Below are 897,669 nucleotides of genomic sequence, written 5' to 3'. Positions count from 1 at the left end.
CGGATCAGGTCGTCGATCTCGCCGGTGGTGACGCCGGGCTTCACGTGATCCGCGATCATGTCCAGCGCCTCGGCGACCAGACGGCCGGCCTTGCGCATCCCTTCGAACGCTTCCGCATCGTGGATGCGGATGGCGCTGGAGCGGACCATGACGTCGGTGTCGAGTTCGGGCGTTTCGTACATGAAGCGTGTCTGCGAAAGTGTGGGGCGGGGCGAAGAGGGACGCCGCAGATGGTCGTTATAGCACAAAACCTCAAGCCCGGCCTTCCCCTGCGCCATTCCGCCCGGTCCGCGCGAAGACGCACGATTTGATCGACGGCGGCCATGTTCGGGCACTGATGTTGCCGTCGCGTAACCTCTCGAAGCCGTGATCGTGTGCGGCGCCGGCGCCACGGTTTCGCCCGTTTCGGAGCAGAGAGCGGCCTTGCATGCAACGTTTTCGTGTCGGAAGCGCTGCGGCACCGTCTCTCCCCGAACCCGCCGCGCGACGGCGGGACTGTATTAGGATTGGTCATGAATCCCAGGAACATCACTCGCCTCGGCGGGATCGCCCTCACGTCCGCTCTGCTGGCCGGCGTCGCCGCCCCGGCCTTCGCCGGCTCCTTCTATGTGCAGGAGCAATCGACCCGCGGTCAGGGTCGCGCCAACGCCGGCGTCGGCGCAGACAAGGGCGTGCAATCGCTGTGGTGGAACCCGGCCGCCATCGCCGGAACCCAGCGCGAACTGTACGTGGGCGCGCACGGCCTGATCCTCGACTCCGACGTCGACGACCGCGGCTCCAGCTTGGCCTACAACGTCCCGGTGACCGGCGTCGGCGTCATCAGCAACACCGAAGCCGTCAACGGCGACCCGCACGTCCACGAAGTCGTCGAAAGCGGCATCGTGCCGAACTTCGCCGTCTCGATGCCGATCGGCGACCGCTTCAACGTCGGTCTGGCCGTCCAGGCCCCCTACAACTTCACCACCAAGTACGAGCCGACCGACTTCGCGCGCTATGACGCCCTGACGTCGGAACTGCGCTCGGCCAACGTCAGCCTGGTCGCCGCCATGTCGGTCACCGACTGGCTGGACATCGGCGCCGGCTTCGACGCCCAGTACGCCAAGGCGACGCTGAGCTCGGCCCTGCCGAACGTGCCGGTGCCCGCCGTGCTGTCGCCGGCCTATGTGATCAACCCGGCCTCGGACGGCCGCAACGACCTGGAAGGCGACGGCTGGGACTACGGCTGGAACGCCGGCGCCCAGATGCACTTCGGCAGGCTGGACCTGGGCCTGTCGTACCGCTCGGAGATCGAGCACGAGCTGGAAGGCTCGGTGAACATCTCGGGCCTGACCGGCCTGCTGGCCGGCGCCAACGTGTCGGCTGACGGCGGCGCCACCTTCACCACGCCCTGGTACGCCACCGTCTCGGCCCGCTACGCCGTCAACGACCGCCTGACCCTGAACGCCCAGGTCAACCAGATCGGCTGGAGCGAGTTCGACGCCATCCGCGTGGCCTACACCGGCGGCGGCTCGACCATCGTCCAGGACTATGACGACGTCACCACCGGCGCGATCGGCTTCGATTACATGATCGATCCGACCATGACGGTTCGCGCGGGCGTGGGCTACGACCCGACGCCGACCCCGGACGACCATCGCACCGCCCGCATCCCGGACGGCGACCGCTGGCTGTACGCCGCCGGCCTGTCCAAGACGGTGGGCAGCATGACGTTCGACGGCGCGGTGACCTACATCGACATCGACACGGCCACGATCAACGACACCCGTGACCTGTACGGCAACGGCCTGGTGGTTTCGAGCCTGCGCGGCGAGGCCAAGGGCTCCGGCGTCGGCTTCTCGCTGGGCGCGACCTGGAACTTCTGAGGACTGTCCCCGGCTGACATGAGAACGGCGGCTCCCTTGCGGGAGCCGCCGTTTTTTCTTTCCTCCACCGCGTAGCGGGTGAGGAACCTGGTCAGCCCTGGGCCGAGCCGTAACCCTTGCCGCCGTTCGACGGACGACGACGGCGCGGCCGGCGCTTCATCTCGCCGACAGGCTTGGGTTCGCGCGGCGTCACATTCTCGCCGGCCATCGGATTGTAGGTCCGTTCGGGCCGGGGCGCCGCCGCGGCCTCTCCGCCGCCGCCGCGGTTGCGACGCTGGCGGTGCGGCTGGCCGCCGCCCTCGGGACGGACGCCGTCGCGATGCGGGTTGCGACGACCGCGACCGCCGCGGCCGCCCTCGTTGCGCTCGCCGCCCTCGCGCTCGGGTAGGGTCGCCTTTTTGCCGACGCCCGAAGCCATGATGGAGGCGTCCAGCTGGGCCAGCTGCTTGTCGTTGCGGCGATCGACGGCCGGGATCTTCTGGCGCGTGACCTTTTCGATGTCCTTCAGCAGCTTCATCTCGTCGCCGGCGACGAAGCTGATGGCAGTGCCGTCGGCGCCCGCGCGGGCCGTCCGGCCGATGCGGTGCACATAGGCTTCCGGCACGAAGGGCAGTTCGAAGTTCACGACGTGCGAGACGCCGTCCACGTCGATGCCGCGCGCGGCGATGTCGGTGGCGACCAGGACGCGCAGCTTGCCCTTCTTGAAGGCTTCCAGCGTGCGTTCGCGCTGGGGCTGAGACTTGTTGCCGTGGATGGCGCCGGCCTCGACGCCGCCCGCTTCCAGATAGGCCGCGACCTTGTCGGCGCCGTGCTTGGTCTTGGTGAAGACCAGGCAGCGGGTGAAGCCCGGATCGCTGAACAGCTCGGTCAGCAGGGCGCGCTTGCGGCCCTGTTCGATGTGCACGACCGACTGCTTGATGCGCTGGACGGTGGTGGACTGGGGCGTGACCTGGACCTTGACCGGGTCCTTCAGCAGTTCGCCCGCCAGCTTGCCGATCTCGGTCGGCATGGTGGCCGAGAAGAACAGGTTCTGGCGGCGCGCCGGCATCCGGCTGACGATCTGGCGGATCGGCTTGATGAAGCCCAGGTCCAGCATTTGATCGGCTTCGTCCAGGACGAAGATTTCGGTCTGCGACAGGTCCAGGGTCTTCTGCTGGATGTGGTCCAGCAGGCGGCCCGGCGCGGCGACCAGGATGTCCAGGCCCTGCTGCAGGGCGCGTTCCTGGGCGCCGTATTTCACGCCGCCGAAGATCACCGCGACCCGGAAGCCCAGATGGGCGCCATAGGCCTTGAAGCTGTCGCCGATCTGGCTGGCCAGCTCGCGCGTGGGCGACAGGATCAGGGCGCGCGTGGTGCGAGGCACGGGCGGGGTGCGGTTCTCAGCCAGGCGATGCAGGATCGGCAGGGCGAAGGCGGCGGTCTTGCCGGTACCCGTCTGGGCGATGCCCAGCAGGTCCTTGCCGGCCATGACGTCGGGAATGGCCTTTTCCTGGATCGGAGTCGGCTTGGTGTAGCCTTCCGACGCCAGCGCCTGGAGAAGGGCCTTGTTCAGGCCCATGGATTCAAAGGTGGTGCTCAAAGCAGTCTGTCTTTCGCGTGCGGCGGCGCGCTCAACAGCCATGGCATGACGCCGAAGGGCCGCGCTCCGCCAGTCCCGACGGGGCTTCGGGATGAAGCCTGCGGGGTGGATCGGGCGCCGCCCCGCGTGTCCGGGCAGCGAATGAACTTGAGGGGCCGGCGGCTGCTACAGACAGGTCTGAAAAGACCCACACGCGCTGGAGACGCCGGAGATCGCGATTGTGCGATGCAGCGCAAATGGGCGCTGGCGCGTGAAAAGTCAAGCCGACCGGGCCGCGCGTCGCCGCGCGGCCCGGCGCAAGGCGGCTCAGCGGTTGACGCGCGCTTCCAGCTCGCCGATGCGGCGGGTCAGATAGGCCGTGTCGTCGCTGGACGCGGCGTAGCGGCCATAGGCGGTGTTCAGCCGCTGCAGATCGCCCAGGGCGACGCGAATGTCGGCGGCTTCGGCGCGGGTGATCCTGGACGCGTTCTCGGCGGTGGTGATCGAGGTCTGCAGCGCCGTCAGGCGCTGGGCCGGGGTCTGGTTAGCGGTCGCGGCCTGACCCGCCGGACCGTCGCCGACCCGCGCGTCCAGGGCGTCCAGCCGTGCGTCCAGATCGGCCCGTTCGCTGGCGCTGATGACGCCGTCGGCCTGATAGCGCGTCTCCAGCTGGATCACCGCCTGATAGTCGGTCTTCAGCTGGGTGGCCTGGGTGCGGGTGATGCGGCGCGCGGTCACGGCGGCGTCGACGCGGCGCTCGAAGTCGGTTCGGCCGGCCGCGACATTGGCGGTCTCGCCATAGCCGGCGGCCCCGGAATCCAGCGTCTGGATCAGGGCGTTGTAGCGGGCGCTCAGATCGGTGCGCTCTTGGGTGGTGATGCCGCCGGCGGAATATTGCCGCTCAAGGTCGACGAGGCTGGCGTAGTCGGCCCTGAGCTTGGTCCCCGCCGCCGAGGACACGGCGCCCGAACGGACGCTGGCGTCCACGCGCGTTGCGAACTGGGATTGCCCGTCGCTCAGGGGACGGCCGCCGCGCAGCCACGCCTGGTCCATGGCCGACAGGCCCAGGCGGTCGCCGAACAGGGCGCCGACCACGGCGCCAAGGCGGTCCTGATTGGTCTGGGTTCCGCTTTGCGCCACGGCGGCGCTGGCGCTGACGCCCAGGATTGCGGCGGCCGAAGTGGCCAGGATCGTGCGGTTGAAAAGGGACATACGATGCGTCTTTCGGGCTGTGTCGGTTGTCCAGAGAACGGGGCTTTCGGGCGATGGTTGCCCCCAATCAACCCCACGCCATCCAGCCCATCCACGCCGCCATCAGCACCATCATCACGTTCTCGGTCAGCGACAGGAAGCCCAGCGGGACGTTGCTGTCGCCCCCGACGCAGGCGCATTTCAGCTCTCGCTTCTGGATGTAGACGGCCTTGAACACCGACCATCCGCCGACCAGGCCGATGAAGGCCGCCGCCGGCGCAGACAGCCAGGTCAGCACGCCCGCGATCATCAGCACGCCCGCGCCCAGTTCCACGAACGGATAGACATAGGCGTAGGGAACCCAGCGCCGCGCCATCAGGTCGTAACCCAGGAACATGGTGGCGAAGCCGTCCAGGTCGCGCAGCTTCAGCATGGCCAGGGCGCACATGGAAAAGGCGATGAACCAGGCGGGCGTCCGCACGGTCAGCAGCGTCCCCGCCGCGAAGGCGGCCGCGATCGCCATCAGGGCGGCGACAGCGAACACCACCAGGACCGGCGTATAGGTCTTGCGATCCTTGTCCGGCGCGGGCTTGCCCAGAAAACGGCGCAGGTCGTCGTAGCCGCCGATCCGCTTGCCGCCGATGAAGATCTGGGGCGTGGTCTTGACGCCGTGTTCGGCCTTGAAGGCGTCGGTCTGCTCGCGCGTGGTCAGCCAGCGGTCGTCGACGGCGTAGCCCTGGCTTTTCAGCAGGTGACGCGCGCGCAGCCCCCAGGGACAGACGTGCCTGTCCATCACCATGCGATAGAGAACGGCGGTCTTTTCTGCGGTCTGTTCTTCGGTCACGGGGGCGGCTCCTTGGACGTTGCGCGAGATGGAACGTCGCCCATGTGGGGTGCGGACCATGGTACGGAGTCAAGGCATGAGCGTAACGATAGCCGGGCTGGCTCGCGCCGGCGGCGTGGGCGTCGAAACGGTGCGCTACTATCAGCGACGCGGCCTGATGCCGACGCCGGACGGGGCCGGCGGCGTGCGCCGGTACGGAGAGGCGGAGGCGCGCCGCCTGCGATTCATCCGCTCGGCCCAGGCGGCCGGCTTCACCCTGGAGCAGATCGGCGAACTGCTGGCGCTGGACGCCGGGCACGACCACGCGCGGGCCCGCGCCCTGGCGCAGGCGCGGATCGCCGAGCTGGACGTCAGGATCGCCGAACTGGAGGCGGCGCGGAACGCGCTGCGGCGGTTGGCGAAACAGTGCGGCGCGGCCAGGGACGGACCGTGCCCGATCCTGGCGGCGTTCGACGGCTGAGATCAGCGGCCGTTCAGGGCCGTGAACACCGCATCCCAGTTTCCACCGCTCTCGGCCTGGCGCAGCGGCTTGACCCGCTCGACCAGGATTTCGCCGCGCGGGGTGTCGCCGCCTTCGATCAGGCCCATGACCTCGGCGATATAGTCGGCCAGGGGCATGGAGTTGGGGTTTTCCGCGTGTCCCGGCATCAGGTCGGTCGCGACGGCGGGCGGGGCCAGTTCCAGCACCTCGACCGAGGTATGGCGGAGCTGGTGGCGCAGGGAGACGCTCCAGCTGTGCATGGCCGCCTTGGTGGCGTTGTAAGTCGGCGTCGCGGCCAGCGGAATGAAGGCCAGGCCCGACGTCACGGTCATGACGAAGGCCGACGGCTGGGCCTTGAGATGCGGCAGCAGGCCGGCGGCCAGACGGATCGGCCCCAGCAGATTGGTGTTGATGGTCGCCTCCGCCGTCGCCAGGTCGAAAGGCTCGGCCGTCAGGTCTTCCGCCTTCATGATCCCGGCGTTCAGGATGACGCCGTTCAGGTCCGGATGGTTCGAGACGATCCGGGCGCAAAAGTCGCGCACGGCGGCCGCGTCCTCGACGTCCAGGACCGCCCAGGCCATGCCGGGATTTTCCTGGGCCGTCTCCTTCAGCACCGCCTCGCGGCGGCCGGTGATGACGATGCGGTTGCCGCGCGCGTGCAGCGCCTCGGCCAGGGCGCGGCCGATGCCGGTGCCGCCCCCGGTGATCAGGATGGTGTTGCCGGTGATGTTCATGGGAAGGCTCCTTTATCTGGTGCGCGCAGAGAGGTAGAGGTGATGCTCTCCAACAGAAAGTAGGCACCGAAAAGCGCCATACTTACTGAAACGAAAGATTTGGACATGACGGCCGTTCCGCCCGCAAGAATCGCTCACCCCGAAACCGGGGCGGTCGCCGATCCGCGCGTGGAGGCGCTGGTCAACGACGTCATCGGCCGGGTGGCGGACAAGTGGACCATGCTGGTGCTGGAGGTGCTGGCCGAACATGGCGAGCTGCGTTTCAGCCGGGTGGGCGATCTGGTCGGCGGGATCAGCCAGAAGATGCTGACCCAGACGCTTCGGCAGATGGAGCGCGACGGACTGGTGATCCGGACGGCGCATCCGGTGATCCCGCCCAAGGTGGAATACAGGCTGACCGACCTGGGCCTGACGCTGGCTGAGGCCTTCTGCGGGGTATGGACCTGGGCCGAGGCGAACATCGAACGGATCGAATCCGCCCGCGCCGCCTTCGACGCCCGCAAGGCCTAGGCGGCCCCGGAACCTCGGCCGTTCGCGCGGGTTGATCCGGTCGAACGGCAGCCAAGGGAGTCTCGCCATGAAGGTTCGCGACGTCATGACCCGCGATGTCCATATCGCCCGCCCCGGAGACACGCTTCGCGAGGTGGCGGAACGGATGGCGCGCGGCGATTTCGGCTTCATCCCCGTGGCCGAGGGCGACCGGCTGATCGGCACGATCACGGATCGCGACATCGTCGTGCGCGCCGTGGCGGCCGGCGCGTCGCCGGATTCGCCGGTGATCGAATACATCAGCCGCGACGCCCAGACCGTGCGCGACGACGCCGATCTGAAAACCGTTCTGGACCTCATGAGCGGCCGCCAGATCCGGCGCGCGCCGGTGGTCGACAAGCACGAGCGCGTCGTGGGCGTCGTCTCGCTGGGCGACCTGTCGACGCGCGTGAAGGAAAAGTACGCGGGCGAGACGCTGGAAAGCATTTCACGCGCTTGAAAGCGGGCGACCAGCCACGGGCGACAGGCGTTCAGCCTTTCTTCACCGCGTCTGCGAACCCCGCGCTAAGTCCGTGTCTTCATCCTGATCGACGGGCGGATCAGGACGAAGGACCAGCCATGGCGCGCGCGCAGTTCCAGAAGGGCCAGAAGGTCTGGGTCGAATGCGTCGGCGCCTGGGCCCATATCGAGAAGGTCCAGCCCGTGTGGGCCAAGGGCTTCGACGAACCGGTGCGCGTCACCTACGACGTCGGCCTGGGGCGGGACTTCGCCGGGGCGGAGCTTCAACTGGCGGTCGACGATCCGGCCGCCAACGACCTGAACCAATGGCGTCTGATGCGGGCCCGCAACAAATGGCAGTCCGAGGACGATTGCCTGCATCACCCCTTCCCCGGCAGCTATCCGGTCGTCGTCACCGACTCGGCGGACTGGGGCGGATGGCGCGTTCCGGGGCCGAATACGACCGGGATCCGGAACGGATCGAGTTCCAGGCGCGCCTGATCGCCGCCACGCCCCGGCTGTTGCATCTGGCGGAACAGCTGATGGTGCTGGTGGCCGATTCCCCGGAGGACGCGCCGCCCCCGTGCTGGCCCTCGCGCGACAGGCGCGAGAGATCACCGAGGCCGTCACGCGCGTGCCGGGAGAGGCGCCGGCGGCGGCCTGAACGCAAAACTCCGCAAACCAAGCCTCGACACGAATCTGCGACGCAGCCTAGATTCCCCTGGCAGAGGAATTGGGGTCGGGAGATCGCCTTGCCAGGCAGTGAGCGGCGCGGACAGACGCCGGGGCGACGCGCCTCGGATCGCGCCGCCGGCACGCCCGCCTGGCTGAGGGTCGCCGTCCTGGGCATGGCGCTGGCGGCCGCAGCCTATGTGCTGTTGGCCGCGCGCGAAGTCGGACGACCGGCCCGCGAGGCCGAAGCGCTCCGCGACGAGACCGTAAGCCAGGCCGCCGCTCTCCTGGCCGCCCAAACCCGTTTGCGGCTGGACGCGGCCCAGGCCGGGCTGAACGCGGGGGCGGCGAAGCTGAACGCCGGCGGCGCGCCGCTCGAGGCGGTCGAGGCTGCGCGGCGGGCGGCCCCGACGACGGCCTTCATCGTGCGCGACCCCGCCGGACGGCCCCTGGCCGTGACTGGCGCCGAGGCCCAGGCGTTCGAAGCCCGCGCCGGGACCGGCCCGATCCGCGCCGCATCGGACGGCGCCCTGCTTGTCGTCGGACCGCGGCTGAGCGCCCGCATCGTCCTGTCGCCGCCGAGCCCCGGCGCAGCGACCCTGCGGCTGGCCGGCGCGGACGACCTGATCCTGGCCTCGACCCAGTCGGACGAAACGGGCCAGCCGGCGTCCGCCGTGATCGGCGCCGCCCCAGCCGAACTGGCGGCCGGGGGGCAGCCCCGCTCGCTCGCCGTCGAGGGTCGGTCCGCGGCCACGGCGGCGGCGGCCGTCCCCGGCGCAGGCCTGTTCGCCGTGGCCGCTCGCCCTGCGCCGCCGGCGGGCGTCGCGGCCCTGCTCAGCGACGCCTGGGTTCTGGCCGCCCCGCTGCTTCTGGGATTGGGCGTCCTGGCCCTTCTTCTGTTTCAGCGCTGGCGGCGCGCGAGAGCCAGCCGCGACATCGCCTCGGCCGAAAAACGCTTCCGCATCGCCGTGGAGGCCGCCCGTTGCGGGGTTTGGGAATGGGACCTGGACGGCGACGAAGTCACCCTGTCGGACTATATGGCCGCCATGCTGGGCTTCGCGCAGGGCGGCGTGGTCGATACGGCCGCGGTCATGGAGCGCATCCACCCGCGCTATCGCGACGAAGTGGCCCACGCCCTGCGCCAGGCCGCCGCCTACGGCGCCTTCGAAGTGACCTTTCCCGTGCCTCTGGAGCGGGGCGGGGTGCGCTGGATCGACGCGCGCGGTCAGGCGCGCGGCCAGCGGAACGACGACGGCTTCTCCGCCATCCTGGGCGTGGCGCTGGACATCACCGAGGCGCGCCGCGCCAAGGTCCGCGCCGAAGCGGCGGAGAGCCGGCTGCGCGACGGGGTGGAAAGCATCTCGGACGCCTTCGTCCTGTTCGACCGGCAGGGCCGGCTGATCCTGTGGAACCAGGCCTTCATGGACGCCTTCGGCTTCGAGCCGGGCGTGGTCCGGCGCGGCGCGATGAAGGACGAACTGAACCGCATCGCCGCCCTGGCGATCAAGGCCGACCACCCGCCGGTCGACAACCGCGCGGGACGGCGCGAACTGGAACTGAACGACGGCCGCTGGCTGCAGATGAACGAGCGCTTCACCTCGGAAGGCGGTTCGGTCGTCACCGCCGCCGACATCACCGCCATCAAGCAACAGGAGGCCGAGCGGAACCGCGCCGCCAACCACCTGCGCCAGATGGTGGATCAGCTGGAGATCAGCCGCGAACAACTCAGCCTGCTGGCGCGCAAGTACGAGGTCGCGATGACCCGCGCCGAGGCGGCCAACCAGGCCAAGTCCGAATTCCTGGCCAATATGAGCCACGAACTGCGCACGCCGCTGAACGCCATCAACGGCTTCTCGGAGATCATGGCCGCCGAGATGTTCGGGCCGCTGGGCGACGCCCGCTACAAGGGCTATGCGGGCGACATCCTGAAGTCGGGCCAGCACCTGCTCAGCCTGATCAACGACATTCTGGACATGGCCAAGATCGAGGCCGGCAAGATGACGCTGCACTACGAGCCGGTGTCGCTGAAGGAGGTCTGCGAGGACGCGGTGCGGCTGATGCGGGGCAAGGTGCAGGAGGCGGGCCTGACCATCGCGGTCCGCGCCGCCGATCTGCCCGACATCGAGGCCGACTACCGCGGGGTCAAGCAGGTGCTGCTGAACCTGATCTCCAATGCGGTGAAGTTCACGCCCGAGGGCGGGTCGATCACCCTGACGCTAAGCCCCTCCGTCGGCGAGGACGGGGAGCAACGGGTCCGCGCCGCCTGCACGGACACCGGCATCGGCATCGCGCCAGAGGACCTGGTGCGTCTGGCCCGCCCGTTCGAACAGGTCGAGGGCCAGCATTCCAAGACCACCCAAGGCACCGGCCTGGGCTTGGCCCTGACCAAGTCGCTGATCGAGATGCACGGCGGCGCCATGCGGATGGAAAGCGCGCCCGGCGAAGGCACCACCGTCAGCTTCGACCTGCCCGTCCGCCGTCCGGCGACCCAGGCGGCGCCGATGCAGGAACGCGCGGCGGCCTAGCCGCCCATGGCCACGAACGGACCGTTCAGGAAGCGGGGCTTGCCATAGGCCAGGCGCTGGCCGTCGTCGGCCAGAACGCGGCCGCCGGCGGCTTCCAGCACCGCCTGGCCGGCCGCCGTGTCCCACTCGGACGTCGGGCCGGAGCGCGGATAGGCGTCGAAGCGCCCCTCGGCGATCAGGCAGAACTTCAGCGAGGAATCGGTCCCCTGCCAACGGGTGCAGCCGTGCCGCGCGGCCAGGCGGGCGGCCTCCTCGTCGGTCACGCTGTGGCTGAGCAGGGCCAGCCCTTCCTGGGGCCGGTCGCGCACGCGGATCGGCCGCCATTCGGCGCCGGCGTGGGCCTCGCCCTCCTGGACGTCTCCGAACTGGCGGCGCAACGCCCCGCCGCCGGGCGCGTCGGCGCGCCAGGTCGTGGCGGTGGCGGGCGCGGTCACGACGCCGGCGACCGGGTAGCCGTCATGGATCAGGGCGATGTTGACGGTGAAAGCCTCGCCGCCGCGGATGAAGCCCTTGGTGCCGTCCAGCGGGTCGATCAGCCAGAACCAGCCCTCGGCCGCGTCGGGCGCGCCCTCGGCGGCGACCGCCTCTTCCGCCACGGTCTGCACGCCCGGATAGGCGGCGGCCAGGCGTTCCAGGATCAGCGCCTCGGCGGCGCGGTCGGCCTGGGTGACGGGGCTGTCGTCGGCCTTGGTCTCGACCGTCGCGCCGTTGCGCCAGAAGGGCAGGATCACGCGGGCCGCGTCCTCGGCGATCTCGGCCAGGGCCAGGGACAGGGCGCCGGAGTTCAGATCCTGGGCCAGCTTGTTGTCGGAATGGGTCGTCATCGGGCGGTCGATAGAGCATCGCGGCGGTTCCATGAACCGACAAATCACGTCAGGTTCGCGCCCGACACGAACTGTGACCCGAACGCCCCGGACCGCGCCCATGACCGACGTCGCCCCTTCCGCCCACGAACCCATGCCCGCCGAGGGGACCGAACTGGCGACGCTGGTCGCGGCCAAGCTGTGCCACGACTTCATCAGCCCCTCGGGCGCCATCGTCTCGGGCCTGGACCTGCTGAACGATCCGACGGCGCAGGACATGCGCGACGACGCCCTGGGCCTGATCGCCCAGAGCGCGCAGAAGATGGTGGCCCTGGTGCATTTCGCGCGCGTCGCCTTCGGCGCGGCGACGACCAGCGAACGCTTCACCGCCCGGGAGCTGAAGGATCTGGTCACGGGCATGACCGACGGCGGACGCGCGACCCTGGACTGGCGCGTGGCGGAAGGCGATTTCAGCAAGCCCCAGGCCCGCGCCCTGGTCAATCTGGCCTATCTGACGGTCGCCGCCCTGCCGCTGGGGGGCGAAGCTGTGGTGCAGAGCCGCGTCGAGGACGGGCGTCTTCACCTGGAAGGATTCGCTGTAGGCGCGCGCGCGCGATTGAAGCCGGAGGCGCTGGCCGGCCTGAAGGGCGAACGCCTGACCGAGGGGCTGGCGGGCCAGTGGATCCAACCCTACTGGCTGTGGCTGACGGTCAGGGAAGCGGGCGGCGAATTGCATCTTGAGGTTGAGGACGGCCGCGTCGTCATGGTCGCCCGGATGCCGGCCTGATAGGATTTCCCAACGACTCGTTAACCGCCGAACGGACATAATCTTGCGGTGCGTTGGTTCGGCGAGTCGACGCGCGCCGTCTTCGGGAGCATCTGGCCTTGGACCTCACCACCTGCCTCATCGTCGATGACAGCCGCATCATCCGCAAGGTGGCGCGCCGGATCGTCGAGGGCCTGGGCTACGAGGTCGACGAGGCCGCCGACGGCGCCGAGGCCCTGGCCTATTGCACCGGCGCCATGCCCGACGTGCTGCTGATCGACTGGAACATGCCGGTCATGGACGGGCTCAGCTTCCTGCGGCTGCTGCGCGGCCTGCCGGGCGGCGACCGGCCCAAGGTGCTGTTCTGCACCATCGAGACCCGGCCCGACCGGATCGCCGAGGCCCTGGCCGCGGGCGCGGACGACTATGTGATGAAGCCGTTCGACGGCGAGATCCTGCAGTCCAAGCTGGCGGAGGTCGGGGCCATCGCCGCATGACGCCCGAAGACTTCGACAAGCTGCAGACGCTGATGTCCACGCGCGCCGGATATCGGCTGAGGCGTGAGCGGATGCAGCTGGCCGAGCACCGGCTGGGGCCCATCGCGCGGCGCGAGGGCTACGCCAATGTCGAGGCCCTGCTGACGAACCTGTGGGCCCATCCCGTCGCTTCCCTGGGCTGGGCGGTGATCGAGGCGCTTCTGAATCCCGAGACCTGGTTCCGACGCGACCGGACGCCCTTTCGGGTGTTCGAGCGTGAACTCCTGCCCGCCCTGGCCTCGGCGCGGCCCTCCGGCCAGGTGCGGGTGTGGTCGGCGGGATGCTCCACCGGCCAGGAGGCCTGGTCCATCGCCATGGCCGGCCTTGAGACCGGCGCGCGCATCGAGGTGGTCGCCACCGATCTGTCGCATCGCGCGGTCGAGAAGGCCCGACTGGGCCGCTACACCGGCTTCGAGATCCAGCGGGGCCTGACCGCCAAGACCATGCTGCGCTGGTTCGAACCCGAAGAGGACCAGTGGCGGGTCAAGCCGGACCTGGCCCGGGTGGTCAGTTTCGCGCGCGCCAACCTGTTGGACGAACCTGTGGACGACGCCCGCCATGACGTCATCTTCTGCCGCAACGTCTTGACCGACATGGAGCCGGCCCGGCGCGCCCGGGTTCTGGACGGGCTGGAGCAACGACTGGTCGACGACGGCTGCCTGTTCCTGGGCGCCGACGAACGGCTGGAGGGCGAGACCGTGGCCTTCCGTCCGGTCAGCGGCCGCCCCGGCCTGTACGTAAAGGCCCCCTCCTCCCTGCGCCGCGCCGCCTGAGGCGCTTGCGTCCGGCGCGGCCCCCGGGCCATTGTCTAGGCCAAGCGTCACGGGGAACATCATGCGCCTGGTCCTTCTGATCGCCGCCCTGGCGGCCGCCCTCGGCCTTGCCGTCGTGACCAGCCAGTCGCCCCGCCCCGCATCCCTGTCCACGCCCGCGGTCGACTTCTCGGCCGAGCGCGCCATGCCCGACGTGCGCCGCATCGCCGCCCGGCCGCATCCGGTGGGCAGCCTGGAGCACGCCCTGGTCCAGGCCTACCTTCTGGGCCGGATGACCGACATGGGCCTGCAGCCGACGCTGCAGGCGGGCGTGCTGTCGCCGGCGGCCGTGGCCAGGATCGAGAAGCGCGGCGACAGCGCCCGGGGGCTGCGCGCGGTCAACATCGTCGGCGTCCTGCCCGGGCGCGACCCCGCCCTGCCCGCCGTGGTGATGATGGCGCACTACGACAGCGTGCCCGGATCGCCCGGCGCCGCGGACGACGCCTCGGGCGTGGCGGCCATCCTGGAAGCGGTGCGGGCGATCAAGGCGCGCGGTCCGGCGGAACGCACCCTGGTCGTGCTTCTGACCGACGCCGAGGAACTGAACCTGGACGGGGCGCGGGCCTTCTTCAGCGAGCATCCGCTGCGGGACCGCGTCGGGGCGGTGGTGAACCTGGAGGCGCGCGGCGGCGGCGGCCGGGCCATGATGTTCGAGACCGGCCCCGGCAATGCGGAGACGATCGCCCAGTTCGCCCGCGCGACCCGCGACGCCAGCGGCGGGCCGTCCAGCGATTCCCTGGCCGTCTTCGTCTATCGGCTGATGCCCAACGGCACCGATTTCACCATCGCGGCGCAGCGCGGGCTGGCCGGGGTCAACCTGGCCTTCATCGGCCGCCCGGCGCAGTACCATTCGCCGACTTCGACCCCCGAGGCGCTGGACCAAGGCAGCCTGCAGCACATCGGCTCGCTGGCGCTGGAGACGGCGGATCACTTCCTGCGCGTGGACGCGCTGCCGCGGGCGACCCAGAACGCGGTGTACGGCGACCTGTTCGGCCTGGCGGTGGTGCGGTACGCGCCCGGCGTCGGCTGGCTGCTGCTGGCGCTCGCGGCGGGGCTGACCGGGTTCGCCGCCTGGCGCGCGCGCCATGCGACGGGGCTACGCTGGGCCGATGTCGGCCGGGGCGTCGCCGGCGGGCTGTGGCTGGTGTCCAGCGGGCTGGTGCTGGCCCAGGCGGTGCGGGTTCTGGGCGGGCCGATCGGACGCCGGATCGATCGCCCGAGACCTATTACACCCTGCTCAGGCGGCTGCCGTGGATGGAGGCGGGGGTGGGCCTGGCCCTGCTGGCGGCGGTGCTGGTGCTGCTGGCCGGACGCGCCTGGATCGGGCGGCGGCTGATCGCGGGCGTGCTGATCGTCGCGGGCGTGCTGGCCGCGATCCTGGGCGGTTTCGATCCGGTCGGCGCCGGCGCCCTGGTCGTCGCCCTGGCCCTGACCTTCTGGCCGCGTGGAGAGGACGAGGGACATTGGGGCGGATGGCTGGGACTGATCGGCCTGGTCCTGCTGGCGGGCGCGCTCGCCCAGGCCGCCGCGCCCGAGGCGGCCCATCTGCTGATCTGGCCGGGACTGGCCGCCGCCCTCGCCGCCGCCGCCAGCGCCCTGATCGGGGCGCGCCTGACGCGGCGGGCCGCCCTGGCGCCGCCGGTCGTCGCCGCCGTCTTGGTCGGCGGCTGGCTGCTGGGATACGGGCATGGGATCTTCCTGGGCGTGGGCATGGACCTGCCCGGCGCCCTGGGGCTGATCGCCCTGCTGCTGGCCATGCTGGCCCGGCCCTTGGCGCCGGCTGCGCCGTCGGCGCGAGGCACCCTGGCCGCGGCGGCCGGAGCCGTCCTGCTGCTGGGATGCGGCCTGTCGCTGGCGGGCCGGGCCGCCGAGCCGCCGCCGGCGGCGGACGCCGTCGTCGTTCCCTGAATAAGGACTTCGACCCGGCGCCGCTTCCGGGTTATGGCTGAGACAACGTCCGACTGAGCCTTCCGCTTGCACCACCATCCGATCGTCAGCCTGTTCTTCACCCTGTCCCTGGCGGTCGCCGTCCTGGGCGCGTGGACGGCGCTGGACCTGTTCAATCGAATGCGGGCGCACCTGGGCTCGGCGCGGTTGCGCTGGCTGGCGGTGGCGGCGCTGACGCTGGGCGCCAGCATCTGGTCGATGCATTTCATCGCCATGCTGGGGTTCGATCCGGGCGCGCCCGTCTCCTATGACGTCGGCCTGACGCTGGCCTCGTTCCTTCTCGCGACAGCGGGCACGGCGGTCGCCTTCCTGACCGCCGCCCGGCGCAGCGCGGGCTTCGTTCGGTTGGCCGCGGCCGGCCTGGCCATGGGATCGGCGATCGCCGCCATGCACTATGTCGGCATGGCGGCGATGCGCACGGCCGCCGTTCTGGACTACCGTCCCGGCCTTGTCGCCCTGTCGGTGCTGATCGCCGTCGGCGCCTCCATCGCCGCGCTGTTCGCCGCGCGCGAAGACCGGACCCTGCGCTGGCGCGCGCTGGCGGCCGGGGCGCTCGGCACAGCCATCGTGGCGATGCACCACACCGGCATGGCCGCCCTGGTCCTGACCCCGGCCGAGGCGGCGCCCGGGGCCGCCGGCGCCTCTCCGCTGATGCTGGCGGTCGCGGTCACGGCGGGATCGGTCGCGGTGCTGTTCCTGGCCCTGGGCGCCTCGGTCTTCGACCAGCGGACCAATGTGCTGTCGGCCGTCGACGCGGGCGGGGTCGGTTTCTGGGAGGCGCAGCTGCCGCTGAGGCCGCCGGTCGTCTCGGCCCGCGCCCGCCAGATCATGGGCATCGCGCCCGACGCCAGACTGACCGCCAGCGAGATCGGCGACCGCCTGTCCGATCAGGACCGCGCCGCCCACCGCGCCGCCCTGGCCCGCGCCATGGCCGGAGAGGAAGACTATGACCAGGAGTGGTTCATTCCCGGCGTCGGGCGCTGGATCCATCTGCGCGGTCGGCTGATCCGCAGCCGTTCGGGCCGGCCCTTGCGGATGTCGGGGGTCATCACGGACATCACCGACCGGCGCCAGGCCTTCGCCGCCCTGGCCGACAGCGAACGCCAGCAGCGCGTGCTGATCAACGAGCTGAACCATCGCGTGAAGAACAGCCTGGCCACCGTCCAGTCCATCGCCCGCCAGACCGCGCGGCGCGCGCCCGACCTGGCCAGCTTCATTCCGCTGTTCGAGGCGCGGCTCCTGGCCCTGTCGAACACTCAGAACCTGCTGACCGCGGGACGGTGGGAAAGCGTCCGGCTTCGCGATCTGCTGCACCAGGAACTGGCCCCCTTCGCCGAGGAGCAGGTGCGCCTGAGCGGGCCGGACGTGCGACTGGATTCGCGCCAGACGCTCAGTCTGGGCCTGGCCTTTCACGAACTGGCGACGAACGCGGCCAAATACGGGGCCCTGTCGACCCCCAACGGCTGCGTGCGCGTGGACTGGTCGGTGGCGGATCGTCACCTGCGGCTGGACTGGGTCGAGACGGGCGGCCCTCTGGTCGCCGCGCCGGCGCGGCGCGGCTTCGGCTCCCAGCTGATCGAGGCGGCGATCAATCGCGACCTGGACGGCTCGGCGGCCCTCGCCTATCCGCCCGAAGGCTTCACCTTCAGCCTGCGCCTGCCGTTGGCCGACACGTCAGAAGCGGACGCCTGAAAAGGAATGTTCTCGTTTTGATCAAGAGAACATCTTGTGAACACGAACAAACCGTGCACATAGTCGTCTCACCACAACGGGGGCGGGTCCATGGCGGGTCTCTCCCAGGCTTCAGATGGGAATCATGGCAAGGGAGACGGGTAAGATGGCTTCACAGGCGGCATTGAAATTGGTGGGCAAGGAAGACGGCGACAAGCAGCGCGCGCTGGAGGCGGCGATCGCCCAGATCGACCGCGCCTTCGGCAAGGGCTCGGTGATGAAGCTGGGCAAGGCCGGACAGGTGGCCGAGATCGAGAGCGTCTCGACCGGCTCGCTGGGCCTGGACATGGCGCTGGGCATCGGCGGCCTGCCGGTCGGGCGGGTGATTGAAGTGTTCGGTCCGGAATCGTCGGGCAAGACCACCCTGGCCCTGCACACCGTGGCCGAGGTGCAGAAGAAGGGCGGCGTGGCCGCCTTCGTCGACGCTGAACACGCGCTGGATCCGGTTTACGCCCAGAAGCTGGGGGTGAACCTGGACGACCTGCTGGTGTCCCAGCCGGACGCGGGCGAACAGGCGCTGGAGATCGTCGACACCCTGGTCCGTTCGGGCGCGGTCGACATCGTGGTGGTCGACTCCGTCGCGGCGCTTACGCCCCGCGCCGAGATCGAGGGCGAAATGGGGGACAGCCTGCCCGGCCTTCAAGCCAGATTGATGAGCCAGGCGCTGCGCAAGCTGACCGCGTCCATCTCCAAGTCCAAGTGCATCGTCCTGTTCATCAACCAGATCCGCCACAAGATCGGGGTGATGTACGGCAGCCCCGAAACGACCACAGGCGGCAATGCGCTGAAGTTCTACGCCTCGGTGCGCCTGGACATCCGCCGCACCGGCGCGATCAAGAACCGCGACGAGGTGGTCGGCAACACCACCCGCGTCAAGGTGGTCAAGAACAAGGTCGCCCCGCCGTTCCGCGAGGTCATCTTCGACATCATGTATGGCGAGGGCATCTCCAAGCTGGGCGAGGTCATCGACCTGGGCGTCAAGGCGGGGATCATCGAGAAGTCGGGCAGCTGGTTCAGCTATGACTCGACCCGGATCGGCCAGGGCCGCGAGAACGTGCGCGAGTTCCTGAAGCAGAACCCCGACATCGCCGACCAGATCGAGAAGGCCGTGCGCCAGTCCACCAACAAGATCGCCGACGACATGCTGGGCGCGCCCGAGCCTGACGAAGGCCAGGACCTGGAAGGCTAGGTCCTCTTCACCGACACTCCGCCGTCGCCCTCGCGACCCGCCACCGACCCCGCGAGGGTCGGCGGAGCCGGCCCGCTCGACCCCCATGTCGGGCGGGCCATCTTTTGATCCTTCGTCAGCCGCCGTATGTCGCGCGCAGCGAGGCGATCGAACGGTCGATCAGTTCGCGCAGGACCGCCGGATCCGCGTCGGCCAGCCGGTTCAGATAGAGGCAGGAGCTCCCCGCCCTGTGCTTGCCCAGCCGCACCAGCAGGTCCGCGTGCTCGGCGAAACCGGGCATGATGTAGAGGACCAGATTGGCCTTGCGCGGCGAGAAGCCGACCAGGGGCCAGTCGCCGGTCGGGCCGCGATAGCGGCCGAAGCCGACGATCGACGGCCCCCACAGCACCGGCGGTTCGCCCGTCGCTTCGGCCATCAGGGCGCAGATCGCCTCGGCGTCCGCGCGTCGCGTCGGGTTCTCGAGCGCGGCGATGAAGTCGGGGACCGAGGCGTCCGTCGGGCGCGTTTTGGGTTCGGCCGCCATCGCTAGAGCCCCTTCACGATCCCCTCGACCATCTTCTTGGCGTCGGCGAACAGCATCATGGTGTTGTCGCGGAAGAAGAGCTCGTTCTCGACCCCGGCGTAGCCTGAGCCCATGCCGCGCTTGATGAACAGGACGGTTCCGGCCTTCTCCACGTCCAGCACGGGCATGCCGAAGATGGGCGACTGGGGGTCGGTCTTGGCGGCGGGGTTGGTGACGTCGTTGGCGCCGATGACGAAGGCGACGTCGGCGGTGGAGAACTCCGAGTTGATGTCCTCCAGCTCGAACACCTCGTCATAGGGGACGTTGGCCTCGGCCAGCAGGACGTTCATGTGGCCGGGCATGCGGCCGGCGACGGGGTGGATGGCGTATTTCACCTCGACCCCCTCCTCCTTCAGCTTGTCGGCCATTTCGCGAAGCGCGTGCTGGGCCTGGGCCACGGCCATGCCGTAGCCGGGCACGATGATGACCTTGGAGGCGTTCTTCATGATGAAGGCGGCGTCCTCGGCCGAGCCCTGCTTGACCGGCCGCGTCTCCTTGGTCCCTCCCGCGCCGGCGGCGACATCCCCGCCGAAGCCGCCCAGGATGACGCTGACGAAGCTGCGGTTCATGCCCTTGCACATGATGTAGCTGAGGATGGCGCCGGAGGACCCGACCAGGGCGCCGGTGATGATCAGGGCGATGTTCTCCAGCGTGAAGCCCAGCGCCGCCGCAGCCCAGCCCGAGTAGGAGTTCAGCATCGACACCACCACCGGCATGTCGGCGCCGCCGATGGGGATGATCAGGGTCGCGCCCAGGATCAGGCTGAGCACGAAGACGCCCCAGAAGGCCCAGGTCGCCGTGCCGCCCGAACCGATCATCACCCCGATCAGCAGCACCAGCGCCAGGCCGAGCGCGATGTTGATCAGGTGGCGCGCCGGCAGCAGGATCGGCGCGCCGGACATGTTGCCGTTCAGCTTGGCGAAGGCGATGACCGAGCCGGTGAAGGTGATGGCCCCGATGGCGACCCCCAGGCTCAGCTCGACGATCGACAGAGTCTTGATGCCCGTCCCGTCGGCCGAGAGGATGCCGAAGGCGCCCGGCGCATAGACGGCCCCGATGGCGACCAGGCAGGCGGCCAGGCCGACCAGGCTGTGGAAGGCCGCGACCAGCTGCGGCATGTCGGTCATGGCGACCTTGCGCGCGATCAGGGCGCCGGCGCCGCCGCCCACGATCACGCCGCCCGCGATCAGGGCCAGCGTCAGCCCGTCCAGCGTCCCCGTCGTCCCCAGCGTCAGCAGGGTGACCGCGATGGCCAGGGCCATGCCGACCATGCCGAAGGTGTTGCCCCGCCGGCTGGTCTCCGGGCTGGACAGCCCGCGCAGCGACAGGATGAACAACACCCCCGAAACCAGATAGGCCAGCGCCGCCAGCGAAGCGTTCATCGTCCGTCTTCCCCCGAAACTCTCATTGCGTCCGCGCCAGCCGCCACAGGGCGGCGGCGATGAACAGGGGGCCGATGAACATCAGCGCCCATTCGAACACGCCCAGCGGCCGCCCCTGCATCACCACCCGCACCAGTATGGCCGAGAAGACCAAGACGATGCCGCAGTCATGCAGCCGCTGCCGCTGCAGCGGAACCTTGGTCCCGAACCAGCTCCACAGCCACAGGCCGATCCCGATCGCCGTGGCGATCCAGGAGGCGACGACGGCGACGTGGGCGGCGTCGGTCATTTCGCCGGCCGTTCCTTCTTCCTGTACATGGCCAGCATTCGCCGCGTGACCATGAAGCCGCCGAAGATGTTGACGCTGGCCAGGGTCACGGCCGCGACGCCGGCGCCCTTGGCGACCCAGGCGCCGGGGCCGGTCGCCTCTCCCGCCATCGCCGCCGCCGCGATCAGGCCGCCGACGATGATGACGCTGGAGATGGCGTTGGTCACCGCCATCAGCGGCGTGTGCAGGGCCGGCGTCACGCTCCAGACGACGTAGTAGCCGACGAAGATGGCCAGCACGAAGATGGCCAGGCGGAAGACGGTGGGATCGACGTGTTCCATTATGCCCTTTCTCCCTCCCCATCTTGGGGAGGGTGGCTGACGCGCAGCGTCAGACGGGTGGGGACGGCTGGGGACGCGGCCTGCGGCCGCCCCACCCGGTCGTCGCTGACGCGCCGACCGCCCTCCCCAAAATGGGGAGGGAGAAGTTGGGCAGCATCCTCATCCTTTGACCCCCTCATGCACCACGGCGCCGCCGTGGGTGACGACGGCGGCCTTCAGGATCTCGTCTTCCAAGTCCACCGTCAGCGTGCCGTCCTTGACCAGAAGGCCCAGGAAGGCGGTCAGGTTGCGGGCGTAGAGGGCGCTGGCGTCGGCGGCGATGCGGCCGGGCAGGTTCGACCAGCCGACGATGGAGACGCCGTTCGGCGTGGTCACGACCTCGTTCAGCTTCGAACCTTCGACGTTGCCGCCCGCCTCGACCGCCAGGTCGACGATGACCGAGCCGGGCTTCATCGAGGCGACGTGGGCGGCGGTCAGCAGCTTCGGCGCCGGGCGGCCGGGGATCAGGGCGGTGGTGATGACCACGTCCTGCTTGACGATGTGGCCGGCGGTCAGTTCGGCCTGTTTGGCCTTGTAGTCGTCGGACATCTCCTTGGCGTAGCCGCCGGCGGTCTGGGCGTTTCGGAACTCCTCGTCCTCGACGGCCAGGAATTTGGCGCCGAGCGATTCGACCTGTTCCTTGGTGGCGGGGCGGACATCGGTGGCGGTGACGACGGCGCCCAGGCGGCGAGCGGTGGCGATGGCCTGCAGCCCGGCGACGCCCACGCCCATGACGAAGCATTTGGCGGCCGCGACGGTGCCGGCCGCCGTCATCATCATCGGGAAGCCCTTGCCGTAGGCGTAGGCCGCCTCGATCACCGCGCGATACCCGGCCAGGTTGGCCTGGGACGACAGCACGTCCATCACCTGGGCGCGGGTGATGCGGGGCACGAACTCCATGGCGAAGGCGGTGGCGCCCGCGCCGCGCAGGGCCTCGACCGTCGCCTTGTCGCGATAGGCGTCCAGCATGGAGACCACGACGGCGCCCGGCTTCAGGGCGCTGGTCTCCTGGGCCGTGGGGCCGCGCACCTTGAGCACGATGTCGGCGCCATCCAGCACCGCGCGGGTGTCCGGCTTCACCGTCGCCCCGGCGGCCGCGTAGTCGGCGTCCGGGATGGAGGAGCCCAGGCCGGTCCCAGCCTCGACCGCCACGGTCGCGCCCAGGGCGATCAGCTTCTTGACCGACCGTCTCAGGCGTGACGGCGCAGCGTGTTTCTCCCTCGCGACGTTCGCGGGTGACGGCGACAGCGACAGCCAAGCAATCCCCCTCGTTCTTCTTTCAGAACGAGGTTAGGCCCGTCGGAGGCGGCAGGTCAAAGCGCGAGCGTCCGGCGCCGGACCCGGCGCCTGGAAAAACACCGTATGAATAGTGTGAATCGTGTGAAATCCCCGTCCCGCGCGCGACCGATCCGAGCCTAGCAGACGCCCCCGGTCAGGCGCGCAGATCGCGCCGGCGAGCGATCAGAGACCGGAATTCAAAGGCGATCTTGCGCGGAATTGGGAAGGATCAGTGGCTCTGGGGCTTGGACTTCAGGGCGACCCAGCCGACCACCGCCAGGACGACGGCGCCGATCAGGCCGGCCATGAAGCTGCCGCCCGGATGGAACCACATGACCAGGAAGACCAGCAGGACGGCCACGCCCAGCGAACCCCACTTGGTCATCGCCATGAACAGATCGAAGGTCGAGGCCTGCTCGTTGATGGCCATTTCGCCGTGGACATAGGCCTTGGCGTCGGCGTCGGCTTCGGCGGTGGCGGGATTGTGCGGCTCGGCCATGAGATTCCCCAGTCGTTCTAGGCGGACTTATAACGGGGCGGGCGCGACGCTCAAGCCCGGGCGCGCAATCAGAGACACGCCCCGCCCCGTCATCCTCGGGCTTGATCCGAGGCTCGGAGGAGAACGCAGCAGGTGCGAGGAAGGCGAGGCCGCCTATCGCCCAAGGCCCGATCCTCGGGTCAAGCCCGAGGATGACGAAGAGAGGGAACACGAAGACGGCGGCGGACGGCGCCTTCCGATCACCCCAGCGCCTCGAACTGATCGACCAGGCGTTCCAGACGCTGGCAGCCCACGCTCCAGAAGGCGGGGTCGCGCGGGTTCAGGTCGAAGGGCTTGAGCGCCTCGACATAGGTGCGGGTTCCGCCGCCGGCCAGCAGGTCGCGGTACAGCGGCGTGAAGCCCGCCGGATCGGCGCGGCGCGCCTCCATCAGGGCCGCGACCAGCAGGTCGCCGAAGGCGTAGGCGTAAACATAGAAGGGCGAATGCACGAAGTGGCTGACATAGCTCCACCAGTGTTCGTAGCCGGGGTTCAGCGTCACGGCCGGCCCCAGGGAGGCGCCCATTTCCTCCAGCCACAGTTCGTTGATCCGCTGCTGCGGCACCTCGCCCTTCTGGCGTTCGTCGTGGAAGCGGGTCTCGAAGCGGTGGAAGGCGATCTGGCGCACCACGGTGTTCAGCCCGTCCTCGATCCGGCCGGCCAGCAGGCCGCGCTGTTCGGCCTTGGGCGCGGTGGCCAAGAGGCGGTCGAAGGTCAGGCCCTCGGCGAAGATGGAGGCGGTCTCGGCCAGGGTCAGGGGGGTGTCGGCAAGCAGGGTGCCCTGCTCGGCGGCCAGGGTCTGGTGCACGCCGTGGCCCAGTTCGTGGGCCAGGGTCAGGACGTCGCGCCGTTCTCCCATCCAGTTCAGGAAGACATAGGGGTGGCGGTCGGCGGTGACCGGGTGGGCGTAGGCGCCGGATTGTTTGCCCGGCCGGGCGCGGCCGTCGATCCAGGGCTGGTCGAAGAAGCGGCCGGCGCGCTGGGCGAAGTCGCCGCCCAGGTCCGAGAAGCTGTCCAGCACGATCTCGCGGCCCTGGGTCCAGGTGAAGGCGCGCGGGGCGGCCGTCTCGATCGGGGCGTTGCGGTCCCAATGGTCCAGCCGCGTCTTGCCCATCGCCCTGGCCTTCAGGGCGTAATAGCGGTGCGACAGGCGGGGATAGGCGTCGGCGACCGCCTGGGCCATCGCGTCGACCGCCTCTCCGTCCACCTCATTGGCCAGGTGGCGGCTGTCGGCCGGGCGCTTGAAGCCGCGCCAGCGGTCCTCCATCGCCTTGTCGGCGGCGACGGTGTTCAGCACAAGGGCGATGGTGGGGGCGCGGGCGGCCAGGGCCTCGGACAGGCCCTCGGCGGCGGCCTTGCGGCGGGCGGGCTTGGCGTCGGACAGGCGGTTCAGCGCCTCGGCCAGGGTCAGGGTCTCGCCACCCGCCACACCTCGTCCGGTATGGGCGCGCAGGGCCGCCATCTGCTCGTCGAACAGGCGGGGCCACTGGGCGGTGATGGGGCCGCGCTCGGCGATGAACGTCTCAAGCTGAGCCGACAGTTCGTGCGGCTTCATGGCGCGGACGCGACGCAGCCAGGGACGCCAGCGGGCGGCGGCGGGATGGGCGGCCAGGGCGGCGTCCAGCTCGGCGTCGTCGATCTGGTTGATCTCCAGCGTCAGCCAGACGGTCGGGGTGGCGATGGCGGTGATCTTCTCGCGCACATCGGCCTCGAACCCCTGCGCGCCCGCGTCGTCGCGCGCGGTCGAGGCGGCCAGGAAGGCGTAGGCGCCCAGCGCCCCCAGCCGGTCCGAGGCCTGTTCGTACAGGGTGATCGCCCGATCCAGCGTCGCGCCCAACGCCGACGGATCGGCGCGCTGGGCCGCCAGACGCCCCTTCAGGCCGTTCAGGTCGTCGACCAGGGCGCGCGCCTGGGTCATGTCGGCGGCGAGGCGGGCGTCGTCGCGCGAGCCATAGAGGTCTGACAGGTCCCACAGCGGGGCTTCGGTCTCGGGCGTCTTGAAGGGGGCGTTCATGGCCTCTGTTGTGGGGACCTTCGGGCGGCGTCGCAACCGCGAGAGGCCTTCGCGCGACGCTTTCGTTGTGCCAGCCTGTCGCAAAGGAGAGACGGATGGACCTGACGCACGACAGCGGACGCATCGGCCTGGGCGGCGAGCGGCGGCTGTTCGCCGCGCGGCTGATCACCGGACTGATCCAGGGCCTGGCGCTCTATGCGCTGTATTTCGCGGGCGAGCATGGCCTGTGGCCGCGCACCCAGCCGGCGGTGTTCGGGGCCCTGGCGCTGGCGGCCGGCTATGCGCCGGTGGTGGTGCTAGCGGGCGTCGGGCGGCTGTCGCCGCGCACCCTGGCGACCTGGACGGCGTCGGCGGCGCTGCCCTGGCCCTGCTGGGTTGGCACGACGTGGACCGGCGGGTGCTGGACAGCTGGACCCAGCCGCCGTTCCTGAGCTTTCCGACGATGGCGTTCGGGGCGGCGGCCCTGTTCATCGCCCATCACCTGATCGCGCCGGCGGCGCGGGCCGGGCGCTGGATCGCGCCCTACGCCGACTATTTCGACACGGCGTGGAAGGCGGGGGTTCAGCTGGCGATGTCGCTGGCCTTCACCGGGACGTTCTGGCTGCTGCTGCACCTGGGGGCCTCGCTGTTCGGGGTGATCGGGATCGACGCCCTGGGCGACCTGCTGGGCCAGGCGTGGTTCGCCATGCCGGTGCTGTGCCTGGCCTTCGCCACGGCGGTGCAGCTGACCGACGTGCGCGACGGCCTGATCCGGGGCGTGCGGACGGTGGCGCTGATGCTGCTGTCGTGGTTGCTGCCGGTGATGGCGGTGCTGACCGCCGGCTTCCTGGCGGCCCTGCCCTTCACCGGGCTGGAGGTCTGTGGGGCACGCGCAGCGCGACGGCCCTGGTGCTGTCGGCGGCGGCGGCGCTGATCGTGCTGATCAACACCGCCTATCAGGACGGGCGGCCCGACAATCGGCCGCCGACGGCGCTGCGCTGGACGGCGCGGGTCGGGGGCGTGCTGCTGGTCCCCCTGGTCGGCCTGGCCTTCTGGGGCCTGATGCTGCGGATCGGCCAGCACGGGCTGACGCCGGACCGGATCATCGCCCTGGCCTGCGCCGGGGTCGGGGCGGCCTATGCGGCCGGCTATCTGCTGGCGGCCGTGCGGCGGGGCGACTGGATGAAGCCGCTGGAGCGGACGAACCTGGCCGCCGCCGTGCTGTCGGTCGCGGTCATCCTGGCCCTGTTCAGCCCCCTGCTGGACCCGGCGCGCCTGGCCGTCGCCGACCAGACGGCGCGGCTGGAGCGCGGCGCGGTGGCGGCCGGGGATTTCGATTTCGACTTCCTGCGCTTCGAGAGCGGCAAGGCCGGCCGGGCCGCGCTGGACCGGCTGACGCGATCGGGAGATGCGCAGGTGGCCGGGCTGGCCCAGGCGGCCAAGCAGCGAGACAGGCGCGTGTTCGACAGTCCCGCCGAGCTGCGGCGCCAGGCCCGAGACGTGCGCCTCGTCGCCGTCGACGGCCAGACCGTGCCGGAGAGCTTCGCCGCCCAGACGCAAGCCCTGTCCGACCTGCTGATCTTCTGCGGCCGCGAGCAGGCCTGCGTGCTGCGCCGCCTCGATCTCGACGGCGACGGCGGGGACGAGGTCCTGGTCGCGACGGCCCGCATGGTGATGGCGTTCGGCCAGGGCGAGGACGGACGGTGGCTGGCGCTGGGCCGGTACGCCTCCGCCTGCGATCCTGGGGCGCGCGACGGGATCGAGCCGGATTTCCGGAAGGGCGTCGCCACGGCCCCCGGGGCCCTGCCCGACCTGGTGGTCGGCGGGCGGCGGATGCAGCTGCAACCGGAAACCCGCTGCGAGAAGGCCGATTAACCCGCCGGTCACCACGCCCCACAACGCCATTTTCACCTCGTCGCCGTAGAAATCGTCCCGAAACGAGCCAGGCCGTCCGAGGCCGGCCGCCGGTGATGACGAGGTTTCCATGGCCAAGACCGTTCTGGTCGTCGACGATGATCCGACCCAGCGCCGCCTGATCCAGGCGGTGCTGGAACGCGACGGCTATGCGGTCGTGCACGCCTCCGGCGGGGGCGAGGCCATCGACCGGATGACGCGCGGCGGCGGCGCCGACGTGGTGCTGCTGGACATGGTGATGCCCGAGATGTCGGGCATGGAGTGCCTGGCCGAACTGCGCAGCGCGGGAGTGACCACGCCGGTGATCGTGCTGACCGCCAACGCCGGGGTCGAGGCGGTGGTCAAGGCCATGCAGGCCGGCGCCCAGGACTTCTTCGTCAAGCCGGTCAGCCCCGAGCGGCTGCTGATCGGGGTGTCCAACGCGCTGCAGCTGACGCAGCTGAGCGCCGAGGTCGGCCGCCTGACCAAGAAGGCGCAAGGGCGCGCCAGCTTCGACGACATCGTGGGCGACAGCGCGCCGATGCGCCTGGTCAAGGCGCTGGGCGCGCGGGCGGCCAAGTCGTCCATCCCCGTGCTGATCACCGGCGAGAGCGGCGTCGGCAAGGAGGTCATCGCCCGCGCCCTGCACGGCGCCAGCGACCGGGCGGGCAAGCCGTTCGTGGCGGTCAACTGCGGCGCCCTGCCCGCCAATCTGGCCGAGTCGATCCTGTTCGGTCACGAGAAGGGGGCCTTCACCGGGGCGGTGGAGAAGACCCTGGGCAAGTTCCGCGAGGCGGACGGCGGCACCCTGTTCCTGGACGAGATCGGCGAACTGCCGCTGGACCTTCAGGTCAAGCTGCTGCGCGCGCTGCAGGAGGGCGAGATCGACCCCGTCGGCGGCAAGCGGCCGGTGAAGATCGACGTGCGCATCGTCTCGGCCACCAATCGCGATCCGGACCAGCAGGTCAAGGACGGCGCCTTCCGCGAAGACCTGTTCTACCGGCTGAACGTCTTTCCGATCGAGGCCCCGTCGCTGCGCGACCGACGCGAGGACATCCCCGCCCTGGTCGAGCACTTCATCGCCCGCTTCAACGCCGAGGAGGGCAAGCGCGTCGCCGGCTGCGCGCCCGAGACCCTGGCCATGCTGCAGGGGTTCGACTGGCCCGGAAACGTGCGCCAGCTGGAGAATGCGGTGTTCCGCGCCATCGTCCTGGCCGACGCGCCCTTCCTGCAGCCGCACGACTTCCCCGCCATCTCGGGCGTCGCCGCGCCGATGCCCCAGGTCCAGGTCCAGGTCCAGGCCCAGTCCCAGGCTCAGGCCCCGGCGCCGGCGCCGGCCTATGGGGACCTGCCGCCCCTGCCCGACCAGCCGATCCGCATCCTGGACGACCGGGGCCATCTGCGGACCCTGGACGACATCGAACGCGACCTGATTCAGCACGCCATCGAGGTCTATTCCGGCCACATGAGCGAGATCGCCCGCCGCCTGGGGATCGGGCGCTCGACGCTGTACCGCAAGGTGCGCGAACAGGGGCTGGAGGGGCAGCTGAAGGAGGCGGGGTGATTACTCCCCCGGTCTAGGCCGCTTCTAAAAACGCCTGCACGCTCCCAACTCCGTCATCCTCGCGGTCCGATCCTCGGGTCAAGCCCGAGATGACGGAGAGGGGCGTCACTCGTCCTTCTTACGCCCCCGCCGACGCTTCGGCTCCTCGCCCTTGGCCTTGGCGGTGATTTCCTTGAGCTTCCTGCCCTGCATGGCCGACAGCGCCTGGCCTGGCGCGCCCTTTTCGGGGTCGGCGAAGGCGCGGCCGTGGGTCTTGACGCGGTCGCTGACGGACTCGAGGAACTCGCCCTCCCATTCGGACAGCGAAACGCCCGCCTTCTCGGCCGAGCGGCGGGCGCGTTTCAGGGCGTTGAGGGCGGCGCGTTTGGCGGCTTCGCGTTGCGCCTCGAAGGGGCTGGGCGGCGTCTTGGAGCCGCCCCCCTTGAGGCCGCCCGGGCGCGAGAGGCCTCCGCCTGGCTTGAAGGGCGTGCGCTTCAAGCCCGGGCGCCTCAGACCTCGCCAAGGGCGGAGAGGTAGAGGTCCAGGATCGCCTCCTCCTCCTGGCGCTTGGCCTTGTCCTGCTTCCTGATGCGGATGACCTTGCGCAGGACCTTGACGTCATAGCCCTCGCCCTTGGCCTCGGCGAAGACCTCTTTCATGTCGGTCATGACGGCCTGCTTGTCCTCCTCGAGCCGCTCCAGCCGCTCGATGATGGTGCGCAGGCGGCCCTGGGCCGTGGCGGTCAAGACGTCGGGCGAGGCGTCGAAGGCGGCGTCGTCGGCCATGAGGGAGAACTCCAGAAATCAGGCGCGGACGCTAACCATGCCGGCCCGCGCGGCTCAACCGCGAACACGAAAAAGGCCGCGGACAACATCCGCAGCCTGTGGATCGTCAGCGAGATCCCGTGCGCGCGCGCCGCCGAAGCGGCGCACGGAAACAGGGCTGATCAGCCCTGCTTGGCCTTGAAGCGCGGGTCGGTCTTGTTGATGACATAGACCCGGCCCTTGCGACGCACGACCTTGCAGTCGCGGTGACGGGTCTTCAGGGACTTGAGCGAGCTGCGGACCTTCATGGTCGGACGTCCTGAGAGAAACCAATAGAAAAGCCGCTGACCCGTGGGATCGCGGCGGAGGCGGTGCGTATAGAGAGGCGACTCCCGCGCGTCAAGCCGAAAGGGCGTGAATCCCGCCGTCCTTCTCCCTCCCCGCTTGGGGAAGGCGAAGCCGGGTGGGGAGGGTGGAGGGGCCCGACCTGCCGACGATCCGTCGCGCGGCCTGCCGGCCGGCCCCACCCGGTCGCTGCGCGACCACCCTCCCCGGACGGGGAGGGAGATTCAAGACGTGCTCCAGCAGCCGGAGGGGCGTTAGCACGCCCAACGTGCTCAAGTAGCCCGAAGGGCGATAGCACAAGAAAATATGGAGGCCTGACCTCCGAGTCGAACGGAGGGTTTACGGGGTTGCACGCCCGTCGCGTCGCCACTCCGCCATCAGGCCGTCAGAGGGAACGGTGCGCTATTACGCCGCAGCGACCCAACAGGTCGAGAAAATTCAGGGTTAACAACGGCAAATGGGGAGGCGGGACGCACGATTTCGCGCGTCAGGCGTTTGACGGCCAAAGCGCGGCCTTCGCGCGGTTGTCATTTCCCCTGATGCGCGAGCCGCTTTAAGTTGATTCCCATGCGCTTTTCCTCCCGCCTGCTTCTGATCGGCTGCGTCTCGGCCTGTGCGCCCATGCTGCCGGAGCCGCCGCTTCCGACCCTGCCCGCCACCGCGCCGTCGCCCGCGTCCCAGACGCCTGCGCCCCAGCCGGCGCCCGCCCCGACGACGCCGCCCCTGGCCGCCTATGACCAGCAGGGGTTCAACGGCTGGAAGCAGAGCTTCCTGGCCCGCGCCAGCAGCGCCCGGCGCGAGGCCTACGCCCGCGAGATGGAGGGGCTGACGCCCGATCCCAGCGTGGTGCGCCTGGACCGCAACCAGCCGGAGTTCTCGCGCCCCGCCGGCGTCTATGTGCAGAACGCGGCCACGCCGGTCCGCATCGCCCAGGCCAAGCAGCGCATCGATCGCGTGCCGTGGTCGGTGGTGCAGCGGTTCGGCGTGCCCAGTGAGATCCTGGTCGGGATCTGGGCGCAGGAGAGCGCCTTCGGCCAGGTGCAGGGCGACTATGACGTGATCCGCTCGCTGGCCACCCTGGCCTATGACGGGCGCCGCCGCGAATGGGCCGAGGGGCAGTTGAAGCACGCCCTGGACATCGTCGTGGACGGCCGGCGCGAGCGCGCGGGGCTGAAGGGCAGTTGGGCCGGGGCCATGGGCCAGACCCAGTTCATGCCCGACAACTATCTGCGGCTGGGCGTCGACCAGGACGGCGACGGCCATGTCGACATCTGGGGCGACGACGCCGACGCCCTGGCCTCGGCCGCCAACCTGCTGGCCCAGGCCGGATGGAAGCGCGGCCAGACCTGGGGCTATGAGGTGACGCTGCCGGCGGGGTTCGACTACGCCGAGGCGGAAGGGCCCAGGCACGACTGGGCCTACTGGGCCGCCAAGGGCGTGCGCCTGGCCCAGGGCGGGACGCCGAACGGCGCCGAGGCGCGCGAGGAGGCGACGATCCTGTTGCCCCAGGGCGCGAACGGTCCGGCCTTCCTGGCCCTGCCCAACCACTATGTGATCCGCCGCTACAACAACTCGGTCTCCTATGCGCTGGCCATCGGGCTGATCGCGGACGGAGTTCAGGGCAAGCCCGCCCTGACCAAGGCGTGGCCCAACGACGCGCCGCTGACCCGCGACCAGCGCATCGGCGCCCAGAACGCCCTGACGCGGATGGGATACGACACCAAGGGCGTCGACGGCGTCATCGGCGCCAACACCCGCGCGGCGCTGCGTCGCTGGCAACTGGCCAACGGACGGACGGCCGACGGCTATCTGACGGCGGATCTGGCGGACGAGCTCATCCGAAAGGCGGAATAGGCGCGCGAAAGCGTCCCCGCCGTTCCGGGCGGAGTTGTTGGAGGGCTGGGCGGAGCGCCGGGCCTTCGCCCGGAGGTCTGTGTGTTGATTACCGTTTCGACGAAGTTCGACGCTCCGCGCGGATGATTTTGGCTACAAGCTCGGGGCGCCGAGTGGTGGCGGTCTTATCGCCTAACCCCATAAGCCTGCGGCGGGCCGGCGGTCTCTGCGAAGACCGTCCGGGTGCGGCCGAGTATCCCCCTCGACCCTCCAGGCGCTCTGGTATCGGTATGCCGATTGTGCGCCGTTTGGCGCGGGTCGTTGCAGACCCGCCCCCGCTCCATCCGCTCCCGCCGCCGCAAGGTCGCAGGCCTTACGAGCCCTCCGGTGCGACGGGACGGGGAGGATCATACGGCCGTTTCCAACCCAGGCGGGATGATTGGGGCGAGAATCGGGGAAGGGGCTGGAATCGTTGGGATCGGACCAGCGTCAGTAGGAGAGTTGGCGGGTTCAACCTCGCATTCCCGCTCATCCCCTACCCCGTCATCCTCGGGCTTGACCCGAGGATCGGAGGTTCAGCCGCTGGCGCCATGAAGGCGACGCACAGACCGATCCGCGCCCGATCCTCGGGTCAAGCCCGAGGATGACGGAGGGAGGGTGCGAGAGGATGACGGGAGGGAGTGGAGTCCGCCCCTCTCCCTCCCCTTCATGGGGAGGGGCGGTCGCGTCAGCGATCGGTGTGGGGCCCGAAAGGGCGTGAGCGGGGTCTGACGCTTCCCCACCCGGGCTTCGCGTCGCTCCGCCGTCCCTCCCCATGAAGGGGAGGGAGAAGGATGTACGAGCTTCATGAGCCCTCCATCACCCATCGCAGGCGATGGGGAGGAGACGGGTGGCCTACCCCTTCGCGCGCCAGGTCGCGCCGGTCGGGCCATCCATGACGACGACGTTCAGTTCGTTCAGGCGGTCGCGGATGCGGTCGGCCTCGGGCCAGTCCTTGGCGGCGCGGGCGGCGGCGCGTTGCTCCAGCAGGGCCTCGACCTCGACGCGCAGGGCGTCGGAGACCTCGCCCTCCAGCCAGGCGCCGGGATCGGATTGCAGCACGCCCAGGATGTCGGCGCAGGCGACCAGCCGTCCCTTGGCCTGGGCCACGGCGTCCAGGTCGCCGGCGGTCATGGCGCGCTCGATCTCGCTGGACAGGGCGAACAGGGCCGCCATGGCGCCGGGGGTGTTCAGGTCGTCCTCGATCGACTTCAGGAAGTCGGCGGGCGGGTCGAGGTCGGCGGCCGGGACCGCGGCCGAACGGTGCAGGGCGCCGTAGAGCCGGTCCAGCGACTTGCGGCTCTGATCCAGCAGGGCCTGGTTCCAGTCCAGCGGCTGGCGGTAGTGGGCGCTCAGCAGCGCCCAGCGGACGACCTCGCCCGGCATGGCCTGGACCAGGTCGTGCAGCAGCAGGACGTTGCCGATCGACTTGGACATCTTCTCGGCGTCCACGGTCAGGAAGCCGTTGTGCATCCAGTAGCGGGCGTATTCGTCGTGGGCCCGGTCGCCGTGGGCGTGGCCGTGGGCGCAGACGCCCTGGGCGATCTCGTTCTCGTGGTGGGGGAAGACCAGGTCGATGCCGCCGCCGTGGATGTCGATCGGCAGGCCCAAGGTCTGTTCGATCATGGCCGAGCATTCGATGTGCCAGCCGGGGCGCCCGTCGCCCCAGGGCGAGGGCCAGGACGGCTCGCCGTCCTTGGAAGGCTTCCACAGCACGAAGTCGTGGGGGTTCTTTTTATACGGCGCGACCTCGACGCGGGCGCCGGCGATCATGTCGTCCAGGTTCCGGCCCGACAGGGCGCCGTAGGACGGATAGGAGGAGACGTCGAACAGCACATGACCCTCGGCCGCATAGGCGCAGCCGGCGTCGACGATGGCCTGGATCTGGTCGACGATGGCGGGGATGTAGTCGGTGACGTGAGGCGCAAGGTCGGGCGGGCTGACGTTCAGCAGGCCCATGTCGGCCAGATAGGCGGCCTCGTAACGGGCCGTGACCTGGCCGATCGGCACGCCTTCCTTCGCGGCCTTCTGATTGATCTTGTCGTCCACGTCGGTGACGTTGCGGGCGTAGATCACCTTGTCCGCGCCATAGGTGCGGCGCAGCAGGCGGACCAGCACGTCGAACACCACCGGCGGACGGGCGTTGCCGATGTGGGCGTAGTCATAGACCGTGGGGCCGCAGACATAGAGGGTCACCCGGTTCGGATCGCGCGGTTCGAACAGGCGCTTTTCACGGCGCAGGGTGTCGTGGATGTGCAGCGGCATCAGGGAAGTCTTCGCAGGTTTTCTTGCGAGACGGAGGGTCCGTCCCATATAGCGGCCTGATATACAGTCCCGACGGATTGTAGAAGGTAAACCGGGCGGCACCGCCCGACCGGCCGGAAATCAGGTTCAATGAGCGTCACGCCCGCCAAGCCCGTCCTCGTCAGCGACGAGAACCCCAAGCGCCCCAGCCGCGAACAGGCGCTGGAGGCGGTGCGGACCCTGATCGCCTGGGCCGGAGACGATCCCGAACGGCCCGGCCTGGTCGACACGCCCAAGCGCGTGGTCGACGCCTATGGCGAATGGTTCGACGGCTATGACGCGGATGCGGCCAGGGAGCTGAGCCGGACGTTCGAGGACGTGCAGGGCTATGACGACATGGTCATCCTGCGCGAGATCGAGGTGGAGAGCCATTGCGAGCACCACCTGGCCCCGTTCCTGGGCAAGGCCTACGTCGCCTATCTGCCCGGCGAGAAGGTGGTCGGCATCTCCAAGCTGGCGCGGGTGGTCGAGATCTTCGCCCGGCGCCTGCAGAACCAGGAGACCCTGACCAACGACATCGTGGCGGCCATCGAATCGCACCTGCAGCCGCGGGGCGTGGCCGTGATGATCGACGCGGCCCACCAGTGCATGACCACGCGCGGCGTGCATCACCGGCACGTTTCGACCGTGACCACCCGCTTCACCGGGGCGTTCCGGGACGATCCGGCCCTGACCGAGCGCTTCCTGAAGCTGGCCAAGGGCTGATCCAGGGCCGGGGCGAACGAAAATCGCCGCGGCGGAACCCGTGAACGTCGAGAACCGCTTTACAAGCGCGCATCGGGACGCCAAGAGACCAGCACGCCTTCGGGCGACAGGACACGCCGGACGAGGTCCGGCCATCATACGGAGACGCACATGGCGGCGAAGCTGAGTGGACCGGGCGGCAACGGCGGCAAGACCATCGAGCAGAACTCGGAGATCAACGTCACGCCGTTCGTGGACGTGATGCTGGTGCTGCTGATCATCTTCATGGTGGCCGCGCCGCTGGCGACCGTGTCGATCCGTCTGGACCTGCCGCCCCCCGTGCCGAACCCCAACGACCCGAACCCGAAGGAGCCGGTGTACGTCACCATCCAGGACTCGGGCTCGCTGTTCATCGCCGACCAGCAGACCACCATCGAGACCATGGCCGCCGATGTCTGCACCGCCCTGGGCGGCGGCGCCTGCCGCGAGGAGCGCGTCTTCATCCGCGCCCAGCCGGAAGTGAAGTATTCGCAGTTCATGGAAGTCATGAACAACCTGCAGGAAAACGGCTTCTTCCAGGTCGGCCTGCTGAACGAAGACATCACCTGAGCCCGAACGGACCAGGACGAGATCAAGAGGCCGCGCCCTTCGGGACGCGGCCTTTTTCTTTGGCCTGAGGCTTGCCGGGACGGCGAAGGGCGGCCTTGATACGGTCCGGCTGTTCGAGGAGTCCGCCCATGCGTCGCCGCACCTTCCTGTCCGCACTACCCGCCGGGGCGCTGGCCGCCGCCGCAGCATCCCAAGGCCAGGCCCAGACCCAGGTCCAGACGTCCGGAGAGACCCAGTCGCCCACGGCGGCGGCGCCCGCCCCGGCCCGCCCGGCCGACCCCTACGCCGGCGTCGGCATCGGCGACCGGGTGACCGGGCCGAAGTTCATGGGCCGCTCCACCGTGTGGGGCGCGAACGGGGCGGCGGCGACGGCGCACCCGGTCGCCAGCCTGGTGGGGATCGACACCCTGCGGCGCGGCGGCTCGGCCATCGACGCGGCGATCGCCGTCAATGCGGCGCTGGGCTTTCTGGAGCCGGTCGCCAACGGCATCGGCGGCGACGCCTTCTGCATGCTGTGGGACCCCAAGCAGAAGAAGGTCGTCGGCTTCAACGGGTCGGGGAACAGCCCGCGCGGCCTGAGCCTGGAGACGGCGCGGTCCCGGGCCATCGACGGCTATCTGCCCCGCTATGGCGCGGTGACGGTCAATGTGCCGGGCACGGTCGACGCCTGGTGGAGCGCCCACCAGCGCTACGGCAAGCTGCCGTGGAAGGAGGTCCTGCTGCCGGTGGCGGAGCTGTGCGAGCAGGGCGTGCCCGTGCCGCAGGTCATCGCCTACTATCTGGAGCGGAACATGGCGTCCTTCGACCGGGGCCGGATCCCGATCGAGGAGAACGACAACCGCAAGCGCATCTGGGCGCCGGGCGGCGAAACCCCGAAGGTGGGCGAGGTCTTCGCCAACCCCTTCCTGGGGCGGACGCTGCGGATGATCGCCGAGGGCGGGCGCGACGCCTTCTACGACGGGCCGATCGCCGACAGCATCGAGGCCTATTTCAAGCGCATCGGCGGCTGGATGACGCGCGCCGACCTGGCCGCGCACCGCACCGACTGGGTCGAGCCGATCCGCACCGAATACCGGGGCGTGGGGGTCTATGCGCTGGGGCCGAACACCCAGGGGCTGTCGACCAACCAGATCCTGAACATCTGCGAGCAGTTCGACCTGAAGGGCATGGGCTTCCAGTCCGCCGCCGCGCTGCACGTCCAGGCCGAGGCCAAGCGCCTGGCGTTCGAGGACCGGGCCCGCTACTTCGCCGACCCGCGCTTTGGCGAGATTCCGATCGAATGGCTGAACTCCAAGGCCTATGCGGCCGAGCGGGCCAGGCTGATCCGGCCGGACCGGATCATGGACCGGGTGATGCCCGGCGACGCGCCGCACCAGGGCGACACCACCTATTTCAGCGTCGCGGACAGCGACGGCATGATGGTCAGCTGGATCCAGTCCAACTATCGCGGCATGGGCTCGGGCCTGGCGCCAGACAACGGCTCCGAACCGCTGGGCTTCATGTTCCAGGACCGGGGCGAGCTGTTCGCCCTGACCGACGGCCATCCGAACGTCTATGCGCCGGGCAAGCGCCCGTTCCAGACCATCATCCCCGGCTTCGCGACCAAGGGAGACGACCCCTGGATGGCGTTCGGCGTCATGGGCGGGGGCATGCAGCCGCAGGGTCAGGCGCAGATCATCATCAACATGGTCGATTACGACCTGGACCCGCAGGCGGCGGGCGATGCGCCGCGCTGGCAGCACTACGGCTCGTCCGAGCCGACCGGCCAGCCGCAGGAAGGGACCGGCGTGCTTCACCTGGAAAGCGGCGTGCCCGAAGCGACCAAGACGGGGCTGCGCGCCCTGGGCTGGACCCTGGGCGAGCCGGACGGCGGCTTCGGCGGCTATCAGAACGTCATGATGCAGCAAAACCCCGGCGGCCGCTGGACCTATGGCGCAGCGACCGAAATGCGCAAGGACGGCATCGCCATCGCCTACTGAGGCGCCGGCCGCCATGACCCACGACGAGGTTCGCGCCCTGCTGCTGTCGTTTCCCGGCGTCGAGGAGGGCGTGTCCTATGGCCAGCCGTCGTACAAGGCGGCGGGGAAGTTCTTCACCTGGATGTGGCCCAAGGCGCCGGAAGGCTGCATCGTCGTTCACCTGGACAATCGCGACGAGCGCGACCTGCTGGTCGAGATGGACCCCGCGACCTTTCACGTCACCGAGCACCACCGGGACCATCCGATCGTGCTGGCGCGCATCGCCTCGGTCGATCGGACGTGGCTGAGGGCGGCGCTGGAGCGGCGATGGCGCCGCGTCGCGCCCCGGCGGATGGTCAAGGCGTTCGACGCCGCTTGACCTGACGCGACGGAAGCCGCCCATGGTCCGTCCGCAATAAAAACGAACAGGGCGGAAACAGCGGTGAAGGTGGAGGATCGCATCGTCAAGGCGGCGGACGGCTGGCCGCTGGAGGCCACCCTGTTCCGGCCGGAAACGCCCAGGATGGCGGTGCTGGTGTCGGCGGGGACGGGCTTTCCGCGCGGCTTCTACGGCCGGTTCGCCCGCTGGATGGCCGGGCGCGGCGCGACCGTCCTGACCTATGACTATCGCGGCATCGGCGGATCCCGGCCCGAGGACCTGGCGGCCATGACGATGGACTATCCCGACTGGGGCCGGCTGGACATGCCCGCGGCGTTGAAGGCGTTGAAGGCGGCCGCGCCGGGCCTGCCCCTGTTCCATGTCGGGCACAGCGTCGGCGGCCATTTCGTGGGCTTCATGCCCAATCACGACCAGATCGCGCGACACGCCTTCGTCTCGGTGGGCACGGGCTGGTGGGGCGGCCACCACCGGACCTACAACCCCGTCGAACTGTTCTTCTGGCTGGGCCTGGGGCCGGCGCACCTGAGGCGGCACGGCTATGTGAAGTCGGGCGGCGGCTGGCGCGGGACGGACCTGCCGCGCGGGGTGTTCGAGACCTGGCGGCGGTGGTGCCTGAAGCCGACCTATTTCCTGGACGAGTTGAAGACCGGGCGGCTGGAGCCGCAGCATTTCGACCAGGTGCGCGCGCCGATCCGGTCGTGGGTCTTTCCCGACGATCCCATCGCGACGCCCCGCACCGCCGCGCGGCTGCTGGAAGCCTATCCCGCCGCTCCGGCCGAGATCGCGACGCGAACGCCCCGCGACTTCGGCGTCCGGCGCATCGGCCACGAGGGCGCCTTCCGCAAGGGGATGGAGCCGTTGTGGGAAGAAATTCTGGATTGGTTCGACGCCGACCTTTCGGGCGGGGGCGAGGGCGCCTAACTGAGCCGCCCCGACGGATTCAAGGAGCCCCGCATGCCCTATGGCGACCAGCCCACCGCGAAGGTGGACGACATCGAGATTCCGCTGCTGGGGTTCGGCACCTGGCAGCTGGAGCCGGACGACGCGCGCCGCATGGTCGCCGAGGCCCTGCGGATCGGCTATCGCCACATCGACACCGCCTGGATCTACAAGAACGAGAAGGCGGTCGGCGAGGGCATCCGGGATTCCGGCGTTCCGCGCCAGGACATCTTCCTGACCACCAAGATCTGGGTCGAGCATTTCGATCGCGACGGCCTGCTGAGACAGGCGAAGGAATCGGCCGACAGCCTGGGGACCACCCCCGACCTGCTGCTGCTGCACTGGCCCAAGCCCACACCGTCGTTCGAGGAGACGTTGGGCGCCCTGAATGAAGCCAAGGACCAGGGACTGACCCGGTCGATCGGCCTGTCCAACTTCCCGTCGGCCCAGTGGCGCCAGGCCCAGGCGCTGTCGAAGGCCCGGCTGGTGACCAATCAGGTCGAACACCACCCCTATCTGGGGATCGGCGCCCTGGTCGCGACAGCCCGGGACCTGGGGTCGTCCATCACCGCCTGGTCGCCCCTGGCGCAGGGCAAGATCGCCGACGACGCCACCATCGGCGAACTGGCCCGCGCGCACGGCAAGACGCCCGGCCAGATCACCCTGCGCTGGCTGATCCAGAACGGGATCATCGCCATTCCCCGCACCACCAAGGAAAGCCGCGCGCGCGAGAATTTCGACATCTTCGACTTCGAACTGACGTCGGAGGAGGTGCAGCGGATGGATGCGCTGGACCGGGCCGAGCGGCTGGGCGACTGGCTGGATCCGGCCTACCGCTGGGACGATCCGGAAGGCTGAGGCGAAGCGCTGGCGTTCGCGGCGGAAGGGGTTAGAAGCAGAGCCCATGACACCTTCCGCCGCCGCACCCTCCGCTCCCGCCGGGCCGAAACCCTACGACCCGGCCAAGCTGCTGATCTCGCTGCACATCCCCAAGACGGCGGGCACGTCGTTCCGAACGATACTCGGCGGCTGGTTCGGCGAGCGGCTGCACAACCATTATCCGGGGTGGCACGCCCCTGACGCGCACCGAGGCCCAGGCCGACGCCTGCGTCCACGGCCACTTCACCCGCCGCAACAACTCGGCCATCCGCCAGTATTATCCCGACGCCGAGCAGGTCATCACGGTGATGCGCGATCCCTTCGACCGGATCATCTCGGAGTGGCGGTTCAAGAACATGCTGAAGACCGCCGGCGACCCGGTGGACGAGATGGACGACGATCCGTCCTTCGACACCTGGTTCGGCCGCCGCGCCGATGAGGTCGCCGAACAGCCGATCACCCGCCTGATGATGCAGATGCCGAACGACCTGACGCCGGAGACGGCGCACACGGCGTTCGACCGCGACTTCGTGGCCGTGGGCGTCAGCGAGCGCTTCCCCGAGACCCTGCGCCTGTTCGCGGCCGTGCTGGGCAAGCCCGAGGCGGCGGACGAACGGACGAACGTCACGACCTACGGCCAGGCCAGCGACTACGAGGCCTATCGCAGCCGCCACGAACAGGTGTTCCATTCCGACCACGCGATGTACGCCGCCGCGCGCGCGATGTTCGAGCGGCAGATCGCCGACCTGGGCCTGTAGGATGCGGCGGACCCCGCCCGCCCGGCTCTGGCGCGCCACGTTCGCGGTCGTCGGCTGGGCGGCGCTGGCCCTGCAATATGTGCTGATGGTCGGCCCGGCCGAGCCGGGGGACGTCGCGGGCCTGACCGTCAACTTCTTCAGCTTCTTCACCATCCTGACCAATGTGCTGGTCGCGGCGGCCTTCACGGGGCCGCTGCTGAGCCCCGGCTCGCGGCTGGCGCGATGGTCCGCCAGCGAGGGGGTGCGGGCCGCCGTCGCCATGTACATCGTCGTGGTGGGGGTGGTGTACCACCTGCTCCTGCATCCCTACTGGAGCCCGACCGGCTGGTCGCTGGCGGTCAATGTGGTGCTGCACTACGTCATGCCCGCCGCCTTCGTGCTGGACTGGCTGTGGTTCACGCCCAAGGGCCGGCTGCGCTGGATCGACCCGGTCAAATGGCTGGCGTTCCCGCTGGTCTATGGCGGCTGGACGCTGGTCCACGGGCTGGCGACGCATTGGTGGCCCTATGGGTTCGTCAATGTGGATCAGCTGGGCCTGGGCCGCGTGGTCGCGATCTTCGGCGGGCTGCTGATGTTCTTCCTGCTGGTCGGGTTGAGCCTGACGGGGCTGGACCGCCTGTTCGCACGCGCGGCGCGTGACAGTTCCGCCTCGGCGCTTTAGGCGGGTCGCATGGCCTACAAATCCCTGCGCGACTTCATCGATCAGCTGGAAGCCCAAGGCGAGCTGGTCCGGGTGACCGAGCCCGTGTCCACCGTGCTGGAGATGACCGAGATCCAGACCCGGCTGTTGCGCAACGGCGGGCCGGCGGTCCTGTTCGAACGGCCGGTCATGCCGGACGGGACGATCAGCCCCATCCCCTGCCTGGCCAATCTGTTCGGCACGGTGAAGCGGGTCGCCATGGGGGTGACGCTGGAGGGCAAGTCGCGCACCACGGCGGGCGAGCTGCGCGAGGTCGGGGAGTTGCTGGCCTTCCTGCGCAATCCGACGCCGCCGCGGGGCCTGGGCGATGCGATGGAGATGCTGCCGCTGGCGCAGACCGTCATGTCGATGCGGCCCAAGACGGTGAAGAAGGCGCCGGTGCAGGAGGTGGTGCTGAAGGGCGACCGGATCGACCTGACGGCCCTGCCTGTCCAGTCGTGCTGGCCCGGCGAGCCCGCGCCCCTGATCACCTGGGGCCTGGTGGTGACCAAGGGGCCGTCGGACGACCGCGAGGACGACTTCAACCTGGGCATTTATCGGATGCAGGTGCTGGGCAAGGACAAGGCGATCATGCGCTGGCTGGCGCACCGCGGCGGGGCGCAACACTACGCCCGGCACAAGAAGGCCGGAAAGCGCGAACCCCTGCCCTGCGCCGTCGTGCTGGGCGCCGATCCGGGGACCATCCTGGCGGCGGTGACGCCGGTGCCGGACACCCTGTCGGAATATCAGTTCGCGGGCCTGATGCGCGGCGCCAAGGCCGAACTGGTCGCCTGCAAGACCGTGCCGCTGATGGTCCCGGCCCAGGCCGAGATCGTGCTGGAAGGCCATGTCCTGCTGGACGAGTTCGAGGACGAGGGTCCCTACGGCGACCACACCGGCTATTACAACTCGGTCGAGAAATTCCCGGTGTTTCAGGTCAGCGCCATCACCATGCGGCGCGACCCGATTTATCTGACCACCTTCACGGGACGGCCGCCGGACGAGCCGAGCGTGCTGGGCGAGGCGCTGAACGAGGTCTTCATTCCCCTGCTGCGCCAGCAGTTCCCCGAGATCGTCGACTTCTGGCTGCCGCCCGAGGGGTGCAGCTACCGGATTGCCGTGGTGTCGATGAAGAAGGCCTATCCGGGCCACGCCAAGCGGGTGATGCTGGGCGTGTGGAGCTACCTCCGCCAGTTCATGTACACCAAATGGGTCATCGTGGTGGACGACGACATCGACGCCCGCGACTGGAAGGACGTCATGTGGGCCATCTCGACCAAGATGGACCCCGCGCGCGACATCACGGTGATCGAATCGACGCCGATCGACTATCTGGATTTCGCCAGTCCCGAGAGCGGCCTGGGGTCGAAGATCGGCCTCGACGCCACCGACAAATGGCCGCCCGAGACCAAGCGCGAATGGGGCGAGGAAATCCGCATGGATCAGGACGTGATCGAGCGGGTGTCGGAGATATGGGACCGGCTGGGATTGCCGGGTGACGGCGCGCCGATCTGGAAATAAGCTCGGCCTTTGACCGCCGGGGGCGATTTGAGCGCGTTCGAATTCTATTTCAGCTTCTACGGTCTGGCGCTGGGCCTTTCGGTGGCGGTGATCGCCACCGGCCTGGCGACGGCCATCCAGCATCGCAAGGCCATCCGCATCGGCTGGCTGACGCCGCTGCTGGCGCTGTTCGTCGGCCTGGACATCGCCACCTTCTGGGATGCGGCCTGGCACGCCTTTCGCGACGCGCCGTTCAGCTATGGGATGCTGGTGATCGGCCTGGCCATCGCCCTGGTCTATTTCATCGCCGCCTCCCTGGTGTTTCCCCACCAGATCGAGGACGGGCTGGCGCTGGACGAGCATTTCTGGGCCAACAAGAAGATCGTGCTGCTTCTGACCACGGCCGCGAACACGATGATGGTCGCCGTCTCCGCGTTTCAGGTGCTGGGCCAGCCGGGCGCGGGGATGATTCTTCTCAACTACGCCATCGCCTATCCGCTGTATCTGATCCTCATCGTCCCGGCGGCGCTGACGCGCAGCAAGCGGTGGTTCGCAGGGCTGGTCGGCCTTCACGTGCTGATCTATCTGGCGATCGCCTGCCTGCCGGCGCCGCAATCGCCGCCCGCGCAAGACAGCCAGGGGCCCGCCGCCGCGACCGCGCCCTGACCGGACCCTGCCTTGCCATGAAGGACCGCTCCATGCGTCATGCCCCGATCTTCGCCGCCTTGTCCGTTCTGATTGCGAGCCCCGCCATGTCCCAGCCGCCGTCCCTGCCCAACGCCGCCCCCTGGGATCAGGCCTTCCTGCCGCCGGCGCCCGCCTGGGACGGCGCGTCGAAAGCGCTGCTGCGTGACGCCTCCGACCCGTGGGTCACCGCGTTCGAGGCGGATGCGGCGCACGATTTTTCGCCGAACTATGTCGACACCCGCGCCTGGTTCGACCGGCTGGACCAGGCCAGCGAGTTGATCCGCATCGAACAGTTCGGCGTCTCGCCGGAGGGGCGGCCGATCTATGCGGTGATCGCGTCCAAGGACGGAGCCGCCTTCGATCCGGCCAAGCCCGTTCTCATGATCCAGGCGGGCATCCACCCCGGCGAGATCGACGGCAAGGACGCGGGCATGATGCTGCTGCGCGACATCGCCTTCTACGGCAAGGACGGGCTGCTGGACCGGGTCAACCTGATCCTGATCCCGATCCTGAGCGTGGACGGGCATGAGCGGGCGTCCGCCTATTCGCGGCCCAACCAGCGCGGCCCGCGCATCCAGGGCTGGCGCAACACGGCGACCAACCAGAACCTGAACCGCGACTATCTGAAGCTGGACCAGCCCGAGATGCGGGCCGTGCGCGGCCTGATCCTGAAGTACCGGCCCGATCTTTACGTGGACGTCCACGTCACCGACGGCATGGATTACCAGTACGACGTCACCTATGGCTTCAACGGCGAGGACGGCGCGTTCAGCCGGTCGCCGAACAGCTCGGCCTGGCTGGATTCGGTGTTCAAGCCGGCGATGAACGCGGCGCTGGAGCGCGAAGGCCATATCCCCGGCGAGCTGGTTTTCGGCATGGACGACGACGACCCCCGGGCGGGGCTGAACGACGGCGGCCTGGGCGAGCGCTTCTCCAACGGCTGGGGCGCGGCGGCGCATGTGCCGACCATCCTGATCGAGAACCACAGCCTGAAGCCCCACGAGCAGCGGGTGCTGGGGACCTATGTCTTCATCGAGGCGGCGCTGAGGCTGCTGGCGGACCAGGGCGCGGCGCTGCGGGCGGCGACCGAGGAGGACAAGGCCCTGCGCCCCGCCGAGATCCTGGCCAATTTCGAGCAGGAGGACGCCCCGTCCTCCACCCGCGCCTTCAAGGGCATCCGCTACGAGATGGTCGACAGCGCCGCGTCGGGCCGCAAGGAAATCCGCTGGCTGGGCGAAGCCGATCCGGAAATCTGGTCCCTGCCCTTCTATGGCTCCAGGCCGACGCTGACGCTGAAGCGCCCCGCCGCCTACTGGGTCCCCGGCTATCGCGCCGACATCATCGAGCGGCTGAAGGCGCACGGGATCGAGATGGAGGCGGTGAGCGAACCCCGCACCATCGCCGTCTCCATGCTGCGCTTGGTCGATCCCAAGCTGGCGACCCGCGCCAACGAGGGCCACGTCCAGGCCTCGGTCGAGGCGGTCGAGGTCGAGGCTCGCGACTGGATCTTCCCCGCCGGTTCGGTGCGGGTGTCCACCGACCAGCCGCTGGGCGACATCGTCGTGCTGCTGCTGGAGCCGCAATCCAGCGAGAGCTTCTTCGCCTGGGGGATGTTCCCCGAGGTGCTGAGCCGGGTCGAATATATCGAGCCCTACGCCATCGCCCCGCTGGCGGACCGGATGCTGGCGGCCGATCCGGCGCTGAAGGCCGAGTTCGAGGCCAAGCTGGCGGCCGAGCCGGGCTTCGCGGCCGATCCGCACGCCCGTCTGGCCTGGTTCTATGAGCGCACGCCGTTTTACGACGACCGCTATCTGCTCTATCCGGTCGGGCGCGAGGACTGATCGATGATGACCGAAGCCTTGATGCACGCCCTGCAGGCCGCGGCCCTGTGGAGCGGCCTGCTGATCCTGATGCTGCTGGTGCTGTCGGGCATGGTGGTCAGCGGGAGACGGCGGCACATGGTGTCGTTCGGCGATGGCGGCCATTCCGACCTGCTGGCCGCCAGCCGCGCCTTCGGCAACTGCGTCGAATACGCCACGCCCGGCATGGCGGCGATGGCGCTGCTGGCCTGGTCAGCGGCCAGGCGTGGATGGTCCATGCGGTGGGCGCGACCCTGCTGGCGGGCCGCATCCTCCATGCGCTGGGCCTGATGCTGCAGACGGGCCCGTCCATCGGCCGGGTGCTGGGCATGGCGCTGACCTGGATCGCCCTGCTGTCCGCCGGCGTCGGCCTGATCGCCTACGGGGTGCTGTGACGCCGGTTGCGGCGACCGGAGGGGTCCGCCATATCGGGGCATGACCGAAGTCCTGTCCGGCGCCCCGGCGTCCGTTTCTCCCGAAATCCTCAACGACATCGTCCAGGCCGCGCTGACGGCCGGCGCCGACGCGGCCGAGGCGGTGACGGCCGACCGCCAGTCGCTGTCGGTCGGGGTGCGCAACGGCCGGCTGGAGGACGTGGAGCGCGAGGAGTCGCGCGACCTGGGCCTGCGGGTCTTCGTCGGCAGGCGCCAGGCGACGGTGTCGGCCTCCGACCTGTCGCCGGCGACGCGGGCGCGGCTGGTGGAGCGGGCCGTCGCCATGGCGCGGCTGGCGCCGGAAGACCCCTATGCGGGCCTGGCGCCGGAGGAGCGGCTGGCGCGCGGGCCGTTCGCGGACCTGGACCTTTTCGACCCGACCGAGCGCGGCGCGGCCGATCTGGAGGCCGCCGCGGCCGAGGCGGAAGGCGTGGCCCTGGCCGTGCCGGGCGTGGCCAAGTCGGAGGGAGGGCACGCCTCCTGGTCGTCCAGCCGCTGGCGGCTGGTGACCTCTGGCGGCTTCGACGGCGCCTATCAGGGCTCGGCCTATTCGCTGGGCGTCGGCGTGATCGCCGAGAAGGACGGGGCGATGGAGCGCGGCGGCGAGAGCCGCACGACGCGGCACCTGTCCGACCTGCCCGGCGCCCCGGCCATCGGCGACTTCGCCGGGCGGCGCGCGGTCGCACGGGTCGGCGCGCGCAAGATCGCCTCGACCACCGCGCCGGTGATCTTCGAGAACCGCGTGGCCGGGCAGATCGTCTCCCCCGTCGTGGGGGCCATCGCCGGGCCGTCGATCGCGCGCGGCACCTCCTTCCTGAAGGACCGGCTGGGCCAGCGGGTGTTCGCGCCGGGGGTCGATCTGATCGACGATCCGTTTCGGCCGCGCGGCCTGGGCTCCACCCCCTTCGACGACGAGGGCGTGGCGGTTCAGGAACGCAAGCTGTTCGACGACGGCGTCCTGACCACCTGGCTGATGAACACGGCCTCGGCGGCGCAGCTGGGCCTGGCCAGCACCGGCCACGCCTCGCGCGGGCTGGCGGGACCGTCGGGCGTCTCGACCCACAATCTGCACATGGCGCCGGGCGAGCGGACGCTGGCGCAACTGATGGCCGATGCAGGGACGGGGCTTCTGGTCACCTCCATGTTCGGGCCGTCGCTTAACGGCAACACCGGCGACTGGTCGGCCGGGGTGTCCGGCTTCTGGTTCGAGGAGGGAGAGATCGCCTATCCGGTCAGCGAGGTGACGGTGGCCGGCAAGCTGACTGACCTCTATCTGCGCCTCCAGCGCGGCTCGGACCTGGAGTTCCGGGGCGCCTTCAACGTGCCCAGCCTGATGTTCGACGCGGTGGCCATCGCGGGCAAATGACGGACTGGAGCGCCGATCTCGAACTGATCCGGCAGGCCGCCGTCGATGCGGGCGCCCTGGCCCTAGCCGAGCGCGAGGGGGGCTGAAGATCGAGGCCAAGCCGGGCGGGTCGCCCGTCACCAGCGGCGACCTGAAGGTCGACGCCCTGCTGCGCGAACGGCTGCTGGGCGCGCGGCCCGACTATGGCTGGCTGTCGGAGGAGACGGCGGATTCGCCCGAACGGCTGTCGAGACGACGCATCTTCGTGGTCGATCCCATCGACGGCACGGTGGCCTACATGAAGCGGACGCCGTGGTGGTGCGTGCCCATCGCCGTGGTCGAGGACGGCGAAGTGGTCGCCGCCGTGATCCATGCGCCCGAGGTCGGCGAGACCTATGCCGCGACGCGCGGCGGCGGCGCGACGCGGAACGACCGGCCCATCGCGGCGTCCGACGCCGATGCGCTGGAAGACGCGTCCTTCCTGGGCGACGCGCGCCTGATCGAGGGGCCGCACTGGGCCGAGCCCTGGCCCAGCGTGCGGTTCGAGAAGCGGAACGCCCTTGCCTATCGCATGGCCCTGGTGGCGGCCGGCGCCTTCGACGCGGCCATTGCGCTTACGCCCAAGTGGGACTGGGACGTGGCGGCCGGCAGCCTGATCGCCCAGGAGGCCGGCGCCGCGGTCAGCGACCACCATGGCCGCCCCTGGCGCTTCAACCGCCCCGACCCGCGCCAGGCCAGCCTGGTCTGCGCCGCCCCGGCGCTGCATCCGCAGATCGTCAGGCGGTGCCGCGACGTGCCGATGGGCGGCTGATCTTCGTCCTTCCGGGGCGTCCGCAGGACGAACCCGGAACCCAGGAGGCATGCATCAAGCGCTCAATGTCGCTGGCGGCGTGACTGGAGCCCTGGGTTCCGGGTTCCTCGCTGCGCTTGGCCCCGGAATGACGACCGTCTTTGCGACCTAACCCAGCGCCGCCGCGTAAGCCTCTGGCTTGAAGCCCACCAGGCGGCGGTCGCCCAGGTCCAGGACCGGGCGCTTGATCATCGAGGGCTGGGTCAGCATCAGGGCGACGGCCTTGTCGCGGTCAAGGTCGGTCTTGTCGGCGTCGGGCAGCTTTTTGAACGTGGTGCCGGCGCGGTTCAGCACCGTCTCCCAGCCGTGCTCGTCGACCCATTGCTCCAGCTTGGCGCGGTCGGCGCCGGCCTTCTTGTAGTCGTGAAAGGCGTAATCCACGCCGTGCTGGTCCAGCCAGACGCGGGCCTTCTTGACGGTGTCGCAATTGGGGATGCCGTACATCGTGATCATCCCCGCCTCCTAGCCGCTCAGAACCGCTTCGTCAGCCCCACGCTGACCACCCGGCCGCGCGGGTCGGCGACGACGGGGTCGTAGCCGAGGGCGAACTGGGCCAGCGGCGGGTCCTCGTCGGTCAGGTTACGACGCCCAGCGACAGGTCGAGGTCGGCGCCGACCGCGAGGGTGTAGAGCAGGTCCATCGTCGTCTGGCTGGCGATGTCCGGGTCGGTGACGCCGCTGCGGTCGTTTTTGTAGCCGGAGGTGTAGTGGACGAGGGCCGTCAGGCTGTTGGCCGCATCGGCCCACGACAGGGCGAACTCCCCGCGATCCTGGGGCAAAGAGCGGCCGAGGGTGTTCAGATTGGTCGAGCCCAGGCCCGAGGTGGCGGCGGCGCCGGGCGTCAGGCGGATGTCGTAGCGGTCGACATGGGTCCAGGTGGCGGATGCGCGGGCGACGCCGCCCAGCAGGTCACGCGAATAGCGGGCCGAGAGGTCGAGGCCTTGCGTCTCGATCGACGAGGCGTTGGTGAAATAGAGCTGGACAAAGGTCAGGGCGCCCGCGCCGGAGCGGGTGACGCGGGCTTGCGCCGGCGTGCCGGTCAGGCCCGCCGCGTCGTCGGCGGCGGCCTGGTCGATGATCGCCTGGGCCGATTCCTTGACCACCAGGTTCGTGTAGTCGAAGCGCCAGGCGTCGAGGCCGAGCTCCAGCCCGGGCAGCGGCCGCCACAGGGCGCCCAGGGTCAGGCTCTCGGACTCCTCCGGCTTCAGGTCCGGATCGCCCGAGGTCAGGGTGTTGACGAAGACGAAGGCGCCCCGGTCGAACACCGACGGCTGCGACGCCTGGGCGCCGGTCAGGGCGTAGACGGAGGGGGCGCGGAAGCCCTGGCTCCATGAGGCGCGCAGGGCCAGGGCGTCGTTCGCGTCCCAGCGCACGGCGACCTTGGGGCTGAGCTTTCCGTCGTCGCCGTCGTAGGATTCATGGCGCGCGGCCAGTTGCGCCTCGATACGATCGCCCAGATGCACGCGGGCCTCGGCGAAAGCGGCCAGGGCTTCCTGATCGCCGTCGAAGTCGGGGGAGTAGCCGGCGGTCAGCAGGTCGCCGGCGTTGACCCGGTCGCTCCAATCGTGGCGGAAGGTGCTGCGGCGGTACTGAGCGCCCAGGGCGACGTCGATCGAGCCGCCGGCCCAGGCCAGGGCCTGGCCGCCGGTCGAGGCGTCCAGGGTGATCAGGCCCGCCGCGCCGCGCAGGCCGACGGAGCCGATCAGGCTGTCGACCAGGTCGGCGTCATTGGCCGTGCCGGTCCCCAGATACGCGCTGCCGAAAGGGTTGAAGTAGCGGCAGGCGCCGGCGCCGGGCGTTCCGGTCGTCGGGTCGCAGCCGGGGCCGCCGAGACCGTTCAGGGCGTTCTGCAGGGCGCTGCCGATGGCGTCGGGCTTATCGTAGGCGACGTGCTGGCGGCTGGCGGTGGCGGACACATCCCAGGTCCAGCCGGTGGAGAAGTCGCCGGACAGACCGCCGGCGACGCGCCAGGTCTCATAGACGAAGTCGGCGACCGAGGCGCCGGCCTCGGCGCCCAGCAGGCGGCCGCGGAACAGCACGGCCTCGCCGAACGGATTGTCGGGGTGCGAGGCCGGCACCGTCAGGCTCTGCGCCAGGATCGGCAGGGACGGCGACTGGCGCGCGACGGTCTCGGTCGAGGACCAGGCGCCCTGGAGCCACAGTTCGGCGCCGGCCAGCGGACGGCGGTAGTCGGCGAACAGCTGCGTGCGCGTCTCCTCCGGGACCAGGTCGAAGAAGTCGGAGTAGTCCAGGCGGCAGAAGCTGTCGGTCGGGCTGTTGCGATAGGCCTCGGCGAAGGCGGGATCGTCGCAATCGGGGTCGGGCGCAAAGCCGCCCGTGCCGGGGCGGAAATAGGAACCGGGCTGGCCGTAGCTGGTCACGGCGGTCCACGGCGCGCGGCCGTAGGTCTCGGCCTGGGTGAAGGCGCGCTCGTCCGAGCCGAGGGCCGACCGGTGGAAGTGCGAGGCCGCCAGGGTCAGGTCGCCGCCCAGCAGCGACAGGCCGCCGATGGCCTCGATGACCGATTCCTCGGAACCGTCGGCGACGGCGTATTTGGCGCTGATCTCGGGGCGGGTCACGCCTTGCGGGTGATGAAGTTGACCACCCCGGCGACGGCGTCGGAGCCATAGACGGCCGAGGCGCCGTCCTTGACCGCCTCAATCCGCTCCAGCGCGATCATCGGCACCAGGGAGTTGATGTCGACGAAGGCCGAGCCGTCGGTGGCGACCACCGCGCTGTTGGTCCAGCGCTGGCCGTCGATCAGGACCAGGGTCGAGCCCAGGCCGAGATTGCGCAGGTTGAACTGGGCCGTGCCCGAACTTTGCGGCTGGTTCAGCTGGTCGACCTGGGCCTCGGAGCCCGAGTTGGCGGTCAGCAGCCGCACCAGTTGCGAAGCGTCGGAGACGCCGGCGGCGGCGAAGGTCTGACGGTCGATCACATCGACCGGGGCCAGGCGGTCGCCGCCGGCGATGCGCGAGCCGGTGACCACCACCTCGTCCAGGGACGCCGGTTGCGAAGTCTGGGCCCGGGCCGGCTGCGCCAGAAGGCAGGCGGCGATCAGGCCGGCGGAGGCCGCGCTTCCCTTAAGAGCCAGGCGTCGATGCATGAGGTCCTCCCGTCGAATCCGGAGGCGGCTTCTAGACAGGCTTCGCCGTTTGCGAAAGTGCAAAGAGTCGATTTTGCAAATCCGCCGCGCTTGACAAGCGACCACGACCGCCTCACGGTTATCTTTTCTAACCACGACGAGCGCCGACGATGAAACTCTATGCCCATCCCTTCTCGTCCTACTGCCAGAAGGCGATCGTCGCCTTCTACGAAACGGACACGCCGTTCGAACTGCGCCACCTGGAAGCGCCCGGCGCGGCTGAAGAACTGGCGGCGCTGTGGCCGTTGAAGCGGTTTCCGGTGCTGACGGACGGCGACGCGACCATCGTCGAGGCCACGGCCATCATCGAATATCTGGCGGCGACACGGCCCGAGGCGGCGTGGCTGATTCCGGCCGATCCGGTCGCGGCGGTCGAGGCGCGGATGATGGACCGGATCTTCGACAACTACGTCAACGGCCCGCAGCAGGCCTTCGTCTATGACGCCCTGCGACCGGAGGATCAGCGCCACCCGGCCAGCGTGAAGGAGGCGGCGGCGATGTTCGACCGGATCTATCCGTGGCTGGACGAGCGGATGAAGGGCCGCGCATGGGCGACCGATCACGGCTTCACCCTGGCGGACTGCGGGGCCGGGCCGGCGCTGTTCTACGCCGACTGGACCTATCCGATCCCGGAGAAGTTCGAGGCGCTGAGGGCCTATCGCGCGCGGCTGCTGGCGCGGCCGGCGACGGCGCGAGCGGTGGACGAGGCGCGCAAGTATCGCAGCTACTTCCCGCTGGGCGCGCCCGACCGCGACTGAGCAGGTGAGGACGGGCGCGCGACCTGCTAAGGTTCAGTCCATGACCCTGCGATTCCTGGCCCTGAGCGCCTCCGCCCTGATCGTCGCCGCCTGCGGGCACACGCCCGTCAGTTATGAGGAGACGTCGCTGGCCGCCGCGCGCGCGGCCGACAATGTGTCGACGCCGGGGACGCAGGAAGGCTGGGACGCCGGCAACCGCGCCTATCTGGAATGGAACGGCGCGCGTCGCGGCTGGACCACCACGGAAAGCGGCCTGCAGTATCGCCGCGTCGGCAGGGCCCATCCGGACGCGCCCCAGCCGAGCGCGACCGATACGGTCAAGGTTCACTATCGCGGGACCTTCATCGACGGACGCGAGTTCGACAGCTCGTATTCGCGGAACGAGCCGGCGTCCTTCCCGCTGAACCGGGTCATCAAGGGCTGGACCGAGGGCGTGGCCCTGATGCACGTCGGCGAGACGTTCGAGTTCGTGATCCCGTCGGACCTGGCCTATGGCTCGCGCTGGGTGGGCGGCGGCGAACTGCCGCCGAACTCGACCCTGCGGTTCACCGTCGAACTTCTGGAGGTGAATCCGGCCGGCTGACAGGACAGTCGGTCGCGGCGCGGAACGGGCGCCGGGCGGCTATCGTTGGCCCGTCATGATCCGCGCCCTCCTCCCCGCCGCCTTCGCCGCCTTGATGTCCCTGCCCGCCGCCGCGCAGGACCGGCCGACCTATGGCCCGCGGCTGGAGGGCTACGACTATCCGCATCCGGTCAGGGTCCACGCCTTCGACAGCCAGCGCCAGCCGCTGGAGATGACCTATATGGACGTGGCGCCGACCGGCCCGGCCAATGGGCGCACGGCGGTGCTGCTGCACGGCAAAAACTTCTGCGCCGCCACCTGGGCGCCGACCATCGCGGTGCTGGCCGAAGCGGGCTTCCGCGTCGTCGCCGTCGATCAGATCGGCTTCTGCAAGGCGTCCAAGCCCACCGGATACCAGTTCAGCCTGCCGCAGCTGGCGGCGAACACCAAGGGGCTGCTGGACGCGCTGGGGGTCGAGAAGGCGGTGGTGATCGGCCATTCGATGGGCGGCATGCTGGGCGCCCGCTTCGCCATCCAACACCCGGAGGCGGTCGAGCGGCTGGTGCTGGTCAATCCGATCGGGCTGGAGGACTGGCAGGCCGAGGGCGTGCCCTATGCGACGCTGGACGCCGCCTTCGCGGGCGAGCGCCGGACCACCTTCGACAGCATCAAGGCCTATCAGCGGCGCTTCTACTACGATGGCGACTGGCGGCCCGAATACGATGCGCCGGTCGAGATGCTGGCGGGCTTGTACGCCGGGCCGGGCGGCGAGATCGTCGCGTGGAACCAGGCCCAGACCTCGGACATGATCTTCACCCAGCCGGTTGTCCACGAGTTCGACCGCATCAACGCGCCGACGACCCTGATCATCGGCGGGACCGACCGCACCGCGCCGGGCGCCAATCGCGCGCCGGAAGCGGTCCAGGCGCGGCTGGGCCTCTATCCCCAGCTGGGCCGACGGACCGCCGAGGCGATCCCGAATGCGCGGCTTGTCCTGTTCGACGACCTGGGCCACGCGCCGCAGACCGAGGATCCGGACCGCTTCCATCAGGCCCTGCTGGAGGCGCTGGCCGAACCTGAGGGTTGACGCCGGCGGGGGTGCGGCGGACTGTCGCGCCTTTCGCGTCAGCCTGAAGAGTATCCCATGTCCCGATCCCGCCTGAGCGCCGCCGGCCTGGCCCTCCTTCTGCTCACCTCGACCGCGCCGGCCGCGCTGGCGCAGGATGGACCGGGCGCCGCGCCGCCGGCCCTGCCCATCAGCCTGCCGCCGATCCCGGCGGTGCGGGACGTCGCCTATCCGGGCGTGATCCGGCTGGACGTCGATGCGACAAACCTGAGCCAGCACATCTTCGACGTGACCGAGACGATCCCGGTCGCGCAGACGGGGCCGATGACGCTGTTCTTCCCCGAATGGCTGCCGGGCAACCACGGGCCGGTGGGACCGATCGCCCAGCCGGCGGGACTGGAGATCACCGCGAACGGCCAGCGGGTGGAGTGGGTGCGCGACACCCTGCACCCCTTCGCCTTCCACATCGACGTGCCGGCCGGCGCGACCGAGATCGTGGCGCGGATGCAGCACCTGTCGCCCACGGCCGGCGCCCAGGGGCGGATCACCATGACGCCCGAGATGCTGAACATCCAGTGGGAGAAGATGCTGCTGTACCCGGCCGGCCACTGGTCGCGGAACATCACGCTGCAGCCCAGCGTCAAGCTGCCGACCGGCTGGGCCTTCGGCACGGCGCTGGAGCCGGAAACCAAAGACGGCGACGTCCAGACCTTCAAGCCGGTGAACCTGGAGGTGCTGATCGACAGCCCGATGTTCGCCGGGCTGCACTATCGCCAGATCGACCTGGATCCGGGCGGCCGCTCGCCGGTGCGGGCCAACTTCGTCGCCGACAGGGCCGCCAGCCTGGAGGCCACCGACGAGCAGATCCAGACGCTGCGGAACCTAGTGACGCAGATGGACCGACTGTACGGCGCGCGGCACTTCGACCACTACGACTTCCTGATCGCCATGACCGACAAGCTGGGCGGCATCGGCCTGGAGCACCACCGCAGTTCCGAGAATTCGGTCGATCCGGAGTTCTTCACCGGCTGGGACACGCATCTGGGCGACCGGGACCTGCTGTCGCACGAGATGAACCACTCGTGGGACGGCAAGTGGCGCCGCCCCGCCGACCAGTATGTGCCCAACTTCAACACGCCGCTGCAGAACAGCCTGCTGTGGGTCTATGAGGGCCAGACGCAGTATTACGGCCAGGTGATCGCGGCCCGATCCGGCCTGCTGACCAAGCAGCAGGCGATGGACAGCCTGGCGATGACGGCGGCCACCTACGACACCCGCGTCGGACGCGAATGGCGGGCGATGCAGGACACCACCAACGATCCGATCATCAGCCAGCGCCAACCCAAGGGCTGGCTGAGCTGGCAGCGGGACGAGGACTATTATTCGGAAGGCCAGCTGATCTGGCTGGATGTGGACACGACGATCCGCGAGCGGACCAATGGGCGCAAGTCGCTGGATGACTTCGCCCGGGCCTTCTACGGCATCGAGGACGGCAGCTATGACCCGAAGCCCTACACCTTCGAGGACGTGGTGGCGGCGCTGAACGGCGTGGGAGAACGACTGGGCGACGTTCCTGCGGACGCGGCTGGACGGGCACGGGCCCGGCGCGCCGCTGGACGGCCTGGCGCGCGGCGGCTGGCGGCTGACCTACGCCGAGACGCCCAGCGACTATCAGAAGACGCTCTACAAGGAGCTGAAGCGCAACGACTTCACCTATTCGCTGGGCTTCCAGACGGGGATTCGAACAACATCCGCAGCGTCCAGTGGGGCAGCCCGGCGTTCAAGGCGGGACTGGCGATCGGCATGGAGATCGTGGCGGTCAACGGCCGCGCCGCCGACGCGGACGGCATCGCCGAGGCGATCACGGCGGCCAAGGACCCGGCGACGCCGGTCGAGCTGATCGTGAAGGACGGCGACCAGTACCGCACGATCCGCTTCGACTACCACGACGGCCTGCGCTATCCGCGGCTGGAGCGGATCGAGGGGACGCCGGACCGGCTGGGCGACATTCTGACGCCCCGTCGGCGCTGACCGCGGGTTGACGAAGGGGAGGCGCGCGCGGTCGAGGTTGCGCCTCCCCTGTTTCAGTCCGGATGCCTCGATGTCGCGTACACGCCTGACCGCCGCCTGCCTCGCCGCCCTGATCTGCGGCGCCGCCTCGCCGGTTCTGGCGCAAGACTTCCGGTCCACGCCGGTCGTGACCGATCCCAGCCAGGCCGCCCTGGCCCTGCCCCGGCCGCAGCCGGCGATCCCCGCGCCGGCGGACCGGGCCTATCCCGGCGTGATCCAGTACCGCGCCGACGTCAGCGACCTGGACCGCCGCATCGTTCAGGTGGAGCAGACCATTCCGGTCGCCCAGGCCGGGCCGCTGACCCTGCTGTATCCGAAATACCTGCCGGGCAACCATGCCGCGACGGGACCGATCCAACTGCTGTCGGGGCTGACGGTCACGGCGAACGGCCAGCGGTTGGACTGGGTGCGCGACACCCTGGACCCGTACGCCTTCCATCTGGACATCCCGGCGGGGGTCGCCGCCATCGAGGTGCGGTTCCAGTGGCTGACCCAGCCGCCGGGACAGTGGCGGGTGACGCAGGCGCCGTCGATGCTGAACCTGCAGTGGGAGAAGGCGATCCTTTACCCGGCCGGCCATTTCGCCCGCCGCATCGCCGTGGCGCCGTCGGTGCGCCTGCCCGCCGGCTGGACCCAGGCCTCGGCTCTGGCCGCGACGCCGGGCGAGGACGGCTGGGTGCGGTTCGCCGAAACCGACCTCTACACCCTGATCGACAGCCCCGTGTTCGCCGGGGCGCATCACCGGCGGATCGACATCGACCCCAGCGGCGACCACGTCTGGCTGAACCTGTTCGGCGACGAGGCGAAGAACATCCAGCCCAGCGCGGAACAGCTGGGCTACTACGAGGCGATGGTGACCCAGGCCGACCGCCTGTTCGGCGCGCGCCATTTCGACACCTACGAGTTCCTGTTCGGCCTGACCGATCAGATGGGCGGGATCGGGCTGGAGCACCACCGCAGTTCCGAGAACACCTCGGCGCCCGACTTCTTCAGCGCCTGGAACAAGAGCGCCGGCGACCGCGCCCTGCTGCCGCACGAATACACCCACTCGTGGAACGGCAAGTTCATGCGGCCGGCTGACGAGCTGACGGCCAACCACAACGTCCCGACGCAGAACACCCTGTTGTGGGTCTATGAGGGCCAGACGGAATACTGGGGCGACGTGCTGGCGGCGCGCTCTGGCCTGCACTCGCCGGACGAGGCGGTGGCGCTGCTGGCGACCATCGCCGCCTTCTACGACAACCAGCCGGGCCGCGAATGGCGGCCGCTGCAGGACGTCAACAACCACAATCTGCTGGGCTATCGCGTGCCGGGGCAGTGGACGTCGTGGATGCGGGGCACGGGCGACTATTATCGCGAGAGCCTGCTGATCTGGCTGGACGCCGACACCCTGATCCGCGAGGCGACGAACAACCGCCGCTCGCTGGACGACTTCGCCAAGCGCTTTTTCGGGCATGACGACGGGTCGTGGGCGCCGCAGGGCTATACGTTCCAGGATGTGGTCGCGGCGTTGAACGCCGTGCATCCGCACGACTGGGCCGGCTTCCTGCGCGAGCGGCTGGACGCGGCCGGGCCGGAGGCGACGGCGCCGCTGGCCGGGATCGAGCGGGCCGGATACCGCCTGACCTACGTCGACGACCTGACGGCCACGGAGAAGGCGGTTCAGAGCGGCTGGGCCAACGACTTCCAGTATTCGCTGGGCTTCACCCTGTCGGGCGACAAGATCAACGCCGTGCGGTGGGGAAGCCCGGCCTTCGACCAGGGGATCGGCGCGGGCTGGACCCTGACGGCGGTGAACGGCCAGGCGGCCTCGGCCGAGGTCCTACGCGAGGCGGTGACGGCGGCGAAGGGGACGGACGCGCCGATCGAACTGCTGGTCAGGAACGGCGAGCGCTATCGCACCGTCGCCTTCGACTACCACGACGGGCTGCGCTATCCGCGGCTGGAGCGGATCGAGGGGACCCGCGACCGGCTGGCCGACATCTATGCGCCGAGGCGGCGGTAGGGAGGACTTTCGCCCCCACCGCCGTCATCCTCGGGCTCGACCCGAGGATCGGAGGATCCGCCGCTTGTGCGAAGACGGGGAGGTCCGTCGCCTCAACGCCCGATCCTCGGGTCGAGCCCGAGGATGACGGAAGCAGGGGTGCGCGCTCCTGCTTCCGATCAATGACCTCAGCGCTTGTCCAGGCTCCACGCGCCGGGGCCGGCGGTGAAGATGTACAGGAAGACGAAGCAGAACAGGATGGCCGCGTCGCCGCCGTTGGCCGCCGGATAGGGGCTGGAGGGGAAGTGGAACATCCAGTAGGCGACGGCCATCTGGCCCGAGGCGATGAAGGCGGCCGGGCGGGTGAACAGGCCCAGCATCAGCAGCGCGCCGGTGACCAGTTCGATGATCGCGCCGACGCCCATCAGCGAGGCGATCTCGACCTCGCCGGGCTGGGCGCCCTCGGGAAAGCCGAACAGCTTGACGACCCCGTGGGCCAGGAACAGCAGGCCCGCGACGATGCGCAGGGCCGCCAGGGCGCGCGGCGACCAGCCGCTGACCGATCTCGCCATATCGATATCTCCTTACCCGGATCGCGGACGCCCGCACGGGTCGTCCGGCCAAGCCAAGCTTGACCGGACAGGTTGATCCCAAAACTCAGGCTGCGTCCACCAGCACGATCTCGGCGTCCGACAGCGCCTTGACGGTGACGACGTCTTCCTGGGCGATGGCGGCGCCGTCGCGGGCGTTCAGGCGCACGCCGTTGACCTCGACCTCGCCCTTGGCCGGGACCAGATAGGCGCGGCGGGTCGAGCCCAGCGGATAGTCGGCGCTGTCGCCGGCGTTCAGCGTGGCGGCCACGATCCGCGCGTCGGTGCGGATCGGCAGGGCGTCGTCATCGCCTTCGAAGCCCGAGGCCAGGACCACGAACCGGCCCGACCGCTCGCCCTTGGGGAAGGGCTTGGAGCCCCAGCTGGGCGCCTCGCCGCGCCTGGTCGGCTCGATCCAGATCTGGAAGATGCGGGTCAGGTCGGGTTCGGCGTTGTACTCGGCGTGGCGGATGCCGGTCCCCGCGCTCATCACCTGGACGTCGCCGGCCACGGTGCGGCCCTTGTTGCCCAGGCTGTCCTCGTGGGTGATGGCGCCGTCGCGGACATAGGTGATGATCTCCATGTCGGCGTGGGGATGCGGCGGGAAGCCCGTGCCGGCGGCGATCTCGTCATCGTTCCAGACGCGCAGATTGCCCCAGCTCATCCGCTTGGGATCGTAGTAGTTGGCGAAGGAGAAGTGGTGTTTGGCGTTCAGCCAGCCGTGGTCGGCGCCGCCCAGGCCTTCGAAGGGTCTGCGTTCGATCATGGTTCAAGTCCTCCGCGCCGGACCGTTCCGGCGCTGTTGCTTGACGCCAAGATAGCGATCGGCTTCGGTTCAGAAATAGAAACGCTCGAAACTCATCGTTTCCGGAGAAGTCATGTCGCGCCTGCCCGATCTCGAGGCCCCTGGCCGTCTTCGCCAAGGTGGCGGAGGCCCAGTCCTTCTCGGGCGCGGCCGAGGCGCTGGGCCTGTCGAAAGCCACGGCGTCCAAGGCGGTGACGCGGCTGGAACAGCAGTTGAAGACGACCCTGCTGCACCGCACCTCGCGCCGTTTCGCCCTGACCGACGCGGGGCGCACCCTGGCGGCGCGGGCGGCCCATATGCTGGCCGAGGCCGAAGGGGCGGTCAGCGAGGCGCTGGACATGTCTGTGACGCCGCGCGGCCTGGTGCGGCTGGCCGCGCCGATGTCCTTCGGCATGGGCTATGTCGCGCCCGCCCTGCCCGACTTCCTGGCGCGCCACCCGGATGTCTCGGTCGATCTGCACCTGTCGGACGAGGTGATCGACCTGGTCGGCGGCGGATTCGATTGCGCGCTGAGGATCGCGGCCCTGGCGGACTCCTCGCTGACGGCGCGTCGCCTGCGGCCGGTGGAGCGGTTCCTGGTGGCCTCGCCCGACTATCTGGCCCAGCGCGGGCGGCCGACGCGCCCGGACGACCTGAGCCGCCACGCCTGCCTGGGCTACGCCTATATGCCGACGCCGGACGTCTGGCGGTTCGTCAACGACGACGGAGAGGAGGCGGCGGTGCGTCCCGCCGGGCCGCTGCGAGCCAACAATTCCGACGCCCTGATCGCCTCGCTGTGCGCGGGCCTGGGCCTGACGCCGCTGCCGGACTTCATCTGCTGGAGCCACGTCGCCGAGGGTCGGCTCGAACCGGTGATGACCGATTGGCGCCTGCCGCCCATCGCCCTGCATCTGGTGGCGCCCAGCAGCGGGCCGCGACCAGCGCGGGTCACGGCCCTGATGGACTTCCTGGCCCGGCGGTTCAGCGGGCCGTTGTGGCCCGGCGACACGGTCGGCCGCTGAGGGTCAGCCGCACTTCACCTCGCGCACGACGCCGGTGGATTCCTCATAGACGAAGTTCACCCGGTTCTCGCGATAGTCCATCGTGGCCGCGCAGGTGGTGCACAGGACGCGGAAGGTCTGGCCCGCGGGCGCCGCCGGAATGGTCGAGCGGTTTCGGCCGACGTAGCTTTGGTAATCCTCAACCTTGCACGGCTTGAAGGCGGTCTGGTCGCCCGGGCCGGGCATGGGATCGGCCCCCTCGACCGGGGCGCAGGCCGACAGGCCCAGCATGCCCGCGCTGAAGAGGGACGTCAGGATCAAGGCGGTCTTCATGGCTGTTCTTCCTTCGTTGTCGCGCCGCGTCAGCCGCAACGCACCTGTTCGATGATCCCGGTCTCCCGGTCGTAGAAGATGTTGAGCCGATAGGCCGAGAATTCCTCGGTGATGGCGCATTCCGTGCAGGTCACGCGGCGGTTGACCACATCCACCGGAACGGGGATCTCGCCGCGCGGTTTCCCGACCAGATACTGCATCTCTCCGGCCTTGCAGAGGTCGGCGGTCGGGGCGGTGGGCATCCGGCTGCCGACAGGCGGGGTCAGTTGCGCCTTTTCCACCGTGCGGGGCGCGGTTTCGTCGGCGGCGGGCGTGGAGGAGCAGGCGGCCAGCAGGGCCGCGCCGGCCAGGACGATCAGGCCGCCTTTTCCCAGCGCCCCTCGTCGGTCTGACGCCAATAGGCCAGCGGCGCGCCCTGGTCCTTCAGCGTCTTCCAGCGGCCGCGCGCGTGCTGCAGCGCCGGTTCGTCCCGACCGTCGAAAATGATGAAGCATCGTTCGAACCCTTCCGTGGCGCCCAGTTCTGCATCGTCGAGAATGAACAGCGCCTGAGCGCCGTTCAGGTTCTCGCCCGTGTCGCTCAGAAGCACGGGCTGGCGCGCGTCATGGGGTCCGCCGGCCTGGCCGTGCGCCAGGAAACCGTCGTCGCGATAGGTCCAGAGCGCCTCGTCGACCGCCTCCAGCCGGGCCGGGCCGGCCTTGACCAGCGCCCGCCAGCCCCGCTCGAGCGTCTTCTCGAGCAGGGTCGGCAGCACCTGATCCAGCGTCGACCGCTCCAGGTGATAGAACCAGACTTCGGGTTTGGTCGTCACGCCCTTCCCCCTTGCGGGGGAAGGTGGCTCGCGCCAGCGAGACGGATGGGGGGTGACGCCCGGTGTTTCCGCAGGGCCGCGGCGCGCACCGCGTCCAGCACGACGTTCGGATTTCGGCCCGCCGCCTCGTTCGGAAACCTGAGAACTTCAAAGCCCTGCTCTCCCAGCCACGCGTCGCGCGCGGCGTCGCGCTCTTCTCGCAGGCGATGAACGCCGCCGTCCAGTTCGATCACCAGCTTCAGCGCGTGGCAACAGAAGTCGGCGACATAGGGCCCAAGCGGAACCTGTCGTCGGAACCGCAGACCTTCGAGCTGGCGCTCCCGCAACAGACGCCACATGGCGCGCTCGCTCAGCGTCTGCGCCTTGCGGAGGTCGCGGGCCAGAGCATGAGCGCGGTCGTGATGGTGGATGGCCACGGGACGAGGGTATTCCGGCCGAGACCGGGATACACCCCCATCCGACCCGCTGCGCGGGCCACCTTCCCCCGCAAGGGGGAAGGAATCAGCCTTCGTACTTGTCGGCCACCATGCGGTCCAGGGTGCGGACGGCGAAGCCGACGCCGCCTTCGGGCACCGTGGGGCTGGGGCTCTTGTTGGCCCAGGCGGTGGGGGCGATGTCCAGGTGGGCCCACGGCACGCCGTTGGTGAACTTCTGCAGGAACAGGGCGGCGGTGATGGAGCCGCCGGCGCGGCCGTTGCCCATGTTTTTCAGGTCCGCGATCTTGGATTCGATGTGCTGGTTGTAGCGATCGGGGATCGGCATCCGCCAGAAGTTCTCGCCCACCTTTTCGGAGGCGGCCAGGATGTTCTCCGAAACCTCGTCCGAGTTGGAGAAAATGCCCGCATAGTCCAGGCCCAGCGCCACGATCATGGCGCCGGTCAGGGTGGCCAGATCGATCATGAACTTCGGCTTGAAGCGGTCCTGGGTGTACCAGAGGGCGTCGGCCAGCACGAGGCGGCCTTCCGCGTCGGTGTTGATGACCTCGACCGTCTGGCCCGACATGGACACGACCACGTCGCCGGGGCGCTGGGCGTTGCCGTCGGGCATGTTCTCGACCAGGCCCAGCACGCCGACGGCGTTCACCTTGGCCTTGCGGCCGGCCAGGGCCATCATGGTGCCGGCCACGGCGGCGGCGCCGCCCATGTCCCACTTCATGTCCTCCATGCCCTCGGCGGGCTTGATGGAGATGCCGCCGGTGTCGAAGCAGACGCCCTTGCCGACGAAGGCGATGGGCTGCTCGCCGGCCGCGCCGCCGTTCCACTGGATCACGGCCAGCTGGCTTTCGCGGCGGCTGCCCTGGCCGACGGCGAGCAGGGTGTTCATGCCCAGCTTTTCCATCTCGGCCTCGCCCAGGATCTCGACGGTCAGGCCCAGGCGCTCCAGATCCTTCACCCGGCGGGCGAACTCGGCCGGATACAGGACGTTGGCGGGCTCGGACACCAGGTCGCGGGCGAACATCACCCCGTCGGCCACCGGCGACAGGGCCTCATAGGCGGCGTCGGCGGCGCGGATGTCGGACGTGACGACGCGCACGGTCTTGATCGAAGGCTTCTTGTCCGCCGTCTCGGTGGTCCGGTACTTGTCGAAGCGGTAGGCGGCCAGGCTGGCGGCGAAGGCGGCGCGGGCGGCCTGTTCGGGCGTCAGGTCGGACGCGTCCAGGGTCAGGACCTCGGCGCCGGACATCTTGGCCGCGGCGTAGGCGTTGGCGCCGAAGGCCTCGACCGCCAGGTCGTCCAGCTTTTCAGCGGCGCCGGCGCCCACCAGCAGGATGCTGTCGGCCTCCACGCCCGCGGGCGCGGCGACGGACAGGGTCTGCCCGGACTTGCCGGTCATGCGGCTCTTGGACAGGGCCTTGGCCAGCGCGCCGCCGGCCGACTGGTCCAGCCCAGGCGCCGCCCCCGCCAGCGCGCGGTCCTCGTGGACCGGAACGGCGAGGATTTCGGCGGAACCGGCGGCGGCGACGAATTCGATCTTCATGCGGCAACTCCAGCCAGGCCCCACCTGGCGTCAGCTTGAAAAAACACAATGGCGCGTCCGCTTGTCGCCGACGCGCCCCGATGTGCTACTAGATGCGCCTCAATATCGCCGCCTGCAACCGGGCGAAGTCCAGCCGCCCATGACTCTGATTCAGCGTTACCTTTTCCGACAGATCTCCCTGCCCGTCGTGGCGGCGTGCGCGGCCCTGGCCGGCATAGGCGTGCTGAGCCAGAGCCTGGACCAACTGGAAGTCATCGTCGAACGCGGCCAGAGCGTGTGGGTGATGATCAAGCTGACGCTGCTGGCCCTGCCGCAGCTGCTGGCGGTGATCCTGCCCATCGGCCTGTTCATCGGCGCCCTGATCGCCCTGACCCGGCTGCAGCGCGAGCAGGAGATGACGGCGGCCTTCGCGGGCGGGATGACGCGCTGGCAGGTCATCGCGCCGACGGCCCGTCTGGCCCTGCTGGTCGCCGTCCTGGCGCTGTTCATCAATCTGTTCATGCTGCCGTGGGCCCAGCACGAGGTGCGCCGCCAAGCCTTCGCCATCCGCACCGACCTGGCCGCCCTGCTGGTCGAGGAGGGCCAGTTCGTCCAAGGCCCCAACGGCCTGACCGTCTATGTGCAGCAGATCGAGCAGAGCGGCCTGCTGGTGAACCTGTTCGTCTATCTGGTCGACGGCGACGAGGTGACGACCTGGAACGCCGGCGAGGCCCGGTTCGGCCGCGACGCGACCGGCCAGCCGATCCTGACCATGATCGACGGCTCGGCCCAGCGCTATTCGTCAAACGGCGTGCTGGAGACCCTGTCGTTCCAGCGCTACGACTTCTCGCTGGCGCCGTTCGCCGACGTGGCCGAAACCATTCGCTACAAGCCGTCGGACCTCTATCTGCGCCAGTTGCTGAATCCCTCGCCGCGGGTGCTGGAGAGCGCCGGATCGCGCGGCGAACTGCTGGCCGAGGCGCATTCGCGGCTGTCGTCGCCCCTGTATGTCCTGGTCGCCATGGCGATGGCCCTTGCGGCCATCCTGGGCGGCGCCTTCAGCCGCAGCGGCTACAGCTGGCGCATCGCCAAGGCGGCGGGCTTCTTCCTGCTGGCCCGGGTGATCGGCTATGGCCTGGTGGCGGCCAGCGCCTGGAACGGATGGATGAACGTGCTGCAGTACGTCGCGCCGCTGGTCGCCCTGGCCATCGCCATGAGGGTGCTGTTCCGCGCGCTGAAGCCGCGCCGCAGCCGGCTTCGGCCCGTCGCCCGTCGCCTGAAGGCGAGGTTCGCATGACGCTGGCCCTGCCTTCCCTGCCCGCGGCGCGCCGTCTGCCCCGCATCGGGCGCATCGAACGCTATGTGCTGATCCAGCAGCTTCGCTCGCTGGCCACGGCCCTGGCCGTGATTTCGGCCCTGGTGATGCTGATCGACTTCGTCGAGGTGTCGCGCGGCGTCGGCTCCAACCAGGACCTGTCGGCCCTGCGCATCCTGGGACTGGTGGCGATCAAGTCGCCGGCGGTGATCGTGCAGCTGTTTCCCTTCGTCTTCCTGTTCGGGACGCTGGGGGCCTACATCGGCCTGAACCGGCGCAGCGAACTGATCGCCATGCGCGCGGCGGGGGTTTCGGCCTGGCGGTTCGTGCTGCCCTCGGCCGGCATGGCCTTTCTGCTGGGCGTGCTGACCGTCACGGTCCTGGGGCCGATGGCCTCGGCGGGGGACGCCATGTGGCAACGCGAACGCGCCCGCATCTCGGGCACGGCGCCCGGCGCGGGACCGCCCGAGGCCATCTGGCTGCGCGAAGGCGACGACCAGCGCCAGATGATCATCCGCGCCGGCCGGCAGGACCGGGCCAACGCCCGCCTGCTGGACGTGACCTTCTTCATCTACACGACCCAGCCCGGCGGCGGGCGCACCTTCTCGGAACGGATCGACGCCCAGTCGGCCGCCCTGAGCGCGGGCCGCTGGCGGCTGCAGGATGCGACCGGCGCCACGGTGGGCCAGCGGGCGGTGACCTATTCCACGCTGGACCTGCCCTCCAGCCTGGCCGACGAGGAGGCGTTCGAGCGGTTCGCCCGACCGCAGTCGACGCCCTTCTGGTCCCTGCCCAACCAGATCCAGCGCATCGAGAACGCGGGGTTCAGTTCGACGGCCTACCGGCTGCGCTTCCAGCAGCTGCTGGCCACGCCGCTGGTGTTCGCGGCCATGTCCATCCTGGCGGCCGCCTTCTCGCTGCGGCTGATGCGGCTGGGCGACATGGCGCGGATGAGCGTGGCGGCGGTGGTGCTGGGGTTCGCCTTCTTCTTCCTGAACCAGTTTTCGGCGGCGATGGGGTCGGCCGAGGTGGCGCCGGCCTTCGTGGCCGCCTGGCTGCCGCCGATCCTGACGGCGCTCGCCGCCTTCACCTTGCTGTTCTATACCGAAGACGGCTAAGCGGACCGCCCGCTCCTCCAACAGGCTCCCAACCACGGATGGCATATGCAGGGTGATCGCCGCGAGCGCCGCTCGAATGTCCTGAGACACAGGCTGCTGGCCGGCGCGGCCCTGATCGCCTGCGCGCCTCTGGCCTCGCCCGCGCTGGCTCAGACGGCGGCGGGGGCCCCGCAATCCGCGCCGGCGGCGGACGGCCTGGCGCCGGACGCCGTCTATGTCGAGGCCGAGAGCGCCCGCCGCGACGGCGATGTGGTGACTGCCCAGGGCGGGCCCGACGACCGCGTCTATCTGCGCACGCGCGGCCATACGCTGCGCGGGGAAAGCGTTTCCTACGACCTGGCGGCCGGGACGGCCGCGGCGCAAGGCCAGGTGGAGGCGACCGCGCCGGACGGCACCGTGGTCCACGCCAGCCGGCTGGAGCTGGACCAGAACCTGAACGCCGGCGTCGCGGTCGACTTCGCCACCCGCACGCCGGACGGCGCCAGCCTGATGGCCGCCACGGCCGTGCGTCGCAGCGAGACCGCCAACGAAATGAACTACGCCATCTTCACCCCCTGCCCGATCTGCGACGCCAACGGCCCCAAGACGCCCAGCGTGTCGATCCAGGCCGAAAAGGTGGTCCAGGACGAGGAGCTGCGGGCGATCCTTTACCGCAACGCCGTGTTCCGCATCGGCGGCGTGCCGGTGTTCTACACGCCCTTCTTCGCCCATCCCGATCCGACGGTGGAGCGGGCTTCGGGCCTGCTGGTGCCGATCGTCAACTATGACGAGGGACGCGGCGTCTCGGTAGAACTGCCCTATCTGATCGTGGTGTCGCCGTCCGAGGACTGGCTGATCAGCCCGCAGATCAACACCGAGGTCGCGCCGCTGCTGAACCTGCAATGGCGGCGGCGGTTCGTGAACGGCCAGGTCGTGGTGCGCGGCGGCTACACCTACGAGCGCAATTTCGGCGACTTCGACCTGAACGGCGACGGCGACTTCGAGAGCAACGTCCGCTTCGGCGACAGGGACCACCGCAGCTATCTGCTGTCGCACGGCGAGTTCGACCCGGAAGGGCCGTGGCGGTTCGGCTTCACCGCCGAGCGCACCTCGGACAAGACCCTGTTCGACCGCTACGACGTCCGCGATCCCTATCAGGACAACGGCCTCTATTACGGCGATCGCCGCCGCCTGATCAGCCAGGTGTACGCCGAGCGCCAGAGCGAGCGGTCCTACCTGTCCGTCGCGGCCTTCTCGATCCAGAGCCTGCGGCTGGACCCGCGCTTCGCCGACACCGACTTCCGCGACGCCGACGGCTTCAAGGTGTTCGAGGACGACGACACCCTGCCGCTTGTGGCGCCCCTGATCGACGCCCGCTGGGAGCCGGAAGGCCCGGTTCTGGGCGGGCGGCTGCGGCTGAAGGGATCGGCGGTGTCGCTCTACCGCGACGCCTACGTCGGCTCGCCCGTGCTTCGCCCCGAACTGCTGCCGACGACGACGGTCGGGGCAGGCGGCGTCGACACCCGCCGCGTCACGGGACAGTTCGAATGGCGTCGCGCCCTGATCTCGCCCCTGGGCGTGCGCTGGGAGCCCTTCGTCGACGGCCGGGCCGATGTCTATTCGGTCGGCGACTTGCCCCCGGTGCTGGGCGTCGATCCGGACGACGCCACCGTCAGCCGCACGCGCCTGAGCGCCGGCGTCGACGTCAGCTATCCGCTGATCCGGCGCACGGCCGAGGCGGACATCATCCTGGAGCCGGTGGCGCAGCTGTCGGTGTCGACGGACCCGGACCTGGATCCGCGCATCCCCAACGAGGACGCCCAGATCGTCGAGCTGGACGAATCCTCGCTGTTCCGCATCGACCGCTTCTCGGGCTACGACCTGCTGGAGGGCGGCGCCCGGTTCACCGCGGGCGGCCGGGCCACCATCCGCTGGGCCGAGGGCCGCAGCGCCAGCCTGTTCGTGGGCCGCAGCCACCGCTTCGACCAGGAAGACGCCTTCCGCACGCCGATCCCCGACGATCCGACGCGGCTTTACGATCCCACGGGCCTGGCTTCGGAGACGTCGGACTGGGTGGTCCAGGGCACGTTCTCGCCGTCCGACCGCATCCGCAGCTGGGGCCACGCCACCATCGACGGCTCGGGCGACATCCGCCGGGCCGAGGCGGCCGTGGACGGACGCTGGGGGCGACGCAACCTGGCCAGCATCAGCTACATCGTCGACCGTTCCGATCCGCTGTACATCGAGGACCGGCCCGACCCCGCCAATCCGGGCGGGCCGCCGCTGGGGTCGCTGAACCGCAACTACGAATTCATCCAGCTGGCCGGCCAGCAGTTCGTCTATCGCAACTGGGGCTTCACCGTCGCGGGCATCGCGGACCTGGAGCGCGACGTGATCACCCGCTCGGAAGTGGGCCTGCTGTTCGACGACGACTGCTTCCGCTTCGAACTGGGCTTCCGCCGCGACAACACGCGCGTGCGGCCCAGCGGCCCCTCCGAAGGGGTCTATGTGCGCCTAAACCTCGCCACTTTCGGAGGTTCAGGTTATGGACAGAGCGAAATGCGTTGAGCATGAGGCTTGACGGGGCGCGGTCATGGCGACGGCCGGGCGGCCGGGTGGACCGCTTTGAGGAATCAGGACGACCGATGGGTTTGATGCGTTATTCGACGGGGCTGCGCTCGCGGCGGTCCTCCTCGCCGGTTCGGCTCATGGTCAGACAGCCCCGTCGCCGGCGCCGGCGCAGCCGCCCGCAGCCGGCGCGCTCAATCCCGCCGCCGAGGAAGCGCCCGCCCGCCAGGCCGCGGAGCCGCAATTCGAGATGGCCGACGGCATCGTCGCCACCGTCAACGACCGCATCATCACCGGCTATGACCTGCGCCAGCGGATGCTGATGCTGATCGCCTCGTCCCAGGTGCAGCCGACGCAGGAGAACCTGCCGGCGATCCAGCAGGCGGCGCTGAACGCCCTGATCGAGGATCAGCTGAAGGCCGGGGAGCTGGCGCAGTTCGCCGACCAGCTGCAGGTCACCGACGCCGACGTCGACGAAGAGATCGCGGCCATGGCCCAGTCCTCGGGAACGACGCCCCAGGCCTATCTCGACTATCTGCGCCAGGGCGGCATCCAGCCCGACGCCTTCCGCCAGAACATGCGCACCGACATCGGTTGGAGCCGTCTGGTGGGCGGCCGCTTCGGCAGCCGCGCCCGTCCGACGCCGGCTCAGGTCGATCAGGAGATGCGTCGTCTGAACCAGGCGGCCTCGCAGCCCCAGTATCTGATCGGCGAGATCTACATCGAGGCGGCGCGCGTCGGCGGCCAGCAGGCGGCCATGAACGGCGCCCAGCAGCTGGTCCAGCAGATCATCCAGGGCGCCCCGTTCCAGGCCGTGGCGCGGCAGTTCTCGGCCGCCCCGTCCGCCGCCGCGCGCGTGCCGGGCGACGCCGGCTGGCTGGTCAAGGGTTCGGTCCAGCCGGCGCTGCAGACGGTGTTCGACCAGCTTCAGCCGGGCCAGCTGTCGAATCCGATCGCGGTCGATGGCGGCGTGTACATCATCTACATGCGCGACAAGCGCGACGGCGCCGCGGCCAGCCTGGTGTCGATGAAGCAGGTGATGGTCCAGTTGCCCGAGACGGCGACCGAGGCGCAGGTCGCCGAGGCGACCCGCACCCTGGAGGGCCTGCGCCAGGGCCTGACGTGCGACAACATCCTGTCGCAGGCGCGCGCGACCCAGGGCGTGCTGGGCGCGGACCTGGGCGAATCGGACGTCGGCGACCTGGCGCCCCAGTTCCAGCAGTTCGCCCGCACCGGCGAGATCGGCACGGTTTCGACGCCGATCCGCACGCCCCTGGGCCTGCACCTGGTCGCCCTGTGCGGCCGCCGGGTCGGCGGGCCTGAAGCGCCGTCGCGCCAGCAGGTCGAAGGCCGCCTGCGTTCGCAGAACCTGCAGGTCCTGGAGCGGCGCTATTTGCGCGACCTGCGCAACGACGCCCTGATCGAGTTCAAGTGACCCGGCCTCTGGTCCTGACGCTGGGCGAGCCCGCCGGCGTCGGGCCGGAGATCATCGCGGCCGCCTGGCGCGCGCGTTCGACCGACGCCCTGCCCTTCGCCGTCATCGGCGACGCGGACCTGCTGCGCCGTCAGGGAGCGCCGATCGCCGAGGTCTTCGCGCCGGTCGATGCGGCCGAGGCCTTCCCGCGCGCCCTGCCCGTGATCCATCGGCCGCTGCCCGCGCCGGTCGTGGTCGGCCGGCCCGATCCGGCCAACGCTGCCGCGGTGGCCGACGGCGTCGAGGAGGCGGTCGGCCTGTGCCTGGCGGGCCAGGCGTCGGGGGTGGTCACCGCCCCCATCGCCAAGGCGCCGATGTACGCCTCGGGCTTCCGCTTTCCCGGCCATACGGAGTTCATCGCCGAACTGACCGCGGACGCGCCCTATCCGGGGACGCGCGGCCCGGTGATGATGCTGACGGCCAAGGATCTGCGCGCCTGCCTGGTGACGATCCATGTGGCCCTGGACCAGGTGGCCGAACTGCTGACGGCCGAGCGGGTGGCCCGCACCGCCCGCGTGGTCCACGAAAGCCTGAGGCGCGACTTCGCCATCGCCCGCCCGCGCCTGGCCATGGCCGCCCTGAACCCCCATGCGGGCGAGGGCGGCGCCCTGGGCCTGCAGGAGATCGAGACCCTGATTCCCGTGGCCGAACAGCTGCGCGGCGAAGGGATCGACATCACCGATCCCAGACCGGCCGACACCCTTTTCCATGAGGACGCGCGCGCGACCTATGACGCGGCGATCTGCATGTATCACGACCAGGCGCTGATCCCGGTCAAGACGCTGGACTTCTGGGGCGGGGTGAACGTCTCGCTGGGCCTGCCGATCATCCGCACCTCGCCCGACCACGGCACCGGCTTCGACATCGCCGGACAAGGGATCGCGCGGCCCGACAGCCTGATCGCCGCGATCCGACTGGCCTCGGAGATGGCGGCGGCGCGCGCCGCGCGCTAACAGGGCGCGGTGACCGACCTGCCCTCCCTCCGCGAAACGCTCGACGCCCACGGCCTGTCGGCCAAGAAGAGCTTCGGCCAGCATTTCCTGCTGGACCTGAACGTGACGCGAAAGATCGTGCGCCTGGCCGGACCGTTCGACGGCCGTGCGGTGATCGAGGTGGGTCCCGGCCCCGGCGGCCTGACCCGCGCCCTGCTGGAATCCGACGCGGGACCGGTGGTGCTGGTCGAGAAGGACCCCCGCTTCATCCCCCTGCTGTCCGAACTGGACGACGGCTCGGGCCGCCTGTCGATCGTCGAGGCCGACGCGCTGAAGGTGCGAGAGGCCGAACTGGTCCAGGGCCCGGCGCACCTGGTGTCGAACCTGCCCTACAACGTCGGCACGGCGTTGCTGATCAAATGGCTGACCGGGCCGTGGACGCCCTGCGCCCTGACCCTGATGTTCCAGAAGGAGGTCGCCGAGCGGGTCGTGGCGGCGCCCGGCGACGACGCCTATGGCCGGCTGGCGGTGATCTCCCAGGCGGTGTGCGCGGCGCGGATCGTCATGCATCTGCCCGCCGCCGCCTTCACCCCGCCGCCCAAGGTGGCCTCGGCCGTCGTGCATTTGGTCCCGCTGGAGCAACGCCCGTCGCCGGAGCGGCTGAAAAGGCTGGAGCGGGTCACCGCCGCCGCCTTCGGCCAGCGCCGCAAGATGCTGCGCTCGAGCCTGAAACAACTGGGCGGGGCGGCCCTGTGCGAGGCGGCCGGGATCGAGCCCGACGCCCGCGCCGAGACCATCGACATCGCGGGCTTCCTGCGGCTGGCGGACGCGCTTTCGCAATGACCGTCGAGCCGTTCCGCGCCATCGCCATCAGCCGCCTGGCCCATCGGCTGAAGACCGAGGGCCGGTCGATCATCCACATGGAGTTCGGCCAGCCTTCGACGGGCGCGCCCGCCGCCGCCATCGCCCGCGCCCACCAGGTGCTGGACGCCGACGCCATGGGCTATTGGGAAAGCCCGGCCCTGCGCGAACGGATCGCCCGGCTCTACGACCAGCGGCACGGCGTGGCGGTGGACCCGGACCGCGTCGTGCTGACCAACGGCGCATCCCCCGCCCTAGTGCTGGCGCTGACGGTCCGGTTCCGACCGGGAGACCGCGTGGCCCTGGCCCGGCCCGGCTATGTCGCCTATCGCAACACCCTGCGCGCCCTGCATCTGGAGCCGGTGGAGATCGCGTGCGGGGCCGAAAGCCGCTTCCAGCTGACCGCGGCCCATCTGGCGGCGCTGGACCCGGCCCCGGCGGGCGTCATCATCGCCAGCCCCGCCAATCCGACCGGGACGATCATCCCTGACGCCGAACTGGCCGCCATCGCCGAGGTCTGCCGCCGGCGTGGGATCGCCATCGTCTCGGACGAAATCTATCACGGCCTCAGCTACGTCGGGCCGACGGCCTCGATGCTGCAGTTCGCGCCGGACGCCTTCGTCATCAACAGCTTCTCCAAATACTGGAGCATGGCGGGATGGCGCTTGGGCTGGCTGGTCACGCCGGCCCCGCACACCGAGACGGCGCGCGCCCACATCGGCAATCTGTTCCTGACCCCGCCCAGCCTGAGCCAGCACGCCGGCCTGGTGGCGATGGACGCGCACGACGAACTGGAAGGCCACGTCCGCACCTATGCGCGCAACCGCGACCTGATGCTGGACGCCCTGCCGTCGCTGGGCCTGAGGAAGATCGCGCCGCCGGACGGCGCCTTCTACATCTGGGCCGACATCGGCCATCTGACCGACGACAGCCTGGCCTTCTGCGAGCGGATGCTGCGCGACACCGGCGTGGCTGCGGCGCCCGGCGTCGACTTCGATCCGGTCGAGGGCCGCCGCTTCATCCGCTTCAGCTTCGCCGTCTCGACGGACGAGGTGCAGGAGGCGCTGGACCGGCTGCGCCCCTGGTTCGCCGCCCTGGGCTAGCCGTCCTTCCTCACCCGTCCCGCCAGCCGGGCCAGGCGCGGCGTGGTCAGGGGGATGGTCAGCATGGTCGAGCCGACCGCCATCAGCAGCAGGGCGGTGAAGGTCTCGTTGGTGATGATCTGGCGGTCCAGCAGGATGTTGGCGAAGATGATCATGATCAGGGCCTTGGTCTGCAGCAGCCACCCCACGACGGAGGCCTCGCCCTTGGGCCATTTCAGGAGGCGGCCGGCCAGGTGGACCCCCGCCAGCTTGCCCGTCACCGAGGCGACCAGCAGGGCCGCCGCCGCGCCGAACACCATCAGCCCCCCGACGCCCCACTGGGTCCGCAGGCCGGTGCTGAGGAAGAAGACCGGCATGATCGCCAACAGGACATGGGTGCGGAACAGGTCCATCCGGGCCTGGTCGAACCACCGGGCGTCCAGAACCGCTCCGGCCAGGAAGGCGCCCACCATGAAATGCAGGCCCGACCAGTCGCCAGCCAGTCCGCAGGCGGCCAGCCAGATCAGGGCGACGTACCACCGATCGCCTTCCGGAATGCGCTTCATGATCCAGCGGACGGCCCAGGCCGCCACGGCGAACCCGATCAGGAAGGCCGCCTGCCGGCCGACCCGCTCCCAGTCGAGCAGGATCAGCGCCAGCACGCCCCAGATGGCGATGTCGTCCAGGCTGGCGTAGCGCAGGATGCGTTGGCCCAGCGGCTGGCGCAGGATGTCCAGCTTCTCCATGAACAGGACCAGGATCGGCAGGGCGGTGACGGCGCAGGCCATGCCCACGCCCAGCACCAGTTGCCAGGTCTGGCCCTGCGGTCCGATCCAGCCGGGGAAACGGATCATGCCCAGCGCCACCACGGCCCCGAACAGCAGCGGCGTGGCCAGGGCCAGGCCGGCCGTCACCCCGGTCTCGGCCTTGCGCTGCCAGGCCTGACTGAGGTCCAGTTCCAGCCCCGCCACGAAGACGAAGATCATCACCGCCCACCAGGCCACGCCGTTCAGGGCGGTGATCACGTCGGGGGTGAAGACGGTCGCGTAATAGGCCGGAAAGGCCGCGCCCAGGACGCCCGGCCCCAGCAGGACGCCGCCGATGATCTGCACCACCACCAGGGGCGCGTAATAGTCGGTCCTCAGCCCGCGCCAGATCAGATAGGGCGCGCTGAAGATGATCAGCAGCATGGCCGCCAGATAGAGCTCGGTCGTGGTCACGCCGTGATGCATCGCTTCCCCCGTTTTCGGCGAGCCTAGAGCGTGACGCGTCGAGAGGAAATCGCCGATCTGCGCCCGGTCAGGCCGCCCGTTCGACCGCCTCGGCGCCGGCCGCGGCGCGTTGCAGGGCGTCGTACAGACGCCGGGGCTCCAGGGGCTTGGCCAGCCAGTCCGTCATTCCGGCGGCGTAGCAGGCCGCGACCTGTTCGGCCTCCGTGCCCGCGCTGAAGCCGATCACGGGCGTGGCGGCGTTGGGTCCGCCCGAGGCGCGCAGGCGGCGCGTGGTCTCGTTGCCGTCGATGCCGGGCATGTTGACGTCCATCAGCACCACGTCGAAGGCGCGCTGGTCCAGCAGCGACAGGGCGATATGGCCGTCGGAGGCGGTCGTCAGGTCCACGTCCAGCGGCTGCAGCACCAGGGCGATGGTGCGGCGGTTGATCTCGTGATCGTCGACGGCCAGGACGCGGATGCGGCGCATCGGTGCGGGCGGCGCGGCGTCGGAGGCGTCCTCCGGCGCGACGGGCGTTCCGGGGGGCAGATCGACGCACAGGGTGAAGGTCGCGCCCTGCCCCTCGACGCTGGTGGCGGTCAGATCACCGCCCATCAGACGGGCCAGTTCGCGGCTGACCGTCAGGCCCAGACCCGTGCCGCCATAGGTGCGGGCCACCTCGGCGGACCCTTGCGCAAACGGCGAGAACAGCCGCGTCATCGCCTCGGCCGAGATGCCAGCGCCCTGGTCGGCGACGGTCAGGGTCAGGCAGCGCCGCCCCTCGCTGACCGGGGCCTGGGCGCGCAGGCGGATCACGCCCGAGGGCGTGAACTTGATGGCGTTGGAGATCAGGTTGTTGACCACCTGGCGCAGCCGGTAGGGGTCGCCGCGCAGCCAAACCGGATCGCTGTCGACGCCCGACGCCTCCAGCCTCAGGCCCTTCTCGGCGGCCGGGGCGGCCCAGAAGCGCACCGCGTCGCGGATGAAGTCGCCCAGCTCGAAGGCGCGCGCCTCCAGCAGCATGGCGCCCGCCTCCATCTTGGAGTGATCGAGCAGGTCGTTCAGCATCCCCGTCATCAGCCGGCCGGCGTCGATGATGAGGTCGGCCGTTTCCTCGCGCTGGTCAGGCAGCGTGCCGTCGCGAAGGACGTGGGCGCCGGCCAGGATGGCGCTGACGGGGGTGCGCAGTTCGTGGCTGACGATGGCGGCCATGGCGGCGCGATCGGCCATCGCCGCCTGCGCTTGCTCCACGCGCCGTTCCGATTCCGCCAGGGCCTGGATCTCGGCGCGACGCGCGGCGTGCACCCGCCAATAGACGTTCAGGATGGCGCCGGCGAACAGCGCCGACGCCAGCGACATCACCACCACGCCCTGCAGGTCGCCCTGGACGATCTTGACCACCGGCATCAGGGCCAGGACCACCAGATAGGGCGTGGCGCCGACGAAGAAGACGGTGCGCGAGCCGATGCCCGAGGCCACATTGGTCAGCAATCCGCCGGCCAGGGTCAGGGCGGCCAGGGTCACCAGGGCGGGATAGTTGGTGGACCAGATCGCCAGGCCGACGCCGCCATAGGCCGTCGCCATCAGGGCGGTCGAGGCCAGGGCCAGCCCCATCAGCCGCGGATCGTCCGAAGGAACGGCTCGCCGAAACGGCGTCATGGCCAGATATTCGAACAGCTGCACCAGGGCGGCCAGGCCCAGCCACGGTCCGATCCACCCGCCCAGGCCGGCCGCGTGAAGGGCCCAGGCGACCACGCAGGCCAGCAGTATCCGCACCGGAACCTGTTTCAGCCTCTCCCGCGCGCTGGCCGCCAGGATCGGACCGAGAGACTTCAGAAAACGCATTAACCCACCCCGTTCGCCCTACCCTTAGGTCAGTTTCGCGAACGGCTTATGAATCGCCGGCCAAGGAACGGCGATCTAGGGGGTCTCCCTTAGTCGGCTGTTTACCCGCTGGAAGCGGCGAGACGCGAAACCGGACCCGTGAGTAGCGTAGCGTAGAGTAGAGTACCGAGGCGGCGCCGCACCCCCGCGGCGTCGCCTTCAGACCACCTCGCGCAGCAGGGCGTCCTGATACTGGCGGACCCACAGGTTGCGGAAACGCCTCGACCGCTCGGCGTGATAGATGTGCGCCAGCTCGGCGTAGGACCGGTCGAAGTCCTCGTTCACCAGCACATAGTCGAACTCGCCGCAGTGCTCGATCTCGCCCTTGGCGTTGGCCACGCGGCGTTCGATCACGTCCTCTGCGTCCTGTGAGCGGGTGACCAGGCGGCGACGCAGCTCGGCCAGGCTGGGCGGAAGGATGAAGACGCGCACGGCGTCCTCCGGGCATTTCTCGGCCACGTCGCGCGCGCCCTGCCAGTCGATATCGAACAGCACGTCGCGCCCCTCGGCCAGGGCGCGGTCGACCGGCGCGCGCGGGCTGCCGTAGCGGTTGCCGTGCACGTCGGCCCATTCCAGGAAGGCGTCGGCGTCGATCAGCCGCTGGAATTCCTCGTGGCTGACGAAGTTGTAGTCGCGGCCGTGCACCTCTCCGGGCCGGATGTCGCGCGTGGTCATGGACACCGACAGCTCCAGCGCCCTGTGGTCGGCCATCAGCCGGCGGCACAGGCTGGTCTTGCCCGCGCCCGAGGGGCTGGCGACGATCAGCAGGACGCCGCGGCGGGGGGTGTGTTCATTCGACATTCTGGACCTGTTCACGCAACTGCTCGATCACCGCCTTCAGCTCCAGGCCGATTCCGGTCAGGGCGGTGGTAGCGGATTTCGAGCACAGGGTGTTCGCCTCGCGCATGAATTCCTGCATCAGGAAGTCCAGCTTGCGCCCCGCCGGCGGCTGGCCCAGCAGTTGGCGGGCCGAGGCGACATGGGCGGTCAGTCGATCCAGCTCCTCGCGCACGTCGGCCTTGGCCGCCAGGGCGGCGGCTTCCAGGAAGATGCGGTCCTCAAGGCCCGGCGCGTCGGGCGCCAGTTCGGCGATGCGACGGGTGAAGCGCTCGCGGATGGCCTCGACCTGGCCCTGGGCCTCGGCCTCGGCCTGACCGACCAGGGTCTCGATCCGGGCGACGAAATCCTGCAGCAGCGGCGCCAGCTGCGCCCCCTCGCGCTGACGAGAGGCCTTCAGGGCGTCCAGCGCCGCCTCCAAGGTTTTCGCCATTTCGGCCTGGACGGCGGCGCGCGTCTCGGCGTCGTCCTCTTCCTCCGGGGCCTCGATGACGCCCCGCAGCGCCAGCATGCCGTCGGCCGACGGCGGCGTGGCCCCGTCCTCCGCCAGCTGATTGGCGAGCGAGAGATAGCGCGCCAGCAGGGGCTCGTTGACGACCACGGCGACATCGGCGGCCTGGGCGCGGCGCGCCTGCAGGCCCAGCGTCACCTGGCCGCGCGCGAACCGGGCCTGGGCGGACGTCTTGGCCAGCCGCTCCAGTTCGTCGAAGCCGTTGGGGCCGCGATAGCGGACCTCCAGATTGCGGCCGTTGACCGAGCGGCCTCGACCGACCAGGTCCAGCCGTCCGCTGCGCCATCGGCGCGGCCGAAGCCGGTCATGCCCGAAATCTGTCCGCTCACCGGTTCGGCCCCTGGCTGGCGCCGGCCGGCAGGGTCAGCGTCGCCTGGCCCGGCGGGGCCGCAGCGGCGGGCTGGCCGGCGGGATCGGTCATGGGCGCCGTCGACATCCCCGGCGCGGCCGGAGCCGGCGCCTCGGGCGGCAGGCCGGCCTTCTGGCGTTCGATCTGGCGCCAGCGGGCGACGTTGCGCAGGTGCTCCTCGTAGGTGTTGGCGAAGGCGTGGCCGCCCGTGCCGTCGGCGACGAAGAACAGGGCCGGGTCGGCCGGCGGGTTCAGCACCGCGCGCAGGGCCTCGCGGCCCGGATTGGCGATCGGCGTCGGCGGCAGGCCGTCGATCAGATAGGTGTTCCAGGGCGTGGCCTGGGTCAGTTCCGAACGGCGGATGCCGCGCCCCAGGGGCCGGCCCTTGGTCAGGCCATAGACGATGGTCGGGTCGCTCTCCAGCCGCATCCCCTGGCGCAGCCGGTTGGTGAAGACGGCGGCGACGCGCGGGCGCTCGGCGGCGACGCCGGTTTCCTTCTCGACGATCGAGGCCAGGATCAGCGCCTCCTCCGGATTGCGCGCGATGGTCCCGGGCGCGCGCTGCGCCCACAGGACGCGCAGGTTGTCGCGGGCGGCGACCTGCATCCGCTCGATCACCGACTGACGGCTTTCGCCGCGGGTGACCTCATAGGTCTCGGGCCACAGGGTCCCCTCTTCGGGCGTCTCCTCCACCGATCCGACCAGGACCGGCTGGCGCATCAGGATGTCCACCGCCTGGGCCGAGGACCAGCCTTCGGGCAGGGTCACGAAGTGGCGCACCACCCGCCCCTCGACCATCAGCTTCAAGACCCCGGCCAGCGAGGTTCCAGACGGCACGTCGTACTCGCCCGCGCGAAGCCGCCGATCCGCCCCGGTCAGCGACGCCGCCGCCTTGAAAAGGTCCGGCGACCGGATGACGCCCGCCGCCTTCATCTGGGCCGCGATGGCCGAGACGCTGGACCCGCTGGGCAGGGTCACGACGGTCGAATCGCCCTGCCGCGCGGCGGGGCCGGGCGCGTAATAGACCGCCCAGATCGCCGCCAGGGCCACGATGAGGAACAGGGCGAAGGTCGCCGAGCCCGTCAGCAGGGCGACGGTCAGGCCCGATCGCTTCTCGACCCGTCCGCGCCCGAACATCTCAGTCCACGACCTTCTTGAAGATCACCGAGGCGTTGGTGCCGCCGAAGCCGAAGCTGTTGGACATGGCCACGTCGATCTTCATCGGCTTGCCCTTGTGCGGGACCAGGTCGATCGCCGTCTCGTGCTCCGGGTCGTCCAGGTTGATGGTCGGCGGGGCGATCTGGTCGCGGATGGCCAGGACGCAGAAGGCCGCCTCGATGGCGCCGGCCGCGCCCAGCAGGTGGCCGGTCATCGACTTGGTCGAGGAGACGGCCAGATCCTTGGCGTGGTCGCCGACCAGCCGCTCGATGGCCTTCAGCTCGATCCAGTCGGCCATCGTCGAGGTGCCGTGGGCGTTGACGTAGTCGAGGTCGGAGGGTTGCAGCCCGGCGCGCTTCAGCGCCGCCTTCATGGCCCGCTCGCCGCCCTCGCCGTCCTCGGACGGGGCGGTGATGTGATAGGCGTCGCCGCTCATGCCATAGCCGACGACCTCGGCGTAGATGGTCGCGCCGCGCGCCTTGGCGTGCTCGTATTCCTCCAGCACGAAGATTCCCGCGCCCTCGCCCATGACGAAGCCGGCGTGGCCCCGGTCGTAGGGGCGCGAGGCCGCCTCGGGCGTGTCGTTATAGGCGGTGCACAGGGCCTTGCAGGCCAGAAAGCCCGCGATGCCAATGGGCACGATGGAGCTTTCCGCCCCGCCGCACACCATGACGTCGGCGTCGTCCAGGGCGATCATCCGCGCCGCGTCGCCGATGGCGTGGGCGCCGGTGGCGCAGGCGGTGACGACCGCGTGGTTGGGCCCCTTCAGGCCGTGGCGGATCGAGATCTGGCCGCCGGCCAGGTTGATCAGGGCGCTGGGAATGAAGAAGGGGCTGACGCGGCGCGGACCCTGCTCCTTCAGGATGATGGCGGTGTCGGCGATGGGGCCCAGGCCGCCGATGCCGGCGCCGACCATGACGCCCGTGCGCTCGCGCGCCTCGTTGGTCTCGGGTTTCCAGTTCGCGTCGTGCAGGGCCTCGTCGGCCGCCGCGATGGCGTATAGGATGAAGTCGTCGACGCGCTTCCTGTCCTTGGCCGACATGATCTGGTCGGGGTCGAAGTCGCCCTCGCCGCCGCCGCCGCGGCCGTCCACGCTGGGCACCTCCCCGGCGATGGTGCAGGCGTAGCCCTCGGTGTCGAAGGCGGTGATCGGACCGATGCCCGAACGCCCCTCGACGATGCCCTTCCAGCTCTTTTCGACGCCCCAGCCCAGGGGGGTCAGCAGGCCGATTCCTGTCACACGACGCGGCGCATGGCGTTCGCTCCTTCGCTCTTATCGCTTCATCGCGAATCCCGAAGCCGGATTCGCGGGTCAGAAACAGTAAAGGCCGCCGGGCGTCTCCGCTAGGAGCGCCGGGCGGCCCTGACTATCGCCGATCGGCGGCTGAAATCAGCCGGCCGACTTTTCGTCGATGTACTTCACGGCGTCGCCGACCGTCTGGATGTGTTCGGCGGCGTCGTCGGGGATTTCGATGTCGAATTCTTCTTCGAAGGCCATCACCAGCTCGACGTTGTCGAGCGAGTCGGCGCCCAGGTCGTCGATGAAGCTGGCCTTTTCCGTGACCTTGTCCGGATCGGCGTCCAGGTGGTCGATGACGATCTTGCGAACGCGCTCGAGGGTGTCGGACATGAGTGTCTCTCTGCCTGTTTAAATGCGCCGTAGAGGCGGGGTCTCATCAAAAATCGCCGTCTCACGGCAGCGCCGGCGACGCAAGCCCAAAGGGATCGAACCGCCAATGCATACCGCCCTTTAGCACAGCCGTCGGGGCGGGAAATAGTCTGTTGCGTGTCGTGATCGCGGTCAGATCATCGCCATGCCGCCGTTGACGTGCAAGGTCTGGCCCGTGACATAGGCGGCCTCGTCCGAACACAGATAGACGGCGGCGGCGGCGATCTCGTCGCCCGAACCCAGGCGACCGGCGGGGATCCGGGCCAGGATGGTCTCGCGCTGCTGCTCGTTCAGCACGTCCGTCATGGGGCTGGCGATGAAGCCCGGCGCGATGCAGTTGACGGTGATCCCGCGCGAGCCGACCTCCTGGGCCAGCGACTTGGAAAAGCCGATCATGCCGGCCTTGGACGCCGAATAGTTGGTCTGGCCGGGGTTGCCGGTCACGCCGACCACCGAGGTCACGCCGATGATGCGGCCGGCGCGGCGCTTCATCATGCCCTTCACCGCCGCGCGGGTCAGGCGGAAATAGCTTTCCAGATTGACCTTGAGCACGTGCTCGAAGTCCTCGTCCTTCATCCGCATCAGCAGGCCGTCCTTGGTGACGCCCGCATTGGCCACCAGGATGTCCAGCGGCGCGCCCGCCGCCGTTTCCGCCGCATTGACCAGATTGTCGACCGACTCGCCGTCCGACAGGTTGGCCGTGGCGAAATGCGCCCGCTCGCCCAGTTCCCTGGCCAGGTCCGCCAGCACCGCCTCACGCGTGCCCGACAGCACCACGGTCGCGCCCTGGGCGTGCAGCGCCCGCGCGATCGCCCCGCCGATGCCGCCCGTCGCGCCCGTCACCAGCGCAGTCTTGCCTGCGAGATTGAACATCCGTGTCTCTCCTGTTCCGTCATCCTCGGGCTTGACCCGAGGATCAGGCGCCGTGCGGCGCCGATGTCGATGATGGCGCTCGCTCTCTAACGCCGAAGTGCGGATGGTCCGATCCTCGGGTCAAGCCCGAGGATGACGGCGATCGGGCGATCAGAGGCCCTTCGCGAACGCTTCCAGGTCTTCCGGCGTGTTCAGCGGCAGGCTTTCGGCCTCCGGCGCGATCCGCTTGGCCATGCCGGTCAGCACCTTGCCCGAGCCGACCTCGACGAAGCGCGTCACGCCGCCCTCACCCGCCATCCATTCCATGCTCTCGCGCCAGCGCACCCGGCCGGTGACCTGTTCAACCAGCAGGCGGCGGAGGGTCTCCGGGTCGGTCTCCGGGCGGGCGGTGACATTGGCCACCACCGGCACGGCCGGCGCCAGGATGGCGGCCGAGGCCAGGGCCTGGGCCATCTCGTCGGCGGCCGGCTGCATCAGCGGACAGTGGAACGGCGCCGAGACGTTCAGCGGGATCGCCCGCGCGCCCAGTTCCTTGGCCTTTTCGATGGCGCGGTCCACCGCCGCCTTGTCGCCCGAGATGACGATGTTGCCGGCGTTGTTGTCATTGGCGACGACGCAGACGCCGACCTCGGCGCCCGCCGCGGCGGCGGCCTCGGCCAGGGCCAGGTCGGTCCTGGGTCCGATCAGCGAGGCCATCGCCCCCCTGCCCACCGGGACGGCGCGCTGCATGGCCTGGCCGCGCAGCTTCAGCAGGCGCGCGGTGTCCGGCACGCTCAGCGCGCCCGCCGCCGCCAGGGCCGAATATTCGCCCAGCGAATGCCCGGCGACGAAGGCCGCCTGGGCCACGTCCACGCCGAACTCGGCCTTCAGCACCCGGATCACGGCCAGGGACACGGCCATCAGGGCCGGCTGGGCGTTCTCGGTCAGGGTCAGCTGGTCCTCCGGCCCCTCGCGCATCAGGACCGACAGCTTCTGGCCCAGGGCCTCGTCGACCTCGGCGAAGACGTCGCGGGCGGACTGGAAGGCGTCGGCCAGCGGCGCGCCCATGCCGACGGCCTGGCTGCCCTGTCCGGGGAAAAGAAGCGCGAGCGTCATGGGCGTTTCGTCCGTCATCGTCCTGGAATCGAGCCGGGAGGGGTAGGCGAAAGCCTCCCCTACGGCAAGCCAGACCGAAAACAGGCCGAAAACACGCCCCCGATCAGTCCTTGATCTCGGCCGTGCAGGGACGGTCGTCTGGTCCGGCCTCGCCGTCGCAACGACGGGCAGCCAGCAGGGTCTCCTCCGTCTCAATCAGCCGGTTCAGACCGTCCTCGCCCTTGACCAGGGTGAAGGCGTCATACAGCCGCCCCGTGGCGGTGAAGGCGCGGAAATTCAGGCGATCCGCCTCGACATCGACCAGCTGGTACAGCTCGGTGTTCTCGGCGGCGCGGACCGGCTGCGCATCCGCGCGGTCGTTCAGACCGTACATCTTCGAGCCCGTGACCGAGACGACATAGACCGGCCCCTGCGGCCGCCCGGCGTCGCTGTTGGCGCGCGAGGCCTCGGCGCCGGCCGGGTCGGAGACCCGACCGTAGCAGTGGTCGTGCCCCTGCAGCACCAGGTCGATGCGGCGCGCGTCGAAGATCGGCTTCCAGGCCGTCTTCAACTCCTCGGTGTCCTCGGGCCGGGCGCAGGTGTAGATCGGCTGGTGGAACAGGGCCACGTTCCAGCGCGCGGGGCTGGAGGCCAGCGTCTGGTCCAGCCAGCGGGTCTGGCTCTCGGAGGCGCCCAGGTCGATGGCGGCGGTGCCGTCCAGCACGATGAACCGCACGCCCTGATAGTCGACGAAATAACTGGTCTGCTCGGCGCCCGGCGCGCCATTGGCCGGCAGGGCGAACTGCAGCGGCCAGTGCGGCCCCAACAGGCGCGACTCCGTGCCGTCCGGCAGGATGTGGTCGACGTATTCGTGATTGCCCGGCGCCGGCAGCTGCGGCGTCATGGCGAAGGCGCGGCCGCCGGCCTCGGTCCATTCGCCCCATTCGTCGTCGTGGACCTTTGTCTCGCGCTGGGCCACCAGGTCGCCGGCGTGGACGACCAGGGCGGCCGGTCCCGCCTCCTTCAGCGCCGAGCGGATCACCCGCGAGCCGATTTCCAGGATGTCGTTCTGGGTGTCGCCCAGATAGATGAAGCGGAACGGCGCGAAGTCCGCCGCGGCCGTGCGAAACGGCAGCCATTCGCTCCAGCCGTCGGCGGCGCGGACGCGATAGACGTAGCGTGTGGCGGGCTGCAGATCCTCGAAGCGGACCTGGTGATACAGCGCCTGGCCGTTCTCGTTCTGGATCGGGGCGGTCGTCCCGGCGACGGTGCGGGCGAAAAAGCCCAGCAGCGGGCCGTCGATCTCCTCGGCGATCTGGGCCTCGGCCGAGGTCTGGCGGACATCGGTGCGCCAGGCCACGGCCGCGCCGCGCGCGGCGTCGGCGGCGGGGCTCAGCACGATGCGGTCGGCCCAGCCCCTGGCCGCCCAGCGTCCGTTCGGCGCATGGGCCGGCGGCGGCGCGGGATCGGGGTCCGGCGGCGCCGTCACCTGGGCCAGGGCCGGACCGGCCGACAGTGCGACGGCGCCCATCAAGGCCGCGACGAAGGTCTTCATGCTGCTTCCCCCGAGGTCGATCGAACGCTGCCTAGCGGGGAACGGTGACGGTTCGTAGAGGCCATTGTGACGCTGCCTCCACGTCCTGACCGTTCAGGGGCGGATCAGGCCGACCAGTTCGTTGCCAGCCAGCGCCGCGAACAGCAGCGCCGCCGCGCCCAGAAGCAGATTCGACAGCCAGCCGTTGCGCCACGCGCGCGGCGTTCTGTCGCTGTTCAGCAGCCAGATCAGCGTCCCCGCCAGGAAGGGCATGAACAGGCTGCCCAGCACCCCATAGGCGACGATCAGGCCGAAGGGCCGGTCCATGAACAGCAGGACGATCGGCGGGAAGGTCAGCCACAGGGCGTAGGCGCGGAACGGCCAGGTCCTTTCCACGGGGCCGTCCCCTTGATTCCGTGCTCCAGCCCGCGCGAGCGGCCCGCGACATGGCCGTAGAAGTCGGCGAACATCAGGCTGACGCCCTGCCACACGCCTATCAGGCTGGAGAAGGTGGCGGCCCAGAAGCCGACCAGGAACAGGATGGAGATCGGCCGACCGAAGCGGTCGCGCAGGACCTGATCCAGGTCCAGCAGCCCCCGGTCGCCGCTGCTGAGCGCGATGCCGGCGGAATGGAGCAGTTCGGCCCCGACGATCATCATGGCGATGACGAAGACGCCGGTGACGACATAGGCCACGCCGTTGTCCAGCCGCATGACCCGCATCCAGCCCGGACCGCGCCAGCCCTTGGCGTTGGCCCAATAGCCGTAGGCGGCCATGGTGATGGTGCCCCCGACCCCGCCGATCAGGCCCAGGGTGTAGAAGACGGACCCTTCAGGCAGGCGGGGCCACAGGCCGGTCGCCAGCGCCGGCAGGTCGGGCGCCACGATGACGGCCAGGCCGACCACGGTGACGAACATGACGCCGACCAGGGCGGTCATCACCTTTTCGAACAGGCCGTAACCGCCCATCCACACCAGGCCCAGGCCCGCCACCCCGCTGGCCACGCCCCAGGCCTTCAGATCACCGCCGAACAGGGCGGCCAGCGGCAGGGCGGCCGCCGTCATCGCGGCCGCGCCGTAAACGAAGCCCCAGACGACGACATAGAGGCCGAAATAGAGGCCCGCCCAGTTCAGCCGCCCCCCGAACCAGCCGCCGCCCAGCGAGGACCAGCCGTCGAAGATGGTCCGCCCGCTGGCCAGGGTCCAGCGCCCCACCCCCTCGGCCAGGGCGATCTTGATGACCGTGCCGGCGACCGCCGCCCACAGCAGGGCGTAGCCGAAGCGGGAGCCCGCGATCAGGGTGGCGACCAGGTCCCCCGCCCCGACGCCGGTGGCGGCGACGACGATGCCCGGTCCGATCAGGGACCAGCGGGCGGCGGGAGCCTGGGGCTCGTTCTCGGGGCGCGACATGACGCCAGCCTAGCCGTCCGCCCCGAGGACGTCACCTTCGCACGCGACGAAGGCGGCCGCGCTTGCTAAAGCGGCGTCGTTGAACCCTTCGAGGAACCGCCTTGCCCTTTCCCGAATTCGATCCGGTCCTGATCCATCTGGGGCCGTTGCCGATCCGCTGGTACGCCCTGGCCTAGTGGCGGGCATCGTCCTGGGGTGGTGGTACGCCACCCGTCTGGTCAAGACCGACCGGCTGTGGGGCGGCCGTCCGCCGATGACCCCGGCGCAGCTGGACGACCTGGTGCTGTGGATCGTGCTGGGCATCATCCTGGGCGGGCGGCTGGGCTACGCGCTGTTCTACAAGCCGGTCATGTACGCCCAGCTGTTCACCGGCGACACGCTGGGCGAACGGTTCGAGCTGTTCCAGCTGTGGACGGGGGGCATGAGCTTCCACGGCGGCTTCCTGGGCGTGGCCCTGGCCATCGTGCTGTTCTCGCGCGCGCAGAAGATCGACATGCTGCGGATCGGCGACCTAGTGGCCCCAGTGGTGCCCATCGGCCTGGGCTTCGGCCGGCTGGCCAACTTCATCAACGGCGAGCTGTGGGGCCGCGAGACGACGGTTCCCTGGGCCATCCGCTTCTGCAACGACCGCATCCAATCGATGTACGGCTTCTGCCCGGCCGGCGACGCGCCGCCCATCCCAGCCAGCTCTATGAGGCGGGCCTGGAGGGGATCGTCCTGTTCGGCCTGCTGTCGCTCGCCGTCTGGAAGGGTCGCCTGCTGATGAAGCCGGGCTATGTCACCGGCCTGTTCCTGGTCGGCTATGGCGTCTGCCGCGCCCTGCTGGAGAATGTGCGCGAGCCGGATTACGGCATGCCGGACTTCCCGCTGGGCCTGACCATGGGGATGATGCTGTCGATCCCGATGATCCTGGTCGGCCTGTGGCTGATCTGGCGGGCCCGGAGCCGCCCGCCCGTCGTCGCATGAGCCTGAAGGCCAGGCTGGCGCGCGAGATCGCCCTGACCGGGCCGATGACGGTGGCCGACTATGTGACGCGCTGCCTGCACGACCCGCAGGACGGCTATTACGCGACCCGGCCGGCGCTGGGGGAAGGCGGCGACTTCATCACCGCCCCCCTGGTCAGCCAGATGTTCGGCGAACTGATCGGCCTGTGGGCGGTGGAGACCTGGAATCGCCTGGGCGCGCCCGAGCGGCTGCGACTGGTCGAGGTCGGGCCCGGCGACGGCGCGCTGATGAGCGACGTGCTGCGCGCCGCCCGCCTGGCGCCCGGCTTCCTGGAGGCGGTCGACCTGATCCTGATCGAGCCCAGCGGGCCGTTGCGCGATCTGCAGGCGCGGGCGCTGGCGGGCGCCGACGTCGCCCCGCGCTGGGTGCGCGACCTGACCCAGGTCGAGACCGACGCGCCCGTGATCCTGATCGCCAACGAGGTCCTGGACTGTCTGCCGGCGCGCCAGTTCATGAGAACCGACGACGGCTGGTTCGAGCGGCGCGTCGGCGTCACCGACGACAACGACCTGGTGTTCGGCCTGTCGGCCGTCACGGGCGGCTTCATTCGTCCGGCGTTCGAGGTCGCGCCCGGCGGCGTGGTCGAGATTTCCGAGCAGCAGGCCGCCTTCGGCCGGGACCTGGGGGCCTTGGTGCGCGCGGCGTCCGGCGCCGCCCTGCTGATCGACTATGGCCGCGCCCGGCCCGAGGCGGGCGACACGCTTCAAGCCCTGCGCCGCCACGCCAAGGTCGATCCGCTGGACGCGCCCGGCCAGGCCGATCTGACCCAATGGGCCGACTTCCCCACCGTGCTGGAAGCGGCCGTCCGCGCCGGGGCCGACGTGACCGGATGCCTGGGCCAGGGCGAATTCCTCAGGCGACTGGGGATCGAACACCGCGCCGAAGCCTTGAAACGGGGACGGCCCGACGCCGCGCCGGTGATCGAGCGCCAGCTGAACCGCCTGACCGCCGAGGACCAGATGGGAACCCTGTTCAAGGCCGCCGCGATCTTCTCGCCCCGTTCGCTGGTCGTGCCGGGGTGGGACGCATGAGCCTGGTGGAACCCGTCACGCACCCGCTGCTGAGCGCCGCCGGGATCGCCCACGGCTTCTTCACCCGCGCGGGCGGAACCTCGACGGGCCTCTACGAAGGGCTGAACACCGGCGTCGGCTCCAAGGACGACCCGGCCGCCGTGACCGAGAATCGCCGCCGCGTGGCCGAGGCGATGGGCGCGGACCTGGATCACCTGAACGGCTGCTATCAGATCCATTCCGCCGTCGCGCGCGTGGCCGAGGGGCCGTGGCGGGGCGACCGGCCCGAGGGGGACGCCGTGGTCACGGCCGAGCCGGGCGTGCTGTGTTCGGTGCTGACCGCAGACTGCGCGCCGGTGCTGCTGGCCGATCCGGAGACGCGCATCGTCGCCGCCGTCCATGCCGGCTGGAAGGGCGCGCTGGGCGGGGTCGTCCATTCGGCCGTCGCGGCGATGGAGGCGCTGGGCGCCGAGCCGCGTCGGATGCTGGCCGTCGTCGGCCCCTGCATCGCCCAGGACAGCTACGAGGTCGGCGAGGACTTCCAGGCGCGCTTCACCCACCATGATCCCGGCAGCGACCGCTTCTTCCGCCCCGGGGCGACGGCCGACAAGCGCCAGTTCGACCTGCCCGGCTTCGTGCTGTGGCGGCTGCAGCAGGCCGGCGTCCGCCAGGCCGTCTGGACCGGGCACGACACCTGCGCGGACGAGGACCGCTTCTATTCCAACCGCCGCGCCTTCCAGCGCGGCGAAGCGGACTTCGGCCGGTTGATCTCTGTGATCCGGGTTTGAGTTTAAACCGCTCATCCCGGCGAACGCCGAGATGAGCGGAACGATTGTCAGCCTGCTTCCGCCATCTCCGGCACGCGGGCGACCTCGCGCCAAGCGTGCGGCGCGGCCAGCAGGGCGCGGACCAGCTTGTTGTTCAGGGCGTGACCGGCCTTATAGCCCTCGTAGCGGCCCAGGATCGGCGCGCCCAGCACATACAGGTCGCCGATGGCGTCCAGCGCCTTGTGCCGCACGAACTCGCGTTCCATGCGCAGGCCGCCGGGGTTCAGGATGTCGTCGCCGTCGATGACCACGGCGTTCTCCAGCGAGCCGCCGCGCGCCAGGCCGGCCTGGCGCAGCGCCTCCACCTCATGGGCGAAGCCGAAGGTGCGCGCGGCCATGATCTCGGTGCGGAAGGTCGTCTCGTCGACGACGAAGTCCACCACCTGGTTGCCGATGGCGGCCGACGGGAAGTCGATCTCCATGCGCATCTCGTAGCGGTCGCAGGGCAGGAGCGCGGCGTGCTTGTCGCCCTCCTCCACATGGATCGGCTCCTGGATTTCGATGTAGCGCACCGGCGTCGGCTGGCGGCGGAAGCCCGCCCGATCCAGCAGGTTGACGAAATCCCGCGCCGACCCGTCCAGGATCGGCAACTCGGGACCGTCCACCTCGACGACGGCGTTGGACACGCCCAGCGCCGAGAAGGCCGCCATCAGATGCTCGATGGTGGACAGACGCACGTCGTCGCCGTTGGCGATCATGGTGTTCAGGCGCGCATCGACCACCGCCTCGCCCGAGACAGGGATGCGGTTGTCGCGGTCCGTCACGTCGGTCCGCACGAAGACGACGCCCGTTCCGGCCGGCGCCGGACGCACGGCCAGGCGCACGCGGCGGCCCGTGTGCACGCCCACGCCGGCGATGATCGCCGGCGCGACGAGGGTGCGTTCGTGATGGTCGTTGATGACCGGCAAGCTCAAACTCTCTGTCTGCGCGCTTCCGCCTCTGCGTGCGGATTGCGCCTCACCGCTGATCTAGCGGCGCGTTCGCAAGGAGAAAATGAAAGTCGGGTTTCGGATTGTTTCCGAGGCCACGGCGCGGCGGCGACGGCTTGCGAAAACGAGAAAGGGCGGCCCTTCGGCCGCCCTTCCCAAATCAGACGTTCACGCCCTAAGGCCTAGTTCGCCAGCCGTCGGAGAAAAGAGGGAATCTCCAGGTCGTCGTCGGCCTGACCGGCCTCGGGCTCGGGCGCCGGCTGGGCGGCCGCGCGGGCGCCGGAGGTCGGACGAGGCGCATAGGTCGGCTGCGGGGCCTGCGCCCGCTTGCGGCCGAACAGGCTCCAGCCGCTGCGGCGATGATCCCGGTCGTCGTAGTCGTCCATCGGCTCGGCGCGATCGTACAGGTCGGCCTGGGCGGCCGGCTGCGACGGCGCGGGCTTGCGCGTCGTCTCGTACTCCTCGACCCACGGATCGACGATCGGATCCAGGTTGCGGGCCTGGGGCTGCTCTTCGGCCACGCGGATCACCGGCTCGGGGCGGACCTCGATGCGCGGCTCGGGCGCCGGGGCGGGCTCGGGCGCACGGGCGACCGGAGGCTCGTAAGCGGGCGCGGCGGGCGCGACGGTCGGCTCCGGCGCACGCGTCGCCTCGGCGCGGGTCGGCTCGCGCCATGTGTCGCGGGCGGGCTCCGGACGTTGGGCGGCCGTTCCGTACAGGCCGCCGGCCGAACGACGGGCGTCATGGGTCGCCAGCGGCGAACCGGTTCCGGTCGCGGGCGCGATCGGTTCGATGCGCTTGACCTCGCCCTCGTCCATGCCGGTGGCGACCACCGAGACGCGGATCTTGCCTTCCAGCGCCGGATCGAAGGCGGCGCCGAAGATGATGTTGGCGTCGCCGTCCACCTCGGCCGAGATGGCGTTGGCGGCCTCGTCGACCTCCAGCAGGGTCATGTCCAGGCCGCCGGTGATGTTGACCAGCACGGCCTTGGCGCCCTTCAGGCTGGTCTCGTCCAGCAGCGGGTTGGCGATGGCGTTCTGGGCGGCCAGCAGGGCGCGGTCGTCGCCCGAGGCCTCGCCCGTGCCCATCATCGCCTTGCCCATCTCGGACATGACGGCGCGGACGTCGGCGAAGTCGAGGTTGATCAGACCCGGCAGGATCATCAGGTCGGTGATCGAGCGCACGCCCGAGTGCAGCACCTGGTCGGCCATGCCGAAGGCGTCGGCGAAGGTGGTGCGTTCGTTGGCGACGCGGAACAGGTTCTGGTTCGGAATGACGATCAGGGTGTCGACGTAGCGCTGCAGCTCGGCGATGCCCGCATCGGCCAGGCGCATCCGGTGACGGCCTTCGAAGGTGAAGGGCTTGGTCACGACGCCGACGGTCAGGATGCCGCGATCGCGCGCGCACTTGGCGATGATCGGCGCGGCGCCGGTGCCGGTGCCGCCGCCCATGCCGGCGGTGATGAAGACCATGTGCGCGCCTTCGAGATGCTGATGGATCTCGTCGGCGGATTCCTCGGCGGCGTTCATGCCGACCTCGGGGTGGGCGCCCGCGCCCAGCCCCTGGGTGATGGTCTCGCCCAGCTGGATGCGACGGTCGGTCTTGGCGAACGACAGATGCTGGGCGTCGGTGTTCGCGACGACGAACTCGACCCCTTCGAGGCCCGCGTCGATCATGTTGTTTACGGCGTTGCCGCCCGCCCCGCCGACGCCGAACACGACGATCCGGGGCTTCAGTTCAGTGGCTTGAGGCTTGACCAGCGAGAGTGACATTCTTTTTCCGACCTTCCGACCCTGCCCTCGGAAACCATGCGAACGCCCCGCCGAATCGCATTGGTTATGAGCGTGTTAAGGAGTGCGCCCATGAGGGTTAAGAGAAGGTTACGGCGATAATGTGAGTCGGTGCTACGGAAAGGTCCTTATTCCAGCTTTGCCGCAGATTTATCGGCCCGACCGGTCGATAATCACAGGTTATCCCTCAGCCACCCCGCCACGCGGCCCACCACATTGCCGCGGTGGATCCTGGGGGCGTCGGCCGCCGTGATCTGGCGGGCCATGAGCTTGCGGGCCGAGACCGCTTCGCGCGGGCCGTAGGCGGCGCGGAGGAGGACGCCGGAGGTGGCGCAGAAGGCGGGGCCGGAGGCGGCGTCGGCCAAATGTGGCGCCCGTTGGGGCTTTCCAAGGCGGACGGGGCGGTCGAAGACGCGCACGGCCAGTTCGCGCACGCCGTTCAACTGGCTGGCGCCCCCGGTCAGGACCAGGCCCGCGCCCGGCTCCAGGCCCACGCCGGCGGTCTTCAGCCGGTCGCGCAGCAGCTCCAGCGTCTCTTCCACGCGCGGGGCGATGACGGTCTTCAGCATGGCGCGCGGCACCACGACGGGGCCGGCCGACGGGTCCTCGCCGCGCGGCGGGGCTTCCAGCATCTCGCGGTCCTCGTTGGCGCTGGCCATGGCCGAGCCGTGCAGGGTCTTGAGCCGCTCGGCGCCCGCCTTGGAGGTCGACAGGCCGCGCGCGATGTCGGAGGTGACGTGATCGCCCCCAACGTTCAGGCTCTCGATGTGCAGCAGGGACCGGCCGCCCCAGACGGCGGCGCTGGTCGAGCCGCCGCCCATGTCGATGCAGACGCAGCCCAGGTCCATCTCGTCGTCTTCCAGCGCGGCCAGCGAGGAGACGACCGGCGCGGCGGCGACGCCCTGCAGATCCAGGTGCGCCAGCTCCAGACAGTGGCTCAGGGTGGTGAAGACGCTCTCGGACATGGACACGACCAGCAGGTCCAGGCCCAGCGACCCGCCGCGCATGGCGCGCGGGTCGTGCACGCCGCGCGCCCCGTCCACCGACCAGGCGATGGGCAGGACATGGATCGGCCGGCGGTTGGGCAGGCGGATCTGGGCCAGGGCCATGCCGATGGCGCGCGCCAGGTCGGCGTCGCCGATCGGGTTGGCGCCCAGGGATACGCGCGCCTGGACGCGGTGGCTGGCCATCTGGCCCATGGCGGTGGTGACGACGACGCCCGAGACCGGGCTCTGGGCGGCGCGCTCGGCGCGTTCGACGGCGTGGCCGATGGCCTGCGCGGCCTCGTCCATGTTGATGATGGCCCCGCCCTTGACGCCCTTGGACTGGACGTGGCTGGCGCCCGCCACGCGGATGGTGCGGTCGGCGTGTCGCACGCCGTCGGGCTTCATGATGAAGCAGGAGACCTTGGAATGGCCGATGTCCAGGGCGGCGACCACGGGCGCGCGTCCGCCGCGGGGATCCATCCCCCGGCCCTGATCGTTCGCCGCCATCCGTTGCTTGCCGCCCATGCCGGTCGTGTCCCTTCGTCAGACGTCGCCGGTCGGCCGCACCGCGACCGCTTCAGGCGTTCTCAGATCGACCCGGGCGAACCCCAGGTCCAGCAGCCGCTCGCGCTGGTCCAGCGCGTCCAGCCGGATAAGCGCCGCCTCCTGTTCGACGGCGGGCAGCTGGATCAGGCCGCCGTCCTTGAGCCGCAGGTCCCAGCGGCGCTCGTCGACCCGCACCAGGGCGTCGATCCGGCCCATCAGGCGCGGACGCTGGCTCAGCAGCGGCAGGATTTCGCCGGCCGCCACGTCGGCGCCGCGCCCCACCACCAGCGGCAGGACGGGATAGCGGCGCGCGTCAGCCCCCTCGATCACCTTGCCGCCCGCGTCGATCACCTTGATCTGGCCGTCGACCTGCCAGACGGCCAGGCGGTCGTGCTCCTTGACCTCGACGATCAGGGTGTCGGGCAACAGCCGCACCACCCGCGCCTCCTTGACCCAGCCGACCGACTGCACCCGCTGGCGCAACACGTCCAGGTCCAGGCCGACGATGGGCTGGCCGGCGTGAAGACCCAGGGCGCGCTGGATGGCCGGCTCGGCCTCGGCCGAGGCGCCGGTCACGTGCACCCGCTTCAGGGTCAAGCCCATGCCGGCCGTCAGACGATCCACGCCGCCCGAGACGGACTGGCCGATCCGCTCGGCGCGCGCGCCGGTGGCCAGCACGCCGGCCACGACCAGGGCCCCGGCCGCCAGGGCGATCACCACCGCGCGGGGGGACAGGTCGACGCGGCCGATAGCGGCCATCTTGCCGGGAACGGTCCCGCCGCCCGGGCGGGCGCCGCCGCGCCCCCGGCCCTGCGCGGAGCCTGCCGCGCGCCGGGGGGACTGCGCCGAACTCTGTCGCCGACCGCCGCGAACTACCGCGGGCATGAGGCGTCCTCCACCATCCACCGAACCAGGTCTTCGTAGCTCATTCCGACATGGGCGGCCTGCTCGGGGGCGAGCGAGGTCGGGGTCATGCCGGGCTGCGTGTTGACCTCCAACAGGACCAGATCGTCCTTAACATCGTCATAACGGAAGTCGCTTCTGGACACGCCTCGGCAACCCATCGCCGTGTGCGCCTGCTCGGCCTGGCGAAGCGCCGCCTCGAACACGTGCGGCGGCAGGACGGCGGGCAGGACGTGGATCGACCCGCCCTTCGCATACTTGGCCTCATAGTCGTAGAAGCCCTTGACCGGGGTGATGTCGGTGACGGTCAGGGCGCGCGGTCCCGCGGCTTCGCCCAGAACGGTGACGGCCAGCTCCTTGCCCGGGATGAAGGGCTCGACCATCACCTTCTCGCCATAGGTCCAGTCCGGGGCGGCGACCTCGCTGGCGAAGTCGTTGGCGCCCTCGCGCACCAGATAGACGCCGACGGAAGAGCCTTCCGCGTTCGGCTTGACGACATAGGGCGGGTCGATGACGTGACGGGTCGCCACCTGGCGTCGGTCGAACAGGCCCCCGCCGGGAACCTTGAGCCCCGCGGCCTTCAGCACGGCCTTGGACTTGTCCTTGTCCATCGCCAGGGCCGAGGCCAGGACGCCGGAGTGGGTGTAGGGGATCCGCAGCGTTTCCAGCACGCCCTGGACGCAGCCGTCCTCGCCCCAGGCGCCGTGCAGGCAGTTCAGCGCCACGTCGGGCTTGATCAGGCCCGACAGCACATTGGCCAGGTCGCGGCCCGCGTCGATGCGGCTAACCCGCGCGCCCTGCCGCTCAAGGGCCTTGGCGCATTCCTCGCCCGAGGACAGCGAGACCTGCCGTTCCGCCGAAATTCCGCCCATCAGGACGGCGACGTGAAGGTCGGAAAGGGGGCGGTTCATCTTCAGCTCCGGACTGTCCGCAGCGATGGCCCCAAGGTCGTTAACAGCGCGTCAACCAAAGCCGGGCGGACGAGCGATCCTAACCCTTTCTCCCCATGCGCGCTGCGCCGTTCAGGCGGGGCGGCCGATGCGCCGGATTTCCCAATCCAGCTGAACGCCGGTCTTTTCCAGAACGTCCGCGCGCACGGCCTCGCCCAACCCCTCGATGTCGGCGGCGGTGGCCTCTCCGGGGTTGATCATGAAGTTGGAATGCAGCTCGCTGAACTTGGCCGCCGCCGCCCTGAGGCGAAGGCGCGGCGTGCAGCTTTCCGCGCCAGCCCGCCTCGTCCACCAGCTTCCACGACGAATGGCCGGGCGGGTTCTTGAAGGTGGAGCCGCCGGTCTTTTCGCGGATCGGCTGGGTCTGCTCGCGGCGGCTGGTGATCTCGGCGATGCGGCCGGCGACGGCGTCCGTCGCATCGGCCGTCCCGCGATAGGTCGCCTCCACCCAGATGATGTCGGCCGGCGCCTGGGAATGGCGATAGGTGTAGCCAAAATCGGCCAGCGCATAGTCCACCCGCTCGCCCGCGCGATTCAGCCCCCAGGCCGAGACCAGGACGTCCTTGGTCTCCGCCCCGTAGCAGCCCGCGTTCATGGTCAGGGCGCCGCCGATGGTGCCCGGAATGCCGGCGTAGAATTCCAGCCCGGCGATCCCCGCCTTTGCGCTGGCCTTGGCGACCATGGAGTCCAGCGCGCCGGCGCCGGCGGTGATGGCGTCGCCGTCCGTCGTGACCTGCGCCCAGGGCCGTCCGGCCAGGCGGATCACCACGCCCTCGACCCCGCCGTCGCGGACGATGACGTTGGAGCCGACACCCAGCACGGTCACCGGAACGGCGGGGTCGAGCGCCTTGAGGAATTCGGCCAGGTCGTCGGCGTCCGCCGGAATGAACAAGGCCTCGGCCGCCCCGCCGACACGGAACCAGGTGTAGGGCGCCAGGGGCTCGTTCAGCAGCAGCTTGCCTCGAACTGCAGGGAAGGCGTCAACCACGAAAATTCTCGTCACTTGTGCCAGTTTCAAACCAGATGCAGCAGTCTTCGGCAGAGGAGATCGACGTCTCGACCTTCACTTCGACCGCATAGGTCTCCCGGATCCACCTCGTCCAGACCCAGCCGATCGCGGCCGCATTCGCGCGGGCGATGGCGATATCAAAATGCTGCTGGTCATCCTCCGCCGCCAACGAGACCGCGTTGACATACTGTTCCGCCGTTGCGACGGCATTGTCGCCCGCATCGAACCTCGATGCGTCGAGGATGTCGTTTACGATCTGCTGATCGAAATGGCTCTCGATGAACAAGCCGCCCCGATAGCTGATCAACTCGGGAAACAGGATGCGGTAGTGAGCCAGGGCTTCACGAAGGTTTCCGCCGAGATAGCGGATTTCGTGATCGAGGCCCGCAACGCCGTCAGGCGTCACCGCCGCGAGCAGATGCCGGCTCTCTTCACTCAAGCCAACCCCTCCAGCTGCGCCGGCAGGCCGTAGGCCCAACTGGTGATGTCGCCGGCGCCCAGCAGCACCACGACGTCGCCGGCCTTGGCCTCGTCCTTGATCAGGCGGGGCAGGACGGCGGCGTTCTCCAGCGCCTGGACGCTGCGGTGGCCGAAGCGGCGCACGCCCTCGACCAGGGCGTGCTTGTCCACGCCCTCGATCGGCGGTTCGCCCGCCGGATAGACATCGGCCACGATGACGCTGTCGGCGTCGGAAAAGGCGGTGGAGAAATCATCCATCAGGTCGCGCAGGCGGGTGTAGCGATGCGGCTGGACCACGGCGATGACGCGCCCCTCGGCGACCTGGCGCGCGGCCTTCAGCACGGCGGCGATCTCGACCGGATGGTGGCCGTAGTCGTCGACGATGCGCACCCCGCCCACCACGCCGGTGGTGGTGAAGCGGCGCTTGACGCCGCCGAACCCGGCCAGGCCCGTCCGGATCGCCTCGTCCGACACGTCCAGTTCGCGCGCCACGGCGATGGCGGCCAGGGCGTTGGAGACGTTGTGCCAGCCGGCCATCGGCAGATGCAGCTTCTCGATCCGGTGCTCCTCGCCGTTCCTGATCACCACGTCGAAGCGGGCGCCGTCGGGGCCCATCTGGCACCCCTCGGCCCGCACCATCGCCTGGGGGTTCAGCCCATAGGTGATCAGCCGGCGGTTATCGATGCTGGCGACCAGCCGCTGCACCTCGGGGTGATCCAGGCACACGGCCGCGAAGCCGTAGAAGGGGATGTTCTCCACGAAGTCGCAGAAGGCCCGGCGCACCGCGTCGAAGTCGCCGTAATGGTCCAGGTGCTCGGGATCGATGTTGGTGACGACCGCCACGGTCGACTTCAGGCGCAGGAAGCTGCCGTCGGACTCGTCCGCCTCGACCACGATCCAGTCGCCGTCGCCGACCTTGGCGTTGGTGCCGTAGGCGTTGATGATGCCGCCGTTGACCACGGTGGGATCCAGGCCGGCCGCGTCCAGAAGGGCCGCCACCATCGAGGTCGTGGTGGTCTTGCCGTGGGTGCCCCCCACCGCGATGGAGAACTGCAGCCGCATCAGCTCGGCCAGCATCTCGGCCCGGCGGACCAGGGGGATGCGGCGCGCGCGCGCGGCCTTCATCTCCGGATTGTCGGCCTTCACCGCGGTGGAATAGACCACGGCCGAAACGCCTTCGCCGACATGGGCCGCGTCGTGGCCGATGAAGATCCTGGCGCCCAGCTTTTCCAGCCGTTCGGTGTTGGCGCTGGCCTTGGCGTCGGAGCCCTGAACCGAATAGCCGATCTTCAGCATGATCTCGGCGATGCCGCTCATGCCGATGCCGCCTATGCCGACGAAGTGGACGGGGCCGAGGTCGAACGGAACGGGGCGTAGGCGCGCGATCATCGTCGCCTCATAGCCGCCGCCTCGCCCGCTGCGAAGGGCGCGGCGGACCGGAAACGAACTTTTTGTGACCCGCCGCTGTGCGCGGCTTCGCGCAGAACCATCGTCATCCGGCGACGTTAGCAGGAAGACGCGCGCCACATGGTGTGGACGCCGCTTTCCCAAAAGGTTGCCCGATGGCCAAGACCCCCGACCGCGCCCCCGCGTCCCATGTCGGCGACGGCGGCGAGACTCATCAGACCGCCTCGGCGCCCGACGCCCGCCTGACCACCAATCACGGCGCGCCGATCAGCGACAATCAGAACTCGCTCAAGGCGGGGCCGCGCGGCTCCACCCTCTTGGAGGATTTCATCCTTCGCGAGAAGATTCAGCTTTCGACCATGAGCGCATTCCCGAGCGCATCGTCCATGCGCGCGGCTCGGCCGCCCACGGCGTGTTCGAGCTGACCGACAGCCTGTCGGACTACACCACCGCCCGGATCCTGACGGCCGTGGGCGAGAAGACCGAGGTGTTCACCCGCTTCTCCACCGTCGCGGGCGGCGCGGGGTCGATCGACACCCCGCGCGACGTGCGCGGCTTCGCGGTGAAGTTCTACACCCGCGAGGGCAATTGGGACCTGGTGGGCAACAACATCCCGGTCTTCTTCATCCAGGACGCGATCAAGTTTCCGGACCTGATCCATTCGGTGAAGATGGAGGCGGACCGCGGCTATCCCCAGGCCGCCAGCGCCCACGACACCTTCTGGGACTTCATCGGCCTGACGCCCGAGAGCACCCACATGATCATGTGGGCCATGTCCGACCGGGCCATTCCGCGCAGTCTGCGAATGATCGAAGGGTTCGGCGTCAACACCTTCCGCCTGCTGAACGCCGAGGGCGTCGCCACCCTGGTCAAGTTCCACTGGCGGCCCAAGCTGGGCACGCAGTCCACCTGCTGGGACGAGGCGGTCAAGATCGCCGGCGCCGATCCCGACTATCACCGCCGCGACCTCTTCGAGGCCATCGAGCAGGGCGACTTCCCCGAGTGGGAGCTGGGCGTGCAGCTGTTCAGCCAGGAAGAGGCCGACGCCCTGCCCTTCGACATCCTGGACGCCACCAAGCTGATCCCCGAGGAGGACCATCCGATCCGCGTCATCGGGCGCATGACCCTGAACCGCAACCCGGACAACTTCTTCGCCGAGACGGAGCAGGCCGCCTTCCTGCCCACCAACATCGTGCCGGGCATCGACTTCTCCGAGGATCCGCTGCTGCAGGGGCGGCTGTTTTCCTATCAGGACACCCAGCTGTCGCGCCTGGGCACGGTCAACTTCCACCAGATTCCGATCAACCAGGCCAAGGGCTGCCCGTTCCAGAACTTCCAGCGCGACGGCCACATGCAGACCCAGGTCTTCAAGGGCCGCGCCAACTATGAGCCCAACAGCCTGGCTCAGGCCGGCGAGGACGGCGGCCCGCGCGAGGACCCCAAGGGCGGCTTCCGCACCGCGCCTGTTCCGGTCCAGGGCGAAAAGGTCCGCCTGCGCGCCGAGACCTTCGCCGACCACTACAGCCAGGCGCGGCTGTTCTTCCGTTCTCAGACCGAGATCGAACAGGCCCACCTGGCCAGCGCCATCGTCTTCGAACTGTCCAAGGTGTCGCTGCCCCATGTGCGCGAGCGCATCCTGGCCAATCTGCGCAACGTGGACGAAACCCTGGCCCAGCGGGTGGCGGACGGCCTGAACCTGCCGCTGCCCGAGGCGTCGCAGGCCGCCGTGGCCCCGATCGACCTGGAGCCGTCGCCGGCCCTGCGCATCGTCGGCAAATATCCAGACACGCTGAAGGGCCGCAAGGTCGCCATCCTGGTCGCCGACGGTTCGGACGGCGCGGTCGTCGATGCGGTGCGCGCGGCGGTCGAAGGCGACGGCGGCTCGGTCTTCATCGTCGCGCCCAAGGTCGGCGGCGCCAAGCTGAAGGGCGGCAAGCTTCTGGCCGCCGACGGCCAGCTGGCCGGCAGCCCGTCGGTGCTGTTCGACGCGGTCGCCATCGTCCTGTCCGACGAGGGATGCGCCGATCTGCTCAAGGAAGGCGCGGCGGTCGATTTCGCCAAGGACGCCTTCGGCCACCTCAAGGCCATCGGCCACACGCCCCAGGCCCAGCCCCTGCTGGACAAGGCGGGCGTCGAGCCGGACGCGGGCGTGGTCGACCTGTCCGCCGACGCCGACGCCTTCCTGGCCCCGGCCCGCACGCGACAGTGGGATCGCGAACCCAAGGTCCGCATGCTGGCCTGATGCGATGGAGCGACCGGCGCGATCCGTCGCGCCGGTTACGCCACCTTAACCACAAGGATTCACCATCGCGGCTCTCATTGTACGGGGCCGCGTTTCCATGTCCGACTTGCAGACACCTGTCCTGGCCAGGGACGTCATCCATCGCGGCGACTGCATCGCGGTGCTGAAAGGCCTGCCGGACGCCTCGGTGGACATGGTCTTCGCCGACCCGCCCTACAATCTGCAGCTGGGCGGCGACCTGCTGCGGCCGGACAATTCCAAGGTCGACGCGGTCGACGACGACTGGGACAAGTTCGCAAGCTTCGCCGAATACGACGCCTTCACCCGCGCCTGGATGGCGGAATGCCGTCGTGTCCTGAAGCCCGAGGGTTCGATCTGGGTGATCGGCAGCTATCACAACGTCTTCCGCCTGGGCTCGGCGATCCAGGACCTGGGCTTCTGGGTGCTGAACGACATCATCTGGCGCAAGTCCAATCCGATGCCGAACTTCAAGGGCACGCGCTTCACCAACGCCCACGAGACGCTGATCTGGGCCGCCAAGTCGCGCGACCAGAAGCGCTACACCTTCAACTACGACGCCCTGAAGGCCTTCAACGAAGACACCCAGATGCGCTCGGACTGGACCTTCGCCCTGTGCACCGGCGAGGAGCGGATCAAGGACGCCGATGGCAAGAAGGCCCATCCGACCCAGAAGCCCGAGGCCCTGCTGCACCGCGTGCTGCTGGCCGCCACCCGTCCGGGCGACGTGGTGCTGGACCCCTTCTTCGGCACCGGCACGACGGGCGCGGCGGCCAAGCGGCTGGGCCGTCACTATGTCGGCATCGAGCGTGACGAAACCTACGCCCAGGTGGCCGAGACCCGCATCGCCTCGGTCATCCAGGCCAACCCCGAGGACCTGGCCGTCATGGGCTCCAAGCGCGCCGAGCCCAAGGTGCCGTTCGGCGCCCTGGTCGAGGCCGGCCTGCTGCATCCGGGCGACCGCCTGTATTGCCCCAAGGGCGAGCGCGAGGCGCGGGTTCGGGCCGACGGATCGCTGGTCCACGGCTCGCTGACGGGGTCGATCCACAAGCTGGGCGCCCTGCTGGAGAACGCGCCCGCCTGCAACGGCTGGACCTATTGGCGCTTCAAGACGGATCAGGGGTTCAAGTCCATCGACGCCCTGCGGGCCGAGGTGCGCGCCACGCTCTGACCCCTGCGACAGGCCGTCGCATGAGCAACAACAAGGGGTTAGCGCCGGCGACGGCGGATTATGCGCGGTTACGTACACTCAGCTTCGCCATAACCCACCGAAACTCCTGCGAAATTTCGTCCTGACCCAACGGAACTTCGCAGGTGCGAAATCATTGTGATCCAAGCCCCTGGCGCAGGACGGGGGCCGGAGCACACATCATGAAGATCGCCCAGGTCACTCCCTTGTACGAAGCCGTGCCGCCTCGGCTCTATGGCGGAACTGAACGCGTGGTCGCCCATCTCACCGACGCCCTGGTCGACCTGGGCCACGACGTCACCCTGTTCGCCAGCGCCGACGCCCAGACCAAGGCGCGGCTCGTGCCCGTGCGCGACCAGGCGATCCGCCTGGACCCGGCGCCGCTGAAGTCGGACCTGGCGGCCCACATCACCATGCTGACTGAAGTGCTGGACCGGGCGGACGACTTCGACGTCATCCACTTCCACACCGACATGATCCACTTCCCGCTGTTCCGTCAGTATGCGGACAGGACCATCACCACCCTGCATGGCCGGCTGGACATGAAGGACCTGCCTGGCGTCTATCAGCGCTGGAACCAGTACGGCCTGGTCTCGATCTCGGACGACCAGCGCAAGCCCCTGTCCTTCGCCAACTGGAAGGCCACGGTGCACCACGGAATGCCGGGCGAGCTCTATCGCTTCGCTCCCAAGTCCGAGGGCTATCTGGCGTTCCTGGGACGGATTTCCCCGGAGAAACGCCCCGACCGCGCCATCGAGATCGCCACCAAACTGGGCAAGCCCCTGAAGATCGCGGCCAAGGTCGACGCGGCCGACAAGCGGTACTGGGAAGAGGTGATCCAGCCGCTGGTCGTCGGCAATCCGCTGGTCGAGTTCGTCGGCGAGATCGGCGACCACCAGAAGTCGGCCTTCCTGGGCGGGGCGGACGCCCTGCTGTTCCCGATCGACTGGCCCGAACCTTTCGGTCTGGTGATGATCGAGGCGATGGCCTGCGGCACGCCGGTGATCGCCTTCCGCTGCGGCTCGACGCCCGAGGTGATCGAGGACGGGGCCACCGGCTTCCTGGTGGATACGATGGAACAGGCCGTCGCCGCCGCAGGCCGCGCGCATCTGCTGGACCGAGAAGCCATCCGCGCGCGGTTTGACCTGCGGTTCTCGGCCACCGCCATGGCGCGGCGATATCTGGACGTCTATGGCGATCTGCTGGCCAAGCGCCCCTTCGCCGAGACGCCGTTGCCGGACGTCGTCACCCCGCTTCGCCCGATGGACGAGGAGCGAAGCTTCGCCGCCCTGGCCTGACCGGCCGCCAGAGGTGAAAATTCAGGCGGCGGGGGTGAACCCTCCGCCGCCTTCTTCATTTGCATGGCAAGCGGCCATTCAGCGCCGCATTCGGGTGGAATCTCGTATCGGCCTTTCAACAAGGGGAAGACCGCATGGACGACGCCTATTCGACCCAATTGACCGCCGGCGAGAGCGTCGAGGCGTCAGGCCTGGAACAGCTGATGGCGCTGAAGGAAGGCGACACCTTCCTGGTCGCCGACGGCTGGGGCGACATGAGGGGCGGCGCCGACGGGCTGTTCGCCGGCGACACCCGCGCCCTGTCGCGATGGGTGATGAGCGTGGGCCAGCTGCGACCCTCGCGCCTGTCGTCGGGGGTCAGCCAGGACAACGTCTTCTTCTCGTGCCACACCACCAACCGTCCCCTGCCCCCGATGGGCGGCCGCTCGGCCCCCGCCGGCGTGCTCCACATCGAGCGCCGCCGCTTCCTGTGGGGCCGGCGGATGTTCGAGCGGGTGCAGATGACCAACCACGGCGTCGAGGACGTCCTGCTGCCGCTGTCGTTCGAGTTCGGGGCCGACTTCGCCGACATCTTCCAGGTGCGCGGCACGCCCCGCCCACGGCGCGGAACCATCCATCCGCCCGAGATGGACGGACGGCGCGTCACTTTCCGCTACACCGGTCTGGACGCGGTCGAGCGGCGCAGCTGCCTGGCCTTTTCCGAGCCGCCCGCCCGCCTGACCGCCACGCGCGCCGACTTCATGTTCAGCCTGCCCAAGGGCCGCCAGGTCGAGCTGTTCGTCGAATGCGGCGTCGACAGCTGCGAGGCGCCCGATCCGACGCGCTGGCGGCTGAACGCCATCCAGGCGCGCCTGGCCATGCGGGCCAAGCGGCGCAGGGGCGCGACCGTGCGCGGCCCCCGCAGCCCGCGCTTCAACGACTGGCTGGACCAGTCGCGGGCCGACATGGCGCTGTTGACCACCGACCTGCCGACCGGCCCCTACCCCTACGCCGGCACGCCCTGGTTCTCGACCCCGTTCGGACGCGACGGCATCATCGCCGCCTGGCAGATGCTGTGGCTGGATCCCTCGCTGGCCAAGGGCGTGCTGACCTATCTGGCGTCGCGCCAGGCGACCGAGACCAGCGCCTTCCAGGACAGCCAGCCCGGCAAGATCATGCACGAGACGCGCGGCGGCGAGATGAGCGCCCTGGGCGAGGTGCCGTTCGGCCTCTACTACGGCGGGGTCGACACCACCTGCCTGTTCATCGCCCTGGCCGGCGCCTACGCCAGCCGCACGGCCGACCTGGACCTGATCCGCAGGCTGTGGCCCAACCTGATCGCGGCGGCCGACTGGATGCGCGACTATGGCGACAGCAACGGCGACGGCCTGATCGACTATCAGCGCGGGGCCGACACGGGCCTGTCGAACCAGGGCTGGAAGGATTCCGAGGACTCCATCTTCCACGCCGACGGCCGCTTCCCCAAGGGGCCGGTCGCCCTGCTGGAGGTCCAGGGCTACGCCTTCGCCGCCTGGCGCGCCCTGGCCGACCTGGGCGAGCGCCTGCACGACGACCGCGCGCCCGAATGGCGTATGAGGGCCGAACAGGTCCGCGCCCTGGTCGAGGAAAAATACTGGATGGAGGACCAGGGCTTCTACGCCGTGGCCCTGGACGGCGACGGTCAGCCCTGCCGCGCCATCGCCTCCAACGCCGGCCACCTGCTGTTCACCGGCCTGCCCTCGGCCGAGCGCGCCCGCAAGGTCACCAAGCGTCTGCTGTCGGCCGAGTTCCGCACCGGCTGGGGCATCCGCACGCTTGAGCTGGGCCAGGCGCGCTACAATCCGATGAGCTATCACAACGGCTCGGTCTGGCCCCACGACACCGCCATGGCCGCCGCCGGCATGGCCAACTACGGCGAGCGCGCCGCCGTAGCCGAGATCCTGAGCGAGATCTTCGACGCCGCGACCCACTTCCATCTGCGCCTGCCGGAACTGTTCTGCGGCTTCGCGCGGACGCCGGGCGAGCCGCCCATCGCCTACCCTGTCGCCTGCCTGCCCCAGGCGTGGGCGGCCGGGTCGGTGTTCCTGATGCTGCAGGCGGCGCTGGGCCTGTCGATCGACGCCTGGACCGGCGCCATCGACATGGCGGATCCCGTCCTGCCCGACGGCCTGGAACGGCTGCTGATCCGCGACCTGACGGTCGGGGACGCGACCGTCGACCTGGCCATCCAGCGCGTCGACGGCCGCTCGGTGGTCATCCCGCGCAAGGCGCGCGGCCAGATATCGGTGCGGACCCTGCGCTAGGCCGCGCGGCGCGCCAGCCAGTCGCGCAGGGCGTCGTTCATCCGCGTTTGCCAGCCCGGTCCGTCCTTCTTGAACGCGGCCAGCACGTCGGCGTCGAAACGGATGGTGGTGGAGACCTTGTCGGACCCGCGCGGCCGCCCGCGCCGCACCAGGCTTCCGCCGCGATAATGGTCGGCCTTCTCGAACCAGGCGTCGTCCAGTTCGGGCGCGTCGTCCGGGTCAACCCAGGCGGTCTTCGAAGCGTCTCTGTTCCCGCTCATTGGCCTTCCTCATAGAAATCACGTGCCGCGCGTCGCCTCGCGGCGTCCACACCAGCACCACCATCCGCCCGGCCAGGCGCCCGACGCTGATGAAGCGGGGCTCGCCGTAATCCTGGCGCTCATCCGGAAACGTCAGGTGGTCGCCGACGAACACCTCCGTCGCCGATGCGAAGTCCAGTCCCCGCGCTTCCAAGGTTCGGTCGCGTTTGGCCGGATCGAAGGTGATGCGCACATTTATTTGTTACTACAAAAATAAGGCCGGCGCCAGTCCCCGATCCAGGGCCTTGGCGAAGACGGTGGGCAGGGCGGAGCGGGCTTCCGCCGCCGGCCGCCAGTCATAGGCTCCGAGGTGGGCCGCCTGCGCCGTGCGCACGTGCAGCGTCAGGGCGAAGTGGGTGAAGACGTGCTCCACCGCCCCGGCGTCGCGCCAATCGCCGGGGAACGGCGGCGTGCGAGCCTCGGGGACGGTCGACCAGTCGCTGGTCGGCAAGCCCAGCATGCCGCCCAGCAGGCCCTTGTCCGGCCGCCGCTCCAGCGCCACCCGTCCCCGCGCGTCCAGATGACCCAGGCCACGCCGTGGCGGCGGGGCTTGTCGGCCTTCTTCGCCTTGAGCGGGAACCGCTCCGGCGCGCCCGAGGCGAAGCCGGCGCAGTCGGCGGCGAGGGGGCATTGGCCGCACAGGGGCGACCTTGACCGGCATACCGTCGCGCCCAGATCCATCAGCGCCTGGGCCCAGTCGCCGGGCCGATGGTCGGTCACGAAGCGCGCCGCCAGCCGCCTCAGTTCGGGCCGCGCGGCCGGAACAGGCGTCTCCACCGCGAACAGGCGGGCCATGACCCGCTCGACATTGCCGTCGACCACATTGGCCGGGCGGTCGAAGGCGATGGCGGCCACGGCGGCGGCGGTATAGGCGCCCACCCCCGGCAGGGCCAGCAACCGCGCCTCCGTATCGGGAAAGACGCCGCCATGATCGCCCGCCACCGCCCGGGCGCAGGCCAGCAGATTGCGGGCGCGGGCGTAATAGCCCAACCCCGCCCAGGCGGCCATGACCTCGGCGTCCGGGGCGGCCGCCAGGTCGCGCACGGTCGGCCAGCGCGCGGCGAAGTTCAGGAAATAGGGCGTGGCGTGCGCCGTGGTGGTCTGCTGCAGCATCACCTCCGACAGCCAGACCCGATAGGGGTCGATCCCGCCCGCCTCGCCCGGCGGCGCGCGCCAGGCCAGCGCGCGCGCATGGGCGTCGTACCAGGCCAGCAGCCGGGACCGGATCGAAGCGACGTCGGGAGAGACTGGCGGCATGGGTCGGGCTATATAGGCCCATGCGCCGCGTCCTGCCCACAGAAGCCGAAGCCCGCGAGATCCTGTCGCGACGGCGCACCCGGCCCGCGCCCCGCCCGGCGCCGCGCGCAGGCAAGGCGCTGACGCCGCTGATCAAGAAGCTGGACGCGCAGTTCGGACGCGGCGCCGGCGCCCTGGAGCCCCGCTGGCGCGAGATCGTCGGCGACCGTCTGGCCCGCGTCACCCGCCCCCAGAAACTGACCAAGGGCCGGGGCGCCCCGGCGTCTTGGAATTGCGCGTCGCCGGCGCCGCGGCCCTGCTGGTCCAGCACCAGTCGGAAGACATCCTGGCCCGCGTCAACCTGTTCCTGGGCGAGGGCGCGGTGGGGAAACTCCGGATCGCCCAGGGCCCGGTCAAGCCGCTGGCCGAACCGGCCCAGCGCCCGAAATCCAGCCGCACGCCCGCCCCCTGCCCGCCGCGGCCGAGGCGGAACTGGCCGCCTCCATCGCCCAGGCCCCCGAGGCGCTGAAGGCCGCCCTGGCGCGGCTGGGCCGCGCGGCGATGTCGCGGACGAAGGGCGACGATTGACAAACCTTCGCCGCACCTGTTCTCGAAAAGTCTTGGATTGCGTGGTTCCGGGGGAATCGCGCGATCATCCGTCATAGCTCCGACCAAGGACGTCCCATGGCCTCGACCGAATCCCGCTTCGCCCGCATGAGCCGCCGCGCCGCCATCACCGGCGCCGCCCTGGCGACGATGGCCCTCGCCGCCTGCAACGGGGCGCCAAGGGCGCGGCCGAGGGCGACATGGCCATGGGCGCCCCGGAAGGCGCCAAGGTCACGGTGGTCGAATACGCCTCCGTCACCTGCCCGCACTGCGCCCTGTGGCAGAAGAACACCTGGCCGGGCTTCAAGGCCAAGTACGTCGACACCAACAAGGTCCGCTACGTCTTCCGCGAACTGCCGACCCCGCCGATCGACGCCGCGACGGCCGGCTTCCTGGTGGCCCGCTGCGCCGGCGACGACAAATATTTCGACGTGGTCCACCAGTTGATGGCGACGCAGCAGGAGATGATCACCACCTCGCCGCGCGACTGGCTGCTGCGCACCGCCCAGGCGGCGGGCCTGTCGGAGGACCAGTTCAACCAGTGCATCACCGACAAGGACGCGATCGCCGCCATGGATCAGCGCATCCAGGCCGCCCGCGCCCAGGGCGTGACCGGAACCCCGGCCTTCTACGTCAACGGGACCCAGGTCATCACCCCCGGCGGCGAAGGCGCCAGCCTGGCCGACCTGTCGACCGCCATCGACGCCGAACTGAACAAGTGAAGACCGGCATGATCCGTTCGACCCTGATGGGCCTGGCGCTGCTGGCCGCCGCGCCCGCCGCCGCGCTGGCGGCCGAGCCGGCGGCGGTCACGGCCGCCGACCGGACGCTGGGTTCGGCGGACGCCCCCGTCACGGTGATCGAATATTCGTCCCTGACCTGCCCGCACTGCGCCGCCTGGACCAACACCGTCCTGCCCGCGTTCAAGACGCGGTTCGTCGACACGGGCCAGGTCCGCTTCGTCTATCGCGACCTGCCGACCGCGCCGGCGCCCGTGGCGACCCTGGCGGCCAAGGTCACGCGCTGCGTCGCGCCGGACAAGGCCTTCGCCGCCATCGAGCTGATGATGGCCCAGCAGGAGGCGGCGCGCCTGATGCGCTATCCGGCCGGCTGGTTCCTGAACGCCATCGACGTCGGCGGCCGCACCGCCGAGGAGGTCGGCGCCTGCGTCGAGGACCCCGCCACCCAGACGGCGCTGGACGCGCAGATCGCCGACGCCCAGGCGGCCGGCGTCACCGGCACGCCCAGCTTCTTCGTCAACGGCAAGCGGGTCGAGGACACGACGCTGGACGGCCTGGCGGCGGCGATCGAGCCGCTGCTGCCCTGACCCCTGAGCCGATGCAGTTCCAGCGCCTCCGGCTCGTCGGGTTCAAGTCCTTCGTCGACCCGGCCGAGGTGCAGATCGAGGCGGGGCTGACTGGCGTCGTCGGACCCAACGGCTGCGGCAAGTCCAATGTGCTGGAGAGCCTGCGCTGGGTCATGGGCGCCAACTCGGCCAAGGCCATGCGCGGCCAGGGCATGGACGACGTCATCTTCGCCGGCGCCGCCGGGCGCCCGCCGCGCAGCCACGCCGAAGTCCAGCTGACCATCGACAATGCGCAGCGCCGCGCGCCCCAGCCCTTCACCGACGCGCCGGTGCTGGAGGTGTCGCGCCGCATCGACCGGGGCCAGGGCTCGACCTACCGCATCAACGGCAAGGAGGTGCGGGCGCGCGACGTGCAGCTGCTGTTCGCCGACGCCTCGACCGGCGCCAACTCCCCCGCCCTGGTGCGCCAGGGCCAGATCTCCGAACTGATCGCCGCCAAGCCGCAGAACCGCCGCCGCATCCTGGAAGAGGCGGGCGGCGTCGCCGGCCTTCACACCCGCCGCCACGAGGCCGAACTGCGCCTGAAGGCGGCCGAGGCCAATCTGGACCGGCTGGACGACATCGGCCGCGAACTGGAGACGGCGCTGAACCGGCTGAAGCGCGAGGCGCGGCAGGCCGAGAAGTACAAGAAGATCTCCGCCGAGATCCGCGCCCTGCAGGCCGCGCTGCTGTTCGTCCGCTGGAACGACGCCAGGGTCGCCGCCGAAGCCGCCGCCGCGGAACTGCGCCAAGCCGACCAGGCCGTGGCCGAGACCACGACCGCCGCCGCCGCCGCCCAGACCGCCGCCCTGGCCGCTCAGGAGGCCTTGAAGCCCGCGCGGGAGGAGGACGCCGTGGCCTCGGCCCTGCTGCACCGCGCCAGCCTGGAGCGCGACCGCCTGGACATGGCCGAACAGGCCGCCCGCGCCGAGGTGGACCGGCTGAAGGCCGAGGCCGCCCGCATCGCCGCCGACGCCGAACGCGAGGAGGGCATGGCCGCCGACGCCCGGCGCGAACTGGACCGGCTGGACCACGAGCTGGACCGGCTGAAGGCCGAGATCGCCGCCGCCCCCGAACGCGGCCCCGAACTGGACACGGCGCTTCAGCTTGCGGAAGACGCCCGCAAGGCCGCCGACGCCGAGGTCGAGCGGCTGGCCGGAACCCTGGCCGCCGTCGAGGCGCGCGCCAACGCCGAGACCGCCCGCAAACGCGACGCCGAGGCGCGGCTGGCCCGCGTCGTCGCCCAGCACGCGCAGGCCGGGCGCGAGCGCGAGGCGTTGGGCCCGCTGGAGACGCCCGAGCTTGAGGCCGCGCGTCAGGCGCTGGCGGGCGGCGCAGGCCGACCTGGCGTCCGCGCGCGACGCCGTCGAGGCCGCCGAGGCGAAACGCGGCGACCTCGCCCGCGCCGAACAGGACGCCCGCACCGCGGCGCGGAGCGCCGAGGACCGGCTGGGCCGCCTGCAGACCGAGGCGCGGGGTCTGGCCCAGCTGCTGGTCACCGGCAAGCGCGACCACCCGCCCGCCCTGGACAAGGTTCGCGCCGACAAGGGCTATGAGGCCGCCCTGGCCGCCGCTCTGGGCGACGATCTGGACGCCGCGCTGGACCCGAAGGCCGCCGCGCACTGGGCTGGAGCGCGGGCGTCCACGCCCGCCTGGCCCGCCGGCGTGGAGCCGCTCGCCGACCATGTGCAGGCGCCGGATCAATTGGCCGCACGCCTGGCCCTGTGCGGCGTCGCGCCCCGGGCCGACGTCGGGCGTCTGGCCCAGGCCCTGCCCGCCGGCGCGCGCCTGGTCACGGTCGAGGGCGACCTTTATCGCTGGGACGGCTTCGTCAGCCGCGCCGAGGCGCCCCGCCCCGCCGCCGTGCGCCTGGCCCAGCGCACCCGGCTGGCCGAACTGGAGACCGACATCGACCAGGGCAGGCCGGCGCTGGAGGCCGCGCAGGCCGCGCAGAAGGCCGCCACCGAGGCGTTCCGGGCCGCCGAAGACGAAGTGAAGGCCGCCCGCCTTGCGCCCTTCGCCGCCGACAAGGCCGCGACCGCCGCCCGCGACCGGGTCGAGACCCTGGCCCGCGACCAGGCCCGGCGCGAGGCCCGCGCCCAGGCGCTGGACGACACCGTGGCCCGGCTGGCGGTCGAGGTCGCCGAGGCCCAGGCCGCCTTCGACGCGGCCCAGTCTGTCGAGGCGCCGTCCGAGACCCTGGCCGGGCTGCGCGACGAACTGGCGGCCGCGCGCGGCGCCGCCGAGGCCGCGCGGACCGCGGCCCAGACCGCGCGCTCGGACCGCGACGCCGAGGCGCGCGACCGGCAGAGCCGCGAACAGAGGCTGGGCGCCCTGACCCGCGCGCGCGACGGCTGGATCGCGCGCTCGAAGGACAGCGCCGCCCGCGTGGCGTCCCTGGCGCGGGATGCGGACAGGACCGCCGCCTTGCTGAAACAGGCCGAGGTCGCGCCGCAGGGCTTCGCCGAGCAGCGCGGCAGGCTGCTGGACATGCTGAGCGAGGCCGAGCGGCGCAAGCGGGCCTCTTCCGACGCCATGGCCGCAGCCGAGACCGAAGCGACCGAGGCCGACCGCGCCGCCCGCGCCGCCGAGGCCGCCGCCGCCCAGGCGCGCGAGGCCCGCGCCGGCCTGGCCGCCCGCGCCGAAGCCGCCGCCGAAAAGCTGGCCGAGGCCGAGACCACCGTGCGCGAGACGGCGCAGATGTCGCCCGAGGACCTGGGGCGCAAGCTGAGCGACGACGCCGTGGCCCGCCCCCCGACGCCGCCGGGGCCGAGAGCCTGCTGTTCGGCCTGGAGCGCGAGCGCGAGGCCCTGGGCGCCGTCAACCTGCGCGCCGAGGACGAGGCGGTCGAATACGGAGAACGCCTCAGCGCCATGAAGACCGAGCGCATCGACCTGACCCAGGCGATCGCCAAGCTGCGCGACGGCATCGACGAGCTGAACGCCGAGGGGCGCGAGCGCCTGCTGGCCGCCTTCGAGGTCATCAACGAGAACTTCAAGGCGTTGTTCGAGGCCCTGTTCGGCGGCGGCCAGGCCGAGCTGAAGCTGGTCGAGAGCGACGATCCGCTGGAGGCGGGCCTGGAGATCTACGCCTGCCCGCCCGGCAAGCGGCTGTCGGTCATGAGCCTGATGTCCGGCGGCGAGCAGGCCCTGACGGCGGCGGCCCTGATCTTCGGCGTCTTCTTGGCCAACCCCGCCCCCGTCTGCGTGCTGGACGAGGTGGACGCCCCGCTGGACGACGCCAACGTCGACCGCTTCTGCCGGATGCTGGACGAGATGAGGAAGCGCACCGACACCCGCTTCATCGTCATCACCCACAACCCGGTCACCATGAGCCGCATGGACCGCCTGTACGGCGTCACCATGCCCGAGCGCGGCATGAGCCAGCTGGTCTCGGTGGACCTGCACCAGGCCGAGACGCTGGTCGCGTGACGATCCTCCCCGAGAAGCGCAGCGGAACGGGGAGAGGGGGACCGCGCGCAGCGTGGTGGAGGGGGCGGATGGCGCTCAGATGCTGCCGTTGCGATCCCGATCCCTCTCCCACGCCCGCCGCCCCTGCGGCGTCCGCCCCCTCCCCCGCTTCGCGGTCCCCTCCCCCGCCGTGCGGGGAGGATCTGGGGCGTCGCGGGGCTGCTGTTCGCCTCGCCCGCCCTGGCGGAGCCCCAACTGGTCGAGACCGGCGTGGGGCGGTTCGCGCAGTTCGCGGACGTGGCCTCCATCGAACGCGAGGGCGACGTGGCCCGGATGCGGAGCCTGCAGGTGGCCGAGGAAGGCTTTCGGGTCGGCGAGGCGCTGTACGTCGGCGGCTGGTCGCGGTGGGCGTTCGACTGCCGGGCGAGGACGGCGGATCGGCTGGACTTCGCCTCGCTGCGCGCCGACGGGGTCGAGGGGCCCGCGACGCCGGAGCCCGCCCCGGCCTACGACGCCGCGCCGGGCGGGGATGCGGCCGAACTGCTGGCCGTGGCCTGTGGGGAGGCGCGGCCGGAGACCGTCCTCACGCTGGACCAGGCGATCGAGCGGGGGCGATCGGCGCTGGCGGACTGATCGACGCCCCCTCCCCCTGCGGCCATTCCACGCGGTCGCGGGGCAGGGCCTCGCGGCATTCGTCGCGCATGAAGGCCATCAGCTTCTCGCGGATCTCGCAGCGCAGGTCGAAGGCGATGCCGGCGTTGCGGGCGCTGGCCAGGCAGCGGACCTGGAGCACGCGCTCGGTGATGTCGGTCACCTGCATGACCTGGACGTCGCCGTCCCAGTGTCTGGACGCCCTGACGATCCCCTCGAAGGCCGCGCGCAGCCGGTCGATCGGCGCCTCGTAATCGACATAGAAGAAGGCCGAGCCGATCAGGCGGGCGTTCTCGCGCGTCCAGTTCTGGAAGGGGGTGGTGATGAAGTAGCTGAGCGGCAGGACCATGCGCCGCCAGTCCCAGATCTTGACCACGACGTAGGTGGAGGTGATCTCCTCCACATTGCCCCACTCGCCTTCCACGATGACGGCGTCGTCGATGCGGATGGGCTGGGTCAGGGCGATCTGGATGCCGGCGACCATGTTGGTCAGGATCGGCTGCAGCGCCAGGCCGGCGATGATGCCGAGCACGCCGGCCGAGGCCAGCAGGCTGACGCCCCACTGGCGGAAGCCCGAGATGGTCATCAGGGCCAGGCCGACCGTGACGATGAACAGGATCACCTTGGCCACCCGCTGCAGGATGCGGGTCTGGGTCAGGTGCTTGCGGGCCAGCAGGTTGTCCTCGACGGCGACGTTGTACCGCTTGAGGTGCATGACCGACCACATGTCGAGCACCCCCGACGCCAGCCAGCCCAGCGTCAGGATGAACAGGAAGACCAGGACGTCGCGGATGTCGGCCGACGGGCCGGGGTCCATCGGCGAGACGGTCACGCCGATGCCGACGCCGATGATGATGATCAGGATGCGCAGCTTCAGCCGCGCCCGCTCGACCACGCCGCGCCAGAAGACGTCCTTGTCCTTCACCAGGCGGCGCAGGATGGCGAAGGCGATCTTGTGCGTCAGCCAGCCGCCGCCGACGAAGACCAGCAGCACCAGGGCGATCACGGCCCATTCCGGCAGCCAGTCGAAGCGGCGCCACAGCGCGACGATCTCGCGGGTGAGGTTGGTGATCTCGGAAGGCATCGGTTCCTAACGCATCACGGCCGGGGCGGTTGTCATTCCCTCGCTCCCCGTCCGGGGGAGGGAGAGGCGTTGGCCGTCGCCTCGACCAGGTCGGCCAGGCGCTGGGCGGCGTCGGGAATGGCGACAGAGCGGGCGGCGGTCGACATGGCCGACAGGCGCGCCGGGTCGGACAGGACGCCGTCCAGCGCGGCGGCCAGGCGGTCGACGGTCAGGTCGTCCTCCAGGATCACCTGGGCGGCGCCGGCGTCGACCAGGGCCTTGGCGTTCAGGCGCTGGTGGTCGTCGGTGGCGATCTTGAGCGGGATCAGGATCGACGGCACGGCGGCGACGGCCAGTTCGGCGCAGGTCGAGGCGCCGGAGCGGCCCACCACCAGATGGGCCCGCGACAGCCGCTGGGCCATGTCGCGGAAGAAGGGGGCGACCTCGGCCTCTATCCCCGCCTCCAGATAGACCTGGCGGGCGGCCTCCAGCGTTTCGGGCCGCGACTGCTGCTGGACCTTCAGGCGGCGGCGCAGGGGGTCCGGCAGGGCGGCCAGGGCGCGCGGCGTGGTCTCGGACAGCAGGCGGGCGCCCTGGCTGCCGCCGGTGACCAGGACGTGGATCGGGCCGTCCCCGGCCGGGGCGACATAGGCGCGGTCGAACAGGGCGCGGATGTCGGCGCGCACGGGCGAGCCGACCACGTGGGCGCGACCCTGGACCGCCGCCGGAGCGCGCTCCAGCGTCGGGAAGGACGAGGCGACGGCCTTCACATGGGGCGCCAGGGTGCGGTTGGTGCGGCCCAGCACGGCGTTCTGCTCATGGATCACGGTCGGCCGGGCCGAGACGACGGCGGCGACCAGGGCCGGCGCCGACGGATAGCCGCCGAAGCCGACCACCACGTCCGCGCCCAGCCGGTCGAAGGCCGACCGGGCCTGCATCACCCCCCGGAAGATGGCGACGCCCGCCTTGACCAGGCCCAGCGGGCCCGAGCCGGTCGCCGCGTCCAGCGCCAGCCGCTCCTCGGCCGGAAAGGCGTGGGCGTACTGCTCGCCGCGATGGTCGGTGGCCAGGACCACGCGCCAGCCGCGCGCGGCCATCTCTCGCGCCAGGGCCTCGGCCGGGAACATGTGGCCGCCGGTGCCGCCGGCGGCGACGACGCAGAGCTTGGTCATGGAGGGCTCCGAAAAAACACCGTCTGAATAGTGTGAATTGTCTGAAATCGGGACGGGGGAGCGGAAAAAGAGAGTCTGGATAGTGTGAAAGGTGCGAAATCGGGCGGTCCGGTTCCTCCTGTCGTCATCCTCGGGCTTGACCCGAGGATGACGGGTTTGGGGCGTGGGGTTGGGATAATCGCACGGTTCTGGAGCGTGTCAGGCAAAACGGCGATCGGGCGCACCGAGGCGTTGATTTATCTCGACTTTGCCCGCTGAGTTGTGATGGCCGACCCTTTGCTCGTCATCCTAGGCCTTGTGCCTAGGATGACGGGAAGTAGAAGGCGGAAAGCGGTACAAGACGTCAGAGCAGCCGCCGCCGCGTCGCCAGGGTGGCGCCGGGTTCGTAGGCGCCGGGGCGGCGACGGGTCAGGGCCAGGGCGAAGCCCATCGTCAGGCCCATCGCCAGCATGGAGGAGCCGCCGTAGCTGATGAAGGGCAGGGTCATGCCCTTGGTCGGGATCAGGTTCAGGTTCACCGCCACATTGATGCAGGCCTGAAGCCCGATCAGCATGAACAGGCCCGCCGCCGCCGTCTGCTCGAACGAGTCGGTCAGCTTCATCGCCCGGCGCATCCCCCGGATGACGATGAAGGCGTAGAGGCCGATCATCAGCAGGCTGAGCACCAGGCCGAACTCCTCGGCGCCGACGGAATAGATGAAGTCGGTGTGCAGGTCGGGGACGTGGCGCTTCATCACCCCCTCGCCCACCCCGCGGCCCAGAAGGCCGCCGGCGCGGATGGCCTCGGACGCCGCGTCGATCTGGTGGGTGTCGGTGCTGTCGGGCGAGAAGAAGCGGCTGAGGCGGTCGCGCATATGGCCGAAGACGAAATACAGCGACACCAGCCCCGCCATGCCCAGGCTGGCCAGCACCGCCATCCACTTGAACGGCACCCCGGCCATGAAGAAGACGGCCATGAAGGTGGTGGTGATCAGCAGCGTCTGGCCGATGTCCGGCTGGATCAGCAGCAGGCAGACGGTCAGGGCGTAGAATCCGAAGGCGATGGTGACGCCGGGCACGCCCTGGCCCTTCTGCGCCTCGGCGAACATCCAGGCGGCGAAGACGATCAGGCCGGGCTTGGCGAACTCGCTGGGCTGGAGGCTGAACGGGCCCAGGTTCACCCAGCGCGCGGCGCCCTTCACCGTGTCGCCGATGAACGGCAGGGCCATCATCACGACGATGGCGCCGGCCAGGGCCAGCAGGGCGATGCGCCGAACGCCGCGCGGCGACATCAGCGAGGTCGTCAGCATCGTCACCAGGCCCGCGCCGGCGAAGACCATCATGCGCCAGGAATAGTGGAAGGGGTCGGTGATCGATTCATCCGCCAGGATCGCCGCCGGGCTGGAGGCGAAGCTGAGCGCCACGCCCAGGCCCATCAGCGCCAGGGCCGCGCCGAGCAGGCCCCGGTCGACGGTCCAGAACCAGCGCGCGACCAGGCTCTGGTCGTTGCGGGAGAAGGCGGGGGTGTAGGCGGCGCTCATGACGCGGTCTCCGGCGTGGCGCCGAGGTTGAGGGCGGCGGCGCGGAAGGCTTCTCCGCGCGCCTCGAAGTCGGGATACTGGTCGAAGCTGGCGCAGGCGGGCGACAGCAGCACGATCTGGGGGCCGCCGGCCGAGGCGGCGTCGCGCGCGGCGGCGGCGACGGCGGCGTCGATGGTGTGGACGATCTGGTGCGGCGTGTCGCCCAGCGCGGCGGCGAAGGCGTCGGCCGCCTCGCCGATCAGATAGGCCCTGGCGATGCGGGGGAAGAGGTCGGCCAGGTCGTCGATGCCGCCGTCCTTGGCCCGGCCGCCGGCGATCCAGAAGACGGACGGATAGCTGGACAGGGCCTGGCGCGCGGCGTCGGCGTTGGTGGCCTTGGAGTCGTTGATGAAGCGCACCGGGCCGATATGACCGATCGCCTCCATGCGGTGGGCCAGGCCGGGGAAGGTGAGCAGGCCCTCGACGGCGGCGTCGTGCGACACGCCCAGGGCGCGGGCCGTGGCGTAGGCGAAGGCGGCGTTCTGGGCGTTGTGGCGGCCCGGCAGCGAGCGGGCGGTGGAGAGGTCTATGCCCGGCCCTTCATCGATCTCGATACGGCCGGGGGCGGCCCGCACGATCCCTTCCCCCTCGCGGGGGAAGGTGGCTTGCGGAGCGAGACGGATGGGGGGGCTGTTTGCGACGGATCGGCTGGCAGGGCGTCCTGTTCCGACAGCCCCCCCATCCGGCCCTTCGGGCCACCTTCCCCCGCGAGGGGGAAGGGGATGCGGTGCGAACCTCGACCGCGGAACGGCCGTCCGCGCGCAGGCCGGCGAGGATCTCCCGCCCCCACCGCTCGTCCACGCCCACCAGCGCTGTCGCATCCGGCCGCTGCGCCTGGAAGATGCGCCGCTTGGCCGCGACATAGCCCTCCATGCCGCCGTGGCGGTCCAGGTGGTCGGGGCTGATGTTGGTCAGGATGGCGACGTCGGGGGCGAAGGTGGTGGTCAGGTCCAGCTGGTAGCTGGAGACCTCGATGACATAGACCGCCTCGGGCGTCGGCGCCGGCAGGGCCAGGACGCCGATGCCGATGTTGCCGCCGACGTGGACCGTCAGCCCGGCCTGTTTCAGCACCCAGCCGATCAGGGCGGTGGTGGTGGACTTGCCGTTGGTCCCGGTGACGGCGACGACCCTGGGGCGCTGGCCCTCGGGCAGGGCCGCGACGGCGCGGGCGAACAGTTCGACGTCGCCGATGACCGGCACGCCGGCGTCGCGCGCGCGGTCGACCGTCCAGTGCGGCTTGGGATGGGTCAGGGGCGCGCCGGGCGACAGGACCAGGGCCGCGAAACCGGACCAGTCGGCGGCGGTCAGGTCCTCGACGGGAAAGCCCTCGGCCTCGGCCTGCATCCGGCCCGAGACGCCGTCGTCCCACAGGATGGGGACGGCGCCCCCGGCCTGGAGCGCGCGCGCGGCCGTGATCCCCGACCGTCCCAGGCCGAAGACCGCGACCCGCCGGTTCTCGAAGCCGGGGACCGGGATCATGCACGGACTCCGTCATCCTCGGGCTTGTCCCGAGGATCCAGATTCCCGGTGTCAGACGTCAGGGCCGGACGCCCGAAGACCGGGAGTCTGGATCCTCGCCACAAGGGCGAGGATGACGAATGAGGGGTGGTCCTCATCTCAGCTTCAGCGTCGACAGGCCGACCAGGGCCAGGGCGCCGGCGATGATCCAGAAGCGGATGACAACGGTCGATTCCGGCCAGCCCATCTTCTCGAAATGGTGGTGGACCGGGGCCATCAGGAAGATGCGCTTCTTGGTCAGCTTGTAGTAGCCGACCTGGATCATGACCGAGGCGGCCTCGGCCACGAACAGGCCGCCGACGATGCCCAAGACCAGTTCGTGCTTGGTGGTGACGGCGATGGCGCCCAGGGCGCCGCCCAGGGCCAGCGAGCCCGTGTCGCCCATGAAGATCTTGGCCGGCGGGGCGTTGTACCAGAGGAAGCCCGCCCCCGCCCCGATCATGGCGGCGCAGAAGATGGCCAGTTCGCCCGTTCGCAGCCGGGCACGTGGTGGATCTGAAGATACTCGGAAAAGACGAAGTTGCCCGCCAGATAGGAGATCACCCCGAAGGCGGCCGCCGCCATCATCACCGGCACGGTGGCCAGGCCGTCCAGCCCGTCGGTCAGGTTCACGGCGTTGGAGAAGCCCACGATGGTGAAGGCGGCGAAGGCCACGTAGAACCAGCCGATATTCAGCAGCACCGCCTTGAAGAACGGGAAGGCGATCGAGGTCTCCAGCCCCGGCGAGGTGGGCGAGCGGGTCATCCACAGCACGGTCAGGACGCCGGCGATCACCGCCACCAGGGTCTGGGCGGCCAGCTTCTGCTTCGACGTCAGGCCGGCCGAGGTCTGTTTGGTGACCTTGGCGTAGTCGTCGATGAAGCCCAGCACGCCGAAGGCCGCCGTCACGCCGGACACGATCCAGATGTAGGGATTGGTCAGGTCGCCCCACAGCAGCACCGCCACGCCGATGCCCGCCAGGATCATCAGCCCGCCCATGGTGGGGGTGCCGACCTTGGACAGGTGCGAGACCGGGCCGTCGTCGCGGATCGGCTGGCCCCGGCCCTGCTTGGCGCGGATCCAATTGATGAAGCGGCTGCCCATCGCCACCGCCACGATCATCGCCGTGGCCATGGCCAGGGCCACGCGCACGGTCTGATACTGGATCAGGTTCAGCAGCGGATACTGGTGCGCGACGTCGGCGTAGTAGAGATAGAGCAGGTAGAACATTCTTCTTTTCCCTACCGCGCCGCCCGGGGGCGTCGCTGCCTGAGGGGCGCCTTCGGCGTTTTGGAGATCGGCCAGGGCCTGGGCGACCAGCGAGGCCTTCGATCCGTTGGAGCCCTTGACCATGACGACGTCGCCGGGACCGGCCAGCAGGGCGGCCTCGGCGGCCAGTTCGGCGGCGGTCTCGCGCCACAGGCCCCGGCGCGAGGCCGGCAGGGCGTCGTAGAGCCAGCGCATCTGCGGCCCGGCGGCGTGGACCAGGTCCAGGCCCGCCGCCTCGATCGGACCGGCCAGACCCTCGTGCAGGGCGCGGCTGTGCTCGCCCAGCTCCAGCATGTCGGTCAGGACCACGACGCGGCGGCCGGGCGCGGCGCGCGCGCCCAGGGTCCGGAAGCCGGCCGCCATCGACAGGGGATTGGCGTTGTAGCTCTCGTCGATCAGGGTGAAGGCCCCGCCGGGGACAGCGACCGTGCGGGTCTGGCCGCGCCCGGCCAGGGGCTGGAAGCCGGCCAGGGCCTGAAGCCCCGTCTCCAGCGGCACGTCCAGGGCGTCCAGCATCAGGAGGACGCACAGGCTGTTCAGGCCCCAGTGGGCGCCGGACTGGGCCAGGCGGTAGTCCAGCGGCCGGCCGAACAGCTCGGCCCGGACCGTCGCGCCCTCCGCGTCCGGGCGGAAGTCGATCAGGCGGGCGTCGCAGCCGGGGCCGGCGCCGAACACGGCCAGGCGCGCGCCGACCGACCTGGCACGGTCGCACAGCAGGCCGGAGAAGGCGACGTCGCCGTTGGCCACGGCCGTTCCGCCGGGGACCAGGCCGTCGAAGATCGAGGCCTTCTCGCGCGCCACGCCCGCCTCCCCGTCCGCAAAGGCCTCGATATGGACCGGGCCGACGGTGGTGACGCAGGCGGCGTGAGGAGCCACGAAGCGCGACAGGGGGGCGATCTCGCCCGGCGCGTTCATGCCGATCTCAAACACGGCGCGTTCGGTTTCGACCGGCATCCGGGCCAGGGTCAGGGGCACGCCGATATGGTTGTTGTAGCTCTTGATCGAGGCGTGGGCGGGACCGGCCAGGTCCAGGCCGGCCTTGATCGCCTGGGTCACGCTGGTCTTGCCGACGCTGCCGGTGACGGCGCCGCGGCGGACGTGCGGGGCGCGGTCGCGCGCGGCGACGCCCAGCCGCTCCAGCCCCCGCAGCGTGTCCTGGACCATCACCGTGGGTCCGCCGTCGACCGGGCGGTCGACCAGGGCGGCGGCGGCGCCCGCGGCGAAGGCGGCGGCGGCGAACTCATGCCCGTCGCGCGCGCCGTGCAGGGCCAGGAAGAGGTCGCCGGGGGCGATCTCGCGGCTGTTGTAGGTCAGGCCGCCGATGGGGGCGTCGTCTCCGGCCAGCACGCCTCCCGTGGCGGCGGCGACTTCGGCGGCCGTCCAGAGCGGGCGGGCGGCGTTATCAGGCATGGATCGACAGGGCCTCGGACGCGACGGTGACGTCGTCGAACGGGTGGGTCACGCCGCCGACGATCTGACCCTGCTCATGCCCTTTTCCGGCGATCACCACCACATCCCCGTCGCGCATAATTTCGACGGCGGCGGCGATGGCGGCGCGGCGGTCGCCGATCTCCATCGCCTGCGGGCAGCCGGCCTTGACCTGGGCGCGGATGGCGGCGGCGTCTTCCGAGCGGGGATTGTCGTCGGTGACGATGGCGACGTCGGCCAGGCGGCCGGCGATGGCGCCCATCTGGGGCCGCTTGCCCCGGTCGCGGTCGCCGCCGGCGCCGAAGACCACGATCAGCCGGCCGGTCGCGTGCGGGCGCAGGGCCGTCAGCACCGTCTCCAGGCCGTCGGGGGTGTGGGCGTAGTCGACATAGACCTCTCCGCCCCGCGCGCCGCCGCCGACGCGCTCCAGCCGCCCGCGCGCGCCGGTCAGGCTTTCCAGGGCGCCGATCACGGCCTCGGGCCGGTCGCCCGCCGCGATGCACAGGCCCGCCGCCACCAGGGCGTTCGACGCCTGAAAGGCGCCGGCCAGGGGCAGCAGCACCTCATGGACGTCGCCGCGCGCGTCCAGGGTCAGGCGCTGGCCCTCCGGCGTGGCGACGCGGCCGATCAGGGTCAGGTCGCGGCCGCGCTCGCCCACCCCCATCACGCCCAGGCCGGCCATGATGGAGGCGGAGGCGAAGGTCGAATAGGCGTCGGAATCGGCGTTCAGGACCGCCGTGCGCCCGCGCGGCAGCAGGGTGTCGAACAGGCGCAGCTTGGCGGCGCGATAGGCCTCCATGTCGCCGTGATAGTCGAGGTGGTCCTGGGTCAGGTTGGTGAAGGCCGCCGCCTTCAGCGCCACGCCGTCCACGCGGCGCTGGTCGATGCCGTGCGAGGACGCCTCCAGCGCCAGGTGGGTGACGTCCTTGCGCGCCAGTTCGGCCATCAGGCGGGCGGCCTCGGCGGCGTCGGGGCTGGTCAGGCCGGGGCCGGTCAGGGCGTAGGTCTTGTCGCCCTTCTGGCCGACCAGGCCCAGGGTGCCCATGCTGGCCGACTTGTGGCCGATGGCGGCCCAGATCTGGCGGCAGAAGGTCGCGACCGAGGTCTTGCCGTTGGTGCCGGTCACGGCCACGCAGGTCCGCGGCTGGGTCCCGTAGAAGCCGCGCGCGGCGATGGCGTAGGCCCGGCGCACGTCGCCCGAGGTGACCAGCACCGGCGCGGCCTCGGCCGGGGTGTCGGCCGGGGCCAGGACGGCGGCGGCGCCCTGGGCCAGCGCCTGAGGGATGAAGGCCCGCCCGTCCGCCGCCGTGCCCGGCAGGGCGACGAACAGGGCGCCGGGCCGCACCTGGCGGCTGTCGGCGGTGACGGCGGTGATGACGGGATCGGCGGCGACGTCGCGCCGCAGCAGGGCCGACAGCCGCATGGGCGCGGCGACGTCGCTCATCGCCCGTCCCCTTCCACGTCCTGGTAGGCGGCGATCTTCTGGCCGTCGGCGGTGCGCCAGTGGTCGGCGCGGCGCTCCACGCCCAGGAAGCCGGCGATGCGGTCGGCGATGTTGCGCACGGCGGGCGCGGCGACATAGGCGCCGGTGCGCGGATATTTGCCCGGCTCGTCCATCACGATCAGGATGGCGTAGCGCTTGGCCGTCAGCGGTCCGTCGACCGGGAAGACGGCGGCGAAGGAGCCCACGGCGTGGGTCGGGTCGTAGCGGCCGTTGACCAGCTTGTTGGCCGAACCGGTCTTGCCCCCGACCCGCAGGCCCGGCGCATCGGCGAAGCCGCCCGAACCCTTGACCACGTTGCGGCGCATCAGGTCCAGGATGGTGCGCGAGGTGTCCTCGGTGACGATCTGGCGCGGATGGGCGTTCAGGGCGCCGCCGCGACGCAGCGACAGGGGCACCATGCGGCCGCCGTTGGTCAGGGCGCCCATCGCCTGGATGACCTGGGCCGGCGTGACCATGATGCCGTAGCCGAACGACAGCGAGGCCAGGGTGGAATCGCTCCAGTTTCGCGGCACGACCGGGCGGGCCGATTCCCGCAGTTCGACGGACGAGGCGCTGAGCAGGCCCAGCCGCTCGAAATAGTCGCGCATCCGCTCCGGCCCCATCTGCAGCGCCAGCTGCGAGGTGCCGATGTTGGACGAGTGGAGATAGACCTCCTCCAGCGTCATGACGCGGTTCTGGGCGTGGAAATCCTTGATCCGGCGATTGCCGATCTGCAGCGCCTGGGAGGCGTCGAACAGAGTGTTCATGTCCGCCAGGCCCTGGTCCAGGCCCGCCGCGACGGTGAAGGTCTTGAACACCGAGCCCATCTCGTAGTGGCCCGAGACGGCGCGGTTCAGCGTGGCCCCGTCCGGCGCGGCGCCGCGGGTCTGTTGGGTGAAGGTCGGCCAGCTGGCCATGCCCAGGATCTCGCCGGTCTGGACGTCGGTGACGATGCCGACCGCGCCCTTGGCCTGGTTCTCGATCGCCGCGGCCGCCAGTTCGTTCTCCAGCACCCCCTGGACCCGCAGGTCGATCGACAGGGGGAAGCTCTCGCCGCGCTGGCCGGCGGCGCGGATCTCGTCGTTGAAGGCCAGTTCGGCGCCCGAGACGCCCTGTCCGCCCGTGTCGGCGTCGCCGATCAGGTGGACGGCCGAACTGCCCAGCGGATAGGCGCGGCGGTCCTCAGGCTCGAAGGTGACGCCGCCCAGGGCCAGGGCGTGGACGGCCGACTTCTCGCCCGGGGTCAGGCCGTTCAGCACAATCAGGCGGCGCTCGCCGTCCATCACCTTCTTCAGGCGCGCGGCCGAGACGCGCGGCAGGGCGCGGCGGATCTGGCGGGCGGCCAGGTCGCGGTCCCAGACCTCGCGCGGGTCGATGTAGAGGCCGTAGTGGATGATGTTGGCGGCCAGCAGCTGGCCGTTGCGGTCGGTCAGGTCGCCGCGCACCAGGGCGTTCGGATTGGCCCCCGCCCAGCGGCCGCCCGCCTCGGCGAACAGGGCGCGGTAGCTGGCGCCGACGGCCAGGGCGGCGAAGACCACCGAGAAGACCACGGCGATCAGGAAGATGCGGACCCGCGCGTCGTCCTCGGGCCGGGCGTCGGCGCGGGCGCGCTCGAAGCCGTGCTCCAGGCGCAGCACCAGTTCGGACAGAGCGCGCCAGAACGGCGAAAGCCGACCCTGCAGGTCGACGTTCGGCTGGGGGCGATAGGCGCGGTGATCGTGGTCCTGGACGCTCACTGGGCGGCCTCCGCGACAGGGGCGGCGGCGGGCCCCGGAGCCGGAGCCGTCGCGGGGGCGGCGGGCGGAACGGGAGCGGGCGCGGGGGCCGCCTCGACCTTGAGCTCGGGCAGGTCGTCGGCGTCGGCCTGTTTGCGGACATCGACCGGGCCCAGGCCCATCTGGCGCGACAGGGCCTCCAGCCGGGCGGGCTGCTCCAGGCGGGCGGCCTCGGCCTTGAGCAGGCGCACGCGCTGGGCGTTTTCGCGGATGTCGCGTTCCAGCTCGGCGATGCGGCTGCTCTCGCGCGCGGCGGCGGCCTTGGCGACATAGACCGACATGACCATGACGGCGACCAGGGCCACGCCGATGATCTCGATCCAGCGCACGCCGCGCACCTTCCAGTCGAACAGGCGCTGGAGCAGGCTCTTGCGATAGGCGAAGGGGTTGGTCGCGGTCATGCCGCCGCCCTCCCCGCCATCGGAGCCCAGGCCGGGGCCTGGGTGCGGACCGCCGCGCGCAGCTTGGCCGAACGGGCGCGGGGATTGGCGGCGCGCTCCTGCTCGGTCGCCTCGCGCGCACCCTTGAACTGAAGGGCGAAGGTGGGCTTGCGCGTGTCCGTCGCGACCGGCGCGTGGCGCGATCCGCCCGGCGCATTGCCGCTGCGCTGGGCCAGGAAGGCCTTGACGATGCGGTCCTCCAGCGAGTGGAAGGTGACGACCGCCAGCCGGCCGCCGGGCGCCAGGGTCGCCTCGGCCGCCTCAAGCCCGCGCTCCAGCTCGCCCAGTTCGTCGTTCACCGCGATCCGCAGGGCCTGGAAGGTGCGGGTGGCCGGATGGATGGGCGCGCCGCGACGGCCGCCCAGGGCCTTTTCCACCGTTTCGGCCAGGTCCAGGGTGCGGGTGAAGGGCTGTTCGACCCGGCGGCGCAGGATGGCGGTCGCCACGCGGCCGGACTGACGCTCCTCGCCGTACAGTTTCAGGATATGGGCCAGGGGGCCGTGATCCCAGGTGTTGACGATGTCGGCCGCCGTTTCGCCCTCGTCGCTCATCCGCATGTCCAGCGGGCCGTCGCGCATGAAGGAGAAGCCGCGCTCGGCCTGGTCCAGCTGCATGGAGGAGACGCCGATGTCGAAGACGGCGCCGTCCAGCCGGTCCGCGTCGCTGCCGGCGAACGCCTCGGCCAGGCCGGAGAAGGGGGTGCGGACCAACTGGAACCGGCCGGGGAAGTCGGCGGCGACGGCGTCGGCGTGCGGCTGCACCGTCGGGTCGCGGTCCAGGGCGATGACGCGGGCGCCGGTCTTCAGGAGGGCGCGGGTGTAGCCCCCGGCGCCGAAGGTGGCGTCGATCATGACGTCGCCGGGCGCGGGGGCCAGGGCCTCCAGGACCTCTGCCAGCAGGACGGGGGCGTGAGGGGCGCTGGTCACGATCCGCCTCCCGCCAGCTTCATCTGGGCCGCCAGCTTCAGGGCGCCGATCTGGGCCATGCCGGCCTTGGCCAGGGCGCGCTGCTCGGCGCGGCGGGCGGCCCACTTGTCGCGGCTCCAGATCTGGAAGCGGTCGTTCAGGCCGACGATGACGACGGTGTCGTCCAGCCCCGCCTCGGCGCACAGGCCCTCGGGCAGGGTGATGCGGCCGCCGGAATCATAGGCCAGGCGCACCTGCTCGCCCATCACCTGCCATTCCAGGGCCGAACGCTCTTCGGAGCCGAACGGCAGGGCTTCGATCATCTCGGCGTAGACGGCGAACAGGCGGTCGCCGCCCGCCTCCAGGCAGTCGGCCTCGATCGAGGGAAAGATGAAGACGCCGCCGGCGGCGCCGTTCTCGGCCGTGCGGAAATCGTTGGGGATCAGGAGACGGCGCTTGCCGTCCAGCTGCTTCTCGTAGGTCGAGAGAAACACGCCCTGCCCATCGGACCCTTCGGCCCGTCCCTAGATGCCTTGGCGCACGCCCGCCGCGCACGCCTCTCAGCCCCATCTCATGAGGATGGGATATCATGGGATGAAATGGGTCTCAATGGGATTGAAGGCTTTACTTAACCATGTCGTCGGGCTGTGGCGGCGGCAACACTGGCTCAACTGAGAACATACACGGAACAATGCAAGTATTCACAGCCTGTGAGCCACTGTGAATCAGCCCGCCCCTACAGCGGGTTAACGCCCGACCGGCCGCAGATGACGGCCCAACCTTCAAATCATGGGGACAAACGGCCTCAAGCAGGCCGAAAGGGAGAGCCTCAAGCAGCGCGAAGCGCGGTAGGCCAAAGGGGAGAGCCTCAAGCAGCGCGAAGCGCGGCAGGCCAACGGGAAAGAATGCCAGACGGCCTGTAAGCCGGGTTCTGTTCCGTCCGAAAACGGCGACGATCATTCCTCTGGACCGCCCATTGCTGAGCGGTTCTCGCGACCTACCCGGACGTCTGGGGCGGTGAACCCTGCGGCCGAAACCGCGCGACGTCCCTATTTGGTCTTGCTCCAGGCGGGGCTTGCCATGCCGTCCGCATTGCTGAGGACGCGGTGGGCTCTTACCCCACCCTTTCACCCTTGCCGGACCCGAAGGCCCGGCGGTTTGCTTTCTGTGGCGCTGTCCCTCGGGTCGCCCCGGGCGGAGGTTATCCGCCGCCTTTTCACCGTGGAGCCCGGACTTTCCTCGACGGGCGCGAAGCCCGCCGCGACCGCCCGGCCGTCTGGCGAGGCGCTAGATGCGCGCTCGCTCCGCGCGGGTCAACCGATGGATGCGTAGGGCGGGGGAATGGGCTATGATCCGGTCATGGCCGAACCCGCCGCCAGAGCGACGACCGAAAGCGACGAGCAGCGCGCGCGCCGCCTCGCCTGGGAACGCGCCCGCATCGCCGAGGCGGACGAGGACATCGCCGCCGGACGGGTCATCAGCGGCGATGAGGCGCTGGAATGGCTGGATCGCTGGGCGGCCGGCGAAGACTTGGAAGAACCCGACCTTCGCGGATGAACGTCGACTGGTCCGTCACCTTCACCGCGCGCGCCCGTTCCGACCTTCTCGCGGTGAGGCGATGGCTGAACCAGCCCGGCAGCGGCCTTCGCGCCCGACTGCGGCTTGCACGGATCAATCGGGCGCTGGTGGAACTGCGCCTGGCGCCCGGCGATGGCCCGTCGGCGACGGCGCCGGGGTGCGCGAGCGGCCGGTGGAGGGACACCGCATCTTCTATCGCGTCGACGAAGCGGCCCGCGCGGTGACGATCCTGCGCGTGTTCGGCCCTTTCCAGGACCGGTCCGACGTCTAGTCCAGCACGCCCGTGACGCTTTCGACGCTGGCCAGTTGCAGCAGGCCGACCAGACGGGCGCGGGTCTCGCCGTCGGCCACGCCGTCGATGCGGGCGGGCCGCCAGTGGCGCTGGAAGGCGCGCACGGCGGTTTCCGTCTCGGCGTCGTAGTCGCCGCCGGGCTGGAGGCCGTAGCCCAGGCGGTGCAGGCCGGCGCGCAGCACGACCACGCCGACGCCCTGGTCGCCCTTCTGCAGCAGACCGCCCAGGGCCTTGATCCGCTCGGCCGCCGGTTCGAACCACAGGCCGTGCCCCGCCTCGGCCAGCCGCTTCCAGGGGAAGAGTTCGCCGGGATCCTCCTTGCGGTCGGGGGCCAGGTCGGAATGGGCGATGATGCGGTTGTCGGGGATGGTCCAGCGGGTGCGGATGTCGCCGACCAGGGCGATCAGCGATGCGATCTGGGCGTCGGGAAAGGCGCGATAGCCGAACGCGTGGCCCGGATTGACGATCTCGACGCCGATGGAGGCGGCGTTGCAGTCGGTTTCCCCCGCCAGACGCCGCGCCCCGCGTGCCAGGCCCGGCGTTCCTCGGGGACCAGGCGGAAGACGCGGCCGTCCTCCTCGACCAGATAGTGGGCCGAGGCCTTGACCTCGGGGTCGCAAAGGCGCGCCAGCGCGGCCTCGCCGGTCGCCATGCCGGTGTAGTGCAGCACCAGCATGTCGGGCGGGGCGCGGCGGGCGTCGAAGTTCGGCGACGGCGCCTCGATGACGTCGATCATGGCCAGGGCGGCCTCAGCGGCCGTGACGTTCCCAGCCGTAGGCGACCCAGGTGTCGCCGACCTTCTGCGCGTCGATGACCTCGGGATCGGTCGAACGGAACGGCGGCGCAGGATCATGTTGCGGCGCGCCCGCAGCGCCAGGCCGGCCAGGAAGACCAGCACCCCCGCGATGACCGCGATCACGGCCACGGCGGCGGCGGTGAAGACCGCCAGGATCGCGCCCACGGCCATCGCCGCCACGCCCGCGATCAGGCCGCCCAGCCACATCACCGAGGCGACGAGGCCGTTCGGACGGCGGCGCGGCGTGAAGCCGACGGTGACGAGACGTTCGGGCTGGAACATGGATCGATCCTCTTCGGGCGTTTCTTGAAACGCCGAACCCCCAATGTCGGTCCATCGCCCCGCCGGGTCAAGGACGCCGCCCCTCACGCCTGCGTGCGGCATTTTGGCGGCCCTACCGCGCTTCGCGCTGCTTGAGGGCGTCGCGCTGCTTGAGGGCGTGGTTGCTCGCCCTATCGCGCGTCGCGCTGCTTGAGGGCGACCCTGCTCCGCCGGCGCGGGGAGGATCGTTTACAGCGGCTGGTCGGCCAGGACGACGGCGCCTTCGCTGCGCATCCGCTCGCCCTGGATGCGGCGCATCACCGCCTGGGCCTGGGGATCGGCCATGACGCCGCCGATGGTGACCAGGGCGCGGGCGGCCTCGGTCTGGACGCCGAAGGCCTCCGACAAGGCCTCCCAGGGCGAGCGGACCTTGGGGAAGTGCTTGAAGCGCACCGGCTGGTCGGCCGGCAACCTGGCCAGTTCCTTGGCCTTGACGACGGCCTCGGTCAGGCCGCCCAACTGGTCGATGAGGCCCAGCGGCAGGGCCTGGGCGCCGGTCCAGACGCGGCCGCGCGCGATCTCGCGCACCCGGTCGGCGGGCAGCTTGCGGCCGGTCGACACCCGGGTGATGAAGTCGTCGTAGATGCGGTCCATCGAGGCCGAGAAGTCGGCCCGCTGTTCGGGCGTGAAGGGCTGGGTCGGCGAGAAGGCGTCGGCGTACTGGCCGCCGACCGACAGGCCGCGCATGTCCACGCCGAAGCGACCCAGCGCCTCGGCCACCACGAACTTGCCGCCGAACACGCCGATGGAGCCGGTGATGGTCGAGGGCTGGGCCACGATCCAGTCGGCCTGGGAGCTGATCCAGTAGCCGCCCGAGGCGGCGTAGTCGCCCATCGACACCACGACCGGCTTTCCGGCCGCCCGCGCCGCGCGCACGGCCGCCAGGATCTGCTCGGACGCCTCGGGCGAACCGCCGGGCGAGGAGACGCGGAAGACGATGGCCTTCACGTCCTTGTCCTGAATGGCGTCGTAAATGGCCTCGGCCGTGTCGTCGGAATGGATCATGGCGCCGCCGCCGAAGGGGCTGGCCGAGCCGCCGCGCCCGGTGACGATCGCTCCCTCGCCGCCGACGATGGCGATGGCGTTGCGGCCCGAGCCCGCGCGCGCGCCCTTGTCGGAGGCGTACTTGGCCAGTTCGACGATCTCGGCCCCGCGGCCGGCGCGCGTCTTGATCGCGGCCTCGGCCTCCTCGACCTGGCCGATCTTGTCCACCAGGCCGTTGGCGCGGGCCTGCTCGGCCGAATAGGGGCCGGCCTCGACCAGCGCCTTGACCGCCTCGGGCGTCGATTTGCGATCGCGCGCCACATGGGCCAGGGCGCTGTCGTAGAGGGCGGTCATCCAGGCGGTCTGCGCCTCGCGGTGGGCGGGGGTGTAGTCGCTCTGGGTGTATTCGTTGACGGCGTTCTTGTACTCGTAGCGCTGCTCGAAGTCGGCGCGCACGCCGTATTTCTCGAAGGCCCGGCCCAGGAACAGGTTGTCGGTCGCCAGGCCCGTGGCCTGGAAGCCGGCGGTGTTCTGCATCCACAGTTCGGACGCCGCCGCCCCGATCATGTAGGACGAGATCGCGGTCCCGGCTGGCATGAAGCCCTGGCTGTGGGCGATCACCGGCTTGCCCGACGCCTTGAAGCGCACGATGGCCTGGCGCAGTTCGTCGGCGGCGGCGGGGGTGATGCCGGCCTCGGGCAGGCGGATCAGAAGGCCCTTCACGCTGCGGTCGTCCTGGGCCTGGATCAGGGCGTCGACGACCTGGAGGGTGGACAGGCCGCCCCCGGCGAAGACGGCGAACGGGTCGGTCGAGGGCTGGTCGCTGATGCCCTCGCGCAGGTCCAGCTCCAGCACGGTGGCGGCCGGCGTCGCGGGCTTGGACGAACCGGCTGCGATGGCGAAGGTCAGCAGCACCACCGGCACGACGACGAGGAACAGCACCAGCCCGGTGAAGACGCCCAGGACGGTCAGGAAGAACTGTTTCAAAGGAGGGGATCCCGCAGACGGCCGCCGTTGGCCGCGCGCCAGCATAGAGAGGGGCGCGTCGCCGTCAAATGAACGTCCGGCAATGGTCGGCCGGCCGCGCCGCGCCGCGCCGCAGCACGGCCCCGCTGCGGCGCAGCAGGGACGATTGATAGGCCCGCGCGAAATCCCTATATGAGCCGCCTCAGAGCGAGGGCCTGTCGCCCCGCGCATCCGTTCGGGAGACCCGCCGTGCTGGTCACCATGATGAAGTCCAAGCTGCACCGCGCGACGGTGACGCAGGCCGACCTCGACTACGAGGGCTCGATCGCCATCGACCGCGACCTGCTGGACGCGGCCGGCATCTTTCCCAACGAGCAGGTCGACGTGCTGAACATCACCAACGGCGCGCGCTTCACCACCTACGCCATCGAGGCCCCGCGCGGGTCGAAGGTCATCGGCGTCAACGGCGCCGCCGCGCGCCTGGTGCAGAAGAACGACAAGGTGATCGTGGTCACCTACGGCCAGCTGGAGCAGGAAGAAGCGCGCCAGTGGGAGCCGAACGTCGTGCTGCTGGACGACCACAACGCCATCAAGCGCGCGGCCTGAGCCACCCCTCTCCGTCTCCTCGGGTCAAGCCCGAGGATGACGAGGAAACAACACGCGACGCTCAGGCCGAACGCTGCTTCAGCGGCGCCGTGCCGTCGGCCAGGCTTTCGGCCAGATAGACCTCGGCCTCCTGGGCCGGCAGAGCCTGGGCGTAGCCGAAGCCCTGGCCGTAGTGGCACTGGGCGTCCAGAAGCAGGCGGGCCAGTTCGGCGTTCTCCACCCCTTCGGCCACCACTTCCAGGGCCAGGTCGCGGCCCAGGTTGACCACCGACTTGACGATCTTGGCCGAGCCCTCGTCCTTGTTCATCGTCAGCACGAAGTAGCGGTCGATCTTCAGCGTGTCGAACGGCAGCTTGGCCAGGTAGGACAGCGACGAGAAGCCGGTGCCGAAGTCGTCCAGCGCCAGCGAGGCGCCGACCGCCTTCAGCTGCTGCAGCACCTCGGCGGCGCGCGTTGTGTCGCGCATGATGTCGCCCTCGGTCACTTCCAGCTTCAGGGCGCCGCGCGGCAGGTTGCTGTCCTTGATGATCCGCTCGACGTCCTCGACCAGATGGCGGCGCTCGATCTCGCCGACCGACAGGTTGACGCTGCAGAACAGCTTGCCGGCCAGGGGGTGGCGGTCCAGCCATTCGGCCAGCTGGCGCGCCGACTGGGTCATCATCAACAGGCCCAGGTCGTTCATCATGCCCAGGTCGTTGGTCAGGCCCAGGAACTCGTCCGGCGGCACCAGGCCGCGCCGGGGGTGGCGCCAGCGGGCCAGGGCCTCGAAGCCCGCCACCGCGCCGGTCTTCAGATTCACGATCGGCTGGAAGAAGGGGGTGATCTCGCCGCGCACGAAGGCGTTGCGCAGGTCCGCCTCCAGCGCCAGGCGGCTGAGGCTGTCGCTCTCAAGCGCGCGGCCGTAGGCGGCCGAGCCGCCGCGCCCGGCGCCCTTGGCCGATTCCACCGCCAGTTCGACGCGGCGCAGGATCTCGGCCGGGTCGGGCGCGTCGGGGCCGCCCTCGACCACCACCGCGCCGATGGAGACGGTGGGATAGATGTCGAAACCGGCCACGCGCAGCGGCTGCTCCAGCGCCTCGCGCACACGGTAGCTGACGTGGGCGCCGGTCTTGGGAACGATGATGGCGAACTCGTCCTCGCCGATGCGGGCGGGGCTGGCCTCCTTGGCGAAGGCGGCGGCCAGGCGCGAGCCCAGGGCCGACAGCACCAGGTCGGTGCGCTCGTGGCCCAGCGCCTCGTTCAGGCGCCGAAGCCGGTCCACGTCGCCGACCACCAGTTCGTATTCGCCGGGCTGGATCAGCACCTCGCCGACCCGGGCCAAAAAGCCGCGGCGGTCCAGAAGGCCGGTCAGATTGTCCCGGTCGCCGCCGGCGAACTTGGCCTCCAGCGCCACCACCCCGGCGGCGCGCAGCCCATCCTCCAGCCAGACGCCGCGCCACAGGCAGGTCTCGGCCCCGCGCATCCGCAGGCGCACGGCGACCTCGGTTCCCTCGTCCTGGGGCTTCAGCATCTTCTCGGCCAGGGCCCGGTCCTGGGGCATGGCCGAGGCGACGAAGCCCGCGCCCGAACATTCCGGCGCCAGCGGCCCCAGGCCCAGCGGCCGGGTTGCGCCGGTGAAGCGGATCTGATCCTCCGACGGGGTCCACACCCACAGCGCGGTGTCGGCCGCCGCGAGCGCCTCGATGGCGGTCGTGGCGTCCCAGGCCAGCGATCTGGGTCGCGTGTTCAAGGCGTTCAGGCCCCCTTCAGGACGACGTTCGGCCGCCGCGATCGACCTCGTCCTCGACAAGACCGAACAGCAGATGGTCTGCCCACTCCCCGTTAATTTTCAAATAAGCGCGGGCGTATCCTTCCTGGCGGAAGCCGGATTTCTCCAGCACACGGCGCGAGCCGGCGTTGGTCGGCAGGCAGGCGGCCTCCAGCCGGTGCAGCTCCAGCCGGTCGAAGGCGTAGCGCACCAGGGTCCGCACCGCCGCGGTGGCGACGCCCCTGCCGGCATGGGGACGGCCGATCCAGTAGCCGATGGTCCCGGTCTCGGCCACGCCGCGCCGGACGTTGGACAGGGTGACGGCGCCGAACAGGGTCTCGCCGTCCTCGCTGAAGACGAAGAAGGGCCAGGCGTTGCCCAGCTCCATCTCGCGCGCATAGATCGAAAGGCGGCGCTTGAAGGCGGCCTTGGTCAGGTCGTCCTCGGGCCAGGCCGGCTCCCACGGCTGGAGATAGTCGCGCGATCCCTCGCGCAGCCGCGACCAGGCGGAATAGTCGGACGCGCGCGGCGGCCGCAGGCGCACCCCGTCGCCGCGGACCATCGGTCCGGTCGCGTCGATCATCCAGTCCAAGAGGGCCATGACGCGGACCCTAACGCGCGAACCGGCGATTGGCGACGGGCGGCACGCGAACTTGATTTTCGCGCCGCGACAGAGCATCAGGGCGGCCTCACCTTGGACCCGCCCCTGCACGCAGGCGACGGGTGGCTATCCCGGCCGCCGATCCGCCGGGAAACCGAGCCGCCGAACCCGAGAGGTCGGGCGCGGCTCATCCAGATGAAAACCGAATGTCCATCATCGCCTCCGCGCGCCAGCAATGGCTCGCCAATCCTCGCCGCGACCTGCTGGCGGGGACCGTCGTGGCCCTGGCCCTGATCCCCGAAGCCATCGCCTTCTCCATCATCGCCGGGGTCGATCCGGCGGTCGGGCTCTACGCCAGCGTGGTCATCGCCGTGACCATCGCCTTCGTCGGCGGCCGCCCGGCCATGATCTCGGCCGCCACCGGGGCCATGGCCCTGCTGATGGTCACGCTGGTGCGCGACCACGGGCTGGAATATCTGTTCGCCGCCTCGATCCTGTGCGGGGTGATCCAGATCGGCGTCGGCCTGCTGAGACTGGGCCGCTACGTCAAGTTCGTCAGCCGCAGCGTCATGACCGGCTTCGTCAACTCGCTGGCGATCCTGATCTTCCTGGCCCAGACGCCGGAGCTGATCGGCGCCAACTGGCAGACCTTCGCCCTGGTGGCCGCGGCCCTGGCGGTCATCTACGGCCTGCCGCGCCTGACCAGGGCCGTGCCGTCGCCCCTGGTCGCCATCGTCCTGGTAAGCGCCTTCGTGATGATGACGGGGCTGGACGTGCGCACCGTGGGCGACATGGGCCAAATGCCCGCCGCCCTGCCCGCCTTTCACCTGCCCGCCGTGCCGCTGACGTGGGAGACGTTCGTCATCATCGCCCCGATCTCGGCCACCCTGGCCTTCGTCGGCCTGCTGGAAAGCCTGCTGACCGCCAATCTGATCGACGACATCACCGACACGCCTTCCGACAAGGATCGCGAGACGCGCGGCCAGGGGATCGCCAACATCCTGTCGCCCCTGTTCGGCGGCATGGCCGGCTGCGCCATGATCGGCCAGTCGATGATCAATGTGACCTCGGGCGCCCGGGGCCGGCTGTCCACCCTGTGGGCCGGCCTGCTGCTGCTGTTCCTGATGCTGGCGCTGCAGGACTGGGTGGCGCGGATCCCGATGGCGGCCCTGGTGGCGGTCATGATCATGGTGTCGATCGGCACCTTCGACTGGGGATCGGTGCTGAAGCTGCGCTCGACGCCGCTTCAGTCCTCGATCGTCATGATCGCCACGACCGTGACGGTGGTGGCCACCCACGACCTGTCCAAGGGCGTCGTCCTGGGCGTTCTGCTGTCGGCGGTCTTCTTCATGCGCAAGCTGGGCAAGACGCTGAGCGTGACCGAGATCCAGACGCCCGAGCCCGGCGTGCTGCGCTATCGCGTGACAGGCCAGCTGTTCTTCGCCTCGGCCGACCTGTTCGCCGCCAGCTTCGAGCACCACGGCCATCCGAAGCGGGTCGAGATCGACATGGCCGAGGCCCACCTGTGGGACCTGACCGGGGTGGCGGCGGTGGACAAGGTCGTCTTCCGCTACCGCCGACAGGGCGCCGAGGTCGTGGTCACGGGGATGAACGCGGCGGCGCGCACCCTGGTGGATCGGGTCGGCCGGTTCGAGAAGCAGCACCTGCCCGAGACGGCCGGCGCCCACTGAGCGACGGAACCGGCGAGGTCGCGCGTTACAGGAGGGACGGGGGAACGGAGACGTCCCATGGCTTCATCCTCGATCGACGCGGCCATCGCCCTGACCCGGCTGGGAATGGGCGCGCGACCGGGCGAGATCGACCGGGTCGCCGGCGATCCGCGCGGTTGGCTGCGCGCGCAGATCCGGCCTGAAGGCGCGCCCCTTCCGGCGGGCGAACGCCCCGACACCGCTCAGCGCATGACGCAATACGTCGCCTATCAGTCCGACGGGGGCGCCCGGCGAAACGCCGCGACGGCGGACGCCGAGGCCCGGCGCGAGGCCCGGCAGGCGGGGCGCCGCGCCCTGGCCGACGATACGGGCCGCGCCTTCCTGGCCCGAGCCGACCTGGCGGCCACGACCGACCAAGGCTTCGCCGAGCGCTGGGCCCTGTTCTGGGCGAACGCGCTGAGCGTGTCGTCGACCAAGTTCGCCGCCGGCGTCTTCCTGGGCCAGTACGAGGCCGAGGCCATACGCCCCCGCGTCTTCGGCCGTTTCGAAGACCTGGTCCTGGCCGCCGAACAGCACCCCGCCATGCTGCTCTACCTCGATCAGGCCCGCTCGGCCGGACCGGACAGCGCGGCGGGGGCGCGCCGCGGCGGGACTGAACGAGAACCTGGCCCGCGAAATGATGGAGCTGCACACCGTGGGCGCCGACGGCGGCTACGGCCAGGCCGACGTCACCGAACTGGCGCGCGCCCTGACCGGCTGGTCCGTGCCGACCGCCCGTGACGCACGGGCCGGGCGCGGAGGCGAGCGCGCGGCGACGGCCGAAGGCGACGGCTTCGTCTTTCGCGCCAATCTGCACCAGCCGGGCGCGCGGACCGTGATGGGCAAGACCTATCCGGCCAGCGGACGCGGCCAGGACGGGCGCAGCCAGGGCGAGGCGATCCTGCGCGACCTGGCCCGCCACCCGGCGACGGGGCGGCGGCTGTCGCGGCGGCTGGCCGCCCATTTCGTCGCGGACGATCCGCCCGCGGCCCTGGTCACGGCGCTGGAGGCGGCCTGGGCGCGCTCGGGCGGCGACCTGGCCGAGGTGGCGCGCGCCCTGATCGCGGCGCCCGAGACCTGGGACCCCCGGCCGGCCAAGATCAAGACGCCCTACGAGTTCGTCGTCTCCGCGCATCGCGCCCTGGGAACGCGGCCGCGCCGCCTGCCGCCGCTGCGCCAGGCGCTGGCCGGCATGGGCCAGCCGATGTTCGCCCCGCCCTCTCCCGAAGGCTGGCCCGACACGGCCGCCGACTGGGCCGGGCCGGACGCCCTGGTCAAGCGGCTGAACTGGGCCAAGGTCGCCGCCGAGGCGGCGATGCAGGACGATCCGAGCGCCGTCGCCCTTTCCGCACTGGGCGAGCGGCTGGGCCAGCGCACCCGCCTGGCCGTGGCCCGCGCCGAGAGCCGACCCGAGGCCCTGACCCTTCTTCTGATGTCGCCGGAGTTCCAACGCCGATGACCGCCCCGCCCCTGAATCGACGCACGCTTCTGGCCGCCGCCTCCGCCGGGATCGGCCTGGCCTTCGCCGGCCGCGTGGCCGCCCAGGCCGCCGGGCCGCGCAACAAGCTGGTGGTGGTCATCGCCCGCGGCGCGATGGACGGCCTGTCGGTGACGGTCCCCTACGCCGACGCCGACTATGTTCCGCTGCGCGGCGGCCTGGCCGTCCCGCCGCCGGGAGAGGCGAGCGGCGCGCTGGACCTGGCCGAGGGCTTCGGCCTGCATCCGGCGCTGTCGGGGCTGCACGCCCTGTACGGCCAGGGACAGGTGCGGTTCGCGCCGGCGGTGGCCCTGCCGGTGCGGGTGCGCTCTCATTTCGACGCCCAGGACGTGCTGGAGAACGGCGGCGAAGGCCTGCGCCAACAGACCGACGGCTGGCTGAACCGGGCGATGGCGGCGGCGGGCGGGACGACCCTGCGCGGCCTGTCGATCGGGGCGCAGACGCCGCTGATCCTGCGAGGCGCGGCGCCGGTCTCGTCCTGGGCGCCCGGCGGCCAGGTGCGCGGCGAGGACCGCATCGCCTCCCTGTTGCAGGATCTCTATGTCGAGGATCCGATGCTGGGCCAGAACCTGGCGCGCGGCCTGGCGACCGAGGCCTTGGTCGCCCAGGATCAGGACATGGAGGGGGCGCCCCCGTGCGCCGCAACGACGTTCAGGGCCTGGGTCGCGCGGTCGCCCGGCTGATGAGCGGAGACGAAGGGGCGGACGTGGTGGCCGTTTCCCTGGACGGGTGGGACACCCACGCCGGCCAGAAGGCGCAGCTGCAGACGCGGCTGACCGGGCTGGATCAGCTGGTCGCCGGATTGAAGGACGGACTGGGAAACCAGTGGGACCGCACCGTCGTCGTGGTCGCGACCGAGTTCGGCCGCACCGCCCGCGCCAACGGCACCCAGGGCACCGACCACGGCACCGGCTCCTCGCTGCTGATGGTCGGCGGCGCGCTGAAGCCTGGCGGACCGATCGGCGACTGGCCGACCCTGGCCGCGAGCCGGCTGTTCGAGGATCGCGACCTGGCGCCCACCCTGGACGTCCGCTCGGTGTTCAAGGGGGTGCTGCGCGACCACCTGGGCCTGGACCGGGCCGCGCTGGACCAGAGGGTCTTTCCCGGCAGCGCGGCGGAGGCGCCGACGCTGGACGGCCTGGCCTGACCGACCGATCCCAGGGAACCGCCGCGCGCCCGGATCGCTAAGGACTCAGGAGGTCCCCATGGACGACAAGCAGAGCGAAGGCCGCAAGGACAACGGCGCCATGCCGGGCGGCAAGCCGGAGGCCGCGACCTCCGACAAGGCGGTGCGCGAGACGGGCCGCAAGGAGACCCGGAGCGCCGGTCCCGACGGCCCGGACGCCCGCGCCGTCGGCGACACCTTCAAGCGCTGACGGTTCGCCTATTCGGTCGGCAGCTTGCACAGACGGTTCAGGTCGGCGCGGATCGAGGCGCCCTGGAAGTGCGAGATCTCGGCGCCCGAATAGCCTTCGGCCGACAACGCCTTAACGACGTCCCCGGTGTTCTGGCAGTTGGGCGTGCGCGCCAGCTGATAGGCGCGTTCGACGACGTGAATCTGGTTCATGGTGGGCTTCCTCGCTGACAGGGTAAACGTCCCGGAGGCTTGGCCGTTCCGCCGCAACGCTTGCGTTTCGCGCCAAGACCTGCGCAATGGGCGCGTCGATCTCTCTGCGTAACGCCCCTCTCTTTGCGAACGCACCGAGTTCTGGCCGATCCATTCAGACCCGACAGGCCGCAGGGACGTTCCCTCGGTCAACTTCTAACGGAGGTCTCATCATGGCTACCGGCACTGTTAAGTGGTTCAACGCGACCAAGGGCTACGGCTTCATCCAGCCGGACGACGGCGGCAAGGACGTCTTCGTCCACATCACGGCCGTCGAAGCCGCCGGCCTGCGCGGCCTGGACGAAAACCAGAAGGTTTCCTACGAGCTGGAGCGCGACAAGCGCTCGGGCAAGGAATCGGCTGGCCAGCTCCAGACCGTCGGCTGAGTTCAGCTCACGCCTGATACGGAAACGGCGGCTCACGACGGAGCCGCCGTTTTCAATTGGGCCGGCGCAACGGCCCCGCCGCAGGGCTCAGTAGTATCGATAGTCGCCCCGGCGGGGCACGCGCGTGTAGCCGTAGCGACCGTCGCGGTTGTAGCCGCCAAAGCCGTAGCCGCAAGGATCGTCCCGTTCCGACAGCTGGTTGCCCAGCAGGCCGCCCGCCAAGGCGCCGATGGCCGCGCCCTGTTCCCGGTCGCCGTCGCCGGCGATCGCGGCGCCCGCCAACGCGCCCAGGGCCGCGCCGCTGGCCGTCGCATACTGGCGGTTCTGCGCATAGTCGCGCTCGCATCGCGAGGCGTAGCCGTCCGTCGTGGCGCAGCCGGTGGCGATCAGCCCGCATCCCGCCACCGCCGCCAGGCTCAAGAACATCCGCATGCGATCACCCTCTCCTGAACAGGTCCCGAACCGCAACGCTGCGGCCAGGGGGACGTTCCGGGATCGGGACGACCGATCTGCTGACTTTGCGCGATCAGCCCCTGGTCTTGTCGATCCAGTCCGCGAAGGCGTCGGCGAAGGTCTTGAGGAAGTCGCGAGTGCCTTCGTTCGTCAGCCGGCCCTCGTCGTCCAGCAAGGCCTCGACGTTGCCGACATAGGCCTCCGGCTGCTGCATCACCGGCATGTTCAGGAAAACCAGCGGCTGGCGCAGATGGTGGTTGGCGCCGAACGCCCCGATCACGCCGGGCGAGACGCTGACGATGGCGGCGGGCTTGCCCTGCCAGACGCTGTGGCCATAGGGGCGCGAGCCGACGTCGAGGGCGTTCTTCAGCGCGCCGGGGATGGAGCGGTTGTATTCCGGCGTGACGAACAGCACGGCCTCGGTCGCCGAGACCTCCGCCCGGAACCGTCGCCAGGGCGCGGGCGGCTGGTCCGTCTCCAGATCGGGATTGTAGAGCGGCAGGTCCCCGATCTCGACCGGGACCAGCTCAAGCCCCGGCGCGGCCAGGTCCTTCAGCGCCAGGGCGACGGCGCGGGAATAGGAGCCTTCGCGCAGGCTGCCGACGATAAGGGCGACGCGGACGGACATGAGGGTTCTCCCGGGTTTCGACGCGTCACGACAACCGTCGCCGGGCGGGAGCGGTTCCGGCCGTCAGCCGAACAGGGCCGCCTCGAAGGCCTCGCCCGCGCCGCCGGCCGCCCTGGGCCCCAGCACGGCGCTGGCCGCCTTGCCGCCGGCCAGCAGTCGGGCGCCGACCGCGCGCACGTCCTCGACCGTCTGGGCCTCCAGCTGTTCGGTCATGGCCTCGCCGGACAAAGGGCGTCCGAAGATCAGGGTCTGGGCGGCATTGCGTCCCGCGCGGCTCATCGGGTTTTCGTCCGACATCCACAGGCCGGCCTTCATCACGGCCTTGGCCCGCGACAGCTCGGCCGTCGTCGGCCCGGCCTCGGCCAGCGCGCGCACCTCGGCCGCCGAGACCTGGGCCAGCTCCTTGGCCCGGTCCGCCGCCGCGCCGGCGTAGATTCCCAGCACGCCGGCGTCGGCGTAGGGCTCCTGATAGGCGTCGATGGCGTAGGCCAGGCCCCGCTCCTCGCGCGCGCTCTGGAACAGGCGCGAGGCCATGCCGCCGCCCAGGATTTCGGCGAACAGCCGCAGGGCCGGCAGTTGCGGATCGGTCGCGCCCAGCGCGGGCAGCTGGAAGACCAGATTGGCCTGCTCGATCTTGCGGTTCAGCCGGGCGTGGCCGCCGACGAAGGCCGCGGTCTCGGGCGCATCGGCGGGCATGGCCTTGGCGTCGCCGAACCCGCGCTCGGCCAGGGCCAGCAGCTCGGCCTCGTCCACCGCGCCGGACGCGGCCACCACCATGCGGTCGGGCGAATACAGCCGGGCGCGCCACGCCTCGACCGCCGCCCGGTCGGCGGGCTTCAGGCTGGCGACCGAGCCCAGGATCGGCCGGCCCAACGGCTGGCCCCGGAAAGCGCGGGTCTGGACCATTTCGAACACATGGTCGTCGGGGGTGTCGAAGGCCTCGGCGATCTCCTGGGCCACCACATCCTTCTCGCGCTCGATCTCGGCGGGATCCAGCGTGGGGCGGAACACCAGGTCCGACAGCACCTGCATGGCAAGGGGCAGCGAGCCGTCCAGGCCGCGCACCTCGAAACTGGTCCGTTCATAGCCGGTGGCGGCGTTGATGGTGCCGCCCTCGGCCTCGATCCGCTCGACGATCTCGCGCGCGGCCATGTCGCCAGCGCCCTTGAACACCAGGTGCTCCAGCAGGTGCGACCAGCCCGAGCGGTCCTCCGGCTCCCACCGCGCACCGCCCTTGACCGCCACGACGACGGCCAGGGTCTTCAGCCCCGGCATGGGATCGCAGACGACGCGGACGCCGTTGGACAGGGTATGCAGGGAGGCGGTCAGGAGGGGTCTTTCTCAGTTCGGCGGCGAAGGATCGCCACATAGAATCCGACGAGCGCGATCGCCAGTCCGAACCACGTCAGGGCGTAGCCGAAGTGGTTGTTGGAGAAGGCCGCCGGCGGGGCCGAGGGGACCACGGCCGAAACCTCGGGATTGATCGCGGTCAGGGCGAAGACCGTCTCGGGCCGCACCGGGCCGGTCACGCCCAGCGCCGTCGCCATCGCCGCGTCGTCGCGCGCGTAGAAGCGGTTGTTGGCGGGCGGTGGCGCCAGGGCGGGCGGCGGCGGCGTGACGCGCAGTTCGCCCACCAGCACCAGCGGCAGGGTCGAGGCCAGGACGCGCGGCCGCCCCCCCTGCCCGTCCGCCACGAAGCCGCGATCGACCAGCAGCACGTCCTGGCGTCCGGCCGGACGGCAGGCCGAGATCAGCCGCACCCCCGGCTGGCCGTCATGGATGCTCTGAAGCTCGACATAGGGGGCGGTGGCCAAGCCGGGGCAGACCATCAGGGCCTTGCGGAACTCCACGTCGCCGCCGGCCAGCACGGCGTCCAGCGGTTCGGGCGGGCGGGTGGAGGCCGCCTCGGCCTTCGCGATGAGCCCTTCCTTCCACCGCAGCCGCTGCACCTGCCACACGCCCAGCCCGATCAGCAGGGCGATGGCGGCGGTGGTGAGGACGGTCAGCATCCACGGGAAACGCTTCATAGATCCTCCCCGAGAAGCGCAGCGTAACGGGGGAGGGGGACCACGAAGTGGTGGAGGGGGCGACCCGCGCACCGCTCTTTGAAGTCCTGGACGGATCAAAAGCGCCGACCGTCCGTGCGACGTCCGCCCCCTCCACCACCCTTCGGGCGGTCCCCCTCCCCGCGTTGCGGGGAGGATCGCAAAACGGCGACGGCGCGGGACGATCCCTCGCCCCGCGCCGCCCCAACCGTGTCGTGAGAGCCTTGGATCAACCGAAGACGACGTAGACGAAGGCGAACAGGAACAGCCACACCACGTCCACGAAGTGCCAGTACCAGGCCGCCGCCTCGAAGCCGAAATGCTTCTCGGGCGTGAAGTCGCCGCGCAGCAGGCGGATCAGGCAGACGGTCAGGAAGATGGTGCCGACCAGGACGTGGAAGCCGTGGAAGCCCGTCGCCAGGAAGAAGACCGAACCGTACAGGCCCGAGTTCAGCGCTTCCTCGTTGAAGAACAGGTGCTCGTGGATGATGTGGTGGTACTCGTACGCCTGGACGCAGGTGAACAGCACGCCCAGCACCACGGTGATGATCAGGGCGATCTTGGCGCCCTTGCGGTCGCCGACCTGCAGCGCGTGGTGGGCCCAGGTCACGGTGCAGCCCGACAGAAGCAGGGTCACGGTGTTCAAGAGCGGCAGTTGCCACGGGCTCAGCACCTCGACGCCGGCGGGCGGCCAGGTCGACCAGGCCTTGGCGGTGTCGGCCCAGGTGCCGATCTCGGGCGTCAGGGCGCGCGATTCGGCGAACAGGGCCATGTCGAAGAACATCCAGAAGAAGGCGGCGAAGAACATCACTTCCGAAGCGATGAACAGGATCATGCCGTAGCGCAGGCCGATCGAGACGACCGGCGTATGGTCGCCCGCCTTGGATTCCTTGATCACGTCCGACCACCAGCCGAACATCGACACCAGCACGCCCGCCAGGCCGGCGAAGAACAGGCCCTTCCTGCCCTCGGCCAGGAAGGCGGCGCCACCGGCCCGGCGTCGGCCGAGACCAGGCCCTTCATCCAGACCACGGCGCCGATGAACATGATGCAGGCGGCCATCGAGGACACCAGCGGCCACGGGCTGGGGTTGACCAGGTGATAGTCGTGGTGCGGAGCGGCGTGGGCGTCGGCCATGAATCGCGTCTCTTTGGTCGGCGAGAGTCGGTTATGACAGCGGCTATAGCGTCCCCTTTTCCACGACGCCAGAGCCCCGCCGCCTTTCGGCCTTTATCGGCGCCGGGGATCGGGCTGAGACGGGATCAGCTGTTCCGGGTCGGCGGATCGGCCGGCGGCTCGTCCGCGCCGCCGCCGCCCATTCCCATGCCCATTCCGCCCATGCCGCCTCCTCCTCCTCCTCCGCCGGCGCCGCCTCGGCCGGACGCCGCGTCGCGCCCGCCCTTGCCGCCGGCCGACGGACGCGCCGGGCCCTGGGGCGGCAGGGCCAGGTCGGCGGGCATGGGCTCCAGGTCCAGCGCCTTGCGGATGAAGTTCCGCAGCGACGTCACCAGATCGTGGACGTGGACGGGCCGGCCCGCCGCCAGTTCGCGCGCGGCCCGTTCGGCCAGCCGCACCTGCTCCTCAGTGCCCAGCAGAAGAATATCGGACAGGGCGCCCTCGACGGCGTCTCGCACCTGGCGCGTCCGGTCCGACAGCCCCGTCAGATCCAGCGGCTGCGCCCCCGCCTCAAGGGCCTCGGCCTGGCGCCGCCTGAGGTCGCGCATATGGGTGGGGTCGACCGCCAGGTTTCCGGTGAACGAGCCGCCCAGGGTCTTGTAGGCGGCGATCAGGGTGCGCAGCCGTTCGTTGATCTGGCGGTTCATCCGCTCGCGGCGCTGCTGGATGGTGAACATCATCACCAGCCGGATGCCCATGCCGATCAGGGTGACCAGCGCCAGGCCGATCAGCGTGACCAGCAGACTGTGCCATGAACTGAAGTCCAGACCGCGCATCGTCGTCTCCTGCCCCGCCGACGACAGTAGGGGCGCGTCGACGAGAAGGCGACCGGCATTTGCCAGGACCGTCCGCCTGGGGCACTGTCGAGCCGCAACCCAGGGGAGGTCGTCATGCGTCTTTACATGTTTGTCGCCGGAGCCCTCGCGGCGGGCCTGGTCGGCGCCGCCCAGGCGGAGGAGCCCGCCCAGGACTATTCGGCGGCCCTGTCGCGGATGCTGACCGCGACGGCGGCCGGAACCTGTCCCGAGGACGTCATGGGGCCGGGCCTGCTGGCCGCCTGCCGGCAGCAGGTCGAGGCGATGGCGGCGGGCCTGAGCCGCCTGGGGGCGGTCGAGACGCTGACCTTCATCCGGGCGGAGGACGGGACCTACGGCCGGGTCGAGTTCTACACCGTCAGGTTCGCCGGCGGCCATTCGATGGTCTGGGCCATCGGCGGCCTGAGCGACGGCAAGTTCGAGGTCGCCTACAGCAACGGCTGACGTCCAGGCCGGGCCCTACCCTTGCGCGGCCGGATCGTCGGCCGGGTAGAAGGTGTAGCTGAGGGTGATCTCGCGCGCGCCGCGCGCCTCGCGGTCGGTGGCCAGTTCGGGGGCGATGAAATACTGCACCGGGAACTGGCGCGTCTCGCCCGCCGCCAGGGTCTGGGCGGTGAAGCAGAAGCACTGCAGCTTCTGGAAATACGGCCCGGTGTATTCCGGCACGACATTGTAGCCGGCGCGCACGTGGATCGGCTGGTCCGAGGTGTTGGTCACGTCGAAATAGGCCAGGCCCGTCTCGCCGATCCGCACACGCTGGGTCGTCTGCTCCGAGACGAACTTCATCGGCACGCCGCGCACATTGGTGTCGAAACGCACCAGGACGGTGCGGTCCAGCACGGTGTCGGGCGCCTTGTCGGCCTTGCGCACCGTGCCGTCGAAGCCCGTCACCTGGCAGAACATCTGGTACAGCGGCACGGCCGCGAAGGCCGCGCCGGTCATGCCCATCACGCCCAGGACGCAGGCGATGGCGATGGCGTTCTTGCGGTCCTTCCTCATCGGGCCGCGGGCTCCGCCTCGATCACGCCGGGTCCCTCCAGCGCCGCGCGGGCGTCGGCCTGGTTCTGCTGCAGGCGCAGCACCGTGGTCAGGAAGACCAGGATGATGAAGGCGACCAGGCCCAGGGCGATGAACAGGTTGCGGCGCTTGCGCGCGTTCAGTTCGTCGGGCGTCAGACGCATGGCTTTACGCTCCCATACCGGACAGGGCCTCGACCAGCAGCGCCGCGAACAGCGCCATCAGATAGAGGATGGAGAAGGCGAACAGGTCGCGCGCCGGTTTGGCCTGGGCGCGCACGTCGTACAATGCGGCCTCGCGCCCCACCGCCTCGACCTTGTCGGGCTCGTCGCCCGCGCGCGAGCGATAAAGGCGCAGCGCCAGGCCCAGGAAGCCCAGGCCGCCCAGCACCGACACCGCCAGATAGACCGGTCCGCCCAGGCCGACCACGGCCGGGGCGATGGCGACGGGCACGAAGACCAGGCTCAGATCAGGATCTGCAGGCGGGTGGACCGGGCGCCGCGCACCACCGGCATCATCGGAATGCCGGCCTTGGCGTAGTCGCCGGCCGAATAGAGCGCCAGGGCCCAGCTGTGCGGCGGCGTCCACAGGAAGATGATGGCGAACAGCAGCCACGCCTGCCACGGCGCCTGGCCCGTCGCCGCCGCCCAGCCGATCACGGGGGAAGGCGCCCGCCGCGCCGCCGATGACGATGTTCTGGGGCGTGCGGCGCTTCAGCAGCAGGGTGTAGAAGCCGGCGTAATAGACGATGGTCAGGGCCAGCAGCCCGGCCGCCAGCCAGTTGGCGTTCATCCCCAGCAACATGACCGAGAACAGGCTCAGGATCACGCCGAAGGCCATGGCCTCGTTCTTGCGCACCCGGCCGGCCGCGACGGGACGGCCCCGCGTGCGCCGCATCAGGGCGTCGGTCTCGCCCTCCAGCGCCATGTTCAGCGCCCCGGCGGCGCCCGCGCCCACGGCGATGCACAGCACGGCGATGGCCGCCACCAGCGGGTTGACCGCGCCCGGCGCCACCACCAGGCCGGTCGCGGCGGTGAACACCACCAGCGACATGACGCGCGGCTTCAGCAGCTGGAAATAGTCTTCCGGCTGGGCGGTGGACAGGACGGGGCGGGTCTGGGCGTCGGTCATGGTCGCGCGCGGCTTAGCATACCCAAAAGCGGAAGGCCGCCCCTTCGTCGGAAGAGGCGGCCTTCTTTTTCAGCAGGGACCGAGGCTCAGTGCTCTTCGGCCTTGACCACCGGCAGCTCGTTGAACTGGTGCTGCGGCGGCGGCGAGGACAGGGTCCACTCCAGGGTGGTGGCGCCTTCGCCCCAGGGGTTCGGAACGCCCTTGCGGCGACGGATGGCGGCCTCGGCCAGCATGACCAGGAAGACCACCACGCCCACCACGGTGATGGCGTAGCCGATCGAGGAGACGTGGTTCCACAGGGTGTAGGCCTCGGGATAGTCGATGTAGCGGCGCGGCATCCCCTGCAGGCCCAGGAAGTGCTGCGGGAAGAAGATCACGTTCACGCCGACGAACATGATCCAGAAGTGCAGCTGGCCCAGGAACTCGTTGTACTTCACGCCGAACATCTTCTCGAACCAGTAGTAGAAGCCCGCGAAGATCGAGAAGATGGCGCCCAGCGACAGCACATAGTGGAAGTGGGCGACCACGTAGTAGGTGTCGTGCAGGCTGTAGTCGATGCCGGCGTTGGACAGGACCACGCCGGTGACGCCGCCCAGGGTGAACAGGAAGATGAAGCCCATCGCCCACAGCATCGGCGTCTTGAAGGTGATGGAGCCGCCCCACATGGTGGCGATCCAGCTGAAGATCTTCACCCCCGTCGGCACCGCGATGATCATCGTCGCGGCCACGAAATAGGCGCGCAGGTTGATGCTCATGCCCACGGTGTACATGTGGTGCGCCCACACGATGAAGCCGATGAAGCCGATGGCGACCATCGCATAGGCCATCGCCAGATAGCCGAAGATCGGCTTGCGGCTGAAGGTCGAGACGATGTGGCTGACGATGCCGAAGCCCGGCAGGATCATGATGTACACTTCGGGGTGGCCGAAGAACCAGAACAGGTGCTGGTACATCACCGGGTCGCCGCCGCCGGCCGGATTGAAGAAGCTGGTGCCGAAGTTGCGGTCGGTCAGCAGCATGGTGATGGCGCCCGCCAGGACCGGCAGCGACAGCAGCAGCAGGAAGGCGGTGATCAGCACGCCCCAGGCGAACAGCGGCATGCGGTGCAGGGTCATGCCCGGCGCGCGCATGTTGAAGATGGTGGTGATGAAGTTGATCGCGCCCAGGATCGAGCTGGCGCCCGCCACGTGCAGCGAGAAGATGGCCAAGTCGAAGGCCGGGCCGGTGTGGCCGGTCGTCGACAGGGGCGGATAGGCCGTCCAGCCGCCGCCGAAGCCGCGTCCCGGTCCGCCGTCCACGAACAGCGACAGGCACAGCAGCACGAAGGCGAAGAACAGCAGCCAGAACGAGATGTTGTTCATGCGCGGGAACGCCATGTCCGGCGCCCCGATCATGATCGGCACGAAATAGTTGGCGAAGCCGCCCATCGTCGCCGGCATGACCACGAAGAACACCATGATCAGGGCGTGAGCGGTGACGGTGACGTTGTAGCCGTGCTTGGAGGCCTCCACGAGGCCCAGCTGCTGGATGATGGTGCCTTCCTTGAACAGCTGGATGCCGGGCTCGGCCAGCTCCCAGCGGATCAGGCCGGACAGGGCGCCGCCGATCAGGCCCGCGAAGATCGCGAAGCCCAGGTACAGCAGGCCGATGTCCTTGTGGTTGGTGGACAGGAACCAGCGGGTGAAGAAGCCCATCTTGTGACCGTGGTCGTGGTCGTGGGCGGCGGCTGCGGTGGCCATGCTCGTCTCAGCCTCTCGCGATTACTGAGCCGCCGGCGCGGCGGCCGGGGCGGGTTGGGCGGCGGCGGCCGGAGCCGTCGGGGTCGTGGCGGTCTGGGCGGTCGGATCGAGGTTCCGCCGGCCTCGGGGCCGGTGGTGGCCTGTCCCACGACCGGGGCGCCCGTCGTGCCGGCCTGGGCCTGGGCGGCGGTGCCGCCCGCGGCCGCGACGGCCGGCGGGGTCATGGAGCCGCCCTTGGAGGCGACCCAACGCTCGAACTCGGCCTGGGTCACGACGTTGATCTGGATCGGCATGAAGGCGTGGTCGACGCCGCACAGTTCCGAGCACTGGCCATAGAAGACGCCGGTGCGCTCGGCCTTGAACCAGGTCTCGTTGACCTTGCCGGGGATGGCGTCGGTCTTCAGGCCGAAGGCCGGCAGACCGACCGAGTGGATGACGTCGGCGGCGGTGATCAGCAGGCGCACGGTCTTGCCCACCGGCACGACCATCGGCTCGTCGGCGGCCAGGCGGTAGGGGACGCCGCGGGCCCTGGCCTCGTCTTCCGGCAGCATGTTGGAGATGTATTCCGAGACGCTCTGGTCCGGATATTCATAGGCCCAGTTCCACTGGTTGCCCGTGACCTTCACCGTCACGTCCGGCTCGGGCATGTCGTGATAGGCGAACAGCAGCCGGAACGAGAACAGCGAGATGAACAGCAGGATCACCACCGGCGCCACCGTCCAGATGATCTCGATGGTGGTGTTGTGGCTCCACCGGGCGGGGGTCGGATTGCTGCGCTTGTTGTAGCGGATGACGATCCACACCAGCAGGCCCAGCACCAGCAGGGTGATCAGCGTGATGATCGGCAGCAGGATCACGTCGTGGAAGAAATGCGCGTCGTGCTTCAGCGGCGAGGCGGCCGGCTGCAGGCCGATGCCCCCCGGCGTCGGCTGCCCCATCAGATCCTGCGCCCAGGTCGGCGCGGCGGAAAAGATCGCCAGGCCGGCGCCAAGAACGGCCGTCGCGACGGCGCCCTTGAGCGTTCCTCGGGCTCCCGTGCCCATCCCCATAAGAGAAGTCCCCATAAAACCGTTATGCAGCAGACACTTGCGAATGAATCGCAAGTAATCACGCTGGCGCGATTCCCACGCCCGGCGCTGTGGCGTCCCTATCGGATCGTTTTCGGCTTGCCAAGCAACAACACCCGCGCCGGCCGCAAACCCGCCGTTCGACGGCCACGATTAAATCGCTGTCATGTTTTCACAGCTACCTTGCGTCGCCAGATACCTTGCCGTATCCAATCTCCATCACAGGAGAGATCGAGGTGCCTGAAACCATCGAGATACAGCTGAAGAAGGGGGTGCTGGGACTGTGCGTCCTGGCCCTGCTGAACCGGGCGGACAGCTACGCCTACGAGATCGCCAGCCGCCTGTCGGACGCGATCGACATGGGCGAAGGGACCATCTACCCGCTGATGCGCCGGATGCAGGGAGACGGCCTGGTGGAGACCTATCTGGTCGAATCCTCGTCCGGCCCGTCGCGCAAATACTACCGCCTGACCGAGGCGGGACGCGCCGCCCTGGCCGCGCAGAGCGCCGAATGGACCGCCTTCACCCGCGCCGTCGACGCCGTGGTGGCCGCGCCGGACGCCGCCCCACCCCATCAAGATCAACCGGAGGGAGCCCAATGACGCGCGCGGAATTCATCGCCCGTCTGAAGAACGGCCTGGTCGGCCTGCCGACCACGACCGCCAACGACATCGTCGCCGACTACGAAACCCATTTCGAGGACGGCCTGGCCGCCGGACGCACCGAGGCCGAGGTGGCCGCCGCGCTGGGCGACCCCGCCCGCCTGGCCCGCGAACTGAAGGCCGAGGCCGGCATCCAGCGCTGGGCGCAGGAGAAGAACCCCTCGGCCGCCGCGGCCGCTGTGTTCGCCGTGCTGGGTCTGGGGGCCATCGACATCCTGATCCTGCTGCCCCTCCTGATGGGCGTGGTGGGGACGCTGTTCGGCTTTTTCATCGCCGCCATCGCCCTGTTCTTCGTCGGCGGCGGCATCATGGTCGCGGGGCCGTTCGTCGGCTTCCCCGGCGGGCCGCTGGCGGCGATCCTGATGGGGCTGGGCCTGATGGCCGGGGCGATCTTCGTCGGCGCCCTGCTGACCATCGTGACCGTCTGGCTGGTCAACGGCCTGGTCTGGTTCGCCCGCCTGCACTACCGGCTGCTGAAGCCGGCGCTGGAACCTGAAACCACCCCATCCGTCACGGGAGCCTCGGCATGATCCGCACCCTGTTCATCATCGCCGGCGCCGCCCTGGTGCTGTGCGTCGCGGCCCTGGGCGGCGCGGTCGCCCTGGGCGGCTCGGACCTCCAGCGCCACGGCTGGGCCTGGACGGTCCGCCACGACGACAGCGGAAGCGTCCGCATCGAGCGTGTGCGCGGCGGAACCGCCGACCTGGGTCCCGTCGTGACCCGCACCCTGGCCTGGGACGGCGAACGCACGCTTCGCGTCGATGCCGCCATAGACGTCGACTATGTGCAGGGCGACGCGGCCAGCGTCGTGATCACGGGCCCCAAGGGCGTCGCCGACCGCGTGCGGCTGGAGAACGGGCGGCTGTTCCTGGCCGACGGGGCGGAAAGAGCCATCGTCACCTGGAACCGTCACGGCGTGAACGGACGCTCCGAGAGCGACGCGCTGCGGGTGGTCGTCACCGCGCCGGACGTGGACCGGTTCCAGGTCAACGGCTCCGGCGACCTGTCCATCGCCGGATACGACCGCCCCGCCCTGGCGATCGACATCGCCGGCTCGGCCGAGGTCCGGGCCTCCGGGCGCACCGACGCCCTGGACCTGGACATCTCCGGATCCGGCGACGCCGACCTGGAGGACCTGGCCACGGGAACCGCGAAGGTGGACCTGTCCGGCTCCGGCGACGCCCGCATCGCCCCGACCGGCGAGACCGCGGTCAGCATCTCGGGCTCGGGCGACGTGGCCCTGACCGACCGGCCGTCCAAGCTGACCACCGACATCGCCGGCTCGGGCGACGTCTATCAGGACTGAGGCGCGGCGCCCCCTCCCCTCCCCTTCGCGGGGAGCGAGGGGGCGGCGAACGGCGAGGGGGCGGTCAGGCACGCCTTCACCCCCTCGGCCATTCCGGCTAAGTCATCGGCCATGACCTTCGCCCCCTTCCCGACGCCGGCGCCAACTGGGTGGACCGGCACGCGCCCGAGGGGATGAAGCCGTGGCTGAAGCTGGGGCGGTTCGACCGGCCGATCGGCGTCTGGCTGCTGCTGCTGCCCGGGTGGCAGGGGATCGCCCTGGCCCTGGCCCAGTACCGCCAGCCGCCGGGCCCTTATCACCTGTGGCTGTTCGTGGGCTTCGGCGTCGGGGCGTGCCTGATGCGGGCGGCGGGGTGCGCCTTCAACGACATCGTCGATCGCGATTTCGACGCCAAGGTCGCCCGCACCGCCCAGCGCCCGATCCCGTCGGGGCGCATCAGCGTGAAACAGGCCTGGGCCTTCGTGATCGGCTGCAGCCTGGTCAGCCTGATGATCCTGCTGACCCTGCCGGCGGCGGCGATCGGGCTGGGCGTCGCCTCCCTGGCCCTGGTCGCGGCCTATCCCTTCATGAAGCGCATCACCTGGTGGCCCCAGGCCTGGCTGGGCCTGACCTTCAACTGGGGCGCCCTGATGGGGTTCGCGGCCGCCCTGCCTCTGGCCGCCGCCGCCCTGCTGCCGCCCGAGATGGCCGGCGAGTTCCGTCCCTTCCTGTGGTCGCCGCCCTCGGACAGCGATCACGCCGTCGCCCTGGCCTGGCAGGCCTATATCCCCGCCGTCCTGCTGTGGGTCGGCGGCGTCTTCTGGACCCTGGGCTACGACACCATATACGCGCTGCAGGACATCGAGGACGACGCCATGGTGGGGGTCAAGTCCTCGGCGCGGCGGCTGGCCTCGGCGGTCCGGCCGGGCGTGGCGGTCTTCTACGGCCTGGCCGTCGTCTTCGCCGCCCTGGCCGGCGCGGCGGCGGGACTGGGGCCGATCTTCGCCCTGGGCGTCCTGGCCTATGCGGTCCATCTGGCGCTGCAGGTTCGGCGCATCGACCGCGACGACCCGGCCCTGGCGCTGCGCCTGTTCAAGTCCAATCGCGAGGCCGGGCTGATCCTGCTCGGCGCCGTCGCGCTCGGTTTCGTCGGCCTGTCATGAAGGAGTTTCGCATGACCCTCCCCGTCCGCACCCTGATCCTGACCGCAGCCGTGGCGGCGAGCCTGGCCGCCTGCCAGCGACGCGAGGACAAGGCCGACGCCCCGCCCGCGCCGGCCGCCGCCACGACCCCGGCGGCCGCCGGCGCGCCGATGGCCTTCGACGACAAGACCCAGTACGCCAGCGTCAAGCTGACCCTGCCGGCGGCGGTCAAGGGACAGCCTGACCTGCACGCCCCCATCTATGCGGCGGCGGTGCGCGACCTGAAGCAGTTCGAGGAAGGCGCCCAGGCCGACCTGACCGAGGCCGGCGGCGGCCCCAACCCGTACGAGAAGTCGATCGCCTATGCGCCGGGGGGCGAGACGGCGCGGCTGTTCAGCCTGTCGCGCACCGATTTCGAATACACCGGCGGCGCCCACCCCAACACCAGCTTCTCGGCCGTGCTGTGGGACAAGACGCAGAAGAAGCGGCTGGGCTTCGCCGACCTGTTCCGTCCCGGCGCCGACCTGTCGGTGCTGGACAAGGCCCTGTGCGACGCCGCCAACGCGGCCAAGCAGGCCCGCTCGCCGGGGTCCGAGCGCGCGACCCAGGACGGCAAGATGTGGACCTGCCCCAAGGCCGTGGCCACGCCCTTCGTCCTGGCGCCGGGCCAAGCGCCCGGGCAGGCAGGCGGCGTGACCTTCCTGATCGGCGCCTATCAGATCGGCCCCTATTCGGACGGCTACTACTGGGTGACGGTGCCGCAGGACGCCTTCCGCGCCCTGCTGAACCCCGCCTACGCCGACCAGTTCGGCGGCGCGCCCGTCAAGGCCGGGGACGTGACGCCCCGGAACGGCTAGTCGGCCAGGAAGGCGTCCAGCGCCTCGGCGAACCGCTGGGGCTGGTCGGCCATGATGAAGTGGCGGCTGCCGTCGATGCGGACCAACTCCACCCCCGGCAGGGCGGCGTATTCCCGGCTCCATGTCGCATCGGCCAGGGCGGCCGGCGCGCCGCCGTCGGCGTCCGCGGCGTAGAGCGCCGTCACCGGCGTGGTCATGGCCGCAAGGCCCGGGCGCGCATCGGTAGTCATCACCTCGCGGATGGCCGTCGCCATCGCCCGGCGGTCGCCCGCCAGGCTCCACGCCACGATCTGCGCCTGCGTCGCCGGGTCGCGGCTGAAGCCGGCGGCGGACGCCGCCTGGGCGGCGCGGAAGTCGTCGTCGGACGTCTCCAGGATGGCGGCCCCCGCCTGATCCGCGAAGGGCGCCGCGCTCTGGGCCGTCACCTGCGGGCCGAACAGGGCGGAGAAGAACGGCAGGCTGTCCACGCTCATCAGCCGTCCGACCGCGTCGGGATGCTGTTGCGCCAGGATCAGCCCGATCAGGGCGCCCATCGAATGGCCGACCACGGCGGGACGCGACAGGCCCCGTTCACGGACATAGCGGTCCAGGTCGTCGACGACGGGCTGGACGAACGGCCCGTCGCCGTGGCGCCAAGGCTCGCCGGCGAAGCCCGCCAGCTGGACCCGATGGACGCGGTGGGTCGCCTTCAGCCGATCGGCGGTCGCCCGCCACACCTCGCGCGAAGAGCCGAAGCCGGGGATCAGGATCACGTCGGGGCCCTGACCCTCGACCTCGACCGACAATCGGTCCGAGACGAAGGCGGCGGCCGGAGCGGCGTCCTGGGCCAGGGCGGCGCCGACGCCGACCGCCAGCGACGGGGCGCAGATCGCCAGGCCGAACAGGACGGCGCGCAGGCGCGGGCGCGCCTTGAAGAAGGCGTTGAACATCGGATGTCTCCTGGGTTGAAAGGGGACCGCCCGCGCTCAGGCGTGCGGGTTCTCGAATATCTCTTCGACCGGCCGATCGAAGGTGGCGGCGATGCGATAGGCCAGGTCCAGCGAGGGGTCGTGCCGCTCGGTCTCCAGGGCGATCACCGCTTGGCGCGACACCCAGCGCCTGACCCAGCTGTTCCTGGGTCCAGCCGCGCTCGACCCGCAGCAGCTTGAGGCGGTTCTTCATCGGCTTGACCGTATGAAGGCGGATGCGATCCCGAAGAAGAACCACATCGTCGCATACGCCAGCCACCCAGGCAGATGATAGGCGCCGCCGAATGTCTCCAAGAAGCCCCATACCGACCATACGGCGAAGGTCAGGCAGGCGGCGACAATGAAGCGTTTGGCCATTACGGCGCGGACGAATTCGTCTGCTCGACGAAAGAAATCCAGGGTGAAGCCAAGTTGGGCGGCGATCGCCAGCCCAGGCACGAGCGCAGCGACATACAGCATCCACCCTTTCAGCCAACCGTAATTCACGCCGACGCTGACGCCGGCAATGGCCAGGCCATAAACTGTCATGGAGGCGAAGGTGCCAAACCCATATCGGGCATCTGCGTCACCTCCCCAAATTTTGTCGATCCGCATCGGGCCGCTCCCTCTTTGTAAGGCCTACCTTACATCCTCGTGATGTCATGTCAACCTGACTTTTTGTCAGGTCATCCGCACATCGATTCTCGCTGCTTCACCGGAGGGGCGCGAGGCCCTAAAGGGGCGCATGGCCATCGCCGATCCCGCCGCCTTCATCCGCGAGAACACCCGCCTTCAGACCGTGCCTCACGCGCCGGAAATCGCGCTGTGGCTGGCGGACGAGATCACGCCCATCTGGAGGCTGACGGAGGAGGAGCTGGGCGAGATCGGTCTGCCGCCGCCGTTCTGGGCCTTCGCCTGGGCCGGCGGCCAGGCGCTGGCGCGCTGGCTGCTGGATCATCCGCAAGAAGTCGCGGGCAAGCGCGTGCTGGACTTCGCCGCCGGCTCGGGTCTGGTCGGGGTGGCGGCGATGAAGGCGGGCGCGGCGTCGTGCCTGTGCGCCGACATCGATCCCTTCTGCGAGGCCGCCGTCGCGGTCAACGCCGGCGCGAACGGGGTCTCGCTGCGGTTCGCGGGTCGCGACCTGCTCTCGGCGCCGCCGCCCGACGTCGACGTCATCTGCGCCGGCGACATCTGCTATGAAAAGCCGATGACCGAGGCGGTCCTGGCCTGGCTGGGCCAGGCGCGCGGCCGAGGCGTGCGGGTTCTGATCGGCGACCCCGGCCGCACCTATTTCCCGCGCCAGGGGCTGGAGTTCCTGGCGGAATACCGGGTGCCCACGACGCGGGAGCTGGAGGACCAGGAAATCAAGCGATCCTCCGTCTGGGCCATGCCCTAGAGCCCGACCCGTTCAGGTCGGGCTCCAGGCGATCATGACGTCAGTGCGTCGCGGGACGGGCCTGGTCGGTCTTTTCGGCCTGGCCGCGATGACGGCCCTCGGCGAATTCCTCGACCATCTTGGCGTTGAAGGCGGGGATGTCGTCGGGATTGCGGCTGGTGACCAGGCCGTCGTCGACGACCACTTCCTCGTCCACCACGGTCGCGCCGGCGTTGCGCAGGTCGGTGCGGATGCTGGGATAGCCCGTCAAGGTGCGCCCCTCGACCACGCCGGCCTCGATCAGCAGCCAGGGCGCATGACAGATGGCGGCGACCGGCTTGCCGGCGTCGAAGAAGGCGCGCACGAACTTCACCGCATCCTCGTTCGCCCGCAGCTGGTCGGGATTGGCCACGCCGCCCGGCAGCATCAGCGCCGAATAGGCCGAGGCGTCGACCCCGGCCACCGCCTTGTCGGCCGTGACCTTGTCGCCCGGGGTCAGGTGGTTGAAGCCCTGGAAGTCGCCGGCCTTCAGCGAGACGATCTCCACCACGGCGCCGGCGTCCTTGAGCGCCTTGACCGGCTGGGTGAGTTCGACAAGTTCGACGCCATCTGTCGCCAGAACGGCGACGGTCTTTCCGGACAGGGACTGGGCCATGGGATCTGCTCCATCGTTTCGGGGGTGAGGGCTGATGAACCCGCGGGCCGGGCGGCGGTTGCGGCCCCGCTTGGCGGAAAAGGGCGTCGCGCCCATATGCGGTTCATGAAGACCGCCCTGATCCTGACCGGCCTGATCGTCTGCGCCGCCGCTCCGGCCGCGGCCCAGACCTGGCGTCAGAGCCAGCCGCCCTACGCCGCCTATCCGGGCGGGGCGCCGGCGGCCATCGCGGACCAGCATCGCTACGAGACCGAGCGGCTGCGCAACCAGGCCCAGGCCAATGCGGCCCTGGCCCGCCAGCAGGCGCTGGAGAGCCGCATCGAACGCCAGCGGATCGAGGCCGCGCGCCAGATCGCCGCCCCGCCGGCCGCCGCCGCGCGCCCGCTGTATTCCGCCGAGCAGGAGCGGACCCTGCGCGAAGGGGCCGCCGAACGGCGCGCCCGCACCGCCCAGGGCGTGGGCCAGATCGACGCCTGGCTGGATCGCCCGAACTGACGCATCCCTTCCCTTCCCTCCGCGTTCCGGCCTAGCTTGGCGTGAAACGGAGGCGCGGACATGCGGTGGCAAGGCGGAAGAACCGGCGGCGGCGGGATCGAGGATCGCCGCGGGCTGGGCGGCGGGGCCATCGCCGGAGGCGGGATCGGCGTCGGCGTCCTGGCCATCATCGGCTATCTGGTTTTCGGCATCGACCCGTCGACCACCACCCAGCTGGCCAGTTCGCTGGGCGGCGTCGGCTCGCAGGAGCAGCAGGGCCAGGTCGGCACGCCAGAGGACCAGGCCGGCCGCTTCGTCGATGTGATCGGAACCAACATCAACGACGTCTGGACCCAGAAACTGCGCGGCTATCAGCAGCCCAAGGTCGTCATCTACGAACAGGGCACCCCGACCGGCTGCGGCTACGGCCAGGCGGCGATGGGCCCGTTCTATTGCCCGACGGACCGGACGGTCTATCTGGACCTGGGCTTCTGGCAGGAGCTGGACCGGCTGGGCGGATCCGACGCCGACTTCGCCAAGGCCTATGTCATCGCCCATGAGTTCGGCCACCACGTCCAGACCCTGACCGGCACGTCCGACCAGGTGCGCCAGGCCCAGCAGCGCGCGCGGGGCGAGGCCGAGGCCAACCAGTATTCGGTGGCGCTGGAGCTGCAGGCCGACTGCTACGCCGGGGTCTGGGCCGCCAACGCCTCGGCCGCGTCGAACGGCGCGGTGGCGCTGGAGCCCGGCGACTTCGAGGCCGGCATGAAGACCGCCCAGGCGATCGGCGACGACGCCCTGCAGAGCGGCGCCGGCCGCCGGGTCTCGCCCGAAAGCTTCACCCACGGCTCCTCGGCCCAGCGGGTCGAATGGCTGCAGCGCGGCTACCAGTCCGGCGACCCCGCCGCCTGCGACACCTTCAGCGGGGCGTGACGGGGGCCATCCGGAACAGCGCCGCCGCGCCCAGCCACATCAGGCTGAAGAAGGCGGCCGGTCCCAGCGCCAGGCCCCAGCCCATCACCGCCGCAATAATCGCCGGCGCCATCTGCGCCGCCGCCGTGACGACGAGCACCAGGCTGAACGGCTTCGGCCTGAACTGAACCAGGACACCGCCGATAAAGGCCACGACCAGCGGCGTCCAGAACATCAGGTTGACCGGATCGTCCTCGCCGCCCACCAAGCCCACCGCCAGATTGGCCCAGGTCATCAAAAAGCCCGTGCCGATGGTCAGGGCGAAGGCCGCCTGACGCGCCAGATCGCCGCCCATCCGCGTGGCCAGATCAAACAGGGACGCGGCGATCGCCAGCATGGCCCCGAAGACGGCGAAGTCGAACACGCTCCATCGCACTTCATTCGTGAACTGCATCGCCACGAGCGGCGCCAGCCACAGCAGGGCCGCGCCGCCCCACGCCGCCATGCGCAGCGCGCCGGGTTTCAGGGTCTTCTCCATTGCCTTCTCTCCATCCATGAGGGAGCTTCGGCATGGCCCGATCGCCGCTGAGCGGCATGAGCAAATCCTGAGGAACCGCTGAAAAGTGTCGCGCGAGGTCTTCCGCTTCGAGAATTTCACGCTCGACCCCGATGGTCGTCGCCTGTCGCGGGACGGAACCCCTGTGGAATTGAACGCCCGCTATCTGGACGCCCTGATCCTGCTGGTGCGCGAGAAGGATCGGCTGGTGTCGAAGGATCGCTTTCTGGAGGACGTCTGGCGCGGCGTGCCCGTCACCGACGAAGCCCTGACCCAGTGCGTCACCACCCTGCGCCGCCGGCTGGGCGACGACGCGGCGCGTCCCCGTTTCATCGAGACCGTACCCAAGCACGGCTACCGTTTCATCGCGCCGGTCGTTCGGGAGACCGAGGCCGGCAGCGTTCCGCCTCCGCTGCGGCGCTGGGCGCTCGAGGATGTCACGCGAACCGGCCGCTCCGGCCTGATCGGAGGGGCGCTCGCGGGGCTTATCGGCGGGTTATTCTACGGTGTCACCGCGGCGCCCGGAGGCGGCGGCGTATCGGCGCTGATCGTCATGGCCGTGCTGACGATGGTGATCGGCGCCCTGGGCGGCAGCGCGGTCTGTTTCGGGGTGGCCTCCGCAGCCCTGCTGCCCGGTCATCGCGGTTTGCTGACGGTGCTGGGCGGCGCGGCGGGCGGCTTGCTGATCGGCGCGGTGGTGGAGCTGGTGGGGCTGGACGCCTTCGACCTGCTATTCGGCCGTGCGCCCCAGGGCGTCACCGGCGCGCCCGAAGGCGCCCTGCTCGGCGCGGCCATCGGCCTTTCGACCCTCCTGATCGTGCGCCGCGGCCGGTCGCGGACGCTGCGGATCGCGGGCTCGGGCGTCCTGACGGCGCTCGCGGGCGTGCTGATCACCGCGCTCGGCGGCCGGCTGATGGGCGGCAGCCTGGCGGAGCTGGCGATGCAGTTTCCCGCCTCCACCCTGCGACTAGACCGGATCGGCGGCTGGCTAGGCGAGAACGGCTTCGGCCTGGCCAGCCGTCTGGCGACGAGCGCGGCCGAGGGTTTTCTGTTCGGCGCCTGCATCGCCACGGCCCTGATCATCTCGCGCGAGGGGGCCGCTCAGCGCCCTTCCGGCCCGCCCACGGTGATGTCCAGGGCGCGCGAGGCGAACAGGCGGGGTCCGCCCAGGTCCAGGGCCAGGCGGCGTCCGGCGAAGGCCTCCATGCCGATCAGGGCCTTGGGAAAGCCGGGCACGGCGACGTCGTCGTAGATCGCCACCTCGGCGTCGCGGTGCAGATCGTCGCCGATGGTCAGGGTCCGCGCCACCACCGTGTCGGCGCGGACCACGCCGCCCAGGACGATGCTCTGGCCGGGGCGGCTGTCGCGGCCGTCCAGCAGGCCGACGGCGCGGGCGGTCTCGCGCGTGACGGCCAGGACCGCCGAGGCGCCGGTGTCGACCACCGCCTGCACCTCCGCCCCCTCCACCGTGATCGCGGCCTGCAGGGCGCGGCCGTTGCGGGTGACGGCGATGGGCCGCACCTCGGCCGGCGGGGTCCAGCCGTCGCGCGCCGAGAACCGAAGCCGCCGCTCCGGCGCGTCCAGATCCAGCACCAGGTGGCGCAGCACGTCCTGACCCAGGATCAGCGGCGCGGCCAGGCCCTGCGGCCCCGCCAGCGGCCCCAGGCCCAGGATCGCCGCGCGCAGCCCCTCCAGCCTCAGTCCGCCGACAGCGACGTCCAGCGTCACGCCGCGCCCGACCTGGGCGTCGCCGCCGACGCCATAGGCCACCATCGGCAGGCGGAACACGTCGGTCAGGCCCAGCGTCTGGAACAGCGACCGGTCGATGACCGAATACTGCGCGCCCGAATCGATCAGGGCGCGGACGGGCGTCCCGTTCACCGTCGCGGCCACGGTCGGGGTCGTGGCGCGCGGCTCGGCGTAGGGCAGCCAGCCGGTGTCGCCCGCGCCGGGCAGGACGATCTCCGGCTCGCGCCACAGCACATAGTCGCGGAACCACCAGGCCCCGCCGGCGGCGGCTCCGACCAGGCCCAGGCGGATCAGAAGGTCACGACGTCTCATGTCTCTGACATGGACCGTCCCCGATCGGATCGCCAGAGCCGTCGAGGTCGCAACCCGACGCCGCAACATCCGTGCGCCCGGCGGCGCCCTTGGGCGGGGATCATGAAAAAATCATCCAGAAACGGGATGACGGCCGGCGCCGTCATGGCTACGAACCCCGCATGAGCACCTCCAGCGCCCGCTATGTCTCGACCCGGGGCCAGGCCCCCGAGACCGACTTCTCCGACGCCCTGCTGCGCGGCATCGCGCCCGACGGCGGGCTGTATATGCCGTGCGCCTGGCCCGCCCTGTCGCCGCAGGCGATGCGCACCACCGACTACAAGACCCTGGCGCTGGAGGCCGTGTCCCCGTTCATCGGGGACGCCCTGCCCGCCGGCGCGCTGGATCGCGCGCTGGACCGGCTGACGGCCGGGTTCGACCACCCAGCGGTGACGCCCCTGGTGGAACTGGAGCCCGGCCTTTTCGTGCTGGAGCTGTTTCACGGGCCGACGGCGGCGTTCAAGGACCTGGCCATGCAGCTGGTCGCGGCGCTGACGGACGAGGCCCTGGCCGCCTCCGGCGAGCGGCTGACGATCCTGACGGCGACCTCGGGCGACACGGGGGCGGCGGCGGTGCGGGCCTTCGCCGGGGCCCGGTCGGTGGACCTGGTGGTGCTGCATCCGCTGGGCCGCGTCTCGCCTATCCAACGCCGGCAGATGACCACGGTCCAGGCCGACAATGTGCTGAACCTGGCCGTGCGCGGCGACTTCGACGACTGCCAGCGCCTGGTGAAGGGTCTGCTGGCCCAGGAGGCCCTGCGCGAGCGCGGGCGGTTGTCGTCGGTCAATTCGATCAACTGGGCGCGGCTGGCCGGCCAGATTGCCTATTATGTCTCGGCCACGGCGCAACTGGGCGGGCCGGCGACCTTCGTGGTGCCGACGGGCAATTTCGGCGACGCCTTCGCCGGCATGGCGGCGACCCGGATGGGGCTGGCGGCCCACGGCTTCGTCGCCGCCGTGAACCAGAACGACGCCCTGGCCCGCGCCGTCAACGACGGCCTCTATTCGCGCCGCCCGGCGGTGGAGAGCGCCAGCGTGTCGATGGACGTCCAGGCCCCGTCCAACTTCGAACGGGCTGGTGTTCGAGGCGGCCGGCCGCGACGCCGCGCGCACCCGGTCGGTGTTCGAGACCTTCGCCCGGGACGGGGCCGTGGCGTTCGAGCCCGATCTGCTGGCGGCGCTTCGCGCGGCGGTCTCGGCCGTCTCCATCGACGAGACCGAGACCCGGGCCGAGATCGCGCGCGCCCACGCGGAATGGGGGCGGGTGGTCTGCCCGCACACGGCCGTCGCCCTGGCCGCGGCCCGCCGCCAGGACCGGAGCAAGGGGCCGGTCGTGGCGCTGTCGACCGCGCATCCGTCAAAGTTCGGCGACTTCGTGGGCGACGTGCTGGGTTTCCCGCCGGAGCCCGCGCCGGTGATCGCCGCCCTGGGCGACCAGGCCGAGCGGATGACGACGGTGGAGGCGACGATGGAAGCCGCCCTGGCGGCGATGACCGCCTTCACGGCGCGAACCTAGGCGGTGGCGCCCGCCCCGCCGGGGCGGGACGACCGTCGCGCGGATCAGCGGCGACGCATTCCGCGCGAGGCCAGGCCGGCCAGCAGCAGGCCCACGCCCGCGACCGACAGGGTCGTCAGCAGGGGCTTCTTGCGGGCGGCGGCGGCCACCTCGCGCGCCTTGGGGCGATAGTCGGCCGGCGCCTTTTCGACCAGGCGGTCGACGGCGTCCATGGCCTTGCCGAACTGCTCCAGCGACTTGCCCTTGGCGTCGTTGTAAGCGCCTTCGACCTGGAGCTTCTGGTCGCCGACCAGCTTGCCCAGACCCTTTTGCGCCTTGCCCTGCGCCTGCGATGCGGCGCCGTCGGCGTATTGATCGGTCATCTCGAAACCTCTTCCTCGGGGAGAAGCGCCGCCACGCGGCGCCGCCTGACAGGGAAGCGCGGTCCGGCGTCGTCGGTTCCCGCGACCGGCGGTCTCAGTCCAGCGGTTGAGGGCGGGTGACGACCGGGGCGTTCGGATCGGTCTGGCTCGGCCGGGCGACGGTCGGCGCGGGCGCCGGCGGCGTCACCACGACAAGCGGCGCCGTCTCGATCTGGGGCGGCGGGGCCTGGGCCGGGGTCGGCGCGGCGTCGACCGGCGCGGACGACCCCGGGTTCGGGGAAGCGACGGGGGTCGAGGCGCGGCGGGGGGCGGCCTCCTCGACCGGTCGAGAGGCCGCCTGGACCGGCGCCGAGGTCCCGGCGGGACCCGGGGCCGCCGCCAGCGGCGCACTCTGGGCCGGCGGGATCGGATCCTGAGCGACCGGGGCGGCGTCGGATGGAGCGGCGTCGGACGGGGCGACGGCGGGGGCGGGCGAGACCGGCGCGGCGGCGTCGGGCCGCAGCGCGAACCACAGGCCGCCGCCGATCATCAGGACCGCCGCGACCCCGGCGCCGACGTAGAGCGGCAGGCGCGAGGCCTTGCGCGTCGCGGCCCGGGCCGGGACCGGACGGGGAGAGGCTGCGACGACCGACGCCGGCGCCGCCTCGGTCGCCGCTTGCGCGGGGCGCGGAAGCGGGCGAGGCGCGGCCGCAGCCTGTGGCGCGGCCTGGGACTGGGCCTGGGCCTGAGCCTGGGGCGCGGGACGTTCGGCCTCGGCGCCCGGCAAGGGGCGGACGGTGAGATCGGCCTGAGGCGCGGCGGCCTGAGAGGCCGCCGGGGGGCCTGCGGGGGCGGGACCCGCGTTCGATCTTTCCGCATCCGCAAGGCGAGGCGTCGGCTGCGGACGCGCCTGGGGGATCAGCGAGCCCGAAAGGATGCTGGGCGCCGAGGGGGCCGGACGCGGAGACGGCCGGGCGTGGGCCTGGCCCTGAGCCTGCCCCTGAGCCTGTCCTTGGCCTTGCGGACGGGGCGGAACCTTGATCCGCGCCAGGGGATCGGGCGCGACCGGCACAGGCCCGACGTGGAAGGTCGTCTGGGGCATGCGCCCCCAGGTGATGGCCTTGCGGGCGAAGGGCGCCTCGCGGTCGGTCGGCGCATTCGCCGGGGCGGCGCCGGGCGCGGGGGTCGGGGTCGTCTTGTCGTCGGACATCAGGGGGAAATGGCTCGCGATCTGGCCGGTTTCGTGACGGTCAGTTTTTCAGGCGATAGCCCGTCTTGAACATCCACATGACGATGGCCAGGCAGACGGCGAAGAAGGCCAGGGTCGCCGCCACGCTGATCCCGATCGCCACGTCGCCCTGGCCATAGAAGGCCCAGCGGAAGCCCGAGATCAGATAGACCACCGGATTGAACAGCGTCACCGTGCGCCACCCCTCGGGCAGCATGTCGATCGAATAGAAGGCGCCGCCCAGGAAGGTCAGGGGCGTGACGATCAGCATCGGGATCATCTGCAGCTGCTCGAAGCCGTCGGCCCACACCCCGATGATGAAGCCGAACAGGCTGAACGTCACCGAGATCAGGATCAGGAAGGTCATCATCCATATTGGATGCAGGATCTGCAGCGGCACGAAGAAGGCCGCCGTGCCCAGGATGATCAGGCCCAGCACCGCCGACTTGGTCGCCGCCGCCCCGACGTAGGCCAGAACGATCTCCAGCGACGACACCGGCGCGGACAGGATCTCGTAGATCGTCCCGGTGAACTTGGGGAAGTAGATGCCGAAGCTGGCGTTGAAGATCGACTGGGTGAACAGGCTGAGCATGATCAGGCCCGGCACGATGAAGGCGCCGTAGGGCACGCCGCCGACCTCCTGCATCCGGCTGCCGATGGCGCCGCCGAAGACCACGAAATAGAGCGCCGTGGTGATGACCGGGGTGACGATGCTCTGCCAGATGGTGCGCAGCGCCCGCGCCATCTCGAAGCGATAGATGGCCCACACGCCGTATCCGTTGAAGGTCATGCGGCGGCTCCGTTGCGGTGAACCAGGCTGACGAAGATGTCTTCCAGCGAGCTCTGGCGGGTGTTCAGGTCCTTGAAGCCGATGTTCAGCGCCTCAAGGCGACGGATCAGGGCGGGCACGCCGGTGTCCTCGGCGTTGGCGTCGAAGCTGTATTCCAGCTCCCCGCCCTCGTTCTTCAGCGTCAGGTCCCAGTCGGACAGGTCGGCCGGCACGGCGTCCAGCGGCTCGACCAGGTTCAGGGTCAGGGTCTTCTTGCCCAGCTTCTTCATCAGGGCGGTCTTCTCCTCGACCAGGATCAGTTCGCCCTTCAGGATCACGCCCACCCGGTCGGCCATCTCCTCGGCCTCCTCGATATAGTGGGTGGTCAGGATGATGGTGACGCCGCGCTCGCGAAGCTTACGCACCATCGCCCACATGTCGCGGCGCAGTTCCACGTCCACGCCCGCCGTCGGTTCGTTCAGGAACAGGATGTCCGGCTCGTGGCTCAGGGCCTTGGCGATCATCACCCGGCGCTTCATCCCGCCCGACAGAGTCATGATCTTGGCGTCGCGCTTGTCCCACAGCGACAGGTCCTTCAGCACCCCCTCTATGAAGGCCGGGTTCGGCGCCTTGCCGAACAGGCCCCGGCTGAAGGTGACGGTGGCCAGCACCGTCTCGAAGGCGTCGGTGGTCAGTTCCTGGGGCACCAGGCCGATCTTGGTGCGCGCGGCCCGGAAATCGCTCTGGATGTCGTGGCCGTCGGCCGTTACCGTGCCGGTGGTGGGCGTGACGATGCCGCAGACGATCGAGATCAGGGTGGTCTTGCCCGCCCCGTTGGGCCCCAAGAGGGCGAAGATCTCGCCCTTGGCGATGCTCAGGTCGACGCGCTTGAGCGCCTGCAGGCCCGACTTGTAGGTCTTGGTCAGGCCTTCGATTTCGATGACCGGCATCACGCCTCCCGAATTGCGGAGGCGGCGCCCCGTATGGCGGCAATATGGCGCACCTTTCCGCCGTCTCAAGGGGGCCTTGGTCCAGTTCGCGCATTGCGACGTATCAGGGCGTCATCCCAGGATCGGAACAGACCGCATGACCGCCAGGATTTTCGTCGCCGCGACGGCCGCCGCAATGCTGTGCGGTTGCGTCACCGCCCCCTCCCCTTCGGAATACCGCGCGCCGCCGCAGCCGGCCAAGCCGGTCGAGATATCGCGCCTGTGGTCTGGCCGCTGCCACGAGGTCGCCCGCCTGCCCGACCGGCTGACCGACGGCTGCGTGGCCGGCGCCTCGATCTACACCCCCGTCAGCGACACCCGCATCGACGTGCGCGACACCTGCCAGGTCGGCACGCCGTCGGGTCGGGAAAAGGCCATCGGCGGCCGCGGCGAAATCCTGGACCCGGGCGTGAACGCCAAGCTGCGCGTCCGGTATCTGGCCGGCTTGGTGACGTGGGACTACTGGATCCTGGACCGGGCCGACGACTACAGCTGGTTCATCTCGGCCGATCCGACTTTCGATCGGCTGTTCATCTACACCCGCGAGGTCCCGACCGACGCGCAGGTCCGCGCCCTGACCGAACGCGCCCGCGCCCTGGGCTACGACGTCACCCGGCTGGAGTTTCCGGCGCAGCCGCCGCGATGACGATGAGGGGAAGGGTGGAGACCGCACGACCCGAAGGGGAATTCGTTGTGGCTGCTGCCTTCCGGCCCTGACCAGGTTGGCGAAGCCTTCGCCCGCACGATCTCCGAGACGGGATATGGCGGGTGCGGGCTTGGGAATCAAGCGCTAGAAGTCGCCCATGGCCATCCGCAACACCTTCGCCGGCAATCCCCTGGACCGCGCCGGGGACCTTCGCAACGATCCCGAATGGCTTGAAGCCCAGGAGGCGAACCCCGAGGCGCAGGCCATGATCCTGTGGGAAGGCCGGCCGCTGGTCGAGGAGACGCCCGAGGGACCGCGCCTGGCCTGGGTGTCGCTGGAGCACGCGCGCGACATGGTGCGAGACCGCGACCTGTTCCTGGGCCTGTGGAAGCAGGCCCCGGTGTTCGCGGTGGAGTTCGAGGGCTCCCTCGACCCGGCCGAGGGTCCGGTGCGGGGCCTGGGCGCCTTTCACGAGATGAGGGCCGCCGCCGCCCTGCTGCCCGCGGCCGACGCGGCGATGGCGGGCGCGGCCAAGAGCCTGTTCGACTGGCGTCGCCGCCACGGCTTCTGCGCCGCCTGCGGCACGATGACGAACACCGCCGCCGGCGGCTGGAAGCGCCGCTGCCCGGCCTGCGCAACCGAGCATTTCCCCCGCGTCGATCCGGTCGTCATCATGCTGCCGGTGTTCGAGGGCGGCGACGAGCCGCGCTGCCTGCTGGGCCGCCAGGCCGCCTGGCCCCAGGGACGGATGTCGGCCCTGGCCGGCTTCCTGGAACCCGGCGAGTCGATCGAGGAGGCCTGCGCCCGCGAGGTGGAGGAAGAGGCCGGCCTGACGGTCGTCGACGTCCGCTACCACTCCAGCCAGCCGTGGCCCTTTCCGTCCCAGCTGATGATCGGCCTGATCGCCCGGGTGTCGGACGACCAGGCCCGCCCCGACCAGACCGAGCTGGAGGCCGTCGCCTGGCTGACCCGCGCCGAGGCCCGCGCGGTCCTGGCGGGCGCCCATCCGACGATCCACGCCCCCTCCCCTTCGCCATCGCCCACAGCCTGATCCAGGCCTGGGCGGAGGGGTGAACGACTCTCCCTCCCCTTCATGGGGAGGGTGGCTGAGCCGAAGGCGAAGCCGGGTGGGGCTCGAACGGGCGAAGCGCGCTTCACACTTCCCCACCCGGGCTCGGCTTTGCCTCGCCGTCCCTCCCCATGAAGGGGAGGGAGAATTCTTCACGCCATCGCCCGCGCCGCCTCCAGGTCGGCGGGATTGTCCACCGACAGCGGGGCCGCGTCGATCACGCGGGCCCAGATCTGCATCCCCATCTCCAGCGCGCGCAGCTGCTCCAGCTTCTCGCGGCGCTCCAGGGGCGAGGGCGGCGCGGCGCAGAAGCGGTTCAGCGCCGCGCGGCGATAGCCATAGACGCCGATGTGGCGCCAGATCGGCGCGTCGCCGTACAGGGTCGAGCGGGTGAAATAGAGGGCGCGGCCCTGGCGTTCGCCCTCGGCCAGGGCCAGCACCGCCTTGACCACGTCAGGGTTGCCACGGTCCGAGGCGTCCAGTTCGGGCGCGACCAGGGTGGCGATGTCGCAGTCCGGCTCTCCGTGCAGGATGGCCGCGCAGGCCGTCGCCAGACCCGGATCGGCGAAGGGCATGTCGCCCTGGACGTTGATGACGGCGTCGAAGTCGCCTTCCGGATCGATGGCGTCGACGGCCGCGCGGATGCGGTCCGAGCCGCTGGGCAGGCTCGGGTCGGTCAGGATGGCGCGGCCCTCGATCGCCTCGATCGCCTCGACGATCTCGGGGTCGCCGGCCGCCACCGCGACCGGCAGGCCCGAGGCCTCGGCCTGGCGGTAGGCGCGCACGATCATCGGCAGCCCGCCGATGTCGGCCAGCGGCTTGTTCGGCAGGCGGGTCGCCGCCATGCGAGCGGGTATCATTATCAGAGGATTCATCGACTTCCCTGTCGCATAGAGGTGCGGGCCGGTTGCGAAGGCCGCGCTACCGTGCCAGAGACGCCCACGCAAGATTATGTCCGGGGGTGTACGCCAGGGGCCCGGATTCCGGAGAGGGATGCGACCACGCGCATGAGCGGCGATCTGAAGTGGGAATAAGATTTTCGGCGCGGGTCTGGGGACGGCTTTCGTCATCCTGGTCGTCCAGCAGGTGTCGGGGGCGGTCTATCACTCCGAGCCCCCTGAAAAGATGGGCTATTTCGTCGATGCGCCGGAAGAGGCCGCCGGCGAGGCCGCCGAGTTGCCGCCGGATTGGGGCACGGTCCTGCCCGCCGCCGACCTGGCCGCCGGCGAGGCCGCCTTCGCGCGCTGCCAGGCCTGCCATGACGCGCACCAGGGCGGCGCCGACAAGATCGGTCCGAATCTGTGGGGCGTCGTGGGCGGCCCGGTCGAGCACCGCCCGGGCTTCGCCTATTCGGACGCCATGACCAAGCACAAGGCCGAGGCGCCGACCTGGGGCTACGACCAGATCAACGAATTCATCACCGCCCCCGCCCGCTACGTCCCAGGCACCAAGATGTCGTTCGCGGGCATCCGCGACACCCAGACGCGCATCAACCTGATCGCCTGGCTGCGGACGCAAGGCTCCGGCGGCTTCGCCATCCCGGCGCCGGACCCCGCGCGCCAACCGGGCGCCGCCGCCCCCGCCGAGGGCGCCGAGGCCCCGGCCGCCGAAGGCGCGCCCGCCACCGAGGCGACCGGCGAGACGCCGGCCGTCGGCGCGCCGGCCACGACGCAGGAAACCCCGGCGGCCCCGCCCGCCGCGACCAGCGCGGCGCCGCCGAACCACTGATCCGGCCAGGACCAGGCTGGAAGAATTGAGAAGGGCGGCTCCGTCGAGCCGCCCTTTTTCATGTCTGGGAAATCAGACCCGGCGGAAACGGGCGGGGGCGAAGCCTTCGGCGACAAGCCGCGCCTCGACCTCGGCCAGCGGCTCGATCACCACGCCGCCCCGCGCGCCGGTGGAATGGATCACGCGCTCCGCGTCCACCATCAGGGCCGAATGGCCGGTCCAGTCGTGCGCGCCGCCCGGCGGCGCCAGCCAGACCACGATGTCGCCGCGACGGGCGTTCGCGGCCTGCACGGCTTGGCCCAGGTCCGCCTGGTCGTGCGACCGGCGCGGCCCCGGCCGTCCGCAGGCCAGCAGCGCCTGCTGAACCAGGCCCGCGCAATCGGTCTCGATCGACGAGCGGGCGCCCAGGGCGTGCGGCCGGCCCAGCAGGCGCTCGGCCACGGCGGCGGGGTCGGTCTCGAAGGCGCCGATGGGTTCCAGCGCGTCGTCGGCCACGCCGGCGGCGTCCACGGCCACCAGGGCGTTCAGCGGCAGGGCGGCGTCGACCGAGGCGACCCGGCGCGTGGGCAGCGGGGCGCCGGCGGCCAGGCTGTCCAGCACCACCCAGCCGATCACCCCGTCGCGGCGCGCGCGGCCCCAGGCGCGCCCGTCGCGGCGGTCCAGCACGTCGAAGGCCTCACCGAACAGCAGCTGGTCGATCCGGGCGTCGTCGTCGGACCACAGGTCGGCGACGGCGACGCGGCAATGCATGGGTTCGACCGCGCGATAGGCCTGGGCGCGCACCAGCCCTTCCAGCGCCTGTTCGGCGAGGTCGGGACGCGCCAGAAGCGCGCCGGGCGGGATCAGGTCGAGGACGTCGGTCAAACGTGGGCTCGCGTCGATTGAGACCCTAGTCCTAGGGACCCAAGGCGAATGGGCCGTTAACAGGCGTCGCTTTTCCGTGGAAAATCAACCGAACCGCGTTCTTGACGACTCTTCGGCGCTTGCTTCCCGGCCCTGGCCGCCCATGTCGAAGGTCGCCTGTCATCGCGCCGAGGAGCCCGACCGTGCTGCTGTCCATCCTGCTGATCGTGGTCGGCCTGACCGTCGTCGATCAGGGCGCTGCGGGACGGGCGCTGAGGCGCTGGCTGGTGGACGCGCCGGCGCGAATGCTGGCCGGATTGTCGCGCCGTCACATCGGGGCTGTCGCCCTGGTCGGCCTGCTGGGCCTGGCGGCGGTGCTGGCGTTCGAGGCGGAGGGGCTGCGCCTGTTCTCGATGGCGGCGCCCGAACTGACCGCCTGGGCGATGATGTTCGACGTCGCCGTCGTGCTCGACCTGATGGTCCTGATCGTCGGGCTGAGGGCGGCCTCGGCCTGGCGCGCCGTCGCCCGGCAGGCCGCCGCCGTGATCCGCCCCGTTCTGAACGCCGCCCGCCGGATCGGGACCGCCGCGACGGCCCGCGCCCGACGCCCGCGAAAGGCGCGCCCGCCCCGGCCCGGCCGCGACGATGTCGAGCCGACGCCGGCCTTCGCCTGGCCTCAACCGGCGTAGCGCGCCTTCAGCAGGGCGTAGCAGGCCCGAAGCGCCTGGGCCTCGCCGCCTTCCGGATAGCCCGGGCGGGCGCGCGGATTCCAGGCGAAGATGTCCATGTGCGCCCAGGCGCCGGTCTCGGGCGCGAACTTCTGCAGGAACAGGGCGGCGGTGACGGATCCGGCCTGGGCCCAGCCGGCCGGGTCGTTGCGCAGGTCGGCGATCTCGGCCTCAAGCGCCGGCCGGTAGCCGGGCCACAGCGGCATCCGCCACAGCGGATCGCCCACCGCCTTCCCGGCCTGCGACAGGCCCTCGGCCAGGGCGTCGTCATCGGTGTAGAGCGGCGGCAGCTCCGGCCCCAGGGCGATCCGCGCGGCCCCCGTCAGGGTCGCGAAATCCAGCGTCAGGTCCGGCGCGTGCTCGCCCGCGCGCGTCAGGGCGTCGGCCAGGATCAGGCGTCCCTCGGCGTCGGTGTTGCCGACCTCGACGGTCAGGCCCTTGCGCGTGCCCAGAATGTCGCCCGGCCGGAAGGCGTCGCCCGAAACGGCGTTCTCGACCGCCGCCACGATCACCACCAGGCGCACCGGCAGATCGGCCTGCATGACCAGCCGCCCCAGCGCCAGGGCGTGGGCCGAACCGCCCATGTCCTTCTTCATGTTGCGCATTCCGGCCGCCGGCTTCAGGTCCAGGCCGCCGGTGTCGAACACCACGCCCTTGCCGACCAGGGCGACCAGAGGGCGGTCGGTCCGGTCCAGGTTCCAGCCGATCTCGATCAGTCGCGGCGCCCGGTGCGGGGCGGCCGCGCGGCCCACGGCGTGAACGGCCGGATAGTTCGCCTCCAGCAGGGCGTCGCCCGTCGTCACCGCGATCGTCGCGCCCGACTCCTCGGCGATCTCGCGGGCGATGGTCTCGATCTGCAGCGGCCCCATGTCGGCGGCGGGGGTGTCGACCATCTCGCGCGCCAGGGCGCAGGCGGCGGCGATGCGCGACGTCTCGGCCAGGTCCAGCCCTTCGGGCGCGACCAGCCGCACCGGCGTCCTGTCGGTCCGGGCCTTGTAGCGGTCGAACACGTAGGTCCCCAGAAGGAAGGCCAGGGCCGCGCGGCGCGCCGCCTCGGGCTCGGCCTCCAGCCGGTAGCGGCCGCCGGGCAGCCGGGCCGACAGACCGCGCGCGACCATCGGATCGAACGCCCCCCCGGTCCCGACCACGACCTGGGCCACCCCGCCCTGCGCGTCCGGCACGACCAGAAGCTGGCCCGGCTTGCCGGCGAAACCGTTCGTCTCTCCCCAGCGGCGCGCGGCCGGGTCCAGAGCCTCGGCGGAAGCGGCGAAGCGGATCGGGACGGCGCCCTGGCCCGCGTCGGCGGCGACCAGTTGGGGATGAAGGGCGGACATGGCGGACCTCGCGACGGTTAACCGGGTGTTGACGCGAACCGGCGACCTTGAGCGCCTACCGAGGACCGTCTGGACCTGACCATGTCGCGCATGACCGCCGCCGTCGCAACCGCCGCCCTGATGTTCCTGGCCGCCGGGGCCGCCCAGGCCCAAGCCCCGGCCCCGGCCCAGGCCCGACAGCCGGCGCCGGTGCGCGCCTCGGCCGAGGTGCGCGCCACCTACGACCGGATGGACGCCCTGTCGCGCTCGGTCTTCTGGGCCAGAGAGCAGGAGAACGATCCGACCGACCCGGTGGCGGGGGTCAAGCTGGCCCAGGCGCTGCGCGAACTGGGCCGTTACGACCAGGCGGCGACCGCCGCCGAGGCGACCCTGACCGTCCAGCCCGACAATCTCGACGCCCTGTTGGAGCTGGGCCGGGCCCATGTGGCGCGCGGCCAGGCCTTCTACGGCATCGCGCCGCTGGAGAAGGCGCGCGACCAGGCGCCGCGCGACTGGCGCGCCTGGTCGGTGCTGGGCGTGGCCTATGAGCAGGTGCGCCGCTTCGACGACGCCCGCGCCGCGTGGAACCAGGCCCTGACCCTGTCGCCCGACAATCCCGATGTCCTGACCAACGCCGCCATGGCCGCCATGACGCAGGGCGACGCGGCCGGCGCCGAGACCCTGCTGCGCCGGGCCGCCGCCCAGGCCGGCGCCTCGCCCAAGGTGCGTCAGAACCTGGCCATGGTCCTGGGCCTGCAGGGCAAGATGGGCGAGGCCGAACAGATCCTGCGCCGCGAACTGCCGCCCGAACTGGCCGAGAAGAATCTTCAGTGGCTGAGCGAGCGCGCCGCATCGCCCGCCCGCACCGCCGAGACCGCCCGCACCTGGAGCTCGCTGCAGGGCGGCTGACGTCCCGCGCGGGCGTCGGCTGCGGTTGCCCCCTTGCCGGCCCCGTGCTGGATAGGGCCATGCCCTCCCCTCCTACGCCGCCTTCCTGTTCGACATGGACGGCACCCTGATCACCTCCACCGTCGCGGCCGAGCGCGTCTGGACCCGCTGGGCGGCGCGCCACGGCCTGGACGCGGCCGCCTTCGTGCCCACCATCCACGGCGTGCGCGCCGCCGACACCATCCGTCGCCAGAACCTGCCGGGAATAGACGTGGAGGCCGAGGCCGCCTGGGTCGAGCGCGGCGAGATCGAGGATCTGGAGGGGGTCGCGCCCATCGCCGGCGCCATCGACTTCGTGCGCCGCCTGCCGCCCGATCGCTGGGCCGTCGTCACCTCCGCCACCGTGCCGCTGGCCACGGCGCGGATGCGGGCCGCCGGGGTCGAGCCGCCCGCCGTCCTGATCACCGCCGAGGATGTGGCGCGGGGCAAGCCGGACCCGGCCGGCTATCGCCTGGCCGCCGAACGCCTGGGCGTCGCGGCCGCCGACTGCCTGGTGTTCGAGGACGCCGAGGCCGGAATCGCGGCGGGCGAGGCGGCCGGCTGCGACGTCCGGATCGTCACCGCCGCCTGGACCCACCCGCTGGAGACGACGCATCCGACGCTGGCGGACTATGGCGATCTACGGCTGGAGGTGCGGCCGGACGGGTCGTTGGAGCTGGGTTCCTGAGACCCTCTCCTGCTTGCGGGAGAGGTGGCCCGTCGTTCGGCGCAGCCGAACCAGGGTCGGAGAGGGAAGTGTTGTTGAAGATGAGTAAACTTCCCCCATCGTCAGCCGTCTCGCTTCGCTCGACGAGCTGACACTTCCCCCGCAAGCGGGGGAAGGTCTGTGCGGCACGGCTTTCCCTCAGGCGCCCGCCCCCTATCTTCCGCCCATGATCGACGATCTCTACAGCGCGCGCATCCTGATGCTGGCGGCGAACCTGCCGCACACGGGGCGGTTGGCGGCGCCGCAGGGCACCGGAGAGCGGACCGCCAAGCTGTGCGGATCGCGTGCGACGGCGGACGTGGTGCTGGACGACGACGGGCGCATCGCCGACTTCGCCCAGGACGTGAAAGCCTGCGCCCTTGGCCAGGCGGCGGCGGGCGTGCTGGGCCAGCACGTCCTGGGCGCCACGGCCGACGAGCTTCGTCAGGCGCGCGACGCGATGATCGTCATGCTGAAATCGGGCGGAGAGGGTCCGACCGGCCGGTTCGAGGATCTGCGTGTGTTGAAACAGGTCGCCGACTACCCGGCCCGCCACGCCTCGACCCTGGTCGCCCTGGAGGCCGCCCTGGAGGCCGTCGAGGCGGCGCAGACCGCGCGAACTCGCCTCGCCGGCGCGGCCTGAGGCCCGTTCCGGTTGATCCCCGCGTTCGGATTGGGGATAAGCGCGACGAACCTCAACGGCCCCCGGCGAAGGGACGAATGTCTCTCTACGAACGCGGCGTGCGCGCGGCCCATCGGGGCTACAAGCTGACGCTGTCCCCCCTGATCGGCCAGCAGTGCCGTTTCCTGCCGACCTGCTCGGACTATGGGCGCGACGCCCTGATCCGGCACGGGCCGGTCAGGGGGGATGGCTCACCGTGCGCCGCCTCTGTAAATGCCACCCCTTCGGCGGGTCGGGATACGATCCCGTCCCGGCCCCGCCCGCAAAGACGAAATCATGATCGAACTGAAATTCCCCGACGGCGCCGTGCGTCAGTATCCGGAAGGCTCCACGGGCCGCGACGTGGCGGCCGCCATCTCTCCCTCCCTGGCCAAGAAGGCGGCCCTGGTGGTCTGGAACGGTCAGCAGCGCGACCTGGACCGCGTCATCGACGGCGACGGCGACTTCCGCCTGCTGATGCGCGACGACCCCGAGGCGCTGGAGACGATCCGCCACGACGCCGCCCACGTGCTGGCCGAGGCGGTGCAGGAGCTGTTTCCCGGCACCCAGGTCACGATCGGCCCGGCCATCGAGGACGGCTTCTATTACGACTTCGCCCGCGACGAGCCCTTCTCGACCGACGACTTCCCCAAGATCGAGAAAAAGATGGCCGAGATCGTCGATCGCGGCGCCCGGCTGGAACGCCAGGTCTGGGACCGCGACGAGGCCATCGCCCATTTCGAGGCTGCGGGCGAGAGCTACAAGGCCGAGCTGATCCGCGACCTGCCCGAAAGCGAGACGATCACCGTCTACAAGCAGGGCGACTGGGCCGACCTGTGCCGGGGGCCGCACTTCCCGACCACCAGGTTCGTCGGCAAGGCCTTCAAGCTAACCAAGCTGGCCGGCGCCTATTGGCGCGGCGATTCCAGCCGCGCCCAGCTGCAGCGCATCTATGGCACCGCCTGGGCGACCAAGGAGGACCTGGACGCCTATCTGACGCGCATCGAGGAGGCCGAGAAGCGCGACCACCGCAAGCTGGGCCGCCAGATGGAACTCTTCCACATGCAGGAAGAGGGCCGCGGCATGGTCTTCTGGCACCCCAAGGGCTGGGTGCTGTGGCGCGTGCTGGAGGACTATATGCGCCGCCGCCTGGCCAGGGCCGGCTATGTCGAGGTCAAGACGCCCCAGGTGCTGGACCGCAAGTTCTGGGAGGCCTCGGGCCACTGGGAGAAGTACCGCCCCAACATGTTCGTCTGCGAGACGGTCGAGGGCGAGACCCTTTCCCTCAAGCCGATGAACTGCCCCGGCCACGTCCAGATCTTCGACCAGGGCCAGCGGTCCTATCGCGAACTGCCGCTGCGCATGGCCGAGTTCGGCGCCTGCCACCGCTATGAGCCGTCGGGGTCGCTGCACGGCCTGATGCGCGTGCGCGGCTTCACCCAGGACGACGCCCACATCTTCTGCCGCGAGGACCAGATCGTCGAAGAGACGGCCGAGTTCATCAAGCTGTGCCGCAGCGTCCACGCCGACCTGGGCATGGAGACGGCCTACATCAGCCTGGGCACCCGGCCCGAGACGCGCGCCGGCACGGACGAGTTCTGGGATAAGGCCGAGGCCCAGATGCTGGAGGCCGCCCGCGCCGCCGGCTCCGAGCCCGTCGTCACGCCCGGCGACGGCGCCTTCTATGCGCCCAAGCTGGACTTCATCGTCAAGGACGCCATCGGCCGCGAATGGACCTGCGGCACGATCCAGTTGGACTATGTGCTGCCGGAACGCCTCGACGCGACCTACATCGCCGAGGACGGGCAGAAGCATCGCCCCGTGATGCTGCACCGGGCGATCCTGGGATCGTTCGAGCGGTTCATCGGCATCATGATCGAAAACTACGCCGGGGCCTTCCCGCTGTGGCTGGCGCCGACGCAGGCGGTGGTGGCGACCATCACCTCGGACGCCGACGGCTACGCCGAGGAGGTGGCGGCCAGGTTCCGCGCGGCCGGCCTGCGCGTCGAGACCGACCTGCGCAACGAGAAGATCAACTACAAGATCCGCGAGCACTCGGTCGCCAAGGTCCCGGCCATCGCCGTCGTCGGCCGCAAGGAGGCCGAGGAAGGCAAGGTCGCCATCCGCCGCCTGGGCAGCCAGGCCCAGACCATTGTCACGGTGGAAGAGGCCATCCGCATCCTGACCGAGGAAGCGACGCCGCCGGACCTGAGGCGCGAGGCGCGAGCCTAGTTCGCCCCGGCCTGGGCCCAGCAGCGCCATCGGACCCGCCGACCGATCGGCTCAGGCCGGGCGGTCCCCAGACTCGGATCGTCGACCCGACGGAAGGGCGCGAGCCTAGAGCTCGGACAGGGCCCTGGCCTGTTTGCGTATCAGGGTCCGCGTCGACAGATCCGTGTCGAAGACGCCGTACCAGCCTTGGGGCTCGTGCGGCGGATCGCCCAGCCAGGCGCTGTCGCCGTCGTGGAAGCGGAAGTCCGGGTTGCGCGTGCGGCCTTCGCCGTTCCAGGCCCAGAAGTTGGAGCCGACAAGAGGGCCTCCGGCGCGGGCGTCGGCCAGAACCGCTGCATGGATGTCGGCGTAGAAGCCGTCCCGCAGGGTCGTCGGCACGGACGGATCGTACAGGTCGCCGTCGCGCGGATAGCCAAACTCCTCGATCACCAGCGGCTTGCCCAGCTGTCGGGCGAAACCGATGTGCCGGCTCACATAGTCGATCGCCAGGGCCCGCGCGCGCGCGTCGGTTCCGGCCATGTCCTCGCGGTCCAGCCAGCCCCAGTTGCCCGGCCAGATATGGGCCGTCAGATAGTCGATGTCCGGCGAGCGGCAGCTTTCGATCACCACCTCGGCCCGCTCGGACGAGCCTTTCAGCCCCTCGCCGCCGGTCGAGACCAGTTGCCGGGGCGCGATCGACTTGATCAGTCGCGCCGTGCCGTTGATCCAGGCGTAGAAGGCCGGGAGATTGCCCAGGGCGACCTCGGGGCCGCCGCCCGCGCGCGGCTCGTTGGCCAGTTGCCAGGCCATGATCGTCGGATCGTCGGCGTAGCGGACGCCGCTGATCGTATTGGTGCGGCCGACCACGGCCCGGACATAGTCGTGATAGAGCGCCACCGCTTCTTCGCTGCGATAGAAGTCGGCGTTGAAGTCGGCGAACTCCGGCCAGGGATGCGCCGGGTCGTTCATGTTGATGTAGCGGCCGCCGTTGACCCACGAGAGATAGGTCATCATCCCGCCCGACCACTCCCAGAAGTTGGTCAGGTAAAGGACCGCCTTCATCCGGCGGCTCGCCATCTCGACCAGAGTCCGGTCCAGGCCGACCAGCAGGGTTTCGTTGTAGGTCGCCGTCTGATCGCGGAAGGCGGGGCGGACCGAGTTCTTCAGCGGCGACAGCTCCGCCGAGGCGCCGACCCGCAGATTGGTCACGCCGTCCGCGGCCAGGGCGTCCAGCTCGCGGCTCAGCCGACCTTGGTCCCCATAGTCGGCGTCGGCGCCCAGCCAGGCCAGATACCAGGCGTTCGCCCCGACGAACCGGTAGGGCTTGCCGTCCAGTTTCAATGCGATTCCGTCCCGCGTGACGAACCCGGCGGCGGGGGCGGCGTGGGCGACCGCCGACGGCGCCAGCGCCAGCGCCGCCGAGGACGCCAGGACGCTGCGGCGCGTCAGATTGAAACCGGTGCTCGGGGTCGTCTTCATCGGAGGCTCCTGTGGCGTCGACGATCAGGCGGCGGGGCAGACGGCGTCGCCCTCGTCCGAACCGAGGCGGATATCCTCGACCGTGACGCCGAAGGCGCCGGCCGAACGCAGGCCCCAGGGCTGATCCACGGCGGCCAGATCGGCTCCTGCGTCCTTCAGGCAGGACAGCGGCGTCTTCAGGGTGCGCCATTCGCCCAGCGGCGCCGCCTGGAAGATGGCGCTGACATCGACCTGGCCCGAACCCAGCGTCAACATCACCGCCGCGTCGGGCCTGGCGTCGACGCGGTAGCGGAAGGTCAGGGCCATTTCGCCGTTGGCCTGCCGGGTCAGATCGACGGGCCTGGCGACGATCAGCGCATGGCCGCCGGCGGCGCCGAATGTCAGGGCGCGGGCCGATTCCTGGCCGGCGCCGTCGGTGGACCGCACCGTCACCCCGGCGCGCGGGCTGGCGCCGCTGCTTTCCGCGCCCAGGCGGAACTCCCCGCCCGCGTCGCGCAGCATCAGCGACCAGGGCGCGACGAAACGACCATCGACGAAATAGCGGTCGATGCTGCCGACCTCGCCGGTGACCCCGCTCTCCTCCGACAACGTCCCGACCCGTCCCGGCCGGGCGTAGCTCAGCCCATAGCCATAGGCGAACTGGGGGTCGTAGCCCGGCTGGCCTACGTTCAGCGGTTCGCCCCTGGCGTCCTTGGGCCAGCTGAACGACAGCTTGCCGTGGAAGTCGTGGCGCGCCTTGCCCGCCGCATCGCCGATCAGGACATCGGCGACGCCGCCGCCCTCGGTGCCCGGCAGCCAGGCGGCGACGAAGGCGTCCGAGGCGTTGATCTCCGGATTGGTCCACATCGGTCGGCCCGACAGGAAGACCGAGACGGTGGGGATCCCCGCCGCCTTCAGCCGCCTCAGCGTCTCCAGCGGTTCGCTCGGCAGGAAGTCCAGCGTGTCCACGTCGCCCTGGAACTCGGCATAGGGCGTCTCGCCGAACACGACGATGGCGACGTCGGGCTTCTGGCTGTAGGCGCCGTCGGCGCTCAGCGTCGCCGCGCCGCCGCCGGCCCTCACCGCCTCCTCGACGCCGCTCCAGATCGACTGGCCGTTGGGGAAGTCGGCGTTGCTGTTGCCCGTCCCCTGCCACGTCAGCGTCCAGCCGCCCGAGGCCTGGCCGATGTCGTCGGCGGCCGTTCCGGCCACCAGCACCCGCGCGTTCGACCGGATCGGCAGCACCCCCTCGTTCTTCAGCAGCACCAGCGACTTGCGCACCGCCTCGCGCGCCAGGGCCCGGTGCGCCGGCGAGCCCAGCTCCTCCAGACGCCCCTCGACCGGCCGGGCGTCCTGGAACAGGCCGGTCTTGACCTTGACCCGCAGGATGCGGCGCACCGCCTCGTCCAGACGCGCCATCGGGATCTCGCCCGAACGCGCCTGGGCCAGGGTGTTCTCGTAGAGCGGCTTCCAGCTGTCGGGCGCCATGAACATGTCGATGCCGGCGTTGAAGGCCAGGGCGCAGCTCTCGTTGGAACAGCCCGGCAGCTGGCCGTGGGCGTTCCAGTCCGACACCACGAAGCCGTCGAAGCCCAGCGGCCCGCGCAGCACGTCCGTCAGGATGGTCTCGTTGCCCGAATGCTTGACCCCGTTCCAGCTGGAGAAGCTGGCCATGATCGACAGCACGCCCGCGTCGATCGCCTGCGGATAGCCCGACAGGTGCACGTCGATCAGTTCGCGCTCGGTCCCGGCGAAGTCGCCCTGGTCCTTGCCGCCCGTGGTGCCGCCGTCGGCCAGGAAGTGCTTGGCCGACCCGGCGATGTGGCCGGACGCCAGCGGATGATCGGCGGACAACTCGCCCTGCAGCCCCAGGGTCATCGGCCCGGCGTAGCTGCGGGCCACTTCGGGGTTCTCGGCATAGCCTTCGTAGGCGCGGCCCCAGCGGTCGTCCTGCGGCACGGCCAGCGTCGGGCCGAAGGTCCAGTCGGCGCCGGTGACGGCCACTTCCAGCGCGGTCGCCTCGCCGATGCGGCGGATCAGGTCCGGGTCGCGCGCCGCCCCCAGGCCGATGTTGTGCGGAAACAGCGTCGCGCCGACGATGTTGTTGTGACCGTGGACCGCGTCGATGCCGTAGATCAGCGGGATCTTCGCCCCCGCACGCTGGGCCGCCGCGGCCCGGAAGGCCTGGGCCAGTTCGACCCAAGCCTGCGCCGAGGCGCGCTCGTCCCCGCCCGGCGAGGAGTTGCCGCCTGCCAGGATCGAGCCCAGCGGATAGGTCAGCAGGTCCTCCGGCGTGATCGAGGCGATGTCGGCCTGGATCGTCTGGCCGACCTTCTCCTCCAGCGTCATCCTGCTCATCAGTTCGGTGACGAAGGCCTCGGTCGCCGCATCGCTCATGGCCGTCGGGGATGCGGCATGTGGCCACAGGTCCGGATGGGCGCGGCTGACGTCCGTGACGAGGCTGTCGGCGGGCTTCACATAGGTGATCGGGGTCGGACGCAAGGTCCCCGGGGTCGCGCAGGCGCCGACGCTCAGGGCGAAACCCAGCGCCAGGACCGAGGCGGCGCTGCGGCGGAGGTTCAGGAAACGCGGGGTCATGTCGGGTCCGTCCAGTCGTCAGGCGAGTGATTTGCCGCGGAAAAACCCGGTGCGGCCCACCGACCGCACCGGAAGTTGCTCAGGGTTGCAAAAGATCAGCGCCAAGGCGCGCCGGAAACGGCGGAATCCGCAAACAAGGACGCTTCGCTCCCGGCGCGCCGTTGACCGACGTCGATTTTTACCAGCGCAACTTGATGCACCTATGACAATGATGTCAACCTGTCATGGGTAGCGCTAACAGAAAAAGGGGCCGGCAGACGCCCCGACGACCAAGGGGAGACGGCGGCATGACCACAGGATTGACCCGACGCGCAGCCGGCATCGCAGCCCTGGGCGTCGGCGGCCTGGCGATGACCCGCCCGGCGGCGGCGGCCGAACCGGCCTATCATTGGCGCAATGTGAAGGTGGGGGCGGGCGGCTTCATCCCCGGCATCGTCTTCAGTCCCGTGGAACAGGGCCTGGCCTATGCCCGCTCGGACATGGGCGGCGCCTATCGGTTCGACGCCGCCCTGGCGCGCTGGCTGCCGTTGCAGGATTCCAGCCCCCTCTCCAGCGACTTCGGCGTCGAGAGCATCGCCGCCGACCCGGTCGACGCCGACGTCGTCCATATGGCGGTCGGGGTTCATCGGGGCGATCCGGGCGCCATGCTGCGCTCGACCGACCGCGGCGCGACCTGGATGCGCACCGAGGTGCCGTTCCGCATGGGAGGCAACGAGGACGGACGCGGTCTGGGCGAGCGCCTGGCCGTCGATCCGAACGACAACCGCATCCTCTACTTCGGCTCGCGCCACGACGGCCTGCAGCGCTCGACCGACGGCGGCGCGAGCTGGGCCAGGGTCGAGTCGTTCGTTCCCGCTGAAGGGACTGGGTCCGCCGACCGGACGCGAGACGCACGGCGGTCTGAGCTTCGTCGTCTTCGACCCCCGCAGCGGCGCGGAGGGGCAGGCGTCCAAGACCCTGTTCGTCGGCGTCGCCGATCCGCACGCCCACGCCCTCTACCGTTCCGACGACGCGGGCCGGACCTGGCGGCCGGTCGAAGGCGGACCGCGCGCGGACCTGTCGGCGGCGAAGGCCGAGATCGACGGCCGGGGTGTGCTGTATGTCACCTGCACCTTGGGCATTGGCCCGAACGGGGTGACCGACGGCGCGGTCTGGCGATTGGATACGAACACCGGCGGCTGGCGCGACATCACGCCGCCGCGTCCGCTGGGCGGCTTCATGGGGGTGGCGCTGGACCGGAAACGCCCCGGCGTCGTCATGGTCTCGACCCTGAACCGGTGGCGGCCCGGCGACACCATCTGGCGCAGCACCGACGACGGGCGAAGCTGGAAAAGCCTGCGCGAGGACGCGCGCCACGACGTCAGCGCCACCCCCTATCTGAACTGGGGCAATGACAGGCCGGACTTCGGCTGGTGGATCGCGGCCCTGGCGCTGGATCCTTTCGACAGCGACCGACTGGTCTATGCGACCGGCGCCACCGTCTATGAGACTCGCAACCTGTCGGCCGTCGACGACCGCAAGCCGACCGACTGGACCCCCTGGGTCGAGGGGATCGAACAGACGGCGGTCATCACCCTGGTCAGTCCGCCCGAGGGGCCGCAGCTTCTGACCGGCTTCGGCGACATCTCCGGCTTCGCGCACGAGGATCTGGACCGGTCGCCGCGCCTGCAGTTCACGACCCCGGTCTTCGGCAACACCAATCAGATCGACTACGCCGGAGCGGCCCCCGCCGTGGTGGTGCGCAGCGGCACGCCGCACGAGGGCGTCGGCTCGGGCGGTCATGACGGTTCGACCCTCGCCTGGTCCGAGGATGCGGGCAGAAGCTGGAAACCGCTGGGCCGGCCGCGCCCGGCGTCGGGCGCGACGCCCGTCCCGGCCGACAATCCCCGCATGGACCTGTATCGCGACGCGCCGATCACCGTATCGGCGGACGGATCGACCTTCGTGCTGTCGACGCCCCAGACGGTCTGGTCCTCGGATCGCGGCGCGACCTGGCGCCCCTGCGCCGACCTGCCCCTGCTCTTGCGGCCGGTGGCGGACCGGAAGGACGCCGGCCTCTTCTACGCCCTCGATTTCCAGGGCGGCGGCTGGTTCGTCAGCGTGGACGGCGCGCGCCGTTTCGCGCCGGTGCGATCGGTCGGCCTGCCCGACGTTTCGGGCGACCGGCCGACCTGGCGGGAACAGGCCTTCCCGCTGAAGGCGACGCCGGGACACGACGGGGACCTGTGGTTCGTGTCGCAGTCCGGCCTCTACCACAGCCGCGACGGCGGCCAGAGGTTCGAGCGGATCGACGGCGGGCTGACCGTTCAGATGCTGGACTTCGGCAAGCCGCCCGCAGGCTCGACCTACCCCGCCCTGTTCGCCATAGGGGTGAAGGGGCAGGTTCGCGGGGTCTTCCGGTCCGACGACCGGGGCCGGTCGTGGATCCGCGTCAACGACGACCATCATGAGTACGGGCGCCGCTATCGCGCCATCGCGGGCGATCCCCGCGTCTTCGGCCGCGTCTATGTGGCTACCGACGGGCGCGGCGTCGTCTATGGAGAACCGGCATGACCCTGTCCCGACGCGGCCTTCTGGGCGCCGGCGCCTCGGCTTCGATGCTGGGGGCGTGCGCCACGACGCCCAACGGAGTCGCGGACGGACCGTTCAAGCCGACCTGGGACAGTCTGATCGACGGCTACAGGACGCCGGACTGGTTCCGCGACGCCAAGTTCGGCATCTGGTCTCATTGGGGCCCCCAGTGCGTGCCGGAATTCGGCGACTGGTACGGCCGCCAGATGTATATCCAGGGCAATCCCTTCTACGACCATCACGTCGCCGCCTACGGCCATCCCAGCCGGTTCGGCTTCATGGAGTTGATCGACCGGTGGAAGGGCGACAAGTGGGATCCCGAGGGCCTGCTGGACCTCTATCAGGCGGCGGGCGCCCGCTACATCATGTCGATGGCCAACCACCACGACAATCTGGACCTGTTCGACAGCGCCCATCACAGCTGGAACAGCATGCGGGTCGGGCCCAGGCGCGACATCGTCGGAACCTGGGAAAAGGCGGTGCGGGCGCGGGGCCTGCGCTTCGCCGTCTCCAACCACGCCGCCCACGCCTGGCACTGGTGGCAGACGGCCTATGGCTATGACGCCGAGGGACCGATGAAGGGCGTCCGCTACGACGCCGCGCGCCTGACCCGGGCCGACGGCGCCGGCAAATGGTGGGACGGGCTGGATCCGCAGGAACTCTATACCGGCCCCAGTTTCGCCCCGCCCGAGGGCATCGACTCCATCGCCGAGATGAACGCCTGGCACGACGCGCGCGACGGCCAGTGGATCGAGACCCCGCCCCCGAACAATCCGGCCTTCGTGGGTCGTGGGTGGCGCGTCAGCGCGACCTGATCACCAAATACCGGCCAGACATGGTCTATTTCGACAACTACGGCCTGCCGCTGGGACGCCATGGGCTGGAGGCCGTGGCGGAGTATTACAACGCCTCCCTGCAATGGCGCGGCGAACTGCCGGTGGTGAACGGCAAACGACTGGACGAGCGCCAGCGCAAGGGGATCGTCGAGACCGTCGAACGCGGCTTTTCGGACGGCCTGAAGCCCGAGCCGTGGCAGACCGACACCTGCATCGGCGACTGGCACTACAACCGCGCCCGCTTCACCCGCCACTACTACGTCCCGGCCCACAGCGTGATCCAGCGTCTGGTCGACGTGGTGTCCAAGAACGGCAATCTGATGCTGAACATCCCCCAGCGGGGCGACGGCTCGATCGACAGCGACGAGCGCCAGATCCTGACCGATATCGCCGCCTGGATGAAGGTCAACGGCGAGGCGATCTTCGACACCCGGCCCTGGCGCACCTATGGCGAAGGCCCGACCACGGTGGTCGGCGGCATGCACGGCGAAGGCGACGCCCGCCCCTGGACCGGCCGGGACATCCGCTTCACGACCAAGGGCCGGACCCTCTACGCCTTCGCCCTGGACTGGCCTGAGGACGGCCGCATGGTCATCGATGCGCTGAAGCCCCAGGCGGGTCGCGTCGAGGCCGTGGAACTTCTGGGCGGCGGGACGCTTGGTTTCCGACAGACCGAGGCCGGCTTGGTCGTGTCCCTTCCTTCGGAACGCCCCGTGACGACCGCGCCGGCGATCAGACTGCAGGGCGCCGGCCTGGTTTGAAGCGAGGCCCCGCACGGGGCAGCCTGGAGGGGAGGACGCCATGTTCGATCAATACGACCGCCGCGCCGCGATGATGCTGGGGGCCGCCGCCGCTCTGTTTCCCGCCCTGACCGCGCGCGCCGACACCGAGCGAAAGCTGGGCTACGCCATTGTGGGACTGGGCGGCTACGCCGACGTCATCCTGCCTCGGTTCGCCGAATGTCGCGCTTCCCGCCTGACCGCCCTGGTCAGCGGATCGCCGGAAAAGGCCCGGCGGTACGCGGCCCGATACGGCGTCCCGGAGAAGAACCTCTACGACTATCGGTCGTTCGACGCGATCAAGGACAATCCGGACATAGACATCGTCTATGTCATCCTGCCCAACGGCCTGCATCACGAGTTCACGCTTCGCGCGGCCGCCGCGGGAAAGCATGTGATGTGCGAAAAGCCGATGGCCAATACGGCGGCCGAGGCCCAGGAGATGGTCGCCGCGTGCCGGGCCGCCGGCCGCAAGCTGATGATCGGCTATCGCAGCCGGTTCGAAGCCACGAACCGCGAGGCCATCCGCATCGTCCGCGCAGGCGAGATCGGCGCCGCCCGGGTGGTCGCCGCCGAGCACGGCTTCGACATCCGCCCGAACCAGTGGCGGCTGGACCGCGCCCTGGCGGGGGGCGGCTCGATGATGGACATCGGCATCTACAGCCTGCAGGCGGCGCGGTATCTGACCGGCGAGGAGCCCGTGCTGGTCAGCGCGGTCGACACGACCGACCGCACCGATCCGCGCTTCGCCCAGGTCGAGGACACGGTGCTGTTCCAGCTGCGTTTCCCCTCGGGCGCCACGGCCAACTGCGTGTCGGCCTACAGCTCCCACCACAATCGATATCGCGTCACCGGATCGAAGGGCTGGATCGAGGCCGAGCCGGCCACGGCCTATGAGGGCAATCGCCTGCGCCTCAATCAGGATTGGCGCACCCGCGACCACCCGGCCCCGCCCACCGCGCTGAACCAGTTCTCGGCCCAGCTGGATCATCTGTCGGAATGCGTGATGTCGGGCGATGAACCGATCGTGTCCGGCGAAGAGGGTTTGCGGGACATGCGCATCATCGAAGCCATCTATACGTCCGCACGCGAAGGCCGCGCCGTCGCTCTTTCCGTCGCCTAGATCGAGACCGCCCGCATGTTCCTGTCCCGACGCAACGCCCTTCTAGGCGGCATCGCCCTGCCCCTGTCCGCATCCGCCTTGCCCGGTCGGCCCGCCGCCGCGCCTTCGGGCGGCGTGCGACGCCTGTCCCCGGCCCTGGATTCCATCATCGCCTCCGACGCGCGGCTGGAGGTGCTGGCCGAGGGTTTCGCCTGGTCGGAAGGGCCGGTCTGGATCGCGGACGGCGGCTTCCTGCTGTTCAGCGACGTGCCACAAAACCGGATCCATCGCTGGTCGGCGACGGACGGGGCTTCGGTCTTCCTGACGCCTTCGGGCTATGCGGGAAGCGACCCGTCCGGGTTTAGAGAGCCCGGTTCCAACGGCCTGATCCCCGGCCCGCCCGGGTCGATCCTGATGGCGGATCACGGCAATCGCGCCATCGCCCGGCTGGACCTGAAGACCCGCGCCAAGACGATCCTGGCCCAGCGGTTCGAGGGCCGCCGCTTCAACTCGCCCAACGATCTGGTCAAGGCCTCGTCGGGCGCCCTGTTCTTCACCGATCCGCCCTATGGGCTGGAGGGCCTGGATCAGTCGCCGCTCAAGGAGATTCCCTTCAGCGGCGTCTATCGGCTGGATCCCGACAGCGCCGTCAGCCTTCTGACCGACGCCCTGTCCTTTCCCAACGGGATCGCCCTGTCGCCGGATGAGCGGACCCTGTATGTCGCGGTGTCCGACCCCGGCCATGCGGTCTTGATGGCCTATGACCTGACCGACGAGGGCCCGCTCGCACGCGGGCGCGTCCTGAGGGATTTTACGCCCCTTGTGGGACCGGAAGCGCCCGGCCTGCCGGACGGGATGGCCGTCGATTCCGCCGGCCGCCTGTTCTGCACCGGACCGGGCGGCGTCCACATATTGACGCCCGCCGGCGAAAGCCTGGGGGTGATCGACACGGGCGGCGCGGCCGCCAACTGCGCGTTCGGCGAGGACGGCCGGTCGCTGTTCATCACCGCGGGAAGCCGTCTGCTGCGCGTCAGAACCCTGACCCAAGGCTGACGCGAAACCGGCCTTTAGACGATGGGCGCCTCGAACGGCGTCGCCGGCAGGTTCTGGGGACCATAGAGGTTGCAGATCGGGCTGTCGGCCCAGCACAGCCGCACCTTGACGTCGCTGGGCCGGGCGGCGGGCAGGATCACCTGATCCCCGGCCAGGGTCGCATCCACGAACCGGCACGCCCCGTCCGCGTCGCACAGTTCGAACCCCACCGGACGGTGAAATCCGTACAGGGTCAGGGCGGTCCCGGCGGCATAGCGGACATGGACGCCGTCCGCGCCGCGCTCGACCGCGACCGGCTGGGGCGACGCGACCGTCGACTGGCCGGCCAGGCGCAGGGCCTCCAGCGCCAGCCGACGCCCGACCTCCTGCTTGTTGGTGGGGTGGATGTCGTAGCGGTCGCCGATGTCGATGGCCAAGGCCAGCCCCGCGTGGGGGTCCGCCGCGACGGCCAGACGCTGGCTCTCGCGCAGGGCCGCCCACAGGCTGTCGGCGGGCTGGGTCGCGGCCGGACCATAGTTGGCCAACTGGACCACCAGCATTTGCAGGTCGGGGTTCTCGAACCGGGCGCGCCAGTCCGCGAACAGGGCCGGCAGCAGCCTGGAATAGCCGGCCGCATCCCCGGCGTTGGACTCGCCCTGGTACCAGGCGGCGCCCTTCAGGCCATAGGCGCCCAGGGGCGCGATCATGCCGTTATAGAGGGTGGTCAGACCGCTGCCGCCGATCCAGGGCGTGCGCGGCAGCGATCGCAACGCCGCGACCTGGGCGGAAACCTTGTAGCGCCAGCCGTCGCCCAGCGAGACGGTCGAGCCGTCAGCGAAGACGATCCGCTTGCCCGACGCCGGTCCCCACGCGCCCCCGCCGCCGTTGGTGTCCAGCACCCCCAGGGCCACGACATTGCGTCCCGCCTTCAGCGCGCCCGCCGGGATCGTGTAGGTGCGGGGCGTGTCCCAGCCCTGCTGGCCGCCGATGTTGCGGCCGTTGATCCAGGTGGTGTCCACGTCGTCCACCGGCCCCAGTTCAAGGGTCGCCGCCTGGCGCGCTTGGGCGGCGGTCAGCTGCACCGTGTTGCGCATCCAGACCACGCCGTCGAAGGCCAGCAAGGCCGGCACGGTGGTCTCCCATGCGCCCTCGGCCGGGATCGGCGCCCAGTCGCGGTCATCGAACCGCTCGCGGTTCCACCCCTGTCTCGACCCCGGGTCATTGTCGTTCCACCAGGCCAGGGTGAAGTCGCGCCACATCGCCTCGCCCTCTTCCGGCGAGCGGGCATAGGCGGACAGGGCCTCAAGCGCGTCCTCGGCGCCGCCGAGGTCGGTCAGGGTCTTGCGGCTCAGCCAGTCCTCGATGATCGAACCGCCCCAGGAGGCGGCGATCAGGCCGACCGGAACGCCCTGGGCCTGGCGCAGATCGCGCCCCATGAAATAGCAGGCGGCCGAGAAGTCGCGCGCCGTCGCGGGCGTCGTCAGCCGCCACTGGCCGACAGGACCGGTCGCGGGCGACGGCTGCGGCAGGCTGGACCGGCCGACCAGGAAAAGGCGCAAGCCCTCGTCATGGGCGTTGGCGACCTCGGTCTCGGCGTTGGTGACCTGGCGAAGCGGGTACTCCATGTTCGACTGGCCCGAACACAGCCAGACATCGCCGACCATGATGTCCGACAGGGTCTGGGTCGATCCGCCCGAACGGGCCGTCAGGACATAGGGCCCGCCGGCGGGCGTGGGCGGAAGATGGGCGCGCCAGACGCCGGTCGCATCGGCGACCGCCTGAACCTGCGCCTGGCCCAGGGAAACCGTCACCTCGGCGCCGCCCGGCGCCCTGCCCCACACCGCCACAGGCCGGTCGCGCTGAAGCACGGCGTGATCCTGGAACATGGCGTCCAGCAGGGGCCCCGCGACGGCCGCAGCCGCGTTGCGGGGCGGGGTCTGGGCCTGGACCGGAACGGCCGCAGTGGTCGCCACGACGGCGGCGGCGACGGCGGTGAGCAGCAACGAGCGCATCCGCGCCTCCTGAACCTGACCGCCCATCCCCGGCGACGGGAAGGGGCGGCGATGTCTGACTAGCGGCGGATCTCGACGGCCTGTCCGGCGTACTGGACGGTCCGGGCCGGTGCGGCGTCGAAGTCGCCGACATCGGCGCCCGGTCCGCTGACGAAGCGCACATTGATGGTGCGGCTCATCGGCATTCCCGGATAGGAGCCGGTGCGGGCGCCGATGCTCAGAACGCCGCGCGCGTCGTCCCAGGTCATCGGAATGTTCGAGAACTCGCCCCGCTCGTAGCCGTAATCCTTGCCCTCGTCCTCGTAGAAGGAGAAGGCGCCGTTCGCCCCGGTATAGACGACCAGGGTCAGCGGACCGTCCAGCTTCTCGGCCGTATAGGTGATCGCCGGGCCGGTCGGCAGGATCGAACCCGCGCGGACATAGACCGGTATCTTGTTCAGCGCCGCCGCGACGGTCGCGGACTGGCCCCCGCATATTTCTGACCGGTCTGCAGGTCGTACCATTCGGCGCCGGCGGGGAAATATAGACCGACCGGCTGCGCGCCTTGTATTCCGTCACCGGGGCGACCAGCAGGGCGTGGCCGAACATGTACTGGTCGGCGATGTCGCGAGCCTTCAGGTCGGACGGGAAGTCCATGACCAGCCCGCGCATGATGGTGCCGTCGCGCAGATAGGTGTCGCCGGCCAGGCTGTAGATATAGGGCATCAGCCGGTAACGGGTCTGAAGCGAGGCGGCGTAGGCGGCGTAATAGTCCGTGCCCGGCTCGGCCAGGTTATAGACCTCGCGCAGCGGGAACTCGCCGTGCGAGCGAAAGATCGGCGACCAGGCGCCGAACTGGAACCAGCGCAGCTGCAGCTCGTCCCACTCGGCCTTGTCCTCGGGCTTCATGCCCGCCGGATTGGAGTAGCGGCTCTCGACCGAAAAGCCGCCGATGTCGTGGGTCCAGTTGGCCAGGCCCGACAGGCCGGCGTTGACGCCCGCCGAGATCTGATCGCGCAGATTGTCCCAGCGCGCCACGACGTCGCCCGACCACAGGATCGAGCCCGTGCGTTGCAGACCGCCCCAGGCGGAACGGGTCAGGATGGTGGTGCGCTGATCGTCGTGCTCGGCCCGGAAGTGGCGATAGACGTTCTCGGCGTTCACCAGCGGATAGGAGTTGAACACATAGGCGCCCGGCCCGTTGGCGGTCGGACCCATGCGCAGGGTGCGCTCGGCGAAGTCGAGGTTGGAGTGCATGTCCGGCTCGACCGAATCCAGCCACCAGCCGTCGAAGCCCATGCCCTTGAAACTGTCGGACATCTGCTTCCAGTACAGGTCGCGCGCCGCCGGCAGATAGGGGTCATAGAAGCTGTTGGCGTAGCCGGGGCCGACCCAGTCGCGCGCGCCGACGTCGACGTTGCGGGTGTACATGCCGCCGATGGCGTCCAGCTGCTTGTAGTGGTCGGTGGTCGGATAGAATTTCGGCCAGACCGAAATGATGATGTTGGCGTTCATGTCGTGAACGTCCTTCACCATCTGGGTCGGGTTCGGATAGCGGGCGGCGTCGAACTGGTGCGAACCCCAGGCGTTCTCGGGCCAGTAGAACCAGTCCTGCACCACCATGTCGATCGGCAGGCCGCGCTCGCGATAGCCGCGCACCGCGCCCACGACCTCGTCCTGGGTGTTGTAGCGCTGGCGGCTCTGCCAGAAGCCGTAGGCGGCCCGGGGCAGCATCACCGACTTGCCGGTCAGGCCGCGATAGTTGGCGATGACGTCGTCGATGTCGTCGCCGCCGACATAGTAGTAGTCGATGGCGTCGCCGACTTCGGACGCCAGGCTCAGCGCGCCCTGGTCGGAGGCGGGCAGCGGGTCCATGTGGCGCAGCGAGATATAGCCGTCTTCCGGCGTCCACTCGATCTTGATCGGCACGCGGGCGTTCGCCGCCATCTCGACCTGGAAATCATGGTCGAAGGGGTTCCAGTTCTGGCGCCAGTTCTGCTCGACGACCTTGCCGTCGATCGTGACCTTCACATAGCCGGACGAATACAGGCGGAACTTGTGCAGGCCCGGATTGGCCGTCTCGATCGTGCCTTCCCAGACGACATTGACGCCGGCCTGGCCGGGCTTGCCCATGTCGCCGGTCTGAACGGGCGCGCCGGGCTGGGCCTTGAAGCCTTCGGGCCAGCGCTGCTGGTCGCGAATGAACTCGTAGTTCACCTGGCTTTCGGGGCGGCTGACCTTCAGCGCGCCGTCCTGGTAGTAGCGCGCGGTCAACCCGCCGAAGGCGCCCCGGCGTCGCGGACGATCAGACGGTCCGACAGCATTCCATAGGGGCGGGGATCGCCGAAACGGGTGATGGCGTTGGTTTCCCAGAGCAGGCCGTAGTTGCGGCTGGAGACCACGAAGGGAATGCCGACGTCCATGTTGTGCTGGGCCAGCAGGACGTCCTGACCCTTGTAGTTCATCATCCCCTGCTGGTGCTGGCCCAGGCCGTAGAAGGCCTCGTCGGCCGGGCTGTCCCAGACCTGACGCGTCGCCAGATAGCGATGGGCGCCGCGCTGGTCCTCGATGGTGACGGGGTTCAGTTCCCGGCTGCCGGGCCGTTCCTTCAGCACCTCGTTTCCGGCCTCGTCCAGGAAGCGGACGGCCCCGGTCAGGCGCGAGACCTCGGCGGTCGCCTCGGCGGTCTTCAGCACCACGACATCGCCGTGCGCCTCGACCTCGAACGGGGTCGTGGTCGAGGGCTGGGCCGTGACCATCAGGCTGGCCGGCAGGTTCAGATCGGCGTCCTCGGTGGCGGTGACGCGAATGGTCTCGGGGCCATAGACCTCCAGCCGGACGCGACGGGCGGCGCCTTCGGCCGGGGTGACGACGACGCCGGCGGGGATCCGCTGGAACGCAGCCTGCTGGATGGCCCCGGCGGAGGCGCTGTCCATCAGGCCCGATTCGGCGCAGACGCCCAGGGGCGCAATCATCAGGGCGGCCAGCATCAGGCGGCGGGCGAGGGTCAGGGTCATGGGGGCGCTCGCTTTCACAGACAGGTTCAGTAGGTGGCGGTGACGACGCGCAGCAGTTTGGCGCTGTCGGAGAAGTTCAGGCCGTAGTCGACCTGGTCGCCGTTCCAGATGCGTTCGAACACCCATTCGCCGGCGGGATCGAAATGGCCTTCCTCGACCCGCAACACCATGCGGCGCTTGCCGTCGGTCGCGGGCTTGGCGGCGAAGTCGATGCGGATGTTGTAGCCGGCCAGAATGAATTGACCCGGCTCGATCTCGGCGATGGCGACGGCGCCGTTCGGCTGGGCCGTGCCGGCCGGCACGTCGTTGGGATCGAAGGGCGCCGAGGTCGCGCCGAACTGCCAGCGCTGATAGGCCGTGGTCGCGGTCCAGTCGCCCAGGTCGATGACCTCGGACCTGCGGTCGTCCGGTTCCGCGGCGCCCCAGACCTTGCCCTCGAAGGACAGGCGGGCCCAGGTGCGCTGCCACGGCGCGATCAGGCGGTAGAGGTCGCGGAACGGGACCAGCGTCTCCTCGGTGATCTCCTTGGCGCCCAGCGGATAGTTGGAATAGCCGGTGTAATCGATGCCGAACGGCGAGAAGCCGATGCCGCCTCGGCCCAGCGTCTCGAACAGATAGCGGGCGTACTGGGCGTCGCTGCCGGTCTCGGCGACGAACAGGGCGTTGTCCGGCCGAGCGTAGCGGTTCAGGTGGGCTTCGTATTCGACCGACTTGCGCGTGTAGATGTCGGGGGCCAGGAAATCGATCGACGGCGCCGCGGCCTGCCAGACCTCGATCACGTTCCAGGTCGGGCCGCCGGACGCATAGGTGGCCGGGTCCTGGTCGTTGATGGCGTCGCGCAGGGCGGCGTTGACGTAGGCGGGCAGCGGATATTCCGCCTTGCCGGCGGCGGCGACCGTGCCGACGTAACGGCCGATCGACCAGGCGTGGAAGAATTCGTCCGCATCCTCGCCGAACACCTCGGCCCAGGTTCCCGGCGCCTTGCCGGTGCGGTCTAGCAGGGTCTGGGGGACCGGCGCGGCGAAGGCGGCGCGGGCGGCGGGCGAATAGTCGCGCACCGGGCCATAGGTGCCGACCTCGTTCTCGGGCTGCATCATGATGACGGTGCGCTGGCGCTCGTCGACCTGGCGGATGTGGCGCATCAGGGCGGCGTAGGCGCGGGCGTCGGCGGCCAGGGTCTCGGCGCCATAGGGCGACAGGGCGTAGCTTTCCTTGCCGTCCTTGTCGATCAGGTGGGGGAAGCGTTCGGGGTTCAGCTTGACCCAAGCGGGGGCGTAGGCCGGGGCCGTGTTCTTCCAGGTGGCGAACCACAGGAAGACGACGCGCATATCGTTGGCGCGGGCCTGTTCGATGGCGTGATCGACGAAGGAGAAGTCGAACCGGCCTTCTTCCGGCTCGATCTGCTCCCAGCCCAGGGGGATCTGCACCGTATTGGCGCCGATGTAGCGCAGGGCGGGCCAGGCCTGGGCCAGTGGGGCCGGATAGTTGGACGAGTTGTTGACCTGTCCCCCCAGGATGGTGAAAGGCGCGCCGTCGACCATCAGGGAATGACGGCCGTCGCGGGTGACGAACTGGGGGATGGGTTCGGCGGAAGCCTGGGCGGCGAGCAACGCGGCTGCGATCAGGCCCAGGGCGGCGCCCCGGCGAAGGGTGCGAAGGGTCATGGCTTCCTCGTTCTGCTCGATCCGAATACGGAACCGGGCGCCGCCGAGGACGACGGCGCCCGGATGGTCAGTCAGGTGTCGCCGCGTCAGTAGCGGACGCGCAAGCGGACACTGAAGCGACGATCGTCGATCTGATAATCACGCGGCCGCGACTCAACGCCTTGATAGCTGCGGTAGGCTTCGTTCGTCAGGTTCTGGGCGTCGATGGTCAGGGCGACGCTGGGGTTGAAGTCGTAGCTGATCGAAGCGTCCAGCGTGCCGTACTCCTTGGCGAAGATCGGCAGGTTGCCCGTGCCGTTCGACTGGGTGGTGACCAGCCAGTCGTCGCGCCAGTTGTAGGCGAGGCGGGCGTTGACGCCGTATTTCTCGTACAACAGGATCAGGTTGTAGCTGTTCTCCGAGAGACCGACCAAGGGCACGTCGATCGAGGAACCGCCGGTGATGTCCGAAGCCGCGATGGTCGAGGCGTTGGAATCGACGAAGGTGTAGTTGGCCTGGAATCCCAAACCTGAGAAGGCGCCCGGCAGGAAGTCGAAGAAGTACTGGCCGCCGACCTCGAAGCCTTCAACGCTGCCCTCGTCCAGATTCACCAGGCGGGAAATCAGGAAGGGTTGATCCGCCAGGACCGTGCCGTTCGATCCGGTCAGGTCGTAGGTTTCGGTGTTCGACACCGAGAAGATCAGGTCCGTGATGTCCTTCTTGAAGACCGTCCCGTACAGGTACCCAATCGGCGAGAAATACCATTCCAGCGCCATGTCGTACTGGGTCACCTTCTCGGGCTTCAGCAGGGCGTTGCCGTTCGAGGTTCCGGTCCCCACGCCTGTCGGGACGACATCCCCGGCGTTCTGGTAGGCCGGGCTGATGCTGAAGGTCGAGTTCAACTGGCTGAACGACGGCGGCGACATATTCTTCGACGCCGCGAACCGCAGGATCAGCTGATCCGTCAGATTGGCCTTCAGGTTCAGGCTGGGCAGCAGTTCATCATATTCCTGACTGCCGCTCATGGCCGTGCGCAGGGTGATGGTGCTGGGCGTGCTGACGCCGTCGCTGACGAAATCGGGGTCGCGATAGTTCAGGGTCTGGAAGCCGTTGGAGGTCGATTCCACCTTCACCCAACGCAGCCCCAGGTTGCCGCTCCAATCGATGCCGCGTGTCGTCGCGCCGAAGCGCACGACCCCGTAACCGGCGTAGGTGTTCTCGGCGATATCGCCGATGACCGCGTTGGGATCGTCGAAGTCGCGGAAGCCGATGTTCAGCCCCAAAGGCAGGCCGTTGACGAAGTCGAACGCGGCTTGCGAATCCTTCGCCGTCTCGACGGTCCAAAAGGCGACGGGTCCGAACAGATCGCTGCCGCGGATGTTGCCGGCAACGCCGTCGTTGAGCTGCACCTGATCGGGATAGTCGCCCAATACGATGCAGTTCGCCGCCGACGACCAGTTGGCGCACGAACCGACGCCGGTCCAGGTTCCGTAGGTTGTGGTGCGGTTGACGGCCGAACGGTCGGTCGCGCGAACGCCGACGCTGACGTTCTTGAAGAAGCCGCCCTCGTCGAAGTCCCAGGTCATGTCCAACCGACCGGCCCAGCTCTCGGCGTCGTTCTGCTCTCGATAGGGCAGGATGGCGGTCAGGCCGTAGTTGTTCGGATCAGCGAGATAGCCGTCGGTCGCCGTGAAGCGTGGGATCTCGTCCGACAGGTCGAAGCCGAAGGTCCAGTCCCCGCCGAAGCCCGGCACCGACCCCGTCGAGCTAAGCACGCTGGCCGTCAGATTGATGGTGTCGAGCGCGACATCGGACTTGATGTATTGCAGATCGCCGCTGATCTCGAGACGATCGATCGGACGCCACTTGCCGCCCAGCGAGATATCGGTGGTCGAGGTCTCTCGCGACGAAGCGAAGGTCACCGCATCGACGTTCGGGTTCTGATAAGCGCCGGTGATGGCGACGCCGTCGTCGCCGATGGTGAAGGTTCCCGGAACCGCCGTCATGGCCCCGCCCGAGCTGTTCGGACCGTAGGCGAAATAGGACAGGCCCGTTTCGTCGAAGTTGTATTCCGTCCGCAGGGCCTGCAGATAGAATTCGGTGCTGTCGTTGGGCCGCCACTGCAGGGCGAAGGCCGCCGACTTCCGCTCGCGCGCGCCCTCGGTGTAATAGACCCCGCCGCCCGCCGGCACGAAGATATTATCCAGGCCCTCGTATCCGGGAATATCGGTCCGCTCCCAGAACGGCTCGACCACGGCCTTCTCCTGGCCGAAGCTGGTGTCGCCGTACGACAGGTTCAGCAGCACGCCGATCTCGCCCGCAGACGTATCGAAACGGTCGCTGATCAGACCCGACAGCGTCTTCCCGTAATCGTCCGCCAGATCATAATAGGTATAGGCCCCGCTGGCGGAGATGATCCGACCCGACGCGTCGAACGGCATGCGGGTGCGCAGATTCACCGTGCCGGACAGACCGCCCTCTATCAGGTCTGCGGACGGGTTCTTGTAAACGTCCACGCCGGCCAGCAGGTCGGAGCCGACCTCTTCCCAGCTCAGACCACGACCGCCGTTGGCGCTGAAGATGTCGCGCCCGTTCAGTTCGGTGCGAACCTGGGTCAGCCCCCGAATGGCGATGCCGTTGCCCTCCCCGCGGTCCCGGCTGATCTGGACGCCCGAAATCCGCTGAAGAGCCTCGGCGACGTTGATGTCAGGCAACCGGCCGATATCGACGGCCGTGATCGAATCCACGAACTGATCCGAATTGCGCTTGATCGACTGGGCCGACGCCAGGCTGGCGCGGATGCCCGTGACGACGATTTCGTCGACTTCGGTCGATTCGTCATCCTGGCTGGTCGCGGCCGGAACGGCGTCCTGCGCCAAGGCGAACGACGGCGCGGCCAGGACCGACAGTGTCAGAGCCGATGCGCCGCACAGAAGTGCGAAGCGGTTGGCGCGAGTGATGCGAGACATGCGTCTCCTCCCCTTCCCTCCGATGCCGCCGCGCGCTCTGAAGGCGCGCTGGACTGGCATCTCTCCCAAGACAAACGGGCCCGCGTTTCGCTTGACCCACTTTCAAGGATGCAACAAGTTTCATAGAAAGAAAACTGTTTTCGGTAGCGGTAACATCTTTTAGGACGACAAGGGCGCGGCACGCATCGCGTCAGACGTTCGCGGCCGGGGAGGACCACAATGTCGCAAGACCAGCGGATCAGACGGATCGTCATCGTCGGCGGCGGCACGGCGGGCTGGATGGCCGCGGCCGTGATCTCCAGAAACCTGGCGGCCGATTACGCCCAGATCGATCTGGTCGAGTCGCCCGAGATCGGCACGGTCGGGGTCGGAGAGGCGACCATTCCGCCGCTTCTGACGCTGAACCGCCTGCTGGGCGTCGACGAGAACGAATTCGTCCGCCGCACCCAGGCCACCTACAAGCTGGGCATCCAGTTCAGGAACTGGGGCCGTCTGGGTCACGAATACGTCCACCCCTTCGGCGCCTATGGGGCCGATCTGGACGGGATCGCCTTTCACCAGCATTGGCTGAGACTGCGCGGTCTGGCGGACGTGGACGCGATCGACGCCTATTCCCTGCCGATCATGGCGATGAAGGCGGGCCGCTTCACCCGGACGTCCGACGATCCCCGCCATGTCCATTCCCGCATGGCCTACGCCTATCATTTCGACGCCGGCCTGTACGGCGGCTTCCTGCGCGAGATGGCGATGGCGCGCGGCGTGAACCGGATCGAGGCCAGGATCGTCGATGTGGCGCTGAACCCGGACAGCGGCTTCGTCGAGGCCGTGGTTCTGGACGACGGACGGCGGATCGAGGGCGACCTGTTCATCGACTGCTCCGGCTTTCGGGGCCTGCTGATCGAACAGGCGCTGAAGACCGGATACGAGGACTGGTCCCGCTGGCTGCCGATGGACCGGGCCCTGGCCGTGCCGTGCGAGGCGGTCGGCGCCCCGACCCTCTACACCCGCTCCACCGCCCATGACGCGGGCTGGCAGTGGCGGATCCAGCTGCAGCACAGGACCGGCAACGGCCATGTCTACGCCAGCGCCTTCACCACGGAGGAGGCGGCGCGCGACACCCTGCTGACCCACCTGGACGGCAAGCCCCTGGCCGATCCCCGCCCGCTGCGCTTCGTGACCGGACGACGCAAGAAGGCGTGGAACAAGAACGTCGTCTCGCTGGGCCTGGCGTCCGGCTTCCTGGAACCGCTGGAATCGACCAGCATCCACCTGATCCAGAGCGGGGTGACGACCCTGATGTCCCTGTTCCCGGACCGGCGCTTCGACCAGGCCGACATCGACAAATACAACAGCCTGATGCGCGAGGAGTACGAGCACGCCCGCGACTTCATCATCCTGCACTACCACGTCGGAGAACGGGACGATTCCGAGTTCTGGCGTCATGTGCGCGCCACCGAAATCCCCGACAGCCTGAAGGAGAGGATCGACCTGTTCCGCTCGCGCGGGCGGGTGATGGGCCGGCACGAGGACCTGTTCGCCCACACCAGCTGGGTCGCCGTGATGCTGGGCCAGGGGATCACGCCCGAAGGCCACGACCCGATGGCCGACCAGAGCCCGGCGGCCGAGATGGCCGCCCGCCTGGCCCAGATCCGCGCCGTCATCCGCAACGGCGTGTCGGCCATGCCGCCCCACCAGCAGTTCATCGACAGACACTGCCGCGCGGACGCCCCCGCGGCCAAGGAGCCCGCATGACCCGTTCGCTCGCCCGACTGACGTGCGGCGTCGCCCTGGCCATGCTGGCGGCGTCCGCGGCGCAGGCCGATCCGGCCGCCCTCTCCTCGCCCGACGGTCGACTTTCTATCCGCGTCGAGACGGTGGACGGCGCGCCGGCCCTGTCGGTGTCGCGCGACGGCCGGATGCTGATCGCTCCCTCAACGGTGGGCCTGGCCCTGTCGGACGGATCCAGGCCCGGCGCCGCCGGGACCCGGTTCACCGCCGCGCCGGCGACCACCGGCGTCGAAGACTACCCCCTGCTGGGTCGCGCTTCGCATGTGCGGGTCCGGTATCGCGAAATGGTGCTGCATGCGCCGGCCGTGGACCTGGTGCTGCGCGCCTATGACGACGGCGTGGCCTTCCGCTATCGTCTGCCGGCCTCGGACAGCGGGCCCCTGGGCGTGGTGGCGGAGAATACGACGTTCGCCTTCCCCGCCGACTTTGGCTGCTGGGGGCTGAATCTGGGCCGCTTCAACTCCAGCCACGAAGGCGAGTTCGATCCGATCGCCGCCTCGCGCATCCGCGAATACAACGCCTATGACGCGCCTCTGGTGTGCGAGACCGCGGCGGGCGGCCCGGCCTTCGCCATCGCCGAGGCGGACCTGAAGGACTATCCCGGTCTCTATCTGGCGGGGCGGGGGACGGCGGCCTGGGCGTCCAGGCCAAGCTGGCGCCGCGTCCCGACGCGCCGGACGGCGTCCCCGCCGTCGTGGCGACCGCCCGGGTCGGCCGGGACCTCACGACGCCCTGGCGCGTGGTCATGGTCGGCGACCGCGCCGGAGACCTGATCGAATCGACCCTGATCACCGACCTCAGCGCCCCCGCCGCCTTCGACGCCGCCTGGGTCAGGCCGGGCAAGTCGGCCTGGGACTGGTGGAACGGCGGCAAGATTTCGGCCGTGCTCGACAGCGGCATGAACACCGCCACCTTCAAGGCCTTCATCGACTTCGCGGCGGCCAATGGCCTGCAATACGTCACCATCGACGAGGGCTGGTATCGCGGCGCCGGCGGCGGCGGCGTGGTCCGGCCCGGGGTCGACGTGACCCGCACCGTGTCCGAGATCGACATTCCCGAACTGGTCGCCTATGGCCGCGACCGGGGCGTGGGCCTGTTCCTGTGGCTGAACTGGAAGGCGCTGGACGCCCAGTTCGACGCCGCCCTGGACCAATACCAGGCCTGGGGGATCGCCGGGATCAAGGTCGACTTCATGGACCGCGACGATCAGGTGATGGTCGACTGGTACCATCGCCTGCTGGGCCGGGCGGCGGAGCATCGCCTGATGGTCAATCTGCACGGCGCCTTCCATCCGACCGGCCTGGCGCGGACCTATCCCAACTTCATCACCCAGGAAGGCGTTCTGGGCGCCGAGAACAACAAATGGTCCCGCCGGATCACGGCCGGGCACAATGTGACCCTGGCCTATACCCGGATGCTGCTGGGGCCGATGGACTACACGCCGGGCGGATTTGGCAACCAGACGCCCGAGACCTTCCGCGACCGCTTCCTCTTGCCGACGGTCATGACCACGCGCGCCCACGGCCTGGCGATGTTCGTGGTCTATGAAAGCCCTCTGCAGACGGTCGCCGACACCCCGGACGCCTATGCCGGCCAGCCGGAAACCGCCTTCATCGGCCAGGTTCCGACAACCTGGGACGAGACCCGCTTCATCGCGGGCGAGATCGGGCGGTCGATCGTCCTGGCCCGCCGCAAGGGGCGCGACTGGTATGTGGGGGCCATGACCGACGACGCCGGCCGCACCATCAGCCTGCCCCTGGACTTTCTGGGGCGCGGACGCTTCGAGGCGACCCTCTACGCCGACGCGGACGCGCCGGACCGGACGACCCGATCGACCCAGGCGGTGGACGCCTCGACGGTCCTGACCCTGGCGCTGAAGCCCAGCGGCGGGGCGGCGATCCGCATCGTCCCGCGCTGACCAAGAAGGGGGCGGCCGACGCCGCCCCCTTCCCTGCTTTTCATCCGATCAGTGATTGTCGCGCGGCAGGCCGAACCGGTCGACGATGCGGTGATATTTGATCGCCGGCTCCAGCACGGCGCCCGTCTCCAACTGACCGACCACGGCCCGTTGCATCTCCTGCCACGGCGTCTGGGAGGCCGGATATCTGTACCCGCCAGCCGCCTCGAAGGCGGTGCGGCGTTCGGCCAGTTCCTCGTCGGAGATCAGGATGTCGGCCCGGCCGGTGTTCAGATCGATCCGCACCCGGTCGCCGGTCTTCAGCAGGGCGATGTTTCCCCCGCCGCCGCCTCGGGCGAGGCGTTCAGGATCGAGGGCGATCCCGAGGTGCCCGACTGCCGCCCATCGCCGATACAGGCCAGGGCGCTGACGCCCTTCTTGATCAGATAGGCCGGCGGCCGCATGTTCACGACCTCGGCCGCGCCGGGATAGCCGATGGGTCCCGCGCCGCGCATGAACAGCAGGGTCTGTTCGGTGATCCCCAGGCTCTCGTCGTCGATCCGGTGGTGATAATCCTCGGGTCCGTCGAACACGACCGCCGGACCTTCGAAGGCGTTCGGGTCGTCGGGGTTGGACAGATAGCGTTCGCGGAACTCGTCGCTAATCACGCTCAGCTTCATGACGGCCGAGCTGAACAGATTGCCGGAGAAGACGACGAAGCCGGCGTCGGTCTTCATCGGGGCGTCGAAGGTCTTGATCACATCGGGCAGGACGATCTCGGCGTCCCGGCAGTTGTCGCCGATGGACCGGCCCGAGACGGTCATGGCGTTCTCGCGGATCAGCCCCTGTTTCATCAACTCGGCGACCACCGCGGGCACGCCGCCGGCATGGAAGTAATCCTCGCCCAGATAGTCGCCGGCGGGCTGGAGATTGACCAGCAGCGGCACATGCAGGCCTTCCGTCTGCCAGTCCTGCAACGGCACGTCGACGTGCGCGTGGCGCGCCAGGGCGGTCAGGTGGATCGGGGCGTTGGTCGAACCGCCGATGGCCGAGTTGACCACGATGGCGTTGTGGAAGGCTTCCTTCGTCAGGATGTCCGAAGGCTTCAGGTCCTCGCGCACCATCTCGACGATGCGCAGGCCGGTCTCGTAGGCGATCTGGGCGCGTTCGCGATAGGGCGCGGGGATGGCGGCCGATCCCGGCAGGGACATGCCCAGCGCCTCGGCCAGCGAGTTCATCGTCGTCGCGGTGCCCATGGTGTTGCAATAGCCGACCGACGGCGCGGACGAGGCGACCAGTTCGATGAAGCCGTCATAGTCGATCTCGCCGGCGGCCATCATCTGGCGCGCCTTCCAGATGATGGTGCCCGAGCCGGTGCGCTCGCCCCTGTGCCAGCCGTTCAGCATCGGTCCGACCGACAGGGCGATGGCGGGGATGTCCACCGTGGCGGCGGCCATCAGACAGGCGGGCGTGGTCTTGTCGCAGCCGATGGTCAGCACAACCCCGTCCAGCGGATAGCCGTAAAGGCTTTCCACAAGGCCCAGATAGGCCAGGTTGCGGTCCAGCCCGGCGGTGGGGCGCTTGCCCGTCTCCTGGATCGGATGGACCGGGAATTCCATGGCGATGCCGCCGGCCTCGCGAATGCCTTCGCGAACGCGTTCGGCCAGAACCAGGTGATGGCGATTGCAGGGGGAGAGGTCGGACCCGGTCTGGGCGATGCCGATGATCGCTTGTTCGACTGCAGTTCCTTGCGGGTCAGGCCGTAGTTCAGATAGCGCTCCAGATAGAGGGCCGTCATGTCCGGGTTTTCCGGATTGTCGAACCAGGCGCGGCTGCGCAGCGTCTTGGGGGAGTGTCGGTCATTTCAGGTCCAGCCGCCGTCGACGACATAGTGTTGGTTGGTGATCGCCCCGGCCTCGTCCGAGCACATGAAGACCACGACCCTGGCGATGTCGTCGGGCACGAGCCGGCGCTTGAGGCACTGGTTGGCGTAGATTTCTTTTTCGGTTTCGGACGTGACCCAAAGCTGCAGCTGGCGCTCGGTCATGATCCAGCCGGGCGCCACGGCGTTCACCCGGATGCCGAACGGGCCGAAGTCGCGCGCCAGGGACCGCGTCAGGCCGATCACCGCCGACTTGGACGCCGTATAGGCCGGCATCCCGCCCTGGCCGATGACCCACGAGGTCGACCCCAGGTTGACGATGGCCCCCTTGCCGGACGCCTTCATGTCGGGAAGCACGGCCTGGGCGGCGAAGAACTGGTGCTTCAGGTTCACCGCCATGCGACCGTCCCAATAGTCCTCGGTCACCTCCAGCGTCTCGTGACGCTCGTCGTGCGCCGCGTTGTTGACCAGGATGTCGATGGGACCGAAGGCCTCGCGCACAGCCGTGATCGCCGCCTTCAGGGCCGGGATGTCGGTCAGGTCGCAGGCGACGAAAAGCGCGCCCTGCCCCAGTTCGGCCTGCAGCCTGGCGCCGCGCGCCGTGTCGATGTCCAGAATCCCGACCCGCGCGCCCTGGGCGTGAAAGGCGCGGACGATGCTTTCGCCGATGCCCCCGGCGCCGCCCGAGACGACGACGGTCCGATCCTTCAGATCCGAATAGATGGCGGCCATGTCGCGCGCCTCCCCGACGCCCCGCCGTTGATCGGCGGCTATCAGTCTTTCACAAATGAAAGCCGTTACCGTCAACGAAAATGGCGACAGCCATTGTTCCTGTCAACGGCGGACTGCGCCCAGAGCGGATCAGAGGCGCTCAGGCCTGGGAAACCGCGCCCATCTGGTCGGAAATGACCCCGGTGATGCGCACCAGTATCGCCGCGGCCTCCTGGCGGGTGCAGGCGAGAGGCACCTGTTCGATGAAGGGCGTGATCAGGGTGGCGATGACCCCGTCCGACCCCATGATCGGCGCCACCAGGTCCGTCACGCCCTTGACGAAATCGCTGGCCCGCTCGACGTGCGCGCCTTGGGTCATGGCGATGGCGCGCTCGGCGAATGCGGCGACGGTCGCTTGCCCATGTTCGGCCGCCAGGAGATCGTGCAGGTGCTTGCGCGCCCGCGCGTTGGCCCGCGAATAGAACATCAGCCCCGAGGTGGCGTGCAGGATGCTGCGGCGATAGCCGATCCGCACCGAGTAGCCGAGATCGCCGGGGCTCTCGATACGGGCGATGACCACGATCTGGTCGCCGGACGGCACGACCAGGTGGCAGGATTGCATCGTCGCTGAGGCCAGGTCCCGCATGGCGGGCATGGCCACATCGACCAGCGACTTGATCGGCGCCTGGGTCATGCCGAGCGTGAACAGCCGGTTGGTCAGGCGATAGCCGTCCGAGGACTGTTCGATATAGCCCCGGAACTCCAGCACCTGGATCATGCGGAACAATTCGCTGACCGACCGCCCCAGGGTCGCCGACATCTGCGAGGGCGTCATCGCTTCCCCCTGCGAGGAGAGCAGCTCCAGCACGTCCAGCCCCTTTTCCAGCGCGGGGGCTCGGTATTTGCGGTCGTCGGTCTGATCTTGGTCGGGCATGGGAATCCTGTCTCGCGGGATCAGGCTAGCGATCCGCCGTCGCACGGTGAAGGCCGCCTCCACCATACGGTCCACATTATCGCGGGTAAAACCATTAGGCATATATAAAAAATGATTGCGACAGTCTGACGCCTCCCCTACGACTGCCGCAGGAACCCGAAAACGGGTCCAGGGACGGGAACTGCATCATGACGCTCGTGCATCGATCTGGCGATCCTGGCGATCTACGCCATCTTCATTTTCGGTCTGGCCCAGTGGGTCTCGCGCAGCAGGAGCGGCGAACAGAAGACCTCCACCGACTACTTCATGGCTTCGAGAAGCCTGCCCTGGTGGGCCATCGGGGCCTCCCTGATCGCGGCCAACATCTCGGCCGAGCAGATCATCGGCATGAGCGGTTCGGGCTATGTGATCGGCCTGGGGATCGCCTCCTACGAATGGATGGCGGCCCTGACCCTGCTGATCGTGGGCAAGTTCTTCCTGCCGATCTTCCTGCGCAACGAGATCGTCACCATGCCGCAGTTCCTGCAGCAGCGGTACGGGCCGACGATCCGCAATGTCATGGCCGTCTTCTGGCTGCTGCTCTACGTCTTCGTCAACGTAACCTCGATCCTGTGGCTGGGCGCCATCGCGGTCCATACCGTCACCGGCTTCGATCAGGACTACGCCATCGTCGCCATCGGCGTCTTCGCCCTGGCCTATCAGCTGTGGGGCGGGCTGAAGGCCGTGGCCCTGACCGACATCGTCCAGGTGGCCCTGCTGGTCTGCGGCGGCCTGATCATCGGCTTCATCGCCCTGTCGACCATCGGCGGCGCGGGCGGCGCCGTGGCGGGCTTCCACACCCTGCTGACCGAATTTCCGGACAAGTTCGACATGATCCTGTCCAAGGACAATCCGCACTATCAGGAACTGCCGGGCATCGCCGTGCTGCTGGGCGGACTGTGGGTCATGAACATCAGCTACTGGGGCTTCAACCAGTACATCATCCAGCGCGCCCTGGCCGCCAAGTCCCTGCCGGAAGCGCAGAAGGGCATCGCCTTCGCCGCCTATCTGAAGCTGCTGATGCCGGTGATCGTGGTGCTGCCGGGCATGGCCGCCCTGATCCTGGCCCCGAACCTGTCGGCGCCGGACCAGGCCTATCCCAGCATGATGAACCTGCTTCCGGTCGGGCTTAAGGGTCTGGTCTTCGCCGCCCTGATCGATCGCCGCCATCATCGCCTCGCTGGCGTCCAAGGTGAACTCGATCTCGACCATCTTCACCCTGGACCTCTACGCCAAGATCCGAAAGGACGTGCCGGAGCACCGACTGGTCACTGTGGGCCGCATCGCCGCCGTCGTCGCCGTCATCATCGGCATTCTGACGGCCCGTCCGCTGCTGGGCGGCTTCGACCAGGCCTTCCAGTTCATTCAGGAGTTCACCGGCTTCTTCACTCCCGGGATCGTGGTCATCTTCATGCTGGGCCTGTTCTGGAAACGGGCGTCGGAAGCCGGCGCCCTGACCGCCGCCATCGGCTCGGTGGTGCTGTCGGCGGTCTTCTGGTGGCTGCAGGAAAGCGGTCAGTTCATCTTCCCCTTCATGAACCGGGTCGGCGTGGTGTTCGTCGCCTCGCTGATCGCGGCCGTGGTCGTCTCCCTGCTGGTCCCGGCCAAGCCGGACGCGATGAAGATCAAGCTGGACCAGATCAGCTACAAGACGTCGCTGGGCTTCAACCTGGCCGCCGTCGGCGTCGTCGCCTTCCTGATCCTGGTCTATTCGATCTGGTGGTGACGTGAGCGAACCCGCCCGTCTGATCGGCGTCGACTGGGGCACCAGCAATCTGCGCGTCATGCGGATCGCCGAAGGCGGCCGGGTCCTGGACAGCCGCTCCGATCCGCGCGGGGCGGGCGGCCTGTCCCAGGACGCCTTCCTGCCGGTGCTCCAGGACGTCGCGGCCGACTGGCTGACCCAGGATCTGCCCGTTCTGTGCAGCGGCATGGCCGGGGCGCGCGGCCGGTGGCGCGAGATGCCCTACCTGCCCTGCCCAGCCGGGATCGAGGATCTGGCCGCCGCCGTGGCCAGCCCCCAGGACGCCCCCGGCGTCCGCCTCGTGCCCGGCGTCGCCGTGTTCGAGAACGGCGCGCTTGCGGACGTGGCGCGTGGCGAGGAGACCCAGGTCTTCGGCCTCGACGCGCTTGAGGACGCCCTCGTCGTCGCCCCCGGCACCCACAGCAAATGGATCCGAACCCGTCGGGGCGGGATCGACGGCTTGCGCACCTTCCTGACCGGCGAGTTGTTCGCGGCCGTCCGCAAGGGCACGATCCTGGGCGCCGGCATGGGCGATCCCGGCGGGGACGACGACGCCTTCGCCAGGGGTGTAGGACGCGCCCTGAACGACCCAGCCCCCACCGCCGCCCTGTTTTCCGTTCGCGTGGAAGGCCTCGCGGGACGACTTTCGACAGAGTCTGCGGCCGACTATCTGTCGGGATTGCTGATCGGGGCCGAAGTCGCCGCCCAGGCCGACATGAACGACCGCCCCGTCATCCTCATCGGCGCCGCCCCCTGTGCCGCCGCTACGCCGCCGCCCTCGCCCAGGGCGGCTTCCAGAACGTCCGCGTCGCGGACGCCGCCTCCGCCACGGCCCAGGGCCTGTGGCGCATCCGCGAGGTCCTGTCCCGATGATCCCCGTCGCCGTCGAAAGCCTGGACGCCCCGCCCCTGATCGCCATCCTGCGCGGCCTGAAACCGGACGAGGCGGTCGAGATCGGCGAGGCGATCGTCGACGCCGGCTTCCGCTGTCTCGAAGTGCCGCTGAACTCGCCCGAGCCGCTGGAAAGCATCCGCCGCCTGCGCCAGGCGCTGGACGGCCGCGCGCTGGTCGGCGCCGGCACGGTGCTCGACGTCGCCGCCGTACGCCAGGTGGCCGACGCAGGCGGGCAGCTTGTCATCTCGCCCAATACCGATGTCGACGTGATCCGGGAGACGAAACGCCTGGGCCTGTTGTCCCTGCCGGGCTTCTTCACGCCGTCGGAAGCCTTCGCGGCTCTGCACGCGGGGGCGGACGCGTTGAAACTGTTTCCGGCCGAGGTCGCCACGCCGAAAGGCTTGAAAGCGCTCCGCGCCGTCCTGCCGGGATCCGCCCGCGTCTTCGTCGTCGGCGGCGTTCAACCCGACACGATCGAGCTTTGGAGACTGTGCGGCGCCTCCGGGTTCGGCATCGGCTCCGCGATCTTCAAGCCCGGCGATTCCCCGACCCTGGTCTCTCGCCGCGCGAGCGAATTCATCGCCGCGACGCGCTGAACGCTGGCTTGCCTGGGCCGATGCGCTTGTTATGGCCAGCAGTTCGCCCGGCCATGCGAAGCAGCATCGACCAGAAGCCAGGCCGCTCGCGATCGACATTACGGGTCCGACGACTGCGCGAGACCGGATGGCTGATTTTTTGATCGGCGCCGACTGTCCGGGCACGACACCGGGCGTTTATCGAAATACGATAATGAGACTCATCTCGCGAGCGGCGGGAGATATCGTCTGTTTGCCCTCGACGTGGCGCGAAGTCGCGCCTCACTTCAAGGCAGCCAAACGAGACTTATCCAGACTCAACGCCAAGCCCGCGTTTCGCCCGGCAAGCGTCGCCACGCGATACTCGGCGGCCGTGCCGAGGATCAGCGAGGCCTCTGAGACGCTCAGGCCATAGTCCTGCTCCAGCCACTGGATCATGGCCGCGGTCGCCGTTCGCGCCGCCTCGTCCAGCGACGGCGCCTGACCGAGGACGGTGATCCGGTCGGCGGTTTCGATGCGGGGCGCCGCCATCGGCTTGCTCGGAAGAACGTCGACGCTGAACTCGACATCCAGCGAGGTCTCCAGGGCCCATTGGGTGGTTTCGCCGTCGCCCTGCAGCGCGTGGCCGTCGCCGAGGAAAAGCATGGCGCCGGGCTGGAACACAGGCAGGTAGATCGTCGCCCCTTCGCCGATCTGGTTGAAATCCATGTTGCCGCCCCATCTTCCGGTGTCGCCGGCCGATTGCGCCGCGAGCCCGAAGTCGGGAGCGACGCCCAAGCCGCCGAGCATCGGCCGGACAGGGACGACATAATTCCTCAGGCCTTCGGGCGGATCGTCGAGCCGCGCCGTCCCGGCCTCGCGGTCCAGCCGCCAGCGGACGCGCCGGCCCAGATCAGCGGACCGTGACGCCAGACCCAAGGACATGGCCCGGCCCGTCACGCCGTCGAGGCTGTCGGCGTAGTCTCGGTTCAGCTCCAGCCGACGAATGTGGACCGCCAGGATGTCGCCCCGTTTCGCGCCGGCGACGAAGAAGGGTCCGGTCTGCGGATTTCCGTACAGGGCGACGACCTGGCCCTTCTCGTCGACGCCGCCGGAATCGATCGTGCGCGTCGCCACGACGTCCCCCGGCTGGATGATCATCGCCGGCGGCAGGTCGGCCGTGAAGGTGTTGGAGAAGCTCGTCGGGTCATAGGTTCGACGCCTCGGCTCGCCCGTCGGCATCTGCAATCGAACGCCGCGGGCGGCATGTCGAACGCGAGGTCCCGTGTTGCTGGTGTCGGGATAGTCGGCCCAGCCGGTCAGAGCGTCCCCCGTCATCGCACCTTCGAATCGATAGGCGACGCCGTGCGTGTCGAGGGCGGTGAAACTTACCTGATCGCCATCCTGACGGCCGCTGAGCGGCCATGAACCGAACGTTCCCGACAGCGTCTTCCCCTCGCCCTCCAGCGTCAGGATGTCGTGTTCCGCATTTCCCCACCGATCGACCGACAACAGCCACGTCTGCATATCCTGTCCAGCGACGGGCGCCGCCAGCAGGGTCGCACATCCGGCGATCAGGGCGATACGCATGAGACATCCTCCGGGAAACCTTTCGCCGAATTAAGCCAGCCGCCGGCCTGGGCCATGTAGAAATCGGAACCGCCCCGACGAAAGGCCGCCATGCCATGAGCTTTGTCTTCGCGCCGTCGCCGCCCGACCTCGCGCCGTGGGTGATCGGCTTCGGAGAGCGGCGCGACCTTCGCGCCTTCAGCGCGATGCGCGAGTTGCCGATGCCCAGCCCGGCGCTTCAGTTCATGATGGGAGGAGACTATCATCTGGCAGGGGTCGGGCCAGCGCCGCGCGCGGCCCTTTGGGGCCCCGTCGTGACCTCCTCCCTGGCCTGGACTGACGCCCCAGCCCTGGTGTTCCTGATCTTCTTGACCGGATACGGAGCCGTGACGCTGTCAGGCCGTCAACTGGCCCAGCTTTCCGGCCGGCGCATCACCCTAGCGACGATCGACGCCCATGCCGACCGAACGTTGACGGGCCCGCTGCTCAAGGCCGAAGACTTCCCGGCCCGGCAACGGGTGGCCAGCGCGTGGATCAGGCGTCGTTTCGAAAGTCCCGCCGGCGCGGTTCCTCCGATCGTCGCCTTGACGGATCGCATCGTGTTGGGAACCCTGCGGGCGCCCGTTACGGATATCGCGCGGTCCATCGGCGTCACGCCTCGCGGCTTGAGCAAGGCCTTCAATCGCGAGGTGGGCTGCTCGCCCAAGCGCCTTCTTCGGCTTGCCCGGTTGCAACGCGTGTTGCAGTCGATCCACCCCCGACCGTGGACCGGCGCGTCGCCGGAAGACCCGTTCCTCGAATACCACGACCAGGCCCACCTCGACCGCGACTTCTCCGACCTCACCGGCATGAGCCGGCTCAGCTACGTCAAGGCGAAGGCGAAGGCAGGCGACCAGTTGATCTACACCGTCGTATGATCCCCGCTGCGGAATCCTTGGCGCGCGAGGTCAGGCTCAGCGGATATCGGTGAAACGGGATCGCGCCGCCCAGGCCTTCATGCGACCCTGCCGGCTTTGAGGCTCTCCTTGAGCAGTTCGAACGCCCTCGTCCCACGCCGATCCGGATAATAGAGGTGATAGCCGGCGAACGGCTCGCACCACGGCTCCAGCAGGCGGATGAGGCGACCGTCGGCGATCGGCGCGGCCACCAGGTCCTCCAGGATATAGAGGACGCCGAAACCCTCCAGGGCCGCGGCCGCCAGCAGGTCGCCGTCGTTGAACACCGGCCCGCGACCCGGCGTGACCGTCACCGCGTGGCCATTCCGCTCGAACGACCAGGGCGACAGATAGCCCTGCGAGTCGCCATAGGCGATGCATCGATGGGTCGTGAGGTCGGCGGGCTTCATCGGCGCCGGATGGTCGGCCAGATAGGCCGGGGACGCCACAACCGCGATGCGAAGCGAAGGCCCGATCGGCAGCGCGATCATGTCCTTCTCCAATCGCTCGCCGAGCCGGACGCCGGCGTCGTAGCGGCCCGCCACGATATCGGTCATTGCATCCTCGACGCACACCTCCACCTCGATGCCGGGGTGGCGGCGCATGAAGGCCGGGAGCATCGGCCACAACACGGTGTCCGCGGCGTGCTTGCCCGTGGTGATCCGCACGGTCCCGATCGCCGTTCCGCGGGTCTGGGACAGGATTTCGATCTCGTCGTCCAACCCGGCCAACGCCGGCGCCAGGGTGGCGAGCAGGCGCTCGCCCGCGGCGGTCGGGGCGACGCTGCGCGTCGTGCGCGAGAGGAGGCTGAACCCGAGCTGGCCCTCCAGCCGCTTCATGGTCTGGCTCAACGCCGACTGCGTGACCCCCAGCCGCCTCGCGGCGCGCGTGAAGCTGCGGTCGGCGGCGATCGCCGCAAAGACCGCAAGATCCCCGAACCGGTCCGGACGCATTGATGACCTCCGCTACTGGGCCCTGTTACTGATTAGCTGGTTATTCCGATAGATTAATACGCCTACTTAAATGACTCCGATGTCGCGGATCAAGGAGCAGGCGATGGGCAAGGTTTGGCTGGTGACGGGCGCGAGCCGAGGGCTGGGGCGCGAGATCACGCGCGCCGCGCTCGACGCCGGCCAGACGGTGGTCGCGACGGCGCGGTCCGCCGAAGCGGTGCGCGACGCCTTCGTGGACGATCCTGATCGCCTGCACGTCCTGGCGCTGGATGTCACAGACGCCGAGGCCGCGCGCGCCGTCGTCGCCGAGGCCCTCGAACGGTTCGGCGCGATCGATGTGCTGGTCAACAACGCCGGCTATGCGGAACTGGGCTTCTTCGAGACCTTCACCGACGCCGCCGTGCGGCGTCAGTTCGAGGTCAATCTGTTCGGCGCCATGTCGGTCGCCCGCGCGGTCGTTCCTCATATGCGGGGACGGCGGTCGGGCCTGATCGTCACCATCTCGTCGGTCAGCGGCGTGGTCTCCAACGGCGGGGGATCGGTCTATTCGGCGTCGAAGTTCGCGCTCGAAGGGTGGATGGAGGGCTTTGCGCAGGAGCTGGCGCCCCTGGGCGTCCGCTCGCTTCTGGTCGAGCCGGGAATGCTGCGCACGGAGTTCATGGACGGCAAGTCGGCGAGCTTCGGCGGCATCCAGATTTCCGACTACGCCGAGGCGGTCGCGCAGCATCGCGCGTTCGTGGACCAGGCCAACGGCGCCCAGCCCGGCGATCCCAAGGCGCTCGCCGCGCGGATCGTGGCGTTGGCTTCGCAGGACGAGACGCCGTCGCGGCTGGTGTTCGGGGACGACGCCCGGCGGTGGGCCGGCGCGAAGGTCGACCAGTTGCGGCAGGACATCGCCCGCTCCGCCGATCAGAGCTGAGGCGGCGAGCGACGGCGGCGCCGGGGGCGATGGTCCCCTGCCCCCGCCCATCAGCAGGTTCACAGGAAAGGATCGAACGATGAGACGCTTTGAAGGCGGACCGTGCTGATCACGGGCGCGGCCGGGGGCCAGGGCGCCTCTCACGCGCGCGGGTTCGCGAGCGAGGGCGCCAAGGTGGTCCTGGCCGACGTTCGAGAGGAGAGCGGGCGCGCGCTGGCCGATGACCTGGGCGAACAAGCCCTCTTCATCACGCTCGACGTGTCGGTCGCCTCGGACTGGGACGCCGCAGTCAAGCAGGCGGAAAGCCGCTTCGGACCGATCTCGATCCTCGTCAACAACGCGGGCGTCCTGGCCCCGTCGGCGTCGATCGCGGACAGCGACCCCGCGGATTGGGACCACGTCATCGCGGTCAATCTGAAGGGTCCCTACCTGGGCGTTCGGGCGGCGGCGCCGTCGCTGAAGCGGGCGGGCGGCGGCGCGATCATCAATATCGCCTCCACCTCGGGTCATGTCGGGACGCCGATGATCGCCCCCTATGTGTCGAGCAAGTGGGGGTGCGAGGATTGACCCAGACCGCCGCCCTGGAACTGGCTCGTGACGGGATCAGGGTCAATTCCATCAGCCCGGGCGTCATCGACACGCCGCTGATCACCCAACCCCTGCGGGCGGGCGAAGTCCCCGTCAGCGACCACTTCTCCGCCGCGCCCTTCGCGACGCCGCGCATGGGGGAGCCGGCCGAGGTCACGCGCCTTGTCCTGTTCCTGGCCTCGGAAGCCTCGGCGTTCATCACGGGCTCCGACTATGTCATCGACGGCGGAATGATGCTCGGACCGGTCCCCCGTCCGGCGAATGACGATGACCGCTGCTGGCCTCTTGGCGCGGCTCCGGCGCACAGGGTTTCGCGGGTCGATCGTCGAACGGCCTACCGCGCGAAGATGTCGTTGGCCTTCAGCAGGGCGGCTCTGACCCTGTCGTCCAAGCCTGGATCCGCCGCGATCGCCCGGCCGGCGCCTGCGGTCCAGTGCGAGATGAGCAGAGCGTCCAGTCGCGTGAGATGCGGCGCCTGTTCGCGAAGAAAGCCCCATGTGCCCAGGCCCCGGCTGTAACGCACGCGGGCGGCGAAGTTCGACAGGGCGGGATCGCGCGTGGCCGCCAGGAAGAAGACCTCCAGCGCCCGTGACCGCGGCGCCGCGCGACCGATGTCGAGGAAGGACAGGATGTGCGCCCCGATGTCGCCGTGGTCGGCCTGGCCGACGCCCGCGCGCCGGGCGGACTGGACGATGCTGTCGTAGAGCCAGGCGTAGCCGGCCTCGGCCAGCGCGGTCCGCGTGGGGAAATGATGGGTCACGGCGCCCAGGCTGACCCCGGCGGCGGCGGCGACGGCGCGGTGGGTCAGGGCCGCCTCGCCCCCTTCGTCGACCGCCGCGACCACCGACTCCGCGATGCGGGCGGCGGCGGGCGCCAGGACCGGAAAGTCCACGGCCTGCCGCGACAGGGCCTCTGCGCCCTCGCGCCACGGCGTCTGGCGCGCCAGCAGAGCCGTATCGCCGGTCACCCGCCCGACCAGGCGGGCGCAGACTTCCTCAAGGCCGGCGCGGTCATGGGGTCGCCGCCAGCGCACCAGGTGGCCCAGCCTTTCGGAATGCAGCACGGCGGCGACGATCGAGCCGTGATCCGCGTCCAGCGAGAAGCGCGGCAGGGCGCGCGCCCAGAAGGCGTCCCACAGCCGCAGCCATGCGGCGGCGGCCTCGGACGGTTCCCAGGCCGCCTGGAGAAAGGCCGAGGCCTCGGCCTGGGCCAGAACCGGCGCGTCGCTCCAGGAATCGATCAGGTCGGCCGCGAAGGCGGGAAAGGCTTCGAACGGCCAGGGCTCGCCCGCAGCGACATCGTTCAATCGCTGGTCCAGCCACAGGGAGGCGCGCCGGACAGCCTCAGCCTGAGCCGAACCGTACAGTCGTTCTATCGAACCAAAATGATAGTTGATCGCGGACCCTGAGACGCCGGCACGCGCCCCGACGCTGCGGGCGGTGGCGCCGGCGGGGCCCGATTCGGCCATCTCCAGCAGAAAGGCGTCGACGAGATCGGTCGCCCGTCGGTTGGACGAGGCAGGCGAAGTAATGACGGGTTCTGACGACAACGGCACATCGTCTGTGTGCCCTGTTCCCGCGCCCGCGGCAACGGGCGGAGTGTCGCGTCGCCCAACCGTCGCAATACGGTCGCAGATCGACAGAACAACTGTTCTAATTCTGCGAAACAAACCTTCTAGACGGCCTCATCCAATCGTCGACAGGGGGTGTCGCCATGTCTCTCATCCGTTCTTCCTACGTGTCCAAATCCGCGCTTGGCGTCGGGGTCGCCGCCCTGGCGCTGGTGGCGTCCGGCGCCGTTCAGGCCCAGACCGCGGCCGAAACCCAGGCGCAGATCGACACCCAGACCGTCGACGACATCGTCGTGACCGCCTCGCCGATCGTCGGCAGCCAGCGCGCCGCCCTGAACCAGCAGCGCAACGCCGACAACCTGATCAACGTCATCGCCGCCGACACCGTCGGCCAGTTCCCCGACCAGAACTCGGCGGCCGCCCTGGCCCGCCTGCCAGCCGTCGCCGTCCAGCGCGACCAGGGACAGGAACGTTATCTGCAGGTGCGCGGCGGCCCGAACCGCTGGACCAGCGTGTCGGTGGACGGCGTCAACATCATCGGCGTGGACGAGGGCGGCGTGTCGCGCGCCTTCCGCTTCGACGCCGTCCCGGCCGTGATCCTGAGCGCGCTGGAGGTCAACAAGTCGCTGACCCCGGACCTGCCGGGCGAGGCCATCCTGGCGCGCGTCAACCTGCGCACCTTCTCGCCGTTCGAGCGGCGCGGCTTCCACGCGCAAGGCGACCTGGGATACGGGGAGATGGACCTGGGCGGCGGACCGCAGGAGCAGGCCGCCCTGCGCGGGTCGTGGTCCAACGACCGCTTCGGCGTCATGGCGGCGGCCTCGCACTATGAGCGCGAGCAGATCACCGACAACCGCGAATTCTCCTATGACGCCGACACCGGCCTGCCCGAGGCGTTCGACATCCGCAGCTATCGCGTCACCCGCTCCAGCGAGGCGGCCATGCTGGGCCTGGCCTTCCGCCCGGCGGACGGCCACGAGCTGTTCTTCAAGACCCTGTATTCGAACTTCAACGACGACGAGGAGCGCAACCAGTATGTGCTGGAGTTGGCTGACGCGGTCAGTGGAACGATTGGCGCGGATGCAGGCGACCTGGTCGGCGTGCCGGTCACGGGCGCCTTCAACTACGGCGAATATCGCAACGACAACTGGATCAGCACCCTGGGCGGCGACCACCGCATGGCCGACTGGGATCTGAGCTGGCGGATCAATTATACCGAGACCGAAAACACGACCTGGTTGCCGATGATGCGGCAGATGTGGGTCAATCCGCTGACGTCGCCGTCGCTCAGCTATGACCGGTCCGATCCGAACCTGCCCATCGTCACCCTGTACGATACGGTCGCGGGGGCCGGCGGCCTGGCTCGCGGCCCGGCCCGCGACAGCCTGCGCCAGGGCGATCCGACCCTGAACCTGATGATCCCGATCACCAGCGCGGTGAACACCGAGAGCTGGGTCTACAAGATCGACGCGACGCGGACCTTCGACTGGGGCGGCCGGTCGGTCGAGATGTCGGCCGGCGTCGAGTACGACAGCCGCGAGGTCAGGGGTTCGGCGATCAGCCAGACCTCGGTCCTGATGCTGCCGGCGCTGCTGCCCCGGGTCGGCCTGACGTTCAATGCGGCCGACTACGTCACCGACCGGCCCTGGGACACCGGCTTTCCGCTGGGCTTCCGGATCAACTGGGTCGACAACGTCGCCATGCGCCGCGACATCGACGGCATCCTGACGGCGCTCGAGGGCGCGGGCCTGTACGATCCCGCCAACCTGACGGCGCCCAACGGCCTCTACACGATCGGCGAGGACCTGTTCGCCGGCTACGCCATGGCCAAGTTCCAGGCCGGCCCGGCCCAGATCGTGGCGGGTCTGCGGGTCGAACACCTGTCGCAGGACATCGGCGGCTTCGTGCCCGACAGCCCCACGACCTTCCTGCCGGTCAACGCCAGCCAGGACGACACCAGCCTGTTCCCCAGCATCAATGTGAAGTTCGACCTGACGGACGACATCCTGCTGCGCCTGTCGGCCCAGACGGGGATCGCCCGCCCGTCCTTCTCGGTGGTGCGCACCAGCGCCTCGATCGACGACACCGGCGAGACGGTCAGCGCCGGCAACCCCTATCTGGAGCCGGAGCGCACCTGGGGCGGCGACGCCTCTCTGGAATGGTATCTGCCGGGCGCGGGCCTGGCCTCGGTCAGCGGCTTCTACCGCAACGTCGACAACGTTCTGTTCGACAGCCAGACCGTGGTCGAGGACGACCTGTTCGACGCCCCGGGCCTGGACCGGACCGGCTATGACTACGTCACCACCCTGAACGGGGGCGAGGGCAAGCTGTACGGCGTGGAGATCGCCTATCTGCAGCAGTTCGTCTTCCTGCCGGGCGTCTGGAGCGGCTTCGGCTTCCAGGGCAACCTGTCGCTGTTGAGCGGCGACTTCGAAGCGCCGGACGGCCGCACGGTCGACTTCCCCGGCGTGTCCGACACCATCGCCAACGCCTCGATCTTCTACGAGAACCACGGCCTGTCGGCGCGCGTCAGCTATCAGTGGCGTTCGGAGTGGATCGACACCCTCAGCTTCGCCGGCTTCGGCGACCAGATGCGCGACGGCTACGAGAACCTGGACCTGTCGGTTCGCTACGCCGTCACCGACAACGTCTCGGTCTATTTCGACGCCAACAACCTCAGCGACGAGACCTATGTCGCCTACCAGGGCGACGCCCTGCATCCGACCGAGGTCGAACAGGTGGGCCGTCGCTACCTGGCGGGCCTGCGCTTCCGCTTCTGATCCCCACCGACGAAGGATATTCGAGATGAAGAGACTGCTTGTCTGCGCCGCCGCCCTGACGCTGGCGGCCCTGCCCGCCCAGGCGGCGATCGCCCGCCAGGCCGCCCCCGCCGCGGCGCCCGCCGAACCCTCGGCGCACCAGCGGCTGCTGCCGCTGGAAGGGGTTCAGAACGCCCGCGACATCGGCGGCTATCGCACCGCCGACGGCCGTACGGTGAAGTGGGACGTGATCTACCGGACCGCCGAACTGTCGCACCTCACCGCCCATGACAAGGCCCTGCTGGAAGCGCGCGGCCTGCGTTCCATCCACGACCTGCGCTCGGTCGACGAACGTCGCGACCAGCCGACGGACTGGACCGGCGAGGGCGCCCCGGCCATCACCGCCTTCGACTATTCGATGGACATGTCGGGCTTCGCCGCCCTGTTCCAGGGCGAGGTTACGGCCGATCGGGCGCGGGAGGTTTTCGCCGCCTCCTACCCCGAACTGCTGAAGATGCAGCGTCCGCAGCAGCGCGCCCTGTTCGCCGACCTGCTGAAGGGCGAGGGCGCGGTCCTGTATCATTGCTCGGCCGGCAAGGACCGGACGGGCATGGCCACGGCCCTGATCCTGTCGGCCCTGGGCGTGCCGCGCGAGACCATCCTGGCGGACTATGAACTGTCCAACCAGTATTACCGTCCTGACCTGACGACGGCCGAGGCCAGCGACAATCCGCAGGCGGCGGCGTTCATGCGATTGCCCGAGGACGTGCGCGCCATCTTCATGGGGGTCGACGCGCGCTATCTTCAGGCCGTGTTCGACATCATCGACCGCGACTATGGATCGGTCGAGGCCTATCTGGATCAGGAACTGGACGTCGACGCCGCCGACATCCAGCGCCTGCGGTCGCTCTACACGGTCTGACCGATAAGGCCGCCCCACCTTGGGGCGGCCGTCTTCCGGGGCGCGGGCACAAGCCTGCCCCCGGCAGAGGCTGCAATGTCCGCTGCCGGCCCGGCGCGAGGACCGCCCTCGGCGCGAGGGCGCGATCTTTGATCATGAGCGAGCGTCTCGACATCAAGTGTCGAGGGCGGTTTCGATGCACCTGTACGCCGTGAACGCCATCGAACCTTCACGCTGGCGCGCTAGAGGGCGGGTCGGGTGGGGATCGTCCGTGGCATATGATGGCGACGACAGTCGGGCGGCGCAGGACTGGTCTCCGGTCCTCGACTTCGTGCGACGCCTGGCGCGACGCCGGCTCAGCCGAGCCGATCTTGCCGAAGACATCGCCCAGGAGACGGTCCTGCGGCTGGTCGAATACGGTCGCGGGGGCGCGCCGATCGACAATCGCTACGGCCTCGCCTTGCGCATCGCGGAGAACCTCGTGAACGAGCAGTTTCGGCGAGAGCGCCGATGGGGCCAGGTGGAACTCAGCGACACCCTGGCCAGCGCGGAGCCCGCCGCGGACCGCGTGATCGAAGGCAAGCAGGCCGTCGCCACGCTGAGGCAGGCGCTCGAGCGGATGCCCGCCTTGCGAAGAGACATCATCATCCGGCGGCGGGTTCGCCATCAGAGTTGCGCCGCCATCGCCGCCGACCTAGGGCTGAGCGTCAAGGCGGTCGAGAAGCATGTGACGCGTGGATTGCTGGACCTCAATCGAGCGTTCGATCAGAACGGGCGCGATCGATCGGAAGCCGAATTGAAGACGGACCAGAAGCGCGTCATGGCCGAAGCGGCCGCCTGGGTGGATTGGTCCGCCCGATCCGACGTGAGCCCGGCTGAAGTTGCGGCCTTCGAGCGCTGGATGGGCGAGAACGAGGCCCACCGCAGGGCCTTCGCCGACCTGGCGGCTCTGTGGCGTTCGGGCGCCTTGGGAGAGGCGGCGGCTGGCCTGGCTGTCGCCAAACCGCGGCGGCGCGAGCGCAACCTGCCGTGGCGCCTTATTGTTCCGACGGCCATGGCCGCCGCAGCGGCGACCCTGGTCATCCTCTATGCGCCTTGGATGGATTACAGGACGCTGGAGACCGCCCGAGCGCAATCGGACGAAATGCGATTGGCCGACGGCTCGACCGTGCGTCTGAGCGGCGGAGCGCGATTGCTCGTGCGGCAGAGCCCGATGGGACGGAGCGCGACCCTGGAACAGGGCGAGGTGTTCTTCGATGTCCGCCACGACGGGCGCCCCTTCGCGGTCATCGCTGGCGAGGGACGGGTGCAGGTCATGGGCACGGCGTTCAACATCGATCGCCTATCTTCGGGCCGCACCGAAGTGGCCCTGTATCGCGGCGCCGTGCGCGTACGCGGGCGCTCGCGCGAGACCATCGATCTGAAGCCAGGCGAGCGAGCCGTCGTCGACGGCGGTCGTCTAAGCCGGAGCGCGCCGCTGCGAGCGGCCGGTCCCGACTGGTTCGACGGCTGGTTCGACACCGAGGACGCCAGTCTGGGGCAGTTGGCCGAAGAGATCGACCGCTTCTCCCTCAAGCCGATTCAGGCGGATCCGGAGGTTCGCCGGATGCGCATCAGCGGGCGGTTTCACGTTGGGGAACCCCATGTCGTCCTGGCCCTGATCGAGACCGCATATGGGGTTCGCGTGGTTGAGGAAAGCGACCGGATACGGATCGAACGGTGAGAAGCGTAGCGAAACCGTCGCCAATATTTCACCTCTGAAAAGGTAGGGTTCCGACCCCGCCGGACATCTCTCCCGCAGGCGACTGACGCCGACATCTTCCCCGGGGACCAAGACATGAAAACCGATCTGACGCTGCGTGCGTCCGCCTTCGCCCTGGCGGCCGCCTTGGCTGCCGCTGCGCCCGCTGTCGCGGTCGCACAGTCGCCCCGGCAGACCTTCGCCATACCTGCCCAGGATCTGTCCTTGGCGCTGAACGACTTCTCGCGCGCCACCGGCCTGCAGGTCGCGGCCCAGCCCGAGGTCTTGCGCGGTCGTCGCAGCCGCGCCGTCGAGGGGCGGTTCACCCCCGCCGAGGCCCTGTCGCGCCTGACCGCCGCCAGCGGCGTTCACGCACGGATCGTCGGGCGCTCGGTTCTGGTGGAGGCGGTCGCGCCGACCGCCTCCGCCGCGCCCCGTGTCGAACGCACCATCATGCCTCGTGGCGCAACGACGCCCGCAGCCGAGACGGCCTTGGCCCAGACCGCCGAGGTGGACGACGTCGTCGTCACCGGCTTTCGCGCCAGTCTGAACGCGGCGCGCGACCTGAAGCGTGAGGCCGTCGGCGCCCAGGACGTCATCGTCGCCGACGACATCGCCGCGTTTCCAGACCTGAACCTGGCGGAATCGCTTCAACGCGTGCCGGGCGTGGCCATCACCCGCGACGCCGGCGAGGGGCGTCAAATCTCTCTGCGCGGCCTTGGCCCGGACTTCACCCGCACCCAGCTGAACGGCATGGAGGTGCTGGGCAATACGGCGTCGGGCTTCGACAACCGCGGCTCGGTCAGCCGGACCCGCAGCTTCGACTACAGCCTGTTCGCTTCCGAACTGTTCAATCGGGTGACCGTGGAGAAGTCCTATGCGGCCGAACAGGACGAGGGCGGCATCGGCGGCACCATCGCTCTGACCACGGCCCGTCCCTTCGACTACGCCGGTTCGCGGCTGGTGCTGGGCGCCAAGGCCCAGACCAACTCCAACACCGACAGCGTGACCCCGCGGGTCATCGCCCTGGCCTCGAACCGCTGGGACACGGGCGCGGGCGAGTTCGGCGCACTGGTCTCGGCCGCCTACACCCGCAACGACGTCAATGAATACGGCATGCGGAGCTGGAACTGGACCAAGATCAATGTCGGCACCGCCAACATCGGCCCGAACGTCTCGGCGGCTGACCGCGACCGTCTGGTCAACGCCACGGGTCTGAACCGGATCTCCGCGCCACAGGCGGTCAGCCCCTCGACCTGGTATGCGGAGCGCGAGCGCGTCGGCGTTACCGGATCGCTGCAATGGCGGCCGAACGCCCGCACCGACATGAGCCTGGACTTGATGTACGGCACGCTGGCCAACACCCGCGACGAATACGCCCAGGCGCCGGCGGGGGTGAACGCCCTGACCGGAAACGTGACCGGAACCCAGCGGCTGAACGCCGTCGAGATCCGTGGCGACAGCATCGTCTACGCCGACTGGTCAGGCGTCGACATGCGCAACGAACACAAGCACTCCGAGGACGAAACCACCTTCACACAGGCGGTGTGGAATGGGGCTTACCAAGCGACCGACGCCCTGCGGTTCAACGCCCTGGTCGGCTACGCCAAGTCCGAGTTCGAGGGACCGGTCTTCGACAAGGTCTTCATCCAGGCCACGAACCAGAGCCTGACCTACGACTACCGCGACGGCAGCCCGGTGGCGGTGACCTACGGCTTCGACACGACCGATCCCAGCCTGTGGGGCCTGATGCGCGCCGACGCCCGCGAGGACTTCATCACCAGCGAATACAAGACCGCCGAACTGAACGGCGCCTGGGACTTCGCACCATCCTCCAATCTGAAGTTCGGCGTTTCGCACAAGGACTTCCAGAACGACGGCTGGCAGCGTTTCAACCGCGTCGACTGGTACAACAATCCCAGCCGTCCGGCGCCGGTTGTGGAGGTGATCGGCTACGACAGCCTGCTGCCCTATATCGTGCCGAATGCGGTGGCGACCTTCGACCGAACGGGCCAACTGCGCGACCTGACCCAGGCCAATGATCGCGCGGGCACCAACTACGCCTTGACCGAAAAGACCACGGCCGCCTTCGTCCAGTATGAACTGGACACCCAAGTGGGCTCCATGCCGCTGAAAGCCAATGCGGGGGTGCGCTACTATTCGACCGACCTGACCTCGGCCGGCACGGTGGCGACCAACGCCGGCCTGGTGCCGACCACCATCGAGAGCAGCTATGACGGCTATCTTCCGGCGGCGAACCTGTCGCTGGAGGTCATGCCCGACATGATCCTGCGCCTGGGCGCCAGCCGCAACATCAGCCGCCCCAGCCTGGACGACCTGCGCGCCGCCGGCTCGGTCAGCTTCACCCCGTTCGGCGGCAGCGTCAGCGCGGGCAATCCGAACCTCGAGCCGTTCCTGGCCGACTCCGTCGAGGCGTCCTGGGAATACTACATGGGCCGCAGCGGCTATGTGGCGCTGGGCGTCTTCTACAAGAAGATGGACTCCTTCATCACCGCCGAGACCGCCTCGGTGCGATATGGCGACATCGGCTATCCCTTGTCTCTGCTGGGGCCGGATCAGACGGCGGACACCATCTATTCCTTCAGCCGGCCGGTGAACGGCGACGGCGCCTCGATCAAGGGGGCGGAGTTCGCCGTTCAGCGTGACTTCGATTTCCTGCCGGGCCTGTTCAGCAATCTGGGCGTCAGCTTCAACGCCACCTATGCCGAAGGGGAGACGGACGCGATGGTCGACGGCGTGCGCCGCACGCTTGCATTGGCCAACCTGTCGAAGTGGTCGTCGAATGCGACCCTGTATTATGAGACGGACGTGTGGGGCGCGCGCGTGTCTAGCGCCTATCGCGACGGTTACCTGGACGGGATCGGCGGCAACGGCAACGTCGGGTCGGGCTACCACGCCACCACCAATATCGACGCCACGGCCTTCTGGAACGTCACTCCGTCGCTGAAGCTGGTGGTCGAGGGCATCAACCTGAGCGACGAGGCGACCGACCAATACACCGACATCGTCGAGGAACGATCGACCTCCTACACCAAGAGCGGTCGCACCTTCACGGTCGGCCTGACTTATGTGTTCTGACGCGACAATGTTGGGCCGCCGCAACGCGGCGGTCCAACCCCGCTTCATATTGTAGGGCAAGATGTGGAGGCTAATCTCGGTCTTCACGTTGGGCAGGCGCCTCATAATGAAGTGGGTGCGGGCCAATCCGAGGTCATGGCGGCGGCTCCGCGCCAACACCGCACATCGCGCATGACGGGGCTTCAAGACATTCAGGCCTTGGCGAGCTCATGACAGTCTCGCGCCCCGCCCCGCATCAAAGACCGAACGTCTTGGTGAACCGCAGCCCGAATTTGCGTGGCGGCAGAACGTTCGCGAAGAAGTTGCGGGCGTAGACCGGACCGCCGTCCGCGTCCTCCAGCACCTGGTTGGCCATCGGGGTCGAGCGCGCGCCCGTCTCCGCATACTCGTCCCAGATGTTGTCGACATAGGCGGTCACCGCCCAATCCGCGGCCGGAGCGCTGAGCCGCACCGAGGCGTTGTGGATCTGGAAGGCCGGCAAGGCGATGCCGCCGCCTCGCGCGCCTGTCCGCGTCAGGACATCGCCCGAGGCGGTGAAGCCGTAGGCGAAGTCGAGGTCCAGCCCGCTTGAGAGCGGCAGGTTGTATTCGGCGTAGAGACTGGCCTGGTATTCCGGCGACCCCGGCAGACGGTCGCCCGCCTCGCCATCCACATAGACGGTGCCGAACCCGGGCGGATCAAGCGCCGTGATCAGGTTGGGCGCATCGTCGGTCAGTTCCGCCTGCGCATACGAATAGCTGCCTCTCAGGCTGAACCGTTCCGTCACCGCCGCATCGAAGCTGACCTCGAATCCCTTGGTCTCGGCGCCTTCGCCGTTCTTGGTGATGGGCGACAGGCCGACCAGGGTCGCGCCCGAAACCTGCGGATCTTGCCAGTCGATGTAGAAGACCGCGCCGTTCAGCGTCAGGCGGCGGTCGAGCAACTGGCTCTTGATCCCGATCTCGTAGTTGCGGGTCTTCTCCGAGGCGTAGGCCATCTCGTCCGGCTGGGCGCAGACGTTCTGCTGGCCGCCTGAGGTGTCGCAAAGGGTCAGGTTGTTGTTGCCTCCGGCGCGGAAGCCGTCGCTGATCGTACCGTAAAGCAGGACGTCGGGCGTCAGCTCGTACGAGGTGTTCAGCTTGTAGAGCCAGCCGTCCTCGTCATCGCTGCTTGATTCATATTCCAACACGATGGACTCAGGATCCCGACCGTTGAACACCGTCTCCAGCAACGGCAGGTCGGTAGCGCTGTTGGTCTCTAGTTCGTAGGTGTAGCGGCGGGCGCCGCCGGTGATCTGCCAGCCAGGCATGATTTGCCAGGTCAGTTCGCCGAAGAGCGCCGTCTCGGTGATCTCGCCATAGCTGACCGAATAGTATTCCAGGCTGTCGGGACGCAGCTGGACGCCGCCCCAGTTGTCGACCACGAACTGGTCGAAGTTCGGCGTATATTCCGCCGACGAGCCCCAGTAGTCGTTCTTGCTGTAGTATCCCCCAACGATCCAGCTGAGGGCGCCCGCGTCCGGCTTGGAGGTCAGCCGCACTTCCTGTGTGAAGGTGTCGTTGTCCTCCAGTTCCTGCGTATAGGCGGTGAAGGCGGGGAAGGCCTCATAGCTGTAGCCGAGGCTGATCAGCAGGTCGGTCTGATCGCGGCGTCCATCTTCCTCGAAGGTCTGATAGCCCGTGGCGCTGATCAGGTCGGCCCAGCCCAGGTCGAACTGCATCTCCAGCGCCACCAGGTCGCTGGTGCGCTCGTTGGGCTCCTCGACGCGCTGGATCGCCTCGTATTCCTCGACCTGGATGGGGAAGGTGTCCACCCGGCGTCCGGAAACCTGGCGGCCGCCGACATCCGAATGCTGGTAGTTGTACGACAAGGTGGCGTCGAACCACGCCGTCGGGCGCCAGCGCAGGGCCGCGCGACCGGACAGCACGTCCTCGGTGTTGACGTCCTCCTTCCCGTACAGATTCCCGGCGATGGCTCCGGGACTGGAGAAGTCGTTGGGCAGGGAGACGCCGATGTCGCGCACCAGATAGGGCTGGTCGATGAAGCCCTGATCGTTCAGCTGGTCCAGGTTGGCGCGGAACGCCAGGGTGTCGCTGATCGGCAGGTTGGCGGTGAAGCCAAAGTCGGTAGAGACGCCCTCCCCTTCCGAATAGCCGTAGGCGTCGCCGCGGACGGTGACGAAGGTCTCGTCGAACGCCGGCGCGTTGGGAATGTAACGGATGGCGCCGCCCAGGGTGCCGGCGCCGTAAAGCGTGCCCTGCGGTCCAAGCAGGAATTCGACGCGCTCGACATCGTTCAGCTTCAGGTCGATCGAGATCGGGACCTCGCCCAGATAGGTGGCCACCGTACCACCGGCCCCCTGGCTCACCGACTCGCCCAAGGGGTCGATATTCAGGCCGCGCACCACGATCCGGTTGGCGTTCCGCGGCCCCTGATCGACGATGTAGAGGCCTGGCACATAGCGGGAGATCTCGGCCAGGTCGCCCACGCCCAGCCGCTCGATCTGCGCGGCGCCAATGGCCGAGATGTTGATTGGGGCGTCCTGGACAGTGGAGGCGCCTCTCAGCGTCCCCGTGACGATGATTTCGTCTACGGTGGCGGGTTCCGCTTCCTGCGCCCGGGCCGCGCCTGCCGCCAGGGTCGCTGCGCTGACCGACGCTAGAAGACCCCACTTCACTTTACGCGACTTCGTCATGCGATATCCCCTTCGCATCTGCGGAAGAGTGATGCTGCGACGCGAAAAAAGGAGCCGTCAAGTTGCCGAGTTGACGTAGAACCGCCACCAAACCTTCAAACGTCGATTTTCGAATGTTTTCGCGGAGACTGTGCGATTAATGAAACGGATGACTCACACGGCCCTCCAAAGTCGCGCACTCCGGCAAGCTTCCGCCCTGATCGCTCGAGGCGACCATCAGGCCGCCCACAGCCTGTGCCTGGTTGCACTGCAAAAGGGCGAGACGCCCGCCCAGGCCTGTTTCTCCTCGCCCTGATCGCTGCCGACCATCGAAATCCCGCCAAGGCGCTGGAGTTGGCGGACCGGGCCGTAGCAATCGATGGCGAACACCTGGGCGCGCGGGCGCAGCGCGCCCGCGCGCTGCTCGCGCTACATCGTCAGGCCGAGGCGCGAACCGAAGCGGAGACGGCGGCGGCGCGCGACCCGCGCGACGGCCATGTGCTGGACACGCTCGGCGTGGTGCTAAGCCGCACCGGCGCCTATCACGCCGCCGTGGCCCTGTTCGGCAAGGCCGCCGCGCGACGCCCGGATCAGGCCGACTGGCAGTACAACCTCGGCGCCGCCCTGCAATTCACCGGAGACCTCGAAGGAGCACGCCGCGCCTATGAGGCGGCGGTCGCGGTCGCTCCCGATCACCATCGGGCTCTGTCGTCATTGGTCGCCCTGAACCGCCAGACCCCGGCGGACAACCGGATCGCGGAGTTGGAGGCCCTGTTCGACGACGCCGATCCGGATCCCGCCCGCCAGCAGCACCTAGGCCACGCCCTGGCCAAGTCGTTCGAGGACATGGGCGACTATCCCGCGGCCCTCGCCTGGCTGATCCGCGCCAAGGCCGGGCGCCGCCGGGCGGCGCGCTACGCCATCGAGCGCGATCGGGCGCTGTTCGAGGCGGCGGCGCGGACGGACGCCCCCGCCAGCCGTGGCTGGGACGACCCTGCGCCGATCTTCATCATCGGCCTGCCTCGCACAGGCACCACCTTGCTGGACCGCGTGCTGTCCAGCCATCCCAACGTCGTCTCGGCCGGCGAACTGGGCGACTTCTCCCTGCTTGTAAAGCGGATGACCGGCACGCCCTCCCCGATGGTGCTGGATGTCCAGACCTTCGAGGCGGCCAAGAATCTGGATTGCGAGACCTTGGGCCGAACCTACGTCCAGAGCGCCCGGGCCGCGGCGGAGAACAGGGCCGGCGAGGGTGCCGCGCGGGTCATCGACAAGATGCCGCTGAACGTGCTGAACGCAGGTCTGATCCACCGCGCCTTGCCGAACGCGCGAATCCTCTGCCTGCGCCGGCACCCGGTGGACAGCGCCCTGTCCAACTTCCGCCAGCTCTTCGCAACGGACTTTCCCTATTACGACTATGCCTTCGATCTTGCCGACGCCGGCCGCTACTACGCCCTGTTCGATCGGCTGGTCGCTCATTGGCGCGATAGCCTGCCATCGGATCGATTCGTCGAGGTCGCCTATGAGGACCTGGTCGCCGACCTCGAAGGCCAGACCCGACGACTGCTGGACTTCGTTGGCCTGCCATTCGATCCGGCCTGCTTGTCCTTTCACGAGAACAGGGCGGCGGTGTCGACCGCCAGTTCGGCGCAGGTTCGGTCCCCGCTTTATTCGACCTCGATCGGTCGCTGGAAACGTTATGGCGACGGGCTGAAGCCGTTGATCGACGCGCTGAACGACGAAGGCGTCATCGCCACCTGAGGCCTGTCCGCCTGGGTCAGCCATTCGGCGCGTCACCAATCCGCCAATGCCGGGCGGCATGGTGTCGCGGATGCGCCACGGACGGCTGCAGTCCACCAATGACAGGGGCGCCATGCGCGGACATTGCCAGGCGGGTTACAAGCGGACGTTCACACGGCTGCGCCCGCGCCCAAACACGCAAGGCGTCCTCATACCGAACGAACGTCTCGCTCGTGCTCTGGCCTTTGCGCCGGACCTGAACGCGCCACCGACCAGATTTCCGCCTTCGGATGGAAGCCATGTTTCGGGTGCAAAAAGGGTGCAGTGAGAATTCGCAGAGGGGCGAAAACCGTCGAAAATGGTCGTAGAACCGTCGTTCGCTCCTGCGAGCCAACCGCCTGAACATGCACGAAATGTCTGTAAATCAAGCACGTAGGCTGTCCGTGGCCCCGATGATGGATGGTGTAGGTTATTGATTTTATTCAAATAGTTACGGGGGTTCGTGTGCACTTTTTGCACACGCGTTTGCTATTTTCTTTCCTGTTCGTTCTTGCGATCCGGCGCGATTTCGCACGGGGCGCAGCTGGCATTGTTAGTTACGGTCGCCCCAGTATCCCTCTCAACTAGGCTAGGTGACCCTTGAGCGATCTCATTGTCTTTGATCCCGAGAACGCTACCGCGACGATATCGCTGGTCGGATGGCCGGAGCCCCTTGCCGCCTTGCTGAGGCTCATCCCGACTGTCGAGGAAGGAATCCTTCGACTCAACTACAGCGGGCTGAGCAATGAGCTCGATAGCAGTCGCGCCAGATGGCAAACGGATCGCTACGCCTTCATAGCTGGTCTCCGTGACGCAGCTAAGGTTGGGCGCTTGGACCTCATCAACGCCCTGCTTGAACGCGCTGACCAGTTGCAGGGGTGGAATGAGATCGACATCGACGGTCGTCACGCGGCGCTGCGAGCGACCAGGCCCGGCGATATCATCGCTCAAAACATTGCCGAGATGCGCGATATGGTCGCCACCGAGGCCAATTGGGCTCTCCTTGGCTGAAGACGGCGATGAACGGCCTATACCGGCAGCATGTGCTCGACGAGCGCGGCTTGGTAGATGCCCTCCACGCCCAGGTTCGCGATGCCGCGAGCTTTCGCGAGGCCATCGGCCTCTTCCGCCCCCAAGATCAGGGCGACGCCGGGGAATGGGACAGGCTCATCGCCGACCACTGGGTGCTGACCCAGGCCTTCATCACGGCGCACGTCCCCAAGGCCGCTCACTACTTGGCCGATCCAGAATTGGACCTGTTGGGCGCCCTGTTCAGTCATAGCGTCGCGGTGCAATCATCGCGCTGGGCGTGCGAGCAGGTGCTGACCCATGCACCGCCTTCAACCCTTGGCGATCTATTGAGCCACAGCATCCAGCTGACCGCCGACGATGTCCGCGCGCTACAGCACCGTTTGCGCAACGCCGACAAGACGTCGCTCAGGGAGCTTCAACCTGCGGTGCAAAAGGCCTTCACCGCTTTTGGATCGCGAAGCATTCCGATGCCCGTTGATGTGGTTCTCGCCGGTCTCCACCTGGGACTCGACTTCCCAGCGGGGGCGATGCCCACAGCGGCGCAGCGCGCGATCTTCGACCGGGTGTCGGAACTGCCCAAAGAACAATATGAGTCCGACGGCCTGTGGCGGCAGCTCGGTATCGAACAGCAGGCCGAATGGCGCAATGAGCTGGCGGCGCTGGTCGAGGGTGGGACGGACCTTGCCGAAGGGCTGATCGGCTTCGCCTGTACCTGGCTCGAACGGGTCGGCTACGTCGAGATCGAGCCCGTCCTGCGGCGGCTTATCAACGATGAAGGCCCTCTCGCATTCGTCCAGTCTCTGGTCGAGCAAGGCCCGCGCCTCGTCAAGCTACGGGCCTCGGCGCTGACCCGGGCGAAGCTCGAGGCCGACACAGACGCGGTCGTCGCGATAGAAGGTCTCCCGGAACCTCTGCCCGATGTCGGTGCGGCTACTTGGTTGTCCGATCCCGCGGCCGAGCGAACCATCCATGGCGCCATGGCCGCCGTTGAGGCGGAGTTCTGCCGCGAATACCGGTCGATCTGGGGTTCAGAGGAAGAATTCCTGACTGCCGAACTCCTGATCAAGGCCCGTGCGGCGGCAAACGAAGCTACCCAGCAGCTGCGGCAGCTGCGCCAGACCACCAAAGGCCGTTTCCCCTCAATCTCATTGGACGTTCGCCAGCCGGGCAAATGGGAGGAAGGCAAGAAGACGAGCGCCGGCGCGCCGTTGGGAGCTGACATCCTGTTCCTCACACGATTGGAGGATGCCGGGGTGACCCTGGCGGAAAGGGCGACCTTCGTTCAGGTCAAGAAGCGCAAACGGGGAAAGACCGAGAAGTTCAGCACGGTGATCGGGGTCGATTCTGAGCAATGCGACCACCTCCTGGCCCAGACCGAGCATGCCTTCTATCTGTTCCTCGTACCGGCTTCGCCGCACCCCAAGCTTTGGGTCACACCCGCTCGCCTAGTCCGCAACCTCAGCCAGTTGCACATTAGTCGGTCGTCAATTCCGGCGATCCAAGCCCGCGACAGCAGCATCTCATTCGCCGACTTCTTCCTGCATCATCTGGTTGGCCTGTGGTCGGGCGATGAGCGCACTGACGTGCTGAAGGCAGCCAAGGGTGATCCCGCCCGCGGGCGGCCGGCCCGGTTGATCGTCGAGGTCGTCGTCCGCCGGAGCGAGGCCTAGTCTCTGGCCCCGCCACTCCGCCTGAAACGGCTGGCGAACGTTCACACCGTCCACCCATTTTCCATCTGCATCGGCAGAAGCCACGCCTTCCAAGTTCCGACGGAATCACTCAACGTAAGCAATCTTGAGTTGCTCCGGCCATGGGGTTCCCCCTGGTGCGAAGCTGCATTTATCGGCGACCGATCCACAATGCGGACGATCGCCCCGGCTGGGTTGTCTTGATGTCGTCCACAACAAGCGGCGGAGATCTCGTCAGATCGAGCCGCGACGGAGATCAGTTTCACTACGCCTGGGCAGCGCGACAAAGTCTGAAGCTCATGTCTGTCCAGTCCGGCCTGACCGCTGTCACGATCGAGGGCGCGTCGACGATCGACAAGGACGGCCCTGACGGCCTTGTCGGCGATGAGCTTATCGACGTTGGGCTGTATTTCGGCAGCGAAGCCCCCGAAGACGCTACGGCCGTTCGGTACGTTCAACTCAAGCACTCAACGCGCCGAACAGGCTTGTCCTGGACGCCCGGAGAACTGGAGAAAACCCTCGCGGGGTCCGTCGCCTCCAGAATGTCCCCGATCGCGAGCTCCGCTGGAGAGGGAGCATCGAACCGGCCGATGGGCGCGCTCCCGTGCCAAACGGACCGCGCGCCGCCCTGCGTGACAGTGCTCAGTAGTGCCTGCGTCCCGTTGCCAGTTACAAGAACTGCGCCGGCGCTGGTCAGCTCTGTCGACGCCTCCAGACCTGCCGAGCAGGCGATCGCCTTAGCCTCTTCGAGATCCTGCTCGCCAAACGATGCGATGAGCGGCGTCACGACGCGATCCGTTCGCGGAAGCGGCTTTCCCTCAGCGCGAGAGTCTGCAGTTCAGAGGTGTATCCGACGAAGTCGAACACGCCTCGAGTCGTCGAAATCTCGTTCTCGATGCCGAACGATCCATCGTTCTCCAGGATCGAAAGACACGCCTTCTGCATGGCGGCGTAAGCGGCTCGCAGTTGGTGGTTGGCGTAGATGACGCCGTCGAACCCGGCCTCGAACAGGGCGGTTCCGGTCACTGTATGGTAGGTGGTCGGAATGCAGATCACCGGGCCGGTGCCGCCCGCCTCGCGAAAGGCGTTCAGGAAATCCGTGACTTCTTTAGCGTCCTTAGCCTTGGAGTGAATCAGGATGCCGTCAACGCCCGCCGCCTCGTAGATAAGAGCGCGTTCGACGGCGGTCCGCACGCCGAGCCCAGCGATGAGACTCTCGATTCTTGCGATGACCAATAGGTCGTGCGGCTCCACGGCAGCCTTCGCAGCAGACAGCTTCTCACCGAACTCGTGAGGATCAGCGAGAGCTTGTTCGGAGTCGTCCAGGCTGTTGCGCTTCGGAAGACCTTTCTCTTCCACGATCACCCCAGCCACCCCCATCCAGGCCAGGGCTCGGCAAAGAAAGCGGAGCGACGACACATCGCCGCCGGTGTCGGCATCAACGATGACTGGCTTGGTGGACGCCTGGACAATTTGCTGGATCAGCTTCAGCCGATCATCAACAATCGACATTTCGAGGTCCGGCAAACCGACCGAAGCGGTGCAGGTCAGACTGGACACCCATATCCCATCGAATGCACCGCCAGCAGGATCCCTCGATCGCGACGCGATCATCGCTGACAGTCCGTTGTGGGCCTCCATCAAGCGCACGCCCTTTCCACCCGCCCAATGGGCTTTCAGGGTGCGGGCCGCGTCATCAGTTCGGATGAACATTCCAAGCCTCCACAGCAGATTGGATCGAGTGTGCGTCGCGCGACGAGGGCTGCGCCTTCAGCCAGGGCAGCAGACCGCCCATCTCACGCATCTCCATCAGTCTCGGAGGGGGTGCTGAAGCCGTGGCGCTCGTCGTTCAGAACGAGCCACCCAGCCGTCCAGTCAATTCCAAGCGTTTCGCCTGCTCGAGCGGCCGAAGGCCGTTGGCACCGAATCGCGGGCAAGCCGACATTCCATGCATTGCGATAGAAGATGCGCCCAAAATCGGGGGCGATGACCAAGGCTACACCCGCCGCTTTGAGCGATGTCGCAGCCTGTTCGCGCGAACTACCGATACCGAATAAGGAATCACACCAGATCGCATCGTCAGGCTGGAGCGTGCTGGCGAGTCCGGGGAACCGGTTTTCAAACACATGGCCCGCGAGTTTCGAGGCATCGGCGTGCATGTGCTTGTACTTTCCGGGAATGATGTCGTCGGTCGAAATTGTTCCGTCGATAGTGACGATCCTATGCATCAGCAGTTCCTCGCCCGGTTTAAGACAGCTCTGAATGAAAGGGGATGGCTCCGGACAAGGCGGCATGGGCCGCCACGACCGGCGACGCGAGAAAGATGTCGGCCTCCGCATTGCCCATGCGGCCGAGAAAGTTTCTGTTCATTGTAGTCAGGACGCGGTCTCCGCGTGCAGGCACGCTTCCCTGACGAGAGCACAACGGCGGCGCCCGAGCTGCTAGAGGCTCCGGTTGGCTTTACGAAGGAGCAATGGACAACCTTCAATCGCGACGGGATTCTGGTGATCCCAAACGCAATCAGCCCGATCGACACCAAGTCATATCTCGCCGCTGCGCAGCGTTACCTCGATGCTGACGGACGCTTCGACCCCCGACACACATGGAAGATCAGAGACTTAGTCCGCCGAGATCCGTTGTTTGAGGAACTGATCGACCATCCTCGGCATATCGGGTTCGCCTACGACCTTTACGGCGATCAGACCCGGCTGGCACAGGCGGACATGTTCGCGAGGCCGAGAGGTAGCGTGATCAACCACTGGCATATCGATGGCCCTCGCGCCCTGCCCTATCGTCGTGTTCTCACCGATCTTGCCCCTGAAGTTGCGGATCGGCTATTGGCTGACAGACGTGCCAAGAGGCGATATGGGCAATCTGGTGTATCTGCCGGGCAGCCACCGCGCCGACTATCGCCGCGAACACGCCGGATTGGAAGATGTCGAAGGCCAGACGACCTTACGTTGCTCAGCCGGAACCATGACCATCGCACATGCAAGCCTCTGGCATCGGGTGTGCAGTAACAAGAGCGACACGACGCGGATCAATTTATTTCTGTCCTACACGCCAAGTTGGATCACAGGATATTACAACTACGATCCCGCATGGCTGAGCAGACTGACTCGTGAACAGCGCATTCTGCTCCGTAGTTATTTGGATAGCGAGGATCTCACCCGACCCCGTCATCTGACATGCCGCTTTTCTCAGACCCCGGGAGCGCATTAGGCGACGAAGCCGAAGTGCACAAAATTCGTCGCTTGACCCGATTTGAACGCCACTTCTCGACTCTCCCGTGAACGTGGCTTCCGCACTTGCAGAAGCACTCGCTCTGGGTGAGCGGCGCAAGATCGACATCGCCATCGAACGCGCTTGCACGACGGGGATACTGAAGCCTTACGGCGACGCTTGGGTGAGCACCGGAGACAGCGATGAGGCTTGGCCGCCCCTGTCGGTTAGCGCCTTTTGGCGCAGCGCTGGCTTCTGGCCTTTTCATGCAAAGCGGTATGTCGCGAGCGAATATGAAGCGAAAATCCTGACGGCGATGTCTCGAGTCGTTTCAAACGTATCTGCACTCCGGGCACCCCCTATGGTTTGGCGATGCTTGGGTAGTGAGCCTGTATTTGCCAAGATCGACCAACCTCGCAAATGCGCTTTATCACGGCGCCGATACGACGCGGATTATCCAATATTGTCTAAACTCGCTCAGCGCTTTCGCTGACCACGAGACCCAATTCCAGGCGGCCATTTCTGGCGCCGGTCTCAAACCACCTTCAGCCTTCCCACTTACCACCAGATACAACGCTGCGTGCGATCGGCTGAAGGACTTTTATGATCCCGAAGTGCTGCGCGACCTATCTGCTCAGCCTCCTCCAACAAATACACTAGGTTCGGCGACCCTATTCTGCGACCCCAAACCGGCAAACTTTATCCGGCCCAAGTCAGATAATAACCCGGGGATTTATCGTGTTGATCTCGACCTCATGGCCTTCTCGGCACCATTGAGCCTTCAGGCGGCCATAGCCTGCTTTTCCGTTCCGTCGGAGCCCCGCGCCAAATCCCGCCAAGAGACCTTCGCCTCAAGACTTCGGCAATGGAAAGCGTGGTGTGCAGCGCATGCGACCGGCCCTGAAGGAGAGCGATTCACTCTCCTCCTATATCATTTGGTTCGCAACCTAGCGTCATCGCTGGATCAGCGAAACGTGCGCAAAGCGCAAGCTATGGCGGACATGCTTGCTCAACTGATCGAGCTCGAGCCGTACTTTCATAATCTAAAGCTATTTCAACAGTCCTTGCTGACTAAATCATCAGTCCATCTTATGGGGATTAATTGATGGATAGAGATACGCTGAAAGCACTGCAAACAATGTTTTCGGCGAATTTTCGAGAACAGGTTGAAGCCAGTCCTTGGAAGCGCAGCGAGTTGGTCGGCACAGCAACCACCCGGGCCGATATCGACCTCGAACTGGCCATGTCGGCCTCTGCTCGTCAAATTTTAGGACCTAACCTGACCATTATTGGAGAAGAGGCGGTTTCTTCCGGAAAGTGGGCGGACATTTATGCCGATAGGGTCATCCTGATTGATCCGATTGACGGTACTCGCCTGTTTAGAGCCAATGATCCCGGCTTCGCGTCCACCTTCGCCTTGCTGGAAGGCGGACGCTTCGTCGGCGGCGCCATCTCGCTGCCCGCCGTTGGACGCGCTACGCTCTTCACTATCTCAGACACCCCCGATGAAGGCGGCCATTGCGCAGACGATAACCCCTTAGAGTTGGCCGCAAGGATCTCGGACACCCCTCAAGCCACATTTTTGGCTGAGCACTTCGCGGGTCGTGGGTTTGCCATCGCGAGGTTAGGATCTTCCGCCAGGCGACTATTGGATATCTCCGAGGGCCGATGCGATGGGCTGATCAAGCGCATCGACGCGAGTTTCGGCGTCCCAAGACTTTGGGGCATTGCGACCGGTTTGGCGTATTGCGCGTCTCGAGGCCTTCATTTTTGGTGGGATCAGCGGTCACAAACCATGGCAGTAGGCGGACTGCGTCTCAAGGCGTGTTGGCCGACACACAGCGACCTTTCGCCGATCGAATACTCTGAACTTTGGAGCAAGCTGACCGCAATTGGTTCGGCTCGGGCAAATTAAGCGCCTCGCTATCTTAGGGAGAGTGAAACCGCTCGCCCTCCTCCAAAAGCCAAGATCGGAAGGCCTCTACCGCAGGGTTACGCGATCGTGGATTGCTGAAATACAGATAGTGGTCATTAGCGGGCACAAAGCCATGCGGCGCCACAAGATGCCCCGACCTAATGTCTGGTTCGACTAGCGCCCACGTTCCGATGGCGACGCCGAGACCCGCATTTGCTGCGGCAAGCATATAGTATGTGTGGTCGAAAAATGTGTTTGACGAGGGTTCGCTGGCAGTTTGAGACGTATTCATCTCCCAATCCGCCCAAGCGTGGGGATGCGTACGTGTTGAAAGCCTCGGACTTTTGCCAATCGCCTGAGGATCAAACTGGCCGTCCATCAAAGATGTTGCGACCACGGGTCCATGAAACTCTCGCATAAACAACGTCGCGCCCAAAGCGTCGGAAGGCCCCATCCTAATCGCAGCATCGAAACTGCTGTCGCCTTCCGCGAACTCAACCGGCGCCCATGCTTCTGAGATTATGACGGGATAAGCCGGATATGCCCGGTAGAAGCGCGGAAGCCTCGGGATTAGCCAACGCATCGCAAACGTGCCCAAGCACGAAATTTTAAGGCCCTTCTCTTCGATAGGCGTCACGTCTTCTATTGCACATGTTATCGCGTCGAACGAATTTGTGAGCGCTTGGGCAAGTCGGGCTCCCGCGGCGGTCAATCGTAGTTGGCTTTTCGGCCCCTCAATCAATGGGACACCAAGAGCGACCTGCAGCTGGCGTATCTGACGACTGATGGCACCGTGGGTGACATAAAGTTCTTCTGCGGCAGTCACCATCCGACCATGCCGACCGAAAACCTCGAACGCTCTTAGGCTCGAAAGCGGCAGTTGGCTCCGACCCTTCATGTGACCCCGCTTCACAGGACGATGAGTTGTTATCGCTTGCGAAGATACACGTGTCAGGGGAAATCTTTCAAAAGAATTATCCTGTCTCGGACGAACTGAATTACCGAAGCACACGGTCGTCGGCGTTCTCAGTCGGCAATCAGACGGCGGAAGGGCGTGACGCGCAATATGGCTAGATCTCGGCCCTCTGGAATCGACAGCGAGCTTACTGCTCTACTCGCCGCCGCAGCGCGACCAACAACTCTCGAAACCATCTTTCGTTTACGCGCGCTTGCTGAAATTGCTGAAGAGGCGACGACCACGACGCTCATACGATTGGCATCAGATCTAGCTTGCAATTCCTCTGAACGGGGACCTGCAGATGTGCGAACCTTGAAACTTTCCAAAACCGCGAGCTAGACTATTCCCGGTCCAACCGGGCGAGATTTTCTATAAACTTAGCGACTTCACGCCTGACCCTGGCAGGCTTGATGTTTGGAAAGGCCGCGACGATGCTCCTGGCATCAGGTAAACTCAGAAATCGCTCCAAAACGTCGTCCACGACTACTGACACCGCGTCTCGACCGCTCGGAGAATTCTCCGAAAAGAAATAGGAAGTCTGGACTTCGAGCGCTGTTCCCAAGGCCTGAAGGGACACGGCGTTGACACGATTCAAGCCCTGCTCGTATTTCTGGACTTGTTGGTAGGTGACACCTATACGGCGTCCGAGTTCGGACTGCGACAAACCAAGCTGGAGTCTGCGAAGCCGGATGAGCTTTCCGACTTGCGCATCTGCCTCGCGCCCGGCTCGTACAACTTGGCCAGCTACCATCCTGGAGTCCCTCCCTTCCCAACGCTGCACTGACAATGGCGCGGCAAGACCACTTCTTGCCCAGCAGTCAGATCTGGTACGCCACAGAGGACGCCAAGCCTCTCAATAGGACTGTCGCGACCACACAGCAAAGCGCGATCAGAGCGATTGTCGCGAAGGCGATAGACGAAGACGTCGATGACAGAAGGAGCGCGCCCAATGTCGGGGCGGCCGCCTGAGCAATAGCGATCGGCCGTGCAATACGACCCATCACAGTAGGATAGTGTCTGGGCCCAAAGATTGCCAAGGGCAGCGTCCCTCTAGCGATTGAAAAAACGCCGATGCCCGCCCCGTACAGAATGATTGCGGGGATCGTGGCAGCAGGAGCGAACGATAGTACGCCGAGGGCAATGCAGATTGCTAAAAGCGCAAAGAGCGTTGTGGTTATCGGACTGAACCGCTTTCCAACAGTCATCTCGGCAAACCGCGCCGCAACCTGAGCGGGACCGATCAAAGCAGCCGCGCCGATAGCGGCGGCGCTGCTGCGGCCCTGCGCCAGCAAAAGATTTATCAGGTGCACCCCGACCATCGTGGCAACCAGGGTCTCTACCATAAATATTCCGCCGGTAAGCCAGACTATGTCGCGACGCGGTTCGCCAACCTTCCCCAAGTCGATCGCTGGCATTACGATCTCTGATGAGGAGCGCTGAAATGAACAGCGGTAGATCGGCAAAGCCACTAGCAAGTGCATGCCGGCATAAATCAGGCATGTCGCGCGCCAACCGACAGAGGCAACCAAAACACCGCTAAGCAGCCAGAAGACGCTGCTGGCGAAGCCGCCAATCAACGCGACCGATGTGATGATGGGGCGGGCATCACTGCCGTAGATACGTCCCAAAGAACTAAAGACAGCGTCGTAGAGGCCAGAAGCCATTCCCAACCCAATAAGGATCCAGCCGCCGATGTAGACATACAGGGTTTCGCCAAGCCCAATCGTGGCAAGGCCGGCAGCAAAAAGAAAGCTGCTAGCAGACAGAACTTCTCTCGCGCGCCCGCCGCTAATCCGACGCCCAACCAAGGGAGAGATGATCGCGCCAGCAAGCACGCCTATCGAAAGGCCGCCAGTAATCATCGGCAGCCCCATCCGGTAGCGACCCTAATTGGCTCTGCCAAGACAGCCAAAAGATAGAGCGATGTCCCGAAGGCGATTAGTTGAGCCACTCCAAGCCCGCCTCCCAAGATAGCTTTCCGAGGCTTCAAGGCTGTTATGATCGGCACCGTCAACAATCACTCCGTTCGACCGTGAGCGCTACTTCCAAATCGCGCCTCTTTGCCGCCGGATATGCTTGACGTGCTCATTTGGACCAAACGATTTAACCAAGCCGCTATGTGATAAAAGTTCACATTGAAGCTGTGGGCTGGAAGCAGCGTCCGAGCCCCTAGAAGCTTGTGGCGGCGCCTCTGTTTACGAGGACGATCAATCGCTGATTGCGCCACCCCAAAGGCTGAAGAAGTTAAGCCCCTTACGCGACCCGGTAAGAATTCGAGAAATGACTCGGTCCCAGGCTCGCGATCTCCCCAAGGCCAACCTAGGCTTTCAAGTCAGAAGGCAGATGATATCAGGGCCTTTGTGGCGGCGATGGCAAACTCGCCCGAAGCTTCGGTCGAAAGCCTCGAGCCATGGAGGTCCTGAGCCTTAACGGAGGCGGATTGCATTGAAACCCTGTGAGTAGCTCACTGCTTATCTCGGAAGCTGGCGAGCGCGAATGAAATGAGCATGCCAAACTTTGTAGGGGCCTGCTTTCGTCCTCGGGACCATTCCGTCCGACGTCTCCCATCTTCAATTCTTAAGGCTCTTCATGACACCCGTCGAACTCGCTGATCTTTCAATGCGCATCTCGGCACTTGAACGTGTGGTGGAACGGGTGGCGGAGACAGCATCCGGTCCAGCGGCCGAACGCTTGTCGGAGCGCCGCGAAGAAATCGAGGCCGTGTTCCTCAATCCCAATACGATGGGCGACATCAAGCGGGCCATCTCCTTCGAGCGGGTGCTTCTCAGAGGCGTGCAGGTCCGTTCACACGAAAACGCCGGCGGCCGCTGTTGGGGCTAGGCTTCGCCGCGCTTGTGGCGGCTGTCGCTATCGTCGTGTTTGTGCTCGTTTTGCGTTGGCCCGGAACGAGTCTAGTTCACACGGCAGCCTCGGTGACGCCCCCAAGTCGGGCGCCCTGGTCTGTGATGTTGCCTATGTGAACGATGGCGACACCCTGCGATGCGCGGACGGAACGCGATACGACTCCATGCTGTCGCAGCCCGGGAGAGCGACGAAACCTGCAGCCCGGGACATCCCTGTCCGTCTGCATCGGCGGCCAGCGCGACCCGGAAGCTTAGAAAGCTGGCCGACGGTCAGCGCCTGCAGTGCGAGCCTACTGGCAACAGCTATAACCGGGTGACCGCGATTTGCTGGAATGAGGCGGTCGTAGAGATCAATTGCGCGATGGTGCGCAGCGGCACAGCTCTTGTCTGGGATCGATTTGACCGTGAGGCGCCGATTTGTCGGCGACGCAATTGACGCGGCATAGTCGTGGCTTTCGATCGAAGTGAGAAATGCCGGTGCTCGCCGTCTGATCCGGTGACTATCCTACAGATACAGCGATCTCGACAGGTTGAGGCGCGCGGATATGGGTGAGTGCCATTCGCGCCTCAGCGGTGACGGGCTCCGCCACAGAGAGTTTCAAGGCCTCCCGACGCAACCCCTCCAGACCCAAGTCAGGCACGACGCCGAGCGCAGCTCCAAGCAGGTTCTTGCGCGTCTGCCCATCACCGTCGAGACGAGGATCGCTTGCGGCGCGGAAGATCAGTTGCGCCAACTCCTGGCGCGCCTGGTCCCCGCCGTGTTCAGCCAGATGTCTGGCGTAGACCGAACCAGCCGGCGGGAATGTAATGAGGCTTTCCACCGAAAGAATGCGATTGGCTGCAGAGGCCAGTTTCTGGCGAAGGGCAGCATCGGGGATCCGCGCGTCAACTGCGATCACGGCGGGATACAGGGCCCTTTCATCGGAGGGCATGTGGTCAAGAAGATCAGCGATCTGAACTGCGAAGGGCCGGACCGCCAGGTCGGTTCGCGTCGCCATCACATCGAGTACGGATTTGGTTTCGAGAGCGGGATAGCCATGCCGTGACAACCAGGGGAACATCACGCGGAGCATTGCTTCAGCTTGGGTGGGCGTCGCATCGTTGCTGCAGCGTGCGATGAAGTTGCGGCGCCCATAGCGCGTATCCACGCGGCTGTAGAAGGTCAGGAGTTCATCGAACAATGCGGTGAATTTCTCGGCACCCTTGGCCTCACCCATCTTGATGCTCGCATCGACGCCGGTTCTGATGGGAGACTTCGCGGCCAGCGTCTGGGCCTTCGCCAGCGCTGCGGGCTCGCCCAACTGCTTCAGCGCCGCAGTAATTCGATGCAGGTCCGCGAACTCGCCGCTCGCCGCCATGCGCAGGAGGTGTTCAGCCAGAACATCGCTCGACGCCAGTGCGGGGCCTCTGTCCAGATGGATGATGTTCTGAACCAGCCGGATCCCAAAGCGGCGTTCGACTTCGCGTTCGGGCCTGACCTTCTCCAGAAGCTCCGCAGCCGCTGAAGCCGGATTGACGCCCTCGACCTTGATGACGGCCTGGGCGAGGACGGCGTGACCAGCCTTTAGCGCGTCCCGGTTGACGCCCAAGCGCGTGACCAGCCCCGCCAGATGGGGGTTCTCGTCCAGTCTGACCGATTGCGGATGCCGTCGCAGGAGCAAGGCTTCCGGCATCCGCTGATCGAGCCGGGCGCAAAGACAGAGATCGAGATAGGCGGAAAGAACAGGCGCCGCTGCGGTTTTGAGAGGCGCGAGCAGTTTGGTGGCGAACAGATCGACCGATCCTTCCGCCATCACCATCGCAAGAAGGAAAAGTTGACCCGAGTTTTGGAGATCGGTCAGCCGTCGTCCGGTTGGAGGGGACTTCTCCAAGGCCGCCGCCAGACGGTCGACCTCACCATCGGTGATGCGCAACAAATCCGTATCGCAGACGGGAATCCGGGCCTCGTGAAGCATGGTGTTCACATCGAAGTCCGGCCGCGTCGTGGACAGGATGACGAGAGGAAGGTCGGCGTCGATCCCCAACAGATAGTCCAGTGCGGATGTTCGGTCTTTGGGGTCATCGACCAGCAAAAGCACTCGCCGATCCATCGCCTTGGCGAAGGCGAAAAGCCGATCCCAATCCTTATCCTTGGGATCCTGATCGACGAGGTCGAAGGTCAGCATGCTGCCAGAACTGGCGATGTCGTATGCGGTTCGTCGCGCCAGCGTGGTTTTCCCGGAACCTCCGGGACCGCGAACGAGATGGAACTCGGCATGCGTCGCGGACAATATCTTGTCCTTCAGCGCGACACCCGCATCACGCGAGATATCGATCTCGTCGTCCAAACCTTCCCACGTGACGATGTCCCCGTTTCGGAAGCTTTTGACGGCGCTCTCGCTCGGGTCCGCCATCCCGACGCCCACTGCCTTGAACGGCGAGTTCGCACGGAAAGGATGGCCTGGCGCGAGCGCATACTTCCTGACCAGATCGAGAGCTGCACGTCCGGTAATGACGGAGCCGGCGTCGAGCGTGGCGAGGATGTCGGAGATCGCCAAAGCCGCGTCGGCAGGTTCTGACAGAAATGGCGCCAACCTTCCGCGGGTCGCGAGCGCCAACTGACCCTGAAAGTCCGGAGCGGCAAACTCGATCTGGGTTACGCTGAGCATCTTCAGCGCGTGTTCCTTGAGAGTCTTGCCATGGGCTGCCTTCAACTCAGGCTTGGCTCCGTCCGCCAGCTTCTTGGCGATCAGGTTCAGGTGCTTTCGTCGGATAACCCGGGTGACATCCTGTCCTTCCGGCATGGAGACGGTGATCAGCTTGAACGACAGCAACGGCCGTTCTGCCTGGTCTGCATCGAGCCAGTCGCTTAGAAAACCTTGAAGGACCGCGTCCAACGCCGTCCAGTTGAGCGTTTCGCTTGGCCGGTTTTTGAGTTGGACGTGGACCTGCTTTCCGTCGCCATAGAGCAGGTCGACATCCTGGGCGCCTTCATAGCGAACCGCGACGAGGCCGCCGACGCAGCCCAGAAGTTCGACGACCTTGAACGCGGCGTACTGTTCCTGAAAATCAAATCCCTTGAGCGCCCAGCCGCCTGCCTGGCGTGCAGGCGTTCGCAGGGCATCGCCCCTGATGATCCACTGTGTCGCCAACTCTTACGTCCCCTTGGAACAGCGTCACCCCGACCCTGCAGTTTCAACGATTGGGGCTTGGTTGCACCCGTTTCGGACGGGCGGATAGACCTTCACCTTGCGAAGCCAGGCTTTAATCTTTCCCTATAAACGCCCCCGTTTTCCCGGCTTGGTTGTCGCGCCTCAAGACGCGCGATGGCGATCCGGTCGATGGAGCGACCCATATCCGGAGGTTTCGCCGCCATGAACCGTGGTTGCGGTGGTCGCGCCCGCGGCTATCAACTTGTCGGGGCCTGGTGAATGCAGGGAGGGGCCGATGACTGATGCAGATCGCGACAATCCGGATGCCGAGACAAGGGAATTTCTGTCTCACCCGGAGACGGCCGAAGCCGGGCGGTTGATCATGGAGGCTGTCCAGCGCGAAGGAGACCGGGGCGCTATGCTGGTGGCCGGCGAAATGCTCTCGGCCTTCCTCGGTGACGCCTTGCGCAAGCTCCAGCCGGGCGCGCTGGAGGCGAGCGACCTGGATAGATTGACCAAGGGGTCGGCCCGTTGGCGAGTTGGTCTTCCCGGTCTCGCGTTGCGGCTCTGGTTGGTCTCATCTCGCCCGCGACGCTCAAGGCGCTCGACGATCTGAGGGAGGTGAGAAACAAGGCGGCTCATTCCGAGAAAGCCTTCGCTCTCAAGACCCATGAGGTTCGAATCCGCCGCGCCTTTGAACTCGGTCCCAACGTCAGTTCGGCCGTCAACGCCATGGCGGTCGAGACGGTCATGCAGCACGCGCTCAACCGGGTTCAGCAGAGCGGTGCGTCACTGGTCGAAGACCTGGGCCACAATCCTTTCGAAGACCGTCGCGCCGCAGCCGAAATCCTGTCGCAGAACGCCGAACTCATGGCTGAACTTGGGGACCAGGCATGGCGGGTGGAACTTGGGCTCGGGGTCTGGCTGCTGCTTGGCAAGATGCGCGTTGAACGCGACGCTTTTCTCGCAAAAATTCATCCGGATCAGCCCATGGGCAAAGACGCCTCCGCACCACCTTCGCCAAGCATAGAGCGCAGCGAGGAGAAATGACGGACACGCAGCAGGAAATCCCGCTCTCCCCGTTTCAAAAAGGATTGGCGGAGGCCTGTCGAAAACTGGCCGAGCGCCCCCGTCATTCCACGCTCAACGCCATCAAGGGCTTGAAACGCGCGTGGTTGATCGCCGACCTTGATCCTGAGATCGCCCTCTTTCGAGCGATCACGGCGGAAGAAGAAGCCGCAACCGCGCTTATGATCGCCCTTCGTCAGAGGCGCTATCCCGGTTCCAGAGCGCTCCAGCCGACGCGGCATGCAGACAAGGCCGGCTTCTCGATCATGGTCAAAATGGTCGGCGCCTTCTTTGCCGAATCCGGCTGGCCCAATCCGCAACTGATGTTGGTGACGGACAAGAAGCGCCCCAGGATAGATGTGCGAATTCCGGGCAAGTCCTGGGGCTTTCCTCCGGACCAGATGATTAATCCGGATGAGCCGCTCAACCTCACCGTCAAGATCAGCAAGGGTGAGGAGCCGGGGCGACTGACCCTTTTCGAGGAGAGGTTCGCCGCGCTTGCGTCCGAGGCCGGAGCGGATTCGATCAAGGCCCACATCGAAACGGAGGCGAACCTTCGTAGCGCCCTTCTCTATGCGTCCGACAAGGGCCTGATGGTTGTCGAGAACCCGCAGCCCTCCATTCTGGAGCGCAAGCGGCGCACCTTCATCCTGATCGGCCTTGTGATCATCATCCTGCAGTCGAAGGGGCATCAACTCTTCGCCGTACAGGCGCTGCAGACCTATCTTCTCGCGCTCGGCCGATCGTCGGACGACGTGTTCGACTACACCCCGCGCGGTCCTGACCCGGACCTGCTTATTGAGGTGCGAAAGACCGACGGCGGCGAGCCGATGACGACCATCCGGCGCAAGACCTGACCAGCGGCCGCCTGCTGATCGTAGATGACCTCATGCATCCCGGGTTCTTGCCTGCTGCGCGGCGAGCAAACTTGAGGTTGTCACGTCGCGGGTCTTAGAGACTGCGGCGGCGCATGGAGCCACGAAGTGATCTGGAGGGGCGGTGATGGCGGGTGAAGGGGAAGCAGGCGAACCGGCTACACCCGCTTGTCTGGTCTGTGGGGCAAGCCCCACGATCAGAGCCCATCTGATCCCGGAAAGCTTCATTCGGGAAATCCAGATGAAGCCGAAATCCGGCGAGCAACATCTGATCATCCACCCGGACCAGGATCATAAGCAGGCGTCAAAGACCGGCCGCTACGCGCCTCGTATTCTCTGCGGACCGTGCGACGGAAAACTCGGCCGTTATGAGGAGGTCGCGCTGCGTCTGCTCGGGCGCCTGCGGTCACGCAAGGTGGGTGTGAAGACAGGAACTGAATCCCGGATTGATGAAGGGAACCATGCGTTCCGCGCACCAGACCCGGACGCCTTCATCCGCTTCGCCTGCGGCATACTGTGGAAGTATGCGTCCATTTCGCCCGATACTCCCGGACACATCGACCTTGGCGACTATCGCGACGTCTTCGAGGACATTTGCTTTCGGGGCGCGCCAATTCCCAAGGGGGTGGATGTCGGGCTGGAGCGCGACATGTTCTCCTTCGCCGCCTTCACCAACCCCAACGACGTCTATTACTACCTGACGCCTTCAACAGGCGCCCGCGGCGCTCGGCAAGTGGCGCAACTGGCGTGGTTCGGCGTGTGCGGCTTCGTCATCTATGTGCGGTTCGATCCGGATGGGTCGTCTGATCATCTGCCTTCGCGCTGCTGGATGCGGGGCAAGGAGCAGTTCCATTTCCACGTCTCGCGACGCTCGGTCGATGACCAGTTCAGGCAACTGGCTCCTTTCATCCGGGCGTTGGAGCCGGATCTGTATCGGTTGAACGGCAAGATTCTCTCCCGATTTTGAGAGGCTGGCCGAGCCATGTGTTCGCAGTAGAGGTCCAAATCGCATCAGGCGGCGCCAGCAGGACGGAGCCGTGAAGGATGCGGTACACGCAGATGGATGTCCAAATCAGCGAACTTAGTGGGGAAATCATGATCGATACGCTTGTCCTAATCATTGGCGACCAAGGCTCTGGGAAGAGCAATCAGATACGCAGCGTGTTCGAAGAAGCGGAACTGCACAGCTTCTACGGAGGATATCCGAAGAGCGCGAACATTCGCCGCAACTACCCCGTCAACCCCGACATCGATCTGCTCGTTCGCCTGTCGTCCTGGCATGAGCGTGGCGAGACCTACGCCCAGGTGAAGGCAGACCTCAAGGCCGGCCACACCGATGCAAGACGACGCTACAAGGTCATCGCACCGGCACAGGTGTCGGCCACCAAGCTCATGGCCGGCGAAGACCTGTTCGTCCAACTGCACTCGGACTTCCATATCCGGCGCAGCTACGCCGTATGGCTCCATCCCAATGTCGCCGGCGCTAACCCGTTCGCCATCAGTCCAAAACTGGCGTCCTTCCTATCGGCGAACCGGTACGCCAGCGCGCTCAGCATCGACTCGGCGGTTTTGCACCCGAGCGCGGCGCCTTCCACGAACAGCATCAACGCCCGACTGCTCGCCGACCTGCTATTCAGAACCTGAGCGGGCGGCCTCCAACAGAGCGGCCCGCGCGACAAGAATCCTGATGACCGTTTGGAGAAATCGCCGACCTCTCGCTTCGCCTCTCAGCCCTGGAACGCGTCGTCGAACGGCTGGCCGCCAGCGCGTCAGGTGCCGGCGCAGAAGCCCTCGCGCAGCGCAAGGCCGACCTCGATGCGCTGGCTCTGCACCCGGACACGATGGCGGATATCAAACATGCAGTGTCGTTCGAGCGGCTGCTCTTGAGGGGCCTGAAGAGCCCTTGAACTCGGCGGCTGTCCTCACCTGGAGTCGGGGTCATGGCGGCTGCATGGTTCAGCGCTAGCCGGAGATCGGCGCCTCGGCGCGCCGCGCTTAACAATGACCAACCTCGGTCAGGCGGAGGTCGGCATCGGGTGCAATGCGAGGTTTTTCAGGCTGTAGAGCACGCTTTCCCCAGGCTTCTCCAAAACCCATCGCCGATAGCCGTCGATGTCCGGGCCGCTCAGATTGATGGCGAACTCCGTGCCGAAAAGCGCAAGTACGAAATACCATTCGCCTGCGGCCGTCACCAGAAAGTCGGACTCGTGTACAATCTGCTGACGGTCTCCCGAGGCGTCCACGATGTAACCGTCCGATGGATAGAGCTGGCGCACATGCACCGGCCAGATGGGCGTGGTTCCGCGTCGGGCGTGGTCTCGTAGCGGATCGAGTTGGGCTTCGCCGCAGAGATAATCCAGACCGCCCTCGCTGGTCTCGAGACGCGCCGCCATGCTCTCGAGCGCGATCTTGGCCATGAAGCGCGAGAGGACGGAGCCCGTCGGCCAGGGACCGGCGGTCGGGATCAGAAGCTGGCCGCTCTTTTGCGCAATGACGCGTTCGAAGGCGTCGGGCGGCACGGCGACGGAGGTCAGTTCGAGCTTTGGGAACCGCGTGACCTCCACCGGCACGCCCGGGCTGAGAAGACCGCTGATGGTCGGGACGCGGCCCTTCTTGCTCAGGAGTTCCTGTTCGAAGCGCAGCGTCTTCACCCCAGGAGACTCCAAGAAAGGCTTCTCCACCCCCTTGGCGAAGTAGTTGTTGCAGCCGTCACAGACGACGCCCCGGCCGAGGATATGCCGGCTGTTACCCAGAGACTCCGGAATGATGTGCTCCACGCTCCTGGACCGGGAGGAGTCAGCCTTGCAGAACAGGCATCGCATCTGTCGGTCTCCATCCCGGCTCAACGGAAGTCGCGAGTCTTCACCTTGATCACATCAAGGGAGAGGTCGAGAATATAGATATCGCGCGGCGGCGCGGCGCCGCGAGGTCATCGCCACGACCATGCCGGAGCGGGAAGGCGCCGCCCCTGTCGCCCACCGACGCGAGAAGGTCCGAACCGTAGTGGAGCCGGGTCCCGACGATATGGACGACCTCATCCTCCCGCTGGACCTTGCCGTCCACGACCAACAAGGCTGGATGAGAGGACGATCCGGCGTTGCTGCTCATGAAAGCGTGGCCAAATCACCACTTTGGCCACGCCTGTCTCGTCCTCGACGGTGATGAACATGATTCCTTCGTGCTGCCCCATCGGAGTGACCCGCCTAGCTCCGAATGGACAAACCGCAGGATGAGTTTCTGGCGCCGGCGCCGCCGTGATCGCTGCAGGTGGAGGAGGTGTTCCCTGATTGCGGGCGAGGCGGCGCGCGATGCTTGGCGTCGTAGGGGATTGTCAGCGTTTTCGACGAGCCGGGATGCGCTGATCCGGTTCAACTCGGGCGTTCAGAGACCGCAGCCTCGCCATCGAGATCGACAGCAGTTTTTCACCGAAGCCTGCTCTCGTCTTCATGGCTTCGGCGATCACGTCGCCTGGGCCGTTGAAAATGACCTCGTGCGAACCGTCTTCGCTCAGGCGAAGGCCGAGATAGAGGTCCGGCGTCTTCTTGAAGGTCAGGCTGTCCTTGAAACCGGCCTTGATCTGGACGTCCCGTCCAGTGTGCTCGGCGACGGCGTCATAGTCCGCTCGGCCTACTCTATCGAGACGGATTTCAAACTCCCGCTCGGCGATCAATTCGCCGATATCGCCGACGAGGCGGCCGTCGATCGTAAACCGATGCCGGGTGCCGCAATGGCCCTGAAGGTGGCGTATGCCTTCAAAGATCAGGCGCAAACCTTCCGCGACGTCTTCGTGCGCGTTGCTCATGTCGCCCCCTTTTGTCCTGCAAGCTTCCGATCGGGCGATGACCATCCGTCAATGCTGCGGTCGCCGGAAAGAAATGGCAATGGGCTGGCCGGGTATTGTCCAGGCTCTGTCTGATCAAGGCGGCTGGAGGTCCGCTTTGTCCAAGGCTAGGTCGAGAGCGGCTATATCGACGGATGAGTTTAGCTCTTGTCGAGAACTGGGCGCCGTCTGGTCGTGATGCACAGGGGGATCTGCCGGCGCCGATCAGCGAGATCTTGCGGACGGGCCTGTGGTGGACTCTGGAGTGGCGCCCTACGGCGACTGGAGCGTTCTCCAACTGCGACTGCAGACGCCGGGGCTGGACCGGGCGGCGCCGGGCGTCTCCGACGCGCCCGCCGGTCGGCAGGTGTCGGATCGCTGCGAGGCGTGGGGCGCGCGACTGCCGGAGAAGCCGCAAGACCTGTGGCCCGTGGTGACGGCGTTGTCCCGTACCGAACGGCTGGACCTGATGGCGACCTGTGCGGGCGTCGGCGTGCTCGCCGTCCGCGATCCTCACGAACGCCGCCCCGGCGCGTGGGATCATGCCGACACCCTGGCCACGGCGGTCAGTCTGGACATGACCCGGACATGGTCCGCGACGGCGTCCTCGTACTTCTCGCGCGTGCCCAAGGCGCGGGTTCTAGAGGCCGTCACCGAGGCGACCAACGCCGAGGAAGCTGGACGGATCGCGGGGTTCAGGAAGGGCGACATGGCGGACGCCGCCGAACGTCTGGTCGAGGGCAAGGGGTGGCTGCCGCCCCTGCTGAGGACGGCGCCTATCGCGGCGGAAGCGGCGGCGCCCGGCGAGACCGGGCAAGACGGCGGGGACGACGACTACGTCTTCGCCGCCGAATAGGCGGACGCCCACTTCAAACTCGCCGCGCGCCCTTCGGGGGCGCGCGGCCTTTTTGCTTTCGGCAGGACGGTCAGCCTCCGTCCGCGCATGAAGACTGCGCGCGAACCGACGGCCTTCCGACGGTGAGCTTGAAGCGCACGGCGTCACCACCCATGATGGCGCCATGACGCACGAGGGGCCGAACTGGATCGCGCCGCGAGAGGGGCAGGACTGGCGCGACCACGAGGTGCTCGCCGCCGTCGACTGGTTGAAGGGCTTTGTGCCCCGGGCCGAGATGGAGCGTCGGCTGGACGCCGCGCGCGCCCGGCTGACCCGCGCGGGGGAGTTGTGGCGAAACGGCGAAGGCGCTGACGCCTATGATCCGGCGGACGCCGCCGCATGGTGGATCCTGCAAGGCGAAAGTTTCGGTGACGGCCGCGAATGGACGGCGCCGGACATGCTGGCGCGGACGGTTCCCTATCTGACCCGGCTGGGTCGCGAACTGGACCGGATCCGCGCGATCCCGGGCGCGGAAGAGCGCGCCGAGAGAATGATGAACGGCGGCCGCGCCGCCGTGGAGCCGGCGATCTATGAACTGCTCGTCGCCCTGGCGTGGTCACGCCATGGCTGGACGACCACCTTCGTGCCGGAAGTTCGCGGCGGCCCGCGTTCGCCCGACCTCGATGTCGCGCGACCACGGCGTCATTGGGCGGTCGAGTGCAAACGGGTCACGCGCACCGCCTACGCCGAGAACGAGCGCGCTCACGGACTCGCGCTCGCCACGCCGGTGCACCGCCTGTCCGAAAGGCTGGGCCGCTCCGTCGTCGTGCGCGTCGCCTATAAGGCGGAGCTTCAGGACATTCCCGCCGACTATCTCGAGGCCCGGGTCGCCGAGGCCCTCGAAGGCCCGCTCCAGTGGGACGACGCCGTGTCGGCGGGCCGCCTCACACCGTCGAACTGGCGTCTGGTGCGCGAAGTCATGGACCGCGACGACGTCTATTACGGGTCTAGCCGTATGATCGAACTGGCGTCGGGACGCTACGACGACCAGGCGGACCACAGCTTCTCCGGCCGCTGGCGACCCGCCGATGGGCGGCCCTTCTATGCGTCCACCCTCTATCACTGCAGCGTCGTCACCTGGATCAGCACGGCCCGGCAGGCGCAGTTGCTCAAGGCCCAGCATTTCCGGCGGCTCATCGCCGACGCCGAGGGCCAACTTCCTGACGACCGCCCCGGCGTCGTCCATGTCGGCTTCGAGACGATGAACGGACACGCGTCGGAGCGGCTCAGGCATCTGCGGAACGTGGTCGAGGCCCGGCTCTACACCCCACGCAATCCCCGGTTCCGCTGGGTCTACGGCAACTATTTCGCGCCGGAACGCACCACGGCCCGCATGGAAACCTGGGCCCTGAACGAATCCATGGCGCCCTACAGGATCGGTCGGCACAGGACCGCCTGGCCGCTACCGGATCATATGCTGGTCTCGGACGAGGAAGACTCCCAGCCGGGCATGCATTTCTGACGCGACCGCGGGCCAGCGAAGTACGATCCAAGGCCGCCGTCGCCGCTTCTTGCAGGACTGGCGGGGCGCACGGACGACAGCGGGCCTGACCCGGCCCGGAGGCGCGTTCCCGGCTGAAATCCCGGGTGTCAGAAACGCATCTCTCCCTGTTCTGGCCCGCCTTGCGCGGACCTCTCCCGGCTTGATCTGGTCGGTTCGCCTCGGGGCGCGCAACCGGTCGTCGCGACTTTCTTCCCCGGCCTTCGGCCTCCTCGCGCAGCAAGAAAGACGCGACGGCCCGGTCCTTCGCTGGCGCTACGGGCCCCTTCGCCTGCGGCGCGGCGGGACTGCGGCCCCTCTCCGGACCGACCTGACGATCGCCATCGAGGCCGCGACTGGCGTGGCCCGAAACTGAAATGGAGAGATCATCATGGCCACCATCGGAACCTTCACCCTCGCGGACGGCGCCTACTCGGGCGCGATCAAGACCCTGACCCTGAACGTCCGTAACGCCCAACTGCGGCCCAATGAGAAGGCCGACGACAAGGCGCCCGACTACCGCATCTTCGCCGGTTCCACCGAGTTCGGCGCCGCCTGGAAGAAGACCTCGCAGGCGAACCGCGACTACCTCTCGGTCAAGCTGGACGATCCGAGCTTCCCGGCGCCCATCTACGCCTCCCTGATCGAGACCGACGACGGCTTCAGCTTGATCTGGTCGCGCAACTGAGAGCCCGGCGGCGGCGCACCGCGCCGCCGCCTCCCTCCTATCATCGTGGATTTCCAAGGAGGCCCCATGTCGCGCCCCAGCCCTTCCGCTCGGCCCGATCCCCACGCCGAGATCACCGCCCTCATCCTCGCCGATCTGGACGCCGGGGTCCGGCCCTGGACCCGGCCCTGGTCCACAGGCGGCGCCGTGTCCCGCCCCCTGCGCCATGACGGCCGCCCCTACCACGGCGTCAATGTCCTCACCCTGTGGGCCCAGGCCGGTCGCCGCGGCTACAGACGTCCGCATTGGATGACCTTTCGTCAGGCGCTAGCGCTCGGCGGGGCCGTCCGGAAGGGCGAGAGGGGCGTCTCCGTCGTCTACGCGGCGACGCTCGCCCGACCCGGCGAGGCCGACGCGGACGCCGCCCCCGGCGCCGACCGGGCGGACGACGCCCCCGCTCCGGACGGTTTCTCAAGCGCTACACCGTCTTCAACATCGACCAGATCGACGGACTGGAGGAACGCTACCCCGGCCCGATCGAGCGGCCTGCGGTCGAACGGATTACTGCGGCCGACGCCTGGCTCGCCGCGACCGGAGCGGAAATCCGCACCGGCGGCGACGTCGCCTGCTACCGTCTCGACGCAGACACGGTGCACATGCCCCACATCGACGCCTTTGCCGACGCCGAGGCCTATTATGCGGTGCTGGCCCATGAACTGATCCACTGGACCGGCCATCGCACTCGTCTCGACCGCGACCTGAGCCTCGGTCGCTTTGGAGACGAGGCCTATGCCCGCGAGGAACTTGTCGCCGAACTGGGCGCCGCCTTCGTCTGCGCCGACCTCGGCCTGACCCTCGAACCCCGCCCGGACCACGCCCGATACATCGCCTCCTGGCTGCGCGTGCTGCGGGGAGACACGCGCTTCATCGCCGCCGCAGCCGCCCATGCCGAGCGCGCCGTCGCGCTGCTGGCGAGCCTCCAGCCGCCGCCGTGACTGAAGCGCGCGAGCGATGACGCACGAGCATCACCCGATGCTCGTGCGCCCTCTGCCGCAGGCGCCGGTTTGGCGAAATCCTTGGCCTGTCCCGCCGTCGGCCGCCGATGGCGTTCCAGCCCCGCAAGGATTGCCGCCATGCACGACGCCCAGACCCCGATGCCGCCGCGCTATCTCCGCACGGCCGAAGCCGCACGCCACCTGGGCCTGTCGGGCCGCACGCTCGAGAAGCACCGGTGCTACGGCACCGGCCCCCTCTATCGGAAGATCGGCGGTCGCGTTGTTTACGCCGTCGGCGACCTGCAGGCCTGGGCGGATCGCGGCGTCAAATCCTCCACCACCGATCCGGGCCATGACCGCATCGCCCCGGCGCGCCGCCCCGAGCCGGATGCGGCTCGATGAGCGAACCGCGCGAGCACGGCGTGCGCGACGCGCCGGATTATCTGCCTCACCATCGCGAGCCGTTCGTCGTCGTGGCGACGCCGCCGGTGTCGCCGGAGCAACTGACCTGGGTCGAACTGGTCTTCGATCCGGGGCGCACCGAACGCTGGATCCGGTTCGGCCATGGCGTCGATCAGCGCATCGTCTCGCGTCGGAACCGCTTCGTGGCCTTCCGGCCGGGCGCCGTCTTCGCCTTCGTCCGCTGGGCGTCGAACGACCACGGCACGGTGGTGTCGCGCCTCGATATTCTCCAGGCGGCCGATCCGTCGCGCGACCGTATCGCCATACCGGGGGTGCTTCCCGGTGCGGTCAGCTTGTTGCGCCTGTCCGGCTGGCCCCGCGTGCGGCGCGCGCTCGAGGTGATTGATGCGGTCGAACAGGCCGGGTTCGAACCCCAGGCCGCAGCCCCGGACTACTGGCGTCACGTCCATGCCCGGCTGAGCGTCAGCCTGGCGCCGGTGGCCTATACCGCCGAACGCCACCGCGCCTTCCATCTGCGTCAACAGGTGTCGTCGTGAGCCGGCGCCCGGTGCTCGCCGCCGCCCTCGCCGGGCTCGCGGCCCTCGCGCTCGGTCCGCTCGCCGGGCGAACGCCGCTGCTGATCTGGAACGCCTCGGCCAGCGCGCCGATCGGCCTTTACCGCCTCGAACCCGGGGCCTCTCCGATCCCGGGAGACCGGGTCGCCTGGCGGCCCACGCCTGTCTGGTCCCGCTGGATGGCCGAACGGAACTATCTCCCCGAAGGCCTTCCCTTGCTGAAGCCGCTGGCCGCGACGGCGCCGTCGGTCGTCTGTCGTCACGAGGACCGGATTCTCATCGACGGCCGGACTGTAGCCCGGGCGCGCACACAGGATGCGGCCGGACGCCCCCTCCCGCGCTGGTCGGGCTGCCTCGCCCTCGCGCCGGATGCCGTCTTCCTGCTCGCCCCGGAGGTCCCGGACTCGCTCGACAGCCGGTATTTCGGGCCGGTCGATCGGCGCGATCTGCTTGGTCGGGTCGTGCCGATCCGGGTGCGGGAGGCCCGTCGATGAAGTCCCTTCAATCGACCGGGAGGCGTCGTCGCATCGTCCTGACGGCCTGTCTCGGCCTGCTCCTTCCGGTGCCGTTCGCCGTCCAGGCCGCGCCTTCGGAAGCGCCGCAGATCGTCCGGGAGGGACAGGATGAGTTGCGGATCGAGGTCCTGATCGCGCAGGCCGCGCGCCGTTTCGGCGTTCCGGAAGACTGGATCCGCGCGGTGATGCGTCAGGAGAGCGGCTTCGATCCGACCGCCACTTCGCGCGCCGGAGCCATGGGGCTGATGCAGGTCATGCCCAATACCTGGGCCGAGCTTCGGCTCCGGCATGGCCTGGGCGCCGACCCCTATGATCCGCAGGACAATGTCCTGGCGGGGACCGCCTATCTGCGTGAAATGTACGACCGCTTCGGTCTGTACGGCATGCTGGCCGCCTATAATGCGGGCCCGGGACGCTACCTTCAACATCGCGAGGACGGCCGGCCGCTTCCCGCGGAGACCCGCGACTATATCGCCCGGATCAGCGCGCGGATCGGCCGCCGGTTCGAACCGCCGTCCCTGCAGACGCCCGTCCGCCGACCTTCGGATCCGCGCCCCGATCCCGCCGCGGCGTCCCTCTTCCCGACTGACCTGTCCGACGCGGATCGCCCCGCAGTCGACCCGCTCGAGGGGAACTCGCTCATCGAGGGCCTGTTTGTCCGCCTCTCCGCACCCGCGCCCGAAGAAGGCGGCGAGCGCGAATGAGCTGTCCGATAAGCCAGGAGAAGAGAGGGCAAGATAAAAGCCGCAAGGCGCGGCGGGGGTGGGAGGGGCGTTTCGCTCGCGTTTCCAGAGGGCTGCGACAAGGCGTGTTTTCGACCCTCGCCTTTCGTCGGAGCCGAAGGCTCGGAAAAGCCATCGGAATTCGCGCCTTTTCGGCCGGCAGATGACCCGCGAGGACGATCTTCGCATCCGTCCCGGCCGCATCCGGGCCCGTTCAGGCTCGAACATGGGCACGGCGCTGCGCCAGGTGCGGATCGCCGTCGCCCGGGCCGGCGGGGCCTCGCGGACAGGGCGAGCGCTGGGAGGCGCGCGTGTCGGCGCGTTCGGTCGTGGTCGCGCGGCGCTGGTCAGGGGACTACAGGCCGGCGCCGCCAGACGACAGGTGGTGGTCAAGGCCCGGGTGGTTCGGCGCAGCGCGGGCGGGCTCGGCGCCCACATCGGCTATCTTCAGCGGGACGGGGTGACGCGGGAGGGGGAACCGGCACAACTGTTCGACGCCCGGTCCGACCGGGCGGACGGTTCCGCCTTCGCGCAGCGCGCGGGCGATGACCGCCACCATTTCCGCTTCATCGTCTCGCCCGACGACGCGCGCGAGCTGACGGATTTGCGCGCCTATACGCGGGACCTCATGACCGGGATCGAGGCGGACCTCGGTGCCCCGCTCGACTGGGTCGCGGTCGATCACTGGAACACGGCGCACCCCCACGTCCACATCGTGCTGCGCGGACAGTTGGAAGACGGCTCGGACCTGGTGATCAGCCGGGACTATATCAGCCGGGGCGTCAGGGCGCGCGCCGAGGCCCTGGCGGATCTGGAGCTCGGACCGCCCGGACAGCACGAGCGAACGGCCGCCCTCATGCAGGAAGTCGGGGCCGAACGACGGACGCGACTGGACCGGATGCTTGAGCGTCACGCGGACCCGCAGCGCCGGATCGACTTGCGGCGCGCGGGCGGAGCGGCCGAGGGCGATCTCGTCCGACCGCTGGCGGAGCGTCTGCGCACCCTGGAGCGGCTCGGACTGGCGACGTCGGAGGGGACCGGCCGTTGGCGCCTTGAGCCCGACTTCGGCGCCCGGCTGGAGGCCATGGCGCGCGACGCGGAGGTGGCCAAGCGCCTGGCCGCCGCGCTCGAGGCCCGGGGCGTGGCGCGGGCGCCCGAACAATGGACGACCGCGCCCCTGTCCACCGTCGTCGTCGGCCGCGTGCTCGCGCGCGGCTTGGATGACGAACTCAAGGGCACGGGGTTCGCGATCATCGACGGTCTGGACGGTCGGCTGCGTCATATCACCCTGTCCGACGCCGGAGCGCCTGAGCCGCGTGTCGACGCCCTGGTGCGCGCGAGCCCGCCGTCGCGCGGGGCCCATCCGATGACGGTCACCGTGTCGGAGCTGGCGCTCCGCGATCAGATCCAGGCGCGGGGCGCGACCTGGCTGGACCGGCGTTTGCTGGACCCAAGGCCGGTTGAACCCGCCGGCGGGTTCGCCGACGAGGTCGCAGCGGCGCAGGAGGCGCGCATCGATCACCTCGTCGGCAAGGGACTGGCTGAACGTCGTCGCGGCGGCGCGCGCTTCGCGTCCGATCTTCTGGAGACGCTGAAGGCGCGGGACCTCAGAGCTGCGGCGGAAAAGATTGAGGCCCGCACCGGCCTGACCTTCCGGCCGATCCGCGAGGGCGACGACGTGTCCGGCGTCTACCGCCGACGCCTGGATCTGGCCTCCGGCCGTTTCGCCATGATCGACGACGGCCTCGGCTTCAGCCTCGCGCCCTGGCGGCCGTCCCTCGAAACCTCACGCGGGCGATCGGTGACGGGCCTGTCCGGGCCCGGCGGCGAGATCGCCTGGCGCCCGCGCGCGCGGCCCTGGTCGCTGACCGTCCTTGAAAGGAACCTGCTCATGTCCGCCGGAAAAATTCTCTGGGGCCAGATTGGCCTGGTGTTCGGCCTCATCCTCACAGGCGTCTGGGGCGCCACCCAATGGACGGCCTGGCGGCTCGCCTACCAGCCGGCGCTCGGCGCGCCCTGGTTCGAGGTCGCCGGCCATCCCGTCTATGCGCCGCCGAGCCTGTTCCTGTGGTGGTTCTCCTATGAGGCCTATGCCCCGCGGATCTTTCTGGAAGGCGGGGCGATCGCGGCCGGATCGGGCCTGGCCGCCATCGCCGCCTCGATCGCCCTGGCCGTCTGGCGCTCGCGCGAGGCGGCGTCGGCGACCACCTACGGGACTGCGCGATGGGGTGACGTTCGGGACGCGAAGGCGGCCGGTCTGCTGGGGGAGGACGGCGTCCTGCTTGGCGAACTCAAGGGCCGCTATCTTCGGCACGACGGACCCGAGCATGTCCTGTGCTTCGCCCCGACCCGGTCCGGCAAGGGCGTGGGCCTGGTTGTGCCAACCCTCCTGACCTGGGGCGGCTCGGCCCTGATCCATGACATCAAGGGCGAGAACTGGTCCCTGACCGCGGGCTGGCGGGCGCGCTTCGGACCCGTCCTGATGTTCGATCCCACCGACGCCGGGAGCGCCGCCTACAATCCCCTGATGGAGGTGCGGCCGGGCCCCCTGGAAGTGCGGGACGTGCAGAACATCGCCGACATCCTGGTGGATCCGGAAGGCGCGCTGGAGCGCCGGAACCACTGGGAGAAGACCAGCCATGCCCTGCTGGTCGGCGCCATTCTCCACGTGCTTCACGCCGAGCCGGACAAGACGCTCGCCGGCGTCGCCGCCTTCCTGTCGGATCCGGAACGTCCGATCGAAGCCACCTTACGCCGCATGATGACCACGCCCCATCGCGACGGGCGTCCCCATCCGGTGATCGCCGCGGCCGCGCGCGAGCTTCTGAACAAGAGCGAGAACGAGCGGTCCGGCGTCCTGTCCACCGCCATGAGTTTCCTCGGCCTCTATCGAGATCCGGTGGTCGCGGCGGTGACGGGTCGCTGCGACTGGCGCATCGGCGATCTGGTCGACAACGGCCGGCCGGTCTCCCTCTATCTCGTCGTGCCGCCATCCGACATCAGTCGCACCAAGCCCCTGATCCGGCTGATCCTCAACCAGATCGGAAGACGCCTGACCGAGGATCTTCAGGCGCGCTCCGGACGCCGCCGCCTGCTGATGCTGCTGGACGAGTTTCCGGCGCTGGGTCGGCTCGACTTCTTCGAGACCGCCCTGGCCTTCATGGCCGGGTACGGCCTCAAGGCCTTTCTCATCGCCCAGAGCCTGAACCAGATCGAGAAGGCCTATGGACCGAACAACGCCATTCTCGACAATTGCCATGTCCGCGTTGCCTTCGCGACCAACGACGAGCGCACCGCCAAGCGGATCTCCGAAACCCTGGGCACGGCGACCGAACTGAGGGCCATGCGCAACTACGCCGGCCATCGCCTGTCGCCCTGGCTGGGTCATCTGATGGTCTCGCGACAGGAGACCGCGCGGCCGCTCCTCACGCCGGGCGAGGTGATGCAACTGCCCTCGACGGACGCCCTGGTGCTGGCGTCGGGCTGCGCGCCCCTGCGGGTCAAAAAGACGCGCTATTACGCGGACCCCCAGTTGCAGAACCGCATCCTTCCCGCGCCGCCCGCGCGCGGCGTGATCGCGGGCCCCGCCGTCGTCAGTCCGTGGGCCGCCGTCAGCACCGACGGGCCGGCGCCGCCCCGTCAGCCTGACGACGTTGATGACGATGGCGGCCTGCGTCGGGACCAGGACCCGGACGCGCCGGACTTGACCGCGAGCGAGCCGGCCCTCGCCGGGAAGGCGGAGAACGGCCCCGAGCCGGACCTCGACGATGACGACGCCGTCCAGGGCGTGGACGGCGAGCTCGAAGCGCGGATGCGGCGGATCGCCCGACAGGCCGCGCTCGATCCAGATGACGGCATCGCCCTGTGAGGCCCCCACGATGAAGAAGCCTTTCCTGACGGTCTATCTCACACCCGACCTGCTCGAGCGTCTCGTCGCCCAGGCGCGGCGCCGCGGCGTGCCCAAGTCGACCGTGGCCGAGGCGGCGATCGCCAGCTTCCTCACCCCGGACGCCGCGCAACAGCAGGAGGCGGCGCTGGGCCGACGACTGGATCGCCTTAACCGCCATGCCGATCGGCTCGAACGCGATCTCGAGGTGGCCGTGGAAATGCTGGCCCTGTTCGTCCGGACCTGGATGGCGGCGACGCCGGCTCTGCCGGACGCGGTCCAGGCGACCGCGCGGACCAGGGGCAGGAGCGGTACGAGCGGTTCATCGAGAACCTGGGACGACGGTTGGCGTCCGGACGATCCTTCACACGCGAGATCGCGATCGAACTGGAGGGCCTGTCGTTGGGTGACGCGACGCAGCCCGGTCCGGTCAGGACCAGCGGCGCAGACGATGCTCCAGCCGTCGATCGAGCTTCCGGACCTCCATCCGATAGGCCGGAATGAGGCGGGGATTGTAGAAGAGCCGGTTGTGCAGGATCAGTTGGCCGACGCTGACGGACCTCGTCGCATTGGTGACAAGACCTCCCAGGCCCCCCAGGCTGCAGTCGGCCGACAGACCGCGCATGCCGCGGGCGAGACCGAGGGGCAGGTCGCCCGTGTAGAATTTACACTCGGCCTGCAGCACGACGTCGCGATAGGTCGGATGAGCGCCCGCATGCCGGGCCGCCTGGGCCGCGGCCTCGGCCAGCACAAGAACATCGCACTCATGGGCGACCCCGGAGCGCCCCGTCACCATCACGCCGAGATGGACCTCGAGCGTCGGCCGGCCCCGCTTCGACAGGACCGCGAAGGTGAAGGGGGCCGAACTGTAGATCACGCCCGGGCCCCGTCGGAGCAGCAGGGTGGTCGGCGCATGCCCGGCCGGCGTGGAATAGGTGACCGCCCACCCCAGGCGACGGGCCGCCTCGAGCACCCGGGTCCAGACATAGGCCTCGTAGATGTCGTCGAGGACGTCGGCGGTCCCGTAGCCCGAATGGACCACGCCGTGCAGGGCGGCCCGGATCGCGTTCAGCAGGTCAGCCTTGGATGCGGACGGCACGGCGCAGGTCTCCGATCGAAACAAGGGCGCGGGCGACGGCCTCGCGCCGCGTCGCGTCGCGGGTCCGGTCCATCACGGTCGCGCCGCGCAAGGCGGCGTCGTCCGCAAGGACGGCGGGAGCCCTGGCGTCGGCCTTGTAGAGGCCGGGCAGGTCCGGGTCGGTTTTGAAGACGACCGCCTCCCACTCGCCCGCGGCCGCTACGCCTTCATCGAGATCCCGCAACTCCTCAAGCAGACGTTCGGCGCGGTTCAGCACCAGCAGGACGCCGCCCGCGCGGCTGGCCCGATCGGGCGTCCGGAGATCCAGATAGGGGTCGAGGCCGGTTTCGCGCAGTAGCGCCCGCAGCGCATCCAGGACGCGTTCGTCATGCTCTCCGAGGTCGAAGAAATCCGTCATCCCGCCGATCGCCTGTCTTTCTACGCCAGGACCCTACTACGCCGTCGTCGGTGTTGAAGTCCCCCGATTTGCGGTTCTCTTGTCGCCCCCGTCCGGATCGCCCGCCGATCCCCAAACCCTCGACGGGACTGTGATGACCTCCCAAACCCGCACCCTCAGGATGCTCCGCACCGCCTTCGGCCCGGCGCTTCTGGACGCCCTGTCCGACCCGGATGTCGTCGAGGTGATGCTCAATCCGGACGGCCGAATCTGGCTGGACCGTCTGGCGGGCGGGCTGGAACTGACGCCTCATCGTCTGGCCCCCGCCGAAGGAGAGCGGGGATCCGCTTGGTCGCCCACCATGTCGGGCTCGAGGTCGATGAGGCCCGTCCGCGGATCTCGGCGGAACTACCCGAATCCGGGGAGCGGTTCGAGGGGCTCCTGCCGCCCATCGTGCGGGCGCCCGCCTTCGCCATCCGCAAGCCCGCGGTCGCCGTCTTCACCCTCGACGACTATGTGGCCGCCGGAATCATGCGGGCCGACCAGGCAAAGGCCCTGCGCACGGCCGTCGCGGCCCGGCGCAACATCCTGGTGGCGGGCGGCACCTCCAGCGGCAAGACCACCCTGGTCAACGCCCTGCTCGCCGAACTGGCTGCGGGCGAGGACCGGATCATCCTGATCGAGGACACCCGCGAACTCCAGTGCGCGGCGCCCAACACCGTCGCCCTACGCACCCGCGACGGGGCCGTGACCCTGACCGATCTGGTGCGGTCCGCCCTGCGAATGCGCCCCGACCGGATCCCGATCGGCGAGGTGCGCGGCGCCGAGGCGCTCGATCTGGTGAAGGCCTGGGGCACGGGCCATCCCGGCGGGGTCGGCACCCTGCATGCCGGCTCGGCCCAGGGCGCCCTGAACCGCCTTGAGCAACTCATTCAGGAGGCGGTCCTCGTGCCGCCCCGCGCCCTCATCGCCGAAACCGTCAACCTCGTCGCCGTCCTGTCGGGGCGGGGCGCGGCGCGACGCCTGGTCGAACTGGCCGTCGTCGACGGCCTGGACCCTGACGGCCGCTACCGCCTCGCCCCGGTCGCCGCCTGATCCCCTCACCCCGCCGGAGCTCTCCATGACCCCTGTTCGCCGCCACACCGTTTCCGTCGCCGTCCTGGCGCTCGCCGTCGCCGCCGCGTCTCCCGCCCTCGCGGGAGGCTCCTCCATGCCCTGGGAGGCGCCGCTTCAATCCATCCTGGAATCGATCGAGGGGCCGGTCGCCAAGATCATCGCCGTGATGATCATCATCGTCACCGGCCTGACCCTGGCCTTCGGCGACACCTCCGGCGGGGCGCGTCGGCTCATCCAGATCGTCTTCGGCCTATCGATCGCCTTCGCGGCCAGTTCCTTCTTTCTCAGCTTCTTCTCCTTCGGCGGCGGCGCGCTGGTCTGATGGCCGATCCGATCCCCGAGGATTTCGCCGCTCCGGTCCACCGCGCCCTTGTCGAGCCGATCCTGCTGGCCGGCGCGCCGCGCGCCCTGGCCCTCCTCAACGGCACCCTGGCCGCGGCGCTCGGCCTCGGCCTGAGACTCTGGCTCGCCGGGGTGGCGATCTGGATCGTCGGTCATGCCCTCGGCGTTCTGGCCGCCCGCCATGATCCGGACTTCGTCGAGGTGGCCCGCCGCCACCTGCGCCTGCCCGCCCTTCTGGACGTCTGACCATGTTCTCCCTTCAGGAATACCGCGCCCGGCCGCGACAACTGGCCGATTTTCTGCCTTGGGCTGCGCTGGTCGCGCCCGGCGTTGTGCTCAACAAGGACGGGGCCCTGCAGCGCACCGCCCGCTTTCGGGGACCCGATCTGGACTCGTCGGCCAATGCGGAACTGGCCGGGGTCGCGGGGCGGCTGAACAACGCTCTGCGACGCCTCGGTTCGGGCTGGGCCATTTTCGTGGAGGCCCAGAGACACGCCTCCGCCGACTATCCTGACAGCGTCTTTCCCGACCCGGTCTCGGGCCTCGTCGACGCCGAACGCCGCGCCGATTTTCAGGCGGAGAAGGCGCATTACGAGAGCGCCTACCACCTGACCTTCGTCTGGCTCCCGCCCGCGGAGGACCGCGGACGCGCCGCGCGCTGGCTCTATGAGGGCGGGGCGGAAAAGGGCGCGGACTGGCCGGCCCAAGTCCGCGGCTTCATCGACCGGACCGATCGGCTGCTCGCCCTGATCGAAGGCCTGATGCCGCTGGCGGCGTGGCTCGACGATGAAGCGACCCTGACCTTCCTTCACGCCACGGTCTCCACCGAACGGCATGCGGTGCGCCTGCCCGAGACGCCGATGCACCTAGACGCCCTGCTGGCGGACAGGGCCCTGGTCGGCGGTCTGGAGCCGCGCCTCGGCGAGGCCCACCTCCGGGTGCTGACGGTGATCGGGTTTCCGACCGCGACCTGGCCGGGGATCCTCGACGAACTCAACCGGCTGGACTTCGACTACCGCTGGACGACCCGGGCGATCTGCCTGGACAAGACCGAGGCCGCACGCCTGCTCGGGCGTATCCGGCGCCAATGGTTCGCCAAGCGCAAATCCATCGCCGCCCTCCTCAAGGAGGTGATGACCAATGAGGCCTCCGCCCTGGTCGACACCGACGCCGGCAACAAGGCCGCCGACGCCGATATGGCGCTCCAAGACCTCGGGGCCGACGGCGTCGGCTATGCCCTGGTCACGGCGACCCTGACCGTCTGGGACGCCGATCCCGCCGTCGCCGACGCGAAATTGCGGCAGGCGGAAAAGGTGGTTCAGGAGCGAGATTTCACCTGCATCGCCGAGAGTCTCAACGCCGTCGAGGCCTGGCTGGGGGTCTGCCCGGCCACGTCTACGCCAATGTCCGGACCCCGCCGATCTCGACCCTCAACCTCGCCCATATCATGCCGATGTCGGCGGTGTGGGCCGGCCCGGACTGGAACCCCCACCTGGGTGGGCCGCCGCTGTTCCACGCCCGCACGGACGGGGCGACACCCTTCCGCTTCTCCCATCATGTCGGGGATGTCGGCCATACCCTGATGGTCGGACCGACCGGCGCCGGAAAGAGCGTCCTGCTCGCCCTGATGGCCCTGCAGTTCCGCCGCTATCCCGCGGCCCAGGTGTTCGCCTTCGATTTCGGCGGCTCGATCCGCGCGGCGGCCCTGGCCATGGGCGGGGACTTCCATGATCTCGGACAGGCCCTGTCCGGCGAGGGGAGCGGTCTCACGTTGCAGCCGCTGGAGGGGATCGACGACCCGGGCGAGCGCGCCTGGGCCCAGGCCTGGCTGGTCGCCCTGCTGGCCCGGGAGGGCGTGCCCGTGGACCCCGAGACCAAGGACCAGATCTGGTCGGCCCTGACCAGTCTGGCGGGCGCGCCCGCGTCGGAACGGACGCTGTCCGGCTTCGCCGCACTGGTCCAGAGCGGCGCGGTGAAGCGCGCCATCGCCCCCTTCACCCTGAGCGGACCTTGGGGGCGGCTGCTCGACGGCGATCACGAACATCTCGGGACCGGATCGGTCCAGGCCTTCGAGACCGAAGGCCTGATCGGCTCGGCCGCCACGCCGGCGGTGCTGGCCCATCTCTTTCACCGGATCGAGGCGCGGTTGGACGGCCGCCCCACAATGATCCTCGTCGACGAAGGCTGGCTGGCGCTCGACGATCCGGACTTCGGGGCCCAGTTGCGCGAATGGCTGAAGACCCTGCGCAAGAAGAATGCGTCGGTCGTTTTCGCAACCCAGTCGCTCGCCGACATTGAAAACAGCCCGATCGCCCCGGCGATCATCGAGAGCTGTCTGACCCGACTGTTCCTGCCGAACGCCCGGGCCCGGGAGCCGCAGATCGCCGCAGTCTACCGGCGCTTCGGCCTCAATGACCGCCAGATCGATCTCCTCGCACAGGCGACGCCCAAGCGCGACTACTACTGCCAGTCCCGGGCCGGCGACCGCATGTTCGAACTCGGCCTCGGCCCGGTCGCGCTGGCCTTCTGCGCCGCCTCGTCCGCCGCCGACCAGACCGCCATCCGCACCCTCCTCGAGACGGCCGGCCCCGCCGGCTTCGCAGACGCATGGCTGCGCCATCGCGGCCTCGCCTGGGCCGCAGACCTTCTGCCTGCCCTGACGCCCTCATCCCCTGGAGCTCCCTCATGACCCGCCTTCGTCTGCGCGCCCTTCTCCCCGTCGCCGTCGCCGCCGGCCTTCTCGCCCTGAGCGGCCCCGCCCAGGCCCAACTCGCCGTCTACGATCCGACCAATCACATCCAGAACGTGATCCAGGCCGCGCGCGCGCTCGAGCAGATCAACAACCAGATCCAGTCGCTGCAGAACGAGGCCGCGGCCCTGATGAACCAGGCCCGCAATCTGGAAAGCCTTCCCTATTCGTCCTTGCAGACGCTCCAGGGTCAGGTGGAGCGCACTCGCGGTCTGCTCGCCGAGGCCCAAACCTTGGCCTATGACGTGCGCGAGATCGAGGCGGCCTTCGACGGCCGATACGGCGCGGCGCCAATGTCGGCGACCGACCGCGATCTCGTCGCGCGCGCGCGTGAGCGGTGGCGTTCGTCGGTCGCAGGCCTTGAAGACGCCATGCGCCTGCAGGCCGGCGTCGTCGAGGGACTGGGCGCGACGCGACAGGAGCTCGACCGGCTCGTGGGCGCCAGTCAGGGGGCGACGGGCGCGCTTCAGGCGGCCCAGGCCGGCAACCAACTCCTGGGGCTGCAGTCCGCCCAATTGGTCGAACTGACCGCGCTGGTGGCCGCTCAGGGTCGCGCCGACGCCCTTGACGCTGCGGATCGCGCGGCGGCCCGCGCGGACGCCCAGGCGCGCTTCCGGCGGTTCATGGGCGACCCGGGCCAATGAGGGCGCTGTTCCGTCGCGACCCGCTCGGCGTGGCCACCGTCGTGCTGGCCGTCGTCGCCATCGGCGCCGCTCTGTTGGCCAGCCGGGGCGCGCAACCGCCGATGCCGGAGACGCCGCGCGTCTCGCCCGGCGGATCGAATGAACTGATCCGGTGCCGCAATCTCGGCGAAGCGGCCGGCGCCGATCCGGCCTGCCATGCGGCCTGGGCGGACAGCCGCCGGCGCTTCTTCGGCGCGGGAGACCGGGCATGAACGACTCCGGCGTCATCGACCGGTTCTTCGAGGTCTTCAGCCGCTACATCGACGGCGGCTTCGGCCTGCTGGGCGGAGAGGTGGCCTTTCTCGCCACCACCCTTATCGTCATCGACGTCACCCTCGCGGCGTTGTTCTGGGCGTGGGGGCCGTCGGACGATGTGCTCGCCCGCCTGGTCAAGAAGACCCTCTTCGTCGGCTTCTTTGCCTTCCTGATCGGCAATTTCCAACGTCTGTCGGAGATCGTCTTCGCCAGCTTCGCCGGCCTCGGTCTGAAAGCGTCCGGATCGGGAATGTCGAGCGCAGACTTCCTGCGTCCGGGCAAGCTCGCCCAGGCCGGTATAGACGCCGGTCGGCCGATGCTGGAGGCCGCCGCCGAGATGTCGGGCTTCCCGGGCTTCTTCGAGAATTTCGTCCAGATCGCCATCCTGATGACGGCCTTCCTGATCGTTCTGATCGCCTTCTTCATCATGGCGATCCAGCTCTTCGTGACCCTTATCGAGTTCAAGCTGACGAGCCTGGCGGGCTTCGTGCTCATCCCCTTCGGGCTGTTCGGAAAGACCGCTTTCCTGGCCGAGCGCGTGCTCGGCAATGTGGTGGCCTCCGGCGTGAAGGTGCTGGTCCTGGCCGTGATCGTCGGCATCGGCTCCACGATGTTTGACACCTTCGTCAACGATTTCTCCGGACAGCCGCCCGCGCTCGAGGACGTCCTGGCCATCACCCTGGCCGCCCTGACCCTGACCGGCCTTTCCATTTTCGGACCGGGCATCGCATCGGGCCTGGTGTCCGGCGCGCCCCAACTGAGCGCCGGGGCCGCCATCGGAACAGGGCTGGCGGTCGGCGGCGTCGCCATGGCCGGAGCCGCGGGCGCACGGCTGGCCCTGGGCGCCGGCGCCGGTCTGGCCGGCCGGGCCGGGACCGCGGTCGCCGCGACGCGCGGCGGTGGCGGCGGCGGGTCGGCCTCGGGTCCAGGGGGCGGTCCCTCGGGATCGGGTCCGCGATCCGGCGGCGGCTCAACCGCTTCGGCGGCGCCGACGGCCGCAGCCGGCGAACGGCCGGGTGCGGCCGCAGCGGAGCCTTCCCAAGTCGCGCCTCCCGCATCCGACGAGGGCGGGTCAGCCTCTGCGCCCCCGCCAGCGCCGACCTCATCAGCGCCGACTTCGCCGTCGACCGGCGGGACGCCGCCCCCAGGGCTGAGGCCAAGCCTCAGTGGGCGAAGGACATGGAACGCCGTCAGGCGGTCGCTCACGGGGTTTCCACCGCCATTCACGCAGTCCGCGCCGGCGATCATCGCGGCGGATCCGCCTCCATTTCAGTCAGTGAGGATCGCTCATGAACCCGTTCAAACGGCCCGGCGGACACTATGGGCGGTCGCCCGGGCCGGAGACCCCTTATCAACGCGCCGCCCAGGCCTGGGATGACCGCATCGGCAGCGCCCGCGTCCAGGCGCGCAACTGGCGGCTGGCGGCGCTGATGGCGATCGGCCTGTCCGGCGGTCTGGCCGCCGGTCTCGTGATCCAGTCCGCGCGAGGCGTCGTCACGCCCTGGATCGTCGAGGTCGATCAGCACGGCGAACCGCTCGCCGTCGCGCCGGCGCAGGCGGACTACACGCCCACCGACGCCCAGGTCGCCTGGCACCTCGGGCGGTTCATCGAACAGGTACGCAGCATTCCGGCCGATCCCGTCGTTGTCCGGGAGAACTGGCTGCGCGCCTACGCCTATACGACCGATCAGGCGCCGCCGCCCTTTCGGACTTCGCGCGGACCAACGACCCCTTTGCGGAAATCGGCCGCGTCCAGGTTGGCATCGAGGTCTCGAGCATCATCCGCGCCTCGCCGACCTCCTTCCGCGTGGCCTGGACCGAGCGCCGCTTCGTGGACGGGCGGTTGGCCGCGACCGAGCGATGGACAGCCATCCTGACCGTGACGGTGCAGCCGCCCAGGACGGCGGATGCGCTGCGCAGCAATCCCCTCGGCGTGCTCGTCCACGCCTTCAACTGGTCCAAGGAGATCAACTGATGCGGCATCCCCTGGCGCACGCCGGCGCCCTTGTGGCGCTCTCGCTCCTCGTCACGCCCGCCTGGGCCCAGAGCAATTCCCGAACCGTCACGGAGGAAGGGCGACCGGCCGGGCGTGTGGCGGCGGCGACCGCCGCCGCACGGGTGCAGCCGTCCGGAGAGGCCTGGCTCAACGGCGCCCAGGTCTACGCCTACGAAGACGGCGCCCTGTTCCAGGTCTACGCCTCGCCGGGGCATGTCACCGACATCGCTCTTCAGCCCGGCGAGGTCCTTTCGGATCAGGGCGCGGTCGCGGCCGGCGACACGGTCCGCTGGATTATCGGCCAGTCGCAAAGCGGAACGGGCGAGACGCGACGGACCCATATTCTGGTCAAGCCCACGCGCGGCGACCTGAAGACCAATCTGATCATCAACACGGATCGACGGACATATCATCTGGAGCTCAACGCCCACGCCTCCGCCTATATGGTCGGCGTCTCCTGGCGTTATCCGCAGGACGAACTCATCGCTCTGCAAGCCGAGGCGGCCCGACAGGCCGCGCGCGACGCCGAGCCGAGGCTGCGGCTGGACGATCTCGACTTCAACTACCGCATCAGCGGCGCACGAACGCCTTGGCGGCCGGTGCGCGTCTTCGATGACGGCCGGCAGGTGATCCTGGAGTTCGACGCCGCCATCGATCAGGCGACCTTGCCGCCGCTCTTCCTGCGCAATGGGGACGGAGAAGCCGATCTGGTGAACTACAGGGTTGTCGGTCGCCGGCTGATCGTCGATCGCTTGTTCGACGCGGCCGAACTGCGACTGGTGACCGGTCGACGCACCCAGACCGTTCTCATCGAAAAGCGGGGAGCCGGCCGGTGAGCGAGGTCTCCACCCCCGATCCGGCGGTGCAGGCGATGCGACTGCGCGCTGAACCGCCCAAGCCCCTGCGCCTCTCGCGCAAGGTCGCCCTCGCGGGGGCGGCGGGCCTCGCGGTCGCTGTCGCCGCCGCTGCGGTCGTCGGCCTGTCGACGCAGGACGATGCGGCGCCGGCACAGGAACTGACCCCGTCGTCCGCCCCGCCGCCCGACGCCGTGCGCGCCTTGCCCGGCGATTACGCCGCGCCGCGCCTGGGTCCGCCGTTGCCGGGGGATCTGGGCCGGCCGATTCTCAGTGCGCGCAATGCGGCCGACGCGGAGCCCGCGTCGTCGACCGCCGGCTCCATCCAGGCGGCCTCGGCCCGTGACGCCGACGCCCGCGAGGCCGAGCGCGCGCGTCGCCATGCGGAGGCGGACGCCGCGCGCACCTCGGCGTTGGTGATTTCGCAGGGCGGCGGCCGTTCGGTCGAGGAGGAGGCTGACGTTGCTCGCGGCGGACCGACGCAGGGGCCCGCCGCCGATGCCTCGGCTCCGGCGATCGGCGCCCTGCGCCTCAGGGCGGGATCGATCATCGAAGCCGGCCTGGTGACCGGCGTGCAGTCCGATCTGCCCGGGCCTGTGCTGGGCCAGATCACCGCGGATGTTCACGACAGCGATACCGGGCGCCGTCTTCTGATCCCAAAGGGCTCTCGTCTGATCGGCGGCTATTCGGCCCAGATCGCTCAGGGGCAATCCCGTCTTCAGGTCGTCTGGACGCGCATCGTCCTGCCCGACGGCGCCTCCATTGCGCTGGAGGATCAGGCCGCCTCCGACGCGCGCGGCTATGCCGGGCTCCAGGACCGGACGGATTCACGATGGGGCGAAGGCTCCGGTCCGCCGCCCTGACCACACTCCTGGCGATCAGCGGCGCCGCCGTCGACGTCGAGGCGGACGATCGGCTGGCGCGCGCCCTGCGGGATGGAGCGACAGACGGCGTGGACACGCTCGGCCGGGGTCTGGTGGAACGCGGCCTGTCCATTCCGCCGCGCCTGACCCTGCGTCCCGGCCTGACCTTTCGCATCATCCTCAATCGAGACCTGGATCTCGTTCCTTACGGTGACTGACCATGACGACGCTCAAACTAGCGGGCCTCCAAGACGACACCCCCGTCAAACTGTCGCTCGAATTGCCCGCGGACACGCACCGGGATCTCGTCCTCTATGCCCAGGTGCTATCCGCAGACGCGGAGCGTCCCTATTCGCCGGCGCAACTGATCGCCCCCATGCTCAGCCGCTTCATGGATACGGACCGCTCCTTCGTCGCCGCCCGGACGCGGATTGGGCGATCCACGCGCCAAAGCTGAGCGACAACGAACGACAGCGCCGCCCTAGACGAATCGACGCGCCGAACTGACAAAACGCCGGAGAGCGGGATTGTCGTTGCGGTGGTACCAGGCGGCCGCGAAGCCGACGGTCAGCCCATCACCCGAGCACAGGGGGCGGTGCGTCAGACCAGGGGGCAGGATCGAGGTGTCCAAGGCGCCGGAGGCGACGACAGCCAGTCCGAGCCCAAGCTCGACCTGAGCCGCAAGAACAGCCAGCCCGGCGCCGACGACCTTGATCCGGAGCGCGGGTTTAGAAGGTGTTCGACCCAGGACATCGTCGCCGACATCTCCCTGACTGACCAACAGGGTCTGGCTGGCCAGATCCTCAACGTCGATGCGATCCGCCCGCGCAAGCGGGTGCGTCCTGGGCAGGACGATGTGGAGCGGCTCACGCCAGAGCTCCGAGACGTCGAGCCCGGACACAGTCATGCCGCCGGGCAGAACGGCGAGATCGAGCCGGCGATCCGCGACAGCGGCGAGGTGCGACTGCGCTTCTCCGGCGATCAACTCGATCTGCACCTCGGGGTGAGCGTCCCGAAACCGGGCGAGCAGTGCATACAGGGCCGCCGACAGGAAGGAGGGCGTGAGGCCGATCCTCAACCGCCCTCGACGACCCCGTCCGGCATCGCGGGCGTCCGCGACGGCTTCGGAGAGGACGGCCAGAGCGGTTTCGACACTGGCGACGAAGGCGGCGCCCGCAAAGGTTAGGGCGGCGCCGCCCGGCCCCCGGTGAAAGAGAGAGACCCCGATTTCGTCTTCGAGCGCGCGCACCCTGCGGCTCAAGGCCGACTGTTCGACACCGAGCGCGTCGGCGGCCTTGCGAAACCCGCCGGCGCTGGCCACGGCGATGGACCACCTCAGAGAGGTCATATCCAGCCTGGGGGCCGGAGCCGGCGTCATCCCGCGCCTGCCCTGGGCGGCGCGCCCAGACAGAGCAGGGGCGAGACCTCAATCCGGCGCTCATGAAAGGCGTCCAGGGCCAGGGCGGCTTCGCTCAGGGCGCTGTCACGAAGAAGGCGAGCCACAACTTGGAGACTGTCCGGCATGTCTCCCACCAGTTCGGTCTCGATGGCGGCGAAGGGCGCTAAGCTCGCCTGGACCCGATCAAATGTGTCGACGATCACCGCGTCCGCGGAGGCGGCGACGATCTGGCGGAAGAAGAAGTCAGGGTCGTCGGGCGCCTCGATGCGGCAGCCGACGAGGGTGGCCCGCGCAAGACCTTCCCGCAGACAGTGCCGACGCAGGCGATAGCGCCCCGCCAGACCGGCGGCATCCAATCTCAGCCCGGAATAGCCGCCCGCCGGAGCCCGTTCGATCAGACCTTCTCCGCCCAACCAGGCCAACGCCTCGCGGACCGGCGTGGTCGAGAGTCCCAAGGCTTTCGCCTCGTCGAGAATGATGATCGATAGTCCGGGCGAGAACACGCCCGTCACCACGCGTTCGCGGAGCGTCCGCAAGGCGGCAGCAAACGGATCTCGATTACGCGCCACTCAGGGCTCCCTGGATTCCGAATCATCAGGGTACGGATATTCGCTCCTCAGTTGAAAGCTGAGCCGTTGTCCTGCGCAGTCTTTGTACCGGAATGGTCCGGAAAGCTCGCACTTCGGCGCGATAATTTCGCGCAGGACGGCTTTGTGCGGGTTGCGAGTGCATCTTAATGTTGAACGGACGACGTTCGGCGCCCAACCTATCCCGGCGAGGTTGTGACATGACGCCAGCGGGCCGATCGGAGTTCCAGAACGACAGCGAAGTTCTTTCCGCAGCCATTCGCGGCATTCGTCGGCTGCGCGGCTTCTCAGCGATCGAGACGGCCGTCGGCATGAATCTCGCCCTGCGCACCTACCAGGATTTTGAAGGCGGGCGCGGTCGTCTGAACGTCGATTACATTCATCGGTTCTGCCGTTTTGTGGACGCGGATCCGGACGCGATTTTTGCGTCCCTGGCGATTGGGTCGCCGGAGTTCGCCATTCGCTGCGCCACTAACAAGATGATGCGGATCGTCATGATCGCCGTGCAGGAGATCAATGACGAATTGGGCGACCGGATCGCAACCATCGACGCACGCACGATTGTCGCCGTGGTCAACGCCAGCGTCCGCGATCTGATCGAGAGATCTGTCGGCGGGACTGAGGAAGACTGGTTGAAGGCGGGGAAAATCAGCTTCGTCGAGCACGTCCGAAACCCGGGCGCTGAATATACCGAGATATAGTTTGCCGTTGAGCCTGCGACGGACCTCCATCGACCGGTCGCGATCTTGCGACGGCAATGGAGACTGTCATGTTGAACGCAATCTGCATCCGCCTGGTTCGTCTGGGCGACGCGCGTACGCTGACCCGGGGCCAGTGGCACCAGGGCGTGCTCGAGCTGGACGCCACCTACATCCGGGCGGACTGAACGAGGGTGGGCGTCGGCCTGCCGTCGACGCCCGCTGCCTCGAATATACGGCAATATAGATTGCCGCCGCGGCTGCGGGGTCGCCTCCTTCTCCTGCCGCAATCACGCGGCGTCCAAGAGGAGAGACTGAAATGCCTGCAGCAAACCTGATCCGCCTCATCCGCCTCGGCGAGGCGCGCACCCTGACCCGCGGGGGCGATGAACAGGGTGTCCTGGAAATCGACTTCACCCGCATCAAGCCGATGGGCTGAAGGCAAGGCCGCCGGCTCGCGCCGGCGGCCGACGCCGTCGCCGTCGCCGCGATGATCTCCACCGCCCCCCATGTTCATGCCGTCACCGTTGAGGACGATCTCGTCATCCTGGATCTCAACACCGACGCCTATCTGTGTCTGCCTCAGTTGGCGGCGCATCTCGTCGACCAAGGCCAAGGCCTGTGGTCGGGGGGCGCGCCCGACCTCGAGCCGGGCCTCATCGCAACCGGCCTGTTTCAGGCGTCGCACCAGACGTCGGCGCCCCAGCCGCCTTCCCGACCCAGACGAACGAGCCGGACCTATAGTCACGGCGACCCCGTCGCCCGCTTTGATGCTCCGTTTCTTGCCGCAGCGATCCGGCACTTCGGCCGCATTCACGGCCGCCCTCTGAAACGCCTGATCGAGCAGTCGCCTAGCGTTCCTCTCCGGCCTGATGACGCGGGCAGTGCGATGGCGCAGGCCCGCCTGTTTGATCGCTGGATGCCTTGGCTGCCCGGACAGGGCCAGTGCGTCTATCGGGCCTACCTCCTCCGCGCCTGCCTCGCCGCCCAGGGCCTAGGCTCGACGTGGATCTTCGGGGTGAGGACCTGGCCCTTCTCGGCCCATTGCTGGCTGCAGATCGGCGATGTCCTGCTGGACGACGATCTCGATCGGGTCGGGCTCTATACCCCGATACTGGCGGTCGGGCCTTGATCGAGTTCGTCGCGCTCATCGGCCTGGAGGCCCACGCCGGGGCTTACGCTATCATGCGTGACGCCGCGCGCGCCGAGGGCTGGCAGATTACGGAGATGGAGCCGTGCGGATGGATCGCCGTCCGGAACGCAGGCGTCCAGCGCGTCGCCCTGGAAAGCGGGGCAGGCCTTCATCGTCGGCGACACCGTGCAAATGCGTCGCCTCGGTGAGGAGAGGTTCGAGAATGAAGAAGCCCTGTGTCGAATGCTCGCCTGCGAGGGTTGGGGACGCTACGTCGTACTGTTTCTCGGCAACGACGGGGCGCTGAGCGGAGTTTTCAGAGACCCGTCCGGCGCTGTGGATTGCGCGCGCGCTCAATCGGGGCGGTGCTGGATTGTGGCCAGTCAGACTCCGGACTGGCTGGTAGACGCCACTAATGATCACCCGCCGATTTGCTGGACCACGGTGGCGCAGGTGCTGCGTGACCCGGTCCTCCTTTCCAGCGCTGACATGCTGTCGTCCTGGCGGACGGTTACGCCGGGCGTCCTGCACCTGACAGGGGAGCGACCCGGATCATCTGGTCGCCATCGCTTGCCGCCCGCCGGGGCGTCCCGCGAACGAAGCTGGCTTGCGCGCGGTCGTCGATGCGACAGTGAGAGACATGACGAGGGCTCGAACCTCGATCCTGACTGAGGTGTCCGGCGGACTGGATTCGGCGATCATGGCGACGGCCCTGAAGGCGTCCGGCTTTGGCGGGGAGGTCATTTGGCTCAACACCAGCGGCCCCTTCGCCGAGTCCGACGAGCGCCGGTACGCGCGGGCGGTGGTGGAGGCCATGGACGAAAGCCTGACCGAGGTCCTCAGGACGTCAGAGGATATGGCCGCAGGCCTGGCATTCGATCATCCCAGAACCCTTCGACCCAGCCTCAATCGCATGGACGCGACCTATGACGCCCTGCAGGCGGAGCTTTGCGACCGGCACGATGTCGATGCGGTGCTTACGGGCAAGGGCGGCGACGTCGCCTTCTTCCAGACGGCGACATCGGCGATCCTGAGCGATCAGATCCGCGACCAGGGTCCGGGCGCACTATTCAGCCGGACCGCGCCTGTGCTGGCAAGACGTTTGCGGCGCTCGGCATGGCGTGTGCTCAAAGCCGGATGGGCCGGCTCGACCTCGGCTGAGCGTCCAGCGCCGCCGTCAAATCTCCTGTTGAGCGGAGAGGTGGAGAACGCCCCCGCGCCGTGCACCCTTGGCTGGCCGATCTTACGGGTCTGGGCCCGGGCAAACGGCAGCAGATTCTCGGGTTCGCCAGCAATCTCGGGCTTCATAGCCCCTCGCAACGAACGAGGCGCGTTGACCTGCTTCACCCGGCCCTCAGTCAGCCGGTCATGGAGGCCGTTCTCGCCACGCCGACCTATCAGCTGACGAGGGGCGGACATGATCGGCTGCTTGCCCGCAACGCCTTCGCGGATCGTCTGCCTACGATCCTCCTGCAAAGACGGTCGAAGGCGGAGCTTAGCGGCTATTATGGTCGGGTCCTGGCGGCGAATCTGAACCAGCTTCGTCCCCACCTCCTCGAAGGTCGATTGGCGGGCCAAGGGCTCATCAACAGGGATCAGGTCGAGGCCGCGCTCAGGGTCGAGCACCTCATCTGGCAGGGCGGCTACGGCGAACTGATGGTCCTGGCCCTCGTCGAGAGCTGGCTTCAGGCCTGGAAGCGCTGAGGGGCTGACGGCCGCCCGGATCGACTTGATCGATCAAGGTTGTTTGGGATTTTTCTGCTCGCCTGTAGGCTGCGCTCGGCAGGGAGGCGCAATGCAGGTCGTCGGCAAAATTCAGGTGGTGGCTCCCGGGAAGGCCGCCGACCTTCCACAGGTGATGGCGGCGCTGGAACGCTGGGCCGACGGCAAATTCTCGACCTCTGAAGACGGCGCGGCGATCATCCAGCGCAGCGGGGCCACCGCCATGACCGACCGGAGGGACGACCAGGTCGGGGACCAGCGCTGCGCGAGCTTCGATGTGCTCGAACCGGTTCGCACAGGCGAACTTCTGACGGCGGCGCGGGTTCTGGCGACCGAGGCCGACCTGTATTTCAACTGCACCCTCTCCCTGGGCGTCGAGGGCGGACTTGCCCCGCCGAGCATCGATCTTTTCACCCCGCGCTTCGTTCGCGAGATCATCGCCCTGGACATCGATTGGCGGGCGTCAATCGAGGGCGAGCATCTGCTCTCCACTTTCGCCCGGATTGCTGAAGCGGACGTGGAGATGTTCCTGGCCCTGCTTCAGTCGCCGCAGCGCCGCCTGCCGCTGATCCTCGTCTCCGAGCTCGACGGCAAGACCCTGGCCGGCGATCTGCATTCGCGTCTCGCCTCCGATGTCTGCGGCCTGGCCCATGTCTGTCGCATCGATCAGGCGGCCGCCTGGGCGGTGACGGAACGGCTGGATCGCGAGTGGTCCTGCTACAACGGAGCCGTTCGCCTGTTCTGGCCCTTCCGGGGCAATCAGGAGCGTCCGCGCAACCATCCGCTCTGGACGCGGGATCGCCTGACCGCACGGGGCGACGACGAGGTCGAAGCGCGGGATCGGCTGCGTCAGGACCTGCGCCGCCGTCTTCTCGACGCCTCCACCTTCGTCGCGGACGACCAGGCGTTCAGGCGGTTTGTACGCCTGCGGGACGCCCCCGCCGTCCGCAGCGCCGAGACCGCCTCGAGCGAAGATCTCGTCGCGCGGATCGCGCAACTTGAGGCGACCCTGGAGGCGCGGGACGCTGAGATTTCGACGCTGAACGACAATCTGGCCGCGCTGAACGTCGCGCTGAGATCGCAGTCGACCGCCGACGAGCCGGCCGGCGAAGAACCGCCGCCGGCTACGGTCCTGGAGGCCTTGGCCATCGCGCGCCGCCGGTGGGGCGGCTCGATCCTGTTCGGCGACGCCGTCGACGATCAGGCCGCCGCCCTGTCTTCGGAGGCCGGCCCGCCCGAGAAGGTGCTGAGGTATCTCGACGTCCTGGCTGAACTGGCGGCGACGCGGGCGGCCGGCGCCTTGGGCGGGACCGTCCCGACCTGGCTCAAGGATCGGGGGTCAATGCCTCGATCGAGTCCGAGACGATCCGCAACAGCCGTGACTCCATGAAGCGGCGAACCTTCCCGATCGACGGCAAGCCGACGCCGTTCGAGCTCCACGCCAAGCCCAATGATGGAGTCTCGCCGGACCAGTGTGTGCGGATCTATTTCGATGTACAGGAGACGGCGCCGCACGTCAGGGTCGGCTACATCGGGCGCCACTTCGAATGATCGTCACCGCGCCGGGGCCTGGGCTGGCTCCGGCCCAACCCCAGCGGCCGGAGACGCTCGGGCCAGAACCTCGTCCAGCCAGCGCCAGACCGTATCGTACATGTCCCGGATGTTCGCCGGGCTCGACAGCACATGTCCTTCGCCGCGGTAGGTGACCAGCACCACATCCTTCTGTTGGCGATAGAGAGCCGAGAACAGCTCCTGCGCCTGGGCTGGAGGGACGTAATCCCTGTCCGCCGTGATCAGCAGGACCGGAACCGTGATCCGGTTCGCTGACAGGACCGGGCTGTTGCGTATGTAACGGGCTGGGTCAGTCCAGGGCGGCGCCCCCAATCCGCCCTGTCCGGTCTCGACCCACCCCGCGCGGGATCTGACCGGCAGCCCGTCTTCCGGGGCCAGGGACTGAGGCAAGGCGAACTGCCCCCAGACACTCAGCAGGTCGTAGGGGCCGTTGGCGGCGATAACGGCTGAAAACCTTGACGACTGGGTGGCAGCCGCGACGGCCGAATAGGCGCCGAAGCTATGCCCCCACAGCACCAGCCGGTCCGGGTCGAACGCGCCCGTCAGAGCCGCGGCGTCCACGGCGCGCAGGATGTCCGCAGCCATGTCTTCAGCCGGTTCGCCCCGGTGTTCGACCCGGGGCAGGCTCGGTATGAGCACCGCATAACCGGCGGCGACCATCAACTGCACATTGGTGGCGATGTCCGCTTCGGTCGGCGACGGGGCGCGAGCCGGACCGCCGGGATAGGGAATGATGATCAGCGGCGGCCGCTGCAGTCCGCTCGCGGCGGGCCGGAAGAGCCAACTGACGAGCGGGGAGCCGTCCTTGGCCGTATGCCCCACGGCCTCGGGGCTTGCGAACACCACGCCCGACAGATGATCGTTGATCCGGGCCAGGCGCGCGCCGTCGGCGCGGCTGAGGATCTCCCGGACGCCGTCGGTCTGCACCACGGCGGCTTGGCTCTCATCAATCGCTACGATGCGCTCGCCCGCCAGAGGTTCGCCGAGAGGCGCACCGTCGATCAAACGCCGTCGCTGAATGCCGTTGCCCTCTCCGACGAGCACCCAATCTTGCCGCGTCGGACTGTTGAACTGGAACCTTTGGCCCTGGCTGAACAGGGCGGTGGTTACGCCAGAGGCGACCCTTCGTCCCTGGCTTAATCGCAGGGCGTGTCCGACCTGATCCACCGACCAGACTTCGCCGCCGGACTGGACGGCGATATGGCTGCGCGACACGGCCAGAAGAGACGAGGATGGCGATGCGAGATCTCTGGTCAGGACGCGCGCATCGAAAGGGCCCAGACGCACCCAGTCCCTGCGTGCTTCGCCCTGGACGTAGAGCATCGGTCGGTCCCCCAGCCAGTCCGCGCAGATGACTTCGGTCCGCAGACCGGTCTGTACCAGGGCAGGCCGGCGACCATGGAGCGACGTCCAGGCCACCGTCTTCCGCTGAGGATCGATCTCCACCAATCGGCCTTCCGACCACGACTGTCCGTCTTGGCGCACCCAGACGAGCAGGCGGCGTCCCGAAGGGGACCAGGTCATGAGATTAGGTGACAGATCCAGTCCGGGAAGCGGCTCCCAGACCGCTCCGGTGTCGAGATCGACCAGCGTCAGTTCGCGGCGCGTGGAGAAGTCGCCCTGCAGGAAGGGAACGGACGGATCGAAGGGGCGATCATCGGTGAAGCGCGCGGCGGCGACGAACCGCCCGCCCGGTGAAACTTCCAGATCATGAAAGCGGCCTGTCGCAAGGGTCCGTTGCTCTCCAGAGGTCGTCGTCACCAGCACGAGACTGGAGCTCCGAGGCCGTGGCGTCGCATCGCGGAAGGCGCCGGCGCCGATCACCGTGCGTCCCGGTTCTCGGCCCTCCCGGGTCAGCCCCCACAGGTGCTGCATGCGGGTTCCAGCGTCGTAGCTCAGTCGCATCATCGCCGGAAGATCGCCTGCCGCGCGCTGAATCAGAACCAACTGCTCGCCGTCTCTCCACTGCGCGGCACGCCCCCACATCGCGCTCTCCGGCGTGCCCTGAAGCCAGCGGACATCGCCGGTGGCCGGATTGGCGATGCCGGCCTGGAAGGTGCGGTCCCCCAGACGGTAGACCAGCAACCGACGACCGTCGGGCGACCAGGCTCCGATCACCTGACCGCCGCCATCAGGGTGTCGGGTCAGTCCGATCGGCGGGGCTGAACCGTCCGTCGCCGCGACGAGAACCTGGGTGCGCAGCACCAGATCCAGAGCGTCATATTCGTAGGGACCGGTCTCGAGAGCGGAGCCGATGCGCTCGAAAGCGAGGCTTGACCCTTGGGGCGAGAGCGAAGCCTGACCGAACTGCTCGAGCTTCAGAAGATCGTCGATGACAAACGGGTCCGCGCGAGCCGACCCCCTATCCGAGGATCAGAGCTAGGCTCGCCGCCGCGAGCGCAGAACGCAGCATGACGGATCACCAGCGCTTGGTGACTTGCAGGGAGATGGTCCGGCCCAGGGGATCGGCCTGACCGGCGTCGAAGCCGATGCCGGTCACAGCGTCGTAGAAGGGCGGATCGGCGTCGAAGAGATTTCTGACCGACGCCGTAAGGCTCAGCCCGTCTCCCCAGGCGGCGGACGGCTCCCAGCCCAGTTGCAGGTCGGTGGTCGTCCAGGATCCGATGCGGATTTGGCGAAGGTCGCGATAGCCGCCCACATGATTGACCGCAACGCGCACGGACAGGTCATCGCGCACCCACCGTCCGGACAGGGTTCCCCGAAGATCGACCGGGAAGCCGTAGGTGTCCACCAGATCCACGCTGGGCGCCGCCGTCGTGATGCGCCGGGCGAAGTCGGTCATGTAGGAGGCGGAGGCCTCGATGGTCAGCGCGCCGCCGGCCAGGGCCAGATCATAGGCGGCGTTGGCGTCGAGACCCCGCACCTCGACAGAGGCCGTGTTGAGCCACCGGGCGTCGACGATCACCCCGAAGGCGTCCGCCGGCAGAACGCCGGGAAGCAGGAAGGCGGGGCTGGTGATCAGCGCATCCACTGCCGCCCTGTCCGCGGCCGAGGTGCGGTCGATGCGCCGGACGAACGGCGCGAGGTTGGGATCGAGGAGCACCTGGGTCAGGTTGTCGAGCGCGGGCCGACCGATCTGATCGGAGAAGTCGATATCGAACCAGGTGGCGCCGAACCGCCACGGACGGTCCGCCGGTCGGTAGTCGAAGCCGATGGTGAAAGTTTCCGCCGTCTCCGGCTTCAGGTCGGGATTTCCGCCGCCCTCGAAGAGAGCCACCTGCTGACCGACCGTGTCGGCGACGAAGGTGGCCGAGATGTAGCGTCGCTCCGCCAGTTCCACCATCGCCGGGGCGCGGAAGGAGGTCCCCCAATTGGCGCGCATCGTCAGATCGGCCAAGGGGCTCCAGATCAGGCCGACCTTGGGATTGGCCGTCGAACCGATGTCGTCGTACTCCTCGACCCGCCCGGCGAGGGAAAGTTCGAGCCGCTGAATCCCGGGGCGCGCATTCGCCTCCCCCACCAGCGGCGCGCGGATTTCGATGAAGGCTGCGGAGACCTCCCGGTCCTTGTCCGGCGCCTGGGTGGACGTCGGTGCGAGCCCCGAGGTGAAGGTCGTACCCCGGTTGCGAAGCGACTCCGTCCGGAACTGGGCGCCGGCCGCCACCCTCATGTCGCCGCCGGGGAGCTGAAGGGCGACGCCCTGAACGATGAGGTTCGCCGAGGCGACCTCGCTCTCATCCGTATACCGGCTCCAGCCGCTCGAGATGAAATCCAGCACGGCGCGAGTGTTCGCGGCGCCGGAGCCGAACAGATTGAGAAAGCCGTCGCGCGAGGCCGAGAAGGGCGTGGCGGGGTTCTCCGCGGTGTTGCCGAGCGCTTCCTGCAGGAAGGTCGACTGCAGCATGCCGGTCCGCTGATCGTCGGAGCGCTCCGCGCCATAGGTCAGGAAGGCTTCAGCCTCCCAGCCCGCCGGAAGAAAGGCGCGCGCGCCGAGGGTGGCGCCGAGGCTTCTCGACCGCCCGGACCGCCGCGATGCGCCGATATCCTCGCCGAAGGCATAGGCGACGCTGTGGGAGGCGGCCCCTGTCGGAGACACGAAGTGCGGATTGGCGGCCGTCACCGTCGCGATGGTGGTGGGCGTCAGGCTTTCCGTCTCGAAGTCACGCTGGCTGAACCGCAGGTCGCCGGTGAGCTCGAGGGTCTCGCCGAGCGACTGGCGGGCGTAGACATAGGCGGCCTGGCGATCGAACTCCGGTGTCAGCGCTCCGCCAACCCGGGTGTTGCCGTAGTTCTGCTGTCCGGCCGCGAAGTTTGAGGGCGAGGTGGCGACGCCGTTGCTTCCCGGCCGGATGGCGTGGGTCACGACATAGCCGCCGCTGGCGCTGTCGAAGCGCACGAGGTTGCCCGGTGCGCTGTAATAGGTCCGATGGTCGGTCCCGCCGAACGGCCTCAGATCGCCGGTCGCCGTATAGGGGCGGTCCAGGGTGCTCAGGGCGTTCTGGCGCTCGAACTCGTAGGACGCGAGAACCTGTCCGTTCGACCATGTGCGCCCCCAGGTGTGCGCCGCGATGACGGATTCCGCGCCGCCTTCGGACGCGCCGATCCTTAGGCGGCTTTCCTGTCCGTCGAAGTCCCGGCGGAGGATGATGTTGACCACGCCGCCCACGGCGTCGGCGCCATATAAGGCCGAGGCGCCGTCGAGCAGCACATCGACCCGGTCCACGGCCGCGGTCGGGACCGCCGAGACATCCGCAAAGTCGCCCCGGCCGCCGGCTCCGGCCATGCGCCTGCCATTGACCAGCACCAGGGTCGAGTCCGGGCCGAGACCCCGCAGGTTGACGCCCGTCGCCAGCCCCGAGTTGCTCTGCATGGGATCGGACCCGACCAGGGCCGCCGTCGGCGTGCCGCTGCCGGCATAGTTCTGCGGCAGGGCGGCCAAGGCCTCGGCGACCGTCGCGCGGCCCGCCCGATCCAGGTCCTCCCTGCGGATCACCGTCACCGGCGACGGCGTATCGCCCGGTCCGCGCAGCAGGGTGCCGGTCACGACAACTTCCTCGAGGGTGGTGGTCGCGAGCTCTTCGGTCGTCACCCGCTGGAGAACCCAGGCGCCCGAGGTCGAGCGCACCGCCGTAAGACCGGAGCCGGAGAGGAGGCGGTTCAACGCCTCATCCGGCGTCATGCGTCCTGACAAACCTTGGGTGCGCCGCCCGGCCACCTGGTCCGAGGTGAACATCAACTGCCGTCCGGCCTGGCTGGCGTAGGCGTTGAGGGCTCCGCCCAGAGGCCCAGGCGCGATCGAAAAGTTGATCTGCGCCGGCGCAGGTGTCTGAGCTTGGGCGACGCCTGCGACGGTCGCCAGGGCGGCCCCGGCGAACAGGCTGCTGCGGTAAGCGTTCATTCTATCCTCCCCGACGACGCAAGGACGCGTCGGGGGAAGAGACGGTTGACGGGGGCTGTGACCCTCACGTCTCCCCGATATTTCCTGGACCGATCAGCCGGACCCTGCCGTCCGGCTCAGTCACGGTGCGCAGATTGAGGAGTTGTGCGGCGGCCGCGACGAAGGCGGCGCGATCCCCACTCCGGAAGACGCCATTGATCGATGTCCGGGCGGCGGCGGGGGCGTCCAGTACGATCGGATCCGCCAGATAGCGGTTCATCTCCGCGACGGCCTCCGCCAGGGGGGTATCGACAAAGACCAGTTCGCCGCCGGTCCAACTTGTCGCCACGGCGGCGTCGACGGCGGAGACGCGCGCCTGCCCCTTGCCGACCGCGCTCTGCTGGTTCGGACTGAGCCGCTGCGGCGCGACGCCGGGCCGGGCCTGGGCCACGTCGACGGCGCCGGACACAAGCACCACGCGCGTCACGTCGCCAATGTGACGAACCTCGAAGACCGTCCCCACAGCGGTGACGGACGCATCAGATGTCGACACCACGAAGGGCCGTCTAGGGTCATGCGCCACTTCGAAGAAGGCCTGCCCATTGGTCAGATCGATGTGACGCTCGCCGTCGGAGAAGCGGACCTTGAGCCGCGTGTCGGTGTCGAGGCGGATGCGCGACCCGTCAGCCAGTTGGACGACGGTCTGCTCGCCCACGCTGGTGCGGTAGACGCCGCGCGCCTCCCACATCGTGAAGCCCACGACCAGGGCGACAGCCATGGCGGTCGCCAACCCGGCCATAAGGACAGGCTTCAGGCGACGCGCCTTGGGGCGGCGTTGCATAGCGCTGTCCAGCGCCGCCTGGATGTCAGTGTCGCTGGAAAGGGTGTTGGATTTCGCCCAGAGTTGCTCAGCCCTCTGGTAGGCCCGGGCGTTTACCGGGTCTCGCCGCCACTGGGCGAACTCTTCGATCGTCTGCAACGAGATGCTGCGCGTGCCCAGACGCGCGATCCAGTTGGCCGCCTGATCATCGGCCGCCGTCCGTCTGTGTTGCTGAGCCGACATCGCAGCCCCCTGGACTAGCGTCGGAGCTGACTATCAACCTGTTTGAGCGCCCGCGTAATGCGGCGCTCCACGGTCTTGACCGACACCTCTAGTCGCTCAGCGATCTGCTCGTTTGTCAAACCTCCGAAGCGGCTCAGCATGAAAATATCTCGCTCCGGTTGAGGAAGTTTCAGGATGAGCTGTTTGAGGAGGACAGTCTCGGTCTGGGTCGGGGCGTCCGCCCACGGAGCTGTCGATGCGGCGTGACGCTGTTGCCGCTGGGCGCGGCGCCCCTCTTCGGCGACCAGATTGGTGGCGATGCGGAGGAGGAGAGACTTGGGGTGGCGGATTTCGCCGCGGGCCTGGTAGGGCGCGATGCGGACGTAGGTTTCCTGGACGACGTCATCGACGGCGGTGACGCCGAGGCGACGGAGGCGGGCCGTAAGCCAAGCCGCGTGATGGCGATAGAGCCCATCAAAATCGTGTCGGCCGAAGCGACCCTGAGACGCGTCTGATAAGGACAAAACGGCCGCTCATGATATTCTAGCAGTATATTGCTAGCTCCATATCACCTTTTCGAAGCAGTCACAAACAGCGACATCCTTCTCGATGGATGGCGGGACACTTCTTGGTCGAAACATCCTTCACTTCCGGTCTCTCCGGATGTGGAGTCAGCAGGATCTCGCCGGTGAGGCAGGCCTCTCGCTTCGATACCTGGCTGGCATCGAGAGGGGCGAAGAGAATCCTTCTCTGAAGACACTCACCGCGATCGCAAGTGCAATCAGAGTTCCAACCTGGTCCCTACTTCATCCAGATAGCCAGTCTGTTGAGCAGATTTAATAGCAATATATTGCTAGCGCTATGGAACCTTCCAATATATTGCTGTTAGATGCTCCACTACTTCGATGGATTGGAAGAACTGCCTCGGCCAAAATATTCGGCGATACCGCGCTGACAAAGCGTGGTCGCAGCAAGCCCTAGCTGGGGAAGCGAACTTGTCCTTGAGATATCTGGCCGGGATCGAACGGGGGAGGAAAACCCCAGCCTAGAGACAATCGTCGCAATTGCCGAAGCATTGGACGTGGGGCCCGCGCGGCTGCTTGAAGTACGACGTTAGTTCCCGCGATTGAAGCAACCAGCAGGCGTGTGGGTACGGCATCTCACGGTCGGGAGACCAAATAACTGTCATCTGGGACCCGTTTACGCGCTTCCCAACCTGGGAACGCTAATGCTCCTGACTTGCGCAGATCGGCGGCCAATGCGTTGACTTGGGCGTGCGTAACAATAGCTCTCGCCAACACCTGGGGCCACACCTCCGCCCAGCGGACGGCAGTTGGAGTAGCTGGGACTAGGTTGAGAAGGGCCTCACCGGCAGCGCGATGCTCATCCTCTAAGAACTGGTCTGTCGGATCAGGCATCATGTCGCTGAGCGAGCCGAACAGTTCGTTTTGGCGGCTGGAGGCGGCAACGGCATTGAGCTTGGCGACGCCGCGGGCCTGGCTCTGTGCGCGCAGCGCCTTGATCTGGCAGTCCCGAAAAACCTCCAAGCCTGTCACGCTCCGAGTCCCGTAGACTAGGCTGTACAGTGGTCGGTCTTGGGTCGGTCTGAGGACCGTGGTCTCCGCCACATGAGCATAGCCGCCCAGACTTCGCAGCGTAGCGGCGAAGGCCTCTACCAATACCGCCTTGCGGTGGTCCGCCTGGCTCACGCCGGCATCTGGCGAGGCCGCGAGTTGGGCTCGCCATCCCGGCGCAACGAGGAGCCGGTCCAGGCTGGCGGCGACCTGGGGCTTCTGAAGCTCGGCGAACCGGTTGATGAAATCGAACATGAAGTTGAACACGACCTCGCTGTTCGGCCGCTTCAGCAGCGGCGCGATCCGCTGCATGTCGATCGCCCACCCCTTCGGATCGATGAAGAGAAAGGCGAAGGCCCGGGCCGGGATGTCCTTTAGGAGTTCGGGCGCCCTTTCAATGAAAGAGCCGGGATAGGTCTTGATCTCGACGCCTGGGAAAAGCGTCCTGACGCTTTGCAGATTGGCGTAGGCGGCCGGGTTCTTCTCGACGAGATAGGCGGAAACCTTGAGATCGCGCCCCAATCCCTTCCAAGTCGCCTTAGCCCGTGTCAGGGCCGCCAGAGCGATCCCGAAGGAGGTGTCTTCGAAAGCCTCGCCGGTGTTCTGCCAAGGGCCGGAGAACCCGTCGACATAGGCGATCTCCGGATAGGCGCTGCCGATCTTGTGGGCGAAGATCTCCAGATATTCCCCGAGCAGGAAGTGTTTTACGTAGGCCTGCTCCCGGCCAGCGTATCGGCCTAAATCCCCGATCATGATGACCTCCGCGTGTCCGAGTCGCACCCGCGATTCCCGCCACCATTGCAAAGCTTGCGGCGAACGTCGATAGACGATGCTCATGGGGTTGGCCGCGGCCGGTTCAGGCGGCAAGGATGCGGGGACGATCCGGCGACGCGGTTCGAAAGGCGTGCTAGACGTTCAACCTCTGCTTGGTGCGCCGCTGGCGCGACGCGTCAGGCGTGAAACCACAATGAGAAGGCTGATGGCTGAGACCCAGATCGAGTGGACCGACGCCACCTGGAACCCCGTGGCGGGCTGTTCCATCGTTACGGCCGGCTGCACCAATTGCTATGCGATGCAGATGGCGCGTCGCCTCGAGGCCATGGGGGTCGCCAAGTACGAAGGGCTGACCCGCAAGAGCGGCAAGCGGGCCCTCTGGAACGGGGTGGTCCGCGAGGATCCAGCGGCCTTGGCAATTCCGCACGGCTGGAAAAAGCCGCGCAAGATCTTCGTCAATTCGATGAGCGACTTGTTCCACGACGCCGTCAGCGAGGCCTTCATCCTCGATGTCTGGCGGGTGATGCGCGAGACGCCGCACCACAACTACCAGATCCTGACAAAACGCCCGGAACGGATGGCCGAGGTCGTGGCCCGCATCCCGGACGTCCTGCCCAATGTCTGGCTGGGCACCAGCGTGGAGAGCGCCGAGGTGGCAGGCCGCATTGACCATCTGCGCCAGGTCCCGGCGCGGATCCGCTTCATCTCGTTCGAGCCGCTCATCAGCGCCGTGGGCGCCGTGGACCTGACCGATATCGATTGGGCGATCGTCGGCGGCGAGAGCGGTCTCAATGCCCGGCCCATCCGCGAGGAATGGATCGACGAGATCTACGGCCAGTGCGAGGCCTATGAGACTGCGTTCTTCTTCAAGCAGTGGGGCACCTGGGGCAAGGACAACAAGAAGCGCTCCAAGAAGGCCAACGGCCGCGAGTACCGCGGCCAGACCTGGAACGAGATGCCGGCGGCGATGGAGGCTTAAGGCCCCGCCCGCGAGACCCGGAGCACGAATGAAGACGGACGGCTACGCCTGGCCCCAAGGGGCCGAACTCGACGACCACAGCCGGCGCAAGCACAAGATCCTGCGCGAGTACTTTCATCAGTATCTGACCGTTCGGTGCCAGCTTCCGCAGCAGTCGAAGTTCCGACTGGCCATCGTGGACGGCTTCTCAGGCGGCGGCCGGTACCAGTGCGGGTCGGCGGGCTCGCCGATCATCTTCATCGAGGAGCTCGATCGGGCGCTGGAAGCGATCAACTTGCGCCGGGCAATGCAGGGCCTGGGCGCGATCGAAATCGAATGCCTCCTTGTGTTCAACGACGCCCTGCCCAGTGTCACGGCGATGCTGGCCTCCTACTGCGAGCCCCTGGTCGCGGCCATCAAACACAAGTCGCCCAAGCTTCACCTGGATGTCTGCTACTTCTCCGAACCGTTCGAGGCCGCCTATCCGGCGATCCGCGATCTGATCGCCAAGGGCCGCTACCGCAATGTCCTCTACAATCTCGATCAGTACGGCCACGCCGAGGTCGACATCACGACCCTTCAGGACATCCTGCGCGCGACGCCTTCGACGGAGGTCTTCTACACCTTCGCCATCCAGACTCTCCTGACCTATCTGAGCGGACGCGATCCCGGCCTCCTGCTGCGCCAGCTCGGACATCTCGGGATCCGCCCGACAGACCTGGGCGCGTTGGAAGGGGTGATGACCAAGACCGAGTGGCTCGGCGCGGCCGAGCGGCTGGTGTTTGAGACCCTGCGGACCTGTGCGCCGTATGTCAGCCCGTTCTCAATCCGCAACCCGAGCGGCTGGCGCTACTGGATGATCCATTTCGCCAACAATTACCGGGCGCGTCAGGTCTACAATGACGTCCTGCACGACAACGGCCACCTTGACCATTTCGGTCGGTCAGGCCTGAACATGCTGGCCTATGACCCGGAGCGGGAAGGGCGGCTGTACCTGTTCGAGGCCGAGGATCGGGCTATCGCCCGCACCAATCTGCTGTCCGATATCCCGCGTCTGGTCTCGGAATCCGGCGACGCCATGCGGGTCAATGAGTTCTACGAGGCCGCCTACAGTGCGACCCCATCGCACAAGGACGATATTCACGCCGCCATGCTTGAGAGCGAGGACTTGGAGGTGGTCACCAAGAAGAATGGCGGCCTTCGGCGTCGTGGAAACACTATCTCGATCGGCGACACCCTGCGACTGAAGGCTCAGAGATCCTTCTTCCCGATGCTGGGCCGGACCGGTCCACCTTTGATGATCGGCGGGACGGCGCGTTCGCCGGCAGATCCGTCTTCATGACTGTCTGGCGGCCGATCACCGCAGAAGGCGCCGGTTACGCCAGCCTTCTCAGCGACGCGATCGCAGCAACCGAGGCCGCCAATCCAGACCTTCTATGGCCAGTTGACGAGGGCGTTCAGTTCGTCGTCAGCGACTATTCCGGCCAGCACAGGCAAGCCACGCATGAGACCCACGCCTTCCTTGTGACAACGGATGAAGCGCTTGCGGACTGGTTGCCGTCGTGGAGCGCCTTTCGCGAGGAATGGCTGCCGGACGGACGACGTCTCTCGTTCAAACAACTGCGTGAACCAGTCCGACGCCGCGCCTACCCGCACTTTCTGCAACTTGTCGGACGACTGAGGGCCAACCTGATCACAATCATGGTCGACAACCGCGTGGGTCCCCTGTCAGGCGACCCGCTGGAACTAGCCGCCATCTGGGACGACTGTTTCGCGCCAGGCGCGACTGCAGCGAGCATCGAGAAGGCTTACAGGCTCGCTCTCTTCGTCTGCCTAATCCAGGCTGGTCTGCGCCGTGAAGATCAGCCGTCGCGTTGGATCAGCGACCAAGACGAGGTACTCGATAGTTTCGACAAGCGAGAACGTTTTTCTGGCATCGCACGCTACCTGACCTTTGGACTGACAGGTTGGCGTGCCGCAGCTGTTCAGGATTTCATGACCACAGGTGTCGCAAACGCACCGCCTTGGTTGGAAGACCTCGCGGCGATCCCGGATATCGCGGCCGGTGCATGCGCGCAACTGAGCGGCGTCCTGCCGCTATTTCGCAACAGAAAGACCTGGACGGTCCCCATGTCATCTGGCGATGTCGTTGATACCCGAGCGCGCGCTTTCGGCGACTGGCTATCGGCGTCAGAAGGCGTTCTCCGCCATGTGCTGGTTAGGCTCGCCCCCGATGACGCTGGTGAGGTTAGAGCTTCCGCGCAGCGCTTCCTAAGACGGCCGCAGCCGTCTGGCTCTTCTGGTGGGGCAGTCTAGCCGTATCTCCGATTCACGTTCTTTAAAACGAGCTTCAATGGCCGCCTGCAAACCTAGGCGTCGGACGTCGCGCGTATAATGTTCTGGTTGACTGGGACGATGACGCTAAGCCGCCATGCTGGCTGCGGTGGAATGAAGACTTTCGGGGCGTAGATGAGTGTATCGCCGGAGCATCTTCCAGTCCTTATGGCCTGTAACCAACGCTACCTGCTGGATCTGAAATCCTGCCTCGAAGAGCCGACTGGTGCCTTCGTGGCGCAGGTCGTGGAAATGCAGATCGATAATACCCAGGTCCTTGCACGCGCGGGTGAACGCGGTGCCTGCTGAGCGATGGTTGAACGGAAAGATGCGGAGTTCGGCGTTGGTTCGTGACGGCCGCCGGGCTTCGATCAGTGCGACAGGGTCGAAGCCCGACACAGTGAGAAGCGGGATCCGTTGATCGTTTCCGACCTTCTCCCGCGGGTCCTTTCGATCGCGGATCGTGAGCATCTTGGTCCTGGGCACGTAGTCGTCCCAAACGACACGGAAGATTTCCTCCTGACGCATCGCCGTCGCGATCGCGAACTTCACGATCACGCCCATCGGAATGGTTTGCCTGGGGTTGCTCTCGAAATGCGCGATCAGGCGCTCGAGCTCATCGTCGGTGGGACGCCGATCTCGTTCGATGCCTTTCCCGACAAGCCCCAGCCGTTTCAACGCGACACGAGCCATATCGATGGGCTCCACCGGAACTGTCAGGCCGTGAACGGCGGCGGCGTGGGAGATCACCAGCTTGATGGCGCCAATGTCGATGCTCAGCGTCATCGGGCCTGCCCCCTCGGCGGCGCGCTGGCGACCAAAGTCGATGAACAACTGCCGGTCCAACTGAGCGAGCTTCTTCGACCCGAGCCGATCCTTCAGCATCTTGAGCGTCGCCGCCTTCGAGCGCTTAGGCGCCTTACCGACTTCCTTCATGTCCTCGATGTGGAGATCGATCAGCTCGCCGAACGTCCGGAGCCTCGCGGCGCGCGAAGGTGTGGGCGTCTCTCCGCGATCGATACGACCTTCCGCCTCGGTCGCCCACCGACGCGCATCGTCGCGTTTGACGAAGGTCTCGCTTATATAGCGACCCTTCCTCCGGACCTGGACCCGCCACGATCCTGACGGGAGTTTCGAATACGTCGCCATTTCGTGTGCGATCTGTGTGCACTGAGGTGTCGAAAACCCGGAAAAAACGTCGCAACACGTCGTAAATTTGAGTGCACACGCCGCCTTCCAACTTTTTGATTATGCTTGAAAAATGCTGACAAATCAAGACCGTAGGCTGTCCGTGGCCCCGATGATGGACTGGACCGACCGGCATTGCCGGGCGTTTCACCGTGCGCTGACGGCGCGCGCGCTGCTTTACACCGAGATGGTGACGGCGCCGGCGGTGCTGCATGGCGATCGCGAGCGGCTGCTGGGATTCGATGCGGCGGAACATCCCGTCGCGCTGCAGTTGGGCGGGTCCGATCCGGCGCAGCTGGCCGAGGCTGCGCGGATCGGCGCGGCGTTCGGCTATGACGAGATCAATCTGAACGTCGGCTGCCCGTCGGATCGGGTCCAGTCGGGTCGGTTCGGCGCCTGCCTGATGCGCGAGCCCGAGCTGGTCGCCGACTGCATGGCGGCGATCCGCGAAGCGGTCGACGTGCCCGCGACGGTCAAGTGCCGCATCGGCGTGGACGATCAGGACCCGGCGGTCAGCCTGTTCGCCACGGTCGACGCCTGCGCCGCGGTCGGGATCGAGGTCTTCATCGTCCATGCGCGCAAGGCCTGGCTGAAGGGTCTGTCGCCCAAGGAGAACCGCGACGTGCCGCCCCTGGACTACGCCCTGGTGCGCCGGCTGAAGCGCGAGCGGCCGCATCTGTCGGTCTCGATCAACGGCGGGATCGCCTCGCTGGACGAGGCCGAGGCGCATCTGGACGCCGTCGACGGCGTGGCCCTGGACGGCGTCATGCTGGGCCGCGCCGCCTATCACGAGCCCGCCCTGCTGGGCCAGGCCGACCGGCGGCTGTACGGCGCGCCCGGGCCGGACGTCGACGCCTTCGCCGCGCTGGAACGCTATCGCTCCTACATGGCCGCGCGGCTGGAAGAGGGCGTCGCCCTGCCCGCCATGACCCGGCACATGCTGGGCCTGATGCACGGCCGTCCCGGCGCGCGCGCCTTCCGCCGCATCCTGACCGTCGAGGCGATCCGGCCCGGCGCGGGGCTGGAGGTGATCGACCGCGCCGCCGACGCGGTGCGCGAGGCCGAGGCCCGGCGCGAGGCGGCGTGACCCGACGGCCGTCCGCCGGCTAAGGGAGCGTCATGTTCGCCCTGCCCCTGTCCGAAATCCTGGCCCTGGCGGCGGCCCTGATCGCCGCCGGCCTGATCGGCGGCGTCATCGCCGGCCTGTTCGGCGTGGGCGGCGGCACGGTGCTGGTGCCGGCCCTGTTCTACGCCTTCGAGACCCTGGGCGTGGGCGGCGAAGGCAATCTGCACACCGCCATCGGCACCTCGCTGGCCACCATCGTCGTCACCGCGCTTCGCTCCCTGGCGGCGCACCGTCGGCACGGGGCGGTCGACGAGGAGGTTCTGAGGACCTGGACGCCGTGGGTGGCGCTGGGCGGCGCGGTCGGGGCGGCGGTCGCGGGGCTGACGTCGATGGAGGGGCTGGCCATCGTCTATGGCGCCTGCCTGATGCTGGTGGCGGCGCAGATGGGCCTGCTGCCGGATCGCTATGTCCTGCGCCGCGACATGCCGGTCGGGTGGGCGCGCCGGATCATCGGGACGGGCATCGGCCTGCTGTCGGCCATGATGGGCGTGGGCGGCGGCAGCCTGGGCGGCATGACCATGACCCTGTGCGGACGGCCGATCCACCAGGCGGTGGCCACGGCGTCGGGCTTCGGCGTCGCCATCGGCGCGACGGCGGCGCTTGGGTTCATGGCGTTCGGCTGGGGCGCGGAGGGGCGGCCGCCGCTTTCGCTGGGATACGTCAATCTGCCCGCCGCCGTCGTCATGGGCGTGATGACGGCGCTGTCGGCGCCGCTGGGCGCGCGCCTGGCGCATCGGCTGGATCAGCGGCTGCTGAAAAAAGCCTTCGCCGTCTATCTGTTAGGGACGGCGGCGTCCGTCGTCCTCAAGGCCATTTAGCGGCGGCCACTTTTCGGACACAAGTTAACGGGACAAATCCGGCGCCGGCGGCGTTGGGAGCCGGTGTCTCCATGAGTTGAACGGATGATCGGCGCCTCCGCTGCCTTCGCCTTGTTCTGGGCCGCCCTGTCGTCCGTCGCCAACGGACCGGTGCCCTACAATGTCGCTGTCGCGGCGGATGCTTTCAGGGTGGAAACCCCTGAAGCCGACACCGGTTCCGGGTCCGTCGAAGAGGCGGCCCTGGCGTTGAGCGCCGACCAGACCGAGATGATGGCGGGCGATCCCGACTGGCGCGCTTCGGCGCGGCTCTATCATGCGGGCGGGGGCGGCGCGACGGGCAACGATTCGCTGGGCTGCCGGCCGATCGCCATGCGCACCGTCGCGGTCGATCCGCGCGTCATTCCGCGCCGCACCAAGCTGTTCATCCGCGAAACCGTGGGCCTGCGTCTGGCCGACGGCTCGATCCACGACGGCTACTGGTACGCCTCGGACACGGGCGGGGCGATCAAGGGCGCCAAGATCGATCTGTTCACCGGCCACGGCCGCGGCTCGATGCGCCCGGCCCAGCGCCTGAACATGCGCACCCTGACCATCGTGGACGCGGGCGATTTCGACGGCTGCCCGCCGGCCTGGACCACCGCCTCGAACTGAGACGGCGGGGCGTCTGCCTGAATTCGTGAAAAGGCCGGCGATCCGAGAGGACCGCCGGCCTTTTCCTTGTCGTCCCCGCGGCCGCGCTGGGGCTCAGTCCACTTCCGTGACCTGGAGCGTCGACTGAACCATGTCGTCGCCGTAGGTTCCGACCCAGACGTCGTAGCGCCCGCTCTGCGGATTGGTGATCACGACCTTGGGGTCCAGCGCCCCGCCGCTGTCGTCGTCGCAGTACCAGCGTCCGTTCGGCGTGTTGATCAGCAGGGTGGTGTCCTCCCCGGCCGAGACCTTGAACGTCAGATCGGCGCCGCCGGCGTCGTAGAAGACCTGAACGTCGGGCGCGGCGCTGACCGCGCCCTCGCAGCCGGACCGCGCCGCCGAGGCCGGAACCGAACCGCCGGCCAGGATCGACTTGGTCCAGGGGTCCGGCGTGAAGCCCGCGCGCAGATTGACCGTGCCGTAGTTGGGCGAGGCGTTCACGTCCGGGCCGCCGCTGGCTCCCGGGCCGCCGCTTCCGCTGGTTCCGCCCAGTTCGCTGATCTCCAGCGTCGACTGGACCATGGAGTCGCCATAGGTGCCGACCCAGATGTCATAGCGGCCGCTTTGCGGACCGGACACGACGACCCGCGGGTCCAGGCCGCCGCCGCCGTCGTCGTCGCAGTACCACTGACCGTCGGGGCTGTTGATCAACAGGGTCGTGTCCTCGGACGCATGGACGCGAACGGTCAGATCCAACGACCCGGCTTCGTAGAACAGCTGCAGGTCCGGCGCCGCGCTGACCCGGCCCTCGCAGCCGGATCGCGCGCCCGAGGCGGGAACCGAACCCCCGGCCAGGATCGACTTGGTCCAGGGATCGGGCGTGAACCCGGCTTCCAGGTTCACCGAGCCGTAGTTCGGCTCCAGCGTGAAGTCCGGCGCGCCGCCGGCCTTCTGCGCTAGGACCGCCGTCGGCGACAGCAACGCCGCCAGAATCGCCGCCGTGGCGATCGTCTTCATGGATGCCTCCCCCTGTGAGCGGCCCCCGCCGCGCACCGGAAGATACGCCTTTACCCGCGCCTGTGAAGATTCAATCGAACAGCGGTCGCCCGATCAGAACCGCCGCTTGCCCGAGACCGTTTCCCAGAACAGGCGGAAGTCGCCCATCAGGCTCCACACCGGATATCTGAACGTTGCGGGCCGGTTCTTCTCGAAGAAGAAATGCCCTGCCCAAGCGAAGCCGTAGCCCACCAGCGGCATGGCCAGAAGCCACCACGGATTCAGCGTCACTAGGAAGGCGACGAACGCCGCGATCACCAGGCCGGTGCCGACCACATGGATGCGGCGGCACGTCCGGTTGGAATGCTCGTGGATATAATAGGGATAGAAGGCCTGGAACGAGGCGTACCGTCCCTGAGGCGGCGTCGGACTGGTCATGACGCCAGCCTGCGCCCGGAACGCGGGTCTGGCAAGCGCCGCCGGCCCCCTCCCGCTTCACGGGCAGGGGCGTCTTGCGATCATCCCTTCTTGAAGCCGCCCTTCTTGAAGCCCGGCTTGGGCTTGAACGGCTTCTTGGCGAAGGACTTGCCGCCTTCGCCGCCCTCGCCCCGGGCCTTGTCGGCGTGGGGCGCCCAGGGCTTTTTCTTGAACGGCGGGCGGGCGTCGCCCTCCCCGCCCTCGGCGCGCTTGGCGTAGGGCTTCTTGAACGGGCGCTCGCCGTCGTCGCGGCGCGGGCCGCCCGACTTGTGGCCGGCGAACTTCGCCGCCTTCATCGAACCGGGCGTCGGCGCTTCGGACGGCGTGATCCGGACGTCTTCGCTGGAGGCGGCGACGGCCTCGCGGAAGGCCTTTTCGTGGGTCTTGGCGATCTCGAAGCGCGTCTCTTCGGGGAAGGTGCGGATCGAGCCGATCTGCGGCTTGGAGACGCCGCCTACGCGGCAGATCAGCGGGATCAGCCACTTGGGATCAGCATTCTTGTTGCGGCCGATGTCCATGCGGAACCAGACCACCTCGTCGGGCTGCAGCCGTTCGCCCGGCCACGGCTGGGCGGCGGTCCCGTCGTCGGCGCGCACCCGCTCGCGCTTGCCCGGACGGTCGGCGGCCGGGTCGGACAGCTCCTCCGGCGCGGGCTGCTCCTTGCGCAGCAGGCGGACCAGGGCGGCGGCGATCTCGTCGGGCGTGCGCTCGGCGATCATGCGCTTGGCGACGGCCATGTCCTCATCCGAGACCTCGGCCTCGAAATGGACGGGGTCCAGCAGGCGCGCGTCGTCGGCCTTCCCGATCTCGTCGAAGGTGGGGGCGCCGGTCCACTGGGCCTCCACCCCGGCCTCGGCCAGCAGGCGCTCGGCCTTGCGGCGGCGCGAATGCGGGACCAGCATCACCGAGACGCCCTTCTTGCCCGCCCGGCCGGTGCGGCCCGACCGGTGCAGCAGGGCCGCGCGGTTCACCGGCAGCTCGGCGTGGATCACCAGGCCCAGGTCGGGCAGGTCCAGGCCGCGCGCCGCCACGTCGGTGGCCACGCACACCCGCGCACGGCCGTCGCGCAGGGCCTGCAGCGCCTCGGTGCGCTCCCTCTGGCCCATCTCGCCCGACAGGCTGACCGAGGCGAAGCCCCGCTCCAGCAGCGAGGATTGCAGATGGCGCACGCTGTCGCGCGTCGAGCAGAACACCATCGCCCGCCCCGCCTCGAACCAGCGCAGGGTGTTGACCGTGGCGTGCTCGATCTCGTTGGGCTGGATGCGATAGGCGCGGTATTCGATGTCGGCGTGCTGGCGGCTCTTGTCGGTGGCGTCGATCCGCACGGCGTCGTTCTGATAGCGCTTGGCCAGGGTCGCGATGTCGCGCGCGATGGTGGCCGAGAACAGCAGGGTGCGGCGCTCGGCCGGCGCCTGGTCCAGAATGAACTCCAGGTCCTCGCGGAAGCCCATGTCCAGCATCTCGTCGGCCTCGTCCAGGACGGCGACCTTCAGCTGCGACAGGTCCAGGTTGCCCCGGTCGATGTGATCCTTCAGGCGGCCCGGCGTGCCGACGACGATGTGGACGCCGAAGCCCAGGGCCCGCGCCTCGCGCCGGGCGTCCATCCCGCCGACGCAGGTGGCGATCTTGGCGTCGGCGTCGGCGTAGAGCCAGCGCAGCTCCTCGGCCACCTGAAGCGCCAGTTCGCGGGTGGGGGCGATGGCCAGGGCCAGGGGCGCGCCGCCGGGGCCGAAGGTCGGCCGGTCGCCCAGCAGGGTCGGCGCCGCCGCCAGGCCGAACGCCACCGTCTTGCCCGATCCGGTCTGGGCCGAGACCAGCAGGTCGCGCGTGGCGTGACCCTCTTCCAGCACGGCGGCCTGCACCGGCGTCGGCTCGGCGTAGCCCTTGTTGGCGAGCGCGCGGTCGAGCGCGGGGTGGACGGCGGGAAAGGGCATCGGAAACCTGAACAGCGAACGGCGGCCGAAACGGCCGCGCCCGGCCGAGGACGTCCTCAGGCCGGGCGGATGGCGCGCTCTATACACGGATAAAGGCGGGCGTGGGGCGGATTTCGCCGTTCACCCTGTTGCTTCAGTCCCCGTTGACGGGGCCCGTCCATTCTGGCCGGCGAAGGAGAGCCGCCATGCAGGCCACGTCCATCGCCGCCGCCGGCCTGATGTCGGCCCAGAGCCGTTTCGAGGCCAGCGCGCGCCGCACCGCCGCCCAACCGCTCGACAACCTCGAACGGGAAGTGGTCGAGCGCGTCGAGAGCGAAACGGCCTTCAAGGCCAATGTCGCCGTGCTGAAGACCGCCGACGAGATGACGGGAACCCTGCTCGACATCCTGGCCTGACGACCGCGCCGGGCGCCTACATCGGCCAGAACAGCAGGATGGTCGGCGGCCCGATCAGCAGCACCAGCAGGCTCAGCGGCAGGCCCAGCTTGGGATAGTCCGAGAACTTGTAGCCGCCCGGCCCCATGACCATGGTGTTGCACTGGTGTCCGATGGGGGTCAGGAAGTCGCACGCCGCCCCCACCGCCACCGCCATCAGGAACGGATCGGGCCGGTATCCCAGCTGCTGGGCCAGGGTCGCCGCGATGGGCGCGACCACCAGAACCGTCGCCGCATTGTTCAGGAACGGCGTCACCGCCATCGACGCCAGCATCATTCCCGCCACCGCCACCACCGGCGGGATGCCCTCGAACAGGCCGCGCAGGGCGCTGGCGATCAGGTCGGCCCCGCCGGTCTGCTGGATGGCGTCCGACACGGGGATCAGCGCGGCGATCAGCACCAGCAGGGGCCCGTCCAGCGCCGCATAGGCCTCGCGCATCTTCAGTCCGCCCAGGGCCACGATCACCACGGCCGCGCCGAAGAAGGCGATGGACACCGGGATCACGCCGAAGCCGACCATCACCATGGCGACGGCCAGGACCACGGCCGGCAGGAATTTGCGGCGCGCGCCGCCCAGCCGCACCTCGCGCTCGGCCAGGGGCAGCAGCCTCAGTTCGGCCAACCGGGCCGGCAGGTTGGATTCGGAGCCCTGCAGCAGCAGGACGTCGCCCGACTGCAGCTTGGCGGTCCGCAGGTGCTGGGTCAGCTCATATCCGCTGCGCGACACGCCCAGAAGGTTCAGCCCATGCTGGCCGTAGAGGTCCAGCTGCCGCACCGACTGGCCGGTCAACGGAGAGTCCGCCCCGATCACCGCCTCGACCAGATGGACCTCGTCCTTGGCCTCTTCCAGCAGCACCGGCCGGTCGCCGCGCACCAGCTTCATCCGCGCCGCGTCGATGAAGTCCTCCAGCGCCTCCTGCCCGCCCTTCAGCAACAGGGTGTCGCCGGGGCGGACCACGGTGTTGCCCCGCGGCCGGGCCTTTCGCTTGCCTTCGCGGATCAGGGCCATGACCTTGACCTCGCCGCCGGCCGCCTCGCTCAGGGCGGTGATCGTGGTCGGCTCCAGCGGCCAATCCTCGGGCGCATGGGCCTCGGTCAGATAGGCGTTGGCCGACAGGGCCGCCGACAGGCCCAGCGCCCCCGTCCGATCCTTGGGCAGCAGCCGGTATCCGAAGGCCAGGAAGGCCAGCGCCGCCGCCGTCAGGGCCAGGCCCACGGGGGCGTAGTCGAACATCTGGAACGGCTGCCCGACGATGTCCTGGCGCACCTCGGCGACCAGGATGTTGGGCGACGTGCCCACCAGCGTCACCATGCCCCCCGCCATCGCGCCGAAAGCCATCGGCATCAGCAGGCGCGACTGCGGCGTGCCCGTGCGGCGGGCGACCTGCAGGGCCACGGGCATCATGATGGCCAGGGCGCCGACGTTCTTCGTCACCATCGACAGCAGCGTCACCGCCGTGGTCAGCACCGGAACCTGGCTGCGCTCGGTCTTGAGGTAGGGCATGACCCGCTTCAGGGCCATCTCGACGATGCCGGACTTGGCGAAGGCCGCCGACACCACAAGGGCGCAGGCGATGATGACCGTCACATCGTTGGCGAACCCCTCGAAGGCGTCTTCGGCCGGGATCACGCCGATCGCCAGGCCCGCGACCAGGGCCCCCACCGCGACCAGGTCATAGCGGAACCGTCCCCAGATGAAGGCCGCGACCGTCAGCCCCACCAGCCCGAAGGCCAAACCCTGTTGCAATGTCACGCGACGATCCAGCCCCGATGCGGGCCGGAATGGCGCCGCTTGGCCGGAACGGCGAAAGCGTCCGAAGGTTCAGCCGCTTCCGCTGCGGAAACTCACCGGCCGACCGCCAGCCGGCCCGCCGCCCGGAGCATGCGCGCGACCTCCGCCAGGAAGGCCCAGACCACGACCACCATCAGGATGGTCGCCAGGCCGCCGACGTCGCCGTCGACCCGGTCGAACAGTCCGCTCACGCGCTGGATGAATTCCGTGACCGTGCCCACCCAGATCACCGGGCTCAGCGCCGACCAGAACCAGATCCACAGCACGCCCCAGGCCGCCGCCGCGCCGAACGCCAGGTCGCCCAGCGCCGTCAGCCGCGCGTTTCCGCCCGAGGCCGCCCGCATCAGGTCGAAGCCGATGCGGCAGACCGCGAACAGGGTCACGGGCCAATAGGCCGCCTGGACCATCTGGCGCAGGATCAGGCCATAGTCGACGCCGTCGACCACGCCGGCCAGTTCCTCGGGGCCGGATCGCCATCACCGGCAGCAGGCCCGTCCACCACAGCAGCACCACCGTCCAGCCGATGGCGCTGGCCACCGCGCGGGCCACCGGCGACATCTCGGCGCTTTCCTTCACCGCCGGGCCCGGCTTGGCCTTCGGCTCCGACCAGTCGCCCGACAGCTTGCGGCTCCAGTCGTCGGCGTCGATGTTTCCGCCCAGCTCGAACAGGCCCAGGTCCTTGACGCGCCATTTGGCGATGAAGTCCGGCTTCTTCGCCTGCCGCTCCAGGATGAAGCCCGCCACGGTCAGTATGCCGATGATCGACACCGCCCCGCTGAACAGGCTGGCCACGCCCTGGCCGATCGCCTGGCCCGGATAGACGTCGCCGGCCAGCACCCGCGCCGCCAGGCCGATCAGGGTGACGCAGGCCATCACCGTCAGCCCGACCTTCACGCCGAACAGCCACCAGGGATAGAGCTCCGGCCCGATCAGCGCCTGCGGTCCCGGGCGATAGCGCGCGGCCACCGTCAGCGGATGCCCCGCCTCGCGCAGCAGCGCCTCGACCTCGTCGTCGGTCGGCGCCCGGCCCAGCCGCGCCTCCAGGTCCTCTATCCGGCCCATGATGTCGTCGCGCAGTTCGGCGACGATGTCCTCGCGCGTCTCCTTCGGCAGCTGCGCCGCGACGGCCTTCAGATAGCGTTCGACCAGGTCCATCCCGGCCCCTCCTTCTTTCCCGGTGTTCACAGCATCTTCTCCAGCGAGGCGGACAGGCCCCGCCATTCGGCCGCCAGCCGCGCCAGCATGGCCTCGCCCCGCGGCGACAGGCGGTAGAACCGCTTCTTCCGTCGATCTTCCTCGCGCCATTCGCTGTCGAGCAGCCCCTGGCTCTCCAGCCGGCGCAGCAGGGGATAGAGGGTGCTCTCCTCCATCTCGACGCCGACCTCGTTCAGCGCGACGCGCAGCGAATAGCCGTATTGCTCGCGCCTGAGGCTGGCCAGCACGGCCAGGATCAGCGACCCCCGCCTCAGCTCCAGCCTCAGGCTCTCGAACAGCAGTTCCTCGTCCGCGCCCACCCGCACCCTCCATGCATCACATAGTGTGTGCCACACAGTGTATGCGGCATACTGTGCGAGGGAGTCAAGCACGGGCGCCGCGCCGCCTGACGCAACCTCCCTCGGCGCCCGCGCGCTATGGCGAAACCGTCCTTGGCGCACTAGCTTTCGTTCATGAACCGTTCCTCCTCGCCGAAATCGACGCCCACGAAGACGAACAAGCCCGTCCACGTGCCCGATCCCGGCGTGCGCGAGGCCGCCGCCGCCTTCATCCGCGACACGGGCAAGATGCCGATGTTCGCCCCCGTGGCCGGCCCGCGCCTGACGCCGGAGGAGGCGCCCGCCGCCCCCGCCGACTGGACCCCGCACCGCCCCTCGCGCGAGGGCGCCCGAAAAGGCGGCAAATTCCGGCTCGAGACCAAGTACACGCCCGCCGGCGACCAGCCCGCCGCCATCGCCGAACTGGTCGCCCAGGCGCAGGCCGGCGACCGCGATCAGGTGCTGCTGGGCGTCACCGGCTCGGGCAAGACCTTCACCATGGCCAAGGTCATAGAACAGACCCAGCGCCCGGCCCTGATCCTGGCCCCCAATAAGACCCTGGCCGCCCAACTGTATTCGGAATTCAAGTCGTTCTTTCCGGACAACGCCGTCGAATACTTCGTATCGTATTACGACTATTATCAACCGGAAGCCTATGTTCCGCGCACCGACACCTATATCGAGAAAGACTCAAGCATAAACGAGCAGATCGACCGGATGCGCCACTCGGCGACGCGGGCGATCCTGGAGCGGGACGACGTGATCGTGGTGGCGTCGGTCAGCTGCATCTACGGCATCGGCTCGGTGGAGACCTATACGGCGATGACGTTCGACCTGAAGGTCGGGGCGACGATCGACGAGGCGAAGCTGCGGGCCGACCTGATCGCGCTGCAGTACAAGAGGAACGACGCGACCTTCGAGCGGGGGATGTTCAGGAAGCGCGGCGATACCATCGAAATCTTCCCCGTCCACCTGGAGGACCGGGCCTGGCGCGTCAGCCTGTTCGGCGACGAGATCGAGGCGATCGAGGAGTTCGATCCCCTGACCGGCAAGAAGACCGCCGCCCTGGACGAGGTCACGGTCTACGCCGCCAGCCACTACGTCACCCCGCGCCCGACGCTGAACCAGGCCACCCTGGGCATCAAGGCGGAGCTGAAGGAGACGCTGGACTGGATGGTCGAGAACGGCAAGCTGCTGGAGGCCCAGCGGCTGGAGCAACGCACCCGCTTCGATCTGGAGATGATGGAGGCCACCGGCAGCTGCGCCGGCATCGAAAACTATTCCCGCTGGCTGACCGGCCGCGCGCCGGGCGAGCCGCCGCCGACCTTCTTCGAGTACATCCCCGACAACGCCCTGCTGTTCGTGGACGAAAGCCACGTCACCATCGGCCAGATCAACGGCATGTTCCGCGGCGACTACCGCCGCAAGTCGACCCTGGCCGAATACGGCTTCCGCCTGCCGTCCTGCATCGACAACCGCCCGCTGAAGTTCGAGGAATGGGACGCCATGCGGCCCCAGACGGTGCACGTCAGCGCCACCCCCGGCCCGTGGGAGATGGAGCGGTCCGGCGGCGTCTTCGTCGAACAGGTCATCCGCCCCACCGGCCTGATCGACCCGCCGGTCGAGATCCGCCCCGTCTCGGGGACCACCCGCAACCAGGTCGACGACGTCATCGACGAGGTCAAGGCGACCACCGCCCGCGGCTACCGCAGCCTGGTCACCACACTGACCAAGAAGATGGCCGAGGACCTGACCGAATACATGCACGAACAGGGAGTGCGCGTCCGCTACATGCACTCCGACGTCGACACGCTGGAGCGGATCGAGATCCTGCGCGACCTGCGGCTGGGGACGTTCGACTGCCTGATCGGCATCAACCTGCTGCGCGAGGGGCTGGACATCCCCGAATGCGGCCTGGTCGCCATCCTGGACGCGGACAAGGAGGGCTTCCTGCGCTCCGAGACCTCGCTGATCCAGACCATCGGCCGCGCCGCCCGCAACGTGGACGGCCGGGTGATCCTGTACGCCGACCGCATGACCGGCAGCATGGAACGCGCCATCTCCGAGACCGACCGCCGCCGCGAGAAGCAGCAGGCCTACAACGCCGAACACGGCATCACGCCCGAAAGCGTCAAGCGCGACATAAAGGAGATCCTGGAAAGCCCCTATGAGTCCCGCGACATCGACCGCCTGACCCGCCCCGGCGTCGCCGAACAGGCCAAGCCCTTCGTCGGCTCCAACTTCCAGGCGGCGCTGAAGGACCTGGAAGGCCGCATGCGCGAGGCCGCCTCCAACCTGGAGTTCGAGGAAGCCGCCCGCCTGCGCGACGAGATCAAGCGCATGAAGCTGATGGACCTGGAGTTCGCCAACGAGGCCCTGACCGCCGCCGGCGAAGAGGTCGACAAGTCCGCCCCGAAGAAGTGGCGCGCCCAGGCGGCGGCGGAGAAGGCGGAGGCGTTCAGGAAGGGACGGTAACCCTCCAAGGCAAGAAGCGCCCCTCGCCTACTAAACTGCTTCCTGAAGCTCCTCGCTCTGAGCACTGACCCTACGCACCCGCAGGGTCTGCCCTATTGCCCGACGAGCATCTTGAAGGCTGTCCTCAAAGTTATCAGCGGCAATGCTCAAGCTTTCGGGCTCCAGAGCCTTATTCATGGATTCCTCGTCCCATTCCTTGGAAAGCCGCTTAGCCAAAGCAAAAACTACACCGCGCCCGACGCGACGCACCATCGAATCTTCCGATTGAGATCGGACCAAATCTTGCATGATGTGAGCATCCGGGGCATGAGCGTATTCTTTTCGCAGCTGATCGACCATCGCTTCGACAGCTGGATACAGCATGTTGATGTACAGCTCTCCCGTTCCCGGGCAATAGCGACCAGCCCGCCCCACGATCTTCTTATCAGCAATCTCCTGCTCGTCGTGGAGCCGGATCAGGCTCTCGGTGCACGCTGCATGTTCTGCGCCATTCGAGCCATTTGGGCGCCTGATTGCACAACGCTAAGATCTGTACTTTTCCGCCGAGAGTCATCGGTCTTCGTGCCGCCACCACCGCCATTTTGGCGCGGTGCCGTAGCACTGCCGCCTCCCGTGCCGGGATCAACATCGACAGGCCCCACGGCACTGACAGCCGGGGAAGGCATTTTTATGCGATACCTATTCAGCAGCTCTTGCAGACTATTTCTTATTTCTTCGTCAGAGTTTCCGGTATTTGGAGCTAGAGAGCGGATGAGTGCAACCAGCCAATCAGGTCGATTTTCTAGAACAAGAACCGCGAAATCAGACGCATTGACTTGCGACTGATCGCCATCCAAATGATTAATGTATTGACGGTAGGCTTCAGGCCGAACCTTAAAATCGTCAGGCAACTCTATGTGAACAGATATATGTTTTGCGCCGAAAGAAATACCAAAAGATGGAGCCTGGATAGTCCAATCCCTACCCATTGCAACAGAGTACATTTCACCCTTATACACCACCGCACACGTACTGACAGCGCTAGCAATCGCCCCGCTTATCGATTTGTTATGGCTAGTTTCGTTAAACGGACCGTCGTATATGTAGTGAATATTTACACCGCTTGGCAGCGATACCATCTCAAACTGAGAGAACGCACCCTTAGAAATTCGAGCTGGAATAGTCTCAAACGTACGGCGGCCATCGCGAGCCTGCGTTCCTTCATCTAAAATCACCTTCACTTCAGGAAGCCTGTAGAAGCGGTGATAAAGCGCATTTGCCAGCCAGAATTTTTTGACCGCTGGGTCGCCATCATAGGGATCGACGGCGGTATTTTGCTTGTCACGATTGCCTAGGAGAGTGACCTCCGTCCAATCCTCGCTGATGTCTCTAATGCAAGCCTGATCGATCTGCTCTGTCACGTCGATGACGTCCCCCAGGTCGGTTCCGTCCGATCCTTGACGGCGCAGCCTGCCGAAGGCCCCATCGCGTTCACAAAGTATGGTCTCGTGAACTCGACCATTCTTGCATGACCGATACACCAGACCCTGCCGGTTTGACGGCAGGGACGCGACTTTCGCGCCCATCCCGAAGTTAGCGTCCAACCCCTTTACCTTACGGATCGAGGCAGCAAGGTTTGTCATCTGACGCAGCTCGGACTCGTCCATTCCCGGTCCATTGTTCCAGATGGTCAGTTTCGGGGTTTCAAAAAATTCTTCTGTGACACCGAATTCCACGCGCCCTTCGCCGCCGAGCTGCTCAGCAGCTTCCACCGCATTCTTGAATAGCTCGCGGATCATCATCTTCTTTGGGCAACGCTCGATCAGGCTGGTAACCAAAAAGTCCTGATCGTCGACGCGTATCGCACTAATCTCGCTCATATCGCCCTCCTCACAACGTAAACCGTTCGCGCCGCCGACGGCCCGGACTCTCGAATCGGGCCTCCACTCGGGAAACCTCATCGCGAAGCGCTTTGATGATTTTCTTGACCTCAGCTTGGTCCCATTCGTACAGCTGAACGTTTGAAAGATTTCCTATTCTTTCAATAGCTTCCAGGGCCTTATCGGCTCGGCTTGAAGCGAGTTCCCGAAATTTTTCGCGCTTACTCGAGCTACTACCAGCCAACCTAGCCTCCATATTTCTTACAATATGCATCGCATCGATGCAGAACCGAGTCAAATTCGTTCGCGCGATATTACACGCATACTGCGCCATTTTATGTGCGTCCAGCGATGCTTCTGGAGGGGCCTGGGTTGAGCATTTGGCTCAATATCGGCTTTCTGCACTCTTATGCAGCCGCTGAGGCGCTGCGGCCCTTCCCCAATAATTTGCCCGTCGCGGACTTCGCTGCCCGACCTACGCCGAGGGCCCGACCTACGCCGAGGGTATGAGCTGAAGGCCAAGCGCGGACGCCTGGGACCGAAGGTCGTGAACGGCGCCTATCGCGCGATGACCGCGCGCCTGGAGGCGCGCAACAATCCCAGCCTGCTGGTCATGGCCTATGACAGGGGCCGCACCCGTGTCACCGACCTGATCGTCGTGCCGCGCCACTTTTTCACCAACGCGATCATCGAGCCGCGCAAGCCGCTGGGACCGAACGCCCGCCGCGCGGGCTGGCAGGGCTGCAACATCCTGATCGGCCAGGTTCCGGCGGCGGGGCGGATTCCGCTGATCCGGAATGGGCTGCATGTGCCCAAGGCGGCGGTGCTGGACCAGTGGCGCAGCACCCTGTTTCTGCGGGACGCCGGACTGAACGCGCGCGGCTGGCTGCTGGAGGTGATGCGGTGCGTGGAGGCCATCGGGCGGGCGGAGTTCACCCTGGCTGACGTCTATGTCTTCGAGCCGCGCCTCTCGGCCCTCTATCCCGGCAACAGCCATGTGCGGCCCAAGATCAGGCAGCAGTTGCAGGTGCTGCGGGATCAGGGCTGGCTGGCCTTCAGCGGGCGCGGAACCTGTCGGCGGATGTGAGGGGACGCCCCCTCACCGCTCGTCGTCCAGCGACCGCTCCCAGTCCTCCGTCGAGACGACCTTGCCCAAGGGGCTGATATGCATGTCCTGACCCAGGCGGATGCGGCGGTTTCGGTCGTCTTCCTCTACGGGCGTCAGGCCGGCGGCGGTCAGTTGGGCGTCCAGTTCGGCGATGCGGCGGTCGCCAGGCCTTCTGGCGGGCGGACGGTTCGCTGAGGCCGCTGGAGGTGCTGGACCAGGCGATGGCGCGGCTGCATCCGCGCGAACTGCGCGAGGACCTGGGCCTGCCCGAGGGGGCGGCGGCGGCCTGAGGCCGGGGCCGCCCTGCCCCGATTTGGCCGCAAAGGGTTGTCGGCGGGGGATTTCGCTTGCTACCCCAGGGCATGGAAATCGGAACCTACATCACCCTCGGACTGTATTTTGCGCTGATGCTGGGCATCGGCGTCTATTCGTTTCGGACCAGCACCGACGACGTGTCCGGCTATGTCCTGGGCGGGCGCAGGCTGGGGCCGACGGTGTCGGCGCTGTCGGCCGGCGCCTCGGACATGAGCGGCTGGATGCTGATGGGCCTGCCCGGCGCCATGTATGTGTCGGGCCTGTCGTCGGCGTGGATCGCCATCGGCCTGTTCGTCGGCGCCCTGGCCAACTATCTGATCGTGGCGCCGCGGCTGCGGGTCTATACCGAGGCGGCGCAGGACGCCCTGACCATTCCCGACTATTTCGGCAAGCGGTTCAACGACCGGTCGCGCCTGCTGCGGATCGTGTCGGCGGTGGTGATCGTGGTCTTCTTCACCCTGTACACCTCGTCGGGCATGGTGGCGGGGGGCAAGCTGTTCCAGAGCGCCTTCGGCCTGGACTACGGCTGGGGACTGTGGCTGACCGCCGGGGTGGTGCTGGCCTATACGATGATCGGCGGCTTCATGGCCGTCAGCCTGACCGACTTCGTCCAGGGCTGCATCATGTTCGTGGCCCTGGTTCTGGTGCCGATCGTGGCGCTGGGCCAGATCGGCGGCGTGGGCGGCATGACCGAGACGGTGCGCGGGATCGATCCCGGCCTGCTGGACCTTTTTCAGGGCGTCACCGTGATCGGCGCGATCTCGGCCCTGGCGTGGGGGCTGGGCTATTTCGGACAGCCGCACATCATCGTGCGCTTCATGGCCGTGCGCTCGGTGCGCGACGTGCCGACGATGCGCAACATCGGCATGGGCTGGATGGCGGTGACGGTGATCGGCGCCCTGGGCACCGGCCTGGCGGGTCTGGCCTACGCCACCCGCACGGGGCTTCAGATCGCGGACCCGGAGACCATCTTCATCGTGCTGAGCGACATCCTGTTCCACCCGCTGATCACCGGCTTCCTGCTGGCGGCCATCCTGGCGGCGATCATGAGCACCATCTCGTCGCAGCTCCTGGTGTCGTCCAGTTCGCTGGTCGAGGATTTCTACGCCGTCTTCCTGCGCCGGAACGCGCCGCAGAAGGAGCTGGTGATGGTCGGGCGGCTGGCGGTGCTGGCCGTCGCCCTGGCGGCGATCGGCCTGGCCTACAATCCCAACAGCAACGTGCTGAGCCTGGTGTCCCAGGCCTGGGCCGGGTTCGGGGCCGCCTTCGGGCCGCTGGTGATCCTGTCGCTGACGTGGAAGCGGATGACCCGCAACGGCGCCCTGGCGGGGATGATCGTCGGCGCGGCCACCGTGCTGTTCTGGATCTACGCCCCCGTGCTGCCGAACGGCGCGGCGCTGAGCAGCGTGCTGTACGAAATGGTCCCCGGCTTCCTGCTGAGCCTGCTGGCCATCGTGGTCGTCAGCAAGCTGGACACGGCGCCGCCCCAGGACGTGGTCGAAACCTTCGAGCACGTGGAGCAGCTGCTGGCCGACGCGCGCAGGCGCGGGACTGAGGCGGGGCCTCAGTCCTCGTCCATCTTCAGGGCGGCGATGAAGGCTTCCTGCGGGATCTCGACCTTGCCGAACTGGCGCATCCGCTTCTTGCCGGCCTTCTGCTTCTCCAGCAGCTTCTTCTTGCGGGTGGCGTCGCCGCCGTAGCATTTGGACGTCACGTCCTTGCGCAGCGCGCGCACCGTCTCGCGGGCGATGATCTTGCCGCCGATGGCCGCCTGGATCGGGATCTGGAACAGGTGCGGCGGGATCAGCTCCTTCATCTTCTCGACCATGCCGCGGCCGCGCGTCTCGGCCCGGGCGCGGTGGACCAGCATCGACAGGGCGTCCACCGGCTCGGCGTTGACCAGGATCGACATCTTGACCAGGTCGCCCTCGCGATAGTCGGTCAGTTCGTAGTCGAACGAGGCGTAGCCCTTGGAGATCGATTTCAGCCGGTCGTAGAAGTCGAACACCACCTCGTTCAGCGGCAGCTCATAGACCACCATCGCCCGGCTGCCGACGTAGGACAGTTCGGACTGGATGCCGCGCCGGTCCTGGCACAGCTTGATGACCCCGCCCAGATATTCGTCCGGCGTCAGGATGGTCGCCTTGATCCACGGTTCGGCGATCGACTCGATCTGCATCACGTCGGGCAGGTCGGCCGGGTTGTGCAGGTCGATCTCGGTCCCGTCGCGCTGCTTGATCTTGTAGACGACGCTGGGGGCCGTCGCGATCAGGTCCAGGTTGAACTCGCGGCTCAGCCGCTCCTGGATGATCTCCAGGTGCAACAGGCCCAGGAAGCCGCAGCGGAAGCCGAAGCCCAGGGCGGCGCTGGATTCCATCTCATAGGTGAAGGACGCATCGTTCAGGCGCAGCTTGCCGATGGCGGCGCGCAGGTCCTCGAAGTCGGCGGCGTCCACCGGGAACAGGCCGCAGAAGACCACCGACTGGACTTCCTTGAAGCCCTTCAGCGGCTCGGCGGTCGGCTTCTTCTCGTCGGTGATGGTGTCGCCGACGGCGGCGTGGGCCACCTCCTTGATCTGGGCGGTGATGAAGCCGACCTCGCCGGGGCCGAGCTGATCGACCGGCGTGTTCTTGGGCAGGAAGACGCCGACGCGGTCGATCAGGTGGGTCGAGCCGTTGCGCATCATCTTGACCCGCATCCCGGTCTTCAGCACGCCGTCGAACACGCGCACCAGCACGACGACGCCCAGGTAGGGGTCGTACCAGGCGTCGACCAGCATGGCCTTCAGGGGGGCGTTGGCGTCGCCCTTGGGCGCCGGCAGGCGGGCCACCACGGCCTCCAGCACGTCCTCGATGCCCAAGCCCGACTTGGCGCTGGCCAGGACGGCGTCGGAGGCGTCGATGCCGATGACGTCCTCTATCTGGGCCTTGACCCGGTCCGGCTCGGCGGCGGGCAGGTCGATCTTGTTCAAGACCGGCACGATCTCGTGATTGTTGTCGATGGCCTGATAGACGTTGGCCAGCGTCTGGGCCTCGACCCCCTGGGAGGCGTCCACCACCAGGATCGAGCCCTCGCAGGCGGCCAGCGAGCGGCTGACCTCATAGGCGAAGTCGACGTGGCCCGGCGTGTCCATCAGGTTCAGGACATAGTCCAGCCCGTCGCGGGCCGTGTAGTTCCAGGCGCACGGTCTGCGCCTTGATGGTGATCCCGCGCTCCTGCTCGATCTCCATGTTGTCCAGCACCTGCTCGGACATCTCGCGCTGGGACAGGCCGCCGGTCGCCTGGATCAGGCGGTCGGACAGGGTGGATTTCCCATGGTCGATATGGGCGACGATGGAAAAGTTCCGGATGCGGTCGATGGGCGGCGTGGTCATGCGCGCGCCCCTATCACGCGCGCGGGCCGGGACCAAGCGGCGGGGGCCGCGACGACCTTCACCGCGCCACATTAAGCCTTTGCAATGAAAGCTGTGGGCGTTTGAGCGGACTTCCCGGACGCGGTATGGGACGAAACCGCACAGTCGCCTTCCCGCCCGGTCTCAGGGACCACAGACGCAAGGACCGTTTCCGTGTTCACCCTCTCTCGTTCGACCCTCGGCCGTTCGACCTTGGCCGCGACCGCGGCCCTTGGCGTGATGCTTCTCGCGGCCTGCGGCGGCCACGGCGACGAAAAGGCCTCGAAAAGGCCGGCGCGTCGCGCCAGACCGTCACCGTCGCCACGGTCAGCCAGACCGACCTGGACCGCAAGGTCAGCGCCTCGGGCACCGTCTCGGCCTGGGAAGAGGTGCCCGTCGCCGCCGAGACCGGCGGACTGACGGCGACCGCCCTCTATGTCGACGAGGGCTCCTATGTCCGCCAGGGCCAGCCCCTGGTGCAGATGAACGACGTCCTGCTGCGCGCCCAGCAGCAGCAGCAGCAGGCCCAGGTCCAGCTGGCCGAGGCGAACGTGGCCCGCGACGACGCCGCCCTGGCCCGCGCCCAGGAGCTGAAGGCGCGCGGCTTCCTGTCGCAGGCGTCGCTGGACACGGCCCTGGCCAACCAGCGGTCCTCGGCCGCCAACCTGGCCGCCGCCCGCGCCACCCTGTCCCAGACCCGCACCCAGCTGAGCCAGGCCACCATCCGCGCGCCCGTCAGCGGCCAGATCATCAGCCGCAGCGTCACCAAGGGCCAGATCATCCAGGCCGGGACCGAACTGTTCCGCATGGTGCGCGACGGCCGGCTGGAGCTGGACGCCCAGGTGCCCGAGACCGAACTGCCGCTGATCCGCGCCGGCCAGTCGGCCGCGATCACCTCCAGCGAGGCGGGATCAACCACCGGCACGGTGCGCATCGTGACGCCCGAGGTGAACCCGGAGACGCGCCTGGGCGTGGCCCGCATCTCCCTGGCGCCCGGCAGCCAGCTGAAGCCGGGGATGTTCGCCCGCGCCAGCATCGCCGTGGGCGACCAGCCGGCGACGACGGTGCCGACCGCCTCGGTGCTCTATCGCAACAACCGCGCGGGCGTCTTCGTGCTGAGCGCGGACGGGGCGACCGTCCGCTTCCAGCCAATCGAGGTGCTGTCGCGCACCGACGCGCAGACCGCCGTCAGCGGCGTCCAGACCGGCGCCCGGGTGGTGGTGCAGGGCGCGGGCTTCCTGAACGACGGCGACCGCGTCGCCGTGGCCACGACCGGCGCCGGCCGTCCCGCCGCGCCCGCCCAGGCTCCCGCCCAGCCGGCCGCGAAGTAGGGCCCGGCCATGAACCAGATCTCGTCCTGGGCGATCAAGAACCCCATCCCGATCATCCTGCTGTTCATCCTGCTGACGCTGGCGGGGATCACCGGCTTCGCGGGGATGCGGATCAACAACAACCCCGACATCGACTTCCCCATCGTGGCCGTCACCGCCGCCCGCCCGGGCGCGGCCCCGGCCGAGATGGAGGTCCAGGTCACGCGCCTGATCGAGGACTCGATCGCCGGCCTGTCGGGCGTGCGCCACATCTATTCCAACGTCTCGGACGGCGTGTCCTCCACGACCATCGAGTTCGAGCTGGGCACCGACACCGAGCGCGCCACCAACGACGTGCGCAACGCCATGAGCGGCGTGCGCGCCAGCCTGCCCCAGGACATGCAGGAGCCGACGGTCCAGCGCATCGACATCACCGGCGACGCCCTGATCACCTATGTCGTGCGCTCCGCGACCATGTCGCCGGAACAGATCAGCTGGTTCATCGACAACGAGGTCAGTCGCTCGCTGCTAGCGCTGGGCGGGGTCGGAGAGGTCAACCGCTCCGGCGGGGTCGATCGCGAGATGCGGGTCGAGCTGGATCCCCAGCGTCTGGCCGCCTATGGCGTGACCGCCGCCCAGGTCAGCCAGGCCCTGGTCAACGTCAACAACAACCTGCCGGGCGGCCGCGTCACCGTGGCCGGGTCCGAGCGGGCCGTGCGGACGGTCGGCGCCGCGACCTCGCTGGAGCAGTTGCGCCAGACCCTGGTGCCGCTGGGCGACGGGCGCACCGTGCGCCTGGACGACCTGGGCAAGGTCGAGGACAAGTGGGGCGAGCCGCGCCGCATCGCCCGCTACGACGGTCAGGAGGCGGTGACCTTCAACTTCCTGCGCTCGCGCACCGCCAGCGAGGTCGACCTGGCCAAGCGCGTCCGCGCCGAGGTCGCCCGCCTGGACGACGCCAATCCCAACCTGAACCATCCAGCAGGTGACGTCCAGCGTCCAGTATATCGAGGAAAGCTATCTGGCCTCGCTGGAGGCCCTGATCCTGGGCGCGGTCCTGGCCGTGATCGTGGTGTGGATCTTCCTGCGCGACTGGCGCGCGACCCTGATCGCCGCCACCGCCATGCCGATGTCGCTGATCCCGACCTTCGCCATCCTGGCGCCGATGGACCAGTCGCTGAACGTGGTGACGCTGCTGGCGCTGTCCTTGACCATCGGCATCCTGGTCGACGACGCCATCGTCGAGATCGAGAACATCGTGCGCCACATGCGCGACGGCAAGCCGCCCTATGACGCCGCCGTCGAGGCCGCCGACGAGATCGGCCTGGCGGTCGTGGCCACCACCGGCACCATCATCGCCGTCTTCGCGCCGGTCGGCTTCATGCCCGGCATCATCGGCCAGTTCTTCAAGGCCTTCGCCCTGGCGGCCTGCATCAGCGTGTTCTTCTCGCTGGTCGTGGCGCGCACGCTGACGCCGCTGATGGCGGCCTATATGCTGAAGCACACCAAGCACGAGGATCGCGACCCGTTCTGGATGAGCGGCTATCTGAAGGCGCTGCGCTGGTCGCTGGGCAATCGCTGGAAGGTGTTCATCCTGGGGGCGCTGTTCCTGATCGGCTCCATCGGCCTGTCGATCGCGGCCAGGATGTCGTTCGAGTTCATGTCGCCGGCCGACGAGGGCCGCGCGGCCTTCCAGATCGAGACGCCGCCGGGCACCACCCTGCGCGAGACCGACGCCATCGTGCAGCGGGTCACGGACCTGCTGGACGCCCGGCCCGAGGTCACCTCGGTCTATGCGGCCATCGGCGGCCAGGACGTGAACCAGGCCAACGTCTATGCCGACATGGTGCCCAAGGGCGACCGCGACCTGAGCCAGCAGGCCTTCGCCCGCGTCATGGTCGACCAGATGAAGCAGATCCCCGGCGCCCGCATCCGCGCCGGCATCGCCCAGCAGGGCGGCGGGCCCGGCGACGGCACCAGCTACACCTTCTCCATCCTGGGCGACGATCCCGACACCCTGGAAGCCGCCGCCCGCGCGGTCGAGGAACAGATGCGCGGCGTCCCCGGCCTGGCCAATGTGGTCAACACCGCCGCCATCGCCCGCCCCGAGATCGTGGTGACCCCGCGACCGGACGAGGCCGCCCTGGCCGGCGTCTCGGCGGGGACCATCTCCCAGGCGGTGCGGGTCGCCACCATCGGCGACGTCGACCAGAACCTGCCCAAGTACAATCTGGGCGACCGCCAGATCCCGATCCGCCTGCAGCTGACCGAAGAGGCGCGCGAGGACCTGAACGTGCTGGAGAACCTGCGCGTGCCGACGGCGTCGGGAACCTCGGTGCCGCTCAGCGCCGTGGCCGACATCGCCTTCGGCGCCGGCCCCGCGACCGTCAGCCGCCAGGACCGCTCGCGCATCGCCTCGATCACGGCCGAGCTGGACGGCATCACCACCGGCGCGGCCGGCCAGGCGGTGCAGCGCCTGCCCGCCGTGCAGAACCTGCCCGCCGGCGTGCGCCAGGTGCCGGCCGGGGACGCCGAGTTCATCCAGGAGATGATCACCGGCTTCGCCATCGCCTTCGTCTCGGGCATCCTGCTGATGTATGCGGTGCTGACGCTGCTGTTCAAAAGCTTCGCCTATCCGATCACCATCATGGCCGCCCTGCCCCTGGCCATCGGCGGGGCCTTCATCGCCCTGGTGCTGGCCGACCGCAGCTTCTCCATGTCGGCCCTGATCGGAGTGCTGATGCTGATGGGGATCGCGGCCAAGAACTCCATCCTGCTGGTCGACTACGTCATCATCGCCGAGCAGGAGGGCATGAAGCGGTTCGACGCCATCATGGACGCCGCCCACAAGCGGGCGCGGCCGATCCTGATGACCACCTTCGCCATGGGCGCGGGCATGGTGCCCATCGCCATCGGCTGGGGCGCCGACGTGGAGTTCCGCTCGCCCATGGCCATCGCCGTGCTGGGCGGGCTGATCTCCTCGACCTTCCTGTCGCTGCTCTACATCCCCGCGATCTTCACCATCGTCGACGACGTGGCCCAGTTCGCGCGCCGCCGCCTGCGCGGCCTGACCGCCGGCCAACGGCGGATGGACGGCGAGCGGGAGCAGCCGAAGCTGGCGGAATGAGGCCGACGCCCATCGCGGATCTTCGGAAGGTCCGCGATGGGTGGAAAGCGGACCTTGGCAGTGCAACGGTGTCGCTTGAATGGAGGCGGCACTATGGCGACAGAAGTTCTTGGGCCTGAACACGATCGACGCCTGCTCCGCGTCGCGACATGGGCGTTGACGAAGGTCGGGGCTCGGCGACTCGATCATAAATGGTCGCTGTTCGGCTCGCAGGAAGTCGTTGAGCAGCGTTGGGCGTCTCCAACCGGGCCTCTCACTCTCACTGCCGAAACATACATGGGCCTCGTCATCGACGGACCGGATGAGGTGGTGAGTCAGGTCAGGTCGCTGATTGCGCGACGGCTCGGCTAACAGCCGCTTTGGGTCGGATGCGGAAGCGGATTCCATGCCCGCAACACGACCATGAAAAAGGGCCGGCCGGTTTCCGGTCGGCCCTTCGTCGTTCCGCCGGGGGCGAAGCGATCAGTATTTGACGCGCAGGGTGACGCCGTAGGTGCGCGGGGCGCCCAGGAAGGCGCTGATGCCCTGGGTGTCCAGCGCCTGGTTGTAATAGGTGCCGTTCGGCTGGACCGAGGTCTGGAAGGCCGTGCCCTGGAGCGGCGAGTTGTAGGCGACCTGGACGTATTCCTCGTCGGTCAGGTTCTGCGCCCAGACGTCGACGGTCCAGCGCTCGTCGTCCGACCCCAGCGAGATGCGGCCGTTCACGACGGTGAAGGCGTCCTGCATCTTGAACGGGATCAGGTCCGAGCCGGTGTTGTATTCGGTCATGTACTTGGCCGACAGGGCGAAGCCGCCGCGCAGGCCGCCGCCCAGGGACCGCTCGAAGTTGACCGAGGCCGAGCCGGACCATTCCGGCGCGAAGGACGGACGCGCGCCCGGCAGCAGCGACAGCTGCGGGAAGCGGCCGGGGCTGGTCAGGTCGGCGGCGGTGAAGTCGCCGTATTCCGCGTCGGTGTAGGTCAGGCCGCCCGAGAGGGTCAGGCCCTCCAGGGGCGTGAACCACATCATGTCGGCGTCGACGCCCTGGGTCTTCAGCTCGGGGATGGATTCCACCACGAAGGCGGTGCCCAGGAAGGTGTTGAGCTGGGGGTCCTCGAACTTCTGGTTGAAGTAGGTGGCGTTGAACAGCACCGACTTGTCGAACAGCGAGCTCTTGAAGCCCGCTTCGTAGCTGTCCACCGTCTCGGCCGGGAAGAACAGCGAGGCGTCCGGGGTGACGCCCGTCTGCACCCGGTCCATGTTGTAGCCGAAGCCCTTGTAGCCGCGGGCGTAGGAGCCATAGACCATGACGTCGTCGTTGATCCGGTAGGCCGCCTTGATGGTGCCCGAGACCTCGCTGTCGTCATGGCTCTCGCTGATCGCGCGGTTGTCGTAGAGCACGTTGTTCCACGGCAGGCACTGCGGGCCGATCAGGGCGTTGGCCGCCGCCGCGCCGGCCGCCGGGCTGCCCAGCAGGCCGCCGAAGGCCCCCGCGATCAGGGCCGAGTTGCCCAGCACCGCGGCGCACGATGCGCCATTGCCGTTGACGTTGTCCTGCAGGCCCAGCAGGCGCTTGTCGTCCATGGTGTAGCGCAGGCCCAGCGTCAGCTCGAACTGGTCGGTCACGCGCCAGGTGTTGTTGGTGAACAGGGCGAACGACTGTGAGGTCTGGGCGTAGGTGTCGACCACGCCCTGGCCGACGATGTTCAGCGGCGCGCCCGGCAGCGGCGGGGTCATGGCGTTGCCGGTCAGGCAGCCCAGGAAATACTGCGCCCGCGCCGCGGCAGGCACCAGGCCGTAGTTGCCCGAGAAACAGCCCAGCCGCGCCGGGCTGGGGGCCACCGCGCCGCCCGTCTGCGCCGCCAGGCTGGAGGTCAGCAGCAGGGAGATGAACGGGTTGTAGTCGGCGCCGAAGAAGAAGCTGTCCTGACGGCCGATGTCCTCCTTGGTGGCGAAGGCCCCGACCAGCCAGTCGAACTTGTCGCTGGTGCCCGCCAGGCGGATTTCCTGGGTCAGGTTGGTCAGGTCGTAGCCGTAGCTGCCGTCGTCCTCGCGGTACAGGATGTCGGCGCCGGTGTAGTCGATGTCCATGCCGTTGACGGTCGACCAGTCGCGGTACGAGGTCACCGAGGTCAGGCGCGCGTTCCAGGACGGGATGTCGATGTTGGCCTCCGCCGACAGACCCATGTCCTCCATGACCTGGTTGGTGTCGCGGTTGGCGTAGGCCAGGCGCGAGAAGGGCACGCGGCCGTCGCCGCCGCCCTGCGCCGCGGTGCCGGGGCCGTTCGGCGCCGTCAGGGCGTTGATGATGGCCGCCGTCGGGCTGGAGCGGGTGACCACGCCGACGCAGCAGTATTCGTCGCGCTTGGATAGTCGGCGATCAGGCGCACCGAGGCGTTCTCGGACGGCTGGATCAGCAGCTGGCCGCGCACGGTCCAGAAGTCCTGGTTCTGGTCGTCGGTCGTGGTGCGCGGACCGTCGCCGGTGTCCACGTCGTAGAAGCCGTCGCGCTGGCGGGCGGCGGCGTACAGGCGGCCGGCCACGCCTTCGGCGATCGGGCCGGTCACCGAGCCCGCCACGCCCCAGGCGCCGTAGTTGCCGGCGGTCGCCTCGGCCTGGAAGCCGGGGTTGAAGGACGGCTGGGCGGTGATGATGTTGATGACGCCGGCCGAGGTGTTCTTGCCGAACAGGGTGCCTTGCGGGCCCTTCAGCACCTCGATGCGGCTCAGTTCGCCCAGGTCGCCGAAGCCCACGCCGTTGCGCGAGCGATAGACGCCGTCGATGACCACGCCGACCGAGCTTTCCAGGCCGGGGTTGTCGCCCACGGTGCCGACGCCGCGGATGCGGGCGGTGGTGGAGGCCTCGGACTGGGTCGAGGTCACGGTCATGCCCGGCGTCAGGATCTGCAGATCCTTGATGTCGCGCACGCCGGCCTTTTCCAGCGCCTCTTCGGACAGGGAGGTGACCACGACGGGCACGTCCTGCAGGCTCTGTTCGCGCAGCTGGGCGGTGACGATGATGTCGTCGACCGTGGCCGGCGCTTCCTGGGCGGCGGCGGCGCCGGCCAGGCCGAAGGCGGCGGCGCCGACGACGGCGGCGGACACGGTGGTCCTGAGATGGTTGATGCGGCGCATGAGGCGTCCTCCCGGCTCTAGAGGCCCGGTCGCGCGGGGCGACCGCGGCGTTTCCTTGTTCCCTTGGCGACCCGGCCCTTGCGTGGGGACGAGTTCAGTATTGCGAGGCTAAGCCCGCTTCGCGTCACGGGACAAGCGAGCGTTGTTCGCCGCGACGATTTTTCGCCTCAGTTCGCCAATCTGTGACACGGAAGAGACAGAAAATCCTGACCTTAGGTCAGTTTTTGCACGCCATCGCCCTGCAGCGGCTCGACTTCGGGCTCCTTGGCGGCGGGGTCGGCCTCGCGGCCGCGACCCGCCAGGGCCAGCACGACGGCTGCGGCGACCGCCGACAGGATGGAGCCGCCGATGACGCCCAGCTTGACCTCGATCTGCTCGGGGGAATCGACCGCGCCCGGGAAGGCCAGCACGCCGATGAACAGGCTCATGGTGAAGCCGACGCCGCACAGCAGGGACACGCCATAGACCTGCATCCAGGTGGCGCCGCTGGGCCGCGCGCCGATCTTCAGGGCCGAGGCCAGCCAGGCGGCGGCCAGGACCCCGGCCTGCTTGCCCAGGAACAGGCCCAGGGCGATAGCGATGACCAGCGGGGCGAACGCCTGCTCCATCGACAGGCCGGCGAAGGACACCCCCGCCTTGGCGAAGGCGAACAGCGGCAGGACCAGATAGGCGTTCCACGGGTGCAGGTCGTGCATCGCCTCCTTCAGCGGGCTCTGATGCGTCTCGCGACGGGCCTTGATGGGCACGATGGCGGCGAAGGCCACGGCGGTCAGCGACGTCGACAGGCCCGAGATCACCGTCAGGTACCAGACCGCCGCGAAGCCCAGCACCCAGAAGGGCGCCGCGACCTGGAAGCGGCGGGCCGCCACGGCGCCCACCAAAAGCATGGCCGCGGCCCACAGCAGCGGCGTCCAGTTGACGCCCTCGCTGAACAGCACCGCGATCAGGGCGATGGCGCCCAGGTCGTCGACGATGGCCAGGGTCAGCAGGAAGATGCGCAGCGACGACGGCAGGCCCTTGCCCACGAAGCCGAAGATGGCCAGGGCGAAGGCGATGTCGGTCGCCAGCGGGATGGGCCAGCCCTGGTGCGGCGCCCCGATCAGGCCGGTCAGCGCCAGATAGACGGCCGCCGGGCCCGCCATGCCGCCGATCGCGGCCAGCACCGGCGTCGCCAGCTTCTTGGGATCGCTGAGCTCGCCGCGCAGGATCTCGTATTTGATCTCCAGGCCGACGACCAGGAAGAAGATGGCCATCAGGCCTTCCTTGATCCAGTCGGAGATCGTCTCCTCCAGCCGCAGCGGGCCGATCTGGAGCACGTGATAGCTTTTCAGCCAGGTGAAATAGTCCGCCGACCACGGCGAGTTGGCCACCAGCACCGCGGCGATCGCCGCCAGCGCCAGGGCCGAGCCGGATGCGGCCTCGGTCTTAAGGAAATCGAGCGTGAGTTTGCGCGCCACGGCGGCCTCCGGTCTTGATCTGCTGAAGCTGTCGCGGCGCCAGGTTATCGACGGACGCCGGACCGGGTTCGCCGCCCTCACGACGGAAGACGACGCCGGCCTGGCCGTTGCGGCGGACGCCGCAGGGCCTGATCTCTGCGGGGAATAATACGGCTCCACGCTCAAGGTTCAACCGCCGGGGCGTCTTTCGCGCCGGCGGGGCGGCCGGGAAAGCGGCGGCGCCCCGCTTGCGCCGGACCGCCGGGCGACGCACCTAGCAGCCATGCCCGTTTCCCCCCGCCTATCGCCCCGAGCCCCGCTTCTTCGACCTGGGGCCGGACTACGCCGACGCGGTGACGGCGGCGGACTTTCCTCAGACGATCTTGCGCCTGCGTAACGACCGGGCCGCCGCCGAGGTGGGGCTGGAGACGCTGACCGACGCCGAATGGATCGCCGCCTTCGGCCGGTTCGCGCCCCTGCCCGGCCAGCCCGGCCCGATCGCCATGCGCTATCACGGCCATCAGTTCCGCACCTACAATCCCGACCTGGGCGACGGCCGCGGCTTCCTGGCCGCCCAGCTGCGCGAAACGCCTCAAGCAGCGAGCGATAGGCCAAGATTAATGGACCTGGGGACCAAGGGGTCCGGGCGGACGCCCTGGTCGCGCGGCGGCGACGGCCGGCTGACGCTGAAGGGCGGCGTGCGCGAGGCGCTGGCGGCCGCGATGCTGGAGGCGCTGGGCGTCCCGACCAGCCGCGCCCTGTCGCTGATCGAGACCGGCGAGGCGCTGGAGCGGGGCGACGAACCCTCTCCCACGCGCTCGGCCGTGCTGGTGCGGCTGTCGCACAGCCATGTGCGCTTCGGGACCTTCCAGCGCGCCGCCTATCTGGGCCGTCGGGACCAGATCGAGGCGCTGGTCGAGCACGTGCGCGCCCTCTATCACCCGCAGGTCGCGCCGGGGGACGCGCCCGGCCTGCTGGCCGCGATCGTCGCCGCCTCGGCCAGGCTGACCGCGCGCTGGATCGCCGCCGGCTTCGTCCACGGCGTGCTGAACACCGACAATCTGAACGCGACGGGCGAGAGCTTCGACTACGGCCCCTGGCGCTTCCTGCCCTTCTACGATCCCGGCTTCACCGCCGCCTATTTCGACCAGACGGGCCTCTACGCCTTCGCCCGCCAGCCCGAGGCGGTGTTCTGGAACCTGACGCAGCTGGCCGGCTGCCTGAAGCTGGTCGCCGAGGTCGAGCCGCTGACGGACGCCCTGAACGGCTTCGGCCCCGCCTACATCCGCGAACTGCGCGCGGCCTTCCTGATGCGGCTGGGCGTGCTCAGCCTGGGCGAGGCGGCGGACCAGCGGCTGCTGGACGCGACCCTGGCCCTGCTGCGGGAAGGCGGCGCGGCGCTGCGGTGGGAGCCGCTGTTCTTCGACTGGTTCGGCGGCTTCGCCTCCTCCGCCCGCGCCCTGTCGGGTCCGCGCGCCAGGATCTATCAGGGCGAGGCCTTCGACGCCTTCCGCTTCGCCCTGATGGAGCACGAACCCGACCGCATCGCGCGGCTGGAGCATCCGATGTTCGCCGCCCGCCAGCCGGAAGAGATGCTGATCGAGGAGGTCGAGGCGATCTGGAGCGCGATCGACGCCGACGACGACTGGGCGCCGTTCGAGGCCAAGCTGGCGCGGCTGGAGGCGGCGCGCGCGGCCTGGGCCTTCGGCTGATCTGAACCTTACAAAAGCTTCATCTCGTTTATCGATAATGTTCTTGTCTGTTTTTCGATAAATGCATATCGATAGTCGCCAAGCAGGCCGCGAGGGGCGGCCCGGGAGACGAGCTTATGAAGCTGATCGGGAAATATTCGGCGGCGAGCGCGCTGCGCTGGTGCCTGGGGTTCGTCAATGTGTTCGTGATGATCGCCGCCTGTTTCATGGCCTTCGTCACATTCCTCAGCCTGTTCGTGCCGGACCTGGCGTCCGGCTTTCTCGACGGCCTCAACGATGCCCGCGAAGATCCGAGCCGGCACCTGGCGGTCGTGGAGCGGCTGACCCTGCTCGGCGCCTTCCTGGCCTGCGGCTTCACCTGGTGGGTGATCAACCGGCTGCGCGCCATCCTGCTGTCGGTGAACCGCGGCGACGCCTTCGAACGCGCCAATGTGAAGCGCCTGCAGGCCGTCGGCTTCGGTCTGCTGGGGATCCAGTTGACGGCCATTCTGCTGGCCGTCGTCGCGCCGCTCAGCATCGACCAGGCGCCCACGGACTACGATATCGGCCTGGGCTCCTGGCTGGGCATCCTGGTCGTGTTCATCCTGGCCGAGGTGTTCCGGCAGGGATCGGCGATGCGCGACGAACAGCTGAGCACGGTCTGAGGCGCGCCATGATCCTGATCCAGCTGGACCGCCTGCTGCTCGAACGCCGCATGTCCCTGACCGAACTGTCCGATCGGGTCGGCGTGACGATGGCCAACTTGTCCATCCTGAAGACCGGCAAGGCGCGCGCCGTGCGCTTCTCGACCCTGGACGCCCTGTGCCGCGAACTGGATTGCCAGCCCGGCGACCTGATCGTCCAGACGCCGGGCCCCCATTCGGACACGGAGCTTTCACCGGACTGAAACAATAAGTCATCAGCTGATGTCATCAGTTGATGTCATCGCGTGATGACAAATCGGCGGAGCGTCGCTATACACCCTCTTGCGCAGGGCGAGGAGCAATCCGATATCGTCACTGTTGCGAATTCAGGCGCTCTTCCGATGACCACGACCACCCTCCCCGTTTCCTCCCCCGGGCGCGTTCGCGCGCCGCCTATAAGAACATCGCCCTGTGGACGCTGCAGGGCTGGCTGGCGATGTTCTTCATCGCCGCCGGCTACGCCAAGCTGACCGAGTCGATGACCAACCTGATCACCCTGATGGGCTGGCCCGCCGTCGCGCCCGAGAACATGGTGCGCGGCCTGGGCGTCGTCGAGATCGTGCTGGCCCTGGGCGTGCTGACGCCGCTGATCTCGTGGCGCGCCTTCCGGCCGGTGCTGCTGACCTCGACCGTCGGCCTGATCATCCTCGAGGCCGTGATGCTGGCCGTCCACGCGCTCAGCCAGGACATCGGCCTGGCCGTCGTCAACGCCGTCCTTCTGGCCATCACCGTTCCGGTGCTGCTGGGTCGCCGCAAGGCCTGATCTCCCCCCAGCCGGCGGCGCCGCATGGGCCCGGAACCCCTCCCCCCAGGTTCCGGGCCCTTTTCTTGCGCGGCGCGGCGCGGCGCGGCGCGGCGCGGCGCGCGTGAAGCTTACCCTTACGTGCGCGTAAAGACGCTTCCTTTACGCGCACGTAAAGTTATGAAGGCGGCATGGCGACCGCCGACGATCATCGCACCTATTCCATCCGCCAGCTGTGCCGCGAGTTCGGCGCGACGGCGCGCGCGCTTCGTTTCTACGAGGACAAGGGCCTGCTGACGCCCGCGCGCAAGGGCCAGACCCGCGTCTATGACGCGCGCGACCGGGCGCGGCTGAAGCTGATCCTGAGGGGGCGCCGCATCGGCTTCACCTTGCAGGAGATCCAGGAGATGATGGATCTCTACGACCGCAAGGATCACAACGTCCATCAGATGGCCGTCGCCCTGGTGCGCCACCGCGCCCAGATCGAGGCGCTGAAACAACAGCTGGAAGACATCGAGGGCGCCATCGAGACGGCCGAGGAGGCCTGCGCCTGGATGGAATCCAAACTGTCCGAACACCGCCCGGACCTGCTGCCGGGCGCCGAGGACTATGAGCGGCTGCTCAAGTCCCGCCTCAACCACGACCACCACCCGTTCAAAGCGAGAGCGTAATCATGGCCTACAAGGCGCCCGTCCGCGACTTCACCTTCATCCTGAACGAGGTGCTGGAGATCGACCGCTACACCAACCAGCCCGGCTTCCAGGACGTCTCGTCCGACCTGGTCGGCCAGATCCTGGAGGAAGGCGCCAAGTTCGCCGACGAGGTCATCGCCCCCATCAACAATCCCGGCGACAATGAAGGCTGCCACTGGGCGCCGGGCGGCGTCGTGACCGGCCCCAAGGGCTGGAAGGAAGCCTACAAGGCCATGTCCGAGGCCGGCTGGATGGCGCTGGCCGCCGATCCGGAATACGGCGGCCAGGGCATGCCCAGCGTCGTCGCCTCGGCCTTCGGCCAGATGACGGCCGGCGCCTCGGCGGCCTTTTCGATGTATCCCGGCCTGACGTCCTCGGCCTACGCCGGCATCCACGCCAGCGCCTCGGACGAGATCAAGGCCAAGTACCTGCCCAAGATGGTCTCGGGCGAATGGTCGGGCACCATGAACCTGACCGAGCCCCAGTGCGGCACCGACCTGGGCATGGTGCGCACCAAGGCCGTGCGCAACGACGACGGCAGCTTCTCGATCACCGGCCAGAAGATCTGGATCTCGGCGGGCGAGCACGACTTCTCGGACAACATCATCCACACCGTCCTGGCCCGCATCGAGGGCGCCGTCCCCGGCATCAAGGGGCTGAGCCTGTTCGTGGTGCCGAAATACCTGGTCAACGAGGACGGCTCGCTGGGCGAGCGCAACAGCCTGGAATGCGCCGGCCTGGAAGAGAAGATGGGCATCCACGGCAACGCCACCTGCGTCATGCAGTACGACGGCGCCAAGGGCTGGCTGCTGGGCGAAGAAGGCCGCGGCATGAACAACATGTTCGTGGTCATGAACGAGGCGCGCCTGGGCACCGGCCTGCAGGGCCTGGCCATCGGCACGGCCGCCTACCAGGCCGCGGTCGAGTTCGCCAAGGACCGCCTGCAGGGCCGTTCGCTGACCGGGCCGAAGAACCCGGACGGCCCGGCCGACCCGATCATCGTCCACCCGGACGTGCGCCGGATGCTGCTGGAGGCCCGCGCCTTCGTCGAGGGCGGCCAGGCCTTCATCCTGTGGACCGCGCTGCACGCCGACCTGGAGAAGTCCGAGGACGAGGCCGTGGCGACCCGGGCCAAGGACTACATGGGCCTGCTGACGCCGGTACTGAAGGCCTATCTGACCGACAAGGGCTTCCACGTCGCGTCCCTGGCCATGCAGGTGCACGGCGGTTCGGGCTACACCGAGCACTTCCCCGCCAGCCAGTATCTGCGCGACGCCCGCATCACCATGATCTACGAGGGCGCCAACGGCATTCAAGCGCTGGACCTGGTGGGCCGCAAGCTGCCCTCCAACGGCGGCCGCGCCATCATGACCTGGTTCGGCGAGATCGACGCCTTCGTGGCCGAGAACGGCGCGAACGAGGCCATCAAGCCCTTCGTCGACGGCCTGGCCGACGCCAAGGCCAAGCTGCAGGACGGCACCATGTGGCTGATGCAGAACGGCATGGCCAATCCGGACAACGCCGGCGCCGCCTCGACCGACTATCTGAACGTCTTCGGCCTGACGGCCCTGGCCTATATGTGGGCCCAGATGGCCAAGGCGGCTCAAGGACAGATCGAGGCCGGTTCGACCGATCCCTACTATGCCGCCAAGCTTCAGACCGGCCGCTACTTCGTCGAGCGCATCCTGCCCGACGCGGGCGCCCACCTGAAGAAGATGAAGACCGGCGCCGAGGTGCTGATGGCCATGCCGGCCGAGGCGTTCTGATCAATAAACGGGTGCGAGGTCAGGCAGATGCAGACGCTTGACCTCGCGTTCGTAAGCCGCTTCGTCGAAAGGGCCCTTCAAGGCCTCCGGTGGAACACCCGGCCCGTCGAGAGCGCGTACAACATAATAATATTCGACCAGACCGGACCGACCCTTCGGCTCGCGGCGCACGGTGATGTACCGGTCGTCGTGGCCGACCCCCGTGACCGTGGAATCGACGCGGCCGATCGCATTTCCGTCCCCCAGGTCGTACGACAGGTGGCGGTTGAGCGGATCGTCGGCCGCCACGATCAGATAGGGGCCATCGACCTTCTGCCAGCGCACAGGCTGTCCGCAGGCGGCAAGCCCCAAGGCGATGATCGCCACCCAGACAGATCGCATCCCCACCTCCAATCAGAGCTCCGACACTGATCGGAACCACCGTCCAAGGGAAGACGCCATGAACATCCTCAACAGCCCCGACCCCGCCTTCATGCAGGAAGAAGAGATCACCCTCTTCTCCGATTCCGTCGGCAAATGGATCGACGAGCACGCGCCGCCGGAGAAGGTCCAGCAGTGGATCGCCGCGTCCAGCGTGCCCCGCGCCCTGTGGAGCCAGGCCGGCGCCGACGGCCTGCTGGGCCTGTCGATGCCCGAGAAAGACGGCGGCATGGGCGGCGACTATCGCCACGAGGTCGTGCTGATGCGCCAGCTGGGCTGGAAGGGGCCGACCACTTCGGCATTTCGCTGCACAATGCGATCGTCATGCCCTACATCTGGCATTACGGCACCGAGGAGCAGAAGCAACGCTGGCTGCCCCGCCTGCAATCCGGCGAACTGGTCGGCGCCATCGCCATGACCGAGCCGGGCGCCGGGTCGGACCTGCAGGGCGTCAAGACGACGGCGGTGAAGTCCGGCAACGGCTATGTCGTCAACGGCTCCAAGACCTTCATCACCAACGGCCAGCTGGCCAACTTCATCATCGTGGTGGCCAAGACCGATCCGTCGGAAGGCGCCAAGGGCACGTCGCTGATCGTGGTCGAGACCGACGGCGCCGAAGGCTTCGAGCGCGGCCGCAACCTGCACAAGATCGGCATGGAGGCCAACGACACCTCCGAGCTGTTCTTCAACGAGGTGAAGGTCCCCGGCGACAACATCATCGGCGGGACCGAGGGCCAGGGCTTCGTCCAGCTGATGCAACAGCTGCCGCAGGAGCGGCTGAACATCGCCGTCCAGGGCGTCGCCGCCGCCGAACGCGGCCTTGAAGCGACCCTGGCCTACGTCAAGGAGCGCAAGGCCTTCGGCAAGCGCATCCTCGACTTCCAGAACACCCAGTTCAAGCTGGCCGAGGTCAAGACCAAGCTGACCGTCGCCAAGGTCTTCGTCGACCACTGCATCGGCCTGCACCTGAAGGGCCAGCTGGACGCCGCCACCGCCTCGATGGCCAAATACTGGGTCACCGACATCCAGGGCGAGACCATCGACGAGATGCTGCAGCTGCACGGCGGCTATGGCTACATGAACGAATACGCCATCGCCCAGCTGTACAAGGACGCCCGCGTCCAGCGCATCTACGGCGGCACCAACGAGATCATGAAGCTGCTGATCGCCCGGACGCTGTAGGCGCACCCTTCCTTGTCATCCCCGACGAAGCGCAGCGAAGATCGGGGACGGGACCAGCCAAACCATCCCCTTGACCGCTCCCGGACAACCCCCAAGGGTTGCGCCGGGAGACGGTGTCATGACCCAATGCTTCTACGTCTATCTGCTCGCCAGCGGCCCGTGCGGCTATCTCTATGTCGGCGTGACAAACGACATCGTGCGCCGGGTGGCCGAGCATAAATCGGGATTGATCCCGGGCTACACGGCGGAACGCGGCATCGACCAACTGGTCTGGTACGAAACCCATCGATACATCGACCAGGCGATCCTGCGGGAAAAGCGCATCAAGCGCTGGTTGCGGGAATGGAAGTTCGCGCTGGTCGAAAAGGACAACCCCCGCTGGCTGGATCTTTACGGCGAGGTGCGGACGCGCCTTCAGCCCGGTTCGGCGACGCCGACCGGGCTTGCCTAGATTGTCAGCTGCATCCCGTCCCGGCTCTCCGCTTCGCTGCGGCCGGGATGACAAGCGCCCGCCCTCAGGTCATGTAGGCTGATGATCCGTCTCCATGTCGCCCAACCGCTTTCCCCCGCCGCCCCCGTCGCCCCCACCCTCGACCAGTCGCGCTACCTGACCCAGGTGATGCGGCTGAAGGCGGGCGACGACCTGCTGGTGTTCAACGGCCGCGACGGCGAGTGGCGCTGCACCGTCGCCGAGGTGCTGAAGAAGGGCGTGATCCTGCGCGCCGAGGAACAGGTGCGCCCCCAGGCCTACGGCCCCGACTTGGAGCTGATCGTCGCCGTGGTGAAGAAGGCGCGCGTCGAGACCATCGTCGAAAAGGCGGCCGAACTGGGCGCCAAGCGCGTGCGGCTGGTCCTGACGCACCGCACCAACGCCGACCGCATCCGCCTGGACCGGCTGGACGCCATCGCCGAGGAGGCCGCCGAACAGACCGGACGGCTGGACGTGCCCGCCGTCGACGATCCGATCCGGCTGGACGCGCTGCTGGACGGCTGGGGGGACGGCCGCCGGCTGATGTTCTGCGACGAGACCGGCGGCGCGCCGGCGGTCGCCGCCCTGCGCGACGCCGGCGAAGGGCCCTGGTCCATCCTGATCGGTCCGGAAGGCGGCTTCTCGCCCGAGGAGGGCGAGCGCCTGCGGGCCCTGCCCTTCACCACCGCCGTGTCGCTGGGCCCGCGCATCCTGCGCGCCGACACCGCCGCCATCGCGGCCATGACGCTGTGGCAGGCGGCCGTGGGCGACTGGGCGCGTTAGGCGATTGCCAAAGGGCGAGCGGGCTGGGACCATGCGGCATGATCCTGGAACTGCTGATCGCCACGGTGATGGTTCTGGCGACGGTGGCGCTGCACGGCGTCGGCCTGCTGGTGATCGCGCGGGTCCTGCACGAGCGGGATCTTCGCCGCGCCGGATACCGGATCAGCCCGTTCTCCCTGGAAGGCGCGGTCATCGCCAGCGGCGTGGCCCTGGCGCTGCTGACGCTGCACGGCGTGGAGATCTGGCTCTACGCCTTTCTCTTCGTGACGCTGGACGCCATCGCGACCCTGCCCGAGGCGGTCTATTTCTCGACGATCAGCTACGCCACCATCGGATACAGCGACGCGCCGATCCTGGAGCGGTGGCGGCTTCTGGGGGCCATAGAGGGCGTCAACGGCACCCTGCTGATGGGTTGGTCGGTGGCCTTCTTCGTCACGGTCATGGCGCGCGTCCTGCCGCATCGGCGCGCTTCGCGACGCCCGGCGCGCCGCGATCGTGCCGACGCCCCTTGAGCCCGGCCCCGTCCTCGCCCATCTAGCCGCGACAGACGGCCGCGACGCGCCGGAGGGATCTGACGCATGACCGAAGCCGCGCCGCTGACACGCCAAGCCCTGATCGAGGCCATGTCCCGGGGGGCCAAGCCCAGGGACCAGTGGCGCATCGGCGCCGAGCACGAGAAGTTCGGCTTCGACAAGACCACGCTGGCGCGCCCCGCCTACGAAGGCCCGAACGGCATCAGGGCCATGCTGGAGGGGCTGGAGCGGTTCGGCTGGTCGCGGGTCGAGGAGAACGGCGTCCTGATCGGGCTGGAGCGCAGGAACGCCGAGGGCTTCATCGCCTCGGTCAGCCTGGAGCCCGGCGGCCAGTTCGAACTGTCGGGCGCGCCGCTCCTGACCATCCACGACATCTGCAACGAGACCGGCCAGCACCTGATGGAGGTCAAGCAGGTCGCCGACCAGATCGGCGTCGGCTTCCTGGGCGCCGGCTTCGATCCGCTGTGGCGCCGCGCCGACATCCCGGTCATGCCCAAGGGCCGCTACGACATCATGCGCGCCTATATGCCCAAGGTCGGGACGCTGGGCCTGGACATGATGCTGCGCACCTGCACCATCCAGGCGAACCTCGACTTCGACAGCGAGGCGGACATGGTCGCCAAGTTCCGCACCTCGCTGGCGCTTCAGCCCATCGCCACCGCCCTGTTCGCCAACAGCCCCTTCACCGAGGGCCGCCCCAACGGCTTCCTGTCGGCGCGCGCCAATGTCTGGACCGACACCGACGCCGACCGCACGGGGATGCTGGACTTCGTCTTCCAGGACGGCTTCGGCTTCGAGCGCTATGCCGACTACGCCCTGGACACGCCGATGTATTTCGCCAAGCGCGACGGGAAGTACGTCGACGCCTCGGGCCAGTCGTTCCGCGATTTCCAGGCCGGGAAGCTGCCCGCCCTGCCCGGCCAGTATCCGACGATCAAGGACTGGAACGACCATCTGACGACGCTTTTCCCCGAGGTGCGGCTGAAGGCCTATCTGGAGATGCGCGGCGCCGACGGCGGGCCGTGGAGCCGCATCTGCGCCCTGCCCGCCCTGTGGGCCGGCGTCCTCTATGACGCGCCGTCGCTGGCCGCCGCCTGGGACCTGGTCAAGGACTGGGCTGTCGCCGATCACGAGCGCCTGCGCCGCGACGTCACCCGCCTGGGCCTGAAGGCCGAGGTGGCGGGCCGCTCCGTTCGCGACATCGCCGTGGACCTGGTCGCCATCGCCCGGCAGGGCCTGAAGAACCGCGCCAAATTCTCGGGCGGCATGGTGGACGAGCGCGGATACCTGGCCGAACTGGAAGATATCGCCGACAGCGGGATCACGCCCGCCGAACGCCTGCTGGACCTCTACCACGGCCCCTGGCAGGGCGACGTGAAGCGGATCTACGCCGACTTCGCCTACTGAGCCCGCGTCCGTTTTCGACGCGGACGCCGGCTATGACCGGCGATGGCGACGGCGACGGCGACGGCGACGGCGACGGCGACGGTGACGGTGACGGCGATTTCACACGATTCATACCTTTCACACTGTGTTTTCCGTCGCGACCGTGTGAAAGATGGCAAGGATTGACAACCCTTGCCAAGAAACCCTCTTCTTCCTGAAAAGGAGACCGATCATGGCGACGATGAACATCTCCCTGCCCGACCCGATGAAGGCCTGGGTCGAGGAGCAGGCCAGATCCGGCCGCTACGCCAACGCCTCGGACGTGATCCGCGACCTGATCCGCCAGGAGCAGGTCAAGGCCGACAAGATCGCCAACATGCAGCGGCTGATCGACGAAGGCCGGGCCAGCGGCATCAGCGACAGGACTATGCCGATATTCGCGCCGAGGCTCTCTCCCGCATCGCTGAGCGGCGCAAGACGGGATGAGCCGCTATCGGCTGTCCGTGGAGGCGAGCGAGGATCTCATCGCCATCTACATCCAGAGCCACGACCAGTTCGGTCCGCCACAGGCCGATCGTTATCAGGACGAACTGGAAGCCCTGTTCAACCGACTGGCGGCATCGCCCGGCGTCGCTCGGCTGCGCACCGACTACGATCCGCCCATTCGGGTTTTCACCTTCAAGGCTCATGTGGTCATCTATGACGAAGAGCCGGAAGGCGTCCTGATCCAGCGCGTCCGGCACGGGCACGAAGACTGGCGGACCGCTCCGCAAGGCGACAGCGACGCAGGGGAACAACCATGACCCACCCCATCCACATCGGCATCGGCGGCTGGACCTATGAGCCGTGGCGCGGCGTCTTCTATCCCGACGACCTGGTCCAGAAGCGCGAGCTGGAATACGCCAGCCGCCAGCTGACCTCGATCGAGATAACGGCACCTATTATTCGACCTTCAAGCCCGACAGCTGGCGCAAATGGCGCGACGAGACGCCGGACGGCTTCGTCTTCTCGGTCAAGGCCAGCCGCTACTGCACCAATCGCAAGGTGCTGTCCGAAGGCGGCGAGAGCTTCGAGAAGTTCCTGTCCCAGGGCCTGACCGAGCTGGGCGACAAGCTGGGGCCGATCAACTGGCAGTTCATGGGGACCAAGAAATTCGATCCCGAGGACTTCGAGGGCTTCCTGAAGCTGTTGCCGAAGGAGAAGGACGGCCTGCGCCTGCGCCACGCGCTGGAGGTCCGCAATCCGACCTTCGCCACCGAGCAGTTCTACGACCTGGCCCGGAAATACGGCGCGGCCATCGTCTATGCCGTCGACGACGAGGAGCCGACCTGGCCCCAGATCGACGAGGACACCGCCGACTTCACCTACGCCCGCCTGATGTCCAGCCGCGAGGACGAGCCGACCGGCATGACCGCCGCCGAACTCGACGACATCGCGAAACAGGCCAAGGCCTGGGCCAGGCGCGGCGAGGTCTTCGCCTATTTCATATCCGGCGCGAAGGTCCGGAACCCGGCGGCGGCGCAGGCGCTGATCGCCAAGCTGAAATAGCGGTCCACGCCTTGCGGGCGGTGATTGCGCGTCACATCTGAGGCGCCTGCCGCAAAGCCTGAAGGACTTCCCATGCCGATCGCCACCCGCGCCTTCGCCGCGACCGCTTCCGACAAGCCGCTGACGCCCTACAGCTTCGAGCGACGCGATCCGGGCCCCGACGATGTGGCGATCCAGATCAAATACGCCGGCGTCTGCCACTCCGACCTGCACATCGTGAAGAACGACCTGGGCAACACCACCTATCCGATCGTGCCGGGCCACGAGATCGCCGGCGTCGTCACGGCGGTGGGCCAGAACGTCACCCGGTTCAAGGTCGGCGACCGCGTCGGCGTCGGCTGCATGGTCGACAGCTGCCGCCAGTGCAAACCCTGCCAGGAGGGCGAGGAGCAGTATTGCGTCCCCGGCATGACCCAGACCTACGGCTCGCCCGATCCGAAGGGCGCGGGCGTGGACCAGAAGATCACCCAGGGCGGCTATTCCAGCGCCATCGTGGTGGATCAGGACTTTGTCCTGCGCATCCCCGACAGCCTGCCGCTGGACGCCGCGGCGCCCCTGCTGTGCGCCGGCATCACCACCTATTCGCCACTGAAGACCTGGGGCGTGGGCCCCGGCTCGAAGGTCGCCGTGGTCGGCCTGGGCGGGCTGGGTCACATGGCGGTCAAGCTGGCGGCGGCCATGGGGGCCGAGGTCACCGTCCTGTCGACCTCGAATCGCAAGCGCGCGGACGCCGAGCGGATGGGCGCCAGACACTTCCTGATCAACTCCGACAAGGAGGCGATGAAGGCGGCGGCCGAGACGTTCGACCTGATCATCAACACCGTCTCGGCCACCCACGAAATCTCGGGCCATCTGCAGCTGCTGGCCAAGGACGGGACGATGGTCATGCTGGGCCTGACCACCGAAGGCCTGCCGGTCTTCGCCATGCCCCTGCTTTGGCGTCGGCGTCGCGTCGCCGGCTCCCTGATCGGCGGCATCCGCGAGACCCAGGAGATGCTGGACTTCTGCGCCGAGCACGGCATCGCCTGCGACATCGAGATGATCGCTCCGGAACAGATCAACGAGGCCTATGCGCGGATGGAGAAGTCCGACGTCCGCTACCGTTTCGTGATCGACATCGACAAGCTGGCGGCCTGAAGAACAGGCTTCCGTCACGGAAACGCCGCTTGCGCGCGCCGCCACGGTCGTTAATCCTGAACCTCGACAAGGCCTTGCAAGGGCCGGCGACAGGGACAGGAGACGATCATGGCGCGCGTCGCATTCGTGACCGGCGGCACCCGGGGCATCGGCAAGGCCATCGTCCAGCGGTTAAACGAGGACGGCGTCCGCGTCGCCGCGGGCTATTCCGGCAATGACGAGGCGGCCAACGCCACGGCCAAGGCGCTGGGCGTCATGGTGGTCAAGGGCAACGTCGGCAGCTTCGAGGACTGCGCCCGCGCGGTGGCCGAGGTGGAGGCCGAGCTGGGCCCCATCGACATCCTGGTCAACAACGCCGGCATCACCCGCGACGGCTTCTTCCACAAGATGAGCCACGACCAGTGGTCCGACGTGATCCGGGTCAACATGGACAGCGTTTTCAACATGACCCGCCAGGTCATCAACGGGATGCGCGACCGGGGCCACGGGCGGATCGTCAACATCTCCTCGATCAATGGCCAGAAGGGCCAGATCGGCCAGACCAACTATTCCGCCGCCAAGGCCGGCATGATCGGCTTCACCAAGGCCCTGGCGCTGGAGAACGCCAGGAAGGGCGTGACCGTGAACTGCATCGCGCCCGGCTACATCGACACCGAAATGGTCGGGGCGATGGATCCCAAGGTGCTGGAGGGGATCGTCGGCCAAATCCCCGTCGGCCGCCTGGGCAAGGGCGAGGAGATCGCGGACATGGTGTCCTGGCTGGTGGGCGAGCGTGCCGGATATGTCACAGGCTGCACCCTGTCGTTGAACGGCGGTCAGTATCTGGTCGGTTGACGGGCCTTCGCCAAAAATCCGCCGTGCGTCGGTTTCATCCCTAGTCTCATGAAGTTGACGGACGAGGTCAGGGCGAAAAACTCGCCACGCATGACCACGATGGCGCTCGTCGCCTTCGTGGCCGCGGCCCTGTCGCTGCTGATCGCGCTCGCCCCCTCGATGGCCGAGGCCCAGTCCCGGCGGGCCATGCCGTCGACCGGCCGCTACGTCTCGGACGGCGGCCAGGCGTTCGTGCTGGACAGTTCGGGCGTGCGTCCCCTGCTGCGCTTCGACCAGTCGGCCGAGATCTGGGTGCTGCGCCCCACCCCGCCCCGCGCGGCGACATCATCTATCGCAACGACAACGGCGATCAGATCCTGCGGGTGACCGCCGACGGGGGCATCACCCTGTACACCACGCGCACGCCGCAAGGCTCGCCGGTGTCGCGCTCAGGCGCGGCCCAGCCGCTGCGCACGCCCAACCTGGGGCCGGTGCAGCTGTTCAACCTGATGGCGCGGCGAAGCAATCTGGTGTCCGAGGCGGTGGGCCGGCTGATCACCATCGACCTGGACGGCAGCCAGTCGGAGGCGCTGTGCGTCGAGGCCCTGATCGTCACCACCGACGCGGTGATCCGCATGGCCCGCAATCCGTCCACCCGCGGCGCCGTCAACCGCCTGCGCAAGATCAGCATCGTCGAGGGCGGACGCGCCTCCGTGACCTTCTCGCGCGGGGAGCTGCGCGTCATGGTCGACCCGTCGCGCGGCATCGTCGGCCGGCCGTCGTCGGCCGTGGTGATCCGCACCATGGCGGGGGACTGAGCCTCAGCCGGCGAAGTCGTCCTTGGCCCGACGGCGGGCGGCGAAGGCCTCGGCGCTCCCGGCCCGCAGGAAGGGATTGAACCGCCGCTCCGTCCCGACCGTCGTGGGAACCGTCGGCTGCCCCGCTCGCGCGCCTGGAAGATCGCCTCGGCGTGCGCCTTCATCTCGGGACGGTCGTCCAGGCTCAGGGCGAAGCGGGCGTTGGCGGCCGTGTATTCGTGGGCGCACCAGATCACCGTCTCGTCCGGCCAGGCCGTCAGGCGCGAAAGGCTGTCCCACATCTGCTCCGGCGAGCCCTCGAACAGTCGCCCGCAGCCCAGGGCGAACAAGGTGTCGCCAACGAAGGCCAGGCCGTCCGCCGCGTCGTGATAGACCACATGGCCCAGGGTATGGCCCGGCGTGGCCACGACCGTCAGCACGGCGTCGCCGATCCTGACGACGTCGCCGTCCGCCACGATCCGGTCCAGCGGAGCGACGCGCGCGACCTCTTCGGGGCCGACGATCTCGCAGCCGGTCTCGGCCTTCAGCCGCGCATTGCCCTCGGTGTGGTCGGGGTGCCAGTGGGTGTTCAGGATCAGGTCCAGCCGCCCCCAGCCCAGGGCCTGGAGCTCCTCCAGGATGCGCGCGGCGTCCGGCGTGTCGATGGCCGCCACCACGCCCGTGGCGCGGTCGCGCGCCAGCAAGCCGTAGTTGTCGCTGCGACAGGGAAACAGATGCACGTCCAGGGTCATGCGCCCATCCTAGCAGCGGGACCCCTCGGCGGCCTATAGTGAGGCCCATGCGGCGCAGCATCGATGAGCTGAGAACCTTCTACGGCGAGCCGACCGGCGTGCTCGCGCGAAGACTGCTGGCGCGAAGGCTGGACGACGCCTGGGGCGAGGCGGCGGATTGCGACGTGCTGGGCCTGGGCTACGCCACGCCCTGGTTGGACGCCTTCGTCGGGGCGCGGCGCGTGGTCGCGGCCATGCCGGGCGGACAGGGGGTCGAGCACTGGCCTGCGGTGGGGCGAAACCGCACCCTGCTGGCGGACGAGCGGCGGCTGCCGTTCCAGGCGGGGACCTTCGACCGCATCCTGCTGGTCCATGTGCTGGAAGAGGCCGACGATCCGGGCGCGGTCCTGACCGAGGCGGTGCGGGCCCTGGCTCCGGCGGGGCGGATCATCCTGGTCGCGGCGGCGCGCGGCGGCCTGTGGGCGCGCACCGAGAACACGCCGTTCGGATACGGCCGTCCCTTCTCGCGCCGGCAGTTGGAGCGGCTGGTGCGCGAGGCGGGCCTGGAGCCCTCGGCCTGGTCCCAGACCCTGTATGTGCCGCCCTGGGGGCCGCTGCTGCCGCTGGCGGACGGGTTCGAACAGGTCGGTCGACGGATCGCGCCCGGCGCGGCGGGCCTGATCCTGCTGGAGGCGACCCGCCACGCCTACGCCCGCATCCGGCCCAGCGGCCAGACCCAGCGGGTGGCCCGTCCCGCCCTGGCGCCCCAGCCGGCCGCCTCGGTTCCGTCCCGCCTGTCGCCCCCGCCCGAGACGCCGACGCGGCTGACGCGGAGTTGACCGACGCGGCGTCTGGCCCCGCGCCCCGAAGCGCCCTAATGGCGATCCCATGCATCGACTGATCCTCATGCGCCACGCCCAGGCCGAGATGTCCGCCCCCTCCGGCGGCGGCGACAAGGCGCGCCCCCTGGCGCCGCAGGGCCGCACGGAGGCCGGCGCCATGGGCCGGGCCCTGGCCGAACGCGGGATCAAGCCGGACCTGGCCCTGGTCTCGACCGCGGCGCGCACGCGTCAGACCTGGGACCTGATGCACGACGCCTTCGGCGACGTGGAGGTGCGCGACCTGGCCATGCTGTACAACGCCGGCGCCGACGTCATCCGCGGCCTGGTCGAAGGATCCGAGGAAGAGGCCGGCTGCCTGATGATCGTGGCCCACAATCCCGGCGTCCACCTTCTGGCGGTCGAATACCTGACCGAGAGCGCAGCCTCCCCGGCGGTGCTGGACCGGCTGGCGGGCGGTTTCGCGCCCGGCTCGGCGGCGATCTTCAGCGTCGATGTCGCGGGCCGCTGCGCCTACGAAGGCTTCCTGACGCCCCGGACCGGCGGCGCATGACCCCGGTCGCCTACAAGATCATCGACGCGGGCGAATGGCGCCAAGCGGTCGCCGAAGGCCGCTACGAGGGTTCGGCGGTGGACCGCGCCGACGGCTACATCCACCTGTCGACCCAGGCGCAGCTGGCCGAGACGGCGCGTCGGCACTACGCCGGGCGGGACGGGCTGATGCTGCTGAGCGTGCATCTGGACCGGCTGGAGGACGCCCCGGCGTGGGAGCCTTCGCGCGGGGGCGACCTGTTCCCGCACCTCTATTCGCCCCTGCCGGTCGCGGCCGTGGGCGAGGCCCGCCCCATGACCGTCGACGCCGACGGGACGATGCGGGTCGGAGACCCGGCATGAGCGTGATGGACGCCGGCGCCGCCCTGTTGCGCCGCCTGGACCCGGAGCAGGCCCACGTCCTGGCCCTGCGGGGCCTGGCGCTGGCGCCCCTGCCGGCCGCGTCCGCCGACGCGCCGATCCTGCGCACGCGGCTGGCCGGCCTGGACCTGCCCAATCCGGTCGGCCTGGCGGCGGGCCTGGACAAGAACGGCGAGGCGTTGCGGGGCCTGTCGCGACTGGGCTTCGGCTTCGTGGAGTGCGGCTCGGTCACGCCCCGGCCGCAACCGGGCAATCCGAAGCCGCGCCTGTTCCGCCTGGCCGAGGACCGGGCGATCATCAACCGCATGGGCTTCAACAACGCCGGGCTGGAGGCCTTCGCCCGCCGGCTGGCGGCGCGGCCGGCGGCGGCGGTGGTCGGCGCCAACCTGGGCGCCAACAAGGAGACCGAGGACAAGGCGGCGGACTATGTCGCGGGTCTGGAGCGGCTGGACGGCCTGGCGGACTATTTCACCATCAACATCTCCTCGCCCAACACGCCGGGCCTGCGCGCCCTGCAGGGCCGGGCGCAGCTGGACGACCTGCTGGGCCGGATCGACGCCGCCCGGCCCCGGGCGACCGCGCGCCAGCCCGTCTTGCTGAAGATCGCGCCTGATCTGGCCGGCGCCGAGATCGCCATGATCGTGGAGGCCGCCCTGGCCCACCGCATCGACGCCCTGATCGTGTCGAACACCACGCTGGAGCGGCCCGCGACCCTGCGCTCCGTCCACGCGGCGGAGGCCGGGGGCCTGTCGGGCGCGCCGATCCGGCCGTTCGCCGAAAAGGCCCTGGTCGCGGCGGCGGAGGCGGCGCAGGGCCGCCTGCCCCTGGTTGCGGTCGGCGGGATCGACAGCGGGGCGGAAGCCTATCGCCGCATCCGCCTGGGCGCGACGGCGGTGCAGGTCTATTCCGCCCTGATCTACGAGGGCCCCGGCCTGGTCCAGCGGATCAAGCGCGACCTGGCGGACCGGCTGCGCGCGGACGGCTTTTCCACCGTTTCGGAGGCCGTCGGCGCGGGCCGTTGACGGAGCGTTAGCCTCAAGCCGCCAAGATGGCTGGAAACGCGCGCCTTGCGCCAACGGGGAAACGAATGTCGGACACCACGGGCGGCGACACGGTCAGCGGCTGGGCTTTCGCCGTCCGGCAACGCCGTGGCGCGATGATGCAGCGCGTCGCCGTGGGCCTGGCCAGCAGTCTGGCGGCGACGCCCCTGGTGGGCTGGCCGATCGCCCTGACCTGGGGCGCCGCCTATATGGCCATCCAGGTCTGGGAGGCCTTCGTCTTCGGCCCCGTCAACGCCTCCCCCTCGTGTCCGATGTCGCGCGCGCGCCATGTCCTGGGCGGGGCGACCATGTTCGCCAACACCGGCCTGTACGGCGCGCTGTCGCTGCTGCTGTGGGTGTTCGGCGGACCGGCGGGCGGCGTGTCGGCGGCGATCATGCTGCCGGCGGCCATGGTCTATTCGATGGTCAACGCCCCCCGCTCGCTGACGGTGCTGGCCTGCACCGTCACGCCGCAGATCCTCTACATGACCGCCTTCCCCCTGCTGCTGATGCAGATGGGGGCTCCGCCGGCGACCGCGGTCACGGCGGCGGCGGCGGTGACCATCTTCGTCATCTACTGCCTGAGCGTCTGGCGCGGGCTGGCCGAGCGCGCGCGCGCGAGCAGAAGGATCGGCTGCTGGCCGAAGACCACGCGGCGCGGCTGCGCAAGGCGCTGGACGAACAGGGCGCCTTCCTGGCCGCGATCGGCCATGACCTTCGCACCCCCATCGGCGCCATCCTGAGCGGGGCGGCCGAACTGCGCGGCGGCGACCTTCAGGTGCGCCAGAAGGCCGAGTTGATCACCGACGCCGGCCAGATGATGAAGTCGCTGCTGGACGACCTTCTGGACCATTCGCGCATCGAGGCGGGCCGGATGAAGGTCGAGGTCGCCGACTTCGACCTGCGCGCCCTGCTGGCCCAGACCCTGCGCCTGTGGCGCGGCGCGGTGGAGGCCAAGGGGCTGAGGCTGCGCATCGAAGGCGCGCATCGCATTCCCGCCGGCGTCCGGGGCGACGCCATGCGTCTGCGCCAGGTGCTGAACAACCTGATGTCGAACGCGGTGAAGTTCACCGCCCAGGGCGACGTGACCCTGCGGCTGAACGCCTGGAGCGAGGAGCCGTCCGGCTACGCCCTGCTGATCGAGGTGGCCGACACCGGTCCGGGCATGACGTCCGACCAGCTGGGCCGCCTGTTCAAGCCGTTCGACCAGACCGCCGACGGCGTGGGCGCCGCCCACGGCGGGTCGGGCCTGGGACTGTCGATCAGCCGCAACCTGATCGAGCTGATGGGCGGCCGGCTGACCGCGCGAAGCGCGCCCGGCCAGGGCGCCCGCTTCACCGTCTCCCTGTTCCTGCCGCGCGCCGACGCCGTGGCGACGGCGACGGCGCCGACCCTGGACGACAGCCGGCTGGCGGTGGCGCGCGTCCTGGCCGAACGCCGCGCGCCCGAGGCCGGGTCGGCCCGCCCTGCCCCCGTGCGGACCGCACCCATCGCCCCCGCCCCTGCCCCTGCCCCGGCGCCCGCGCGGGTCGAGCCCGAACCGCCGCTCGCGGCCCAGGCCGACGACGAGGATCGGCCGCTGCGCCTGCTGGTGGTCGACGACCACGACATCAACCGCCGCGCGGTGCAGCTGATCCTCCAGCCGCTGGGCTGCGACATCGTCGCCGCCGCGGACGGCCTGGCCGCCCTGGACCGGTGCCGCGAGACGGTGTTCGACCTCATCTTCATGGACGTGCGGATGCCCGAACTGGACGGACGCGAGACCACCCGCCGCCTGCGCGCCGAGGGCGGACCCAACGCCGCGACGCCCGTGGTCGCCGTCACCGCCGACACCGCCCCCGAGGACATCGCCGCCTGCCAGGCCGCGGGCATGGCCTATTTCGTGCCCAAGCCGCTGACGCCGCCCGCCCTGCTGGGCGCGCTGCAGCACGTGCTGGAGGAAACGCAGGGCGGCGAGGCTCAGGCCGACGGGGATCAGGCCGCGGCCTGATCCCGAACCCGCGCCACCAGCCGTTCGGCGAAGTCGGGCGCGCGCATCTCGCATTCCCAGACGATCAGGACGCGCCAGCCCGCCGCCTCGAGTTCGGCGACGGCGCGATCGTCGCGGGCGCGGTTGCGCGCGATCTTGGCCAGCCAGTAGTCGGCGTTGGCTTTCGGCTTTCGCGCGCCGCGCGGGCAGTCGTGGCCGTGCCAGAAGCAGCCGTGGACGAACACGGCCGTGCGCCGCCCCTTCATCACCACGTCGGGCCGGCCGGGCAGCCCCTGGCCGCCCAGCCGATAACCGATCCCGGCCGCGCGCAGCATCCGGCGCACCGCCCGCTCCGGCCCGGTGTCGCGGCCTTTCACGCGCCGCATGACGGCGCTGCGCTTCTCCGGGCTGAAGACGTCGGTGGTCATGGTTCCCCGGTCCAGGCTACCGCTGCGCTGCTTGAGCCTGGACCGACGAAGAGATCAGAGCTGGGCGATCAGGTGCTCGGCCGAGGACACCTTGAACTCGCCGCCCTGCTCGATGTTCAGCTGGGTCACGGTCCCGTCCTTGACCAGCATGGAATAGCGCTGCGAGCGCTCGCCCAGGCCGAAGCCCGAGCCGTCCAGCACCAGGCCCAGGGGCGCGCGTCAGCTCGCCGTTGCCGTCGGCCAGCATGACGATGGAATCGTCGTCGATCCCCTGGCTGTCGGCCCAGGCCTTCATCACGAAGGCGTCGTTGACCGAGGTGCAGGCGACCGTGTCCACGCCCTTGTCGCGGATGTCCTGCAGATGGTCCTTGAAGCCCGGCAGGTGGCGCGCCGAACAGGTCGGGGTGAAGGCGCCGGGCACGGCGAACAGGGCCACGGTCTTGCCGTTGAAGATCTCGGCGGTGGAGACGGGCTTGGGGCCGTCGGCGGTCGCCTGGGCCAGGGTCGCGGCGGGAATGCGATCGCCGATCTGGATGGTCATGGAAGGTCTCCGCAGGGGATGGGGGAAAGGGAACAGCGTGCGCGACACATAGACACGCCGGCCGCGACCGCAAGCGCCGATGCGCCTTGCGCCGGCCCGTTTCGCACCCGATGATAAGACCATGACCGACGCCTCCTCCCTGACGGGCCGTCTCCTGGTCGCCATGCCCGGCATCGGCGACGCCCGGTTCGAACACGCGGTGATCCTGATCTGCGCCCACGGCGCGGACCATGCGATGGGTCTGCGCCTGGATCGTCCCGCGCCGGGCGTCGACCTGAAGACGGTCCTGGACAAGCTGGACCAGCCGGCGCCCGACCAGGCGGCCGGGCGCGTCGTGCTGATGGGCGGGCCGGTCGAGCGCGAGCGCGGCTTCGTCCTGCACACCGACGACTGGATGGTCGGCGACGACAGCCTGCCGTTCGGCGACGGCCTGGCCATGACCGGCACGCGCGAGGCGCTGGCGGCCATGACCGACGCCGTGTCCGGCCCGCGCCGCTCGACCCTGCTGCTGGGCTACGCCGGCTGGGGCGAGGGCCAGTTGGAGGAAGAGCTGGCCGAAAACGTCTGGCTGACGGTCGACGCCGACATGGACCTGATCTTCGACGGCGAGCACGACACGAAATGGAACCGCGCCCTGGCCCGGATGGGCGTGGACGCGGCCATGCTGTCCAGCCAGGGCGGCCGGGCCTGACGGCCCGACCGAACAAGGCTCAGAACCGATAGCTCATGCCGATGCGCACATGATGCGCGCCGAACTTGTCGTTCGAGCGGATCATGTCCGTGCCGGTCGTGTTCGGCGGCAGGATGAAGGGATTGCTGGCCGGCGCCGAGCCGGGACCGACCCGCACCACCGGGCTGTCCACGTCCAGCGAGGTGTAGAGGTATTCGCCGGTCACCGTCAGGCCGCGCCCCAGGGCGTATTCCACCCCGCCGCCGGCCTGCCAGCCGTCGCCGTCGTCCGAATCCTGGGTCGTGTTGAAGCTGTTGGCGCGATTGCTGGTGGTGAAGGCGTTGTCGAACGTGCCGTAGGCGTAGCCGCCCGTGCCGTAGATCAGGGCCGGCCCCATGGCGTAGCCGATCCGCGCCCGCACCGCCGCCAGGCTGTCCAGTTCGCGCTCGAAGGTGTAGTAGGCCGGGGTGGTCGAGAAGCCGGTCACCCGGTCCTCCATGTCCGTCACGCTGTATTCGGCTAGGCCGCCGACGACGAAGGCGCCGAACTGCCAGTCGTAGCCGACCCGCACCCCCGCTTCCGGGGCCCCCTTGTCGCTGTCGCATCCGTCCGCCGCCACCGAACTGTTGGCGGCGCCGTCGCAGAAACCGGGGCTGAAGGCGTCGGCGCCGGCGGCCGTGGCGACGGTCTCGCCATAGACGCCGTCAAGGTTGCGGTCGAACCCCAGACGTTCGTCCTCGTCGTCGTTGGCCTGGCCGTAGCCGCCGAAGATTCCGATGTAGGGGCCGGTCCAGTCCGGGGTCGACTGGGCCAGGGCGGGAGAGGCGACGAGCGCCAGCGCCAGGGCGCATGAGGCTGTCTTGATCATGGCGAGGTCCTTCTTGCCGCGCGGACAGGCGGCCCGCATCCGCCACAAGGCGCGTCCGAACCGGCGCGTTCCCCCATGCCCCCGCCGCTAAACGCCGCAGCATCCAATCGTCCGTTCGCTGCGTAGGGTCGCCTATCGCGTGGCCAGCGAGACCAGCAGCGCAAGGACCAGCAGCAGGCACACGCCCTGCCAGAAGCGCACCGGGTCGCGTTCGATCAGCGACAACGGCCGGGGCGGCGGGGCGGCGACGGCGCTGCCGGTTTCCAGGACATGGACCAGCTCCTCCACATCCTCGAAGCGGTCGCCGGGGTCCAGGGAGACGGCCCGCATGATGGCCGCCTCCAGCCAGGCGGGCATGTCCGGGCGATGGCGGCCGGCGGGCGTCGGCGTGCGGTCGAAGCGCGGCGCGTCCTCGGGATCGACCGCGCCCCACGGATAGGTCCGGGTGAACAGGCGGTACAGGGTGACGCCCAGGGCGAACTGGTCGGTGGCGGGCGATCCGGCCTCGCCGCGATACATCTCGGGCGCCTTGTAGCCGTTGGTGCCCGGCGCCTCGGCCTCGGCGAACTCCTCGGCCTGGCGCAGGCGCGCGACCCCCAGGTCCACCAGCTTGAGCCCGCCGTTCGCCTCCAGGATCACATTGTCCGGCTTGATGTCGCGGTGGATCACCCCCGCGCGGTGCAGGGCCGCCACGGCGCGGGCCAGGCGCAGCGCCGTCTCCACCCCCTCGGCGATCTCGGGCGGGCCGTCGTCGGCCAGGCGCGCGTGCAGGGTGCGGCCGGCGTAGAAGGGCTGGGCGATGTAGAGGCGGCTCTGGCGGCCGGCTTCCAGCGTCAGCACCTTGCCCACGAACGGGCTGTCGATGCGGCGGCCGATGAAGGCCTCGCGCAGGAACGCCAGTCGCGCGCCGCGCGCCGAGACCACGGCGGTCTTGGGGAACTTCAGCACCACCTGCCCCAGGTCGCCGGCGGCGTCGCGCGCCAGGAACAGGCGGGTGTAGCGGCCGTCCGCGATCAGCCGCTGCAGCGCGAAACCGTCCACGGTCGCCCCGGCGTCGGGGGGCGGCTGGACCTGCAGGCCCTCGGCCTCGGCGGTGATCGCCTCCCAGTCCGGCGCCCCGGTCCGGATCACGTCGATGACGATGACCGTGGCGTTGTCGCGCGCCCCGACCGCCTCGACCTCGGCCAGCACCGCCTTGGCGTCCGCGTCGGGCGAGGCGCGGCGGCCCAGCAGCCGCGCCAGGGCCGCCTCGTCCAGCACGCCGTGCACCCCGTCGGTGGTCAGCATCAGCCGGTCGTGGGGCGCCAGGCCGACGTGGCGCACGTCCAGCTTGACGTCCGCCTCGATGCCCACGGCGCGATAGAGCACGTGGTTCAGCCCCTCGACCGCGCGGGTGTGATCCTCGGTCAGCCGCGTCAGCACGCCGTCGCGGAAATGCCAGGCGCGGCTGTCGCCGACGTGCAGGGCCGTCGCCTCGCGCCCCCTCAGCACCAGGGCGGTGAAGGTGGTGGCCGCCGCCGTCATGGCCGGATCGGACCGCCCCTTGGCGTGGAGCCAGCGGTTGAAGCCGCGCAGGGCCTTGATTCCGTTGGCGGCGATGCCGTTCAGCGGATTCTGGTCCAGATAGCCGTCGATGAAGCTGCGGGTCGCCAGCTCTGCCGCCGTGCGGCCGGCCTTGGAACCGGACACGCCGTCGGCGACGACGGCCACGACGCCGTGCTCGCGCCGTTCGACGGGCGAGCCCAGATGCACCCCGCCGAAATCCTGATTGTCCGCCTTCGGCCCCTGCAGGGTGGCGAAGCCGGCGGCGATCTCCAGTCTGGCGTCGGTCAACCGCCCAATCCCCCCGTCGCGCCCCGCAGCCAGCGGAGCAACGACGGGGGCCGGCGTCAAGCGCTCAAACCTCAGCGCGCGATGTCATAGACGCCCGTGATGTCGATCCGCACCGACAGTTCGCCGCCCGAGACCGGGCTGGAATCCGCCGCCTGCAGCGACGCGGCGCGGGCGTACATCGGCATCGGCGGCGGGGGCGCATAGCCGCCGCCCTCGCTCAGGCTGCGCACGCCGCCCAGCTGGACGCCCAGGGCCTGGGCGTAGAGGGCGGCCTTTTCCTGCAGGGCGCGCACGGCCAGGCGCCGCGCCTCGTTCTCGGCCGTGGTCGGGTCCTTCAGGCCGAAGCCGATGCCGTCGATCTGGTTGACGCCGGCGGCGACCACCGCGTCGGCCGTCGCACCGACCTTGGACAGGTCCTCGATCCGCACCGTCACCCGGTTGACGGCCTGATAGCCGCGCAGCTTGGGCGGCTGGTTCTCTTGATAATCGTACTGGGCCGACAGGTTCAGGCCCGACGTCTGGACGTGGCGCTCGGCGATCCCGGCGCGGCGCAGGGCGGCCATGACCTGGTTCATCCGCTCGGCGTTGGCGCGCATGGCGGCCTCGGCGGCGGGCGCCTCGGTCTGGACGCCGAAGGTGATGGTGGCCATGTCGGGCGCGGTCTTGACCTCGCCGAAGGCCGACAGGTTCAGGGAGGGCGCGGGCTGCATGGGGGTCATCGCTTGGGGGGTCTGGGCCATGGCGGGCGGCGCGCCGGCGGCCAGGGCCACGGCGACCACGGCCGCGCCCGCCAGGGCGGCCGGCTTGATCAGGGCGTTCAGGGTGCGGGTCATGAAGGTCTCCGTGAGGTCGATCCGGCCGGCCTGGCGCCGTCCACGGGCGCACCTTGGCCGTTTGCGCCTGAATGAACGCCCGACGCGCCCTGTCAGGTTCCGTTCATCGACCGATTCCCCCGAAACCGCCCCGCCCCTTGGCGTGACCGCCCGCCCCTGCTAGGCCGAACCTCCTCGTCTCGGGGGCCTGTAGCTCAATGGTTAGAGCCGACCGCTCATAACGGTCTGGTTGGGGGTTCGAGTCCCTCCGGGCCTACCAGAGACGACAAGGCCCGAAGCCCCGATCGAGCCGAGGTGCAGCCGGGCGATCCGCCGGCTTATGTTTTCCTTATGCGCGCGGGCCGAACTCGAATGGCGCCCTTACGTCGGTCGGTGAGCATCTGACGTCTCCAACAAGTCGGAGGCGATCGGCATGGCCGATGTGATGTTTCTGGCGATCGGCGGCGGCGCGTTTCTCGCGTTCGCCGCGCTCGCCGTTCTGCTGAAGCGGGTGTGACGATGATCGTCAGCATCCTGTGGGGCGCCGGCGCGGTCGTCGTCGCCATCTATATGGTCGCGGCGCTGCTGCGGCCCGAGCGGTTCTGAGGGAGCCGCGTCCATGACCATTCAAGGCTGGGGCGAGATCGCCCTGACGCTGGGCCTGTCCGTGCTGATCGGATGGCCGCTGGGAATCTATCTGTCGCGCGTCTGGAACGGCGAGCGCACCTGGCTCGACCCGGTGCTGCGTCCGGTCGAGGGCGTCTTCTACAAGGCGTCCGGCGTCGACCCGACGCGCAGCCAGGGTTGGCTGGGCTACGCCGGCGCCCTGCTGGCGTTCAACCTCGTCGGCTTCCTGGCCCTCTATGCGCTGCTGCGCCTGCAAGGCGGCCTGCCGTTGAACCCGCAGGGGTTCGGGGGCCTGTCTCCGCATCTGGCGTTCAACACCGCCGTCAGCTTCGTCACCAACACCAACTGGCAGAGCTATGGCGGGGAGACGACGATGTCGACCCTGACCCAGATGGCCGGCTTGACGGTGCAGAACTTCCTGTCCGCCGCCACGGGCGCGGCCATCGCGGCCGCCCTGGCGCGGGCGTTTGTCGCCAATCGCGGCGAGGGCGTCGGCAACTTCTGGGCCGACATGACCCGGACGACGCTGTACCTCCTGTTGCCGGCCTCGCTGATCCTGGCGCTGGTGCTGGCGGGGCTGGGCGTGGTGCAGAGCCTGTCCGCCTCGGTCGCCGCCATGGGCATGGAGGGCGGACAGCAGACCCTGTCGCTGTTCCCGACCGCCTCGCAACTGGCGATCAAGCAGTTGGGCGTCAACGGCGGCGGGATCTTCAACGTCAACTCCGCCCACCCGTTCGAGAACCCCTCGGCCCTGACCAATCTGATCACCGCCATTTCCATCAATGTGCTCGGCTGGGCGGCCTTCTTCGCCTTCGGCCGCAGCGTGCTTGCGAAGAAGGACGTGCGCGCGCTCGTCGTCGCCGCCTTCGTGCTGTTGGCCGCATGCGCCGCCGGCCTCTACGCCGCCGAGAGCCAGCCCGCGCCGGCCCTGGTCGCCGCCGGGATCCAGCAGCCGGTCAATATGGAGGGCAAGGAGGTCCGCTTCGGCGTGCCGTCGTCCGTCGCATGGGCGGTTCAGACGACCGGCGCGTCCAACGGCTCGGTCAACTCCATGCACGCCAGCTATATGCCGCTGTCGGGCGGCCTGCAGATGTTCCTGATGCAGCTGGGCGAGATCCTGCCTGGCGGCATAGGCTCTGGCCTCGCGATCATGGTCGTCATGGCCATGCTGGCGGTGTTCGTGGCCGGGCTGATGGTCGGGCGGACGCCGGAATACCTGGGCAAGAAGATCGAGGCGCGCGAAATCCAGTTCGCCATGGTGGCCGTTCTGGTCCTGCCGCTGGCCATCCTGGGCTTCGGCGCGGTGGCGGCGGTGTTCCCGACGGCGCTGGCCGGACTGTTGAACCCCGGTCCGCACGGCCTGTCCGAGATTCTCTACGCCTACACCTCGGCGGCGGCGAACAACGGCTCGGCCTTCGCGGGCCTGACCGCCAATGCGCCCTGGTGGAACACGACGCTCGGCCTCGGCATGCTGCTCGGCCGGTTCGCGCCCGCCGTCGCGGTGCTGGCCATCGCCGGCTCGCTCGTCGCCAAGCCGAAGCTGGCGCCGTCCGCCGGCACCCTGCCGACCCACGGGCCGCTGTTCGTCGGCCTGCTGATCGGCGTCATCCTCATCCTGGGCGGGCTGCAGTTCTTCCCCGCCCTGGCCCTGGGTCCGATCGTCGAGCATTTCCAGATGCTCGCCGGTCCGGCCGGGGTCTGAACCGGACATCGCGTCATGACATTCGCAAACCCCGACATGCCGGGCGAAAAGCCCCGCCAGACGTCGCTCGCCGGCGGCCTGACGGGCGCCATGATCGGCCGCGCCCTGGGCGAGGCCTTCGTCAAGCTGAACCCCGCGCACCTGCTGCGTAATCCGGTGATCTTCGTCACCTGGGTCACGGCCCTGCTGGCCTCGATCTCGGCGGTCGCCGCCGTGGCGGGCGGCCAGCCGGCCGGTTTCGCCATTCAATTGGCGCTGTGGCTGTGGGCCACCGTCCTGTTCGCCAACGTCGCCGAAAGCGTCGCCGAAGGGCGGGGCAAGGCGGCGGCGGACAGCCTGCGCGCCACCCGCGTGACGACCAAGGCCAAGCTGATCGTCGATCCCCAAACCGGCACGGTCGTCCCGACGCCCGCGCACGAACTGCAGGTCGGTTCGATCATCCTCGTCGAAGCCGGCGACGTCATCGCCTCGGACGGCGAGATCGTCGAGGGCGTGGCCTCGGTCAACGAAGCGGCCATCACCGGCGAGAGCGCGCCCGTGATCCGCGAGGCCGGCGGCGACCGCTCGGCCGTGACCGGCGGCACCACGGTGGTGTCCGACTGGATCAAGGTCCGCATCACCTCCGCGCCCGGCGCGACCTTCCTCGACCGGATGATCGCCATGGTCGAGGGCGCGAACCGCCGCAAGACGCCGAACGAACTGGCCCTGTCGGTCCTGCTGGCCGGCCTGACGCTGGTCTTCCTGATCGCGGTCGTGACGCTGCTGGGCCTGGGCGCCTATTCCGGGGTCGAACTGGACCCCATCGTGCTGGGCGCCCTGTTCATCACCCTGATCCCGACGACCATCGGCGGCCTGCTCAGCGCGGTCGGCATCGCGGGCATGGACCGGCTGCTGAAGGTCAACGTCCTGGCCACCTCGGGCCGGGCGGTCGAGGCCTCGGGCGACGTGGACACCCTGCTGCTGGACAAGACCGGCACCATCACCTTCGGCAACCGCATGGCGACCGAGGTCATCCCGGTTCCCGGCGTCCGGCCCGAAACGGCCCTGCGCGCCGCCGTCATGGGCTCGCTGGCCGACGAGACGCCGGAAGGCCGCTCGATCATCGAACTGGGCCGCAACGCCGGGCTGTCGCCGGTCCTGCCCGACGGCGCCAAGGCCATTCCGTTCTCCGCCGTCACGCGCCAGTCGGGCGTGGATGCGGACGGCCAGAGCTGGCGCAAGGGCGCCGTCGATGCGGTGCTGAAGGCGCTGGATCTGTCCGAAGGGCAGGCTCCGGCGGAGTTCCGTCAGGCCGTCGACCGCATCGCCCGTTCAGGGGGCACGCCGCTGGCGGTCACCGAGAACGGCGCCCTGGTCGGGGTCATCCACCTGAAGGATGTCGTCAAGCCGGGCGTGAAGGAGCGGTTCGCCGACCTGCGCCGGATGGGGCTGCGCACCGTCATGATCACCGGCGACAACCCGGTCACGGCCGCCGCCATCGCCTCGGAGGCCGGGGTGGACGACTACCTGGCCGAAGCGACGCCCGAGGACAAGCTGCGGCTGATCCGCGAGGAACAGGCCAAGGGTCGGCTGGTCGCCATGTGCGGCGACGGCGCCAACGATGCGCCCGCCCTGGCCCAGGCCGACGTCGGCGTGGCCATGCAGACCGGCGCCCAGGCCGCGCGCGAGGCCGGCAACATGGTCGACCTCGACTCAGACCCCACCAAGGTCATCGAGATCGTCGAGGTCGGCAAACAGCTGCTGATCACGCGCGGCGCCCTGACCACCTTCTCCATCGCCAACGACGTGGCCAAGTATTTCGCCATCATTCCGGCGATGTTCGTGGTCGGCCTGCCGGCGCTTGGCGCGCTGAACGTCATGGGGCTGCACAGCCCCGAAAGCGCCATCCTGTCGGCGGTGATCTTCAACGCCCTGGTCATCGTGGCCCTGATTCCGCTGGCCCTGCGCGGGGTCAAGTACCGCGCCGTGGGGGCGGGAAAGCTGCTGGGCCGCAACCTGCTGATCTACGGCCTGGGGGGCCTGATCGCCCCCTTCGTCGGCATCAAGCTGATCGATCTGGTCGTCTCCGGGCTGGGCCTGGCGTGACCGACATCCCTCTCATGAAAGCACACTCCATGACCCGCAAACCGCCTTACAGGGGCTCTGGCCGGAACGACGTCTGGTTCGCCGGCTCCGGCCTGATCGCCCTGGTGATCTGGGGCGTCGCCAACCATGCCGACGCCCAGGAGGCCGAGGGCCCCCGGTGGTCCGCCAACGTCGCCGTCGCCTCGGACTACGTCTTCCGGGGCGTCAGTCAGACCGAGGAGGACGCGGCGATCTCGGCCGGTGTCGATCTGACCAACGGCGCCGTCTACGCCGGCGCCTGGGCGTCGAACGTCTCCTTCGCCGGGGATGACGACACCGGGATCGAAGCCGACCTCTATGCGGGCGTCCGCCCGCAGTTCGCCGGCTTCGACTGGGATTTCGGCGGGGTCGGCTATCTGTACGACGAGCCCGGCGCGCTGGACTACGACTACATCGAGCTGAAGGCCGCCGCCTCGCGCGCCATCGGCCCGGCCACGGTCGGCGCCGCCCTGTACTGGTCGCCTGACTTCTTCGGCGCGGCCGAGGACGAGGCGACCTATGTCGAGGCCAACGCCGCCTTCAGCCCCGCGGACCGCTGGACCGTCTCGGGCGCGGTGGGCCGGCAGTTCGTGTCCTCCGACCTGGACTACACGACCTGGAACCTGGGCGCGGCCTTCGCCCTGACCGACGCCCTGGCGATCGACGTGCGCTATCACGACACCGACGAACACGACCTTGGCGACGCCTATGGCGGCCGCGCCGTGGCCAGCCTGAAGGCGACCTTCTGATGCTGCGCTCGATCCGCCCCGCGATCGTGATGGTCGCCCTCTTCACCCTGCTGCTCGGTCTCGCCTATCCGCTGGCGGTGACCGGCGTCGCCCAGGCCGTCTTCCCGGATCAGGCCAACGGCAGCCTGATCCGAAACGCCGACGGCCAGGTGATCGGCTCGGCCCTGATCGGCCAGCCGTTCGCCGGCGCCGCCTATCTGCATCCGCGCCCCTCGGCGGCCGGCGACGGCTATGACGCCGCCGGATCGTCCGGCTCGAACCTGGGGCCGTTGAACGCGGATCTCGCCGCCCGCGTGGCGGAGGAGGCCCGGAACATCCGCGCCGAGGACGGACCCGGCGCCATCGCCGCCGATGCGGTGACGGCCTCGGCCTCGGGCCTCGACCCGGACATCTCGCCGGCCTACGCTCGGCTTCAGGCCGCGCGCATCGCGGCGGCGCGCGGCGTGCCCGTCCAGGAGGTCCAGAACGTGATCGACCAGCATACGGACGGGGCTCTGCTCGGCTTCATCGGTCAACCGCACGTGAATGTGCTGCTGACCAACCGGGCGCTGGACGCGCGCGTCCCGGCGAGCTGAGCTTGCCGGAGCCTTCCCGCACCGATCCCCTGAAGCCGGCCTCCCGCAAGCGAGGCCGGCTGAAGGTGTTTCTGGGCATGTCCCCGGGGGTCGGCAAGACCTACGAGATGCTGCGCGCCGCCCGCCGCCGGAAGGCCGAGGGCGACGATGTCGTCGTCGGCGTCGTCGAGACCCACGGCCGACGCGAGACCGAGAGCCTGCTGCGCGGGCTGGAGGTGATGGCGCGCCAGCCGATCGACACAAGTCGCGGACCCTGATGGAGTTCGACATCGACGGCGCCCTGGCGCGGCGGCCTGGATTGCTGCTGGTCGACGAATACGCCCACTCCAACGTCCCGGGCTCGCGCCATCCAAAGCGATGGCAGGACGTGGAGGAAATCCTGGCCGCAGGCGTCGATGTCTGGACCACGCTGAACGTCCAGCACCTGGAAAGCCTCTCCGACGTGGTCCTGAGGATCACGGGCGTGCGCCAGCGCGAGACTGTGCCGGACGGCGTCCTTTCGAAGGCCGACGACATCGAGGTGATCGACATCACCCCCGAGGAGCTGCGCAAGCGTCTCGCCGAGGGCAAGGTCTATGTCCCCGAAACCGCTCGCCTGGCGTCCGAGAACTTCTTCAAGGTCGAGAACCTGACGGCCCTGCGGGAGATGGCCCTGCGCCGCGCGGCCCAGACGGTGGACGATCACCTGGTCGCCACCCTGCGCGAAAAGGGGGTGCAGGGCCCCTGGGCGGCGGGCGAGCGCATTGTCGTCCTGATCGGCGGGGACGGCATGGCGGCGGAACTGGTGCGGACCGGCCGCCGGCTGTCCGACATGATGATGGACGCGCCCTGGACCGTGGCTCACGTCGACCGGCCCAGCGCCTCGTCATCCGGCGCCGCGCGGGCGGCGCGGCTCGCCGAGGCCCTCAAGCTGGCCGAGCAGCTGGGCGCGCGAACGGTGGTGCTGAGCGGCGACGACGTGGTGCGGGCGGTGATGGATTACGCCCACCAGAACAATGTGACCCAGATCGTCCTGGGCAAGCGTCGGGACAACCGGCTGCGCGAGCTGCTGGGGCGGTCTCTGGCCGCCGAACTGCTGAGGATGTCACGCGGCGTCGCCATTCACATCGTGACCGACCGCGCGGTCGAGGCTGCGGAACCGCCCGCCCGGCGTCCGCTGAAGGCGACCGATCTGGCCGGCTACGCCATCGGGGTGGGGTTCGTCGGGATTGCGACGGCGCTCGCCCTGGCGCTGGACCAGTCGTTCGAGCGGGTGGATCTGGGCGTCGTCTATCTGTCGGCGGTTCTGGCGGCCGGCGTGCTCTACGGCCTGCGTCCGGCCCTGGCCGCCGCGACGGCGGCCTTCCTGGTGTACAACTTCCTGTTTCTTCAGCCGCGCTACAGCTTCGCCATCGGTTCGCCGACGGACATCCTGACGCTTCTGGTCTTCTGGGCCGTCGCGCTCGTCACCGGCTATCTGGCCGGGCGGGTGAAGGAGCAGGCGCGGCGCGCGCAGAGGCGGGCCTCCGCCGTCTCGGCCCTGCTGGCCGCCAGCCAGACCCTGACGGACGCGGACGGCGTGACGGAGACCGCGCGCGTCCTGGCCGAGCAGACCGCCGCCGCCGCAGGAGCAAAGGCCGTCGTCCTCCTTCCCCAGGGCGACGACCTCACGCTGGCCGCCAGCGCGCCTCATGCCGAGACCCTGGGCTCGGCCGCCATGGCCGCCGCCCGTTGGGCCTGGGAACACGGCGAGCCCGCCGGCCACGGGACCGGCACCCTGCCCAACACGCCCTGGACCTTCAGGCCGCTGCAGGGGGTTCGCGGCCGCGCGGGCGTGGCCGGAGTGGAGGCCGAGGCCTTGGCGCCCGGCTCGGACGAGGAACGGCTGGCGATCGCCCTGCTCGACCAGGGCGCCGTCGCCCTCGAACGCGCCCGCCTGGCGGGCGAGGCGGTCGAGACCGAGAGCCTGCGCCGCGCCGACCGTTTCCGGGGCGCCCTGATGAACTCGGTCAGCCACGACCTGCGCACGCCCCTGTCCACCGTGCTGGGCGCCTCGACCACCCTGATCGACTATGGCGACACCCTGAAGCCCGAAGTGCGCGACGACCTGATGCTCAGCATCCGCGAGGAGGCCGAGCGGCTGAACCGCTACGTCGGCGACCTGCTGGACATGACGCGGCTGGAGGGCGGGGGGCTGAACGTCCGCTCCGATTGGGTCGATGTGCGCGATGTCCTGAACGCCGCCGCCCAGCGGGTGTCGCGTCGGCTGGAAAACCGCCGAACGACGCGCGACTTCCCGGCCCAGCTCAGCCTCGTCATGCTGGACCAGGGGCTTCTGGAACAGGCGGTGGTCAACATCCTGGAGAACGCGATCGCCTACAGTCCCGACGGCTCGACCATCGAACTGGCCGCCTATGAGGATCGCGGCTCGGTCGTCATCTCGATCGAGGACGAGGGCAAGGGCATCCCCACCGCCGAACTGGAGCGGGTCTTCGACAAGTTCCGCCGCATGGAGGAGCCGACCGACCGCTCCAAGGGCGCGGGCCTCGGCCTTGCGATCTCCAAGGGCTTCGTCGAGGCCATGGGCGGTCGCATCGCCGCCGCCAGCCCCATCGTCGACGGCCACGGCACGCGCATCCTGATCAGCCTGCCCAAGGCCATCGCGACCCACCGCGACCTGCTATAGACAGACCATGTCCGCCGTCCGTCCCGTCATCCTCGTCATCGACGACGAACCCCAGATCCACCGCTTCCTGTCGCCGGCCCTGGACGCGGCGGGATACGAGCCCAGGCGCGCCGACAGCGGCCAGGAAGGCCTTCGCGGCGTCGCCCTGTGGTCGCCCGACGCCGTGGTGCTGGACCTCGGCCTGCCGGACATGGACGGCAAGGCCGTCCTCGCGCGCGCTCGCGAGTTCTACGCCGGCCCGATCATCGTCCTGTCCGCCCGCGACCGGGAGGCCGAGAAGATCGCCGCCCTCGACCTGGGCGCCAACGACTATGTCGAAAAGCCGTTCGGCGTCGGCGAACTGCTGGCCCGCCTGCGGGTCAGCCTGCGCGCCTCGACCCCGGACGCTCTTGGTCCGATCGACGCCGGCCAGGTCTCCATCGACCTCGACCATCGCCGCGTCCGCCGCGCCGGCGAGGTCGTCAGGCTGACCCCCAAGGAGTTCGACGTCCTCGCCCATCTGGCCCGCCACCGCGGCAAGGTCGTCGGCCACGGGGACCTGCTGACCGCCGTCTGGGGCGGGGCGCACGCGAACGACACCCAGTACCTGCGGGTGGTCGTCGGTCAGTTGAGGCAGAAGCTGGAGACGGATCCGGCGCATCCGGCGCTGCTGCTGACGGAGCCTGGCGTGGGTTACCGGCTCGACGCGTAAGGTCAGCTTTTCGGACGCCGGATCGCCTCTTCTGCGAATCGCAGCCGTTCTCGATTCGTCCCCACAGGGACGAGCCCCCTCTTTTCGCGCGTCGGTTGGACGGGTAGAGGCTGTCGGCTTGAGCCTCGGTCGGAGACGATAGCCGCCGCGGAGGGAGTTTGAACTTGACGGGCCTTGCCGACGCCTTCCGTCGTCTCGACGGATTTTTCAGACAACTGAACCGGCTGCCCGGCCGCATCACGCGGATGGAACGCGCGCTCGCCCGCCTGGAGGTCGATTTCGCCGAGCACAAGCGCGAGACCCGCCTGATCCTGGACGCGCTGGCGCTGCCGCCGGTCGAACAGTGGAAGGGGCAGCCGCCCCTGATTCCGAACGCGGCGCCGGGCGAACGGGCGTTTCCGGGCGGCGCGCTGTGCCGCCAGGAGTCCTTTCGCGCGCCCTATTTCTCCTACTGGACCGGCCGACTGGGGATTCGCTCCGCTATCACCGCAAGCTTTGGGAATTCGTCTTCATCGCCCAGGCCTTGTGGGAGCGGGGGCGGTTCGGACAGGAGCCCGCGCGCTGGGGTTCGGGGTCGGTCTGGAGCCGCTGCCGGCCTTCTTCGCCTCGCAGGACGTGGCGGTCGTGGCGACGGACCTGGCGTTGGACGGCGCCGTCGAGATGGGGTGGGTCGACACCCTTCAGCACGCCCACGGCAAGGAATCCCTGCGCCGGCCGGCGGTGTGTCCCGACGCGCTGTTCGACCGCAATGTCTCATTCCGAGAGTGCGACATGAACGCGGTGCCCGCCGACCTGGTCGATTTCGACTTCTGCTGGTCGGCCTGCGCGCTGGAACATCTGGGGTCGATCGAAAAGGGTCTGGCCTTCATCGAGCGGTCGGTCGAATGCCTGAAGCCGGGCGGCTGGGCCATCCACACGACCGAGTTCAACCTGTCGTCCGACGTTGCGACCGTGGACCACATGGAGACCGTCCTGTTCCGCCGGCGCGACCTCGAAGCGCTGGCCCAGCGGCTGGCGGCCAAGGGCCACAGGATGGCGGTCATCGACTGGAACCCGGGCGACGAGCCGCTGGACGTCTATTACGACGTCCCGCCCTACAAGCCCCAACCCCACGTCAAGGTCGCCCTCGCCGGCTTCGCCGCGACATCGATCGGCCTGATCGTGCAGCGCGGCGATCAGTAGGCGGGACGCATCGGCCGTATCTTCACCGGCCGCCGGCTCATGACCACGTCGCAGCCGTTCAAGTCGATCATCTGGTGCGCCTCCATCGGCGTCAGCGCGGCCGTTTCCTCGATCTTCCAGAAGCGGAAGCCCTGCCCCGCCAGCCAGCCGACGAACTCGGGCATGGAGGCGCGGCACTGCATCTGGATCGCGCTCCATTCCAGACACACGACGATGTCCGGGTTTTGCAGCAGCCGCGCGGCGCCGCGCAGGATCAGGGGCTCGGAGCCCTCCGCATCCAGTCGGATGAAGTCCGCGCGCGCGAGGCCCAGGTCGTCCAGCCGCACGGATTCGACGTCGATCACCTCGGTCTCGGCGCCGATCGCGCTCTCGACGACGCGGGTATGGCCGCCCCCGGAATGACGGCGGCTGGTCACGAAGCTGAGGCGGCCCGGCGCATCGGCCGCCGCCTGGTCGAGGACGCGGACGCGCCCGTTATAGGCGTTCAGGTCGACCGAGCGGCGCAGCAGGCCGACCAGGCGCGGATTGGCTTCCAGCGCGGTCACCGGGCCATCCGACCCGACGCGGCGCGCCATGGCCACGGTGTAGTAGCCCAGGTTCGCGCCGACCTCGACGCCCGCCCGAGCGGCGTGATCTAGCCGCGCTGACCGCCCAGCCACGCCCAGGTGCGATCCAGAAGGGCGGACGCCCGCGCACGGACGCCGCCGGCGGATGCGCGATAGTCCCGCAAACGCCGACGATAGCCCATGTTCGCGGGATCGAGCTCCACCGCGCGCGTCAGGGCCGCGATCGCTTCGTCGCGTTCGCCGGCCGACCAGGCGATCAGCCCCAGCCAGCCGTTCAGGTGGGGCATGCGCTGCATCTCGACCTCGGCCATGACCTCGCGCGCGACCGCCAGCGCCCCCTCCGGATCCTTGGCGGCGGCCAGGGCGTCGGCGTAGGCGACCAGGTAGATGAAGTACCGGGACGTCAGTTCGATGTTCCGGCGATGCAGGTCCAGCGCCTCTTCATGCCGTCCCGCCGCCGTCAGAAGCCGCGCCAGCGTCACGCCGGCGATGGCGCTGTCGGGGTTCTGCTCGACCGCGCGGCGCGCCAGGGCGATGGCCGTCGCCTGGCGCGACGCCGGCTGCCGTTCGGCCAGGTGGCACAGATAGGCCGTGCTGCCCCGGCGTCTCTGACGCCCCTCTCGCTGGAAGGTGCGGACATCCGCCGTGCCTTCCAGCACGCCGAACACCAGCGAAACCAGCAGCCCGACCTCCAACATATAGGTCGCCGCCGGGTGGCCGCTGTACGGCAGGGCGATCTCGTCGATGTCGATGTCGCGCACGATCAGGTCGCGGTGCAGGCGGTCGTCGCTGGCGGGATCATAGACCACGACCGGTCGAATGGCGGAGGTTATCGGCCCGTCCAACTCGGCCCGCCACTGGATGCGCCGCCCATCCGCCGGCCAGCGCTTTTCGAACGGGGCCTTGGCGGGATCGATGGAATACTGCGGCGAAAGGGCCAGGGCGGCATGGGCGCCGGCCCGGTCGGCGAAGCGGATGGCCGCATAGGCCCCCATGCTCGACCCATAGGTCATCACCCGCGTCGCGCCCGCGGTCGCCGCGCGCACGGCGGCCAGGGCCGCCTCCATGTCGGGATACTGGTACCAGTCCTCGCGCTGGCCCATCACGTGGATGGCCGAAACGCCGTATTGCTTGAGGAACGCCTCTCCGAAGCCCTCGCGGTCGAAGCCGTGGCCGATGCTGTAGTTGTCGAACGTCACGACCCAGCGGCTCTGATCCTGGGCCGGGACGCGGCGCACGACCAGGTTCTCGCTGCGGAACAACTCATCCATCGTCCGCTCTTTAGCGCCGCTTTTTCGCGCGGCGAGCGATATCGTCAGTCGGTCGGACGGCCCTTCGCATCGTCCGGTTCCGGCCCTATATGCGGCCGCGAAGGAGACCCGTGATGTCCTATGTCGCCCGCGACGACCGCCCCGCCGACAAGGCCGCCCGCTACGCCGAGGCCGAGGCCGAGATCCTGGCGGTGCTGGAGGGCGAGCCGAACGTGACGGCGCGCATGGCCACGGTGTCGTCCATGCTGGCGGACGCGTTCGACGATTTCTTCTGGACCGGCTTCTATGTCGTGGCGCCGGACAAGGCGGACGAGCTGGTGGTGGGGCCGTACCAGGGCACGCTGGGCTGCCTGCGGATCGCCTTTCGGGCGGGGGTGTGCGGCGCAGCGGCGGCCACGAAGACGACGCAGGTCGTCGAGGACGTGCACGCCTTTCCCGGCCACATCGCCTGCGACAGCCGCTCGGCCAGCGAGATCGTCGTGCCGGTTCTGGACGCCTCAGGCGCGCTGATCGCCGTCTTCGACGTGGACGCGACGACCAAGGCCGCCTTCGACGCGACGGACGCCCAGGCGCTGGAGCGGTTGATGGGCAAGGTGTTCGCCGCCGGTTGATCCCACGGCCGCCCGCTCTAGGATCGCGGCCGAAGGAGAACGCACATGACGGATCGGGTCGTCGCCATTACGGGCGGACACGGGGCGCTGGGCCGCGCGGTGCTGCAGGCGGCGCTGGCCGGCGGGCTGAAGGTCGCCGTGATCGACCACGCCCGGGGCCGTTCCGCGCCCGACGGCGTGCTGGAGGTCGGCGGCGTCGACCTGACCGATCCGGCGCAGGCGGGCCATGCGATCGCCGCCGTCATCGGCCGCTTCGGGCGGCTGGACGCCCTGCTGAACATCGCCGGCGGCTTCGTCTGGCAGACCACCGACGACGCCGAGCCCGCCTGGGACCGGATGCACGCCCTGAACGTGACCACCGCCCTGAACGCCAGCCGCGCCGCCCTGCCCTATCTGAAGGCGTCGGACGAAGGCCGGATCGTCAACGTCGGCTCGGCCGCCGCGCTGAAGCCGGGCGCGGGCATGGGGGCCTATGGCGCGGCCAAGACGGGGGTGCACGCCCTGACCCAGGCCCTGGCGGAGGAGCTGAAGGCGACTTCGGTGACGGTCAACGCCGTCCTGCCGTCGATCATCGACACGCCGGCCAACCGCAAGGACATGCCCGACGCCGATCCTGCCCAGTGGGTGGCGCCGGCCGACCTGGCCGCCGTCATCCTGTTCCTGGCCTCGCCGGAAAGCCGGGCGATGACGGGGGCGCTGGTTCCGGTGACGGGGCGGGTGTGAAATCCTCGTCATTCCGGGCAGCCGCAGGGCGCACCCGGAATGACGAAAGCGACTAGCCCGCGATCTGGCCGAAGTCGGCGACCTGGCCCATCACGTCGCGGACCTGACCCAGCAGCTTCAGCCGGTTCTCGCGCTCCTCGGCCACGTCCGAGTTGACCAGCACCGCCTCGAAGAAGGCGTCCACGGGCGCGCGCAGACCCGCAAGGGCCGACATGGCGGCGGCGAAGTCCTCCGTGTCCAGCGCCGTCTCCACCGCCGTCCGAGCGGCGCCGACGGCGAAGGCCAGGGCGACCTCTTCCTCCGGTTGGTTCGGCAGGCCGGTCCGGACCATGCCGGTCGGCAGCGGCCCCTTCTTCTCCTCGGCGCGCAGGATGTTGGAGGCGCGCTTGTAGCCCGCCAACAGGTTCGCCCCGTCGTCGGTGGCGAGGAAGGCGGCCAAGGCCTCGACGCGGCGGACGATACGCACGAGATCGTCGTCGCCCAGGGCGAAGACGGCGGCGACGAGATCGTGGCGCTGGCCCTGGTCGCGCAGGAGGACGGTCAGGCGGTCGGCGAAAAATTCAAGCACCTGCTTGGGAGAGGTGTAGGCGGTGACAGCATATACGACCCCATCGGCGCCGTACTTCGCGCTCACCCACGGCATTCCCGCCACTTCGGGACGCTTACTCAGTTTTGCCAAGTCGTGCGCTTCCGAGGCTGGATAGCCCGGCAGCGCTCGCTCCTCAGCGTAGTAAGTCGCCAGCCAATCCTGCAGTCGAGTTTCGAAGTCGCCGAAGCGGACATCATTCTCAAGAATGAGCCGGATCACGCCCAGCGCCGCGCGGCGAAGCGCATAGGGGTCCTTCGACCCCGTGGGCTTCTCGTCGATGGCGAAGAAGCCGACCAGCGTGTCCAGCTTGTCGGCCAGGGCGACGGCGACCGTGACCGGCGCGGTCGGGACGGTGTCGGCCGGTCCCTGCGGCTTGTAGTGGTCGCGGACGGCGTCGGCGACGGCGTCGGGCCGGCCGGCCAGGCGGGCGTAATAGCCGCCCATGATCCCCTGAAGCTCCGGGAACTCGCCGACCATGCCGCTGGCCAGGTCGGCCTTGGCCAGGCGCGCGGCCTGTTCGGCCTGGTTCGGGTCGGCGCCGACCAGGGGAGCGATCTCGCGGGCCAGGGCGGCGATGCGCGCGACGCGCTCGGCCATGGTCCCCAGCTTGGCGTGGAAGGTGACGCCTTCCAGCTTCTTCAGCCAGGCGTCGAAGCCCACCTTCTGGTCCTCGTCCCAGAAGAAGCGGGCGTCGTTCAGGCGCGCGCTCAGCACGCGGCTGTTGCCGGCCGCCAGGGCCTTGCCGCCGTCGGTCGCCTCGACATTGGCCACCACGACGAAGTTCGGCGCCAGCCCGTCCCGGGCCGGATCGCGCACGGCGAAATACTTCTGGTGCACCTTCATCGACAGGCGCACGACTTCGGGCGGCAACGACAGGAACTGCGGGTCCATGTCGCCCAGGATCGGCGTCGGCCATTCGGCCAGGCCCGCCACCTCGTCCAGCAGGCCGTCGTCGTCGACCAGGGTGAGCCCCCGCGCGGCGCAGGCGGCCTTGGCCTGTTCCAGGATGCGCAGCTTGCGGTCGGCCATGTCCAGCAGGACGAAGTTCCGCTCCAACTGCTGGCGATAGTCGACGAAGTCGCTGACCTTCAGCGGCTGGCCCGAGCCCAGGAAGCGGTGGCCCTCGGTGATCGCATCGGACGCAATGCCGTCGATCTCGAACGGAACCACCTTGCCGTCGAAGACGCACAGGATGCGCTTGATCGGCCGCACCCAGCGCAGGCTTCCCGTGCCCCAGCGCATCGACTTGGGCCAGGGGAAGGCCCGCACGATCTGGTCGACCATCTCGGGGATCAGGTCCGGCGTGGCGCGGCCCTGGCTGCTGATGACCGCGAACAGCACGCCGTCGCGCTCGACCAGCTGCTCGCGCGTCAGGCCGGTCTTTCTCAGGAAGCCTTCCAGCGCCTGGGGCGGGGCCGAGACCTTGGGCCCCTTCACCTCTTCGGAACGGTCGGGCGTGGCGGCGGGCAGGCCGTCGACCACCAGGGTCAGGCGGCGCGGGCCGGCGTAGGTCGTCAGCGCGTCCCAGGTCAGGCCGGCGGCCTTCAGGCGATCGGACGCCATCCGCTCCAGGTCGCGCGCGGCGCCCGGCTGCATGCGGGCGGGGATTTCTTCGGAGAAGATTTCGAGGAGGAGTTGGGGCATCGGGGTCTCAAGTCTGTCCGCTCATCCCGGCGAAAGCCGGGACCCAGCGCTTTGGGCGCGCCAACGGCGCCGTGTGGTCTTCAACCGCCATCCCGGACATCGCGCCGTGCGACACGACCGGATCCCGGCCTTCGCCGAGATGGGCGGAACGGGAAATCATGCCTCGGCCCGTTCCTGCTCGACCTGCGCCAGGGCGCACGCCTTGCACAGGTCGCGGATGCGGCCGATGTAGCTCTGGCGTTCGGCCACGGCGATGGCGCCGCGGGCGTCCATCAGGTTGAACAGGTGCGACGCCTTCAGCACCTGGTCATAGGCGGGCAGGACCAGCGGCTGGCCCTGCGGCCCCTTCATGGTCAGCAGGTGCGCGGCCTCGCGCTCCATGTCCTCGAACCGGCGCTTCAGCCCATCGACGTCATAGCCGTGGAAGTTGGCTTCCGACTGCTGGCGCTCGTTCTCCAGGAAGACCTCGCCATAGGTCAGGCCGTCCTTGTTGAACTTCAGGTCATAGACGTTGTCGACGCCCTGGACGTACATGGCCAGGCGTTCCAGGCCATAGGTCAGCTCGCCCGACACCACGTCCACCTCGATGCCGCCGACGCCCTGGAAATAGGTGAACTGCGTCACCTCCATCCCGTCGCACCAGACTTCCCAGCCCAGGCCCCAGGCCCCGACCGTCGGGTTCTCCCAGTCGTCCTCGACGAAGCGGATGTCGTGCAGTTTCGGATCGATGCCGATGGCTTCCAGCGACCCCAGATACAGCGCCTGGAGGTCGTCCGGGTTCGGCTTCAGGATGACTTGATACTGGTAATAGTGCTGCAGCCGGTTGGGGTTCTCGCCATAGCGGCCGTCGCCGGGGCGGCGGCTGGGCTGGACGTAGGCGGCCTTCCAGGGCTTGCGTCCCAGGGCGCGCAGCACGGTCGCCGGGTGCAGGGTGCCGGCCCCGACCTCGATGTCGTAGGGCTGCAGGATGGCGCACCCCTGGTCGCCCCAGTAGCGGTGCAGCGTCAGGATCAGGTCCTGAAACGCGAGCGGTTCAGTCGAAGCGGTCAAGTCGGGCTCGGGGAAGGCTCAGAAAAAAGACGGCGGACCATAGGGCCCGCCGCCTTCCGCTTCAACTCGCCCCGACAAGGGGCGAAGGCCGTCCGACGCCTTACTGCGGGGTCGGGTCGCCTTCCTGATCGCCGTCGACCGCATCGGGGGTCTGGACCGGCGGGGTGGCCGAGGGGTTCACGGCCGGGTCGGCGGCGCTGTCCATCTGGCCGTCGGTCGGGTTGGCGACCGGGGGCGAGGCGACCGTCGTGGCGGTCGCGGCCGGCTGGCCGTTCGGCGCCGTCATGCCCGGCTCGGCCGGGGTGGTGGTCTCGGTCGCGGCCGCGTCGTCGCCAGAGGTTTCGCCCGCCTCGGTGGCGGTCGCGCTTTCCTCGTCGCCCATGGCCGCCATCGACTGGGCCGGGTTCAGCACCTTGTCGATCGGGAAGACCGCGCCGTTGGAGGCGTCCAGCTCGGCGCTGACCACCGTGGCGCCGTCGGCCCTGATGGCCTCGCCGGTGCCGTCCAGCAGGATCTGCGCCTCGGAGGCGGTGGGCACGCCGCCCTTGCGGCCCTCGATCTGGTCGGGCGTCACGTCGGCGACGATCACGTGGTACAGCAGCACCTGACGCAGCTCATTGGCGTTGGCCGGGTCCATGAGGCGGGTGCGCTCGGCTTCCGGCAGGGCGGCGAAGGCCGCGTCGGTCGGCGCGAAGATCGAGATGGCCGGACGCGTCGACAGGGTCTCGGTCAGCTGCGCCTGGTCCAGCGCGCTCAGCAGGGTCGAGAACTGGCCGCTGGCGCGCAGCACGTCCACGACGGTCTCGCCGGCGGCGGGCGTTTCGGTTTCGGCTTGCGGCGCCGCCTGGGGCGCGGCCTGGGCCGGGGCGGGCATGGTCTGCGGCGTGCTGGAGGTCGTGGCTTCCGGGACCGTGGTCTGGGCCGGAGGCGTGGCCTCCTGGGCCAGGGCGGGCGCGGCCATCAGGGTGGCGACGGCGGTGGCGGCAAGCAGTTTGGTGCGAAGCATGGCGGTTTCCTCTTTGCGTTGTGGGATCGCGCTCGGGGGAAAGGCGATCCGTTCCCGTATTCGGAACTGGCTGGCAAAGTCGCAAACCGACGCTACGGTTCCGCGAAAGTGAAACAATCGGAAACTTTCGTGATGATCTTGGCGAAAGCTCGACCATACAGCGGCGAAGACGCCGGTTACGCCGGATTGTCGCCCGAAAGCTGAGCGTTTGCTTCAGCGCCCTTCAGACGACCGGCGCGCACCCACCAACCCGGTCGCCGGGCCGCCAGGGCCTGCGCCGCCGCGCGCGCGGCCGCGTCGTCGGCGTAGAGACCGAACACGGTCGCGCCCGAGCCCGACATCCGCGTCAACAGCACGCCCTCGCCGGCCGCGACCTCGGCCAGGGCCTCGCCGATGGCGGGCGCCAGCGACAGCGCCGGCGCCTCCAGGTCGTTTCGCTGGCGCGACACCCAGTCCGCCACTCCGCGCGGGCTCCAGTCGCCGGGAGGGGCGGGGCGATCCGCCGACCGAACGGGTCCGGCGTCATAGGCGCGATAGACCGCCCCCGTCGGCGAGGGGACGCCGGGATTGACCAGAAGGATCGGCAGGTCCGGCAGGCGCGTCTCGACCGTCAGCCGGTCGCCGCGCCCCTCGGCCCAGGCCGGGCGGACGTGAAGGCACATCGGCCCGTCGGCTCCCACGACCGCCGCCGCGGTCTCCAGCGCCGGATGGTCGGCCTCCAGGCCCAGGGCCGGGGCGGCCAGGCGCAACGCCGCGCCGGCGTCGGACGACCCGCCCCCCAGGCCGGCGGCGATCGGCAGCTGCTTGTCCAGAACGACCCTCAGCGCGGGCGGCCCTTTCCCCGTGGCTTCGCCCAGGCGACGCAGCGCCCTGAGGATCAGGTTGTCGTCCGCGTCCGCCAGGGCCGCCGCGAACGGCCCCTGCACTTCCAGCGACAGGCGCTCGGCCGGCTCGACCGAGACGCGGTCGCCCACGTCGGCGAAGGCGACCAGGCTGGCCAGCGGATGATAGCCGTCGGCGCCCGTCGCGCCGACGTGCAGGAACAGGTTGATCTTGGCCGGGGCCGTCGCCGTCCGCCGCATGGCTATTGCGACACGCCGCCGGTCGCCGCCCCGTCGTCCAGGCCCTGCTCGATCTTGCGCTCGACCTCGGCGCGGCGCGCGTCGTCGGGTTCCAGCACCAGGACGCGCTTCCACATCCATTCCGCCTCGCGACGGCGCCCGACCCGCCAGTAGGCGTCGCCCAGGTGGTCGTTGATCTCGGCGTTGGCCGGCTCCTTGTCGATGGCCTGCTCCAGCGAGTCCACCGCGGCCGAATAGTCGCCCTGACGGTATTGGGCCCAGCCCAGGGAATCCTGGATGTTGCCGTTCTCCGGCTCCAGGGCCAGGGCGCGCTGGATCATCTCGGCCCCCTGCTGCACGCGCAGGTCCCGGTCCACCCACAGATAGCCGAGGTAGTTCAGCATGTCGGCGTCCTCGGGCGCGGCCTGGACGGCGGCCCACAGCTCGGCCTCGGCCTCGGGCACGCGCTCCAGCGCCTCGTAGGCCGCGCCGCGCAGGAAGTGGACCTGGGCGGTCTGCCCCTCGCGGTTCAGCAGCGGGCCGTTCAGAATTTCCAGCGCCTCGGCGTTCTTCTCGGCCGTCATCAGCTGGCCGGCCAGCATCAGGGCGACGCGCGCATCGTCCGGCGCCGCTTCGGCCGCGCGGCGCAGCTCGGCCAGGGCGTCTTCGGGCCGCCCCTCTTCCTGCAGGCCCGCCGCCAGCTGGGCCCGCGCGGTGGCGTAGAGCACCGGGTCCTGGGTCCCCACCAGGGAATAGGCGGTGCGCGAGGCGGCCGACAGTCCGGCCCGGTCCAGCGTCTGCCCCAGGGCCAGCTGCGAGGCGGGCGTGTCGTCAAGGTTCAGCGACAGGCGCAGATAGACGGCGGCGAACTCGTGCCCCCGTTCGGCCGAGGCCTGGGCGGCGGCGTTGGCCAGGGCCTCGGCGGCGCCCTGGCGGAAGGTCGGCATGGCCGGGGCGCGGCCGCCGTCGCGGGCGCGCGTCAGGGCCCGCACCAGGGCCAGGTCGACCGTGCCCCCTTCGATGGCCTTGCGATAGACGGCCAGGGCTTCGTCGCGTCGCCCGCGCCGCTCCAGGAACTCGCCGTAGGGGCGATGGAACAGGGCGCCGATCACGGCCGTGTCGGACAGCCCCTTCAGCGCGGCCTCGGCCTCGTCATAGCGACGGCGATGCTCCAGCAGCTGGGCCTGGTTCAGCCGGGCGAAGGCCAGGGTCAGGGGGTCGGCCGCCGTCGGCGGGGCCTGCAGGGCGCGGTCCCAGTCCCCGGCCGCCGCCGCGATCCACGGCGACACCATCAGCCCGGCCCGCGCATGAGGCGCGGCGATCGGTTCGCGCGCCAGGGCGGCGTCGGCGGCGCGGGCGTCGCCATGCGCGAAGGTCTGGACGATGCGGACCAGGCGTCCGCCCTCCACCATCACGGCCGGCGCCTCGCCCGGCGCGGGGGCGATGCGAGCGGCTTGGTCCAGGTCTCCGGACAGCAGCGCCGAGGTGAACGCCTGGGCCTTCACGCGCGGCTGCTCGGGCGTCAGGGCCTGGGCGCGCGCCAGGAAGTCGGCGCCCGCCCCGCCCTGGCCCTGCATCAGGGCCAGCTTGCCCGCCAGATAGAGGCCATAGGCGCTGCGGCCCTCGGCGTCGGTCGGCACGGGGGCCCACACCTCGGGGATGGCCGGCTCGGCCGGTTCCTCGGCCAGGGTGACGGTCGGCGGCGTCTCCTCGTCGTCCGGCGACGCCTCGTCGGGCGCATCCTCTCCGGGCGCAGTCTGTCCAGGCTCCGTCTGGCCGGGCGCGGCCTCGTCGGGGGACTGCTCGGGCGCCAGTATGACGGCGGGCGGCAGCTGGTCCTGCGGCGCGATCCGACGAACGGGCTCGCCGGACGGCAGGGTCTGCGCCCGGGCGGCCCCGCCGGCCATCCCGGCGGCGAGGGCGAGCACGCTCAGGGAGGCGGCGAACAGGCGCGAACGATCAGCAGCGGTCATGCGCCGGACCCTTCACGCTTTTCCGGCGCCGGGCAAGGGGCGCGCACGCCCCGCGCCCGCTGTCGATCACATGTTCGGATAGTTCGGGCCGCCCCCGCCCTCTGGCGTGGTCCAGACGATGTTCTGCGACGGGTCCTTGATGTCGCAGGTTTTGCAGTGGACGCAGTTCTGGGCGTTGATGACGAAGCGCGGGTCCTTGCGGGCCGCCTCGTCGCCATAGACGACCTCGTACACCCCCGCCGGGCAATACAGCCGCGCCGGCTCGCCGTATTTGGGCAGGTTGACGCGGATCGGCACGGACGGATCCAGCAGCTTCAGGTGGGCCGGCTGGTCCTCGGCGTGGTTGGTGTTGGAGATGAAGACCGAAGACAGCTTGTCGAACGACAGCTTCCCGTCCGGCCTGGGATAGGCGATCGGCTTGTGGCCGGCGGCCGGCTCGGTGGAGGCGGCGTCGCTCTTGTGGTGTTGCAGCGTCGGAATCGGCGACCAGCCGCCCAGCAGGGTGCGGCACCACATGTCGAACATGCCCAGCGCCCCGCCCAGCGTCGTGCCGAACTTGGACAGCAGGGGCTTGGCGTTGCGAACGACCGACAGCTCCTTATAGACCCAGCTCTTCTCGAACGCGGTCTGGTACTCGACCAGTTCGTCGCCGGACCGCCCGGCCTGCACCGCGTCATAGGCGGCGTCGGCGGCCAGCATGCCGGTCTTCATGGCGTTGTGGCTGCCCTTGATGCGCGGCACGTTCACGAAACCGGCGGAACAGCCGATCAGCGCGCCGCCGGGGAAGGACAGTTTCGGAATGGACTGCAGGCCGCCCTCGGTGATGGCGCGCGCGCCATAGGAGATGCGCGTTCCGCCCTCCAGATGCTTGGCGATATCCGGGTGGTGCTTGAAGCGCTGGAACTCGTCGAACGGCGACAGATGCGGATTCTTGTAGTTCAGGTGCACCACATAGCCGACGGCCACATAGCGGTCGCCGAAGTGATACAGGAAGCTGCCGCCGCCGGTGTGCTCGTCCAGCGGCCAGCCGGTGGTGTGCTGGGCCAGGCCCGGCTGGTGCTGTTCGGCCGGGACCTGCCACAGCTCCTTCAGGCCGATGCCGTACTTCTGCGGCGACTTGCCGTCCTGCAGCCTGTGTCTGGCGATGATGGTCTTGGCCAGGGAGCCGCGCACGCCCTCGGCGATGAAGACGTACTTGCCGTGCAGTTCGATGCCCGGCTGGAAGTCGCCGGTCGGCTTGCCTTCGCGGTCGATGCCGAAAACGCCGGCGACGACGCCCTTCACCCGCCCCGTCGGCTCGTCCCAGACCACGTGGCTTGCGGCCATGCCGGGATAGACCTCGACGCCCAGCGCCTCGGCCTGTTCGCCTAACCAACGTGTGAGATTGCCCAGCGAGGCGATGTAGCAGCCGTGATTGTGCATGAAGGGCGGCATCAGCGGCATGGGCAGGGGCGCCGACCCCTGCGGGCCCAGCAGCAGGAACCGGTCCTTGGCGACCGGCGTCTCCAGCGGCGCGCCGCGCGCCTTCCAGTCCGGGAACAGTTCGTTCAGCGCCTTGGGATCGATCACGGCGCCCGACAGGATATGACCGCCGACCTCGGCCGCCTTTTCCAGCACGGCGACGCTGACCTCCTTGCCGTCCTTCTCGGCGCGCTGCTTCAGGCGGATGGCGGCCGACAGGCCGGCGGGGCCGCCGCCGACGATGACGACGTCGTACTCCATCACCTCGCGCTCGACGCCCTCCAGCGCCTCGATCGGCGGCAGATTGTCGATGATCGCTTCCTGGCGGGCGTTCTCGGCGCCGCCTTCGATGGCTTGTTCCGCCATGTCTTCCCCTGAAATCCCGGTTATTCGTATGGTTATGCCGCTTATCGGAAGGTGACGCGAGGGCGGTCAAGGCTTATCGGTGGGTCGAGACATGAACGCGCAACCCCACGACATCGCTGCGATGGAAAGCCTGCTCGCCTTCTGGCGGGATGCGGGGGTGGACGCCTGCTATGGCGAGGCGCCGGTCGACCACACCCATGTCGCGCCGCCCGCGGCGGTCAAGGCGGTGCAGCGCGCGACCGCCTCGGTGGTGGCGCGTCCCACCGCGCTGGACGGCGGCGCGGCCGTGGCTGAGGCGCGACGGCTGGCGGCCGGGGCCGGCACGCTTCAGGACCTGGCTGCGGCGGTGGCGGCCTTCGAGGGCTGCGCCCTGCGCGGCATGGGCGCGCGACCAGTCGGTGTTCGGCCGGGGCGATCCGAACGCCGCCGTGCTGGTGATCGGCGAAGGCCCCGGCGCGGACGAGGATCGGCTGGGCCAGCCCTTCGTGGGCAAGGCGGGCAAGCTGCTGGACCGGATGCTGGACGCCGCGGGGCTGACCGGAAAGGTCTTCATCACCAACACCGTCTTCTGGCGCCCGCCCGGCAACCGCACCCCCAGTCCGCAGGAGCAGGCGGTCTGCGCCCCCTTCGTCGAGCGCGCCTTCGCCCTGCTGAAGCCGCGCGCGGTGCTGTTGCTGGGCGCGGCCGCCGCCAAGTCGGTGCTGCAGACCGAAGAGGGCGTCATGAAGATGCGCGGCCAGTGGCGGGAATGGCGCCTGGCCGAGGGCGCCGTTCAGGCCCCCGCCCTGCCGACGCTTCATCCGGCCTTCCTGCTTCGCCAGCCCCAGGCCAAGCGACAGGCGTGGGCGGACATGCTGACCCTGGCGTCCCGCCTTGAAACGGACTCGGTTTGAGGTCACGACTGTTTGCAGCATGTTTCCATGCTGACGACCGACGCCAAACGATCCATCGCCTGAGTCGAGACGGGCCAAGGACGCCAACGGGGGCCGCCTTATGATTTCGATCCGCCGCGCGATCCTCGCGTCGACGCTCGCCCTCGCATTCGCCGGGGGCGCGAACGCCGCACTTGCGGAAACGCCCTACGAGGGAGGAGCGTCCGCCGGCGCGTCCGGTTCCATGCGCCCGACCGCGCTGACCCCGGCGGACCGCCTCAGCTACACCACCGCCTTCGACGCCCTGCGACGCGGCGACCTGGAAGCGGCGCGCCTGTCCGCCCGCCAGGCCAAGGACCGCGTCCTGCTGGGCCAGGTCGAATTCGAGCGCCTGTTCCACCCGGACCATGTGGCGACCTATGAGGAATTGTCGGCCTGGCTGGACGACTACGCCGACCTGCCGTGCGCCGATCGGGTGTACGACCTGGCGCTTCGCCGGCGTCCGGACGGCGCGGCCGAGCCGAAGAAGCCCAGCTTCCTGGGCCGCACCTGGAGCAGCGTCGTGGCCGCCGTGGCCGGAACGCCGGGCCAGGACCCCGCCAAGGCCGCGCGCATCGCCTACAACGCCGACGACCTGACCGGCGCGGTCGCCATCGGCCAGCAGATCGGCGACTGGTGGACGGTCGGCCTGGCGCAATGGCGGCTGGGCCAGTTCGGCGAGTCCTTCACCGCCTTCGCCCGCGTCGCCAACGATCCGACGGAAGACCCCTGGGTCCGCGCCGGCGCCGCCTACTGGACCGCCCGCGCCGCCGGCCAGTCGGGCCGCCAGGACCGGATCGTCGAACATCTGCGCCTGGCCGCCCAGTGGCCCGCCACCTTCTACGGCCAGATCGCCCTGGCCCAGTTGGGCGAGGAACCGGTGATCGAGAACCTGGGTCCGCGGCCCTATGCGCAGGAGGCCCGATTCCAGCGCGCCGCCTATGTGGCCGACGCCGGCGTCGACGCCGAGGCCCTGGCCGCCTTCGTCCAGACCGACGACCGCGCGCGCCGCACCGTGGCCCTGTACGAGATCGGCCGACGGGGCGAGGCGGACAGCGAGCTTCGCGCCGGCGTTCGCACCGCCCCCGCCGACGCGGCGCGGATGTGGAACGCCCTGGCCCGGATCATGAGCCCCGGCGCCGCCGCCAACGCCGAGGCCGCCCGCATCGACGCCCTGCGCTATCCCGCGCCCGTGCTGGAGCCCGAGGGCGGCTTCACCATCGAGAAGGCGCTGGTGTACGCCCTGGCGCGCAAGGAAACGGATTTCAATCCCGACGCCCGCTCCGGCGCGGGGGCCTATGGGCTGATGCAGGTGATGCCGGCCACCGCCGCCGAGATGACCGGCGACCGCACCTTCGTCAGCGATCCGACCAAGCTGCTGCAGCCGGCCGTCAACATGCGGCTGGGCCAGGCCTATGTGAACCGGATGCTGCAGCTGCCGGCCTTCCACGGCGACCTGCTGCGCGCGGTGGCCTCCTACAACGCCGGCCCCGGCCCCATGCTGGGCGCGATCCGCAAGCTGGGCGGCGACGCCGACCCGCTGCTGCTGATCGAGACCATCGACGTGCCCCAGGCGCGCGAATACGTCGAAAAGGTCGTGGCCGCCTACTGGATCTATCAACGGATGTTCGGCGGCCCGTTGAAGACGCTGGAGGCGGTGGCTTCGGGCGCGCCGCTGATCCCGGTCGCTCTGGACTACGTGCCGCCCGCCGCGGAGCCGGTGCAGATCGCGCAGGCCGCCCTCATTCCGGGCGCCCAATAGACCCCGCTCAGATCAGGGCGGCCAACAGCATCGCCCAGGCCATCGCCCCCACCGTCGCCACAAGGCCGTGCGCGATGACGGGATGCATCGGCCGGGCCGACGCTTTGAGGGCGGGACGAGAGGCAGGCGCCGTCATGGCGGGTTTCTCCGGCCGGAAGCGGCCGACGCCCTGGATAACGCCGTCCGATTAACCCGACGTCAGCCGCCATGGTTCGCCCGCGGTTAACTCAGGGCCTCGACTTCCCAGCGCCGGAAGTCCGGGTGGGCCAGCAGCGCCGCCATATAGGTCTGCGCCGTCCCGTCGTCCCCGTGCGCGTCCAGGTCGATCTGGAAATGGCGCACCCGGGCGGCGACCGGCGTATAGAAGATGTCGGCGATGGTGCGCGCGCCGAACAGCCACGGACCGCCCTGGCCGAACCGGCCCCGCATCTGGCGAACCAGCCCGACGATGCGCGCCAGGTCCCGGTCCAGCGCCGGATCGGACGGCGTCTCGGCCCGCGCGTCGCCGACCATCGGATGATCGGGTCCCGTGCCGCACAGGGTCCGAAGCGCCTGAAAGCCCGAATGCATCTCCGCCGTGACGGACCGGGCCAGGGCCCGCGCCGTCGCATCGGCTGGCCAGAGGCCCGCTTCGGGATAGCGCTCGGCCGCCCATTCGGCGATGGCCAGGGTGTCCCAGATCACCTCTCCGTCCACTCGCAGGGCCGGCACGAAGCCGGACGGCGACAGGGCGGTCAGCGCCGCCTTCCGCTCGGGCGTGTCGTAGCGGGCGTCCACGACGGCGAACGCCGCGCCGGTCGCCTTCATCACCAGCCAGCCGCGCAGCGACCAGGTCGAATAGGTTCTGGGACCGATGATCAGGTCCATGACGTCGTCTCCTGTCCTTGCGCTTCCTTGACACGGCGGCCCGCGAAGCCTTTACGGGCGCCCATGATCACGCGCTACTCCCGCCCCGACGCCGTCGCCATCTGGTCGCAAGAGACCAAATACAAGATCTGGTTCGAGATCGAGGCCCACGCCGCGACCAAGATGGCCGAACTGGGGGTCATCCCCAAGGAGTCGGCCGACGCCATCTGGGCCAAGGGCAAGGACGCGACCTTCGACGCCGACCGCATCGACGAGATCGAGCGCACCACCAAGCACGACGTCATCGCCTTCTTGACCCACGTGTCCGAGATCGTCGGCGACGAGGCCCGCTTCCTGCACCAGGGGATGACGTCCTCGGACGTGCTGGACACCTGTTTCGCGGTCCAGCTGGCGCGCTCCACCGACCTGCTGCTGGACGGGGTCGACCGGGTGCTGAAGGCGCTGGAGACCCGCGCCAAGGAGCACAAGTACACCGTCACCGTCGGCCGCAGCCACGGCATCCACGCCGAGCCGGTGACCTTCGGCCTGAAGCTGGCCGGCTATCACGCCGAGTTCCAGCGCGCCAAGCGCCGCCTGGTCGCGGCCCGGGAGGAGATCGCCACCTGCGCCATCTCGGGCGCCGTCGGCACCTTCGCCAACGTCGATCCGGCGGTCGAACAATATGTCGCCGACCAGATGGGCCTGCAGGTCGAGCCGGTCTCGACCCAGGTGATCCCGCGCGACCGCCACGCCGCCTATTTCGCCGCGCTTGGCGTCGTCGCCTCCTCGGTCGAGCGACTGGCCGTGGAAATCCGCCACCTGCAGCGCACCGAGGTGCTGGAAGCCGAGGAGTTCTTCGACAAGGGCCAGAAGGCTCGTCGGCCATGCCGCACAAGCGCAACCCCATCCTGACCGAGAACCTGACCGGCCTGGCGCGCCTGGTCCGCTCGGCCGTGACGCCGGCGATGGAGAACGTCGCCCTGTGGCACGAGCGGGACATCAGCCATTCGTCGGTCGAGCGCGGCATCGGCCCGGACGCCACCATCCACCTGGACTTCGCCCTGCACCGCCTGGCGGGGGTGATCGAGCGGCTGAACGTGTACCCCGAGAACATGCAGAAGAATCTGGATCGCCTGGGCGGGCTGGTCTTCTCCCAGCGCGTCATGCTGGCCCTGACCCAGGCCGGGATCAGCCGCGAGGACGCCTATGCGGCGGTGCAGGAGAACGCCATGAAGGTCTGGCGCGGCGAGGGCCGCTTCATCGACTTCCTCAAGGCCGACGCCCGCGTCACCCTGCCCGACGCCGACCTGGAAGCCCTGTTCGACCTGGGCTACCACACCAAGAACGTCGACGTGGTGTTCGACCGGGTGTCGGTCAGGCGTGACCGATACGCGTCGCATCGGCTTCGATCCCGTCGTCGATGCGGACACCCGCCTGCTGGTCCTGGGCAGCCTGCCCGGCGACGCCTCGCTGAAGGCGGCGCAGTATTACGCCCATCCGCGCAACGCCTTCTGGCCCCTGATCGGCGGGGTGTTGGGCGAGGACCTGGCCGCCCTGCCCTACGAGGGCCGGCTGATGCGGCTGCGGGCGCGGGGCGTGGGCCTGTGGGACGTGATCGCCTCGGCCGAACGATCGGGCAGCCTGGACGCGGCCATCCGCTCGCCGGAGGCGGCCGACCTCAGGGGCCTGGTCGCCGGCCTGCCACGCCTCCAGGCCGTGGCCTTCAATGGCGGCCTGGCCGCGCGCCTGGGGCGACGCATCCTGGCCGGGGCGGACGGGCCGATGCTGGTCGACCTGCCGTCGTCCAGCCCCGCCCACGCAAGATCCTTGTCGGAAAAGGCGCGAAGCTGGGCCATACTGGAACGGTTCATTCCCTCCAGCGCGCCGGCCCGATGATCCTGACCCTGTCCTGCCCCGACCGCCACGGCATCGTCGCCGCGGTCTCGGGCTTTCTGATGCAGCGCGACGCCAACATCTCCGACGCCCAGCAGTTCGGCGACGCCGTCAGCGGGACCTTCTTCATGCGCGTGGTGTTCGAGCCGGCCGACGGCGACGCGATCGAGGCGGTGCGCCAGGCCTTCGCGCCGCTGGCCGAGCGGTTCGAGATGGACTGGACCCTGCGCGGGCCCGAACCGCGGCGGGTCATGATCCTGACGTCCAAGTTCGATCACTGCCTGGCCGACCTTCTGTATCGGTGGCGCATCGACGAACTGCCGATGACAGTGACGGCGATCGTCTCCAACCACCCGCGCGATCTGATCGGCCATGTCGATCTGGGCGACCTGCCCTTCCATCACCTGCCGCTGAGGGATTCCGGCGACGCCGCCGCCAAGGCCGCGCAGGAGGCGGAACTGCTGCGCCTGATCGAGGCGACCGGAACCGAACTGGTGGTGCTGGCCCGCTACATGCAGGTGCTGTCCGACGACCTGGCGGGGCGGCTGGCCGGACGCTGCATCAACATCCATCATTCCTTCCTGCCCGGCTTCAAGGGCGCGCGCCCCTATCACCAGGCCCATGCGCGCGGGGTGAAGGTCATCGGCGCGACCGCCCACTACGTCACCGCCGACCTGGACGAAGGCCCCATCATCGAACAGGACGTGGAGCGGATCAGCCACCGCGACACGCCCCAGGACCTGATCCGCCGGGGCCGCGACATCGAGCGGCGCGTCCTGGCCCGCGCGGTCCGCCGGCACCTGGAGGACCGGGTGCTTCTGCATGGCGCCAAGACGGTGGTGTTCGAGGATTGAGCCGCCCCGAAAATTTTTCCCCTGGTCGGTGAACCAATCGCGCGAAGCGGTGTTCTTCAGGGGCGCGAGACGCACAGTACCCCGGGCGAGACATCCCCCAACGTCCCCGGAAAAAGAAAGGGCCGCACTTTCCCCCGGGTGCGGCCCTTTCGACATTCAGCGTCGGCCCTGGGGCCGAACGGTCATTCGCCGGCGCGGATCTGGTCGCGGGCGATCGAGGCGAACTCGTCCATCTTGGAACGCAGCTCGCCTTCGGAAACGGTCAGGCCCGAGGCCTTGAAGTCGCCGGCGACCTTGCGGAAGACGTCTTCGTCGCCCGGCTGCTCCATGTCGGCGCGGACCACGGCGGCGGCGTATTGGTCGGCGCTGTCGGTCGACAGGCCCATCTTCTCGGCGGCCCACAGGCCCAGCATCTTGTTGCGCCGGGCGGTGGCGCGGAATTCCTGCTCCTGATCGAGGGCGAACTTGGCTTCGAAGGCCTGTTCCCGATCGTCGAAGGTCGTCATTTCGCTCAGCAAGCTCCGTACGCCCCGATCCCGCCGGAGCAAGCGCCCGTCTATAGCCCCCTTCCGCCTGAACGCAACCTGACTTGCGCAGGGTGAGGCGCGATGTCCGGTCGTCGCTCTCGCCTTGATTTGTATCGCGTGCCCGCTTCGGCTAAGGAGACGCCGAACCGAGATTACCAGCCCGACCGATTCCGAAACGCGCCGCCGAGACCGGGTTTTCCCATCCGCTCTGGGTCGCGCGATTTTTGTTTCTGGCGAGCGCAGGCGGACCTGAGATGAACACCAAGCGCAAGAAGCTCTACGAGGGCAAGGCCAAGATCCTGTACGAGGGACCCGAGCCCGGCACCCTGATCCAGTACTTCAAGGACGACGCCACCGCGTTCAACGCGCAGAAGAAGGCGACCCTGGAAGGCAAGGGCGTCATCAACAACCAGATCAGCGAATTCATCATGTCGCGCCTGAACGGCATCGGCGTGACCAACCACTTCATCAAGCGGCTGAATCTGCGCGAGCAGCTGATCCGCGAGGTCGAGATCATCCCGCTGGAGGTGGTGTGCCGCAACATCGTCGCCGGCTCGATGAGCCAGCGGCTGGGGATCGAGGAGGGCACCGCCCCCCGCTCGATCATCGAATTCTACCTCAAGAAGGACGAGCTCAACGACCCGATGGTCACCGAAGAGCACATCACGGCCTTCAACTGGGCCTCGACCCAGGAGCTGGACGACATCCTGGCCATGACGGTGCGGGTGAACGACTATCTGTCGGGCATGTTCGGCGCCGTCGGCATCACCCTGGTCGACTTCAAGATCGAGTTCGGCCGCATCTGGGAAAACGACTTCAGCCGCGTGATCCTGGCCGATGAGATCAGCCCCGACAGCTGCCGCCTGTGGGACGCCGCCACCGGCGAGAAGCTGGACAAGGACCGCTTCCGCCGCGACCTGGGCAACGTCATCGAAAGCTATACCGAGGTCGCGCGCCGCCTGGGCATCATGAAGGGCATGCCGACGGTCATCCAGGGGGCTGCACTGATGGCCCCAACCGCTTCAAGCAAGGTGAAGGTTCACGTCTTCCTCAAGCCCGGCGTGCTGGACGTCCAGGGCAAGGCCGTCGAGGGCGCGCTGCAGGGCCTGGGCTGGACCGGCGTCTCCAACGCCCGCGTCGGCAAGCTGATCGAATTCGACCTGGCCGGCGTCGAGGACCCGCAGGCCGAGGCCAGGAAGATGTGCGAACAGCTGCTCGCCAACACGGTGATCGAGGGCTACCGCATCGAGACGGCCTGACGCGCCTCGATTGCGCGTAATGCAGTTTTGCATTACATTGTCGCCATGACGACGCTGACCGTGACCAGTCGGGGCCAGGTGACCTTCCGCAAGGAGGTGCTGCAGCATCTCGGCGTTCAGCCGGGCCAGAAGGTGCGGCTCGACCTGTTGCCGGATGGACGGGCCGAACTCAGCGCCGATCAGCCTCAGGGCTCCTGGCGGGAACTCGCCGATTTCATGAAGGGGCGGACGAACGGCGCCCGCCTGACGATCGAGCAGATCGCCGCGCTGACCGCCGAGGCCGGGGCGGACGCCGGGCGCACGTGAGGATCGCCCTCGACACCAATGTCCTGCTGCGGGCGGTGACGGGCGACGACGAAGCTCAGCAACAGCTGGCGCTCGAAGTTCTGGAATCGGCCGATGTCGTCGCCGTCAGCGTCCTGTCCCTGTGCGAGTTCGCCTGGGTGATGGCGCGCGGGTATCGGGCGTCGCGCGACGACATCGCAGGCGCGATCCGCCGGATCGTCGATTTGCGCAACGTGGCGACCGACCGTCCCGCTGTGGAGGCCGGCCTGGCGGTGCTTGAGGCCGGGGGCGATTTCGCCGATGGCGTCATAGCCCATGAGGGTCGATGGCTGGGCGGCGAGACCTTCGTGTCCTTCGATGTCCAGGCGGTTCGCCTGCTGGCCGAAGCCGGACAGGCCGCGCGCCTGCTTCACAAGCCGGGATGATCCCGTCCCGGCGCGACCGCGTTCGAAATAAAGCGCGCCCGTGCAGGCGCGCGGGCCCTTGCCGCGCCCTCCGGGCTCGGCTTGACCGTATCCGATGCGCAGCGGGTGACGGATGGCCGCGCAACGTCGCGGCGACCCCGCTCGTTAGGCTTCAGAATCACGAAAAGGAGAGACGCCGATGACCTTCACCCTGACCTCAAGGGACATCACCGACGGCGGCGTCCTGCCCGATGCGCAGGTCCACGCCAAGGGAAACACCTCGCCGCACCTGGCCTGGTCCGGCGCGCCGGAGGGGACCAAGAGCTACGCCGTCACCTGCTATGATCCAGACGCCCCGACCGGGTCCGGCTTCTGGCACTGGACGGTCGCCAACATCCCCGCCGACGTGACCGAACTGGCGACCGGCGCCGGCTCTCCCGGCGGCGACCTGCCGACGGCGGCGGTTCAGGGCCGGACCGACTACGGCCAGCCCGGCTTCGGCGGGGCCGCCCCGCCGCCCGGCCACGGCCCGCACCGCTATATCTTCACCGTCTTCGCCGTGGACGTGGAGGCGCTGGACGTCACCGCCGACGATTCCGGCGCCGTGTTCGGCTTCAACCTGCACTTCCACACCCTGGCCAAGGCCTCCGCTGACGGCGACCTACGAAAACCGCAGCTGAAGCGGTTGATCGAGCGGGGCGAGGGCCTATGTTGCAGCGCAACATCCCTCCCCTCCTCCCCACGGATTTCCCATGGCCGCAAGCGGCGCCGTCGTCGATTCCGACGCCCTGACGTCCCAGCCGCTGTCGGTCGGACAGGTGGCCCTGGTCCTGATCGCCCTGGGCATGGGAGGGTTCGCCATCGGCGTGACCGAGTTCGCGGCCATGAGCGTGCTGCCCGACTTCGCCGCCGGCCTGGGCGTCGACGCCCCCACCGCCGGCCACGTCATCAGCGCCTACGCCGCCGGAGTGGTGGTGGGCGCGCCCATCCTGGCCGTGCTGGGCGCGCGGCTGCCGCGGTGGGTGCTGCTGATCGTCTTCATGGCGCTGTTCGCCATCGGCAACGGCCTCAGCGCCCTGGCCCCGACCTACGGCTGGATGCTGGTGTTCCGCTTCCTCAGCGGCCTGCCGCATGGGGCCTATTTCGGGGTCGCCGCCCTGGTCGCGGCCTCGGTCGTGCCGCTGCATTTCCGCACCCGCGCGGTCTCCACCATCCTGATGGGCCTGACGGTCGGCACGGTGCTGGGCGTCCCCGTGGTGAACGTCATCAGCCACGCCCACGGCTGGCGCTGGACCTTCGCCATCGTCGCGGCCCTGGCGATCGTGACCATGGCGCTGGTGGCCCTGTTCGCGCCGCGGGATCCGGCCCACCCGGACGCCAGTCCCCTGCGCGAGCTGGGGGCGCTGAAGCGCGGGCAGGTGTGGCTGACGCTGGGCGTCGGCGCCGTGGGTTTCGGCGGGATGTTCGCCGTCTACGCCTATCTGGCCTCGACCCTGCAAGCCGTGACCGGCGTGGGGCCGGAGGTGATGCCGTGGGTGTTCGCCGTGTTCGGCGTCGGCATGTTCGCGGGAAACCTTCTGGGCGCCTGGGCGGCGGACCACGTCGGCTTCAAGGCCGCCGGCGGCCTGCTGCTCTGGAGCGCGGCGGCCCTCGCCCTTTATCCCTTCGCCGCGTCCAACCTGTGGGCCGTGCTGGCGGTGGTGTTGCTGATCGGCGGCGGCGGCGGGCTGGGCTCGGTGCTGCAGACCCGGCTGATGGACGTGGCCGGCGACGCCCAGACCCTGGCGGCGGCGTTGAACCACTCGGCCTTCAACACCGCCAACGCCATCGGCCCGTTGCTGGGCGGCATGGCCATCGCGGCGGGATACGGCTGGACCTCCACGGCCTGGGTGGGCGTCGGCCTGTCCCTGGGCGGCTTTGCGATCTTCGTCGTCGCCTGGCTGACCGGACGCCGCGCGGCGACGGCCTGACATTCGCCGAAAACGGTGCTAGAGGCCCGCGCCATGAGCGCCGCCGTCATCGTCTTCCCCGGATCCAACTGCGATCGCGACTGCAAGGTCGCCGTCGAACGCTCCACCGGCGAACCGGTCAAGATGGTCTGGCACGCCGAGACGGAACTGCCCGCGGGTCTCGACCTGATCGTCATTCCCGGCGGCTTTTCCTACGGCGACTATCTGCGCTGCGGCGCCATGGCGGCCCAGTCGCCGGTGATGCAGGCGGTGAAGAAGGCCGCCGACGACGGCGTGGCGGTCGTGGGCATCTGCAACGGCTTCCAGATCCTGTGCGAGGCGGGGATGCTGCCGGGCGCCCTGCTGCGCAACGCCGGCCTGAAATATGTCTGCAAGCCCGTCAGCCTGACGGTCGCCAACGGCCAGACCCGCTTCACCGCCGGCTATCAGGGCCAGCGCGAGGTGATCATGACGCAAGGCAACGGCGACGGGAACTTCTTCGCCGACGCCGAGACGCTGGCGCGGATCGAGGGCGAGGGACAGGTCGTGTTCCGCTACGTCGACAATCCCAACGGCTCGGTCAACGACATCGCGGGCCTCCAGAACGCGCGCGGCAACGTGCTGGGCATGATGCCCCACCCCGACCGCGCCTTCGAGGCCGAACTGGGCTCCGCCGACGGCGCGACCCTGTTCCGGAGCATCTACGCGGCGGCTTGACGACAATCTGACGTTGGGGTGAATGAGGTGATGTCACGCCCGATCCTCCCTCTGCTTCTCGCTCTCGCCATGGCGACCCCGACGGCCGCCTGGAGCCAGGATGACGCCAGCGACTGGGTGCTGACGCGCCTGCCGGAGGCGAAGACCGTCGTCGCCACGATCAGCTTCACCAATGGCCTTCACCTGGTCTCGCGGTGCCAGGACGGGGTGTACGACCTCATTGTCCAAGGTTTGCCCGAGGTTCGCGGCGTCAAACGGGAGTTGGCGTTTCAGGTCGGCGAGGGCGGCGAGTCCAAGACCAGCGTCTGGAGCGTCGGAACGAGTCAATCCGTCGCCTTCAGCCGGATTCCGGCCCAGGTCGCCCGGGATCTGGCGGCCGGCGGCGAACTCCAGATCATTGTCCCCCGGAACAAGAAGGGGGCAGGCGCACCCGCTACGTCATGGACATCGAGCCGTCGAGCACCGCCATCGAGCAGACGTTGAACGCCTGCGGCCGCCCCCTGGTCGATCCCCGCATGGCGGGGGTGGATGAGGTGGACGGCAACGGCCAGGACGGCCTGCCCGCCTTCATCCAGTGGCGCGCCGCGCCGCGCCCCAGCTTCCCCGCGCCGGTGGGGGGCCGAATGCCCAACCAGGGCTATGTGGTGCTGACCTGTCTGACGAAAGACGACGGGTCGCTGAGCGACTGCCAGACCGAGAGCGAGGTGCCCCGCGGCTACAATCTCGGCCGCGCCGTGGAGCGGGCGTTGCCAAGGGCGAGGGTGGCGCTGACCGACGAGGCCGCCGCCAGCGGCGCCGACCTCGCGGGGCGGATGATCAGCTTCTCGGTGAATTTCGAGCTGCGCTAGCCCGCGTTGTCCAGCCCCTGGACGCTGACGTTCTCGTCCAACTGGTCCTTGTCGCCGGCCTGGACCGCGACGCCGTTTTCCAGTTCCTCGTCCTCGTCGGCGGTGTTGACGCCGCCGGGATCGCGCTGGGCGGCCAGTTCGCGCGCGCCCACGCCTTGGCCGGCCTCGATGGCCAGGTTGGCCTTGACCTCGTCGGTCTGGAAGGTCGGGGTTTCCTTGGGGGCGTCGGCCATGGCGTGTCTCCTGTGATGATGCAGGGACAACCGGTCGGGCCCGCGCCGGTTCCGTCAGCGCGTCACCAGCGGCTCCAGGCTGGCGCGCGACAGGGGCTGAAACTCGTAGAAGCGGCCGTCTAGCACCACGGTCGCCTGATAGGCCTGCGGCCGTTGCAGGATCGACGGATCGTCCAGCGGGACGGCGCGGCCCGAGGCCCGATCGCGCATGTCCACCTCCAGCGTGCGGCCCGGCCCGCGCGCGCGCACGACCTCCAGGAAACGGCGTACCTCCAGGGCCTGCTGCGCCGGCGTCAGGGCGGCGCGCACGCGCGCCCAGGCCAGTTGCAGCGCCGCGGCGTCGGGGCTTGGCGCAACCGGCGCGGGGCCGTCCTGGGCCTGGCTGACGCCGGCGGCGGGCGGACCCGCTACGGCCGCCAGGGCCGCCATCGCAAGGCGGGCGTAGAAGGGTTTCACGGCGGCTCCGAACCGAGGATCGACCCGATCCTAGCACCGGCCGCGCCTCGCCGGAATCCGTCGGAGCGCCAGGACGTGAACCAAGCGCGCCGTCCGCGCGTATTGCCAAGCCAGGCGTGACGACGCGCCGGACCGGAGCCGCTCATGTCCTCGATCATCCGCCCCACGCCCGCCCAGCGCACCCGCCGCCTGGTGGTGTTGGCCGCCGCCGTTTTCGCCGTCGTGGTCCCGCTGGTGCAGAACCTCGCGGGCCTGGGCCTGAGCCAGGCCGAATTCGCCGCCGACGGAAACTCCACCCTGCGCGTCGCCGGCTACGCCTTTTCGATCTGGGGCCTGATCTACCTGGGCGTCCTGGCCTACGCCGTGCGCCAGGCCCTGCCGCAGACCGGCGAGAGCGACATGATCCGCCGCCTGGGCTGGCCGTCGGCGGTGGCCTTCTTCGGCATCGGACTGTGGATCGTGGTCGCGGCCCTGAACCTGAAGGCGGCCAGCGTCGCGGTGATCTTTGCCAGCCTGATCGCCCTGGTGGTTCCGCTGCTGGCCGTGGCGCCCCTGGCGCGAGGTCTGGGCCGGTTCGAACGCGACCGCCTGCTGGTTCTGTGGCCGCTGGCGGCGCTGGCCGGCTGGCTGACGGTGGCCGCGCCGCTGAACCTGATCACGACCCTGACCGCCTTCCAGGCGCTGCCGGACGTGCTGGCGCCCAGCGGCTGGGCCATACTGGCGATCGTCGCGACGACGGCGGGGGCGCTGGCGGTCGCCGCGGCGCTGCGGACCCTGGCCTATCCCCTGCCGACGGCGTGGGGCCTGCTGGGCGCCTTCGTCGCCGAACAGGGGGAAAAGCCGGCGGTCGCCTTCACCGCCCTGGCCGGCGCCGTGCTGTTGCTGGTCGGCGGCGTCCTGTTGGCCTTCCGGCTGAAGCCGGGCGTCGAACGGGCGGTTTAGGGTTCGTCCGACCCGTCCGGCGTCTCTCCGTCGCCGACATCGAAGGCGCCCGTCTCCTCGAAGCCCACGCTGCCGACGCCCGTCGCCGAGCCGGTCAGATGCTGACGACGGCTGTCCATCGCCATGTCAGGCGCGATCTCGTCCAGGGCGGCGCTGATCTCCGGATCGTCGGAACGATCCATCTGCTGGCCGTCGGCCGGCGTGGGCGCGACGCCGTTGGGGCTGCGGGTCATCGGCCGGCCTCCTTCTGAGCCGTCTCGGCCAGCGCCGAGGCGCCCGCGTCGTCGGCCGCGATCTCGGCTCCGCCGCCGGGCGGGTTGGTTTCGGGGAACTCGGCGGGGCTTCCCGGAGGTATTTCCGTCGGGGTGTCGGCCGGAACGCCCGGCGCGCTGGGCTCGGGCTGCGGCGTCTCAGGAGAAGGCGTCAGGGGGTTCGGTTCGATCTCGGGCTGGGTCATGGCGGGTTCCTTTCGCCGGAATCAATCGCTCGGCCCGCCGGATGTTCCGCCCCTGCACGCGCGAGGCTGACATTCGGCCGATCTGCGGCTAGAAGCCCCGCCCATGAGCGCTCCGCAGAAGTCCCCCGAAAAATCGATGGCCGAACTGGCCGCCGAATACGGCCTGGCCCCGAACGAATACCAGGTCGTCCTGGACCGGCTGGGGCGCGAGCCCAACCAGGTCGAACTGGGCGTCTTCTCGGTCATGTGGTCCGAGCACTGCTCCTACAAGTCGTCCAAGATCCACCTGGGCAAGTTCCCGACCACCGGCGAGCGCGTCATCTGCGGGCCGGGCGAGAACGCGGGCGTCATCGACATCGACGACGGCGACGCCTGCATCTTCAAGATGGAGAGCCACAACCACCCCAGCTTCATCGAGCCCTATCAGGGCGCGGCGACCGGCGTGGGCGGCATCATGCGCGACGTCTTCACCATGGGCGCGCGGCCGGTGGCCCTGCTGAACGCGCTGCGCTTCGGCGACGTCGGCCACGAGAAGACCAAACGTCTGGTCAAGGGCGTCGTCTCGGGCATCGGCGGCTACGGCAACTGCGTCGGCGTGCCGACCGTGGCGGGCGAGACCAACTTCCACGCCGGCTACAACGGCAACATCCTGGTCAACGCCATGTGCGTGGGCCTGGCCCGGGCCGACAGCATCTTCTACTCGGCCGCGCCCTCGGCGGGCCTGTCGGTGGTCTATTTCGGATCGAAGACCGGCCGCGACGGCATCCACGGCGCGACCATGTCCTCGGCCGAGTTCGACGACGAGTCGGAATCGAAGCGCCCGACCGTGCAGGTCGGCGACCCTTTCGCCGAGAAGTTGCTGATCGAGGCGACGCTGGAGCTGATGGCCTCGGGCGCCGTCGCCGCGATCCAGGACATGGGCGCGGCGGGCCTGACCTCCTCCTCGGTGGAGATGGCCGGCAAGGGCGGCGTCGGCATCGAACTGAACATGGACGCCGTGCCCCAGCGCGAGGAGGGCATGACCGCCTATGAGATGATGCTGTCCGAGTCGCAGGAGCGGATGCTGGCCGTCCTGAAGCCCGGCCGCGAGGAAGACGGCCACCGCATCTTCCAGAAATGGGGTCTGGACGCCGCCGTCATCGGCATGACCACCGACACCGGCCGTCTGGTGCTGAAGCATCACGGCGAGACCGTCTGCGACGTGCCGCTGGCGCCGCTGTTCGACGACGCGCCGCTCTATGACCGTCCCTGGGTCCAGCCCGAGCTGCAACCGAAGCTGAACCATTCCGACATCCCCGCGCCCGAGAACTGGGCCGATGCGGTGATGAAGGTCGTCGCCTGCCCCGACATGGCCTCCAAGCGCTGGATCTGGGAGCAGTACGACCGCCACGTCATGGCCGACACCCTGCAGGATTCGGCCACCGGCGCCGACGCCGGCGTGGTGCGCGTCCACGGCACGGACAAGGGCCTGGCCGTCACCTCGGACTGCACCCCGCGCTACGTCCAGAACGACCCCTACGAGGGCGGCAAGCAGGCGGTGGCCGAGGCCTGGCGCAACCTGACCGCCGTGGGCAGCCGCCCCATCGCCATCACCGACAATCTGAACTTCGGCAATCCGCAGCGGCCCGAGATCATGGGCCAGATCGTGCGCGCCATCGACGGCATGGCCGAGGCCTGCCGCGAACTGTCCTTCCCCGTCGTGTCGGGCAATGTGTCGCTCTACAACGAGACCAACGGCGTCGCCATTCCGCCGACCCCGACCGTCGGCGCGGTGGGCCTCTTGCCCAACTACGACGTGGTCACCGGCTTTTCGACCATGGCCGAAGGCGATGCGCTGGTCCTGATCGGCCAGACGCACGGCGAACTGGGCGCCTCCATCTATCTGCGCGAGGTCCTGGGCCGCGAGGACGGCGCCCCGCCGCCCGTCGACCTGAAGCTGGAAAAGAAGACCGGCGACTTCGTGCGCGGCCTGATCGAGGCCGGCGACCTGACCGTTGTGCACGACCTGTCCGACGGCGGCCTGATCGGCGCCGCGGCCGACCTGGTCCTGGCGTCGGACGTCGGCGTGACGCTTGACGCCTCCAGCGCGACCCACGCCCACATCTTCCTGTTCGGCGAGGACCAGGCCCGCTACCTGGTCGCCGTGTCCGATCCCGACGCCCTGATCGCCCAGGCTCAGGCGGCGGGCCTCCACGCCTCGGTCGTCGGCCGCGCGGGCGGGGACGCCTTCGCCTCCAGGGGCGACAAGGGCGAACTGTTCAGCATCCCCGTCACGCACCTGCGCGAATGGCATGAAGGCTGGATGCCCGGCTGGATCGAAGCGCAGGGCTGAACTTGCCGCGTCCTCGATAATCCTCATATTGAGGACAGGAGGCGCCTCATGTCCAAGTCTCAAACTCTGAACGTCCGCATCAGCGGCCCGTTGAGCGAGTTCGTCTCGGCGAACGTGGGCCAGGACGGCGCTTACGAGAACGTCAGCGAATATGTGCGCGACCTGATCCGTCGTGACCACGAACGGGTGGAACGTGAGCGGTTCGAACGCCTCAGGGCCGAACTGACCCGCGCGTTCGACGCGCCCGACGCCGACTATCGTACCCTGGACGCGCAAGCCGTCATCGCCGGCAGTGGGCGCGCCTAGCGGATGGCCGGCTTTCGCGTTTCGGCGACGGCCGAGCGCCGCCTCAGAGAAATTCACGCCTACACCCGTGACGCCTGGGGCGAGGCCCAGGCGGACCGCTATATCCACGACCTCTTCGCCGCGTTCGAGGACATCGCGGCTGGACATCGGATCGGACGCGCGGTTCCGGCGGAGTTCGGCGTCGACGGCTTCTACACCCGCCATGAGCGGCACTACATCTACTGGCGCCGACTTTCGGACGGGGCTGTGGGCATCGTGACCATCCTGCATGAACGGATGCATCAGATCGACCGTTTCAGGAACGACGCGTCGGCCTGAACCGGCGCCTTCGAACAGGATCGCCAGAATGGACGCGACCGCCGACACCGTCTTCCGACCCGCCATCCCGCCCCGGCGGGCGGGCAAGCCCCTGGCGCTGCTGCCCTTCCTGTGGATCAGCTGGCGCGATCCGATCCGCATGTGGTCCGAACGGCATTTCGACGAGCCGCAACTGCATGGGAACAGCGCCTTCGGCGAGATCTTGGTGGTCAGCCACCCCGCCGGCGTGCGCCACGTCCTGACCGAGAACGCGGCCAACTACGTCAAGGGCGACCTGCAGCGCCGGGTGCTGGGGCCGATGCTGGCCGAGGGCCTGCTGCTGACCGAGGGCGAGACCTGGCGCCGCGCCCGCCGCATCCTGGCGCCCCTGTTCACCCCCGCCAGGATGGCGACCCTGAACGCGCGCATGGCCGAGGTCTGCGCCGCGCGCGTGGCCGGCTGGTCCCTGTCGGCGCGCGGGCGGGTGCTGGACGTCGATTCCGAAATGTCGGGCCTGACCTTCGACATCCTGTCGGCGACCATGTTCTCTGACGAGCTGGGCGGCGAGGCCAAGGGGTTCGAGCGGGCGCTGAACCAGTTCCTGGCCAATGGCGCGCGGATCGATCCGCTGGACGTGCTGGGCGCGCCGGACTGGGCGCCCCGCCTGGGTCGCCTGGCCAGCGTCCGCTCGGCCCGCTTCTTCGAGCAGCGCGTCACCCGCCTGGTCGAGGCGCGTCGCGCCCGGATCGAGACCGGCGCCCCCGCCCCCGACGACCTGCTCAGCGCCCTGCTGCTGGCGCGCGACGAGACCGGCGGCCCCGGTTCGCAAGGGGCGGGCCTGTCGGACGAGGAGGTCGCCGCCAACATCCTGACCTTCATCCTGGCGGGCCACGAGACGACGGCGCGCGCCCTGGGCTGGACGTTGCACCTGCTGTCGCGCCAGCCTGAACATCTGGCGCGCCTCCAGGCCGAGGCGGACGCCTTCGACGTGTCCGATCCGAAATGGGCCGAGGGCCTGCCGTGGACCCGCGCGGTGCTGGAGGAGACGATGCGCCTGTTCCCGCCCGCGCCGACCATGGCCCGCAAGGCCCTGGCCGAGGACGAGATCGGCGGCCAGCGGATCGGCGCCGGCGCCACCGTCATCATCTCGCCGTGGATCCTGCAGAGGCACCGGCTGCTGTGGGACGACCCCGACGCCTTCCGGCCCGAACGCTTCCTGCCCGAGAACCGCAAGGCCATCGACCGCTACGCCTACATTCCCTTCAGCGCCGGGCCGCGCGTCTGCATCGGCGCCGCCTTCGCGATGCAGGAGGCGATGATCGCCCTGGCCGCCATCCTGCGCGTGGCGCAGGTCGAGCCGGTCGTCCGCGACGAGCCCCGGCCGGTCCACCAGATCACCCTGCGAAGCCGCGAGCCGATGCGGCTGCGGCTCCGGGCGCGGCGGACCGCAACACCCGTGTCATGATCCGGCGCTAGGGCGGCGTCACCCTAGTCGGAGCCCGCCATGCGCCTGAACCTTTCCCGCCGTTCGATCCTGGGCGCCTTCGGCGGCGGCCTGGCGCTGTCGCCGACCGGCCCCGCCCTGGCCCAGGCGGTGTTCGAGACCAATCCGTTCCGGTTGGGCGTCACCGCCGGCGATCCCCTGCCCGACGGCTTCGTCATCTGGACGCGGCTGGCGCCGGACCCGCTGGCCTATGGTTCGGGCATGCCGGCCGCGCCGGTGGCGGTGAAGTGGGAGGTCGCGGCCGACCGCGGCTTCGGGACCGTGGTCCGCTCGGGCGAGGCGATCGCCCGGCCCGAACTGGGCCATTCCGTCCATGTCGAGGTCGAGGGGCTGGAGCCCGCCCGCCCCTACTTCTACCGCTTCCTGTGCGGGACCGAACGGAGCGGCGTCGGCGTGGCCAAGACCGCGCCGGCCGCCGGCGCCGACCTGGCCTCGGCGCGTTTCGGCGTCGCCGGCTGCCAGAACTACGAGGCGGGCTACTACACCGCCCACCGCCACCTGGCCGCAGAGGACCTGGACTTCATCTTCTGCTACGGCGACTTCATCTACGAAGGCCGGGGCAATCCCCTCGCCCAAAGCTGGCAGGGACCCCGCGACGCGACGCGCGTGCACGCCGGCGGCGAGATCTACAGCCTGGACGACTACCGCCGCCGCTACGCCCAATATCTGATGGACACGGACCTGCAGGCCTCGCGCGGCTCGGCCGCCTGGTTCTGCACCTATGACGACCACGAGGTGGACAACAACTGGGTCGGCGACATCGACCAGGACGGCGTCCCGCCCGAGGTCTTCCTGCTGCGCCGCGCCGCCGCCATGCAGGCCTTCTACGAATTCATGCCGATGCGGAAGTCCGCCTTCCCGCGCGGCTCGGCCATGCAGCTGTACCGCCGCGCCCAGTACGGGACCCTGCTGGACGTGACCTTCCTGGACACGCGCCAGTTCCGCTCGGACCAGCCGTGCGACGACCGCTACAACGCCCATTGCGAAGGCCTGGACGCCCCGGCCGCCCAGATCCTGGGAGAGGCGCAGGAGGCCTGGCTGCTGACGAACCTGGACCGGTCGCGGGCGCGCTGGAAGGCGCTGGCCCAGCAGGTCATGGTGATGGACCTGAACCGCGACACCTCGGGCGGCTTCGGCGTCAACCCGGACAGCTGGGCCGGCTATCGCGTGCCCCGCGCGCGCCTGCTGCGTCACCTGAAGGAGCGGCGGATCGACAATGTCGTGGTCCTGACCGGCGACGAGCATCAGAACTACGCCGGCGGCCTGTGGGTCGACGGCCGCGATCCCCAGGGGCCGGCGACGGCGGTGGAGTTCGTCTCCACCTCCATCAGCTCGGGCGGCGACGGCGCCGACCGACGGGCGGACTACGACCGCTTCACCGCCGCCAACCCGCAGCTGACGTTCACCAACAACCAGCGCGGCTATGTCGTGTGCGAGGTGGCGCCCGACCGCTGGACGACGCGCTTCAAGGTGCTGGACCGGGTTTCGGAGCGCGGCGGCGCCCTGAGCACGCGCCAGACCCTGGTCGTCGAGGCCGGCTCGACCGTCCTGCACCAGGGCTGACGCCGCCCGCCGATGCATTGACCCGGGGGCGTCGGGTCTATAACGACCCGGCCGTTTGCCGTTCGCCTGATTTTGGGCCCGGATTCGGTGTAGGAGCGCGCCCATGACGACGAAGATCCTTCCGGGCGCGACAGGCGTCCTCGTGCTCGCCGATGGAACCGTGTTTCAGGGTCTCGGCGTCGGCGCGACCGGCTCGGCGCTGGGCGAGGTGGTCTTCAACACCGCCATGACCGGCTATCAGGAAATCCTGACCGATCCCTCCTACATGAGCCAGATCCTGGCCTTCACCTTCCCGCACGTCGGCAATGTCGGCGCGAACGTCGAGGACGTCGAACAGATGGGCGGGGGTTCGGACACCTCGGCGCGCGGCGCGATCTTCCGCGACGTCCCGACCGATCCGGCCAACTGGCGCGCAGACGCTGGTTTCGACGCCTGGATGAAGCGGCGCGGCGTGGTCGGCCTGGCCGGCGTCGACACCCGCGCCCTGACGAAACTGATCCGCGACAAGGGCGCGCCCCACGCCGTCATCGCCCATGATCCGAACGGGCAGTTCGACCTGGACGCCCTGGTCGCCCAGGCGCGCGACTGGACCGGCCTGGTCGGCCTGGACCTGGCCAAGCCCGCCTCCACCCTCCAGGCCTTCGAATGGAACGAGGGCGTGTGGGACTGGCCGGAAGGCTATCCGACCGTCGCCGGCGGCAAGAGCGTGGTGGTCATCGACTACGGCGTGAAGCGCAACATCCTGCGCGCCCTGGCCTCCACCGGCGCCAAGGTCACCGTAGTGCCCGCCACGACCACGGCCGAAGAGGTGCTGGCCCGCAATCCCGACGGCGTGGTCCTGTCGAACGGCCCCGGCGATCCGGCCGCGACCGGCGAATACGCCGTGCCCGAGATCAGGAAGCTGGTCGCCAGCGGCAAGCCCCTGATGGGCATCTGCCTGGGCCACCAGATGCTGGCCCTGGCCCTGGGCGCCCGGACGGTGAAGATGGATCAGGGCCACCACGGCGCCAACCATCCGGTCAAGGACCTGACCACCGGCAAGGTCGAGATCGTGTCGATGAACCACGGCTTCACCGTGGACCGCGACAGCCTGCCCGACGCCGTGACCGAAACCCACGTCAGCCTGTTCGACGGCACCAACTGCGGCATCGCCGTCAAGGACAAGCCGATCTTCAGCGTCCAGCACCACCCGGAGGCCTCTCCGGGGCCGACGGACAGCCTGTATCTGTTCGACCGCTTCGCCGAACTGATGGCGCCCGCCGTCCGGTGAGCGGCGTCGGCGCCAGATCGGCCTATCTGGGCTGGCTGGCCCAGGCGCTGAGACGTCCCACGGGCGCGCCGGACCTGTCGGTCCAGGGCGACCTCGTCCTGGGCTATGCGACCGGCTATGACGCGGCCGACATCGCGCCGTTCGTCCGCTCCCTGCGCAGCGTCTTCTCGGGCCCGGCGGCCCTGGTCGTCGATCCGCGCGACGATGTCCGGGCCCTGCTGGAAGAGGCCGGCGTCGAGGCCGTCGCGCCGCCGTGCGTGGACGGCTGGTCCCCCCATCCGGTCATGCAGCGGTTCGCCGCCTTCGATCATTTCCTGTCCCAGCGGCCCGGCGTGCGCGGGGTGCTGATCACCGATGTGCGCGACGTCGTCTTCCAGGCCCCGCCGTTCGAGCCGTCGCCGACGCGCCTTCAGGTCTTCGTCGAGGCGGATCAGCCCCTGGGCCGGCATGCCTTCAACATGAAGTACCTGACCGCCCTGGCCGGGGCGGACGTCGCGCGTCAGCTGGCCGCGGCGCCCTGCCTGTGCGTCGGCACCGTCATGGGGCCGCGCGAGGCGATGATGCGGTTCTGCCGGCTGGTCCTGACCTTGGCCGCGACCCCCGCTCGGAGATCGGCGGCGCGTTCGGGGCCGACCAGGCCGCCTGCAACCTGGCCGCCCATCTGGGGCTGATGGAGATGGACGTCGTGCCGAACTACGGCCGGGTCGCCACCCTGGGCCTGACCCCCGCGGACGGCCTGGGCCTCGTCGACGGCCGCATCGTCAATCCCGACGGCACGCGCAGCCCGATCGTGCATCAGTACGACCGCCATCCCGCCCTGCTGCAGGCGGTCCATGCGCGCTGGGGCCAGGGCTATCCGGCGCGGCGGCGCGAGCGCCCGCGCACCTCGGGCGACCGTCTGAACCGGTTGCGGGAGTCGCTGCGGCGCCGGTTGCCGGAACTGCGCTGACGCCTACGGCAGCGGGGCGAAGCTGCGCGCCTCGCGCAGGGCGCAGGCCTTCCTGACGGCCGCCGGCGCCGCGTGCAGCCAGTAGTCGGCGTCGTCGAAGCGCCGCTCGCGCCGGCGCTCGACGCCTCGCATTCGGCGCAGGGCGGCGTTTTCCAGAAGGCGCGCATGCAAAGCGCGCGGCGACAGTTCGGCGATGGCGGGAGAGCCGGGGACGGCGACGGCGTCGGGGCCTTGGGGCTCCACCGCCGGACGGGCGATGGCGATGAACATCAGGATCTCTGCTGGAAGGGAGCGCCGCTTCTGCGGCCGTCATTACGACTCGGTTAACCACACCCCTGTGGATAGTTCCCGACTGCGTTCAAAAAACGTCGCGAATCCATGACGTTACCGCCGCGATCCGGACAAAATGGTTAGCAAGACCTTAACGCCCGCCCGCGCGCGTCAGAAACGTCGCCATGTGGGAGTGGTGGTGCCGCTTGCGTGACTCGAACACGCGACCCCCTCATTACGAATGAGGTGCTCTACCGGCTGAGCTAAAGCGGCCCGGTGCGGCGGGCGAGCCCGCGCGAGAGGGGCTCTTTATACGCGTGGATCGCGCTTGCCAAGCGCCGCCTGCAAGACATCGAGCAGGGCGTCTTCGCGCGGGGCGGGGGCCACGGCAGGCGAGAGCCCCAAGGCTTGCAGGGGCGCGGCGGCGGCCGGGGAGATGGCGGCGATCACGGCGGTGGCGAACACCGCCCCGCCCGCGTTCGCCAGCGCCCGTCCGGCGCGGGGGGAATGGACCAGGACCGCGTCGAAGAGGTCGGGCGGCGCCGCCCCGTCGACCGGGCGCGATAGACCGCCACGGCCTGGACCCCGACCCCGACTGTGGCCCCGCCCCCGGCCCGGCGCACGGCGGCGGCCAGGTCGCCGACCGGCGTTTCCGCCACCGCGGCCAGGACGGGACCGGCCGCACCCGCGGCGATGCGCCGGGCCAGGGCCGCCAGGTCGCCGTCGGCCGAGTCCACCCGCGCGAAGCCGGCGTCGCGGGCGGCCTGGGCGGTGGCGTCGCCCACGGCGAAGACCGGCCGGTCGCGGCGCGCGCTGAGGCCGGCGAAGGCGGCCACGCCGTTGACGCTGGTGAAGGCCAGGGCCGCGAAGGCGTCCAGGTCCGGCAGCTCGGGCGACAGGGTCTGGATCGCCAACAGGGGACGGACCACCGGCTCCATCCCCAGGGCCAGGAGGCGCGCGGCGGTGCGGGCGGCGCCGGGCTCGGCGCGGGTGATCCAGACGCGCGGCGCCCGCGACGTCATCCGGGCAGGGTCGCCGGATCGACTTCCTGGTCGCCGGCGGCCGCGTGTATCTCGGCGCCCAGCCGCAGGCCCAGTTCGCGGGCGGCGGCCAGGGCCTCGGCCGACGCCAGGTCTTCGCCCGCCGCGATCTGGCCGACGCGCCGCCAGCGGGCGGAACCGTCCGGGCTCAGCATCTCGGCGGTCAGATGCAGCACGCCGTCGGCCAGGCGCGCATGGGCGCCCACGGCGGTGCGGCAGCTGCCCTCCAGCGCGGTCATGGCGCCCCGCTCGGCGGCGACGGCGAGGGCGGAGGGGGCGTGGTTCAGGGCGGCCGCCCACGCGGCGTCGACGTCGGCGACGCGGGTCTGGATGGCCAGCGCCCCCTGCCCCGGCGCCGGCAGGAAGGCGTCGGGCGACAGGGTCTGGCGAATGGCCGCATCCACGCCCAGCCGCCGCATGCCCGAAACCGCGAGAAGGATGGCGTCGAAGTCGCCCTCCGCCGCGCGGCGCAGGCGCGTGTCGATATTGCCGCGCAGCATCTCGATTTTCAGGTCGGGGCGCAGCGCCAGGGCCTGGGCCTGACGGCGCAGGCTGGCGGTGCCCAGGCGCGCGCCCATCGGCAGGTCCTGGAAGGCGGCGACGTCGCGGCTGACGAAGGCGTCGCGGGCGTCCTCGCGCTCGGGGATGGCGGCGATGCACAGGCCGTCGGGCTGTTCGGCGGGAACGTCCTTCATCGAGTGGACGGCGATGTCGACGCGCCCGTCCAGCAGCGCCTCCTCGATCTCCTTGGTGAACAGCGCCTTGCCGCCCAGCTCCAGCAGTCGGCGGTCCTGGATGCGGTCGCCGGTGGTGACGATCTCGACCAGGGGCACGGCGGTCTCGACCTCGTCGTCGGGCACGCCCAGGGCGGCGGCGATGGCGCGCTGCATCATGCCGGACTGGGCCAGCGCCAGCTTGGAGCGGCGGGTGCCGATGCGGAGGGGAAGGGTCATGATCGTTGCGCGCCGGTCGCCGGGTCGCTACCTCGACCCGATGGAGATGTCCGCCGACTATAGCAGCGACGCCGCAGCGGCAACCGGACGGGATGTCCGCCCCCTGACGGTGCTGGGCCTGGAGACCAGCTGCGACGAGACCGCCGCCTCGGTGGTGCGGCTGCATCCGTCGGCGCGGGGCGGCCGGGCCGAGGTGCTGTCCTCGATCGTGCACAGCCAGATCGACGACCATGCGGCCTATGGCGGCGTGGTGCCCGAGATCGCCGCGCGCAGCCATGTGGAGATGATCGACGGCGTCGCCCGCCGCGCGATGGCGCAGGCGGGACTGGACCATGCAGACCTGGACGGGGTGGCGGCGACGGCGGGGCCGGGCCTGGTCGGCGGGGTCATGGTCGGCCTGGGCTACGGCAAGGCGGTCAGCCTGGCCCGCGGCCTGCCGCTGGTCGCGGTGAACCATCTGGAAGGCCATGCGGTTTCCGCCCGGCTGGGAGCCGAGGTCGCCTATCCCTTCCTGCTGCTGCTGGTCTCGGGCGGGCACTGCCAGATCCTGGAGGTGCGCGGCGTGGGCGACATGAGGCGCATCGGCGCCACCATCGACGACGCCGCCGGAGAGGCCTTCGACAAGATCGCCAAGGCCCTGGGCCTGGGCTATCCGGGCGGGCCGGCGCTGGAGCGGCTGGCGCAAACGGGCGACGGCTCGACGATCGACCTGCCCCGCGCCCTGCTGGGCCGCAAGGACTGCGACTTCTCCTTCTCAGGCCTGAAGACCGCCGCCTTCCGCGTCGCCCAGACCTGCGAGACGGAGCAGGACAAGGCCGACCTGGCCGACGCCGTCCAGGCCGCCATCGCCCGGCAGCTGTCGGAACGGTCCGAACGGGCGATGCAGGCCTATGCCGAAACCCACGACCATCGGCTGTTCGTGGTCGCGGGCGGGGTGGCCGCCAACAAGACGATCCGGCGCACGCTGGAGGCGACGGCGACGCGACACGGCTTCGACTTCCTGGCGCCGCCGATGGCCTATTGCACGGACAACGCCGCCATGATCGCCCTGGCCGGGGCCGAGCGGCTGGCGCTGGGGCTGACCAGCGACATCGACGTCGTCGCCCGGCCGCGATGGCCGCTGGACGAAGCGCGCGCCTTGTCCGATCCTTCGCACCGAACCGGGCGCAAGGGCGCAAAGGCTTGACCGTCAACAAAGGCTTGGGAGGGCCCATGGAATTCCGCACGGCGGGTGTGATCGGCGCGGGCGCCTGGGGCACGGCCCTGGCCCAGGTCTGCGCGCGGGCGGGGCTGGCGGTGACGCTTCAGGCGCGCGAGGCCGAGGTGATCGACAGCATCGCCGCGCGGCGCGTCAACGAGGCCTTCCTGCCCGGGGTGGAACTGGATCCCGCCATCCGCGCCACGTCCGACATGGCCGAGCTGGCGGGTTGCGACCTGATCCTGGCCGTGCCGCCGGCCCAGCACATGCGCGCCACCCTGGCGGCCTTCGCGCCCCATGCGCGACCCGAGGTTCCGATCGTCCTCTGCTCCAAGGGAATCGAGCGCGGCTCCCTGAAGCTGATGACCGACGTGCTGTCCGAGACCCTGCCCGAGGCGACCGCCGCCGTCCTGTCCGGGCCCAGCTTCGCCGCCGAGGTGGCGCGCGGCCTGCCCTCCGCCGTCACCCTGGCCTGCGCCGACGGCGCCCTGGGCGAGGCGCTGTTGAACACCCTGTCGGCGCCGGCCTTCCGGCCCTATCTGGCGACCGACCTGATCGGCGCCGAGGCGGGCGGCGCGTTGAAGAACGTCCTGGCCATCGCCTGCGGGATCGTGGAGGGCCGCCAACTGGGCCGCAGCGCCCATGCGGCGGTCATCACGCGCGGCTTCGCCGAGATGACGCGCCTGGCGGTGGCCCTGGGCGGCGAGGCCGAGACGGTGGCGGGCCTGTGCGGCCTGGGCGATCTGGTCCTGACCTGCTCCAGCCCGCAATCGCGCAACATGAGCCTGGGCCTGGCCCTGGGCCAGGGGCAGAGCGTCGAACAGGCCCTGGCCGGCAAGCGGTCGGTGGCCGAGGGCTATGAGAGCGCGCCGGCCGTCCGCGACCTGGCCGCGCGCCTGGGCGTGGAGATGCCCATCGCCGAGATCACCGCCGCCCTGCTGGCCGGAGAGACGACGGTCGACGGCGCCATCGAGGCCCTGCTGTCGCGTCCGCTGAAGGCCGAACGGATTTGACGGATGCGCCCGCCGCGCCCGCCGAGCGCCCGCGCGTCTGGAAGACCCCGCCGGGCGTGGCCCTGTGCGCCGAGGACGACATCGCCGATCCGGGCTCGCGCGGCTTCGTGCTGCAGATCGGCGAGGCCTTCTTCCACGGCTTCGTGGTGCGAAAGGACGGCCAGGTCGCCGGCTGGATCGACCGCTGCCCCCACGCGGGCTTTCCCCTGGCGATAGAGCTGGACCGCTATCTGACGCCCGACGCCGCCCTGATCCTGTGCGGATGGCACGGGGCGGTGTTCGAACCCCTGACCGGCGAATGCCGGGGCGGACCGTGCGCGGGGGGACGGCTGACGCCGTGGCCGGTCGCGGCCTCGGGCGGGGTGATCCGCACGGCCTGACTTCACGCGCCGCTTCTAGGCCGCCTCCCGGGCGCGCCAGTGGTCGAGCCGGTTCAGGAAGACGGCCGGATCCTTGGGCGTCACCAGGTTGGACGGGTCGTGGAAGATGCGGTCGTGCAGCCGCGTCAGGGTGAAGCGCAGCGCCGCCGCCTCGCCCAGCCGCGGCAGGGCCTGGCGTTCGGCCTCGCTCAGCGGCCGCACGGCCTCGTAGCCGCGCTGGAAGGCGGCCAGGGCGTCCGGCGTCGCCCGCCCGTCCGCATCGAACCCCCAGGCCGACAGGGCGATGGCCAGGTCATAGGCCAGGGCGCCGGTGCAGCCGAAATAGAAGTCGATAACGCCCGACACGGCGCCGTCCTCGAACAGGACGTTGTCGGGAAAATAGTCGGCATGGATCGCGCCGGTCGGCAGGTCGTCGGCGAACGGATCGCCCAGCCGCGCCAGGGCGCCTTCCACCCGGTCCAGCAGCAGCCGGTCCTCGCCCGAGGCGCCGACGGCGCAGCGGTCGGCCAGGCGGCGCCAGGCCGGCGGCCCCACCGGATTGCTCCTGCGGCCCGCATAGCCCTCGGCCGCCTGGTGCAGGCGGGCCAGGACGGCGCCGGCGGCGGCTTGGTCGGCCGGCGACGGCTGGCGCAGCCAGGCGCCGGTCTTCCATTCGATCACCGCGGCCGCGCGCCCGTTCAGCCGCCCCAGCCAGCCCCGGACCGATCCGCCACCGGCCGCGGTGCGGGAAAGCCCCGATCGGCCAGATGCGCCGTCAGCCCCAGGCAGAAGGGCAGCGACGCCTCGTCCGTGCGCCCCTCAAACAGGGTCAGGACGAAGCGGCCGCGATCGGTCTCCAGCCGGTAGTTGGTGTTCTCCACCCCCTCGGCGATGGGCGCCAGTTCGACCGCCCGGCCCAGTTCGTAGCCGGCCAGCCAGGTTTGCGCCTGATCGAGGGTGACGGGGGTGAAGACGGCCATACGCTAGTTTAGCCCGGCGTCGGCGCGGCGCGCGCGCACGATCTCGGCCAGGTCCGCCATGATGCTCTCGGTGGTGGCCCAGCGTCCGGCGCCCCGGCCGCGGCAGCGCCATACCCGTCCGTCGGCGTTCCAGACCTTCAGCGCATTGCCCTCGCCGCTCAGGCTGGAGAACAGCGGATCGCCGTGGTCGGCCGTCAGCCGCACCGACGGCTCCAGCGCCGCGCCGTCGCGGCGGCAGGCGCCGATCTGGCGCACGCCCGGCGCGGCCTCCGTCTGGTCCGACAGATGGTCGCGCGGAACGGCATCGGCGTCGGGCGAGACGCCGAACGCCTCATAGGCCAGCAGGCGCACCTTGGCGGCGGCGTCCAGCCCCTCCAGGTCGGCGGACGGGTCCTCCTCGGCGAAGCCGGCGGCGCGGGCGTCGGCCAGGGCCTCGGCGAAGGCGGCGCCGTCGACCAGCCGCTCCAGCATGAAGTTGACCGTGCCGTTCAGCACCGCCTCGAAGCCGGCCACCTCGCCGGCGGCGCGGGCCGCGCGCACCGTCTCGATCATCGGCGAGCCGCCGCCGACCGAGGCCGACCAGAACACCCGCCGCCCCTTCTGATAGGCCAGGGCCTGCAGCCCGGCCGGATCGCGGCTGACCGCCTGCTTGTTGGCGCTGGCCACGTCGCAGCCGGCCTCCAGGGCCTTGCGGATCAGGGCGTGGCCGGCCTCGCCCTCCGACAGGGCCTCCAGCACGATGTCAGGTTTTCTTGACAACAGGACGTCGGCGTCGGCGGTGAACAGATCGGGCGGACAGGGCACGTCGCGGGGCTTGTCCGGGTTGCGCACCAGCACGCCGACCACGTCGTACCGGGGGTCGTTCAGCAGCCGGCCCAGGACGCCGCCGCCGACCACGCCGCAGCCCGCGACCGCCACCTTCAGCGGCGGCAGGGCCGGGGCCGGTCCGGGCGGGGCCGACTTCTGACCGATCACCGTGCCGTCGGCGCGGTCCAAGGCCGCCACCTCGATCTCCACGCCGCGTTGTTCGCCCAGGTCGATGGCGTCGTGCTGAACCAGGGCGCCGCCCAGCTTGCGCGCGACATCCCACGACGCCCGGCGATAGCGCAGGGCCGGGGCGGTGTTGTCGTTGGGATCGTGGTCGTAGAGGCCGTCCACGTCCTTGACCAGCCGCACCCGGTTCAGCCCCAGCTCCGCCGCCAGGAACACCGCCGTCAGGTCCGATCCGCCCCGCCCCAGCAGGGCGACCCGGCCATCGGGGCGCACCGCGCCGAAGCCGGGGACCACCACCACCTCGTGCCGGTCCAGCGCCTGTTTCAGGTGATCGGCCCGAAGCCCGCACGGCCGCGCGTGCTCGGGCTCGCCCTCCGCCACGATGCCCAGTTCGCGCACCGACAGGGCGCAGGCGTCCAGGCCCACCCGGTCGCAGGCCACCGCCGTCAGCGCGGCCGACTTCTCCTCGCCCAGGGCGACATAGCCCGGCAGCAGGGCGTTGGAATGGGGCAGGCCCAGCGCCCGGCCTCGGCCAGCAGGCGGTCGGTCGCCCCGGCGAAGGCGGACACCACCGCCACCACCTTGCGGCCCGCCCGGACGTGGCCGTAGCAGGCCGAGGCCACCAGCGGCGCGTCGTCCGGGCTGCGAAGGATGGAACTGCCGAACTTCAGCACCACGACTTCGGGCGCGGCCTGCACGGCGGGTTTGGGCTTGGGCGCGTCGGGATTTTCGACCAGGGCGAGGGAGGCGGACATCGGGGTTTCTCGGATTTTTCGGTGAAGGGCGTGGGGTGAAAAGAAAAACCCCGCCAGGCGGACCGGGCGGGGTTCGGGTTCTGCGGGGCCGGATTTCGGCGCGCTAAACTCGTCCCGCCCGCGAGGGCATGGTGGTGGTGGTCATACCGGTGCCGATAATCATGCCGAAGCGCGTCGCGGCGAGGCCGGCGACGGCGAGGGTTTCGGCGATGATCGAGCGCTGGAGCACAGGGCGGGATCCGGTTGAAATCTTGCCTCAGGGTGATGCAGGTCGATGCAGGGCGTCAAGCCCCTCTGCACGATTTTTTCATCTGGAGCGGTTTATGGTCCGTTTCGGACAGTCTGGCGCGAAGGCGCGGGGCTGATTGGGTTGAATTTTTCTCTTGACGAAAGCCGCCGCCTGCACCATCCCTAAAAGCACTCATCAAGACCGGCTGAGGGATTAGGCCCTTTGACGCCGGGGCAACCATCGGGTTCCGCCCGAAACGGTGCCAACTCCTGCGGGGTCCCCTGGGCCGCGAGAGATGAGTGGAGCATCGACGAGGCGATGCCCCACGATCTGTCACCGTATCGAGCCTTGCTGAGCGAGACGATGCGGAAGACGATTGATGACCCTGGCTGAAACATCCCTGCTCGAAGAGCCCCTCTGTCGGTCCCAGCCGACCGAAACGCCCGTGCGCGCGCCCGCTCTGCCGGTTCGCGAACGGGGCGGCGCCCGCGACGTCGTCGTTCCCCTTCCCGCCGATTTCCGCCTGGCCTCGGGCGAAAAGCTGAACCAGTCCAGCATCGTCGGCCGCGTCCACGGCCGCGCCGGCGCCCCGTCGTGGTGGTCGCGGGCGGCATTTCGGCCGGACGCTTCGTGCATCGCACCGAGACCAACGGCCTGGGCTGGTGGTCGGGCGCCGTGTCGGTGCGCGGCCCGATCGACCTGTCGCGCTTCCAGGTCCTGTCGTTCGACTTCGCCCCCGGCTCCGAGCCCGAGCCCGGCGTCCCGGCCGCGCCCGTCACCATCACCACCCAGGACCAGGCGCGCCTGCTGGCCCTGCTGCTGGATCACCAGAAGGTCCAGCGCGTCGCCGCCTTCGTCGGCTGCTCCTACGGCGGCATGGTCGCCCTGGCCTTCGCGGAGCTGTTCCCCGACCGGGCCGACCAGTTGATCGTCGTCTCGGCCGCCCACCGGGCCCATCCGCAGGCGACGGCCTGGCGCGGCATCCAGCGCCGCATCCTGCAGTTCGCGGTCGCCGCCGGCCGCCCGGAAGAGGGCGTCGCCCTGGCCCGCGAGCTGGCCATGACCACCTATCGCACCGCGGAAGAGTTCGACGACCGTTTCGACAGCGCCGCCCCCGCCGCCGCCGGCGACAACTATCCGGTCTGCGATTATCTGACGGCGCGGGGCCAGGCCTACCGCACCCACACCACCCCGGCCCGCTGGCTGTCGATGTCGGATTCGATCGACCGCCACAGCGTGACGCCCGAGGCCATCTCGACCCCCGTCACCCTGATCGGCTTCACCTCCGACCGGTTGGTGCCGATCGACGACATGCGCGAGCTGGCCGCCCGCCTGCCGACCCTGTGGCGCTTCGTCGAGGCGCCCTCTCTCTACGGCCACGACGCCTTTCTGAAGGAGGACGCCTTTGTCGGCGACATCCTCCGCACCGCCTTCAAGGACATCAAAGCATGACCCGCTTCGCCTCCCCGCACACGATCGCCGCCCGCACGGGCGTGGATTCGGACACGGCGCACGGCGCGGTCATGCCGCCGCTGTATATCTGTCGTCCAACTATTCCTTCGCCGGCTTCGAGCAGAAGCGGAAGTACGACTACAGCCGCTCGGGCAATCCGACCCGCGACGTCCTGGCCGAAACCCTGGCCGAACTGGAGGGCGGCGCCGGCTGCGTCATCACCGCCACCGGCATGGCCGCGGTCGACCTGCCGCTGGCCCTGCTGGAGCCCGGCGACCTGCTGATCGCGCCGCACGATTGCTATGGCGGCACCTGTCGCCTGCTGAACGCCCGCGCCAGGAAGGGCCATTTCGAACTGCTGCTGGTCGATCAGGGCGACCCCGCCGCGCTGGAAGCGGCCCTGGCGCTGAAGCCCAAGCTGGTCCTGGTCGAAACGCCGTCCAACCCCCTGCTGCGCCTGGTCGACGTGGCCGACATCTGCACCCGCGCCCATGCGGCCGGGGCCAAGGTGGTGTGCGACAACACCTTCCTGTCGCCGGCGCTGCAGAACCCGATCAAGCTGGGCGCCGACTTCGTCGTCCATTCGACGACCAAGTTCATCAACGGCCACTCCGACGTGGTGGGCGGCGCCGTCGTCTCGGCCGATGCGGCGGATCACGAACAGCTGGCCTGGTGGGCCAACTGCACCGGCGTGACCGGCTCGCCGTTCGACGCCTATCTGACCCTGCGCGGCGTGCGCACCCTGTTCGCCCGCATCGAGCGCCAGCAGGCGACCGCCGGCCGCATCGCCGAACTGCTGGACGCCCACCCGGCGGTCAAGGCGGTCTGCTATCCTGGCCTGAAGTCGCACCCGAACCACGCCCTGGTCGCCGCCCAGCAGGCCGGGCCGGGCGCCATGCTCAGCTTCGAACTGGCCGGCGGGATCGGGGCCGTGCGCGATCTGGTCGAAAGCCTGGAGATCTTCACCCTGGCGGAATCGCTGGGCGGGGTCGAAAGCCTGATCGCCCACCCGGCCACCATGACCCACGCCGCCATGACGCCGGAGCAGCGGGCCACCGCCGGCATCGGCGACGGCCTGGTGCGGCTGTCGGTCGGGCTGGAGCATGTCGAGGACCTGATCGCCGACCTGATCCCGGCGCTGGACGCCCTGGTCGACCAGCCCGAGGCCGCCGCGGCGTAATTTCCTCTTGCGGAGAACCGCGAACCGGGGCAAATGCGCCGCCCCGGCCGCGGTCCCTTCGTCTATCGGTTAGGACGTCAGGTTTTCAACCTGAAAAGAGGGGTTCGATTCCCCTAGGGACTGCCAAATCGGGAGTTCGCCGCTGAATACGTCGTGCCATATGCTGCGCCGTTGCGTGGCCAGACCTGCTATAGGCACGCTCAGGTTTAACGGAGGCGTTCGTCCCTCGCCAATGCCTTGGCGGCGCGCCGATCAGCGCGAACCATTATCTCCGCTAAGACCTTGTCTTGCGCTTGGCGTGATCGCCATTAGAGGAGCGGACGTTGATCGCCGCATTTAGATTTCTACTCGCCGTATCGTCGCTGATTCTGGGCGTCGCGTGGTCGGTAGTTTCAATTTTTTCTCATAATGATGGCGGTGTGTTCGGCAAAATACTAAATATAGTTCTTGGACTTTCCATATTATTTTTTGTTTACAAGATTAATCTATATTCAGTTGTCGCGCTCTCCAGATGGATCGCATCTCGAAAAGACAAGATTTAACAGCTTATTGGAAATTGGGGCCCCCAAATCCATGAGTGAGGCGGACGTATGAGGCCCGACGCAGTCGACCTCTTGATACGAACGACCTCGATTCCCTAGCGACCGCCACCGGCGCCTCCGCCCCTCGTCAGCGCTGATCGCCCGCCGGGGTCTGGCCTTCGGGGGCCGTGACGCGGAAGGTGGCGACGGGTCCGCCCTGGGCCGAGGGCGCGACCCAGACGTCGAACAGCCCCGGCTCCACCACCGATTCCAGATCGGCGTTGATGAAGGTCAGCTGCGACGGCCGCAGGTCGAAAGCGACGCGCGCCGACTGGCCGGGCTGCAACAGCACCGCCTTGAAATCCTTCAGCAACCGCCCCGGCTGGGTCAGGCTGGCCACCCGGTCGTGGACATACAGCTGCACCGTCTCCTCGGCCGCCCGCGCGCCGCGGTTGGTCACCGTCACGGCCACCTCCAGCGTGCCGTTCAGCGGCAGTTCCGGCGCGCTCAGCTCGACCGCGCCATATTCGATCCGGCCGTAGGTCAGGCCGTGGCCGAACGGATAGAGGGCGGTGTTGGGCGTCTCGCGATAGCGGGCCTTGTACTCCTCCTCCTCCAGGTTCGGATCGGCGGGACGGCCGGTGTTCTTGCGGTCGTAATAGAAGGGCTGCTGGCCCGAACGCCGGGGAAAGCTGACCGGCAGGCGCCCTGACGGCCCGAAGTCGCCGAACAGGATGTCGGCGATCCCGCGCCCGGTCTCGCTGCCCAGGAACCAGGTCACCAGGATCGCCTGGGCGTTGCGCACCGCCCCGCTCAGCGCCAGGGCGCGGCCGTTCTTCAGCACCACCACCACCGGCTTGCCGACGGCCGCGACCGCCTCGGCCAGCTGCTGCTGCGCCTCGGGCACGACGATGTCGGTGCGCGACTGGGCCTCGCCCGACATCCGCTGGCTCTCGCCGATGGCCAGGACCACGACGTCCGCCGCGCGCGCGGCCGCGACGGCGGCGTCGATCCCGCCGTCCAGCGCCCCCTCCACGCCCGAACCGCGCGTCACCGTCAGCAGCGACGGATCGGCCATCGCCTCGCGCAGCCCGACGTCCAGCGCCACCCGCCGGCTCTCGTCGCCCCAGATGGTCCACGGCCCGAACACATTGTCCACGTCGTCGGCGAACGGCCCGATCAGGGCGATCCTCTGGCCGGCCTTGCTCAGCGGCAGAAGGTCGCCGTCGTTCTTCAGCATGACGATGGATTCGCGCGCCGCCTCTCGCGCCAGGGCGTAGTGGGCCTGCGATCCCACCATGGCCTGCTCGCGCACCGGGTCCGTGCCGCGGTAGGGATCGTCGAACAGGCCCAGCGCGGCCTTGGTCCTCAGCACCCGGCGCACCGCCTGGTCCACCCGCGCCATCGGCACGGCGCCGGAGCGCACCAGTTCCGGTATGTGCTGCAGGAACAGGCCCGAGACCATGCTGACGTCCACCCCGGCCATGATCGCCAGGCGCGTGGCGTCGCGACCGTCTTCGGCGAAGCCGTGGGCCACCAGCTCCTGCTCGGAGGTGTAGTCCGACAGCACGAAGCCCTGGAAGTTCCAGTCGTCCCGAAGGATCTCGGTCAGCAGCTCGTGATTGGCCGAGGCCGGCACGCCGTTGACGTCGTTGAAGGCGCTCATGATCGCCAGGCAGCCGGCGTCCACCGCCGCCTTGAACGGCGGCAGGAAGACCCCGCGCAGCGTCTGCTCGCTCATGTCGGTGGTGTTGTATTCCACCCCGCCGATGGCGGCGGAATAGCCGGCCATGTGCTTGGCGGTGGCCAGGATGGCGTCGGGATGGTCCAGCCCCTCGTCCCCCTGGAAGCCGCGCACGCGCGCGGCGGCCAGAAGGTTGTTCAGGGTCCCGCGTCCTCGCCGGCGCCCTCGACCACCCGGCCCCAGCGCTGGTCGCGGGCGACGTCGACCATCGGCGCATAGGTCTGGTGCACGCCCGACGCCGCCAGCTCCAGCGCGGCGGCCTGGGCCGTGCGCCGCGCCAGTTCGGGATTGAAGGCCGCCGCCTCGGCCAGCGGCACGGGAAACACCGTCTTCAGCCCGTGGATCACGTCGGCGGCGAACAGCAGCGGTATGCCCAGCCGGCTCTCCTCCACCGCCACGCGCTGGATGGTCCGGCCCATGGCCGCGCCGACGCCGTTGAACAGCGACCCGACCTGGCCGGCCCGGATCATCGCCGTGACCCGGCCCGGATCGCCCTGGCCGTCCAGTGGATTGACGTTCTGCGGCCGCCAGCGGAACGGATCGGCCAGCAGGTTCAGCTGGCCGGCCTTCTCGTCGATCGTCATGCGCGCGATCAGATCCTCGATCCGGGCGGCGTGACGCTCGACGGCCGAGGGCTGGGCCGAATGAGGGGAGCGGGCGGTCTGGGCGAACGCGGACATGGCCGGGCCTCCAACGCCCATGATCGTCATCAGGCTGAGGCCGGACAGGACGCCGCGTCTGGAGGGCGCGGCCCTGAGGGGTCGGGTCGAACTCATGGGGCTCCGTGGCGATCGGCGATCTTCCCCCTCGCCTTGTCCCAAGGCCTAGCCTTGGCGCCCCCGCCCCGTCCAGCCCCGATTGCGTCGCGCGGCGACGCGCGGGCGGCTATCCCAGGGCGATATCCAGGAACATCATCCCGACCAGTCCGATCATCAGGCCGATCATCGAGCCTTCGCCCTTGGCGCGCCCGCGCGTCTCGGGAATGATCTCGGCGGTGACGACATAGATCATCGCCCCGGCGGCCAGGCCCAGGCCCCACGGCAGCGCGCCCGGCAGCAGCCCCACGACGCTGGCCCCGATCAGGCCCCCGATCGGCTCCACCAGGCCCGACGCCGTGGCCGCCGCGAAGGCCGGCCAGCGGCCGTAGCCCAGGCTGGCCATGGCCGCCGACACGGCCAGGCCCTCGGGCATGTTCTGGATGCCGATGCCCAGCGCGGTCGCCAGGCCCTGGTTCATGTCGCCGCCGCCGAAGCTGACGCCCATGGCCGCCCCCTCGGGGAAGTTGTGCAGGGTGATGGCGATGATGAACAGCCAGATGCGCCGCGCCAGATCGCGCGACCCGGCCGGACCGATCGCCAGCATGTCGACCGGCGCGAACCGGTTCAAAAGGCCGATCACCGTCGCGCCGATCAGCACCGCCGCGGCCATGGCGGCGGCGGCCGTTCCCTTGCCGGCGCCCCCGTCCTGGAGCACCGCCACGCCGGGGATGACCAACGAGAAGAACGAGGCCGCCAGCATCACCCCCGCGGCGAAGCCCAGCAGGACGCGCTGGGTCTGTTCGCCGGGCCGCCGGAAGAACAGCATGGGCACGGCGCCCAGCGCCGTCATCATGCCCGCCGCCAGGCTGCCCAGGGCGCCCAGGGCGATCGGAGAGAGGGTTTCCATCATGTCCCCTGCTGTGACCGGACCGCGCCGATGAGACAAGTCGGCAATATCGCGTTACAAGGGCGCAGATGTCCGCCGCAACGCCCTCCGCCGCCCGAACACCCGATCACACCGCCGCCTCCGCCCTCGCCGCCGCGCGGCGCATCGTCGTCAAGATCGGTTCGTCGCTGCTGATCGACCCGGCCTCGCGCGGGGTCGCGCGCGAATGGCTGACGGCGCTGGCGACCGAGCTGGCGGCCTTCCGCCGCGACGGGCGCGAGGTGATCGTGGTCTTTTCCGGTTCGGTCGCCCTGGGCCGGGGCCGCCTGGGCGACATCGGCCGGCGCGTCCACGACAAGCAGGCCGCCGCCGCCGTGGGCCAGTCCCTGCTGATGGCCGCCTGGCAGGAAGTGTTCCAGCCGCACGGCCTGACGGTCGGCCAGGTGCTGCTGACGCGCGACGACACCGAACGCCGCCGCCGCTGGCTGAACGGGCGCGCCACCATCGAGGTGTTGCTGGCCCACAACGTCATTCCCATGGTCAACGAGAACGACACCGTCTCGACCGAGGAAATCCGCTACGGCGACAACGACCGGCTGGCCGCCCGCGCGGCCCAGCTGACCCACGCGGACCTGCTGATCCTGCTGTCGGACGTCGACGGCCTCTACACCGCCGACCCGCGCCGCGACCCGTCGGCCCGGCACCTGCCCCTGATCGAGGAGTTGACGCCGGAAATCCTGGCGATGGCGGGCGGGGCCAACGCCTCGGCCGGGGTCGGCACCGGCGGCATGGCCACCAAGCTGAAGGCGGCCCAGATCGCGCGTTCGGCCGGTTGCGCCACGGTGATCGCGTCGGGCCAGACCATCGCGCCGCTGAGCGCCATCCGCCAGGGGGCGCGCGCCACCCTGATCGACGCGCCCGACAGCCCGATGGCGGCCTACAAGCAGTGGATCGCGGGCAGCCTGGCGCCCGCCGGCGAGCTGAAGCTGGACGCCGGCGCCGTGGCCGCCCTGCGCAAGGGCAAGAGCCTGCTGCCGGCGGGCGTGACCGCCGTGATCGGCGACTTCGCCAAGGGCGACTGCGTTCAGATCACCGACCCGGACGGCGCCGTGATCGGGGTGGGCCTGGCCGCCTATCCCGCCGACGAAGCCTTCCGCATTCGCGGACGGCGCAGCGACGAGATCCAGTTGCTGCTCGGCCACCGCGGCCCCGCCGCATTGATACACAGAGACGACCTGGTGCTGGACAAGCGATGACCGACCTGACGACCGCCATGACGGACCTGGGCCGCCGGGCCCGCGCCGCCGCCTCGGCCCTGCGCCAGGCCCCGGCCGACGCGCGCACCCGCGCCTTGACCCTGCTGTCCGAAAAGCTGGGCGCCGCCCAGGACGACCTGCTGGCCGCCAACGCCCGCGACGTCGAGGCCGCCCGCGCCAACGGCATGAGCGAGGCCCTGCTGGACCGTCTGACCCTGACGCCGGCCCGCGTCGCCGGCATGGTCGAGGCTGTCGCCGTCATCGCCGCCGTGCCCGACCCCCTGGGCGTCGAGACCGAGCGCTGGACCCCCGCCAACGGCCTGGACATCGCCCGCGTCCGCACCCCCATCGGCGTGCTGGGCGTCATCTACGAAAGCCGGCCCAACGTCACCGCCGACGCCGCCGCCCTGTGCATCCGTTCGGGCAACGCCGCCATCCTGCGCTGCGGTTCGGACTGCCTGCAATCGTCCCTGGCCATCGCCGGGGTCGTCGCCGAGGCCCTGTCCGAAGCGGGCCTGCCCGCCGACGCCGTCCAGCTGGTCGACACCCCCGACCGGGCGGCCGTGGGCCTGATGCTGGCCGGTCTGGACGGAGCCATCGACGTCATCGTCCCGCGCGGCGGCAAGAGCCTGGTCGCCCGCGTCCAGGCCGAGGCGCGCACCGCCGTGCTCAGCCACCTGGAGGGGCTGAACCACACCTATCTGCACCGGGCCGCCGATCCCGACGCGGCGCGCGCCATCGCGGTCAACGCCAAGATGCGGCGCACCTCGGTCTGCGGCGCCACCGAGACCCTGCTGGTGGATCGCGCCGCGGCCGAAAGCCTGCTGCCGGCCGTGGCCGCCGACCTGATCGCCGCCGGCTGCGAACTGCGCGGCGACGAGGCCGCCCGCGCCCTGGTGCCCGAGATGACGCCCGCGACCGAGGCGGACTGGACCACCGAATATCTGGCCCCGATCCTGGCCGTGCGGGTGGTCGACGACCTGGACGCCGCGACCGACCACATCGCCCGCTACGGCTCGGGCCACACCGAGGCCATCGTCACCGCCGACCCCGAGGCGGCCGAGCGGTTCGCCGCCCAGGTCGACAGCGCCATCGTCCTGGTCAACGCCTCGACCCAGTTCGCCGACGGCGGCGAGTTCGGATTCGGCGGAGAGATCGGCATCTCGACCAACCGCCTGCACGCCCGCGGCCCCGTCGGCGCCGAGCAGCTGACGACCTATAAATACGTCGTCCGCGGCCAGGGCCAGATCAGGCCGTGACAGCAGGAAGCCGGAGACGTCTCCGCCTCCGGCTCCTCGCCGTCTACCTCATCCGGGCCTCAAGCCGCGCCAAGCGCGATAGGCCCATAGGAGAGCCTAGGCTCTACCTTCGGGCAGAGCATAGGCGATCACATAGTCGCCTTCCGGCGTCTCCATGAAGTGGTGGCCGCCCGCCATGATGACCAGGTATTCGCGGCCGTTCTGCTCATAGATCATCGGATTGGCCTGGCCGCCCGCGGGCAGGACGTCGGACCAGACGGTCTTGCCGGTCTCGATGTCGATGGCGCGGATCAGGTCGTCGGTGGCCGCGGCGATGAAGATCAGGCCGCTGGCCGTCACCACGGCGCCGCCGTTGTTGGGGGTGCCGATCTCCAGCGGCAGCATCGAGGGGATGCCCCACGGGCCGTTCTTGCGCGCCGTGCCGAACGGACGGTCCCACAGGGTCTGGCCGGTCCGCATGTCGATGGCGGTGATGCCGCCATAGGGGGGCCCTTGCACAGCAGGCCCGTCCACTTCACGCGCCAGCCGGCGTTGACGTCGATGGCGTAGGGCACGCCGATCTGCGGGTCGCCGGCGCCTTCGCCCTTGGACAGGCTGCCGCCGCGTTCGGCCGCCTGCTTCTGCTGGGCGATGTAGCGCGGGTCGTCGCGCGGGAACCAGCCCTTCTCGTTGGCCTCGGCGCGCGGCACCAGCCGGTTGTAGTTGGGCATGTCGTTGTAGTTGGCCACGATCACGCCGCGCACCGGATCGACCGCCACGCCGCCCCAGTCCGAGCCGCCGTTATAGCCCGGATAGTTGATGTAGTGGTTGGTCGAGGGCGGGGTGTAATAGCCTTGATAGTTCGCCTTCTTGAAGTTGATGCGGCAGAACATCTGGTCGATCGGGGACATGCCCCACATGTCGGCCTCGACCAGGTTCGGCTTCCTCAGGGTGGCGAACAGCGAGAAGGGCTGGGTCGGCGAGCGCTGGCCCTGTTCGGTCCCGCCGGTCGTCGGCACGGGCCGTTCCTCCACGCGGTGCAGCAACTGGCCGTTGGCGCGGTTGAAGACGTACATGTCGCCCTGCTTGGTCGGCACCAGCAGCGCCGGGACCACGCCCGCCGCCGTGGGGAAGTCGATCAGCGTCGCCTGCGAGCCGTGGTCGAAGTCCCACACGTCGTTGTGGACGGTCTGATAGTGCCACCGCGGCTTTCCGGTCGTCACGTCCAGCGCGACGATCGAGGTCGAATACTGCTTCTCCAGCGGGCGGCGCGAACTGGACCAGTAGTCGGCCGCGGAGTTGCCCATCGGCAGATAGACCAGGCCCAGGTTTTCATCGACCGAGGCGGTCGTCCACATGTTGGGCGTGCCCGGCGTATAGGTCTCGCCCTCCGGCGGCAGGCCGTTGCGGTCGGGCCGCATCATGTCCCAGGCGAAGCGCAGCTCGCCCGTCTCCACGTCGAAGCCCTGGATCACGCCCGAGGCGTTCCACCGCTTCTGGCCGTCCAGCACCTGGTGGCCCGTGACGATGACGCCGCGCACGATGACGGGCGCCGAGGTGATCGACACCATGCCCGGATAGGGATCGCCCATGCCGACCTTGATGCTGACGGCGCCGTTCTGGCCGAAGGCCGGGCACGGACGGCCCGTGCGGGCGTCCACGGCGATGATCCGCCCGTCCAGCGTGCCTTCGATGATCTTGATGGCGCAGGGTTCGGCCGGATTGGCGTTCGCCCGGGCGTGATAGGCCACGCCGCGGCAGGCGGCGGTGTAGGGGATCTGGTCGTCGGCGACCTGGGGATCATAGGTCCACTTCTGCTGGCCCGTATTGGCGTCCAGGGCGAACAGCTTGTTGCGGGCCGAGCACAGATAGACGGTGTCGCCGACCTTCAGCGGCGTGGTCTCCGCCCCCCATCGCTCGCCCGGCAGGTCGCCGGTGCGGAAGGTCCAGGCGCGCTCAAGCCGGCCGACGTTGTCCTTGTTGATCTGGGTCAGCGGGGTGTAGCGCTGGGCGCTGTCGGTGCCGCCCCAGGCGGGCCAGTCCGCGCCCGTCTTCAGCAGGGCGGGATCGTTGTAGGCGCCGCGCGCGCCCGGCACCGGATGGTCCACCTGGGCCTTGTTGGCCTGGGCGATCACGACGCCGAAGATCAGGGTCAGCACCGCCAGGCCCGCCGCCGATCCGGCCGCCAGCCGGCCCGCGCCGCGACGCAGCGCCGGCAGGGTCGCGATGACCAGGAACATCAGCACCAGCGGCCCGACCAGGCGCGGCACCAGGGCCCAGCCGTTCAGACCCTTTTCCCAGAAGGCCCAGATCAGCGTCGCCAGGAAGGTCGCGCCGTAGATCCACGCCCCGCGCACGTCGCGCAGGATCAGCAGCACGCCCGACGCGATCAGCGCCAGGCCCGCGATCAGATAGTACCAGGAGCCGCCCAGGGTCGCGAGCTGCACTCCGCCGACGGTCAGGATCAGGCCGATCACGGCGAGCAAGACGCCGAGAAGCAGCGTCAGCCAGCCCCCAGACCGGTTGGCGTTGTCCATCGTGGCATGAGAGCCCCCTGAAACTGCTGATCAAGGAACGGCAACGCTCGCTGCCATAGGGAGTTCCAGATTGTCGCAGGCGGGAACCAAAAACTCTGTTGCGCTGCACACCGCCCCGTCAGCATCTTTTGATGCCTCAAACGCAGCCTTTGAAATATTATTTCTTTTTACGGACGATAACGCCGGTTACGCCAATATTATTTGCCTTGAATGTCTCGTTTGCGGCATATGCGACGCCGTGACACACAAGACCATAACGCCAGGCGGGACTTTCGTCGTAGAGCCGCGCCGCCTCTCGAAGGCCTCCGCCGAACTGCGCGCGCGCGGTTTCGGCGAGATCACCCTGCCCCCGTCCACCGAGACGGCCGAGAAACAGGCGTCGCGCTGCACCGACTGCGGCGTGCCGTTCTGCCAGAACGCCTGCCCGCTTCAGAACAACATCCCCGACTGGCTGCGCCTGTCGGCCGAGAACGAGGTGCGCGAGGCCTGGCGCGTGTCGTCCCAGACCTCGACCATGCCTGAAATCTGCGGCCGCATCTGTCCGCAGGACCGGCTGTGCGAAGGCGGCTGCACCCTGAACCAGTCCGGCTGGGAAGCCGTCACCATCGGCTCGGTCGAAGCCTGGATCGCCGAACAGGCGTGGCGGAACGGCTGGGTCGAACCGATCCGCCCCCTGGCCGAACGCGGCGAGAGCGTCGGCGTGATCGGCGCCGGCCCGGCGGGCCTGGCGGCGGCCGACCGGCTGCGCTGCGAAGGCTATCAGGTCACCGTCTATGACCGGCACGACCGGGCGGGCGGCCTGCTGATCTACGGCATCCCCGGCTTCAAGCTGGAGAAGCACGTCGTCCAGCGTCGCGTCGACCGCCTGGCCGAGGGCGGGGTCGAATTCGTCCTGGGCTGCGAGGTCGGCAAGGACGTGACCCTGAGCGAACTGCGCGACCGCCACGACGCCGTGCTGCTGGCCATGGGCGTCTATCAGCCGCGCATCCTGTCGGCCCCGGGCCGGGGCCCGGACTCGACCGTGGAGGCGCTGCAGTACCTGACGCACCAGAACCGCCGCGACCTGGGCGACGCCGAACAGGACGGCTGGCACGAGGCGCGCGACAAGCGCGTCGTGGTGATCGGCGGCGGCGACACGGCGATGGACTGCGTCCGCACCGCCGTCCGCCAGGGCGCCCGCAGCGTCACCTGCGTCTATCGCCGCGACCGGGACAACATGCCCGGTTCGGCGCGCGAGGTGCAGAACGCCGAGGAGGAAGGCGTCGTCTTCGAATGGCTGGCCGCGCCCAAGGCGCTGCTGTCCCAGGGCGACGCCGTGACCGGCGTGCGCGCCCAGCGCATGGCACTGACCGAGGCCGCGCCGGGCGAGCGGCGCAACATCGCGCCAGTCCCCGGCTCGGATTTCGACATTCCCGCCGACATCGTCATCGAGGCCCTGGGCTTCCAGCCCGAGCCCTTCGCGGCGCACGAGCCCGACCTCAAGCTGCGCGACGACGGCACGATCAAGGTCGGCGCCGTCAGCTTCGCCACCAGCCTGCCCGGCGTGTTCGCCGCCGGCGACGCGGTGCGCGGGGCCTCGCTGGTCGTGTGGGCGGTGCGCGAAGGACAGGACGCCGCCGCCGAGATCGATCGTTACCTGAAGGCTGGCGCCGAAGGGGTCGCGGCATGAGCGATATCCAATTTCCGCTCATCCCGGCGAAAGCCGGGACCCAGACCTTTGGGCGCTCCGGCGGAGCAATCGAATCCACGATTTTCATCCCTGCCGCCCGTGCCTTGCGAAAGCACTGGATCCCGGCTTTTGCCGGGATGAGCGGAGGGGTTGGGTGAACGCATGACCTGGCTGAACCAGTACGAAGAAACCCGCGCGCGGCTGGAAGCCGGCCACGCCTACGACCGCGCGTCCGAGCGCGACGCCTGCGGCGTCGGCCTGGTCTGCTCCATCGACGGCAGCCCGCGCCGCGACGTGGTCGACTATGCGATCCGCAGCCTGAAGGCCGTGGCCCACCGGGGCGCGGTCGATCCCGACGGCCTGTCCGGCGACGGCGCCGGCGTCATGGTCGAGCTGCCGCAGGGCTTCTTCGCCGACCAGGTCGCCTCCATCGGCCAGTCGGTGCGCCCCGGCCCGATCTGCGTCGGCCAGATCTTCCTGCCGCGCACCGACCTGGGCGACCAGGACCGCGCCCGCGCCATCGTCGAGACCGAGGCGCTGCGCGCCGGCTTCTGGATCTATGGCTGGCGCCAGACGCCGGTGGACCTGTCCGTGGTCGGGACCAAGGCCGGGGCGACCCGTCCCGAGATCGAACAGATCATGCTGGCGCCCCCGCTGGACGACGCCGGCCGGCCGCTGGACGGCGAGGCGCTGGAGCGCGAACTGTTCCTGACCCGGCGCCGCATCGAGAAGACCGTCAAGACCGAGAACCTGCAGGGCGTCTATATCTGCACCCTGTCGTCGCGCTCGATCGCCTACAAGGGCATGGTCGCGCCGAACTGCTGGGCGACCTGTATCCCGACCTGGAGGACCCGCGCTTCGTCTCGGCCTACGCCGTCTTCCACCAGCGCTATTCGACCAACACCTTCCCGGAATGGCGGCTGGCCCAGCCCTTCCGCATGCTGGCCCACAACGGCGAGATCAACACGCTGAAGGGCAACCTCAACTGGATGAAGTCGCACGAGATCCGCATGGCCGCCCAGGCCTTCGGCGACCGCGACGGCGAGGTGAAGCCGGTGGTCCAGCCGGGCGGGTCGGACTCGGCCTCGCTGGACAACGTCTTCGAGGTGCTGGTGCGCGCCGGCCGCCCCGCCCCGATGGCCAAGGCCCTGCTGATCCCCGAGGCCTGGGCCAAGGACGACGTGGTGATGCCCGAGGCGCACCGCGCCTTCTACGCCTACTGCAATGCGGTGATGGAGCCGTGGGACGGCCCGGCCGCCATCTGCGCCGTCGACGGCCGCTGGGTCGTGGCCGGCAAGGACCGCAACGGCCTGCGTCCCCTGCGCGCGGTCGAGACGGTGGATGGCCTGCTGATGGCGGGCTCAGAGGCCGGTCTGGTTCCCATTCCCGAAAGCCGGGTGAAGCGCCGCCTGCACATCGGCCCCGGCAAGCTGATCGCCGTCGATATGGCGAACGGCCGGCTCTATGACGAGCACGAGGCCGTCGAGGCCCTGGCCGCCGCCCATCCCTATACGGACTGGCTGGACAACATGGTGGACCTGGAGCCGATCATCGGCCCCGGACCCGAGCCTCGGTCGGCCCAGGGCGAAGCCCTGACGCGCCGCCAGATCGCCGCCGGCTTCAGCCGCGAGGACCTGGACCTGACGCTGGATCCGCTGATCCGCGACGGCAAGGAGGCGGTCGGCTCGATGGGCGACGACGCGCCGCCCGCCGTCCTGTCGGCCCTGCCGCGCCCGCTGTCGCACTATTTCCGCCAGAACTTCAGCCAGGTCACCAATCCGCCCATCGACCCGCTGCGTGAAGCGGGCGCCATGAGCCTGAAGACCCGGTTCAAGAACCTGGGCAACATCCTGGCCGAGGAAGAGGCCCAGACCGACGTCTTCGTGCTGGACAGCCCGGTCCTGACCAACGGCATGTACGACCGGATGCTGGACACCGTCGGCGCCGGCGCCACCGCCGTCATCGACTGCAGCTACGACGTGCCGGCCGACGACGCGCGCCCCGGCGCCGGCCTGCGCGCGGCCTTGGACCGCATCATGGACGAGGCCGAGGCCGCCGCCCGCGACGGCGCGGCCCTGATCGTCCTGACCGACCAGCACGGTTCGGCCGAGCGCCTGGCTGCGCCGATGATCCTGGCGACCGCCGGGGTTCACGGTCGTCTGACCAAGGTCGGGCTGCGCACCTATTGCTCGATCGTCGTGCGCACCGCCGAGACGCTGGATCCGCACGGCTTCGCCGTCCTGGTCGGGGTCGGCGCCACCACCGTCAACGCCTGGCTGGCCCAGGACCTGTTCCAGGAGCGCCTGGACCGGGGCCTGTATCCCGGGCTGACGCTGCGCGACGCCTGCCTGAATTACAAGAAGGGGATCGAGGCCGGACTGCTGAAGACCCTGGCGAGGAAGGGCATCAGCGTCATCTCCGCCTATCGCGGCGGCTGCGAGTTCGAGGTGCTGGGCCTGTCGCGCGCCCTGACGGCCGAGTTCTTCCCCGGCGCCCCGTCGCGCATCTCCGGCATCGGCCTGGCGGGGCTGGAACAGGCGGCCATGAAGCGCCACCGCCTGGCCTGGGGCGAGGCCCAGCCCGTCCCGTCGATGGGCGGTTTCTTCAAGATCCGCTCGGGCGGCGAGGCCCACGCCCACGAGGCGCGGACCATCCATCTGCTGCAGGACGCCTGCAACCGCGGCGACTACCGTCGCTTCAAGCAGTATTCCGAGGTGGTGCGCAACCAGCCGGACCTCAGCCTGCGCGACCTGCTGGACTTCCGCGAAGGCGCCGCCATTCCCATCGATCAGGTCGAGAGCGTCTCGGACATCCGCAAGCGCTTCCTGACCCAGGCCATGTCGCTGGGCGCCCTGGGGCCCGAGGCGCACGAGACGCTGAACATCGCCATGAACCGCATCGGCGCCCGTTCGGTGTCGGGCGAAGGCGGCGAGGATCCGGAGCGCTATCACCCGCGCCCGAACGGCGACGACGCCAATTCGGCGGTCAAGCAGGTGGCGTCCGGCCGCTTCGGCGTCACGGCCGAATATCTGAACCAGTGCCGCGAGATCGAGATCAAGGTCGCCCAGGGCGCCAAGCCCGGCGAGGGCGGCCAGCTGCCCGGCTTCAAGGTCACCGAATTCATCGGCCGCATGCGCCACGCCGTGCCGGGCACCACCCTGATCAGCCCCCCGCCGCACCACGACATCTATTCGATCGAGGATCTGGCCCAGCTGATCTACGACCTGAAGGCGATCAATCCCGACGCCCGGGTCACGGTGAAGCTGGTGTCCGCCTCCGGCATCGGCGCCATCGCGTCCGGCGTGGCCAAGGCCAAGGCCGACGCCATCCTGGTCGCCGGCCACAACGGCGGCACCGGCGCCTCGCCCCAGACCTCGATCAAGCACGCCGGCCTGCCGTGGGAGATCGGCCTGGCCGAGGCCCACCAGGTGCTGACGCTGAACAATCTGCGCGGCTCGGTGACGTTGCGGACCGACGGCGGCCTGCGCACTGGCCGCGACGTGGTCGTCGCCGCCCTGCTGGGCGCCGAGGAGTTCGGCATCGGCACCACGGCCCTGATCGCCATGGGCTGCCTGATGGTGCGCCAGTGCCATTCCAACACCTGCCCCGTCGGCGTCTGCTCGCAGGACGAGCGGCTGCGCGAGAAGTTCACCGGCACGGCCGACAAGGTCGTCAACCTGGTCACCTTCATCGCCGAGGAAACGCGCGAGATCCTGGCCTCCATCGGCGCCCGCACCCTGGACGAGATCATCGGCCGCACCGACCTGCTGCGCCAGGTCCATCGCGGCGGATCGCATCTGGACGACCTCGACCTGAACCCGCTGCTGGTCCAGGTCGACGAGGGCGCGGCCGGCAAGTGGGCCGACAAGGCGGCTCGCAAGCCCATCGAGGACAGCCTGGACGCCCGCGTGCTGAAGGACGCGGTCCGCTTCCTGGATCGCGGCCAGACGCTGGAGCTGTCCTATCCGCTGAACAACACCCAGCGCACGGTCGGCGCGGCCGTCTCCTCGGCCATCGTTCGCCGCTTCGGTCCGCAGGGACCGACCGGGCGGCTGCGGCTGAAGCTGGAAGGCATCGCCGGCCAGAGCTTCGGCGCCTTCGCGGCCAGGGGCCTGGAACTGCACCTGACCGGCGAGGCCAACGACTATGTCGGCAAGGGGCTGTCAGGCGCCGAAATCTCCATCCGCACGCCGGAATGGCGCCCGAACCAGCTGATCTGCGGCAACACCACCCTGTACGGCGCGACCTCGGGCCGGCTGTTCATCGCCGGGGCGGCGGGCGAGCGGTTCGCGGTGCGCAACTCCGGCGCCAGGCCGTGGTCGAAGGCCTGGGCGCCCACGGCTGCGAATACATGACCGGCGGCCGCGTCGTCGTTCTGGGCTCGGTCGGCTGGAACCTGGCCGCGGGCATGAGCGGCGGCGAACTGTTCGTCTGGGACGCCGACGGCGCGGCCGCCAAGGCCCTGAACGGCGACCTGGCCGGCTTCGCCGACATGGACGAGGCGGCGGCTCAGCGGCTGCAGGGCCTGATCCGCGCGCATCTGGACGTCACCGCCTCGCCCCTGGCGCGCCGCCTGCTGGCCGACTGGCCGACGGCCCTGGGACAGTTCACGCGGATTCTTCCGCTGACGGAGATTGTCAGACAGCCGGAACGGCTCAAGACTTCGGCCTGACCGCCTTCGCTCTCTCCCCAGGGTTCACGCCGATGAAACGACACGTCGCCCTCGCCGCCGCAACCGCCGCCGGGGCGGCGTCCCTGGCCTGTCCGGCCCTGGCTCAAACCCTGGCCCAGGACGCCCTTCTGGCCCACCAGGCGCCGCTCCAGATCGACGGGGCGGCCACGGCCTGGATCCTGACCGCCACCGCCCTGGTCCTGATGATGACCCTGCCGGGCCTGGCCCTGTTCTACGGCGGCATGGTCAGGAAGAAGAACATCATCAGCGTCATCGCCCAGTCCGCCGCCGCCTTCGCCGTGGTCAGCGTGCTGTGGTTCATCGCGGGCTACAGCCTGTCGTTCGGCGCCGGACCGGCGGCCGTGGACGGCTTCGTCGGCGGCCTGCAGGCGGCCTTCCTGAACGGCGTGACGATGCGGACGGCGCATGGCCTGCTGCCCGGCCTGCCCGAACTGCTGTTCGTCAGTTTCCAGATGACCTTCGCCATCATCACCCCGGCCCTGATCGCCGGCGCCTTCGCCGAACGGATGAAGTTCTCGGCCAGCGTCCTGTTCTTCGCCCTGTGGCACCTGATCGTCTATGCGCCGATCTGCCACCAGGTCTGGGGCGGCGGCTGGATCGGGTCGCTGGGCGTGCTGGACTTCGCCGGCGGGGCGGTTGTCCACGTCAACGCCGGGGTCACGGGCCTGGTCTGCGCCCTGGCGCTGGGGCCGCGGCACGGCTTCGGGCGCGACAACATGGCGCCGGCCAACCTGGCCTACAGCGCCATCGGCACGGGCCTGCTGCTGGTCGGCTGGATCGGTTTCAACGCGGGGTCCGCCGGGGCCGCCGACGCCCTGGCCGCCGCCGCCGCCTTCAACACCCTCTTGGCCGCCGCCAGCGCCGCGATCGGCTGGATGGTGGTGGAATGGATCGAGCGCAAGCGCCCGACCTTGCTGGGCCTGCTGTCGGGCATCGTCGGCGGTCTGGTCGCCATCACCCCCGCCGCCGGCTTCGTCGACCCCAAGGGCGCCTTCTTCATCGGGCTGATCGCCGGCCCGGCCTGCTACGCCGGGGCGGTGTGGCTGAAGCGCGCCTTGAAATACGACGACAGCCTGGACGCCTTCGGCGTGCACGGGATCGGCGGGATCGTCGGCGCCCTGCTGACCGGCCTGTTCGCCACCACCGCCGTCAATCCGCTGGCCGAGGGCGCCACGGTGTGGAAGCAGGCCGTGGGCCTGCTCGGCGTCATCGCCTGGAGCGCCGCCGGCGCCTATCTGGTGCTGACCATCTGCCGCCTGACCACCGGCCTGCGCGTGACCAAAGAGCAGGAGATCGAGGGCCTGGACTACACCCAGCACGGCGAAGCCATCCACTGACCTGAACGCCCTCTCCCGTCCCCGTCCTGCCTCCCTCTCCCATCATCCTCGGGCTTGACCCGAGGATCGGGCGTGGATCGGGCCGTACGTCGCTGTCTTCGCACCTGCGGCTGAACCTCCGATCCCCGGGTCAAGCCCGAGGATGACGGGTGTGGAGGACGGCGGGAATGCGAGGTCGGAACCCGCCAACTCTCCAAGTGACGCTGCCTCGACCGCAACGATTCCAACGGCTTGCCTGATTCTCGCGCCCCCCAGCCCGCCTGAGCTGGAAACCGTGCCATGCTTTCCTCGTCCCGTCGCACCGGAGGGCTCGTAAGGCCTGCGACCTTGCGGCGGCGGGAGCGGAGGAAGCGGGGGCGGGTCTGGAACGGCCCGCGCCGCCTCGCCGGCCGGCGCACCGGACGCGCGAGGCGGAGGGTCGAGGGGGATACTCGGCCGCACCCGGACGGTTCTCGCAGGAGCCGCCGGCCCGCCGCAGGCTTATGGGGTTAGGCGATAAGACCGCCACCACTCGGCGCCCCGAGCTTGCAGGTCAATCCTCCGCGCGGAGCGTCGAACTTCGTCGAAACGGTACTCACATCACAGACCTCCGGGCGAAGGCCCGGCGCTCCGCCCGGCCCTCCAAACTCCGCCCGGAACGGCGGAGGCGCCCCGCCATGCCCGACCCGTCAGATTTCCTGGTTGAAGGCGCCGATCTCGGGATAGGCGGCCAGGCGCGGCTTGACCTCCTTCCTGAACAGGTCGCGCATGTCGTCCTCGGACCGCATGCTCTCGACCACCACGACCAGTTCGGGCTTGTTGGACGAGGCGCGGACCAGCACCCACGATCCGTCCTCCAGGTGCACCCGAACGCCGTTGACGGTGATGGCCTCGACGATCTTGCGGCCCAGGATTTCCCCCCCGGCCTCGGCCAGGTCGGAATATTCCTTCACGATCCGCTCCAGCACTTCGTACTTCAGCTCGTCGTCGCAGTGCGGGCTCATGGTCAGGCTGGTCCAGGCGTCCGGCAGGGCCGCCTTCAGCTCCGACAGCGTCTTGCCCGGATTGCGGTCCAGCATGGCCAGGACGGCGCCGGCCGCGACCAGGCCGTCGTCGTAGCCGTGGCCCAGTTCGCCGGCCATGAAGAAGTGGCCCGACTTCTCGAACCCGGCCAGGGCGCCGATCTCGGCGGTCTTGCGCTTGATGTAGCTGTGCCCCGTCTTCCAATAGACGGTCTCCGCCCCATTGGCCTTCAGGACCTCGTCGGTCTTGTACAGGCCCGTCGACTTCACATCGGGACGACGAAGGTGCTGTTCGGATGGATGGCCGACAGGTCGCGGGCCAGCATCAGGCCGATCTTGTCGGCGAAGATTTCCTCGCCCGTGTCGTCCACCACGCCGCAGCGGTCGCCGTCGCCGTCGAAGCCCAGGGCCAGGTCGGCGCCCGTCTCCTTCACCCGCTGGGCCATCTGCACCAGCATGGCGTGGTCCTCGGGGTTGGGATTGTACTTGGGGAAGGTGAAGTCCAGGTCGGTGTCCATCTCGATCACCTCCACGCCCATGCGCCGCAGGGCGTCGGGGGCGAAGGCGCCGGCGGTGCCGTTGCCGCAGGCGCAGACCACCTTCAGCGGCCGCTTGACCTGAACCTTGGAGGCGACATCGGCGATGTATTTTTCGCGGAAGTCCTCGACCCGCACCAGCTTGCCGCCGTCGCGGGCCACGCCCTGGCCGTTCAGCACGATCTCCTTCAGGCGGCCGATCTCGTCCGGCCCGAAGGTCAGGGGCGGATTGGCGCCCATCTTCACGCCGGTCCAGCCGTTCTCGTTGTGGCTGGCGGTGACCATGGCCACGCACGGGGCGTCCAGTTCGAACTGGCCGAAATAGGCCATCGGCGACAGGGCCAGGCCCACGTCCAGCACCTCCATGCCGCCTTCCAGCAGGCCCAGGATCAGCGCCTGCTTGACGCTGAGGCTATAGCCCCGGAAGTCGTGGCCGGTGACGATCTTGGGCCTGACGCCGATCTCGTGGACATAGGTCGCCAGGCCCAGACCCAGCGCCTGGACGCCCAGCAGGTTGATCTCCTTCTCCAGGATCCAGCGGGCGTCGTATTCCCGAAAGCCGGTCGGCTTGACCAGCGCCTGCGTCTCATAGGCGGCCGTGTTCGGCTTCAGGTCCTGGCGGGGCTTCAGCATGGGAATCCTTGGGAAAGAACGGCGGGGCGACCGGGCCTTAGGGCCAGACCAGCGCCAGGGCGACCATCAGGACGACGCCGGTCAGGGCCAGCGCGAAGAACAGGCGGTCGGACATGGCGAAGGTATAGCGGCGGCCCCGGTGAAGCTGCAACAACGCACGGAGGACGATATGGCTCCGGTCGCCGCGTCGCCCGGCGAAAACTTGACCGGTTCGTGACGGCGTCCTACGCCCGACGGACCGCCTCCCGGAGACGCCCATGCCCCGCCTGATCCTGTTGCGCCACGGCCAGAGCCAGTGGAACCTCGAAAACCGCTTCACCGGCTGGGTCGACGTGGACCTGACCGCCGAGGGCGAGGCCCAGGCCCGGCGGGGCGGCGAACTGATCGCCGAGGCGGGTTTCAAGCCGGCGGTGATGTTCACATCGGTCCTGACCCGCGCCAAGCGGACCGGCGCCCTGGCGCTTCAGTCCGCCGGCCTGAAGGACGTTCCCGTGATCGAGGACTGGCGCCTGAACGAGCGCCACTACGGCGGGCTGACCGGGCTGAACAAGGCCGAGACGGCCGAAAAGCACGGCGAGGACCAGGTCAAGGTCTGGCGGCGCAGCTATGACACGCCGCCGCCCCCGTTGGCGCCGGGCGGCGAGTTCGACTTCACCACCGACCCCCGCTACGCCGGCAAGGCCATCCCGGACACCGAAAGCCTGAAGACCACCCTGGACCGGGTGAAGCCCTATTGGGACGAAGAGATCGCGCCGCGCCTGAAGGCGGGCGAGGACGTGCTGATCGCCGCGCACGGCAATTCGCTGCGCGCCATCGTCAAGCTGCTGTTCGCCGTGCCGGACGACAAGATCGTCGGTGTCGAGATCCCGACCGGCAATCCGCTGGAGATCGACCTGGACGATCAGCTGAAGCCGACCGCCGCGCGCTATCTCGATGCGTCGCGCGCCGAAGACCTGCCGGCCGTCGCATGACCTGGAGCGACGCCGACCGCGCCTTCATGGCCCAGGCCATCGATCTGGCGACCGGACGCATGGGCGAGACCTGGCCCAATCCGGCGGTCGGCTGCGTCCTGGTCAAGGACGGCCGCGTGGTCGCCCAGGCCGCCACGGCGCCGGGCGGGCGCCCCCACGCCGAGGAACAGGCCGTGCCCGCCGCCGGCGACCAGGCGAAGGGCGCGACCGCCTATGTCACGCTGGAGCCGTGCGGCGCCCGCTCGTCAGGCCGCAAGTCCTGCGCCCATTTCCTGGCCGACGCCGGGGTGTCGCGCGTCGTCATCGCCTGCCTGGACCCCTCCCCCTTCGCCGCCGGACGCGGCACCGAGCGGCTGCGCGCCGCCGGCCTGACCGTCGAGACCGGCCTGATGTGCGAAGAGGGCGCGGCCCTGTGCGAAGGCTTCCTGCACCGGCTGGAGACCGGCCGGCCGATGGTGCGGGTGTCGAAGGACGGGGCCGGCTTCGACGGCCGTTTCGCCGCCTCTTCCAAGGCCGATCTGGTCACCGAACTGAAGCGGCTGGGCGAGGCCGGCTACACCCGCCTGTGGACCGCGCCCGGCGAACTGGCCGACGCCCTGCGCGACCAGGGCCTGCTGACCGAATAGCGCGGATCGATAATCTTTCTTAAGTCGGACGCCGTAAGGTGATCGGATGGTCGCCGTCGCCGAACCGATCGTCAGGAAGCGCCTTTCCCAGGCTGAGCTGGACGTGATCTGCGCCCGGCACGACCGTCTGTTCCAGGCGCGCCCCGGCGGCGCGCGCGCCGTCTTCGCCTGGCTGGACCTGACGGGCCTCAGCCTGAAGGGGCGCAATCTTTCCGACGCGGACTTCGCCGGCGCCTGTCTCGAGACCTGCGACCTGACCGGCGCCAAGCTGGACAACGCCAACTTCTTCGGCGCCGACATGCAGGACGCGATCCTGGCCGACGCCTCCCTGCGCCGCGCCGATCTGCGCGGGGCCTGCCTGCGCGGCGCGGACCTGTCCGGCGCCGACCTGTTCGAGGCCGACCTGCGCGAGGGCACCATCGCCGCCGCCGACGCCAAGCTGGGCTTCAAGGTCATCGAGCCGCGTCCCCGCGACCAGACCCAGGTCGGCGGCGCCTGCCTGGCCGGCGCCAATCTGCAGCGTTCCAAGATGTCCGGCGTCATCGCCATCAAGGCCGACTTTTCCGGCGCGGTGATGAAGGACTGCAAGCTGGTCCGGGCCAATCTGAAACAGGCCGACTTCCGCGGCGCCGATCTGGCCGGGGCCGACCTGTCGGGCGCCGACCTGTCGGGCGCCGACTTGCGCGACGCCATCCTGGTCGGCGCCAAGACCACGATGTGGCGCGCCGACGGGGCCGATCTGGACGGCGCCCTGACCGACACCCGCTGCGCCGGCGCGCCGGTCTCCGAGATGCCGGCCGCCGAAATGCTGCGCGAACACGCCCGCTGGTGCGAAAGCGGCGGCGCCCAGGGCCAGCCCTCAGTCTTCGACGGGGTCGACCTCCGGCCGCTGAAGTCGATCGTCGGCCTGAACCTGACCGCCCTGTCCGCCAAGGGCGCAGTCTTCTACGGCCTGGACATGGAGGGCGTGCAACTGCAGGGCGCGCACCTGGAGAACGCCGACCTGCGATCGGTCAACCTGCGCCGCGCGGACCTGCGGGGCGCGCGGCTGAGGGGGCCAAGTTGACGGGCTCCGACCTGCGCGAGGCCCAACTGGGACCGCTGATGATCACGGCGGACCGGCTGCTGCCCGCCGATCTGACGGGCGCCAATCTGCGCGGCGCGGACCTGGCCGGCGCGGACCTGCGCCGCGCGGTCCTTGCGGGGGCGGACCTGGGTCGGGCGACCCTGCACGGCGCCCAGACCCGTCAGACGGACTTCACCGACGCCAATCTGACGGGCGTGCGCGGCCTGACCATCGACCAGGCCGCCTGATCGCGCTTACGCCAGGGCCTGCAGCTTTTCGACCAGATCGGTCTTTTCCCAGCTGAAGCCGCCGTCGGCGTCCGGCTCGCGGCCGAAGTGGCCATAGGAAGTCGTGCGGGCGTAGATCGGCTTGTTCAGCTTCAGATGCTCGCGGATGGCGCGCGGCGTCGCCCCGCCGATCAGTTGGGGCAGTTCGCGCTCCAGCACCGCCTCGTCGATCTTGCCGGTGCCATGCAGGTCGACGTGCACGGATTGCGGCTGGGCCACGCCGATGGCGTAGCTGAGCTGGATGGTGCAGCGGTCGGCCAGGCCGGCGGCCACGACGTTCTTGGCCAGGTAGCGCGCGGCGTAGGCGGCCGAGCGGTCCACCTTGGTCGGATCCTTGCCCGAGAAGGCGCCGCCGCCATGCGGGGCCGCGCCGCCATAGGTGTCGACGATGATCTTGCGGCCCGTCAGGCCCGCGTCGCCGTCCGGCCCGCCGATCTCGAAGATGCCGGTCGGATTGATGTGCCACACGGTCTCGTTGGTGATGAAGCCGTCGGGCAGCACCTCGGCCACCACCGGCTTGACCACCTCGGCCACCTGGGCCTGGGTCAGGCCCTTGGCGTGCTGGGTCGAGACGACGATGGAGGCGGCGCGAACCGGCTTGCCGTCCTCGTAGTACAGCGTGACCTGGCTCTTGGCGTCCGGCTCCAGCCGCGTGTCGCCGCCGTGCCGCAGCTCGGCCAGCTTACGCAGGATACGGTGGCTGTAGGCCAGGGTGGCCGGCATCAGTTCCGGCGTCTCGTTCGAGGCGTAGCCGAACATGATGCCCTGGTCGCCGGCGCCCTCGTCCTTGGTGTCCGTGGAATCGACGCCCACGGCGATGTCGACCGACTGGCCGTGCAGGTGGTTGGAGAACTCGAACGTCCGCCAGTGGAAGCCGTCCTGCTCATAGCCGATGTCCTTGACGGCGGCGCGCACGGCGGCCTCGATCTCGGCCTCGACGCCCGGCGCCCAGCCGCCGTCTTCCCAGATCCCCTTGCCGCGAATTTCGCCGGCCAGGACCACCCGGTTGGTGGTTGTCAGGGTCTCGCAGGCGACGCGCGCCTCGGGATCCTTGGCCAGGAACAGGTCGACGACCGTGTCGGAGATGCGATCCGCGACCTTGTCAGGATGGCCCTCGGAAACGCTTTCGGAGGTGAAGAGAAAGGACGAACGCGCCAAGCCGAAGGCTCCTGTCTGGGATGTGGCGAACACACATATAAAGACATGCTTATATCTTCAAGCGTTCGACATCCATCCCCGGCGCCGCAGACATGACAAAGCCCTCCCCGCCCGACGGCGAAGAGGGCTCAACGGCCGGAGCCGCGATGGATCAGTTGCGCAGGCCGCGCGCGACCAGCAGCAGGGCGTCGCGCTTGTCCGCGTCGTCGATGCCGCGGAAGGCCGACAGCAACTCCGACACGCCCGGCGCCGCCAGGACCAGCTCGTCCCCGTGCTCGCCGTCCAACTCGCCCAGCAGGGCTGCGCCGGTCGTCTTCAGCACCGCCGCGATCTGCAGCAGACGGGCGGCCGAGACACGGTTCACGCCGCGCTCGTACTTCTGAATCTGCTGGAAGGTCACTCCGGCGCCGGCGGCCAGTTGGGCCTGGGTGATACGGAGTTCTTCGCGGCGGCTGCGGATGCGGGTTCCGATCGCCACGTCAACGGGATCTACTGCGTCGGTCATTGGGGCCTGTAAAGCTCGACGAAAGCCGCGTGAGGCCTGAAAACACGGCGTCCGTCAAGGCCGCGCTCCTCATATTTCACGCAATTATACGCCCTATGCGGGTTGTCGGCGGCGACTGCTCGCGCCAAGGCCCTGAAAGCGTTGAACAACGCGGAGTCTTCCCTACACAGGCGAAGACCGGGCCCATCACACGCCCAGACTGTGAACGCACACGCCCTGTTAATCCTGGCCGATATACAACCTATCCGTGCTGTCGAAGGAGCGCGGTCGTGGCCTCATCGTCTTCAGTCCGGAATTCGCCGCTGCGGATGCGGCAAGGCTCCGCCGCCGTCGAGTTCGCCCTGATCGGTCCTGTCCTGATCGCGCTTCTGCTGGCGGCGGTGGTGTATGGCGGCTGGTTTCTGCTGGCCCAGTCGGTGCAGTCCCTGGCGTCGGAGGCCGCCCGGGCCGCGCTGGGTGGGCTCGACGCCCAGGAGCGCGCCGCGCTGGCCCAGGCCGAGGCCGACGCCACAGTGGGCGATATCGGCGCCCTGGAGGCCCGGCGGCTGGCGCTGCGGGTCGAGGACGACGGCGTCACGGTGCGCGTGGTCGCCGCCTACGACATCCATGACCACCCGATCATGCTGCTGGGCGGGATGCTGCCCCGTCCCCCGGAGGTCATAGAACGTTCCGCCGTCGTCCGGTTCGGGGAGCGGTGAGGTGATCCGCGCGCGGAAGCTGCTGACGGATCGACGCGGCGCGGTCGGGGTGACGGCGGCGGCGGGCCTGGCCTTGCTCGCCCTGGTCGCGGCCATGGCGATCGACCTCGGCGGCCTGGCGCTGCACGCGCGGCGGCTTCAGGGGGCCGCCGACCTGGCCGCCCTGGCCGCGGCCGGAAATCTGGACGGAGCGGCCGCCGCCGCGCAGGCCACGGCCCAGGCCAATGTCGCGCGCGGTCCTCTGTCGGTGGAGACCGCGATCGGCCGCTACACGCCCGACAAGGCCGTGGCGCGCCGAGAACCGCTTCAACGCGGGCGGCGGCGAACCCAACGCGGCCCGCGTGACGCTGACGGCGCCCGCGCCGCTGTTCTTCAGCCGGTGGCTGATGGGCCGCGACCGGGTCGTCGTCGCCCGTGACGCGACGGCGGCGATTTCCGACAGCCCCAAGGCCATGTTCAGCCTGGGCTCGCGCCTGGCGCGGCTGGATGGCGGCGTGGCCAACCAACTGCTGACCGGCCTGACCGGCAGCCAGGTGTCGCTCAGCCTCATGGACTACCGCGCCGTGGCGGACCTGGACGTCAATCTGCTGGCCTTCACCGACGCCCTGGCCACGCGCCTGGGCGTGACTGCTGGAGATTACGACGCCCTGCTGGGGACCACGGTGGACGCAGGAACCGCGCTGGGCGTCCTGGACGCGCTGGCGGGCGGCCGGGACGGCGGCGCGCTGGGCAAGCTCACCGGCGCGGCGGCGGGGGTCAAGGTGCCCCTTGGGCGCCTGATTGGGGTCGACGCCCAGGCCCCGGACGGACTGCGCGCCGGTCTGGACGCGGAGGTCTCGGCGCTGGACCTGATCACCGCCATGCTGGAGGTCGGCGCCGGCGACCGGCAGATGGCGCTGAAGCTGGACGCGCCGCTCGGCGTGGCCGATCTGAAGACCCGCCTGGCGATCGGGGAGCGCCCCAATCGCTCGCCCTGGCTGACCGTCACCGGGACGGGGGCTCCGATCATCCGCACGGCGCAGACGCGCCTCTACATCCGCCTTAGGACGTCGGCCAAGCTGGCCGGCCTGGCGCAGGTGGACCTGCCGATCCTGGTGGAGCTCGCCGCGTCGGAGGCGCGACTGAACGCCCTGTCGTGCCGGCCGAACGAGGCGGTCGAGGTGGGGGTGCGCCCCGGCCTGGCGCGCGCCATGGTCGGCGTGGTGGACGAAAGCCGCCTGGATGATTTCAAGCGCCCGCTGAACCCGCAGCCCGCCACGATCCTGTCCCTGCTTGGCCTGGTCGTGCTCGACGCCAAGGCCGACATCGAGGCGGCGGACACGCGCTTCAAGGCTCTACGGTTCGACCGCGCCGAGATCGACGCCGGCGCGGTCAAGACCGTCGCCTCCCGCCATCTGGCCGACAGTCTGATCGCCTCGCTGCTGCAACGGCTGGAGCTGACGCCCCGCGTGCTGAACCTGCCGCTCGATCTGGGAGGGCTGACGCGGGCGCTGGGCGGCCTGCTGGCGCCGATCGGGCCGGCGCTGGACGCCCTGCTGAACCCGGTCTTCGACCTGCTGGGTCTCAGGTTCGGAGAGGCGGACGTGCAGGTCCACGGCCTGTCCTGCCCCGACCAGGGCCGGGGCCTCCCCAGGCTGGTGGGATGACGATCAGGCGCTGGCGGCGCGCAGGCCGGCGGCCGACGCCTGCTGGATCGCAGGCCGGCGCTGGCCGCCCGAGGCGATGATGCGGTCGATGCGGCTCTTTTCGGCGCGGAAGGCGGCCAGGTCAGCGCCGGTCAGTTCCGTGCCCTCCTGGGTGCGGATGCCCGCCGGATTGATCCGCTGGCCGTTGCGCCAGATTTCATAGTGAAGGTGCGGGCCTGTCGAGGCGCCGGTCGAGCCGACGTAAGCGACAACCTGGCCCTGGCTGACGCGCTGGCCGGCGCGGATGCCCGAGCCATAACGCGAGAGGTGGCCGTAGCCGCTTTCCAGGCCGTTGGCGTGGCGAATGCGCAGCCAGTTGCCGTAGCCGCCCCAACGACGGGCCTCAACGACCACGCCGTCCGCCGGCGCGACCACCGGCGTGCCGGAGCCGGCCGCGAAGTCGATGCCCTGGTGCATCTTGCGGAAGCCCGAGATCGGGTGCGTGCGAACGCCGAAGCTGGAGCTGATGCGGCGGAAGCTCTGCAGCGGCGTGCGCATCATGGCCGAGCGCAGGTTCTTGCCGTTCTCGTCGAAGAACTGGTCTTCCTTCGCGCCGGCGGGACGGAAGCGGTAGAAGGTCCGGCCCTTGAGTTCGGCGTACATCAGGTCGCCGACGCCGACCGTGCGGCCGGCCTCGGTGACGTCGCGGTCGAACACCAGGGTGAACTCGTCCGAGGCGCGGATGTCGCGCTGGAGATCGAACTTGGTGGCGAACAGGCGGCTGGCGGCGCGCACGATGGAGGCGGTCGCGCCAAGTTCGCGGGCGCTGGCCGACAGCGAGCGCTCCACGTCGCCCTTCAGCACGACGGTCTCGTGGGTGACCTTTTCCTCCAGCGAGCGCAGGCGAAGCGCGCCGTCGAAGCTGCGCGACACCGTCAACTGGCTGGCCGGGCCGGTCCGCATGGTCAGGCCGATCAGGCGGGCGTCGCCCCGACCGTCCCTGGGCTTGGCGATGGCCGTCTCGAACCGAAGGCCGGCGCGAAGCTCGGTCAGGTCGAAGGCGTTGGCGATGGTGGCGGCGACGGCGCTGGCTTCCTCGGCGGCGACGCCGGTGCGGCGCACGGCCTGCTCGAAGGTCTCGCCGCGACGAATCTGAACGGGAACGGCCTCGGGGGCGGTCAGGCCGGCGGGCGATCCAGCGGCGGCGAAGGCTTCGGCCTCCAGCGCGGCGATCTGGGTGGCGGACAGAGGCGAAACCTCTTCCGCCTGGGCGGGTTGATAAGCGCGTCCGGCGAACAGAGCCACCGATATGGCGGCGACCGCGGTCAGCATGTGCGGCGCAAGGCGCATGTGCTGCCGGCGTGGGTCGAACTGAGCCATCGTTCCCCGTCTGTTGGCGACGCCCCTAGGGCGCCAAAGCGTACTGCAGCGAAGGCTCGCGCCCAAGGCCCCGGACGCGAAGGCAAGCCCTATAGCCCGCCTGTACCAGTTTGGGAAGACAGTCCGTTACAAATGGTTAACGGGCCGACATCTTCTGTAAACGTTTCACTTTTCGCGCCGACGGTTCAGAGAACACGTTAGAGAACATGAGGGGCGTGCGCGCCGCGCTTGTTGACATTCCCGCCCTCTTGTCGCCCAGCTTGGCTGCAACGCATGCCCGCCGGATGGTGTTCGCACGCCTGGATATCGATCTTGTGCTGACCTCGGGCGACATCGATTCTGTCTCAGTTCTCACCTCTCGCTTGACGCCAATCGCTTGACCGACGCCCCGGCCGATCCGAAGCCCGCCCCCGGGCGTCCGCCCTCGCCCCGCTCGGCGCGCCTGGCGCGGCGGGCCGGCGCGACCTTGCTGGTCGTGCTGATCATCGCGGCGGTGGCGCTGGCCGCCCTTTACCTGAACCGCCGCGCGGCGGCGCGGCAGGCGCTGGTGGGCTGGCTGGACCAGCGCGGCGTTCCGGCCGAGGTCGAGGTGGAGCGGATAGAGCTGGACGGCTTCGTCGGCCGTATCCGCATCGGCGATCCGGCCAACCCCGACGTGACCGTGGAACGGGTCGAGGTCGACTATGCGGTCGGCCTGCCGTGGTCCCGCGCCGGCCTGGGCGTCACGCCCAGCCGCATCCGGCTGGTGCGCCCCGTGGTGCGCGCCGCCTGGCGTGACGGAAAGCTGTCGCTGGGCGCGCTGGACCCGGTCCTGAAGGAGTTCACGGGACAGCCGCCGCGCCCGGATTCCCGCGCGCCCGTGGTCATCGTCGAGGACGGCCGCGCCCGCGTCCAGACCGAATACGGACAGATCACCGTGCGCGGCGATGCGCGCCTGGACGACGGCAAGCTGATGCGCCTGGCCGCGGACGTGGCCGCGCCCGCGCTGAAGAGCGGCGACATCCAGGCGCAGGGCCTGGGCGGGCGCATCGACCTGGCCACGCGCGGCGACCGCGTGGCCGTGACCCTTGCGGCGACGGCGGCGGCCTTCGACGCTCCGGCGGCGGCCGGCCGGACAGCGCGGCTGACGCTGCAGGGCGACCTGCCCTATCCGGACCTGAAGACGCGCCGCGGCGACGGCCGGGCGATCCTGGACGCCCGGCTGACCGCCGACAGCCTGGGCCCAACGGGTCTTCAGGCCCGCCGGGCCGATGTCGCCTGGCGCTTCGACGGGCGGACCGCCGGGTGGCTGGAGACCTTCCGCATCGAGGGCCGCCAGGACCTCGACCTCAAGGCCGAGACCGTCGAGGGGCTGGACCTCCGTGTCGCCCGCCTGGCCGCCCAGGCCGATGGCGGCCGCCTGGTGGTGGCCCGCGACGACGACCTGCGTTGGAGCGTGGACACGCCGCTCCGGCTGACCGCGGCCTCCGCCCGGAGCGGAGAGGCCCAGGCGCGCGGCGCCGACATCCGCATCGGCGACCTGAGCCTGGGCGGACGCGGCGCGGCCGTGGAGGCGACCGGCCAGGCCGACGTCGCCTTCGACGCGCTGGGCTTCGCCGACCTGACCCTGCGCCAGGCCCGGGGCCGGATGGCGCTGGACCTCGTCCAGGACGGAGCGATGCGGATCGGGCTGACCGGCGGCCTGCGGTCCGCGGAGGCGTCGTGGCCGCTGTTCGGGCCGGTCGCGGGCGACGACCTGCCGGACCTGGCGGAGATCAAGCGGGCGCTGGGGGCCTTCGCTCTCGACGCCCCGGCCTTCGCCATCGAGACCGGCAGCGAGGGCACGCGCGTCAACCTGGCCCGGCCCGCCGTTCTTCGGCCGATGAACGGCGGCGCCTTGACGGTGAGCCCGTCGGGACAGGCCGTCTATCAGGCCGAACCGGGCCGCCTGGGCGGCGGCGCCCTGGCGCTGAAGGCGACGCGCGGGCGCGGCCTGCCCGAACTGGACGTCGCCGTGCCGGAATGGCGCCTGACGCCCGGCGGCTTCGAGGCGCGACTGGACGGCCGCGCCGCGCTCGATTTCGACCTGGCGCGCGGCGTCAAGGCGCGGACGGCGGGCCGGCTGGCCCTGACGGACGGAACCCTGACCTATGCGCCGCAGGGTTGCATCGGGCTGACCGTCGACCGGCTGGAGCTGGACGAGAACGACGTCCACCAGATCGCCGGCCGGCTATGCCCGCAGGACGGCCCCCTGTTCGCCTCGCGCGAAGGCGTCTGGCGCGTGCGCGGCGCCTTCCAGGAGGCGCAGGCCCAGGCGCCGTTCCTGGGAATGCGGTTCGAACAGGTGGCCGGCCAGGTCGCGGTGGACGGCGGCCCCGCGGGGATCGGCCTGACGGCGACCGTGGGCGACGCCCGCGTCGTCGACGCGACCGACCCGCGGCGCTTCCATCCGCTCACGGCGCGGGGCCAGGCGCGCCTGGCGGGCGAACGCTGGACCGGCGCCTTCGACCTGAGCCGCGCGGGCGCGGCGTTGGGCGACCTGGCCCTGGCGCACGACGGCCGCACCGGCGCGGGGGGATTGAGCATCCACACCCCCCAGATCGTCTTCGCCGAACACGGGCTTCAACCGTCGGACCTGTCGCCCCTGCTGGACGACTTCGTCCAGTCGCCGGTGACGGGATCGGTCGGCTTCGAGGGGCGCTTCGACTGGACCAAGGACGCCGAACCGACCTCGAGCGGCCGCCTGACCGTGCCCGGTCTGGACTTCGTCAGCCCGGCGGGACCGATCGAAGGCTTGAAGGGCGACATCGTCCTGACCAGCCTGACGCCGCTGGTCACGGCGCCGGATCAGCACTTGACGATCGACCGGCTGGACACGGCGACCGACGCGACGGCCCTGGACCTGACCTTCTCGCTGACGCCGACGGCCCTGGAGGTCGCCGGGGCGCGCGTGGCGGCGGGCGGCTTCGTCTCCGTCGAGCCGCTTTCGATCCCGCTGGACTCGACGCAGCCATACAGCGGCGTAGTGGTGCTGGACCGCGTGCAACTGGGCCAGGTGGTTTCCGATTCCGGCTTCGGAGACAAGGTCAAGCTGGACGCCCTGGTCTCCGGCCGCCTGCCCTTCACCTCCGACCCCAGGACCGGCTTCAAGGTCGTCGGCGGATCGCTGGTCGCGGTCCAGCCGGGTCGGCTGTCGATCAGCCGGGAGGTGCTGACCGATGTGGACGCGGGCGGCGGAGGCGACGCCGTGCCGCCCGGCATGGTCGAGGACCTGGCCTACCAGGCGATGGAGAACCTGGCGTTCGAGGTGCTGACCGCCGACGTCAACAGCCGCGACGACGACCGCATGGCCGTGCTGTTCCACATCCGGGGCCGCCACGATCCGCCCCAGCGGCAGGAGCTGCGCCTGACGATCAGCGACCTGATCAGCCGGCGCTTCCTGAACCGCACCCTGCCCTTGCCGTCCGACACCGGCATCGACCTGACGCTGGACACGACGCTGAACCTGAACCAACTGATCGGCGACCTGATGGCGGTCAACCGCGCCCGCCAGGGCCAGGCCGAGGAAGACGCCAGCCGCCCATGACGGACGTCGCCATCATTCAGCCGCCGTTCACCGCCGGACGTGCTAGAACATCCTTCAACCTTGGCCGAACGGAGCCTTCGCCATGATCACCAAGCGGCAGTTGGCCGGCCTCGGCCTTGGAGCGGCGGTCGTCGCCGTCTCGGCCTGCGCCCCCACCATCCGTCTGGAAGTCGCGCCGATCCAGATCTATGCGAAACTGGACGCCGACGTTCGCGTTCGCCTGGATCAGAGTTGCAGCAACTGCTCCAGGAAAATCCGAACCTCTTCTGATCGCCTCGCTCTTTTGAAAGGACAGGCTGACATGACCTTCCGCAAGCTCTTCGTGATCGGGGCCGCCGTCGCCGCGCTGGGCGTGGCCGGCGCCGCCGTGGCCCAGACCGCCGCCCAGAAGTCGATGATCGACCAGGCCAAGGCCCAGGGCGTGGTCGGCGAACAGGCCGACGGCTACCTCGGCTTCCGCTCCTCGTCTTCGGACGCCGCCCTGCGCGCGGCCGTGGACGCCACCAACAGCGGCCGTCGCGCCGCCTACGCCCGCAGCGCCGCCGACGCCGGCACCAGCGCCGACGTCGCCGGGGCCCGGATGTTCGAAAGCCAACTGTTGCCGCGCATCCAGTCCGGCCAGTGGTATCGCAACCCCCAGGGCCAGTGGGTCCAGCGCTAGGCCGATCCGATGCGCGGTCCCGGGCGTGACCGGATCGTCCGCCTTCTGCTGGCGGCGTTGCTGGCTGGCGGTTCGTCGCCGCCGTCGCGACCGCCTTGCTGAACGTCGCCTGGTCGCTGATGGGCGGCGGCGACCTGACGCTGCACGGCTGGATCGCCTTGACCCTGGGCGTCGTCGGCACGGTGCTGCTGACCTGGGTCCTGATGGCCCTGGCCTTCAAGTCGAACCGCGAGGGGTGGGACGACCGCGTGGACAACCGCCTGGATCCCGGCCGCGAGGACGACTGACGGCCGATCAAGCCGCGGCGCGGCTCGCCTGAAGGGCGGGCAGCAGCAGCCCCTGGGCCAGGGCCCGGACCACCGGCACGGCGACGGCGTCGCCCATCAGCTTCAGTGTGGCGCTTTCGCTGGACGGCAGGCGATAGTCGTCCGACACCCCCATCAGCCGCGCCGCTTCACGCCCCGTCAGGCGGCGCACCCGCGCCCGCCCCTGGTCGCAGACCACGACATACTGTCGCGACGAGCCGCCGGCCGGCGTGCGCAAGCAGCCGGCCAGGCCGTCGAACCGCACTTCCAGCCGCTGGACCTTGAGGCCGTTCTCCACCCGCACGCGACGATAGGCGGCCCCGACCCGGCGCTGTCCCGACGCGACGGCGGCGGCGATCCGCGCCCGGTGCAGCGGCGCGGCCAGGGACAGCACAGCCTCCGGGTCGTCCAGCCAGCCCGCCGTTTCGTCCGGCTCCAGAACGGCGGCGAGATCCAGATTGCGCCGGGGCGGCGTGGGCAAGGACCACCAGGCCCACGCCGCGCGCACCGCCTCGGGCAGCCGGTCGTGCGCGGCGACCACGCGGGGACTGTGAAAGGGCGCGATCGGTCCGGCGGCCTGCGGCGCCTCGCCTTGCACGGCGACCACGAACAATCGAGGCCGCGATTGCGGCAGCCACAGCGCCGCGTCCATCTCCAAGGCGCCGACGCGATAGCCGGCCTGGACCATGGCGGCGCACACGGCGGCGAAGTCGCGGCCCTGGCCCGAGGTCAGCAGGCCGATGACGTTCTCCAGCACGATGACGCGCGGACCCCGCCCCTGGGCCTGCAACTCCTGGATCAGTTTCCAGAAACCCCAGAAGGCGCCCGACCGACCCGCTTCCAGCCCGCCGCGCGCGCCGGCCAGGCTGACGTCCTGACAGGGCGAGGACGCCCAGCACAGATCCGGCCGCCCGGGCAGGTCCGCCGCCGTCAGCGCCCAGATGTCGCCCTGGCGGAAGGCCGTGCCGGGATGGTTGGCCCGAAAGGCCGCGGACTTCATGGAATCCATGTCGTTGGCGAAGGCGACATCCATCCCGCCCATGCCGGCGCCGTCCAGCCCCAGACCCGCCAGGCCGCCGCCGGCGAAGAACTCGAATACGGTCGGACGAATCGACATGGGGCGACCATAGCGCAGCCGGCGCCCTTGACCGAGGCCGGCGGGCTGCACACCTGCGGGTCTGAGAGAGGACCTCGCCATGCCCCCGATCACGCTTCGCAAGCGCGCCCGCGCCCTGCCGCCGACCCTGACCCTGGTGGGCCTGGTCCTGGCCGGCTTGACCCTGGCCGGATGCTACGACCGGCAGGAGAACGCGCCCAAGCCCGCGCCGGCGCCGGAGACGTCGGCCGAACTGGGCGGCGTGGACCTGTCGAGACCGGTGCGCGTCCTGGGAACCGAGCCCTTCTGGAGCGTCGAGATCACGCCGGACGCCCTGATCTACACCCGCATGGACCAGCCCGAGCAGCGCGCGCCCAACCGCGGGGTGACGGTGCAGGGCACGGTGGCGACCTTCACCACCACGACCAGCCTGAACCAGCCGCTGAACGTCAGCCTGATCGCCACCGAATGTTCGGACGGGATGAGCGACCGCACCTATCCGCTGACGGCGCGGGTCGAGATCGGCGACCAGACGCTGAACGGCTGCGCGGCGTCCACCGCCGCCATCATGGCCGGCGGCGAGTCCGGTCCGGTCGTCGAACCGGCGGCGGGCTGAGCCTCAGTACCAGCCGGCGGCGCGCAGGGCCCGGGCGTAGCGGCGGCTGACCGGCGCCGTCAGGCCGCCCTCCAGCGTCAGAACAGCACGACCGTCGCTGCGCGCCACGTCGCGCACCGCCTCGCGCGCGACCCACCAGCTGCGGTGCGTCTGCGCGCCCTCAAGACCCTGCAGCTCCTCCAGGGCGTCGGACAGCCGCATCAGGATCAGGTCCGACCCTCGGTCGGTGTGGATGCGCAGATAGTGATCCTCGGCCTGGACCGCCCGGATCGCGGCCCCCTCAACCGGGCGGGAAGACGCTCCGGAAAGCGCGATGCGGTCCGGTCGACCGGACCCGGCGCATGGGTCTGGACCGGACGCGCGCGCGTGACGAAGACGTTGACGGCGCTGATGGCGGCGGTGATCGTCACCACATAGAAGGCGATCATCGGCAGGTGCGACAGGGGCATCATGCCCCCGTTCAGCGCCGGCCCCGTCACCGCCCAGACGACCACCGACAGCGGACCCGAGATCACCGCCGTCAACAGGACCACCGACAGCCAGGGCCGCTCGTCCAGCGCGACGATCCGGTCCAGCATCAACGAGCAGGCGTGGCCCCACAGCCCGCCCCCCACCATGACGGGAATCCAGTAGGACAGCCGCAGCCCCAGCGGCACGCGCCCGGTCTCGAAGGCCCCGGTCAGCGCCAGCAGCAGGCCGCCCGCCGCGGCCGTGGCCAGCCCCCGCGCCATGTCCTTCAGCCGCAGCCGCTCCGCCAGGCTCAAGGGCGATCGCTCCCGGGCGCGCAGACGGCGCGGAAGCCCGCGGCGGCGAAGCGGACCATGTAGTCGCCGGCGCTTTCCAGATCGCCCGAACGGCACAGGCCGTTCGACAACCGGTCCAGACGCCCCGTCTCGCCCAGCGTCAGGGTCAGGGCGCCCGAAAGGTTGTGATAGGCCCAGTACAGATCGACTTCCCGCGCGCCCGGCAGGACCTGGCGGATCAGCTCGATCAGGCGCCGCACCGCCGGGTCGAAATAGCGCGCCATCGTCTCGCCGCCGAAGGTGGGATTGGCGTTGGCCTGGGCCACCAGGGCCGCGTAGTGCTTCCATCCCGGCCCGCCCTTCAGCGACCATTCGAACGGGGGGCGCAGGAAGGCGTCCAGCAATCCCTCCAGCGTCATGTCCGAACCGGCCTGTTCGGCGTAACGGTTCACGGCGTCGACGCGCTCGCTGTTCCACACCTCGGCCCGGCGCAGGAAGACCGCATCGAACAGGTCGCGCTTGGCGCCGAAATAGTAGTGGACCAGGGCGGTGTCGACGCCCGCCTCGCGCGCCACCTCGCGGATGGTGACGCCATAGAAGCCATGCTTGGAGAACAGGTCCTCGGCCGCGTCCAGGATCAGGTCGCGGGTCTCCCCGGCGGCCTTGGCCTGGGCCTTGGGCGGACGTCCCCGGCGGGCGGGCGCCGCGCCCGCGGCGGCCTTGCGGCGGGCGGCGGCGACGGGGCGGGCGGCGATGGCGGCGTCCGGCTTGCTCATGCCACAGGCTTAGGCGGGGGCCGCGTCCGGTGCAACGGCGCCACGCCGCCCGCAGGACCTGACGCCGCTTCACCGCAAAGGTTTGACAGGGACGCGAAAGCGGGTCACGTTCGGGAAAATCATTGAACGCTGAATAAAAGCGTCAACGGGCTGGAAACGACAAAGGGGTTTAGGACCATGAATCGTCATGTGAAGTGCGCGCTGCTGGCCGGCGCGGCATGGGGCGTGCTCGCGGGGGCTTCGGCCGCCCAGGACGCCGAAGCGGCCGCCCAGGCGGCCAATGCGGATCAGTCCACGGCCACGGTCGAGGACATCGTCGTCACCGCCCGTCGCCGCGACGAGCAGTTGAAGGACGTGCCGGTCGCCGTCTCGGCCCTGAGCGCCGAGCGCCTGGAGCAGACCGGGGCGGTCGACATCACGGCGCTGCAACAGCAGACGCCCAACGCCACGGTGCAGGTGGCGCGCGGCTCCAACTCCACCCTGATCAGCTTCATCCGCGGCGTGGGCCAGCAGGATCCGCTGTGGGGCTTCGAACCCGGCGTCGGCCTCTATATCGACGACGTCTATGTCGCGCGCCCGCAGGGCGCGGTGCTGGACGTGTTCGACATCTCGCGCATCGAGGTGCTGCGCGGGCCGCAGGGCACCCTGTACGGCCGCAACACCATCGGCGGCGCGATCAAATACGTCACCAAGCGCCTGGACCGAGACCCCAACCTGACGGCGCGGGCCGAGTTCGGCAGCTATGACGAGCACAACTTCCTGCTGTCGGGTTCCCTTCCCGTGGGCGACACCTTCGCCATCGGCGCCGCCGTCGCCAGCTACAATCACGACGGCTACGGCGAGAACCTGTTCACCGGCGAGGACCAGTACGACAAGGACGTGATGGCCTATCGCGCCAGCGCGGAGTGGACGCCCAGCGACGACCTGTTCTTCCGCCTGGCCTGGGATCGCGTGGAAGACGATTCCGCCCCCCGTCACGGCCACCGCGAGGTCATCTCCACCGACGGCCTGTGGACGCCGCCGGCCAGCGAATACGACACCTACGCCGGCATCACGGGCGAGCAGAAGGTCGTCACCGAAGGCGTGTCGCTGACCGGCGAATACCGCGTCAACGACTGGCTGACCCTGAAGTCGATCACCGCCTATCGTTCGGGCGACACCCAGACGATCATCGACTTCGACGAGACGCCGAACCCGACCCTGGACATCCCGGCCATCTATTCCGACGACCAGTTCACCCAGGAATTCCAGGCCCTGTTCACCGGCGACCGCTGGTCGGGCGTGGCCGGTCTGTTCTATCTGGACGGCACCTCGTCGGGCGCCTTCGACACCATCGCCGGCAACCTGGGCCTGTCGATCGCCGCCGCCGGTTCGGTCGACACCCAATCCTTCTCGGCGTTCGCCGACTTCAGCTACGATCTGACCGACCGACTGCATCTGTCGCTGGGCGGCCGCTACACCAAGGATGACAAGGACGCTTCGGTCCTGCGCCTGTTCTACCTGGGCGCCACGCGCACGCCGTTCACCGGCGGCGTTGACCGCCCGGTGTTCGCGGTTCGCACGGACTACACGGCATCGGACACCTTCGAGAAGTTCACGCCGCGCGCCAGCCTCTCGTACGACTTCTCGGACCAGATCACGGGTTACGCCTCGGTCAGCCAGGGCTTCAAGTCGGGCGGCTGGGATATGCGCGGCGACGCCGCCCTGGTGCCCCAGACGGTCAATGGCTATCAGCCCGAGACGGTCACCGCCTATGAACTGGGCCTGAAGGGTTCGGCCTTCGACCGGCGCCTGTCGTTCGCGTCCGCGGTCTTCTATTCCGACTATCAGGACCAGCAGATCACGACCCAGCAGGTGGCGACCCCGCCCGCCGTCGGCATCGCCTCGGTGGTCGACAACGTCGGCGCCTCGACCATCTACGGCTTCGAGCTGGAGGGATCGGCCTTCCTGACCGACGACATCACCGCCAACTTCTCGGTCGGCTATCTGAAGAACGAGTTCGACGAGTTCATCACCCTGGTCACCGGTACGCCGGTCGACATCTCCGACACGCGCGAGCCCCAGAACTCTCCGGAATGGTCGGCCTATTACGGCATGACCTGGCGTGGCGACATCATGGGCGGCGAACTGCGGGTCACGCCGTCGCTGTCCTATCGGTCGGACTACCATCTGTTCGATATTCCCGATCCGATCCTGGACCAGGACGGCTATGTCCTGGCCGACGCCAGCGTGATCTGGACCGCGCCCAGCGAGCGCTGGGAGATCGGGCTGTTCGGCCGCAACCTGACCGACGTCCGCTACCGGGTCGGCGCCTACAGCTTCCCCGGCGCGACCTACAACAACTCGATCAGCGCCTTCTACGGTCCGCCGACGACCTATTCGGCCCGCCTGACGGTCAAGTTCTGACCCGACGCGCAACGACATGGGGGCGGCGGTCGCAAGGCCGCCGCCCTTTGCTTTCCGGCGAGGCTTATGGCTAGCCTCGCCCCCGACAAGACAAGAACGATCGCACGAATGATCGAAGGGAAACGCCGATGACGACCGCACCGTCGCGCGAGGCCGCGCCCGCCTCGGGCTACCGCTACTATGTCCTGGCGGTCCTGATCTTCGTCTATATGCTGAACTTCCTGGACCGGCAGATCGTCGGCATCCTGGCCACGCCGCTGAAGGCCGAGTTCGGCCTGACCGACGCCCAGTTCGGCCTGATGGGCGGCCTGGCGTTCGCCCTGCTCTACTCCACCCTGGCCATCCCCATCGCCTGGCTGGCCGACCGGTTCAGCCGCGTCTGGATCATGACCGCGGCCCTGACGGTCTGGAGCGGTTTCACCGCCCTGTGCGGCGCGGCGGGATCGTTCGGCCAGCTGTTCCTGTGCCGCATGGGCGTCGGCGTGGGCGAGGCGGGCGGCGTGGCCCCGGCGTATTCGCTGATCGCCGACTATTTCCCCAAGTCGCAGCGCGCGCGGGCGCTGGCGGCCTACGCCTTCGGCATTCCCATCGGCACGGCGGCGGGCACCCTGGTCGGCGGCCTGCTGGCGGCGACCTACGGCTGGCGGACCGCCTTCATCGTGGTCGGCCTGCTGGGCGTCCTGGCCGCGCCGCTGCTGCGCCTGACCGTGCGCGATCCCAAGCGCGGCGGCATGGACGAGCCCGTCCCGGTCGAGACCGCGGCGCCCGCCCCCGTCGCCAACATGGTCGCCGCGCCGCCCAAGGCCCCGCCGTTCGGCCAGGTGCTGAAGACCCTGCTGCCCAAGCCCAGCTTCTGGCTGCTGTCGTTCGGCGCGGCGGCTTCGTCGGTCTGCGGCTACGGCGTCGCCGCCTGGCTGCCCAGCTTCTTCCAGCGCAGCTTCGGCCTGACCCTGGCCGAGACGGCCTGGTATTATTCCGGCATCGCCCTGGTCGGCGGTCTGACCGGCATCTGGCTGGGCGGCGCCGTCGCCGACCGGCTGGGCCGGGCCTCGCGCGGGGCCTATCCGCTGGTGCCGGCCATCGCCTTCCTGATTTCCGTGCCCTGCTTCCTGCTGGCGATGAACTCGGGCGCGATCATCGGCGCCGTCCTGCCGGGCGGGGACGCCAATGGCGCCGCCGCCCTGACTCTGGCCTTCGTCATCTTCCTGATCCCCACGGGGCTGAACCTGGCGTGGCTGGGGCCGATCACCGCCTCGGTCCAGCATCTGGTCCCGGCCAATATGCGCACCACCGCCTCGGCCCTGTTCCTGCTGATCAACAACCTGCTCGGCATCGCCGTGGGCATTTTCTACTTCGGCTGGATGTCGGACCTGCTTCGTCCCACCTTCGGGGACGAGAGCCTGCGCTGGGCCATCTACACCGGTATGGGCTTCTATCTGCTGGCCTCGGCCCTGCTGATCGGAGCCTCGCGCACGCTAAAGAAGGACTGGGTCGACTAGAGTCGCGACCGCCCCCTGTTGCACCTGCGAATGCGGGGGGCCTATAAGCCCCGCAACTTTCCCAGCAGCGGTTGCGGTGGTCCCCCATGAACATTCACGAATATCAGGCCAAGCAGGTCTTGAAGGGCTTTGGCGCCCCGGTCGCCCAGGGCGTGGCCATCACCTCGGCCGATCAGGCCGAGGCCGCCGCCAAGCAGCTGCCGGGTCCGCTCTATGTCGTGAAGTCCCAGATCCACGCCGGCGGGCGCGGCAAGGGCAAGTTCAAGGAACTGGGCGCCGACGCCAAGGGCGGCGTTCGCCTGGCCAAGTCGATCGAAGAGGTCGTCGCCCACGCCAAGGAAATGCTGGGCAACACCCTGGTCACCGCCCAGACGGGCGACGCCGGCAAGCAGGTCAACCGCCTCTACATCGAGGACGGCGCCGACATCGACCGTGAGCTGTACTGCTCGCTGCTGGTCGATCGCTCGGTCGGCCGCGTGGCCTTCGTCGTCTCGACCGAGGGCGGCATGGACATCGAGGCCGTCGCCCACGACACGCCCGAAAAGATCATCACCGTCGCCATCGACCCGGAAACGGGCGTGACCGACGCCGACGTGGCCAAGATCGTCTCGACCTACGGCCTGACAGGCCCGGCGGCCGAGGACGCCAAGACCCTGTTCCCGGCGCTCTACAAGGCGTTCGTCGACAAGGACATGGCCCTGCTGGAAGTGAACCCGCTGATCGTCATGACCGACGGCCACCTGCGCGTCCTGGACGCCAAGGTCAGCTTCGACGGCAACGCCCTGTTCCGCCACGACGACATGAAGGAACTGCGCGACGAGACCGAAGAGGACGCCAAGGAGATCGAGGCCTCCAAGTGGGACCTGGCCTATGTCGCCCTGGACGGCAACATCGGCTGCATGGTCAATGGGGCTGGCTTGGCCATGGCGACGATGGACATCATCAAGCTGTACGGCAAGGAGCCGGCCAACTTCTGCGATGTCGGCGGCGGCGCCGGCAAGGACAAGGTCGCGGCGGCCTTCAAGATCATCACCGCCGACCCCAAGGTCGAGGGCATCCTGGTCAACATCTTCGGCGGCATCATGCGCTGCGACGTCATCGCCGAGGGCGTGGTGGCCGCGGTCAAGGAAGTCGGTCTGAAGGTGCCGCTGGTCGTGCGCCTGGAAGGCACCAACGCCGAACTGGGCAAGAAAATCCTGAACGAGTCCGGCCTGACCATCCAGGCCGCCGACGACCTGGACGACGCCGCCCAGAAGATCGTGAAGGCGGTCGGCTGATGATCAGTCAGGCGGCGATGCTGGTCATCGCCGCCGGCGCACCGACCGGCGAAGTCCAGGCTGCGCCCCCGGTCGTGGCCGTGTTCGCGGACTCCTGCGCCTTGATCGCCGGAGATCGCGCGGCGTTGCGGCGTATCGCTGACACACGCGATTGGCCGCAGGTCCCGGTCGCCGAGGGTCAGGTTTCGGACAGGGTCGACTGGGCCGACGCCTACGCCGTCGGCTCTAGCACGATCTATCTCTTCTCCTATTCGGCTGGCAGCGCTTCAAGCAGCGGCACGGGATCGGTGGTCTCCGTGAGCTATCCCGGGGCCGTGATCTGTCGCGTGTCAGGTGTCTTGCAGGAAGGGTGGCGGGACCCTCTGCGCGAGGTCGCCGAGGACCGGCTGGGCATGACCCTGAATAGGCCGATTGTCCGACGTGATCCCGATGCCGACTTTCAGACGGCCTGGTGGAGCAGGGATGGCGATCAGATCGAGGGTCAGTACCGACGGCGCCAGAACACGATGGAGGTTACCTGGACGAGAACCGTCGCTCCGACGCCTTGACGGGCGCCTCGTGCTCCGACCGCCGATGCGTCCACGGATTGCGTGCTCCACATAACCCGTGTAAATCGGACGTGTGACCCGCAACCTGACTCTCGCCATCGACGACGACCTCCTCGACAAGGTGCGGGTGCTGGCGGCTATGAAACGGACCAGCGTCAACGAGATGGTGCGCGGCTTCCTGACCCGGCTGGTCGCCGAGGAACAGTCGAAGGACGAGGCGCGCGAGGCCCTGCTGAAGCTGATCGACGAGTCGGAAGGCCGTGGCGGCGAGGGCTGGCGTCCGCCCACGCGAGAAGAAACCTACACAGCGGCGAGCCCCGGTTTGATCGCGAATTCTGACGTCTTCCTGGACACCAACGTGCTGCTGTACGCCGCCCTGGGCCGCGACCACGCCGGTCACCGGTGGGAGCGCGCGCGCGAGATCGTGCTGACCGAGGACTATTGCACCTCCGGCCAGGTGTTGGCCGAATTCTACAACAACGCCATTCGCAAGAGCGCCACGCCCCTGTCGCCTGACAAGGCCCGCGAGTGGGTGCGCGTCGTCGCCATGAAACCCTGCCAGCCGATCACGCCCGAGGTGGTCGTGGCCGGGATCGACAACGCCCGTCGCTACCAGCTCTCCTATTGGGACGGCGCGATCGTCGCCGCCGCCGAGCGCCTGGGCGCCAAGGTGCTGTATTCCGAAGACCTGAGCCACGGTCAGACCTACGGGTCGGTCCGCGTCGAAAACCCCTTCCTTCCCGCCTAACCAACAAGCGAGACGCCATGTCCATCCTCGTCAACAAAGACACCAAGGTCCTGGTCCAGGGCCTGACCGGCAAGACCGGCACCTTCCACACCGAACAGGCGCTGGCCTATTACGGCACGCAGATGGTCGGCGGCATCCACCCCAAGAAGGGCGGCGAGACCTGGACCGGCTCCAAGGGCGAGACCCTGCCGATCTTCGCCTCGGTCGCCGAGGGCAAGGAGCGCACCGGCGCCGACGCCTCGGTCATCTATGTCCCGCCGGCCGGCGCGGCGGACGCCATCATCGAGGCCATCGAGGCCGAGATCCCCTTCATCGTCTGCATCACCGAGGGCATCCCGGTGCTGGACATGGTCCGCGTCAAGGCGCGCCTGGACAAGTCGAACTCGCGTCTGCTGGGCCCGAACTGCCCGGGCATCCTGACGCCGGAAGAGTGCAAGATCGGCATCATGCCGGGCTCGATCTTCAAGAAGGGCAACGTCGGCATCGTCTCGCGCTCGGGCACGCTGACCTATGAGGCCGTGTTCCAGACCACCAACGAGGGCCTGGGCCAGACCACCACGCGTCGGCATCGGCGGCGACCCGGTCAAGGGCACCGAATTCATCGACGTGCTGGAGATGTTCCTGGCCGACGACGCGACCGAGTCCATCATCATGATCGGCGAGATCGGCGGCTCGGCCGAGGAAGACGCCGCCCAGTTCCTGATCGACGAGGCCAAGAAGGGCCGCAAGAAGCCGATGGCCGGCTTCATCGCGGGCCGCACGGCGCCCAAGGGCCGCACCATGGGCCACGCCGGCGCCGTCGTCTCGGGCGGCAAGGGGGATGCGGAATCCAAGATCGCGGCCATGGAATCGGCCGGCATCAAGGTCTCGCCCTCGCCGGCGCGCCTGGGCAAGACCCTGGTTGAAGTGCTGAAGGGCTAAGAGGCCCGATCGGGCGCCGTCGCGCGTCGCGCATCAAAAATGCCGGGTCAGACCGGCAGGAACGCCCCCGGTTCGCGCCGGGGGCGTTTTTCTTTGCGGCTGCGACCAATTTCTCACCCAATTGCCCCGTTTCGGTCATGACCCATGAAGAAACGACGCCTATATGACGGGCGCGCCCTCACGGAGATGTGTCCGGAAGGGCTCCAAGGGACTGACGAGAACGATGGCGGACGATGCGGGTCGGCTGAACCAGGTCTTTGCCGAGACCTCTTTCCTCTACGGGTCGAACGCGGCCTATATCGAGGAGCTCCACGAGAAGTGGGCCAATGATCCCGGCTCGGTTTCGTCGGAGTGGCGCACCTTCTTCGACCAGCTTCGCGACAACGCCGCCAGCGTGAAGGCCTCGGCCGCCGCCGGCGGATGGGGCCGTCCCGCCGTCACCGAGCCCAGCGAGCAGACGGCGGTGTTCGACGGCCGCTGGCCCGCCCCCAAGCCCGATCCGAAGAAGCCCGGCGCCGCGCCCGCGCCCCAGGCCGCCTCGGCCGGCGCCGCCGTGTCGGTCGACGACGTCCGCGCCGCCGCCCACGATTCCATCCGCGCCCTGATGCTGATCCGCGCCTATCGCGTGCGCGGCCACCTGCGGCGAACCTCGACCCGCTGGGCATCGAACAGCCGATCGAGAACCCGGAGCTGACGCCGGAATTCTACGGCTTCTCGGGCGCAGACCTGGATCGGCCGATCTTCCTGGACGGCGTGCTGGGCCTTCAGACCGGCACGATCTCGCGAGGTGCTGGACATCCTCAAGCGCACCTACTGCGGCAACATCGGCATCCAGTTCATGCACATCGCCGAGCCGGAGGAGAAATCCTGGCTGCAGGAGCGCTTCGAAGGGCCGGACAAGTTCGAGCGGAACGGCTTCACCAAGGAAGGCAAGCTGGCCATCCTGAACAAGCTGATCGAGGCCGAAGGGTTCGAGAGGTTCCTGCACAAGCGCTTCCCCGGCACCAAGCGGTTCGGCCTGGACGGCGGCGAGGCCATGGTCCCGGCGCTGGAGCAGGTCATCAAGCGCGGCGGCGCCCTGGGCGTCGACGAGGTGGTGCTGGGCATGGCCCACCGCGGCCGCCTGAACGTGCTGGCCGCCGTGATGGGCAAGCCCTACAAGGTCATCTTCCACGAGTTCCAGGGCGGTTCGGCCGTGCCCAGCGACATCGAGGGGTCGGGCGACGTCAAGTACCACATGGGCGCCAGCTCGAACCGCGAGTTCGACGGCAACCACGTCCACCTGTCGCTGACCGCCAACCCGTCGCACCTGGAGATCGTCAACCCGGTCGTCCTGGGCAAGGCGCGCGCCAAGCAGGCGTTCGACATCCGCGAGGCCAACGAAGGCGTGCCGGAAGGCCAGTGGGCGCTGGACCGCTCCAAGGTCGTGCCGCTGCTGATCCACGGCGACGCCGCCTTCGCCGGCCAGGGCGTGGTGGCCGAATGCTTCGCCCTGATGGGGCTGAAGGGCTATCGCACCGGCGGCACCCTGCACTTCGTCATCAACAACCAGATCGGCTTCACCACCAGCCCGCGCAACTCGCGCTCGTCGCCCTATCCGTCGGACGTGGCGCTGATGGTCCAGGCGCCGATCTTCCACGTGAACGGCGACGACCCGGAGGCCGTGGTGTTCGCCGCCAAGGTGGCCACCGAATACCGCCAGAAGTTCAACAAGGACGTGGTGGTGGACATGTTCTGCTACCGCCGCTTCGGCCACAACGAGGGCGACGATCCGACCTTCACCCAGCCGATCATGTACGCAAAGATCAAGGCGCAACCGTCGACGCGCGAGATCTATTCCAAGCGCCTGGTCGAGCAGGGCGTCCTGACACAGGCCGAGGTCGACGCCGAGATCGAGCGGTTCGAGACCTTCCTGGACGAGCAGTTCGACGCCGGAAAGACCTGGTCGGCGGACAAGGCCGACTGGCTGGACGGCCAGTGGAAGGGGCTGGCGGCGCAGAAGGAAGAGCAGCGCGGCGAAACCGCCGTGCCGCTGGAGACGCTAAAGGACCTCGGCCACCGGCTGACGACCATTCCCAACAGCGTCGACATGCACAAGACGCTGAAGCGGGTCATCGACGGCCGGCGCGAAGCGATCGCCTCCGGCCAGGGCCTGGACTGGGCCACCGCCGAGAGCCTGGCCTTCGCCAGCCTGCTGGACGAAGGTTTCCCGGTGCGCCTGTCGGGCCAGGATTCCGTGCGCGGCACCTTCTCCCAGCGCCATTCGGGCGTCATCGACCAGACGACCGAGGAGCGCTACGTCCCGCTGAACAACCTGCGTGAGGGCCAGGCCAACTTCGAGGTCATCGATTCGGCCCTGTCGGAAGAGGCGGTGCTGGGCTTCGAATACGGCTACTCGCTGGCCGACCCCAACACGCTGGTGATGTGGGAAGCCCAGTTCGGCGACTTCGTGAACGGCGCCCAGGTGGTGATCGACCAGTTCATCAGTTCGGGCGAACGCAAGTGGCTGCGGATGAGCGGCCTGACCATGCTGCTGCCCCACGGCTACGAGGGCCAGGGCCCGGAACACTCCTCGGCCCGCCTGGAGCGCTTCCTGCAGGCTTGCGCCGAAGACAACATGCAGGTCGCCAACTGCACGACCCCGGCCAACTACTTCCACATCCTGCGTCGCCAGATGCATCGGTCGTTCAGGAAGCCGCTGATCCTGATGACGCCCAAGTCGCTGCTGCGTCACAAGAAGGCGACCTCGGCCCTGGCCGACCTGGCGGAGGGCTCGTCCTTCCACCGCGTGCTGCACGACGACGCCCAGACGCGGCCCGAGATCGCCGGGATCAAGATCAAGGCGGACAAGGACATCCGCCGCGTCATCCTGTGCTCGGGCAAGGTCTATTACGACCTGCTGGACGCGCGCGAGAAGAAGGCCAAGGACGGCCAGGCCGTGGACGACGTCTATATCCTGCGCCTGGAACAGTTCTATCCGTGGCCGATCCAGTCGCTGCGCAAGGAACTGGCCCGCTTCCCCAAGGCGGAAGTGGTCTGGTGCCAGGAAGAGCCCAAGAACATGGGCGGCTGGACCTTCGTCGATCCGTGGATCGAACTGACGCTGGACAAGCTGGACGTGGCGGCCAAGCGCGCCCGCTACGTCGGCCGTCCCGGCTCCGCCTCGACCGCCGCCGGCCTGATGAGCCGGCACCTGAAGGAACTCGAGACCTTCACCAACGAAGCCTTCGCCTGATAAGCCCGCAAGACCGACCGAAAGACAGCTGGACCCGACATGGCCGACATCCTGACCCCCGCCCTCGGTGAATCCGTCACCGAAGCCACCATCGCCAAATGGACCAAGAAGGTCGGCGATCCGGTCAAGAAGGACGAACTGCTGGTCGAACTGGAGACCGACAAGGTCTCACAGGAAGTCGTGTCCCCGGCCGATGGCGTGCTGGGCGACATCAAGGCCGCCGAGGGCGACACGGTGACGCCGGGCGCCGTCCTGGGCTCCGTCTCCGAAGGCGGCGCCGCCGCGCCGGCCAAGTCGGCCCCGGCCAAGGACGCCCCCGCCAAGCAGGCCAAGCCGGCCGCCGCGGCGTCCGAGGCCGTCGACATCAATGTGCCGACCATGGGCGAGAGCGTGGCCGAGGGCTCGATGGGCAAGTGGCTCAAGAAGAGCGGCGAAGCGGTCAAGAAGGACGAACTGCTGGTCGAGATCGAGACCGACAAGGTCGCCGTAGAGGTCTCCGCCCCGGCCGACGGCGTGCTGACCATCGCCGCCGACGAGGGCGCGACGGTGACCCCGGGCCAGAAGATCGGCTCTGTCGCCGCATCGGGCGACGCCTCGGCCGCCGCGCCGTCCGCCGCAGCCCCCGCCCCCGCCCAGGCCCACGCCGCCGCCCCCGCCAACACGGGATCGGCCCAGGTTTCGGGCGCCAGGAACGACACCCTGTCCCCGGCGGTCCAGCGCGTGGTCGCCGAGAACAACCTGGACCCGAAGTCGATCGCCGCGACCGGCCCCAAGGGCAACATCACCAAGGCCGACGCCATCGCCGCTATCGGCCAGTCGCCGACGCCCGCCCCGGCCGCCGCCCCGGCCGCGCCCCGCGCCGACCAGCCGCGCGAGGAGCGGGTCAAGATGACGCGCCTGCGTCAGACCATCGCCCGTCGCCTGAAGGAATCGCAGAACACCGCCGCCCAGCTGACCACCTTCAACGAGGTGGACATGACCAACGTCATGGCCCTGCGCAGCCAGTACAAGGACGCCTTCGAGAAGCGCCACGGCGTCAAGCTGGGCTTCATGTCCTTCTTCACCAAGGCGGTCATCGCGGCCCTGCACGAGATTCCGGCGGTCAACGCCGAGATCGACGGCACGGACATCATCTACAAGAACCACTACGACATCGGCATCGCCGTCGGCACCGAGAAGGGTCTGGTCGTGCCCGTCCTGCGCGACGCCGACACGCTGAATCTGGCGGGCATCGAGAAGGGCATCGCCGCCCTGGGCAAGGCCGCGCGCGACGGCTCGCTCAGCCTGGACCAGTTGCAGGGCGGCACCTTCACCATCACCAACGGCGGCACCTATGGGTCGCTGATGTCGACGCCGATCCTGAACGCGCCGCAGTCGGGCATCCTGGGGATGCACAACATCGTCCAGCGCCCGATGGCCATCAACGGCGAGGTCAAGATCCGCCCGATGATGTACCTGGCCCTCAGCTACGACCACCGCATCGTCGACGGCAAGGAAGCCGTGACCTTCCTGGTCCGCGTCAAGGAACTGCTGGAAGACCCGCAGCGCGCCCTGCTGGACCTGTAAGGTCGCATATCAGCGATTGTGTCTTGGAGGCGGCGGTCCGATGGGATCGCCGCCTTTTCTCATTTCGGGACGTTACAGCCGATAATTTCCGTGGCCATATTCTCGCCATGGAGTGGGCGGCGCGCGCGATCGGGGTGTTCTACGGCCTGGGGGGCCTGATGCTGCTGCATCAGGCGTGGGCGAACTGGCGCGTCCAGGCCGCCCTGCCGGGCTTCCTGGCGCCCAGCCCGCGGGAGCGGGCGGCCGATCTGGTGATCGCCCTGGGCGGCCTGTTCGTGCTGCTGTCCGGCTTGGCGCTGGCGCTGCTCAGCGCGCTGGCGGTCGTGGCCTTCCTGGCGGGCTGGTCGATCCAGGCCGCCTATCTGCTGTGGCCGACCGCCGAAACCCGCGCGCGCAAGCCCGTGGCGCGACGCGGGCGTCGACTGTCGGTCGACGCCTTCGCGGCCTACACCATGGTGACGGCGGGCGTGCTGTGCCTGCCGTTGCTGGGTGTTCTCAGCTAGAGCGGCCGACGCCCGTCAGGCCTGCATCATCCAGCCTTCGACATCCATGGCCGCCTGACGGACAGCTTCCGAACGCGTCGGGTGGGCGTGGCAGGTGCGCGCGATGTCTTCCGAGGCGCCGCCGAAGCTCATGGTGATGGCGGCCTCGTGGATCATCTCGCCGGCCTGCGGGCCGATGATGTGCACGCCCAGCACCTTGTCGGTCGCGGCGTCGGCCAGCACCTTCACGAAGCCGTCGGTCTCGTGGTTGATCTTGGCGCGGCTGTTGGCGGTGAAGGGGAACTTGCCCTTCTTGTACTGAACGCCGGCGGCCTTCAGCTGGTCCTCGGTCTGGCCTGGCCCCAGGCGACTTCAGGCGCCGTATAGACCACGCTGGGAACCAGGGCGTAGTCGACGTGTCCGTACTTGCCGGCGATGGTGTCGATCACCGCCACCGCGTCCTCTTCCGCCTTGTGCGCCAGCATCGGGCCGTGGGTCACGTCGCCGATCACCCAGACGCCGTCCGCGACCTTGAAGTGGTCGTGATCGATGAAACCGCGCTTGTCCGGCGTCACGCCGATGCTCTCAAGCCCCAGGCCGTCCGTGTACGGACGCCGGCCGATGGCGACCAGGACGACGTCGCCCTTGATCGGCTCGGCGGCCCCGCCGGCGGCCGGCTCGACCGTCAGCTCCACCCCGTCCCGGCCCGACGCGGCGGCCGTGACCTTGGCGCCCAGTTTGAAGGTCATGCCCTGCTTGGTCAGGGTGCGCTGGAAGGTCGTGGCGACCTCGGTGTCCATGCCCGGCGTGATGCGGTCCAGGAACTCCACCACCGTCACCTCGGCGCCCAGGCGGCGCCAGACCGAGCCCAGCTCCAGGCCGATGATGCCGGCGCCGACCACGATCAGCTTCTTGGGCACGGCCGGCAGGAACAGGGCGCCGGTGGAATCGATCACCTTGCCCTCCTCGAAGCCGACGCCCGGCAGCGGGGTCGGCTCCGAGCCGGTGGCGATGACGATGTTCCTGGCCTCGACGGTCTGGACCGATCCATCGGCGGCGGTGACCTCGACCTTGCCCTTTGAGACGATCTTGCCCCTGCCCTTGAGCCACTCGACCTTGTTCTTCTTGAACAGGAATTCGATGCCCTTGGTCAGCTGGCCGACGCTGTCGTCCTTGGCCTTATGCATCTGGGGCAGGTTCAGCTTGGGCTTCACCTCGATGCCGATCTTGGCGAACTCGCCGTTGGCGGCGTCCCACAGCTCCGAGGCGTGCAGCAGGGCCTTGGACGGCATGCAGCCGACGTTCAGGCAGGTGCCGCCCAGGGTCTCGCGCATTTCGACGCAGGCGACCTTCAGGCCCAGTTGACCGGCGCGGATCGCGGCGTTGTAGCCGCCCGGGCCGCCCCCGATGATGACGACGTCGTAGGAAGCTTCGGCCATGGTGTCCTCTGATCGTTCGGCGCGGGGGAGACGACGCGCAAATACAGACTATGCGGGGCTGTAGGCAGACGCCCCGCCGGGGTCAACCGCCCCGCCCCCATATGGGGCCCGATCTCGACCTTTGGAGGGTCGCAGACGACGAAAAGGGGCCGGACGTCGCCGCCCGGCCCCCTTCCAGCTCTGGACTTATGCAGGCTTAGAACGCCATCCGGGCGACAAGCTGGAACCACGGGCCGGCCGTTTCGGTCTCGATTTCGTATTCGTCGAAATCGCGGTCGATCTGGTCCTGGATCGTGTTGAACTTGTTGAAGGTCTCGTCCTTCGACGAGTCCAGCAGGTTGGAACCGGTGAAGCGCAGCACCACGTTCGAGGCCACCTGCTTCTCGATGAAGATTTCCAGGTCGCCGCCGTACTGGGTGACGACTTCCTCGCCGATGATCCGGCCCTCCGCGTCGCCCTGCTTGCGGTAGGTGGCGCCGAAGGCCGCGCCCCAGGACGGAATGTCCTGGGTGAAGCCGACGTTGAACACATAGTCCGACTGCGAGTTGAAGCGGCGCTCGCCGAAGGCGTCATCCACCGAGCTATCCAGCCACGAGTAGTTCAGGAACACCCCGGTGTGCTCCATGCCGATGAAGTCCAGCGGCGTCGACAGGTCGAACTCGACGCCCCAGACCTGGCCGTCACCGATGTTCTCGGCCGTCAGGACGTAAGAAACCAGCTCTTCGGCGGCTTCCTCCGGCGTGGCGCCGTCGTCGATGGCGTCCTCATAATCTTCCAGCGCCGTTTCCGAATATTCGCCGGTGTTGGTCAGTTCGATCAGGTCGGTGATGTCGCGGTAGAAGACGTTGACGCCGAACACGCCACGGCGGCCCAGGCGACGCTCGAAGCCCAGGTCGGCGCCCCAGGCCGTTTCCGGCTCCAGGTCAGGATTGCCGATGAAGTCGTTGTCGCCGTATTCGCCGCCCAGCAGGGCGGGCGACAGATAGTCGAAGTTCGGGCGGCGGACGGTGCGCGCTACCGAGGCCGTGATCCGGTCGCTGTCGGAGAGGGCCCAGCGGACGCTCGCGGACGGCAGCAGGATGCCATAGTCCTTGTCGTTGGTGCGCGCGTCGGCGTCGGCGGTCTCGTCGGTGATGGAGAAATCGGTCGTTTCGTAGCGCAGACCGGCTTCCCACTTCGCCGGCCCGTTCTCGCCCGACAGCATGATGTAGGGGTCGATCCGGGTTTCCTCGATCGTATTCAAGCCGCCGTCGACAGGTTCGAAGTCCTCGTACTCGCTATCCAGCAGGGCGCGGAAAGCCGGCTCGTCCTCGACCTCGGCCTCGGCCTCGAACACCGAGGTGTCGCGGTCCTTCTTCGAATACTGGACGCCGAACTCCAGCTCCATGCCGCCGCTCAGCTCGATCTTGTGCTCGATCGCGGCGCTGGATCTCCTCGTCCTTGACGTTGGTGCGGGTGCGCGCGCCCTCGATCACCTGGTCTTCGACGTCCAGTTCCTCTTCCTGCTCGAACTGCTCGTCGTCGATCGTGGCGTAGCCCAGCTTGAAGGTCGTCTCGCCGCCCAGCATCTCGCGCTCGTAGCGACCGTTGACCGACCAGTTGTCGGTCAGGATGTCGAGGGGATTGGCGTTGACCTTGGCCAGGTTGTCCGCGTCCTCGATCCCCTCGTTGTATTCCAGGGAATTTTCGTCCTGGACGCGATCGGTGCGGACGAAGACGCCGCTCAACTGCAGATCGCCGCCGGCGACCGGAACTTCGTAGGACAGGTTGGCCGAATAGTCGGTGCCGTCGCGGACATCGCTCTGGATTTCGGTGTCGTTCAGCTCCGCGCCCGGCTCGTCGTAGCGCCAGCTCTTCTTCTGCTTCGGATTGCGGCGGTCCTGGATATTGCCGCCGATCAGCAGGCGGCCCGGGCCGACCTGCGCCCCAGACGGCGCCGTAGGTGCCGCCCCACTGGCCGTACTCGCTGTCGTCCCAATGCAGGGCGCCGAGGCGGACATAACCGCCGTCCAGCGACATGGCGTCACGCAGCACGATGTTGATGGCGCCGGCGACCGCGTCGCCCGAGCGATTGGCCGAGGACGACCGGACGACCTCGACCCGCTCGATCAGTTCGGCGGGGATGCGGTCCACGAAGAAGGAGCGGTCCAGGTTCGCGCCCGGAACGCGCTCGCCGTTGATCAGGATCTGGGTGTAGGCCGAATCCAGACCGCGATGCGCACGCCGTCCGATTCCAGCACGTCTGACAGGAAGGTCACCGAGGGGACGCGCTTCAGGGCGTCGCCTGCGGTCAGGGGCTCGAAACGCTGGAAGTAATCCAGATCGTAGGACAGGGTCGGCACCACGTCGTCGGTGCGGTTGCGCATCGCCGGCTCGCCGGTGACCACCACTTCCTCGAGCGAGGTCACGGGACCGGCGTCAGCGGGTTGGGCGACCGTCGCGTCGGCGCCGGCGGCCATGGCGGGCGCCGCCAGCACCAGAGGAGCCAGGGCCGCGCCCATCAGCAGGTTGAGCTTCATTTCGATTGATCCCCAAAGGCCGGCGACATTTCGCCATCAGCCGATGGGCGGCCCGCTTAGCTTGCCCCGGCGACGCCTTGGCGACGGTTTGGCGACGCCGATTTCTCCAATTTCAGACCGTCGAAAGACAATTGTGCTGGAAACTGATTTATTGTCATCGAACTGCGCATCAACCGTCACCATTGCGCCGTTGACCTGGCCGCCCGCGACGATGATCAGGACGCCGACATTCATATGCCGGGGTTCGTCATGCCGACCGTTCGTTCCGCCGTCCGCCTGGCGGCCGCCGCCTCCGTCCTCTCCCTGCTGGCGGCCTGCGCCACGCATGAGGTGGACTTTCAGGGCGAGGGCGCCGGCTTCGTCGGCCAAGGCGCGCCGGTCATGGCGGTGCTGGAGACGCCGTCGGTCGGCACGGTGGGCGACGACGCCGCCGACGACCCCGCGATCTGGGCCTCCGCCACGCCCGTCACGGTCATGGGCCGGCAGACCTCCGGCTTCGTGGCCGGCACCGACAAGAAGTCCGGTCTCTATATCTACGGCTTCGACGGCCAGGTGCTGCAGTTCATGCCCGAGGGCCTGTTGAACAACGTCGACGTGGTCGAGGGCCTCAGCGTCGCCGGTCGGCCCCAGCTGGTTCTGGGCGCCAGCGACCGTACGCCCGGCAAGACCGGCGTCGCCCTCTATCTGTTCGACCCGGCGGGGACCGGCGACAACGGGGTGCGCTACTGGGGCTCCATCGCGACCGACGTGGTCGAGCCCTACGGCTTCTGCTTCGGCAGGCGCGGCGACGAGGTCCACGCCGTCCTGGTCGGCCATGAGGGCGAGCTGCGCCAATTCGTCCTGACCGCCGACGCGTCGGGCGCGCCCGTGGCGCGCGAGGTCCGCCGCGCCGAGATCGGTTCGATCTCCGAAGGCTGCGCCGCCGACGAGGGGACCGACGCCCTCTATGTCAACGAGGAGAACGTCGGCCTGTGGCGCTATGGGCTGGACCCCGCGTCGGGCGCGGCCCGCACCCTGGTCCAGCCGGTCGCGCCCGGCGTTCTGGTCGCCGACGCCGAGGGGCTGACCACGCTCGCGGACGGCCCGGCCCGCTATCTGATCGGCTCCAGCCAGGGCGATTCCACCTTCCCCGTCTGGCGTATCGACGGCGCGGCGCCGGACTACAAGGGTCGGTTCGTGGTGGTCGACGGCGCCGTCGACGGGGTGACGGGAACCGACGGCCTGGCCGCCCTGGGCGGTCCGGTCGGCCCCTTCCCCGAGGGCCTGGTGGTCATCCAGGACGACGTCAACGACGTCGGCACCCAGAACTTCAAGTACGTCGACTGGCGCGCGATACGGGAAGCGCTGGGTCTTTGAAACGACGTGCAACGCGCGGGCCTGTTGCGCGTTGCTGTGGCGGCTAGTTTCGACTGACCCGCGTCATCTCAAACATGACAAGTCGAACCGTGAAATCTTGATAGAAAAATGACCTTGGCCTTAAGGTTTCGGTCATTTTGGACATGATTCCACTTCTGAAAGCCCGCGAAAGTCTCGCATTAGCGCCCCGACTGCGGCGCCCGAGCCACATTCGGCGAACACCGGGAAGACCAATTTCCCCTTCCCACATCGCGGAATTCAATCGGTTTTTCGAATACTCAACCGCGCCACGATTTTGGCCACAACCGGCTTGACGCCCCGGATTGGCGCGGGATACAAGGCGGGTGCCGTGGACGCAGCCTCCGACTCAATCGAGTTCAGGACTGTGGCCGGAAGGCGTCTAAAGTTGGCTTCGTCCACACACCAAGGCTTCTCTGAGGGGACCATATCCTTATGACCAAGAACATCCTTCTGGCTGCGGCGGCTCTGTCCGCTATGGCCTTCGCGGGCGCTGCCAGCGCTCACACCCTGACCTACCGGACTGCGGCTTCGCCCAACATCAACGGTAGCGCGCCGGGTGGTGCCACCGGCGGCACCGGCGGTGCGACGTTGCCGTACAAGTTGGCGGTCGAATCGACTGTCACCACGCCGACCTCCGCGATCTTCGAACTGGCGGCGACGCTGTCCGCTGGCAGCACCTTCCCCTCGGGTAACAACTTCATCCAGATCGACCTGAACAACGGTTCGTTCGCTTCGGGCCTGACGTCGGCAACGGTCGCCGCCCCGGGCTGCACCGTGGTTCTGTCCTCGGGCGGTGCTTCGGGTTCGACCACGGCTCGCTTCCTGGTTTCGTCGGCCGGCGCCGGCTGCAACATCGCTAACCTCGATCTGCCGGTCACCCCGGGCGCGACTGGCTCGACCGTTGTGACTACCACGCTGACCACCGAAGCGGGCAGCCCGATCGACCCGGACGGCACCAACACGACCACCGCTCCGAACCAAGAGCAGCTGGCCATCGTCACCCGTCCGAGCGCCTTTAACGCGTTCATCAACGGTGTGATCGGCCAAGGCGCTCTGGACGACACCTACGCTACCCTGACGGTGACCCCGGTCTATACGACCTTCAAGGTCGGTACTCCGGGCCACGCCAATGCTACCGAAACGGCCACCGTTGGTCAGCTCGGTACGATCGGCATCGCTGTGGACACCACTGCTTACCGCGATCTCGCCAAGAACCTGGTCGATGTCGCTGACGTCCAAAGCGCCAGCATCGTGACTGTCGGCAACTTCTCGGCCTTCAACGGCACGGGCGGTAGCGCCACGTTGGGCGGTGCGGCTGGCACCTTCAACACCGCTGCGACCCAAGTCACCCATACGGCTGCTGGCGGTTCGGCTCTGCTGGGCACGCTGGTTGAAACCGGCACCACCGTCGCCGCTCCGGACGCCTTCATTGTGACCCGTGAAACCACGGCCGTGGCCATTCCGACCTCGGATTACCGTTCGACGGTTACGTACCAGCTGAACCCGACCTTCTACGTCGAGAACGAAACGGCCCAGGGCGACCTGGAACGTATCGGTCGTGACGGCACCAACGTCGTCTTCCCGTGGCTGAACGACGAAACCGTCTCGGGCCAAAGCGGCACCACCAACCGCATCCGTCTGGGCAACACCGGCACGGCTGCGACCGGCCCGGTCTACGCCGAAGTGCTGAACCAAACTGGTTCGGTCTCGCGCGCTCCGGTGCAGATCGCTCCGAACATCCCGGCCAACGGCGAAGTGCGCATCAGCACCGCGTCGCTGACCGCCGCCCTGGGCGCCTTCGGCCGCGGCGACGTTCGCATCAGCGTCGAAGCTCCGCCGGCCAACATCACGGCTCGTCGCTACCTGCAGACGGCCAACGGCGGCATCACCGAGCTGTCGAACGGCACGGTCGCTTCCGAGCAAACGCCGGCCGACTCGGCTGACGTCGAGTAGTCGACAAAAAATCCTTCGGGATTTTGGGAAGGGAGGGCTTCGGCCCTCCCTTTTCTTTTGCGCGTCGCCCGTCACGCCACGCGGCGCGTGATCGCGGCGGGAAAACCGGCTATCAACGCCGGGTCCTTTCCTTGCCCGCGCAGTCCGCCTTGACCGACACCGTCGAAACCGTCGCCATCCGCTTTCCCGCCCGGCCCGCGCCCGACCGGCGCCGGCTGGGCGAACTGCTGGTCGAGCGCGGCCTGATCCGTCCCGCCGACCTGACGAACGGCCTGACCCTGCAACAGCAGAACGGCGGTCTGCTGGGCCTGAACCTGGTGCGCCTGGGCGCCATTTCCGAAGCCCAGCTGCTGGAGGTCGTGTCCGAACAGCTGGACCTGCCGATCCTGCTGGCCGAGGACGGCCCCCGCCCCGACCAGGTCGCCGGCTTCCTGGCCGAAATCCGTTCGCCCCTGACCTGGTGGGCCGAGGCCGAGGCCGTCGCCTGGCGCGACGACGAGACCGGCCACATCCGCCTGGCCGGCGTCCAGCCGCTGGATCCCCAGCTGGCCGAGCGCATCGCCCAGGTTTCGGACGACCCGATCGACTTCCTGCTGGCCCAGCGCTCCCTGATCGAGGCCCTCACCCAGGATCTGCACGCCGACGCCGGCCCGGCGCTGGACCTGATGAGCGGCGCCGGCGCCGACGCCGCCCGCCTGCGCGAACTGGCGCAGGAGGCCCCCACAATCGACTTCGTCAACAGCGTCTTCGCCGAGGCCCTGACGCGCCGCGCCTCCGATGTCCACGTCGAGCCGTACGAGGACCGGTTCCTGGTGCGGATGCGCATCGACGGCGTCCTCTCCACCGCCCGCGCCGCGCCGCGCGCCAATTTCGAGGCCGTGGCCTCGCGCATCAAGCTGCTCAGCGGCATGGACATCGGCGAGCGCCGCCTGCCGCAGGACGGCCGCCAGTCGATCCGCGTCTCGGGCCAAGAGATCGACCTGCGCGTCTCCACCCTGCCCTGCTCTTGGGGCGAATCGATCGTGCTGCGCCTGCTGGGCAAGACCAGCCGCCTGCCCGAACTGTCCGAACTGGGCGTCAGCCCGGCGCAGGAACGCACCTTCCTGACCCTGTCGGAATATCCCAACGGCGTCTTCCTGATCACCGGCCCCACCGGCTCGGGCAAGACCACCACCATCTATCGCCTGCTCAGTCACCTGAACGACGGCGAGCGCAAGATCATCACGGTCGAGGACCCGGTCGAGCTGGACCTGCCGGGCGTCATCCAGGTTCGCGTCCGCGCCGAGATCGGCCTGACCTTCGCCGCCGGTCTGCGCTCCATCCTGCGCCAGGACCCCGATGTCATCATGGTCGGCGAAATCCGCGACCCGGAGACGGCTCGCATCGCCGTCCAGGCCGCCCTGACCGGCCACCTGGTCATCTCCACCGTCCACACCAACACCGCCCTGGCCGCCATCCCGCGCCTGCTGGACCTGGGCATCGAGGACTATCTGCTGGCCGACGTGCTGCGCGGCGTGGCGGGTCAGCGGCTGGTGCGTCGCCTGTGCGACTGCGCCCGGCCCTCGACGCCCGAGGAGGCCGCCGTTCACGAACGGTCGCTGCCCGCCCACCTGCGCCCCCTGGCCGAGCGCGAACCCGCCGCCTGGCGCGAGCCCGTCGGCTGTTCCAAATGCGGCCAGAGCGGCTCTCGCGGCCGGGTCGGCGTCTATGAGATCGCCCCCATGTCCCACGCCCTGATCGCCGGCCTGCGCGACAGCGCCGACGAGGACCGGCTGACCGCCACGGCGCGCGGCGACGGCTTTCTCAGCTTCGTCGACGACGGTTATCTGAAGGCCCGGCGCGGCGAGACCGCCCTCAGCGAAATCCACCGCATCGCCGGCGGCGACGCGGGCGTCGAGACGGTCTGACCCGCCCGCGATGACCGACCTCGCCTTCCAGTACCAGGCCGCCCAGCGGGACGGACAGATCGTCAAGGGCGTGATCAGCGCCGGCACCGAGGCGGCCGCCGTGCGCCGCCTGTCGTCGGACGGCCTGACGGTGCTGAAGATCGCCCCGGCCGCCGCCGCCCGCGCCGACGGGGCCAACCGCAATCTGAAGCCGGCCGAGCGGGTGCTGATCCTGCGCCAACTGGGCCTGATGCTGGAGGCCGGCGTCTCCCTGCTGGAGGCGCTGGACACGGTCGCGCAGGGGATGCAGGCGCGAAAGGGCCGCCAGCAGTTCCAGGCCGCCATCGCCGCTCTGCGCCGGGGCGATTCACTGGGCCAGGCGCTGGAGGACAACGTCCCCGGCTTTCCCGACTACCTCTACGCCATGGCCCGCGTGGGCGAGGCCTCGGGCCGCATCGCCGAGGTGCTGAAACAGGCGGCCGAGCAGATGGCCTACGAGGATCGGCTCCGAAAGGAGTTCGGCAACGCCATGACCTATCCGGCCTTCCTGCTCAGCGCCGGGGTGGCCGCCATCGCCTTCATTTTCACCCAGGTCGTGCCGCGCTTCGGGGCCATGATCGGCGACGACCGCTCCAACGTGCCGGCCATGTCGCGCTGGGTCCTGGCGGCGGGGGAGTTCGCCAACGCCAACTCGGCCCTGGTCCTGATCATCCTGGGCGTGCTGGCCGCCGCCGTGGCCTTCATCGTCACCAACCCGGAGATTCGCGCGCGCGCCTACACCGTGGCGCACGGCCTGCCGGTCGTGGGCAATGTGCTCCAAGCGCGCGAGGTGTCGTCCTGGGCCCGGCTGACGGCCTTTGCGCTGAACAACGGGGTGCCCATCCTGTCGGCCGTGGGCCTGGCCCGCGCCGCCGTGCCCATCGGTCCCTTCCGCCAGGGCCTGAACCGGCTGGAGAGCGACCTCAAGGCGGGCATGACGCTGGACGCGTCGCTGGCGGCGCACACCAAGCTGGAGGCGATGGACCTGTCGCTGCTGCGCGCGGGCCAGCGCTCGGGCGCGGTCGGCGCCATGTTCGGCTTCATGGCCGACAACTACGAGAACCGGCTCAAGGACAGCATGAAGCGCATGACCTCGCTGCTGGAGCCGATCGCCATCGCCGTGATCTCGCTGATCGTCGGCTTCGTGGCCCTGTCGCTGGTCCTGGCCCTGTCCAGCGTCTACGAGGGCGTGGTGTGACGAAGCGGCGCCGCGCGGGCTTCAGCCTGATCGAGGCCCTGGTCGCCCTGGCCATCGCGGCCATGACCCTGACGGCCATCTTCCAGCTTCAGATCCAGATGGCGCGCGGCCAGCAGCGCGCGGTCGAGGCCATGGCCCAGGTCACGGCCCAGGAGAACGCCATCGCCCTGCTGCGCGAACTGAATCCGATGAGCGATCCGGAAGGAGAGATCGCAATACCCGAGGGCGACGTGATCCAGTGGAGCTCCACGCCGATCGGCCGCCCCATCGTCAACGCCGGCTTTCCCAGCGGCAACGGCGCCTTCGAGGTCCAGCGCTTCACAGTGGAAGTGACCATCGACCGCCGCGAGGGCCGCCCGCCCCCGCCTCTGACCTTCGAGCGGATGGGCTGGCGCCGCCTGGGCGGGGCCGACCCCCTGGCCGACCCTTTCGGCTAGGGGGTCGGCGTCGGCTCGATCGTGACGGTCGGTTCGGTCGGCGCATCCGCGGCCGGCGCCGCCTCCAGCGCGCCGTCGATGTCTTGCGGGATCCCAGGGCGGCCCCGGCGCGGGATCAGCGGCGGCGTCTCGGACGCCGGCAGCGGACTGGGCAGGTCGAAGCCGATGCCCCGGAAACGGGACGTCCCGACCGACCACGGCGTTAGCGTATAGGACCAGCCGCGTCCCGTGCGGAAGGCGGCGTTCATGTTGTTGGCGTACTGGTCGGCGAAGTCGGCCATGTCCTCGTCCCCGCGCACGATATAGGGGGTGATCAGCAGCAACAGCTCGGTTCGCCCGCCTTCCACCGTGTTCGACTGGAAGGCCGACCCGACGATGGGAATGTCCTTCAGGAAGGGAATCCCGGTGTTCACCTTCGAATACTGATTGTCGATCAGGCCGCCCAGAACGCCGGTCCAGCCGTCCTTGATGGCGATCTGCGTGGTCAGGCTGCGGTTCAGAATGGTCGGGCTGGCGATTCCGGGCGGCGAAGCGCCGGCGGACGACAGCTCCTGGCTGATGGTGATGTCGACGCGGTCGCCATAGACGACGGGCTCGATCTCCAGGATCGTGCCGGTCTGGCGATACTGGACGCTCTGCAGGATGTCGGTGTCGCCGTTGCTGGTGTTGTCCGACGCCCGCTGGGACGTGATGATGGGAACGTCCGTGCCGACCTGGAACCGCGCGACGCCGCCGCTGCGCGTCACCAGCTGCGGCCGCTGCAGGATGTTGACCCGGTCGTTGGTCGCATTGGCCACAAGCCGCACGCGATAGTCCGGGCCAGTGAAAGAGAAGACGCCCGCGCCGCTGCCCAGCGACAATCCCTCGGTCGACCCCGTCAGCAAGCCATCGCCGCGCTGTTCCCGTCCGAACAGGCTGACGCCGATATCGGTCGAATCCGTCAGCGTCACCTCGGCGATCATCACCTCGATCACCACCTGCGGCGCGGGAATGTCCAGCGTGGTCAGCAGGTTGCGAAGCTGGGCGTATTCGGTCGCGGTTCCGGTGAACAGGATGCGGTTGCCGATCGGGTCGGTCAGCAGCCGGCCGTTCATGAACTGGCCCGAGCCGCCGCCGCTCCGGCTGCGCTGCGACCGGCTGGAGCTCTGGCCCCCGTCGTCGCTCAGGCTGACGGTCGGCGTCTGCGCGGGCACCGCGCCGGGGACGCCCACCGGGGTCTGGACCTGGTTGGTCGTCGGCGTCTGGCCCATGGCCAGTTCGCCCAACGACGTCGCATCGGTGTTGCGCACCTGATAGACGAAGGTCGTGGCCTTGTCGCCCAGCGCCGCCGGCCGGTCCAGTTGCCCGACCCAGTAGTTGACGCGGTCCAGCGCCTCGGGCTCGCGGGTGAAGATCAGGATCTGATTGGCCTGCGGGAAGGGCAGGATGGTGATGGCGCGCGCCGCCTGGGCCTGCAGGCTGACGACATAGCCTTCGGTCTTCAGCACCTGTTCCAGCGACTGGGCCAACTGGTCGGCGGGCCAATAGACCGGCTCGACGCGCAGCACCTGGCCGCCGGCGAAGCGCGGCTGGTCCAGTTCGCGCAGCACCCGCACCACCTGCGCCACGTCGCGCCCGGAGCCCGAGATCAGCAGGCTGTTGGTCAGCGGGTCCGGGGTGATGCGCGCTCCGCCCAGATTGGGGAACAGGCCCGACAGCAGCGACTGCAGGGCGTTCACCTCGATGGTCTGCACGGCGAAGAACTGCACCACGCGGCCGCTGGCGTTGGGGACGTCGCGGTTGCGGTTCACCGTCGCGCCGATGGACGAGGCCTCGGCGTTGCCGATCGTCACCCCCGCGCCGTCGACATAGACATCCACGCCGTACTGCTTCAGCGCCTGCTGGGTCAGCCGGAACAGGGCGCGCTTGGAGATGGAGCCGCCCGTGCCGCCCGCCACGATCTCGCCGCGCGAAGCCACGTCTCCCGCCAGCGAATAGGGCAGGTTCAGCAGGCCGCCGAAGACCGTGGCGGCGAACTGGGGAATGGGCTGGGGCGCCAGGGTGGCGTCCACCATCTCGTCCGGCACCAGGGCGGCGATCTGGGCCTCGGTGGCCGGCTCGCGCGTGCGGGTCGGGCGCGCCGCGCCGGGGACGTTCAGCCGTTCGGGGGTGCGGTCGGTCGCCGTGGAGCCGGCCGGGCCGTCGACCGTAGGCAGCGTGGTCTCGGCTTCCAGCCGCGATCCGTCCCCGCCCCGCTCGATCGACGTGGTCATCGTCGGAAAGGCGGCGCAGGCGGCGGTCATCACCAGCGGCGCCAGGCAAACCGCCGCCTTCAATCGCAGCGCGCGCCGAGCCCGCATCCCCGCCTTCTTCATGCCTCTATCCACTTCATTCCCCCTCAGCCGAACAGGCGCACGACGCGCGTCTCGCGTCCCTTGCTCAGCGTCACGGCGTATTCCGTAATCTGACTGACCCGCCAGCCTTCCCCGAACGTGTCTCCGACCCGCATAGAGCGTATTTGCGGCCCCGGCGCGCAGGATCGCGGACAAGCGCGGCATAGGTCAGGGACTGCGGATCGCGCTCGATCCCGGCCAGCGCCTGCTTGAACACCACGGCCACATCGGGCGGCGGGGGCGGCGGCGGCGGAGGGGGCGGCGGCGGCGGGGGCGGAGGTCCTGGCGGCGGCGACGGGTCGGAGCGCAGGGTGCGCAGGAACCGCACGGCCGCGGCGGCGCTTTCGCCCGGCCGCAGCGTCGCCAGCTCCCCGCCGCCGGCGCCGCGCGTCACGCCTGGCGGCTCTTCGGGACGACCGGGCGCCAGCCAGCCCCACAGGAAGGCGGCGGCCATCAGCACCGGCAGGACCAACGGCAACCAGCGCGTCACGACCCGGCTCCCGCGGCGGCCGGGGCCGCGGCCGTCGGCGGCAGGATCACCGGAAAGGCCACGCCGATCCGCACCGATCCGGTCGGCGCGGTCATGCCCGCCTCCTGTTGCAGCGGCGTCAGCGGCTGCATCTCGTACTGGAAGCCGGTGACGCGGAATCCCTCGGGCCAGGCGGCCAGGGCGTCCAGGAAGGCGAAGGTCGGCGTCCACAGCAGATTGGCCTGGACCTCGGCGCCCAGCCACTGGGTCGGCCCGATCGTCTCGACCTCGCTGTCGGTGGTGACGCGCAGATTGGTCAGGCCCGCGCGCGTGGCGGCCTCGACCAGCTGCTGTTCGATCCGCACCTGGGCGACGGCCACGTTCGAGGCCTCGAAGCCCCAGGTCTCCATGTCCTCCAGCGCCGCCTGGTCGGCGGTGGCGGCCTCGATCGTCGGGCGGCCGCGGCGGCGAGCCGCGCCGAGGAGCGCTCGCTCATCGCGTCGACATACCGCGTCTCCTGAGCGGCGCGCCAGTCCGAGGCGGCGATCGGCGCATAGACCAGCGCCCCCAGCACCAGCACCGCCAGCAGCACCCGTTCGCGGGGCGTGGTGCGCTTCAGGCGGGCGACGAGGTCGCGGGTCCGCACGCCCGCAGAGGCCCTCAATCCGGCTGTGATGTCCTGCAAATGCCGTCCCGCTGCGTCTGGTCGCCCGGGTCGTTTCGCATCGACGGGCGCATGGGCGTGAGCTATAGCAGCCCCTGAGCCATCGTAATAGGTCCAGCCTTTTCAGGGTCGTCCGCGTGTTTCTCCGCCTTTCCCGCCTTCAACGCCGCCTCCGCGCGCGACGCGCCGCCCGCGGCGCCCGCGCCGGCTACAGCCTGCTCGAGATCCTGGTCGTCCTGGCCATCATCGCCCTGATCGCCTCGGTCGTCGGGCCCCGTCTGTTCGCGCAGCTGGACCGGTCCAAGACCACCACCGCCCGGCTGCAGATCCGCTCCATCGAGGCGGCGCTGGAAACGATGCGGATCGACATCGGCCGCCTGCCGACCGAACAGGAGGGCCTGGCCCTTCTGATGCAGGCCGATCCGCAACAGGTGCCCGGCTGGTCCGGCCCGTATCTGGACAAGGCCCTGCCCTCCGATCCGTGGGCGCGCCCCTACATCTACGTGCCCCCGCGGCGGCCGCCACCGGCGCGCCAGGCGCCCCAGAGGCGCGGGCCCGCGTCGTCAGCTACGGCGCCGACGGGCAGGAAGGCGGCAGCGGCGTCAATGCCGACGTCAACTCCGACCAGCGGTAAGGCCGCCGGCCGGGCCGGCTTCTCCCTGATGGAGATCCTGGTCGTGCTGGTGATCCTGGCCCTCAGCACGGCGGTGATCATGCCGTCGACGTCGCGCATGCTGGACCAGGCCACGGCGCACGCGGTCTTCTTCGAATTCCAGCGTCAGGTCTCGGACCTGCGTCGCGAGGCGAACCGCACCAGCCTGCCGATCCGCCTGGTCGATCCGGTCGCCGCATCGGGCCGTCAGGACCCGGCCGAGGCGGACGACGCCCGCACCCTGACCCTGCGCTCGCCCTGGCGCTACACCCTGGCGCCGGCGCTGGACATCGCCGCCGGGGGCGTGTGCTCGCCCACGACCGCCAATCTGATCAACGGCGACCGGGTGGTGATGACGTTGCGCTCGGTCGGCGACGACTGCCGCTTCATCCGCCTGCAGTCGGACCTGCGGAGAGATCGGCCGACAGGGGCGGCGCCGCCTCTCGCACCTTCATCTCCATGACAAGCCGCTGGTTCTGCGCGTCGGTGCGGGGCTGGACGTCGTAGAAGTAGCCCGACTGCTCGAAGTCGGCGATCAGGCTATCGGCCCGGCCGACCGCCGAATACGGCAGGGTGATCGACAGGCTGTCCTCCTGCACGTCCAGCGCCAGCGGCGTCAGGTCCTGAATGGCGACGATGCCGATGGCCGCGCCGGCGGCGGCGCTCAGCGGGCTGGTGCGCTCCTCCACCTGGCGATAGGCGGCCAGACGACGCCGGTTGGTCTCCAGCCCTTGCAGGGCGCCGGCGCGCGGGGTCTGGGCCTGGATATCGGCGGTTTCCGCCTCGATCTCCTTGGCGTCCGAAGACAGGCGCGCGCCCTGCCCCGCCAGCAGCAGCGCCGCACAGATCGCCGTCGTCGCCAAGGCCGCGCCCGCCGCGCCGATGGCCTGTTCACGCGTGATCTCGGTCGTCGAAAGCGAGAAGGCCGGCCCGTCGTAGTCGATGGGCAGAGCCTGAGGCGCGGGCGGCGTCTCCGGCGTGTCCTCCGCGCCCCGCTGAACGCGGGTGAAGGCCGCCCAGGCGGGCGCGTCGAAGCGTTCGCGGCGCCAGGCCGAAGCGTGCAGCTGGCCGTCGCGCCAGTATTGCGCCTCGTGACCTTCCGTCAGGCGCACGATGCGCCAGCCCCTGCCCGCAGGCTGGGCCAGGGTTTCCGGGCGCAGGGCCGGGATCTGTCCGCCCCAACGCTGCCGCACCATGGCGTCGACCCGCTCGGCGTCCCACCACCACAGGCCGAAGTCCGCGCCGCTTTTGATCACCAGCGAGGCCGCGTTCAGATAGGGCGCGCCGGTCCGGGCGTGCAGGCGGGCGGCCTGGCGGCGGCGGTTCTTGGGCAGAGCCGCCGTCTCGAAGCGGGAAAAGACCGTCAGCTCGCGCGCCAGCAGCACCACCGGCGTGCGCAGGCGTCCGATCGCGCCGCCCGGATGCAGCGTCGTCCAGGCCCCGTCGGCCGACAGCCGCTCAACGCGGGGCGTAAGGAAATCGAGTTGCATTGGATGTATCGGCGGCGACCCGGCGCGGGGCTTCTGTGGTGTCAGTTTGGTCGATCCAGACCGGTCGCTCAAGCCCGGACGGCGTCAACGAGATGCGGCCCCGGTAAATCCAGGCCGAGCGCCCGTCCCGAAGCGTGAAGAACACCTTTCCCGCCGGGAAGGTGTAGAGGATCTCGTCATTGCTGACGTCGGGCACGCCGCTGGCCGCCACGAAGTCCTGGAAAGACAGAAAGGGCGCCTGCTGACGCGCGCGTATGGCCGCCTCGGCCTGCTGCGGCGAGGCGCCGAACAGGATTTCCAGGGCGTCGGCGCTGGCGGTGTTCACATTGGCGCGCGGCACGCCGGCGTCGACCGCCAGGGCGTCGCGCAGCGCCCGCCACTTGCGGCTGTCGACCGCCTGCCGCACCCCCAGGATCGACAGATATTCGTCGGCCCGCAGCAGATTGCGATTGGCTGGCCCATCGCCGCCGTATTCCGAGGACTCGGCGCCGTCGATCTGGCGCAGGTCGTCCGGGTCCGCATAGTCGCGATATCGCGCCAGCAGCGTCCGCCCGAAACCGCGCGGCGCCCCCGCCTGTTCGGCCAGCCGCTCGGCCTGGTCCGGCGTCAGATAGGCCAGGTTCACCATCCCCGCCTGGTCGCGCAGGCTGACCATCATCGGGCCGCCCACGTCCAGCAGATAGGGACTGCCGTCCAGCCGCAAATCCTGGGTCGGGACGCCGCTGGCGAGCGCCTCCACGTCCTCGGGCTCGAGAAACGGATCCAGGGCGCGCGGCGCGCCGATCCGCATCCCCAGGGGACCGAACGGCTCGGTCGACATCATATAGGCCAGGGTCGCCTCCGCCGTCAGGGCGCGCTGGGTGAAGCGCACCCGGTCGCGCGCCGAAGCCGCCTCGGCGTTCAGGCTGCTCAGGGCCGTCATGGCCACCAGGAAGACGATGGTCACCACCCCGATCACCGCCAGCACGGCCGGAAGGGCGAAACCGCGCCTGGCGCCGTCGATAGGCTCAGAAATCATCGACCGGCCGCGCCCAGTTGTCCGGCAGCCCCGAAGAGGCCGCCTCGATCACGTCCATGCCGGCGCCGCCCGAAAAGCGCACGAAGACGCGCGCGGACCGCAGCAGGCCTTCGCCGAACCCGCCCGGCGGGGCGTTGGTGTAGCTGTCGCTCCAGTCCCGGCCGTTCACCGAATAGGACAGGGCCGCGTCGCGCTTTCGCGTGGCGAACAGCGTCGCGGTGCGCTCTCCGGCGGTGCAGGTCAGGATCTGTTCATCGCCTCGCGGCTCGACAGCCAGCACCAGGGTTCCGGCCCAGCCGGCCGGCGCGCACTGGGTGGCGCGCTCCATCACCACCTCGCCTTCGAAACGCCGCGCCGCGCCGACGACCGGCTTGTCCACGCCCGCCAGGAAGGCGCGTTCGGGGCGCAGGGCGATGCTGCGCACCACGGCGCGAAAGTCGCTGACCGCCACGTCCAGGTCGGCCGCCGACATGGCCTTGCGCCCCAGGCCGAAGCCCGCGTCCCCCGCCTTCAGGCCGATGGAGAAGACGATGGCCAACGCCATGCCGCTGATGGCCAGGACCACCAGCGCCTCGATCAGCGAAAATCCGGGACGGCGCGCGCGCATGGCCTTCTCCCTAGACCCTGACGCCCCGCGCGCCAATGATCCAGGCGCGCCGCGCACGGCCGCGCTTGGCGCTTTCGCCGCTTTGGGATATTTGCGGACAATATTTCGGGGACGGGGATGCGCCACACCGCGTCGATCATCATCACAACGGCCGTCGGCGGGACCCTGTGGTTCGGCGCCGCGGCCGTGCGCGACGCCAGCGCCGAGGCCGGTCGTCCGCCCCAGGCCCTGCATGCTCCCGCCAAGGTCGCGGTCGTCAGCGACGCCGACCGCCGCGCCGAATTGAACGCGCGACTCCAGGCGATGTTGCAGGACGGCAAGGGGGCGCGCCTGGCCGATCCCAAGCCGCAGACCACGCCCGCGCCCCGCCGCCAGATCGCCGCCCGCCGATCGCCCGAGACGCCTCGCCCGGCCCGCGCCGTCGCCGCGCGCGCGACGGCGCCCGCCCTGGAGCCGACCGCCACCATCGCCCCGCCGGCCTATGACCCGAGCCGGGCGCGGCCGACAGGCGGACGCGGCTATACGGCGCCGAAGCTGGACCTGACCTCCATGCCGGCGGTCCCGACCGATCCGGTCGAATGCCTGACCCAGGCCATCTATTACGAGGCCCGCAACGAGAGCGAGGACGGCCAGGCCGCCGTCGCCGAGGTGGTGCTGAACCGCGCCGACAGCGGGCGCTATCCGGGCGACGTCTGCGCGGTAGTCTATCAGCGCAACAGCCGCACCTGCCAGTTCACCTTCACCTGCGACGGCTCCATCGGCCGCTATCCGGTCAACATGACCGCCTGGGCCCGCGCCGAACGCATCGCGCGCGAGGTTTACGCCGGCAAGCCGACGACCCTGCTCCCGCGCACCTCGGTCAACTATCACGCCAACTATGTCCGCCCCAGCTGGTCGTCGCGGCTGGAACGCGTGCGCCGCATCGGAGCGCACATCTTCTACGGCGCGGCGCTGAACGGCTCGACGCCCGGCGCCAACGAGGCCCCGGCCCCGCGCCAGCGCGGCCTGATGTTCGTCAAGAACGACGCCTTCGAGCGGGCCTACGCCATGCTGACGGGCAAGCCGACCGAAGACGCCGGCTCCTGATCGTCCGTCAGGGCGCCGGCCCAGCACCTGTTCGGTCAGGTAGCGGCCATAGGCGTTGGCGCCCATCGCCGCCGCCGCCCGCTCCACCGCCTCGGCGTCGATGAAGCCCTGGCGGTAGGCGACCTCCTCCAGGCAGGCGATCTTCAGCGCCTGGCGATGTTCCAGCACCCGCACGAACTGGGCCGCCTCCATCAGGCTGTCGGGCGTGCCGGTGTCCAGCCAGGCGTAGCCCCGCCCCATCACCTCCACCGACAGACGCCCCCGCTCCAGATAGGCGCGGTTCACGTCCGTGATCTCCAGCTCGCCCCGCGCCGACGGCTTCAGCCCGCGCGCGATGTCGACCACCTCGGCGTCGTAGAAATAGAGCCCCGTCACCGCCCAGCTGGAGCGCGGCCGCGCGGGCTTCTCCTCGATCGAGCGCGCGCGCATCGCCGCGTCGAACTCGACCACGCCGTACCGTTCCGGATCGTTGACGTGGTAGGCGAAGATGGTCGCCCCCTCCGGTCGCGCCAGCGCCGGCGCGAACAGGTCCGCGATCCCATGACCATAGAAGATGTTGTCGCCCAGGATCAGCGCCGACGGCTGGTCGCCGACGAAGTCCGCCCCGATCAGGTAGGCCTGCGCGAGACCGCCGGGTTCGGGCTGGACGGCGTAGCGGATCTCGATCCCCCATTGCGACCCGTCGCCCAGCAGCGTCTCGAACAGCGGCGTGTCGCGCGGCGTGGAGATGACCAGAATCTCGCGCACGCCGGCCAGCATCAGGGTCGACAGCGGATAATAGATCATCGGCTTGTCGTAGACCGGCATCAGCTGCTTGGAGACGGCCAGCGTCATCGGGTGCAGCCGCGTGCCCGAGCCCCCGGCCAGGATGATCCCCTTCATGCCCCCGCTCCCTTCAGTCGTTCGGCCACGATCTCCGCGACCGTCTCGTCCCACGGTCGCGGCCGGACGCCATAGTCGCGCGTGATTCGCCCGGTCGCCAGCCGCGTGTCGGCGGGCCGCCGCGCCGGCGTGGGATAGGCGCGGGTCGGAATGGGCCGCACCTCGGCGTGGGGGCCGCCCCGGGCGCGGCTGGCGTCCAGGACCGACCGCGCCAGGTCCGCCCAGGTCGCCTGGCCCGCCCCGGCGAAATGCAGCAGCCCGCCCGGAGCGGTCGGATCGTCCAGCCGCCGCAGCAGCACGGTCTGCGCCGCCCGCGCCACCTCCGACGCCGCCGTCGGGCGCCCTGTCTGGTCGTCGACGACGTCGATCGCTGCGCGCTCGCCCGCCAGGCGCAGCATGGTGGTCAGGAAGTTGTTTCCATCCGGCCCGACGATCCACGAGGTCCGCATCACCGTCGCCTGGGGTTGGGCTTCCAGCACCACCCGCTCGCCCGCCAGCTTGGACGCGCCATAGACGTTCAGCGGCGCCGGGGCGTCATCCTCATCATACGGTCGGCCCGCCCGGCCGTCGAAGACATAGTCGGTCGACAGGTGGATCAGGACGGCGTCCGCGGCCGCCGCGGCGTCGGCCAGTACGCCCGGAGCGACGCCGTTGACGGCGAAGGCGGCGTCCCGTTCGCGCTCGGCCCGGTCCACGGCGGTATAGGCGGCGGCGTTGACCACGGCGGCGTATCCGCCCTGGCCGATCCGGCGACGCACGGCCTCGGCGTCGGTCAGGTCCAGATCCGCACGGGCCGGGACGTCCAATCCGACGTCGGCGGGCCAGGACAGCCGCGTCAAGGCGCGCCCGACCTGCCCGGTCCCGCCCAGGATCAGCACCTTGCGGGTCATGTCGTCCCCAGCCGCCCGCCGTCGTAGGGCCCGGCCAGGATGGCGCGCCACCACGCCTCGTTCTCCAGATACCAGCGGACCGTCCCCTCCAGGCCCTGTTCGAAGTCGATCTCGGGCGCCCAGCCCAGCTCGTCGCGAATGCGCGAGGCGTCGATCGCATAGCGGCGGTCGTGGCCCGGCCGGTCCGGCGCGAAGACGATCTGCTCGGCGTAGGACAGGCCGTCCTGCCTCGGCCGCAATCGGTCCAGCAACCGGCAGATCGCCTGGACCACCTCGATGTTGCGGCGCTCGGCGTCGCCGCCGACGTTGTAGGTCCGTCCCGGCGCGCCGCGCAGGAACACCGTCTCCAGCGCCCGGGCGTGGTCGTCCACGTGCAGCCAGTCGCGCACCTGCCCCCCGTCGCCATAGACCGGCAGGGACCGCCCCTGCAGCGCCCGCGCGATCATCAGCGGGATCAGCTTCTCCGGAAAATGGAACGGGCCGTAGTTGTTGGAGCAGTTGGTCACCAGCACGGGCAGGCCGTAGGTCGCCCCCCACGCCCGGACCAGGTGATCGGCCCCGGCCTTCGATGCCGCATAGGGCGAGCGCGGGTCATACGGCGAGGCCTCGGTGAACCGCCCCTCCTCTCCCAGCGATCCGAACACCTCGTCGGTCGAGATGTGATGGAAGCGAAACCGCTCCCGCCCCGGCGCGTCCAACCCGCGCCAATAGGCCAGGGCCTGCTCCAGCATCACCGCCGTGCCCGTCACATTGGTCCTCACAAAGGCGTGGGGCCCGTCGATCGACCGGTCCACGTGGGTCTCGGCCGCCAGGTGGGCGATGACCTCGGGCCGAAACGCCGCCAGGGCGGACGCCACGGCGGCGGCGTCGCACACGTCGCCCTGAACGAAGGCGTAGCCGGGCCGGCCGTCCAGCGCCTTCAGCGCCTCGGGAGAGGCCGCATAGGTCAGGGCGTCATAGACCAGCACCGCATGACCGCCCCCGGCCATCAACCGTCGCGCCAGGGCCGAACCGATGAAGCCGGCGCCGCCTGTGATCAGCACCCGCATCAGTTCATCCGCTCGTCGGGCGCGGCCAACGGCTCGCCGTCGTAGGCGAAGGGGCTGTCGAAGGCGGCCAGCGTCGGCCAGGCGCGGTCGCGCGCGGACAGCACCGGTCCGGTCGCGGGCAGCGGCCAGTCCAGCCGCAGCGCCGGATCGTCCCACGCCAAGCCCGCCTCGCACGGCGGCGCATGGATGTCGGAAACCTTGTAGGCCACCTCCGTCGCCGCGCTCAGGGTGACGAAGCCGTGGGCGAACCCGACCGGCACGAACAGCTGTTCGGCGCCTTCGGCCGTCAGCCGCGCGGCGGTCCAGCGCCCATAGGTCGGCGAGCCGCGGCGAAGGGTCGACCGCATAGTCCATGATCGCGCCGCGCAGGCAGCGCACCAGCTTGGCCTGGGCGTGGGGCGGGCGTTGCAGGTGAAGCCCCGCACCGTCCCCTCGGCCTGGGAAAAGGAGTGGTTGTCCTGGACGAAGCGGGCCGTGATCCCGCACGTCGCCGCCCAGGCCTCCGACCAGGTTTCCATGAACCAGCCGCGCGCGTCGCCGTGGCGTTGCGGACGCAGCAGGATCACCGGTCCGTTCGTCGCCCGTCGTCCCGTGGCCGCCTCGCCCATGCGGATCGTCTCCCTGTCGCGCCTAGATAGGACGGGCGCGGCCGTCGTCGCCAGTGCGACCGTCAGACGTCGCTCATCCGCGACACCTTCACCCCGCCGAAGGTCAGCCGGCCGTCGAACACGCCTTCCATCACCAGGATGCGGAACTCTGCCGGCGCGGGCTCGCGCCAGACATAGTCCATCTCGATTTCGAACTGGCCCGGCTTGCCGGGAATGAACTCCTCGGCGTATTCCGTCTGGCCGCCCCAATCGAGGCGGAAGCGCACCCGGCTGCCCGGCCGGTCGAAACTCAGGCGGAAGACCGCCTTCCATCGCCCTGGCGGCATGACGATGTAGGGACCGTGGATCAGGAAGCGCGGACGACCCGTCAGGTCCATCTCGCCGGTCCTGGGCCCCTGGTCCGCATTGCGCGGATCAAAGGTGAAGAACGACGGTCCCCAGGTCACCGCCGCGTCGGGCCGCCCGTAAAGCGTCAGGTTCCGCGCCAGGTCCGACGGCGCGGCCGTCGGCGGCGGCGCGACGTTCAGCCCCGGCGCCAGTTCGACCGGGGCGCCGTTCAGATCCCGAACGCCCACCACCCGCGCGCCGGCGAAGGCTTCCGCCCGCGCCAGGTGCTGGGTGAGATGCAGCAGCAAGGCGTTGCGATCGGCCCCTTCGGGAACCGCCTCGACATCCGGCGCCCCCGCGCCCAGGACGACCGTGGTGCGCTCCGGGTCGGCTCCGCCGCCGCCGCCGCATCGGCGTCCATCGTGAGAAGGATCGCCGCGGGATCGTCGCGCGCATCCGCCAGGGGCGCGGCGTCCCAGTCGATCAGATGCAGTCCGGCGGCCTGTGTCGCGGCCGCTATCGCGGATCGCCACGCTTCGTGGTCTCGGATCGCGGGCAGGATGATCCAGCGGGCCCTGGAGGTCGCCGTCCCGCTCACGCCGCCCTCAGCCACGTATAGACCTCGATCGCCTCCCCGACGTCGTCGAACATCTTGGCCTTGCCGCTTTCGACGATCAGGGCGCGATCGCAATAGTCCGAGACCATGTCCATGACGTGCGTGGCCATAAGGAAGGCCCGGTGCGCGCGGTGTTCGAACAGCTGTTCGCGGCACTTGCGCTGGAAACGGGCGTCGCCGACGGCCACCACCTCGTCCACCAGATAGCAGTCGAACTCGATCGCCAGGGAGAGCCCGAACGCCAGGCGCGCGCGCATGCCTGACGAATACTGCTTGACTTGACCGGCTGACGCAGCGCGACCCGGCCGAGTTCGGCGAAGTCGTCCACCCGCGCCAGGGCTTCCTTGAAATCCCGGCCGTAGAGGCGCGACAGAAAGCGAATATTGTCCAGGCCCGACAGGCTGCCCTGAAAGCCGCCGCCGAAGCCGATCGGCCACGACGGGCTCATGAGCCAGTCGATGCGTCCCGCCGAGGGCCGATCCACCCCGCCCAGCATTCGGATCAGGGTCGACTTGCCCTGGCCGTTTCGCCCCAGGACAGCCATCCGCCCATCCCGCTTCAGCGAGAAGTTCAGCCCCGAGAACAGCGGCCGATGCGCCCCGTGGTAGGTCCGGGCCAGGTCGGTGACGACCAGCCCGACATCAGCCTCGACAGGCAGGGCGGACATCAGGTTTGTCTGTGCTCGCGCACGCCGGTCCAGATCAGCCAGCCGATGGCGTAAACCAGCAGCAGGCTGACGAACACCGTCAGGATCGCGCGCCAGCGGTTGGGGGCCGTGGCCTTTTCCGGCAGGCTCGGATTGACGATGCGCTCCAGGTAGAGCTTCTGCCGACGAGCTTCCTGTTCCGCGCTGATCTGGGCAGCGGTGGCCTGCGCCAGTTCCTCGCTGGCCAGTTCGCGCTGCGCGACCAGCTCCTCATAGGTCCCCAGCTTGGACGCCAGCGAATCCGACGCGCCGGCCAGCTTGGCCCGTTCGGCCTCGATCTGGCGCTCGAAGGCGTTGATGCGGCTGTCGATGGCGGCCAGTTGCGGGCTGGCCGGCGCCTCGGCGGCGATCTGGGCTCGTTCGGCCCGCAGGTTCGCCACCGTGGTCAGCAGCGAACTGATCAGGCCCGCGCCCTGGCTGGCGCTGCTCTCGGGATCGACGAACTGCTCGCGGTTGCGGAAGGCGGTGAGCTGCTGCTGGGTCGACGCCAGCCGCGTGCGGGCCTCGGAGGTCGCCAGCCGGGCCTGAGAGACGGCGTCCTGCGCCTGGCGGTCGTTCAGCCGGTTCACCAGCCCCTCGCCGTTGCGCAGCATGGCCTCGTTGATCTGCTGGGCCGCGCGCGGATCGAAGGCCTCGACCCGCAGCACGCTGATCCCCGTCGAGGCGTCATGACCGACGGTCACGAGCCGGTTCAGGCCCTTTTCCAGGCTCTCCGCCGACCGCCCTTCCCAGAAACGCGGCCAGCCGTTGAAGACGTCCAGACCGCGCGGGTGCAGAAGTTCGGCGAAGTTGAACCGGGCTTCAAGCGCATCGACGCCGTCGCGCGAGGTGATGTAGTCGTGCACGGCGTAGGCGTCGTTGGACGCCGTCAGGCCGACGCCCTGCAGCGCCAGGCCCAGACCGGTCGCCTGGGGTCTGCTGTCCGCCGCCGCCCGGACGACGAAACGCGATTCCGAAACGTAGCGGGGCGCGGCGATGAGCAGGTAGTAGATCGCGACCAGCAGGGTCGGCAGCACCACCACGCCCATGAAGACCAGAGGAATGCGTCGACGCAGCGAAGACCGGCGCGGGCCGCTGAGCAGTTCCGGGATCGGCCCGAGATAATTCAGTTTGGTGTCGCTCATGTCAGGTCCGCAAGGCGAAGGGCGGTCGGGCAGGTCGTCGTCATTGCGTCTCTATCCGGTCCCGGGCGCTGGCGATCAGAAGCAGGCCGCCGATGTTCATGATCGCTCCGACCAGGATGGGATAGCCGAAATCATAGTGGGTTTCGACGAACTCGCCGAACACCCCGGCGCGGATCATCTCGATGGGGTGGGTGAAGGGCACCTTCAGATAAAGGTCCTGATATTGCGGCGGCAGCCAGGCGACCATCACGAACGCCCCCGAGATCGGTATAAGAAGGTAACTGATCAGGGTTACGAATCTCTCAAAGAACTCATAGCGCATCGCGATGCCGGCCAGGATCAAGGCGAACCCGGCGCCGGTCCAGCCCAGGATCACATAGCCCGTGTAAAGCAGCAGATAGTCGTGCGGCAGCCCGACCTCGCCGATGGCGAACAGGATGGCGTAAACGATGAAAAGGCCGTCCCGCCCCCTAGAATCTCCAGCAAGATGCGAGAGGTGAAGATGTGGATCGGCGTGATCTGTCGATGGTACAAAAGGCCGATGTTGGCCTGCACCGCCCCGCTCATGTACGAGATCAGGTGCCGCAGCAGGATCAGCGACATATAGGCCGTCATCACGAACGGGGCCAATCGCACGCCATGCTCATAGGCCGGCTTGGTGAAGCTCCACAGGATCATCACGCCGAAGCAGAACACCAGCGGCTCGGCGATCAGCCAGGCGAAGCCCAGCCCTTCACGCCCGAAGCGGGTCACCATCTCCCGCTTCATCAAGGCCGACACGATGGTGGCGTTTCGAGTGAAAAAGGCGACCATTCTCTCGCGTGCGGAAGGATGCGGGCGCCGTTCTCGGCCGGGATGTCTTGTCCGGTCATGCGCTCGAAGACCGGTCCGGGTCAAGGGCAAGCTCAGCCGACGGCGACCCCGACCTTGGCGTACAGATCGCGCAGCCGCGCCTGATAGGCCTGCGGCGTGAAGCGGGCGGCCTGGGCCAGGCCGCGCCCTTCGAAATCGGCCCGCATCGCCTCGTCCGCGTCCAGCGCCTGGATGCCGCGCGTGATGGCCTGGACGTCATAGGGATCGACCACCACGGCCGCGTCGCCCGCCACCTCGGGCAGGGATCCGCCCGTCGAGGTCAGCACCGCCGTCGACAGGGCCATGGACTCCAGCACCGGCAGGCCGAAACCCTCGTACAGCGACGGAAACAGCGTGGCCTTGGCGCCGCGGATCAGGCTGATCAGCATGGAGAAGGGCATGTACTCGTACTGCCGGATGCGGTCGGCGCTGGGCCCGCCGTCGCGCTTGACCTGGTTCAGCAGGGCCGTCTCGCCCTCGTCCAGCCAGGCCCGGCCGCCGATGACCACCAGCGGGGTGGTCGAGCCGGACGCCAGATAGGCCTCGACGATGCGGCCCAGGTTCTTCTTCGGCTCAATGGCGCCGAAATGCAGGAAATAGTCCTTCCAGCCCAGGTTGAAGACGCCGGACAGCTCCAGCTCCACCTCCGACTGGCTGCGTGCCGTCAGCTTCTCGGGAATGCTGACCGCCTGATAGGTGTTGGTGACGCGATCTTCCGACACGCCCAGCAGGCGGATGACGTCCTGGCGCGTCGTTTCGGACACCACGGCGATGTGGTCCGCGCGCCGGGCGATGGCGTCGCACATCGCCTTGTACGTGGCCTTGTCGTCCAGGGTGGTGTGCGGCAGCCGCAGCGGGATCAGGTCGTGGATGGTGTAGATATTGGGGACCTTGCGGGCGTAGAGCGGCAAGGTCGCGGTCCATTGCATCACGTCCGGCGCCGGCGCGTCGGCCGAGGCGTCGAAATCCACCGGCGTCTCCTTGCCGTAGGCGGCGAAGGCGCGGTTGCCGTAGCTGAACAGATCCTGCGAGGCCCAGAACCGGTCCGCCGCCGGACGGCCGCCGCCCCGCTCGGGCCAGATCACCTCGCCCGACGGCGTGATCGGATAGGCCTCGCGCCCGAAGCGCGACTTGTAGGTTTCCTGGAAGCGCTGGATCTTGCGCTTTCGGCTCAGCTTCTGGGGGGGACGCTCGGCGTCCGCCAAGGCGGCCTCGTTCAGCACATTGTCGGACCGGCGCGGCGTCGGCGGCCCGTACAGCACCTCGGTCCCCAACCCGATGGCGCGCACGTTCTGCAGCAGGTTGCGGCCATAGGTGGCGATGCCCGAGCCCTTGGCCAGGGCCAGGTTGAAGCCGTCGATGCAGATGGTGGTCATGGGAATCCGTCAGCGCCTTTGAACCGGCATGGACGACGGATGCCCCCTCCCCGTCAAGGCGTGTCGCCTCCGCCCCGCAACCCGGCGCGCCTACGGCCGTTGTCCCGACATGAACGAGACCGAGATCGACGATCGCGGCCTGGGCCCGCAGGACCCGGTCGACCCCGCGGCGGCCCAGCATCACGACGCGTCCCTGTGCCCCGAATGCGAGGGCGCCGGCGCGCTGCCGTCCGGCGAGACCTGCCCCGTATGCGAAGGCACGGGCCGGGCGGTGGGCCGCACCGGCGGGGATGACCCGCCAGTCCAGCGCGTGTCCTACAGGTTCAGCAGCGCCGGGTCGCCGCCCTGGGCCGCGATGTTGACGCTGATCGCCTTTTCGGAGGCATAGCGGATCAGGCTGTTGGGTCCGCCGGCCTTGGGCCCGGTGCCCGACAGGCCCTCGCCACCGAAGGGCTGGACGCCCACCACCGCGCCGGTGATCGAGCGGTTCACATAGACATTGCCGGCCGGGACCAGGGCGATCACCTCCTCGGCGAAGGCGTCGATCCGGCTGTGCACGCCCAGCGTCAGCCCATAGCCGCGCGCCGCCAGCCGCCCGGCCACCGACTTCAGCTCCGACGTATCGTAGCGATAGACGTGCAGGATCGGACCGAACACCTCCTTTTCCAGGAAGTCGGGCGTCGGGATTTCGGCGATGGTCGGGGCGAACAGGTCGCCCTTTTCCGACCCCGCCGGCAGATCGGCGCGGGCCAGCACCTTGGCCTCCCTGGTCAGGCGCTCGACATGGGCCTCCAGCGCCTGACGGGATTCGGCGTCGATCACCGGGCCGATGTCGGTGGCGGGGTCGGACGGATCGCCCACCGTCTGCACCGCCAAAGCGCCCTTCAGCCCCTCGATCAGGGCGTCCGCCGAATCCTTTGGCGCGTAAAGCACCCGCAGGGCCGAGCAGCGCTGGCCGGCCGAGCCGAAGGCCGAGGCGATCACGTCGTCGATGACCTGTTCCTTCAGCGCCGTGGTGTCGATGAACATGCCGTTCAGCCCGCCGGTCTCGGCGATGAAGGGGATGATGGCCCCCGGCCGCGCGGCGATGGCGCGGTTGATGGCGCCGGCCGTGTCGGTGCCGCCGGTGAAGGCCACGCCGTCGATCCCGGCGTGGCTGACGAGCTGGGCCCCGACCGTTTCGCCGCGCCCAGGGACAAGGGCCAGCAGGTCCGCGTCCAGCCCGGCCTTGTGATAAAGCCGCACGGCCTCGGCGGCGATCAGCGGCGTCTGCTCGGCCGGCTTGGCCAGCACCGCATTGCCGGCGGCCAGGGCGGCGGCGATCTGGCCGGTGAAGATGGCCAGGGGGAAGTTCCACGGGCTGATGCAGGCGAAGACGCCGCGGCCGTGCAGGACCAGCTGGTTGGTCTCGCCGGTCGGCCCCTTCAGCGTCTCGGGCGCGGCGAAGTCCCGCTCGGCCAGCAGGGCGTAGTAGCGGCAGAAATCGGCGGCCTCGCGCACCTCGGCCACGCCGTCGTTCAGCGTCTTGCCGGCCTCGCGGCTCAGCAGGGCGACCAGCCGGTCCATCTCGGTTTCCAGGGCGTCCGCCATGGCCCGCAGGACGACGGCGCGCTTGGCGCCGCCCTGGCGATCCCAGTGGATCTGGGCCTTGGCCGCGGCCTCGACGGCGGCGTCGACATCGGCCTCGGTCGCCTCCGACACATGGCCCAGCACCTGGGACCGGTCGAACGGATTGGTCACCGTCTGCGCGTCGACCCCGGCGCGCAGCTTGCCGCCCACGATCGGCCCGGCGGTCAGTTTCTCGCGATCGACGCCCTCCAGGGCGCGCGCGTGCGCCTCGCGGACGGCGGCCTGGGAATAGTCGCGGCCGAGGGAGTTCTGACGATCGCCGTACATGTCTTTCGGAACCGGAATCTTGGGGTGACGGTCGGGCTGCGCCTCGACCAGGGAGATAGGATCGGCCGCCACGGCCGAGGCGGGCACGCGCTCGTCCAGCAGGGCGTGGACGAAGGAGGAGTTGGCGCCGTTTTCCAGCAGGCGGCGCACCAGATAGGGCAGCAGTTCCTCATGGCCGCCGACCGGGGCATAGGCGCGCACGATCACCGTCTCGTCGGACCATTCCTCGATGGCGGCGTCGTACAGGGCCTCGCCCATGCCGTGCAGCCGCTGGTGCTCGATGGTCACGCCGCGATCGCGGACCATGTGGCGCACCGCCGCCAGGGTATGGGCGTTATGGCTGGCGAACTGGGAATAGATCGCAGGCGACGCCTCGATCATGGCCCGGGCGCAGACCAGATAGTTCAGGTCGGTCGCCGCCTTGGTCGTGAAGACCGGATAGTCGGTGCGGCCCGCCACCTGGGCGCGCTTGATCTCGGTGTCCCAATAGGCGCCCTTGACCAGCCGCACCATCAGGCGACGACCGGACCGCCGCGCCAGGTCGGCGACCCGCTGGATCGTCTCCAGGCCGCGCTTCTGATAGGCCTGCACCGCCAGGCCCAGGCCCGTCCAGCCGCCCAGGTCGGGCTCGTGCGCCAACCGGTCGAGCATCTTCAGCGACAGGGCCAGCCGGTCGGCCTCCTCGGCGTCCAGGGTGAAGTTGATGTCGTGGCGCGCCGCGATCAGGGCCAGCCGCTTCACGCGCGGATACAGGGTGGCCCACACCGCCGCCTCAAGCGCCGGCTCGTAGCGCGGCGACAGGGCCGACAGCTTGACCGACACGCCGTGGCCATGTTCGGGCCCGCGCCCCGTCGCCGTCCGCCCCACCGCCTCGATGGCGTGGGCGTAGATGGCTTCGTAGCGGTCGGCGTCGGCCGTCGTCCGCGCGCCCTCGCCCAGCATGTCGAAGCTGCACAGCCAGCCTTCGCGGTTCGAGCGCTTCAGCGCCGCCTCGATGGTCCGGCCGACCACGAACTGCTCGCCCATGATCTTGACGGCGGTGGCCACGGCCTGGCGGATCACCGGCTCGCCCAGCCGGCCGGCGACGCGCTTCAGGAACCCCGGCAGGTCGCTGCGGGCCTGGTCGTCGACATCCACCAGCTTGCCCGTCAGCATGAGGCCCCAGGTCGAGGCGTTGACGAACAGGCTGTCGGATCGGCCCAGGTGGGCGGCCCAGTCGGCCGATCCGATCTTTTCGGCGATCAGGCGGTCGCGCGTCTCCTCGTCAGGCACGCGCAGCAGCGCTTCGGCCAGGCACATCAGGGCCAGACCCTCGCGCGTGCCCAGGCCGAACTGCTGCAGGAAGCTCTCGACCACCCCCTGCTTCTTCTGGCTGCGGCGCGCGCCCTCGACCAGGGCGACGGCCTCGGCCGTCACCGCCTCGCGCTCGGCCGGGTCCAGGGGCGCCAGCAGCAGGTTTTCGGCCACCGCCTCGCGTTCGTCGCGGAATTTGTCGCGATCCAGCGCGTCCCATGCGGCCAGGCTCGAAGGCGAAAAGGCGGGCGGCGTCATCGGGGCGTCATGTCCTGTGGATTTCCGCCGTATATTCCTGAGTTCGTGGAATGTGCTTCGTATGATAGGGTCGCTGACCGAAGAACCTTCGGCGAAGTGGCCTGTTTTCCGATGTCCGATATTGACGCCGTCGACCGTCGCCTGTTGCGCGTGCTGCAGACCGACGCGCGCATTTCCAACGCCGAGCTGGCCCGCCGCTGCAACCTGTCGCCCGCCGCCTGTTTCGAGCGGGTCCGGCGTCTGCGCGAGAAGAAGATCATCACCGGCTATGCGGCCATGATCGACCCGTCGCGCGTCGGCCGCGACCTGCTGATCTTCGTCGAGGTGCTTCTGGACCGCACCACCGGCGATGTGTTCGAAGCCTTCGCCGAGGCCGTGCGAAAACAGCCCGAGGTGCTGGAGTGCCACATGGTCGCCGGCGGCTTCGACTATCTGATCAAGGCCCGCGTCGGCGACATGGACGCCTATCGCGCCTTCCTGGGCGACGTTCTGGTGAAGATGCCGGGGGTGCGCGAAACCCGGACCTACGCCGTTCTCGAAGAGGTGAAGTCGACGACGGTGCTGCCGCTCTAGCATCCGTCTCGCCTTCGTCATCCGAACGGTCTAGAAGTTCCGCCCTTCGTTCACGGCTCAGGGTCGCCCTGCCTCCATGCGCATCGTTCTGGCCACCGACGCCTGGGAACCTCAGGTCAACGGCGTCGTCCGCACCCTGACGCGCACGGTCGCGGAATGCCGCGGCATGGGCCACGAGGTCGAGGTCATCGAGCCCAGCCTGTTCAAGACCATTCCCTGCCCCACCTACCCGGAGATTCGGCTGGCCCTGGGCGCCGAGGAAGAGATTCGCGAAATGCTGCGCGCCTTCGAGCCCGAGGCCGTGCATATCGCCACCGAAGGCCCCATCGGCATCGCCACGCGGCGCATCTGCGTGGAATGGAAGCTGCCCTTCACCACCAGCTACCACACGAAATTTCCGGAATACGTCTCGGCCCGGTTCCCGATCCCGGTCCAGGTCGGCTACGCCTACATGAAGTGGTTCCACAAGCCGTCAGGCCGGCTGATGGTGGCGACGCCGACGCTGCGCGACGAACTGGTGGAGCACGGCTTCAAGAACGTCTCGCCCTGGTCGCGCGGCGTGGACACCGAACTGTTCAATCCCGACCTGCCGCGCATCTTCGAAGAGATGGGAGGCAAGGACTGGCCCCGGCCCTTCTTCCTCAACGTCGGCCGCGTCGCCGTGGAGAAGAACATCGAGGCCTTCCTGGAGCTGGACCTGCCCGGCACCAAGATCATCGTCGGCGACGGCCCCGCCCGCGCCGAGCTTCAGGATAAATATCCCGAGGCCAAGTTCCTGGGCGCGAAGTTCGGCGAGGATCTGGCCCGCTGCTTCCGCGACGCCGACGTCTTCGTCTTCCCCAGCTGGACCGACACCTTCGGCCTGGTGATCCTGGAGGCGATGGCCGCCGGCACGCCGGTCGCCGCCTATCCGGCGCACGGCCCGATCGACATCATCCCCGGATCGAACGCAGGGGCCATCGACAAGGACCTGAAGACCGCCTGCCTGGCGTGCCTGGAGCTGGATCGAAAGGACGTGCGCGCCTACGCCGAGAAGTTCAGCTGGCGCGCCTCGGCCGAACAGTTCGTCGAGAACCTCCAGCCCTATCCCGAACCGGAACGCGGCCGCTTCTGGCGCCGCCTGCGCCGCATCGCCCGCATCCGCAAACGCGCCGCCGCGGCCTGATCTGAACCAAAATCGGCGTCGCTCGCTTCCTTCCTCGCCCGCTGCTGGAGGACGGCTTGCCCCGCTACTATTTCCACACCGAAAACGGCGATCGCATTCGCGACGATCAGGGTGAAGAACTGGCCGGCGTCGAGGCCGCGCGCGAGGAGGCGGTCACGGTCCTGGGTGAAATCCTGCGCTATCGCGGCGCCAGCTTCTGGGACACCGGCTCGTTCAGCGTGATCGTCACCGACGACGGCGGCCGCACGGTGGTGCGCGTAACCGCCGCGGCCTCCGAGGAGCCGCAGCAAGGCGCGCCCGCGTCGGAGGCGGGTCGATGAACGCGCCCGTGGCGGAAGCCAGGGTGGCCAATCTGGTCGAGAAACTGTCGCTGCGCGACGCCCTGTCCCCCGAGGAGGTCGTCGCCCTGGAGACCGTGCTCGGCCCCAGCCGCACCATCCCCGCCGGCGCCGACATCGTGCGCGAACACAGCCACCCCTTGCAGAGCACCCTGCTGATCTCCGGCTTCTCGGCGCGCTATTCGACCCTCAAGGACGGGGGTCGCCAGATCACCGAGATCAACATCTCGGGCGACTTCATCGACCTTCACAGCCTGCTGATGAAGCAGATGGACCACGGCGTGCTGGCCCTGACCGACTGCGTGATCGCCAGCACCCCCCACGCCCGGCTGATCGAATTGACCGAGCGCCATCCGCACCTGGCGCGGCTGCTGTGGCTGGACACCATCATCGACGCCGCCATCCACCGCCAGTGGCTGGTCGCGATGGGTCGGCGCAGCGGCCTGAGCCACCTGGCGCACCTGGTGTGCGAGCTCTATCTGCGCCTGCGCGCGGCGGGCCAGGCGGGCGACATGACGTTCGACCTGCCGCTGACCCAGACCGTTCTGGGCGACGCCCTGGGCCTGTCGACCGTCCACGTCAGCCGCCTGATCACCGAATTGCGCGGCGAGGGCGTGGTCAACTGGTCGGGCCGGCGCGTGGAGATCCTGGACTGGCACCGGCTGGCCGAAATCGCCGAATTCGACGCCACCTACCTGCGCCTCAGCAACGAACCCGTCTGAAGGCTTAACCCATGTTATCGCGCCCGCGCCCGGATCGGCGTCGAGCGGGATCATGAACATTCCCGACATCGCCTCCACGCTGTTGTCGCACCTCGCCGTGCGGGGCGTGGCCGCCCAGGACCTGAACGGCTCTCCGGGTCGACCGGCCGCGGCTCCGGACGGGCCGCCCGCCGTCCTTCTGGTGCTCGAGGGCGTCCTGGCGCGACAACGGGCGGGGTCGGCGGTGTCCATGGGTCTGGCGGGACCGGGGCAGGCGGTCGGGCTGGAAGGCCCGGCCGACGGGGCGGTCTGGCTGACGCCGGGTCGCGCGGCCCGCGTGTCGATGCGCGACGTCCTGTCGATCGAGCCCGGCCTGCTGGCCCAGCTTCGGATGGCGGATCTGGAGGCAAAGGCCGTCGCCCTGCGCCAGGAGGTGCTGCGTCACGCCCGGCTGACCCTGGTCCAGCGGCTGGCCGCCCTGCTGTGCTGTACGACGTCCATCAAAGCGGCGGCCAGAAAAAGGTGGCGCTGCGTCAGAGCGACCTGGCCGACCTGCTGCACGTGCGGCGCGCCGGGGTGTCGACCGCCGCCGCCGCGCTTCGGGCGGCCGGCGCGGTGCGTCTGCATCGCGGCGGGATCGAGGTCGCCGATGTCGCGACCCTGGCGAGCGCCTCCGGCCTCACTCCACCGTGACGGACTTGGCCAGGTTGCGGGGCTGGTCGACGTCGGTCCCCTTCTGCACGGCGGTGTAATAGGCCAAAAGCTGCACCGGGACCGCATAGACCAGCGGCGCGATCAGCGGATGGCAGTCCGGCGCATGAATCCGGCGGATGCCGGCGCCGTGGGGATCGGGCGCCTTTTCCGGAGCGATCATGATGACGGGCCCGCCGCGCGCGGCCACCTCCTGCAGGTTCGACGCGGTCTTTTCGAACACCTCGTCCAGCGGGGCCAGGGCGATGGTCGGGGTCGCCTCGTCGATCAGGGCGATCGGGCCGTGCTTCAGCTCGCCGGCGGCGTATCCCTCGGCGTGGATATAGCTGATCTCCTTCAGCTTCAGCGCGCCCTCCATGGCCAGGGGGAACATGGCGCCCCGGCCCAGGAACAGCACGTCGTCGGCCTTGGCCAGGTCCTGCGTCACGGCCCGGATGGAGCCGTCCATCCGCAGCGCCTCGGCGATCAGGCGCGGGCTTTCGAACAGGGCCTTGACCAGTTCGGCCTCGGTCGCGGCGTCGATCCGCCCGCGCGCCACGCCCGCCGCCACCGCCAAGGCCAGCAAGGCGGCCACCTGGGCGGTGAAGGCCTTGGTCGAGGCCACGCCGATCTCGGGCCCGGCGTGGGTCGGCCACAGCACCTCGGCCTCGCGCGCCATCGACGAGGAATGGACGTTGACCACGGCCGCCGTCTTCAACCCTCGCGCCTTGCACCAGGTCAGGCTGGCCAGGGTGTCGGCGGTCTCGCCCGACTGGCTGACGGCGACCGCCAGGGTCGATTTCGACACCGCCGGCGAGCGGTAGCGGAACTCCGACGCGATCTCGACGTCGCAGGGCAGGCCCGCCAGCTTCTCGAAGGCGTAGCGGCCGATCTGGCCGGCGTAGAAGGCGGTGCCGCAGGCCACGATCTGGATGCGTTCGACGGCGGCGAAATCGACGGCGTTGGTCTTGGCCGCGCCGGTCACCAGGTCGAGGTATTCCGACAGGGTGTGCTGGACGCTGTCGGGCTGTTCATGGATCTCCTTTTCCATGAAGTGGCGGTACTCGCCCTTCTCGACCATGGCCGAGGACGCCGACACCTGCACGACGGGGCGCTCGACGGCGGCGCCCGAGGCGTCGAACATCCGCGCGCCCGCCTTGGTCACGGCGACATAGTCGCCCTCTTCCAGATAGCTGATCTTCTGGGTGAACGGCCCGACCGCCAGGGCGTCGGAGCCCAGATACATCTCGTCCTCGCCCCATCCGGCGACCAGCGGGCTGCCGCGCCGCGCGCCCAGGATCAGGTCGTCCTCGCCGTCGATCAGCACCGCCAGCGCATAGGCCCCGGTCAGCCGGTCCAGCACCGCCTTGAACGCCTCCAGCGGCGCGCGGCCGGTCTTCAGCTCGGCGTCCAGCAGATGGGCGATGACCTCGGTGTCGGTCTGGCTCTCGAACACATGGCCCTCGGCCGCCAGCTCGGCCTTCAGCTCGGCGAAGTTCTCGATGATGCCGTTGTGGACCAGGGTGACGCGCCCGGCCTTGTGCGGGTGGGCGTTGGCCGTCGTCGGGGCGCCGTGGGTGGCCCAGCGGGTGTGGCCGATGCCGACCGTGGCGTTCAGCGGATCGGCGGCCAGCACGGCTTCCAGATTGCGGATCTTGCCCTGGGCGCGACGGCGCTCGACGTGGCCGTTCACCACCGCCGCGACGCCGGCGGAATCATAGCCCCGGTATTCCAGCCGCTTCAGGCTGTCGATCAGCCGGGGAACGACCGGCCCGTTGCCGGTGACGCCGATGATGCCGCACATGCCGCGAACTCCGCCTTTGGGGGAACAGGAAGCGCCGCTTTGCACTGGCGGCGAACAGGGACTAAGCCACGCTAGCGATGCCCCAACGGCCGTCTATGCAATCTTAAGGCGGGCCGCATCAAAATTGGGGTTTCGGAACGTTACCCGAGACTGAGGACCACCGCGTGGGCGACAGAAAATACTTCGGCACCGACGGCATTCGCGGCCGCGCCAACGTCCATCCGATGACCGCCGAGGTGGCGCTGCGCGTCGGCCTGGCCGCGGGCAAGCTGTTCAACACCGGCGACGACCGCCGCCACCTGGTGGTGATCGGCAAGGACACCCGCCTGTCGGGCTATACGATCGAGCCGGCCCTGGTCGCCGGCTTCGCCTCGGTGGGCATGGACGTGCGCACCTTCGGCCCCGTGCCGACGCCGGGCGTGGCCATGCTGACCCGCTCGATGCGCGCGGACCTGGGCGTCATGATCTCGGCCTCGCACAACGACTACGCCGACAACGGGATCAAGCTGTTCGGCCCGGACGGCTACAAGCTGTCCGACGAGATCGAGTTGAAGATCGAAGCCATGATGGACGACGGCCTGGACAAGGGGCTGGCGCCGTCGGACCGGCTGGGCCGGGTCAAGCGCATCGACGACGCCCAGGCGCGCTATATCGAAATCGCCAAACAGGCCTTCCCCCGCCGCCTCAGCCTGAAGGGCCTGCGCATCGCGGTCGATTGCGCCAACGGCGCCGGCTACAAGGTCGCCCCCACCACCCTGTTCGAACTCGGCGCCGAGGTCTGCGCCGTGGGCGTGTCGCCCGACGGGCTGAACATCAACGCCGAATGCGGCTCGACCCATCCGGCGACCCTGGCCGAGGCGGTGAAGCGCTACCGGGCCGACATCGGCATCGCCCTGGACGGCGACGCCGACCGGTTGATCATCTGCGACGAGAAGGGCCAGGTCGTGGACGGCGACCAGATCATGGCCCTGGTCGGCCTGGACTGGGCCCGGCGCGGCATCCTGACCGGCGGGGGCGTGGTCGCCACCGTCATGTCCAACCTGGGTCTTGAGCGCCGGCTGACGGCCGAGGGCCTGACGCTTGAGCGCACCAAGGTCGGCGACCGCTACGTCATGGAGCGGATGCGCGAGGGCGGCTTCAACATCGGCGGCGAACAATCCGGCCACATTATCCTGCACGACCACGCCACCACCGGCGACGGCCTGATGGCGGCGCTTCAGGTCCTGGCCGTTCTGGTCGACTCCGGCAAGCCGATGAGCGAACTGGCCCGCCAGTTCGACCCGGTGCCGCAGCGCCTGGAGAACGTCCGCTACAGCGCCGAAAAACCGCTGGAGAGCGAGGCCGTCAAGGCCGCCATCCGCCAGGCCGAGACGGCCCTGGACGGCCAGGGCCGCCTTCTGGTCCGCCCCTCCGGCACCGAAAAGCTGATCCGTGTCATGGCCGAGGGCGACGACGAGGCCCTGGTGCGCCAGGTCGTCTCCGACGTCTCGGCCGCGGTGCGGCGCCGGCTAGCGGGTCGTCCGGTTGCCCGACATCCGGTTGCCGCGCGCGCCGTCGCCGTCGTCGGCGCTGGACCCGAACGGCCAGCCGGCGTCGTCGCCGCAATAGCGCCGCCGCCCCTCGCGCGCGCCCACCACGACCGTGCGCGGCCTCAGCCACGCCGCGCCGGAAAAGACATTGTCCGTGATCTGATTGTAGGACGGCGTCTGGTGTCGGATCACCCCGTCCTCGCCGCAGTTGCGATAGAGGAATATCCCGCCCTGGCCGTGCAGGGCGAAGCGGTTGTCGACGATGCGGTTGGCCCCGGACCCGTCCACCGCGATCTGCTCGCGTCCGGTGCGGATGGCGAAGACGTTGCCCCGTATCTCCGCCCCCGCGCTCTCGGCGTCCAGATAGATGGCCGTCGAGGTCGACCGGCCCGCGAAGGTCGAGCCCGTCACCGTGGTGCGCGTCACGCCCGGCCCGACATAGAGGGGAATGGTCCCCGTCGCCTCGAACCGCACCCGCTCGATCCGCACCTGGGTCGGCGCGGCGGCCTGGGCGGCGCGCGTGTGACCGGGCGTGCGCGACGAGGCCAGAAGGTCGCGCATCGATCCACCCGCGCCCATGCCCCAGATGCGGATGTTGCCCGCCACCCGGCAGTCGCGCACCGTCACGCCGGACGGGCGGCTCCAGCCCGCGCCGTCGCGCCGCGACCAGACGGCGATCGTGGGAACCCGCGTCGTCGCCTCGTCCGGGCCCTCGATCCGGCCGCCGCCGCAGTCCAGCGCCGCGCCCGAGGCCTCCGCGCCCTCGATCAGCACCGGCCGGCGCACGTCGCGCCCCGCCAGCGCGGCCCGGCACAGCAGGCGATACGGCTCTGCCGACCGCTGCGTCAGCGCGTCCATCTCGGCCGTCGAGCAGGGCCGCGCCGCCGGGGGCCCGGCCTGGATCGCCAGCGCGGCCAGCAGCGCCAGCATGGTCAGGGCAGCGGCGTCGCCAGCGCCGCACGCTCGGCCGCGCAGCCGGGGCTGGTCCGGCCGGAGGCGCGCGCGGCGGCCAGTTCGGCGCGAGCCGCCGGCGCGTCCTCGGCGAAGGCCGGCGCGGCCGTGATCTCGGCCGCGACCGCGCGCCCGAGGGCCTCTCCAGCCGCCACGTCGCTGGGATAGTGCATGGCGCAGATCAGCCGGCTGATCCCGATCTCGCGGCCGATGCGCCGCGCCGCCTCGGCCCGCCCGGGCTCCAGCGCCGCGAAGGTCTCGGCGTAGGCCGTGCCGACCGCAGCGCTTCCGGACGGATAGGAGGCGCTGTCGCGGGCGGCCGCGTCTAGCCTCTGGCAGGCCCGGCGCTCGGGATCGTCGCCGACCGGCCGCGGCCGCGTCGCTCGCGCCTTCGCCAACTCCGCCACGGCGTTGGCGTCATGAAAGGCGCGCGCCATGATCCGGTCCAAGGCGGGGGTTTCGGCCGACCCCAGCCGCACCCCCAGGGCGCAATCGAAATGCTGCAGCGCCAGCGGCGGACGCAGTTCGGCGTGGGCCGTCGCCAGCAGCCAGCGGTCGCTGTCCTCCAGCGCCGCATAGCGCGCCGAGGCCGCCTTGTCGGCCCGGTCGGTCGCCGACCCGGGCGCGGGCGGCGGCGGGACCGCCTGGGCCAGCCGCGCCAGGTCGGCTGGCGCCAGATAGCCCGTGTCGCTGTCCAGAAAGACGGGCGGATGCGAAGCGCCGGGCGCGCAGGCCGCCAGCAGCAGCGCCGCCAGGGCGCTGGCCCCGGCCGCCCCCTCACCGGCCCTCGCTCCAGCTCAGCTGCACCGAGGTGCTGCCCTCGGCCGGGGCGGCGACGACCGACAGCTTGGCGCCGTCGGGTTCCCCGTCGGCGGCGCCGTAGGCCCGCGCGTCCCCCTGGTTCATGCCCATGACCGGCCTCAGACCGGCCTGGGCGGCGCGGTCGCGATAGTAGGCGATGACTTCGTCCGGCGTGGCGGTGGTCTCGAACGTCACCAGTCCGCCCTGCCCAGCGTCCCCGGGGCGATCACGGCCGGCGTGTCGGCCGTGGCGCCCGGATACAGGGCGGCGAAGGGGGCGCGCCCGGCGCCGCCGGCTCGGCCTCGCCCAGAGCCGCCATCGAAGTCGGGGCGTCGGCCGGGGTCTGGGCCGGCGCAGGCTGCGACGCCTCGACCTCCAGCGCGGACGTCTCCGACGCGGTCTCGGCCGGCTGCTCGGTTCGGTCGCACCCGGCCAGGCCGAGAACCAGGAAAGCGGCCGAGGCCGCCAGTCGTCGCATCATCGAGGGCACATCTCAGGCGCAGGATCGAAGCGCCACCGTGGCGCCTCCGTATGGCGGCGGCAAGGCGAAGGGATCACGTCTCTTCGCGCCCGCCCTCTTCGGCATCACTGTCCGCGTCACTGTCCGCATCGCCCAGGGCCTCCCCTTCCTCGGCCAGGGCGTGGTTGATGCGGGCCGAATCCGGATCGTCGTCCGACCCGCTGGCCGACCCGCCCCGCAGCGACCCGGCGCGGGTGTCGGAGCCGGAGTCCGTGCCGTCCAGCGCCTCGATCAAGGCGTCGGCGCGATGGCCCAGGTCCGGCTTCTCGCCCATGTCGGCCGCCTCTCGGGCGTCGCCGCCGTCAGCGGTCCTTGGCGGGAAGGGCTTGGGGGCTGGTCGGTCATGGCGCGCTCCTTCGCTACGGCAGAGTCAAAGCCGCAGCTTCGGTTGCGGTTCCCCTTGATCCGTCGCCCCGCGTCCCGATCTAGACGTCATGATCCCGTTCTCAGTCCTCGACCTGTCCCCCATCGTCGAAGGCGGCGACGCCCGGCGCGCCCTCGACGAGACCCTGTCCCTGGCCCAGGCGGCCGACCGCCTGGGCTATGAGCGGTTCTGGCTGGCCGAACACCACAACATGCCCGGCATCGCCAGCGCGGCCACCGCGATCGTGATCGGTCATGTGGCGGCGGGGACCGCACGCATCCGTGTCGGCTCGGGCGGCGTCATGCTGCCCAACCACGCGCCCCTGGTCGTGGCCGAACAGTTCGGAACGCTGGAGACGCTGTTTCCCGGCCGCATCGACCTGGGCCTGGGCCGCGCGCCCGGCACGGACGGGGCGACCGCCCGCGCCCTGCGCCGCTATTTCGACGCCGCGGACCAGTTTCCCCGCGACGTGGCCGAACTGATCCACTGGTTCGAGCCGGAAACGCCCGGGCAAGCCGTCCGCGCCGTCCCCGGCGCCGGCCTGCGCGTGCCGATCTGGCTGCTGGGCTCCAGCCTGTTCAGCGCCCAGCTGGCCGGACAGCTGGGCCTGCCCTACGCCTTCGCCAGCCATTTCGCCCCCGAACTGCTGCTGGAGGCCCTGGCCCTCTACCGGCGATCGTTCGAACCTTCGGACCGGCTGGACAAGCCTTACGCCATGGCCGCCGTCAACGTCTTCGCCGCCGACACCGACGAAGAAGGCGTGCGCCTGTCCACCTCCATGCAGCAGAGCTTCGCGCGCCTGACGACGGGCAAGCCCGGCAAGCTGCCGCCGCCCGTCGACGACATCGCCTCCGTCCTGACGCCCCAGCAGATCGCGGGCGCGCAAAGCCGGCTGCTCTATTCCGCCGTCGGCGGTCCCGACACGGTGCGCCGCAAGCTGGCCGATTTCATCGCCCTGACCGGCGTGGACGAGCTGATGGTCACGGGCATGATGCACGACAACGCCGCCCGCATCCGCAGCCTCGAGATCGTCGCCGACGCCCGCGCGACCCTGGACGCGGCCGACGCCGCCTAGAGCCCCGACAGGAAATCCAGCAGCAGGGCGTTCACCTCGGCCGCCCGTTCCTGCTGGATCCAGTGACCGGCGCCGGGCAGCACCTCCATCCGGGTCAGGTTCGGAACCCAGTCCTTCAGCGTCGCTTCCTGCCGCCCGGCGTAGCGACGCACGGGATCGTTCTCGCCGACCATGAACAGGGCGGGCGCGACGATCTTCTGGTCCTGCAGGAAGGCGGTCAGGGTCCAGTTCAGGTCCAGCGCCCGATACCAGTTCAGCGGCCCGTCGAAACCGCCGGCCGAGAAGGCGTCGACGTAGTCCCGGAAATGATCCGCACCCATCCACGGCGGCAGGCTGGCCCCGTCGTCGATGCTGTCCAGCAGGCTGACGCCTTGCGGCATGAAGCCGGTCGAGCGCCGCTCCGCCGGGGTCGCCCCGTCGTAGGCGAAGAACAGCTTCCTCAGCGTCGTCGCCGGATCGGCCTCCAGGGCCTTGTGCGCATCCGGCGCCTGGAAGCGGTTGATGTAGAGTTCGCCCTGCCCCGCCTTCCTGGTCATAGCGGCCATGACGGGGGTGGGCGGCCCGCCGGGGCGGCGCGGCTGGAACGGCACCGACAGCCCCGCCACGGCGGTGAACACGTCCGGCCTCAGCAGCGCGCAATGCCAGGCCACCGGCGCGCCCCAGTCATGCCCGGCCACGACGCAGGCGTCGGCACCCAGCGCCCGTACCAGATCGACCATGTCCCCGACGAGGCTCAGGATCGAATAGGCCGCGACGCCTTCCGGCTTTTCGGTCCCGCCAAAGCCGCGCATGTCGGGCGCCACGGCCCGATAGCCCGCCGCCGCCAGCGCCTCGACCTGGGCGCGCCAGCTGACGCCCAGTTCTGGAAAGCCGTGGATCAGCAACACCAGCGGCCCGTCGCCCGCCTCCAGCACCTGTTGGATCAGGCCGTCGGTCTTGATATGGCGCGACTGCATCTTTCCCCCTGCGGCAGGCATTAGAACGCGCATGACCCGCCTCGTCACCTTCGCGGACGGTACGACCGTCCCCGCCCTCGGCCAAGGGACCTGGGAGATCGGCGACGATCCCGCCCGCCGCGACGCCGAGCAACAGGCCCTGGCCCGCGGCCTGGACCTGGGCCTGACCCTGATCGACACCGCCGAACTGTACGGCGACGGCCGCTCCGAGCGGCTGGTGGGCGAGGTGATCGCTGGACGCCGCGACGAGGTTTTCCTGGTCTCCAAGGTCCGACCCGAAAACGCTTCCGAAATGAAGATGATGCTGTCCTGCGAGCGATCGCTGGAGCGTCTGGGGACGGACCGCCTCGACCTCTATCTGCTGCACTGGGAAGGGCGCGTACCCCTGGAAGAGACGGTCGCCGCCTTCCAGGAACTGGTCGACGAGGGGATGATCGCCCGCTGGGGCGTGTCGAACCTGGACCTCGCGACCATGCGCCGGCTGGAGGCGCTGGACGACGGCGACCACTGCGCCGCCAACCAGCTGCTCTACAACCTGGGTTCGCGCGGGGTGGAGTTCGACCTGCTGCCTTGGATGCAGGCGCGCGACATGCCGATGATGGCCTATTCGCCGCTGGGACGCGGCGGCCTGCTGGAGCACCCGCTGATCGTCGACATCGCCAACCGCCACGACGCCTCGCCGGCCCAGGTCGCCCTGGCCGCCGTCCTGCGTCACGACGGCGTCATCGCCATTCCCAAGGCGTCGTCGGTCGAACACGTCGAGGCGAACGCGGACGCGCTGGACGTCCAGTTCGACGCCGAGGATCTGGAACGTCTGGACCACGCCTTCCCGCCGCCCACGCACGAGACGCCGCTGGATATCATCTGACGTTCGCGCGAACCGCCGCCTCATCCCGTCACGCTCGGGCTTGACCCGAGGATGACAGAAAGCAAGAGGGGCCGGGATCACTCCCAGCCCCTTCGTTTTTCAGGCTCAGCCGCCGATCACGCCGCCTTCTTCTCCGGCGCGAACTTGCCGTAGAAGGTCTCATTCTTGGCCGCCATGTCGCGCAGCAGCTGAGGGACCTTGAACCGGTCGCCGTAGGTCTGGGCCAGCCGGTCCGCCGTCTCGACGAACTTGCCCAGGCCAATGCCGTCGATGAAGCTGATCGGACCGCCGGTCCAGGGCGCGAAGCCCCAGCCCAGGATGGCGCCCAGGTCCGCCTCACGCGGGTCGTCGATGACGCCTTCTTCCCAGCAGCGGGCGACCTCGACGGCCTGGCGATATAGAAGCCGCGTCTTCAGCTCGTCGATCTGGGCGAAGGCGCCGGGCTCTTCCGGCCCTTCGATGGCCTTGGTCACGGGCGCCAGTTCGGCCAGGCCCTTCCAGATCGTCTTGGGCTTGCTGTCGTAGTCGTAGAAGCCCTTGCCGTTCTTGCGGCCGAAGCGCCCGCCCTCGACCATCCTGGCGACGATGTCCTCGCCCTCGGTCGGCACGTATTTGTCGCCCAGGTCCTCGCGGGTCTGTTTGGCGATCTTGTAGGACAGGTCCAGGGCGACGTCGTCGTGCATCTCCAGCGGGCCGCGCGGCATGCCGGTCATGCGGCCGACGTTGTCGATCAGCGCCGGCGCCCAACCCTCCTCCAGCATCGCCATGCCCTCCATCAGGAAGGTGGAGAAGCAGCGCGAGGTGTAGAAGCCGCGGCTGTCGTTGACGACGATCGGCGTCTTCTTGATCTTCAGGACGTAGTCCAGCGCCTTGGCGATCGCCGCCTCGCCGGTCTTTTCGCCCAGGATGATCTCGACCAGCATCATCTTGTCGACGGGCGAGAAGAAGTGGATGCCGATGAAGTCCTCGGGCCGCACGCTGGCCTCGGCCAGGCCGGTGATCGGCAGGGTCGAGGTGTTGGAGCCGAACACCGCGCCCTCGGCCAGCTGCGCCTCGGCGCGCTTGGTCACGTCAGCTTTGATCTCGCGGTTCTCGAACACCGCCTCGATCACCAGGTCCGAGCCCTTGATCAGGTCGTAGTCGGTCGTCGCCGTGACCAGGGCCAGGGTGGCGTCGTACTTCTCCTGGGTCATCTGGCCGCGCGACAGCCGCTTCTTCAGCAGTTCCTCGACATGGGCCTTGCCCTTGTCGGCGGCCTCCTGGTCGCGGTCGATCAGCACCGTCTCGATGCCGGCCATGGCCTGAACATAGGCCACGCCCGCGCCCATCATGCCGGCGCCCAGGACGGTGACCTTCTTCGGATCGGACTTGGGCACGCCGGCGGGACGCACCGCGCCCTTGTCCAGCTCCTGCTTGGACAGGAACAGGCTGCGGATCATGGCCTGGGCCTGCGGCGTCATCAGGGTCTTGATGAAATAGCGGGTCTCGATGCGCAGGGCCGCGTCCATCGGAACCTGGGTTCCCTCATAGACGGCCTTCATCAGGTTCAGCACGGCCGGATAGTTGCCGTAGGACTGCTTGCGCAGCATGGCGTTGCCGACCATGAAGTTCTGGATGCCGGCCGGGTGATAGGGGCCGCCGCCGGGAAGCTTGAACGACTTGTCGTCCCACGGCTGGACGGCCTTGCCGCCGTTCCTGATCCAGGCCTTGGCGGCCTCGACCGACTGGCCCTTCTCGACCACCTCATGAACAATGCCGGCGCCCTTGGCGTCGTTGGGGCGGAAGGACTTGCCCTCGCTCATGGCCATCATGGCGGCCTGGACGCCGATCAGGCGCGTCAGGCGCTGGGTGCCGCCGCCGCCGGGGAACAGGCCGACCTTGATCTCGGGCAGGCCCAGCTGGATCTTGTTGTCGTTCTCGACCACCCGGTAGTGGGTCGCCAGGGTGAACTCCAGCCCGCCGCCCAGGGCCAGGCCGTTGATCGCGGCCGCGATCGGCTTGCCCGAGGTTTCCAGCGCGCGGAAGGCGCCGTTCAGCGCCCAGCCGGCGTCGAACGCCTTCTGCAGGTCGCCGCCGCCCGACAGCACGCCGCCGGCCATGTCGCCCAGGTCGGCGCCGGCGCAGAAGCCCGACGCCTTGCCCGAGGTGATGACCGCGCCCTTGATGGCCTCGTCGGTCTTGATGCGTTCGACCAGCTCGGGGATTTCCTTCATCACCGAGGAGGTCAGGGTGTTCATCGACCGGCCCGGCACGTCGAAGACGACCAGGGCGATCCCGTCGGCGTCGACGTCGATCTTGAAGTTTTCCATGTTCATTCGCTCCCGGATCAGACGCGTTCGATGACGGTGGCGGTGCCCATGCCGCCGCCGATGCACAGGGTGATCAGGGCGGTCGACTTGTCCGAGCGCTCCAGCTCGTCCAGCACCGTGCCCAGGATCATGGCGCCCGTGGCGCCCAGCGGGTGGCCCATGGCGATGGCGCCGCCGTTCACGTTCATCTTGTCATGCGGGATGTCCATGGCCTGCATGTAGCGCAGCACCACGGCGGCGAAGGCCTCGTTCAGCTCCCACAGGTCGATGTCGGCCGTGGTCATGCCCAGCTTGTTCAGCAGCTTGCGCGAGACGTACTCCGGCCCCGTCAGCATGATCGACGGCTCGGACCCGATCGAGGCGCCGCCGCGAATCTTGGCGCGCGGCTTCAGGCCCAGGGCCTGGCCGGCCTCCAGCGTGCCGATCAGGACGCCGGCCGAACCGTCGACGATGCCGGACGAATTGCCGGGCGTGTGGACGTGGTTGACGCGCTCGACCTCGGGGTAGCGTTGGTTGATCACGCTGTCGAAGGCCATTTCGCCCATCATGGCGAACGAGGGGTTCAGACCGCCCAGGGTCTGCATGTCCGTGTTCGGACGAATGGTCTCGTCATGGTCCAGGATGGTCAGGCCCAGCTGGTCCTTGACCGCCAGGACCGAGTTCTTGAACCGGCCCTCGGCCCAGGCCTTGGCCGCGCGCTTGTGGCTCTCGACCGAATAGGCGTCCACGTCGTCGCGGCTGAAGCCGTATTTCGTGGCGATCATGTCCGCCGACACGCCCTGCGGCACGAAATAGGTCGGGAAGGCCGAGGACGGGTCGGTCGGCCAGGCGCCCATGTCCGAACCCATCGGCACGCGGCTCATGACCTCGACGCCGCCGCCGACGGCGAAGTCGGCCTCGCCGGACTTCACCTTGGCCGTGGCCATGTTCACCGCTTCCAGGCCCGAGGCGCAGAAGCGGTTGATCTGAACGCCCGCCGTGTCCTGCGACCAGCCGGCCGACAGCACCGCCGTCCGGGCGATGTCGGCGCCCAGTTCGCCCACCGGCGTCACGCAGCCCAGGATGACGTCGTCGACCTTGGACGTGTCCAGGTCGTTGCGGTCGCGCAGGGCCTGCAACACCTGGGTCGCCAGGCTGAGACCGGTGATCTCGTGCAGCGAGCCGTCCTTCTTGCCCTTGCCGCGCGGGGTGCGAACGGCGTCGTAGATATAGGCGTCAGCCATCAGGCCTCTCCTCTTTCGGACCCTGGGAAGGTGGGTCAAGGCGTTGAGGCCAAGAACCCTACGTTTACGTCAACGTCAAGTAATAAGCCGCGTGAGCGGACGCCAGGGGGCAAGGGCTCCTTGGGCTGAACGCGCGGGCCCGCCTCCGGTGGCGCCGATACGGCGCCGCATCGAGAAGACCGGCGTTCATCTTGCTTGGCGATTGAAACGCCCGCCGACGCGCGGGCTTTGAGGCGCGACCTTCGGGAAGACGTCCGCGCCCAGCGAAAAGGCAGGGGCGCGCGAGGCCAGGTCCGCGCGCCCGGCCGGCCGTCAGTTCAGTCGGCTGGCCCCGCCGGTGATGCGGCAGGCGTAATCGCGCGCCGGCTCGCCGCTCTGCGATCCCGTGGGCTGAAGAATGCCGCCGCGTTCCGTGCACTGGGCGTCAAGCCGATCCAGGTCGGCCTGATAGCGGTTGGGACCGTCGGTGGTGGCGCAGCCGGCGACCAGAGGCAGGGCCAGAACGGCAAGCGAAATCATCACGCGCATTGGCGTACTCCTTCAAACAGCCCCTTGCAGCGGAGACTAGCGCGCGACGGCCAACCTGACCAGCTTGCCGTCGTCCTCGTCGGTGATCGCCCATACCGCCCCGTCTGGCCCGATCGCCACGTCGCGCACCCGCTCGCCCAGGTCGGTCAGCAGCCGTTCCTCGCCGACGACACGGTCGTTCTCGATGACCAGCCGGGCGATGTGCTTTTCCTTCAGCGCGGCGACCAGCAGGTTCCCGTCCCATCCCGGGAACATCGCCCCCTCGTAGAAGACCGCGCCGCCCGGCGCGATGACCGGGTCCCAGTAATAGACCGGCTGTTCGGAGCCGTCCTTTCGGGTGGCGCCGCCGTTGATCGCCCCGCCGGCGTATTCGACCCCATAGGCGGCGTCGGGCCAGCCGTAGTTCATGCCCGCGCGATCCAGGTTGACCTCGTCGCCGCCGCGCGTGCCGTGCTCGATGGTCCAGATCGCCCCTGTGCCCGGCTGGACGGCGATCCCCTGGACGTTGCGGTGGCCCAGGCTCCAGATTTCGGGCCGCGCGCCGTCCCGGCCGACGAAGGGATTGTCCTGGGGGACCGAGCCGTTGGCGTTGATGCGGATGGTCTTGCCCATGTGCGAGCCCAGGTCCTGGGCCTGGGGCCGCATCGGCCTGTCGGACCGTTCGCCCAGGGTCACGAACAGCTTGCCGTCCGGCGCAAAGGCCAGGGAGGAGCCGAAATGCTTGTCGCCGTCATAGGTCGGCAGGGCGCGGAAGATGACCTGGACGTCCTCCACGCGGCCGCCGTCCTGCGACAGGCGACCCCGCGCGACCGAGGTGGCGTTGCCGCCCTCGCGAGGCTCGGCGTAGCTCCAGTAGATCATCCGGTCCTGACCGAAGCTTGGCCCCACGATCACGTCCAGAAGCCCCCCTGGCCCCGCGCATCGACCGGCGGCAGCCCCTGGATCGGCGGCCCGACCCGACCCTGGGCCGTGACGATCCGCATCCGGCCCGGCTTTTCGGTCACCAGCCAGTTTCCGTCGGGCAGCAGGGCCAGCCCCCAGGGGTGCTCCAGCCCGGACGCGACCACCGTGTGCGCCAGCGCCTGTTCGGTGCGGACCCCCGGCGCGCGCGTCTGGCCGGCGAAGGCGGGCTCCTGCCCGACGCCGTTGGCGGGCCGGGTCTCGAGCGGCGCCCCGGCCGGCGCGTCCTGCCTCGCCTCGCCGTTGGCTCCGCAAGCGGCGGCCAGGACCAACAGGGAGGCGGAAGCGGCGGAAACGATCAGGCGCATGGACAGAGCTCTCCGGAAGGGCGACGCGAACGGTCGCGAAACGACGCCTCGAGCGTTAGCGTTCCGACGACCCGCTGGCCGTGCGCCCGATCGCCGCAGCCTTTCGCATCGGATGACTTGAACCGGGGGCCCGGCGGCGATATAGGCACGCCTCCCTTCGCACCGCCCGTCCGTGCGAAGGGGCGACGGCTGGGTAGCTCAGGTGGTTAGAGCGGTGGATTCATAACCCACAGGTCGGCGGTTCGATCCCGCCCCCAGCCACCACCGCCCCCCTATCGGGGCCGGCGCAACTCCCCCTCCACTTCCGCGTTCAACGGCCAAGCCTAACCTTGACCGGAGATCAGCCATGGGCCTGCGCATCAACACCCTTTTCGCCGCCGCCGTCCTGACCCTGGGCGCCGCCGCCTGCACCGAGGCCGAGCAGGATCGCGCCGAGGTCCACGCCGAGGCCGCGGGCGACAAGGCCCAAGACGCCGCGGCCCAGGCCGGCGAAGTGATCGAGGCGGGCGCCATGAAGGCCGCCCAGGCCGTGGAGACCGGCGCGGGCAAGGTCGCGGGCGAACTGGAGGAGAACCAGTCCGAGGCCGCCGCCGAGGGCCGCCCCGGCGCCATCGACCCGGCCACGGACCAGCGCGTCCCCGCGCACTGACGTCAGGTCGCCGACGGCGCCGTCCCTTCGGCCAGCAGCGCGTCGATCAGGGCGCGCGCCTCCGGCCCGTCCCAATTCGCCTCGCCCGACAGGGCGGCGCGGATGCGTCCCTGGCGGTCCAGCAGGATCGTCTGCGGCATCTTGCCCTTGCCGGGAAACTCGAACGGCAGCTGAAACCGCGCGTCCGCATAGAAGGGCAGCGGCCTGTGGTGGTCCAGGAAGGCCCTGGCCTGGGCGACGCCTTCCGGCGTGGCGTCGACGTTCACAGGAATCACGATCATGTCCTCGCGGTCCGAATAGCGCCGCGCCAGGGCCGCCAGCGTCGGCATCTCCTGGCGGCAAGGCGCGCACCACATGGCCCACAGATTGACCACCGTCACCTTGCCGCGGAAGGCGGCGAAACGCACGGCTGTGTCGTGCGCGTCGCGAAACGCATAGTCGGGCGCCGGGGGCGCATCCGCCGGCGTCTCCAGCGCCGCCAGGGGGCCGACGGCGAAGCGCGCCAGGTCGCTTTTCGCCTCGGATGCGCTCGGAACGGCCGGTTGCTCTTGCGCGGCCCTGCGGTGATTGGCGTATAGCGACATCGCCACGCCCCCCGCGCCGGCCAGGGTTCCGATCAGGACCAGGCCGCCGACCACCGCCCAGATCGCCTTTCTTGAGCCGCTCATGACCGACAAAACCTCTTCCGACGCCACCGTTGACGGCGGTTCGACTGCGCCCCTGAAGCCGGCGGGTCAAGACATGTGGGGCGGACGCTTTTCGTCGCGCCCGGCCGAGATCATGCAGGCGATCAACGTCTCCATCGGGGTGGACCGGCGCCTGTGGGCCCAGGACCTGGCCGGATCGCGCGCCCATTGCCGCATGCTGGCCAAACAGGGCGTGATCCAACAGGACGACGCCGACGCCATCCTGGGCGGCCTGGACGCCGTCGAGGCCGAGATCACGGGCGGGACCTTCCCTTTCCGCGATCAGTTCGAGGACATCCACATGAATGTGGAGGCGCGCCTGAACGAACTGATCGGCGAGCCGTCGGGCCGTCTGCACACGGCGCGCAGCAGGAACGACCAGGTCGCCGTCGACTTCCGCCTGTGGGTGCGTGACGCCTGCGATCGCACGCTCGCCCAGTTGAAGGCGCTGCAATCAGCCCTTCTGGACCGCGCCGAACAGCACGCCGGCGACCTGATGCCGGGCTTCACCCATCTGCAGACCGCCCAGCCGGTGACGCTGGGCCACCATCTGATGGCCTATGTCGAGATGTTCGGCCGCGACGCCGGCCGGTTCGCCGACGCCCGCGCCCGCATGAACGAAAGCCCGCTGGGCGCCGCGGCCCTGGCCGGCTCGCCCTTCCCGATCGATCGCCACATGACGGCGGCCGAACTGGGCTTCGACCGGCCGATGGCCAACAGCCTGGACGCCGTGTCGGACCGCGACTTCGCGCTGGAAAGCCTGGCCGCCGCCTCGATCTGCGCCGGCCACCTGTCGCGCCTGGCGGAAGAGATCGTGGTCTGGATGACGCCGATGTTCGGCTTTGCGACCCTGCCCGACGACCTGACCACCGGCTCGTCCATCATGCCGCAGAAGCGCAATCCCGACGCCGCCGAGCTGGTGCGGGCCAAGACGGGCCGGATCATGGGGTCGCTTATCGCCCTGTCCACGGTGATGAAGGGCCTGCCGCTGGCCTATTCGAAGGACATGCAGGAAGACAAGCCGCCGGTGTTCGAGGCCTTCGACGCCCTGGACCTGGCGCTGAACGCCATGACCGCCATGATCGCGGCCCTGCGACCCAACACCGAGCGGATGGCCGAGGCGGCGGGCTGGGGCTTCTCCACCGCCACCGACCTGGCCGACTGGCTGGTGCGCGAACTGAACCTGCCGTTCCGCAAGGCGCACCATGTCACCGGCGCGGCCGTGAAGCGGGCCGAAGCCCTGGGCGTGGACCTGGCGCAACTGCCCCTGGAAGAACTGCAGAAACTCGACGCCGGCGTCACGCAGGCGGTTTACAAGGTGCTCTCGCCCGAGGCTTCCTGCGCCAGCCGTCAGAGCTTTGGGGGAACCGCGCCGGAACAGGTCCGCGCGCGCATCGCCGACTGGAGGAAGCGACTGTGATCATCAAGAAATCCCTGCTTGTCGTCGGCGTCCTGGCGCTGGCGACCTCCGCCTGCGGCCGCATGGCCGACCTGGAGGCCCGCGCCGCGGGACCGAGCGCGCCGTGCGCGACCGCAACGCGCCTTCCCTGCCCGAGCCCGCGACGGTGAACCGCCCGTCCAGCAGCGTGCCGATCGACGGCGGCCCCACCAATCCCATCGGTGCCGGCGCCGCCCAGAACGAACCCCGCTAGGCCTTGCACCATTTCGAACCGAAGGACGGCGTGCTGCACGCCGAGGGGGTCTCGCTGGAGACCCTCGCCGACGAGGTCGGCACGCCGGTCTATGTCTATTCGACCGCCACGCTGAAGCGGCACTACGGCTGCTGCGGGCCGCCGCCGACGCGCATCGCGACGCCCTGGGCGAGGCCCTGATCGCCTTCGCGGTCAAGGCCAACTCCAACCTGTCGGTGCTGGCGACCCTGGCGAAGATGGGCTCGGGGGCCGACACAGTGTCGGAAGGCGAGATCCGCCGCGCCCTGGCCGCCGGCGTTCCGGCCGAGCGGATCATCTTCTCCGGCGTGGGCAAGACCGATGTCGAACTGGCCTTCGCCATCGCCGTCGGCGTGCGCCAGATCAACATCGAATCCGGCGCCGAACTGGACCGGCTGATCCAGGTCGCGGCCCTGCTGGACGCCAGCCCGGCCGTCGCCGTGCGCGTCAATCCCAACATCGGGGCCGGCGGCCACGCCAAGATCACCACCGGCGGCAAGGGCGACAAGTTCGGCGTGCCGGTGGACGAAGCGCTGGAGCTGTACGCCCGCGCCTCGGCCTCGCCCCATGTCACGCCCGTCGGCCTGGCCTGCCACATCGGCAGCCAGATCACCGACCGACCTGCTGCTGAGGCCGCCTTCCGCGTCCTGGCCGAAATGACCCTGACGCTGCGCGGCCAGGGCTGCGCCGTCACCCGGCTGGATCTGGGCGGCGGGCTGGGCGTCCCCTACGCCGGCGGCGCGGCGCCGCCCTCTCCCGCCGACTATGTCGCCATGGCCGCACGCGTGCTGGCCGGGCTGGAGGTCGAGGCGGCGTTCGAGCCGGGCCGTCTTCTGGCCGCCAACGCCGGCGTCCTGCTCAGCCAGGTGATCCAGGTCACCGAGCGCTCGGACGGCCGCCGTTTCCTGGTGCTGGATGCGGCCATGAACGACCTGATGCGCCCGGCCCTCTACGACGCCTTCCACGACATCGTCCCGGTGCGGCCCCGCTCGGGCGCGAGACGGCCCCACGACGTGGTCGGCCCGGTGTGCGAGACGGGCGACACCTTCGCGCGCGACCGCGACTTGCCTGTGCTGGAAGCCGAGGATCTGGTCGTCTTCACCGGGGCCGGCGCCTATGGCGCGGTGATGGCCAGCGAATACAACAGCCGCCCGCTGGTCCCCGAGGTGCTGGTCGACGGCGACCGATGGGCGGTCATCCGCCCGCGCCCGACCTATGAGGAGATGCTGGACCGAGAGCCCTTCGCCGACTGGCTCTAATCCAGGGCGCAGATGTCCGGCAGGCCGCGCAATCCTCCGGCGTGGTCCAGGCCGTAGCCGACCAGGAACCGGTTCGGCGCCTCCCAGCCGACGAAGTCGGGTTCGGCGCGCGCGGCTTGGGCCAGGGCTTGCGGGCGAAGACGCAGGTCAGAACCTCGGACGCCCCGCCCTCGCGCGCGATCCGCACGGCCTCGGCCAGCGACAGGCCGGTGTCGAACACATCGTCCAGGATCAGCACGCGCCGGCCCTCGATCGGCCGCTGGAACGGGGCGTGGACGTCGATCGCGCCCCGGCTGGCCTTGTCGTCGCCGTAAGAGGCCAGCCACAGGGCGTCGAAGCGCACCCGCCGGCCCTCGCGCGCCAGGGCGCGGGTCAGGTCGGCGGCGAACCACAGGCCGCCGGTCAGCAGCACGGCCGCGACGGTGTCGTCGTCGATGGCGGGCGCGATGCGCCGGGCCAGGTCGGCGACGATGCGGGCGATCTCGGCCTCGGGCAGCAGGACGGTCGGCGTCGGGGAGGTGTCAGCCATGATGGGAGGCCGATACCGCCTCCCCGTGTCCGCTGTCCACCGCGCTCAGCGGCTTGGCGTCGACCGGCGCGGCGGCCGAACCGTCGAAACCGGGCGCGGCGGCGGGGCGCAGACCCCGTGTCTGGGCGCTGGCGGGCGTCTTGCCCGGCGACGCCGGCGGCGCGTGGTCAGCCGAAGCGTCGGCCGTCTGCAGCGCGCCCGTCGCCTGGGCCGGTTCGCCATGGGCGGCGCCATGATCGGACGTTTCGGGCGCGGCCGCCCCGTGCGCCTTCGCGCTCTTTTCGGCCCTCGCGCGCTGGGCGGGCGCGGGGGCGAAATCGACGCTGATGTCGGCCGCATGGCCGCCAGGATCTGGGATCAGCGCGGCGAAGCCCTGCACCTTGCCGGGCAGGACCGGGGCCGCGTCGATCGGTATGACCTTGAAGCCGACCTCCGCGCCGTGCTCGTCCAGCAGCGCCACGCGCACGGGCGGGGCGACGATCTCCTCGTCGCGGACGTTGCGCAGGGCGCCGGCCACCAGGACCACGCCCGGCCGGTCCGGCGCCTCGCGCGCGCTCATGGCCTCGAAGTCCAGCCCGACCGGATTCACCGGCGCGCCGACCATGGCGTAGGCGGCCGCCGCGCGGGGGAAGGCGCGCACCACCTCGACCCGGAACAGCCAGGCCGAAACCAGCAGGCCGACGAAGATCGCCGCCATCGCGGCCCAGACCGCGCCCTGGGCGGCGGCGCGGCGCAGGCGGCGCTGCTGCTCGGCGCGGGCGCGGAAGGCCTTGGGCAGTTCGGGGGCGGGCGTCTCGGCCAGGCTGGCCGGTTCGGGCGCGCCGGCTGGCGTTGGCGAAGGCTGGGCGGGGGCCGCCGCCTCGGGATCGGCCGTCAGTTCGAGGGGCTCCTCGACGCCCGCGCGCCAGACCTCCCCGCAGGATTGGCAGCGGACCTTGCGCCCGTTAGGCCCGACCAGGTCGTCGCGGATGAAATAGCTGGTGGCGCAGGCGGGGCAGGTCAGTATCATGTCGTCTGACTGCAAGGCTTGCGCCCCCTCCCGAGAGGCGCGACCCGCGCGCCCGTCCCTGAAACCGAAACCATGCCGTCCTCGCCCGCCAGCGCCGCCGAAACCGCCTCCGCGCCCGAAACCGTCCGCCTGTCCGGCGTGGGTTTCGGCTATGCGGATGCGCCCAGGATCCTGCGGGACGTTAACCTCATTCTGCCGCGCGGCTCTTTCCACTTCCTTACCGGCCCCTCGGGGGCGGGGAAGTCCTCGCTGCTGCGCCTGCTGACGCTGGGCGCGCGCCCTCAGACGGGCCGGATCAGCCTGTTCGGCGCGGACGTGACCGACATCGCGCGCCGCGACATTCCCGCCTTCCGCCGACGGATGGGCGTGGTGTTCCAGGACTTCCGCCTGCTGGACCACCTGTCCGCCTTCGACAACGCCGCCCTGCCTCTGCGGCTGGCTGGCGGGCGCGAGGCCGGCCAGGACGCCGACGTGGAAGAAATGCTGAAGTGGGTCGGCCTGGGCCGTCGGATGGACGCCCGCCCGCCCGCCCTGTCCGGCGGCGAGAAGCAGCGGCTGGCCATCGCCCGCGCCGTCATCAACCGCCCCGGCCTGATCGTCGCCGACGAACCGACCGGCAGCGTCGACGCCGCCATGGCCGACAGGCTGCTGCGCCTTTTCCAGTCGCTGAACCGGCTGGGCGCGACGGTGCTGATCGCCAGCCACGACCAGGCCCTGGCCGAACGCTCCGGCGCGCGCGTGCTTCATCTGCACAGGGGCGGACTGTACGAGGCGGCCGCGTGATCCGCCTGGTTCCCGCACGCCGCCCCGCTGCTGCCGCCCGCCGCCGCCGGCGAGCCGTGGCTGATGACGGTCATCGCCGTCCTGTGCTTCCTGGCCTGCCTGGCCGCGGTCGCGGGCGCCGCCGCCGACCGCGCCGCCCAGGGCTGGGCGCGCCAGCTGGGCGCCGAGGCCACCGTCCAGGTCCGCCCGCGCGTGGGCGAATCGGGCGCCACCGCCGCGGCCCGCGCCGCCGAGACCCTGGCCGGCGTCGACGGGGTCGAGGAGGCGGCCGCCCTGGACCGCAAGGCGGCCGAGGACCTGCTGCGTCCCTGGCTGGGAGACGCGGTGCTTCCCGACCTTCCCCTGCCGTTCCTGGTCGCCGTCCGCCTGAACCCCGAGGCGCCCGCCAGCGCCCTGACGCTGAGCCGCGCCCTGGCCGAGGCGGGGCTGGACGCCAGCGTCGACGACCACAGCCTGTGGCGCGGCGAGGTCGAGCGGTCGGCGCGGCTGATCGCCCTTCTGGCCGCCGCCGCCTTCCTGGCGATCGCGCTGGCCGCCGGGGCCGCCATCGCCTACGCCACCCGCGCGGGCCTGGCGGCGGGGCGCAGCACGATCGAGACCCTGAGCCTGAACGGAGCGACCGATGCGCGGATCGCCGGCCTGTTCATGCGCCGCTTCGGCCTGATGGCGCTGGCGGCGGGCGCCATCGGCGCGGCGGCGGCGGGGCTGCTGGTGATCTTCCTGCGCTTCCTGGGCGGATCGGAGGGCCTGACCCAGGCCCTGCCCCTGGCGTGGAGCGATCTGCTGCTGCTCTCGCCTTGCCCGCTGCTGGCCGCTACTGTGGCGGTTCTCGCGGCCAGATTCGCCGCCTTGAAGGTGCTGGGCTCGGACAGGCAGGACGGATGAGGCTGCTGGTCATCATCGCCATCGTCGCCCTGATCTGGCTGGTCGGGCTGTTCGCCTTCGCCGATCGGGTGCGAGGCCTGACGCCGGCCGAGGAGCCGGCCCGCGCCGACGCCATCGTGGCCCTGACCGGCCCGTCGTCCGAACGCGTCAACGCCGCCATCCGGCTGCTGGAGCAGGGCAAGGGCCAGCGCGTTCTGATCTCGGGCGTCAACCGCGAGGTGCGCCGGCGCGAGCTGCGCGAGCTGACGCCCGGCTCCAGCCGCCTGTTCAACTGCTGCGTCGACCTGGGCTTCGAGGCCGAGGACACGGTCGGCAACGCCCAGGAGATCGCCGCCTGGGCCCGCGCCAAGGGCTATGACGACCTGATCGTCGTCACCTCCGACTATCACATGCCCCGATCCCTGGTGGAGATCCGCGGCGCCCTGCCCGGAGTGCGGCTGACGCCCTATGCGGTGTCGACGCCGTCGCTGGACAACGCCCGCTGGTGGCGCGCGGCCGTCACCGCCCGGCGCATGACCCTGGAATACATGAAGTATCTGGTCGCCCTGGGCCGCGAGGGGGTCGAGCGTGTGACCCGCGACCGGCCCGCGGCCGCGCCCGTTGACGAGAAGGCTCCGGCTTAAGTGACCCTGCTGCGCTCCCCGTCTTCACCCTGTGGCTCTATCTGTCGATGCCGCTGTTCGCCGTCGGCCTGTCGCCGGCGCTGCTGATGCCGCACCGCTATGCGATGGGGGTCATCAAGGCCTGGGCGCGCACGGTGCTGTTCGGCCTGCGCTGGATCGCCGGGGTGAAGGTCGAGGTGAAGGGGCTGGAACACCGCCCCTCGGGCGCCGCCCTGGTGGCGTCCAAGCACCAGGGGATGCTGGACGTGGTGGCCCTGCTGGCCATCCTGCCCGACGCCTGTTTCGTGCTGAAGAAGGAGCTGATGCCCCTGCCCTTCTTCGGCTGGTTCGCCTGGAAGACCAAGATGATCGCCGTCGACCGGGCCGGCCACGCCAAGGCGCTGAAGGACATGGCCCGCCAGGCGCGCGATCGCCTGGCCGAAGGGCGCCAGATCGTGATTTTTCCCGAAGGCACCCGCACCGCGCCGGGCGCGCCGGGCGACTACAAGCCCGGCGTGGCGGCCATCTATCGCGACCTGGAGGGGCCGTGCTGGCCGGTGGCGACCAACTCGGGCGTCGGCTGGCCCGCGCACGGCGTCATGCGCCATCCCGGCGTGGTGACCTTCGAATTCCTCGAACCCATCCCCGCCGGCCTGAAGCGGGGCCCGATGATGGCGTTGCTGGAAAGCCGCATCGAGACGGCTTCGAGCGCGCTGCTGGAGCCAAAGGCCGCGCTTGCGCATTCTGATCCGGCCTGACCCTCCCCGGCCGGGCGTCCCGCAGATCGCCCAAGGCCGCATCCATGTCGTTTCGCACCCTCGTCCTGTCCGCCGCCTTCGCCGCCGTCGCCGGCTCGGCCCTGGCGCAGTCCCAGCCCTATGAGCAGGTGGAAGCGCCCAAGACCTGGCGCGTCGACGTCGGCGGCGGGATCACCCACGGCTTCAGCGCCACGGGAAACACCGGCGACGACGTGAACTACACCGCCTGGGGCTCGGCCAGCTATCGCGACATCGTCTACGCCAACGGCCTGGACGGCCTGGGCTGGAACGCGGTCAAGACCGACGACTTCCGCGCCGGCGTCCAGCTTCGTCCCCGCTTCGCCGCCGGCGACATCGAGGGCTCCAGCCTGGAGCGGCCTGACTTCGGCGCCGATGCGGCGCTTTACGCCTACAAGCGCCTGGGCGGCGTGGTCGTGGGCGGCCGCGTGGCCCAGGACGTGTCGGGCGACGACGCCGGCCTGCAGTATTTCGCCTCCGTCGGCCACCAGCGCGTGACGCCGGTGGGCCTGCTCCGGGTGTCGGGCTATGTCGTGGGCGGAAACGACGAGCGCATCCAGCGCTACTTCGGCGTCTCCCCCGAGCAGGCGCCGGGCAGCGGCTATCAGCCGTACGAGGCGTCGGGCGGCCTGTCCGGCGCCGGGGCCGTGGCCTTCCTGGCCATTCCGATCGGCGAGCGGTTCGGCGTCGGCGGCTTCGTCAACTACGAGCAGCGGCTGGGCGACACCAAGGACAGCCCCCTGGTCGAGGACGAGGGCGTGTGGCGCGCCGGCCTGATCGGGGTCGTTCGCTTCTCCAGCGGAAGCTGACGCATGGAAGAAGGGCCGCGGATCGCTCCACGGCCCTTTCCGAACTCCAGGCGGCGCCGATCCGCGCCCCTTCAAATCAAGCCAGCGAGGACTCGATGTCCTTGCAGGCCTGGATCAGGCCCTTCACCGAATCGACCGACTTGGCCAGCATGGCCTTCTCGTCGTCGTTGGTCGTGAACTCGACCACCTTCTCCACGCCGGCCGCGCCGATCAGGGCGGGGACGCCGACATAGAGGTCCGACAGGCCGTATTCGCCGTTCAGATAGACGGCCGAAGGCAGGACGCGCTTCTGGTCCAGCAGATAGGACTTGGCCATGGCGATGGCCGATTCCGCCGGGGCGTAGAAGGCCGAGCCGGTCTTCAGCAGGGCCACGATCTCGCCGCCGCCCTTGCGGGTGCGTTCGACGATGCCGTCCAGGTCGGCCTGCGACAGGAAGCCGGCGGCGACGGCGTCCGGCAGCGGCAGGCCGCCGACGGTCGAGTGACGCACCATCGGCACCATGTCGTCGCCGTGACCGCCCAGGGTCCAGGCGTGGACGTCCTGCACCGACACGCCGGTCTTTTCGGCCAGGAAGTAGGCGAAGCGGGCGCTGTCCAGCACGCCGGCCATGCCGACGACCTTTTCCTTGGGCAGGCCCGAGAACTTCTGCAGGGCCCAGACCATGGCGTCCAGCGGGTTGGTGATGCAGATGACGAAGGCGTTCGGGGCGTGCGCCTTGATGCCTTCACCGACGGCCTTCATGACCTTCAGATTGATGCCGATCAGGTCGTCGCGGCTCATGCCGGGCTTGCGCGGCACGCCGGCGGTGACGATGCAGACGTCGGCGCCGGCGATGTCGGCATAGTCATTGGCGCCCTTCAGGGCCACGTCCTGGCCGAAGACGGCCGAGGCTTCGGCGATGTCCAGCGCCTTGCCCTGGGGGGTGCCCTCGGCGATGTCGAACAGGATGACGTCGCCCAGCGCTTCGCGCGCGGCCACATGGGCCAGGGTGCCGCCGATCATGCCGGCGCCGATAAGGGCGATCTTCGCGCGAGCCATGGAAGTCTCCGGTTGTTGCGTGTGCGAAAGGGATTTGGCGACGGCGGTCTAGACCCCTGGCGCGGTCCTCGCAAGAACCTCGCTTTACGGCCTTGGTCGGGCCTGCGAAGGTCAGGATGGAATGGAGGAACCCCTCATGCGCCGCACGCTGCTTCTGGCCCTTGTCCCCCTGCTGGCCTCGCCCCCGGTCCTGACCGCCGCGCCCGCCCTGGCCCAGACGCCGCCGGCGACCATCGGCGACCGCTATGTGCCGGCGCCCTGGTGGATGCGCGATCCGGTCATCGCCTCGGTCGGCGAGGTGCGGGTGGAAATCCAGGCCAATCGCGCCTCGGTCGGCGCCAGCTTCCAGTCGGTGGATCGCAGCGTCGCCGACGCCTCGCGCGCCGCCGCCGACCAGGTCCGCGCGCTCAGCCAGGCCCTGGCGGCCTATGGCGCCGACAAGGTGCGGGTCGAGACGTCGGTCACGACCCGGCCGCTCTACGACCAGTATCGCGACGAGAACGGCGTGATGCGCGACAACACCCGCGCCGACCGCATCGCCCGCTATCAGGCCGATGCGACCGTCAGCGTGACCATCCGGGACGTGTCCCTGGTCGAGCGGGTGTACGCCACCATCGTCGCGTCGCGCCCGACCTCCATCAGCCGGGTGGGCTTCAACCTGGAGCCGGAGAACAGCTGGAAGAGCAACCTGGCGGCCGAGGCCATGAAGGACGCCCGCCGCCGCGCCGAGGCGGCCGCGACCAACGCCGGCGCACGCCTGGGCCGCGTGCGCGTGATCGACCCCACCGGCCGGGTCTGCCAGACCGACGTTCTGGCCGGCTGGCCGTCCTATGCGGCGGGCGGCGGCCAGGCCACGACGCTGGACGAGATCACGGTCACCGGCGCGCGTGTCGAGCGAGCGGCCTTCGCGCCCGCTCCCCCCGCCGCCCCCGCCGCCCCCGCCGCCGGGCGGCGCGGCGCCCAGCGAGGCCCAGATCGAGGCCGCGCGGCTGGCGTTGCAGCCCCCGCTCCAGACGCTGACCGACAGCGCCTGCGTCATCTACGGCCTGGAATGAGCTTCGCCGTCGACCCCGCCTTCGAAGCCGGATCGGTCTTCGCCCTGGACTGGCCGCTGTGCCAGGTGCGGTTGCAGGACGACGCGCGCTTTCCGTGGCTGATCCTGATCCCGCGCGTCGACGGCGCGGTGGAGGTGTCGGACCTGTCGCCCGCCGATCGCGTGCGGCTGATCGAGGAGACGGTGCGGGCCGGCGAGGCGGTGCGTCGCCTGGGCGAGGCCGCCGGTCGGCCGGTCGACAAGCTGAACATCGCCGCCCTGGGCAATGTGACCGCGCAGCTTCATGTGCATGTGGTCGGCCGTCGCCGCGACGACGGCCTGTGGCCCGATCCTGTCTGGGGACGGCCCGGCGCGATGCGGCGCCCGGTCGACGCCTTGCAGGGCGCGCTTTCGACGATCGCGGACGATCGCGGCTCGACCGTTATAAGGTAACAAGCTATAGGCCCGGTGATGGGCTTCCCCGCCGAACATTCCGTTCTCCTCTCGCTGCTGGGCGGCGGCTTCGTGGCCGCCTTCCTGCACGCGGCCCTGCCGACCCACTGGCTGCCTTTCGTCCTGGTCGGGCGGGCCCAGCGCTGGAGCATGACGCGCACCCTTCTGGCCGTCGTCGTGGCCGGCCTGGCCCACATCCTGACCACCGCCGTCCTGGGCGGGCTGATCGTGGCCGCCGGCCTGGCGCTGGACCAATGGATCAAGGGCGTCCTGCCCCATCTGTCGGCGGTGCTTCTGTTCCTGTTCGGAGGCTTCTATCTGACCCGCGCCACGCTGAGGCGGCCGGTGGCGGCCAGCGGCCCGGCCCTGACCGAGGCGGAACCGGCCGTATCGGATCGGGCGGCCTTCGTCGGCCTTGTGGCCATGCTGGCGATCTCTCCGGGCGAGGTGCTGCTGCCCATCTATCTGTCAGCCTCGTCCGAGGGGGTGGCGGCCCTGGGGCTGCTCAGCCTGGTCTTCGCGGCCGGGACCGTGCTGGGCATGGCGGTGTTCACGGGCCTGGCCCGGGCGGGCGCCTCCATCCTGCGGCTGGAGCGGTGGGCCCGCTATGAAGGCGCGGTGCTGGGCCTGGCCCTGATCGCCCTGGGGGCGATGGTGGCCCTGCATCAGCATTGATCATGATTACATGATAACATTCAGCCTGTTATCATATAGCCGCTTGGCGCGAAGGGCGGCCGGGCGTAGGCAGGGATCATGAACGCGCACGACGGTTCCGGTCACGCCCACGATCACGCCGATCACGCGCACGATCATTCCCATTCCCATCATAGGCACGGCCACGCGCATGGGCCGGTCGACACCGGCGACTGGCGCTATGGCGTCGGCCTGATCGTCAACCTGGCCTTTGTCGCGTGCGAGTTCGCCGCGGGCCTGATGGCGGACTCCACGGCCTTGCTGGCCGACGCGGGACACAATCTGTCCGACGTTCTCGGCCTGGCCATGGCCGGCGGGGCGGCCTGGCTGGCGCGGCGCGGCGCGCACGGCGCCGCCGGGGGCCGGCGCACCTACGGCTATGGCAAGGCGACGGTGCTGGCGGCGCTGGGCAACGCCCTGCTGCTGATCTTCGCCTGCGGGGCCATCGCGTTCGAGGCGGTGCGCCGGTTCGCCGAGCCCGCGCCGGTCGGTTCGACCACCATCATGATCGTGGCGGGGATCGGCTTCGTCATCAACCTGGGCACGGCGCTCCTGTTCATGAAGTCGCAGCACGATCTGAACGCGCGCGGCGCCTATCTGCACATGATGGCCGACGCCGGCGTGTCGCTGGGCGTGGTGGTGGCCGGCGGCGTCATCCTGGCGACGGGCTGGTCGCTGATCGATCCGCTGGTCAGCCTGGTCATCGTGGCGGTGATCCTGATCTCGACCTGGGGGCTGTTGAAGGATTCGGTCAACCTGGCCATGGACGGCGCGCCGTCGGCGGTGGACGTCATCGCGCTGGAAAGGGCCCTGGCCGCGCTGCCGGGCGTCAGCGCCGTGCACGACCTGCATGTCTGGGGCCTGTCGACCACCGAGGCGGCCCTGACCGCGCACCTGGTGCACCAGCGTGAGGACGGCGACGCCCTGCTGATCGAGGCGCAGGCCGTGGCGCGGCGTTTCTCGGTGGGCCACACGACCCTGCAGCTGGAGACGCGCGCCCTGCCGGACTGCCCCGGCTGCTGACGGCTCAGGCCGGCTGGAACGTGACGGGCGCGCCCCAGAACTGGGCCACCAGGCCCGACTGGGCGCCCGGCGCGCCGGTCGTCAGGAAGTCTCGGCGCCCGCCGTCGCCCAGCGAATACTCCGGGTGGCGCGCGAAATAGCGCTCCAGCGCCTCGGCCACCGCCGTCGGCTGGTGGATCAGCGTCGTGTCCGGCGGCAGGGCGGCGGCGAACAGGGGGGCGACGATCTCGTAGTGGGTGCAGCCCAGTATGGCCTTGTCCGGGTGACGGCCGATGCGGCGACGCAAGGCGTCGACGTGGTCCTGGACCACCAGCGTCAACTCCTCGGCCGGGGCGCCCAGTTCGATCAGGCCGGCCAGGCCGGGGCACGGCTCGGAAAAGACCGCCAGATCCTCGCGGCGCTTGTCGATCTCGATCTCATACACCCGGCTCATGGCCGTGGCGGCGGTGCTGAACACGCCGGTGATGTCGATGGCGGCGACCTTCTCGCCCTCCTGCGGACGCTCGGCCTCGAACGACCAGGGCAGTCCGGTGGCCGCCTCGATGGTGGGGACGATGATCCCCAGGACATTGGCCGGCCGGCCCAGCCGCTCCCGCACCGACGGCAGCCAGGTCTGCTGCAGCCGGCGCAGCGCGATGGCGCTGGCGGTGTTGCAGGCCAGGACCACCACCGACGCCCCGGCCTGGAACAGGCGCTCGCAGCCCGCGCGGGTCAGATCGACGATCTCCTCGCCACCGCGTCCGCCGTAGGGGGCGTTGGCCTGGTCGGCCAGATAGATGAAGTCGCGCGTCGGAAAGCGCCGCGTCAGTTCGCGATGGACGGTCAGCCCGCCCACGCCGGAGTCGAATACGCCGATGGCCATGGGGCGGCTTTAGACCGCCCGGCCGACCGCCTCAATGCCCGTGAGGGCGCAAACCGCGACGATTAATTACAGCCCTGTCATGTGACGCGCCCGGCCGAGCGGTCTAGGGTCCGCGCAACATGATCCCAGCAAGGAACATTCGATGCATAGACGACACCTCCTCCTCGGCGGCGCGGGCCTGATGATGGTCGCGGGCTGCGCCAGCGCAGGCATGGGCGGGGTCTCGGGCCCCAGCGCCTCGGGCCTGGCCGAGGAAGCCGCCGCCGCGCGCGCCGTCCTTCCCAGGCAGAGCCCGCGCGCCGAACTGCTGCAGGAATGGACCGGCCCCTATGGCGGCGTTCCGCCCTGGGACAAGGACGCCGGCCAAGCTGCGCGAGGCCATCCTGGAAGGCATCGAGCTGCAGCGCGCCGAGATCGCGGCCATCGCCGACAACCCCGATGCGCCGACCTTCGCCAACACCTCGGTGGCGATGATGATGGCGGGCGAGCCGCTGGACCGCGCCCTGACCCTGTTCGGCGTGATGACGTCCAACATCGGCGGCGAGGAATGGGACGCGCTGGAGACCGAAGTGTCGCCGGTCCTGTCGGCCGCGGGCGACGAGATCACCTTCAACGACAAGCTGTTCCAGCGCATCCGCGCCGTCGCCGACGGCGCCGGGACCGCCGGCCTGAACGCCCAGCAGACCCGCGTGGCCACCCGCGCCCGCGACGCCTATGTGCGTAACGGCGCGGCGCTGGACGCCGCCGGCAAGGCCGAACTGGGCCGGATCAACACCGCCCTGACCAACGCCTTCACCCGCTTCGGCCAGAAGGTCGTGGCCGACGAGAACAGCTGGACCCTGATCCCGAACGAGGCCGGCGTCGCGGGCCTGCCCGCGTCGAACAAGACCGCCGCCGCGGCCGCCGCGCGCAGCCGCAACCTTCAGGGCTGGGCGATCCTGAACACCCGCTCCAGCGTCGATCCGTTTCTGACCTTCGGCGACGACCGGGGCCTGCGCGAGACGGTCTGGCGCAAGTTCGTCAATCGCGGCGACAACGGCGACGCCAACGACACCAACGCCACCATCGCCGAGATCGTGAAGCTGCGCGACCAGCGCGCCAAGCTGCTGGGCTTCCGCAATCACGCCGAATGGCGGATGCAGGACACCATGGCCAAGACCCCGGCCGCGGCGAACGACCTGATGATGCGCGTCTGGGCGCCGGCCAAGGCCCGCGTGGCCGAGGAGGTCGCCGACATGAAGGCCATCGCCGGCCACGACATCGAGCCGTGGGACTATCTGTACTACGCCGAGAAGGTCCGGAAGCAGAAGTACGACCTGGATCAGAACCAGCTGAAGCCGTACTTCGAACTGCACAACGTCCGCGCCGGCTCCTTCTACATGGCCGAGCGGCTGTACGGCTTCACCTTCGAGCGCCTGGCGCCCGGAACCGTGCCGGTCTTCCACGAGGACGTGGTGGTCTATGCGGTCAAGGACCACGGCGAGCCGGTCGGCCTGTTCTACGCCGATGACTACGCCCGTCCGGGCAAGCGCTCGGGCGCATGGATGAACACCTATCGCGCCCACTCGACCTATGACGGCGAAGAGAACGTGTTGGGGTCGAACAACAACAACTTCGTCAAGGCGCCCGACGGCGATCCGGTGCTGATCTCGCTGGACGACGCCGAGACCCTGTTCCACGAGTTCGGCCACGCCCTGCACTATTTCTCGTCGCAGGTCGTCTATCCGGCGCTGGGCAACACGCCGCGCGACTTCGTCGAATATCCGTCGCAGGTGCACGAGCACTGGGTGCTGAGCCGCCCCGTGCTGGACGGCTATCTGAAGCACGTCGAGACCGGTCAGCCGATGCCGCAGGAACTTGTCGCCAAGATCGAGGCGTCCAACACCTTCAACCAGGGCTATGCGACCGTCAGCTATCTGTCGTCGGCCATCGTCGACATGGACCTGCACACGCAAGCCACGCCGCCGACCGACATCGACGCCTTCGAAAAGGCCAGCCTGGCCCGCATCGGCATGCCCAGGGAGATCGTGATGCGGCACCGCCTGCCGCAGTTCAATCACCTGTTCACGTCCGACGCCTATTCCGCCGGCTATTACAGCTATCTGTGGTCGGAAGTGATGGACGCCGACACCTGGGCCTATTTCGAGGACTCGGGCGACGTGTTCAATCCGGACATCGCCGGCCGCTTCAAGTCGATCATGCTGGCGCCGGGCAACACCACCGACCGCGGCGAGGCCTATCGCCAGTTCCGCGGCCGCGACCCGGACGTGGCCGCCCTGCTGCGCGTGCGGGGCTTCCCGACTTCTTAGTAGGCCTACCGGCCTTCGGCCTACTTGAGGCTTTTCAGTAGGGCTATCGGCCCTGGCCTACTTGAGCCCAGCGCATTGCGGCCGGCGGAGCGATCCGTCGGCCGTTTTGTTTTCGGCGCCGGAGGCTTAAGGCTGGGTCGTCGCAGCCGGAGACCCGAATGCCCGTCGTCGCCTCCTACGTTTACAAGGACGGCCAGCGCCTGAGAGAGGCGCCGCTGACGCCCCAGGGGCTGGCGCTGGGTCCGGACGAATTTGTCTGGACCGGCCTGGTCGATCCGACGCGCGAAGAGCTGGACGTGCTGGTCCGGCGCTTCCGACTGCATCCGCTGGCCGTCGAGGACGCCCTGGCGGCGCACCAAATTCCCAAGGTCGAGGTCTATGGCCACGAACTGTTCGTGGTCGCCCGCACGGCCCAGAAGGTCGACGATCGCATCGACTACGGCGAGACCCACATCTTCGTCGGCGAAGACCACGTCATCACCATCCGCCACGGCTCCGCCCGCACCCATACGGCGTTGCGCCAGCTGCTGGAGGCCTCGCCGGCCCAGCTGCGCGCCGGACCGGACTATGTCCTGCACGGGGTGCTGGACTATGTGGTCGACGCCTACGTCCCGATCGTCGACGCCTCAGAGGACAGCGTGCTGGAGATGGAGCAGAAGACGCTGGACGCCTTCCTCAGCCGCGCCGAGATCCGGCGGCTGTTCACCCTGCGCCGCGAACTGCTGAAGTTCCGCCGCATCATGGGTCCGATGGAGGAGGTCGCCGGCAAGCTGCAGTCGCTGGACCTGCCGTGCATCGACCCGGACGTGCGGCCCTATTTCCGCGACATCTCCGACCATGTGAAACGGGTCAACAGCCGGCTGAACGGCCTGACCGACATCCTGTCGTCGGTGTTCGAGGTCGCCAATCTGCTGGAGCAGCAGCGCCAGGGCGTCATCACCCGCAAGCTGGCGTCCTGGGCCGCCATCCTGGCCGCGCCGACGGCGATCGCCGGCGTGTACGGCATGAACTTCCAGTTCATGCCCGAGCTGCACTGGCGCTACGGATACGCCTATGTGCTGGCGCTGATCGCGGCGGTCTGCCTGACCCTGTACGTCACCTTCAAGCGGTCGAAATGGCTGTGATCAGCCGCTGTTCCTGAGCCCCGCCGCCACGCCGTTGATGGCCAGCAGTATGCCTTCGCGAACGCGGGGATCCTCGTCGCCCGAGCGGCGGCGGCGGATCAGCTCGATCTGGACGTGGTTCAGCGGTTCGACATAGGGCATCCGCAGGCGGATCAGCCGGTGCAGTTCGGGCTGGCCGCCCAGCAGGTGATCGTGGCCGGTGATGGCCAGGACCGCCGCATGGGTGCGTTCCCACTCGGCCTTGATCTCTCCGTAGATGCGCGCCGCCAGGGAGGCGTCCTCCACCAGGGTCGAATAGCGGCGGGCGATGGTCATGTCGGCCTTGGCCATGACCATCTCCATGTTCTGGACCAGGGTCTTGAAGAAGGGCCAGGCCTCGGCCATCGCCTTCAGCTCGGCCATGTCGCGGCCTTGCACGGCCGAACCGAAGCCGAACCAGCCGGGCAGCATGACGCGGCTTTGCGACCAGCTGAAGACCCAGGGAATGGCGCGCAGGTCCTCGATGCGGGTCGAGGCGGTGCGCGACGACGGGCGCGAGCCGATCTTCAGATCGGCGATCTCGGCGATCGGGGTGGCCGCGCGGTAGTAGTCGACGAAGCCTTCGGTCTCATAGACCAGCTTGCGATAGGCGGCCATCGACGCCGAGGACAGGTCCGACAGCAGGGCGCCGTGCTCGGCGGTGTATTCCTGGTCGCGGCCGTGGCCCAGCGAGGCCAGGACGGCGCCGCAGGTCAGGGCGTCCAGGTTGCGCAGCGCGATCTCGGGCTCGCCGTATTTGTTGGCGATGACCTCGCCCTGTTCGGTGGTGCGGATGCGGCCCTGGACGGTGCCTTCCGGCTGGGCCAGCACCCCGGCGAAGGCCGATCCGCCGCCCCGCCCGACCGTGCCGCCGCGGCCGTGGAACAGCTGCAGCTTCAGCCCGTGGGACTGGGTGACGCCCACCAGGGCGCGCGAGGCCTCGTGCAGCTCCCAGCCCGAGGTCAGATAGGAGCCGTCCTTGTTGGAATCCGAATAGCCGATCATCACCTCCTGGACGCCGCGCGCCTTGGCGACGGCCAGGGCGGCGGGCTCCTGCAGCAGACGTTCCAGCGTCGGGCGGGCGGCGCGCAGGTCCTCGATGGTCTCGAACAGCGGCGCGGCCTGGACCGGGCAGGCGGCCGGGTCCTCGGGCCGGTAAAGGCCGACCTCCTTGAGCAGCAGATAGACCTCCAGCAGGTCCGAGGCCGCGTCGGTCTTGGAGACGATGTGAGTGCGGATCGCCTGGGGCCCGAAGGCGGCAAGCGCGGCGGCGGCGGCCTGCAGTATGGCGCGCTCCTTCAGCGTCTCGGGCGCATAGTCGGCGTAGGGCGAGAACAGCGGGCGGGCGGACCGCAGCTCGCCGGCCAGGACCGCCAGCCGGCCCTCCTCGTCCAGGCCCGAATAGTCGGGGCAGACCCCGGCGACCTTGAGCAGGTCGCCGACGACCCGCTCATGCACGTCCGAGTTCTGGCGCAGGTCCAGGGTGGCCATGTGGAAGCCGAAGATCTCGACGGCCGTGATCAGGTCGGTCAGCCGGTCCTGGGCGAAGACGCCGTGGTGCGACACCAGGCTGTCGTGCAGCACCTTCAGGTCCGCCTCGAAGGCGTCGGGGCCGGCGTAGGCTTCGCCGCTGACCGACGGACGGCGCGGCGGCGGCGCCTCGGCCAGCGCCTCGTGGGTCGCCGCCAGCCGGGCGTAGATGCCGGTCAGGGCGCGACGATAGGGCTCGTCGGCGCGGTGCGGCGACGGATCGTGGGCGGCGTCGGCCAGGGCCGCCAGTTCCGGCGACACCGCGGCCAGCTCGACCGCCAGGCTGAGCTCGGCGCCCAGGGCGTGGACCTCGTCCAGATAGAAGGCCAGGACGGCGCGCGCCTGGCTGCGGAACGCGGCGGCCAGCACCGTCGCGTCGACGTTGGGATTGCCGTCGCGGTCGCCGCCGACCCAGGTGCCGACCCGCAGGAAGGGTTGCAGCCCGGGCGCCTCCAGCAACCGACGCCAGGCCGCCAGCTGGCGCGGGGCGACGTGCAGGAAGATGCGTTCGAGGAAGGAAACGACGGTGTCGATCTCGTCCTGCACCACCAGGCCCTGCGACCGCACCAGGCGCGTGGCCCACAGGATGACGATCTGGCGGCGCAGCGGCTCGGACACGGCGGCGGGGGTGCAGGCGTCGCCGGCCCGGTCGCAGGCGTCCAGCAGGTCGCTGATGGCGGCGATCCGGTCGATGACGCTCTTGCGGCGCACCTCGGACGGGTGGGCGGTCAGGACCGGCGAGACCAGGGCTTCGTCCAGCAGGGCGCGCACCGCCTCGCGGTCCACGCCCTGGTCGGCCAGCCGCTTCAGCGCGCCTTCGGGCGTGTCGGCGCGGGCGCCGGCCTCGGCCTGGCCCTGGGCGCGACGGCGCGTGGCCCGGTCCTCGGCGATGTTGGCCAGAAGCGAGAACAGGGCGAAGCCGTGGGCCAGGCCCGCCGCCTGTTCCACCGAAAGCTCGCCCAGCAGCCGCTCCAGCCGCTTGGCCGGATGCGAGGCCGGATCGCGGTGATAGGCGATGGAGGCCTGGCGCACGGCCTCGACATGGTCGAACAGCGCCTGGCCGCCCTCCTCCCGGATGACGTCGCCGAGGATGCCGCCCAGCAGTCGGACTTCGTCGCGCAGGGCGTCGTCGGCGGCGGGGCTCATCATGGGCGTTTCCTCTGGGCGGGCTCTGACCGGACGGGGAGACGGCCATGTGAAGAGATCGAACGCCGCCAGGTCAACGCACGATCCGTGACAGCCGCCGATAGCGCCGATCATGGTGAACCCGCCGTTAGGGTTTCTTAACCGGCCCCGCGCGATGATGAGGGCGAAGGAATCCGTCGCCGGTCCGTCTCTTGCCCATGTTCGCCAAACGTCAGTCCGTCCTCGCCGCCGCCGCCGGCGCGCCGCCCCGCCCGCGGCGCAAGTTCGCCGCGCGGTCGGTGGGCCATGTGTTGAGAAAGCCGCCCGTGATCGCGGGCCTGGCCGGCGTCTTCCTGCTGGCGACCAGCGCCCTGTTCCTGACGGTTCTGGGCGACCCCCGCGCGGGCGCGCCCTCGGCGCGCATCGCCCTGAAGCGCGAGGCGGCCCCCGAGGCGGCGCCCCCAGCGGCTACGACGCCTTCTCGGCCGGACAGATGGGCCTGTATCAGGACCTGGCCGGGGCCGACCCGCTGAGCCCGGCGGCCGGCGGCGAGGCGTTGATCACCCTGCCCGACGGGGCCAGCGTGGCGGGCGGGACGAACTATTCCGTGCCGGTCCACGCCGCCTCGCCGCTGCCCAAGGCTCCCATCGCCGGCCTGTTCCAGAACGGCCCCAGCGGGCCGCTGCCGGTGATCGCGCCCGACGGCCGCGTGCCGGCCCAGGCCTACGCCCGTCCGTTCCGCCCCAACGGCAGCCGCGCGTGGCCCTGATCGTCGGCGGGCTGGGCCTGAACGCCGTCACGACCCGCGCGGCCATCGAACGCCTGCCGCCGGAGGTGACCCTGAGCTTCGTGCCCTATGCCGAAAACCTGCAGGGGTGGATCGACCAGGCCCGCGCCCAGGGCCACGAGGTCATGCTGGAAATGCCGATGGAGCCCAGCGGCTATCCCGACAACGATCCCGGCCCCTACACCCTTTTGGCCAGCGGCGGCCCGGACGACGTCAAGGCCAAGATGGACTGGCTGCTGGGCCGCGCCACCGGCTATTTCGGCGTGACGAACTATCTGGGCGACCGCTTCGCCGCCTCGGATCAGGGCATGGGCGCCTTCCTGAGCGTGCTGCGCCAGCACGGGGTCGCCTTCCTGGACGACGGGTCGTTCCAGCGGCGGCCGGGCGCCTGGGCCCGCGCCAGCGCCGACAAGATCATCGACCAGACCCAGTCGCCCGCCGCCGTCATCGCCGCCCTGAACAGCCTGGAGGCCCAGGCCAAGATCCGGGGCTCGGCGCTGGGGACCGGCTTCAGCTATCCGGTGACGGTCGAGACCGCCGCGCGCTGGACCGCGGGCCTGGAGCAGCGCGGCCTGCAGCTGGCGCCCGCCTCGGCCATGACGATGCGGCCCGGGCGCTGATGGCCGATCTGGAGCTTTACCGCCCCAATGTCGGGGTGGTGCTGTTCAACCGCGACGGCCTGGTCTGGTACGGCCAGCGCCACGCCACGCCCGGCCCGCACAATTGGCAGTTTCCCCAGGGCGGCGTCGACAAGGGCGAGGACCTGGAGGCCGCCGCCCGGCGCGAGCTGCGCGAGGAGACGGGCGTGACCTCGGTGGAGCCGCTGGGCCGGACCAAGGACTGGATCCTGTACGACTTCCCGCCCGAAGCGATGGACAACGCCAAGGCTTGGCGCGGCTTCAAGGGCCAGAAGCAGCGCTGGTTCGCCTATCGCTTCGTCGGCGACGAGAGCGAGATCGACCTGGGCGCCGACGCCGACATCGAGTTCGACGCCTGGCGCTGGGGCCCGCTGTCGGACGCCTGCGACCTGATCGTGCCGTTCAAGCGCCCGGCCTACGAGCGGGTGGTGAAGGCCTTCGCCCGGTTCGCGGGCTGAGGCTTCAGCCCGCCGCGAACTCGCTCAGCGCGTCGATGACGGCGCGGTTCTGGTCTTCGGTGCCGATGGTGATGCGCAGCGCCTGGGGCAGGCCGTAGCCGCCGACGGGACGCACGATGATCCCCTTGGCGTTCAGGTAGTCGTTGGCCGCCGTCGCCCGTTCGGCGCTGTCGAAGATCACCAGGACGAAGTTTCCGGCGCTGGGCAGGACCTCCAGGCCGAAGCCGCGGATGGCCTGGGTCAGGCGCGGCTTCCAGGCGGAAATCAGCTCGCGCGAGGCCGTCTGGTGCGCCTCGTCCGACAGGGCGGCTGTGGCGGCTTCCAGCCCCGGGACCGAGACGTTGAACGGCAGGCGGATGCGGTCGACCGCGCCTCGGCGACGGCCAGGGGCGCATAGCCGAAGCCGATGCGCAGGCCGCCCAGGCCGTGGATCTTGGAGAAGGTGCGGGTCACGACGATGTTGGCCGCGTCCCGGGCCAGGCCGAAGCTGGTCTCCCAATCCGGCTCGGTGACGTATTCGGCGTAGGCCTCGTCCACCACCAGCAGGACATGGTCCGGCAGGGCGGCGTGCAGGCGGCGGATCTCCTCGCCCGAGTTCCAGCTGCCGGTCGGGTTCGACGGATTGGAGACATAGACGATCTTCGTCCGATCATCGACCTGGGCCAGCAGGGCGTCGACCTCGGCCTTGTAGTTCGGCTCGGGCGCCAGCTTGACCTCGGCCTCGCAGGCCTTGGCGCTGATGCGATAGGCCAGGAAGCCGTACTGGCCGGTGACGATGTTGTCGCCGGGCTGGAGATAGGTCTGGTTCAGCAGGGCGAAGACCTCGTCCGAGCCGTTGCCGAAGATCAGCCGCTCGGGCTCCAGCCCGTGGGTCTCGGCCACGGCGGCGCGCAGCTTGGTCGCGCGGCCGTCGGGATAGACATGGATGTTGCGGACCGCCGCCTCATAGGCCACGCGCGCCTTCTCGCCCGCGCCCAGCATGTTCTCGTTGGACGACAGCTTCATCGGCTCGGCCACGCCGGCGATGGCCGACTTGCCGCCGACATAGGGGGCGATGTCCAGGATGCCGGGCTTGGGCGTGGGGCCGCCAGCGGTCGCGTCGGTCATGATAGCCTCGAAGAAATCAGAACAGGGGCGCGGCGCCGATCACGCCGCTCAACGAACCGGGCGCGCCGTCCAGCCGCCCGTCCTCGGCCTGCACATAGCCCGCCAGCGTGAACAGCTTCAAGCCGCCGGACGCCGCCAGCGGTTCGGCCGCCAGGCCGACATCGGACAGGGCCTGGACGATCCGGCCGTCGCTCCAGCCGCTGTCGGTGACCCAGAAGCTGCGGTCGTCGCCGGTCGGGCCGGGCGCCTGGCCCGACACCATCAGCGCCCGGGGGCGACCCTGGCGGTCGTCCGGCAGGGCGGCGACGATCCTCAAATCCGGGCGGGCCAGCAGCCGGCCCCACCAGGGTCGGTCGTGGGTCAGGTCGATCAGGGCGCGGCCCCCGTCCTCCACCGCCTTCAGCGCCGCCTCCGTCACCGCCAAGGGCCGGGCCGTCAGGCCGTAGCGGTCGGCCGCCAGGGCCTGGGCCAGGCCGCCGCAGACGACCAGGGGCCGCCCGGTCGCCGCGTCGATCCGGCCCGCCATCGCCTTCAGCACCGCGTCCGTGCTCCCCGAACCCGTCAGCAGCGGACGCAGCGCCAGGGCCGCCGCATCGGGCGAAGGCCAGGGGCCGGCCGCCAGGCGCGCCCGCGCCGCCTCGACCAGGGCGCGCTCCAGCCCGGCGCGCTGGGCGTCGATCCGGGGTTCCGGCAGCATCAGAACAGCTTGGGCGCGGGGGCGATCGGGAACGGCCCCAGCCAGGCGCGCCCGTCGCGGAACACCAGTGTCAGGGGCAGGTCGTCCGGCGACCCGGCCGAGGCCGCGCCCGTGGTCGCCGCCGCCCCGGCGGCGCCGGCCTGGTCGACCGGGCCGGCCTGCGATCCGGCCAGGCCGGCGATGGCCGGCCCCGGACGCCGCGCCTGGAAGTCCACCGATCCGACCAGGCGGCCGTCCGCGTCGGCGCGCAGCAGGTCGCTGCTCAGCGTCGCCTCGCTGTCGCCGGCCTTCAGTTCCCCGCGCACGTTGCGGAAGGTCCCGCCCGAGCGGGTCCAGGCGGCGAACACGCCCGCCGGGTCGCCGCCCGACAGGGTCGAGGCCCTGCCGATCACCGCCTCGATCTCGACCGTCAGCTGACCTTGCTGGGCGAAGCCCTCGACCGCGCCGTCGGGCCGGCCCCGCGCGTCCAGCAGCCGGGCCATCACGTCCAGGTCGTCGGTCGTCGCCTGGTCGCCGACGACGTGGGGCCGGGCGTAGAATTCGAACCGCGCCGCGCGCGCGACCGGGAATGGCTCGCTGTCCGGATGGGCGGTGAAGACGGGGTTGACCAGTTCCAGCGCCAGGTCGGGCCAGCGGTGATCCAGGCCGCTGACGCTCATCCGAACGGCGTCGCCCCTGACCGCGACCTTGCCCTTTCCAGCCCGGTCCAGGGTCAGCCCGTCCGGCGCGACCAGGACCCATTTGGTCGGCTGATAGGCGTTGGCCTCCGCGACCAGCTCCGGCAGGGCGACGGCGTGGCCGGACGGCGCGGCGAGGCTGACATGGCGGGCGGCGACGCGCGCCCGGAAGGGCCAGCCGGTGACCGAGGCGTCGGCGTAGCGGACGTCCCACCCCTGCCGGCGCAGGCGTTCGGCCTGCTGCTCCAGCCGTCCTTCGACCTGATGGGCCAGGATGAACCACCAGACGGTCCAGGCGGCCAGCAGGCCCAGCACGATCACGAAGGGCGCATACAGGCCCCAGCGGCTGTGGCGCGGAGCGGAGGAACGGTCGGTCATGCGAGGTCCATAGCAGATCGGAAGACGAGCGGCAGCGCGCCTTCAACGCCGGACAGGCAGGATCGTCCCCGCGCTTTTCGCGCGTGGGTGGAGGGCCGGGCGGAGCGCCGGGCCTTCGCCCGGAGGTCTGTGATGTGTGTAGCGTTTCGACGAAGGTTGACGCTCCGCGCGAAGGATTGGCCTGCAAGCTCGGGGCGCCGAGTGGTGGCGGTCTTATCGCCTAACCCCATAAGCCTGCGGCGGGCCGGCGGGGTCTGCGAAACCCCGTCCGGGTGAGGCCGAGTATCCCCCTCGACCCTCCGCCTCGCGCGTCCGGTGCGCCGGCCGGCGAGGCGGCGCGGGCCGTTCCAGACCCGCCCCCGCTTCCTCCGCTCCCGCCGCCGCAAGGTCGCAGGCCTTACGAGCCCTCCGGTGCGACGGGACGAGGAAAGCATGGCACGGTTTTCAGTTCAGGCGGGCTGGAGAGCGCGAGAATCCGGCAAGCGGTTGGAATCGTTGCGGTCGAGGCAGCGTCATTTGGAGAGTTGGCGGGTTCCGACCTCGCATTCCCGCCGTCCTCCACACCCGTCATCCTCGGGCTTGACCCGGGGATCCAGACTCCCGGTTTCGCCGCAGCGCGCCCAATCGTTGGACACCGGGAGTCTGGATCCTCGCCACGAGGGCGAGGATGACGAAAAGGGGCGGTTCTCCGTTCTGGTTCCGCCTTCTCTCCCATGATTGGGAGGGCGAACGCTCCCTCAATCGCCCAGGAAGTCGCGCACCTGCTCGACCGCGTCGGCCAGGCCCAGGCGCTGGACCTCGGTTCCGGGGGGCAGGCTGGCGAACAGGCGGGTGGGGGCGGCGGCGTCCAGCATCAGGAAGACGCCCTTGTCGTCGGCCCGGCGGATCAGGCGGCCGAAGGCCTGGGCCATGCGGGCGCGGGCGATGGCGTCGTCGTAGCCTTTCCCGCCCAGCCGTTCGCGCCGCGCCTTGTGCAGCAGGTCGGGGCGCGGCCAGGGCACCCGGTCGAAGGCCAGGACGCGCAGTGATCGGCCGGGCACGTCCACACCGTCCCGAACGGCGTCGGTGCCCAGGAGGCAGGCGTTCTCCTCCACCCGGAACATGTCGACCAGGGCGCCGACCTCCAGCGGATCGACGTGCTGGGCGTAGAGGGGCAGGCCGGCCCGCGCCAGGTCCGGCCCCAGCCGCTCATAGACCGCCTTCAGCCGGCGGATGGCGGTGAACAGTCCCAGGCCCCCGCCGCCGGCGGCCAGGAACAGTTCGCGCATCGCCGCCGCGGTCTGGCGGGGGTCGTCCTTCATCAGGTCGTTGACGACGATGACCCGGCTGTTGGCGGCGTAGTCGAAGGGGCTGTCGACCTTGAGGGTGCGCGGCGGCTCGATCAGCCGGGCCGAGCCGGTGCGCAGGCGGGCCAGGTCGAACGGGTCGTCCTGCAACGGATCGGACAGGGTGGCGGAGGTCACCAGAACCCCGTGGGCCGGCACGATGACGGCGGCCTCCAGCGGCACGGTCGGGTCGATCCAGTGGCGACGCAGGGCCACGTCGTGGATGCGGCCGAAGGCGGTCTCGGCCGACAGCCAGTCGACGAAGTCGGGATCGGGTTCGGCGCCCGCCTCCTCCAGCGCCGCCAGCATGGAGCGCCAGCCCGGCAGGGTCATGCGCGCGCGCCGATCCAGGCCGCGAAGGGCGCCCTCGATGCGTGACCGTTGCGAGCCGTCCAGCTCGGCCGCCTCGTCGTCCAGAATGTCCTCCAGCGTGCGCGCCAGGGTCAGCAGCGGGGCTTCGATGGCGGCCAGGGCGCGGGCGGCGGCGCGAGCGGCCTCGGCGACCGGCTCGGTCACGGGCTTGAGCGCGCATTCCATGCCGAACTCGGCGCCGCCATAGGGCGTGTCGGCGGTGCGGGCGCGCAGCTGGTCCAGGGCGGCGGCCAGGAAGGCCTCGATCGGGCCGATGGGATTGACCTCGCCCGAGGCGGGGGCGATGCGGCCCGACACCCCTTCGCCCGGCAGGGCGGCGGCGGCGCGCATGGCGTCCTGAAGCGCCTTGGCCGCGGCCTCGTTGCCGCCGGTCAGGTCGCCGAGACGCTGCTCCAGGCCGCGCCCGCGGCGGCCGCGCCCTTCCGGCCCGCGGATCCAGCGGCGCAGCTCGGCCGCCTCCTGGCCCGAGAGGCAGGCGGAAAAGGCGCTGTCGGCGGCGTCGAACAGGTGGTGGCCCTCGTCGAAGACGATCGCTTCAGCGCCGCCGTCTCGCCGTCCTGCTTCTGGCCGCGCGCCGAGCGGGCGCCGTCGAAGGCGGCCTGGGTCAGGACCAGGGCGTGGTTGGCGATGACCAGGTCGGCCTTGCGGCTGGCGCGGATGGTCTTTTCCACGAAACAGGCGCGGTAGTGGGGGCAGGCGGCGTGGACGCACTCTCCCCGTCGATCGACCAGATTGGCCGGCCCCGCCTGCTGGGACGGCGCGACCGCGAACAGACTGGGCAGCCAGCCGGGAAAGTCGCCGCCGGTCATGTCGCCGTCGCGGCTGTGGATCGCCCAGCGGCCGGCCAGCGCCAGGCCGATCAGGTCGCCGTTGCCCAGCTGGGCCGCCTGGACCATGTCCTGCAGGTTGAGGACGCACAGATAGTTCTCGCGCCCCTTGCGGATCACGGCCTTCTTCCTGCGCTCGGCGGGGTCGGGCCAGACGGCGCCGCTCTCGCGGTCGATCTGGCGCTGCAGGGCGCGGGTGTAGGTCGAGACCCAGGCCGCGCCCTGGTTCCGCTCGGCCCACAGCGAAGCCGGCGCCAGATAGCCCAGGGTCTTGCCCGTGCCGGTGCCGGCCTCGGCCAGCAGGACGCGGGGCCGGCCCTCCTCGTTCCGCGGCGAAAAGGCGAAGGCGGCCTCGGCGGCGTAGTCGGACTGGGTGGGGCGGGTCTCGTCCAGGCCCGAGGCCTGGAGCAGCTTGTCCAGACGGATGCGGGCGGATTCGGAATCGACGGGCGCGGACCCCGCCTCGCCGCGCGGGGCCTCGTCCTCCCATTCGGTCAGGCGCGACCAGACGTCCAGGCCGGCGCCGCGATGCTGCCTCTGACGCACGCCGCCCCGCTCCAGCGCCCGCACCGCCGCCGCGCCCCAGGCCCAGCCGGCGCGCTCCAGCGTCAGGGCCAGGGCGTAGGCCTCTTCCCGCCCCGGATAGGCGGGGGCGGCCAGCTCCTTCAGCAGCAGGGTCGCCGCCTCGTGCAGCCGTTCGGCCTGCGCCTCGACCGACTTCGGCTCGGCCAGGCCCAGCCCCAGCGCCAGGCCGGTCGGCGACGGCGCGCAGAAGCGGGCCGGGCGGACGAAGGCGAACAGCTCCAGCACGTCCATGACGTCCGGCGAGCGCGCCGGCGGCTGCAGGCCCAGGCGGCGCGCGGTCAGGCTGGCGTGGGCGACCAGGACGCGGCCGCCGGTGAACAGTCCCTCGGCGGCCCCCGCCCGATCCGCCGCGCGCCTGCCTCGTCGCACACGGCCCCGGCGCCCGGCGGCACGGCCAAGGCGGGCGGCAGGTCGGTCCACGGGCCGACAGCGGCGTCGGCGGCGCTGTGGACGGACGGGGCGATGACGGATTCGTCGGACACGGCCGATAGATAGCGCCGGGCGGGATGAAACGGAACGGGAACATCTGGTTCGGGCGAACGAAATGCAGTAGGCTGGGCGCCATGAACAAGATCGTCTCCAACGACGAATGGTTGACCGCCCTGGCCGCCAAGGTCGACGAGGAGGGGCCGCAAGCCGTCCCTGTCGAAGGGCGGGGACGCTACATGCTTCTGTCAGAAGCCGAGTTTCGTCGGCTGTCCGAGCGCAAGCCAACATTCAAAGAGTGGCTGCTGACGGGTCCGCGTCTCGATGATGTCGAGATCGAACGCGACCGACGGCCGGCTCGAGATTTCTCTTTTTGAGGTTTCTGCTCGATACGAACGCGATCAGTGAAACGCTGAGGTCGCGGCCGAACGCGGGGTTCATGGAGTGGTTCGCATCGGTGGGCTCGCCGGAGGAAGACTTCGACGATCGGCTGAACGTCAGCGTCCTCACCGTCGGCGAGATGCGGCGGGGCGCATTGCGCCTGGGATCGGACCCGCGCGGCGCGCTGCTCCAGGCGAGGATCGACGGGATCGTGGCCGAGTATGGCGACCGGTTGGTGGCCGTCGACCTCGCTGTCGTCGAGCGATGGGCTCCGCTCGCGGAGGCCTATCGTTCAGCGGGCGTGAACGTCGGCCTCACCGATGAGCTCTTGGCCGCTACGGCCCTTGTCCATGATCTGACCATCGTCACGCGCAACGTCCGCCATTTCGAACACAGCGGTTGCCGGCTGCTGGCGCCGTGGAGCGGATGACGGAGCTTCCGCCGCTGTTCGCCGACTGGTTCGCCTCGCGCGGCTGGGCGCCCCGGCGGCATCAGCTGGAGATGGTGCAGGCGGCGCGGGACGGGGCGCACGCCCTGCTGGTGGCGCCGACCGGCGGGGGCAAGACGCTGGCGGGGTTTCTGCCCAGCCTGATCGACCTGGCCGAGCGCGGGCCGAAGCCGGAGACAGGGCCGGGGTCGGGGGTGCACACCCTGTATCTGTCGCCGCTGAAGGCGCTGACGGTGGATGTGGAGCGCAACCTGACGGCGCCGATCCGCGAGATCGGGCTGAACATCCATGTCGAGAGCCGCACGGGCGACACCAAACAGTCCAAGCGCCAGCGACAGCGCGACTTCCCGCCCGACATCCTGCTGACCACGCCGGAACAGCTGGCGCTGTTCTGCGCCTGGGAGGGCGCGCGGTCCTATTTCGCGGACCTGAAGTGCGTGATCCTGGACGAGGTCCACGCCATCTGGAGCGGCAAGCGCGGCGACCTGCTGTCGCTGGGCCTGGGGCGGCTGCAGGCCTATGCGCCGCAGATGCGGCGGGTGGGGTTGAGCGCGACGATCGAGGATCCGGATTTGATCCGGGCGTGGCTGAGCCCGGGACGTCCTTCCCCCTTGCGGGGAAGGTGGGCCGCGAAGCGGCTCGGATGGGGGGGCTGTCGGGAATTCCGTCGTCAATGGGTTCGTTGTCCCTGTCCGACAGCGGCGTCTACACCCCCATCCGTCTCGCTTCGCGAGCCACCTTCCCCCGCAAGGGGGAAGGAAGGCGAGCGCGTGCGCCTGGTGAAGGGCGATCCCGGCGCGGCGGCCGAGATCGACGTGCTGATTTCGGAGGGCAAGGTGCCGTGGGCGGGGCATACCGGCCAGCACGCCGTGCCCGAGGTCTATGCGGCGCTGCAGCGGGCCAAGCTGTCGCTGATCTTCGTCAACACGCGCTGGCAGGCCGAGTTCGTGTTCCAGCAACTGTGGGCGATCAACGACGACGACCTGCCCATCGCCCTGCATCACGGGTCGCTGGCCGCCGAGCAGCGGCGCAAGGTCGAGGCGGCGATGGCGCGCGGCGACCTGCGCGCGGTGGTCTGCACCTCGACCCTGGACCTGGGCATCGACTGGGGCGACGTGGACCTGGTCATCCAGATGGCGGCGCCGAAGGGGTCGAGCCGGCTGGTCCAGCGGATCGGCCGGGCCAACCACCGGCTGGACGAGCCCAGCCGCGCCCTGCTGGTGCCCGCAAGCCGGTTCGAGATGCTGGAATGCCAGGCCGCGCGCGAGGCGGTGGCCGCCAACGCCTTCGACTGGGAGCCGGTGCATATCGGCACCCTGGACACCCTGGCCCAGCACGTCATGGGCGTGGCCTGCGCCGAGCCGTTCGACATGGTCGAGCTGTACGAACAGATCGTCGGCTGCGGCCCCTATCGCGACCTGACCTGGGAGCAGTTCGAGGAGGTGGTCGATTTCGTCGCCACCGGGGGCTACGCCCTTCGCACCTACGACCGTTTCGCACGGATCGTCCGTACACAGAATGGGCGCTGGAAGGTGCGCAACCAGCACATCGCCCAGCGGCACCGGATGAACGTGGGCGCCATCGTCTCGGCCGGGACGCTGAACGTGCGGGTGGCCTCGCGCCGGGGCGGCGGCGGGACGCGGGCCTGGATCGCCGGCCGCAAGGTGGGCGAGGCCGAGGAATGGTATTTCGAACAGTTGACGCCCGGCGACACCTTCCTGTTCGCCGGCCAGGTCTGGGCCTTCCAGGGCATCACCGGAACCGACGCCCTGGTCACCCACGCCAGCGACAAGGAGCCCAAGATCCCGTCGTGGGGCGGATCGAAGTTCCCGCTGTCGACCTCGCTGGCGGACCGGGTGCGCGACATGGTGCAGGACCGCGATCACTGGCGCGTCCTGCCGCCCGACGTGCAGGAATGGCTGGAGCTTCAGGAGGCGCGCTCGGTCATCCCCGATGCGGAATCGATGCTGGTGGAGACCTTTCCGCGCGGCAGCCGGCACTTCCTGGTCGCCTATCCGTTCGAGGGGCGGCTGGCGCACACGACTCTGTGCATGCTGCTGACCCGGCGGCTGGACCGCCTGGGCGTCGGGCCGCTGGGGTTCGTGGTCACCGACTATGCGCTGGCGATCTGGTCGATCAAGCCGATGGGGGACATCGACCTGGACGCCCTGTTCCAGCCCGACATGCTGGGCGACGACCTGGAGGCGTGGCTGGACGAAAGCTTCATGATGAAGCGGTCCTTCCGCAATTGCGCCCTGATCTCGGGCTTGATCGAGCGACGCCAGCCGGGCGCCGAGAAGACGGGGCGGCAGGTGACCTTTTCCACCGACTTGATCTACGACGTGCTGCGCCGCCATCAGCCCGACCATCTGCTGCTCAAGACCGCCCGCGCCGACGCCGCCTCGGGCCTGCTGGACGTGGCGCGCCTGGGCCAGATGCTGGCGCGGATCGAGGGGCGCATCCGCCATCAGCCGCTGAGCCGACCGTCTCCTTTCTGCGTGCCGGTGCTGGTGCAGATCGGGCGCGAGCGGGTGGGCGGCGACGCCGCCGAGATGATCCTGGACGAGAGCGCCGAAGCCCTGATCGCCGAGGTGATGGAGCCGTCCGCATGAACGCCGCCCTGCGCCAGAGCCTGGCCCGCAAGGTCTGCGGATCGCTGAGCGTGCTGGTCGCGGGCGAGGCCTGCGTGCTGCGCTGTTCCGGCGCGCTGTGGCTGCCGGCGCACGGGGCGCTGGTGGCGGCCGACCTGCACCTGGAGAAGGGCTCGGCCTTCGCCATGCGCGGCCAGATGCTGCCGCCCTACGACAGCCGCGCGACCCTGGACCGGCTGGAGGCCGAGATCGCGGCGCTGGACCCGGCGACCGTGATCCTGCTGGGGGACAGTTTTCACGACACGCGGGCCATTCCCCGCATGGCGGCCGACGACCGCGCGCGGCTGGACCGATTGGCCGAGGGCCGCGACTGGCTGTGGCTGGAAGGCAATCACGACCGCGAGGCGCTGGCGCGAGACGCCGATGCGGCGGGCCGCCTGCCGGGCCGGATCGTCGGGGACCTTTCGCTGGGCGGGCTGCGCCTGGTCCACGAACCCGAGGCCCTCAGCGCCGACGACGACCGCCGTGGCGAGGTGGCGGGTCACCTGCACCCCTGCGCGCGGGTGGCCGCCTATGGCCGGGGGTGCGACGCGCCTGTTTCGTCACCGACGGGTCGCGGCTGATCCTGCCGGCCTTCGGCGCCTTCACGGGCGGGCTGAACGTGCGCGATCCCGCCATCGCCGGCCTGTTCGCCGCCCCGCCGATGGCCGCCGCCCTGGGCCGGGATCGGGTCCACGCGCTGGAGTGGAGCCGGCTGGATTAGCGCGCCGCGGGGATGCGCGGACGATGCGGCTGGTCTATCAGGCCCGCCTACCCAGGAGATCGCCCGTGGCCGACACCAAGCTGAACGTGAAGATGAGCGCCGACCGCGCCAAGGTCGAAATGGAGTTCCAGATTCAGGGCAAGGCCGTCAGCCGCATGGCGCTGAGCCCGGCCGCGCTGGACGACCTGATCGCCAACCTGGGCGCCCTGCGCGCGCAGATGACCCAGCCGATCCCCGCCTCGATCGAACCGGGCGCCAAGGTCGAGACCGTGGTCAATCCGTCCTGGCGCACGGACATCCAGGCCCAGGGTCCGCTGCTGGCCATCCGTCATCCCGGCTTCGGCTGGCAGGGCTTCCTGATCCACCCCGAGCAGGGCCGGACGCTGGGCCAGGGCCTGATCGACATCGCCGAGCGGGTCGAAACGTCGAAGACGGCTCAGTAGGTCTGCCGACGGATCAGGCGACGGCGGGCGTCGTGCCGCTGGATCGCCTTTCCGATCGTCGCCGAGACCAGCAGGATCATCATCAGCCAGCCGATGCTGTTCAGCAGCAGACCGTTGCTCCGCATCAGGATGGTGGAATCCAGCCACGTCGAAAGGTGCAGCAGCAGCGCGCAGCCCTGCAGCGCCGTCATGACGATCAGCCACCGGTCCGGCCAGCGCCACACCGCCGCGGCGTAGGCCGACAGCACGAGGCCGGCCTTGATCTGAACCGCCCACCAGCGCATCGACGGATCGAACTGGCTCATCACCACGATGTCGACGAAGGTTTCGGCCGCGACGATCAGGCCGCAGGCCCTCTCGGGCCCGCGGCCGATCAGCAGCGCCAGACCGATGGTCAGCGCCGTCGCCATGTAGCTAAGGATCTGGTGAAGGTCGTCGAAGGCGCTGATCATCGCCGCCCGCGATACACCATGTCCTCCAGGCCCGCCGCCTCAAAAACCTCAGGCGCGGAGACGCACGACCGTGTCCGCCGACTCGGCGGTGGGGCGGGTCGGGACGTCCTGCTTTTCGTTGGCCCCGCCCTCGGCGACCGTGACGCCCAGCTTGCGCTGCACGGCCGACAGGCTCTTGTGGGCCGAGATGAGCGAGGCGCGGGCGCCCGTCATGTCGTTCAGCGCGGCGCAGACCGAGGCCACCGCCGGCTGGGCCCAGGCCCCGTTCAGCCCGGCCTGGCCCTGGAGCGCCGGCAGTTCGGTCAGAAGCTGCGAGGCCCGCGCCATCGCCGCGTCCATCGCCCGCTCGGCCTCGTTGATGATGTCGGCCACGCGCGCGGCCGCGATGTCTCTGTCGGACATGGTGGTTCTCCCCGCCCCCGGCGGTTTCAAGTCTGGTTCCAGGATCGTCGGTTCAGGGACGCGCCTGAAGCGTCTCGACCAGTTTCTGCAGGGCCACGGCGCCGCCGAGCGCGGCGGGGACGGCGACGGCCAGGGCCAGCGCGATCCCCAGGGCGATCAGCAGGCGAAGGCCCGGCCGGTTCGCGAGCCCTAGCTGTTCAACGGCTTCCGGGGCAGGTCCGCCAGGCAGGCGGCCGAGCACAGGATCTCGAACATCAGCATCGGCCCGTTCAGGAAAGGCGCCTGCTGCTGCAGGGCCGAAACCAGAAAAGGCACCATGCGTCGATGCTCGCGGCCCGACGCCACCAGTTCCAGCGCTTCCTGGAAATCCCGGAAGCTCATCGACGGCAGCGTCTCGTCCAGCGTGGTCTCGCGTCTGATCTGTATCGAGCTGTTCATTCGCATCCCTTGAGTGACGGGACAGGAATGACGCCGGGTCGTCCTCGGCGGCCATTGGAGACGGCGCCCTGGGGATTTTCCCCCATGGGATCCAGGCCTTCTTCCAGCAGCAGGCGCACCGCATCGACGCGCGAGCTGACGCCCAGCTTGCGGCAGGCGCTGGCCACCTGGGCGTCGACGGTCTTGGGCGTCTTGCCCGTCAGGCGCGCGATGGTCTTGCTGCGGTGATGGGCCGCCACATAGGCCATGACCTCGCGCTCGCGCTCGGTCAGAAGGCGCGACAGCGGACGATCCGGCGGAAGCGGTGACGGCATGGGCCAAGGTTAGCGGTCAGGTTGCATCGCGTCCATGCCGCGTTACGGCCGTCCTCAACGGAAAGGATGGTTCACTTCGTGGCTGTACTGGGCCGCGCCGGAGGGCGGCACGACCTCCCTGGCGCGGTCCCGGATGTCGGCCCACCGCGCCTCGATGCGGTCGGCGGCGTCCGGGGCGTCGCCGACATAGATGCCTTGGGTCATGGTGACGTGCGCCTGTTCGAAGGCGCCGGCGCCGGCCAGCAGGATGGTGCGGTGGGGGCGTTCTCGCTGGCCAGGGCCACGACGCCGGGGCTGACCAGATCGGTCGACAGGCCGCGCAGGTCCTCTTCCGAATAGAGCCCCTCGGTCATCTGGGTCGCGGCGCTGGGCGCCAGGCAGTTGACGTGGATGCCGGACTTTTCACCCTCAAGCGCCAGGGTCTGCATCAGCCCCACCAGGGCCATCTTGGCCGCGCCGTAGTTCGACTGGCCGAAGTTGCCGTACAGGCCCGACGACGAGGTGGTGAAGATCACCCGGCCGTAGCCCTTTTCGCGCATGTGCGGCCAGGCCGCCTTGGTCAGGTTGACCGACCCCATCAGGTGCACGTCCAGCACCAGGGCGAAGTCGTCGAGGTCCATCTTGGCGAAGGTCCTGTCGCGCAGGATGCCGGCGTTGTTGACCAGGATGTCGACGCCGCCCCAGCGCTGGACCACGCCCTCCACCATGGCGAAGACGCCTTCGCGATCGGTGACGCTGCAGGTCCAGGGGATGGCTTCGCCGCCCGCGGCGCGGATTTCCTCGGCGACGGCCTCGCAGGCGGCGGACGCCAGGTCGTTGACCACGACCCTGGCCCCGTATCGCGCCAGCGCCAGCGCGTGGCTTCGGCCCAGGCCGCCGCCGGCGCCCGTGACGATGGCCACCCGGCCCGCGAGAGTGATGCTCATGCTCGTTTCCCCGTTTCGGTCATTGCCGACGCGCCCGTCTGCGGGCGGGCGCACTTTGATGATCCTGGTCGAAAGGTCAACATTCACTCGCCGGCTAGTGAATGTTGACGACGCGCGAAATCGGTGCGACGGTCGGATGAGGCGCCGACAGAGCGCCCGAGGAAACATCGTGGGAGGAAGACCATGGGGCGCAAGCTCTGGCTGACGACATCCGCCGCCGTCCTGCTGTGGGCGGGCGCCGCGCAGGCGCAGGACGCCGCGCCGCAACAGACCGAAGATCAGGAGGCGACCGTCGTGGGCGAGGTGCTGGTCACCGCCGAACGCCGCACGACCAACCTTCAGGAAACCGCCGTCGCCGCCACCGTGCTGTCGGGCGAGAGCCTGCAGGACCGCGGGGTCTTCTCGCTGGAGCAGCTGCAGTTCGCAGCCCCGTCCACGACCGTCCAGAACTACGGCCAGGGCAACTTCTTCAACGTGCGCGGCATCGGTAAGTCCGAGGCCACCACCGCCATCGGCGTGGGCGTGACCACCTATCGCGACGGCGTTCCGGTCTTCCCGGGCTATTTCCAGACCGAGCCCTATTACGACATCGGCAGCGTGGAACTGCTGCGCGGTCCGCAGGGGACGTTCGCCGGCACCAACGCCACGGGCGGCGCGGTCTTCATCACCTCGCGCAATCCCGACTTCACCGGGGTGAACGGCTATGTGATGGGCCAGGTCGGCAACTACGACAATCTGAAGCTCCAGGGCGCGGTCAACGTGCCGATCACCGACACCCTCGCCGCGCGCTTCGCCGTCAACAGCGAGAAGCGCAGCAGCTTTCACGACATCACCGGCCCCTACAGCGGCAGCCCCGGCGACGTGGACATGAACAGCGTCCGCGCCAGCGTCCTGTGGACGCCGACGACGGCCCTGCGGGTGCTGCTGAAGGCGGACTACAACAAGCTGGATTTCGGCGGCTATCCGGCCGACCCGGCCCTGTCGACCAACGATCCGTTCAAGATCACCGCCAACGGCCCGCACTCGGGCGTCGACGAGACGGCGCGGGTTTCGCTGAACGTCAGCTATGTGTTCGACAACGGGATCACGCTGCGCTCGATCACCGGATACCAGGACGGGATCAGCGAGTTCTCGACCGATCTGGACGGGACCAGCGCGCTGAACAACACCTTCTACGACCGCGTCGAGGAAGACGTCTGGTCGCAGGAGATCAACCTGGTCTCACCCGACAACCAGCGCCTGACCTGGCTGCTGGGCGCCTTCTGGCAGCAGGACGACGTCACCTTCCCGGTCACCACCTTCCCGGAGGGGGCCTATCACGTCGGCTTCCCCGAAGGGGTGCTGGACTACTACATCTTCGGCGAGACGCCGAAGGAGACCAAGGCCGTCTTCGGCCAGGTCAGCTACGACATCTCGGACCGGCTGCAGGTTCAGCTGGGCGCGCGGTGGTCGGAAAGCACCTCGCGCAACGAGAACGTCTATACGACCTATCCCGCGCTGGGCCTTCAGCTGCTCCAGAACGACGAGGTCACCGCCGAGAAGACCACCGGCAAGCTGAGCATCAACTACAAGATCGACGACGACAACTTCGTCTATGGCTTCGTGGCGAACGGCTTCAAGATGGGCGGGCTGAACGCGCCGAACTTCTATGTTCCGGCCAGCGCGTTCGGGCCCGAAGACGTGGTCGACTACGAGCTGGGCTGGAAGTCGACGATGTTCGACGGTCAGGTCCGCACCCAGCTGGGCGCCTATTACATGACCTATGAGGGCTTCCAGGTCATCGTCGGCGATCCGGCCGTCCCGCTGTTCAGCTCGATCGTCAACGTCGCGGACGAGACCGTCCTGATGGGGCTGGAGGCGTCGGCCCAGGTGCGCATGGACGCCTGGACCGTGGATGTCGGCGCCGCCGTGTCCAACTCCGAGCTGGGCGAATTCTACGCCGCCGATCCCCGCGTCGCGCGAAGCGGCGCGTGCGACGCCGAGACCGGGCCCGAGACCGCCAACTGCCTGAACCTGGACGGAAACACCCAGGGTTACGCGCCCGAGCTGACCTTCAACATCGGGGTTCAGTACGACTTCGCCCTGCCCAACGGCGCGACCCTGTCGCCGCGCATCGACTACGCCCACATCGGCGAGTCCTGGACCAGCATCTTCAACAACGAGGCCCTGGGCGACCGCCTGGAGGCCCGCAACCTGGTCAACCTGCTGCTCAGCTACAAGACCGGCGACTGGACGCTGGCGGCCTATGCGCTGAACGCGACGGATCAGACCTATATTGCCGCGATCAACTCGGGCCTGCGCTATGCGGGCGCCCCGCGACAGTTCGGCGTCAATCTGACGAAGACCTTCTGACCCTGGCGGGGCGGCGGTCGACCGGCCGCCGCCCCTTCGCTCGCCGGGCTTCCGGCTTTTGTAACCGTCTGGACGTTCGCTCAAGGATGATCGGTTCCTCCCCGGCTTCATGCAGGACTACGCCCTGACCGTGGACCGCTTCCTGGATCACGGCGCCAAATGGCACGGGACCGCGCAGGTGGTGACCGCCGGCGCCGAGACCGATCAGGCCATCGGCTATGCGGACCTGCGCCCGCGGGCCAATCGCCTGTCCGGCGCCCTGCTGGACTTCGGCCTGAAGCCGGGCGACCGCATCGCCACCCTGGCCTGGAACACCCAGCATCATGTCGAGGTCTGGTACGCCGCCATGGGCGTGGGCCTGGTCTGCCACACCCTGAACCCCCGGCTGACCGTCGCCCACCTGGCCGCCATGGTCGCCAAGGCGGACGACCGGGTGCTGGCCGTGGGCGCAGGCCTGCGCGACATGGCCGAGGCCCTGCTGGACGCCTGCCCCTCGCTGGAGCGGCTGATCCTCCTGGACGGAGAGACGCCCGAGGCCGGACGCCCCGAGGTCTCGGACCTGGAGGGCTTGCTGGCGACGCAGGGGCGCGCCGTCCCCTGGGGCCAGTTCGACGAGGGCGCCCTGGCCGGCCTGTGCTTCACCTCGGGCACCACCGGCGCGCCGAAGGGCGTGGCCTACACGCACCGATCCAACTACCTGCACACCCTGCGCGCGCTGCAGGCGGACTCCATCGCCCTGACGTCGCGCGACACCGTCCTGGTCGCCGTGCCGATGTTTCACGCCAACGCCTGGGGGCTGCCGTTCGCAGCGCCCGCCGTGGGGGCGCAACTGGTCCTGCCGGGTCGCGCGACGGACGGCGCCAGCCTGGCCCGGCTGATCGACCGCCATCGGGTCACCGTGGCCGTCGGCGTGCCCACCGTCTGGCTGGGCCTGCTGGATCACCTCGACGCGACGGGCGGCGAAACCCCCAGTCTCGAACGCGTCATCATCGGCGGCTCCAGTTGCCCGGAAAGCCTTCTCAGGCGGATGGAGACGCGCTTCGGCGCCACGGTCCAGACCAGCTGGGGGATGACGGAGCTGTCGCCGCTGGGCGCCATCTCGCCGCGAAGCGACGCGCCGGGCGCCGCAAGGGGCTCTGGCCGGCCGCCGATGGGGCTGGACCTGCTGCTCACCGACGCGGGCGGCGCCCCCTGCCCGACCAGCGCAACGCCGTCGGCCACCTGAAGGTGAAGGGGCAGAGCGTGGTGAAGACCTATTTCGGCGCCAGCAAGCCCGTCGTCGACGCCGACGGCTGGTTCGACACCGGCGACCTGGCCCTGCTGGACGACGCGGGCAACCTGACGCTGGCGGGCCGGTCCAAGGACCTGATCAAGTCCGGCGGCGAATGGATCAATCCGGTCGAGATCGAGGAGATCATCGGCGCCCTGCCCGCCGTCGGACTGGTGGCCGTGATCGGCCGCGCCGACCCGAAATGGGGAACGGCCGCTGATGGTGATCGAACCGGCCCGCGACCAGGCGGTCAGCGACGAAAGCCTTAAGGCGACGCTGAAGGGCCAGGTGGCCGACTGGTGGATCCCCGAGCGGATCGTGCGGGTCGAGGCCATGCCCCTGGCCGCCACCGGCAAGATCAACAAGGCGCTGCTTCGCGCCACTTACGGAGGCGCTTAGGATGGCCGCCGTCTCCATCATCGAGTCGGCGCCCCGTCTGCAGCAGGGGCCAGAACGCCCCGAGGCCCAGACCATGACCACGCCCGTCCGAAAGCCCCGCCGCAAGGCCGAACAGCGCGCCGAAACCCTGGAGCAGCTGCTCGACGCGGCCGAGGAGCTGTTCTCGCGCCACGGCTTCTACGGGGTGACGATCAAGGACATCGCCGATCAGGTGGGCGTCCACAAGTCGTTGATCCACTACTATTTCACCGACAAGCAGGAGGTGTTCGACAAGGTCATGGCGCGCCGCGCGCCGGTGACCAGCGGGCGCCGGATGGATGCGCTGGACGCCTATGAGGCGGCCGCCGGCGGCAGGCCGACCGTCGAAGGGGCGTTGCGCGCCTTCCTCGACACCGATCTCGACACCTATTCGACGGGCGGCGACGGCTGGCGGCACTTCGGCGCCCTCAGCGCCCAGATCAACAACACCCCCGCGTGGGGCGCCGAGGTGATGGATCGCCTCTACGATCCCGTCGTGCTGCGCCTGATCGGACTGCTGAAACAGGCCCTGCCGGATGCGCTGGAGGAGGACATCTTCTGGGGCTACCACTTCGTCACCGGCGCCCTGACCCTCAGCCTGGCGCGCACCGGCCGGATCGACCGCCTGTCGGGCGGCAAGTGCCGGTCCGACGACTTCGAGGCCATCAAGGCGCGGATGGCGTCGTTCATGGCGCACGGCTTCATCGGCGTCTGCCGCGACCGGGCCGAGGAACGGCGAAAGCAGGCGCGCGAATGACCGCCGGCGGCCTTCCGTTCGCATCGAGCCCCGAAGCCCTCGGCTTCGACTCCCGCCGGCTCGCCGACCTGGACGGCTATATGTCGGGCATGGTCGAGGCGGGCCTGGTGGCGGGGACCTCCACCCTGCTGATGCGCCACGGACAGGTCGCCGCCTTCACCACCTTCGGCCACGCGCGTCTGGGCGACGACGCGCCCCTGGCCCGCGACGCCCTGTTCCGCATCTATTCCATGACCAAGCCGGTGACCGGCGTGGCCATGATGATCCTGTTCGAACAGGGGCTCTGGCGCCTGGACGACCCGATCACCGACCACCTGCCCGAGTTCGCGGGCCAGAGGGTCTATGCCGGGCTCGGCGACGACGGCGCGATGCGGACGGTCGAGGCCGACCGTCCGCCGACCATGCGCGAGCTGATGAGCCACACCGCCGGCTTCGGCTACGGCCTGTTCGACATCCATCCGATTGAGCGCGCCTATCGCCAGGCCGGCGTGATGATGGCGCAGGGCCATCAGCAGCTTGTCGATCGGGCCGCGCGCATCCCCCTGATGTTCCAGCCCGGAACCGAGTGGTTCTATTCCATCGCCGCCGACCTGCAGGCGGTGGTGGTCGAACGCCTGACCGGCATGACCTTCGGCGACTTTCTGCGCGCCCGCATCTTCGCGCCGCTGGGCATGGTCGACACCGGCTTCCAGGTTCCGGCGGATCAGGTCCATCGCCTGGCCGAGATGTATTCCGATGACGGCGCGGGCGGGCTGAAGGTCACGACCACGGCCTTCGACATGCCGATCAACGACTACACCCGCCCGCCCCGGTTCGAGGGCGGCGGCGGCGGCCTGGTCTCCACGGCCGTCGACTACGCCCGCTTCTGCCAGATGGTGCTGAACAGGGGCGCGCTGGACGGGGTCCGCATCCTCAGGCCCGAGACGGTCGACCTGATGGCGACCAACGCCGTCCCGGAGGCCGTGCTCGACCGCTTCAACCCGCTGCGCCTTCTGCCCTTCAATCCGGCCCTGACCTTCGGTCTGGACTTCGCCATCACCGAGGACCCGAAGCGGCTGGGCCTGTCCGAAGGCAAGGGCACGCTCAGTTGGGGCGGCGGCGGGGGCACATGGTTCTGGATCGATCCCGAGAACGACGTGGTCTTCGTCGGCCTGATCCAGCGCATGGCGGATCCCGTCAGCAACGAATTCCGCGCCAAGGCCCGAACCTACACCTACGCCGCGCTGACCCATCCCGAAAAATAGACGGGCCGCCGGGCCCGCAGCCGAGGAAACGACATGAGTGCAACCCCGATCGAATCCGGAGGACCGTCCGCCGCCAAGCCCTCGGCGGGCGGACGCGCCTGGGTGGCCCTGGGCGTGCTGTGGTTCATCTATGTGCTGAACTTCCTGGACCGACAGCTGCTGTCGATCCTGGCCAAGCCGATCCAGGACGCGCTGCACATCACCGACGGCCAGCTGGGCCTGCTGGGCGGCCTGTATTTCGCGTTCTTCTACTGCTTCATCGCCATTCCCGTGGGATGGCTGGCCGACCGCACCAATCGCGTGGCCGTCGTGTCCATCGCCTGCGGCGTCTGGAGCGCGGCCACCATCGCCTGCGGCCTGTCGCGCAACTTCGGACAGCTGGCCGTGTCGCGCATGACCGTGGGCTTCGGCGAGGCGGGGGGCGTTCCGCCGTCCTACGCCATCATCACCGACTATTTCCCGCCCGGCCGCCGGGGCATGGCGCTGGGGATCTACAACCTGGGACCGCCGGTGGGCGCGGCGTTGGGCATCGCCTTCGGCGCCTCGGTGGCCGCCGCCTTCAGCTGGCGCGACGCCTTCATCGCCATCGGCGCCGTGGGCCTGGTCGTCGCCCTGGCCACGCCCTTCCTGGTCAAGGAGCCCCGCCGCGGGGGCCTGGACGCGTCCCCCGCCCGCGCCGCCTCCGCGGCGCCCGCCCGGGCCGGCTTCTGGGCCACGGTGAAGATGTTCTTCTCCACCCCTGCGCTGGTGCTGGCCGCGCTGGGCAGCGGCGTGACCCAGATCGTCACCTACGGCCTGGGCAATTTCGCCGTGCTGTTCCTGATGCGCGAGAAGGGCATGACCCTGAACGACGTGGCCCTGTGGTACGCGCTGGTCGTGGCCATCGGCATGGGCGGCGGCATCTTCGCCTCGGGCTGGCTGATCGACCGCTATACGCGCCGGTCCAAGACGGCCTACGCCCTGCTGCCGGCGATGTCGCTGGCCCTGGCCCTGCCGTTCTACATCGCCTTCGTCTGGGCCCCGTCGTGGCCGCTGGCGCTGGCGCTGATGCTGGCGCCGAACTTCCTGAACTACTTCTACCTGTCGTCCTCGGTGGCGCTGGTGCAGGAAGAGGTCAGGCCGAACCAGCGGGTCATGGCCGGCGCCCTGCTGCTGCTGGTGATGAACTTCATCGGCATGGGCGTGGGGCCGACCTATGTCGGGGCCGCCAGCGACTTCTTCCGCGCGACGCACCCGGACAACTCGCTGCAGATCGCGCTCTACACCCTGATCCCCGTCTATCTGGCCGCGATCGGCCTGTTCCTGTGGCTGGCCCGCGTGCTGGGCCGCAACACCCCCAAAGCGGAGACCGTTCGATGATCGCCAAACTCCTCGGCGTGGGCACAGCGCTGGCCTTGCTCGCCAGCGCGGCCGCGGCCGCCGCGGCCTCGCCGCCCGTCGTGACCGCCCCGGCCGGCGCCGTGCGGGGCGCGGCCGAGGGCGAGATCGCCAGCTTCAAGGGCATCCCCTACGCCGCGCCGCCCGTCGGAGAAAGGCGCTGGCGACCGCCCGCGCCCGCCGCCCATTGGGATGGCGTGCGCGATGCGACACGGTTCGGCGCCGCCTGCATCCAGCCCACGCCCCTCGTCCAGTCGATCTATTCCGCCGACCTGGGCCGGACCAGCGAGGACTGCCTGACCCTGAACGTCTGGACGCCGGACGTCGCCGGCAAGGCGCCGGTCATGGTCTGGATCCACGGCGGCGCGCTGGTGACCGGCTCCAGCAAGGAGACGCTCTACGACGGCGCCCGGCTGGCGCGCGAAGGCGTGGTGGTGGTGTCGATCAACTACCGCCTCGGCGTGCTGGGCTGGCTGTCCCATCCAGACCTCAGCGCCGAAAGTCCGGCGAACATTTCCGGCAACTACGGCCTGATGGACCAGGTCGCCGCGCTCGAATGGATCAAGCGCAACATCGCGAGCTTCGGCGGCGATCCGGACAATGTCGCCATCGCGGGCGAGTCCGCGGGCGGGCTCAGCGTCCTCTATCTGATGAGTTCGCCGCTGGCCCGGGGCCTGTTCGACCGGGCCATCGCCCAGAGCGCCTACATGATCTCCACGCCCGAGCTGAAGCAGGCGCGGCACGGCGCGCCGGCGGCCGAAGCGGCGGGCGCCGCCCTGGCCCGCGCGCTTCAGGCGCCCAGCCTGCGCGTGCTTCGCGGCATGGAGGCGCAGGACCTGACCGACCGCGCCGCCCTCGGCGGTTTCGCCACCTTCGGGGTCATCGACGGCGTGGTCCTGCCGCGCCAGATCGTCGAGGTGTTCGATCGCGGCGAACAGGCGCCGGTTCCCGTACTGGCCGGCTTCAACAGCGGCGAGATCCGGTCGCTTCGCATGCTGGCCCCGCCCGCGCCGGGCGACGCCGCCGGATACGAACGCTCGATCCGCGAGCGATACGGCGACCTGGCGGACGAATTCCTGCGTCTCTATCCGTCCTCGGACATGGACGAGAGCATCCTCGCCGCCAGCCGCGACGCCCTGTACGGCTGGACTTCCGAACGGCTCGTCCGATCCCAGACGGCCGCGGGGCGACCCTCGTACCTGTACCTCTTCGACCACGGCTATCCCGCCGCCGACACCGCCGGGCTGCACGCGTTTCACGCCAGCGAACTGCCCTATATGTTCGGCAATCTGCAGAGGACGCCGCCGCGCTGGCCGGCGATCCCGGACACCGCCGCAGAGGCCGGTCTGAGCGACGCCATGGTCGCCTACTGGGCCAGCTTCGTGCGCGACGGCCGGCCCCAGGCGGTCGGTTCGCCCGCATGGTCGCCCTATGGCGACGACCGCGCCTTCATGGCCTTCCGCGCCAGCCCCGTCCCCGGCGTGAACCTGTTCCCTGGCATGTTCCCGCTCCACGAGGCCGCGGTGCAGCGCCGCCGCGCGGCGGGAGACCAGCCGTGGAACTGGAACACCGGCCTGGCGTCCCCTCGTCTGTGACCAGACGCAAGGCTGTCTGAGCCGTCTCCGGCAACGGAAAAGAACCCTAGGGTTCGAGCTCGATGTCCCAGTAGAGGTAGTCGAGCCAGCTCTGGTGCAGGTAGTGGGGCGGGAAGCGGCGGCCGGCGTCCTGAAGCTGCCAGGCGTTGGGGCGATAGGGTTCGCGGCGGACCGGCATCATGGCCTGGCGCGGGGTGCGGCCGCCCTTGGTCAGGTTGCACGGCCCGCAGGCGGCGACGATGTTCTCCCAGGTCGTGCGCCCGCCCTGCGAGCGGGGAATGACGTGGTCGAAGGTCAGCTCGGTGGATTCGCCGCAGTACTGGCAGGCGAAGCCGTCGCGCAGGAAGACGTTGAAGCGGGTGAAGGCGGGACTGCGGTCCTGGTCGACGTAGCTTTTCAGCGCGATGACGCTGGGCAGCTGCATCTCCATCGACGGGGAGCGCACGACCTTGTCGTAGAGCGACACGACCTCGACGCGGTCCTGATAGACCGCCTTGACCGCCTCCTCCCACGGCCACAGCGACAGCGGATAATAGGACAGCGGCCGGAAATCGGCGTTGAGCACCAGGGCGGGCCAGCCCGAAGGCGGTCGATGGAGAACCTGCATCAGGCCCTCCCGTCCACGGCGGGGGTATCGAGGCGACAGGACTGAAGACGCGTCTCCTTCCCTAGTCTGGCGGGAAAAGCGTACGCCTGATTCGAAGACGCCGCCATGACGAAGACGCGAAGATTGCGCCTCAGGCGCGCGGCCCGGAGGGAAAGCCCGGCAGGGTCCAGCCCCACCGCAGCGCCGCCGCGCGAAGCGCGAAACCCACGGCCAGGGCGACCGCCGCGGCCGGCCAGCGATCGGTCTCCAGGCCGCGCAGGGCGACATAGACGGTGGCCGACAGGATGGCGGCCGAGACGGCGATCTCTCGCCGCAGCAGGATGGACGGCTGGCCGGCCAGCAGATCGCGGATCACGCCGCCGAAACAGGCCGTCAGCGTGCCCATGACGATGCAGATCAGGGGCGAGGCGCCGGCCGCCATCGCCTTAGCCGCGCCCATCACGCCATAGGCCGCCAGACCCACGGCGTCGAGCCACAGCAGGGCCCGGAAGCGCCAGTCGCGCCAGCCCAGCAGCCAGATGCCGACCGCCGCGGCCAGGCAGACCGCGATGTAGCGCCAGTCCTGGACCCAGAACACCGGCAGGCCCAGCAACAGGTCGCGCAGGGTGCCGCCGCCGACCCCGGTGATGGCGGCGAAGAAGGCGAAGGTCACCAGGTCGTGCTTCTCGCGCGCGGCGGCCAGGGCGCCGGTGGCGGCGAACACGGCCACCCGGCGAAATCCAGGGCGGTCAGCACCGTCTGCGGATTGCGAATGGTCTCGCCGATGACGGGGTCGATGGGGGTCACGGGGTCAGGTCCTCCAGCACGATCTCGCCGCGCCTGACCCCGCCATACCATCCCCACAGCAGATGCGCCGCCACGCCCCGCCATGGCCGCCAGATTTCCGCGCGGGCGTAGGCCTGCTTCTCGCGCGGGCGCATGTCGGCCCGGTCGGCCCAGCGCATCGCCTCCTGCAGGGCCACGTCGCCGCCCGGAAAGACGTCCAGCCGCCCCTCGCAGAACATCAGATAGGTCTCGGCCGTCCATTTGCCGACGCCCTTGATGGCGGTCAGGGCGGCGATCGCCGCCTCGTCCGACAGGGTCTGCATATGCTCCAGGTCGATGCGGCCCTCGACCTGGGCCAGGGCGATCTCACGCCCATAGCGCGCCTTCTGGCCCGACAGGCCGAAGGTCCGCAGGGTTTCGACGTCACGGGCCAGGACCGCCTGGGCCGTCACCTCCCCGCCCAGGCCTTCCACCGTCCGCGCCCAGATGGAGGCCGCCGCCGCGACCGACACCTGCTGCTCCACGATCATGCGGAACAGACCTTCGTAGCCGCCCGGACGCAGCCGCCATTCGAACACCGGCGTCTGGGCGTGCGCCCGCGCCAGGGCCGGATCGGCCGCGGCCAGGCTGTCGCGCGCGGCGGCGATCTGGGCGGGTGTGGGAGCGACGGCCATGTCCCAGCTTAGGCGCCGGCGCGGCGCGGGCAAGCCGGGGCTGCTGCACGAGGCCGGAAACCGCTAGAACGCCCTTGATGCTCGTCACCCGCTTCGCCCCCTCCCCCACCGGCCGCCTGCACAAGGGCCACGCCTTTTCGGCCCTGACGGCCTGGACGGCCGCGCGCGCCGCGGGCGGACGGTTCCTGCTGCGGATCGAGGACATCGACCCCACGCGCTGCCGCCCGGAGCACGAGGCGGCGATCCTGGAGGATCTGGCGTGGCTGGGCCTGGACTGGGACGGACCGGTGCGGCGGCAGTCCGATCACCGGGCCGACTACGCCGCCGTCATCGCCGCCTTGAAAGCGCGCGGACTGCTCTATCGCTGCTTTCGCACGCGAAGGGACATCCTGGCCGCCATCGGCGACGCGCCGCACGGGCCGCAGGAAGCCGTCAGGCCCGGCCCGCATCCGCCCGAGGAAGAGGCGCGCCTGCTGGACCGGGGCGCGGCCTTCGCCTGGCGGCTGTGGCTCGAACGGGCGCGCGCGGCGCTGGGCGAGGCGGCGTGGGCGGGGATGACCTTCGACGAGGAGGGGCGCGGTCCCGAGGGCGAGCACGGCGTCGTGTCGGTGCGGCCCGAGGCCGCCGGCGACGTGGTTCTGGCGCGCAAGGACGCCGGCGTCGCCTATCATCTGGCCGTAACGCATGACGACGCCCTGCAGGGCGTGACCCATGTCGTGCGGGGCCGGGACCTGTTCGAGGCGACCCATGTGCAGCGGTTGATCCAGACGCTGATGGGCTGGCCCGCGCCGACCTATCGCCATCACCGGCTGCTGACCGGGCCGGACGGGCGCCGGTACGCCAAGCGCGACCGCTCCGTGACCCTGGCCGAACTGCGCGCCCAGGGCGTGTCGGCCCAGGCCCTGCGCGCCGAACTGGGGTTCAGCTCCGTCGGCTGAAGATGCGCGAGGCGCCGTAGCCCGTCAGGGCCGCCAGGACCACGCACAGAAGGCCGTAGAGCCAGGGCCGGCGATGGGCGAACTCATAGATGTCGCGTTCCAGCCCGACCTTCTCGACCGTCAGGGTCAGGTTGGAGACCGAGCGCGGCTCTCCGCCCTGGAACAGCCAGACCTCGGCGTAATATTTGCCGGTGGGCGCCACCGTCGGCAGGTCGACCTCGGCGCGGAACAGGCCCCGGTCGACGAACTGAACGCCCTCGGGCGCGGTGGCGTAGAGCTGGGCCGCCTCCTTCAGGCGGATGACCGCGCGGCGCCAGTCCAGATAGTCCTCGCCCAGCCGGCTGACCACGACGTCGCGCACGCCGTAGCGGGTGACGGTTCGGCTCTCCTCGGGCGCGTCGATGCGCAGGTGGTCGACCCCGACGCCCAGCCGGCGCAACTGGCCGAAGTCGGCGATGTCGCTGAGCGGCCGGGTCGAGGCGGTCATGTAGAAGCCGGGCGCCCCCTCGAACAGCACCGGCCGGCTGTTCAGCCAGACGCCCATGTTGCGCGTCTTCTTGACCAGGCGCACGGGCGCCTCGGGACCGCGCACGACCACGACCACGTCGGCGGGATCGTCGGTCGGATTGAAGACGGCCCCGTAAAGAACGATGGACGCGCCCTGGAACCCGGAATCGACATGGACCTGGGCGTCGGTCAGGGCGGCGGCGACGCGCAGGTCGCCGGTCGTGGCTTCGGACCGATCCGGCGCGGGGGCCTCGATCGCGGGCGGCGGCGGGGGCAGGGTCTGGATCATGCCCGGCCCTCCATCAGTCCGCGATCCCGGGAGCGATCATGAAGATGTCGGCCGGCCGCACGAACAGCTCCAGCCCCATCTGCATCCCCACCAGCAGGACGATCAGCCCCAGCGCCGCACGCAACTCCTCGGCGCGGAAACGGCCGGCGAAGCGCGCGCCGATCTGGGCGCCCACCACCCCGCCCAGCAGCAGGATGGTCGACAGGACGATATCCACGGTCTGGTTGCGGCCGGCCTGGAGAATGGTGGTGATGGCGGTGGTGATGATGATCTGGAACAGGCTGGTCCCGACCACCGCCCCGGCCTTCATCCGCAGCACATAGAGCATGGCCGGGACCAGGATGAAGCCGCCGCCCACCCCCATGATGGCCGACAGCACGCCGGCGAAGACGCCCAGGCCGAAGGGGGGATGGCGCTGATGTAGAGGCCCGACTTGGGAAAGCGCATCCGCAGCGGCAGTCCGTAGAGCCACATCGGGCGGCGGCGATCCTTGCGCGGCGCCGGCAGGCCGCGACGGCGACGCAGGATTTCGCTGAGGCTCTCGTACAGCATCAGCGAGCCGATGGCGCCCAGGAACACCAGGTAGGACAGGGCCACCACCAGATCGGCCTGGCCCAGCAGGCGCAGGTAGCGGAACAGTTCGACCCCCAGAAGGGCGCCCAGCGCCCCGCCGCCGGCCATCACCGCCCCCATGCGGAAATCGACCGCGCCCTGGCCCGAATAGCGGATGACACCCGAGGTGGACGACGCGACCACGTGGCTGGCCTGGCTGGCCACCGCGACCGTCGGCGGAATGCCCAGGAAGACCAGGATCGGCGCCATCAGGAAACCGCCGCCGATGCCGAACAGGCCGGACACGAATCCGACCACCGCCCCCAGGATCACCAGGGTCGGCCAGTTCACCGAAACCTCGGCGATCGGCAGATAGATATCCAAAGGACGCGCCTTCGGCTGGAACGGACGGATACGCGCCGGGCGGCGACGGGTGGGTCTTAGCGGCCCGGACGGCGGATCGCCACCCGAGGGCGAAGAAAGATCAGCCGGCCGCGTTCGGCGCTTCGACGTCGGCCCGCGCGACGAAGGCGTCGGCGGCGGCGCGGGCGGCGCGCTGGGCCGTGGCGCTGGCCGTCGGCCGCATCCGGGTCACGGCCTCCTGCGCCTGCTGATCGCCGCCGCGCGCGGCGATCATGTACCACTTCAGCGCCTCGGTGGCGTTGGGGGCGATGCCCTCGTCGCCGGTCTCGTAGAGGCGCGCGACATTGTACTGGCTGTCGATCAGGCCGCGTTCGGCGGCGCGCTGCAGCCAGGTCAGGGCCTCGACGCGGTTCCGCTCGCCGCCGACGCCGTCGAACAGCTCCATCGCATAGACGTGCATGCCGCGCGCGTCGCCGCCCTCGGCCGCGCGGCGCGCCCAGCGGCGGCTCTCGGCCAGGTCGACCGGGGCCCCGGCGTCGCCGTTCTGGTACACCGAGGCCAGATGCGCCTGGGCCGGGGCGTGACCCAGGTTGGCGGCCCGCTTCAGCGTCTCCAGCCCGGCGGGTTCGCCCGCCTCGATCTGGGCCAGCGCCTCGTCGTAAGCCGCCGCGCCCTGATCGGCCTGGATCTTCGGCGCGGTCGGGGTCAGGGCCATGGCGATCGGGGCCGGCTCCTGGCGCGCGCCGCCCAGGCCGGGCAGATCCAGGTCCAGGCCGCCGTCGTTCATCAGGGCCACATAGCCATAGCCGCCGCCGACCAGGGCCATGGCCGTGGCCGAGGCCAGGAAGGTCTTCTTGACGGTCGAGCCGTCCTTGGCCGCCTGCTTGTCCAGTCGTTCCTGCAGCTTGGACTTTCCGCCGCGCCGCGGCTTCAGGCCGAAGCCCTTGCGGGGCGCGGGATCGGGCTCGGCCGGTTCGGTCATGGCCGCGCGCGCCGCGTCGATGGCGCTGCGCGTGGAGGAGGCCCGGCCGGCGGCCGCCGCGGCGCCCATGCTGGCGCGAATGCGGCGCGGGTCGATGAAGTCGGTTTCCGCGGCGTAGGCGTCGTCCTCGGCGCCGAAGACCTCGTCGGCGGTCGTCACCACGCCGTCGTCGGCGCGCGCCGCCTGGGTCGGGGCCGTGGCCGCCAGGGCGTCGTCGACGTCGGCGCCGCCGAAGCCGCCGAACGGACCGAAGGCCTGCACGGCCGGCGCCGGCTCCGCTTCGGGCCGGGGTTCGGGCTCGGCCTCCGCCGCGGGGTCGGCGGCCAGGACGGCTTCGATCCGGTCCGCCTCGTCGTCGACAGGCGCCTCAGGGGTCGCGGGGAAGGGCGTCGCGGGCAAGGGCGTCGCCGGGAAGGGCGTCGCCGCCGCCGCTTCGGGCGCGACCGGATCGTCGGACCAGACGGCGTTATCGAAGGACTCGTCGGGGAAGGCGGCGGCGCGCCAGTCGGCCTGGACCCGCTCCTCAGGAAACCGCTCCGTCGCCGCCCGGTCGCGCGAGGGCGCGCGCGTCGCCATGCTGTCGCGCGCCTCGGCCAGCAGGCGCGCGGTGCGCTCCTCGCTGAGCCGCATCCGTTCGGCAGTTCTCCCGAGGCGCGGTCGTAGCGCTGCTCGATCCGTTCCGAGCTTTCGGCCAGGCGGCGGCCGATGTCTTCCAGCGCCTGGGCCGAGCGGCGTTCGGACTGGGCGATGCGTTCGCTGAGCCGGTCGGAGATGCGCGCGATCTCGCCGCCCAGCTTCTCCAGCGCCAGGGCGTGCCGGTCGTCGGCGGCGGTCAGCCGCTGTTCGATACGCTCGGACTGGCGCGCGAAATCCTGATCCAGGCGCGCGGCCTGGTCCTCGAAGCGCTTGGACAGATTGGCGGAGACGGCGCGCGCGACGGTTTCGGTGCGCTCGGCGTCGCCCGACTCCATGGCGCGCATCCGGCCGTTCAGGTTCTCGGCGATCCGCAGGACCTCGCGGCCCATCGCCTCCATCGCCTGGACGCCCTTCTGTTCGGAGGTCTTCAGCTGCTCGCCGATCGACTGGACCGCCCGCTCGATGCGCTCGATGCGGCTTTCGGTCTCGGCCGTGTCCAGGCGGCGCATCATTTCGGCGCGGTTGGCGTCGACCTGGCGCGACAGGGTTTCGGCCAGCTTCTCGAACCGGGCGGCCTCGCGCGCGCCTTCAGGTTCGATGCGGCCTTCGGCGGCGCGCATCCGCTGGTCCAGTTCGGCGAAGGAGCGTTCCAGCGCCTTCAGGGCCTCGCTGGTGCGGCCCTGCGCCTGATCCAGCCGGGCGCCGACCTGGGCCAGCAGGTCCGAGCCGACGCCGGGTCCGGCGGACTTCTCCACCGCATCCATGCGCTGGCGCAGTTCGTTGACGCCCGCCCGCTGGCGCTCCTCGATGTCGTAGAGACGGCCCGCCAGGGCGCCCAGCGACGTCTCGACCTTGCCGAAGGCCTCCTGCGACTGGGGTCCGACCTCCTGCTCGAAGCGACGGAGACGGCGATGGCCCTCCTTCAGCTCCTCGGAGATGTCGTCGACGCGGCGCGCATAGCTCTTGGTCGTCGCGTCCTGGCCGTCCAGCCGGCGCACCAGGCCGGCGACGGCCTGATCGACGCCCTGGATGGCGACCGTCGAGCGGCGCTCGGCCGCCTCAAGCCGCGCGGCGATGGCGTCGACCGAGGCCGACAGGCGGTGGAAGACGTCTTCCGACGCGCCATAGGCGTCGTCCAGGCGGCGCGAGCGGCTGCGGCGCTCATAGGGCTCGGGGACATAGGGCCGGCGCGCCAGCGGCACCACGCCGTCGTCGTCCTCCTCCTCCATGATCATGGAATTCAGCCATTCGCCGAGGGTCAGGCCCGAGCGCCGCGCGAGGTCCTTGGCGACCTCGCGCGCCTTGGGGTCGATGCCCTTCACGCTCCACGGCGCCGCTGCGCTCACTGATTCGCCTCCCGACCTTCGCGAAGCAGGCTATAACGACCACATCAAGGGTGTAAACGGCCTGTTAACCGCAATATCTAGCGTGAGTCCGCCACAGCTGTGGACATCCCGCCAGAGGCCCGGAAACTGGGGCCGGCGTGGTTAAGGAGTGGTGAAAGATTAACGGTTCGGCAACGGTTCGCCTTGCCAAGCCGGCGCGGCTCGGCCACCTGCGCGGACATGGACCTGAGCACCACCCTGATCCTGCTGGCGGCCGCCCTGGCGATGACCGTCTTCGCCGGCTGGCGCGGCGCGCGGCCGCCCGACCCGTGGAAGGGCCCGCGCCTGATCCCGTGGCGCTTCCTGATGATCGGAGCGGCCGCCCTGGCCCTGTTGCTGCTGGTGCATCTGGCCACGCTTTTCGGGGCGGCGCGGGCGCCGTGGATCCCCGGCGCCTGACCGGAACCCGCCCGCCCGTGATCGGTTGATCCCGCACACCCGATCACAGGAGACGATCATGTCGGACAAGCTGACGCCGCAAGAGGCGGAAAAGGAATTCTGGAAAAGCCTGAAGGAGTCGAACACCGGCATGCTGGGGATCGACCAGCCCGGCTATCATCACCAGCCCATGACCGGCTTCGGCGAGCCTGAGAACGGGACCATCTGGTTCTTCACCCGCGACGACACCGACTTCGCGCGGGACGTGGCCGTCGGCGGCCAGAACGGCATGTTCTGCTACCAGGCCAAGGATCAGAAGGTGCAGGCCTGCATCCACGGCGTCCTGGCCATCGACCACGACCGCGAGCGGATCGACCGCTACTGGAACCCGGTCGTCGCGGCCTGGTATCCCGACGGCAAGGACGACCCGCACCTGACCCTGATCCGCTTCGAGGCCGACGACGGCCGGGTCTGGGTGTCCGACAAGGGCGCGCTGGGCTTCGGCTATGAGGTCCTGAAGGCGAACCTGACCAAGTCGACGCCCGACGCCGGCGGCGTGTCGGACGTGAACCTGCAATAGGACGCCCCAGGGCGACGCCGCGGCGTCGCCCTTTTCGCCTCAGCCCGCGAAACACCAGGCCAGGACGGCCTTCTGGGCATGGATGCGGTTTTCGGCCTCGTCCCAGATCAGGGAGCGAGGGCCGTCGATGACCGCGTCGGCGACCTCCTCCCCGGTGGGCGGGCAGGCAGTGCAGGAAGACGGCGTCGGCGTTGGCCTGGTCCATCAAGGCCTGGTCGACGGTGTAGGATTCGAACGCCGCCAGCCGCGCCTCGTAATCCTGGTCGCCCATGGAGACCCAGGTGTCGGTCACGACCACGTCGGCGCCCTTGACCGCGTCGCGGGGGTCGCTGGTCAGGGTGACGGCGTTCCCGCCCTTGGCCAGGTCGCGCAGGTCCGGATGATATTCCGCCGGGCAGGCGACGTTCAGGTGGAAGCCGAACTTGGGCGCCGCGTGCATGAAGCTGTGGCAGACGTTGTTGCCGTCGCCGATCCAGGCGATCGTCTTTCCGGCCACCGGCCCCCGATGCTCCTCGATCGTCAGCAGGTCGGCCAGGATCTGGCAGGGGTGGCTGCGATCAGTCAGGCCGTTGATGACCGGCACGGTCGAGACGCGGGCGAAGCGCTCCACGTCCTCGTGATCGTTGGCGCGGATCATGACGGCGTCGACCATGCGCGACAGGACCTTGGCGGTGTCCTCGACCGGCTCGCCCCGGCCCAGCTGCATGTCCGAGGCGGTGGCGATGATGGAGGCCCCGCCCAGCTGACGGATCGCCGCGTCGAAGCTGAAGCGGGTGCGGGTCGAGTTCTTCTCGAAGATCATCGCCAGCACGCGGTCCCTGGCCGGCGCGTCGGCGTCCGCGCGCCCCTGGGGCCATCCCTTTCGCGCGCGCTTGCGGGCGTGGGCGTCATCGAGGATGGCGCGCAGATCGGCCGCGTCCAGCCGATGGATGTCGAGGAAGTGGCGGGTCATGGGCTACCAGGAAAAGGGGCGGAGGTGGCGAGGCGGTTCATCACAACGATCACGACGGGTCACAACGAGCACAACGAGATCATGGCCGCTGACATATCAGACGCCGCACCTCATCATAGAACAAGACGGCGAAAGCCGTCCTTAAGCCTGACGCTGTTGAAGTTGATCAGATAGCCGAGACGCACCTGCGAGAACCGCAGATATGTCAGGAGCTGGGCCGTGTGGATCGACGCCAAGGCGTCGATCGATTTCACTTCGACGACCACCTGACGCTCCACGAGCAGATCCAGGCGAAACCCGGCGTCTATGCGCTCCTCCCGGAACGTGACCGGCACCGCGATCTGCCTCTCGACGCGAACGCGGAGACGACGGAGTTCCAAAGCCAGACACTGCTCGTAAACGGACTCCAGCAAGCCGGGGCCAAGCTCGCGATGCACCGCGAAAGCGGCGTCCATGACGGCGCGATCGATCCGATTCACCTCTGGTGAAACGGCCTCGGCCCCGTCGTGTTCGTCGTGCATCGTGGTGGTCGTTGTGATGAACCCACACTCGGCGGCTAAGCGCTGACCGCGTCGCGCGCGGCCTTACAGGCGCCCTCGAACTTGTCGATCGCCTCGCGGGCCTCTTCCAGGGTCAGGTTCAGGGGCGGCAGCAGGCGCACGCAGTTGTCGCCGCCGCCCGCGACCAGCAGCTTCTGCGTGTCGCGGCCAGGGCCATGAACTCGCGATTGTTCGGAACCAGCTTGACGCCGATCAGCAGCCCCTTGCCGCGGACGTCCACGATCACGTCGGGATAGCGCTCCTGCAGGCCCGCCAGCTGCTGCTTCAGATAGCCGGCGATCTCGTTGACATTGCCCAGCGTCTCCGGGCTGTCGATCAGCGACAGGGCCTTCAGCCCCACCGCCATCGCCAGCGGATTGCCGCCGAAGGTCGAGCCGTGGACGCCCACGGTCATGCCCTTGGCCGCCTCGGCGGTGGCCAGGCAGGCGCCGACGGGGAAGCCGCCGCCCAGGGCCTTGGCCACGGCCATGATGTCGGGCGCCATGCCGGCCCATTCATGGGCCCACAGCTTGCCGGTCCGGCCCATGCCGCACTGGACCTCGTCGAAGATCAGCAGCACGCCGTTGTCGTCGGCCATCTGGCGCATCCAGCGCAGGTCCTCGACCGGCGTCTCGCGGCAGCCGCCCTCGCCCTGCACGGGCTCCAGGATGATCGCGGCGGTGGTCGGGTTCTCGAAGGCGGCCTTCAGCGCGTCCTTGTCGCCCCACTTCAGCTGGTGGAAGCCCTGCATCGGCGGGCCGAAGCCCTCGGTGTAGCTGGGGTTGGCCGCCGCGTTGATGGCGCCGTAGGTCCGGCCGTGGAACGACCCGTCGAAGCCGTAGATGTCGATCCGCTCGGGCTGGCCATTGGCGACGTGGTATTTGCGCGCGGTCTTCAGCGCGCACTCCACCGCCTCGGTGCCCGAGTTGGTGAAGAAGACCACGTCGGCGAAGCTGGAGGCCGTCAGGGCGTCGGCCAGGGCTTCCTGGCCGGGGATGCGGAAGATGTTGGACACGTGCCACAGCTTCTCGGCCTGGTCCTTGACCGCCTGGACCAGGTCGGGATGGGCGTGGCCCAGGCCGTTGGTCGAGATGCCGGCGACGCAGTCCAGATATTCGGTCCCGTCGGTCGACCACAGACGCGCGCCTCGCCCGCGCTCCACTTCCAGCGGCGCACGGTTGTAGACACCCATCAGATGTTCGGTGGACACGGGACTTCACCTCCAAAAGCGAGACGGCCCCGGCGCGGGCGCGACGGAGCCGGATTGACAAGGACAGGCGTTGTCGGATGCGCGACGCCCTTAGTCAACACCGGCCCGGCGGCGACAGGCCGCGCGGCCGATCACCCGGGTTGGGCGACCTCGTCCTCGACATCGGCCGCGTCGTCGGCCGGATCGTCGGCGGCGGCGGCCGGCTCCGCCCCCGGCGGCGGCGCCGTTTCGGCCAGGCGTTCATCCAGTTTCAGGGCCAAGTCGGCGATGAACAGACCGAAACGGGCGACGTCCTGTCCGTTCAGGCGCTCGATCCTGTCCTCGGCGGAGTGGATGCGCTGGAAGACGGGCGGCACGAAGCCTTCGCGCAGGCCGTTGTCCTCGCCGCCGTTGAAGGCCAGCCACATCTGATGGGCGCCGATCGCGTCCTGGACCCCCAGCGACACGACGGGCAGGCCGGCGGCGGAAAAGGCGCGGTCGTCGCTGGGCGGATAGACCGGATAGCCCATGCAGTCGAAGCCGCGTTCGGCGCACAGGGCGCGCAGGGTCTCCAGCACGAAGCGCGACGGCTCGCCGTTGTTCTCGCCATACATGACGGTGCGGCCATAGGCGGCCACGTCGGCGTTGACGACGGCGGCGATGCGGTCCTTGCCGTGGCTTTCGAGGAAGGCCTTGGCGCCGAGAAGTCCCAGCTCCTCCTGATCGGTGAAGACGAAGACGAAGCGATGGCTGACCGGCTGCCCCTCCAGCCCCATCTCCAGCGTCTTGGCCGCCTCCATCATCGCCATGACTGAGCCGACGTTGTCGACGATGCCCTGCGACAGGGTTCCGTCGCGCAGCTTCACCGCGTCGTAGTGGGCCGTCAGCACGATGTCGCGCTCGCCCTCGCCGACCGTGACGACGACGTTGGCCCCCTCCATCGGTCCGGTGCGGTCGTTGCCGCCCTCGAAGGTCTGGATATCGGGAGTGAAGCCCAGGCGGGTCAGGAAGCCGACCAGAACCTCGGTCCGCTCGGCGTTGGTCGGCTTGACGAACTGGGCCGCGCCGGCGGCGATGTCCGGGCGCTCGCGCAGCTCGGGCGGGGTTTCCTGCGCCAGGGCGGGGCCGGCGGCCATCAGGGCCGCGACGGCGACGAGCGAACGGAGCGACATGGCGGCAAAACCCCTGCGAGACGAGGCCGCCTTGGTAGCCGCCTAGCTCTTCAGGCGCCAGCCCGAGCGGAACACCAGCCAGCAGATCGCGCCCATGGCCGCCATCAGGGCCGCCGAACCGATCACGCCCACGGTCAGATTGCTCTCGGCATGGCCGATGAAGCCGTAGCGGAAGCCGTCGATCAGGTAGAAGAACGGGTTGAAGTGGCTGATGGACCGGAACGGCTCGGGCAGGTTGTCGACCAGGTAGAAGGTGCCCGACAGGAAGGTCATCGGCATGACGATGAAGTTCTGGACCGCCGCCAGGTGGTCGAACTTCTCGCTCCACAGGCCGGCCAGGACGCCGACCATGCCCATGATGAAGCTGGCGGCCAGGGCGAACCAGACGACGGCGGCCAGGTTGGCGATCGTCAGGGGGGCGAAGGGCAGGACGCAGATCGCCGTCACCAGGCCCACCGCCAGGCCGCGCGTCGCCGCGCCCAGGGTGAAGCCCAGCGTCAGCTCCAGCGGGCTGAGCGGCGGGGTCAGGAAGTCGGTCGCCGTGCCCATGATCTTGGCCTGGATCAGGCTGGACGAGGCGTTGGCGAAGGCGTTGTTCAGCATGGCCATCATGATCAGGCCGGGCGCGACGAACAGGGCGAAGGGCGTGCCGTGCAGCGGCGGCCGGGCGTTCTGCAGGGCCACCACGAAGACCAGCATGTAGAGCAGCGTCGTCACCACCGGCGCGGCCACCGTCTGCGCCCCCACCTTCCAGAACCGGCGCACCTCGCGCAGGTACAGGGTCCGCACCCCGATCCAGTTGATCCCCATGGATAGCGCCGGGGCTGCGGCAGGCCGGAAGGACGGATGGAGATCAGATCGGTCATGCGCCGCCAGATGCGCCCGACCGTCGCGGTTCGCAAGGCCTGGGTCCTCCCCGCGCAGCGGGGAGGGGGACCGCCCGAAGGGTGGTGGAGGGGGCGGACGCCGCACCGGCGTCGGCGGTCGCTCTCTTCGATCACATCCAAAGACCAGTGATGCGGCCGCCCCCTCCACCGCTTCGCGGTCCCCCTCCCCGTTCCGCTGCGCTGCACGGGGAGTATCGATTCAACATCTGGTTTCTGTGGACAGGACGATTCGCACATATTGCGTCTCTTAACGGCTGGTTTACGATTAGTTGTAGGTCAAGGCCCAGAGGGGGACCGCGACCGCTACATCTTGAATCCATTTCGCCGGAGGGTGGCATGACCGCAGGCTGGACCGAGGATCGCGTAGGCGCGCTGAAGAAGCTCTGGCTCGAGGGCCAGTCGGCCAGCCAGATCGCCAAGCAGCTGGGCGGCGGCGTCACCCGCAACGCCGTGATCGGCAAGGTGCACCGCCTGGGCCTGTCGGGCCGGGCCGCGCCGTCGCAGCCGGCGCGCACCGCCGCCACGACCTTCCGCACCGCCCGGCCGCGCCCGGCCGCGCCCGCCCAAGGCCAGGGCATGGCCCAGCCTTCGGCGCCGCGCCGCCTGGAGGCGGTTCAGCCCAAGCCGGTCCAGCCGGCCGCCCCGGCGCCCGCCCCCGTGCCGGACCTTCCGGGCACGGCCACGGTCATGACCCTGGGCGCCCACATGTGCAAATGGCCGATCGGCGACCCGTCGTCGCGCGAGTTCAGCTTCTGCGGCCGCCGCGCCTCGGAAGGCGTCTATTGCGTCGAACACGCCCGCGTCGCCTACCAGCCGCAGACCAAGCGCGGCGGCAAGGACGGCGCCAGCGACCTGGCCCGCAGCCTGCGCAGGTACATTTAAGGGCTGCGCCCTTGGGCGCTACGTTCGCGACGCGGTCGCTCACGACTTGAGCGCGGCGCTTCGCTTGGGCCATCACGGTCCTGTCACAGATGCTCCCTATGGAGCCGCCTTCCTCCTCGCCGGTCGCGCAAGCGGCCGGCGAGACTCCAGGGGGCGGGGCTGCGGTTCATCCGGGTTGACGCAGCCCCATCCGCCTCTTGATCCTCCACCGCGCAGCGGGGAGGGGGACCGCGCGAAGCGTGGTGGAGGGGGCGGAACCGGGCTCGGTGTTGACCATCAGGCGACGGAACCTGCGTCCGCCCCCTCCACCGCTACGCGGTCCCCCTCCCCGTTTCGCTTCGCTGCACGGGGTAGGACCTTCAGTTCAGCACGCGCCGCGCGTCGGGGGTGTCCAGCGAGAAGGCCGGGATGGCCGCCTCGAAGCTGCGGCCGTCGGCGTCCGTCATGTAATAGGCCCCGACCATCGAGCCGCTGTTCGTCCCCAGCGGGCAGCCCGAGGCGTAGGCGTAGCTGTCGCCCGGCGCGATGACGGGCTGTTCGCCCACGACCCCGGGGCCGCGCACCTCCTCCACATGGCCGTGGGCGTCGGTGATGACCCAGCGCCGCGCCATCAGCTGAACCGGCCCGCCCGTCAGGTTGACGATCTCGACCTGATAGGCCCAGACCCATCGCCCGCCCTCGGGATCGGACTGGCCGGCCAGATAACTGGGCCGCACCCGAACAAGGACGCCGTTGGTCTCGGCGGTATAGGCAGGTCCGTCGTGCATGGGCTATATGCTCGCCCCGCCGCGCGCGGGCCGCAAGCGCGACTTGAAGACAAGTCGCGAAAACCGTGTGAGACAGACGGCATGACCTTCCAGACGCCCCGCCCCGGCATCCTGCCCGCCCAGTCGATCGAGACCCTGATCGCCACGGGGGCGATCACGTCGGACACGCCGTTCGACCCTGACCAGGTCCAGCCCGCCAGCCTGGACCTGCGCCTGTCCGACCGCGCCTGGCGGGTGCGCGCCTCCTTCCTGCCCGGCCAGCGCAAGGTCGAGGAGCGGATCGCCGACGTGGCCATGCACGCCATCGACATCACAGGGGCCGGCGTGGTGCTGGAGAAGGGCTGCGTCTATATCGCCCGCCTGCAGGAGCGGCTCAGCCTGCCCCAGGGGCTGATCGCGCGCGCCAACCCCAAGAGCTCGACCGGGCGCGTCGACGTCTTCGTGCGGCTGTTGACGGATCGCGGCGCCAGTTTCGACGACGTGGACGAGGGCTATGACGGGCCGCTGTATCTGGAGATCGCGCCCCAGACCTTCTCCATCCTGGTCCGTCCCGGCACCCGCCTGAACCAGCTGCGTCTGAAGGCGGGCGAGCCGCCGAAGCTGGAGACCCGCAGCGTCGGCGTCGACCTGCAGGGCGGCGAGATCGTCGGCTTCCGCGGCCGGCGCCACGCCGGGGTGGTCGATCTGGACCACATCGACGGCCACGACCCGCGCGACTTCTGGGAGCCGCTGTCCCTGCGGCGCGGCGAACTGCTGCTGGATCCGGGCGAGTTCTACATCCTGGCGTCGTCGGACGACGTGGAGATCCCGGTCGATCAGGCCGCCGAGATGACGCCGATCGATCCGTCGGTCGGCGAATTCCGCGTCCACTACGCCGGCTTCTTCGATCCCGGCTTCGGCACGGACGAGGCGCACGGCGCGGGGTCGAAGGGCGTGCTGGAAGTCCGCACCCACGACACGCCCTTCCTGCTGGAGCACGGCCAGATCGTCGCGAGGCTGGTCTATGAGCCGCTGACGGAACGCCCCAGCCGCCTGTATGGCGAGAGCGGCAGCCACTACCAGAGCCAGGGCCTGAAGCTGTCGAAGCACTTCAGGCCGTGGTGAGCTTCTCCCTCCCCTTCATGGGGAGGGACGATCGCGCAGCGATCAGGGTGGGGCCCGTAAGGGCGTGAGCGAGGTCTCACACTTCCCCACCCGGCTGCGCTTCGCTTCGCCGTCCCTCCCCATGAAGGGGAGGGAGATTTCTAACTCAGCCGATCCGCCTTCCTCAGCCCCGGGAACATCGCCGCCCAGGCGCCCGTGGCGGCCAGGGCGCCGAAGCCGCCGAACACCGCCGCGCCGATCGCGCCCAGCAGCCGCACCATGACGCCGGAATAGGCCTCGCCCAGCTCGTTCGAGGCGCCGATGAACAGCATGGAGACCGACGACACCCGCCCGCGCATGTGGTCGGGCGTGGCCAGCTGGATCAGGGTCTGGCGGATGTTGACGCTGATCATGTCCGCCCCGCCGCCGATGAACAGCGCCAGGGCGCTGAGCCAGACGATCTTGGACAGGCCGAAGGTCAGGGTGCACAGGCCGAACACCGCCACCGCCGCGAACATCCAGCGCCCGCCGTGCCGCACGATGGGAAAGCGGCTCAGATAGATGGCCACGGCCATCGCCCCGACCCCGAACGCCGCGCGCAGCAGGCCGAACCCTTCCGGCCCCACATGCAGGATGTCGCGCGCGAAGATCGGCGTCAGCAGGGCCACGCCGGCCATCAGGACCACGATCAGGTCCAGCGAGATGGCGCCCAGCACGATCTTGGTCTTCCAGACGTAGGCCAGGCCCTCCTTCACCGAATCCACCGGCGACAGCCTGTGCTCCTGCGGGGCGGGCTTGCCGCTGGTGCGGATCAGGACGAAGGCGGCGACGGCCAGCAGGAACATCCCCAGCGCCACGGCATAGGCGAACGGCACGCTGCGCCCCACGATCACCCCGCCCAGGGCGGGACCCGCGATGGCGCCGGTCTGGAAGGCGATGGACTGGGCCGCGATGGCCGGCGGCAGGGCGCGACGCCCCACCACCATCGGCAGGAAGGCCTGGCTGGCCGGGGCCAGGAAGGCGCGCGCCGCGCCGAACAGGGCGGCGACCGCCAGCAGACCCCACAGCGGCGGCGAACCGTGCAGCGCCATCAGCAGGAAGGCCGTCGCGCAGGCCGCCTCGACCAGGATGGAGATCCACACCGTGCGCTTGCGGTCGCGCCGATCCGCCATCGCCCCGGCCGGCAGGGTGAAGGCCAGCAGCGGCAGGAACTGGCACAGGCCGACCAGCCCCAGATACAGGCTGGCCTGTTCGATCGGATGATCCCGCCGCGCGATCTCATAGACCTGCCACAACAGGGCCGACGACTGGATCTGGATGGCCAGCACGGCCACGACCCGGCCGAACCACAGCAGGCGGAAGTCGCGGATGCCCCACGGACTGGCGGGACCTTCTGGAGGGGCGGGCGGAGCGGGCGGCGTCGGCGAGCCGGTGTCGATGGATTCTGCGGTCACGGTCTTCGGGGATACTTCGGATAGGGCGTCCCATCCCGGTGGAAATAGCGGTCCGCGCCCTGGGGCAGGACCATGTCGATGTCGGGATAGTCGCAAGGGGTGACGGTCGGGCTGCGCGTGCCGACCTCCAGCAGAACCGCCTCGGCGCCGGATCGGTTCTCGATCTTGTGGCCGTTGGGGACGCCGGCCTTGAAGCCGGCGCAGTCGCCGGCGCGCAGCACCGTCTCGCCATCCGCCTCGACCAGCACCACCTCGCCCTCGATCACCCAGACGAACTCGTCCTCGGCCGCGTGCCAATGGCGCTGGCTGGACCAGGCGCCGGCGGGCAGGCGCAGCAGGTTGACCCCGAACTGGTCCAGGCCCGCCGCGTCGCCCAGCTTCCACCGGCGGCGCGGCTTGCAGGGCCCGGCGAATTCCTCGGGATAGGTCGTGCCGTCGCCGCGCGGCGCGGTGTCGATGTCGATCCTGGGCATGGGCTTCTCGCGGGTGCGGTATGCTCCTAAAGCATAGCGGCATGAGCCGCGCATCAATTCCCGTGATCGATCCTGTCGAACTGACCCGCGACCTGATCCGCATCCCGTCGGTCACCCCCGCCGACGAGGGGGCCATGGACGTGCTGGAGCGGCGTCTGACGGCGCTGGGCTTCACCTGCCGCCGCCTGACCTTCGAAGGACCGGGCGGAACCGGCGATCATGCGCGGATCGAGAACCTGTACGCCCGGCGCGGGACGGCCGGCCCCAACCTGTGCTTCGCCGGTCATACGGACGTGGTGCCGACGGGGCCGGCCGAGCAGTGGTCCTCCCAGCCGTTCGAGGCCGAGGTCCGCGACGGCGTCCTCTATGGCCGGGGCGCAGTGGACATGAAGGGCGGGATCGCCGCCTGGGTCGCGGCCGTGTCGCGCGTGCTGGCCGAGGGCGAGGCCGATGACGCTGCGCTGGGGGGCAGCCTGTCCTTCCTGATCACCGGCGACGAGGAGGGCCCGGCCCTGCACGGCACCAAGCGGGTGGTCGAGACCCTGGCCGCCGAGGGCGAGGTCATCGACGCCTGCGTGGTGGGCGAACCCTCGTCGTCCCAGCACCTGGGCGACATGATCAAGGTCGGTCGGCGCGGCTCGCTGAACAGCTGGATCACGGTCCACGGCAAGCAGGGCCACGTCGCCTATCCCGAGCGCGCGGCCAATCCGGCCCCGGTGATCGCCCGCCTGATGACGCGGCTGAACGACCATGTGCTGGACGACGGCTATGAGGGCTTTCCCCCTCGAACCTGGAGATCACCACCATCGACGTCGGCAATCCGGCGACCAACATCATCCCGGCCCAGGCGCGCGCGCGGCTGAACATCCGCTTCAACCCCAGCCATACCGGCGACGACCTGATCGACTGGCTGAACCGCGAGGCCGGCGCCGTCCAGGCCGAGACCGGCCTGCGCATCGAGCTGGAGCACCTGTGCTCGGGCAACGCCTTCCTGACCGAACCCGGCCCCTTCGTCGAGGCGGTCCAGGACGCCGTGGAGGCCGAGACCGGCCGCCGCCCCGAGGCCTCCACCACCGGCGGCACCTCCGACGCCCGCTTCATCCGCGCCCTGTGCCCGGTGCTGGAACTGGGCCTGGTCGGCCAGACCATGCACCAGATCGACGAACGGGTGCCCGTCGCCGAACTGGAGGCCCTGACCGGCGTCTATCGCCGGGTCATCGAGACGGTGTTCGAGCGGCTGTAGCGCGCCTTACATGTTGAAGGGCCGCTAGCGACGCAGCCATAGGCGATCTTCCAGTAGGCGAACTTTGCCCGTCTGCGCGAAATGCCGGCCGAGGTTGGGATTGGAGGCCATCAAGGGTTTGAATATCAGAGCGAAATATCTTCCCCACATGGCCCCGCAATTGCAGGTTCAGCCTTCTGAAGGCCTGCAGCCGGGAGTTGGATCATGACCATGACGGCGTCGCTCGGTATGCATATGAACATTCCGCCTGAGATGCGAAGAGTCCCCGGCCCTGTCTCCGTTGATCAGGCGAAGGCGGGCGGGGGCGAGCTTGCCCCTGCGAAGCCTGTCGGAACCAACATGTCCAAGGCCTGGCTCGATGAGATGAGCCGGCATCGCACGGCGACGCTCGACGCGGCCGCCAAACTGGTGGTTTTCGGCGGGGCGACTGGATTGCAGCCGGATGTCTTCGGGTCGTTCAGCCAGCAGCAGCTGGGGATGGCCGGCTACCACGCGGCGTCACGTCTGTCCGCCTAGCCTAGCCTTTGGAACGACGGCCAGGCTCGCCTGATCCTGTCGTCTTGGTCGAGTTTTACAGCGAACGGCTCTCCGAAGCGGTGCGTACGGGCCGTCGCAGGCCGCCGACGCACGCGTGTCCAGACCAGATTCGCCGGAGCCATTTCGGCCGGGGCGCAACTCCATGCAACCAGCCCGGTAAAAGAGGCGCTGAAACGCTCAGAAGGCGGGCTGTCCTTCAAGGGCTCGGCCCGCGCAGCCGTTGACGGACCGATCTGGCCGCGACTTCGGGGAGCGGCTTCTTCTTCAGCCTGATGGCCGATGACGCCGCAGGGAAAAGGCCTGACGCCATAAGGGCGCCGATCTCTCGATCGAGCTCGACGATCCCTTCCCGGCTCCGACCTGCGCCTTTTGGTCCAAGTGGAGTGACGGGTCGCCCGCCTGTCAATGGCGAGGTTATGAAGCGTGGCTTCTTTAGCGAGGCCTGCGCGGCCTCTTGAAGCGTTGGTGCCGGATCGAGCGGGCGTGGAGCTGTGGCGAGCTGCGGGATGACCTTTGCGCAGGCGGGCCGTCTGGTCGTTACGAAGGGACTGAGGGCAGGAGCGCTGGGCTCCAGCGCCTCAGCAGCTTCGGCGGTCAGCGTCTGCGCGCAGGCGTTCCGGTAACCATCTCGGGTTGGTAACTTTTCGCGTCATAAGAGATTTTTAGCTTGCTGAGAGGGCTGTTTCGTCTGATCGTGCCTTGAGGGGGCTCATGCACATTCGACCCTGCGCGCTGTTGCTGTCGTGCCTCTGGGCGACGGCCTGCGACCACTCCCCCTCATCGCAGCCGATCTGCGGCGATGTGATCGCCATTAAGGTTGGTCAGGTCGTTTATCGGGTTCCGGACGCGATCCAACCAATCGTCAACGGTCATCCGATTTCAGCGGAGGCGTATTGCAAGGAGCCGGAGCCGGAAGCGGTGTTGCAGTTCGCCGTTGATCCAGACAGGCTGCCTGAGGGGGAAGAGCTTCGCATTCCGGGTCAGGAGCGGAACCTGCCGATTCTGAAAATCAGCAGCGCCCGATTGTATGACGTCGGGGTGGAACTGGATGGCGGCGTGCGGGGCGGATGGCGGTGGTCCATGCGACGAGGCGACCGGCAGGTATTCAAAAAGTCGGCCACGGGAGGGTCCCCTCAAGCCTTTGTCACCTGCTCGACCGCAGAGGGCAGTCGAGATCTCTGCTCATTTTCGTTTCGCCTGCGGGACGGCAACTGGGCGGCGTCCATCGCTTCCATCGAGCCGGGGAGGCGCCTGAGGTCGTGGACCAACTTTCAATCATGGCGGACCGCATCATAGCCGCATGGAGCGTTGAACAATGAGCGAACTGATCACCGCGCAGAGGGATCATCTTCGAGATCCCATCGATCAGGGCCGCTGGCCCGAGGCCTACCTTTACGTGGGCTGAGATCGCGAAGAATTGGGTGTTCGTCGGTCTGTCAGTGATTATGTGTGACCTCGAAACCGGCAAGAATCATCTGTTTCAACTTGGAAGTGATTTTTGTTGATCCGATGGAGACGATCACTTTCGAATAGAGCGACGGCTCCAAAACCAATCCTTCGGAGGCCGATGCCGTCTTTGGGTCCAACTGAGACATCGGCTTGCGCCTACAGTCGCATTCTCTCACTCCGCTCCAGGAACCGCAGGGCGGTCAGCACATGGGTCTTCACGCCCAGCAGCAGGACCTTTTCGTTGGGCGAGAACTCCGGCGAGTGGTTCGGCGCGGACTGGGCCGGATCGACGCCGTCGGGGCTGGCGCCCAGGTGGTAGAAGACGCCGGGGATGGCCTGCTGGAAGTAGCTGAAGTCCTCGGCAACCGTGGTCGGCGGCGTGGCCGGATCGACGTTGCCCTGGCCCGCCGCCTCGGTCAGCACCGGCGCCAGCCAGGCCGACAGGGCGGGGTCGTTATAGACCAGGGCGGCGTTCTGCCTGACGCCGAACTCGGCCGTCGCGCCATAGGTCTCGGCGACATGGCCGACGGCGGCCTCGGCGCGGGCGACCATGTCGTCGCGCTGGGCCACGTCGAAGGTGCGCAGGGTGCCCGACATCGTCGCGCTGTCGGGAATGATGTTATAGCGCACGCCCGCGTTCACCGTGGCGATGGTGAAGACCGTCGGCGTCGTGGTCGGATCGACCGTCCGCACCGTCAGGGTGTTGATCGTCTGAACGATCTGGGCGGCGGTGGCGATCACGTCCACGCCGCGCCACGGCCAGGCGCCATGCGTCTGCTTGCCCTTCAGGGTGATGTCGACCCGATCCGAGGCGGCCATGAAGCCTTCCGGCCGGTAGAAGACCGTGCCCGCGCGACCCGGCACGACATGCAGGCCGAAGATCGCCTCCGGCTTCGGATCGGCCAGGGCGCCTTCCTCGATCATCAGCGCCGCCCCGCCCTTGGGCTCGCCCGGAGGCGCGTCTTCCTCGGCCGGCTGGAAGACGAAGACCACGGTCCCGCTCAGCTGATCCTTCATCCCGGCCAGCACCTCGGCGGCCCCCATCAGCATGGCCATGTGGGTGTCGTGGCCGCAGGCGTGGGCGACCGGCACCGTATTGCCCATGTAGCTGCCGGTGGCGGTCGAAGCGAAGGGAAGGCCCGTCGCCTCCTGCACCGGCAGGGCGTCCATGTCGGCGCGTAGGGCCACGACCCGGCCCGGCCGCGCTCCGCGCAGCACGCCGACCACGCCGGTCTTGCCGACTTCGGTGCGGACCTCCAGCCCCAGGCCGCGCAGGTGCTCGGCGATCACCCCGGCCGTGCGGGTTTCGGCGAAGCCCAGTTCGGGATGCTGGTGGAAGTCGCGACGCCAGGCGGTCACCTCGGGCATCACCGCCTGCACGGCCGCGTCGACGGCGGCGGCGTCCACGCTCTGGGCCTCGGCGGCGCCCGCCGCGAAGACCAAAGCCAGGGCGGAGGCGGCGATCAGGCGGCGCATGTGAAGCTCCCGTGAAATTTCATCCCGCGTCATGGTGAGGGCGCCCGCGCCCGCTTGTGCAACCGTCGAGGAACGGCGATCCTCGATTCATGGCCGTGAAGGACCTCAAGAGCACCGGGACCGAATGGCGCGACGTCGTGCTGGTGTGCCGCAAATGCTCCAAGAAGCTGGACGGCGGCTTCGGCCCCGGCGGCGACCTGACGCTGAAGAAGGCGCTGCGGAAGTATTTCCACCTGAAGAAGGGCAAGAAGGGCCGCAAGGGCGACCTGGTCGTCACCGGCGTCGACTGTTTCGACGTCTGTCCCAAGGGGGCCGTGATCGCGGTGAACGCCGCCCGGCCCAAGCAGCTGTTGATCGTGCCGGCGGGCGCCGACCTGCTGGAGGTCAAGGCGCGGCTGGGCCTGCAGGACCACCGCCGGGTGCGCGCGCCGCTGGACGCGGTCGAGGGCTGAACGAGGGCCGGCCGACGTCGCGACGCCTTCCTTCCGGCCGAAACCCGTGTCAGACGAGCGGCATGGACGATACTCGCATCGAAAAGCGCATCGGGGTGCAGGCGGATTCCGAGCGCATCTGGGACCTGATCGCGGACCTGGACGCCTGGGACCGCTGGAACCCGCACGACCGGGACGTGGAGGGCGCCATCGCCTTCGGCGGCCGGCTGCACATGACCGAGGCCTGGCCGGGCCACGACGAGCGGCGCGCCACGGCGCAGGTGGCCGAGTGGCAGCCGCTGGCCCGACTGGTCTGGGCCGAAAAGCGCGGCTTTCTGTTCCGCACCCTGCGCTACATCGAGATCGAGGAATTGGAGCGGGGCAGCTGCATCCTGGCCTCCGGCGTGCTGTTTTCGGGCCTCCGGGCGGAACTCCACATGGACAAGCACCGCAGCGCGCTGCGGCGGGGCCACGCGGCGATCGTCGAGGGCCTGAAGGCGGCGGCCGAAGCCTAGCCCGCGCCGTTCGCCGCGGCCGACGCCTTCATCGTATCCATGATGTTGATGATCGCCGGCCCCAGGATGACCACGAACAGCACCGGCAGGAAGAAGACGATCATCGGCACGGTCAGCTGGGCCGGCAGGGCCGCAGCCTTCTTCTCGGCGGCCGACAGGCGCAGCTCGCGGTTCTCCTTGGCCATCACCCGCAGCGCCGAAGCCAGGGGCGTGCCGTAGGTCTCCGCCTGCGTCATGGCCGTGGCCACCGCCTTGACGCCGGGATGGTTGTTGCGCCGGCCCAGATTGTCATAGGCCATGCGGCGGTCCGGCAGGTAGCTGAGCTCGGCCGCCAGCAGCGAAAGCTCCTCGGCCAGCTCGATGGAGGTTCCGCCGATCTCGGCGCTGACCTTCTGGATCGCCGCCTCGATCGACATGCCGGATTCCACGCAGATCAGCAGCAGGTCCAGCGCGTCCGGGAAGGCCTGCATGATCGAGGTGCGGCGCTTGGAGATCAGGTTCGACAGATAGATGTTGGGCGCATAGAAGCCCGCCACCGCCGCCGCCATGCTGGCCGTCACCCGCATCATCACCGGCAGGCCGAAGTCGTTGACGACGAACAGATAGAAGGCCGTCAGCGCCATGAAGACGAAGGGCGTGGCGAAGCGGAAGAAGTAGAAGGCCGTCACCGGGCGGGGGCCGCGGAAACCGGCCTGGGCCATCTGGTCCACGACCTTGGGGTCTTCCAGCAGCTTGGTCAGGTTCAGCCGTTCGACGACGCGCTTCTTGAAGCCTTCGTCGGTCTGGCGCAGGCCGCCCGTCCCCTGGGGCCCGCCCTGGATGGCCGCGCGCGAGCGGCGGCGCAGTTCGTCGCGCCGTTCCGAGACCGCCTTCATCCGCTTGTTCAGGTCGGCCTGGCCCATCACGGTCGACAGCAGGGTCAGGACCGTGGCGAAGACGGCGACGCCGACGCCCATGCTGAGCAGGTTGCGCGGGTCGGTCAGGAAGATGAGGATGCCGTTCATCGCCCCGCCCTAGAACTTGAAGTTGATCATCTTCTTCATGGCGAGCACGCCGAACGTCATCCAGACGCCCGCCACCAGAAGCATGACCTGACCGCGCATGTCGGTGAACAGCAGGCCCATGTAGGCCGGCGCCGTCAGGCTGACCAGGGCCATGACCACGGGCGGCAGCGAGCCGATGATGCCCGCCGAGGCGATGGCCTCGGACGACAGGGCCTTGATCTTCTCGGCCATCAGCCGGCGCGAACGCAGCACGGTCGACAGATTGCCCAGCGCCTCGGCCAGGTTGCCGCCGGTCTTCTGCTGGATGGCGATGACGATGGTGAAGAAGCGCAGCTCCGAGGTCGGCATCCGGCCGTACATCTTGTCCAGCGCCTGCTCCAGGGTCATGCCGACGCCCAGGCCCTCGACCAGCTTCTGGAACTCCGGCCCCAGGGGCGCCGGGCTCTCGCGGGCGATGATCTTGAAGCATTCGTGGACCGGCAGGCCCGACTTGATGCCGCGCACGATGACGTCGACGGCGTTGGGGAACTCCAGCGAGAACTTCTTCATCCGCTTCTTGCCCAGGAAGCCGACGACCCAGCGCGGCAGGCCCAGGGCGAAGACGATCGCCGCGCCCAGGGCCACGACGGGATGAAGCCCCGCGACCAGGGCGACCAGCAGGGCCGCCACGCCCAGGACCGCGGAAACGATGTAGAAGGTGCGCTGGCCGATCGACAGGCCGGCGGCGGCCAGGCGCGAGGACAGGGTCTTGCGCGCCTTGCGCCCCTGTTTCTCGGCTTCCTGCAGCTGCAGCATGATCTGCTTGCGGCGGGCCTCGGGCGTGTTGGCGGCGGCGGCCTTGCGGGCCGTGGCCTGGGCCGCCTTCTTTCCCGCGCCCATGGCCTGGGCGCGCTTGACCGCCTGGGCGCCGGAATCGTCGCCGCCCACCAGCACCCAGCCGACGCTGGCGATGGTGATGAAGGCCAGGACGGCGGCGAGGATCGGCAGCATGGGCCCTACTCCGCCGCGTCCAGGGCGTCGGCCAGTTCGCGCTCCAGCCCGTAGTAGCGGGCGCGGTCCCAGAAGCGGGGACGGGCGATGCCGGTCGAGCGATGGCGGCCGACCACGGCCGTGCTCGTCCTCGCCCGTGATGTCATAGACGAACAGATCCTGGGTCACGATCACGTCGCCTTCCAGCCCCACCACCTCGGTGATGTGGGTAATGCGGCGCGAACCGTCGCGCAGGCGCGCGGCCTGGACGATGACGTCGACCGACCCGACGATCATCTCGCGGATGGTCTTGGACGGCAGGCCGTAGCCGCCCATGGTGATCATCGACTCGATCCGGCTGATGGCCTCGCGCGGGGAGTTGGCGTGCAGCGTGCCCATCGAGCCGTCGTGGCCCGTGTTCATGGCCTGCAGCAGGTCGAAGGCCTCGGGTCCGCGCACCTCGCCGACGATGATCCGTTCCGGGCGCATCCGCAGGCAGTTCTTGACCAGGTCGCGCATGGTGATCTGGCCCTGGCCCTCCAGGTTCGGCGGCCGGGTTTCCAGGCGCACGACGTGCGGCTGCTGCAGCTGAAGCTCGGCGGCGTCCTCGCAGGTGATGACGCGCTCGGTCGGGTCGATGAAGGCCGTCAGGGTGTTCAGCAGGGTCGTCTTGCCCGAGCCCGTGCCGCCCGAGATGACGTTGCATCGCGCCGCGCCGATGACGCCCAGGACGCGCGCGCCCTCGGGACTGATGGAGGCGTACTCCACCAGGTTCTTCATCGTCAGCTTGTCCTTCTTGAACTTGCGGATCGTCAGCGTCGGGCCGTCGATCGCCAGCGGCGGGGCGATGACGTTGACGCGCGACCCGTCCGGCAGGCGGGCGTCGCAGATGGGGCTGCTCTCGTCCACGCGGCGGCCGACCTGCGACACGATCCGCTGGCAGATGTTCATCAGCTGGCCGTTGTCGCGGAAGCGGACGTTGGTCAGCTGGACCTTGCCGCCGACCTCGATGAAGACCCGGCCCGCGCCGTTGACCATGATGTCGGCGATGTCGTCGCGGCCCAGCAGGGGTTCCAGCGGGCCGTAGCCGAGGACGTCATTGACGATGTCCTGGACCAGATGCTCCTGCTCGGCCACCGACATGGAGACGTTCTTGATCGCCACCAGTTCGGCGACGATGTCGCGGATCTCTTCCGACGCCGCCTTCTGGTCCAGCTGGGCCAGCTGGGCCAGGTCGATGGTGTTCATCAGCGCGTTGAAGATGGTCGTCTTCGTGGCGTGGTAGTAGTCGCTCTGTTCCCGGACGATCTCGGCGACCGCCTGGGCCTTCTTCAGCTGCTCCAGGCCCGCCGTGGGCTTGGGGCCGGCCGCGCTCTTGGGACGGGCCAGGACCTCGGGCTCCGGGGCCGGGCGCGGGCGCGCGGCCAGGGCGTCCAGCCGGTCGGCCTTGGCCTCGGGCCCAGCGGCCGGGCGGGCGTCGGCCAGCGGGGCGTCGGCCAGGGCGAAGGCGGCGGCGGCGTCCATCGGCTCGCCTGAGGCGAACGGGGCCGCGGGGGCGGGCTGGCGTGCGCCCGCAGGCTCTGGCGCCGGGGCGGGAGCCGGTCGGGGCGGCGCCGCGACGCCGGGCTGACCTGTGCGTTGCCGAACACCCGTCAGCGCTTCTTCTTGAAGATGGAGGCCAGCAGGGACTTGGACTCGCGCGCCGGCTTGCCCGGCTTGGCGGCGGCGCCCTTGGGACCGGCGACGGCCGGAAGTTCGCGCCGGGAGACGATCTGGGCCAGGGTCTGGAACGCCTCGGCCGCCTTGGTCTTGGCGGCGGCGTCCAGGATCATCTGGCCGTTGTTGGCCGCCGAGCCGAAGGTCTTGGCGTCGAAGGGGATGACCAGGCTGGGATGGACGCCCAGGGCCGCGCCGAAGTCCTTGGCCGGGATCTCGGGACGGCCCGGCAGGCCGACCTGGTTCAGCACCAGGCGGGGCGGCGCGTCGTTGGGCCGGCCCTGGCGGATCAGGTCCATCATGTTCTTGGCGTTGCGCAGGGACGCCAGATCGGGCGTGGCCACCACCACCACCTCGTCGGCGGCGATCAGGGTGCGGCGCATCCACGGCGACCACAGGTGCGGCAGGTCCAGGATGACGAAGGGGGCGGTCGAGCGGATGCGCGTCGTCACCTCCTCGAAGGCGTCGGTCGAGATGTCCCAGTCGCTGTCCAGCGTCGCGGGGGCGGCGAACAGGCTGAGCTTGTCGGTGCAGCGGACCATCATCCGGTCCAGCAGCGTCGGGTCCAGCCGGTCCGGCTGGCCCAGGGCGTCGGCGACGCCGTTCAGCGGATCCTGGTTGAAGTCCAGCCCCGCCGTGCCGAAGGGCAGGTCGTAGTCGACGATGACGGTGTTGGCCCCGATCCGCTCGGAGATCGCATAGGCGGTGTTGTGCGCCACGGCCGAGGCGCCGGCCCCGCCCCGCGCGCCGACGAAGGCGATGGAACGGCCGACGAAGGGCTGGGCCGGGTCGTTGAACAGGCCGCCGATGGCCGCGATCAGCTGCAGCGGCTGCAGCGGGGCGACCAGATATTCGCTGACGCCGCGCCGCATCAGCTCGCGGAACAGCAGGATGTCGTTGGTCGGGCCGACGACGATGACCTTGGTTGCCGGCGTCGCAGACCTCGGCCAGCTGGTCGACCTCGAACAGCAGGCTCTGGGGGTCCTTCAGGCATTCGACGATGATCAGCGGCGGGGTCGGCTCGTGCTGATAGGCCTCGACCGCGGCGGCGACGCCGCCGATGCGGATCTGGGTGGTGGCGCGCGACAGGCGCCGGTCCTGGGCCGCGCGCTCGGCCGCCGCCAGGGTGTCCTGGCGTTCGGCGAAGACGTGGATGACGATGCGCGGCACCGACACCTCGCCGATCGAGGCGGCCGGCGCCAGGGCCGACTGGGCGCCCGCGACCAGTTCGCCGACGGGGTTGAAGGCGGGAACGGGCGGCTCGACGACCGGCGCGGCCGCCGGGGCCGGCGTGGCCAGGGGCGCGGGTCCGGCGGTGAACTGCAGCGGTTCGCGCGCCGGTTCGGCCGCGTCGAACGCATCGTCGATCTCGAAGCCGTCGACGTCCAGATCGGTGTAGGCGCGCGCGTTGTTCATCGGTCAGTCCACGGCCCGCGAGACTTGCCCGTCCACGAGCTCTTCCTGGGGAGCGGCCGTGCGCTGTCCGGCGCGATAGGTGTCGAACACCTTGGAGCGGCGGCCCATGTCGGGCGCGTCCATGCCGCGAGGCGCGACGATGTCGCGCGGATTGGCGATCTGGGCGGCCAGATTGGCGGTGACGGCGCAGCCGAAGTCGCTGGTCGGCTGGTTGGAATAGCCTATCTGGCCCGAGCCGCCGACGGCGGCGCAGTTGGGCACATGGGCGCGAAGCGTCTCGAACCCGGCCAGGACCGGCGCGCGCGGATCGGGCGCGTCATAGGCCATGACCAGGACCCGCTCGGCCGGCACGCCCATTCCGGCCAGGGCGTCGCGCACGCCCCAGGCGGCGCGGGCGGCGGCGGGGTCGTTCCCGGAGGGCGCCTCGACGCGGATCACCTCGGCGCCTTCGCGCGCGAAGCGGCCGACCAGGGCCCCCAGCGCCGCGTGCTGGTTGCCCGACAGCCCCTCTCGTGGACGGCCAGGGCGATGCGGTCCACGCCCGGCTCGACCTGCAGCACGTAGCGCGACAGGGCGTTCAGCGGCGGCGGGGCGGCGGCGTCGTCGGCGGTCGCGCAGGCCGAAAGCCCGGCGCCGGCGGCCAGCAGCATCAGCAGGACGGTACGGTTCACGGCGCGCCTCATTCGATCACATAGCCGACGGGACCCTGCCAGCCGGCGCCGGGCGCGGCGGCGGGCGCCGGGCTGCCGTAGCGCTGGCTGAGCTGGCCGAACAGCAGGGTCTGGGCGTCGTTGGCGATCTGCAGGCCGTCGGCCGGCGTCTGCATCCGGCCCGGCGAGGTCGGCGACACCACATAGGCCTCGATGATGATGACCAGCTCGGTCTGGCCCGAGGTGTAGTCGCGCGACCGGAACAGGGCGCCCAGCACCGGCACGTCGCCCAGGGCCGGCAGCTTGTCGATGTTCTGGCGGGTCTCCTCGCGCAGCAGGCCGGCGATCATCAGCGATCCGCCGCTGGGCAGTTCGACCGTGGACGAGGCGCGGCGCACGCTGAGCGCCGGAATGACCAGGGCCGTGTTCGCGGTCGGGTTCAGGGTGAAGGCGCCGTCGTTGGACAGCTCCGACACCTCGGTCGACAGCTGCAGCGAGATGCGCCCCTCGGACAGGACGATCGGACGGAAGGCCAGCCGCACGCCGTAGGGCTTGAACTCGATGCCGACGGTCGTGCCGCTGTCGTCGTTGCTCTGGGACACCGGCACGGGGAATTCGCCGCCGGCCAGGAATTCGCCGCTCTCGCCGTTGACGGCGGTGACGTTGGGCTCGGCCAGGGTGCGCAGCAGGCCCGCGCGCTCGAAGGCCCGAAGGTTGGTGGTCAGGCGGTTGCCGTCGCCGCTGACGTCGGTGTAGCCCAGCACCCCGCCGCCCAGTTGCGAGCCGCTGACGCCGAAGGTCGCGCTCTGGGCGAAGCTGAGGCCGTCGCCGACGCTGTTCAGCACGGCGTTGACGTCCCCCAGCTGCTTGACCGCCGAGCGCTGCACCTCGATCACGCGCGCCTTGATCGTGACCTGGTCCGAGCCGGCGACGCTGATCATGTTCAGCACCTTCTCGGGCGCCGAGACGAAGGCGCGGGCGATGCGCTGGGCCTGTTCGGACTGGGCCGGGCTGTCGACCGAGCCGGTCAGGATGACGCTGTCGTTGATCGCCTCGGCCTGGACGCGGCCGCCCGGCACCAGCCGGGTCAGGGTGTCCTGAAGCGCGCTGACGCCGGCGTCGACGCGGACGCGCAGGGCCAGGATGGTGCGCCCCGCCCCGTCCAGGAAGACCGCGTCCGTCTCGCCCGGCGCGATGCCGATGACGGTGATGCGGCGCGGCGAATGCAGCATGGCCTCGGCCACCTGCGGATTGGAGACGATGACGTCGCGGGCGTCGGCCGGCAGGTCCACCGCGAAGGAGGTGCCGCGCGGCAGGTTGATCAGCTGCGGCGCCGCGCCGGTCGAGACGGCGGCGCGGGTCTGGGCCGCGGCGGCGATCGGGGCGGCGGCGGGCGCCAGGCCGATCAGGGCGGCGCAGACGGCCGTGAGCAGGGTCCGGGGCATGGCGGTTTTCATGGGACGGCCACCGTTTCGGGCGCGCCGCCGCGATAGATGCGGACGGCCGAGGGGGCGTCGGCGCGGGCCGCGGCGCGCACCGCGCCCGACGGGCCGGCGGTGTCGGCGTAGGAGCGCAGCATCAGGGACAGCTCGCCCTCGGACTTGGCCTGGGCCAGGGCCTCGGCGTCGCCGGGCGTGACCTCCAGGGTGGCGGTGGCGCCCACCACGGCCTGTTCGTCGTCGGCCGCGCGGGTGGTCTGGTCGATGGCCAGCACCTTGATGTTCCGCATGACGGTGGAGGTCGAATACTGCGTCCCGCCGCCGCCCGACTGGGCCGGGAACTCGCGGGTCATGACCACGTCCACGCGGTCGCCGGGCAGGATGAAGCCGCCGGCGGCGGTCTCGACCGTGACGCTGATGGCCATGGCCCGCATGCCGGGCTCCAGATAGGCGGCCAGATAGCCGCTGTCGCCCGCGCGCACGATCTTGCGCGCGACGATGGGTTCGCCCTTCAGGATGGTCTCGCGGACCACGGAGCCGACGTAGTCGCCCTTGGTTCCGCCCGTCGTGGCCTCGGTCGCGGCGCGGGCGACCTTGGCGGCGGCCTCGGCCGCGCGGCCGTCGGCCGGGGGCTTGGCCGGGCCGTCGACGATGAAGGCGGGATTGACCTCGTCGGAGGGCCAGTCCTTCCAGGCCATGTCGGCGTCGCCCAGGCGCTTGCCGGGCTGCAGATCGTTCGCGGCGACCAGGACGCGGGTCATCGGCCGGGTCTCGACGGCGGCGACGGCCGGGCGGCTGGGCTGATGCGAGGAAGAGCCCATGGCCCGCACCACCAGCGCCAGCCCGATGGCCGAAACGGCGGCGATGCAGATCACGGCTATACGGGCAGGCTTCATCCTGACGGTCTCCGGCAGGCGCGGCTCTCCGCCCTGCGTTAACGATCATGGATGCGACGGGTTAATGCGGTCCTAAGCGCCGGATGACGCCGTCAGCCGCCCACGAAGGCCGCAACCAGCGGCGAAGCGGGAAAGGCCAGCAGCGCCCCGCCGGCCAGGGCCACGCCATAGGGCACGTCCCCCTTGGGCTCCAGCAGGCGCGCGGCCCAGGCGGGCAGGCCGGGGAAGGCGGGAATGGTGCGGCGCGCGGTGATCAGCGCCAGGCAGAACAGGCCGCCGACGATGGCGCTGGACAACAGGAACGGCAGGCTGCCCGCCGGCCCCATCCACAGACAGGCGGCCGCCAGCAGCTTGGCGTCGCCCCCGCCGACCCAGTTCAGGGCGAACAGGGCCATGCCGGCCAGCAGGGCGGCGACGCCCACGCCGAGGTGGGCGGCCATGTCCAGCGGCGCCAGCCCCAGCAGCAGGGCGGCCGGAAGGAAGGCGGCCAGCAGGGCCAGCGAAATCCAGTTGGGAATCCGCATGGTCGTCAGGTCGTGCAGGCCGCCGACGACCATCAGGACCGGAAAGGGCGCCAGGGCGATGAAGGGCAGGATGTCCATGCGGCCGATCCTGCGCCAAAGGCCTTAAGTCCGGGTTTCCACCGCCAGGCGGGTCGCGCGCCCCGTCAGCTGGACAGGGCGGGACCGAAGATCGCCGCCGCGACCGCCAGGCCGACCACCAGCATGGCTGCGGCGCCGGCGATGAAGATCAGGGCGGTGCGCGCGCGGCGGCGGCGCATTCCGCCGGGCCGGTATTGGCGGATGTGGACGGAGGGCCCGCGATTGAAGGCCTCGGAACCGCTGATATTGTGCTGGGACATGAACGCCTCCCCACGGATCGGACGAACGCGCGATCAGGCCGGGCGCTTGCGACGAGAAGATGGCGATCCGCGTTACCGCGGGCTTTCGTGGGTTCGGCGGCGTCAGAGCGTGACGTCGACGACCCGCCCGCCGCGCGTGACCACGTGGCGCATCAGGACAAGCGGACCTTCGTCGCCCTGGGCCCGCACCGGCACGATCAAGAACCAGCCGCCGTCGGGCAGGCCGGCGAACGAGAAACGCCCGTTCTCGCACCGCTCGGAGCGGACGTAAGCGCGATAGTCGGCCGCCGCCTCGCCCACGTCGCGCGCGCGGACCACCGCCGCCGGCACCGCCGCCTGCTCGGTCGAGCCGTACAGGGTGCGGAAGCGGTTACGGGTGTAGGGCGTGTCGGGGGTCAGGCCCGCCGAGGCGACGCAATCGTAGGCCTTGCCGTCCTGTCGGTAGGCGATCCGCCCCTGGATTCCGCCCTGCCCGCCGCGCTGCGACCAGGCGAAGTCGTCGGCGCGGAAGACGGCCGGCTGGACCGCGCCGCCCGGTACCGGAACCGGGGCGCAGGCCGCGAGCGCGGCGGCGACGGCGCCCGCAAGGACGAGGGGACGGATCGACATGGGCTTCCTCCGGGGCGGGCTTGTTCTTGGCGACAGTATCGCACGACGACCGCCCCCGCGGTTCCACGGTCAAGACGCCGCTCTGGACCCGGGGGCCGCAACGCGCGAAACAGACGCGACAAAATCCGCCCGCCCGCATGGCGAGGCGAACATGGAAACGCTGCGATGACCGTCACCCTGGACGATATTCAGGCCGCCCGCGCGCGAATCGCGGGTCAGGTCGACCACACACCCACGCGGTATTCGCGCAAGCTGTCGCAGCTGACCGGCGCCGAGGTCTGGGTCAAGTTCGACAATCTGCACTTCACCGGCAGCTTCAAGGAACGCGGCGCGCTGAACCGGCTGCTGCTGCTGACCGAGGACGAACGCCGGCGAGGCGTGGTGGCGGCCAGCGCGGGCAATCACGCCCAGGCCCTGGCCTATCACGGCGGACGGCTGGGCGTGCCGGTGACCATCGTCATGCCCGAGGGCACGCCCTTCGCCAAGATCAACGGCACCCGCCAGCACGGGGCGACCGTGGTCATCCACGGCCTGGACTTCACCGGGGCGACCGAGGAGGCCAAGCGGCTGGAGGCCGAAAATGGCTATGTCTTCGTCTCGGCCTTCGACGACGAGGGGATCGTGGCCGGCCAGGGCGTGTGCGCGCTGGAGTTCCTGGAGGACGCGCCGGAGCTGGAGGCGCTGATCGTGCCCATCGGCGGGGGCGGTCTGATCGCCGGCTGCGCCATCGCCGCCAAGGCGATCCGGCCGGACATCAAGGTGTTCGGCGTCGAAGCCGCGCGCTATCCGTCCTTCACCGCCAAGCGGGCCGGCCAGCCGCCGGTCTGCACCGGCCAGACCATCGCCGAGGGCATCGCCATCAAGGCGGTCGGCGACATCCCCTTCGGCCTGGCGGATCGCCTGATCGACGAGGTCTTCGTGGTCGACGAGGCCGATTTCGAGCGCGGGGTCTCGTTCATGGCGACGATGGAGAAGACGGTGTGCGAGGGCGCCGGCGCGGGCGGCCTGGCGGCCCTGCTGCGAAATCCCGATCGGTTCAGGGGCATGAAGGTGGGCATCGAACTGACCGGCGGCAACATCGACGCGCGGATGCTGGCCGTGGTGCTGAACCGCGAGATGGTCCGTGAACGGAGATTGATCGTCTATCGCATCCTGGGCGACGACCGGCCGGGGATGCTGTCGGCCATGGCGGCGGTGATCGGGGGCCTGGGCGGCAACATCATCGACGTGGTCCACAACCGCCTGGCGCTGGACGTGCCGGCCAAGGGCGCCGAGTTCGACATCATGGTCGAAACGCGCGATAGCGCCCACGCCGACGAGATCGGCGACGCCTTGAAGGACCGGGGATATGAACTTCGCATGGGCTAGGGCCGCCATCGTCGCGGGCCTGCTGCTGTCGGGCTGCGGCCAGCCGGCCGTGATCGACCCCGAGGCGGGCAAGGCCGAGGCCGCCGCCTTCATGCAGAAGAACGCGCGCCAGGACGGCGTCCAGACCCTGCCCAGCGGCCTGCAGTATCAGGTGGTCCAGTCCGGCCCCGCCGGCGGCGAAAGCCCCGACCGCAACGATCTGGTCAAGGTCGAATACGAGGGCAAGCTGGTCGACGGCGCGGTGTTCGACAGCTCCTTCGCGCGGGGCGCGCCGGCCATCTTCACGCCCGAGACGGTCGTGCCCGGCTGGACCGAGGCGCTGCAGAAGATGCGCGTCGGCGACGAGTGGATCCTCTATGTGCCGCCCGAGCTGGGCTATGGCGAACGCGGCGGGCCGCCCGCCATCCCGCCCAACGCCGTGCTGATCTTCCGGCTGAAGCTGCTGGACGTGGCCAAGGCGCCCGGCGGCGGGCCCATCGGCGGCGGCGCGACGGCGATGGGCTGAGGCTTCAGGCCCCCTGTTGAGGAAGGAACTCAGGCGGCGCGGTCCCACTCGGCCCGGACATCGGGATCGAGCTCCGACCTTGTCGCCCGCAAGGCGGCGAAGGCGTCGGGGGCCATCAGCCGCGACAGGGCCCAGACGGCGGCCCCCCGCACCAGGGGCGCCGGATCGTCCAGCAGGGCGCGCGCCGGGGCGATCAGCGCCGGATCATCCGAATTGCCGATGGCGTAGAGGACATTGCGCATGAAGCGGTCGCGGCCGATGCGCTTGACCGGGCTCTTGGCGAACAGGGCGCGAAAGGCCGCATCGTCCAGCGCCGCCAGGTCGGCCAGAAGCGGCGCCTGGAGCGTCGGGCGCGGCTGGAGCCGCATTTCGCGCGCTTCCTGGGCGAACTTGTTCCACGGACAGGCGGCCAGGCAGTCGTCGCAGCCATAGAGGCGCGAGCCCGTGGCCAGACGGAACTCCACCGGCCAGGGCCCGCCATATTCGATGGTGAGGTAGGACAGGCAGCGCCGGGCGTCCAACTGGAACGGCGCGGGAAAGGCGTTGGTCGGGCACGCGTCCAGACAGGCGGTGCAGCGGCCGCAATGCTCGGTCTCGGCCGCGTCCGGCGCGATCTCGGCGGCGGTCAGGATCGTCCCCAGGAACAGCCAGTTGCCGTGGGTGCGGCTGAGCAGATTGGTGTGCTTGCCCTGCCAGCCCAGGCCGGCGCGCTGGGCCAGCGGCTTTTCCATCAGGGGCGCGGTGTCGACGAAGACCTTGATGTCCTGGCCGTTGCGCGCGGCGATCTGGCCCGCCAGCGTCTTGAGCCGCCCCTTGATGACCTCGTGATAGTCGTCGCCGCGCGCATAGACCGAGATGTAGCCCGCCGAACGGTCGGCCAGCTGGTCCAGCGGGTTCTGGTCCGGACCGTAGTTCATGCCCAGGACGATGGCGGTTCGGGCCTCGTCCCACATGGCGGTGGGGTGGGCGCGGCGGTCCACCGTCGTCTCCATCCAGCCCATGTCGCCATGGCGGCCCTCGTCCACGAAATGACGCAGCCGGTCGCCCGCCGGCCAGGCGTCGGTCGCCGAGGCGAAGCGGCACACGTCGAAGCCCAGCTCGGCGGCCCGCTGGCGGATGAAGGTCTTGAGGCGTTCGCTCACCGGCGCGCCTTTAGCACGACAGCCGCCGCGCCGCCGCATTTTGCGCAATTGAGATAATATCTCTCGCTTCATCGCGATAAATTGGTGATAATCTGAGCGTGAAAACCATCGTCCTGACCAACAGTGCGGCCAGACAGTTCGACGCCTTGCCCGCGTCGGCCCGGGCGACGATCTCTGCCGCCCTGGACGCCTATGCGATGCACGGGCGCGGCGACGTCAAGGCGCTCAACGGACGGCTCGGCTTTCGGCTCAGGGTCGGGCGCTATCGGGTGATCCTCACCGAGGACATGACCACCATCCTGGCCATCCATATCGGACCACGCCAGACCGGAACCTACAGATGAATCGTCCCCTTCACGCGCAACACATCACCACGCCCGCCGGCGAGGAGCTGGTCATCCTGCCCCGCGCCGAATACGAGGCGCTGACGGCCGGTCTCGACCAGGACGAGGACGAGGCCGATATCGCCGCCTTCGACGCGGCCATGGCCGATCTCGAAGCCGGCGTGGACGAACGCCTGCCGGTCGAGGTCTCGACGCTGATCCTGAAGGGCGCTTCGCGGCTGACGGCCTGGCGCAAACATCGCGGCTGGACCCAGCAGGCGCTGGCCGAGGCCGCGACCATCGGCCAGGGCTACCTGTCGGAGATCGAGCGGGGGCACAAGACCGGCGGCCCCGAAACGCTGCGACGCCTGGCCGAGGTGCTGGACGTGCCGGCGGACCACATCGGATGAGGCGGCGGCTCGGCGTGGGACGCGACAGGTCCTGACCGCCCCCTATGATCCGCGCATGACCGCCGCGCCGCCGCCGCTGGACGACCGCCTGCTTGAGGCCGCGCGCGCCGCCGATCCGCGCGCCGCCGTGGCCGCGGTGCTGAAGGAAGGCTACGACGCCGCGCGGGCGCGGGCCGAGCGCAAGCTGGAGGCGGGGATGAACGGGCGGGACGTGGCGCGCCTGTACGCCGCCGCCGCCGACGAGATGCTGATCGCCCTGTGGGCCGTGGCGACCGAGACGCTGTGGCCGGTGTCGCCGGTCGAGAGCGAGCGGCTGGCCCTGGTGGCGGTGGGCGGCTACGGGCGGCGGGTCCTGGCGCCCTACTCCGATCTGGACCTTCTGTTCCTGCGGCCAGGCAAGGCCACGCCGCGCGGCGAGAAGGTGGTCGAGTTCGTCCTCTACGTCCTGTGGGACCTGGGGGCCAAGGTCGGGCCCTCGGCGCGGTCGGTCGATGAATGCCTGACCCTGGCCAAGACCGACATGACGGTGCGGACCACCCTGCTGGAGGCGCGCTTCCTGGCCGGGGACGAAGGACTGGCCGAGCTGATGATCCGGCGGTTCCGCGACATGGTCGAGAAGTCCGATCCGCGCCCCTTCATCGCCGCCAAGCTGGAGGAACGCGACCTGCGCCACGAGAAGGCCGGGGCCATCCGCTACAAGGTCGAGCCCAACGTCAAGGACGGCAAGGGGGGCCTGCGCGACCTGAACAGCCTGTTCTGGATCGCCCGCTCCCTGGCGCCCGACAGTCGGCTGGGCGCGACGGTGATGGACGAACTGTTCACCGCGCGCGAGCGGCGCACCTCGGACGAGGCGTTCGACTTCCTGTGGCGGGTGCGCATCCACATGCATCTGATCGCCGGGCGGGCGGAAGAGAAGCTGACCTTCGACCTGCAGCCCGAGGTGGCGCGGCGCATGGGCTGGCGCGGGCGCGGCGACGAGCCGGCGGTGGAGCGGTTCATGCGCCGCTACTTCCTGGTGGCGCGCGACGTCGGCGCCCTGACTCGCGCCATGTCGGCCAAGCTGGAGGCCCGCCACCAGAAGACGGCGTCGGGCCTGTCGCGTCTGATGAGCCCGTTCCGGCCCAACCGGCGACGCCTGGACGTGCCGGGTCTGTCCATCGACCAAGGGCGGCTGTCGGTCGACGGGCCAGAGGTGTTCCAGGCCGATCCGGTCAAGCTGCTGACCCTGTTCGTCCAGGCCGACAAGCACGACCTGGACCTGCATCCGGACGCCTATTCGGCGGTGACGCGCTCGCTGTCGCTGGTGACGCCGAAGCTGCGGCGCGACCCGGCGGCGACGCGGGCCTTCCTGGACATACTGGCGCATGGGCAGCGGCCCTATCGCACCCTGACGCTGATGAACGAGACGGGCCTGCTGGGCCGGTTCCTGCCCGAATGGGGGCGGATCGTCGGCCAGACCCAGTTCAACATGTATCACGCCTATACGGTGGACGAGCACACGCTGCAGGCCATCGGCGTCATCAACGACATCGCGCGCGGCAAGCTGAAGGCCGACCATCCGATGGCGTCCGAGATCGTCCACCTGATCGACGACATGGAAGCCCTGATGCTGGGGATGCTGCTGCACGACGTCGGCAAGGGCGGCGAGCGCGGCCAGCTGGAGGACGGCGCCATCGCCGCGCGCCGGGCGTGCGAACGGCTGGGCGTCGACCCGCGTCGGATCGAACTGGTGGTGTGGCTGGTTCGCAGCCACCTGGCGCTGTCCGACTACGCCCAGAAGCGTGACGTGTCGGACCCGGCGACGGTGCGCGCCTTCGCCGAGCTGGTCGGCGATCCCGAGCGGCTGCGGATGCTGCTGGTGCTGACGGTGGCCGACATCCGCGCCGTGGGTCCGGGCGTGTGGAACGGCTGGAAGGGCCAGCTGATGCGGACCCTCTACAACCAGGTCGCCGCCCTGTTCCGGGGCGAGGACGTGGCGCGCGAGGACCCGCTGGGCGACCATCCGGCCCTGGTGGCCCGGGCGCGCGAGGCGGGCGCGGCGGCCGAGGCCCAGCCGACCCCCGCGGTCGAGGGCCTGCCGGTGCAGACGACCCAGATCTCCATCGCCGCCGCCGACCGGCCGGGCCTGTTCGCCGACCTGGCCCAGACCATGGCCGCCCTGGGCGCCGACATCGTCGATGCGCGGGTGGCGACCTCCGAAGGGATCGTGCTGGACGTGTTCCGGGTGCAGGACGGGGCGGGCTTGCCCTACGGCCAGGCCGAGCCCCGGCGGCTGAAGACCCTGCTGGAGGCGCTGGAGCGGGCGGCGCGCGGCGAAGGGCGCATCGGCAAGGCGCCCGAGCCCGCCGCCAACGCCCGCAAGGCCGCATTCGAGGTGCGGCCCGTGGTGATGATCGACCACCACGCCAGCGAGGCGGCGACCGTGGTCGAGGTCTCCGGCGCCGATCGGCCGGGCCTGTTGGCCGCCCTGTCGCGCGTCTTCAGCGACCAGGGGCTGAACATCCGATCGGCCCACGTGGCCAGCTTCGGCGAACGGGCGGTCGACAGCTTCTATGTGGTGGACCGGAAGGGCCGCAAGATCGGCTCCGAGGCGGTGGCGCAAGACCTGCGCGACGCCCTGGAGGCGGTGCTGGACAGCCGCGCGCCCGCGCCGGCCGGCCGCAAGGTGGTCGCCGCCCGCGCCAGCGCCCGCGACGTCTCCGAACTGGGCCGTCGGGCGCGCAAGCCCGTATCGTCGAAGACCGAGGCGCGCTAAGCGGGCCTGTCAGTCGCTGGAATCCGCATGAGTCTCGCCCGCAACACCCTGGTCCAGGCCACGCTCACCCTGGGCAGCCGCGTGCTGGGCTTCGCCCGCGACCTGTTCCTGTCGGCGCGCTTCGGCCAGGGGCCGATGATGGACGCCTTCACCACCGCCCTGATGCTGCCCAACATGTTCCGGCGGTTGTTCGCGGAGGGCGCCTTCGCCCAGGCCTTCGTGCCCATCTACGGCGGGGTCCGCGCGCGCGAGGGCGAGGCGGCGGCGGCCGTCACCGCGTCCGAGGCGCTGAGCTTCATCTTCGCCGTGGTCGCCGGCTTCTGCATCCTGCTGCAGGTCGCCATGCCGTGGATCATGCCGTGGCTGCTGTCGGCCTGGCGCGACGACGCCGGCGTGATGCGGGCGGCGGTCACGGCGGCGCAGCTGACCATGCCCTATCTGGCCTGCATGACCATCGCCTCGCTGCTGTCGGGGGTGCTGAACACCGGCGGGCGGTTCGCCCTGTCCGCGGGCGTGCCGGTGTTCCTGAACCTGTGCACCCTGGTCCCGCTGATGGCGCCCAGTTTCGTTCCCATGAGCCAGCCGGAGACCCTGATGGCGGTCAGCGCGGCGGTGACGGTCTCGGGCGTCGTCCAGGCGGGCCTGCTGTGGTGGGGCGTGCGGCGGCTGGGGGTGACGATCCGCCTGTCGTGGCCGCGCCTGACGGCGGGGGTCAGGCGGACCCTGGCCCTGGCCGTGCCGGGCGTGCTGGCGGGCGGCGCCTTCCAGATCAACTCCCTGGTCAGCCAGTTCCTGGCCGGATCGAACGAGGGGGCGCGCTCGGTGCTGTACAACGCCGACCGCCTGTACCAGCTGCCGCTGGGGCTAGTGGGGGTGGCGCTGGGCCTGGCCTTGGTGCCGCGCCTGACGCGGGCCTTCGTTTCCGGCGACCACGCGGGCGGCCGCCGGACGATGGACGACGGGCTTGGGCTGGCGCTGGCCTTCGCCCTGCCGGCCGGGGTGGCGCTGTTCGTCATTCCCTTCTTCATCATCGACGCCACGGTGACGCGCGCGGCCTTCACCTCGGCCGATGCGGCGCGCACCGCCGACGTGCTGCGCCAGTTCGCCTGGGGCGTGCCGGCCTTCGTGCTGGTCAAGGTGCTGACCCCGCCCTTCTTCGCGCGCGAGGACACGCGCCGGCCGATGATCTTCGCGGTGATCTCGGTGATCCTGACGGTGACGCTGGGCTCGGCCCTGTTCTTCTGGTTCGGATCGCGCGGCTGGGACGGGGTGCTGGGCCTGGCCATCGCCACCAGCGTCTCCGCCTGGGTCAATGTCGCCCTCTTGGCCGGGACGCTGATCCGCGAGGACAGCTGGCGCCCCTCCCCGGCCTTCGTGTCGCGCCTGTCGCGCATCGTCGCCGCCAGCGCGGTGATGGCCGGACTGCTGTTCGCCGCCAGCCTCGCCTATCCGACGCTGAGCCGGCTGTTCCTGGCCAAGGAGATCGCGGTCCTGGTCGTCTGCGCCGTCGGGGCGGGCGCCTATGGGCTGTGCCTGCTGCTGTTCCGGGCCGTGACCCTGTCGGAACTGAAGGCGACCTTGAGGCGCGAGCCGGGCGCGGGCCCCGTCTCCGGTCTGGACTGACCGGCGGGGAGACGATAAGCGCGGGGCCATGACGATTTCGGGCTTCCCTTCCGGATGGCGATGGCGCGGCTGACCGCCGCCCGCTTCGTCACGCCTGACCCCGACCTTTCGAGACCCGAACCATGACCGATCAAACCCCGGCCCCCTATACCGGCCCGCGCCGCATCCTGTCCGGCATCCAGGCCTCCGGCGCCCTGCACCTGGGCAACTACCTCGGCGCGCTGAAGCGCTTCGTCGAACTGCAGGACCAGGGCGCGCCCGTCCTGGTCTTCGTCGCCGACATGCACGCCATCACCGTGTGGCAGGACCCGGCCAAGCTGGCCGCCCAGACGCGCGAGATCGCCGCCGCCTACCTGGCCTCGGGCCTGGACCCCAAGACCGCGACCATCTTTCCGCAGTCGGCCGTGCCCGCCCACGCCGAACTGGCTGGATCTTCAACTGCGTGGCGCGCCTGGGCTGGCTGGACCGGATGACCCAGTTCAAGGAGAAGTCGGGCAAGCACAAGGAGCGCGCCTCGGTCGGCCTGTACACCTATCCGGTGCTGCAGGCGGCCGACATCCTGCTGTACAAGGCCACCGAGGTGCCGGTCGGCGAGGACCAGAAGCAGCATCTGGAACTGACCCGCGACATCGCCCAGAAGTTCAACGCCGACTTCGACGCGCCGGGCTTCTTCCCCCTGCCCGAGCCGCTGATCCAGGGGCCGGCGACGCGGGTGATGAGCCTGCGCGACGGGGCGGCCAAGATGTCCAAGTCCGATCCGTCGGACAACAGCCGCATCAACCTGACCGACGACGCCGATGCGATCGCGGCCAAGATCAGGAAGGCCAAGACCGACCCGGAGCCGCTGCCGGAGACGCTGGACGGCCTGGCCGACCGGGCCGAGGCCAAGAACCTGGTCGCCATCTACGCCGCCCTGTCGGGCCAGACCCGCGAGCAGGTGATCGCCCAGTTCGGCGGCCAGGGCTTCGGCGCCTTCAAGCCGGCGCTGGCGGACCTGGCGGTCGAATCCCTGGCGCCCGTGACGGCCGAGATGCGCCGGCTGATGGACGACCCGGCCGAAATCGACCGCGTGCTGAAGGACGGGGCCGAGCGCGCCGCCGCCATCGCCGAGCCCGTGGTGGCCGAGACCAAGAAGATCGTCGGCTTCTGGCGGGCGTAAGTCCTTACACCGCCGTCACCCTTCGGGCTTGACCCGAGGGCCGGACTGTAAGCGCGCCCATGCGATGAAGGTCGACCCCGCTGGATGAGCGACGGCGCGTCTGATCCTCGGGTCAAGCCCGAGGATGACGGAGGCAGGGGCGGCGGATTCCGGACGCGACGTAGCGACGGGCCATTCCGCTTTCGCTCGCCGACGCCTAGATCGGCGGCCATGAGCCATCCTCTCGACCGCGCCGTGTTCAACGCCCTGACGACGCGGCTGGCGGCGTTTGCGACGCCGGAGTCCGATGCGTCCGCGGTGCGGATCGATCCGGAGGTCGGGGTGTTCCTGGCCGCCGCCGACGCCTCGGCCAAGGCGCGGGCGGCGCTGACCGCGCTGGCGCGGCGCCATCCCGGCGCGGGCCTGGTCGAGCGCGAGGACGGGCCGATGGTCGACGTCCTGCCCGAGGTGGCCGTCGACCGCCGGATCGCCCTGGTGCAGATGACGGCGACGGCCCTGACCGCCGGCGGGCCCGAGGTCGCCTTCGCGCCCCTGACCGAGGCCGACGCGCCGGCTATGCTGGCCCTGGCGACGCTGACGCGGTGCGGGCCGTTCCGGTCGGCGACGCACCGGCTGGGGCCGTTCATCGGCGTGAAGCGCGACGGCGAACTGATCGCCATGGCCGGGCGGCGCCTCAGGGTCGACGGCTTCACCGAGCTGAGCGGCGTCTGCACCCATCCCGACCATCGCGGCCGGGGCTATGCGGCGGCGCTGTCGCGGGCGGTGGTCGGGGAGATCCTGGCCGCGGGCGAGGCGGCCTTCCTGCACGCCTTCGCCGACCACGACGCCACCATCGCCTTCTATCGCGGCCTGGGCTTCGAGGTTCGTGCGCGGATGACCTATACCGTCCTGGCCGAAGCTGAAGGAGACGAGGCATGAGCGCGCACGGGGCGATCATCGAGTGGACGCGGGGCGACCAGCCCTTCGTCGACAAGCGCTACAGCCGCGCCCACATCTGGACCTTCGACGGCGGGGCGGTCGTGCGCGGGTCTTCCGCCCCGGCCAGCGTGCCCCTGCCGATGTCCGACGCCACGGCGGTCGATCCGGAGGAGGCGATGATCGCCTCCCTGTCCAGCTGCCACATGCTGTGGTTCCTGGCCTCGCCGCCAACGCCCGGCTGACGCTGGATTCCTATCGCGACGAGGCGTCCGGCGAGCTGGACAAGGACGAGGCGGGCAGGCGCTATCTGGCCCGCGTGACCCTGCGCCCCGTCACCACCTTCACCGGCCGCCAGCCCGACCAGGCCGAGCTGGACGCCCTGCATCACGCGGCGCACGAGCATTGCGAAATGGCCCATTCGGTCCGGGCGACGATCACGGTCCAGGCGACGCTGGGTTAGGCGGCGGGCGCCGTCTCCTCCTCCACCAGCGAGCGGAACAGGGCGTGGGCGGCCGTCATGCCGTCCGAGGTCGCCAGGGTGATGTTGGAGGCGGCGCGGGCCAGGTCGCCGGCGGCGAAGACGCCCGGCTGGGTCGTCTGCTGCATGGCGTCCACCTTGACGACGCGGCCCATCGGCGTGTCGACCATCTCGCAGCCCAGGCTGTCGGCGAAGGGGCTGGCGACGCGCACGCTGGCGCCGACGAAGATGGCCTTCAGCGGGATGAAGCGCCCGTCCGCCAGACGCGCGCCGGTCAGGGTCGGGGTCTCGCCCTCCAGCCGTTCGATCGGCGTCGGTTCGATCGTCACGCCCCGGCGATACAGCAGGTGGGCGTCCTCGGGCGACAGGCTGGTCCAGGCCCATGAACAGGGTGACGTCCCCCCATTCGGCCACCGTCGCCGCATACTGGACCGCGTGTTCGCCCCGTCCCAGCACGCCGATGGGGCCGCCGCCGATCTCATAGCCGTGGCACCAGGGGCAGTGGAGGGCGGTGCGGCCCCAGCGTTCCCGGACGCCGGGGATGTCGGCCAGGACGTCCTCAACGCCATGCGACAGCAGCAGGCGCCGGCCCTGGGTCCGCGTTCCGTCGGCGAAGGCGACCGAGAAGCCGCCCTCGATCCGATCGACCGCCACCGCCTCGGCCATGCGGAAGGCGGCGGTGGGATAGGCGGCGACCTGGGCGCGGGCGGCCGCCGCGATCTCGGCTCCCGGCCGGCCGTCGTTGGCCAGGACGCCGTGGGCGCGGGCGGCGAAGCGGTTGCGCGGCCGGCCGTCGTCGATGAGCAGCACCCGGCGGCGCGCGCGGACCAGCTGCATGGCGGCGGACAGGCCCGCATAGGAGCCGCCGATGATCACGGCGTCATGAGGCATGGGATTTTCGAAGGTGGGCATGAAGGGGGTCCTTGGCAGGATGCGCCGCCATCCGGCGCGAGAAGTCCGCCGCCAGATCGGCCAGGGTGATGGAGTCCAGCCGCGCGACCAGCAGGGCGCGGGCGGCGGCGTAGGTGTCGGACAGGGCCTCGTTGACCGCGGCTTCGACCAGGCAGCCCTGGGCCTCGACCGGCGGGGCGTCGGGGATCAGGCCGGTTCCCCCCAGGGCCGCGTGCACCTGGCCCAGGGTGACCTGGTCCAGCGGCCGGGCCAGACGCCAGCCGCCGCCGTGTCCCTTTTCCGAGGCGACCAGCCCCTGGTCCCGCAGGCCCGCCATGGTCCGGCGCACCACCACCGGATTGGTGGACAGGCAGACCGCCAGCTGGTCCGAGGTCATGGGCGAGCCCGTCCGCGCCTGATGCTCGGCCATGTGCAGCAGGGCGTGCAGGATGTTGGACAGGCGGGAGTCGCGCTTCATGTAACTGCAATTGTTACGTGATGGGCCGCGCGTCAAGACGGAAGGTCGGAAATCTTTTCAGCCGTGGGGCGCGGCGTCCTCCAGGAAGGCGCGGAAGCGGCGCAGGGCCTCCTCGGCCAGGGCCGGGTCGTGGCGCATCGGGCCGTTGTTGGTGGGTTCGTCGAAGGCGTGGGTGCCCTCGGCGATCCAGCTTTCGACCTCGGCGCCGCAGTTGCGGATCATGGCGTTGACCTGTTCGGCGTTGCGGACGGTGGTCAGGTGATCGCGGCGGCAGGTGACGGCCAGGACCTTGGGACAACGCCGCCACGGCTTCAGCTTGTTGAAGGCGAAGGGCCCGACATAGGGATAGGCCAGCCAGACCGCCTTCACCCCCGACAGATCGGCCGCGCCGGGGTCGCTGACGCCCAGGGCGTTCGGCGCGGGATCGGCGCTCATCATCTCCATGATCGACCAGCCGCCGTGGCTCCAGCCCGCCAGGGCCAGGCGATCCGCGTCCACGTCCGGCCGGGCGGAAACGCCCCGGATCGCGGCCAGGACATCGCCCGCCCGCTCGTACCCCCGCAGGGCCAGGCCGGTGCAGACGGCGGTCAGGGTGAAGGCCCGGCCCCAGCCGCGCGGGGCGTAGGAATCGACGACGAAGGCCCGCCAACCCGCCTCGGCCGCCGCCTGGGCGTAGCGGGGCAGATGGTCGCGAAGCCCGCCGCAGCCGTGGAACAACAGCACCGCCGGGCGCGGGCGGTCGTCGTCCGGCCCCGTCACGACCATGTGCGGCTCAAGCCGGGCCCAGCGCTGGTTCAGATCATCCATGCCGCCACTGTCGCCCGCCTTGGCGCCTGAACGCCAGCGCTCTTGACACTTCCTCAATTCGATATATCTAAGCGCTCGTGAATAGATATATCGAAAAGGAAATCGGAATGCGATCCAAGGGGATCTTCCATCACCATCATCGTCGCGAGGGATGCGGCGACAAACACGGCGTCTTCGGTCGCGGGCGCGGAATGCGCGGCGGCCCCGGACGGGGCCTGGACCGCGGCGAGGGCATGGGCCGCGGCCACGGCCGGCGCGGCGGCGGACGGCTGTTCGATCACGGCAGCCTGCGCTGGCTGCTGCTGTCGCTGATCGCGGAAAAGCCCGACCACGAACCCAGCCACGGCTATGAACTGATCAAGGCCGTGGAGACCCGGCTGGGCGGCGCCTATTCTCCCAGCCCCGGCGTCATCTATCCGACCCTGACCCTGCTGGAGGAGATGGGCGCGCTGGAGGCGTCGGCCCAAGGCGGAAAGAAGCTGTATGCGATCACCGAGACCGGCCGCGCCCTTCTGGCCGAGAACGCCGAGGCCGTGGCCGCCGTCCAGGCGCGGATGGACAAGTTCGCCGCCCACGTCCGGCGGCCGGAAGCGATCCAGGACGCCATCGGCCGGTTGCGCGCGACCGTCCACGCCCGGCTGACCGGCGAAACGGCTCTGACCGAGGCGCAGGTGAAGGCGGTCGCCGACATCCTGAACGCGGCGGCCGACGGGGTGGAAAAGGCATGAGCGAGAGCCTTCGCATTCCCCGCCGGGTGCGGCACGAACTGAAGTTCCGCACCCTGAGCGTCGTGTCGGTCGAGGACCTGACCCCGACCTACCGCCGCATCGTCCTGACCGGCGACGACCTGGAGGGCTTCGTCTCGCCCGGCTTCGACGACCATGTGAAGGTCTTTCCGCCCCGGCCGGGCGAGGCGCCGGTCATGCCGACCTTGGGGCCGGACGGTCCGGTCTTTCCCGAGCCGAGGCCGGCGGCGCGGGACTACACCCCGCGCGCCTACGACCCGGCGACGCGGCGTCTGACGCTCGACTTCGTGACCGGCCACGGCGGCCCGGCCACCGAGTGGGCCATGACGGCCGCGCCCGGCGTCCAGCTGGGCGTCAGCGGACCGCGCGGCTCCACCCTGGTTCCGACGGCCTTCGCCGACCATGTGCTGATCGGCGACGAAACCGCCCTGCCCGCCATCGCGCGCGGCGGCTGGAGGAACTGCCCGCCGAGGCCCGCGCCACGGTGGTCGTCGCCGTGAAGGACCCGTCCGAGCGCCTGGCCTTGACCAGTCCCGCCGCCCTGTCGGTGGCCTGGGTCGACCGCGGCGAGGCCGCGCGCAGCGACGCGACGCCCCTGGCCCAGGCGGTGGAGCAGGCCCTGACGGACGTCGATCGCCGCGACGCCTACGTCTGGATCGCGGCCGAGGCCCAGGTGGCGCGGACGCTGCGCGCCCGGGTCGTGGCCCTGGGGTTCGACCCCAGGGCGATGAAGGCCGCCGGCTATTGGCGCGAAGGCGGCACGGCGGAAAAGGTCGTCATCGAGGACTGAAGCCGGCGCGTGGCGGTCCCTAGTGCCGGAAGACCCGCACGCCGGTGAAGGCCATGGCGATGTTCCGCTCGTCGGCGGCGGCGATGACCTCTTCGTCGCGGATCGAGCCGCCGGGCTGGATCACCGCCGTGGCGCCGGCCGCGACCGCTTCCAGCAGGCCGTCGGCGAAGGGGAAGAAGGCTTCGGACGCGCAGGCCGAACCTTCCGCCAGCGAATGGGCCAGGCCCTTGGCCTCGCCCGCCTCCTTGGCGCGGATTGCGGCGATGCGGGCGCTGTCGCGGCGGTTCATCTGGCCGGCGCCGATGCCCGCCGTCTGGCCGTCCTTGGCGTAGACGATGGCGTTGGACTTCACGTGCTTGGCCACGGTGAAGGCGAACAGCATGTCCTGGATCTCGGTCGGCGTCGGCTGGCGCCGGGTGACGATCTTCAGGTCTTCGGGCTTGATCAGCGAACGGTCGCGCGACTGAACCAGGAAGCCGCCGGCGACCGAACGGAACACTTCGCCCGCGCCGTGCGGGTCGGGCAGGCCATCGGTGATCAGCAGGCGCAGGTTCTTCTTGGCGGCGAAGACGGCCTTGGCCTCGTCGTCGGCGCCGGGGGCGATGACGACCTCGGTGAAGATGCCGGTGATGGCGCGCGCGTCGTCGCCGTTCAGCGGCCGGTTGACCGCGATCACGCCGCCGAAGGCCGACACGGCGTCGCATTCCAGCGCGCGGGCATAGGCTTCCGACAGGGTGTTCCCGACCGCGACGCCGCAGGGGTTGGCGTGTTTGACGATGACGCAGGCGGGGGCCTCGAACTCGGCCACCAGCTCATAGGCGGCGTCGGCGTCGGCGATGTTGTTGTAGCCCAGCTCCTTGCCCTGGACCTGTTCGGCGTAGGCCACGCCGGGACGGCGCTCGCCGGTGCGGTAGAAGGCGCCGGTCTGGTGCGGGTTCTCGCCGTAGCGCAGGGTCTGGGCCAGGGTTCCGGCGATGGACTTGCGGGCCGGGGCGGCGTCTTCCAGCTGGCCGGCGAACCAGGTCGAGACGGCGGCGTCATAGGCGGCGGTGCGGGCGAAGGCGCGGGCGGCCAGGCGTTTGCGCAAGGCCAGGGTCGTCGCGCCGTCGGTCTTCAGCGCCTGAAGGATCAGGCCGATGCTCTCGCCGTCCACCGCCACGGCGACGTGGCCGTGGTTCTTGGAGCCGGAACGGATCATGGCCGGGCCGCCGATGTCGATGTTCTCGATGGCCGCCTCGAAGCCGCCGCCGTCCTCGACGGTCTTCTCGAACGGGTAGAGGTCGATCCAGACGATGTCGATGGGGCCGATGCCGTGCTGGGTCATCGCCTCGGCGTGGGTCGGGGCGTTGCGCACGCCCAGCAGGCCGCCGTGCACGACCGGGTGCAGCGTCTTGACCCGCCCGTCCATCATCTCGGGGAAACCCGTCAGGTCGGCCACGTCCTTGACCGGCAGGCCCAGTTTCTCGATGGCCGCCTTGGTGCCGCCGGTCGAGACCAGTTCGACGCCCAGGCCGGCCAGGGTTCGGGCCGCATCCTCCAGTCCCGCCTTGTCCGAAAGCGAGATCAGGGCGCGGACGGGCTTGATCGCGTCCGGGGCGGGCGGGAAGTCGGGAGCGGCGGGCATGGCGGCGTCCGTAAAGGCTGGGGGGAGGATGGCGGGGCGTCTAACGCCAAACGGTCCTCACGTCACCCTCCCCCGCCAAATGTCAGGCTCCGCGGGGCGGGCTGCTCCATATTGACGCCACGGCCTGTCTGGCTCCTAATTCCCCAACGCAACCCTTGGGTGACGGAGGAAAAGATGCGGATCGGGATGATCGCGACCCTGGCAACCTGCTTCGTCCTTGTCGGTTGTGCGACGACGGGAGAGCGCGGCTACGCACGGATCAACTGTCTGGCCGAGGCCGACGGATCGGTCTCGGATTGCCGGGTGGTGTCCGAACAACCCGAAGGATACGGCTTCGGAGAGGCCGCCATTGAAGCGATGTCGCAAGGGAAGCTGAAAGCCAGGACTGCGCCCGCTCGTTTCGAGACGACGATCCAGTTTCGATTGGCTCCAGGCGGCGCGCCCGCACCCCAATAGCCACTACCTGGGCGTTACGACGGCTCGCTGGCGCCCGCCGGGCTCAGTTTCCAGCGGATCTTGCTCTCGCTGTCGGTGCGGGCCGAGCCGCGCACGACAATCTGGAGCGAGCGGCGCGTCAGCCCGGCGTCGATGTGCACGCTGGGCTCGATGGCCACGTCGGGGCCGTCCGTCCGGAACCACCAGCCCCGGCCCGAGGCGCCGCGCACCAGGATCGAGCGCCGGTCGCGCGCCAGCGAGGCCTGCACCCCCGGCTCCAGATGGAAGCGGATGGCGTAGGGAGCCGCGATCTGGCGCACCTCGTCCTTGCGGCCCGGCGTGGGGAACAGCCGTTCCTCGGCCCGAAGCTCGTCCAGGCGCTGGTCCAGATACAGCCGGCGCTGATGGTTCAGGCCGAACAGCTCGGCCCAGCCGTCGTGTTCCAGGTCCAGCCAGACCGCGCCGTCCCCCTGGCGGTGGTCGGCGTTGACGTGGATCGGCGGGCCGACCAGGCGCGGCCCCAGCAGCTCGCCCTTCCAGCCGCCCAGCGGATCGTTCAGCGAGCGTTCGCCCAGGGTCAGGGTCGAATGGCCCGGCGTCAGCCGCAGCGCCTGCCGGTCGACCGCCGCCGGGGTCCAGCCCGAGCCGGTGAACAACCGGTCGCGGCCGCAACAGACCTCCAGCGCCAGCGGCTGGGCGCAGGCGCCGGCGCCCCAGGCGCCGCGCGCCGGGCTGGCGGCGTCGGCCATGATGGTCAGCAGGGGGCTGGCGATGCGGATCATGCCGCCCACGGCGCCGCCGCTTTCGGCCTCGCGTCGCGGATCGGCGGTGTCGTCGTGGGCGCGGGCCGCCGCGACGCGCGCCGTCGTCGAAGGGCCGCCGCCCTGGAAGGCGGCCAGACGCCCGTCGGGCAGAACCAGGACATGAAGCCCCTCGGTCAACCGGGCGACCGCGCCGGACACGGCCGCCGGCGTCGGCTCCGACAGCTGGGCCAGGGCGTCGTCCAGGGTCAGCAGGTCCAGCAGCAGCTCAAGGCCGGCCTCGGGACTGCGGGTCGCGTGCCCCCCGTCCTCCAGCACCGTGGCCTTCAGCGCGCTTTCCAGTCCGCCCAGGGCGCGGCGGCGCAGGCCCGCGCCGACCGGCCCGGCCAGGGCGCAGCCGGCGATGGCGGCGGCGGTCAGCTTGTTCGCCCGCTCGGCCAGGCCGCCGGGCGGACGCAGCAGTTGCCGTCCCTGACGCGCCAGACTGTCCGCCAGACGCAGGCGCTCGGCCTCGGTCGCCGCCGCGCCCAGCTTGCGCGCCGCGCAGGACAGGCGGATGACGCGCCGGGCCAGGATGTCCGGCCCCCAGGCGAACGGCGACCAGCGGGCGAAGGCGTCCTGCCATCCCAGCGCCAGCCGCAGCGCCTCCCGGGCGCCGCGCTCGCCCTGGGACATCAGGGGCGGCAGCCATTCGAAGGCGTGAAGCTCCACGGCGAAGGCGCGCGACGGGCTGGGCCGGTTCCAGGGATCGGCGGGCGCGTCGACCTCCATCGCCGCCCCGCCCAGGACGAAACGGCCGCCCAGGATCGCCTTGGCCTGGGTCGCCGCCATCTCCGGGTCCAGCGGCCGGAAGTCGCGCGGCGTGGCCGCGAAGCCGGTCGCCCTGCGCCCGCCCAGCGTCAGGCTGTAGCCGGGAAGGCCATACAGTTCGATCCACAGCTGGCGGGTCGCCAGCCGGCCGGCCAGGGCGGGCCACAGGCCGGGACCGGCCCGGACGTCGCCGGCGCGCACCGGCGTCCGGACAGGGGCGCCGGCCAGGCCGGGAATATGGCCGGGGGCGACCTCGGGGCCGCCGTCCGAGCCGCGCGGGGCGAAGGGGCCGAGGGGGCTCACGCCGCTTCCGGCACGGCCTTCAGGGCGGCGATGTTTGTCGCATAGTCGCCCTTGAACACGAACGAGCCGGCCACGAGGGCGTCGGCCCCGGCGTCGACGCAGGCCGCGGCGTTCGCGGCGGTGACGCCGCCGTCGACCTGGAGATGCGCGGCCGATCCGGCGCGGTCCAGGATGGCGCGGGCGCGCTGGATCTTGGCCAGGGAGGCGTCGATGAACTTCTGCCCGCCGAAACCGGGATTGACCGACATGATCAGCACCAGGTCCACTAGGTCGACGACCTCTTCCAGGATCGACAGGGGGGTGGCCGGGTTGAAGACGATCCCGGCCTTGGCGCCCAGCTGCCGGATGCGGCCCAGGGTGCGGTGCAGGTGCGGGCCGCTCTCGGGATGGACGCTCAGGATGTCGGCCCCCGCGTCGCGATAGGCCTCGAGCCAGTTGTCGACCGGCGCCACCATCAGGTGAACGTCGAAGGGACGGGTCGTGCAGGGCCGGATCGCCTTCACGATGTCCGGGCCCATCGTCAGGTTCGGCACGAAATGGCCGTCCATGACGTCGATGTGGATCCAGTCGGCGCCGGCGGCGTCCAGGGCGCGGACCTCGTCGCCCAGGCGCGAGAAGTCGCTGGCGAGAATGGACGGACAGATCAGGGGGGATGCGGCCATGCCCCCGGATAGGACGGGACGAAGGCGGGGGCAAGGCGGCCCCGCCAGGACTCTAGCCGATCCGTTCCAGCTTGGCGGCGAAGAAGCCGTCCAGGCCGCCGCGTTCGGCCTGCATCGAGGGCAGGATGCGAAGCCAGCCTTCGGGGGTCAGGGCCTCGGGCGGGGCGCCCACGGCGGCGGGGTCGGCCGGAGCGGTGCGGAAGGCCGGGTTGCGGCGCAGGAAGGCGATCACCTGGGTCTCGCCCTCCTCGCGCTCCAGCGAGCAGGTGCAATAGACCAGGCGGCCGCCCGGCTTGACCCGCTGGGCCGCGGCGTCCAGCAGCCGGTGCTGGACGTCGGCCAGCTTGGCCACGTCGGCGGGGCGGGTGGCGCGCAGGACCTCGGGATTCCGGCGGAAGGTGCCGGTGGCGGTGCACGGCGCGTCCAGCAGGACGGCGTCGAAGGCGCGGGGATCGTCCCAATCCTCGGCCGGGACGGCGATCACCTCGGCTGTCAGGCCGGTGCGCTCCAGGTTCTGGGCCAGGCGTTTCAGCCGCGGCGCCGACCGGTCCAGCGCGACGACGTCGGCGCCGGCGGCGGCCAGTTGCAGCGTCTTGCCGCCGGGCGCGGCGCACATGTCCAGCGCCGTCTCGCCGGCCTTGACGTCCAAGAGGCGGGCGGGCGCGGCGGCGGCGGCGTCCTGCACCCACCAGTCGCCGTCCTCGAAACCGGGCCAGGTCGCCACGTCGCCGCGACGTCCGGTGCGGACCGTGCCGCCCGTCCCGCCCGAATAGAGGGTCTCGCCCTCAACGGCCTCGGCCACGGCGGCCGGATCGACGCCGGGCTTCAGGCTGAGGTCGGTGGGCGGCTCGTCGCGTCCCGCCAGGGCCAGGGCGGCCAGGGTCGCCTCGCCGTAGGCGGCCTTCCAGCGGGCGGCGATCCAGTCGGGCAGGTTGCTTTCGGCCGTGGTCAGGCCGGGGCCGTCGCGGCCGACGCCGCGCAGCACGGCGTTGACCAGGTTCTTGTAGGGCCGGGTCTTGGGGTCGCGCTCGGCCAGTTTCACGGCCGTCGAGACGGCGGCGAAGGCGGGCGTCTCCAGCACCAGCGTCTGGGCCAGGGCGATGCGCAGCAATGTGCGGACCGCCTCGGGCGGGGCCTTGTCCAGGCGGCGGTCCAGGATCTGGTCGATCTCGCCCAGGCGGCGCAGGGCCGCCATGGCCACGGCGCGGGCGAAGGCCCGGTCGACGGGCGCCAGCGCGCGCGCCGGCGGTTGCGACAGGGCCTCGTCCAGGCCGTTGCGCCTTTCCAGCGCGGCGTTCAGCAGCAGGCCGGCGACGACGCGGGCCTCGACCCCGATGTCGTCCTGCGACGGGGCGGCGGCCTGGGTCGAGGCCGGACGCGGCCTGCCCTTGGTCGCGATGCGCCGCCCGCGCGCGTCGGAGTTTCTTCCGCCGCCGTTCAAACCGCCACCTGCGCGCCCAGCTCGACCACGCGGCCGGGCGGGATGTGGAAGAAGTCGGTCGGATTGGCGGCGTTGCGCATCAGGAAGATGAACAGCTTGTCCTGCCACAACGGCATGCCCTGGCGCGCCGACGGGATCAGCGAACGCCGCCCCAGGAAGAAGCTGGTCGACATGATGTCGAACTTCAGACCCTGCTTGCGGCACAGACCCAGCGCGCGCGGGACGTTGGGCGTCTCCATGAAGCCGTAGGAGATGGTCAGCTTCTTGAAGTCGTCGTTGATCGGCTCCATCCGCACGCGCTCCCTTTCCGGCACGCGCGGCCGCTCGGCGGTGCGTACGGTCAGGATGACGTTCTTCTCGTGCAGCACCTTGTTGTGCTTGAGATTGTGCATCAGGGCGACCGGGGCGACCTCGGGGTCGGAGGTCAGGAAGATGGCCGTGCCGGGCGCGCGGTGCGGCGGCCGGGCCTGGAGCATCTCGATCAGATCGGTCAGCGGCAGGCTGTCCTTGCGGGTCTTGGCCGTCAGGATCTGGGTGCCGCGCACCCAGGTCCACATGATCACCACCAGGGCCGCGCCCAGCACCAGCGGCATCCAGGCGCCGTCCGGGATCTTCAGCAGGTTGGACGTCAGGAAGACGCTGTCGATGAAGGCGAACGGGATCAGCGTGCCCGCCACCGCCCACATCGGCCACTTCCAGCCCTTGGTGATGACGAAATAGGCCATCAGGGTGTTGACCAGCATGGTGCCGGTCACCGCCACGCCATAGGCGGCGGTGAGGTTGTGCGAGCTCTGGAACACCACCAGCAGCACCAGCACCCCGATCATCAGGAAGCTGTTGACCGCCGGCACGAAGATCTGGCCGGCCTGGGTCTCGGACGTGTTGCGGATGTCGATGCGCGGCAGAAGGCCCAGCTGCACCGCCTGTTGCGTCACCGAGAAGGCGCCGGTGATGACGGCCTGGGAGGCGATCACGGTCGCGGCCGTGGCCAGGATCAGCATCGGCCAGTAGGCGACCTGCGGCACCATGTTCCAGAACGGGTTTTCCGAGGCGCCCGGATTGTCCAGGATCAGGGCGCCCTGGCCCAGGTAGTTCAGCGTCAGGCACGGCAGGACGAAGGCCAGCCAGCCCATGCGATCGGCGCCTTTCCGAAATGGCCCATGTCGGCGTACAGCGCCTCGGCCCCGGTGACGGCCAGGAAGACGCTGCCCAGGATGACGAAGCCCAGGAAGCCGTCGTTGAGCAGCAGCTGGACGCCGTAGTGGGGCGACAGGGCGCGCAGGATCGAGATGTCGTCGAAGATGTGCACCAGGCCCAGCGCGCCCAGGGACAGGAACCAGACGGCGGTGATCGGTCCGAAGAATTTGGCCAGGCCCGCCGTGCCCCGCGACTGCACCAGGAACAGGGCGATCAGGATGCCGGCCGAGATCGGCACGATGAACGGGTCCAGCCCGCCGCCTATGCCCGGCGCGTCCTGCAGGCCCTCGACCGCCGACAGCACCGAAATGGCGGGCGTGATGATGCCGTCGCCGTAGAACAGGGCCGCGCCGCAGACGCCCAGGATGAAGATCCAGGCGCTGCGCCGGCCGACCGCGAACTGGGCCAGGGCCATCAGCGACAGGGTGCCGCCTTCGCCCTTGTTGTCGGCGCGCATCAGGAAAAAGACGTACTTGAACGTCACCACGACCATCAGCGCCCAGAAGGCCAGCGACACCACGCCGACCACGGCCAGATCGCCGCCCACGCCGTCGCGGGCGTGGTCGATCGCCTCGCGCAGCGCATAGAGGGGGCTGGTGCCGATGTCGCCGAACACCACGCCGATCGCGCCCAGGGTCAGGGCCCAGAAGCCGCCGTGCGACGTCGCCTGGCCGCCGGGCGCATGGGACTCCGGTCCCGTGGCGTTGGTGGATGTCTTCGGCGTGTTCGACGCTGGCGGGGAAGCGCCCGCGTCGTGGGGAGTATCCCCGGCCATGCGTATCCTCCGGGTCTCCGACAGGGCGTCGGTCCCTTCAAAGCGGCGAGCCTTTAGGCCCATTCCGCGCCGTCTTCAATCGCGGGCGGCGGGATTCGGTTTCCCGACGCCGGGGACGGATTTGTGATTCGGCGGATGAAGGCCTATTTTCCCTGACGGAACACGATCATGTCAGACAGCCAGCGCTTTCCCGTCGCCGCCCACGCCCTGGCCTATATGGCCCACAAGGGCGCCTTCGGCCCTGCCCAGGCGGCGCCCAGCGCCCTGCTGGCGTCCTCCATTCCGACCAATCCCGTGGTCGTGCGCCGCGTCACGGCCCTGCTGGCCAAGGCGGGACTGATCGCCACCCGGCCAGGCGCGACCGGCGGGTCGTGGCTGCTGCGCCAGCCCGAGTCGATCACGCTGGACGAGGTTCTGAAGGCGGTGAACGGCTGCGCCCACCTGGGCTCGCCCCCGCCGGGGCCAAGGGCTGCCCGGTCGGCGAGCATATTCCGCGTCAGGTGGCCAAGGCCCTGACCGCCGCCGACGAGGCCGCCACCGCCGCCCTGGGTAAGATCACCATCGCCGATCTGCTGGACAAGGACCCCGCCTCCCTGGCCGGGTTCGCGCCCCACGGCGCCTGCCCTGTCGCGGCCTGAGGTGAGCCGGCGCACCATCCTGGTACCGGGGCCTCGGCCGGAATCGGCGCGGCCCTGGCCCGCGTCTATGCGTCCGAGGGCTGGAACGTCGTCCTGACCGCGCGGCGCGAGCCGCCCCTGCGCGCCCTGGCCGACCAGATCGAGGCCGCGCACGGCGTGACGGCCGCGGTCGTGACCGAGGACCTGGCCGATCCCGCCGCGCCGGAGCGGCTGGTCGCGACCCTGGCCTCCCGGGGGCTGACGATCGACGGCCTGGTCAACAACGCCGGCTTCAGCCGGGTGACGGGTTTTCTGCAGACGTCCTTGGCCGACCATCGGGCCATGCTGCAGGTCATGCTGATCGCGCCGGCCGAACTGTCGCGCCTGCTTCTGCCGGGCATGGTCGAGCGGGGCTTTGGTCGGGTGCTGAACGTGGCCTCGGTCGCCGGCCACCTGCCCGCCACGGGCGGCGACACCCTGTACGGGCCGATCAAGAGCTTCCTGATCAAGGCCAGCCAGGGCCTGCACCTGGAGACGCAGGGGACGGGCGTCCACGTCACCGTGATCAATCCCGGCTACACCCTGACCGAATTCCACGACGTCAACGGCTCGCGCGCCGAGGTGTCCAAGGCCTATCCGGCCTGGATGTGGATGACGGCCGACCGCGTGGCGCGGATCGGTTTCGCGGCCTGCGAGGCGAACCGGCCCCAGGTCACGCCCGGCCCCATGAACACGGTGCTGGTCGCCCTGGCGCGCCATCTGCCCGAGGGCCTGGCCCTGAAGATGGCCGCCGGTCACGCCCGGCGGCTGGCGCGCATCTGATCTGCGGCCTCAGCGGCCGACGGCGGGATAGGGCGTCGTCACCGCGCCCGAGATCATGCCCGGCACCGCCTCGCCCAGGCCCAGCAGGATGAACTGGATGGCCAGGGCGCACAGGATCAGGCCCAGAACCTTGACGATGATCGCCATGCCGACCTCGCCCAGCAGCCGGCTCAGCGAGCCCGTCAGGGCGAAACAGACGAAGGAGACGGCGCAGGCGGCGGCGATGGCGACGACCGAGCCGATGGTCCCGGCATAGCCCAGCTTGGCCGCCTCGCCCGCCTGGATGATGACCGCCGAGATGGCGCCCGGCCCGATCATCAGGGGAATGGCGAAGGGCACGACCAGCCGCTGGAACCGCCGCCGCGCATAACCGCGCACGTCCTGGCTGTCGGCCAGGGCGTCCTTGTCGGCGAACATGGCCAGGAAGTCGCCGCGCGCCATGTCCAGGCCCAGGAACAGCAGCAGAATGCCCCCGGCGATGCGGAACGCCGCCAGGGAGATGCCGAAGAACTGCAGCAGGGCCAGGCCGGTGAACAGGAAGAAGGCCAGAAAGACCGCCGCGAAGACGCAGATCAGGGCCGAGACCGAAATGCGCTGGCGCAGGGTCGCGCCGGCGGTGGCGGCGGCGAAGATCGGCAGATTCCCGATCGGGTCCAGCAGGGCGAACAGGGTCACGAACAGGTTGACACCCAGATCGACGGCGTTCATCGCCTTGCCTCGCCCAATTCACGAATCGCCGGCCGCCGACGTCCCTCGCGTCAGCCATAGCCGGTCAGCGCGAGCCCGTCGATGACCCAGCCCGACCGCCTGCCCGACGACCGCATCGTCTGCGCCCTGGACGTGCCGACCACCGCCGAGGCCGCCCGTCTGGTGGAGACGATCGGGGACGCCGTCGGCTTCTACAAGATCGGCCTGCAGCTGTTCGCGGCGGGAGGCATGGACCTGGCGCGCGCGCTGAAGGCGGACGGGCGCAAGGTCTTCCTAGACTGGAAGCTGCACGACATCGGCGCGACGGTGGAGAAGGCGGCGGCGAACCTGGCCGGGTCGGGCTGCGATCTACTGACGGTCCATGCGCGGCCCCAAGTGATGGCGGCGGCGGCCCGGGGGTCGCCGGATCGGGGCTGAAGGTGCTGGGCGTCACCGTCCTGACCAGCCTGACCGCCGAGGACCTGATCGCCGACGACCACGCCCTGTCGCCCGCCGAACTGGTGGAGCGCCGGGTGCGCCAGGCGCTGGACGCGGGGATCGATGGCGTCGTCTCCAGCCCGCACGAGGCGGCCCGCGCGCGCGAGATCGCGACCCAGGCGGGCCGCGACGACTTCCTGATCGTGACGCCGGGGGTGCGGCCGGCGGGCGCCGCCCTGGACGACCAGGCGCGGGCGGCGACGCCCGAGGCGGCGCTGAGGGCCGGGGCCAGCCACCTGGTGATCGGCCGGCCGATCACGGCGGCGGCCGATCCGCGCCAGGCGGCGCGGGCGATCGCCGAGACGATCGCCGCGATCTGAAGCCTAGCCGCGCTCGCCGGGCTCCTGGCGATAGTTGTGGCGCGGCGGCGCCTGCGGGGCGACGTTCTCCGGCGGCGGCAGGTCGCCATAGTAGGTCGGCGGCGCGACCTGGACCTGCGAAGGTTCGACGTAGACCTGGGCCGGGGCGACATGCACCGGCGGCGCCTGCACCCGCATCGGCGCCTGTTCGACATAGGCCGGAGGCGCATACTGCACGTCGGGCCGGGGCCACCCGGACCTCGGGCGCGTCGACCATCACGCGAGCCGGACCGACCTCGACCGGCGCCGGGCGCACCTGGACGGGGGCCTGCTCGATATAGGCGGGCGGCGCGACCTGGACCTCGGCCGGGGCGACGCGGACGTCGGGCGCATCGACCATGACGCGGGCGGGACCGACGTTGACCGGGGGCGACTGCACGCGGATCGGGGCCTGTTCGACATAGACCGGCGGGGCCGAGACGACTTCCGGAGGCGCGATGTTGACCGCGGGCGCATCGACATAGACCCGCTGCGGGCCGACGTTGACCGGCGGCGACTGCACATAGATCGGCGGCTGCTCGATATAGACCGGCGGGGCCGAGATGATTTCAGGCGGGGCGTAGTTCACCTGGGGCGGAGCCACATAGACCCGCTGCGGCGCGATCTGGACGGGCGGGGCCTGAACATAGGCCGGCGGGGGCGCATAGGCCGGCGCCGGGGCCGGGGCGTAGCAGTTGCACGCCGTAGCCGGACGCCGGATAGGGCGCCGGACGCCGCCAGCCGATGTAGTCGCGGCCGAACCCCGAGACCGGATAGCCCATCGGCGCCGAGATCGGCGCCGGCCCGGTGAACTGGATCGAGGAAGCGCCCCCGCCGTAGTAGCCGCCGCCGTAGTGGCCGGCGTCGCCGTAGCCGCTGCCATAGACGGCCACGCCGCCGTGACCGCCGCCGCGCGACCAGCCCGAGCTGTAGGAGGACGAATAGGAGCGGGCGTTGACATAGCCGCCGGCGTAGGACCGCGCGCTGGCGTTGGCATTGGCGTAGGCGCCGCCGTTGACGTTCACGTTGATGTTGCGATTGCCGCCGGGGTGGCCGCCGCCGCCGCAACCCCCGCCGCAGCCCCCGCCGCCGCCGTGACCGGGTCCGCCGGCCAGCGCGGGCGCCGCCGACAGGAGGAGGACCGCCGCAGCGGCCGAAAGGGTGGATTGTATCGACATGGGACAGGCTCCGCTGATTCACGAATCCTTAGGCAAGTCCCAGGCCTGACCGCCCTCTGGCCGGGTCAGAAGTCGATCGCCAGCCCCTTCTTCTCCCAGTCGCCGTAGCGGGTGGGTTCGGGCCCCCGCGGTCCGCCATGCTCGACCTCGGCCGGCGTCGGCGCCTGCGCGGCGCGGCGTTCCGCAGCCTCCAGCAGCGCCTGGCGCGCCGTCTCGCTCAGCGGGCGCTCGGTCGTGGCGTGCGGCACGTCGGCGTTAAAGGCCGGGGCGGGGGTGGGATGTTCGGTCACAGGGCGGCTCACTTGAGAGGCATGGCGTCCGGCCTCAAATAGGCGGTGCGATGAACCATCTGAAGACCTTCATTCTCCTGGCCGTCCTGACCGCCCTGTTCATGGGGATCGGCTACATGATCGGTCGCGTGCCCGGCATGCTGATCGCCCTGCTGGTCGCGGGCGGCATGAACGTCTTCAGCTACTGGAACGCCGACAAGATCGTGCTGCGCATGTACCGCGCCCAGCCGGTGGACGAGAACCATCCGAACGCCGTGGTCCGGAACTATGTCGCCGACGTGCGCCAGATGGCCGCCGACGCCGGCATGCCCCAGCCGCAGGTCGCCATCATCCCCAACGACCAGCCCAACGCCTTCGCCACCGGCCGCAATCCCGAGAACGCCGCCGTCTGCGCCACCACCGGCCTGCTGGACATGCTGACGCGCGAAGAGGTGCGCGGCGTGATGGCCCACGAACTGGCCCATGTGAAGAACCGCGACACCCTGACCATGACGGTGACGGCCACCATCGCCGGCGCCATCGCCGCCCTGGCCAACTTCGCCCTGTTCTTCGGCGGCGGCGACGACCGCGAGCGGCCCGGCGGCCTGGTCGGGACCCTGGCGCTGATGATCCTGGCGCCGATGGCCGCCGGCCTGGTGCAGATGGCCATCAGCCGCGCCCGCGAATACGAAGCCGACCGCGTCGGCGCCGAGATCGCCGGCGATCCCCACGCCCTGGCCAGCGCGCTGCAGAAGATCGAGACCTACGCCAGGCGCATCCACAATCCGACGGCCGAGCGCAATCCGGCCTCGGGCCAGCTGTTCATCATCAATCCGCTGGCCGGCAAGGGCGCCGACAACCTGTTCTCGACCCACCCCGCCACCGGCAACCGCGTGCGCGCGCTGATGGAGCTGGGGACGAAGATGGGAATGCGGCCCCGCGCCGTCGCCGAACCGATCCCGTCCCGGCCGTCCGCGGCGCCGACCACCACCGGCGTGCCGACCACGCCGGACAGGCCGCGCGGCCCCTGGGGCTGATCGCCGCGCCAGACATCCGCGCCCGGATTTGCGCTGAACGGCCGGATCGCTTCAGATGCGCCCCTGTCCGATTCAGGGGTTGCCTTCCATGTCGCGTCTTCTCGCCTTCGTTTCCGCCGCCGCCCTGCTGGCCACGCCGGTCGCCGCCCAGTCGGTGGACCGCGTCGCCGTCAACGGCATCATCGACCAGGGGCTGAACCACAGCCAGGTGATGCAGACCGCGGCCTGGCTGACCGACCGGATCGGCGGGCGGATGACCAATCGCCCCAGATGCGCCAGGCCGAGCGCTGGGCCCAGCAGCAGTTCCGCGACTGGGGCCTGTCCAACGTCCGCGCCGAGGGCTTCGAGTTCGGGCGCGGCTGGGAGGTCGTCCGCTCCAGCGCGCGGATGACCGCGCCGCGACCGCTGGACCTGCGCGCCATTCCGGTGGCCTGGACGCCGGGCACCAACGGACCGATCAGCGCCGGCGTCGTCGTGGCCCCGATCTCCAAGGTCGAGGACTTCGACAAGTGGCGCGGCAAGCTGGCGGGCAAGATCGTCATGATCTCCCAGCCCGGCGCGGGGTCCGAGCCGACCGAGCCCGCCTTCCGCCGCTGGACCAGCGCCGAGCTGGCCGAGCGCAACACCTACAACCAGCCGCAATATTCGCCGGCCGCCATCGAGCGCCAGCTGAAGACGGCCGATTTCGCCGCCCGCATGGACGCCTTCCTGGTCGAGGAAGGGGCCCTGGCCTGGGTCCGGATTTCTCAGCGCGACGGCGGCCTGCTGCACGGCACGGGCTACACCTATCAGGTCGGCGCGACGCCGAAGCTGGCGGGCATGGAGCTGGCGGCCGAGGACTACCGCCGCCTGGCGCGCCTGGCCCTGACCGACGCCCCGCCGACGCTGGAGCTGAACAGCGAGGTCCGGTTCCACGACGAGGACGTCAACGCCTACAACATCCTGGCCGACATTCCCGGCACGGCGCGCGGGTCCGAATACGTCATGGCCGGCGCCCACCTGGACAGCTGGGTCGCCTCGGACGGGGCGCAGGACAATGCGGCCGGCAGCGCCGTGGTCATGGAGGCCGCGCGCATCCTGAAGGCGCTGAACGTGCGGCCCAAGCGCACCATCCGCTTCGCCCTGTGGAACGGCGAGGAACAGGGGCTGCTGGGCTCCCTGGCCTATGTCGACCGTTACCTGGCGACCCGGGCCCCGGCGACGGACCCCGCCTGGGCGGACCTGCCGAACAACCGCACCTGGCGCAACCGCTGGCCGATCGAGCCGCGGCCCGGCTATCGCGACCTGGTCGCCTATTTCAACATCGACAACGGCTCGGGCAGGATCCGGGGCATCAACGCCGAGGGCAATGTCGCCGCCGCCCCGATCTTCCAGGAGTGGCTGGCGCCCTTCGCCAGCATGGGGGCGACCACCGTGTCCTTGCGCAACTCCGGCGGCACCGACCACGTCTATATGCAGGCGGTGGGCATTCCCGGCTATCAGTTCATCCAGGACCCGCTCGACTACTCCGCGCGCATCCACCACACCAGCATCGACAGCTACGACCACCTGAAGCCGGAAGACATGCGCCAGGCGGCCATCATCCTGGCCAGCTTCCTGCTGAACGCCGCCAATCGCGACGAACCGCTGCCGCGCATGCCGCTGCCCACCCAGCCGACGCCCAGCGATCCGTTCGAATATCCGCAGGACTGAGCCGGAAGGCCGGGCCAGCACGGGGCGACGGAAACGTCGCCCCTTTTTCATTGCGTCACACGCGCTCGACGCACATGGCCACGCCCATGCCGCCGCCGATGCACAGGGTGGCCAGGCCCTTCTTCGCGCCCGAGCGCTTCATCTCGAACAGCAGGGTGGTCAGGATGCGCGCGCCCGAGGCGCCGATCGGGTGGCCGATGGCGATGGCGCCGCCGTTGACGTTGACCTTGGCCGGATCGAGGCCCAGTTCCTTGACCACGCACAGGCTCTGGGCGGCGAAGGCCTCGTTGGATTCCACCAGGTCCAGGTCGGCGACGGTCCAGCCGGCCTTGTCCAGCGCCTTCTTCGAGGCCGGGATCGGCCCCGTGCCCATCACCGCTGGATCGACGCCGGCGGTGGCGGCGGAGGCGATGCGGGCCAGCGGCTCCAGCCCCCGGGCCTCGGCCTCCTCGGCGCTCATCAGCACCAGGGCCGCGGCGCCGTCGTTCAGGCCCGAGGCGTTGGCCGCCGTCACCGTACCGTTTCATGAAGGCGGGACGCAGCTTCTGCATCAGGTCCAGCGTCGCGCCGTGGCGGATGTATTCGTCCTTGTCGACGACGACGTCGGCCTTCTTGCCGGGGATGACGACCGGGACGATCTCCTCGTCGAAGCGGCCGGCGGTCTGCGCCGCCTCGGCCTTGTGTTGGCTGGCCAAAGCGAATTCGTCTTGGGCCTCGCGGCTGATCGCCCACCTCTCGGCGATGTTCTCGGCCGTCTGGCCCATGTGATAGCCGTTGAAGGCGTCCCACAGGCCGTCCTTGATCATGGTGTCGACCAGGGCGACGTCGCCCATCTTGTGGCCGGTGCGAAGCTGCTGGGCGTGAGGCGCCTGGCTCATGCTTTCCTGGCCGCCCGCGACGACGATCCTGGCGTCGCCCAGGGCGATCTGCTGGGCCGCGACGGCGACGGCGCGCAGGCCCGAGCCGCAGATCTGGTTCAGGCTCCAGGCCGGCGCCTCCTTCCTGACGCCGGCGCCGACCGCGGCCTGGCGGGCCGGACCCTGGCCGGCGGCGGCCTGCAGCACATGGCCCAGGATCACCTCGTCCACCTCATCGCCGGACACGCCGGCCCGTTCCAGCGCCGCCTTGATGGCGATCTCGCCCAGCTTGGCGGCCGGGAGCGGCGACAGGCCGCCCAGGAAGGCGCCGACGGGCGTGCGGGCGGCGGAGACGATGACGACGTCGGTCATGGGATTTCACTCGCTGCTGAAATTGCTGCGTTGCGCTTTTGCCGCATCCGGCCGGCTTCGTCACCCATCCAGGCGCCTGTTCAGCCAATCGTCATCCTGTCGGCCCATTGTGGCGGAACGATCGTCGCGGTCCAGGATTGGAAAGGCCATGCTTGGCACGCTGAAACGTCTCGTCACCCACGTCTGCACCCCGGACGAGCTGGACATGATCGAGCACTACCAGTCGCGCGCCGAGAAGCTGGCGGACCTGTGGGTTCATGTCGTGGGCCTGATGTTGGCGGCCGTTGGCGATCATCCTGGCCGGGTTGGCGGGCGTCTATGCGGGGATCGGCGGGGTCATGGCGACGGCGATCTACGCCCTTTGCCTGGTCGGCATGCTGACGGCCTCCACCCTCTACAACCAGGCCAACCCCTGCGCCGCGCGGCCGGTGCTGCGCCGGCTGGACGAGGCCGCCATCTTCCTGATGATCGCGGGCAGCTACACCCCCTTCACCACCCAGCGCTTCGAGGGGGCGTGGTCGATCGGCTTCACCGCCCTGATCTGGACGCTGGCGTTCGCCGGGGCGGGGGTGAAGCTGTTCGCCCCGCGCATCTCGGACCGGTTCTGGAGCGCGGTCTATGTCCTTTTCGGCTGGCTGGCCGTGGCCGCCCTGAAGCCGATGGTCGAGACGGTGCACCCGGTGGCCCTGGGCCTGCTGGTGCTGGGCGGGCTGATCTACACGGCCGGCGTGTTCGTCTTCATCAGCCCCAAGGTGCGGTTCCGTCGCGCCATCTGGCATGGCTTCGTCGTCACCGGCGCGACGGTCCACTGGACGGCGGTCCTGGTCGGCGTGGTCCTGGCCCCGGCCATGAGCCACTGAGGCGGCTTTGGCGCCCTGCGGGGCGCCCTCTGGCGCTTCGCGTCGCAACGGACGATAGTGCGGCGTTGCAACATCGCGAGAACAAGCGTGGCTGAAGACAAGATCAAGGGCGGAAAAGGCGACGACACGGCGGTGATCGTCATCAAGAAGTATGCGAACCGCAGGCTCTACAACACGCGCACCAGCGCCTACGTCACGCTGGAGGACCTGGCGACCATGGTGCGCGAGGGCGTGGAGTTCGTGGTCTATGACGCCAAGTCCAACGAGGACCTGACGCGCCAGATCCTGACCCAGATCATCTTCGAGGAGGAAAGCCGGGGCGAAGCCCTGCTGCCGGTCCAGTTCCTGCGCCAGCTGATCGGCTTCTACGGCGGCCAGATGCAGGGCGTCCTGCCCTCCTATCTGGAAATGTCGCTGGCCAACTTCAGCCGTCAGCAGGAGCAGTTCGCCAGCCAGATGAGCCGCGCCTTCGGCTCCGGCTCGGGCGCGACCCTGATCGAGGAGGCCGCGCGCGCCAACATGGCCATGTTCGAGCGCGCCCTGCAGATGTTCCCCGGCTTCGCCTATCCGCGCGCGGAACCGGCGCCGACCGCGGCCGAGAGCGAGGCGCCGCCCGCGACCTCGTCGGACGCGGCGCTTGACGAGATGCGCCGCCAGATGGACGAGATGCGCGCGCAGCTGGATCGCCTGGCGCGGGGCGGCAAGGCGGCGCAATGACCGACGAGATCCGCCCCATCGTCGGACCGGGCGCGATCGATCCGGCGGGCGAACGCCGGACGGGCGAGCGCCGCCAGCGTCAGCGGCGGGACGTTCGCGCCCTGGTTCCCACCGACGAACCGGCCCCCTTCGAGCCCGCCCCGTCCCCGGCAAGAGCTGCCGCGCGGCCGCCGGTCGAACCCGGCGCGGCCGCCTTCCTGGCCCAGCAGATGGGCCAGACCGGTCAGAAGCGGGGCCTCCGCGGCGGCCCGCCCGTGCTGGGCGCGGCCCGCGCCGCCTATCTGGAGACCGAATATTCGGGCCCGGAAGAGCGTCGTCCGCCCGTCGGAAAGACCACCGACACCGACATCTGAGGAACGGCACGGGGCTTGCTGTGACGGGACGAACCGACCCGTTTCCCGGAGCCCCCGTGCCCCTTCTCGGCGCCCTGTCCAAGCTGTTCGACGTCTGCATCGTGGCCCTGATCTTCACGGCCTTTTCTTAGGGCCTGCCGCGCTTCGCGCTGCTTGAGGCTTTTTGGGTTCGGCCTGCCGCGCGTCGGCGGGTCAGGCCAGGTCGAAGTCCTTGCGGCTGGCGATGATGGTGACGATGAAGCCGGCCAGCACGTCCAGCAGCACCATCGTCACGATCAGGAAGAAGGTCGAGGTGGCGAAGCCCGGCAGCAGCAGGAATTCGATCAGCACGGCGATGAACAGGACCATCGACAGGGCGTGATTGATGATGGCCGCGCGCTGGCTGGACGTCGACTTCACCAGTTCGAAGAACAGCAGGATCAGCCCGACGAACAGGATCATGTCCCCCGCGCCGATGGTCCATTGCGCGCCGGACGTCATGGTGACCGAAAAGACCGGATCGCGCAGCAGGGCGTCGGCGTCGACCCGTCCCCCGCCGCCCGCGCCGAACAGCACCACGACGTTATAGAGAACGACGGGAATCAGCAGCAGCGGGATGGCGATCAGCATGGGTCGGTCCGGGACGGGCGCGCCGCCCCCTGCGGTTGACCCGGATCGACGATAGCGCCGATGCGGCCCCCTCGCAAAGCCGCGCCTCTCAGGCTTTTGGAAAGCCCCCGGCGCGGCTGAGGGCCGACGGCGCGGGCCGGCCGATCGCCTGGCCGATCCATTTCGCCGCAACGATCAGCGCGTCCAGGTCGTAGCCGGTGTCGAACCCCGCGCGTTCCAGCATATAGACCAGGTCCTCGGTGGCGATGTTGCCGGTGGCGCCCGGCGCGAAGGGACAGCCGCCGACGCCGCCGACCGAGGCGTCCAGCACGTCGATCCCCGCCTCCACGCCTGCATAGGCGTTGGCCAGGCCGGTGTTGCGCGTGTCGTGGAAATGCAGCCTCAGCGTCGCCTCGGGCGCCGCGCGGCGCGCCGCCTCGACCTTTCGGGTCACCGCCCAGGGATCGCCTGCGCCGATGGTGTCGGCCAGGCCGATTTCGCCCACGCCCATCGCCGCGACGGCGCCGACGACATCGGCGACCCGCTGCGTCGAGACCTCGCCGTCGAACGGGCAACCCCAGACGCAGGAGATCATCGCCGACAGGGACGGCGCGCCGTCCGAGGCCGCGGCGTTGTGACGGCGCGCGACGATCTCGCCCAGCATCGCCAGCTGGCCCTGAACCGTCAGCCCCTGGTTCTTCAGGCCGAAGCCGTCGGTGGCGGACAGGGCGACGTTGACCTCGTCCACCGGGGTCGCCAGGGCCCGGTCGTACCCGACCGTTCAGCACAAGGCCGATGCGGCTTCGCCCCGGCTCGCGCGGCAGGCCGTCCATCACCTCTTCCGCCCCCGCCATCTGCGGCACGTACTTGGGATGGACGAAGGAGACGGCCTCGATGCGACGCGCGCCGGCGGCCTCCAGCCGACGCACCAGTTCGGCCCGCACGGGCGGCGCCAGCACCGCCTTTTCGTTCTGGAGCCCGTCGCGCGGGCCCACCTCCACGATCTGGATGGGCCGGCTCATGAACCGCTCCTCCGCGTCGCGACGGGCGTGGCCGGAGCGCGAGGGGGCGGCGCGTAGAGGGTCAGGCTGACGTCGTCGCCCTGGGAATAGTTGTGGCCCGTGACCACGCCGGCCGCGCGCCCCGACACGCCCAATCGGGACGAGGCCGCGCGGAAGGCGTCGGCGTCGCGCGCCTCGACGATGGCCGGCCGCCCCTCGGCCAGGGCGCGCGCCGCGCCTTCGGCGTCGGTCAGTTGGGTGTCGCGACCGGTCAGGAAGACGAAGCTGGGTTCATGGAAGCCGGTGATCGCGACGGGGCCGGGCGTGCGCCCCTGGCGCGGATGCAGGTCCGCCGCCTCCAGCGCGCGCTCAAGCTGGGGCGCGATGGCCAGGGGCGCAGCTGCCGGATCGTTCCCGAAAGGGCCGCGTGGGCGACCACGCCGAAGGCCAGCGACGCGATCAGCGCCGCCCCGGCCGCCCTGTTCAGCAGCAGGAACGCCCCCACGGCCGCGGCCGCCAAGGCCGAGACGACGGTGATCGCCGCCCAGGTCTGGGCCGTCGAGGTGCCATAGACGGTCAGGCCATAGACGGTGATGGCCACGACCAGCAGGGCTGCGACGACGACCAGGACCGCGCCGACGATGCGCGACGCCTTGCCGACGGGCCGGGCCAGGGCGGCGGCGGCCAGAAGGGCCAGGGCGCCGAAGGTCGGCAGGGTGTAGTGCCACAGCTTGGTCGGGGCCAGTTCGAACACCAGCCAGGCCGGGACCAGCCAGCACACCAGAAAGCGGATCGCCGGCTCGGCCCGCCGGGTCCAGCCGGTCGCGACCGCCGCCGGCAACAGCAGGGTGGCGGGGAAGAACAGCAGCGGCGCAAGCACCAGATACATGCCGGGGAAGCCCGAATGGCTTTCGTGGGCGCCGGCGATCTTGGGCGCCAGGTCGCCGCCGATGGCCTCGCGCCAGAAGCCGCCGTCGGTGGCGATGGTGATGGCGATGGCCCAGGGACCGACCATCAGCGCCACCAGGGGCAGCCCCCACCCCCACCCGAGGCGATACAGCCACCTGAAGTCCCGATCCCAGATCGACACGGCCAGGATCGCCAGGGCCACGACCATCAGGCCGATCGGCCCCTTGATCAGGATCGACAGGCCCAGGCCCAGCCAGAACAGCAGCTTGTGCGGCCGGGCGGGCCGTTCCCCCGCGCGCGAGGCCATGTAGATGCGCGCCAGGGCCGCCATGGCCAGGGTGGTGGCCCCGCACAGCATGGCGTCGGTTTTGGCGATCCCCGCCTCGGTCGACAACAGGAAGGTGGCCCCCAGGATCGCCCCGCCGAAGAAGCCGACGCGCGATCCGAACAGGGCCGCGCCCGCCCACGCCGTCGCCCAGGCCGCCAGCATCGCGCCCAGAAGCGACGGGATCCGGTAAGGCGCGATCTGGCGATCCTCGACGTCCGACGTCAGGGACACCGCCGCCGCCTGAAGCCAGTAGATGCCGACCGGCTTCTTCCACCGCGGATCGTCCTGGAAGCGAATGTCGACATAGTCGCCGCTTTCCAGCATCTGGGCCGTGGCCTGGGCGAAGCGGCTCTCGTCGCGGTCCAGCGGCGGCAGCAGCAGCAGGCCGGGCAGGCCGGCGACCAGCGCCAGCAGCGCCGCCAGAAGCGGGCCCCGCCAGCCGGCGACGAGGCGATCAAGGTCGATACGGTTCATGCGTCCGTCTTACACGGCGCGTGCGGGGACGTCAGCCATCTCCCCCTGCGGCCCGACGTGCGCTAAGAGGCGCCATGAACGCGCAACCGCTTCCCGACATCTCGGTCGTCGTCCCGGTCCACGACGAAGCCGGCGCCGCCGTCGCCCTGGCGCGCGAGATCGCCGAGGCCTTCGCCGGGCGGTCCTACGAGATGATCTTCGTCGATGACGCCAGTCGCGACGACACCCTGGGCGAACTCAGGACGGCGATGACCGACTTGCCCACGCTGCGGGTGCTGGCGCACTCGACCAACGCCGGCCAGAGCCGCGCCGTGCGAACGGGCGTGCTGGCGGCCCGCGCGCCGATCGTGGTGACGATGGACGGCGACGGCCAGAACCCGCCCGCGGACGCGCCGCGCCTGGTCGACGCCCTGGCCGCCGCTTCGCCGGACGTGGCCCTGGTCGGCGGCCGCCGCGCGCGCCGGCAGGACAGCGCCTCCAAGCGCCAGGCGTCGCTGTGGGCCAATCGCATCCGCCGGCGCCTGCTGGGCGACGACGCCGACGACACCGGCTGCGGCCTGAAGGCGTTTCGCCGCGAGGCCTTTCTGCGGCTGCCCTATTTCGATCACGTCCACCGCTATCTGCCGGCGCTGATGATCCGCGAGGGCTATCGCAACCAGTATCTGGACGTCGGCCATCGGCATCGTAAGACGGGGCGGTCGAAATACACCAACTGGGGACGGCTTCGCGCGTCAGTGTCCGATCTGGCGGGCGTGATGTGGCTGAAGTCGCGCGCGCGGCGCCCGGGGGCCGTCAGCGAATTCTGACATCGTCGTGGAACCGGCGCCGCCCAGCCACATTTAGATGGCGTCGCGGGGGTCTCTGGGCAGAATTTTCCGTGTAGCATCAACGCCACGCTCGACGAATGAGGCCCTCGCCGGCCTGTTTTCGCCTCGACCTGTGGCAGCGGTGCTGTTATGAGCGCAATCAGGCGGTCGTTTCCGCCGCACAATCCTGAAAAGCGGAGGGCTTCCCCTTATGCGTATGAAGACTTTGGTTTTGGCCTCCAGCGCAGCGGCCGCCGCCCTGGCGCTGTCCGCCGGCGCTGCTTCGGCTGAGCCGAACGGTTGGTACGGCGCTATCGACGCCGGCTGGACCACTCTGGACGACGTCAACATCGAATCGGCCACCACCGCCGACAACATCAAGTTGGAAACGGACGATGGCTGGGCGGCTTTTGCTCGCCTGGGCTACCGGTTCAACCCGAACTGGCGCGTCGAACTGGAAGGCGGTTACCGCAAGACGGAGCTGACCGACAGCAGCCCGGCCACGGGCGGCCTGGCGTCCTACGACGCGTCCGGCGACATCGCCGCGACGACCGCCATGTTCAATGTCATCTACGACATCGGCTCGTCCGACTGGGGCATCCGTCCGTTTGTGGGCCTGGGCGCTGGCGTGAACTACGTCGACACCCAAGCTCGCGGCATCCTGGCCGGGACCGGAGAGCAGTTGTCGATCGACGACAGCAACATGAACTTCGCCGCGCAAGCCATCGCCGGTCTGGCGTGGGCTATCAGCGACCGCGCCAACGTCGACCTGACCTACCGCTATCTGACGGGCGACGCGGAGTTCAAGTCGTTCTCGTCCGGCACGGATTACGGAGTGTTCGACGGCGACTACGACCAGTCGCACACCGTGACCCTGGGCCTGCGCTACAGCTTCGGCGCCGAAGAGGCTCCGCCTCCCCCGCCGCCGCCGCCTCCGCCCCCGCCGCCGCCTCCCCCGCCGCCGCCGCCCCCGCCGCCGCCTCCGGCGACCCCGCAGGCGCGTCAGTTCGTGGTCTATTTCGACTGGGATCGCTCCGACCTCACCGCCGAAGCCCGCTCCGTCGTCACCCAGGCCGCCAACTACGCCAAGTCGGGCCGTCCGACCCGCGTCCTGGTCGTCGGCCACGCCGACACCTCCGGCTCGGCCGCCTATAACATCGGCCTGTCCAACCGACGCGCCCGCACCGTCGCCGACGCCCTCGTGGCTCAAGGCGTCAACGGCGGCGTGATCGCCCTGGACGGCAAGGGCGAGACCCAGCTGGCCAAGGCCACGGCCGACGGCGTGCGTGAGCCGCTCAACCGTCGCGCCACCATCGACATCAACTTCTAAAACCGCATCACGGGTCGCGGTCCCGAAAGGAACCGCGACCCGGCGGAAAACGAAGTGGTCGATGTGACGATTGAACCGCCGCCTCCTTTCGGGGGCGGCGGTTTTTCTTTGGCGGAGTGCGGTCTGAGGAGGGGCGCCGCCTAGCGGCTGGCGCGCACCAGCATTGACGACGGCGCCGCGCCGTCGTGCGAGGCGGAAGGCTGGCGCGACAGGATCGTCTGGCCCGCGCCGATGACCGCCGCGGCGGTCAAGAGGGCGCAGGCCACGGCGACCGCCGCCAGCTTCAACCCCTCGAACAGGCCTTCGTCCTCAGCGTCCACGCGGATGGCTCCCCTACCCGGCCAGAGGACCACGTTCGCCGAATCCCGGCAAGCGCCGCCGCAGGAGCGCGCACGAAAAAGGGCGGCGCCGCGCGGCGCCGCCCTCCGATCCGGCGTTCCAGATGGATCAGCCCGTGAACGGGCGGATCAGGATTTCGACGCGACGGTTCTGCGCCTTGCCTTCCGGCGTCGCATTGGAGGCGACCGGGTTGCGCGAGCTGTTGCCGGCGACATAGAGGCGTTCGGCCAGGACGCCGCGACGGACCAGTTCGGACGCGACGCTGCTGGCGCGGCGTTCGGACAGCGGCTGGTTGATGGCGTCGCCGCCCGACGAATCGGTGTGGCCGATGATGTCGATGGTCGAACGGTCGTACTCCTGCAGCACGCGGGCCACGTCATCCAGCACGGGCAGGAAGCGGGGATCGATCGACGACTGGTTGGTGGCGAAGGTGACGTCCGACGGCATGCGCAGCACCAGATTGTCGCCCTGGCGCGCGACGCCGACGCCGCTGCCCGACAGCTCGGCCTCCATGGCGCGTTGCTGACGATCCATGTACTGGCCGACGGCCGCGCCGCCCAGGGCGCCGATGCCGGCGCCGATCAGGGCGTTCTTGCGGCCTTGTTCGCCGTTCGAGGTGTTCGTCAGATAGCCCAGGACGGCGCCGCCCAGCGCCCCGGCGATGGCGCCGGTGCCGGTGTTGTTGCGCACCGGCCCCGAGCGATAGGGGTCGGTCGTGGTGCAGGCGGCGGCGCCCAGCAGGGCGGCGATGGAAACGCCGGCGACGATGATCTTGGCGCGCATGGATGATGTCCTTCCTTGTATGCGGTCTGGCGCGAAAACGTGCGCTTATGGTGCAGGTTCCAAGCTGTACCGTTCCTGAACGCGCCGCCGAACTGACATGGTCGCGGAATAGGGCTATGAACGCCCCCGCTTCTGACACCGAGGACGCCGCCGTGAGCCCGACCCCCACCGCCCATTCCGACACCGCCCCCCGGGGCGTCCAACCCGTGTCGATGGGTCTGTATGACACCGACTTCCAGGCCTTCAGCGACCAGCTGGGCGCCTCGTTCGCCCGCTACGGCTTCGCGGTCGTCGCCGACCATGGCTGGACGAGGCGCGGATCACCGCCGCCCTCGACGACGCCAAGGCCTTTTTCGCCCTGCCGGAAGACGTCAAGCGCCGCTACCACCAGCCGGGCACGGGCGGCGCGCGCGGCCTGACGCCCTTTGGCGTGGAGGCGGCCAAGGGCGCCGCGACGGTCGACCTCAAGGAATTCTGGCACGTCGGCCGCGAACTGCCCGAAGGCCACCCCTATCGCCAGTATATGCGCGACAACGTCTGGCCGACCGAGATCGAGGGCTTTCGCCAGCACCTGTATGGCATGTTCGAAGACCTGGACGCCCTGGGCCGCAAGATCCTGCGGGCCATCGCGCGGTATCTGAAGCTGGACGACGGCTATTTCGACGACAAGGTCGAACTGGGCAACAGCGTGCTGCGGATGCTGCATTATCCGCCGGTTCCGGCCGACGCGCCGGGCGTGCGCGCCGGCGCGCACGAGGACATCAACGTCATCACCCTGCTGCTGGGGGCCGAGGAGGCCGGCCGCAGCTGAAGGAGAAGGACGGCAGCTGGCTGGACATCGCCCCGCCTCCCGGGGCCCTGGTGGTGAACATCGGCGACATGCTGCAGCGGCTGACCAACCACGTCCTGCCGTCGACGACGCACCGGGTGGTCAATCCGGCGCCCGAACGGCGCGGCTTCGCGCGCTATTCGACGCCCTTCTTCCTGCACTTCAACCCCGACTTCCCGATCGAGACCCTGCCCAGCGCGATCACGCCGGACAATCCCGACCGCTATGCGGGCAAGACCATCCTGGCCGAGGACTATCTGACCGAACGCCTGCGCGAGATCCGCCTGCTCTGACCGAGCGGGCGGAGGCGCGACCTCAGCGGGTGATGCGCAGCTGGCTGATGCTGCGGCCGATGGCGCCGAACGCCGATTTCAGCGAGGCGCCGTTCTCGGGCAGATAGACGTGGTCGCTGTTGGTGGCGCACTGCTGCATCACCTCCTTGGCGGTGTCCACGCCGGCGCCGCCGGTGCCGGTGTTGATGTCGAAGCCGACGGTATAGACGATCACGCCCGCCGCCTTCATCTGCTTGCACATCTCCACCGAGCGGGCGAACGGATTGCTGTACTGGCCGACGGGCTGGTTCTGCAGGTTGGCCCCCGTGTACTGCGAACAGCCGATGTGTTGGTTGACGTCGCCGCTGCCCGACACGGCGCCGGCCACCACGCCGTTGCAGTAGGGGGTGTTGAACTCCCCGTCCGTCATCAGGATCACGACCTTCAGCCGCTTCTGCGCATCATAGGGATCGGGCCGGTTGTCGCTGGGGAAGATGGCGCCGAACACGGGCGAGATCATGTACCAGCCCCATTCGACCCCGATCTGGCCGGCGGTCGATCCCACGGCCGAGTAGCCGTTGATCTGGGACTTCAGCTCGTCCTTCTTGTAGGTGAGCGGCAGGATGGTGGAGCCCAGGCAGCGGTTGTCCGACGACGGATAGGCCAGGCCGACGGGCGCCGAGCCGGGGGCGGCTTCGGTGTACATGCCCGTCCCGATGCGCTCGCTGACGCAGTCGGAGACCTCTTGGATGCGCGTCGAGCCGTAGTAGTTGGAGAATTTGTAGAACTGGCAGCCCAGCTCCAGGCACTGGACGTAGTCGGTGCTGGCGCTGCTGTAGGTCTGGGAGCCCACGGTGTTGGGCAGCAGGCCGTTGACGACGAAGGTGTCCTTGTCCAGCCGTGTGGCCGAACGGTCGTCGCTGTTCAGGACCGTCAGACCGCGCACGTCGTCGATGCGGATATCCTCGCCCGTCTGCAGGCCGTGGTTTGGAGAGGTCGCCACCACTTCGCAGGTCGAGACCAGGCATTTCCGCAGCGTGCCGCCCGACGAATAGTTGGTGTATCCCGAGGTGCTGTATTCGACCCACGAAGACCCGTTCCACGTCTGCAGCCGCACGTTGTTGGCGTCGACGCGCTGGACCCGGTAGGCCTTGTTGTTGAGGCGCGAAGCCAAGCTGGAGCCGCTGCCGGAACTGGAGACGCCCGTCAGCCAGACGTAGTCGTTGTTCTGAAAGCCGTGGCCGTTGGCCTTGACCGTGGTCTGGGAGCCCTTGGTCACGCCGCTGACCGATTTCGTCGATCCCGTGCCCCAGTCCGCCGCGTCGATGTTGGTCCGGCCGCGGATCTCGCCGCGCACGGCGGCGGCGTAGTCGCCGGCGTTCACGCCCATCGAATACGGCACCAGGGCGATCCGGGTGCGCGTCACGGCCTGGCGGGCCTCGTCCTGGACCACGATGTCGACCAGGTCGTTGGCGGCCGTCTTGAGGTCGCGGATGCGCGATCCGGACATCGAGCCGGTGATGTCGAGCACCAGGGCCACCTCCACGTCCTTGGTCGAGCGGTTGACCTCGGAGTGGGCGCCGACCGGCAGGGTGTCGTCCAGGATCTTGCCATAGGGCGGCAGGACGATGTTGGCGACCAGGGTCTTCACATCGACCGTGGCGTTGGCCACCACGATCTCGCCGTTCTCCAGCTTGAACTGAATGGCCGAGTCGTCGATCGTGACGCCCGGAAAGCCCTGCATATTGGCCTTGAGCACGTTCAGCCCGACCTCGGTCAGGTCTTCGTCCTCGACATAGGGCGAGCGCGCCGCCGCCAGGGTGGCGGCGTCCAGGGCGTCCTGAAGGTTGGCGCGCACCGTCGTCACCCGCTGGATGTCGATGCCGCCCAGCACCACCATGACCAGCGTCGGCAGGGCCAGGGCGAACAGGATGGCGACATTGCCCCGCCGGTCGCCGCGCAGCCGGGCGGCCACGGACGACAGGCGGGCCAGAGCCCCGGAAAGCGCGTTCAGAACCGTCAAGATCGTCGATCCCCGTCGGGCGCGATCCGCCCGGCATGACGACAGTCTGGCGCCGCGCGGTTAAGGGAAGGCCCAACCGTGACGGTTAATCGCCGTTAGGTATCGGACCAGCCGCACTGATGGCCGCGGTTCTGCTGGGTCAGCCAAGCGTTCAGAGGCGCGAAATAGTCGGCGACCGCCGAGGCGTCGTTGGTCGTCTCGCCGGTGAAGGCCTGCATCGCCTCGGGCCAGGGCCGCGACTGGCCCATCTCCAGCATGGCGTTGAAGCGCTGGCCGACCTCGGTGTTTCCATAGATCGAACAGCGGTGCAGCGGCCCGGTCCAACCCGCCTGCTTGCAGGCCGCGCGGTGGAACTGGAACTGATAGATGTGGGCCAGGAAGTAGCGGGTGTAGGGGGTGTTTCCGGGCACGTGGTACTTGGCGCCGGGGTCGAAGGCGTCGGCCGGGCGCGGCCCCGGCGGGACCAGCCCCTGATACTTCAGCATGTCCGCGCTCCAGGCGGCGTTGTACTGGTCCGGCGTGGTCGCGCCCGAAAAGACGTCCCAGCGCCAGCGATCCACCATCAGGCCGAACGGCAGGAAGGCGATCTTGTCCAGCGCCATCTTCAGGAGGAAGGGAATGTCTTCCTCGGCGCCCGGCGTGGTCTGCAGCAGGCCGATCTGGTTCAGATAGGTCGGCGTCAGGGCCGACAGGCCGACGAAGTCGCCGATGGCCTCGTGGAAGCCGTCGTTGGCGCCGTTGCGGAACAGCATCGGCTGGTTCTTGTAGGCGCGCTGATAGTAGTTGTGCCCCAGCTCGTGGTGCACGGTGTAGAAGTCGTCGCCGTTGACGTTGGTGCACATCTTGATGCGGATGTCGTCGGCGTTGTCCAGGTCCCAGGCCGAGGCGTGGCAGACGACCTCGCGGTCGCGCGGCCGGGTGATCATCGACCGCTCCCAGAAGGTCTGCGGCAGGGCTTCCAGGCCCAGCGAGGTGTAGAAGCCCTCGCCCGTCTTGACCATCTTCACGGGGTCGTAGTCGGCCGCCTTCAGCAGTTCGGTCAGGTCGTAGCTGGACGCCCCGCCGGTCGTCGGCGCCACCACGTCGTAGATGTTGCCCCACTGCTGGGACCACATGTTGCCCAGCAGGTCGGCGCGGATCGGCCCGTGGTCCGGCTGGACCGCGTCGCCGTATTTGGCGTTCAGCCGCGCCCGGACGTAGCAGTGCAGGTTCTCGTAGAACGGCTTGACCTGGTCCCACAGCCGGTCGGTCTCGGCGGCGAAGTCGTCGGCGGGCATGTCGTAGCCCGAACGCCACAGGGCGCCCGTGTCGGCGAAGCCCAGCTCGCGCGCGCCCTCGTTGGCGATCTCGACCATGCGGGCGTAGTCGGCCTTCATCACCGGCGAGACGGTGCGCCAGCCCTCGTACAGCGCCTTGGTCTCGGCCGGATCGCGGCTGTCGGCCAGGATCAGGGAGGCCTCGTCCAGGGTGATCTGACGACCCTTGAAGTCGAACTTGCCGGTCGAATAGGTGGAATCCAGCCGCGTGGTCAGCTGCGCCAGCTCCTCGGCCGCGCCGGGCCGGTTCGGCGCCGGCAGGACCAGCCCCAGGCGCAGCAGGTTCAGCTTGCGCCGCACCACCGGATCGACCTCGACGTCGTTGAACCTGGCCGCCTGGTTGGCGAACTGGACCTGCAGCTCGGTCGCCTCGGCGTTGGCCTTGGCCTCCAGCCACATGGTGTCGAAGGTGATGTTGGTGGCGCGCGCCCACTGGATGCGGGCGACGTATTCGCTGACCTCGGCGTATTTGGCCTCGGCGTCGGCGATGAAGCGCGTCGCCCCGTCGGCCGTGATCGGATAGTCCGGCAGGGCGGAGGCGGCGGCGGTCTCGACGGGAGCCTCGACGGGGGCCTCGGCGGCGGTCTCGGTGGTCGCGCACCCGGCGCCGAAGGCGAGGGCGCAGACCGCGGCGGCGGCCATCAACTGACGCTTCATGGGATTCTCCTGAACAGCGCGCGCAGGAGAAGCGACCGTGATCGCCGCGTCAAGCGCGACGGTGCGACCCGACCGCCGATGGTCCGATCAGGCCGCGCAGGCCTCGAAGCCGCGGCGCAGCTCGGCCTCGTCCAGATCGCGGCCGATGAAGACGGCTCGGCTCCAGCGGCGCTCGGCGGCGCCCCATTCACGCTGAAGGTCGCCTCCAGGATCATGTGCACGGCCTGGAACACCAGGCGACGGTCCTCGCCCTTCACGTCGATGATGCCCTTGGCGCGCAGGATGTTCTGGCCCTGCTCGCCCAGCAGCCGGTCCAGCCAGGCGGTGAACTTCTGGCCGTCGATCGGCCGGTCCAGCGACAGGGCGACGCCCTTGACGTCGTCCTGATGAGCGTGACCGCGCGGGCCGTGAGCGTGGTCATGACCGTGATTGTGGTGGGCGTGATCGTGGTCGTGGTGATCGTGGTCGTGGCCGCAGTGTTCGTCGTGGACGTGGCCGTCGGCGCCGTGGGGCGGATTCACCCAGTCCGGCTTGACCTCCAGGATGCGGTCCAGGTCGAAGGCGTGCACGCCCAGCACCTGGTCCAGCGGCACGTTGGACCGTTCGGCCCGCACGATGGGGGCCAGCGGGTTCAGGGCGCGCAGGCGGGCCTCGACGGCGTCCAGGTCCTCGGCCGAAGCCAGGTCGACCTTGTTCAGGATGATGCGGTCGGCGAAGGCGACCTGCTCGCGCGCCTCCTTGGAATCATCCAGCCGGGCCATGACGTGCTTGGCGTCGACCAGGGCGGTGACGCTGTCCAGCTGGGTCTTGGCCTTGACGTCCTCGTCGACGAAGAAGGTCTGGGCCACCGGGCCGGGATCGGCGAGACCCGTGGTCTCGACGATGATGGCGTCGAAGGCCGGCTTGCCAGGGCGCTGGCGCTTCATCAGCCCTGAGACCACGCGGATCAGGTCGCCGCGCACGGTGCAGCAGACGCAGCCGTTGTTCATCTCGAACACGTCCTCGTCGGCGCCGACCACCAGGTCGTTGTCGATGCCGATCTCGCCGAACTCGTTGACGATGACGGCGTAGCGCTTGCCGTGGTCCTCGGTGAGGATGCGGTTCAGCAGCGTCGTCTTGCCGGCGCCGAGATAGCCGGTCAGGACGGTGACGGGGGTCTTTTGCATGAGGGGGCCTTTCAAGCCGGCTCATCTAGGCGCCCGAAGGCGCGGAGGAAAGGGCTCAACGCTTGCCCAGGCGCCGGGCGTTGGCGGTGGCGGCGGCGTGGATGGGGGCGACGGCGGCGGACTGCGCGCGTTCCAGGTCCGCCCCCAGGGCCAGCCACTGGGCCCCGGCGCGGCCCCACCAGCCCAGGGCGTAGCGCATCTGGGCCCGGGCGGCCTCGGCGGGCGTGGCCGCGGCCAGGACGTCGGCGGCGGCGCGGGCGGCGTGACGGCCCTCGGCCAGGGCCGCCTCGGCCAATCGACCGCCCGCCGCGCCGGCGTGCCCGGCCAGCGCCCCGGCCGAGGCGGCCAGGGCTTCGGCCTTTTCGGCCCCCATCAGCGAGATTTCCGCCAGGTCCGCGGACAGCGGATCGGCCAGGCCGTCGGCCAGGATGGTCGTGCGCGCGGCGATGACCTGGGCCGAAGCGGCCAGGAGTTCGGCCTGGACCCGGGCGGGCGAGCGACGCCGGCTCAGGGCCGGACCTCCCCGGCGAAGTCGGCGACGTCCTTCAGCAGGGCCGGGACCGCCGCATCGATGATGCGCTGGCCCTTCTCCGGGCTGGCCTGGGCGGGGTCGGAGCCGATGCGCCCGTCCGGAAAGCGGGCGCGATAGTCCAGGGCGTCGCGGATCGGCCCGTTCGGCGCGATTCTCGGCGAATAATCGGCCGTCTTGATCCGGTCGGGATAGGCCGCCTGGGTCACGGCGATCTCGGACGGGGTGGCGTGCGATCCGTGCCCGGTCGGGAAGATCGAACTGCACAGGCCGTGGACGCCCGGAAGGTCCCACCAGTTCCTCAGCTTCAGAACGAACGGCGGCTGTTCCTCGACGAAGCTCCATTCGGCGTAGATCTCGGAGAAGGTCGCCTCGATGGTGGCGACGTTGCCGCCGTGGCCGTTCAGGAAATAGATCCGCTCGAAGCCGTGGCGGCTCAGCGACGACACCCAGTCGGTGATCGCCGCCATGAAGGTGGACGGCCGCAGGGAAATGGTGCCGGCGAAGGCCAGGTGATGCTGGGCCATGCCGATGTTGAAAGTCGGGGCGACGGTCAGCGTCTCGTCCGCCTGCTCGGCGGCGTGGGCGATGATCTCCGGGCACAGCCAGTCGGTGCCCAGCAGGCCGGTCGGGCCGTGCTGCTCGTTGGAGCCGATCGGGACCACCACCGTCCTGGACAGCGGCTGGCCGGCGTTCAGGCGGGCGTCGATCTCGGGCCAGGACGACAGATGGATCAGCATGGGCGGACCTTCAGGCTACGGAGCAGGGTCCTCAGTAGCGCGGCGGCGACGGCGGCGAAACCGTCAGGCGCGACGGGGCGCATAGGCGGCGGCGAAGACGCGGGCGGCCTCCCGGGCGCGGGCGGCGCGGCGCTCGGGCGCCAGCTGCGGCACGTCCAGCATGGCGCGCAGGTGGCCGTGGCCCAGGACCAGGCCCGAGAACAACATCTCGGCCGCCTCGTCCGGATCGGGGACGTTCAGCCGGCCCTGACGCGTCTGTTCCGCCAGCCAGGCCGAGAGCGCGCCTCCAGGCTGCGGCGCGGGCCGGCGGCGTAGATGGCGCGCGCGATCTCGGGCGCCTCGACCGAGACCAGGGCGACGCCGCGCATCGAGCCGACCTTGTCGGCGGCGCACACCCTGTTCAGCAGGGTGAAGGCCAGCGCCTCCAGCACCGCCTCGGGCGGCCCGTCGACCTTCAACGGCGCGGTGACGTCCTCGACCCGCTTCTTGGCCAGCGCCTCGGCGATCTCGAGCTTGGAGGCGAAGCGGTTATAGACGGTCTGCTTGGACACCCCCGCCAGCTGGGCGATCTCCTCCATCCGGGCCTGCAGCCCCTTGTCGGCGAACAGGGCGGCCGCGGCGTCCAGGATGGCCTCGCTCTTCTTCTCGTCGACGGGGCGGGCCATCAGTGGGCGTCCGAGGGCGGGGCGCCGGCGGGCGCGCGGACCGGACGCGACAACAGGGTGATGAAGGCCGCGCCGGCGCACATGATCCCCAGCAGGGCGAAGGCGTCGCCGAAGGCCAGGGTGGTCGCCTGGCGGGTCAGGATGCCGTACAGCGCCTTCATCGCCGCCCCGGCCGGGTCGATGGACTCGGCGAAGCGCTGGGTCATGCCCGCCATCATCTGGCGCATGCCCTGGCTGGACTGGTCGATGGAACTGGTCAGTTCGGCCATGTGCAGGGCCGTATTGGTCGTCAGGCTGGTGTTCAATATGGCCAGGCCGAAGGCGCCGCCGACGTTGCGCGCCAGGTTCACCAGGCCCGAGGCGTTCTTGACCATGTGCGGCGGCAGGGTGGACATGGTCACCTGCTGGGAGGCGATCATGGCCAGCATGACGCCGACGCCGCGGAAGGCCTGGACCGAGGCGAACTGCCAGAAGCCCCAGTCCTCGGTGACCGTGTGGGCCTCCCACATGCCCCAGGCGCACATCATGAAGCCGCAGAACATCAACACCCGCGCGTCCAGCAGCCGCACCAGCCGTCCGGCGAACGGACCCGTGGCGAACATGGCCAGGCCCGAGACGACCATGGTCGTGCCCACCTCGGCCGAGGAATATTCCCGCACCCGCCCCAGGAACAGCGGCAAGAGGAAGGTGCCGCCGAACAGGGCGAAGCCGACGATGAAGGTCATGACGAAGCCGACCAGGAAGTTGCGGTTGGCGAAGGCGCGCAGCTCGACGATCGGCTGTCGATAGCTCAGCGACCGCCAGATGAAGAACGGCCCGGCGATCGCCGCCACCACCGTCAGCAGCAGGATATGGGTGTCGTCGAACCAGTCGTTCTTGGCCCCCTCCTCCAGCACGAACTGCATCGACATCAGGAAGGCGGCCATCAGCCCCAGCCCCCACCAGTCGAAGCCCTTGGCCAGCGATGCGTCGCCCCGGTCGAAGGCGCCGTAGCGGCCGACCAGGAACATCACCAGAAGGCCGGGTCCGACGTTGATGAAGAACAGCCAGCGCCAGCTCAGCCACTCGGTCAGGTGGCCGCCCAGGGTCGGGCCCACGGTCGGCGCAAGGGTCACGATCAGGCCCATGACCACGCTGGCCGTCACGCGCCGCTCGGGCGGAAAGGCGGTGAAGGCCACGGCGAAGACGGTGGGGATCATGGCCCCGCCGACGAAGCCCTGGATGGCGCGGAACAGGATCATGGTGTCGATCGAATTCGACAGGCCGGTCGCCACGCTCATCAGCACGAAGCCGGCGCACGAAGCCAGGAACAGACGCTGCGTTCCCCACAGCCGCGACAGGAAGCCCGACAGCGGGATCATCACCACCTCGGGGATCAGATAGGCGGTCTGGATCCAGCTGATCTCGTCGGCCGAGGCGCCGACCCCGGCCTGGATCTGCGGCAGGGAGGCGGCGACGATCTGGATGTCCAGAATGGCCATGAACTGGCCCACCACCATGCCGGCGAAGCCGAGCAGCAGCATGGTCCAGCTGATCTCGGGATGGCCCGCGACCGGGCCCGCGCCGGTCGGGCGGGCCGCCGGGGGCGACCCGGAGCCGGGCGCGGCGGGTTCGGCGGCCGTCACCGGGACACGGCCTCCGTCGAGGCGGTCTGCGCGCCGGAGGCTTCGGCGAAGCTCTGGCCGCCCTGGCTCTTGAGGTCCACGCGCACTTCCAGCGACAGGCCGGGGCGCAGGACCAGCCCGCCGTCGTTGCGCGCCACGGCGATGCGGACGGGCACGCGCTGGGTGATCTTGGTGAAGTTGCCGGTGGCGTTCTCCACCGGGATCAGGGCGAATTCGGAGCCGGTGGCGGGGGCGAAGCTGGCGATGCGGCCGTGGATCTTGCGGCCGGGGAAGGCGTCGGCGGTGATCTCCACGTCCTGGCCGATCCGCATCTTGTCCAGCTGCGTCTCCTTGAAGTTGGCCACGACATAGGCGTCGCGCATGGGCACCACCGACAGCAGCTGGGCGCCGGCGTTGACGTACTGGCCCACGCGCACGCTGCGGGCGCCGACCACGCCGGCGACCGGCGCGCGGATGACGGTGCGGTCCAGGGCGACCTTGGCCTGGTCCAGGCGGGCGCGGGCCTGTTCGACGGCGGCGACGCTCTGTTCGCGGGTCGAGCCCAGGACGCCGACCGCGCGCTGCTCGGCCACCCAGGCGGCGTGGGCCTGGGCGACGCTGGCGCGGGCGGTCTCGGCCTGGGCCTGCTGGGTCTGGATGCGTTGCTGGGACACCCAGCCCTGGGCGGCCAGCTTGCCGTAGCGTTCGACCTCGGCGTCGGCCAGGTCGGCCTGGGCGCGGGCCTGGGTCACCGCGGCGGCGCGCGCGTCGATGGCGGCCCGTTCCTGCTCGGACTGGGCGTCGACGTTGCCGACGGCGGCGAGCGCGGCCTGAAGGTTCGCCTGGGCCTCGGCCAGTTCGGCGCGCTGATCGGCGTCGTCCAGCCGGACCAGGGGCTGGCCGGCCTGGACGGTCTGGTTGTCGCTGACCAGCACCTCGACCACGCGGCCCGACAGCTGGGGCGCGACATTAGTGGTGTCGGCCTGGACGAAGGCGTTGTCGGTCTTCTCGTAGCGCTGGCCGTCGATCCACCAGACCACGCCGCCGACGATCAGCAGCAGGCCGACCACGGCGGCGACGAACAGCGGCAGGCGCTTGCGGAGTTCAGGAGACATGCGGGCGATCCGGGGGAGGAAGAAGGGTGCGACCTTTTGAAGCGGCGGCTAAAATGGACGCGGCCGTCCAAAAATCAAGAGATCATTGTGCGGCGCCGTGAACACGAGACGTTTCGGCGTGTTATCTGCCACGCATGACCGTCTCGAACGCCCCTTCCCTGCCCTCGCATGTCGACGTCGCGGTGGTGGGCGCGGGCGCCGCCGGAATCGCGGCGGCCGGGCGGCTGGACGGGGCCGGACGGTCCGTTCTGGTGCTGGAGGCCCGCGAGCGGATCGGCGGACGGGCGTGGACCCAGCCCTTCCACGGCGAGGGCCTGGACATGGGATGCGGCTGGCTGCACTCGGCCGACGACAACGTCCTGGCCGCGCAGGTCGAGGCCGAGGGGCTGACGCTGGACAAGACCCCGCCGCCGTGGGAGCGCCAGGCCTTCAACCACGAGATGACGCCGGCCGAGCAGGCGGATTTCCGCGCCGACTTCGCCGCCTTCGAGGATCGCGTCCATCAGGCGGCGACCCGCGGCGAGGACCGGCCCGCCGCCGACCTGTTCGACCCCGACAGCCGCTGGAACGCGCGCATGGACGCCATCTCCGGCGCCCTGAACGGCGCACGCTTCGCCCAGGTCTCGACGCTGGACTACGACGCCTATGGCGACACGGGGGTCAACTGGCGGGTGCGCCAGGGGTACGGCCGGCTGATCGCCGAACTGGCGCGGCCCGTCGCCGGACGGATCGCCACGGCCTGCCCGGTGCGGCGCATCGATCGTTCCGGCCCGACCTTGCGGCTGGAGACCGGGCGGGGCGTCGTGACGGCGGACGCCGCCATCCTGACCGTGCCCAACAGCCTGATCGCCGCCGAGGCCGTGCGCATCGACCCGCCGGTCGCCGCCTGGCTGGACGCGGCTGCGGGCGTGCCGCTGGGCCTGGCCTCCAAGGTCCACATGACGGTCGCGGGCGCCGAGGACTTTCCCGCCGACGGCCAGCTGTGGACCCGCAGCGACACCGCCCAGACCGGGGGCTATCATCTGCGCCCCTTCGGCCGGCCGATGATCGAGGCCTATTTCGGCGCCGACCTGGCCTGGGGGCTGGAAGCGGAAGGTCCCGACGCGGCCTTCGACTTCGCCTTATCGGAACTGGTCGCGGCCCTGGGTTCGGACATGCGAAAGCGGCTGGAGGCGGTCGCGGTGAGCCGCTGGGGCGCCGATCCGTTTTCGCGCGGGGCCTATTCGCACGCCCTGCCGGGCCGGGCAGGCGACCGCGCCCGGCTGCGCCAGGCGGTCGAGGATCGTCTGTTCCTGGCCGGCGAGGCGACGGCCCCGGCCTATTACGGAACCGCCCACGGGGCCTGGATGGAGGGCCAGCGCGCGGCCGAAGCGGCCCTGAAGGCGCTGGCGTCGCCGGACCGCTAGGCGTCCAGCCGTTCGCGCACCGCCCGGGCGAAGCCCGCGCCGGCGGCCGGGTCGTGGCCCAGGTAGAAGTCCGGCTCGATCAGCTCGGCCTCCATCAGCTTCCACGCGTCGCCGTCGCGCGCCATGTCGACGCGCGCGTACAGCAGCGGCTCGTCGATGGCGGCCAGGACGCGGTCGGCCAGCGCCAGGGCGTCGGCGTCCGGCTGGACGGGCGCATACTGGCCGCCGAACTGAACCTGGATGCGGAAGTCGCCGCCGACGGGCCGCTTGTTGACGGCGTGGCTGAACCGGCCGCCGAAGAACAGCAGCGAGGTCTCGCCCTCGGTCTGGATGGACGGCAGATAGGGCTGGATCATCGCCGCCCCGGTCGGCGGGTCGGTCATCGCCTGGCCGGGCGACAAACGCAGCGTCTTCCACGCCCCGCCCGAGACGGTCGGCTTGACCACGAGCTGTTCGGCGCCCGTCCGGGCGAAGGCGTCGGCCACGACCTCGGGGGTGGCGCGCTCGACCCAGCGGGTCGCGGGCAGGGGAACCCCGCGCTCGGCCAGCCGCGCCAGGTATCGCTTGTCCGAGTTCCAGCCCAGCACCGAGGCGGGATTGGCCAGCGGCAGATCGGCCGCGCGCCAGGTCTCGCAGGCCCTCAGCCAAAGGGGGTGCGCCCGGTGGTAGCCCCAGACCAGAACCGGCAGGATCAGCGGATAGGCCTCAAGGCCCGAGGCGTCCTCCACGTGCTGGGTCCACGGGGTCGGCTCGGCCTGGACGTCGGCCTGGGTCAGCGCTCGGGTCAGCCGCTCCAGCACGCCCGGCCATTGGCCGCTGTAGGACGGGTCGGCGGGATCGGGGGTCAGGACGGCGATGCGGGTCATGGCCTCTCATAGCCAAGCCGGCGCCGCTTTCCGAGCGTCGTCGTCGCGCTTAAGGAGAGGCGGCCGCCTCCGGAGACCCTTCATGACCGCCGACCCGTCCCTTCGCACCGTCCTGGTGGTCGCCGTGGCCCTGATCGACGTGGACGGGCGGGTGCTGATCGCCAAGCGGCCCGAGGGCAAGCAACTGGCCGGCCTGTGGGAGTTTCCCGGCGGCAAGGTCGAGCCCGGCGAACGGCCGGAAGCCGCGCTGATCCGGGAACTGCGCGAGGAGCTGGGGATCGAGGTGTCCGCCTCGTGCCTGTCGCCCTTCGTCTTCGCCAGCCACGCCTATGACGACTTTCACCTGCTGATGCCCCTCTATCTGTGTCGTCGGTGGGAGGGGACGGTCGTGGCGCGCGAACATTCGGCCCTGGCCTGGGTGCGGCCCGAGAAGCTGGCCGACTATCCGATGCCGCCCGCCGACGATCCGCTGGTCGCCTGGCTGCGCGACCTGCTGTAAGGCGCGCCCTTTCGTGACTGGACGGGGCGGCGCGGCCGGACCACTGTCGCCCCTTCCCCCAAGACCGGAGCCGACCATGACCGTCCTGATCCGACCCGAAGGCCAGACCCCCGACGACATGAAACTGAGCCGTCGCGCCGTGGGCGCCCTGGGCGGGCTGATGTTCTCGGGCTACGCCGTGGCCGCCCTGGCCAAGGAGGCCGAGCCGGTCACGACCGACGACGCGGGCCTGACGACCGAGACCGTGAGCTATCCGGCGCCCGACGGCTTCGACCTGCCGGCCTATGTCGCCCGGCCCGAGGGCGACGGGCCCTTTCCGGTCGTGGTCGTGGTCTCCGAGATCTTCGGCGTGCACGACTACATCCGCGACGTCTGCCGCCGCCTGGCCAAGCAGGGCTACGCCGCCATCGCCCCCGCCTTCTTCGTGCGGGTCGAGGATCCGGCGCCCCTGTCGGACATGCAGCGGATCATGCAGATCGTCTCGGCGGCCGGCTACGACCAGGTGATGGGCGACATCTCGGCGACGCTGGACTGGGCCAGCCAGCAGCTGTGGGCCAATGCGGACAAGGTCGGGATCACCGGCTTCTGCTGGGGCGGCAAGGTCGTCTGGCAGGCCTGTGCGCGGTTCGCCGTCATCGACGCGGGCGTGGCCTGGTACGGCCGCCTGGCGCCCGCCGCCGACGCGACGCCGGAGCAGGTCTCGTCGGGCCAGCCGTGGCCGGTCGACCTGGCCGCCGACCTGAAGGCGCCGGTGCTGGGCCTCTACGGCGGCCGCGACCAGGGCATACCGCTGGCCAGCGTCGAACGGATGCGCCAGGCCCTGGCCCGCGCCGGCCAGACGGGCAGCGAGATCGTGGTGTACGACGACGCCCCGCACGGCTTTCACGCCGACTATCGCGCCAGCTACGCCGAGGCGGACGCCAAGGACGGGTGGTCGCGCCTGACCGCGCTGTTCGCCGCCAAGCTCAAGGCCTGAGGCCGGGCGAAACAAAAGGGGCGGAATCGTCGGTCCCGCCCCTTCGCCGTTTCGATGGCCGGCGTCAGTTCCGATAGGCCGGCGGCATCGGCGTCTGCTGGCGGTAGCGGTCGCGCAGCAGAAGCGGACGGCTTTCCAGCGGCTGCTCCACCCCGCCGACGAAGACCGCCGACGGCTGGCTGAGCGGCTCCAGCGGATCGCCGGACCAGACCACCACGTCGCCGGCGGCCCCCGGGGCGATCTGGCCGAACTGGCCCGCCATGCCGAAAATGCGGGCCGGATTGACCGTCAGGGCGGCGATGGCCGCGTCATAGGGCAGGCCGTGCGAGACGGCGTTGCCGGCGTTGTAGCGGGCCTCGCGGGCGCGGTGGGTCGAACCCTCGTTGCCCTTGATGGCGATGACCACGCCCGCCGCGTTCAGCGCCGCCGCATTCTCCATCCGCGCCGCCCGCATCTCGAAGTCGTTGGGCAGGTTGTCGGTCGGGTTCAGCAGCACCGGCACGCCGGCCGCCGCGATCTGGTCGGCGACCAGCCAGCCTTCCTCGGCGCCGTCCAGGATGACCTTGACGCCCTCCTCGCGCGCCAGGCGCAGCACCTGCAGGATGTCCGAGGCGCGGCTGACGGTGACGATCAGCGGCATGGAGCCTTCGGCGACCGGGATCAGCGCCTCCAGGTCGGCGCGCGACAGCATCAGGTCACGCAAGCCCGCCCGCTCATAGGCCGACCTGTTGCGGGCGTAGAGGCGCACCTCGGCCAACGTCTCCTTGAACAGGACGAACTCGGCCCCGCGCGCGCCGCCCGCGACGCCGGCCCCGGCCTCGCCGAAGGGGGCGACCATGGCCACGCGCGGCTTGACCAGGATGTCCTGGCCCCCCGCCTGAAGGTTGGGGCCGAGGTGGATGATCGCCGCCTGGCCCGCGAACAGGCCAGGCTCGTGCAGGCCGCCGTCGCCGACGCCGGCGGTCTCGTCCTCATGGTAGTGGCCGCCCGACGAGCCGGGGTGCTGCGGCACGACCACCGCGCGGGTCACGCCGCCTAGCCGGGCAACCGGCAAGGTGAAGGACCAGGGATCGAGCCCGTAGGACACGTCGAAGGCCGCCGACAGGCTGTTGGAGGCGTTGCGCAGCTCGTTCGTGCCGCGCACCGAGCTGACTTCCGAGCCGCCCAGGCCGGAATCCACGGCGACGAAGCCGGGGGCCACGACCTTGCCCGCCGCGTCGATGACGCGGGCGCCGGCGGGCGCGCCGCCGGTTCCGACCGAGGCGATCCTGCCGTCGCGGATGACGACGGTGCCGTTCTCGATCACCGAGGTTCCGGTCAGGACGCGGCCGCCGACGATGGCCACCGTCTCCTGCGCCAAGGCGGGAGCGGAAACAGCCAGCGCCGCCACGGCGCCGGCGATCAGGTGCGAGAGGCGCATCAGCGGGCTCCTTCGGCGACGTTGGCGGCGGTCAGGGCGTAGCCCGGCTGGCCCAGCTCGAAATCGCTGGTCGGCTGGTAGGCGGGGTCCATGCGGTCGAAGCTGAGCGCGCCGTCGACGAACACCTGGTCGGCGCGGGCGTAAATGGAGAACGGATCGGCGCTCCAGATCACCACGTCGGCGCGCTTGCCGGTCTCCAGCGAGCCGGTCTGGTCGGCGATGCCGATGGCCCTGGCGGCGTTGGAGGTGATCCAGCCGATGGCGTGTTCCTCCGAGATGTTCAGCCCCGCGCGGCGACCGGCCGACAGGGCGGCGGCGGCCTCCTGGTTCAGGCGCTGGGTCAGGATCGGATCGTCGGAGTGGATGACGGCGCACGAGCCCTGTTGCGCGTCGACCAGGGCGGCGTTTTCCTCGATGGCGTCCAGCGCCTCCATCTTGAAGCCCCACCAGCCGGTCCACATGGCCGCGCAGACGCCCGCCTGGGCCAGTTGCGGCGCCAGCTTGTAGGCCTCGGTGGCGTGGTGGAAGGTGGTGATGCGGTAGCCGAACTCCTTGGCGATATCCATCATCACGGCCATCTCGTCGGCGCGGTAGCAGTGGTTCTGGACCAGGATGGAGCCGTCCAGAACGCCGGCCAGGGTCTCGTTTTGAAGGTTGCGGGTGGGGGGCGAGCCCTCGCCGTCCTCGCGCCACTTGTCCCACTTAGCCTTGTATTCGCGCGCGGCGATGAAGGCGGCGCGGTAGCCGGCGACGTTGCCCATGCCCGTCGCCGGGCTCTGGTTGCGCGACCCATAGACGCGCGAGGGATTCTCGCCGCAGGCCATCTTCACCGAATAGGGAGCGCCCGGCATCTTCATGCCCTGCATGGTGATGGAGGGCACGTTCCTGACCGTCACGCCGCGCCCGCCGAACAGGTTGGCCGAGCCGGGCAGGATGTGCAGCGTCGTCACGCCGCCCGCGCGGGCGGTGTTGAAGCCGGGATCCTGGGGCCAGATCGAATGTTCGGCCCAGACCTGGGCGGTGTTCGGGCTGGTCGCCTCGTTGCCGTCGCTCATGCCCATGACGCCGGGGGACGGATAGACGCCCAGGTGGCTGTGCACGTCGATGACGCCGGGGGTGACGTAGCGGCCGCGCGCGTCGATCACCCTGTAGCCGCCCGGAACGGGGGTGGAGGCGTCGCCCACGGCGGCGATCTTGCCGTCGGTCACGACGACGACGCCGTTGTCGATCCTGCGATCCGTGCCGGTCAGGACCGTGGCGCCGACGATGGCGAAATTCGCGCGGCAGGCCCTGGTAGGTCGAGGGGAAGGGATCGGGATTGGCCGCGAAATCCAGTCCCGGGGCCAGGGCCCGGTCACGCTGCGGCTTGGCGTTCGCCGCATCGGCGCCGTCCGCGCCCTCCGTCGTCGCACACGCCGCAAGCACGGCGCAGGCGAGAACCGCGAGGCTGGCGCCCCGCAGACGATGTCCGATCATCGATACCCCTTTTCCCGTTGACGCGCCGGAACAGGCGGCGCGCTGAACGCGGTCATAGAAGCCGCTGGGGCCGAGGCCGTCAAAGGTTTCGGCGCGCCGTCAGCCGCCGCCCAGCCGGGCGCGGACCTGGGCCTCGTCCAGCCCGTCGATCTCCAGCATCTTCAGGCGCGACTGGCCGCCCCGCGACAGGTCGACGGCGCGACGCGGCACGCCCAGGACCCGGGCGATCAGGGCGACCAGGGCGGCGTTGGCCTCGCCCTCCACCGGGCGGGCGCGCACCCGCACCTTCAGCACCGGCCGGCCGTCGGCGTCGACATCCCAGCCGTCGATCCCCTCGCGCGCGGCGCCGGGCTGGAGACGGACGGGCAGGCGGGCCATGCGGGCGCTCCGGAAACGAGAAGGGCCCCGGCGTCGCCGCCGGGGCCCCTCAAGTCTAGATCAACCGATCGGATCAGTCGCGACGGCGACGGCCGCGATCGCCGCCCCGGTCGCCGCCTTCACGCTTCGGACGACCGCCGGTGTCTTCCGACAGCGGGGCCTCGCCGCGCTCGGCGCGCTCGGCGTTGATCTTGTCGGTGATGTCCTCGCCGGTTTCCTGATCGACGACCTTCATCGACAGCTTGGTCTTGCCGCGATCGTCGAAGCCCAGGAACTTGACCTTCACTTCCTGGCCTTCGGACAGGACGTCGGCCGGATTGGCGACGCGTTCCAGGGCGATCTGGGACACGTGGACCAGGCCGTCCTTGGCGCCGAAGAAGTTCACGAAGGCGCCGAAGTCCACGACCTTCACCACCTTGCCGGTGTAGATGGTCCCGACTTCCGGTTCCGAGGCGATGGACTGGATCCAGGCCTTGGCGGCCTCGATCTTCTCCTGCTCGTTGGCGGCGATCTTGATGGTGCCGTCGTCGCCGATGTCGATCTTGGCGCCGGTCTTCTCCACGATCTCGCGGATGACCTTGCCGCCCGAACCGATCACTTCGCGGATCTTGTCGACCGCGATCTTGATGGATTCGATCTTGGGCGCGAACTCGCCCAGTTCGGCGCGCGGCGCCTCCATGGCCTTGTCCATCTCGTCCAGGATGTGCAGGCGGCCGGCCGAGGCCTGGGCGATGGCCTGCTTCATGATCTCCTCGGTGATGCCGGGGACCTTGATGTCCATCTGCAGCGAGGTGATGCCTTCGCGGGTGCCCGCGACCTTGAAGTCCATGTCGCCCAGGTGATCCTCGTCGCCCAGGATGTCCGACAGGATGGCGAACTCGCCCGACGGCTCCAGGATCAGGCCCATGGCGATGCCCGAGACCGGACGGGCCAGCGGCACGCCGGCGTCCATCAGGGCCAGCGACGATCCGCACACCGTGGCCATCGAGGACGAGCCGTTCGACTCGGTGATCTCCGACACCAGGCGGATGGTGTAGGGGAAGTCTTCCTTGGACGGCAGCATCGGGCGGATCGCGCGCCAGGCCAGCTTGCCGTGGCCGATCTCGCGACGGCCGGGCGAACCCATGCGGCCCGCTTCACCCACCGAATAGGGGGAAGTTGTAGTGCAGCAGGAAGGATTCCTTGTAGGTGCCGGTCAGGCTGTCGATGTACTGCTCGTCCTCGCCTGTGCCCAGGGTGGCGACCACCAGGGCCTGGGTCTCGCCGCGGGTGAACAGGGCCGAACCGTGGGTGCGCGGCAGGACGCCGACTTCCGAGACGATGGCGCGGACCTTGTCCAGGGCGCGGCCGTCGACGCGGTGGCTGTTCTCGATGATGTCGCGACGCAGGACCTCGGCCTCGCATTCCTTGAAGGCGGCCGAGAACTTGGAGGCGTCGACGCCGTCGGGGTTCTCGTCGGTCTTCACCAGGGCGGCGGCGGCGGTCTTCTTGGCCGCGTCGACGCCCGAGCGACGATCGTACTTGCCGGGGTGGGTGTAGGCCGTCTTGATCTCTTCGCCGACCAGCGACTTGATCGAGGCGACCACGTCCGAGTGATCCTCGGCCTGGAAGTCGAACGGCTCCTTGGCGGCGTGTTCGGCCAGGTCGACGATGGCGTCGATCACCGGCTGCATGCCGGCGTGGGCGAACATCAGCGCCTTCAGCATCAGGTCTTCCGACAGCTCCTTGGCTTCGGATTCGACCATCATCAGGGCGTCCTGTGTGCCGGCGACCACCAGGTCCAGGTCCGAGGTCGGCATCTGGTCGATGGTCGGGTTCAGCACCAGCTCGCCGTCGATCACGCCGACGCGCGCGGCGCCGATCGGGCCCATGAAGGGCACGCCCGAGATGGTCAGGGCGGCCGAGGCGGCGACCATGCCGACGACGTCCGGATCGTTCTCCAGGTCGTGCTGCAGCACGGTGACGACGACCTGGGTCTCGTTCTTGAAGCCCTTGACGAACAGCGGGCGGATCGGGCGGTCGATCAGGCGGGAGACCAGGGTCTCCTTCTCGGTCGGACGGCCTTCACGCTTGAAGTAGCCGCCCGGGATCTTGCCGGCGGCGAAGGTCTTTTCCTGGTAGTTGACCGTCAGGGGGAAGAAATCCAGGCCCGGCTTGGGCGCGCGGCCATAGACGACGGTGGCCAGGACCACGGTCTCGCCGTAGGTCGCCAGCACGGCGCCGTCGGCCTGGCGGGCGATGCGGCCCGTCTCCAGGGTCAGCGGGCGTCCGGCCCACTCGATCGTCTTGCGTTTGATGTCGAACATGTCTCGTCTTTCGTCTCCCGGGCGGCGTATTCCGCGCGGGGTCCCATCATTGGGGCGGATGCGTCGGGCGTTCAGTCCTTCGATCCATGGGCCGCCGCGCCATCGCGGAAGACCCGATGAGGACCGGCATGGCCCTCGCGTCTGCGCCGTGTCAGTCCCGCGGCGCGCGGGCAGGCTTTAGTTACGGAACGAGGCGCGGACGTGACCGCCCGCGCCTCGAAAGCGTTCTTTCGCTCGTCCCGCGCCCCGTCTTAGCGGCGCAGGCCCAGCTTGGCGATGATCGCCTGATAGCGGTCGCTGTCGACCTTGTTCAGGTGATCCAGAAGGCGACGACGCTGCGAGACCATCTTGAGCAGGCCGCGGCGCGAGTGGTTGTCCTTCTTGTGGGTCTTGAAGTGCTCGGTCAGGTTGGCGATGCGTTCCGACAGGATCGCGACCTGCACTTCGGCCGAACCGGTGTCGCCCGTGCCGCGGGCGTTGTCGGCGATCAGTTCCTGCTTGCGTTCAGCAGTAATCGACATCGTAAGGCTCCATCATTGGAGGTTGAAAACGCGGTCGGGTTCTAGGCGACCGGCCCGCAACTGACAGAGGGCGACCAGCGTCTGGCCCTGAAAGGCGGAAACCGTTCGCGACCCGCCCGAAAGGCGGCTCTTGAGGGTTTCGACCTGACGGGGGAGCAGAACGATCGGCCGTCCCTGCCGAAGCGAGAAGGCGTCTTCTGGCGTCACGGCCTGCTCCGGGATGTCGTCCAGGGCGGTCGCGACGGGAAGCAAGCCTTCCGAGGCGGCGCCCCTATGCACCATTTCCTCCAGAGAATCCAGAGTGACCGCATTTTCCGTGCTGAAAGGCCCCACCCGCTCGCGACGAAGGTCCGACACATGGCCTTCCGCGCCCAGGGCCTGGGCCAGGTCGCGCGCCAGGGACCGGACATAGACGCCCTTGCCGGTCAGGATGGTCAGTTCGACATGGTCGGCGTCGGGCGCGGCGCTGACCTCGGCCGAATGGATGGTCACCCGGCGGGCCGCCAGTTCGAAGGCTTCCCCGTCGCGGGCCAGGTCGTAGGCCCGCTGGCCGTCCACCTTGATGGCCGAGAAGCGCGGCGGAACCTGGTCGATCTCGCCGACGAAGGCCGGCAGCGCCGCCCTCACCTGCTCCGGCGTCGGGCGCACGTCGGAGCGGGCGACGATCTCGCCCTCGCGATCCACGCTGTCGGTCGAGACGCCCCAGTTGATCGTGAAGCGATAGACCTTCCGCGCCTCCATCATGAAGGGCACGGTCTTGGTCGCCTCGCCCAGCGCGATGGGCAGGACGCCGCTGGCCAGGGGGTCGAGGGTGCCCGCGTGCCCCGCCTTTTGGGCGTTGAACAGGCGGCGGATGCGGCTGACCGCCTCGGTCGATCCCATCTCGAACGGCTTGTCCAGGCAGACCCAGCCGTCGACGACGTCGCCCTTCTTTCCGAGCCATCTAGATCCTCCCCGTGCTTCACGGGGAGGGGGACCGCGCGCAGCGTGGTGGAGGGGGCGGACGCCGCACGGGCGTTCGACGATTGATTCGTGCGAGTTGGACCGACTGCGGAGCGGCGGTCGCCCCCTCCACCACTTCGTGGTCCCCCTCCCCCGCTGCGCGGTGGAGGATCATTGATCGTCGTCCCCGTCGCGCTCCAGGTCGGCGCGGACGCGGGGGTCGGCGAACAGGCGGTCCATGTGGCTGGCCGTGTCGAAGCTCTCGTCGTGGCGGAACTTCAGGTCCGGCGTGAACTTCATGTCCAGCTTGGGTCCCAGGCGCCCGCGCAGGAATTTGGCGTGAGCGTTCAGGGCCTTGATGATCTCGCTCTCGTGGCCGGTCGTCTCGGCCGCGTCCACGCCGGCGCCCAGGGGCTCGACGAAACAGGTGGCGTGGCGCAGGTCCGGGCTCATCCGCACCTCGGTCACGGTGATCGACACGCCGGCCAGCGCCTCGTCGTGGATTTCCTCCTCGCGCAGGATGTCCACCAGGGCGTGGCGGATCAGTTCGCCGGCGCGAAGCTGGCGCTGGCTGGGGCCCATCGGACCCGAGGCGTTGCGGGTGTGCTGCTTGCGGGCCATCGGCCTCACTCCTGTTCATCGCCCGCCGGGGCTCGGACCCGGCTGGAAAAGCGAAAGGCGGGCGGTCTAGTCCCCGCGGCCGCCGGTGTCCAGCGCGGCGGCGCGCGCGGCGTCCATCACCTCGGCCGAAAGAGCCGACCGCACAGGCCGGACGCCCACGCCCCCGGCGGCCAGCACCTGGGCCGTCCAGTGGTTGCACAGATGGACCAGCGAGAAGGTCTCGCGGCTGGCGAAGAAGCGCGCGTCGTCGCCCGGCCGCGCCGCCGCCAGGCGCGGCGCCCCGTCCGAAAGAGCCAGCGACGCCTCGATCCGTCCGGCCATGCGCGAGAAGGCGGCCGGCGAGACCGTCAGGGCGGCGACCCGCGCGGGTTCCGCGCTGCGTCCGGGATCGCCGGTCTCGGGATCCAGCATCACCACCGACGGATTGCCCGGCCTGAGGAAGGCGCGCGCGCCGTCCGGCAGCCGGCCCCGGATCGGGCTCTGGTCGACATAGAATTTCGCGTCGCCCCAGCCCACGCGGACCCAGTCGCCCGGCCCCAGGGACCGCACGGCCTGGGCCAGGGGCCCGCCCCGCGCCTCCAGCGCCCGGCGCGGCAGGGCCACGTCGGTGTGAAAGCCGTTGTCCAGGAGGCGGACCGCGATCCCCGCCTCCGCGCCGCGGGGCGCGAGATCGGCCGCCACGGGCGTCCGCCAGGTCAGCAGGGCCGCCGCCGCGCCGGCCAGGGCGCCGAGCAGGCCGGCCTTGCCCCCCATGGTCAGCGGCGGCCCAGCGCGCGCACGGGGCACAGGGCGGTCGGCGAGCGGTTCGCGCCCGGCGGGTCGCCCGCCCGCAGCGGCAGGATGTCGACGCCGTCGGCCCGCACCGCCAGGGCCAGCCAGCCGGGCGCGCCCTCGGCGCACAGCGGCGCCGCCCCCGACGCCACCCGCCGCACCTCGATCTGGACGTTGGACGGCGTGTTCAGGGCGGTGGCGTAGGACACCCCCTGGGCGACCGGCTCGGAGGCGGCCGCCAGCCGGTGCGGCGCGGTGACGATCCGCGCCTGCCCGAACGCCAAGGTCGCGCCCTCGACGCGAAGCGCCAGTCCGTCCGCGCCGACATAGTCGCCGGACAGGATCAGGTCGTTGACGGGCGGCGGGGCCGGCCGTCGCGACGCCGCGGGCGTGGGGCGCGGCGCGGACGTCAGGGTCATCAGGCGATGCAGCGCCGGCTCCACCACAAGCGCTCCCAGGGCCGCGAACAGCAGGGCGCAGACGACCGCCGCCGCCAGAGCGGTCGGGCCGGGTCGGGCCGCGCGGGACGAGAGGACAGCCGTGCTCATCGCCCCAGCATAACGCGGCGGCGAGAGAAGCGAGAGCGCCTATTCGACCGGCGACGGGGCCGGCGCCGTGGCCCATTCGCCCCGCCAGGCGTAGCTCAGCGTCACGCAGTGACGGAAGGTCCCGTCGGCCCAGCGGCCCACGGCGTGCATCGTCAGCGGCCGCGCCGCGCGCACCCGCCCCGCGACCAGCCAGGCCGCATCGGCGCCGGGACACAGGGCGCGCGACAGGCCCCGCCCGTCGCCCTCCTGAGCGATCGCATAGACGTCGCTTTCGGACGCGCCCGGCTCCAGGGCGCGCCGCACCCCGTCCGGCCCGCCGCGCTCCAGCCGCGCCGAGCCGCGGCTCGTGGTGGAATACAGGCCGTTCAGCCGCACCGCCCCGAACAGACCGCGCTCGACCTCCAGCGTCAGGCCGCGCGTCATCGCCTGGGTGACGCGGTCCGCCGCGTCGTAGGCCAGAAACCGCGTATCCGCCCGTGCGGGCGCGGCTGCGGCGACAACCAGCGTGGCGGACAAGACGACGGTCGGGATGCGCATGGTGTGTCTTTTCCGGACCTTTGCGTCAGGATCGCGGCGTCGCAGCGCCTGGGTCAGGCCTCGCCCAGGCAGCGCAGGGCGACCTGCAGGTTCCGCAGGCCGTCCTCTCCGGTGACGGCCGGGGGCTCGCCGGTGTTGATCGCGCTGGCGAAGGCTTCCAGCTCCTTCCTCAGCGGCTCGGCCGGCCAGCTGTTCAGCATCCGCGTCGAATAGGAGCCGTCGGGCTGCTGGCCGAAATATTCGGTGACCTGGCGGGTGATCAGGTCGGCGACCACGAACTTGGACTTGGTCGCCACCTGCAGGGTGCGGGTCTTGTAGGGCGTGACCCAGTTGGTGGTGATGTGGGCGATCACGCCGTTGTCCAGCCGGAACTGCAGCAGGGCGGTGTCCTCGCGCTCGGCGCGGGTGCGGGCCAGCTGCGGCTGGACCTCGACGATCTCGGAGGCCGTCAGGTGGCGGATGATGTCGATGTCGTGCACGGCCAGGTCGATGACCACCCCGACCTCGCCCATGCGCGGCGGGAAGGGGCCGACGCGGGTGATCTGGATGGAGATGATGTCGTCGTCCTGAACGGCGCGCTTGACCGTCTCGACCGCCGGATTGAACCGTTCGACCTGGCCGACCATCAGGACGCGGCCATTGGCCCTGGCCGCGTCGATCATGCGCTGGGCGTCTGCCACGGTCGCGGCGATGGGCTTTTCGACCAGGACGTGGACGCCCTTTTCCAGCAGGGCGACGCCGATGTCGGCGTGGAAGCGGTTGGGTGTGGACCACGGCCGCGTCCAGTCCGGCGTCGACGAAGGCCTGGGCCGTCGTGACCGGCGCGGCCCCATAGGCGGCGGCCACGCCCTCGGCCGTCACGGCGTCGGGATCGAACAGGGTCGTCAGGTCGAACTCGCGCATGTCGGCGGCGACCCGCGCATGGTTGCGGCCCATGACGCCGACGCCGGCGACGCCGAGCTTGAGGGGGCCAGTCTTCAAGGGGAGGGAGCTCGGCATGGGATCAACCCTTGTAGGAAGCGACGGCGGCGATGACCTTGTCCTGGGTCGTCTCGTCCAGGTCCGCGTGCATGGGCAGGCTGACGACCACGTCCTTCAGCCGTTCGGTGACGGGCAGGCCGCCTTCGCCGCGCGGATAGTGTTCATAGGCCGGCTGCAGATGCAGCGGGATCGGATAATAGACGGCGGTGGGCACGCCCTCGGCCTTCAGATGCGCGGCCAGGCCGTCGCGGTCGGCATGCTCGATCGTGTACTGCGCCCAGTTGGAAATGTTTCCGGCCGGCACGTCCGGGACCTTGGCGACGTGGGGCCGCAGGGCCTCGTTGTAGCGGCCGGCGATGCGGTTGCGCCATTCGATCTCCTGGCCGAAGACCTTCAGCTTCTCGATCAGGACGGCGGCCTGGATGGTGTCCAGACGGCTGTTCAGGCCGATCCGCATGTTCAGGTATTTGGGGTCGTGGTCGAAGGTGCGGTCCTTCAGGTCCACCGCCACCGCCTTGCCGTGCACCCGCACGGAATCCATCAGTTGCGCCAGTTCGTCGTCGTCGGTCAGCACCGCCCCGCCGTCGCCGTAGCAGCCCAGCGGCTTGGCCGGGAAGAAGCTGGTGGTGGTGACGTCGGCCCATTTCAGCGGATGGTCGCCGCCGACCGTGCAGCCGAAGCCTTGGGCCGAATCCGAGATCAGCTTCAGCCCGTGCCTGTCGCAGATGGCCTTGATGGCCGGATAGTCGGCCGGCTGGCCGAACAGGTCCACGGCGATGACCACGCGCGGGGTCAGGCGCCCCTCGGCCTTGATCCCCGCGATGGCCCGCTCCAGCGCGGCCGGGTCCATGTTGTAGGTGTTCTCGTCCACGTCGACGAAGACCGGCTCGGCGTCGAACCAGGGCACGACCTCGGCGGTGGCGGCGAAGGTGAAGCTGGGGACGAAGACCGCGTCGCCGCGCCCGATCCCCCACGCCATCAGCGGCAGGGCCAGGGCGTCGGTGCCGTTGGCGCAGCCCAGGGCGTGCCTGGCCCGGCCGAAGACGGCCAGGTCGGCCTCGAACTGGCGGACCTGCGGGCCCATGACCCAGGCGCCGCCGACCACGGCCTCCTGGACGGCGGCCTCGATCTTGCCGCCGAGGCGAAGGCGCTGGGCCTGAAGGTCGATGAAGGGGATCATGGTTCGCTCTCCACGCAGAGTCGGGCGGCGGCGCGCATCGGGCCGCAGGGATCGTCGTCCCTAGCAAACCCGCGCGGAGGGACCAAACCGCGGGGCGTCACTTCGCGTTGCCCTTTGCAACGAGCGGCTGGGCGACGCCGCCCCTTGGCGGGCGCCGCCGGACCGCCTAAGCCGAGGGCATGACCGATCTATCCGCCGCCCGGACCCGCGTCGCCGACTGGCTGTTCGACCAGGCCCTGCCGCTGTGGGCCGCGCGGGGGGCGGACGACCAGGGCCGGTTCTGGGAGCTGCTGGACTTCGACGGCCGGCCGGCGCCCGGCGCCCGGCGCCGCACCCGGGTCCAGGCGCGCCAGGTCTATGTCTTCTGCGAAGCCGCCGCCCTGGGCTTCGAGGCGGGCCGGGCGGTCGCCCGCGCGGGTCTGGACGGGCTGATTGCGACCTGCCGCCGCGACGACGGCCTGTGGGTCTCGGCACCGACGACGCGGGCGCCGTGACGGATCCGACGCCCGACCTCTACGACATGGCCTTCGTCCTGTTCGCCCTGGCGGCGGCGCACCGGGTGCTGGGCGATCCGCGCGCCCGGCCGCTGGCGCTGGAGACCCTGGCGGCGATCGACGCGTCGATGGCCGCGCCTCACGGCGGCTGGAACGAGGCCCTGCCCGCCCGGCTGCCGCGCCGCCAGAACCCGCACATGCACCTGCTGGAGGCGATGCTGGCGTGGCAGGCGACGGCGCCCGATCCGGCGTTCGAAGCCGCCGCGCGCGAGAGCCTGCGCCTGAGCCGCGCCCATTTCCAGGTCGACGGCGCCCTGCGCGAATTCTTCACCGAGACCTGGGCCCCGGACCCGCGGACCGGCCACATCGTCGAGCCCGGCCATCTGGAGGAATGGGCCTGGCTGCTGACCCAGGCCGAGCCCCTGGGGCTGGACACGGCCGAGGCCGCCCCCGCCCTGCACCGCCGCGCCTGGGATCAGGGCCGGCGCGACGGCTTCCTGATCCGCGAGATGGACGACCAGGGCCGGCCGGTCGACGCCGGCTGGCGGCTGTGGGCCCAGACCGAGGGCCTTCGCACCTGCCTGCTGTTCGACCCGGACGCGGCGGCCGCCCTGACCGAACGGATCTTCGACGTCCATCTGGCGACCGAGACGCCGGGCCTGTGGATGGACAGCTACGACGCCGACGGACGCCCGGCCGACACGGCCGTGCCCGCCTCGACCCTGTATCACCTGATGACCGCCTTCACCGCCCTGCTGGAGACCGGGCGTTGAGCCATCCCGGCGCTTTTCTGGATCGCGACGGCGTGCTGATCGAGGACAGCGGCTATCCGCACCGGGACGAGGACCTGAAGCTGATCCCAGGCGCGGCGGTGGCGGTGCGGCGGCTGAACGCGGCCGGCTATCGCACGGTCATCGTCACCAACCAGTCCGGCGTCGCGCGCGGCCTGTTCGACGAGGACCGGATGCACGCCTTCCTTCAACGCCCTGCTGACGGCGCGGCTGGCGAGCGAGGGCGCGCGGATCGACGCCGTCTACGCCTGTCCGTTCCACGCCGACGCCGTGGTCGAGCGCTACCGCCATCCCGACCATCCCGACCGCAAGCCCAATCCCGGCATGATCCTGCGCGCCGTGGTCGAGCATGACATCGACCCGGCGCGGTCCATCCTGATCGGCGACCGGGGCAGCGACATGGAGGCGGCGCGGCGCGCGGGTGTTGAGGGCCTGCTGTTCGAGGGCGGCGACCTGGACGCCTTTGTGCAGGGGCGCCTGCGCCTCTGACGCGGCCGGCGCCGCATCGCATTTCCCTCCGCGATGAATTACGCTGGCGGAAAACGAGGGAGATGACGCCATGACCGCCTCCGGGACCTTCGCCGAACGTCGCTGGACCTCGCCGGACGGCCTCAGCCTGTTCGCGCGGGACTATGCGCCCGGCTCGGGCGCCGCGAAGCCGCCGGTGATCGCCATCCACGGTTTGACCGCAACAGCGCCGACTTCGGGGCCGTCGCGCCCCTCTTGGCCCAGAGCGGCCGGCGCGTGCTGGCGGTGGACGTGCGCGGCCGCGGCCTGTCGGACCGCGCCCCGGACCCGATGACCTATACGCCCGACGTTTACGCCAGGGACGTGCTGGCCCTGATGGACCAGGCCGGGATCGAGCGGGCGGTCCTGCTGGGCACGTCGATGGGCGGGCTGATCACCATGGCGCTGGCGGCGATCAGGCCGCGCGCCATCGCCGCCGCCATCCTGAACGACGTCGGGCCGGAGGTGGCGGCCGAGGGCCTGGCGCGGATCGCCGCCTATGCCGGCCAGCCGGTCGAGATCGGCGACTGGAGCGACGCCGCCGCCTATGTCCAGCGCACCAACGGCGCGGCCTTTCCGCACTATGGCCCGGCGGACTGGGACGCCTTCGCCCGTCGCGTCTTCCGCCAGCAGCCGGACGGCGAGATCGTGCTGGACTACGATCCCGACATCTCCGCGCCCATCCGCGCGGCGGGGGCCAAGGCCCTGGTCCCCAACCTGTGGCCGTGGTTCCGGCGGCTGGCGAAGAAGCGCCCGACGCTGCTGATCCGGGGCGCGACCTCGGACCTGCTCAGCCCCGCCATCGCGGAAAAGATGCGCAAGGCGGCCCCCGACATGGCCTTTGCGGAAATCCCCGGCGTCGGCCACGCCCCCATGCTGGACGAGCCGGAGGCCAAGGCCGCCATCTTCGAATTCCTGGCCGGCCTGGACTGAGGCGCCGCCCTTGCGCCCGCTCCGCCGCCGGGCGATAGGCGCACGATGACCCGTTCCAGCGACATGACCTACGCCGGCTATCTGGCGTTGGACGACCTGCTCTCGACCCAGCATCCGCTGTCCGACCAGCACGACGAGATGCTGTTCGTCGTCATCCACCAGACCAAGGAGCTGTGGCTCAAGCAGATCCTGCACGAGGTCGCCCTGGCCCAGTCGCTGATCCGCGTCGGCGACCTGGTCCCCGCCCAAGAGCCTGGCGCGGGTCAGCCGCATCCAGTCGGTGATGACCCAGAGCTGGGACATCCTGTCGACCATGACCCCGGCCGACTATCTGAAGTTCCGGGGCGTCCTGGGCTCGTCCTCCGGCTTCCAGAGCGACCAGTTCCGGCGTTTCGAAACCCTGCTGGGGCTGAAGGACCCGACCTTCCTGAGGTTCCACGAGGACCGGCCCCAGGCCCATGCGGCGCTGAAGGCGGCCCTGGCCGAACCCAGCCTCTATGACGACGCCCTGGCCCAACTGGCCATCGCCGGCCTGCCGGTCCCGGCCGAGGTGCTGAACCGCGACGTGACCCAGCCCTATGAACCCTCCGAGGGCGTCGAGGCGGCCTGGCTGGAGGTCTATCGCGACACCGAACGCTGGTGGCCGCTGTATCAGCTGGCCGAGAAGCTGGTCGACCTGGACGACGCCCTGCTGACCTGGCGGCACAAGCACGTGGTCACGGTCGAGCGGATCATCGGCCGGCGGCGCGGCACGGGCGGCACCGAGGGGGTGGCCTATCTGGCCTCGACCCTGACGCGGCGCTGCTTTCCCGAACTGTGGTCGCTGCGCACGAAACTTTGACGCAACCGGGCCCCGTCGCTCCGGGTTTCATCCTCGACCGCAAAAGGAGCGATCGAGATGAGCACGCCCAACGATCATGACATCAAGGTCCTGAACGGCCTGATCGAGACCACGCTGGACAGCGCCGACGGCTATCGCGAGGCGGCGACCGAGACGCAGGACCCGCACTACCGCACCCTGTTCGAACGGCGGGCCGAAGAGCGTCGCCGGGTCGTCGACGACCTGTCCGCGGCCGTGCGCGGCATGGGCGGCGATCCGGAGGCCGAGGGCTCGATCCTGGCCAAGGCCCACCGCGCCTTCCTGGACGTCAAGCACGCCCTGCTGCGCAACGACGATTCCGTCGTCGGCTCCATCGAGAACGGCGAGGGCTATATCGCCCAGAAGTTCGAACGCGCCCTGCGCGACGGCGAGATCTCGGCCACCACGCGCGAGACGGTGCGCCGGAACTACGAGGCGGTGAAGGCCGGCCACGACCAGATGCACGCGTTGAAGCAAAGCCTGCAGAGCCAGCGCGACGCCTCCAGTCCGCTCTATCCGACCTAGAAGGACAAAAGGCCCGGCGTCGCCGCCGGGCCTTTCTCATTTCAGGGTCGAAGCCGAAATCAGGCTTCGTCGCCGGCCTTGTCGGCCGTGCCGGATTCCGGCACCACGGCGCCCTTGGCCGGGCGGACGGTCTGGCGTTCGGCGATCCGGGCCGACTTGCCGCGACGGTCGCGCAGATAATAGAGCTTGGCGCGCCGAACGACGCCGCGACGCTTCACCTCGATGGATTCGACGTTCGGCGACAGGATCGGGAAGCGGCGCTCCACGCCCTCGCCGAAGGAGATCTTGCGGACGGTGAAGGTCTCGTTCACGCCCGTGCCGTCGCGGGCGATGCAGACACCTTCGAAGGCCTGGACGCGTTCGCGCTCGCCTTCCTTGATGCGCACGTTGACGCGCAGGGTGTCGCCCGGCTGGGAATTCGGGAATCTGGCGTTCGCCGAGAACGCGGGTCTTTTCTTCGGCAGCGAGCTGCTGGACGATGTTCATGTCATTCTCCTCGGGCTTTTCCGCCCTTTAGCTGTCAGTTGGCGGGGCGAACCCCGCAGGTCCGCAAGGTCAAGCCTTGCGGTGGTGAGCGAGATGGGCCGCCCAGAGGTCCGGACGCCGCTCCCGCGTGGTCGTCTCCCGTTGCGCCTGGCGCCATTGGTCGACCTTCTTGTGGTCGCCCGACAGCAGCACCTCGGGAATATCCAGCCCCTCGAACGTCCGCGGTCGCGTGTACTGCGGATGCTCCAGAAGCCCGTCCTCGAAGCTTTCGGACGACAGGCTTTCGCCTGAGCCGAGCACGCCGGGGATCAGTCTTACGCACGCCTCGATCGCCACCATCGCCGCCGCCTCGCCGCCGGCGAGAACCGCGTCTCCGACGGAGACCTCCTCGAACCCGCGCGCGTCGAGCACCCGCTGGTCCACCCCCTCGAACCGGCCGCACAGCACGACGATCCCGTCGGCCTTGGCCCATTCCCTGACGCGCGCCTGGGTCAGGGGCCTGCCCCTGGCGCTCATGTACAAAAGCGGCCGCCCCGGCCCCGGCAGGCTGTCCACCGCCCGAGCCACAACGTCCGCCTTCAACACTGCTCCCGGGCCGCCCCCGCGGGGGTGTCGTCCAGGAAGCCGCGCGTATCTGTGGAAAAGGCGCGGATGTCAACCGTTTCCAGGCTCCACAGCCCCTTCTCGCGCCAGGCCGTGCCGATCAGCGACACGCCGAGCGGGCCGGGAAAGGCCTCGGGGAACATGGTCAGGACGGTCGCCTGAAAGGGGGGGGTGAACGGCATCGCCGCGCCCTTAGCGCCAATAGGCCCGCAAGGCGAGTTCCCGCGAGGCGACGCTTGCCTCACGATATGCGAAAGATATATGCATCATATGCAAATCATAGAGGTGCGGCGCCGGATGGGCATCGTCAACATCGAGGACGAACTTCACGAGCAGCTGCGGCGCGCCAGCAAGGCGTCGTGCCGGTCGATCAACGGCCAGGCGGCCTATTGGATCAGGCTGGGAATGCTGGCCGAACTGAACCCCGGGCTCAGCGTTCAGGAGCTGACGGCCCGCGAGCTGAAGGCCGCGGGGGTCGAAACGCCCGGCCTGGCCGCGTGACCAAGACGCCCGAGGAAATCGCCCTGATGGCCGAGGCCGGCCGGCTGCTGGCCTCGGTCTTCACCCATCTGGACGGGCTGGCGCTGCAAGGCATGAGCACGCTGGAGATCAACGACCGCGTCGAGGCCTTCATCGTCGACGAACTCAAGGCGCGGCCGGCCAGCAAGGGTCAGTACGGCTACGGCTTCGTGCTGAACAGCTCGCGCAACCAGGTGGTCTGTCATGGCGTGCCGTCGTCGGACGATGTGCTGGCCGACGGCGACATCGTCAACCTGGACATCACCCTGGAGAAGAACGGCTTCATCGCCGATTCCAGCAAGACCTACCTGGTCGGCGCCGTTCCGGCGGCGGCGCGGCGACTGGCGCGCACCACCTATCAGGCGATGTGGAAGGGCATCGACGCCGTGCGCCCCGGCGCGCGCCTGGGCGATATCGGCCATGCGATAGAGAGCCACGCCCGGCGGGCCGGCTATTCGGTGGTGCGCGACTACTGCGGCCACGGCATCGGCCGCGAGATGCACGAGGATCCCCAGGTGCTGCATTTCGGCCGGCCGGGCACGGGCCTGACCCTGCGCGAAGGGATGGTCTTCACCATAGAGCCGATGCTGAACCAGGGCGGCCGGGCGGTCAGAACCCTGGACGACGGCTGGACCGTCGTGACGGCGGACGGCCGGCTGTCGGCCCAGTTCGAGCACACGGTGGCGGTGACCAAGGGCGGGGCGCGCGTCCTGACCCTGCGCCCGGAAGAGGCGTCGCGCGCGCGGCAGGACGGCCCCGGTCAATTCGCCGCTTGATGGGAAGGCATCCGGACGCCATCTGGACCGTTACGATCCTTCGAGCCGATGACGGACCCGACCATGACCTTCGCCGATCCCACATTGTCCGACGACCTGATCAAGGAGGGCACCGACGCCTCCTTCATGACCGACGTGGTCGAGGCGTCCAGGACCCAGCCGGTGATCGTGGACTTCTGGGCCACCTGGTGCGGCCCGTGCCGCACCCTGGGCCCGGCGCTCGAAAAGGCCGTGCGCGCCGCCAAGGGCGCGGTGAAGATGGTCAAGATCGACGTCGACGCCAATCCGGCCTATGCGGGCCAGTTGCGGGTCCAGTCGATCCCCACGGTCTACGCCTTCGTCAACGGCCAGCCGGTCGACGGCTTCCAGGGCGCTATTCCCGACAGCCAGATCAAGGCCTTCATCGACAAGCTGACCGGCGGCCAGGGGGTTCGACCGAGACCGCGCAACTGCTGGAGCTGGGCGAGGAATCGCTGTCGCTGAACGACATGGGCGGCGCGGCTCAGGCCTTCGCCCACGTCCTGTCGATCGAGCCCGAGAACGAAAAGGCCATCGCCGGCATGGCGCGGGTCTATCTGGCCGGCGGCGACCGCGAGCAGGCGCTTCAGACCATCGCCATGGCGCCGCAGGACTCCAAGGAGCCGGCGGTCCAGAGCGTGCGCGCCCAGCTGGCGCTGTCGGCCAACGCCCCGGCGGGCGGTTCGGCCGAGCTGGAAGCCAAGGTGGCGGCCGATCCGAACGACTGCCAGGCCCGCTTCGACTTGGCCGAGGCCCAGAGCGCCGCGGGCGACTTCAAGGGCGCGGTCGACAATCTGCTGCACATCGTCAAGGCGGATCGCGAATGGAACGACCAGGCGGCCAGAAAGCAGCTTCTGACCATCTTCGAGGCGGCCGGCCTGACTTCCGACGTCTCTCGCGACGGGCGGCGCCGGTTGTCGTCCATACTGTTTTCCTGATCGGGTTTCGCACGGCCGCGCACGATAGGGCCATACGGGAGTGAAGATGCCGCAAGGCTATGTCAGGGCGCTGGACCTTCCCCAGGTCATCCCGGTGTTTCCGCTGTCGGGGGCCGTGGTGCTGCCGCGCGGCCAGCTGCCGCTCAACATCTTCGAGCCGCGCTATCTGAACATGGTCGACGACGCCATGGCCGGCGACCGGATCATCGGCATGGTCCAGCCCCAGGGCGGATCGGCGACCCTGCCGGGCCTTTCGCCGGTGGGATGCGCCGGCCGGATCACCAGCTTCGCCGAGACCTCGGACGGGCGCTATCTGATCACCTTGACCGGGGTGTCGCGCTTCCGCATTGCGGCGGAACTGCCGGTCAAGACGCCCTATCGCCAGGTGCGCGCGGCGTTCGAGGCGTACGACGCCGACCTGATCGCGCCGCTGGAGACCGCCGAGTTCGACCGCGAGGCCTTCCTGGACGCCCTGCGCGGCTATCTGACCAACCGGTCGCTGGACATCGACTGGGACACCGCCGAGGGCGCGCCCATGGAGGCGCTGGTCAACAGCCTGGCCATGGCCCTGCCGTTCGAACCGCCCGAGAAACAAGCCCTGCTGGAATGCCTGACCCTGTCCGACCGCGCCGACGCCCTGACCGCCCTGATGCGGATCGACGCCGCCGACGGCGGCGAGGACGGCCCGCCGCATTCGATGCAGTGACGCCTCCCATTCCTCAGACTTGGCTCGCCGCCTGACGCTGGCCTACAACCCGGCCTCAAGTAGTGCGAAGCACGATAGGCCCACCAACAATGAGCGACGCCTTCAACACCCCCGTCTCGGTCGACCCTCGCCTTCTGGAGGTGCTGGTCTGCCCCGTCACGCGCGGCCGCCTGACCTATGATCGCGAAGCGGGCGAACTGGTCTCGGCCGGCGCCAAGCTGGCCTATCCGATCCGCGAGGGCGTGCCGATCATGCTGCCCGAGGAAGCGCGACAGCTGGACTGACTATTCCGCTCATGGATGAGCGGCAGGAGGGGTTGCGCCAGCTTTGCCGCGCCCCCATTCCGTAATGCCCGGCCTCAAGTAGCGCGAAGCGCGATAGGCCTGAAAAGGAAAGACCCGCGATGCTGAAGGTCGCCATCCAGATGGACCCGATCGAGGCCGTCAACATCGCCTCGGACACCACCTTCCTGATGGCCATGACGGGCCAGGAGCGGGGCCACCGCCTGTGGGTCTATGACTTCCGCACCCTGGCGCTGGAAGAGGGCCGGCTGTATTGCCGCGCCCGCGCGGTGACCCTGCGCCGGACCGTCGGCGACCACGTGACCTTCGGCGACTGGGAACGGCTGGACCTGGGCCGGGACGTGGACGTGATCCTGATGCGCCAGGACCCGCCCTTCGACATGGCCTATGTCACCGCCACCTATCTGCTGGAGACGGTTCACCCCCACACCCTGGTTGTGAACGATCCGGCCGAGGTCCGTTCTGCGCCGGAGAAGCTGCTGGTCACGCGCTTTCCCGACCTGACCCCGCCCACCCTGGTCAGCAGCGACCCCGTCGCCCTGGTCGCCTTCCACGAGAAGCACGGCGACGTGGTGCTGAAACCCCTGCACGGCGCGGCCGGATCGGGCGTGGTGCGGCTGAAGGCGGGCGATCCGAACCTGGAGGCCCTGATCGAGATCCACGCCACGGGCAACCGCGATCCGCTGGTGATCCAGAAATTCCTTCCCGCCGTCTCGGCCGGGGACAAGCGCATCCTGCTGGTCGACGGCGAGCCCGTCGGGGCCATCAACCGCATCCCGGCCAAGGATCAGGTCCGCTCCAACCTGCGCGTCGGGGGCACGGCGGCCCCGGTCGAGCTGACCGCCCGCGACAAGGAAATCTGCGCCGCTATCGGCCCGACGCTGAAGGCGCGCGGCCTGATCTTCGTCGGCATCGACGTGATCGGCGACTGGCTGACCGAGATCAACGTCACCTCCCCCACCGGGGCCCAGCAGCTGAAGAATTTCACCGGCGTCGACGCCACGGCGGCGATGTGGGACGTGATCGAGAGGAAGCGCGCCGCCTGAGTTGTTGCGGCACCACTTGCGCTAGATCGAAGTTCATGGTTCGTTCCTGCTGAACGCAGGAGAACGCCATGGTCGCGCGGGTCGTCACGGTCGCCTTCGACGGGGTCGAGGCCCGGCGCGTGGATGTCGAGGTCCAGTTGGTCGGCAATGACGGGCCGACGGTGTTCAACATCGTCGGCCTGCCGGACAAGGCGGTGGCCGAGAGCCGCGAACGGGTGCGCGGGGCCTTCGCCGGGATCGGCCTGGCCCTGCCGGCCAGGCGCATCATCGCCAATCTGGCGCCGGCGGACCTTCCGAAGGAGGGCAGCCATTTCGACCTTCCCATCGCCCTGGCCCTGATGGCGGCCATGGGGGTGATCGCGCCCGACGCCCTGGACGGCTGGGCCGCCATCGGCGAACTGGGGCTGGACGGCCAGATCGCGCGGGTCGGCGGCGCCCTGCCCGCCGCCGTGGCGGCCGACGCCCTGGGCCTGGGCCTGATCTGCCCGGAGGCGACGGGGCCGGAAGCGGCCTGGGCGGGCGGCGCTCGCATCCTGGCGCCGCGCTCGCTGATCGGCCTGGTCAACCATTTCAAGGGCGTCCAGGTGCTGCGCGCGCCCGAGCCCGGCCCCCTGGCGGGCGGCGGCGCCGCGCCCGACCTGCGCGAGGTCAAGGGCCAGGAAAGCGCCAAGCGGGCGCTGGAGATCGCCGCCGCCGGGGGACACAATCTGCTGTTCATGGGCCCGCCCGGCTCGGGCAAGTCGATGATGGCCCAGCGCCTGCCGGGCCTGCTGCCGCCCCTGACGTCGCGCGAGCTCCTGGAGACCTCGATGATCTGGTCGGTGGCGGGCCTGATCGAGCGCGGCGCCCTGACCCGCGACCGGCCGTTCCGCAGTCCCCACCACTCGGCCTCGATGGCCGCCCTGACCGGCGGCGGCCTGCGGGCCAAGCCGGGCGAGGCCTCCCTGGCGCACAACGGCGTGCTGCTGTTCCTTGACGAACTGCCCGAATATTCGGCCCAGGCGCTGGATTCCCTGCGTCAGCCGCTTGAGACGGGCGAGATCGTGGTGGCGCGGGCCAACGCCCACGTCCGCTACCCGGCGCGGTTCCAGCTGGTGGCGGCGATGAATCCCTGCCGGTGCGGCCTGGGCGGCGCCGGGCGCGGGGCGTGCGGCAAGGCCCCGCGCTGCCAGCGCGACTATCAGAACCGCATCTCCGGCCCGATGTTCGACCGCATCGACCTGACGGTGGAGACCCCGCCTGTCACCGCCGCCGACATGGCCCTGCCGCCCCCGGCCGAAGGCACGGCGGAGGCCAGGGCCCGCGTCGCCGCCGCCCGCGCGGCGCAGGAGGATCGGGCGCGCCAGGCCGGCCTCGATCCGGACCAGGGCCTGAACGCGCGCGCCGGCGGCGAGACCCTGGATCGGTTCGCCGCACCGGACGAGGCGGGGCGCGCCCTGCTGATGCGGGCGGGCGAGGCGGGCGGCCTGACGGCGCGCGGCTGGACCCGGACCCTGCGCCTGGCGCGCACCATCGCCGACCTGGACGGCGCCACGGGCGTCCTGCGCCGCCACATCGCCGAGGCGCTGATCTATCGCCGCGCCACGGCGGGCGCCCAGGCCGACTTCGACCGAAGCACGATGCATCGCGGCGACGCGCCGCCCTTCGGCCTGCGCGAGGACGGCGCGGCCCAGGCGCCGTTCCTGCCCTCCTGAAGAGGGGACGGGATTTTAACGCCTTGCGGCCAGGATCACCGCAAGGAGGCGATCATGGCGCGACGCGCGGCGAGCAAGGACACCGAGCGACACGGCGCGCCCGTTGTCGATCCGGCCCACCAATTCCTGCGGCTGATGAGCCATGAGATGCGCACGCCCCTGAACGGGGTGATCGGCATGATCAACCTGTTGCAGCGCACCCGCCTGGACGGCGCCCAGCGCGCCTACGCCGAGACCGCGCGCCAGTCGGCCGAACACCTGCTGGGCCTGGTCAACGACCTGCTCGACTACGCCCGGCTGGAGGCCGGCAAGCTGGAGTTCGACCTGGCGCCGGTGGATGTGGAAGGCCTGGTGCGCGGCGTCGCCGAACTGCTCAGCGCCCGCGCGCACGACAAGGGGCTGGAGATCGCCTGGTCCGTCGCCGCCGACGTTCCCGACATCGTCGCCGACGAGGGGCGGCTGCGCCAGGTGCTGTTCAACCTGGCCGGAAACGCGGTCAAGTTCACCGCCGACGGCGGCGTGCGCATCGGCGTGGAACGCGCCGGGGGAACCGAGGATCGGCCGCTGTTGGCCTTCGTCGTCGACGACACCGGCCCGGGCGTGCCGGCCGAAGCCCGCATTCGCATCTTCGAAGAGTTCGGCCACGTCGATTCCTCGGACGCGGCCCGCTTCGACGGCGCCGGCCTGGGCCTGGCCGTGGTGCGCCGCCTGGCCGAGGCCATGGGCGGATCGGTCGCGGTCGAGGACCGGCCCGACGGCCCTGGCGCGCGCTTTCGCCTGACCGCGGCGTTCCAGGCGGTGGCCGTCGATCGCGGTCGCCCGCTGGAGGGCCAGGCGGTGGCCGTGCGGTCTCCCGATCCGTTCGTCGCCGCCGCCGCCGCCGCCCAGGTCCAGGCCGCCGGCGGACGCATCGACCCGGACGCCGCCGTGGTTTTGGTCGACCACGCCCTGGCCTCGGCCGGCGGGATCGCGCCCGCCCCCGCCGGCCGCCGCGCCGTGGTCCTGCTGCGCCCGGCCGATCGCGACCTGATCGCCCGCTATCGCGGCGCGGGGTACCAGGGGTATCTGATCAAGCCGTTGCGGCGCGCCTCCCTGGCCGAACGGGTCCTGGCCGCCGCCGGCGCCGCTCCGGCCGAGACGGCCGCCCCCGCGCCCGAGGACGACCGCGTCGCCCCCGCCCGTTTCGCCGGGATCCGCGTCCTGCTGGTCGAGGACAACCCCGTCGGCGCCCTTCTGGCCCGCACCCTGCTGCGGCGCGAGGGCTGCACCGTCGAGACCGCCGCCACCGGCGAGGAGGCCGTCGCCGCCCTGAAGCGCGCCCGCTACGACCTGGTGTTCATGGACATGCGGATGCCCGGCATGGACGGCCCGACGGCCGCGCGCGCCATCCGCGCCGCCGGCGACGCCACGCCCGTCCTGGCGCTGACCGCCAACGCCTTCTCCGAGGACCGCCGCCTGTGCCTTGAGGCGGGGATGAACGACCATCTGGTCAAGCCCCTGGACCCCGAGGCCCTGCGCGCCGCCCTGATCCGCTGGACGAACCGCGCCAACCACGCCAAGGTCGCCTGACGGCCGCTTCGGCCGCGATCAGTGGACGGCCCGATGAGTAACCCCGGAGACGCGCCTAGCCAGACCGGGCGCGAGAGGCGCGGCGCGGAAGGCGAATCGACCATTCCCGCCCCCGATCTCCCGCCGTCGACCCGCCATGTCGGGGCCATGGACGTCCTGAAGGCGCTCGGACGCCCCCGGGTCATCATCACCCTGCTGATCGGTTTCGGTTCGGGCCTGCCCTTCATGCTGGTCGGCAATACTCTCGGCCTGTGGCTGAGGGAGTATGATGTGGAGCTGGCCGCAATCGGCTTCATCTCCTGGGTGGGGCTGGCCTATTCGCTGAAGTTTCTCTGGGCGCCGCTGATCGACCGGTTGGACGTCCCCCTGCTGGGCCGGCTGGGCCGCCGTCGAGGCTGGATGGTTCTGGCGCAAGGCCTCGTCGGATTGAGCCTCGTCGCCATGGCCCTGATCGGCCCCCAGGGCGGGCTGGTCCTGCTGGGCGTCGCCGCCCTGGTCACCGCGTTCGCCTCTGCGACGCAGGACATCGTCGCGGACGCCTGGCGCATCGAGAGCGCGGAAAACGACGAGGATCAAGGTCTGCTGACCTCGGCCTTCCAACTGGGATATCGCTTCGCCATCCTGGCGGGCAATTCGCTTATCCTGTTCTTCGCCGCAGGCATGGGCTGGAACGGCGCCTACGCCCTGTTCGGCGGTTTCATGGCCGTCGTGATCGCGGCGACCCTGTTCGCTCGCGAGCCAGTCGATCGACGCGTGGCCGAGGAAGCGGTCGGCGGCGTCTCCTTCCTGAGCCCGAGGGGCTGTTCGACGCCATCGTCGGACCCTTCCTCGCCTTCCTGAAGACCCACGGCTCGCTGGCCCTGCTGATGCTGGCTGCGATCAGCCTCTATCGGTTGCCGGATTTCGTCATGGGACCGATGGTCGGGCCGTTTTACGTAGACCTGGGACTCGCCAAGCCGGTCATCGCCTCGATGCGGCTCAGCGCAGGGCTGATCGGCACCCTGATCGGAATCTCGGCGGCGGGCCTTTGCGCGGTCGGCCTGGGCTTCAACCGAACTCTGTTGATCGGAGCGCTGGTGGGGCCGGCCTCGAACCTCGGCTATATGGTGCTGGCGATGGCCGGGCTGTCGACGCCGCTGTTCGGCGGCGTGCTGTTCGTCGAGAACTTCAGCGAAGGCTTCGCTGGCGCCGCGCTGGTCGCCTACATGTCCAGCCTGACCAGCATCGGTTACACGGCGACCCAGTACGCCCTGCTCAGTTCCTTCTACGCCCTGCTCGGCAAGTTCCTGAAGGGGCTTTCAGGCGCAGCCGTCGAAGCCCTTGAGCCTGGTCGAGCCCTAATGGACGCCTATGCGATCTTCTTCGCTGGAACGGCCGCGGTCGGCATTCCGGCGCTTGTCCTGTGCTGGATCCTCCAGCACAGGCACAACAGGCTCAAGACCGCGACACCCTCCTGACGCCTCAGCGCTTGAGGAAGCCGCCGATCATGTCGCCGACGCCGCCCGGCAGCTTGCTCAGCAGGTCGTCGGCCCCGTCGACCTGACCGCCCGGCGTCAGGCGGTCGATGGCTTCCGGCAGCAGGCCGGCCAGGGTTTCGCTGGCCTGTTGGGGCGAGACGCCCAGCTTCTGGGCGAAATCGGCCAGCGGGCCGGACCCCAGGACGGCGGCGATCTGCTCGGCCGAAATCCCGGCGTTGGCGCCCTGGCCGATCCACGAACCGACCACATCGCCCAGGCCCGCCTGGCCGAACTTTTCCGCCAGTCCGCCGACCCCGCCCTGCATCTTGAGCAGATCGCCCAGTCCCCCGGCCGCGTCGTCGCCCAGACCGTTCAGCACCGTGTCGAGAAAGCCCATCGTCCGTCTCCCCTGTCCAGGCCGGCAGACTAGCATCCGGTGACGACAGAAACGAGAACCGGCTTTCGCCGGCCGCCGCGCCCTAGCGCTTGGCCTGTTCGGCGCTCTGGCTCACGGCTGAACCGGCCGCCGAGACATCGCGGCCGATGCCCGAGATGGTGTTGCAGGCCGAAACCGCCAGGGCGGCGGCGGCGAGGGACAGGACGACGATCTTGCGCATGGCGGTTTCCCCATGAAGCCAACGAACGACGCGCCGCCGCCGCCCGGTCCTCCGGCGTCGGCAAGGCGCAGCTTGACGATCGCCTTACCAGCCGTCGAGGCCACGCGCCATCCGGCGCTTCATACCGTCATCGCCGCGAAATCCACCACGATCGGCTCCCGCTCCAGCAGGGCCATCACCTGGCGGAACGCCGCCTGCGTCAGCGCCGTGGTCGCCGTGTTGGTCAGGGGGTGGAAGTTGACGACCTCGGCCTCCCACAGGCGGCGATCCAGCACGAAGGCGACCTGGCGCTCCACGTCGTTGATCAGGCCCAGCGCGGTGACCGAGCCGGGACGCACGCCCAGCGTCGCCCACATCAGGGCTTCGTTGCCGAACGACAGCCGGTCCGAGCCGATGGCGGCGGGCGCGCGCTTCAGGTCGATGACCGTGTCCTGCCGCGCCGAGATCAGCCACAGCCGGTTCTTCTTGTCCTTCAGGAACAGGTTCTTGGTGTGGGCGCCGGGCAGGGCGGCCTTAAGCTCCAGCCCCTCCTCCACGCGGAAGACGGCGGGGTGGTCGTGGGTCGTGTGGTCGATCGCGTGCTCGGCCATCCAGGCCAGCAGGCGGTCGCGGTCGAAGGGCGGGTGAGCGGTCATGGTTGAGCGGCCGGGAACGTCGCGATAGGGAAGTCTTCATGGTCGATACCGTGCAGACGCGCCCGCTGGAACTGGAATGCTATCCGATGACGGCCCGGCCGCCGGATCTGGTGCCCGGCCGCCAGTCGCGCGACTGGATGGACGCCTTCGCCAGCCGCCACCCCTATCGCTGCCTGCCGCTGAACATGGCCAATACGACGGGGTGGGAGATCCTGTGCCCGTTCGGTTTCGCGGCCGAGTGGAACGGCGGGCCGTCCCAGGCCGACATCGTCATCACCCCGGACCGGCCCCAGCACGACATGAAGCATTTCGTCACCTCGCACTTCTCGCGTGGGGTGCTGACCATGCATCCGCAGTATCTGTTCCGCACCCCGCCGGGCTGGGGGATGATGTGCTCGGGATCGCCCAACCATGTGAAGGACGGCATCCAGCCGCTGGTCGGCCTGATCGAGACGGACTGGCTGCCGTTTCCCTTCACCATGAACTGGATCTTCACGCGGCCGGGCCGGGTGAAGTTCGAGAAGGGCGAGCCCTTCTGCTTCATCAATCTGATCGAGCACAAGAAGGTCGAACAGTTCCAGCCGGTGATCCGGACGCTGGAATCCAACCCGACCATGCACGGCCAGTTCGAGGCCTGGAACCGCGCGCGCACCGACTTCAACCAGCGGCTGGCCGGCGGCGATCCCGACGCGGCCAAGGAGGCCTGGCAGCGCTTCTACTTCAAGGGCGAACTGCCCGAGGACCTGGGCGCCGCCCCGGCCAGCCACATCAACAAGCGCCGCCTGAAGACCCCCGCGTGGGCTGAACGCCCACGCGGGTTGTGTCGCCCATCGCGCTTCGCGCTGCTCGAGGCCGTGATGGTCGGCCTATCGCGCTTCGCGCTGCTTGAGGCCGTGATGGTCGGCCTATCGCGCTTCGCGCTGCTCGAGGCCGTTCAGGGCATCGGGCGGGTGACGCGCGGTCCCAGGTTCTGGATGACTTCGCGGGCGTCGAAGGCGTTGGGATCGCCGGCGGGCTTGGGTCCGCGACCCATCACGATCTCGGCGCTGGCCTCGTAGCGGTCGACCTGGCGCACGTCGAAGTCATTGGGGCCCCACGGGTCGAACGGACGCCAGAATCCGCCACGGTAATAGCGCCACGACGGACCCCAGTACGGACCGTAGAAGCTGTTGTAGCGCGAATAGAACGGGTCAGGCGATCCGACGAAGCGGGTGTCGCGATCCGTGGCGCGGTTCACGGTGGCGAACCAGTCGTAGCCGCTCTCGGCGGTCAGTTCGGCCGAACGCAGCAGCAGCGACATCTCGACCTGCTCGCGCGAGGTCAGCGAATTGCCCGAGAAGGACACGCGATAGCGGTCGTTCTCCAGCCGTTGTTCGGCGTAGCCGCCGCGCTCGCCGTTGAAGCCGGCGGGCTGATACGGCGTGGCGGTGGCGCATGCGGCCAGAGTCAGCCCTGCGACCGCCGTGATCGCAAGGGTCTTGAAGAAGGGGGCTTTCATTGAATCAACTCCTTGATCGCCGGATTGGGCGCGCTGGCTGCTGAACGACGCATGAACGGCCACGTTCCGTGGGAATGCAAGGCCAAGCTTGCGGCGACTACAGCCTGATGACGATCAATACGGCCGCGGCCAGCAACAGGATGCCTACGAACAGGCCGAAGCCGCGCCGAAACCGGGGCTGGCCCATGCGACGAGACAGCGCGGCGCCCGACAGGGCGTAGGCGCTCATCGACATCATGTCCATGCCGATGACGGCGGCGGCGAACAGGACCAGTTGCGGGACGACCGGGCGGCTGACGTCCAGAAAGGGCGGCAGGACGGCGGTGAAGAAGAGCACCGCCTTGGGATTGGCGATCTGCACCGCGAAGCCGTCGACGAAGGCGCTGCGGCCGCGCCGCACGACGATGCTCTGGGGATCCGCGGCGGTCCGGAAGGCGCCGCGCAGGGCCTTTAGCCCCAGCCAGGCGACATAGAGGGCGCCGGCCACGGCGATCAGCCGGAACGCCTGGGGGAAGGCCTTGACCAGGGCGCCCAACCCCAGGGCGGCGGCGGCGAACCAGACCAGGGTGGCGGCGTTCATCCCGACCACGCCGACCAGGGCCGAGGCGCGGCCCTTCTCCATGCCCGTCGCCACCGCGAACAGATTGGCCGGGCCGGGCGTGATCGCCATCACGGCCATGACGCCGAGGAAGGTCGAATAGAGGTGCGGATCGACGGGCAGGGCGGACATCGCGGCGATGTCGGCCGCCGCGACGCGCCCGTCAAGCCGGTCGGGCCTCTAGTTTCGGGCCTCGGGCGCCGGGGGCGCGGGCGGTTCGGGCGGGGCCGGCGGCTCGATCGCCTCGACCGCGTCGCCGGCCTGGTCCAGGGCGTACTGGGCGATCAGTTCGTAGGTCTCGATTTGTTCAGGGTCCGGATTGGCCCAGGCGCTGTTGGCGGCGACGCCCTGGGCCGCGGAAGCGCCGCGCTGGATGGCGTCCTGCACCTCCGGGTCGTTCAGCGCCTGGGAGACCAGGGCGTCGATGTCGATGTCCTTCAGCGCCTCGGCGGCGATGGCCGAGGCCATGCGGGTCGCCTCGGCGGTGAAGGCGGACACCTCGGGCGCATGTTCGGCCCACAGCGCCGAGATGCGGACGCCCTTCTGCTCGTCGGTCAGGCTTTCGTCCTCGGAGATGGCCTCGGCGCGTTCGCTGAAGCGTTCCATCCGCGCCTCGAAGTCGGCGGACGCGGCCTCCAGCCGAGCCTCGGCCGAGCCGGGCGCGGGGGCGTCGCGACCCGCGTCCTGGGCCAGGGCGGACGACAGCGGCGCAAGGGCCAGGGCGGCGGTCAGGCTGAGGGCGCGGATCATGGGAAGGCTCCCGTGGATGACCCGCGCAAGGTCGCCTCAAGGCCGCCCGGCCTCAAGTGAAATCGCGGTAAGGCGGCCCTACTGCGGAGTCGCCGGCGCTGCGGCGGGGGCGTTGGCGGCCGCTTCCACCTGGCCGCGGGCCAGGGCGGGAATGCTCCGGATCTGTTCGGCGGCGGCGGCGATCTGGGCCGAGGCGTCCTGACCCGAAGCGGCCGTCTGGGCGGTCGCGAACGTCTGGAATTCGGTCACGAAGACGTCGGCGTCAGGCTGATAGCGGGCCTGGATCGCGTCCAGGTCGGTCTTGGCCTTGGCCTTGTCGGCCTGCGCCGCGGCGGTCTGCATCTCGGTCGCCATCGCTTCCATGCGCTGGCCGAACGCTTCGGCCTTGGCCTCGAAGGCGGCCTCCTCCGGGCTCTTCGACGGGGCGGCCGGCGCCGCGGGCGCGGTCGGCGCCGCATCCTGGGCGAAGGCGGGGGCGGCGAGCGCCAGGACGGCGACGGCGGCCAGCGGGGTCAGGAGACGCATGGAGAATGCTCCGATAATGAGGCCGCCACCCTACGAGGAATCCGGGCGGCGGCAAGCGAAGCCTTATTCCCCGCGCGCATCCCGTTTGGCCAGCACGCGCAGGCGCAGCGCGTTCAGCTTGATGAAGCCAGCCGCATCCTTGTGGTCGTAGGCCTGGACGCCTTCCTCGAAGGTGACCAGGTCCTGGTCGTACAGGCTGTAGGGGCTTTCGCGGCCGACGACCGAGACATTGCCCTTGTACAGCTTGACCCTGACCGTGCCCGTGACCTTTTCCTGGGACTTGTCGATGGCGGCCTGCAGCATCTCGCGCTCGGGCGAGAACCAGAAGCCGTTGTAGATCAGCTCGGCGTATTTCGGCATCAGCTGATCCTTCAGGTGCATGGAGCCGCCGTCCAGGGTGATGCTCTCGATGCCGCGGTGGGCAGCGATCAGGATGGTGCCGCCGGGGGTCTCATAGACGCCGCGCGACTTCATGCCGACGAAACGGTTCTCGACCAGGTCCAGGCGGCCGATCCCGTTGTCGTGGCCGTACTGGTTCAGCGCGGTCAGCAGGGTGGCGGGGCTCATGGCCTCGCCGTTGATCGACACCGCGTCGCCCTTCTCGAAGCCGATCTCGATGACGGTGGCGACGTCGGGCGCGTCTTCAGGCGAAATGGTGCGCTGATGCACGAACTCGGGGGCCTCGACCGCCGGGTCTTCCAGCACCTTGCCCTCGGACGAGGAGTGCAGAAGGTTGGCGTCGACGCTGAAGGGCGCCTCGCCGCGCTTGTCCTTGGAAATCGGAATCTGGTTCTTTTCGGCGAAGTCCAGCAGCGCCTCGCGGCTGCGGAACTCCCACTCGCGCCAGGGGGCGATGACGCGGATGTCGGGCTCCAGCGCATAGTAGCCGATCTCGAACCGGACCTGGTCGTTGCCCTTGCCGGTCGCGCCGTGACAGACGGCGTCGGCGCCGACCTGGCGGGCGATCTCGATCTGGCGCTTGGAGATCAGCGGGCGGGCGATCGACGTGCCCAGCAGATAGTCGCCCTCATATTGCGCGTTGGCGCGGAACATCGGGAAGACGAAGTCGCGCACGAATTCCTCGCGAAGGTCGTCGATGAAGATGTTCTCGGGCTTGATGCCCAGCTTCAGCGCCTTCTCGCGCGCCGGGCCCAGTTCCTCGCCCTGGCCCAGGTCGGCGGTGAAGGTCACGACCTCGGCGCCATACTCGGTCTGCAGCCACTTCAGGATGATCGAGGTGTCGAGCCCGCCGGAATAGGCGAGGACGACTTTCTTCACGGGCTTGTCGGCGGGGGCGGACATGGCGGCTCTTTCGCGGGCGTTCGGGGAGATTGAGCGCGCGCATAAGACCCATGGGGGATGGGTGCAACCCCTTATGAAGACGCCCGCCCCGGCGAACCGGGACGGGCGCACAGCCTGTCGTTCGGCCGAGGGTCAGCCCAGGGCGGCCATCAGTTCGGGGACGGCGGTCTTGTAGTCGGCGACCAGGCCGTAGTCGGCGACCTGGAAGATGGGGGCGTCCGGGTCCTTGTTGATGGCGACGATGGTCTTGGAATCCTTCATCCCCGCCAGGTGCTGGATCGCGCCCGAGATGCCGATGGCGATGTAGAGCTGGGGCGCGACGACCTTGCCGGTCTGGCCGACCTGATAGTCGTTCGGCGCATAGCCGGCGTCCACGGCGGCGCGCGAAGCGCCGACGGCGGCGCCCAGCTTGTCGGCCAGCGGGTCCATCACGGCGTGGAACTCCTCGGCCGAGCCCAGGGCGCGGCCGCCCGAGACGACGATCTTGGCGGCGCCCAGTTCGGGCCGGTCCGACTTGACCATTTCCTCGCTGACGAAGGCGGTCTTGGGCGCATCGGCGCCGGCGACCGTCTCGACCGAGGCCGAGCCGTCGTTGGCCGCCGCGTCGAAGGCGGTCGGGCGCACGGTGATCACCTTCTTGGCGTCCGACGACTGGATCGTCTCCAGGGCGTTGCCGGCGTAGATCGGGCGCACGAAGGTGTCGGGCGACACGACCTCGACGATGTCCGAGATCGGGGCGACGTCCAGCTTGGCGGCGATGCGCGGGGCGTAGTTCTTTCCGTCGGTCGTGGCCGGGGCCAGGATGGCGTCGTAGCCGGCGGCCAGCGGAAGCACGGTCGCCTCCACCGCCTCGGCCAGCGCCTTGCCCAGGCCCGCGCTCTCGGCCAGCAGCACCTTGCGCACGCCGGCGATCTTGGCCGCGGCGTCGGCGGCGGCCTGGGCGTTCTCGCCCACCACCAGCACGTCCACGTCGGACGACAGGGCCAGGGCGGCGGTCACGGTCTTGTTGGTGGTGTCGCGGACGGCCGAGCCGTCGTGATCGGCGATGACGAGGACGGCCATTTACAGCACTCCCGCGGACTTGAGGGTTTCGACCAGTTGGGCGGCGCTCTCGACCTTGACGCCGGCCGAGCGCTTGGGCGGCTCGGTGACCTTCAGGACCTTCAACCGGTCGGCCGTGTCGACGCCGTAGTCGGCGACCGCCTTCACGGCGATCTCCTTCTTCTTGGCCTTCATGATGTTGGGCAGGGACGCATAGCGCGGCGTGTTCAGGCGCAGGTCCACGGTCACCACCGCCGGCAGCTGGGCCGCCACGGTCTGCAGGCCGCCGTCGACTTCGCGCGTGACGGTCGCCTTGCCGTCGGCGATCTCCAGCTTGCCGGCGAAGGTGGCCTGGGGCCAGTCCAGCAGGGCCGCCAGCATCTGGCCGACCGCATTGTTGTCGCCGTCGATGGACTGCTTGCCCATCAGCACCAGGTCGGGCTTCTCCTCGTCGACCACGGCCTTCAGCAGCTTGGCGACGGCCAGGGGCTCCAGGTCCGTGTCCGACTGGATCAGCACGCCGCGATCGGCGCCCATGGCCAGGGCGGTGCGGATCGTCTCCTGCGCCTGGGTCACGCCGATGGAGACCACCACGATCTCGTCGGCCGTGCCGGCGGCGTGGTGTTCCTTGCCTTCCTTCAGGCGCACGGCCTCTTCGACGGCGATCTCGTCGAAGGGGTTCATGCTCATCTTGACGTTGGCCAGGTCGACGCCCGACTGGTCCGCCTTCACGCGGGCCTTGACGTTATAGTCGATCACCCGTTTGACGGGGACGAGAACCTTCATGGGTCTATCCGTGAAATCGCCTGATTGATGGCGCAAGGACATGGAGCGGTCGAGAAGGCCTGTCAACGTAACGCGGCGTCAGGTTTCCTGGCCCGAACGACCCTAACGGACCGAGAGATGAAGCGTTTCCTGACCTTTCCGCGCCTGAGCATGATCTTCCTGGGCGTGTTCGGGGTGATGCTGGCGGGCATCTTCGTGCTGCAGGCCGTCTGGGTCAGCCCTGGCGAGCGGTGCGAGGCGCGCGGCGACTGGTACGACATCGAGACGCGCACCTGCGCCACGCCGATCTATGTGCCCGACATCACCGGCCGGCCGGCCGGCGTCAGCCGCGCCGAAGCCTCCAACGCCAAGAACCGCGAACTGATCGAACTGGAGGCCCAGGTCGCCCGGCAGCGCCGCGCGGTCGACGCCGCCGTGGCCCGCGAACGCCAGGACCTGAAGGCCCGCGAGGGGCTTTAGGCCGCCCTCACCGCCGCCCCAGCACACAGGCGTTCAGGCCGTCGCCGCGCACCGTGCCCATGGCGGCCTGGATGCGGCTGGCGCGGCGGCGGACATAGGGGCCGGGACTGGCCGCCTTGTAACGGCGCGGCGCGGGCAGGATGGCGGCCAGGCGCGCCGCCTCGCGCGGGGTCAGTTCGTCCGCATCCTTGCCGAACCAGTGGCGCGAGGCCGCCTGCGCGCCATAGACGCCGGGCGCCCATTCCACCACGTTCAGATACACTTCCATGATCCGGCGCTTGGACCAGACCGTCTCGATCAGGACGGTGTAGCCGGCCTCCAGCCCCTTCCTGACCCAGTCGCGCGACGGCCACAGGAAGACGTTCTTGGCGGTCTGCTGGCTGATGGTCGATCCGCCCCGGATGCGCCCGCCCTCGGCGTTGTGGTCCAGCGCCTTCTGGATCGCCTCCATGTCGAAGCCGTGGTGGCTGCAAAAGCGGGCGTCCTCGGCGGCGATGGCGGCGTCGACCAGGTTCGGCGAAATGTCGTTCAGGCCTCGCCAGCGATAGTCCAGCCCGCGCCCCCGGCCGCCTGTTGCAGCATCAGGATGGTCGGCGTCGGCGGGACCACGGCGAACAGGGCGACCCCGACCACCGGCACGGCGATCAGGGCCAGAAGGATCAGCCCCAGCAGCCGGCCCAGGCGGAACCGCTTGCCGGCCATGTCAGAGAATCGCCACGCCGGCGCGGCCGTCCTCGTCGGCCCAGGCGACCTTGTCCGCCTCAGGGCTCAGCGACAGGGCCACGATGGCGGCGCCCTTCTCGGCCTTGACGAAGTTCAGCCCCTGCGCCGCCGGATGGGCGACCCACACCCGGCCGTCGGTCAGGCCCGCGGCGACCAGGCCGTGCGCCGGCCGGGCCGAGACCAGATTGACCAGGCTGTTCTCGTCATAGCCGATCTCGGTCGCCTCGCGCCCCATCGGGCCGTTGGAGCCGATGAAGGGCCACAGCACCACGCCCTGCGCGCCCGAGGTCGCCATCAGCTGGCCGCCGGCCAGGAAGGCGACCGAGCGGACCTTTCCGGGATAGCCGCCCATCCGCAGGTTCTTGGCGTCCTTCAGCCGCCAGCCGTGCAGCTGATTGTCCTGCATGGTCGTGACGACGAAGGCGCCGTCGGGCGAGACCGCCACCCCGGTGTGCGAGCCCGCCCATTTCAGCAGGGTCGGCTGCTGCTTCTCGATCCGGGCGTACCACAGGGCCGCGCCGCCGTAGGTGGAGGTCGCGATGCGCCGGCCCTTGGGCTCGAAGGCCACGCCCGAGACGGTGCGCTCATGCTGGAAGTCGCGGCGGAATCCGGTGTCGGCCGGATCGATGACCGACAGGGTCCGCCCATAGGAAAACGCCACCAGGCCCGACGCGGCCGAGGCGTCGATGGCGTCGATCCACTGGTTCCTGGCCGTGGCCAGGATCTGGGGGTCCTCGCCGCGCCGGCTCCAGACCACGCGGCCGTCGTCGCCGCCGGTGACGACGCCGTCGCCCGACGGATGCACGGCCGCGCACAGCACCGCCCCGTCGTGCGCCTCGACCCGCTGGCGATCGTCGAACCGCACCGAGCCGTCGCCCAGGGCGAAGACGGCGCCCGAGGCGTCGAACAGGGCGGCGGTCACCTGGGCGTCGAAGTCGAAGTTCATGCCGCTGGCGTTAGCCGGTTGCGACGGGGCCTGCAAATCTTCTCCCTCCCCTTCATGGGGAGGGAGAGTCCTTATACCGGATCGGTCGGCTTGGGCTCGACCGGCGCGGGGGCCGGTTGGGCCAGGGACGGCTCCTCCGGCAGGGGGATGAACTCCAGGTCGTCCTCGCGAGGCAGCGCCATCCGGCCGGCCTTCCAGTCGGCCTTGGCCTGGTCCAGGCGGGCCTGGCTGGAGGCGACGAAATTCCACCAGATCAGCCGCTCGCCCACCGGCTCGCCGCCCATCACCATCACCGTGGCGAGGGTCAGGGCCTTGACGGTCGGCTCGGCCGTCGGCTCCAGCACGATCATCTGGCCTTCGTGGAAGGTGCGGTCGCCGACCTCGATCGACCCCTTGGCGACGTACAGCGCCCGCTCGCTCATGCCTTCTGCGCCGCGGCCCGACGGCGGGGCGGTCTTCACGCCCGGCTGCAGCTCCCAGTGGACATAAAAGAGCGGCGACGACACGGGCGCGCCGGCCTTGGCGCCGTACGCCTCTCCGGCCACCAGACGCGCGAACAGGCCGCCGTTCTCATAGGTGGGCTGGTCGTCCTCGCCCAGGTGGTGGAAGGACGGATCGATCTCCTCGGCCTCGCGCGGCAGGGCGACCCAGGCCTGCATGCCGTGCATCGGCCCGCCGCGGCTCTTCTTCAGCGGATCGGTGCGCTCGGAGTGGACGATGCCCTTGCCGGCGGTCATCCAGTTGACCTCGCCGGGACGGATCGGCTGGGTGTAGCCCAGATTGTCCCGGTGCATGATCTCGCCCTCGAACAGATAGGTCAGGGTCGACAGGCCGATGTGCGGGTGCGGGCGCACATTGATGGCGTCGGCGCCCGGCGCGAACTCGGCCGGCCCCATCTGGTCCAGGAAGATGAACGGCCCCACCATCCGCCGCGAATGGAAGGGCAGCACCCGCCCGACCTCGAACCCGCCCAGGTCCTTGCGGCGCGCGTCGATCACCAGTTCGATCATGGTCGGTCTCCCGGCGGACCCCGCCGCCGAGGAGCGTTATCCGACGTGGGGCGTGATGATGCCAAGAGGCAGGGCGGTCACATTCTTCACGCCGCGCGTGACGATGTGGCTCTCGCAGTCCGAGACGATGCCCAGCGCCAGCAGCTTCTCGCGCAGGAACTTGTCGAAGGCGTGCATGTCGGAGGTGATGATCCGCAGCACATAGTCCTCGCGCCCGGTGATGGTGGCGCACTGGACCACCTCGGGCCACTTAGCCACCGCCGTCTCGAAGATGTCGAGGTTCTCGGAGGACGGCAGGCTGAGCTTGACGATGGCGTACACCTCGAAGTCCAGCCCCAGCAGCTGGGCGTTCAGCAGGGTGACGCGCTTGGTGATCAGGCCGGAATCCTCCAGCCGCTTGATCCGCCGCCAGCAGGGCGAGGCGGACAGACCGACGCGATCGGCCACCTCGGCGACCGAGAGGCCGGCGTCCTGTTGCAGGATGTCGAGGATCCGGGCGTCGATGGGATCGAGTTCGTCCGCCAAGGCGTTTCTCCGATTATGATTATGGCGAAATAAAAAACCCGAAATCGGGATTTAGCAAGGTCAGATTGAGCGAGCGCCTTCCTAGGGGCCGTGTTATCAGTCGTCCAGAGGAAACACGGACGGACAACGGACGCCCGCATGAACGACAAAATCATGAAGAAGAACAGCCAGCCCCTGTCGCTGCGGGTGCCGGAACCGTCGGGTCGGCCGGGCGACGCGCCCGACTTCAGTCATCTGCAGCTGGACCCCGCCGGCGCCGTCGAACGGCCCGCGACGGACGCCACCCCCTATGAGATGCGCGACCACGCGTTCCGCCTGATTCGGGTGCTGGACGACGAAGGCAACGCGGTCGGTCCGTGGAATCCGCGCCTGGACGCCGAGACGCTGCGGCGCGGCCTGAAGGCCATGATCCTGACCCGCGCCTTCGACGACCGGATGCACCGCGCCCACCGCCAGGGCAAGACCAGCTTCTATATGAAGTGCACCGGCGAGGAGGCCATCGCGGTCGCGCAAGGGATGCTGTTGTCGCGCGAGGACATGGGCTTTCCCACCTATCGCCAGCAGGGCCTTCTGATCGCGCGCGGCTATCCGCTGGTCGAGATGATGAACCAGATCTATTCGAACGCGGCGGACCCCATCAAGGGCCGTCAGCTGCCGATCATGTATTCGTCCAAGGACTACGGCTTCTTCACCATCAGCGGCAATCTGGGCACCCAGGTCCCGCAGGCGGTGGGCTGGGCCATGGCCAGCGCCTACAAGGGCGACGACAAGATTGCGATCAGCTGGATCGGCGACGGCGCCACGGCGGAAGGCGATTTCCACAACGCCCTGACCTTCGCCTCCGTCTATCGCGCCCCGGTCATCCTGAACATCGTCAACAACCAGTGGGCCATCAGCTCCTTCCAGGGCATCGCCGGCGGGCTGGAGACCACCTTCGCCTCCAAGGCCATCGGTTACGGCCTGCCGGCCCTGCGGGTGGACGGCAACGACTTCCTGGCCGTCTGGGCCGCGACCCAATGGGCCGAGGAACGCGCCCGGTCGAACCAGGGCGCGACGGTGATCGAACTGTTCACCTATCGCGGCGCCCCGCACTCGACCTCCGACGATCCCAGCCGCTACCGCCCCGGCGACGAGCACGAGAAATGGCCGCTGGGCGATCCGCTGGAGCGGCTGCGCCAGCACCTGACCGTCATCGGCGAGTGGGACGACGAGCGCCACGCCACGACCCTGCGCGAGGCGGTCGAACAGGTCCGCGCCGCCGGCAAGGAGTCCGAGGCCATCGGCACCCTGGGCCAGTCGCGCCCCAGCGTGAAGACCATGTTCGAGGAGGTCTATGCGACCGAGGATTGGCGCCTGATCGAGCAGCGCCGCGAGGTGGGGGTGTGACCATGACCGAGCAAACCACCTTCACCGACGCCGATCGCACCGACGGCGTCGAACCCGACATGGTCGACCAGAACGCCGCGCCGCCCTCGCAGACGACCGGCTCGGGCGTCCAGCCGATGAACATGATCCAGGCCCTGAACTCGGCCCTCGACGTCAAGATGAGCGAGGACGCCAACGTCCTGTCGTTCGGCGAGGACGCGGGCTATTTCGGCGGCGTCTTCCGCGTCACCGACAAGCTGCAGCAGAAGCACGGCCTGACCCGCAGCTTCGACGCCCCGATCTCGGAATGCGGCATCGTCGCCGCCGCCATCGGCATGGGGAGCTACGGCCTGCGGCCGGTCGTCGAGATCCAGTTCGCCGACTACATCTATCCGGCCTACGACCAGATCGTGTCCGAGGCGGCCAAGCTGCGCTATCGCTCGGGCGGCCAGTTCACCGCCCCCATCGTGGTGCGTTCGCCCTATGGCGGCGGCATCTTCGGCGGCCAGACGCACAGCCAGTCGCCCGAGAGCCTGTTCACCCACATCGCCGGGCTGAAGGTCGTCATCCCGTCCAATCCCTATGACGCCAAGGGCCTGCTGACGGCGGCGATCGAGGACGACGATCCCGTCATCTTCTTCGAGCCGAAACGCCTCTACAACGGCCCCTTCGACGGCTGGCACGAGAAGCCGGTCAGCCCGTGGAAGACCCAGGATCTGGCCCAGGTGCCGACGGGCAAATATGTCGAGCCCATCGGCAAGGCGCGCGTGATGCGCGAGGGGAACGACGTCACCATCCTGGCCTACGGCTCGATGGTCTGGGTGGCCCTGGCCGGGGCCGAGCACGCCGGCGTGGACGCCGAGGTCATCGACCTGCGCACCCTGGTCCCGCTGGACATCGAGACCATCGAGGCCAGCGTCAAGAAGACCGGCCGCTGCGTCATCGTGCACGAGGCGCCCAAGACCTCGGGCTTCGGCGGCGAGTTGTCGGCCCTGGTGCAGGAGCGCTGCTTCTATCACCTGGAGGCGCCGATCGCGCGGGTGACGGGCTGGGACACGCCCTATCCGCACGCCTTCGAATGGGAATATTTCCCCGGGCCGCAACGGGTCGCGGACGCCTTGAAGAGCGTCATGACCGGAGGACGTTGATATGGGTCGTTTCGTCTTCAAGCTGCCCGACGTGGGCGAAGGCACCGCCGAGGCCGAACTGGTCGGCTGGCACGTCAAGATCGGCGATGTCGTCGCCGAGGACCAGATCGTCGCCGACGTCATGACCGACAAGGCCACCGTCGAGATCACCGCCCCGGTGTCCGGCAAGGTCACGGCCCTGCACGGCGAGCCCGGCGCCATGGTTCCCGTGCGCGGCCCCCTGGTGGAGTTCGAGGTCGAGGGCGCGGGCAATGCGGAGGACGCCCCGGCGCCCGCCGCCGTCGCCAGCCCGGAGCCTGCGCCTGTGGTCGCCGAGGCGCCGAAGGTCGAAGCCTCGCCTGCCGCCGCTGTCGAAGCGCCGACATCCGGCAACTACGTCTTCAAACTGCCCGACGTGGGCGAAGGCACGGCCGAGGCCGAACTGGTCGGCTGGCACGTCAAGGTCGGCGACGCGGTCGAGGAAGACCAGATCCTGGCCGACGTCATGACCGACAAGGCGACGGTGGAGATCACCTCGCCGGTCGCGGGGACCGTCGTGGCCCTGCACGGCGAGCCGGGCAAGGCTTCTCCCGTCGGCGGGCCGCTGGTCAGCTTCACTGTGGCCGGCAAGGGCAATGTCCCGGCCCCTGCCCCGGCCGCGATATCCGCCGCCGCGCCGAAGCCCGATCCGGCGCCCAAGGCCGCGCCCGCCGCCTTGCCGCCCAGGACGCAGACGACCGGTGCGTCCAAGCCGGCCCCCGCCCTGACCGGCCGCGCCGCCGGCGAGCGTCCGCTGGCCTCCCCCGCCGTGCGCAACCGCGCCCGCGACCTGGGCGTGGACCTGACCTTCGTGCCCGGCTCGGGCCCGGCCGGGCGGATCACGCATGAGGATCTGGACGGCTTCATCGCGCGCGGCGGATCGGTCCCGGCGACGGCGCCCGCCGCGGGCGGCTCGACCTACGCCAGGGCGGAAGGGACCACCGAGGTCCGCATCATCGGCCTGCGCCGCAAGATCGCGGAGAAGATGGCCGAGAGCGTGCGCCGCATTCCGCACATCACCTATGTCGAGGAAATCGACATGACGGCGCTGGAGGAGCTGCGCGCCCACCTGAACGCGACCAAGGCGAAGGACCAGCCCAAGCTGAACGTCCTGCCCTTCATCGCCCGCGCCATCGTGGTGGCCCTGCGCGACCAGCCGCAAATCAATGCGACCTATGACGACGAAAACGGCGTCCTGACCCAGCACGCCGCGGTCCATCTGGGCATCGCCGCCCAGACGCCGAACGGCCTGATGGTGCCGGTGGTCCGCCACGCCGAGGCGCGTGACCCCTATGACACGGCGGCCGAGATCGCCCGCGTCTCGGGCGCGGCCAAGGACGGCTCGGCCAAGCGCGAGGAACTGTCGGGCTCGACCATCACCATCACCTCGCTGGGCACGCTGGGCGGGGTGGTCCACACCCCGATCATCAACCACCCCGAAGTCGCCATCGTCGGCCCCAACAAGATCGCCGAGCGGGTGGTGGTCAAGGACGGCCAGATGGTCGTGCGCAAGATGATGAACCTGTCCTCCAGCTTCGACCACCGCATCGTCGACGGCCACGACGCGGCGGTCTTCGTGCAGCGGATCAAGAGCCTGCTGGAGAACCCCGCGACGCTGTGGATGGGATGAGGGATGCCGACCATACTCGTCGACACCAGCGTGCTGCGAACCGAAGGGTGGCAATCGGCTGCGTTGAGCAGTCTGTTTGAGTTGTCGAAAGACGGACAGGTCGAAATTATTATCCCCGACGTCGTTTTCGAGGAACGCAGAACCCAGTGGCGACAGGACTACAAAAAGAAAATTGCAGATAGCGCGAGATTTCTTGCGGCTGCAGCCAAAGATGCACTGCTTGGGGATGTGGAGAAGGCACCAATCGAGTCTGCGGCGGCCGCGTTAGACCCCGCCAATGACCCAGAGACTCTCTCTAACACGGTCGTCAGCCGTTACTTTGATCAGGCGAAAGCAATCATCCGCCCCACCGAAGCTGCGGAGCATCAGGAAGTTATGTCTCGATATTTTTCGGGAGATGATCCGTTCCCTGAGCCAAAAGCCCGGAAAGACATCCCAGACGCCTACGTCTATCTAGCCGCTCGAAATGAGCAGCTAAAATCTGGCGATCTGCTTGTCCTCTGCGAGGACGGAAACCTCCGGAAGGCCATCCAGAAGATCGACGGGATCGAGGTTTTCAAGACTGTTCAGGACTTGTTGGAGAGCGCACCACTAGTTGAGGCGCTCAACAAGGTGGAGCTGAACAAGCAGTGGCTAGCCATGAAACCCGCCGTCTCGGACGAGGCCATCAAGGTTGAGCTGATGGATTTTGTGTCGCAAAATTTGGGCTCTCTGCTTGAGGGCGCTGAGGTCCACAGCACAGCGATACCTGAAGACAACAATTCGGCTCACGTACAGATGTACGGCGAACCGGAGGGCCTTGAAGTCATCGCGTCAAAGGATTTTGGCAGCGGTTGGCTTGAATATAAGGTCAGCTTCGAGATTGATCTGCATTTGTGGTTTTACGTGTATCGTTCGGATGCGTGGGATGTACCTGATTGGGTCAGTGTCAGCTTTGGTGATCCAGAAAGTGAGCACTACTTCGAAGCAGAGGGCGAACGTCGAGCTTTCGTAGAGGTCACAATAAGCGCCCAAGCTGACGTGAAAGACCAATTCGAAGAGGGTGACCAAGTCTTCGAGCACCTCGAGTTCTCTAGCGATCTCGAAATACAATTTTGGACGATGAATAAATGGCTGCTCAGACCCTCACCCCCAAAGTCCTCATCATCGGCGCCGGCACCGGCGGCTATGTCGCGGGCATCCGCTGCGGCCAGCTGGGCCTCGACACCGTGCTGGTCGACGGCGGCGACGGGCTGGGCGGGACCTGCCTGAACGTCGGCTGCATTCCGTCCAAGGCCATCATCCACGCGGCGGGCAAGTTCGAGACGGTGGCCAAGGCGGCGGACGGCGGGACGCTGGGGATCACGGCGGCCAAGCCGACCATCGACCTGAAACAGACGGTCGAGTGGAAGGACGGCATCGTCCGTAAGCTGAACGCCGGCGTCGCGGCCCTGCTGAAGAAGGCCAAGGTCAAGGTCGTCAAGGGCTGGGCCGAGTTCGCGGACGCCAAGACCTGCGTGGTCAGGACCGAGGACGGCGACATCCGCATCACCGCCGAACACGTCATCCTGGCCACGGGGTCCGAGCCGGTCGAACTGCCCTTCCTGCCGTTCGGCGGGGACGTGATCTCCTCGACCGAGGCGCTGAGCCTGTCGGAGGTCCCCAAGAAGCTGGTGGTCGTCGGCGGCGGCTATATCGGGCTGGAGCTGGGCATCGCCTTCCGCAAGTTGGGCGCGCAGGTGGCCATCGTCGAAATGGCCGAGCGCATCCTGCCGCTCTACGACAAGGCCCTGACCGATCCGGTCGCGAAATGGCTAACGAGCCACGGCGTCGAACTGCACCTGGGCGCGCGCGCCGGCGGGTTCGGCGACGGGAAGCTGTCGATCACGACGAAGGACGGCGAACCGCTGCAGCTGGAGGCCGACAAGGTGCTGGTCACCGTGGGCCGCAAGCCGCGCACCCAGGGCTGGGGGCTGGAAAACATGGGCGTGGCGATGGCCGGGCCGTTCGTGAAGATCGACGACCGCTGCGCCACCTCGATGAAGAACGTCTGGGCCGTCGGCGACCTGACCGGCGAACCCATGCTGGCGCACAAGGGCTCGGCCCAGGGCGAGGTCGTGGCTGAAATCATTGCGGGGCGTGAACGCCCTCAAGCAGCGAGCGACCGCGTCGCGAGCGCTAGGGCGCAAGAACCTGTGTTTGATCCGGTCACCATCGCGGCCGTCTGTTTCACCGAGCCGGAGATCGTCTCGGCGGGCCTGGGCCCCGACGACGTCGAGGGCCGCGACGACGTGATCCAGGCCGTCTTTCCCTTCGCCGCCATCGGCCGCGCCCTGGCCATCGAGGCGGGCGAGGACGGCGGCTTCGTGCGGGTGATTGCGTCCAAGGCCGATCACCGCCTGCTGGGCGTCCAGGCCGTCGGCCAGCATGTGTCGGAGCTGTCGAACAGCTTCGCCCAGATGCTGGAGATGGGGGCGGTGCTGGAGGATGTGGCGGGCGTCATCCACGTCCACCCCACCCTGGGCGAAGCCTTCCACGAGGCGTCCCTGCGCGCGCTGGGCCACGCGATTCATATTTGAGGGCGCTAGCGCTCGCCGCGCGGCGGCTCGCTGCTTGAGCGCGGCGGGTCGCCGCGTCGCCGTGCGCTCAAGCCCCTCTCTGGGAAAACGTCACCGCCCCGTGGAGCCGAAGCCGCCGGCGCCGCGCGCGGTGTCGTCCAGCGCCTCGACCTCGACCCAGTCGGCGCGCTCGTGCCGGGCGATGACCAGCTGGGCGATGCGCTCGCCGCGACGGATGACGAAGGGTTCGGCGCCGATGTTGGCCAGGATCACGCCGCACTCGCCGCGATAGTCGCTGTCGATGGTGCCCGGCGCATTGGGGCAGACGATGCCGTGCTTCAGCGCCAGGCCCGAGCGCGCCCGCACCTGCGCCTCATACCCCAGCGGCAGGGCGATCTTCAGCCCCGTGGGCACCAGCGCCCGCTGCCCCGGCGCCAGGGTCATCGGCTGGTCCTCGGGCACCGCCGCGCGCAGGTCCATGCCGGCCGATCCCGCCGTCTCATAGGCCGGAAGCGGCAGGCCTTCCGAATGGGGCAGACGCTGGATCTGGACGCGGGTGACGGTCATGCGGGGTCCTTGAATTGTTCGGCGATGCGGGCCGCCAGGCGACGGGCGATGGCGGTCTTGGATTGGCGCGGCCAGGTCTCGACGCCCGAGGCCGTGACCAGCAGCACGGTGTTGCCGTCCGAGCCGAACACTTCGTCCGAGACGTCGTTGCCGACGATCCAGTCGCAGCCCTTCCTCGACAGCTTGGCGCGGGCGTTGGCCTCCAGGTCCTGGGTCTCGGCGGCGAAGCCGATCACCAGTTTCGGCCGGTTCCGACCGGGACGCGACAGCCCCGCCAGGATGTCGGGGTTCTCGACCAGGGACAGGGTCGGCGGCCCGCCCGGCGCCTTCTTGATCTTGGCGCCGGCGACGGTGTCGATGCGCCAGTCGGCGACGGCGGCCGACAGCACGGCGATGTCGGCGGGAAGGGCGTCCTGCGTCGCCTTCTGCATCTCCAGCGCGCTTTCGACGTCGATCCGGTTCACGCCGACGGGCGCGCCCAGGGCGGTCGGTCCCGACACCAGGGTCACGGCGCAGCCCAGCTCAGCCAGGGCGGCGGCGACGGCGTAGCCCTGCTTGCCGCTGGAGCGATTGGTCAGGCCCCGCACGGGGTCGATGGGCTCGAAGGTGGGGCCGGCCGTCACCACCGCGCGGCGCCCCGTCAGGGGCCGCCCCGCCGCCCCCGCCATCAGCCCCTGGATCGCCTCCAGGATCGCCGCCGGCTCGGCCATCCGGCCCGGGCCGAACTCGCCGCACGCCATCTCGCCCTCGTCCGGTCCGACCACGGTGACGCCGTGGAAGCCGTCGAAGCCCTTCAGCCGCTCGACATTGGCCTGGACCGCCGGGTGCAGCCACATCCGCACGTTCATCGCCGGCGCCAGCAGCACCCGCTTGTCGGTCGCGATCAGGGTGGTGGAAGCCAGGTCGTCGGCCATCCCATTGGCCGCCTTGGCGATCAGCCCGGCCGTCGCCGGCGCCACCACCACCAGGTCCGCCCACCGCGACAGCTCGATATGGCCCATGGTCGTCTCTTCGTCCGGATGGAACAGGCCCGACCGCACCGGATGGCCGCTGAGCGCCGCCAGCGACAGGGGCGTGACAAACTGGGCCCCGGACTCGGTCAGGATCACCCGCGTCTCGCCGCCCGCCTTGGCGATCAGCCGCACCAGTTCCAGCGCCTTGTAGGCGGCGATGCCGCCTCCGACGATCAGCAGCACCTTGCGGTTCGAAAGCGGGCGCATGTCCATGCCTCTGCTCTAGCGGCCCGTCATGACGGCGTCGAGACGCCGAAAGAGAACATTGCAGGAACAACAAAGTTGTGCTTTCGTCGCGTCCAGCGGGTGATGGAGGGACCAGAATGAACACGCTGAAGACGGGATCGGCCGCCCTGGCGGTCATGGCCTTGTTGACGACGGCCGGCTGCGACAACGCCTCGGCGGTCCAGACGCGAGAGCGGGCGGAGGTCGAGGCGGTCCAGCCGATCGGCTTGGCCGCAACGTCGACGGAGGCGGCGGCCGCCCCGGACCAGGCGGCCACGCCCGTCCTGACCGCCAGCCGGCGCGAGACCGTCGACGCCAAGATCGCCCGCCTTTACGAGCGCAACGGCGCGGATTTCGCGGCCCGCTCGCCCCAGGATTATCTGGCCAAGGTCGAGGCCTTCACCGCCAAACCGCCGGCGGGCACCGAGACGGCCAAGCGGCCCAACGGCGACACCCTGCTCTACCAGGCCTCGACCAACACCTTCGCGGTCGTCGCGCGCGACGGCACGCCGCGCACCATGTTCAAGCCGACGACGGGGGCCGACTACTGGGCCGAGCAGAAGGCCGCGGCCCCGACCTTCGGCCAGCGTCGGCAATCGACGACGGACGCCGGCTGATATAGAGGCGGGGTCTGACAGAGGATCCCGCCGCATGGACGCCCCCGCCTTCGACACCCCGCCGCTGAAGACCGCCCTGATCTATGATTTCGACGGGACCCTGGCGCGCGGCAACATGCAGGAGGTCAGCTTCATCCCCTCCGTCGGCATGGGCATCGGCGACTTCTGGGAGGAGGCCGAGCGCCTGACCCGCCAGGCCGACGGCGACGGCATCCTGATGTACATGCAGCTGATGCTGCATCACGCCCGCCAGAACGGCCGGCCGGTGACGCGCGAGACCCTGCGCGACCACGGCCGCGAGGTGGCGCTGTTCGAGGGGCTGAAGGACCTGAGCTGGTTCGAGCGGATGAACGCCTTCGGGGCGCGCTACAATCTGGATATCGAGCACTACATCGTCTCCGCCGGTCTGGAGGAGATGATCGAGGGCACGCCGATCCGGTCGGCCCTGACCCATGTCTTCGCGTCGCACTACGTCTATGACGACAAGGGCGAGGCCGCCTGGCCGGCGGTGGGCGTCAACTACACCACCAAGACCCAGTACCTGTTCCGCATCAACAAGGGCGTGAAGAACCACTGGGAGCACGAGCGCATCAACCACTTCATCCCCGACGACGAACGCCCCGTGCCGTTCGAGCGGATGATCTTCATCGGCGACGGCGACACCGACGTGCCGACCATGAAGATGATGCACACCAAGGGCGGCTTCTCGATCGCGGTGTACGACCCGCGCTCGAACGAGCGGGACCAGAAGAAGGTCTACAGCCTGATTTCCGAGGACCGGGTCAACTTCGTCGCCGCCGCCGACTATCGCGAGGGCTCGGCGCTGGACCTGATCGTCAAGGGCCTGGTCGGCCGCATCGCCATCACCGCCGGCACCATGCCGGCCGGCGTCTGAGCCTCAGTCGTCCTCGCGGACGTGGGCCAGCCAGTCCTGGCTCTGCATCTCGTTGAAGCGCGAGACGGTGCGCTCGAACTCGAAGGCGCCGACGCCCTGGGTGTAGAGCGCCTCGGGCCGGGCGGCGGCCAGGACGATCAGCCTGGTCCTGGCCTCGTAGAGGGCGTCCACCAGCGTCACCAGCCGGCGCGCCTCGTGATGGTTGGCCGGCCCCAGGATCGGCACGTCCTCCAGGAACAGGGTGTGGAACCGCTTGGCGATCGCCAGATAGTCCTGCGGCCCCAGCGCCCGGCCGCACAGTTCGGCGAAGGTCGCGCGCGCCATCGCGCCCACGGTCCTGGGCAGGGTCACGTCGCGCCCCAGCACCGTCAGATGCGCCGGCTCCTCGGGCTCGCCGCCCTTCAGCTCGCGCCACAGGGCCTCGAATGCGGCACGGTCGTCGGGGGTGTGCCAGACCTGGGACGAGGACAGCCGGTCCAGCCGCCAGTCGCGCGCGCCGGCCGTCTCCACCACCACGCAGCGCTGGCGGATGATGTCGATGAAGGGGGTGAAGAGCTGGCGGTTGATTCCGTTCTTGTAGAGGTCCTCCGGCGCGCGGTTGGAGGTGATGGCCAGGACCACGCGATCCTCGAACAGGGCCTCGAACAGCCGGCCCAGGATCATGGCGTCGGCGATGTCGGTGACCTGCAGTTCGTCGAAGCACAGCAGCCGCGCCTCGGACGCGATCAGCTTCGCGACCGGCGGGATCGGGTCGTCGCCCTTGTGGGTCCCGAACACGGCCTTCCGGGCCCTGGCGTCGCCCTCGCGCCACTGACGCACCAGGTCGTGGACCCGCGCCATGAAGGCGTGGAAGTGGGCGCGCGTCTTCCGCGGCTCGGGCGTGGCCGAATAGAACAGGTCCATCAGCATGGACTTGCCCCGGCCGGGCGGCCCCCACAGATAGACGCCCTGCACCTCCGGCGGGCGGCCGAACAGGCCGCGTTTGGCCAGGTCCGTCTCCAGCCGCTCCAGGGCGGCGATCACCCCCTGCTGGGCGGGATCGGGCGTCAGCACGCCCTCGTCCACGCGGATGTCGTAGGCGCTGCGGATGCGGGAGGTCATGCAGCCCTGCTTAAAGGCCGGGGCAGCGAAAAGCGATTGCTTCGCGGCCGCGAAAGCCTAATTGCAGAGCGCTTCTCCAAACACACAATCGTCGCGCTGAAGCAGCGAGGCTCCGCGAGCCGAGCGTCAGCGCGTCCGAAGGACTGACACAGATGGGTTATCGCGTCGCGATCGTCGGGGCCACGGGCAATGTGGGCCGCGAAATGCTGAACATCCTGGAGGAAGTGAACTTCCCCGTGGACGAACTGCACGCCATCGCCTCGCGAAAATCCAAGGGCGTCGAGGTCTCCTTCGGCGACAGGACCGTCAAGTGCCAGGACATCGAGCAGTTCGACTTCTCCAAGGTCGACATCGTGCTGATGTCGGCGGGCGGCGGCGTGTCGCGCGAATGGTCCGAGAAGATCGGCAAGGCCGGCCCCATCGTGATCGACAACTCCTCGGCCTTCCGCAAGGACCCGGACGTGCCGCTGATCGTGCCCGAGGTGAACCCTGACGCGGTCAAGGACGCGAAGAAGAAGAACATCATCGCCAACCCCAACTGCTCGACCGCCCAGCTGGTCGTGGCGCTGAAGCCGCTGCACGACGCGGCGAAGATCAAGCGGGCGGTGGTGTCGACCTATCAGTCGGTGTCCGGCGCGGGCAAGGAAGGCATGGACGAGCTGTGGAACCAGACCAAGGCCATCTACGGCCTGGGCGACGCCACGCCCAAGAAGTTCCCCAAGCAGATCGCCTTCAACGTCATCCCCTTCATCGGCGCCTTCCAGGACGACGGCTACACCGACGAGGAACAGAAGATGTGGAACGAGACGCACAAGATGCTCGATCCGAACATCAAGCTGACGGTGACCTGCGTGCGGGTGCCGGTCTTCGTCGGCCATTCCGAGGCCGTGACGGTCGAGTTCGACCGGCCGATCGAGCCGGACGAGGCCCGCGCCATCCTGCGCGAGGCGCCGGGCGTGCTGGTCGTCGATAAGCAGGAGCACGACGGCTACATCACCCCGGTGGACGCCGCCGGCGAGTTCGCCGTTTACGTGTCGCGGATCCGCAAGGACCCGACGGTCGAGAACGGCCTGAGCTTCTGGGTGGTGTCGGACAATCTGCGCAAGGGGGCGGCCCTGAACGCGGTCCAGATCGCCCAGCTGCTGGACGAGACGGGGACGATCAAGTCCTCGACCGGCTATCGCACCCTGACGGTCTGACCCCATATGCCGCCGGGCGGGCCTCCCCTGCCCGGCGGACCAAGGACGCTTTCGATGTCGCCCAGCCCGACCGACCCGCGCGCGGTCGCGACCGCGGTCGCCTGCTACACCCTGTGGGGCCTGCTGCCGCTGCTGTTCATGGCCATGGCGGGGGCGGGGTTCGCCGCGCCCGAGATCCTGGCGCACCGGGCGGTGTGGTCGGTGTTCGTCGCCGGCCTGGTCCTGCTGCTGGCAGGCCAGTGGGGCGAGGCGCGGGCGGTGCTGGCCCGGCCGCGCACCTTCGGCTGGCTGGTGCTGTCGGCGGTGATGATCGCGACGAACTGGAGCCTCTACGTCTTCGCCACGACGCACCACGCGACGCTGGAGGCCAGCCTGGGCTATTACATCAACCCGCTGCTCAACATGGCGGCGGGGGCGGTGCTGTTCCGCGAGCGGATCGACCGGCTGAGCGGCGTCGCCATCGGTCTGGCCGCCGTGGGGGTGGCGATCCAGACCGTGGCGCTGGGCCATGTGCCGATCATCGGCCTGACGCTGGCGATCACTTTCTGCGCCTATGCGGTGATCCGGAAACGGGTCGCGGCCTCGGCGCAGACGGGGCTGTTCGTCGAGTGCCTGGTGCTGCTGCCCGTCGGCGGACTGTTCCTGGCGTGGCTGGCGACGCATGGGCAGGCGGTGGGCTTCTCCTCCCCGGCCGGGCTGGCCTGGGCGCTGGTCAACGGGCCGGCGACGGTGATCCCGCTGGTCCTGTTCGCCTGGTCGGCGCGGCGGCTGCCGCTGTCGACGGTGGGCTTCATCCAGTTCCTGGCCCCGACGCTGCAGTTCGCCTGCGGGGTCTGGGCGGGAGAGGCGCTGACGCCGCTGCGGGTCGTCTCCTTCGTCTTCATCTGGGCCGGAGCCGGCGTCTTCGCCCTGGCCGCCTTCCTGCGCAGCCGGGCGGCCCGGCAGGCGATCCGGGAGACGGCCGAACCGGCCTAGAGCGCTTCGTAGAGGGCCTCCAGCAGCCTCACCGCGCGCGGATCGCCGATCAGGTGGGGCGACTGGCGGGTCATGACATAGGCGGCGGACAGGCGGCGCGACGGGTCCGCCATGGCCATGGAGCCGCCCCAGCCGTAGTGGCCCAGCGAGGCGCCCGGGCCGAAGACGTTCAGCCCGTCGTTGCGCATCAGGCCGGCGGCCCAGCTGATGACGAAGGGCAGGACCTTGTCCGGGCCGTGGATGCGCTCGCGGGTCAGCTGGCTCAGCGTGTCGGCCGACAGCACCGGGCGGTCGCCCAGATGTCCGTCGTTGGCGACCACGCCCAGCATCCGCGCCAGGCCCAGCGCCGTGCCGTGCAGATTGGCCGAGGGAATCTCCATCTTGCGCCATTCGGCCGAGCCGCGCCCGCCGGGGGCCGAGCCCCGGTCGAGGAAGGCGGCCTGCTTGATCGCGTCGATGGGGCCCAGGTCCGGGGCCGCGGTCGGCTTGCGCATCTGGGCCACGCGGCCGTGCTCGGCCTCCGGCAGGCCGATCCACAGGTCCAGGTCGGGAAAGTCCTGGCGCAGGGCCTGGCCCAGGGTGCGGCCGGTGGCGCGGCGGAACACCTCATTGGCCAGGTAGCCGACGGTGATGGGATGATAGCCCGAGGCCGCGCCCGGCGCCCACATCGGCGCCTGGGCCGCCAGCGTCTCCGCCACCGCCGCCGCGTCGAACCAGATCGCCGGATCGACCGCCTGGGAAAAGCCCGGCAGGCCGGACTGGTGGCTGAGCATCTGGGCGACGGTCACGTCCTGCTTGCCCTGGGCGGCGAAGGCCGGCCACAGGGAGGCGACGGTCTGGTCGTAGTCCAGGTCGCCGGCCTGGACCGCCGTGGCCATCAGCACCGCCATCACCGCCTTGCCGGTCGAGAACACCGGCGTCAGGGTCGTGTCGGTGAAGGGGATGGTCCGGGCGGTGTCGGCGTGGCCGGCCCAGAGGTCGACGACCGTCTCCCCCTCGATCAGCACGCTGAACCGCGCCGCCTGTTCGTTCAGCCCCTCGGGCGCGTCGGCGAAAGTTGGCGGCGAAGGCGTCGCGGACGGCAGCGAAGCGCGGCGCGCAGGTTCCATGGATGTCGATGGCGTCGGTCATGGGACGGTCTTTAGCGCCTCGGCGGATCGATTTCAGACTCTCGAGCCGAAAAAGGGAGTCTGAATAGTGCGAATTGTCTGAAATCGGCCGTGTCGGGCGCGGTCGGCGATGCCAGACTCGGGAGCGGAAAGAGGGTCTGAATAGTGTGAATCGTCTGAAATCGGGCGGCGGCGGCGGCGTGTGAAGTGGCTGCAATGTCGTCCCCGGACTCGGTCCGCGATCCGACGACGATGGCATGGGTCGGGACCAGGGCGTGTCGATTAGCCCACGACGGACCCAGGTCGTTGGAATCGCGGGAGTCGGCGAATGGAAAAGGGATACGAAGCGGCGCGGCGCCCGCGCATCCGGCGCCTTTCCCATCTTCCCACGCTCGTCATCCTAGGGCCTGTCCCTAGGATCCATACGCCCGGTGTTCTCGCGGAGTGCGCCGACGTTCGACACCGGGCGTATGGATCCTCGCCACAAGGGCGAGGATGACGGGGAGTGGGTGGGAGCGAAGTGATCAGGTCGCCCCTCAGACGAAAAAGGCCTCCCGCCGGAGCGGAAGGCCTCTGATCGTTTCGATCCCGCGAGAGGATCAGGCCGCGACGACCTCTGTCGCTTCCTCGGCCAGGATGGTCAGGCCTTCGCCATTGACGTCGGCGAAGCCGCCCTTGACGTCGTAGCGGGTCGCGGAGCCGCCGTTGTAGACGGTCACAAGACCCTCGCGCAGGGCGGTCATGAAGGGGGCGTGGTCCGGCAGGACGCCGAAGTCGCCCTCGACGCCCGGCGCGTCCACCTGGTCCACGAGGCCCGAAAAGACCTCGCGTTCCGGCGAGACGAGGGAGAAGTTCAGCTTGGCGGCCATGATCAGGCGTCCGCCGCCATCTTCTCGGCCTTGGCCACGGCTTCCTCGATGGCGCCGACCATGTAGAAGGCGGCTTCCGGCAGGTGGTCGTATTCGCCGGCGACGATGCCCTTGAACGAGCGGATCGTGTCGGCCAGTTCGACGAACTTGCCGGGCGAGTTGGTGAACTGCTCGGCCACGAAGAAGGGCTGCGACAGGAAGCGCTGGATCTTGCGGGCGCGCGAGACGATCAGCTTGTCCTCTTCCGACAGCTCGTCCATGCCCAGGATGGCGATGATGTCCTTCAGGCCCTTGTACTGCTGCAGCACTTCCTGGACCGAACGGGCGACCTGATAGTGCTCTTCGCCGATGACCAGCGGATCCATGATCCGCGAGGTCGAGTCCAGCGGGTCGACGGCCGGGAAGATGGCCTGGGCGGCGATGTCGCGCGACAGCATGGTGGTCGCGTCCAGGTGGGCGAAGGAGGCGGCGGGCGCCGGGTCGGTGGGGTCGTCGGCGGGGACGTAGATGGCCTGGACCGAGGTGATCGAGCCCTTCTTGGTCGAGGTGATGCGCTCCTGCAGGTTGCCCATCTCGGTGGCCAGGGTGGGCTGATAGCCCACGGCCGACGGGATACGGCCCAGCAGGGCCGACACTTCGGAACCGGCTTGCGTGAAGCGGAAGATGTTGTCGACGAACAGCAGCACGTCCTTGCCTTCCTCGTCGCGGAAGTACTCGGCCTGGGCCAGGCCCGTCAGGGCGACGCGGGCGCGGGCGCCGGGGGGCTCGTTCATCTGGCCGTAGACCAGGGCGCACTTGGAGCCCTCGGTCGAGCCGTTGTTCTTGGACGGGTCGACGTTCACGTTCGACTCGATCATCTCGTGATACAGGTCGTTGCCCTCGCGGGTGCGCTCGCCCACGCCGGCCAGGACCGAATAACCGCCGTACGCCTTGGCGATGTTGTTGATCAGCTCCTGCATGGTCACGGTCTTGCCCACGCCGGCGCCGCCGAACAGGCCGATCTTGCCGCCCTTGGTGTAGGGGCAGATCAGGTCGATGACCTTGATGCCGGTGACCAGGATTTCCGACGAGGTGGTCTGCTCCTCGAACGAGGGCGCCTCGCGGTGGATCGGGCGGTATTCGGTGGTCTTGATCGGGCCGGCTTCGTCGATCGGCTGGCCGACGACGTTCATGATGCGGCCCAGCACGCCCGGGCCGACCGGGGTCTGGATCGAGGTGCCGGTGTCCGACACCGGCTGGCCGCGGGTCAGGCCCTCGGTCGTGTCCATCGCGATGGTGCGGACCATGTTCTCGCCCAGGTGCTGGGCGACTTCCAGGACCAGGGTGAAGGGCTCGCCCGTCTTCTGGTCGATGTTCTGGGTGTGCAGGGCGTTCAGGATCGCCGGCAGGTGGCCGTCGAACTCCACGTCGACGACGGCGCCGATGACCTGGGCGATGCGGCCGGCGGAGGCGGCGGTCACCGGGGCGGCGGCGGGGGCGACCTTTTTGGCGGCCGGCTTGCGGGCGGCGGGCTTCTTGGGGGCGACGGTGTCGGTCATCGGGTCAGGGCCTTCAGGCTTATCGAATCAGTTCGAGGGGAACGCTGACATCGAGCTTTGCCCAGTCGGTGTCGGCGGTGATGAGGGGTTCGTTGCGCTCTTCTCCGAGCGCGATGCAGAAGCGGTCGCCCAGCGACAGATCCTTGATCCCAGCGCGGGCGCCGGCGTTCCGGGCCTGGCCCAGGGTGGTTTCGACCGGGTTGAGGTCCAGCGAATCGAGGATCAGGTCGATCTCGGCGTCGTTCCGTCCGTCGCGGACCAGGCGGCTGATCACCTCCGCCAGATTGACGTGCGAGATGACGGCGTCGGGCAGGCGGGCGGCGACGACTTCGGACCCGCGTTCGCGTTTGATGACAGCCAGGACGGCCGAGGCGTCGATCACGCTCATTCGCCGCGCTCCGCAGCCTGGCGACGTTCGACGATAAAGTCATCGACGGTCCAGTCGGGCCGTTTGCCCGCATAGGCCTGCAGAACGGCGGCGTCGATCCTGGCCAACCGTTCCTGAGCCGTCAGCGCGGGCTTCTCAGGCCTGAAGGTCTGCTCCAGGGCGACGCGCACCTCGGCCTCCATGCTCCGGCCATGACGCGCGGCCGCGACGCGGATCGCGTCACGGGTCGAGTCGGGCAGGTTGCGGACGGTGAGGGTGGCCATGGCCTTTAGATGGTCAGTGCTGTCGTTGCTGTCAATGCTGTCAGATCAAAGCGCTTCGGCGCCGGCGATGATCTCGATCAGCTCGGTGGTGATCTGGGCCTGGCGCTTGCGGTTGAACTGCAGCGTCAGGGCGTTGATGAGGTCGCCGGCGTTGCGCGTGGCGTTGTCCATCGCCGCCATCTGCGAGCCGAAGAAGCCGGCCTGGTTCTCGTACAGGGCGGCCAGGATCTGGGTCGTCAGGTTGCGCGGCAGCAGGGTTTCCAGGATTTCCTCTTCCGAGGGCTCGTATTCATAGACCGCGCCGTTCAGGTCGATCGGGGCGGCGTCGCCTTCCACCACCGCCGGGATCAGCTGCTTGGCGGTCGGAACCTGGGAGATCACCGAGCGGAACTGGCTGTAGAACAGGGTGACCACGTCGGCCTGGCCGTCCTCGAACGCCGTGGCGATCATCTCGGCGATCGGCTGGGCCGAGGGCAGGCCGACGGTCTTGTGCTCGCTCAGTTCGAAGGTGCGGACCAGCCTGTCGCCATACAGACGCGCCAGCTGATCGCGCGACTTCTTGCCGACGGCGATGATCTTCACGTCCTTGCCCTGGGCGATCAGGCTGTTGATCCGCTCGCGCGCGGCGCGGATGACGTTGGTCGAGAAGCCGCCCGCCAGGCCCTTGTCGGCCGTGGCGACCACGATCAGGTGGCGCTGGTCATCGCCCGTGCCGGCCAGCAGCCGGGGCGCGTCGGCGCCCGAGACGCCGGCGGCCAGGTTGGCGATGACCGAGGCCATCTTCTGCGCATAGGGCCGGGCGCTTTCGGCCTGGTCCTGGGCGCGCTTCAGCTTGGCCGCGGCGACCATCTGCATGGCCTTCGTGATCTTCTGCGTGGCTTTCACGCTTCCGATCCGATTGCGCATTTCCTTGAGGCTGGCCATCCGGCGCTACTCTCTCAGCTTATCCGGTTGAACTCAGGCGAAGGTCTTGACGAAGGCCGCCAGGATGTCCTTCAGCTCGGCTTCCAGCTCGGGCGTCAGGTCCTTCTTGGCGCGGATGCCGTCCAGCAGCGAGGCGTGGTTCGCGTGGATGCGGGCCAGCAGCTCCTTCTCGAAGCGGCCGACGTCGGCCACGGCGATGCCGTCGATGTAGCCGCGCGTGCCGGCGTAGACCGAGACGACCTGCTCCTCCATCGCCAGCGGCGAGTATTGCGGCTGCTTCAGCAGCTCGGTCAGGCGCGCGCCGCGGGCCAAGAGCTTCTGGGTCGAGGCGTCCAGGTCCGAGCCGAACTTGGCGAAGGCGGCCATTTCCCGGTACTGGGCCAGTTCGCCCTTGATGGTGCCGGCGACCTTCTTCATCGCCTTGGTCTGGGCCGAGGAGCCCACGCGCGACACCGAGATGCCGACGTTCACGGCCGGGCGGATGCCCTGGTAGAACAGGTCGGATTCCAGGAAGATCTGGCCGTCGGTGATCGAGATGACGTTGGTCGGGATGTAGGCCGAGACGTCGTTGGCCTGGGTCTCGATGATCGGCAGGGCGGTCATGGAGCCGGCGCCGTAGTCGCCGTTCAGCTTGGCCGAACGCTCCAGCAGGCGGCTGTGCAGGTAGAAGACGTCGCCCGGATAGGCTTCGCGGCCCGGCGGACGGCGCAGCAGCAGCGACATCTGGCGATAGGCGACGGCCTGCTTGGACAGGTCGTCATAGACGATCAGGGCGTGCATGCCGTTGTCGCGGAAGAACTCGCCCATGGCGGTGCCCGAGAAGGGCGCCAGGAACTGCAGCGGGGCCGGGTCGGACGCGGTGGCGGCGACGACGATGGTGTATTCCAGCGCGCCGGACTCTTCGAGCGTCTTGACGATCTGGGCCACGGTCGAGCGCTTCTGGCCGACGGCGACGTAGATGCAGTAGAGCTTGGCGCTCTCGTCGTCGGTCTTGTTGACGTTCTTCTGGTTCAGGATGGTGTCGACGGCGACGGCGGTCTTGCCGACCTGACGGTCGCCGATGATCAGCTCGCGCTGGCCGCGGCCGACGGGGATCAGGGTGTCGATGGCCTTGAGGCCCGTCTGCATCGGCTCGTGCACCGACTTGCGCGGAATGATGCCCGGCGCCTTGACGTCGACGCGGCGGCGCTCGGTGAACTGGATCGGGCCCTTGCCGTCGATCGGCTCGCCCAGCGGGTTGACGACGCGGCCCAAGAGGCCCTTGCCGACCGGCACGTCCACGATCTCGCCCAGGCGGCGCACGTCGTCGCCCTCGGCGATGGCGGCGTCGGCGCCGAAGATCACCGCGCCCACGTTGTCGCGTTCCAGGTTCAGGGCCATGCCCTTCACGCCGGCCTTGGTGAACTCGACCATCTCGCCGGCCTGGACGTTGTCCAGACCGTGGATGCGGGCGATGCCGTCGCCGACCGACAGCACCTGGCCGACGTCGGAAACGTCGGCTTCGACGCCGAAGTTGGCGATCTGCGACTTGAGGATGGCCGAGATTTCAGCGGCGCGGATGTCCATGGGATCTCTCTGTCTTACGTCTTCTTCGGGGCGGGCCGGTCAGGCGCGCTGCATTTCAGGGTCGGCGCGTCAGGCGCGCTTGAGGGCGAACTTCATCTGGTCGAGCTTGGTCTTCAGCGAGGCGTCGAACAGCTTGGATCCGACCTTGATCTTCAGGCCGCCCAGGAGGGCCAGGTCGACCCGCGTGGTCAGTTCCGGCGCCTTGCCCAGGCTCTTGTTCAGGGCGGCCTCGATCGCGGCCAGCTGCCTGGCGTCCAGCGGCTGGGCCGAGACGACCTCGGCGGCGACGATGCCGGCGTGCTTGGCGTAGCGCGCCTGGAAGCCCGCGATCACGGCGGGCAGGTCGCGGGCGCGGCCGTTCTGGGCCAGCAGGCCCAGAAAGTTGGCGGTGGTCTTTTCGAACCCGGCCTTGGCGGCGATGGCGGTCAGGCCCTTGACCTGGTCGTCGGCGGCTATCACCGGCGAGGTCGCCAGGCGGCGCAGGTCCGCGCTGTCCAGCCAGGCCGCCTTCAGCGACGTCAGGTCGGCGCGAACGGCGTCAAGGCGCCCCGTCTCCAGCGCCAGGTCGAACAGCGCCTGTGCGTAGCGATCGCCGACTTCCGTCGTTCTGAATTCATCAGCCACTGATAAAGGGTCCGAAGTCGTTGTGTCAGGGTCGCGACCAGCGACGGTGCCGCGCCGGCCAAGAGCTTGAAATGCTTACGGAAAGCACGACAGGGGCCGTATCCGCAAACACGCCCCCGCAAGCCGGGCGCCTGATAGCACGGGGTTTCGCCGCTCGCAACATTGTGTGATGGCCCCCAAAGGTCGCAGGTCCGGGAGCCGGCGCCGCCGCGGCGCGTTCAGCGACGCAGGCGCGACGGGGTGCGACCATCCGCCCCCGGCGGGCGCTTGATGGGGAACGACGGCGCCGCTACGCCAGCGGCTTCACTTCTTTATGGGAAATCCAATGTTCGAAGGCCTCGGCGCCATCTTCTCCGACCCCGCCGCCTGGGCGGCCCTGATCACCCTGGTGGTCATGGAGGTCGTGCTGGGGATCGACAACCTGATCTTCATCTCGATCCTGTCGAACAAGCTGCCCCCGAACACCGCCAGCGCACGCGGCGCATCGGCATCGGCCTGGCCCTGGTCATGCGACTGGGCCTGCTGGCGACGATCGGCTGGATCGTGGGCCTGACGGCGCCGGTCTTCGACCTGGGCCTGTCCGGCGCCGGGTTCGAGACCGCCTTCAGCTGGCGCGACCTGATCCTGATCGCTGGCGGCCTGTTCCTGGTCTGGAAGGCGACCAAGGAGATCCACCATTCGGTCGACACCACGCCGTCCCACGACCTGCTGGAGAAGGACAAGAAGGACGTCGTCATCAACAACGTCGGTTCGGCCATCTTCCAGATCATCCTGCTGGACCTGGTGTTCTCGATCGACTCGATCCTGACGGCCGTCGGCATGACCGATCACGTGCCGATCATGATGATCGCCGTCGTCATCGCCGTGCTGTGCATGCTGCTGGCCGCCGACCCGCTGGCCAATTTCATCGACAAGAACCCGACCGTGGTCATGCTGGCCCTGGGCTTCCTGCTGATGATCGGCGCGGTGCTGATCGCCGACGGCTTCGGCGTCCATGTGCCCAAGGGCTACATCTATGCGGCCATGGCCTTCTCGGCCCTGGTCGAGGCGTTGAACATGATGTCCAGGAACGCCCAGTCCAAGAAGGCCAAGGCCCAGGCCGCCCGGGCCGAGGCCGACGCCGCCGAAGTCCGCGCCGAGAAGGCCGAGGCCGAGGCGGCGGCCGAGCAGGCCTGAGCCGTGGGTCGCCCGGCGAGACGCCCCTTCGTCTGGCCGGGCGCGCCCTGCTGGCGCTGGCCCTGTTGCTGGCGCCGGCCGCCGTCGCCCGCGTTCCGGTCCAGGACTATGAGGTCGTGACCGCCTATCCGCACGATCCGACCGCCTTCACCGAGGGGCTGTTCGTGCGGGACGGCGCCCTGTTCGAGAGCACGGGCCTTTATCCGTCCTTCCTCCGCCAGGTCGAACTGGAGACCGGCCGGGTGGTGCGCCAGCGCGACCTGCCCACCGTCTATTTCGGCGAGGGCGTCGCCGCCATCGGCGAGCGGCTGTTCAGCCTGACGTGGCGCAACCACCTGGGCTTCGTCTGGCGGCTGGACGACTTTTCCCCGATGGGCGCCTTTTCCTATCCCGGAGAGGGCTGGGGCCTGACGACCGACGGGCGGCGGCTGGTGATGAGCGACGGCACCGACCAGATCCGCTTCATCGACCCGGACACCTTCGCCGAGACGGGGCGCGTCGCCGTCACCGCGGACGGCCGGCCGCTGGACCAGATCAACGAGCTGGAATGGGTCGACGGCGAGATCCTGGCCAACATCTGGCAGGACAGCCGCATCGCGCGGATCGACCCGGAGACGGGGGCGGTCAAGGCCTTCATCGACCTGGCCGCCCTGGCCCCGACCGGCCCCGAGGTCGACCCGAACGACGACGTGGCTAACGGCGTGGCCTGGGATGCGGCCGCGCGACGGCTGTACGTCACCGGCAAGCGCTGGCCGCGCCTGTACGAGATCCGGCTGAAGCCGCTGGCGAGTGCACAATAAACGCAGTCGATTGCTTTTGATTTAGCGATAGGGAGGGCCTATGTGGCGGTCATGCTCCCCACCCTGCGCCAACTCCAGTATCTGAAGCTCCTGGCCGAGCACGGCTCGTTCTCGCGCGCGGCCGAGGCGGCCCACGTCAGCCAGCCCGCCCTGAGCGCCGGGGTGCAGGAGCTGGAGCGCATCCTGGGCGCGCCCGTGGTCGAGCGCGCGCGGGGCAATGTCATCATGACCGCCGTGGGCGCCGAGGCCGTGCGCCGCGCCGAGGACGTGCTGGCCCGCACCGAGGACCTGGTCGAGGCGGGCGGCCAGAACGCCGGCCGCCCCCTGTCGGGCCGGTTCCGGCTGGGCGTCATCCCGACCGTCGCCCCCTTCCTGCTGCCCGCCAAGCTGCCGCAGGTGAAGGCGGCCTATCCGAACCTGAAGCTGTTCATCCGCGAGGACCTGACGCCCCGGCTGATCGCGGGGCTGAAGGCCGGCCAGCTGGACGCGGCGGTGATCGCCCTGCCCTATGACGCGCCGGGCATCGCCCACGCGCGGATCGGCGACGACGAGATCCTGGCCGCCGCGCCGCGCGACCATCCGCTGGCCGCGCCGGGGCCGATCCGGCCCGGCTCGCTGAAGGCCGAGGACCTGATCCTGCTGGAGGACGGCCATTGCCTGCGCGACCAGGCCCTGGCGGCGCTGGAGATCGAGGCGCCGCGCGGGGACGACGTCTTCGCCGCCACCAGCCTGCACACCCTGGTGCAGATGGTCGGATCGGGCCTGGGGGTCTCCTTCCTGCCCCGGATGGCGGTGCAGGCGGGGCTGGCCGACAATCCGTCGGTCGCCGTGCGCGCCTTCGAGACCCCGGCGGGCGACGCGCCGCCCCGGCGCGAGATCGTCGTCGCCTGGCGCGCGGGCTCCAGCCGCGCGGCCGAGGCCAAGCTGCTGGCCGAGGCGCTGAAGCTGGACTGAGCGGTCGAGGCCCAAGGCTTGACGGACCGCGGGTCCCATCCCGGCGCCCGAGGTCAATCTTCGTCCTTCCGGGGCGGCCGCAGGACGAACCCGGAACCCAGGAGGGAAGGTGCGACGCCGAACGCGGCGGGCGGCCGTGACCGCGGCCCTGGGTTCCGGGTTCTTCGCTGCGCGAAGCCCCGGAAGGACGGCTAGGGGCTTGAACCTTTCGAAGGTCTCGATGGGTTCAGCCGAACAGCCGCTGGTCCCACCAGACGGGCGTCTCCAGCCCCGGCCGGACGCGGGCGAAGTCGGGGTGGGCGGCGTTGAAGACCAGGTTGCGCTCCATCCGGGCCACCACCGATGGGACGATCAGCACCGCCGAACGCCCCTGCATGAACCAGTCGCGGCCGAAGGCGCGCGCGGCCGCGCCGCCGGGCTCGGCCCAGCCGGGGACCAGGTCCGGATTGACCACCTCGTAGGACACCCCGGCCGGGACGTGGATCTCGACATAGTGCTGGCCGGTCGGCAGTTCGCCGCCGAAGTGGACCAGCTTTTCCAGCAGGGCGGTGGAATAGTGTTCGGCCGCATAGACCGCGCGCTGGCCCGCCTCGTGCCAGCGGCCCGAGGCCAGGCGGGCGCCGCCGTCGCTCCAGATCGGATGCTCGCCGCGCGGATCGCCGATGCGGAACGCCTTCAGCGCGTCGTCCAGGACGCGAACCATGCCTAGACGGCGAAGCCGGCGTCGGCGCGGCGGACAAGGTTGATCACCGCGTCCGCCCCGGCCGAGGACGACTGGGCCATGGCCAGGGGGTGCGGCCGCCCAGCAGCTGGTGCGGCCGGTTCAGGAAGCGGACGATGGCGGCGGTGTCGCGTGATAGGCGCGGCTGACGGCGTCGACCACGCGGCCGACCTCGTACAGCCGCTCGCTCATCTCGCGCGACAGCGGCTTTCGGCTGGTGCGGGCGCGGCGCAGCGTCGCCTCGGGGATCAGCTTGCCCACGACGTGGGGCATGCCGATGACTTGGCCCAGGGCGGCGGCCGAGGTCGGCTTCAGCCCCTGCGACACCCGCTCGGCCAGGGCCACGTCGTCCAGCGGCGTGTCGTCGTTCAGCCCCAGCAGCCGGCCGATCCGCGCCGCGTCGCTGGCCGGCAGGGCCTCGGGCTGGGCGTAAAGGTCGAGCGCGGTCATGGGCGGGGTCCGGGTGCGTCATCTGACGCGAATATAGGCGTCGTTTGACGGAAACGCCAGAGGGCCGAACCAGACAAAAGGGCCGGCGGATCGCTCCGCCGGCCCTCTTTCGTTTCAGCCTGTCGCGCTCCTTATTCGGCCGCGATCGGGGCCTCGGTTTCCGGGCCGCCGGCCAGATTGCGCAGGACGTAGGGCATGACGCCGCCGGCGCGCAGGTAGTCCAGCTCGGTCTGGTTGTCGATGCGGCAGCGCACCGGGAAGCGGGCCATCTTGCCGTCCGACGGGCGGAACAGCTCGACCCACAGGTCCTGGCGAGGCTTCAGCTTGCCGATGTTGGCGTCGGTCAGGCCGCGGATGGTGACGATCTCCTCGCCGGTCAGGCCCAGCTTCTGCCAGCCGTCCTGCTTGAACTGCAGGGGGACGACGCCCATGCCGACCAGGTTGGAGCGGTGGATGCGCTCGAAGCTTTCGGCGATGACGGCGCGCACGCCCAAGAGGTTGGTGCCCTTGGCCGCCCAGTCGCGCGACGAGCCGGTGCCGTATTCCTTGCCGGCGAAGACGACCAGCGGGCGGCCTTCCGACTGGTAGCGCATGGCCGCGTCGTAGATCGACATGACGTCGCCCGACGGGAAGTGCTTGGTCACGCCGCCCTCGATGTCGGGGGTGATGCGGTTCTTGATGCGGATGTTGGCGAAGGTGCCGCGCATCATGACTTCGTGGTTGCCGCGACGCGCGCCGTAGGAGTTGAACTCCGACGCCTCGACGCCGTGGTTGGTCAGATAGACGCCCGCGGGCGAGGTCTTCTTGATCGAACCGGCCGGCGAGATGTGGTCGGTGGTGATCGAGTCGCCGAAGATGGCCAGGACGCGCGCCTCGACGATGTCCTGGACCGGCGCGGCCTGCATCGTCAGGCCCTCGAAGTAGGGCGGGTTCTGGACGTAGGTGGACTTGTCGTCCCACTCATAGGTCTGGCCGCCGGTGACCTTGATCGCCTGCCAGTGCTTGTCGCCCTTGAACACGTCCTTGTAGCGCTTGGCGAACATGGCCGGGGTGACGGACTTGCGCTGGATGTCGGCGACTTCCTGGGCGGTGGGCCAGACGTCCTTGAGGAAGACGTCATTGCCCTTCTTGTCCTGGCCGATCGGGTCCTTGGTGATGTCGATCCGCATCGAGCCGGCGATGGCGTAGGCCACGACCAGCGGCGGCGAGGCCAGGTAGTTGGCCTGGACGTCGGGGTTCACCCGGCCCTCGAAGTTGCGGTTGCCCGACAGGACCGAGGTGGCGACCAGGGCGTTGTCGTTGATCGCCTTGGAGATGGCCGGGGCCAGCGGGCCCGAGTTGCCGATGCAGGTGGTGCAGCCGTAGCCGACCAGGTTGAAGCCCAGGGCGTCCAGGTCCTTCTGCAGGCCGGCGTCGGTCAGATAGTCGGTCACGACCTGAGAGCCGGGGGCCAGCGAGGTCTTGACCCACGGCTTGGCCTTCAGGCCCAGGGCGTTGGCCTTGCGCGCCACCAGGCCGGCGGCGATCAGCACCGACGGGTTGGAGGTGTTGGTGCAGGAGGTGATGGCCGCGATGACCACGTCGCCGTCGCCGACGGTGAACTTCTCGCCTTCCACGGCGGCGCGCGGGGCGTCGGACGGGCGGCTGAACACCTCGGCCAGGGCGGTTTCGAAGGCCGGGGCGGCGTTGGTCAGCTCGACCCGGTCCTGCGGACGCTTGGGGCCGGCCAGCGACGGGACGACGGTCGAGATGTCCAGCTCCAGCACGTCGGTGAAGACCGGGTCTTCCGAGGTCTCGTCGATCCACAGGCCTTGGGCCTTGGCGTAGGCCTCGACCAGGGCGACGCGCGCCTTGTCGCGGCCCGTGGCGGTCAGATAGCCGATGGTGGCGGCCGAGACGGGGAAGAAGCCGCAGGTGGCGCCGTATTCCGGGGCCATGTTGGCGATGGTGGCCTGGTCCTCGATGGTCATGTTCGGCAGGGCGTCGCCGAAGAATTCCACGAACTTGCCGACCACGCCCTTCTTGCGCAGCATCTGGGTGACGGTCAGCACCAGGTCGGTGGCGGTGGCGCCTTCCGGCAGGCGGCCGGTCAGCTTGAAGCCGATGACCTCGGGGATCAGCATCGGGATCGGCTGGCCCAGCATGGCCGCCTCGGCCTCGATGCCGCCGACGCCCCAGCCCAGGACGGCCAGGCCGTTGATCATGGTGGTGTGGCTGTCGGTGCCGACGACGGTGTCGGGATAGGCGACGGTCTTCTTGCCTTCGTCCAGGGTCCAGACGGTCTGGGCCAGGTTCTCCAGGTTCACCTGGTGGCAGATGCCGGTGCCGGGGGGCACGACGCGGAAGTTGTTGAAGGCCGACGAGCCCCAGCGCAGGAAGTTGTAGCGCTCGATGTTGCGCTCATACTCGCGCTCGACGTTCTCGCCGAAGGCCCGGGGGGTGCCGAAATAGTCGACCATGACCGAGTGGTCGATGACCAGGTCGACGGGGACCAGCGGGTTGATCTTGGCCGCGTCGGCGCCCAGCGAGGACATGGCGTCGCGCATGGCGGCCAGGTCGACGACGGCGGGAACGCCGGTGAAGTCCTGCATCAGGACGCGGGCCGGGCGGAAGGCGATCTCGTGCTCGACCGAGCCCTTGTTCTCGATCCAGGCGGCGACAGCCTTCAGGTCGTCCTCGGTGACGGAGACGCCGTCCTCGTTGCGCAGCAGGTTCTCCAGCAGCACCTTCATCGAGCGCGGCAGGCGCGAAATACCGGCCAGACCGGCTTCCTCGGCGGCGGGAAGGCTGTAATAGGCGTACTTCTTGCGCCCGACGGAAAGGTCCTGGCGGGTCTTGAGGCTGTCGATCGACGGCATGGAGAGTGGTCCTCTGGTCAGCGCCGCCCGACAATTCGGTTCGCCCCTTCGCGCGCTGGACGACGGGGCGCACAGGTCCCCGCCGCGCGCCGCGAAAGCCGGCTACGGCGAGGGCGCATATAGCCTCGCCGGGCGGCCGGGTCCATGTGTCCACACCTCCGGCATGGACATTGAGAAGGGTTCGCAAAGATCACAGGAATTCTCCCTCCCCTTCATGGGGAGGGAGATTTACGTCCGATGATCCACGCCCTGTCCCTGTCCGGCCTGTCTGTGGCGCGCGGCGAGCGCGTGCTGTTCAGGAACCTCGACTTTGGTCTGAAGGCGGGGGAGGCGGCGGTGCTGACCGGCGCCAACGGGGCGGGCAAGACCAGCCTGCTGCGCGCCGTCGCCGGCCTGATCCGGCCCGAGGCGGGGGAGATCGCCTTCCACGACGGCGACGGCAATCCGCTGGATCCCGCCGAGGCGCGGGGGCGCGAGACGCATCTGCTGGGCCATCAGGACGGGCTGAAGACCGGCCGCACCGCGCGCCAGGAACTGGGTTTCCAGTGCGACTGGCTGGGCCACACCCAGTACGGGGTCGACGACGCGGTCGAGGCCTTCGGCCTGAAGCCCCTGCTGGACCTGGAGGTGCGGCGGCTGTCGGCGGGCCAGAGACGCCGGCTGGCGATGGGCCGGCTGGTCGGGTCGCCGCGCGCCCTGTGGCTGCTGGACGAGCCGATGGCGCCGCTGGACGCGCGCTGGCGCGACGCCTTCGCCGCCTGCATGAGACGCCACCTGCAGGCCGACGGCCTGATCCTGGCGGCCGTGCACGACCCCCTGCCGATCCCGGCGCGGACCCTGGACCTGGGGGGACTGTCGTGAGGTTCGGCCCGCGCGATCCCGAGGGCGTGGAGCCCCGCCCGCCCGGCCTGCGCGGCGCGACGCGCGTGCTGCTGGAACGGGAGCTGGACCTGGCGTGGAACGGCGGCGGCGGGCCGCTGCTGGCCTGCGGCTTCCTGCTGTGCCTGACGGTGCTGCTGCCGCTGGCGGCGGGCGGCGACCCCGGACGTTGAGGCCGGTCGCGGGCGGGGTGGCCTGGCTGGGCCTGGCCCTGGCCTCGCTGCTGTCGCTGGAGCGGCTGTTCGAGCGCGACCTGGAGGACGGGGCGCTGGACCTGCTGGCGGTCGGCCACCTGCCGATGGAGGGGGTGGTCCTGATCAAGGCCGTCGCCCAGTGGGTCGCCGTCGGCCTGCCGCTGGCGCTGACGGCGCCGGTCGCGGCCCTGGCGCTGGGCCTGCCGGTCGGCCTGACGCCGCTGGTCGCCCTGGGGGCCGTGATCGGCGGCCTGGGGTTCGCCCTGACCGGGGCCCTGGGCGCGGCCGTGGCCCTGGGCGCGCGGCGCGGCGGCCTGCTGATCGCCGTGGTGGTCCTGCCGCTGTTCATCCCGCCGGTGGTGTTCGGCGCCGGGGCGCTGGAGCGGGCGGCGGGCCAGTCCCCCGCCCCGGCCCTGGCCCTGCTGTCGGCCTATGTGCTGTTCGCCGCCGTCCTGACCCCCTTCGCCGGGGCCGCCGCCGTCCGCAACGCCCAGGGATGAGCCGCTTGCCCGCCGCCCCCTCGCCGCGTAAGCGCTGACGCCATGTTCGGCCTGTCCAATCCGCAGCGCTTCATGGCCTTCACCGGCCCGCTGGCGCCCGTGCTGTGGGCGGCGGCGGGCGTGCTGCTGGCGGTCGGAGCGTGGCTGAGCTTTTCGGTTCCCGCCGACTATCAGCAGGGCGACACGGTGCGGATCATGTTCGTGCACGTGCCCGCGGCGGTGTGGGGCCTGGGGGCCTATGGGGCGCTGGGCGTCTCCAGCTTCTTCGCCCTGGTGTTCCGCCACGCCCTGGCCGACGCCGCCGCGCGGGCGGCCGCCCTGCCCGGCGCGGCCCTGACGGGGCTGGCGCTGGTGACCGGATCGCTGTGGGGCCAGCCGATGTGGGGGACGTGGTGGGTGTGGGACGCGCGCCTGACCAGCGTCCTGGTGCTGTTCCTGTTCTACCTGGGCTACATGGCGCTGAGGGCCTCAATCGACGACGAGCAGAAGGCGGCGCGGGCGGCGGCGGTGCTGGGGCTGGTCGGCCTGGTCAACCTGCCCATCGTCAAGTTCTCGGTCGACTGGTGGAACACCCTGCATCAGCCCGCCAGCTTCCTGAGCCCCGGCTCGTCGGGGCTGGACCCGGCCTATGTGCCGGCCTTCCTGACCATGCTGGCGGCCTATGGCGTGCTGTTTTCCGCCCTGTGGCTGAGCGCGATCCGCACCGAGGTGCGCCGCCGCCGGGTCGTGACCCTGCGCGCGCGCCGGCGCTGGAGGCCTGAATGCTCGACCTGGACATGAGCCCCTACGCCGCCTTCGTCTGGCCCGCCTGGGGGATCAGCGCGCTGGTCCTGGGCGCCCTGACCGCGCGCGCGGCCATCGCCGGCCGCAGATGGAAGCGCGACCTGGATCGGCTGGAAGGCGCCGAGCCGCGCCCTCAAGCCGCGCGAAGCGCGGTGGGGCCAAAAGAAACAGGGCCTCGCCCATGACCCGCTGGCTGGCGCTTCTGCCGCTGGTGGTGCTGGCGGCCCTGGCGGCGCTGTTCGTCGGCTGGTCGCTGAAGCGCGACCCGGCGTTCAAGCCCGACGCCCTGGTCGGCCAGCCGATCCCCGAGACGGTGCTGCCGATGCTGTCGGGCGACCGCGAGGGTCCGGGCCAGCTGGACCTGAAGACCGCCGGCGTGGGGCGGCCGATGATCGTCAACGTCTTCGCCTCCTGGTGCGCCCCATGCCGGATCGAGCATCCGAAGCTGCTGGAGCTGAAGCGGCGCGGCGTGGCCGTGGTCGGGATCGCCTACAAGGACGAGCCGGTCGCCACCCGCGCCTTCCTGGACGAACTGGGCGACCCTTTCACGATGGTCCTGGTGGACCGCGAGGGGCGCGCCGGGCTGGACCTGGGCATTTCGGGCGTGCCCGAGACCTTCGCCGTGGACGCCCTGGGCCGGATCACCGCCAAACAGTCCGGCCCGCTGCTGGACGACGCCGACCTGGACCGGCTGGTCGCCTCGATGCAGGCGCCGCCGCGTCCCGCCCCGACCGCCGCGTCGCGTTAACCGTTTTTCGACGGAATGCGTTAACCCTTCGGACATGAGCGCGATTCGCCCCGGCCTTCCTGCGACGACCCTGCCCGTTCCGGGCGAGACCGGCCGCGCGCGCCAGGCCCAGTCGGCCTTCTTCCGCGCCGCGATGGAGGCCGCCAGTCCCGCGGCCCCCGCGAGCGCGGCGGCCGCGCCGGCCCCGACGCCGCCGGCTTTGCGGCCGGTTCAGACTTCGCAGAGCGCTTCCCTGGGCGCTTCCCAGGGCGCGGCCACGGGCGCCGAGCCGACCCGCCTGCTGCGGCCCGGCTCGCTGCTGGACATCCGGATCTGATCAGCGCCAGCCGCGGCTGGCGATATACTGCTCAAGCGCCTGGATGCGGGTGTCGTCCGACGGGTGGGTCGAGGCGAACTGCGGCGTGGCCGTCTGGCGCTGCGCCGCCATCAGCCGCCACAGAGCGACCGCTTCGGACGGCCTGAAGCCGGCGGCCGCCATATAGTCGACGCCCAGGCGGTCGGCCTCCAGCTCGTCGCGGCGCGAATAGGGCAGCAGCACCCCGTACTGGGCCGCCAGGCCGCCATAGGCGCCGACCGCGTCGCCATAGCGTCCCGCCACGCCCTGCGCCGCCGCCAGGCCGACCGAGGTCAGCGCCTGGCTGGACGCCCGCTCGGCGGCGTGGCCGCCCACGATGTGGCCGATCTCATGGCCGATGACGCTGGCCAGCTGGTCGTCGTTGCGGACCAGGTTCAGCAGGCCCGTCGTCACCCCGATCTGGCCGGACGGCAGGGTGAAGGCGTTGGGGCTCTCTTCCGGGAAGACGGCGTATTCCCAGCTGCGCCCGCCCAGGCCCGCGGCCTGGACCAGCGGGCCGCCGACGCGGCGGACGCGCTCCACCTGGGCGCCCGAGGTCAGCACGCCCGGCTTGGCCACCGCCTCGCGCCACGCGACGTTCGACTGCTGCGACAGGGCGGCGTTGTCGACCAGCAGCAGCTGATTGCGGCCCAGCGCCTCGTTGTAGGCGCAGGCCGACAGGGCCGAGGCGGCGGCCAGGGCGGCGAAGGCGGGGACGAGGCGGCGCGAACGGAACATGGCGATCCTTCTTCAAGCGGGGGCGTAGGGCTGACAATCACCGCTCGGGCCCGGAGGTTCCCGCCAGGCGGGCGCGCAAACGAAAGGGCGGCGGACTTGCGCCCGCCGCCCTCGCCTGTCGTTCCGACGGTCGTCCTTAGAAGGACTTGGTCAGGTTGATGAAGGCCGTGCGGCCCAGGTAGTCGTAGCCCGAATACAGCGGGGCGTTGCCGACCCGGTTGTACACGCCCGCCGAAATGGTCGGCGGATTCTCGTCGAACAGGTTGCGCACGCCGGCCGTGGCCGTCCAGCCGTCACGCGAATACTGAACCGAGGCGTTGTGGAGGTAGTAGTCGTCGGTCGCCAGGTCGTATTGGCTCGTCGCCGGATTTTCTCCGTAGTACTCATAGCTGCTCATGCCATCGACCCACTCGACGCCGTAGCGCACGCGCCAGTCGGCCCAGGCGTAGCTGATGTCGGCCGTGCCGGTGAACTCCGGATTGTCGATCATGCCGACATAGTCTTCCAGAGGATCCTCATCGAACAGCTTGCTCGACACTTCGGTGTACTGGGTGACCGCGAGGTTGAACAGGACCGAGCCGGGGCCGACGTCGTTACGGTAGCGCAGCGTGTAGTCCAGGCCCTTCACGATGTCCGTGGCCAGTTCACATAGCTGTCGATCACCGTCAGCGAGTTGTCCGACGGATCACGCGAGACCAGGGCGCAGAAGCCCGTGTCGGCCGCGAAATCGCCAGGGTTGGAGTCGTAGCAGCGATCCAGGATCGCCGAGGCGCCGTATTGCGAGACGCCGTTCTCGACCTCGATCTCGTAATAGTCGACCGCGAAGTCCAGGTTGCCCCAGCCCGAGGGCAGGGTCGGCTGGAACACCGCGCCGATCGTCAGGTTGGTCGAGGTTTCGGCCGCCAGGCCCAGATCGGCCCCGCCTTCGCTGATCACCTGCACGCCGGTGGTGGCGTAGTAGTCCTTGGGCAGGCCCTCGGCGCCGCAGTTGGCGACGCGGTTGGGGTTCACGCCCTCGGCGCCGTACTCGTTACAGGCGTCGGCGCCGGAGGACAGGAAGCCGCTGGTCGCGCCGACGAACTGCTCGAACAGCGCCGGGGCGCGGAACGAGGTGCCGTAGGTGGCGCGCAGCGACAGCCAGTCGATCGGGCGATAGACCGCGCCGACCTTGTAGGTCGTGTCGTCGCCGTAGGAGTCGTAGTCGGTGTAGCGGAACGAACCGTTCAGCGTCAGTTCCTGGGCGAAGGGCAGGTCACGCAGGACCGGCACCTCGACCTCGCCGAAGGCTTCCCACACCGAGTCCGACCCGCGGGTGATGGCCGAGGTGGAGTAGTTGTAGGTGTTGCCCAGCTGGCTATCGAGACCCGGCGTGTCGTCGATCGAGGAATCGCGCCATTCGGCGCCGAAGAAGGCGCTGACCTCGCCGGCCGGCAGCTGGAACAGCGGACCGTCGATGCCGACCGAGACGATGGTCTCCTCGAACTCGGTGGTGCCGGTGACGGGACGGAAGACGTAGTCGACCCAGTCCTGCGGCAGTTCGCCGGCGATGGTGCGGGTGCTCAGGGCCGGCGCGGCGACGCAACCGGGGTTGGACGAAAGCTGGGCGCACTCGAAACGGCCCGGCGCGGTCTCGACCACGTCCAGGGTCTCGATCAGGCGGTCCGTCAGGAACTGCTCGCTGGTGTAGGTCGACTTGGAGCGCGAATGGCTGACGTAGGCGTCATAGCGCCAGCCCGGCACGATGAAGTCGCCGCGCAGACCGCCCGTGAGCTTGGTGAAGTCCACTTCCTGCTCGGAGGTGTCGTTGCCGAAGCCGATGAAGGCGCGCACGCCGACGTTCTGGCCCTTGTTCAGACCCTGGTCGCCCGCGAAGGTCGAGAAAGCCAGGTTGTCCGGGATCAGCGGGCTGCCCTCGGCGTAGTCCAGCGAGAGCTGGCGATAGCCGGTCTGCGACGACTTGCGCTGGTTGAACAGCACTTCGCCGTACACTTCCGCATTCCCCAGGGCGTGGAGGTCGTAGCCGCCTTCGCCATAGATGGTGGTGATGTCGACCGGCGAGATCAGCGACTCGTTCAGCATCCGGTCTTCGAAGGTGTCGCGGATATTGTTGTTCAGAGCGATGTTCGAAGTGGGATCGTTGGGGTTGACGTAGGACCCGCCGACGCCCTCGAAGCCGACCAGGCCGCTGGTGATCGCCGAATTCGGGCGCCAACGGTTATAGGTGACGCCGTTCGCCAGAGCGATGTCCGGCACGCCGGGCGCGCCGACGCCGGCCAGGCTGCCCGTGCCGATGGTGTTGATCGTCACGCCGTTCGAGCCGGTCGTGGTGATCGGATAGCACTTCGACTGGCCCGTGCGGGGGTCGATGTAGTCCCGGTCGTTGAAGAAGCCGTCCGTCTGGCAGCGCGTGAATTCGCGATCGCGCAGGGTCAGTTCGTCGCGCTCGTAGCGCTCCACCGAACCGGCGGCGCGCCAGCGGTCGCCCTTGGCCCCGGCGACGACGGACAGGCGGGTCGAACCGCCATTGCCGTTGGCCTCGGTGGGGGCGTTCACCTGGCCTTCCAGGGTCAGGCCCTCGAAGCCCTGGCGGGTCTGGATGTTGACCACGCCGGCGACCGCGTCCGAGCCATAGACCGACGACGCGCCGTCGCGCAGCACCTCGACCCGGTCGATCATGGCCGTCGGCAGCACGTTCAGGTCGGCCGAACCGACCGAGCCGCGCGAGCCGGCCGGCGAGACGCGACGGCCGTTCAGCAGCACCAGGGTGCGGCTGGGGCCCATGCCGCGCAGGCCGATGGTGTTGGCGCCCGGGCCGCCGTCGGTGACGTAGCCGCCGTACGCGTTGTTGATCTGCGAAGTTCCGCCGGTGACGGCCGTGCTCTGCAGCGCCTCGGTCGTGGAGGCGAAGCCCTGCAGGGTCGCTTCCTCGCGCGTCACGACCTGGGTGGGCGAAGGAGCGTTGTAGTTGTCGCGACGAATACGCGACCCCACCACGACGATTTCATCGACCTGGACCGCGTCCTGGTCCGGGGTTTGAACGGTCGTCTGCGCCGAAGCGACGCCGGGAACGAGAATGGCCATCGAGGCGGCGACGACTCCGCCCGCCAAAGCCGAAGACAAAAGCTGATTCTTACGAGTACGCATACGCCTCATCTCAAAAGTATTTCTTTACGAATACTCACGGCCGCGTCAGATAACGTTGAGATATATCGATGTTATACTATATTGGCCCTGATTGAGACATCGGTAGGGCACAAGGTGGCGGCTTGCAATCTTATATTCGGCAAAACGTCATCAATCCGGAACAAAATGCCGAAAACGGCCGCTTTGTGGCGCAAATTGGAGCAAGATCTTGTCGCATCATGGGCGCGGACGGGCGAGCCGTCGCCGAAATCGACATCGCTGGCAGAAGGAGGCCGCGTCCACCGCGCGACCGAGAAACGGAGGCCTGACAGGCGGCGTCGGCTCACCGACCGAATGTCTGCGGGCTCTGGCGTCTAGCGATGGGAAGTCGCGCCGCGCAGGCGCGTGTCTCGGTTCTCAGGTCTGAACGGAGATGGCGCACCCGAAGAGATTCGAACTCCTGACCCTCAGATTCGTAGTCTGATGCTCTATCCAGCTGAGCTACGGGTGCGCACGCCTCGCGGCGAGGCGGCGTCTTTAGCCGCTCGGGCGGGGGGATGCAAGCGGGCGCCGGACAGTTTTCTGCGGGCCGGGGTTGGCGGGTCGGACGGGACGGCCTAGGTCGGGCGGGTCCTTCCCGTCATCGCGTCCGGTTTCCCATGCGTCCGCTCCTTCGCCGCCTCGCCGCGCCCCTGCTGTCCCTGGTGCTGGCGGCGTGCCAGACGGCCGCGCCCGCTTCGACCGCGCCCGCACCTGCGGGCGCCGCCGCGCCCGTCGCCGCCGCAGCCCCCGGGCGCGCGGGCCCTTCGTCGCCGCCGCCAATCCCCTGGCCGTCGAGGCGGGGATGGCGGTGTTGCGGCGCGGCGGATCGGCGGCGGACGCGGCCGTGGCGATCCAGGCGGTGCTGGGCCTGGTCGAGCCGCAATCGTCGGGCCTGGGGGGCGGGGCCTTCCTGATGCATTACAACGCCGAGACGGGAGCGGTCACCGCCTATGACGGGCGCGAGACGGCGCCCAGCGCGGCCACGCCGGAGCTGTTCTACGAGGACGGCCGGCCCCTGCCCTTCGTCGACGCGGTGCTGTCGGGCCGCTCCACCGGGGCGCCGGGGGCGGTGGCCATGCTGGCCCTGGCGCAGAAGGATCACGGGCGGCTGGCCTGGCGCGACCTGTTCGGCGACGCCGAGCGCCTGGCCCGCGACGGCTTCGTCGTCAGCCCGCGACTGGCCGGCATGATCAACGGCCGCGCCCCCCAGGCCCGCACGCGCTGGGCCGCCGCCTATTTCACCAAGGCCGACGGCGGCCGCTATCAGGCCGGCGAGGTGCTGAGGAATCCCGACTATGCGCGCACGGTGCGGATGCTGGCCGACCAGGGGCCGGGGGCCCTGTACGGCGGGCCGCTGGGCCAGGCGGTGGCCGAGGCCGTCGCCGAGGGGCCGCGTCCCGGCGCCCTGACCGCGGCGGACATCGCCGCCTATCGCCCGCTGCGCCGCGATCCCCTGTGCCGCCCCTACCGCGCCTATGTGGTGTGCGTGCCGCCGCCGCCGTCCAGCGGCGTGGCGGTGCTGGAGTTCCTGGCCATGGCCGAGCACACGCCGGACCTGGATAAGGGCGCCGACAGCCCCGAGGCCTGGGTCGCCTTCGGCCGGCTGCAGCGGCTGATGTACGCCGATCGCGACCGCTACATCGGCGATGCGGACTTCGTCGGCGTGCCGATCGCCGGCCTGCTGGACCCCGACTATGTCGCCGCGCGCGCCGCCCTGGTCCCGACGGTGAACGGACCGGTCGACCCGGGCCGCCCGACCGGCGCGCCGCCCGTCGCGGCCGACGCCACCGCCGAGCCGGGCGGCACCAGCCACGTCGTCGTCGTCGACGCCTGGGGGAACGCCGTCAGCATGACCACCACGGTCGAGAGCATCTTCGGCTCGGGCCGGATGGCGGGGGGCTTCTTCCTGAACAATCAGCTGACCGACTTCTCCTTCACGCCGACGCAGGGCGGCCTTCCCGCCGCCAACGCCGTGGCGGCGGGCAAGCGGCCGCGCTCGTCGATGACGCCGACGCTGATCCTGGACCGCCAGGGGAATCTGGTCGGGGCGATCGGATCGCCCGGCGGGTCCAGCATCCTGGCCTATGTGGCCAAGGCCCTGGTGGGGGTGATCGACTGGGGCCTGCCGGTGCAGCAGGCCGTCGCCCTGCCCAATCTGGTGGTGCGGGGCGAGACGGTGGGCGCCGACGCCCAGCTGTTGTCGCCCGAGATCAAGGCCGCCCTGGCCCAGGCGGGCATGGCGGTCCAGCCCAACGCCACCGAGACCTCGGGCCTGCACGGGGGACTGTGGCGCGACGGCCGATGGGACGGCGGAGCCGATCCCCGGCGCGAGGGCGTGGCGGTTTCTGAGGTTCGCTAGAGCCGGATCGCCCGAGGCGAGGCGGGCTTCGGTCGATTCTGGAGGCGGATCAGCGGCGCGGCTTGATCGACAGCTGGAAGGCGATCAGGCCCTCGTCGACGTCGGTGTCCAGGCCGCTCATGCCGCGCAGCCCCTTGCCGGCGTCGATCTCGCGATAGACCACGCCCAGCGAAGTCTGCATGTCGCCCCGGCGATAGGCCACCCCGATCGAGGCGTCGCCGAGGAAGGACCCCCGGTCGTTGGTGTAGCCCGAGCGGGCGTAGTCGCCGTCGCGGGTGCGCGCGAAATTGTAGCCCACCGCCCGGCCCGAACCGGCGGCGTACAGGTACCAGCGGGGGCGCTCGCCGAACCGCTCGCTTCCGTCGGGGGCCAGGCGCTCCAGCCCCTCGCCGATCTTGAGCGTGGCGCCGGCCTCGGCCGATCCGCCGTCGCTGCCGACGCCGATGCCGGCGTGGGGCGTCAGGCTGACCTCCAGCCCCGAGGCGGTGCGGCCCCGCGCGCCCGAGAATCCGCGCACATAGCGAAGGTCGTAGGCTTCCGGGTCCAGCCGCGCCGCATCGGCGGGCGTGACCGGCAAGGGCGCGCCGTCGGCGCGGCGAAGGCGGCCGGCGGTCTCCAGCGTCAGACGGTCGGCGGCGGCGCCCTCTGGATCCAGACGTCCCGGCGCGTGCTGGCGATCAGGCCGGAACGATCCTCGGCCTGGAAGGCGCTGGGCAGGTCCAGCGGCGCGCCGAAATCGTCATCGACGGAAGCGACGCGGAATCCCTGGTGGGCGAGCTGGGCGACCTCTCCAGCCTGGATCGCGACCTGCGAAGGGGTTTCGTCGAAGGCGCCCGGCGCCCACAGCTGGCGCGCATCGGCCGCGCCGGCCGTCGCCAGCACGCTTCCCACCCCGACGATCACGGCCGCCAATCGCATTCGGTCTCCCCAGTCCGTCCGCTGGGGCGAGCCTACCCCTTAGAGGCGGCGAGTCCAACGGCCATTTTCATGACACCTTACTGACGCTTTCGAACGTCGTCGGCGCGGACCCGGTTCCCGACAGACAAAGGGCCCCGCTTGCGCGGGGCCCCGTCGGTCGCGGCCGTCAGGTCTTACTGACAGGCCAGGCATTCATCGTAGTCGGTCTTGGGCAGGGCGAAGAGATCGGGCTGGTTGGGGTCGATCTCGTCGGTCTTCTTGTCCTCGGCGCCGGCGAAGGCGGCGCGCTGCACCGACTTGGAGCGCAGGTAGTAGAGCGACTTCACGCCCCGCTCCCACGCCGACCAGTGCAGCATGTGCAGGTCCCACTTGTTGACGTCGCCGGGGATGAACAGGTTCAGCGACTGGGCCTGGCAGATTTCCGGCGCGCGGTCGGCGGCCAGTTCGACCACCCAGCGCTGGTCCAGTTCGAAGGCGGTCTTGAACACGCCCTTCTCGTCCTCGGTCAGGGCGTCGATGTGCTGGACCGAGCCTTCGTGCTCCAGGATGGAGGACCACACCGCCTCGGTGTTGATCCCCTTCTCGTCCAGCAGGCGCTCCAGATAGGGGTTCTTGACCGCGAACGAGCCCGACAGGGTCTTGTGGGTGTAGATGTTGGCCGGGATCGGCTCGATGCCCGCCGAGGTTCCGCCGCAGATGATGCTGATCGAGGCGGTCGGGGCGATGGCCATCTTGTGGCTGAACCGCTCCATCACGCCGCGCTCCTCGGCGTCCAGGCAGGGGCCCTTCTCCTCGGCCAGCAGGCGGCTGGCCTTGTCGGCCTCGCGGCGCAGGTGCTTGAACAGGCGCATGTTCCACGACTTGGCCATGGCGCTTTCGAAGGCCACGCCCTGCGACTGCAGGAAGGAGTGGAAGCCCATCAGGCCCAGGCCCACCGACCGTTCGCGCTTGGCCGAATAGACGGCGGCGGCCATCGACGGCGGGGCGCGGCGGATGAAGTCTTCCAGCACATTGTCCAGGAAGCGCATCACGTCCTCGACGAAGCGCGGCTCCTCGCGCCATTCCAGGAAGGTCTCGGCGTTGACCGACGACAGGCAGCAGACGGCGGTGCGGTCCACGCCCAGGTGGTCGCGGCCGGTGTGCAGCATGATCTCGGCGCACAGGTTCGACTGCTTGACCTTCAGGCCCAGGTCGCGCTGGTGCGGGGCCAGCTGGCGGTTCACCGTGTCCGAGAAGATCATGTAGGGCTCGCCGGTCTGCATCCGGATGTCGAGCAGCTTGGTCCACAGCGAGCGGGCGTCGACGGTCTTCATGACCTCGCCGGTCTTGGGCGACTTCAGGTCGAAGGTGGAGCCGACCTTCACCGCCTCCATGAATTCGTCGGTGATGTTGACGCCGTGGTGCAGGTTCAGCGAGCGGCGGTTGAAGTCGCCCGAAGGCTTGCGGATCTCCAGGAATTCCTCGATCTCCGGGTGGTGGATGTCCAGATAGACGGCCGCCGAGCCGCGGCGCAGCGAGCCCTGCGAAATCGCCAGGGTCAGGCTGTCCATCACGCGGATGAAGGGGATGATGCCCGAGGTCTTGCCCGCGCCCTTGACCTTTTCGCCGATGGAGCGGACGCCGCCCCAATAGGTGCCGATGCCGCCGCCGTTGGACGCCAGGGCCACGTTCTCGTTCCAGACGTTCTGGATGCCGTCCAGCGGTCGCCCACCGCGTTCAGGAAGCAGGAGATGGGCAGGCCGCGATCCGCGCCGCCGTTCGACAGCACCGGGGTGGCGGGCATGAACCACAGGCGGCTCATGTAGTCGTACAGGCGCTGGGCGTGGTCGGCGTCGTCCGAGAAGGCGGTCGAGACCCGGGCGAACATGTCCTGATAGCTTTCGCCCGGCAGCAGGTAGCGGTCTTCCAGCGTCTTCTTGCCGAAATCGGTCAGCAGGGCGTCGCGCGAGCGGTCCACCTGCACCGACCGGACCACCGTCAGATGGGGCCGATCCGGCGCCGGCGTCGCCGCAACGCCTTGGATTCCGTCGTCTTCAACGCCTCGCCGCCAGCCATGACCGTCATTGCCCTGAACAAAAAACCAAGTGATGCCGCCTGCGCCGCAACCACTGTATCTTGTGGCCGCCGCGCTTTCTGAACCCACATATGGGGCGCAGATGGCTAACGACCCGTCAACGGGCTTGACGATCACTTTGTGAACGAATCGGTCGGACAACCTTGCGCCGGCTGGGGAAAACCGCCGATTCAAGCCAGCGAAGGTTTGACGACGGCGTGTTCACGAACGCGTGATCGGGGTCGAGACGGAACGGAGGTTCCAGCTTGACCGTTCGCAGGCCATGACCCTGGATCACGCCCGTCGTTTCTTCATCCGCGCCCTGACGCTTGCGAGGGCCGAGTTCGCGGTCCTGGCGGCGCTGATGGTGGCCGCGATCGGGGTGATGACCTTCGCCGAGGTGGTCGACGACATGACCGAGGCGGACGGCCAGGCCTTCGACCAATGGGTCCTGGCGGCGATGCGCCCCTACGCCGACGACCCCGGCCGGCCCTGGGGGCCGTGGTGGCTGAAGGAGGCGGCGGCCGACATCACCTCGCTGGGGGGCATATCGGTGCTGGGGCTGTTCGCCCTGATCGTGATCCTGTTCCTGCTGAGCCAGAGGAAATGGCTGTCGTCGGTGCTGCTGGCGGCGGGCCTGGCCGGCGGCGTGGCGCTGAGCGAAGGCCTCAAGGCGGTGTTCGAGCGCGAGCGGCCGCCGCTGGCGGCCCGGGCGGTCGAGACGATCAACGCCAGCTTCCCCTCGGGCCACGCCCTGCTGTCCACGGTCTTCTACCTCAGCGTCGCGGTGATGCTGACCCGGGCCTTTCCGCGCCGCCGGTTCAAGGTGTTCGTGCTCGGCGTCGGCGTGGTGCTGGCGGTCCTGGTGGGGCTGACGCGCGTCTATCTGGGCGCGCACTGGGCCTCGGACGTCCTGGCCGGCTGGGCGGTCGGGGCCGCCTGGGCCATGGTCCTGTGGCTGATCGCCCATGCCGCCGCCCGCTTCCAGAAAGCGCATCACGCCCCGCTTCAGGATGCGCCCTCGCCGGTCGACCCCGACGCCGATCCGACGAAAGTCTAGGCGGCGCCGCCCCGCTTCGGCGCATAAGCCCAGTCACCACCGCCGGAGATCGCCATGGACGCCAAAGCCCTGTACGCAGAACGTCTGATGACCGCCGAGGCGGCCGCCCGTCTGGTGCGCTCGGGCGCCAAAGCGGCGATGGGCCTGGGCGTGTCCCAGCCCCCGGCGCTGCTGGCGGCCCTGGCCGCGCGGGCCGAACGCGGCGAGGTCGAGGACGTCAACCTCTACTATCTGCTGAGCACCGCGATCGCCGGCGAGACGGTGTTGCGATACGAGCTGATGGACCGCATCCGGCCCTGGAGCCTGTTCCATAGCGCGGTCGAGCGGCGGCTGGAGCAGCGCGCCGCCGAGGAAGGACGGCCCAATCCGGTGCAGTTCATCCCCACCGGCTTCCAGCAGTCGCCGCGCGTGCTGTGCGACGAGGTCGGGGTCGACACCCTGATCTGCACCGTCTCGCCGATAGACGAGGACGGCTATTTCTCGTTCGGCACCAACACCGACTACGCCAAGCCCGTGTCGGAGACGGCGCGCACGCTGCTGCTGGAGGTCAATCCGCACATGCCGCGCGTGTTCGGCGACTGCACCGTCCATGTCTCTCGGGTGACGGCGGTGGTGGAGAACGCGGCCCCCCTGCTGGAAATCCCCAAGGCCCAGCCCCAGCCCGCCGACCGCGCCATCGGCGAGATCATCGCCGGCCTGGTCGAGGACGGCGCCACCCTGCAGATGGGCATCGGCGCCCTGCCCAACGCCGTGTGCGACGCCCTGAGGGACCACCGCGACCTGGGCGTTCATACCGAGATGCTGACCCCCGGCCTGGTCGAGCTGATGCAGGCGGGCGTGGCGAACCACGCGAGCAAGACCCTGCACCCCGGCGTCGGCGTCTTCGCCTTCTCGATGGGCGACCGCAACACCTACGGCTTCCTGGACGGCAACCGCGCGATGGAGGCCCGTCCCGTGTCCTACGTCAACGATCCGGCGGTGATCGCGCGCAACGCGCGGATGGTGTCGGTCAACGCCACCCTGCAGATCGATCTGTCGGGGGCCTGCTGCTCGGAATATCTGAACGGGCGCCAGTTCACCGCCGCCGGGGGCCAGCTGGACTTCGTGCGCGGGGCCTACGCCTCGGAAGGGGCAGGTCGATCATCGCCTGCCATTCGACCGCGGCAAAGGGCGCGGCCTCGCGCATCGTCGCCCGGCTGGACGGGCCGGTGACGACGCCGCGCAACGACACCCACATCGTCGTGACCGAGCACGGCTGGGCCAATCTGAAAGGCCTGTCGACCAGCCAGCGCGCCCGCGCCCTGATCGCCCTGGCCGACCCGGCCTTCCGCGAGGGTCTGGAGCGCGACGCGCGCGATCAGGGCCTGATCTGAGCGTTTTCGCCTCGCCCCCGGCTTCCCCGCGGGCAGGTTCGGGCTTAGGTCCGCGCCATGACCGACCCGCTGCTGGAAATCGAGGATGTGCGCGTCGCGCGGGGCGCCGGGCGGCCGATGCTGGACGGCGTGGACCTGACGATCCCGCTGGGCCGTCACACCGCCATCCTGGGGCGCAACGGCTCGGGCAAGTCCACCCTGGTCAAGCTGGTGACGCGCCAGCTCTATCCGACCGCGGGGCCGGACGGCGCGCCGGGACGGGTCCGCATCTTCGGGCGGGAGGCGTGGGACGTGTTCGAGCTGCGCCGGATGCTGGGGGTGGTGTCGCCCGCGCTGCAGACCGACTACGCCGGCGAGGATCGGCTGGAGGTGTTCGACGCCGTTGTCTCCGGCTTCTTCGCCGCGCGCGGCGTGTGGAACCACGCGGTCACCGAACCGATGCGCCGCGCCAGCCGCGAGGCGCTGGAACGGATGGGCGCGGGCCATCTGATCGGGCGAGAGATGGCGTCCTTGTCGACCGGCGAGGCGCGGCGGGTCCTGATCGCCCGCGCCCTGACGCACCGCCCGCGCGCCCTGTTGCTGGACGAGCCGTGCGCCGGCCTGGATCCGGCGACCCGGCGGCTGTTCCTGGAGACGCTGCGCGAGGTGGCCCGCGACGGCGTGACCCTGGTGCTGGTCACCCACCATGTCGAGGAGATCCTGCCCGAGATCGGCCATCTGTGCTGCTGCGCGAGGGCCGCGTCCTGGCCGAGGGCGCCAAGGCCGAACTGCTGACCGGCGCGGTGCTGAGCGACCTGTTCGGCATGGCGACGACGGTGGAGCGCCGCGGGGACTGGTCCTGGGCGCACCTGGACTGAGGCCTCAGACCTCGAACACCCGGTAGGGAAGGTCGCCCAGGGTGCGCAACACCGGCAGGGCGACGTTATAGACCGGCACCCCGCGATGGGTCCGCCCCTCCGGCCCGCCCCGGTGGGCGTGGCCGTGCACGACCAGGCTGACGTTGTCGTAGCGGTCGATGGTCTCCGCCAGCCGCGACGAGCCCAGGAAGGCGTGGATTTCCGGCGGTTCGCCGATCACCGTCTCGACCACCGGCGCATAGTGCAACAGCACCACCGAGCGTTCGGTGCGCAGCATCCGGATCGAATTCTCGATCAGATTGGCGTCCTCCACCGCCTCCTGCACGAAGCGCTTGATGGAGTCCTCGCCGAAGGACGACAGCATGTAGCGGCCGAAACCGCCGACGAAGCCCTTGCCGCCGGCGAAGCCGACGCCGTCGATCTCATAGGCCTGGCCGGTCAGCATCTTCACGCCCGCGTCGCACAGCATCTGGACCACATGGTCGGGCTGGCCGCATTCGTGCTCGTGATTGCCCAGGACGCCGACCATCGGGATGCGGCACAGCCTGAGGTCTTCCAGCAGCCGTTCGACCTCGCCGGTCTTGCCGTAGTTGGTCAGGTCGCCGCACAGGCACAGCACGTCGGCGTCGTCCGCCACCCGTTCGAACAGGTCGCGATAGGCCCGCTGGGACGTTTCTCCCACGTGCAGGTCGCCGACGGCGGCGACGCGCATCTTCCTGCCGGGTCCGGGCTCCAGGCCTGGCTGGGGCGTCTGGGGATCGTTCGGCGTTTCCGCCATCGCGCGCTCCTTGGTTTCTCAGTTCACCGGATCGTGGCGTTCCTCCAGCCCCTTGCCGACCACGTCGCCGAAGCCCCATTCGGCGACGTCGGCGACATAGTCGCGCGGGCTGAACAGCCGGCCGCGACAGACCTTCACCCGCGGCGGCGGCAGGTCGATCTGGGCCTGGAGACGCTCGGTCAGCTCCTCCATCAGCCAGCGCGGCACCCGGTCGCGCTCGGTCGGATAGGCGAAGCGGAAGTTCAGCAGGTGCGAGGCCAGCACCTCCCAGTACAGGTCCATCTGGTCCAGCAGCGACTTCCAGTCGATGGCCTCGGACTGCTTCAGGATGACGTGGTTCACGTCGGCCCCGTCGTAGCGGTAGCGGTCCTGGATGAAGACCTTGGACAGGATCAGGGCGGTCGGCGGCGTGATCCTGACCTCATGACCATAGACGGTGATCGAATCCTCGCTGAACCAGCTGTCGGACACGGCGATAGTGCCGTTGGACATGGCGAAGATCACGTCGAAGAAGTGTTTTTCGTCCTTCCAGACCTTGGCGATCCAGCGCTCGTCCTCGACGTCGGTGCGGTAGCCGCGGGCCTGGAAGAAGGCCAGGATGCGGGGGTAGTCGCCCGGCTTGCAGAAGACGTCCAGATCCTTGGTCGGCCGCCGGATGCCGGTATAGGCGGTCACGGCGTACGTCCCGGAAAGCAGGAACGGGATGCCCGATTCCTTGAGCAGCTTCAGGCTCTCCTCATAGAAGGCCAGGGCGTCGGCGGGCGGTTCGAAGGTCGGTTCGGCGATGACGTCGGACATGGTTCGCCCCTCCTCGGCGAGGGCTTGAGAACGGCGAGGCCGGTTCGCCGGTTCCGCAAATCTACGTAGTCGCGCCGAAACCGAAATCTTAAGACCTGCGCGCCAGGGTGGCCCCATGAGCCTGGGGAGGGTGAAGTTCGGACGCGGCCGCTGGCGGCTTTTCCGCCACGACGCCGGCCGTGCGGCGGGTCCGCCGCCCCTGGCCTATGTCGTGCTATACGTCGGCGCCCAGCTGGTCGGCCACTGGAGCATGGAAGTCTTCGGCGCCACCGTGCTGTGGCTGGCCGCGCGTGCTGCTGGCGGCCCTGCTTCAGCTGCACCGCCGCCCGGCCCTGCTGGTGACGGCCGCCTGCGTCGGCATCAATGTCGCGGCCAATGTGGCGCGGGGCGATCCGCCCGCCTTCGTCTGGATCAACGCCGGGCTGAACCTGATCCAGGTCGCGGTCGCCGCCGTCCTGGCGCGGCGGTTCTGCGGCGCGGCCCTGGACATGCGCCGGCCCAAACGCCTGTTGCGCTTCGTGCTGCTGGCGGTGGCGCCGGCCGTGGCGCTGAGCACCCTGCTGGCGGGGATGTTCGCGGTCTGGGCCGGACGCCTGCCCATGGGCACCCTGGGCTTCCGGCTGCATCATCTGTTCGACATGGAACTGCTGGCCATGGCCATCGTCGCGCCGTCGCTGCTGCTGCTGGCGCGCGCGCATCGGTTCCGCGAGGACGCCCAGGCCTCGGCCGCCGAGGTGGCGGCCCTGCTGACCCTGCTGGCGGTCGTCTGCCTGTGGGTGTTCGGCCAGACCTCGGCGCCGATCCTGTTCATGGCCTTTCCGCCGCTGATCCTGCTGGCCTTCAGGCTGTCGCCCCCATGGACGGCCGCGGCGGTCATGATGGTCGGCGCGATCGGGGGCGCGGCGACCCTGACGGGCCACGGGCCGGCGATGCTGACGCGGCTGTCCGAAGATCCGCACCTGGCCAGCGTGCCCGTGATCATGCGGCAGCTGAACGTGTTTCACCTGTTCCTGCTGGCGGTCGTCGGCACGGCCCTGCCCATCACCACCCTGTCCAGCGAGCGCCGACGCCTGGTCGCGCGCCTGCGCAGCCGCACCCACGCGGCCGTGGAGGCGCGGCTGCGCGCCGAACAGGCCGACGCCGCCAAGTCCCGTTTCCTGGCCTTGATGAGCCATGAGATGCGCACGCCGCTGACCGGCGTGACCGGCTACGCCGACCTGCTGTCGCGCCGTCCGTCGCTGGACGCCGAGGGCCGGCGCCAGGTCGAGGCGGTGCGCCAGTGCGGCGAGGCCATGCTGCGCCTGGTCGAGGATCTGCTGGAGGTCTCACGCGGCGGCGACGAGGTGGTCCTGGCCCCGGTCGACGTGCGCGACCTGATGCAGACGGCCACGGCGCCCGCGTTCGAATGGGCCGAGATCCGGGGCCTGGATCACCGTCTGACCCTGGCGCCGGAGGCCGAGGGCGCCGCCTCCATCGACGCGCGGCGCCTGCGCCAGATCGTCCATCACCTGACGCTGAACGCGGCCAAGTTCACCAGCAAGGGCTCGATCAGCGTGACCGTCGATCGCCTGGACGACCGGCTGCGCGTGACGGTGGCCGACACCGGCTGCGGCATGCCCCCCGAGACGCTGGCCGGCCTGTTCCGCCTGTTCGAGCAGGCCGACGCCTCCACCAGCCGGGCGCACGAGGGCGCCGGGGTCGGCCTGGTCCTGGCCAAGGGTCACATCGACCGTCTGGGCGGCACGCTGTCGGTGGAGAGCCAGCAGGGCCGCGGGTCGGTCTTCCCGTGGAGATCCCCGCCCCGGCGGCGGCCTCGCCCCAGGCGACCGCGACGGACGATCCGCCGGAGCGCCGGATGCGGGTGCTGATCGTCGACGATCACCCCGTGAACCGCGACCTGTTGCGGATCATGATGCAGGCCGCCGATTGCGACGTGTTCGAGGCCGCCGACGGGCGCGAGGCGCTGGACGCCGTGGCCGCCCGGCCGCTGGACCTGGTGCTGATGGACGTGCGGATGCCGGGCATGGACGGGCTGGCGGCGACGCGGGCGATCCGCGCCCTGGCCGCGCCGGCGCGGGACATCCCCGTCCTGGCGGTGACCGCCGACGCCATGCCCGAGGACGCCGCCCGGTGCCTGGCGGCGGGCATGGACGGGCACCTGCCCAAGCCGGTGACCCAGGCGCGTCTGTACGAGGCCGTCAACGCCGCCCTGGAACAGGCCGCCGTCCGGCAGACGGCGCAGGACGTGCGCGCCGCCTGATTCGGTTCAGCGCGGTCCCAGCAGAGGGCCGTACAAGTCCGTGCGTCGGTCGCGGAAGAAGCCCCACGCCGCGCGGTGCCGGTCCAGGAAGTCCAGGTCGAACGCGTGGACCAGCACGCCTTCGTCTTCCTTGCCCAGGCTCTCGACCAGGTCGCCGCGATGGTCGGCGATGAAGGAGTGGCCGTAGAAGGTCTGGCCCGCCTCGGTGACCTGCTCGTGGCCGATGCGGTTGGCGCCGACCACCGGCACGACGTTGGACACGGCATGGCCCTGCATGGCGCGCCGCCACGGCTCGGCGGTGTCCAGGCTGTCGTCGTGCGGCTCGGTGCCGATGGCGGTCGGGTACATCAGCACCTCGGCCCCCTGCAGCATCATCGCGCGCGCCGTCTCGGGGTACCACTGGTCCCAGCAGATGCCGACGCCGACCCGGCCGAAGCGGGTCTTCCAGACCTTGAAGCCGGTGTCGCCGGGCCGGAAGTAGTATTTTTCCTGATAGCCGGGGCCGTCGGGGATGTGGCTCTTGCGATAGACGCCCAGCGCCTCTCCGTCCGCATCCAGCATGACCAGGGAGTTGTAGTACTGCGGCCCGTCGCGCTCGAAGATCGAGACCGGGATGGCCACGCCCAGCTCCCTGGCCACCGGCGCCAGCTGGGTCACGCACGGATGCTCGCGCCATTCATAGGCGTGGCCGAACCAGTGCTCCTCCTGCGAGACGCAGAAATACGGCCCCTGGAACAGCTCCGACGGCAGGATCACCTGCGCGCCCTTGTCCGCCGCCTGACGGATCAGATCGACGGTCTTGTCGATGTTGACCTGAAGGTCGTCGCCATAGGAGGTCTGGATGGCGGCGACGGAGATCGTGCGGGTCATGCCGGCTCCTGCTGGGAGATGCAGTGGAACGAGCCGCCGCCGGTCAGGATGGCCAGCGACGGAAGGGGGATGACGTCCCGGTCGGGATAAACGGTCTTAAGCGCTTCGCAGGCCAGACGAGCGGCGGTCTCGTCGCCGTAGCTGGGCACGATCAAACCGCGCCGTTGGCGATGAGGAAGTTCATGTGGCTGGCCGGGATGGGGCGTTCGTCCTCGTCCAGGACCAGGCCCGGCGAGGGGATGCGCAGCACCTTCAGCGGGCGTCCCTCGGCGTCGGTCGCGGCGTGCAGATCGCGCGCCGCAGCGTCATAGACCTCGGCGTTCGGGTCCTTCCGGCCCCAGGCGACCGGGCAGGCGACCACGCCCGGCGCGACGAAGCGGGCCAGGTTGTCGACATGGCCGTCGGTGTGGTCGTTCAGCAGGCCGTCGCCCAGCCAGACCACCTTGCGCGCGCCGACCGCCTGGGCCAGCGCCGCCTCGGCCGCATCCTGCGTCCAGCCGGGATTGCGGTTGGGGTTTAGCAGGCACTGGCGGGTCGTCAGGACCGTGCCCGCCCCGTCGTGGTCCAGGGCGCCGCCCTCCATCACCACGTCATGTCGCGTCAGGGGAACGCCGGCGCGCGCGCCGATCTGGTCGGCGACCTCGTCGTCGTGGGGCAGGTCGTACTTGCCGCCCCAGCCGTTGAAGCGGAAGGCCTGGGCCGTCGTGGAGCCCGCGCCGAAGATCGGCCCGGTGTCGCGCAGCCAGATGTCGCCGAACCGGCCGGCCACGACCTCCACGCCCGCCACGCCGTCGAAGCGGGCGCGGGCGTCGGCCAGCGCCGCCTCGTTTCCGACCATCAGCCGAACCTGCTCCCGGCCCGGCCCCGCCAGGGCGCGCACCAGGGCCTCGACCTCGGCCTGGGCCGGTTCGAGGTTGTCTTCCCACAGCTCGCCGTGGCTGGGCCAGCCGACCCACAGGGCGCGATGCGGGGACCATTCGGCGGGGATGGGCGCGGTCATTCAGGCGTCCTCATGAGGGTCTTAACGCGGAGCCGCGCCATATGGCCCCAAGCGCCCCGGACTTCAACGCCCGGCAGCCGCGCATGACCTCCCGGCAGGGCCTCAGGCAGCGCGACCGCGCGATAGGCCCCGCAAGAAAAGAAAGGGCGGCCCGTCGCCGGACCGCCCTTCCCTGCTCTGCTTTTCGTCCGCCTTAGAAGGCGTAGCGCAGCGTGGCCATGACCGTGCGGTACGGGCCGGTGCCCGCGAACGGACGGCTGTAGCCCGGCTGGCCCGGCGTGGCCGAGGTGCGGGTGCCCAGGTTCACGAAATACTCTTCGTCGAACAGGTTGGTCACGTTGAACTGCAGATAGGTGCCCTCGAAGCCCAGCGGCGCGAAGTCGAAGCGGGCGTCCAGGTCCACCACCGTATAGGCGTCGACCTTCAGGTCGTTCACGTCGGTGACCCAGCGCTCGCCGACGTACTTGCCCTGGATGCCGGCCGAGAACACGTCGTTGAAGTCATAGGCCGCGCGCAGGGCGAAGGTCTCGCTCGGCGTCTCGACCAGTTCCTTGCCCTTGGTGGCGGCGATCTGGCCGGTGGCGTTCAGGACGTAGTCGTCCTGCAGTTCGCTGTCGAGGAACGAGGCCGAAGCGTAGAGGCTCAGGCGTTCGATCGGTTCCCAACCCACCGACGCGTCGATGCCCATGGTCTCCACCGAACCGACGTTGCGGTCCACGAAGGTGCCCAGGTCTTCGTCGTAGGTGTTGACGATGCGGTTGTCGAACTGGTTGCGGTAGGCGGCGGCCTGGATGATCAGGCCCGGCGCGTTCAGGCGGTAGCCCAGCTCGAAGTTCTGGCTGGTTTCCGGCTGCACGGTCGGGTTGCCGATCGAGCCGTCCGGCAGGCGAACGACCGTATAGAGGCTGTCCGTGCGCGGCGCCGACAGGCTTTCCGCATAGGAGGCGTAGACCGACTGGCCCTGGCCGAAGCGGTAGACGGCGCCCACGTTCGGCAGGATGTCGTCGAACTTCTTCGTGGCTTCATACGGCGCGATGTATTGCGTCGAGCTGCCGGCGAAGGTGACGTTGCCATTGGCCAGGGTCGCGTTGGGGACCTGCGAGGTGCAGAGCACGTTCGACGAGGCGTTCTGCGAGTAGCAGTACTGGTTCAGCTCACGCTCGAAGAAGGGCGCGCGCACGCCGATGTTCACCGTCACCGCGTCGTTCATGAAGTTGCCGCGGTATTCGGCGGCGAACTGGTTCAGCATGGCGTAGGACAGACGGTTACGCGCCTGCAGGGCGAAGCCGTCCAGGTTGACGACCCGGTTGTCGTGGTCGTTGCGACCGCCGAACTCGTCGACGAAGCGCGGCGAGGACGGGTCCGAGAAGTCGATGTAGCCGTAGTCGCCGGTCTGACGGTGACGGCCCCAGTCCAGCGTATAGGCGGCGCGCAGCTGGTGATCGTCGTTCAGGTTCCAGATCAGCGAGCTGTTGACGCCATAGCGGTGGGTGTTGGTGTTCGACGGGTTCATGACCCGCACCTGGTCCAGAATGTCGCCGTCGCCGTTCAGGTCGACGCCGCCGGTCGTCTGGGTGCCGCGCAGCAGCGAGCTGTTCTCGGCCAGCACGGTGTTCTGGGTGCCGCCGTTGGCCAGGGTGTACTGGAACGACGGGTCGAAGGTGAAGATCAGGCCTTCGGCCAGGGTGAAGCGCGAGTTCAGGCGCACGTTGCCCGTGTTCGACGGGTTGATGCGCAGGCCATAGTAGTTGTTGTTCGACGACGGATCGACGTCGGCCACGCCCGGACGAACCGGAACCGGGTTGTAGGTGCGGGTGAAGTCGGTGTCGAAGGGCTCGTCCACGCAGACCTGGGTCTGGGCGACGTCGCAGAAGCCGGTCGCGGTGCCCAGGTTCGGGCCCAGGTACGAGTTGTTGCGGTTCTCGTTGTAGTGACCCGACAGGGCGACGAAGTCGCCGTTGTCGCCGACCGGCTGGTAGATGCGGAAGTTGTACTGGGTCTTGTTCAGTTCGCCCAGGCCCTTGAACTTGTCATAGGTCTGGTCCGAAACCGCGAACCAGGCCGAGGTGCCCCACGGACCGATCTCGCCGGTGTCGATCAGGCCCATGAAGCGGCGATAGTTGAAGCTGCCGCCCGAGGCCTGGAGCCAGCCGCCGAAGTCCGCGGCGGGACGGCGGGTGGTGTAGTTGATGGTGCCGCCGGTGGCCGAGGCGGTCGGGCTGTCGACGTCGGTCGTGCCGGTGTTGACCGAAGCGCGCTCGATCAGTTCCGGATCCAGCTGCTGGTTGGTGTAGGTGGCGTAGTTGCCGGTGTCGTTCAGCGGGATGCCGTCGAACGTCAGCGAGACGCGGTTGCCGTCGAAGCCGCGCAGGCGGATGTTGCCGCCCGACGAGCCGTAGGGGTCGGCGTTGGTGAAGTTTAGGCCCGGCGTCAGGTTCAGGGTCTGCAGGATCGTCTGGCCAGCGGCCTGGCGGGAGATGAACTCCTGGGTCACCGACGACCGCGTCTTGGTGACGGTCTCGGCGACGATCGAGCCGTCGGTGGTGCGCGGCCCGCGCGCGCCGGTGACGACGACTTCCTGGACTTCGGTCGCTTCCGTACCCGTCGATTGGGCCGAGGCGGCGCCGGCCGCGACGAGGGCGCCCGTGAGGGCCGTGGTCGCCCAGAACAGGCGTTTGCGGTTCATCATCTCATCTATCCCCAGATGGCGGGCGTCGGCCCGAGGCGGCGGGCGGGGTCGCCCGTCGAAATCGCGCTCCCTCTAAGCCCTCTCTCGGAATGCTAGGCGACAGATATGTGACGGCGCCATGACAGCGGCCGAGGGTGACGCTGGCGCCACACCTGTGCTCAGTCGGCGGCCTTTTCGAACACGGCGGCGACCCCTGCGGCGGTGACCTTCATCGCGCGCGGTTCGTGGTAATTTCCGTTCACCTGGGTCTGGGCGATCACATGGGCCCGGAAGCGTGTGAACAGCCCGGGGTCCGGGGCCTGGGGGGCGGTCCAGAACGTATCCATCTCGCCCTGATGGGTCAGGCCGTCGAAGTCGAAGAAGGCGTCGCCCAGCACCTTGACCGGCGTCTGGAAGCCCAGGGCCGACAGGGCGGCGCTGGAGTTGTTGACGACCATGCCGCGCGACGCGCGACACAGGCGCGCCAGGTTGCCGCCGTCGATGAAGTCGACCCGATCCTGCACCCCCCGCTCCACCGCCAGGCGGCGGGTGACCCGTTCCAGGTCGACGAGACCGGGATCCAGGGGATGGTTCTTGACCAGCAGCCGGCAGTCGGCGGGCGCGGACGCCGCGAAGCTGCGCACCACCGCGGCCAGGAAGGCGGTGTTGTCGGCGTAACGCGAATAGCGCAGCAACTGCGCGTCGCCCTCGCGCTGCAGGCAGGCCAGGAAGAACGGACCGCGCGCCGCCACCTGGTCGATGGCGTCGTCGGCGGACCCGCGCACCATCAGGCCGAAATAGCGCCGGATGTGGCCGACGCACTGTCGCCAGGGCGAGGCCGTGTAATGATTGGCGTGCCGGGGGAAGGCGAACGAGCCGATCCCCTGCGCGATGTGATACAGGCTGATGTTGGCCACGTGATGGGGCAGGATCCGGCCCACGGGGCGCACTTCAGGAATCTCCGGCCCCGGCGCGGGATAGCCCTCGCGGAAACGCGGCAGGCCGCTGGAGGCGTTGACGCCGTTGCGCTCGACCGTGATCCAGTCGGGGCGGAAATAGCCGTTCTCCAGCACCCAGACCCGGGCGGACAGCGTTTCGCCGAGCGCCAGGACGGCGCGATTGTAGGGTCCGCCTTCGCCGAACAGGATCACGTCGGTGTAGTCGGACAGCACGGCCGCCGCGCGCGCGCGCCACGCCTCGGCCGAGGCCTTGAAGGCCACGCCGCCGGGACGCCGCCAGTTCAGCGCGTCGCCGGCGTTGAAGATCATCCGGCGCACCTCGGCGCCGCGCGCCTCCAGCACGTCGCCCAACGCCATGCCGAATCCGCCGAACGGCGCGCTGACGATCAGAAACCGGCGGCCGCGCAGGCCGACGCCCGGAGCCTTGGGAAACGGCAGAGGGCGCGAGGGGACGGTCGACGCTTCCAGCGTTCGGAGGGCGCCGTTGCGGGGCCCGGACAGGTTTCGGACGTCGGCGGTCCCCCGCAGCCGGTATCGCCGACGCCGGCGACCGGACAGGGCTCTCGACGTTCGGAGATCAACCATGCCTGAATACGGACCCCGGTGAAACGATCGAGAGGCGGCGTCCACGACAGCCGACGCACCGGCGTCGGCCTTCCCGCCATCCGACCCTTTTGGCTCTTGAGACGACCGGGATCAACCTGAAAATGTGAAAACTCTTTATCTTCAACGTGATCCGGCCACAATGCAGGAAAGCGCACCGCCCCGAACCAGAGACGGTGCGCTTCCGAGCAGGTCGACGCCTTCGTTTTCCGCCGGGTCGCGGTTCCTTTCGGGACCGCGACCCGTGATGCGGTTTTAGAAGTTGATGTCGATGGTGGCGCGACGGTTGAGCGGCTCGCGCACGCCGTCGGCCGTGGCCTTGGCCAGCTGGGTTTCGCCCTTGCCGTCCAGGGCGATCACGCCGCCGTTGACGCCTTGAGCCACGAGGGCGTCGGCGACGGTGCGGGCGCGTCGGTTGGACAGGCCGATGTTATAGGCGGCCGAGCCGGAGGTGTCGGCGTGGCCGACGACCAGGACGCGGGTCGGACGGCCCGACTTGGCGTAGTTGGCGGCCTGGGTGACGACGGAGCGGGCTTCGGCGGTGAGGTCGGAGCGATCCCAGTCGAAATAGACCACGAACTGACGCGCCTGCGGGGTCGCCGGAGGCGGCGGCGGGGGCGGAGGCGGCGGGGGAGGCGGCGGCGGGGGCGGAGGCGGCGGCGGCGGGGGAGGCGGAGCCTCTTCGGCGCCGAAGCTGTAGCGCAGGCCCAGGGTCACGGTGTGCGACTGGTCGTAGTCGCCGTCCCATTCGCCGAAGCTGGTGCCGCCGACGGTGGCCGAATCCCACGAGGCGTCGCCCGTCAGATAGCGGTAGGTCAGGTCGATGTTGGTGCGGTCGCCGATGGCCCAGGCCAGGCCGGCGATCGCCTGGGCGGCGAACTCGGTGGAGTCATCGTCCACGGCGAAGGCGGCGCCGCGGTTGTCGCGCAGGTTGCCGACGGTCTCGGTCTGGACGCGGTTCACGCCGGCGCCGAGGCCGACGAAGGGACGCACGCCCCAGTATTCCATGCCGAAGTCGTAGATGACATTGGCCATCAGGGTGACGGACTCGATGTCGCCTTCGGGCGAATAGCAGCCGCCGGTCGCCGGGGTCAGGTTGCACAGGCCGCCGTTGCCGCTGACGGCGCGAACGGTGCCGATGTCGCCCGAGCGATAGCCGCCTTCCAGTTCGACGCGCCAGTTCGGGTTGAACCGGTAGCCGAGGCGGGCGAACGCGGCCCAACCGTCGTTGACCTCATAGTTCCAGTTGCCGCTGGTGGTCGACGACTCGGCGTTGATGTCGTCGATGATGTGGTAGCCGGCGTCCAGCGCGCCGTACCAACCGTTCGGCTCAGCCGACGCGGCGCCGGCGGAAACCAGGCTGATGACCGCGGCGGAGGCGAGAAGTTGCAGCTTCATGTGCGTCCCCTTCGAGAAAAGATACGAAACCGAGTGGCCCCGGCGTCCCGACCCGAACGGCAAGGCTGGCGCCGGGTTCCGCCATTTCGCTATGATTGCGGCGACTGTGGCGCCGTTTCAACACATTGGTTTGGTCGGAAGAGGTTAGGGACAATGGTGAATTTCGAAGGTCGCGTGGCGATCGTCACGGGCGCGGGCGGGGGCCTGGGCCGCGAGCACGCTCTGGCCCTGGCCGCGCGGGGCGCGAAGGTCGTGGTCAACGACCTGGGCGGCGCGCGCGACGGATCCGGCGGATCGGCGACGGCCGCCGAGGGCGTGGTCGCCGAGATCGAGGCCGCTGGCGGGGAAGCGATCGCCAACGCCGCCTCCGTCACGGACTACGACGCCGTCGCGGCGATGGTCGATCAGGCCATGGCCAAATGGGGCCGGATCGACATCCTGGTGAACAACGCCGGCGTCCTGCGCGACAAGACCTTCGCCAAGATGGAGCTGGAGGATTTCCGCTTCGTCGTGGACGTGCACCTGATGGGGGCGGTCAACTGCACCAAGGCGGTATGGGAGATCATGCGCCAGCAGAACTATGGCCGCATCGTCATGACCACCTCGTCGTCGGGCCTGTACGGCAACTTCGGCCAGTCCAACTACGGCGCGGCCAAGATGGCCCTGGTCGGCCTGATGCAGACCCTGTCGATCGAGGGCGCCAAGAACGACATTCGCGTCAACTGCCTGGCGCCGACCGCCCACACCCGCATGACGGAAGACCTGGGCGCGGCCTTGCCGCTGGAGGCGTTGGGGCCGGACCTGGTGACGCCGGGCCTGCTGCACCTGGTCAGCGACCAGGCGCCCAGCCGCTGCATCCTGGCCGCCGGCGCCGGCGGGTTCGAGCGGGCCTATGTCACCCTGACGCAGGGCGTGCGGATCGTCGGGGCCGACGCGCCGGAACAGGTCGCCGCCCAGTTCGACGCCATCTCCGACCGGACGGGCGAGATCGTGCCGGACATGGGCGCCGCCCAGGGCATGATCGAGCTTTCCAAGGCCCAGAAGGCCCATTCGGCCTAGGCCGCCAGGCGTCAGGTCGCCGGCGGCGGCGCGCTCTGAGCCGCCGCCGCGATCCGCGCCTGCAGCTGGGCCTGCGCCTCGGCCTGGGCGCGGGCCTGGGCCGCGGCCGTTTCGCGCGCGGACTGGGCGGCGCGGGCGTTGAGCTGCGCCAGCGGGGTCAGCACGGCCGGAAGCGCGCCGCCGTATTCGCCGTTCAGATAGACGTCGAACACGGCCGGGTCCGAGACGTCGATCGTGGCGGCGACGCCGATCGGCGCGCGCCAGGCCTCGCCCGCCGCCATCTGGCGCGCGAACAGCACCCGCCCCTCCCCGATCCGCGCCACCAGGACGCCGGGCTTCTTGGCCTGGATGATGACCTGGGAGGCGTTGGCCGGCGCGCCATAGACGGCGCCGCGCGGATTGAAGGCCTTCTGCACCGGCGGGGGCGGCGCGACGGGCGCCGCGTTCGGATCGTCCGGGTCGATCCCGGTCAGCTCCGCCTCCAGGCCGCGCGTGACATAGAGGGCCGGCACGGTCTGGTCCGGGGGCGCCGGCAGCGGCGCGCCCAGCGACACCCCCTCCTCGGTCGAGGCTTCCTGGGTCCAGGCCGGCGGCGTGGCGGTGATTTCCGAGGGGTGCGGCGCCTGCATCCGGCTGATGCGCTGGAACACGTTCCAGCCGACCACCGAGACGGCGACGGCGGCGATCACGCCGACCACAACGGGCGAATGGCGCCGCACGTCCTCGAAGGCGATGCCGACCGGCGGCTTCAGGGCGGTGGAGGTGTCAGGGCTCTCGCGCTTGAACCGTTCGATCGCCGTCTGTTCGTCCACGCCGAGGGCGCCGGCGTAGGCGCGCACATAGCCCAGGGCGAAGACGCGCGACGGCAGCGAAGACCAGTCGTTCTGCTCCAGCGCGGTCAGGAAGCGGGCGTTGACCTTGGTTTCCGCGGCCAGTTCGGCCAGCGACTTGCCCGAGGCCGCGCGCGCCCGGCGCAGGCCGTCGCCCAGGGTTTCGGCCTCAAGGAAGGCCGGCCCGGGGTCGGGCGGAAACTCGGTCATCTCGGGCGTTGCGTCCACGGTGTGCGCCATGCGCCTTGGTTCGGTCCTGAAGGAGCGGGATGGCCGCTCCTAGCATGATCCGCCGGCGACCTCCCACCGCCATTTGCGGTCAAGCTCAGACCACGACGTTCAGCTTGCGCGCCAGGGACTCGATCTCGTTGCGGACCGAGCCGGTCGACAGGTTCAGCAGATTGTTCAGGCCGCGCCGCGCCGCAGTCAGATCCGCCGACAGGATCATGCGCTTGACCGGCCCCACCCCGCCCGCGGGCGCCGACAGGCGGGTGAAGCCCAGGGTGATCAGAGCGAAGGCCTCCAGCGGGCGGCCCGCCAGCTCGCCGCAGATCGAGACCGGCGTCCCGGTGTCGGCGCAGGCCTTCTGGATGGTCTGCAGCGCCCGCAGCGCCGGCGGGGACAACGGATCGTAGCGGTCCGAGACCAGGGGATTGGTCCGGTCGGCGGCGTACATGTACTGGAACAGGTCGTTGGTGCCGATGGAGACGAAGTCCGTCAGCGGCAGCAGGGCGTCCAGGTGCCACAACAGGGACGGGCATTCGACCATCGCCCCGACGCGCAGCAGCGCCGGCAGGGGTCGGCCCCGGCGGCGCGCCCAGGCGCATTCGATGTCGACCAGTTCGCGCGCGGCGCGGAACTCGTCCACCGTGGCGATCATCGGGAACATGACGCGCAGTTCGCGCCCCGCCGCCGCCGTCAGCAGGGCGCGCAGCTGCATTCGCAAGAGGGAAGGCCGGTCCAGGCCCAGGCGGATGGCGCGCCGGCCCAGGGCGGGGTTCTCCTCCCGCTCGGCCTCCAGATAGGGCAGGACCTTGTCGCCGCCGATGTCCAGGGTGCGGAACGTCACCGGCCGATCGCCCGCGGCGTCCAGCACCAGTCGATAGAGGGCCGTCTGAGCCGTCAGGCGCGGCAGTTCGTCGGAGACCATGAACTGGAACTCGGTGCGGAACAGGCCGATGCCCTCGGCCCCCGTCTCGGCCAGGTTCTCCAGATCCACCGCCAGGCCCGCGTTGGTCAGCAGGCTGATGCGCTGGCCGTCCAGGGTGACGGCGGGGGTGTCGCGCAGCTGGGCGAACTCGGCCCGGCGCTGTTCGCGCACCGCCATGCGCGACTGCACCGCCTCCAGCATGTCGGGCCGGGGGCGCAGATAGGCCTCTCCGGTCTCGCCGTCGGCGATGACCAGGTCGCCCTCCGACAGGCGGTCGCGCAACCCCATCAGCCGGCCGACGCAGGGAATCTGCAGGGCGCGGGCGACGATGGCGGCGTGGCTGGCGGCCGAGCCCTCTTCCAGCAACAGGCCCTTCAGTTTGTCGCGCGGATATTCCAGCAGGTCGGCGGGCCCCAGGTTGCGGGCCACCAGGATGGCGTCGTCGGGCAGTTCGCGCTCGCCCGGCTTGTCGCCGGCCAGAACCCGCAACAGGCGGTTGGCCAGGTCCTCGAAGTCGTGCAGCCGTTCGCGGATATAGGGGTCGCGGGCCTGGGCGAAGCGGGCGCGGTGTTCGTTCCGGACCCGGTCCACGGCCGCCTCGGCGGTCAGGCCGTTGCGGACGGCCTCTTCCAGCGACCGGTTCCAGCCCCGGTCGTCGGCGAACATCCGATAGGTCTCCAGCACCTCGAACGAGGGACCGGCCAGCTTGCCCTGGCCGCCGTCCAGCATGGCGTCCAGCCCGCTCTTCAGCGTGGCCAGCGCCAGCTTCAGCCGCGCCTCCTCCATCGCCGGATCGTCGCTGAGCAGCTTTTCCGGCGCCAGCGGCGCCTCGTGCAGGACCGCGTGGCCGAACGCCAGGCCTTCGGCGAACCGCTGGCCTTTCAGCCGCTCGGGCCGGTGAGGCGCCACCTCGACGTCGCGCAGCTCGTCCTCGGCCAGCAGTTCGCCCGAGGCGACCGTTTCGGCCAGGACCATGGCGATGGTCTGGATGTCCTCGACCTCGTCCTCGTCGTAGCGCCGCTCGGTGCGGTTCTGCACGACCAGGACGCCGATGGCCCGTCCGCCCCGCAGCAGCGGCGCGCCCAGGAAGGCGTGGTAGGGATCTTCGCCCGTCTCGGGCCGGTAGGAGAAGCTGGGATGCGACGGCGCGTCCGACAGGCTGATTGGCTGGGCCAGGCGCGCCACCTCGCCCACCAGGCCCTCGCCCGGCCGCAGGCGGGTGTTGTGCACGGCCTCGGGGTTCAGGCCCTCGGTGGCGAACAGCTCCAGCTCGCCCGAGGCGCGGCGCAGATAGATGGAGCAGACCTCGGCCACCATCGAACGGGCGATGATGCGCACGACCATGTCGAGCCGATCCTGCGCGGGCGCGGCGCCGGCCCCCAGAGCCTCACGGATCTGGCGAAGGAGGATCCTCGGACCCCTGGTCATCGCGCCGCCTGCCGGCATCATGGCTCCCGCGCCCCGACGCTCTCGCGCCCGTTCAAATCACCTATACAGCGTCCAGCTCGTAAGCCGAATGCAGAGCCCGCACAGCCAGTTCGGCGTAGGCGGCGTCGATCAGCACGCTGATCTTGATCTCGGACGTCGAGATGGCCTGGAACTTCACGCCCTTGTCGGCCAGGGCGCGGAACATCTGCTGGGCGACGCCCGCATGGCTTCTCATGCCCACGCCGATGACCGAGACCTTGGCCACGTCCTCGTCGACGCGGATTTCCTCGAATGGCAGCTCGGCCTGAGCCGCCTTCATGATGTCGGCGGCGCGCACGGCGTCGCGGCGACCCGTGGTGAAGGTCAGGTTGACCGTCCCGGCCGTGCGCGACTGGCTCTGGACGATCATGTCGACGTTCACATTGGCCTCGGCCAGGCGGGTGAAGACGTCGGCGGGCGCGTCGACCCGGTCGGACAGGCCCAGCAGAGTGATGCGGGCCTCGTCGCGGCTCATGGTCACGCCGGACACGATGCGCTTTTCCACGATCTCCTCCTCGTCGCAGATCGGGTGCCGCCCTTTTCGGGCAGATTTCCGGTTTCGTCAGGTTCGATGAAGCTGGACAGGACGCGCACCGGCACCTGCTTGGCCATGGCCAGCTCGACCGAGCGGGTCTGCAGCACCTTGGCCCCCAGGGACGCCATCTCCAGCATCTCTTCGTAGGAAACCTTGTTCAGCCGCCGCGCGCGGCTCTCGATGCGCGGGTCGGTCGTATAGACGCCGTCCACGTCGGTGTAGATGTCGCACGGGCAGCCCAGGGCCGCCGCCACCGCCACCGCCGAGGTGTCCGAGCCGCCCCGGCCCAGGGTCGTGATCCGGCCTTCCGGGGTCACGCCCTGGAAGCCGGGAACGACGGCGATTTCGCCGCTGTCGACGGCGGCGCCGAGCTTCTCACCGGGAATGTCGACGATGCGGGCGCGGCCGTGGGCGTCGTCGGTGACGATCGGCACCTGCCAGCCCATCCAGGACCGGGCGTTCAGCCCCATGTTCCGCAGCGTCATGGCCAGCAGCAGGCCCGACGTCACCTGCTCGCCCGAGGCGACCACCACGTCGTATTCGTCGTCCGAAATCGGCAGGCCCCGCGCGGCCGCGCCGGCGCCGTCGGTCCAGGCCACCAGTTCGTTGGTCTTGCCCGCCATGGCCGAGACGACGACCGCGACCTTGCGCCCCTGTTTGACCTCGGCCGCCACGATGCGGGCGGCGCGGCGGATGCGCTCGAGGTCGCCCATCGAGGTTCCGCCGAACTTCATCACCAGTCGCGTCGTATCGGGCCGCGTCATCGTGGCGTTTCGCCCCCTGCTTGCATGGAACGGGCGAAGGGTTCATCCCTCGCCGCATGACCGCTTCTAACGGCGCAGCCTCGCCTCGCATACCCCGACACGGGCAAGGTTTTTCGCAAAATTCGGCGGAGACCGCCTTCGGCGCATCAATCGACCCCGCCGACGTCGCCCGTTTCTCGGCCCAGGCGGCGGAATGGTGGGACGCCAAGGGGCCGTTCGCGCCGTTGCACCGGTTCAATCCGGCGCGGCTGACGCTGATCCGCGACCAGCTGTGCGCGCGGCTGGGGCGCGATGCGGCGGCGCTGCGGCCGTTCGAGGGGCTGACCCTGCTGGACGTCGGCTGCGGCGGCGGCCTGATCGCCGAGCCGATGCGCCGGATGGGTTTTTCCGTCACCGCCATCGACGCCTCGTCCGAGAACATCGGCACGGCGCGCGCCCATGCCGAGATGGTCGGGCTGGACATCGCCTATCGCGCCGCCACCGTCGAGCAGATCGAGGCCGAGGGCGCGGGGCCGTTCGACGTGGTCCTGACCATGGAGGTGATCGAGCACGTCGCCGATCCGGAGGCCTTCGTGCGCGCCTGCTCGCGCCTGGTCCGGCCGGGCGGGGTGATGATGGTCGCCACCCTGAACCGCACCCTGAAGTCGCTGGCCCTGGGCAAGGTCGCGGCGGAATACGTGCTGCGCTGGGTGCCTGCGGGCACCCACGACTGGCGCCAGTTCCTGAGGCCCGACGAGATCCGCGCCATGCTGGCCCAGGAGCCCGTCGCCGTCGAGGGCCCCTACGGCCTGGCCTACGACCCGCTGAACGACCGCTGGCGCCAGACCGACGACGCCGCGATCAACTACATGATGGTCGCCGTCCGTTCCGGCTGAAGGCTAGTCCGCGTCCTCGATGGCGTGGATGTCGTCGTCGCTGAGGCCGAAATGGTGGCCGATCTCGTGGATCAGGACGTGGGCGATGATCTCGGACAGGCCCACGTCGCCGCGCTCGCACCATTCGTCCAGGATCGGGCGACGGTAGAGGAAGATGCGCGACGGCTCGGCCGCCGGGCCCAGGCTGTCGCGCCGGCCGATGTCCACGCCGTGATAGAGGCCGGTCAGTTCGAACGGATCCTGGATCTCCAGGTCGGCCAGGGTCTGGTCGTCGGCGAAGTCGTCGATGCGGAACACCACCTCGCCGGCGGCCCGGCGGAAGTCGTCGGGCAGGGCGTCGAAGGCGTCCCGCGCCAGGCGGGCGAAGTCGTCCAGCGAGGGGGCGACCTGGTCGGCCCAGGCCTGCGGCGGCGGGGTCGTCTCTGGCGGGATCATGCGCCTTCCCTAGCAGGCGCGCGGCGCCGCGCCACCCGGCAAAACGCCGCTGCGCCCAAGCGCCCGGCTTGAGGTATGGTGAACGCGCGATCGGGGCGCGCCCCGCCTTCCGAAGGATGTCCTGACGACCATGGCCCAGGCCGACATCGCCTACGCCGCGACAGCGGGCGCCGCCGGCCTGGCGCTGGCGGTCAGCGCCTGGGCGTGGCGGCTGCGCGTGCGGCTGGAGGCCCGGACCCGCGAGGCCGTGACCGCCCGCGCCGCGCTGGAGGTCGCCGCCAGCCGCGCCTCGGGCCTGATCCAGGCCTTCGACGACATCAGCCTGGCGCTGGACGCCGATGGCCGGGCGGCGGGCGAAATCCTGGGTCCGGCCGAGCTGGTCTCGCGTTGGACGCACGGCGCCGAGACCCCGGCCGCCGCGCTGCTGGAGCGCCTGCGTCCCGGCCACGGCGCGGCCATCGACGCCCTGGTCGAGCAGGGTCACCCCTTCGAGGGCCTGGCCCTGCTGGACGAGGCGGGGCGGGACGCCGCAAGCCCGTGGCGGGTCGAGGGGCGCGTCGCCGGCGGCCTGGCCTGGCTGCGGCTGGCGCCGGCTTCCAGCGTCACCCTGACCGGGGCCGAGGCGATCGAAAGCGGCCTGGCCCTGCTGGCCGACGCCTCGCCCACGCCCACCTGGGTCGCCGACGGCGCGGGCTTGCTGGCCTGGGCCAACACGGCGTTCCTGGACGAAGTCGGCGCAGAGACGCTGGAGGCCGCCCGCGCCGCCAAGACGAGCTTCGACCGCGGGGCCGACGCCCTGGTGGCCGAGGCGCGGCGGCTGGGCGTGCGCCAGGAAGGCTTCCGCTGGACCACCGGCGGCGAGCGGCGGCGCGCCTGGCGCATCATCGCCGAACCGGCCGGCGGCGGCGCCGTCACGGCCTTCGCCATCGAGGTGACCGAGGCCGAGGAGACGCGCGACACCCTGCGTCGCCACGTCGAGGCCCATGACGAGACGCTGAACCACCTGGCCGACGCCGTGGCCATCTTCGGCCCGGCCAAGCGCCTGGCCTTCCACAACACCGCCTTTCGCACCCTGTTCGACCTGGACACGGCCTGGCTGGACGAGCGGCCGACCCACGCCGAACTGCTGGACCACCTGCGCCAGCGCCGCCGCCTGCCCGAGGTGGTCGACTACGCCGGCTGGAAGGCGCACGAACTGGACTTCTACGGCGCCTCGGAAGCCGCGCCGGACGACAGCTGGTCGCTGCCGGACGGGCGCACCCTGCGGGTCGTGCGCCAGCCGCACCCGCTGGGCGGCATCCTGCTGATCTTCTCGGACATCACCGACGAACTGCAGCTGCGCAGCCGCTTCAACGCCCAGCTCCAGGTCCAGCGCGCCACCCTGGACAAGCTGAACGACGCGGTCGCCGTGTTCGGGTCGGACGGCCGCGTGAGGCTGCACAACGAGGCGTTCGAGCGGTTTTGGAACCTGAGCGGCGACCAGATCGCCGCCGCCGGCGACTTCGACGCCCTGGCCGAACTGTGCAAGGCCGCCCTGCCCGACCCGGCCTTGTGGCTGGGGCTGAAGGCGCGCGTGGCCGATCCCGACCCGGAAAGCCGCATCGCCATCTCGGGCGAGGGACGGGCCGCCGACGGCCGCGTCGCCGCCTGGCAGACCCGCCCCCTGCCGGACGGGGCCACCCTGGTCGCCTTTTCCGACGTCACCGCCCGGCGCGAACTGGAGCAGGCCCTGGTCCAGCGCGAGCAGGCCCTGGCCGAAAGCCAGGCCCTGAAGCGCGAATTCGTCGGCAGCGTCTCCTATGAACTGCGCACGCCGCTGACGACCATCGTCGGCTATTCCGAACTGCTGGAGGCGACCGGCGAACTGCCCGACCGGATGCGCCAGCACGCGGGCGCCATCCGCATCGCCGCCAGCCAGCTGGCCCCTCCATCGACGACGTCCTGGACATGGCCCAGATCGACGCCGGCGAGATGGAGCTGTCGCTGGGCGACGTGCGCATCCGCGACCTGTTCGACGAGGCCGCCGACAAGATCCGCGCCAAGGTCGAGGGCCGGGGCGCGACCCTGACCGTGACCTGCGCGCCCGACCTGCGGCCCATCCGCGCCGACGCCCGCCGCATCGGCCAGGCGCTGGACCATCTGCTGGAGAACGCCGCCCGCGCCGTGTCCGAAGGCGGGGCGGTGACCCTGACCGCCGAGGCGGGACCGGCCGAGGTCCGGCTGACCGTCGCCGACACGGGCCGGGGCATCCCCTATCACCTGCAGGCCCATGTCTTCGACCGCTTCGTGCGGCGCGAGCGGGGCGGGCCGGGCGTCGGCCTGGCCCTGGTCAAGGCGCTGATCGAGTTGCACGGCGGCTGGGCCGAGGTGGAGAGCGAACCGGGCAAGGGCGCCGCCTTCATCCTGCACCTGCCCCTGGGCGCCGCCCTGACCGCCGCCGCGCCCGAGCTTCAACTGGAAGACGGCGTCAGCCCCTAGGCCGCGATCACCGTCAGCTCGGGCCAGCGGGCGCGGGCGTTGTCGATGGCGCGGGTCCACCCCCTGGCCAGGGGGCGATCCGGATTGGGGCGCAGGGTCAGGGCGAAGACGTCCTCGAGCCCGAATGGCGCCGCGACCGTGAGGCGGTCGTCAGCCTCCAGCCGCACGCCCACCGCGAAGGCCGGGGCCACGAACCGGTCCAGCGCCTGGTCCGTCGATCCCAGCGGCGCATAGGGTTCGCCGAAGCGGTCCTGGAACCACAGGTGGACGCGCGCCTGGTTGCGGACCTCGACCTGACTTCTGAAGGGCTCGTCGAAGGCGGCGGCGACGCGCCGGATCACGATGTCCTCCGCTTCATAGGACAGGTCGGACGCATCGAAATAGGCCAGGTCGTAGTCCTTGATGCCATAGCCGGCGGGCCGGCCGGTCAGGGCGTTCCAGACCGACTGATAGACGGCGCCCGACACGATGCGCCAGTCGGGCAGGTCCAGCCCGCGCACGGTCGTCAGAACCTGCATCAATCCGGCGTCCCGGCGCACGATCTCCACCAGACGGTCGGTCAGGGCTGACGATTCGGCGCGGCTCATGCGCATCCCTTAGCGGCCCGTCCCGTTCAGGAACAACCTTTCCCGCGAGCCCGCCATGCCCATCGCCGCCATCTACGCCAATCTGTCCTGCAAGGCGCTGCCCGACGCCGCGCGCTGGTTCGCCGCCGTGTTCGGGCGCGAGGCCGACCGGCGACCGATGGAAGGCCTGCTGGAATGGGATTGCGGCGACGGCGGGCTGCAGCTGTTCCAGAAGCCGGAGGATGCCGGCCGCGGAACCCTGACCCTGATCGTCGAGGACATCCGGGCCGAGCGCGACCGGCTGGCCGCGGCCGGGCTGGCCGTGGGCGAGATCGAGGCGGCCGACTACACGTCGATCCTGCGGTTGCGCGATCCCGACGGCAATCTGGTCGTCCTGGCCCAGCCCCACGCCTGAGCCGGGTCCGGGGTCAGTTCCTGACGGGCCAGCCGTGGTCCAGGGGCCGTGCCCGCCGCCCAGGCCGGGGGCGCGGCGGATCGCCTCGCCGACATAGGCCCAGGCCTGGGCGACCGCGACCTCCAGCGGGCGGCCCAGGGCCAGGCCCGCCGCGCAGGCGCTGGCCAGGGTGCAGCCGGTGCCGTGGGTGTGGCGGGTGTCGATCCGCTCGGCCTCCAGCACCGTCTCGCCGTCCGCCGTCATCAGCACGTCGATCACCGCCGGTCCGGGAACGTGGCCGCCCTTCATCAGCACGGCCCGGGCGCCCAGCCTCAGCAAGGCCTCGCCCGCCCGCCGCTGGCCGTCCAGGTCCTGCACCGCCAGACCCGTCAGGGCCTCGGCCTCGGGCGCGTTCGGGGTCAGCAGGGCGGCGCGCGGGATCATCAGCGCCTTCACCGCCTCGACCGCCGCATCGGGCAACAGGGCCGCCCGCCCTTGGCCACCATGACCGGATCGACCACGGCGGGGGCCTGCGCCTGGTCCAGCAGGGCGGCGACCGTCTCCACCACCTCGACCGAGCCGAGCATTCCCGTCTTGACCGCGTCGGTCCCGATGTCGTCCAGCACCGCGCGCGCCTGGGCCGCGATCAGGTCCAGCGGCAGCGGATGGACGCCGTGGACCCCCAGGGTGTTCTGCACCGTGATCGCGGTGAGAGCCGTGGCCGCGTAGCCGCCCATCATCGTCACGGCCTTGATGTCGGCCTGGATCCCGGCGCCGCCGCCGGAGTCCGACCCCGCCAGTATCAGGACCCGGCCCATTCTTTTTCCGCTATCGCCGCCCGCGCGGCGGGCGTCTGCTTGAGCGGTCGTTTCGCTATCGCCGCCCGCGCGGCGGGCGTCTGCTTGAGCGGGTGGTCCGCCATCGCCGTCCGCGCCCATCAATGCGCGCCCGAAAACAGTTTCAGGCCGACGATGCCGGCCACGATCAGCAGGATGCAGACCGCCCGCACCGCCGTCGCCGGCTCGCCATAGACGACGATCCCGACCAGGGCCGCGCCCACCGCGCCGATACCGGTCCAGACCGCATAGGCCGTGCCGATCGGCAGCTTCTGCGTCGCCGCCCACAGCAGGACCATGCTGCCCGCCAGCGCGACCAGCACCCCCAGCGACGTCAGCGGCCTCTGCGGGCCGACCGACTTCAGACCCGAGGCCCACAGCACTTCCAGAAGGCCGGCGACGACCAGCGTCAGCCACGGATTGATCGAGAATATCCAGGACATGGCGCCCATGTGGGACAAGCCGGCGCCGGGGGCAAGCGCGGGTTTCTAATGCAGGGGGCCCTTGAAGATGAAGAACGCCCCCACGGCGATGAAGCCGAAGCCGATCAGGTGGTTCACCGTCAGCTTCTCGCCCAGGTACAGCACCGAGAACCCAGCGAAGACGGCCAGGGTTATCACCTCCTGCATCGTCTTCAGCTCAGCCGCGGAATAGACCTGATGGCCGATGCGGTTGGCGGGCACGGCGAACCAGTATTCGAAGAAGGCCACCCCCCAGCTGGCAAGGACGGCGAACCACAGCGGCTTTGGATCGCCCTTCAGGTGCCCGTACCAGGCATAGGTCATGAAGGCGTTGGACACGACCAGCAGCAGGATCGGCGTCACATAGGGGTTCAGGGGCATGACGCGCTCTGCAGGAGGGTTTTCCGCCCCCTACACCCGGCGGGCGGCGGCCGCCACGGCCCTCTGGACCTTCAGCGCCTGGACCGTCTCGCGCACGTCGTGGACCCGCACCATGCGCGCGCCGCGGCGGACCCCCTCAAGCGCCAGGGCCAGGGAGCCGCCCAGCCGGTCGGCCGCCTCGGTCGCCGTCGGGTCGATCGCCTGGATCGTGCGCTTGCGGCTGGCGGCGTAGAGGACGGGAAATCCCAGGGCGGTCAGCATCTCCAGCCGCGCCGTCAGGGTCAGGTTGTGCGCCGCCGTCTTGCCGAAGCCGATGCCGGGATCCAGCCAGATCCTGTCGCGCGCCACGCCCGCCGCCATCGCCGCCTCGGCCCGCGCGGCCAGATGGTCGCGCACCTCTCGCGCCACGTCGTCGTATCGCGGATCGGCCTGCATGGTGCGCGGCTCGCCCTTCATGTGCATCAGCACCACCTCGCAACCCAGGACGGCCGCGGTCGCCAGGCTGTCCGGCGCGTGGGTCAGCGCGCTGACGTCGTTCCACATCCCCGCCCCGGCCGCGACGGCGGCGCGGGCGACCTCGGGCTTCATGGTGTCGATGCTGATCGGCCCGTCCCAGCGCGCCCGCAGGCCCGCGATCACCGGCGCCGTGCGGTCGATCTCCTCGGCCCCTGCCACGGGCCGCGCGCCCGGCCGCGTGCTCTCGCCGCCGATGTCCAACACGTCGGCCCCCTGCTCGACCAGCCGCATCGCATGGTCGATCGCCCGCTCCGCCGAGGCCCAGCGTCCGCCGTCGGAAAAGCTGTCGGGGGTGACGTTGACGATCCCCATGACCTGCGGCGTCATGGACGGCGCGGCGGTTTGACTTTCGTGCGGCATGGGACCAGCCTCTAGCTGTGATCGCTCGCTTCGTCAGCCAGGCTCGACGCCTTTCCCACGCGGGACGTCTCGTCGCAGGCGTCTGACCCGGAACGGCCGCGCGCCTTTCGCCCCGTTCCGGGCGACGACCTGAACCCCCTGACGCTTCCATCTTCCGCCCGGCGCCGTGCGCGCGCCCGGCGATCCGCGAGATTCATCATGACTTCCACCGCTTCCCCGGCCACGCCCGCGCGTCCCGACGTCTTCCTCAGCGTCGAGGATCACCAGACCCTGTCCCGCCTCGTCGGCGACATGCCCGCCGAGGGGGTCGCCGGCCTTCTTCAGCAGGAGTTGGATCGCGCCATCGTGTGCGAGCCCGGCGAGCGGCCGGCCGGCGCGGCGCCGCTTCACCGCTGGCTGCACTATGTGGACGGCCGGTCGCCCCAGACGCCCGCATCCAGATCGTCCTGCCGCACGAGGCGGACATCGACGCGGGCAAGGTATCGGTCCTGTCCCATGTGGGCGCGGGCCTGATCGGCCTGGTCGAGGGTCGCACCATCGCCTGGACCGATCCGTCCGGCGCCGAACGCAGCCTGACGCCGGTGATGATCGAGGACCCGGAAGGCCCGGTCGACCCCTGAGCCCTCAGGACCGCCCGATCAGGGCGCCGATGGCGTCGAGATAGGCGGCGAAGGCGGTCCGGCCGGCCGGGGTGATCGACACGCGGGTCAGGGGCTTGTTGTTGACGAAGCTCTTGGCGATGGCGACGTAGCCGGCCTCCTCCAGCTTCTTGAGGTGAACCGACAGATTGCCCTGGGTCGCCTCCAGAACGGTCTTCAGTTCGGTGAAGTCCGCCGCCTCGGCGTCGGCCAGATAGACCATGATCCCCAGCCGCATCCGGCCGTGGATGACCTCGTCGATCTTGCCGAGTTGCTCCAGGCTCATCGGATCAGGCGACGTCCGCTTCGATCTGGCGCTTGCGCAGGGCGTCGCGCGTCATGATCCAGCCCGGCCCGGCGAACAGCAGGAACAGGGCGGCGGTGCAGACGTAGAGGTAGGTCACGGACTCGCGCACCAGCAGCCCCAGGGCCACCGCCGTCGCCCAGCCGCCCAGCGAGGTCGCCAGCATCCAGCCCTTCTTCTTCAGGTTCCACGCCACGAACCAGGCGGCGGACTGAAGGGCGAAGATCATCGACGGATAATAGAGCCAGACCGCGAAATCCTGGTCGCGACGCGCGCCGAAGCCGAAGACGATCACGATCGCCAGATTGGCCATGCCCGCGCCGCTGAAGGCCGCGTTCAACGTCCGGGTCACGATCGGTCCGGCGGTTCCGGCCTTGCGGTCCTCGCGCACCGCCCACATCAGCACGATGAAGAAGGCGACGGTGATGGCGACGACGAAGGCCAGGTTGGCCAGGTCGGGCCAACGGATCACGCCCCAGACCTGGCCGATGTGGAACAGGCATTGCAGCCCGTAAAGCAGCCCCCCGGCCAGATAGGCCACGCCCAGGGTCAGGGCGGCCTTGGGATTGTTCCCGCCCTGGACGATGGAGCGCAGGAAGGCCAGGTCGGCTTCGGGCGTGCTGCGGGACTTGTCGGTCATCGAGAGAATCCTGTGCGGCCGGCGGCGCTTTCCGGATGGACGCCGCCGGCCGGGTTGGCAAGCTATTCGGCGGGGACGAGGGCGGCCGGCGCCGGGCGCCGCCACGGCACGCGCCGCCCGTTCAGCCAGCGCCCCATGACGGTGTGGCGGATCAGCAGCTCGTAGCTGGCCAGGCTGAGGCCCGAGACGCCCGCGACCACCAGCGCCAGCTTGGCCCACCACGGCGCGCTCCAGTCCTGCACCAGCACCTGGGCCGCCATCACCAGCGGCAGGTGGACGATGTAGATCCAGTAGGACGCGTCGGCCAGATAGCGACGCACAGCGCTGCGCCCCGACCAGAACCGCAGCGCCAGGCCCACGGCGGCGAAGGCCGAGGCGTAAATCGCCACGCCGAACGCCGCCGCCGTCATCGCCTTGGTCGCCGGATCGGTCATCGGAGCCAGGTGCGGATCGGGACCGCCGGCCAGCATCAGGGCCGTGGCGCCGGCGCCGGCCGCCAGTCCCAGATAGGCCGGTCCCCACGCCTGGATCCGGCCCAGCAGGTCACGGCGGCGATCCAGCAGGGCGCCGAAGCCGAAGGCCAGGCCGAAACCGACCAGGGCCGGGGTGTTCGGAACCAGGCCCGCGTCCGGCGTCGGCACGCCGAAGAAGGCGATCCAGTCGGGCTGCAGCCACAGGGCGACCGCCAGGGGGCGCCCAGCACGAACGGTCCCCAGGGACCGATCAGGCCCGCCGTCAGCCGATCGACCGATCGGCCCCAGGCGCCGTCGCGGTCCAGGGCTGCGAACGGCGCGCGGAGGATCACCAGGGCCGCATAAAGGATCAGCAGGACCCACAGGAACCACAGATGGGTCAGCGGGATGTTGGTCCAGTCGTAGGTCGGCGGGGGCGGGGCCTCGGCCGCCGTCATCCCCTGCAGGCTCGCGTTCCAGATCAGGACCGCGACGATGGCCATCAGCACCACGCCCCAGAACACGGCCAGCGGCGCGGCGATGCGGACCGTTCGGTTCTTCACGAAGCCCCACGTCCCCCGGCGGGCCAGCATCATGTGGGCGAACAGGCCGGCGATCAGGAAGAACGTCGTCATGCGGAAGACGTGGATGACGAAGAACAGGCCGCTGGCCCAGGCCGAGCGCTGGTCGTCGCCGACGATCCAGATCTGCGTCGGAAAGAAGGACATGGCGGCGTGCAGCACCACCCCCAGCATCAGGGCCGCGCCCCGCAGCCCGTCGAGCCCGTGAAGGCGCTCGGATCGATCGATTTCGGATGCCGTCATGGCGACCCCTCCCATTGTGGATAAGGCCGTATCTCACAGACTAGTCTGCAATGCAAACTAGTTCGCTTGCGGACGCTCAGGCGGGCGCCGCGCAAAGAAAAACCCGCCGGGCGTCTGCTCCGGCGGGTCTTCCTGTTTTGGGGTCTGTCCCGGGATCAGTGGACCGTGGGCACGCTGGTCGAGGCGGGCCTGGGCGCGGGGACCTCGATGTCGGTCCCGTCCGACACCGGCGTGACCGGCACCGAGACCGAAGGCCCGGCGTTGGGGAAGTTGTTCTCGTCGCGGTTCGGCGCGACGCCCTTCTCCAGCAGGTCCTTGATCTCCTCGCCCGAAAGGGTCTCGTATTCCAGCAGGGCCTGCGACAGGGCCTCGTGGTCCTGGGCCTTGTCGGTCAGGATGCGGCGCGCCTCGTCCCAGCCGGAGGTGACCAGGCGGCGGACCTCCTCGTCGATGGTGCGGGCCGTCTCTTCCGAGATGTTCTGGCTGCGCGCCACCGAATGGCCCAGGAAGACCTCTTCCTGGTTCTCGCCGTAAGCCACCGTGCCCAGCTTCTCGGAGAAGCCCCAGCGCGTCACCATGGCGCGGGCCAGCTTGGTGGCCTGCTCGATGTCGGACGATGCGCCCGAGGTGATGTTCTCCGGCCCGAAGATCAGCTCCTCGGCCACCCGGCCGCCGGCCATGATGGCGATGCGGTCGATCATCTGCTGGTACTTCATCGAATAGCGGTCGCCTTCCGGCAGCTGCATCACCATGCCCAGGGCGCGGCCCCGCGGGACGATGGTCGCCTTGTGGACGGGGTCGGCCATCTTGACGTTCATGGCGACGATGGCGTGGCCGGCCTCGTGATAGGCGGTCAGGCGCTTCTCTTCCTCGTTCATCGCCATCGAGCGACGCTCCGAGCCCATCAGCACCTTGTCCTTGGCGTCCTCGAAGTCGCGGTGCGTGACCATGCGCCGGTCCTTGCGCGCCGCCGTCAGGGCCGCCTCGTTGACCAGATTGGCCAGGTCGGCGCCGGAGAAGCCGGGCGTGCCGCGCGCGATGGTCTTCACATTGACGTCGGCGGCCAGGGGCACGTCCTTCATGTGGACGCGCAGGATGCGTTCGCGGCCCGAGACGTCGGGGTTGGGCACCACCACCTGGCGGTCGAAGCGGCCGGGACGCAGCAGGGCCGGGTCCAGCACGTCGGGGCGGTTGGTGGCGGCGATCAGGATGATGTTCTCGGACGCCTCGAAGCCGTCCATCTCGACCAGCAGCTGGTTCAGCGTCTGCTCGCGCTCGTCGTTGCCGCCGCCCAGGCCCGCGCCGCGGTGGCGGCCGACGGCGTCGATCTCGTCGATGAAGATGATGCAGGGCGCGTTCTTCTTGGCCTGTTCGAACATGTCGCGCACGCGGCTGGCGCCGACGCCGACGAACATCTCCACGAAGTCAGAGCCCGAGATGGAGAAGAAGGGCACGCCCGCCTCGCCCGCCACGGCGCGCGCCAGCAGCGTTTTGCCGGTGCCGGGAGGGCCGACCAGCAGGGCGCCCTTGGGGATCTTGCCGCCCAGGCGCTGGAACTTGCCGGGTCCTTCAGGAACTCGACCACCTCGGTCAGCTCCTCCTTGGCCTCGTCCACGCCGGCGACGTCGTCGAAGGTCTTCCTGCCCTTGTGCTCGGTCAGCAGCTTGGCCTTGGACTTGCCGAAGCCCATGGCCCCGCGCGCCCCGCCCTGCATCTGGCGCATGAAGAAGATCCACACCCCGACCAGCAGGGCGATGGGCAGGATGCCGATCAGCAGGCTGGCCCACCAGGACTGCCGGGTGCTCTTGGCGTCGACGTTGACGCCGGCGGCCATCATGGCGTCGACCAGCTGGGTGCTGGGCGTCACGGTCACGGAGGTGAAGCGGCGATCGTCCTTGTAGACGCCGGTGACGTCCTCGCCGCGGATGGTGGCCTCCTTGACCTGGCCGGCCTGCACCTGTTGCAGCAGCTGGGAATAGGTCACCGCCTCGGGACGGCCCGTGCCGCCGGGCGCGGCCGCGCCGGACATGGCGCCGCCCTGCGACACGAAGGCGTAGAGGGCCAGCATCCCCAGAAGGATCATGCTGGTGATCGCCAGATTGCGAAGGTTCATGAGTGTCCTCGGTCGTCCGACGCCCCGTCCTGGGCCGCCGGTCTGAATGTCATGTCCGTGAAAATAGGTCGTTCCACGGCGTTACGCCATCGGGCGCGGGTCAGATCGTCTTCATGCGTCGTTTGGTCCAGCGCCAGGGCGAGCCGTTCCGGGACGAGATCGCGCCTGGCGACGGCCGGGTCTGCAAGAACCGGCCCGATCCCGTCGTCCCGCATCAGGACCGGACAGGCGCCCCGCGCCGCCGGCGGCATCCGGTCGATCCGCGTCCGGTCGGCGTCCGTCAGCGCCCCCAGTCGGCCCAGCGCCGCCTCCACCCGCCACCCCGGCTGGTCCGTGCGGAACGCGAACCGTCCGTCCCAGACCGCCTCGCGGCCGGGCGAGAGCCGAACCGGCGCGACGGGGCGTCGCCGCAGTTCGCCCGGCTCGCGCATCAGCCGAACGCGGTCGCCGCGCGCCTCGATGCGGGTTCCCGCCAGGGTCGCGGCCAGGTCCTCGCCGTCGCGCAGTCGATCCAGCAGGGCCGCCAGCCGTTCGCCGCGGGGCGGCGTCGCCCCGCCGCCGACGCAGACCAGGGCGGCGGCCAGGCTTCGCGCGCCCACGGTTCGGTCCAGCCCCAGCACGCCCTCTTCCTCCACCACGATGCGGGACTGCGTCACGCCCTCGCTCCGGCCCTCGGGACGGGAAGGGTTCGGGGCGGGCGCATCCCCCGCCAGCGCCAGCCGGGCCCGGCTGCGGCCGAAGCGGGGATCGCCGTTGGCGGGATCCTCGATCCAGCGCGCGCCCTGTGCGGCCAGCCAGGCGCGCAGGGCGCCGCGCCGCTCGGCCAGCAGCGGCCGCATCAGCATCAGGCCGCGACCCTCGGGCCAGGCGGGCGACGGCGACCAGTCGCGCAGCCGCCCCAGGGTCGCGCCCCTGTCGCGCATCCAGTCGGCCTCGGCGATGTCGATGTCGTCGGCGTGTGGCCGGTCAGGACGACGCGCGCCCCCGCCTCGCGCGCGGCGTCGGCGATCAGGCGGTGACGCGCCGCGCGCGCCGCCGCCGTCAGACCCCGCGCGGGCTTGGGTCCGTCCCAGGCCAGGCCGCGCCAGTCGGCGCCGGCCGCGCGTGCGGCCTCGGACGCGAAGCGGCTCCAGCCGGCGCTTTCGGCTTGCAGGCGGTGATCGACCGTCAGGGCCAGCAGCGGCCGCCCGTGCGCCCTCGCCCACGCCGCCGCCGTCAGCAGCAGCGCCAGGGAATCCCCGCCGCCGGACAGGGCCAGGGCGACGGGCGCGGGATCGGCCTTGGACAGCCGGCGGTCCAGCCGCCCGGCCACGCGCGCGGCCAGGGCGTCGCGACCCTCCCGGACGGGATCGCTCAGCTGCAACCGGCGGCGGTTCGCATCTGGCCCGCCCGCGTCTTCAGCGTGGCCGAGGCCGTCTCGGCGTAGCGACGGTTGAACTCGGACAGGGCGGCGCACCCCTGCGTCTTGCGGTCGGTGGCGATCAGGGCGTCGGCCAGCTTCAGAGTCGTCTCCGCGGCCCAGCCGATGCGGGGCCAGTCCTTCAGGGCGGCGGCGTAATAGGGCACGGCGCCGGCCTTGTCGTTCGCCGACACGCGCAGGTCGCCCAGGCGGGAGTTGGCCTCGCGCGCCTGGGGCGTGTCGGGCCAGGCGGCGACCAGGGTTTCCAGCGCCCGCGCGCCCCGGGGGCGATCCTGCCCCAGCAGGGTCACGGCCGCCGCCAGGTCGCGACCCGCGTCGCCGGTCGGCGAGTCCGCGACGATGGGGGCGTTCAGCTCGGCCTGGGTCTCCAGCTTCTGCAGCCGCGTCTCCGCGTCCGTCAGTCGCGAACGAAGGGCGGTGTTGTCGCGCTGGGATTCGTCCAGCTGGAAGGTCAGGCGCTCGTTGTCGGCGTTGATGCGCCGCACCGTGGCCTCGATGTCGGACAGACGCCGGTCCATCAGGTCGACGCGGCCCTGAAGCGCCACCACTTCGGGATCGGGTTCGACCAGCACCGGCTGGCCGGCGGCGTTCCTCTGGGTCAGGGCCCGCTCCAGCCGGCGGACGTTGCGGTCCAGCTGCTCCAGGCGCCGGTTGTCCCACTGGGTCCGCTCCATGATGTTGGGCTGGGCCTGCCAGGCGACGGCGCCGCCGGCGGTCAGCGCGCCGGCGATCAGGGACAGGCCGAGCGCGGCGGCGGAAACGGCGCGGAGGCGGCGGGAGCGAGGGAGCTTGAGCGTCATGGCTGCTAGGTTCCACCGATTTGGGGCCGCCGCAAGGCGTCAGCGGCGTCTCAATGCCCCAGGCCCATATAGACGATGGCCGTCACGAACAGGGCGATGATGATCGTGCAGAAGACCATCAGCAGCAGCGTCCGCCACAGGGCGGAGAAGATGCTCAGCCCGTAGGCGCCCTTCATCTGGGCGAACATGTGCACGGGCACGGCCAGCACCCCCAGGGGGATGACGATCCCGCCCAGCGTCCGCGACAGGGTCGCCGCCACCACCATGACCATCAGCAGCATCGCCATGAAGGTCAGGGAATACAGGACGAAAACCCCGTGGTCGTAGAGGGTGAACCCCCGCTTCCAGAGGAACAGCGACGCCACGAACGGGATCGACAGCGGCACCAGCAGGAAGGCGAATTTGTACAGCGTCTGCTGCAGTTTGTAGAGCGCCAGGTCCGGGTTCTGCAGCTTCTTGACGATGGTGGCGCCCATGCCGTGGCCTTCCGCCTTGGCGTCGTGGCCTGCGGTCTTGGCGCCCTCGGCGTCCCCGGCCGCCATGTCCTTGAGGCTGGCCTGCCAGCTGCCCGGCGTCAGGCCGTCGGCCCGGCCGTCGCGCAGCTCACGCTCCAGCTGGGCCAGCTTGGCCCGCTCGCGGACCACCACCTGCTCGGCGATCTGAAGCGCGCGCGCGGCGACCGGGTCGGGATCGGCGGCGTGTTCGGCTTTCACCCGATCGAGGTTGGCCTGGACCTCGGCGACGGCCGTTCTCTGGCCCGCGATCTGGTCGGGCAGGATGTCCGCCGGCGCCTTGTGCGGCGCGAAGCTCAAGGCGAAGAACATGACGAACAGGGTGAACAGGAAGATCGCCAGCGGCGAGACGTAACGCGTGCGCCGGCCCTGCACCCACTCCCGCGTCAGACGCCCGGGGTTGAAGGCCAGCAGCGGCAGGGTGCGCCAGATGCGGCCGTCGAAATGCATCACCCCGTGCAGCAGCTCCTCGCCCAGATGCAGCAGGGTGCGATGCGAATGGGTCGACTGTCCGCAGTTGGAGCAGAAGTTGCCGCTGACCCCGGCGCCGCAGTCGCTGCAGACGCCGTGATGGCCCTCGCCGGCCTTGCCGGTCGGCTTCTCGATCGCACCGGCGACCAGTCCCCCGGTGATGGCGCCGCCGGCCCCTTCGATGTCCACGCGCCGATCCCCCTGGCTGCCCAAGCCCTACCTAGAGGATGACGGCGGCCAAAGAAAAGAGGCGCCGGCCTGGGCCGACGCCTCCGTTCAGATCCTGTCGAGGCGTCTCAGCGCTGGGCGCCGGAGACCACCGCGGTGTGGGCGTTGCGGTTGCGGGCCCAGGCCTCCTCGTTCGAACCCTCGGCGATCGGGCGTTCCTTGCCGAAGCTGATGGTGTCGATGCGGCCGGCGGGCACGCCGCGATTGACCAGATAGGACCGCACCGCCTCGGCCCGGCGCGCGCCCAGGGCCAGGTTGTACTCGCGGGTGCCGCGTTCGTCGGCGTTGCCCTCGATGCGGACGGTGACCGCCGGATAGCGCATCAGCCACTGGGCCTGGGCGTCCAGGCGCGGCATGGCCTCGGGCCGGACCTCGGTGCTGTCCAGGTCGAAGTAGATGCGGTCGCCGACGTTGACGACGAAGTCCTGTTCCGAGCCCGGAATGGCCGAGCCCACCTGGCCGCCGGTGACGGGACCGGTCGGGGCGGTCGGATAGGCGGGGCCGGCGGGGACCTGGGTCTCCGGCCGGTCGGCACCGCGCCCTCGACCGGGCGACGCGTGCAGGCGGCCATGGCGGCGACGGCGCAGCCCACCAGGGCCAGGGTCATCAGTTTGGAGGATTTCATCGGGTCGTCTCCTGGGAGTTCTGTTCTGAGGACGGCGGCCTCAAGCGTGGCCGTAAGTCTTGCGCCGGGCGCTTTTGCGGCGCCAGTCGCGATAACGCAGTGTTGAGCCGAAAGGCTCCGCTTCCGGCCGAACGCCGTGCGGCGAGATCAGGACGGGCAGCTGTCCGGACCTTGGCCGATGCCGATGTTGTCCGCCGGCGCGTCCAGCAGCGGCGACCAGGCCGGATCGGTGCCGCGCCCGTTATAGCCCGCCTGAGCGACTACCCGTCCCGACAGGTCCACCGTCCACAGCCGGGTGTCGCCGCCGCGCGTCTGGCGCGCGAACATCACATAGCGGCCGTTGGGGGCCCAGCTGGGGCCTTCCTCGAAATAGCTGGACGACAGGATGCGCTCGTTGCCGCCGTTGGCGTCCATCACGCCGGTGGAGAAGCGGCCGCCGGACTGTTTGGTGAAGGCGATCAGGTCGCCGCGCGGGCTCCACGACGGGGCGGTGTAGCTGCCGCCGCCCCGGCTGATCGGCCGCTGGCCCGATCCGTCGGCGCGCATGACATAGAGGCGCGGCGAACCCGACCGGTCCGAGTTGAAGACGATCATAGACCCGTCGGGGCTGAACGACGGCGAGGTGTCGATGCCCGGATCGGACGTCAGGCGCGACAGCTGCCGGCTGCGCAGGTCCATCACATAGATGTCGGTGTTGCCGCCCCGGATGATCGAGAAGGCGACCTTGTTGCCGTCGTTGGAAAAGCGCGGCGCCAGCACCTGGCCGTCGAACTCGCCCAGCGATTCCCGCCGGCCGGTGGTCAGGTTGTACAGATAGATGCGGCTGTAGTCCTTGCCCAGCGCCACATAGGTGACCTCGTCCGGCTGCGAGGCCGAGAAGCGGGGCGACATGATCCTCGTCGCCCTGGGTCAGGAACACCGGCTGATAGCCGTCCTGGTCCACGATGGTCAGGCGGTTCTTGCGGTTCAGCGCGTCGCCTTCCTCGGACACGAAGATGACCCGGGTGTCGAAGAAGCCGGGCTCGCCGGTCATGCGCTGGTAGATCATGTCCGAGATCTTGTGCGCGATGCGGCGGTACTGCTCCGGCGTGGCGGTGAACTGGTAGCTGACCAGCTGGCACTGGCGATAGGGATCATAGAGCCGGAAACCGACGTCCAGCCGGTTGTCGGCCCGCGTCGTCACGCCGCCGTACAGCACGGCCTGGGCGCCGATCTGGGTCCATTGCGGAAAGTTCGGCGCATTGGCCAGGGTCAGGCCCGTCTCGATGAAGCCGGCGGGGTTCATCGGCTCGAAGAAGCCCGAGCGGCGCAGATTGCCGCTGACCACGTCCGAGATGTCGCGGCCCCGTTCGCCGGTGAAGGGCACGATGGCGATCTGGAAGGGACGAAGCACGCCCTGATCGATCTCGACCTCCACAGGCGCGCCGGTCTGCGCCGGCTGGCCGGGGGTTTGTCCGGAAGCCTGGGCCTGGGACAGGCCAGACGCCGCCAGCGCCAGGGCCGCGGCGGACGCCAGCAGGGGGTTCAGACGCATGATGGGCTCCCGATCGTCAAAGGCTCGACGGCCCTTATCGCCGGGCCCGGCCGTAATCGCCAGCTTCACGGCGAATGGGGCGACTTTGCGGACGAGGTCGTCACGTTGATGCGTGATGCGTGATGCATTATATTCGCCCCATGCGCACCACCCTGGCCATCGACGACGACGTGCTGAACGCCGCGAGGGCCATCGCGGCGCATCAAGACCGCACAGTCGGGGAAGTCCTGTCCGAACTTGCGCGACAGACGTTGCAAAAACGACCGACGACGACCCGTTTCCGCAATGGCGTCCCTCTTCTGCCCGATCGGCCGGGACCGATGGTCACATTGGAAGACGTCAACGCGCTGCGCGACGAACTGCCTTGACCTATTTGCTGGACGTCAACGTGCTGATCGCCCTGGTCGATCCGCGTCACGTCTTTCACGATCCGGCGAATGCCTGGTTTCATCGCGAGGCCGTCGCTTCCTGGGCGACCTGTCCGATCACCGAGAACGGTTTGGTCCGGATCGTCGGCAGCAACCGCTATCGCAATCCGGTCGGCCCTCCGTCCGAAGTGCTTCGAATCCTCGACCTTCTGCGCGACATGCGAGGACACGTCTTCTGGCCCGATACGGTCAGTCTGGCGAACGGCCGGCTGTTCAACCCGTCGGCCCTGACCGCACCTGAACAAATCACGGATGCTTATCTGCTGGCCTTGGCGGTCTCGAACGGCGGCCTTCTGGCGACCTTTGACCGCCGCCTTTCGCCGGACGCCGTCAAGGGCGGGCGAGCGGCCCTCCATCTGATCGCCGACACCCGCTGATCAGCGGTTCCGGCAGGCGCGCTCAGTGTTGAAGGTCGGGCGATAGGCTCCGCCGGGAACCCCTCCGGCACGTCGAACGGCGCGGTCTGGCGCAGCGCTCTGAGCGCCCCATCGGCCGCGGCGCGATAGACCGCGCTGGACTGCGGACTGACCAGGGTCGGGCCGCGCGTGATCCGACCGTCCGCCGACAGCGTCAGATCGACCTGGATGCGCAACTGGTCCGCGCCGGGGATGTCGCAGGGCAGGTTCCAGTTCGGATAGACCTGGTTGAAGATGGCCGTGACTTGCGGACCCGTCGCCTGACTGGCCTGACCGGCGCCCTGTTGGCCGGTCGCCGGGCGGCCGCGGTTGTTGGTCGGGCGCGTCGGGCCGGCCAGGGCGTCCAGGTCAAGGCTGGGCTCCTCGCGCCTGGGCGCGGGGCGCGGGGGCGTCGGATCGGGGCGCGGCGGCGTGGGGCGCGCCTTTTCCGGCGGCCGAGGCTGGGGCGGGGTCGGCCGGGGCGGCGTGGGGCGCGGCGGGGACGGCGTCGGACGCGGGGCCGGACGCGGCTGCGGCGACGGCGCGGGCGGCGGCGGCGTCGGGTCCGGAGCCGGAGGCGTCGGCTCTTCCGGGGCGCTGATCGGCGCGGTCGCCGCATCGTCGGGCGAGGGCTCCGGCTGGGGGTTGTCGGCCGGAGCGGCGGCGATCTGGACGTCGGACACGATCGAGACCGGCACCGAATTGACCAGCGGCTTGGGCGCGTCGCGCTCGCGCGGCCACGACACGAAGGCGAGCGCGACCACCCCGGCGTGCAGGGCGATGGAGCCGAGGATCGCGGGGCTGGGACGACGCAAGGTCAGCCTCCGGCCGCCGGGGCGGAACCGGGGGTGGTCGTGGGGGCGGTGTCGGTGATCAGGTTCAGCTTGGTGAAGCCCGAGGCGCTGAGCCGCGCCATCACGCGCGCCACCGCCTGATAGGGCGCCCGGCCGTCGGCGCGCACGAACACCGGACGCTGCGTCGCCTGTTCGGACCCGCCCGCCTCGGTCAGCAGCCGCGCGGCCAGGTCGTCGAACGAGGTCTCGCCCTCGCCGATGAAGATGGCCCCCTGCTGGTCGACCGAGACCGTCAGCGGTTCATTGTCCGTCTCGACCGCGCTGGCGTCGGTCTGCGGCAGCTCCAGGGGCACGCCCACCGTCAGCAGGGGCGCCGAGATCATGAAGATGATCAGCAGCACCAGCATCACGTCGACCAGCGGCGTGACGTTGATCTCGGTCAGAGGGCCCTTGCGCCCCCGCCTGCCGCGCCGGCCCGGCCGGGCCGCGCCGCCTCCGCCCAGGGCCATGTCAGAGGCTCCGGTTCAGGTTCAGGCCCGACGGCGGCGCGGGCGGGGGCGGCGGCGCGGACGGGGCCCCCAGCCGGCGCGCCACGGCGGCCTGCAAGTCGTCGGCGAAGCTCTCCAGCCGGCCGGTGAACTTGCCCGCGTCGATCGAGAACTTGTTGTAGGCGATATAGGCGGGGATCGCCGCGCCCAGGCCGATGGCGGTGGCGAACAGGGCCTCGGCGATGGCCGGCGCCACGTGGTCAGATTGGTGTTGCCGGCCGCCGCGATGCGGTCGAAGGCGTTCATGATCCCCCACACCGTGCCGAACAGGCCGATGAAGGGCGAGGCGGTGGCGACGATCGACAGCACGCCCAGGCCGCTTTCGATCCGCTGGCCCTCGCGCGCGATCAGGCTGTCGGCGGCCCGGTCGATGCGGGTCATCAGCAGTTCGCCCTGGTGTTCGTTCATGGCCCCGCGCTGGCGCGCCTCGCGCCAGTCCGACAGGGCGATGACCAGCATGCGCGGCAGGGCGTGCTCGGGGTTCGGCCCGGCCTGGGCGGCCACCTCCTCCAGCGACCGGCCCGATTGGACCGCCTTTTCGAAGTCGTCGGCCTGGCGGTTCAGCCGGGCGAAGCGCACGGCCTTGTCGATGATGATCGTCCACGACCAGAGCGAGGCGGCCGCCAGTCCGATCATCACGCTTTTCACCACCCAGTCGGCGGTCAGGAACAGCTCGACCGGATTGAGCATGGAGGCGTCGGCGGGCGGGGTCATTCGGGCGCTCCGGCAGGAATCGGGACAGTCGCGCCTATCCAGCGAGGCGGCGTGACCTTTGTGTGGCGGGGTCTAGACGCGCACGCGGGCCCCGTCATCTGACAGGGGCGTCATCGCGGTTAAGGAAAGCTTACTCGGCCGCGCGGGGGCGGTTGGGATCGACCGCGACCGACACCGGGGCGCCGACGCTGATGATCACGCCCTCGTGGCCTTCCTTGGCGATGGAATAGGTGGCGGCGTCGCGCAGCAGCTGCTCCTCGCAGGCCCGGTCGCCCGGCCGATCCAGGGCGGCGCAGCCGCGCCTGGCCGCATCGGTCCAGCCCAGCACCCGGCGGGTCGCCGCCTCGGCGCGCTTGATCGCGGCCTCGTCCTCGGCCGCGGCCTGGGCGATCAGGGCCTGACGCGCGCCCTGCTGGTACTGAAGCTCGGCCTGGCCCGCCATCTTGCGCTCCCACACCTTGTAGTGCGGGCATCCGACAAGGCCGCCGCCCAGCCCAGCAAAGCAGGCCCAGCACGAACGCCGTGACGGTGAAGGTCACGACCTGGCGATCCGATTGCGTCATGGCGTCTCTCCGCGTCTTCCCTGCCTAGCCCGCCGCCCGATCGCCCGCCAGCCACGGCGTGACTTTTTCGACCAGGGCCCGCGTCGGCCGACGCGGCCGACCGTCCAGGTGGATGCAGACGGCGACCACCTCGGCGCGGCACAGCACCTGGCCGGCCCGCTCCACCGTCTGGCGGATGATCAGCCGCACGCCCTTCACCGACTCATAGACGGTGCGCACCACCAGGGCGTCGTCGATGCGGGCGGGCTTCAGATATTTGATGTTCAGTTCCGACACCACGAAGGCCAGCGGCTCGTCCTCGGCCAGCAGGTCGGCGTGGCCCACGCCGATGGCGCGCAGGAAGTCCGACCGCCCCCGCTCGAAATAGCGGACATAGTTAGCGTGATAGACCAGGCCGGTGAAATCGGTGTCCTCGTAATAGACGCGCACCGGCAAGAGGTGGTCGCGCCCGTCGAAGCGGCCGGCGGTAGGAAGATCGTCGCTCATGGCGCCAGTCTAGCGCATCGGCGGCGGCTGCGGAGGCCCCTGCATGAAGCCGGGGCAATAGCGGGCGCGCATCTCGGCGAACTCCTTGGGCAGGGGATCGTCGCTGAACAGGATGCGGTTGGGGGTCGAGACGAAGCCGACCGCCGGCCCGCCGCGCGTCCGCCCGATATAGCCGCAGACCGCGCGCCTCTGGCCCGCCTCGGCCTGGCGCAGCTCGGCCGCCGGTCCCGCCTGTTCGCGCACCTGGCGCGCGGTGCGGGCCTGGGCCGGCTCGGCCGGCGGCGCGGGCGGCCGGCGCGACCAGTTCCAGCCGGCCAAGGCGATCAGCCCGATCAGGACGGCGCCCAGCGCCAGCGTCAGCGGGCGGAGCCGAAAGACCAGGCGGGACGGCGGCGTCTCCATGCGCCGATGATGCACCGATCGCCGGGCGGCGCAACTCAGCGCTCGTCGAACAGGTCCGGCGCGGCGACGGCCCCCGAAGGCGGGGGCTGGGGCGGCGGGGTCAGGCCCAGGTGGGCGTAGGCGCGCGCGCAGGCCATCCGCCCGCGCGGGGTGCGCATGATGAAGCCCTGCTGCAGCAGATAGGGTTCGATCACGTCCTCGACGGCGTCGCGCGCCTCGGCGATCGCCGCCGCCAGGGTGTCCATGCCGACCGGACCGCCGCCGTAGTTCTCGATCAGCGCCTTCAGGAAGCGCCGGTCCAGGCTGTCCAGGCCCGCCTCGTCCACCTCCAACCGCGACAGGGCGCGCGCGGCGACCGCCTTGGTGATGGTCACGCTGCCGTCGGCGTCGGCGAAATCGCGCACCCGGCGCAGCAGCCGGCCGGCGATCCGGGGTGCCCCGCGCCCGCGTCGCGATCTCGCGCGCGCCGCCCTCGTCGATGCCCGCGCCCATCTTGCGCGCCGCGCCGCGCACCACCGCCGACAGTTCCTCCGGCGTGTAGAATTCCAGCCGCAGCGGAATGCCGAACCGGTCGCGCAGCGGCGTGGCCAGCAGGCCCGCCCGCGTCGTCGCCCCGACCAGGGTGAAGGGCGCAAGGTCGATCCGCACCGAGCGCGCCGACGGCCCCTCGCCGATGATCAGGTCCAGCACATGGTCCTCCATCGCCGGATAGAGGATCTCCTCCACCTGGGGGCTCAGCCGATGGATCTCGTCGATGAACAGGACGTCGCGCGGCTCCAGATTGGTCAGGATGGCCGCCAGATCGCCGGCCTTGGCCAGGATCGGCCCGGACGTGGCGCGAAAGCCGACGCCCAGTTCGCGCGACACGATCTGCGCCAGGGTGGTCTTGCCCAGGCCCGGCGGTCCGAACAGCAGCACATGGTCCAGCGCCTCGGCCCGACCGCGCGCGGCGTCGATGAAGACCTTGAGGTTGCCCTTGGCCTGCGACTGGCCGACGAATTCGGACAGGGTCTGGGGCCGCAGGGCGCGGTCGTAAGCTCGCCGGTTTCTGCTTCTGGAGAGATGACGCGGGTCATATTGAAATTCCGCTCATCCCGGCGAAAGCCGGGACCCAGTTCTTTCGCACCGCGAGACGCGGGACGCCTTTCGGTGTTCTCAAATCAGCACCTGAGCGCCCAAAGCACTGGGTCCCGGCTTTCGCCGGGATGATCGGGGAATAAAAATTCACCGCCCCAGCTCCTGCAGGGCCGCGCGGATCACGGCGGACAGGTCGGCGTCCTCGCCCAGGCGGATCAGGGCCTGGTCCACGGCCCGGCGCGCATTGACCTCGACCACGCCCAGACTCAGCAGGGCCGACACGGCTTCTCCCGTTATCGAGGGCGGCGGGGGCGCCGCCTCGGCATGAACGCCGGATGCGCTCGGGGCGAAGGTCGCCTCGCCCAGCGGCTTGCCCTTCAGCTCGGTGACGATCCGCAGCGCCAGCTTGGGTCCCACGCCGTTGGCGCGCGCCACCGCCGCCTTGTCCTCGCGCGCCACCGCGCCCGCCAGTTCGCCGGGCGGCAGGACGTCCAGCACCGCCAGCGCCGCCTTGGGCCCGACCCCCTGGATGGCCAGAAGGGTGGTGAAGGCCCGCCGCTCGTCGCGGGTCAGAAAGCCGTAAAGGCGCGGCCCGGCGTCCTCGCTCCACTGCGAATGGATGTGCAGGGTCGCCTCGTCGCCCGGCGCCGGCAGGCGGCCCAGGGTGCGCGCCCCGCACGACGCCACATAGCCCACGCCGCCGCAGTCGATCAGGCAGTCCGCCTCTCCGACCTCGGCCAGCACGCCCCGCAGACGCCCGATCACGCGATCCTCCCCGTGAAGCGAAGCGGTACGGGGAGGGGGACCGCGACGCCCTTGCGTCGTGACGGATGGGGCGACCTCAGGCATGGTGCTTCGGTTCGCCCCGTCCACCGCTTCGCGGTCCGCCTCCCCCGCAATGCGGGCGAGGATCCGATGCTTCCTCAACTGCGCGTGGGTGATGGCCACGGCCAGGGCGTCGGCGGCGTCGGCCTTCACGTCTCCGGCGGTGGGCAGCAGGCGTTTGACCATGAAGGCGATCTGGCTCTTGTCGGCGTGGCCGGCGCCGACCACCGCCTTCTTGATCAGGTTCGGCGAATATTCCGCCACCGTCAGCCCCGCCTTGGCCGGCGCCAGCATCACCGCCGCCCGCGCATGGCCCAGCTTCAGCGTCGAGGCCGGATTGACGTTGACGAACACCTCCTCGACCGCCGCCTCCTCGCAGCCGTGTTCGGCGCAGATCGCCCCCACATGGTCCAGCAAGTGCACCAGCCGTTCGGCGAAGGGCGCGGCCTCGGGCGGCGTCACCACCCCGTGGGCGACCCAGCGCAGCCGCGCGCCCTCGGCCGCCACCACGCCCCATCCGGTGCGCCGCAGGCCGGGGTCCAGCCCCAGGATTCGGATGGAGTCGTTCGCCATCCGTTCCTCATGCCCCAAAGACGGTTAGCGAGCAATGAACCCGTCAGTCGTCGCGCGGGTCCAGCCGGTAGGCCGCCACCCCGGGCAGGCGGCGAAGCGCCTCGCCCAGCGTCAGGAGATCGCCGTCCGCCGTCACCTTCAGGCGCCAGGCGCGACGTTGCAGCCGCCCCTCGTCGACCAGTTCCAGCCGGTCCGATCGCGGCGCGGGGTCCACGGTCTTCACCGCCGCCACGACCGCCTGACCCGTCGCTTCGTCCCCGCGCGCCCAGGCGACCTCCACGTCCGCCAGGATGCGGGCGGGCAGGTTGCGGCTGATCAGCCTCAGGCCGATCAGGATCAGCGCCGTCACCACGGTTCCCGCCGCCCCCAGGCCGTAGAGGCCCGCCCCGAACAGCAGCCCCAGGGCCGAGGTGATCCACAGCGACGCCGCCGTGGTCAGGCCGTGGATGGAAAAACCGGTGCGGAAGATCACCCCCGCGCACAGGAAGCCGATGCCGGTCAGCACCCCGTGCGCCATGCGGGTGGGATCGGTGACGATGTTCTCGTCCGGCAGGGCGCGGAAGGCCCAGTCCGCCTGCGACATGGCCGCCAGCATCAGCAGGGCCGAGGCCAGGCTGACCAGGATGTGGGTGCGGAACCCCGCCGCGCGTCCGCGCCATTCGCGCTCCAGCCCGATCACGCCGCCGGCGACGACGGCGCCCAGGATCGGCAGGAAGGCGTCGGGAAGATTCTCCAGGTTCATCCGCCTTCAACGGCGGCGCTTTTCGGATGTTCCGGGGACGGATCGTCTCAGGCGTGCGCGTCGACGTAGTGTTCCGGGTCCTTGTTCACCGGCTTGACGCCCGTGATGTGCTCGGCCTCGAAGGCCGCGAACCGGACCGCCAGGTCGTGGCGCACGGCGACGTCCGCGTTGATGCGGAAATCGGTCAGACCCTGGCGCTCTTCCTCGCCCATGTGTTTGGAGTTGACGACATTGGCCTGGCCCACCGCCTCGAACCACGCCTTGGAGCCGACCGCGTGCGCGGCCACGGCCTTGACGGCGTCGCGCAGCTTGTTGTGGTCCTCGATGGCGTCCTCGGTCTCGCCCTCGACGGTGCCGTCCTCGGCGTCGTTGGCGCCTTCGCCCAGCTTCAGCAGCTGCGGATAGAAGAACCGTTCCTCGGCCTCGGCGTGCACGTCCAGAAAGGCCAACAGCCGGCTCCAGACCTTCGTCAGGGCGTCCGTGTCCTTGGGGTCGATCTGTTCGATGATGGCGAACAGCCGACGCTGCTCGGCGTGGTCGTCCAGGATCAGCTGGGTGATGTCCATCGGGGGCGCTCCGGTCGCAACGGTGAAGCCTCGATACGCCCGGCGCGCGGCCCGGTTCCGTGCGAACGACTCGCTCTATTCAAACGGTTTGCGCGCGCCGTGCCAGAGGCGAAGGATTGTGACCGCCTCGCCGCCGACCGTGTAGACGATCAGATAGGGCGTATCCGAAACCTTCAGTTCACGCGTGCCGTGCTTGCGGCCTTCACGGCCTCTATTGGGCAGGTCGCGCAGAGTGCGCGCCGCCTCGACCAGACGATCCTGAACGCGTTCGGCGGCCGAGGGATTGTCGGCGGCGATGAAGGCGTAGGCGTCGAGCAGATCCGCAACGCCTCGTCCGACCAATCGACCCTCATCCCCTGCGGGCGGCGCGTTGCGCGGCCAGGGCGGCGACCACGTCCTCTTGCGGATGAAGGCGGCCTTCTTCCAGCGACTTCAGACCCTTGTCCACGGCGGCCTCAAAGGCCGTTTCCTCGTCTGTGGACGCAAAGGGCGTCGCCTCTTCCTCCACCGCCATGTCCCACACCGCCATGGCGACGATGTCGCCGATCGGGGCCTGTCGGGCGTTCGCCAGGGCGTCCAGCTTGGCCTTCACGGCCTCGTCCAGGGCGATGGTCGCATGCACGGTCATGCAGCGACCGTATCACGGCCGCCGCCCTCGCGGAAATCACCCCGCGTACTTGGCCGCGTCTTCGTCCGAGACGTCCTCGTTGGAATAGACGGCCGAGACGTCGTCCTCGGCGTCCAGCGCGTCCAGCAGCTTGAACAGGGTCCCGACCGCGTCGCCGCTGACCGGCACCTCGGACTGGGGCTTCCAGACGATGGCGGTGGACTTGGGGTCGCCCAGCACCTTGGACATGGCCTCGGCCACCTCGTTCAGGTCCTCAAAGGCGGTCCAGATGGTGTGGCCGGGCGCGTCCTCGTAGATGTCGGGCTTCTCCAGGTCGCTCTCGACGTCCTGGGCGCCGGCCTCGATGGCGGCCTCCATCACGGCGTCCTCGCTGCCCGCCTCGGCCGGATAGACGATCTTGCCGACCTTGTCCCACATGAAGGCGACCGAGTTCATCTCGCCCAGCGCCCCGCCGTTCTTGGAGAAGGCGGCCCGGATGTTCGAACCGGCGCGGTTGCGGTTGTCGGTCAGGGCTTCGACGATGACGCCGACGCCGCCGGGGCCGCGGCCCTCGTAGCGGATTTCCTCCATCGTGTCGGCGTCGCCCGAGGTCGCCTTGTTGATGGCGCGCTGGATCACGTCCTTGGGCAGGCTCTCGGCCTTGGCGTTATTTACCGCCAGGCGCAGGCGCGGGTTCATGGCCGGGTCCGGCAGGCCCGACTTTGCCGCCACGGTGATGTCGCGCGACAGCTTGGAGAACAGCTTGGAGCGCGCCGCGTCGGCCCGCCCCTTGCGGTGCATGATGTTCTTGAACTTGGAATGGCCGGCCATGGGATCGTCTTCGAAAGTCTGAAACCTGAGCCGCGCGTCCTAGCGGATGGGCGCTTGCGTGTCACGACGGGGGTTGCGCGGGAACCGTCGCCGTGCGCACGGATTGAACCGACACGGAATACGGAGCACCCCCATGACCGCCCCCGACGTCATCATCGAGGATCACGAGGACGAGGCCTTCGACGACGCCGACATCGTCGAATGGTACGAGGCGCGTCCCATCACCCTGTCGACCGCGGCCGTCACCGGCGCCGTGATCAGCGCCTTCGCCCTGGGGGCCCTGACCGCCGTCGGCGCCCTGTTCCTGATGGGGCGCCTGGACGACTGAGGCCGTCTGGCCGGCCGTCAGATCGGCATGGCCATGATTTCCTTGTAGGCCGATATCACCTGGTCGCGAACCGAGATCACGGTTTCCAACGACGCTTCGGCCGAACTGAGCGCGGTCACGACGTCGATCAGATTGCCCTGGCCGGCGATGGCCTGGGTCATCTGGGTCTCGGCCGCGCGCGACTGCTGACTCATGTCGGTCATGGCCGACTTGACCAGGTCGGCGAAGCCGCCGTCCCCGGCCTGGGGCGCGGGCGTGGCTGTGGGCATGGCCCCGCCCTGGACGGCGGCGTAGGCGCGGGCGGCCATCATCGGATTCATCACGGCTCAGCCCCTAGCGCTTGATGATGTCGAGGGTGCGCATGTCCATCGACCGCGCCGTCTCGATGACGTTCAGATTGGCCTCATAGGCGCGCTGCGCTTCGCGCATGTCCATCGCCTCCACCAGGGTGTCGACGTTGGGCCGCATCACATAGCCTTGCGCGTTCGCGGCCGGGTGCGACGGGTCGTAGTCCATCTTGAAGTCGCTCTGGTCGGGCCGCACCTCGGCCAGGGCCACGCCGGTGGCGCCGGCGACCTCGCGCGGCTGGAAAACCGGCGTCTGGCGACGATAGGGTTCGCCGCCCGGCGTGCGCGCCGTCGACTGCGCATTGGCGATGTTCTCGGCGATGATGCGCATGCGCGACTGCTGCGCCTTGAGGGCGGAGGCGGCCACGGCCATGGCGGAGTTGGAGGGCGGGATGGGGTCCGGCATGGGTCAGTCCTTCCTCACGCCTGGCCCGGCTTCTTGGCGGCCAGGCGGATCATCGACATCGACTTCTGGTAGAAGCCGATGGCGGCGTCATAGGCCATGCGGCTCTCGGCCATCTTCAGCATCTGCTCTTCGACCACCACCGAATTGCCGTCCAGCGTGGTTTCAGAATCCGGCGCCCGGGTCGAATCGAAACGGACCGGCGATCCGGCCGGGGCGATGTGGGCGGCGTTGGTGCGGTCATGGTCAGCCGACGGTTCTGCATCGCCGCGGCGAAGTCGGTCGGCTGCTTCAGGTCGCGGCCGACGTAGCCGGGCGTGTCGGCGTTGGCGACGTTGGAGGCGATGACCCTCTGGCGCTCGTCCAGCCAGCCCAGGCGGCCCTTGATCTGGCCCAGCAGAGGAATGTCGGCGACGCCCATGGCGATCTCCCGTCGGCGCCCGGCGGGGCGCGATGGGCAGAAAATGCCGCCTGCATGGTTAATAGGCCGTTATCTCAACCGGTCGTTAACCCTGCCGGTTAACAGTCGCCCCCGAACGCGCGCCCTCGCCGGACGCGCGCCGGGCGATCTGATGAACTTCCTCGACCTTCTCCGCGCCGTCTTCGGCCTGGCCTTCACCCTGGGCCTGATCGGCCTGGCCGCCTGGGCCGTGCGCCGCTATGCGCCCCAGCTGATGGCCCGGCTCCAGGCGCACAGGGGCGAGCGGCGGCTGCAGGTGGTCGAGACCCTGGTGCTGGACCCGGCGCGCCGGCTGGTCCTGGTGCGCGTCGACGACGAGGAACGGCTGATCCTGCTGGGCGAGGGCCGCGAACTGATCGAGCCGCGCCAGCCCGGAGGCGCCAAGTGAAGCCTTTCGGTTTTCTCCCTCCCCCTGCGGGGGAGGGTCGTCGCGCAGCGACGGGGTGGGGGCGGCCTGGCAAGGCCGCGCGGCCCGACGCAAGACAGATGGGCGATGCGTCGCCTTGCCCGCCCCACCCGACCTCGCTCCGCTCGGCCACCCTCCCCCGCAGGGGGAGGGAGAGGATTTTCGCCGTTCCCGCCGCCGCCGAGTTGAAGCGCGCCGCCCTGCTGTCGCTGTTCACCACGCTGGTGTGCCTGGCCTGGCCCGTCGTCGCCCTGGCCCAGGAGGCGGCCCAGTCCGGTTCCGCCATCAACATCGACCTGGGCACCGGCTCCGGCCTGACCCAGCGGGTCGTGCAGCTGATCGGCCTGATGACGGTGCTGTCGCTGGCGCCGTCGATCGTCATCATGACCACCAGCTTCGTGCGCATCGTGGTGGTGCTGTCGCTGCTGCGCACGGCGCTGGGCCTGCAGCAGTCGCCGCCGAACGCCGTGCTGGTGTCGCTGGCCCTGTTCCTGAGCGCCATCGTCATGGCTCCGACCTGGCAGGACGCCTATGATTCGGGGGTGCGTCCGCTGCTGGATCAGCAGATGGAGCTGCCCCAGGCGTTCGATGCGGCGTCCGAACCTGTGAAAACTTTCATGCTGTCCCAGGTGGACCGGGGCGACCTGGCCCTGTTCACCCGCCTGTCCCGCATCGAGGCGCCCCAGAACGTCCAGGAGCTGCCGCTGCGCGTGGTCACGCCCGCCTTCATGATCAGCGAGCTGAAGCGGGCCTTCGAGATCGGATTTCTCCTTTTCGTTCCGTTCCTTGTGATCGATCTGGTGGTCGCCAGCGTGCTGATGTCCATGGGCATGATGATGCTGCCGCCGGTGGTCGTCAGCCTCCCGTTCAAGTTGATCTTCTTCGTGCTGGTGGACGGCTGGCGACTGGTCGCGGGCAGTCTGGTGGAGAGCTTCCAGAGGGGCGCCGGCGGGGATAATCCCCGCCCCGCAAGGCTTTGCGCGTTTTCCGCGCTTGCAATGCCGTCCGAAATCCGCGTTGATCCGCCGGTCCTCGCCCTGAATTGGGCGACTAACACTGGAAACGCTTCTCATGACCACTCAAGCCGAACTGATCGCCGCTGTCGCCAAGGACGCCGGTGTCTCGCAGGCCGACGCCGGCAAGGTGCTGACCGCCATCGTCGAGAACATCCACAAGTCCCTGAAGTCGGGCGGCGACGTCCGCATCTCGAACCTGGGCGTTTTCGACACCGCCGCCCGCGCCGAGCGCGAAGGCCGCAACCCGGCCACCGGCGCCACGATCAAGATCGCCGCCTCCAAGGCCGTGCGCTTCCGCGTCTCCAAGCCGCTGAAGGACGCCGTAAACGGCTAAGGCCTTTCGCCCGTCCCGCCTGGGACGGATCGAAGCTTACGAACGGGCGGGGGTCGCGGCGCGATCTCCGCCCGTTTCCGTTCGGAAGTCCGCCTTGGCCTTCTCGACCCAGCCGACGAAGGTGTCGGCCCCGCTGGACAGGGCGGAGAAGTCGCCGGCCCCCGCCACGCCCGACAGGCTGTCGTCCAGGGACACGCGGATGGCGTTGGCCGATTTCGCCCGGTCCAGGAACGGCCGGTACTGGCCGCTCAGCCGTTGCAGGGCGGCGCGGTTTCCCGCCAGCGAATAGCCCACGCCGGCGCGGACCAGCCAGCTTTCTTCGGACGGCGACAGGGCCGTGGCCGTGTCGCGGTATCGTCCGCCCAGGCGCGCCTCGTACAGGGCCGCGGCCTCGGCCCACTTCTGCTGCTTCCACAGGATGTCGGCGCGGACCTCGCGGGCGGGGTCGGACTGGTCCCGGTCCAGCACCTCCAGCGCATGGTCGAACCGGCCCAGATCCATCAGGGCGCGCGCCTCCAATGCCCGGCGTTCGCTGTTCATCGCTGTCGGCAGCAGGGTGGTGCGCGAGCCCCAGATCGCCTGCAGCGCCTTCTCCGGCTGGCGGTCCATCAGATAGACGGTGGCCAGATTGGTCGCGACCTGGCCCTTGGCCACGCCGTCCAGCCGCTCGTCCACCTGGTGCTTCAGAAGTTCCGCGGCCTGGTCCAGCAGGTCCACGTCGATCAGCCGGCGGGCCAGGCGGCGCACCATCTCGTCGCCGTCGGCGCCGATCGGCGTCAGTTCGCGGAAGTCGTAGAACAGCGCCAGGGCCTGGACCGGCTGCAGGCCGTCGGCGGCGCCGTCCAGGAACAGGGCGCGGAAGGCGTCGGACTGGTCGGCCATGATCTCGGTCGCGCCCGGCACGCCGGCCATCCGCTTGCCCGCGCTGCGCAGCGCGTCCAGCGCCTCGCGATAGCGGCCACGCTGCAGATAGATGTCCGACAGCTTGCGGATCACCGCCAATTCGGTGGCGTCGCCGCGCCAGCCATTTCAGCTGCTCCAGCTGCTGGGCGGCCTGGTCGGGCGTGATCGCGCCCTTGTCCATCTCCAGGCTGACCACCCCAAGGCGCGCGGGCGTGGCGATCGCCTCGATCGGGGCGCGCGCCACCGCCTTGTACACCGCCAGCGCCCGGTCCTTGTCGCCGCTCAGGTCGAACAGCCGCGCCTGCACCAGCCGGGCTGTCAGCTGGTCCGCCGCCGGGGCGTCCTGGCTGAAGACATAGGCCAGCAGCTGGCGCGCGGCGGGCAGGTCGCCCGTCTCGATCGCCGCCATCGCATGGGCGGCGCCGAAGCGGGCGCGCCATTCCCGGGGGAAGTCGTCGACCACCGAGGCGCCGGCGGCGAAGGCGCGGCGCGCCTCGGTCCAGTCGCCCTGTTCGGCGGCGATATAGCCGCGCCAGACCTGGGTGGCGGGATCGTTGGCCAGGGCCGCCCCGGAAAAGTCGGCCTGCGCCTCCTCAAGCCGGCCCACGCCGACGCGCGCGACGCCGCGCAGGCCCCGCACCTCGGGCTCGCCCAGCATGTTGGGCGCCTTGTCCACCAGGGCGTTCAGCACCCCGATGGCCTCGTAATCCAGCCCCGATCCGACCAGGAAGCGCGCCAGGGCCAGCCGCGCCGAGATCGGGGCGCGGGGGTCGCCGTCGGCGGCGATCGTCTCCAGCCCGGCGGCGTCCTGCAGCCGGCGATAGCGGTCCGAGAAGCCCGCCTGGCCCAGCTGCGCCCACTCGTCCAGGATCAGCGCCGGATGGGCGGCCTTGCGCGGCGCGTCGGCGTCATGGTCGCCCGCCTCCAGCAGGGCCGACGGCGGCGACAGGGTCAGGCCGCGCGGCCGGCTCAGCGTCACCAGGTCCCCGGCGGCGTCGATCTTCAGGTCGTCGGTCGGCGTCTCGACCGCCAGGCCCTGGGCGGTCGGCAACAGGGTCAGATCGACGGTGCGGCGCGGCTGGCCCAGCCCCTTGCCGGGCGCCAGGGCGGTGACGGCGGCGAAGCGGTCCCCCGCCAGCGGGTCGGTCAGCCAGACCGTCTTGGTCGCCCCCGCCATCCGGGCCGTCAGCACCGGCGAGCCGTCGGCGGACCGGTCGATCTCCACCCCGGTCGCGCCCGACGGCGGCCCGCCCAGCGTCACGGTCCAGGTCCCGCCCTGCCCCTGGGCCGACAGGGCCAGCCCCTCGGGCGCGGACAGGCGCACCACGGTGTAGTCGGGGCCGGCGGCCCAGCGGGCGTCGCGCGCCTGGCCCAGGGCCCGCGCCCCGGTCAGGTCCATGCGGGCGGCGGTGTCGAACACGATCCAGACCGCCTCGCCGCGGCGGAAGACGGCGGCCCCCACCGGGGCGGCCCACTGGAAGGTCAGCACCGTCTTGTCGTCGCTGGCCACGGCGCGGACCGGCACCACCGAGCGTTCCGTCGCGGCCCGTTCGGCGCGGCTCGGCTCGGGCGCCTTGCCCGGCGCATAGAGGTTCAGCCACACCGCCCCGTCGGCGACGCCGGACCGCGCCTCGGCCCCTTCGGCCAGGGTGATGATCAGGTCCGTGCCGCCGCGCGCCTGGCGCGTCTCGACCCCCGTGACGCCCTCGGGCGGATCGACCCTGAGGCGCGAGACGTCGGGCGCGGCGGTCGTGCCCAGCCGCACCACCACCTTGTCGCCGTCGCGCCGCACCTGGCTGCGCACGCCGATGACGCCGCCGAACTCCAGCCGGGTGAATTCGCTGGACTGGCCGATGTCGATCGACAGCGGATCGCCGCCGCGCGAGGCCGCCTCCTGCGCCAGGGGCGCCAGGGGGCGAACGCGACGGCGCCGGCCGCGGCGGCCGCCACGGTCGTGTTCAGGATGCGTTTGCTGGCCAGGGCCCCGGACATATCTTCCAAGCCCTTGCCCCAAAGCCCTTTAATCGCGGTTAACCGCCGTTCACCGTAGAGTTACGGATAGGACCGTTCGTCCCAGCGACAAGCGCCGCGTTCCGGCTCAGGATGACCCCATGCAAACGCCCCGCCTCAGCACCCTGAAGACCGGCCTGGCCTGCCGCTGCCCGCGCTGCGGCAAGGGGCCGCTGTTCAAGGGCTATCTGTCGCTGCGCGAAAGCTGTCCGGACTGCGGCCTGGACTACGGCTTCGCCGATCCGGCGGACGGCCCGGCCTTCTTCGTCATGTCCGGCGCCGGCCTGATCGGCATGATCTTCATGATGGCGTTCGAATTCACAGTCCATCCGCCGATCTGGGTCCATGCGGTCGTGACCCTGCCGCTGCTGGTGGCCCTGTGCCTGGGGTGCCTGCGCCCCTTCAAGGCCTGGCTGGTGGCCGAACAGTATGTGCACAAGGCCGCCGAGCCGACGTTCGAAAGCGTGGGCAAGCACGGCGACTGAGGCCCCGCGCGCCGGGCCTCGGTTGACACCGGCGCGCAAACCCTGTGTCAGGCGCGCTCAGATTCAGGCCCCGTTCGATGGGGCGCCGCCCGCCGAAGTCCGTGTCCGAACCCGAAAACCCCCATATCGACCGTCCCCTGCGGTCCTTCGGCCGCATCAAGGCCCGCCCGATCAAGCCGCGCCAGGCGGCCTTGATGGATACGCTGCTGCCGGCGGTCGCCGTGCCCGACCCCAAGGCGGGGCCGCTGGACCCCCAGGCGCTGGCGCCCCAGGCGACCGAGGTCTGGCTGGAGATCGGCTTCGGCGGGGGCGAGCACATGGCCGCCCAGGCCGCGCGTCGGCCCGACGTGCTAGTGATCGGCTGCGAGCCGTTCCTGAACGGCGTCGCCTCGGCCCTGCGCCACATCGACGAGCAGGGCCTGAAGAACGTCCGCATCCACGCCGACGACGCGCGCGACGTGGTCGACGCCCTGCCGGACGCCTCGGTCGACCGGGTGCTGATCCTGTTCCCCGACCCCTGGCACAAGGCCCGCCACAACAAGCGCCGCCTGCTGCAGGACGAGACGGCCCAGGCCTTCGCCCGCATCCTGAAGCCCGGCGGGACGCTGCGCTTCGTCACCGACTGGCGCGACTATGCCGAATGGGCGCTGGAACGCCTGGAGCGCACGCCGGGCCTGCAACGGGTCGGCCCGGCGGACCAGGACTGGTTCGCCGCCCCCGCCGACCACGTCGTCACCCGCTACGAGGAAAAGCGGCTGGGCGACACGACGCCGATCTTCCTCGAATACCGGCGGCTGTGACGAAGAGGGCTGACAAGCGGTCGTGATGCGCCTATATGGCCTCTCACATCGTTAGACCGGCGTCCGACGACGCCGTATCGAAGCGGCGGCCCGGACGGACCGCCGCTTTTGTTTTGGACCGACCTCTTTGCGCGCAAAGACCGCACAGGACCGCCAGCTTCTGGAGCTGATCGACCCCGTGGCCGAAAGCCTGGGCCTGGACGTCGTGCGCGTGCGCCTGATGTCGGGTTCCCGGCGCCAGCGCCTGCAGGTGATGGCCGAGCGCCCCTCCGACCACGACATCTCGGTCGAACAGTGCGCCAAGTTGAGCCGCGCCATTTCCGAGGTGTTCGACGCCGCCGACCCGATCGCGGGCGAATATCTGCTGGAAGTCTCGTCGCCCGGCGTCGACCGGCCCCTGACCCGTCCCGTGGACTTCGACCTGTTCGAGGGCGAGGAGGCGCGGCTGGAAACCGACCGGATGATCGAGGGCCGCAAGCGCTTCAAGGGCGTGCTGGCCGGGTTCGAGGACGGAAACGTCCTGATCGACCTGGACGGCGAGGACGACACCGCCCTGATCCCCTTCGACTGGCTGGCCGACGCCAAGCTGGTGCTGACCGACGCCCTGATGAAGCGGGGCGCCGCCATCCGCGCCGCGCGCGGCGAACCCGAAGACGACGGCCTGCCCGAAGGGGCGGCCGAACACACCGACACCAAGACCCCCTCTGAGGACAACGCCTGATGGCCGTCACCGGTATTTCCGCCAACCGCCTCGAACTGCTGCAGATCGCCGACGCGGTCGCGCGCGAGAAGAACATCGACCGCGAGATCGTCATCGAGGCGATCGAGGAGGCGATCCAGAAGGGCGCCAAGTCGCGCTACGGCGCCCACCACGACATCCGCGCCAAGATCGACCACAAGACCGGCGAACTGGCCCTGACGCGTCACGTCACGGTCGTCGAGGACGACTGGCAGCCGGAAGACGAGCTGGAAGAGTTCAACGACAGCGCCATGGTGCGCCTGAAGGACGCGCTGAAGCGCGACCCCGAGGCCGTGGTCGGCAAGGACTACGTCGAGGTCCTGCCGCCGTTCGAATTCGGCCGCGTCCAGACCCAGATGGCCCGCCAGGTCGTGACCGGAAAGGTCCGCGAGGCCGAACGCGCCAACCAGTACGAAGAGTTCAAGGACCGCGTCGGCGAGATCGTCAACGGCACGGTCAAGCGCGTCGAATACGGCAACACCATCGTCGACCTGGGCCGGGGCGAGGGCGTGATGCGCCGCGACCAGTCCATCCCGCGCGAGGTGTTCAACATCGGCGACCGCATCCGCACCTACATCTACGACGTCCGCCCCGAGGCCAAGGGCCCGCAGGTGATGCTGAGCCGCGCCCACCCCGGCTTCATGGCCAAGCTGTTCGCCCAGGAAGTGCCCGAGGTCTATGACGGCGTGATCGAGATCCGCGCCGCCGCCCGCGACGCCGGCTCGCGCGCCAAGATGGCGGTGCTGTCGAACGACAGCTCCATCGATCCGGTCGGCGCCTGCGTCGGCATGCGCGGCAGCCGCGTGCAGGCGGTCGTCGCCGAACTGCAGGGCGAGAAGATCGACATCATCCAGTGGAACAACGACGAGCCGACCTTCATCGTCAACGCCCTGGCCCCGGCCGAGGTGTCCAAGGTCGTGCTGGACGAGGAAGCCGGCCGCGTCGAGGTCGTGGTGCCCGACGAGCAGCTGTCGCTGGCCATCGGCCGTCGCGGCCAGAACGTGCGCCTGGCCAGCCAGCTGACCGGCTGGCAGATCGACATCATCACCGAGGCCCAGGATAGCGAGCGCCGCCAGAAGGAATTCACCGAGCGCACCGCCCTGTTCCAGGACGCCCTGGACGTGGACGAGGTCATCGCCCAGCTGCTGGTCACCGAAGGCTTCGCCACGGTCGAGGACCTGGCCTATGTCGAGCCTTACGAAGTCGCCGAGATCGAGGGCTTCGACGAGGAGACCGCCGAGGAACTGCAGGCCCGCGCCCGCGACTTCCTGGACAAGAAGGCCGCCGAGCTGGACGCCAAGCGCACCGAGCTGGGCGTCGAGGACGCCGTGCTGGACGTGCCGGGCGTGACCCTGGGCATGGCGGTCGCGCTGGGAGAGGGCGGCGTCAAGACGGTCGAGGACCTGGCCGACCTGGCCACCGACGAGATCCGCGGCGGCTACGAAGTCCGCGGCGGCGAGCGCGTCAAGGTTCCGGGCGTGCTGGAAAGCTTCAACCTGGCCCAGGAGGACGCCGAGCTGCTGATCCTGCAGGCCCGCGTGGCCGCCGGCTGGATCGACGCGTCCGAACTGCCGCAGCCCGAGCCGGAATACGAGGAAGAGGGCGAGTACGCCGAGGGCGAATACGATCCCGACCAGGTGTTCGGCGAAGCCTCGTCCGAGGGGCTGGAAGAGGCCGAGCTCGAGAACGGCGACGCGGAGGTCTTCGCCGAAGACCTCGAACAGTCCCGCGACGCGTGATGGAGACCCTGGCCCTCCATGAGCTTGCGCGACGCGACGATCGATAGGGAACGCCGGGACCTGGTCAGCCACCAGGTCATGGACGAATCTCGCCTGATCCGTTTCGTCGCCGGGCCCGAGGGCCAGGTCGTCCCCGACCTGGGGCGCAAGCTGCCCGGGCGCGGCCTGTGGGTCGAGGCGACCCGCGCCGCGGTCGATCAGGCGGTCAGGAAGAACGGCTTTTCCCGCGCCGCCAAGACGCCGCTGTCGGCCCCGGCCGACCTGTCCGACATGGTCGAGAGACTGCTGGCCCGGCGCTGTCTGGACCAGCTGGGTCTTGCCCGGCGCGAAGGCGTGCTTATCTCCGGCTTCGAAAGTCCGCCGCGGCGATCCGTTCAGGCAAGGCCGCCTGGCTGGTCGAGGCGTCCGACGGATCGGCCGACGGGCGCGGAAAGCTGCTGGCCCTGGCCGCCCACCAGACCGCCCGCATCTGCGGCGCGTTCGGCGCGGACGATTTGAGTTTGGCCCTCGGGCTGGAAAATGCGATACACGCCGTCCTGCTTGCGGGCGGACGGGCCGATCGCTGGACCATCGAGGTCGAACGACTGGCCGGATTTCGGCCGCTTCGCCCCCCTCACTGGGATGTTTCCGGTGACGAGGACGGATCGGCGGGAGCCCCACCGACAGGGGCGAGTTGAGGATTTTGGCGGGCGCGGGCCTGTCTCCAGGGACGGAGACGGGCTCACGGCCGTTCATGTGCATTGAAGACGACGGCGGGCTGTTCCGCCCCAAGTAAAGCGACCGGATGAGCGACGAAAACGACAAGACCAACCAGGGCCAGGGCTCCAACACCGGCGGCGCGCCGTCCCAGACGGGACCGCGCGCGCCGCTGAGCCTGAAGCCGCGCGCCGCGGGATCGGTTTCGACCGGCACCGTGAAGCAGAGCTTCAGCCACGGCCGATCCAAGACGGTGGTGGTCGAGACCAAGCGCCGCGTCGGCGCCAGCGGCCCGCAACGGCCGCAGGGCTTCGACGTCGCGCGTCCGCGCAACGACCAGGGCCAGGCCCCGCGTCCGCAGGCGCCGCGTTCGTCCCAGCCCGCCGGCGGCGCCCTGTCGCCCGAGGAGCAGGAGGCCCGTCGCCGCGCCATCGCCCTGGCCACCCAGGCCAATGCGGAACGCGAACGCGCCGCCGCCGCCGAACGCGCCCAGCGCGAGGCCGAAGCCCGCGAGCAGGCGGCCGCCACCGAACGCGCCGCCCAGGCCGCCCGAGACGAGGCCGCCGCCGCCAAGGCCGCCGCCGAGGCCGCGCGCGCCGAGGCCGCCAAGCTGGCCGCCGCCGCCCCGGCCCCGGCCGCCAAGCCGGCGCCCAAGCCGGCCGCGCCCGCGCCGGCCGCACCCGCCGCGCCTGCGGCCCAGGCGCCGACCCCGGCCCAGACTCAGCCCCCCGCCGCGCCGTCGCGTCCGGCCGCGCCTGCACGTCCGGCCGTCAACTTCGGCCAGCGGGCGCCCAAGCCGGGCAATCCGCAGCGCGCGCCCGCCGAACGTCCGGCCTTCGGCGGCCGCTCGGCCCGCGAACAGGCGATGGGCGGCGGCGAGCGGTCCTATTCCGATCGTCCCGAGCGCCCGTCGTCGGACCGCCCGCAAGGCGCCCGCTCCGGCGCACCCGGCGCGCGGCCCCAGGGCGCCCGTCCGGCCGAGCCGGTCCGCTATTCGGCGCTGAACCCGCGTCCCGCCCCCGGCGGCGCCCGTCCGGGCGGCCCGCGCACCGGCCCCGGCGGCCGCGCCGCGCCCAACGCTCCGCCCGCGACGCCGGAAGTGGCCCGTCCCAGCCGCTCGACCGGCGCCGGCTTCGGCCGTCCGGTCGGCCGCGACGACGACCGCGACAAGCGCTTCTCCGACGCCGGCAAGGCGGTCAGCCGCACGCGCGGCGAGCCCAAGCGCCGCGAAGGCCGCATGACCATCCAGTCCGTGGTCGGCGACGGCGACGCCGCCGAGCGGATGCGCTCGCTGGCCTCGGTCCGCCGCGCCCGCGAACGCGAGAAGGAAAAGCGCAAGGGCGGATCGACCGACGCGCCGAACCGTCCGCGCGAAGTGGTCATCCCCGACGTCATCACCGTGCAGGAGCTGTCCAACCGGATGGCCGTGCGCGGCGTCGACATCATCAAGTTCCTGATGCGTCAGGGCATGATGATGAAGATCAACGACGTGATCGATTCCGACACCGCCGAACTGGTGGCCGAAGAGTTCGGCATGGCGGTCAAGCGCGTGTCCGAATCCGACATCGAGACGGGCTTCCTGGGCGAGGCCGACGACGCCGAGGCGTCCGAAACCCGCGCCCCCGTCGTGGCCATCATGGGCCACGTCGACCACGGCAAGACCAGCCTGCTGGACGCGCTGCGCACCACCGACGTGGCGGCGGGCGAGGCCGGCGGCATCACTCAGCACATCGGCGCCTATCAGGTGCGGCTGGAGGACGGCCAGAAGGTCACCTTCCTGGACACCCCCGGCCACGCCGCCTTCTCGGCGATGCGGGCGCGCGGCGCCACCGTCACCGACATCGTGGTGCTGGTGGTGGCCGCCGACGACGGCGTCATGCCCCAGACGATCGAGGCCATCCAGCACGCCAAGGCGGCCGGCGCCCCGATCATCGTGGCGGTCAACAAGATCGACAAGCCGGACGCCAATCCGCAGAAGGTCGTCAACGAGCTGCTGCAGTACGAGGTCATCGCCGAGAGCCTGGGCGGCGACACCCAGATCATCGAGGTCTCGGCCAAGAACCGCACCAACCTGGACGGCCTGCTGGAAGCCATCCTGATCCAGGCCGAGGTCATGGACCTGCGCGCCAACCCCGACCGTTCGGCCGAAGGCGTGGTCATCGAGGCCAAGCTGGACAAGGGCCGCGGCCCGGTCGGCACCGTCCTGGTCAAGCGCGGCACGCTGAAGCGCGGCGACATCGTCGTGGCCGGCGGCGCCTGGGGCAAGGTCCGCGCCCTGCTGAACGAGCGCAACGAGCAGCTGACCGAGGCCGGCCCGTCCGTCCCGGTCGAGATCCTGGGCCTGGACGAGGCGCCGTCGCCCGGCGACGTCTTCGCCGTGGTGGATTCCGAAGCCCGCGCCCGCGAGCTGACCGAATACCGTCAGCGGGTGAAGCGCGAGAAGGCCCAGGTGTCGGGCGGCTCGGTGTCGCTGGTCGACATGATGGCCAAGCTCGGCTCCAAGAAGATCAGCGAACTGCCGGTCGTCATCAAGTCCGACGTCCAGGGCTCGGGCGAGGCCATCGCCGCCTCGCTGGAGAAGATGGGCAACGACGAGGTCCGCGCGCGCATCGTTTATTCGGGCGCCGGCGGCATCACCGAGAGCGACGTCAACCTGGCCAAGTCGGCCGGGGCGCCGATCCTGGGCTTCAACGTCCGCGCCTCGAAACAGGCGCGCGACCTGGCCGAGCGCGAGGGCGTCGAGATCCGCTACTACGCGATCATCTACGACCTGCTGGACGACATGAAGGGCGTGCTGTCGGGGATGCTGGCGCCGCTGCAGCGCGAGACCTTCCTGGGCAACGCCCAGGTGCTGCAGGTGTTCGACATCTCCAAGGTCGGCAAGATCGCCGGCTGCCGCGTCACCGAGGGCGTGGTCCGCAAGGGCGCGCGCGTCCGCATCATCCGCGACGACGTGGTGGTGCTGGAACTGGGCGTGCTCAACACGCTCAAGCGCTTCAAGGACGAGGTCAACGAGGTGCCTTCGGGCCAGGAGTGCGGCATGCAGTTCGCCGGCTTCCAGGACATCAAGGAAGGCGACTACATCGAGTGCTTCACGGTCGAAGAGATCAAGCGCACGCTGGACTAGGGGCAAGGGCCCGGAACGCAGGTTCCGGGCCTTTTCCTTTGGCCGCCTCAGCCGCCGACCATCTGCATCCCCAGCCATTCCGCGATCAGGGCGGGCTTGTCGCCGCCCTCGATCTCGACCGTCAACTCGTGCTTGAGCAGCCAGCGGCCGCCGCCCTTGTCCTCGGCCGACAGCAGCTTGAACCGGCCGCGCACGCGCGATCCCGCCGGGACGGGCGCCAGGAAGCGCAGCTTGTCGAAGCCGTAGTTGACGCCCATCACGACCCCGTCCAGCGGCGCGACCGCGTCATAGCTCATGGCCGAGGCCAGGCTGAGGGTCAAGAAGCCGTGCGCGATCGTCCCGCCGAACGGGGTTTTCTTCGCCGCCTCCGGATCGACGTGGATGAACTGGTGGTCCTCGGTGCAGTCGGCGAAGGCGTCGATGCGCGCCTGGGTGATCTCGAACCATTTCGAGACCCCGACCTCCTGCCCGATCAGGCCCTGCAGTTCGCTGGTCTTGGGCATCCTGTCCTCCCGTTGTTCGCGCCACCTTCCCCGAAGCGGGGCGCGAAGGGAAGTCAGGCCTGAAAACGCCCCTCGATGATGGCGGCGAACAGGCCGGGGTCGACGTTGCCGCCCGACAGGACGACGGCGGTCACCCGATCCTTCGCCTCGATCTTTCCGGCCAGCAGGGCGGCCAGCGACACGGCCCCGCCCGGCTCGACCACCAGCTTCAGATGACGGAACGCGAAGGCCACGGCCTCGGCCACCTGGGCGTCCGACACCGTCAACGCCCCGGCGCAGCGCCGGTTGATCGGAAAGGTCAGCTCGCCGGGCATGGGCGCCATCAGCGCGTCGCAGATCGACGGCGGCCCCTGGGGATGGGCGACGCGTTCGCCGGCCGCCAGGGAGCGGGCCGTGTCGTCGAAGGCCTCGGGCTCGACCACGACGACGTCCGTCTGCGGACTGCGCTCGGCCATGACCAGGTTGATCCCCGCCATCAGCCCGCCGCCCGAGGCGCCGCACAGCAGTTGGTCGATCGTCCCGTCGGCCTGGTCCAGCATCTCCAGCGCCGTCGTGCCCTGGCCTTCGATGACGAAGGGGTCGTCGAACGGCGGCACCAGGACCGATCCGCGCTGGGCGGCGATTTCGGCCCCGATGGCCTCGCGGCTCTCGCTCCAGCGGTCGTAGAAGCGCACCTCGCCGCCGAAGGACCGCACGCCCTCGACCTTCACCGCGGGGGAATCCGCCGGCATGACGATGATGGCCGGCGTCCCGACCAGGCGCGCCGCCGCCGCCACGCCCTGCGCGTGATTGCCCGAGGAGAAGGCCACGACCCCGCGCCGCCGTTCGTCCTGGTCCAGACGGCTGATGCGGTTGTAGGCGCCCCGGAACTTGAAGGCGCCGGCGCGTTGCAGGGTTTCCGCCTTCATCAGCACCCGGCCGCCGATCCGCTCGTTCAGGGCCGGGCTCTCGACCAGCGGGGTGCGGACGGCGACGCCCTCGATCCGGCGGGCGGCGTCCAGCACGCCTTCATAGCTGGGCAGGCGGTTCGTCATGTGCTCCCCTTAGCGTAAAGCCTATCGGGAGAGAAACGACTTGAGCCTGATCCTCGCCATCGACCAGGGCACCACCTCCAGCCGCGCCATCGCCTTCGAGGTTACGCCTCGAGCAGCGCGAAGCGCGGTGGGCGAACCAACAGGCCGGGGAGGAGACCTGCACCCCCTTTCCGTCAGCCAGATCGAGCTGGCGCAGCACTTTCCGCGCTCGGGCTGGGTCGAGCACGACGCCGCCGAGATCTGGACCGCGACGCTGCAGACCTGTCGCGAAGTGGTGCGCCAGGCGGGCGGGATCGGCCGTTTCGCCGCCATCGGCATCACCAACCAGCGCGAGACGGCGGTGATCTGGGACGCCGCGACGGGCGAGCCTCTGCACCGCGCCATCGTCTGGCAGGACCGGCGCACCGCCGACGTCACCGCCCGGCTGGCGGCGGCGGGCCACGAGGCGACGGTGCAGCGGGCGACCGGCCTGATCCTGGACCCCTATTTCTCGGCGACCAAGTTCGCCTGGTTGCTGGACGCCGTGCCGGGCGCGCGAGAGCGGGCGGCGCGGGGCGAGGTCCTGCTGGGCACCATCGACGCCTGGCTGATCTGGAAGCTGACCGGCGGGCGGGTCCATGCGACCGACGCCACCAACGCCGCCCGCACCAGCCTGATGGACCTGAAGACCCTGGAATGGCGCGAGGACCTGTGCGCCCTGTTCGACGTGCCCATCCAGGCCCTGCCCCGCATCGTCGGCTGCGCCGAGGTGATCGGCGAGAGCGAGCCGTCGCTGTTCGGCCGCGCCCTGCCCGTCGCCGGATCGGCCGGGGACCAGCAGGCGGCCCTGGTCGGTCATGGGGCGCTGAACCCCGGCGACGCCAAGATTACCTACGGCACCGGCGCCTTCCTGGTCGCCAATGTCGGGGCCGAACCGGTCGCCTCGACCCGGCGCCTGCTGGGCACGCTCGGCTTCGCCACCCGGACCGGGACGCAGGGCCGCACGGCCTATGCGCTGGAGGGGTCGATCTTCTCGGCCGGCTCGGCGATCCAATGGCTGCGCGACGGGGCGAGGATGATCTCGGAATCCCGCCAGTCCGAGGCGATGGCGCAGGGGTTGCCGGACAACGGCGGCGTCTATCTGGTCCCCGGCTTCACCGGCCTGGGCGCGCCGTGGTGGGAGCCCGAGGCGCGCGGGACCGTGGTCGGCCTGACCCGCGATTCCGGCCCGGCCCATTTCGTGCGCGCCGCGCTGGAGGCCCTGGCCTATCAGACCCGCGACCTGCTGGACGCCCTGGCCGACGACGGGGCCCCGCCCCTGACGACGCTGAAGGTCGACGGCGGCGTCACCGCCAACAGCTTCGCCATGCAGTTCGTCGCCGACATCTGCCAGGTGGCGGTCGAACGTCCCGCCTTCCAGGAGATGACGGCGCTGGGCGCCGCGCGCCTGGCCGCGTTCGGCGTCGGCCTGATCGACGACTTGGAGCATCGCCCGGCCGAGGCCCCGGCCGTCTGGACCCCGCGCATGGACGCGAGGGAGCGCGAGCGGCTGCTTTCCGGCTGGCGCCGCGCGGTGAAGGCGGCCATCATCGCCGCGCCGGAACGCGCGTCCTGAAGAACGCCGACGGACCAAGGGGAGACAGGATGACCGACGCCGCCGCCATGAACCCGCAGGACGCCTTTTCCGGCACGCGCGAGGTCGATCCCCGCTATCGGCTGGACGAGGCGGCGCTGGACGCCTGGATGACGGCCAACGTCCCGGGCTACGCCGGCCCCCTGACGGTGCGCCAGTTCAAGGGCGGCCAGTCGAACCCCACCTATGAGCTGACCACCCCCGGCGGCGCCTATGTGCTGCGGCGCAAGCCGCCGGGCGTGCTGCTGCCCAGCGCCCACGCCGTGGACCGCGAGTTCACCGTCATCTCGGCCTTGAGCGCCCAGGACTTCCCGGTGGCCCGGCCCTACGCTCTGTGTACGGACGATGCGGTCATCGGCTCGATGTTCTATGTCATGGACAAGGTCGAGGGGCGTGTCTTCTGGGACCTGAAACTGCCCGGCTTGGCCCCGGCCGAGCGGCGCGCCATCTACGAGGCCCAGACGGATGCGCTGGCGCGGCTGCACGCCTTCGACCCCGCCGCCATCGGCCTGGCCGACTATGGCAAGGCCGGCAATTACTTCGCCCGCCAGGTCGGCCGCTGGACCAAGCAGTATCGCGCGTCAGAGACCCAACCCATTCCGGCGATGGACCGGCTGATCGCCTTCCTGCCCGACAGCCTGCCGCCCGAGGGCCCCAGCCGCATCGTCCACGGCGACTTCCGCCTGGACAACATGATCCTGGCGCCGGACGCGCCCCAGGTCCGCGCCGTGCTGGACTGGGAGCTGTCGACCCTGGGCGATCCGATGGCCGACTTCTCCTATCTGCTGATCGCCTGGGCCATTCCCGCCAGCCTGCGCAACGGCCTGGCCGGCGCGGACCTTCAGGCCCTGGGCATTCCGTCGGTCGAGGAGACGGTCGACCGCTACGCCGCCGCCACGGGCCTGCGCCCGGCCAACCTGGAGTGGCTCTACGCCTACAACCTGTTCCGCCTGGCGGCCATCTGCCAGGGCATCGCCGGCCGCGTCCGCGACGGCACGGCCGCCAGCGCCCACGCCAAGACCATGGCCGCCCAGGTCGGCCCCCTCAGCGACGCCGCCTGGGCGTTCGCGAAGACGGCGGGCGCCTGACGTCGATTGAGGGGTCCGAACGTCGCCAGACACGCCCGGATCGGCGCCGCACGCTGAAGCCTCCACACATCAGGAGGTTTCCATGCTCACCCACCCTCTGCTGGCCGACAAGGTCGCCATCGTCACCGGCGCGAGTTCCGGCATCGGGGCGGCGGCCGCCCGACTGTTCGCCGCCTCCGGCGCAGCGGTCGTCATCTCGGCGCGACGGGACGACCGACTGGACGCCGTCGCCCACGCCATCCGCCAGGAAGGGGGCCGGGTGGTCCCGGTCGCCGGGGACGTGCGTGATCCCGACCTGGCGGATCGGTTGGTCTGCACGGCGACGGACGTCTTTGGCGGCCTGGACATCGCCCTGAACAACGCGGGCGACATCGGGACGAACGCCGCCGTGCCCGACCTGTCGCTGTCCGACTGGACCGCCGCGCTGGACGTCAATCTGACGGGATCGTTCCTGGGCGCCCGGGCGCAGATTCCCGCCATGCTGGCGCGGGGCGGCGGGTCGCTGATCTTCACCTCCACCTTCGTCGGCCATTCGGTCGGAATGCCGGGCATGGGCGCCTACGCCGCCGCGAAGGCGGGCCTGATCGGCCTTTCGCGGGTGATCGCGGCGGAGTTCGGTTCGCGCGGTCTGCGCAGCAACTGCCTGTTGCCGGGAGGGGTCGACACCGAGGCCGGCCGCGCCTTCGCCACGACGCCGGAGATCGTCGCCTTCGTGGAACAGCTGCATGCGGTGAAACGGATGGCCGCCGCCGAGGAGATCGCCCGCGCGGCCCTGTTCCTGGCGTCGGAGGCGTCCAGCTTCGTGACGGGATCGGCCATGCTGGTCGATGGCGGCGTCACCATCACCCGCACCTGACGATCTCTAGTCCTTCACCGCCGCGCCGATGATGCGGCGGTCCGTCTTGCCCTGGATCAGAACGGCCACGGCGTCGCCGTTCGCCGTCTGGGGCAGGGCGTAGAGCATCGGGCGGCCGCGCCATTCGCCCAGGCGCGTGACCTCGCGCACCACATTGACGTGGCGCACGGTGCGGCCGCGGTTCTCGCCCTCGCGCACCTCCACCGTCTGGACGCCGGGGGTGTAGGTCACCGCCAGCACCTCGGCGCCGCCGGCGGGGGCCCGGCCCGAGCCGACGCCGACGCGGTCGCCGGTCTCGCGGAACTCGATCTCGGGGGCCAGACCTGGCGCGACGCTTCCTGGACGATGGCGGCCTCCAGCTCCAGGCCGCGCGCGCCCGAGACCTGGCGGCGGCCGTCGATGACCACCTGGGGCGTGGACACGCCGCGCTGGTGCAGGGCGGCGCGGTAAGCCCTCTGGCGCTCGCCGAAGGCCGGCTGGGCGAAGGTGTCGGGCCAGCCCAGATAGTCCCAGTAGTCGACGCCGTAGGTCAGGGCGATCACGCCCGGCCCCGCCGCCGCCCGTTCGACCGTGGCGTTGGCGTCGACGCAGCCGCCGCAGCCCTGGGCGGTGAACAGCTCCACCACCACCGGCGCGGCGCCGCGCAGGACGACGCGCGGCCGCTCGGGACGCGCGCCCGCCGGCTGCGCGGCCGATCCGACCGTCAGCAGGGCACCGGCCGCCGCCGCCGCTATGACCCCAGCCCGAAACTTCATGCCGACAGTCCTAGCCCCCGAGGCCGGCGTCACCGCTCATTTTCGCGTGAGCGGCGGATCGCCCGCCTCAGGCGAACTCGGCCTCCAGGTCCGCCAGGCGCGCGGCCTGGTCTTCGGCGATCAGGGCGTTCAGGACCGGGTCCAGGTCGCCTTCCAGGATCTGCGGCAGGCTGTGCAGGGTCAGGCCGATGCGGTGATCGGTCACGCGCCCCTGCGGGAAGTTGTAGGTGCGGATGCGCTCGGAGCGGTCGCCCGAGCCGACCTGGGACTTGCGCGCGTCGGACCGCGCCGCGTCCTTGGCCTGGCGCTGCATGTCGTACAGCCGCACGCGCAGGTTCTTCATCGCCTTGTCGCGGTTCACGTGCTGCGACTTCTCGGAGCTGGTGGCCACGATGCCCGTCGGCAGGTGGGTGATCCGCACCGCCGAGTCGGTCTTGTTGACGTGCTGACCGCCCGAACCGGAGGCGCGGAAGGTGTCGATGCGGATGTCCTTGTCCAGGATCTCGATCTCGACGTCCTCGACCTCGGGCAGGACGGCGACGGTGGCGGCCGAGGTGTGGATGCGCCCCCCCGCCTCGGTGACGGGCACGCGCTGGACCCGGTGCACGCCGCTTTCGAACTTCAGCCGCCCGAACACCCCCTCGCCGGTGACGGTGGCGACGATCTCCTTGTAGCCGCCGGCCTCGCCCTCGGCGGCGCTGTCGACCTCGACCCGCCAGCCCCGGTCCTGGGCGTAGCGCGAATACATCCGGAACAGGTCGCCGGCGAACAGGGCGGCCTCGTCCCCGCCGGTGCCGGCGCGCACCTCCAGCACGGCCGAGGCGTTCTCGTCGGCGTCGCGCGGGGCCAGCAGCAGGGCCACCTGCCGCTCAAGCTCGGGCAGGCGGTCGTTCAGGGCGCGCAGCTCCTCCTCGGCCATCGCCGCCATTTCCGGATCGCCGGTCATGGCCTTGAGGTCGGCCGCCTCGGCCCGCGCGCGCGCCAGGCCCTGGACCGCGTCGGCGACCGGCTTCAGCTCGGCGTGCTCCTTGGACAGGCGCACGATCTCGGCCCCGTCGGTCGCCGCGCCCATCCGCGCCTCCACCTCGTGGAAGCGGTCGAGAACCTGGTCGAGACGGGCCTGGGGCAGTCGCAAGGGATGAAAGGACCTGAGCTTGAGGAAAGGGGGCGTCCTTACCTCGCCGGACCGCGCCCTGTCGATGACCGGCGGCGATCAACCCCGGCGCCGCCATTGTGATCGCGGATAACGATGCCGTCACCCCGCTTCCGTCCGCCGGCCCGATGACCTAGCTGAGCCTCGATCCATCTCCGGGGGCCGCCATGGTCGATCATTCCGCTTCGACGCCCGTCGAACGCCTGTGCCGCCTTTACGACGACCGCATGACCGAGACCGGGGGCGATCTGTCGCCCGAGGACCTGAGGGAGCTGAAGGCCATGGCCGCCATCTACGACCTGGACACCGACCGCAGCCCGGCCGAGGTGTGGCGCGACGTGCGCGCCGTCGTCACCCGGCAGGCGCCGCGCCGGGACGACGACGCCCCCGCCGCGGCGGGCGATCCCGTGACCGTGATGGTGGTCGAGGACGACGCCGAGGCCGCCGCCGACCTGACCGAACTGTTGACCGAGGCGGGCCATCGCGTGGTCGGCCCCTTCCACAACGCGGCCGCGGCCGAGGCGGCGGCCGCCCTGCATCCCATCGACATCGCCCTTCTGGACCTCAACCTGTCCGACGGCGCGACCGGGGTGGACCTGGCCTCGGACCTGACCGACCGGTGGGACGTGCAGGTGGTCTTCATCTCGGGCGACGTGACCCTGGCCGCCCGCCACGCCGACCGGGCCGAGGCCCTGGTGCTGAAACCGTACACCGGCGCCCAGATCCTGGAGGCGGTGACGCGGCTGGGCCCGGCGGCCTGAGGCTGCGCGCGACCGCAGGCGGGGCCTTGCGCCGGGGGCCGGCGCGCGCGATCACGGGCCATGCTGTCCAACCGGTCCCGCTACGCCCTGCGCGCCATGGTCCACCTGGCCGCCCTGCCCGGCGGCGGCCCCGCGACCATCGCCGAGATCGCCGAGGCCGCCAGCGCGCCGAGGAAGTTCCTGGAGGCCATCCTGCTGGACCTGCGTCGGCGGCGTCTGCTGGTCTCGCGGCGGGGCCGCACCGGCGGCTACGCCCTGGCCGCGCCGGCCGACGCCATCACCTTCGCCGACGTGATCCGGGCCCTGGAAGGGCCGCTGGCCCTGGCGCCGTGCGCCTCGCGCACCGCGCCCGGCCCGTGCGAGACCTGCCCCGACGAAAGGACCTGCCCGCTGCGGCCGGTGCTGACCGAGGGGCGCGACGCCCTGGCGGCCGTGTTCGAGACGCGAACCCTTCTGCAGGCGGCCGCCAATTCTTCTCCTATTGACCCGGTAGGGAATTAGACCTCACCTTCGCCCCATCCTCCTGGAGGCGTCCATGCAAGACTTCCTGCTGTTCCTGCTCGTCGGCTTCCTGGCCCAGATCGTCGACGGCGCCCTGGGCATGGCCTACGGCGTCATCTCCTCGACCGTGCTGCTGTCGTTCGGGGTGCCGCCGGCCACCGCCTCGGCCAGCGTTCACGCCGCCGAGGTCTTCACCACCGCCGCCTCGGCCGGATCGCACGCGGCCAACCGCAATGTGAACTGGAAGCTGTTCGCGCCCCTGGCGCTGGGCGGCGTGGTCGGCGGGGGCCTGGGCGCCTTCGTCCTGACCAGCGTGGACGGCGACGTGCTCAAGCCCTGGATCACCGCCTATCTGTCGATCATGGGCCTGGTCATCATCTGGCGCGCCACCAAGAAGACGCGCGAGCGGGTTTTCCCGATCAAGTTCTCGGCTCCGCTGGGCCTAGTGGGCGGGTTCTTCGACGCCATCGGCGGCGGCGGCTGGGGCCCCACCGTCACCACCACCATGGTGGGGACGGGCCAGGATCCGCGCATGTCGATCGGCACCACCAACACGGCGGAATTCTTCGTCACCTCGGCCATCTCGGCCACCTTCCTGGCCGCCTTGCTGACCGGCCACTGGGACCAGGCGGAAGGGTTCGCCTCTCACGCCACGGCCATCCTGGGGCTGATCCTGGGCGGTCTGGCCGCCGCGCCCCTGGCCGGCGTCATCGCCCGCGTGGCGCCCCGCCAGGCTCTGACCTACGGCGTCGGCGTGGTGGTCCTGGTGTCGGCCGGCTACCAGGCGCTGCGGCTGTTCGGGGTGCTGTAGGGCGCGCCGGCTAAATATCTACTTCGTGACTAGACATTGAACGCGTCCGGCGGGACGCTGCCCTTCCCCGGAAAGGAGCGGTGTCGATGCTGAAGTCGTTTTTCCTGTCCCATCCGCGCGCGTGCGGGGAATCCTACGCCGCCCATGCGCGGGTGGCCCTGGGCGTGTCCGCGACCCTGTTCGGCGCGGCCTTCGCGGCCTTGGTCCACGCCGTCGCGCCGGCCCTGTTCAAGACGACGGCCAGCCGCACCGTCATTCGCCTCTATCCGGTCATGGCCGCCCGCAACGTCCAGGCGCGCGACGAGGCGACGGCCCCGGACTAAAGCCCCGCGCGCGCCGTCACTCCGCCGCCTGCGGCGCCGCCCGCGCGGCTTCCAGCTGGGCCGCCTTTTCCTCGACCAGGCCGACGATGTGGTCGATCATCCCGTCGTTGGCCTGTTTGTGGGCGATCTTGCCGTTCAGATAGATCATGCCCGCGCCCTTGCCGCCGCCGGTGAAGCCGATGTCGGTATAGAGGGCCTCGCCCGGTCCGTTCACGACGCAGCCGATCACCGACAGGCTCATCGGCGTCGAGATATGGGCCAGCTTCTCTTCCAGCACGGCCACCGTCTCGATGACGTTGAAGCCCTGCCGCGCGCACGACGGGCAGGCGATGATGTTGACGCCCCGGTGACGCAGGCCCAGCGACTTCAGAATGTCGAAGCCGGCCCTGATCTCCTCCACCGGATCGGCGGCCAGGGACACCCGGATGGTGTCGCCGATGCCGGCCCACAGCATCGAGCCCATGCCGATGGCCGACTTGATCGTGCCGGTGCGCAGCGGCCCCGCCTCGGTCACGCCCAGGTGCAGGGGGCAGTCGATGGCCTCGGCCAGCTGCTGGTAGGCGGCGACGGTCAGGAAGGGGTCGGACGCCTTCACAGAGATCTTGAACTCGTGGAAGTCGTGGTCCTGCAGGATGCGCGCGTGGTTCAGCGCGCTTTCGACCATGGCGTCGGGGCAGGGCTCGCCGTACTTCTCCAGCAGCTCGCGCTCCAGCGAACCGGCGTTGACGCCGATCCGCATCGAGCAGCCGTGGTCCTTGGCTGCCTGCACCACCTCGCGCACCCGATCCGAGGATCCGATATTGCCCGGATTGATCCGCAGGCAGGCCGCGCCGGCCTGGGCCGCCTCGATCCCGCGCCGGTAATGGAAGTGTATGTCCGCCACCAGCGGGACCTTGGCCGCGCGCGCGATTGTGCGGAACGCCGCCGTCGAGTCCTCGTCCGGACAGGACACCCGCACGATGTCGGCCCCGGCCTCCTCCAGCTGGCGGATCTGGTCGATCGTCGCCGCCGCGTCCGATGTCGGCGTGTTGGTCATCGACTGCACGCTGATCGGCGCGTCGCCGCCCACGAGCACCGACCCGACCCGGATCTGCCGGCTCTTGCGACGCTCGATATGGCGCCAGGGACGGACGTGGGTGGATCGCTCATCCCCGCCATATAGGCCCTGACGCCTTCCGGAGCCAGACGCCGGCGTGTCGAATGCGGCCTAGCGGATGGGCATGTAACGGCAGGCGAAGGCCGGATCGTCGGACATCAGGCTGGGCGTCAGGTGGATGTGCAGGCGTTCCCCTTGCGCCGCCGCATCGAGGGCGAAGGCCTGCTCGGCCTCGTAAAGGTCGTCGCGATGGGCGTCGCGCCAGCCCGCGGCGCGGCGGATGGCGCGCGCCTTGGCGCCGGCCAGGTCCTCGGCCACCACGAAGACGTTCCGGTGCTGCTCGGCGAAGGTCGTCCCGTCATAGCCGCCCAGGTTCACATAGTAGAGACGCTCGGGCCCCTCGAACGGTTCGGGCCGCAGCGACACCGCATAGCCGTCCGCCTGGACGATCTCCGACCAGCAGTCGATGTGAAGGCTGCCGGGCTTGCCCCACCACTGCGCCAGGAGCGCCCCATGCGTGGCCTCGATCGTCTCGGCGACGACGAAGCGCATGTCGTGAACCTCGATGTTGGCGCGCGGATGCTCGCCGCCGATGTAGATCGCGAACAGTCTCATGGTCCCGCCGTCTAGGCGACGGCGGGCCATGTGTCGACGGCGCCGCCCTGCGCGGCGAGGACGCACCCGAGATGCCGGCCCACGATCTCGCCCATGTCGCGCGAGCTGGTGACGCCCTGCGCGAAGGGGTGACGCCCCAGGATGAACGGCAGGCTGAGGCAGAAGAGCCGGTCCGCCGGCAGGGCGGCGGCGATCGGCCGGAACAGGTCGTCGACGACGATGCCCCGGCCCGCCCCGCCCGGGTCCCCGGCCGTCTCGTCCCGCACGATCCCCTGCTCGATCAGCGAGAGAAAAGGGAACTGGAGGGCGCTCAAGGGGCGCTGGCCGGTCGCTTCGATGAAGACCGGGAAATGCCGGCTGCGCCCGGCCCGGACCAGGCGCGCGCCGCCTTCGGGACACCGGGTGTCGATCCGATAATCGTCGCCGAGGGCGATCAGGCTCAACCGTCCGGCCCGATGCAGCGCCAGCATCCGCTCCACCGACTCGTGGGGAACCGCGCCATAGGCGTCCACGAACACCGGCTTGAAGCTGCGATTGAAGCGTTCGAAGTCCGTTTCACTCAGATGGGGACGATCGCCGCGATCGGTTCGTGCATCCGCAGGATGGCGTCGCGCCAGGACACCGTGGTCTTCGTCGCATGGTTGGCCCGCGCCTCGGCGAGATTGGCCTCGGCCCAGACAAAGGGGTCCGCGTCGGCGCGCGCCTGGAAATAGGCTTCGCCGAACGGCTCCAGGGTCGCCTGCGCCAGTCCCGTCGCCTCCGCATAGGCGGGGTCGATCCGCAGGAGCTCGCGTCGGAACAGATCGAAGGCGGCGTCCAGCAGGTCGGGCTGACGGCGGTCGATCAATTCGGCGAGCGCCGCCGGATTGCAGACCGCGAGCGGGGCGTGCGGCAGCGGGAAGTAGAAGTCGGCCTCCGGCAGCAGGCCCTTTCTGGACATCAGGGTGATGTGGAAATCCGGCAGGGCCGAACCCGGCCTGTAGGTCAGCGCCTCTCCGTCGCGGACGAAGTCGCCGTGGGCGGCGGCCAGCGCCACGGCGGTGTCGATCGCGGTGAGGGACGACCCGCGGACGCCGATGTCGGTCGGCGGCGCCGCGGCCAGGGCGCGGGCCGGCCAGGGGCTGGTGTAATAGCCGGGCCGCGCCTCCTGGCGCGACGGCCACTGGTGGCCGGTGGCCAGAACGACATGGTCGAACAGGCTCCGGGCCGTCTTCCCGTCGGGGGACGTGAACACGAGCTCCAGGCCGTCCGGCCGGTTGACGGCGTCGACGACGCGGCAGCCGGCGCGAACGTCGATCCGCACGCCGGCCTTGGCGGCCGTGTCCAGCAGGCTCTGGAACTGGCTTTCAAAATACCGCCCCAGGACAAGGCGCGGCAGGAAGGCGCGGTCGCTGACGGCCGCGATGTCGACCCCCATCGCCTCGAGCTCAGCCGGCGACCGGGACTGGAGCCAGGCCAGCAGGGTCTGCGTCAGGGGCGGAATCTCGGCGCTGGCGATGTTGGACAGCATGGCCGGGTCGTTCCAGCCCGGGCGGTAGGGCGTGCCCAGGCCGACGGCGGCTTGGGCCTCGAACACGGTGATGCGCACGCCTCTCGGCCCCTGTCTGAGCAGGGCGTCGAGCGTGTAGAGGGTGGTCGGGCCGGCGCCGACAAAGGCGAGCGATGACATAGCCGCGTCTGAACACGCGACGCGCCCTGACGATCCATTGTGCGGTTCTGTACCCACCGGCGCCGCGCGCCGGCCTCCACGCCGGGTCGCCGCGGACGGATCGTTCAGAGACGATCCGGACCCGCCCGCGCCGCCCGCACCCGGTCCGTCGTCAAGGGGTCCGGCCCAAGATTCCATCTCGCGAGCGCCTCGCCAAAGACGGCCTCGTCCGGCGCGACCGCATGGAACAGCGTCATGGACGATCGGAACTTCAGATCGTCCGGCGATCCGAACACCTGTCGCAATGACGCCGCCGGCGCGGTCGAGGCCGCCCGCGCGGCCTGGCTCAGCCGCGGGCCCAGGATCGGATGGGCCAGATAGGCCCGCGCCTCGGCCAGGGAAGAAACGCCGTAGAGCCGAGCGGTCGACGAACGGCCCAGCGACCTCGCCTGCGGAAACACGAACCACATCCAGTGGCTCGTCTTTCGCCCCACGGCCAGTTCGGCCATGGCGCGGTCGAACACCGGATCCTGCGCCGCCACGAACCGCTGCAGGCCCTCGTTCCACGCGGTCTCCTCCAAGGCGGCGAACCAGTCCGCATAGGGGCTGTTGCGCGCCATTCGCCGGTTCAGATCCGGCGCGCCGTCGTCCCACCAGACCGGCCCGCGTTCGCCCAGCGCGACCTTGGCCTGGTCGACGGCGCGACGCGCCTGCGCCAGACCGTCTGGGTCGCGCGCGGCCAGGGCCGCCCGGACCGACCGCCGCGCCGCCATCAGGTCACGGACCCGCCGTTCGCGTGTCTCGGGCGAGAGCCTGGGATCGGTCCGCCGCCACAGCCGGCCACGCACCACCATGTATCGGCCGTCGGGCGTGACAGGGTCGGTCGGGCGGTCGCTCATGGTCGCACAACGCACGAAGGCGCGAAAAGGCGCGGACCGGAAGGGCGGCGGCGGGAACGGGCGACGGGCCTGGGCGCTTATGCAGGGGAAAGAGACCGTCCCCATGCCCCTCGCCCTGATCCTGGCCCTGATCGCCGCCCCTGCGCCCGCATCGCCCACCGTGGGCGGCGCGCCGGACAAGCCGGCCGACGCGCTGGTCGCGGCCAAATCCGCGACCGACGATCAGGACGCGGTGCGCGTCCGCCTGCGGTGCATCGCCCGGGCGACCGGCGTGGCGTCGGACTGCGTCGTGCTGGACGAGACCCGCCCAGGCCACGGATTCGGCGCGGCCGCTTTGGCGCTGATGAACGGCGCGACCGTCGAACCCGCGCTCGACCAGGGCCGCCCCATCGACACGCCGTTCGAACACACCATCCAGTTCACGCCCTGACAGCACGGCCGGGCGCCCGGCCCAATGGACGAGACGACATCCACGTACGCCACGCAGCCGTTCGCGTGGCAAGCACTGGGTTTCACGGGGGAAAATGGTGGACGCGACAGGGATTGAACCTGTGACCCCTACGATGTCAACGCGGACGTTCTGTGTGTTTTCAGTGGCTTGAAGGTGCGCGGGGCAACTGAAAGGCTATCGTTTGGTCAGAAATGTCCCTGTATCATGGGCTAATCGCGGGCGCAGTCGTTCCGCCTAGGCGGACGGACGACACGCGGGTCTGAGGTCTGAAGCAGGGGCTAGAGGACCCGCGAAGTCTGATTTTAGGCTAGTCAGCCCCCACGCTTTGGCGCTCAAGATGACGCGCCAAGGCCACCTGCGCGAACCTATGTAGGTCGAAATCCGAACTGCCGTAGAGCCTGACTAGGCCGCTTTGGATCATATCTAGGCCAACGTTGGCCTCCTCGGCGATTGCCAGGACTTCTGCGGCGATAGCCTTCGGCAGAAACATAGCCACGACCGGAAAGCGTTCCATGTGAGCACCGCCAAAACCTCCGGCATTACAACTGTTCACTGTCAACGCCCCCAAGGCTGACAGTGCCATCACCGCCCCGATTACCCCGATGTCGAGGCCCCACAAATCTTCTTCGGGGAAGAGGGCTGCTTCGATCTCCTCAGCGTAGCACCTCTTCCGGCCAAACCATTTCGGATCGCTTGGTCACACCCCCGCCCCAGGAAAGCGCGCAACACCGAAGATCCCCCTCCGGGTTGACCGCAGACACCACAACCAAGTCACCAGGAAGGAACACCGGATCACACCCGCACCATCTACGATTGAATGATCTAGACCGTTTGCATGCGGTCTTTTTCAGCCTTGCCGACGCTCTCGAGATTCGTCCTGCCAGCCTCTTCAGGCGACGACACCGCTTCCTCCAGTGCGGGTCGCCGCGCGTTAATCCACTCGATCATCTGAGCAGCGGCCGCTTCGCTAGCGGGAAATTCGTCCACCCACGACACGTTTCCTCGAAGCCGCTTGGCGGGAAGCCCGCCCCACAGCTCGGCAGGCGGAATGTCTGAACTGACATAGGCGCTGCCCGCGACAATGGCGCCGTCCCCGATGGTCACACCCTTTCCAATCCGCGCGCCCTCGCCGATCCAGACGCGATCACCGATGATCACATCAGCCGCATGATTAAGCACCTCGCCGCTGTCCAAATCGATGATCGAGTGATGATCCGATGTGCGGATATGAATGTTTTCGGAGAACAGGCAGCCCGCACCAATCGTGCAGTTGCGACCGCCATGCACCCAGACCCTGACTTGATAGCCCGTGCAGCCAGGCCCCCACGTGAGACTGCCGTCGTCATAGACCGCAGCAATGACATTGAGCATGCCGCTCGCGCTGAATCGCGCCTTGCCATTGGAGCCTATGAAAAGGACCTGGCCCTGCAGACGGCACCCTTCGTCGATCCAGAGGGTGTTCCCGCGGCCCGCAAAATTGACGTGCAACGCAAGCGGCTGAACCACATTCTTGTGAATGAAGATGTCATTTTCGGCGTCCCCTGTGACGTGCATCAAGCCCGCCCCGCCTGCATCCAGTTTAATATAGTCTGACATAGAGCGTCCGCTTCCAGAGGGCGATGCGCCCTTCCCGCTTAGCCATGCATATACGACGCTTCGCGCAATGCATTCAGCCTTCTCCGTTGCGTCCCTGAGATCGCCTTGGTCCCCGGAACGCAGCCTTGGCCGCAAGCATCTTCATCAGTTCGACCGCGCCTTCGTCGACTACGGCGACCGTCGAGCGGGACTGAACGCGGGGGCGGCGTCGGCAGCGTACCAGCCCCGTGCCCACGGTGCAGCAAGGGCCGCCAACTAGGCGGCCGAGACAACGCGCTCCTCTACGCTAAGCGACGGCCCACCATGGCAAATTCGACTTCGGCTTCATCAGTTCGGCGAACGTCCGATCCGCCCGCTCGATGCCAGCCTCAAGCGCCTCGGCAAACGTCGGTGACGCGATCTTCATCAGCTTCTCGAAGGTCAGGCGGTTTTCGGCCTCTCTGGCGTTTCCTGTATGGTGAAACCAGATTTTTGGAGCGATCGTCACTTGGCGGTCAGCGCCTTCACGGTGCTTTTTCACCTGCGGCTTGCCCTCCATGTCCATCATCCCCTTGGCGATGATCTTATCGATCTCGACACGAAGCCAGACCTGGCCCTCGCTTTCGTCGGGCCGCTTGACGATCAGATGCAGGTCAGTCCCCTGGTTCTTCATGAAGGCGCCTTGGGATAGGGCGATGAAGTCGCCGCCCAATGCCTTGTCCAATCGAGCCACGAATTCCGGGTTGGTGTTTGCCTCGTCCCTAAAAGCACGGCGTATCCCTCGGTAGGTGATGCCCTGCGCGGTCCTTTCATAATCCATATCGACACGCTCCTCTGTTAACCGAGGCGGTTAAGCAAGATGCGGTCCATGCGCGCGGCGGAGGGGCCGGCTGGGGGTGAACCCCAGCCCCAGCCGGCCCCTCTCGGGCACTGTCGAGTCACAGTTCGATACTAAAGTGACTCCTGATTGCAGGCTCAGTCAGGGTTTGAGCGGCGCGGATGAATTTCGTGACTCCTTTCAAGGAGTCACGTCAGCCGGATTTGCGTGTGTCCGGCGCCGCGCCAGGGCGGGCTGCAAGGGCGTCGCCAGCCGCACGCCGGCGCCCATGTCGCCTTCGGCCGGCAGGAAGACCGCGCCGGCGGCCTGAAGCGTCGCCACCATCAGCTTGGCGTTCGCGGTGTTGACCGGTGCCGGCCCGTTATCCCCCTCGGCGCGCTTGATCGTGTTCTGCGCTAAGCCAGTGCGCTCGGCCAGGTCCAGCACGGACATGTTCACCAGGCCCCGAGCGGCGCGCAGCTGCGCCCCGGTGGGATGGTCGGCCGGTTTCGTTCGCGGCGTTCTCATAGATTCAATTGACTCTTTAGACCAAGTTTGAATTCGTAGACTCATTCTGAAGAAGGAGTCTTACATGTTGGTTTATGATCCGCCTAATCCTGTCTGCCCTGTGCATGGTGAGCGCCTCCGCCGCTCAACCTGCCCCGCCTGCAACGCCGCCTATATGCGCGACTACCTCAAAGCCCAGCGGCGGCTGAGGCCGGCTGTCGCCTTGCACAGTCGCGCGCGCCAACGCGCGGCGCGCCGTGGTCTGCCGTTCAACCTCCGTGTGAGCGACGTCGTCGTGCCGATGGTTTGCCCCGCCCTGGGGGTGCCGATCATCATCGGCGCCATGCGCTCAGCACACTCGCCGTCGCTGGATCGCATCCGGCCCAGCCTTGGCTATGTCCGAGGCAACACGCGCGTCATCTCCGACAAGGCGAACCGGCTCAAAGGGACGCTGGATGTGGAGGGTCTGATCCGGCGCGCGATTCAGTCCGTCGACCAGCGCCGTGAGGACTACGCCCGGCTGGCGGATTATCTCGAGCGGGAACTTCTGTTGGCCGAGGTCCGACGCAAGGCGGCGCAGGACGGCCGCGCCGGCGCCGAGTGGGCCAAGGTGGCGGCTTTCCTGGACAGGGCGTTTCAAAAGGCCGATTGGCCGCGCTAACGCAGAACATTCCTTTACAATGCAAGTGGTTAGCTTGGATTTCGGCCTTGACGTTCTGAGGCCTGCCGCCTACATCTTAGGAGACGACGACGGAGGACCATGTGCCGCCGCCAGACTGTTCTGGCGGCGCTTAAATGTGTCTTGGTTGGAGTCGATAGATGTCGAGCACGCGAGATCACGAGCCCCTGGCGGGGCGGGCGGGTCGTTCCGTCGCGGACGTTGATCCTCATGCGCCGCTTCTGCTCGGGACCGCCGCCCGGCTGGCCTTTCCTGACGGGGCCGTGAGCGCCGCCACGCTGATGCGGCAACACCGTAAAGGGCTGCTCGTGATTGAGCGTATCGGCAGCCGCTATTTCACCACCCTGACCGCCATCGATGAAATGAGAAGGCTTTGCCGCGTCACGCCGAACCCGTCCGCCTGTGTCTCCGTCGCCGCGCCGGGCGTCCGGCCGTCTACGTCATCCGCGACCGTGGACTTGAGGTCAGCACGGGCTGCGGCCCTGATCGCCAGTCAGAGGCTGAGGAAGCCCTTGCGCGTTACGTAGCGGCCAAGCACACGCCCGATTTCGGCGATGGCGATCCCCGGCGCATCGCCGTAGCCGACTGCCTCACCTACTATCTGGAGAACCTGCGCGACGATCATCGGGGGCCTGAAGCTGTCCATCTGGTTTGGCTGGTGGCGCATTTCGGCGACCTGACCTGTGACGGGGTCAACGCCGAAAGCTGCAAGGCCTATGTGCGTGCGCGCACCCGGGGCGTCATCGGCAGGCGGGCTGTGGCCGAATCTACCGCCAAGCGGGAACTGGACACCTTGTCGGCGGCGCTGAACTACGCCTGGAAGGCTGGCCGAATGGACCGGCCGATCCCTGTGCTGAAGCCCTCCATCGAACTCCAGGAGGCGCGCTGGCTGACCCGCGACGAGGCGGCGCGCTTGGTCCGGGGCGCGCTGGGCTTCACGCCGGCGGGCTTCGATCGCGACGGGCGCGTGACCGGTTGGCGGCGCGAGGCGGCCCCCAACTATCATGTCGCCCGCTTCATCCTGATCGCCCTGTATACGGGCACGCGCCATGCGGCGGTTCTGGGCCTGCGCTGGACTCGGAACGCGGACGCTGGCTCGGTCGATCTCCAGGACAACCGCATCTATCGGCGCGGCCAGTCGGAGCGCGAGACGCGCAAGCGGCGACGTCCCTGCACTATCCCCAGGCGCTTGCTGCCGCACCTGCTGCGCTGGCGTCGGCTAACGATCCATGGGCCCTGCGAATACGCCGGCGAGATCATCCAGCGTCAGAAGACCGGCTTTGAATCCGCCCGCCGGCTCGCCCAACTGGATGAGGACGTCACGCCGCACACGCTCAAGCACACCTGCATCACCTGGCTGCTGCGGGAAGGGGTGTCGACCTGGGACGTCGCGGGGTTCACGTCCACCAGCGAGGCGTTGATCCGCCGCGTCTATGGCCACCACTGCCCGGACCACATGGAGGGGGTGCGCAACGCCTTCAGCCGGCGCCGCTGACGCGCTTTAGGGGCGTTTCACGGGCGAAACACGGGCGACTAAGACCCTCTCGGGTCCGTGGTCGGCAATAACTGTTTGAAAAGAATGGTGGACGCGACAGGGATTGAACCTGTGACCCCTACGATGTCAACGTAGTGCTCTCCCGCTGAGCTACGCGTCCGCCGGTGCGGTCCGGGGCGATCGCCCGGACGGGAAGGGCGGTCGTATAGCGGCGGACAGGGGCGGCTTCAAGCCCCATCTGACGTCCGCCGCGCGATTGTTTCCGACGCGCCTACGGGCGGGTCGGCGTCAGGCGGCGACCATCCGCTCGACCTCGTTGACCAGGTCGCGAAGGTGCACCGGCTTGGACAGGACCTTGGCCTGGGGCGAGGCCTGGGCGGCGGTCAGGGCGACGGCGGCGAAGCCGGTGATGAACATGATGCGCAGGCCCGGCTGGCGCGCGGCGGCCACGCGGGCCACCTCGATGCCGTCGGCGCCGGGCATGACGATGTCGGTCAGCAGCAGGTCGTAGGGGCCGTGCTCCAGGGCGTCGATGGCGTCGTCGCCGTTCTCGCAGTCGATCACCTGATGGCCCGCCCGCTCCAGCGCCCGGGTCAGGAAGCCCCGCAGGGAACTGTCGTCTTCGGCCAGAAGGATGCGCGCCATGCGGAGGTAAGCCCTGTGAAACTGACAGGACCCTAGGCGGCCAACGGTAAACCGCCGATGAAATTCAGGGGTCCGGCCGCTTCCGTCCACAGCGAAACGGGTTATGGCGGAGACATGACCGGCGGCGACGCGCCCTTTCTGATCACCCGCCCCCGGCCTCGGCGCCGCGGACCGCCCTGGTCTTCGCCTCGCCCCATTCCGGCGACCGGTATCCGGCGGACATGGCCCCCGCCCCCGGCCTGTCGTCCCAGAGCCTCCGAAGCGCCGAGGACGCCCTGGTCGCGCGCCTGATCGAGGACGGGCCGGCGCACGGCGCGCCCCTGATCGAGGGCCGGATCGGCCGCGCCTATCTGGATCTGAACCGTGACCCGCACGATCTGGACCCCGCCCTGGTGGACGGCGCGCCCATCCCGGCCGGCCCCAAGGCGGCGGCGGGGTACGGCGTGGCCCCGCGCCTGGCCGGGGACGGGGCGCCGCTTTACGACCGTCGTCTGACGCTGGCCGAGGTCCAGGCCCGGATCGCCGAGGTGCACGCCCCCTATCACCGGGCGCTGGGCGAACTGATGCGCGAGACGCGGGCGGAGCACGGGCGGGCGGTGCTGATCGACTGGCATTCGATGCCCGCGCGGGCGGCCGACGTCGAGGTGGTGCTGGGCGACCGGCATGGATCGGCCTGCGCGACGCGGCTGACCCGGCGGCTTCGGGCGCTGTTCGAAGGGCTGGGCTGGCGGGTGGCGCTGAACCACCCCTACGCCGGCGGATGGTCGACCCAGCAATGGGGACGCCCCGACGACGGGGTCGAGGCGATCCAGATCGAGATCAATCGGCGGCTCTATCTGGACGAGACGACCCTGAGTCCCGGCGCCGGCTGGGGCCGCACCCGGCGGGCCTTGGGTCGGGTCGTCGCCGGCCTGTGCGCCGAAAGCTGGGCCGGCTGAGGCCCCGCCACGCCGTCGTCGATCGCGGATAAAAAAAGCCGCGCCCGAAGGCGCGGCATGAAAAGTCTATAGGGAGGAAACGCCCAGGAAGGGCAAGACGCCCGGAGGCGTCGACAGGCAATCTAGGTTGCGATGCACAATGGGTCAAGGGCGATATGCGGGCGCAGGGTCACGCCGTGTAACAGAAATGCGCCAGTGGGAACGATACCAGGCCCTGCTGGCGGTCAATTTCCGCCGGCGCGCTCCTCGCACCTGCAAAATGATCACCGATCACTCGCCCAGCAGCCGCCGCGCATTGCGGATCGCCCGGGCCGCGGGAGACGCCTCCTGCCGATAGATCAACAGGCCGAACGACGACGCCACGCCCAGAGCCAGCCAGGCCGGCCCGAACAGCCACGCCGCCGCCGCCAGAGCGAAGTAATAGCCGCGCACCCCCTGGCTGAACGCGCCCAGCGCCGGATTCAGCAACTGCCCCGCCGCTTCGGCGAAGGCCTTGCGGTCGGTCTTGTGGTGCACCTCGGGCGCGGCGCCGATCAGGGCCAGGGCGTAGTTCATCTGGCGCAGGGCCCAGATGAAGTCGAGAAAGCCCCGCGTCAGGCAGACCAACACCAGGGCCAGCTTGGCCTCCAGCAGCTTCAGCGGCACGTTCTCGGCCCCGACGGCGGCGAAACCGCGCAGCGCGCTCTCTCCTCCGAACAAGATGCCGGCCACCGCCGCGATCAGCAGCAGGTTGGTGGAGGCGAAGAAGGAGGCCGAGTTGATCGAATGGCCCATCAGCTGGCTGTCGACGAGCTTCAGCTCGCGGTGGGTCATAGACTCCATCCACACCGCCCGCACATGGACCATGTCGGCGTTCAGCGAGCCGCCGCGCCGGCTGATCGCCTTCAGCAGGGGCGCATAGCCCAGCCAGCAGATGAAGAAGAGGGCCAGGGCGGCCCAGTCGAACCATGTCATGGCCCCACCCTGACGCCCGCCATCCTCGGCGACAAGAGCCCGCGCGGGCGCGGGCGGGACTGAGGTCGCGCTTGCCGTGGGGCCGTCAGGGGCCTATCACCCTTCGCCTTTCGATTTTTGCATCGCAACAAGAACAGACGCCATGAACCTGGACGCCATCCCCGTCGGTCCCAACGCGCCTTGGGACATCAACGTCATCGTCGAGATCCCGCAGGGCGGCCTGCCGGTGAAGTACGAGATGGACAAGGCGTCCGGCGCCCTGTTCGTCGACCGCTTCCTGCACACGGCGATGTATTATCCCGGCAACTACGGCTTCGTGCCGCACACCTGTCGGACGACGGCGACCCCTGCGACGTGATCGTGCTGAATCCGACGCCGGTGGTGCCGGGCTGCGTCATCCGCTCGCGCCCGATCGGCGTGCTGAAGATGGTGGACGAGGCCGGCGGCGACGAGAAGATCCTGGCCGTGCCGGTCGACAAGCTGAACCCCTATTACACCGAGATCGCCAGCTATCGTCAGCTGCCGGCCATCCTGATCGAGCAGATCGAGCACTTCTTCACCCGCTACAAGGACCTGGAGAAGGGCAAGTCGGTCACCGTCAAGGGCTGGGGCGACGCCGGCGAGGCCGCCGACCTGATCGCCCTGGGCATGAAGGCCCACCAGGACAAGCTGGCCAAGAACAAGGCCGCCAACGCCGCCTGATCGGGCGACATCGCCGAGCCGCATCGAGGCGCCCTCCGGCCGGAGCGGCGCCTTTTTGCTGCGCGACGCCGTGTCCGCGCGGCCCCTCTCCCGCTCGGCGGCGGGACGCCCTATCTCAGCGGCATACCGATCTGTCCCCCCGCGAAATCGTCTCCGAACTCGACCGCTTCATCGTCGGCCAGCAGGAGGCCAAGCGCGCCGTGGCCGTGGCGCTGAGGAACCGCTGGCGCCGAAAGCGCGTCCCTGAAGACCTGCGCGACGAGGTGACGCCCAAGAACATCCTGATGATCGGCCCCACGGGCGTCGGCAAGACCGAGATCGCGCGGCGCCTGGCCAGGCTGGCCGGCTCGCCCTTCCTGAAGGTCGAGGCGACCAAGTTCACCGAGGTCGGCTATGTCGGCCGCGACGTCGACCAGATCATGCGCGACCTGGTCGAGAGCGCCCTGGTCATGGTGCGCGATCGCCGGCGCGGCGAGGTGCGCGCGCGGGCGGAGGGCGCCGCCGAGGACCGCATCCTGGACGCCCTGGTCGGTCCCGGCGCCGGGCCGGCGACGCGCGACAGTTTCCGCAAGAAGCTGCGCGCCGGCGAACTGGACGACAAGGAGATCGAGGTCGCCCTGGCCGACACCACATCGCCCATCCAGGGGCTGGACCTGCCGGGCGGCGGCAACGTCGGCCTGCTGAACCTGTCGGAGATGCTGGGCAAGATGGGCGGCGGCCGCACCAAGACGGTCAAGCTGGCCGTGCGCGACGCCACGGCCCCCCTGATCGCCGAGGAGGGCGACAAGCTGCTGGATCAGGAGAGCCTGACCAAGGAGGCCCTGCTGCTGGCCGAGAACGAGGGCATCGTCTTCCTGGACGAGATCGACAAGGTCGCCGCCCGGTCCGAGGCGCGCGGCGCCGACGTGTCGCGCGAGGGCGTCCAGCGCGACCTGCTGCCGCTGATCGAGGGCACCACCGTCTCGACCAAATACGGGCCTGTGAAGACCGACCATGTGCTGTTCATCGCCTCGGGCGCCTTCCACGTGGCCAAGCCGTCGGACCTGCTGCCCGAGCTTCAGGGCCGCCTGCCGATCCGGGTCGAGCTGAAGGCCCTGACCCGCGACGACTTCAAGCGCATCCTGACCGAGCCCGAGGCCAATCTGATCCGCCAGAACCAGGCCCTGCTGGCCACCGAGGACGTGACCCTCACCTTCACCGACGACGCGGTGGAGGCCCTGGCCGACGCGGCGGTCGCCGCCAATCCCGCCATCGAGAACATCGGCGCGCGGCGGCTCCAGACCGTGCTGGAGCGGGTGCTGGAGGACACCAGCTTCCGCGCCTCCGACCTGTCGGGCCAGACCATCGCCTTCGACGGCGACGCCGTGCGCGACAAAGTCAGCGACTTGGCGAAGAACGCGGATTTGAGTCGGTTTATACTGTAGGAAGAAGAAGCTACTCCGCCCTGAACGCTCTGGGGTCGTCTGGCCCACTGTAAGAATGCAGGTTTTCTGCAAACATCATCAGGGTTTTAGAGGCAAATTTATCCGCGTCTAATCTGAGGATTGGCAGGTCTTCTAAAAGTCCAAAACGTCCGCCGTGAGAGATTTGTGATCTGCCTTTTTGGTAAATTTGATCAACAATCTTCTCAAGAGTTCTGCCATCTGATGAGATAATCTCGCCTTTTTCTACATCCCATAATTTTTGACACAGTTGGACTATGCCGGCGTATTGGCCCCCTCCAGATAGTATATCGAGTGAAATACCGATTTTGACGATCCCTATAAAGTCATCTTGACTCCTCCGTGATTCGCCGAACCAATACATCGACTCAATCCACCGTCTCTTGAGGCCTTGGTAAGCACCAGCTTCGTCACGTCGGGTGAGGATTTCGACGATATCGCCGACCATCTGAAAATACGTTTTGGCCTCTCCGAGAAATCGTTCGATCTCGTCCTTTGACGATCGCAGGCCAAAAACCTCTCGCGATCCACTCCATCCCACAAAGCCATTCTGAAATCGCGTGGTCGTCTCTACCCGCCGAGCTTCGTAGGAGTCTGAAGGACCTCGAATTTCTCGCGATTGTGACAACGACAGCGGAAGGGCCAGTGCGTCCAATGCAACGCGAATGCATATTGAGGCATGCTCAATCGAACGCTCATAGGAGCGTTCCTTGATGGACACGCTGCCGATCCACGGAGCAGAGGCAAAATCTGACAGATGCTTCGCTTCTACGTGATCGTCAGACCCGACGGTCAACACGCGATCCCTCCACGCATTGCCTGTTTCCAAGCAAACAGGGCCGAGAAACATCCGCTGCGTATCGTGATGTCGAAACAGATGAACTTTGAAGAAGTGCTCAGACTCTCCGATCCAGTCTGATACTTCGCTGTCGATCTCGCGCCGAATTTGATCCGCTGTTAGGGCATCTTCTAATGATGCGTATTGAGGGGAGGTTATGAGACGCCCAATTGCTTTCGAAGCAGCCTTCTTTGCTTCTGCGACAGATACCTTCGATCCAGCTTCGGAGCTGCGTCTCCATTTAACCGCGATCTGATTTACGGCTCGAAGACCCTCCGGCGTGATCCAAACCACTCGGTCTTCGCCAGCCGGCAAATTGGCGGCATGAGATAACCATCCAACAACTTCCGCATCTCGATGCGGGACTTCCCTTAGAGGGAATTTATGCCGCTGATGACCGCGCCGATGAGATTGGAATAGGGGACGTCTTGCATTCAGAAATAGAACCCCAACCCACCAACACTGGATAGTCCCAAACGAAAAAGGGCGGGCCATCGCTTGGCCCGCCCTTCCGCATTCAACGTCAGGTGACGTGGACTTAGAAGTCCATGCCGCCCATGCCGCCCATGCCGCCGCCCATGTCGGGGGCGCCGCCGGCCGAGGCCTTCTTCGGCGCATCGGCGACCGCGGCTTCCGTGGTGATCAGGATGCCGGCCACCGAAGCGGCGTCTTGCAGGGCGGTGCGCACGACCTTGGCCGGGTCGATGACGCCCATCTGCACCAGGTCGCCGTACTCTTCGGTCTGGGCGTTGAAGCCGTAGGACGCCTGGTCGTTCTCCAGCACCTTGCCGACCACGATCGAGCCTTCGACCCCGGCGTTTTCCGAGATCTGACGGATCGGCGCCTGCGGGCGCGGCGGACGATGGCCACGCCGGCGTTCTGGTCGGCGTTGTCGCCCTTGACGTCGGCCAGGATCTTGGAGGCCTTCAGCAGCGCGATGCCGCCGCCGGGAACGATGCCTTCGTCAGCCGCGGCGCGCGTGGCGTTCAGGGCGTCGTCGACGCGGTCCTTCTTTTCCTTCACTTCGACTTCGGTCGAGCCGCCGACGCGGAGGACCGCGACGCCGCCGGCCAGCTTGGCCAGACGTTCCTGCAGCTTCTCCTTGTCGTAGTCCGAGGTGGTGTCCTCGATCTGGCGCTTGATCTGGGCCACGCGGGCTTCGATCTCTTCCTTGCCGCCGACGCCTTCCACGATGGTGGTGTCGTCCTTGGTGATCGAGACCTTCTTGGCCTTGCCCAGCATGTCGAGCGTGACGCTCTCCAGCTTGATGCCCAGGTCTTCCGAGATGACTTGGCCGCCCGTCAGGATGGCGATGTCTTCCAGCATGGCCTTGCGGCGATCGCCGAAGCCCGGGGCCTTGACGGCGGCGACGCGCAGGCCGCCGCGCAGCTTGTTGACCACCAAGGTGGCCAGGGCCTCGCCCTCGATGTCCTCGGCGATGATCAGCAGCGGACGGCCCGACTGGACCACGGCTTCCAGGATCGGCAGCATGGCTTGCAGGCTGGTCAGCTTCTTCTCGAACAGCAGGATCAGCGGCTCTTCGAGAACGGCCTCCATCTTGTCGGCGTTGGTGATGAAGTAGGGCGACAGATAGCCGCGGTCGAACTGCATGCCTTCGACGACGTCGACGGTGGTGTCGGCGGTCTTGGCTTCCTCGACGGTGATGACGCCTTCGTTGCCGACCTTGGCCATCGCCTGGGCGATCAGCTCGCCGATTTCGCTATCGCCGTTGGCCGAGATGGTGCCGACCTGGGCGATTTCCGAGTTGTTCGAGACGGGCTTGGAGTTGGTCTTGATCTCTTCCAGCACCAGGCCGACGGCCTTGTCGATGCCGCGCTTCAGGTCCATCGGGTTCATGCCGGCGGCGACGGCCTTGAGGCCTTCCTGCACGATGGCTTGAGCGAGAACCGTGGCGGTGGTGGTGCCGTCGCCCGCCTTGTCGTTCGTCTTGGACGCGACTTCGCGGATCATCTGGGCGCCCATGTTCTCGAAGGCGTCTTCCAGCTCGATTTCCTTGGCGACCGAGACGCCGTCCTTGGTCGAGCGCGGGGCGCCGAAGGACTTCTGGATCACGACGTTGCGGCCCTTGGGACCCAGGGTCACCTTGACGGCGTTGGCCAGGACATTGACGCCCTTGAGCATCTTGTCGCGGGCGTCGGTGTTGAACTGTACGATCTTGGCGGCCATGCGTGGCTGCTCCTCTGAATAGGGTGATTGGTGAATCGTGAGTCGTGATTGATGCGGATCGCGGAGCGCGCGCAGGCGCGCCGCTCACGAGTCACGCATCACGAGTCACGTTCAGGACAGGACGCCCAGGACGTCCGATTCCTTCATGATGATCAGGTCGTCGCCGTCGATCTTCACTTCCGTGCCCGACCACTTGCCGAACAGGATGCGGTCGCCGGCCTTCAGCTCCAGGGCGTTGACCTTGCCGGAATCGTCACGGGCGCCGGGGCCCACGGCGACGACTTCGCCTTCCTGGGGCTTTTCCTTGGCCGTGTCGGGGATGATGATCCCGCCCTTGGTCTTGGATTCTTCTTCAACGCGCTTGACCAGCACGCGGTCGCCGAGCGGACGAAACGCCATCGGTTGTCTCCCTTGATCCCCCGGATGGGGCGATTGTGAACAGTCGGTCGGCCCTCCCCCGATCGCCGTTTTGGCAGCCGACCGGCGAGAGTGCTAACGCGGCCGGGAGTTAGGCAGGCCCGCCGGCCGGGTCAAGCGGCGCGGCCCGGAATCTGTCGCGAAACTTCGGTGACGCATGAACTGAAGATGAACGTCCGGCTCCGGGGGCGTTCAAGGGCGGGACGTTAGAACCGACCCAACGCTCCAGGCATTTCCCTTCCGGAACGCCTCGGCGCCCAGAGACAAGGAGACGAACCATGACGAAGATGCTGAAGATCACCGCCCCCAAGGCCGTGGCTCTGGCGGCCGCCCCGGTCGTCGCCCTGACGATGATGGCGGCCCCGGCCTCGGCCCAGTCCTACCGCCACGATCGCGACCGCGACGACAACAGCGCCGAGAACGCCCTGATCGGCGCCGCCGTGGGCGGCCTGGCCGGCGCCCTCCTGGGCAATGGCGACGGCACTTATATCGCCGGCGGCGCCCTGGCCGGCGCGGCCCTGGGCGCGGTGGCCACCAATCGCGGCTCGGGCTGCGAATACTACCGCGGCGGCCGCTGCTACCGGAACCAGGGCCACTGGGAGCGCGAACACGGCATCGACCGCAGCCGGTCGGGCTACGACTACCGGTACGACAACCGGCGTTACAATTCGCGCCACGACTATCGCCGCGACCGGGACTATCGCTACGATCGTCGCTGGTAAGGCCTAGAGCCTTGAAATGAGGAAGGGCGCTCCGTTCGGGGCGCCCTTTTTCGCGGCCTCAGCCCATCAGCCGCGTCATCAGGGCCGCGGTGGACGGGTCCAGGTCCGGGCTGGGGCCGCCCGCCTGGACATCCTGCAGGATCGCCTTGGCCAGCACCTTGCCCAGTTCGACGCCCCACTGGTCGAAGCTGTTGATGTCCCAGATCACGCCTTCCACGAAGGTCTTGTGCTCGTAGAGGGCGATCAGGGCGCCCAGGGCGCCGGGCGTCACGCGCTCCATGACGATGGCGGTGGACGGGCGGTCGCCGGTAAAGGTGCGGTGAGGGGCCAGGCGCGTCGCCTCTTCCTCCGACAGGCCCTGCGCCAGGCCCTCGGCCCTGGCGGCCTCGGTCGTCTTGCCCAGCATCAGGGCCTGGCCCTGGGCCAGGGCGTTGGACCAGAGGGGCGACTCCGGCGCGTCCTCATGCGTGCGGGCCACGATCACGAACTCGGCCGGGACCACCTGCGGCCCCTGGTGGATCTGCTGGAAGAAGGCGTGCTGGCCGTTGGTGCCGGGCTCGCCGAACACCACCGGGCAGGTCTGGCGCGTCACCGGCGTTCCGTCGCGATGCACCCGCTTGCCGTTCGACTCCATCTCCAGCTGCTGCAGGAACGACGGCAGGCGGCGAAGCGCATGGGCGTAGGGCGCCACCGTTCGCGCCGGGCGGTTCAGGCCGTCGACGTTGAACACCTGGGCCAGCGCCAGCAGCACCGGCGCGTTCGTCTCCAGCGGGGCCTCGACGAAATGATCGTCCATCTGCGCCGCCCCGGCCAGCATGGCCTCGAACACCTCCCATCCCAGGGCGATGGCGCATGACAGGCTGACCGCCGACCACAGCGAATAGCGCCCGCCGACCCAGTCCCGGAAGGCGAAGGTGCGGCCGCAGCCGAAGGCGGCGGCCCGCTCCGGCGCCGCCGTCACCCCGATGAAATGCTTCGTCATGCCCTCGGCCGGAAGCGACGCCGCCAGCCAGGCCTTGGCCGCCTCGGCGTTGGCCAGGGTTTCCTGGGTGGTGAAGGTCTTGGACACCACCACGACCAGGGTCGTTTCCGGGTCCAGCCCGGTCAGGGCCTCGGCCATGTCGCGCGGGTCGATGTTGGCGACGAAGCGCAGGTCGATGGTCGGCTCCAGCGGACGCAGCGCGTCCCACACCACGCGCGGCCCCAGGTCCGATCCTCCGATGCCGACGTGGACGATGGCCTTGAACGACTTGCCCGTCGCCCCGGCCTCGGCGCCGGACCGGACGGCCTCGGCGTAGGCCTTCATCTCCGCGCGCACGGCGTCCACCTCGGCCGAGACGGGTTCGCCCAGCGCCTGGAAGTCCGCGCCCGCCGTCGCGCGCAGCGCCGGGTGCAGCACGGCCCGGCCCTCGGTCAGGTTCACCGCCTCGCCGGCGAACAGGGCGTTCCGCCTGCCCTCCACGTCGCAGGCGCGCGCCAGGTCCAGGCAGGCGTCGAAGGCGGCCTTCGTCCAGCTCTGCTTCGACAGGTCCAGATAAAGGCCCGCCGCCTGGACCGACATTCGCGCCAAACGGTCGGGATCGGCGGCGAACTGGTCGACGATGCGGGTCTTGCCGGCCTCGGCGGCGGTGCGGTCGAAGGCGGTCCAGGCGGCGTCGCGGCTCATGATCGGTCCTCAGAAGCGGTCGGGGGAGGCGATAGGGTAAACACTCGTTTACGGGTCGGGCGTATCCTGGTCCAACGTCCTAGCGGACGTTGAAACAGGAAGTCAGCCCCTCGAGGTCCCCATGTCCTGCGGCGTCGCCCTTTCCATCGCCCTGATGGTCTCCAATCCCGCGGTGGCCCAGGCCGCGGCCCAGCCGCCCGCCGCGCCGGGCGCGCCGACGTCGGTGGCGGGCGAGCCGCTGTTCGCCGACATCATCGCCCGGTCGACCGAGCTGAAGGCCCTGGTCGACGGCTGGGCCGCGTCCCGCGCCGCCGACGCCGACGGCTTCTTCGCCGGCCCGGTCTTCACCGGCTTCAAGACCCGCGCCGAGGCCCTGTCCCAACTGGACATGCAGGGTCACCTGATCCTGAAGGAGCGCGGCACGGACGGCGACCTGAAGTGCATCCTGCGCGGCATCTCCGAGGACATCCCCAAGAAGGTCGCCGCCGTCCAGGCCGCCCCGACCCCGGCCGAACGCGCCGTGGCCCTGTCGGAACTGTCCTATCTGCTGAACGACAACGTCGAGGTCATCACCGCCCCGCCGCAGCCGGAGGTGTAGGGGCGGCGCAGACTTTCGCCCACCCCCTGCGGAGAGGGAGATTTCTTATACAACCAGAGGTAGCGTCCTTTCCCGCGCGGCGCGACTCACTTATCGTCGTTCCATCACCTGACGGAGAGACCCTGGCGATGCGACGGACCCTGATAGCGGCGACAGTCGCCCTGTTCGGGCTGTCTGGCTTCGCCGAAGCGCCGCCGCGCTATGTCATCTCCTATTCCGTCAGTGATCATGGCGTCACCCAGATGCGGGGCGAGGCGCTGATCGCCGAGGACGGGGACGTCAGCGTGCAGGGGTCCGATCGGGACGGCGGACACGCCTTCAACGCCACACTCTATACGACCGATGAGGGACTGGTGCTGACGACGTCGCTGTGGCGCGGCAACGACAAACTGGCCGAGCCGAGCCTGGCGATGGCAAAGGGCGGACAGGCCAAGATGGTGATCGGCGGCGATCAGCGGCGCATCGTCATCGAGATCGCGCCCGCCGACTGATCCCTACCCCTCCACCGTCTCCGGATATTTGATGGAACAGCCGTAGGGCTGGGCGAAGCGGGTCTGGACCGGCCGGCCGGCCTCCATGTCGGTCAGGGCCGCGCGGACGAAGTTGGTCGCGCCGTCCAGGTCCTCGGGCCTGTTGGTCGGCCGGTCGTCGATGCCGCCCTCGAAGACGATGCGGCCCTGGGGATCGATGACCCGCATGTCCGGCGTGGTCTTGGCGTCGTACAGCTTGCCGACCTCGCCGGTCGGATCCAGCAGCAGTGGGTCCAGGCGCCGTCGTGCTTGGCCTTGAACGCGCGCGCCGCCTCGCCCTCGACGAAGCCTTGCGCGCCGGGCGCCGAGGACACGATGGTCAGCCAGACCACGCCGTCGCCGGTCGCCTCGCGCTGCAAGGCCTGCATGGCCCCGGCGCCATAGTGTTTCTGGACGTAGGGACAGCCCTCGTTCGTCCACTCCAGCACCACGGTCTTGCCCCGGAAGTCGGCCAGCGAGCGCTGCGTCCCCTCGGCGTCGACCAGGGTGAAGGCCGGGGCCATCCCCGCCTGCGTCGCGGCGGCCGGGTTCGCTTCGGTCGATGCGGTCTCAACGGGCGCGGCGGCCTCCTGCTGTTGGCACGCGACGAGCGTCAGCGTGGCGAAGGCGGCGAGGGTCAGGCGGCGGATCATGACGGCGTTTCCCTGATACGGGCCGCGGTCAGCGCGCGGCCTCCTGAAGCGACTCTATCACGAGCCCCTCGGTCAGCAGCTGCGGCAGAATGCGCGGCTCGCCCCCGCCCGCCGGATACAGCAGATACAGCGGCACGCCCGAGCGCCCATGACGCTCCAGCTCGCGGGCGATGGCGTCGTCTCGCCGGGTCCAGTCGCCGACCAGATAGACCGCGTTCGTCGCCGTGATCGCCTGGCCCACGCGGGCCGAGGACAGGGCCGCGCCCTCGTTGATCTTGCAGGTCACGCACCAGTCGGCGGTGAAGTTGACCAGGACAGGCCGGCCCTGACCCTGAGCCGCGCGCACCGCCTCGGGCGACCAGGGCTGCGACGCCAGCACGGTTTCGGCCGACGCCTCGCCGGGCTCGACCGCCGGCGCCCGCGCCGCCGCCACGCCGGCGACCGCGGCCAGCGCCAAGGCGATCAGGGCCGCCGCCCCGCTGAGCCATCCCCTTCGATCGGCAGCCCGCTCGCCCTGCATCAGGCCGAACAGCCACAGGGCCAGGGCCAGCATGAGGCCCGCCCCGAACAGCAGGGCCAGGGCCGCGCCGCCGGTCTGGCGCGCGAACACCCAGGCCAGCCACAGGGCCGCGCCGTACATCGGAAACGCCAGCAGCCGTCGCAGCCGCTCCATCCACGGCCCCGGCCGGGGGAAGCGCCGCAGCAGGCCCGGCGACAGGCTGACGACCACATAGGGCAGGGCCAGCCCCAGCCCCAGCATCAGGAAGACCCCCAGCGCCGCGGGCCACGGCATGACCAGGGCCGCGCCCAGGGCCACGGCCATGAAGGGCGCGGTGCAGGGCGCCGCCACCACCACCGCCAGCACCCCGGTCAGGAAGGCGCCCGCCCCGCCCGAGACGTGCGACAGCCGCCCCGCCCCGCCCTGCAGCGACCCGCCGATGTCGAACACCCCCGACAGGTTCAGCGCCACCGCCAGCATCAGCAGACCCAGGACCGCGATCACCGCCGGCGACTGCAGCTGGAAGCCCCAGCCGACGGCCTGTCCCCCCGCCCGCAGCGCCAGCAAGGCCCCGGCCAGCACCAGGAAGGTCGCCAGAACCCCCGCCAGGAACAGCAGGCCGTCGCGCCGCGCGACCCGCGTCTCGTGCGCCGAGGCCGACAGCGCCGCCGCCTTCATCGCCAATATGGGAAAGACGCAGGGCATCAGGTTCAGGATCAGCCCGCCCAGCAGCGCCAGCAGCGCCGCCTGCAACAGCCCGGCCGCCGTCGTCGCGCCGCCGCCCGCCGCGGCCTGCCGCTCGCCCGCCTCGCCCGAAATGGCGCGTCCCGTCGTCCCGCCCAGCGCCGCGCCGGGTTCGGCCGTGATCTCCCACGCGCCCGCGTCAGTGGCCAGCACGCCCGCGACCGGCCCGGTCAGGCCGCCGCGCGCCCCGCGTCCCGGCGCCAGCGTCAGGGTCAGCCCCGCATCGCCCCGCATCGCCGTCTGGTCCGCCGCATGGTCGACGATCCCGCCCTGGAAGGCAAAGAAGTGCGCCCGGCCGATGTCCGCCCCCGCCAGCGGTCCGCCCGCCGCGCTCAGCGTCAGCCGCCCGTCTCAGCGCGATCCGCGCCTGGATCGGCGCCGGCCGCGGCGCCTGGACCAGCACCGCCTGGATGGCCGCGCCGTATGCGGGGTCCAGCGGCGCGGCGCCGTCCCGGACCTCGATGTCGAGGGCCAGCGGCAGCTCGTCGGGCACGCACATCTGGTCGCTGCACACCATGAACAGCGCCTGGGTCCGCAGCGCCAGCACCTGGCCCGGCCGGGCCGAGGCCGGAACCTCGATCGGCACGGGCAGCAGCACCGACCCGGAATAGCCGTAGTTGACCAGGCTCTGCAGCCGCTGGCGCTCGGGCAGGGGCCAGACGATCTCGCCGGCCCTGACCCCCGCCGGCAGGGTCCAGTCCAGCGTCGTCGGCCCGCCGGAATCGCCCGGATTGCGCCAATAGGTATGCCAGCCCGGCTGGATGTCCTGGCGCACCGCCACGATCAGGGTCGATCCGGGCGTGGCCCATTGCGACATCGCGACCAGCTCGGCCTCGATCCGCTCGGTCCTGCGGTCCCAGCCCGACCAGGGCGGCGGCCGCGGGCGATTGCACGGCCTGGGCCTGGGCCGCGACGGGCGCCAGCAGAAGGCCGAGGATCATCAGGAGCAGGCGCAAATGGGGCATCCGTCGGGCAAGAGGCGGCGCCACCCTAGCCCGCGCGAGCCCGCGCATCCACCGACAGGCCGCCGCAGCGCCTACTCCCCGGCGCCGTCCTCCAGCATCTCGCGCATCATCTCCAGGATCAGCTTCTGCTTGCGCAGCGGCAGCTGGGGGGCCAGGCGCGCGATCTCCAGCGACTGGCGCGTGGCCGGATGGTCGTGATCGAAGGCCGGCGCGGTTTCCTCGGCCAGGCCGGGCCGGCTGCTGTAGCCGTCGAAGAAGTAGGGAATGCCGACGTTCAGGAAATCCGCGATCTCGAACAGCTTGGACGCCGAGATGCGGTTCTGGCCCTTCTCGTACTTCTGCATCTGCTGGAAGCTGACGCCGACCGCCTTGCCCAGCGCCGTCTGGCTGAGCCCCAGCCCGAGGCGTTTTTCCTGGACGCGACGTCCGACGTGGCGATCGACGGGGTGCGGATCCTGAGTGTCCTCGCCGCGCGCCATCTCACACCCTGCTTGACTGTACCGAATCGGGACGAACCTTAATGCGCGCCGCCAGAGGCCACAAGCTTAAGGCCACGCTTAGAAGGAGCGCCAGGCCGAACGGCCCGTCGCCCCACCGGCCATAGGGCGTCACGCCCGCCGCCTGGGGCAGGCGCGCGTCGATCACCCCCATGACGCCGGGGTCCAGCCGATCGCCGTCGACGATCCGTCCCCAGGGATCGATCATGGCCGAAATCCCCGTCGGCGTGGCCCGGGCGATGGGCAGGCCCGTCTCGATGGCGCGATAGCTGGCCAGGTTCAGATGCTGGCGCGGCCCGGAGGTCTTGCCGAACCAGGCGTCGTTGGACGCATTCACGATCCACGCCGGCCGCCCCGCCGCTCCGGGCGTGAAGCCGGGATACAGGCTCTCGTAGCAGATCAGCGGCTGGACCGGCGGCGCGCCGGGCAGGCTGATCGGCGCCGGCGTCGGCCCGGCCGAGAAGTCGCTGGGCATATGCACCAGGCTGCGCAGGCCGACCGCCGTCATCACCGACCCCAGCGGCAGATATTCGCCGAACGGCACCAGCCGGTGCTTGTCATAGACGGCCGCGACCCGCAGGCCCGCCCCGCCCTCGTCATGCAGGGCGAACAGGCTGTTGTGATAGCGCGCGCCGTCGGGCGCCGCCGGGTCCGCCTCGCCCCGCGCCAGGCCCATCAGCAGGGTCTGGCCGGGTTGCAGGGCCCGGGCGATCCCCTCGCCTTCCCAGGCGCCGGGCGCGAACACCTGATAGTCGGCGGCGGGCAGGGATCCTTCGGGCCAGACCACCACGTCCGGTCTGCGCGCGGCCGGCTGCGCGGTCAGCCGCAGGTAGCGCTCGACGATCGAGCGGTAGGCCTCGGGCGTCCATTTCGATTCCTGGTCCACGTTCGCCTGGACGATCCGCACCACCGTGTCGGTGAAGCGCAGCTCGGCCCCGCCCAGCCGCGCCGCGCCGAAGCCGGCGACCCCGATCAGGGCGGCCAGCCCAAGCCCGGCCGACATCCAGCGGCCCCGCCACGGACCCGGCCCGACCAGGGGACCCAGCGCCGTGACGCCGGCCACCGTGACCAGGCTCAGCCCATAGACGCCGGCGACCGAGGCGAACTGCGACAGGGCCCCGCCCGCGCGCCAGCTGGCGCCGGCCGGGTTCCACGGAAAGCCGGTCAGCACATGGCCCCTCAGCCATTCGAAGGCGCAGAACAGGGCCGCGAACAGCAGCACGCGCACGGCCCCCAGGGGCGCGAACCGGCGATACAGGGCGCAGGCCCCGCCCCAGAACAGGCCCAGCCCGGCGGGCAGCAGGCTGGCCGCGAACGGCGCCATCCACGCCTGTTCGGGATTGACGAAGAAGGCCTCGGCCACCCACCAGCAGCCGATGAAGAAATAGGCGAACCCCGCCAGCCACCCCATCCAGAAGGCCCCGCGCGGACGGTCGGACCGCTCGGCCAGGATCATCAGCAGCGGATAGCCCAGGAGGCCGATCAGGACCCCGAACGGCGGATGCGCCAGCGCCGCCCCGGCCCCCGCCAGCAGCGCCAGCACGATGCGGATCGTCCGCCAGGCCCGCCGGCGACGCGGTTCGGGCAGGGCGCGGATCGGCGCGGCCATCCGGTTCAGCACGGCGTCGGGCGTCATGCCCGCCCCTCGCGTTCGGCGGCGTAAGGGTCGGCCACGCCCAGCCCGGCCAGGATATCCCGCTCCTCGGCTTCCATCTCTTCCGCCTCGGCGTCGTCCTCGTGGTCGCGGCCCAGCAGGTGAAGCACGCCGTGGACGACCAGATGGCTCAAGTGGTCGGCCAGGGTCTTGCCCTGGACTTGCGCCTCCTCGGCGCAGACGCCGTGGGCCAGGACGATGTCGCCCAGGTGCGGAAAGGCGTTCTCCGGCGCGGGAAAGGACAGCACATTGGTCGGCCGGTCCTTGTCGCGGAAGCGCGCGTTCAGCGCGCGCACCGCCGCGTCGTCGCTTAGCAGCACGACCACGTCGCCCTCGACCGTCCCCAGCGCCGCCTTGGCCGCGCGGGCGGCGACGGCCTCGGCGTCCGGCAGGGCGGCCGTCCAGGCGCCCGCCTCGACCTCGACCTCGATCATGCGTCGTCTTCGAGGTCGGGCGCGGGCAGGCGGCGCGCCGCGTCGGCGTCATAGGCGCGCACGATCCGCTCGACCATGGCGTGGCGCACCACGTCCTCGGCCGCGAACTTCAGGATGCCGACGCCCTGAACGCCGTCCAGGATGCGCAGCGCATGGGCCAGGCCGGAATCACGCGGATTCAGCAGGTCGATCTGCGACGGGTCGCCCGTCACCACCATGCGCGCCCCCTCGCCCAGCCGGGTCAGGACCATCTTCATCTGCAGGCGGCTGGTGTTCTGGGCCTCGTCGACGATGACGAAGGCGTGGCTCAGGGTGCGGCCGCGCATGAAGGCGATGGGCGCGGCCTCGATCTCGCCCTTGTCGCGGCGGCGCTGGACGTCCTCGGGCCCCAGGATGTCGTTCAGCGCCTCCCAGATGGGGGCCAGATAGGGATCGACCTTCTCGTTCAGGTCGCCCGGCAGGAAGCCCAGCTTCTCGCCCGCCTCGACCGCCGGACGGGTGATGACCAGCCGGTCCACCTGTCCCCGCCTCAGCAGGCTGGCGCCGTAGGCCGCCGCCAGGAAGGTCTTGCCCGTGCCGGCCGGCCCGACGCCGAAGCTCAGTTCGCACCGCCCCAGCATGTCCAGATAGGCGGCCTGGGCCTTGGTCTTGGGCACGATGGCGCCGCGCTTGCCGCCGGGCAGGGACACGCCCGCCGCCGCCATGCCCGGCGTGCCCTTGCCGCCGCGGGCCTGGCCCAGGGCGGCGCGCACGTCGGCTTCCGTCACCTCGGCGCCCAGGGCCGCCCGCTTGGCCAGGTCCTCGATGACGCGGCGGGCGTCGCCGCGGTCGCGGGCGCCGCCGTTGACCGACACGCCGCCGCCCGGCGCCTCGACCAGCACCTTGAAGGCGTCCTCGATCAGGGCGACGTGCCGGCTGTTGGGTCCGACCACCGCGCGCAGCTCGGCGTCGTTCAGGGGAATGAATTCGCTTTCACGCGCCAAGCACGGAGACTCCAAGGTCCCGCGAAGACGGGACGGGGGCGATCGGTTTTCCGGTCAGGCTGTTCTGCTGACCGCTGACGATCTCGACGGGAACGATCTTCCCGATCAGATGATCCGCGTCGTCGACATGGACAGACTGAAGATAGGGCGAGCGGCCGATGGCCTGGCGGCCGTGGCGGCCCTTCTTCTCGAACAGGACGTCAAGGGTGCGCCCCGCCTGGGCGGCGTTGAAGGCCACCTGCTGTTCCAGCAACAGGGCCTGCAGCCGGTGCAGCCGGTCCTTGGCGACCTCGGGCGGGACCTGGGCGCCCATGCCGGCGGCCGGCGTGCCGGGGCGCGGCGAATACATGAAGGAGAAGGCGCTGGCGTAGTTCACGCGCCGCACCAGGTCCATCGTGTCCTCGAAGTCCCGCTCGGTCTCGCCGGGGAAGCCGACGATGAAGTCGCCCGACAGCGCCATGTCCGGCCGCGCGGCGCGGATGCGCTCGATCAGGTCGAAATACTTCTGACGCCCGTGCTTCCTGTTCATCAGCCGCAGGATGCGGTCCGAACCCGACTGAACCGGCAGGTGCAGATAGGGCATCAGGGCGTCCAGATCGCCGTGCGCCGCGATCAGGTCGTCGGACATGTCGTTGGGGTGGCTGGTCGTATAGCGGATGCGGTCCAGGCCGGGGATTTCGGCCAGGGCATGGGCCAGCTCGGCCAGGGTCGCCTTCTTTCCGTCCGCCCGCTCTCCGTCATAGGCGTTGACGTTCTGGCCCAGCAGGGTGACCTCGCGCACGCCCCGATCGGCCAGGGCGCGAGCCTCGTCCAGCACGGCCGCCAGCGGCCGCGACCATTCGGCCCCGCGCGTATAGGGCACCACGCAGAAGGTGCAGAACTTGTCGCACCCCTCCTGCACCGTCAGGAAGGCGGTCACCCCGTCGCCGCCGCGCGTCGCAGGCAGGGCGTCGAACTTGTCGTTGGGGGCGAAGTCGGCGCCGATCCGTTCGCCCCGCGCCCGCGCCGTGCGGGTCAGCAGCTCGGGCAGCTGGTGATAGGCCTGGGGGCCGACCACCAGGTCCACCGCCGGCTGGCGGCGCATGATCTCCTCGCCCTCGGCCTGGGCGACGCAGCCTGCGACGGCGATCGTCATCGTCGTGTTCGAAGTCGCCGCTTTCGCGTCCTTCAATTCTCTCAGCTTGCCTAGCTCGGAATAGACCTTCTCGGCGGCCTTCTCGCGGATGTGGCAGGTGTTGAGGATGACGAAGTCGGCGTCGTCCGGCGTCTCGGTCGGCGCATAGCCCAGCGGGCGCAGCACATCGGCCATGCGCTCGGAATCATAGACGTTCATCTGGCAGCCGTAGGTCTTGATGAACAGGCGCTTGGTCGGCGCGTGTTCGGCCTCGGCCTCGGCCGCTTGCGGAACCAGGGTGTCGGTCATCGCGGCTCTTTAGAGCGCTATCGCGCTTTGCGCTACTTGAGCGCGTCGAATCCGGCCTTTCGACGTCAGGACGCCGTCTCGGGATCGACGCGCGCGGCGTGACGCTTGAAGATCAGCCCCTCGCGCTTGGACGGCTCGGCCCCCTCGACCGGCACGCCGTACAGTTCCAGCTTGTGGCCGATCAGTTCGAAGCCCAGCCGTTCGGCGATCTCGGTCTTCAGCCGCTCGATCTCGGCGTCGAAGAATTCGATCACCTCGCCCGAGCGGGTGTCGATCAGGTGATCGTGATGGTCGTCGCCAGCCTCTTCATAGCGGCTGCGGCCATCGCCGAAGTCGTGCTTCTCGACCACCCCGGCCTCCTCGAACAGCCGCACCGTGCGATAGACGGTGGCGATCGAGATGTGCGGGTCGATGGCCGAGGCGCGGCGGTACAGCTCCTCCACGTCGGGGTGGTCTTCGGCGTTGGAGAGCACGCGGGCGATCACCCGACGCTGCTCGGTCATGCGCATGCCGCGCTCGGCGCAGAGTTTTTCGATCCGGTCCATGCCCCTAGAATAGGGGCTGTCGTCGCGTCAGGGAAGCGCCGCCGTGTCCGGCCGGTCGACCAGGTCGCGTTCCAGCACCAGGGCGTCGGTCCGGCCGCCGTCGTAATAGCCCCGGCGCCGCCCGATCTGTCGGAAACCGGCGCGGTCGTAGAGGGCGCGGGCGGCGGCGTTGTCCTCGGCCACCTCCAGGAAGATCCGGGTCGCGCCGGCCTGCGCCGCCCGGACCGCGCCCTGCCCCGCCAGCCGCCCGCCCAGGCCCGCGCCGCGCGCCGCAGGCCGCACCGCCAGGGTCAGGATCTCGGCTTCCTCCAGCACCACGCGCATCAGGATGAAGCCGTCCGCCTCGGCCACGGGCGAGACGCCGGGCTGGGCCAGCAGATCGGCGAAGACCGCCGCGCTCCACGGCGCGGGAAAGGCGCTGGCGTGCAGGGCGGCCAGGGCCGTCGGATCGCTCATCGCGACGCCCGATCCGCCGGGCCCGGGCGCGGCTGGCCCGGCAGGCGGCTGGGCGGGGTGGCGTCGGGCGCGCGCAGATAGAGGGGTCGGGGCGGGCGCGTGGCCGGATCGCCCGCCCGGGTCAGGCGCGCCAGGGCCTGCGGCGACGGGGCGACGCGCGGATCCAGGTCCAGCCTGGCCAGATCGGGAAAGGCCTCGGCCAGGACGGGGGCGCCGCTTCCGACCCATCGCGCCGGGCGGCCCAGGGCCTGGACGGCGCGCGCCGCGTCCTCCAGCGTCAAGGCCGCATCCGGCCCCAGCGGACCGCCGGCGTCGAACAGGCGCGCATAGACCTGCCCTCGCCGCGCGTCGACCAGGGCCGCGACGGGACCGCCGTCATCGGCGACGGACGCGGCCAGGGCTTCCAGCGTCGACAGGCCCAGCACGGGCCGGTCCAGCGCCGCCCCCAATCCCAGGGCGAAGGCCAGGCCGACGCGCAGTCCGGTGAAGGAGCCCGGCCCCACCGTGACGCCGATCCGCTCGACGGCGTCGAAGCCGGTCTTCGCCTGGCCTCCGGCTTCCGTTACGACGTCGCGGACCAGACCGCCCAGACGCTCCTGGTGCCCCTTGGCCATCGGCTCGAACCGGACGGCCAGCGGCCGCTCGCCGTCGAACACCGCCGCCGTGCAGGCGCCCAGCGCCGTGTCGATCACCAGAACAGTCATGCCGGCGTTCTAGAACCGGATCGCCCGCGAGCCTAGGCCGCCGCGAGAACCTCGACCAGCCGCGTCAGGGCCCGGCGCACGGCCGGGTCGTGGATGCGGGCGAAGCCGTCGGCCAGGGCCTGGCCCTCGGGCGTGGTCGTCAGGGCGCGCAGGGTGGTCAGTTCGGCGGCGTCCTCTCCGTCGGGCCGATCCGGGAAGAAGGCTTCGACCGGCAGGCCCAGGGCCAGCGACAGGGCGTGCAGACGCGACACCGAGATGCGGTTCTGCCCGTTCTCATACTTCTGAATCTGCTGGCAGCTGACGCCGACCAGGCCCGCCAGCGCCGTCTGCGACAGACCCAGGGCGCGCCGCCGAACGGCGATCCGGGCGCCGACGACGGCGTCCACGGCCTTGGCGGATCGGGCGGTCATGCGATCTGGCGGTCTCCGTTCAGGACAACCAGACCGTTTCATGAAACGAAATGATTTGCAACCGTAAGGTTTCACCCGTCCAGACGCGCGACCACCGCCGAGACCAGGGCCGTCTGGCGGCGGGGAACGGTCTCCACCGCGTCCAGGGCGCCCGCGCCGGCCAGATGCAGGGCCTCGGCGTCGGCGCCGCGATACAGCCGCACCCGCACCGAGCCGTCGATCATCTCCAAGACGCATCCCTGCCCCTGGCGGGGCCACTGACCGGGCCGGTATTCCACCACCACGCCGGACTCGGCCCAGGGCGCCAGGCTGTCGTCAGAAATCTGCAGCCGCCTGACGCGGGGCGATGGGGTGTCGAAGCCGCGTCCCCGCGCCTCCAGACCGTCGGGGGCCGGGGCGTCCGCGGCCCCGCTGTCCGGCGGGGCGCCCAGGCCTTCGCGCGCAAGGGCCAGATCCTCGGGCGAGGCGTCCAGCGCCGCAGTCAGCCGCCGCTGCACGTCGGGGCGGAACAGGCCCGGGCGACGGCCGGCCTCATACAGGCCCCAACCCTGGCTGGTCATGCCCAGGCGCGCGCCGGCTTCGGCCTGCGACAGGCCGCGATCGCGGCGCAGGGCGGCCAGGGCTTCGCCCAGGCGAAGCGCGTCGGGATCGGGCTGGAAGCGCGACATGGCGCAAGGATGGCGCCGCTTGCCCGCCAAGGCGAGACGAAATCGTTTCACCTCACCCGTAAAGGTTGGTCAGAGCGTCTGTTCCACCCGCGTCACTTCAGGAACATAGTGGCGCATCATCTGCTCCACCCCGCCTTCAGCGTCGCCGACGACGACGGACAGCCCGAGCAGGCGCCCCGCATCCGCAGGGACAGGACGCCGGTCTCTTCGTCGAAGGAATCGAACAGGATGTCGCCGCCGTCCTGGGCCACGGCCGGACGGATGCGGCTGTCCAGCAGCGCCTTGATCTCGGCCACGATCTCGCTGTCGTCCTCGGCGTGGGTCTCGGCCCCCGCCCCGTCGCGGGTCAGCGGCTGGCCCGAGACGAAATGGTCCATGACGGCCGCCAGGATCGCCGGCTTCATCTCGGTCCAGTCCGGCCCCTGGGCCTGGCGCGTGACCGACACATAGTCCGCGCCGAAGAAGACGCCGTCGACGCCTTCCAGCTGGAACAGGGCCTCGGCCAGGGGCGAGGCGGTCGCCGCGTCGATGGTGCGATACTCCAGCGCCGCGTCCGGCGAGACATCGCGGCCGGGCAGGAACTTCAGCACGTTCGGGTTGGGCGTGGGTTCGGTCTGGATGAACATGGTGCGCAGATGCGCCCCGCCCGCCCCGGATTCAAGGGGCGTTCAGCGCCGCTTCAGCCCGCCCAGCACGCCGCGCAGCAGTTCGCGCGTCAGGGTCGATCCGGCCGTGCGCAGCACCGACTTGGTCAGGGCCTCCATCGGCGTCTGGCGACTGGCGCTGCGGCGGGCCGGCGCGCGCGGCGCCGCCCGGGCCTGCTCCCGCGCCGCCTCCCTGGCCGCCTTCTCGTCGGCCTTGGCGCGCGCCTCGGCGGCCTTGGCCTGCTCGGCCTGGGCCCGGACCTGGGCCTCGGCCTGGTCGGCGGCGGCGTGGCGGGCGGCCAGGATCTCCTCGGCGGATTCGCGGTTGACCACCTGGTCGTAGAGGCCGCGCACGGGGCTGGCGGCCATGACGGCGGCGCGTTCGGCGTCGGTGGCGGGACCCAGGCGGGAGTCCGGCGGGCGGATCCTGGTGCGGGCCACCACGGTCGGGGCGCCCTTGTCGTCCAGCACCGACACCAGGGCCTCGCCCACGCCCAGTCCCTGGATGGCCTCGGCGGTGTCGAAGGCCGGATTGACGCGGAAGCTCTGCGAGGCCGCCTTCAGCCCCTTCTGCTCCGAGGGGGTGTAGGCCCTGAGCGCGTGCTGGATGCGGTTGCCCAGCTGAGCCAGGACGCTGTCGGGAATGTCGGCCGGGTTCTGGGTGACGAAATAGACGCCGACGCCCTTGGAGCGGATCAGCCGCACGACCTGCTCGACCTTTTCCAGAAGGGCCTTGGGCGCGTCGTTGAACAGCAGGTGCGCCTCGTCGAAGAAGAAGACCAGGCGCGGCTTGTCGGGGTCGCCCACCTCGGGCAGCTGCTCGAACAGTTCAGACAGCAGCCACAGCAGGAAGGCCGCATACAGCCGCGGGCTGTTCATCAGCCGCGTGGAATCCAGCACATTGACCTGGCCGCGCCCGTCCAGGCCGGTCCGCATCATGTCCTCCAGCCGCAGCGCCGGTTCGCCGAAGAAGGCGGCCCCGCCCTGCTGCTCCAGCTGCAGCAGGGCGCGCTGGATGGCGGCGACGGAGGCCGGGGCGACGTTGCCGACCTCGCGTCCGATCCGATCGGCGTTCTCTCCGACATAGGCCAGGAGGCTGCGCAGGTCCTCCAGGTCCAGCAGCAGCAGGCCTTCCTTGTCGGCGACGTGGAAGGCCACCGTCAGCACGCCCTCCTGGACGTCGTTCAGGTTCAGCATCCGCGCCATCAGCACCGGGCCGATCTCGCTGATGGTGGTGCGGATCGGATGGCCCTTTTCGCCGTACAGGTCCCAGAACACCGTCGGCGCGGCGCGCGGCGTCAGGGTCAGGCCCATGTCCGCCGCCCGCGCGGTCAGCTTCTCGTTGGGCGCGCCGGCCTGGGACACGCCGGACAGGTCGCCCTTCACATCGGCGCAGAAGACCGGCACGCCCGCATCGGAAAAGCCCTGGGCCATGATCTGCAGCGTCACCGTCTTGCCCGTGCCCGTGGCGCCGGCGACGACGCCGTGGCGATTGGCCCGGTGGAACAGCAGGCGCTCGGCCTGGCCCTGATCGGACTGGCCCAGGAAAAGGCCGGGAACGGCGTCGGTCATGAAGGGTCTCCGCGCGACTCGCCCCCAAGCTCTAGCGCAGTCGCCGGCCGGCCGGAACCGCCTGCGTGCCCGAGTTGACGCCGCCGTCGGGGCCGCCGACAACGGACCCATGAAGTCGCCCGTCGCCGTGCCCAGTTCCGTCGTGGCCCGAAACGCCCTGGCCCTGATCGCCACGGTGGCGGCGGGCGCGGCGGTCTATTGGCTCCGGGACATCCTGACGCCCCTGGCCATGGCCATCTTCCTGATGATCATGATCGACGGGCTGAAGCGCTGGGTCGAGACCCGCACGGCGCTGACGGCGCGCTGGGCCGGCGTCGCCGCCCTGGCCCTGGTGGTCCTGGGCTTCTTCGCCTCCATCGCCATCATCGTGAACGGCGCGGCCGGCTTCTTCGGCGAGGCGTCGGGCGTGTCCCAGAACCTGGGCCCGCGCATCGACCAGATCATCCGCGACGTCTGGAGCCTGTTCGGCCAGAACGACCCGCCGACGGCCCAGGACCTGCTGCGCGGGGTCGACCTGCGGGGTTATCTGACCAGCCTGGCGTTCCAGGCCCAGGGCGTGGCGTCCGGCGCCTTCTTCGTCCTGGTCTATCTGGGCTTCCTCCTGGCCTCGCGCGCCGGCTTCCAGCGCAAGATCGTGCACATGTTCCCCGACCGGCATCAGCGCACCGAGGCCCTGGCCGTGTTCCAGCGCGTGCGCGGCGGGGTCGAGGGCTATCTGTGGGTCCAGGCCGTGACCGGGGCCATGATCTGCGTGGCGGCGTGGATCCTGATGCGGGCCGTGGGGCTGCAGAACGCCGAGTTCTGGACCTTCGTCATCTTCATCGTCGGCTTCATCCCCGTGCTGGGCGGGGCGATCGCGGGCCTGGCGCCGCCGCTGTTCGCCCTGGTCCAGTTCGACAGCTACTGGCCGGCCCTGATCCTGCTGGGCGGACTGCAGGCCATCCTGTTCGTGGTCGGCAACATGGTCCAGCCGCGGATGCAGGGCGACAACCAGAACATCGACCCGGTGGTGGTGCTGCTGGCCCTGGCCTTCTGGGGCAAGCTGTGGGGCGTGGTGGGCATGTTCCTGTCCACCCCCCTGGCCGTCATGGCCATGGCGATCCTGGCCGAATTCCGGGGCTCGCGCTGGATGGCGGTGCTGCTGTCCGGCGACGGCCAGCCCTACGCCTCCGAACCGGACGCCCGGGACGGTCCGGGACGGTCGCGAAAGACCCGCGACGCCGGGGAGGAAGGCTGAACGGCCGCTGCGGCGCCTTGTCGCGATTCCATGCGGCGCGGGGCCTTGAACGCCGTCGCCGGCTCCCCATCTCCGCATCAACGCCGCGGGACACTCCCCCTCCGAACCGCGGCGCAAGCGAGACCGGCGCGCCCTCCCCTCCCCAAGCGTCGGCCCGCGCAGGCCGCCGGGTTCCCCCACCCGGCGGCCTACTCGTATGCGGCGCCGCACAATCCTTCCAAGCTGAACGGCGATCATGACAATGATCGACCTTCAGGGGCTTCCCGCGCGACCGGACCTGGCCTAGTCAATCGGATGCGGCCCCCTCCGCGCCGCGTCGTCAGAGACCGAATCTCCATGACCGCCCCCGATCCGCGCCCCGTCCCGGTTCAGCCGATCACCCCGGCCGCGCTGGAGGCGGCCTTCGCGCGGATTTCAGGAACCGGCCCCGGCGCCGCCGAGCGGTCGTTCATCGACCAGGCGCACGAGGACTACGCCGCCGACGAGACGCCCGAACTGGGCGGCGACGATCTGGCCGCCCTGCTGGTCGCCTCGTGGCGAGCCGCCCAGGATTACGCGTCCGGCGCCGCCCCCGTGATCACAGTCGGCCCGCTGCAGGGGGCCGACGGCCAGCCGCTGGGCTACGACCTGGTGCGCATCGTCCAGCCCGACGCGCCCTTCCTGGTCGACAGCGTCATGGGCGCCCTGGCCGAGGCCGGGGTGTCGGTGCGCGCCCTCTATCACCCCGTCGTCGATTGCGACGCGCGGCGGCTGTCGGTCATCATCCTGGTCATCGACGGCGTGCCGCAGGAGCGGCGCGACGCCCTGGGCGAGAACCTGGCGGCCACCCTGGCCGACGTCCACGCCGCCGTCGCCGATCACGCCGAGATGCTGGCCCTGATGCGCCGCTCGGTCGAGCAGCTGGAGGCCACGCCTCCCGCCGGCGTCGACCCCCAGGTCCAGGCCGAGACCCTGGAGTTCCTGCGCTGGCTCAAGAGCGATCATTTCGTCTTCCTGGGCGCGCGCGACTACGACTATCCGCGTTCGGCTGACGGCGACTACGAGGCCGAGGCCCCGCTGAGCCAGGCGGGCGAAGGCCTGGGCGTGCTGCGCGACCCCGAGCAGCGGGTGCTGCGCCGCGCGTCGGAGCCGGCGGTCCTGACCAAGCAGATGCGCCGCCAGCTGGACCTGTCCGAGCCGGTCACCGTGGCCAAGGCCAATCTGCGCTCGCGCGTCCACCGCCGCGCCTACATGGACTACATCGGGGTCAAGCGGTACGGGCCGGACAGCAAGGCGGCGGGCGAGACCCGCTTCGTGGGCCTGTTCACCGCCGAGGCCTACGACCGCGTCGCCTCGGACGTGCCGCTGGTCCGGCGCAAGGTCGCCAACGCCCTGGCCCGCGCCGACAAGGCGCCCGGCAGCCACAACGAAAAGCGGCTGAAGAACATTCTGGAGAACTATCCCCGCGACGAGCTCTTCCAGATTTCCGAAGACGAGCTGCTGTCGATCGCCCTAGGCGTGCTGCACCTCTACGACCGGCCGCGCATCCGCATCTTCACCCGACAGGACCCGTTCGACCGCTTCGTCTCGGTGCTGCTGTTCGTGCCGCGCGAACGCTACGACGTCTCGGTGCGCGAGCGGATCGGCCAGATCCTGGCCCGCGCCTGGGGCGGCCGCATCTCGGCCTGGTATCCGCAGCTGTCCGACGCGCCCCTGACGCGCGTGCACTTCATCATCGGCGTCGAGCCGGGCGAACACCCGACGCCCGACCTGGCCCAGCTTGAGGCCGACGTGGCCGAGGCCGGGCGCGGCTGGATGGAGCGGTTCGAGAGCGCGCTCCGCCGCGCCGACGTGGACGATGTCGCCGTGGGCCCGCTCAGCGCCCGCTGGGCCCGCGCCTTCGGCGCCGCCTATCGCGACCGCTACGACGCCGACGAGGCGGTGCGCGACCTCGACGAGATCGACCGGCTGAACGCCGACGGCCGGCCCGGCGCGGGCGAGGCGGTGGCGGTGCGCGCCTTCCGCGACCCGAACGACAGCCCGCTGCAGTTCCGCTTCAAACTGTACCGCCGCGGCCCGACCGTGCCCCTGTCCGACGTCCTGCCGATCCTGGCCGACATGGGGCTGAAGACGCTGGAGGAATACGGCTATCCGATCCGTCCGCTGGGCGAGGCCGAGATCCACGTCCATGAATTCCTGCTGGAGGACCCGCGCGGCGAGGCCCTGGATTTCGCCGACGTCAAGGCGCCGTTCGAGGCCGCCTTCGCCGCCGTCTGGACCGGCCGGACCGAGAGCGACGGCTTCAACCGCCTGGTGGTCGAGCTGGGCGTGACCTGGCGCGAGGCCGCCCTGGTCCGCACTTTGGCCCGCTATCGCCAGCAGACGGGCCTCGACCCGTCCCAGGCGGTACAGGAAGAGGCGCTGCGCGAATATCCCGACATCTCGCGCGCCCTGGTCGCCCTGTTCCGCGCCAAGTTCGAGGGCGAGGCGGCCGCCGACACGCGCCAGGCCCCGGTCGCCGAACTGAACGACCGGATCAACGCCCTGCTGCAGGACGTGAAGAGCCTGGACCACGACCGGGCGCTGCGCCGCCTGGCCGCCCTGATCGGTGCGATCAAGCGCACCAACTATTTCCAGGTCGACGCCGACGGCGATCCCAAGAGCTACATCTCCATCAAGATCGCCTCGCGCGAGCTTGAGGACCTGCCCCTGCCCAAGCCCTATCGCGAGATCTTCGTCTGGGCGCCGCACGTCGAGGGGGTGCACCTGCGCTTCGGACCCGTGGCGCGCGGGGGCCTGCGCTGGTCCGACCGGCGCGACGACTTCCGCACCGAGGTCCTGGGCCTGGTCAAGGCCCAGCAGGTCAAGAACGCCGTCATCGTGCCCGTCGGCTCCAAGGGCGGCTTCTATCCGAAATGCCTGCCGCGCACGGGCGACCGCGAGGCCGTGCAGGCCGAGGCCATCCGCGCCTACAAGACCTTCCTGTCGGGCCTCCTGGACCTGACCGACAACATCGTCGCCGACGGTTCGGTGGTCCGGCCGCCGCACGTGATCGCCTGGGAGGACGACGATCCCTATCTGGTCGTCGCCGCCGACAAGGGCACGGCCACCTTCTCGGACATCGCCAACGGCGTCTCGGCGTCTTACGGCTTCTGGCTGGGCGACGCCTTCGCCTCGGGCGGCTCGATCGGCTACGACCACAAGGGCATGGGCATCACCGCCCGCGGCGCCTGGGAAGCGGTCAAGCGCCACTTCCGCGAGATGGGCAAGGACATCCAGACCCAGCCCTTCACCATGGTCGGCGTCGGCGACATGTCCGGCGACGTCTTCGGCAACGGCGCCCTGCTGTCCCAGGCCACCCGGCTGGTCGCCGCCTTCGACCACCGCGACATCTTCATCGACCCCGCCCCGGATCCGGCGACCAGCTGGGCCGAGCGCAAGCGGCTGTTCGACCTGCCGCGCTCGTCCTGGCAGGACTACGACAAGAGCCTGATCTCGGAAGGCGGCGGCGTCTTCTCGCGCGCGACCAAGTCGATCCAGCTGACGCCCCAGATCAAGGCGGCGCTGGACATCACCGACGACGTGCTGGACCCGATCAGCCTGATCCGCGCCATCCTGAAGGCGCCGGCCGAACTGCTCTATCTCGGCGGCATCGGCACCTATGTGAAGGCGCCGGCCGAAACCGACGTCCAGGTCGGCGACAAGGCCAACGACGCCGTCCGCATCAACGCCGACGAGCTGCGGGTCCAGGTGGTGGGCGAGGGGGCCAACCTGGGCTTCACCCAGGCCGGCCGCATCCTGTTCGGCCAGAACGGCGGACGCATCAACACCGACGCCATCGACAACTCCGCCGGGGTCGACACTTCCGACCACGAGGTCAACATCAAGATCCTGGTCGGCTCGGCCGTGACCAACGGCGTCCTGCCCGCCGACGACCGCGCGCCGCTTCTGGCCTCCATGACCGAAGAGGTCGGACGCAAGGTCCTGGCCCACAACTACGACCAGACCCTGGCCCTGACGCTGCAGCAGGCCGAGGGGGTCAAGGCGCTGGATTCCCAGCAGCGCTTCATGCAGGCCCTGTCGGCCAAGGGAAAGCTGGACCGCAAGGTCGAGGGCCTGCCGGGCGACGCCCGCGTCAAGGAAATGATGACGGCCGGCGTTCCGCTGGCCCGGCCGGAGCTGGCGGTGCTGACCGCCTACGCCAAGCTGGAGCTGTCGGACGACATCGTCGCCTCGGCCGCGCCCGAGGATCCCTTCTTCGAACAGATCCTGGTCCGCTACTTCCCCGAGCCGCTGGCCCGGTTCGAGCCGGAGATGAAGAGCCACAGGCTGCGGCGCGAGATCATCGCCACCGTCCTGTCGAACGAGGTCGTCAACATGTGCGGCCCGACCTTTCCCGACCGTCTGCGCGGCTCGGCGGAATGCGACACCACCGCCCTGATCATCGCCTTCGAGGCGGCGCGGCGCGTGTTCCGCCTAGACCAGGCCTGGGACGCCGTCTCGGCCCTGGACCTGAAGATTTCGGCCGAGGCCCAGACCGCCCTGTATCAGGAGATCGCCGTCGTCCTGCGCCGCCAGACCTTCTGGCTGGCGCGCCGGGCCAAGGCGGGCCAGTCGGTCCAGGCCCTGATCGACCGCTATCGCCCCGTGGCCGACGCGCTGCAGACCGAGGGCCAGGGCGTGCTGTCGCGCTTCGAACAGGGCCGGCTGGAGGACCGCGTGCGCCGCTTCGCCGACCACGGCGCGCCGGAGGAGCTGACCCGCTCCATCTCGATCATGCGCCCGCTGGTGGCCGCCGCCGACATCGGCGACCTGGCGGCGGAGGCGAACTGGCCCGTGGCGGCGATGGCGCGCCTGTATCACCAGGTCGGCGCCGCCTTCGACTTCGACCGGCTGCGCGCGGCGGCGGGCTCCATCCCGTCGGCCGACCATTTCGATCGCCTGGCGGTGCGCCGCCTGATCGAGGACCTGATGAACGAGCAGTCCGTGCTGACCCGCGCGGTGGCCAGGGCCTCCGACCCCTCGGTCGGCGCCAGCGAGGAGACGGCCGAGGCCGCCGTCGACGCCTGGATCGGGCCGCGCCTGTCGGTGGTCGAGGGCGTTCGCGCCTCGGTGGACGAGATCGAACAGTCCGGCTCGGGCTGGACCTTCGCCAAGCTGACCATCGCCAACGCCACCATCCGCGACCTGGCCGGCGCCGCCGTCGCGACGCGCTGACGGCGCCTGCGGGCGCGGGCGTCTTGACGGCGCCCGCGTCCGGTCGCTCTTGTGGGCTTGAGAAGGGCAGGGGAGGCCCCGATGCCGAGAAAATTCCTGGTCGTCGTCGACGACAGCCCCGAGTTCGACGCCGCCCTGCGCTTCGCCAGCCGCCGGGCCCGCTCGACCGGCGGACGCGTGGTCCTGTTGCGCGTCATCCCGCCCAACACCGACGCCCACTGGTCCGGCGCGCGCGAGGAGATCGAGCGTCAGCAGCGCGAGGAGGCGGAGGCCCTCCTGAACCGCGTCGCGGCGGAGGCGGCCGAACGGTCGGGCGCCGCGCCCGTCTTCCTGATCGAATTCGGCGAGGCGCCGGCCGCCATCAAGAAGGTCGTCGGCGACGACCCCGAGATCAAGATCCTGGTCCTGGCGGCCGGAAACGGTTCACGCGGGCCGGGGCCGCTGGTTCAGGCCATCATCAAGCACGGCGCCCAGCTGGGCGGCCGCAAACTGCCCGTCACCATCGTTCCGGGCGAGCTGACCGAAGCCGAGATCGAGGACCTGGCCTGAGGCTCAGCCCCTCGGCACCAGCCGCCACATCCGCAAGGGATGGCGCACCGTGCCCGCCTCGGCGCCGGCGACGTCGCCCCGGCCCATGTAGAGGTCGGCCCTGACCGGCCCCTTGATGGCCGATCCGGTGTCCAGGGCCATCACCAGGCCGCGATAGCTGGCGCTGGCCCCGCGCAGGTTTCCGCCGTCGGCCTCGACCCAGGCCAGTTCTCCATAGCGCCAATTGGCCGGATCGACGGCGATGGCGCGCCGCGCCGTCAGCGGCACGCCCGCCGCCCCGGCCGGGTCGCCGCCGTCGTCGGGGTCCAGCCGGAAGAAGATGTAGCGCGGGTTCAGCGCCATCACCGCCCGCGCCTCGGCGCCGCGATGTTCGGCCAGCCAGGCGCGGATGGCGTCGCCCGAGGTTCCGTTGCGGGGCAGGAGCGCGCTCGGCCATCGGCCGGGCGATGCCGACGAAGGTCTGGCCGTTGTCGGCGGCGTAGGCGGCGCGCGCCTTGGTCCCGTCCTCGAACGTCAGATAGCCCGAGCCCTGGATCTGCAGGAAGAACAGGTCCTCGGCCCGCATCCACGCCAGGGCCTCCTCCGGCCGGGCGCCGGCCTCGATGGCCGTGCGGCTTCCGGCGGATCGCGGCTGGGCCGGGGCGGCCAGGACGGGGGCGTCGAACTCGCCGTCGGGCCTGTGGCGCGCGGCGTACTCCGGCGCGAAATAGGAGGTCAGCAGCCCCGGCCCGCCGTCCGAGGTCTCGGCCGGAGAGACGAAGAAGCGGGTCTCGAAGAAGGTCCGGGCGTCCGATGGGCTGACCCGGCGCTCGGCCATACGGCGGGCCTCGGCGCAGACCGACCGGCCGGCGGGATCGCGCGCCGCGCCGCAGCCGGCGACATAGGCCTGAAACGCCGCCAGATGATCCTCGTCGCCCCAGCCGGGCAGGGAGGCGGGGCTGGCGCCGACCGGCAGGGGCGGGCCGGGCGGCGTCGGCGGGCCGGGGCGCACCGGCGTCGCGGGCGACGTCCCCGGCGTCGGAACGGCCGCGGGCCGGGTAGCGCACGCCGCCAGGGTCAGCCCGGCCAGGGCCAGGACGACGGCCAGGCGAGGCAGGGCGACAGGCAAGGCGACGGGCGGGGCGACGGTCGCGGCCGTCATCGGCTCAGGCCGTGGCCGGCTCGACCCGCGCCAGGACCCAGTTCGGGTCCGAGGCGCCCAGGCTGCGCTCGAACGTCCAGTGTTCGGCGGTGCGGCGCTCCTCCACCAGCGGCTCGCCGGTGGCGGAATCGGCGGTGGAGCCGTCCGCCTTTGTCACGCGGCTGCGCAGCTCGGCCAGGAAGCGGACCTTGGCCACGGCCTTGTCGCCCTCGGCGGTGGCGCCTTCCAGGTCGGCGCGGGGCGGGAACAGGAACTCCACCGCCTCGGTCTCGCCGCGCTGCTCGCGCGCCGCGATGCCGGCCTCGAACGAGCGCATCACCGTGGGCGTCAGCAGGGGCTTCAGCGCCGCGCGGTCGCCCGAGGCGTAGCCCTGGACGATGGTTTCATAGGCCTGGCGGGCGCCTTCGACGAAGCGGGTCGGGTCGAAGCCCGGATCACGCGCCTTCAGCCCGGCGATCGAGGCCATGACGGCGGCGTCGACCGGCGACAGCTTGGCCGGTTCGGGCGTCGGCCCGGCCGGGGATTGGCGCGCGCGTCCTCCTGCGGCTGGCGGCCGACGCGCTTGCCCAGCACGTTGTAGAGCTGGAACAGGACGATGGCCGCGATGACGGCGAAGACCACGATCTGGAACTGGACCGGAAAGTTCAAGGCGGGATTCCTGTAGGCGGGCGACGGGCGCCCGTGACGATTACGGGGTGATATAGGGCGAAGCAAGGCGAAGCGCGCCCCTTCGCGACCGACCGACGTTGCGGCCAAGCGTCCCGGCGTGGTATCGGCCCCGCCTCATTCCCGGCCCAATCGGGCGCCCCTGCCAAGATTTCGTTTCATGACCGACGCCGCTCCGCCCGCCGACACCCCCACCGGCGCCGCGCCCCAGGACGGGCAATCGCAACAGGGCCAGGCCGCCGGCCCCGGCTTCCGCATCCTGGCGCAATACGTCAAGGACCTGTCGTTCGAGAACCCGCGCGCGCCGGAATCCCTGCGCGTCGACGGCAAGCCGGGCATCGACCTGGGCGTCGAAATGGCCGCCCAGGGCCGGCCAGACGGCCTGTTCGAGCTTGAGCTGAAGCTGTCGGTCAAGGCCGCGCACGAGGACAAGCCGGTCTTCCACGTCGAACTGGTCTATGGCGGCCTGTTCCAGCTGGCCAACGTCCAGGAGCGCGACATCGAGCCGCTGCTGCTGATCGAATGCCCGCGCTACCTGTTCCCCTATGCGCGCGAGATCATCAGCCGCGCCACGGCCGACGGCGGCTTCTATCCGCCCTTCATGCTGGACCCGATCGACTTCGCCGCCATCTACGTCGCCCGCCAGCAGCAGATCGCCCAGCAGCCGGTCGAGACCGGCCAGGCGTAAGCGAGATTCGGGAGCCTCAGGCCGCTTCGTCCTGGGGCACGGTCACGCCCTGGGCGGCCCACAGCGTGTGGTCCTTCAGATTGGCCTGCAGGAAGGCCAGGTGCGCGGCGCGTTCCTCGGGCGTGGAGCGCGGCGCCAGCGGACGGGGGCGCGGCGCATGGGTCGCCGCCGCGACCGCCGCACCGACCGATCCCGGCCGCGCCGAGGTCAGGTCAAGCACGCGTTCCTTGCCGCCCTTCAGTTCCAGATAGACCTCGGCCAGCAGACGGGCGTCGATCAGGGCGCCGTGCAGGGTGCGCTCGACCAGCGAGATCTTGAAGCGCTTGCACAGGGCGTCCAGCGAGTTGGGCATCCCCGGAAACCGCTTCTGGGCCAGCTGCAGCGTGTCGATCCAGCGCGCCTCGCCGGTGATCGCCCGGCCGCAGCGATCGTATTCGAAGTCGATGAAGTTCCGGTCGAAGGCCGCGTTGTGGGCGATCATCTGGGCGTCGCCGATGAAGTCCATCAGGTCGTCGACGACCTCGTGGAACTTGGGGGCGTCCCTGACCTTCTCGTCGGTGATGCCGTGGACGCGGATCGCGTCGGGCGGGATCAGCCGTTCGGGATTGACGAAGCGGTGGAAGGTCCGGCCGGTCGGCAGCAGGTCGACCAGTTCGATGCAGCCGACCTCGATCAGCCGGTCGCCGGTCCTCGGGTCGAAGCCGGTGGTTTCCGTATCCAGAACGATCTCGCGGGCCATGCGCCCTTAATGGGGCGTTTCGCCCGCTTCCGAAAGGGCGCCGCCGCCGCGCCTCGGAGATATCCACGCCGGATCCAGCACGGTTTCGACGATAGCCGCGACCTCGGCGCGCGCGGCCTCCAGCCCCCGGCCGGTGTTGACGACGAAGTCCGCGCGCGCGCGCTTTTCGGCATCCGGCGTCTGGCGCGCCAGGATGGCCTCGAACCGCTCGCGGGTCATGCCGGGCCGGGCCAGGACGCGCTCGGCCTGGACCTGCGGATCGGCGGTCACGACCACCACCGCGTCCACGGCCCGGTCGCCGCCGGTCTCGAACAGCAGGGGAATGTCCAGCACCGCCAGGTGGACGCCGGCCGCGCGCGCGGCCTCCAGGTCCGCCATCCGCCCCTGGGCGACCAGGGGATGGACGATGGCCTCCAGCCGGCGAAAGGCCTGGTCGTCCCGGCCCAGGATCTCGGCCAGGCGGACGCGGTCGACCGCCCCGTCCACGACCGCGCCGGGAAAGGCGTCGCCCACCGGGTCGACGGCGGCGCCGCCCGGGGCGTAGAGGCGATGCACGGCGTCGTCGGCGTTCCACACCACCGCGCCCAGATCGGCGAACATGGCCGTCGTCGTCGACTTGCCCATGCCGATCGAGCCGGTCAGGCCCAGCAGGATCACGCCCGCGCCTCCAGATGCGCGGTCAGCAGGGCGCGCAGATCCAGCGGCGGCGGCGCCCGGCCGAAGATGGCCTCGAACGACGGCGCGGCCTGGCCGATCAGCATCGACAGCCCGTCCACCGTGGCCAGTCCCCGCGCCCGCGCCGCCTTCAGAAAGGCCGTGTCCAGGGGCTTGTAGGTCATGTCCATGACCACCGCCTCGGCCGGCAGTCGCATCAGGTCGAAGTCCGGCGCCACGCTCAGCGCATTGACCACCAACGCCGCGCCGTCGGCCGCGGCCTGGCCCGACATGACCCGCACCGACGGTCCCAAGTCGGCCGCCAGCGCCTCGGCCCGGTCGGGCGAGCGATTGACGATGCGGACCTCGGCGCCCGCCTCGACCAGGGCGCCCGCCCCGGCCCGCGCCGCGCCGCCCGCGCCCAGCAGCACCACCGGCCGGCCGGCCAGGTCCAGACCCGGCGCCTGTTCGGCCAGGCCCCGCATCAGGCCGATCCCGTCCGAACTGTCGGCCAGGACCCGCCCCTCGACGAAGCGCAGGATGTTGGCCGAGCGCGTCAGCCGCGCCGCCGCCGTCGCCTGATCGGCCAGGGCGAAGGCCTGCTCCTTGAACGGGGCGGTGACGTTCAGGCCGGCAAGCAACCCCGCCCGGCCGGCCGCGACCAGGGCTTCGAACCCGGCCGCGTCGCGCGGCGCGAACGGCAGATAGGCGGCGTCGATCCCCCCGGCCTCCAGCCAGGCGTTGTGGATGATCGGGCTCAGCGAATGGGCCACCGGATTGCCGGCGATCCCGCCCGTCACCGCCGCGCCGGTGATGCGGCCCGCGATCACGAGGCGATCACCCCGGCCCGCCGCAGCTCGGCCAGCACCGGCCACAGCGGCAGGCCCAGGACGGTGAAGAAGTCGCCTTCCACCGCCTCGAACAGCTGCGATCCCATCCCCTCCAGCCGATAGGCGCCGACGCAGGACAGCAGGGCCTCGCCCTCGGCCGCCAGATAGGTTTCCAGGAAGGCGTCGGAGACGTCGCGCATCCGCATCCGCGCGGTGTCGGCGCCGGACCAGACGATCTCGCCCTTCGTCGCCAGGGCCGCTCCCGAATGCAGCGTATGGGTCCGGCCGCGCATCGCCTTCAGCCGGTCCCGCGCCGCCTCCAGAGAGGCCGCCTTGGACACCAGGCCGCCGTCGAAGGCCAGCGTCTGGTCCGAGCCCAGCACCCAGGCGTCCGGATCGTCGCGCGACACCGCCAGGGCCTTGGCCTCGGCCAGCCGAACCGCCAGGGCGACGGGGTCCAGGTCGGTCGAGACCGCCTTGATCGCGGCCTCGTCCACATCGGCCGCGCGCGCCTCGAACGCCACGCCGGCGTTCTCCAGCATGGCCCGGCGCGCCGCGCTCCTGGACGCCAGGATCAGGCGTTCGCCGCTCACCAGGCCGCTCCCACGCGGCTAGTCCGGCGTTCGCTCAACAGGTTGACGATGGCGGCCGCCGTCTCCTCGACCGAGCGGCGGGTTACGTCGATGGTCGGCCAGCCGCGCCGCTCGAAGGCGCGTCGCGCCTTGATCGTCTCGTCGCGCACGGCGTCCTGGTCGGTGTAGGTGGAGGACTGATTGGCGTTCAGGCTGTCGATGCGGTTGCGCCGGATCTGCACCAGCCGGTCGGGCGAGACGGTCAGGCCGATCACCAGCGGGTTCTTCAGCTTCGTCAGGCGCTCGCCGTCCTCCTGGCCGGGCACCAGGGGCACATTGGCCGCGCGGATGCCCCGGTGCGCCAGATAGATGCAGGTCGGCGTCTTGGACGTGCGGCTGACCCCGCACAGCACCACGTCGGCGCCTTCCAGCTGGTCCAGCGTGCCCTGGCCGTCGTCATAGGCCATCGCGAAGTCCAGCGCCGCGATGCGGTTGAAATAGTCGTGGTCCAGCGCGTGCTGGGCGCCCACGCGGGTCGACAGCGCGGCCCCCAGATAGCGCGACAGGGCGCCCACCAGCGGATCCAGCGCGCCGATCTGCGGCATGTCCAGACGCCGGCAGCCCTCTTCCAGCTGCTCGCGCAGGTCGCGGTCGACCAGGGTGTGCAGGACCACGCCGGGCGCCGCCTCGATCTCTTCCAGCACCCGGTCCATCTGTTTGGGCGAACGGACCAGGGCGTAGATGTGCTCGATCGGGATCACCCCGTCGAAGCGGGCCGTAACCGCCTTGGCCATGGCGTTCAGCGTCTCGCCGGTCGAATCCGACACCAGGTGGACGTGGAAATAGGTCGCCAGACGGTGGGCGCGCGAGGGGCTCATGCGGTCGGTTCACTCCCTGTGGACAGGCGGTGGGCGCGGCGGGACGCTTCTCCATAGCGTCTGACGGATGCGCGGGCGAGCGGGGATGACGGTGGGCGACGCCCGGCGCCGGGCGCGGAGTCGTCCAGCGCCGGAAAACCGATCCATCCCGTCTTGTGGAAAATCCTAACGAGAGGTTAACCGCCCTTAACCGCGTTCACAGGCGCAAAGGGCCGCGAACCCTTGTCCGTTAAGGTCTCGTTAGGGATTGTCCACCGCATCGACACCCGTCGGGAAGATTGCGGCGCCCGCCGGCCTGCGGCGTGGATATCCGCTTTTGTTCCGGGGACGGCGGTCCGGTCATCCCCGCCTTTCCACCGCCCTACCTGCCTCTACGAATCTTTTAATTCTTAATCTGATTAGGGATTGAGAGCGGGGGGCTGTGACCTTAATCGTCCGGCATGACCACGCCCGCCCTCATCAAGGCTCTCCGAGGAGAGACGTCGGACCGGCCTCCGGTCTGGTTCATGCGCCAGGCGGGCCGGTATCTGCCCGAGTATCGTCGCCTTCGGGCCCAGGCGCCGGACTTCATCGCCTTCTGCCTGAACCCCGAGATGGCCGCCGAGGCGACGCTGCAGCCGATGCGCCGGTTCGGCTTCGACGCGGCCATCGTCTTCGCGGACATACTGCTGATCCCGCGCGCGCTGGGCCAGGACGTCTGGTTCGAGACAGGCGAGGGGCCGCGTCTGGGCGAGCTGCCCGTGGTGGGGCGGATGCGCGAGCTGGCGCCCGAGGCGGGCGAGCATCTTCATCCGGTCGGCCAGACCCTGGCCCTGGTGCGCAAGGCGCTGGAGCCGGAACGCGCCCTGATCGGCTTCTGCGGGGCGCCCTGGACGGTGGCGACCTATATGCTGGACGGCGAGCACCGCACCATCGGCAAGGGCGAGCGCGCCCAGGCCCGCACCTACGCCTATGCGGAGCCGCAAAAGGTCGATGCGGTGCTGGAGGTCCTGGTCGAGGCCAGCGCCCGGTACCTGAAGATGCAGGCCGACAGCGGCGCCCAAGTCCTGAAGATCTTCGAGAGCTGGGCCGAGGGCCTGCCGGACGACCTGTTCGAACGCCTGGTGCTGAGGCCGCACCAGGCCCTGGTGCGGCGCGTGCGCGACCTGGGCGTGACGGTTCCACTGATCGGCTTTCCGCGCGGGTCGGCCGCCCTGGCCGAACGCTACGCCGCCGAGGTGGCGGTGGACGCCGTCGCCCTGGACACCGCCTGCCCGCTGGAGGTCGGCAAGCGCGTCCAGGCGATCAAGCCGATCCAGGGCGCGCTGGACCCCCTGCTGCTGCGCGCCGGCGGCGAGGCGCTGGACCGGCGCGTGGACCAGCTGATGGAGGCCTGGGGGCAGGGGCCCTGGGTGTTCAACCTGGGCCACGGCATCCTGCCGGACGTGCCGATCGACCACGTCGAGCGGGTGCTGAAACGGATCGGCGCCCAATGACGGAAGCGAACCCGGGCCGCCGCGTCGCGGTGGTGCTGTTCAATCTGGGCGGGCCGGACGATCAGGCTGCGGTCAAACCCTTTCTGTTCAACCTGTTCAACGATCCGGCGATCATCGGCCTGCCCGGCCTCCTGCGCACGCCGCTGGCGCGGCTGATCTCCAGCCGGCGCGAGGCGACGGCCCAGGCCAACTATCGGCTGATGGGCGGCGGCTCGCCCCTGCTGCCCGAGACCCGGGCCCAGGCCGAGGCGCTTCAGGCCGTGCTGTCCGATCGGCTGGCGGGCGACCAGGCGCGCGTCTTCATCGCCATGCGCTACTGGAACCCGATGACGGCCGAGACGGCGGCCCAGGTCGCGGCCTTCGCCCCGGACGAGATCGTGCTGCTGCCGCTCTATCCGCAGTATTCGACGACCACGACCCAGTCGTCGCTGAAGCTGTGGAACGAGACCTACGCCGGGCCGGGCGTCAGCCGGGCCGTGTGCTGCTATCCCCAGGCCGACGGCTGGATCGCCGCCCAGGCCCGCGGAGTGGCCGAGGCGCTGGACCAGGCGGGGACCGGCCTGTGCGCGTCCTGTTTTCGGCCCACGGCATCCCCGAGACGCTGGTCAGCGGCAAGGGCGATCCTTATCAGGAACAGGTCGAGACGACCGTCGCCGCCGTGGTCGCCGCCGTCGAGGCCGAGCGCGGGCCGATCGACCACGCCGTCTGCTATCAGAGCCGCGTCGGGCCGATGAAGTGGCTGGGGCCGTCGACGCCCGAGGCCATAAGCCAGGCGGGCCGCGACGGCCGGGCGTGGTGGTGGTCCCCATCGCCTTCGTGTCCGAACACGTCGAGACCCTGGTGGAGCTGGACATCGAATACGCCGAACTGGCCCACGCCGAGGGGGTCTCGCCCTATCTGCGGGCGCCGGCCGTCGGCGCCCGCCCGCCTTTCATCCAGGCGCTGGCGCAGGCCGTGGTCGACGCCCTGGACCGCACCGGCGTCGCCCCGTTCGGCCCCGGCTGCAAGGCCGACTGGAAAGCCTGTCCCCACCGACGTCAGAGGGCCGCATGACCGCCTACGATCTCGCCCGAGGCCTGCATATCCTGGCCGTCATCGCCTGGATGGCGGGGATGCTGTTCCTGCCGCGCCTCTACGCCTACGACGCCGAGCAGAACGCCAAGCCCGAGCCGTTGCGCAGCGAGATGCAGGGCCTGCTGCGCGTCTGGCAGACCCGCCTGCTGCGCATCATCGTCAATCCGGCGATGATCCTGGCCTGGGGTTTCGGCCTGTGGCTGATCCACATCGACGTCACGGCGCGCGGCTGGAGCTTCCTGGCCGAGCCTTGATGATCACCAAGCTGGCGGGCGTGGTCCTGCTCAGCGGCTGGCACGGCTTCCTGGCCGGCCAGCGCCGCAAGATCGCGGCCGGGACGTCGAAATATTCCGGCAGGTTCTGGCGCATGACCAACGAGATTCCGTTCCTGCTGGCCATCGTCATGGTCCTGTCGGTCACGACCGAGTGGCGCTTCGGCTGATCGCCCGCGCCGCACGACAAGGCCCCGCTTGACCTTGGCCGCCGCCTGTGGTTCCGCTGGCGGCGAGCCGTCCGGACGCCGGGCGGTCCCTCTCTTTCGGCGACGCCCTCGGCCCACAGGCCCTGGGAGCCCGTCGCACTCCCCTTCGGCCTTCCGGCCAGACATTCCCGAACGACCGCCGCCGCACGGCCCTTCGTGCGCGCGCGACCGCGAGCCTGCATCATGACCGACGTCCGCGACACCACTCCCGATTCCCCCGAGGCCGAGTCCGACGAGACCGCCCTGGACCTGACCTCCGACCAGGCCGGCGACGTCGACGCCGTGGACACCACGGCCGATGACGAGGAAGAGGGCGATCCCGTCGTCCCGTCCGGCCGCATCACCTTGGCGGAACTGAACGAGAAGACGCCGGCCGACCTGGTCGCCTTCGCCGAACAGCTGGAGGTCGAGAACGCCTCGAACCTGCGCAAGCAGGACCTGCTGTTCGCCATCCTCAAGGCCCTGGCCGAGGAGGAGGTCGAGATCATCGCCGACGGCGTGCTGGAAATCCTGCCCGACGGCTTCGGCTTCCTGCGCAGCCCGGACGCGAATTATCTTCCGGGGCCGGACGATATCTATGTCTCGCCCTCGCAGATCCGCCGCTTCGGCCTGCGCTCGGGCGACACGGTCCACGGCGCCGTGCGCGCGCCGCGCGAGGGCGAGCGCTACTTCGCCCTGCTCAAGGTCGACACGATCAACTTCGAGGACCCCGAGGCGGTCCGCACCAAGGTGCTGTTCGACAACCTGACGCCCCTCTATCCCGAGGAGCGGCTGCACATGGAAATCCAGGATCCGACCCTGAAGGACCGGTCCGGCCGGGTCATCGACATCGTCGCCCCCCTGGGCAAGGGACAGCGCTGCCTGATCGTGGCCCCGCCGCGCGTCGGCAAGACGGTGATGCTGCAGAACATCGCCAAGTCGATCGAGGCCAACCATCCCGAGGTGTCGCTGATCGTCCTGCTGATCGACGAACGCCCCGAGGAAGTCACCGACATGCAGCGCACGGTGAAGGGCGAGGTCGTCGCCTCGACCTTCGACGAGCCGGCCACCCGCCACGTCGCCGTCGCCGAGATGGTGATCGAAAAGGCCAAGCGCCTGGTCGAGCACAAGAAGGACGTGGTGATCCTGCTGGACTCCATCACCCGCCTGGGCCGCGCCTACAACGCCACCGTCCCGTCGTCGGGCAAAGTGCTGACCGGCGGCGTCGACGCCAACGCCCTGCAACGGCCCAAGCGCTTCTTCGGCGCCGCGCGCAATGTGGAGCAGGGCGGGTCGCTGACCATCATCGCCACGGCCCTGATCGACACCGGCAGCCGCATGGACGAGGTGATCTTCGAAGAGTTCAAGGGCACCGGCAACTCGGAAATCGTGCTGGACCGCAAGGTCGCCGACAAGCGCATCTTCCCGGCCATAGACGTGCTGAAGTCCGGCACCCGCAAGGAAGACCTGATCACGCCGAAGGACCAGCTGGCCAAGACCTATGTCCTGCGCCGCATCCTGAATCCCATGGGTCCGCAGGACGCGATCGAATTCCTGCTCGACAAGCTGCGCCAGTCCAAGAACAACGCGGACTTCTTCCAGTCGATGAACACCTGAGGCGACATTCGCCTCCAGGCGTTGTCTGTTTCACGTGAAACGGAGCGAGCCGATGAAGATCAATGTCGAGATCGATTGCAGCCCGGCGGAGGCGCGCGCCTTCCTGGGCCTGCCTGACGTCACGCCGCTGAACGACGCCTTGGTCGCCGAGATGCAGGCGCGCATGAAGGCCAATGTCGCCGCCATGCAGCCGGAAGAGCTGATGAAGGCCTGGACCAGCTTCGGCCTGCAGGCCCAGGACCAGTTCCGCCGTATGATGGACGCGGCGGTGAAGTAAGACCGTGCGTCTTCTCCGCCGGACATGATGACCGACACCATCTTCGCCCTCGCCACGCCGCCCGGTCGCGGCGCCATCGCGGTCATCCGCCTGTCCGGGCCGGGGGTGGATCAGGCCCTGGACGGCTTGGGCGCCGGGCGACCCAAGCCGCGCCTAGCGTCCGTGCGCAGCCTGTCGCGCGCCGGCGAACATATCGACCACGCGTTGGTCCTGCGCTTCGTCTCCCCCAACAGCTACACCGGCGAGGACGCCGCCGAGCTTCATCTGCATGGCGGCCGCGCGGTGGTCGAGGCGGCGAGCCGGGCCCTGATCGCCTTGGGGCTGCGCCCGGCGGAACCGGGGAGTTCACCCGCCGCGCCTTCCAGAACGGCCGCATGGACCTGGCCCAGGCCGAGGCCGTCGCCGACCTGATCGACGCCGAGACCACGGCGCAGGCCCGACAAGCTTTGGGACAGCTGGATGGACGACTCAGCCAGACCTACGCCGGCTTCCGCCGCGATCTGCTGAAGGCCCTGGCCCTGGTCGAGGCCGAGATCGACTTTCCGGACGAAGAGGTGCCCGACAACCTGGCCCGGACCGCCGGGCCGGTGCTGGACCGGCTGGCGAACGATCTGCGCCGCGCCGTCGACACCGGCCGTCGGGGCGAGCGGGTGCGCCAGGGCTATCGGATCGTGCTGATCGGCGAGACCAACGCCGGCAAGTCCTCGCTGTTCAACGCCCTCACGGCGCGAGAGGCGGCCATCGTCACGCCGATCGCCGGCACGACCCGCGACGTGCTGGACGCCGACCTGGTCATCGGCGGCTACGCCGTCACCCTGTCCGACACCGCGGGCCTGCGCGACAGCGACGACCCGGTCGAGGCCGAGGGCGTGCGGCGGGCTCGCGCGCGGGCGGAGGCGGCGGACCTGCGGCTGTGGGTGCGCGCGCCCGGCGATCCGGCCGGCGTCGCTGCGGCCTATGTCCGGCCCGGCGACCTGATCGTGGCGACCAAGGCTGATCTCGCCGAGGGTCGACGGGAAGACGAGGCCGCGGGGCTGGACTGGTTGGCTGTCAGCACGACGACGGGTCAGGGCCTGGAGGCGCTCCACGATTGGCTGGCGCGGCGCCTGGCGGAGGACCTGGCGGGCGCGGACTTCCCCGCCGTGACGCGGGAACGGCATCGGCTTCGCCTGACCGAGGCGTTGGCGGCGGTCGCGACCGCGCGCGTCGCCCTGGATCAGGCGCCGGAAATGGCGGGCGAGGATCTGCGGCGTGCGGCGTCGGCCCTGTCGCGCGTGACCGGCGAAATCGGCGTGGAAGACGTTCTGGGCGAAGTTTTCGCCACCTTCTGCATCGGCAAGTGAGACTTGGCCATACCGATGTTCCACGTGAAACATCAGGATGTCTCGCGGCGTGGCCGGCGCCGACAAGGTGGCGAAACGGGCGGAATTGCCCTATGTGCGCGCCATGTCTTCCTCCCGCTCTTTCGTCGACACTGAAACCGCCTTCGATGTGATCGTCATAGGCGGCGGCCACGCCGGCTGCGAAGCCGCGGCCGCTTCCGCGCGGGCCGGGGCGCGCACCGTCCTGTTGACCCAGAAGCTGGAAACCATCGGCGAGATGTCGTGCAACCCGGCCATCGGCGGCTTGGGCAAGGGCCATCTGGTGCGCGAGATCGACGCCCTGGACGGGATCATGGGACGGCTGGCCGATGTGTCGGGCATCCAGTTCCGTCTGCTGAACCGCTCCAAGGGCGCCGCCGTACGCGGGCCGCGCAGCCAGATCGACCGGCGACTCTATCGCGAGGCCATGCAGGCCGAACTGGCCGCGACGCCGAACCTGACCCTGATGGCCGGAACCGCCGAGGGCTTGGTCCTGGACGGCGAGCGCGTGATCGGCGTGACGACCGGCGACGGCGAGACCCTGCGGGCGGGTGCGGTCGTCCTGACGACCGGCACCTTCCTGAACGGGGTGATCCATCGGGGCGACGAGCGCATTCCCGCCGGGCGACACGGCGAGGCGCCGTCGACGGGCCTGGCCGCCGACCTTCACGGCGCGCAGCTGAGCATGGGTCGGCTGAAGACGGGCACGCCGGCGCGTCTGGATGGCCGTACCATCGCCTGGGAGCGGCTGGAGATGCAGCAGGCCGACGAGACGCCGTCGGCCTTCTCCTTCTTGACCGACCGGATCGCGGTTCCTCAGATCGCCTGCGGCGTGACCCACACGACCGAAGAGACCCATCGCATCATCGCCGAGAACCTGGGCGAGAGCGCGGTCTATGGCGGGCGGCTGTCGGGGCGGGGGCCGCGCTATTGTCCCTCTATCGAGGACAAGGTGGTGCGCTTCGCGGACAAGACCAGCCACCAAATCTTCCTGGAGCCGGAGGGGCTGGACGATCCGACCGTCTATCCGAATGGCATCTCGACCTCGGTCGGCGAGGCGACGCAGCTGGCCTTCCTGCGGACCATCCCCGGCCTGGAGGCGGTGGAGGTGTTTCGCTACGGCTACGCCATCGAATACGACTATGTGGATCCGCGCGAACTGACCCCGGCGCTGGAGGTCAAGAAGCGGCCGGGCCTCTATCTGGCCGGCCAGATCAACGGCACGACCGGCTATGAGGAGGCGGCGGCGCAGGGGCTGATGGCCGGCCTCAATGCGGCGCGGTCGGCGGCGGGGTCGACGCCCGTCGTTCTGGGCCGCGACCAGGCCTATATCGGCGTGATGATCGATGACCTGGTCACGCGCGGGGTGACCGAGCCCTATCGGATGTTCACCAGCCGGGCCGAGTATCGACTGGCGCTGCGGGCGGACAACGCCGACCAGCGGCTGACCCCTCTGGCGATCGACCTGGACATCGTGTCGGCGGCCCGCCGCGAGCGCTTCCAGGCCAAGGCGGCGGTTCTGGCCGAGGCCGCCGCCGTTTCACGTGAAACACGGTTCACGCCCGGAGAGGCGGTCGCTCTGGGCATTGCGGTCAACGCCGACGGCAAGCGCCGCACAATGCGCGAGCTTCTGGCCTTTCCCGGCGTGACGCTGGATCATTTCGGTTCGGCCCTGCCGGCGATCGCGGACTGGCCCGCCGCGGTGCGCGAACAGGTCGAGATCGACGCCGGCTATGCGGCCTATCTGGACCGCCAGGCGATCGATGCCGAGGCGTTGCGGACCGAGGAGGCGCTGCGCCTTCCGGCCGATCTGGACTATGGAGCCATCGGCGGCCTGTCCAGCGAGGTCCGCGAGAAGCTGACGCGGATCCAGCCCCAGACCCTGGGGCAGGCGGGCCGGATCGAAGGCATGACGCCCGGCGCCCTGACGGCCTTGCTGGCCCATGTGAAGCGCGGCGCGCGTCCCTCGGTCGCCGCCTGATGCCGGAGACGCAGAAGCGGCTCTTCCAAGAGAAGACCGGGGCCACGGCCGCCCAGATGGCCGACCTGGAGATTTTCCGCGAGCGGTTGGTCGAGGCCAACGCTGTGATGAATCTGGTGGGGCCTGACAGCCTGCCCGACTTCTGGAACCGCCACGCCTGGGACAGTGCCCAGCTGCTGGCCCACGCGCCGACCGCCTTGACCTGGGCCGACCTGGGGGCAGGGGCGGGGTTTCCCGGCGTGGTCCTGACCATCCTGCTGAAGGGGCGGCCGGGCGCCCACGTCTGGCTGGTCGACAGCCTGGGCAAGCGGTGCCGCTTCCTTCAGTCCGTGGTCGACGAGCTGCACCTTCCGGCCACGGTCCTGAACGGGCGGGCGGAGGCGCAGAGCGTGACGTGCGACATCGTCACCGCCCGGGCCGTGGCGCCGCTGGACAAGCTGCTCGGTTATGCACAGCCCTACTTTGAAAGGGGTGCACAAGGTCTGTTCCTGAAAGGGGAGAAGGCCGAATCCGAGTTGATCGAGGCTCGGAAATCCTGGCAATTCGAAGCTGAACTGGCCCCGTCGCAGAGCGACCCCCGTGGGCGTATCGTGAGCATCCGGAGGGTCCGACGTGTCCGCCCTAGGCCGTAAGAAACAACCCGCCCGCGTCCTGGCCGTGTCGAACCAGAAGGGCGGCGTGGGCAAGACGACCACGGCGATCAACCTGGGCACGGCGCTGGCCGCCATCGGCGAGCGGGTGCTGATCGTCGACATGGACCCGCAGGGCAACGCCTCGACCGGCCTGGGTGTTCCACGTGAAACACGGCGGGTGACCATCTATGACGTGGTGGTGGATCAGCGGTCCATCGATGATGCGGCCGTGCAGACCTCGGTGCCCGGCCTCTGGATCGTGCCCGCCGACGCCGACATGTCAGGCGTGGAGATCGAGCTGAGCCAGGCGGATCGGCGGTCGTATCGGCTTCGCGACGCCCTTCGCGCCCACGATGACGGCCCTACCGGGTATGACTATGTCCTGATCGACTGCCCGCCGTCGCTGAACCTGCTGACCCTGAACGCCATGGCGGCAGCCGATGCGGTTCTGGTGCCGCTGCAGTGCGAGTTCTTCGCCCTGGAAGGCCTCAGCCAGCTGATGCGCACCATCGACATGGTCCGCCACAGCCTGAATCCGGCGCTGGAGATCCAGGGCCTGGTCCTGACCATGTTCGACCGCCGCAGCGCGCTTTCGGGACAGGTCGCCAACGACGTGCGCGCCCACTTCGGCGACAAGGTCTACGACAGCGTCATCCCGCGCAATGTGCGGGTGGCCGAGGCGCCGTCCTTCGGCAAGCCGGCGCTGATCTACGACCTGAAATGCGCCGGCAGCCAGGCCTATCTGCGGCTGGCGCGCGAGGTGGTGCGGCGCGAGCGCCAGCGCATCCAGCTGGCCGCCTGATCTCAAGAGAAGAAACGGAAACAGTATCTTGGCTGAACGACAAAGAGGCCTGGGGCGCGGACTGTCGGCCCTCATGGGGGAAAACGTCGAGGCGCCGGTCGCGGCCGGAACGCCGGCGCCGGCGGGCGTCCAGCGCGCGCCGATCGAGAGCCTGAAGCCGAACCCGGACCAGCCGCGCAAGACCTTCCGCCAGGAGGATCTGGAGGAACTGACCGCCTCGATCCGGGACAAGGGCGTGCTGCAGCCGATCCTGGTGCGGGCCCAGCCGGGCGAGGAGGGGGTCTGGCAGATCATCGCCGGCGAACGCCGCTGGCGCGCCTCCCAGGCCGCGCGCCTGACCGAGGTGCCGATCATCGTCACCCAGATGGACGATGTCGAGGTGTTCGAGGTCGCCATCGTCGAGAACGTCCAGCGCGCCGACCTGAACCCGCTGGAAGAGGCCGAGGCCTATCGCGTGCTGATGGAGCGGTTCGGCCGCACCCAGGACGCCGTTGCGGGCGTGGTCGGCAAGAGCCGCAGCCACGTGGCCAACACCATGCGTTTGCTGCAGCTGCCCGAACGGGTGCTGTTCTATGTGCGCGAGGGCAAGCTGTCGGCCGGCCACGCGCGGGCGCTGATCAACACGCCCGATCCGGCCGAACTGGCCGACATCGCCTTCGTCAACGGCCTGAGCGTGCGCGAGACCGAAGCCCTGGCCCGCCGGGCGGTCGAGGGACCGAAACCGGCAAGGGCGCGGCCGGCGGCCGGCGGCGCAGGCGGGGAGGGGGCGGCCGACGTCGCGGCCCTGCAGCAGGATCTGGCCGACGCCCTGGGACTGAAGGTCCAGCTGGCGGACAAGGGCGGCAAGGGCGAACTGAGCATCCGCTACGGCTCGCTGGAGCAGCTGGACGACCTGTGCCGACGCCTGATGCGCGGCTGAGGTGAAGCCCCGGCGGAGGCGATCGCCGACCTCTATGCCCGGCGGGCCTGCGACTTCGACGCGGATCGGACCAAGACCCTCTTCGAACGATCGTGGCTGGACGCCTTTCTGGCCCACGTCCCGCAAGGCGGACGGATTCTCGACCTCGGCTGCGGCTCGGGAGAGCCGATCGCCCGCTATCTGGTCGAACAGGGCCGCGAGATCGTGGGCGTCGATGTCTCACCGGACCTCATCGATCTGTGTCGCGGCCGGTTCCCTGATCAGACGTGGATCACGGCCGATATGCGCGGGGTCGATCTGGGCCGGACGTTCGACGGGGTGATCGCCTGGCATAGCCTGATCCATCTGCCGCCCGAAGCGCAGCCGGCGATGCTCGCGGTTTTCGCACGTCACCTGCGGCCCGGCGGCGTGCTCGTGTTCACCAGCGGGTCCGAACAGGGCGAGACCATCGGCGAGTGGCGCGGAGAGCCGCTCTATCACGGCAGCCTTTCGCTCGATGCCTATCGGACAGGGCTGGACGATGTGGGGCTGGACGTGCGCCGCCACGTCGTGAGCGATCGGAACTGCGGCGGAGCCACCGTCTGGCTTGCACGGCGGCGCGGTGGCAAGGTGGTCGGATGACAGACAAGCCCGCCAACCCCACCGCCGAGGCTATGAAGAAGGCGCTGGCCGCCAAGCGCGCCGGAGGCGCGACCGCGTCCACGGGCGCGTTCAAACCCGCCCGGCACGCCGAGAAGGGCGTGGCGCACCAGAATGCGGCGCTGAACAAGCCCGCCTTCCGCCGCGCGTCGAAGCGCGGCTAGAGCCCCAGTCGGCGCGCTTTGCCGGCGATTTCCAGCAGCAGGCGCTCGGCGATCAGCTGATCGGGCGTTCCGGTCGTCTTGGTCGCCACGTCCGCGGCGTTGATGCTGTCGAGCGTCTCGTCCAGCGCCTCCAGCCGCCAGGACCGGGCCTGGCGCAGTATTTCGGCCTCCTGTTTCCAGAACACGCCGGCGGCCTTGGCGGCCTCCTTGGCGTTCGCGCCGTTGGCCTGCAAGATATTGATCCGCCTGAGCTTTCCCAGGTGAATCGCGGCGGACCGCACGGCCAGGACCGAGGATTCGCCCTCGGCGAAGGCGCGCCTGAGGGCCGACTGGGCCGGGCCGGGCCGGGCGCCGAAGGCCTGGAGCGCCGCATCCGACAGGGAGGCGTCCGGCTCCACGCCCAGATGGGTCTCCAACTCGTCCAGGTCGATGCTGCGGCCCGAGCCGGGGCCCACGAACAGGGCCAGGCGCTCGATCTCCTGGCGCATCAGGCCGCGCTCTCGGGGCAGGCGGGCGACGAACCGGTCCAGGGCGTCGGAGGTCAGGCCCACCTTGTCGGCCGCCAGGGCCTCGCGGACCATGCGGGCGACGTCGCCGGTCTCGTCCTCGTAGCAGACGATTCCGACGGCCCCCGTTTCCTTCTCGGCGGTCTTGCGAAGGGCGGATTCGCGGCCCAGCTGGTCGGCCTCGACCACCAGCAGGGCGTCGGGATTGTAGCCGCCCTCGGCGTGGATCTTCACCGCCGCCGCGACCGCCTTGTCCACCCCGGCCTTGAAGGTCGACAGGCGCACCCGCACCAGACGCCGGCCGCCCATCATCGACAGCGCCGTCAGCGCTTCTTCCAGCCGGGTCTCGTCGCCGTCGATGTCGCTGTCGGTCAGGACGGTGACGTTGAACGGGTCGTTCAGGTCGGGCGTGACCGTGCGGCACAGGATCTCGGCGCGTTCGGCGACGCCCGAGCGGTCCTTGCCGTGGATCACCGCCGCCCGGATCGCCGGATCGGGCGCCTTCAGGAACCGGTCGATCTCGGGGCGTTTGGAGAGGATCATGAGATCCTCCCCGAGAAGCGCAGCAGAACGGGGGAGGGGGACCGCCGCAGGCGGTGGAGGGGGAAAGGCGCACACCAAGTCCGGGGTCGCCCCCTCCACCACTCCGTGGTCCCCCTCCCCCGCTGCGCGGGGAGGATCATTGGGCCAGGGCCTGCATCAGGTCCAGGCGGATCAGGCGGGCCAGTTCGGAGGCGGCGCGTTCCTCGCCGTCCTGCTGGGCCGCGATGGCGGCGTAGGGCTGGTCGGCGGCGGCGTAGGTGGTGGTCACCGTCTCGGTCCCGGTCATCGGGGTCCCGCCCGAGGCCGGCGTCAGGGTCCAGGTCGCCTTGACCGTCAGCTCGTAGCGGGTGGCGGTGTCGTCGATGCGGCGGCCCAGCGAGCGACGGCTCTGCTCGACCCGGATGTCCAGGCGGTAGAGGGGGGCGGAGGCGCGGTCCCAGGCCAGGGCGTCCTCCAGCTGCTCGCGCAGGCGATAGCCCAGCCGGTCGTCCTGGGTCGCGACCGCGATGCGCCGCAGCGACGAGCCCACGCCCGGATCGGCGTAGAGCGGGGTGAAGCCGCAGGCCGACGCCAGCGGCGCCGCCAGCAGAAGCGCCAGAAGGGCGCGGCGCATCAGCCGGCCACCAGATTGACGATGCGGTCCTTGACCACGACGATCTTCTTCACGCTCAGACCCTCCAGCCGCGCCTTGACCGTCTCGTCGGCCAGGACCAGCGCCTCGACCGCGGACGGCTCCATGCCGCGCGCCACGCGGATTTCCGCCCGGCGCTTGCCGTTGATCTGGATGGGCAGGACCACCTCGTCGTCGGCCGCCAGGGCAGCGTCCCACACGGGCCACGGCGCGTCCAGAACCATGCCGTCCTCGCCCAACCGACTCCAGCATTCCTCGGCCAGGTGGGGCGTGAAGGGCGCGATCAGCCGGGCCAGCGCCGACAGGGCCTGACGCCGCGCCTCGCCGCCGGCCTTGTCGTTGTCGCGGATCGTGGCGACGAAGGCGTACAGCTTGGCGATGGCGGAGTTGAAGCGGAAGCCCTCGACCCCCTCTGACACGGCCTTGACGGCCTTATGCGTCTCACGCAGCAGGTCGGCGTTGGCCTTGTCCTCGCCGGCGAAGGCGGGATCGTAGGCGTCGAACAGCGACCAGGCGCGCTGGACGAAGCGGCTGGCGCCTTCCACCCCGCCGGGCGTCCACTGCACGTCCCGCTCGGGCGGGCTGTCGGACAGGACGAACAGGCGGCCGGCGTCGACGCCGTGGCTTTCCAGGATTTCGGCCGGGGCGACGACGTTCTTCTTGGACTTGGACATCTTCTCGATGTCGCCGATCGTCAGGGTCTCGCCGGTCGACCGCTGGCGCGCCGAGCGGACGCCGCCGTCGTTGCTCAGTTCGACGTCGGTGGGTTCGACCCACTGGCCGTCGGGGCGGCGATAGGTCTCGTGGACCACCATCCCCTGGGTGAACAGGCCGGCGAACGGCTCCTTGACGTCCATCAGTCCGGCGTCGCTGAGCGCGCGGGTGACGAAGCGGGCGTAGAGCAGGTGCAGCACCGCGTGCTCGACCCCGCCGATGTACTGGTCGACCGGCAGCCAGCGATCGGCGGCGGCCTTGTCGATCGGCTGGGCGGCCTTCGGGTCGGTGAAGCGGGCGAAGTACCAGCTGGAATCGACGAAGGTGTCCAGCGTGTCGGTCTCGCGCGTCGCCTCGGCGCCGCAGGACGGGCATTTGACGTGCTTCCAGGTCGGATGCCGATCCAGCGGATTGCCGGGCGTGTCGAACGTGACGTCCTCGGGCAGTTCGACCGGCAGCTGGTCGGCGGGAACCTCCACCGGGCCGCACGACGGGCAGTGGATGATCGGGATGGGACAGCCCCAGTAGCGCTGGCGCGACACGCCCCAGTCGCGCAGCCGGTAGATGGTCGCGCCCTGGCCGGTTCCCGCCGCCTCGACGCGGCGCACCGCCTCGGCCTTGGCCGCCTCGATGTCCAGACCGTCCAGGAAGTCGGAATGGAAGATCGTCCCCGGGCCGACATAGGCCTCGTCGTCCACGGCGAAGTCGTCGCCGGCGCCCTCGGGCCGCACCACGGGGATGACCGGCAGATCGTACTTGCGGGCGAAGTCCAGGTCGCGCTGGTCGTGGGCCGGGCAGGCGAAGATGGCGCCCGTGCCGTATTCGGACAGGATGAAGTTGGCGATCCAGACGGGAACGTCGGCGCCGGTGAAGGGGTGGCGGACCTTCAGGCCCGTGTCCCAGCCGATCTTCTCGGCCTGTTCGATGTCGGCCTGGGACGTGCCGCCCTCGCGGCATTTGGCGACGAACTCGGCGACGCGCGGATCGGCCTCGGCCAGTTGTTTCGACAAGGGGTGATCGGGGGCCAGGCCCAGGAAGCTGGCGCCGAACAGGGTGTCGGGGCGGGTGGTGTAGATCTCGACGCCGGCGTCGAACCCTTCGGGGGCGGGCCCGGCGAAGGCCCAGGTCATCTGCAGCCCCTTGGAGCGGCCGATCCAGTTCTCCTGCATCAGCCGGACCTTCTCGGGCCAGCGGTCCAGCGTCTTCAACCCCTCGATCAGGTCGTCGGCGTAGTCGGTGATGCGCAGGAACCACTGGTTCAGCTTGCGCTTCTCCACCACCGCGCCCGAGCGCCAGCCGCGCCCGTCGATCACCTGCTCATTGGCCAGGACGGTGTTGTCGACCGGGTCCCAGTTGACGACGCCGTCCTTGCGATAGACCAGGCCGCGCCGATACAGTTCCAGGAACCAGGCCTGCTGCTTGCCGTAGTATTCGGGGTCGCAGGTGGCGAACTCGCGCGACCAGTCCAGCGACAGGCCCAGCAGCTTCAGCTGCTCGCGCATGGTGGCGATGTTGGAATAGGTCCAGCCCTTGGGGTGGATGCCGCGTTCCATCGCCGCGTTCTCGGCCGGCATGCCGAAGGCGTCCCAGCCCATCGGATGCAGCACGTCGAAGCCCTGCGCGCGCTTGGACCGGGCCACCACGTCGCCCATCACATAGTTTCGGGCGTGGCCCATGTGGATGTTCCCCGAAGGATAGGGAAACATTTCAAGGACATAGTATTTCGGTCGGCCGGTGTCGCGGGTGACGAAGGCGTTCGCCTGGGCCCAGCGGGCCTGCTGGCGGGGTTCGGCGGTCTTGGGTTCGTAGCGGGCCACGGTCGTCCTGAAGTCAAAGGGCGCTGCCGCCCCGGCTCAACTAGCCCGAAGGACGACAGCGCCCAAGAAATTTTGCGCTGCGTCGCGAAACGGGCGCGAAGCGCTCAAGCCGCCCGAAGGGCGTTAGCGCGGGAACAACTGCGCTCAAGCAGCCCGAAGGGCGTTAGCGCAGGAACGATGGCGCTCAGGCCGCCCGAAGGGCGACGGCGCCAAAGGAAAGGCCGAGCCGGGCGTCAGCCGGCGTTGGCCAGGTTCAACTGGCGCGCGCGGGTCAGGATGGCGTTTTCCAGGTCCGCCTCGGTCTGGGCCGCGACCGGCGCCCCGGTCCACTGGCCGTCGGCGCCCTTGATCTCCTTGGTCACCGTCACGTTCAGGGCGTCGGCGCGCAGACGGGTGTCCAGGATGAAGACGGTCGCCTTGAAGCGCTCGTTCGGCGTCTGGGGGTTGATGTACCAGTCATAGTTGATGACGCCGCCCCACGGATCGGCGTTGGCCAGCGGCATGAAGCTGAGCGTGTCCAGCGAGGCGCGCCACAGATAGCCGTTGACCCCGATGCCCTGCTGGACGTCGACGCGCTGGGTCTTGCGGTCGCCGCCGCCGACGAAGGGGATGCTGGAGCAGGCCGACAGGGCCACGCCCGACAGGAGGACGACGGCGACGCCGCGAACCAGGGCCGTGTTGAGGCGCATCAAGGAAGTCTCCGTAACCATTGGGATCGTGGGGGCCTGGCCCGCACGCGCGCGGCTCCGCGCAGGAGCAGGGCTCTATAACACGGTGAAAAGGGGCGATGACAAGGCGAAGCGCGCGCCGCGTCCGCCCCGCCGGCACGGGACCGAGAGGGAAAGGCCCCGTGATGGTCCGATTCCCGTGACGCTCGCGCCACATCGCACCGCAACAATGACGGGGAACCGGGTTATGCGGACGACGTTGCGTTGACCGGGCGGGCCTCCGATGTCTAATCGCGAGGTTCACGGTCGCATAAGGCCGGTTCAGGTTTGTCGGCGCGTCGTCAGGCGCGCCTGAAGGGTTGGAAATGCGTCTTGGCGCTTTCATCGCTGTCGCCGCCGTGATTTCGGTCACGGCCGCCGCCGGTTCGGCCGCGGCTCAGTCGCGCACGCCCTCGGTGTCCCTGACCGAGGCCCAGCAGGCCAGCGCGCCGCTCCCGCCCAGCAGCGTCGCGGCCTGCGTCTGAACGACAACGGCCGCTGGGGCCTGGACTTCAACCTGAACCAGCCCGTCGGCCGCGAGACCGACTGGGGCGACGTCGAGGCCGGGGCCTATTATCGCCTGAACGACCGCCTGCGCGTCGGCGCCGCCGCCGCCGTGGCCTCGCCCGAGGCCGATCCGGCCCGCGCGCCCGAGACCAACGGCCGCGCCCAGCCGCGCGTTCGCCTGGAAACCATCTTCAAATTCTGATCAGGCGAAGGCCTGAAAAGCCGCCTGGATCGCCGACACCGCCGCCAGGCCGCAGGCGCCGGACCCGGCCAGCGCGCCGACGTCGCCGGCCCTGATCCCGCCCAGCGCATAGACAGGCGGACCGGCCGCCTCGGCCCGGTCTCGAAACCCCTCTACGCCCAGCGCCGGCCGAGCGGCCGACGCTCCGCCGGCGGAAAAGACCGGCGACAGCACCAGGGCGTCCAGCCCCGCGCACTCGACGGGACCCCCGTGCCAGGCGGCCGTCAGCAGCCAGTCGGGGCGGGCGGCGTGTATCGCCTGCGCCTGGCCCGCCGCCCGTTCGGGCAGATGCAGGCCGTCGGCCTGGACCGCCTCGGCCAGGGCCATGTCCAGGCCGACCAGCAGCCGGACCCCGGCCTGTCGCGTCGCCTCGCGCAGGCGGCGGCCGGTCGTCGCGGCGTCCGCGCGGCCGAACGCGCGATAGACCACGCCGGCCCCGGCGGGCAGGCGGGCCGCCGTCTCCCAGGGACGGGGGTGCGCTCCGGGTCGGTGAAGAACAGCAGCGGCGGCAGGCTGACAGCGCCCGCCTGGCGGTTTAGAGCCGTCGCGGCGTCCCACAGCGCGCGCGCCTCATCGCTATAGCCGTCCGGCAGGGTCATGACCGCTTCTTCCCCCGCTTCGTCGTCCGCGTCCATCGCCGACCGGTTCGCCCGGGTGCGCGGCCGCATCGTCCAGGCCTGCCGCGAGGCCGGGCGCGATCCCGACGCCGCGACCCTGACGGCCGTGTCCAAGACCCAGCCGCCCGAGGCGATCGACGCGGCCCTGGCGACGGGTCAGCGCGTCTTCGGCGAAAACCGCGTGCAGGAGGCGCAGGAGCGCTGGAGCGACCGGCGGCCGGGGCTGCCGGATCTGGAGCTGCGGCTGATCGGCCCGCTGCAGACCAACAAGGCGCCGGACGCGGTCGCCCTGTTCGACGTGATCGAGACGCTGGATCGGGAGAAGATGGCGCGCGCCCTGGCCGAGGCGTCCGGCAAGCTGGGCCGGACGCCGCGCCTGCTGGTCCAGGTCAACACCGGCGCCGAGCCGCAAAAGGCCGGCGTCCCGCCCGACGCGGCCGACGCCCTGATCGGCCAGGCGCGGCGGACCTACGGCCTGACGATCGAGGGGCTGATGTGCATTCCGCCCGCCGACCAGGATCCAGAGCCGCATTTCGCCCTGCTGGCCCGCATCGCGGACCGCAACGGGCTGGGCGTCCTGTCGATGGGAATGAGCGGCGACTACGAGACGGCGATCCGGCGCGGCGCGACCCATGTGCGGGTCGGAACCGCGCTGTTCGGGGAACGTAATCGCCCCGAAGAGGCCTCTAGGCCGTAACCCGACGTGAATTCACGCCCCCAAGCCTTGGCGCGGGGGCCAAGCCTCGCCATTGTCTGATCCATGCCCACGCCCAAGACCATCCTGATCATCGACGACGACGACGACCTGCGCGAGGCGTTGGCCGAGCAGCTGAACCTGCACGAGGAGTTCAAGACCCAGCAGGCCTCGACCGCGACCGACGGCGTGCGCATGGGCCGCGAGATCCGCGCCGACCTGATCCTGCTGGACGTCGACCTGCCCGACATGGACGGCCGCGAGGCCTGCCGCCTGCTGCGCAAGGACGGGGTCTCGACCCCGATCATCATGCTGACGGCCCAGTCGGCCGACGCCGACGCCATCCTGGGCCTGGACGCCGGGGCCAACGACTATGTCACCAAGCCCTTCCGCTTCGCCGTCCTGCTGGCCCGCATCCGCGCCCACCTGCGCAGCCACGAACAGTCCGAGGACGCGGTCTTCTCCATCGGCCCGTACGAGTTCCGGCCCGCCGCCAAGGTGCTGATGGACGCCAAGGGCAAGAAGATCCGGCTGACGGAGAAAGAAACCAACATCCTGAAGTACCTCTATCGCGCCGGGGCCAAGCCGGTGTCGCGCGAGGAGCTGCTGACGGAGGTCTGGGGCTATAACGCCGGGGTCACCACCCACACCCTGGAAACCCACATCTATCGCCTGCGCCAGAAGATCGAGCCCGAGCCGGGCCAGGCCCGCCTGCTGCTGACCGACGCGGGCGGCTACCGGCTCCAGCCCTGATCAGACGGCTTCGCCGCGCAGCAGGCGGGGCAGGTCGCCCGTCGCGCCGCCGGCCTCGTGCATGAAGGCGCGGCGCAGGGGGCCGATGCGGTTGACCGCCGCCAGGCCGATGTCGCGCGCCAGCCGCACCGGCGCGATGTCGTTGGAGAACAGCCGCACGAAGGCGTCGAAGCCGGCCGCCAGCGCCGCATTGTCGAACCGCCGCCAGCGGGCGTAGCGTTCCAGCACCGTCTCGGCGCCGATGTCCTCGCCCAGGCGCGCGGCCTCGGCCAGCACCTCGGCCAGGGCGGCGGCGTCCTTCAGCCCCATGTTCAGCCCCTGGCCCGCCACCGGATGCACGCCATGCGCCGCGTCGCCGATCAGGGCGATGCGCGGCGCGGTCAGGCGCTCGGCCAGGCTGAGCGACAGCGGATAGACGAAGCGCGGCCCCTCCACCGTCGCCCCGTCCAGGAATTCGCCGAACCGGCGCATCAGATGGGCGTGGAAGGCGGCGTCCGAGGCGTCGCGCAGCGCCTCGCCCCGGCGCGTCGTCTCGGTCCACACCAGGCTGGCGCGTTGCTCGGTCAGCGGCAGGATGGCGAAGGGGCCGCCGGGCAGGAAATATTCGTGGGCGACGTCGCCGTGGTCGCGGCCCAGCTTCACGGTCGCCACCACGCCGCTCTGGCCATAGCCCCAGCCGACGGTGTCGATGCCGGCGGCTCTGCGCACGGTGGAGCCGCGCCCCTCGGCCCCGACCACCAGCGGCGCGACCAGGCGTGATCCGTCCGCCAGCATGACCGTCGCCTTGCCCGGATCGACCTCCACCGCCGCGACCGAGGCCGGCGCCCGCACCTCGATCCCCGCGCGCGTCACCGCCTCGGCCAGGGCCGCGCGGATGCGGCGGTTCTCGACCATGTAGCCCAGCGGCTCGCCGCCGGTGCGGCCGCCGATCTCCTCGGCGTCGAAGCGCAGGAAGGCCGGCGAGGCGGCGCGGCTGGCCGCCCCCGGCCGGCGCCCGTCCGTCACCAGGATATGATCCATGCGGCAGGCGTGCGGCCGCAGGGCCTCGCCCAGGCCCAGCGCGTCCAGCATGCGGAAGGTGGAAAAGGCGATCGCCGTCGACCGCCCGTCGAAGGTCGGCGCCAGCTGGGCGTCGAACGGCTGGGGGTCGACCATCACGACCCTGAGACCGGCCTGCGCCGCCGCCAGGGCGAACGCCGCCCCGGTCAGCCCCGCGCCGGCGATGACGATGTCGTAGCGTTCGATGTCGGCCATGAAGGGCTTGTCGCGCCGGAGCGGCGCGGCGTCCAGAGCCCGGATCGATTCAGGCAGGCCTGCCGGCGGTCAATAGATCGCAATAGCGCGCGTAATGTTCTACGGACGGCGCGCCCGGCGCGGGCACGGCGAGCGCTCGCGTTCCATAGGATATGCGCAGCGTGTCAGCGGCGGCCAACGCCTCGAACCATCCTGCGGGGAAGCGCCCCTCGCCTTGAACAGCCCACAGGTCATCCTTTTGCCTCGCCTCGACCTGGAAGGTCTTGTCGCCGGCTTGAAGGCGCATGGGTCCTGCAGTCGCTTCCGGGAATCGGACCTGGAGGCCCCCGCGGGTGCTGTCGTCGCAGGTCATGACCAAGACGGGCGTGCCCCGTCCCGTTCCGTCCAGTCCTGAAAGGATAAGCCCGCCGACCTTCCCGTGCGCCAGCGCCCATTCGTGGGGAACCCCGCCCAGATCGAACAGCGGCCGGGGCGGCGCGCGGTCCGTCTGGGAAGTGCAGCCAGCCAGGAAGGCGAGCAGCAGGATCGACACCCAGGGTTTCATGATCGGCAACCTCTCATGGAGCCCGGCGCTTGTCCACGGCTTCGCTGGTAAACAGCCCCTTAACCCTGTCGGTGCGACAAGGGCGGGACCGTCCTTCGCCGCCAGGGTCCGCCCTTCCCATGTCCACCGCTCTCGCCGTCGGCCGCCAGGCCTGGATCAGCGCCCGCATCCTGTGGGACGCGCCGTTCGTGGTGCGGTTCCGGGGCGTGCTGCAGGCCTTGCTGGCGACCCTGCTGCTGGTCGCCCTGGTGTCCTGGAACCCGGCGGACGCCAGCCTGAACGCGGCCTCCAGCCTGCCGACCACCAACTGGCTGGGCGCGAACGGCGCGCTGTTCGCCGACCTTTCATGCAGTCGCTGGGGCTGGCGGCCTGGCCCGCCGCCCTGCTGCTGGTCGCCTTCGGCCTGGCCCGGGCGATCGGCGATGTGCTCCAGCAGCGGTTAAAGCCGACGCCGCTGAAGGCGCTGGCCGCGACCGGCGGGGTGCTGCTGCTGTCGGCGGCCCTGGCGGCCCTGGCCGCGCCGGCGGCCTGGCCGCTGGCGGCGGGGCTGGGCGGTCTGTGGGGCGACGCCGTGACCGGTCTGGCGGCGCAGGGACTGGGGGCCCTGAGAATTCCGGGCGCCCGGATCATCGCCGGCCTGGTCTTTCTGGCCGGGGGCTGTGGGCGACCGGTTTCGCCATCGGCCTGAGGGCCGCCGACTTTCTCGACGCCCTGAACTGGGGGCGTTCGCTGCGCGCCCCCGCCGCGCCGCCCCCGCCAAGGCCCCGCGCGCCAAGGCGGCCCGTCCGAAACCCGAGCCGCGGGTCGCCGCGCCGCCCGAAGACGCGCCCGCTTCGGACGAGGGCCCGCAGACCGCCTATGACGACCTGCCGCCGTGGGAAGATGAGCCCGCCTCGCCGCCGCCGCCGCGCGCCTCGGGCCGGCCCGAAGAGCCCCGTGTCGCCGCCGTCAAGGCGCCCAAGGCCCGCAAGGACGTGGACGTCGACCAGCAGGCCTTCGACTTCGTGCGCCCCGAAGGCGCCTTCGACCTGCCGCCGCTGGGCATCCTGACCAAGCCCAGCCAGCGCGTCGCCTCGGTCGACGAGGAATCGCTGAAGCAGAACGCCAAGATGCTGGAGGGCGTGCTGCAGGAGTTCGGCGTGCGCGGCGTGATCGACCAGATCCGCCCCGGCCCCGTCGTCACCCTGTACGAACTGGTCCCGGCGCCGGGCGTCAAGCACGGCCGCGTCGTGGCCCTGGCGGACGACATCGCCCGCTCCATGTCCGCCCGCGCCTGTCGCATCTCGGTGGTCCAGGGGCGCAACGCCATCGGCATCGAACTGCCCAACGCCAAGCGCGAGACCGTCTATCTGCGCGACCTCCTGGCCAGCGCCGAATACGACAAGAAGGGCCACCTGCTGCCCCTGGCCCTGGGCGAGACCATCGGCGGCGAGCCCTATGTCGCCGACCTGGCGCGGATGCCGCACCTGCTGATCGCGGGCACCACCGGCTCGGGCAAGTCGGTGGGGGTCAACGCCATGATCCTGTCGATCCTGTATCGCCACAGCCCGGCCGAATGCCGCTTCATCATGATCGACCCCAAGATGCTGGAGTTGTCGGTCTATGACGGCATCCCGCACCTGCTGGCGCCCGTCGTCACCGATCCGAAGAAGGCCGTCGTCGCGCTGAAATGGACGGTGCGCGAGATGGAGGACCGCTATCGCCGCATGTCCAAGCTGGGGGTGCGCAACGTCGCCAGCTACAACGAGCGCGCCCGCGAGGCCCAGGCCAAGGGCGAGCATTTCGAACGCACCGTCCAGACCGGCTTCGACGACCAGGGCCGGCCGGTCTATGAGTCCGAGAAGATCCGCCCCGAGCCCATGCCCTATCTGGTCGTGGTCATGGACGAGATGGCCGATCTGATGCTGGTCGCCGGCAAGGACGTGGAAGGCGCCGTCCAGCGCCTGGCCCAGATGGCGCGCGCCGCCGGCATCCACCTGATCATGGCCACCCAGCGCCCGTCGGTCGACGTCATCACCGGCACCATCAAGGCCAACTTCCCGACCCGGATATCTTTCCAGGTCACCTCCAAGATCGACAGCCGCACCATCCTGGGCGAGCAGGGCGGCGAGCAGCTGCTGGGCCAGGGCGACATGCTCTACATGGCCGGCGGCGGCCGCATCACCCGCCTGCACGGCCCCTTCGTCGACGACAAGGAGGTCGAGGACGTCTGCAAGCACCTGAAGGCCCAGGCCGAGCCCGACTATCTGGACCTGATCACCGACGAGCCGGACGGCGACGGGGACGGCGGCTTCGACGAGGGCGGGAACGGCGGGTCCGGGGACGACCTCTACGACCGGGCGTCGCCGTGGTCACGCGCGACCGCAAGGCCTCGACCTCCTACGTCCAGCGCCGCCTCCAGATCGGCTACAACCGCGCCGCCACCCTGATCGAACGGATGGAGCAGGAGGGCGTGGTCAGCCCCGCCAACCACGCCGGCAAGCGCGACGTCCTGGCCGGCCCGCCGCCGATGGCGTGAGGCGCCGGGCCCTCCCTCCCCTGCGGGGGAGGGTCGTCGCGCAGCGACGGGGTGGGGGCGGCAAGGCGAAGCTGCATTCCTCAGACGCCTTGATGTCGGCTATGCATCGCCCGGTCGCCCCCACCCGTCCTCGCTTCGCTCGGCCACCCTCCCCGGAACGGGGAGGGAGAAGTTCGTGCGCAACCCTCCTCGCTCCGGTCCGTTCTCCACCCCGCTGTCTTCCCAAGCTTCAGCATTTCGATGAACAGGGCTTCATCGGAGCGCCGGAATATGGTCAGGCTCGCGTCATTCCGACGCCAAGCCGGCCGGGCAAGACGGCAGGATCGACAACCATCCCGAACGGGAGACGACTGACATGACCGCACGCGTCCGCGCCCTCGCGCCCGCCCCCGCCGACCTCCAGCGCCGCCAGCTTCTGCTGGGCGCCGGCCTTCTGAGCGGCGCCGCCGTCCTGGGCGGCTTGGCCGCGCCGGCGCAGGCCCAGTCGAACCTGTCCGCGGCCGACCGCCAGGTGGTGCAGCGCGCCCAGGCCTATCTGCAGGGTCTGACCTCGGCGCAGGGGACCTTCGTCGAGACCGGCCCGAACGGACAGCGTCGCCAGGGCCGCTTCTATCTGCAGCGGCCGGGCAAGATGCGGTTCGAATACACCGACCCGGCCGGCCTGCTGGTCGTGTCCGACGGCTACAACGTCAAGCGCTACGACCCGCGCCTGAACAACTTCCAGCAGGTCCCGCTGGGGCGCACCCCCCTGTCGACGTTCCTGGCGCGCGAGGTCCGGCTGGATCAGGGCGTGCGGATCGACCGCGTGACGCGCATGGATTCCGCGCCTTCGCCATCACCGCGCGCGACTCGGGCCGCCCCAACGACGGCCAGGTCATCCTGGCCTTCGCCGGCGATCCGATGCGTCTGCACGAATGGACCATCACCGACGCCCAGGGGTCGCGGACCCGCACCCAGCTGACCTCGCTGCAACCGGCCTCGGGCCTAGCCTCCAGCCTGTTCCAGCTGCGCGATCCGACCCGCCGGCCGGGCCGCAACTGACGAATCGCCGTTATCGGTCCGTGTCCGGAGAATCACAGGCAATAGTCAAATATGACAATTTGACCTTTTCTCTTCGGCGTGACACTTTAAGCACAGGACGGCGGCGGCCGTCCGACCGCCACGGATGTCATCCCCCTCCCGGCGGCGAGAGAGACGAAACCTTCCCGAGCCCGGCCCTTTGCGGCCGGGCCTTTTTTATGGGCTGAATCCGGCGTCGGGCCTGCTATTCGCAGGGCATGACCCTTCGCCTCGCCACATGGAACATCAACTCCGTCCGCCTGCGCATCGACCAGGTCGCCCGGTTCGTGCAGGAGCGCGCGCCCGACGTCCTGCTGCTGCAGGAAATCAAATGCACCACGGACCAGTTTCCCCGCGCCGCCTTCGAGGAGATGGGCCTGCCGCACCTCAGGGTCGCGGGCCAGAAGGGCTGGCACGGCGTGGCCATCGCCAGCCGCCTGCCCATCGCCGACAACACCACGCTGGAGGTGTGCAAGCTGGGCCACGCGCGCTGCGTTTCCGCGCGGGTGGCCGGCGTCGACATCCAGAACTTCTACATCCCGGCCGGGGGCGACGTGCCCGACCGCGCGCTGAACCCCAAGTTCGATCACAAGATGGACTTCTACCAGCGGCTGACCGCCGAGATCGCCAAGCGCGACCGCCACGCGCCCCTGGTTCTGGCCGGGGACTTCAACATCGCGCCCGGCGAGAACGACGTGTGGAACCACCGCTACATGTCCAAGATCGTCAGCCACACCCCGATCGAGGTCGAGACGCTGCTGAACCGTCTGCAGGACGCCGGAGGCTTCGCCGACGTTCTGCGCGACCGGTTCCCCGAGCCGCAGAAGCTGGCCTCATGGTGGAGCTATCGCGCCGCCGACTTCAGGAAGTCGAACCGCGGCCTGCGCCTGGACCACATCTGGACCTCGCCCGGCCTGACGCCGGCGGTGGTCAAGGACACGGCCCGCATCCACGACGACGTGCGCGAATGGGAGCGGCCCAGCGATCACGCCCCGGTCACGGTCGACCTGGACGTCTGACGGCCGCCGGCCGGCTCAGTTCAGGCGCATCCTGACCCGCTCGAAGGTCGTGGACCGGCGGGCCTCCTCGACGCCGTCCAGGCCGCGTGCGCGCGACAGGGCCTCCATCGCTCCGGCCAGGGCGCCCTGTTTCTCTCGCGCCGAGGCCACGTCCAGCCACGGCCGGTGGTCGCCGGGGTCCAGCAGCGCCCGGCGCAGGGCCGAACGTTCGGCCCCGTCGTAGTCCTGGGCCCGGATGGCGCGGCTGAACAGGACGTTCTGCAGCCGGATCAGCGACTGCCGGTCCGTCACGGGCGCCATCAGCAGGTCCAGCCGGTCGGCCACGTGCGGCGTCAGCCCCGCCCTGAGCGCGCGCCGCGTCAGTTCGCTGGGCAGGACCAGCCGGCCCTGGCTGAACGGGTCCAGGGCCACCGGTCCCTCGCTCGTCTCGACCCGCACCATGAAGTGTCCGGGAAAGTCGACCCCCGCCGCCTGGAGCCCGGCCGCCTTGGCCGCGTGGAGGTAGAAGACCGCCAGGGCCGCCGGCAGGCCGCGCCGCCGCTCGGCCACGTCGATGATGTCGGTGTTCGACGGATGGTCGTAGTTCAGCAGGTCGCCGTTCAGCCGCAGGTCGGCGGCCATCGTCTCGGCCAGGGCGTCGTCGGGGCCTTCGCCGCCGATCCGTTCGGCCAGACGCTCGCAGGCGTTGCGCGCCAGGGTGCGGACCGGCTCGGGGTCGCGGAACGGATAGTCGTGAATGGCGCAGGCGATGGCGGCCTCGAGCAGGGGGAAGTCCGCGTCGCCGGCCTCGCCCGCCGTCGTCAGGATGGACTCGGCCTCGTCGCGGGTCATCCGCCCTCGATGCTCCCTTTCAGCCGCCGCGTTCGACGCCGCGAAGATGACGCGGAAAGCGGCCTGGGGCCAGCGCCACCATATCAATTCTCAATTCAAGCGGTTGCAGCGCCGGGCGATTGCGGCGCACGGCCTCGCCGGCCGCCCGCAGCCGCTCGAACTGGGCCGGTTTCAGCGACAGGACGGCGGCGTCCAGCGTGGCGCGCCGCTTGACCTCCACCACCGCCAGCACCCGTCCGCGCCGGGCCAGAAGGTCGATCTCGCCGCCTCGCCCTTTCAGGCGAAAACCCAGGATCTGGTAGCCCTTGGCCATCAGCCAGGCCGCCGCGATCCATTCGGCCGCATGGCCGCCGCGGAAGGCGGCCCCGCCCCTGGCCTGGCGCCACGCCGCCTTGGGGCGACGGATCGGCGCGGGGCGGGCGGGGCAGGCGCTGGGTCATTTCCCCTGCAGTTCCAGGGCCCGGCGGTAGAGGACCTTTCGGTTCAGCCCCAGCGCCTTGGCGACCTCGGAGGCGGCCTCTCCGGTCGAAAGCCGGGTCAGGGCCTCGGCCAGGGCGGCGTCGGCCTCGGCCTCCGACGCCTGTTCGGCCTCGCCCGGCCCGACGACGACGACGATCTCGCCCTTGGGCGCATCCAGGCGAGGGTCGACGGCCAGCTGGTCCAGCGGGCCGCGCACGCACTCCTCGTAGAGCTTGGTCAGCTCGCGCGCGACGGCGGCCGGGCGCGGCCCCAGCACGGCGGCCATGTCGGCCAGGCTGTCCTTCAGCCGCGGGCCGCTCTCGAAGAAGACCAGGGTCTGGCGCGGGCCCTTCACCTCTTCCAGCGCGGCGCGGCGGCCGGCGGTCCTGGGCGGCAGGAAGCCGGCGAACAGCACCCGGTCGGCGGGCAGGCCGGCGACGCACAGGGCGGCCAGCAGGCTGGACGGGCCGGGCACGGGATGGACCGGCAGGCCCTCGGCGATCACCGCCCGGGCGACGACGAAGCCCGGATCGCTGACCAGCGGCGTGCCCGCGTCGGACACCAGGGCCACCACCTGCCCCTCGCGCAGACGCTCGACCGCCAGCTCCGCCGCGCGGGCCGAGGCGTGGTCGTCGCAGCGCTCCAGCCGGGCCTTCAGCCCGTAGGCCGACAGCAGCTTGGCGGTGACGCGCGTGTCCTCGGCCAGCACCAGGTCCGCCGCCGCCAGCACGTCCAGCGCCCTCAGCGTCATGTCGCGCAGGTTCCCGATCGGGGTGGCGACCAGATACAGCCCCGGCTCGACCCGCCGGGGCGGCGGGGCGGCGGGCGGGAAGGGCGCGGCGTCGCTCATGCGGCCAGCCTGCGCGCCGCGGAGGTCCGGTTCAAGCTCAGTCCGCGTCCCGCTCGGCCAGGGCGGCCGGCGGCGGCGGCGCCGAGGTCAGGCCGGTGCCCTGGAAGGCCGGGCCGGCGTCGTAGGCGGCGAAGGTGGCGCCGGTCAGGATCTCGTTGACCGAGGCCCCCAGCGACACGATCTGCACCGGCTTCTCCAGACCCACCAGCAGCGGCCCGATCAGGGTCGCGCCGCCCAGCGCCTGGACCAGCTTGGTCGAGATGGCGGCCGAATGGATGGCGGGCATGACCAGGGTGTTGGCCGGCTTGCTCAGGCGGTTGAAGGCGTAGGCCGGGTGCCCGTGCGGGTCCAGCGCCACCTCGGGCGGCATCTCGCCTTCGTATTCGAAGTCGACGCCCTTCCGGTCCAGGATGCGGATGGCCTCGCGCACCTTCTCGCCCCGGTCGCCGGGCGGGTTGCCGAAGGTCGAGTAGCTGAGGAAGCCGACGCGCGGATTGCGGCCCAGGCGGCGCACGGTGTCGGCGGCCTTGATGGCGATCTCGGCCAGTTCCCGGGCGTCGGGCAGTTCGTGGATCGAGGTGTCGGCGACGAACAGGGTGCGGCCCCCTTGGCCACAGGATCGACAGGCCGATCAGGGTGTCGTCCACGTCCAGCACGCGCTGGACCTCCTTCAGCGCCATGTTGAAGTTGCGGGTCACGCCCGCGACCATGGCGTCGGCCCGGCCCTGGGCGACCAGGGTGGCGGCGAAATAGTTGCGGTCCTGGTTGATCATCCGCTGCACGTCGCGACGCAGATAGCCCCGGCGCTGCAGCTTTTCGTACAGCCAGTCGGTGTATTCGGCGTTGCAGCCGGAGACCCGGGCGTTGGTGATCTCGATGCCCAGTTCGTCGAAGTTCAGGCCCGCCTCGGCGGCGTTCTGATGGATCAGATCCTCGCGGCCGACCAGGACGGGCGTGCCCAGCTCGGCTTGCTTGAAGGCCCAGGCGGCGCGGATGACGGCCGGCTCCTCGCCCTCGGCGAAGACGACGCGCTTGTTCGGGCCGCCGCGCACCGCCGAGGTGATCTTCTGCATCAGGGCCGCCGACGGATCGACGCGCGACCGCAGGCTGTGGCGATAGGCGTCCATGTCCTCGATCGGCCGGCGCGCCACGCCGGTGTCCATCGCCGCCTGGGCGATGAAGGGCGGGATGTACCAGATCAGTCGCGGGTCGAACGGGGTCGGGATGATGTAGTCGGGGCCGAACTTCAGCTTGCGGCCGCGATAGGCGGCGGCGACCTCGTCGGGCACGTCCTCGCGCGCCAGCGCCGCCAGGGCCTGGGCGCAGGCCACCTTCATCTCGTGGTTCACCCGGCGCGCGCGCACGTCCAGGGCGCCGCGGAACAGATAGGGGAAGGCCAAGACGTTGTTGACCTGGTTGACGTAGTCGGAGCGGCCGGTGGCGATGATGGCGTCCGAGCGCACCGACTTGACGTCCTCGGGCGTGATCTCCGGGTCGGGGTTGGCCATGGCGAAGATGATGGGATTGGGCGCCATGGAGGCCACCATCTCCTTGGTGATGGCGCCCTTCGCGCTGAGCCCCAGCACCACGTCGGCGCCGACCATGGCCTCGGCCATGGTGCGGAACGGCGTGTCGGTGGCGTGGGCGGCCTTCCACTGGTCCATGCCGTGCTCGCGGCCCTTGTAGACCACGCCGTCACGGTCGCAGATCACGGTGTTCTCGGGCCTGACGCCGGCGGCCTTCATCAGGGCGATGGACGACAGGCCCGCCGCGCCGGCGCCGGACAGCACCACCTTGACCTGGTCCATCTGCTTGCCGGCGATGTGGACGGCGTTGATCAGGCCGGCGGTCGAGATGATGGCCGTGCCGTGCTGGTCGTCGTGGAAGACCGGAATGTCCAGCAGGTCCTGCAGCTCGCTTTCGATGACGAAGCATTCCGGGGACTTGATGTCCTCCAGGTTGATGCCGCCCCAGGTGTCGCCGATGTTCTTGACGACGGTGACGAACTCGTCCGGATCAGTGGTCTTCACCTCCACGTCGAAGCTGTCGACGTCGGCGAAGCGCTTGAACAGGACGGACTTGCCCTCCATCACCGGCTTGGACGCCATGTGGCCCAGGTTGCCCAGGCCCAGGATGGCGGTGCCGTTCGAGATGACGGCGACCATGTTTCCCTTGGACGTGTAGTCGTAGGCCAGGTCGGGGTCTTCGGCGATGGCGCGCACGGGAACGGCCACGCCCGGAGAATAGGCCAGCGACAGGTCGCGCTGGGTCGCCATCGGCTTGGTCGGGGCCATGGAGATCTTGCCCGGCGTCGGGATGCGGTGGAAGTCCAGCGCCTCTTCGTCGGAGAACGTCTGTTTGTCGGTCTGGTCGGGCATGGCTTCGGGGCGTTTCCGGCGCGGCGTTTCTGATTGATCCTTCCGTTCCTAGAGCGACGGACGAAGCGGGACAACCGCGCACGGCCGAACGACGCCGCGCCGGCCTGCAAACGTCCGCGCTTGTGCGGAAAAGGTGATCCGGGGCTCAGCCGGCGTGCGGATTTCCGCCAACGGCCGGCGTCGCGGTCAGCCGGGCGCCCTCCGCGCCGGTCAGCACCAGTCTCGCCAGGGCGCCGGGCGCGCCCTCGAAGGCGATCGGCGAATGATCCGGCGCGCGGGCCTGGCCGCCGTTCTCGACCAGCGCCTGGACCGTGCGTCCGACCTGGGCGCGCAGATGCCGGTCCAGGGCGCGGTCGCCCGCCTGGCGCAGGGCGGCCGCGCGGGCCTTGATCGTCTGGGGGGGCAGCTGGGGCATCCGCGCGGCCGGCGTGCCGGGGCGGGGGCTGTAGGGAAAGGTGTGGACGAAGGCCAGGTCCGCCTCGTCGACCAGCGACAGCAGGTTGGAAAAGGCCGCCTCGCTCTCGGTCGGGAAGCCGGCGATCAGGTCGGCGCCGAAAGCGACGTCGGGCCGCACGGCGCGGACGCGCGCGACCAGGGCCAGGGCGTCCGCCCGCAGGTGGCGCCGCTTCATCCGCTTCAGCATCAGGTCGTCGCCGTGCTGGAGCGACAGGTGCAGATAGGGCATCAGCCGTTCGGACGTGGCGAAGGCGTCCAGCAGGGCGGCGTCGATCTCGGCCGCGTCGATCGAGGACAGGCGCAGGCGCGCCAGGTCGGGAACCAGCTTCAGGATGCGCTGGACCAGCCGCCCCAGCGGCGGCGCCCCCGGCAGGTCGGCGCCCCAGCTGGTCAGGTCCACGCCGGTCAGCACCACTTCCTTCACCCCCTGATCGACCAGGGCGCGGACCTGGGCCACCACCTCGCCGGCCGGGACCGAGCGGCTGTTTCCCCGGCCATAGGGGATGACGCAGAAGGTGCAGCGGTGGTCGCAGCCGGTCTGGACCGCGACATGGGCCCGCACCCGGTCCTTCAGCGGTCGCGCGGTCGCCAGCTCGACCGGGGCGGCGAAGATGTCGGAAACGGCCAGCCGCTGGCCCGACAGGCGATAGGCGCCGGGCGCGGCCTTCAAGGCGTTGCCCAGAACCCGCGTCACCTCGGGCATGGCGGCGAAAACCCGGGCCTCGGTCTGGGCGGCGCAGCCGGTGACGACGATGGGCGCGTCCGGCCTTTCCCTGCGCGCGCGGCGGATGGCCTGGCGCGCCTGGCGCACCGCCTCGGCGGTGACGGCGCAGGTGTTGACCAGCACGGCGTCCGTCAGGCCGTCGGCCTGGGCCCGCGCCCGCATGGCCTCGCTCTCGACCGCGTTCAGGCGGCAGCCGAAGGTGAGGACCTCCAGCGTCAAGCCGACAGGGTCCCGGTGCGCTCGATCTCCACCGGGCCGGTCATGAAGACGTGGCCGGACGCCGCATCCCAGTCGATGACCAGTTCGCCGCCGTCGACGACGACGGTCGCCTTGCGCTCGGTCAGGCCGCGCCGCACGGCCGCGACCTGGGCGGCGCAGGCGCCGGTGCCGCACGCCTTGGTCAGGCCCGCCCCCGCTCCCACACCCGCAGACGGATGCGGTCGCGGTCCAGCACCTTGGCGAAGCCGACGTTGACCCCTTCCGGGAACAGCGGGTGATGCTCGACCAGCGAGCCCGAGCCCGTGACGAAGCCGTCGTCCTGGCGGTCGGTGAAGAAGACCACGTGCGGATTGCCCATCGACACGGCGCCGGGCGTGTGCAGCACCGGCGCGTCGATCGGCCCGACCTGAAGCTCGATCCCGCGCGTGTCCATCGCCTCGGCCAGCGGCACCTGGTCCCAGGCCAGGCGCGGTTCGCCCATGTCGACGGTCACGCGATGGTCGCCCGCCCGGGTCGCAACGGTCGGGCCGGCGGCGGTGTCGATGACCACCCGGTCGGACCCGCTCGCCTCCATCAGCAGCCAGCCGACGCAGCGCAGGGCGTTGCCGCAGGTCTGGACCATCGCGCCGTCGGCGTTCCACACGCGCATGAAGGCGTCGGCCGTCGACGACGGCTCCATCGCGATCAGCTGGTCGAAACCCTCGCCGGTCCCACGGTCGGCCAGGGCGCGCACCTGGTCCTCCGAGGGCGTGAACGGCCGCGCCAGGGCGTCGACCACGACGAAGTCGTTGCCGGCGCCGTTCATCTTGACGAAGGGACGAGAGGTCATGCCTGGCCATATAGGCCGCCTGGCCGCGCGGCGAAATCTCCGCCCTGTTCGAACCGATCGTTCGGAAGCGTTGGACAGACGGCGCGTCAGACGGTTGAGTGGCGCGCGCCAACGGACGCCGGCGTGGCCGGGACGAACGGATACCGAATTGCCCTCCACCAAAGCCTCCCCGAAGCAAGACGGCGCCCCCCGTGACGAGGGCCTGCGCCTGCGGGCCCGGCTGCGCTATCTCTACCAGGGCTCCCAGCCGCCGGCGGTGCGGTTCCGGCTGACGGTCATCGTCATCGACCTGGCCATCATCGGCTTCTTCCTGGCCGCGCCGATCCTCAGGAACATGGGCTGGGCCTTCTATGTCATCGACTATCTGATCGCCGCCGTCCTGGCGATCGACCTGGCCGCGCGGGCCTACGCCTGGTCCGACATCAAGGATTGGCTGAAGCGGCCGATCGTCTGGGTGGACCTGTTCGTCCTGGCGACCCTGCTGTTCCCCATCTGGCTGTTCAACCTGGGCTTCCTGCGGATGCTCCGGCTGTGGACCCTGCTGAACTCGGACTTCTTCTGGCGCACCGTGGGCCGCAGGTTCGACGATACCCGCGTCGAGGAGATCACGCGCGCCCTGGCCAATCTGGTGACCTTCGTCTTCGTGGCGACCGGCTTCGTCTATGCGACCTTCCGGGGGCACGACGGGATCGCCGGCTATGTCGATGCGCTGTATTTCACCGTGGCCACCCTGACCACGACCGGCTTCGGCGACGTGACGCTGCCGGGGCCGTGGGGGCGGCTGCTGTCCATCGCCATCATGCTGGTGGGCATCACCCTGTTCCTGCGCCTGGCCCAGGCCTTCATCCGGCCCAGCAAGGTCGCCTTCCCCTGCGACCGTTGCGGTCTTCAGAAGCACGACCCCGACGCCGTCCACTGCAAGGCCTGCGGCAATCTGCTGTGCATCCCCGACGACGGAAGATGACAAAGCCGTAAGGATCGGGCCGCGCGCCTTGCCGGTCGGGCCGCCGCCGTTAAGGTGCCGCCTTCGTTTTCGGGGACCCCGCCATGATCCGTTCGTCCGCCGCCGCGCTCGCGGCCCTTCTCGCCTCCAGTTCGTTGAGCGCCGTCGCCATGGCCCAGACCGCCCCTTCCGCTTCCGCCGCCCCCGCCCCGGCGCCGGCTTCGTCCGGTTTTGCGACCAGCGAGGCGACCGACCCCTATATCTGGCTGGAGGACGTCGAGGGCGCCCGCGCGATGGAATGGGTGCGCGAACACAATGAGAAGAGCCTGGGCGTGCTGCAGGGCGACCCGCGCTACGAGCCGCTGCACCAGGAGGCCCTGGCCATCGTCCAGGCCAAGGACCGCATCCCGGGCGTGGGCTTCAACCGCGACGGCACGCTGAGCAACTTCTGGCAGGACGCGGACCATGTGCGCGGCGTCTGGCGCCAGACCACGGTCGACAGCTTCCGCACCGACGCGCCCCAGTGGGACACCATCCTGGACATCGACGCCCTGGCGGCGGCCGAGGACGCCAACTGGGTCTACAAGGGCGTCAACTGCCTGGCGCCCGAGGAACGCCGCTGCCTGGTCAGCCTGTCGAACGGCGGCAAGGACGCCACGACGCTGCGCGAATTCGACGCCGTGGAGCGCGCCTTCGTCGAGGGCGGGATCGTCCTGCCGGAATCCAAGGGCGGGGCGGCCTGGATCGACCGGGACACGCTGCTGATCTCGCGCGACTTCGGCCCCGGCACCCTGACCGATTCCGGCTATCCGATGACGGTGCGGCTGCTGAAGCGCGGCCAGGCGCCGGAACAGGCGCCGGTCATCTTCACCGGCCAGCCGACCGACGTGGCCGTGTCCGGCTACACCCTGCGTGACGCCGACGGCGCGGTGAAGGCGGTGCTGATCAACCGCTCGGTCGACTTCTATTCGTCCGAGACCTGGCGGCCGAAGGACGACGGCTCGCTGGTGCAGCTGGCCCTGCCGGCCAAGTCGGAGATCAACGGCCTGATCGACGGCCGGCTGGTGGTGTCGCTGAAGCAGGACTGGACCGCGCCGTCGGGCCAGGCCTTCCAGACCGGCGACCTGATCGCCTGGCCGCTGGACGCCTGGCTGGCCGATCCGGCGACCCCGGCGCAGCTGGTGCTGCGCCCGACCGAGCGTCAGTCGGTGGAAGGCGTCAACGCGACCCGCCACACCCTGGTCGTGGCCCTCTATGACAATGTGCGCGGATCGGTGCGCGTCTATCGCCCCGGCCAGACCGAATGGACGCACACGACCCTGGACCTGCCGCAGAACGTGTCGGTCGGCGTCGGTTCGGCCTCGGAGACCGACGACCGGGTCTTCGTCAGCGTCACCGGCTATCTGAACCCGTCCAGCCTGTGGCTGGCGGACGCCGCGACGGGCGACGTCGAACAGATCAAGTCGATGCCGGCCAAGTTCGACGCCACGGGCATGACGGTGGATCAGCACGAGGCCCGCTCGGCCGACGGAACGATGATCCCCTACTTCGTGGTGCACAAGGCGGACATGCCGCTGGACGGCTCCAACCCGACGCTGCTCTACGGCTACGGCGGCTTCGAAAGCTCGCTGCTGCCCGGCTATTCGGCCACGGTCGGCAAGCTGTGGCTGGAGCGGGGCGGCGTCTATGTCATCGCCAACACCCGCGGCGGCGGCGAGTTCGGACCCCGCTGGCACGAGGCGGCGCTGCAGCAGAACCGCCAGCGCGCGCACGAGGACTTCCAGGCCGTGGCGTTGGACCTGATCGCCCGCGACATCACCAGCCAGCCGCACCTGGGGATCATGGGCGGGTCGCAGGGCGGGCTGTTCATGGGGGTGATGCTGACCCAGCGCCCGGACCTGATCAACGCCGCCGTCATCCAGGTGCCGCTGTTCGACATGTTGCGCTTCCACAAGCTGCTGGCCGGCGCGTCGTGGATCGGCGAATACGGCGACCCGGACATCCCCGAACAGCGCGCCTGGATCGAGCGCTATTCGCCCTATCAGAACCTGCGCGCGGGCCAGCCCTATCCGGAAGTCTTCATCCACACCTCGACCAAGGACGACCGCGTCCATCCCGGCCATGCCAGGAAGGCCGCCGCGCGGCTTGAGGAACTGGGCTATCCGGTGCTGTTCTACGAGAACACCGACGGCGGCCACGCGGCCGGCGCCAACCTGCAGGAGACCGCCCGCCGGATCGCGCTGGAATACACCTATCTGTCGCGCCGCCTGATGGACACGCCGGCGCAGGAATAGGCTTCTTGCATCCGCTCATCCCGGCGAAAGCCGGGACCCAGTTCTTTCGCGAGGATCGGCGGCTGGGATCGGGTTCACTGCGAACGGGCGACGCCGAACGCCCAAAGATCTGGGTCCCGGTTTTCGCCGGGATGAGCGGAGTAATGAAATGCGTCACCTGATCCTGTCCGTCGCCATTCCGGCGCTCCTGCTGGGCGCCTGCGCCACGGCTCCGGTGACGACCGATGAGCAGCACAGGCACGACCATCCTGAGCGCTTGGGCCCGCCACCCCACTACCACACAACCTCACCCCCGCCGGCGTCGCGGCCGCCGACGACCACCTGGCGCTGGAGCAGGTGGACGGGGCCGAGGCCATGGCCTTCGTCGCCGAGGAGAACCGCAAGTCCCTGGCCGCCCTGACCGGCGACCCCCGCTACGAGACCTTCCGCCGCGAGGCCGAGGCCATCCTGACCGCCGAGGACCGCATCCCCATGCCGTCCTTCCTGGGCGACGGCGTGGGCAACTTCTGGCAGGACGCGGCCAATCCCAAGGGGGTGTGGCGGCGCACGACGCTGGACAGCTACCGCACCGCCCAGCCGCGCTGGGAGACGCTGCTCGACATCGACGCCCTGGCCAAGGCCGAGGGCCGCGACTGGGTGTTCAAGGGCGCCGACTGCCTGGCCCCGGACGAGACCCGCTGCCTGATCAACCTGTCCGACGGCGGCAAGGACGCCGTGGTCGTGCGCGAGTTCGACCTGACGACGAAACGGTTCGTGGACGGGGGCTTCAACCTGCCGGAGGGCAAGCACCGCATCGAGTGGCTGGACCGCGACACGCTTCTGGTCGCCACCGACTTCGGCCCCGGCACCATGACCGAGTCGGGGTATCCCTTCATCGTCAAGACGCTGAAGCGCGGCCAGGCCCTGGACCAGGCGGTCGAGGTCTATCGCGGCGATCAGGGCGATGGCGGATACGGCGTCAGCCCGGCCGTCTATCGCGACAAGGAAGGCGTGGTGCAGGCCGTGATCATCACCCGTCCGCTGGACACCTTCCGGTCCGAGACCTGGAGCCTGAGCCACGACGGCAAGGCGCAGAAGCTGAACCTGCCGGAACGGGTCGGGATCTCCGGCGTCATCGACGGCCGCCTGGTCTTCTCGCCCGACCAGGCCTGGAGCTTCGACGGAGAGGACTACATCGCCGGGTCGCTGCTGGCGCTTCCGCTGGGCGTGCTGGGCGAGACCCGCCCGCACGGGCGCATCGGCCGCGACGACGCCCTGGTCTTCCAGCCTGCCCAGCGTCAGGCGCTGCAGGGCGTCGCCGTCCTGTCCGACACCCTCGTCGCCGCCGTCACCGACAACGTCGCCGGCACGCTTCTGCGTTTCCAGGCGGGCCCGTCGGGGTGGACCGCCGCGCCCATCGCCGTGCCCGCCAACCTGGCCGTCGGCCTGGGCGACTCCTCCAAGTCGCGAGGGCAGGTCTTCGTCTCGACCCAGGGCTTCCTCGTTCCGCCGACGCTGAGCCTGGCGGACGCCAGCGCCGGCTCGCTGACCGAACTGAAGGCCGCGCCCGCCAAGTTCGACGCCTCGACCCATGTCACCGAGCAATATGAGGCGACCTCGACCGACGGGACCAAGATCCCCTACTTCGTCACCCGCCCGCGCGACCTGGCGATGGACGGGACGGCGCCGACCGTCATGCTGGGCTACGGCGGCTTCCAGATCAGCCTGAACCCCGCCTACAAGCCCGAGATGGGCAAGCTGTGGCTGGAGCGGGGCGGGGTCTTCGTCCAGGCCAACATCCGCGGCGGCGGCGAGTTCGGGCCCGACTGGCACCAGGCGGCGCTGGACGGGAACCGGCAGCGCGCCTTCGACGACTTCGCCGCCGTGGCCCGCGACCTGGAGCGGCGCGGGATCACCAGCCCGCGTCACTTGGGCATCTACGGCCGGTCGAACGGCGGGGTGCTGACCAGCGTCTCCATCACCCAGCACCCGGAGCTGTTCAACGCCGCGGTGATCGAGAGCCCGCTGATCGACATGCTGCGCTATCACGAGCTGCCGGCCGGCGCCTCGTGGATCGGCGAATACGGCGACCCGCGCATCCCCGAGGAGGCCGAGTGGATCGCCCGCTATTCCGCCTACCAGCAGCTGCGGCCCGAGGTCGACTACCCCCGTGTCTACATCACCACCAACACCCGCGACGACCGCGTGCATCCGGGCCATGCCCGCAAGTTCGCCGCGCGCCTGGGCGACCAGGGCCACGACCACCTCTATTACGAGGACACGGCGGGCGGTCACTCCAACGACGCCGACCCGGTGGCCAACGCCCGGCGCTGGGCCCGGCACTATGTCTATCTGGCCCAGCAGCTGATGGACTGAGACGAAAAAGGGAGCCGCGTCGCGGCTCCCCTGATCGTTTCCGGCGATGGCCGTCCTCAGTCGGCGCGGACGCGCTTCTTGCGGAAGGAGGGGTTCAGGACTTCCTTGCGCAGGCGGATCGACTTGGGCGTGACCTCGACCAGCTCGTCTTCCTCGATATAGGCGATGGCCTGTTCCAGCGACGGACGGCGCGGCGGGGTCAGGCGCACGGCCTCGTCCTTGCCGGAGGCGCGGACGTTGGTCAGCTGCTTGCCCTTGATCGGGTTGACGTCCAGGTCGTCTGAGCGGCTGTTCTCGCCGATGATCATGCCCTGGTAGGTCTTCTCGCCGGCGCCGACGAACATGACGCCGCGCTCCTCCAGGTTCCACAGGGCGTAGGCCGCCGTGTCGCCGTCGGAGTTGGAGACCAGCACGCCCTTCAGGCGGCCTTCGATCGCGCCCTTGTGCGGCTCGTAGTGGCTGAACACGCGGTTCAGCACGCCCGAACCGCGCGTGTCGGTCAGGAACTCGCCCTGATAGCCGATCAGGGCCCGCGACGGGCAGTTCAGCTGGATGCGGGTCTTGCCGGCGCCCGACGGGCCCATGTCGCGCAGCTCGGCCTTGCGCTGGCTCAGCTTCTCGATGACCACGCCGGTGTATTCGTCGTCGACGTCGATGACCACGTCCTCGATCGGCTCCAGCCGCTCGCCGTTCTCGCCGGTCTGATAGACCACGCGCGGGCGGCTGATCGACAGTTCGAAGCCTTCGCGGCGCATGTTCTCGACCAGCACGCCCAGCTGCAGTTCGCCGCGGCCGGCGACCTCATAGGCGTCCGAGCCGGGGGTCTCGGTGATGCGGATGGCGACGTTGGCCTCGGCCTCCTTCAGCAGGCGGTCGCGGATCACGCGCGACTGGACCTTGTCGCCTTCGCGGCCGGCCAGGGGGCTGTCGTTGACGCCCACGGTCATGGAGATGGTCGGCGGGTCGATCGGCTGGGCGTCCAGCGCCTCGGTCACTTCCAGGGCGCACAGGGTGTCGGCCACGGTGGCCTTGGACATGCCGGCGATGGCGACGATGTCGCCCGCTTCCGAACCCTCGTCCAGCGGCTGGCGCTTCAGGCCGCGGAAGGCCAGGACCTTGGTGATCCGGCCCTGTTCGATCTGCTTGCCGTCGCGGTCCAGCGCCTTGATCGGCATGCCGGGGACCGCCTTGCCGCTTTCGATGCGGCCCGTGAGGATGCGGCCCAGGAAGGGGTCGCTCTCGATCAGCACGTTCAGGATGCGGAACGGCTTGTCCTTGTTCTCGGCCACCGGCGGCGGCGGCACGTGGTCGACGATCAGGTCGAACAGCGGCGCCAGGGTGTCGGACGGCTCGTTCATGTCCAGCGTCGCCCAGCCGTTGCGGCCCGAGGCGTAGATGTGCGGGAAGTCCAGCTGTTCCGGCGAGGCGCCGATGGCCTCGAACAGCTCGATGGTCTCCAGGTGCACCCGGTCCGGGTCGGCGTGGGCGCGGTCGACCTTGTTGATGCACAGGATCGGGCGCAGGCCCATCTTCAGCGCCTTGGTCAGCACGAACTTGGTCTGGGGCATGACGCCCTCTTCGGCGTCGACCAGGATGACGCAGCCGTCGACCATGCCCAGGATCCGCTCCACCTCGCCGCCGAAGTCGGCGTGGCCGGGGGTGTCGATGATGTTGATGCGGGTCTCTCCCGCCTTGCCGTTCCACAGCACCGAGGTGCACTTGGCCAGGATGGTGATGCCGCGCTCGCGCTCCTGGTCGTTGGAGTCCATGGCGCGCTCGGTGGTCGCCTCATTGGCGCGGAAGACGCCGGACTGGGCCAGGAGCTGGTCCACCAGGGTGGTCTTGCCGTGGTCGACGTGGGCGATGATGGCGACGTTGCGCAGGTTCATTTTGGGCTCGGGCGGACTGTGTTCGGCCGCGGGATATCCGCGCCGCTGCAGGAAGGTGCAGGGAGAAGGGGGAGTGTTCGGGGCGCCTCTTACAGGCAAGTGCTCGCAAACGCCAGAGCAGGCGCGCCACGGCGCCCGGCGACGTGACAGGCGATCTGACAGGCGACCTGCGGGGCGCGCGGCCGGTCGCGCCCGGGCGGGTCAGCCGGCCTTGAGGCGGAAGACGTCGCCGGCGCGGTAGCATTCGCAGGCGGCGTGCTCCAGGGCGGCGCGGTCCAGCACGGTGATGCGGCCGCGCGAATAGGCGATGGCCCCGGCCTTCTGCAGCCCCTGGGCGGCCTCGTTGACCGTGGTGCGCTGCGAGCCCAGCATCGAGGCCAGATATTCCTGGGTCAGGTTCAGGGTGTCGCCCTCGACCCGGTCGTGGCAGCGCAGCAGCCATTTGGCGAAGCGGCGCCCGGCGTGGTGCAGGGCGTTGCAGGCGGCGGACTGCTCCAGTTCGCCCTGCAGCCGGGCCATGTAGTCGGCCAGATGTCGCGCACCCCAGGCCGCTGGGCCGCCAGGACGCGCAGGCGCTGGGCCTCCACCCGCTGGGCCGAGCCGGCCACCTGGGCCACGCTGCGGGTGTGGGCGCGTTGAGGGGTCAGCGCCGCAACCACGCCCAGCACGCCCTCGCGCCCGACCATCAGCGTCTCCACCGTGCGGCCGTCCTCCAGCACCGCCACCGAGGAGCAGAACCCGCTTTCGATGAAGTGCAGGTGCTCGATCGGGTCGTCGGGCTCGGCGAAGACCTGGCCGTGGGCGAAGTCGATCGGCGTCGCGATGGCCGAGAGGGCGGCCCGGTCCTCGGGCGCCATGGCGCTGAGCAGGAGATTTCCCGGCGGATGGTGACGCATGAATTCGCGCATAAGGCGATTGCGTGAAGGCGTCTGTCGGAACCCGACACAGCGTTGCAGTAATTTCGGCCCGTATCTGGGGAGAAGTCGTTGAATTCGCGGCTTGTGTACGCGACCGATCACACCGGGCCGAGGTTTGACCGCTCCAGCCGGCCGACGATGCGGTCGCCGTCGTGGATCTCCACCCCCGCGCAGGAGGCGTGCCGGGCCAGCAGCGCCGCGGCCGCGCGCAGGGCGTCGTGGTCGTCGGCCCCGTCGTGGAAGTCGAGCAGCGGGCGTCGGCCCTCGTCGTCGAAGAAGTGGAGTTCGTAGATGCGCATCGCAGGCCCCGGACAGCGAAGGATAGGCCGGATCGACGACCGGCGTCTGTCGGAAGGCGACAGAGGCGGAGCCTTTGCCGTAGGCCCGGCGTTGACGCCCGGTCATGACCGCCTTCGCCCCCTTCGCCGCGCCGCCGCCCGCCTGGGAGAGACCGCCCGCCGCCGCCTGCCGCTGGCCCGGCGGACGCCCAGGCTGGCGACCCTGGTCGAGTGGGCCGCACGGATCGGCTATGGCGCGCGGGGCTTCGTCTATCTGTCGGCGGGGGCGCTGACCCTGCTGGCGGCCACGGACCGGATCGGGGCGGCGGTCGGCACGGGCGGGGCGGCGGGCTGGCTGGCCGAGCAGCCGTTCGGGCGGCTGTGGCTGGTGCTGCTGGGCCTGGGGCTGTGGGCCTTCGTCGGCTGGCGCGTGCTGCAGGCGGTGTTCGACGCGGATCATGAGGGGACGGACCTGAAGGGCTGGGCCACGCGGGCGGGCCAGGCGCTGAGCGGGCTGTTCTACGGGGTGCTGGCGGCCGGGGTGTTCGAGTATCTGGACGAGGCAGGCGAGGCGACCAGCGCCGCCGCCGACCGGGCCGAGAGCGTGGCCGAGAACCAGGAGAAGGCGGCCATGCTGCTGGGCCTGCCCTTCGGCGGGGCCCTGCTGGCGACGGCCGGGCTGGTGGTCCTGGCGGTCGGGATCGGCAACATCGTCAGGGCCTTCCGGGACGACTTCGACGCGGCCCTGGCCTGCCCCGAGGCCTTCTGCCGGCCGGCCTCGATCCTGGCGCGGACGGGCTATGCGGCGCGGGGCTTCGCCTATCTGCCGCTGGGCGTCTTCGTGGTGCTGGCGGGCCTGCACGCCCGCGCGGGCGAGGTGACCAGCACGGCCGGGGCGCTGGCGGCGCTGGAGGCCCAGCCGGGCGGATCGTGGATCCTGGGGCTGACGGCGGCCGGGCTGATGGCCTTCGGCGCCTTCGCCTTCGTGGAGGCCCGCTGGCGGCGCATCCGCGCGCCCCGGGAGCTGGGGTGAGCCGGGGCCTGGCATTGGCCGCTCGCGTCGCCATATCCCATCGCAACACCTGCTGTTCCAGAAGGCCGCGCCGATGACCGACACCGCCCCCCAGACCTCGACCCCCGCCCCGCTCAAGACCCTGAAGATCGACTTCGTCTCCGACGTCGTCTGCCCCTGGTGCGTGGTGGGGCTGGGCGGGCTGGAGACGGCGCTGGAGCGGCTGGAGCCCGAGGGGATCGCCGCCGACATCGCCTTCCAGCCGTTCGAGCTGAACCCCGACATGGCGCCCGAGGGCGAGGGGATCGTCGAACACATCGGCCGCAAGTACGGCTCGACCCCCGAACAGTCCGCCGCCAACCGCGAGATGATCAAGGCCCGCGCGGCGGAAGCGGGCTTCGACATGCGGATGGGCGAGACAAGCCGCATCTGGAACACCTTCGACGCCCACCGCCTGCTGCACTGGGCGCACGAGACAGCGCCGGACAAGCAGAAGGCGCTGAAGCGGGCGCTGTTCACCGCCCACTTCACCGACAACCGCAACCTGACCGACGCCGGCGTCCTGACCCAGGCGGCCGAGGCCGCGGGGCTGGACCGGGCCGAGGCGGCCGAGGTGCTGGCGTCCGGCCGCTACGCCCAGGCGGTGCGCCAGGCCGAGCAGCTGTGGCGGTCGCGGGGCATCAACTCAGTCCCCGCCGTGGTGGTGGAGGGCAAGTATCTGATCAGCGGCGGCCAGCCGGCCGAGGCGTTCGAACAGGCGCTGCGCCAGATCGCCAAGGAGGCGTAGGCTCTCCCTTCGTCATCCTCTTTTGTCATCCTCCGGCAAGCCGCGCAGCGGCGAAGACCGGGGACCCAGCGGCGCGCGAGAGCGCGAACCTGTCGCAGATCAGGCCTTCAGACATCACGCGACGGATAGATTTCGCCTTCGGCGCCGCTGGGTTCCGGGTCTCCGCTGCGCTTCGCCCGGAATGACGAAAGAAGGAAATCACGGCGGGCCGGTTTCAGGCTCCGCGTCCGGAAAACCACCGTCTGAATAGAGTGAATCGTCTGAAATCGGCGCCCGCTCCAGGGCGTCCAGCACCTCCAGGCTCTTGTCGATCAGGCGGCGGCCGGTCGGGTCCGCCGGGTCCAGGTCGGCGACGGCGCGGACCAGGGTCTGGACGGTGCGGGCCTTGGCCATCGCGGTCGCCTGGGGGTCGGGGGTCTTCGCAGGTTTCGGAGCGGGTTTCGGCGCGGGCGGCGTTCCATCGGCGGCGCGGGCCAGGTCCGAAAGGCGCGTGTGCAGCCGCATCCAGCCGGCGGCCTCGGCGACCCGGCCGCGCAGGACGGCGCGGTTCAGCCGCACCAGGGCGTGGCGCGCCATCTGGGCGTAGTCCAGCAGGCCCGCCTCCTCCTCGGCGTCCAGGTCGACCGGCTCGGGATCGGGCTGGTCGATGCGGCGCCAACCCCGGCCTTGGCGCGCTGGCGGAAGGTGGACTCGGCCATGCCGTGGCGGGCGCACACGGTCGGGCAGGACTCGCCCTGCAGATATTCCTCCCGCGCCCGCGCCCACGCCGCCTCGGACACGCGGCGATAGCCGCCGCCCCGGTCATAGGGATCGCGCACGGGCCGCCCGTCGTAGAGGGGGCGCGCGGGGTCGCGGGGCGCGTCGGGGCGGGGCGGGTCGTCGCTGAATCCCTCGTCGCAAGATCCCTCGTTTCGGGGGCGGTCGACGAAGTCCTCATTGGTCAGGCGGCCGTCCCAATAGTCATAGGGCGCCCGGCCGTCGTCCCAGCCCGATCCCGCGTCATCGGGCCCGCAGCCCGGCCGGCGATCCTCATCCCGTTCCATGCGCCCCTCCGACGCCGATCCGCCCCACGCGCGGGGCCGGGGCATTATGGGACGGCCGGGAGGGGTGTTAGGTCGATTGGCGCGCGGCGGCGGAAAGGCGAGGGAATTCAGAGGGCGGGGTGGCGGAATTAGGATGGCAGAGGCCTCGCCTTCCCTCTTTCGTCATCCTCCGGCTCGCGCAGCGAGACCGGGGGACCCAGCGGCGCCGAAGGCGATATGTCCGCCGCACGACCGTCGGCCGCCGAGTCCGCGACAGGTTCGCGCTCCCGCGCGCCGCTGGGTCCCCCGGTCCGCGCCGCTGCGCGGCTTGCCGGAGGATGACGAAAGTCAGGCCCGCGTCTTCCTCAGCGCGCGCGGCGCGTCGTCGGCGGCGACCAGACGCCCCTTCCAGCCGGGCGGCGGCAGGAACTTGCCGGACTTCTCTTCGCGCGTGCCGTTCTTGGCCATCTCCCCCGCGCGGCCGTTAGGCCCGGCGAGGAGGACGAGGGTGGGCATCATGCTCGCTTCTGTAAGCGTTCCCCTGTCTTTAGGACGTAATCCGCTCCCTCTAACCCTTTACGGTGAGGGCCCGCCCAGATGATGTAGTACAGTGGGCTACCTCTCGTATTTCGAATAAGCATAGGTTGAGAGACATGACCGAATGCGTTTTTTAGGTTTGCTCGATAAAATCGGAGAAGTCGATCGGTTGCGTCAGCCCTCTTCCTAGTCGCTGCGCCGAACAAGCCCTCGGTGGTTTCGTAAACCTCATCGTACCACCCCGGCCCAAAGAAACTGTCGAGCTGATCCCGCCAGTTTGATGGGATGGCGGGATTCAACGTGGCGAGCCGATTGATGCACATATGCAGCGGAAAGTTGATGATCGCTTCGAATATCCTAGTGGCCGCCAGCGCCTGAACCGAGGTCCATGGCAAATGAGCGCCGAACGGGTCGAGAAACGCCACGCCGCGATGCGTTGTCTTGGAGATGTTCTGCTTCAGAAGCCAAGTAATTTGATCTTCCGCGCTCCCCTGCCGAACATCGATCCGACGCCTCCCCTCGTACTCACTTTGCAGGTGATAAAGTTGGCTCACCCGCTTTGGGTCAGCGTCCACAAACACGTATCGGTCGAACGGGTTTGCGAGATCCAAAGCCCTTCTTGGGCTGCCTACAACAATCTGAGTGTGCTCTGCCGGGCGCTCGTCATCCCAAAGCGGCGTTTCAACTAACGGGTGTTTAGTTACGCTACGGAGGCTCGCCTTTCCACCTCCTGCAAACGCATCGAGATAGATCGTTCTGCACCAAACCTGATTCTTGAGCACCGTCGTGTAGTAATTCAGATAGGAGGCCAAAGCGGCCAACTTCTGCTCGGCCCATGGGCCGACTTCGGCCAAATCTGATTCTTCGCTCATTCAGCCAGTATAGCAGAGCTTTGCAATGGAAGGTTGTTCCATTCTCGCCCATGGAGAAGGCGCCCTGCAGCCTTCTTGTTCCTCCCGCCCCATTGTTTAAAAAAGAATGCTGCCCCCGCACCTAGGCAAGCGAGTCGAATTTCATCGACCCACTGTTCCGCCATTGGGCGTGCTCTCGGACCAGACTCGCCGCCAACGATGGCCCAGTGGATTCCGTCGAGGTTCGCTTTCGCCACGGATCCGATCAACGGTTCGAAGGAAACGAAGCGGATAATCGCCGGTGTTGCGCGTAGGTCGTCCAGTCGCGAAAGAACGCGACTGTCTTCGACGCTGGTACCCAGCCACACGTGAGGTAGTGCCGGCAACGCGAGGTCGGTGACGACCTGCCTCATCCGCTCAGGCCGTTTGGTAAGGATTTGGTAGGTGTGCTGAGGGGTCTTCGCCATCACCTCCCAAACACGCTCGACGAACTCCGGCGGGACATCCGGGTGGAAGAGGTCCGACATCGAGTTGACGAAAATCTTGCGTGGCCTCCGCCATTTCAGCGGAATTTCGAGCGAAGCTTCGTCCAGGCGAACCTTACCTGTCCACACATAGCGGTCGCCGCTCTTACGGGTCAGCCCTTCATACTTGGGCACCCCCATCGCCTCCAAACGCGCCGCCATGCGCATGGCGTAACAGTTGGTGCAGCCCGGTGTAATCACCAAGCAGCCCGCGACCGGGTTCCAAGTCGCATCCGTCCATTCGATGGTCGTGTCAGCCATCAGCGCCTCCGTGAGCCGATGATGGGAATATGATCCTATCCACGTCAGAAGGGGACGTCGGCTGGCGAGATTCTCACCGCCACGTGGTTAATGCTAGGTTGCGCCCTTTGTTGGGCGCGTCACACCTTCACCTCCACCACCCCGCCGCCGGCGCGGAACTTCGCCGACATCTCCGCCATGCCGGCCTCCGCCTCGGCCAGGCTGGCGCCCGCATCGTTCTGCCCGCGCGCCGCGTCGCGGATGTCCTGGCTGATCTTCATGCTGCAGAACTTGGGGCCGCACATGGAGCAGAAGTGGGCGGTCTTGTGGGCTTCCTTGGGGAGGGTCTCGTCGTGGAACTGGCGGGCGGTCTCGGGGTCCAGGCCCAGGTTGAACTGGTCTTCCCAGCGGAACTCGAACCGGGCGCGCGACAGGGCGTCGTCGTGCAGGCGGGCGGCGGGGTGGCCCTTGGCCAGGTCGGCGGCGTGGGCGGCGATCTTGTAGGTGATGACGCCGTCCTTGACGTCCTGGCGGTCGGGCAGGCCCAGGTGCTCCTTGGGCGTGACGTAGCAGAGCATGGCCGTGCCGAACCAGCCGATCATGGCCGCCCCGATGGCGCTGGTGATGTGGTCGTAGCCGGGGGCGATGTCGGTGGTCAGCGGCCCGAGGGTGTAAAAGGGCGCCTCGTGGCAGTGCTTCAGCTGCTCGTCCATGTTCTGCTTGATCTTGTGCATCGGCACGTGGCCGGGGCCCTCGATCATGACCTGGCAGCCGTGGTCCCAGGCGACCTTGGTCAGCTCGCCCAGGGTGCGCAGCTCGGCGAACTGGGCCTCGTCGTTGGCGTCGGCGATGGAGCCGGGGCGCAGGCCGTCGCCCAGGCTGAAGCTGACGTCATAGGCGCGCATGATCTCGCAGATCTCGTCGAAGCGCTCGTACAGGAAGGACTCGCGGTGGTGGGCCAGGCACCACTTGGCCATGATCGAGCCGCCGCGCGAGACGATGCCGGTGACGCGGTTCGCCGTCAGCGGCACGAAGGGCAGGCGCACCCCGGCGTGGATGGTGAAATAGTCCACGCCCTGCTCGGCCTGTTCGATCAGGGTGTCGGCGAAGACGTCGAAGGTCAGGTCCTCGGCCACGCCGCCGACCTTCTCCAGCGCCTGATAGATGGGCACGGTGCCGATGGGGACGGGGCTGTTGCGGATGATCCAGTCGCGGATGTTGTGGATGTTGCGCCCCGTCGACAGGTCCATGACCGTGTCGGCGCCCCAGCGCGTGGCCCAGACCAGCTTGTCGACCTCGTCGTCGACGGTCGACAGGACGGCCGAGTTGCCGATGTTCGCATTGATCTTCACCAGGAAGTTGCGGCCGATGATCATCGGCTCGACCTCGCGGTGGTTGATGTTGGCGGGGATGACGGCGCGGCCGCGGGCGACCTCCTGGCGGACGAACTCGGGCGTGACGAAATCGGGGATCGAGGCGCCGAAGGATTCGCCGTCCCTGGCGAGCGGCGAGCGGCGAGCGGCGAGCGGCGAGGAAGGAAGAGCCAGGGTCGAGCCGTCGGCCAGGGTGATGGTCTGGGCGTCCTCGCTCGCCACGCGCCGCTCGCCGCTGGCTGCTTGCTCGCGCCTCAGGTTCTCGCGGATGGCGATGAACTCCATCTCGGGGGTGACGACGCCGGCGCGGGCGTATTCCAGCTGGGTGACCGGGCGGCCGGCCACGCCCCTGAACACGCGGTGGTTCGCCGTGTCGAAGCGGGGGGCCAGGTGCTTGCCGCTGGCGTGGCCGTTGTCCTCGGGCCGGACCTCGCGCGGGGCCTCGACCGGGGCGATGTCGCCGCGCGCCAGGCGCCAGTCGGGGCCGACGACGGCGTTCAGGCCGCGCGTGATGTCGATGCGGGCGTCAGGGTCGGTGTAGGGGCCGGACGGGTCGTACATCGTCACCGGCGGCTCGTTGGCGCTGGGGTGGACGCGGACCTCGCGGAAGGGGACGCGGAGGTCGGGATAGAGGTCGCCGGCGACATAGACCTTGTGTCCGCCCTCGCGCGGGCCGGTGGGGATGCGGCCGTGTTTCGCCGCGACCTTCTTCCGCGCTTCGCTGAGAGGGAGGCTATCGCTCGCGACGCGGTCGCTCGCTGCTTGAGCCTCGTCGGTGGAGGTGTTGGAGATATGAACGTTCATGGCGGCCTCTTCTTCAAAAGAGGGACCGCCGGCGCGTCCCCGCTCGCGCGGGGATGACAAGCCGCGGCGATGCGGCCCGTCAGGATCTCTTCCCTTCGCCGGCATGACCCGGATCAGGTTCGACCGGTCAAGGGAGAGACCCTTATCTCAGCGGCTCGATTGCCGCCCCCGGGAGAACAGGCGGACACATATTAACCCAGGGTCAGGGCGCCGACCAGCCCTTGACCGACACGGCCGCCCGGGTCGGGTCGGCGTCGAAGCGCAGATAGGCCTTGGCGCGGCCCCGGCCGGGGACATAGTCCAGGGTGGCCGTCGCGGTCTGGTCGCCCAGCACCCCCTCGATGTCGACGCCGGCGGCGGTGTCGAGCCCGTCGTTCGAGACCTCGACGGTGGCGACGTGGCCGGCGGACGTGGCCTGGACGCCGACGATGCGGGCCGAAAGGGCGGGCGGCGCGGCGGGCTGCATCGCCTCCCACACCACGATGGCCAGGGCCGCCAGGGTGACAAGGGCGCCCAGCGCGGCCATGACGGCCTGCAGCACCGGGCGGGGGGCGACGACCTTTCGGGCGGGAGTCTTCCTGGACGGCATGGGCTCAGACCAGCAGGCGGGCGGCGGCGGCGCCGACGGCGGCGGGAAAGCCCAGGACGATCACGGTCTGGGTCAGGCCCTCCAGCGAATGGCCCTCGACCCGGCCGAACAGGAACAGGACGAACAGGCTGATCCCCAGGGCGATGGCGTAGCCGGGCAGGGTGAAGTGGGCGAAGGCCTTGAGCGGATGTTCGGCCTCCTCCTGGCCGGCGAACCCGGCCTCGAAGACGATGACGTGCATCAGGGCGACCGAGGCGACGATCAGCGCCAGGGCGTGCCAGGGCGTGGCCTTGTAGGCGATCAGGATGACCTCCTCGGTCGGCGCCACGTTCAGGGCGAAGAACAGGGCGCCCGCCGCCATCAGGAACAGTTCGCCGACATAGGAGGCCTGGTCCTCGTCACCGTCGTCGCCGCCCCCGCCCGCCAGCTGGCGCCGCGCCAGAAGGGCGCCCATGCCGCCGGGGATCGCCTGCAGCGCCACCATGCCCAGGGCCTCGCGCGGGGCGCGTTCCAGTCGACCACGCCGAACATCACCAAGAGGACCGAGGCGGTGACGAAGCCGACCGCCAGGGCGACGGCGGTGTCCAGCAGGTCGTTCCTCAGCCCCCGCCGCTTCGAGAAGCCGGCGTAATAGGCCAGGCCGTACAGCAGCGGCAGGCCGGACAGGATGAAGGCCAGCAGCCGCCAGCGATCCATCGTCACGCCCTGCTCCCACATCTCCATCGTCATCAGCAGGGGGACGTTGAACAGCAGCGCCCCGCCGAAGGCGCGGCCCAGGTCGCGCAGATAGGCGCTCTCTCGGCGCAGATCGAAGGGGCGGGCGGCGGTCATGTCGCGGCAACGCTTGAGGAGGCGCTTTGGCTCCGTGGCGCCGGTGGGCGGCCGCTTCCGGGACCTCGGAAATAAAAGGGCCAGTCGGCGAACGACTGGCCCTTTTGATTAGCCCCGTGAGGGGCGGGGACCGCACGCGGTCCAACGGCCGAAACCGTGACTCCAATATAGCCGCCAGGCGGCAGAATTCAACCCAGCCGCGACTTGTCCGAGCGAGGCCTAGACCCCCAGGGCGAGGAAGGTCGCGAGCGCCCTTTGCATACGCGCGCTGATCTGGCGAAGATCATCGGGATGGAGTTTTTCCGGCGTGCGACGATTGCCGCCCGGGTCCCGCAAGGGCTGGAGACGCTCGGACGCGACGGAATAGACGTGATTGCAGACCGCCCAGGACTCCGCCGCCGAGCCGGGGTTCGGATTATGCGCAAGGCGGTATCCATGGGGATTGCCCGATTGATCCGACTTGGTCAGCGGCAGAACCACGTGAATGTCGTTTGAGATCTTTCCGCCCCTGACGATGACCACAAGGTGCTGATAATCGAACTCCGGCGTCCAGTTCAGGGGGCTGAACTCGCACCAGTAGACTTCGCCCGAACGCGTGTCGCGAGTGAGGTTCGATTTCGGTCGCTGCGCAGGTCCGGCGAGGTTCGCTCGGCGGCGGCTTCACGCATCGCCGGGGTTGCGGTCAATGGCCTGCGGGGTGGTTTCGTCATGCCCGTGATCTTGCCCGATGAACCCCGACTTTCAATGCCGGATTGTGAGCCGCAACCACGCCGGATTGCGAGAAATTCCAGACGCCATCGGATAGGCGCCACGCCCGCCGCGACCGATGCCGCTTGCCGGGGGCGGCGGGGCTGCCTAGTCAGGCGCGGTGAACAGACCTGCCCTCATCATCGATTGCGACCCCGGCGTGGACGACGCCGTGGCCTTGCTGCTGGCCTTCGCGGCGCCCGCGCTGGATCTGCTGGCGATCACCACCGTGGCCGGCAACGCGCCCGGCCATGCGACCCAGCGGAACGCGCGCATGATGCGCCAGATCGCCGGGCGGGCGGACGTGCCCGTCTTCGGCGGGGCGGAACGGCCGATGAAGCGGCCCCCGGCGGGGGCGGGCGAATTCCACGGGCCGGAGGGTCTGGGCGACCTGGAACCGTTCGAGCCGGCCGCCATCGTCGGCGACGGGCCGGCGGCCAACGCCATCGTCGACCTGGTCATGCGCCGGCCCGAGGGGACGGTGAGCCTGGCCGTGCTGGGGCCGATGACCAACCTGGCCCTGGCATGCGGCGCGAGCCCCGGCTGGCGGGGCGGCTGGGGCCGGTCGCCGTCATGGGCGGCGCGCGCGCGGAGGGCGGCAACATCACCGCCTCGGCCGAGTTCAACATCTGGGCCGACCCGGACGCGGCGGCGGTGGTGTTCGGATCGGGCTGCGAAGTGGTCGCCTTCGGCCTGGACGCGACGCACCAGGTGCGGGCCACCGAGGCGCGCATCCGGGCCATAGAGGCCGTGGACAGCGAGGCGGCGCGGACGGCGGCGGCCATGCTGCGCTTCTCGCAGCGGGTCGAGCGCGAGATCGTCGGCTGGCCCACGCCCGACTGGGGCGCGCCGCTGCACGACGCCTGCCCGGTGGCGTGGGCGATGGCGCCCGCGCTGTTCGACCTGAGGCCGTGCCGCATCGAGGTGGAGACCCAGTCGGACCTGACGCGCGGCCACACGGCGGTGGAGTTCCGCGTCGATCCGGCGACGGCGCGCCACCGCTGGGCCGTCGGCGCCGACGCCCAGGCGTGTTCGACCTGATCGCCCGCACCCTGGAGGAGGCCGCCCGATGAGGATCACCGTCGTCGGTTCGATCAACCTGGACTTCGTGGCGCGCGCCGAACGCTTGCCCGCGCCGGGCGAGACGGTGACGGGCGCGGCCCTGTCGCGCCACCCCGGCGGCAAGGGGGCGAACCAGGCCCTGGCGGCCGAGAAGCTGGGCGCCGAGGTCTGCCTGATCGGACGGGTGGGGAACGACGCCCAGGCCGGCGAGGCGCTGGCCCTGATGGAGGACTACGGCGTCGACCTGGCGGGGGTGGAGGTCGATGTGGCGGCGCCCACCGGCGTGGCCCTGATCGCCGTCGATGCGACGGGCGAGAACCAGATCGTCGTCGCGGCCGGGGCCAACCACCTGGTCACGCCCGAACAGCTGCCGCAGCGGATCGAGGGGGCGCTGATCGTGCAGCTGGAGCTGCCGATCGAGACGGTGGAGGCGGCGGTGGGCCGGGCGACCGGCTTCGTCTGCGCCAATCTGGCGCCGGCCCAGCCGGTGTCCGAGCGGCTGCTGCGCCGCGCCGACCTGATCGTGGTCAACGAGACCGAGGCCGCCTTCTACGGCGACGGCCTGCACCGGGGCGGCGGCCGGGTGGTGGTGACCAAGGGCGCCAAGGGCGCGGCGATGTACCAGCGCGGGGTGGAGATGGCCTGGGCGACGCCGCCCGCGGTCGAGGCGATCGACGCGACCGGGGCCGGCGACGCCTTCGTCGCCGCCCTCGCCGTGGCGCTGCTCGAGGGCATGGACCCGGCCGAGGCCCTGCGCTTCGCCTGCGCCGCCGGGGCCGCCGCCGCGACGCGGGCGGGAGCGCAGTCCTCGTTGCCGGAAAGGGCGGAGGTCGAGGCGCTGCTGTCGGGTTGACAGCGTCGGCACATGACCGTCCGATCGCACCTGTGAGTTGCAGCGAGGGCGAAGGATGTTGACGCGAAGATCCCTGGGCCTGTCGATGGCGGCGACGGCCGCTCTGGCCGCGTCATCCGCGCGGTCGCAGGAGAGACTGACGGCGGAAGAGCAGTTTCGCATCGAGGGACGCTACCTGCCGCAGTATCTGGAGTTGAAGGCCCAGGCGGCGGCCGGCGACGAGTCGGCCATGGCGCTGGCGCCGCAGTTCGCGGCCTTTCTCGGCGATGAGGAAACCGCCATCGGCAGCCAGGAACGCGAACGGCCCGCCGATCTGGCCCTGCCCGATCTCATCAGGGCGGAGAGCCGGAACGCGCTGGACGTCATCGTCGACGCGGCCGCCGACCGGCAGGTCGTCATACTGAACGAGGCGCACAACATTTCAGGTCACCGTGGTTTCGCGGCCTGCGTGATGCGAGCGCTGAGACCCCTGGGGTTCGACACCTTCGCGGCGGAGACGTTCACCCCGCGATCGCCGGCGTTCCGCTCCGGCGTCTGGACGTACCGCGAAGGCGCGCCCTTCCGCCAGGCGCTGGGCTATTACATCGCCGATCCCGTCTTCGCCGAGACGGTCCGGGAAGCGGCGAGCCTGGGCTATGTCTTCGCCGACTACGAACAGCGGGACGACCAGAGCGCGCCCGCCGATGCGAGCGGTGAGGCGCGCGTCGTCGCGCGCGAGACCGCTCAGGCGACGAACCTGATCGAGATGTGCTGAAGTCGCGACCCGACGCCCGCATCTTCGTCCTGTGCGGCTACAACCACGCCCTGGAGGCGGAAGGATGGGGCGGGCTGTGGTTCGCGGGACGGCTGAAGGCCGTGACCGGGATCGATCCGCTGACCATCGATCAATCCGGCAACTGGCCCGGAACCCGGCCTGAAACCGACAGCCCGCAAGTGGCGGCCGTGTTGCGACGGTTCGCGCCGACCGCGCCGATCGTCGTGTGGCGCGATGGAAAGGTCTTCGCCAATCGAATCTATGACGGCAAGACCGACCTGAGCGTCTTTCATCCGCGTCTGCCTCGTGTCGCCGGGGCGACCTGGCTGGCTGGCGGCCGACCCCGGGCGCAAGCCTGTCGAGGTGGCGGCGCCGCCGTTCGAGGGACCGACGCTGCTTCAGGCGCTGCATATCGACGAGGGACCGGCGATTCCGGCGGATCATCTGCTGCTGGAGCCGGGTCAGGCGCGGGCGACCCTGATGCTGCGGCCGGGCCGGTATTTCCTGCGGCTTGAGACCACGCGCGGGATCGAGCCCGCGTTCGGGACACTGACCGTCTGAAGACGCGACGCCGACGGATCGGCGAGTCTTGACGCCTCCGGGATCGCGGGCGACCCTCCGCGGCTGAGAACGTTCACAAGAACGTCCGGGAGGCGACGATGAGGGCTTTGGGACGGGCGGCCTGCGCGGCGGCCCTGGTGGTCGGCATGGCCGGGAGCGCCTCGGCGCAGGACTGGCTGCGGGTCGAGGGGACGCGGATCGTCGACGAGGCGGGCGAGCCGGTGATCCTGCGCGGCATGGGGCTGGGGGGCTGGCTGCTGCAGGAAGGCTATGCTGCAGCTGGGCGCCCTGGGGCAGCAGCATGTCATCCGTGAACGGATCATCGACCTGATCGGCGAGGAGAAGACGGAGGCCTTCTACGCCGCCTGGCGCGCCAACCATGTGACCAAGGCGGACATCGACGCCATGGGGCGGTGGGGCTTCAACTCGGTGCGGCTGCCGATGCACTATGACCGGCTGACCCTGCCGATCGAGCAGGAGCCGGTTGCGGGACAGGACACCTGGAAGGACGAGGGCTTCGCCGAGATCGACGCCCTCTTGGCCTGGACCAAGGCCAACGGGATGCACCTGATCCTGGACCTGCACGCCGCGCCGGGCGGGCAGGGGACGGACCTGGCCATCTCGGACCGGGATCCGGACAAGCCGTCGCTGTGGGACAGCGCCGAGAACCGCAGGAAGACGGTCGCCCTGTGGCGGCGGCTGGCCGAACGCTACGCCGACGAGCCGGGGATCGGCGCCTATGACATCCTCAACGAGCCGAACTGGGACTTCGAAAAGCCGGGTGGCGGGCACGGCTGCGAGGAGACGACCAACGCCCCGCTGCGCCAGCTGATGATGGAGATCACCGCCGCCATCCGCGAGGTGGACCAGCGGCACATCATCATCATCGAGGGCAATTGCTGGGGCAACAACTATCGCGGCGTCACGCCCCTGTGGGACGACAACACCGTCATCAGCTTCCACAAATACTGGAACGCGACGGATCGAGCCTCCATCGCCGACATCCTGCGCCTGCGGGAGGAGACCGGCGCGCCGGTGTGGCTGGGGGAATCGGGCGAGAACTCCAACAGCTGGTTCACCGAGACCATCGCCACGGTCGAGGGCGAAGGGATCGGCTGGGCCTTCTGGCCGCTGAAGAAGATCGGATTCAACCAGCCGCTGGAGATCACGCCCAATCCGGGCTGGGCGGCCTTGGTCGCCTATCTGACCGGCGAGGGGCCGAGGCCGCCGGAGGCCGAGGCGGAGGCGACGCTGATGCGGCTGGCGACCTACGACATCCGCTTCGAGAACAATTTCGCCCATCGCGACGTGGTCGACGCCATGCTGCGCCAGCCGCATTCGGACGCCGTCATTCCGTACACGGAGCATCGGCTTGGGGCGGAGGGACTGATCATCCGGGCGGCGGACTATGACCTGGGGCGGGCGGGCGTGGCCTGGTCCGACGTCTACGCGTCCGACACCGACGGGCCGGGAGAGCGCATTCCCTGGTGGAACACCGGTCGCACCTGGCGGAACGACGGCGTCGACATCGCCGTGGACATCGCTCTGAACGGGGGCCGCCCGGTGGTGGTTGAATTCGAGACCGGCGAATGGCTGCGCTACACCCTGAAGGCGGAGGCGGGGGGCGAGCGGACGGCGACGGTGATCGGCGCGGGCGGCCGGGTGTCGGTGTCGCTGAACGGCGGCGCGCCGGTGATGCTGGACCTGACGGCGGGCGACGGTCGGGGCGGGGCGACCCCGCCGGCCCTGCCGTTGCTTGAGGGAACCAACACCCTGATCCTGAAGGCCGAGGCCTGCGCCGCCTGTCGGGTGGAGGCGATCCGGTTCGACTGACGAGCGGCGCCGGGTCGGGCCGGACGGTTACAGTATAACGACGAAAGCGCTTGGCGCCGGGGGCGGCGGGACGCTAGGTCTGGAGCCCTGACCTGGAGGGGCATTCGATGATGACGACGCACGTTCGCGGGGCCGGCCTGGCGCTGGCGACCCTGTTGCTGGCTTCGAGCGCGAGCGGCGCCCTGGCCCAGGCCCAGACTCCGCAGGCCCAGGCGGCGCCGGCCGGCCCATCGGTCTATCAGCAGCCGCCGCAGCCGATCGCGGACATCCTGGACGCCAGGCCGACGCCGGCGTCGATGCTGAGCCCGGACCGCGCGACGCTGGCGCTGATGGACCGGTCGAACCTGCCGTCGATCAAGGCCCTGTCCGAGCCGATGCTGAGGCTGGCGGGCTATCGCATCAATCCGCGCAACAACAACGGCCGGCCGAGAGCCGGGTCGCCTGGCTGACCGGCCTGTCGCTGAAGCCGGTGGACGGGGGCGAGGCGCGGACCGTGCCGCTGCCGGCCGGGGCCCGGTTCACGGGCGCGCGCTTCTCGCCCGACGGCCGCCATGTGGCGCTGGTGATGGACGGCCCAGCCGCGCTGGAGCTGTGGGTCGTGGACGTGCAGGCGGCCCGGGCCCGCAAGCTGAACGGCGTGGCGGTCAACATGACCCAGGGCGCGGGCTATCAGTGGCTGCCCGACAGCTCGGGCCTGCTGATCGAGGCGGTTCCGGCCGGGCGCGGGCCGGCGCCGGCGGCCGACCCCACGCCGCGCGGCCCCACCATCGAGGAGACGACCGGCCGCGTGGCGCCGGCGCGGACCTATCAGGACCTGCTGCAGGACGCCCACGACGAGGCGCTGTTCGACCACTATTTCACCAGCCAGCTGACCCTGGCGCCGCTGGGCGGCGATCCCCGGCCGATCGGCGCGCCCGGCGTCCACGCCGACGTCGCCGTGTCGCCGGACGGGCGCTACATCCTGACCGAGACGCTGAAGCGGCCCTATAGCTACGCCGTGCCGGCGGGCCTGTTCCCGACCGAGATCGCGGTGCTGGACATGACCGGGCGCGAGGTGCGCCGGGTCGCCGACCTGCCGCTGCGCGACGACGTGCCGACCGCCTTCGACGCCGTGGCGCCGGGGCCGCGTTCGGTCCAGTGGCGCGCCGACGCCCCCGCGACCCTGGCCTGGGTCGAGGCGCTGGACGGCGGCGACATCAGGACCGAGGCCGAGTTCCGCGACCGGGTCCTGATGCAGGCCGCGCCGTTCGACGCGCCGCCGGCGACGCTGATCGACCTGAAGGAGCGCTACGCCGGCATCGACTGGGGCCGCGACGACCTGGCCATCGTCAACAGCGCCTGGTTCAACACCCGGCACGAGACGCGCTTCGTCGTCGATCCGTCGAACCCCGGCCAGGGCCGGGTGCTGCTGGAGCGGAACTACCCCGCTACGACAATCCGGGCGAGCCGGTGACCGAGCCCAACGCGGCCGGGCGGCCGGTGATGCGGTTCGATCCGCAGGGGCGCATCCTGATGACCGGGCCGGGCGCGACGCCCGAGGGCGCCTTCCCCTTCCTGGCGGCGATGGACCCGGCGACAGGCCAGAGCGAGCGGCTGTGGACCTCGGCGCCCGGCGACTACGAGTTCGTGATCGGCTTCCTGGACGAGGCGGGCCGGCGCGTCGTGACCCAGCGCGAGACGCGGCTGGACCCGCCCAATCTCCAGGTGCGGGACCTGGCCAGCGGCCAGACCACGGCCCTGACCGACTTCCCCGATCCGGCGCCGCAGCTGGCCGAGGCGACGCGCCAGCTGGTGACCTACGAGCGGCCGGACGGGGTCAAGCTGTCGGGCACGTTGTATCTGCCGGCCGGCTACGACAAGGACCGCGACGGGCCGCTGCCGATGCTGATGTGGGCCTATCCGGCCGAGTTCACCGACGCGGCCGTGGCCGGCCAGACGGTGGACGTGCAGAACCGCTTCGTGCGGCCCAGCGGGTCCAGTCACCTGTTCCTGCTGACCCAGGGCTATGCGATCTTCGACAATCCCTCCATGCCGATCATCGGCAAGGACGGGGCCGAGCCGAACGACACCTATGTCGAGCAGCTGACCGCCGACGCCCAGGCGGCGGTGGACGCGGTGGTGGGCATGGGCGTGGCCCGCCGCGACCGGATCGCCATCGGCGGGCACAGCTACGGCGCCTTCATGACGGCGAACCTGCTGGCGCACACGGACCTGTTCCGCACCGGCATCGCGCGGTCGGGCGCCTATAACCGCACCCTGACGCCGTTCGGCTTCCAGGCCGAGCAGCGCACCTATTGGGAGGCGACCGACATCTATACGCGGATGTCGCCCTTCACCTACGCGAACCAGGTCAATGAGCCGATCCTGCTGATCCACGGCGAGGCGGACGACAACTCGGGCACCTATCCGGTGCAGACCGAGCGCTTCTATGCGGCGCTGAAGGGGCTGGGGGCGACGGCGCGCTATGTCACCCTGCCGCTGGAGGCGCACGGCTATCGCGCGCGGGAATCGGTCGGCCATACGCTGTGGGAGATGACCCGCTGGCTGGACCTGAACCTGAAGGCGGCGCCGGCGGCGGAATAGGCGTCAGGGCCGGACCACCAGGCGGACCACCTCGCCGGCGTTAAGGCGGTCGAAGCCGGCGTTGATGTCGTCCAGCGCGATGACGCCGCTGAGCAGGCGATCGACCGGCAGGCGGCCGTCGCGGTACAGGGCGACGTAGCGGGGGATGTCGCGGCTGGGGACGCAGGTCCCGATGTAGGAGCCCTTCAGGGTGCGCTCCTCGCCGACCAGGGAGACGACGTTGACGGCCAGGGCGGCGTCGGGCGGGGGCAGGCCGGCGGTGACGGTGGTTCCGCCGCGCCGGGTCATGGTCCAGGCCGCCTCCAGGGCGCGGACCGAGCCGGCCATCTCGAAGGCGACGTCGGCGCCGCCGTTCGTCAGGGCGCGGACCTGCTCGACCGCGTCGGGGTCGGCGGCGTTGACGGTGCGGACCGGGCCGAGCGAGCGGGCGAGCGCCAGCTTGTCCTCCGACAGGTCCACGGCGACGACGGGCGCGGCGCCGCAGGCCAGGGCGCCCAGGACGCTGGCCAGGCCGACGCCGCCCAGGCCGACCACGACCACCGACTGGCCCGCCTTGACGCCGGCGGTGTTCACCACCGCGCCCACGCCCGTCAGCACGGCGCAACCGAACAGGGCCGCGATCTCGAACGGCAGGTCCGGGTCGATGCGCACCAGCGACCGGCGCGAGACCACGGCGCGCTGGGCGAAGGCGGAACAGCCCAGGTGGTGGTTCAGGGCCCGGCCCTCGCGGAACAGGCGCCGGCCGCCGCCCAACAGTTCGCCCCGGCCGTTGGCGGCGGCGCCGGGCTCGCACAGGGCGGGGCGGCCGCCGGCGCAGGGGTCGCAATGGCCGCAGGACGGCATGAAGACCATGACCACATGGTCGCCGATCTCCAGGTCCTCGACGCCGGGGCCCAGCGCCTCGACCACGCCGGCGGCCTCGTGGCCCAGGGCCATCGGCAGGGGGCGCGGCCGGTCGCCGTTGATGACCGACAGGTCCGAATGGCACAGGCCCGCCGCGCGTATGGCCACTTGGACCTCGCCGCGGCCGGGCGGCTCCAGCGAGACGGTCTGGACCGCCAGGGGGCGGCTGTCGGCGTAGGGCGGGGCCGCCTTCATGGCGGACAGGACGGCGGCGCGGGTCTGCTGCGGCATGGTCAAGCCTTCGTCATCGATCGTCATTCGATAGGCGCTTGACGTCGCGTCGTCCAAGCCCGAGCGTCGCGGAACGGACGAGAGCGCCGCCGAAAGGCGCCGGCGCCGCAAGGGAGAAGCGAATGCCGAAGAGAGACGAAGGCCCCCTGGCCGACCGCGCCACCTATCGGGCCTTCCACATGGTCTCGACCCGCTGGGCCGACAACGACCAGTACGGGCACATCAACAACGCCAAATTCTACGAGTTCGTGGATTCGGCGGTGAACGCCCACCTGCTGATCGCCGACGCCCTGGACGAGTCCATCGGCCTGGTGGTCGACAGCGGCTGCCGGTACGCCTCGGCGCTGAAGTTCCCCGATGTGATCGAGGTGGGGATCAAGGTCGACCAGATCGGCACCTCCAGCGTGCGCTATGGGTTCGCCGTGTTCCGGCGCGGGACGGCGGTCCCGGCGGCGATCGGCCATTTCGTCCACGTCTATGTCGACGCCGAGACCCGCCGGCCCAAGCCCCTGCCGGACAAGCTGCGGGCGGTGGTGGAAAACCTGAGGGCGGAATAGGGAAACGCAGGCCGGCGCGGTTCACCGCCCGGTAAGCATGGTCCTCAAGCCCCGGTTAGCCCTGTTCGCTCGCCGGACCTTAAGAGGCGCCGGGCTAGGGTCGGTCTGCAACGAGCAGATCGGAACCACCGATGACCCACCGCGTCCTTCGCGCCCTTGCCGCCGCCACGCTCGGCCTGGGCCTGTTCGCCGCCGCCGCGCCGGCCCTGGCCGGGTCCACCGCCGGCGGCACCTATCGTCTTCGCGCCACCGTGCCGGTGGCCTGCTGGGTGAAGCCCACGTCGCCGGTGATGGCCGAGAGCGGCCGGTCCGGCGAAGTGGTCGAGGCCTGCAACAGCCCCGGCGGCTTCACCGTCTCGGCCCAGTACCGCCCCCTGTCGCCCACCGAGAAGGCGACCATGTTCTATGGCGACCGGATCCTGGACCTGGACAAGTCGGGCGGGCAGGTGCTGCGCCGCTCCAGCATCGCCACCATCCGCTCGGTGTCCTACCGCTTCAACGAGGTGGAGTTGGAGCAGCCGCTGATCCTGGCGCTGACGATCCAGCCGATCTGATCCGATCGACAGCCAGACGCCTTGAAGGGGCGGGTCGCGCGGCGGCCCGCCCCTTTCGCGTTTCAGCCCGCGCGCCTCAGAGAGCGGCGACGGTGAAGGTCAGGATGTCGGAATAGTCGCCGGCGCGCTTGCCCGCGACCGAGCCCACGCTGATGGTCAGGGGATAGTCGTCCAGCCGGGCCCGGCGCGACACCACGTCCAGCCGACCGCCGCGGCCCAGGTCCATGTCGCGATCGCCCAGGGCCAGGGCGTAGGGCACGTACCATTCGCTGGCGCCCTGGCGCAGGCGGCCGCGGTTCTCGGACGAGACCGAGACGCTGTAGCCGGCGGTGCTGAGCACATAGAGGGTGGTGCGCAGCGGGCGCACCCCTTGCGTCAGTTCGCCCAGGTCGATGGTGGCCGTGCCGCCGGTCCGCCGGAACTCGCCCTTCAGGCCCATGACGGCGGCCGAGGGCACCTCGATGCTGAGGGTGACCGGCTTTTCGGCCAGGGTCTGGCCCTCGGGCGTCTCCAGGCTGATGAAGGCGTTCTGGGAATAGAGACCGGCCGACAGGGTTTCGGACGGGGCGGCGGTGAAGGAGAAGCGCACCAGGCCGCGCTCGCCCGGGGCCAGGTTCAGCGGGCGCACGCCGACGCGGCGCGCGCTCTGGCCCGCGCGAGGGGTCACGTCCGTCCCGCCACGTTCGTCGACGAGGGCGTAGGCCATGCGCTGGGCGCCGCCGGCCTCGTGCGCCAGGCCGAACTGCTCGCCGCGCAGCTCCACCCGGCTGACGGCGGCGCAGGGACCCGGCCCCTGATTGACCACGGCGACGTCGAATTCCTGGACCACGGCGTCCTGCTGGAAGGGATCGTACCGCATGGTCCAGTTGTCGGCGCCGGATTCGATGATCAGACGGCAGCCGTCGGTCTGGGCCGAAGTCTGGGCCTGGGCCGACGCGGCGCCCAGCAGAGTCGCCGCCGCCGCGGCGGCGGCCGTCATCAGGGCGGAGATACGGATACGGGACATTTCAGCCTCCTGGGCTTGTCATGGGGCTTCAGTCTTCGGGTACGTCGAGCGGCACGTTCACGACCTGGAGGTCGAGCAGGCCCTCGTTGTCTTCGGGCACGGTGAATTCGAAACCCCGGACCGGGCTGGAGAACAGCTCGACGCGGTAGCGCTTGCCCGGCTCCAGGTTCTGCACGGCGAAACGGCCCACCGAGTTGGTGAAGAACAGTTCGGGCTCGGCCGTCAGATCGTCGACGGGCCGCACGCGGCCGGACATCAGGGCCACAGGACGGTCGGCGTTGCCGACCAGCCGGCCCAGGGCGCTGACGAACTTGGCGCTGCCGACCTGGATGGCGTAGCCGCTCTTGTAGGCCGGCCGCACCCGGGCGATGCCGTCGCCGATGTTGTAGCCGCGCGGCGGGTCCAGGGCGTCGTAGCGGATCGACTGGTTGACGTAGGAGGTCAGCCGGCCGGCCAGCGCCGGGCCAAGGGCGCCGCTGCGGGCCTGATAGACCCCCTGCAGATTGTCGCCGACGATCACCGGCGAATCTTCCAGGCTCTCGTGCGGATAGACGATGGCGAAGCTGTCGAAGATGTTGCGCCCGATGGCGACCTTGCCGCCGGTGGTGGCGATGGACGAGCCGATCCGAAGGCTGGTGACCTGCTCCTCGGTGATGTCGTCGAAGCTGCGGCCGAAGGCCGTGTGCGACAGGCTGGCGTCGAAGCGGTTGGCGATATAGTCGGCCTGGCCGGACACCGAGCCGGCTCCGTCGTCGTAGGTCGAGGCCAGGGCGTAGCCGAAGGCGCCGACGCGGTTCTCGCTGGCCTGCTGGAACCGGACGCTGCCGGAATCGCGCGCCGAGGCGTAGCGGGCCTCGGCGCGACGGCCGAACGCCCCCTGCCATACCAGCGCGGCGGTGACGCCGAAGCCGTCGCGGTTGGTGAAGCCGTCGGGCGCGCCGTAGCTGATGTATTCGGCGCCGACCTGCAGCGTCCATTCGCGCGTGAACCGGTAGTTCGACGTGGCGGAAATGGCGTAGCTGTCGTCGATGAAGTCGCTGCGGCTCATCCGGTAGGACGTGCTGACGTTGGCGAACCATTCGTTGGTGAACTGGTGCGCGTAGCTGGCGCTCAGCGCCAGGGAGGTGGTGTTGTCGCCGAAGGCGTTGCCCAGGGTGGCGTAGTCTTCCGAGGTGTAGTCGGCCAGCAGCGTGAAGCTGTCGGCCTTGTCGCCGAAGTCGACCAGGAAGTCGTACGACACGGCCGCCGCATAGCCCACGCCGCGATCGGCGTTGCTGACCGAGCCGTCGAACTGCAGGCGCGAGCCGCCGGGCAGGATGAAACGGGTCTGGCCGGTGACGTTCTGAACGTCGGCCGAGGCCTGGAGCCCGACCCCGATCGCCGGCCGGTCGAGGAAGGCCTTGCGATAGAAGCCGGTGAAGGCCAGTTCGCCGTCGCCGTAGTCGGGCGAACCGATGCCCAGCTCGCTGACCACGCCGACGTAGGCGCCATAGTCGTAGTCGCCGGGCTCAAGGTCGATGGTGTCGAGATAGGCGCGGTAGTTGATGTTCCCGATCCGGCCGGAATCGTTCTGGATCTCGAGCTGGAGATCGTTGCTGCCGACGTCGAGCGGCAGGTTGGACACGTCGTACTGGCCCGGATCCAGACGGAATTCGCGCACGAACACGCCGTTGCGGAACACCCTCACCGTCGAGGATTCCTGCAGCACGAACTGGCGGCCGCCCGACAGCACGTTGTTGCGGAACGGTTCGAACCGCTGCTTCTGGCGCAGCACGCCGACGCCGCCCAGTTCGGCGAAGCCCTGACGGCCGCGGATTTCCGGATCGAGGTCGCCCGCGAACCAGCGCCGATAGGCCTCGGGCTGGTCGTACACGAAGCGCGCGTAGCGGCGATCGACCTCGTAGTCGCCGGTGAACAGGTTCTCCTGGCCCTGGACGTCCGTCTCGAACACCACGTTTCCGAAGCGGACGGCGCCGTTCAGATAGACGCTGGGCGTCGTCACGTCCCCGGTGGACTCGCGACGCTGCACGACGATGTTGCTGTTGAGGTAGGCGCTGAAACGCTCCGGCGCCATGCCGGGCTCTTCGGGCCGGCCGCCCTGGAACAGGGATTCCACCGACCGCTTGGCCGGGTCGATCCGCAGGACCAGCACGGCCAGCTGTTCGGGATCGTAGTCCAGGCTGATGCCGGCCGAGTTGATCTCCTCGGAAGCGAAGGATGTCGTTCCCGCCAGCGACGCCGCCAGTTCGGCCTGGGCCTCGGGCGTCAGCAGGGGATTGATCAGCGTGGTGAACCCCTCGGAGTCGACCATGAAGCGGTCGTCGCGGGTCAGCAGGACCGGAAGCTCCCCCAGCACGCGGCTGTTGAAGTTCAGCGGCACCGTCATGGGGATGTCGCGGTCGTAGGGGTTGATGTCACGGCGTTCCCGAGGGGTCGGCGGCGGGGGCGGCCGCCGCGACGACGGGCGCGGGCGCGGGGTCCGGCGCATCCTCCGGCGGCCTGGCGGCGTCGGAAACGGTCTCGGCCGGCGCGGCCGGCGCGGCCGGCTCGGGCCGTGCGGAGAGGGCCGCCATCGCGGCGGCGGCGTCTTCGGCCGCGGCGCGGTTCAGGGCGGCCACGACCTCTTCGGCGGTCTGCGACGCCTCGCCATAGGCCTGGGTCGCGGCGCGCACGGCCGCGAGCGCGGCCTGGTCGGGGATGGACGCCAGCGTCGTCGCCAGCGCCAGTGCGCTAACGGTGCCCCCCAGCCCGTTCATCGCGTGAACCGGACCGAGATGGGCTTGTCGGGATCCAGGGCGACGCCCAGCGGCAGCTTGAAGGTGCGCTTGCCGCCCGCGGGCGCCAGGTAGCCGACGCCGACGGCGGCGCCCACGTCCTGGCCGGTCATTTCCTTGCGGAACGGCTGGCCGTCGGTCTGAGTGCCCTCGATGACCCAGGTCGCGCCGCTCATCAGGGCGTAGCGCTTGCCGCTGTTGGTGACGGTGACCTCGACGCCCGGCGTCGCGGGCGGGGTCGGCGGCGGGCCTTCGCCAGCCAGGGACGGATCGATCTGCGGCGCGGGCGCCTCGACCATGATGGGCGTGACCGACTCGACCTTGACGTCGGCCTTGGCCCCCGGCGGCGCCACCACGATCAGCGCCTTCATGGTGTAGAGCACCGAGACGGAGATGGCCCCGCCGCTTTCGGGCTGGGCGTTGACATCGGTCTGGACCGGGAGCTGTCGAACCGCGAGGTAGTAGGCGCGCGAGGTGTCCAGTTCGCCCTCGCCGACCCACTGGACCCGCACGACCTGGCGGCCGTTGACGGGCACCAGGCCCTGCGGCGGGAAGACCAGGAAATCCTCGTCCTGGTCGGTCTCGACCAGGTTGCCGTCCGCGTCATAGTCGATGCGGGTGATGCGGGTCTCGAACGGCATGGCGGCCGCGCCGATGTTGCCGACCTCGATGCGGGCGGCCGATCCGGCGCCGCTGGTCGTCAGCTCCGCCACCATGGGCGAGACGCGCATGGCCCAGGCGGCCGAGACGGCGGCCAGGCCCGCGACCAGGCCGGCGGCCACGACGGCCGTTCGGCGCAATTCCGGCGTCAGGAGTTCCCGAAGCATTCTACATCCCCCACGCGTGCTGCTCGAGCGACGCTGAAATCTTATGGGACGACCGCCGCGTTCCCCCGCGTCGCCGTCCAACGTTATCTTGCACGTGAAGTGGTCACCGAAACGTAACGGGGGGACGCAAAGGTTTGCGCCCCCGCCGTGAAGCGTCTCTGAAGCGCGAGGCTTAGATGGCCTTGATTTCCAGAGTGAACTGGCCGGTGTATTCGCCAGCCAGCAGGGCCTTGGCGGTGACCGGGATCAGGACGTCCAAGCTCATCGGCGACTTCCAGGCACCGTTGTTCTCGGTCGCCGGGTTCACGGCGCCGGCTGCCAGAACCAGTTGACGGGGAATGCCGGCGCCGCCGTTGCCGGTGTTGTACGCCGAACCGGTGTAGCGAGCGGTCACGCTGTAGGGCAGGGTGTCTTGGAACACATCCTGGTTGAATCCCGACGAGTTGCCGTTCTGCAGGTCCACCGAGGTGCGCGACAGGGTCACGCTGTTGTTGGTGTTGCAGCCGGCCAGGTTGGTCTGGATCGACAGGACCGCCGGGGCGACCATGGTGAAGGCCGCGGCCGGGCCGGTTTCGTCGCCGGCGTAGATGCCGAGCTGACCGAAGTCGAAGGTCTCGGTGTTGTTGTTGCCCGAGTAGTAGGCGCAGTCCGTGGACACGGTGCCTTCCAGGGTGAAGGTCGCACCGTCCGAACCTTTGGCGTCGCCGATGTCGTTAACCGAGGCGCCGACAGCGTGCCAAGCCGATTCGCTCGCGCTTCCGTCGGTTGCGCGGTTCCAGTTTGCGCTCGAGCTGCCGCCGAGAAGGCTCGGCGCGTCACGATGCAGAAGGCCCGGAACGACGACGCCGCCAACAGTGTAATTGTTGATCCATTGGCCGCGGTTGATGACTTCGGCCGAAGCGGAGCCGGCCGTGGTGATCATGGCGACGGCGGCGACGCCGGCCAGCAGGTTGATGGTCTTCATGTGGGTCTCTCCAAGCGAGGGTTTCGCAAAGTCGTCGACCGAGGTGGAAGCCCTCCCCGCTCGATCGAGGCGGACTTAACGCCGTGTTAACAAGATGGTCAAGAATAAAAAACGCCGTTAGCTACGATTCTGGAGACATTCTCCAAGTAGGCGAATTTCATGCTTCTACTCAGAAATGATAAAAGGGCCCCGCCGTGCAAACGACGAGGCCGCGATTCTTCAGAACGAGGAGGACTTTTACCTTGCGTGTATTCAAACGCGCGGCGATACGGTCACCGTAAGTGTTTCGGTATACTCGCCCGCCAGCAGGCCGGCGCCCGAAGGGCGATGGGTGCGGAACTCGATCTTGCCGCCGCCCACGGCGATGCCGTCGCCGCTGCTGGCGCGCCCGCCGCCCTGGCTGGTGAAGGCGGCGCGCAGGATCGACGGCTGGGGCGCGCGCGTCGGAACCGTCAGCAGCACGTCATAGGGCAGCACGCCCGCGTAGGGCCCCTCGCCCTGCGGCTTGGTCACATGGGCCAGGCCGCCGCGCGTCGAGACGACGCCGATGTCGAACGGGACGTTGCAGTCGAGATCGAACAGGGCCACGGCCCGCTCGCCGCCGTTCAGTTCGCCGAAGTCGATGTCGGCCCCGCCCTCGATCTGACAGCGCGCGGTCAGGTGACCGGTGACGGCGACGTCCAGGGTCCGGCCGACTTCGATGGAGTCCGCGGAAGAATTGGCCGCGGCCGGCGCCGCCGTCATCGCGATCATGGACGCCGCGCCCAGACCCGCCCCCAGGGCGGTCTTCAGGCGCCAAGACATCCGGCCCCAGGCCCCAGACGTCGTCTGCATTGTCCCACCCCGTTCCGTCCCTAGACGTTCCGCCGAACCGACGGATCGCCCCCTCTCTCCAAGAGCCGTGCCATCCCGAATCGATACGCTCGGGCGCCCAGGCAGGCTCTGGTTAACAAGAGGTTAACGACAGGCGCTCTACGCCCGAAACAGCGCTCGCGCAACGGGAATCGTTCAAATGCCGCGCGCCGAGGTCGCGTCCCGGCTGACGCCAGGTCAGGCGCCGGGCGGGGTTTTCGCGCGTTGCGAGCGGTCGCGGGTCCGTGCCGAAACGGGACATCCGGCGGGACGGGGACACGCCGCCGCATTCGCGATAGACTGGGGTCATGCGCGCCCAGCCCCGATTTCTGGCGATCTTCACCATGGACAAGGCCGGGCCGAAGTTCCGGGCCTGGAAGGCCATGACGCCGGCCGAGCAGGCCGCGCGCGCCGAAGAAGGCGTGGCGGCGGTCAAGGCCTGGGAGGCGGCGCACCGCGACAGCATCGCCTATGTCGGCGGGCCGCTGGGGCCGACCCTGCGGCTCGATGACGCGGGCGCGGTCGCCGAGACGGTGAACCGACTGACCGTCTTCGTCGTGGTCCGCGCCGACAGCCACCAGGCGGCGGTCCGCCTGTTCGACGGCCACCCGCACATGACGATCTTCCCCTGCGACGGGGTGGAGGTCATGCCGGTGCTGGGGATTAGCGCGCCGCCGGCGGACCGCCGGGTCTGATAGCGCACACAGGAACGGTTCCGACCCCTGCGCCTTCCCCTTGCTCATCTGGAGAGGAGAGCGACATGAAGGCGTTGTGCTGGCACGGCAAGGGCGACATCCGCTGCGAGACGGTGGACGACCCCGAGATTCAGGACGGGCGCGACGCCATCATCCGCGTCACCTCCTGCGCCATCTGCGGTTCCGACCTGCATCTGTACGGCGGTTTCGTGCCGGGCATGAAGTCCGGCGACGTCATGGGCCACGAGACGATGGGCGAGGTGGTCGCCGTCGGCAAGGACAACACGAAACTGAAGGTCGGCGACCGCGTCGTCGTGCCCTTCACCATCAGCTGCGGCGAATGCGACTATTGCCGCCGGGGCCTGTATTCCGTGTGCGAACGGTCCAATCCGAACGGGGCGGAACAGGCCAAGATGCTGGGTTACCCGACCGCGGGCCTGTTCGGCTACACCCACATGTACGGCGGTTTTCCCGGCGGGCAGGCGGAATATCTGCGCGTCCCCTATGCCGATGTCGGGCCGATCAAGGTGCCGAACGGCCTGAGCGACGACCAGGTCCTGTTCCTGTCTGACATCTTCCCCACCGGCTGGATGGCGGCCGAGAACGCGGACATCCAGCCCGGCCATACGGTGCTGGTGTTCGGCTGCGGCCCCGTGGGCCAGTTCGCCATCCGCAGCGCCTTCATGATGGGCGCCGAACGCGTCATCGCCATCGACGAGGTCCCCGAGCGGCTGCGCCTGGCCGAGGCCGCCGGCGCCGAGACCATCGACTTCTCCGCCGTGAAGGGCGAGCTGCAGGACGAGATCCTGGCGATGACCAGGGACGCGGCCCGGACTCGGTCATCGAGGCCGTCGGCCTGGAAAGCCACGGCGCGGGCTCCATGATCGAGAAGGTGCAGGAGACGGTCGCGGGCAGGATGGAGCGCCCCTACGCCCTGAACCAGGCCATCGTCGCCTGCCGCCCCGGCGGCACCATCAGTTTGCCCGGCGTCTTCGTCGGCGGCGTGCCGACCATGATGGGCGCCTTCGTCGGCAAGGGCCTGACCCTCAGGACCGGCCAGACCCATGTCCAGCGCTACCTCGAACCCCTGATGCGCAGGATCGAGGACGGCCAGATCGACCCCAGCTTCCTGATCACCCACAAGATCAAGCTGGAAGACGGCCCTGACGCCTACAAGATGTTCCAGGAAAAGAACGACGGCTGCATCAAGGTGGTCATCAACCCCTAGTCGCGGGCGCGCGACGGCGAGGAGACCGGAGGCCCCCGTGGAGATGCGGGGGCCTTTTAGCCGTTTTGGGGGATGTGATGACGGAAGCGGCCTTGGACGCGGAAGCAGAGGGGCTGTTCGACTGACATCATGTCGATCTTCGTGTGCGACGAGATGCAGGGACGCCGCGTGTCGGGACTTGAGATGCTAGCCGCCCCCGACTAGTCTTCCCACTCCCTCGCTTTGACCGGCGGCTGCTTACGCAATCCAGCGGCGGCCATGTCAGCAATCTTGGAGGCGGCGACCTTTCGCTCTGCCTCTACGGCTTCTCGCTCCCCGCTCTCATCAACCAGTTTTCGTTGAAGACGAACGATATCGAAGTCGCGCCAGACGACATAGGCCATCCTGGCTATACAGAGGCCGGAGAGAAAGCCAACAACCGCAGAGAACGCGATTTGGACTGCCGGTGCCAAATGCGAGACGGCTTGTATCCCAGCGGTGATGAGGCCCACCGCGACCAAGAGCAGCAGGCCGTTGATTGCGACAATGACTGCGTACTCCTTGGTTAGCTCCACAATGGCCCGAGTGAGGCGTTTGCGTTCATCGATCGTGAGGCTTTTCCAATCGAGGGTCGGCATACCCCTATTGAGGCGCACAAAAACCGCTGCCGTGACGATCGAAAGAGCAGTCACGACGGATTGTAGCCCCCGAGCATCTGCTCGAGCGGCACGAAAATACCGAAGAGCAAAGCCGACAGGCACGCGCCAATGATGGTGACCAGAAGGATCAAGCTGCAGGTATCTTTCCGTCGTCGACGAACCGTTGATACGTCACCTGAAGCTGGTCGGCGACGTTGTCGAAGTTAAGGAGATTGCTGGTGTCGGCCTCGATATCAAACGGCATTCGAGTTCTCAAAATCGCATCGTCGTCCGAGACGCGCCCGAATTTGCCCTCCACTTGAACCATAGCGTCCGTCGTATCGGCTAGCTCGTTTGCCAGCTCTTTCATAACCTCGCGAGATCGTTCCGTCCTTCGCCCTTGCACTTTGAAGGTGGTTTCGGCGGACAAGAATTCTTCGGGCCCCATGCTCTCCACGAGCGACTCTGTCTTGGCTTTGCCGAAGACGACCTCGGCCAACGTTTTGGCTTGCTCAAACACCGCGTACTTCTCGGCGACCTTTCGCGACGTAGCGACAGTTCGGTCCCGCTCAGGAGTGTCGCTTGGCACGACAGTGAGCTGCGGAACAGACTTCCCACTAATACGGAGGCTTCGGACGTCGCCGATGTCCCCCGCGACTTGCGCCTTGTCGAACTCCGCCTGGAAGTTCAGCGGAACATTCTGGCCTAGCGTGCCGGTCTGCTGCTTCAGAAGCCAGTCCATATACTGTCTGAACAGGTCAGAGGTCATAGACTGCGTTTTGACGAATAGCACGTGGTCTCCGATAGCCAGCCAATAGGCCATGCCTCGCACGAACTGAGAACCCGCCGGAGCCGCGCGCTCGTCGAGTCCAAAAATCTCGGCCGTCGTGATATTGGAGAGCTGTACGGTCTGCGCTCTCAGTTGCAGAAGAGCTTGGAGCCCGTGGTTCTGAACCAAGCACATCTCGCCGAACACAGCGCTTTCCAAGTCTGCAACCCGGTTCAACACGAGCTGACCGCCGTCGCTGCCGCCCAAATCAAGCAGCCGGTCTTGTGCGCGCTCCCATAGCGCCTGTCCTCCAGCATTGGCCTGCCCGAGGGCTGTTCGGCACGCGGACTCAAAGGTTTCTGACCCGATATTGACGCCACCAGTGTTGAAGCGGCGGTAGTGAACCATGTGGTAGGCAGTCGGCATTCCATTCCCCTGTCCTCAGCGAGAGCTGAGTCTCTAAGATGTACAGGGAGCATGTCGCCTACCGCAGGTTTCGCCAAGATCAATGTTTTACCAAGAACAAAGATAGAACATTGATGCGTCAATCACGGTCATAGAGTGCGGCGGGTGAGTTAAAATGCCACTTAATGCACCCGCGCCTTCCCGATCTCCAGCCCGTCCGCGCCTGCTGACACGGCGATCACGCTTCCGTCCTCGATCTCGCCCGCCAGCAACTTGCGCGCGATGGGGTCGACGAGGTCCTTCTGGATGACGCGCTTCAGGGGGCGGGCGCCGTACACCGGGTCGTAGCCCTTGTCGGCCAGCCAGGCGGCGGCGCTGTCGTCCAGGGCCAGGGTCAGGCGGCGGTCGGCCATCAGCTTTTCCAGGCGCGACAGCTGGATGCGGACGATGCCGCCCATCTGTTCGCGGCCCAGGCGGCGGAACAGGATGATCTCGTCGATGCGGTTCAGGAACTCGGGCCGGAAGTGGGCGCGCACGGCGTCCATGACGAAGGGGCGCACGGCCTCCACGTCGTCGCCCTCGCCCTGCTCGGCCAGGAACTGGCTGCCCAGGTTCGAGGTCATGATGATCAGGGTGTTGCGGAAGTCGATGGCTCTTCCTTGCCCGTCTGTCAGGCGGCCGTCGTCGAGCACTTGAAGAAGGACGTTGAAGACGTCGGGGTGGGCCTTTTCGACCTCGTCGAACAGCACGACCTGATAGGGGCGCCGACGGACGGCCTCGGTCAGGGCGCCGCCCTCGTCATAGCCGACATAGCCGGGAGGCGCGCCGATCAGGCGGCTGACGCTGTGCTTTTCCATGTATTCCGACATGTCCAGGCGGGTGATGGCCGCCTCGTCGTCGAACAGGAACTCGGCCAGGGCCTTGGTCAGCTCGGTCTTGCCCACGCCCGTCGGGCCCAGGAACAGGAAGCTGCCCAGCGGGCGGTTGGGGTCGTTCAGGCCGGCGCGGGCGCGGCGCACCGCGTCGGAGACGGCGATCAGGGCCTCGTCCTGGCCGACCACGCGGCCGCGAAGCGCGTCCTCCATCTTGAGCAGCTTCTCGCGCTCGCCCTCCAGCATCTTATCGACGGGCACGCCGGTCCAGCGGCTGACGACGGCGGCGATCTGCTCGGCGTCGACGACCTCGGGCGTCAGCGGGCCCTTGTTGTCGGTTTCCCTGGCCTCGGCCTCGGCCAGCTGCTTCTCGATTTGGGGGATCTGGCCGTAGGCGATCTCGGACGCGCGGGCCAGGTCGCCGGCGCGCTGGGCGTTGGTCAGCTCCAGCCGCAGGCGGTCCAGGGTCTCGCGCAACTGGGCGCCCTGGCCGACCTTGTCCTTTTCGGCCTTCCACTGGGCGGTCAGGTCGTCGGACTGACCCTCCAGGTCGGCGATCTCGTCCTCCAGCTTCTCCAGCCGGTGTTGGGAGGCCTGGTCGGTTTCCTTCTTCAGGGCCTCGCGCTCGATCTTCAGCTGGACCAGGCGGCGGTCGATCTCGTCCAGGGCCTCGGGCTTGGAATCCACGGCCATGCGCACGCGCGACGCCGCCTCGTCGACCAGGTCGATGGCCTTGTCGGGCAGGAAGCGGTCGGTGATGTAGCGGTTCGACAGGGTGGCGGCGGCGACGATGGCGCTGTCGGAGATGCGGACCCCGTGGTGGACCTCGTACTTCTCCTTCAGGCCGCGCAGGATGGAGACGGTGTCCTCCACCGTCGGTTCGGAGACGAAGACGGGCTGGAAACGACGGGCCAGGGCCGCGTCCTTCTCGATGTACTTGCGGTATTCGTCCAGGGTGGTGGCGCCGACGCAGTGCAGTTCGCCGCGCGCAAGCGCCGGCTTGAGCAGGTTGGAGGCGTCCATGGCGCCGTCGCTCTTTCCGGCGCCGACCAGGGTGTGCATCTCGTCGATGAACAGGACGATCTGGCCCTCGGCGGCCGAGACCTCGGACAGGACGGCCTTCAGCCGTTCCTCGAACTCGCCGCGGTATTTCGCGCCGGCGATCAGGCTGCCCATGTCCAGGGCCATCACGGTCTTGTCGCGCAAGCTCTCGGGCACGTCGCCGTTGACGATGCGCAGCGCCAGGCCCTCGACGATGGCGGTCTTGCCGACGCCGGGTTCGCCGATCAGGACGGGGTTGTTCTTGGTGCGGCGGGCCAGGACCTGGATGGTGCGGCGGATCTCCTCGTCGCGGCCGATGACCGGATCGATCTTGCCGTCGGCGGCGGCCTGGGTCAGGTCGCGGGCGTAGCGTTTCAGGGCGTCGTAGCCGTCCTCGGCGCCGGCGCTGTCTGCGGTCTTGCCCTTCCTCAGGTCCACGATGGCGGCGTCCAGCTTGTCGGCCGTGACGCCCGAGGCCTTGAGCACCTCGGCGGCGACGGCGCCCTCGCGCGCCAGGGCGGCCAGCAGGCGTTCGGTGGTGACGAAGGCGTCACCGGCCTTCTTGGAGGCCTCCTCGGCGGCGGCGAAGACGCGGGCGGTGGCGCCGTCCAGATACAGCTGGCCCGAGCCGCCCTCGACCTGGGCGCGCTTCTTCAGGGCGGTCTCGACGTCGGCCTCGGCGCGGCGGGCGTCGCCGCCGGCCGCGGTGATCAGGTTGGGGGCCAGGCCGTCGCGTTCCTCCAGCAGCACCTTGAGCAGGTGTTCGGGCGCGAACTGCTGATGACGGCGAGCCAGGGCCAGCGACTGGGCCGACTGGACGGCCTGTTTGGCGCGGTCGGAATAGAGATCGAGATTCATGGTTCAGTCCCCTCGGGAGGCGGATTTCATCCCAATGCGCCCTTACCGAAAGCGACGCCTTGAGCTGTCGCAAACGAGATGGTGTGACATATGGGCCACGCAAGGGCGCGGGAGCGAAATTCGGCGCGGCGGCGGCGTCGGGTCGGAGGCCGGTCGGGGAACCGTAAGCGTCGCCATACGCTTTTCGCCGATGCTGACCACCAAGATGAACCCGCGCGTCTTCTGGGGCGCAAGCCTGATCATCGGCCTGCTGCTCGTCGTCGCGATCGCCGCGCCCGGACAGTCCGACCGGGTGTTCCAGACCGTCCAGGCCTGGGTGATCGACACCTTCGGCTGGTTCTACGTCGCCGCCGTGGCGGGCTTTCTGGGGCTGGCGCTGGTGCTGGCCGTGGGGCCGACGGGCGCGCTGAAGCTGGGGCCGGACGACGCCGAGCCCGACTTTCCCTATCTGTCGTGGCTGGCCATGCTGTTCGCCGCGGGCATGGGCATCGGCCTGATGTATTTCGGCGTGGCCGAGCCGATCCAGCATTTCGTCAGCCCGCCGGAAGGCGAGCCGCGCACCTTCGCCGCCGCGCGCGAGGCGATGGGGATCACCTTCTTCCACTATGGCGTCCACGCCTGGGCCATCTATGCGCTGGTGGGGCTGAGCCTGGCCTTCTTCGCCTATCGCAAGGGCCTGCCGCTGACGCTGCGGTCGGGGCTGTCGCCGCTGCTGGGGCGGCGCATCAACGGGCCGATCGGCGACGCGGTGGACATCTTCGCCATCTGGGGCACGGCCTTCGGCATCGCCACCTCGCTGGGCTTCGGCGTGTCGCAGATGAACAGCGGCCTGACCTATCTGCTGGGCGTACCGAACAACGCCTGGGTCCAGATCGGGCTGATCGCGGCGGTGATGGCGGCGGCGACCGCCTCGGTCATGACCGGGGTGGGCAAGGGGGTGCGCCGGCTGTCGGAGCTGAACCTGACCCTGGCCGTGCTGCTGATGCTGTTCGTGCTGGCCGTCGGGCCGACAGGCTTCCTGTTCAAGGCGCTGGTGCAGAATTTCGGCTTCTATCTGAGCCATCTGGTCGAGCGCACCTTCACCCTGTACGCCTATGAACCGCGGGCCTGGATGGCGGACTGGACGCTGTTCTACTGGGCCTGGTGGATCGCATGGTCGCCGTTCGTGGGCATGTTCATCGCCCGCATCTCGCGCGGGCGGACGGTGCGCGAGTTCATCCTGAACGTGCTGCTGGTCCCGGCCGGCTTCACCTTCCTGTGGATGACGGTGTTCGGCAACACGGCCATCAGCCTGGACATGGGCCAGGCGCAGGGGGCCATCTCGGCCGCGGTGTCGGCGGACCTGTCGACCGCCCTGTTCCACTTCCTGGAGCAGCTGCCCGGCGCGGCGATCACCTCGACCCTGGCGATCCTGCTGGTGGCGGTCTTCTTCATCACCTCGGCCGATTCCGGCGCCCTGGTGATCGACACCATCGCCTCCGGCGGGGCCGACGACACGCCGCGCTGGCAGCGGGTCTATTGGTGCCTGCTGCTGGGCCTGATCGCCGCCCTGCTGCTGCTGGCCGGCGGGCTGGGCGCGCTGCAGGCCGCCACTCTGGGCGCGGCCCTGCCGTTCGTGGTCATCATGGTGCTGCTGTGCGTCGGCCTGGTCCGGCAGATGAACGCCGACGTGGCCGGCCGGGTCATCGAGACCGAAGGGCCGCCGCTGGCCGAACAGCTGAAGCGCATCCTGGCGCCGGCCAGCCGCCGCGACATCGACCGACAGATCGAGCGCAACGGCGCGCCCGCGCTGGAGACCGTCCGCGAGGGCCTGGCGGCCGAGGGGCTGGGCGCCGAGGTGGAACGCGACGCGGACGGCGTCTCGCTGACGGCGCCGGTGGTCGGGGGGCGCGACTTCCACTACCGCCTGACCGCGCGCGAGCGGCCCCGGCCGGCCCTGACCGCGCTGGACGCGCCGGAGCGCAAGCGGGCGATGGAATGGCGGCTGTCGGCGCGGTCGGACGACGGACCCCGGCCGCGCGACATCACCGGCTTCACCCGCGAGCAGATCGTCGCCGACGTGCTGGAACACCTGCACCGCTGGCGCACGGGCTGAGGCTGGCGAAGCGCGCCCGAACCTCTAAGGTGGGCCTTCGTCATTCCGAGGTCGCCATGTCCGTTCGTCTGTCCCGCCGTTCCGCCCTGTTCGTTTCAGGAGGCGTCGCGGCGCTGGCGGCGCGCCCCTCCTGGGGGCAGGCGGCGAACGACGACGTCTCGCTGGCCGAGGCGGTCGACGCCTATGTGGCGAAATGCCGGGCGGCCTGGCCGGACCAGCCGGCGCTGGGCGTGGCGGTGGTGCGCGAGGGCCAGACGGTCTTGGCGCGCGGCTATGGCGTCAAGGCGCAGGACCGGCCGGGGGCCGCGGACGAACACACCTTGTTCGCCATCGCGTCGAACACCAAGAACGTCACCGCCGCCGCCCTGGCCATCCTGGTCGACGAGGGCAAGGTGAAGTGGGACGCGCCGGTGAAGACCTATCTGCCGGACTTCCGCCTGTCGGCCCCCTATATCGGCGAGCACGTCACGGTGCGCGACGCGATCAGCCACCGGGCGGGCTTCGGCCTGGGCGCCGGCGACCTGCTGTTCTGGCCCAACAGCGACCGGACCCGCGCCGAGGTGGTGGCCCAGGCCGCCTTCGTGCCGATCGAGGACGGCTTCCGCGCCCGCTATCACTATTGCAACCTGATGTTCGTGGTCGCCGGCGCGGTGATCGAGGCGGTGTCCGGGCGGTCGTGGGAAGACTTCATCCAGACCCGCATCCTGGACCGCGTGGGCATGAGCGAGACGGTTCCGCTGGCGCGTCTGGCCGATCCGGCGAAATCGGCCCTGCCGCACGGGCGGGTGGGCCCGCCGCTGCGCTATCAGGGGGACATGACGCGCATCGCCCAATCGATCGTCGAGGTGTGGAACTGGGATTCGGCGGCGGCGGCGGGCGGGATCTGCACCACCCCGACCGACTGGGCCAAATGGATGGCGGTGCGGCTGAACGAAGGGGTGCTGCCCGACGGGTCGCGCCTGTTCTCGGAAGACGCGGCGCGGGAGATGTGGAAGCCCAACATCATCGTCGGCTCGTCGGCCGGGCCGACGGCGGAACTGCCCAACCGGTCCATCGCCTCGACCTATGCGATGGGGTTCCAGGTCCAGGACTATCGCGGCGAGCGGCTGATCAGCCACGGCGGCGGTTCGCCCGGCGGCATTTCGGCGACGGTGCTGATCCCTGGGCGCAAGACCGGCTTCTGCATCTTCTCCAATGCGGAGGAAAGCTTCCTGCTGCGCGCGCTGCGCTCGGGGATCGCCGACATCGTCATGGGCAAGGTCGACGTCGACTGGATCGCCGATTCCAAGCGGCTGGAGGCCGAGGGGACCGAGAAGTCTCTGGCCGCCGCCGCCGAGATCGACGCCAAGCAGCGGGCGGGCGCGGCGCCGTCCATGCCGCTGGACGCCTATGTCGGGACCTGGCGCGACCCGTGGTACGGCGACATCGTCATCTCCCGGCGGGGCGAGGGGCTGTGGCTGGACTTCACCCACACGCCCGCGCTGAAGGGGCCGCTGGAGCCCTATGACGGCGAGACCTTCCGCACGCGCTTTCCCGACAGGCGCGAGGAGGACGCCTTCGTCACCTTCGCCATCCAGACGGCCAAGCCGGCCACGGCGACGCTGAAGGGCGTCAGCCCCGACATCGACTTCAGCTACGACTATCAGGACCTGCGGCTGACGCGGGTGTGATCACGATGCGGCGGCCGGGCGCGGGGTCGGCCACGCCGCGTGGCGTCAGGCGCGAGAAGGGCGCCCCGCCGATGTAGGACAGGGCCTCGGCCGCGCCCTTGGCCAGGGCGTCGGCCTGGATGGGGTCAGGGCGCGGCCCGTGACGACGACGGGCGGACCGTCGCCGGTCCCGATCAGCTCGGCCGCGCGGCGCAGCATGGGTTCGGCCTGGGGCGACAGTTCGGTCGATCCCGGCAGGAACAGGCGGTCGCCGTCGATCAGGACCCGGTCGCCCTGGGCCACGACGCCCTCGACCGGGCCGGACGGCGCCGGCGACAGGGCCGCGGGCGGCGGCGCGCCCGTCTGGTGAACCTGGGGCGCGGCGTCCTCGCCCGGCGAACAGGCGGCCAGGAGCACGACCGACGCCAGGATGACCGACCCCAACGACCAACGACAAGGGGCGCGACGGGACGCGCGTCACCGCACGACTTCCAGCAGCTCCAGCTTGGACTCCTGCTTGGGCCAGGGCAGGACCAGGCGCCAGCGCTGGTCGCCGATCCGCTCGAACACCCCGACCTGGTCGCGCTCGCGCGTCTGGCCGTAGCGGGGGAAGTGCGCCTCGTCGCCCCAGGCCTGGGCGCCGACATAGACCAGGCGGCGGTCGGTGTCGGGATAGAGCAGCCCCTGGGTGCGCTGCGAGCCGGTCGCCTTGGTCAGGAACAGGTCGCCGCCGGGCGTCAGCTCCACCGTGCAGCGGAAATAGGGATAGGCGACATAGGCCAGCCCCTGGCCCTCGGTCCGGCGGCCCAGCTTGATCGTGCGGCAGCGATAGGTTCCGGGCGCGGGCTGCAGCCGCCCGGCCAGGCCCGCATTGGGATCGACCAGGGCGCCCAGCCTTTCCACCTCGTCGGCGAAGCCGGCGTCCTCGGCCTCGGCCCGCGCCATCCGCCACGCCTGGTCGAGCCGCCCCAGCAGGCTGGCGTCGGCGGCGGAGGCGACCTGACGCCAGTCGTCGGTCCCGCCCTGGGCGCCCGCGGGTGCCGTCGTCGCATCGGCGGCGGGCGCGGCGGCCTGTTCGGGCGTGGCGGCGGCCTGGGGCGCGGCCTGGCCCGGCACGCCCGCGGCCGGGGCGCTGACGGCCGGCGACGTCTCCGCCGGGGTCGAGGGGCTGTTCTCGCCGCAGGCGGCCAGGGCGACGCCCAGCCCCGCAGTCAGGGCCAGGACGGAGATCAGGGCGGTCGGGCTGCGGCGCATCACGCGTCTCCTCAACGGACTGTCAGGCAAACGGCCCAGCCTCGCTCGGGTTCACCGCGCGGCGGGCGGACCCCGTCAGCTCAGGTCGCCGGGCGCAGTTCGATCAGGTCCAGGTTGGACTCGTTGCGCGGCCAGGGCAGCACCAGGCGCCAGCGCGCCTCGCCGATCCGTTCCAGCACGGCCACGAGGTCGCGCTCGGGGTTGCGGCCGTAGGCGTTGGCGGCCGGCTCCTGCGCCAGGGCCATCGAGCCCAGCATCACCATCTCGCGGTCGTTTTCGGGAAACAGCAGGCCCGAGGGGCGCTGCGACCCGGTCAGCTTGACGAACTTCAGGCCCTGGGCGGACGTCTCGATGCGGCAGGCGAACCAGCCATAGACGACATATCCCAGCCCGTCCTCGCCGCCCTGGGACCCCAGCTTGACGGTGCGGCAGCGATAGTCGCCGGGGGGCGGCAGGACGCCCGGACGCGCGGCGTCCGGATCGATCAGCTCGCCCAGGGCGTCCAGGTCGCCCGAGCCGGGCTGGCGGCGCGCCTGTTCCAGCGCCAGGCGCCAGGCGGCGTCGCGGCGCTGATAGCGGTCGCGGTCCGCCGTGGTCACGACGCCGCGCCAGTCCCGGAGGACCGCGCCGGACGATCCGCCCGCGCCCGCGCTGGCGGGCGGCGGCGGCGGCGGCGGAGGCGGCGGGGTGGCGCAGGCGGCGACCAGCGCCAGCAGGGGGCCGCCACCAGGGCGGGCGACAGGAGATGCCGGGCGGGGGGCGCATGGTGCCTCCGTTCGTCGGGCCTTGCGGCGGAAGCGTTCCTTAGGCCTCGCGCGCGGCCTCCGCGTCAAGGGCGCGACCGACGTCGTCGACGCGGGACGGCAGGGCGGCCAGGGTCTGGGTCAGGGTCTGGGCCAGGGTTTCGGCCAGGGCTTCGAGGTCCAGCGGCCGGGCCAGAAGGGCGTCGAAACCGGCCGCCAGCAGGGCGGGCGCGCGGCCGTCCGCGCCGGCCTCGGTCAGGGCCACGACCGGCGGGGGAAGGCCGTCCGCATGGACTTCCGCCAGCCGTCGCCGCAGCCGCGCGGCGGCCCTGGGCGCGGGGCCGGCGTCGACCAGCACCACGTCCGGCCGCAGGGCCCGCGCCAGCGTCAGGGCCGCCTCGGGCGTCTCGGCCACCTGCAGGCTGAAGTCCATGCGGACGGCGGCGTGGCGCAGCAGGGCGATTCGGCCGGGCCCGAGCCGGCGTAAAGGGCCAGCCGGATGCGGGGGCGGGGTAAGGCGGCCTCGGCCGCGGGCAGGCTCAGGCGCAGCGTCGGCCCGGGGGCGGCGCGCGACGGCTCCAGGGTCCCGCCCATCGATTCCGCCAGCCGTTGAACCGCGCCCAGGCCCAGGCCGGGGCGCAGCCGGCCCTCCGCGTCGACGGCGTCGGTCAGGGACCGGGGGCGTCCGGGCGGGGTCCGGGTCGTCCGCGTCAGCTGGATGCGGTCGCCGCGCCGTTCGACATCCAGACGCACGACCTCGCCGGGGGCGGCGTGGCGCAGGGCGTCGTCGATCAGGGCGCGCAGCGCGGCCTGAAGCCGCTGCGGATCCGCCAGGGCGCACAGGCCGGCCGTCGGCGGACCGCATTCCAGCTCGACGCCCGCCGCCTGGGCGCGGCCGTGAAGGCCGTCGCAGGCCAGGCGCGCGGCCAGCCGCAGGTCGACGCGGCGCGGAACGGCCGGGGGGCAGCGGTCGATGGGCGTCGGCGCAGGCCCCCGCCTCGTCCAGGCGTCCGGCCAGTTCGGCGGCGGC

The 897,669-nt window shown here is 69.7% G+C and carries 811 protein-coding genes, 6 tRNA genes, 2 other RNA genes, 121 pseudogenes, 2 riboswitches and 1 other annotated feature (2 of these 943 only partly in view); of the genes and pseudogenes, 466 read left to right on the top strand and 474 right to left on the bottom strand.

Features of this window, described 5'->3' with window-relative positions; translation table 11 throughout:
- A protein-coding gene (map, locus tag MU852_RS13440) for a type I methionyl aminopeptidase (protein ID WP_249749984.1) crosses the window boundary here: on the bottom strand, positions 1–182 show its start. It extends 637 nt beyond the left edge of the window; only the first 182 of its 819 coding nucleotides appear in the window; it begins with the start codon at positions 180–182; its stop codon lies beyond the left edge, outside the window.
- 330 nt (positions 183–512) lie between these two features.
- Between map (MU852_RS13440) and MU852_RS13435 the strand changes: the two genes are divergently transcribed.
- Entirely contained in the window at positions 513–1,862 is a 1,350-nt protein-coding gene (locus MU852_RS13435; RefSeq protein ID WP_249749983.1) for an OmpP1/FadL family transporter, read from the top strand.
- 91 nt (positions 1,863–1,953) lie between these two features.
- On the opposite strand, the gene MU852_RS13430 is transcribed toward MU852_RS13435, so the two are convergent.
- The 3 genes from MU852_RS13430 to MU852_RS13420 all read right to left on the bottom strand — a co-directional run bounded on the left by MU852_RS13430 (position 1,954) and on the right by MU852_RS13420 (position 5,455).
- Positions 1,954–3,420 carry a DEAD/DEAH box helicase gene (locus tag MU852_RS13430; RefSeq protein ID WP_249751965.1) on the bottom strand — a complete coding sequence of 489 codons (1,467 nt, stop codon included), beginning with the start codon at positions 3,418–3,420 and terminating at the stop codon, positions 1,954–1,956.
- Positions 3,421–3,747: 327 nt separating this feature from the next.
- Positions 3,748–4,632, bottom strand: coding sequence for a hypothetical protein (locus MU852_RS13425; RefSeq protein ID WP_249749982.1), 885 nt, complete (start codon positions 4,630–4,632; stop codon positions 3,748–3,750).
- Positions 4,633–4,699: 67 nt separating this feature from the next.
- Complete coding sequence (locus tag MU852_RS13420; protein WP_249749981.1) at positions 4,700–5,455, bottom strand: glutaredoxin family protein; 756 nt, start codon at positions 5,453–5,455, stop codon at positions 4,700–4,702.
- A 76-nt stretch (positions 5,456–5,531) separates the two neighbouring features.
- Between MU852_RS13420 and MU852_RS13415 the strand changes: the two genes are divergently transcribed.
- Positions 5,532–5,915: a MerR family DNA-binding protein gene (locus tag MU852_RS13415; RefSeq protein ID WP_249749980.1), complete on the top strand. Its 384-nt coding sequence runs from the start codon at positions 5,532–5,534 to the stop codon at positions 5,913–5,915.
- 2 nt (positions 5,916–5,917) lie between these two features.
- Here MU852_RS13415 and MU852_RS13410 read toward each other — a convergent pair whose 3' ends face one another.
- On the bottom strand, positions 5,918–6,670 hold the full coding sequence (locus tag MU852_RS13410) for an SDR family oxidoreductase (RefSeq protein ID WP_249749979.1): 753 nt from the start codon (positions 6,668–6,670) through the stop codon (positions 5,918–5,920).
- A 105-nt stretch (positions 6,671–6,775) separates the two neighbouring features.
- On the opposite strand from MU852_RS13410, the gene MU852_RS13405 reads away from it, so the two are divergent.
- From MU852_RS13405 to MU852_RS13390, 4 genes are all read left to right on the top strand, one after another.
- A complete protein-coding gene (locus MU852_RS13405) occupies positions 6,776–7,180 on the top strand; it encodes a winged helix-turn-helix transcriptional regulator (RefSeq protein WP_249749978.1) in 405 nt (134 codons plus the stop codon).
- A 67-nt stretch (positions 7,181–7,247) separates the two neighbouring features.
- Positions 7,248–7,658, top strand: a complete 411-nt coding sequence (locus MU852_RS13400; RefSeq protein ID WP_249749977.1) for a CBS domain-containing protein — start codon at positions 7,248–7,250, stop codon at positions 7,656–7,658.
- 119 nt (positions 7,659–7,777) lie between these two features.
- The gene (locus tag MU852_RS13395; protein ID WP_430641152.1) at positions 7,778–8,158 is read left to right on the top strand and encodes a hypothetical protein; all 381 of its coding nucleotides are present in this window, start codon (positions 7,778–7,780) and stop codon (positions 8,156–8,158) included.
- 251 nt (positions 8,159–8,409) lie between these two features.
- The gene (locus MU852_RS13390) at positions 8,410–10,854 is read left to right on the top strand and encodes a PAS domain-containing sensor histidine kinase (protein WP_249749976.1); all 2,445 of its coding nucleotides are present in this window, start codon (positions 8,410–8,412) and stop codon (positions 10,852–10,854) included.
- On the opposite strand, the gene cysQ is transcribed toward MU852_RS13390, so the two are convergent.
- Positions 10,851–11,678 (bottom strand): 3'(2'),5'-bisphosphate nucleotidase CysQ, encoded by an 828-nt coding sequence (gene cysQ, locus MU852_RS13385; RefSeq protein ID WP_249749975.1) that lies wholly within the window; start codon positions 11,676–11,678, stop codon positions 10,851–10,853. The two genes, MU852_RS13390 and cysQ, sit on opposite strands and share 4 nt — an antisense overlap.
- 100 nt (positions 11,679–11,778) lie before the next feature.
- On the opposite strand from cysQ, the gene chpT reads away from it, so the two are divergent.
- The 7 genes from chpT (at position 11,779) to recA (ending at position 18,638) form a co-directional block, all read left to right on the top strand.
- Positions 11,779–12,444, top strand: a complete 666-nt coding sequence (chpT, locus tag MU852_RS13380; RefSeq protein WP_249749974.1) for a histidine phosphotransferase ChpT — start codon at positions 11,779–11,781, stop codon at positions 12,442–12,444.
- Positions 12,445–12,542: 98 nt separating this feature from the next.
- Positions 12,543–12,920, top strand: coding sequence for a response regulator (locus tag MU852_RS13375; protein ID WP_249749973.1), 378 nt, complete (start codon positions 12,543–12,545; stop codon positions 12,918–12,920).
- Entirely contained in the window at positions 12,917–13,732 is an 816-nt protein-coding gene (locus tag MU852_RS13370; RefSeq protein ID WP_249749972.1) for a CheR family methyltransferase, read from the top strand. Before MU852_RS13375 ends, MU852_RS13370 begins: the two co-directional genes overlap by 4 nt.
- 61 nt (positions 13,733–13,793) lie before the next feature.
- Positions 13,794–15,107, top strand: coding sequence for a M20/M25/M40 family metallo-hydrolase (locus MU852_RS13365; protein WP_249749971.1), 1,314 nt, complete (start codon positions 13,794–13,796; stop codon positions 15,105–15,107).
- Complete coding sequence (locus tag MU852_RS13360; protein WP_249749970.1) at positions 15,038–15,679, top strand: hypothetical protein; 642 nt, start codon at positions 15,038–15,040, stop codon at positions 15,677–15,679. The genes MU852_RS13365 and MU852_RS13360 overlap by 70 nt, the downstream gene beginning before the upstream one ends.
- 66 nt (positions 15,680–15,745) lie before the next feature.
- On the top strand, positions 15,746–17,410 hold the full coding sequence (locus MU852_RS13355; protein ID WP_249749969.1) for an MHYT domain-containing protein: 1,665 nt from the start codon (positions 15,746–15,748) through the stop codon (positions 17,408–17,410).
- Between the two features lie 145 nt (positions 17,411–17,555).
- Positions 17,556–18,638 (top strand): recombinase RecA, encoded by a 1,083-nt coding sequence (recA, locus tag MU852_RS13350; protein WP_249749968.1) that lies wholly within the window; start codon positions 17,556–17,558, stop codon positions 18,636–18,638.
- 115 nt (positions 18,639–18,753) lie between these two features.
- On the opposite strand, the gene MU852_RS13345 is transcribed toward recA, so the two are convergent.
- The 7 genes and pseudogenes from MU852_RS13345 to MU852_RS13315 all read right to left on the bottom strand — a co-directional run bounded on the left by MU852_RS13345 (position 18,754) and on the right by MU852_RS13315 (position 25,058).
- Entirely contained in the window at positions 18,754–19,161 is a 408-nt protein-coding gene (locus MU852_RS13345; RefSeq protein WP_249749967.1) for a DUF1801 domain-containing protein, read from the bottom strand.
- 2 nt (positions 19,162–19,163) lie between these two features.
- Positions 19,164–20,582, bottom strand: coding sequence for an NAD(P)(+) transhydrogenase (Re/Si-specific) subunit beta (locus MU852_RS13340; protein WP_249749966.1), 1,419 nt, complete (start codon positions 20,580–20,582; stop codon positions 19,164–19,166).
- Positions 20,583–20,604: 22 nt separating this feature from the next.
- Positions 20,605–20,871, bottom strand: a complete 267-nt coding sequence (locus MU852_RS13335; RefSeq protein WP_249749965.1) for a hypothetical protein — start codon at positions 20,869–20,871, stop codon at positions 20,605–20,607.
- The gene (locus tag MU852_RS13330; RefSeq protein ID WP_249749964.1) at positions 20,868–21,191 is read right to left on the bottom strand and encodes an NAD(P) transhydrogenase subunit alpha part 2; all 324 of its coding nucleotides are present in this window, start codon (positions 21,189–21,191) and stop codon (positions 20,868–20,870) included. The genes MU852_RS13335 and MU852_RS13330 overlap by 4 nt, the downstream gene beginning before the upstream one ends.
- Before the next feature lie 159 nt (positions 21,192–21,350).
- Positions 21,351–22,488, bottom strand: a pseudogene (locus tag MU852_RS13325) (Re/Si-specific NAD(P)(+) transhydrogenase subunit alpha).
- Positions 22,489–22,737: 249 nt separating this feature from the next.
- Positions 22,738–23,007, bottom strand: a complete 270-nt coding sequence (locus tag MU852_RS13320; RefSeq protein ID WP_249749963.1) for an aa3-type cytochrome c oxidase subunit IV — start codon at positions 23,005–23,007, stop codon at positions 22,738–22,740.
- A gap of 239 nt (positions 23,008–23,246) precedes the next feature.
- Positions 23,247–25,058, bottom strand: a complete 1,812-nt coding sequence (locus MU852_RS13315) for a M3 family oligoendopeptidase (protein WP_249749962.1) — start codon at positions 25,056–25,058, stop codon at positions 23,247–23,249.
- A 95-nt stretch (positions 25,059–25,153) separates the two neighbouring features.
- Between MU852_RS13315 and MU852_RS13310 the strand changes: the two genes are divergently transcribed.
- The 4 genes from MU852_RS13310 (at position 25,154) to MU852_RS13295 (ending at position 28,494) form a co-directional block, all read left to right on the top strand.
- A complete protein-coding gene (locus tag MU852_RS13310) occupies positions 25,154–25,489 on the top strand; it encodes a hypothetical protein (RefSeq protein WP_249749961.1) in 336 nt (111 codons plus the stop codon).
- Positions 25,456–25,971, top strand: coding sequence for a hypothetical protein (locus MU852_RS13305; RefSeq protein WP_249749960.1), 516 nt, complete (start codon positions 25,456–25,458; stop codon positions 25,969–25,971). Before MU852_RS13310 ends, MU852_RS13305 begins: the two co-directional genes overlap by 34 nt.
- A complete protein-coding gene (locus MU852_RS13300) occupies positions 25,947–26,912 on the top strand; it encodes a DUF4153 domain-containing protein (protein WP_249749959.1) in 966 nt (321 codons plus the stop codon). Before MU852_RS13305 ends, MU852_RS13300 begins: the two co-directional genes overlap by 25 nt.
- A gap of 109 nt (positions 26,913–27,021) precedes the next feature.
- On the top strand, positions 27,022–28,494 hold the full coding sequence (locus MU852_RS13295; protein WP_249749958.1) for a sigma-54-dependent transcriptional regulator: 1,473 nt from the start codon (positions 27,022–27,024) through the stop codon (positions 28,492–28,494).
- Between the two features lie 105 nt (positions 28,495–28,599).
- Here MU852_RS13295 and MU852_RS13290 read toward each other — a convergent pair whose 3' ends face one another.
- The 3 genes from MU852_RS13290 to ykgO form a co-directional block, all read right to left on the bottom strand.
- A complete protein-coding gene (locus tag MU852_RS13290; protein WP_249749957.1) occupies positions 28,600–28,971 on the bottom strand; it encodes a hypothetical protein in 372 nt (123 codons plus the stop codon).
- Positions 28,972–28,982: 11 nt separating this feature from the next.
- Positions 28,983–29,258 (bottom strand): nucleoid-associated protein GapR, encoded by a 276-nt coding sequence (gene gapR / locus MU852_RS13285; protein ID WP_135063746.1) that lies wholly within the window; start codon positions 29,256–29,258, stop codon positions 28,983–28,985.
- A gap of 161 nt (positions 29,259–29,419) precedes the next feature.
- Positions 29,420–29,545 (bottom strand): type B 50S ribosomal protein L36, encoded by a 126-nt coding sequence (gene ykgO, locus MU852_RS13280; RefSeq protein WP_031448545.1) that lies wholly within the window; start codon positions 29,543–29,545, stop codon positions 29,420–29,422.
- Positions 29,546–30,149: 604 nt separating this feature from the next.
- Here ykgO and MU852_RS13275 point away from each other — a divergent pair.
- On the top strand, positions 30,150–31,436 hold the full coding sequence (locus MU852_RS13275) for a lytic murein transglycosylase (protein WP_249749956.1): 1,287 nt from the start codon (positions 30,150–30,152) through the stop codon (positions 31,434–31,436).
- Positions 31,437–32,309: 873 nt separating this feature from the next.
- Here MU852_RS13275 and cysS read toward each other — a convergent pair.
- Positions 32,310–33,719 (bottom strand): cysteine--tRNA ligase, encoded by a 1,410-nt coding sequence (gene cysS, locus MU852_RS13270; RefSeq protein ID WP_249749955.1) that lies wholly within the window; start codon positions 33,717–33,719, stop codon positions 32,310–32,312.
- A gap of 129 nt (positions 33,720–33,848) precedes the next feature.
- Between cysS and folE the strand changes: the two genes are divergently transcribed.
- The 14 genes and pseudogenes from folE to MU852_RS13195 all read left to right on the top strand — a co-directional run bounded on the left by folE (position 33,849) and on the right by MU852_RS13195 (position 47,300).
- Positions 33,849–34,463: a GTP cyclohydrolase I FolE gene (gene folE, locus MU852_RS13265; protein ID WP_249749954.1), complete on the top strand. Its 615-nt coding sequence runs from the start codon at positions 33,849–33,851 to the stop codon at positions 34,461–34,463.
- Positions 34,464–34,613: 150 nt separating this feature from the next.
- Entirely contained in the window at positions 34,614–35,051 is a 438-nt protein-coding gene (locus MU852_RS13260; protein WP_249749953.1) for a biopolymer transporter ExbD, read from the top strand.
- A 128-nt stretch (positions 35,052–35,179) separates the two neighbouring features.
- Complete coding sequence (locus MU852_RS13255) at positions 35,180–37,030, top strand: gamma-glutamyltransferase family protein (RefSeq protein ID WP_249749952.1); 1,851 nt, start codon at positions 35,180–35,182, stop codon at positions 37,028–37,030.
- A gap of 13 nt (positions 37,031–37,043) precedes the next feature.
- Complete coding sequence (locus MU852_RS13250) at positions 37,044–37,388, top strand: MmcQ/YjbR family DNA-binding protein (protein WP_249749951.1); 345 nt, start codon at positions 37,044–37,046, stop codon at positions 37,386–37,388.
- Positions 37,389–37,451: 63 nt separating this feature from the next.
- Positions 37,452–38,330 (top strand): alpha/beta hydrolase family protein, encoded by an 879-nt coding sequence (locus MU852_RS13245; RefSeq protein WP_249749950.1) that lies wholly within the window; start codon positions 37,452–37,454, stop codon positions 38,328–38,330.
- Positions 38,331–38,363: 33 nt separating this feature from the next.
- Positions 38,364–39,206, top strand: a complete 843-nt coding sequence (locus MU852_RS13240; protein ID WP_249749949.1) for an aldo/keto reductase — start codon at positions 38,364–38,366, stop codon at positions 39,204–39,206.
- A gap of 329 nt (positions 39,207–39,535) precedes the next feature.
- On the top strand, positions 39,536–39,985 hold the full coding sequence (locus MU852_RS13235; RefSeq protein ID WP_249749948.1) for a sulfotransferase family protein: 450 nt from the start codon (positions 39,536–39,538) through the stop codon (positions 39,983–39,985).
- 1 nt (position 39,986) lies between these two features.
- Positions 39,987–40,646, top strand: coding sequence for a Pr6Pr family membrane protein (locus MU852_RS13230; protein WP_249749947.1), 660 nt, complete (start codon positions 39,987–39,989; stop codon positions 40,644–40,646).
- A gap of 9 nt (positions 40,647–40,655) precedes the next feature.
- Entirely contained in the window at positions 40,656–42,185 is a 1,530-nt protein-coding gene (locus MU852_RS13225; protein ID WP_249749946.1) for a UbiD family decarboxylase, read from the top strand.
- Positions 42,186–42,212: 27 nt separating this feature from the next.
- Positions 42,213–42,830 (top strand): hypothetical protein, encoded by a 618-nt coding sequence (locus MU852_RS13220; RefSeq protein ID WP_249749945.1) that lies wholly within the window; start codon positions 42,213–42,215, stop codon positions 42,828–42,830.
- An 86-nt stretch (positions 42,831–42,916) separates the two neighbouring features.
- On the top strand, positions 42,917–44,692 hold the full coding sequence (locus MU852_RS13215) for a M14 family metallopeptidase (RefSeq protein ID WP_430641226.1): 1,776 nt from the start codon (positions 42,917–42,919) through the stop codon (positions 44,690–44,692).
- Between the two features lie 3 nt (positions 44,693–44,695).
- A pseudogene (locus tag MU852_RS13210) lies at positions 44,696–45,105 on the top strand (MAPEG family protein).
- A gap of 40 nt (positions 45,106–45,145) precedes the next feature.
- Positions 45,146–46,510 carry a TldD/PmbA family protein gene (locus MU852_RS13200; protein WP_249749941.1) on the top strand — a complete coding sequence of 455 codons (1,365 nt, stop codon included), beginning with the start codon at positions 45,146–45,148 and terminating at the stop codon, positions 46,508–46,510.
- Positions 46,507–47,300: pseudogene (locus tag MU852_RS13195) on the top strand (3'(2'),5'-bisphosphate nucleotidase CysQ). Before MU852_RS13200 ends, MU852_RS13195 begins: the two are co-directional and overlap by 4 nt.
- A 147-nt stretch (positions 47,301–47,447) precedes the next feature.
- Here MU852_RS13195 and MU852_RS13190 read toward each other — a convergent pair.
- The 3 genes from MU852_RS13190 to MU852_RS13180 form a co-directional block, all read right to left on the bottom strand.
- Positions 47,448–47,792, bottom strand: a complete 345-nt coding sequence (locus tag MU852_RS13190) for an ArsC family reductase (protein ID WP_249749940.1) — start codon at positions 47,790–47,792, stop codon at positions 47,448–47,450.
- Between the two features lie 121 nt (positions 47,793–47,913).
- Positions 47,914–49,917: a TonB-dependent receptor plug domain-containing protein gene (locus tag MU852_RS13185; protein WP_249749939.1), complete on the bottom strand. Its 2,004-nt coding sequence runs from the start codon at positions 49,915–49,917 to the stop codon at positions 47,914–47,916.
- On the bottom strand, positions 49,914–50,444 hold the full coding sequence (locus tag MU852_RS13180) for a TonB-dependent receptor plug domain-containing protein (protein ID WP_249749938.1): 531 nt from the start codon (positions 50,442–50,444) through the stop codon (positions 49,914–49,916). Before MU852_RS13180 ends, MU852_RS13185 begins: the two co-directional genes overlap by 4 nt.
- A 149-nt stretch (positions 50,445–50,593) precedes the next feature.
- Between MU852_RS13180 and MU852_RS13175 the strand changes: the two genes are divergently transcribed.
- The 5 genes and pseudogenes from MU852_RS13175 (at position 50,594) to MU852_RS13155 (ending at position 56,944) form a co-directional block, all read left to right on the top strand.
- Positions 50,594–51,241 carry a glutathione S-transferase family protein gene (locus MU852_RS13175; RefSeq protein WP_249749937.1) on the top strand — a complete coding sequence of 216 codons (648 nt, stop codon included), beginning with the start codon at positions 50,594–50,596 and terminating at the stop codon, positions 51,239–51,241.
- A gap of 40 nt (positions 51,242–51,281) precedes the next feature.
- Positions 51,282–51,824, top strand: coding sequence for an FKBP-type peptidyl-prolyl cis-trans isomerase (locus MU852_RS13170; protein WP_249749936.1), 543 nt, complete (start codon positions 51,282–51,284; stop codon positions 51,822–51,824).
- Positions 51,825–51,879: 55 nt separating this feature from the next.
- Positions 51,880–52,890 (top strand): alpha/beta fold hydrolase, encoded by a 1,011-nt coding sequence (locus MU852_RS13165; protein ID WP_249749935.1) that lies wholly within the window; start codon positions 51,880–51,882, stop codon positions 52,888–52,890.
- Positions 52,891–52,947: 57 nt separating this feature from the next.
- Positions 52,948–54,900 (top strand): annotated as a pseudogene (locus tag MU852_RS13160) (M61 family metallopeptidase).
- Positions 54,901–54,970: 70 nt separating this feature from the next.
- The gene (locus MU852_RS13155; protein ID WP_249749934.1) at positions 54,971–56,944 is read left to right on the top strand and encodes a M61 family metallopeptidase; all 1,974 of its coding nucleotides are present in this window, start codon (positions 54,971–54,973) and stop codon (positions 56,942–56,944) included.
- A 167-nt stretch (positions 56,945–57,111) separates the two neighbouring features.
- Here MU852_RS13155 and MU852_RS13150 read toward each other — a convergent pair whose 3' ends face one another.
- Both MU852_RS13150 and MU852_RS13145 read right to left on the bottom strand, forming a co-directional pair.
- Entirely contained in the window at positions 57,112–57,495 is a 384-nt protein-coding gene (locus MU852_RS13150; protein WP_249749933.1) for a DoxX family protein, read from the bottom strand.
- An 85-nt stretch (positions 57,496–57,580) separates the two neighbouring features.
- Positions 57,581–58,279 (bottom strand): pirin family protein, encoded by a 699-nt coding sequence (locus MU852_RS13145; protein ID WP_249749932.1) that lies wholly within the window; start codon positions 58,277–58,279, stop codon positions 57,581–57,583.
- Positions 58,280–58,437: 158 nt separating this feature from the next.
- On the opposite strand from MU852_RS13145, the gene MU852_RS13140 reads away from it, so the two are divergent.
- Positions 58,438–59,319: a LysR family transcriptional regulator gene (locus MU852_RS13140; RefSeq protein WP_249749931.1), complete on the top strand. Its 882-nt coding sequence runs from the start codon at positions 58,438–58,440 to the stop codon at positions 59,317–59,319.
- Positions 59,320–59,322: 3 nt separating this feature from the next.
- On the opposite strand, the gene MU852_RS13135 is transcribed toward MU852_RS13140, so the two are convergent.
- The 5 genes from MU852_RS13135 to MU852_RS13115 form a co-directional block, all read right to left on the bottom strand.
- The gene (locus tag MU852_RS13135) at positions 59,323–59,631 is read right to left on the bottom strand and encodes a hemolysin (RefSeq protein ID WP_249749930.1); all 309 of its coding nucleotides are present in this window, start codon (positions 59,629–59,631) and stop codon (positions 59,323–59,325) included.
- Between the two features lie 29 nt (positions 59,632–59,660).
- On the bottom strand, positions 59,661–60,029 hold the full coding sequence (locus tag MU852_RS13130) for a hypothetical protein (RefSeq protein WP_249749929.1): 369 nt from the start codon (positions 60,027–60,029) through the stop codon (positions 59,661–59,663).
- On the bottom strand, positions 59,987–60,442 hold the full coding sequence (locus MU852_RS13125) for a DNA polymerase III subunit chi (protein WP_249749928.1): 456 nt from the start codon (positions 60,440–60,442) through the stop codon (positions 59,987–59,989). The genes MU852_RS13130 and MU852_RS13125 overlap by 43 nt, the downstream gene beginning before the upstream one ends.
- Positions 60,439–60,858 (bottom strand): endonuclease domain-containing protein, encoded by a 420-nt coding sequence (locus tag MU852_RS13120; RefSeq protein WP_249749927.1) that lies wholly within the window; start codon positions 60,856–60,858, stop codon positions 60,439–60,441. Before MU852_RS13120 ends, MU852_RS13125 begins: the two co-directional genes overlap by 4 nt.
- An 85-nt stretch (positions 60,859–60,943) precedes the next feature.
- Positions 60,944–62,419, bottom strand: a complete 1,476-nt coding sequence (locus MU852_RS13115) for a leucyl aminopeptidase (RefSeq protein WP_249749926.1) — start codon at positions 62,417–62,419, stop codon at positions 60,944–60,946.
- 139 nt (positions 62,420–62,558) lie between these two features.
- Here MU852_RS13115 and MU852_RS13110 point away from each other — a divergent pair, with 139 nt between their 5' ends.
- From MU852_RS13110 to MU852_RS13080, 7 genes are all read left to right on the top strand, one after another.
- Positions 62,559–63,695 (top strand): LptF/LptG family permease, encoded by a 1,137-nt coding sequence (locus MU852_RS13110; protein WP_249749925.1) that lies wholly within the window; start codon positions 62,559–62,561, stop codon positions 63,693–63,695.
- Positions 63,692–64,831, top strand: a complete 1,140-nt coding sequence (gene lptG / locus MU852_RS13105) for an LPS export ABC transporter permease LptG (RefSeq protein ID WP_249749924.1) — start codon at positions 63,692–63,694, stop codon at positions 64,829–64,831. The genes MU852_RS13110 and lptG overlap by 4 nt, the downstream gene beginning before the upstream one ends.
- A gap of 45 nt (positions 64,832–64,876) precedes the next feature.
- The gene (locus MU852_RS13100) at positions 64,877–67,378 is read left to right on the top strand and encodes an LPS-assembly protein LptD (RefSeq protein WP_249749923.1); all 2,502 of its coding nucleotides are present in this window, start codon (positions 64,877–64,879) and stop codon (positions 67,376–67,378) included.
- A 250-nt stretch (positions 67,379–67,628) separates the two neighbouring features.
- Positions 67,629–68,813, top strand: coding sequence for a peptidylprolyl isomerase (locus tag MU852_RS13095; RefSeq protein ID WP_249749922.1), 1,185 nt, complete (start codon positions 67,629–67,631; stop codon positions 68,811–68,813).
- Entirely contained in the window at positions 68,810–69,805 is a 996-nt protein-coding gene (gene pdxA, locus MU852_RS13090) for a 4-hydroxythreonine-4-phosphate dehydrogenase PdxA (protein WP_249749921.1), read from the top strand. The genes MU852_RS13095 and pdxA overlap by 4 nt, the downstream gene beginning before the upstream one ends.
- A gap of 9 nt (positions 69,806–69,814) precedes the next feature.
- The gene (gene rsmA / locus MU852_RS13085) at positions 69,815–70,627 is read left to right on the top strand and encodes a 16S rRNA (adenine(1518)-N(6)/adenine(1519)-N(6))-dimethyltransferase RsmA (RefSeq protein ID WP_249749920.1); all 813 of its coding nucleotides are present in this window, start codon (positions 69,815–69,817) and stop codon (positions 70,625–70,627) included.
- Positions 70,624–71,748 carry a pyridoxal phosphate-dependent aminotransferase gene (locus MU852_RS13080; protein WP_249749919.1) on the top strand — a complete coding sequence of 375 codons (1,125 nt, stop codon included), beginning with the start codon at positions 70,624–70,626 and terminating at the stop codon, positions 71,746–71,748. Before rsmA ends, MU852_RS13080 begins: the two co-directional genes overlap by 4 nt.
- Here MU852_RS13080 and MU852_RS13075 read toward each other — a convergent pair.
- The 12 genes and pseudogenes from MU852_RS13075 to MU852_RS13020 form a co-directional block, all read right to left on the bottom strand.
- Positions 71,745–72,959, bottom strand: a complete 1,215-nt coding sequence (locus MU852_RS13075; protein WP_249749918.1) for a cation:proton antiporter — start codon at positions 72,957–72,959, stop codon at positions 71,745–71,747. The genes MU852_RS13080 and MU852_RS13075 overlap by 4 nt on opposite strands.
- 67 nt (positions 72,960–73,026) lie before the next feature.
- A complete protein-coding gene (locus MU852_RS13070) occupies positions 73,027–74,781 on the bottom strand; it encodes an ATP-binding protein (protein ID WP_249749917.1) in 1,755 nt (584 codons plus the stop codon).
- A 198-nt stretch (positions 74,782–74,979) separates the two neighbouring features.
- Complete coding sequence (gene gmk, locus MU852_RS13065; RefSeq protein ID WP_249749916.1) at positions 74,980–75,621, bottom strand: guanylate kinase; 642 nt, start codon at positions 75,619–75,621, stop codon at positions 74,980–74,982.
- A pseudogene (locus MU852_RS13060) lies at positions 75,611–76,476 on the bottom strand (YicC/YloC family endoribonuclease). Before MU852_RS13060 ends, gmk begins: the two are co-directional and overlap by 11 nt.
- Positions 76,477–76,493: 17 nt before the next feature.
- Entirely contained in the window at positions 76,494–77,654 is a 1,161-nt protein-coding gene (gene mltG / locus MU852_RS13055) for an endolytic transglycosylase MltG (protein WP_249749915.1), read from the bottom strand.
- Between the two features lies 1 nt (position 77,655).
- Positions 77,656–78,929 (bottom strand): annotated as a pseudogene (gene fabF / locus MU852_RS13050) (beta-ketoacyl-ACP synthase II).
- Positions 78,930–79,065: 136 nt separating this feature from the next.
- The gene (locus MU852_RS13045; protein ID WP_249749913.1) at positions 79,066–79,305 is read right to left on the bottom strand and encodes an acyl carrier protein; all 240 of its coding nucleotides are present in this window, start codon (positions 79,303–79,305) and stop codon (positions 79,066–79,068) included.
- Between the two features lie 171 nt (positions 79,306–79,476).
- A complete protein-coding gene (gene fabG, locus MU852_RS13040; protein ID WP_249749912.1) occupies positions 79,477–80,217 on the bottom strand; it encodes a 3-oxoacyl-[acyl-carrier-protein] reductase in 741 nt (246 codons plus the stop codon).
- A gap of 150 nt (positions 80,218–80,367) precedes the next feature.
- A complete protein-coding gene (gene fabD / locus MU852_RS13035) occupies positions 80,368–81,312 on the bottom strand; it encodes an ACP S-malonyltransferase (protein WP_249749911.1) in 945 nt (314 codons plus the stop codon).
- Between the two features lie 103 nt (positions 81,313–81,415).
- Positions 81,416–82,846, bottom strand: coding sequence for a purple acid phosphatase family protein (locus tag MU852_RS13030; RefSeq protein WP_249749910.1), 1,431 nt, complete (start codon positions 82,844–82,846; stop codon positions 81,416–81,418).
- A 93-nt stretch (positions 82,847–82,939) separates the two neighbouring features.
- Positions 82,940–83,221 (bottom strand): divalent metal cation transporter, encoded by a 282-nt coding sequence (locus MU852_RS13025; RefSeq protein ID WP_249749909.1) that lies wholly within the window; start codon positions 83,219–83,221, stop codon positions 82,940–82,942.
- The gene (locus MU852_RS13020; protein ID WP_249749908.1) at positions 83,179–84,234 is read right to left on the bottom strand and encodes an Nramp family divalent metal transporter; all 1,056 of its coding nucleotides are present in this window, start codon (positions 84,232–84,234) and stop codon (positions 83,179–83,181) included. The genes MU852_RS13025 and MU852_RS13020 overlap by 43 nt, the downstream gene beginning before the upstream one ends.
- Positions 84,235–84,335: 101 nt before the next feature.
- Between MU852_RS13020 and lgt the strand changes: the two are divergent.
- From lgt to pgeF, 3 genes and pseudogenes are all read left to right on the top strand, one after another.
- Positions 84,336–85,200 (top strand): annotated as a pseudogene (lgt, locus tag MU852_RS13015) (prolipoprotein diacylglyceryl transferase).
- Positions 85,197–86,270: a class I SAM-dependent methyltransferase gene (locus MU852_RS13010; RefSeq protein WP_249751964.1), complete on the top strand. Its 1,074-nt coding sequence runs from the start codon at positions 85,197–85,199 to the stop codon at positions 86,268–86,270. The pseudogene lgt and the gene MU852_RS13010 overlap by 4 nt, the downstream one beginning before the upstream one ends.
- A complete protein-coding gene (pgeF, locus tag MU852_RS13005) occupies positions 86,267–87,037 on the top strand; it encodes a peptidoglycan editing factor PgeF (protein WP_249749907.1) in 771 nt (256 codons plus the stop codon). The genes MU852_RS13010 and pgeF overlap by 4 nt, the downstream gene beginning before the upstream one ends.
- Before the next feature lie 47 nt (positions 87,038–87,084).
- Here the strand turns inward: pgeF and lpxC are convergent, their stop codons facing one another.
- The 8 genes and pseudogenes from lpxC to murC form a co-directional block, all read right to left on the bottom strand.
- A complete protein-coding gene (gene lpxC, locus MU852_RS13000) occupies positions 87,085–87,984 on the bottom strand; it encodes a UDP-3-O-acyl-N-acetylglucosamine deacetylase (protein ID WP_249749906.1) in 900 nt (299 codons plus the stop codon).
- 203 nt (positions 87,985–88,187) lie between these two features.
- Entirely contained in the window at positions 88,188–89,777 is a 1,590-nt protein-coding gene (gene ftsZ, locus MU852_RS12995; RefSeq protein WP_249749905.1) for a cell division protein FtsZ, read from the bottom strand.
- A gap of 191 nt (positions 89,778–89,968) precedes the next feature.
- The gene (gene ftsA / locus MU852_RS12990; protein WP_249751963.1) at positions 89,969–91,261 is read right to left on the bottom strand and encodes a cell division protein FtsA; all 1,293 of its coding nucleotides are present in this window, start codon (positions 91,259–91,261) and stop codon (positions 89,969–89,971) included.
- A gap of 63 nt (positions 91,262–91,324) precedes the next feature.
- Complete coding sequence (locus tag MU852_RS12985; RefSeq protein WP_430641151.1) at positions 91,325–92,212, bottom strand: cell division protein FtsQ/DivIB; 888 nt, start codon at positions 92,210–92,212, stop codon at positions 91,325–91,327.
- Entirely contained in the window at positions 92,200–93,141 is a 942-nt protein-coding gene (locus MU852_RS12980) for a D-alanine--D-alanine ligase (protein WP_249749903.1), read from the bottom strand. The genes MU852_RS12985 and MU852_RS12980 overlap by 13 nt, the downstream gene beginning before the upstream one ends.
- A gap of 111 nt (positions 93,142–93,252) precedes the next feature.
- Positions 93,253–94,174: pseudogene (gene murB / locus MU852_RS12975) on the bottom strand (UDP-N-acetylmuramate dehydrogenase).
- Entirely contained in the window at positions 94,161–94,628 is a 468-nt protein-coding gene (locus MU852_RS12970) for a hypothetical protein (protein ID WP_249749902.1), read from the bottom strand. Before MU852_RS12970 ends, murB begins: the two are co-directional and overlap by 14 nt.
- Positions 94,625–96,037, bottom strand: coding sequence for a UDP-N-acetylmuramate--L-alanine ligase (gene murC / locus MU852_RS12965; protein WP_249749901.1), 1,413 nt, complete (start codon positions 96,035–96,037; stop codon positions 94,625–94,627). Before murC ends, MU852_RS12970 begins: the two co-directional genes overlap by 4 nt.
- A gap of 173 nt (positions 96,038–96,210) precedes the next feature.
- On the opposite strand from murC, the pseudogene MU852_RS12960 reads away from it, so the two are divergent.
- From MU852_RS12960 to MU852_RS12945, 4 genes and pseudogenes are all read left to right on the top strand, one after another.
- Positions 96,211–98,297: pseudogene (locus MU852_RS12960) on the top strand (catalase).
- Positions 98,298–98,394: 97 nt separating this feature from the next.
- On the top strand, positions 98,395–99,486 hold the full coding sequence (locus MU852_RS12955; RefSeq protein WP_249749900.1) for a site-specific DNA-methyltransferase: 1,092 nt from the start codon (positions 98,395–98,397) through the stop codon (positions 99,484–99,486).
- A gap of 200 nt (positions 99,487–99,686) precedes the next feature.
- The gene (locus tag MU852_RS12950; protein ID WP_249749899.1) at positions 99,687–100,802 is read left to right on the top strand and encodes a glycosyltransferase family 4 protein; all 1,116 of its coding nucleotides are present in this window, start codon (positions 99,687–99,689) and stop codon (positions 100,800–100,802) included.
- A gap of 134 nt (positions 100,803–100,936) precedes the next feature.
- Entirely contained in the window at positions 100,937–103,084 is a 2,148-nt protein-coding gene (locus MU852_RS12945) for an amylo-alpha-1,6-glucosidase (RefSeq protein ID WP_249749898.1), read from the top strand.
- Here MU852_RS12945 and MU852_RS12940 read toward each other — a convergent pair.
- From MU852_RS12940 to mutY, 3 genes and pseudogenes are all read right to left on the bottom strand, one after another.
- A complete protein-coding gene (locus MU852_RS12940) occupies positions 103,081–103,344 on the bottom strand; it encodes a BrnA antitoxin family protein (RefSeq protein ID WP_249749897.1) in 264 nt (87 codons plus the stop codon). The two genes, MU852_RS12945 and MU852_RS12940, sit on opposite strands and share 4 nt — an antisense overlap.
- Positions 103,304–103,576, bottom strand: coding sequence for a BrnT family toxin (locus MU852_RS12935; protein WP_249749896.1), 273 nt, complete (start codon positions 103,574–103,576; stop codon positions 103,304–103,306). Before MU852_RS12935 ends, MU852_RS12940 begins: the two co-directional genes overlap by 41 nt.
- Positions 103,577–103,588: 12 nt before the next feature.
- A pseudogene (gene mutY / locus MU852_RS12930) lies at positions 103,589–104,640 on the bottom strand (A/G-specific adenine glycosylase).
- 265 nt (positions 104,641–104,905) lie between these two features.
- Between mutY and MU852_RS17950 the strand changes: the two are divergent.
- The 5 genes and pseudogenes from MU852_RS17950 (at position 104,906) to MU852_RS12905 (ending at position 110,613) form a co-directional block, all read left to right on the top strand.
- Positions 104,906–105,148 (top strand): hypothetical protein, encoded by a 243-nt coding sequence (locus MU852_RS17950; protein ID WP_347342306.1) that lies wholly within the window; start codon positions 104,906–104,908, stop codon positions 105,146–105,148.
- 277 nt (positions 105,149–105,425) lie between these two features.
- Positions 105,426–105,947 (top strand): DsbA family protein, encoded by a 522-nt coding sequence (locus MU852_RS12920; protein WP_347342305.1) that lies wholly within the window; start codon positions 105,426–105,428, stop codon positions 105,945–105,947.
- 8 nt (positions 105,948–105,955) lie between these two features.
- Positions 105,956–106,552 (top strand): thioredoxin domain-containing protein, encoded by a 597-nt coding sequence (locus MU852_RS12915; protein WP_249749895.1) that lies wholly within the window; start codon positions 105,956–105,958, stop codon positions 106,550–106,552.
- An 11-nt stretch (positions 106,553–106,563) separates the two neighbouring features.
- Positions 106,564–110,001 (top strand): annotated as a pseudogene (gene smc / locus MU852_RS12910) (chromosome segregation protein SMC).
- Positions 110,002–110,250: 249 nt separating this feature from the next.
- The gene (locus MU852_RS12905; protein ID WP_249749894.1) at positions 110,251–110,613 is read left to right on the top strand and encodes a hypothetical protein; all 363 of its coding nucleotides are present in this window, start codon (positions 110,251–110,253) and stop codon (positions 110,611–110,613) included.
- Here MU852_RS12905 and MU852_RS12900 read toward each other — a convergent pair.
- From MU852_RS12900 to rnpB, 12 genes and pseudogenes are all read right to left on the bottom strand, one after another.
- Positions 110,564–111,715 (bottom strand): mechanosensitive ion channel family protein, encoded by a 1,152-nt coding sequence (locus MU852_RS12900; RefSeq protein WP_249749893.1) that lies wholly within the window; start codon positions 111,713–111,715, stop codon positions 110,564–110,566. The two genes, MU852_RS12905 and MU852_RS12900, sit on opposite strands and share 50 nt — an antisense overlap.
- Before the next feature lie 32 nt (positions 111,716–111,747).
- The gene (gene murG, locus MU852_RS12895; protein ID WP_249749892.1) at positions 111,748–112,866 is read right to left on the bottom strand and encodes an undecaprenyldiphospho-muramoylpentapeptide beta-N-acetylglucosaminyltransferase; all 1,119 of its coding nucleotides are present in this window, start codon (positions 112,864–112,866) and stop codon (positions 111,748–111,750) included.
- 343 nt (positions 112,867–113,209) lie between these two features.
- Positions 113,210–114,385: an FtsW/RodA/SpoVE family cell cycle protein gene (locus MU852_RS12890; RefSeq protein ID WP_249749891.1), complete on the bottom strand. Its 1,176-nt coding sequence runs from the start codon at positions 114,383–114,385 to the stop codon at positions 113,210–113,212.
- Positions 114,382–115,903: pseudogene (locus tag MU852_RS12885) on the bottom strand (Mur ligase family protein). Before MU852_RS12885 ends, MU852_RS12890 begins: the two are co-directional and overlap by 4 nt.
- Before the next feature lie 133 nt (positions 115,904–116,036).
- Positions 116,037–117,151: pseudogene (mraY, locus tag MU852_RS12880) on the bottom strand (phospho-N-acetylmuramoyl-pentapeptide-transferase).
- A gap of 45 nt (positions 117,152–117,196) precedes the next feature.
- Positions 117,197–118,600 (bottom strand): annotated as a pseudogene (locus MU852_RS12875) (UDP-N-acetylmuramoyl-tripeptide--D-alanyl-D-alanine ligase); the annotation flags it as partial.
- A complete protein-coding gene (locus tag MU852_RS12870) occupies positions 118,593–120,062 on the bottom strand; it encodes a UDP-N-acetylmuramoyl-L-alanyl-D-glutamate--2,6-diaminopimelate ligase (RefSeq protein WP_249749890.1) in 1,470 nt (489 codons plus the stop codon). The pseudogene MU852_RS12875 and the gene MU852_RS12870, both read right to left, overlap by 8 nt.
- The gene (locus tag MU852_RS12865; protein WP_430641148.1) at positions 120,059–121,837 is read right to left on the bottom strand and encodes a peptidoglycan D,D-transpeptidase FtsI family protein; all 1,779 of its coding nucleotides are present in this window, start codon (positions 121,835–121,837) and stop codon (positions 120,059–120,061) included. The genes MU852_RS12870 and MU852_RS12865 overlap by 4 nt, the downstream gene beginning before the upstream one ends.
- Positions 121,834–122,277 carry a cell division protein FtsL gene (gene ftsL / locus MU852_RS12860; RefSeq protein WP_249749889.1) on the bottom strand — a complete coding sequence of 148 codons (444 nt, stop codon included), beginning with the start codon at positions 122,275–122,277 and terminating at the stop codon, positions 121,834–121,836. Before ftsL ends, MU852_RS12865 begins: the two co-directional genes overlap by 4 nt.
- The gene (gene rsmH, locus MU852_RS12855) at positions 122,274–123,242 is read right to left on the bottom strand and encodes a 16S rRNA (cytosine(1402)-N(4))-methyltransferase RsmH (protein WP_249749888.1); all 969 of its coding nucleotides are present in this window, start codon (positions 123,240–123,242) and stop codon (positions 122,274–122,276) included. The genes ftsL and rsmH overlap by 4 nt, the downstream gene beginning before the upstream one ends.
- Positions 123,239–123,715 (bottom strand): division/cell wall cluster transcriptional repressor MraZ, encoded by a 477-nt coding sequence (locus MU852_RS12850; RefSeq protein WP_249749887.1) that lies wholly within the window; start codon positions 123,713–123,715, stop codon positions 123,239–123,241. Before MU852_RS12850 ends, rsmH begins: the two co-directional genes overlap by 4 nt.
- A gap of 410 nt (positions 123,716–124,125) precedes the next feature.
- An RNA gene (gene rnpB / locus MU852_RS12845) (RNase P RNA component class A) lies at positions 124,126–124,501 on the bottom strand.
- Positions 124,502–124,580: 79 nt separating this feature from the next.
- Here rnpB and MU852_RS12840 point away from each other — a divergent pair.
- Positions 124,581–124,778, top strand: coding sequence for a hypothetical protein (locus MU852_RS12840; protein ID WP_249749886.1), 198 nt, complete (start codon positions 124,581–124,583; stop codon positions 124,776–124,778).
- Between the two features lie 288 nt (positions 124,779–125,066).
- Here MU852_RS12840 and MU852_RS12835 read toward each other — a convergent pair.
- Together MU852_RS12835 and sppA are read right to left on the bottom strand one after the other, a co-directional pair.
- Positions 125,067–125,827: pseudogene (locus MU852_RS12835) on the bottom strand (peptidoglycan recognition protein family protein).
- A gap of 570 nt (positions 125,828–126,397) precedes the next feature.
- The gene (sppA, locus tag MU852_RS12830) at positions 126,398–128,179 is read right to left on the bottom strand and encodes a signal peptide peptidase SppA (RefSeq protein ID WP_249749885.1); all 1,782 of its coding nucleotides are present in this window, start codon (positions 128,177–128,179) and stop codon (positions 126,398–126,400) included.
- A 228-nt stretch (positions 128,180–128,407) separates the two neighbouring features.
- On the opposite strand from sppA, the gene panD reads away from it, so the two are divergent.
- Positions 128,408–128,764: an aspartate 1-decarboxylase gene (panD, locus tag MU852_RS12825; protein ID WP_249749884.1), complete on the top strand. Its 357-nt coding sequence runs from the start codon at positions 128,408–128,410 to the stop codon at positions 128,762–128,764.
- A gap of 61 nt (positions 128,765–128,825) precedes the next feature.
- On the opposite strand, the gene MU852_RS12820 is transcribed toward panD, so the two are convergent.
- Both MU852_RS12820 and MU852_RS12815 read right to left on the bottom strand, forming a co-directional pair.
- The gene (locus tag MU852_RS12820) at positions 128,826–130,493 is read right to left on the bottom strand and encodes a putative bifunctional diguanylate cyclase/phosphodiesterase (RefSeq protein ID WP_249749883.1); all 1,668 of its coding nucleotides are present in this window, start codon (positions 130,491–130,493) and stop codon (positions 128,826–128,828) included.
- Between the two features lie 16 nt (positions 130,494–130,509).
- On the bottom strand, positions 130,510–131,112 hold the full coding sequence (locus MU852_RS12815; RefSeq protein ID WP_249749882.1) for a GNAT family N-acetyltransferase: 603 nt from the start codon (positions 131,110–131,112) through the stop codon (positions 130,510–130,512).
- Between the two features lie 92 nt (positions 131,113–131,204).
- Positions 131,205–131,268 (top strand) — a sequence feature (sul1 is cis-regulatory element that is thought to sense ions involved in sulfur or methionine metabolism; They are found in Alphaproteobacteria).
- A gap of 50 nt (positions 131,269–131,318) precedes the next feature.
- Between MU852_RS12815 and MU852_RS12810 the strand changes: the two genes are divergently transcribed.
- The 6 genes from MU852_RS12810 to MU852_RS12785 are packed head-to-tail and all read left to right on the top strand — an operon-like array spanning position 131,319 to position 135,695.
- A complete protein-coding gene (locus MU852_RS12810) occupies positions 131,319–132,803 on the top strand; it encodes a SulP family inorganic anion transporter (RefSeq protein WP_249749881.1) in 1,485 nt (494 codons plus the stop codon).
- A gap of 57 nt (positions 132,804–132,860) precedes the next feature.
- Complete coding sequence (locus MU852_RS12805; protein WP_249749880.1) at positions 132,861–133,562, top strand: DUF1800 family protein; 702 nt, start codon at positions 132,861–132,863, stop codon at positions 133,560–133,562.
- Positions 133,459–134,280, top strand: coding sequence for a DUF1800 domain-containing protein (locus MU852_RS12800; protein ID WP_249749879.1), 822 nt, complete (start codon positions 133,459–133,461; stop codon positions 134,278–134,280). Before MU852_RS12805 ends, MU852_RS12800 begins: the two co-directional genes overlap by 104 nt.
- Entirely contained in the window at positions 134,277–135,002 is a 726-nt protein-coding gene (locus MU852_RS12795; RefSeq protein WP_249749878.1) for a DUF1501 domain-containing protein, read from the top strand. The genes MU852_RS12800 and MU852_RS12795 overlap by 4 nt, the downstream gene beginning before the upstream one ends.
- Positions 135,002–135,466 (top strand): DUF1501 domain-containing protein, encoded by a 465-nt coding sequence (locus MU852_RS12790; protein WP_249749877.1) that lies wholly within the window; start codon positions 135,002–135,004, stop codon positions 135,464–135,466. Before MU852_RS12795 ends, MU852_RS12790 begins: the two co-directional genes overlap by 1 nt.
- A 58-nt stretch (positions 135,467–135,524) precedes the next feature.
- A complete protein-coding gene (locus MU852_RS12785; protein WP_249749876.1) occupies positions 135,525–135,695 on the top strand; it encodes a hypothetical protein in 171 nt (56 codons plus the stop codon).
- Between the two features lie 8 nt (positions 135,696–135,703).
- On the opposite strand, the gene MU852_RS12780 is transcribed toward MU852_RS12785, so the two are convergent.
- Complete coding sequence (locus MU852_RS12780; protein ID WP_249749875.1) at positions 135,704–135,886, bottom strand: hypothetical protein; 183 nt, start codon at positions 135,884–135,886, stop codon at positions 135,704–135,706.
- A 212-nt stretch (positions 135,887–136,098) separates the two neighbouring features.
- Here MU852_RS12780 and MU852_RS12775 point away from each other — a divergent pair, with 212 nt between their 5' ends.
- Complete coding sequence (locus MU852_RS12775; protein WP_249749874.1) at positions 136,099–136,311, top strand: cold-shock protein; 213 nt, start codon at positions 136,099–136,101, stop codon at positions 136,309–136,311.
- An 87-nt stretch (positions 136,312–136,398) separates the two neighbouring features.
- Here the strand turns inward: MU852_RS12775 and MU852_RS12770 are convergent, their stop codons facing one another.
- From MU852_RS12770 to MU852_RS12745, 6 genes and pseudogenes are all read right to left on the bottom strand, one after another.
- A complete protein-coding gene (locus tag MU852_RS12770; RefSeq protein WP_249749873.1) occupies positions 136,399–136,743 on the bottom strand; it encodes a YMGG-like glycine zipper-containing protein in 345 nt (114 codons plus the stop codon).
- A gap of 94 nt (positions 136,744–136,837) precedes the next feature.
- Positions 136,838–137,392, bottom strand: coding sequence for an NADPH-dependent FMN reductase (locus MU852_RS12765; RefSeq protein ID WP_249749872.1), 555 nt, complete (start codon positions 137,390–137,392; stop codon positions 136,838–136,840).
- Between the two features lie 63 nt (positions 137,393–137,455).
- Positions 137,456–138,667, bottom strand: coding sequence for a M16 family metallopeptidase (locus tag MU852_RS12760; RefSeq protein WP_249749871.1), 1,212 nt, complete (start codon positions 138,665–138,667; stop codon positions 137,456–137,458).
- A 50-nt stretch (positions 138,668–138,717) separates the two neighbouring features.
- Positions 138,718–139,419, bottom strand: coding sequence for an SURF1 family protein (locus MU852_RS12755; RefSeq protein WP_249749870.1), 702 nt, complete (start codon positions 139,417–139,419; stop codon positions 138,718–138,720).
- 247 nt (positions 139,420–139,666) lie between these two features.
- Positions 139,667–140,574: pseudogene (locus MU852_RS12750) on the bottom strand (cytochrome c oxidase subunit 3).
- A gap of 125 nt (positions 140,575–140,699) precedes the next feature.
- A complete protein-coding gene (locus MU852_RS12745; RefSeq protein ID WP_249749869.1) occupies positions 140,700–141,389 on the bottom strand; it encodes a hypothetical protein in 690 nt (229 codons plus the stop codon).
- A 114-nt stretch (positions 141,390–141,503) separates the two neighbouring features.
- Here MU852_RS12745 and MU852_RS12740 point away from each other — a divergent pair, with 114 nt between their 5' ends.
- Positions 141,504–141,872, top strand: a complete 369-nt coding sequence (locus MU852_RS12740; protein ID WP_249749868.1) for a hypothetical protein — start codon at positions 141,504–141,506, stop codon at positions 141,870–141,872.
- Between the two features lie 15 nt (positions 141,873–141,887).
- Here the strand turns inward: MU852_RS12740 and MU852_RS12735 are convergent, their stop codons facing one another.
- From MU852_RS12735 to coxB, 5 genes are all read right to left on the bottom strand, one after another.
- Positions 141,888–142,427 carry a cytochrome c oxidase assembly protein gene (locus tag MU852_RS12735; protein WP_249749867.1) on the bottom strand — a complete coding sequence of 180 codons (540 nt, stop codon included), beginning with the start codon at positions 142,425–142,427 and terminating at the stop codon, positions 141,888–141,890.
- A complete protein-coding gene (locus tag MU852_RS12730; protein ID WP_249749866.1) occupies positions 142,424–142,609 on the bottom strand; it encodes a hypothetical protein in 186 nt (61 codons plus the stop codon). Before MU852_RS12730 ends, MU852_RS12735 begins: the two co-directional genes overlap by 4 nt.
- 4 nt (positions 142,610–142,613) lie before the next feature.
- The gene (locus MU852_RS12725; protein WP_430641146.1) at positions 142,614–143,576 is read right to left on the bottom strand and encodes a UbiA family prenyltransferase; all 963 of its coding nucleotides are present in this window, start codon (positions 143,574–143,576) and stop codon (positions 142,614–142,616) included.
- A gap of 86 nt (positions 143,577–143,662) precedes the next feature.
- Entirely contained in the window at positions 143,663–145,270 is a 1,608-nt protein-coding gene (gene ctaD, locus MU852_RS12720) for a cytochrome c oxidase subunit I (RefSeq protein ID WP_430641225.1), read from the bottom strand.
- Entirely contained in the window at positions 145,183–146,364 is a 1,182-nt protein-coding gene (gene coxB, locus MU852_RS12715; protein ID WP_430641145.1) for a cytochrome c oxidase subunit II, read from the bottom strand. The genes ctaD and coxB overlap by 88 nt, the downstream gene beginning before the upstream one ends.
- Before the next feature lie 254 nt (positions 146,365–146,618).
- Here coxB and MU852_RS12710 point away from each other — a divergent pair, with 254 nt between their 5' ends.
- The 5 genes from MU852_RS12710 (at position 146,619) to MU852_RS12690 (ending at position 150,328) form a co-directional block, all read left to right on the top strand.
- Positions 146,619–146,984 (top strand): PadR family transcriptional regulator, encoded by a 366-nt coding sequence (locus tag MU852_RS12710; RefSeq protein WP_249749864.1) that lies wholly within the window; start codon positions 146,619–146,621, stop codon positions 146,982–146,984.
- Positions 146,981–147,574 (top strand): DUF1700 domain-containing protein, encoded by a 594-nt coding sequence (locus MU852_RS12705; protein WP_249749863.1) that lies wholly within the window; start codon positions 146,981–146,983, stop codon positions 147,572–147,574. Before MU852_RS12710 ends, MU852_RS12705 begins: the two co-directional genes overlap by 4 nt.
- Complete coding sequence (locus MU852_RS12700; protein ID WP_249749862.1) at positions 147,571–148,350, top strand: GIN domain-containing protein; 780 nt, start codon at positions 147,571–147,573, stop codon at positions 148,348–148,350. The genes MU852_RS12705 and MU852_RS12700 overlap by 4 nt, the downstream gene beginning before the upstream one ends.
- Positions 148,351–148,523: 173 nt before the next feature.
- Positions 148,524–149,492, top strand: a complete 969-nt coding sequence (locus MU852_RS12695; protein WP_249751961.1) for a UbiA family prenyltransferase — start codon at positions 148,524–148,526, stop codon at positions 149,490–149,492.
- Between the two features lie 11 nt (positions 149,493–149,503).
- Positions 149,504–150,328, top strand: coding sequence for a DUF3298 and DUF4163 domain-containing protein (locus MU852_RS12690; RefSeq protein WP_249749861.1), 825 nt, complete (start codon positions 149,504–149,506; stop codon positions 150,326–150,328).
- Here the strand turns inward: MU852_RS12690 and MU852_RS12685 are convergent.
- The 3 genes and pseudogenes from MU852_RS12685 to MU852_RS12675 all read right to left on the bottom strand — a co-directional run bounded on the left by MU852_RS12685 (position 150,325) and on the right by MU852_RS12675 (position 151,890).
- Positions 150,325–151,257, bottom strand: coding sequence for an alpha/beta fold hydrolase (locus MU852_RS12685; protein WP_249749860.1), 933 nt, complete (start codon positions 151,255–151,257; stop codon positions 150,325–150,327). The genes MU852_RS12690 and MU852_RS12685 overlap by 4 nt on opposite strands.
- Positions 151,258–151,293: 36 nt before the next feature.
- A pseudogene (locus tag MU852_RS12680) lies at positions 151,294–151,489 on the bottom strand (helix-turn-helix transcriptional regulator).
- Positions 151,486–151,890, bottom strand: coding sequence for a hypothetical protein (locus MU852_RS12675; protein ID WP_249749859.1), 405 nt, complete (start codon positions 151,888–151,890; stop codon positions 151,486–151,488). The pseudogene MU852_RS12680 and the gene MU852_RS12675 overlap by 4 nt, the downstream one beginning before the upstream one ends.
- 130 nt (positions 151,891–152,020) lie before the next feature.
- Between MU852_RS12675 and MU852_RS12670 the strand changes: the two genes are divergently transcribed.
- Complete coding sequence (locus tag MU852_RS12670) at positions 152,021–152,671, top strand: class I SAM-dependent methyltransferase (protein WP_249749858.1); 651 nt, start codon at positions 152,021–152,023, stop codon at positions 152,669–152,671.
- Positions 152,672–152,711: 40 nt separating this feature from the next.
- Here the strand turns inward: MU852_RS12670 and MU852_RS12665 are convergent, their stop codons facing one another.
- Positions 152,712–153,305 carry a type 1 glutamine amidotransferase domain-containing protein gene (locus MU852_RS12665; protein WP_249749857.1) on the bottom strand — a complete coding sequence of 198 codons (594 nt, stop codon included), beginning with the start codon at positions 153,303–153,305 and terminating at the stop codon, positions 152,712–152,714.
- A 105-nt stretch (positions 153,306–153,410) separates the two neighbouring features.
- On the opposite strand from MU852_RS12665, the gene MU852_RS12660 reads away from it, so the two are divergent.
- Both MU852_RS12660 and ypfJ read left to right on the top strand, forming a co-directional pair.
- Complete coding sequence (locus MU852_RS12660) at positions 153,411–153,800, top strand: hypothetical protein (RefSeq protein WP_249749856.1); 390 nt, start codon at positions 153,411–153,413, stop codon at positions 153,798–153,800.
- A 60-nt stretch (positions 153,801–153,860) separates the two neighbouring features.
- Entirely contained in the window at positions 153,861–154,712 is an 852-nt protein-coding gene (gene ypfJ / locus MU852_RS12655) for a KPN_02809 family neutral zinc metallopeptidase (RefSeq protein ID WP_249749855.1), read from the top strand.
- Here the strand turns inward: ypfJ and MU852_RS12650 are convergent.
- On the bottom strand, positions 154,699–155,229 hold the full coding sequence (locus tag MU852_RS12650) for a hypothetical protein (RefSeq protein ID WP_249749854.1): 531 nt from the start codon (positions 155,227–155,229) through the stop codon (positions 154,699–154,701). The genes ypfJ and MU852_RS12650 overlap by 14 nt on opposite strands.
- An 85-nt stretch (positions 155,230–155,314) precedes the next feature.
- Between MU852_RS12650 and MU852_RS17485 the strand changes: the two are divergent.
- Positions 155,315–155,599 (top strand): annotated as a pseudogene (locus tag MU852_RS17485) (winged helix-turn-helix domain-containing protein); the annotation flags it as partial.
- A gap of 749 nt (positions 155,600–156,348) precedes the next feature.
- On the opposite strand, the gene MU852_RS12640 reads toward MU852_RS17485, so the two are convergent.
- On the bottom strand, positions 156,349–157,308 hold the full coding sequence (locus MU852_RS12640; RefSeq protein ID WP_249749853.1) for a retropepsin-like aspartic protease: 960 nt from the start codon (positions 157,306–157,308) through the stop codon (positions 156,349–156,351).
- Between the two features lie 161 nt (positions 157,309–157,469).
- Between MU852_RS12640 and thrC the strand changes: the two are divergent.
- Together thrC and MU852_RS12630 are read left to right on the top strand one after the other, a co-directional pair.
- Positions 157,470–158,363 (top strand): annotated as a pseudogene (gene thrC / locus MU852_RS12635) (threonine synthase); the annotation flags it as partial.
- A gap of 61 nt (positions 158,364–158,424) precedes the next feature.
- The gene (locus MU852_RS12630; RefSeq protein WP_249749852.1) at positions 158,425–158,862 is read left to right on the top strand and encodes a PALP domain-containing protein; all 438 of its coding nucleotides are present in this window, start codon (positions 158,425–158,427) and stop codon (positions 158,860–158,862) included.
- Between the two features lie 44 nt (positions 158,863–158,906).
- Here MU852_RS12630 and MU852_RS12625 read toward each other — a convergent pair whose 3' ends face one another.
- The 4 genes from MU852_RS12625 to MU852_RS12610 form a co-directional block, all read right to left on the bottom strand.
- The gene (locus MU852_RS12625; RefSeq protein ID WP_249749851.1) at positions 158,907–159,224 is read right to left on the bottom strand and encodes a CsbD family protein; all 318 of its coding nucleotides are present in this window, start codon (positions 159,222–159,224) and stop codon (positions 158,907–158,909) included.
- Between the two features lie 94 nt (positions 159,225–159,318).
- Positions 159,319–160,413, bottom strand: a complete 1,095-nt coding sequence (locus tag MU852_RS12620) for a hypothetical protein (protein ID WP_249749850.1) — start codon at positions 160,411–160,413, stop codon at positions 159,319–159,321.
- 40 nt (positions 160,414–160,453) lie between these two features.
- On the bottom strand, positions 160,454–161,221 hold the full coding sequence (locus MU852_RS12615; RefSeq protein ID WP_249749849.1) for an ABC transporter permease: 768 nt from the start codon (positions 161,219–161,221) through the stop codon (positions 160,454–160,456).
- Entirely contained in the window at positions 161,218–162,150 is a 933-nt protein-coding gene (locus tag MU852_RS12610) for an ABC transporter ATP-binding protein (RefSeq protein ID WP_249749848.1), read from the bottom strand. The genes MU852_RS12615 and MU852_RS12610 overlap by 4 nt, the downstream gene beginning before the upstream one ends.
- Before the next feature lie 136 nt (positions 162,151–162,286).
- Here MU852_RS12610 and MU852_RS12605 point away from each other — a divergent pair, with 136 nt between their 5' ends.
- Positions 162,287–162,835 carry a lipocalin family protein gene (locus MU852_RS12605; protein WP_249749847.1) on the top strand — a complete coding sequence of 183 codons (549 nt, stop codon included), beginning with the start codon at positions 162,287–162,289 and terminating at the stop codon, positions 162,833–162,835.
- Positions 162,836–162,846: 11 nt separating this feature from the next.
- Here MU852_RS12605 and ffs read toward each other — a convergent pair.
- Positions 162,847–162,942, bottom strand: an RNA gene (gene ffs, locus MU852_RS12600) — signal recognition particle sRNA small type.
- 50 nt (positions 162,943–162,992) lie between these two features.
- Here ffs and nudC point away from each other — a divergent pair.
- The gene (nudC, locus tag MU852_RS12595; protein ID WP_430641144.1) at positions 162,993–163,886 is read left to right on the top strand and encodes an NAD(+) diphosphatase; all 894 of its coding nucleotides are present in this window, start codon (positions 162,993–162,995) and stop codon (positions 163,884–163,886) included.
- A gap of 170 nt (positions 163,887–164,056) precedes the next feature.
- On the opposite strand, the gene MU852_RS12590 is transcribed toward nudC, so the two are convergent.
- Positions 164,057–164,779: a 3-deoxy-manno-octulosonate cytidylyltransferase gene (locus MU852_RS12590; RefSeq protein ID WP_249749846.1), complete on the bottom strand. Its 723-nt coding sequence runs from the start codon at positions 164,777–164,779 to the stop codon at positions 164,057–164,059.
- A gap of 250 nt (positions 164,780–165,029) precedes the next feature.
- Between MU852_RS12590 and MU852_RS12585 the strand changes: the two genes are divergently transcribed.
- A complete protein-coding gene (locus MU852_RS12585) occupies positions 165,030–165,632 on the top strand; it encodes a c-type cytochrome (RefSeq protein WP_249749845.1) in 603 nt (200 codons plus the stop codon).
- A gap of 72 nt (positions 165,633–165,704) precedes the next feature.
- Here MU852_RS12585 and MU852_RS12580 read toward each other — a convergent pair whose 3' ends face one another.
- A complete protein-coding gene (locus tag MU852_RS12580; RefSeq protein ID WP_249749844.1) occupies positions 165,705–166,496 on the bottom strand; it encodes a C40 family peptidase in 792 nt (263 codons plus the stop codon).
- 182 nt (positions 166,497–166,678) lie between these two features.
- Between MU852_RS12580 and MU852_RS12575 the strand changes: the two genes are divergently transcribed.
- A complete protein-coding gene (locus MU852_RS12575; RefSeq protein ID WP_249749843.1) occupies positions 166,679–167,164 on the top strand; it encodes a hypothetical protein in 486 nt (161 codons plus the stop codon).
- Here the strand turns inward: MU852_RS12575 and MU852_RS12570 are convergent.
- Positions 167,152–168,537 (bottom strand): leucyl aminopeptidase family protein, encoded by a 1,386-nt coding sequence (locus tag MU852_RS12570; RefSeq protein WP_249749842.1) that lies wholly within the window; start codon positions 168,535–168,537, stop codon positions 167,152–167,154. The genes MU852_RS12575 and MU852_RS12570 overlap by 13 nt on opposite strands.
- Positions 168,538–168,618: 81 nt before the next feature.
- Here MU852_RS12570 and MU852_RS12565 point away from each other — a divergent pair, with 81 nt between their 5' ends.
- The 5 genes and pseudogenes from MU852_RS12565 (at position 168,619) to thrS (ending at position 173,042) form a co-directional block, all read left to right on the top strand.
- On the top strand, positions 168,619–169,425 hold the full coding sequence (locus MU852_RS12565; RefSeq protein WP_249749841.1) for a tetratricopeptide repeat protein: 807 nt from the start codon (positions 168,619–168,621) through the stop codon (positions 169,423–169,425).
- Positions 169,426–169,510: 85 nt separating this feature from the next.
- On the top strand, positions 169,511–170,131 hold the full coding sequence (locus MU852_RS12560) for an HAD-IA family hydrolase (protein WP_283843866.1): 621 nt from the start codon (positions 169,511–169,513) through the stop codon (positions 170,129–170,131).
- A 205-nt stretch (positions 170,132–170,336) separates the two neighbouring features.
- Positions 170,337–170,792: an iron-sulfur cluster assembly scaffold protein gene (locus MU852_RS12555; protein WP_249749839.1), complete on the top strand. Its 456-nt coding sequence runs from the start codon at positions 170,337–170,339 to the stop codon at positions 170,790–170,792.
- A gap of 77 nt (positions 170,793–170,869) precedes the next feature.
- Positions 170,870–171,111, top strand: a pseudogene (gene yidD, locus MU852_RS12550) (membrane protein insertion efficiency factor YidD).
- Positions 171,108–173,042 carry a threonine--tRNA ligase gene (gene thrS / locus MU852_RS12545; protein WP_249749838.1) on the top strand — a complete coding sequence of 645 codons (1,935 nt, stop codon included), beginning with the start codon at positions 171,108–171,110 and terminating at the stop codon, positions 173,040–173,042. Before yidD ends, thrS begins: the two are co-directional and overlap by 4 nt.
- Before the next feature lie 105 nt (positions 173,043–173,147).
- On the opposite strand, the gene MU852_RS12540 is transcribed toward thrS, so the two are convergent.
- Entirely contained in the window at positions 173,148–174,500 is a 1,353-nt protein-coding gene (locus MU852_RS12540; RefSeq protein ID WP_249749837.1) for a glycoside hydrolase 5 family protein, read from the bottom strand.
- Between the two features lie 24 nt (positions 174,501–174,524).
- Positions 174,525–177,077 (bottom strand): glycoside hydrolase family 3 protein, encoded by a 2,553-nt coding sequence (locus MU852_RS12535; protein WP_249749836.1) that lies wholly within the window; start codon positions 177,075–177,077, stop codon positions 174,525–174,527.
- Between the two features lie 1,092 nt (positions 177,078–178,169).
- Between MU852_RS12535 and MU852_RS12530 the strand changes: the two genes are divergently transcribed.
- From MU852_RS12530 to MU852_RS12515, 5 genes are read left to right on the top strand one after another with little or no spacing between them, the layout of a single operon-like run.
- On the top strand, positions 178,170–179,630 hold the full coding sequence (locus MU852_RS12530; RefSeq protein WP_249749835.1) for a WD40/YVTN/BNR-like repeat-containing protein: 1,461 nt from the start codon (positions 178,170–178,172) through the stop codon (positions 179,628–179,630).
- Positions 179,627–180,463 (top strand): alpha-L-fucosidase, encoded by an 837-nt coding sequence (locus MU852_RS17945; RefSeq protein ID WP_347342304.1) that lies wholly within the window; start codon positions 179,627–179,629, stop codon positions 180,461–180,463. The genes MU852_RS12530 and MU852_RS17945 overlap by 4 nt, the downstream gene beginning before the upstream one ends.
- A complete protein-coding gene (locus tag MU852_RS17940; RefSeq protein WP_347342303.1) occupies positions 180,442–181,245 on the top strand; it encodes an alpha-L-fucosidase in 804 nt (267 codons plus the stop codon). The genes MU852_RS17945 and MU852_RS17940 overlap by 22 nt, the downstream gene beginning before the upstream one ends.
- Positions 181,246–181,285: 40 nt before the next feature.
- Positions 181,286–182,386, top strand: a complete 1,101-nt coding sequence (locus tag MU852_RS12520) for a Gfo/Idh/MocA family protein (protein WP_347342302.1) — start codon at positions 181,286–181,288, stop codon at positions 182,384–182,386.
- Positions 182,387–182,401: 15 nt separating this feature from the next.
- Entirely contained in the window at positions 182,402–183,418 is a 1,017-nt protein-coding gene (locus MU852_RS12515) for an SMP-30/gluconolactonase/LRE family protein (protein WP_347342301.1), read from the top strand.
- Between the two features lie 14 nt (positions 183,419–183,432).
- On the opposite strand, the gene MU852_RS17935 is transcribed toward MU852_RS12515, so the two are convergent.
- From MU852_RS17935 to MU852_RS12485, 6 genes and pseudogenes are all read right to left on the bottom strand, one after another.
- A complete protein-coding gene (locus MU852_RS17935; protein ID WP_347342392.1) occupies positions 183,433–185,283 on the bottom strand; it encodes a sialate O-acetylesterase in 1,851 nt (616 codons plus the stop codon).
- Positions 185,284–185,468: 185 nt separating this feature from the next.
- Positions 185,469–185,912, bottom strand: a complete 444-nt coding sequence (locus MU852_RS12505) for a DUF5110 domain-containing protein (RefSeq protein WP_249751957.1) — start codon at positions 185,910–185,912, stop codon at positions 185,469–185,471.
- A gap of 76 nt (positions 185,913–185,988) precedes the next feature.
- Positions 185,989–187,122 (bottom strand): annotated as a pseudogene (locus MU852_RS12500) (TIM-barrel domain-containing protein); the annotation flags it as partial.
- A gap of 536 nt (positions 187,123–187,658) precedes the next feature.
- On the bottom strand, positions 187,659–188,405 hold the full coding sequence (locus MU852_RS12495; protein WP_249749834.1) for an alpha-glucosidase domain-containing protein: 747 nt from the start codon (positions 188,403–188,405) through the stop codon (positions 187,659–187,661).
- 26 nt (positions 188,406–188,431) lie between these two features.
- Positions 188,432–190,069, bottom strand: a complete 1,638-nt coding sequence (locus MU852_RS12490) for a DUF5597 domain-containing protein (RefSeq protein ID WP_249749833.1) — start codon at positions 190,067–190,069, stop codon at positions 188,432–188,434.
- An 86-nt stretch (positions 190,070–190,155) separates the two neighbouring features.
- Positions 190,156–193,017 (bottom strand): TonB-dependent receptor, encoded by a 2,862-nt coding sequence (locus MU852_RS12485; RefSeq protein ID WP_249749832.1) that lies wholly within the window; start codon positions 193,015–193,017, stop codon positions 190,156–190,158.
- A 219-nt stretch (positions 193,018–193,236) separates the two neighbouring features.
- On the opposite strand from MU852_RS12485, the gene MU852_RS12480 reads away from it, so the two are divergent.
- From MU852_RS12480 to MU852_RS12470, 3 genes are read left to right on the top strand one after another with little or no spacing between them, the layout of a single operon-like run.
- Positions 193,237–194,769, top strand: coding sequence for a tryptophan halogenase family protein (locus MU852_RS12480; protein WP_249749831.1), 1,533 nt, complete (start codon positions 193,237–193,239; stop codon positions 194,767–194,769).
- Complete coding sequence (locus tag MU852_RS12475) at positions 194,766–195,578, top strand: glycoside hydrolase family 97 N-terminal domain-containing protein (protein ID WP_283843619.1); 813 nt, start codon at positions 194,766–194,768, stop codon at positions 195,576–195,578. Before MU852_RS12480 ends, MU852_RS12475 begins: the two co-directional genes overlap by 4 nt.
- Positions 195,500–196,723, top strand: coding sequence for a glycoside hydrolase family 97 catalytic domain-containing protein (locus MU852_RS12470; RefSeq protein ID WP_283843618.1), 1,224 nt, complete (start codon positions 195,500–195,502; stop codon positions 196,721–196,723). The genes MU852_RS12475 and MU852_RS12470 overlap by 79 nt, the downstream gene beginning before the upstream one ends.
- Positions 196,724–196,771: 48 nt before the next feature.
- Here the strand turns inward: MU852_RS12470 and MU852_RS12465 are convergent.
- From MU852_RS12465 to MU852_RS12455, 3 genes and pseudogenes are all read right to left on the bottom strand, one after another.
- Positions 196,772–198,500: pseudogene (locus tag MU852_RS12465) on the bottom strand (IlvD/Edd family dehydratase).
- A 66-nt stretch (positions 198,501–198,566) separates the two neighbouring features.
- The gene (locus tag MU852_RS12460) at positions 198,567–199,316 is read right to left on the bottom strand and encodes an SDR family NAD(P)-dependent oxidoreductase (protein WP_249749830.1); all 750 of its coding nucleotides are present in this window, start codon (positions 199,314–199,316) and stop codon (positions 198,567–198,569) included.
- 139 nt (positions 199,317–199,455) lie between these two features.
- Positions 199,456–200,229 carry an IclR family transcriptional regulator gene (locus MU852_RS12455; RefSeq protein ID WP_249749829.1) on the bottom strand — a complete coding sequence of 258 codons (774 nt, stop codon included), beginning with the start codon at positions 200,227–200,229 and terminating at the stop codon, positions 199,456–199,458.
- Positions 200,230–200,430: 201 nt separating this feature from the next.
- On the opposite strand from MU852_RS12455, the pseudogene MU852_RS12450 reads away from it, so the two are divergent.
- The 3 genes and pseudogenes from MU852_RS12450 to MU852_RS12445 all read left to right on the top strand — a co-directional run bounded on the left by MU852_RS12450 (position 200,431) and on the right by MU852_RS12445 (position 203,502).
- Positions 200,431–201,994: pseudogene (locus tag MU852_RS12450) on the top strand (sodium/sugar symporter).
- Positions 201,995–202,052: 58 nt separating this feature from the next.
- Positions 202,053–202,703: pseudogene (locus MU852_RS18295) on the top strand (2-dehydro-3-deoxygalactonokinase); the annotation flags it as partial.
- A 178-nt stretch (positions 202,704–202,881) separates the two neighbouring features.
- Complete coding sequence (locus tag MU852_RS12445; protein ID WP_249749828.1) at positions 202,882–203,502, top strand: 2-dehydro-3-deoxy-6-phosphogalactonate aldolase; 621 nt, start codon at positions 202,882–202,884, stop codon at positions 203,500–203,502.
- A 261-nt stretch (positions 203,503–203,763) separates the two neighbouring features.
- On the opposite strand, the gene MU852_RS12440 is transcribed toward MU852_RS12445, so the two are convergent.
- The gene (locus MU852_RS12440; protein ID WP_249749827.1) at positions 203,764–205,050 is read right to left on the bottom strand and encodes an acetamidase/formamidase family protein; all 1,287 of its coding nucleotides are present in this window, start codon (positions 205,048–205,050) and stop codon (positions 203,764–203,766) included.
- Positions 205,051–205,145: 95 nt separating this feature from the next.
- Between MU852_RS12440 and MU852_RS12435 the strand changes: the two genes are divergently transcribed.
- Positions 205,146–205,946 (top strand): helix-turn-helix domain-containing protein, encoded by an 801-nt coding sequence (locus tag MU852_RS12435; protein WP_249749826.1) that lies wholly within the window; start codon positions 205,146–205,148, stop codon positions 205,944–205,946.
- A gap of 77 nt (positions 205,947–206,023) precedes the next feature.
- Here MU852_RS12435 and MU852_RS12430 read toward each other — a convergent pair whose 3' ends face one another.
- A complete protein-coding gene (locus MU852_RS12430) occupies positions 206,024–206,917 on the bottom strand; it encodes a LysR family transcriptional regulator (RefSeq protein ID WP_249749825.1) in 894 nt (297 codons plus the stop codon).
- Between the two features lie 79 nt (positions 206,918–206,996).
- Here MU852_RS12430 and MU852_RS12425 point away from each other — a divergent pair, with 79 nt between their 5' ends.
- The gene (locus MU852_RS12425; protein WP_249749824.1) at positions 206,997–207,836 is read left to right on the top strand and encodes an SDR family NAD(P)-dependent oxidoreductase; all 840 of its coding nucleotides are present in this window, start codon (positions 206,997–206,999) and stop codon (positions 207,834–207,836) included.
- A 102-nt stretch (positions 207,837–207,938) separates the two neighbouring features.
- A pseudogene (locus MU852_RS12420) lies at positions 207,939–208,597 on the top strand (SDR family NAD(P)-dependent oxidoreductase); the annotation flags it as partial.
- A gap of 161 nt (positions 208,598–208,758) precedes the next feature.
- Here the strand turns inward: MU852_RS12420 and MU852_RS12415 are convergent.
- Both MU852_RS12415 and MU852_RS18290 read right to left on the bottom strand, forming a co-directional pair.
- Complete coding sequence (locus tag MU852_RS12415) at positions 208,759–209,730, bottom strand: TetR/AcrR family transcriptional regulator (RefSeq protein ID WP_249749822.1); 972 nt, start codon at positions 209,728–209,730, stop codon at positions 208,759–208,761.
- 66 nt (positions 209,731–209,796) lie between these two features.
- Positions 209,797–209,892, bottom strand: a pseudogene (locus MU852_RS18290) (TetR family transcriptional regulator); the annotation flags it as partial.
- Between the two features lie 245 nt (positions 209,893–210,137).
- Here MU852_RS18290 and MU852_RS12410 point away from each other — a divergent pair.
- The 4 genes from MU852_RS12410 (at position 210,138) to MU852_RS12395 (ending at position 218,494) form a co-directional block, all read left to right on the top strand.
- Positions 210,138–212,774, top strand: a complete 2,637-nt coding sequence (locus tag MU852_RS12410; protein WP_249749821.1) for a TonB-dependent receptor — start codon at positions 210,138–210,140, stop codon at positions 212,772–212,774.
- Between the two features lie 25 nt (positions 212,775–212,799).
- Positions 212,800–213,675 carry a tyrosine-protein phosphatase gene (locus MU852_RS12405; RefSeq protein ID WP_249749820.1) on the top strand — a complete coding sequence of 292 codons (876 nt, stop codon included), beginning with the start codon at positions 212,800–212,802 and terminating at the stop codon, positions 213,673–213,675.
- Positions 213,676–213,925: 250 nt separating this feature from the next.
- Positions 213,926–215,377 carry a sigma-70 family RNA polymerase sigma factor gene (locus MU852_RS12400; RefSeq protein ID WP_249749819.1) on the top strand — a complete coding sequence of 484 codons (1,452 nt, stop codon included), beginning with the start codon at positions 213,926–213,928 and terminating at the stop codon, positions 215,375–215,377.
- Positions 215,378–215,491: 114 nt separating this feature from the next.
- Positions 215,492–218,494 carry a TonB-dependent receptor gene (locus MU852_RS12395; protein ID WP_249749818.1) on the top strand — a complete coding sequence of 1,001 codons (3,003 nt, stop codon included), beginning with the start codon at positions 215,492–215,494 and terminating at the stop codon, positions 218,492–218,494.
- Between the two features lie 39 nt (positions 218,495–218,533).
- Here the strand turns inward: MU852_RS12395 and MU852_RS12390 are convergent.
- Together MU852_RS12390 and MU852_RS12385 are read right to left on the bottom strand one after the other, a co-directional pair.
- A pseudogene (locus MU852_RS12390) lies at positions 218,534–218,620 on the bottom strand (hypothetical protein); the annotation flags it as partial.
- Between the two features lie 109 nt (positions 218,621–218,729).
- Positions 218,730–221,168: a TonB-dependent receptor gene (locus MU852_RS12385; RefSeq protein ID WP_249749817.1), complete on the bottom strand. Its 2,439-nt coding sequence runs from the start codon at positions 221,166–221,168 to the stop codon at positions 218,730–218,732.
- Positions 221,169–221,402: 234 nt separating this feature from the next.
- Here MU852_RS12385 and MU852_RS12380 point away from each other — a divergent pair, with 234 nt between their 5' ends.
- The 3 genes from MU852_RS12380 to MU852_RS12370 all read left to right on the top strand — a co-directional run bounded on the left by MU852_RS12380 (position 221,403) and on the right by MU852_RS12370 (position 225,628).
- Entirely contained in the window at positions 221,403–222,908 is a 1,506-nt protein-coding gene (locus MU852_RS12380; protein WP_488225925.1) for a sulfotransferase family protein, read from the top strand.
- 618 nt (positions 222,909–223,526) lie between these two features.
- Positions 223,527–223,937, top strand: coding sequence for a hypothetical protein (locus MU852_RS12375; RefSeq protein ID WP_249749815.1), 411 nt, complete (start codon positions 223,527–223,529; stop codon positions 223,935–223,937).
- Between the two features lie 8 nt (positions 223,938–223,945).
- Positions 223,946–225,628: a hypothetical protein gene (locus tag MU852_RS12370; protein ID WP_249749814.1), complete on the top strand. Its 1,683-nt coding sequence runs from the start codon at positions 223,946–223,948 to the stop codon at positions 225,626–225,628.
- A 472-nt stretch (positions 225,629–226,100) separates the two neighbouring features.
- On the opposite strand, the gene MU852_RS12365 is transcribed toward MU852_RS12370, so the two are convergent.
- The 4 genes from MU852_RS12365 to MU852_RS18285 form a co-directional block, all read right to left on the bottom strand.
- Positions 226,101–226,433, bottom strand: a complete 333-nt coding sequence (locus tag MU852_RS12365; protein WP_249749813.1) for a hypothetical protein — start codon at positions 226,431–226,433, stop codon at positions 226,101–226,103.
- The gene (locus tag MU852_RS12360; RefSeq protein ID WP_249749812.1) at positions 226,430–227,359 is read right to left on the bottom strand and encodes an isocitrate lyase/phosphoenolpyruvate mutase family protein; all 930 of its coding nucleotides are present in this window, start codon (positions 227,357–227,359) and stop codon (positions 226,430–226,432) included. Before MU852_RS12360 ends, MU852_RS12365 begins: the two co-directional genes overlap by 4 nt.
- Before the next feature lie 83 nt (positions 227,360–227,442).
- Entirely contained in the window at positions 227,443–227,874 is a 432-nt protein-coding gene (locus MU852_RS17475) for a 3-isopropylmalate dehydratase small subunit (protein ID WP_283843617.1), read from the bottom strand.
- A gap of 19 nt (positions 227,875–227,893) precedes the next feature.
- Positions 227,894–228,049 carry an aconitase family protein gene (locus MU852_RS18285; protein ID WP_430641143.1) on the bottom strand — a complete coding sequence of 52 codons (156 nt, stop codon included), beginning with the start codon at positions 228,047–228,049 and terminating at the stop codon, positions 227,894–227,896.
- 462 nt (positions 228,050–228,511) lie between these two features.
- Between MU852_RS18285 and MU852_RS12350 the strand changes: the two genes are divergently transcribed.
- From MU852_RS12350 to MU852_RS12340, 3 genes are all read left to right on the top strand, one after another.
- Positions 228,512–228,868, top strand: a complete 357-nt coding sequence (locus MU852_RS12350) for a phytanoyl-CoA dioxygenase family protein (RefSeq protein ID WP_249749811.1) — start codon at positions 228,512–228,514, stop codon at positions 228,866–228,868.
- A 383-nt stretch (positions 228,869–229,251) separates the two neighbouring features.
- Positions 229,252–229,974, top strand: a complete 723-nt coding sequence (locus MU852_RS12345; protein ID WP_249749810.1) for a hypothetical protein — start codon at positions 229,252–229,254, stop codon at positions 229,972–229,974.
- Positions 229,974–230,783: an inositol monophosphatase family protein gene (locus tag MU852_RS12340; RefSeq protein WP_249749809.1), complete on the top strand. Its 810-nt coding sequence runs from the start codon at positions 229,974–229,976 to the stop codon at positions 230,781–230,783. Before MU852_RS12345 ends, MU852_RS12340 begins: the two co-directional genes overlap by 1 nt.
- Before the next feature lie 13 nt (positions 230,784–230,796).
- Here the strand turns inward: MU852_RS12340 and MU852_RS18280 are convergent, their stop codons facing one another.
- The 3 genes from MU852_RS18280 to MU852_RS12335 form a co-directional block, all read right to left on the bottom strand.
- A complete protein-coding gene (locus MU852_RS18280) occupies positions 230,797–231,681 on the bottom strand; it encodes a LysR substrate-binding domain-containing protein (RefSeq protein ID WP_430641142.1) in 885 nt (294 codons plus the stop codon).
- Positions 231,682–232,081: 400 nt separating this feature from the next.
- A complete protein-coding gene (locus tag MU852_RS18275) occupies positions 232,082–232,492 on the bottom strand; it encodes a helix-turn-helix domain-containing protein (protein WP_409937630.1) in 411 nt (136 codons plus the stop codon).
- A gap of 67 nt (positions 232,493–232,559) precedes the next feature.
- Positions 232,560–233,615 (bottom strand): MFS transporter, encoded by a 1,056-nt coding sequence (locus MU852_RS12335; RefSeq protein WP_249749808.1) that lies wholly within the window; start codon positions 233,613–233,615, stop codon positions 232,560–232,562.
- A gap of 715 nt (positions 233,616–234,330) precedes the next feature.
- On the opposite strand from MU852_RS12335, the gene MU852_RS12330 reads away from it, so the two are divergent.
- Positions 234,331–234,582, top strand: coding sequence for a hypothetical protein (locus MU852_RS12330; protein ID WP_249749807.1), 252 nt, complete (start codon positions 234,331–234,333; stop codon positions 234,580–234,582).
- Between the two features lie 523 nt (positions 234,583–235,105).
- Here MU852_RS12330 and MU852_RS12325 read toward each other — a convergent pair.
- On the bottom strand, positions 235,106–237,736 hold the full coding sequence (locus tag MU852_RS12325) for an ATP-binding cassette domain-containing protein (RefSeq protein WP_249749806.1): 2,631 nt from the start codon (positions 237,734–237,736) through the stop codon (positions 235,106–235,108).
- A 295-nt stretch (positions 237,737–238,031) separates the two neighbouring features.
- Between MU852_RS12325 and MU852_RS12320 the strand changes: the two genes are divergently transcribed.
- The 5 genes from MU852_RS12320 (at position 238,032) to MU852_RS12300 (ending at position 241,323) form a co-directional block, all read left to right on the top strand.
- The gene (locus MU852_RS12320) at positions 238,032–238,352 is read left to right on the top strand and encodes a hypothetical protein (RefSeq protein WP_249749805.1); all 321 of its coding nucleotides are present in this window, start codon (positions 238,032–238,034) and stop codon (positions 238,350–238,352) included.
- Positions 238,353–238,357: 5 nt separating this feature from the next.
- A complete protein-coding gene (locus tag MU852_RS12315; protein WP_249749804.1) occupies positions 238,358–238,786 on the top strand; it encodes a hypothetical protein in 429 nt (142 codons plus the stop codon).
- Entirely contained in the window at positions 238,783–239,661 is an 879-nt protein-coding gene (locus MU852_RS12310; protein ID WP_249749803.1) for a hypothetical protein, read from the top strand. Before MU852_RS12315 ends, MU852_RS12310 begins: the two co-directional genes overlap by 4 nt.
- A gap of 259 nt (positions 239,662–239,920) precedes the next feature.
- Positions 239,921–240,646 (top strand): hypothetical protein, encoded by a 726-nt coding sequence (locus MU852_RS12305; RefSeq protein WP_249749802.1) that lies wholly within the window; start codon positions 239,921–239,923, stop codon positions 240,644–240,646.
- Between the two features lie 128 nt (positions 240,647–240,774).
- Positions 240,775–241,323, top strand: a complete 549-nt coding sequence (locus MU852_RS12300) for a hypothetical protein (RefSeq protein WP_249749801.1) — start codon at positions 240,775–240,777, stop codon at positions 241,321–241,323.
- A gap of 371 nt (positions 241,324–241,694) precedes the next feature.
- Here the strand turns inward: MU852_RS12300 and MU852_RS12295 are convergent, their stop codons facing one another.
- The 3 genes from MU852_RS12295 to MU852_RS12285 all read right to left on the bottom strand — a co-directional run bounded on the left by MU852_RS12295 (position 241,695) and on the right by MU852_RS12285 (position 243,481).
- A complete protein-coding gene (locus MU852_RS12295; protein ID WP_283843615.1) occupies positions 241,695–242,501 on the bottom strand; it encodes an HNH endonuclease in 807 nt (268 codons plus the stop codon).
- Positions 242,502–242,550: 49 nt separating this feature from the next.
- Entirely contained in the window at positions 242,551–242,787 is a 237-nt protein-coding gene (locus MU852_RS12290; protein ID WP_249749799.1) for a hypothetical protein, read from the bottom strand.
- 223 nt (positions 242,788–243,010) lie between these two features.
- Positions 243,011–243,481: a DUF6998 domain-containing protein gene (locus MU852_RS12285; RefSeq protein ID WP_249749798.1), complete on the bottom strand. Its 471-nt coding sequence runs from the start codon at positions 243,479–243,481 to the stop codon at positions 243,011–243,013.
- Positions 243,482–243,749: 268 nt separating this feature from the next.
- Between MU852_RS12285 and MU852_RS12280 the strand changes: the two genes are divergently transcribed.
- From MU852_RS12280 to MU852_RS12230, 11 genes and pseudogenes are all read left to right on the top strand, one after another.
- On the top strand, positions 243,750–244,355 hold the full coding sequence (locus MU852_RS12280; protein WP_249749797.1) for a hypothetical protein: 606 nt from the start codon (positions 243,750–243,752) through the stop codon (positions 244,353–244,355).
- 163 nt (positions 244,356–244,518) lie between these two features.
- Positions 244,519–245,856 carry a hypothetical protein gene (locus MU852_RS12275; protein ID WP_249749796.1) on the top strand — a complete coding sequence of 446 codons (1,338 nt, stop codon included), beginning with the start codon at positions 244,519–244,521 and terminating at the stop codon, positions 245,854–245,856.
- Positions 245,857–246,265: 409 nt separating this feature from the next.
- Positions 246,266–246,562 carry a DUF736 domain-containing protein gene (locus MU852_RS12270; RefSeq protein WP_003167714.1) on the top strand — a complete coding sequence of 99 codons (297 nt, stop codon included), beginning with the start codon at positions 246,266–246,268 and terminating at the stop codon, positions 246,560–246,562.
- A 66-nt stretch (positions 246,563–246,628) separates the two neighbouring features.
- Positions 246,629–247,261: an ArdC-like ssDNA-binding domain-containing protein gene (locus MU852_RS12265; RefSeq protein WP_249751955.1), complete on the top strand. Its 633-nt coding sequence runs from the start codon at positions 246,629–246,631 to the stop codon at positions 247,259–247,261.
- Entirely contained in the window at positions 247,144–247,536 is a 393-nt protein-coding gene (locus MU852_RS12260) for a zincin-like metallopeptidase domain-containing protein (RefSeq protein ID WP_249751954.1), read from the top strand. Before MU852_RS12265 ends, MU852_RS12260 begins: the two co-directional genes overlap by 118 nt.
- 138 nt (positions 247,537–247,674) lie before the next feature.
- Positions 247,675–247,938, top strand: a complete 264-nt coding sequence (locus tag MU852_RS12255; RefSeq protein ID WP_003167716.1) for a helix-turn-helix transcriptional regulator — start codon at positions 247,675–247,677, stop codon at positions 247,936–247,938.
- Positions 247,935–248,495 (top strand): DUF2840 domain-containing protein, encoded by a 561-nt coding sequence (locus MU852_RS12250; RefSeq protein WP_249749795.1) that lies wholly within the window; start codon positions 247,935–247,937, stop codon positions 248,493–248,495. Before MU852_RS12255 ends, MU852_RS12250 begins: the two co-directional genes overlap by 4 nt.
- On the top strand, positions 248,492–249,007 hold the full coding sequence (locus MU852_RS12245) for a S26 family signal peptidase (RefSeq protein WP_249749794.1): 516 nt from the start codon (positions 248,492–248,494) through the stop codon (positions 249,005–249,007). Before MU852_RS12250 ends, MU852_RS12245 begins: the two co-directional genes overlap by 4 nt.
- Entirely contained in the window at positions 249,004–249,732 is a 729-nt protein-coding gene (locus tag MU852_RS12240; RefSeq protein WP_249749793.1) for a lytic transglycosylase domain-containing protein, read from the top strand. The genes MU852_RS12245 and MU852_RS12240 overlap by 4 nt, the downstream gene beginning before the upstream one ends.
- Positions 249,733–249,913: 181 nt before the next feature.
- Positions 249,914–251,581, top strand: a pseudogene (locus MU852_RS17930) (DUF3363 domain-containing protein); the annotation flags it as partial.
- A gap of 60 nt (positions 251,582–251,641) precedes the next feature.
- Positions 251,642–253,618, top strand: coding sequence for a conjugal transfer protein TraG (locus tag MU852_RS12230; RefSeq protein WP_249751953.1), 1,977 nt, complete (start codon positions 251,642–251,644; stop codon positions 253,616–253,618).
- A gap of 448 nt (positions 253,619–254,066) precedes the next feature.
- On the opposite strand, the gene MU852_RS12225 is transcribed toward MU852_RS12230, so the two are convergent.
- Positions 254,067–254,735: a hypothetical protein gene (locus MU852_RS12225; protein WP_249749792.1), complete on the bottom strand. Its 669-nt coding sequence runs from the start codon at positions 254,733–254,735 to the stop codon at positions 254,067–254,069.
- Complete coding sequence (locus tag MU852_RS12220) at positions 254,713–255,132, bottom strand: hypothetical protein (RefSeq protein ID WP_249749791.1); 420 nt, start codon at positions 255,130–255,132, stop codon at positions 254,713–254,715. The genes MU852_RS12225 and MU852_RS12220 overlap by 23 nt, the downstream gene beginning before the upstream one ends.
- Positions 255,133–255,292: 160 nt before the next feature.
- Here MU852_RS12220 and trbB point away from each other — a divergent pair.
- The 12 genes and pseudogenes from trbB to MU852_RS12160 all read left to right on the top strand — a co-directional run bounded on the left by trbB (position 255,293) and on the right by MU852_RS12160 (position 264,426).
- Positions 255,293–256,206, top strand: a pseudogene (gene trbB / locus MU852_RS12215) (P-type conjugative transfer ATPase TrbB).
- A 25-nt stretch (positions 256,207–256,231) separates the two neighbouring features.
- Positions 256,232–256,549 (top strand): TrbC/VirB2 family type IV secretion system protein, encoded by a 318-nt coding sequence (locus MU852_RS12210; protein ID WP_003167726.1) that lies wholly within the window; start codon positions 256,232–256,234, stop codon positions 256,547–256,549.
- Positions 256,549–256,815: a VirB3 family type IV secretion system protein gene (locus MU852_RS12205; protein ID WP_249749790.1), complete on the top strand. Its 267-nt coding sequence runs from the start codon at positions 256,549–256,551 to the stop codon at positions 256,813–256,815. The genes MU852_RS12210 and MU852_RS12205 overlap by 1 nt, the downstream gene beginning before the upstream one ends.
- Before the next feature lie 2 nt (positions 256,816–256,817).
- Positions 256,818–259,258: pseudogene (trbE, locus tag MU852_RS12200) on the top strand (conjugal transfer protein TrbE).
- Positions 259,255–259,962: a P-type conjugative transfer protein TrbJ gene (trbJ, locus tag MU852_RS12195; RefSeq protein WP_249749789.1), complete on the top strand. Its 708-nt coding sequence runs from the start codon at positions 259,255–259,257 to the stop codon at positions 259,960–259,962. The pseudogene trbE and the gene trbJ overlap by 4 nt, the downstream one beginning before the upstream one ends.
- Positions 259,959–260,213 carry a putative entry exclusion protein TrbK-alt gene (gene trbK-alt, locus MU852_RS12190; RefSeq protein WP_249749788.1) on the top strand — a complete coding sequence of 85 codons (255 nt, stop codon included), beginning with the start codon at positions 259,959–259,961 and terminating at the stop codon, positions 260,211–260,213. The genes trbJ and trbK-alt overlap by 4 nt, the downstream gene beginning before the upstream one ends.
- On the top strand, positions 260,210–261,634 hold the full coding sequence (trbL, locus tag MU852_RS12185; RefSeq protein ID WP_430641141.1) for a P-type conjugative transfer protein TrbL: 1,425 nt from the start codon (positions 260,210–260,212) through the stop codon (positions 261,632–261,634). Before trbK-alt ends, trbL begins: the two co-directional genes overlap by 4 nt.
- Positions 261,546–262,231, top strand: a pseudogene (trbF, locus tag MU852_RS12180) (conjugal transfer protein TrbF). The gene trbL and the pseudogene trbF overlap by 89 nt, the downstream one beginning before the upstream one ends.
- Positions 262,231–263,088, top strand: a complete 858-nt coding sequence (gene trbG, locus MU852_RS12175; protein WP_128115258.1) for a P-type conjugative transfer protein TrbG — start codon at positions 262,231–262,233, stop codon at positions 263,086–263,088. The pseudogene trbF and the gene trbG overlap by 1 nt, the downstream one beginning before the upstream one ends.
- On the top strand, positions 263,085–263,969 hold the full coding sequence (locus MU852_RS12170) for a TraB/TrbI/VirB10 family type IV secretion system protein (RefSeq protein WP_249749787.1): 885 nt from the start codon (positions 263,085–263,087) through the stop codon (positions 263,967–263,969). The genes trbG and MU852_RS12170 overlap by 4 nt, the downstream gene beginning before the upstream one ends.
- Positions 263,939–264,187 carry a TraB/TrbI/VirB10 family type IV secretion system protein gene (locus MU852_RS12165; RefSeq protein ID WP_249749786.1) on the top strand — a complete coding sequence of 83 codons (249 nt, stop codon included), beginning with the start codon at positions 263,939–263,941 and terminating at the stop codon, positions 264,185–264,187. Before MU852_RS12170 ends, MU852_RS12165 begins: the two co-directional genes overlap by 31 nt.
- Positions 264,188–264,189: 2 nt before the next feature.
- Positions 264,190–264,426: a DUF2274 domain-containing protein gene (locus tag MU852_RS12160; RefSeq protein ID WP_003170314.1), complete on the top strand. Its 237-nt coding sequence runs from the start codon at positions 264,190–264,192 to the stop codon at positions 264,424–264,426.
- Positions 264,427–264,450: 24 nt separating this feature from the next.
- On the opposite strand, the gene MU852_RS12155 is transcribed toward MU852_RS12160, so the two are convergent.
- Both MU852_RS12155 and MU852_RS12150 read right to left on the bottom strand, forming a co-directional pair.
- Positions 264,451–265,317, bottom strand: a complete 867-nt coding sequence (locus tag MU852_RS12155) for a LysR family transcriptional regulator (protein ID WP_283843613.1) — start codon at positions 265,315–265,317, stop codon at positions 264,451–264,453.
- Between the two features lie 26 nt (positions 265,318–265,343).
- On the bottom strand, positions 265,344–265,937 hold the full coding sequence (locus MU852_RS12150) for a GntR family transcriptional regulator (RefSeq protein ID WP_128115255.1): 594 nt from the start codon (positions 265,935–265,937) through the stop codon (positions 265,344–265,346).
- A 218-nt stretch (positions 265,938–266,155) separates the two neighbouring features.
- On the opposite strand from MU852_RS12150, the gene MU852_RS12145 reads away from it, so the two are divergent.
- The 6 genes from MU852_RS12145 to MU852_RS12120 all read left to right on the top strand — a co-directional run bounded on the left by MU852_RS12145 (position 266,156) and on the right by MU852_RS12120 (position 271,058).
- Positions 266,156–266,656: a hypothetical protein gene (locus MU852_RS12145; RefSeq protein WP_249749784.1), complete on the top strand. Its 501-nt coding sequence runs from the start codon at positions 266,156–266,158 to the stop codon at positions 266,654–266,656.
- Between the two features lie 487 nt (positions 266,657–267,143).
- Entirely contained in the window at positions 267,144–267,785 is a 642-nt protein-coding gene (locus tag MU852_RS12140) for a lasso peptide biosynthesis B2 protein (RefSeq protein WP_249749783.1), read from the top strand.
- 607 nt (positions 267,786–268,392) lie between these two features.
- The gene (locus MU852_RS12135; RefSeq protein WP_249749782.1) at positions 268,393–269,190 is read left to right on the top strand and encodes an asparagine synthase-related protein; all 798 of its coding nucleotides are present in this window, start codon (positions 268,393–268,395) and stop codon (positions 269,188–269,190) included.
- Positions 269,154–269,489, top strand: coding sequence for an asparagine synthase-related protein (locus MU852_RS12130; protein WP_249749781.1), 336 nt, complete (start codon positions 269,154–269,156; stop codon positions 269,487–269,489). Before MU852_RS12135 ends, MU852_RS12130 begins: the two co-directional genes overlap by 37 nt.
- Before the next feature lie 91 nt (positions 269,490–269,580).
- Positions 269,581–270,897: a hypothetical protein gene (locus MU852_RS12125; protein ID WP_249749780.1), complete on the top strand. Its 1,317-nt coding sequence runs from the start codon at positions 269,581–269,583 to the stop codon at positions 270,895–270,897.
- The gene (locus MU852_RS12120) at positions 270,894–271,058 is read left to right on the top strand and encodes a hypothetical protein (protein ID WP_249749779.1); all 165 of its coding nucleotides are present in this window, start codon (positions 270,894–270,896) and stop codon (positions 271,056–271,058) included. Before MU852_RS12125 ends, MU852_RS12120 begins: the two co-directional genes overlap by 4 nt.
- Before the next feature lie 3 nt (positions 271,059–271,061).
- Here MU852_RS12120 and MU852_RS12115 read toward each other — a convergent pair whose 3' ends face one another.
- The 4 genes from MU852_RS12115 to MU852_RS18270 form a co-directional block, all read right to left on the bottom strand.
- The gene (locus tag MU852_RS12115; RefSeq protein WP_249749778.1) at positions 271,062–273,284 is read right to left on the bottom strand and encodes a S9 family peptidase; all 2,223 of its coding nucleotides are present in this window, start codon (positions 273,282–273,284) and stop codon (positions 271,062–271,064) included.
- A gap of 214 nt (positions 273,285–273,498) precedes the next feature.
- On the bottom strand, positions 273,499–276,438 hold the full coding sequence (locus MU852_RS12110; RefSeq protein ID WP_249749777.1) for a TonB-dependent receptor: 2,940 nt from the start codon (positions 276,436–276,438) through the stop codon (positions 273,499–273,501).
- Between the two features lie 64 nt (positions 276,439–276,502).
- Complete coding sequence (locus MU852_RS12105) at positions 276,503–277,480, bottom strand: FecR family protein (protein ID WP_128116425.1); 978 nt, start codon at positions 277,478–277,480, stop codon at positions 276,503–276,505.
- Positions 277,481–277,494: 14 nt separating this feature from the next.
- A complete protein-coding gene (locus MU852_RS18270; RefSeq protein ID WP_128116424.1) occupies positions 277,495–277,983 on the bottom strand; it encodes an RNA polymerase sigma factor in 489 nt (162 codons plus the stop codon).
- Between the two features lie 85 nt (positions 277,984–278,068).
- Here MU852_RS18270 and MU852_RS18265 point away from each other — a divergent pair, with 85 nt between their 5' ends.
- Both MU852_RS18265 and MU852_RS18260 read left to right on the top strand, forming a co-directional pair.
- On the top strand, positions 278,069–278,299 hold the full coding sequence (locus MU852_RS18265) for a helix-turn-helix domain-containing protein (protein WP_128116423.1): 231 nt from the start codon (positions 278,069–278,071) through the stop codon (positions 278,297–278,299).
- 65 nt (positions 278,300–278,364) lie between these two features.
- A complete protein-coding gene (locus MU852_RS18260) occupies positions 278,365–278,508 on the top strand; it encodes a helix-turn-helix domain-containing protein (RefSeq protein WP_430641140.1) in 144 nt (47 codons plus the stop codon).
- Positions 278,509–278,619: 111 nt separating this feature from the next.
- Here MU852_RS18260 and tcmP (MU852_RS12095) read toward each other — a convergent pair whose 3' ends face one another.
- The gene (gene tcmP / locus MU852_RS12095) at positions 278,620–279,870 is read right to left on the bottom strand and encodes a three-Cys-motif partner protein TcmP (protein WP_249749775.1); all 1,251 of its coding nucleotides are present in this window, start codon (positions 279,868–279,870) and stop codon (positions 278,620–278,622) included.
- Between the two features lie 142 nt (positions 279,871–280,012).
- On the opposite strand from tcmP (MU852_RS12095), the gene MU852_RS12090 reads away from it, so the two are divergent.
- The 3 genes from MU852_RS12090 to MU852_RS12080 are packed head-to-tail and all read left to right on the top strand — an operon-like array spanning position 280,013 to position 283,081.
- Entirely contained in the window at positions 280,013–280,786 is a 774-nt protein-coding gene (locus tag MU852_RS12090) for a DUF5131 family protein (protein WP_128116420.1), read from the top strand.
- Between the two features lie 28 nt (positions 280,787–280,814).
- Complete coding sequence (locus MU852_RS12085) at positions 280,815–282,107, top strand: three-Cys-motif partner protein TcmP (protein ID WP_249749774.1); 1,293 nt, start codon at positions 280,815–280,817, stop codon at positions 282,105–282,107.
- Positions 282,104–283,081, top strand: coding sequence for a hypothetical protein (locus MU852_RS12080; RefSeq protein WP_128116418.1), 978 nt, complete (start codon positions 282,104–282,106; stop codon positions 283,079–283,081). Before MU852_RS12085 ends, MU852_RS12080 begins: the two co-directional genes overlap by 4 nt.
- Before the next feature lie 105 nt (positions 283,082–283,186).
- On the opposite strand, the gene MU852_RS12075 is transcribed toward MU852_RS12080, so the two are convergent.
- Positions 283,187–284,248 (bottom strand): site-specific integrase, encoded by a 1,062-nt coding sequence (locus tag MU852_RS12075; protein WP_128116416.1) that lies wholly within the window; start codon positions 284,246–284,248, stop codon positions 283,187–283,189.
- A 112-nt stretch (positions 284,249–284,360) separates the two neighbouring features.
- Here MU852_RS12075 and dusA point away from each other — a divergent pair, with 112 nt between their 5' ends.
- The 3 genes from dusA (at position 284,361) to MU852_RS12060 (ending at position 286,882) form a co-directional block, all read left to right on the top strand.
- The gene (gene dusA, locus MU852_RS12070) at positions 284,361–285,374 is read left to right on the top strand and encodes a tRNA dihydrouridine(20/20a) synthase DusA (RefSeq protein ID WP_283843612.1); all 1,014 of its coding nucleotides are present in this window, start codon (positions 284,361–284,363) and stop codon (positions 285,372–285,374) included.
- A gap of 32 nt (positions 285,375–285,406) precedes the next feature.
- Entirely contained in the window at positions 285,407–286,231 is an 825-nt protein-coding gene (locus MU852_RS12065; protein ID WP_249749773.1) for a sulfite exporter TauE/SafE family protein, read from the top strand.
- Positions 286,232–286,315: 84 nt separating this feature from the next.
- The gene (locus MU852_RS12060; protein ID WP_249749772.1) at positions 286,316–286,882 is read left to right on the top strand and encodes a 3D domain-containing protein; all 567 of its coding nucleotides are present in this window, start codon (positions 286,316–286,318) and stop codon (positions 286,880–286,882) included.
- Between the two features lie 93 nt (positions 286,883–286,975).
- Here MU852_RS12060 and MU852_RS12055 read toward each other — a convergent pair whose 3' ends face one another.
- From MU852_RS12055 to MU852_RS12045, 3 genes are all read right to left on the bottom strand, one after another.
- The gene (locus MU852_RS12055) at positions 286,976–287,878 is read right to left on the bottom strand and encodes a hypothetical protein (protein ID WP_249749771.1); all 903 of its coding nucleotides are present in this window, start codon (positions 287,876–287,878) and stop codon (positions 286,976–286,978) included.
- Positions 287,879–287,971: 93 nt separating this feature from the next.
- The gene (locus MU852_RS12050) at positions 287,972–288,295 is read right to left on the bottom strand and encodes an Mpo1-like protein (protein WP_249749770.1); all 324 of its coding nucleotides are present in this window, start codon (positions 288,293–288,295) and stop codon (positions 287,972–287,974) included.
- A gap of 80 nt (positions 288,296–288,375) precedes the next feature.
- On the bottom strand, positions 288,376–290,268 hold the full coding sequence (locus tag MU852_RS12045) for a DEAD/DEAH box helicase (RefSeq protein WP_249749769.1): 1,893 nt from the start codon (positions 290,266–290,268) through the stop codon (positions 288,376–288,378).
- A gap of 185 nt (positions 290,269–290,453) precedes the next feature.
- On the opposite strand from MU852_RS12045, the gene MU852_RS12040 reads away from it, so the two are divergent.
- Positions 290,454–290,663 carry a flagellar basal body rod C-terminal domain-containing protein gene (locus MU852_RS12040; RefSeq protein WP_249749768.1) on the top strand — a complete coding sequence of 70 codons (210 nt, stop codon included), beginning with the start codon at positions 290,454–290,456 and terminating at the stop codon, positions 290,661–290,663.
- A 16-nt stretch (positions 290,664–290,679) separates the two neighbouring features.
- On the opposite strand, the gene MU852_RS12035 is transcribed toward MU852_RS12040, so the two are convergent.
- The 3 genes from MU852_RS12035 to MU852_RS12025 all read right to left on the bottom strand — a co-directional run bounded on the left by MU852_RS12035 (position 290,680) and on the right by MU852_RS12025 (position 294,008).
- On the bottom strand, positions 290,680–292,455 hold the full coding sequence (locus MU852_RS12035; RefSeq protein WP_249749767.1) for an SLC13 family permease: 1,776 nt from the start codon (positions 292,453–292,455) through the stop codon (positions 290,680–290,682).
- Positions 292,456–292,524: 69 nt separating this feature from the next.
- Positions 292,525–293,649, bottom strand: a complete 1,125-nt coding sequence (locus MU852_RS12030; protein ID WP_249749766.1) for a hypothetical protein — start codon at positions 293,647–293,649, stop codon at positions 292,525–292,527.
- Between the two features lie 26 nt (positions 293,650–293,675).
- The gene (locus tag MU852_RS12025) at positions 293,676–294,008 is read right to left on the bottom strand and encodes a PadR family transcriptional regulator (protein WP_249749765.1); all 333 of its coding nucleotides are present in this window, start codon (positions 294,006–294,008) and stop codon (positions 293,676–293,678) included.
- 267 nt (positions 294,009–294,275) lie between these two features.
- Here MU852_RS12025 and uvrB point away from each other — a divergent pair, with 267 nt between their 5' ends.
- Positions 294,276–296,501 carry an excinuclease ABC subunit UvrB gene (gene uvrB, locus MU852_RS12020; RefSeq protein WP_249751950.1) on the top strand — a complete coding sequence of 742 codons (2,226 nt, stop codon included), beginning with the start codon at positions 294,276–294,278 and terminating at the stop codon, positions 296,499–296,501.
- Positions 296,502–296,531: 30 nt separating this feature from the next.
- On the opposite strand, the gene MU852_RS12015 is transcribed toward uvrB, so the two are convergent.
- On the bottom strand, positions 296,532–296,864 hold the full coding sequence (locus MU852_RS12015) for a hypothetical protein (protein ID WP_249749764.1): 333 nt from the start codon (positions 296,862–296,864) through the stop codon (positions 296,532–296,534).
- A gap of 92 nt (positions 296,865–296,956) precedes the next feature.
- On the bottom strand, positions 296,957–298,360 hold the full coding sequence (locus MU852_RS12010) for an ATP-binding protein (protein WP_249749763.1): 1,404 nt from the start codon (positions 298,358–298,360) through the stop codon (positions 296,957–296,959).
- A 409-nt stretch (positions 298,361–298,769) separates the two neighbouring features.
- On the opposite strand from MU852_RS12010, the gene MU852_RS12005 reads away from it, so the two are divergent.
- The 3 genes and pseudogenes from MU852_RS12005 to putP form a co-directional block, all read left to right on the top strand.
- Positions 298,770–299,447 (top strand): DpnI domain-containing protein, encoded by a 678-nt coding sequence (locus tag MU852_RS12005; protein ID WP_283843611.1) that lies wholly within the window; start codon positions 298,770–298,772, stop codon positions 299,445–299,447.
- A gap of 78 nt (positions 299,448–299,525) precedes the next feature.
- A complete protein-coding gene (locus tag MU852_RS12000; RefSeq protein WP_249749761.1) occupies positions 299,526–299,663 on the top strand; it encodes a hypothetical protein in 138 nt (45 codons plus the stop codon).
- A 167-nt stretch (positions 299,664–299,830) separates the two neighbouring features.
- Positions 299,831–301,297: pseudogene (putP, locus tag MU852_RS11995) on the top strand (sodium/proline symporter PutP); the annotation flags it as partial.
- Positions 301,298–301,347: 50 nt separating this feature from the next.
- On the opposite strand, the pseudogene lepA reads toward putP, so the two are convergent.
- A pseudogene (gene lepA / locus MU852_RS11990) lies at positions 301,348–303,157 on the bottom strand (translation elongation factor 4).
- Positions 303,158–303,282: 125 nt separating this feature from the next.
- On the opposite strand from lepA, the gene MU852_RS11985 reads away from it, so the two are divergent.
- Both MU852_RS11985 and MU852_RS11980 read left to right on the top strand, forming a co-directional pair.
- A complete protein-coding gene (locus tag MU852_RS11985) occupies positions 303,283–304,506 on the top strand; it encodes an efflux RND transporter periplasmic adaptor subunit (RefSeq protein ID WP_249749760.1) in 1,224 nt (407 codons plus the stop codon).
- A gap of 9 nt (positions 304,507–304,515) precedes the next feature.
- Positions 304,516–307,612, top strand: a pseudogene (locus tag MU852_RS11980) (efflux RND transporter permease subunit).
- A gap of 462 nt (positions 307,613–308,074) precedes the next feature.
- On the opposite strand, the pseudogene MU852_RS11975 reads toward MU852_RS11980, so the two are convergent.
- Both MU852_RS11975 and nhaA read right to left on the bottom strand, forming a co-directional pair.
- Positions 308,075–310,725 (bottom strand): annotated as a pseudogene (locus MU852_RS11975) (TonB-dependent receptor).
- Between the two features lie 212 nt (positions 310,726–310,937).
- On the bottom strand, positions 310,938–312,182 hold the full coding sequence (nhaA, locus tag MU852_RS11970; RefSeq protein ID WP_249749759.1) for a Na+/H+ antiporter NhaA: 1,245 nt from the start codon (positions 312,180–312,182) through the stop codon (positions 310,938–310,940).
- Here nhaA and MU852_RS11965 point away from each other — a divergent pair.
- The 7 genes and pseudogenes from MU852_RS11965 (at position 312,166) to MU852_RS11935 (ending at position 317,756) form a co-directional block, all read left to right on the top strand.
- Positions 312,166–312,330, top strand: a complete 165-nt coding sequence (locus MU852_RS11965; RefSeq protein ID WP_249749758.1) for a hypothetical protein — start codon at positions 312,166–312,168, stop codon at positions 312,328–312,330. The genes nhaA and MU852_RS11965 overlap by 17 nt on opposite strands.
- 118 nt (positions 312,331–312,448) lie before the next feature.
- Positions 312,449–313,873, top strand: a pseudogene (locus MU852_RS11960) (protein adenylyltransferase SelO family protein); the annotation flags it as partial.
- Positions 313,874–313,989: 116 nt separating this feature from the next.
- A complete protein-coding gene (locus MU852_RS11955) occupies positions 313,990–314,517 on the top strand; it encodes a DUF2975 domain-containing protein (protein WP_249749757.1) in 528 nt (175 codons plus the stop codon).
- 8 nt (positions 314,518–314,525) lie between these two features.
- The gene (locus tag MU852_RS11950) at positions 314,526–314,759 is read left to right on the top strand and encodes a helix-turn-helix domain-containing protein (protein ID WP_249749756.1); all 234 of its coding nucleotides are present in this window, start codon (positions 314,526–314,528) and stop codon (positions 314,757–314,759) included.
- Between the two features lie 233 nt (positions 314,760–314,992).
- Positions 314,993–315,319, top strand: coding sequence for a DoxX family protein (locus tag MU852_RS11945; RefSeq protein WP_249749755.1), 327 nt, complete (start codon positions 314,993–314,995; stop codon positions 315,317–315,319).
- Between the two features lie 170 nt (positions 315,320–315,489).
- Positions 315,490–315,969, top strand: coding sequence for a MerR family transcriptional regulator (locus tag MU852_RS11940; protein ID WP_249749754.1), 480 nt, complete (start codon positions 315,490–315,492; stop codon positions 315,967–315,969).
- A 2-nt stretch (positions 315,970–315,971) separates the two neighbouring features.
- On the top strand, positions 315,972–317,756 hold the full coding sequence (locus tag MU852_RS11935) for an acyl-CoA dehydrogenase C-terminal domain-containing protein (RefSeq protein WP_249749753.1): 1,785 nt from the start codon (positions 315,972–315,974) through the stop codon (positions 317,754–317,756).
- On the opposite strand, the gene MU852_RS11930 is transcribed toward MU852_RS11935, so the two are convergent.
- Complete coding sequence (locus MU852_RS11930; protein ID WP_249749752.1) at positions 317,757–318,122, bottom strand: ATP-binding protein; 366 nt, start codon at positions 318,120–318,122, stop codon at positions 317,757–317,759.
- Positions 318,123–318,195: 73 nt separating this feature from the next.
- Here MU852_RS11930 and MU852_RS11925 point away from each other — a divergent pair.
- From MU852_RS11925 to MU852_RS11870, 11 genes and pseudogenes are all read left to right on the top strand, one after another.
- Positions 318,196–319,358: pseudogene (locus MU852_RS11925) on the top strand (acyl-CoA dehydrogenase family protein).
- 118 nt (positions 319,359–319,476) lie between these two features.
- Positions 319,477–319,809, top strand: coding sequence for a GIY-YIG nuclease family protein (locus MU852_RS11920; RefSeq protein WP_249749751.1), 333 nt, complete (start codon positions 319,477–319,479; stop codon positions 319,807–319,809).
- Between the two features lie 81 nt (positions 319,810–319,890).
- Positions 319,891–320,610 carry a 16S rRNA (uracil(1498)-N(3))-methyltransferase gene (locus MU852_RS11915; RefSeq protein WP_249749750.1) on the top strand — a complete coding sequence of 240 codons (720 nt, stop codon included), beginning with the start codon at positions 319,891–319,893 and terminating at the stop codon, positions 320,608–320,610.
- A 38-nt stretch (positions 320,611–320,648) separates the two neighbouring features.
- Positions 320,649–321,122, top strand: coding sequence for an ion channel (locus MU852_RS11910; RefSeq protein WP_249749749.1), 474 nt, complete (start codon positions 320,649–320,651; stop codon positions 321,120–321,122).
- A 66-nt stretch (positions 321,123–321,188) separates the two neighbouring features.
- Positions 321,189–322,550 carry a glutamate--cysteine ligase gene (locus MU852_RS11905; RefSeq protein ID WP_249749748.1) on the top strand — a complete coding sequence of 454 codons (1,362 nt, stop codon included), beginning with the start codon at positions 321,189–321,191 and terminating at the stop codon, positions 322,548–322,550.
- Positions 322,551–322,761: 211 nt separating this feature from the next.
- Positions 322,762–323,015 (top strand): annotated as a pseudogene (locus MU852_RS11900) (type II toxin-antitoxin system ParD family antitoxin).
- Complete coding sequence (locus MU852_RS11895) at positions 323,012–323,332, top strand: type II toxin-antitoxin system RelE/ParE family toxin (protein WP_249749747.1); 321 nt, start codon at positions 323,012–323,014, stop codon at positions 323,330–323,332. The pseudogene MU852_RS11900 and the gene MU852_RS11895 overlap by 4 nt, the downstream one beginning before the upstream one ends.
- Positions 323,329–324,077, top strand: a pseudogene (locus MU852_RS11890) (DUF72 domain-containing protein). The gene MU852_RS11895 and the pseudogene MU852_RS11890 overlap by 4 nt, the downstream one beginning before the upstream one ends.
- A gap of 72 nt (positions 324,078–324,149) precedes the next feature.
- Positions 324,150–325,214 (top strand): NAD(P)-dependent alcohol dehydrogenase, encoded by a 1,065-nt coding sequence (locus MU852_RS11885; protein WP_249749746.1) that lies wholly within the window; start codon positions 324,150–324,152, stop codon positions 325,212–325,214.
- Positions 325,215–325,322: 108 nt separating this feature from the next.
- Positions 325,323–326,048, top strand: a complete 726-nt coding sequence (phbB, locus tag MU852_RS11880; protein ID WP_249749745.1) for an acetoacetyl-CoA reductase — start codon at positions 325,323–325,325, stop codon at positions 326,046–326,048.
- Positions 326,049–326,096: 48 nt separating this feature from the next.
- Positions 326,097–326,845 (top strand): annotated as a pseudogene (locus MU852_RS11870) (DUF4908 domain-containing protein).
- 3 nt (positions 326,846–326,848) lie between these two features.
- Here MU852_RS11870 and gloB read toward each other — a convergent pair.
- Positions 326,849–327,576: pseudogene (gene gloB / locus MU852_RS11865) on the bottom strand (hydroxyacylglutathione hydrolase).
- A 47-nt stretch (positions 327,577–327,623) separates the two neighbouring features.
- Here gloB and MU852_RS11860 point away from each other — a divergent pair.
- The 6 genes from MU852_RS11860 (at position 327,624) to MU852_RS11835 (ending at position 332,336) form a co-directional block, all read left to right on the top strand.
- A complete protein-coding gene (locus MU852_RS11860) occupies positions 327,624–328,394 on the top strand; it encodes a class I SAM-dependent methyltransferase (protein ID WP_249749743.1) in 771 nt (256 codons plus the stop codon).
- Between the two features lie 49 nt (positions 328,395–328,443).
- Positions 328,444–328,947, top strand: coding sequence for a SixA phosphatase family protein (locus MU852_RS11855; protein ID WP_249749742.1), 504 nt, complete (start codon positions 328,444–328,446; stop codon positions 328,945–328,947).
- Positions 328,944–329,288 (top strand): DUF952 domain-containing protein, encoded by a 345-nt coding sequence (locus MU852_RS11850; RefSeq protein WP_249749741.1) that lies wholly within the window; start codon positions 328,944–328,946, stop codon positions 329,286–329,288. The genes MU852_RS11855 and MU852_RS11850 overlap by 4 nt, the downstream gene beginning before the upstream one ends.
- A complete protein-coding gene (locus tag MU852_RS11845; protein WP_249749740.1) occupies positions 329,285–330,328 on the top strand; it encodes a quinone-dependent dihydroorotate dehydrogenase in 1,044 nt (347 codons plus the stop codon). Before MU852_RS11850 ends, MU852_RS11845 begins: the two co-directional genes overlap by 4 nt.
- 65 nt (positions 330,329–330,393) lie before the next feature.
- Complete coding sequence (locus MU852_RS11840) at positions 330,394–331,089, top strand: hypothetical protein (RefSeq protein WP_249749739.1); 696 nt, start codon at positions 330,394–330,396, stop codon at positions 331,087–331,089.
- On the top strand, positions 330,981–332,336 hold the full coding sequence (locus tag MU852_RS11835; RefSeq protein WP_249751947.1) for an ATP-binding protein: 1,356 nt from the start codon (positions 330,981–330,983) through the stop codon (positions 332,334–332,336). The genes MU852_RS11840 and MU852_RS11835 overlap by 109 nt, the downstream gene beginning before the upstream one ends.
- On the opposite strand, the gene MU852_RS11830 is transcribed toward MU852_RS11835, so the two are convergent.
- A complete protein-coding gene (locus MU852_RS11830; RefSeq protein ID WP_249749738.1) occupies positions 332,321–332,743 on the bottom strand; it encodes a very short patch repair endonuclease in 423 nt (140 codons plus the stop codon). The genes MU852_RS11835 and MU852_RS11830 overlap by 16 nt on opposite strands.
- A 54-nt stretch (positions 332,744–332,797) precedes the next feature.
- Positions 332,798–333,284: pseudogene (locus tag MU852_RS11825) on the bottom strand (redoxin family protein).
- A gap of 121 nt (positions 333,285–333,405) precedes the next feature.
- Here MU852_RS11825 and MU852_RS11820 point away from each other — a divergent pair.
- On the top strand, positions 333,406–333,975 hold the full coding sequence (locus tag MU852_RS11820; protein WP_249749737.1) for a YqgE/AlgH family protein: 570 nt from the start codon (positions 333,406–333,408) through the stop codon (positions 333,973–333,975).
- 19 nt (positions 333,976–333,994) lie between these two features.
- On the opposite strand, the gene MU852_RS11815 is transcribed toward MU852_RS11820, so the two are convergent.
- From MU852_RS11815 to MU852_RS11805, 3 genes are all read right to left on the bottom strand, one after another.
- Complete coding sequence (locus MU852_RS11815) at positions 333,995–334,822, bottom strand: outer membrane protein (protein ID WP_249749736.1); 828 nt, start codon at positions 334,820–334,822, stop codon at positions 333,995–333,997.
- 132 nt (positions 334,823–334,954) lie between these two features.
- Entirely contained in the window at positions 334,955–336,655 is a 1,701-nt protein-coding gene (locus MU852_RS11810; RefSeq protein WP_249749735.1) for a bifunctional protein-serine/threonine kinase/phosphatase, read from the bottom strand.
- A gap of 71 nt (positions 336,656–336,726) precedes the next feature.
- A complete protein-coding gene (locus tag MU852_RS11805) occupies positions 336,727–337,488 on the bottom strand; it encodes an SIMPL domain-containing protein (protein ID WP_249749734.1) in 762 nt (253 codons plus the stop codon).
- Between the two features lie 183 nt (positions 337,489–337,671).
- Here MU852_RS11805 and MU852_RS11800 point away from each other — a divergent pair.
- The 9 genes and pseudogenes from MU852_RS11800 (at position 337,672) to MU852_RS11760 (ending at position 347,761) form a co-directional block, all read left to right on the top strand.
- Positions 337,672–337,747, top strand: a tRNA-Ile gene (locus MU852_RS11800).
- A 239-nt stretch (positions 337,748–337,986) separates the two neighbouring features.
- Positions 337,987–338,073 (top strand): potassium-transporting ATPase subunit F, encoded by an 87-nt coding sequence (locus MU852_RS11795; protein ID WP_250202610.1) that lies wholly within the window; start codon positions 337,987–337,989, stop codon positions 338,071–338,073.
- A gap of 13 nt (positions 338,074–338,086) precedes the next feature.
- A complete protein-coding gene (gene kdpA, locus MU852_RS11790; protein ID WP_249749732.1) occupies positions 338,087–339,796 on the top strand; it encodes a potassium-transporting ATPase subunit KdpA in 1,710 nt (569 codons plus the stop codon).
- A gap of 36 nt (positions 339,797–339,832) precedes the next feature.
- A complete protein-coding gene (gene kdpB, locus MU852_RS11785) occupies positions 339,833–341,881 on the top strand; it encodes a potassium-transporting ATPase subunit KdpB (protein WP_430641224.1) in 2,049 nt (682 codons plus the stop codon).
- 29 nt (positions 341,882–341,910) lie between these two features.
- Entirely contained in the window at positions 341,911–342,648 is a 738-nt protein-coding gene (locus MU852_RS11780; protein ID WP_249749730.1) for a TorF family putative porin, read from the top strand.
- Positions 342,648–343,223, top strand: a complete 576-nt coding sequence (gene kdpC, locus MU852_RS11775) for a K(+)-transporting ATPase subunit C (RefSeq protein WP_249749729.1) — start codon at positions 342,648–342,650, stop codon at positions 343,221–343,223. The genes MU852_RS11780 and kdpC overlap by 1 nt, the downstream gene beginning before the upstream one ends.
- Positions 343,220–345,888, top strand: a pseudogene (locus tag MU852_RS11770) (DUF4118 domain-containing protein). Before kdpC ends, MU852_RS11770 begins: the two are co-directional and overlap by 4 nt.
- Positions 345,889–345,895: 7 nt before the next feature.
- On the top strand, positions 345,896–346,579 hold the full coding sequence (locus MU852_RS11765) for a response regulator (RefSeq protein WP_249749728.1): 684 nt from the start codon (positions 345,896–345,898) through the stop codon (positions 346,577–346,579).
- A 525-nt stretch (positions 346,580–347,104) separates the two neighbouring features.
- Positions 347,105–347,761 carry a methyltransferase domain-containing protein gene (locus tag MU852_RS11760; RefSeq protein ID WP_249749727.1) on the top strand — a complete coding sequence of 219 codons (657 nt, stop codon included), beginning with the start codon at positions 347,105–347,107 and terminating at the stop codon, positions 347,759–347,761.
- Here the strand turns inward: MU852_RS11760 and MU852_RS11755 are convergent.
- Both MU852_RS11755 and MU852_RS11750 read right to left on the bottom strand, forming a co-directional pair.
- On the bottom strand, positions 347,755–348,420 hold the full coding sequence (locus tag MU852_RS11755; protein WP_249749726.1) for an FkbM family methyltransferase: 666 nt from the start codon (positions 348,418–348,420) through the stop codon (positions 347,755–347,757). The two genes, MU852_RS11760 and MU852_RS11755, sit on opposite strands and share 7 nt — an antisense overlap.
- Positions 348,396–349,598, bottom strand: coding sequence for a tetratricopeptide repeat protein (locus MU852_RS11750; RefSeq protein ID WP_249749725.1), 1,203 nt, complete (start codon positions 349,596–349,598; stop codon positions 348,396–348,398). Before MU852_RS11750 ends, MU852_RS11755 begins: the two co-directional genes overlap by 25 nt.
- A 113-nt stretch (positions 349,599–349,711) precedes the next feature.
- Between MU852_RS11750 and MU852_RS11745 the strand changes: the two genes are divergently transcribed.
- Together MU852_RS11745 and MU852_RS11740 are read left to right on the top strand one after the other, a co-directional pair.
- Positions 349,712–350,209, top strand: coding sequence for a GAF domain-containing protein (locus MU852_RS11745; RefSeq protein WP_249749724.1), 498 nt, complete (start codon positions 349,712–349,714; stop codon positions 350,207–350,209).
- A gap of 45 nt (positions 350,210–350,254) precedes the next feature.
- The gene (locus tag MU852_RS11740; protein ID WP_249749723.1) at positions 350,255–350,932 is read left to right on the top strand and encodes an SDR family NAD(P)-dependent oxidoreductase; all 678 of its coding nucleotides are present in this window, start codon (positions 350,255–350,257) and stop codon (positions 350,930–350,932) included.
- A 52-nt stretch (positions 350,933–350,984) separates the two neighbouring features.
- Here MU852_RS11740 and glyS read toward each other — a convergent pair whose 3' ends face one another.
- From glyS to MU852_RS11705, 6 genes are all read right to left on the bottom strand, one after another.
- Positions 350,985–353,165 carry a glycine--tRNA ligase subunit beta gene (glyS, locus tag MU852_RS11735; protein ID WP_249749722.1) on the bottom strand — a complete coding sequence of 727 codons (2,181 nt, stop codon included), beginning with the start codon at positions 353,163–353,165 and terminating at the stop codon, positions 350,985–350,987.
- Between the two features lie 156 nt (positions 353,166–353,321).
- The gene (locus MU852_RS11730; protein ID WP_249749721.1) at positions 353,322–354,215 is read right to left on the bottom strand and encodes a glycine--tRNA ligase subunit alpha; all 894 of its coding nucleotides are present in this window, start codon (positions 354,213–354,215) and stop codon (positions 353,322–353,324) included.
- Positions 354,216–354,315: 100 nt separating this feature from the next.
- Complete coding sequence (locus MU852_RS11725; protein WP_249749720.1) at positions 354,316–355,221, bottom strand: fasciclin domain-containing protein; 906 nt, start codon at positions 355,219–355,221, stop codon at positions 354,316–354,318.
- Between the two features lie 176 nt (positions 355,222–355,397).
- Positions 355,398–356,303, bottom strand: coding sequence for a 4-(cytidine 5'-diphospho)-2-C-methyl-D-erythritol kinase (locus MU852_RS11720; RefSeq protein WP_249749719.1), 906 nt, complete (start codon positions 356,301–356,303; stop codon positions 355,398–355,400).
- A 2-nt stretch (positions 356,304–356,305) separates the two neighbouring features.
- Positions 356,306–358,255 (bottom strand): tetratricopeptide repeat protein, encoded by a 1,950-nt coding sequence (locus tag MU852_RS17470; protein ID WP_283843609.1) that lies wholly within the window; start codon positions 358,253–358,255, stop codon positions 356,306–356,308.
- A 66-nt stretch (positions 358,256–358,321) separates the two neighbouring features.
- Positions 358,322–359,977: an electron transfer flavoprotein-ubiquinone oxidoreductase gene (locus tag MU852_RS11705; RefSeq protein WP_249751945.1), complete on the bottom strand. Its 1,656-nt coding sequence runs from the start codon at positions 359,975–359,977 to the stop codon at positions 358,322–358,324.
- Between the two features lie 196 nt (positions 359,978–360,173).
- Here MU852_RS11705 and MU852_RS11700 point away from each other — a divergent pair.
- Together MU852_RS11700 and MU852_RS11695 are read left to right on the top strand one after the other, a co-directional pair.
- A pseudogene (locus MU852_RS11700) lies at positions 360,174–360,975 on the top strand (uracil-DNA glycosylase).
- 223 nt (positions 360,976–361,198) lie between these two features.
- On the top strand, positions 361,199–362,755 hold the full coding sequence (locus MU852_RS11695) for a lytic transglycosylase domain-containing protein (protein WP_249749718.1): 1,557 nt from the start codon (positions 361,199–361,201) through the stop codon (positions 362,753–362,755).
- Positions 362,756–362,762: 7 nt separating this feature from the next.
- On the opposite strand, the gene MU852_RS17465 is transcribed toward MU852_RS11695, so the two are convergent.
- Together MU852_RS17465 and MU852_RS11690 are read right to left on the bottom strand one after the other, a co-directional pair.
- A complete protein-coding gene (locus tag MU852_RS17465; protein WP_283843608.1) occupies positions 362,763–362,891 on the bottom strand; it encodes a hypothetical protein in 129 nt (42 codons plus the stop codon).
- An 86-nt stretch (positions 362,892–362,977) separates the two neighbouring features.
- Positions 362,978–363,622: a glutathione S-transferase gene (locus MU852_RS11690; protein ID WP_249749717.1), complete on the bottom strand. Its 645-nt coding sequence runs from the start codon at positions 363,620–363,622 to the stop codon at positions 362,978–362,980.
- Positions 363,623–363,685: 63 nt separating this feature from the next.
- Here MU852_RS11690 and purB point away from each other — a divergent pair.
- From purB to purU, 3 genes and pseudogenes are all read left to right on the top strand, one after another.
- A pseudogene (purB, locus tag MU852_RS11685) lies at positions 363,686–364,971 on the top strand (adenylosuccinate lyase); the annotation flags it as partial.
- 10 nt (positions 364,972–364,981) lie between these two features.
- The gene (locus MU852_RS11680) at positions 364,982–365,497 is read left to right on the top strand and encodes a DNA-deoxyinosine glycosylase (protein WP_249751944.1); all 516 of its coding nucleotides are present in this window, start codon (positions 364,982–364,984) and stop codon (positions 365,495–365,497) included.
- Positions 365,494–366,348 carry a formyltetrahydrofolate deformylase gene (gene purU, locus MU852_RS11675; protein ID WP_249751943.1) on the top strand — a complete coding sequence of 285 codons (855 nt, stop codon included), beginning with the start codon at positions 365,494–365,496 and terminating at the stop codon, positions 366,346–366,348. Before MU852_RS11680 ends, purU begins: the two co-directional genes overlap by 4 nt.
- A gap of 182 nt (positions 366,349–366,530) precedes the next feature.
- Here purU and MU852_RS11670 read toward each other — a convergent pair whose 3' ends face one another.
- Positions 366,531–366,854, bottom strand: a complete 324-nt coding sequence (locus MU852_RS11670) for a DUF1476 domain-containing protein (RefSeq protein ID WP_249749716.1) — start codon at positions 366,852–366,854, stop codon at positions 366,531–366,533.
- A 275-nt stretch (positions 366,855–367,129) separates the two neighbouring features.
- On the opposite strand from MU852_RS11670, the pseudogene purC reads away from it, so the two are divergent.
- The 9 genes and pseudogenes from purC to MU852_RS11625 form a co-directional block, all read left to right on the top strand.
- Positions 367,130–367,873 (top strand): annotated as a pseudogene (purC, locus tag MU852_RS11665) (phosphoribosylaminoimidazolesuccinocarboxamide synthase); the annotation flags it as partial.
- 9 nt (positions 367,874–367,882) lie between these two features.
- Positions 367,883–368,134 (top strand): phosphoribosylformylglycinamidine synthase subunit PurS, encoded by a 252-nt coding sequence (gene purS, locus MU852_RS11660; RefSeq protein ID WP_249751942.1) that lies wholly within the window; start codon positions 367,883–367,885, stop codon positions 368,132–368,134.
- Positions 368,135–368,179: 45 nt separating this feature from the next.
- Positions 368,180–368,440 (top strand): AbrB/MazE/SpoVT family DNA-binding domain-containing protein, encoded by a 261-nt coding sequence (locus MU852_RS11655; protein WP_249749715.1) that lies wholly within the window; start codon positions 368,180–368,182, stop codon positions 368,438–368,440.
- Positions 368,437–368,844, top strand: coding sequence for a type II toxin-antitoxin system VapC family toxin (locus MU852_RS11650; RefSeq protein ID WP_249749714.1), 408 nt, complete (start codon positions 368,437–368,439; stop codon positions 368,842–368,844). Before MU852_RS11655 ends, MU852_RS11650 begins: the two co-directional genes overlap by 4 nt.
- Positions 368,845–369,022: 178 nt before the next feature.
- Positions 369,023–369,421 (top strand): annotated as a pseudogene (locus MU852_RS11645) (YbhB/YbcL family Raf kinase inhibitor-like protein); the annotation flags it as partial.
- A 154-nt stretch (positions 369,422–369,575) separates the two neighbouring features.
- On the top strand, positions 369,576–370,793 hold the full coding sequence (locus MU852_RS11640; protein WP_249749713.1) for an MFS transporter: 1,218 nt from the start codon (positions 369,576–369,578) through the stop codon (positions 370,791–370,793).
- Positions 370,794–370,826: 33 nt separating this feature from the next.
- Positions 370,827–371,489: a phosphoribosylformylglycinamidine synthase subunit PurQ gene (gene purQ / locus MU852_RS11635; RefSeq protein ID WP_249749712.1), complete on the top strand. Its 663-nt coding sequence runs from the start codon at positions 370,827–370,829 to the stop codon at positions 371,487–371,489.
- A 117-nt stretch (positions 371,490–371,606) separates the two neighbouring features.
- A complete protein-coding gene (locus MU852_RS11630; RefSeq protein ID WP_249749711.1) occupies positions 371,607–371,972 on the top strand; it encodes a hypothetical protein in 366 nt (121 codons plus the stop codon).
- Positions 371,930–372,337: a hypothetical protein gene (locus MU852_RS11625; protein ID WP_249749710.1), complete on the top strand. Its 408-nt coding sequence runs from the start codon at positions 371,930–371,932 to the stop codon at positions 372,335–372,337. Before MU852_RS11630 ends, MU852_RS11625 begins: the two co-directional genes overlap by 43 nt.
- On the opposite strand, the gene MU852_RS11620 is transcribed toward MU852_RS11625, so the two are convergent.
- Both MU852_RS11620 and MU852_RS11615 read right to left on the bottom strand, forming a co-directional pair.
- Complete coding sequence (locus MU852_RS11620; RefSeq protein WP_249749709.1) at positions 372,334–372,570, bottom strand: hypothetical protein; 237 nt, start codon at positions 372,568–372,570, stop codon at positions 372,334–372,336. The two genes, MU852_RS11625 and MU852_RS11620, sit on opposite strands and share 4 nt — an antisense overlap.
- A gap of 54 nt (positions 372,571–372,624) precedes the next feature.
- Positions 372,625–373,026 carry a hypothetical protein gene (locus MU852_RS11615; protein WP_249749708.1) on the bottom strand — a complete coding sequence of 134 codons (402 nt, stop codon included), beginning with the start codon at positions 373,024–373,026 and terminating at the stop codon, positions 372,625–372,627.
- Between the two features lie 144 nt (positions 373,027–373,170).
- Here MU852_RS11615 and MU852_RS11610 point away from each other — a divergent pair, with 144 nt between their 5' ends.
- A complete protein-coding gene (locus tag MU852_RS11610; RefSeq protein ID WP_249749707.1) occupies positions 373,171–373,968 on the top strand; it encodes a hypothetical protein in 798 nt (265 codons plus the stop codon).
- Here the strand turns inward: MU852_RS11610 and MU852_RS11605 are convergent.
- The gene (locus MU852_RS11605) at positions 373,965–374,201 is read right to left on the bottom strand and encodes a Tat pathway signal protein (RefSeq protein WP_249749706.1); all 237 of its coding nucleotides are present in this window, start codon (positions 374,199–374,201) and stop codon (positions 373,965–373,967) included. The genes MU852_RS11610 and MU852_RS11605 overlap by 4 nt on opposite strands.
- Positions 374,198–374,425, bottom strand: coding sequence for a hypothetical protein (locus tag MU852_RS11600; RefSeq protein WP_249749705.1), 228 nt, complete (start codon positions 374,423–374,425; stop codon positions 374,198–374,200). Before MU852_RS11600 ends, MU852_RS11605 begins: the two co-directional genes overlap by 4 nt.
- 103 nt (positions 374,426–374,528) lie before the next feature.
- Here MU852_RS11600 and purL point away from each other — a divergent pair, with 103 nt between their 5' ends.
- The 8 genes from purL to MU852_RS11560 all read left to right on the top strand — a co-directional run bounded on the left by purL (position 374,529) and on the right by MU852_RS11560 (position 382,646).
- Positions 374,529–376,757, top strand: a complete 2,229-nt coding sequence (gene purL, locus MU852_RS11595) for a phosphoribosylformylglycinamidine synthase subunit PurL (RefSeq protein WP_249749704.1) — start codon at positions 374,529–374,531, stop codon at positions 376,755–376,757.
- A 48-nt stretch (positions 376,758–376,805) separates the two neighbouring features.
- The gene (locus tag MU852_RS11590) at positions 376,806–377,063 is read left to right on the top strand and encodes a ribbon-helix-helix domain-containing protein (protein WP_249749703.1); all 258 of its coding nucleotides are present in this window, start codon (positions 376,806–376,808) and stop codon (positions 377,061–377,063) included.
- A gap of 3 nt (positions 377,064–377,066) precedes the next feature.
- Positions 377,067–377,381, top strand: coding sequence for a type II toxin-antitoxin system RelE/ParE family toxin (locus MU852_RS11585; RefSeq protein WP_249749702.1), 315 nt, complete (start codon positions 377,067–377,069; stop codon positions 377,379–377,381).
- Positions 377,382–377,409: 28 nt separating this feature from the next.
- Positions 377,410–378,825, top strand: a complete 1,416-nt coding sequence (locus MU852_RS11580; RefSeq protein WP_249749701.1) for a cytochrome P450 — start codon at positions 377,410–377,412, stop codon at positions 378,823–378,825.
- A gap of 39 nt (positions 378,826–378,864) precedes the next feature.
- On the top strand, positions 378,865–380,427 hold the full coding sequence (locus tag MU852_RS11575; RefSeq protein WP_249749700.1) for an alkaline phosphatase D family protein: 1,563 nt from the start codon (positions 378,865–378,867) through the stop codon (positions 380,425–380,427).
- Between the two features lie 103 nt (positions 380,428–380,530).
- Entirely contained in the window at positions 380,531–381,697 is a 1,167-nt protein-coding gene (carA, locus tag MU852_RS11570) for a glutamine-hydrolyzing carbamoyl-phosphate synthase small subunit (protein ID WP_249749699.1), read from the top strand.
- A complete protein-coding gene (locus MU852_RS11565; protein WP_249749698.1) occupies positions 381,694–382,368 on the top strand; it encodes a hypothetical protein in 675 nt (224 codons plus the stop codon). The genes carA and MU852_RS11565 overlap by 4 nt, the downstream gene beginning before the upstream one ends.
- Positions 382,368–382,646: a hypothetical protein gene (locus MU852_RS11560; RefSeq protein ID WP_249749697.1), complete on the top strand. Its 279-nt coding sequence runs from the start codon at positions 382,368–382,370 to the stop codon at positions 382,644–382,646. Before MU852_RS11565 ends, MU852_RS11560 begins: the two co-directional genes overlap by 1 nt.
- Before the next feature lie 3 nt (positions 382,647–382,649).
- Here MU852_RS11560 and MU852_RS11555 read toward each other — a convergent pair whose 3' ends face one another.
- From MU852_RS11555 to hemC, 4 genes are all read right to left on the bottom strand, one after another.
- Complete coding sequence (locus MU852_RS11555; RefSeq protein ID WP_249749696.1) at positions 382,650–382,916, bottom strand: hypothetical protein; 267 nt, start codon at positions 382,914–382,916, stop codon at positions 382,650–382,652.
- A 197-nt stretch (positions 382,917–383,113) separates the two neighbouring features.
- Positions 383,114–383,189, bottom strand: a tRNA-Thr gene (locus MU852_RS11550).
- A 173-nt stretch (positions 383,190–383,362) separates the two neighbouring features.
- Positions 383,363–383,938, bottom strand: a complete 576-nt coding sequence (locus tag MU852_RS11545; RefSeq protein WP_249749695.1) for a uroporphyrinogen-III synthase — start codon at positions 383,936–383,938, stop codon at positions 383,363–383,365.
- On the bottom strand, positions 383,935–384,909 hold the full coding sequence (gene hemC / locus MU852_RS11540) for a hydroxymethylbilane synthase (RefSeq protein ID WP_249749694.1): 975 nt from the start codon (positions 384,907–384,909) through the stop codon (positions 383,935–383,937). Before hemC ends, MU852_RS11545 begins: the two co-directional genes overlap by 4 nt.
- Before the next feature lie 46 nt (positions 384,910–384,955).
- On the opposite strand from hemC, the gene tsaD reads away from it, so the two are divergent.
- From tsaD to MU852_RS11525, 3 genes are read left to right on the top strand one after another with little or no spacing between them, the layout of a single operon-like run.
- Positions 384,956–386,095 (top strand): tRNA (adenosine(37)-N6)-threonylcarbamoyltransferase complex transferase subunit TsaD, encoded by a 1,140-nt coding sequence (gene tsaD / locus MU852_RS11535; RefSeq protein WP_249751941.1) that lies wholly within the window; start codon positions 384,956–384,958, stop codon positions 386,093–386,095.
- 26 nt (positions 386,096–386,121) lie between these two features.
- Positions 386,122–387,120: an NAD(P)H-dependent glycerol-3-phosphate dehydrogenase gene (locus tag MU852_RS11530; RefSeq protein ID WP_249749693.1), complete on the top strand. Its 999-nt coding sequence runs from the start codon at positions 386,122–386,124 to the stop codon at positions 387,118–387,120.
- Positions 387,117–387,500 (top strand): Rieske (2Fe-2S) protein, encoded by a 384-nt coding sequence (locus MU852_RS11525; RefSeq protein ID WP_249749692.1) that lies wholly within the window; start codon positions 387,117–387,119, stop codon positions 387,498–387,500. The genes MU852_RS11530 and MU852_RS11525 overlap by 4 nt, the downstream gene beginning before the upstream one ends.
- A gap of 15 nt (positions 387,501–387,515) precedes the next feature.
- Here the strand turns inward: MU852_RS11525 and MU852_RS11520 are convergent, their stop codons facing one another.
- From MU852_RS11520 to MU852_RS17455, 5 genes are all read right to left on the bottom strand, one after another.
- Entirely contained in the window at positions 387,516–388,160 is a 645-nt protein-coding gene (locus MU852_RS11520) for a phosphotransferase (RefSeq protein ID WP_283843607.1), read from the bottom strand.
- Positions 388,161–388,177: 17 nt separating this feature from the next.
- Positions 388,178–388,459, bottom strand: coding sequence for a phosphotransferase (locus MU852_RS17460; RefSeq protein WP_283843606.1), 282 nt, complete (start codon positions 388,457–388,459; stop codon positions 388,178–388,180).
- 3 nt (positions 388,460–388,462) lie between these two features.
- Positions 388,463–389,878 (bottom strand): amino acid kinase family protein, encoded by a 1,416-nt coding sequence (locus MU852_RS11515; RefSeq protein ID WP_249749691.1) that lies wholly within the window; start codon positions 389,876–389,878, stop codon positions 388,463–388,465.
- A 20-nt stretch (positions 389,879–389,898) separates the two neighbouring features.
- On the bottom strand, positions 389,899–390,207 hold the full coding sequence (locus tag MU852_RS11510) for an amino acid kinase family protein (RefSeq protein WP_249749690.1): 309 nt from the start codon (positions 390,205–390,207) through the stop codon (positions 389,899–389,901).
- Positions 390,208–390,310: 103 nt separating this feature from the next.
- Positions 390,311–390,436, bottom strand: coding sequence for a hypothetical protein (locus MU852_RS17455; RefSeq protein WP_283843605.1), 126 nt, complete (start codon positions 390,434–390,436; stop codon positions 390,311–390,313).
- A gap of 189 nt (positions 390,437–390,625) precedes the next feature.
- A riboswitch (SAM riboswitch) is annotated at positions 390,626–390,738 on the top strand.
- Positions 390,739–391,030: 292 nt separating this feature from the next.
- Here MU852_RS17455 and metX point away from each other — a divergent pair.
- From metX to MU852_RS11495, 3 genes are all read left to right on the top strand, one after another.
- Complete coding sequence (metX, locus tag MU852_RS11505; protein WP_249749689.1) at positions 391,031–391,888, top strand: homoserine O-succinyltransferase MetX; 858 nt, start codon at positions 391,031–391,033, stop codon at positions 391,886–391,888.
- Entirely contained in the window at positions 391,842–393,068 is a 1,227-nt protein-coding gene (metB, locus tag MU852_RS11500; RefSeq protein WP_249749688.1) for a cystathionine gamma-synthase, read from the top strand. The genes metX and metB overlap by 47 nt, the downstream gene beginning before the upstream one ends.
- Positions 393,069–393,119: 51 nt before the next feature.
- Positions 393,120–393,194 (top strand) — tRNA-Glu (locus tag MU852_RS11495).
- Between the two features lie 543 nt (positions 393,195–393,737).
- Here the strand turns inward: MU852_RS11495 and MU852_RS17450 are convergent.
- The 3 genes from MU852_RS17450 to MU852_RS11480 form a co-directional block, all read right to left on the bottom strand.
- Positions 393,738–395,447, bottom strand: coding sequence for a glycoside hydrolase family 3 C-terminal domain-containing protein (locus MU852_RS17450; protein WP_283843604.1), 1,710 nt, complete (start codon positions 395,445–395,447; stop codon positions 393,738–393,740).
- A gap of 23 nt (positions 395,448–395,470) precedes the next feature.
- Entirely contained in the window at positions 395,471–396,013 is a 543-nt protein-coding gene (locus MU852_RS17445) for a glycoside hydrolase family 3 N-terminal domain-containing protein (RefSeq protein ID WP_283843603.1), read from the bottom strand.
- A gap of 205 nt (positions 396,014–396,218) precedes the next feature.
- Positions 396,219–397,001, bottom strand: a complete 783-nt coding sequence (locus MU852_RS11480) for a ZIP family metal transporter (RefSeq protein ID WP_249749687.1) — start codon at positions 396,999–397,001, stop codon at positions 396,219–396,221.
- 65 nt (positions 397,002–397,066) lie between these two features.
- Between MU852_RS11480 and proB the strand changes: the two genes are divergently transcribed.
- A complete protein-coding gene (gene proB / locus MU852_RS11475) occupies positions 397,067–398,233 on the top strand; it encodes a glutamate 5-kinase (protein WP_249749686.1) in 1,167 nt (388 codons plus the stop codon).
- On the top strand, positions 398,230–399,492 hold the full coding sequence (locus tag MU852_RS11470) for a glutamate-5-semialdehyde dehydrogenase (protein WP_249749685.1): 1,263 nt from the start codon (positions 398,230–398,232) through the stop codon (positions 399,490–399,492). Before proB ends, MU852_RS11470 begins: the two co-directional genes overlap by 4 nt.
- Before the next feature lie 96 nt (positions 399,493–399,588).
- On the opposite strand, the gene MU852_RS11465 is transcribed toward MU852_RS11470, so the two are convergent.
- Together MU852_RS11465 and MU852_RS11460 are read right to left on the bottom strand one after the other, a co-directional pair.
- Complete coding sequence (locus tag MU852_RS11465) at positions 399,589–400,005, bottom strand: outer membrane protein assembly factor BamB family protein (RefSeq protein WP_488225924.1); 417 nt, start codon at positions 400,003–400,005, stop codon at positions 399,589–399,591.
- Positions 400,006–400,193: 188 nt separating this feature from the next.
- Positions 400,194–401,711: pseudogene (locus MU852_RS11460) on the bottom strand (outer membrane protein assembly factor BamB family protein); the annotation flags it as partial.
- Between the two features lie 535 nt (positions 401,712–402,246).
- Between MU852_RS11460 and MU852_RS11455 the strand changes: the two are divergent.
- The 3 genes and pseudogenes from MU852_RS11455 to MU852_RS11445 all read left to right on the top strand — a co-directional run bounded on the left by MU852_RS11455 (position 402,247) and on the right by MU852_RS11445 (position 409,707).
- Complete coding sequence (locus MU852_RS11455; RefSeq protein ID WP_249749683.1) at positions 402,247–403,677, top strand: NAD(P)-dependent oxidoreductase; 1,431 nt, start codon at positions 402,247–402,249, stop codon at positions 403,675–403,677.
- A gap of 162 nt (positions 403,678–403,839) precedes the next feature.
- A pseudogene (gene gltB / locus MU852_RS11450) lies at positions 403,840–408,349 on the top strand (glutamate synthase large subunit).
- A gap of 32 nt (positions 408,350–408,381) precedes the next feature.
- Positions 408,382–409,707, top strand: coding sequence for an ammonium transporter (locus tag MU852_RS11445; RefSeq protein ID WP_283843602.1), 1,326 nt, complete (start codon positions 408,382–408,384; stop codon positions 409,705–409,707).
- Between the two features lie 668 nt (positions 409,708–410,375).
- On the opposite strand, the pseudogene MU852_RS11440 reads toward MU852_RS11445, so the two are convergent.
- A pseudogene (locus tag MU852_RS11440) lies at positions 410,376–411,877 on the bottom strand (phosphomannomutase/phosphoglucomutase).
- Between the two features lie 257 nt (positions 411,878–412,134).
- Here MU852_RS11440 and gpmA point away from each other — a divergent pair.
- The 3 genes and pseudogenes from gpmA (at position 412,135) to MU852_RS11425 (ending at position 414,788) form a co-directional block, all read left to right on the top strand.
- On the top strand, positions 412,135–412,848 hold the full coding sequence (gpmA, locus tag MU852_RS11435) for a 2,3-diphosphoglycerate-dependent phosphoglycerate mutase (protein WP_249749682.1): 714 nt from the start codon (positions 412,135–412,137) through the stop codon (positions 412,846–412,848).
- Positions 412,845–413,474: a bifunctional diaminohydroxyphosphoribosylaminopyrimidine deaminase/5-amino-6-(5-phosphoribosylamino)uracil reductase RibD gene (gene ribD / locus MU852_RS11430; RefSeq protein ID WP_249749681.1), complete on the top strand. Its 630-nt coding sequence runs from the start codon at positions 412,845–412,847 to the stop codon at positions 413,472–413,474. The genes gpmA and ribD overlap by 4 nt, the downstream gene beginning before the upstream one ends.
- 46 nt (positions 413,475–413,520) lie before the next feature.
- A pseudogene (locus MU852_RS11425) lies at positions 413,521–414,788 on the top strand (pentapeptide repeat-containing protein).
- A 6-nt stretch (positions 414,789–414,794) separates the two neighbouring features.
- Here the strand turns inward: MU852_RS11425 and metK are convergent.
- Both metK and MU852_RS11415 read right to left on the bottom strand, forming a co-directional pair.
- On the bottom strand, positions 414,795–415,985 hold the full coding sequence (metK, locus tag MU852_RS11420; protein ID WP_249749680.1) for a methionine adenosyltransferase: 1,191 nt from the start codon (positions 415,983–415,985) through the stop codon (positions 414,795–414,797).
- A 151-nt stretch (positions 415,986–416,136) separates the two neighbouring features.
- Positions 416,137–416,490, bottom strand: coding sequence for a helix-turn-helix domain-containing protein (locus tag MU852_RS11415; RefSeq protein WP_249749679.1), 354 nt, complete (start codon positions 416,488–416,490; stop codon positions 416,137–416,139).
- A 308-nt stretch (positions 416,491–416,798) separates the two neighbouring features.
- Here MU852_RS11415 and MU852_RS11410 point away from each other — a divergent pair, with 308 nt between their 5' ends.
- Genes MU852_RS11410 through MU852_RS11400 form a run of 3 tightly spaced genes read left to right on the top strand, consistent with a single transcriptional unit; the run spans position 416,799 to position 418,834 of the window.
- On the top strand, positions 416,799–417,188 hold the full coding sequence (locus tag MU852_RS11410; RefSeq protein ID WP_249749678.1) for a TadE/TadG family type IV pilus assembly protein: 390 nt from the start codon (positions 416,799–416,801) through the stop codon (positions 417,186–417,188).
- A gap of 1 nt (position 417,189) precedes the next feature.
- Positions 417,190–417,606, top strand: a complete 417-nt coding sequence (locus MU852_RS11405) for a pilus assembly protein TadG-related protein (protein WP_249749677.1) — start codon at positions 417,190–417,192, stop codon at positions 417,604–417,606.
- Positions 417,530–418,834: a Tad domain-containing protein gene (locus tag MU852_RS11400; protein WP_249749676.1), complete on the top strand. Its 1,305-nt coding sequence runs from the start codon at positions 417,530–417,532 to the stop codon at positions 418,832–418,834. Before MU852_RS11405 ends, MU852_RS11400 begins: the two co-directional genes overlap by 77 nt.
- 3 nt (positions 418,835–418,837) lie before the next feature.
- Here MU852_RS11400 and MU852_RS11395 read toward each other — a convergent pair whose 3' ends face one another.
- A complete protein-coding gene (locus MU852_RS11395) occupies positions 418,838–420,193 on the bottom strand; it encodes a M23 family metallopeptidase (RefSeq protein WP_283843600.1) in 1,356 nt (451 codons plus the stop codon).
- 376 nt (positions 420,194–420,569) lie between these two features.
- Here MU852_RS11395 and MU852_RS11390 point away from each other — a divergent pair, with 376 nt between their 5' ends.
- The 4 genes and pseudogenes from MU852_RS11390 to MU852_RS11375 all read left to right on the top strand — a co-directional run bounded on the left by MU852_RS11390 (position 420,570) and on the right by MU852_RS11375 (position 424,706).
- The gene (locus MU852_RS11390) at positions 420,570–423,758 is read left to right on the top strand and encodes an intermembrane phospholipid transport protein YdbH family protein (protein WP_249749674.1); all 3,189 of its coding nucleotides are present in this window, start codon (positions 420,570–420,572) and stop codon (positions 423,756–423,758) included.
- Positions 423,759–423,840: 82 nt separating this feature from the next.
- Positions 423,841–424,028: pseudogene (locus MU852_RS11385) on the top strand (YnbE family lipoprotein).
- Positions 424,029–424,059: 31 nt separating this feature from the next.
- Positions 424,060–424,419, top strand: coding sequence for a DUF1318 domain-containing protein (locus MU852_RS11380; RefSeq protein WP_250201569.1), 360 nt, complete (start codon positions 424,060–424,062; stop codon positions 424,417–424,419).
- A 95-nt stretch (positions 424,420–424,514) separates the two neighbouring features.
- The gene (locus tag MU852_RS11375; RefSeq protein WP_249749673.1) at positions 424,515–424,706 is read left to right on the top strand and encodes a hypothetical protein; all 192 of its coding nucleotides are present in this window, start codon (positions 424,515–424,517) and stop codon (positions 424,704–424,706) included.
- A gap of 7 nt (positions 424,707–424,713) precedes the next feature.
- Here MU852_RS11375 and MU852_RS11370 read toward each other — a convergent pair whose 3' ends face one another.
- On the bottom strand, positions 424,714–425,841 hold the full coding sequence (locus tag MU852_RS11370) for a DNA cytosine methyltransferase (RefSeq protein ID WP_249749672.1): 1,128 nt from the start codon (positions 425,839–425,841) through the stop codon (positions 424,714–424,716).
- A gap of 79 nt (positions 425,842–425,920) precedes the next feature.
- Between MU852_RS11370 and MU852_RS11365 the strand changes: the two genes are divergently transcribed.
- On the top strand, positions 425,921–426,436 hold the full coding sequence (locus tag MU852_RS11365; RefSeq protein WP_249749671.1) for a COG3650 family protein: 516 nt from the start codon (positions 425,921–425,923) through the stop codon (positions 426,434–426,436).
- Between the two features lie 3 nt (positions 426,437–426,439).
- On the opposite strand, the gene MU852_RS11360 is transcribed toward MU852_RS11365, so the two are convergent.
- The 3 genes from MU852_RS11360 to MU852_RS11350 are packed head-to-tail and all read right to left on the bottom strand — an operon-like array spanning position 426,440 to position 427,955.
- Entirely contained in the window at positions 426,440–426,670 is a 231-nt protein-coding gene (locus tag MU852_RS11360; protein ID WP_249751936.1) for a LytTR family DNA-binding domain-containing protein, read from the bottom strand.
- Positions 426,643–427,200 carry a hypothetical protein gene (locus tag MU852_RS11355; protein WP_249752002.1) on the bottom strand — a complete coding sequence of 186 codons (558 nt, stop codon included), beginning with the start codon at positions 427,198–427,200 and terminating at the stop codon, positions 426,643–426,645. The genes MU852_RS11360 and MU852_RS11355 overlap by 28 nt, the downstream gene beginning before the upstream one ends.
- Entirely contained in the window at positions 427,197–427,955 is a 759-nt protein-coding gene (locus MU852_RS11350; protein ID WP_249749670.1) for a TetR/AcrR family transcriptional regulator, read from the bottom strand. The genes MU852_RS11355 and MU852_RS11350 overlap by 4 nt, the downstream gene beginning before the upstream one ends.
- Positions 427,956–428,132: 177 nt before the next feature.
- On the opposite strand from MU852_RS11350, the gene MU852_RS11345 reads away from it, so the two are divergent.
- From MU852_RS11345 to MU852_RS11305, 9 genes and pseudogenes are all read left to right on the top strand, one after another.
- Complete coding sequence (locus MU852_RS11345) at positions 428,133–430,361, top strand: TonB-dependent receptor (protein WP_249749669.1); 2,229 nt, start codon at positions 428,133–428,135, stop codon at positions 430,359–430,361.
- A 128-nt stretch (positions 430,362–430,489) separates the two neighbouring features.
- A complete protein-coding gene (locus MU852_RS11340) occupies positions 430,490–431,860 on the top strand; it encodes a spinster family MFS transporter (protein WP_249749668.1) in 1,371 nt (456 codons plus the stop codon).
- Positions 431,861–431,946: 86 nt separating this feature from the next.
- Positions 431,947–433,137 carry an ADP-forming succinate--CoA ligase subunit beta gene (gene sucC / locus MU852_RS11335; protein WP_249749667.1) on the top strand — a complete coding sequence of 397 codons (1,191 nt, stop codon included), beginning with the start codon at positions 431,947–431,949 and terminating at the stop codon, positions 433,135–433,137.
- Positions 433,137–433,685 (top strand): hypothetical protein, encoded by a 549-nt coding sequence (locus MU852_RS11330; RefSeq protein ID WP_249749666.1) that lies wholly within the window; start codon positions 433,137–433,139, stop codon positions 433,683–433,685. Before sucC ends, MU852_RS11330 begins: the two co-directional genes overlap by 1 nt.
- Positions 433,686–433,758: 73 nt before the next feature.
- Positions 433,759–434,433, top strand: a complete 675-nt coding sequence (locus tag MU852_RS11325; protein WP_249749665.1) for a PIN domain-containing protein — start codon at positions 433,759–433,761, stop codon at positions 434,431–434,433.
- Between the two features lie 17 nt (positions 434,434–434,450).
- A pseudogene (sucD, locus tag MU852_RS11320) lies at positions 434,451–435,354 on the top strand (succinate--CoA ligase subunit alpha).
- Positions 435,355–435,577: 223 nt separating this feature from the next.
- Positions 435,578–438,589 (top strand): annotated as a pseudogene (locus MU852_RS11315) (2-oxoglutarate dehydrogenase E1 component).
- A gap of 39 nt (positions 438,590–438,628) precedes the next feature.
- A complete protein-coding gene (gene odhB, locus MU852_RS11310) occupies positions 438,629–440,155 on the top strand; it encodes a 2-oxoglutarate dehydrogenase complex dihydrolipoyllysine-residue succinyltransferase (protein WP_249749664.1) in 1,527 nt (508 codons plus the stop codon).
- A gap of 107 nt (positions 440,156–440,262) precedes the next feature.
- Positions 440,263–440,658, top strand: coding sequence for a hypothetical protein (locus MU852_RS11305; protein ID WP_249749663.1), 396 nt, complete (start codon positions 440,263–440,265; stop codon positions 440,656–440,658).
- Between the two features lie 15 nt (positions 440,659–440,673).
- Here the strand turns inward: MU852_RS11305 and lpdA (MU852_RS11300) are convergent.
- The 6 genes and pseudogenes from lpdA (MU852_RS11300) to MU852_RS11275 form a co-directional block, all read right to left on the bottom strand.
- Positions 440,674–442,076, bottom strand: a pseudogene (lpdA, locus tag MU852_RS11300) (dihydrolipoyl dehydrogenase).
- A gap of 196 nt (positions 442,077–442,272) precedes the next feature.
- The gene (locus MU852_RS11295) at positions 442,273–443,463 is read right to left on the bottom strand and encodes a TonB-dependent receptor plug domain-containing protein (protein WP_249749662.1); all 1,191 of its coding nucleotides are present in this window, start codon (positions 443,461–443,463) and stop codon (positions 442,273–442,275) included.
- Positions 443,354–444,076, bottom strand: coding sequence for a hypothetical protein (locus MU852_RS11290; RefSeq protein WP_249749661.1), 723 nt, complete (start codon positions 444,074–444,076; stop codon positions 443,354–443,356). Before MU852_RS11290 ends, MU852_RS11295 begins: the two co-directional genes overlap by 110 nt.
- Positions 444,077–444,179: 103 nt before the next feature.
- Positions 444,180–444,257, bottom strand: a pseudogene (locus tag MU852_RS11285) (hypothetical protein); the annotation flags it as partial.
- A complete protein-coding gene (locus tag MU852_RS11280; RefSeq protein ID WP_249749660.1) occupies positions 444,257–444,595 on the bottom strand; it encodes a hypothetical protein in 339 nt (112 codons plus the stop codon). The pseudogene MU852_RS11285 and the gene MU852_RS11280, both read right to left, overlap by 1 nt.
- 36 nt (positions 444,596–444,631) lie before the next feature.
- Positions 444,632–444,829, bottom strand: coding sequence for a hypothetical protein (locus MU852_RS11275; protein ID WP_249749659.1), 198 nt, complete (start codon positions 444,827–444,829; stop codon positions 444,632–444,634).
- 15 nt (positions 444,830–444,844) lie between these two features.
- Between MU852_RS11275 and MU852_RS11270 the strand changes: the two genes are divergently transcribed.
- From MU852_RS11270 to MU852_RS11250, 5 genes are all read left to right on the top strand, one after another.
- Positions 444,845–445,951, top strand: a complete 1,107-nt coding sequence (locus MU852_RS11270) for a phytase (protein ID WP_249749658.1) — start codon at positions 444,845–444,847, stop codon at positions 445,949–445,951.
- A 453-nt stretch (positions 445,952–446,404) separates the two neighbouring features.
- Entirely contained in the window at positions 446,405–447,925 is a 1,521-nt protein-coding gene (locus MU852_RS11265; RefSeq protein ID WP_249749657.1) for a hypothetical protein, read from the top strand.
- Between the two features lie 149 nt (positions 447,926–448,074).
- On the top strand, positions 448,075–449,832 hold the full coding sequence (locus tag MU852_RS11260; protein WP_249749656.1) for a GspE/PulE family protein: 1,758 nt from the start codon (positions 448,075–448,077) through the stop codon (positions 449,830–449,832).
- Between the two features lie 10 nt (positions 449,833–449,842).
- Positions 449,843–451,048, top strand: a complete 1,206-nt coding sequence (locus MU852_RS11255; RefSeq protein WP_249749655.1) for a type II secretion system F family protein — start codon at positions 449,843–449,845, stop codon at positions 451,046–451,048.
- Positions 451,045–451,485, top strand: a complete 441-nt coding sequence (locus MU852_RS11250) for a type IV pilus modification PilV family protein (protein WP_249749654.1) — start codon at positions 451,045–451,047, stop codon at positions 451,483–451,485. The genes MU852_RS11255 and MU852_RS11250 overlap by 4 nt, the downstream gene beginning before the upstream one ends.
- Here MU852_RS11250 and MU852_RS11245 read toward each other — a convergent pair.
- From MU852_RS11245 to MU852_RS11235, 3 genes are all read right to left on the bottom strand, one after another.
- Complete coding sequence (locus MU852_RS11245; RefSeq protein WP_249749653.1) at positions 451,482–453,824, bottom strand: secretin N-terminal domain-containing protein; 2,343 nt, start codon at positions 453,822–453,824, stop codon at positions 451,482–451,484. The two genes, MU852_RS11250 and MU852_RS11245, sit on opposite strands and share 4 nt — an antisense overlap.
- 85 nt (positions 453,825–453,909) lie before the next feature.
- A complete protein-coding gene (locus MU852_RS11240) occupies positions 453,910–454,347 on the bottom strand; it encodes a hypothetical protein (protein ID WP_249749652.1) in 438 nt (145 codons plus the stop codon).
- Complete coding sequence (locus MU852_RS11235; protein WP_249749651.1) at positions 454,344–454,736, bottom strand: hypothetical protein; 393 nt, start codon at positions 454,734–454,736, stop codon at positions 454,344–454,346. The genes MU852_RS11240 and MU852_RS11235 overlap by 4 nt, the downstream gene beginning before the upstream one ends.
- A gap of 391 nt (positions 454,737–455,127) precedes the next feature.
- On the opposite strand from MU852_RS11235, the gene gspG reads away from it, so the two are divergent.
- Positions 455,128–456,105, top strand: a complete 978-nt coding sequence (gene gspG, locus MU852_RS11230; protein WP_249749650.1) for a type II secretion system major pseudopilin GspG — start codon at positions 455,128–455,130, stop codon at positions 456,103–456,105.
- Here gspG and MU852_RS11225 read toward each other — a convergent pair.
- The 3 genes from MU852_RS11225 to MU852_RS11215 are packed head-to-tail and all read right to left on the bottom strand — an operon-like array spanning position 456,029 to position 458,757.
- Positions 456,029–457,132: a hypothetical protein gene (locus tag MU852_RS11225; RefSeq protein ID WP_249749649.1), complete on the bottom strand. Its 1,104-nt coding sequence runs from the start codon at positions 457,130–457,132 to the stop codon at positions 456,029–456,031. The two genes, gspG and MU852_RS11225, sit on opposite strands and share 77 nt — an antisense overlap.
- Positions 457,101–458,150, bottom strand: coding sequence for a type II secretion system protein GspK (locus MU852_RS11220; protein WP_249749648.1), 1,050 nt, complete (start codon positions 458,148–458,150; stop codon positions 457,101–457,103). Before MU852_RS11220 ends, MU852_RS11225 begins: the two co-directional genes overlap by 32 nt.
- Positions 458,140–458,757, bottom strand: a complete 618-nt coding sequence (locus MU852_RS11215; protein WP_249751935.1) for a prepilin-type N-terminal cleavage/methylation domain-containing protein — start codon at positions 458,755–458,757, stop codon at positions 458,140–458,142. Before MU852_RS11215 ends, MU852_RS11220 begins: the two co-directional genes overlap by 11 nt.
- Positions 458,758–458,874: 117 nt before the next feature.
- On the opposite strand from MU852_RS11215, the gene MU852_RS11210 reads away from it, so the two are divergent.
- Positions 458,875–459,843: a cell wall hydrolase gene (locus MU852_RS11210; RefSeq protein ID WP_249751934.1), complete on the top strand. Its 969-nt coding sequence runs from the start codon at positions 458,875–458,877 to the stop codon at positions 459,841–459,843.
- 12 nt (positions 459,844–459,855) lie between these two features.
- Here MU852_RS11210 and rfbA read toward each other — a convergent pair.
- From rfbA to putA, 11 genes and pseudogenes are all read right to left on the bottom strand, one after another.
- Positions 459,856–460,725 (bottom strand): annotated as a pseudogene (gene rfbA, locus MU852_RS11205) (glucose-1-phosphate thymidylyltransferase RfbA); the annotation flags it as partial.
- The gene (gene rfbD / locus MU852_RS11200) at positions 460,722–461,615 is read right to left on the bottom strand and encodes a dTDP-4-dehydrorhamnose reductase (RefSeq protein WP_249749647.1); all 894 of its coding nucleotides are present in this window, start codon (positions 461,613–461,615) and stop codon (positions 460,722–460,724) included. The pseudogene rfbA and the gene rfbD, both read right to left, overlap by 4 nt.
- Positions 461,612–462,664, bottom strand: coding sequence for a dTDP-glucose 4,6-dehydratase (rfbB, locus tag MU852_RS11195; RefSeq protein ID WP_249749646.1), 1,053 nt, complete (start codon positions 462,662–462,664; stop codon positions 461,612–461,614). The genes rfbD and rfbB overlap by 4 nt, the downstream gene beginning before the upstream one ends.
- Positions 462,664–463,272 (bottom strand): dTDP-4-dehydrorhamnose 3,5-epimerase family protein, encoded by a 609-nt coding sequence (locus MU852_RS11190; protein ID WP_249749645.1) that lies wholly within the window; start codon positions 463,270–463,272, stop codon positions 462,664–462,666. Before MU852_RS11190 ends, rfbB begins: the two co-directional genes overlap by 1 nt.
- Positions 463,273–463,334: 62 nt before the next feature.
- Positions 463,335–463,907 carry a hypothetical protein gene (locus MU852_RS11185; protein WP_249749644.1) on the bottom strand — a complete coding sequence of 191 codons (573 nt, stop codon included), beginning with the start codon at positions 463,905–463,907 and terminating at the stop codon, positions 463,335–463,337.
- 286 nt (positions 463,908–464,193) lie between these two features.
- Complete coding sequence (locus MU852_RS11180; RefSeq protein ID WP_249752001.1) at positions 464,194–464,472, bottom strand: hypothetical protein; 279 nt, start codon at positions 464,470–464,472, stop codon at positions 464,194–464,196.
- A gap of 409 nt (positions 464,473–464,881) precedes the next feature.
- Positions 464,882–466,045, bottom strand: coding sequence for a KpsE/RkpR family capsule polysaccharide export protein (locus MU852_RS11170; protein WP_249749643.1), 1,164 nt, complete (start codon positions 466,043–466,045; stop codon positions 464,882–464,884).
- A 40-nt stretch (positions 466,046–466,085) separates the two neighbouring features.
- Positions 466,086–466,421, bottom strand: coding sequence for a hypothetical protein (locus MU852_RS11165; RefSeq protein WP_347342297.1), 336 nt, complete (start codon positions 466,419–466,421; stop codon positions 466,086–466,088).
- Positions 466,418–466,858 (bottom strand): hypothetical protein, encoded by a 441-nt coding sequence (locus tag MU852_RS11160; protein WP_249749642.1) that lies wholly within the window; start codon positions 466,856–466,858, stop codon positions 466,418–466,420. The genes MU852_RS11165 and MU852_RS11160 overlap by 4 nt, the downstream gene beginning before the upstream one ends.
- Before the next feature lie 92 nt (positions 466,859–466,950).
- The gene (locus tag MU852_RS11155; protein ID WP_249749641.1) at positions 466,951–468,273 is read right to left on the bottom strand and encodes a glycosyltransferase family 4 protein; all 1,323 of its coding nucleotides are present in this window, start codon (positions 468,271–468,273) and stop codon (positions 466,951–466,953) included.
- Between the two features lie 315 nt (positions 468,274–468,588).
- Complete coding sequence (gene putA / locus MU852_RS11150; RefSeq protein WP_249749640.1) at positions 468,589–471,720, bottom strand: bifunctional proline dehydrogenase/L-glutamate gamma-semialdehyde dehydrogenase PutA; 3,132 nt, start codon at positions 471,718–471,720, stop codon at positions 468,589–468,591.
- A gap of 111 nt (positions 471,721–471,831) precedes the next feature.
- Here putA and MU852_RS11145 point away from each other — a divergent pair, with 111 nt between their 5' ends.
- The 5 genes from MU852_RS11145 (at position 471,832) to MU852_RS11125 (ending at position 475,190) form a co-directional block, all read left to right on the top strand.
- Positions 471,832–472,293, top strand: a complete 462-nt coding sequence (locus MU852_RS11145) for an Lrp/AsnC ligand binding domain-containing protein (RefSeq protein ID WP_249749639.1) — start codon at positions 471,832–471,834, stop codon at positions 472,291–472,293.
- A gap of 76 nt (positions 472,294–472,369) precedes the next feature.
- Complete coding sequence (locus tag MU852_RS11140; protein ID WP_249749638.1) at positions 472,370–473,458, top strand: glycosyltransferase family 4 protein; 1,089 nt, start codon at positions 472,370–472,372, stop codon at positions 473,456–473,458.
- Between the two features lie 56 nt (positions 473,459–473,514).
- Positions 473,515–473,778: a DUF6894 family protein gene (locus MU852_RS11135; RefSeq protein ID WP_249749637.1), complete on the top strand. Its 264-nt coding sequence runs from the start codon at positions 473,515–473,517 to the stop codon at positions 473,776–473,778.
- Positions 473,775–474,518, top strand: coding sequence for a Crp/Fnr family transcriptional regulator (locus MU852_RS11130; RefSeq protein WP_249749636.1), 744 nt, complete (start codon positions 473,775–473,777; stop codon positions 474,516–474,518). Before MU852_RS11135 ends, MU852_RS11130 begins: the two co-directional genes overlap by 4 nt.
- Positions 474,519–474,980: 462 nt before the next feature.
- Positions 474,981–475,190, top strand: coding sequence for a helix-turn-helix domain-containing protein (locus MU852_RS11125; protein ID WP_249749635.1), 210 nt, complete (start codon positions 474,981–474,983; stop codon positions 475,188–475,190).
- Here MU852_RS11125 and glmS read toward each other — a convergent pair.
- On the bottom strand, positions 475,177–476,991 hold the full coding sequence (glmS, locus tag MU852_RS11120; protein WP_249749634.1) for a glutamine--fructose-6-phosphate transaminase (isomerizing): 1,815 nt from the start codon (positions 476,989–476,991) through the stop codon (positions 475,177–475,179). The genes MU852_RS11125 and glmS overlap by 14 nt on opposite strands.
- Before the next feature lie 164 nt (positions 476,992–477,155).
- Here glmS and glmM point away from each other — a divergent pair.
- Positions 477,156–478,493, top strand: a pseudogene (gene glmM / locus MU852_RS11115) (phosphoglucosamine mutase); the annotation flags it as partial.
- Positions 478,494–479,452: 959 nt separating this feature from the next.
- Here glmM and MU852_RS11105 read toward each other — a convergent pair.
- Positions 479,453–479,908: a phosphatase PAP2 family protein gene (locus MU852_RS11105; RefSeq protein WP_249749633.1), complete on the bottom strand. Its 456-nt coding sequence runs from the start codon at positions 479,906–479,908 to the stop codon at positions 479,453–479,455.
- On the opposite strand from MU852_RS11105, the gene MU852_RS11100 reads away from it, so the two are divergent.
- Entirely contained in the window at positions 479,907–480,050 is a 144-nt protein-coding gene (locus tag MU852_RS11100) for a hypothetical protein (protein WP_249749632.1), read from the top strand. The two genes, MU852_RS11105 and MU852_RS11100, sit on opposite strands and share 2 nt — an antisense overlap.
- Before the next feature lie 198 nt (positions 480,051–480,248).
- Here the strand turns inward: MU852_RS11100 and MU852_RS11095 are convergent, their stop codons facing one another.
- From MU852_RS11095 to MU852_RS11085, 3 genes are all read right to left on the bottom strand, one after another.
- On the bottom strand, positions 480,249–480,467 hold the full coding sequence (locus MU852_RS11095) for a hypothetical protein (RefSeq protein ID WP_249749631.1): 219 nt from the start codon (positions 480,465–480,467) through the stop codon (positions 480,249–480,251).
- Positions 480,468–480,498: 31 nt separating this feature from the next.
- Positions 480,499–480,753, bottom strand: coding sequence for a hypothetical protein (locus MU852_RS11090; RefSeq protein WP_249749630.1), 255 nt, complete (start codon positions 480,751–480,753; stop codon positions 480,499–480,501).
- 73 nt (positions 480,754–480,826) lie between these two features.
- Positions 480,827–481,066: a ribonuclease gene (locus tag MU852_RS11085; RefSeq protein WP_249749629.1), complete on the bottom strand. Its 240-nt coding sequence runs from the start codon at positions 481,064–481,066 to the stop codon at positions 480,827–480,829.
- A gap of 160 nt (positions 481,067–481,226) precedes the next feature.
- On the opposite strand from MU852_RS11085, the gene MU852_RS11080 reads away from it, so the two are divergent.
- Positions 481,227–482,231 carry an LLM class flavin-dependent oxidoreductase gene (locus MU852_RS11080; protein WP_249749628.1) on the top strand — a complete coding sequence of 335 codons (1,005 nt, stop codon included), beginning with the start codon at positions 481,227–481,229 and terminating at the stop codon, positions 482,229–482,231.
- Here MU852_RS11080 and MU852_RS11075 read toward each other — a convergent pair.
- Positions 482,228–483,187 (bottom strand): alpha/beta fold hydrolase, encoded by a 960-nt coding sequence (locus MU852_RS11075; RefSeq protein WP_249749627.1) that lies wholly within the window; start codon positions 483,185–483,187, stop codon positions 482,228–482,230. The two genes, MU852_RS11080 and MU852_RS11075, sit on opposite strands and share 4 nt — an antisense overlap.
- 31 nt (positions 483,188–483,218) lie before the next feature.
- Here MU852_RS11075 and MU852_RS11070 point away from each other — a divergent pair, with 31 nt between their 5' ends.
- Positions 483,219–484,055 (top strand): aldo/keto reductase, encoded by an 837-nt coding sequence (locus tag MU852_RS11070; RefSeq protein WP_249749626.1) that lies wholly within the window; start codon positions 483,219–483,221, stop codon positions 484,053–484,055.
- A gap of 116 nt (positions 484,056–484,171) precedes the next feature.
- Here the strand turns inward: MU852_RS11070 and MU852_RS11065 are convergent, their stop codons facing one another.
- The 4 genes and pseudogenes from MU852_RS11065 to MU852_RS11050 form a co-directional block, all read right to left on the bottom strand.
- Positions 484,172–486,364: a 3-hydroxyacyl-CoA dehydrogenase NAD-binding domain-containing protein gene (locus MU852_RS11065; RefSeq protein ID WP_249751931.1), complete on the bottom strand. Its 2,193-nt coding sequence runs from the start codon at positions 486,362–486,364 to the stop codon at positions 484,172–484,174.
- Positions 486,365–486,381: 17 nt separating this feature from the next.
- Positions 486,382–487,587: an acetyl-CoA C-acetyltransferase gene (locus MU852_RS11060; protein WP_249749625.1), complete on the bottom strand. Its 1,206-nt coding sequence runs from the start codon at positions 487,585–487,587 to the stop codon at positions 486,382–486,384.
- 312 nt (positions 487,588–487,899) lie between these two features.
- Positions 487,900–488,115, bottom strand: a complete 216-nt coding sequence (locus MU852_RS11055; protein WP_249749624.1) for a hypothetical protein — start codon at positions 488,113–488,115, stop codon at positions 487,900–487,902.
- Positions 488,116–488,151: 36 nt separating this feature from the next.
- Positions 488,152–489,383 (bottom strand): annotated as a pseudogene (locus tag MU852_RS11050) (PQQ-dependent sugar dehydrogenase).
- A gap of 187 nt (positions 489,384–489,570) precedes the next feature.
- On the opposite strand from MU852_RS11050, the gene MU852_RS11045 reads away from it, so the two are divergent.
- Positions 489,571–489,647 (top strand) — tRNA-Met (locus tag MU852_RS11045).
- Positions 489,648–489,729: 82 nt separating this feature from the next.
- On the top strand, positions 489,730–490,032 hold the full coding sequence (locus tag MU852_RS11040; RefSeq protein ID WP_249749623.1) for a hypothetical protein: 303 nt from the start codon (positions 489,730–489,732) through the stop codon (positions 490,030–490,032).
- A gap of 2 nt (positions 490,033–490,034) precedes the next feature.
- Here MU852_RS11040 and MU852_RS11035 read toward each other — a convergent pair whose 3' ends face one another.
- A complete protein-coding gene (locus MU852_RS11035; RefSeq protein WP_249749622.1) occupies positions 490,035–490,700 on the bottom strand; it encodes a TlpA family protein disulfide reductase in 666 nt (221 codons plus the stop codon).
- Between MU852_RS11035 and argH the strand changes: the two genes are divergently transcribed.
- The 3 genes and pseudogenes from argH (at position 490,699) to lysA (ending at position 493,647) form a co-directional block, all read left to right on the top strand.
- On the top strand, positions 490,699–492,138 hold the full coding sequence (gene argH, locus MU852_RS11030; RefSeq protein WP_430641139.1) for an argininosuccinate lyase: 1,440 nt from the start codon (positions 490,699–490,701) through the stop codon (positions 492,136–492,138). The two genes, MU852_RS11035 and argH, sit on opposite strands and share 2 nt — an antisense overlap.
- Positions 492,139–492,241: 103 nt before the next feature.
- Positions 492,242–492,370, top strand: coding sequence for a hypothetical protein (locus MU852_RS17440; protein WP_283843595.1), 129 nt, complete (start codon positions 492,242–492,244; stop codon positions 492,368–492,370).
- Positions 492,371–492,373: 3 nt separating this feature from the next.
- Positions 492,374–493,647: pseudogene (lysA, locus tag MU852_RS11025) on the top strand (diaminopimelate decarboxylase).
- On the opposite strand, the pseudogene MU852_RS11020 reads toward lysA, so the two are convergent.
- Positions 493,644–494,176 (bottom strand): annotated as a pseudogene (locus tag MU852_RS11020) (phosphoribosyltransferase). The pseudogenes lysA and MU852_RS11020 overlap by 4 nt on opposite strands.
- Entirely contained in the window at positions 494,169–495,185 is a 1,017-nt protein-coding gene (locus MU852_RS11015; RefSeq protein WP_249749621.1) for an MJ0042-type zinc finger domain-containing protein, read from the bottom strand. The pseudogene MU852_RS11020 and the gene MU852_RS11015 overlap by 8 nt, the downstream one beginning before the upstream one ends.
- A gap of 72 nt (positions 495,186–495,257) precedes the next feature.
- Between MU852_RS11015 and MU852_RS11010 the strand changes: the two genes are divergently transcribed.
- The 5 genes from MU852_RS11010 to MU852_RS10990 all read left to right on the top strand — a co-directional run bounded on the left by MU852_RS11010 (position 495,258) and on the right by MU852_RS10990 (position 499,040).
- The gene (locus MU852_RS11010; RefSeq protein ID WP_249749620.1) at positions 495,258–495,968 is read left to right on the top strand and encodes a cell division ATP-binding protein FtsE; all 711 of its coding nucleotides are present in this window, start codon (positions 495,258–495,260) and stop codon (positions 495,966–495,968) included.
- Between the two features lie 63 nt (positions 495,969–496,031).
- Entirely contained in the window at positions 496,032–496,853 is an 822-nt protein-coding gene (locus tag MU852_RS11005; RefSeq protein ID WP_347342296.1) for a cell division FtsX domain-containing protein, read from the top strand.
- On the top strand, positions 496,850–497,476 hold the full coding sequence (locus MU852_RS11000) for a YdcF family protein (protein WP_249749619.1): 627 nt from the start codon (positions 496,850–496,852) through the stop codon (positions 497,474–497,476). The genes MU852_RS11005 and MU852_RS11000 overlap by 4 nt, the downstream gene beginning before the upstream one ends.
- A 47-nt stretch (positions 497,477–497,523) precedes the next feature.
- Complete coding sequence (locus MU852_RS10995; RefSeq protein WP_249749618.1) at positions 497,524–498,213, top strand: lysophospholipid acyltransferase family protein; 690 nt, start codon at positions 497,524–497,526, stop codon at positions 498,211–498,213.
- Between the two features lie 44 nt (positions 498,214–498,257).
- A complete protein-coding gene (locus MU852_RS10990; RefSeq protein ID WP_249749617.1) occupies positions 498,258–499,040 on the top strand; it encodes a MipA/OmpV family protein in 783 nt (260 codons plus the stop codon).
- Between the two features lie 76 nt (positions 499,041–499,116).
- Here MU852_RS10990 and mdh read toward each other — a convergent pair whose 3' ends face one another.
- Positions 499,117–500,079 (bottom strand): malate dehydrogenase, encoded by a 963-nt coding sequence (gene mdh, locus MU852_RS10985; RefSeq protein ID WP_249749616.1) that lies wholly within the window; start codon positions 500,077–500,079, stop codon positions 499,117–499,119.
- Between the two features lie 121 nt (positions 500,080–500,200).
- On the opposite strand from mdh, the pseudogene MU852_RS10980 reads away from it, so the two are divergent.
- The 4 genes and pseudogenes from MU852_RS10980 to MU852_RS10965 all read left to right on the top strand — a co-directional run.
- Positions 500,201–500,899: pseudogene (locus MU852_RS10980) on the top strand (SIMPL domain-containing protein); the annotation flags it as partial.
- A gap of 231 nt (positions 500,900–501,130) precedes the next feature.
- Entirely contained in the window at positions 501,131–501,565 is a 435-nt protein-coding gene (locus MU852_RS10975; RefSeq protein ID WP_249751928.1) for an HIT domain-containing protein, read from the top strand.
- A gap of 18 nt (positions 501,566–501,583) precedes the next feature.
- Positions 501,584–502,240 (top strand): hypothetical protein, encoded by a 657-nt coding sequence (locus MU852_RS10970; protein WP_249749615.1) that lies wholly within the window; start codon positions 501,584–501,586, stop codon positions 502,238–502,240.
- Between the two features lie 78 nt (positions 502,241–502,318).
- Complete coding sequence (locus MU852_RS10965; protein ID WP_249749614.1) at positions 502,319–503,281, top strand: cation diffusion facilitator family transporter; 963 nt, start codon at positions 502,319–502,321, stop codon at positions 503,279–503,281.
- A gap of 4 nt (positions 503,282–503,285) precedes the next feature.
- Here the strand turns inward: MU852_RS10965 and MU852_RS10960 are convergent, their stop codons facing one another.
- On the bottom strand, positions 503,286–504,143 hold the full coding sequence (locus tag MU852_RS10960; protein WP_249749613.1) for a glutamate racemase: 858 nt from the start codon (positions 504,141–504,143) through the stop codon (positions 503,286–503,288).
- A gap of 329 nt (positions 504,144–504,472) precedes the next feature.
- Between MU852_RS10960 and MU852_RS10955 the strand changes: the two genes are divergently transcribed.
- Together MU852_RS10955 and MU852_RS10950 are read left to right on the top strand one after the other, a co-directional pair.
- Complete coding sequence (locus tag MU852_RS10955) at positions 504,473–506,452, top strand: M3 family metallopeptidase (RefSeq protein WP_249749612.1); 1,980 nt, start codon at positions 504,473–504,475, stop codon at positions 506,450–506,452.
- A gap of 158 nt (positions 506,453–506,610) precedes the next feature.
- Positions 506,611–507,576 (top strand): magnesium and cobalt transport protein CorA, encoded by a 966-nt coding sequence (locus tag MU852_RS10950; RefSeq protein WP_249749611.1) that lies wholly within the window; start codon positions 506,611–506,613, stop codon positions 507,574–507,576.
- Here the strand turns inward: MU852_RS10950 and ppc are convergent, their stop codons facing one another.
- On the bottom strand, positions 507,577–510,273 hold the full coding sequence (ppc, locus tag MU852_RS10945) for a phosphoenolpyruvate carboxylase (RefSeq protein ID WP_347342295.1): 2,697 nt from the start codon (positions 510,271–510,273) through the stop codon (positions 507,577–507,579).
- A 194-nt stretch (positions 510,274–510,467) separates the two neighbouring features.
- Here ppc and MU852_RS10940 point away from each other — a divergent pair, with 194 nt between their 5' ends.
- From MU852_RS10940 to MU852_RS10925, 4 genes are read left to right on the top strand one after another with little or no spacing between them, the layout of a single operon-like run.
- Positions 510,468–510,782 (top strand): hypothetical protein, encoded by a 315-nt coding sequence (locus tag MU852_RS10940; protein ID WP_249749610.1) that lies wholly within the window; start codon positions 510,468–510,470, stop codon positions 510,780–510,782.
- Complete coding sequence (locus MU852_RS10935) at positions 510,743–511,018, top strand: hypothetical protein (RefSeq protein WP_249749609.1); 276 nt, start codon at positions 510,743–510,745, stop codon at positions 511,016–511,018. Before MU852_RS10940 ends, MU852_RS10935 begins: the two co-directional genes overlap by 40 nt.
- Positions 511,009–511,656: a divergent polysaccharide deacetylase family protein gene (locus MU852_RS10930; protein ID WP_249749608.1), complete on the top strand. Its 648-nt coding sequence runs from the start codon at positions 511,009–511,011 to the stop codon at positions 511,654–511,656. Before MU852_RS10935 ends, MU852_RS10930 begins: the two co-directional genes overlap by 10 nt.
- On the top strand, positions 511,656–512,132 hold the full coding sequence (locus tag MU852_RS10925; RefSeq protein WP_249749607.1) for an RNA pyrophosphohydrolase: 477 nt from the start codon (positions 511,656–511,658) through the stop codon (positions 512,130–512,132). The genes MU852_RS10930 and MU852_RS10925 overlap by 1 nt, the downstream gene beginning before the upstream one ends.
- 4 nt (positions 512,133–512,136) lie before the next feature.
- Here MU852_RS10925 and hisC read toward each other — a convergent pair.
- The 4 genes and pseudogenes from hisC to MU852_RS10905 all read right to left on the bottom strand — a co-directional run bounded on the left by hisC (position 512,137) and on the right by MU852_RS10905 (position 518,471).
- Positions 512,137–513,239: pseudogene (hisC, locus tag MU852_RS10920) on the bottom strand (histidinol-phosphate transaminase).
- Positions 513,240–513,255: 16 nt separating this feature from the next.
- Positions 513,256–513,936 carry a hypothetical protein gene (locus MU852_RS10915; RefSeq protein WP_249749606.1) on the bottom strand — a complete coding sequence of 227 codons (681 nt, stop codon included), beginning with the start codon at positions 513,934–513,936 and terminating at the stop codon, positions 513,256–513,258.
- Positions 513,936–514,991: a DUF2125 domain-containing protein gene (locus MU852_RS10910; RefSeq protein ID WP_249749605.1), complete on the bottom strand. Its 1,056-nt coding sequence runs from the start codon at positions 514,989–514,991 to the stop codon at positions 513,936–513,938. The genes MU852_RS10915 and MU852_RS10910 overlap by 1 nt, the downstream gene beginning before the upstream one ends.
- Before the next feature lie 737 nt (positions 514,992–515,728).
- Positions 515,729–518,471, bottom strand: a pseudogene (locus MU852_RS10905) (ATP-dependent DNA helicase).
- A gap of 192 nt (positions 518,472–518,663) precedes the next feature.
- Between MU852_RS10905 and MU852_RS10900 the strand changes: the two are divergent.
- The 5 genes and pseudogenes from MU852_RS10900 to MU852_RS10880 all read left to right on the top strand — a co-directional run bounded on the left by MU852_RS10900 (position 518,664) and on the right by MU852_RS10880 (position 523,152).
- On the top strand, positions 518,664–518,903 hold the full coding sequence (locus MU852_RS10900; protein WP_249749604.1) for a hypothetical protein: 240 nt from the start codon (positions 518,664–518,666) through the stop codon (positions 518,901–518,903).
- Complete coding sequence (locus tag MU852_RS10895; RefSeq protein WP_283843592.1) at positions 518,900–519,337, top strand: type II toxin-antitoxin system VapC family toxin; 438 nt, start codon at positions 518,900–518,902, stop codon at positions 519,335–519,337. Before MU852_RS10900 ends, MU852_RS10895 begins: the two co-directional genes overlap by 4 nt.
- Entirely contained in the window at positions 519,334–521,967 is a 2,634-nt protein-coding gene (locus tag MU852_RS10890) for a ligase-associated DNA damage response DEXH box helicase (protein WP_249749602.1), read from the top strand. Before MU852_RS10895 ends, MU852_RS10890 begins: the two co-directional genes overlap by 4 nt.
- Positions 521,964–522,709, top strand: a pseudogene (pdeM, locus tag MU852_RS10885) (ligase-associated DNA damage response endonuclease PdeM). Before MU852_RS10890 ends, pdeM begins: the two are co-directional and overlap by 4 nt.
- A gap of 65 nt (positions 522,710–522,774) precedes the next feature.
- A complete protein-coding gene (locus tag MU852_RS10880; protein WP_249749601.1) occupies positions 522,775–523,152 on the top strand; it encodes a hypothetical protein in 378 nt (125 codons plus the stop codon).
- Here the strand turns inward: MU852_RS10880 and MU852_RS10875 are convergent.
- Together MU852_RS10875 and MU852_RS10870 are read right to left on the bottom strand one after the other, a co-directional pair.
- On the bottom strand, positions 523,146–523,604 hold the full coding sequence (locus tag MU852_RS10875; RefSeq protein WP_249749600.1) for a hypothetical protein: 459 nt from the start codon (positions 523,602–523,604) through the stop codon (positions 523,146–523,148). The two genes, MU852_RS10880 and MU852_RS10875, sit on opposite strands and share 7 nt — an antisense overlap.
- 48 nt (positions 523,605–523,652) lie before the next feature.
- Positions 523,653–524,006 (bottom strand): hypothetical protein, encoded by a 354-nt coding sequence (locus MU852_RS10870; RefSeq protein WP_249749599.1) that lies wholly within the window; start codon positions 524,004–524,006, stop codon positions 523,653–523,655.
- Between MU852_RS10870 and MU852_RS10865 the strand changes: the two genes are divergently transcribed.
- A complete protein-coding gene (locus MU852_RS10865) occupies positions 524,005–524,199 on the top strand; it encodes a hypothetical protein (protein WP_249749598.1) in 195 nt (64 codons plus the stop codon). The two genes, MU852_RS10870 and MU852_RS10865, sit on opposite strands and share 2 nt — an antisense overlap.
- Here MU852_RS10865 and MU852_RS10860 read toward each other — a convergent pair.
- From MU852_RS10860 to MU852_RS10850, 4 genes are read right to left on the bottom strand one after another with little or no spacing between them, the layout of a single operon-like run.
- The gene (locus MU852_RS10860; protein ID WP_249749597.1) at positions 524,196–524,444 is read right to left on the bottom strand and encodes a hypothetical protein; all 249 of its coding nucleotides are present in this window, start codon (positions 524,442–524,444) and stop codon (positions 524,196–524,198) included. The two genes, MU852_RS10865 and MU852_RS10860, sit on opposite strands and share 4 nt — an antisense overlap.
- Positions 524,441–524,758, bottom strand: coding sequence for a response regulator transcription factor (locus MU852_RS10855; RefSeq protein ID WP_249749596.1), 318 nt, complete (start codon positions 524,756–524,758; stop codon positions 524,441–524,443). The genes MU852_RS10860 and MU852_RS10855 overlap by 4 nt, the downstream gene beginning before the upstream one ends.
- Before the next feature lie 54 nt (positions 524,759–524,812).
- Positions 524,813–524,962 (bottom strand): hypothetical protein, encoded by a 150-nt coding sequence (locus MU852_RS17915; protein WP_347342294.1) that lies wholly within the window; start codon positions 524,960–524,962, stop codon positions 524,813–524,815.
- Entirely contained in the window at positions 524,959–525,684 is a 726-nt protein-coding gene (locus MU852_RS10850; protein WP_347342293.1) for an SDR family NAD(P)-dependent oxidoreductase, read from the bottom strand. Before MU852_RS10850 ends, MU852_RS17915 begins: the two co-directional genes overlap by 4 nt.
- Before the next feature lie 183 nt (positions 525,685–525,867).
- Between MU852_RS10850 and MU852_RS10845 the strand changes: the two genes are divergently transcribed.
- From MU852_RS10845 to MU852_RS10810, 8 genes are all read left to right on the top strand, one after another.
- The gene (locus MU852_RS10845) at positions 525,868–528,036 is read left to right on the top strand and encodes a TonB-dependent receptor (RefSeq protein ID WP_249749595.1); all 2,169 of its coding nucleotides are present in this window, start codon (positions 525,868–525,870) and stop codon (positions 528,034–528,036) included.
- A gap of 109 nt (positions 528,037–528,145) precedes the next feature.
- On the top strand, positions 528,146–529,261 hold the full coding sequence (locus MU852_RS10840) for an AMP-binding protein (RefSeq protein ID WP_249749594.1): 1,116 nt from the start codon (positions 528,146–528,148) through the stop codon (positions 529,259–529,261).
- Positions 529,262–529,278: 17 nt separating this feature from the next.
- On the top strand, positions 529,279–529,575 hold the full coding sequence (locus MU852_RS10835) for an AMP-binding protein (RefSeq protein WP_249749593.1): 297 nt from the start codon (positions 529,279–529,281) through the stop codon (positions 529,573–529,575).
- Complete coding sequence (locus MU852_RS10830) at positions 529,526–529,705, top strand: hypothetical protein (RefSeq protein WP_249749592.1); 180 nt, start codon at positions 529,526–529,528, stop codon at positions 529,703–529,705. The genes MU852_RS10835 and MU852_RS10830 overlap by 50 nt, the downstream gene beginning before the upstream one ends.
- A gap of 73 nt (positions 529,706–529,778) precedes the next feature.
- Complete coding sequence (locus MU852_RS10825) at positions 529,779–530,480, top strand: TetR/AcrR family transcriptional regulator (RefSeq protein WP_249751926.1); 702 nt, start codon at positions 529,779–529,781, stop codon at positions 530,478–530,480.
- Positions 530,477–531,724: a serine hydrolase domain-containing protein gene (locus tag MU852_RS10820; protein WP_249749591.1), complete on the top strand. Its 1,248-nt coding sequence runs from the start codon at positions 530,477–530,479 to the stop codon at positions 531,722–531,724. The genes MU852_RS10825 and MU852_RS10820 overlap by 4 nt, the downstream gene beginning before the upstream one ends.
- 33 nt (positions 531,725–531,757) lie before the next feature.
- Positions 531,758–533,083: a spinster family MFS transporter gene (locus MU852_RS10815; protein WP_249749590.1), complete on the top strand. Its 1,326-nt coding sequence runs from the start codon at positions 531,758–531,760 to the stop codon at positions 533,081–533,083.
- Positions 533,080–534,696: a carboxylesterase/lipase family protein gene (locus MU852_RS10810; RefSeq protein ID WP_249749589.1), complete on the top strand. Its 1,617-nt coding sequence runs from the start codon at positions 533,080–533,082 to the stop codon at positions 534,694–534,696. Before MU852_RS10815 ends, MU852_RS10810 begins: the two co-directional genes overlap by 4 nt.
- 46 nt (positions 534,697–534,742) lie before the next feature.
- Here the strand turns inward: MU852_RS10810 and MU852_RS10805 are convergent, their stop codons facing one another.
- The 3 genes from MU852_RS10805 to MU852_RS10795 all read right to left on the bottom strand — a co-directional run bounded on the left by MU852_RS10805 (position 534,743) and on the right by MU852_RS10795 (position 536,742).
- Positions 534,743–535,303, bottom strand: a complete 561-nt coding sequence (locus MU852_RS10805) for an HNH endonuclease (RefSeq protein WP_249749588.1) — start codon at positions 535,301–535,303, stop codon at positions 534,743–534,745.
- A gap of 130 nt (positions 535,304–535,433) precedes the next feature.
- The gene (locus tag MU852_RS10800) at positions 535,434–536,012 is read right to left on the bottom strand and encodes a trimeric intracellular cation channel family protein (RefSeq protein ID WP_249749587.1); all 579 of its coding nucleotides are present in this window, start codon (positions 536,010–536,012) and stop codon (positions 535,434–535,436) included.
- 73 nt (positions 536,013–536,085) lie between these two features.
- Positions 536,086–536,742: a DNA-3-methyladenine glycosylase family protein gene (locus MU852_RS10795; RefSeq protein ID WP_249749586.1), complete on the bottom strand. Its 657-nt coding sequence runs from the start codon at positions 536,740–536,742 to the stop codon at positions 536,086–536,088.
- 74 nt (positions 536,743–536,816) lie between these two features.
- Between MU852_RS10795 and gluQRS the strand changes: the two genes are divergently transcribed.
- On the top strand, positions 536,817–537,680 hold the full coding sequence (gene gluQRS / locus MU852_RS10790) for a tRNA glutamyl-Q(34) synthetase GluQRS (protein WP_249749585.1): 864 nt from the start codon (positions 536,817–536,819) through the stop codon (positions 537,678–537,680).
- Here the strand turns inward: gluQRS and MU852_RS10785 are convergent.
- From MU852_RS10785 to MU852_RS10770, 4 genes and pseudogenes are all read right to left on the bottom strand, one after another.
- Positions 537,664–538,476 carry a TIGR02186 family protein gene (locus MU852_RS10785; protein ID WP_249749584.1) on the bottom strand — a complete coding sequence of 271 codons (813 nt, stop codon included), beginning with the start codon at positions 538,474–538,476 and terminating at the stop codon, positions 537,664–537,666. The two genes, gluQRS and MU852_RS10785, sit on opposite strands and share 17 nt — an antisense overlap.
- 13 nt (positions 538,477–538,489) lie before the next feature.
- Positions 538,490–539,412: pseudogene (locus MU852_RS10780) on the bottom strand (sulfite exporter TauE/SafE family protein).
- Positions 539,413–539,512: 100 nt separating this feature from the next.
- Positions 539,513–540,634 carry a tetratricopeptide repeat protein gene (locus tag MU852_RS10775; RefSeq protein WP_249749583.1) on the bottom strand — a complete coding sequence of 374 codons (1,122 nt, stop codon included), beginning with the start codon at positions 540,632–540,634 and terminating at the stop codon, positions 539,513–539,515.
- Positions 540,529–542,355, bottom strand: coding sequence for a coiled-coil domain-containing protein (locus MU852_RS10770; RefSeq protein ID WP_249749582.1), 1,827 nt, complete (start codon positions 542,353–542,355; stop codon positions 540,529–540,531). Before MU852_RS10770 ends, MU852_RS10775 begins: the two co-directional genes overlap by 106 nt.
- A gap of 219 nt (positions 542,356–542,574) precedes the next feature.
- Here MU852_RS10770 and MU852_RS10765 point away from each other — a divergent pair, with 219 nt between their 5' ends.
- Together MU852_RS10765 and MU852_RS10760 are read left to right on the top strand one after the other, a co-directional pair.
- On the top strand, positions 542,575–542,793 hold the full coding sequence (locus MU852_RS10765) for a hypothetical protein (RefSeq protein ID WP_249749581.1): 219 nt from the start codon (positions 542,575–542,577) through the stop codon (positions 542,791–542,793).
- Between the two features lie 58 nt (positions 542,794–542,851).
- The gene (locus MU852_RS10760; protein ID WP_249749580.1) at positions 542,852–543,352 is read left to right on the top strand and encodes a pyridoxamine 5'-phosphate oxidase family protein; all 501 of its coding nucleotides are present in this window, start codon (positions 542,852–542,854) and stop codon (positions 543,350–543,352) included.
- Positions 543,353–543,391: 39 nt separating this feature from the next.
- Here MU852_RS10760 and argF read toward each other — a convergent pair.
- From argF to MU852_RS10735, 5 genes and pseudogenes are all read right to left on the bottom strand, one after another.
- Positions 543,392–544,304 (bottom strand): annotated as a pseudogene (gene argF, locus MU852_RS10755) (ornithine carbamoyltransferase).
- Positions 544,305–544,417: 113 nt separating this feature from the next.
- Entirely contained in the window at positions 544,418–544,825 is a 408-nt protein-coding gene (locus MU852_RS10750) for a GxxExxY protein (protein WP_249749579.1), read from the bottom strand.
- Positions 544,826–544,860: 35 nt separating this feature from the next.
- A pseudogene (locus tag MU852_RS10745) lies at positions 544,861–546,035 on the bottom strand (acetylornithine transaminase).
- A gap of 149 nt (positions 546,036–546,184) precedes the next feature.
- Positions 546,185–547,204: a M28 family metallopeptidase gene (locus tag MU852_RS10740; protein WP_249749578.1), complete on the bottom strand. Its 1,020-nt coding sequence runs from the start codon at positions 547,202–547,204 to the stop codon at positions 546,185–546,187.
- A 42-nt stretch (positions 547,205–547,246) separates the two neighbouring features.
- A pseudogene (locus MU852_RS10735) lies at positions 547,247–548,070 on the bottom strand (ABC transporter permease).
- Positions 548,071–548,427: 357 nt separating this feature from the next.
- On the opposite strand from MU852_RS10735, the gene gcrA reads away from it, so the two are divergent.
- Positions 548,428–548,973: a cell cycle sigma 70 cofactor GcrA gene (gcrA, locus tag MU852_RS10730; protein WP_249749576.1), complete on the top strand. Its 546-nt coding sequence runs from the start codon at positions 548,428–548,430 to the stop codon at positions 548,971–548,973.
- 359 nt (positions 548,974–549,332) lie between these two features.
- Here gcrA and apaG read toward each other — a convergent pair whose 3' ends face one another.
- Positions 549,333–549,740 carry a Co2+/Mg2+ efflux protein ApaG gene (gene apaG / locus MU852_RS10725; RefSeq protein WP_249749575.1) on the bottom strand — a complete coding sequence of 136 codons (408 nt, stop codon included), beginning with the start codon at positions 549,738–549,740 and terminating at the stop codon, positions 549,333–549,335.
- A gap of 81 nt (positions 549,741–549,821) precedes the next feature.
- Here apaG and MU852_RS10720 point away from each other — a divergent pair, with 81 nt between their 5' ends.
- A complete protein-coding gene (locus MU852_RS10720) occupies positions 549,822–550,844 on the top strand; it encodes a 2'-deoxycytidine 5'-triphosphate deaminase (protein WP_249749574.1) in 1,023 nt (340 codons plus the stop codon).
- A 140-nt stretch (positions 550,845–550,984) separates the two neighbouring features.
- Here MU852_RS10720 and MU852_RS10715 read toward each other — a convergent pair whose 3' ends face one another.
- Positions 550,985–552,277, bottom strand: coding sequence for an MFS transporter (locus MU852_RS10715; protein ID WP_249749573.1), 1,293 nt, complete (start codon positions 552,275–552,277; stop codon positions 550,985–550,987).
- Positions 552,274–552,750: a cupin domain-containing protein gene (locus MU852_RS10710; RefSeq protein ID WP_249749572.1), complete on the bottom strand. Its 477-nt coding sequence runs from the start codon at positions 552,748–552,750 to the stop codon at positions 552,274–552,276. The genes MU852_RS10715 and MU852_RS10710 overlap by 4 nt, the downstream gene beginning before the upstream one ends.
- Positions 552,751–552,791: 41 nt before the next feature.
- Here MU852_RS10710 and dapE point away from each other — a divergent pair.
- The 3 genes and pseudogenes from dapE to MU852_RS10695 all read left to right on the top strand — a co-directional run bounded on the left by dapE (position 552,792) and on the right by MU852_RS10695 (position 555,826).
- Positions 552,792–553,993: pseudogene (gene dapE, locus MU852_RS10705) on the top strand (succinyl-diaminopimelate desuccinylase).
- 204 nt (positions 553,994–554,197) lie between these two features.
- A complete protein-coding gene (locus tag MU852_RS10700) occupies positions 554,198–554,509 on the top strand; it encodes a hypothetical protein (protein WP_249749571.1) in 312 nt (103 codons plus the stop codon).
- 732 nt (positions 554,510–555,241) lie between these two features.
- Positions 555,242–555,826 carry a hypothetical protein gene (locus MU852_RS10695; RefSeq protein ID WP_249749570.1) on the top strand — a complete coding sequence of 195 codons (585 nt, stop codon included), beginning with the start codon at positions 555,242–555,244 and terminating at the stop codon, positions 555,824–555,826.
- 309 nt (positions 555,827–556,135) lie between these two features.
- On the opposite strand, the gene MU852_RS10690 is transcribed toward MU852_RS10695, so the two are convergent.
- Entirely contained in the window at positions 556,136–557,455 is a 1,320-nt protein-coding gene (locus MU852_RS10690) for an amidohydrolase (protein WP_249749569.1), read from the bottom strand.
- Between the two features lie 89 nt (positions 557,456–557,544).
- Between MU852_RS10690 and MU852_RS10685 the strand changes: the two genes are divergently transcribed.
- Positions 557,545–557,907, top strand: a complete 363-nt coding sequence (locus tag MU852_RS10685) for a hypothetical protein (RefSeq protein WP_249749568.1) — start codon at positions 557,545–557,547, stop codon at positions 557,905–557,907.
- A gap of 62 nt (positions 557,908–557,969) precedes the next feature.
- Positions 557,970–558,401: an SRPBCC domain-containing protein gene (locus tag MU852_RS10680; RefSeq protein ID WP_249749567.1), complete on the top strand. Its 432-nt coding sequence runs from the start codon at positions 557,970–557,972 to the stop codon at positions 558,399–558,401.
- Here the strand turns inward: MU852_RS10680 and MU852_RS10675 are convergent.
- The 11 genes and pseudogenes from MU852_RS10675 to MU852_RS10625 all read right to left on the bottom strand — a co-directional run bounded on the left by MU852_RS10675 (position 558,398) and on the right by MU852_RS10625 (position 567,962).
- Positions 558,398–559,405: a type II secretion system F family protein gene (locus tag MU852_RS10675; protein ID WP_249749566.1), complete on the bottom strand. Its 1,008-nt coding sequence runs from the start codon at positions 559,403–559,405 to the stop codon at positions 558,398–558,400. The genes MU852_RS10680 and MU852_RS10675 overlap by 4 nt on opposite strands.
- 9 nt (positions 559,406–559,414) lie before the next feature.
- Complete coding sequence (locus MU852_RS17910) at positions 559,415–559,954, bottom strand: type II secretion system F family protein (RefSeq protein ID WP_347342390.1); 540 nt, start codon at positions 559,952–559,954, stop codon at positions 559,415–559,417.
- A gap of 446 nt (positions 559,955–560,400) precedes the next feature.
- A pseudogene (locus tag MU852_RS10665) lies at positions 560,401–561,898 on the bottom strand (TadA family conjugal transfer-associated ATPase).
- Positions 561,899–562,026: 128 nt separating this feature from the next.
- Positions 562,027–563,506, bottom strand: a pseudogene (locus MU852_RS18380) (CpaE/TadZ family protein).
- 3 nt (positions 563,507–563,509) lie between these two features.
- A complete protein-coding gene (locus MU852_RS10655; RefSeq protein WP_249751925.1) occupies positions 563,510–563,977 on the bottom strand; it encodes a CpaD family pilus assembly protein in 468 nt (155 codons plus the stop codon).
- Positions 563,941–564,177 (bottom strand): hypothetical protein, encoded by a 237-nt coding sequence (locus MU852_RS10650; RefSeq protein WP_249749564.1) that lies wholly within the window; start codon positions 564,175–564,177, stop codon positions 563,941–563,943. Before MU852_RS10650 ends, MU852_RS10655 begins: the two co-directional genes overlap by 37 nt.
- An 8-nt stretch (positions 564,178–564,185) precedes the next feature.
- Positions 564,186–565,601 carry a type II and III secretion system protein family protein gene (locus tag MU852_RS10645; protein ID WP_249749563.1) on the bottom strand — a complete coding sequence of 472 codons (1,416 nt, stop codon included), beginning with the start codon at positions 565,599–565,601 and terminating at the stop codon, positions 564,186–564,188.
- Between the two features lie 8 nt (positions 565,602–565,609).
- Entirely contained in the window at positions 565,610–566,491 is an 882-nt protein-coding gene (gene cpaB / locus MU852_RS10640) for a Flp pilus assembly protein CpaB (protein WP_249749562.1), read from the bottom strand.
- A 92-nt stretch (positions 566,492–566,583) separates the two neighbouring features.
- Positions 566,584–567,093, bottom strand: coding sequence for an A24 family peptidase (locus tag MU852_RS10635; protein WP_249749561.1), 510 nt, complete (start codon positions 567,091–567,093; stop codon positions 566,584–566,586).
- 65 nt (positions 567,094–567,158) lie between these two features.
- A complete protein-coding gene (locus MU852_RS10630; RefSeq protein ID WP_249749560.1) occupies positions 567,159–567,353 on the bottom strand; it encodes a hypothetical protein in 195 nt (64 codons plus the stop codon).
- A gap of 102 nt (positions 567,354–567,455) precedes the next feature.
- A complete protein-coding gene (locus tag MU852_RS10625; RefSeq protein ID WP_249749559.1) occupies positions 567,456–567,962 on the bottom strand; it encodes a hypothetical protein in 507 nt (168 codons plus the stop codon).
- Between the two features lie 165 nt (positions 567,963–568,127).
- Here MU852_RS10625 and MU852_RS10620 point away from each other — a divergent pair, with 165 nt between their 5' ends.
- Both MU852_RS10620 and bamJ read left to right on the top strand, forming a co-directional pair.
- Positions 568,128–569,330 (top strand): threonine ammonia-lyase, encoded by a 1,203-nt coding sequence (locus tag MU852_RS10620; protein ID WP_249749558.1) that lies wholly within the window; start codon positions 568,128–568,130, stop codon positions 569,328–569,330.
- Positions 569,311–569,835: a BamJ family beta-barrel-assembly machinery protein gene (gene bamJ / locus MU852_RS10615; RefSeq protein ID WP_249749557.1), complete on the top strand. Its 525-nt coding sequence runs from the start codon at positions 569,311–569,313 to the stop codon at positions 569,833–569,835. The genes MU852_RS10620 and bamJ overlap by 20 nt, the downstream gene beginning before the upstream one ends.
- Positions 569,836–569,864: 29 nt before the next feature.
- Here bamJ and queG read toward each other — a convergent pair whose 3' ends face one another.
- Positions 569,865–570,977 carry a tRNA epoxyqueuosine(34) reductase QueG gene (gene queG / locus MU852_RS10610; protein WP_430641136.1) on the bottom strand — a complete coding sequence of 371 codons (1,113 nt, stop codon included), beginning with the start codon at positions 570,975–570,977 and terminating at the stop codon, positions 569,865–569,867.
- A 98-nt stretch (positions 570,978–571,075) separates the two neighbouring features.
- On the opposite strand from queG, the gene MU852_RS10605 reads away from it, so the two are divergent.
- The 8 genes and pseudogenes from MU852_RS10605 (at position 571,076) to MU852_RS10570 (ending at position 578,625) form a co-directional block, all read left to right on the top strand.
- The gene (locus MU852_RS10605; protein WP_249749555.1) at positions 571,076–571,321 is read left to right on the top strand and encodes a type II toxin-antitoxin system RelE family toxin; all 246 of its coding nucleotides are present in this window, start codon (positions 571,076–571,078) and stop codon (positions 571,319–571,321) included.
- The gene (locus tag MU852_RS10600) at positions 571,318–571,710 is read left to right on the top strand and encodes a helix-turn-helix domain-containing protein (RefSeq protein WP_249749554.1); all 393 of its coding nucleotides are present in this window, start codon (positions 571,318–571,320) and stop codon (positions 571,708–571,710) included. Before MU852_RS10605 ends, MU852_RS10600 begins: the two co-directional genes overlap by 4 nt.
- Positions 571,711–571,765: 55 nt before the next feature.
- Positions 571,766–574,465, top strand: a complete 2,700-nt coding sequence (gene glnD / locus MU852_RS10595) for a [protein-PII] uridylyltransferase (protein ID WP_249749553.1) — start codon at positions 571,766–571,768, stop codon at positions 574,463–574,465.
- Between the two features lie 27 nt (positions 574,466–574,492).
- The gene (gene murJ / locus MU852_RS10590) at positions 574,493–576,088 is read left to right on the top strand and encodes a murein biosynthesis integral membrane protein MurJ (protein WP_249749552.1); all 1,596 of its coding nucleotides are present in this window, start codon (positions 574,493–574,495) and stop codon (positions 576,086–576,088) included.
- Between the two features lie 122 nt (positions 576,089–576,210).
- Positions 576,211–577,247, top strand: a pseudogene (gene trpS / locus MU852_RS10585) (tryptophan--tRNA ligase).
- 210 nt (positions 577,248–577,457) lie between these two features.
- Complete coding sequence (locus MU852_RS10580) at positions 577,458–578,165, top strand: GNAT family N-acetyltransferase (protein WP_249749551.1); 708 nt, start codon at positions 577,458–577,460, stop codon at positions 578,163–578,165.
- Positions 578,162–578,407: a hypothetical protein gene (locus tag MU852_RS10575; RefSeq protein WP_249749550.1), complete on the top strand. Its 246-nt coding sequence runs from the start codon at positions 578,162–578,164 to the stop codon at positions 578,405–578,407. Before MU852_RS10580 ends, MU852_RS10575 begins: the two co-directional genes overlap by 4 nt.
- Positions 578,374–578,625 carry an OsmC family protein gene (locus MU852_RS10570; RefSeq protein ID WP_249749549.1) on the top strand — a complete coding sequence of 84 codons (252 nt, stop codon included), beginning with the start codon at positions 578,374–578,376 and terminating at the stop codon, positions 578,623–578,625. Before MU852_RS10575 ends, MU852_RS10570 begins: the two co-directional genes overlap by 34 nt.
- On the opposite strand, the gene MU852_RS10565 is transcribed toward MU852_RS10570, so the two are convergent.
- The 4 genes and pseudogenes from MU852_RS10565 to MU852_RS10555 all read right to left on the bottom strand — a co-directional run bounded on the left by MU852_RS10565 (position 578,622) and on the right by MU852_RS10555 (position 580,819).
- On the bottom strand, positions 578,622–579,068 hold the full coding sequence (locus tag MU852_RS10565; RefSeq protein WP_249749548.1) for an FAD-dependent oxidoreductase: 447 nt from the start codon (positions 579,066–579,068) through the stop codon (positions 578,622–578,624). The genes MU852_RS10570 and MU852_RS10565 overlap by 4 nt on opposite strands.
- A pseudogene (locus MU852_RS17435) lies at positions 579,046–579,480 on the bottom strand (NAD(P)/FAD-dependent oxidoreductase); the annotation flags it as partial. The gene MU852_RS10565 and the pseudogene MU852_RS17435, both read right to left, overlap by 23 nt.
- Positions 579,481–579,523: 43 nt before the next feature.
- Entirely contained in the window at positions 579,524–580,012 is a 489-nt protein-coding gene (locus tag MU852_RS10560) for an Rrf2 family transcriptional regulator (RefSeq protein ID WP_249749547.1), read from the bottom strand.
- 57 nt (positions 580,013–580,069) lie between these two features.
- On the bottom strand, positions 580,070–580,819 hold the full coding sequence (locus MU852_RS10555) for a dienelactone hydrolase family protein (RefSeq protein ID WP_249749546.1): 750 nt from the start codon (positions 580,817–580,819) through the stop codon (positions 580,070–580,072).
- A gap of 107 nt (positions 580,820–580,926) precedes the next feature.
- Between MU852_RS10555 and MU852_RS10550 the strand changes: the two genes are divergently transcribed.
- Genes MU852_RS10550 through MU852_RS10540 form a run of 3 tightly spaced genes read left to right on the top strand, consistent with a single transcriptional unit; the run spans position 580,927 to position 582,355 of the window.
- Positions 580,927–581,547, top strand: a complete 621-nt coding sequence (locus tag MU852_RS10550; RefSeq protein ID WP_249749545.1) for a PadR family transcriptional regulator — start codon at positions 580,927–580,929, stop codon at positions 581,545–581,547.
- Positions 581,544–582,065 (top strand): siderophore-interacting protein, encoded by a 522-nt coding sequence (locus tag MU852_RS10545; RefSeq protein WP_249749544.1) that lies wholly within the window; start codon positions 581,544–581,546, stop codon positions 582,063–582,065. Before MU852_RS10550 ends, MU852_RS10545 begins: the two co-directional genes overlap by 4 nt.
- Entirely contained in the window at positions 582,050–582,355 is a 306-nt protein-coding gene (locus MU852_RS10540; protein WP_249749543.1) for an SIP domain-containing protein, read from the top strand. Before MU852_RS10545 ends, MU852_RS10540 begins: the two co-directional genes overlap by 16 nt.
- 19 nt (positions 582,356–582,374) lie before the next feature.
- Here the strand turns inward: MU852_RS10540 and purH are convergent, their stop codons facing one another.
- Positions 582,375–583,979: a bifunctional phosphoribosylaminoimidazolecarboxamide formyltransferase/IMP cyclohydrolase gene (purH, locus tag MU852_RS10535; RefSeq protein WP_249749542.1), complete on the bottom strand. Its 1,605-nt coding sequence runs from the start codon at positions 583,977–583,979 to the stop codon at positions 582,375–582,377.
- A gap of 174 nt (positions 583,980–584,153) precedes the next feature.
- Between purH and MU852_RS10530 the strand changes: the two genes are divergently transcribed.
- A complete protein-coding gene (locus MU852_RS10530; RefSeq protein WP_249749541.1) occupies positions 584,154–584,435 on the top strand; it encodes an energy transducer TonB family protein in 282 nt (93 codons plus the stop codon).
- Between the two features lie 14 nt (positions 584,436–584,449).
- On the opposite strand, the gene MU852_RS10525 is transcribed toward MU852_RS10530, so the two are convergent.
- From MU852_RS10525 to MU852_RS10510, 5 genes and pseudogenes are all read right to left on the bottom strand, one after another.
- Entirely contained in the window at positions 584,450–586,288 is a 1,839-nt protein-coding gene (locus MU852_RS10525; protein WP_249749540.1) for a heparinase II/III family protein, read from the bottom strand.
- The gene (gene rpe, locus MU852_RS10520) at positions 586,285–586,950 is read right to left on the bottom strand and encodes a ribulose-phosphate 3-epimerase (RefSeq protein WP_249749539.1); all 666 of its coding nucleotides are present in this window, start codon (positions 586,948–586,950) and stop codon (positions 586,285–586,287) included. The genes MU852_RS10525 and rpe overlap by 4 nt, the downstream gene beginning before the upstream one ends.
- 52 nt (positions 586,951–587,002) lie before the next feature.
- The gene (locus tag MU852_RS10515) at positions 587,003–588,391 is read right to left on the bottom strand and encodes an RsmB/NOP family class I SAM-dependent RNA methyltransferase (RefSeq protein WP_249749538.1); all 1,389 of its coding nucleotides are present in this window, start codon (positions 588,389–588,391) and stop codon (positions 587,003–587,005) included.
- Positions 588,388–588,783 carry a KUP/HAK/KT family potassium transporter gene (locus tag MU852_RS18245; protein ID WP_430641223.1) on the bottom strand — a complete coding sequence of 132 codons (396 nt, stop codon included), beginning with the start codon at positions 588,781–588,783 and terminating at the stop codon, positions 588,388–588,390. The genes MU852_RS10515 and MU852_RS18245 overlap by 4 nt, the downstream gene beginning before the upstream one ends.
- A gap of 201 nt (positions 588,784–588,984) precedes the next feature.
- Positions 588,985–590,363 (bottom strand): annotated as a pseudogene (locus MU852_RS10510) (KUP/HAK/KT family potassium transporter); the annotation flags it as partial.
- 168 nt (positions 590,364–590,531) lie between these two features.
- On the opposite strand from MU852_RS10510, the pseudogene MU852_RS10505 reads away from it, so the two are divergent.
- Positions 590,532–591,001: pseudogene (locus MU852_RS10505) on the top strand (Rrf2 family transcriptional regulator).
- A gap of 42 nt (positions 591,002–591,043) precedes the next feature.
- Positions 591,044–591,802, top strand: coding sequence for an SDR family NAD(P)-dependent oxidoreductase (locus MU852_RS10500; RefSeq protein ID WP_347342389.1), 759 nt, complete (start codon positions 591,044–591,046; stop codon positions 591,800–591,802).
- 9 nt (positions 591,803–591,811) lie between these two features.
- Here the strand turns inward: MU852_RS10500 and MU852_RS10495 are convergent, their stop codons facing one another.
- Positions 591,812–592,510 carry a MarC family protein gene (locus MU852_RS10495; RefSeq protein WP_249749537.1) on the bottom strand — a complete coding sequence of 233 codons (699 nt, stop codon included), beginning with the start codon at positions 592,508–592,510 and terminating at the stop codon, positions 591,812–591,814.
- 81 nt (positions 592,511–592,591) lie between these two features.
- Between MU852_RS10495 and pyrF the strand changes: the two are divergent.
- Positions 592,592–593,307: pseudogene (pyrF, locus tag MU852_RS10490) on the top strand (orotidine-5'-phosphate decarboxylase).
- A 3-nt stretch (positions 593,308–593,310) separates the two neighbouring features.
- Here pyrF and MU852_RS10485 read toward each other — a convergent pair.
- The 3 genes from MU852_RS10485 to MU852_RS10475 form a co-directional block, all read right to left on the bottom strand.
- Positions 593,311–593,523, bottom strand: coding sequence for a hypothetical protein (locus MU852_RS10485; protein ID WP_249749536.1), 213 nt, complete (start codon positions 593,521–593,523; stop codon positions 593,311–593,313).
- A gap of 371 nt (positions 593,524–593,894) precedes the next feature.
- Positions 593,895–594,503, bottom strand: a complete 609-nt coding sequence (locus MU852_RS10480; protein ID WP_249749535.1) for a hypothetical protein — start codon at positions 594,501–594,503, stop codon at positions 593,895–593,897.
- A 65-nt stretch (positions 594,504–594,568) separates the two neighbouring features.
- Complete coding sequence (locus MU852_RS10475; protein WP_249749534.1) at positions 594,569–594,793, bottom strand: DUF1674 domain-containing protein; 225 nt, start codon at positions 594,791–594,793, stop codon at positions 594,569–594,571.
- Positions 594,794–594,843: 50 nt separating this feature from the next.
- Here MU852_RS10475 and htpX point away from each other — a divergent pair, with 50 nt between their 5' ends.
- Positions 594,844–595,809: a zinc metalloprotease HtpX gene (gene htpX, locus MU852_RS10470; RefSeq protein WP_249749533.1), complete on the top strand. Its 966-nt coding sequence runs from the start codon at positions 594,844–594,846 to the stop codon at positions 595,807–595,809.
- A gap of 72 nt (positions 595,810–595,881) precedes the next feature.
- Here the strand turns inward: htpX and MU852_RS10465 are convergent, their stop codons facing one another.
- On the bottom strand, positions 595,882–596,070 hold the full coding sequence (locus MU852_RS10465; protein ID WP_249749532.1) for a hypothetical protein: 189 nt from the start codon (positions 596,068–596,070) through the stop codon (positions 595,882–595,884).
- 9 nt (positions 596,071–596,079) lie between these two features.
- On the opposite strand from MU852_RS10465, the gene MU852_RS10460 reads away from it, so the two are divergent.
- Positions 596,080–597,501 carry a M20/M25/M40 family metallo-hydrolase gene (locus tag MU852_RS10460; protein WP_249749531.1) on the top strand — a complete coding sequence of 474 codons (1,422 nt, stop codon included), beginning with the start codon at positions 596,080–596,082 and terminating at the stop codon, positions 597,499–597,501.
- Positions 597,502–597,556: 55 nt separating this feature from the next.
- Here MU852_RS10460 and MU852_RS10455 read toward each other — a convergent pair.
- A pseudogene (locus tag MU852_RS10455) lies at positions 597,557–598,730 on the bottom strand (acetyl-CoA C-acetyltransferase).
- A gap of 338 nt (positions 598,731–599,068) precedes the next feature.
- On the opposite strand from MU852_RS10455, the gene trhA reads away from it, so the two are divergent.
- The 3 genes from trhA to MU852_RS10440 all read left to right on the top strand — a co-directional run bounded on the left by trhA (position 599,069) and on the right by MU852_RS10440 (position 600,660).
- Complete coding sequence (gene trhA, locus MU852_RS10450) at positions 599,069–599,590, top strand: PAQR family membrane homeostasis protein TrhA (protein WP_430641222.1); 522 nt, start codon at positions 599,069–599,071, stop codon at positions 599,588–599,590.
- A gap of 87 nt (positions 599,591–599,677) precedes the next feature.
- A complete protein-coding gene (gene phaR, locus MU852_RS10445) occupies positions 599,678–600,307 on the top strand; it encodes a polyhydroxyalkanoate synthesis repressor PhaR (protein ID WP_249749530.1) in 630 nt (209 codons plus the stop codon).
- A complete protein-coding gene (locus MU852_RS10440) occupies positions 600,304–600,660 on the top strand; it encodes a hypothetical protein (RefSeq protein WP_249749529.1) in 357 nt (118 codons plus the stop codon). Before phaR ends, MU852_RS10440 begins: the two co-directional genes overlap by 4 nt.
- Positions 600,661–600,852: 192 nt before the next feature.
- On the opposite strand, the gene MU852_RS10435 is transcribed toward MU852_RS10440, so the two are convergent.
- The 3 genes and pseudogenes from MU852_RS10435 to MU852_RS10425 all read right to left on the bottom strand — a co-directional run bounded on the left by MU852_RS10435 (position 600,853) and on the right by MU852_RS10425 (position 603,960).
- Positions 600,853–601,269, bottom strand: a complete 417-nt coding sequence (locus MU852_RS10435) for a hypothetical protein (protein WP_249749528.1) — start codon at positions 601,267–601,269, stop codon at positions 600,853–600,855.
- Positions 601,270–601,357: 88 nt separating this feature from the next.
- Positions 601,358–602,270: pseudogene (locus tag MU852_RS10430) on the bottom strand (hydroxymethylglutaryl-CoA lyase).
- Positions 602,267–603,960: pseudogene (locus MU852_RS10425) on the bottom strand (ArnT family glycosyltransferase). Before MU852_RS10425 ends, MU852_RS10430 begins: the two co-directional pseudogenes overlap by 4 nt.
- 74 nt (positions 603,961–604,034) lie before the next feature.
- Between MU852_RS10425 and MU852_RS10420 the strand changes: the two are divergent.
- Complete coding sequence (locus MU852_RS10420) at positions 604,035–604,766, top strand: glycosyltransferase family 2 protein (protein ID WP_249749526.1); 732 nt, start codon at positions 604,035–604,037, stop codon at positions 604,764–604,766.
- Positions 604,767–604,983: 217 nt separating this feature from the next.
- Positions 604,984–606,096, top strand: a complete 1,113-nt coding sequence (locus tag MU852_RS10415; protein WP_249751924.1) for an OmpA family protein — start codon at positions 604,984–604,986, stop codon at positions 606,094–606,096.
- 140 nt (positions 606,097–606,236) lie between these two features.
- Here MU852_RS10415 and MU852_RS10410 read toward each other — a convergent pair whose 3' ends face one another.
- A complete protein-coding gene (locus MU852_RS10410) occupies positions 606,237–606,416 on the bottom strand; it encodes a hypothetical protein (RefSeq protein ID WP_249749525.1) in 180 nt (59 codons plus the stop codon).
- Between the two features lie 127 nt (positions 606,417–606,543).
- The gene (locus MU852_RS10405) at positions 606,544–607,218 is read right to left on the bottom strand and encodes a YiaD family glycine zipper/OmpA-like lipoprotein (RefSeq protein WP_249749524.1); all 675 of its coding nucleotides are present in this window, start codon (positions 607,216–607,218) and stop codon (positions 606,544–606,546) included.
- Positions 607,219–607,430: 212 nt separating this feature from the next.
- Here MU852_RS10405 and MU852_RS10400 point away from each other — a divergent pair.
- Positions 607,431–608,340, top strand: a pseudogene (locus MU852_RS10400) (isopenicillin N synthase family dioxygenase).
- A 22-nt stretch (positions 608,341–608,362) separates the two neighbouring features.
- Here MU852_RS10400 and MU852_RS10395 read toward each other — a convergent pair.
- The 9 genes and pseudogenes from MU852_RS10395 to MU852_RS10355 all read right to left on the bottom strand — a co-directional run bounded on the left by MU852_RS10395 (position 608,363) and on the right by MU852_RS10355 (position 618,134).
- Complete coding sequence (locus tag MU852_RS10395) at positions 608,363–610,342, bottom strand: TadE/TadG family type IV pilus assembly protein (protein ID WP_249749523.1); 1,980 nt, start codon at positions 610,340–610,342, stop codon at positions 608,363–608,365.
- Positions 610,343–610,437: 95 nt separating this feature from the next.
- A complete protein-coding gene (locus tag MU852_RS10390) occupies positions 610,438–612,315 on the bottom strand; it encodes a M2 family metallopeptidase (protein WP_249749522.1) in 1,878 nt (625 codons plus the stop codon).
- Between the two features lie 87 nt (positions 612,316–612,402).
- Positions 612,403–613,481: pseudogene (locus MU852_RS10385) on the bottom strand (CobW family GTP-binding protein).
- Positions 613,482–613,536: 55 nt separating this feature from the next.
- A complete protein-coding gene (locus MU852_RS17430) occupies positions 613,537–613,854 on the bottom strand; it encodes a phasin (protein ID WP_283843590.1) in 318 nt (105 codons plus the stop codon).
- A gap of 134 nt (positions 613,855–613,988) precedes the next feature.
- The gene (locus MU852_RS10375; RefSeq protein ID WP_249749521.1) at positions 613,989–614,750 is read right to left on the bottom strand and encodes a creatininase family protein; all 762 of its coding nucleotides are present in this window, start codon (positions 614,748–614,750) and stop codon (positions 613,989–613,991) included.
- Between the two features lie 63 nt (positions 614,751–614,813).
- A complete protein-coding gene (locus MU852_RS10370) occupies positions 614,814–614,990 on the bottom strand; it encodes a TetR/AcrR family transcriptional regulator C-terminal domain-containing protein (RefSeq protein ID WP_249751923.1) in 177 nt (58 codons plus the stop codon).
- Positions 614,987–615,415: a TetR/AcrR family transcriptional regulator gene (locus MU852_RS10365; protein WP_249749520.1), complete on the bottom strand. Its 429-nt coding sequence runs from the start codon at positions 615,413–615,415 to the stop codon at positions 614,987–614,989. Before MU852_RS10365 ends, MU852_RS10370 begins: the two co-directional genes overlap by 4 nt.
- Positions 615,415–617,040, bottom strand: coding sequence for a DHA2 family efflux MFS transporter permease subunit (locus MU852_RS10360; RefSeq protein ID WP_430641135.1), 1,626 nt, complete (start codon positions 617,038–617,040; stop codon positions 615,415–615,417). The genes MU852_RS10365 and MU852_RS10360 overlap by 1 nt, the downstream gene beginning before the upstream one ends.
- On the bottom strand, positions 617,037–618,134 hold the full coding sequence (locus MU852_RS10355; protein ID WP_249749519.1) for an HlyD family secretion protein: 1,098 nt from the start codon (positions 618,132–618,134) through the stop codon (positions 617,037–617,039). The genes MU852_RS10360 and MU852_RS10355 overlap by 4 nt, the downstream gene beginning before the upstream one ends.
- Positions 618,135–618,268: 134 nt before the next feature.
- Between MU852_RS10355 and MU852_RS10350 the strand changes: the two genes are divergently transcribed.
- Complete coding sequence (locus MU852_RS10350) at positions 618,269–619,540, top strand: flavin monoamine oxidase family protein (protein WP_249749518.1); 1,272 nt, start codon at positions 618,269–618,271, stop codon at positions 619,538–619,540.
- Here MU852_RS10350 and MU852_RS10345 read toward each other — a convergent pair.
- The gene (locus MU852_RS10345; RefSeq protein ID WP_249749517.1) at positions 619,537–620,406 is read right to left on the bottom strand and encodes an ATP-grasp domain-containing protein; all 870 of its coding nucleotides are present in this window, start codon (positions 620,404–620,406) and stop codon (positions 619,537–619,539) included. The genes MU852_RS10350 and MU852_RS10345 overlap by 4 nt on opposite strands.
- An 82-nt stretch (positions 620,407–620,488) precedes the next feature.
- On the opposite strand from MU852_RS10345, the gene MU852_RS10340 reads away from it, so the two are divergent.
- Positions 620,489–620,905 carry a (deoxy)nucleoside triphosphate pyrophosphohydrolase gene (locus tag MU852_RS10340; RefSeq protein WP_249749516.1) on the top strand — a complete coding sequence of 139 codons (417 nt, stop codon included), beginning with the start codon at positions 620,489–620,491 and terminating at the stop codon, positions 620,903–620,905.
- A 76-nt stretch (positions 620,906–620,981) separates the two neighbouring features.
- Entirely contained in the window at positions 620,982–621,881 is a 900-nt protein-coding gene (locus tag MU852_RS10335) for a dienelactone hydrolase family protein (RefSeq protein WP_249749515.1), read from the top strand.
- Positions 621,882–621,945: 64 nt separating this feature from the next.
- On the opposite strand, the gene MU852_RS10330 is transcribed toward MU852_RS10335, so the two are convergent.
- The 13 genes and pseudogenes from MU852_RS10330 to MU852_RS10275 all read right to left on the bottom strand — a co-directional run bounded on the left by MU852_RS10330 (position 621,946) and on the right by MU852_RS10275 (position 633,562).
- On the bottom strand, positions 621,946–623,301 hold the full coding sequence (locus tag MU852_RS10330) for an amidohydrolase family protein (protein WP_249749514.1): 1,356 nt from the start codon (positions 623,299–623,301) through the stop codon (positions 621,946–621,948).
- Positions 623,301–624,509 carry an amidohydrolase gene (locus MU852_RS10325; RefSeq protein ID WP_430641134.1) on the bottom strand — a complete coding sequence of 403 codons (1,209 nt, stop codon included), beginning with the start codon at positions 624,507–624,509 and terminating at the stop codon, positions 623,301–623,303. The genes MU852_RS10330 and MU852_RS10325 overlap by 1 nt, the downstream gene beginning before the upstream one ends.
- A gap of 367 nt (positions 624,510–624,876) precedes the next feature.
- Entirely contained in the window at positions 624,877–625,155 is a 279-nt protein-coding gene (locus tag MU852_RS10320; RefSeq protein ID WP_249749513.1) for a DUF167 domain-containing protein, read from the bottom strand.
- Between the two features lie 73 nt (positions 625,156–625,228).
- A pseudogene (gene pnp / locus MU852_RS10315) lies at positions 625,229–627,461 on the bottom strand (polyribonucleotide nucleotidyltransferase).
- Positions 627,462–627,712: 251 nt separating this feature from the next.
- On the bottom strand, positions 627,713–627,982 hold the full coding sequence (gene rpsO, locus MU852_RS10310) for a 30S ribosomal protein S15 (RefSeq protein WP_249749512.1): 270 nt from the start codon (positions 627,980–627,982) through the stop codon (positions 627,713–627,715).
- A gap of 12 nt (positions 627,983–627,994) precedes the next feature.
- Positions 627,995–628,915: pseudogene (gene truB / locus MU852_RS10305) on the bottom strand (tRNA pseudouridine(55) synthase TruB); the annotation flags it as partial.
- A 180-nt stretch (positions 628,916–629,095) separates the two neighbouring features.
- Entirely contained in the window at positions 629,096–629,545 is a 450-nt protein-coding gene (gene rbfA, locus MU852_RS10300; protein ID WP_249749510.1) for a 30S ribosome-binding factor RbfA, read from the bottom strand.
- Positions 629,546–629,611: 66 nt separating this feature from the next.
- Positions 629,612–630,298 (bottom strand): DUF2459 domain-containing protein, encoded by a 687-nt coding sequence (locus tag MU852_RS10295; RefSeq protein WP_249749509.1) that lies wholly within the window; start codon positions 630,296–630,298, stop codon positions 629,612–629,614.
- Between the two features lie 2 nt (positions 630,299–630,300).
- Entirely contained in the window at positions 630,301–630,864 is a 564-nt protein-coding gene (locus tag MU852_RS10290; protein ID WP_249749508.1) for a hypothetical protein, read from the bottom strand.
- Between the two features lie 39 nt (positions 630,865–630,903).
- A complete protein-coding gene (locus MU852_RS10285) occupies positions 630,904–631,401 on the bottom strand; it encodes a hypothetical protein (protein ID WP_249749507.1) in 498 nt (165 codons plus the stop codon).
- A gap of 53 nt (positions 631,402–631,454) precedes the next feature.
- Complete coding sequence (locus MU852_RS17905; RefSeq protein WP_347342388.1) at positions 631,455–631,913, bottom strand: Gfo/Idh/MocA family protein; 459 nt, start codon at positions 631,911–631,913, stop codon at positions 631,455–631,457.
- 165 nt (positions 631,914–632,078) lie between these two features.
- Positions 632,079–632,304: pseudogene (locus tag MU852_RS17900) on the bottom strand (Gfo/Idh/MocA family oxidoreductase); the annotation flags it as partial.
- Between the two features lie 100 nt (positions 632,305–632,404).
- Positions 632,405–633,562, bottom strand: coding sequence for a DegT/DnrJ/EryC1/StrS family aminotransferase (locus tag MU852_RS10275; RefSeq protein ID WP_249749505.1), 1,158 nt, complete (start codon positions 633,560–633,562; stop codon positions 632,405–632,407).
- A gap of 179 nt (positions 633,563–633,741) precedes the next feature.
- Here MU852_RS10275 and MU852_RS17425 point away from each other — a divergent pair, with 179 nt between their 5' ends.
- From MU852_RS17425 to MU852_RS10250, 7 genes and pseudogenes are all read left to right on the top strand, one after another.
- On the top strand, positions 633,742–634,056 hold the full coding sequence (locus MU852_RS17425) for an AGE family epimerase/isomerase (RefSeq protein ID WP_283843588.1): 315 nt from the start codon (positions 633,742–633,744) through the stop codon (positions 634,054–634,056).
- The gene (locus MU852_RS10270) at positions 634,023–634,829 is read left to right on the top strand and encodes an AGE family epimerase/isomerase (protein ID WP_283843587.1); all 807 of its coding nucleotides are present in this window, start codon (positions 634,023–634,025) and stop codon (positions 634,827–634,829) included. Before MU852_RS17425 ends, MU852_RS10270 begins: the two co-directional genes overlap by 34 nt.
- Positions 634,718–635,200 carry an HAD-IIIA family hydrolase gene (locus MU852_RS18240; RefSeq protein ID WP_430641133.1) on the top strand — a complete coding sequence of 161 codons (483 nt, stop codon included), beginning with the start codon at positions 634,718–634,720 and terminating at the stop codon, positions 635,198–635,200. Before MU852_RS10270 ends, MU852_RS18240 begins: the two co-directional genes overlap by 112 nt.
- Complete coding sequence (locus tag MU852_RS18235; RefSeq protein ID WP_430641132.1) at positions 635,118–635,336, top strand: HAD hydrolase-like protein; 219 nt, start codon at positions 635,118–635,120, stop codon at positions 635,334–635,336. The genes MU852_RS18240 and MU852_RS18235 overlap by 83 nt, the downstream gene beginning before the upstream one ends.
- Before the next feature lie 70 nt (positions 635,337–635,406).
- Positions 635,407–636,287, top strand: a pseudogene (locus MU852_RS10260) (alpha/beta fold hydrolase).
- 45 nt (positions 636,288–636,332) lie between these two features.
- Positions 636,333–637,128, top strand: a pseudogene (locus tag MU852_RS10255) (tryptophan 2,3-dioxygenase).
- A 57-nt stretch (positions 637,129–637,185) separates the two neighbouring features.
- Positions 637,186–637,671, top strand: coding sequence for a PA2169 family four-helix-bundle protein (locus tag MU852_RS10250; RefSeq protein ID WP_249749504.1), 486 nt, complete (start codon positions 637,186–637,188; stop codon positions 637,669–637,671).
- 59 nt (positions 637,672–637,730) lie between these two features.
- Here MU852_RS10250 and rplS read toward each other — a convergent pair.
- Both rplS and trmD read right to left on the bottom strand, forming a co-directional pair.
- Positions 637,731–638,157 (bottom strand): annotated as a pseudogene (gene rplS / locus MU852_RS10245) (50S ribosomal protein L19).
- Positions 638,158–638,226: 69 nt separating this feature from the next.
- Positions 638,227–638,942 (bottom strand): annotated as a pseudogene (gene trmD, locus MU852_RS10240) (tRNA (guanosine(37)-N1)-methyltransferase TrmD).
- 79 nt (positions 638,943–639,021) lie between these two features.
- Here trmD and MU852_RS10235 point away from each other — a divergent pair.
- The 10 genes and pseudogenes from MU852_RS10235 (at position 639,022) to MU852_RS10190 (ending at position 647,785) form a co-directional block, all read left to right on the top strand.
- A complete protein-coding gene (locus MU852_RS10235) occupies positions 639,022–639,261 on the top strand; it encodes a ParD-like family protein (protein WP_430641131.1) in 240 nt (79 codons plus the stop codon).
- Positions 639,258–640,055, top strand: coding sequence for a type I methionyl aminopeptidase (map, locus tag MU852_RS10230; RefSeq protein ID WP_249749503.1), 798 nt, complete (start codon positions 639,258–639,260; stop codon positions 640,053–640,055). The genes MU852_RS10235 and map (MU852_RS10230) overlap by 4 nt, the downstream gene beginning before the upstream one ends.
- A 63-nt stretch (positions 640,056–640,118) precedes the next feature.
- Positions 640,119–641,011, top strand: a pseudogene (locus MU852_RS10225) (tetratricopeptide repeat protein).
- A 46-nt stretch (positions 641,012–641,057) separates the two neighbouring features.
- The gene (locus MU852_RS10220) at positions 641,058–641,717 is read left to right on the top strand and encodes an LON peptidase substrate-binding domain-containing protein (protein WP_249749502.1); all 660 of its coding nucleotides are present in this window, start codon (positions 641,058–641,060) and stop codon (positions 641,715–641,717) included.
- Between the two features lie 89 nt (positions 641,718–641,806).
- Positions 641,807–642,001, top strand: coding sequence for a Trm112 family protein (locus MU852_RS10215; protein ID WP_249749501.1), 195 nt, complete (start codon positions 641,807–641,809; stop codon positions 641,999–642,001).
- Positions 642,002–642,120: 119 nt separating this feature from the next.
- Positions 642,121–643,065: a glutathione synthase gene (gene gshB, locus MU852_RS10210; RefSeq protein ID WP_249749500.1), complete on the top strand. Its 945-nt coding sequence runs from the start codon at positions 642,121–642,123 to the stop codon at positions 643,063–643,065.
- Positions 643,066–643,133: 68 nt separating this feature from the next.
- Positions 643,134–644,759, top strand: a complete 1,626-nt coding sequence (locus MU852_RS10205) for a YifB family Mg chelatase-like AAA ATPase (protein WP_249749499.1) — start codon at positions 643,134–643,136, stop codon at positions 644,757–644,759.
- A 54-nt stretch (positions 644,760–644,813) separates the two neighbouring features.
- Entirely contained in the window at positions 644,814–646,328 is a 1,515-nt protein-coding gene (locus MU852_RS10200) for a response regulator (RefSeq protein ID WP_249749498.1), read from the top strand.
- 33 nt (positions 646,329–646,361) lie between these two features.
- Positions 646,362–647,168, top strand: coding sequence for an MFS transporter (locus MU852_RS10195; protein WP_249749497.1), 807 nt, complete (start codon positions 646,362–646,364; stop codon positions 647,166–647,168).
- A 26-nt stretch (positions 647,169–647,194) separates the two neighbouring features.
- Positions 647,195–647,785, top strand: a complete 591-nt coding sequence (locus tag MU852_RS10190) for an MFS transporter (protein WP_249749496.1) — start codon at positions 647,195–647,197, stop codon at positions 647,783–647,785.
- 4 nt (positions 647,786–647,789) lie between these two features.
- On the opposite strand, the gene MU852_RS10185 is transcribed toward MU852_RS10190, so the two are convergent.
- From MU852_RS10185 to MU852_RS10175, 3 genes are all read right to left on the bottom strand, one after another.
- The gene (locus MU852_RS10185) at positions 647,790–648,182 is read right to left on the bottom strand and encodes a YidB family protein (RefSeq protein WP_249749495.1); all 393 of its coding nucleotides are present in this window, start codon (positions 648,180–648,182) and stop codon (positions 647,790–647,792) included.
- A gap of 82 nt (positions 648,183–648,264) precedes the next feature.
- Positions 648,265–648,402: an entericidin A/B family lipoprotein gene (locus MU852_RS10180; protein ID WP_249749494.1), complete on the bottom strand. Its 138-nt coding sequence runs from the start codon at positions 648,400–648,402 to the stop codon at positions 648,265–648,267.
- Between the two features lie 119 nt (positions 648,403–648,521).
- Entirely contained in the window at positions 648,522–649,037 is a 516-nt protein-coding gene (locus MU852_RS10175) for a prolyl-tRNA synthetase associated domain-containing protein (protein WP_249749493.1), read from the bottom strand.
- A 65-nt stretch (positions 649,038–649,102) separates the two neighbouring features.
- On the opposite strand from MU852_RS10175, the pseudogene MU852_RS10170 reads away from it, so the two are divergent.
- Positions 649,103–649,831, top strand: a pseudogene (locus MU852_RS10170) (DUF6065 family protein); the annotation flags it as partial.
- 140 nt (positions 649,832–649,971) lie between these two features.
- Here MU852_RS10170 and MU852_RS10165 read toward each other — a convergent pair.
- From MU852_RS10165 to MU852_RS10135, 7 genes are all read right to left on the bottom strand, one after another.
- Positions 649,972–650,535: a CC0125/CC1285 family lipoprotein gene (locus tag MU852_RS10165; RefSeq protein ID WP_249749492.1), complete on the bottom strand. Its 564-nt coding sequence runs from the start codon at positions 650,533–650,535 to the stop codon at positions 649,972–649,974.
- Positions 650,536–650,632: 97 nt separating this feature from the next.
- A complete protein-coding gene (locus MU852_RS10160; protein ID WP_249749491.1) occupies positions 650,633–651,265 on the bottom strand; it encodes a LysE family translocator in 633 nt (210 codons plus the stop codon).
- Positions 651,266–651,313: 48 nt separating this feature from the next.
- Positions 651,314–651,883 carry a hypothetical protein gene (locus tag MU852_RS10155; RefSeq protein WP_249749490.1) on the bottom strand — a complete coding sequence of 190 codons (570 nt, stop codon included), beginning with the start codon at positions 651,881–651,883 and terminating at the stop codon, positions 651,314–651,316.
- A gap of 78 nt (positions 651,884–651,961) precedes the next feature.
- Positions 651,962–652,408, bottom strand: a complete 447-nt coding sequence (locus tag MU852_RS10150) for a translation initiation factor IF-2 (protein WP_249749489.1) — start codon at positions 652,406–652,408, stop codon at positions 651,962–651,964.
- Between the two features lie 63 nt (positions 652,409–652,471).
- Positions 652,472–653,710 carry an argininosuccinate synthase gene (locus MU852_RS10145; RefSeq protein WP_249749488.1) on the bottom strand — a complete coding sequence of 413 codons (1,239 nt, stop codon included), beginning with the start codon at positions 653,708–653,710 and terminating at the stop codon, positions 652,472–652,474.
- A gap of 132 nt (positions 653,711–653,842) precedes the next feature.
- On the bottom strand, positions 653,843–654,772 hold the full coding sequence (locus tag MU852_RS10140; RefSeq protein ID WP_249749487.1) for an electron transfer flavoprotein subunit alpha/FixB family protein: 930 nt from the start codon (positions 654,770–654,772) through the stop codon (positions 653,843–653,845).
- Positions 654,773–655,537 carry an electron transfer flavoprotein subunit beta/FixA family protein gene (locus tag MU852_RS10135; protein WP_249749486.1) on the bottom strand — a complete coding sequence of 255 codons (765 nt, stop codon included), beginning with the start codon at positions 655,535–655,537 and terminating at the stop codon, positions 654,773–654,775.
- 117 nt (positions 655,538–655,654) lie between these two features.
- Between MU852_RS10135 and MU852_RS10130 the strand changes: the two genes are divergently transcribed.
- Positions 655,655–655,996 carry a hypothetical protein gene (locus MU852_RS10130; protein WP_249749485.1) on the top strand — a complete coding sequence of 114 codons (342 nt, stop codon included), beginning with the start codon at positions 655,655–655,657 and terminating at the stop codon, positions 655,994–655,996.
- A 7-nt stretch (positions 655,997–656,003) separates the two neighbouring features.
- On the opposite strand, the gene mtgA is transcribed toward MU852_RS10130, so the two are convergent.
- The 5 genes from mtgA to MU852_RS10110 all read right to left on the bottom strand — a co-directional run bounded on the left by mtgA (position 656,004) and on the right by MU852_RS10110 (position 659,200).
- Positions 656,004–656,492 carry a monofunctional biosynthetic peptidoglycan transglycosylase gene (gene mtgA / locus MU852_RS10125; protein ID WP_347342386.1) on the bottom strand — a complete coding sequence of 163 codons (489 nt, stop codon included), beginning with the start codon at positions 656,490–656,492 and terminating at the stop codon, positions 656,004–656,006.
- Between the two features lie 32 nt (positions 656,493–656,524).
- Entirely contained in the window at positions 656,525–656,698 is a 174-nt protein-coding gene (locus MU852_RS17890) for a hypothetical protein (RefSeq protein ID WP_347342292.1), read from the bottom strand.
- A 1-nt stretch (position 656,699) separates the two neighbouring features.
- Positions 656,700–657,665: a WD40 repeat domain-containing protein gene (locus MU852_RS10120; RefSeq protein WP_249749484.1), complete on the bottom strand. Its 966-nt coding sequence runs from the start codon at positions 657,663–657,665 to the stop codon at positions 656,700–656,702.
- A 71-nt stretch (positions 657,666–657,736) separates the two neighbouring features.
- Entirely contained in the window at positions 657,737–658,675 is a 939-nt protein-coding gene (locus tag MU852_RS10115) for a pirin family protein (RefSeq protein WP_249749483.1), read from the bottom strand.
- 36 nt (positions 658,676–658,711) lie between these two features.
- Positions 658,712–659,200, bottom strand: coding sequence for an Lrp/AsnC family transcriptional regulator (locus MU852_RS10110; protein WP_249749482.1), 489 nt, complete (start codon positions 659,198–659,200; stop codon positions 658,712–658,714).
- Between the two features lie 138 nt (positions 659,201–659,338).
- Here MU852_RS10110 and MU852_RS10105 point away from each other — a divergent pair, with 138 nt between their 5' ends.
- From MU852_RS10105 to lpdA (MU852_RS10085), 5 genes are read left to right on the top strand one after another with little or no spacing between them, the layout of a single operon-like run.
- The gene (locus MU852_RS10105) at positions 659,339–660,586 is read left to right on the top strand and encodes a 3-methyl-2-oxobutanoate dehydrogenase (2-methylpropanoyl-transferring) subunit alpha (protein ID WP_249749481.1); all 1,248 of its coding nucleotides are present in this window, start codon (positions 659,339–659,341) and stop codon (positions 660,584–660,586) included.
- 2 nt (positions 660,587–660,588) lie between these two features.
- Positions 660,589–661,713, top strand: a complete 1,125-nt coding sequence (locus MU852_RS10100; RefSeq protein WP_249749480.1) for an alpha-ketoacid dehydrogenase subunit beta — start codon at positions 660,589–660,591, stop codon at positions 661,711–661,713.
- 1 nt (position 661,714) lies between these two features.
- Complete coding sequence (locus MU852_RS10095) at positions 661,715–663,361, top strand: dihydrolipoyl dehydrogenase family protein (RefSeq protein WP_249749479.1); 1,647 nt, start codon at positions 661,715–661,717, stop codon at positions 663,359–663,361.
- Positions 663,362–663,364: 3 nt separating this feature from the next.
- Complete coding sequence (locus tag MU852_RS10090) at positions 663,365–664,612, top strand: PIN domain-containing protein (protein ID WP_249749478.1); 1,248 nt, start codon at positions 663,365–663,367, stop codon at positions 664,610–664,612.
- Complete coding sequence (gene lpdA / locus MU852_RS10085) at positions 664,504–665,919, top strand: dihydrolipoyl dehydrogenase (RefSeq protein ID WP_249751920.1); 1,416 nt, start codon at positions 664,504–664,506, stop codon at positions 665,917–665,919. The genes MU852_RS10090 and lpdA (MU852_RS10085) overlap by 109 nt, the downstream gene beginning before the upstream one ends.
- Positions 665,920–666,009: 90 nt before the next feature.
- On the opposite strand, the gene dut is transcribed toward lpdA (MU852_RS10085), so the two are convergent.
- Both dut and coaBC read right to left on the bottom strand, forming a co-directional pair.
- On the bottom strand, positions 666,010–666,465 hold the full coding sequence (gene dut / locus MU852_RS10080) for a dUTP diphosphatase (protein ID WP_249749477.1): 456 nt from the start codon (positions 666,463–666,465) through the stop codon (positions 666,010–666,012).
- Positions 666,462–667,691 (bottom strand): bifunctional phosphopantothenoylcysteine decarboxylase/phosphopantothenate--cysteine ligase CoaBC, encoded by a 1,230-nt coding sequence (coaBC, locus tag MU852_RS10075; RefSeq protein WP_249749476.1) that lies wholly within the window; start codon positions 667,689–667,691, stop codon positions 666,462–666,464. The genes dut and coaBC overlap by 4 nt, the downstream gene beginning before the upstream one ends.
- 110 nt (positions 667,692–667,801) lie before the next feature.
- On the opposite strand from coaBC, the gene MU852_RS10070 reads away from it, so the two are divergent.
- Both MU852_RS10070 and MU852_RS10065 read left to right on the top strand, forming a co-directional pair.
- Positions 667,802–668,320 (top strand): S-type pyocin family protein, encoded by a 519-nt coding sequence (locus tag MU852_RS10070; RefSeq protein ID WP_249749475.1) that lies wholly within the window; start codon positions 667,802–667,804, stop codon positions 668,318–668,320.
- Positions 668,321–668,354: 34 nt separating this feature from the next.
- The gene (locus MU852_RS10065; RefSeq protein ID WP_249749474.1) at positions 668,355–669,215 is read left to right on the top strand and encodes a haloacid dehalogenase-like hydrolase; all 861 of its coding nucleotides are present in this window, start codon (positions 668,355–668,357) and stop codon (positions 669,213–669,215) included.
- Between the two features lie 3 nt (positions 669,216–669,218).
- On the opposite strand, the gene zapE is transcribed toward MU852_RS10065, so the two are convergent.
- Positions 669,219–670,316: a cell division protein ZapE gene (gene zapE / locus MU852_RS10060; RefSeq protein WP_249749473.1), complete on the bottom strand. Its 1,098-nt coding sequence runs from the start codon at positions 670,314–670,316 to the stop codon at positions 669,219–669,221.
- Between the two features lie 152 nt (positions 670,317–670,468).
- Between zapE and MU852_RS10055 the strand changes: the two genes are divergently transcribed.
- Both MU852_RS10055 and rarD read left to right on the top strand, forming a co-directional pair.
- A complete protein-coding gene (locus tag MU852_RS10055; protein ID WP_249749472.1) occupies positions 670,469–671,515 on the top strand; it encodes an aspartate-semialdehyde dehydrogenase in 1,047 nt (348 codons plus the stop codon).
- 54 nt (positions 671,516–671,569) lie between these two features.
- Complete coding sequence (rarD, locus tag MU852_RS10050) at positions 671,570–672,490, top strand: EamA family transporter RarD (RefSeq protein ID WP_249749471.1); 921 nt, start codon at positions 671,570–671,572, stop codon at positions 672,488–672,490.
- Here the strand turns inward: rarD and MU852_RS10045 are convergent.
- The 8 genes from MU852_RS10045 to MU852_RS10010 form a co-directional block, all read right to left on the bottom strand.
- Positions 672,487–673,599 carry a serine hydrolase domain-containing protein gene (locus MU852_RS10045; RefSeq protein ID WP_249749470.1) on the bottom strand — a complete coding sequence of 371 codons (1,113 nt, stop codon included), beginning with the start codon at positions 673,597–673,599 and terminating at the stop codon, positions 672,487–672,489. The two genes, rarD and MU852_RS10045, sit on opposite strands and share 4 nt — an antisense overlap.
- Before the next feature lie 599 nt (positions 673,600–674,198).
- Positions 674,199–674,468, bottom strand: coding sequence for an ATP synthase F1 subunit epsilon (locus tag MU852_RS10040; protein WP_249749469.1), 270 nt, complete (start codon positions 674,466–674,468; stop codon positions 674,199–674,201).
- Between the two features lie 2 nt (positions 674,469–674,470).
- The gene (gene atpD, locus MU852_RS10035; RefSeq protein WP_249749468.1) at positions 674,471–676,006 is read right to left on the bottom strand and encodes a F0F1 ATP synthase subunit beta; all 1,536 of its coding nucleotides are present in this window, start codon (positions 676,004–676,006) and stop codon (positions 674,471–674,473) included.
- Positions 676,007–676,025: 19 nt separating this feature from the next.
- On the bottom strand, positions 676,026–676,394 hold the full coding sequence (locus MU852_RS10030; protein ID WP_249749467.1) for a type II toxin-antitoxin system VapC family toxin: 369 nt from the start codon (positions 676,392–676,394) through the stop codon (positions 676,026–676,028).
- Positions 676,391–676,657 carry a FitA-like ribbon-helix-helix domain-containing protein gene (locus MU852_RS10025; protein WP_249749466.1) on the bottom strand — a complete coding sequence of 89 codons (267 nt, stop codon included), beginning with the start codon at positions 676,655–676,657 and terminating at the stop codon, positions 676,391–676,393. Before MU852_RS10025 ends, MU852_RS10030 begins: the two co-directional genes overlap by 4 nt.
- Positions 676,658–676,702: 45 nt before the next feature.
- Entirely contained in the window at positions 676,703–677,581 is an 879-nt protein-coding gene (locus tag MU852_RS10020) for a F0F1 ATP synthase subunit gamma (RefSeq protein ID WP_249749465.1), read from the bottom strand.
- A 33-nt stretch (positions 677,582–677,614) separates the two neighbouring features.
- The gene (gene atpA / locus MU852_RS10015; protein WP_249749464.1) at positions 677,615–679,147 is read right to left on the bottom strand and encodes a F0F1 ATP synthase subunit alpha; all 1,533 of its coding nucleotides are present in this window, start codon (positions 679,145–679,147) and stop codon (positions 677,615–677,617) included.
- A 69-nt stretch (positions 679,148–679,216) separates the two neighbouring features.
- The gene (locus tag MU852_RS10010; RefSeq protein ID WP_249749463.1) at positions 679,217–679,771 is read right to left on the bottom strand and encodes a F0F1 ATP synthase subunit delta; all 555 of its coding nucleotides are present in this window, start codon (positions 679,769–679,771) and stop codon (positions 679,217–679,219) included.
- 325 nt (positions 679,772–680,096) lie between these two features.
- Here MU852_RS10010 and MU852_RS10005 point away from each other — a divergent pair.
- The 3 genes and pseudogenes from MU852_RS10005 (at position 680,097) to MU852_RS09995 (ending at position 682,701) form a co-directional block, all read left to right on the top strand.
- Positions 680,097–680,947: pseudogene (locus MU852_RS10005) on the top strand (TerC family protein).
- A 65-nt stretch (positions 680,948–681,012) separates the two neighbouring features.
- Positions 681,013–681,747: a glutaminyl-peptide cyclotransferase gene (locus MU852_RS10000; protein WP_249749462.1), complete on the top strand. Its 735-nt coding sequence runs from the start codon at positions 681,013–681,015 to the stop codon at positions 681,745–681,747.
- A 51-nt stretch (positions 681,748–681,798) separates the two neighbouring features.
- Positions 681,799–682,701: a hydrogen peroxide-inducible genes activator gene (locus tag MU852_RS09995; protein WP_249751919.1), complete on the top strand. Its 903-nt coding sequence runs from the start codon at positions 681,799–681,801 to the stop codon at positions 682,699–682,701.
- Positions 682,702–682,927: 226 nt separating this feature from the next.
- Here the strand turns inward: MU852_RS09995 and MU852_RS09990 are convergent, their stop codons facing one another.
- From MU852_RS09990 to acnA, 3 genes are all read right to left on the bottom strand, one after another.
- On the bottom strand, positions 682,928–683,404 hold the full coding sequence (locus tag MU852_RS09990) for an RES family NAD+ phosphorylase (RefSeq protein ID WP_249749461.1): 477 nt from the start codon (positions 683,402–683,404) through the stop codon (positions 682,928–682,930).
- Positions 683,405–683,524: 120 nt separating this feature from the next.
- Positions 683,525–683,872, bottom strand: a complete 348-nt coding sequence (locus MU852_RS09985; protein ID WP_249749460.1) for a hypothetical protein — start codon at positions 683,870–683,872, stop codon at positions 683,525–683,527.
- A 131-nt stretch (positions 683,873–684,003) separates the two neighbouring features.
- Positions 684,004–686,730 (bottom strand): aconitate hydratase AcnA, encoded by a 2,727-nt coding sequence (gene acnA / locus MU852_RS09980; RefSeq protein WP_249749459.1) that lies wholly within the window; start codon positions 686,728–686,730, stop codon positions 684,004–684,006.
- A 237-nt stretch (positions 686,731–686,967) separates the two neighbouring features.
- Between acnA and ccmA the strand changes: the two genes are divergently transcribed.
- The 6 genes and pseudogenes from ccmA to MU852_RS09950 all read left to right on the top strand — a co-directional run bounded on the left by ccmA (position 686,968) and on the right by MU852_RS09950 (position 690,150).
- The gene (ccmA, locus tag MU852_RS09975) at positions 686,968–687,591 is read left to right on the top strand and encodes a heme ABC exporter ATP-binding protein CcmA (RefSeq protein ID WP_249749458.1); all 624 of its coding nucleotides are present in this window, start codon (positions 686,968–686,970) and stop codon (positions 687,589–687,591) included.
- A gap of 26 nt (positions 687,592–687,617) precedes the next feature.
- A pseudogene (gene ccmB / locus MU852_RS09970) lies at positions 687,618–688,303 on the top strand (heme exporter protein CcmB).
- A gap of 42 nt (positions 688,304–688,345) precedes the next feature.
- A complete protein-coding gene (ccmC, locus tag MU852_RS09965) occupies positions 688,346–689,083 on the top strand; it encodes a heme ABC transporter permease CcmC (protein ID WP_249749457.1) in 738 nt (245 codons plus the stop codon).
- The gene (ccmD, locus tag MU852_RS09960) at positions 689,065–689,271 is read left to right on the top strand and encodes a heme exporter protein CcmD (RefSeq protein WP_249749456.1); all 207 of its coding nucleotides are present in this window, start codon (positions 689,065–689,067) and stop codon (positions 689,269–689,271) included. The genes ccmC and ccmD overlap by 19 nt, the downstream gene beginning before the upstream one ends.
- Positions 689,268–689,834, top strand: a complete 567-nt coding sequence (locus MU852_RS09955) for a DsbE family thiol:disulfide interchange protein (protein WP_249749455.1) — start codon at positions 689,268–689,270, stop codon at positions 689,832–689,834. The genes ccmD and MU852_RS09955 overlap by 4 nt, the downstream gene beginning before the upstream one ends.
- A 34-nt stretch (positions 689,835–689,868) precedes the next feature.
- A complete protein-coding gene (locus MU852_RS09950) occupies positions 689,869–690,150 on the top strand; it encodes a hypothetical protein (RefSeq protein ID WP_249749454.1) in 282 nt (93 codons plus the stop codon).
- Here the strand turns inward: MU852_RS09950 and MU852_RS09945 are convergent, their stop codons facing one another.
- The 4 genes from MU852_RS09945 to MU852_RS09930 form a co-directional block, all read right to left on the bottom strand.
- The gene (locus MU852_RS09945; RefSeq protein ID WP_249749453.1) at positions 690,151–690,906 is read right to left on the bottom strand and encodes a M48 family metallopeptidase; all 756 of its coding nucleotides are present in this window, start codon (positions 690,904–690,906) and stop codon (positions 690,151–690,153) included.
- A gap of 136 nt (positions 690,907–691,042) precedes the next feature.
- Positions 691,043–691,534: a hypothetical protein gene (locus tag MU852_RS09940; RefSeq protein WP_249749452.1), complete on the bottom strand. Its 492-nt coding sequence runs from the start codon at positions 691,532–691,534 to the stop codon at positions 691,043–691,045.
- Entirely contained in the window at positions 691,531–693,987 is a 2,457-nt protein-coding gene (locus MU852_RS09935) for a TonB-dependent receptor domain-containing protein (RefSeq protein ID WP_249749451.1), read from the bottom strand. The genes MU852_RS09940 and MU852_RS09935 overlap by 4 nt, the downstream gene beginning before the upstream one ends.
- A gap of 476 nt (positions 693,988–694,463) precedes the next feature.
- Positions 694,464–694,540, bottom strand: a tRNA-Arg gene (locus MU852_RS09930).
- Between the two features lie 148 nt (positions 694,541–694,688).
- Between MU852_RS09930 and MU852_RS09925 the strand changes: the two are divergent.
- Positions 694,689–696,430, top strand: a pseudogene (locus MU852_RS09925) (gamma-glutamyltransferase family protein).
- Between the two features lie 49 nt (positions 696,431–696,479).
- Here MU852_RS09925 and MU852_RS09920 read toward each other — a convergent pair.
- The 3 genes and pseudogenes from MU852_RS09920 to MU852_RS09910 form a co-directional block, all read right to left on the bottom strand.
- Positions 696,480–697,007, bottom strand: a complete 528-nt coding sequence (locus tag MU852_RS09920) for a lipid A-modifier LpxR family protein (protein WP_249749450.1) — start codon at positions 697,005–697,007, stop codon at positions 696,480–696,482.
- Between the two features lie 44 nt (positions 697,008–697,051).
- Positions 697,052–697,348, bottom strand: a complete 297-nt coding sequence (locus MU852_RS09915; RefSeq protein ID WP_249749449.1) for a hypothetical protein — start codon at positions 697,346–697,348, stop codon at positions 697,052–697,054.
- A 173-nt stretch (positions 697,349–697,521) separates the two neighbouring features.
- A pseudogene (locus MU852_RS09910) lies at positions 697,522–699,412 on the bottom strand (ribonucleoside-diphosphate reductase subunit alpha).
- Positions 699,413–699,684: 272 nt separating this feature from the next.
- Here MU852_RS09910 and MU852_RS09905 point away from each other — a divergent pair.
- The 4 genes and pseudogenes from MU852_RS09905 to MU852_RS09890 all read left to right on the top strand — a co-directional run bounded on the left by MU852_RS09905 (position 699,685) and on the right by MU852_RS09890 (position 702,691).
- On the top strand, positions 699,685–700,461 hold the full coding sequence (locus tag MU852_RS09905; protein ID WP_249749448.1) for a phosphatase PAP2 family protein: 777 nt from the start codon (positions 699,685–699,687) through the stop codon (positions 700,459–700,461).
- A gap of 54 nt (positions 700,462–700,515) precedes the next feature.
- A pseudogene (locus MU852_RS09900) lies at positions 700,516–701,834 on the top strand (acetyl-CoA hydrolase/transferase family protein).
- 57 nt (positions 701,835–701,891) lie between these two features.
- The gene (locus MU852_RS09895) at positions 701,892–702,608 is read left to right on the top strand and encodes an ABC transporter ATP-binding protein (RefSeq protein ID WP_249749447.1); all 717 of its coding nucleotides are present in this window, start codon (positions 701,892–701,894) and stop codon (positions 702,606–702,608) included.
- Entirely contained in the window at positions 702,554–702,691 is a 138-nt protein-coding gene (locus MU852_RS09890; protein WP_249749446.1) for a hypothetical protein, read from the top strand. Before MU852_RS09895 ends, MU852_RS09890 begins: the two co-directional genes overlap by 55 nt.
- Before the next feature lie 4 nt (positions 702,692–702,695).
- Here MU852_RS09890 and MU852_RS09885 read toward each other — a convergent pair whose 3' ends face one another.
- Both MU852_RS09885 and MU852_RS09880 read right to left on the bottom strand, forming a co-directional pair.
- The gene (locus tag MU852_RS09885; protein WP_249749445.1) at positions 702,696–703,469 is read right to left on the bottom strand and encodes a metallophosphoesterase family protein; all 774 of its coding nucleotides are present in this window, start codon (positions 703,467–703,469) and stop codon (positions 702,696–702,698) included.
- Between the two features lie 18 nt (positions 703,470–703,487).
- On the bottom strand, positions 703,488–704,267 hold the full coding sequence (locus MU852_RS09880; protein ID WP_249749444.1) for a nucleotidyltransferase family protein: 780 nt from the start codon (positions 704,265–704,267) through the stop codon (positions 703,488–703,490).
- Between the two features lie 290 nt (positions 704,268–704,557).
- On the opposite strand from MU852_RS09880, the gene MU852_RS09875 reads away from it, so the two are divergent.
- Positions 704,558–706,135: a sensor histidine kinase gene (locus MU852_RS09875; RefSeq protein ID WP_249749443.1), complete on the top strand. Its 1,578-nt coding sequence runs from the start codon at positions 704,558–704,560 to the stop codon at positions 706,133–706,135.
- Positions 706,123–706,527 (top strand): response regulator, encoded by a 405-nt coding sequence (locus MU852_RS09870; protein ID WP_249749442.1) that lies wholly within the window; start codon positions 706,123–706,125, stop codon positions 706,525–706,527. Before MU852_RS09875 ends, MU852_RS09870 begins: the two co-directional genes overlap by 13 nt.
- A 6-nt stretch (positions 706,528–706,533) precedes the next feature.
- Here MU852_RS09870 and aguB read toward each other — a convergent pair whose 3' ends face one another.
- From aguB to MU852_RS09845, 5 genes and pseudogenes are all read right to left on the bottom strand, one after another.
- Positions 706,534–707,397 (bottom strand): N-carbamoylputrescine amidase, encoded by an 864-nt coding sequence (gene aguB, locus MU852_RS09865; RefSeq protein ID WP_249749441.1) that lies wholly within the window; start codon positions 707,395–707,397, stop codon positions 706,534–706,536.
- Positions 707,394–708,397, bottom strand: a pseudogene (locus MU852_RS09860) (agmatine deiminase family protein). Before MU852_RS09860 ends, aguB begins: the two are co-directional and overlap by 4 nt.
- Before the next feature lie 193 nt (positions 708,398–708,590).
- Entirely contained in the window at positions 708,591–711,083 is a 2,493-nt protein-coding gene (locus MU852_RS09855; RefSeq protein WP_249749440.1) for a TonB-dependent receptor, read from the bottom strand.
- A gap of 161 nt (positions 711,084–711,244) precedes the next feature.
- The gene (locus MU852_RS09850; RefSeq protein WP_249749439.1) at positions 711,245–712,381 is read right to left on the bottom strand and encodes a capsular biosynthesis protein; all 1,137 of its coding nucleotides are present in this window, start codon (positions 712,379–712,381) and stop codon (positions 711,245–711,247) included.
- Between the two features lie 501 nt (positions 712,382–712,882).
- Positions 712,883–714,025, bottom strand: a complete 1,143-nt coding sequence (locus MU852_RS09845) for an OmpA family protein (protein ID WP_249749438.1) — start codon at positions 714,023–714,025, stop codon at positions 712,883–712,885.
- Positions 714,026–714,178: 153 nt separating this feature from the next.
- Between MU852_RS09845 and MU852_RS09840 the strand changes: the two genes are divergently transcribed.
- Positions 714,179–715,084 carry an SDR family NAD(P)-dependent oxidoreductase gene (locus tag MU852_RS09840; protein WP_249749437.1) on the top strand — a complete coding sequence of 302 codons (906 nt, stop codon included), beginning with the start codon at positions 714,179–714,181 and terminating at the stop codon, positions 715,082–715,084.
- Positions 715,085–715,095: 11 nt separating this feature from the next.
- Here the strand turns inward: MU852_RS09840 and MU852_RS09835 are convergent, their stop codons facing one another.
- The 3 genes and pseudogenes from MU852_RS09835 to MU852_RS09825 all read right to left on the bottom strand — a co-directional run bounded on the left by MU852_RS09835 (position 715,096) and on the right by MU852_RS09825 (position 719,830).
- A complete protein-coding gene (locus MU852_RS09835; protein WP_249749436.1) occupies positions 715,096–716,154 on the bottom strand; it encodes a helix-turn-helix domain-containing protein in 1,059 nt (352 codons plus the stop codon).
- A gap of 85 nt (positions 716,155–716,239) precedes the next feature.
- Entirely contained in the window at positions 716,240–718,513 is a 2,274-nt protein-coding gene (gene ptsP, locus MU852_RS09830; RefSeq protein ID WP_430641129.1) for a phosphoenolpyruvate--protein phosphotransferase, read from the bottom strand.
- 40 nt (positions 718,514–718,553) lie between these two features.
- Positions 718,554–719,830: pseudogene (locus MU852_RS09825) on the bottom strand (aspartate kinase).
- 56 nt (positions 719,831–719,886) lie between these two features.
- Here MU852_RS09825 and ubiG point away from each other — a divergent pair.
- Complete coding sequence (ubiG, locus tag MU852_RS09820) at positions 719,887–720,705, top strand: bifunctional 2-polyprenyl-6-hydroxyphenol methylase/3-demethylubiquinol 3-O-methyltransferase UbiG (RefSeq protein WP_249749435.1); 819 nt, start codon at positions 719,887–719,889, stop codon at positions 720,703–720,705.
- 3 nt (positions 720,706–720,708) lie between these two features.
- Here the strand turns inward: ubiG and MU852_RS09815 are convergent, their stop codons facing one another.
- Positions 720,709–721,140 (bottom strand): metallopeptidase family protein, encoded by a 432-nt coding sequence (locus MU852_RS09815; RefSeq protein ID WP_249749434.1) that lies wholly within the window; start codon positions 721,138–721,140, stop codon positions 720,709–720,711.
- Positions 721,141–721,270: 130 nt separating this feature from the next.
- On the opposite strand from MU852_RS09815, the gene MU852_RS09810 reads away from it, so the two are divergent.
- Together MU852_RS09810 and MU852_RS17885 are read left to right on the top strand one after the other, a co-directional pair.
- Positions 721,271–723,208 carry a PAS-domain containing protein gene (locus MU852_RS09810; protein ID WP_347342291.1) on the top strand — a complete coding sequence of 646 codons (1,938 nt, stop codon included), beginning with the start codon at positions 721,271–721,273 and terminating at the stop codon, positions 723,206–723,208.
- Positions 723,097–723,618, top strand: a complete 522-nt coding sequence (locus tag MU852_RS17885; protein WP_347342384.1) for a sensor histidine kinase — start codon at positions 723,097–723,099, stop codon at positions 723,616–723,618. Before MU852_RS09810 ends, MU852_RS17885 begins: the two co-directional genes overlap by 112 nt.
- Here the strand turns inward: MU852_RS17885 and MU852_RS09805 are convergent.
- The gene (locus MU852_RS09805; protein WP_249749433.1) at positions 723,615–724,205 is read right to left on the bottom strand and encodes a nucleotidyltransferase family protein; all 591 of its coding nucleotides are present in this window, start codon (positions 724,203–724,205) and stop codon (positions 723,615–723,617) included. The two genes, MU852_RS17885 and MU852_RS09805, sit on opposite strands and share 4 nt — an antisense overlap.
- 55 nt (positions 724,206–724,260) lie before the next feature.
- On the opposite strand from MU852_RS09805, the gene MU852_RS09800 reads away from it, so the two are divergent.
- Positions 724,261–724,599: a VOC family protein gene (locus tag MU852_RS09800; RefSeq protein WP_249749432.1), complete on the top strand. Its 339-nt coding sequence runs from the start codon at positions 724,261–724,263 to the stop codon at positions 724,597–724,599.
- Positions 724,600–724,612: 13 nt separating this feature from the next.
- On the opposite strand, the pseudogene thiD reads toward MU852_RS09800, so the two are convergent.
- From thiD to folP, 4 genes and pseudogenes are all read right to left on the bottom strand, one after another.
- Positions 724,613–725,396 (bottom strand): annotated as a pseudogene (gene thiD / locus MU852_RS09795) (bifunctional hydroxymethylpyrimidine kinase/phosphomethylpyrimidine kinase).
- Positions 725,397–725,515: 119 nt separating this feature from the next.
- The gene (locus tag MU852_RS09790; RefSeq protein WP_249751917.1) at positions 725,516–725,857 is read right to left on the bottom strand and encodes a DMT family transporter; all 342 of its coding nucleotides are present in this window, start codon (positions 725,855–725,857) and stop codon (positions 725,516–725,518) included.
- Positions 725,858–725,902: 45 nt separating this feature from the next.
- Entirely contained in the window at positions 725,903–726,256 is a 354-nt protein-coding gene (locus MU852_RS09785) for a DMT family protein (protein WP_249749431.1), read from the bottom strand.
- Positions 726,257–726,286: 30 nt separating this feature from the next.
- Positions 726,287–727,132: a dihydropteroate synthase gene (folP, locus tag MU852_RS09780; protein WP_249749430.1), complete on the bottom strand. Its 846-nt coding sequence runs from the start codon at positions 727,130–727,132 to the stop codon at positions 726,287–726,289.
- A 198-nt stretch (positions 727,133–727,330) separates the two neighbouring features.
- Between folP and MU852_RS09775 the strand changes: the two genes are divergently transcribed.
- On the top strand, positions 727,331–727,645 hold the full coding sequence (locus MU852_RS09775; protein ID WP_249752000.1) for a GreA/GreB family elongation factor: 315 nt from the start codon (positions 727,331–727,333) through the stop codon (positions 727,643–727,645).
- Complete coding sequence (locus tag MU852_RS09770; RefSeq protein ID WP_249751916.1) at positions 727,567–727,752, top strand: GreA/GreB family elongation factor; 186 nt, start codon at positions 727,567–727,569, stop codon at positions 727,750–727,752. The genes MU852_RS09775 and MU852_RS09770 overlap by 79 nt, the downstream gene beginning before the upstream one ends.
- Before the next feature lie 4 nt (positions 727,753–727,756).
- Here MU852_RS09770 and MU852_RS09765 read toward each other — a convergent pair whose 3' ends face one another.
- The 11 genes and pseudogenes from MU852_RS09765 to tolB all read right to left on the bottom strand — a co-directional run bounded on the left by MU852_RS09765 (position 727,757) and on the right by tolB (position 737,693).
- Positions 727,757–728,056: a winged helix-turn-helix domain-containing protein gene (locus MU852_RS09765; protein ID WP_249749429.1), complete on the bottom strand. Its 300-nt coding sequence runs from the start codon at positions 728,054–728,056 to the stop codon at positions 727,757–727,759.
- Positions 728,057–728,060: 4 nt separating this feature from the next.
- On the bottom strand, positions 728,061–728,714 hold the full coding sequence (locus MU852_RS09760) for a hypothetical protein (RefSeq protein WP_249749428.1): 654 nt from the start codon (positions 728,712–728,714) through the stop codon (positions 728,061–728,063).
- 62 nt (positions 728,715–728,776) lie between these two features.
- Positions 728,777–729,355 carry an acyltransferase family protein gene (locus MU852_RS17415; protein WP_283843579.1) on the bottom strand — a complete coding sequence of 193 codons (579 nt, stop codon included), beginning with the start codon at positions 729,353–729,355 and terminating at the stop codon, positions 728,777–728,779.
- A 155-nt stretch (positions 729,356–729,510) separates the two neighbouring features.
- Positions 729,511–729,990: pseudogene (locus tag MU852_RS17410) on the bottom strand (acyltransferase family protein); the annotation flags it as partial.
- Positions 729,991–730,145: 155 nt separating this feature from the next.
- A pseudogene (gene ftsH / locus MU852_RS09750) lies at positions 730,146–732,103 on the bottom strand (ATP-dependent zinc metalloprotease FtsH).
- The gene (locus MU852_RS09745; protein ID WP_283843578.1) at positions 732,100–733,026 is read right to left on the bottom strand and encodes a PP-loop family protein; all 927 of its coding nucleotides are present in this window, start codon (positions 733,024–733,026) and stop codon (positions 732,100–732,102) included. Before MU852_RS09745 ends, ftsH begins: the two are co-directional and overlap by 4 nt.
- Entirely contained in the window at positions 732,948–733,466 is a 519-nt protein-coding gene (locus tag MU852_RS17405) for a PP-loop family protein (RefSeq protein ID WP_283843577.1), read from the bottom strand. Before MU852_RS17405 ends, MU852_RS09745 begins: the two co-directional genes overlap by 79 nt.
- Positions 733,457–734,323, bottom strand: a complete 867-nt coding sequence (locus MU852_RS09740) for a tol-pal system YbgF family protein (RefSeq protein ID WP_249749427.1) — start codon at positions 734,321–734,323, stop codon at positions 733,457–733,459. The genes MU852_RS17405 and MU852_RS09740 overlap by 10 nt, the downstream gene beginning before the upstream one ends.
- A gap of 50 nt (positions 734,324–734,373) precedes the next feature.
- Entirely contained in the window at positions 734,374–735,495 is a 1,122-nt protein-coding gene (locus MU852_RS09735) for a DUF3667 domain-containing protein (protein ID WP_249749426.1), read from the bottom strand.
- A 107-nt stretch (positions 735,496–735,602) separates the two neighbouring features.
- On the bottom strand, positions 735,603–735,989 hold the full coding sequence (gene pal / locus MU852_RS09730) for a peptidoglycan-associated lipoprotein Pal (RefSeq protein WP_249749425.1): 387 nt from the start codon (positions 735,987–735,989) through the stop codon (positions 735,603–735,605).
- 317 nt (positions 735,990–736,306) lie between these two features.
- Positions 736,307–737,693: pseudogene (tolB, locus tag MU852_RS09725) on the bottom strand (Tol-Pal system beta propeller repeat protein TolB).
- Between the two features lie 140 nt (positions 737,694–737,833).
- Here tolB and MU852_RS09720 point away from each other — a divergent pair.
- Together MU852_RS09720 and MU852_RS09715 are read left to right on the top strand one after the other, a co-directional pair.
- Complete coding sequence (locus MU852_RS09720; protein WP_249749424.1) at positions 737,834–738,061, top strand: CopG family transcriptional regulator; 228 nt, start codon at positions 737,834–737,836, stop codon at positions 738,059–738,061.
- 20 nt (positions 738,062–738,081) lie between these two features.
- Positions 738,082–738,498: a TA system VapC family ribonuclease toxin gene (locus MU852_RS09715; protein WP_249749423.1), complete on the top strand. Its 417-nt coding sequence runs from the start codon at positions 738,082–738,084 to the stop codon at positions 738,496–738,498.
- Positions 738,499–739,333: 835 nt separating this feature from the next.
- Here the strand turns inward: MU852_RS09715 and MU852_RS09710 are convergent.
- The 14 genes and pseudogenes from MU852_RS09710 to MU852_RS09650 form a co-directional block, all read right to left on the bottom strand.
- Positions 739,334–739,819 carry an ExbD/TolR family protein gene (locus MU852_RS09710; RefSeq protein WP_249749422.1) on the bottom strand — a complete coding sequence of 162 codons (486 nt, stop codon included), beginning with the start codon at positions 739,817–739,819 and terminating at the stop codon, positions 739,334–739,336.
- 1 nt (position 739,820) lies between these two features.
- Positions 739,821–740,572: pseudogene (tolQ, locus tag MU852_RS09705) on the bottom strand (protein TolQ).
- A gap of 130 nt (positions 740,573–740,702) precedes the next feature.
- Entirely contained in the window at positions 740,703–741,014 is a 312-nt protein-coding gene (locus MU852_RS09700; RefSeq protein WP_249749421.1) for a hypothetical protein, read from the bottom strand.
- 145 nt (positions 741,015–741,159) lie between these two features.
- A complete protein-coding gene (gene ybgC, locus MU852_RS09695; protein ID WP_283843576.1) occupies positions 741,160–741,621 on the bottom strand; it encodes a tol-pal system-associated acyl-CoA thioesterase in 462 nt (153 codons plus the stop codon).
- Between the two features lie 9 nt (positions 741,622–741,630).
- On the bottom strand, positions 741,631–742,023 hold the full coding sequence (locus tag MU852_RS09690) for a hypothetical protein (RefSeq protein WP_249749420.1): 393 nt from the start codon (positions 742,021–742,023) through the stop codon (positions 741,631–741,633).
- 35 nt (positions 742,024–742,058) lie between these two features.
- Complete coding sequence (locus MU852_RS18230) at positions 742,059–742,397, bottom strand: Holliday junction DNA helicase RuvB C-terminal domain-containing protein (protein WP_430641221.1); 339 nt, start codon at positions 742,395–742,397, stop codon at positions 742,059–742,061.
- A 6-nt stretch (positions 742,398–742,403) separates the two neighbouring features.
- A pseudogene (gene ruvB, locus MU852_RS18225) lies at positions 742,404–743,031 on the bottom strand (Holliday junction branch migration DNA helicase RuvB); the annotation flags it as partial.
- 216 nt (positions 743,032–743,247) lie between these two features.
- Positions 743,248–743,865 (bottom strand): Holliday junction branch migration protein RuvA, encoded by a 618-nt coding sequence (gene ruvA / locus MU852_RS09680; protein ID WP_249751914.1) that lies wholly within the window; start codon positions 743,863–743,865, stop codon positions 743,248–743,250.
- A gap of 141 nt (positions 743,866–744,006) precedes the next feature.
- Positions 744,007–744,498 (bottom strand): annotated as a pseudogene (ruvC, locus tag MU852_RS09675) (crossover junction endodeoxyribonuclease RuvC); the annotation flags it as partial.
- 43 nt (positions 744,499–744,541) lie between these two features.
- Entirely contained in the window at positions 744,542–745,240 is a 699-nt protein-coding gene (locus MU852_RS09670; RefSeq protein ID WP_249749419.1) for an MgtC/SapB family protein, read from the bottom strand.
- Positions 745,241–745,287: 47 nt separating this feature from the next.
- Positions 745,288–745,806, bottom strand: coding sequence for a hemerythrin domain-containing protein (locus tag MU852_RS09665; RefSeq protein ID WP_249749418.1), 519 nt, complete (start codon positions 745,804–745,806; stop codon positions 745,288–745,290).
- A gap of 75 nt (positions 745,807–745,881) precedes the next feature.
- Positions 745,882–746,148: a type II toxin-antitoxin system RelE/ParE family toxin gene (locus MU852_RS09660; RefSeq protein WP_249749417.1), complete on the bottom strand. Its 267-nt coding sequence runs from the start codon at positions 746,146–746,148 to the stop codon at positions 745,882–745,884.
- Between the two features lie 7 nt (positions 746,149–746,155).
- The gene (locus tag MU852_RS09655) at positions 746,156–746,434 is read right to left on the bottom strand and encodes a hypothetical protein (protein ID WP_249749416.1); all 279 of its coding nucleotides are present in this window, start codon (positions 746,432–746,434) and stop codon (positions 746,156–746,158) included.
- Positions 746,435–746,470: 36 nt separating this feature from the next.
- Positions 746,471–747,244: a YebC/PmpR family DNA-binding transcriptional regulator gene (locus MU852_RS09650; protein WP_249749415.1), complete on the bottom strand. Its 774-nt coding sequence runs from the start codon at positions 747,242–747,244 to the stop codon at positions 746,471–746,473.
- Positions 747,245–747,377: 133 nt separating this feature from the next.
- On the opposite strand from MU852_RS09650, the gene MU852_RS09645 reads away from it, so the two are divergent.
- Positions 747,378–747,572 (top strand): hypothetical protein, encoded by a 195-nt coding sequence (locus MU852_RS09645; protein WP_249749414.1) that lies wholly within the window; start codon positions 747,378–747,380, stop codon positions 747,570–747,572.
- A gap of 17 nt (positions 747,573–747,589) precedes the next feature.
- Here the strand turns inward: MU852_RS09645 and fliE are convergent, their stop codons facing one another.
- The 3 genes and pseudogenes from fliE to flgB all read right to left on the bottom strand — a co-directional run bounded on the left by fliE (position 747,590) and on the right by flgB (position 748,743).
- Positions 747,590–747,892, bottom strand: a complete 303-nt coding sequence (gene fliE, locus MU852_RS09640) for a flagellar hook-basal body complex protein FliE (protein WP_249751913.1) — start codon at positions 747,890–747,892, stop codon at positions 747,590–747,592.
- 13 nt (positions 747,893–747,905) lie between these two features.
- Positions 747,906–748,292, bottom strand: a complete 387-nt coding sequence (gene flgC / locus MU852_RS09635; RefSeq protein ID WP_249751912.1) for a flagellar basal body rod protein FlgC — start codon at positions 748,290–748,292, stop codon at positions 747,906–747,908.
- 47 nt (positions 748,293–748,339) lie between these two features.
- Positions 748,340–748,743: pseudogene (gene flgB, locus MU852_RS09630) on the bottom strand (flagellar basal body rod protein FlgB).
- Positions 748,744–748,894: 151 nt separating this feature from the next.
- Here flgB and MU852_RS09625 point away from each other — a divergent pair.
- From MU852_RS09625 to MU852_RS09615, 3 genes and pseudogenes are all read left to right on the top strand, one after another.
- On the top strand, positions 748,895–749,170 hold the full coding sequence (locus MU852_RS09625; protein ID WP_249749413.1) for a FliO/MopB family protein: 276 nt from the start codon (positions 748,895–748,897) through the stop codon (positions 749,168–749,170).
- A 176-nt stretch (positions 749,171–749,346) separates the two neighbouring features.
- Positions 749,347–750,141, top strand: a pseudogene (gene fliP / locus MU852_RS09620) (flagellar type III secretion system pore protein FliP); the annotation flags it as partial.
- Between the two features lie 118 nt (positions 750,142–750,259).
- Positions 750,260–750,538, top strand: coding sequence for an HU family DNA-binding protein (locus MU852_RS09615; RefSeq protein ID WP_201217035.1), 279 nt, complete (start codon positions 750,260–750,262; stop codon positions 750,536–750,538).
- Between the two features lie 36 nt (positions 750,539–750,574).
- Here the strand turns inward: MU852_RS09615 and MU852_RS09610 are convergent, their stop codons facing one another.
- Positions 750,575–751,534: a tetratricopeptide repeat protein gene (locus MU852_RS09610; protein ID WP_249749412.1), complete on the bottom strand. Its 960-nt coding sequence runs from the start codon at positions 751,532–751,534 to the stop codon at positions 750,575–750,577.
- Here MU852_RS09610 and MU852_RS09605 point away from each other — a divergent pair.
- The 7 genes and pseudogenes from MU852_RS09605 to infB all read left to right on the top strand — a co-directional run bounded on the left by MU852_RS09605 (position 751,512) and on the right by infB (position 761,037).
- The gene (locus MU852_RS09605) at positions 751,512–753,491 is read left to right on the top strand and encodes a hypothetical protein (RefSeq protein ID WP_249749411.1); all 1,980 of its coding nucleotides are present in this window, start codon (positions 751,512–751,514) and stop codon (positions 753,489–753,491) included. The genes MU852_RS09610 and MU852_RS09605 overlap by 23 nt on opposite strands.
- A 61-nt stretch (positions 753,492–753,552) precedes the next feature.
- Positions 753,553–753,936 carry a DUF983 domain-containing protein gene (locus MU852_RS09600; RefSeq protein WP_249749410.1) on the top strand — a complete coding sequence of 128 codons (384 nt, stop codon included), beginning with the start codon at positions 753,553–753,555 and terminating at the stop codon, positions 753,934–753,936.
- A gap of 101 nt (positions 753,937–754,037) precedes the next feature.
- A complete protein-coding gene (trmB, locus tag MU852_RS09595; protein WP_249749409.1) occupies positions 754,038–754,736 on the top strand; it encodes a tRNA (guanosine(46)-N7)-methyltransferase TrmB in 699 nt (232 codons plus the stop codon).
- Between the two features lie 127 nt (positions 754,737–754,863).
- Positions 754,864–755,457 carry a ribosome maturation factor RimP gene (rimP, locus tag MU852_RS09590; protein ID WP_249749408.1) on the top strand — a complete coding sequence of 198 codons (594 nt, stop codon included), beginning with the start codon at positions 754,864–754,866 and terminating at the stop codon, positions 755,455–755,457.
- On the top strand, positions 755,457–757,214 hold the full coding sequence (gene nusA, locus MU852_RS09585) for a transcription termination factor NusA (protein WP_249749407.1): 1,758 nt from the start codon (positions 755,457–755,459) through the stop codon (positions 757,212–757,214). Before rimP ends, nusA begins: the two co-directional genes overlap by 1 nt.
- 18 nt (positions 757,215–757,232) lie before the next feature.
- Positions 757,233–757,891 (top strand): annotated as a pseudogene (locus MU852_RS09580) (RNA-binding protein).
- A gap of 107 nt (positions 757,892–757,998) precedes the next feature.
- Positions 757,999–761,037: a translation initiation factor IF-2 gene (gene infB, locus MU852_RS09575; protein ID WP_249749406.1), complete on the top strand. Its 3,039-nt coding sequence runs from the start codon at positions 757,999–758,001 to the stop codon at positions 761,035–761,037.
- Between the two features lie 47 nt (positions 761,038–761,084).
- Here infB and MU852_RS09570 read toward each other — a convergent pair whose 3' ends face one another.
- Together MU852_RS09570 and MU852_RS09565 are read right to left on the bottom strand one after the other, a co-directional pair.
- A complete protein-coding gene (locus MU852_RS09570; protein WP_249749405.1) occupies positions 761,085–761,540 on the bottom strand; it encodes a MaoC family dehydratase in 456 nt (151 codons plus the stop codon).
- A 53-nt stretch (positions 761,541–761,593) separates the two neighbouring features.
- On the bottom strand, positions 761,594–762,574 hold the full coding sequence (locus MU852_RS09565) for a threonine ammonia-lyase (protein WP_249749404.1): 981 nt from the start codon (positions 762,572–762,574) through the stop codon (positions 761,594–761,596).
- Positions 762,575–762,620: 46 nt separating this feature from the next.
- Between MU852_RS09565 and glpK the strand changes: the two genes are divergently transcribed.
- The 3 genes from glpK (at position 762,621) to MU852_RS09550 (ending at position 766,130) form a co-directional block, all read left to right on the top strand.
- A complete protein-coding gene (glpK, locus tag MU852_RS09560; protein WP_430641220.1) occupies positions 762,621–764,168 on the top strand; it encodes a glycerol kinase GlpK in 1,548 nt (515 codons plus the stop codon).
- 29 nt (positions 764,169–764,197) lie between these two features.
- Positions 764,198–765,274: a phosphotransferase family protein gene (locus tag MU852_RS09555; protein ID WP_249749402.1), complete on the top strand. Its 1,077-nt coding sequence runs from the start codon at positions 764,198–764,200 to the stop codon at positions 765,272–765,274.
- 82 nt (positions 765,275–765,356) lie between these two features.
- The gene (locus tag MU852_RS09550; protein ID WP_249749401.1) at positions 765,357–766,130 is read left to right on the top strand and encodes an SDR family oxidoreductase; all 774 of its coding nucleotides are present in this window, start codon (positions 765,357–765,359) and stop codon (positions 766,128–766,130) included.
- Positions 766,131–766,136: 6 nt separating this feature from the next.
- Here MU852_RS09550 and MU852_RS17400 read toward each other — a convergent pair whose 3' ends face one another.
- The 3 genes from MU852_RS17400 to prfA all read right to left on the bottom strand — a co-directional run bounded on the left by MU852_RS17400 (position 766,137) and on the right by prfA (position 768,020).
- On the bottom strand, positions 766,137–766,370 hold the full coding sequence (locus MU852_RS17400) for a DUF1223 domain-containing protein (RefSeq protein WP_488225923.1): 234 nt from the start codon (positions 766,368–766,370) through the stop codon (positions 766,137–766,139).
- Positions 766,358–766,885 carry a DUF1223 domain-containing protein gene (locus tag MU852_RS09545; RefSeq protein ID WP_283843574.1) on the bottom strand — a complete coding sequence of 176 codons (528 nt, stop codon included), beginning with the start codon at positions 766,883–766,885 and terminating at the stop codon, positions 766,358–766,360. Before MU852_RS09545 ends, MU852_RS17400 begins: the two co-directional genes overlap by 13 nt.
- Positions 766,886–766,952: 67 nt before the next feature.
- Positions 766,953–768,020, bottom strand: coding sequence for a peptide chain release factor 1 (gene prfA, locus MU852_RS09540; protein ID WP_249749400.1), 1,068 nt, complete (start codon positions 768,018–768,020; stop codon positions 766,953–766,955).
- Positions 768,021–768,205: 185 nt separating this feature from the next.
- Between prfA and MU852_RS09535 the strand changes: the two genes are divergently transcribed.
- The 4 genes from MU852_RS09535 to MU852_RS09520 all read left to right on the top strand — a co-directional run bounded on the left by MU852_RS09535 (position 768,206) and on the right by MU852_RS09520 (position 770,434).
- The gene (locus MU852_RS09535) at positions 768,206–768,799 is read left to right on the top strand and encodes a response regulator (protein WP_249749399.1); all 594 of its coding nucleotides are present in this window, start codon (positions 768,206–768,208) and stop codon (positions 768,797–768,799) included.
- A gap of 60 nt (positions 768,800–768,859) precedes the next feature.
- The gene (locus MU852_RS09530) at positions 768,860–769,300 is read left to right on the top strand and encodes an RrF2 family transcriptional regulator (RefSeq protein ID WP_249749398.1); all 441 of its coding nucleotides are present in this window, start codon (positions 768,860–768,862) and stop codon (positions 769,298–769,300) included.
- Between the two features lie 34 nt (positions 769,301–769,334).
- A complete protein-coding gene (locus MU852_RS09525) occupies positions 769,335–770,111 on the top strand; it encodes a sulfite exporter TauE/SafE family protein (protein WP_249749397.1) in 777 nt (258 codons plus the stop codon).
- A gap of 86 nt (positions 770,112–770,197) precedes the next feature.
- The gene (locus MU852_RS09520) at positions 770,198–770,434 is read left to right on the top strand and encodes a DUF6356 family protein (RefSeq protein WP_249749396.1); all 237 of its coding nucleotides are present in this window, start codon (positions 770,198–770,200) and stop codon (positions 770,432–770,434) included.
- Between the two features lie 16 nt (positions 770,435–770,450).
- On the opposite strand, the pseudogene ispG reads toward MU852_RS09520, so the two are convergent.
- The 5 genes and pseudogenes from ispG to MU852_RS09495 form a co-directional block, all read right to left on the bottom strand.
- A pseudogene (gene ispG, locus MU852_RS09515) lies at positions 770,451–771,572 on the bottom strand (flavodoxin-dependent (E)-4-hydroxy-3-methylbut-2-enyl-diphosphate synthase); the annotation flags it as partial.
- A gap of 69 nt (positions 771,573–771,641) precedes the next feature.
- Positions 771,642–772,145 (bottom strand): DUF1543 domain-containing protein, encoded by a 504-nt coding sequence (locus MU852_RS09510; protein ID WP_249749395.1) that lies wholly within the window; start codon positions 772,143–772,145, stop codon positions 771,642–771,644.
- A gap of 11 nt (positions 772,146–772,156) precedes the next feature.
- Positions 772,157–772,657: a Rossmann-fold NAD(P)-binding domain-containing protein gene (locus MU852_RS09505; protein WP_249749394.1), complete on the bottom strand. Its 501-nt coding sequence runs from the start codon at positions 772,655–772,657 to the stop codon at positions 772,157–772,159.
- 47 nt (positions 772,658–772,704) lie between these two features.
- Positions 772,705–773,814 (bottom strand): FAD/NAD(P)-binding protein, encoded by a 1,110-nt coding sequence (locus MU852_RS09500; RefSeq protein WP_249749393.1) that lies wholly within the window; start codon positions 773,812–773,814, stop codon positions 772,705–772,707.
- Positions 773,815–773,918: 104 nt separating this feature from the next.
- On the bottom strand, positions 773,919–774,692 hold the full coding sequence (locus tag MU852_RS09495; protein WP_249749392.1) for a DUF1810 domain-containing protein: 774 nt from the start codon (positions 774,690–774,692) through the stop codon (positions 773,919–773,921).
- A gap of 103 nt (positions 774,693–774,795) precedes the next feature.
- Here MU852_RS09495 and MU852_RS09490 point away from each other — a divergent pair, with 103 nt between their 5' ends.
- Positions 774,796–775,122, top strand: a complete 327-nt coding sequence (locus MU852_RS09490) for an energy transducer TonB (RefSeq protein WP_249749391.1) — start codon at positions 774,796–774,798, stop codon at positions 775,120–775,122.
- Positions 775,123–775,965: 843 nt separating this feature from the next.
- Here MU852_RS09490 and MU852_RS09485 read toward each other — a convergent pair.
- The 3 genes from MU852_RS09485 to MU852_RS09475 form a co-directional block, all read right to left on the bottom strand.
- Positions 775,966–776,739 carry an acyltransferase gene (locus MU852_RS09485; protein ID WP_249749390.1) on the bottom strand — a complete coding sequence of 258 codons (774 nt, stop codon included), beginning with the start codon at positions 776,737–776,739 and terminating at the stop codon, positions 775,966–775,968.
- 286 nt (positions 776,740–777,025) lie between these two features.
- Entirely contained in the window at positions 777,026–777,538 is a 513-nt protein-coding gene (locus MU852_RS09480) for a hypothetical protein (RefSeq protein WP_249749389.1), read from the bottom strand.
- Positions 777,539–777,736: 198 nt separating this feature from the next.
- Positions 777,737–777,982, bottom strand: a complete 246-nt coding sequence (locus tag MU852_RS09475) for an XRE family transcriptional regulator (RefSeq protein ID WP_249749388.1) — start codon at positions 777,980–777,982, stop codon at positions 777,737–777,739.
- A gap of 235 nt (positions 777,983–778,217) precedes the next feature.
- On the opposite strand from MU852_RS09475, the gene MU852_RS09470 reads away from it, so the two are divergent.
- Entirely contained in the window at positions 778,218–778,703 is a 486-nt protein-coding gene (locus MU852_RS09470; RefSeq protein ID WP_249749387.1) for a hypothetical protein, read from the top strand.
- A gap of 391 nt (positions 778,704–779,094) precedes the next feature.
- Complete coding sequence (locus MU852_RS09465; RefSeq protein ID WP_249749386.1) at positions 779,095–780,216, top strand: tyrosine-type recombinase/integrase; 1,122 nt, start codon at positions 779,095–779,097, stop codon at positions 780,214–780,216.
- Positions 780,217–780,301: 85 nt separating this feature from the next.
- Here MU852_RS09465 and MU852_RS09460 read toward each other — a convergent pair.
- Positions 780,302–780,376: transfer RNA gene (locus MU852_RS09460), tRNA-Val, on the bottom strand.
- A 128-nt stretch (positions 780,377–780,504) separates the two neighbouring features.
- Positions 780,505–780,861, bottom strand: a complete 357-nt coding sequence (gene cpdR, locus MU852_RS09455) for a cell cycle two-component system response regulator CpdR (RefSeq protein ID WP_054764657.1) — start codon at positions 780,859–780,861, stop codon at positions 780,505–780,507.
- Between the two features lie 221 nt (positions 780,862–781,082).
- Between cpdR and MU852_RS09450 the strand changes: the two genes are divergently transcribed.
- Positions 781,083–781,799, top strand: a complete 717-nt coding sequence (locus MU852_RS09450) for an N-formylglutamate amidohydrolase (RefSeq protein ID WP_249749385.1) — start codon at positions 781,083–781,085, stop codon at positions 781,797–781,799.
- Between the two features lie 270 nt (positions 781,800–782,069).
- On the opposite strand, the gene MU852_RS09445 is transcribed toward MU852_RS09450, so the two are convergent.
- Positions 782,070–782,753, bottom strand: coding sequence for a DUF599 domain-containing protein (locus MU852_RS09445; RefSeq protein ID WP_249749384.1), 684 nt, complete (start codon positions 782,751–782,753; stop codon positions 782,070–782,072).
- Between the two features lie 142 nt (positions 782,754–782,895).
- Here MU852_RS09445 and ppa point away from each other — a divergent pair.
- Both ppa and hslU read left to right on the top strand, forming a co-directional pair.
- Positions 782,896–783,455, top strand: a pseudogene (gene ppa / locus MU852_RS09440) (inorganic diphosphatase).
- A gap of 131 nt (positions 783,456–783,586) precedes the next feature.
- Positions 783,587–784,879, top strand: a complete 1,293-nt coding sequence (hslU, locus tag MU852_RS09435; protein WP_249751910.1) for an ATP-dependent protease ATPase subunit HslU — start codon at positions 783,587–783,589, stop codon at positions 784,877–784,879.
- Between the two features lie 10 nt (positions 784,880–784,889).
- Here the strand turns inward: hslU and MU852_RS09430 are convergent, their stop codons facing one another.
- The 3 genes and pseudogenes from MU852_RS09430 to groES all read right to left on the bottom strand — a co-directional run bounded on the left by MU852_RS09430 (position 784,890) and on the right by groES (position 788,321).
- Complete coding sequence (locus tag MU852_RS09430) at positions 784,890–786,029, bottom strand: hypothetical protein (RefSeq protein WP_249749383.1); 1,140 nt, start codon at positions 786,027–786,029, stop codon at positions 784,890–784,892.
- 244 nt (positions 786,030–786,273) lie between these two features.
- Positions 786,274–787,922: pseudogene (groL, locus tag MU852_RS09425) on the bottom strand (chaperonin GroEL).
- Positions 787,923–788,033: 111 nt separating this feature from the next.
- Entirely contained in the window at positions 788,034–788,321 is a 288-nt protein-coding gene (gene groES, locus MU852_RS09420; protein ID WP_201215817.1) for a co-chaperone GroES, read from the bottom strand.
- A gap of 296 nt (positions 788,322–788,617) precedes the next feature.
- Between groES and MU852_RS09415 the strand changes: the two genes are divergently transcribed.
- On the top strand, positions 788,618–789,061 hold the full coding sequence (locus MU852_RS09415; RefSeq protein ID WP_249749382.1) for a hypothetical protein: 444 nt from the start codon (positions 788,618–788,620) through the stop codon (positions 789,059–789,061).
- 58 nt (positions 789,062–789,119) lie between these two features.
- On the opposite strand, the gene pgi is transcribed toward MU852_RS09415, so the two are convergent.
- On the bottom strand, positions 789,120–790,727 hold the full coding sequence (gene pgi, locus MU852_RS09410) for a glucose-6-phosphate isomerase (protein ID WP_430641128.1): 1,608 nt from the start codon (positions 790,725–790,727) through the stop codon (positions 789,120–789,122).
- 121 nt (positions 790,728–790,848) lie between these two features.
- Here pgi and MU852_RS09405 point away from each other — a divergent pair, with 121 nt between their 5' ends.
- Entirely contained in the window at positions 790,849–791,325 is a 477-nt protein-coding gene (locus tag MU852_RS09405; protein WP_249749381.1) for a hypothetical protein, read from the top strand.
- 128 nt (positions 791,326–791,453) lie between these two features.
- Positions 791,454–791,816 (top strand): hypothetical protein, encoded by a 363-nt coding sequence (locus MU852_RS09400; protein ID WP_249749380.1) that lies wholly within the window; start codon positions 791,454–791,456, stop codon positions 791,814–791,816.
- 92 nt (positions 791,817–791,908) lie between these two features.
- Here the strand turns inward: MU852_RS09400 and MU852_RS09395 are convergent, their stop codons facing one another.
- The 15 genes and pseudogenes from MU852_RS09395 to MU852_RS09325 all read right to left on the bottom strand — a co-directional run bounded on the left by MU852_RS09395 (position 791,909) and on the right by MU852_RS09325 (position 804,685).
- Entirely contained in the window at positions 791,909–792,487 is a 579-nt protein-coding gene (locus tag MU852_RS09395) for a redoxin family protein (RefSeq protein ID WP_249749379.1), read from the bottom strand.
- A gap of 28 nt (positions 792,488–792,515) precedes the next feature.
- Positions 792,516–793,964, bottom strand: a complete 1,449-nt coding sequence (locus MU852_RS09390) for a protein-disulfide reductase DsbD family protein (protein WP_249749378.1) — start codon at positions 793,962–793,964, stop codon at positions 792,516–792,518.
- On the bottom strand, positions 793,870–794,547 hold the full coding sequence (locus tag MU852_RS09385) for a protein-disulfide reductase DsbD domain-containing protein (RefSeq protein WP_249749377.1): 678 nt from the start codon (positions 794,545–794,547) through the stop codon (positions 793,870–793,872). The genes MU852_RS09390 and MU852_RS09385 overlap by 95 nt, the downstream gene beginning before the upstream one ends.
- A gap of 219 nt (positions 794,548–794,766) precedes the next feature.
- Positions 794,767–795,174, bottom strand: a complete 408-nt coding sequence (locus tag MU852_RS09380) for a helix-turn-helix domain-containing protein (protein WP_249749376.1) — start codon at positions 795,172–795,174, stop codon at positions 794,767–794,769.
- Position 795,175: 1 nt separating this feature from the next.
- Entirely contained in the window at positions 795,176–796,801 is a 1,626-nt protein-coding gene (gene lnt, locus MU852_RS09375) for an apolipoprotein N-acyltransferase (protein WP_430641219.1), read from the bottom strand.
- Positions 796,802–796,824: 23 nt separating this feature from the next.
- Positions 796,825–797,280, bottom strand: coding sequence for an rRNA maturation RNase YbeY (ybeY, locus tag MU852_RS09370; protein WP_249749374.1), 456 nt, complete (start codon positions 797,278–797,280; stop codon positions 796,825–796,827).
- Positions 797,277–798,263, bottom strand: a complete 987-nt coding sequence (locus MU852_RS09365; protein ID WP_249749373.1) for a PhoH family protein — start codon at positions 798,261–798,263, stop codon at positions 797,277–797,279. Before MU852_RS09365 ends, ybeY begins: the two co-directional genes overlap by 4 nt.
- The gene (miaB, locus tag MU852_RS09360; protein WP_249749372.1) at positions 798,253–799,686 is read right to left on the bottom strand and encodes a tRNA (N6-isopentenyl adenosine(37)-C2)-methylthiotransferase MiaB; all 1,434 of its coding nucleotides are present in this window, start codon (positions 799,684–799,686) and stop codon (positions 798,253–798,255) included. The genes MU852_RS09365 and miaB overlap by 11 nt, the downstream gene beginning before the upstream one ends.
- Positions 799,687–799,751: 65 nt before the next feature.
- Complete coding sequence (locus MU852_RS09355) at positions 799,752–800,231, bottom strand: Fur family transcriptional regulator (protein ID WP_249749371.1); 480 nt, start codon at positions 800,229–800,231, stop codon at positions 799,752–799,754.
- A gap of 27 nt (positions 800,232–800,258) precedes the next feature.
- The gene (rimI, locus tag MU852_RS09350; RefSeq protein ID WP_249749370.1) at positions 800,259–800,687 is read right to left on the bottom strand and encodes a ribosomal protein S18-alanine N-acetyltransferase; all 429 of its coding nucleotides are present in this window, start codon (positions 800,685–800,687) and stop codon (positions 800,259–800,261) included.
- On the bottom strand, positions 800,684–801,391 hold the full coding sequence (gene tsaB / locus MU852_RS09345) for a tRNA (adenosine(37)-N6)-threonylcarbamoyltransferase complex dimerization subunit type 1 TsaB (protein WP_249749369.1): 708 nt from the start codon (positions 801,389–801,391) through the stop codon (positions 800,684–800,686). The genes rimI and tsaB overlap by 4 nt, the downstream gene beginning before the upstream one ends.
- A gap of 32 nt (positions 801,392–801,423) precedes the next feature.
- Positions 801,424–801,801, bottom strand: a complete 378-nt coding sequence (locus MU852_RS09340) for a helix-turn-helix domain-containing protein (RefSeq protein WP_249749368.1) — start codon at positions 801,799–801,801, stop codon at positions 801,424–801,426.
- Positions 801,802–801,872: 71 nt separating this feature from the next.
- A complete protein-coding gene (locus MU852_RS09335) occupies positions 801,873–802,469 on the bottom strand; it encodes a helix-turn-helix domain-containing protein (protein WP_249749367.1) in 597 nt (198 codons plus the stop codon).
- A 69-nt stretch (positions 802,470–802,538) separates the two neighbouring features.
- Positions 802,539–803,095, bottom strand: a pseudogene (locus tag MU852_RS09330) (NifU family protein).
- Positions 803,096–803,137: 42 nt separating this feature from the next.
- On the bottom strand, positions 803,138–804,685 hold the full coding sequence (locus MU852_RS09325) for a helicase HerA-like domain-containing protein (protein ID WP_249749366.1): 1,548 nt from the start codon (positions 804,683–804,685) through the stop codon (positions 803,138–803,140).
- A gap of 109 nt (positions 804,686–804,794) precedes the next feature.
- Between MU852_RS09325 and MU852_RS09320 the strand changes: the two genes are divergently transcribed.
- From MU852_RS09320 to MU852_RS09310, 3 genes are all read left to right on the top strand, one after another.
- Positions 804,795–805,922: an AI-2E family transporter gene (locus MU852_RS09320; protein WP_249749365.1), complete on the top strand. Its 1,128-nt coding sequence runs from the start codon at positions 804,795–804,797 to the stop codon at positions 805,920–805,922.
- Positions 805,923–806,258: 336 nt separating this feature from the next.
- A complete protein-coding gene (locus MU852_RS09315; protein ID WP_249749364.1) occupies positions 806,259–811,118 on the top strand; it encodes an NAD-glutamate dehydrogenase in 4,860 nt (1,619 codons plus the stop codon).
- A gap of 81 nt (positions 811,119–811,199) precedes the next feature.
- Positions 811,200–811,667 carry a universal stress protein gene (locus tag MU852_RS09310; protein ID WP_249749363.1) on the top strand — a complete coding sequence of 156 codons (468 nt, stop codon included), beginning with the start codon at positions 811,200–811,202 and terminating at the stop codon, positions 811,665–811,667.
- A gap of 3 nt (positions 811,668–811,670) precedes the next feature.
- On the opposite strand, the gene MU852_RS17880 is transcribed toward MU852_RS09310, so the two are convergent.
- The 4 genes and pseudogenes from MU852_RS17880 to MU852_RS17870 form a co-directional block, all read right to left on the bottom strand.
- Positions 811,671–812,009, bottom strand: a complete 339-nt coding sequence (locus MU852_RS17880) for a 3D domain-containing protein (protein ID WP_347342382.1) — start codon at positions 812,007–812,009, stop codon at positions 811,671–811,673.
- A gap of 127 nt (positions 812,010–812,136) precedes the next feature.
- Positions 812,137–812,484, bottom strand: a pseudogene (locus MU852_RS17875) (MltA domain-containing protein); the annotation flags it as partial.
- A 328-nt stretch (positions 812,485–812,812) separates the two neighbouring features.
- On the bottom strand, positions 812,813–813,274 hold the full coding sequence (locus tag MU852_RS09300) for a Tim44/TimA family putative adaptor protein (protein WP_347342289.1): 462 nt from the start codon (positions 813,272–813,274) through the stop codon (positions 812,813–812,815).
- Positions 813,253–813,456 carry a hypothetical protein gene (locus MU852_RS17870; RefSeq protein ID WP_347342288.1) on the bottom strand — a complete coding sequence of 68 codons (204 nt, stop codon included), beginning with the start codon at positions 813,454–813,456 and terminating at the stop codon, positions 813,253–813,255. Before MU852_RS17870 ends, MU852_RS09300 begins: the two co-directional genes overlap by 22 nt.
- A gap of 178 nt (positions 813,457–813,634) precedes the next feature.
- On the opposite strand from MU852_RS17870, the gene secB reads away from it, so the two are divergent.
- Entirely contained in the window at positions 813,635–814,162 is a 528-nt protein-coding gene (gene secB / locus MU852_RS09295) for a protein-export chaperone SecB (RefSeq protein WP_249749362.1), read from the top strand.
- Positions 814,163–814,178: 16 nt separating this feature from the next.
- Here secB and dnaQ read toward each other — a convergent pair whose 3' ends face one another.
- The 5 genes from dnaQ to MU852_RS09270 are packed head-to-tail and all read right to left on the bottom strand — an operon-like array spanning position 814,179 to position 817,835.
- Positions 814,179–814,901, bottom strand: coding sequence for a DNA polymerase III subunit epsilon (gene dnaQ, locus MU852_RS09290; RefSeq protein WP_249749361.1), 723 nt, complete (start codon positions 814,899–814,901; stop codon positions 814,179–814,181).
- 6 nt (positions 814,902–814,907) lie between these two features.
- Positions 814,908–815,558, bottom strand: coding sequence for a dephospho-CoA kinase (coaE, locus tag MU852_RS09285; RefSeq protein WP_249749360.1), 651 nt, complete (start codon positions 815,556–815,558; stop codon positions 814,908–814,910).
- Positions 815,555–816,382 carry a shikimate dehydrogenase family protein gene (locus tag MU852_RS09280; RefSeq protein WP_249751908.1) on the bottom strand — a complete coding sequence of 276 codons (828 nt, stop codon included), beginning with the start codon at positions 816,380–816,382 and terminating at the stop codon, positions 815,555–815,557. The genes coaE and MU852_RS09280 overlap by 4 nt, the downstream gene beginning before the upstream one ends.
- Entirely contained in the window at positions 816,382–816,978 is a 597-nt protein-coding gene (locus tag MU852_RS09275; protein WP_283843567.1) for a Maf family protein, read from the bottom strand. Before MU852_RS09275 ends, MU852_RS09280 begins: the two co-directional genes overlap by 1 nt.
- The gene (locus MU852_RS09270; RefSeq protein ID WP_249749359.1) at positions 816,975–817,835 is read right to left on the bottom strand and encodes a pyruvate, water dikinase regulatory protein; all 861 of its coding nucleotides are present in this window, start codon (positions 817,833–817,835) and stop codon (positions 816,975–816,977) included. Before MU852_RS09270 ends, MU852_RS09275 begins: the two co-directional genes overlap by 4 nt.
- A gap of 440 nt (positions 817,836–818,275) precedes the next feature.
- Here MU852_RS09270 and hemE point away from each other — a divergent pair, with 440 nt between their 5' ends.
- The 12 genes and pseudogenes from hemE (at position 818,276) to MU852_RS09205 (ending at position 829,236) form a co-directional block, all read left to right on the top strand.
- Complete coding sequence (gene hemE / locus MU852_RS09265; RefSeq protein WP_249749358.1) at positions 818,276–819,310, top strand: uroporphyrinogen decarboxylase; 1,035 nt, start codon at positions 818,276–818,278, stop codon at positions 819,308–819,310.
- A pseudogene (gene hemH, locus MU852_RS09260) lies at positions 819,307–820,363 on the top strand (ferrochelatase). The gene hemE and the pseudogene hemH overlap by 4 nt, the downstream one beginning before the upstream one ends.
- A pseudogene (locus MU852_RS09255) lies at positions 820,360–820,826 on the top strand (CopD family protein). Before hemH ends, MU852_RS09255 begins: the two co-directional pseudogenes overlap by 4 nt.
- Positions 820,827–821,048: 222 nt before the next feature.
- On the top strand, positions 821,049–822,461 hold the full coding sequence (gene rho, locus MU852_RS09250; RefSeq protein WP_249749357.1) for a transcription termination factor Rho: 1,413 nt from the start codon (positions 821,049–821,051) through the stop codon (positions 822,459–822,461).
- Positions 822,462–822,513: 52 nt separating this feature from the next.
- Complete coding sequence (locus tag MU852_RS09245) at positions 822,514–822,738, top strand: DUF6489 family protein (protein ID WP_249749356.1); 225 nt, start codon at positions 822,514–822,516, stop codon at positions 822,736–822,738.
- A gap of 27 nt (positions 822,739–822,765) precedes the next feature.
- A pseudogene (gene mnmE / locus MU852_RS09235) lies at positions 822,766–824,081 on the top strand (tRNA uridine-5-carboxymethylaminomethyl(34) synthesis GTPase MnmE).
- A 103-nt stretch (positions 824,082–824,184) separates the two neighbouring features.
- The gene (gene mnmG, locus MU852_RS09230) at positions 824,185–826,080 is read left to right on the top strand and encodes a tRNA uridine-5-carboxymethylaminomethyl(34) synthesis enzyme MnmG (RefSeq protein WP_249751906.1); all 1,896 of its coding nucleotides are present in this window, start codon (positions 824,185–824,187) and stop codon (positions 826,078–826,080) included.
- Positions 826,080–826,712: a 16S rRNA (guanine(527)-N(7))-methyltransferase RsmG gene (rsmG, locus tag MU852_RS09225; RefSeq protein WP_249749353.1), complete on the top strand. Its 633-nt coding sequence runs from the start codon at positions 826,080–826,082 to the stop codon at positions 826,710–826,712. Before mnmG ends, rsmG begins: the two co-directional genes overlap by 1 nt.
- A complete protein-coding gene (locus MU852_RS09220; RefSeq protein WP_249749352.1) occupies positions 826,693–827,514 on the top strand; it encodes a ParA family protein in 822 nt (273 codons plus the stop codon). Before rsmG ends, MU852_RS09220 begins: the two co-directional genes overlap by 20 nt.
- Before the next feature lie 28 nt (positions 827,515–827,542).
- A complete protein-coding gene (locus MU852_RS09215) occupies positions 827,543–828,433 on the top strand; it encodes a ParB/RepB/Spo0J family partition protein (RefSeq protein ID WP_249749351.1) in 891 nt (296 codons plus the stop codon).
- A 21-nt stretch (positions 828,434–828,454) separates the two neighbouring features.
- Positions 828,455–829,054 (top strand): class I SAM-dependent DNA methyltransferase, encoded by a 600-nt coding sequence (locus MU852_RS09210; RefSeq protein ID WP_249751905.1) that lies wholly within the window; start codon positions 828,455–828,457, stop codon positions 829,052–829,054.
- On the top strand, positions 829,051–829,236 hold the full coding sequence (locus MU852_RS09205) for a hypothetical protein (protein ID WP_249749350.1): 186 nt from the start codon (positions 829,051–829,053) through the stop codon (positions 829,234–829,236). The genes MU852_RS09210 and MU852_RS09205 overlap by 4 nt, the downstream gene beginning before the upstream one ends.
- Here MU852_RS09205 and holA read toward each other — a convergent pair.
- The 4 genes from holA to MU852_RS09185 form a co-directional block, all read right to left on the bottom strand.
- On the bottom strand, positions 829,233–830,285 hold the full coding sequence (holA, locus tag MU852_RS09200) for a DNA polymerase III subunit delta (RefSeq protein ID WP_249749349.1): 1,053 nt from the start codon (positions 830,283–830,285) through the stop codon (positions 829,233–829,235). The genes MU852_RS09205 and holA overlap by 4 nt on opposite strands.
- Positions 830,286–830,421: 136 nt before the next feature.
- Positions 830,422–830,898 (bottom strand): LPS assembly lipoprotein LptE, encoded by a 477-nt coding sequence (lptE, locus tag MU852_RS09195; protein ID WP_249749348.1) that lies wholly within the window; start codon positions 830,896–830,898, stop codon positions 830,422–830,424.
- Positions 830,898–833,447 carry a leucine--tRNA ligase gene (gene leuS, locus MU852_RS09190; RefSeq protein ID WP_249749347.1) on the bottom strand — a complete coding sequence of 850 codons (2,550 nt, stop codon included), beginning with the start codon at positions 833,445–833,447 and terminating at the stop codon, positions 830,898–830,900. The genes lptE and leuS overlap by 1 nt, the downstream gene beginning before the upstream one ends.
- A 233-nt stretch (positions 833,448–833,680) precedes the next feature.
- Positions 833,681–834,136 (bottom strand): DUF3576 domain-containing protein, encoded by a 456-nt coding sequence (locus MU852_RS09185; RefSeq protein ID WP_249751904.1) that lies wholly within the window; start codon positions 834,134–834,136, stop codon positions 833,681–833,683.
- Between the two features lie 344 nt (positions 834,137–834,480).
- Here MU852_RS09185 and MU852_RS09180 point away from each other — a divergent pair, with 344 nt between their 5' ends.
- Both MU852_RS09180 and MU852_RS17865 read left to right on the top strand, forming a co-directional pair.
- Positions 834,481–834,639 carry a hypothetical protein gene (locus MU852_RS09180; RefSeq protein ID WP_249749346.1) on the top strand — a complete coding sequence of 53 codons (159 nt, stop codon included), beginning with the start codon at positions 834,481–834,483 and terminating at the stop codon, positions 834,637–834,639.
- The gene (locus tag MU852_RS17865; RefSeq protein ID WP_347342381.1) at positions 834,630–834,863 is read left to right on the top strand and encodes an NtrZ family periplasmic regulatory protein; all 234 of its coding nucleotides are present in this window, start codon (positions 834,630–834,632) and stop codon (positions 834,861–834,863) included. The genes MU852_RS09180 and MU852_RS17865 overlap by 10 nt, the downstream gene beginning before the upstream one ends.
- Here the strand turns inward: MU852_RS17865 and MU852_RS09175 are convergent, their stop codons facing one another.
- Positions 834,864–835,331, bottom strand: a complete 468-nt coding sequence (locus MU852_RS09175) for a thiamine phosphate synthase (protein WP_249749345.1) — start codon at positions 835,329–835,331, stop codon at positions 834,864–834,866.
- 168 nt (positions 835,332–835,499) lie between these two features.
- Between MU852_RS09175 and MU852_RS09170 the strand changes: the two genes are divergently transcribed.
- Both MU852_RS09170 and MU852_RS09165 read left to right on the top strand, forming a co-directional pair.
- Positions 835,500–836,216, top strand: coding sequence for a YggS family pyridoxal phosphate-dependent enzyme (locus tag MU852_RS09170; RefSeq protein WP_249749344.1), 717 nt, complete (start codon positions 835,500–835,502; stop codon positions 836,214–836,216).
- Between the two features lie 63 nt (positions 836,217–836,279).
- On the top strand, positions 836,280–836,966 hold the full coding sequence (locus tag MU852_RS09165) for a response regulator transcription factor (protein ID WP_201216989.1): 687 nt from the start codon (positions 836,280–836,282) through the stop codon (positions 836,964–836,966).
- On the opposite strand, the gene MU852_RS09160 is transcribed toward MU852_RS09165, so the two are convergent.
- Positions 836,967–838,220, bottom strand: coding sequence for a UbiH/UbiF/VisC/COQ6 family ubiquinone biosynthesis hydroxylase (locus tag MU852_RS09160; RefSeq protein WP_249749343.1), 1,254 nt, complete (start codon positions 838,218–838,220; stop codon positions 836,967–836,969). It abuts the gene before it with no gap.
- Between the two features lie 49 nt (positions 838,221–838,269).
- Entirely contained in the window at positions 838,270–838,764 is a 495-nt protein-coding gene (locus MU852_RS09155; protein WP_249749342.1) for a hypothetical protein, read from the bottom strand.
- Positions 838,765–838,883: 119 nt separating this feature from the next.
- On the opposite strand from MU852_RS09155, the gene MU852_RS09150 reads away from it, so the two are divergent.
- From MU852_RS09150 to MU852_RS09125, 6 genes are all read left to right on the top strand, one after another.
- Positions 838,884–839,207, top strand: a complete 324-nt coding sequence (locus MU852_RS09150; protein ID WP_249749341.1) for a DNA translocase FtsK 4TM domain-containing protein — start codon at positions 838,884–838,886, stop codon at positions 839,205–839,207.
- Entirely contained in the window at positions 839,189–839,452 is a 264-nt protein-coding gene (locus MU852_RS09145; RefSeq protein ID WP_249749340.1) for a hypothetical protein, read from the top strand. The genes MU852_RS09150 and MU852_RS09145 overlap by 19 nt, the downstream gene beginning before the upstream one ends.
- Complete coding sequence (locus tag MU852_RS09140; RefSeq protein ID WP_249749339.1) at positions 839,424–841,193, top strand: DNA translocase FtsK; 1,770 nt, start codon at positions 839,424–839,426, stop codon at positions 841,191–841,193. The genes MU852_RS09145 and MU852_RS09140 overlap by 29 nt, the downstream gene beginning before the upstream one ends.
- On the top strand, positions 841,112–841,282 hold the full coding sequence (locus tag MU852_RS09135; protein ID WP_249749338.1) for a DNA translocase FtsK: 171 nt from the start codon (positions 841,112–841,114) through the stop codon (positions 841,280–841,282). Before MU852_RS09140 ends, MU852_RS09135 begins: the two co-directional genes overlap by 82 nt.
- 355 nt (positions 841,283–841,637) lie before the next feature.
- Positions 841,638–842,243 carry a LolA family protein gene (locus tag MU852_RS09130; RefSeq protein ID WP_249749337.1) on the top strand — a complete coding sequence of 202 codons (606 nt, stop codon included), beginning with the start codon at positions 841,638–841,640 and terminating at the stop codon, positions 842,241–842,243.
- Positions 842,244–842,559: 316 nt separating this feature from the next.
- Positions 842,560–843,360 carry an exodeoxyribonuclease III gene (locus MU852_RS09125; protein WP_249749336.1) on the top strand — a complete coding sequence of 267 codons (801 nt, stop codon included), beginning with the start codon at positions 842,560–842,562 and terminating at the stop codon, positions 843,358–843,360.
- A gap of 15 nt (positions 843,361–843,375) precedes the next feature.
- Here MU852_RS09125 and MU852_RS09120 read toward each other — a convergent pair whose 3' ends face one another.
- The 6 genes and pseudogenes from MU852_RS09120 to dapF form a co-directional block, all read right to left on the bottom strand.
- The gene (locus MU852_RS09120) at positions 843,376–844,191 is read right to left on the bottom strand and encodes a SirB1 family protein (protein ID WP_249749335.1); all 816 of its coding nucleotides are present in this window, start codon (positions 844,189–844,191) and stop codon (positions 843,376–843,378) included.
- Positions 844,192–844,210: 19 nt separating this feature from the next.
- A complete protein-coding gene (locus MU852_RS09115) occupies positions 844,211–844,597 on the bottom strand; it encodes a YraN family protein (RefSeq protein ID WP_249751903.1) in 387 nt (128 codons plus the stop codon).
- 30 nt (positions 844,598–844,627) lie between these two features.
- Complete coding sequence (gene rsmI, locus MU852_RS09110; RefSeq protein ID WP_249749334.1) at positions 844,628–845,500, bottom strand: 16S rRNA (cytidine(1402)-2'-O)-methyltransferase; 873 nt, start codon at positions 845,498–845,500, stop codon at positions 844,628–844,630.
- Between the two features lie 37 nt (positions 845,501–845,537).
- Positions 845,538–847,878, bottom strand: a pseudogene (locus MU852_RS09105) (NADP-dependent malic enzyme).
- Positions 847,879–848,023: 145 nt separating this feature from the next.
- A complete protein-coding gene (gene mtaB, locus MU852_RS09100; RefSeq protein WP_249749333.1) occupies positions 848,024–849,277 on the bottom strand; it encodes a tRNA (N(6)-L-threonylcarbamoyladenosine(37)-C(2))-methylthiotransferase MtaB in 1,254 nt (417 codons plus the stop codon).
- Positions 849,274–850,106, bottom strand: a pseudogene (gene dapF / locus MU852_RS09095) (diaminopimelate epimerase). Before dapF ends, mtaB begins: the two are co-directional and overlap by 4 nt.
- Positions 850,107–850,254: 148 nt before the next feature.
- Here dapF and MU852_RS09090 point away from each other — a divergent pair.
- The 3 genes from MU852_RS09090 (at position 850,255) to MU852_RS09080 (ending at position 855,698) form a co-directional block, all read left to right on the top strand.
- Entirely contained in the window at positions 850,255–851,070 is an 816-nt protein-coding gene (locus MU852_RS09090; RefSeq protein ID WP_249749332.1) for a potassium channel family protein, read from the top strand.
- An 83-nt stretch (positions 851,071–851,153) separates the two neighbouring features.
- Positions 851,154–853,343, top strand: coding sequence for a prolyl oligopeptidase family serine peptidase (locus tag MU852_RS09085; RefSeq protein ID WP_249749331.1), 2,190 nt, complete (start codon positions 851,154–851,156; stop codon positions 853,341–853,343).
- Between the two features lie 336 nt (positions 853,344–853,679).
- Complete coding sequence (locus MU852_RS09080) at positions 853,680–855,698, top strand: prolyl oligopeptidase family serine peptidase (protein ID WP_249749330.1); 2,019 nt, start codon at positions 853,680–853,682, stop codon at positions 855,696–855,698.
- A gap of 56 nt (positions 855,699–855,754) precedes the next feature.
- Here the strand turns inward: MU852_RS09080 and typA are convergent, their stop codons facing one another.
- From typA to MU852_RS09060, 4 genes are all read right to left on the bottom strand, one after another.
- A complete protein-coding gene (typA, locus tag MU852_RS09075; protein WP_249749329.1) occupies positions 855,755–857,587 on the bottom strand; it encodes a translational GTPase TypA in 1,833 nt (610 codons plus the stop codon).
- 201 nt (positions 857,588–857,788) lie between these two features.
- Positions 857,789–858,097: a Crp/Fnr family transcriptional regulator gene (locus MU852_RS09070; RefSeq protein ID WP_249751902.1), complete on the bottom strand. Its 309-nt coding sequence runs from the start codon at positions 858,095–858,097 to the stop codon at positions 857,789–857,791.
- A complete protein-coding gene (locus MU852_RS09065) occupies positions 857,986–858,495 on the bottom strand; it encodes a Crp/Fnr family transcriptional regulator (RefSeq protein WP_249749328.1) in 510 nt (169 codons plus the stop codon). The genes MU852_RS09070 and MU852_RS09065 overlap by 112 nt, the downstream gene beginning before the upstream one ends.
- Positions 858,496–858,602: 107 nt before the next feature.
- Positions 858,603–858,803: a hypothetical protein gene (locus tag MU852_RS09060; protein WP_249749327.1), complete on the bottom strand. Its 201-nt coding sequence runs from the start codon at positions 858,801–858,803 to the stop codon at positions 858,603–858,605.
- A 91-nt stretch (positions 858,804–858,894) separates the two neighbouring features.
- Here MU852_RS09060 and MU852_RS09055 point away from each other — a divergent pair, with 91 nt between their 5' ends.
- Entirely contained in the window at positions 858,895–859,815 is a 921-nt protein-coding gene (locus MU852_RS09055; RefSeq protein ID WP_249749326.1) for a DUF1206 domain-containing protein, read from the top strand.
- Positions 859,816–859,888: 73 nt separating this feature from the next.
- Positions 859,889–860,581: a DsbA family oxidoreductase gene (locus MU852_RS09050; protein WP_249749325.1), complete on the top strand. Its 693-nt coding sequence runs from the start codon at positions 859,889–859,891 to the stop codon at positions 860,579–860,581.
- A gap of 198 nt (positions 860,582–860,779) precedes the next feature.
- On the opposite strand, the gene MU852_RS09045 is transcribed toward MU852_RS09050, so the two are convergent.
- The 9 genes and pseudogenes from MU852_RS09045 to MU852_RS09005 all read right to left on the bottom strand — a co-directional run.
- Complete coding sequence (locus MU852_RS09045; RefSeq protein ID WP_249749324.1) at positions 860,780–861,157, bottom strand: hypothetical protein; 378 nt, start codon at positions 861,155–861,157, stop codon at positions 860,780–860,782.
- On the bottom strand, positions 861,130–861,624 hold the full coding sequence (locus tag MU852_RS09040) for a hypothetical protein (RefSeq protein ID WP_249749323.1): 495 nt from the start codon (positions 861,622–861,624) through the stop codon (positions 861,130–861,132). Before MU852_RS09040 ends, MU852_RS09045 begins: the two co-directional genes overlap by 28 nt.
- Positions 861,625–861,951: 327 nt before the next feature.
- The gene (locus MU852_RS09035) at positions 861,952–862,122 is read right to left on the bottom strand and encodes a hypothetical protein (RefSeq protein WP_249749322.1); all 171 of its coding nucleotides are present in this window, start codon (positions 862,120–862,122) and stop codon (positions 861,952–861,954) included.
- Positions 862,119–863,012: a three-Cys-motif partner protein TcmP gene (gene tcmP / locus MU852_RS09030; protein ID WP_249749321.1), complete on the bottom strand. Its 894-nt coding sequence runs from the start codon at positions 863,010–863,012 to the stop codon at positions 862,119–862,121. The genes MU852_RS09035 and tcmP (MU852_RS09030) overlap by 4 nt, the downstream gene beginning before the upstream one ends.
- Positions 863,009–863,776 (bottom strand): DUF5131 family protein, encoded by a 768-nt coding sequence (locus MU852_RS09025; protein WP_249749320.1) that lies wholly within the window; start codon positions 863,774–863,776, stop codon positions 863,009–863,011. The genes tcmP (MU852_RS09030) and MU852_RS09025 overlap by 4 nt, the downstream gene beginning before the upstream one ends.
- Positions 863,777–863,895: 119 nt before the next feature.
- Positions 863,896–865,932, bottom strand: coding sequence for a phosphomethylpyrimidine synthase ThiC (gene thiC / locus MU852_RS09020; protein WP_249749319.1), 2,037 nt, complete (start codon positions 865,930–865,932; stop codon positions 863,896–863,898).
- Positions 865,933–866,004: 72 nt separating this feature from the next.
- Positions 866,005–866,114: riboswitch (TPP riboswitch) on the bottom strand.
- Positions 866,115–866,134: 20 nt separating this feature from the next.
- Entirely contained in the window at positions 866,135–866,521 is a 387-nt protein-coding gene (locus tag MU852_RS09015) for a hypothetical protein (RefSeq protein WP_249749318.1), read from the bottom strand.
- 4 nt (positions 866,522–866,525) lie between these two features.
- Positions 866,526–867,244, bottom strand: a pseudogene (locus MU852_RS09010) (TIGR02587 family membrane protein).
- Between the two features lie 327 nt (positions 867,245–867,571).
- Positions 867,572–867,931: pseudogene (locus MU852_RS09005) on the bottom strand (type II toxin-antitoxin system PemK/MazF family toxin); the annotation flags it as partial.
- Positions 867,932–868,220: 289 nt separating this feature from the next.
- Between MU852_RS09005 and MU852_RS18220 the strand changes: the two are divergent.
- The 9 genes and pseudogenes from MU852_RS18220 to MU852_RS17850 all read left to right on the top strand — a co-directional run bounded on the left by MU852_RS18220 (position 868,221) and on the right by MU852_RS17850 (position 875,745).
- Positions 868,221–869,140: pseudogene (locus MU852_RS18220) on the top strand (nucleoside hydrolase).
- A gap of 28 nt (positions 869,141–869,168) precedes the next feature.
- Positions 869,169–870,014 (top strand): ribokinase, encoded by an 846-nt coding sequence (locus tag MU852_RS08990; RefSeq protein WP_249749316.1) that lies wholly within the window; start codon positions 869,169–869,171, stop codon positions 870,012–870,014.
- 55 nt (positions 870,015–870,069) lie between these two features.
- Positions 870,070–870,768: a hypothetical protein gene (locus MU852_RS08985; protein WP_249749315.1), complete on the top strand. Its 699-nt coding sequence runs from the start codon at positions 870,070–870,072 to the stop codon at positions 870,766–870,768.
- A 363-nt stretch (positions 870,769–871,131) separates the two neighbouring features.
- Positions 871,132–871,329, top strand: coding sequence for a hypothetical protein (locus MU852_RS08980; RefSeq protein WP_249749314.1), 198 nt, complete (start codon positions 871,132–871,134; stop codon positions 871,327–871,329).
- Between the two features lie 98 nt (positions 871,330–871,427).
- A complete protein-coding gene (locus MU852_RS08975; RefSeq protein WP_249749313.1) occupies positions 871,428–871,643 on the top strand; it encodes a hypothetical protein in 216 nt (71 codons plus the stop codon).
- Positions 871,600–873,162 (top strand): cellulase family glycosylhydrolase, encoded by a 1,563-nt coding sequence (locus tag MU852_RS08970; protein WP_249749312.1) that lies wholly within the window; start codon positions 871,600–871,602, stop codon positions 873,160–873,162. Before MU852_RS08975 ends, MU852_RS08970 begins: the two co-directional genes overlap by 44 nt.
- A gap of 107 nt (positions 873,163–873,269) precedes the next feature.
- Positions 873,270–873,611 (top strand): hypothetical protein, encoded by a 342-nt coding sequence (locus tag MU852_RS17860; RefSeq protein WP_347342287.1) that lies wholly within the window; start codon positions 873,270–873,272, stop codon positions 873,609–873,611.
- Positions 873,612–873,655: 44 nt separating this feature from the next.
- Entirely contained in the window at positions 873,656–874,615 is a 960-nt protein-coding gene (locus MU852_RS17855) for a TolB-like translocation protein (RefSeq protein ID WP_347342286.1), read from the top strand.
- Positions 874,612–875,745, top strand: a complete 1,134-nt coding sequence (locus MU852_RS17850; RefSeq protein ID WP_347342285.1) for an alpha/beta hydrolase family protein — start codon at positions 874,612–874,614, stop codon at positions 875,743–875,745. Before MU852_RS17855 ends, MU852_RS17850 begins: the two co-directional genes overlap by 4 nt.
- Before the next feature lie 3 nt (positions 875,746–875,748).
- Here MU852_RS17850 and MU852_RS17395 read toward each other — a convergent pair whose 3' ends face one another.
- Entirely contained in the window at positions 875,749–876,906 is a 1,158-nt protein-coding gene (locus MU852_RS17395) for a zinc-dependent alcohol dehydrogenase family protein (RefSeq protein WP_283843564.1), read from the bottom strand.
- A 95-nt stretch (positions 876,907–877,001) separates the two neighbouring features.
- Here MU852_RS17395 and MU852_RS08950 point away from each other — a divergent pair, with 95 nt between their 5' ends.
- Together MU852_RS08950 and MU852_RS08945 are read left to right on the top strand one after the other, a co-directional pair.
- On the top strand, positions 877,002–877,436 hold the full coding sequence (locus tag MU852_RS08950; protein ID WP_249749311.1) for an acyl-CoA thioesterase: 435 nt from the start codon (positions 877,002–877,004) through the stop codon (positions 877,434–877,436).
- 131 nt (positions 877,437–877,567) lie between these two features.
- On the top strand, positions 877,568–877,990 hold the full coding sequence (locus MU852_RS08945) for a hypothetical protein (RefSeq protein ID WP_249749310.1): 423 nt from the start codon (positions 877,568–877,570) through the stop codon (positions 877,988–877,990).
- Positions 877,991–878,066: 76 nt separating this feature from the next.
- Here the strand turns inward: MU852_RS08945 and MU852_RS08940 are convergent, their stop codons facing one another.
- The 6 genes from MU852_RS08940 to MU852_RS08915 form a co-directional block, all read right to left on the bottom strand.
- A complete protein-coding gene (locus MU852_RS08940; protein WP_249749309.1) occupies positions 878,067–878,996 on the bottom strand; it encodes a hypothetical protein in 930 nt (309 codons plus the stop codon).
- 28 nt (positions 878,997–879,024) lie between these two features.
- Positions 879,025–881,382 carry a fimbria/pilus outer membrane usher protein gene (locus tag MU852_RS08935; RefSeq protein WP_249749308.1) on the bottom strand — a complete coding sequence of 786 codons (2,358 nt, stop codon included), beginning with the start codon at positions 881,380–881,382 and terminating at the stop codon, positions 879,025–879,027.
- Positions 881,383–881,410: 28 nt separating this feature from the next.
- Positions 881,411–881,752: a hypothetical protein gene (locus tag MU852_RS08930; protein ID WP_249749307.1), complete on the bottom strand. Its 342-nt coding sequence runs from the start codon at positions 881,750–881,752 to the stop codon at positions 881,411–881,413.
- Positions 881,749–882,597: a fimbrial biogenesis chaperone gene (locus MU852_RS08925; RefSeq protein ID WP_249749306.1), complete on the bottom strand. Its 849-nt coding sequence runs from the start codon at positions 882,595–882,597 to the stop codon at positions 881,749–881,751. The genes MU852_RS08930 and MU852_RS08925 overlap by 4 nt, the downstream gene beginning before the upstream one ends.
- Positions 882,598–882,769: 172 nt before the next feature.
- On the bottom strand, positions 882,770–883,561 hold the full coding sequence (locus MU852_RS08920; RefSeq protein WP_249749305.1) for a hypothetical protein: 792 nt from the start codon (positions 883,559–883,561) through the stop codon (positions 882,770–882,772).
- A gap of 252 nt (positions 883,562–883,813) precedes the next feature.
- Positions 883,814–884,365 (bottom strand): hypothetical protein, encoded by a 552-nt coding sequence (locus MU852_RS08915; RefSeq protein WP_249749304.1) that lies wholly within the window; start codon positions 884,363–884,365, stop codon positions 883,814–883,816.
- A gap of 356 nt (positions 884,366–884,721) precedes the next feature.
- Between MU852_RS08915 and MU852_RS08910 the strand changes: the two genes are divergently transcribed.
- From MU852_RS08910 to MU852_RS08900, 3 genes are all read left to right on the top strand, one after another.
- A complete protein-coding gene (locus tag MU852_RS08910) occupies positions 884,722–885,108 on the top strand; it encodes a glutathione S-transferase family protein (RefSeq protein ID WP_249749303.1) in 387 nt (128 codons plus the stop codon).
- Between the two features lie 65 nt (positions 885,109–885,173).
- The gene (locus MU852_RS08905; RefSeq protein ID WP_249749302.1) at positions 885,174–885,992 is read left to right on the top strand and encodes an alcohol dehydrogenase catalytic domain-containing protein; all 819 of its coding nucleotides are present in this window, start codon (positions 885,174–885,176) and stop codon (positions 885,990–885,992) included.
- Positions 885,989–886,336 carry an MDR/zinc-dependent alcohol dehydrogenase-like family protein gene (locus MU852_RS08900; protein WP_249749301.1) on the top strand — a complete coding sequence of 116 codons (348 nt, stop codon included), beginning with the start codon at positions 885,989–885,991 and terminating at the stop codon, positions 886,334–886,336. Before MU852_RS08905 ends, MU852_RS08900 begins: the two co-directional genes overlap by 4 nt.
- Positions 886,337–886,536: 200 nt before the next feature.
- Here MU852_RS08900 and MU852_RS08895 read toward each other — a convergent pair whose 3' ends face one another.
- The 3 genes from MU852_RS08895 to clpB all read right to left on the bottom strand — a co-directional run bounded on the left by MU852_RS08895 (position 886,537) and on the right by clpB (position 890,898).
- Complete coding sequence (locus MU852_RS08895) at positions 886,537–887,007, bottom strand: hypothetical protein (RefSeq protein ID WP_249749300.1); 471 nt, start codon at positions 887,005–887,007, stop codon at positions 886,537–886,539.
- A 94-nt stretch (positions 887,008–887,101) separates the two neighbouring features.
- Positions 887,102–888,148 (bottom strand): hypothetical protein, encoded by a 1,047-nt coding sequence (locus MU852_RS08890; protein WP_249749299.1) that lies wholly within the window; start codon positions 888,146–888,148, stop codon positions 887,102–887,104.
- Between the two features lie 161 nt (positions 888,149–888,309).
- Positions 888,310–890,898, bottom strand: a complete 2,589-nt coding sequence (gene clpB, locus MU852_RS08885; protein WP_249749298.1) for an ATP-dependent chaperone ClpB — start codon at positions 890,896–890,898, stop codon at positions 888,310–888,312.
- 190 nt (positions 890,899–891,088) lie between these two features.
- On the opposite strand from clpB, the gene MU852_RS08880 reads away from it, so the two are divergent.
- Together MU852_RS08880 and MU852_RS08875 are read left to right on the top strand one after the other, a co-directional pair.
- On the top strand, positions 891,089–892,993 hold the full coding sequence (locus tag MU852_RS08880; protein WP_249749297.1) for a BCCT family transporter: 1,905 nt from the start codon (positions 891,089–891,091) through the stop codon (positions 892,991–892,993).
- A 56-nt stretch (positions 892,994–893,049) separates the two neighbouring features.
- Positions 893,050–894,663, top strand: coding sequence for a serine hydrolase (locus MU852_RS08875; RefSeq protein ID WP_249749296.1), 1,614 nt, complete (start codon positions 893,050–893,052; stop codon positions 894,661–894,663).
- Between the two features lie 45 nt (positions 894,664–894,708).
- On the opposite strand, the gene MU852_RS08870 is transcribed toward MU852_RS08875, so the two are convergent.
- From MU852_RS08870 to MU852_RS08850, 5 genes are all read right to left on the bottom strand, one after another.
- The gene (locus MU852_RS08870) at positions 894,709–895,059 is read right to left on the bottom strand and encodes a hypothetical protein (protein ID WP_249749295.1); all 351 of its coding nucleotides are present in this window, start codon (positions 895,057–895,059) and stop codon (positions 894,709–894,711) included.
- A gap of 60 nt (positions 895,060–895,119) precedes the next feature.
- Positions 895,120–895,896 (bottom strand): DUF4893 domain-containing protein, encoded by a 777-nt coding sequence (locus tag MU852_RS08865; protein ID WP_249749294.1) that lies wholly within the window; start codon positions 895,894–895,896, stop codon positions 895,120–895,122.
- A gap of 80 nt (positions 895,897–895,976) precedes the next feature.
- Positions 895,977–896,495, bottom strand: a complete 519-nt coding sequence (locus tag MU852_RS08860) for a DUF4893 domain-containing protein (protein ID WP_249749293.1) — start codon at positions 896,493–896,495, stop codon at positions 895,977–895,979.
- A 205-nt stretch (positions 896,496–896,700) separates the two neighbouring features.
- Complete coding sequence (locus MU852_RS08855) at positions 896,701–897,072, bottom strand: DNA-binding transcriptional response regulator (protein ID WP_249749292.1); 372 nt, start codon at positions 897,070–897,072, stop codon at positions 896,701–896,703.
- Positions 897,027–897,669, bottom strand: the 3' portion of a protein-coding gene (locus MU852_RS08850) for a sensor histidine kinase (RefSeq protein WP_249749291.1). 317 nt of this gene lie beyond the right edge of the window; 643 of the gene's 960 nt are visible here — the last part of the coding sequence; its start codon lies beyond the right edge, outside the window; it ends in the stop codon at positions 897,027–897,029. Before MU852_RS08850 ends, MU852_RS08855 begins: the two co-directional genes overlap by 46 nt.

Source organism: Brevundimonas albigilva (assembly GCF_023503965.1).
Lineage (GTDB): Bacteria > Pseudomonadota > Alphaproteobacteria > Caulobacterales > Caulobacteraceae > Brevundimonas > Brevundimonas albigilva.
The sequence above is the reverse complement of the archived record's forward strand: the minus strand, read 5'-3'. Positions and strand labels throughout refer to the sequence as shown.

What these genes read in the sequence shown, in the direction of transcription:
- recA (WP_249749968.1), top strand. Translation starts at nt 17,556, where the DNA reads ATGGCTTCACAGGCGGCATTGAAATTGGTGGGCAAGGAAGACGGCGAC.
- lnt (WP_430641219.1), bottom strand. Translation starts at nt 796,801, where the DNA reads ATGGCCGCGCCGATCCGCGCCCTGCCCGAACCGCGTCGCCGGCGGGCC.
- MU852_RS10295 (WP_249749509.1), bottom strand. Translation starts at nt 630,298, where the DNA reads ATGGGGGGCAAGGCCGGCCTGCTCGGCGCCCTGGCCGGCGCGGCGGCG.
- MU852_RS09800 (WP_249749432.1), top strand. Translation starts at nt 724,261, where the DNA reads ATGCCCATCGCCGCCATCTACGCCAATCTGTCCTGCAAGGCGCTGCCC.
- MU852_RS11820 (WP_249749737.1), top strand. Translation starts at nt 333,406, where the DNA reads ATGACCGACGCCTCCTCCCTGACGGGCCGTCTCCTGGTCGCCATGCCC.
- MU852_RS11905 (WP_249749748.1), top strand. Translation starts at nt 321,189, where the DNA reads ATGACCGAAGCCGCGCCGCTGACACGCCAAGCCCTGATCGAGGCCATG.
- MU852_RS13020 (WP_249749908.1), bottom strand. Translation starts at nt 84,234, where the DNA reads ATGTCGCGCCCCGAGAACGAGCCCCAGGCTCCCGCCGCCCGCTGGTCC.
- MU852_RS09615 (WP_201217035.1), top strand. Translation starts at nt 750,260, where the DNA reads ATGACCACTCAAGCCGAACTGATCGCCGCTGTCGCCAAGGACGCCGGT.
- MU852_RS12745 (WP_249749869.1), bottom strand. Translation starts at nt 141,389, where the DNA reads ATGCGCGGTCTGGACTTCAGTTCATGGCACAGTCTGCTGGTCACGCTG.
- MU852_RS11075 (WP_249749627.1), bottom strand. Translation starts at nt 483,187, where the DNA reads ATGCAGTCGCGCCATATCAAGACCGACGGCCTGATCCAACAGGTGCTG.
- rbfA (WP_249749510.1), bottom strand. Translation starts at nt 629,545, where the DNA reads ATGGCCCGCAAGCAGCACACCCGCAACGCCTCGGGTCCGATGGGCCCC.
- MU852_RS09155 (WP_249749342.1), bottom strand. Translation starts at nt 838,764, where the DNA reads ATGAAACCCTGGGTGTCGATCCTGCTGCTCGCCTTCCTGGCTGGCTGC.
- MU852_RS09405 (WP_249749381.1), top strand. Translation starts at nt 790,849, where the DNA reads ATGTCCTGCGGCGTCGCCCTTTCCATCGCCCTGATGGTCTCCAATCCC.
- MU852_RS10145 (WP_249749488.1), bottom strand. Translation starts at nt 653,710, where the DNA reads ATGTCCGCCCCCGCCGACAAGCCCGTGAAGAAAGTCGTCCTCGCCTAT.
- MU852_RS12085 (WP_249749774.1), top strand. Translation starts at nt 280,815, where the DNA reads ATGAAGACGGACGGCTACGCCTGGCCCCAAGGGGCCGAACTCGACGAC.
- MU852_RS08930 (WP_249749307.1), bottom strand. Translation starts at nt 881,752, where the DNA reads ATGAACGGGCTGGGGGGCACCGTTAGCGCACTGGCGCTGGCGACGACG.
- MU852_RS10185 (WP_249749495.1), bottom strand. Translation starts at nt 648,182, where the DNA reads ATGGGCTTTCTCGACACGGTGCTGAACGGTCTGGGCGACGACGCGGCC.
- MU852_RS11910 (WP_249749749.1), top strand. Translation starts at nt 320,649, where the DNA reads ATGATCCTGGAACTGCTGATCGCCACGGTGATGGTTCTGGCGACGGTG.
- MU852_RS11670 (WP_249749716.1), bottom strand. Translation starts at nt 366,854, where the DNA reads ATGACGACCTTCGACGATCGGGAACAGGCCTTCGAAGCCAAGTTCGCC.
- MU852_RS10620 (WP_249749558.1), top strand. Translation starts at nt 568,128, where the DNA reads ATGACCGTCACCCTGGACGATATTCAGGCCGCCCGCGCGCGAATCGCG.
- rsmI (WP_249749334.1), bottom strand. Translation starts at nt 845,500, where the DNA reads ATGAGCGACGCCGCGCCCTTCCCGCCCGCCGCCCCGCCGCCCCGGCGG.
- MU852_RS12765 (WP_249749872.1), bottom strand. Translation starts at nt 137,392, where the DNA reads ATGTCCGTCCGCGTCGCCCTTATCGTCGGCAGCCTGCGCGAAGGCTCC.
- MU852_RS10435 (WP_249749528.1), bottom strand. Translation starts at nt 601,269, where the DNA reads ATGCTGATCGCCATCCCGCTGCTGCTGATTCCCGTCGTTCTCTATAAC.
- trbK-alt (WP_249749788.1), top strand. Translation starts at nt 259,959, where the DNA reads ATGAGGGCGCTGTTCCGTCGCGACCCGCTCGGCGTGGCCACCGTCGTG.
- MU852_RS10970 (WP_249749615.1), top strand. Translation starts at nt 501,584, where the DNA reads ATGGGCTTCCCCGCCGAACATTCCGTTCTCCTCTCGCTGCTGGGCGGC.
- MU852_RS10020 (WP_249749465.1), bottom strand. Translation starts at nt 677,581, where the DNA reads ATGGCCAGCCTCAAGGAAATGCGCAATCGGATCGGAAGCGTGAAAGCC.
- MU852_RS09415 (WP_249749382.1), top strand. Translation starts at nt 788,618, where the DNA reads ATGACGAAGATGCTGAAGATCACCGCCCCCAAGGCCGTGGCTCTGGCG.
- MU852_RS11850 (WP_249749741.1), top strand. Translation starts at nt 328,944, where the DNA reads ATGACCCCGGTCGCCTACAAGATCATCGACGCGGGCGAATGGCGCCAA.
- glnD (WP_249749553.1), top strand. Translation starts at nt 571,766, where the DNA reads ATGACCGCCGCGCCGCCGCCGCTGGACGACCGCCTGCTTGAGGCCGCG.
- MU852_RS11010 (WP_249749620.1), top strand. Translation starts at nt 495,258, where the DNA reads ATGCCGTCCTCGCCCGCCAGCGCCGCCGAAACCGCCTCCGCGCCCGAA.
- coaBC (WP_249749476.1), bottom strand. Translation starts at nt 667,691, where the DNA reads ATGGACATGCGCCCGCTTTCGAACCGCAAGGTGCTGCTGATCGTCGGA.
- ribD (WP_249749681.1), top strand. Translation starts at nt 412,845, where the DNA reads ATGACCTGGAGCGACGCCGACCGCGCCTTCATGGCCCAGGCCATCGAT.
- MU852_RS12320 (WP_249749805.1), top strand. Translation starts at nt 238,032, where the DNA reads ATGACTGATGCAGATCGCGACAATCCGGATGCCGAGACAAGGGAATTT.
- MU852_RS10810 (WP_249749589.1), top strand. Translation starts at nt 533,080, where the DNA reads ATGATCGCCAAACTCCTCGGCGTGGGCACAGCGCTGGCCTTGCTCGCC.
- MU852_RS13080 (WP_249749919.1), top strand. Translation starts at nt 70,624, where the DNA reads ATGACCGTCGAGCCGTTCCGCGCCATCGCCATCAGCCGCCTGGCCCAT.
- MU852_RS12130 (WP_249749781.1), top strand. Translation starts at nt 269,154, where the DNA reads ATGGAGGCCGTTCTCGCCACGCCGACCTATCAGCTGACGAGGGGCGGA.
- MU852_RS12555 (WP_249749839.1), top strand. Translation starts at nt 170,337, where the DNA reads ATGATCGACGATCTCTACAGCGCGCGCATCCTGATGCTGGCGGCGAAC.
- MU852_RS13275 (WP_249749956.1), top strand. Translation starts at nt 30,150, where the DNA reads ATGCGCTTTTCCTCCCGCCTGCTTCTGATCGGCTGCGTCTCGGCCTGT.
- MU852_RS13250 (WP_249749951.1), top strand. Translation starts at nt 37,044, where the DNA reads ATGACCCACGACGAGGTTCGCGCCCTGCTGCTGTCGTTTCCCGGCGTC.
- MU852_RS13405 (WP_249749978.1), top strand. Translation starts at nt 6,776, where the DNA reads ATGACGGCCGTTCCGCCCGCAAGAATCGCTCACCCCGAAACCGGGGCG.
- MU852_RS12405 (WP_249749820.1), top strand. Translation starts at nt 212,800, where the DNA reads ATGAAGAGACTGCTTGTCTGCGCCGCCGCCCTGACGCTGGCGGCCCTG.
- purH (WP_249749542.1), bottom strand. Translation starts at nt 583,979, where the DNA reads ATGCCCGCCGCTCCCGACTTCCCGCCCGCCCCGGACGCGATCAAGCCC.
- MU852_RS10750 (WP_249749579.1), bottom strand. Translation starts at nt 544,825, where the DNA reads ATGCACGACGAACACGACGGGGCCGAGGCCGTTTCACCAGAGGTGAAT.
- MU852_RS11245 (WP_249749653.1), bottom strand. Translation starts at nt 453,824, where the DNA reads ATGCGGGCTCGGCGCGCGCTGCGATTGAAGGCGGCGGTTTGCCTGGCG.
- MU852_RS12810 (WP_249749881.1), top strand. Translation starts at nt 131,319, where the DNA reads ATGTCCATCATCGCCTCCGCGCGCCAGCAATGGCTCGCCAATCCTCGC.
- MU852_RS12145 (WP_249749784.1), top strand. Translation starts at nt 266,156, where the DNA reads ATGACGCCAGCGGGCCGATCGGAGTTCCAGAACGACAGCGAAGTTCTT.
- MU852_RS13260 (WP_249749953.1), top strand. Translation starts at nt 34,614, where the DNA reads ATGGCGGCGAAGCTGAGTGGACCGGGCGGCAACGGCGGCAAGACCATC.
- MU852_RS09245 (WP_249749356.1), top strand. Translation starts at nt 822,514, where the DNA reads ATGAAGATCAATGTCGAGATCGATTGCAGCCCGGCGGAGGCGCGCGCC.
- MU852_RS12780 (WP_249749875.1), bottom strand. Translation starts at nt 135,886, where the DNA reads ATGAACCAGATTCACGTCGTCGAACGCGCCTATCAGCTGGCGCGCACG.
- MU852_RS09445 (WP_249749384.1), bottom strand. Translation starts at nt 782,753, where the DNA reads ATGACATGGTTCGACTGGGCCGCCCTGGCCCTCTTCTTCATCTGCTGG.
- miaB (WP_249749372.1), bottom strand. Translation starts at nt 799,686, where the DNA reads ATGACCGACACCCTGGTTCCGCAAGCGGCCGAGGCCGAGGCCGAACAC.
- MU852_RS11265 (WP_249749657.1), top strand. Translation starts at nt 446,405, where the DNA reads ATGACCAAGAACATCCTTCTGGCTGCGGCGGCTCTGTCCGCTATGGCC.
- acnA (WP_249749459.1), bottom strand. Translation starts at nt 686,730, where the DNA reads ATGCCGTCGATCGACAGCCTCAAGACCCGCCAGGACCTTTCCGTCGGG.
- MU852_RS12790 (WP_249749877.1), top strand. Translation starts at nt 135,002, where the DNA reads ATGAGCGGAGACGAAGGGGCGGACGTGGTGGCCGTTTCCCTGGACGGG.
- MU852_RS13170 (WP_249749936.1), top strand. Translation starts at nt 51,282, where the DNA reads ATGACCCTGCGATTCCTGGCCCTGAGCGCCTCCGCCCTGATCGTCGCC.
- MU852_RS09495 (WP_249749392.1), bottom strand. Translation starts at nt 774,692, where the DNA reads ATGAGCGACCGCCCGACCGACCCTGTCACGCCCGACGGCCGATACATG.
- MU852_RS08975 (WP_249749313.1), top strand. Translation starts at nt 871,428, where the DNA reads ATGAGGGCTTTGGGACGGGCGGCCTGCGCGGCGGCCCTGGTGGTCGGC.
- rfbD (WP_249749647.1), bottom strand. Translation starts at nt 461,615, where the DNA reads ATGACCCGCAAGGTGCTGATCCTGGGCGGGACCGGGCAGGTCGGGCGC.
- MU852_RS11105 (WP_249749633.1), bottom strand. Translation starts at nt 479,908, where the DNA reads ATGGCGCGCGCCTTTCATGACGCCAACGCCGTGGCGGAGTTGGCGAAG.
- MU852_RS10900 (WP_249749604.1), top strand. Translation starts at nt 518,664, where the DNA reads ATGAACAAGATCGTCTCCAACGACGAATGGTTGACCGCCCTGGCCGCC.
- MU852_RS11695 (WP_249749718.1), top strand. Translation starts at nt 361,199, where the DNA reads ATGCGCCCGACCGCGCTGACCCCGGCGGACCGCCTCAGCTACACCACC.
- MU852_RS09765 (WP_249749429.1), bottom strand. Translation starts at nt 728,056, where the DNA reads ATGAGCCTGGAGCAACTCGGCAAGATCGACGAGGTCATCCACGGCCGG.
- MU852_RS11885 (WP_249749746.1), top strand. Translation starts at nt 324,150, where the DNA reads ATGCCGATCGCCACCCGCGCCTTCGCCGCGACCGCTTCCGACAAGCCG.
- MU852_RS09160 (WP_249749343.1), bottom strand. Translation starts at nt 838,220, where the DNA reads ATGGCCGACATCGAACGCTACGACATCGTCATCGCCGGCGCGGGGCTG.
- ftsA (WP_249751963.1), bottom strand. Translation starts at nt 91,261, where the DNA reads ATGGATCCCCGCGGCGGACGCGCGCCCGTGGTCGCCGCCCTGGACATC.
- MU852_RS11780 (WP_249749730.1), top strand. Translation starts at nt 341,911, where the DNA reads ATGACCCGCAAACCGCCTTACAGGGGCTCTGGCCGGAACGACGTCTGG.
- MU852_RS11330 (WP_249749666.1), top strand. Translation starts at nt 433,137, where the DNA reads ATGATCAGTCAGGCGGCGATGCTGGTCATCGCCGCCGGCGCACCGACC.
- MU852_RS09625 (WP_249749413.1), top strand. Translation starts at nt 748,895, where the DNA reads ATGAACTTCCTCGACCTTCTCCGCGCCGTCTTCGGCCTGGCCTTCACC.
- MU852_RS12625 (WP_249749851.1), bottom strand. Translation starts at nt 159,224, where the DNA reads ATGACCGATCAATACGCCGACGGCGCCGCATCGCAGGCGCAGGGCAAG.
- MU852_RS12915 (WP_249749895.1), top strand. Translation starts at nt 105,956, where the DNA reads ATGATCCGTTCGACCCTGATGGGCCTGGCGCTGCTGGCCGCCGCGCCC.
- MU852_RS12480 (WP_249749831.1), top strand. Translation starts at nt 193,237, where the DNA reads ATGTCGCAAGACCAGCGGATCAGACGGATCGTCATCGTCGGCGGCGGC.
- MU852_RS12440 (WP_249749827.1), bottom strand. Translation starts at nt 205,050, where the DNA reads ATGCGTATCGCCCTGATCGCCGGATGTGCGACCCTGCTGGCGGCGCCC.
- MU852_RS11290 (WP_249749661.1), bottom strand. Translation starts at nt 444,076, where the DNA reads ATGTCCGCCTCGGCGCCCTGCATTGGGACGACAGCGAGTACGGCCAGT.
- MU852_RS13435 (WP_249749983.1), top strand. Translation starts at nt 513, where the DNA reads ATGAATCCCAGGAACATCACTCGCCTCGGCGGGATCGCCCTCACGTCC.
- MU852_RS10115 (WP_249749483.1), bottom strand. Translation starts at nt 658,675, where the DNA reads ATGATCGAACTGGTGATCGACGCGCGCCGCAAGGACCTGGGCGGGTTC.
- MU852_RS10090 (WP_249749478.1), top strand. Translation starts at nt 663,365, where the DNA reads ATGCCGACCATACTCGTCGACACCAGCGTGCTGCGAACCGAAGGGTGG.
- MU852_RS10135 (WP_249749486.1), bottom strand. Translation starts at nt 655,537, where the DNA reads ATGAAGGTTCTCGTCCCCGTCAAACGGGTGATCGACTATAACGTCAAG.
- MU852_RS12770 (WP_249749873.1), bottom strand. Translation starts at nt 136,743, where the DNA reads ATGCGGATGTTCTTGAGCCTGGCGGCGGTGGCGGGATGCGGGCTGATC.
- MU852_RS12775 (WP_249749874.1), top strand. Translation starts at nt 136,099, where the DNA reads ATGGCTACCGGCACTGTTAAGTGGTTCAACGCGACCAAGGGCTACGGC.
- MU852_RS12570 (WP_249749842.1), bottom strand. Translation starts at nt 168,537, where the DNA reads ATGTCCGCCCTTCATCCCCAACTGGTCGCCGCCGACGCGGGCCAGGGC.
- MU852_RS13330 (WP_249749964.1), bottom strand. Translation starts at nt 21,191, where the DNA reads ATGGAACACGTCGATCCCACCGTCTTCCGCCTGGCCATCTTCGTGCTG.
- MU852_RS10710 (WP_249749572.1), bottom strand. Translation starts at nt 552,750, where the DNA reads ATGCCCAGGATCGACATCGACACCGCGCCGCGCGGCGACGGCACGACC.
- MU852_RS09945 (WP_249749453.1), bottom strand. Translation starts at nt 690,906, where the DNA reads ATGTTCCGTTCGCGCCGCCTCGTCCCCGCCTTCGCCGCCCTGGCCGCC.
- MU852_RS09850 (WP_249749439.1), bottom strand. Translation starts at nt 712,381, where the DNA reads ATGGCGTTGGGCGACGTGCTGGAGGCGCGCGGCGCCGAGGTGCGCCGG.
- MU852_RS10440 (WP_249749529.1), top strand. Translation starts at nt 600,304, where the DNA reads ATGACCGACGAGATCCGCCCCATCGTCGGACCGGGCGCGATCGATCCG.
- MU852_RS11275 (WP_249749659.1), bottom strand. Translation starts at nt 444,829, where the DNA reads ATGAATGTCGGCGTCCTGATCATCGTCGCGGGCGGCCAGGTCAACGGC.
- MU852_RS12330 (WP_249749807.1), top strand. Translation starts at nt 234,331, where the DNA reads ATGACACCCGTCGAACTCGCTGATCTTTCAATGCGCATCTCGGCACTT.
- MU852_RS10340 (WP_249749516.1), top strand. Translation starts at nt 620,489, where the DNA reads ATGACCGCCGACCCGTCCCTTCGCACCGTCCTGGTGGTCGCCGTGGCC.
- MU852_RS11555 (WP_249749696.1), bottom strand. Translation starts at nt 382,916, where the DNA reads ATGTTCATCGCCATCGCCCGTCCGGCGGTGGAGCCCCAAGGCCCCGAC.
- MU852_RS10580 (WP_249749551.1), top strand. Translation starts at nt 577,458, where the DNA reads ATGAGCCATCCTCTCGACCGCGCCGTGTTCAACGCCCTGACGACGCGG.
- MU852_RS12160 (WP_003170314.1), top strand. Translation starts at nt 264,190, where the DNA reads ATGACGACGCTCAAACTAGCGGGCCTCCAAGACGACACCCCCGTCAAA.
- MU852_RS11590 (WP_249749703.1), top strand. Translation starts at nt 376,806, where the DNA reads ATGTCCAAGTCTCAAACTCTGAACGTCCGCATCAGCGGCCCGTTGAGC.
- MU852_RS11055 (WP_249749624.1), bottom strand. Translation starts at nt 488,115, where the DNA reads ATGCGCGTGATGATTTCGCTTGCCGTTCTGGCCCTGCCTCTGGTCGCC.
- MU852_RS10165 (WP_249749492.1), bottom strand. Translation starts at nt 650,535, where the DNA reads ATGAAAGCCCCCTTCTTCAAGACCCTTGCGATCACGGCGGTCGCAGGG.
- MU852_RS10845 (WP_249749595.1), top strand. Translation starts at nt 525,868, where the DNA reads ATGGGGCGCAAGCTCTGGCTGACGACATCCGCCGCCGTCCTGCTGTGG.
- MU852_RS10675 (WP_249749566.1), bottom strand. Translation starts at nt 559,405, where the DNA reads ATGAACGGCATCCTCATCTTCCTGACCGACCCGCGCAACCTGCTCAGC.
- MU852_RS11940 (WP_249749754.1), top strand. Translation starts at nt 315,490, where the DNA reads ATGGCGACCGCCGACGATCATCGCACCTATTCCATCCGCCAGCTGTGC.
- MU852_RS10215 (WP_249749501.1), top strand. Translation starts at nt 641,807, where the DNA reads ATGAGCGACGCCTTCAACACCCCCGTCTCGGTCGACCCTCGCCTTCTG.
- MU852_RS11410 (WP_249749678.1), top strand. Translation starts at nt 416,799, where the DNA reads ATGCGGCAAGGCTCCGCCGCCGTCGAGTTCGCCCTGATCGGTCCTGTC.
- MU852_RS11130 (WP_249749636.1), top strand. Translation starts at nt 473,775, where the DNA reads ATGAACGCGCCCGTGGCGGAAGCCAGGGTGGCCAATCTGGTCGAGAAA.
- proB (WP_249749686.1), top strand. Translation starts at nt 397,067, where the DNA reads ATGTCCGCCGCAACGCCCTCCGCCGCCCGAACACCCGATCACACCGCC.
- MU852_RS09015 (WP_249749318.1), bottom strand. Translation starts at nt 866,521, where the DNA reads ATGCCGTCCAGGAAGACTCCCGCCCGAAAGGTCGTCGCCCCCCGCCCG.
- MU852_RS09565 (WP_249749404.1), bottom strand. Translation starts at nt 762,574, where the DNA reads ATGACGAACCGCCTGCCCAGCTATGAAGGCGTGCTGGACGCCGCCCGC.
- MU852_RS17465 (WP_283843608.1), bottom strand. Translation starts at nt 362,891, where the DNA reads ATGACGGCGCCTGCCTCTCGTCCCGCCCTCAAAGCGTCGGCCCGGCCG.
- uvrB (WP_249751950.1), top strand. Translation starts at nt 294,276, where the DNA reads ATGCCGATGTTCGCCCCCGTGGCCGGCCCGCGCCTGACGCCGGAGGAG.
- MU852_RS10785 (WP_249749584.1), bottom strand. Translation starts at nt 538,476, where the DNA reads ATGATCCAGACCCTGCCCCCGCCGCCGCCCGCGATCGAGGCCCCCGCG.
- MU852_RS13095 (WP_249749922.1), top strand. Translation starts at nt 67,629, where the DNA reads ATGGCCGACGGCATCGTCGCCACCGTCAACGACCGCATCATCACCGGC.
- dnaQ (WP_249749361.1), bottom strand. Translation starts at nt 814,901, where the DNA reads ATGGCCCGCGAGATCGTTCTGGATACGGAAACCACCGGCTTCGACCCG.
- MU852_RS10550 (WP_249749545.1), top strand. Translation starts at nt 580,927, where the DNA reads ATGCGATCCAAGGGGATCTTCCATCACCATCATCGTCGCGAGGGATGC.
- MU852_RS13315 (WP_249749962.1), bottom strand. Translation starts at nt 25,058, where the DNA reads ATGAACGCCCCCTTCAAGACGCCCGAGACCGAAGCCCCGCTGTGGGAC.
- secB (WP_249749362.1), top strand. Translation starts at nt 813,635, where the DNA reads ATGACCGACGCCGCTCCGCCCGCCGACACCCCCACCGGCGCCGCGCCC.
- MU852_RS17905 (WP_347342388.1), bottom strand. Translation starts at nt 631,913, where the DNA reads ATGGGCGAGGTCGGGGTGGTCATCGACCTGGCCGTGCACGACATCGAC.
- MU852_RS10195 (WP_249749497.1), top strand. Translation starts at nt 646,362, where the DNA reads ATGAGTAACCCCGGAGACGCGCCTAGCCAGACCGGGCGCGAGAGGCGC.
- MU852_RS10870 (WP_249749599.1), bottom strand. Translation starts at nt 524,006, where the DNA reads ATGTCCGACAGAGACATCGCGGCCGCGCGCGTGGCCGACATCATCAAC.
- MU852_RS12270 (WP_003167714.1), top strand. Translation starts at nt 246,266, where the DNA reads ATGGCCACCATCGGAACCTTCACCCTCGCGGACGGCGCCTACTCGGGC.
- MU852_RS12120 (WP_249749779.1), top strand. Translation starts at nt 270,894, where the DNA reads ATGAAGCGGCGAACCTTCCCGATCGACGGCAAGCCGACGCCGTTCGAG.
- MU852_RS11040 (WP_249749623.1), top strand. Translation starts at nt 489,730, where the DNA reads ATGGGCCTGCGCATCAACACCCTTTTCGCCGCCGCCGTCCTGACCCTG.
- MU852_RS10355 (WP_249749519.1), bottom strand. Translation starts at nt 618,134, where the DNA reads ATGTCTCCTGAACTCCGCAAGCGCCTGCCGCTGTTCGTCGCCGCCGTG.
- MU852_RS13175 (WP_249749937.1), top strand. Translation starts at nt 50,594, where the DNA reads ATGAAACTCTATGCCCATCCCTTCTCGTCCTACTGCCAGAAGGCGATC.
- nudC (WP_430641144.1), top strand. Translation starts at nt 162,993, where the DNA reads ATGGCCATCCGCAACACCTTCGCCGGCAATCCCCTGGACCGCGCCGGG.
- MU852_RS10220 (WP_249749502.1), top strand. Translation starts at nt 641,058, where the DNA reads ATGCCGCAAGGCTATGTCAGGGCGCTGGACCTTCCCCAGGTCATCCCG.
- MU852_RS12815 (WP_249749882.1), bottom strand. Translation starts at nt 131,112, where the DNA reads ATGGCCCTCTTGGACTGGATGATCGACGCGACCGGACCGATGGTCCGC.
- MU852_RS13370 (WP_249749972.1), top strand. Translation starts at nt 12,917, where the DNA reads ATGACGCCCGAAGACTTCGACAAGCTGCAGACGCTGATGTCCACGCGC.
- MU852_RS10480 (WP_249749535.1), bottom strand. Translation starts at nt 594,503, where the DNA reads ATGTCGATACAATCCACCCTTTCGGCCGCTGCGGCGGTCCTCCTCCTG.
- MU852_RS10955 (WP_249749612.1), top strand. Translation starts at nt 504,473, where the DNA reads ATGGCGGCGTTCCGCCCTGGGACAAGGACGCCGGCCAAGCTGCGCGAG.
- MU852_RS11830 (WP_249749738.1), bottom strand. Translation starts at nt 332,743, where the DNA reads ATGACCACCGACGTCTTCAGCCCGGAGAAGCGCAGCGCCGTCATGCGG.
- MU852_RS10390 (WP_249749522.1), bottom strand. Translation starts at nt 612,315, where the DNA reads ATGAAGCGTCAGTTGATGGCCGCCGCCGCGGTCTGCGCCCTCGCCTTC.
- MU852_RS08940 (WP_249749309.1), bottom strand. Translation starts at nt 878,996, where the DNA reads ATGTCCCGTATCCGTATCTCCGCCCTGATGACGGCCGCCGCCGCGGCG.
- MU852_RS12740 (WP_249749868.1), top strand. Translation starts at nt 141,504, where the DNA reads ATGCGTCTTTACATGTTTGTCGCCGGAGCCCTCGCGGCGGGCCTGGTC.
- MU852_RS09775 (WP_249752000.1), top strand. Translation starts at nt 727,331, where the DNA reads ATGACTTCCACCGCTTCCCCGGCCACGCCCGCGCGTCCCGACGTCTTC.
- MU852_RS13340 (WP_249749966.1), bottom strand. Translation starts at nt 20,582, where the DNA reads ATGAACGCTTCGCTGGCGGCGCTGGCCTATCTGGTTTCGGGGGTGTTG.
- MU852_RS09915 (WP_249749449.1), bottom strand. Translation starts at nt 697,348, where the DNA reads ATGCGATTGGCGGCCGTGATCGTCGGGGTGGGAAGCGTGCTGGCGACG.
- ctaD (WP_430641225.1), bottom strand. Translation starts at nt 145,270, where the DNA reads ATGGGCTTCTTCACCCGCTGGTTCCTGTCCACCAACCACAAGGACATC.
- MU852_RS11985 (WP_249749760.1), top strand. Translation starts at nt 303,283, where the DNA reads ATGGGACGAAACCGCACAGTCGCCTTCCCGCCCGGTCTCAGGGACCAC.
- MU852_RS17860 (WP_347342287.1), top strand. Translation starts at nt 873,270, where the DNA reads ATGATGACGACGCACGTTCGCGGGGCCGGCCTGGCGCTGGCGACCCTG.
- MU852_RS12520 (WP_347342302.1), top strand. Translation starts at nt 181,286, where the DNA reads ATGTTCGATCAATACGACCGCCGCGCCGCGATGATGCTGGGGGCCGCC.
- MU852_RS11955 (WP_249749757.1), top strand. Translation starts at nt 313,990, where the DNA reads ATGAAGCTGATCGGGAAATATTCGGCGGCGAGCGCGCTGCGCTGGTGC.
- MU852_RS08945 (WP_249749310.1), top strand. Translation starts at nt 877,568, where the DNA reads ATGACCCACCGCGTCCTTCGCGCCCTTGCCGCCGCCACGCTCGGCCTG.
- MU852_RS09390 (WP_249749378.1), bottom strand. Translation starts at nt 793,964, where the DNA reads ATGCGGGGCGATGCGGGGCTGACCCTGACGCTGGCGCCGGGACGCGGG.
- mdh (WP_249749616.1), bottom strand. Translation starts at nt 500,079, where the DNA reads ATGGCTCGCGCGAAGATCGCCCTTATCGGCGCCGGCATGATCGGCGGC.
- ykgO (WP_031448545.1), bottom strand. Translation starts at nt 29,545, where the DNA reads ATGAAGGTCCGCAGCTCGCTCAAGTCCCTGAAGACCCGTCACCGCGAC.
- MU852_RS11805 (WP_249749734.1), bottom strand. Translation starts at nt 337,488, where the DNA reads ATGACCCGCACCCTGAACGCCCTGATCAAGCCGGCCGCCCTGGCGGGC.
- MU852_RS10275 (WP_249749505.1), bottom strand. Translation starts at nt 633,562, where the DNA reads ATGATCCCCTTCATCGACCTTCAGGCCCAGCGCCTTCGCCTCGGCGGC.
- ccmC (WP_249749457.1), top strand. Translation starts at nt 688,346, where the DNA reads ATGTTCGGCCTGTCCAATCCGCAGCGCTTCATGGCCTTCACCGGCCCG.
- MU852_RS17460 (WP_283843606.1), bottom strand. Translation starts at nt 388,459, where the DNA reads ATGGCCGTCTTCACCCCCGTCACCCTCGATCAGGCGCAAACCTGGCTG.
- MU852_RS11600 (WP_249749705.1), bottom strand. Translation starts at nt 374,425, where the DNA reads ATGACCCAGCCCGAGATCGAACCGAACCCCCTGACGCCTTCTCCTGAG.
- MU852_RS10120 (WP_249749484.1), bottom strand. Translation starts at nt 657,665, where the DNA reads ATGAACTTCGACTTCGACGCCCAGGTGACCGCCGCCCTGTTCGACGCC.
- lptE (WP_249749348.1), bottom strand. Translation starts at nt 830,898, where the DNA reads ATGCGCCGCGCCCTTCTGGCGCTTCTGCTGGCGGCGCCGCTGGCGTCG.
- MU852_RS17880 (WP_347342382.1), bottom strand. Translation starts at nt 812,009, where the DNA reads ATGGCGCTGAACCCGCGCTACATCTTCTTCCGGCTGGACCCCGACGAC.
- MU852_RS09995 (WP_249751919.1), top strand. Translation starts at nt 681,799, where the DNA reads ATGCTCCCCACCCTGCGCCAACTCCAGTATCTGAAGCTCCTGGCCGAG.
- MU852_RS09165 (WP_201216989.1), top strand. Translation starts at nt 836,280, where the DNA reads ATGCCCACGCCCAAGACCATCCTGATCATCGACGACGACGACGACCTG.
- ubiG (WP_249749435.1), top strand. Translation starts at nt 719,887, where the DNA reads ATGACCGCTTCTAACGGCGCAGCCTCGCCTCGCATACCCCGACACGGG.
- MU852_RS12220 (WP_249749791.1), bottom strand. Translation starts at nt 255,132, where the DNA reads ATGACGGATTTCTTCGACCTCGGAGAGCATGACGAACGCGTCCTGGAT.
- MU852_RS11705 (WP_249751945.1), bottom strand. Translation starts at nt 359,977, where the DNA reads ATGGAGTACGACGTCGTCATCGTCGGCGGCGGCCCCGCCGGCCTGTCG.
- MU852_RS09525 (WP_249749397.1), top strand. Translation starts at nt 769,335, where the DNA reads ATGCAAGACTTCCTGCTGTTCCTGCTCGTCGGCTTCCTGGCCCAGATC.
- trhA (WP_430641222.1), top strand. Translation starts at nt 599,069, where the DNA reads ATGGCGACGGCGATCTACGCCCTTTGCCTGGTCGGCATGCTGACGGCC.
- infB (WP_249749406.1), top strand. Translation starts at nt 757,999, where the DNA reads ATGAGCGACGAAAACGACAAGACCAACCAGGGCCAGGGCTCCAACACC.
- MU852_RS17945 (WP_347342304.1), top strand. Translation starts at nt 179,627, where the DNA reads ATGACCCTGTCCCGACGCGGCCTTCTGGGCGCCGGCGCCTCGGCTTCG.
- apaG (WP_249749575.1), bottom strand. Translation starts at nt 549,740, where the DNA reads ATGCACGACGGACCTGCCTATACCGCCGAGACCAACGGCGTCCTTGTT.
- MU852_RS10160 (WP_249749491.1), bottom strand. Translation starts at nt 651,265, where the DNA reads ATGTCCGCCCTGCCCGTCGATCCGCACCTCTATTCGACCTTCCTCGGC.
- ypfJ (WP_249749855.1), top strand. Translation starts at nt 153,861, where the DNA reads ATGCGGTGGCAAGGCGGAAGAACCGGCGGCGGCGGGATCGAGGATCGC.
- ptsP (WP_430641129.1), bottom strand. Translation starts at nt 718,513, where the DNA reads ATGATGCCGGCAGGCGGCGCGATGACCAGGGGTCCGAGGATCCTCCTT.
- MU852_RS12795 (WP_249749878.1), top strand. Translation starts at nt 134,277, where the DNA reads ATGACCGCCCCGCCCCTGAATCGACGCACGCTTCTGGCCGCCGCCTCC.
- MU852_RS09025 (WP_249749320.1), bottom strand. Translation starts at nt 863,776, where the DNA reads ATGGCTGACACGACCATCGAATGGACGGATGCGACTTGGAACCCGGTC.
- MU852_RS10855 (WP_249749596.1), bottom strand. Translation starts at nt 524,758, where the DNA reads ATGCCGTCACCGCTTCCGCCGGATCGTCCGCTGTCGCGCCTTCTGACC.
- MU852_RS11090 (WP_249749630.1), bottom strand. Translation starts at nt 480,753, where the DNA reads ATGATGCGACGACTGGCGGCCTCGGCCGCTTTCCTGGTTCTCGGCCTG.
- MU852_RS10965 (WP_249749614.1), top strand. Translation starts at nt 502,319, where the DNA reads ATGAACGCGCACGACGGTTCCGGTCACGCCCACGATCACGCCGATCAC.
- MU852_RS11145 (WP_249749639.1), top strand. Translation starts at nt 471,832, where the DNA reads ATGTCCGATATTGACGCCGTCGACCGTCGCCTGTTGCGCGTGCTGCAG.
- MU852_RS12640 (WP_249749853.1), bottom strand. Translation starts at nt 157,308, where the DNA reads ATGAGACGTCGTGACCTTCTGATCCGCCTGGGCCTGGTCGGAGCCGCC.
- MU852_RS10760 (WP_249749580.1), top strand. Translation starts at nt 542,852, where the DNA reads ATGTCGGACAAGCTGACGCCGCAAGAGGCGGAAAAGGAATTCTGGAAA.
- MU852_RS10365 (WP_249749520.1), bottom strand. Translation starts at nt 615,415, where the DNA reads ATGGCCCGCCCCGTCGACGAGAAGAAGAGCGAGGCCATCCTGGACGCC.
- MU852_RS09050 (WP_249749325.1), top strand. Translation starts at nt 859,889, where the DNA reads ATGACCGACACCGCCCCCCAGACCTCGACCCCCGCCCCGCTCAAGACC.
- MU852_RS09385 (WP_249749377.1), bottom strand. Translation starts at nt 794,547, where the DNA reads ATGTCGCAATGGGCCACGCCCGGATCGACCCTGATCGTGGCGGTGCGC.
- MU852_RS10995 (WP_249749618.1), top strand. Translation starts at nt 497,524, where the DNA reads ATGCCGCTGTTCGCCGTCGGCCTGTCGCCGGCGCTGCTGATGCCGCAC.
- MU852_RS11625 (WP_249749710.1), top strand. Translation starts at nt 371,930, where the DNA reads ATGGACATCGAGCCGTCGAGCACCGCCATCGAGCAGACGTTGAACGCC.
- MU852_RS09040 (WP_249749323.1), bottom strand. Translation starts at nt 861,624, where the DNA reads ATGGAACGGGATGAGGATCGCCGGCCGGGCTGCGGGCCCGATGACGCG.
- MU852_RS10950 (WP_249749611.1), top strand. Translation starts at nt 506,611, where the DNA reads ATGCCCGTCGTCGCCTCCTACGTTTACAAGGACGGCCAGCGCCTGAGA.
- MU852_RS12000 (WP_249749761.1), top strand. Translation starts at nt 299,526, where the DNA reads ATGCATGTCCTGACCCAGGCGGATGCGGCGGTTTCGGTCGTCTTCCTC.
- MU852_RS13365 (WP_249749971.1), top strand. Translation starts at nt 13,794, where the DNA reads ATGCGCCTGGTCCTTCTGATCGCCGCCCTGGCGGCCGCCCTCGGCCTT.
- MU852_RS09785 (WP_249749431.1), bottom strand. Translation starts at nt 726,256, where the DNA reads ATGCCCCTGAACCCCTATGTGACGCCGATCCTGCTGCTGGTCGTGTCC.
- MU852_RS17935 (WP_347342392.1), bottom strand. Translation starts at nt 185,283, where the DNA reads ATGTTCCAGGATCACGCCGTGCTTCAGCGCGACCGGCCTGTGGCGGTG.
- coxB (WP_430641145.1), bottom strand. Translation starts at nt 146,364, where the DNA reads ATGGGGATGGGCACGGGAGCCCGAGGAACGCTCAAGGGCGCCGTCGCG.
- mltG (WP_249749915.1), bottom strand. Translation starts at nt 77,654, where the DNA reads ATGTTCGGGCGCGGACGGGTCGAGAAGCGATCGGGCCTGACCGTCGCC.
- MU852_RS09355 (WP_249749371.1), bottom strand. Translation starts at nt 800,231, where the DNA reads ATGGACCGGATCGAAAAACTCTGCGCCGAGCGCGGCATGCGCATGACC.
- MU852_RS12660 (WP_249749856.1), top strand. Translation starts at nt 153,411, where the DNA reads ATGAAGACCGCCCTGATCCTGACCGGCCTGATCGTCTGCGCCGCCGCT.
- odhB (WP_249749664.1), top strand. Translation starts at nt 438,629, where the DNA reads ATGGCCGACATCCTGACCCCCGCCCTCGGTGAATCCGTCACCGAAGCC.
- MU852_RS09855 (WP_249749440.1), bottom strand. Translation starts at nt 711,083, where the DNA reads ATGAACCGCAAACGCCTGTTCTGGGCGACCACGGCCCTCACGGGCGCC.
- dut (WP_249749477.1), bottom strand. Translation starts at nt 666,465, where the DNA reads ATGACCGTCACCCGCGTCCAGATCCAGCGTCTGCCCCATTCGGAAGGC.
- MU852_RS09690 (WP_249749420.1), bottom strand. Translation starts at nt 742,023, where the DNA reads ATGGAGACGCCGCCGTCCCGCCTGGTCTTTCGGCTCCGCCCGCTGACG.
- MU852_RS13310 (WP_249749961.1), top strand. Translation starts at nt 25,154, where the DNA reads ATGGACCTGACGCACGACAGCGGACGCATCGGCCTGGGCGGCGAGCGG.
- MU852_RS13110 (WP_249749925.1), top strand. Translation starts at nt 62,559, where the DNA reads ATGACTCTGATTCAGCGTTACCTTTTCCGACAGATCTCCCTGCCCGTC.
- MU852_RS12370 (WP_249749814.1), top strand. Translation starts at nt 223,946, where the DNA reads ATGAACGGCCTATACCGGCAGCATGTGCTCGACGAGCGCGGCTTGGTA.
- MU852_RS13400 (WP_249749977.1), top strand. Translation starts at nt 7,248, where the DNA reads ATGAAGGTTCGCGACGTCATGACCCGCGATGTCCATATCGCCCGCCCC.
- MU852_RS11190 (WP_249749645.1), bottom strand. Translation starts at nt 463,272, where the DNA reads ATGGGCGAGGCGGCCACGGGACGACGGGCGACGAACGGACCGGTGATC.
- MU852_RS12540 (WP_249749837.1), bottom strand. Translation starts at nt 174,500, where the DNA reads ATGAAGACGACCCCGAGCACCGGTTTCAATCTGACGCGCCGCAGCGTC.
- MU852_RS09570 (WP_249749405.1), bottom strand. Translation starts at nt 761,540, where the DNA reads ATGCCCAAGACCAGCGAACTGCAGGGCCTGATCGGGCAGGAGGTCGGG.
- MU852_RS09380 (WP_249749376.1), bottom strand. Translation starts at nt 795,174, where the DNA reads ATGGCGCGCGGCGAGGACACTCAGGATCCGCACCCCGTCGATCGCCAC.
- sucC (WP_249749667.1), top strand. Translation starts at nt 431,947, where the DNA reads ATGAACATTCACGAATATCAGGCCAAGCAGGTCTTGAAGGGCTTTGGC.
- MU852_RS09845 (WP_249749438.1), bottom strand. Translation starts at nt 714,025, where the DNA reads ATGAAGCTGCAACTTCTCGCCTCCGCCGCGGTCATCAGCCTGGTTTCC.
- MU852_RS13075 (WP_249749918.1), bottom strand. Translation starts at nt 72,959, where the DNA reads ATGCATCACGGCGTGACCACGACCGAGCTCTATCTGGCGGCCATGCTG.
- MU852_RS13235 (WP_249749948.1), top strand. Translation starts at nt 39,536, where the DNA reads ATGCGCGATCCCTTCGACCGGATCATCTCGGAGTGGCGGTTCAAGAAC.
- MU852_RS12890 (WP_249749891.1), bottom strand. Translation starts at nt 114,385, where the DNA reads ATGAGCGCCGCCTACACCCCCGCCTTCTCCCGCAACGACCAGAGCCTG.
- MU852_RS12350 (WP_249749811.1), top strand. Translation starts at nt 228,512, where the DNA reads ATGGGCAATCTGGTGTATCTGCCGGGCAGCCACCGCGCCGACTATCGC.
- MU852_RS12425 (WP_249749824.1), top strand. Translation starts at nt 206,997, where the DNA reads ATGTCGCGGATCAAGGAGCAGGCGATGGGCAAGGTTTGGCTGGTGACG.
- MU852_RS10630 (WP_249749560.1), bottom strand. Translation starts at nt 567,353, where the DNA reads ATGTCCCAGCACAATATCAGCGGTTCCGAGGCCTTCAATCGCGGGCCC.
- MU852_RS10840 (WP_249749594.1), top strand. Translation starts at nt 528,146, where the DNA reads ATGCAGGACTACGCCCTGACCGTGGACCGCTTCCTGGATCACGGCGCC.
- purS (WP_249751942.1), top strand. Translation starts at nt 367,883, where the DNA reads ATGGCCCCAACCGCTTCAAGCAAGGTGAAGGTTCACGTCTTCCTCAAG.
- kdpB (WP_430641224.1), top strand. Translation starts at nt 339,833, where the DNA reads ATGCCGGGCGAAAAGCCCCGCCAGACGTCGCTCGCCGGCGGCCTGACG.
- MU852_RS13320 (WP_249749963.1), bottom strand. Translation starts at nt 23,007, where the DNA reads ATGGCCGAGCCGCACAATCCCGCCACCGCCGAAGCCGACGCCGACGCC.
- MU852_RS10175 (WP_249749493.1), bottom strand. Translation starts at nt 649,037, where the DNA reads ATGACCGCTCACCCGCCCTTCGACCGCGACCGCCTGCTGGCCTGGATG.
- MU852_RS08915 (WP_249749304.1), bottom strand. Translation starts at nt 884,365, where the DNA reads ATGTCTTGGCGCCTGAAGACCGCCCTGGGGGCGGGTCTGGGCGCGGCG.
- MU852_RS13240 (WP_249749949.1), top strand. Translation starts at nt 38,364, where the DNA reads ATGCCCTATGGCGACCAGCCCACCGCGAAGGTGGACGACATCGAGATT.
- MU852_RS12165 (WP_249749786.1), top strand. Translation starts at nt 263,939, where the DNA reads ATGGGGCGAAGGCTCCGGTCCGCCGCCCTGACCACACTCCTGGCGATC.
- MU852_RS12955 (WP_249749900.1), top strand. Translation starts at nt 98,395, where the DNA reads ATGTCCGACTTGCAGACACCTGTCCTGGCCAGGGACGTCATCCATCGC.
- trbL (WP_430641141.1), top strand. Translation starts at nt 260,210, where the DNA reads ATGAACGACTCCGGCGTCATCGACCGGTTCTTCGAGGTCTTCAGCCGC.
- MU852_RS11255 (WP_249749655.1), top strand. Translation starts at nt 449,843, where the DNA reads ATGACCGACCTCGCCTTCCAGTACCAGGCCGCCCAGCGGGACGGACAG.
- MU852_RS11480 (WP_249749687.1), bottom strand. Translation starts at nt 397,001, where the DNA reads ATGATGGAAACCCTCTCTCCGATCGCCCTGGGCGCCCTGGGCAGCCTG.
- MU852_RS09815 (WP_249749434.1), bottom strand. Translation starts at nt 721,140, where the DNA reads ATGATCCCGCCAGAGACGACCCCGCCGCCGCAGGCCTGGGCCGACCAG.
- MU852_RS13165 (WP_249749935.1), top strand. Translation starts at nt 51,880, where the DNA reads ATGATCCGCGCCCTCCTCCCCGCCGCCTTCGCCGCCTTGATGTCCCTG.
- tcmP (WP_249749775.1), bottom strand. Translation starts at nt 279,870, where the DNA reads ATGAGCATCGTCTATCGACGTTCGCCGCAAGCTTTGCAATGGTGGCGG.
- MU852_RS10695 (WP_249749570.1), top strand. Translation starts at nt 555,242, where the DNA reads ATGCACATTCGACCCTGCGCGCTGTTGCTGTCGTGCCTCTGGGCGACG.
- MU852_RS09335 (WP_249749367.1), bottom strand. Translation starts at nt 802,469, where the DNA reads ATGTCGCGCTTCCAGCCCGATCCCGACGCGCTTCGCCTGGGCGAAGCC.
- MU852_RS08865 (WP_249749294.1), bottom strand. Translation starts at nt 895,896, where the DNA reads ATGCGCCGCAGCCCGACCGCCCTGATCTCCGTCCTGGCCCTGACTGCG.
- MU852_RS08905 (WP_249749302.1), top strand. Translation starts at nt 885,174, where the DNA reads ATGAAGGCGTTGTGCTGGCACGGCAAGGGCGACATCCGCTGCGAGACG.
- MU852_RS11370 (WP_249749672.1), bottom strand. Translation starts at nt 425,841, where the DNA reads ATGTCGATTCGTCCGACCGTATTCGAGTTCTTCGCCGGCGGCGGCCTG.
- MU852_RS11005 (WP_347342296.1), top strand. Translation starts at nt 496,032, where the DNA reads ATGACGGTCATCGCCGTCCTGTGCTTCCTGGCCTGCCTGGCCGCGGTC.
- MU852_RS12010 (WP_249749763.1), bottom strand. Translation starts at nt 298,360, where the DNA reads ATGAGCGAGATTAGTGCGATACGCGTCGACGATCAGGACTTTTTGGTT.
- gmk (WP_249749916.1), bottom strand. Translation starts at nt 75,621, where the DNA reads ATGTCGAATGAACACACCCCCCGCCGCGGCGTCCTGCTGATCGTCGCC.
- MU852_RS12485 (WP_249749832.1), bottom strand. Translation starts at nt 193,017, where the DNA reads ATGTCTCGCATCACTCGCGCCAACCGCTTCGCACTTCTGTGCGGCGCA.
- MU852_RS12360 (WP_249749812.1), bottom strand. Translation starts at nt 227,359, where the DNA reads ATGTTCATCCGAACTGATGACGCGGCCCGCACCCTGAAAGCCCATTGG.
- MU852_RS10555 (WP_249749546.1), bottom strand. Translation starts at nt 580,819, where the DNA reads ATGGATGATCTGAACCAGCGCTGGGCCCGGCTTGAGCCGCACATGGTC.
- MU852_RS11100 (WP_249749632.1), top strand. Translation starts at nt 479,907, where the DNA reads ATGATCCGGTCCAAGGCGGGGGTTTCGGCCGACCCCAGCCGCACCCCC.
- MU852_RS10740 (WP_249749578.1), bottom strand. Translation starts at nt 547,204, where the DNA reads ATGTCGCTCCGTTCGCTCGTCGCCGTCGCGGCCCTGATGGCCGCCGGC.
- MU852_RS11470 (WP_249749685.1), top strand. Translation starts at nt 398,230, where the DNA reads ATGACCGACCTGACGACCGCCATGACGGACCTGGGCCGCCGGGCCCGC.
- MU852_RS11610 (WP_249749707.1), top strand. Translation starts at nt 373,171, where the DNA reads ATGTCCTCGATCATCCGCCCCACGCCCGCCCAGCGCACCCGCCGCCTG.
- MU852_RS10030 (WP_249749467.1), bottom strand. Translation starts at nt 676,394, where the DNA reads ATGAGCGTGATCGACGCCTCGGCCGTCCTGGCTGTCATCAAACGCGAA.
- MU852_RS10190 (WP_249749496.1), top strand. Translation starts at nt 647,195, where the DNA reads ATGCTGGCTGCGATCAGCCTCTATCGGTTGCCGGATTTCGTCATGGGA.
- MU852_RS12805 (WP_249749880.1), top strand. Translation starts at nt 132,861, where the DNA reads ATGGCTTCATCCTCGATCGACGCGGCCATCGCCCTGACCCGGCTGGGA.
- kdpA (WP_249749732.1), top strand. Translation starts at nt 338,087, where the DNA reads ATGACCATTCAAGGCTGGGGCGAGATCGCCCTGACGCTGGGCCTGTCC.
- putA (WP_249749640.1), bottom strand. Translation starts at nt 471,720, where the DNA reads ATGACGCCGCCCGCCTTTTCGCCTTCGAGCCTGGCCGCATGGGACGCG.
- MU852_RS12250 (WP_249749795.1), top strand. Translation starts at nt 247,935, where the DNA reads ATGAGCGAACCGCGCGAGCACGGCGTGCGCGACGCGCCGGATTATCTG.
- MU852_RS12030 (WP_249749766.1), bottom strand. Translation starts at nt 293,649, where the DNA reads ATGGACCTGGTCGAACGCTATCTGAAGGCCGTCGCGGCGCAGCTGCCG.
- MU852_RS18245 (WP_430641223.1), bottom strand. Translation starts at nt 588,783, where the DNA reads ATGCACAATCTCAAGCACAACAAGGTGCTGCACGAGAAGAACGTCATC.
- MU852_RS11740 (WP_249749723.1), top strand. Translation starts at nt 350,255, where the DNA reads ATGACGGATCGGGTCGTCGCCATTACGGGCGGACACGGGGCGCTGGGC.
- MU852_RS12395 (WP_249749818.1), top strand. Translation starts at nt 215,492, where the DNA reads ATGAAAACCGATCTGACGCTGCGTGCGTCCGCCTTCGCCCTGGCGGCC.
- MU852_RS11380 (WP_250201569.1), top strand. Translation starts at nt 424,060, where the DNA reads ATGACCTTCCGCAAGCTCTTCGTGATCGGGGCCGCCGTCGCCGCGCTG.
- rpe (WP_249749539.1), bottom strand. Translation starts at nt 586,950, where the DNA reads ATGGCCGCATCCCCCCTGATCTGTCCGTCCATTCTCGCCAGCGACTTC.
- MU852_RS10685 (WP_249749568.1), top strand. Translation starts at nt 557,545, where the DNA reads ATGGCCGTGAAGGACCTCAAGAGCACCGGGACCGAATGGCGCGACGTC.
- murC (WP_249749901.1), bottom strand. Translation starts at nt 96,037, where the DNA reads ATGATCGCGCGCCTACGCCCCGTTCCGTTCGACCTCGGCCCCGTCCAC.
- MU852_RS09655 (WP_249749416.1), bottom strand. Translation starts at nt 746,434, where the DNA reads ATGACCGTGCATGCGACCATCGCCCTGGACGAGGCCGTGAAGGCCAAG.
- MU852_RS09170 (WP_249749344.1), top strand. Translation starts at nt 835,500, where the DNA reads ATGACCGCTTCTTCCCCCGCTTCGTCGTCCGCGTCCATCGCCGACCGG.
- MU852_RS11840 (WP_249749739.1), top strand. Translation starts at nt 330,394, where the DNA reads ATGTCGGACACCACGGGCGGCGACACGGTCAGCGGCTGGGCTTTCGCC.
- MU852_RS13155 (WP_249749934.1), top strand. Translation starts at nt 54,971, where the DNA reads ATGTCGCGTACACGCCTGACCGCCGCCTGCCTCGCCGCCCTGATCTGC.
- MU852_RS12565 (WP_249749841.1), top strand. Translation starts at nt 168,619, where the DNA reads ATGTCGCGCATGACCGCCGCCGTCGCAACCGCCGCCCTGATGTTCCTG.
- MU852_RS12705 (WP_249749863.1), top strand. Translation starts at nt 146,981, where the DNA reads ATGACGCGCGCGGAATTCATCGCCCGTCTGAAGAACGGCCTGGTCGGC.
- MU852_RS13200 (WP_249749941.1), top strand. Translation starts at nt 45,146, where the DNA reads ATGACCGAAGTCCTGTCCGGCGCCCCGGCGTCCGTTTCTCCCGAAATC.
- MU852_RS10130 (WP_249749485.1), top strand. Translation starts at nt 655,655, where the DNA reads ATGAAGCGTTTCCTGACCTTTCCGCGCCTGAGCATGATCTTCCTGGGC.
- MU852_RS10960 (WP_249749613.1), bottom strand. Translation starts at nt 504,143, where the DNA reads ATGGCCATCGGCGTATTCGACTCCGGCGTGGGCGGGCTGACCGTCCAT.
- MU852_RS10180 (WP_249749494.1), bottom strand. Translation starts at nt 648,402, where the DNA reads ATGCGCAAGATCGTCGTCCTGTCCCTCGCCGCCGCCGCCCTGGCGGTT.
- MU852_RS10690 (WP_249749569.1), bottom strand. Translation starts at nt 557,455, where the DNA reads ATGCGCCGCCTGATCGCCGCCTCCGCCCTGGCTTTGGTCTTCGCGGCG.
- MU852_RS09985 (WP_249749460.1), bottom strand. Translation starts at nt 683,872, where the DNA reads ATGACCGCGCTCGACCTTTACGCCCAGCCCGAGGCCCTGCCGGCCAGC.
- MU852_RS10625 (WP_249749559.1), bottom strand. Translation starts at nt 567,962, where the DNA reads ATGTCGATCCGTCCCCTCGTCCTTGCGGGCGCCGTCGCCGCCGCGCTC.
- MU852_RS10205 (WP_249749499.1), top strand. Translation starts at nt 643,134, where the DNA reads ATGGTCGCGCGGGTCGTCACGGTCGCCTTCGACGGGGTCGAGGCCCGG.
- MU852_RS17910 (WP_347342390.1), bottom strand. Translation starts at nt 559,954, where the DNA reads ATGAAGAAGTTCTCGCTGGAGTTCCCCAACGCCGTCGACGTCATCGTG.
- MU852_RS12730 (WP_249749866.1), bottom strand. Translation starts at nt 142,609, where the DNA reads ATGCGTCTGACGCCCGACGAACTGAACGCGCGCAAGCGCCGCAACCTG.
- MU852_RS10645 (WP_249749563.1), bottom strand. Translation starts at nt 565,601, where the DNA reads ATGCCCCGGACCCTGCTCACGGCCGTCTGCGCCGCCCTGATCGGCCTG.
- MU852_RS12240 (WP_249749793.1), top strand. Translation starts at nt 249,004, where the DNA reads ATGAAGTCCCTTCAATCGACCGGGAGGCGTCGTCGCATCGTCCTGACG.
- MU852_RS11585 (WP_249749702.1), top strand. Translation starts at nt 377,067, where the DNA reads ATGGCCGGCTTTCGCGTTTCGGCGACGGCCGAGCGCCGCCTCAGAGAA.
- MU852_RS10990 (WP_249749617.1), top strand. Translation starts at nt 498,258, where the DNA reads ATGTCGTTTCGCACCCTCGTCCTGTCCGCCGCCTTCGCCGCCGTCGCC.
- mnmG (WP_249751906.1), top strand. Translation starts at nt 824,185, where the DNA reads ATGTCTTCCTCCCGCTCTTTCGTCGACACTGAAACCGCCTTCGATGTG.
- MU852_RS11000 (WP_249749619.1), top strand. Translation starts at nt 496,850, where the DNA reads ATGAGGCTGCTGGTCATCATCGCCATCGTCGCCCTGATCTGGCTGGTC.
- cpaB (WP_249749562.1), bottom strand. Translation starts at nt 566,491, where the DNA reads ATGAAGCCTGCCCGTATAGCCGTGATCTGCATCGCCGCCGTTTCGGCC.
- gpmA (WP_249749682.1), top strand. Translation starts at nt 412,135, where the DNA reads ATGCCCCGCCTGATCCTGTTGCGCCACGGCCAGAGCCAGTGGAACCTC.
- MU852_RS10530 (WP_249749541.1), top strand. Translation starts at nt 584,154, where the DNA reads ATGCGGATCGGGATGATCGCGACCCTGGCAACCTGCTTCGTCCTTGTC.
- MU852_RS11575 (WP_249749700.1), top strand. Translation starts at nt 378,865, where the DNA reads ATGCGCCTGAACCTTTCCCGCCGTTCGATCCTGGGCGCCTTCGGCGGC.
- cpdR (WP_054764657.1), bottom strand. Translation starts at nt 780,861, where the DNA reads ATGGCGCGCATCCTTCTGGCCGAAGACGACAGTTCCCTGCGGGGCTTC.
- hemE (WP_249749358.1), top strand. Translation starts at nt 818,276, where the DNA reads ATGACCACGCCCGCCCTCATCAAGGCTCTCCGAGGAGAGACGTCGGAC.
- MU852_RS09835 (WP_249749436.1), bottom strand. Translation starts at nt 716,154, where the DNA reads ATGGCGCACACCGTGGACGCAACGCCCGAGATGACCGAGTTTCCGCCC.
- MU852_RS12005 (WP_283843611.1), top strand. Translation starts at nt 298,770, where the DNA reads ATGCAGCCGCTGAGGCGCTGCGGCCCTTCCCCAATAATTTGCCCGTCG.
- MU852_RS09045 (WP_249749324.1), bottom strand. Translation starts at nt 861,157, where the DNA reads ATGGCGCGCCACGCCCTGGTGCGGCTGAACCGCGCCGTCCTGCGCGGC.
- clpB (WP_249749298.1), bottom strand. Translation starts at nt 890,898, where the DNA reads ATGAATCTCGATCTCTATTCCGACCGCGCCAAACAGGCCGTCCAGTCG.
- cysS (WP_249749955.1), bottom strand. Translation starts at nt 33,719, where the DNA reads ATGCCGCTGCACATCCACGACACCCTGCGCCGTGAAAAGCGCCTGTTC.
- MU852_RS12075 (WP_128116416.1), bottom strand. Translation starts at nt 284,248, where the DNA reads ATGGCGACGTATTCGAAACTCCCGTCAGGATCGTGGCGGGTCCAGGTC.
- MU852_RS10105 (WP_249749481.1), top strand. Translation starts at nt 659,339, where the DNA reads ATGAACGACAAAATCATGAAGAAGAACAGCCAGCCCCTGTCGCTGCGG.
- MU852_RS11225 (WP_249749649.1), bottom strand. Translation starts at nt 457,132, where the DNA reads ATGCAACTCGATTTCCTTACGCCCCGCGTTGAGCGGCTGTCGGCCGAC.
- MU852_RS10055 (WP_249749472.1), top strand. Translation starts at nt 670,469, where the DNA reads ATGGGTTATCGCGTCGCGATCGTCGGGGCCACGGGCAATGTGGGCCGC.
- MU852_RS13215 (WP_430641226.1), top strand. Translation starts at nt 42,917, where the DNA reads ATGTCCCAGCCGCCGTCCCTGCCCAACGCCGCCCCCTGGGATCAGGCC.
- MU852_RS09600 (WP_249749410.1), top strand. Translation starts at nt 753,553, where the DNA reads ATGCAAACGCCCCGCCTCAGCACCCTGAAGACCGGCCTGGCCTGCCGC.
- MU852_RS10860 (WP_249749597.1), bottom strand. Translation starts at nt 524,444, where the DNA reads ATGAACAGCTCGATACAGATCAGACGCGAGACCACGCTGGACGAGACG.
- MU852_RS11860 (WP_249749743.1), top strand. Translation starts at nt 327,624, where the DNA reads ATGCGGCGCAGCATCGATGAGCTGAGAACCTTCTACGGCGAGCCGACC.
- MU852_RS10910 (WP_249749605.1), bottom strand. Translation starts at nt 514,991, where the DNA reads ATGACCGACCGTTCCTCCGCTCCGCGCCACAGCCGCTGGGGCCTGTAT.
- MU852_RS12650 (WP_249749854.1), bottom strand. Translation starts at nt 155,229, where the DNA reads ATGGAGAAGACCCTGAAACCCGGCGCGCTGCGCATGGCGGCGTGGGGC.
- MU852_RS11350 (WP_249749670.1), bottom strand. Translation starts at nt 427,955, where the DNA reads ATGAGCAAGCCGGACGCCGCCATCGCCGCCCGCCCCGTCGCCGCCGCC.
- hemC (WP_249749694.1), bottom strand. Translation starts at nt 384,909, where the DNA reads ATGACCCTTCCCCTCCGCATCGGCACCCGCCGCTCCAAGCTGGCGCTG.
- MU852_RS09710 (WP_249749422.1), bottom strand. Translation starts at nt 739,819, where the DNA reads ATGGCCCTGGGCGGAGGCGGCGCGGCCCGGCCGGGCCGGCGCGGCAGG.
- MU852_RS09500 (WP_249749393.1), bottom strand. Translation starts at nt 773,814, where the DNA reads ATGTCATCGCTCGCCTTTGTCGGCGCCGGCCCGACCACCCTCTACACG.
- MU852_RS13430 (WP_249751965.1), bottom strand. Translation starts at nt 3,420, where the DNA reads ATGGGCCTGAACAAGGCCCTTCTCCAGGCGCTGGCGTCGGAAGGCTAC.
- MU852_RS10045 (WP_249749470.1), bottom strand. Translation starts at nt 673,599, where the DNA reads ATGGAACCTGCGCGCCGCGCTTCGCTGCCGTCCGCGACGCCTTCGCCG.
- MU852_RS11725 (WP_249749720.1), bottom strand. Translation starts at nt 355,221, where the DNA reads ATGCTTCGCACCAAACTGCTTGCCGCCACCGCCGTCGCCACCCTGATG.
- MU852_RS09805 (WP_249749433.1), bottom strand. Translation starts at nt 724,205, where the DNA reads ATGAGCCGCGCCGAATCGTCAGCCCTGACCGACCGTCTGGTGGAGATC.
- MU852_RS10420 (WP_249749526.1), top strand. Translation starts at nt 604,035, where the DNA reads ATGAACGCGCAACCGCTTCCCGACATCTCGGTCGTCGTCCCGGTCCAC.
- argH (WP_430641139.1), top strand. Translation starts at nt 490,699, where the DNA reads ATGACCGACAAAACCTCTTCCGACGCCACCGTTGACGGCGGTTCGACT.
- MU852_RS12300 (WP_249749801.1), top strand. Translation starts at nt 240,775, where the DNA reads ATGATCGATACGCTTGTCCTAATCATTGGCGACCAAGGCTCTGGGAAG.
- trbJ (WP_249749789.1), top strand. Translation starts at nt 259,255, where the DNA reads ATGACCCGCCTTCGTCTGCGCGCCCTTCTCCCCGTCGCCGTCGCCGCC.
- MU852_RS11750 (WP_249749725.1), bottom strand. Translation starts at nt 349,598, where the DNA reads ATGGATGAGTTGTTCCGCAGCGAGAACCTGGTCGTGCGCCGCGTCCCG.
- MU852_RS10975 (WP_249751928.1), top strand. Translation starts at nt 501,131, where the DNA reads ATGAGCTTCGCCGTCGACCCCGCCTTCGAAGCCGGATCGGTCTTCGCC.
- glmS (WP_249749634.1), bottom strand. Translation starts at nt 476,991, where the DNA reads ATGTGCGGCATCATCGGCGTCACCGGCAACGGGCCGGTCGTTCCCCGG.
- MU852_RS12210 (WP_003167726.1), top strand. Translation starts at nt 256,232, where the DNA reads ATGACCCCTGTTCGCCGCCACACCGTTTCCGTCGCCGTCCTGGCGCTC.
- MU852_RS11530 (WP_249749693.1), top strand. Translation starts at nt 386,122, where the DNA reads ATGGAATTCCGCACGGCGGGTGTGATCGGCGCGGGCGCCTGGGGCACG.
- MU852_RS12205 (WP_249749790.1), top strand. Translation starts at nt 256,549, where the DNA reads ATGGCCGATCCGATCCCCGAGGATTTCGCCGCTCCGGTCCACCGCGCC.
- MU852_RS09065 (WP_249749328.1), bottom strand. Translation starts at nt 858,495, where the DNA reads ATGCGCGAATTCATGCGTCACCATCCGCCGGGAAATCTCCTGCTCAGC.
- MU852_RS11140 (WP_249749638.1), top strand. Translation starts at nt 472,370, where the DNA reads ATGCGCATCGTTCTGGCCACCGACGCCTGGGAACCTCAGGTCAACGGC.
- MU852_RS13225 (WP_249749946.1), top strand. Translation starts at nt 40,656, where the DNA reads ATGGCCTACAAATCCCTGCGCGACTTCATCGATCAGCTGGAAGCCCAA.
- bamJ (WP_249749557.1), top strand. Translation starts at nt 569,311, where the DNA reads ATGAACTTCGCATGGGCTAGGGCCGCCATCGTCGCGGGCCTGCTGCTG.
- MU852_RS11070 (WP_249749626.1), top strand. Translation starts at nt 483,219, where the DNA reads ATGACCCGCCTCGTCACCTTCGCGGACGGTACGACCGTCCCCGCCCTC.
- typA (WP_249749329.1), bottom strand. Translation starts at nt 857,587, where the DNA reads ATGAACCTGCGCAACGTCGCCATCATCGCCCACGTCGACCACGGCAAG.
- rsmG (WP_249749353.1), top strand. Translation starts at nt 826,080, where the DNA reads ATGCCGGAGACGCAGAAGCGGCTCTTCCAAGAGAAGACCGGGGCCACG.
- MU852_RS12060 (WP_249749772.1), top strand. Translation starts at nt 286,316, where the DNA reads ATGATCGGCGCCTCCGCTGCCTTCGCCTTGTTCTGGGCCGCCCTGTCG.
- MU852_RS09150 (WP_249749341.1), top strand. Translation starts at nt 838,884, where the DNA reads ATGTCCACCGCTCTCGCCGTCGGCCGCCAGGCCTGGATCAGCGCCCGC.
- MU852_RS18275 (WP_409937630.1), bottom strand. Translation starts at nt 232,492, where the DNA reads ATGGTAGCTGGCCAAGTTGTACGAGCCGGGCGCGAGGCAGATGCGCAA.
- MU852_RS10915 (WP_249749606.1), bottom strand. Translation starts at nt 513,936, where the DNA reads ATGCTGCCGGAACCCCGGATCGACGCCCAGCGCGCCGGGCTGGAGCGC.
- MU852_RS12295 (WP_283843615.1), bottom strand. Translation starts at nt 242,501, where the DNA reads ATGCGATGCCTGTTCTGCAAGGCTGACTCCTCCCGGTCCAGGAGCGTG.
- MU852_RS13425 (WP_249749982.1), bottom strand. Translation starts at nt 4,632, where the DNA reads ATGTCCCTTTTCAACCGCACGATCCTGGCCACTTCGGCCGCCGCAATC.
- MU852_RS09490 (WP_249749391.1), top strand. Translation starts at nt 774,796, where the DNA reads ATGCCCCTCGCCCTGATCCTGGCCCTGATCGCCGCCCCTGCGCCCGCA.
- MU852_RS13180 (WP_249749938.1), bottom strand. Translation starts at nt 50,444, where the DNA reads ATGCATCGACGCCTGGCTCTTAAGGGAAGCGCGGCCTCCGCCGGCCTG.
- ybgC (WP_283843576.1), bottom strand. Translation starts at nt 741,621, where the DNA reads ATGAGCGACGATCTTCCTACCGCCGGCCGCTTCGACGGGCGCGACCAC.
- atpA (WP_249749464.1), bottom strand. Translation starts at nt 679,147, where the DNA reads ATGGACATCCGCGCCGCTGAAATCTCGGCCATCCTCAAGTCGCAGATC.
- MU852_RS12275 (WP_249749796.1), top strand. Translation starts at nt 244,519, where the DNA reads ATGACGCACGAGGGGCCGAACTGGATCGCGCCGCGAGAGGGGCAGGAC.
- MU852_RS18260 (WP_430641140.1), top strand. Translation starts at nt 278,365, where the DNA reads ATGGATTGGAAGAACTGCCTCGGCCAAAATATTCGGCGATACCGCGCT.
- MU852_RS12265 (WP_249751955.1), top strand. Translation starts at nt 246,629, where the DNA reads ATGTCGCGCCCCAGCCCTTCCGCTCGGCCCGATCCCCACGCCGAGATC.
- gshB (WP_249749500.1), top strand. Translation starts at nt 642,121, where the DNA reads ATGCTGAAGGTCGCCATCCAGATGGACCCGATCGAGGCCGTCAACATC.
- MU852_RS10805 (WP_249749588.1), bottom strand. Translation starts at nt 535,303, where the DNA reads ATGCAGGTTCTCCATCGACCGCCTTCGGGCTGGCCCGCCCTGGTGCTC.
- MU852_RS08910 (WP_249749303.1), top strand. Translation starts at nt 884,722, where the DNA reads ATGCGCGCCCAGCCCCGATTTCTGGCGATCTTCACCATGGACAAGGCC.
- MU852_RS09310 (WP_249749363.1), top strand. Translation starts at nt 811,200, where the DNA reads ATGCCGAGAAAATTCCTGGTCGTCGTCGACGACAGCCCCGAGTTCGAC.
- MU852_RS10065 (WP_249749474.1), top strand. Translation starts at nt 668,355, where the DNA reads ATGGACGCCCCCGCCTTCGACACCCCGCCGCTGAAGACCGCCCTGATC.
- MU852_RS12980 (WP_249749903.1), bottom strand. Translation starts at nt 93,141, where the DNA reads ATGAACCGCCCCCTTTCCGACCTTCACGTCGCCGTCCTGATGGGCGGA.
- MU852_RS12685 (WP_249749860.1), bottom strand. Translation starts at nt 151,257, where the DNA reads ATGTTCAACGCCTTCTTCAAGGCGCGCCCGCGCCTGCGCGCCGTCCTG.
- MU852_RS11895 (WP_249749747.1), top strand. Translation starts at nt 323,012, where the DNA reads ATGAGCCGCTATCGGCTGTCCGTGGAGGCGAGCGAGGATCTCATCGCC.
- murJ (WP_249749552.1), top strand. Translation starts at nt 574,493, where the DNA reads ATGAGTCTCGCCCGCAACACCCTGGTCCAGGCCACGCTCACCCTGGGC.
- phbB (WP_249749745.1), top strand. Translation starts at nt 325,323, where the DNA reads ATGGCGCGCGTCGCATTCGTGACCGGCGGCACCCGGGGCATCGGCAAG.
- MU852_RS10070 (WP_249749475.1), top strand. Translation starts at nt 667,802, where the DNA reads ATGAACACGCTGAAGACGGGATCGGCCGCCCTGGCGGTCATGGCCTTG.
- MU852_RS17395 (WP_283843564.1), bottom strand. Translation starts at nt 876,906, where the DNA reads ATGACGATCGATGACGAAGGCTTGACCATGCCGCAGCAGACCCGCGCC.
- MU852_RS09810 (WP_347342291.1), top strand. Translation starts at nt 721,271, where the DNA reads ATGGCCCAGGCCGACATCGCCTACGCCGCGACAGCGGGCGCCGCCGGC.
- MU852_RS12105 (WP_128116425.1), bottom strand. Translation starts at nt 277,480, where the DNA reads ATGTCGGCTCAGCAACACAGACGGACGGCGGCCGATGATCAGGCGGCC.
- MU852_RS13010 (WP_249751964.1), top strand. Translation starts at nt 85,197, where the DNA reads ATGAGCCTGAAGGCCAGGCTGGCGCGCGAGATCGCCCTGACCGGGCCG.
- purL (WP_249749704.1), top strand. Translation starts at nt 374,529, where the DNA reads ATGAGCGCTCCGCAGAAGTCCCCCGAAAAATCGATGGCCGAACTGGCC.
- MU852_RS13070 (WP_249749917.1), bottom strand. Translation starts at nt 74,781, where the DNA reads ATGCGTTTTCTGAAGTCTCTCGGTCCGATCCTGGCGGCCAGCGCGCGG.
- MU852_RS12725 (WP_430641146.1), bottom strand. Translation starts at nt 143,576, where the DNA reads ATGACCGACGCCCAGACCCGCCCCGTCCTGTCCACCGCCCAGCCGGAA.
- MU852_RS12785 (WP_249749876.1), top strand. Translation starts at nt 135,525, where the DNA reads ATGGACGACAAGCAGAGCGAAGGCCGCAAGGACAACGGCGCCATGCCG.
- aguB (WP_249749441.1), bottom strand. Translation starts at nt 707,397, where the DNA reads ATGACCCGCACGATCTCCGTCGCCGCCATCCAGACCTCCTATGGCGAC.
- MU852_RS11305 (WP_249749663.1), top strand. Translation starts at nt 440,263, where the DNA reads ATGGAGTGGGCGGCGCGCGCGATCGGGGTGTTCTACGGCCTGGGGGGC.
- MU852_RS10815 (WP_249749590.1), top strand. Translation starts at nt 531,758, where the DNA reads ATGAGTGCAACCCCGATCGAATCCGGAGGACCGTCCGCCGCCAAGCCC.
- MU852_RS12335 (WP_249749808.1), bottom strand. Translation starts at nt 233,615, where the DNA reads ATGGGGCTGCCGATGATTACTGGCGGCCTTTCGATAGGCGTGCTTGCT.
- MU852_RS12535 (WP_249749836.1), bottom strand. Translation starts at nt 177,077, where the DNA reads ATGACCCCGCGTTTCCTGAACCTCCGCCGCAGCGCCGCCTCGGTCCTG.
- MU852_RS11950 (WP_249749756.1), top strand. Translation starts at nt 314,526, where the DNA reads ATGATCCTGATCCAGCTGGACCGCCTGCTGCTCGAACGCCGCATGTCC.
- MU852_RS10320 (WP_249749513.1), bottom strand. Translation starts at nt 625,155, where the DNA reads ATGGCCCGCCTGCCCGTCCGTCTCCAGCCCGGCGCCGCGCGCGAGGGG.
- MU852_RS11745 (WP_249749724.1), top strand. Translation starts at nt 349,712, where the DNA reads ATGTCCTATGTCGCCCGCGACGACCGCCCCGCCGACAAGGCCGCCCGC.
- MU852_RS09325 (WP_249749366.1), bottom strand. Translation starts at nt 804,685, where the DNA reads ATGACCGACGCCGTTCCCGGCCTTTTCCTGGGCCAGTCCGATCAGGGC.
- MU852_RS09885 (WP_249749445.1), bottom strand. Translation starts at nt 703,469, where the DNA reads ATGGCGGAAACGCCGAACGATCCCCAGACGCCCCAGCCAGGCCTGGAG.
- MU852_RS17425 (WP_283843588.1), top strand. Translation starts at nt 633,742, where the DNA reads ATGACCGATCTATCCGCCGCCCGGACCCGCGTCGCCGACTGGCTGTTC.
- holA (WP_249749349.1), bottom strand. Translation starts at nt 830,285, where the DNA reads ATGATCCTCTCCAAACGCCCCGAGATCGACCGGTTCCTGAAGGCGCCC.
- MU852_RS09130 (WP_249749337.1), top strand. Translation starts at nt 841,638, where the DNA reads ATGACCGCACGCGTCCGCGCCCTCGCGCCCGCCCCCGCCGACCTCCAG.
- ccmA (WP_249749458.1), top strand. Translation starts at nt 686,968, where the DNA reads ATGATCCACGCCCTGTCCCTGTCCGGCCTGTCTGTGGCGCGCGGCGAG.
- MU852_RS11640 (WP_249749713.1), top strand. Translation starts at nt 369,576, where the DNA reads ATGGCCGCAAGCGGCGCCGTCGTCGATTCCGACGCCCTGACGTCCCAG.
- cysQ (WP_249749975.1), bottom strand. Translation starts at nt 11,678, where the DNA reads ATGACGACCCATTCCGACAACAAGCTGGCCCAGGATCTGAACTCCGGC.
- MU852_RS09905 (WP_249749448.1), top strand. Translation starts at nt 699,685, where the DNA reads ATGACCCTGGATCACGCCCGTCGTTTCTTCATCCGCGCCCTGACGCTT.
- MU852_RS12870 (WP_249749890.1), bottom strand. Translation starts at nt 120,062, where the DNA reads ATGAGCGACGTCGCCGCGCCCATGCGGCTGTCGGCCCTGCTGCGGCGC.
- MU852_RS10795 (WP_249749586.1), bottom strand. Translation starts at nt 536,742, where the DNA reads ATGGCCGTCGCTCCCACACCCGCCCAGATCGCCGCCGCGCGCGACAGC.
- MU852_RS10200 (WP_249749498.1), top strand. Translation starts at nt 644,814, where the DNA reads ATGGCGCGACGCGCGGCGAGCAAGGACACCGAGCGACACGGCGCGCCC.
- MU852_RS12665 (WP_249749857.1), bottom strand. Translation starts at nt 153,305, where the DNA reads ATGGCCCAGTCCCTGTCCGGAAAGACCGTCGCCGTTCTGGCGACAGAT.
- MU852_RS10830 (WP_249749592.1), top strand. Translation starts at nt 529,526, where the DNA reads ATGGTGATCGAACCGGCCCGCGACCAGGCGGTCAGCGACGAAAGCCTT.
- MU852_RS11720 (WP_249749719.1), bottom strand. Translation starts at nt 356,303, where the DNA reads ATGCGGCGGACGGCGACGGCCCCGGCCAAGATCAACCTGTTCCTGCAC.
- rho (WP_249749357.1), top strand. Translation starts at nt 821,049, where the DNA reads ATGACCGACGTCCGCGACACCACTCCCGATTCCCCCGAGGCCGAGTCC.
- MU852_RS12435 (WP_249749826.1), top strand. Translation starts at nt 205,146, where the DNA reads ATGAGCTTTGTCTTCGCGCCGTCGCCGCCCGACCTCGCGCCGTGGGTG.
- ybeY (WP_249749374.1), bottom strand. Translation starts at nt 797,280, where the DNA reads ATGATCGAGGTCGAGGTCGAGGCGGGCGCCTGGACGGCCGCCCTGCCG.
- fabG (WP_249749912.1), bottom strand. Translation starts at nt 80,217, where the DNA reads ATGTTCAATCTCGCAGGCAAGACTGCGCTGGTGACGGGCGCGACGGGC.
- MU852_RS09185 (WP_249751904.1), bottom strand. Translation starts at nt 834,136, where the DNA reads ATGCGCCTCAACACGGCCCTGGTTCGCGGCGTCGCCGTCGTCCTCCTG.
- MU852_RS09870 (WP_249749442.1), top strand. Translation starts at nt 706,123, where the DNA reads ATGCGGGTGCTGATCGTCGACGATCACCCCGTGAACCGCGACCTGTTG.
- MU852_RS12430 (WP_249749825.1), bottom strand. Translation starts at nt 206,917, where the DNA reads ATGCGTCCGGACCGGTTCGGGGATCTTGCGGTCTTTGCGGCGATCGCC.
- rarD (WP_249749471.1), top strand. Translation starts at nt 671,570, where the DNA reads ATGTCGCCCAGCCCGACCGACCCGCGCGCGGTCGCGACCGCGGTCGCC.
- MU852_RS09760 (WP_249749428.1), bottom strand. Translation starts at nt 728,714, where the DNA reads ATGACCGACAAGTCCCGCAGCACGCCCGAAGCCGACCTGGCCTTCCTG.
- MU852_RS12735 (WP_249749867.1), bottom strand. Translation starts at nt 142,427, where the DNA reads ATGAGGAAGGACCGCAAGAACGCCATCGCCATCGCCTGCGTCCTGGGC.
- MU852_RS09605 (WP_249749411.1), top strand. Translation starts at nt 751,512, where the DNA reads ATGTCCGACAGCTTGCGGATCACCGCCAATTCGGTGGCGTCGCCGCGC.
- MU852_RS11170 (WP_249749643.1), bottom strand. Translation starts at nt 466,045, where the DNA reads ATGAGCGACACCAAACTGAATTATCTCGGGCCGATCCCGGAACTGCTC.
- MU852_RS11915 (WP_249749750.1), top strand. Translation starts at nt 319,891, where the DNA reads ATGATCCGTCTCCATGTCGCCCAACCGCTTTCCCCCGCCGCCCCCGTC.
- MU852_RS09085 (WP_249749331.1), top strand. Translation starts at nt 851,154, where the DNA reads ATGATCCGTTCGTCCGCCGCCGCGCTCGCGGCCCTTCTCGCCTCCAGT.
- MU852_RS12290 (WP_249749799.1), bottom strand. Translation starts at nt 242,787, where the DNA reads ATGAGCAGCAACGCCGGATCGTCCTCTCATCCAGCCTTGTTGGTCGTG.
- MU852_RS12590 (WP_249749846.1), bottom strand. Translation starts at nt 164,779, where the DNA reads ATGAATCCTCTGATAATGATACCCGCTCGCATGGCGGCGACCCGCCTG.
- MU852_RS10600 (WP_249749554.1), top strand. Translation starts at nt 571,318, where the DNA reads ATGAATCGTCCCCTTCACGCGCAACACATCACCACGCCCGCCGGCGAG.
- MU852_RS17445 (WP_283843603.1), bottom strand. Translation starts at nt 396,013, where the DNA reads ATGTCCGCGTTCGCCCAGACCGCCCGCTCCCCTCATTCGGCCCAGCCC.
- MU852_RS12410 (WP_249749821.1), top strand. Translation starts at nt 210,138, where the DNA reads ATGTCTCTCATCCGTTCTTCCTACGTGTCCAAATCCGCGCTTGGCGTC.
- MU852_RS12585 (WP_249749845.1), top strand. Translation starts at nt 165,030, where the DNA reads ATGGGCTATTTCGTCGATGCGCCGGAAGAGGCCGCCGGCGAGGCCGCC.
- MU852_RS10635 (WP_249749561.1), bottom strand. Translation starts at nt 567,093, where the DNA reads ATGGACATCCTGCCCTTCATCGCCCTGGCGCCCTTTCCGGTCCTGATG.
- MU852_RS12920 (WP_347342305.1), top strand. Translation starts at nt 105,426, where the DNA reads ATGGCCATGGGCGCCCCGGAAGGCGCCAAGGTCACGGTGGTCGAATAC.
- tsaB (WP_249749369.1), bottom strand. Translation starts at nt 801,391, where the DNA reads ATGACTGTTCTGGTGATCGACACGGCGCTGGGCGCCTGCACGGCGGCG.
- MU852_RS11815 (WP_249749736.1), bottom strand. Translation starts at nt 334,822, where the DNA reads ATGATCAAGACAGCCTCATGCGCCCTGGCGCTGGCGCTCGTCGCCTCT.
- MU852_RS13335 (WP_249749965.1), bottom strand. Translation starts at nt 20,871, where the DNA reads ATGACCGACGCCGCCCACGTCGCCGTCGTCGCCTCCTGGATCGCCACG.
- MU852_RS08855 (WP_249749292.1), bottom strand. Translation starts at nt 897,072, where the DNA reads ATGGACTTCAGCCTGCAGGTGGCCGAGACGCCCGAGGCGGCCCTGACG.
- MU852_RS12460 (WP_249749830.1), bottom strand. Translation starts at nt 199,316, where the DNA reads ATGGCCGCCATCTATTCGGATCTGAAGGATCGGACCGTCGTCGTCTCG.
- MU852_RS09895 (WP_249749447.1), top strand. Translation starts at nt 701,892, where the DNA reads ATGACCGACCCGCTGCTGGAAATCGAGGATGTGCGCGTCGCGCGGGGC.
- MU852_RS09035 (WP_249749322.1), bottom strand. Translation starts at nt 862,122, where the DNA reads ATGATGCCCACCCTCGTCCTCCTCGCCGGGCCTAACGGCCGCGCGGGG.
- tcmP (WP_249749321.1), bottom strand. Translation starts at nt 863,012, where the DNA reads ATGAGCGAAGAATCAGATTTGGCCGAAGTCGGCCCATGGGCCGAGCAG.
- groES (WP_201215817.1), bottom strand. Translation starts at nt 788,321, where the DNA reads ATGGCGTTTCGTCCGCTCGGCGACCGCGTGCTGGTCAAGCGCGTTGAA.
- MU852_RS12760 (WP_249749871.1), bottom strand. Translation starts at nt 138,667, where the DNA reads ATGCCGGGGCTGAAGACCCTGGCCGTCGTCGTGGCGGTCAAGGGCGGT.
- MU852_RS11160 (WP_249749642.1), bottom strand. Translation starts at nt 466,858, where the DNA reads ATGGTCGCCTTTTTCACTCGAAACGCCACCATCGTGTCGGCCTTGATG.
- MU852_RS10575 (WP_249749550.1), top strand. Translation starts at nt 578,162, where the DNA reads ATGAGCGCGCACGGGGCGATCATCGAGTGGACGCGGGGCGACCAGCCC.
- MU852_RS08990 (WP_249749316.1), top strand. Translation starts at nt 869,169, where the DNA reads ATGAGGATCACCGTCGTCGGTTCGATCAACCTGGACTTCGTGGCGCGC.
- MU852_RS10925 (WP_249749607.1), top strand. Translation starts at nt 511,656, where the DNA reads ATGGCCGATCTGGAGCTTTACCGCCCCAATGTCGGGGTGGTGCTGTTC.
- MU852_RS12700 (WP_249749862.1), top strand. Translation starts at nt 147,571, where the DNA reads ATGATCCGCACCCTGTTCATCATCGCCGGCGCCGCCCTGGTGCTGTGC.
- thrS (WP_249749838.1), top strand. Translation starts at nt 171,108, where the DNA reads ATGATCGAACTGAAATTCCCCGACGGCGCCGTGCGTCAGTATCCGGAA.
- MU852_RS10250 (WP_249749504.1), top strand. Translation starts at nt 637,186, where the DNA reads ATGAGCACGCCCAACGATCATGACATCAAGGTCCTGAACGGCCTGATC.
- MU852_RS12110 (WP_249749777.1), bottom strand. Translation starts at nt 276,438, where the DNA reads ATGAACGCTTACCGCAGCAGCCTGTTCGCCGGGGCCGCCCTGGCGACC.
- MU852_RS11795 (WP_250202610.1), top strand. Translation starts at nt 337,987, where the DNA reads ATGATCGTCAGCATCCTGTGGGGCGCCGGCGCGGTCGTCGTCGCCATC.
- MU852_RS18265 (WP_128116423.1), top strand. Translation starts at nt 278,069, where the DNA reads ATGGATGGCGGGACACTTCTTGGTCGAAACATCCTTCACTTCCGGTCT.
- MU852_RS12950 (WP_249749899.1), top strand. Translation starts at nt 99,687, where the DNA reads ATGAAGATCGCCCAGGTCACTCCCTTGTACGAAGCCGTGCCGCCTCGG.
- MU852_RS11690 (WP_249749717.1), bottom strand. Translation starts at nt 363,622, where the DNA reads ATGGACCTGATCATCGGTCCCAGAACCTATTCGACCTGGTCGCTGCGC.
- zapE (WP_249749473.1), bottom strand. Translation starts at nt 670,316, where the DNA reads ATGACCTCCCGCATCCGCAGCGCCTACGACATCCGCGTGGACGAGGGC.
- MU852_RS08900 (WP_249749301.1), top strand. Translation starts at nt 885,989, where the DNA reads ATGATCGAGAAGGTGCAGGAGACGGTCGCGGGCAGGATGGAGCGCCCC.
- MU852_RS10560 (WP_249749547.1), bottom strand. Translation starts at nt 580,012, where the DNA reads ATGAAGCGCGACTCCCGCCTGTCCAACATCCTGCACGCCCTGCTGCAC.
- MU852_RS11365 (WP_249749671.1), top strand. Translation starts at nt 425,921, where the DNA reads ATGCCCCCGATCACGCTTCGCAAGCGCGCCCGCGCCCTGCCGCCGACC.
- MU852_RS10290 (WP_249749508.1), bottom strand. Translation starts at nt 630,864, where the DNA reads ATGAGCACGGCTGTCCTCTCGTCCCGCGCGGCCCGACCCGGCCCGACC.
- MU852_RS13345 (WP_249749967.1), bottom strand. Translation starts at nt 19,161, where the DNA reads ATGGCGGCCGAACCCAAAACGCGCCCGACGGACGCCTCGGTCCCCGAC.
- gcrA (WP_249749576.1), top strand. Translation starts at nt 548,428, where the DNA reads ATGACCGCAGGCTGGACCGAGGATCGCGTAGGCGCGCTGAAGAAGCTC.
- MU852_RS12945 (WP_249749898.1), top strand. Translation starts at nt 100,937, where the DNA reads ATGGACGACGCCTATTCGACCCAATTGACCGCCGGCGAGAGCGTCGAG.
- purU (WP_249751943.1), top strand. Translation starts at nt 365,494, where the DNA reads ATGATCCTGACCCTGTCCTGCCCCGACCGCCACGGCATCGTCGCCGCG.
- MU852_RS10100 (WP_249749480.1), top strand. Translation starts at nt 660,589, where the DNA reads ATGACCGAGCAAACCACCTTCACCGACGCCGATCGCACCGACGGCGTC.
- chpT (WP_249749974.1), top strand. Translation starts at nt 11,779, where the DNA reads ATGACCGACGTCGCCCCTTCCGCCCACGAACCCATGCCCGCCGAGGGG.
- MU852_RS10850 (WP_347342293.1), bottom strand. Translation starts at nt 525,684, where the DNA reads ATGAGCATCACTCTCGCGGGCCGGGTGGCCATCGTCACGGGCGCCGGC.
- ppc (WP_347342295.1), bottom strand. Translation starts at nt 510,273, where the DNA reads ATGATGAGCCCCGCCGCCGACGACGCCCTGCGCGACGAAGTCCGACTG.
- MU852_RS11085 (WP_249749629.1), bottom strand. Translation starts at nt 481,066, where the DNA reads ATGGGCGAGAAGCCGGACCTGGGCCATCGCGCCGACGCCTTGATCGAG.
- MU852_RS12230 (WP_249751953.1), top strand. Translation starts at nt 251,642, where the DNA reads ATGTCCGCCGGAAAAATTCTCTGGGGCCAGATTGGCCTGGTGTTCGGC.
- MU852_RS11180 (WP_249752001.1), bottom strand. Translation starts at nt 464,472, where the DNA reads ATGCGCGCGCGCCTGGCGTTCGGGCTCTCCCTGGCGATCGAGTTCGAC.
- pgi (WP_430641128.1), bottom strand. Translation starts at nt 790,727, where the DNA reads ATGAGCCGCGACGCCGCCTGGACCGCCTTCGACCGCACCGCCGCCGAG.
- MU852_RS18280 (WP_430641142.1), bottom strand. Translation starts at nt 231,681, where the DNA reads ATGAAGGGTCGGAGCCAACTGCCGCTTTCGAGCCTAAGAGCGTTCGAG.
- MU852_RS09665 (WP_249749418.1), bottom strand. Translation starts at nt 745,806, where the DNA reads ATGGACATCACCCAGCTGATCCTGGACGACCACGCCGAGCAGCGTCGG.
- folE (WP_249749954.1), top strand. Translation starts at nt 33,849, where the DNA reads ATGAGCGTCACGCCCGCCAAGCCCGTCCTCGTCAGCGACGAGAACCCC.
- MU852_RS13415 (WP_249749980.1), top strand. Translation starts at nt 5,532, where the DNA reads ATGAGCGTAACGATAGCCGGGCTGGCTCGCGCCGGCGGCGTGGGCGTC.
- MU852_RS09740 (WP_249749427.1), bottom strand. Translation starts at nt 734,323, where the DNA reads ATGACGCTCAAGCTCCCTCGCTCCCGCCGCCTCCGCGCCGTTTCCGCC.
- folP (WP_249749430.1), bottom strand. Translation starts at nt 727,132, where the DNA reads ATGCCGCACGAAAGTCAAACCGCCGCGCCGTCCATGACGCCGCAGGTC.
- ftsZ (WP_249749905.1), bottom strand. Translation starts at nt 89,777, where the DNA reads ATGTCACTCTCGCTGGTCAAGCCTCAAGCCACTGAACTGAAGCCCCGG.
- MU852_RS08920 (WP_249749305.1), bottom strand. Translation starts at nt 883,561, where the DNA reads ATGAAGACCATCAACCTGCTGGCCGGCGTCGCCGCCGTCGCCATGATC.
- MU852_RS09450 (WP_249749385.1), top strand. Translation starts at nt 781,083, where the DNA reads ATGGCCCCCGCCCCCGGCCTGTCGTCCCAGAGCCTCCGAAGCGCCGAG.
- trbG (WP_128115258.1), top strand. Translation starts at nt 262,231, where the DNA reads ATGCGGCATCCCCTGGCGCACGCCGGCGCCCTTGTGGCGCTCTCGCTC.
- MU852_RS12050 (WP_249749770.1), bottom strand. Translation starts at nt 288,295, where the DNA reads ATGACCAGTCCGACGCCGCCTCAGGGACGGTACGCCTCGTTCCAGGCC.
- MU852_RS09790 (WP_249751917.1), bottom strand. Translation starts at nt 725,857, where the DNA reads ATGTCCTGGATATTCTCGATCAATCCGTGGCTGACGCTGGTCGTCGCC.
- MU852_RS12505 (WP_249751957.1), bottom strand. Translation starts at nt 185,912, where the DNA reads ATGGTACGACCTGCAGACCGGTCAGAAATATGCGGGGGCCAGTCCGCG.
- MU852_RS09745 (WP_283843578.1), bottom strand. Translation starts at nt 733,026, where the DNA reads ATGCGCGACAGGGGCGCGACCCTGGGGCGGCTGCGCGACTGGTCGCCG.
- MU852_RS11015 (WP_249749621.1), bottom strand. Translation starts at nt 495,185, where the DNA reads ATGATACTGACCTGCCCCGCCTGCGCCACCAGCTATTTCATCCGCGAC.
- MU852_RS10890 (WP_249749602.1), top strand. Translation starts at nt 519,334, where the DNA reads ATGACGGAGCTTCCGCCGCTGTTCGCCGACTGGTTCGCCTCGCGCGGC.
- MU852_RS10875 (WP_249749600.1), bottom strand. Translation starts at nt 523,604, where the DNA reads ATGATCAGCGCCTTCGACGACCTTCACCAGATCCTTAGCTACATGGCG.
- MU852_RS11215 (WP_249751935.1), bottom strand. Translation starts at nt 458,757, where the DNA reads ATGCGCGCGCGCCGTCCCGGATTTTCGCTGATCGAGGCGCTGGTGGTC.
- MU852_RS11935 (WP_249749753.1), top strand. Translation starts at nt 315,972, where the DNA reads ATGGCCTACAAGGCGCCCGTCCGCGACTTCACCTTCATCCTGAACGAG.
- MU852_RS09670 (WP_249749419.1), bottom strand. Translation starts at nt 745,240, where the DNA reads ATGAACCTGGAGAATCTTCCCGACGCCTTCCTGCCGATCCTGGGCGCC.
- MU852_RS09125 (WP_249749336.1), top strand. Translation starts at nt 842,560, where the DNA reads ATGACCCTTCGCCTCGCCACATGGAACATCAACTCCGTCCGCCTGCGC.
- MU852_RS17470 (WP_283843609.1), bottom strand. Translation starts at nt 358,255, where the DNA reads ATGACCGCTGCTGATCGTTCGCGCCTGTTCGCCGCCTCCCTGAGCGTG.
- MU852_RS09270 (WP_249749359.1), bottom strand. Translation starts at nt 817,835, where the DNA reads ATGAGCCCCTCGCGCGCCCACCGTCTGGCGACCTATTTCCACGTCCAC.
- MU852_RS10720 (WP_249749574.1), top strand. Translation starts at nt 549,822, where the DNA reads ATGACCTTCCAGACGCCCCGCCCCGGCATCCTGCCCGCCCAGTCGATC.
- MU852_RS10940 (WP_249749610.1), top strand. Translation starts at nt 510,468, where the DNA reads ATGTTCGCCAAACGTCAGTCCGTCCTCGCCGCCGCCGCCGGCGCGCCG.
- MU852_RS08890 (WP_249749299.1), bottom strand. Translation starts at nt 888,148, where the DNA reads ATGCCGACTGCCTACCACATGGTTCACTACCGCCGCTTCAACACTGGT.
- MU852_RS12495 (WP_249749834.1), bottom strand. Translation starts at nt 188,405, where the DNA reads ATGACCCTGACCCTCGCCCGCCGCCTGATGCTGGCCGCCCTGATGATT.
- nusA (WP_249749407.1), top strand. Translation starts at nt 755,457, where the DNA reads ATGGCCGTCACCGGTATTTCCGCCAACCGCCTCGAACTGCTGCAGATC.
- MU852_RS08925 (WP_249749306.1), bottom strand. Translation starts at nt 882,597, where the DNA reads ATGCTTCGGGAACTCCTGACGCCGGAATTGCGCCGAACGGCCGTCGTG.
- MU852_RS11395 (WP_283843600.1), bottom strand. Translation starts at nt 420,193, where the DNA reads ATGGCTCAGTTCGACCCACGCCGGCAGCACATGCGCCTTGCGCCGCAC.
- MU852_RS09340 (WP_249749368.1), bottom strand. Translation starts at nt 801,801, where the DNA reads ATGACCGCCCGATCCGCCAAGGCCGTGGACGCCGTCGTCGGCGCCCGG.
- MU852_RS09395 (WP_249749379.1), bottom strand. Translation starts at nt 792,487, where the DNA reads ATGATCCGCCGCCTGACCCTCGCCGCCTTCGCCACGCTGACGCTCGTC.
- lptG (WP_249749924.1), top strand. Translation starts at nt 63,692, where the DNA reads ATGACGCTGGCCCTGCCTTCCCTGCCCGCGGCGCGCCGTCTGCCCCGC.
- MU852_RS09520 (WP_249749396.1), top strand. Translation starts at nt 770,198, where the DNA reads ATGCTGAAGTCGTTTTTCCTGTCCCATCCGCGCGCGTGCGGGGAATCC.
- MU852_RS12940 (WP_249749897.1), bottom strand. Translation starts at nt 103,344, where the DNA reads ATGAGCGGGAACAGAGACGCTTCGAAGACCGCCTGGGTTGACCCGGAC.
- MU852_RS09550 (WP_249749401.1), top strand. Translation starts at nt 765,357, where the DNA reads ATGCTCACCCACCCTCTGCTGGCCGACAAGGTCGCCATCGTCACCGGC.
- MU852_RS09880 (WP_249749444.1), bottom strand. Translation starts at nt 704,267, where the DNA reads ATGTCCGACGTCATCGCCGAACCGACCTTCGAACCGCCCGCCGACGCC.
- MU852_RS11220 (WP_249749648.1), bottom strand. Translation starts at nt 458,150, where the DNA reads ATGATTTCTGAGCCTATCGACGGCGCCAGGCGCGGTTTCGCCCTTCCG.
- MU852_RS09480 (WP_249749389.1), bottom strand. Translation starts at nt 777,538, where the DNA reads ATGGATTATGAAAGGACCGCGCAGGGCATCACCTACCGAGGGATACGC.
- MU852_RS09470 (WP_249749387.1), top strand. Translation starts at nt 778,218, where the DNA reads ATGCGCGACTACCTCAAAGCCCAGCGGCGGCTGAGGCCGGCTGTCGCC.
- rimI (WP_249749370.1), bottom strand. Translation starts at nt 800,687, where the DNA reads ATGAGCGATCCGACGGCCCTGGCCGCCCTGCACGCCAGCGCCTTTCCC.
- MU852_RS12675 (WP_249749859.1), bottom strand. Translation starts at nt 151,890, where the DNA reads ATGCGGATCGACAAAATTTGGGGAGGTGACGCAGATGCCCGATATGGG.
- MU852_RS08875 (WP_249749296.1), top strand. Translation starts at nt 893,050, where the DNA reads ATGTCCGTTCGTCTGTCCCGCCGTTCCGCCCTGTTCGTTTCAGGAGGC.
- MU852_RS09510 (WP_249749395.1), bottom strand. Translation starts at nt 772,145, where the DNA reads ATGAGACTGTTCGCGATCTACATCGGCGGCGAGCATCCGCGCGCCAAC.
- MU852_RS10345 (WP_249749517.1), bottom strand. Translation starts at nt 620,406, where the DNA reads ATGACCCGCATCGCCGTCCTGACCCCCGATCCCGCCGACCCGTCCTAC.
- MU852_RS17430 (WP_283843590.1), bottom strand. Translation starts at nt 613,854, where the DNA reads ATGGGGGCCGAAAAGGCCGAAGCCCTGGCCGCCTCGGCCGGGGCGCTG.
- MU852_RS10335 (WP_249749515.1), top strand. Translation starts at nt 620,982, where the DNA reads ATGACCGTCCTGATCCGACCCGAAGGCCAGACCCCCGACGACATGAAA.
- MU852_RS12690 (WP_249749861.1), top strand. Translation starts at nt 149,504, where the DNA reads ATGACCCTCCCCGTCCGCACCCTGATCCTGACCGCAGCCGTGGCGGCG.
- glyS (WP_249749722.1), bottom strand. Translation starts at nt 353,165, where the DNA reads ATGCCCCAACTCCTCCTCGAAATCTTCTCCGAAGAAATCCCCGCCCGC.
- MU852_RS11920 (WP_249749751.1), top strand. Translation starts at nt 319,477, where the DNA reads ATGACCCAATGCTTCTACGTCTATCTGCTCGCCAGCGGCCCGTGCGGC.
- MU852_RS11080 (WP_249749628.1), top strand. Translation starts at nt 481,227, where the DNA reads ATGATCCCGTTCTCAGTCCTCGACCTGTCCCCCATCGTCGAAGGCGGC.
- MU852_RS09935 (WP_249749451.1), bottom strand. Translation starts at nt 693,987, where the DNA reads ATGGCCATTCTCGTTCCCGGCGTCGCTTCGGCGCAGACGACCGTTCAA.
- MU852_RS11235 (WP_249749651.1), bottom strand. Translation starts at nt 454,736, where the DNA reads ATGGAGACCTGGGGCTTCGAGGCCTCGAACGTGGCCGTCGCCCAGGTG.
- MU852_RS09645 (WP_249749414.1), top strand. Translation starts at nt 747,378, where the DNA reads ATGACCGCCCCCGACGTCATCATCGAGGATCACGAGGACGAGGCCTTC.
- MU852_RS12385 (WP_249749817.1), bottom strand. Translation starts at nt 221,168, where the DNA reads ATGACGAAGTCGCGTAAAGTGAAGTGGGGTCTTCTAGCGTCGGTCAGC.
- MU852_RS10680 (WP_249749567.1), top strand. Translation starts at nt 557,970, where the DNA reads ATGGACGATACTCGCATCGAAAAGCGCATCGGGGTGCAGGCGGATTCC.
- MU852_RS12065 (WP_249749773.1), top strand. Translation starts at nt 285,407, where the DNA reads ATGTTCGCCCTGCCCCTGTCCGAAATCCTGGCCCTGGCGGCGGCCCTG.
- MU852_RS12840 (WP_249749886.1), top strand. Translation starts at nt 124,581, where the DNA reads ATGGCCGAACCCGCCGCCAGAGCGACGACCGAAAGCGACGAGCAGCGC.
- murG (WP_249749892.1), bottom strand. Translation starts at nt 112,866, where the DNA reads ATGACCAAGCTCTGCGTCGTCGCCGCCGGCGGCACCGGCGGCCACATG.
- MU852_RS09555 (WP_249749402.1), top strand. Translation starts at nt 764,198, where the DNA reads ATGACCGACGCCGCCGCCATGAACCCGCAGGACGCCTTTTCCGGCACG.
- MU852_RS10460 (WP_249749531.1), top strand. Translation starts at nt 596,080, where the DNA reads ATGCGCCAGGCCGAGCGCTGGGCCCAGCAGCAGTTCCGCGACTGGGGC.
- MU852_RS09545 (WP_283843574.1), bottom strand. Translation starts at nt 766,885, where the DNA reads ATGAAGTTTCGGGCTGGGGTCATAGCGGCGGCGGCGGCCGGTGCCCTG.
- MU852_RS08935 (WP_249749308.1), bottom strand. Translation starts at nt 881,382, where the DNA reads ATGACGGTGCCGCTGAACTTCAACAGCCGCGTGCTGGGGGAGCTTCCG.
- MU852_RS13410 (WP_249749979.1), bottom strand. Translation starts at nt 6,670, where the DNA reads ATGAACATCACCGGCAACACCATCCTGATCACCGGGGGCGGCACCGGC.
- gapR (WP_135063746.1), bottom strand. Translation starts at nt 29,258, where the DNA reads ATGGCCGACGACGCCGCCTTCGACGCCTCGCCCGACGTCTTGACCGCC.
- MU852_RS10495 (WP_249749537.1), bottom strand. Translation starts at nt 592,510, where the DNA reads ATGAACGCCGTCGATCTGGGTGTCAACCTGTTCGTGACCCTGTTCGCC.
- atpD (WP_249749468.1), bottom strand. Translation starts at nt 676,006, where the DNA reads ATGACCGACACCGTCGCCCCCAAGAAGCCCGCCGCCCGCAAGCCGGCC.
- MU852_RS10415 (WP_249751924.1), top strand. Translation starts at nt 604,984, where the DNA reads ATGAAGACTTTGGTTTTGGCCTCCAGCGCAGCGGCCGCCGCCCTGGCG.
- MU852_RS11545 (WP_249749695.1), bottom strand. Translation starts at nt 383,938, where the DNA reads ATGACGTCGCGGGCGCCGCGCGTCTGGATCACCCGCGCCGAGCCCGGC.
- MU852_RS12445 (WP_249749828.1), top strand. Translation starts at nt 202,882, where the DNA reads ATGATCCCCGTCGCCGTCGAAAGCCTGGACGCCCCGCCCCTGATCGCC.
- MU852_RS11210 (WP_249751934.1), top strand. Translation starts at nt 458,875, where the DNA reads ATGCGCCACACCGCGTCGATCATCATCACAACGGCCGTCGGCGGGACC.
- MU852_RS11605 (WP_249749706.1), bottom strand. Translation starts at nt 374,201, where the DNA reads ATGACCCGCAGCCCCAACGGCGTCGCGCCCACGCCGGCCGACGGCCAG.
- MU852_RS13145 (WP_249749932.1), bottom strand. Translation starts at nt 58,279, where the DNA reads ATGATCGAACGCAGACCCTTCGAAGGCCTGGGCGGCGCCGACCACGGC.
- MU852_RS12515 (WP_347342301.1), top strand. Translation starts at nt 182,402, where the DNA reads ATGTTCCTGTCCCGACGCAACGCCCTTCTAGGCGGCATCGCCCTGCCC.
- MU852_RS10375 (WP_249749521.1), bottom strand. Translation starts at nt 614,750, where the DNA reads ATGCTGATCCATCTGTCGTCCTGGCCCGAGATCGACGCCCGCCTGAAC.
- MU852_RS12055 (WP_249749771.1), bottom strand. Translation starts at nt 287,878, where the DNA reads ATGAAGACGATCGCCACGGCGGCGATTCTGGCGGCGTTGCTGTCGCCG.
- MU852_RS11580 (WP_249749701.1), top strand. Translation starts at nt 377,410, where the DNA reads ATGGACGCGACCGCCGACACCGTCTTCCGACCCGCCATCCCGCCCCGG.
- MU852_RS12475 (WP_283843619.1), top strand. Translation starts at nt 194,766, where the DNA reads ATGACCCGTTCGCTCGCCCGACTGACGTGCGGCGTCGCCCTGGCCATG.
- MU852_RS09060 (WP_249749327.1), bottom strand. Translation starts at nt 858,803, where the DNA reads ATGCGCATCTACGAACTCCACTTCTTCGACGACGAGGGCCGACGCCCG.
- MU852_RS11280 (WP_249749660.1), bottom strand. Translation starts at nt 444,595, where the DNA reads ATGAAGCTCAACCTGCTGATGGGCGCGGCCCTGGCTCCTCTGGTGCTG.
- MU852_RS12620 (WP_249749850.1), bottom strand. Translation starts at nt 160,413, where the DNA reads ATGTCCGACGACAAGACGACCCCGACCCCCGCGCCCGGCGCCGCCCCG.
- MU852_RS10935 (WP_249749609.1), top strand. Translation starts at nt 510,743, where the DNA reads ATGGGCCTGTATCAGGACCTGGCCGGGGCCGACCCGCTGAGCCCGGCG.
- MU852_RS13190 (WP_249749940.1), bottom strand. Translation starts at nt 47,792, where the DNA reads ATGATCACGATGTACGGCATCCCCAATTGCGACACCGTCAAGAAGGCC.
- MU852_RS08950 (WP_249749311.1), top strand. Translation starts at nt 877,002, where the DNA reads ATGCCGAAGAGAGACGAAGGCCCCCTGGCCGACCGCGCCACCTATCGG.
- MU852_RS17890 (WP_347342292.1), bottom strand. Translation starts at nt 656,698, where the DNA reads ATGGCCGGCAAGCGGTTCCGCCTGGGCCGGCTGCTGGGGCTGATCCTT.
- MU852_RS11065 (WP_249751931.1), bottom strand. Translation starts at nt 486,364, where the DNA reads ATGGAAAACTTCAAGATCGACGTCGACGCCGACGGGATCGCCCTGGTC.
- htpX (WP_249749533.1), top strand. Translation starts at nt 594,844, where the DNA reads ATGAACCATCTGAAGACCTTCATTCTCCTGGCCGTCCTGACCGCCCTG.
- MU852_RS12800 (WP_249749879.1), top strand. Translation starts at nt 133,459, where the DNA reads ATGATGGAGCTGCACACCGTGGGCGCCGACGGCGGCTACGGCCAGGCC.
- MU852_RS10235 (WP_430641131.1), top strand. Translation starts at nt 639,022, where the DNA reads ATGCATCATATGCAAATCATAGAGGTGCGGCGCCGGATGGGCATCGTC.
- MU852_RS13115 (WP_249749926.1), bottom strand. Translation starts at nt 62,419, where the DNA reads ATGAAGATCGAATTCGTCGCCGCCGCCGGTTCCGCCGAAATCCTCGCC.
- MU852_RS12610 (WP_249749848.1), bottom strand. Translation starts at nt 162,150, where the DNA reads ATGCCGGTCATCGAAATCGAAGGCCTGACCAAGACCTACAAGTCGGGC.
- MU852_RS11560 (WP_249749697.1), top strand. Translation starts at nt 382,368, where the DNA reads ATGGAGATGGACGTCGTGCCGAACTACGGCCGGGTCGCCACCCTGGGC.
- MU852_RS11845 (WP_249749740.1), top strand. Translation starts at nt 329,285, where the DNA reads ATGAGCGTGATGGACGCCGGCGCCGCCCTGTTGCGCCGCCTGGACCCG.
- MU852_RS09530 (WP_249749398.1), top strand. Translation starts at nt 768,860, where the DNA reads ATGCTGTCCAACCGGTCCCGCTACGCCCTGCGCGCCATGGTCCACCTG.
- MU852_RS10285 (WP_249749507.1), bottom strand. Translation starts at nt 631,401, where the DNA reads ATGCGCATCCCGACCGTCGTCTTGTCCGCCACGCTGGTTGTCGCCGCA.
- MU852_RS12605 (WP_249749847.1), top strand. Translation starts at nt 162,287, where the DNA reads ATGACCGCCAGGATTTTCGTCGCCGCGACGGCCGCCGCAATGCTGTGC.
- MU852_RS09950 (WP_249749454.1), top strand. Translation starts at nt 689,869, where the DNA reads ATGAGCGCGATTCGCCCCGGCCTTCCTGCGACGACCCTGCCCGTTCCG.
- MU852_RS09400 (WP_249749380.1), top strand. Translation starts at nt 791,454, where the DNA reads ATGCGACGGACCCTGATAGCGGCGACAGTCGCCCTGTTCGGGCTGTCT.
- MU852_RS10565 (WP_249749548.1), bottom strand. Translation starts at nt 579,068, where the DNA reads ATGCGGCGACGGTGGCCGAATGGGGGGACGTCACCCTGTTCATGGGCC.
- MU852_RS11510 (WP_249749690.1), bottom strand. Translation starts at nt 390,207, where the DNA reads ATGTCCGCCTCCCTCGCCCTGGTCGAAAATCCCGACGCGCCCAAGCCC.
- fabD (WP_249749911.1), bottom strand. Translation starts at nt 81,312, where the DNA reads ATGACGCTCGCGCTTCTTTTCCCCGGACAGGGCAGCCAGGCCGTCGGC.
- MU852_RS11765 (WP_249749728.1), top strand. Translation starts at nt 345,896, where the DNA reads ATGTCCGCCGTCCGTCCCGTCATCCTCGTCATCGACGACGAACCCCAG.
- MU852_RS12040 (WP_249749768.1), top strand. Translation starts at nt 290,454, where the DNA reads ATGCAGGCCACGTCCATCGCCGCCGCCGGCCTGATGTCGGCCCAGAGC.
- MU852_RS12615 (WP_249749849.1), bottom strand. Translation starts at nt 161,221, where the DNA reads ATGACCTTCAACGGATACGGCGTGTGGGCCATCTATCGCTTCGAGATG.
- MU852_RS13045 (WP_249749913.1), bottom strand. Translation starts at nt 79,305, where the DNA reads ATGTCCGACACCCTCGAGCGCGTTCGCAAGATCGTCATCGACCACCTG.
- MU852_RS09320 (WP_249749365.1), top strand. Translation starts at nt 804,795, where the DNA reads ATGAAGTCGCCCGTCGCCGTGCCCAGTTCCGTCGTGGCCCGAAACGCC.
- MU852_RS12310 (WP_249749803.1), top strand. Translation starts at nt 238,783, where the DNA reads ATGACGGACACGCAGCAGGAAATCCCGCTCTCCCCGTTTCAAAAAGGA.
- MU852_RS13150 (WP_249749933.1), bottom strand. Translation starts at nt 57,495, where the DNA reads ATGGCGAGATCGGTCAGCGGCTGGTCGCCGCGCGCCCTGGCGGCCCTG.
- MU852_RS10825 (WP_249751926.1), top strand. Translation starts at nt 529,779, where the DNA reads ATGACCACGCCCGTCCGAAAGCCCCGCCGCAAGGCCGAACAGCGCGCC.
- MU852_RS10155 (WP_249749490.1), bottom strand. Translation starts at nt 651,883, where the DNA reads ATGATCCGCGCCCTCAGCCTGACCGCCGCCCTGGCCCTTGCGCCGCTG.
- MU852_RS12305 (WP_249749802.1), top strand. Translation starts at nt 239,921, where the DNA reads ATGAAGCCGAAATCCGGCGAGCAACATCTGATCATCCACCCGGACCAG.
- MU852_RS12670 (WP_249749858.1), top strand. Translation starts at nt 152,021, where the DNA reads ATGGCCATCGCCGATCCCGCCGCCTTCATCCGCGAGAACACCCGCCTT.
- MU852_RS09300 (WP_347342289.1), bottom strand. Translation starts at nt 813,274, where the DNA reads ATGGCCTCGATCGCCGGGCTGAAGGCGCGTGATCCGGGCTTCGACCCG.
- MU852_RS09485 (WP_249749390.1), bottom strand. Translation starts at nt 776,739, where the DNA reads ATGTCAGACTATATTAAACTGGATGCAGGCGGGGCGGGCTTGATGCAC.
- MU852_RS10545 (WP_249749544.1), top strand. Translation starts at nt 581,544, where the DNA reads ATGAGCGAGAGCCTTCGCATTCCCCGCCGGGTGCGGCACGAACTGAAG.
- MU852_RS12140 (WP_249749783.1), top strand. Translation starts at nt 267,144, where the DNA reads ATGATCTCCACCGCCCCCCATGTTCATGCCGTCACCGTTGAGGACGAT.
- MU852_RS17475 (WP_283843617.1), bottom strand. Translation starts at nt 227,874, where the DNA reads ATGCATAGGATCGTCACTATCGACGGAACAATTTCGACCGACGACATC.
- MU852_RS13395 (WP_430641152.1), top strand. Translation starts at nt 7,778, where the DNA reads ATGGCGCGCGCGCAGTTCCAGAAGGGCCAGAAGGTCTGGGTCGAATGC.
- ftsL (WP_249749889.1), bottom strand. Translation starts at nt 122,277, where the DNA reads ATGACCGCGACCAACCCCTTCGCCTATCGCAAGAGCCTGCTCCAGCGC.
- MU852_RS09180 (WP_249749346.1), top strand. Translation starts at nt 834,481, where the DNA reads ATGCGTCTTGGCGCTTTCATCGCTGTCGCCGCCGTGATTTCGGTCACG.
- MU852_RS10095 (WP_249749479.1), top strand. Translation starts at nt 661,715, where the DNA reads ATGGGTCGTTTCGTCTTCAAGCTGCCCGACGTGGGCGAAGGCACCGCC.
- MU852_RS08880 (WP_249749297.1), top strand. Translation starts at nt 891,089, where the DNA reads ATGCTGACCACCAAGATGAACCCGCGCGTCTTCTGGGGCGCAAGCCTG.
- MU852_RS10040 (WP_249749469.1), bottom strand. Translation starts at nt 674,468, where the DNA reads ATGGCCGCCAAGCTGAACTTCTCCCTCGTCTCGCCGGAACGCGAGGTC.
- MU852_RS11155 (WP_249749641.1), bottom strand. Translation starts at nt 468,273, where the DNA reads ATGACCACCATCTGCATCGACGGCTTCAACCTGGCCCTGGCCAAGGGC.
- MU852_RS13030 (WP_249749910.1), bottom strand. Translation starts at nt 82,846, where the DNA reads ATGAAGACCTTCGTCGCGGCCTTGATGGGCGCCGTCGCACTGTCGGCC.
- MU852_RS12090 (WP_128116420.1), top strand. Translation starts at nt 280,013, where the DNA reads ATGGCTGAGACCCAGATCGAGTGGACCGACGCCACCTGGAACCCCGTG.
- flgC (WP_249751912.1), bottom strand. Translation starts at nt 748,292, where the DNA reads ATGGCCGTGGCCGCCTCCGCCCTCAAGGCGCAGCAGTCGCGCATGCGC.
- MU852_RS12080 (WP_128116418.1), top strand. Translation starts at nt 282,104, where the DNA reads ATGACTGTCTGGCGGCCGATCACCGCAGAAGGCGCCGGTTACGCCAGC.
- MU852_RS11655 (WP_249749715.1), top strand. Translation starts at nt 368,180, where the DNA reads ATGACGACGCTGACCGTGACCAGTCGGGGCCAGGTGACCTTCCGCAAG.
- thiC (WP_249749319.1), bottom strand. Translation starts at nt 865,932, where the DNA reads ATGAACGTTCATATCTCCAACACCTCCACCGACGAGGCTCAAGCAGCG.
- MU852_RS10700 (WP_249749571.1), top strand. Translation starts at nt 554,198, where the DNA reads ATGACCATGACGGCGTCGCTCGGTATGCATATGAACATTCCGCCTGAG.
- MU852_RS12985 (WP_430641151.1), bottom strand. Translation starts at nt 92,212, where the DNA reads ATGCCCGCGGTAGTTCGCGGCGGTCGGCGACAGAGTTCGGCGCAGTCC.
- MU852_RS13100 (WP_249749923.1), top strand. Translation starts at nt 64,877, where the DNA reads ATGCAGGGTGATCGCCGCGAGCGCCGCTCGAATGTCCTGAGACACAGG.
- MU852_RS09840 (WP_249749437.1), top strand. Translation starts at nt 714,179, where the DNA reads ATGGTGAATTTCGAAGGTCGCGTGGCGATCGTCACGGGCGCGGGCGGG.
- MU852_RS12045 (WP_249749769.1), bottom strand. Translation starts at nt 290,268, where the DNA reads ATGCCCTTTCCCGCCGTCCACCCCGCGCTCGACCGCGCGCTCGCCAAC.
- rfbB (WP_249749646.1), bottom strand. Translation starts at nt 462,664, where the DNA reads ATGCGGGTGCTGATCACAGGCGGCGCCGGCTTCATCGGTTCGGCCCTG.
- MU852_RS11345 (WP_249749669.1), top strand. Translation starts at nt 428,133, where the DNA reads ATGAATCGTCATGTGAAGTGCGCGCTGCTGGCCGGCGCGGCATGGGGC.
- MU852_RS13135 (WP_249749930.1), bottom strand. Translation starts at nt 59,631, where the DNA reads ATGAAGACCGCCTTGATCCTGACGTCCCTCTTCAGCGCGGGCATGCTG.
- MU852_RS12340 (WP_249749809.1), top strand. Translation starts at nt 229,974, where the DNA reads ATGGATAGAGATACGCTGAAAGCACTGCAAACAATGTTTTCGGCGAAT.
- MU852_RS11295 (WP_249749662.1), bottom strand. Translation starts at nt 443,463, where the DNA reads ATGGAGCTGGAGTTCGGCGTCCAGTATTCGAAGAAGGACCGCGACACC.
- MU852_RS09315 (WP_249749364.1), top strand. Translation starts at nt 806,259, where the DNA reads ATGACCGCCCCCGATCCGCGCCCCGTCCCGGTTCAGCCGATCACCCCG.
- MU852_RS11945 (WP_249749755.1), top strand. Translation starts at nt 314,993, where the DNA reads ATGTTCTTCATCGCCGCCGGCTACGCCAAGCTGACCGAGTCGATGACC.
- MU852_RS13295 (WP_249749958.1), top strand. Translation starts at nt 27,022, where the DNA reads ATGGCCAAGACCGTTCTGGTCGTCGACGATGATCCGACCCAGCGCCGC.
- pgeF (WP_249749907.1), top strand. Translation starts at nt 86,267, where the DNA reads ATGAGCCTGGTGGAACCCGTCACGCACCCGCTGCTGAGCGCCGCCGGG.
- MU852_RS10330 (WP_249749514.1), bottom strand. Translation starts at nt 623,301, where the DNA reads ATGCGCCTCTCGCACCTGATCGCCGGCGCCGTGGCGGCGCTGGCTGTT.
- MU852_RS10350 (WP_249749518.1), top strand. Translation starts at nt 618,269, where the DNA reads ATGACCGTCTCGAACGCCCCTTCCCTGCCCTCGCATGTCGACGTCGCG.
- MU852_RS12755 (WP_249749870.1), bottom strand. Translation starts at nt 139,419, where the DNA reads ATGAAGCGTTTCCCGTGGATGCTGACCGTCCTCACCACCGCCGCCATC.
- MU852_RS09720 (WP_249749424.1), top strand. Translation starts at nt 737,834, where the DNA reads ATGCGCACCACCCTGGCCATCGACGACGACGTGCTGAACGCCGCGAGG.
- MU852_RS10025 (WP_249749466.1), bottom strand. Translation starts at nt 676,657, where the DNA reads ATGGCCACCCTCACCGTCCGCAACCTGCCCGACTCGACCCGTGACGCG.
- MU852_RS10820 (WP_249749591.1), top strand. Translation starts at nt 530,477, where the DNA reads ATGACCGCCGGCGGCCTTCCGTTCGCATCGAGCCCCGAAGCCCTCGGC.
- fliE (WP_249751913.1), bottom strand. Translation starts at nt 747,892, where the DNA reads ATGAATCCGATGATGGCCGCCCGCGCCTACGCCGCCGTCCAGGGCGGG.
- MU852_RS12695 (WP_249751961.1), top strand. Translation starts at nt 148,524, where the DNA reads ATGAAGCCGTGGCTGAAGCTGGGGCGGTTCGACCGGCCGATCGGCGTC.
- MU852_RS09650 (WP_249749415.1), bottom strand. Translation starts at nt 747,244, where the DNA reads ATGGCCGGCCATTCCAAGTTCAAGAACATCATGCACCGCAAGGGGCGG.
- MU852_RS11855 (WP_249749742.1), top strand. Translation starts at nt 328,444, where the DNA reads ATGCATCGACTGATCCTCATGCGCCACGCCCAGGCCGAGATGTCCGCC.
- tsaD (WP_249751941.1), top strand. Translation starts at nt 384,956, where the DNA reads ATGTCCGCCGACTATAGCAGCGACGCCGCAGCGGCAACCGGACGGGAT.
- MU852_RS10405 (WP_249749524.1), bottom strand. Translation starts at nt 607,218, where the DNA reads ATGCGCGCCAAGATCATCGTCGCCGGCGTTTCCATCGCCGCCCTGCTG.
- MU852_RS08970 (WP_249749312.1), top strand. Translation starts at nt 871,600, where the DNA reads ATGCTGCAGCTGGGCGCCCTGGGGCAGCAGCATGTCATCCGTGAACGG.
- MU852_RS10865 (WP_249749598.1), top strand. Translation starts at nt 524,005, where the DNA reads ATGGTGGTTCTCCCCGCCCCCGGCGGTTTCAAGTCTGGTTCCAGGATC.
- MU852_RS11270 (WP_249749658.1), top strand. Translation starts at nt 444,845, where the DNA reads ATGCCGACCGTTCGTTCCGCCGTCCGCCTGGCGGCCGCCGCCTCCGTC.
- MU852_RS12255 (WP_003167716.1), top strand. Translation starts at nt 247,675, where the DNA reads ATGCACGACGCCCAGACCCCGATGCCGCCGCGCTATCTCCGCACGGCC.
- MU852_RS10765 (WP_249749581.1), top strand. Translation starts at nt 542,575, where the DNA reads ATGGACCTGAGCACCACCCTGATCCTGCTGGCGGCCGCCCTGGCGATG.
- MU852_RS12015 (WP_249749764.1), bottom strand. Translation starts at nt 296,864, where the DNA reads ATGCTGTATCCAGCTGTCGAAGCGATGGTCGATCAGCTGCGAAAAGAA.
- MU852_RS13230 (WP_249749947.1), top strand. Translation starts at nt 39,987, where the DNA reads ATGCGGCGGACCCCGCCCGCCCGGCTCTGGCGCGCCACGTTCGCGGTC.
- MU852_RS12455 (WP_249749829.1), bottom strand. Translation starts at nt 200,229, where the DNA reads ATGCCCGACCAAGATCAGACCGACGACCGCAAATACCGAGCCCCCGCG.
- MU852_RS12285 (WP_249749798.1), bottom strand. Translation starts at nt 243,481, where the DNA reads ATGAGCAACGCGCACGAAGACGTCGCGGAAGGTTTGCGCCTGATCTTT.
- MU852_RS11445 (WP_283843602.1), top strand. Translation starts at nt 408,382, where the DNA reads ATGAAACGACACGTCGCCCTCGCCGCCGCAACCGCCGCCGGGGCGGCG.
- rpsO (WP_249749512.1), bottom strand. Translation starts at nt 627,982, where the DNA reads ATGTCGATTACTGCTGAACGCAAGCAGGAACTGATCGCCGACAACGCC.
- carA (WP_249749699.1), top strand. Translation starts at nt 380,531, where the DNA reads ATGACGACGAAGATCCTTCCGGGCGCGACAGGCGTCCTCGTGCTCGCC.
- MU852_RS09990 (WP_249749461.1), bottom strand. Translation starts at nt 683,404, where the DNA reads ATGGTTCGCGTCCTGGACGACGCGCTGAAGGCGTTCCGCATCGGCGAT.
- MU852_RS11035 (WP_249749622.1), bottom strand. Translation starts at nt 490,700, where the DNA reads ATGAGCGGCTCAAGAAAGGCGATCTGGGCGGTGGTCGGCGGCCTGGTC.
- MU852_RS08985 (WP_249749315.1), top strand. Translation starts at nt 870,070, where the DNA reads ATGTTGACGCGAAGATCCCTGGGCCTGTCGATGGCGGCGACGGCCGCT.
- dusA (WP_283843612.1), top strand. Translation starts at nt 284,361, where the DNA reads ATGCTGACAAATCAAGACCGTAGGCTGTCCGTGGCCCCGATGATGGAC.
- MU852_RS09205 (WP_249749350.1), top strand. Translation starts at nt 829,051, where the DNA reads ATGACAGACAAGCCCGCCAACCCCACCGCCGAGGCTATGAAGAAGGCG.
- MU852_RS09120 (WP_249749335.1), bottom strand. Translation starts at nt 844,191, where the DNA reads ATGACCCGCGACGAGGCCGAGTCCATCCTGACGACGGCGGGCGAGGCC.
- MU852_RS12900 (WP_249749893.1), bottom strand. Translation starts at nt 111,715, where the DNA reads ATGCCTTCCGAGATCACCAACCTCACCCGCGAGATCGTCGCGCTGTGG.
- MU852_RS11620 (WP_249749709.1), bottom strand. Translation starts at nt 372,570, where the DNA reads ATGGCCGACGCCCCCAAGGAAACCCCGACCTTCCAGACCGACGAGGTC.
- ccmD (WP_249749456.1), top strand. Translation starts at nt 689,065, where the DNA reads ATGCTCGACCTGGACATGAGCCCCTACGCCGCCTTCGTCTGGCCCGCC.
- MU852_RS09535 (WP_249749399.1), top strand. Translation starts at nt 768,206, where the DNA reads ATGGTCGATCATTCCGCTTCGACGCCCGTCGAACGCCTGTGCCGCCTT.
- MU852_RS10140 (WP_249749487.1), bottom strand. Translation starts at nt 654,772, where the DNA reads ATGGCCGTCCTCGTCATCGCCGATCACGACGGCTCGGCCGTCCGCGAC.
- MU852_RS17915 (WP_347342294.1), bottom strand. Translation starts at nt 524,962, where the DNA reads ATGACCCAAGGCATCTATGTCGGCGACGCCCCGGACGCCGCCGACCGC.
- MU852_RS10150 (WP_249749489.1), bottom strand. Translation starts at nt 652,408, where the DNA reads ATGCGTCTCCTGACCCCGCTGGCCGCCGTCGCCGTCCTGGCGCTCGCC.
- MU852_RS09700 (WP_249749421.1), bottom strand. Translation starts at nt 741,014, where the DNA reads ATGGCGGGCCAGGCCGAGCTTCAGTACCAGCAGGGCGCGCGTCAGGCC.
- MU852_RS12125 (WP_249749780.1), top strand. Translation starts at nt 269,581, where the DNA reads ATGCAGGTCGTCGGCAAAATTCAGGTGGTGGCTCCCGGGAAGGCCGCC.
- MU852_RS12155 (WP_283843613.1), bottom strand. Translation starts at nt 265,317, where the DNA reads ATGACCTCTCTGAGGTGGTCCATCGCCGTGGCCAGCGCCGGCGGGTTT.
- MU852_RS11340 (WP_249749668.1), top strand. Translation starts at nt 430,490, where the DNA reads ATGACGACCGCACCGTCGCGCGAGGCCGCGCCCGCCTCGGGCTACCGC.
- MU852_RS09955 (WP_249749455.1), top strand. Translation starts at nt 689,268, where the DNA reads ATGACCCGCTGGCTGGCGCTTCTGCCGCTGGTGGTGCTGGCGGCCCTG.
- purQ (WP_249749712.1), top strand. Translation starts at nt 370,827, where the DNA reads ATGAGCGCCGCCGTCATCGTCTTCCCCGGATCCAACTGCGATCGCGAC.
- kdpC (WP_249749729.1), top strand. Translation starts at nt 342,648, where the DNA reads ATGCTGCGCTCGATCCGCCCCGCGATCGTGATGGTCGCCCTCTTCACC.
- MU852_RS11060 (WP_249749625.1), bottom strand. Translation starts at nt 487,587, where the DNA reads ATGGCTGACGCCTATATCTACGACGCCGTTCGCACCCCGCGCGGCAAG.
- MU852_RS11415 (WP_249749679.1), bottom strand. Translation starts at nt 416,490, where the DNA reads ATGACCGACGCAGTAGATCCCGTTGACGTGGCGATCGGAACCCGCATC.
- MU852_RS13255 (WP_249749952.1), top strand. Translation starts at nt 35,180, where the DNA reads ATGCGTCGCCGCACCTTCCTGTCCGCACTACCCGCCGGGGCGCTGGCC.
- MU852_RS12490 (WP_249749833.1), bottom strand. Translation starts at nt 190,069, where the DNA reads ATGACCCTTCGCACCCTTCGCCGGGGCGCCGCCCTGGGCCTGATCGCA.